This window comes from Pseudolabrys sp. FHR47 (assembly GCF_005153485.1).
Lineage (GTDB): Bacteria > Pseudomonadota > Alphaproteobacteria > Rhizobiales > Xanthobacteraceae > Pseudolabrys.
The window spans coordinates 3,241,557-4,142,362 of the sequence record NZ_CP039740.1 but is presented as its reverse complement, the minus strand read 5'-3'; the positions used below and the strand labels follow the sequence as shown (position 1 = coordinate 4,142,362).

Below are 900,806 nucleotides of genomic sequence, written 5' to 3'. Positions count from 1 at the left end.
CTGATACGAGCCGGTGATGTCGAATATCTTGCCCGACATCCAGCCGCCGATGGCCATGCCGGCCACGGTCGAGAAGATGACGAGGCCGACGCGGGTTGAGGCTTCCTTCGGCGAGAAATACTCGCGCACGATGACGGCATACATCGGCACGATGCCGCCCTGGAACAGGCCGAACATCGCCGAGATGAAATAAAGCGAATAAAGCCCGTCGAACGGCAAATAGAGGAAGAGTGCGAGGCCCTGCGCCACCGAACCGATCAGCAGCGTGCGTACGCCGCCGATCTTGTCGGCGACGAAGCCGGAGCCAACGCGGCTGATGATGCCGAGCGCCAGCATCGCCGACAGCATTTCGGCACCGCGCGCCGCGCCGTAACCGAGATCGGCGCAATAGGCGACGAGGTGCACCTGCGGCATCGACATCGCCACGCAGCAGGCGACACCGGCAATGCAGAGCAGGATTTGCAGCGTGCGCGGCGAGAACGGGCTCTCGGCGCGCCGGCGCTCGTCGTTGCTGGTGGTGGCGTCGCTATGCCCTTCGACCAGCTTGCGCCGCATCACCAGGATCAGCGGAAACATCGCGAAGACGAGAAAAATGCCGATGCCGATATGGGTGGCGCGCCAGCCGCTGACTTCGATGAAGTGCGAGACCACCGGCGGCCAGAACGTACCGGCAAGATAATTGCCGGCGGCGGCGATCGCCACGGCGCGGCCACGGCGCTTGGAGAACCAGTGCGACATGTCAGCCATCAGCGGGCCGAATGATGTCGAGCAGCCGACGCCGATCAGCAGGCCATGCGCCAGCGCGACCTGCCACAACGAACCGGCAAGCCCGGTGAGCACATAGCCGACGGCGAGCATCACTGTGCCCAGCGCCATCGGCAGCGCGATACCGAAGCGGTCGGACAGCCGGCCCATGACGATGTTGCCGACACCGAAGCCGAGCATGGTCAGCGTGAACGGCACCGAGGCTGATGCGCGATCGACGCCGAACTCGGCCTGCATGGCCGGCAGCGCCACGACGACCGACCACATGCCGACGCCGCCCAAGGTGCTGAGCATCAGGCCGGCGGCGAGGCGCCGCCAGGCGTAAGGCGATTCGACGCCGTGGGTGGCGTCAGCAATTGCATTCATTGTAGGGTATCCGGCAAGGCGAGAAGCTTTCGTAGCATGCTCAGCCGCCCTTGAACGCCGGCATTACGTCCTTGGCAAACAAATCCCTTGAATAAGTTGCATCACTAAAATGCGTTACGTCGGAATGCGGCAGTGCAGCATCGTCACGGCGGAGCGGAAGCCAGACGTACTGGCCGTGCGCCGACATTCCCAAAATCCGCACTTGCCGAAGTCCTGCACCTGCGTAACGAAGGCACATAAAGGCGGCGTCACGGTATCGGTGGGACGCGTCCCATACTTCATGCCGAGGGTTGACGTGGCGAGAGCCTGTGCGTTCGATCAATTCAACACGTCGGCGTCGTTCTTCGAAATTCCGCCCAAAGGTGCGCATGGCGGTCGCGACGATCGAACACTGCGACATTGAGCATCGTCAGGCGCCTCCATGGGACGCCTCTATGGGGCGGCTGCGCCGCTAAAAGCGTGACGAGCGCCTGAAAGGCCGCTATTTTAAGAGGGAAGCCGCCGATTTTCCGAGCGGCCCTATCGGGAGGATTTTGATGAAGAAATCTGGGCTCTTCATGGCGGCCGCGCTTCTGGCTGCAACGGCCGTATCCTCGGCCTCGGCGCAGGACACCGTCAAGATCGGTTTGATCATGGCCTATTCCGGCCAGTTCGCCGACACCGCGGCGCAGATGGACAACGCCGTCAAGCTTTACGTCAAACAGCATGGCGACAAGGTCGCCGGCAAGAAGATCGAGATCATCCGCAAGGACACCGGCGGTCCGAACCCGGATGTCGCCAAGCGTTTGGCGCAGGAACTGATCGTTCGCGACAAGGTCGACATTATCGCCGGCTTCACGCTGACTCCGGAAGCGCTCGGCGCCGCCGGCCCGTCCGAGGAAGCCAAGAAGTTCATGGTCGTCATGAACGCGGCGACCTCAGTCGTCACCACCAAGTCGCCCTATATCGCGCGCACCTCGGTCACCATTCCGCAGCTCGAGGACACGCTCGGCAAGTGGGCGGCCAAGCAGGGCATCAAGAAGGCCTACACCATGGTCGCCGACTATGGTCCGGGCATCGACGCCGAAACCTGGTTCCACAAGGGCTTCAAGTCGGGCGGCGGCGAGATCGTCGGCTCGGTGCGCATGCCGGTGGCCAACCCGGATTTCTCGGCCTTCGTGCAGCGCATGAAGGACCTCAATCCGGAATCCGTGTTCATCTTCATTCCGGGTGGCGCGCAGCCGGTGGCCATGGCCAAGGCGCTGCAGGAACGCGGCATCGACCCGAAGAAGACCAAGGTGATGGGCCAGGGTGAAATCACCATGGACGACGTCACGCTCAAGAACATGGGCGACGCGGCGCTCGGCATCATCACGGTGCTGCACTACAGCGCCGAGCACAAGTCGAAGATGAACGAGGCCTTCGTGAAGTCCTACAACGCCGAGTTCAAGCGTAACCCCGATATGTTCTCGGTCGGTGGCTGGGATGGCATGCATCTCATTTATGAGGCGCTCAAGAAGACCGGCGGCAAGGCCGACGGTGACAGCCTCATCGCCGCCGCCAAGGGCATGGCCTGGGAAAGCCCGCGCGGCCCGATCTCGATCGATCCGGCAACTCGCGACATCGTGCAGACGGTCTACATCCGCCGCGTCGATAAGGTGAACGGCGTCGTGCAGAACGTCGAGTTCGACAAGATCGAGAAGGTCAAGGACCCGGCGAAGTAACGCTGGTCGCTCCTGCACTTGATACCGGACGGGCGGGGACTTCGCGGTCTCCGCCCGCACTATTTTTCGCGCGGCCGGGGCCGGGCAAGCCCTCGCTTCCGCCCGTCCGGCGCTCTATTCTCCCCGGCAAACAAACGACTCGCCGGGAAATGCCGCCAATGGAAGCGCTCAATCTGCCTCGCCCGTCCTGGATGACGGAGGATCTGGTCCTGCTTGAAGAGCAGGCCCGCCGTTTTATCGCCGACGAATACACCCCGCATCTCGACGCCTGGCACGAGGCCGGCATCTATCCGCGCGACGTCTGGACCAAGGCCGGCGAAGCCGGCCTGCTCGGCGCGTCGCTGCCGGAGGAATATGGCGGCGCCGGCGGCAATTTCGGTCATGAGGCCGTCATCTACCGCGAATACTCGCTCGGCGGTTTCGACTCCTTCGGTGCGCCGCTGCATTCCGGCATCGTGGCGCCTTACATCCTTCACTATGGCACCGAGGAGCAGAAGAAGCGCTGGCTGCCAAAGCTCGCTTCCGGCGAGATGATCGGCGCCATCGCCATGACCGAGCCGGGGACCGGCTCCGACCTGCAGGGCGTGCGTACCAAGGCCGAGAAGTCGGGCAACGGTTATGTGCTCAACGGCTCCAAGACCTTCATCACCAACGGCCAGCATGCCAACCTGATCATCGTCGTCGCCAAGACCGATCCGGCCGCCGGTTCGAAAGGCGTGTCGCTGATGGTGGTCGAGACGGACAACGCGCCCGGCTTTCGCCGCGGCCGCAAGCTGCAGAAGCTCGGCATGGACGCGGCCGATACGTCCGAACTGTTCTTCGACGACGTCAAGTTGCCGGCCGAGAATTTGCTCGGCACCGAGACCGGGCAGGGCTTCTATCAGCTCATGAAGGAACTGCCGCAGGAGCGGCTGATTGTCGCCGTCAATGCGGTCGCCATGATGGAACGCGCGCTCGCTCTGACGATTGATTATGTCAAGCAACGCAAGGCTTTCGGCAAGGCGATCATCGAGTTCCAGAATACCCAGTTCGAACTCGCCGCTTGCAAGACCGACGCCACCATCGCCAAGGTGTTCCTCGACCATTGCATTGGCCTGCACATCGAAGGCAAGCTCGACACCGTGACAGCCTCGATGGCCAAATATCGCCTCACTGACACGCTCGGCCAGCTGCTCGACCGCTGTCTGCAGCTGTTCGGCGGCTACGGTTTCATGGACGAATATCCGATCTCGCGCCTCTACCGCGACGCCCGCGTGTTGCGTATCTATGCGGGGACGAACGAGATCATGAAGTTGCTGATCGCGCGCAGTTTGTAAATTCCTGCCGGAGGGAGACCCCAATGCCCGACGCATTCATCTACGACGCTGTCCGCACCCCGCGCGGCCGCGGCAAGTCCGACGGCGCGCTGCACGAAGTCACCGCGCTCAATCTCGCGGCGCAGGCGCTCAGTGCCATCAAGGAGCGCAACCATCTTTCCGATCCGGAGAGCGTGGACGACGTCGTGCTCGGCTGCGTCGATCCGGTCGGCGAGGCCGGCGGCGACATCGCCCGCGTCGCGGCCATCATGGCCGGCTTCGGCGACGGCGTGCCCGGCATCCAGATCAACCGCTTCTGCGCCTCCGGCCTCGACGCCGTGAATTTCGCCGCGGCGCAGGTGATGGCCGGCCAGCACGACATGACCATCGGCGGCGGCGTCGAATCGATGAGCCGCGTCGGCATCGGCGCCTCGGGCGGTGCCTGGCCGGTCGATCCCTCGATCGCGCTGAAATCCTACTTCGTGCCGCAGGGCATCTCGGCCGATCTGATCGCGACCAAATACGGCTTCTCGCGCGACGACGTCGATGCCTACGCCGTCGAGAGCCAGAAGCGCACCGGCCGCTCCTGGGAAGAAGGCCGCTTCAAGAACTCCGTCATCGCGGTGAAGGATGTCAACGGACTGACCATCCTCGACAAGGACGAGCACATGCGTCCGTCGACCACAATGCAGACGCTCGCGGCGCTCAATCCGTCCTTCATCCAGATGGGCGAGATGGGCGGCTTCGATGCGGTAGCGATCCAGCGTTATCCCGAATTCGAGGCTATCAACCATGTCCACACGCCGGGCAATTCCTCCGGCATCGTCGATGGCGCCGGCGCGGTGCTCATCGGCAATGAGGAAGCCGGCAAGAAGAACGGTCTCAAGCCGCGCGCCCGCATCAGGGCCTTCGCCAATATCGGCTCCGAACCATCGATCATGCTCACCGGTCCGGTGCCGGTCACCGAGAAGGTGCTGAAGAAAGCCGGCATGTCGATCGGTGACATCGACCTGTTCGAACTCAACGAGGCCTTTGCCTCGGTGGTGCTGCGCTACATGCAGGCCTTCGACATTCCGCACGACAAGATCAACGTCAATGGCGGCGCCATCGCCATGGGCCATCCGCTTGGCGCGACCGGCGCCATGATCCTCGGCACCGTGCTCGACGAACTCGAACGCACCGGCAAGGAAACCGCGCTGGTCACGCTCTGCATCGGCGTCGGCATGGGCACGGCGACGATCATCGAGCGGGTGTGAGTTGTCTTTACCCTCCCCCTTGTGGGGAGGGTCGATCGCCGAACGAAGTGAGGTGATCGGGGTGGGGATGCTGGCGGGAAGTGGGATCCCCACCCCCGACCCCTCCCCACAAGGGCGAGGGGAGAAGGGAGACCAATGCCCAAGATCGACGTGTCGAAGCTGGAAACGCGCAAGGGTTCGCCGATGTATCCGCCGGCGTTCCAGCACATGTGCGCCGGGCGTCACAAGACGCCGCTGAGCAATGGCGCCGGCCTCACCCAGTTCGGCGTCAACATGACCCGGCTCGAACCGGGCGCGTCGACCTCGGTGCGACACTGGCACGAGAACGAGGACGAGTTCGTCTTCATCCTGATGGGCGAATGCGTGCTGATCGAGAACGCCGGCGAGACCATTCTCGGCCCCGGCGATTGCGCGGGCTTCAAGGCCGGCGTCGCCAACGGCCACACCATCGTCAACCGCTCGGAGGGCGACGTGGTGCTGCTCGAAGTCGGCACAAGGGCGCCGAGCGAACGCGCGCATTATCCCGGCTACGACCTCAAATTCGAACGCGACGGCACCAATGTCCGCGTCCTGCATCGCGACGGCACGCCGTACTGACACGAACACTCCGGAGAAACGCATCATGACCGCATTCAAGCTCGACATCGACGGCGACGGCATCGCGCTCATCACCTGGGACATGGCCGATCGTTCGATGAACGTCATCACCATGGAAGTGATCGAGGAGCTCTCCGCCCTCGTTGACAAGGTATCGAGCGACGCCGCCATCAAGGGCGCGGTCATCACCTCGGGCAAGGAGGCTTTCTGCGGCGGCGCCGACCTCACCATGCTGGAGAGCATGGGCGCCATCTACGCCGACAAGGTGCGCAAGGAAGGCGAGGTCGCCGCCGCGCAATATGTCTATGAGGAAAGCTCGAAGCTGTCGCAGCTCTATCGCCGCCTGGAGAAGAGCGGCAAGCCGTGGGTCTGCGCGCTGAACGGCACGGCGATGGGCGGCGGCTTCGAGCTGGCGCTGGCCTGCCATCATCGCGTCGCCTCCGACAATCCGAAGACGCGGCTCGGCCTGCCGGAAATCAAGGTCGGGCTGTTCCCCGGCGCCGGCGGCACGCAGCGCGTCGTGCGCATCATGCCGCCCGCCGATGCGCTGCAATTCCTGCTCAAGGGCGATCAGCTCAAGGTCGATCGCGCCAAGGCGATGAAGCTCATCGACAATGTCGTGCCGCAGGACAAGCTCGTCGAGACTGCCAAGGCCTGGATCAAGGCCGGCGGCAAGGGCGAAGCGCCGTGGGACGTTAAGGGCTACAAATTCCCGGGTGGCCTCGTTTATTCGAAAGCCGGCATGATGACCTTCCCGCCGGCCAACGCCATTTATCGCCGCGAGACCTACGACAATTATCCGGCGGCGCGCGCCATCATGCAGGTGGTCTATGAGGGTCTGCAGCTCGACATCGACACCGCGTTGCGCGTCGAGTCGCGGCACTTCGCCAAGGTCCTGCGCTCGCCGGAAGCGACAGCGATGATCCGCACGCTCTTCGTCAACATGCAGGATCTCAACAAGGGTGCGCGCCGCCCGGCCAATGTGCCGGCGACGAACCTGAAGAAGATCGGCATCGTCGGCGCCGGCTTCATGGGCGCCGGCATTGCGCAGGTCTCCGCCGCGGTAGGCCTCAACGTCGTGCTGGTCGATCGCGATCAAGAAACCGCCGACAAAGGCAAGGCCGGTCTCCATAAAGCGATGTCGGATCGCGTCATGAAAGGCCGCATGAAGGGCGCCGAACGCGACGCCCTCTTGGAGAAGATCACGGCCACCGCCGACTATGCCGCGCTAAAGGACTGCGACCTGATCATCGAAGCCGTGTTCGAGGACCGCAAGGTCAAGGCCGACGTGATCAAGAAGATCGAGGCGGTGATCGGCGACAAGGCCATCTTCGCCTCCAACACTTCGACACTGCCGATCACTTCGCTGGCTGCCGAATTCAAGGATCAGAAGCGCTTCATCGGCATTCACTTCTTCTCGCCGGTCGACCGCATGATGCTGGTCGAAGTCATCATGGGCAAGGAAACCGGCGATGCGGCGCTCGCCACCGCGCTCGATTTCATCCGCGCCATCCGCAAGACGCCGATCGTGGTCAACGACACGCGTGGCTTCTACGCCAATCGCTGCGTGCTCGCTTATATCCAGGAAGGACACCTGATGTTCCTGGAAGGCATTCCGGCGGCGATGATCGAGAACACCGCGCGCATGGCCGGCATGCCGGTCGGGCCGCTGTCGCTCAACGACGAGACGGGCGTCGATCTCGGCCTGAAGATTCTGCGCGCCACCGAAGCTGATCTCGGCGCCGGCGCGGTCAATCCCGGCATGAAGAAGCTGCTGGAGGATCTGGTGGAAAAGAACCAGCGCCTCGGCCGCAAGAACGGCAAGGGCTTCTACGACTATCCGCAGGGCCAGCCCAAGAAGTTGTGGCCGGGCCTCGCCGAGCTGTCGCCGAAGAAGCTGTCGCGTGACGAGGTCGAGGCCATCGACGTCGAGGAGCTCAAGCAGCGCTTCCTGGTGGCGCAGGCGGTCGAAGCCGCGCGCACCTTCGAGGAGCATGTCGTCACCGACGTGCGCGAGGCCGATGTCGGCTCCATCCTCGGCTGGGGCTTTGCGCCCTTCACCGGCGGCGCGCTGTCCTACATCGACATGATGGGCACGAAGAAATTCGTCGCTTTGTGCAGGAAGCTGGAAGCCAAATACGGCAAGCGCTTCGCGCCGGGTAAGCAACTCGTCGAGATGGCCGAGAAGGGCGAGAGCTTCCACACCCGCTTCGCACCGAAGAAGAAGGCGGCGTAGGTTCGCGCCATCATGGCCCGCATCTCCTCCGTCATGGTCCGCGAAGGCGGACCATCCAGCTCTTGCGGCTAACGCGGCGCCTTACGACGAAGCGCTGGATCACCCGCCTTCGCGGGTGATGACACATAAATGCCGTACGCAGTTGACGTCATCGTCCGCGAAGGCGGACGATCCAGCCCTATGGGCGGCGATCGTTATTTTTGGGTTTATATATTGGCGAGCAAGATCGGCGGCACGCTTTATATTGGCGTGACAAGCGACCTCGTTCGTCGCGTTTATCAGCACCGCGAAAGTATGGCGGCGGGTTTCACCAAGAAATACGACGTTCATCGACTGGTTCACTTCGAGCAGTTCGATGACGCCGAGAACGCTATTCGGCGAGAGAAGCGGTTGAAAGCCTGGAATCGGGCATGGAAGATCAGGCTGATTGAAGAGAACAATCCGAACTGGATTGACCTTTACTACCAGATTTCTCAGCCTTAGCTGTCATGGTCCGCGCAGGCGGACCCATCCAGCTCTTGCGGCAACCATGCGCTTTGCGATGAAGCGCTGGATCACCCGCTTTCGCGGGTGATGACGGAGATGGGCGGTTGTCTCTCGCTGTCATGGTCCGCGTAGGCGGACCATCCAGCGCTTGCGGCTAACACGGCGCCTGACACGAAGCGCTGGATCGCCCGCCTTCGCGGGCGATGACGCCCAGTCCGGCGCGTGCGCTTCCGCCTCACCTCACACCCGATACAACCTCACCGCCGTATCGTGCAGCACGGCGCGGCGGTCGGCGTCCGGATAAGAAGCCAGCGCGGCGCGGATCGCGGTGACGATCGAGGCATAGTCGGTCCACAGGCTCTCGACCGGGAAGTTCGAGCCCCACACGCAGCGCTGCGCGCCGAACAATTCCAGCGTCTCACCGACAATGTCGGCGATGTGCTGCGGGTCGTTGCGCCGGATGAAAGTGCCAAGCCCGGAGAACTTGGTGTGCATGTTGGGCTCACCGGCCAGCCGCTTCATGCCCTCGCGCCAGGCCTTGCGGCCCTCTAGCGAGCGGTCTTCCAGCATGCCGGCATGTTCCAGCACGATGGTGATGCCGGGAAACGCCTTGGCGAGCGCCGCGCCGTCGGCCATCTGCGAGGCGAACACCTGCAGTTCGAACAGCCAGCCGCGCTCCTGAAGCAACGCGAAGTTCTTGCGGAACATCGGCGTGTTCATCTCGACGGGCGTCGGCGCGAATTTGTATTGCGGGTTGGTGTGCCAGTGCAGTTGCTGGCGCACGCCGCGCATCAGCGCTGACGCCTTGGCCTGCGCTGCCATCACCTGCGGTGCATCCTCGTTCTGTAGATTGACGAAAGAGACGATGGCGTGCGGCCAGCCGCTGCGGCTCGCGGCCTCCTGCACGTATTCGACTTCCTCGATCTCGCGGCCCGGCAGCCAGTTGGTCTGTACATAGACCGACTTGACGACGCCGGTGCCTTTGAGATCCGCGAGGAAGTCCTCGACCGGATAATCGCGCCGCAGCCCTTCATATTCGCCGAAGATCCGCGGCACCGCCGGACCCTGCAGCCAGGGCTGGTCGGCATGGCGCCAGATGTGGTGATGCGCGTCGATAATCGGTTCCATGCAGTCCCTCGTACAGCAGTGGAAATGGGTTCGCCTGAGGCCTTTCAGCCGGCAGCGTGGCATCCATGAGCGCGCGGGAAAAGCCGCCCGGTGGTCGCGGCTACGCTGGGCGTCTTATTTTCTGACAACCTCGCCGGCTACATCACCACCGTCAGCCGTTTCGCGGCGCGGGTGATGCCCGTATAGAGCCAGCGCTGGCGCGATTCCTGAAACGCGAACGACTCGTCGAACAACACGACGTCGTCCCATTGCGAGCCTTGCGCCTTGTGCACCGTGAGCACGTAGCCGTAATCGAATTCGTCATAGGGTTTGCGGCGCGGCCAGTCGATCTGCTCGATGCCGCCGGTGAAGCATTCCGGCCGCACCGACACCTTGACGCCGCGCGTCGCGGTCTCGTCGTCGGGCATCAGGCGCAAGGTCATGATGCCGGTTTTGCGGCCGCCGCGTTCCTTCACCGACCAGAGGCCGCCATTGAACAGTGCTTTCTTGCGGTTGTTGCGCAGGCACACCAGCTTGTCGCCGGCTTCCGGCATCGGGTCCTTGAAGCCGCGACGCTCGCGCATGCGCTGGTTATACGCGCGGCGCGTATTGTTGCGGCCGACCAGCACCTGGTCGGCCTCGAGCACGCGCTGCGGATCGAGGTCGCTCTTGCTGACGACCTCGGTCTCGCCATAGCGGCCGGGCTCGAGATACTCCCCTGCACGAATGTCCATCGACAGGCGGATGATCGGATTGTCCTGCGCCTGACGATGTACTTCGGTGAGCATCACGTCGGGCTCGTGCTCGGTGAAGAAGCCGCCGCCATTGGCGCCTGTGGTGATCGGCGGCAATTGCGCCGGGTCGCCCAGCACCAGCAGCGGCACGCCGAACGACAACAGGTCGCGGCCCAGCTCGGCATCGACCATCGAGCACTCGTCAATGATGATGAGCGAGGCTTTGGACGCCGGCGCTTCGTCCCACAAATCGAAGCTGGGGATTTCCTCGCCGCTCTCGCGTGCGCGGTAGATCAGCGAATGGATGGTGGTGGCGCCGCGGCAGCCTTTGCCGCGCATCACCGAGGCCGCCTTGCCGGTGAACGCGGCGAATTTCACCTCGCCGTCGACCGCTTCGGCGAGGTGGGTGGCGAGCGTGGTCTTGCCGGTGCCGGCATAGCCGAACAGGCGAAAAATCTGCGGCGTCGAGCCTGTGCCCGGCTTGGCCTTCAGCCAGGCCGAGACGGCTTGCAGCGCATCATCTTGATGGGGCGTGAATTGCATGGGCTTCCAGTTGTTGGCCGGATGAATAGAGCATGGCGGCCGGATGGCAAAGAACAAATTGGGAACCGGGGCTATCCAGCGGCACGGCACCAGACCGGCCTCATCCTGAGGAGCCCGCGAAGCGGGCGTCTCGAAGGACGAGGCCGCCCCATCCATCGAGACGCCGCCTTTGGCGGCTCCTCAGGATGAGGCGGATCAACGCACAAGGAATTCTGTCTTGACGCGCCGCTTGCTTCCAGCATATATTCCCAACCCTCTCTCCGCCTCACCCGGCGCCGTCATGACGCGCCGGGGTGGGCGGGAAGGGCGGGGCGCCGACAATGCGCCTCGTGACAATCGGGCCGGCCGGTGGCCGGTTCGATGGTGGAGCGCCGGGAGGCGCAGCGCCGTGGCGGCGGGATTAGCAACCCCGTCGTTCCCCGGCGCGTGCGTCTCCGTTGCGGGGAGTAGCGCCCCCGCAGCGAAGGCGCGCGGCCGTCCCGATCGCAAGGGATGGCCAAAGGGCGCCGTAGCGCAGCGCCCTGGCGCCTCCCGGCGCTCCATCCCTTCAAGGGAAGGAAAAAGGGGCAGGCCCGCCCGGGCCCTTCAAAGAACAGGGCCGTCCGCGCACGTCTGGTCGGCGGGCCGAATTTCTCACCCCAACGAAAACGGCACTTCCCTCTGTCATCAGCCTGTCGTAATATGTCGATATGTCTCGACATATGGATATCAACGAAGCCGAAGCCGTCTTCGCAGCGCTCGCCCAGCCGACGCGGCTGAAGGCTTTTCGCACGCTATTGGCCAGCCATCCGAATGGCCTGCCGGCGGGCGAGATATCCAGCACCTGCGAGGTGCCGCACAACACGATGTCCACGCATCTGTCGGTTCTTCATCGCGCCGGCCTCGTCACCGTCGAACGTGACGGCCGGTCGATGAACTACCGCGCCGATCTGCGGACTTTCCGTGAACTCCTTCGATTCCTGGCCAGCGATTGCTGCAATGGGCGGCCGGAAATCTGCGGCGATCTCGCGCGGCTCATTCCCGAAGAGGTCGATGACATGGATCAGAACACTCACGCGCCCGCCTTCAACGTGCTCTTCTTGTGCACGCAGAATTCCGCCCGCTCGATCATGGCCGAGGCTTTGCTCGAAAAGATCGGCAAGGGTCGCTTCAACGCCTATTCGGCCGGCTCCGCGCCGGCCGCGCAACCGATGCCTGAGGTCATTGAACGCCTCAAGGCGCTCGGCCACGATGTCAGTAATCTGCGCAGCAAGTCCTGGAACGAATTCACCGGGCCCGAGGCGCCGCGCATGGATTTCGTCATCGCGCTTTGCGACACGCTGCAAGGGCAGGTCTGCCCGGATTTCGGCAATAAGGCGATGACCGCGGCCTGGCCGCTGCCCGATCCCGCCAAGTTCACAGGCACGGCGACGGAGCGGACGACGCTGCTCAACGAGCTCTACGCCATGATCCGTCGCCGGCTCGAAGCCTTCACCAGCCTGCCGTTTTCATCGCTCGACAAGATCGCGCTCGGGCTGCGGCTCGACGAAATCGGCGATACGGCGCGCGTCTGATCCGAAGGATCGAACAAAATGGCAATCGGAATTAACGGCATGGGCCGTATCGGCCGGCTCGCGCTGCGGGCCGCGTTCGGCGGCATCCGGCGCGGTCCTGACGATCCGCGGGCCGGCAACCGGCTCGATATCGTGCACATCAACGAACTCAAGGGCGGCGCGGCGGCAACCGCGCATCTTCTGGAGTTCGACAGCATCCATGGCCGTTGGCACGCTTCGTTCGCGGTGGAAGACGAGAGCGCGATCATCGTCGATGGCCGCCGGATGGGTTTCAGCGCGGCGGCACAGCCGGGCGACGTCGCCTGGGGCGATCTCGGCTGCGATATCGTGCTCGAATGCACCGGCAAGTTTCTCAAGCCGGAGCAATTACAGGCCTATTTCGATCGCGGCGTGAAGCGCGTCATCGTCGCAGCTCCTGTGAAGGACGATCGCGCGCTCAATGTGGTCGTCGGCGTCAACGACCACCTTTACGATCCCGAGCGCCATCGCCTGTTGACCGCGGCATCCTGCACCACCAACTGCCTCGCGCCGGTCGTCAAGGTCATCCACGAAGCGATCGGCATTCGCCACGGCCAGATCACGACCATCCACGATCCGACCAACACCAATGTCGTTGTCGATGCCCCGCACAAGGATCTGCGCCGTGCGCGCTCGGCCATGCTGTCGCTGCAGCCGACCACGACCGGCAGTGCGACGGCGATTGCGCTCATCTATCCGGAATTGAAGGGCAAGCTGAACGGTCATGCCGTCCGTGCGCCGGTGCTCAATGCGAGCCTGACCGATTGCGTCTTCGAACTGGCGCGTCCGACGACCGTCACCGAGGTCAATGCGCTGTTCGACGCCGCCGCCAAGGGGTCGCTGGCCGGCATTCTCGGCATGGAGCACCGGCCGCTGGTATCGGCCGACTACAACAACGATCCGCGCAGCTCCATCGTCGATGCGCTCTCGACGATGGTCACCGACGAGACGCTTCTCAAGGTCTATGCCTGGTACGACAACGAAGTCGGCTATGCCTGCCGCATGGTTGACCTTGCCAACATCGTCATCAGAGCTGGTGCGTGACGTCGATGGTCAGGAACTACCTCATCGTCACGGCGTCCTACTGGGGCTTCACGCTCGTCGATGGCGCCTTGCGCATGCTGGTGTTGCTGCACTTTTTCCGGCTCGGCTATACGCCTTTTGCGCTCGCCTTCCTGTTCCTGCTGTATGAAGCCGCCGGCATCGCCGCCAATCTGGGCGGCGGCTGGCTGGCCTCGCGCTTCGGCATCCCGCGCATGCTCGCAGTCGGCCAGTCGCTGCAGATCGCCGGCCTCATCATGCTGTCGCTGCTCGATCCCGGCTGGAGCGCCGCGGCGTCGGTGGCCTGGGTCGTCGCCGCGCAGGGCATCGCCGGCGTCGCCAAGGACGTGACCAAGACGGCGTCGAAATCGGCGATCAAGGCAACCTCTGCTGAAGGCAGCGGGCAGCTGTTCAAGTGGGTCGCGTGGTTCACCGGTTCGAAGAACGCGATGAAGGGCGTCGGCTTCTTCGTCGGCGGCCTGCTGCTCGAATTGGTGGGTTTCCGGCCCGCGCTCTGGCTGATGGCCGCGCTGCTCGCGGTCATTCTCGTCGTCGGCTTGCTGTCGCTGCCGCGTGCGCTCGGCAAGGCCAAGTCGTCGAAAAGCATAAAGGAGCTTTTCGGCAAGTCGCGCGGCGTTAATCTGTTGGCGGCGGCGCGCATTTTCATGTTCGGTGCGCGCGATGTCTGGTTCGTCGTCGGCCTTCCGGTTTTTCTCTATGCCAGTGGCTGGCGCTTTCTGGAGGTCGGCGGCTTTCTCGCCGCCTGGACCATCGCTTACGGAGGCATTCAGGCCATCGCGCCGGCTTTGGTTACGCGCAGTGCTGACGGGTTGAGCCGTGAAATTCCTGCCGCACGACTTTGGGCGGCGCTCCTTGCCGCGGTGCCGATCGCTTTGGTCTTCGTTATGCAGGCGCCCGGTCTGTGGCGGCCCGATATCATTCTTGTCTGCGGCCTGGCGCTGTTCGGGCTGCCCTTTGCGGTCAACTCGTCGCTGCACTCCTACCTGATCCTGGCCTATGCCGGGTCGGAGAAGGCGGCCGAAGACGTAGGCTTTTACTATGCCGCCAATGCGACCGGGCGGCTGATGGGAATCCTGCTTTCCGGTCTTCTCTATCAAGTGGGCGGCATCACGGCCTGCCTGATCGGTTCGGCCGTCATGCTGGTCATCTGCTGGCTGATCACTTTTCTGTTGCCCCCAAGCGCGGCGACGACCGCACCGCAACAGCGTATGGCCTGAAAGGTTCAATGACCCTCTTCGAACGTTATCTGACCCTCTGGGTCGCGCTCTGCATCGTCGCCGGCATTGCGCTCGGTCATCTGATGCCGCCCGTATTTCAGGCCATCGGTGCGGCCGAGATCGCGCGCGTCAATCTGCCGGTCGCGGTCCTGATCTGGCTGATGATCGTGCCGATGCTGGTCAAGATCGACTTTGCCGCGCTCGGCAAGGTGAAGGAGCACTGGCGCGGCATCGGCGTGACCTTGTTCATCAATTGGGCGGTCAAGCCGTTTTCGATGGCGGCGCTCGGTTGGCTATTCATCGGCTATCTGTTCCGGCCTTACCTTCCGGCGGATCAGATCAACTCCTATATCGCCGGCCTCATTCTGCTCGCCGCCGCGCCCTGCACGGCGATGGTGTTCGTGTGGAGCAACCTCACCAAAGGCGAGCCGCATTTCACACTGTCCCAGGTGGCGCTGAACGACACCATCATGGTGTTCGCCTTCGCGCCCATCGTTGGCCTGCTGCTCGGCCTGTCGGCGATCACGGTGCCTTGGGACACGTTGGTTCTGTCGGTGGTGCTCTATATCGTCGTGCCGGTATTCGCGGCCCAGTTATTGCGCCGGCGCATATTGGCGGCAGGCGGCAGGGCCTCGCTCGAATGGCTACTGGGCAAGTTGCAGCCTCTGTCACTGATCGCGCTGCTGGCGACCTTGGTGCTGCTGTTCGGATTCCAGGGCGACCAGATTCTGGCGCAGCCGCTGATCATTGCCCTGCTGGCGGTGCCGATCCTGATCCAGGTCTATTTCAATGCGGGCCTGGCTTATCTGCTCAACAGGCTGGCCGGCGAGCAGCATTGCGTTGCCGGTCCGTCGGCCTTGATCGGCGCCAGCAATTTCTTCGAGCTTGCGGTGGCGGCGGCGATCAGCCTGTTCGGCTTCAATTCCGGCGCGGCGCTGGCGACGGTGGTTGGGGTCCTGATCGAAGTCCCGGTCATGCTGACCGTGGTCGCGATCGTCAACCGCAGTCGTGGCTGGTACGAGCGGGGTTCGGGGGATAAGCGCAAAGCCGCGAAGGCTTGAATTCCGCTCGCCGGTGAAGGCCGCCTGCGCATGGCGCCCTTCCGTCTCCCGCATTGCCCTTTGCCGCGCCGCATGGTTAGTTCGCGGCCCAATTTGCCGGACCTATCCTCGATGGCGCGCGACCAGATCGATATGACCCCGCTCGAGACGCGCGACGAACTCGTCGCCTGGCTCGAGGCAGGCTGCAAGCCGAAGACGCAGTGGCGCGTCGGCACCGAGCACGAGAAATTCGTCTTCACGCTTCACGATCACAAACCGGTGCCCTATGCCGGCCATCAGTCGATCCGCGCGCTGCTCGACGGCATGAACGGCCTGCTCGGCTGGGAGCCGATCATGGAGGGCGACAACATCATCGGCATGTTCGACGTCACCGGGGGCGGCGCCATATCGCTGGAGCCGGGCGGTCAGTTCGAACTGTCCGGCGCCCCGGTTGAGACCGTGCATCAAACCTGCTCGGAGCTGATGTCGCATCTGGCGCAAGTGCGCGAGGTGGCTAAGCCTCTCGGCATCGGCTTCCTCGGTCTGGGCATGACGCCGACCTGGTCGCGCGCCGACATGCCGGTGATGCCCAAGGGCCGATATAAGATTATGACGAACTACATGCCGAAGGTCGGCACGCGCGGCCTCGACATGATGTATCGCACCTGCACGGTGCAATCGAACCTCGACTTCTCCTCGGAAGCCGACATGGTCAAGAAGCTGCGCGTGTCGCTGGCGCTGCAGCCGGTCGCCACCGCCTTGTTCGCCAATTCGCCATTCACTGAAGGTCGGCCCAACGGCTACCTGTCGGCGCGCTCGGAAATCTGGCGTGACACCGACAACAACCGCGCCGGCATGCTGCCCTTCGCGTTTGAAGATGGCATGGGCTTCGAACGCTATGTCGATTATGCGCTCGACGTGCCGATGTATTTCATCAAGCGCGGCGACAGCTATATCGACGCCTCCGGCAAGTCTTTCCGGGATTTCTTCGCCGGCAAGCTCGACATCCTGCCGGGTGAGCGGCCGACCATTTCCGACTGGGCCAACCATCTCTCGACCATCTTCCCCGAGGTACGTCTCAAGCGCTATCTGGAAATGCGCGGTGCTGATGGCGGGCCGTGGCGGCGTCTGCCGTCGCTGTCGGCTTACTGGGTCGGCATCTTCTATGATGACGACGCGCTTGATGCCTGCTGGCAGATGGTCAAGGACTGGACCGCGCAAGAGCGCCAGAAGCTGCGCGACGATGTACCCAGGCTCGGCTTCAGGGCCGAAATTCGCGGCCGCAATGTGCTGACTTTGGCTCAGGAGACCTTGCGCATCGCGGCGCGCGGGCTGGCCCGCCGGAAAAGGCTCGACCGCAACGGCCGCGACGAGACGCGCTATCTGCGCCCGCTCGAGGAATCGGTCGCGCGCGGCATCACGCCGGCCGAGGAGCTGCTCGAGAAATTCCACGGCGAGTGGGGCGGCAACGTCGATCGCATTTATGATGAGTATATGTATTGAGAGGCGGGATGAATGGCCAAATCCACGCCCGCGACGCTCGCGCTTGAGAAGGCCAAGGTCGCCTTCAAGCTGCACGAATACGACTACGATCCGAATGCCGAACGCATCGGCATGCAGGCGGCCGAAGCGCTCGGCATCGACCCCGCGCGGCTGCTCAAAACTCTCATGGCCAAAGCCGGCAATGACGTCGTCTGCGTGCTCGCGCCATCCGACCGCGAAGTGAATCTCAAGCGGCTCGCTTCAGCGGCTGGCGCGAAGAGCGCGGCCATGATGGGCGCGGCGGATGCCGAGCGGATCACCGGCTATCACGTCGGCGGCATCTCGCCCTTCGGACAGAAGAAGCGGGCCCGTGCCTTTATCGACCAGTCGGCACTGCAGTTCCCGACCATCCTGTGCAATGGCGGCCGCCGCGGCCTGCAGGTGGAACTGGCGCCGGCGGACCTGGTTCGCGTCCTCAACGCGACGGCGGCGGATATCTGCTGATCAGCGCGGCTTTCGCTGCCTGAATCGGGTTGTGCGGCGACGCCACTGCGGGCACAAGCGCCGCTGCCATGACATCGAACCCGTCCGACATGCAATCAACCACCAAACCCGCCGTCAGCCGCGATCCCAATACGCGCGCGCTGACGCCGCTCGATTACGGCCTTTATGCCACCTCGGTGCTGGTCTGGGGCGTGTCCTGGATCGCCATGCACTATCAGGTCGGCACGGTCGCGCCCGAGGTGTCGGTGGTCTGGCGTTTTACGATTGCCGCGCCGCTGATGTTCGTGGCGGCCATGGCGCGCGGCGAGTCCTTGCGATTTCCGCTCGCCGATCACCGCTATCTGATCGGATTGGGCATCGGGATATTCTCGACCAATTTCATTCTCTTCTACCACGCCGCCCAGTATGTGGCCTCGGGCCTTCTGTCGATCGTCTTTTCGCTCGCATCGGTTGGCAATGTCGTTCTCGGCGCGCTGGTCTTCGGCGCACGCATCGAGCGCCGCACCGTCATCGGTGGCATGCTCGGCGTCGCCGGTGTCGCCGCGATGTTTTATCCGGAACTCGGCGGCCTTAGTTTTGACGGCACGGCGATGCTGGGGCTCTTGCTGGCGCTCGGCGGCACGACGTCATTCTGCCTCGCCAACATGATCTCGGTCGCGGCGCAGCGGCGACGCCTGCCGATTTTCGCTTCGACGGCCTGGGGTATGACCTATGGCGCCGCTTTCGTAACGCTCGTCGCGCTGGCCCGCGGCCAGTCCTTCACGATCGACTGGAGCGTCACTTATCTCGGAGGCCTCGCTTATCTGTCGATCCTGGGATCGTTCGTCGCCTTCGGTGTCTATTTCACCTTGCTGGGGCGCATCGGCGCCGCGCGCACCGGTTACACCACGGTCATGTATCCCGTGGTCGCGCTCGTCGTCTCGACCTTCTTCGAGGACTACCGCTGGAGCTTGCTGGCGGCCTGCGGTCTCGCCGCCGTGCTACTCGGCAATGTGCTGATCCTGCGCGCGCCGAAACAATAGCGCGACGGCTCGCGAAGTTACTCGGCCGCGATCGCCGCTTCCGAGAGGTTGTCGAGCGAGGAGATGATGTGCTCGGCCAGCGCGTTCGCCAGAGTCGAGCTTTCATGAGCATTGCGTACCAGGCCGATCTGGCAGCTCGGCAGATCGGGATAGCCGTCGGCGGGCGTGAGGACGCGCATGCCGGGACGTAGGCCCGATTCCGCGAGCACCGAAACGGCAAGGCCCGACAGGACGGCGGCGGCGACCGCGCCGGCATTCGAGCTTGAATAGAGCAGACGATAGGGACGGCCCATCGTGTCGAGCCGCTCAATGGCGGTGCGCCGCCAGGCGCAGGTCGGGCGGCCGAGCGCCAGCGGCACGGTCTCCTCGGTATGCGCGGCGTGGCGGTTGGACGTCACCCACAGCAGCCGCTCGCGGCGGAAGGTCTCGGCGGCACGCTGCGACTCGCAATTGGTGACAATGGCGAGATCGATCTCGTTGGCGTCGATACGCTCCCACAGATCGGAGGACGGCTCGCAGATCACCGACAGTTCGACGCCGGGATAGGCGCGCGAGAACCGCGCCATGATTTCGGGCAGATAGCGGTCGGCGTAATCGTCCGGCACGCCGAGCCGCACGCGGCCTGACAGCTCTTCGTCGCCGAACGCCGCGATCGTCTCCAGATTCAGTTTGATGATGCGCCGTGCGTAGTCGAGCAGGCGTTGGCCATCCTCGGTCAGCTTGGAGGCGCGTCCGTCGCGCACGAACACCGGGCGATCGAGCCGCTCTTCCAGCCGCTTCATCTGCATGGACACCGCGGACTGCGTCTTGTTCACGACCTCGGCCGCTTTGGTGAAGCTTCCCGTTTCGGCGATCGCAATAAAAGTGCGGAGCTGGTCGGCGTCGAGCAGGGCGGTCATGGGCAACTCCTGACAAATCCGGGCTTTTGGCCGGTCGGCCGCGATATCATCATTCCTGATTGGTCAGATTAAAAACATTCGTTTCACTAATCAATACCGCAGGCGCATATTGAGCGTGCCGGCAAGGAATCGGGTGGCCCGCCGGCCCGATCTTGGCGATTGACGCCTTGATCGTGCGCATGAAATGGAGATGACCATGACGACCGCATACCCCGTTTTGCCGCTTGCCGCCGGTACCCTGGCCCGCGCTCTGGGTAACGCCTTCAATCTCGTGGTCGTCTCGGTCAAAGCCGTCGCTCGCGCCATCCGCCACCGCCGCGACGCCCAGATGCTCGCCAGCCTCGACGGCCGCATGCTCGCCGACATCGGCATCACCCGCGCGGATGTGCACGACGCCTTCTCCGAGCCGCTATGGGCGGATCCGACGGCGTTGCTTTCGGAACGGGCCATCGAGCGCCGGATCAATCGCGCCCGGTTGCGCGTCGTCACCTGGGAAGGCGACAGCAAGGCCTTCCGTCGTCCGCCGACGAACCGGCCGGCGCGCCAGGCAATCTAAGAAACACGGAGCGCGCCAATCCGCGCGCTCCCGATAAACGGCCGATCCCTCTCATCGGCCGTCGATCCGAGACCAACGCGAAATTCCCCTCTCGCGCCGGATCAATAAGCGCCCGCTGGCCCCTCCGGCGGGCGCTTTTATTTTAGGAAAGCGCTCAGGGCCAACCTGCAATCGCTGTGGTCAGCAAATCCCGGCGATCCTTGACGACGCCGATCTTCACGCCGAGCCGGGTGATCCGGACGATCTCGTTGCCGCTGAGCGCGCGGTCGCAATTCATGTGCGTCGGCGCGATGAAGAATTCGGCCTGGCTCCAGTCCGACACCCATTGCAGGCGCGAATTGGCTTCTTTCTCGAAAGGCAGGCGGTCGCCGCACACCGCGACCGTATAGCGTTGCGGGTGGTCGCCGGTGGCGTCGATCTTCGCGATATAGGCTTCAAGATCGGTCACCGCTTCCGGCATGATTGTCACCCAATAGTCACCCACATAGCGCCCGGAGGCGCCCGGCAGTCCGCCGACCAGCGGGTTGTAGAAAAGATACTGATAGGGATGCAGCGCGATGAGCAGCCCGGTGTTCCAGGTCAACCAGCCAACGATCGCAAGCCCCGCTGCGCGCGACAGCCAAGGCCGCAACGCGCCCAGTTGTGTCAGCGCCGTGTCGAATCCAATGCCGGCCAGTGCGGTAAACACCGGCACCACGAACAGGAAGTGCCGCAGCCCGCAGAATGCCGGTCCTCGATCGATGACCTGGCACAGCACCGGGAAGACGCCGATCGCCACCAACAGCAGCGTTTCATTGCGGCGGCGCAAGGCTTCCGTCGATTTGCCGTCGCGTGGCCACATTATGAAGCCCAGCGCAACGATGGCGCCGGTGAGAATGATCAGCGGCACCTTGTAGAGAAGATAGGCCGGTACGTACCAGCGCGGCACGTTGGCCATCTCATAGACCTGGCCATCGAGCAAGGTACGGATTTGATAGTGAAACGCGCCAAAGTCGATGAGGCCGCGGATCGGATTGAGCGGCGATAGCGCCGACCATGGCCATGCCAGGAGCATGATGGCGTAGCCGATGAGAAAAGCCGGCAGCAGCGCCGTAATCGAACGGGCCGAGAATTCGAATGCGTTGCGCCAGTTGCCGCGCCAGCGCGGCCCGCTGATGAGGATGGCGAGTGCGGCATAGCCAATCAGCAGCAGGCCGAGCACGCGGATGCCGAGCGCACAGCCGAGGAAGACACCGAACCAGATGACATCGCTCCAGCGTGGCCGCGGCAGATCGCGGCTCATGCGCAGCAGGAAGAAGGTTGCCGCCATCATCGCTGCGGCGAACGGAATGTCCTTGGTGTGATTGAAGATCGAGCCATACCACGGTCCGCACACCGCAAGCGCGAAGGCGGCGATCGCCGCCGCGCGCGGCCCGGCGACGAGACGTGCGGTGGCCCAGGCGGCAACGATGCCGCCAAGGCCGGTGAGAGCGCACAGAATATGGCGGATGGTGTAGGGCTCGATCGCAGGGAGCAGGCGTTGCGTCAGCACCGCGGTAACGTCGAACAGGCCGCCGTACAGGTAGAGATTGACGAAATGAAACAGCGTGCGGTCTTTGAAACCGCTGGTGTAGTAGGCGACGATCATCTCGCCGTAGCGCTGCTGGACGGCCTCGTCGTTGGTGATGGCGTAGGAATCGAAGGTTGCAAAGACAAGTGCGATCAGCGCCGCGAAAAGCGCTATCGACGCTAGGTCGTAGCGATCACGCGCGGCCAGCCGGTCGCACTGATACGCCAGCGCGCTCGAGAGGCGTTTATACAGACCCGGCATCATGGTGATTTGGCTACGCCGCGGAACCTGAACGGCGGATGACCATACGGCAATGCGCACGGTTCATCGGCTGACCGGACCGAAGCGGCAAGTGCGCCCCCGGCAAATTTCCTCCCCCCATTTGTCTTGACGGGATTTTGTCTTGTTCCGTGGCATCTGTCATGCTGCACCTGCACAAGAAATCGTGCAGGTGTCGGCAACGTGTGGCGGCGCCCGCCGATATTCACGCGCGGGGCGGGAGTGGCAGGTTGGCATGCGACTGAGCTTCGAACCCACCGGGAAAGCGGGCTTGGCGGCTCTTTTTCTGGCGCTGTTAGTCATTGCCCTGGCGATGGGCGGATCGGCGTCCGCCCAGTCCGGCTTCGACCGGCGCGGCGGCGATTATTTTAAATTCGAGGTCAAGAGCGGTGATCCGCAAGTCTGCGCGGCGCGTTGCGAACGCGACGGCCGTTGTCTGGCGTGGAGCTTTTCCTATCCGCGCACGGCCGACGCGGCGGCGACCTGCTGGCTCAAGAACAAGGTGCCGCCGCGCAACGACGATGCCTGCTGCGTCTCCGGGGTGAAGGGCGCCGGCGTCATCGAACCGCGTCTCGGCACGACCGAGTTTTCCATCGACCGCCTCGGCGGCGACTATCGGAATTTCGAATTGCCGCCGGATGCCACCGGCGCGGCTTGTGGCGAGGCCTGCTCGGCGGACAATCGCTGCCGGGCCTGGACCTATGTGCGGCCGGGCTATATCGGCGCATCGGCGCGCTGTTTCCTGAAGGAGCGCATCACCCGGCCGCGGCCGAAGCCGTGTTGTATTTCGGGGGTGGTGCGGTGAAGAGGCCTCTCAGCCCACTCCTCGTCCTGGCCGGGTCAAGCCCGGTGATGACACCGAGGACGGGGATAGATATCACTCGACGCCGCTAAAAAACCGCGACAGCCTCAGCCCCTTCGGCCAGGTCCAGACCGGCTGGTTCTTCATGCCGAGGTCCCATGAGCCGACGATGGCATCGACGCGGCCGATGAGATTGGCGGTCGGCAACATACCGACACCACCGGCGCGCAGGGGCACGCGCGAGTCGGCGGAGTTGTCGCGGTTGTCGCCCATGACGAAGACATGGCCGGACGGCACGACGGTCTCCGGCATATTGTCGAACCGATTGAACGAGGTCAGTTTGAACACGGTGTGTCTGCGGCCGTCGGGCAGCGTCTCGATATAGCGAGCGGCCGGCGCCTGCGAGCCGTCTTCGTTCTCGGCCTGGCCGGTGCCGTCAGGCACCAGTGTCGCCGCTTGTCCATTGATGAAAACGATGCCGCGCTCGAGCCGCACATGGTCGCCGGGCAAAGCGATGACGCGCTTGACCCAGACCTGCGAGCGGTCGCCCGGCCAGCGGAAGACAACGACGTCGCCGCGTTTGGGCAGTGCGCCGAACAGCCGTTCACTCTCAGGCAGCACGACGAAAGAAGGCAGTGAGGCAGTCGAGTAGCCATAGGCGAATTTGGTCGCAAGGAGTTCGTCGCCGATCATCAAGGTGGGTTCCATCGAGCCCGACGGCACGTAGAACGGTTCGGCAAGCGCGGTCTTGGCGACCGTCACGGCGAGCACGATCGAGACGATGTCGATGACGCCCTTGAAGAAGCGCCGCGTGCGCGACGGCGTTTCGGTCGCGATCGGAGTCTCGCTCGCCATCGTTAGCCTCGCGTTACGCCGTGCCGCCGACCGTGATCTTGTCCATGCGCAGCGAGGGCTGGCCGACGCCGACCGGCACGCCCTGGCCGTTCTTGCCGCAGGTGCCGATGCCCGGATCGAGCGCGAAGTCATTGCCGATCATCGTAATGCGGTGCAGGTCGGTCGGGCCATTGCCGATCAGCATGGCGCCCTTGACCGGCGCGGTGATCTTGCCATTTTCGATTCGATACGCCTCGGTGCACTGGAACACGTATTTGCCCGAGGTGATGTCGACCTGGCCGCCGCCGAAATTCACGGCATAGAGCCCGTTCTTCACCGAGGCGATGATCTCGGCCGGCTCATGTGAGCCCGCGAGCATCGCGGTGTTGGTCATGCGCGGCATCGGCATATGCGCGTGCGACTCACGCCGGCCGTTGCCGGTCGGCTTCATGCCCATCAGCCGCGCGTTCTGGCGGTCCTGCATGTAACCGACCAGAATGCCGTCCTCGATCAGCACGGTGCGGTTGGTCGGCGTGCCTTCGTCGTCGATGGTGAGGGAGCCGCGGCGCTGTTGCACCGTGCCGTCGTCGATGACGGTGACGCCCTTGGCGGCAACCTGCTGGCCCATCAGGCCCGCGAAAGCGGAGGTTTTCTTGCGATTGAAGTCGCCCTCGAGGCCGTGACCGACCGCTTCATGCAGCATCACGCCCGGCCAGCCGGAGGCAAGCACGACATCCATCTCGCCGGCGGGCGCCGCGACCGCGGTGAGGTTGACCATGGCTTGACGCACGGCTTCGTCGACGGCGGTCTGCCACATCGACGGTTCGATGAAACGTTCATAGCCCTCGCGGCCGCCGACGCCATAACTGCCGGTTTCCTGACGGTCGCCGTCGCCGGCCACCACCGAGACGTTGAGACGCACCAGCGGGCGGATATCGCGATAGGTCTCGCCATCGGCGCGCAGGATTTCGACGACCTGCCAGGTGGCGGCGATCGACGCGGTGACCTGACGCACGCGCGGGTCCTTGGCGCGAGCATAGGCGTCGATGGTCTCGAGCAGCTTCACCTTCTGGTCGAAGGCCGGCGTACCGAGCGGGTTCACATCGTCGTAGAGCTTGCGGTTGGTGCGGCCCGGCGGCTCGGCATATTTGCCCGAGTAACCGCCCTTCACGGCGCGCACGGCATCGGCGGCGCGGCTGAGCGCACCTTCGGAGAGATCGGACGCATGGGCGTAGCCGACGGCTTCGTCCTTCACCGCGCGCAGGCCGAAGCCTTGCGTGGTGTCGTAGGTCGCCTGCTTGAGGCGACCGTTGTCGAAGGCCAGCGCTTCGGTCTGCTTGTATTCGAGGAACAGTTCGCCGTCATCGGCGCCTTCCAGGCCTCGGTCGATGAGTTCGCGCACCTTGGCCTTGTCGAGCCCGGCGCGGTCGATCAGGGAGGAAGCGGCTGGGTCCATGGTGTTATTGCTCCGGTGAGGCGGCGGTCCCTCGTCAGATAGGGCCTCTGTGGCGATTTGGCGAGGGAAGGGCTGGGAGGAGCGGAAAACTCGGCCGCCAGGACCTTGCGAATTGACTTCGGAGTCATGATATGCGCTTATGCGCATAAGCAAATATGGACTAGGGCCATGAACGCGACCACGATTCTGTCAGCGCTGGCCGAGCCGGTCCGGCTCGAAGCCCTCAGGCTGATTTGGGACGGTAACGAGCACTGCGTCTGCGAACTCATGAAGGCGCTCGGCGCCAGCCAGTCGCGCATGTCGCGCCACATGGCGACGATCAAGGCGGCGGGTCTCGTCACCGATCGCCGCGATGCGCAGTGGGTGCGCTATCGCCGCGCGTCCGATCTGCCGCGGGACGTCATCGCTCTCGTCGACGCGGCGCTGGCCTTGCCGGTCGAGCAGGAAAGGCAAGTGGCATGAGCACCACCACCGTCTCCTGCTGCAAGGGAAGCCCGCCGCCGGTTGCGCCTCGCGCCAGCGAACCCTCGACCGCGAAATGGCTGGCGGCGACCGTGGCCGCGCTCATCCTTTGGGGCCTGGTTTATAGCCAACTGGTCCCGTTCTCGGACTGGGTCGTCGCGCAACTGCCGATCGATCGCGCCAGCCATCTTGGCGATGCCATCAGCTTCTTTGTTTACGACACGCCGAAGGTGTTGATGCTGCTGACGCTGGTGGTGTTCGCCATGGGTCTGGTCCGCAGCTTCTTTTCGCCGGAAAAGACACGGGCGATGCTGGCCGGCAAACATGAAGGCGTCGGCAATGTGCTGTCGGCCGGACTCGGCATCCTTACGCCGTTCTGTTCGTGCTCGGCGGTGCCGTTGTTCATCGGCTTTGTCAGCGCCGGCATTCCGCTCGGCGTCACCTTCTCGTTTCTGATCGCCGCGCCGATGGTCAACGAGGTCGCGCTTGGCCTGTTGTTCGCGCTGGTCGGTTGGAAAGTCGCGCTCACCTATCTCGCCTTCGGCCTCGGCGTCGCCATCATCGCCGGCTGGGTGATCGGCCGCTTTCATCTTGAAGGTTGGCTCGAGGAATGGGTGCGCAATCTGCGCGCCAGCGCCGCCGACCTGCCTCCCGAACAGATCACGGTGGTCGATCGCATCAAGGCCGGTCTCGAAGCCGTCAACGATATCGTCGGCAAGGTCTGGATCTGGATCATCGCCGGTATTGCCGTCGGCGCCTTCATTCATGGCTATGTGCCGTCGAGCCTGCTCGCCGAGATCATGGGGCGTGATGCCTGGTGGTCGGTGCCGGCTGCTGTGGTGATCGGCATTCCGATGTATTCGAACGCCGCCGGCATCATTCCAGTCGTGCAGGCGCTGCTCGCCAAGGGCGCGGCGCTCGGCACCGTGCTCGCCTTCATGATGTCGGTGATCGCGCTGTCGCTGCCGGAGATGATCATTTTGCGCAAGGTGCTGTCGGTCAAATTGATCGCCGTGTTCATCGGCGTCGTTGGCACCGGCATTCTGATGGTCGGCTTCCTGTTCAACGCGCTATTTCAGTAACGGAGGCTTCGCATGAAAGAAGTCAAGGTTCTCGGCCCCGGCTGCAAGCGCTGCGTCGCCACCGCCGAGATGGTGCAATCGCAAGCCGATCAACTCGGCGTGCCGGTGACGATCGAAAAGGTCACCGACTATGCGGCGATTGCCGGCTACGGCATCGCCTCGACGCCGGGCATCGTCATCGACGGCAAGGTCGTGCATGCCGGCGGCTTGCCCAAACAGGAAGACGTGGCGCGCTGGCTGGCGGCCTGAGTAACGTTACGCCGTTCGCGTTGCCGTCCAGATGAAGTGCTTGGCGCCACCATGCGGGCCGTTGGCGCGCAAGGGGAATTCCTTGACCGCGAAGCCGGCCTTTTTCAGCCGCGCCGTGAATTTCGCGTCGGGCGTGGACGACCACACCGCCAGCACGCCGCCCTTGCGCAAGGCCTGATGCGCGGCGGCGAGGCCGGCCGTGTCGTAGAGCGCGTCATTGGCGCTGCGGGTCAGCCCGTCGGGGCCGTTATCGACATCGAGCAGGATGGCGTCATAGGCCGACTTTTTGCCGCGGATCAGTTCGCCGACATCGATCTCGTGAACGGCGACGCGCGGATCGTCGAGGCTGCCGTTGATAAGGTGCGCCAGCGGCCCGCGCGCCCATTTGACAACCGCCGGTACCAATTCGGCGACGAGGATCTCGGCCTTGTCGCCGAGCACCTTCAATGTCGCCTGCAGCGTATAACCCATACCGAGGCCGCCAATCAGCACGCGCGGTTTCTCGCGCGTCTTGATGCCGTCGCAGCCGAAGGTCGCGAGCGCCTTCTCCGTGACGCTCAGGTAGCTGCTCATCAGCTCCTGCTTGTCGAGCATGATGACGAATTCCTTGCCGCGCTGTTTAAGGCGCAGTTCTTTCCGGCCGCCGGGAACGGGTGCGGTATCGAGTACTTTCCAGGGGAGCATTTGTCTTTCGCCAGTCAATGAGCCGGCGCGCTTATGGCGCGAGCCTGGGCGTTTGGCCAGCCGTCTCGGCAATTGCCTGCCGCACTGCAAACAATTCTTCGGCTTTCGCTTTTCCGGGAAAGTCCTAAGATCGCCGGTGCCGCGCCGGCTCGTGAGGGGACTGTGGAAGTCGGAATGCCCAATACGAGACCCAATACAAGAATATGAAATGCGGAATGGGAATGCGCACTCGGAAGTAGCAGTCGGATAACAACAACGGCCAATCACGGCTGAAATCCCTCGGGTCGGCGGACCGGTTCAACAGAGGGGAAATGCCATGAAACGTCGTCAATTCCTGAAAGCCGCCGGTGTCGGACTTGCCGGCTCTGCCGTTGCCGCGCCTGCGATTGCTCAATCGTCACCGACCGTCAAATGGCGGCTTACGGCCAGCTGGCCGAAGTCGCTCGATACGCTCTACGGTGGCTGTGAGTACTTCACCAAGCGTGTTGCGGAAATCACCGACCAGAAATTCCAGATTCAGCCATTCGCCGCCGGCGAAATCGTGCCGGGCCTGCAAGTGCTCGACGCCGTACAAAACGGCACGGTCGAGATGGGCAACACGGCGATGTATTACTATTTCGGCAAGAATCCGGCCTTCACTTTCGGCACGGCGCTGCCCTTCGGTCTCAATCCGCGCATGATGATCTCGTGGGTGCGTCACGGCGGCGGCGAAGAATTGCTCAACGACCTGTTGAAGGAATTCAACTGCATCGGTTTCACGGCTGCCAATACCGGCGCACAAATGGGCGGTTGGTTCCGCAAGGAGATCAACACGACAGACGATCTCAAAGGGTTGAAATTCCGGGTCGGTGGTTTCGCCGGCATGATTTTGTCCAAGCTCGGCACCGTGCCGCAGCAGATCGCAGCCGGCGACATCTATCCCGCGCTGGAGAAGGGCACGATCGATGCCGCCGAATGGGTTGGACCCTATGACGACGAGAAGCTCGGCTTCGTGAAGGTCGCGAAGTACTACTACTATCCGGGCTGGTGGGAAGGCTGCGGCCAGGCCCACAACATCATGAACCTGGCGAAGTGGAACGAACTGCCGAAGTCGTATCAGGCAGCAATCCAAACCGCGTCCTTCGATGCATGGAACTGGACTTTGTCGAAGTACGATGCCGTCAATCCGCCGGCGCTGTTGCGGCTCATCGCGGCGGGCGCGCAGCTCCGCGCATTCCCGCAGCCGGTTCTCGAGGACTGCTACAAGGCAGCCAACGGGATCTACGACGAACTGTCGAAGACCAATCCGCACTTCAAGAAGATGTATGAGAGCCTGGTGCCGTTCCGGTCGGCCTCCTACGCCTGGCTGCAGGTCGCGGAACTCGGCTTCGACAGCTTCCAGATCAGGATGCGCGCGCGCAGCTGATGCGTGAATGAGACGCGGCCCGGCAGCGCATTCCGCTGCCGGGCCGTTTTTCTAACCATCGCCGGCGATGTCGTCAGGCGGCGGTGCTGCCGGCTTCCGGCTTGAACTGCTCGTAAGCCTCGAGCGCGTGGGTGGCGTACATCACCGACGGCCCGGCGCCCATGTAGATCGCCATGCCGAGCGTTTCGACGACTTCCTCGCGGGTGGCGCCGTGGTCGAGCGCCGCCTTGACGTGGAAGCCGATGCAGTCGTCGCAGCGGATCGCCACCGAGATGCCGAGCGCGATCAGTTCCTTGGCCTTGGCGTCGAGCGCCTGCGGCGCCAGAGCGGCCTGCGCGAGACCCGAGAACGCCTTCATCACGTTCGGCGTATCGCCGCGCAAGGCGCGCATCAGCGCCTTGATCTCGTCGGTGTGGGAAGACCACTGTTTCATCGACCAATCCTCCGGTTACGACGACGATAGTCGCCTCCGCCGGAGTGGCTTTGACGGAAATCAATCGTGGCGGAACGCGATGCTCACCGCGCCGATCGGATCGAGCGTGTGGCCGAAGTCCATATCGTCGTTCTCGAGCATCTGCGGCGGCGTGATCGAGCCAGTGATGATGACGTCGCCCGGCAGGAGCGTTTCGCCAAAGGCCGCGAGCGTCGCCGCGACATGCGCGACGATGTCGACCACCTTGCCGGTCAGTACTTCGGGATCGGTCGTCGTATTGATGAGCGCGCCGCGTCGCGTCACCTTCGAGGTGAGGCCCTCGATCGAGCCGCCGGCCCGCGCCGTGTCGCCGACGACGACGTGACGCTGGAACACGTCGCCTTCGAGAATGACGTCGAGATTATCCGGCGTCGGCAGGACATCCATGTCCGCGATCTCGATGGCCGGCATGATCTCCTTGATCGCAGCGCGCACTTCGTCGGCGGAGGCGCCGGGTTTCGGCGTCGCTGCCATGCGAACGGCGATCTCTGCTTCGGCCACCGGCCGCACATAACCCTTGATTGACAGCGTGCCGCCGGGGGCGATGAGCGCGTTCCGCATCAGATAGCCGACGATCGGCGCTTGCAGCCCGAGCTTTTCCATCATCGCCGGCGCGCCGAGCCCGACCTTCCAGCCGAGCGGCTTTTCGCCGGCGGCGATCCGCGCACGACGTTTGGCAAGCTGCGGCGGCATGCCCTTTCGGATGAGCGGGTGATCCCAGGCACTCATGGTCGAATCCCCAACGTCGTTATGCTGGCTTGTTAGCGTTGCCGGTCAGAATTCGTGAATAGAGCGGCAGGTCGACATTGCCGCCGGACAGAACGATGCCGACTCGTTTGCCGCGCATTTTGTCTTTTTCGCTGAGCAGGGCCGCGAGCGCGGCCGCGCCGGCGCCTTCGGCGAGGTTATGCGTATCGCGATAGAGAATGCGCATCGCTTCGGCGACATCGTCGTCGGACACGGCGACAATGCGGCTCGCGCCTTTGGAATAGATGTCGAAAGCTTCCTGCACCGGCACGCGCACCGCCATGCCGTCGGCGATCGTGTTGGCCGAATTGGTCTCAATGAGCTTGCCGGCCTCGAAAGACAGCTTGGCGCATTGCGCCTCGGTCGAGACGACGCCGACCACTTCGGTCTTCAGGCCGAGGGCGTCACGCACGGCGATGACACCGCAGATTCCGGAGCCGCAGCCGATCGGCACATAGACGGTGTCGAGGTCGCGCGCTTCGCTGAAGAACTCCAATGCATAAGTCGCGACACCGCGCGCCAGTTCGCGATGAAACGGCGGCACCGGATAAAGCCCCTCGACCTCCGCCAGCCGCATCGCCTCGACCTTGGCCTCGTCGAAGTCGCTGCCGAATTCGATCAGCTCCGCGCCGAAGGCGCGCATCGCGGCGTTCTTCTCCACCGAGTTGCCGAACGGCACCAGGATCTTCGCCTTCAGCCCGGCGGCGGTCGCAGCGCGGGCCTGGCTTTGCCCGTGATTGCCGCGCGTCGCCGTGACGATGCCCGGTGTCTTCGGATGCGTGCGCTTCAGCCAGTCGATGAAGGTGATGCCGCCGCGCACCTTGAAGGCGCCGGTGGGCGTGTGGTTCTCGTGCTTGACCCATACCGTGGCGCCGGTGCGCTCGGCGAGCAACGGCCAGGCATATTGGGGTGTCGGCCTCATCTGCCGGTAGACGAGGCGGCTGGCGGCCTCGAGTTCGTCGATGCTGAAATAAGCCATGGTGGGCCGCGTCACGCTTCGATCTTGCGGAAGCTGCCGTCGACCGTCTTGACGATAGTGTCCCACGGCGCGACCAGCCCGTTCATCGCCACATAGACGCCCGGCGGCGCGGTGAGCGCCGCGCCGATGGCCAGCCCCAGATTGAAGTCGGTGTCGCTGTCGCGCAGCACCGCCGGCTGCGCCGCGCCGGTGAGCACGATGGTTTTGTCGAGGGCGCGGGCGGCGATGGTCGTCGCGGTGTTCGGCGTGTTCGCGACTTTCCCGGTCGCCGGGTCGATGCGCCGGGTCATGGTGTCGGTGCCGTGGGTGACGACAATCCGCCGCTGCGTCGCGCTGGCGCAGCGGTCGGCGATGATATCACGCTGGGCGTCGGTGATTTTGGTCGAATCCTCGGCGAACAGCCATTCGCAGGCGAAGGCATCCGGGTCCATCCGCGCGCGCTTGAGGATTTCGGTGACGGCGGATTGCTGGCCGGGCGGGAAGGTGAATTCCGTCACCCACTGCCCCTCGGGATAGCGCTTGTCGAAGGTCCCGCCGGTGGTGAGGATGAGGAGGTCTTTTGCCATGGGCCGAAATCCGGAATGCCACGCGGGGCGCGCGCGGACATTATCGCCGATTGAAACGAGAAGGCGAGGCCACTGCCCCGTTCGAGGGGGCGCTACGGCAGCTTATCGTAGCCTTCGCCGAAGCCGGCCAGCGACATCGGGAATCCGATGCCCTCTTCGGGGGTCTGGTAGATGATGAACAGCGCCGTCTTGCCGCCACGCAATTTCTTGAGCAATTCGTCGTCCATGACAACCTCGGCGATACAGCCGTTCGGCAGGCAGCGCACGAAACCGGCGCTGCCGATGTCGGCATTGTCGATCTTGAGACCCAGCCCCTTCGGCAGCAGTACGCCTAAAGGCGCAACCACCCGCATCAACTTGCTCTTCTGGTCGGCAGTTTTGAGCACGATAACGGTGAGGCCGACATTGGCGCGGTCCTCCGCCGTGACGCTCTGGATCAGGGCACATTGCTCGGCCTTGGCACCCGGCGGCGTGTCGCAGCGAATCTGCCAGTCCCGGTGAACGGATTTCACGGCGCCTTGTGCGAGCGCGGCACCCGACCATCCCGTCAAGAACACGACGATGGCCGCGCCGCATCCCAGTGCCAGTCTCACGAGGTTAGCGGCCGTCCATCGGCGCTGCCAGAAATCGCTCATCCTTCAATCCTTTAGCGGGAGTCCGCGGGAGGCAGGGGAGGCGGCGCCCACGGCCGAATCACCCGCGCTGGTCATTCTAGACGGTCGGGCCGGAACATGCCGGCAGGTCGGTCCCGGAATGTCCGGGGTTGCGGTATCGCATACCGTGAACGCTTCCGGATTGGCGGAAATGCGGCAAATTGAGCTCCGTTGAGGATTACCGCTTTGTCGCAGAATTGTTCTAATGAGGTACATTGCGGCAGCCTGGGATTTGTGGTTTGAGAAGCGAGGTTTCCCCTAGGGCCGCTGCACCGCAAGCTCCGCCACGTCCGTGGCAAATGCCGTCAGTGGCCGCACTGGTTTGCCCGCCCGGGCAAGCGGCGCGCGGGGGCAAAAAGGGGCCTTGTCCAAGGCCGTTTATCGTCGAGGAGCGCATAAGAAAATGCTCGTGCTCAAGCGGTTGATCGCTTCCGTGGCCTCAGGCTTGGCCGTTTTCTCTGCCGGTTCAGCGATCGCCGCGACCGGACAACCGCACAATTGGCAGGTGGGCCTCCAGGCCGCCGCGTCGCCGGTCATGCACGACGTCGTGTGGTTTCACGATTTCCTCCTCTGGATCATCGCGGTCATCTCGTTGTTCGTGCTGGTGCTGCTCGTCACGGTGATCGTGAAGTTCAATGCCAAGAGCAACCCCGTCCCCTCGCGCACCACCCACAACACCATGATCGAGGTGGTCTGGACCGTCGTTCCGGTCCTCATCCTGGTGGCGATCGCCGTTCCTTCGTTCCGTCTGCTGTTCTACCAGCTCAAGGTCCCGCCGGCCGATCTGACCGTGAAAGCGACCGGCAAGCAGTGGTTCTGGAGCTACAGCTATCCGGACGCCAAGATCGAATTCGACTCGCTGATGAAGCAGCCGAAGGACTTGCAGCCCGGCGAGCCGCGCCTTCTGGCCGTCGACAACAACCTCGTCGTTCCGGTGAACAAGGTCGTCCGCGTCATCACCACCGGTGCCGACGTCATCCACTCATGGGCGGTACCGTCCTTTGGCGTGAAGATCGACTCGATTCCGGGCCGTGTGAACGAGACCTGGTTCAAGGCCGAGCGTGAGGGCATGTATTACGGCCAGTGCTCGCAGCTCTGCGGCCGCGACCATGCCTTCATGCCGATCGCGGTTCAGGTCCTGAACGAGAAGGACTATGCCGCCTGGCTCGAGGCGGCGAAGAAGAAGTTCGCAACCGTCGACGACGCCCCGAAGAACGCGGTCGCGGCGGCCGACCTGTCCACCGTCAAGTGACACATCGCGGAATTCGAATATAATTCGTGGGCGACACGAGAAATCTCAGGGTCGAGGAAAACTGACAATGGCCGAGAACGCAGCAGCACACGGCGCGCACGACACTCACGGGCACGATCACGGGCACCCCACCGGGTGGCGTCGCTTCGTCTATTCGACGAACCACAAGGACATCGGCACGATGTACCTCGTGTTCGCGATGTTCGCCGGCATCATCGGTTTCGTGCTGTCGATTGCGATCCGCATGGAGTTGCAGAATCCGGGCCTGCAGATCTTCTCGACCCCGCACGAGTACAACGTGTTCGGCACCGCCCACGGCCTGATCATGATCTTCTTCATGGTCATGCCGGCCATGATCGGCGGTTTCGGCAACTGGTTCGTGCCGCTGATGATCGGCGCGCCGGATATGGCGTTCCCGCGGCTCAACAACATCTCGTTCTGGCTGCTGCCGGCGGCTTTCGCCCTGCTGATCTGCTCGCTGTTCGTCGAGGGTGAGGCCGGTTCGCTCGGCGCCGGCTCCGGCTGGACCATTTATGCACCGCTGTCGACCACGGGCCATCCGGGTCCGGCGATGGATTTCGCCATCCTGTCGCTGCATCTGGCGGGCGCTTCGTCGATCCTCGGCGCCATCAACTTCATCACCACCATCTTCAACATGCGCGCGCCGGGCATGACCCTGCACAAGATGCCGCTGTTCGTGTGGTCGGTGCTGGTCACCGTGTTCCTGCTGCTGCTGTCGCTGCCGGTGCTCGCGGGCGGCATCACCATGCTGCTGACCGACCGCAACTTCGGCACCACCTTCTTCTCGCCGGAAGGCGGCGGCGATCCGCTGCTGTTCCAGCACCTGTTCTGGTTCTTCGGTCACCCCGAAGTGTACATCCTCATCCTGCCCGGCTTCGGCATGATCTCGCAGATCGTGTCGACCTTCTCGCGCAAGCCCGTGTTCGGTTATCTCGGCATGGCCTACGCGATGGTCGCCATCGGCGGCATCGGCTTCATCGTCTGGGCGCATCACATGTACACGGTCGGCCTCTCGACCGGTGCGCAGGCCTACTTCATCGCCGCCACCATGGTGATCGCGGTGCCGACCGGCGTGAAGATCTTCTCCTGGATCGCCACGATGTGGGGCGGCTCGATCGAGTTCCGCACGCCGATGATCTGGGCGATCGGCTTCATCTTCCTGTTCACCGTCGGCGGCGTGACCGGCGTCGTGCTGTCGAATGCGGGCGTCGACCGCGTGCTGCACGACACCTACTACGTCATCGCGCACTTCCACTACGTGCTGTCGCTCGGCGCGGTGTTCGCGATCTTCGCCGGCTGGTACTACTGGTTCCCGAAGATTTCGGGCTACATGTACAACGAGACGATCGCCAAGGCGCACTTCTGGGTCACCTTCGTCGGCGTCAACATCATCTTCTTCCCGCAGCACTTCCTCGGCCTCTCCGGCATGCCGCGCCGGACCGTGGACTATCCGGATGCTTTCCACGGCTGGAATGAGATCTCGTCCTACGGCTCCTACATCGCCGCCGTTGGTCTGGTGATCTTCTTCGTCGGCGTTGCCGAGGCCTTCATGAAGAAGCGCGTCGCCGCCGCCAATCCGTGGGGCGAAGGCGCTACGACGCTGGAGTGGACCCTGTCCTCGCCACCGCCGTTCCATCAGTTCGAGGTTCTGCCGCGCATCAAGTGATGCGCGTTTGAGAAGGGCGTAGCCGGGCAATGTCGCTCATCAGCGAAGGCGCGAATGTCGGCCGTCCCGGCGGCGCTCAGGTCGTCGAGTCGGGCCGCTTTGATGCGGCTTTGCACGAGCCGAGCATCGCCGAGGTTGGCGATTACATCGCGCTGCTGAAGCCGCGGGTAATGTCGCTCGTGGTGTTCACGGCGCTGGTCGGCCTCGCCGTGGCTCCGGGCAGCCTGCACCCGATCACCGCCTTCACCGCGCTGCTCTGCATCGCGGTGGGTGCGGGCGCCTCGGGCGCGCTGAATATGTGGTACGACGCCGACATCGATAAGGTAATGACGCGGACGGCGCGTCGTCCCGTGCCGGCCGGCAAGGTGAAGCCGGGCGAGGCGCTGGCCTTCGGGCTTACTTTGTCCGGTTTCTCGGTGGTAACGCTTGGCCTCCTGGTGAACTGGGCCGCCGCCGCGCTGCTCGCCTTCACCATCTTCTTCTATGCCGTCATCTATACGATATGGCTGAAGCGCTCGACGCCGCAGAATATCGTCATCGGCGGCGCCGCTGGCGCCTTTCCACCGATGATTGGCTGGGCTGCCGTGACCGGTTCGCTGTCGCTCGAGCCGATCATTCTGTTCGCCATCATCTTCTTCTGGACGCCGCCGCACTTCTGGGCGCTGGCGATTTACAAGAAGAGCGACTATGGCCGCGCCGGCGTGCCGATGCTGCCCAATGTCGCCGGCGATGCCCATACGCGGCTGCAGATTCTGCTCTACACGCTGATCCTTACGCCGCTCGGCAGTGCGCCGTGGCTGCTCGGCTATGCCAGCGCTCTCTACGGTGCGGTTTCGGTTGTCGCCGGCGCGGGCATGATCGTGCTCGCGTTGCAGGTCTATCGCGAGGTCTCGCCTGCGGACCGGGCCTGCCGGCATCTTTTCGCCTTCTCGATCCTCTATCTGTTCCTGCTTTACGCGGTGCTGCTGGTCGATCGCGGCTGGGGCGGGCTGATCGCCAGGGTGGCCGCGTGACGGCGGAGATGACCATGGATGACAAGCAGAAAACCGAGGGCATCGTGCTCACCGAGGCGCAACAGCGCGCCCGGCGCTCGCGTTCGATCGCGATCGCAGTGGCACTGCTCGTGCTTGTCGTGCTGTTCTACGTCATGACCCTGGTGAAGGGTCCGGCCGTTTTGGTGCGCCCGCTATGACGCAGTCCTCGCCCAACGCTCATCCGGTTCCTGCGCGCAAGGTCAGACGCGACACGCTCGTCGCCGCGATCTGCGGCGCTGTCGCGGCCGGCATGGTCGGGATGGCCTTTGCCGCCGTGCCGCTCTATGACTGGTTCTGCCGTACCACCGGCTTCGGCGGGACGACACAAGTGTCCGTGGTCGCGCCCGGCGAAGTGCTCGACCGCGAGTTGACCATCCGTTTCGATTCAAATGTGGCGCCGGGTCTGCCTTGGCGTTTCGTGCCGGAGCAGAACACGATCACCGCCCGCATCGGCGAGGTGAAGACGGTCTACTACAAAGTCATCAACATGGCGGCGCGCGAGATCACCGCGCAGGCGGGCTACAACGTCACGCCGCCGCAGGTTGGCCTCTACTTCCACAAGATCAATTGCTTCTGTTTCACCGAGCAGACCATGAAGCCCGGCGAAACACGTGAGATGGCGGTGGTGTTCTATGTCGATCCCGCGATCGCAAAGGACAGCGATCAGGAATCCCTGAACACCATCACATTGTCCTATACCTTCTTCCCGCTGGAAGCGCCGCCGAAGCCGGTCGCCAACACCGAGACGAAGGAAAAGAAACGACTTTGAAGGCACACATCTGGGGGGCGCTTGAGCGCCCGTTGCAAACCGACGCGATTTGAACGGAGACGACAATGGCCGAGGCACATACCAAGCAACACGACTACCATCTGGTCGATCCGTCGCCGTGGCCGGCCGTCGGCTCGCTGGCGGCCTTCGTCATGGCCTTCGGCGCCATCAGCTGGATGCACCACCTCTACGCGGCGGCGCCGCTGGTGTTCGGTGCCGGCATGCTCGGCGTCCTCTACGTATTCATCGCCTGGTGGCGTGACGTGATCAACGAAGCGCAGCACAGGGGCGACCATACCCGCGTGGTGCAGATCTCGCACCGCTACGGCATGATCCTGTTCATCGCCTCCGAGGTAATGTTCTTCGTTGCCTGGTTCTGGGCTTACTTCAACACCGCGCTGTTCCCCGGCGATGCACAGGACGTCGCCCGCATGGCCTTCACTGGCGGCGTCTGGCCGCCGAAGGGCATCGAGACTTTCGATCCGTGGCACCTGCCGCTGCTGAATACGCTGATCCTGCTGACCTCGGGCACCACGGTGACCTGGGCGCATCACGCGCTTCTGGAAAACGATCGTCAGGGCCTGAAGTGGGGCCTGATCCTCACCATCGGCCTCGGCCTGATCTTTACCTGCGTGCAGGCCTATGAGTATTCGCACGCCGCTTTCGCCTTTAGCGGCAACATGTACGGCGCCGCCTTCTTCATGGCGACCGGCTTCCATGGCGCGCATGTCATTATCGGCACGATCTTCCTGATCGTCTGCCTGTTCCGGGCGCTGGCGGGCCACTTCACGCCGAAGCAGCATCTCGGCTTCGAGTTCGCTGCCTGGTACTGGCACTTCGTCGACGTGGTCTGGCTGTTCCTGTTCGCCGCGATCTATGTCTGGGGCCACGGCGGCAACGCCGCTGCGGGCCACTGACGCCGCGCGCGATCGAGTTCAGCGAAGGGCGGCGGCGACGCCGCCCTTTTGCTTTGGAGGTACTGAAATGAGCGATCATTCCGTGACGACACCAATCGGCCGGGGCCTGCTGGGACATTGTCCGCGCTGCGGCGAGGGCAAGATGTTCGACGGTTTTCTAACGCTGCGTCCGGCTTGCGATAAATGCGGGCTCGACTACGGCTTCGCCGATGCCGGCGACGGCCCGGCCGTATTCGTCATCCTCATCGGCGGCGCCCTTGTCGTCATGGCGGCGCTGATCACGGAAGTCGTCTATCAGCCGCCTTATTGGGTGCATGCCGCCTTGTGGCTGCCGCTGATCCTGCTGCTGACGCTGCTGCCGCTGCGCATGATCAAGGGTGTCCTCATCGCGCTGCAGTTCCACCACAAGGCGGCGCCCGGCCAGCTCACGCCTAAAGGCGATGCGGCAACGGGCGACCAGTGATCGGTAGAATGCGCAGCATTGTCACGGCGAGCGTCGCGGCGGCCATCGGCCTGGCCGTCCTGCTGTCGCTGGGTACCTGGCAACTGCAGCGCATGACATGGAAAGAGAATCTCATCGCGACCTTGGACGCGCGTATCGACCAGGCGCCGCAGCCTTTGCCGTCGCGTACAGCCTGGCCCTCGCTCCGCGAAGCCGACAGCGAGTATGCCCGGGTGAAATTCATCGCCACGTTGCTGCCCGGCGAGGCCTTCGTTTACACAGCAGGCTCTTCGCTCCGGCCTGATGTCACGAGCCAGGGTTTCTGGGTGTTCGCGCCGGCGCAACTTGCCGATGGCGTGGTGGTCCTGGTCAATCGTGGCTTCGTACCAACAGAGCGCAAGGACGCCGCGACGCGCCGGCAAGGAACGTCATCCGGGGCAGTGGAAATCGTCGGATACATGCGCTGGCCGGAGAGCCGCGGCATGTTCGCTCCGGCCGATGACATGAAAGCCGACGTCTTTTTCACCCGCGATCCGCAAGCGATGGCGGCCGCTCGCGGCTGGACCGTCGATGCGCCGTTCTACATCGACCAGGAACTGCCGGTGCCCGCCGGCGGACTGCCAAAGCCCGGCCGCATCGATGTCAAGCTGCCGAACAATCACTGGCAGTACGCCATCACCTGGTACGGCCTCGCATTGGCGCTGATCGGCGTCTACGGCGCCTGGCTCGTCGGGCGACTGCGGCGGCACGCCGCGCTCTGAAAAGAGCCGATCGGACGTGCCGCCCCGTTGTGGTTTGCTTTACCGTAGCTTCAGGAGACGTGCTGCGTTGTCGTAGGCGATCGCCTGCTTCTGTTCCATGGGCAAGTCCACGTTGTCCATGAAGGCGGACGCAAGCTCGATCGACTCGAAAGGATAGTCGGCCGAGAACATGACGTTCTCGATGCCGAGCGCATCGATCGAGCAGATCAGAGGTTCGCGCGAATACATGCCGGACATGGTGACGACCAGGTTTTCGCGCAGGTATTGCGATGGCTCCCGCTTGAGCGTGACGCCGTAGAGCTTGGCGCGACTGTCGAGGCGCCAGAGCAGGAACGGCAGCGTTTCGCCGAGGTGGCCCAACGCCAGCTTGGCCTTGGGAAAGCGATCGAAGACGCCGCCGAACACCAGGCGCAGGGCATGTGTGCCGGTCTCAACGCCCCATCCCCAGGTCGCCCGCGCCAACTCGCGATAAGAGCCGATCGTCGGATTGGGCTGGGCCGGGTCCGCCGGATGCAGATAGACCACGGTTTGCAGTTCCTCGACGCGTTCCCAGAACGGGTTCATCTCGGGCTCGTCGAGATAGTGGCCGTTCGAATGGCCATTGATCAGCGCGCCACAGAAGCCGAGCTGCCGCACGCAACGTTCCAGTTCGTCCGCGGCCGCCTTGGGATCCTGCAAGGCCACATGGGCGAAGCCGCGATAGCGGTCCGGCCGGGGCGCGATCTTTTCTGCGAGATAGTCGTTGCAGACCCGCGCCAGCCGGACGGCCGTGGCAGTGTCCTTCTCGGACTGAATGCCCGGCGCCACAGTCGACAGGACGGCGATCTCGATTCCTGCCTTGTCCATCGCCGACAACCGTAACTCACCGAAGTCGTTCAAGCGGCGATGCAGGTTCTCGCGGATCGGGGTCGGAATGTCCTTATGGGCCGGCCACCAGTATTCCTCCAGCGCCGGCGCCATGAAGTGTTCTTCAAGGGCGATCTTTTTCATGCAGCTCTCTCCCACTATGTATCTTGACCTTGGTTCGTGTCTTGCGGCCGGCGTTTTGTCAGAACTTCACGCGATCGCCGCCTTTCAGGCCGAGCAATTCCCGCGCTTCCGCCGGTGTCGCGACGGCGTAGCCAAGCTCTTCGATCACGCGTCGAATCTTGGCGACCTGTTCGGCGTTGCTGGTCGCCAGCCGGCCGACGCCACCATAGAGACTGTCCTCGAGGCCGACGCGCACATTGCCACCGAGCATGGCGGCGTGGGTGCAGAAATTCATCTGATGACGGCCCGCCGCCAGCACCGACCAGCGATAATCGTCGCCGAACAATTTGTCGGCGGTGCGCTTCATGAACATCAGATTTTCGGGATCGGCGCCGATGCCGCCGAGGATGCCGAAAATCAGTTGGAGGAAGACCGGCGGACGGAACAGGCCGGCATCAAGGCAGTGCGCCAGATTATAGAGGTGACCGACGTCGTAGCATTCGTGCTCGAACTTCGTGCCGTGCTCTTCGCCCAGCAAGCGGTAGATCTTCTCGATGTCCGCGAAAGTGTTGCGGAAGATGCCGTCTTTGGTGCTCTCGAGATAGGGCTTTTCCCAGCCGTGCTTCCAGTTGCTGTAGCGCGCGGCGAGGGGATGAAGAGCGAAGTTCATCGAACCCATGTTGAGCGAGCACATCTCGGGCGATGCCTGGAGCGGCGCCGCAAGGCGTTCTTCGACCGTCATGGTGAGACCGCCGCCGGTCGTGATGTTGACGACGGCATCGCAGTTTTGCTTGATCCGCGGCAGGAATTTCATGAACACGGCCGGATCCGGAGTCGGACGGCCGGTCTGCGGGTCACGCGCGTGAAGGTGAAGGATGGCGGCGCCAGCTTCGGCGGCTGCGATCGATTGCGTGGCGATTTCATCCGGCGTGACCGGCAGGTATTCCGACATGGTCGGAGTATGAATCGACCCGGTGACCGCGCATGTGATGACGACTTTGCCGGCGATCTTGGGTTTGGCTGAACCTGTCATTTCGTACCTATCACTGCTGATCGAATTGAGTTTGACGCCGCCATACGGCCGCGCGCCGTCAGGTTTCTTCGTCGCGCGCCGTCCGTAAATGCTGAAGCACGCGGTTGCGCAGCGCGGTTTGCTGGGCGGGTGTCCAGGTGCGGAAGCCCTCGCCGCTCTTGAAGCCGAGCTTGCCGCTCTGCACGAGTTGCTCCAAATAGGGCGAGGGGCCGGGCCGGTGCTCGATCGCCGGCAGTACGTTGTTGTGGATCGCCAAGGTGAGGTCAGTGCCGACCATGTCGGCGTTCTCCAACGGCCCGAGCACGGCCAGCCTGCGGCCGAACGAGGCTTTGACCACAGCGTCAACCGTCTCGGCATCGCAGATGCCGTTCTCGACCAGAGAAATGGCTTCGCGCCACAAGGCATGTTGCAGTCGGTTGCCGATAAAACCGGGCACGTCCTTTTTGACATGCGCCGGCTTCTTGCCGACATCGGCGTGCAGCTTCATCGCAAATGCGAGTGTTTCAGCACTGGTCCATTCGGTCTCGATGACTTCGACCAGCGGCACGAGATAAGGCGGGTTCCACCAATGCGTCCCCAGCGCACGCTCGCGGCGCTTGAGATTCTGCATGATGCTGGTGATCGGAATGACCGATGTGTTGCTGGCCAGGATGGCGTCCGGCCGCGCCAGGTCTTCGATCTCGGCGAACAGCTTTTGCTTGAGCGCGAGATCTTCAAGCACCGCCTCTACGACATAGTCGGCGTCGCGCACGGCCGCGCCAAGATCAGGTTCAAGCGTCACACGGTGCACCGCCGCTTCGTCGTCGCCAAGAAATTTCAGGTTGGCGAGAATGCGGTCTTTTGCTGTAGCGAGCGTGTTCGCGAAGGAGTCGTAGATCGTGACGTCATGGCCGGCGAGCGCAAAGACCTGCGCGATGCCGTGACCCATGAGACCGGCACCGATGACGGTGATACGCGGCTTGGACATGATTTAGCCCGCCGTGTAGCCGCCGTCGGCGTAGAGGATGTGACCGGTGTAGAAATCGGATGCTTTCGAGGCGAGGAAGAGCAGGGGACCGGCGAGGTCTTCCGGCTCGCCGAGGCGGCCCTTCGGCACGCGCGCAAGGAAGCCCTTGCGCACCGTCTGCGCGCGCTCGGTGTCCTCGTACATCCAGGCGGTGAGCGGCGAACGGAAGACAGTCGGGCCGATGGCATTCACGGTGATGCCGGTCTCGCCCCATTCGCAGCCCAGCGCCTTGGTAATGCCGTCGACCGCGGCCTTGGAGGCGCAGTAAGCGGTATAGCCCGCCGGATGGCCGAGCAGGCCGCGCGCCGAGGAGGTGAGGATCACCTTGCCGCCGCGGCCTTGGGCGAGCATCTGCTTGCCGGCGGCGCGCGCCATCAACCAGGATTGCGTAACATTGGCGTCTTGAACGTCGAGGAAGTCTTCGACCTTCTGCTCGGTGATTTTGGCCACCTTGTTGAGGCCGGAGGCGACGACGAGGATGTCAACGCTGCCGAATTTTTCCAGCGCCGCGGCGACGATCTTGTCGCAGTTGGCCTCGGAAGAGGGGCGCAATGCGATCACCGCGGCCTTGCCGCCGCCGAGTTCTTCGCATTCGGCCGCCACCTTCTTGAGCTCGTCTTCCTTGCTTGCCGCAAGGACGACATTGGCGCCGGCACCGGCCAGAATTTTCGCAGCCAGCGAGCCGAAGGCGCCCGAGGCGCCGGTGACGATGGCCGTCTTACCTTTGATATCGAAAAGACCAAGCGGATTTTTCAGGAAGGCTTCGGGCATAACGCTTACTCCCAGAATTTTTCGCCGTTATGCCCGCGTAGGCTGGCATCCAGCGCTTGTCGTCTTCATGAAAGATATGCTGTCCCCCGCCTGGGCAGGGGACAGCAGCATTCATCTCACTTCGCCGGCACCACGGCGACGAGGATGGTGCACACCTCGTTGCTGCGGTTGACGATTTCGCGCATCTCGTTCGGCTCGATGACGCAGCTATCGTTGGCCTTCAGCACGGTTTCCTTGCCGTCGATGATGACGGTCAGTTCCCCGCTGAGGACGAAATAGACCTTCTCCGGCGGCGAGGCGTCCGGGCCGGCGCCGCCGCCGGGCAGAAAGTGCGACACGCCGACGATCACACTCTTGGCGCCGCCAGCTTCCGCGCCGAACAGGCGCAAGCCGGTATAGAGGCGGTGGTTAGGAGCGTCGTAAGGCTTGGCGTCGGCGAAACGTTTGACGTGCATCGTCGTTCCCCCCAATCGGCTTAGAATTTGTTACCAGGCTCGATCCGGTATTCGCCCTTCGGGTCGACGATCGCCACCAAGCGGATGATGCAGCCGTCGCCGCGATCCCAGTTCCACGGGAAGAAAGCGAAAGTCACGCGCTTGCCAGTGACTGCGTCGAGGTCGCCACCGACGTTCTCGATGCCGAGAATGCCGTTGGTGAACAGGATACGGTGCACCGGCTCCCATTCCGGGAAGTCGTCCTTCCAATCACGCCCGCCCGACCATTCGAAGTACTCCTTCTGCAGGTGCGGATGCAGGGGACCATTGCGCTGCGGGCCGATGGCAGTGGCGAGCGGATGGTCGTTGGCCTGGGTGTCGTGGCCGACCACCTTCACCTTCTTTTCGACAAACCACTCGCCGGCCGACTTCACAAAGCCCGGGCACTTGCAGAAGTACTCTTCCGAGTCTGAATACTTCTTGTGCCAGCCGGTGTTGATGATGACGACGTCATGCGGGCGCACGATCTTGCCGGCGGCCTTTTCGAGGTCGTCATAGGTGATCGGTTCCCACATCTTCTTCGGCAGCGACACGACGATGCCCGAACCAAAGAAGTGCGGCAGCGGTACTTCGTCGATGAAAGGCGTGCCCTCGACGACGTGGGCCGGCGCATCGATATGCGTGGTGTTGTGCATCGAGGTGGTGATGCGCTGCGACAGCACGCCCGACTTCGCCATGTAGTGGATGCGCTCGATCTTGACGTCTTCGAAGTAGGGCCAGTTTGGCGACTGATAACCGAAACGATGGGACAGGTTATAGAACTCCAGCCCCATGCTGTTCTTCAGGTTCTCTTCGAATTCAACGCCGCGGATCTTCTGAACCATTGGTCGCTCCTCCATGTACCGTATTATGAGTGCAATGTACCAATCAGCGGATCAGAATGCAAATGGTCCTTGTCTCGCGTGACCTGTATGGCGGGTCAGAGGATGGCGCGGCGATTTTGGGGAGTGCGCTCGTTCAGTTGATCGCAGCCGTCACGGCGCGCAGCATGTCCAGCAGCTGTTCGGCAAGGAAATGCTCGCGCCCGCGAAATCGCGGCTCGGGGACAGGCACTGAGATGGCGATCGGATTGCCAACCGGATCGCGTAATGCGACGCCGACCGCGCATATCCCGACTGTATGTTCCTCCCGGTCGAAGGCGACTCCCGACTTGCGGATCGTCTTCAATTCCTTCAGCAGGGTCGGCAAGTCGGTGATCGAATTGGATGTACGCTTCTCGAACGTGCGGCCCAGGAGTTTTTCGACTTCGCTGTCGTCGAGTTGTGCCAGATAGGCCTTCCCATTGGCCGTGCAGTGCAGCGGAAATGCCTCGCCGACAGCAGAAACAGCCTTTAAACGGTGCGGTCCGACGACCTGGTCCACAAAAACAAGGTGGTCGCCTTTAATCGTGGCAATATCGACAGTCTCGCCCAGCTTTTTCGACAAAGCCTGCACATAAGACCGCGCCATCGTCGCAAAATCGTTAGGCACCGAGGACGCGAGTCGAAGGATCGTCGGCCCAAGGCGGACACGGCCGTTCGGCGATGCAGCAATGAGCACTTTCTCCGCCGCAAGGGCGGCCACGATGCGCTGCACCGTCGAGCGTGCAAGATGGACGCGAGCCGCGATTTCGCCCAAGCTGAGACCGGACGGCTGATCCTCAAGCGATCGTAGGATTGAGATCGCGCGTGCGATAACCTGGACCGGGCTTTTATCGGTGGTGTCTTTCAGAACTGTCTTTTTTTTCATTTCAAATCCGTTTCATTTCAATCGCAGACGCTTGGTGGCTCACCATATGGGACACCAGAGTCGCAACGCAACTTGCAAAGCAACTCATAATGCAATACCCTAAAACCACATTATGATACATAGCTGTCGCGCCCGTATCCTCAAGCGTAGGAAAGGGTCGGCATCTGACGCTGTGAGATGGCGTTCGGTTGTCGGTCGAGGCGCCGAGCGCAGGTTCGCACAAGACTGTTCCATTCAAGGAATGGCGTGAAACATAGGGAGTGAGTAGATGATCCACATACGCGCGATTATCAAACCGATTGCCGCAGTGGCGCTCGCCATCGCTTCGATCGGGGCCGCGAACGCTCAGACCGTCGAACTGAAGATTTCGCATTTCGTTCCGCCGAACCACACATTTCATAAATTCGCGACGGCGTGGGCCGAGAAGCTGGAAAAAGAGTCCGGCGGGAAGCTGAAATTCCAAATCTATCCGGCGGGTCAGCTCGGCGGCGGCGCCAACCGGCAGTTCGACTCCGCGCGTAACGGCGTGGTCGACATCGCATTCTCCACGCATGGTGGGACCCCGGGCCGCTATCCGCTGACCGAGCTGATGAGCCTGCCTTTTGCCGCGCCGACGGTAGGCGCGACCAGTGAAATGATGTCGCGTCGCGCCACCGAACTGAGCGGCAAGTATCTCGCTAAAGAACATCAGGGCCTGCACATCCTTTTTGTCGCTGTGACGTCGCCGCTGAAGGTCCATTCCATCCCTCCGGTCAACAAGGTCGACGATCTGAAGGGAATGAAGATTCGTTTCCTTGGCATTCAGCTGAAGAACGTCATCGATGCTGTCGGCGGCGTTCCGGTCCCGGTGCCTCCGCCGGAAACGCAGGACGCGCTCTCCAAGGGCATCGTCGAGGCCGCCACGTTCCCGTTCGAGGGGGCTAACAGTTTTGGCCTTGGTACGGTCGTCAAGTATTCGCTTGAGCCCGGCATCAGCTCCGCGACTTTCGCGATGGTCATGAACCAGGCCAAATACAACTCGCTGCCGCCGGAATTGAAATCGCTGATCGACAAGTCGACCGGCCCGGACGCGGCGCAGGCTTTCGGCGCGCTTTGGGATCAAGCGGAAGTTGAAGGCAAAAACAGCATGATGGCCAAGGGCGTCAAGGTGAGTACGCTGCCCGCGCCCGAACTGCAGAAGTTCAAGACGCTGGTTGCGCCGCAGATCGAGGCTGCTTTGGCCGATGCCGAACGTAAGGGGCTGCCGGCGCGGGCCTTCTATCAAGAATACCTGAAGTAGTTTTGTAGAAACCAAACGTGCCGCACCCACAGTGTGCGGCACGTGGAGGCCCGAATGTCTGACGCAACCGTGATCAAGCCTCAGCGCGATGTCGTGGCCGTTCTCGGCCGTATACAGCTCTGGCTGGCGGGCTTCGCGATTATCGCCATGATGTTGGTGACGGTTGCCGATGTCTTCATGCGCTACGTCTTCAACAATCCCGTTCGGGGCGCCTACGACTTCACGGAGGCCATGCTGGTGGTCTTTGTTTTCAACAGCATGGCGCCGATCTTTCTAGCCAGGGCAAATATCGTCATCGACCTGATCGACACGGCAATCAGCCCTCAGGTCAGACGTGTGCTCGTGACATTAAGCGATCTTGTCTCGCTCGCGCTGCTTTTCATTTTCAGCTACGCCGCGATCGTTCCGGCGCTGCAGGCGTTCGAATCCGGCGAGCGCAAGCTGCAATTGGCATTGCCGCTCTGGGCATTATGGATCGTCATGTTTGCCGGCCTGTTCGGCACCATTGTCTGTGCGTTGGGCGCGATCTTCCTCAGGTCTTGGCGCGATCAGGACACCGGACACAAGCTATGAGCAGTCAAGCCATTGGCGGGTTGGGGATCGTTATCCTCTTTACCCTTCTCTTTGTTCGCGTTCCGGTCTGGGCCAGCCTCGCTTTGGTCGGCTTCGTCGGCTGCGGCCTCGTGTCCGGTTGGCAAAGTGCCCTTGCCATTACCGGAACGACGCCTTTCGATACGGCGTCAGCTTATACACTGTCGGTCATCCCGCTCTTTGTCCTGATGGGTGAGGTGGCGTCCGGCACGCGTTTGTCGGCCGAACTGTTCATCGCGGCGCAAAGAATTCTATCCGGGGTACGCGGCGGCTTGTCGATCGCCGCGATCGCGGCGTCGGCTTGTTTCGGCGCCGTATGCGGTTCGTCGGTCGCGACCGCGGCGACCATCTCGCGAATCGCACTGCCCGAAATGCGCACGGCCGGCTATGATGATCGCTTGTCAACCGGTTCGATCGCCGCCGGCGGTAGTTTGGGCATTTTGATTCCGCCCTCGATCATTCTGGTCATCTATGCATCGATTGCCGAGCAATCCGTTCCCAAGCTTTTTGCCGCGGCGTTGATCCCGGGGCTCGTACTGACCGCGCTTTACGCCCTGGTCGCAATGGTGATGGTCCGGATAAAGTCAGATTACGCTCCCGCGCCAAAGTCGGTGCCGCTGCGCGAAAAGCTGACTGCTTTATCGGGGCCGTGGCAGTTTATTGCACTTTTTGTCGTATCGATCGGCGGTATCTATGCCGGTATATTCAGTCCGACCGAGGCGGCGGCGGTTGGCGCGTTTGGAGCAATCGCCATTGGCGTGCTCGGCCGGCGTATCGGCGGCAAGAAATTGCTCGGCTCGATCGAGACGTCGGTTGTGACCTCCGGCTTGCTGTTCGTCATCGTCATCGGCGCCAACCTTTTCTCGACCTTCATTGTGCAAACCCACTTGCCCGAAGTCTTCATCAACTTCGCCAAGAGCTGGTCGTTGCCGCCTCTGGTCGTGATGGGCCTGATTATTGTCGCCTATATCGTGATGGGCTGTTTTCTCGAAGGTATCGGCATGGTGCTCATCACCGTGCCGGTGTTTTTGCCGATTGTCATGAGTTATGGCTACGACCCGGTCTGGTTCTCGATCATCGTCGTGATCGTTGTCGAGCTTGGCCTGATCCATCCGCCGGTCGGCATGAACCTTTTCGTCATCCAGGCGCAGGCGCCGGATGTGCGGCTGGTCGACGTCTATCGCGGCATCCTGCCGTTCCTGGTGGCGCCGTTCGCCCTCATCGTGCTGCTCTTCATTTTTCCGGATATCGCGCTCTGGCTGCCGAAGTATCTCTACCGCTGACCGCAACGATCTGACGTTTGCCTATAGCCTTCATCCAACCAGTCAGTCCGGGAGAACGGCGATGACCGCGCCTCATGAACGAGTTCTGACCCGCATTTCCGACGCCGAGCTCGAACGTCGCTGGAGCGCCGTCAGGCGCGCCATGCGGGACCGCGGCATCGATGCGCTGGTCATGCAATCGACGAACGATTGGCTCGGCGGTTACGTCAAGTGGTTCACCGACCTGCCGGCCAACAACGGATATCCGCGCACGGTCATATTCCACGCCGACGATTCAATGACCGTCGTCGAAATGGGGCAGACCGGCGGTACCCGCAAGCTCGATGGCGATCGCCTGCATCGGGGCGTCGGCGACATGCTGTTCACGCCGTCGTTCCTGTCGATCAATTTCACGCATGAGGACGATGCGCGGCTTGCGCTCAACGCGCTGAAGCCTCGCGGTTACGGGACCGTCGGCTGGGTCGGCAAAGGAGCATTGCCGCATGCCTTTGTAACTTGCCTGGAAAACGGCCTCGCGGGGACCGCCTTCGTCGACGCCACCGACCTGGTGGACGCCATCAAGGCGATCAAGAGCGAGGAAGAAATCGCGCTGATCCGCCGTGCGACGGCGGTGCAGGACGAAATCTTCGCGCGGGTTCTCGGCTACATCAAGCCCGGGCTGCGCGATGTCGACGTTACGGCTTTCGCTCAGCAAGAGGGGCAGCGCCTCGGCAGCGAACAGGGAATTTTCCTCGGCGGCTCAGCGCCCGTCGGCACCCGATCGTCGTTCCTGCCACGTTACATGCAAGGGCGGACGCTGGAGAAAGGCGACCATCTCTCCCTTTTGATCGAAGTCAACGGTCCGGGCGGCTTTTACGCCGAGATCGCGCGCACCATTGTGCTCGGCACCGCGTCGAACGAGTTGAAGGACGGTTTCGAAGCCGTGCGTGAAGCGCAGCAACACACACTTGGACTGATGAAGCCGGGCACTTTGTGCCGCGACATCCACGCCAAACACAACGAATACATGACCGCGCGCGGATTGCCGCCGGAATTGCGGCTTTATGCCCACGGTCAAGGCTACGATATGGTCGAGCGGCCGCTGATCCGGTCGGACGAAAGCATGGCGCTCCAGGCCGGCATGTGCCTTGCCGTGCATCCGGGCTACGAGACGCCCTCTATCTTCGCTGTCATCTGCGACAATTACATCATCGGAACCGATGGGCCCGGCGATTGTTTGCACGCGACGCCGAAGAAGATTTTCGAAGTGGAATAGTCCGCCTCTTGGCGGTTCCCGCACGTGGAAAGAATGGTTTGGGTGCATGACTGACCGCACGACTGTGGCCGGACTGCGCGTTGCAACGGCTCTCTATGAGTTCATCGCGCGTGAGGCATTGCCGGGCACCGCGCTTACGCCCGATGCGTTCTGGTCCGATTTCGCGACGCTGCTCAAGGAACTGGCCTCTCGCAACCACGCGCTGCTTAAACGGCGCGACGAGTTGCAGGCCAAGATCGACGCATGGCATGGCGAACGGCGCGGGCGGCCGCTCGATCAGGCCGACTATGATCGGTTCTTGCGAGAGATCGGTTATCTTGTCCCCGAAGTCGACGACTTCGTTATCAGGACGACCAAGGTCGATGAGGAGATCGCGGCGACCGCGGGTCCTCAACTCGTCGTGCCGCTGTCCAATGCGCGCTACGCACTGAATGCCGCCAATGCGCGGTGGGGCAGCCTTTACGATGCCTTGTACGGAACGGATGCGACTCCCGAAGATGAGGGCGCCGAACGCGGTGCGCGGTATAATCCGGTGCGCGGCGCCCGCGTCATCGCCTATGCGCGCGGCATTCTCGACATCGTTGCGCCGCTGCAGCAGGGAAGCCACGCCGATTCGACTTCTTATACGGTGGACCAGGGCGCACTCATCGTTGGATTGCAAGACGGTACGCGTGTGCCCCTAGCGCAAGCCGACAGGTTCGTCGGCTATCGCGGGAATCCGGCCGCGCCATCGGCGGTGCTGTTGCGCCATAACGGCTTGCACGTCGAGATCGCCATCGACCGCAGCAGCCCGATCGCCGCCGGCGATCCGGCCGGTATTGCCGATATCGTTCTCGAAGCGGCCGTGACCACGATCATGGATCTGGAAGACAGTGTCGCGGCTGTCGATGCCGACGACAAAGTGACGGTCTATCGGAACTGGCTCGGCCTGATGAACGGCACGCTGGCCGCTTCGTTCGAAAAGAGCGGCCGCGTCGTGGAACGCAAGCTCGAGCCGGACCGGCTGTACAAAGGCAAGGGCGGCGACGACATTCGTCTGCAGGGTCGCAGCCTGATGTTCGTGCGCAATGTCGGGCATCACATGTACACCGACGCCGTGCTCGACGAGGATGGCCGGGAAGTACCGGAGGCGATCCTCGACGCCGCCGTGACCGCTCTGATCGGAATGCACGATTTCAAGCCGGGCGCCGAGTTCCGCAACAGCCGAACGGGATCGATCTACATCGTCAAGCCGAAGATGCATGGGCCGGAGGAAGTCGCTTTCGCGAATGAGCTGTTCGCGCGTGTCGAGGATCTGCTGGGGCTGCCGCGTTTCACATTGAAGATCGGCATCATGGACGAGGAGCGGCGTACGACCGTCAACCTCAAGAACTGCATCGCGGCGGCGCAGGACCGGGTCGTCTTCATCAATACGGGCTTCCTCGACCGCACCGGCGACGAGATTCACACCTCGATGGAAGCTGGTCCCATGGTGCGCAAGGGCGACATGAAGGGGCTCCCCTGGATCAAGGCCTATGAGGACTGGAATGTCGATATCGGCATCGCCTGCGGCCTGCCGGGCAAGGCGCAGATCGGCAAAGGCATGTGGGCCATGCCCGACAAGATGGCCGACATGCTGCGCGACAAGATCGGCCATCCGAAGGCCGGCGCCAACACGGCCTGGGTGCCGTCGCCGACGGCGGCAACCTTGCATGCCTTGCATTACCACCAGGTCGATGTGGCGGCGCGGCAGCGCGAACTGATCGGCCAAAAGCGCGCCGCGCTCGCCGATATCCTGACCATCCCGGTGTCGCAGTCCAACTGGGCGCCCGAAGCCGTGCAACAGGAACTGGACAACAACTGCCAAAGCATTCTCGGCTATGTCGTGCGCTGGGTCGATCAGGGTATCGGCTGCTCGAAAGTGCCGGATATTCACGACGTCGGTCTCATGGAAGATCGCGCCACCTTGCGCATCTCCAGCCAGCACATCGCCAACTGGCTGCACCATGGCGTCGCCAGCGGAGCGCAGGTGATGGAGACGCTGCGCCGCATGGCGGTCGTGGTCGACCGCCAGAACGCGGGCGACCCCGACTACCGTCCAATGGCTCCGGCTTTCGATGGGCCGGCCTTCAAGGCGGCGTGCGAACTGATCTTCAAGGGTCGGCAGCAGCCCAACGGATATACCGAATGGGTTTTGACGGCCCTGCGACGGGAAGCAAAGCGGCTTCATTCGCCGCGCGCCTGACGCTGAACGCTTTAGGAGAAAACCGATGCCGATACTGGTGATGGACCACGGCGTTCATATCGATGCCGCCGCGGTGAGGAAGGCCTTCCCCAACGAGGATGTGCGCGACGCGAAGGATGCCGCCGGCGCTGTCGGCCAATGCGAGGATTGCGATATCGTGGTCACGATGGCGCACGATTTGACCGACGATCTGATCGCACGAATGCCGAAGCTTCGGTACATCTGCGCCATGTCGGCGGGTACGGACAAGGTGGATACCCTGAAGGGATTGAAGCCGGATGTGCTGGTCACATCCGCCCGCGGCATTCACGGGCCGCAGATGTCCGAACTGGCATTTCTCTCGATGATTTCTCTGTCGCGGGAGTTTCCGAAAATGCAGCGGAACCAGGCGCGGCACATCTGGGAGCGCTGGCCGCAAAAACTGCTGTGGGGAAAGACAGTGGTGCTGGTCGGCATCGGGCCGATCGCGGAGGATCTGGCGCTGCGCTGCGCGGCGTTCGGTATGCGCGTCATTGGCATCAGCGACGCGCGCAAGGAAGCGCCTCATTTCGACAAGATGCTGCCCCGCGCCCGTCTCGAAGAGGCGGCGGCGGAGGCGGACTTCATGGTGGTCCTTGTCCCGTTTTCGCCGCAGACGCATCACATGATCAACGCGGACGTTCTCCGCGCGATGAAAAATACCGGCATCCTCATTAATCTTGCGCGTGGGCCGGTGGTGGATGAGAAGGAACTGGTCAAGGCCTTGCAGGAGGGCCGCATCGGCGGCGCCGCGCTCGACGTGTTCGAAGCGGAACCCCTGCCGTCCGACAGCCCGCTCTGGGACATGCTGAATGTGATTGTGACACCGCGCATTGGCGGCATGAGCGACGTTTACACAGAGCAGGTCCTGCCGCTCGTCGTCCACAATTTGCGCTGTTTCCTCGACGGCCGACGGGCGGACATGAAGAACATCGTTCGCGGCTGAGAATGAATGCTCCAGACTGTTCTGGGGCGACGCACGTGCGAGCGAGTTTTTACGTTTCTTGCGCGCAGAACTCGGGCGCGAGTCTATTTCGTGCCTGTCGCGATCATGTTCTGCATCGCGCGTACGGCCAGCCGGTAGCCTTCGGCGCCGAAGCCGGCCATGACGCCGGTCGCGACTTTCGACACCAGCGAGTTGTGATAGATCGCCTCGCGCTTGTGGATATTCGAGATGTGGAGCTCGATGATGGGCCCAGGAAACATCTTGAGGGCGTCGAGGATGGCGATCGATACGAAGGTGAAAGCGGCCGGATTGATGACAATGCCGCCGGCTTCTTTTTCAATGGCCTCGTGTATCCAGTCGATGATCTGCGCCTCGGAATTGCTCTGCCTGAACTCGACCGGGGTCGAGCCGGCCTCCTCGCGGCACATCTTCTCGACATCGGCGAGCGTTGTGGTGCCGTAGATTTCCGGCTCGCGCTTGCCGAGGCGGTTGAGGTTCGGGCCGTTGATAACGTAGACGGGCTTGGCCATTGATACTTAACCTTTGTAGCCGATGAGGCGCGGCAGCCAGAGCACCGTTTCCGGGATGGCAGTGATGATTGCGAGCACCAAAAGGGCCATCGCGATGAACGGAATGGCCTCTTTGACGATATTGGCCAGCGGCGTCTTGGTCAGATTGGCCAGCACGAACAGCAACAGGCCGTAAGGCGGCGTCACCAACCCGATCATGATATTGACGACAACGACCACGCCAAAATGGACGAGGTCGATGCCGAGTGCCTTGGCGGTCGGAATGAAGATGGGCACGACGATGAGCAGAATGGTGGTGCCTTCGAGCAGGCAGCCGAGGACGAGCAAAAGCACGTTCACCGCCAGCAGGAAGCCGGCCCGGGAAAAGTCCCAGTGCGCCATCATCTGCGCCAGTGAATCCGGCACGCGCTCGATAGTGACAACATAGTTGAAGGCGAAGGCACCGGCGATCAACATGCCGATTGAAGTAGTGGCCTTGCCACTGGATAGCAGTGCCTCGTAAACCTGCTGCCACGTCACCGCGCGGTAGATCACGGTGGCGGCGAACAGCGCGTAGAACGCGGCGACTGCCGCGCCTTCGGTCGGCGTCATTACGCCGCCATAGATGCCGAATAGCAGGATGATCGGCAGTAGCAGCGCCGGAAAAGCGTTGACGGTGATCTTGGGGATTTCACGCAGCGGTACCGGGTCTTCGATTGGGAAGCCGCGGCGGCGCGCCATGATCGAGTTTGCGATCATGAAGCCGACGCCGAGAAGAATGCCCGGTGCGACGCCGCCCAGGAACAGGTAGCCAATCGAGGCGTCGGACACGAGCGCATAAACCACCATCGGGATCGATGGCGGAATGATCGGCCCGATGACGGCGGCCGCGGCGGTGATCGCCGCCGCGTAAGCGACCGGGTAACGGCCGTCCTTGGCCATCATGCCGACGATGATCTTGCCGATGCCGACGGCGTCTGCGATCGCCGATCCTGACATGCCGGCGAAGATCATGTTGGCGACGACGTTTACGTGGCCGAGGCCGCCGCGGAAGCGGCCGACCAGCACCAGGCAGAAGCGCAAGAGCTTATCGGTCAGGCTGCCGACATTCATTAAGTCGGCGGCGAGAATGAACAGCGGGATCGCAATCAAAACATAGGAGTTGAACAGGCCATTGAGGATCTGTTCGGCGGCGGTGCCGAGATCGAGGCCCGTCAGCAGCAGGTAGATCGTCGTGGCGACGATCATCGAATGCCCGATGGGCAGTCCGAGGATGCCGAGAAGGATAATGACGGCGACGCAGATCGTGAAGGGGCTGATCGTCATGGCTCAGTCCCTGAGTTCCGAGGGATTGGTCTGCGGCGAGGCCGTTCCCTTGACGGCGCGCAGCACCAGGAAGCCGTAGCGCACGATGCTGGCGACGGCGAAAATGATGTAGACGGCGTAAAGGACGTTGATCGGAATGTGCAGATAGGCCGAGCGCTCGACCTTCATGAAGCTGACATAGCTGTAGGCTGCCGGCAGCGAAATGCCGTAGACGATGATGAGTACGAGGCCGGTGATCACCGTGAAGATGCGGCGCCAGCCTTCCGAGATGTTGGAATAGACAATGTCGAACCGAATCTCTTCCGATTCACCGATGACGAAGGCCGCACCCCACAGGACAGTCCACAGCCATACGGTGACGATCACTTCCTCGGACCATCCAAGCGGCTGATCAATGACGTAGCGGAAGAAGATCTGCAGAATGAACGTCGTGAACATGGTCGCGAGCAGGGCGACCACGACATTGTCGGCCCGACGGCGGAGCCAGTGCGCGGCTGCGGTGGCCGTTGGCATCGATTCTGGTCCTTCGATCGTCGTGGTGGGGCAGCAGGCCGAGCAGTTGAAAATTGGCCGGCGTCAGTGTGACGCCGGCCGGAGTTCGGGAGAAATAACGCGCTATCTTATTTGATCGCGTTGATCTTATCGATCGCGCCTTTCGGCCACTCATTGCCGTATTTGGCGAGGTACTTCTTCTGCGCGAAGTCGCGGAAGGCGTTCTGGTCCGGCTCGTAGACCTTCTTGCCCTTCGACTTGAAATACTCGATCGTTTCCTTCGCCTGCGCATCATAGGCGGCGGCATTGGCGTCGAAGATCTTGTCGGCCGTGGCGCGGAATTTGGCCTGCAGGTCCTTGCCCATGCCCTCCCAGGCCTTCTTGCCGACGGTCAACACGTCATAGCCGATGACGTGGCTGGTCAGCACGAACTGGGTGGTGACTTCGTCGAATTTCATGGTGCGGGCGGTGACCAGCGGATTGTCCTGACCATCGACAACGCCGGTCTGCAGCGCCGTGTAGAGCTCGGAGAAGGCGACCGGTGTCGGGCTGGCGCCGATCGATTCACCGAGGAATTGCCAGAATTCGCCGGGCGGCATGCGCAGCTTGATGCCGGCGAGGTCAGCGGGGGTCTTGATCTGCTTGTCCGGCTTCAGGTTGACCTGACGCGCGCCGAAATAGACCGGCCGGATGACTTCGACGCCGAGCTGGTCGCGCGCCATGGCGATGAATTGCTTGCCGACGTCGCTCTCGAACGTCTTCTTCAGATGCGAGTAGTCGCGGAACAGGTAGGCGGACGTGAGGAGCGACCAGGCGGGCACCTGCTTGGATATGTCGGCGGGTGCGAGGTTGCAGAGTTCAAGATTGCCGCGCTGCAGGGCGACGAGTTCGGTGCCCTGCTTAAACAGCGAGTTGGACCAGTGCGGCTCCATCTCGATGTCGGCCTTCAGGGCTTCGGCAAATTCTTTAAAGGCCTTGGCGCGCAAGTCTGTCTCGGCGAAGGCGACGCTCAGCTTCATTTTGGTCGGCGCCGCAAACGCCACGCTCGGCAGCATAGATCCGACGGCAACGGCCGACGTGGCGGCGAGCAGACTGCGCCGGCTGATGGGTTTATTCATGGTTGTCCTCCCGGTGTGATTTTTGAGTGAGGTGGATTATCCCTTTGAGTGACCGAAAATCAATCGTTAAATTCAAAAATATCAGATGATTTTATCTCCATATGGTCGCAATAAAGATTCGATGAGATGGCAAATGGCAGGCATTAGCCGTCAGTTGAGGTGTTCTGCAGTTCCATGGTAAGGATCGTATATTCTGTGTTTTGTCAGATGAGGGTGTCCTTTGCTGCCCATAGCCGACATAGCTGAGACCGTCGGCGAGCGTACCTACCGGCGCATCCGCTCCGACATTATCTTTGGCCGCCTCACGCCCGGACAAAGGCTGCGTCTTGAACGGCTTAGCACCCAATACGAGACCAGCATCGCCACCTTGCGCGAACTGCTGAACCGGCTGCTGGTCGAGGGCCTGATCGTTGCCGAGGGGCAGCGGGGCTTCGAGGTGACGCCGGTTTCCGCCGACCGCTGGCACGAGATCGCGCAAATGCGCGAGCTGCTTGAGTGTCACGCGCTGCGCCAGTCGATCGAGAACGGCGATATCGAGTGGGAGGGACGGGTCGTCGCGGCGCATCACAAGCTGGCGGCGCTCGAAAAGAAGCTGCTCGCCGGCGATCGCACGCAGACCGAGACCTGGAAGCGCTACGATTGGGAATTCCACCACGCGCTGATTTCCTGTTGTGGATCGAAGGCGCTGCTGGAGGCGCATTCGGCGATCTTCGACAAATATCTGCGCTACCAGATCATCGCCGTCGTTTTCCGTGGCGAGGCGGCGGCACGCGAACATCGCGAACTGCTTGATGCCGCGCTCAAACGCGACTGGAAAACTGCGACCGCGGTCCTCGTCACCCATATCCGCGATTGCGTGCAGCACACGCTCAAGACCGGCGCGCTGGTTTCGTAAGCATGGCCCGGACCACCTCCATGATCGACGAAGGCACCATCGGCGAACGCGCCTACCGCCGCATCCGCAACGACATCCTGTTCGGCCGCCTGAAGCCGAGCGAGAAGCTCAAGCTGGAACGGCTGAAAGACGATTACGGCGTCAGCGTCAGCACCTTGCGCGAGGTGCTGAGCCGCTTGGCGTCGGAAAAGCTGGTGGTGGCCGAAGGCCAGCGCGGATTCGAAGTAGCGCCGGTGTCAGCCGAAGATCTCAAGGACATCGCATCGCTGCGCCTGCTGCTCGAGGTGCATGCCATCGCCCAGTCGTTCCAGAGCGGCGACATGGAATGGGAGGCGCGCGTCGTTGCCGCCCACCACAAGCTTGCCGCGATGGAGGAGAAGAAGAAAAGCGAAGGCAGCCCGGATGCTGAAACCTGGAAGCGCTATGATTGGGAGTTTCACCAGGCGCTGATCTCGGCCTGCGGCTCGTGCGAACTGATGGAAACGCACGGCGCGGTGTTCGACAAATATCTGCGCTACCAGGTGCTGGCCCTGACCGACCGCGGCGACATCGCCGCTCGCGAGCACAAACAGCTGATGCAATGCGCGCTCAAGCGCGACGCGGCCAAGGCGGGGGAGGTTCTGAAAGCCCATATCAACGGCGGCCTGGAGCACGCTCTGGCGGTCGGCAAGATCGTTTGACGGGTCATACAAAAATCATCTGATTAAAGCCAAAATCTCAGTTGTTGAATAAGGCCTCCTATGCGAGATTGCGCCGCGCACGTATCCGGAGGCCCGCATGACTTCATCCCCCATCAAACTGGGGCTGATCGGCGACAATATCGCTGCATCCAGTTCGCCGGCCCTGCATCGGATTGCAGGACGGCTTGTGGGTCTGAGCGTGACCTATGACCTGCTGCGGCCGGCCGATCGCGGCGCCTCGTTCGAGGCGGTGCTGGCCTCCGCCGAGACGGCCGGCTATCGCGGGGTGAACATCACCTATCCCTATAAAGAGCGGGTCAACGCATATATCGACGTGCCCGATCCGGCGGTTCGCGCCATCGGCGCCTGCAATACGGTGTTGTTCGGAGCCAAGCGGCCGGTCGGCTGGAATACGGATTATTCGGGTTTCATGGCGGCCTATCGTCACCACTTCGGGCAGCGGCCGCCGGGCCGCGTGGCGATGGCTGGGACCGGCGGCGTCGGTCGCGCTATTGCCTTTGCACTTTGTCAGCTCGGCGCCTCCGAGCTCCGGTTGTTCGACATCGACGCGGCGAAGTCGAGCGCGCTGGCGCAAGCACTGCGGGCGTTGCCCTCGGCCACGACGGTGACGACGGCAGCCACCATCGAAGAGGCGGCGAAAGACGCCGAAGGCCTCGTCAACTCGACGCCGATCGGCATGGTCGGCATCGGCGGCTGCCCGTTTCCGGAAGCAACGATCGCCGGGCGGCGCTGGGCCTTCGATGCCGTCTACACGCCGGTCGATACGCCATTCATGGTCGCGGCCGGCGCCGCCGGGCTCGATTTGCTCAGCGGCTACGAACTCTTCTTCTATCAAGGCGTCGACGCCTTTCGGCATTTCACCGGCAAAGACGTGCCGGAGTTACCGCTACGCGACGCGTTGAAGATCGGCGAAGAGAAGGCGCTGGCCTGATCAGTCCCAACTCAGTGCGCCGCCGTTCTGATACTCGATCACGCGGGTCTCGAAGAAGTTCTTCTCCTTCTTGAGGTCCATTGCTTCCGACATCCATGGGAACGGGTTGTCGGCTTCAGCGAAGACCGGCGCGAGGCCAAGCTGCGCGCAGCGGCGGTTGGCGATGAAGTGCATATATTGCTCGCAGAGCGCCGCATTCAGCCCCAGGAAGCCGCGCGGCATGGTATCGCGGCCATAGGCGGCTTCAAGTTCCGCCGCGTCCGAGATCATCGCTCTCACTTCGTCCTGGAATGTTTTGGTCCAGAGGTGCGGGTTCTCGATCTTGATCTGGTTGATGACGTCGATGCCGAAGTTCAGGTGGATCGATTCATCGCGCAGAATGTATTGGTACTGCTCGGCGATGCCGATCATCTTGTTGCGGCGGCCGAGCGACAGGATCTGTGCAAAGCCGGTGTAGAACCACATGCCTTCGAAGATCACATAGAAGGCGACGAGGTCGCGCAGGAAAGCCTGATCGTTCTCCGGCGTGCCGGTCTTGAAGTCGGGGTCGTCGAGATGCTGCGTATGTTTCAGCGCCCAGGCCGCCTTGTCGGTGATCGAAGGCACCTCGCGGTACATGTTGAACAACTCGCCTTCGTCGAGGCCGAGGCTTTCGACGATGTACTGGAAGGTGTGCGTGTGTACGGCCTCCTCGAAGGCCTGCCGCAATAGATACTGCCGGCATTCCGGATTGGTGAGGTGGCGGTAGATCGCCAGCACGATGTTGTTGGCGACGAGGCTTTCCGAGGCGGCGAAGAAGCCGAGATTGCGCTTGATGGCACGGCGCTCGTCCTCGGTCAGGCCGTCGCGCGACTTCCAGAGCGCGATATCGGCCTGCATCGAGACTTCGGTCGGCATCCAATGGTTGTTGCAGCCGGAAAGATACTTCTCCCACGCCCATTTGTATTTGAGCGGCAGGAGCTGATTGACGTCGGCGCGGCAGTTGATCATCCGTTTTTGATCGACCGAGACACGGGCGCCGTTGCGGTCGATTTCGCCGAGACCCGTCGGTTGGCCGGCGCCGTCGTTCGGCAGGGCGCTCGGCGGAGCGGATGTGTTCGTGGTTTCGGACCAGTCGAGCATTGTTCTTGTTCCTTGGTTTGGTCTTACTGGCAGGCCTCGCAGGTCGGATCGTCGATCCGGCATGCCGGCATGTCGGCACTGATCGCAACCGCAGTGGTGAGGGCGGACACCGCATTGAGCTTGCCGTCTGTGCCCTTGAGCGTCGATTTCTCGACATGCGTGGCCGAGCGCGAGCGCAGGTAGTAGGTCGTCTTAAGCCCGCGCTGCCAGGCAAGGCGATAGAGTGCGTCGAGTTTCTTGCCCGACGGATTGGCGATATAGAGATTGAGCGACTGCGCCTGGTCGATCCACTTCTGCCGCCGCGCCGCGGCTTCGATGAGCCAGGAGGAGTCGATCTCGAAGGCGGTGGCATAGAGCGCCTTGAGGTCGCTCGGGATGCGGTCGATCTGGCCGAGGCTGCCGTCGAAATATTTGAGATCCGACACCATGACCTCGTCCCACAGGCCGCGCGCCTTGAGGTCGCGCACCAGCGCTTCGTTCACGACCGTGAAGTCGCCCGACATGTTCGATTTGACGTAGAGGTTCTGGTAGCCGGGCTCGATCGATTGCGACACGCCGCAGATGTTGGAGATCGTCGCCGTCGGCGCGATCGCCATGGTGTTGGAGTTGCGCATGCCGACCTTCTTCACGCGCTCGCGCAGTTCGTCCCACTTCAATCGCGCCGAGCGGTCGAGATCGAGCCCGCCGCGGGCATCGTCCAGCAATTGGATGGAATCGATCGGCAGGATTCCCTTCGACCAGAGCGAGCCGTCGAAACTCGGATAGCGGCCGCGCTCGGCGGCGAGATCGCAGGAGGCCGAAATGGCGTGGAACGAGATCGCTTCCATGCTCTCGTCGGCGAAGGCCACAGCAGCATCGGATGCATAGGGCAGCCGTAAAGCCTGCAAGGCATCCTGAAAGCCCATGATACCGAGCCCGACGGGGCGATGGCGCAGGTTCGAGCGTCGTGCCTCCGGGATGGTGTAGAAATTGATGTCGATCACATTGTCGAGCATGCGCATCGCCGTGGTCACGGTATGCGCCAGCCTGGCGTGATCGAGCCCGTTCGGGCCGACATGGGCGAAGAGATTGATCGAGCCGAGATTGCACACTGCAACTTCGTCGGCCGAGGTGTTCAGTGTGATTTCGGTGCAGAGATTGGACGAATGCACCACGCCGACGTGGCCCTGCGGCGAACGGATGTTGCACGGGTCCTTGAAGGTGACCCAGGGATGTCCGGTCTCGAACAACATAGTGAGCATGCGGCGCCACAAATCCGAAGCGCGCACCTGCTTGAACACCTTGATCTCGCCGCGCGCCGCCTTGGCCTCATAGGTCTCGTAAGCGGCCTTGAAGGCCGGGCCGTAAAGGTCGTGCAGATCGGGCGTCTCGTCCGGCGAGAACAGGGTCCAGCCGGCGTCCGTTGCAACGCGCTCCATGAACAGGTCCGGCACCCAGTTCGCTGTGTTCATGTCATGGGTGCGGCGACGGTCGTCGCCGGTATTCTTGCGCAGGTCGAGGAACTCCTCGATGTCGACGTGCCAGGTCTCGAGATAGGCGCAGACCGCGCCCTTCCGCTTACCGCCCTGGTTCACGGCGATGGCAGTGTCGTTGGCGACCTTCAGGAATGGCACGACGCCCTGGCTTTCGCCATTGGTGCCCTTGATGTGTGCGCCCAGGCCACGGACATTGGTCCAGTCATTGCCGAGGCCGCCGGAATATTTGGCGAGCAGGGCATTATCCTTGATCGCCTTGAAGATGCCGTCGAGATCGTCGGCGACGGTGGTCAGGAAGCAGGACGAGAGTTGCGGCCGCGTTGTGCCGGCGTTGAACAAGGTCGGTGTCGAAGCCATGAAGGCGAAGGACGACAACAGATCGTAGAACTCGATGGCACGGGCCTCGCGGTCGATCTCGCGCAGCGCCAGACCCATCGCCACGCGCATGAAGAAGGCCTGCGGCAGTTCGAAACGCGTGCCGCGTACATGCAGGAAATAACGGTCGTAGAGCGTCTGGAAGCCGAGATAGTCGAATTGCAGGTCACGCTCGGGCTTGAGCGCGGCGGCGAGCCGGGCGATGTCGAAGCGGCCGAGTTCGGGATCGAGCAGTTCATTGACAATTCCGGACTTGATATAGAGTGCGAAGTATTCGGCATAGCGTGCGCTCATCTCCGCCTGCGTCGCTTCACGCGGATGGCCGGAAACGAAGCTCAGCGCCTCGCGGCGCAATTTGTCGAGCAGTAGCCGCGCGCTCACTTTCGAATAGTTCGGCTCAGTTTCAATCAAAGTGCGGGCGGCAAGGATCGGCGCCAGCGCCAGTTCGTCGAGTGAGATGCCGTCATAGAGATTGCGGTGGGTTTCGGTGGCGATCGCCTCCACGGAAACGCCGTCGAGTCCGGCGCAGGCTTCCGCGATCACGGCATCGAGCCGCGCGGTGTCGAGCGAGATAAGGGAGCCGTCGTCGAGCTTGGTTCGCAGCACCGGAATGGCAACGACAGTTGTCGACGCTGGCCTGGCCTTGGCGCGCTCCTGCGCGCGCTCCTCGCGATAAAGCACATAGGCGCGCGCGACCTTGTGATGCTCACCACGCATGAGCGCCAGTTCGACCTGATCCTGAATGTCCTCGATATGGAAGGTGCGCCCGGCATCGGCGCGGCGGGTGAGACCGGCGACGATCTGCCCGGTCAATGCCTCGACGATGTCATGCACGCGGCGCGAGGCCGCCGCGCTGTGGCCCTCGACCGCGAGGAACGCCTTGGTCAGGGCAACAGAGATCTTCGATGCGTCGAAAGCCGTGACCGCGCCATTGCGGCGGATGACCTGGTAGCCGGGCTCTGCAGGGGTGGAGGTTGCCGACGGGACGGGAACAACAATGTTCGACGAGTAGGAAACATCATGCGCGAGAGACATCGGCTCATTCCATATGTTGGAGCGGAGCCGAAGGTTCGCGCGCAGCATTCCCCGTTACGGAAAGCCGTTGGCGATCCACCGGGGCACCCCGCCCGAGGACGTACATCTGGTCACGGCAGGTCTCCTGGCTCGCGGGTCGTAGCGTTCGTCTGGCCTTCCCGAATCCGATGAGATTCAGTGGCTTTACTGTCGACGTCGGCTCGCCGCTTACAGTTGCGGGGGCAGCGCCGGCCTTGCCCTTTTGTCCTTGGACACTGGGCGCACCGGCTTCCCTCTTGGCCCCTGATCTTGCGATTCAGAGGACCGTGACAACTACATTTAGTATCCCGTTCGCCCCGAGTGTCAATGCGGCGGCGGAAAAATTCTGTGTCGCGAATCGGCGTCTGTTGATTGCGGGCCTAGTGGCCCGTCGATGACTGCGATGAGCAGGCGGCGGCTTCGCGATGGGCGAGCCAGCGCCCTGCGAGTGCCGGCTGCGGTCGCCGCGCGAGTAGGAGTTCGACACGAAGGATCGAACACGCGGTCGCTATCGATCCTGCTCGTCGATGACGCCGAATGATCGACCAAACACACACGATGTGACTCGGTGAACAAGCGCGACGGACGCATCCTGCGGCGCCGCTGATTGCTGCCACATTCATGGTGCGTGCCGAGTCGAACGAATGACGCGCTTTCATTCACGAGTCGGCTGAAGGTATGAGCCGCGTCGCACTTTCAGATTGGAATAAGTTGAAAGAGATATTTCGTCATCAAAAACGTGCGTTGGTGGTAGTAACGTCGATCGTATCGTGCATATTTCGGCCGCGTCACCGCTCATGCCTTTGCGGCTGGTCTCGATGGAGAATGAAAATGATTGCGCATTTGCGACTGTTGATAGCGACCGTTTTTATTGCGCTGTACGGTGTGATGCCTGCCGCGGCGCAGACGCCCGGCGCCAAGGCGGTTCTGACGACTTACGCCGACATCGCGCTCGCCGGGTATGAGGATTCGCTGGTTGCGGCGAAAGCGCTCGATGCCGCGATCAAGTCGCTGATCGCAAATCCGAGCAAGAAGGCGCTCGATACGGCGCGTGCGGCGTGGAAGGCAGCGCGCATTCCCTATATGCAGACCGAGGTCTATCGCTTCGGCAATCCGATTGTGGATGCTTGGGAGGGGCGCGTGAATGCGTGGCCGCTCGACGAAGGATTGATCGACTATGTCGATGCGAAATACGGCAAGGAGTCCGACAAAAATCCGCTCTACGCGGCAAATGTGATCGCCAACAAGAAGCTGACGGTTGTCGGCAAGGAAGTCGACGCCTCGCAGATCACCCCGGAATTGCTGTCGGAAGTTCTCCATGAAGCCGGCAAGGTCGAGGCGAATGTGGCGACGGGATATCACGCCATCGAATTCCTGCTGTGGGGACAGGATATCAACGGCACCGATGCCGGTGCGGGCACGCGTCCTTACACCGACTTCGATATGAAGAAGTGCACCGGGGGCAATTGTGACCGCCGCGCGAAGTATCTCGCCGTGGCCAGCGCACTGCTTGTTGCCGACCTCGAAGAGATGGTCGCCAACTGGCGCAAGGATGGTGCCGCGCGCAAGAACCTGCTCGATGGCGAACCCAAGGCCGGCCTGGCGACGATCCTCAAGGGTATGGGCTCGCTGTCATACGGCGAACTCGCGGGCGAGCGCATGAAGCTCGGTCTGCTGCTGCACGATCCGGAAGAAGAGCACGATTGCTTCTCCGACAACACGCACGTCTCGCACCTCTACGATGCCATCGGCATTCGCAACGTCTATCTCGGCACCTACAAGCGCTCGAACGGCAAGGTGATTAAAGGCGCGTCGATCGCTCAATTGGTGGCGGCCAAGGACGCAGCACTTGACCGCGAGATCAAGGGCAAGCTCGACGCCACTGTCGTGAAGTTCCAGGTGATCGACAAACGTGCGCGCGAGAAAGAAGCCTACGATCAGATGATCGGAGAGGGCAACAAGGAGGGCAACGCGGTGGTGCAGGCGGCGATCGACGCGCTCATCGATCAAACAAAATCGATCGAACGGGCGGTTGCGGTGCTCGATCTCGGCGAAGTGGCCTTCGAAAAATCCGACAGCCTCGACAACCCGAACGCCGTGTTCAAATGAATGCATTCGACCGGCGTTCCGGAAGCAGAACGCCGGACAGTCCAGTGCGATACGCCACGGCATTTGCCGTGGCGTATCGATAATTCGGAGGGCGGAAGAGTCATCCGCTACGACAGTGAAGCGTCTGCAATGCGCTCTATTTATGTTGGCACTGTTGACGCCGACATTCGCGGCGGCCGGACAGGCCGGGCGGTCCGATCTTGGCGACGGCGATGCCGCCCGCGTCCGTGCCATAACCCGGCCGACCGATGATTTCAGCAAGGCTGAGCCGTTCGAGGCTCTGCCGGCAGGCGCCGCAACGTCGCGCAAACTGATTGGGCCGGATTCATTCTCGCATTCGTCGGCCAATCTGAGCTTTCAGCAGGAGAGCGATTTCAAGCTCGGCAATGCTTTATTCCGCAAGCTCTGGGTCTCGTCGCCATCCTCAACCCAGGCGTCCGATGGGCTCGGTCCCTTGTTCAATGCGCGTGCGTGCCAGCATTGCCACCTGAAGGACGGCCGCGGCCGGCCGCCCGAAACTCCGGATGAGGATGCGGTCTCGCTGTTTCTGCGGCTTTCGGTGCCGCCGCGTTCGGACGCCGAACGCCAAGCCCTTGCCGACAAGCGACTGCTGACGATTCCGGAGCCGACCTATGGCGGTCAGTTGCAGAACTTCGCCGTTCCGGGACTGCCGGGCGAGGGCCGGATGGTCATCGACTACACAGAAGTGCCGGTGAAACTCGGCGACGGGACCGAGGTGTCGCTGCGCAAGCCAGCCTATCGCGTCGCCGATCTCGGTTACGGGCCGATGGATCCGGAGGTGAGGCTGTCGCCGCGCATTGCACCGCCGATGATCGGACTAGGCCTGGTCGAGCAAATTCATGAAGCTGATATCGTTGCGCAGGCCGATCCCGGCGATCGGGACGATGACGGAATCTCAGGCAAGCCAAGTTACGTCCTCGACGACAATGGCAAGCTGGTTCTCGGCCGGTTCGGCTGGAAGGCCTCGAAACCGAGCATCAAGCATCAGAGCGCGGGCGCCTTCTCCGGCGACATCGGTATATCGACTCCGCTCGCGCCGGCATCATGGGGCGACTGCACCGAAAAGCAGACGGTGTGCCGCGACGCGCCGGATGGTGTGCAACCGAGGCTCGGCGATACCGAAGCACCCGATCCGGTCCTCGCCCTCGTGACATTCTATTCGCAGAACCTCGCAGTGCCCGCGCGCCGCGATATCGACGATCCGCAAGTGCTCGCCGGCAAGCAACTGTTCTACGCCGCCGGTTGCACGTCGTGCCACAGGCCGAAATACGTGACGCGGCGCGATGCACCGCATGCCGCGCACCGCTTCCAGTTGATTTGGCCTTATTCGGACTTTCTCCTCCACGATATGGGTGAAGGTCTGGCCGACGGCCGGCCCGATGGCGATGCCGATGGCCAGGAATGGCGCACGCCGCCGCTTTGGGGTATCGGGCTGACCCAGATCGTCAGCGGCCATACCTACTTCTTGCATGACGGTCGAGCGCGCAATCTGCTTGAAGCCATTTTGTGGCATGGTGGCGAGGCGCAAAAGGCGCGCGATGCGGTTGCCGCCATGCGCAAGGCAGACCGCGACGCGCTGATACGATTCCTGGAGTCGTTGTGATGGCGATTCGCCTGCTGTTCGCGCTGACCCTCGTTATCTTTGTCGCGGAGACTGACAAGGCGACTGCTCAGCGGGTGCAGCCCCGGGAGGTCGCAGCGCTGGCGGTCACACGCTACTTCCAACCCGCCTATGCCAGACTTGCCGTTGAAACGAGCCGGGGCCGCGATGCGATCGGCGAATTGTGCGCCGCGCCGGGCCAGCAGCGCCTTGATGCGGCGCGCGCGCGGTTCGCGGATATTGTCAGCGCCTGGTCTGAAATCGAGATGGTCCGGTTCGGGCCCGTGCTGCGCGACAATCAACTTGAACGCTTTCTGTTCTGGCCCGACCGCCGCGGCATCGCCCTGCGACAGGTTCAGGCCTTGCTGGCCGGGCAGGACGAGAGCGCGGCGGACCCGGCCTCGCTTTATGCCAAGAGCGTCGCGGTTCAGGGTCTCGGGGCACTCGAATACGTGATGTTCGACGCGGAATCGGAAGAGCTCGTTACCAAGGCCAATACTTTCAGGTGCCGTTATGCCTTGGCCATCCTCCGCAATCTGGCGACCATATCGGACAAGCTGAGTGCGCAGTGGCAGGTTCCCGGCGGCTTCGCGGGCTTCGCAAATCCCGGCCCCGGCAATGCCACCTATCGGACCGAGCAAGAAGTCCTGAACCAGATTGTCGGTGTGTTGGTCCACGGTTTCGAGGCGATCCGCGACACCCGGTTGAAGCCCATGCTTGGCAGCGACATATCGAGCGCCCGGCCAAAAATGGTGCCGTACTGGCGGTCCGGTCTGACCGTCGCTTCGATCCAGGCGAATTTCAACGGTCTGCAGAATCTGTTCGAACGATCGCGCATCGGGGAGCTGTTGCCTGCCGAAGCGGCTTCGTTCCAGAACTCGGTCATGTTCGAATTCGGCAATGCCGACCGCGCCATCGCCCAGATCACGCTGCCCCTGGAACAGGCCATCGTGGACACCCGGCAATATCGCGCGCTCGGTTACACGGTGATCCTGACGCAAAGCCTGCAGAAGCTGATCGGACAGGACGTGTCGCAATCGCTCGGCCTGTCGGTCGGCTTTTCCTCCGCCGACGGTGATTGATCATGATTGACCGGCGTAGTTTCGTGACAGCCTGCGGCGCCGCGTTTCTGGCGGGCCTCGCCCCGTTCCGTCAGGAGGCGCTTGCCCGCAGCGACGCGCTTTATGTCTCCGCCTGTCAGAAATCCGACGGCGCTTTCGCCGTCGCGCTGTTCACCGAAGACGGCACCATTCTTCATCTCGAAGACTGTCCGGCGCGCGCGCATGACGCCACGGTCTGCCCGGTGAGTGCCCGCATCGTGGTCTTTGCGCGCCGCCCGGGAACGTTCGCGCTGGTCATGGACCCTTCAAGGCGGCAGACACCCTTCACCATTGTGAGCGCCGCCGGACGGCATTTCTACGGTCACGGCGTCTTCTCGCGGGATGGCCGGTTGCTCTATGCGACGGAGAACGATTTCGACGCCGCGCGCGGCGTGGTCGGTATCTACGATGCATCGGACGGATTCCGGCGTCTCGGCGAATTCGAAACGCACGGCATCGGCCCGCATGAGATTCTGCTGACCCCGGACGGCCGTACACTGGCGATCGCCAATGGCGGCATCGAGACCCACCCCGATTTCGGCCGCGCCAAGCTGAACCTCGACAGCATGGAGCCTTCGATCGTTTTCCTCGATCGGCGCAGCGGTACGCTCGTCGAACGACATGCCTGCGAGCCGCGCTGGCGACAATTGTCGCTGCGCCACATGACATTTGACCGAAGCGGCGACCTTTGGTTCGGTTGCCAATACGAGGGCGCACAGAGCGACCTGCCGCCGTTGATCGGCAAGGTCGGGCGCGAGATCGGTCTGCGGCTGCTCGATATGCCCGCGAAGCATTTGCAGGCCATGCAGAACTATGTCGGCTCGGTCGCCAGCAGCAATGACGGCGATCATGTCGCGATTTCAGCGCCGCATGGAAACCTGATCGTGATTGTCGACACTGCCGGCCGCGTCGTTCGCACGGCTGCACTGGCCGATGGTTGCGGTCTTGCGCCACGCGATGGCGGCTTTCTCGCGACGTCGGGCGAGGGGCAGGTCGTTGTGCTCGATACGAAGGATCGCGCGGTGACGACCAAGGTTCGCTGGGACAATCACATCCTGCGCACAAACTGATTACCGGGCTTATCCGCCGGATGTCTCGGGCATTGCGGCGCGCTCGTTGCCACGTCCGCTCCGCTCCGTTCGTGCCTTAACCATCATCCTTAGCGTTAATTCAGCATCCCGATTTCGGCACACGTAAAGGTAGCTAGAATGTACAAACTAAATCCGTAGTACATATTTACTACCGGGGGAGGTTCGATGATGGCAGGCGGCTTGTTGTCGACATCGCTGTTTCTGCGCGTGGCGCTCCCCGTCGCCCTCGCTTTTGTCGCCGTCGAGGGCGTGCAAGCGCAGCTCCGCGAACGGACGCAATTACAAGTGGTTCGCAACGCCGCGCCGCGCGTCGATGAGCGACCGTCGCCGCCGGCCGGCGAGCCCCCTTCACGACGTTTGTGGGAGTCCACCCCGGTCGGACCGCCGATGCTGCCGCCGGTGACGGAACCAGATGTCGCGCCTCCTGCCGTGGTCCGATCGCCATTGCCGCCTTCCGTGAGGGCCGAGCCGGTCATTCACACGCTCAACTTGATCCGCACTGCACCGGAACAGATCGGGCAAGTACCAGACCAGTTCATGTGGGTCCGCGACGGGCTGATGGCGGTGCGCGACCCGCTCGACAATGCTCTTGTGTTCTTCGACGACGACGGCCGCGTTCTCGGCCGCGCCAAATTCCCGGGTGGCTTCGACACCGAGGACATTGTCGGTCAGCCGACGGCGATCCGCCTGATAGACGCCGGTCATCGCATGCAGATCGCCATCCCGCGCAGCATTGACCCGGCCACCGCCACGACTTTGACGATCACGCCGAATGTTTCGGACGCCGCGCAGCGCGCGAGGCGGCTAATACGCCGGAACCCGCAGGAGCTTGTCGTCAACGACGAGCGGCAGAGCATCTCACATCCGCTCACCGTCCGCTCGCTCGCCGGCGGCCGGCTGGCACAGGCTCACGAAATATCGATCGGCAATGGCGACAACCGCTTCGTCGCCACCGAGGAAATCGTCGCGGTCAAGCCGGCCTTGCAGGTCCGCGTTTTCGTGCAGCGCTTCGACAAGGCCGGCCGGCTGACCGGCGTCGCCTATGTTCCGCTCGACAATTTCGAGGAAGTGCCGCGAAACTTCCTCGCCATCACAGCCGGCGGGTTGCTGCGCGTTCTGCGGCCGACAGGCGAGGGCGTCAAGATCGACGAATACGACTTCACCGCTCCGCCGCGTGGCAATCGTCGTCCAGGAGATACCGAACTGCGCGGTCTGTCGCGCAAGCTTCGAGAGATCGCGATCGATACGTCGGTGCAGGGCGACACCTCGACGCCGTTCAACGACAGCACCGAATCTGTGGAACTGGATGTCGCCGCACCAAAGATCACGCGCGCAAAAGTCCTGGAGAACGCACGAGCCTACCTGTCCGTCAACTGGGTTATGCAGCGCGAGAATTTCCTGCGCCCCGGCATCGAGAACCGTTGCGATCCGGCCCGTTCCTACATATGGCTCAGGCCGCGACACTTCTCCGAAGCTCTGATTGGCACGACGATAGGTCCTATGCCCTACCGCTGGGGCGGTGAGGACACACCGCAGACCTTCCGGACGCGCACCGAATGGGGCGCGCTCGCGGGCAGCCTCTGCACCTGCCGGCAGGCGGAATACAACTACTGCATCTTCGCCGACTCCGCCGGCGTCGACTGTTCCGGCTTCGTGTCGCGAGCCTGGGGCATCGAGAAGCGCGGTACCAGCGGCCTGCTCGATGTTGCTGTCGAAGTCGATAGCATCGACGCCCTCAAGCCCGGCGATGCCTTCGACTGGCCGCAGCGACACATCCGCCTGTTCACCGGATTTGTGCAAGGGGCCGCGACGACCTTCACGGTCCTGGAGTCGTCGACCCGCTACGAATGCGAGGGCGTGTGCGAACGCACCTACCGGCCGAGCGAGATGAACGGCTACAAGCTGATCCGCTACAAGGGCATTACCGAAAACGGCGCCGTTATCGCCACTGCCCCGAACGGCAGCGCCAAGCCAAATCAGAATGGCGAAGACCTCACGACCGGCACAGCGGCTGCGACCTCGCCCGCAACCAGCGATACAGCGGCGCCCGCCACCGCCCCCAAGGCCAGCCAACGGACGGCAGTAAGGAAGTCGCGAATCGTCGTGTCGCCGCGGCGCCTCGTGCGTGGCGTTCATATGGACGACAGGCGGAGGTCACAGTGACGCGCGCATTGCTCGCACTCGCTATATTCTTGTCACTGCTCGCCTTGCCCGAGCGAGGGTCGGCGATCTCGCGTGAGGAAGACATCCTTCGTGATCTCAACGAGACGTTCAAGGCACCTTCGACATTTCCACCAAACCCGGCACTGCGACCGTTGCCACGCGATAACGGTCGTACCTTGGCTCCGCTTGGGCCGGACGCCGGGTTCGGGACGGAGGTATCGCCGGAACCTGCGCCCGCGCGACTCCTCCCCTTTCTTGTCGCAATCGCGGAGGGCAAACGCTCGCTGCAGGAAAGCTATCTCTGTGCCGGCACACGCATTGCTCCGCAATGGGTTGTGACGGCGGCGCACTGCGTCTTCGCTTGGCGGCGGCGCTGGCCGGTCGACCCGCAGCCCTATGTGCTTTTCGATACATCGCGGCTGTCGCAGCCTGGTCCAAGAGCAGTCGTGACGAAAGTTGTCCCGCATCCGGCCTATAATCCCCGGACGTTAATGAACGACATCGCGCTCCTGCGCATCGACACGAAGAAGCGTGATTTCGGTCCGCCGCTGAAGCTCGAAGGGCCCCCGATCAGAACGCAATCTGGTCAGATCGCGCTCCTCGCCGGCTGGGGCGTCGCCAACCTCAGCCTAACGCGGCGTCAGCTCGGCGAGACGCAACAAGGGTTGGAAGCGGTAATTCGCGACGACGACTGTTTCGCCAACGGCAACTATTCGAGGCTTAAAGGCACCGGTGTGTTCTGCGCCGCATCACTGCTGCCTCATCATGACACCTGTTACCGTTTCGGTGGCGGTCCGCTCATCCTCTATGATGCCAAGGGTGTTCGCTATCTGGGTGGCATCGTGTCGTGGCCGGCGGTGTGTCCATCCGAGGTCGAGAAGACAAACGTCTATCTCGACGTCCAGCACTTCGTGCCGTGGATCAAGAGCGCGATCCAAGCCAATGGAGGGCCCGGCGAATGAGCGGATATCTTTCGCTACGCTGGTTCGCCGGCCCGCTTATGCTCGTTATCGCTGCGGGGATGGCATGTGCAGAAGAGGATCTCCAGCGCTCGCTGCCGCGCGTGGAAAACTTGTATGAGCGGCGTGTAGAGAGCTTGCGGTCGGCTAGTCCTGCACCGGCCTTTCAAGGTTTCGCCCGTATCGTGCCCGAGCGCGCGGTCAACAATATGGTGTCCATCGGTGTCGCCGGCGTGCCGCAGCAACAAGGGCATTTCTGCGGCGGGGTCTTGATCAATCCGCGCTGGGTCTTGACCGCGGCGCATTGCGTCGCCGCCGCGCGCGGGGATGGAACCGCGCGGGCGATGCCGATAGTGCCGGAGAAGCTGCAGATTCTTGTCGGAACGAACGTGCTGTACCGAGGCGGCGTGAGTAAGCCGGTCGTTCATGTCACGTTGCATCCCGACTATCGCGTCTCCGCGGGCGGCGTGCCGGAGAACGATCTTGCCTTGTTGCGGTTCGCCGAACCGTTACCGGGCACGCCGGCGTCGATCGCTTCCGATGAACTTGCGCAATCCGCACTGCGCGCCGACGACCGCGTGCTCATCATCGGCTGGGGCACTTCCTCATTCGCCGCCAACGCTCCCGTCTCCGGCAATCTGCTGTTGGCGGTGGTGCCTGTGGTCAGCCGCGACAGATGCAACGACGCTTATCGCGGCGCCGTTACCGATCGGATGTTTTGCGCCGGCATCGGTGTGGCCGACTCTTGTCAAGGCGACAGCGGAGGGCCGGCCTATGTTTACAACAGGCAAGGTACGGCGGAGCTAGCCGGTATCGTCAGTTGGGGTGCGAGCTGCACCGACAAGCGATATCCGGGCGTTTATGTCGCGCTGGCCGAGTATCGGGACTGGATCAATGGTACGATCAGCGCGACCGGAACCCAATAAACGCACCGGCCCTTGGCTGGCTGCGCTGCTTGCTCTGACCTGTGTCGGAGCGCCGGCCGCGCACGCGCAATATCAGACATGGATCGGTCCGCGCGTGCTCTATCCGCAGCCCACCGTGTTCACCAATCACGTCGCTATTCCTCTGGTGATGCGCGATGCCATTCAAAATATCGCCATCGGCACGCGCCTGCTTGCAGTCGGCCCGCGCATCATGGGCGGAGAGCCGGCGCCGCTGGGCGTCTACCCATGGATGGTGTCGATCGGACTCAAAGGCGTGGAGGCCCGTGACGGCCATTTCTGCGGTGGCTCGTTCATCGCGCCGAACTGGGTACTGACGGCGGCGCACTGCGTGCGCCCGGATTCGGCGCCGAAGATCCAGGTCTATGGCGAAAGCAATTTTCTCGAGACCGGTGGCAAGGTGTTCGCGGTCGACCGCGTGATCGTGCACGAGCGCTACGATGAGGATACGCGAGAGAACGATGTCGCGTTGCTGCGCCTGACGACCCGCTTCGGCGGTGAAGTTTTGCGCCTGCTTGCACCGACCGACGCAGAACGCCTCGCAGCCGTCGGCACATTGGCGGCGGCGGTCGGTTGGGGGTTGACCGCGGAAGGCACGCAAGCGGGAAATGCCCAGCGCGGCGTTACCGTTCAGGTCGTGTCCAATCAGACGTGTAACGGACTCGCCTCTTACGCCGACGTCGTTACCGACGGTATGGTCTGCGCTGGCTTTCCCGAAGGCGGCAAGGGCTCCTGTCAGGGCGACAGCGGCGGTCCGCTGACGGTTGGCGATGGTAAAGGCGGCCGCTATCAAATCGGTATCGTGAGCTGGGGCGAAGGCTGCCGGCGGCCCAACAAGTTCGGTGTCTATACGCGCGTCACCTCGGTATATCCGTGGATTATGGACCGCCTGGCCGGCAAACCGCAGCCGCCACGGCAAGCCAAGCCGCAGATCGCGCAGATGTCGTCTTTGCCGGCGCCGCCCACCGGTCGCATGGCGGCGAATCCGCCAATGTCAACGCAAACGCGCTCGGCCGCGTCCGCCACGTCGCCGCAGCCTCTTCAACTGGGACCGCGCTCACTCTATCCGCAAAGCACCGCAACGCCATCCGATGTGCCGCTCGTGATGCGCGACGCGCAGCAATATCTTCAGAACAGGACGCGCCTTCTGGCGCTGAAGCCGCGTATCATGGGCGGCGAGGCGGCGCCCGCCAATGCCTATCCGTTCATAGCCTCGATCAGCGTGCGCAATTCCAATCCGCGCGACGGTCATTTCTGCGGCGGCTCCTTCCTTGCCGCCGACTGGGTGCTGACCGCGGCGCATTGCGTCAAGCCGGAGCAGGCACCGAACATCCAGGTTTACGGTGGCAGCAACCAGCTCTCCGGTGGTGGCCGCATCTACGGCGTGAGCCGCATCATCGTTCATGAGGGCTACGACACCATCACGCAGGAGAATGACGTCGCGCTCCTGCAGTTGTCGCAGCGCGCTCGTGTCGCGACCGTCAATCCGCTGCCGGCCGCCGAAGCCGAGCAGTTTGCTGGTCCCGGCCGGAACGCCACCGCCATTGGCTGGGGCTATACGGCCGAAGGCGGCGACGTGCAGAACGTGCTGCGCCAGGTCGGCCTGCAGATCGTGTCGAATGAGGCCTGCAACGCGCCGAACGCCTATGCCGGCGGCATCACCCCCGGCATGCTGTGCGCCGGCTTTCGCGCCGGCGGCAAGGACTCCTGCCAGGGCGACAGCGGCGGGCCGCTCATCGTCGGCAATGGCGACGGCACCTTCTATCAGGCCGGTGTCGTGAGCTGGGGCGAAGGCTGCGGCCAGCCGAACAAATACGGCGTCTATACCCGCGTCTCGGCCTATCGCTCCTGGATCGCCGACCGCATCGCGGGCCGCGCGACAACCGCCGCTCGGACAGCGGCGCCGGCAACGCGCGTAGTCGCCCCGTCGTCACAGACCGGGCCAGCACCACAGCGCGCGCCGGCAACACAGCGCCTGCGCAACGGCGTTCCCAGCAACAGCCGTGCCGAGGCCGTGGTCGAGAAGAGGATCGCAGGAAAAGCTGCGAGGAAACTAGTGCGGCGTTACGTCAGTGAGCGGTAGCGTATTCACTTAATGCTGCTGGAAGGATACTACACGTTTAAGTTGAAAATGCATCTAACGGTATGCACGTAAATTCGATGCCATCCCGAGTGGTTCGCCCTTACCAGCGCCGTTTATTGTGGTCTTTAGAAGCGAGGTGCTCTGTTACTGATTGTAGCTAAAAACAGCGCCTTTTCCCGCAGGGCATCTGTGAAAATATCTGCAACTTTCGAGTGTGCCGTGCTATAGTACTAAGAACGAAATGTAATCAGTCGAGGCAAGCCATGACTGAAAAGCCATCGCGCAACGTTGACGGCCTCCGAGACGGCCCGCTGCCGCGCCCGGTACACAAACCGTCGCATCAGGAAAACAACGGCTATCTGCGTTCCCGCGTTCTCAAGCGTTCCATCGTCGTGGGGCGCCACAAGACCAGCGTCAGTCTCGAGGACGTGTTCTGGCAGGAGTTGCGCACGATCGCGCACGATCTCGGGCTGCATCTGTCGCAACTGGTCGCGCGCATCGATGCCGAGCGGCAACATGGCAATCTGTCGTCGGCCATTCGGCTCTTCGTTTTCGAACAGCGCCGCAAGGCGCCCGAGACCCAGCCGCATGACGAACATCATGCGGGCATGACGCCATAAGCGCCAGTGCTGTGCGAGGGAGCGACCGCCGCCTGTCGCGGCCATATCAAGTCGCACAGGATCTGATCCACGCATCGTCGTGGTTCGGCGCCTACCTCTCCGGCAGGCCCGCGGCGGTCATGAACTGGATTTGTTGGTCGGACGATTCCTTGAATGCCGGGCTCGCATTCTTCATCGGTGGTGCCACGGTGAGTGCCGTTGTGCCGGGCCGCAGCTTCAGTCCTTGCTGCATGGCCGCCCGGGCTTCGTCGGTTCGACCCAATTGCTGGTAGGCCGCGGCCAGAAGCATGTGCGTGCGTCCGGTGGCCGGTGTTATGGCAATCGAGCGCTGCAGCCAGGGCACGGCGGACTCGGCGTCGCCGAGGACGAGATAGGCCCATCCGACACCGACCAGCCAGGTCCAGCGCGAGACTGGCGGCGTGTCGTATCGATCGGCCAACCGAAACGTCGCAAGCGCGTCCTCGAAACGGCCGAGATGCATTTGGCCGAGCCCGACCAGGAAGTGCGCGAGGCCGTTCCAGGGATCGAAGCTCAGCGTCCGCGCGCAGGTGACGAGGCTTTCGGCGAAATGGTTGGTGGCGCTGAGGAAGCGGCAGTAGGTTTCGCCGACAAAAACTTTCGGCCAGATCGTCTCCATCAACTCCTGTTTGGAGAGCGCCCGGCCCGCTGCCGATCCAGTTCGAACCCGTCAAAACGAAAAACCATAATCCCCGTCCGCGGGTTCCGCCCCGCCGATGCGGTACGCATAGCGCAAAAATCTTAAACTAGAACGCAAAACAGCAAATATCAGAAAACTTCAGAACGCTTTCATGGTCTTCAAAAGGCGGAAGAGTCGACGCTCACCAGCGGCTCGCCGGCCTCGATGCTGCCGATAATGCGCGCGGCGGGATAGCCGGCGGTCACGATGTCCTGGAGCAGGGTGTCGGCCTTGTCCGGTGCGCAGGAGATCAGCAGTCCGCCCGAGGTTTGCGGATCGCACAGGATCTGGCGCTGCCAGTCCGGCGTGCCGTCCGGCAGCTTGATCGCGGAGTCATAGCTCTTCCAGTTGCGCCCCGAGGCGCCGGTTACGAAGCCCTGCTGCGCCAGGCTCACGGCATCCTTGAGCAGCGGCAGTGCAGACGCCTTCACATTCACCGTCACGCCGGAGCCGCGTGCCATTTCCAGCGCATGGCCGAGCAGGCCGAATCCGGTGACGTCGGTGACGGCATGGACATCCGGATTGCCGCCGAGCGTCGCGCCGATCTTGTTGAGCAACGTCGTCGAGGCGATGAACTCGCCATAGGCCTCGGGCGATAGCGCGCTCTTCTTGAACGCCGCCGAATAGATGCCGACGCCGAGCGCCTTGGTGAGGATCAGTGTGTCGCCGGGTTTGGCATCGGCGTTGCGGCGGATATGAGCCTTCGGCGCGGTACCAATGACGGCGAGGCCGTAGATGGGCTCTGGTGAATCGATGGAGTGGCCGCCGGCGATGGGAATGCCGGCCGCCTCGCACACCGACGCGCCGCCTTCGAGAATCTGCCGCACCATCTCCGGCGGAATCTTGTCGACCGGCATGCCGAGAATGGCGAGCGCGAAAATAGGCGTGCCGCCCATCGCATAGACGTCGGAGATGGCATTGGTCGCGGCGATGCGGCCGAAGTCGCGCGGCTCGTCTACCATCGGCATGAAGAAGTCGGTGGTCGCGATGATGCAAGTCGGGTTGCCAGTTCCGTTATCCAGCTCCCACACCGCGGCATCGTCGCCGGTTTCGACGCCGACCAGCAACTGCTTGTAGGGCGTTGCCACCGGATGACTCGACAACAACTGCTGCAGCACCGACGGCGCCAGCTTGCAGCCGCAGCCGCCGCCGTGGGACAGATGGCTGAGCCTGATCGGTTGCATGAAATTCATGAGCCTTGCTCCTTAACCTGCTTTCCGGCGCAGGTTCTGTTCTGTGAGGGCGTGCCATGCTTCCGCGAGCCGCTCGGCGGCGGCATCGACGTCGCTTTCGGTCGTGTGCCGTCCAAGCGACAAACGCACGGTGCCGAGCGCGGCCTCGCGCGGAATGCCGAGCGCCAGCAGGATGGCCGACGGCTCTTCGCTGTCGGAATGGCAGGCCGAGCCGTTCGAGGCGAGAACGCCGGGGCAATTCGCCAGCAACTGTCGGCCCGAGACGCCGGGAAACAGCACGTTCAATGTATTGGGCAGCCGCCGCTCGCGGTCGCCGACCAAGGCTAGGCCGGTCACATTATATATAAGGCGCTCGAGCAGCCGGGCGCTGAGCGCCCGCAGGCGTGGCTCGACCTCCGGCAAGGCCTCCTGAGCCAGCCGGCAGGCTTCGCCGAGCGCCACCATATAGGGCACGTTTTCGGTGCCGGGGCGGCGACCGTTTTCCTGGCCGGCGCCGACCAGCAACGGCGGCAGCGCAACGCTGCGCCTGATATAGAGAACGCCGACGCCCTTCGGCGCATAAAGCTTGTGTCCGGCGATGGACAACAGGTCAGCGCCGAGCGCCGTTACGTCGACCGGCACCTTGCCGACCGATTGTGCCACGTCGACATGCACCAGCGCGCCGGCAGCATGGGCGATGGCCGCAATTTCCGCGACCGGCTGCAGCGTACCGATCTCGTTCTGCGCATGAATGATGGTGACGAGCGCGGTGTCGCTGTCGATCAGCGCGCGCGCTTCCGCGGCATCGACAAGACCCGCCGCCGAACTTTTCAGCCGCTTGACGGTGAAGCCTTGTTTCGCCAGCACCGCACAACAGGAATCGGTCGCCGGATGCTCGATATTGGTGGTGACGATCGTGCGCCGCGCGCTCATCGCCGCCGCCCCGCGGATCGCCATGTTGCTGGCTTCGGTGCCACCGCTCGTGAACACGATTTCGTCCGGCGCGGCGCCGATCAGCGAAGCGACCTGGGCGTGTGCCTTGTCCACGGCCGCATGGGCGGCGTGGCCGAGCGCGTGAGCGGAAGAGGGGTTGCCGAAATGCTCCCTGAGGTAAGGTAGCATCGCCTCGAGCACGGCGGGCTCGATCGGTGTCGTCGCATTGCTGTCGAGATACACCGCCACGGCTCAACCGCTCTTCTCGATGGTGAAGATATAGAGGTCGTCGCGCTTCTCCCGCGCGACCAACCGGTGGCCGGTTTGATTGCAGAAATGCGGAACGTCAATAACGGTGAGGGGGTCGGTGCATTCGAGCGTCAGCCGGGCGCCGGCTTCCATGCCGCGCAGCACCTTCTTGGCGCGCAGCACCGGCTGCGGGCAGCGCAGGCCGCGCAAGTCGAGGGCGATAGCGGAGGGCGCGTTCACCGCCCCCCCCGAAAAATGCTTATTCCGGCGTCTGGTTGGCCGGGAAGCGCGTCGGCGGTCCCTTGAGATCGACGCCGGTCGCCATCAGCGGCTGGTCCTTGGCCGCTTCCGAATTTGGCGAGAGAGTCTTGGTGTCGTCCGAGGCCGCGCCGGTCGTCCCTTTGCTCGCGTCGCCCTGTTCGGTCAGCGTGTTGCTGGTGCCGATATGCGAGCCGCCGGTGCCGCCGGTCCAGCCGGTCGAGCCCATATTCTCCGGCTTTGTGCCGCTGTCGTTGCCGGTCTGCGGCGTGTGCGATTGACTTTCCCGCGGCTGCTGCGCTGCCGGTTGCTCCGATGGCTGTTGCTGCGCGATGGCAGCGCCGCTGATGATCGTCGAGGCCAAAATGGTGGATAGCAATACTGCGCGCATATTCATGGCATGCTCCTGTCCGTGGTCGCATGACCAACAGAGAGGAGCGCCCCCGAGTTCCACCGCACACGGGGGCGTGAACAGGCCGGGTGCCGCGCGTGCGGCACCCGCTCTTTCGTGCAATTGACAAAAACCGCGTCACGCCGCCGTCTGTTCCTTCGCCATGATCGTGTATTTGAACGTATCCGGGTCGAGGCAGTCGAGCCGGTTCGGGCCGCACTCGGCCTGCGGATACATCAAAAAGCCTAGCTTAGGCCCGGTCGCGCCCGGCAACGAGATGTCATGCGCGAAATTATAGGCCAGCCAGTTGCCCTCCCAGGCGCCGAACAGCTTCTGCCGCGCATCGACCACCTTCGGGTCGTTGAGCGCGAGGTTGGCCGGCGGCTCCTCGAGCACGACCTTGCGCACGTCAGCCGGGTCGACTGGTACCCAGCCGATGCCGGCCAGATGCACTTCGGCGCGGCAGTGCTGCGCCTTGGTGACGAGTTCCGAACCGGCGCCCAGGCTCTTGTAGCCGAACTTCGACGGCGCGACGCGAATGCCGTAGACATCGCGTGCCGGCAAGCCCTGCGAACGGGCGAGGCCGACATAAAGCGCGTTGAGATCGGCGCATTTGCCGGTGAGGTTGCCGGTCTTGAGCATCGAAGCGATATCGCCGATGCCGCAGCCGCGTGTCTTCGGATTGCGCTGCGTATTGTCGACAATCCATTCGTAGATCGCGCGCGCCTTTTCGACATCGGTTTTGGCGCCAGCCACGATCTTGTCCGATGTCTCCTTGACGATGCCGCCGGTCGGAATGAGGTCGGTGCCCTCGGTGTAGTGCTTACGTTCGGCGGCCGTCAGTTGCGCGCTGCCGGACTTGCCGAGATCGACAGCGCGGTCACGCGTCGCGATGCGGCTGGTGACGGTGATGGCGGGCGCGGCTTCGCCGTCCTTCCATTCGACATGGACGAATTCGGCGCCGTATTTGGCGTCGCGCTTGAGCGCGGCAGTGCCGTTCGTGGTCCACTGGCTGCCCAGTGACTTGAACCAGTCGGCCTCGTTCACGGCGGGCACCGGCACCCAGGCCTGCGTCTTGCCTTCCGGCTTTGCGATTTCGAGCTTGGTGACGAGGTCGAAAGTGCGCCAGGCGCCGGGCTGCGGGTTGAAGGCGGCCGAGGCAAAGCGCGGCAGGCCCGCGGTCAGCGTCACGGCAGCGCCGGCTTTCAGCAAGGTGCGACGGTCGAGATACATCTTAGTGTCCTCCCTGGGTGACTGACGATTGTTGCAAAACGTCTTTTTCGGGCCGGGACAACCGGCCGATCAGTTGCTTCGGCTCGATGGTGTCCCAGGCGAAATCGGATTCGACGATCAGGCGCGCCCGATGCCGCGCATCGAGAACGATGGTCGAGGGTAGGGTGGAAACCGACCACGCCCGGGCGACCGCACGGTCCCGATCCACCAGGACTGGAAAGCTGACGCCGGTCTCGTCGAGCAGGCGGCGCAGCCGCGAATCGGTATCGGCGACGGCGACCGCCACGACCTTCAGGTCAGGCGCGCCGCGTTCGGCGAGGCGCTTGAGCGCCGGCAGTTCGTCGCGGCAGGGCTCGCACCAGCTGGCGAAGAAGTGGACGAGGACGGCGTCGCCGCGCTGGCTGCCGAGGCTAAAAGTCGCGGCGTTCGGCGCGCCGACTTGCGCAAGGTCGAAGGCAGGAGGGGTTGGTTCGGTCCAGGGAACGAGGCCTGCGGCGCATGCCGACACAGGCATAACCAAAACAACGGCGGCTGCTATCGCCGCGCCCGCCAGTCCGATCGAGAACCATTGCCACGATACGCCCCGATACTCGGGAGCAGCATGTGAAATCACGGCGTGGAGTGTGCTCTCGCTCAGGTCGAACGGTCAATGACCAAAAGGACTCGGCGGTGTCGGACAGTCACAACAAAAATATAATTCTGACGCGGTCCTGAGTCTCGTCGACTCAAATTATGATCGCGGCGCCTCTATTGCATTGCAACATAACACAAAATTGCACCTTCAGAACCGGCGCGAGTTTGACTTTGTTCCAGTTCAAAAATACCGTCCCAAAGCGCGCCGTCGCGCGCCGTTTCGCATGCCGGAGGGTCATGCGAGCGACAGTCGTCCCCCGGCGGGGGCTAAGCTCTCAAAGGAGGGCCAAGACGATGAATATGGAGCTCTCGCGGCGCCAATTTTTGAAAGGCGCAAGCGCGGGTGTTGCCGGCACAACTCTGGGTGCATTGGGCTTCGGTGATATCGAAGCCGCCTATGCGACGTCGATCAGGCCATGGAAACTCGCGAATCTGGCCGAGACCCGCAACACCTGCACCTACTGTTCGGTCGCCTGCGGCATCATCATGTATTCGAAGGGCGATCTCAAAAAGGGCCAGAAGGCCGAGATCGTTCACATCGAAGGCGATCCGGATCACCCGACCAACCGCGGCACCTTGTGCCCGAAGGGTGCCGGTCTCCTCGACATCGTTCACGCCAAGACACGCACGCTCTATCCGCAGGTCCGCAAGCCGGGCTCGGACAAGTGGGAGCGCGTGTCCTGGGATCAGGCGCTCGATCGCGTCGCGCGGCTGATGAAGGACGACCGCGACAAGAATTTCGTCGCCAAGAACGCCGACGGCACCACCGTCAACCGGTGGCTGACCACTGGCTTCCTGGCGGCTTCGGCGACCTCGAACGAAACCGCCTGGGCCACCTACAAAGTGGTCCGCAGCACGGGGATGCTGGCATTCGATAACCAGGCAAGAGTTTGACACGGACCGACGGTGGCCAGTCTGGCCCCAACATTCGGTCGCGGTGCGATGACGAACTCTTGGACGGATATCAAGAATACCGACCTCGTCGTTATCATGGGCGGCAATGCCGCCGAGGCGCATCCTTGCGGCTTTAAGTGGGTCACGGAGGCGAAAGCCAACCGCGGCGCCAAGCTGATCGTCGTCGATCCGCGCTTCACGCGCTCGGCGTCGGTCGCCGATTACTATGCGCCGATCCGTCAGGGCACGGACATCGCGTTCCTGCTCGGTGTGATGAACTACTGCATCCAGAACGACAAGGTGCAGTGGGAATACACGAAGAACTTCACCAATGCCTCCTATGTGGTGAAGGAAGGCTTCGGCTATCAGGACGGTTTGTTCACCGGCTATGACGAAGCCCGTCGCGATTACAACCGCTCCACCTGGGACTACGAGCTGGGCGAAGACGGCTTTGTCAAATCCGACATCGACCATCCGCGTAGCGTCTGGAACCTGCTGAAGAAGCACGTCTCGGTCTATACGCCTGAGATGGTCGAGCGCATTTGCGGCACGCCGAAGGACAAGTTCCTGAAGGTGGCGCAGATGATCTCGGAGTGCTCGTCGCCGACGAAGACGATGACGTCGATGTACGCGCTCGGCTGGACCCAGCATTCCAAGGGTTCGCAGAACATCCGCTGCATGGCGATGCTCCAGCTCATCCTGGGCAATATCGGCGTGCGTGGCGGCGGCATGAACGCCTTGCGCGGTCATTCCAACATCCAGGGTCTGACCGACCTCGGCCTGATGTCGAACCTGATCCCTGGGTATCTCGCGATCCCGACGGAGAAGGAGGCGTCGTTCGACCAGTACATGTCGACCCGCGGCTTCAAGCCGTTGCGGCCAAACCAGATGAGCTACTGGCAGAACTACAAGAAGTTCTTCGTGAGCTTCCTGAAGTCGATGTGGGGCGATAACGCAACGCCGGCCAACAACTTCGCCTATGACTATCTGCCCAAGCTCGACGTGCCGGCCTACGACGTGCTGCGCATCTTCGAACTGATGCATCAGGGCAAGGTGAACGGCTACTTCTGCCAGGGCTTCAACCCCCTGCTGTCGTTCCCGAATCGCGCCAAGCTCACCGCGGCGCTCTCCAAGCTGAAGTACCTCGTCGTCATGGATCCGTTGCAGACGGAGACGGCGCGGTTCTGGGAGAACCACGGCGACTTCAACAACGTGAACTCGGGCTCGATCCAGACCGAAGTGATCGAGCTGCCGACCACGTGCTTTGCCGAGGACGAAGGATCGCTGACCAACTCGGGCCGCTGGCTGCAGTGGCACTGGGCCGGCGGTACCCCGCCCGGCGAAGCCAAGCCCGATTCCTGGATCATGGCGCAGATTCACCTGCGTCTGAAAAAGCTCTACCAGCAGGAGGGCGGCGCCTTCGCAGAGCCGATCCTCAAGTTGGATTGGCGCTACAAGGATCCGGGCGACCCGACGCCGGAAGAACTGGCCAGGGAAGTCAACGGCTCCGTCCTCGCCGACGTGCCGGACCCGAACGATCCGACCAAGCTCGTCCTGCAGAAGGGCAAGCAGGTCGTGTCCTTCGCCGCTCTGCGCGACGACGGCTCGACCGCCTGCGGCTGCTGGATCTACTCGGGCAGCTACAACGAGGCGGGCAACAACATGGCCCGCCGCGACACCTCGGACCCCGACGAAACCGGCGCCTATCTCAAATGGGCGTGGTCGTGGCCGGTCAACCGCCGCATCCTCTACAATCGTGCGTCGGCGGATCTGAACGGCAAGCCGTGGGATGAGAGCCGCAAGCTGTTGTGGTGGGACGGTGCCAAGTGGACCGGCTACGACGTGCCGGACATCGGCCCGACCATGAAGCCCGACGTCGTCGGTCCCTTCATCATGAACCCGGAGGGCTCGGCCCGCCTGTTCACCCGCGGCATGATGCGCGACGGTCCGTTCCCGGCTCACTACGAGCCGTTCGAATCGCCGGTCGCCAACGTCATCGCCCCGAAGGTGCGGGGCAACCCGGCCGCCCGCGTGTTCAAGGGCGACATGGAGCAGTTCGGCGAGGCCAAGGACTTCCCCTATGCGGCGACGTCCTACCGTCTCACCGAGCACTTCCACTTCTGGACCAAGCATTCGCAGTTGAACGCGTCCATGCAGCCGGAGTTCTTCGTCGAGATCAGCGAACAGCTGGCCGCCGAGAAGAGCATCAAGTCCGGCGGCTGGGTGCGGGTGTGGTCGAAGCGCGGATCGGTGAAGGCGAAAGCCGTCGTCACCAAGCGCATTCAGCCGCTCACCTGCGACGGCAAGACGGTGCATATCGTCGGCATCCCCCTGCATTGGGGATTCATGGGCGAAACGAAGAAGGGTTTCGGTCCCAATTCGCTGACGCCTTTCGTGGGAGACGCGAACATCGAGACGCCGGAATACAAGGCGTTCCTCGTTGACATCGAGTCGATCCCCGGACCGGTCGCGTAAGGGGAGGGCAGAACAATGGTCAGCTTCATTCTCCCTCCCGCTCCAACCGGCAACGTCAAGCCGACTTACGGTCAGGAAGACCTGGTCAAGCGTTCGGCATCGAACATCTCGCCGCCGGCGAAACAGCTCACGCCGGTGGCCAAGCTCATCGACGTGTCGAAGTGCATCGGCTGCAAGGCCTGCGAGGTGGCTTGCCTCGAGTGGAACGACATGCGCACGCCCGTGGGGATCAACCACGGCGTCTATGACAATCCGCTCGACCTGACGCCCGAGATGTTCACGACGATGCGCTTCACCGAATGGGTCAATCCGGAAACGAAGAATCTGGAATGGCTCATCCGCAAGGATGGCTGCATGCACTGCGCCGATCCGGGCTGCCTCAAGGCCTGCCCGGCGCCCGGCGCCATCGTGCAGTACTCCAACGGCATCGTCGACTTCGATCACGACAAGTGCATCGGTTGCGGTTATTGCGTGAAGGGCTGCCCCTTCAACATTCCCCGCATCAGCAAGGTCGATAACAAGGCCTACAAGTGCACTCTGTGCTCGGACCGTGTGGCCGTCGGCCAGGGTCCGGCTTGCGCGCGGGCTTGCCCGACGCAAGCGATCGTGTTCGGCACCAAGGACGAAATGAAGAAGCACGCCGAGGGCCGCATCAAGGACCTCAAGTCGCGCGGCTTCAAGAATGCCGGCCTTTACGACCCGCCGGGCGTCGGCGGCACCCACGTGATGTACGTCCTGCATCACAACGACCAGCCACATATCTATGCGGGACTTCCGGACAATCCGCGCATCAGCCCGATCGTGGAATTGTGGAAGGGCGCCACCAAGTACGCCGGCCTCGCGGCCATGGCGGCCTTCGCGGCGATCGGCGTGATCCACCACCTCGTCACCGGACCTAACAAGGTTTCGGAGGAAGAGGAACGGAAGGCCGAAGAACTGGCTGGAAAGGGGAAGGCGTCATGACGGCTTACGATGTCGAGCGGGGTGACGCCATCCATCCGGGTCATCCGGTGAAGGTCGACCGCTACACGGCGAGCGCGCGCGCTAATCACTGGGTCACGGCAACCTGCCTGATCCTGCTCGCGCTCTCCGGTCTGGCGCTGTTCCACCCGAGCCTGTTCTTCCTCACCGGCCTGTTCGGCGGCGGACAGTGGACGCGCGCGATCCATCCCTGGATCGGCGTGGTGCTGTTCTTCTCTTTTGCCGGCTTGTTCGTCCGATTCTGGCGGGCGAACCTGTGGTCTTCGGAAGACGGCACCTGGATGGCGCGGCTCGCCGATGTGCTTGGCGGCCGCGAGGAGCGGTTGCCGGAAGTCGGCAAGTACAATGCCGGCCAGAAGATCGTGTTCTGGTCGATGTCGATCCTGATCATCACATTGATCGTGAGCGGCATCCTGATCTGGGACCAGTACTTCGCGGCCTATTCGACGGTCGAAACCAAGCGTTTCGCTGTGCTGATCCACGCGCTCGCGGCGGTGACGATCATCTGTGTCTGGATCGTCCACGTTTACGCGGCGATCTGGGTGCGGGGAACCATCAGCGCCATGACGCGGGGCCAGGTGTCCGGCGGCTGGGCCTGGCGGCATCACCGCAAATGGCTCCGCGAGCTGGCTGGCGGCCCGAAGTCTTAAAAATAAAGGCGTGGCGCTTTCGGAGCGCCACGCCTAAATAAGAAGCCCAGATAAAAACAAGCCGGTCGCATATCAGTTAAGACACGTGGCCCGGAGGGTTCGTGAATTATGAGTGGTAGTGTTGGCGCGCCCCGGCATGAGCCGGTTCCGATCGGTCAGATCGCCGAGCCGCCCTTTGTCAGACTTCCCGATCCCACAACCCTCTTCGCGTTGCGCGCTCACCGTTTCCATTCGCTGGCGACGGAGCATCAGCTCGGCCCCTATCTGAACTTCCTCGGGCAGTTGAGCGGCATCCAGCACAATCTGCAGGACGGTCTGCCCGAGCCGGACATGCCGGCCGACGCGGTGCTGGTGCGCGCTCGCGAGCACGCCATGCCGCCGCTCGACCGTACGCGGTTCACCGCCGACGAGGCCTACGACACCACGCTCGCCCGGCTGTTCGCCCAGTCGAAGGACATGGAAATGCCGGACGCCGCGCGGGCCGCGCTCGAGCGCGCCGCGACCGCCAGCGAAGGCCAGCGCGCCGCCATGGCGAGCGCGGTGCTCTCCGATCGCGTTCCGGTCGAAGCGCTGGCGGACCATATTTATGTCGCCGCCGCGCTGCAGGTTCATTTCGCACGCATGGCGGCGCGGCTCGAGCCGAAGAAACTCGTTCCTGTCGGCGACGGCGCCTGTCCGTGCTGCGGCGGCCCGCCGGTTGCGTCGCTGGTCGTTGGCTGGGAAGGCGCGCACAACACGCGTTACTGCGTCTGCTCGCTGTGCGCGACGAGCTGGAACTACGTCCGCATCAAATGCACTCTGTGCGGCGAGACCGGCGGCATCGGTTATCAGCATGTCGAGCATGACAAGCAGATTCGCGCCGAGACCTGCGACAAGTGCCACGGCTACGTGAAGATCATGCAGCAGGTGGCCAACCCCGCGCTGGACCCGGTGGCCGACGACGTGGCCAGCCTGGCGCTCGATCTTCTGGTGCGCGAGGGTGGCTATCGGCGCGGCGCGGTTAACGCCTTCATGCTCGGCTATTGAGGCGCGCGATGGCCAAAGCCCAAGCGCCTAAATCTCTTGGGGCCCTCCGCAAGCTTCCCTCGGTCGACGAGGTGATGCGCCACGCGGTGGCGGTCGCCGCCGCCGAACGCTTTGGCCGCAGCGCTACCGTTGCTGCCGTCCGCGAGGCGATTGCCGAGGCCCGCGCGAGCGGCGAGGCTGACGATGCAGATGCTTTCGCCGCCGCCGCGACGGCCCGTCTGGAAAAGCAGGCTGAGCCGAATCTCAAGCCGGTCTTCAATCTCACCGGCACGGTGCTGCATACCAATCTCGGCCGCGCGTTGATTGCCGAGGCGGCGGTCGAGGCCGCCACAGTCGCCATGCGCAATGCGGTGGCGCTGGAGTTCGATCTTGGTGGCGGCAAGCGCGGCGAGCGCGACGAACTGGTGCGCGACCTGCTCTGCGAACTGACCGGGGCAGAAGATGCCACCATCGTCAACAACAACGCCGCTGCGGTGCTGCTGACGCTCAACACTTTCGCCAAGGGCAAGGAATCCATCGTCTCGCGCGGCGAACTCATCGAGATTGGCGGTGCCTTCCGTATGCCCGACATCATGAGCCGGGCAGGGACCAAGCTGGTAGAGATCGGTACCACCAATCGCACCCATATGAAAGACTATGTCGGCGCGATCGGCGACAGCACCGGCCTCATCCTGAAGGTCCACACCTCGAACTACCGCATCGAGGGCTTTACCAAGGAAGTGCCGGCGCGCGATCTCGCCAAGCTCGCGCATGAGCACAAGGTGCCGCTGGTCAACGACCTCGGCTCCGGCACTCTGGTCGATCTCACCCGCTACGGCCTCAAGCATGAGCCGACGGTGGCGGAAGCCGTCGCCGAAGGCGCCGATCTCGTCACCTTCTCGGGCGACAAGCTGCTCGGCGGCCCGCAGACGGGATTTATCGTCGGCCGCAAGGATCTGATCGGCAAGCTCAACAAGAACCCGATGAAGCGCGCGCTGCGCGTCGACAAGATCCGCCTCGCCATGATCGAGGCGACGCTCAGGCTCTATCGCGATCCGGACCGTCTCACGCAAACGCTGCCGACCTACCGGCTCCTGGCGCGGCCGGTGAAGGACATGCAGGCGGTCGCCGCGCGCATCGTGCCGGCGCTGAAAGAGAAGCTTGGACGCAATTACAAGGTCGAAAGCAAACCTTGTTCAAGCCAGGTCGGTTCCGGCGCCATGCCGGTCGAGACACTGCCGAGCCTTGCCGTGTCGATCGCGCCGGTCGTCAAGGGCGGCGGTCGTCTCAATGCGCTGTCCAACGCGCTGCGCAAGCTGCCGGTGCCGGTAGTCGGCCGCATCGAGAAGGACGCGCTGCTGTTCGATCTGCGCTGCCTCGAGGACGTCGACGGCTTCCTCGCCAATCTGGCGAAACTGGAGGCGCCGTGATGGGCTGGTTCGGCGCGCGCAAACGACCCGAGCCGGATGTCGCCGACCGCATGGCGGCGGCCTATGATGCGGCCGCGCGCGGCGACTATCAGACCGCGCTCGATCTCTGGACGCCGCTGGCCCATGCCGGCGTCGCCCGCGCCGCCAACAATATCGGCGCCTGCTTCAATGAAGGCATGGGCGTCGAGCGCGACGTCAAGCTCGCCGAACGCTGGCTCACGGTGGCGGCCAACGGCGGCGACGCCATCGGCCAGCGCAATCTCGCCACGCTTTATTTCAAAGGCGACGGCGTCGAGCAGGACAATGCCCGCGCCGCCGAACTCTATCGCGCCGCCGCCGCGCAGGGCGATGCCACCGCGCAGGACATGTTGAGCTGGATGCTGCTGGAAGGCGATGTCATCGACACGGATGTCGTGGCCGCGCGCGAATGGGCGGAACGCGCCGCCGCGCAAGGTGTCGCCGCATCGATGACGCGCCTGGGCATGATCCACCACAATGCGCTCGGCGTGCCGCGCGATGCTGATCTGGCCGTGCACTGGTGGCGGCAGGGCGCCGAACGCGGCGATGCCGACGGCCAGGCCATGCTCGGGGCGGCCTATCATCTCGGTTCCGGCGTGCCGCGCGATGCGGTCAACGCGATGACGTGGCTGCTGCGCGCGCGCAATGGCGGCAGCCCGCTGGCAGCGCGTTTCTTCGACGCCGTGCGCGCCACGCTGACGCCCGACGAAAAAGCCGAGGCCGAGCGCCGCGCCGGTGAACCGCTGGAGGTGCCCGCATGATCATCGGCACCGCCGGCCATATCGACCATGGCAAGACCTCGCTGGTGCGCGCGCTCACCGGCCGCGACACCGACCGCCTCAAGGAAGAGAAGGCGCGCGGCATCTCCATCGACCTCGGCTTTGCCTATCTGCCGGCGCCGGACGGTTCTGTGCTCGGCTTCATCGACGTACCGGGCCACGAGAAGTTCGTGCACAACATGCTGGCCGGCGCCACCGGCATCGATTTCGTGCTCATGGTGATCGCCGCCGATGACGGAGTCATGCCGCAGACGCGCGAGCATCTGGCCATCGTCGATCTCTTGGGCATCGAGCGCGGCATCGTCGCGCTGACCAAGGCCGATCTCGTCACGCCCGAGCGCATCGCGGCGGTGACCACCGATATCCAGAATGCGCTGGCGACCACCTCGCTCGCAGGCATCGACGTGCTGCCGGTCTCGACCGTGACCGGCGATGGCGTCGAGTTGCTGCGCGATTATCTGTTCGATGAGGCGGGGCGCATCAAGGCGCGTTCGTCGCAAGGCCGCTTCCGCTTGGCGGTCGACCGCTCCTTCACCTTGCAAGGCACCGGCACCGTCGTCACCGGCACGGTGCTGTCGGGCGCTGTGAATGTCGGCGATCATGTGCTGGTCAGTCCGGCCGGTCTCGAAGCCCGCGTGCGTTCGATCCATGCGCAGGATCGCCCGACCGAGCGCGGCCTTGCCGGCCAGCGTTGCGCGCTCAATCTCGCCGGCGACGGCATCACCAAGGACGCTATCGCACGCGGCTCCATGGTGCTCGACCCGGCGCTCCATGCGCCGACCGACCGCATCGACGCCACGTTCAAGCTGCTCGCTACCGAGACCCGACCGGTCGCGCAATGGACCCCGGTGCGCCTGCATCACGGCGCGTCCGATGTGGCCGCGCGCATCGTATTGCTTGGCGACGAGGCCATCGCGCCCGGCGCGGAAGCTCTCATCCAGCTTGTGCTCGATCATCCGATCGCCGCCGCTTCTGGCGATCGCTTCGTGCTGCGCGACACCACCGCCCAACGCACCATCGGTGGCGGCAAGTTTCTCGATCTGCGCGCCCCGGCGCGCAAGCGCCGCACCCCGGAGCGTCTGGCGCAGCTGGCCGCCCACGCGCTCGCCGATCCGCAGGCCGCGCTCGCCGCGCTCCTGGATCGTCCGCCTTATCATGTCGATATTGTCGCCTTTGCCCGTGATCGCGCCCTGTCGGCGGATGACGCCGCGGCGCTGGTCCAAGCCTGCGATGCGCTCACGGTGCAAGCCGGCAATGCCACGCTGGCGCTGTCGGCGGCGCGCTGGCTCGGTCTTAAGCGCGCCGTGCTGGAGACGCTGACGAAATTCCACGCCGATCATCCCGATCTGCCCGGCCTCGGCCTCGAGCCGCTACGTATGCAGATGCAGCTGCGCCTGCCGGCCCCTAGCTTCATCGCCTTCCTGCATCAGCTCGTGAAAACCGGCGAGGTGGCGCTCGACGGCGCCTGGGTGAGGCTCAAGGGCCACGAGGTCCGCCTCACGCCCGAGGACGAGAAGGCCTGGCGTGCCATCGCGCCGCTGATCGGCGGTGACGAGCGGTTCCGGCCGCCGCGCGTGCGCGACATCGCCGGCCTGCTCGACATCCGCGAGCCGGACGTGCGCCGACTGTTCAAGCTGCTCGGCCGTATGGGCAAGGTGGACGAGGTCGCGCACGACCACTTCTTCCTGCGCGGCACCGTGGCCGAGATGGTCGATATCATTGTCGATTGCGCGGCCAAGGCCGAGGGCGGCCAGTTCACCGCCGCCCAGTTCCGCGACCGTGTCGACAATGGCCGCAAGGTCGCGATCCAGATTCTGGAGTTTTTCGACCGTCACGGCGTCACCTTGCGCCGCGGCGATCTACGGCGCATCAACAAGCACAGGCTCGATCTATTCCGCCGCGGGGCGGACATGACCGAGAGTCACGTTTCTGGAAGAGAATCGTCCCCGGTGGGGCGTCCGGACTTCAAATCCGGGAGGGGCCGCGAGCCGGTCCTTGGTGGGTTCGACTCCCTCTCTCTTCCGCCACTTCCGCCGTCGTCCGGCGCCAACCCGCGCAACAGGAGAGCCGGATGACGCCAGCCTCGTCGTTCCTCGACACGCTGAAGGACTTCGCCGAAAACGCCGGCGCCGCCGAGGAGGCGTTGCGCCGCGAATTTGCCGAGCGCACCAAGCGCTTCGCCGACGAGCGCGCCTTCGCCTATCGCCGTTACAATCTCATGCGCTCGGTGGCCGAAGCGGTGGCGACGGCCGAGAGCGAGGAGATCGCGGTTGCTGCCGGCAACGGCATCCTGCGCACCAAGCTCGGCTGGGACAGTGACAGCGAGGCGCGTACTGAAACCCTGTCGCGTTTTTCCGCGGTGTCGAAGGAGATGTTCGCGGCGCTGGCGCCGCCCGACGACGAGGCGCCGCCGCCGGATGTGCTCGCTGTGCTCCGCGCGTTCGAGGACTGGTACGCCGAAACCCATCCGCAGTCGTTCTGGGTGCTGTTCGAGCACTACATGCCGGAGACGCCGCTTGTCGACTTCTGACACCGTGACGACTTTCGAGCAGTGGCTCGCCGCGGAATTCGCCGCGACCGGCTCTTTCACGGCGCTGATCGTGCTGGTCGATATCTCGGAGATCAAGGTCAATCCGCTGGTCTCGACCTATCTCAACATCATCGGCACCGAGGTGGACTGGGGCGAACTAACCGTTTTGTTCGCCGGCGCCGGCGTCTCCTGGAATGGCGCGGCGTTCTTTCCCGTCGTCGATATCCATGGCGGCCCGCTCGACAATCCGACCGCTCGCATCAAGTTACGCGAGTTGGAATCCCGGCTGAGCGACGACCGTCTCGTGCTCAATGAAGGCGCCTTCTTCGACCAGTGGGGCCGCAAGCTCAAGGTCGAGGAAGTGGACCTGCAATGAACGGGGAACGCACGGCGGCGCGCCGGCTTCTCATCGTTCTGATGAACACCGACCCGCGCAATCCGGAGGAACTCGCCGCGCCGTTCTATTACGCCGCGGTCGCCGCGGCGATGGATTACGAGGTTGACCTGCTCTGCACGGCCACCGCCGGCAAGTTGATGTTCAAGGGCGTCGCCGAAGCGATCCGCATCAAGGCCAGCGAGGACAAGACCGTGCTCGACTGGATCAGGGAGGCGCACGACCAGGGCGTCCGTCTCTGGGCCTGTCCCGCCAATCTCGAACTGTTCGACAAGGACGACATCGATCTCATCGCCGAATGCAGCGGCATGATGGGCGCAGCCGCCATGATCCAGACGGTCATGGAAGGTGAAGCCCGCGTGCTCACATTTTGAGCGTGTGATATGTCCCAGGTTCAGGGCTTCGAGTTTCCGGAAGATCGCTTCTACGATGTCGAGAACCAGATCTGGTACATGCCGCTGCCGGACGGCACGGTGCGTGCCGGTTTCACCACCTGGGCGGTGAAGCTGATGGGCGAGGTGCTGGTGTTCACGCCCAAGCGCATCGGCCAGACCTTTGACAAGGACAAATGGTTCGCCATGGTCGAGGGCGGCAAGTGGGTCGGCGCGGCGCGCGCGGCGTTCGACGGCACCGTGATCGCACACAACGAGGCGCTGGTCGCCCGGCCGCAGCTTCTGATGCAGGACGCCTTCGGCGAGGCCTGGATGATCGCGCTTAAGCCGGCGCCGGCCGACTGGCAGGCGCTCCTGACGCCGGGCGAGGGCATTGGCGCCGCGGTCGCGGCCTGGATCGCGGGGGAAAGTTACAAAGAGCGATAGCGCTCCTTCGTCATCATCTGCGAAGGCGGATGATCCGGTTCTTCCTGTTCATGTCGTAAAGAAACGCTAGGTCCCCCCTTTCGCGGGCGACGATATTCACTTTCCCTTCCATTGCGGCGGGCGCTTCTCAACGAAAGCCCTGACGCCTTCGCGGAAATCCTCGCTGCCATAGGCCGCGCGCACGAGGTCGTCGCCATCCGGCAGGCCGGCGTGCTGCAGGCGGCGGATCGCCTCCTTGGTGACACGCATGGTGACCGGCGCGTTGGCGGCGAGCTGCGCGCAAATGGCGGCAACGCGTTCGTCGAGCGCCGCCGGATCGACGACCTCCATCAGGAAGCCGGCGGCCAGCGCATCCTCTGCCGCCACGTTCTCGGCCATCAGCATCATGCGCTTGGTGCGCGCCGCGCCGATGCCGGCGACCAGCCGCGCGTAATTGGCGACCGACAGACAATTGCCGAGCGTGCGCGCGATCGGCACGCCGAATTTCGTGCCCGGTGTCGCGATGCGCAAATCGCAGCAGGCGGCAATCGCCATGCCGCCGCCGATCGCCCAGCCTTCGACCACGGCGAGGGTCGGCATTGGCAGGGATTCGAGCGCCGAGAGGTAGCGCTCCATTTTCTCCTCATACTCGCTGCCCTGCTCGGACCTGGAGAATTCGAGGAACTGCGCGATGTCGGTACCGGCGATGAAGGCCTTGCCGCCGGCGCCGCGCAGCACGGTGACGCGGATGCTGTCGTCCTTGGCCAGATCGGCGCAGGCGGCGGCCAACCCCTCATACATGCCCCAGGTCATGGCGTTGCGGGCCTGCGGCCGGTCGAACAGGATGGTCGCAACGTTGCCGTTGCGAGACAGATGGACGGTGCCGTCGGACATGAAATTCTCCTCACGCAGAGGCGAATCTTATACTTGCAGATAGCGCTGCCGAACAGTCGTATCCGCGCCCAGCTCCGCTGACGTCCCGCTCCACACCGTGCGGCCCTTCTCGATCACCACATGCCGGTCGGCGATCTTCATCAGGGCGCTGATGTGCTTGTCGACCACGAGGATGGCCTGGCCCTGCTTTTTCAGCAGCATCAGGCAGTTCCAGATCTCGGTGCGGATCTTCGGCGCCAGGCCCTCGGTGGCCTCGTCGAGAATCAGCAGCTTCGGGTTGGTCATCAGCGCGCGGCCGATCGCGAGCATCTGCTGTTCGCCGCCGGAGAGCTGGTTGCCCATGTTGTTCTTGCGCGAGGCCAGCGACGGAAACAGCTCGTAGACGCGCGGCAGCGTCCATTGCGGCGCGCCGAATCTCGAAGCATTCGTGGCGATCAGATTTTCCTCGACGCTGAGCGTCGGGAAGATTTGGCGGCCTTCCGGCACCAGGCCGATGCCGGTTTGGGCGATGGAATAAGGCGGCAGGCCGAGCAACGGCTTGCCGTCGAAACTGGCTTTGCCTGACTGCGGCGGCACCAGCCCCATCAGTGTGAAGATGGTGGTGGTCTTGCCCATGCCGTTGCGGCCAATCAAAGTCACCACCTCGCCGTCATTGACGGAGAACGAGATGTCGAACAGCACCTGGGCGGGGCCGTAGGAAGCGGCGAGATTCTCGATATGGAGCATTATTCGAGCTCCTCGCCGAGATAGGCTTCGGTCACCGCCGGATCGTTGCGCACCGCATGCGGCGTACCGCTCGCCAGCACGCGGCCATAGACCAGCACCGAAATCTTGTCGGCCAGCGCAAACACCGCGTCCATGTCGTGCTCGACCAGCAGCATGGCAAAGCGGCCCTTCAGCTTCTGCAGCACCGCGACGATGCGCTCGGATTCCTCCGGGCCGGTGCCGGCCATCGGCTCGTCGAGCAGCAACAATTTGGGTTCAAGCGCCAGCGCGATGGCCAGCTCCAGCGCGCGCTTTTCGCCGTGCGACAGGTGCGCGGCGAGAATATCGGCTCTGGTGTCGAGACCAACTTCGGTGAGTGCGGCCATCGCCTGGTCGTTAAGCTCGGCTTCTCTTGCGGCGGGACGCAGGAAACGGAAGCTCGAGCCGGAGCGCGCCTGCACCGCGAGCGCGACGTTCTCCAGCGCGGAAAAGCGTGGCAGCACCGACGTGATCTGGAACGACCGCGCGAGGCCCAGCTTGGCGCGCTCGTCCGGCGGCAGGTGCATGATGTCGGTGCCGTTCAGGAGAATACGGCCGTCGTCCGGCGTCAGCGTGCCGGATACCTGATGGATCAAGGTCGTCTTGCCGGCGCCGTTCGGTCCGATGACCGCGTGCAGCTCGCCGGGGCCAATCTCCAGCGTCACGCCATCGGTGACGACGAGGCCGCCGAAGCGCTTGCGCAGGTTTTCGATCAGCAGCACGGCGTCAGCCACGGGTCAGCCTCGCCTTGATGGTGGTGATGAGGCCGACAATGCCACCGCGCGCGAACAGCACGATCAGCACCAGCAGGGGGCCGAAGATCAGCTTCCAGTTCTCGGTGAAGCCGGCCAGCACCTCTTCGAGCAGCAGATAGGCGGCGGCGCCGACAATGGCGCCATAGAGCGTGCTCAGCCCGCCGAAGATCACCATGATGATGAGTTCGCCCGAGCGCTGCCACGACATGTAGGCCGGGCTGACGAACTCGGTCGCATTGGCGAGCAGGAAGCCGGCAAGGCCGCCGAGGCCGCCGGCGATCACATAACCGATGCGCTGATAGCGGAACACGTCGAAGCCGATGGTGGCCATGCGCGTCGGGTTCTCGCGTGCGCCGCGGAACACGCGGCCGAAGCGCGAATAGACCACCGCGCGCAAAAGGAGATAGGCAGCGATGAGGAGGCCGAGGGTCGCGTAATACAGCGCGCGGTCGTCCTTGAAGACTTCGAGGCCAAACAAGGTCGAGCGCGACGGCAACGTGATGCCGTCGTCGCCCCCATAGGGCGCCAGCGAGCCGGCGATGAAATAGGCCATCTGTCCGAAGGCCAATGTGATCATGATGAAGTAGACGCCGCTGGTGCGCAGGCAGATCGTGCCGGTGACATAGGCGAACAGCGCGCTCACCAGGATCGCCAGCGGCAACGTGACGCCCATGTCGGTTATGCCATGCGCGCCGGCGATCGCCACCGTATAGGCCCCTAAGCCCACAAAGGCGGCATGGCCGAATGTCACGAGCCCGCCGAAGCCGCACAGGAAGTCGACCGCCAGCGCGGCGATGGCGAACACCATCACGCGGACGAACAGATTGAGGATGAAGCTCTGGGCGCCGAAGGCGGCGGCGAAGGGCACCAGCGCCAGCAGCGCGAAGATCGCCACCACGGCAATCTCGATCCGGCCGCTATGGCGCGCGGACGTGGCGGGAGCGAGCGTCGACATCATCACGAGCGCCCCATCACGATCGTCCTTTGGCCGGAAACAGGCCGGCCGGCCGGAAATACAGCACCAGCGCCATCAGCACATAGATCAACATCGAGGCGATGGCCGGGCCAACCGTGCGTGCCGGCGAGGGCGCCATGAACAGCCGCAGGATATCGATCATGAACGAGCGGCCGAGCGTATCGACCAGGCCGATCAGCAGCGCTGCGATGAAGGCGCCGCGCATCGAGCCGATGCCGCCGATGACGATGACGACAAAGGCCAGGATCAGCACCGAGTCGCCCATTCCTGGTTCAACGGAGAGGATCGGCGCGATCATGACGCCGGCGAAGGCCGCCAGCATAGTGCCGAAACCGAACACGATCATGAACAGGCGGCGGATGTCGACGCCGAGCGCCGAGACGATGCGGGCATGGGTCGCGCCGGCGCGCACCAGCATGCCCACGCGTGTGCGCGAGACGAGGATATAGAGAACAAGCCCGACGATCAGGCCGGAGGCGATGATCACCAGACGCCACACTGGATAGACCAGCCCGGGCATCAGTTGAACGGTGCCGGCCAGCGCCTCGGGCATCGGCAGGTTCAGGGGCGCGGCGCCCCACACCACCTTCACGCCCTGGTTCAGGAAGATGATGATGCCGAAGGTCGCGATCACCTGTTCGAGATGGTCGCGGTCATAGAGATGGCGGAACACGGTGAATTCGAGCAGCAGACCGAAGGCCAAAGCCGCGCCGAGCGCGAGGATCAGCGCCAGCACGAAGGAGCCGGTCAGCGCATAGAACATCACCGCCAGATAGGCGCCCAGCATGTACTGGACGCCGTGGGCGAGGTTGATGAAATCCATGACGCCGAACACGAGCGTCAGCCCGGCCGCGATCAGGAACAGCAGCACGCCGAACTGCAGGCCGTTCAGGGTCTGGACGATGAAGAGGGTGAAGGACATGGCTTGGTGATCCAGAACACCCTACGCATTGAAGCCGAGGTGGATTGACGCGCGGGCCGCTCACTCGGCGCGCGCCCTCTCCCCTTTGGGGAGAGGGTTGGGGTGAGGGGGCAAGTGACTCAATTAAAGTCCATAACCCCTCACCCGGATTGCTTCGCAATCCGACCTCTCCCTATGGGAGAGGTGAAGAGCAGCTACTTCATCTTGCAGTCTTTGGCGTGCGGATCCTGGTAATCCGTGAACACCTTCTTGTCGATCGAAGTGGCGAACTTGTCGCCGACCTGCACCACCTTCACCTGGTAGAAGTCCTGGATCGGGTAGTGGTTGTTGCCGAACTTGAACTTGCCGCGCAGCGAGGTGAACGGCGCAGACTGCATCGCCGCCCGCAGCGCGTCCTTGTTGTCGGTCTTGCCGCCGGTCTTCTTCAGCGCGCCGTCGATCAGCAGCGCCGCGTCATAGGCCTGGAAGGCATAGGTCGCCGGAATCGCGCCGCCGAATTCCTTCTCGTAGGCCGCGACGAACTTCTTGTTTTGCGGCGTGTCGAGATCGGGCGCCCAGTTGGCGCCGCCGAAGAAGCCGAGCGCGGCTTCCTTCTGCGCCGGCAGCGTCGATTCATCGACGGTGAAGGCCGACAGGAACTTGATCTTGTCGGCAAGGCCGGCCTGGCGGAACTGCTTGACGAAGTTCACGCCCATGCCGCCGGGCAGGAACACGAAGATCGCATCGGCGCCGGAGGCCTGAATGCGCGACAGTTCGGCCGAATAGTCGAGCTGGTTGAGCGGCACATAGACTTCGTCGGCCAGTTCGCCCTTATAGAAGCGCTTGAAGCCCGCGAGCGAGTCCTTACCCGCCGGATAGTTCGGCGCCATGATGAAGACCTTCTTGAAGCCCGCATCCTGCGCGTACTTGCCCATCACCTCGTGGTTCTGGTCGTTCTGGTAGGAGGTGACGAAGAAGTTCGGGTTGCAGTCCTTGCCGGCGAAGTTCGAGGTGCCGGCGTTCGGCGAGATGAGGATGGCGCCGCCTTCGGTCACCGGCTTCATGATCGCGCCGAGGATGTTGGAGAAGATCGGGCCGACAACGAAATCGACCTTGTCGCGGTCGACCAGCGCCTTGGCCTTGGTGACGGCGACGTCGGGCTTCAGCTCGTCGTCCTGCACGATCACTTCGACTTCACGGCCCCCTAACTTGCCGCCGTTTTCCTTCACCGCCAGCAGGAAGCCGTTGCGGAGCTGTTGGCCGAGCGAGGCCGGCGGGCCCGACAACGTGGTGACCACACCGATCTTCAACTTCTCCTGAGCAGAAACCGGACTTTGCGCGCCGCTTGCCACCATCAGTGCGGCCGCGGCCACCGAAACCAGCAACTTGTTGACCATTGCTCTACCCCTTCAAGGAAATGACGGGAACAAGACGATGCCGCGACTGCCGCGCGCCTTTGTCCGCTGCTGAACTATGCCCGGCCACCATTGACCTGGCTACTCCACCTCAGATATTTTAGATATAAAATATCTCCCCTGGGAAGCCCTATCTTTAAGCATGGGCGGGGGGTGGAGTGGCACTATTTACTGCAATGCGCGGTTTGTCGTCGGCGCGAAAAACCGCGTGCTAAGGAAGGGAAGCTTCGGGCTGAAAGGATTAACGCGTTGCCGTACGGCATCCTCCCCGCGACGCTGAAGGCCTGGCTGGATCACCGCACTGCGGCACTGGCCGCACCGGCCGCCGTCCCGGCAACGCCAACGACCATGAACCATCGGAGTGAAGACATGCAGACGCTGACCGCCGGCATCACCAAGGCCGGCACCGGGATCGAGGGCATCTCCTGGAACATCCTCGGCCAGACCTATGTGCCGAAGTCGCTGTGCGAGAGCTCGTTCTCCTGGCATGCGACATTTCCGCCCGGCACCTTCGTGCCGCCGCACATCCACCCGACGCAGGACGAGTTCATTTACCTGTTTGAGGGCCGGCTCGATCTGGTGCTGGACGGCAAGGAATTCGTCGCCACCGCCGGCGACGTCATCCGCCTGCCGATGGGCATCCCGCATGGCATCTTCAACAAGCAGGACCAGACGGTGAAGTGCTTCTTCTGGGTCTCGCCGACGCGCAAGCTCTATGACCTGTTCTGGGCGATCCACTCGATGAAGGAGCAGATCCCGGAGCAGGTGGTCGAACTCTCCGCCCGCCACGAGGTCATGTTCCTGCCGCCGCCGCCTTCGGCGTGACACCGTCATTCCGGGGCGCGCGTGCAACGCGCGAACCCGGAATCCAGCGACGGACCGCAGCAATCACTGAGAAGGCCGGGCAATCGCCCGGCCTTTTTTGCTTCTCTCTTTCCCTCTCCTTCTTTCTTCCCCTCTCCCCTTGGGGGAGAGGGTGCCTGAGCGAAGCGAAGGCGGGAGAGGGGTCAGCGCGTTTGGTCACGGTACAAGTCGCGCCATCGAGGCCCCACAGCGGTGGTTAGGTGGCTGGTCGCCAAGATGAGCCGCCTCACAATGTCTGCCCACCGGGGGCCGAGCCGAGCAAACCTACAAACACCGCGCGCGGGACGCCGGAAGCTCGGCAATTCCGTGGTGACTAACTCGTGTGAAATCTAACTCACACTCACACGAGGCTGCGGGGCTGCTGCAGCCCCGGCGTTCCGTGCGCCCTCGTTCTATCGAGAGCGTGTAGCCCGGATGAGCGACAGCGACATCCGGGGCGACAGGAAATGCGGCCTGCCCGGGGACGACCAAACAATGCGGGCGATGAATCGCGTCCGTCATTCCGGACGCCGCGATAGCGGCGATCCGGAATCCATACGCCGCAGCACCGGGGATATGGATCCTGGGCAAAAGCGCGTTTACGCGCGTCTTCGACGCGCTATGGCCTTAAGAGGCCGCGCCCCGGAATGACGAAAAGTGTGAAGCGCGCGGCGCCACCCTCCCCCTTCGGGGGAGGGTGAAGAAATAAAATCCGGAAAAATTGAGCGGTTCGAGTCCGAGGCCATTCACCATCAGTTGCTTGCGATATGAACCACAAGTTGTCTCGCGGTATTATCGTCCGCGAATGGGGTAGGTGGTGCAACTGGTTCTCTTTCTGGAAATCGCGCTTTTCGCCGCAGCGTTCATGGCGTTGCACCGCGCGCTTAGCGTGCGCGAGGCCGCCGCCGCACATCTTGCGAGCGAAGCGCTTGATGTGACGGCCAAACGCATCTTGCGATCCGCACCCGCGCGCCAGCGCGGCCTCGGCGGAATCAGGCCGCCTTGTTGACCTGCGTCTTGGCGAAGCCGGCCGTCGAGGCATAGCCGCGCACGATGGCCTTGCGCTCTTCGTAGGACAACACGTCGTCGATATTGCTGAAGCCGTCCGGCGCGCGGGCTTCGATGGCATCGATGACGCCTTCCGGGCCGCCTTTGCGGTTCATCAGCACGATCTGCGTGGTCATCGGCAGGCGCTCCTGATCATACTGCCAAAGCGCATGCATGGCATTGTCAGCCGACTTGAGTTTATCGGCGAGGCAGCGCGCATCGAGGATCGCCTGCGAGGCTCCGTTGGAACCGACCGGGTACATCGGATGCGCGGCGTCGCCGAGCAAAGTCACGCGGCCATGGGACCACCGCGGCAGCGGCTCGCGGTCGCACAATGGATATTCCCAGAACTCACCGCTCGCTTCGATGAGGTGCGACACGTCGAGGAACGGCAGGTTGAACTTCTGCACATAGGGCCGCAAATCGTCCCAGCGTCCCTGGCGCGACCAGTCTTCCTTGTTCGGCGGTGCGCCGCCCGCGGCGACCTTGGCCATGACCGCCCAGTTGGTAAGACGGCGGTCCGGCGCCGAGCCTTCGGCGATCGGATAGAGCACGAACTTCGCCTGCATGCCGCCGGCGATGATCATCGAGCGGCCGGTCATGAACTGCGGCCAGTCGACCGCGCCGCGCCACAGGATCGTGCCGTTCCAGATGGCCGGGCTCTCCTGCGGGAATAGTTTGGCGCGCACGAAAGAATGGATGCCGTCAGCGCCGATCAACACGTCGCCGCGCGCGGTCTTGATGTGACGGCCCTGGCGGTCGAAGAAATAGGCCGAGACGCCGGACTCGTCCTGCATGAAGTGGCCGAGGCGGTGGCCGGTGAAAATCTTGCTTTCGCCAAGACGGGCGCGGCCGGCCTGATACAGCACGCCCTGCAGGCGGCCGCGGTGGATGGAGAATTGCGGCACTTCAAAGCCGGCATCGGTGCCGCGCAATTCGTGCCAGACGGTCTGGCCGAAGCGGTTGGCGTAGAATAGTTCATAAGTGCGGATCGCAACCGCATCGAGCCGCTCGAGCAGGCCGAGGTCTTTGAGTTCCTTGATGGCGTGGGGCAGGGTGTTAATACCGACGCCGAGTTCGCGGATCGTCTCCGACTGCTCATAGACCTCGCAGTCGATACCGCGGGCGTGGCACATCAGAGCCGTTGTCAGTCCGCCGACGCCGCCGCCGATAATGATCGCCTTCATCACGCACACTCTTAACTGTTACGCACTGTCCCGGCGTTAATTCATTGCACCCAAGGGCTTAAGCGGCAACCCGGACTTCGCAACAGGGTGAACCGCTTCCGAGGGCGAAGAGCGCCCGAGGCAGGACCTAAGTCAGGAGCCAAGAGAGGGCCCAAGACTAGCTCCCTCGCAGCCTTCCGAGAATACTTTACATCTAAAATATTTAGGTTGCTTATATCTCCGGACTTTCGCAGACTGCGCTGGAAACCAGCCACGGAGCGGGCCGATGCGTGCGGCAATGCGAACCGTCATTCTGGGCGGCGGCCCGGGCGGACTTTATTTTGCGATCTCGCTGAAACTGCGCAATCCCGCCCACGAGGTGGTGGTGGTCGAGCGCAACAAGCCGGACGACACCTTCGGCTGGGGCGTGGTCCTGTCGGCGGACACGCTCGACAATCTCGATGTCAACGACGCCAAGAGCGCCAAGGCGATCCGCGACAGCTTCGTCTACTGGGACGACATCGCCGTGCATTATCGCGGCGCGGTGATGCGCTCGGGCGGTCACGGCTTCTCCGGCATCGGCCGCATGCGGCTTTTGAATATCCTGCAGGAGCGCGCGACCGAGCTGGGCGTCGAAATCCGTTACGAGACCGAAGCGCAGCCGATCGAAACCTACAAGGACTTCGACCTCATCGTCGGCGCGGACGGCGTCAATTCGCGCGTGCGCGAGGCTTTCTCCGACGTGTTCAAGCCGAATATCGACGTGCGCGCCTGCAAATATATCTGGCTCGGTACGCGTCAGAAGTTCGATGACGCCTTCACCTTCATCTTCGAGGAAACCGAGCACGGCTGGATCTGGGTGCACGCCTACCAGTTCAATGCCGACACCGCGACCTTCATCGTCGAGTGCACCGAGGAGACCTGGAAGAAGGCCGGCTTCGACAGGATGTCGACCGACGAGACCATCGCCTATTGCGAGAAAATCTTCGCCAGGTATCTCAACGGCAACAAGTTGATGTCGAATGCGCGGCATCTGCGCGGCTCGGCCTGGCTCAATTTCAACCGCGTCCTGTGCGAGCGCTGGTCGACCGGCAATGTCGTGCTGCTCGGCGATTCCGCGGCGACCGCGCATTTCTCGATCGGCTCGGGTTCCAAGCTCGCCATGGAAAGCGCCATTGCGCTGGCCAACTACATCGACACCGAAAAGGACATGGCCTCGGCTTTCGCGCGATACGAGGATGAGCGCCGCGTGGAAGTGCTGCGGCTGCAGAGCGCCGCGCGCAACTCGATCGAATGGTTCGAGGAAGTCGAGCGCTATCTGCATCTCGACCCGGTGCAGTTCAACTATTCGCTGCTGACCCGCTCGCAGCGCATCAGCCACGAGAACCTGCGCGCCCGCGACGGCCAATGGCTCGCCGGCGCCGAGAAGTGGTTCGAGCGGCAGGCGACCGGCGCCGAACCGAAAGAAGCGCACCGGCCGATGTTCGTGCCGCTCAAGGTGCGTGGCCTCGAACTCAAGAACCGCGTCGTCGTCTCGCCGATGGCGCAGTACCGCGCCGAGGGTGGCACGCCGACCGATTGGCATCTGGTGCACTATGCCGAGCGCGCCAAGGGCGGCGCCGGCCTGGTGTTCACCGAAATGACCTGCGTGTCGCCGGAAGGCCGCATCACGCCCGGCTGCACCGGCATGTATGCGCCCGAGCATGAAGCCGCGTGGAAACGCATCGTCGATTTCGTGCATGCGGAATCCGACGCCAAGATCGCGCTGCAACTCGGTCACGCGGGGCCGAAAGCCTCGACCCAGCTCGGCTGGGAAGACAGCGATGCGCCCCTCAAATCCGGCAACTGGCCGATCGTCTCGGCGTCCGATGTGCCGTGGAGCCCGCAAAACCAGACGCCGCGCGCGGTGACTCGCGCCGACATGGACCAAATCCGCGACGACTTCGTCCGTGCCGCGCAGATGGGCGAGCGCGCCGGCTTCGACTGGCTCGAACTGCACTACGCCCACGGCTATCTGATGTCGGCTTTCATCACGCCAATTACCAACATCCGCACCGATGAGTACGGCGGTAGCCTCGAGAACCGGCTGCGCTTCCCGCTGGAGGTCTTCCATGCGGTGCGCAAGGTGTGGCCGGATCACAAGCCGATCTCGGTGCGTATCTCGGCTTGCGACTGGGTCGGCGACAAGGGCATCACGCCGCAGGACGCCGTCGCGATCGCGCGTATCCTGCACGAGGCTGGTGTCGACATGGTGGACGTGTCGGCGGGTCAGACCACGCTGGAGGCGAAGCCCGTCTACGGCCGCATGTTCCAGACGCCTTTCTCGGATCGCATCCGCAACGAGGCCGGTGTCGCCACGCTGGCAGTCGGCAATATCTACGAGCCGGATCACGTCAACTCGATCTTGATGGCCGGCCGCGCCGATCTCGTTTGCCTCGCGCGTCCTCATCTGTCCAACCCGTACTGGACTTTGCACGCGGCCGCTGACGCCAACGACCATAGCGTCGCCTGGCCGAAGCCGTATTGGCGCGGTCGCGATCAGATGTATCGCCTGAAGTCGCGGGCCGAGGTGATGACGGGGAAGGTGTGATGGCGCTGCTCGCTGGCAAGCTCTTTTCGGGCAAGCACGCATTAGTGACGGGCGGCGGCTCCGGCATCGGCGCCGCGATCGCCCATGCACTGGCGGCCGAAGGCGCATCGGTGTCGCTTGTCGGCCGCCGCGCGGCGCCGCTCGAGGCGATGGCCAAAGAATTATCAAAGGAGTTGCCGAAGGCGAGCGCGATCGTTGCCGACATCACGAGCGGTACCGAATGCAAGGCGATGGTCGAGACGGCGCGCGCCGCGCATGGTCCTATCGACATCGTCATCGCCAATGCCGGCATGGCGGCGAGTGCTCCCGCCGCGAAAATCGATGCTGCGCACTGGCAACAGATGATCGGCGTCAATCTCACCGGCGCTTTCAACACCGTGCAGGCCGCGCTCGCGGACGTCACGCGCCATCCGGGCGGGCGCATTGTGTTCGTCGCTTCGACTGCCGGTCTCAAAGGCTATCCTTATGTCGCGGCTTATGTTGCCGCCAAGCACGGCGTCGTCGGCCTGATGCGCGCGCTCGCCGTCGAACTCGCGCCCAAGGGCACGACGGTGAACGCGGTGTGTCCCGGATTCACCGATACACCGCTGCTTGCCGGCGCGGTCGACACCATCGTGTCGAAGACCGGCCGCGATGCGGAAGCCTCGCGGGCCGAACTGGCAAAGGACAATCCGCACGGCCGTCTCATCACGCCGGAGGAAGTGGCGCAAACCGTGCTCTATCTGTGCGCGCCATCGTCCGGTTCGGTGAATGGTCAGGCCATCGCGGTCACGGGAGGCCCGGTATGACGAACGCGAAGCTGAAGGTGCCGGTGCGTCCGCTCAGCAAACAGCGCCTGCGGCTGTGGCTGCGGCTGTTGCGCGCCGCCCGCGCCATCGAGGCAGAACTGCGCGAAAGACTGCGCAAGGAGTATGCGATCACGTTGCCGCAGTTCGACGTCATGGCGGCGCTGGCGCGCAAGCCGGACGGCATGAACATGACCGAATTGTCGCGCATGCTGATGGTGTCGAACGGCAATGTCACCGGCATCATCGACCGTCTTGCCGGCGAAAAGCTGGTGTTGCGGCAGGCGCCGGCCAATGACCGGCGTTCTTTCATCGTGCGCCTGACGCCGAAGGGCGCGGCACAGTTTGCCGATATCGCCAAGGCGCACGAAAGATGGGTCGACGAACTGCTTGCCGATTTCGATGCCGCCGAGGCGGAACACTTGATCGAGATGCTCGGCGGTCTTGCGCAATTGAGCCGGGGAGAAACGCAATCATGACCATGGCCGACTACAAGCCGAAACACTTCAACTGGCGCGTCGAAGGCAAGGTGGCGGTGATGTCGCTCAGCCGCCCTGAGCGCAAGAATCCGATGACCTTCGAATCCTACGCCGAGATGCGGGACACCTTCCGCGCGCTGACCTATGCCGACGATATCAAGGCGGTGGTGATCGCTTCGAATGGCGGCAATTTCTGCTCCGGCGGCGATGTGCACGACATCATCGGTCCGCTGCTCGACAAGGACATGAAGGGGCTGCTCGCGTTCACCCGCATGACCGGTGATCTGGTCAAGGCAATGAATGCCGCGCCGCAGCCGATCGTCGCCGCGATCGATGGCGTCTGCGTCGGCGCCGGCGCCATGATCGCGCTGTTCTCCGATATGCGCATCGGCACGCCGGCGGCAAAGACCGCATTCCTGTTCACGCGCGTCGGCCTCGCCGGCTGCGACATGGGCGCTTGCGCCATGCTGCCGCGTGTCATCGGTCAGGGCCGTGCTGCCGAGTTGCTCTACACCGGCCGCACGATGTCGGCGGATGAAGGCGAGCGCTGGGGCTTCTTCAACAGGCTGACCGACGCAGCGCAGCTCGAGGGCGAGGCGATCACGCTGGCGCAACAGCTCGTCGCCGGGCCGACCTTCGCGCACATGATGACCAAGACCATGCTGGCCCAGGAGTGGTCGATGTCGCTGCCGATGGCGATTGAGGCCGAGGCGCAGGCGCAGGCGATCTGCATGCAGACGCGCGATTTCCGCCGCGCCTATGACGCCTTCGTCGCCAAAGACAAGCCGGTTTTCGCGGGGGATTGATGGCGATGTGCGGCCTCATACTCCGTTCGTCCCCGCGAAAGCGGGGACCCAGTTCTTGGCTTTCTGGGCCCCCGCTTTCGCGGGGGCGAACGGGGGAAAGTGCGCTCACGTCAGGATGTTGCCATGCCCGATAAATCCTTCCTCACCTGGCCGTTCTTCGACGACACGCATCGCGCCTATGCGGCGAAGATCGACGCCTGGGCGCAGGCGAACCTCCAAGCGGTCGATCATCACGATGTCGATGCCGCTTGCCGTAAATTGGTGAAGGCGTTGGGGCAGGGAGGTTTTCTCGCGCATACCGCGCCGGCAACTGAAAGCGACAAGCTCGACGTTCGCACGCTGGCGCTGTCGCGCGAGACCCTGGCGCGGCATTCCGGTCTCGCCGATTTTGCCTTCGCCATGCAGGGACTCGGCGCCGGGCCGATCTCGCTGTTCGGCTCGCCCTCGCAGCGCGCGGCGTGGTTGCCGAAAACGCGCGCCGGAGAAGCGATTGCCGCCTTCGCGCTGTCGGAAGCGGCCTCGGGCTCCGATGTCGCCAACATCACCACGAGTGCGAAACGTGACGGTGACGCCTGGGTCATCGACGGCGAGAAGACCTGGATATCTAACGGCGGCATTGCCGATCTTTACGTTGTTTTCGCACGCACGGGTGAAGCGCCCGGCGCCAAGGGCCTGTCGGCCTTCATCGTCGAGGGCTCGAATCCCGGCCTGTCGATTGCCGAGCGCCTCGAAGTCATCGCGCCGCATCCGCTCGCCCGCATTGCCTTCAAGAACTGCCGCGTGCCGGCATCGGCTCTGATCGGCAAGCCGGGCGATGGCTTTAAGATCGCGATGGCGACTCTCGATGTGTTCCGCACCACGGTCGGCGCCGCGGCGCTCGGCTTTGCCCGTCGCGCCCTCGACCAAACCGTGGGTCGCGCCGGCTCGCGTCATCTGTTCGGTGCTCCGCTTGGCGAGCTGCAGATGGTGCAGGGCCACATCGCCGACATGGCGCTCGACATCGATGCCGCGGCGCTGCTGGTTTATCGCGCGGCGTGGGCCAAGGACATGGGCGCCGCGCGCGTGTCGCGCGAAGCGGCGATGGCCAAGCTTTACGCAACCGAGTCCGCCCAGCGCGTCATCGACGCCGCCGTGCAGATTCATGGCGGTGACGGCGTTCGTTCCGGACATCCGGTCGAGACGCTGTATCGCGAAATCCGCGCCCTGCGCATCTACGAAGGTGCGTCGGACGTGCAGAAGATCATCATCAGCCGGGCAGTCACCTCAATGGCGGAGCGCTAAGAATGCCCCAGATCAAACTCGGACCTACCGCGCACGTGGACACGTTCACGCGCGATAATCTGCCTCCCTTCGATCTGTGGCCGGAGATCCTGCTCGATCGGCCGGAATTCCAGTATCCGGACTACCTCAATGCCGCGGTCGAACTCACCGACCGCATGGTCGAGCGTGGTTTCGGCGATCACATTGCGCTCATCGGTAACGGCCGCCGCCGCACCTACAAGGAACTGACCGACTGGTCGAACCGGCTTGCCCATGCGCTGGTCGAGAACTACGGCGTCAAGCCGGGCAATCGCGTGCTGATCCGTTCCGGCAACAATCCGGCGCTGGTCGCCGCCTGGCTGGCCGCGACCAAGGCCGGCGCTGTGGTCGTCAACACCATGCCGATGCTGCGTGCCGGCGAACTCACCAAGATCGTCGACAAGGCCGAGATCGGCTTGGCGCTCTGCGACAGCCGGATCGCTGACGAGCTGATTGCTTGCGCCAAGACCAGCAAATTCCTCAAGCAGGTGGTCTCCTTCGACGGCACACAGAACCACGATGCCGAGCTGGATCGCATCGCGCTCGACAAGCCGGTGAAGTTCGACGCCGTGAAAACCGGCCGCGACGACGTCGCGCTGCTTGGTTTCACCTCCGGCACAACGGGCGAGCCGAAGGCGACCATGCATTTCCATCGCGACATTCTGATGATTGCCGATGGCTATGCCCGCGAAGTGCTGAAAGTGACGCCGGAGGACGTTTTCGTCGGCTCGCCGCCGCTCGCCTTCACTTTCGGCCTTGGTGGATTGGCAATATTCCCGTTGCGTTTCGGCGCCGCCGCGACATTGCTGGAGAATGCCTCGCCACCGAACATGATCCAGATCATCGAGACCTATAAGGCGACGATCTGCTTCACCGCGCCGACGGCCTATCGCGCCATGATGGCGGCGATGGACAAAGGTGCCGACCTGTCGTCGCTGCGCATTGCGGTGTCGGCGGGCGAGACCTTGCCGGGCCCGGTATTCGAGCAATGGACGACGAAGACCGGCAAACCGATCCTTGACGGGATCGGTTCGACCGAGATGCTGCACATCTTCATTACCAACCGCATGGGTGAGGCGCGGCCTGGCGCGACCGGCAAGCCGGTCACCGGCTATGTCGCCAAGGTGGTCGACGAGAAGATGAACGAAGTGCCGCGCGGCGAGATTGGCCGTCTGGCGGTGCGTGGCCCGACCGGTTGCCGTTATCTTGCCGACAAGCGCCAGACCAGCTATGTGCGCGACGGCTGGAATATCACCGGCGATACTTTCGTGCAGGACGAGGATGGCTACTTCCATTTCGTCGCCCGCGCCGACGATATGATCGTCTCCGCCGGCTACAACATCGCGGGACCGGAAGTTGAAGCGGCACTGCTGTCGCATCCGGATGTTGCCGAATGTGCCGTGATCGGCAAACGCGATGAAGAACGCGGCGAGATCGTCGCGGCCTATGTCGTCCTCAAGGCCAATGTCGAAGCCGATGACCTGTGCCGCAAGAAATTGCAGGACCACGTCAAGGCGACCATCGCGCCTTACAAATACCCACGCGCGGTCAATTTCGTCGAGGCTCTGCCGAAGACGCAGACCGGCAAGATCCAGCGTTTCAGATTGCGGGAGTAGCCATGACCATCGACATTCTGCATCCGCAGGGCTGGGCGCCGGCGAAGGGCTATGCCAATGGCGTGGCGGCGGAAGGCCGGCAGGTCTTTATTGCCGGCCAGATCGGCTGGAACGAGAAGTGCGAACTCGTCAGCGACGATTTCGTCGCGCAGGTCGAGCAGGCGCTCAAGAACATCGTCGCGGTTCTGAAGGAGGCAGGCGGCGGGCCGGAGCATCTGGTGCGCCTGACTTGGTATCTCACCGACAAGCGCGAATACGTGTCACGGCAGAAGGAACTCGGCGAAGCCTACCGCCGCGTTCTCGGCAAGAATTTTCCGGCGATGTCCGCGTTTGTCGTTATGGCGCTGATCGAGGATCGCGCCAAGGTCGAGATCGAGGCGACGGCGGTGGTGCCGTCGCGCTGAGGCACAACGCTCAGGTCAACTCAGCCGACGCTCTGCTGGCTCGGAATTCAGGTTGCCAGCCAGGTGAACCTCGGGCTCGCCATCCGTGGCGAGCATATGCCGGTAGAGCTGTTCCAGCCGCAGGTAACGCTCGCGACTTTCCTCGTCGTAAGTCGCCGCGGCAAGCTGCGCACAAGTATCGGCTTGGCGCTGCAGGCGTTTTGCGATCGTCATAGTCGATCCCTCCGACTATTCGAGTCAGGTGCATTGCAACATCAAAATCGGTGCATTGCAACAAGAATTCACAGCTCTGACATATTTCGATCCCTGAAGCACCCGAAGCGCGCTTCGCCCCAAATTTTCCCAACCGCGCGCTGTGTGCACGCTGATTACGCAATGTGCCCAGGGTCTTGGCCGGACGGCGACGCTGCCTCAGTTTTTATCAATTCAAAACCAGGAGCCATTCCAAGGGCTTGAAGCAGGCTCCGCCTGCGTTTTGTGCATGGCACAAACCTTGCTGAATTGAACGCGTTACGCGCCAAGAGCGCGCATCGCCCAACGGCGGGCATCAAGTCGGCAGCGTTGCCGGCGAAGGCGAAATTCGGCTCGGAGGCCGACGCGCCTTGATGCACTTCTTTGGGGCGACGCAGGATGAAACTTCCCAGCCACGACAGTTCAGAAGTCGGCGCCCTCGCGGTGATGCCTGAACGCGTGCATCCGCATTCTGATGCGCCGGTCATCGTGGTCGGTGGCGGCCCTGCGGGGCTGCGTGTCGCGCAGGACCTGGCCCGACGCGACATTGCCGTCATCCAGTTCAATGCCGAGCGCTGGAAACCCTACAACCGACTTAAGCTCACGCCCTTTCTCGCCGGCGAGGTGCAGATCGGCATTGTCTATCAGCCGAATCTGTTTCCGCCGAAGGCCCGCGTGACGCAATACACCGGACAAACGGTGGTCGCGATCGATCGTGATGCGAAAACCGTCACCAACAATCTCGGCCGCAGCTTCGCCTATTCCAAACTCGTCCTCTGCCTCGGCTCGCATGCGCATATCCCGCCGATCCCGGGACGCGATCTGGTCGGCGTCTATCGGTTCCGCAATTTCGATGACGTCGAGCTTCTGGTGGCGCGCAGCCTACGCTCGCGCCGCACGGTGGTGATCGGCGGCGGCTTGCTCGGCCTCGAGGCCGCGCGCGGCATGGCGCTGCGCAGGGTGGAAACCGTCGTCGTCGAGCACGAGAGCCATTTGATGGCGCGCCAGCTCGACAAAGCGGGTGGCACGCTGCTCGAGAAGCAGATCGTCGGCATGGGCATCGGCGTGCGTACCGGCAATTCGGTCAAGGCGATCGAAGGTGCGGGCCGCGTCGAACGCGTGGTGCTGGCCAACGGCGAAGCCATCGATTGCGACACGGTCATCATCTGCACCGGCATTCGTCCGAATATCGAACTGGCGCGCAACGCCGGTATCGTTGTCGGCCGCGGCATCACTGTCGACGATGCGATGCGCACCAGCGATCCAGCCATTTATGCAGCCGGCGAATGCGCCGAACATGATGGCAACATTTACGGCCTGGTTGCACCGGGGCTCGAGCAGGCGGCGGTGGCCGCGGCTTGCGTGGCCGGCGGCAAGGCGAGCTATCGCGGCTCGGTTCCGACCACGAAGCTCAAGATTGTCGGCACCGACGTCTTCAGCATGGGCGATATCGAGCAGATCGACCAGCGGCTCGATCTGTCCTCCGTGGTCTGGCAGGCGGCCGATGGCAAGGCCTATCGCCGGCTCATCTTTCGCCGCGGCCGTCTGGTCGGCGCCATGGCGGTCGGCGACTGGCCGGAGGTCAACCGTATCCAGCAGGCGGTGCGCGACCACGCTTTCGTCTGGCCCTGGCAGTTCTATCGCTTCCGCAGCTCCGGCATTCTTTATCCGGTCATCGCGCCGAAATCGGCGGCGCAATGGCCAGCCGCGGCGACGGTCTGCAATTGCACCGGCGTGACGCGCGGCCAGCTCGGCGAGGCGATGCGTCTCGGCGCGACGACCGTCGAAGGCCTGATGCAGGAGACTAATGCGTCGACAGTCTGCGGCACCTGCCGGCCGCTGCTGCTGGAGATTCTCGGCGAGCAGAAGCAATACGAGCCGGTGTTCGGCGCGCGGACCATCGGCGTGGTTTCGGTGCTCGCCGTGCTGGCGGCGCTCGTCGCCTGGTTCGCGCCGCCCTGGCCCTATTCGCGCAGCATGCAGCAGGGCCTGGGCATCGACCGTTTCTGGCTCGACGGCGACTGGAAACAGGTGACGGGCTTCACGCTGCTCGGCCTGTCGGGGATCATCGCCTTCTTGTCGGTGCGCAAGCGCCTCAAGGCCAGATGGCTGGGGCACTACAAGTTCTGGCGCATCGTCCATGCCGTCATTGGTACCGCCGCGCTCGGCGTGCTGTTCATGCACACCGGCTTCCGCCTCGGCAACAATCTGAATTTCTGGCTGATGGCGACGTTTCTCGCCGTGGCCGTCATCGGCAGCATCACCGGCGTCATCACCGCGCAGGAGCACAAGTTGCTATCGAACGGCAGGGCGTCGCCACGCGCCGCGCTGGTCTGGCTTCACATACTTACGTTCTGGCCGATGCCGGTGCTGCTGATGCTGCACGTCGTCACGGTCTACGCCTACTGAGCAATAAGGGATGTCGCGCACGCTCATGCTCTGGACATTGTGGCTCACACTTTCGGTCGCGGCCGCCCTGTTCGTTCTGGGCGTGATCGTCTATGGCGGGCCGCGGTCGTTCCTGCTGATCGGCAAGACGACGTCCGGCCATCACCAGATCGAGCTTGCCTGCGATAGCTGTCATACCAGCGTGTTCGGCGGCAAGGACGTGCTGCAGGACGCTTGCGTCAACTGCCACGGCGCGGCGCTGAAGGCCGAGAACGACGCGCACCCGTTGTCGAAATTCACCGATCCGCGCAATGCCGACCGCATAGTCGGCCTTGACGCGCGTTACTGCGCCACCTGTCATCAGGAGCATCGTCCCGGCATCACCGCGACCATGGGCGTGACGCTGCCGGGCGACTTCTGCTTCCACTGTCACCAGGACATCGCCAGCGACCGGCCGAGCCACAAGGATCTCGCCTTCAGCACTTGCGGCAATGCTGGCTGCCATAACTTCCATGACAATCGCGCGCTCTATGCCGATTTCCTGATCAGTCATTCCAGCGAACCGGCGCAGCTCGCGCAGCAAAAGCTGGCGCTCATCGACTTTATCAATAAGGTCGCCGATCCAATCAAGATTAAGCCGCTTGCGGCCGCCGATGCCAAGGCGCCGGCGGAATATTTGGGCAATCCGAAAATCATTGCCGACTGGGCGGCCGACGCGCACGCCAAAGGCGGCGTGAATTGCACCGGTTGCCACACGTCGAAAACCGAACCGGAAGTCTGGATCGCGGCGCCGGGCATGGACACCTGCAAGTCCTGTCACGCCAACCAGGCAACCACGTTCGTCGAGGGCAAGCACGGCATGCGCCTGCGCGACGGCATGGCCTCGACCAAGGACGGTCCGTTCGATCTCTGGAAAGCCGAGAAACTATCACCGATGACGCCGGCCAAAGCGCGTCTGCCGATGAAGCCCGAGGTCGCGCACCAGGAGCTGACCTGCAACACCTGCCACTCATCGCATGGTTACGACACCAAGGCGGCGCAGGTGACGGCCTGCGCCGGCTGCCATAACGACACGCACACGCAAGCCTATTTCGCCTCGCCGCATTACGACCTGTTCAAGAAGGAACTGGCGGGCGAAGCGCCGCGCGGAACAGGCGTGTCCTGCGCGACCTGTCATATGCCGGTGGTCGAGCGTCGCGACGAATATGGCACCAAGTCGGTCTTCGTCACGCATAACCAGAACGATAACTTGCGTCCGAACGAAAAGATGACGCGCAGCGTCTGCGCCAGTTGCCATGGCTTGCAGTTCACGCTCGACGCGCTCGCGGATCGCAAGCTCATCGACATCAATTTCAAGGGTTCGCCGGGGGTCCACATCGAAAGCATCGAGTGGGCGAAGAAGCGCGCTGAAGAACGAAGCAAGGCGCGTCGATGATGGTCTGCAACTGAAACAAGGGGAAGAGTACATGCGCACTTACGTGAAATTGGCCGGGGCTGCCGTTATGGCGGGCTCGATCACAGCGGCAACCGCGGCTTACGCCGCCTTCTGGAGCAAGGACGATAACAAGGGCAGCCTGCCCCTGCAGAAGGTTGCCGACATGCTGCACACGGTCATGGACTCCGACCGGTTCATCTACACGACGAAGGTGGTCAACCGTCTGATGCTCGACGAAAAGGTCATCAAGGCGGACGAGCATTTCATGGACAAGAAGGCGCTGCCGCTGCCGGCGCAGATGTTCCGTTTCGGCGCTGAGCGTGCCGCCGAGAAGAACAAGACTTTCTCTTACTCGCTGTTGTCGCTGTGGCCGGTCAACAAGCAGAACGCACCGCGCACCGAGCTGGAAAAGCAAGGCCTCAAGGCGGTCGCCGACGACAAGACCAAGCCGGTCTACGGCGAGGAAACTCTCGGCGGCAAGAAATACTTTACCGCCGTCTATGCGGACGTGGCCGTCGCTCCGGCCTGTTTCAACTGCCACAACGACCACCCTGAGAGCCCGCGCAAGGATTTCAAGCTTGGCGACGTGCTTGGCGGCGTCGTCATTCGCATCCCGATGTAACGCGACACCTCTCGGGCCGGCGCCATTGTGCTCTGGCCCGAGATCACAACCATTAAACCGATGGAGATTTGAAGATGACGCCCGAGCAAGTAACGATGGTGCAGGACAGCTTCAAGAAAGTGGTGCCGATCGCCGGTACTGCCGCCGACCTGTTCTACAATCGACTATTCGAAATCGCTCCCGAAGTGCGCCCGCTCTTCCCGGACGATCTCGCCGAGCAAAAGAAGAAGCTGATCGCCATGCTGGCGACCGCAGTGACCAATCTGCATCAGGTCGACAAGATTCTCCCCGCGGTCGAGGACCTCGGCAAGCGGCATGTGGCCTACGGCGTGACCGACAAGATGTATGAACCGGTTGGCGCTGCGCTTTTGTGGACGCTGGAGCAGGGGCTCGGTCCCGATTTCACGCCGGAACTCAAGGGGGCTTGGACCGAGACCTACATGACCCTCGCCGGAGTGATGCAAAAGGCGGCAGCCTCCGTGCCGCCGCCGATGCCGGAGAAGAAAGGCTTTTTTAGCCGAATGTTCAACTAATTGACCATTCGGGTCCTCTCCTAAGCGCATCGCGCGCCGTCGCGAATTGGAATAGGTCTTGCATGAGAGCAATGCAGGAACGAATAGCTATTGGCCGCGCGCCCGGCTCCACGGGCGCGGTGGTGGAGAGTGTGTCTGTGGCTGAAACGCGCAAAGGTTCGGACCCCGGCTCGCAGCCGCAGGGCGGTTCGCGCGACGCGTCGCTGAAAATCGCGATCGTCGACGAAAGCCCCATCCGGGCCGCCATTCTCGAAGACGGCCTGCGCGAGGCCGGCTTCACCCAGGTCGAGCGCATCGACGAGACGCGCAACCTGCTCGCCCGCATCTATGCGCTCGACCCCGACGTCATCCTCATCGACCTGGAAAGCCCGAGCCGCGACATGCTCGAGCAGATGTTCCAGATGAGCCGCATTGTTAAACGCCCGATCGCAATGTTCGTCGATCAGAGCGACACGGCCTCGATCCAGGCATCGGTCGATGCCGGCGTCTCGGCCTATATCGTCGGCAACCTTCAAAAAGATCGCATCAAGGCCATCCTCGATCTCTGTATTTCGCGATTCAACGCCTTCTCGCGCCTGCAAAGCGAACTGGACGAAGCGAAAGACGCATTGCAGGAGCGCAAGGTCATCGATCGTGCCAAGGGCATTCTGATGAAAGCGAAGAACCTGTCCGAGGACGATGCCTATGCGCTGATGCGCAAGACGGCGATGAACGAGAACAAGAAGATTGCCGATATTGCGCAATCGGTCATTACCGCGGCGGAGATGTTCAAGTGAGCGGGCGTAATCTCCGTATCGGATATATTCCGTTGGTCGATGCCGCGGCGCTGATCGCGGCGGTCGATTGCGGCTTTGCCGCGCAGGAGGGCATCGCGATCGACCTCGTTCGCGAAGTGTCGTGGTCGAACGTCCGGGATAAGCTCAATATCGGCCTGTTCGACGCCGCGCATCTCCTGTCGCCGGTCGCGATCGCGTCGTCGCTCGGCATCGGCCATGTGCGGGTGCCGCTGATTGCGCCTTTCAATCTGGGCCTGAACGGCAATGCCGTCACGGTCTCGACCAGGCTCCATGCCGCGCTGTTGAACGCCGCCGATGGCAGTCTCGCCGATCCGATGGTGTCGGCCCGGGCGCTGGCGCGGTTGATCGAGGAGCGCAAGAGCCGCCATGCCGAGCCGCTGACCTTCGGCATGACGTTCCCGTTCTCGCATCACAACTACCAGCTTCGCTTCTGGATGGCGGCCGGGGGGATCGACCCGGACGAGGACGTTCGTCTTGTCGTATTGCCGCCGCCCTACATGGTGGAAAGCCTGCAAAGCGGTCATGTCGATGGTTTCTGTGTCGGCGCGCCCTGGAATTCGGTCGCGGTCGATGCCGGCGTCGGACGCATTCTGCATTTCGGTTGCGAGCTGATGGCGCGCGTCTCGGAAAAAGTCCTGGCGGTTCGCGAACCCTGGGCGAACGAAAACGGCGAGGCGCTCGCGGCGCTCATTCGCGCGCTGTCGAAGGCCAGCCATTACGTCGCCGATGCAACCAATGTGGCGGCGGTGTCCGAGGCCGTGGCCAAGCGGATCGGCGTCGACGCCACACTGGTCGTGCGCAGTCTGACCGGCCATCTCAAGGTCGCGCCGGATGGCATGACGCGCGCAAGCGACCATTACATGCTCATCGGCCGCGAGGGCGCCGACCGACCCGATCCGGTGCAGGCGGCCTGGGCCTATGCCCAGATCGTGCGCTGGGGACAGGCGGCCTACAGCGAAGAGCTGAGCGATCTTGCTCAATCGGTATTTCGCGCGGATCTCTACGACGCCGCGCTTGGTCTCTCGCCGCCTGCCCCATCGGGCGGACCGGACGATGGCATCGGTGCCTTCATCGGCCCCCGTTTCGATGCCGCCGATATCAGCGGTCATCTCGAAATCTGGCGCACCCGGCGCCCGGGCCGACCGCGCCTGTCGGTGGTGCGCTGAATGCTGCAGTGCGCAAAAAGCGGGCAGCGTGCTTCGACGCCGTGCAGACTGGCCGAAAAGCCCAGTCCCGCAAGTTCACCTCTGCGACCTGATAAGTATTTGATTTTACGAGAATTATAGCGTCGCGCCGCGGTTGGCACGCCGCTTGTATAGAGGATGACGACCAGCGCGGCCCGATGAGGCCGCGTCAGGCCCAATGTGGGGCCGATAGCAACGCCGCTGTCTCGATGAGGTGCTTTCGCAGCGCCTGACGAGGCTGCGGCTTTTTTGTTTTTGGGCTCGTGCCGAAAAGGAAATGGGAATGACGACGAACAGCGATTCGAAGCCGTCTCGACGCCGGAGCGGCCGCCATCTCGGCCGCCGCAGCTTCCTCAAACAGGGCGTCAGTGCCGCCGTGCTGGCGGGCCTGGCGCCGGCCTTCGACGTCTTCATGCCGCATATCGCCAAGGCGGCGATTAAGCCGGAAAAGGAAGACCTCAAGTTCGGCTTCATCAAGCTCACTGACATGGCGCCAATCGCCATCGCCAAGGAGCTCGGCTTCTTCGAGGACGAGGGTCTGTATGTCGCCGCCGAACCCCAGGCGAACTGGAAGGTGCTGCTCGACCGCGTCATCACCGGCGAACTCGACGGCGCGCACATGCTCGCCGGCCAGCCGCTCGGCGCCACCGTCGGCTTCGGTACCAAGGCGCATGTCATCACGCCTTTCTCTATGGACCTCAACGGCAACGGCATCACGGTGGCCAAGTCGGTCTGGGAGGAGATGGCCAAATATATCCCCAAGGGCCCGGACGGAAAGTTCGTGCATCCGATCAAGGCGGATGCGCTGAAGAAGGTCGTCGACAAGTTCAAGGCCGAGGGCAAGCCCTTCAACATGGCCATGGTGTTCCCGTTGTCGACGCACAATTACGAACTGCGCTACTGGCTCGCTTCGGGCGGCATTCATCCCGGCTTCTATTCGCCGACCGACATTTCCGGCCAGATCCTCGGCGACGTTCTTCTCTCGGTGACGCCGCCGCCGCAGATGCCGGCGACGCTCGAGGCCGGCACCATCATGGGCTATTGCGTCGGCGAGCCGTGGAACCAGCAGGCGGTGATCAAGGGCATCGGCGTGCCGGTGATCACCGACTACGAAATCTGGAAGAACAATCCGGAGAAGGTGTTCGGCTTCAGCGCCGACTTCCAGCAGAAGAATCCCGGCACCGTGCTGGCCGCAACCAAGGCGCTGATCCGCGCCGGCGAATGGCTGGACGCCAACAACAACGCCAACCGCATGAAGGCGGTCGAAATCCTGGCCAAGCCCGAATATGTCGGCGCCGACGCCAAGGTGATCGCCAACTCGATGACCGGCACCTTCGAATACGAGAAGGGCGACAAGCGCGAGGTGCCCGACTTCAACGTGTTCTTCCGCTACTTCGCGACCTATCCCTATTACTCCGATGCCGTCTGGTACCTGACGCAAATGCGCCGCTGGGGCCAGATTCCGGAAGCCAAGAGCGACGCCTGGTTCGATGAGACCGCCAAGAAGGTCTATCGCCCCGATCTTTATCTCGAGGCCGCCAAGGCTCTGGTCGCCGAAGGCAAGGCGAAGAAAGCCGACTTCCCGTGGGATTCGAACGGCTATCGCGCGCCGACCAACGAGTTCATCGACGGCGTCACCTACGACGGAAAGAAGCCGAACGCGTATCTCGACAGCCTCACCATCGGCCTTAAAGGCGACCAGAAGATGTCTGGCGCCAAAGTGGTCGCCAAGTGAGGTAACGGCCGGGCGTCGCCCTGCCGCCCGGCCGCTTTTCATCGAAACATTCTGACGCCCTGACCCGCAAGGAAACGTGAATGTCGACCGCCAGCGAAGTTGCCCCTCTCGCCCTCACGACCGACGCCGAACGCGCCGCACGGCGCCAGCGCTGGCAGATGCGGATCACACGCGTTGCTGGCTTCTTCAATATCCTCGGCCTCGGCTTTGCCGTGCCGCTGATGCGTATCGCGACCGGCGAAAGCGTCAAGCCGCAACTCAAGGAGTTGTGGACCTCGACCGGCATTCCGTTGATGGCGATCGCGATCTTCCTGGTCGCCTGGGGTTTCACCGCGCCGCTGGTGAATACCAGTCTCGGCGCGCTGCCGGGACCGGCACAGGTGTGGCAGCAGGCCGGCGTGCTCTGGGCCGATCATTTCGCCGAACGGGCCAAGGAGCAGGCCTTCAACGAACGGCAGCAACAGCGCAACGCCGCGCTGCTGGCGAAGGATCCGTCCGCCGAAGTTCGGATGCGGCCTTACACGGGCAAGCCGACCTTCTTCGATCAGATCATCACCAGCCTGCAAACTGTGTTCGCCGGCTTCCTGTTCGGAACGCTGGTGGCTGTGCCGCTCGGGGTGGTGTGCGGCCTGTCGAAGACGGTGAACACCGCGATCAATCCGCTGGTGCAGATATTCAAGCCGGTGTCGCCGCTCGCCTGGCTGCCGATCGTCACCATGGTTGTGAGCGCGCTGTATGTCTCGGCCGATCCGCTGTTCGCCAAATCCTTCGTCATTTCGGCGATCACGGTGACGTTGTGCTCGCTGTGGCCGACCCTGATCAATACCGCGGTCGGCGTCGCCTCGATCGACAAGGACCTCATCAATGTCGGCCGCGTGCTGCGGCTGCCCTGGTACACGAAGGTCGTGAAGATCGTGCTGCCGTCGTCACTGCCGCTGATCTTCACCGGCCTGCGGCTGTCGCTCGGTGTCGGCTGGATGGTGCTGATCGCTGCGGAAATGCTGGCGCAGAATCCGGGCCTCGGCAAATTCGTCTGGGACGAATTCCAGAACGGTTCGTCGTCCTCGCTCGCCAAGATCATGGTGGCGGTGTTCACCATCGGCATCATCGGCTTCCTGCTCGATCGCGTGATGCTCGCGTTCCAGGTCGCCTTCACCCATTCGGCGACGCGCTAGGGGAGGCGCGCATGATCCCGAAAAGCATGTCCTCGACCCCGATCGGGGATGGACACCGGTTTTCGGACCAGATCATGCGCAAAAGGAAATAAGCGATGGCAATTCTCGAACTGAAGCAGATCTCGAAGTCCTATGGCGAAGGCGACAAGCGCACGCGCGTGCTCAAGAACGTGTCGCTCAAGGTCGAGGATGGTGAATTCGTCGCCATTGTCGGCTTTTCCGGCTCGGGCAAGACCACGCTCATCTCGCTGATGGCCGGTCTGACTAAACCTGATTCCGGCGAGGTGCTGTTCAAGGGGGCGCCGGTCAAGGAGCCGGGGCCGGAGCGCGGCGTCGTGTTCCAGAGCTACTCGCTGATGCCGTGGCTGTCGGTGCGCGACAACGTCGCGCTCGCGGTCGATTCCGTGCGGGCGGGCAAGCCGGCGAAGGCGCGCCACGAGCGGACCGCGCGTTACGTGAACATGGTCGGCCTGTCCCATGCTACGGACCGCAAGCCGGCCGAATTGTCGGGCGGCATGCGCCAGCGTGTCGCCGTGGCCCGTGCGCTGGCGATGGACCCGCAAGTTCTGCTGCTTGACGAGCCGCTGTCGGCGCTCGATGCGCTGACGCGTGCCAAGCTGCAGACCGAGATCGAGGAAATCTGGTCGCAGGAAAAGAAAACGGTCGTTCTCATCACCAATGACGTCGACGAGGCGATCCTGCTCGCCGACCGCATCGTCCCGCTCAATCCCGGCCCCGATGCCTCGTTCGGCCCCGAATTCCGCGTGCCGTTCGAGCGCCCGCGCGATCGTGCGGCGATGAATTCCAGCCCGGCCTACAAGAAGCTGCGCGCCGCCATCACCGAGTATCTCATGGACGCCGGCATCCAGCGTGCGGCCGGAGCCGAGGAGGCGCGCGAACTGCCGAATGTCGTGCCGGTCCGTTTCGATTCCGGTCCGCCGCCAGCCTACAAGCAGGCCGCCGAGACGCCGTTCGATCAGCGCTATGTGGAATTCTTCGAGGTCCGCAAGACATTCGCCACGCCAAAGGGCCCGCTCACGGTGGTCGACGGCTTCGACCTACTGATGAAGAAGGGCGAATTCATCTCGCTCATCGGCCATTCCGGCTGCGGCAAGTCGACGGTGCTGTCGATGGTCGCCGGGCTCCAGGATGTAACGTCCGGCGGCATCGTGCTCGACAACAAGGAAGTCGCCGGCGCCGGCCCGGATCGTGCCGTGGTGTTCCAGGCGCCGTCGCTGCTGCCCTGGATGACGGCGCGCGAGAACGTCGCGCTCGGCGTGGATCGCGTCTATCCGCACGCCTCCAAGGCGGAGCGCGATGACATTGTTACTTACTATCTCTCGCGCGTCGGCCTCGGTGACGCGATGGACAAGCGCGCCACCGAATTGTCGAACGGCATGAAACAGCGCGTCGGCATCGCGCGCGCTTTCGCGCTGTCGCCGAAGCTGCTGCTGCTCGATGAGCCGTTTGGCATGCTCGATTCGCTCACACGTTGGGAGTTGCAGGAAGTGCTGATGGAAGTGTGGTCGCGCACCCAGGTGACCGCGATTTGCGTCACCCACGATGTCGACGAGGCGATCCTGCTCGCCGATCGCGTGGTGATGATGACCAACGGCCCAAACGCCCGCATCGGCAAGATCATGAGCGTCGACATCGAGCGGCCGCGCACGCGCCGCGCTCTGCTCGAGCACGCGCGCTACTACGAATACCGCGCGGAATTGCTGAACTTCCTCGAGGACTTCGAACACGGTGCCGGCGGTAAATCGACGGCGAAGCCCGAAGCAGCATAGCGGGGCATCAAGGTCGGGACATATGAGCGAGCCTCTCGTCATCATCGGCAACGGCATGGCCGCCGCAAAGCTCGTGGAGGAGCTTAATGCGCGCTCGCTCGGCCGTTATGCGGTTTGCGTGATCGGCGACGAACCGCGGCTGGCCTACAATCGCGTGCTGCTGTCGTCGGTGCTGGCGCGCGAGGTGTCGCAGGGCGACATCGAACTTAAGTCCGCCGACTGGTGGCGCGCCCACGGCGTGACGCTGCTTTACGGCTATCGCGCGATCTCGATCGATCCGGACATTCGCCGCGTCAGGCTCGCCAATGGCGCGACGCTGCCTTTCGCCAAGCTGGTACTGGCGACCGGCTCGAAGGCCATTCGGCTCAATGTGCCGGGCATGGACATGCCGGGCGTCGTCACCTTTCGCGATCTTTCTGACGTGGCCTCGATGGAGCAGGCATCGAAGACGCACAAGCAGGCGGCTGTGATCGGTGGCGGCCTGCTGGGTCTCGAAGCGGCTTACGGACTGGCGAAAGCCGGTATGCAGGTATCGGTCATTCATCTGATGGATCGTTTGATGGAACGCCAGCTCGATGCGCACGCGTCGTCGATGCTGAAGGCGGCGGTCGAAGCCAAGGGCATCGCCGTCCATCTCAGCGCCGAGACAGCGGCGATCAAGGGCGAACGCCACGCCAGCAAAGTGCTTCTGAAGGACGGCCGCGCGATCGACGCCGACCTCGTTGTCGTCGCTGCCGGCATTCGCGCCAACAGCGATCTTGCTGCCACGGCGGGCCTCGACATCAATCGCGGCATCGTCGTCGACGATCATATGCAAACGAGCAGGGCGGACATCTATGCCATCGGCGAATGCGCCGAGCATCGCGGCGCCTGTTATGGCCTGGTCGAGCCGGCCTATGAGCAGGCGCGCGTGCTAGCCGCGCATCTCTCCGGCGGCAAGGCCTCGTACCAAGGCAGCGTACTTGCCACCAATCTCAAGGTGTCGGGCGTCAATGTCTATTCCGCTGGAGATTTCATGGGTGCACCGGGCACCGAAAACATCGTGCTCTCCGATCCAGGCCTCGGCAGCTACAAGAAATTGGTTCTGAAAGATGGCAGGCTTGTCGGTGCCGTCCTGTTCGGCGATACGGTGGACGGCCTCTGGTATTCGGAACTGATCAAGACCGGTGCGCCCGTTGGCGCGATGCGTAGCGATCTCGTCTTCGGCCGCGCGCTGGCCGAGCGCGCGGTTACGAAACCGGCAACGCCGAAGCCGCTCCTTCCCAAAACTCTGGCTGCGTGAGGGGCGCATGTCCAGCGACTTCAGCCCGGACCAGAAACGGTACCTCGAAGGCTTCGCCTCCGGCCTGACGGCGGCGCGCGCCGCCCGCGGCGCCTTGCCGAAAGGTGGCGGCAGTGAGCCGAGCGGGCCCGATGCGGTTCACATCAAGGCGCAGGATGCGACAGTCGCCAAAGGCGGCAAGCTCAACGATCAGGAGAAGATCAAGCGCGAGCAGCATCCGTTTGACGCCTATGACCGCCTGAAGACTCAGGCGAAGAACAACGAAGCGCCAAAGCCGGCCGACAATTTCCGCTGGCGCTATTACGGCCTGTTTTACGTGGCGCCGACGCAGACATCCTATATGTGCCGTCTGCGCATCCCGAACGGCATCATGAAGCACTGGCAGTTGTCGGGCCTTGCCGATCTGACAGATCGCTGCGCCGGACCCTACAGCCACGTTACGACGCGCGCCAACCTGCAGATCCGCGAGATCGAGCCGAAGAATGCCGTCGAGGTCGTCGAGGGCATCATGGAGCTCGGCCTCGGCTCGCGCGGTTCCGGCGCCGACAATATCCGTAACGTCACCGGTACGCCGACCGCCGGTATCGATCCGCAGGAACTTCTCGATACGCGACCCTATGCCCGGGAGTGGCACCACCACATCCTGAACGAACGCGCGCTGTATGGCCTGCCGCGCAAGTTCAACGTCGGCTTCGACGGGGCCGGGCGCATCCCGGTGCTGGAGGACACCAACGACATCGGGTTCCAGGCGGTGGAGGTGAGGGACGGCTTCGGCGTGGAATCCGGGGTCTACTTCCGCCTCGCGCTCGGCGGCATCACCGGACACCGCGATTTTGCCCGCGACACCGGCGTCATCCTCAAGCCGGAGGAGGCAACGCCGATCGCCGATGCCATTGTCCGCGTCTATATCGAGCATGGCGACCGCACCGACCGCAACAAGGCGCGCCTGAAATATGTGCTCGACGCCTGGGGATTCGAGAAATTCCTCGCCCATGTTGAGGAAAAGCTCGGCCGCAAGCTCGTTCATGTGCCGGCCGAGGCCATCGCGCCGCGCCCGGGCTTCGATCGCACCGCGCATATCGGCGTGCATCCGCAAAAGCAGACTGGGTTCAATTGGATCGGCGTCGTCTTCCCGGTTGGCAAGATGGACACGACGCAAATGCGCGGGCTCGCTAAAGTCGCGCAGGATTTCGGCGATGGCGATATCCGCCTGACGGTGTGGCAGAACCTGTTGATCTCCGGCGTCGCCGACGCGCGCGTGAAGGATGCGGTTGCCGCCATCGAGGCGCTCGGCCTCAAGACCGAGGCGACCCCGATCCGCGCCGGCTTGGTCGCCTGTACTGGCGCGACCGGCTGCCGCTTCGCCGCCGCGCATACCAAAGAGACGGCCGAGGAGATCGCGCAATGGTGCGAACCGCGCGTTAGGCTCGATAGTCCGGTGAACATTCATCTCACCGGTTGTCATCATTCCTGCGCACAGCATTACATCGGCGATATCGGGCTGATCGCCTGCAAGGTCGATATAGGCGAGGAGGCCGATCCGGTTGAAGGCTTCCATATTCTTGTCGGCGGCGGTTTTGGTCCGGACGCGGCCATCGCCCGTGACATCTATCGCGATGTGAAGTCACCGGAGGTGCCGCGCACCATCGAGAAAATGTTGAAAGGCTATCTCGCTCATCGCGAGGGTGACGAGACCTTCCTCGCTTTCTCGCGCCGTCACGATGTCGAAGCGTTGCAGGCCATGTTCAAGGCGGAGCACGGCGAATGACGCAGAATGTGCCATCTCCGCTGCCGATGCTGGTGCCGGAAACCGCGCCTTTCAACGACGAACAGCGCAACTGGCTCAACGGCTTCTTCGCCGGTTTGATCGCGCTCGATTCGTCGGGCGTCACGCCGTTGTCCGCCGATCAGGCGCAGGCTCTGCTCGGCGGCATCGACGGCACGGAACACGCCGAAGACGATGACGGCGGCGCGCCCTGGCACGACCAGACCATCCCGATCGCCGAGCGCATGAAACTTGCCGAGGGCAAGCCGCTGCGCTGGAAGATGATGGCGGCCATGGCGCAGCAGGACTGCGGCCAGTGTGGCTACGACTGCAAGAACTATTCGGGCGCCATCGTCTCCGGCGCCGAGACGCGGCTGAATCTGTGCGTGCCGGGCGGCAAGGAAACCGCGCGCATGGTCAAGGCGCTCTATGAGGAGCTCGGCAGTGCGCCGAAAGCGGCGGTGCCCGCAGCGGCTGCGGAAGCAACTCCAGCGCCGCAGGGCAAGCCCGGCACCTCGCGCGACAACCCATCCACCGCGAAAGTGCTGTCGCGCAAACTGCTCAACAAGCCGGGCTCCGAGAAGGAAACCTGGCATGTCGAGATCGATCTCGCGGGTTCGGGGATCGAGTACCAGGTCGGCGATGCCTTTGGACTGTTCCCGCATAACGATCCGAATTTGGTCGAGCAGGTGATGAAGGCGCTCGGTGCGCCGCCGGATTACGACATCAACGGCCGCACCTTGCGTCAGGTGCTGACCGACAGCGTGTCGCTGTCGCCGGCGCCGGACATGCTGTTCCAGCTGTTCTCCTACATCACTGGCGGCGAGCGCCGGAAGAAGGCGCGAGCGCTGGCGACCGGTGAAGACCCCGACAAGGACGCCGCGACGCTCGATGTGCTTGCTGCGCTGGAGAAGTTCGCCGGTACCGCGCCCGATCCGGAGGCCTTCATCGAGTCGCTCGATCCCTTGCAGCCGCGGCTCTACTCGATCTCGTCCTCGCCCAAGACCGAGAAAGACCGCGTCACGCTCACCGTCGACACCGTGCGCTATACGATCAAAAACAGACAGCGCCTCGGCGTCTGCTCGACTTTGCTCGCCGAGCGCATCGACCCCGGCGCAATCCTGAAAGCCTATGTGCAGAAGGCGCACGCCTTCGCGCTGCCGGTCGATCCTAATGTGCCGATCGTCATGATCGGCCCGGGCACCGGCGTCGCGCCGTTCCGCGCCTTCCTGTACGACCGACTTGCGGACAAGGCGCCGGGCCGCAACTGGCTGTTCTTCGGCCATCAGCGCTCAAGCTGCGACTTCTTCTATGAGGATGAGTTGAAGGCGATGCGCGCTTCCGGCTTCCTTACGCGTTTGACGCTTGCCTGGTCGCGTGACGGCGACGAGAAAATCTATGTGCAGGACCGCATGCGCGAGACCGGTCGCGATATCTGGGCCTGGCTTAGCGAAGGCGCACATGTCTATGTCTGCGGCGATGCCAAGCGCATGGCGAAAGACGTTGAGCTGGCGCTGGTTGACATCGTTGCTGAGCACGGCGGCAAACCGGGCGAAGAGGCCGTGCTGTTCGTCTCGGATTTGAAGAAAAAAGGCCGCTATCAGCAGGACGTCTATTGATGAATGCGCCCGCGCAGCATCCGCCCAGCGTGCGCACCACATGTCCCTATTGCGGCGTCGGCTGCGGCGTGCTGGCGAAACCCGACGGGCAGGGCGGCGCGATCATCGCCGGCGATCCCGAGCATCCGGCCAATTTCGGCCGGCTCTGCTCCAAGGGCTCGGCGCTCGGCGACACGCTCGGCCTCGAGACGCGGCTCATGCATCCGATGGTCCGAAACGGTTCGGCGCTGGTGCGGGCAAGCTGGGATCATGCGCTTGACCAGGTGGCGAGCGGCTTCTCGCACATTATCGAACGTCACGGCCCCGACGCGGTCGCTTTCTATCTCTCCGGCCAGCTACTCACCGAAGACTATTACGTCGCGAACAAGCTGATGAAGGGCTTCATCGGCACGGCGAATGTCGACACCAATTCGCGGCTGTGCATGGCATCGTCGGTCGCCGGCCATCGGCGTGCCTTCGGTGCCGATACGGTGCCGGGTGCCTATGCCGATCTCGACTCGGCCGATCTTATCGTGCTGGTCGGCTCCAACGCCGCGTGGTGTCATCCGATTCTCTATCAGCGCATTATGGCCAACAAGCGCGAGCGTGGCGCCAGGCTGACCGTCATCGATCCGCGCCGCACCGCGACGGCGGAAGAGGCCGACCTGTTTCTTGCCGTTGCGCCAGGCATGGACACGGCGTTGTTCTGCGGCCTTTTGGTGCATCTTGCCGAAACGCAGGCCTTCGATTTTTCCTATGTCGATGCCTATACGACCGGCTTCGCTGAGGCGCTGACGCGCGCGAAGGAGATCGCGCCGGATGTTAAAACAACGGCGGAATTGGCCGGTCTCGCGCTTACCGACGTGGTGCGGTTCTTCGACATGTTCACGTCGATGCCCAAAGTGGTCACCTGCTATTCGCAAGGCGTGAACCAGTCGGCGCAGGGCACCGACAAGGTGACGTCGATCATCAACTGTCACCTTGCCACCGGCCGCATCGGCAGGCCGGGCATGGGGCCGTTCTCGCTCACCGGACAGCCGAATGCGATGGGAGGTCGTGAAGTAGGCGGTCTCGCCAACCAACTCGCGGCTCATATGGGTTTCGCACCGGACGACATCGACCGCGTCGGCCGGTTCTGGAATGCCAAGGCGATGGCGCGGCGCGAAGGGCTGAAAGCCGTCGACATGTTCGACGCCGTCGCTCGTGGCGACATCAAGGCACTTTGGGTCATGGCGACCAACCCGGCGGTCTCGTTGCCGCGCGCTGGACATGTCCGTGCCGCCCTGGACAAGCTTGATCTCCTGGTTATCTCCGAAAATGTCACCAGCAACGACACCGTGCGTGCGAATGCCCATGTGCTGCTGCCGGCGGCAGCCTGGGGCGAAAAGGACGGCACCGTCACCAATTCGGAGCGGCGCATCTCGCGCCAGCGCGCCTTCATGTCGCTTCCCGGCGAGGCGAAGCCCGACTGGTGGATCGTTACCCATGTCGCGCGACGCATGGGATTCGGCGACCAGTTCGCCTACCAAAGCGCGGCGGACGTGTTCCGGGAGCACGCCGCGCTGTCGGCCTTCGAGAACAATGGCACGCGCGATTTCGATATCGGCGGTCTTGCCGGCCTCAGCGACGGCGAATTCGAAGCGCTGAAGCCAGTGCAATGGCCGGTGCTCTCGGCGAACGGGCGCGAGGATTCTCGCTTCTTCGCTGAGGGCGGCTTCTACACGCCGGACCGCAAGGCGCGCCTGATCGCGCCGGAGATGCCGAAACCGCAGGCGGCGCTGTCGCCGGAGTTTCCGTTCCGTCTCAATACCGGCCGCATCCGCGATCAGTGGCACACCATGACGCGCACGGGCCTGTCGCCGAGGCTCGGCGCGCACTTGCCGGAGCCGTTCGTCGAACTACACCCCGATGACGCCGTGCAAGCAGGCTTGGCGAACGGCAGCTTCGCGCGCGTCACGTCGCCTTACGGCTCCTGCGTGCTCAAGGTGATCGTCAGCGAGGGGCAGAGACGCGGCTCGCTGTTCGCCCCGATCCACTGGAGCGACGAGACAGCGTCCTCCGGGCGCGTCGGCGATCTGGTGACGCCGGCGACCGACCCCTATTCCGGCCAGCCGGAAGCCAAGGCGACACCGGCGGCGATCGCACCGGTAACATTCAAATACCGCGGCTTTGCCTTGTCGCGTTCGCGCCTGGCGCTGCCCGAAGCGACCTGGTGGGCGCGTGCCGCCGTCGCGGAGGGTGAGGGCGTGCTGATCGCTTCCAACGATGCTCCGGATGCGTGGCGATCATTCGCGCTGTCGGTCTTCGCCGGTGCGGAAATCGCCGAGTTCACCGACCCGGTCGGCAGCAGCTACCGCATTGCCGCCTTCAGCGAAGGCCGTCTTACCGGCTGCCTGTTCATCGGTCCGTCCGAAAACGCGCCGCAATGGGACGCGGTGAAGTTGCTGTTCGAAGCCGAGACGGTCGGCGACACCCAGCGCCGCGGCCTGCTGTCCGGCCGGTCGACCGATGGCATTGCCGACCCCGGACCGGTGGTGTGCGCCTGCTTCGGCGTCGGCCTCAACATTATCCGCAACGCCCTAACCGACGGCACCGCCGCGAATGTCGCGGAGATTGGCAAGGCGCTGCGTGCCGGGACCAATTGCGGCTCGTGCCTCCCAGAACTGAAGAGGATCGTCAGCGATGTCGCGCAAGCCGTCTGAATCGCGGCCGGCACGAATGGCGAAGCTGGCGCGCCTGCCGGTGTTCTTCGCGCTGTCTGGCAAGCGGGTCGTGCTGGCCGGCGGCTCGCATGCGGCGGCCTGGAAGGCGGAGCTGATGTCGGCCTCCGGCGCACGCGTCGAGGTTTATGCGGACGAATTCTCCGACGAGATGCGCGCGGTAGCGCTCGATCCGCCGGACGGCGAGATCGTGTTGGTCGAACGGCCCTGGACGCCGGCCGACATGACCGGCGCGGCCATGGCCATCGGCGCTTTCGAGGACGATGGCGAGGCCGCAGTCTTCGCTGCAGCCGCGCGCGCGGCGGGCGTACCGGTCAACGTCATCGACAAGCCGGCCTTCTGCGATTTTGCCTTCGGCGCCATCGTCAATCGTTCGCCGCTTGTTATCGGCATCTCGACCGACGGCGCCGCGCCGGTCTTTGCGCAGGCGGTCAGGGCCAAGCTCGAAGCCCTATTGCCAAACGGCTTTGCAGCCTGGGCCGCCGCGGCCTCGCGCTGGCGCGACAAAGTGAAGGCGACGGGCTTGTCGTTCGCCGGCCGCCGCAAGTTTTGGCAGGTGTTTACCGCACATGCCGTGACCCATGCCGAGGCCGCGCCATCTGAATCCGACTTCGATCGTTTTGTGACCGAGGTGAGGGGCCTCGGCGCCGCGGTCGACAGCGGCACGGTGACGCTGGTCGGCGCCGGGCCGGGCGATCCCGAATTATTGACCTTGCGCGCGGTGCGCGCGCTCCAGTCCGCTGACGTCATCCTGTTCGACGATCTCGTGTCGCGCGGCGTGCTGGATTTCGCCCGCCGTGAGGCACGCAAGATGCTGGTCGGCAAGACCGGCTTCGGGCCGTCGTGCAAGCAGGACGACATCAATGCGCTGATGGTGTCGCTGGCGAAACAGGGTAAGCGCGTCGTGCGTCTCAAGGGCGGCGATCCCCTGGTGTTCGGCCGCGCCGGCGAGGAGCTGGACGCCTGCGAAGCCCATGGCATCAAGGCGGAGATCGTACCCGGCATCACGGCGGCGCAGGGCGCGGCGGCTTCGCTCGGCCTGTCGCTAACTGACCGCAAATATTCGCGCCGCCTGCAATACATCACGGGGCACGCGAAGAACGGTCAATTGCCGGACGACATCGACTGGCGCTCGCTAGCCGATCCGGTGACGACGACGGCGATCTACATGCCGGTGCGCACGCTTGCGACGCTCGTCACGCGCGCACTCGACGAAGGTCTCGATCCGGCGACGCCGGCCGCCGCGATTGCGCGCGCGACGTGCCCCGACCAGCAGGTTATTCGCAGCACGATCTCGGAATTGCCGGTGCGCCTTGACGAGGCGAATCTGCCGGGTCCGGTGCTGGTGATGCTGGGGCACACGGTGCGGCCGCAGCAAGCAGTGCCCTCGCGCGCTGCCGTTACGGCGTAACAATCCAACGGCTGATGTAAGCGCCGCCTCTTTGTTGCACCGCAAACTGCGGAGCAGACCGAGACACTTGCCCGTAAACCGGGCCACGTCCTACAATTCAAACATTCGTAGCTGCTCGGGCTCTGGCTTTACGTTATGCAAAAACAGCCTAGCGGAGGCCATACCGATCCTTTGAGCGATGCGCTGTCCGCGATGCACATGGACAGTGGCGTTTTGGGATTATTCGAATTTGGCGCGCCTTGGGCGGTCTTCCACCCGTCCCTGAAAGGTGTGCTTTGTCACATTGTCGCTGAGGGACAGTGCTTTTGTACGGCAACCGACGGATCAGCGATAACGCTGCGTAAAGGCGATTTCATAGCCTTTCCACACGGCGACGCTCATACGCTCGGTGCAGAACCCGGCAAGGAAGGAACGCCGGTTTCGACCTTACTCAACTCGATCGGACATCCGCTGTGGCGGCCTCAGAGTCAATATCCGGCGCCGGTGCACTACCGCTCCGGCGGCGGCGGTGAACGCACGATCATAATCGATCTCGTCTCGGAATTTCCCGATCCGCAGCGGAATCCCTTGCTGCGGGCGCTGCCACGGATCATCCATATTCCCGCCGAGCGGCTCAAGGTCCTCGGCTGGCTCGATCTCTTCCTCGAGTTCATAGCGACGAAGGATTCGACACCGAAATCTGGCTATGCCGCTGCAATCAGCCGGCTTGCCGACCTGATTTTCATACAGGCAGTGCGCGTCCATCTCGAAACCGACGGTCACGAAACGCGAGGTATATTGCGTGGGCTTCTGCATCCGCGGATCAGCCGAGCCCTGCAAGTCATACATACTTCACCGGATCAGAATTGGACTGTGGCCTCTCTTGCCAAAGAAGCCGGAATGTCCCGGACGCATTTCGCCCTCGAATTCTTCGCCTGCGTCGGCGAAACGCCCATCCACTATCTGACGGAGTGGCGAATGCACTTGGCAGTTCGCCGTCTGGCATCGGGTATGACGGTGTCAGTCGTTTCCGATCAGCTCGGGTACGCCTCCCCGATTTCTTTCGCGCGGACATTCAAGCGCGTGGTGGGACTGAACCCAAGCAGTTACCGTTCAGAGTGAGGGATCGTGGACGGGGCTTGTGCGGCTACCTGCGGTCCGTGAATCCCGCTCAAGGCGCAACCGTCAACGCCTTAGACACAAGGCGAGGCGCGGTTTCTTTCAGGGCCAAGCTGATTAAGAACATTGGGACCATGCCGAACGCCGCCACCGTCATGGAGGTAAGCAGACCGAAATGATCCGCGAGAGCGCCAAGCCCCGGTGGCGCGATGATGATCCCGGCGAACTCGGCAAGGCAGGTTACAACCGCGACGCCGAGAGCGACCCAGTTCGAAGGCACGGACTCGCTGGGGATGACCGACAGGATCACCGGACACATGCCCCAGGTGACGAACGACGTCACGAAGAGGACAGCCCATGTGATTGCCATGCTCCCGTCCGGCAAATAGATTGCGGTAAGCGTGCCGATCAGGCCGACAACGGCCGCCATCATCACGACCGGCTTGCGGCCGATCCTGTCGGAGAGAGCGCACATCGCCGTCATCCCGAGGAATCCGCCGGCTCCGAGCGCAGCCATCAACACGCCCGCCGAGCCCGGTTGATAGCCTTTCACCTTCGTCAGAAAAAGCGTGCCAAAGCTGAGCCAACTCCAGAGCCACACCATCCAGAAAATTGAAATCGAGGCGGAGATCAGGACATTGCGGCGTTTGAGGACTTCAACCCACGAAGGACCGGCGCCGGTGTTCGCTTGGGACGTTGCGACGCCTGACGCAGACGTGGAAGCGTGGCCGCGCTCTCGAATCTTCAGCCAAATATAGGGCACAAGCAGCAATCCCGGAACGATCGTCAGATAACAGGCCCATCGCCAGCCCCAAGCCTCGGCGATCATGGTGCCGTAGAGCGGCGCGACAAAACTTGCGAAAAGGGGGAATGCCGAGGTGTAGAACCCGACGTACATGCCGCGCTTGTCCGGCGGGGATTCTTCAGCGATTTGAGCGGTTGCGGCCATGTTGTAGGAGCCTTCGGCCGCGCCAACGACTGTGCGCCAGCCGATGAGCTGAACAACGCTCGTCGCCAATCCTGTGAGCGCCGAGCCGATCGAGAAGACCAAGACTGACGGCAGGATGACGACCTTACGTCCGAATTTGTCCGAGAGCGCCCCGCCGCCAACCGCCAGAACGAGATAGCCGATTGACATCGCCGCCATCAGGACGCCCGCCATCGTGAAGTCGAGTCCGAACTCGGGCAGGACGTAGGGAAACAGCATGGCGATTAGCAGCCGATCGGCAGCCGAAAAGCCCCAGCCCAGGAAGTAGACCAAGACCACTGTGTTGATGGGCGTATGAGCCTTGCGAACTCTCTCCACCTTCGCCTCCCCTAAGATGCGACGCGACTGGGCTGGAAATCAGCGATATCGTCGATGACGTCGTGATTCTCGGCATAGACTTGCGGAAGGATCGCCGCGAGATTGAAGTATTCTTTGGGACAGTGAGACGCCAAAGCCTTCGCGAGCCGTTCGATTTCATGAACCGGCACGTCCTGTCCAACCCGGGTTGGCTTTTTATCGATGATATTCCAACCGACCCAGAAGCGGCTGCGCAACTCAATGCCGCCCGCGATCTCGCGCGCTTGATGCGTGAAACAAACCAGGCGCGAAGATGGTTCGTGCAGCCCGAGATTCGCGTTAACCGCGGTGCGGCCGCCTGCAGCGAAGCGCTTCATGTCGTAGCCGAAGTCTTCTGGCGACATGAAGGAGATGTCGAGGACCAGCATGCCAGTCCCGACATCTTCGGTGACGACGTCGGTGGTACCCCAATTCCGCTCTTGCCAACTGAGTTTGTGATTCAGCCGTCGCTCAAGATCGGCTCGTGCAACGTGGGCATCCTTGTGGTCGTCTGGATCCCAGATGGCATAGCGCAACCCTTCAAGGCCATGCCAGGCAAACCACCAATCGATCATGTCGGCTGTGACGCCCGGCATTTGGGTCAGGCCGGCAACAAACCCCGTCCCGTCCGGCATCAAGCACCAGCCTCGCTCGGCGGAAAGATAACCGGGATTCAATAAGTCATTGCGATTTTGGACAGGCAGCGCGTTCGCAGGATCGATGGGGCACTTCGCGAGCGCGTCATAAACGTCGACTGGTGGCGGTGTCATGGGCCGTGATAGCAAGCTCGCGTAAGAGCGCTTGCGCTCAGCCTCCGTCAATCGGCTTTTAACCGGCATCGCGTTTCTTCCCATTTTCAGGCCGCGTTTGCTCGCGGACGGGCATGTTCGTTGCATTTTGCATAAAGAGTTGGCGCCCTGGCCGGAATGCCCGCCAGTTCAGGATTGCAAACAGATCGTCCGCTATTGGTGAGACCGGTCAGTTGAGGTCGTCGCCTGGTCCGACGCGCATCCGAGTGCCCGAGGTGCACACGTCCTCTCGCGCATGACGCGATTGACGCTGTGCGACGAGAGTCGTTTAATAGTTCTGCAAATAATTTTCGCATTCCGAAAAATCGGGAGCGACCTAAAAAGGCAGAGCATGCCAGGAGAGAAACGCATCAAAGCCGTCGTGCAGGGCCGCGCGCTCAACAGCCGCCCCGAGGCCGATGAGGACTCCCGCAATCTCGTCAATTCGCTCGCCAAGGGCTTGCGCGTTCTTGAGTCCTTCACCGCCGAGCGCCCCGAACTGACGCTCAGCGAAGTCGCGGGTCTCGCGAAGATCGATCCCGGCACCGCGTTCCGCATGCTGAACACGCTGGTAATGGCCGGTTATGTCGCGCGCGTGCCGGACAGCAAGCGCTTCCGCCTCACGTTGAAAGTCACCGATCTTGGTTTCCACGCCATTGCCCGCGCCGATTTGCGCGAACTGGCACGGCCGATCCTGCGCTCGCTGGTCGGCGAGGTGAACGAGGCGGCCTCTCTCGGTGTGCTCGACGGCGCTGACATTCTCTATGTCGAGCGCGTTCGCGCCGGTTTGACGCGCATCGGTGTCGATATCCGCATCGGCACCACGATTCCCGCGTTCTGGAGCACGATTGGCGAAGCCATGCTCGCCTTTCTGCCGCCGAATGAACTCGAGCGTGTGCTGGCGCTGTCGCCGCGTCCCGGCGTGTTCCCGCACAAACCGATGAAGCGCGACGAGATCGAGGCAAGCCTGAGGAACGTACGCGAATGCGGTTATGCGCTGCGCGATTCCTATTTCGGTAGCGGCCTGCGCGTGCTGGCCATGCCGGTACTCGATGTCGACAACTATCCGCTTGCGGCGGTGAGCGTCGCCGTGCCGCAAATCCAGATGTCGTCGAAGGAATTCCGCGAGCATGCGCTGGGCGCCGTGCAGCGCGCGACCGAGGATATCGCGCGCGCCATTCAGGCAAGCGGGTCGGTCTCCGCGATCGCATAGCGATCAGCAAGTTAAAGAGAAGCCAAAGAAGATCATAAACAGGAGGAAGCAGGGATGAAAAAGCTGATGGGAACGGTGGCCTTCGCCACCACGCTCGCCGTGGCCGGCGCGGCGTTCGCGGCGGATACGATTCGTATCGGCGCCATGCCGGTCGGCTCGGGCTGGTATGTCGCCGCGGCGGCGATCGAGCAGGCACTCAAGCCGGTGATGGGCTCGACGCCGGTCGAAGTCATCGCGCGCGGTGGCGGTGTGGCCAATCCGATGGTCGTGGAGCAGGGCAAGGCGGAAATCGCCATGTCGAACGTGGCGACGTCGGTCTGGGCGATGAACGGCGAAGAACTCTATCAGGGCAAAAAGGCGACCCACATCCGCTCGCTCGTCGGCGGTCTCAATCCGGTCTATATGGCAGCGATCGTGAAGAACGATTTCATCAAGAAGACCGGCCTCGACACGATGGACAAGATCTTCACGTCCGGCAAGCCGATCCGCATCGTGATGAAGCCGCAAGGTTCGAACGTGCCGCCGACAGTCGATCTGATCCTCGCTGCTTACGGTCTGGACCGCGCGAAGATCAAGGCGCAGGGCGGCGAAATCATCCAGGTCAATCCGGAGCAGACGCCGGACATCATGCGTGAAGGCCGCGCGGACATCCTGCTCGACACCGTGCTCAAGGGTCACCCGATGATCACGGAAGTCTCGCTGACGGCCGACGTCACCTTCCTGGATCTGTCGGAGAAGGCGCTGAAGAAGCTGTCGGAGAACGGCCTCAAGGCGGCGAAGTATCCGGAGTGGTTCAAGGGCCAGAAGGGGCCGACCTGGGGCGCCGACTTCGGCACGCACCTGATCGCTCGTGCCGACCTGCCGGACGATGTCGCTTACAAGGTGGTCAAGACCTTCATCGAGAAGCGCGACGAGCTGGTGAAGGCCTATCCCGCTTTCGGCGCCTTCAACGCCAAGGACGCCGCCAAGCCGGAGAACAATGGCATTCCGCTGCATCCGGGCGCGGCGAAGTACTACAAAGAACAGGGCATGATGTAGCGCCCTGACGCTGCGACAAGCGCGGCCGGCGAAGCCTGACGCATCGCCGGCCCGCAATTCAGACATGGCCGACCTCAGACGCGGCCCTCCGAAATAGACAACACGACGCACGCTCGAGCGGCCGCACCCGGACACGCCATCATGGACAATTCACACGACGAAATGAACGTCTCGCAACCGATGCGAGCAGGCTGGCGCGCGCTCATGGACGTGCGCCTCTGGGTTGGCCTCGTCCTCGTCGTGTTCCAGTACTACATTCTGATGCATCCGCAGCCGCCTTTGGTGCAACGGCCGATCCATCTCTTGCTGGCGCTACTGCTGGTGTTCCTCTGGCGGCCACTCGATCTGCCGACGCTGCCCAAGTGGCTGACCCGTGGCATCGACTTCATTGCGATTGCCGGCACCATCGGCTTCGCCGTCTATTACTGGCTGTCGCTGCCGCGCATTGAGCAGCGCATCGAGAACGTCGATCCGGTTTTCTTTCAGGATCTCTTCTTCGGCATCCTCTTCGTCGCACTGCTCATCGAAGGCGTGCGCCGCACCACGGGCATGATCCTGGTCTGGGTCATCCTCGGCTTCCTCGCTTACGGCGCCTTCGCTTATGTGCTGCCGGTCGGCGGCTTCCGCGGCTTCGGCCTGGAGGAATATGTCGAAATCCTTCTGTTGACGACCAGCGGTGTCCTCGGCGTCACCACCGAGACGTCTGTCACCTTCGTCTTCTACTTCATCGCCTTCGGCGTTGTTTATGCCGCCATCGGCGGTGGAAAATTATTCATCGATCTCGCCATCCGCATGGTTGGCCGTGCTACCGGCGGCAGCCAGAAGGTCGCTGTGGTCGGCTCCAGCCTGATGGGCACGATCTCCGGCAGCGCGGTGGCCAACGTCGCTGCGGTCGGTGTTTTTACAATTCCGCTGATGCGCAAGTCCGGCGTCGAAGGCAACCGCGCCGCCGCCACGGAAGCCATTGCTTCGACCGGCGGTCAATTGATGCCGCCCGTGATGGGCGTCGCCGCCTTCGTCATGGCCGAACTGATCGGCATTCCTTACGCGCAGATCGCGCTCGCCGGCGTCATTCCCGCGGTTGCCTATTACGTCGCGCTGTACATGCTAGTCGACCTCAACGCGCGCAAGACCGGCACCGGTACGCTGCCGGCCGAGGCGGTCGACAATGTCGATCCGGTGCTGCCGCGGCTGCATCTGCTGCTGCCGCCGATCGTGCTGATCGGCTGCATGATGATGGGATATTCGGCGCAGACGTCCGCCATGTACGCCACTGTGTCGTGCTTCCCGGTCGCCTTCATCCGCCGGCAGGACTGGATCAACCCGCGCCAGGTGCTGGAGATGATCCGCGATACCGGCCGCCAGGCCGCCGAGATCGCGGTGCCGATCGGCGCCATCGGCATCATCATCGCCATCGCCATCCAGTCAAACCTCGCGCTCAAGTTCTCCTCCGGCCTTATCTCGGTCGGCGGCGGCACACTGGCCGGTTCGCTGCTGTTGATCATTGCCGGCTGCATCATCATGGGCATGGGTCTGCCAACGGTGGCGGCCTACATCATCGGCGCCGTGCTTTACGCGCCCGCCTTGCAGAAGCTCGGCGTGCCGCAGCTCACCGCGCATTTCTTCGTCATGTATTACTGCGTGCTGTCGATGGTGACGCCGCCGGTGGCGCTGGCCGCTTATGCGGCGGCGGGCATCGCGCGCACCAGCGCCTGGACGACGGGCTGGATCGCGTTCCAGATGAGCTTTGTCGCCTTCCTCATCCCGTTCGCCTTCGTCGCCGACAGCGCCCTCCTGTTCCAGGGGCCGCTCGCCGGTGTGTTGATCGCGTCGCTCGGACTGTTCATCCCGACGGGACTATGGGCGGTCGGACTCACCGGCTATTTCCGCCGCGACCTGACCTGGCCGGACCGCATCCTGCTGATGATCTGCGGCGTCGCCGCCATCATCGCGCCGACCGGCTCGGCGCTGTGGTTGGCCGGCAACGGCGTCGGCGTTGTCTTCCTGGCGCTCAATTGGCGCTATCCGGCGGTGAGCTTTGGCTCGCTCATGCCCGGCGGCGCGCCGCAGCCACGCGTGTCGCAGCCGACGTCAATCGAGGGCTGAGACGTTGAAGGGGAGTCGCGACAGAACAGGATCGCGTATCGACATCGACGCGCGCTCAAGGCGGAAGGTGCGTCAGGTGACCGATCACCCGAGCATTCATCACCATCCGTTCTTCTTCGTGCCGGCCTATGACCGGGCCTGCACGAAGCTGTTCTTCGTGTCGCATCGCACCGGCAGACCGCAGATTTATTACGAGGACCGCGCTGTGGGCGAAATCGTGCAGGTCACCGACCGCGACGACCTCGCCGAATGGTCGGTCTATCCCGCGCCGGATGGCCGCTCCGTCTATTACGTTGCGGGCACCGGTGCCTGGTGCGCCGATCTCTCCGATTTCAGCGAAACGCAGCTCGCCGATTTCGGCGCCATCGAAATGCGCGAGAAGGGCATGGTCGGCGCCGCCATGGGCACCACGGCGCTCTCGGCGAACGGCCGCTGGTGGGCAATCCCGGTGAAATCGGGAAAGGTGTCGCGCTTCATCTGCATCGATACCGAGACCGGCAAGAGCGATGTCATCCTGGAACGGGACACCATCGGCCATCCGCAATTCTGTCCGGACGATGACAACCTCATTCTCTATGCCGGCCCGCTGACCGACCGCGTCTGGACCGTTACCCGCGACGGCGTCAACAAGCGCGTCTATAGCCGCGAAGATCGGATGCAATGGGTGACACACGAGGTCTGGCTGCCGGGCAAGAAGGCGATTGCTTTCATCGACTGGCCGCGCGGCATGCGCCTCATCGATATCGGCACCGGCGAAGCGCACTGGCTCAACCATTTCCCGGCCTGGCATGCGGCGCCGGATTCGAGCGGCACGCGCTTTGTTTGCGACACGAACTTCCCCGACAAGGGATTGCACATCATCCCGCTCGACGGCGATCCGCAGTTCCTGTGCGTTAGCGAGGCGACCTCTGAGGGCGCGCACTGGGCGCATCCGTTTCCATACAATGACGGCCCGGTCGCGGTCGAAGCGCGTCAGCATACCCATCCGCATCCGCGTTTCTCGCCGGATGGCACGCGCGTGGTCTTTACGTCCGACAGGACCGGCTTCGCGCAGCTCTACGAGGTCGAACTCGAGGGAGGCGCGTTATGAAGACCGACGCACTCCTCGAAAGCCAGCGCGTGCGTGCCGACATTCGCGCCGGCCGCTATACGGGCTCGAGCCGCGGCATGGCGCATGGCTTCGTCCAGTGCAATCTCGCCATCATGCCGAAGGCCTATGCCTTCGACTTCATGCTCTATTGCCAGCGCAACCAGCGCGCCTGTCCGGTCCTGGAGGTGCTGGAGGCCGGCGATCCGGTGCCGCGCAGGCTGGCGCCGACCGCGGACCTGCGAACCGATTGCGCGCGCTACACAATTTTCGTCGACGGCGAACGCCAGGGTGACCGCACCGACATCTCGGACCTGTGGCGGGACGACCTGGTGTCGTTCCTGATCGGCTCCGGCATCACCTTCGATGACGCCTTCGAGCGCGCGGGCGTGCCGACCGACAGGGACCGCTGGGTGCTGCGCACCAACCAGCCGACCGAGCCGGCCGGTCCCTTCAAGGGCGATCTGTTCGTCACCATGCGCTGGCTGACGCCGCAGCAGGCCATCGTCGCGACGCAGGTCTCGGCGCGCTTTCCCTTCAATCACGGCGCCCCAATCCATATCGGCGATCCGGCCGGCATCGGCGCCGATATCGACAATCCCATATTCGGCGGTCCGGTCGGACCGATGCCGAAGGACAAGACCGCGCTGTTCTGGGCTTGCGGTGTGACGCCGCAATCGGCGGCGGAGGCAGCCAAGCTGCCGCTCTTCATCGTGCATGCCGCCGCGCACAGTTTCATCACCGATCTTCGGGCCGAAAGCCTGATGACGCCATAAGACCGAAGTGGAGTAGCTAAACGTGGATGCGAAGTTAGTTCAAAATCGCTTGCGACTGTCCGCCGACGTCGGCGGGACCTTCACCGACGTTGCGGCCTTCGATGAGCCGACCGGCAAGCTGATGCTCGGCAAGACGCTGACCACGCATCAGCGTCTGGTGACCGGCATCGAGACAGGTGTCGAGAAGGCGGGCGCGTCGTTCCCGCAGGCGCAATTGTTCCTTCACGGTACCACGGTGGCGATCAACACCATTCTCGAGCGCACCGGCGCGGAATGTGCGCTGCTGACCACGCAGGGCTTCCGCGACATTTACGAAATCGGCCGCGTCAATCGCCCCGAGGCCTACAACCTGTTCTTCCAGAAGCACAAGCCGTTGATCGACCGCGACTTGCGTTTCGACATCCGCGAGCGCTGCGATGCGCAGGGCCGCGTGCTCATCCCGCTCGACGAGCAACAGGTGCTCGATACGGTGGCGGAAGCCGTGAAGAAAGGCATCAAGGCGGTCGCCATCCTGTTCCTGCACTCCTATCGCAACTCGGCGCACGAAAAGCGTGCCAAAGAGATTGTCGAGAAGGCGTTCCCCGATCTGTTCGTCACGGCCTCGCACGAACTGTCGCAGGAATATCGCGAGTATGAGCGCACCTCCACCACGGCGGCCAATGCCTATGTCGGCCCGCGGGTGCGCACGTATCTCGGCGAGATGGACAAGCATCTCGGCGAAACCGGTTTCACCGGCACCTTCCTGGTGGTGCAATCGACCGGCGGGCTCTTTGATATCGAAGAGGCTCAGCAGTCCTGCATCCGCATGCTGGAATCCGGTCCGGCGGCAGGCGTCATCGGCTCCAAGGTGCTGTGCGACCAGATCGGCATGAAGAACGCCATTGCCTTCGACATGGGCGGTACCACGGCAAAAGCCGGCGTCATCTATCAGGGCGACGTGCTGATGACTGGCGGCCAGATCGTCGGCGGTTACGCCTCGGGCCTGCCCTTGCAGATTCCCATGATCGACATTCAGGAAGTCGGCACCGGCGGCGGTTCGATCGCGCGGATCGAAGCCGGCGCCCTACGCGTCGGGCCGGAGAGCGCCGGCTCATCGCCCGGCCCGGTGTGTTACGGCCTCGGCGGCACCGAGCCGACCGTGACCGATTGCAATCTCGCGCTCGGCCGCCTGGCGCCGGACCGTTTCCTCGGCGGCGAGATGAAGCTCGATCTCGGCGGCGCGAAGAGGGCGATCGAACAGAAGATCGGCAAGCCGCTCGGTCTCGGCACGCTGGAGGCCGCCGACGGCATTCTACGCGTGGCTGTGACCAAGATGTCGCACATGGTGCGTTGGGTCACGACGGAACGTGGCCTCGATGCCGCCGACTTCGCGATGATCGCCTATGGCGGTGCCGGTCCGCTGCACGCCGCCATGATCGCGCGCGAATTGCGCATCGGCAGACTCATCATTCCGTTCGCGCCGGGCCACTTCTCGGCCTACGGCATGCTATTCGCCGATCTGCGCCGCGATCTCGTCAATACCTGGTTCAAACCTTTTGCCGACGTTTCCTTCGACGAGATGGAAGCGCTTTATCAGGCGATGGAGAAGGCGGGTGCGGAGGATCTCGAACGCAGCCGTGGCATGACTGTGGACACCGTCTCGCTGCGCGGCGCCGACATGCGTTATGTCGGGCAGGAACATGCGGTCACCGTCGATATCCCGATGGAGCTGTTCCGCAACAAGGATCGTGACGGCATCAAGAAGATGTTCGATGCCGTGCACGAAACCCGTTACGGCTATCACAATGCCGAGGAAAAGGCTGAGATCGTCTCGCTGCGCTCGGCCACCGTCGGCCTGATGAAGAAGCCGGAGCGCGAGACGCTCGCCGATGGCGGCGCTTCGCCAGAGGCCGCGTTCCGCGGCAATCGCCCGGTCTATTATTCGGGCGTCGGCATGGTCGATACGCCGACCTATGACCGCGCCAAACTGGCCGCCGGCAACCGCATCAACGGTCCGGCACTGATCGAAGAGCATGCCTCGACCACTGTCGTGCATCCGCAGGATAAGGTCGAAGTCGATGCCTTCGGCAATCTGCATATCGAAATCGGAAGGGCCTGATCATGGACGCCATCACCAAGAAGGGCGCGGCCCGCACCACCGTCGACCCGGTCGTTACCGAAATCGTGCGCAACGGTCTCATCGCCACCACGGAGGAGATGAAGACCAACCTGATGCGCACCGCCTACAACATGATCATCTACGAGGCGCTCGACTTCACGGTCGGCCTGTTCGACGCCGAGGGCAATACGGTGTCGATCGGCCTCGGCCTGCCGATGTTCATTCGCGGCATGAGCGAGACGGTCAAGGCCAAGATCGCGCATTTCAAGGGCGATATCGAGCCGGGCGACATCCTGCTGACCAACGATGCCTATATCACCGGCTCGCATCTCAACCACATGACCTTCACGGTGCCGATCTTCCACGACGGCGATCTGGTCGGTTTCTCCTGCTGTATGGCGCACTGGCCTGATGTCGGCGGCACTCTGTCGGGCTCGACCACGGATATCTATTCCGAAGGTCTGCAGATGCCGATCGTCAAGATCTACCGCAAGGGTGTGATCAGCGACGAGCTTGTCTCGATCATCAAGACCAATGTGCGTCTGGCCGACCGCGCTATGGGCGATTTCCGCGCCCAGGTCGCCGCGGTGAAGACCGGTGAGAAGCGCTTCCTCGAAATGCTGCGCAAATACGGCCGCGACGACGTGCTCGGCGCCATCGACGCCATCATGGATCAGAGCGAACGCCTTGCGCGCGAGCGCGTCGCGGCGATGCCGGACGGCGTCTACGAGGCCGAGTCGTTCATGGACGATGACGGCGTATCGGTCGGCGTGCGCGTGCCGATCCGCGTCAAGGTCGAGATCAAGGGCGACCGCATGTCGGTCGATCTGTCGGAAGTCTCGAAGCAGGTCGGCGGCTTCTACAACTCCGGCGCGACGGCGGGCATGTCCTGCTGCCAGGTGGCGTTCAAGTGTCTGACGTCGCCGCTGGATATGCCGATCAACGAAGGCCAGTTCCGCGCGCTCGACATTATCCTGCCGCCCGGCAGCGTCGTGTCGGCGGTGAAGCCGGCCGCGATGCGCATGTGGATGACCTATCCGATGACGGTGGTCGACACGATCTTCAAGGCGGTCGCGCCGGCGATGCCCGATCAGGTTGCGGCTGGTCATCATGCCGATCTCGTTGTCGGCCGCGTCAATGGCCGCAAGGCCAAGGACAATTCGTTCTACATCTATCTCGGCGGTCTCATCGGCGGCGGCTGGGGCGCCAAGCACAACAGCGATGGCATGAACGCGACCATCGCCATGAACGACGGCGATACGCATAACGGTCCGTCCGAACAGGTCGAAGCCAAATATCCGCTGCTTGTGGAGCGCTATTGCCTGCGGCCGGATTCCGGCGGCGCAGGCAAATATCGCGGCGGGCTCGGTACCGAACAGGTGATGCAGGCCATCAACCAAATCAACTTCTCCTCCCAGATGGACCGGGTGGTCTGCAAGCCGTGGGGCCTGTTCGGTGGCCTGTCCGGCTTCGGCAATTCGGTGGCGGTGAGCCGCGGTGGCGCAACTGAAGAGACGCTGTTCCCGAACGGGAAGGCGATCAATCAGGTGATCAAGCCCGGCGACGCCTACATTCTTCGCTCGGGCGGCGGCGGCGGTTACGGTTCGCCGCTGGAGCGCGATCTCGACAGTCTCGGTCACGACGTGCGGTGCGGTTATGTCACCCGCGAGGAAGCGGAGAAGAGCTATGGCGCCGTGTTCAAGGCCGATGGCGCGATTGATCCGGGCGCCACAGCAAAGCGTCGGGCGGAAATGAAGAAAGCCGGCCTTCCGGTCGATGAGCCAATCGCGCCGACGCCGGTGTTCCCCAGCCAGATGGTGTTCGAGCAGCCGCAGCGCAACGAAATTCCGGAGAAGCTGACGGAAGAGGAGCGGATGGTGTTTGCCATGAACTGCCGGTGTTGTTCGTAGTATGCACCATTCGCAGGCGCGCTCCCTCTCACCTCTGGGGAGAGGGTTGGGGTGAGGGGGCAAGTGAATTCCATAGGTCGTAACCCCTCACCCGACGCACTTCGTGCGTCGACCTCTCCCTATGGGAGAGGTAAAGAGATCGCCCCATGATAGGCGGCCTTCTCGCACTTCTTTCCGCAGTCACCTTCGCCTATGCCAACGCTACGGTGCGGCGCGGGGTCCTCACCGGCACCGTGTTGCAGGCCGTGGCCATCAGTCTGCCGATCGGGCTGCCGTTTTTCCTGCTGGCAATGTGGCCGACCGGTGGCTTTGCGGCCTTGGCCGAATTCGATACCCGCGCCGTGCTGCTGCTGGTCGTCGCCGGCGTCATCCATTTCGCGCTGGCGCGCTACTGCAATTATCGGGCGACCAAGGCCATGGGCGCCAATCTGGTGGCGCCGATCCAGCAATACAGTCTCATCATTACGCTGGTGCTGGCGATCGTCTGGCTCGGCGAGGCGCTGACGGTGCTGCGCATCCTCGGCATCATCTGCGTCGTGGCCGGGCCGGCGGTGACTCTGGGGCCCGACAAGAAGCCGGCCGCCGCGCCCGCAGCGTTCGAACCGGCCTATGGCGAAGGCTATCTTTTCGCTCTGCTGTCGGCGATCGGCTTCGGCATCAGCCCGATCCTGATCGGCATGGCCTTCGTCAACAAGGGCCTCGCCGCCGGCATTGCCGGGGGCTTCATCTCCTATCTGGCGGCAACGGTCGCCATCGCGTTGCCGCTGCTGCTGCCCGGCCAGTGGAGGAGCTTCCGCTCCGTCGATCCCGCAACGGCCCGATGGTTCATCATCTCCGGCATCGCGGTCGCGATCTCGCAGATGACCCGCTACATGGCGCTTGCCGTCGCGCCCGTCTCGGTCGTGTCGCCGATCCAGCGCCTGTCGATGATCTTCCGCATCTATTTCGGCGCCATCCTCAATCCGCACCACGAGGTCTTCGGCGGCCGGATCATCGCCGGCACGGTGATTTCGTTGCTCGGCGCGGTTGCCCTGTCGGTCAGTGTCGACGGGCTGGCCGAGATGTTGCCGCTCCCCGCGCCGCTGGCGGCACTTTTGGGCTGGCGCTGGCATTTTCCCGCGTTTTAGGCCGCGCTAGGACTTCCCCCGGCGTTACGCTAGATAGGGAAGCCGTGCCGGCGACCGAGGGGACGATGGAAGGCTCAACGCCGAAAAGCCGGGCTAGCCTGCGCACGAACGCGACAACGCGCGATCCCGAGCGCACGCGTGCGGCGATCCTGCGTGCCGCCACCGAAGAGATAACAGCCAAAGGGCTCACCGGCGCCCGGGTCGATGCCATCGCGGAGCGCGCCGGCATCAACAAGCGCATGCTGTACCATTACTTCGGCGACAAGCAGGGGCTCTACCTCGCCGTTCTCGAGGAAACCTATTCGGCGATCCGCGCCGCCGAAATCGGGCTGAACCTGACGGAGCTCGATCCGGTCGCTGGCATGCGCAAGCTGGTGCTGTTCACTTGGCAGTATTTCATCGATCACCCGGAGTTCTTGAGCCTGCTCGCCACGGAGAACATGAATCGGGCGGAAAATCTGAAGCAGTCGCAAAGCATCCGGCCGTTACACCGGCCGCTGACCGGCATGATCGAGGAGCTGCTGCAGCGCGGGGTGAAGCAGGGTCTGTTCCGCAAGGGCGTCGATCCGGCGGAGCTTTACATCACCATCGCCGGTCTCGGCTTTTTCTACATGCAGAACCGGTACACCCTGTCGGTGATCTTCGGCGAAGACCTGAGTGCGCCCAAGCGTTTGGACAGGCGCGGCGAGCACATCGTCGAGGTCGTCCTCGCCTACCTGAAGCCTCCCGAAAAGAAATGATATTCCGAGCCTCTTGACGAGGGACCGGTTTCGGCCCGATAGTAACCGTCTGGTTACTTAAGGGCCGGCGCCATCGGATGCCGGCAAAAACATTTCGGAGGAAATGCGCGTGGCGACCCGCAGGCTCGGCATCGTTATGAACGGCGTCACGGGACGCATGGGGCTCAATCAGCACCTGGTGCGCTCGATCGTGGCCATCCGGCAGCAGGGTGGTGTTGTGCTGCCCAATGGCGATCGTGTCATGCCGGACCCGATCCTGATCGGCCGCAACGCCGAGAAGATCGCCGCGCTCGCCAAGCAGTACGGCATCGAACGCTACACCACCGACCTTTCCGCCGCGCTGAAGGACCCGAAGGACGAAGTGTTCTTCGACGCCGCGACCACTCAGATGCGCGCCGACCTGCTGATGCAGGCGATCGATGCCGGCAAGCACGTCTATTGCGAAAAGCCGATCGCCGACACGATGGAGAAGGCGAAGGCCGCCGCCAAGGCCGCCAAGGCCAAGGGCATCAAGAACGGCGTGGTGCAGGACAAGCTGTTCCTGCCCGGCCTGCGCAAGGTCAAGATGCTGCGCGATAGCGGCTTCTTCGGCCGCATCCTCTCGGTGCGCGGTGAATTCGGCTACTGGGTGTTCGAAGGCGACTGGGGCCAGCCGGCGCAGCGGCCGAGCTGGAACTACAAGCTCGCCGAAGGCGGCGGCATCATTCTCGATATGCTGTGCCACTGGCGCTACGTGCTCGACAACCTGTTCGGCAATGTCGAGGCGGTGAGCTGTCTGGGCGCGACGCATATTCCGGAACGCGTCGATGAAAACGGCAAGACCTACAAGGCCGATGCCGACGATGCGGCCTATGCCACGTTCCAATTGGCTGGCGGTGTTGTCGCGCACATGAACTCGTCGTGGGATGTGCGCGTGCGGCGCGACGATCTCGTAACCTTCCAGGTGGACGGGACACACGGCTCGGCCGTCGCCGGACTCACCAAGTGCTTCACGCAGCACCGCGTCAACACGCCGCGTCCGGTCTGGAATCCCGACGTGCCGCAGACCATGAACTTCTTCGCCCAGTGGGAAGAGGTGCCGGACAATCTCGTTTACGAGAATGGGTTCAAGATCCAGTGGGAAGATTTCATCCGTCACGTCTGCGCCGATACGCCGTGGCACCACGGTCTCATTGAAGGCATCAAGGGCGTGCAGCTCGCTGAGCTGGGCTTGAAGAGCTGGAAGGAACGCCGCTGGCTCGACGTGCCGGACGTGAAGATTTAACTGAAGCTGTCATGCCCCGCGAAGGCGGGGCATCCAGCACTTTGCGAAGACAAGTGCTGGACCGTCCGCTTTCGCGGACGATGACACCGAGAAGGAAAGAGACATGGCGACGATTTCGCTTCCTACCGCCGACCGGACCTTCGCGCCGTACACGACCGGCGAGCCGATCAAGTTTCCGTCCAAGGAAGACACCGCGCGCTTCAATCGCGTCGCCTATGCGGCCGCCCATGTCGTCGCGGACCCGCTGGCCGATAATGATCCATGGCTCGACGTCGCTATCGATTGGGACAAGACCATCGCGTTCCGCCATTATCTCTGGGACCTCGGTCTCGGCGTCGCCGAAGCCATGGACACCGCCCAGCGTGGCGGCGGTCTCGACTGGGACGGCGCCAAGCAGCTCATCAAGCATGCGCTGGAAGCGGCCAAAAGCCGCCCCGGCGCCAGGATCGGCTGCGGCTGCGGCACCGATCATCTCGAGGCCAATGACCGTGTCACGCTCGACGACATCATCCGCGCTTACGAAGAGCAGATCGAGGTCATCGAAGGCATGGGCGGCAGGCTCATCCTCATGGCGTCGCGCGCGCTCGCCCGCGCCGCCAAATCGCCGGCCGACTACGAAAAGGTCTATGGCCGCATCCTGCGCCAGGTGAAGGAGCCGGTGATCATTCACTGGCTCGGCGAAATGTTCGACCCGGCGCTCGAAGGCTACTGGGGCTCGACCGATCACATGCAGGCGATGGAAACCTGTCTCGCCATCATGACCGACAATGCCGCGAAGATCGACGGCGTGAAGATTTCGCTCCTGTCCAAGGAGAAGGAGATCGTGATGCGTCGCCGGCTGCCGCAAGGAGTGCGCATGTATACCGGCGACGACTTCAATTACGCCGAGCTCATCGCTGGCGATGAGCAGGGCCATTCCGACGCGCTGCTCGGCATCTTCGACGCCATCGCGCCGGCCGCTTCGGCCGGGCTCGCGAAGCTCGCCAACAACGACTTGCAGGGCTTCCACGGCATCATGGAGCCGACCGTGCCGCTGTCGCGCCACATCTTCAAGGCGCCGACCCGTTTCTACAAGACCGGTGTCGTGTTCCTGGCCTGGCTCAATGGCTTGCAGGATCACTTCTCGATGATCGGCGGTCAGCAGAGCGCGCGCTCGGTGCTCCACTTCACCGAATTGTTCAAGCTCGCCGACAAGGCGCGCGTGCTGCACGATCCCGAACTCGCCGCATCGCGTATGGGCAAATTCCTGGCGGTGCAGGGCATGGCCTGAATTGGACTGCAAGTGTGAGCCGGCAATCAAAAAGCCGGCCATGATTTTGAAACGGCAACACAAGGGAGGACTGCAAATGTTACGTACATTGATGCTCACCGCCGCGGCGATCGTCGGCCTCACTGGCGCCGCCTCGGCGCAGAACTATCCGTGGAAACCGACCAAGCCGATTACCATCGTCGTCCCGTGGGGCGCCGGCGGTTCGACCGACCAGGTCGTGCGTCTGCTCGGCAAGGAAATCGAAACCGCGATCGGTCAGTCGGTCGTCATCGTCAACCAGCCCGGTGCTTCGGGCTCGATCGGCACCAAGGCGGTACTGGAAGCACCGAAGGACGGCTACATGATCGCGTCCGGTGCGGCCAAGGATGCCGGCACCTATGCGGTGACCGGACTGCTCAACACCAAGCTCGATGACTGGCACCTCTATCTCGCCGTGATCAATTCATCGGTGATCGGCGTCAACGCCAACACGCCGTACAAGACGCTCGACGACCTCATCAAGGCGATGAAGGCCAAGCCGGGCACCGTGACGGTCGCCACCGCCGGCATCAACTCGTCCGGCGGCGCCGCGCTTGGCGCCTTCTCGACTGGCGCCGGTGTCGAGGCCAAGCACGTCACCTATGACGGCGGCAACCCGGCCATCATCGCCACTGCGGGCGGCGAGACTCAGGTGACGACGCAGCTCGCCGTTGAGCAGGCGGAAATGATCCGCGCCGGGCGCATCCGCGCGCTGGCGGTGGTTGGGACCAAGCCGCTGAACCTCCAGGGCGTCCCGGAAATCCCGGCGATCACCAAGTTCGTCCCGACGTTCCCGGCGACCGACAACTATTTCGGCATCTTCATTCCAAAAGGCGTGCCGGCCGAGGTGGTGAAGACCTTTGACATGATCTGGGCCGACAAGATCGCAAAGTCGGATGCATTGAAGACCTACGCGACCTCCCGCGGCGCCATCGTCGCCGTCGTTTCGGGCGATGCCGCGAAGGCGGCGGTCATGCCCGCCGTGAAGGAAACGGCCTGGGGCCTGTGGGAGCGCAAGCAGGCCAAGGTCGATCCGGCCAGCGTCGGCATTCCGCCGCGCTGATCGCTCCATCTGACGGCCGCGGTCCGGTAACGTGCCGGGCCGCGGTTCTTTCGCGTTTGTGACGGACCTAACTTATGCAGCAAAGACCGCTCGCTAGAGCCGATCTTATCACCGGGCTGGTGCTTACGGCGCTCGGCGCGGCAACCGCGGTCGAATCGTATCGAATGCCGCGCCTCGAGGAGCGATCGATCGATCCGTGGACAGCGCCTGGCATCGTTCCCGGCATGCTCGGCCTCATCATTCTCGTTCTCGGCGCTGCTCTCGCTTTGCGCTCGGTCGCCGCGGGCGCACTGACGGCGAAAGCCGCGCCCGATACGGACCCGGTCGAAACGCGCGCCGCGCGGTTCCGCTTCGTGCTCTGTCTGGCATTGTGCCTCGTCTATGCCGTCGTGCTGGTCGGCCATGCGCCGTTCTGGCTCGCGACCGGCACCTTCGTCTTTACATTCATCGCCGCCTTCGAGTGGCGCGCGAGCGACGATAGCCGCGCCCGTTCGATCAAGCTGGCGATCGCCGCCGTCATCGCCATCGCGACGGCGGTCATTGTGCCTTTCGTCTTCGAAACCCTGTTCCTCGTGCGTCTACCGTGATGCCGACGGTGAAGAACCATGATTGACGGACTTGTCACCTTCGGCGCCGCCTTCGCCGTATTCGCGAATGTCACGACGCTGTTCAATGTCGCCTGGGCGACTTTGATCGGCATCATCATCGGCGCGCTGCCCGGTCTGACCGCGACCATGGCGGTCGCGCTGCTGACCACGCTCACCTACCGTATGGTGCCGGAGCAGGCGATCCTTGTCCTGATCGCTGTCTATGTCGGCGCCATCTATGGCGGCTCGCGCTCGGCGATCCTGCTCAACATTCCCGGCACACCGGCCAATGCCGCGACGACGCTCGACGGTTTCCCGTTGGCAAAGAAGGGTCTCGCCGGCGAGGCGATGGGTCTTGCCACCAGCGCCTCGGTGCTGGGCACGCTGATCGGTGTGCTCTTCCTTGCCGCGGTCGCGCCGATGCTGGCCGAATTCGCGCTCAGCTTCGGCTCCTACGAATTCTTCTGGCTCGCCATCTTTGGCATCGTCATCGCGGGCCAGATGACGTCGTTCGAGGATGCGCTAAAAGGCTGGATCATCGGCTTCCTCGGCCTGCTGGTCGCCATGATCGGGCAAGAAGGCATCCACGCCGAGCCGCGCTTCAGCTATGGCAATTCCGATCTTGCCGGCGGCATCGCGCTCATTCCGGCGCTGGTCGGCGCCTTCGGTCTCGCCGAAATCCTCAGCGTGATGAAGGAGCGCGCCGCCGAAATGGCCACGCGCACGGTCGACCGCGTCGTGCCGGGCCTGGCCGATCTCTGGCGCTACAGGCGCACCATCGGCCGCTCGGGTCTGATCGGAACCATCATCGGCATCATTCCCGGCGTCGGCGAGGACATCGGCGCCTGGGTTTCTTATGCAGCGGCGCGCCGCTCCAGCAAGGAGAAGGAACTGTTCGGCAAGGGTTCGCGCGAGGGGCTGATCGCTGCCGAGACGGGCAACAATGCCGCAATCCCCGGTGCGCTCATTCCGGCGCTGACGCTCGCGGTGCCCGGTTCGGCGCCGGCGGCGGTGCTGCTTGCCGCCATGTTCATTCACGGTATCCGTCCCGGCCCACTCATCATGATCGAGGCGCCGGCCTTCGTTTATCAGGTCGTCTGGATGGTGCTGCTGGCCACCGTCGCGATGGGCGTGTTCGGCCTGGCGCTGACGCGGCCGCTGCTCGCCATTCTGAAAGTGCCGCGCGAGCGGCTGATGCCGGTGGTGTTCGTGCTCTGCGTCATCGGACCTTACGCCATCACGCAGCGGCTGTTCGACGTCTATGTGATGATCTTCTTCGGCATTGTCGGCTTCATCCTGCGCGAGATGAAATATCCGATGGCGCCTCTGGTGCTCGGCATCATCCTCGGCGATCTTCTCGACAAGAACCTGCGGCGCGCTCTGGTCCTGTCCGACGGCGACGTCACGCCGTTCTTCACCCGCCCGATCAGCGCCGCGCTTTGGATCACAACCGCGCTCATCATCCTGTTCGCCATTCCGCAGGTGCGTCGTGCGGCCACGCGACTGATGGGCTGGAACAAGAGTGTATGAAGATCGCTCTCTGCAACGAGGTGATCGCCGACCGGCCCTTTGCCGCGCAGTGCGATCTGGCGGCCAAGCTTGGCTATGACGGGCTGGAGGTTTCGCCCTTCACGCTGGGCGACGAGCCGCACAGGCTGACGGCGAACGAGCGGACGGCATTGCGCCGCGCTGCCGCGGATGCCGGCATGGTCGTCACCGGGTTGCATTATCTGATGCGGGCGCCGGCCGGCCTGTCGATCACGTCGCGCGACAAGGCGCAGCGCGAAAAGACCATCGGCGTCATCCGCGATCTGTGCGGGCTCGCCGCCGATCTCGGCGGTAAGGTGCTGGTGCATGGCTCGCCCGACCAGCGCAAGCTGGAGCCCGGTTTCGAGGCCGAGGGCCGTCAGCACGCCATCGACTGCTTCGCCGCGGCCGGCGAGGCGGCCGCCGAGAACGACGTTATCTATTGCATCGAGCCGTTATCGCGGCGACAGACCGACCATATCAATACGGTCGAGGAAGCGGCCGCAATCGTCAAGGCGATCGGCAATAAGGCGCTGCGCACCATGATCGACTGCTCGTCGGCAGCGCCGACCGAGCCGCTATCCGTGCCGGACACGATCCGGCGCTGGCTGCCGACCGGCATGATCGCGCATGTGCATCTCAACGATCCCAACCGGCGCGGGCCGGGCGAGGGCGAGCTTGAATTTGCGCCGATCTTCGGCGCGCTGCGCGAGCAGAACTATGCCGGCGACTTCGGCGTCGAGCCCTTCGTCTACATTCCTGACGGACCAACCTGCGCCGCGCGCGCTATCGGCTATGTGCGCGGCGTGATGGAGGGCCTGCCATGACCGCGCCGCGCCTGCGCCTGATCGACATGCGTGCCTATGAGCGTCCGGTGACCTTGCGCCTGCCGTTCCGGTTCGGCGTCGTCACCTTGCGCGAGGCGCCGCAGCTTTTCGTGCGGGCGCGGATTCGCATGGCCGATGGCCGCGAAGGCGAGGGGATTTCGGCCGAGCTTCTGGTGCCGAAATGGTTCGACAAGTCGCCAAACCTCACTAACGAGGACAATTTCGAACAGCTCCGCCGGTCGCTGGCAATTGCACAGCGCCATGCCATCGCGGTTGGTATACAGACCGCCTTCGGTATTGCAGCCGAAGCCAATGCCGGCCATCGTGCCGAATGCGCCGCGGCCGGCCTGAACGGACTGGTTGCGTCCTTCGGTCAGGCGCTGACCGAACGCGCCATCATCGATGCGTTGGGCCGTCTAGAGGGCGTATCGGCGGCGGCGCTGGTGCGTGACAATCGCCTTGGCATCACGGCGGCGCTGACGCCCGATCTCGAAGGTTTTGATCTCGCCGCCTTCCTGTCATTGCGGAAAGTTGCCGATACCATCGCCGCGCGGCACACCGTTGGCCTCGTCGATGCGATTACGCGCGCGGAAACGGCAGGAAAGCGTCTTGACGACGGCTTGCCGGAGAGTCTCGAGGAGGTGATCGCCGCCTACGGCCAGCGCTATTTCAAGCTCAAGGTCGGCGGCAAGGTCGATGAGGACATAGAACGTCTGGCGCAGATCGCCGCCGTGCTCGACCGCGACGCCGGCGATTACAAGGCAACGCTCGACGGCAACGAGCAGTATGAGAATGTCGATGCCGTGCTGGCGCTATGGCGGCGCATGGGCGAGGACAAGCGGCTCACGCGGCTCAAGGCATCGCTGCTGTTGATAGAACAGCCGATCGCGCGGTCCGAGGCGCTGAGCAAACCGGTGCATCCGCTGGCGAAGGACATCCCCGTCGAGATCGACGAATCCGACAGCGACTTCGACATCTTTCCGCGTGCGAAGTCGCTCGGATATACCGGCATCTCGTCGAAGTCCTGCAAGGGCTTCTATCGCGCGCTGCTCAACAGCGCCCGCGTCTCGCACTATGGCGCCGCTGGCGGGCATTACGTCATGTCCGCGGAAGATCTGACCACGCAAGGCGGCGTCGCCGTGCAGCAGGACCTCGTGCTGGCATCGCTGGTCGGCGCCACGCATGTCGAGCGCAACGGTCATCACTATGTCGATGGCATGGCCGGCGCGCCGCAATCTGAGCAGGACGCCTTTCTCGCTGCCCATGGCGATCTTTACGCCCGCGCCGGCAATGGGCGTGTTCGATTGGCGATCAAGGGCGGCGATATTTCGCTGCGCACGATTGCGCAGGCGAGCGGTCTGGCGAGCGCCGTCATGCCCGACTGGTCGGCGATGAACCCGAGCGCGGCACTGGCCGGCGCCTGATCTCAAGGAACGTCAGAATGAAAACCGAAGGCCTCTCGATCAATCTCGCCACCGTGCGACAGCAATGGAACCTGCCGGAAGCGGTGGCGGCCTGCGCGAAACTCGGCATCTCCTATGTCGATCCGTGGCGCGATCAGGTCGCGGCGGTGGGTCTCGATACCGCGGGGAAGGCGATCAAGGACAACGGCCTCAAGGTTTCCGGCTATTGCCGCGGCGGCATGTTCCCGGCCGCTGACGCGGCGGGACGTCAGGCGGCGATCGACGACAACAAGCGTGCGCTGGACGAGGCGGCGGCGCTCGGCGCGGAGTGTCTCGTGCTGGTCGTTGGCGGGCTGCCGTCCGGTTCACGTGATCTCGTCGCGGCGCGGCAGATGGTGCAGGATGGGCTTGCCGCGATCCTGCCGCACGCGCGGTCGGTCGGCGTTCCGCTCGCCATCGAGCCGCTGCATCCGATGTATGCCGGCGACCGCGCCTGCGTGAACACGCTGAAGCAGGCGCTCGATATGGCGGGGCAACTCGGCGACGACGTTGGCGTCGCCATCGACGTCTATCATGTCTGGTGGGACCCGGAGATCGAGGCCCAGATCGCGCGTGCCGGCCGCGAGAAACGCATCTTGGGCTACCACATCTGCGATTGGCTGGTGCCGACCAGGGACCTGCTGCTCGACCGCGGTATGCCGGGCGACGGTGTCATCGACCTGCCGCGGTTCCGCGGGCTGATCGAGGCTGCCGGCTACAAGGGCCCGACCGAGATCGAGATTTTCTCGGCGCAGGACTGGTGGACCCGTCCAGGCGAGGAGGTCCTGAAGACCTGCATCGCGCGCTACAACGACACGTTCAGGTAGGCCTTTGTACACGGCGCTGGCAAAATCGCTGGAAGGCGCTAAAACGCTTCCCATGCGCTCGTAGCTCAGCTGGATAGAGCATCGGACTTCGAATCCGAGGGTCGGGAGTTCGAATCTCTCCGAGCGCGCCATTCCTGCGGAATGACGCGCCACGCTTGGCTGGCGACTTCAGTGCAGCGACGTCGTCAAGCCAGATGGCTGACGAACTTGGTCTGCAGGTAAGCGCTCAAACCTTCGATGCCGCCTTCGTGACCGTAACCGGAATCCTTGATGCCGCCGAACGGCGTCTCCGGCAGGGCGATGCCGAAGTGGTTGATCGTCAGCATGCCAGCCTCGATCGAGTCGGCCAGTTTGGCGGCAGTCTTAGCGTCCTTGGTGAAGGCATAGCTGGCGAGGCCGAAGGGCAGGCTGTTGGCCTGCTCGAGCATGGCATCCGTGTCCTTGAACGGCATCATCACCGCGACCGGACCGAACGGCTCCTCACTCATGATGCGTGCGCTCTGCGGCACGCCTGTGAGCACGGTCGGCTCAAAGAAATTGCCGGCATTGCCGATCCGGCTGCCGCCGGTCTCAATTTTGGCACCCTTTTCCTTGGCGTCGAGGATGATGCTTTCCATCGCGTTGACGCGACGCGGATTGGCGAGAGGGCCCATCTTGCTGGCCGGGTCGAAGCCGTCGCCGACCTTCACCGCCTTGGCGAGATCGATGAATTTCGACACGAACTTGTCGTAGGCCTTCTCCTGCACGAAGAAGCGGGTCGGCGACACGCAAACCTGACCGGCGTTGCGATATTTCAGGAAGGCCATCAGGTTCGCCGCGCTCTCCGTATCGGCGTCGTCGAACACCATCACCGGCGCATGGCCGCCGAGCTCCATGGTGGCGCGTTTCATGTGCAGGCCGGCGAGAGAGGCAAGCTGTTTGCCGACCGGCACCGAACCGGTGAACGAGATCTTGCGAATAGATGGGTGCGCGATGAGGTATTCGGAAATCTCCGCCGGCACGCCGTACAGAAGGTTGATGACGCCGGCCGGCACGCCGGCTTCCTCGAAGCATTTGACGAATTCGATCGGCGAGCCGGGTGTTTCTTCCGGGCACTTGACGATGATCGAGCAGCCGGCGGCGAGCGCGGCGCTGATTTTGCGCGTCGCTTGCAGCACCGGGAAATTCCACGGCGAGAACCCGGCGACCGGGCCGACCGGCTCCATGATCACCATGTTGCGCACGCCGTCGGCGCGCGCCGGGATAATGCGGCCATAGGCGCGGCGGCCCTCGTCGGCGAACCAGTCGATGACGTCGGCAGAGCCCATCACCTCGAGTTTTGCCTCGCCGAGAATTTTGCCTTGCTCGAAGGTCAGCGCGGTGGCGATCTGCTCGGCGCGGGCGCGTACCAGATCGGCGGCCTTGCGCAGGATCTTGGCGCGCTCGAAAGCCGAGATCTTGCGCCAGGTCTTGAAGCCCGCTTCGGCGGCCTTCACCGCGGCGTCGAGGTCGGCCTTCGATGCGTGGCCGAGCTTGCCGATCGGCTGGTTGGTCGCGGGGTTGACGACGTCCTGGCTTTTGCCGGAGGTCGGCTGCACCCAGGCACCATTGATGTAATGGTCGAGCTTGGAGAGATACTGCGGCGTGCTCATGGGGCTACTCACGTTGCAATGCAATATGGGGTGGAGGTGGGGCGATCAGGGAGCCAGCGCGCCGAGATACTGGCGCACATCCGGTTGCCGGGTCATGTCCGGCAAGGTGGCATACTCGGACACCCCGCCTTTGTTGACGAACAGGAAACGCTCGCACACTTCCCGCATGATGTCGATCTGGAATGGCGCGGTGGGATGCAGGCAGATGAAGACCAACCGGTTGTCGCTGCGCAGTTTGCGGAAGAAATCCAGCATGAAGCCGATATAGCCGTCCTGGGTATTGAACTGCGGCTCGTCGAATAGATGGACGAGGGGATAGGAACCGGCCGCGCGTTCCATCATGAAGGACGGTTTGCGCTTGCGGAAATTCCGCACCTGATAGGACTGGTGATAGTGGATCGCCAGCCGGTCGCGCTGGCTATAGCGCACATTCTGGATGTCCTGGCCAGCGACCATGATCCGCCCGCCTGTTGGCGCATTCGAGCCTGCGATCATCTCAAACAAGGTGGTCTTGCCGGCGCCGTTCGGTCCCATGACACCAACGATCTCCGGACGATCGAAGCCGAGATCGACCCGCAGCGAGAAGGCCGGTGTGCGGTCGAACGTGCCGCGATGATAGACCTTCTCGACATCGTCGAGACGTAGCAGCGGCGCTGCGCTCATTGCAGGCCTCCGAGCAGTTGACGCTTCAAGGCCGGATCGCTGCGCAGGGCTTCGGCTTCACCCTTCCAGGCGACCTGGCCGTGCGACAGCACGACGACGTGATCGGCCACCGACAGCGCGATGTCGGCATTCTGCTCAACCACAATGCTGGCGATGCCGGCGTCTTTCAGGCGACAGATAACGCCGAGCACGTCGTCGACAATCTTCGGCGCGAGCCCCTGACTCGGCTCGTCGAACAGCACGAGTCCCGGCGAGCCGAGCAGAGCGCGGCCGATCGCCACCATCTGCATTTCGCCACCGGACAGGGTCTCGGCTTCGCGCGCCATCAGATATTTCAGTGGCGAGAAAATCTCGGTCACCTCGTCAAGTGACCAGGCGCGAAACGAAGTTCGCTTTTCGCCGAGCATCAAATTCTGACGTACCGTTAATGTCGGGCAAAGCCGGCGATCGTCCGGCACCCAGCCGATGCCGGCGCTGGCGATCTCATGGGTCGGTCGCGCCGCGATCGACCTGTCGCGAAAGCGGATATCACCCTGCCGTGCGCGCGTCAGGCCGAGGATCGAGCGCAGGACCGTCGTCTTGCCGGCGCCATTGGCACCAAGCAGCGCCAGCACCTCGCCCTCGCGCAGCGACAGCGACACGGAGAACAGCGCCTGTGTCTCGCCGTAGAAGGCGGTGATGTTGCTGACTTCGAGCATCAGTTCAGCCGTCCCAGATTGGAGGACTCGACCCAAGGGTTCTGCTTCAGCGCCATAGGGGTGCCGCGGGCGATCACCTGGCCCCAGTGGATCACGGAAATCTCGTCGGCCAGCGAGAACAAGAACTCCATGTCGTGTTCGATCACAACGATGGTGAGTTGGCCCTTGAGGCGGGCGATAAGTTCGGCCAGTCGCGCGCGGCCGTCGGCGCCGAGGCCGGCGGTGGGCTCGTCGAGGAACAGCAGCTTGGGCCTGCACGCCAGCGCGACGCCGATCTCCAGCGCGCGCCTGGCGCCGTACGGCAACGACTTGGCGTCGTCCCGCGCGCGGTCGGCAAGCCCGATGCGTTCAAGGATTCCGTAGACCTCGTCGGTGACGGCGGGGTCGGCGTAGGCTGACGTTAGCATGTTGGTGCTGCGCGAACGGGTCGCCGGCAGCGCCACCGCGATGTTCTCGAACACGCTGAACTCGTCGAACAGATTCATAAGCTGGAACGAGCGCGCCACGCCGAGCCGCACGATGTCCTGCGGCGAGCGGCCGGTGATGTCCTGCCCCTGCCAGAGCACGCGGCCACGGTCCGGCTTGTAGCGGCCGGTGAGGACGTTGAAGCAGGTCGTCTTGCCGGCGCCGTTCGGTCCCATGATGCCGGACAGCTTGCCTTCCTCGAAGGCGAGCGACACGTCTTCCAGCACGACGCGGTCACCGAATCGAAGATGCAGTTCTCGGGCTTCGAAAATGGCCATGGCTCACCTCGCCACTGACGTCGGTGCCGGCTGCGGCGGGGCATTCTTCGGTGCCGCGCGGCTGCGCATGTACCCCTGGAACAGGCCGGCGATGCCTTCGGGCTTGAATAGCACCAGAATAACAAAGCAGAGACCGAACCACAGCATCCAGCCGGTCGTGACCGCGCCGATAACGTCGCGCGCCAGGAAGAAGGCTGCCGCGCCGATCACAGGCCCCCAGAACGATACCAAGCCGCCGCCGACCAACGTCATCATCACGACGTAGCCGGAATAGTGCAGGCTCATGACGTCAGGAAATGCAGAGTTCTGCGCCATGGCGAACATGCCGCCAGCCATGCCGGAGAGACAGGCCGACAGGATCAGCACCGCGGCTTTGTAGGCCCAGACATTGTAGCCAACGAAGCGTGCGCGCATTTCGTTCTGCTTGATCGCCTTGACGACGCGGCCGAACGGCGAATGGACGAGCCGCCACAAGAAGACCGTTACAGCGGCGAAGACCACCAGAACGAAATAGAACAGCGCGACGTTGCTCTTGAGGTCGAAGCTGGCGAAGCCGGCTGTCACCGGCAGGCGCTCGATCTTGAGCAGCCCGTCTTCGCCGCCGGTGATCGAAGTTGCCTTGATGGCGACGAACCAGAACACCTGACCGAAAGCGATGGTCATTAGTGCGTAATAGATGCCGCGCCGGTGCGAGATGAACAGCGCGACGATGAGTCCGGCAATTGCCGCGGCCGCTGCGGCGGCGGCAAGACAGAACCACAGGTTCGGCCACACATGGTGCTGGGCAAGACCGAAGGCATAGGCGCCGATGCCGAAGAACGCGCCGTGGCCGAAGGACGGCAGGCCGGCATGGCCGAGGACGAGGTTATAGGCGAGTGCGTAGGTGGCGAAGATCAGGATCTCGACGCCGAGATACTGATAGAGTCCGACCTTCTCGATCCAGAGCGGTACGCTGGCAAAGACGAGCCAGGTGCCGATCATGGCGAGCGTAATGGCCGGAGCGCCGCGTTCGATTTGCGTCATCAGACCTCCAGCACGCTCTTCTTGCCGAACAGGCCGCGGGCGCGGAACGCCACGACGCCGATCAGCAGCAGATACATCGACAGCATCGACCATTCGGAGGCGTAGGCCGCCGACAGGCCAACCACCATGCCGACCAGCAACCCGCCAATGACGGCGCCCCAGAAGCTGCCGACGCCGCCGAGCACGATGATCAGGAAGGCCGGCACCACGGCATCGACGCCCATATGCGGGCGGATACCCCAGAGTGGCGCCATGACCACGCCGGCGAAGGCCGCGAGCATGGTGCCGAGCACGAAAATCCACACGCGCAGCCGCGTCAGATCGATGCCGAGGGCCTGGACGATCTCGCTGTCATGGGCGCCCGCCTTGACCATGGCGCCGAACCGCGTGCGCTCGACGATGAACCAGACGCCCGCCATCGCTACAATCGCCATCGCGGCCGCCCAGAAGCGGTAGGTCGACCAGATCAGATCGAGCATGATGAAACCGCCGCCAATATCGTTCGGCACCGGCAGCATGTAATCGCGCGTGCCCCAGATGACGCGGATCATTTCCTCCAGCACCATGGCGACGCCGAAGGTAAGCAGCAATCCGTACAACGGATCGCGACCGTAGGTGCGGCGCATCAACCGCTCCAGCACCAGGCCGAACGGCGCCACCAGGATCGGCGCGACTACGATGGCGGTGGCAAAGCGCCAGCCGAGCGGCACCGCGGCCCAGGCGGCGATCGCTTCGTTCGGCAGCGGCAGCTTCGCGGCGCACACCGCGTAGGCGAAATAGGCGCCGAGCGCGAACAGCGATCCGTGCGCGAGGTTGATCTGCTCCATCAGGCCAAGGATGAGCATGAAGCCCAGCGCCACGAGCGAAAACAAGAGGCCCAGCGCAATGCCGTTCAACAGGTGCGGCAGGAGTTCGAGCATCGATACAAATGTCTTTCGTCCAGGATTGAAAAGCCGGCGCCCCAGACCCGTTTGTCCGGAGCGCCGGTTGTGAGTGCACCCGGAAACTACATTTCGAAGGTCGGCACTTCCGGAAACGCCTTCAGCTTGCACTTCTGGGCTGCAGCGTCGTCCTGCGTGGCTTCGGGCTTGGACCAGCTGATGATCTCATAGAGATCGGTCTCGTCCTTCGGCTTGCGGTTGCGCCGCGCCAGATAGATCGTCTGCTGCACCTGGTGCGTCACCGGATCGATATAGGCATCGAAGTGCTGCATGCGGTCCGAGGCCGACATCTTGTGACCCTCGAGCTGCTTGATGACGGCGTGATTATTGGTCGACCCCGCCCGCTCGATGGCCCGCAGAAGCTCGCGCGTCGCCATGTAGCCGTTGTAGGAGACGTTGCCCGGTACCGGGATTGGCGATTGCGGGTTGGCTTTCTTCCAGCGTGCCACGAAGTCGTCGACGCCCGGCAGCGCCAGCTTGTGATACCAGGTGGTACCGAACACACCGAACAAAGTGTCGGCAGCGCCCCAGATATCCGGCCAGTCCTGCTGGTTGTTGATCCAGGCCGTCTTTTCCTCGAGCTTGAGCGAGCTGATCTGCTGGCGCAGCACCTTCATGTCGTCGCCGCCGATCGCCATGGCGACGACGTCGGGCTTGGCCTGCTGCACTTTTAGCAGATACGACGTGAAGTCGCGTGTGTTCTGCGGCACCAGCAGATTGTCGATGATCCTGCCGCCAGCCGCTTCGACTTGTGTCTTGGTCGCGGCCGAGGTGGTGTGGCCCCAGACATAGTCGTTGGTGAGCAGCAGCCAGTTCTTGCCGATGCCGGACACCGCGTTCTGTACCGCCGCCTTGGAGAAGTTGGTGCCGTTGCCGTCCCACACGAACTTGATACGCGAGCAATTCTCGCCGGCCTCGCTCGGCGCCGAGGAATTGCTGTTCAGATAGATGGTGCCGTACTTGTTGGCGACCTGGGTGATGGCGTTGGCGACGCCCGAATGCACCGCGCCGATCAGGAAGCCGCAGCCATCCTGCGAGATGAAGCGCTCGGCGACGCGGGTGCCGGTCGCCGGGTTGGTTTCGGTATCGGCGGTGATCCATTCGACCTTGCGGCCGAGCACGCCACCTTTGGCGTTGAACTCGTCGATCGCCATGCGCATGCCGCGCAGGTCGTCCTGGCCGCTGTTGCCGTACTGGCCGCTGGCGTCGCAGGTGAGGCCGATTTTGATGGGCTTTTTGGCGCCCTGCGCCAGAACCCGGGTGTGTTGCCATGGTCCGAAGAAAGCCGCCGTGGTCAGCAAGCCGCCTTTGACGACCGTGCGGCGCGAGAGGCCGCCACTCGATGAGCGTCGCTTCATTGTTCCCTCCAATCGTGGCCGCACTTGTTCGCAGGCGTTCCACGCCTATAGAATAAACGTTCCAAGTATGCTGTAAAGTGAAATAAACCAGCTATCGTCAGAATCGCGGTAGGCATTGGAGGGCAGGATTGCGAAGGCCATGACCGCCAACATGACCACCAAGGCGAAATCGAAGGTGTCCCGAGCCGACACATACGAGGAGTTGCGGCAGAAGATTGCCCGCCTGCATGCGGATTTCTCCGACCGGCTGCGCGTGATCGCCGAATTCGCGCTCGAGCACCCGACCGAAATGGCGCTCGGCACGGTCGCGGAAGTGGCGCAGCGCGCCAAGGTGCAGCCGTCGGCGATCGTCCGCTTCGCCCATGCCGTCGGCTACAGCGGCTTCACCGAGATGCAGCAGGTCTTTCGCGTGCGTCTCGTCGACAATGTCGTGCCGAGCTACAAGGAACGCATCACACGCATGCGCCGCGATGGCGGCTTCGACGGCGGCAGCGCGCCGCATTCGGTGTTGTCGCGCTTTGCCTCGGAAGGCATTGTCTCGCTGGAGAGCCTGCAGGATCGCGTCAGCGACAATGATCTCGCCCGCGCCATCGACCTCCTCGCCACGGCGCGGCACATTTATGTGCTCGGCCTCGGCGGTTCTTTCCCTGTCGCAGCGCATCTGACTTATGTGCTGCGCAAGTCCGACCGCCGCGTCGTCATGCTGGACGGTCTCGGCAGCGCTATCATGGACCAGGCCAGCCAGGCGACGCCGCAAGATGCACTGGTCGCCATCAGCTTCCGCACCTACAATCCGGACACCGCCAGGGTGTTTCCGGAAATCGTGGCGCTCGGCGTGCCGACGATCACCATCACCGACAGTCTGCTGAGCCCGATCGTCGCCGGTGCTACCGTCGTGTTCGAAATTCCGGACATGCCGGAGCCATCGCTGCGCACCATGGTGGCGCCGATGTGCCTGGCCCAGACCTTGGCTGTCGGTCTGACCCTCACCGCCGATTGATCGTCCGGCGTGCTGTAAGATTTTCGAACAAGAGCTGGAAGCCATGAGTACACGACTTCTGGAAGGCAAGGTTGCGCTGGTGACCGGGGCTGGCCGGGGCCTCGGACGCGCCTTCGCCGAACGCCTGGCGGCCCTCGGTTGCCATATCGCCGTTCATGGCATGCGCGAGCATGGCCCGGCGGAATTCGGCGGCGCGCAGACGCTGACGGATGTCGCCGCCGCCATTGCCGCGGAGCACGGCGTCCACACCGTGAAGATCCTCGGCGACTTGACAGTGCCGGACGACATCGCCCGCGTGATCGCCACGGCCGAGTCCGCACTCGGCGCCATCGATATCCTCGTCCACAATGCTGGCGGCGACATCGCCGCCAAAGGCGGCAAGCCCGATCCGAATGACGTCGTGCATATCAAGGCCGAGGATGTGCGCGCGGTGATCGACCGCAATCTGATGAGCACGATTTTCGTTTGTCAGGCGGTCGCCAAAGGGATGATGGAGCGCCGCAGCGGCCGCATCGTCACCATCGGTTCGGTCGCCGCCTTCAAGGGCCGGACCAACGCCTCGATCTATGCGACGGCCAAGGCCGGCGCCTTACACTTCACCCGCTGCCTCGCCGACCAACTGCGACCCTATGACATCACGGTCAACAGCATCGCGCCCGGCGATACCCGCACCGAACGCTTCGTCGCAACGCGCGCGGTCGATCCGGCGCGGATGGCAGAAGGCGGTACGCTCGACCGCATCGCCACTGTGGATGAAGTGGCGCGGGTGGTCGAGTTCTTCGCCGGCCCCATGGGCGCATTCGTGTCAGGCCAGGTCCTGAGAGTCGATGGCGGCGGCCAGCTTTGGGCCGGGTAACTCAGGCCGCCGGTCCAATTCCGGAACATTCCGGGCGGCGCGCAGTTCATGCCACATGGATTTGGGAAAACGACAGGCCCTGCAGAAAGCGCTCACCGCGGCGACAGATCGCGGCGCCCAGATCATCATCCGGCGCGGCGGTCTCGACATTGGCATCCTGCCGGACTTCGTCTGCTTCGAAACTTATGTCGAAGCGACGGCGGTCGATGGCCAGATGCTGACCTTGCGCTACGAGGAGATCGAGGACGTCAAGACGACGGCCTAGCGCGACGAGCGCAGCATGTTGTTCCATCGCTACGAAACGCAGCGAGAGCAGCGAACGAAGCACGATTCCAGAAATTCAGCCAATATTGCGTCAACAGCTGCAGAAGAACCGTGGCGATAAGCAGTCCAACCAGCAACCACGCACGCCAGCTCGTCGGGCCACGCCAGAATCCGGAGGCGCTCTGCCAGAATCGCGCGATCAGCCGTCTTTCACCTGGAGCAATGTAGATGTGCGGCATAAATACTGACCTGAAGGATACCGTCGTCGAGAACCCGATTCCCCATTCAGATCACCGTGCCGAACAGTTTGCCGATACCGGCCGTAATCGCCAATGCCAGCGCCCCCCAGAATGTCACACGGGCGGTGGCGCGGAGAATGTTAGCGCCGCCCGCTCGCGCGCCGATCGCGCCGAGCAGTGCGAGAAAGCCCAGAGACGCCCCCGCGACGACGGGCACTAGCGCGTTTGCGGGCGCCACGATGACCATGAGCAGCGGCATGGCCGCGCCGATGGCAAATGTCGCGGCCGATGTCAGTGCGGCTTGCACCGGACGCGCGGCGGTGATTTCGGAAATTCCGAGTTCGTCACGGACGTGGGCCGTCAAAGCATCATTTGCCGTGAGTTGCTGGGCCACTTGCCGGGCCAATGCCCTATCGAGGCCGCGCTTCACGTAGATATTTGTCAGTTCATCGAGTTCAAAGGCCGGGTTGTCGCTCAATTCCTTGCGCTCGCGCGCGAGGTCCGCACGTTCTGTATCGGATTGCGAACTGACCGAAACATACTCGCCGGCGGCCATGGACATGGCGCCGGCCACCAGGCCGGCAACCCCCGCGATCAGGACCTCGTGTTGTGTTGTGGCCGCCGCCGCAACGCCCACGATCAGGCTTGCAGTCGAGATGATGCCGTCATTGGCCCCGAGCACTGCCGCGCGCAGCCATCCGATGCGGCTCACGAGATGGTTTTCGGTGTGGAGGCGGGTCATCAGGTTCCTTGACTGCCGATCATATGCGCCCGAGCAGCATCAGAATGAGCACAATGATCAGGATCGTGCCGATCAATCCCACGCCGCCATGACCGAAACCGTAGCCGTAGCCTCCGAAGCGGCCGCTGAACCCGCCAAGCAAGAAGATGATCAGGACGATAACGAGAATGAGTCCGAGTGACATGACTGATCCCCCTTTGCTGCCGCTACATGAAAATAGAATCGGTTCCCAGTATTGTGCCCAGACGCCTACTCTTTCTTCTCAATGGAGATTCCGCCTTTTCCAACGCTAATCTCGATGCCGGTGGTCTTTTGGCGCTCCTGGTAGAGTTAGTAGCTGACGACCGCGGCAATGACGACCAAGGCGGCAATTGCAATATAGAGAAGATTGCGGTTCATGATCTCGTTCCCTGAGGTTTGAACGTTACCGAAAATCTGGTTCCCTGACCGTGATCGCCCTTGGCGAAATGGAGTTCGCCGTTTATTTGCCTTGTCAGCGCGGCGATTATCTTCATGCCCAACCCAGGCGTGGCTATTGGGTCGAAAGCCGCTGTCAAGCCCGGGCCGTCGTCGCTGACAGAAAGAGTGCAGTCTCCATTCGGCGTTACGCTTAGTTCAATCGTTATATTCCCATTTGTGTACTTGATCGAATTCGTGATCAATTCGCTGGCGATGAACCCAAGAGGAATGGCGGTGGCGCTCGGGATGTTGAGTTCGGTTCCTTTAATACGTATTGATCGTTCGGGCGTGTCGCCCGACACCATATCGAAAAGATCGTCGCACAGTTTCTCAAGGTATTGTTTTAATTCGATACTTTCGACATTGTCCAAGGTGTGGAGATGTCGATGAACGCGTGCAAGCGTTGCGATACGGTTGGCGGCAATGTTCAGTTCGGCCGTCGTATCGGGGTTCTTGGACCTGTGGCTCTGTACCGCGAGCAGGCTCGTGATTAACTGAAGTCCGTTCAAAAGACGGTGCTCGGACTCCCTGGCCAGAACTACAATCTGTTGAGTCGCTTCTTCTTTCTGCTGCAGCAGCGCTCTTTCCCGAACGAGGGTCTCTCGCAGCTTGGATTCGGTCGCTCTGTGCCGACGCAGTTCTTGCTCATACATCGAAATCGCAGGGCACTCTGACACGGGACAATTGGCCGGCCGTTGAAATGGCGTTTCCGGCTTCAATTGAGTTTGTCTCCAGTTGTCTCGTGAGAGTCCGGACGCAGGCATGGAAAGTCCTCCCCAAGCCTATGAGTGCAATGACTTGCCGAAATCCGAGAAATGTCGTGTTGTCGTGCTGCAGGCACAAATATTGTATCTTTATTTCACTCGAAGAAGCGCCGGAGAGATTTGATACAAGTCAACTGTACTAGATGTTAGAAAAAGGTCTCCATTCTCTGGAAAGGCAAGGCGATTCAACCGCATGTGTGTGGTAATTGTTGCGTTGACCGAAGCAAGTATTCGTCGGCCTTGCGGAGATGAAGCCTCTTCGACGCGCTCCGGGGGCACGCCAATCGGTTCTTTCTTCCGATCATCGGCGATTATTCCGGCAGCTGAAGCCGGTCTTTCCGGCTAACGAATTTTGGCTACACTCCCGGCAAATGACAAATCGCCCGGGGGAAATGCCTTTGCAGGATGCAGGTTCGTTCGATTACATCGTTGTCGGCGCCGGCAGCGCCGGATGCGTTCTGGCGGAGCGGCTTTCGGCCTCCGGCAAGCACCGCGTTCTTCTCCTCGAGGCCGGCGGCCGCGACCGCAACATCTGGATTCACATTCCGCTCGGCTACGGCAAGCTGTTCACCGACGCGCGCGTCAACTGGCTCTACCAGACCGAGCCGGAGCCGGAACTGAACGGCCGCCGTATCATCCAGCCGCGCGGCAAGGTGCTGGGCGGGTCGAGCTCGATCAACGGCCTTCTCTATATCCGCGGCCAGCGCGAGGACTTCGACCAATGGCGCCAGCTCGGCAACGCCGGCTGGGGCTTCGACGATGTGCTGCCTTATTTTCGCAGATCGGAAGATCAGGAACGGGGTGCTGACGATCTGCACGGCAAGGGCGGGCCGCTCTGCGTCTCGGACGTCGAGACGCATCCGTTGTGCGAAGCCTTCATCAAGGCATCGGAGCAGGCGGGCCATCCGCGCAATGACGATTTCAACGGTCCGAGTCAGGAAGGCGCCGGCTATTATCAGCTCACCGCACGCAACGGTCGGCGTTGTTCGACGGCCAAGGGCTATCTCAAACCGGCGCTGAAGCGCGCCAATCTGAAAGTCGTCTCGCAGGCTCTGGCGACACGCATTCTGTTCGAGGGCAAGCGCGCCGTCGGCGTCGAGTATCGCCAGCACGGCCAGGTGTTCCAGGCACGAGCTGCGGGCGAAGTCGTGCTGTCAGGCGGAGCCTTCAATTCGCCGCAGCTGTTGCAGCTCTCCGGCGTCGGGCCCGGCGACTTGCTGCGCTCGCACGGCATCGAGGTGCGGCACGAGATGCGCGGCGTCGGCGCCGATCTGCAGGATCATTTCCAGGCGCGCTTCCAGTATCGCTGCACCGAGAAGATCACCGTCAACGACACGATGGCGAGCTTGGCGAAACGCGTCGGCGCGGCGCTCGATTACGCGATCTACCGCAAGGGACCGCTGACCATCGGCGCCGGCTACGCCGGCGGCTTTTTCAAGACCGATCTATCACTGGCCTCACCCGACGTGCAGATCCACTTCATCCTGTTCAGTGCCGACAGCGTCGGTCAGAAGCTGCATACGCATTCCGGCTTCCTCGCCTCGGTCTGCCAGTTGCGTCCGCACAGCCGGGGCACCGTGCATATCAAGTCGGCCGATCCGGCCGAGGCGCCCGCCATTCAAGCGAACTATATGTCAGCAGCCTTCGATCGCGACGTGATGATCGCCGGCATGAAGCTCACTCGAAACATCATGAACCAGCCCGCAATTGCGCGCTATGTGGCGGAGGAGATCAATCCCGGCCCGCAGGCGCAGAGCGACGAGGCACTACTGAATTTCGCCCGCGACAAGGGCACGACGGTGTTCCACCCGGTGAGCACCTGCCGCATGGGGCCGGATGCCCATGCGGTGGTCGACGAGCGGCTGCGGGTGCGTGGTCTCGACGGCCTGCGCGTCGCCGATGGATCGATCATGCCGACCTTGGTGTCGGGCAACACCAATGCGGCGATTATCATGATCGGGGAGAAATGCGCCGACATGATGCTGCAGGACGCAATGCGGCCAGCGGCGGCGGCGTAAAGCGCAATCCCGATCTGTGTACACCGCTTGCGTTTGGCAGGCTCATTCGGTCAAGCTCATGCCCACAGTCATTGGAGCGTGAGTTCTTCGTGAAATTTGCATATCTTATCGAGCCGCCATTCAATTACCGGACGGCCGACGGGACCGTCACGGGTTGCGACGTCGAGCTTGCTCGCTACATCTTCTCGCAGATTGGCATCGCATCCTTTGAGCCGATCGAGACCGAATTCGCCAGATTGATCCCGGGCATAGTGCACGGGCGGTGGCGTATGACGACGGGGCTGTTCGCGACCGACGAGCGACGGAAAGCCGTCGCGTTCACGCGGCCGATCTGGGCGCTCGCCGATGGCCTGTTGGTCCGGCAAGGCAATGCGTTAATTCTGTCGGGTTACGCATCGGTGGCCGACAACACCGCGTGCACGCTTGCCGTTGTAAGGGATCAATATCAACATCGCTCGGCGCTCGAATTCGGCGTACCCGAGCGGCGCATCCTGATCTTTGAGACCTATGGTGAAGCCGCTGCCGCCGTTCGCGATGGGCGGGCCGGTGCCTTTGCCAGCGTCGCTCGCGCCCATGCCGGGTTTATCGATGGGCATCCTGATTGGAAGCTCGACGTCGTTGCCGTGCCGGCCGTCGAAAAGCCGCCGGCCTACGGTGCTTTCGCTGTCGGAAAAACGGACGACGAGTTTCGTCGCATGATCGACAGCGTCCTTGAGCGCTTCGTCGGAAGTGAGGCCCATCGTTCCATGATGGCCAAATTCGGCTTCACCGACGAGGACATCGACCGGTTGGTGCGATGAGAATGGCCGCGTTCGGCAGCGGCGGCGTAAAGCGCAACAGCTTTCGCGTTACACCTGTTCGGCGTTGAGATAAGCGAGCCGCGCGCCGCAGAATGCGCAGAAGACGCCGAGGCCGAGCGCGGTCAGGCCGGCGATCACGTCGATGGTGCCGCCGAGATTGCCGCTCTTGCTCATGACGCCGCCCGCGGTGGCCATCGCGAACACCACGGCGATGAGGAAACGCTGCGCCAGCCGCGCCATGAACTCGCGGCCGCGCGCCGCGGCGATGAGATAGGCGCCGGTGCTCCAGCCGCCGATGAAGCCGGCGCCGGCGATGGCCCACCAGGCGATGGCGGACGCCATCTGCCTGGCGTTGCCGGCATTGACCTCGCGCAGCACGGCATCGAGGCCGGCGCCGAACACCGTGAGTACGATATGCACCACCAGCGCCGCGAAGGCGCCGCAGCCGATGGCCGCAGCGTAGTGCAGTCTGCGCAGGATGTCGCTGTCCATGGTGCCTTCGGACGATGTTGCCAGCGGATGGCTTTAGGCTGTCATCCAGACTAGCGCAACGCCGGAGCCGGGTCAGCGCCCTGCGGTCCTCAGAATGCCCTGGACCACCAATTCATGAAACTCGCGCTCCAGCGCGTCGAGCGCGGCACGGCGGGCAGGAGTCATGAGATTGGTCCAGCCCTTGGCCTGTTCGATGTCGTCGTGGCCAAAATCGGCGTCGGGCTGCAGGGGAGGGGCTTCTTTGAAGGCGAGACGCATGGAGAATTTCCGGGCGGCAACGTGTTTCCGGCACAGCTATCTGAGTCGGCCATCTGCCGATAAGTCCCCCGGACAAAAATATAGACCGGCCGCCGGCGTTCGAAATTTAAAAATTGTCAACGATTTGATGAGCCGTTCGGTGCGTCGTCGCCAGGAAACAGCTTGCTTTCAAGCCAGCCGAGACCCGCCAGCACGACAAGCGTCAGCACTACGCCGATGACGACGAGGTGCCAGGCCGCCAATGCGCAGGCGATGCCGAGCGCGGCTGTGACCCAAACGGAAGCGGCGGTGGTCAGACCATGAACCGTTCCGCTCTCCTTGTCGCGCAGCACGACGCCGGCGCCGATGAAGCCGATGCCGGTGAGCACACCTTGCAGCACGCCTTGTACGACGCGGCTCAGCGCGTCCGGATGTTCGTCAAGGCCGCGAAAATCGATGGCGGTCATTGTCGCCAGCGCGGTGCCAACGGCGACAAGCGCTAGCGTCCTGATGCCGAGCGGTTTGCCCTGCATCTCGCGATTGACGCCAATCGCCATGCCGGCGCCGGCCGCGGCGAGCAGGCGGAATATTTCGTCCCAGGTGTTGGCGTCCATGGCGCATCAACTGGAACTGGCCGCGGAAGTTCCATTGCGCAAATACGAAGCCGTGCCCGGCGTCAGCGTGTCCGGCCTCGGTGCCTGCGGGCGCTCGACTTGGCCGCAGTTTGTTTGCCGGCCTGCTTTGCGCTCATCCTGAGTGCCTCGCGGAAGTCGGCGGTGCGGCCGTATTTCTTCAAAAGGTCGCGGAAAGCTTCCTCGGTGATTTCGTCGAGGTCTTTCATCTGCTCGCGCGCCATCAGGGAGATCGCGTCCCAGGTTGCGCGGTCGATCCTGATGCGCTTGCCGATCAGGTCGTCATCGCCCGAGGTCGCCGCCTTGGTCCCTTTGCCTTCCGCCGGTTTGCGCTTTCTCTTTGCCATCGCATCAGCCTAACGCATCGGCGGGGGATTGGCTCCTGTCGTCGTGCCGGGCCGGTTGGCGGCTTCCGTCGCGACGGCTATGAATGTCTGGTCAACCTGGACCCCTCGCATGAGTTTCTTTGCCGCCCGAACCAGCCAATTGCGCGTTCGTGGCCATCACGAAAGTAGCCGCGTCACCTTCGTCGAATTGTTTTTCGACCTCGTGTTTGTTTTTGCGGTCACGCAATTGTCGCATGGCCTTCTGGCGCAGCTCAGTCTGACGGGCCTTGCCCATGCAACGGTGCTGCTGATCGCCGTGTGGTGGTCGTGGATCAACGCGGCCTGGGTCACCAACTGGCTCGACCCGGCGCGTCCGGCCGTGCGCATGATGCTGTTCGCGCTCATGCTGGCCGGCCTGGTATTCGCCGCGGCGATCCCCAAGGCATTCGAAGATCGCGGCGGCGCCATGGCGGTTGCCTATGTGTCGATGCACCTGGTGCGCGACCTCACGATGCTGTGGTCGCTCAACCGGCACGACCCCGTCAACTTCCGCAATTTCGTGCGCATCTCGACATGGCACCTGGCGGCGGCGCCGTTCTGGCTGGCAGGCGCCTTCGTCGACGCCACGTTGCGGCTCGAAGTGTGGACGCTGGCGGTGGCCATCGAAACGGTGGCGCCGATCGTCGGCTACTGGTTGCCGTGGCTCGGCCGTTCCACGACCGCCGAATGGGTAGTCGCCGGCAACCACATGGCTGAACGTTGCGGCCTGTTCATCATCATCGCGCTCGGCGAGTCGATCCTGATCACCGGCGCGACTTTTGCTACGCTGACCTGGACCAACGAAACGATTGTGGCTTTCCTGACAGCCTTCATTGGCAGCGTCGCGCTATGGGCGGTCTACTTCAATATCGGCGCCGAACGCGCCAGCCGGCAGATCGAAGCGTCCAGCGATCCCGGCCGCCTGGCGCGCTCGGGATATACCTTCATGCATCTGCCGATCGTCGCCGGCATCATTGGTGTCGCGGTCGGCGACGAACTGGTGCTGCATCACCCCGGCGGTCACGTCGAGCTGCCGGCGCTATGCGCACTGGTTGGCGGGCCGGCGCTCTATCTCACCGGCAACGCTTTGTTCAAGCGGCTCTCGGCGCCGAACCTGCCGCTCTCGCATCTGATCGGCTTGGGCCTTCTGGCCCTGACCGTTCCGGCATCCTTTTATATGACGCCGGTCATGCTATCGGCGACGACAACGGCAATCATGATCGTCGTCGCAGTGTGGGAGTGGTTGTCGCTGCGCCAGCGCGGGGAAGGTTGATCAGCCTTCGCCGATCTCCTTGAGGATCTCGGCCGTGTGTTCGCCGAGCTTCGGCGAGGGGCGGTCGCTGGCGGCGCGCCAGCCATCGATGACGATCGGCGTGCGCACGCCCGGAATTTTGCCCGACTTCGCGTCGGCGCTCGGATACTCCAGCTTCATGCCGCGATGAATGACCTGCGGGTCCTCGAACACCTGCTCGACATTGTTGATTGGCCCCGCGGGAACGCCCTGCGCTTCTAGCTGGGCGAGTAGATCGTCGCGCTTCATTTTCGAGGTCAATGCCGACAGCTTGCCGATCAGTTCATCGCGCCGCGTCAGGCGGCCGGTGTTATCGGCATAGGCCGGGTCGGTGCCCAGTTCAGGCGCGCCGAGAATGTTGCACAGCTTGACGTACTGGCCGGTGTTGCCGGTGGCGATGATGACGTGGCCGTCCGCGACCGGGAAAACCTGGTACGGCACGATGTTGGCGTGGGCATTGCCGATCCGCTTCGGGACATTGCCGGACACGAGATAGTTCAACGCCTGGTTGGACAGAACGCCAACGGTTGAATCCACCAGCGCCGTATCGACGTAGCAGCCTTTGCCGGTGGCTTTGCGCTGGTGCAGTGCAGCAAGAATGCCGATGACCGAATAGACGCCTGTGAAGATGTCCGACATCGGAATGCCGATACGGGTCGGCTCGCCGTCCGCCATGCCGGTCAGGTCCATGACGCCGCCCATGCCCTGCGCCATCAGGTCGTAGCCGGCGCGCTTGGCATAAGGCCCGTCCTGGCCGAAACCGGTGACCGAGCAATAGATCAGGTGCGGAAATTCCTCTTTCATGCTCGCATAATCGAGCTTGAACTTGGCGAGACCGCCAACCTTGAAATTTTCGATGAGAATGTCCGATTTCGCCGCCAGTTTGCGGACGATGCGCTGGCCTTCCGGATCCTCGAAATCGAGCTCGATTGAGCGCTTGCCGCGGTTGGCGGCGTGAAAATAGGCAGCGCCGAGATGGTCGCCGGCCTTGCTCTCGACGAAGGGCGGGCCCCACTGGCGGGTATCGTCACCGGCACCCTTGCGCTCCACCTTGATGACGTCGGCGCCGAGGTCGGCCAGCGTCTGTCCTGCCCAGGGACCCGCCAGGATGCGGGCGAGTTCGAGAACGCGGACGCCTTGGAGCGGCTTGGACATATTCTAAATCTCCGGGAACTTGGGCAGTGGCAGGTCGGTGGCGCTTATAGAGGCATCGTCCAAGGCTGGCCATACCGGAATTGCTCTGGGGCCCAAGGGGTTGCGCAGGAATTCCGGGTCGCGCTATGGCGCTGTGCCGCACCGGCGGATAATGTCGCCGCGGGGGCAAATGCTGTAGCAACCGCTATTCTATGGACGTGACATTGGGTGGGTGAAAATCCGCCACAACAAAAGACTGCAAATCGAATGGAGGAACATAGGATGACCAAAAAACTGACCACTCTGCTGGCGGCCGCGGCCGTTGTGGCGCTGTCGGCCTCGGCGCAGGCCCAGATCACCATGAAAGCCTCGCACCAGTTTCCGGGCGGCAAGGGCGATCCGCGCGACGAGATGGTGCAGATCATTGCCAAGGAAATGAAGGCGGCCGGCGTCGACATCCAGGTTTATCCTGGCGCGTCACTGTTCAAGCCGAACGATCAGTGGAACGCTCTGGTCAACGGCCAGCTCGATTTCGCGGCGTTTCCGCTCGACTATGCCTCGGGCAAGGTCGGCGCCTTCTCGGCCACGCTGATGCCCGGTCTGGTGCGCAACCATGACCGTGCAGCGCGCCTCAACAGCTCGCCCTTCATGAAGGAGATCAAGGCCAAGATCGAGAAGGCCGGCGTCGTCGTCGTTGCTGATGCCTGGCTCGCGGGCTCGGTCGCTTCAAAGAAGGGCTGCATCCGTAAGCCGGACGATATCAAGGGCCAGAAGGTCCGTTCGGCCGGCCCGACCTTTGCGCAGATGTGGCAGCAGGCCGGCGCTTCGATCGTCAACATTCCGTCGAACGAAGTCTACAACGCGCTGCAGACCGGCGTCGCGGAGGGCACTGACACCTCGAACGGCAGCTTCGTCTCATTCCGCATCTACGAGCAGGTCAAGTGCATCACCGCGCCGGGCGAGAACGCGCTGTGGTTCATGTACGAGCCGGTGCTGATGTCGAAGAAGAGCTACGACAAGCTCTCGGCCGACCAGAAGAAGGCGCTGATGGCCGCCGGCAAGAAGTCGGAAGATTACTTCAACGCCGAAAGCCGCAAGCTCGACGACAAGATGGTCGAGACCTTCAAGAAGAACAATGTCGAAGTCGTCACGCTGACGAAGGAAGAGTACGATGCCTGGATCAAGATCGCCCAGCAGAGCTCGTACAAGGTATTCGCCAGCGAAGTGTCCGACGGTCAGAAGCTGATCGACGCCGCTCTGGCCGTGAAGTAACCGGCATCCGCTACCGATCGGCCGGCCTCGCGCCGGCCGATTTTTCTTGAGAAATCTTCCGAGGGGATCATGGAACTCTTCACCCGCATCGTGCGGTGGTTGTCAGTCGCATTTGGCGTGTTTGCTGCGGCGCTCACGGCCGCAGCCGTGGTCATCGTCTGCCAGATGGTATTCGTTCGCTACGTGCTCAACGAGACCACAATCTGGCAGACCGACTTTGTCACCTTCAGCCTCGTCGCCGCGACCTTCCTCGGCAGTCCTTACGTTTTGCTGACAAAGGGGCACGTCAATGTCGACGTGCTGCCGATCTATGCCGGTCCGCGCGCACGCTGGTGGTTGGCCTTTTTCGCGGTGTCGATCTCGCTGCTGTTCGTCCTGGTGATGACCTGGCTTACCTTTTCGTTCTGGCTCGAGGCCTATGAGAACAACTGGCGCTCGGACTCGATGTGGCGCGCGCGGTTGTGGATTCCCTACATGGCCATGCCTGTCGGTCTCGGCATCCTGTCTCTCCAATACATCGTCGACTTTCTCGACCTGGTGACGGGGCGCGAGCCGCCCTTCGGCATCACCGGCGAAGGTCCGGCCGTTTCGATCAAGGAGACCGGCATATGAGTCCGGCAACCCAAGGCGTACTTGTCTTTGTCGTCACCGTCGCCGTCTTCCTGACCGGCGCGCCGGTTGCCTTCGCGCTTGGCGCGGTCGGCATCGCCTTCCTCGTCATCTTCCAGGGACCCGCATCCCTGCACGTTGCCGCCGAGACGCTCTATTCGGGCCTGCACGACTTCACGCTCGTGTCGATCCCGATGTTCATCATGATGGGAGCGGCGATCGGTTCGTCGCCGGCTGGGCGCGATCTCTACATCGCGCTCGATCGCTGGCTGTATCGCGTGCCCGGCGGGTTGGTGGTGTCGAACCTCGGCGCTTGCGCCATCTTCGCGGCGCTCACCGGTTCCTCGCCGGCGACCTGCGCCGCCATTGGCAAGATGGGCATTCCGGAGATGCGCAAGCGCGGCTATCCGGATGAAGTCGCCACCGGATCGATCTGCGCCGGCGGCACCTTGGGCATTCTCATCCCGCCGTCGATCACGCTGATCCTCTACGGCATCGCCACCGAGACTTCGATCGGCCGTCTGTTTCTGGCCGGCGTGATGCCTGGTCTGTTGCTGACCGCGCTCTTCATGGGCTGGACGGTGTACTACATCTGGAAGTCGGGCTTCCGCGCCTATGCGGCGGACTTCCGCTATTCGTGGAAGGAGAAGTTCGAGGCGGTCCCGAAGGTCGCGCCATTTCTCGTCATCGTCATCGCGGTGATGTACGTGCTGTATGGCGGCATTGCGACGCCGTCGGAAGCGGCCGGCGTCGGCGCGGCGTTCTGCGTTCTGTTCGCCGTTCTCATCTACCGCATGTGGAACCCGATGCAGTGGTGGGACATTCTACGTTCCACGACGCGCGAGTCGGTGATGATCCTGATGATCATCGCGACCGCCGTGCTGTTCGGCTACATGCTGACGTCGCTCTACATCACCCAGACCCTGGCGGAGGCGATCGCCGCCCTGAACGTCAACAAATGGGTGCTGATGGGCCTCATTAACGTGTTCCTGCTGGTCTGCGGCTGCTTCATTCCGCCGGCCGGCATCATTCTGATGACGGCGCCGATTCTGCTGCCGATCATCACCGCGGCGGGATTCGATCCGATATGGTTCGGCGTCATCATGACGATCAACATGGAAATCGGCCTCATCACCCCGCCGGTTGGGCTGAACTTGTTTGTCGTCAATGCGATAGCGCCGGATGTGCCGACCAAGACCGTGCTCTGGGGCTCGGTCCCCTATGTCGGGATGATGGTGCTCTGCATCGTGATCTTGTGTATCTTCCCCGAGATCGCCACATGGCTCCCCGACTATTTGATGGGGCCCATTGCGAAATAAAGCCGCTAGGATAGGAGCGTCATGAACACCTCGTTTTTCGGCGAACTCCTGCAATCGATTTCGGACCGCGGCCGGGCCTTGCTCGACCGCAGCCGACGCGGCGACGTCGCGGCGCGGTCGGACGGCCTCATCGAGCTTTGCGAAGATTTACTGTCCGGGCGCGGCGAAGCCTCCGGCGTGGCGCGGGCGCGCGACATCCTGTCCCGCTATGCCGAATTGACGATCGGCCCGCGCATCGCCTTCTTCGAGGCGCTCGTCAGCCGTTTCGGCGTGCAGCCCGAGCGGGTGAGCGAAGCGATCGCCGCCTGGCAGGCCAACCCGAATGACGACACCGCCGCCCGGCTCCACGTCGCCTCCGAGCCGCGCCGTCAGGAACTGTTCCGCCGGCTCAATCTGGCACCCGGTGGCACCGCGGCGCTGGTGCGGATGCGCGAGCAGCTCATGGACGCGCTGCCGAACCGGCCGGATCTGCAGCCGGTGAACGAAGACTTCGTCCACCTGTTCACGTCGTGGTTCAATCGCGGCTTCCTGGTGCTGCGCCATATCGACTGGTCGACGCCGGCGAACATCCTGGAAAAGATCATCCGCTACGAGGCGGTGCACGAAATCAGCGATTGGGACGACCTGCGCCGCCGCATCGATCCGCGGGACCGGCGCTGCTACGCCTTCTTTCATCCGGCGATGGTCGACGATCCGCTGATCTTCGTCGAGGTCGCGCTCACCCGCGACATCCCGGAGGCAATCGCGCCGATCCTGGCGCCCGAACGCGAGCCGGTCGAGCCGGACAAGGCGCGTACCGCGGTGTTCTATTCGATCTCGAACTGCCAGCGGGGTCTGGCCGGCGTGTCGTTCGGCAACTTCCTGATCAAGCAGGTGGTCGAGGAAGTCTGCCGCGAACTGCCCAAGCTCACGACTCTCGTCACCTTGTCGCCGGCGCCGACCTTCGCCAAATGGCTCAAGCGCGAGCGCGGGCAGGAGACCTCGCCTGCCATCAACGAAGCCGACAAGCAGGCTTTGGCTGCGCTCGACGAGCCGAACTGGTGGCTCGACGCCGAGAAGGTGGCGCAAATGCGCGAGCCGATGCTGCGCGCCGCGGCGTATTACTATCTCCGTGCCAAGACGCCGCGCGGGCTGCCGATCGATCCGGTGGCGCGCTTCCACCTCGGCAATGGTGCGCGGCTCGAGCGTCTCGACTGGCTCGCCGACGCTTCCGACAAGGGCATCGCCCAGTCCTACGGGCTGATGGTCAATTATCTCTACAATCTCGAGCACATCGAGAAGAACCACGAGGCTTTCGCCGAGCAGCGGACCGTGGTCGCGGCGTCGAGCGTGCAGCGCAATGTGCGGCCCTCGCTCGAATTGGTGCCGATCGCGGGCTAGGAGCGTTTCCAGGCGAAGTGGAATCCGGTTCGCCGTCCGGAAACGCGACAAAACAAAATCTAGGATTTGCCGTAGACCGGCACGACGCCGCCGCGCGTGACGGCGTTGTCCGGCGAGGCGAGGAAGACGATCGTCGCCGCGACCTCTTCGGCCTTCGGCCATTTGTCGAAATTCGCCTTTGGCATGCCCTTGCGGTTGGCCGGCGTATCCATGATCGACGGCGCCACCGCGTTAACGAGGATGCCGTCCTTGGCCACTTCCTCGGCCAGCGCGATCGACAGAGCGGCGACGCCGGACTTGGCGATGGTGTAGGCGCTCATGCCGGCGCCCGAGCGCGGCTCCAGCGCCGGCCGCGCCGCGACATTGACAATGCGGCCGCCGCCACCGGCGGCCTTGATCGCCTTCACCGCCGCGCGGCAGCACAGGAAGCAGGAGACGAGATTGCCGTCGATCTGCTTCATCAGCGCGGCCTTGTCGGTATCCTCGACCGGGCCCGCGGCAAAGCCGCCGGCGACATGGATCGAAGCCCACAGCCTGAGCCCGCCATAAAGCCGGTCGACGACCGACTCATCGGCGAGATCGCCGGCCGCGACCAGTTTGACGTTTTTGTTGCCGCGATGGGCAAAGCGCTGCGCTTCTGCTTCGTCACGATGCGGTACGACGCATTGCGCGCCCTGGCCGAGCAGCGTATCCACAACGGCGGCGCCGAGCGCGCCGGTGCCGCCTGTGACGAGGACGAGTTTGCCGGTGAAGGTCATGGGAGTTTTCCTCGATGTTATCGCCCGCGAAAGCGGCGATCCAGTATCCGCGGGCTTCACGGTGCCGTCGAGCGTCAGAGATTACTGGATGCCCCGCTTCCGCGGGGCATGACGGCTCATCCCCGCCCGCGCTTCACGCGCATCGGCAGCACCTGGTATTCGACCCAGTTCGCCACCTCGCTGACGCGCAGCTTCTTGTCGAGCACATTCTGGCTGATGCCGTGACGCCACGACAGGCGCTTGCAGGCGGGATCGCGATCGAGCGCGTCGAGGTCGCGGGCAAATTCCTTCATGTCGGCTTCGTCGGCGAAAAAACCTTCGCCGATCAGGCGGGTGCCGATGCGCCGCACGATGGCCGCGAGTTCCTTGAGCGGATATTCGGGATGATACTGCACGCCCCAAGCCGTGGAGGCCGGGGTACGGAACTCCACCGCCTGCACCTGCGACATGGCGTTGCTGGACAGCACGGTCGCTCCCGCCGGCAGAGCCTCGACCTCGTCGAGATGCACGGTCGGCGCATTGAAGACGTCGAGCTTACCGACATACATGGGATGCTTGCGGCCGGCCTCGGTGAGGCGGATGCCGCGGCCAAAGCCGATCTCGCGGCCCTTCGGGTTCTTGCGCACCACGCCGCCGGCGGCGACGGTGATGATCTGCAGGCCCCAGCATGAGCCGAACACCGGTGTGCCGGTGGTCAGGGCCTGGCGCACCAAATCGATCTGCCGCGTGACCTCGGCACCGCCGTTGTAAAGGTGCAGACTGGATCCGGTGATGGCGATGCCGTCATAGCCTTCCAGGGCTTCGCCGGGCGGCAACTGGGTCGAAACATCGGCCGGGTAGCAGATATCGACCTGGGCCACCGGCAGCAATTCGCGCAGCAGATTGGCATAGCCCTCGCTGGCCGGGGTGCCGCCGACCGCGACGTGTTCGGCCATGGTGGCGGGGGAGTTGCCTTCGATAACGAGTAGTCGGGGGGTCGGCATAGTGACCTTGAACGGCGGGGCGTGACGTCAAACCGTAACAACAAAAGAGATATGTCGAAGCCAGGGCGGTGGCAAAGGCATTTGGTGTCCCGAGGGCGGTTTTTCGGCTTTAATCGACGTTAACGTCGGGCCGCCTAGGTTGGCCGGGCAGACCGTCCCCGATTGCCGCCTTCCAGGATCGGCCGCCGAACCGAAGAGATTTATGGCCAATACCCCCCAGGCCGGGCCCGAAGCGGCCGATTACGACCTCGCCATTATCGGCGGCGGCATCAATGGCGCCGGGCTGGCGCGCGACGCCGCCGGGCGCGGCCTCAAGGTGCTGCTGGTCGAGATGAACGACCTGGCGGCGGGCACGTCGTCGGCGTCGTCCAAGCTCATTCACGGCGGCCTGCGCTACCTCGAACATCGCGCCTTCCGGCTGGTCGGCGAAGCGCTGTCCGAGCGCGAGGTGCTGCTCGGCATCGCGCCGCATGTCGTCCGGCCGATGCGATTCGTGTTGCCGCCGGCCGCCGGGCAACGCTCGCCGCTGCTTCTGCGTTTCGGTCTCTGGCTTTACGACGTGCTTGGCGCCCGCAAGCTGTTGCCCAAGGCGCGGACCATCGACCTGACGCACAACGTCGTCGGCCAGCCGCTCAAGCGCGCCTTCCGCTACGCTTTCGAGTACTCCGATTGCTGGGTCGACGACAGCCGGCTGGTCGTGCTCAACGCCCTCGATGCGGCCGAGCGCGGCGCCTCGATCCGCACCCGCACACGCTGCGTTCGCGCCGATCGCCGCGGCGGCGTCTGGGAACTTGTGCTGCACGATCACGGCCGCCGCGACACCGCGACGGCCAAGGTGCTGGTCAATGCCGCGGGCCCGTGGATCGGCGAGGTCGCTGGCAGTGTGCTGCGCCATGAACTCAAGGCGGGTCTGCGCCTGATCAAGGGCAGTCACATCGTCGTGCGCAAGCTGTTCGATCACGACAGTGGCTACATCTTCCAGGCGCCCGACAAGCGCGTCGTTTTCGCCCTGCCTTTCGCCGGCGAGTTCACGCTGATCGGCACGACCGATGAGAACTTCGTCGGCGATCTCAATTCGCCGGCGCCGAGCGCCGACGAAATTCTCTATCTCTGCGATGTGGTCAACCGTTACTTTCGTCATCCGGTGACTCCGGACGAACTCGCCTGGTCGTTCTCCGGCGTGCGCGCGCTTTATGACGACGGCAAGGGCAAGCCGGAAGACGTCACCCGCGACTATCACCTCGAGCTCGAGACGCCACGCAATGAAGCGCCGCTGCTGACAATCTATGGCGGCAAGATCACGACCTATCGCCGCCTCTCCGAGGCGGCGCTGAAGAAGCTCGACCGCGTTTTTCCCGGTCGTGCGCCATGGACCGCGCAGGCCAAGCTGCCGGGCGGCGAATTTGAATGGGCGAACTGGAAAGAAGTACTGGCGGAAATGCAGATTCGCTGGCCGTTCCTGTCTGAAACGACGGCGCGGCGCATGTTGCGTGCTTACGGCCTGCGCGTCGAAAAGTTCCTCGGCGACGCCGAAAGTCTCGAGGCCCTGGGGCCAGTCCTGACCGGCGATCTAACCGCTGCCGAGATCCGCTATCTGGTCGAGAACGAATGGGCTGAGACCGCCGAAGATATCCTGTGGCGCCGCGGCAAGCTCGGCCTGTCGGCCACGGCGGACGAGCGCGAGGCGATCGACCGGCTGATCGCCGCGCTGCGCCGTCCGGCTCAAGCTTAACAGAACCTTACCGGCGTCAATGCAATTGGGTTACCGTTGTTCACCTCGTATCGACGGGGCTGTGCTTTAATGCGGTCGTGACGACACCGTTATCGGGGCCGCCTATGCAATACGATTCGAGGGAGCTGGATCGCCGCCTTGAAAAGCTGAAAGTGCTGGTCGTCGACGACGAGCCCTTCATGCGCAAGGTCGTGCGTACATTGCTGACCGGCATGGGCGTGCGCAACATCGTCGAGGCGCATGACGGCATGCATGGTCTCGATGCCATCCGCCGCGAGCAGCCGGACGTCGTGATCCTGGACTGGAGCATGCCTGGCCTCGACGGCCCGGCGTTCGTGCGCATGGTGCGCTCGCCGCAGACTTTCCCGATGCCGGACATTCCGATCATTATGCTCACCGGACACGGTGAACGCGCCAAGGTGATCGAGGCGATCGAGATCGGCGTCAACGAGTTCCTGCTGAAGCCCGTGTCGACCAAGTCGTTGCGCGACCGTATGGCCGCGGTGCTGCTCAACCCGCGTCCCAATATCCGCTCCGGTCAGTATTACGGCCCGGCGCCGCGCAAGCTGGTCGATATTCATCGTGACGAAGACGACAGCAAGACGCTTATCTATCTGAATTGATCCGGGCTTTTCATTCCGGTTGCGAAGCCTTAGCCTCGGCGCACTGACGCGGCCGGGGGCTTAAGGATGTCGTATCTCATCGCCATCGATCAGGGCACGACTTCGACGCGCGCCATCGTCTTTGATCTGGCGCTCAAGCCCTGCGCACTGGCCCAGCGGGAGCTTCCGCAAATATTTCCGGCGCCGGGCTACGTCGAGCACGATCCGGAAGAAATCTGGCGCGCGACTATTGCCGTGGTGCGCGAGGCAATCGCCAAAGCGGGCCTTGCAGCGAAGGATGTCGCGGGCATCGGAATTACCAATCAGCGCGAGACGACCGTCGTGTGGGACCGCGCGAGCGGGGAGCCCATCCATAATGCCATTGTCTGGCAGGACCGCCGCACCGCGCCGTTCTGCGAGGACTTGCGCGCCGGCGGTCACGAAGCGGAGATCGCGGCGAAAACCGGATTGATCGTCGATCCTTATTTCTCCGCCAGCAAGATCGCCTGGTTGCTCGAACACGTCGAGGGTGCGCGCAGCAAGGCGGACCGTGGCGTGCTCGCTTTCGGGACGATCGACAGTTTCCTGCTGTGGCGTCTCACCGGCGGCAAAGTCCATGCGACCGATGCTAGCAATGCCGCACGCACCAGCCTGCTCGATATTGGTAGCGGCCAGTGGGACGAAGAGCTTTGCCGGCTGTTTGGTGTGCCAATGGCAATGCTGCCGGACGTGCGCGATTGCGCGGGTTCTTTCGGCGTCACGACGCCCGACCTGTTTGGCGCGGCTATTCCGGTTCTCGGCATGGCCGGCGATCAGCAGGCCGCGACCGTGGGGCAGGGCTGTTTCACGCCGGGCATGATGAAGTCGACCTACGGCACCGGCTGTTTCATGCTGCTCAACACCGGCGCGGAGCGCGTCACGTCGCAGAGCCGCCTGCTGTCGACCATCGCCTATCAACTCGACGGCAAGCGGACTTATGCGCTCGAGGGCGCGATCTTCATCGCCGGAGCGGCAGTGCAGTGGCTGCGCGATGGTCTCAAGATCATTGCCAAGTCGTCGGAAGCGGGGGTGCTCGCCGCCAAGGCCGATCCGGCGGAAGAGGTCTATCTGGTGCCGGCCTTCGTGGGTCTCGGCGCGCCATATTGGGATGCCCAGGCGCGCGGCGCCATCTTCGGCCTGACGCGCAATTCCGGCGGTGCCGAAATCGCGCGTGCCGCCCTCGATGCCGTGGGTTATCAGACGCGCGACCTGATCGAAGCCATGCATGCCGACTGGCCGACGTCACGGGGCACGAAAACAGTGCTGCGCGTCGACGGCGGCATGACGGCGAGCGACGCGACCATGCAGTTTCTTGCCGACATCCTCGCCGCGCCGGTCGATCGCCCGGTGGTGATGGAAACGACCGCGCTCGGTGCCGCCTATCTCGCCGGCCGCGCCGCCGGTTTGTGTCCCGATCTCGATGGCTTCGCGGCGCAGTGGCGGCTCGACAAACGCTTTGTGCCGCACATGGATGCGCAAACGCGCGAGTGGAAATATGCCGGCTGGAAGGACGCGGTGCGGCGGACGTTGACGCCGTCCTGAAGCGTCAGGGCTTCGGCTCTGCGGGCACGGTTTCGGCTGCGGGCTGGGCCCCGCCGCCGGTCAGTCGCTCGAGGGCCGAGCGCACGGCGTCGCGAGCGTTGCGCTCGCGCACGGCATTGAGCAGCGGCGCGGCCGCGCCCGAGCGGCGGATAAGCGCCTCGGCATCCGGCAGCATGATCGGATCGTCCCACGAACCTTGCACCACGAAGGGCAGGCCGAATGGTGGCGCGCCGGCGCGGCTCGCCACCACAAGCGCGGCGGTGCCTTTGAGATCGAGTTCGCGGTCGGGAATCGACGCCGTGCCGGCGAGCACGAGGCGCACCGCGGCGCTTTCGACCTTCATATCCTGCACGTCCACCGTGCCCTGCGCGACGCGCAGTGACACATCGATCTTGTCGAAAGGCGTGCGGCCGGTGCGGAATTCGCCGCCGCCGGACAAGGGTCGCCGTTCCAGACGCTTGAGCAGTTGCTCGACATTGAGCCCGGCAATAGCGCCCTCGCGGCCGGTCAAAGTCGCCGTGCCGGAAAGCGTTTGCGTCATGGCGAGAATGCTCTCGCCGGCCCCTTCGAGCGCCATCGACATCGTGCCTTTGCCTTCGAGACGCTTCAGACCGAAGAGCTGACCGAGACAGGCTTCGAGATCGACGTCGGCGAACTGCAGTTGCGATCTGAAATCGACACCGGTGAGGGTATGGCTTAGCGCCACCGAACCCTTGATGACGCCGCCATAGGCCAGCGACTCGCCGATCGAGACCGACAGCTTGCCGGAGCGCAGATTGGCGCCGATCGCAGTGCGGCCGAACTTGGCGCCGCCCATGATGACGTTCGCGGCCGAGAGCCGCAGATCGAAGTCGAGGCCGTTGAGGCCGTCGGGCGTCAACCGCGCGTTATTCCAGGCGCGCTGGTTCGCGGTCGAAAGACGGATGGTGGAAATGTAAGGTGTCAGGTCGAGCGTGTCGGACGCGAGCGTGCCCTGCAGCGTCTGGCGGCCTTCGCTGGAGAAGGCGAGCACGCCTTCGGCGCTGTTGCCATCGAGTTCGACATTGACGCCGGACAGGCTGATCGAATCCCCGACCACCGAGGTCTGTGCCTTGATGGCGAAGCGGCCAAAGCCGCCGCCGGGCAGCGGTTCGTGACCGGCCCAGGTCATGGCGCGGCGCAGCGACACCGCGTCGGCGGCGAGCGTGCCTTCAACCTTGACCGTCGGCTTGGTACTGAAAGCGCCTTCGAAGGCGGCCTTGAGCGGCGCGCCGGAGAGGCGCAGTTTGACGCCACTGCGGTTGCCGGCGAGCGCTGCGCCGAAATCGGCCAATGTCACACTGGCATCGACTTTTTCGCCATGCCAGACGAAGTGGCCGGTGGCGACGAAGCTCTTGGCGATCGACGGCCAGGCCAGCGACAAGTCGACCGCATAAAGTGTTTCGACGCTACGGCCGCCGTCCTTGCGCAGCATCACGGTACCGTCGTCGATGCGCATTTCCGAGAAGCCGGCGACGCCGTGACCGGCGCGCGGCTTCTGGGCCTGCGCCAGGGCCTCGATCAGAGCCGACCAGTTCGAGCCGCCGTCGCGCTCGAGGTCGATGGCAATGGTCGGCTTCTCCAGCGAGACGTCGGAGATTTCGACCTTGCCGACGAGCAGCGGGAAGAAGCGCAGCCGCGCGGTTAGCCGTTCGGCCGTCAGTGCGGGCCGCTTGGGGTCGCCCAGCACCACGTCCGAGAAGCTGACGCTGCCCTTCGGGAACAGGCTGACGCTGACCTTGCCGCTCGATTGCGGGTCGAGGCCGGTGGCGGCGCGGATACGGCCCAGAACCTCGCCGCGGACGGTGTCGGGCGATATCAGGTAGCCAGCGGTCGTCAGCACGCCGGCTGTCACCGCGCCGACGGCAAGCAGCACGAATCCCAAGCGTCGAATGCCAGCGAATGCCGTCAAAATGGGTTATTCCGAGTGGGTCGAGCCGGTTGGCCCCGGTGGAGGCCAGGGAATATACCATTGGCTCGATTGACGCCAACCTGAGTGGCCCATGTGACGCTTTCAAGGCCGCCGGTTCGCCGGCCGCCCCCGGTCCCCGGGAATCCGCGATCGGCGTTAACGCCGGGCCTCTCGCGCGTCCGGGGCCCGCATCAGCAGGATGACCGGGGGGATGCCCGCGAGCACGATCAGCAGGGCCGCCAGCGCGCCGTCCTCGAAACTGCCGCGGGTCGCGAACTGATAGATCGAGGTCGCCAGCGTCTCGACATTGAGCGGCCGCATCAGCAGCGTCATCGGCAGTTCCTTGAGGCAATCGACGAACACCAGCAGCGCCGCGCCGGTCAGAGCCGGCGTCAGCAGCGGCAGGTGGATATGGCGCAGCAGCGCGCCAATGCCGGCGCCGTCGAGCCGCGCGCTTTCGTCGAACTCGCGCGGCATTTGCGCCAGGCCCGCTTGCACGACGCCGATCGAAATCGACGCAAACCGGGCGGTGTAGGCGAGGATCAGCGCCGCGCTGGAGCCGGCCAGCACCAGGCCGAGCGGGACGCCGGTGAGCCACCTGCTCAGCCCGTTGAGGATCTCGTCGCCGGCAACCAGCGGCGAGAGCAGGCCGAGCGCCAGCACGGTTCCCGGCACCGCATAGCCCATGCTGGCGACCGCAAGGAGGGACAGCGCCGCCTTGACCGGCACCAGCCGCAGCGGGATGGCCGCGGCGATGCCAACCGCGAGCACCACGGCGGTCGCGGCCGCCGCCAGCGCCACCGTGGTCGCCAAGGCGGTCAGCAGCGACGGCTCGATGCCGGCAATGAGCCCGCGCCGGATCGCCTCGCGTAACAGATAGCCGCCGGGAATGACGAAGCCGAATGCGACCGGGATCGCGCAGGCGATCGCCGCGAGCACACCTGCGCGGCCGGTCAGCGGCAGACGCCGCGTCACCGTGCCGTCCTGCGCGTCGCCTTCGATCGACTGCCGGCGCCGCGCCGTGCGCTCGAGCGCGATCAGCAGCGTCACCACCGCGAGCAGGGCCAGCGCGATCTGCGCCGCGCCGCCCAGGCTGCCGCGATTGAGCCAGGTGGTGAAGATCGACAAGGTCAGCGTCTGCACGCCGAGATATTCGGCGGCGCCGATGTCGTTGAGCGCCTCGAGCAGAGCGAGCGCCAGCCCGACCGCGATCGCCGGCCGCGCCAGCGGCAGTGAGATGTAGCGGAAGGTCTGCCACAAGGTCGCGCCCATCGTATGGGCGGCTTCGGCAAAGCTCGCGCTCTGGGTTTTGAACAGCGCGCGGGCGGTGAGATAGACATACGGATAGACGACCAGCCCGATGATCAGGATGGCGCCGCCCAATGAGCGCACCGGCGGAAACCAGTAATCGGCGCCCGTCCTGAAACCGAAGACGGCGCGCAGCGCGCTCTGCACCGGGCCGGCGGCGTCGAGGATGTCGGCATAGACATAAGCGGCGATATAGGTCGGGATGGCGAGCGGCAGCGGCAGCAGCCATTCCAGCACCTTGCGTCCGGGAAACTCGAAACCGGCGACGAGAAAGGCCGGCGCGATGCCGGTCAGCGCCGTGACGGCGGCGACGCCGATCAGCAGCAGCGCGGTCTGCACGATGGCGTGCGGCAGCACGTAGGCGGCCAGATGCGGCCACAACTCGGCGTCGCCGGTCACGGCCAAACGCATCAGGCTCGCCAGCGGCAGCGCGATCAGCGCGGCGGCGGCGAGCGCGATGGTCAGGCTCGCAATTCGGTCAGCCGGTAAACGGCCAACGGCCCCGCGCAGGGCGGGGCCGCCGGTATCGGAACGCATAATGGTCGAGGACCTCGAAACCGGATCAGTTATCGAAGCCCACCTTATCAACTAATGCCGCCGCTGCCTTCCTTTCATTGGCGATCTTGGACAGCGGCAGCGGGTCCGCCTTCAAGGTGCCGAAGGCCGCGATCGCCGGGTTGATGGCGATACCGGGCCGCAGCGGGTACTCGTAGTTGACGTCGGCATACATGTGCTGGGCCTTCTCGCCGGCGAGCCACTCGATCAGCTTCAGCGCCTCCGCCTTGTGCGGCGCGTGCTTGGCGAGGACGACACCGGACACGTTCACGTGGGTGCCGCCGCCCGCGAAGGTCGGCAGGATCACCTTGGTGGCGTCTGCCCACGGCTTCTGCTGCGGGTTCGCCTGCATCAGGCCGTAGTAATAGGTGTTGCCGATGCCCAGATCGCATTTGCCGGCGGCCACGTCGCGCGCGGTTTCGCGATCGCCACCCGACGGCTTCTGCGCCAGATTGGCCTTCACGCCCTTGAGCCATTCCTCGGCCTTGGCTTCGCCGTGATGCGCGATATAGGCCGCGATCAGTACGTTGTTGTACATGTGCTGGCCGGAGCGGATGCAAATCTTGCCCTTCCATTTCGGGTCGGCAAGTTCTTCGTAAGTGAGCGAGTTCTGCTGCACGCGCTCTTTCGAGGCGTAGACGACACGGGCACGCATCGAGATGGCGTACCAGTGTCCTTCCGGGTCGCGGAACTGCGGCGGCACCACCTTGTCGAGTTCGGCGGAAACGATGGCCTGGCTGATGCCGGCCTTCACGGCTTCCTCGAGGCGGCCGATATCGACGGTCAGCAGCACGTCGGCGGGACTGTTCTCGCCCTCGGTCTTGATGCGCTGCTCGAGTCCGGAGCTCGCCGAAATGACGTTGACCTTGATGCCGGTGTCCTTGGTGAAGGCGTCGAACAGCGGCTGGATCAGCTTGGTTTCGCGATAGCTGTAAACATTGACCTCACCCTGCGCGAGCGCGGGCGAAATGGCGCCGGCGACAAAGGCGGCGGCGAGCGAAGCAGCGTGAATTCGCTTGAGCATTGATCAAGACCTCCCGAAGGACCCCGGCGGCGCATGATTGGCGGCGGGTCTCGTTGCTGTATGTGGCGGTCCGGCAGCGCGGCGGTCAACAAGTTCTTCTTAAAAAACAATACTTTAGAACTATTACAGGGTAGCAAAGTCCTATGTGTCAGCGGGAAGGACTTGCCGGCGAAGGAGGAACGGCTCTGGTTAGAATGATTTCAAACAGTGCTTCGATGTTGCGACAATCTGCCATGGGCAGGCCCCGCCATACCTCGGCGGGTCATCGTACAAACGGCGCGTCCTTGCCGGGCTGCGAGGCGTCGGCGATTTCGGCAATCATCTTTTTCAGCACGGCGTCGCCGAAGGACTCGAAGTCCCCGGCTTCCATCACGAAGCTGCCCGGTCCGCCGGTGACATTGTCGCGGTAATACTTGGCCAAGCCTCCGGGCGGATGGGTGTGTTCGGGATTCCACGGCATGGGCTGATCGCTGAGAATGGCAAGGCCGTTGATGACGATGCCTTTCTCGACCGCTTCATCGCGCGCCAGGCGGACATCGCGGCCGGAATTGTTGGTGCCGTCGCCGGACACGTCGATGGTTTGCCGCTCCGAGAAATACGGCGCCTTGGCGAGTTCGGCCATGGCAAGGTCGATGCCGCCGCTGATCGAGGTGCGGTCGGCGAAGGCACGCGGCTCTTCGAGCAGACGGGTGCCGAAGGCATGCGCCGCCTGCGGACCGTCAATCACGCTCCAGCCGATCACGACCTTCTGGTTGCCGGCGCCGGACCACTCGATGAACATCACGGCGATGCGGCCGTTGCGGCCGCCTTTGATCGCCTCGAGCACTTTCGGATTGGCAATCGCCGCGGCGTAACCGTCGCGCTGCAGCTTGAACTTGTCGCCGGTCACGCTGCGCGACACGTCGGCCGCCAGCACCAGCAGCAGATCGACTTTCTCGGCGGCGCGCGCCGGGAATGCGAGGTTTGAAATCGCGAACGCGGCGACAAGAAGCAGCGCGCAACGGAACAGGCGACTCATGGACACCTTTCCCCGACGCCTCGAGGCGGCGGACCGAAAGGCAAGCTTATCAGGCGATTTTTATTCCGCCAGCACGCGGGTCGCGGGGAAGGCGACTTCGACCAGAGTTCCATCTTCCGGCCGGCTGGTGATGCGGAAGCGGGCGTGATTGGCCTCCGCCAGCGCCTTGGTGATGGGCAGGCCGAGGCCGGTGCCGCTTGCGCCCCAGCGCGAGGTGGTGGCGATCTGGCGGAACGGCTCGAGCGCCATCTGCAGTTCCTGCTCGCTCATGCCGGTGCCGGTGTCGCGGATGCGCAGGCTCGCTTCATTATCGTCATTGACCGTCGTCGAGACGATCACCTGGCCGCCGGCGCCGGTGAACTTGATCGAGTTCGACAGGATGTTGAGCGCGATCTGACGCACCGAGCGCGCATCCGCCACGATCGGCGGCAGGTTCGGCGCCAGCGAGGTGCGGATGATGACCCTCTGGCGGTTGGCCTCCTGCTGCAACATCGCCACGCATTCCTGCACGATGTCGTTGAGGTTGACGCTGACGAAAGTCAGATCGAGCTTGCCGGCCTCGATCTTCGACAGATCGAGCAGATCGTTGAGCAGCGAAATGACGTGGCCACCGGCGGAGTGGATGTCCTTGAGGTACTCCTTGTAGCGCTCGTTGCCGATGGTCCCAAAGCGCTCGTCCATCATGACTTCGGAGAAGCCAAGAATGGCGCTGAGCGGTGTGCGGATCTCGTGGCTGATCTTGGCGAGGAATTCCGATTTGGCGGTCGAGGCACGCTCGGCCTCGCGCCGCGCATTGATAAGGTCTTCCTCGGTGCGCTTCCAGGCGGTGAGGTCGCGCAGTACCGCGCAGTATTTGTCGCCATCCTCGATGCGACCCATGGTGACATAGAGCGGCACCAGCCCGCCGCGCTTGAAGCGGCCGATGGCTTCGCGCCCCGCGTCGGGTAGCGTGCCGCGATCGCCGGACACGCGATCGAGATAGTCGACCATCGTGCGGCGGCTTTCCGGCGCGAACAGGTCGTCGATGGAGAGTTCGGTGAAGTCGGCGGCGTCGTAGCCGAACAGCGCCTGCGCGCTCCGGTTCGCGGCGAGCACGCGTCCGGCGCGATCGAGCAGCAGTACGCCGTCGGTGGCGGTATCGAGCACGGCGCGCAATTCGTTGGCTTCCGACTCGAGACGGCGTAGCGACGCTTCGTTCGGCTTGTTCTCTGCTTCGCCAGCGCCGGTCTGGATCATCAGCACCAGCGCCGGCTCCTGACCCCACGGCACGCTGAACAGGCGGCCTTTCACGGGCTTCTGCTGGCCGTTGACGGTGGCGATGTTGAGCGATTTGCCGCCATTGCCATTGGTGTCGCCGCTCGCCGGTTCGATGAACAGGCTGTCGAGGCCGCCGGCTTCGTTGAGCGTGGCGAGGTTGTCGTAACCGGTCCAGTCGAGGAAGGCACGGTTGGCGTAGAGCAGGTTGTTGAGCCGATAAACCAGAATGCCGAGCGGCAGCCGCTCGAGAATGGCGCGGCTGTCATCGCTCGCCGACATGCGCTGCGCCGGAGGCTCCGGCTGCGGCACGACGAGCGGTTCGGAGCCGAAGTCGGGTGCGTCATCTTCGGGCAGCGGAGATTTGGCCCCGCCACCTTTGAGTCGCGCATTGAGCTCGCGCGCCAGTTCCTCGAAATTGCTGTGCTCATTCGGCGTGAGCGAAGGTTTGTCCGTCGTGGGCTCCGGCTCCGCCACCGGGGCAATCGGTGGGGCGGGCGGTTGTGGCTCGGGCGTCGCCGGACGGAAGGCGATGACCTTGGCCGGAGCCGGTTCGACCGGCTTCGGTGGCGGGACGGCAGCGATGGTTTCTATATCGCGCAAGCCGGCGCGGCAGATGCCGAAGCCGCGGAAGCCGGTGAAGCGGCGGTCGCGGTCGAAGGTCGGCAGGCCGGACATCTCGATGGCGACGCGCTCGTTCGAGCCGTCCATCGGCCAGTCGACGACGATGCCGCTCCAGGTCTCGCGTGCCGCCAGGGCGCGCGCGACGCGGCCGTCGGTGTCGATGTTCAGGGCCTGCGCAATTTCGGGCCAGGCGCGCAGCAGCACCGAGGCCGTTTCCGGCCCGAGCAGGCGCGCGAAGTTCTCCATGCCTTGCGTGAAATGCGTCGCCGCATCCATCTGCCAGACGAAACGATAGGCTTGGGGCCGCGGCGTGTCGGGTGCCGGCTTCAATTTCGTCGGCGTCATGGCCACGACGTCGTATGGCAATGGTTGCTGCTGCACAGGCTTGAGCTCGTGCACAGGCTTGGGCTCGGTGAACTGCAGCAGCATCGCGACGGTCTGTCCGGCGCCGAGTTTGCGCATGACTCCATAGCCGAGCGCGAAGTCGCCTTCGGCGCGGCCGTTGCGGCTGGCCTCGCGCGCGAGTTTGTCGAGGCCGAGCACGGCGATGTCGCGCTTGTCGCCGAGGCGCTGACGCGCCGGCGGATTGGCGCTGATCAATTCACCGTCCGCCGAGAACACCGCGGCGGGGCGCTCGACATTGGCGATGAGGCGATGCGCGCGTTCCGGCAGGCTCAGGTCCCGCGCCACGCGTTCGGTCGAAACGACGAGAATCGCGGCCGCATGATCGGGCAGCGTGACGCGCGCGCAGAAACAGGTGAGCGCGCTGCCCAACGGCGCGCCGAAGCCGCGCAGCCGTTCGAGGCGCTTGGTGCCGCCGCCTGGCAGCGTGCCGGCAAGGCGTTTGATCTGCGTTGCCGCAGGGTGACCAGGGTCGAAACGCCGCTGCGCGAGTTCGGTCGCCGATGACGCATCGAAGATCGCGGCAGCTGGGGCGTTGGCCCAGAGCACGGCGGTACCATCCTCCCGCCACAGCCACACCGGCACGGGAGCGAGGGCGTAATCGGCCAGACGAGGGTCGTCGAGCCAGAGGTGTTGGTCGTTTGTCCCGCTCATCGCGCGCCGCACCAAGCCGCAACTGTTACGGCTAACAAAGCATTAATAGGCCTGCGGCCATCGGTCGTCCACGATTGGGGCCCTATCGCCCCCGGTCATAGGGCGGTAACGTTAACCCGCACATTTGACGGCTTCGGAGCCGGGGCGGGCCGTCATACATCCGCTCGAACGGGTGGGTTATAAAAAGGCCGACCGGGTTTGGTTCGGCAATTTCGGAAGGAGCTACTATGGCGCAGGATCCAAAGTTCGAAATCCCCGCTGAGATGCGCGAATTCGCGGAAAAGAGCGTCGAGCAGGCCAAGCAGGCCTTCGACAGTTTCATCGCCGCCAGCAAACATGCGGTCGGCACGGCGGAGACTCAGGCCAAGTCCCTGCAGACCAGCGTCCGCGAGGCCGGTCAGCTCGCCATGACCTTTGCCGAGCGCAACCTCACGACCTCGTTCGATTTCGCCCAGCGTTTGCTGCGGGCCAAGGACCCCAAGGAAGTGACCGAGCTGCAGGTCGACTACATCAAGGCACAGATTGCAGCACTCTCGGAGCAGGCCAAGGCCCTGTCGGAGCACGCCAGCAAGATGGCGCCGAAATAGGCGCGTTCAACGCCGGCGGACCCCACGACCTGCGGCTCGTGGGAAAATACTGAAATGATTGCAGTGGCTTAGGCGAGCCGCGGCGGACTGCCGCGGCTTTATGTTGCATCGCAATATTTTTGTTGCAATGCACTCGATTTGGTTTATACTTTCGTTCATTGGTTTCCGCCGCCGTTGTGCGCGCGGGTGCATGTGAGGCGCGGGCCGCATCGAGCCAGAGGACGGCCGCCCAGCGTCGCCGGAAAAACGTCCTCGCCAAAGGATGACGACCATGTCCGACGAAACGAACACCCCGAAAGTCGTCGCGTTCAACACCGACGCGATGTTCCAGATGCCGAAGTTCGATATGTCGAAGTTCGAAATGCCGAATGTCGAAGTGCCGCCGGCCTTCCGCGAATTCGCCGAGAAGGGCATCGCCCAGGCGAAGGAAGGCTACGACAAGATGAAGGCCAACGCCGAGAAGGCGACCGAAACGCTCGAGACGACCTATTCGATCGCCTCGAAGGGCTGCGCCGATTATGGCGCCAAGCTGATCGAGACGGCGCGCGCCAACTCAAACGCCGCCTATGACCTGATGGCCGAGCTGATGGGCGCCAAGTCCTACTCGGACGTCATCGCCCTCACCACGGCCTACTGGCGCAACCGCTTCGACGCGCTCAACGCCCAGGCCAAGGAGCTGTCCGAGCACGCCCAGAAGGTCGCGACCGAGACCGCCGAGCCGATCAAGGAAAGCTTCGCCAAGTTCAGCAAGGCCGCCTGATCGGTCCGTACGAACGCGAATTCGAAGTTTTAAAGGCCTGGGGCATGCCCCAGGCCTTTCTTTTGCACCCGTAGCGGCTCTGCCATCGCTTCCGGTCGGGCAATTCAACGCCGGCGCGGTCGCCCAAACCGCTTGCCAAAGGCGGATGCGGCTCTTAGGTTCGCGCCGCGCGCAGGGCCTTTTGAGGGTCCCGCAGCCTGTGAGGCCCAAGCGGTACCCGCCCGGTCGTCACATCATCACTTTGCAGGCGTAGCTCAGTTGGTTAGAGCGCCGGTCTGTGGAACCGGAGGTCGGTGGTTCAAGTCCACCCGCCTGTACCACCCTGCGGAGACCGATCAGACAGTCTGCCCTGAAAAAGGAAGTCTGCTCCGGTGTTCCTCACGCTGCTGTTTCCCTATTTCTTGGGCAATTTCTATCGGCCCTTTCTGGCGGTGGTGGCGGGCGAGCTGTCGCGGGATGTAGGCCTCGATTCCGCCGGGCTGGCGAGCCTGCAGGCCACGTTCCTGCTGGCCTTCGCCTTCACCCAGGTGCCGGTCGCGCTGACGTTGGACCGGTTCGGCCCGCGCCGGATCCTTATTCTGAGCCTCGCCGCCGCGGTCGCCGGCGGCGTCCTGCTCAGCGTCTCGACCCAGCCGTGGCACGCGCTGACGGCGATGGCGCTGCTCGGCGCCGGCTTCTCGCCGGTGATGATGGCCGGCTTCTATGTCATCGGCCGCGTCTATCCGTCCCATCGGTTTGCGACTTTGTCGTCGCTGCTGTTCGGCCTGGGCACGCTCGGCGATCCGGTCAGCGGCGCCCCGCTGACGCTGGCCGTCAGTCTGTTCGGCTGGCGCCCGACCATCTTCGGCATGGCCTGCATCACTGTCGTCAGCCTTCTGCTGATCGTCATCGTGCTGCGCGATCCACCGCGCGTGACGGCGCCCGGCGGCAAGGTTTCGCCCCTGGCCGCGACACGGGAGATCGTCGCCATCCGCGCGCTCTGGCCGATCGCACCGCTGATGTTCGTCAGTTACGCGGTGGTGGCGGCGGTGCGCGGGCTGTGGATAGCTCCCTATCTGGCGCAGGTTCACCACTTCGGTCCTTATTCCGTCGGTCTTGCCGCGACGGCGATGGGCCTCGCGCTGGCGCTCGGCGGGATTTTCTACGCGCCGATCAACCGTTATCTCGGCGATGCCAAAGTCACCGTGGTCAGCGGCGCCGCGGTGACGGTGGTGGCATGGCTCGCGCTCGGCCTGTTCGGCGTTTATTCGGGCACATTCGCCCTCGTGCTTCTGTTTGTCGTCGCCGGGTTCGGCGCGAGCTTCGCGATCCTGCTGGCTCATGCCCGCGCCTTTCTGCCGACCCATGTGCTCGGCCAGGGCGTGACGATGATGAACCTTCTGTTTTTCGGCGGCGCCGGTCTTGGGCAATGGCTGTCGGGACGTTACGTGAAAGCGTCTGAAATCGCCTCCGTCGCGCCCGACTTGATCTATGGCCGGTTGTTCACGGCCTTCGGCGTGGTGCTGGCTGTCGCGCTCGGCATCTATCTTTTGTCACCGCGCGAGCGGGCCGCTTCACCGGGCCCGCAATAAAAAAAACGCCGGCGATGTCTCGCCGGCGTTTTTATCTTTGAAATTCGATCTTCCGTTAGCGGACGACGATCCGTCCGTCGCGGCCGTAGCGCGGGCCGCCGACGTCGCCGCGCGGGCGGTAGACCGGCTCGGGCCGGCCGAAGCCGCCGAACAGGGCCTCGAAGAAGTTCGGGCCGCTGTATCCGCCGCCACCGCCCAGCGCGCCGACCGGCATACGAACCGGTTTCGACGAGGTGTTCGGCGGACGCGCTACCGCGATGTCGGCGACCTTGCGGTCGCTGCCCTTGAGGATCGCGATCATGCGCGCGTCGCGGCCGTAGACGTCCTCGCGGAACTGCAGCTTGCCTTCATCGTCGACGAACGCGGTCTGATAGGTCAGGTGCACCCAGAGGTGGTTCGGGAAGTTGATGTTGATTTCCGAGCCGCCGAACATGCTCTCGAGCTTGGCCGCGGTGTACTTCTGCTCCGGCAGCGCCAGCGACAGCAGCTTCTCGCCATACATCAGCGGGTTCTCGACACGCATGCAGCCGTGGCTGTAGGCGCGCTTCTCATGCTTGAAGAGGTTCTTGTCCGGCGTGTCGTGCTGGTAGACAAGGAACTTGTTCGGGAAGTTGAAACGGATGCGGCCGAGCGCGTTGGCGGCACCCGGCGGCTGATAGATGCGCACGGTACCGTCGGCGGCCTGCTCGACTTTGAGGCCGATGCGGTCGAGCGCGCCCGGATCTTCCTGCAGGGCCGGCAGGTATTCCTTCTCGATGATCGACGGCGGCACGTTCCAGGTCGGGTTCACCGTGATGAACTTCATTTCCGCCGAAATCATCGGCGTGGCGTGGCTGCCCGGCTTGCCGGCGACAATCTTGGTGGTCCAGTAGACCTTGCCGTTGTTCCACAAGGTCAGGCGATAGTCCGGCACGTTGACGATGACATGCGGATTGCCAAGATCGCGCGCCAGCCAGCGCCAGCGCTCCATATTCACGATGATGGTGTCGATCGGATCGTTGGAGGCGCGGTTGATCGTCTTCGGCTCCGGCTTGTTGCCGTTCAGCGCACGCAACGTCGACGGCCCGACATTGCCGTCGGTGTCGAGATCCGCCGTCGTCTGGAAGGTCTTCACCGCCTCGACGACCGCGTTGTCATAAAGCGTGTTGTTCTTGTCGCCCGGAATGTCGAGACGCTTGCGCAGATCGGCGACGCGCTTGTCCTTCATGCCGGGGCGCATGATCGGGCCCGAAGCGATCTGGATCGCCGGCGCGGGCTTGGCGTCTTCGGTCTTGGATTCGACGACCGGCTTGCCGGCGCGCAGATCGGCGAGCTTGGCGCGCAGAGCCTTGAACTGCGGATGCGGCGGGTTGTAGCTCTCGAGCGCGTCAGCGGCGTTGCTCGCCTTCGCCAGATTATCGAGAACCGACGCCGGATCGGGCGCTGTCTGGTTGAACTCGATATCCGCGGCGACGCGGGAGAAGTGAATGCGGCCAATCTGCGCCTGGCGGGCATAGTTCAAAACAGCCGAGGTCAGCTTGAGTTCGGCGTCGGCCAGTTCGTCGGCGCTCTTGGCGGCGGCGAAGTCCGGCGTCGGATAGTCGGCGGCATCGAGCCCCACTTCGCCGGCTTTCGACAGCGTGGTGATAGCGCCCTTGGCGCGCTCGGTGACGGCGCCGTTATTGACCCAGAGCGGAGCGTAGTCGCGGGCCTTGTAGAAGGCTTCGACGCCGGTGCGCTCGGGGCGGCGGCTGACGATGCGGTCGAGCGCCTTGCCGGTGACCATCTCGCGCAGCTTGTCGGTGACGGCGGCATTGGCGGTCGCGCTGTCGGCTGTCGCCTGGACGGTGGTCGTCGCAGGCACTGTGGCCGGCGCCGGGATGGCGACCGGTGCGGGTGCCGCAGCCCGGGCGGCCTGGATCGGCGCCTCTTGCGGTACCAGATCCTTCAGGGTCGGCGGCGCAATCGGCTCGGACTGGGGTACGGCGGCGTTAAGTTGCTCTTCCAGCGATTGGGCGTATCCCGCCTGTGGGCCCAGCATCAGTACCAGCCCGAGGGCGGACGACGCCAGCAGACGGTCAATGGCAACAATCTTCACCGCAGAATCTCCCAGGACTGTCAGGATGGCCCCTTGTAAGGCCAGTTCATGTTAAATGATAGATCGCCAACGGTTGCGCCTTTTCAAACGCGGCGCCGGCATTCCGAACAAAACTGTGACTATTTTACACCGGTGCGCTCTTACCGGCGGCTATCGCACTTCGTCCGACTGTGGTCACAACGGCGTGAGCAGACATGGGTTCCTCATCTGGACACCGCTGACTACAGCCGCAGTTAACCGGCTATGACCGGACGCGGCTGTGACGCCGGTCACAGGAACGCAGGATGCCGAAAATCTCTCTTGCGTCGCCGAGCGCGAAAGGTCGCAGGCCGCGTTTGTCGCAGGGCTTCGCTCGCGAAAAAAAACCGGGCCCCGAAAACGGGGCCCGGTTGGAGATGCCGGCGTGGGGGCCGGCAAACCTCAGAGGGGAACTTGCTGCGGTATCGGCGACTCTGGGAGGATATTCATCCGTCCCGCAGCGCCCAAACTATGCTCGGCGGATGCGCTGTCAGCAATGCCGCTGCGCGAATGTCAGCCATGCATGCGATGGCCTGCGAAAAATGCGCGCAGGCCGCGCCGTGTTTCGCAATGCGAGACACCACGCAAAACGACCGGCGTATCTTCAGTGCTGGTGAGTGTGATGCATGTCCGGCACATGCGGGTGCGTATGGCTCAAGCGCGCATGATGATGAACATGAGTGTGAGGTTCACTGGGCGGATCGCCCGGTTCGTGCTCATGTTGGTGATGTTCGTCGTGAACATGTGTGTGGCTATGTGTCATGTCTTCATGCACATGCGTGTGTTCATGGCGTTCGGTGAGATGCAGATAGACCCCGAATGCCATCAGTAATCCGGCAGCGACAAGTTGCAGGCTTACGGGCTCCGCTAGAAATACCAATGCTGCGACGGCGCCGATGAACGGAGCCGTCGCGAAATAGGCGCCGGTTCGCGCCGTGCCGAGATGACGCAGCGCCAGGACATAGAGCGCCAGGCTTGCGCCATATCCGACGAAGCCGACAATTCCGGCGATCAGCGCGATGTCGAGCGATGGCATGCGGCTGCCTGAAAGCATCGCCAATGCCAGATTGACGGGGCCGGCCACCAATCCCTTGATCTCGACGATCTGCAACGGGTCGGCCAGCGAGATTTTGCGCGTCAGATTGTTGTCGAAACCCCATGCGATACAGGCGGCGACGATCGCGGCCATGCCCGCAAGACCCGACAGCGTCGGTGCGCCTGACCACGACAGCACGATCGCGCCGGCGATCAGACACGCCATGCCGAGCGCGATCCTCCGGTCGAAGTTTTCGTGAAACGCGAACCACGCGAGGAGGGCGGTTGCCACGCCTTCCAGCGTGAGCAGGAGCGATGCCGTCGATGCGTCCGTTCGGGCAAGGCCGAACATCAACAAAAGCGGGCCGAGGATTCCGCCGCAGATGATCGCTCCTGCGAGCCACGGGATGTCGCCGCGCAACAGTGGCGCTTCCCGTGCGGCCGAGGCGGGGATTCTAAAGCGAAGCGCTCGTCGCAGGATGGCAATGCCAATGCCTGCGCCACAGTAGAAAAGGCCCGCGAGGAGGGCTGGATCGACCGCTCCGAGCAACGCCTTGGCGGCCGGCGTGGAGGCGCCAAACAGAGCCGCCGACAAAAGCGCCAGTCCGATAGCGTTGCGGTTCATGGCTGGCCTCCTGCGCGGCCCGCGATGAAAGTCCTCAAACGCCCCGCGGCCTAGAAATTCCAACGCTGCGCATTGGCGACGAGGAAGTCGCGGAAGACCTGAATGCGCGCAACCGATTTGAGTTCTTCGGGATAAACGAAGTAGGCGTCGAGCGCGAGCGTGTCCTGTTCGCCGAACAACTGCACCAGTCCGCCGTTTTCTTCGACGAGATAGTCCGGGAGCATCGCGACGCCGAGACCGCGCTGGCAGGCGCGCAACAGACCGAGCACATTGTTGATGGTCAGATGCGGAACGCGCGGGTGCTTGGCTTCGCGCCCGACTTCGACCAGCCAGCGGCGATTGGCGAAATGCGCGGGCACGTTGCCGCCGAGCAGCAGGACGCGATGCTGGTCCAGCTCTTCATAGGTGCGCGGCGTGCCGAAGCGCTTGAGATAATCCGGCGATGCATAAGCGTGGAAGTGCACCGAGAACAGCTTGCGTTGAATGAGGTCTGGCTGGGTCGGCTGACGCAGGCGAATGGCGACGTCGGCCTCGCGCATGGCAAGGTCGAGCTCTTCGTCGGTGGTGATCAGCGTGATCTGGATGTCGGGATAGAGATCGAGGAATTCGCCGAGGCGCGGCGTCAGCCAATGAATGCCGATGCCGGCCGAGGTGGACACCTTGAGTTCGCCGTTCGGCCGCTCGCGCGAATCGGTGAGCTTGGTGCGCGCCGCTTCCAGCTTCATGAACACTTCATGCGCCGTGCGGTAGAGCATATCGCCCTGTTCCGTGAGGATCAGGCCGCGGGCGTGACGATGAAACAGCGAGACGTTGAGATCGGTTTCCAACGCCGAGACCTGGCGCGACACCGCCGACTGCGAGAGGCCGAGACGCTCGCCGGCATGGGTGAAGGACCCGGCTTCGGCTGCGGCGTGAAACACCTTCAGCTTGTCCCAGTCCATCGAGTTATTCGGATTATGAGGCATTATCATTCGGCGGCCGCCTGTTGAGTGTCGTGGGCGGCAAGGAAGCGCTCGGTCTCGAGCGCGGCCATGCAACCCTGGCCCGCCGCAGTTACCGCCTGCCGATAGATGTCATCGGTGACGTCGCCGGCGGCGAACACGCCCGGCACCGATGTCGCGGTCGAGTGTCCCGCCGTGACGATATAGCCCGAGGGCTTCATTTCGAGCTGACCGGCGAACAGTTCGGACGCCGGCTGATGGCCGATGGCGATGAAGACACCGTCGGCCGCGTGCTCGGTGACGCCGCCGGTCTTGAGGTTCTTCAGCGCGATGCGACGTACCTTGAGCGGGTTTTCGTCGCCCATCACGTCGTGCAGCACGGTGTCCCACACCACCTCGATCTTGGGATGCTTGAACAGCCGGTCCTGCAGGATGCGTTCGGCGCGGAAGTGGTCGCGGCGATGCACGACCGTGACCTTCGAGGCGAAGTTGGTGAGGAACAGCGCTTCCTCGACCGCGGTGTTGCCGCCGCCGATCACGAAGACTTCTTTGTTCTTGTAGAAGAAGCCATCGCAGGTGGCGCAGGCGGAAACGCCGTAGCCTTTGAACTTCTGTTCCGAGGGCAGGTCGAGCCAGCGCGCCTGGGCACCGGTCGCCACGATCAGCGCGTCGGCAAGATAGATGTCGCCCGAATCGCAGGTCAGCCGGAACGGCCGCGCCCCGAGTTCGACCTTGCTGACGTGATCATAGACGATATTGGTGCCGACATGCTGGGCCTGGGCCTGCATCTGCTCCATGAGCCAGGGGCCCTGAATGACGTCGGCGAAGCCTGGGTAGTTCTCGACATCGGTGGTGATGGTGAGCTGGCCGCCGGGCTGGATGCCCTGGATGAGAGTCGGCTGCAGCATGGCGCGGGAGGCATAGATCGCGGCGGTGTAGCCGGCCGGCCCCGAGCCGATGATCACGACTTTGGAATGGATCGTCTTGGACATTTTGTATTTCGCCCCCTGAGGCGGTCGAGAATTAGGGGGCCCCGGCGATATGGATTGGCCCTCTGGGGAGAGCTTTCTGGCCCGGCTCAATCTATGGCTTTCTAGGAGCTATGCAAGATACGCAACCCGGACGGTGCACAGCCTCGCATGACCGTGAATAGACAGCGCAACAATCTTTCGCGAAAGAATATTTCTCTATATGGATATTCCGCCGGATCGACCGCCGTCCCGCCAGGAGAGCCCCGTGCCAGCCACCCTCGATGCCATTGACCGCAAGATTCTGAAGGAGCTGCAGGACGACGGCCGCATGACCAACGTCGAGTTGGCGCGCCGCGTCGGTATCTCGGCACCGCCCTGCCTTCGCCGGGTGCGGGCGCTGGAAGAGGCCGGGTACATCAAGGGCTATCGGGCGCTGCTCGACGAGAAGATGCTCGGCTACGAGGTGGTGGTCTTCGCCTTCGTGCACCTGTCGAGTCAGGCCGAGAGCGACTTGTCGGCCTTCGAGGCCTTCGTGCGCGCGCAGCCTTTGGTGCGCGAGTGCTGGATGCTGTCCGGCGAGATCGACTTCGTCCTCAAATGCGTGGCGCCGGACCTCAAGACCTTCCAGGCCTTCGTCGAAAAGCTCACCGCCGGCCCCAATGTGCGCAACGTCAAGACCTCGCTGACGCTGCGGCAGTCCAAGGACGCGGCGATGGTGCCGATGTGAAGCGGACGCGCCGAATTAGAAACAGGACGAATCACGCTGTCGCACGCCGCAATTGATATTATGCCGGACGGCAAAGTGCCGGCAGCTTTGGCAATCTGGTTTGCCGTTTCTCCGTTTTGCGTAAATAAACAATTTATTCAATAAACAACCGTAGATTTTGACGAATCTGATGCCGGCCCGGATTTGGGGTCGCAGCACCTCTATTGGAATAAGCGCAGGCGTTTCCTGCGTTGGAATGCGTACGGCTCCGCCGTCGTCACCCCGCAATTCATTTTATCGGGAAAATTCATGCCCAGATTCGACATTCGTGCGCGGCTCTACAGCGTGGTCGTCCTGTCCGCGGTTGGCCTGGTCGTCATCCTGGCCGTCCTGATCAACATGATGACCGACACCACCCAGGCGCGGCGGCAGCAGGAACTCAAGGGGCTGACCGATTCGGTGATGTCGCTGGTGGCAAGCGAGCATGCGCTCGCCAAAGCCGGCAAGATCAGCGAGGCCGATGCCCAGAAGCGGGCGCTCGAACTGATCTCGAAGATACGCTACGCCGGCAACAACTATTTCTGGGTCAACGATCTGCATCCGAAGATGCTGATGCATCCGATCGTGAAGGAACTCGACGGCAAGGATCTCACCAATAACAAGGACCCGAACGGGCTCGCGCTCTTCATGGAGTTCGTCAAGGTTGCCAAGGCGCACGGTTCAGGCTTCGTCGAATATATGTGGCCAAAGCCCGGCCACACGCAGCCGGTCGAGAAGATATCCTACGTCGCACTGTTCGAACCGTGGGGCTGGATCGTCGGCACCGGCGTCTACAACGACGATCTCAGGGCCGAGCGCAATCGCGCCTTGATAGTCGGCGGCATTACGGGGCTTGTCATCCTGCTGCTCGTGGTCGGCATATCGACTTACTTCATCCGCGATATCGTCAAACGGACGGCGCAGCTGCGCGAAGCGATGCGCGAGATGTCGAACGGCAATTTCGATGTCGTGCTTCCGGATACGAAGCGCGCCGACGAACTCGGCCAGATCTCGGAAGCGGCGAACCTGATCGTCGAACGCTTCGGCGACACCATCAACACCATCAAAGCGGCGACGAGCGAGATCAGCAGCGCATCGGCGGAGATTTCGACCAGCACCACCGACCTGTCGCAGCGTACCGAGGAGCAGGCCGCCAGTCTGGAACAGACCTCGGCGTCGATGGAAGAGATGACCGCGACGGTCAGGAAGAACGCCGAGAACGCCAAGCAGGCCAGCGATCTGGCGGGTACGGCCTGTGCCGTCGCCGATCGCGGCGGCGAGGTCGCCGCCAAGACGGTCGAGGCCATGGCCAAGATCGAAGAATCCTCGCGGAAGATCGCCGACATCATCGGCGTCATCGACGAGATCGCGCGGCAGACCAATCTCCTGGCGCTCAATGCCGCGGTGGAAGCGGCGCGCGCCGGCGAGGCCGGTCGCGGCTTCGCCGTGGTGGCCACCGAGGTGCGCAGCCTCGCCCAGCGCTCGTCGCAGGCGGCCAAGGACATCAAGGACCTGATCAACAATTCGAGCGATCAGGTCAAAGACGGCGTCGAACTGGTCAAGCTCGCCGGCGGTTCGCTCACCGAAATTCTGGACTCGATCAAGAGCGTCGCCGTGATCGTCTCCGAGATCGCCAATGCCAGCAACGAGCAGGCCATCGGCATCGAGGAAATCAATCGGGCGCTGACTCAGATGGACGAGGTGACCCAGCAGAACTCGGCGCTGGTGGAAGAAAACGCGGCGACGGCCAAGACGCTGGAGCAGCAGGCGAGGGCGATCGCGGCCGACGAACGCATCGCCTACTTCCGGCCGCGCACGGCGGAGCACGCGATGGATACGGTGGCGGGCCGCGCAAAACCGAAAACCGTGCAGCCAAAACCCGTGGCGGCGAAGCAGTCCGAGGCCCAGGCCAAGACGCGCGGCGGTCCGGTGGCGCAAATGCAGGGCAATCTCGCCGTCGCGTTCAAACGCGAGGAAGAGTTCTAGGCCTTCGCCAACGCGCCCCGCACATCACAAATGAAATGGCCGGGCAATGCCCGGCCATTTTTATCGGATCGCAGCGCGCGCGAAGCGGTTACTTCCACTCCACCTTCTTGATCTCGTAGCCTTTGGCGCCGCCAGGCGCGTTGACCTCGACCGTGGCGCCCTTGGACTTGCCGATCAGCGCTTTGGCGAGCGGCGAGGTAACCGAGATCTTGCCGGCCTTGGCATTGGCTTCGGGCTCGCCGACGATCTGCCACACCTTCTTCTCCTCGGTATCCTCGTCGATCAAAGTCACGGTCGCGCCGAAGGTAATCGTGTCGCCCGACAGTTTCGACACGTCGATGACATCGGCGCGCGCCAGCTTGTCCTCAAGCTCGGCGATGGCGCCCTCGTTGAGCGACTGCTGTTCCTTGGCGGCGTGATACTCGGCGTTCTCCGACAGGTCGCCGTGCGAGCGCGCCTCGGTGATCTGCTGAATGATGCGCGGGCGCTCGACCGACTGGCGGTGCTTGAGTTCCTCCTCCAGCACGGTGTAGCCCGCGGCGGTCATCGGAATCTTATCCATCTTCTCTTCTCCTCCTGGCCGCTGCTGGCGTCATTGGACTGACGCGCGCCGCCAAGCCTTTCCATCCGTAAGGCCGTCCCGGCAGGGACAGGCCAATCGTAATTGGACTCCGGACACGGCAAATCCGTTCCGGAGTCCTGCGAACTTTCTAACCGGTCAAAACCTTGCCCAGCCGCGGCGAGCTTTGTCGCCCGCGACCGTCTCTTGTTCTGCCCGGCCTCACACTCGCCGTCATCCGGGGGGCCGGTCAGGCCCGCCCGGTGAAATAGCTTTGCAGCGCGCGGACCTCGAGGTCGCCCCCGAGATAGGCTTTTATGCCTTGCGCCGCCGCGACGGCTCCCGAAAGAGTGGTGTAGTACGGCACTTTATGCAAGAGGGCGGCGTGGCGCAGGGAGCGGCTGTCGGCCAGCGCCGCGGCACCCTCGGTGGTGTTGAAGACGAGCTGGACGCCGCCGTTCTTGATCGCATCGACGATATGCGGCCGGCCTTCCAGCACCTTGTTGATCTTGGTGGCCTCGACGCCGTTCTCGGCCAGATAACGCAGGGTGCCCGATGTGGCGATGCACTTGAAGCCGAGCGACGTCAGAAGCTTGATCGAGGGCAGGATGCGCGGCTTGTCTTCGTCGCGCACCGACACGAACACCGTGCCCGAGCGGGGCAAATTGGTGCCGCCGCCGATCTGGCTCTTGGCGAAGGCGGTCTCGAAAGTCATATCGAGACCCATCACTTCGCCGGTCGATTTCATTTCCGGCCCGAGCACTGTGTCGACGCCGGGGAAGCGGGCGAAGGGGAATACCGATTCCTTGACGGCCTTGTGCCGGAAGGTCGCCTGCTTGAGCTTGAAGCTGGCCAGACTCTCGCCCGCCATGATGCGCGAGGCGATCTTGGCGACCGGCAGGCCGATCACCTTGGCGACGAACGGCACCGTGCGCGAGGCCCGCGGGTTCACTTCCAGCACGTAGATGTCGCCATCCTTGATGGCGTACTGCACGTTCATCAGACCGCCGACATTGAGCGCCAGCGCGAGTTCGCGCGTTTGCCGCTCGAGTTCGGCGATGGTCTCTTTCGACAGCGAGTGCGGCGGCAGCGCGCAGGCCGAGTCGCCTGAGTGAATGCCGGCCTCCTCGATGTGCTCCATGATTCCGGCGATGAAGGTGTCCTTGCCGTCGGCGAGACAATCGACATCGACTTCGGTGGCGTCGGTCAGGTAGCTGTCGATCAGAAGCGGGCTTTTCGCCGACACGATCAGTTCCGACGGCTTGTCGAGCGTGGCTGCGAGACGCTGGACGTAGCGATCGGCGTGCGCGCCGTCGCGGACGATTTCCATGCCGCGGCCGCCGAGCACGTTCGACGGGCGGATCACGACCGGATAGCCGATCTTGTCGGCAACCTCGCGCACCGCGCCCGGCGAGGTGGCGATGCCATTGGCCGGCTGGCGGATCTTCAGCTTGTCGATGAGCTTCTTGAAGCGATCACGGTCTTCGGCGAGATCGATGGCGTCGGGCGAGGTGCCGAGGATCGGCACATTCGCCTTCTCCAGTGCGCTGGCGAGCTTGAGCGGCGTCTGGCCTCCGAACTGCACGATCACGCCATGCAGCGTGCCTTTCGAGCGCTCGGTGTCGATGATCTCGAGCACGTCTTCCGGCGTCAGTGGCTCGAAATAGAGCCGGTCCGACGTGTCGTAGTCGGTCGACACCGTCTCCGGATTGCAGTTGACCATGATGGTCTCGTAGCCGGCATCCTTGAGCGCGAAGCAGGCGTGACAGCAGCAGTAATCGAACTCGATGCCCTGGCCGATGCGGTTCGGGCCGCCGCCGAGAATGACGACCTTCTTCTTGTCCGAGGGGCGCGCCTCGTTGGCCATCTGGCCGGCGAAGGCGGTCTCGTAGGTCGAATACATGTAGGCTGTGGGCGAGGCGAATTCGGCCGCGCAGGTGTCGATGCGCTTGTAGACCGGATGGACGTCGAGCTTGCGGCGCGCGGCGGCGACGTCATCGTCGCTCTTGCCGGTGAGCTTGCCGAGACGCTTGTCCGAGAAGCCCATCGCCTTGAGACGGCGGAACGCTCCCGCGGTGGGCGGCAGGCCCTTGGCGACGACTTCGGCCTCCGCTTCGACGATGCCGCGCAATTCGCGCAGGAACCACGGGTCGATGCGGCAGGCCGTGTAGATCAGATCGTCCGAGGCCCCGAGGCGCATGGCCTGCGCCACTTTGAGGAGGCGGTCCGGCGTCGGCGTGCCGAGCGCGGCGCGGATGGCCGCCTTGTTGTCGGCGTCGTCGAGGCCCTTGTCGTGGTCGTAACCGTCGATCCAGATTTCATCGAGACCGGTGAGGCCGGTCTCCAGCGAGCGCAGCGCCTTCTGCAAGCTCTCCTGGAACGTGCGGCCGATGGCCATGGCTTCGCCGACCGATTTCATCGACGTGGTCAGAACGTTCGAGGCGCCGGGGAATTTCTCGAAGGCAAAACGGGGAATCTTGGTGACGACGTAGTCGATCGTCGGTTCGAACGAGGCCGGCGTGGCACCGCCGGTAATGTCGTTGGCGATCTCATCGAGCGTGTAGCCGATCGCGAGCTTGGCCGCGACCTTGGCAATCGGGAAGCCGGTCGCTTTTGATGCCAGCGCCGACGAGCGCGACACGCGCGGATTCATCTCGATGACGACGAGGCGGCCGTCTTCCGGATTGACGGCGAACTGCACGTTCGAGCCGCCGGTCTCGACGCCGATCTCGCGCAGCACCGCGATCGAGGCGTCGCGCATGATCTGGTATTCTTTGTCGGTGAGCGTCAGCGCCGGCGCCACCGTCATCGAGTCGCCGGTATGTACGCCCATCGGATCGATGTTCTCGATCGAGCAGATGATGATGCAGTTGTCCTTCTTGTCGCGGACAACTTCCATCTCGAACTCTTTCCAGCCGAGCACTGACTCTTCGATCAGCACCTCGGAGGTCGGCGAGGCGTCGATGCCGCCTTCGACGATTTCAATGAACTCGGCCTTGTTGTAGGCGATGCCGCCGCCGGTGCCGCCGAGCGTGAAGGACGGACGGATAATGGCCGGCAGGCCGATATCCTCCAGCGCCTCGAGCGCCTGGATCAATGTCTTGACGTGATGCGAGCGCGGCGTCGGCAGGCCGATCTTGGTCATGGCCTCGCGGAACAGCTCGCGGTCCTCGGCCTTGTCGATGGCGTCGGCGGTGGCGCCGATCATCTGCACGTCGAACTTTTCGAGCGTGCCCATCTTGCGCAGGCTCAGCGCGCAGTTCAGCGCGGTCTGGCCGCCCATGGTCGGCAGCAGCGCGAAGCCGCCGGGAACGACATTGCGTTCCTTTTCGATGATCTTGGCGACGAGTTCGGGGGTGATCGGCTCGATATAGGTGGCGTCGGCGAGATCGGGATCGGTCATGATCGTCGCCGGGTTCGAGTTCACCAGGACGACGCGGTAGCCTTCTTCCTTGAGCGCCTTGCAGGCCTGTGTGCCCGAGTAATCGAATTCACAGGCCTGTCCGATCACGATCGGACCGGCGCCGATGATCATCACGGTCTTGATGTCGGTGCGTTTGGGCATGCGGAAGGATCGGCTCCCGGAAACTGGGCACAAAAAAAGGGCGCGCTTTCGCGCGCTTTCAGGCTGAAAGAAACCGGTCAGCCGGCCGGAAAGCGCAATTCTGCGAAGAGGGCGGCGCTGGGCCGCGAGGGGTGCTTAGACCAGAATCGGCGGGGTGGGAAGCCTCTGAAACCCCTCAAGCCACAAGTACTTGGCGCGGGTTCGCCTCAAATTGTCACGATTCCGCGGAAAATCCGGATGCGTCCCGCCGCCGGCCTCACATCGCCCGCTGTTCGTGCCCGCATTCCTTGCACTTGTACATGACGCGGGTCTCGCCCGCCTTGGCCGAGACCTTGTTGACGGCGCCGCACTTGCCGCACTTGGTCTCGATACGGGTATCACCCTGCTTCACGGCGAGGCCCTTGCGCTCCATCGCCTCGCGCATCAGCCGCTCGGCCTCCGCGCGCTGTTCCTGTTTCGACATTGACTCTGCCTGCCAGCCGTTCGAACCGGCAGCGTCATACTATTCGCGCCGAGCGCTGTCCATGATCGCGGCCGCATCCGGGGCGCCAACCTTGGCGTATTTTGCAAGCTCGTCAGGCACCGGAATGCGCATGCCAAGCAGATGGAAGCTCAGCGTCTTGCCGTGGGAATCGAGGTTGAGCGCCTGCGTCACGCCGCCGTCGAGGACGTCGTCGAGCACGAAATTGAGCGCGTGCATCTTCGGCAGTTCGTACCGCTTCACCGACGATGGCTTGCGATGGATGAAGCGCATGGCGACGGCAGCCTCGGTGACATGCCGCACGAGCAGCGGATAGATCGCCGGCTCGTAGGCGATCAGCGAGATATTGAGCCGGTTGCCCTTGTCGCCGGTGCGGGCATGGGCCAGTGCGTGCAGTTCGAGCCGTGTCATGACCGCGCCTCCACGATCTCGACTTTTGGCGTCACGGCGCTGCGCGGAATGAAGCATGAGGTCGCGGCAATGCGCGGGCGCAGCGCGAGGCGAATGCCGCCGCCGGCCGCCGGCCCGGCGCAGTACAAAGCCTCGACTTCCTGCAGACCACGCTCGACCAGCGCTTTGTCGTTGCCGGCAAAGGCGACGCGCAGGCGCACGTCGCGCGTCGGCTCGCCGAATGAGTCGATGTCGTTGAAGGCGCTGCCGCCATCGTCGCCGAGCACGCTGAGCACGCCGATGATGTCGCAGCGGATGCGGATGTCCTTCGGGCTGCGCTTCTTCACCACATCGGCGGCAAGCCGCGCGCGGGCCAGCGCGTTCGGGCCGTAATAGGAGATCTCGCCTTCGGCCAGCCAGCCGCCGTCGTAACAGACCGTCACCTTCAGCGTGTCGGGCCGCTGGTGCCCGGTGATGCCGTCGACGCGCACGCGGTCCTGGCCGAGTTCGACGATCTCAGCGTTGCTGATGTCGGCGGTGACGTCGGGCGTGAGATAAGCGGCCGGGTCGTGCACCTCATAGAGCAGTTGCTCGGCGACGGTGCGGCGATCGACGAGGCCGCCGCCTTGCGCCTTGCCGATGACGAAGCTCGCATCGCGTTCGATGGCGGCGATGGGAAAGCCGATGTTATCCGGCTCCGGCACATCCTTCCATCCGGGATCGGCGAAGTAGCCGCCGGTGACCTGCGCGCCGCATTCGAGCAGATGCCCGGCCATGGTGCCGACGCCGAGCCGGTGCCAGTCGTCATAAGCCCAGCCAAAAGCATGAATGAGCGGTCCCAGCGTCAGCGCCGGATCGGCGACGCGGCCGGTGACGACGACGTCGGCGCCTTCGCCCAAAGCTTCGACGATGGGCGCCGCGCCGAGATAGGCATTCGCGGAAACCAGCGATTTGTCGTCAGGCAATTCATTGCTCGCAGCGCGCAACACCTCGATGCCTTCCGGCCCGAGCATGTCGTCGCCGGTAACGACGCCGATTTTCGCCCGCACCTTCTGCTCGGCGGCGAGGTCGGCGATCAGCTTCGCGGCCGCCGGCGGATTGCCGGCGCCGAAATTACCGACGATGGAAATCTTCGACTCGACGCAGTCCTTGAGCACCGGCGTCAGCAGGGCTTTGAGCTTCGGCTCATAACCAAGGCCGGGATTCTCCCGGCGGCGCAATTGCGCCAGCGCCAAGGTCCGTTCGCCGAGCGTTTCGAAGATGATGGCGGCGCGTTCGCCGGAGGCCTTGAGATCACGCACTACGGCAATCGGGGCATCGATGCGGTCGCCGGAATAACCGGCGCCGGCGCCGATCAGCATTCGCTCTGCCATGTCCGCGTTTCCTGGCCCGCCCCTTCGCTGTCATCCCCCGCGAAGGCGGGGGATCCAGCTCTTTCTTCGAAGCGCTGGGTCGTCCGCTTTCGCGGACGATGACGCTGGCGATCAGTGTCGGGCGAGCGGCGAAGAGAAGTCAACGCCGCGGCAGCGGCTGAAAGAGTGGAGGCCCAGCCTGGATTTGAACCAGGGTGAAGGACCTTGCGGGGTCCTTTGCGTACGCGCTCCGCCACCGGGCCATGTGCGAAGCCTATACTGCCGCGATCACATGGTCGTTAACAGGCTGCGGCATTTTGGATTGCGGTTAACGCCGCTATTAACCACGGCGGCGCTCACGCCGGCTTCGAGATGAATGTCATGCGGTGCTGGTTGTGGCCAGTATTGTGCGCGGCGCGTTTGGGTTCGAAGCCCGCGGCCTTGAGTTTCGCCAGCGCCTCGGCCTCGGTGTAGTGCGACAGGCCGTGCGTCTTCTTCAGCGTGAAATAGTCCGACACCAGGATGCGGATCAGCCCGCCGACCGCGGCCCAGAAGAAGCCGTTGGCGGCGCCGAATTTCAGCAGCGACAACGCGGCCCATACCGAGGCCATCTGCGGCGGCACGATGTCGCCGAGCACGAAGGTGCCGGTCGGTTTCAGCAGGCGGTGGAACGTCGCCATCATGGCGTCGAGTTCGGCGGCGGTGAGATACTGCGCCACCGAGTGCAGTACGATCATGTCGACCGAGTGGTCGGGCGTCGCCGCCGCTTCGTCCGGGCTCATCACCGACATTTTCGGGTTCGCCGCATAACGCTCGCGCAAGGCTGCGCGCACATTCGGCGCCGCCTCGACCAGTGTGAGGTGTTTGCACGCCTCCGCCACCAGCGCCGCGCTCGTCGCTTCGCCGCAGCCGTAGTCCATGACGATGGCGTCGGGCGAGGGCACCAGCGCGCGGATGTCTTTCGCAATGGTCTCATAGTGAACGTCGCGATGGCGCGCATTCACATAGATCACCGAGTGCTTGAAATCGTAGAAGCTGATCCAGTCCATGGGATGACGCTCAAAGGGCTGCGGTGCGGGTCACGCTCTGGCGGAGCGCCTCGACCGTATCGTGATCTTCCGCCGTGCAGACGCACAGGCACTGGGCCGGGGCATCGCCGGCGTTGAGATAGGCGTGGCCCATATTGCTGTCGAGATAAATGCCGTCGCCGGCTTCCAGAATCTCGGGGGCATAGAACTCGGTGTGCACTTCGATGCGGCCATCGAGGACCTGGATATACTCTTCGCCGGCGTGCTTCAGCAGCGGGCCGAACTCGTCGAGGCTGCGGGCGCGGACCTCGACCAGGAATGGCACCATGCGTTTGCCGACCAGATCCGTACAGCGGAATTTGTAAGTATAGGCGTCGGCCTCGACCACCTGGCCGCTGCCCTGCCGTGCTAGGCTGCGGCGGCCGGTCACCAGCGGCCGTTGCGCGGCAAGGGTATCCGCTTGCGGCGTGTAGAACAGCTCGGTGATCTCGATGCCCAGCCCGTTCGCCACCTGTAGCAGCTTGTCGTAGGTCAGCGACATCAGGCCGTTTTCCACCTTGGACAGGCTGGAGATGGAAATGCCGCTGCGTTCGGCCAGCTGCTTCAAGGTGACGCCCCGCGCCTTGCGCGCGGCCATCAGGCAGGGCCCGAGCTGCGACGGGGCGAGTTTGCTGGGGAGCGTATCGGTCATCGCCGCCATGGCTACCACAGAACATTCGCGTTTCGTGAAATATTTCAAATTATGAAAACTATCTTCCGTTCCTTGAAGTCGCCTTTTTCGGTAGAAAATTGCCACAAACTAGGTAATTTCGGACGATTCTACGGCCTTCGTCCACAAAACGGGCGTGCAAGCCAGGTTCCTTTGGTGTAAATAGTTTCTGAAATTGAAAACATAGTTTCGTCCGGCATCGGCAGGACAGAAGGCAGGACTCCAATGCGTTCGGCAATAGTGCTCGGGGCCGGGATGATCGGCGTCTCGACGGCCCTGCATTTGCAGAAGCGCGGCTGGCAGGTGGTGGTGGTCGACCGGCGCGGGCCCGGCGAAGAGACCAGCCACGGCAATGCCGGCATCATTCAGTGCGAAGCGGTGCAGCCTTACGCCATGCCGCGCGACCTCGTCAGCTTGACGCGCATCGCGATCGGCCTGGCCAATGACGTCCGCTATCGCCTCGCGGCGCTGCCCGAGCAAGCCGGGCCGCTCTTGCGCTACTGGTGGAATTCCGAGCCGCACCGCCATGAGCGGATTTCGATGGCCTATGCGACGCTGGCCGCTCAATCGGTTATCGAACACAGCGGGCTCATCGATCAGTCCGGCAGCGACAACCTGATCCAGCGCGACGGCTACCTGCATGTGTTTCGCGACCAGGCGACCTTCGATGAGGCGATCGCCAAGGCCGGGCATGTTGGCGCGGTGTGGAACGTGCCGTATCGGCTGCTCGATGGCCCCGCCTTGCGCGCGCTCGAACCGTCGGTAGGCGAGCGCATCATCGGCGCCATTCATTGGACCGCGCCATGGTCGGTGCGCGACCCCGGCCGTCTGGTGAAGAACTACGCTGAATTGTTCGTGCGCAACGGCGGCACGATCGAGACCGGCGAGGCTGCTTCGCTGCGGCAGACGGCGCAAGGCTGGTCGGTTGCCGTCAACGGTGGGACCGTCGAAGCCCCGGTTGCCGTGGTCGCGCTCGGGCCGTGGTCGCCGTCTTTTCTGCGGCCTTATGGCTATCGCTTCCCGATGGTGATGAAGCGCGGTTATCACCGCCACTTCGCCGGCGGCGCGCCGCTGACCCGGGCGCTGCTCGACGCCGGCTGCGGCTATGTGGTTGCGCCGATGGCGCGCGGTTTGCGGATCACGACCGGCGCCGACCTTGCCGATTTCAGCATGTCGACGAAGGAAACGCAGCTCAAGCGCTCCGAACGATATGCGCGCGAGTTCATCGATCTCGGCACGTCGGTCGATCCCGAGCCGTGGTTCGGCACGCGGCCGTTCATGGCGAGCATGTTGCCGGTGATCGGAGAAGCGCCGCGCCATCGCGGGCTGTGGCTGCACTTCGGTCACGGCCACCAGGGCTTCACCATGGGCGCGGCGTCCGGACGGTTGATCGCGGAGATGATGACAGGCGAGACGCCTTACATCGATCCGGCGCCGTTCATGCCGCGCGCGGCGTGATCCCTAGGCGCCGCGCCACAGCATCGTCAGCGCGCCATTCTTGCCGCCGACCGGGTCGCAGCCCGGCAGCGGCACGTTCGGAATCGTCTTGAGGGCCCGATCCCGGTCCGAGGGCCGGTCGCCGCGGCACAGATCGTAGGTGCCTTCCGGCGGATAGCCGCCGATGACCACGAGATCGGACGATGCCGCGAGCCGCTGATGCCCGGTGCCGGCCGGCAGCACGGCGATGTCGCCCGGCGCGAGATCGAGCACCTCGCCGTTGTTGCCGCCGAAGCGCACCTTGGCGGTGCCGCGGGCGATGCCGAGCACCTCGTGAATCATTGAGTGATAGTGCGCATAGGGGAAGATGCCATTGCGCCAGCGGCCATGCCCCCAGTCATGGGCGTCGAACAGTCTTTCGATTTCGGCTTCCGGGTCGCGTACGCCGGAAAGATCGAGCGCGGCCTTGTAGACCAGCATCGGCAGCGCTGGATTGTTCGGCACCGCGCCGTCGTCGTGGAAGAAATAGGTGATGGGCGTTTGCATGATCTATCAAACGTCCCGCGCGGCATCGGGTTCAATCGCCGTCATTCCGGGGCGCGTGCAAAGCACGCGAACCCGGAATCCAGCGCTGGATTCCGGATCGACTTGCTGCGCAAGTCGTCCGGAATGACGAAGAACTAAACCTTCGCCTTCTTCTTCTCCCGCATCAGCTCGACAAACCGCTGGAACAGATAATGGCTGTCGCGCGGGCCCGGCGAGGCCTCGGGGTGGTACTGCACCGAGAACACCGGTTTGTCCTTGAGTGCGATGCCAGCGTTCGACCCGTCAAAGAGCGAGAAGTGCGTCTGCTCGACGCTGGCCGGCAGACTGTCCTTGTCGAGCGCGAAGCCGTGGTTCATCGACGTGATCTCGACCTTGCCGGTCGTGATATCCTTCACCGGATGATTGGCGCCGTGGTGGCCCTGATGCATCTTCATCGTGGTGCCGCCGAGCGCGAGGCCGAGCATCTGGTGGCCCAAACAAATGCCGAAGGTCGGCGTGCCCGATTTCACCACCTGCTGAATGACCGGCACCGCGTATTTTCCGGTCTCGGCCGGATCGCCGGGGCCGTTCGACAGGAACACGCCGTCGGGCTTGAGCGCCATGATCTCGTCATAGCTTGTCGTCGCCGGCACCACGGTCACCTTGCAGCCGGCGCTGGCCAAGAGGCGCAGGATGTTGCGCTTGATGCCGTAGTCCACCGCGACGACATGGAATTCCGGCTTGTCCTGCCGGCCGTAGCCCTTGCCCCACTGCCACTCGGTCTCGTCCCAGGTGAAGCGCTGCGCGCTGGTCACCATCGGCACCAGGTCCATGCCGACCAGGCCCGGCCATTCGCGGGCTTCCTTCTTCAGCGCCTCGAGGTCGAACTTGCCCGACGGCGAATGCGCGATCACGGCATTCGGCATGCCCTTCTCGCGGATCAGCGCGGTCAGCGCCCGTGTATCGATGCCGGAAAGGCCGATGATGCCGCGCGCCTTCAGCCAGTCATTGAGCGGGCGGGTGGCGCGGTAGTTCGAGGGCTGGGTAATGTCGGTGCGCAGGATGACGCCGCAGGCGCCCGGGCGGGCCGCCATGTTCAGCGACTCGATGTCTTCCTCGTTGGTGCCGACATTGCCGATATGCGGGAAGGTGAAGGTGACGATCTGCCCGGCATAGGACGGGTCGGTGAGGATTTCCTCGTAGCCCGTCATGGCGGTGTTGAAGCAGACTTCGCCGACGGCGTGGCCTTCGGCGCCGACGCCGAAGCCTTCGAGCACGGTTCCATCGGCGAGCACGATGAGCGCGGTGGCCTTGGGCTCTGCCCAGGCTCCGCCGGGGGCGGCTTTGTCCTGTGTCATAAGCCTCTTGATTGCGTATTATGGCGGGTGAGGCAAGGGCGGCTTTAGGTCGTCCCCGCGCATTTGGAAGGCAGGAGGTTCAGGCCATGACCGCGCAACCGAGGCACGACCAGTACCGGGAAGACGTCGCCGGCCGGGCCAATGTCGAGGACACCGCCGAACTGACCGCCTATTACGGCGATCTCGAGAAATTCGAGGCCGCGGCGCTGTGGACCGTGGCCAACAAGATCGAGCCCTGGGAGCCGAAATCGGATTCGGTGCCGGTGCTGTGGCGCTATCAGGACCTGCGCGAGCCGGTGCTGCGCTCGATCGAACTCGTCGCGCCGGAAAAGGCCGGCCGCCGCGTCATCTATCTCAACAATCCGGGCCGGCGCGATTATGCCGCCGCGGTCGGCTGGCTCTATTCCGGCCTGCAGGTGATGCGCGCCGGAGAGACCGCCTCGGCGCACCAGCATTCGGCTTCGGCTCTCAGATTCATCATGGAGGGCAAGGGCGCCTACACAATCGTGGACGGCCACAAGATGACGCTCGGCGAGAACGATTTCGTGCTGACGCCAAACGGCTCATGGCACGAGCACGGCGTCGACGCCTCCGGCACCGACTGCATCTGGCAGGACGGCCTCGACATTCCGCTGGTCAATGCGCTGGAAGCCAATTTCTACAAGGTGCATCCCGACCTGAAGCAGCCGGTCACTTACGCCGTCGACGACGCGACGCTCACCTGGGGCGCGCCCGGTTTGCAGCCCGCCATGCAGGACTGGCAGAAGCCCTATTCGCCGCTCCTCAAATACGAATGGGAGCCGACTTACGAGTCGCTCACCAAATTCGCCAAGGCGACCGACGGCTCGCCCTTCGACGGCGTGCTGATGAACTATGTCAACCCGCTCACCGGCGGCCCGGTGATGCAGACCATCGGCGCCTCGATGCAAATGCTGCGGCCGGGCGAGAAAACCCGCGCCCATCGCCACACCGGCTCATCGATCTATCAATGCGCCAAGGGCGAGGGCTATTCGATCATCGGCGGCAAGCGCTTCGACTGGAAGAAGCGCGATATCTTCTGCGTGCCGTCCTGGGCCTTCCACGAGCACGGCAATTCTTCGTCAAGCGAGGACGCCTGTTTGTTCTGCTTTAACGATTTGCCGGTCATGCATTCCCTCGGCCTCTATCGCGAGGAGGCCTTCGGCGAGAACCAGGGCCACCAGCCGGTCAAGTAATTCAAGAAGGAACGACCATGATCCGCGACGACATCAACAACGCCCTCAAGGAGGCGATGAAGGCTAAGAACGAGCGCGCGGTTTCGACCTTGCGCATGGTCAACGCCGCGCTGAAGAACGCCGACATCGAGGCGCGCACCACCGGCAAGGACATGGGCGATGCCGAGGTGCTCGGCCTGCTGCAGAAGATGATCAAGCAGCGCCAGGAATCGGTCGAGATGTACAAGAAGGGCGGCCGCGACGATCTCGTGAAGCAGGAAGAGGAAGAGATCGCGGTGATCTCGGCCTATCTGCCGAAGCAAATGTCGGAAGCCGAAGTTGCCGCCGCGATCGACGCCGCCATCAAGGAAACCGGCGCCGCCGGCATGAAGGACATGGGCAAGGTCATCGCCATCCTGCGCGGCAAATACGCCGGGCAGATGGATTTCGGCAAGGCGAGCGGCGCGGTGAAGGCGAAGTTGTCGGACTGAGCGACGTTTCCGGATACCCCGCCGCCCTGTGCATAACTAGGAAAAGCCTCGAAAAGCCCGGTCTTTCGGGGCCGCCCTGCAGGTTCCGGAAACACCGGGTCGGACTCCCTATATTAAGGAAGGTTCGAATCGGACTTTCCGCCTTATGCGCTTTACGCCCCAGTTCCTTGAAGAGCTGAAATCCCGCCTTCCTGTTTCGGAAGTGGTCGGGCGCCGGGTGAAGCTTGTCCGCTCCGGCCGTGAGTACAAAGGGCTGTCGCCGTTCAACAAGGAGAAAACGCCGTCCTTCTTCGTCAATGACCAGAAGGAAGCCTGGTTTGATTTCTCCTCCGGCAAGAACGGCTCGATCTTCGATTTCGTCATGCTGACCGAAGGCGTGACCTTCCCGGAAGCCGTCGAGCAACTGGCGCAGATGGCTGGCATGCCGCTGCCGAAAGTCTCGGAGGACGACCAGCGCCGCGATGCGCATCGCAAGACGTTGCACGACGTTATGGAGATCGCCGCGAAGTTCTTCGAGACGACGCTCTCGTCGCGGCTCGGCGCCAAAGCGCGCGGCTATCTCGCCGATCGCGGCCTCGATGCCGCGACGCAGGTGAAATTCCGCATCGGCTACGCGCCGAACGAGCGCTATGCGCTGAAGGAGCATCTCGGCTCGCACGGCATCAGCACCGCCGACATGGTCGAGGCCGGGTTGCTGATCGCCGGCGATGACATTCCGGTGCCGTTCGATCGTTTTCGCGACCGCGTGATGTTCCCGATCACCGACATTCGCGGCCGCATCATCGCCTTCGGCGGCCGCGCGCTGGAAAAGGATGTCGCGGCGAAGTATCTCAACTCGCCGGAAACGCCGCTCTTTCACAAAGGCCACACGCTCTACAACATCGCCGCCGCGCGCCAGGCCGCGCATGATGGTGCGCCGGTGGTCGTGGTCGAAGGCTATGTTGACGTCATCGCCATGGTGACGGCCGGTTATGCCGGCGCGGTGGCGCCGCTCGGCACCGCGCTGACCGAGGATCAGCTCGGTCTGATCTGGAAAATGACCGACGAGCCGATCCTGTGCTTCGACGGCGACGGCGCGGGCTTACGCGCCGCGCGGCGCGCCGTCGAGCTGGCGATGCCGCATTTGAAGCCCGGCAAGAGTTTGAAGGTCGCGCTGCTGCCGCAGGGGCAGGACCCCGACGATCTGTTGCGCGCGTCAGGGCCGGACGCCGTCCGCGATGTCGTCGACGCTGCCCAGCCGATGGCGCAGATGCTGTGGCAATTTATGACCGAAGGCCACGCGTTCGATACGCCCGAGCGCCGCGCGGCTTTGGAATCCCGCATCAACGAGGTGACGCAGCAGATCGCCGACGAATCCGTGCGGAAATATTACCGGCAGGATTTCAACGAGCGCCTGCGCGCCTTCTTCGCTCCGGCGCAGAATCAGGGTTTCGGCCGCGGTAATTTTGGCGGCCAGCGGGGAGGTTTCGGCGGGCAGGGCTCAGGTTTTGGCGGCCGGCAAGGTAACTGGCCGCCGCGCGGCGCCGGCCAGCGTGGCGGACCCCAGCGCGGTGTCGCCGGCGGGCCTTATGTGGTTGCCAGCCAGCAGATGGCGGCGAGCCCCGTCCATCGCGGCCACCGCACAGCGGTGCCGACCCGCGAAGCCCTGATCCTGCAGGCCACCATCAACTACCCCTGGTTGCTGCACGACCACCTCGAAGAACTGGCGTCGCTCGAGTTCCGCCACGGCGAGGCGGAAAAGCTGAAAGCCGCCCTGATCGACATCGCCGCCCATTCGATGGACCACGCCGCAGGGCTCGAGCCCGACATTTTGCGGTCGGAACTCGCCGCGCGGGGGCTTTCCGACACGCTGGAGCGGGTCTTTGCCGCGATCACCACGGCCTCGGTCTGGGGCGTCCGCCCCGATGCCGCGCCGGACGATGTTTTGGTGACCTGGCAACAGCTCGTCGCCTTGCATCGGCAGTGGCATTCACTAACTAGGGAGCTGAGGGAAGCCGAGCTGGCCTTGGGCCAGGAGGCGACCGAAGCCAATTATCTGCGGCTGCGCGACGTGAAAGAGCGTCTCGCCAGCGTGGATGGGACCGAAGCGCTTATTGAAGGCTTCGGGGCCTCTTCCGGGCGAGGTGCCCGAACGCTCTAAGCGACTCTCAGAATGGGCGATTTTGCCCGCTTTTGGCTTGACCGAGACCGCGACCCGAGTCACGCACTAGGGGTGGGACAGGGGCGACAGGACGATTTCCACGGCGGGGAATGAGGCCGTTTTCCGCTGCATTTACGGGGTTAATCGGGGCTTAAGGCGCCGCCGACGACACTCCAGGCCTGATTCGGGCCCTGCCATTGCCGGCGGCGGCCCTTTTTTGGCATCCGCGCCGGGGATGCTCGCGTTGAAAAGTATACGGAACGAGGCGGAGTACGATATGGCCGGGAAGGTCCAGGAGAAGCAGATGGCGTCGAAGGCGAAGGCCACCCAGGCCAAGGGCGAAGACGCTCCCGAGAAGGAAGCCGAAGGCGCCCCCGATACGCCGCTGCCGTTGCTCGACCTCTCCGATGCCGCCGTCAAGAAGATGATCAAGGCCGCCAAGAAGCGCGGCTATGTCACCTATGAGCAGCTCAACGCCGTGATGCCGTCGGAGGAGGTCAACTCCGAGCAGATCGAGGACACGCTCGCGATGCTGTCCGAAATGGGCATCAACGTCATCGAGCAGGAAGACGCCGACGGCGACGAGGAAGGCGAGAAGGCCACCGACGAAGCCGACGACGACGATGACGACGATTCCGGCCGCGAACTGGTCGAGACCAAGAGCAAGGCCCTCGCTACTGTCGAGAAGAAAGAACCGTCCGAACGCACCGACGATCCGGTGCGCATGTATCTGCGCGAGATGGGCTCGGTCGAGCTGCTGTCGCGCGAGGGCGAAATCGCCATCGCCAAGCGCATCGAGGCCGGCCGCGAGGCCATGATCTCCGGCCTGTGCGAAAGCCCGCTGACCTTCCAGGCCATCATCATCTGGCGCGACGAACTCAACGAAGGCAAAGTTTTTCTGCGCGACATCATCGACCTCGAAGCGACCTATGCCGGTCCCGAGGCCAAGCAGATGCAGACGCCGGTCGGCCCCGATGGCAAGCCGATGAATAACGGCAACGGCGCGCCGCATTTGCAGGTCGTGCAGCCCGCCGCGGCGCCGACCGCGCCCGCCGCCGCGACGCCCTTCAAGGAAGCGGGCGATGACGAGGAGAAGGACCCGGCCGAAAGCGCCGCCGAGGGCGATTACGATGAAGACGACATGGAAGGCTCCATGTCGCTCGCCGCCATCGAGGCCGAGCTGAAGCCGAAGGTGGTCGAGACCTTCGACAACATCGCCGACAGTTTCAAGCGCCTGCGCCGTCTGCAGGAGCAGGACATCGAATTCCGGCTCAAGAACACCTCGCTGTCGCCGGCCCAGGAGCGCAAGTACAAGAAGCTCAAGGACGAGATCATCACCGAGGTGAAGTCGCTGCGCCTCAACCAGGCGCGTATCGACTCGCTCGTCGAGCAGCTCTACGCCATCAACAAGAGCCTCGTGTCGAACGAAGGCCGCCTGATGCGCCTTGCCGAATCCTACGGCGTCGCCCGCGACGACTTCCTGAAGAACTACATCGGCTCGGAGCTCGATCCGCGCTGGCTCAACCGCATCTCCAAATTGTCGGCGAAGGGCTGGAAGAATTTCGTCGCCAAGGAGAAGGACAAGATCAAGGACATGCGCGGCGTGGTGCATGACCTCGCGGCGCAGACCGGCGTCGAGATCGGCGAATTCCGCAAGATCGTGCAGATGGTGCAGAAGGGCGAGCGCGAAGCCCGCCAGGCCAAGAAGGAAATGGTGGAGGCGAACCTACGCCTCGTCATCTCCATTGCCAAGAAATACACCAACCGCGGTTTGCAGTTCCTCGATCTGATCCAGGAAGGCAATATCGGCCTGATGAAGGCGGTCGATAAGTTCGAATATCGCCGCGGCTACAAGTTCTCGACCTATGCGACGTGGTGGATTCGTCAGGCGATCACGCGTTCGATCGCCGACCAGGCGCGCACCATCCGCATCCCGGTGCACATGATCGAGACGATCAACAAGATCGTGCGCACCTCGCGCCAGATGCTCAACGAAATCGGCCGCGAGCCGACGCCGGAAGAGCTCGCCGAGAAGCTCGGCATGCCGCTGGAGAAGGTGCGCAAGGTTCTCAAGATCGCCAAGGAGCCGCTGTCGCTCGAAACGCCGATCGGCGACGAAGAGGACAGCCACCTCGGCGACTTCATCGAGGACAAGAACGCGGTGCTGCCGATCGACGCCGCGATCCAGTCGAACCTGCGCGAGACCACGACGCGCGTCCTCGCCTCGCTCACCCCACGCGAGGAGCGCGTGCTGCGCATGCGCTTCGGCATCGGCATGAACACCGACCACACGCTGGAAGAAGTCGGCCAGCAGTTCTCGGTGACGCGCGAACGTATTCGCCAGATCGAGGCGAAAGCGCTGCGCAAGCTCAAGCACCCGTCGCGCAGCCGCAAGCTGCGCTCGTTCCTCGATAACTGACCGCATCTTGCGGTCATCCCCGCGAAGGCGGGGATCCAGCGCTTCATGCAAACGGCGGGCCTCGTGCCCGCCGTTTTGCGTCTTGCCTCCGTCGCGCCGCCGCGCTTTTGTCGTCCGCCGGAACTTTCGGATTCGAGGACGACGACGATGAGCGATCAGGACAAGCCGCGCGGCACACTCACGGTGCGCATCAGCGCCATGCCGGGCGACACGAATGCCAACGGGGATATCTTCGGCGGCTGGGTGCTGTCGCGCATGGACCAGGCCGGCGGCATCGCCGCCATCGAGCGCGCCCATGGCCGCGTCGTCACCATCGCGGTGGACGCCATGAAGTTCATCCGCCCCGTGAAAGTCGGCGACGTGCTCGAGGTCTACACGCTGGTCGAGAGCATCGGCCGCACCTCGATGAAGATCCATGTCGAGGCCTGGGCGCGGCGCTTCATGACGCGCCACCACGAGAAGGTGACGGACGCCAACTTCACCTTCGTCGCCATCGACGAGAACGGCCGGCCACGGCCGATTCCGCAGGCCTGAGACGCCAGCCCCGCCGCCTCAGTCGAACAGCACCATGCCGCGCAGATTCTTGCCGGCATCGAGATCGGCATAGCCCTGGTTGATGTCGGCGAGCGCGTAAGTGCGCGTGATCAGCTCGGCGAGCCGCAGATCGCCGGTGCGATAAAGCCGCAGCAGCTCCGGGATCTGCAGGCGCGGGCTGATGAAGCCATAGACCGCGCCCATCACCGCCTTCTGCGTCGCGAACAGTTCGATCGGCGGAATGTCGATCGACTTCACCGTGTCCGGCGTGATCGCGGTGACCACGACATTGCCGGCCTTCTGCGTGGCGCGGAACGCCGGCAGCAGGGTCGCCGGCGGATCGATGCAGACGAAGGCGTGGTTGACGCCGACGCCCTCGGTCAGGTCGAGCACGGCTTTGGTCAGCGCCTCGCCTCGCGCGTTCACTGTATGCGTGGCGCCGAAACCGCGCGCCCAGTCGAGCTTTGCGTCCACCACATCGGCGGCGATGATGGTCGTGGCGCCGCAGAGCCGCGCGCCCTGCACGACGTTCATGCCGTCGCCGCCGCAGCCGACCACCAGCACGCTGTCGCCGGCCTTCACCTTGGCCCGATGGCGCGCGGCGCCGACGCCGGCCGGCACGCCGCAAGCCACCAGTGCGGCGAGATCGAGCGGCACGTCCTTGTCGATGACGATGACGGAGGCCTGGTCGACCACGGTGCGCTCGGCGAAGCCGCCGATCATGCAGAAGGCGCCGACGTCGCGGCCTTGCGCGTCGCTGCGGCGATAGCTGCCGTCGAGCTGCGGCCCTTGCGTGATGCGCGGCGCTTGAGCGCACAGATGATGCAGGCCGCGCGCGCACCAGCGGCAGCGGCCGCAGCCGGGGATGAAGGTGAGCACGACATGATCGCCGGGCGCGATGCCGTTCACGGCGTTGCCGACCTGTTCGACGATGCCGGCGGCCTCGTGGCCGAGCACCATCGGCGCCATGGCGACGCGGCGCTCGCCGCGCATCACATGCAGGTCGGTGCGGCACAGGCCGACCGCCTTGACCTTGACTTGCACCTCGCTGGCGCGCGGGGCGTCAAGCGTGATCGGCTCGATCGAGAGCGGCGCGCCCACGGCGCGGAAAACAGCGGCTTGCGTGATCATGGCAGCGTTATCGCAAGCTAGACGGGACGGGGCAATTGGCGGGGGGCGGGCGGCGCACACTCTCTTTCACCTCTCCCCATGGGCGAGCGAACGCTCGCCGTCCCGGCGAGCTATGGGGAGAGGTCGGCGCGCGCTTGCGCGCCGGGGAACTGCTCCGCCTACGGCATGACACTGATGCGATGCCAATGGTCGGCAAAGCCGCTAAACTTGAATTATGAAAACGCCCGAATCGGCCTCAGGCAGAGCCAAGGCACTCACGTGGAAAACCTACTCGGTTCGGAGGGCGGACAAAATTCCGCTGCTCAATTTTGTGATTGAAGGTCTCGAGCAACAGCGATGTAGAATCATATTCAAGTCCGAGCCTGACGAGGCGCCTTTTTATATCGTGTTTGAAACACCTGCGGGCGACCGGCAAGGTGTGCTCGTGTATGCCTTCTTTGCTAACGCTAAACCGACGCGCAATCGCCCTGATGACGAGCATCGGTTTCAAGTCAAGTATGGTGGCGAGTTGAGAGGCGTCTTGGAAATCGCCGTTGATCCTCATTCCTTAATTACTACGATCTTTTTGGGAATTGATCCGGAGCGCGACATCTTCATTGCTGCAGATCCGTTGATGAACAACCCGTCTCCAATGTCGAGGTCTATTGAATTCAAATCAAAAAATGTAGAAGAAATCTTAGACCGTGGCTGGGCTGCGTGGGAACGAGATTATAGGCAACCCAAAACGAGAAGTCGACCAACGCCGGATTTTGATGCCGACAAGAGAATTCAAGTTCTTGTTGGCGGGCGCAAAGATCGCATTTTTGATTTGATCCAGCTTGAGCAAATGGCCTTAGGATTCGACCCTGGCGAGCGTCACCTCATTGCGGACAAGCTTCTCGAGAAAGGTAAAGCAAGCTTGGCGGCGAACCGGTTGCTACATGAATTGAACATGCCGTCGGCGGATTTGTTAAACCTGATTGATCGGACGGGAAGGCTGAAAATGGCGGTGCGAGGATGGGTTGCCGAAAGCCATCTTGAGACATTGCTCAAAGGAATTCCCGGGGTAACTGAATGCCGGCGAATTGAAGAAGAAGGTAAGCCCGATATTTCTTTGCGATGGAGGGGCAGTGCGCCAATTCTTGTGGAGTGTAAGAATGTATTGCGGAAGCAGACCAGTGCGGGGTTGGTGAAAGTTGATTTTCAGCGTACCCGAGCGTCGAAAGCTGACCCGTGTTCGCGTTACTATCGGCCGGGTGACTTCAAGGTCTTGGCCGCATGTCTGCATCCAGTGAGCGAGACATGGAATTTTGTATATGCAATGACCAGTGAATTGCCTCCGCATCAGAAATGCGTTGGACGAATTTCGAATAATCTAGTGGTGCAGGAGCCAATCTTTATCTCGAAGCCCGAACTGGTTTTTGAGAAAGCGTGTGGTCGATCTTCAGCAGAAACCAAATGAGCAAATTGAAAGCGATATCGCTATATACCGGAGTGGGTGGGTTAGATTTCGGCTTTGAAGCGGCCGGGTTTTCTACCAGAGTTGCTGTTGAGATCGACCCGGTCGCCTGCCGTGTTTTGTCCGGAAATCGCCCGGCTTGGCGGGTGGTTGAGGACGATATCGGCAATGTTTCTATGTCGAGATTGCTTGACTTCGCGGGCCTCAGGTCGCGGGAGGCTGATGTACTTATTGGCGGTCCTCCTTGTCAGCCATTCTCTAAGTCCGGGTACTGGGCAACGGGAAGTTCGAGGCGGCTCGAGGATGCTCGAGCCGGCACTTTGGCTCACTATTTGAAGGTATTGAAGGCGACCCTTCCGAGAGCTTTTCTCTTAGAGAATGTCCTCGGGTTCTCTTTCGCAGGAAAAAGTGAGGCCATTGATTTCATTCGGGCGGGTTTATCGGAGATAAATAGTCTGACCGGCGTGAATTACTCGTTTTCTATGGCGTCGCTCAATGCTGCAGACTTTGGCGTCCCGCAATTAAGAGAACGAGTTTTCATTGTTGGTGCGCGAGACGGCGCGCCTTTTAAATTTCCTAAGGCGACACATGGTCCGAAAGATGAAACTGCAGAAGGAATGCTTCCGCCGTATCTAACGGCGTGGGACGCAATCGGCGGTCTGTCCCAGAGCGCAGACAAGCGGAGCTTGGCGGTGACGGGCAAGTGGGCCGACCTTTTGCCGACAATTCCAGAAGGAAAGAATTATTTGTGGCACACGCCTCGCGGTGGTGGAGCCCCGCTTTTTGGTTGGCGAACGCGTTATTGGAATTTTCTTTTGAAGCTTGCCAAAGACCAGCCGTCATGGACAATTCAGGCGCAGCCAGGACCGTCGACGGGGCCTTTTCACTGGGAGAATCGGAAGCTTTCGGCGAAAGAGCTTTGTCGGCTTCAAACATTTCCCAATCTTGATTTTGGGTTTTGCACGCGAGCTGAGATACAACGCTTAGTGGGAAACGGCGTTCCTTCTGCACTGGCCGAGGCATTAGCACTTGAGATAGGTGCTCAGCTTTTGGGTGCCACGCGAAAACGCGGCCCGCTTTCCCTAATTCCGTCCAGGAAGAGAAAAACGCCTGCTGCAGAGATTCCGAAGAAAGTCCCCAAGAAATATCTAGGAATGGTTGGTAGCCATTTGGATCATCCAGGTCCGGGAAAGGGTGCTGGAGCTCTCAGGAGGCTGAGCAAGGTTGCTTAGGTCAAATGACCCTTGACTTCCGTCCTAGGCCTATATACCTTCATCCCCGCCTTGTCCCAGGCGAGGGGCGTTCTGCAGACGCTCGCTGAACGTGGGGCAGGGTGTGGCGCCTGCGGGCGGGGCTCGTAACCCCGCACTCGGGAGGCCGCGGGTAGCCGACCGGGGTCACTACGGACCCCTGCCTTGAATGGCTAGTCGGTTTGCCGGTGAAGGCGGGCGAAAGCCCGCCGGAGGTCGGGTCCGCGCTCCGGAAGAGGGCGGCTCGATCGCTGGCCGGCAGGCTGGAAGCGCGGCCCCGCGGACAGAAATCGCCACAACGTGGAGCGCCGGAAGGCGACGCGTCCCTGCTCGAGGGGCGCGCCCCGCCACCCGGCGGGAGGCCGTAGGATGCGCCTTTCGGCGCTCCACGCCCTCGCATTTTTCCCTCTCGGGAAAAGGCGCGGGTGGAAGGCCCCAAGGAATTCCGGCGCACCCGGCGCCGCTCAAAGAATACGGGTGAGGCCGCGCGCCCTCATGAAACGCGCCTTTCAGTCACACAACCGATCAGGAGACAGGTCCATGCCGCGCATGAAGGAACAGCCGCGTCCGCAGGATGATGAGGAAGACGACGGCTTCGACGACAACCAGAGCATCGAGGATTTCCGCGCCGAGCTTGCGCGCCATCTGCGGGTGATCATCGCCGAGAACAGGGAGGATTGGCGCCATTGTCCGCAGCGTGCCTGCCGGCGCCAGCGCGGTTGCACCTTGCCGGGCGGCGAATGTGCGGTGCCGCTGCCGCCGCGGGTCATGACGGATGCGCAGCGGGACCGCTTCGTGGGGCGTCTCCAGCGGGCCATGAAAAAGGCTTTCGCCCGGGCGGAGGCGGAAGGCAGGCTGAAGCCGCCGCCGGCCGGCGCAGGGGCGCGGCGGTGATGATTTCGATCAACAATCGTGATCCCTTGGCCTCGCCAAATCATGCTACTGACCGGCCTCCAAATAGAAGGCTTCTGCTCCCCAATGTCCTCCTCCGTCTCTTCTCTCGCCAACGGCCGTGAATTCCTCGCCATTCCGGGTCCCACCAACGTTCCCGATGCCGTGCTGCAGGCCATGCACCGCCCCGCGCTCGACATCTATACCGGGCCGCTGGTCGAACTCACCGATAGTCTGATGCGCGATCTCAAGCGCGTCTTCGCCACGCAGGCTGGCCGCTGTTACATCTACGCCGCCAACGGCCACGGCGCCTGGGAAGCCGCGCTCACCAATGTGCTGTCGCGCGGCGACAAGGTGCTGGTGCTGGAAAGCGGCCGCTTCGCCATCGGCTGGGGCGAGGCCGCGAAGATGCTGGGCGCCGAGGTCGAAATCCTGCCCGGCGATTTCCGCCGCGCGGTGCGTCCGGCCGAGGTCGAGGCGCGGCTCAAGGCCGATGCCAAAGGCGAGATCAAGGCCATCCTGGTGGCGCAGATCGACACCGCCTCCGGCGTCATCAACGACATTCCGGCGATATCGCAGGCGATCCGCGCCGCCGGTCACGAGGCGCTGCTCTGCGTCGACACGGTCGCCTCGCTCGGCTGCGTGCCGTTCGAGATGGACAAGTGGGGCGTCGATCTCGCCATGTCCGGTTCGCAGAAGGGGCTGATGACGCCGCCGGGTCTTGGCTTCACCGCCGCCGGCCCGCGCGCGCTCGAGGCGCATAAAAAAGCGAACATGCGCACGCCCTATTGGGACTGGACCTTCCGCGACGGCCCGGTGCACTACCACAAATATTGCGGCACGCCGCCGGAGCAGTTGCTGTTCGGCCTGCGCGCCGCCTTCGACATCATGTTCGCCGAGGGCGAGCCGAACGTGTTCGCGCGCCATCGCGCGCTCGCCGAAGCGGTGCGCCGCGCCGTGGCGGTGTGGAGCGAAGGCCAGACCTTCGACTTCAACGTCATCGAGGCATCGGAGCGCTGCGACACGGTGACGACGGTGATCACGCGCGGCGGCGACAGCGCGCAGCCTTTGGTCGATTACTGCAATTACAAATGCGGCGTGGTGCTCGGCCGCGCGCTGGGCGCCACCGAAGGGCGTGGCTTCCGCATCGCCCATATGGGCCATGTCAACGCGCCGATGGTGCTCGGAACCCTGGGCGCGATCGAGATGGGCATGACGGCGCTCAAGCTGCCGCACGGTTCCGGCGGCACCGCTGCGGCGATCGCGTATCTGGCGGGAGAGCTGAAGGCGTGAGACAATTGATCATGAACAAACACATCGCCGCATTCGCTCTTCTCGCCGCATCGCTGTTCGCGCTGCCGGCGCAGGCCGCCAAATGCGGCGGCGACTTCGATACCTTCCTGTCGCAGATCGGCCGCGAGGCGCAGGCCAAGGGCGTATCGGCATCGGTGGTGCGCGAGGCCCTGTCCGGCGTCAGCATCGACCAGGAGGTCTTGGCCTTCGACAAGCGCCAGCGTTACACCTTCAAGCGCAGTTTCGAGGATTACGCCAAGACCCGCGTCATCCCCGCCCGCCTCAAGCGCGCGACGGCGCTGATGCAGAAGCATGCGCAGTTGCTCGCGCGCGTCGAACGGCAGTTCGGCGTGCCGAAGGAACTGATCATGGCGATCTGGACTTTGGAGACCGACAATGGCGGTGGCGACATGGGCAAGCGCCCGGTGGTGCGCACTTTGGCGACGCTCGCGCATGACTGCCGGCGCACGGAGTTATTTCAGGGCGAACTGATCGCGGCGATGATGATCGTCAACCGCGGCGACCTGCCGCTCAAGGACCTGGTCGGCGCTTTCGCCGGCGAGATCGGGCAGACGCAGTTCCTGCCGTCGTCCTACATCAAGTACGGCGTCGATTACGACGGCAACGGCCATGTCGATCTGCGCCATTCGGTGCCGGACGTGCTGGCCTCGACGGCGAATTTGCTCAAGACCAATGGCTGGCGCGCCGGCCAGCCCTACGGCGAGGGCACCGAGAATTTCCAGGTCATGCGCGAGTGGAATCGCTCGGAGATCTACCGCAAGACCATGGTGCTGTTCGCGGAGAAGCTCGGGGGCAACAACTACTAGCGGGCGCGCACCGGGACGGTCGCGGGGATGGATTTGCCGCGGGGCGGTTCAGAGTCCTTCGGTCTGCCGAGCGCCATGATAGCAGTGCCCATGGCAACGCTGCCGAAGGTGATCACGAGGCCGAACAATAGAAGGCCGAAGGCCGCGCCGCCCGACTGGTCGTTGAGGATCAGGTCCCGCAGGTGGTGCGGGTTCAGCGCCATCAGCCCGCCGATCATGGCCACCGCTGCGCCGATGCCGATCGCCAAATTGATGACGAGCAGGCGCAGCAGCGGCTGGCGAAACAGCGTTTTCATCAAGTCAAAATACGCCCGAACGCGGCACTCAGCAATGCAGCGTCCTCATGGCAAGCCTGCCGGCGGCTACGGCTGTACCAGTTCCACGCGGCGGTTCAACGCGCGGCCTTCATCCGTGGCGTTCGAGCCCACCGGCGCGAGGAAGCCGAGGCCGGCGGTTTTCATCCGGCCGCGTGGGATCTTGTAAGTTGTGGCCAAAGCCGCTGCGACGGCATCGGCGCGCTGGCGCGACAACGTCATGTTGTGTTCGAAGCTACCCTGGTTGTCGGTATGCCCGACAATGAAGACGTTGAGCGCCGGCTGCCCCCCGAGCAGTTTGGCCATTTCGGCGAGCGTCGGCGCGCTCTCCGGTTTGATGACGGCCTTGTCAGTATCGAAATAAATGCCGTAGATCGCGATATGGCCTTTCTCGCCGAGGCCCTTGGCCATCGCCGCGGCGTCGATCATCTTGTTTTCCAACGCACCGACCACGGCGACGACAAGCTGGGCATAGATGTCGTCGTTGTTCTTGCTGGTGATGACGGTCGCGTAGATGTCGGCATTGCCGTCTCGTTTATGACCGGCGAAGTAGCGATAATCGAAGCCGTCGATCCACATTGCGGGGATCGGCAGCGCGTCGATCTTCTCGCTGAAGGGAATGCCGCCGCAATCGTCGGCGTTACAAGCAAGAAGCGTCTCGAACCCGGCCTTGCCGAGCTGGTTCTCGAAATTGCGCGACACTTCAAGGATCGAAGGCCCGGGTCCGGTGCGATAGGCAATGCGTGTCACCCGACCTTCGAGGGTCCGCGCGTCGGTCGGCTGGCCGTCCTTGAAAGCGGCGGCCTGCAGCCGCACGGCGTCGAAATCTTTGGTCTGGTAGCCGGTAATCACGCTGCCGCTAAAACGGCCGATGCCAGGATAATCGCGGGCTCCGGCGACATCGCGGTTCTGGGCGAGGGCGTCGCTTGCCGGAAAGGCTGCGACAAAAGCGGCAGTAAAAACGGCGACGAAGCGGTGCATGGCGGGCTCCGTGGTTCGGATCGTGGGCGATCGATCGAACCACAAAGCCGGGGGCTAGACTGTGATGGCCATCATCTGGCGCCCATCGCCTTTTTCGGCTTGGTCCCGGTCCGGGCGATGGACTTGATGGCGAGCGGCGCGCGGCCGGACTTCTCGGCGATCTCGCGGTCCTGCTCGATGATGAAGCCCCGCGCCGGTTCGTCCTTCTCGAGGCCGCCGAGGATGTCCGCGGGGACGCGGCGGTTGGAGCGCTGCGAGCCGTCCTCATAGACGACGTCGAACATCACGAATTCGCCCTTGGGATTGCTTCCCGGTTTCTTGGCCATGGTCAGGCTCCTCGAAAATTATAGAGACCACCGCGAATCGCAGGGGGCGCAAGGCCCACCGGCCGTCGGGTCGAATGAATGAATGGTATTGCAGGCGCTCTCGGCGCTGCTGCTCGGTGTTTAGCTATGCGCTTATGGCCGATATCCAAGCGGCGGAAAAGCTCTGATTCGTTAAAAAACTCGTTTCCTACGACTGGGCGGACGGAAAACTCGTCGTTAAACGCCATATACTTGTCAATTCAGAACAAAAGAAACAAATCTGGTTTCCTGACGGCAATAATTGAAATGCGTTAATTGCATGCCTTTTATGTTGCGCTGCACCTACTCGATTCCGCAATGCAAGATATATTGCAATGCAACAAGGCCTGAAAGCGCACGATCTTGCGGCTCGGCCGAACCAGGAGCGAATTCCATGTCCTATACCCCCTCTGTCGCTGAAGCGGCTTTTTCTCCCACCTACGCGCCGGCCAAGGCGGCTCCGAAGCGCGGCTTCTTCGCCCGCGTACTCGACGGCCTGATGGCAGCCCGCATGCGCCAGGCCGAGCGCGAAGTCGCGCGCTACATCACCGAAACCGGCGGCAAGTTCACCGACGAATCCGAGCGCGAAATCGAGCGCCGTTTCCTGTCGCCGAATAGCCGCTTCTGATCTGGAGTTGAATAGATGACCACCGCCAATGCGCATCTGGCGCATGATCGCTGGTCGGTTGCTTCTCAGGCCACCGGCCTCCTGAACTACCTGAAGATGCTGGCCGAAGCCTTCTCGGAAGGTTTGCAGCAGGCGCACGAGGCCCGGCGGAAGCATCCCTTCGCCGACGTCTGACCTCTTTTCAATCGAACGTTCCTGACGAAAAGCCGGAAGCCGCGTGCTTCCGGCTTTTGTCGTTCAGCGCCGGCGCGGATATTCAGCGGTTGTCCCGCGGCGGCTCCTGCGCATAATCGTCCGGCACGGCGACCGACGGATCGCGCGGGTCGGGTACCTCCGGCGTCAGCATGGTGCCGGCCGGCGCACTCGCAGTCATTTCGAAACCGGTCTTTTCATCCACGGACAGCGATGGCTGCACCTTGGTCCGGTAGAAGACATAGGTCGCCAGCAGGGCCTGAGTGCCGGCAATGAAAAGAAACAGCGCGCGCGGCTCAATCGCGCGCATGACGGCGGACGCCAGCAGAGGACCGACCACGGCGCCGAGCGCGTTGGCCAGCAGCACCGTTGCGGCCGTCGGCACCGTCTCGCTGGCCGGCGTCTTGTCATAGGCGTGGGCGGCTGCCAGCGAATAGGTCGGCAGTGTCAGCGCACCGAAGGCAAGGCCGAACACGATCAGCAACGTGCCGGACGCCGCTGACAGCCATAGCGTCAATCCGACAAGGGACGCGCCGGTCAGGACCGTGAACAGGACGAGACGACGGTCGACGCGGTCGGACAGGCGGCCGACCGGCCATTGCGACAACGCACCGGCGAGCGTCGCCGCGCTCATGAACATCGCGACATGGGAGACGTCGAGACCGCTGCCGGCCGCTGAAATCGGCCCCAGACTCCAGAACGCGCCATTGGCGACGCCGACCATGAAGGCCGCGATCAGGCCGACAGGCGCGGCCTTATAAAGCCGGACCGGATGGAAGCGCACGATGGTGATCGGCGCCGGTTGCGCCGAGCGCGTCAGCGCTACCGGGATGATGCCGAGCGAGGCAAGGATCGCGGCGATCATGAAGCTGTTCGCCTGCTCGACCGGATAGAGCGTGACCAGAAACTGACCGACGGTGAAGGCACCAAAGTTCACCATCACATACGCGGACATCAGCAGGCCGCGGGTGTCATTGGTGGTGCTGCTGTTGAGCCAGCTTTCAATGACAAGATAGATGCCGGCGAGGCAGAAGCCGTTCAGAAGCCGCAAGCCGATCCAGGCATACACGTTGGGTGCAAGGCCGTAAGCGAGCGCAACGGTGACGGCGAGCGCGACGAGTGCAGCGAAGGCACGGATATGCCCCGCGCTCAGGATCGCATAGGGCGCCAGCACGCAGCCGGCGACAAAGCCGACATAGTAGGAGGAGCCGATGATGCCGAGGCCGACCGCGCCGAAATTCTCCGCGGCGCCGCGCAGCGGCAGCAATGTGAACAGCAGGCCATTGCCGGACAGCAGAAAACCAATGCCGAGCAGCAGAGATGCGATCGGACCGAGACTGTTCCGCATGCGGCGCGATGGCTCCCGGCAATTAAGTCGGCGGCGCGGCGCATAGGTCCGCGTCACGACCTGATTGTCCGAATAACCGGATTTTACCGCTTCGCCAACCCTTCGAGGATGGCGCCGCAGCCGCTGCGTCAGCCTCGGTTGGTGCGGTGTTCCGCCCAGGCCAGGGCGACGGCAAACACGATGAAGGCGGCGACGACGCCCGTAACGACGATGACCGTGTCGGTCGGCATGAGCTTTTCCCCCAGTTCTAGTTTCGAAAAATTAGGCATCGGACCCGGGCGGTATCGTTGATTTAGGTCAAATTGGCTGATTTTCGGCTGCTGTGCGGCCACAAAGTCGCCGGACTTGGCCTTCAGAAGCGCACTACCCCCACCACACGGAGTTGGACTGATGCGCGGTGCTTGCCATGGATTGTCGTTTGCTTTGGTTCTTGGAGCTGTCGTCGTGGGCACACCGGCCCTGGCGCAGAAGGCCGGCAAGGCAATAGACGGAAACGGCAGCCATCTCGACAGTCTCATCGCCAAGCACGCCGCCGCGCACAATGTCCCGGAGGCCCTGGTGCGCCGTGTCATCAAGCGTGAGAGCGGCGGCAATCCCCGCGCCATTTCCAAAGGCAATTATGGGTTGATGCAGATCCGCCTCGGCACGGCGCGCGCCATGGGCTACCGCGGCGATGTCGCCGGCCTGCTCGATGCCGACACCAACATGGCCTATGCGGTGAAGTATCTCGCAGGGGCTTATAAGGTTGCCAACGGTAACGCCGACCGTGCCGTGCGCTACTATGCCGCCGGCTACTATTACGCTGCCAAGAGCAAGGGCGTAGCGATGCCGGCGACCGACGCCGCTGCCGCTGCGGTCGCCTCGGCGGTGGCCGACGCTCCTTTGTCCGCGCGGGCCGAAGCCAGCGATGACGCGATGGCTGAGATGGTCCCGGCCGAAGCGGTCAGCTCGGGCGATGCTGTCGTCGTCAGCTCGCACTGATACGGCGGCGGCTGTGGCGCAATCACGCAATCGATTCTGAGAGCGGCGGCACCCTACCGGGTCACGGCGCGCGTATTCAGCGCCTGCCGATTGCCCGTTGGCTGCGGGGCATTGGCCAGGCTGCCGAAGATCGCCGCAAGAATATTGAAAGGTGGCGGGAGTGGCTGCGGTTCGGGCGCCGCGGGCGGTTTGCGACGTGGGCGTTGTTGAACCGCGCGTGAACGCATCTCCGGCTTCTTGGCCGGCCCGCTGACGGCCGGAGGTTCGACCGCCGGCATCGGTTCGAGCGATGGCATTTGCAGAGCCGGAAGGCGAATGACGGGCGGTGTCTCTTCGGCAGAGGCGACCGGCAATTCAGTCGAGGAAGCTTCGCCGATCTCGATCGGAATGGTGGAGCCCGACGCGCGGCCGATCGAGCCGGTGAACTCCTCCGGATCGCGGTTCTCGGCACCGGACGTCAAGCCGGCCAACAACGGCCGGTCGGGCGCGGCCGGCGTTTCGACGGTGGTCTCGAATTCCGGTCCAGGTTCAACGATGTCCGGTGTACGAACGATGGTGTCGCGGAGATCGCGCAAGCGCTCCAGTTCACCCGCGCGGCGGAGCGCCGCATGAATGAGAAACTGCCGCCACTCCGGATGCGTGCCAGAATCCATCAACGGACCACGCGCGACAACGACGTCGTGCTGCGGTCGCACCAAACGTGTTCCGCCCGGCGGGATGAGTGCCAGGACCAGGATTGTTATGGCGAGAGTTACGCCGCCCACTGAAATAATTCGGAAGATCGGCAGCATGACCTGTGCATAACTGAGTCGTGGAAAACGCCAAAGGCTTGCGGCCGCTCATCTTTGTCCTGCGCGAACCTGTAAATTGCACGCAATGCGAGTCGTGCTCACGGGGCTGCCTTGATCCGCGAATGACAGGCTGGCCGCACGCCAATTGCGTGACCCGCCTGCGCTTTGTTAGATGAGGCCGCCGCCCCGTCTTGAAGCCTCGGCGGCGCCGGGCCCGTAGCTCAATGGTTAGAGCCGACCGCTCATAACGGTCTGGTTGCAGGTTCGAGTCCTGCCGGGCCCACCAATGTTTTCGGCCTTTTAGTGGCGGTTGAGGCGGGCATTGGCATCCACGATCACAGAAGTACTTTCAGTCTTCCGTGTATCGCCTCCGCCGCCTTCCTCAGATCCTCGGAGCTGTGATGGCTAAGACCCGGCCCGCTATGACCGGCGACGCCACGGCAACGACAATTGAAACCACTAGTGCAGGAAGATGGAAGGATCGGCGACGCCCGAAGACATCCCATGAATTCTGAAGTCATTTCTAGTCGTCGCTATACAGTGCATTGAACCAAATGAGGGACAATTGCTGGATAAACGCTTCCCGATCCTGCGCCAATTCAATCAGGTCAGGATTTCGAATAACGAACAGTTCGCGCAGCACGTCATCGATCATGCACTCCATGGCGAACACCCGCATCTTCAGCATCGTGAGATTAAGGGGAGTACGCCGATGCTTGACGACGTGCGCGAGGATGCGCTCGGCCCAGCGGCGATTGACGCGTTGCTTCTCGGCGAGCAAATCAGGCATCACCTCGCGGAGCTCACGCACGCGCTCCATGAAGATCGCGTTCTTCTCGAAATAGCTAATGTAGTAGCGGTTCGTGTTGATGATGGCTTCGAGCGGCGTGCGTCCGCTTGAGCCAGCATTCGGCATTGCGAGCGTCAGATCCTGCAGCGCCAGCAGGACGAGGCGGGCTGCTTCTTCCTTCGACGTGACATATTGATAGAGCGCCGCGCGCGATACGTCCGCGATCTCGGCGATGTCGTTCATTGACAGTTCCGCGAAAGGCGTTCGTTCGAGCGCGACGGCGCTCGCCCAGACCACGCGCCGGCGCGTTCGTTCGCCCTTGCGCAACTCGGGCTCCGCCGCCGCTGCTTCCAGAATGTCGATCAAGCCCAAGGCAGGCTTCACCGCACCGGCCGAACTCAAAGAGCTGCGATCCGCCCGAGTGGGCGTTCGCTTTTGCCGTGCCGGTCTCATTCCTGTCGTCGCCTCCTAATCATGAAAATCAGCTTGCCAAAAACTAACACGTATGTCAGCTTATAAAAACTGACATTTGTGTCACAAAATAAAAGAGGGTCACGGCATGACGAAGCAGGGGAAAATCTCGCGGCGTAAATTCGTGGGTGCGGCCGGATCGGCCATCGCGGCGCTGGGCATGCCGACGATTGTTGTGGCGCAAAAGCGGCGCATCGTCGTGCGCGATCTCGGCATCGGCACCTCGTTCAACGATGCTTATGCCCTCGAATTCACCAAGGCGACGGGTATCGAAGTGCAGCCGATCACCGGCGCCAACGATCCGATCGGCCAGATCAAGCAGATGGTCGGCACCAAGACCTATACGTGGGACATGTCGATCGTCGCGCGCCAGGTCGCCAATCAACTTGCCGCGGATGGGCCGGGCTATCTGGAGCCCCTGAAAATCGAAGACTCCGCTGGCTGGAAAGCGCTGCCGGAGGCATTCCGTTCACCGTTCTATGCGGGCAATGACGTCGTGGCCACCGTGCTCGGCTATCGTACCGACCGGGTCAAAACCCCGCCGAAGAGTTGGGCGGATTTCCTCGATACCGCGAAGTTCCCAGGCCGCCGCGCCATGCGCCGCTCGCCGGTCGACAGTATCGAACAGGCTTTGCTCGCCGATGGCGTCGCGCCTGACAAGCTGTTCCCGCTCGACTTCGATCGAGCGTTCAAGAAGCTCGACAGCGTCAAGAAGGATATCGCCGTCTGGTGGACCTCGGGCGCGCAATCGACGCAGTTGCTGCAATCCGGTGAGGTCGATTTTTGCCCGAGCTGGAACGGCCGTATCCAGGCCGCGATCAAGGCCGGCGCGCCTGTCGCCATCATGTGGGACCATGCGCTGTGGCAGACGGAAGGCTGGGTCATTCTCAAGGGTGGTCCCAATGTCGATGTCTGCCGCGAATTCATCAAGTTCGCGCTGGCGCCGGAGCGTCAGGCGAAATTCGCCACCGCGACTGGCTATGGCCCGACGATCGCGGCCGCGCTCGACAAGATCGCGCCCGATATCGCCAAGACCATGCCGACATTCGCGGCGAACCGCGCGACCGCGCTCAATGTCGACGTCGATTTCTGGACGCGGACGCGCGATGTGGCGACCGAGCGCTTTACCAAATGGCTGGTGGGTTGATCCCGGCGCGCTCGCTCGGTCTTATCAAGGTCTGCCGTAGCGCCCTCGGCGCTACGGCGTCATGATCCGGTTGCAGATTCCATGACACCTCCCAAGCTCGACCTTCGGGGCGTCACCAAGCGCTACGGCGATGCGGTGGCGTTGCACCCGACCGACCTCACTGTGGCCAACGGCGAGTTTCTCACGCTGCTGGGGCCTTCGGGTTCAGGCAAAACGACCTTGCTGATGATGATCGCGGGGCTAACCGAGACGTCCGGCGGCCATATCCTGCTCGACGGTCATGACATCACGTTAAGCCCGGCCTATCGCCGCGAAATCGGCGTCGTGTTCCAGAATTACGCGCTGTTCCCGCATCTGAGCGTCTTCGAGAACGTGGCGTTTCCTCTGCGCATGCGGAAGCAGGAGCAAGGCAGAGTGAAAGCCGCGGTTGGCCGTGCGCTCGATCTCGTGCGGCTTGGGCACCTTGCCTCGCGCCTGCCGAACGAGCTTTCCGGCGGTCAGCAGCAGCGCGTCGCTTTCGCACGCGCCATCGTGTTCGAACCGCAACTCGTCCTGATGGATGAACCGCTCGGCGCGCTGGACAAGAAGCTGCGCGACGAACTCAAGCTCGAAATCCGTAAACTCCATGCTGAATTGAAGAAGACCATCGTTTATGTGACGCACGATCAGGAAGAAGCAATGCTGCTGTCCGATCGCGTTTGTCTCATGAACGAGGCCTGCGTCGAACAGATCGACACGCCGGTGGCGTTGTACGACCGGCCGCGCAGCCGCTTCGCTGCCGCCTTTGTCGGCGAGAGCAATCTTATCGACGGCGTCGTTCGCGGCGGCGCGATCGATGTGGCAGGCTGCCTCTTGCGTACGGCCTATCCGGGCCGTCTGCCGCCGGAAGGGCACAAGGTGACGGTGCTTGTTAGGCCGGAGCGTCTGCGGATTGCTGCAGTTTCGGAAAACTCCGCATTCACGGGCACCGTGATCGACATCATCCATCTTGGCGCTGTGCATCGACTGGTCATTGCTGTGGGTGGCGGTCTGACGCTCACCATGACGGTGCTGGGCGGTGCCCATCTGCTCGAGCAGGGAGCGACCATCGCGATGGCAGTTTCGCCCGAAGATGTTGTGCCGCTCGTGGAGGCTCCGTGAGGAAGGCGGCAGGCCCAATCATTCTGTTTGTTCCGGCAGCCTTGCTGCTAGGGCTATTCTTCGTCGTGCCGATCGGCGGGTTCATGACGCAAGGTTTCGTCGGAGCGGATGGTTCGATCACGCTGGACCACGTCAGGCGCATGTGGGAGGCCGGCACCTACATGCAGGTGATGTTGGCCTCGGTGAACATTTCGCTGTGGGTCGCGGTGTTGAGCGTCGTCGTCGGCTATCCGGCGGCCTTCATCCTTGCCAATGCCGATCCCCGCAGCAAATCGACCTGGACGGTGCTGGTGTTGCTGCCATTCTGGTCGAGCTTCCTGGTGCGGACCTTCGCCTGGATCGTCATTCTCGGGCGGCAGGGGCCGGTCAATGCGACGCTGACGGCGCTCGGTCTTACCGGGCAGCCGCTTGAACTGCTCTATGGCTGGAGCGCGGTGGTTATCGGCATGACCAATGTGCTCGTGCCTTTCGCCATTCTGACCATGGTCGGGGTGATGGAGCGGATCGACCGGCGTCTGGTCGTTGCCGCCGGCACGCTCGGCGCGCGGCCGGTGCAGGCTTTCTTCCGGGTTTACCTGCCGCTGTCGTTTCCCGGCGCCACGGCGGCGTTCCTGCTCGTCTTCATCTCGGCGCTCGGTTTCTTCATGGCGCCGGCGCTGCTCGGCAGCGCGCGAGAGACGATGATCACCCAGCTCGTCATCCAGCAGGTCACCGAACTGGTGAACTGGCCGTTCGCCGCCATTCTGTGTCTGCTGCTGCTGCTGACGGCGCTGCTGCTGTTCTTTCTGTTCGACCGGCTGGTCGGCCTTTCAACGCTGTCGGGAACCGCGCGCCAGACGTCGGGCGAAAGCATTCTCGGCCGGCGGATCGTCGGGGCGCTGGGCGATATGTTTGCCGGCATTGCCGAGGCTTTGCGCCTACCGGCGCCGTTGCCGGGCCGCCGCGGCCAGGCAACGACCGCGCTCGCCGTCGGCACCATTCTGTTTCTGATCGTGCCGCTTCTTGTGTTGCTGCCGGTGTCGTTCTCCGAACGCGAATTTTTGGCCTGGCCCCCCGGCCAACCTGGCTTGCGCTGGTATCGCGAGGTTCTCTCGTCGTCGAACTGGCTTGATGCGGCCGGCCGTTCTCTTCTCGTCGCGCTGTCGACGACGGCGTTGTGTCTTGTCGTTGCCGTGCCTGCGGCTTTCGCCTTCATGCGCTTGAAAGGCGGTAGCGCGAGCGCGGCCTTCGCTGCGATGATCGCCCCGCTGCTGGTGCCGCGCATGGTGATCGCGGTCGCGCTGTTCTACGTCTATGCCCGGCTCGGCTTAGTCGGCACGACCATCGGACTGGTGATCGGCCACACCATCATCGCGTTGCCGTATGTATTTATCGCAGTGACGGCGGTCCTGAAGACCTACGACCGCCGCTTCGATCTTGCCGCCGCGTCGCTCGGCGCGACGCCCTTTGCCACGGTGCGGCATGTAACGCTGCCGCTGATTGCCGGCGGCGTCATCGCGGCCTCATTGTTCGCATTTGTCATCTCGCTCGATGAATTAAACGTCGCGCTGTTCACGTCAGGCGGGCTGCAATCGACGCTGCCGAAGCTGATGTGGGATGAAGCGACATTGCGGTTCTCTCCCCTATTAGCCGCCGTATCGACGCTCGTTCTCTTTGTCATGAGCGCGGTCATTCTGTTCGCCGCGCGTCTGCGCAACAACCCGTAGAAATCAGCCATGCCAATCGTCTATTCAAAATCCGGCGCCATCGCGACCTTCACCATCGACAATGGCAAGGTCAATGTTTTCGCCCCGCAGATGCATCGCGAATTGTATGACGCGCTGGTCGATTTCAATTGCGACCCGGATATCCACGTTGGCATCATCACCGGCTCTGCCGACAAGAGTTTCTGTGCCGGCGATGACATTCGCACCGAATTGCCCAGCCTGACACCACAGGAGGCGCTCGAAGCGCATTTGTCGCCGCACGTTCATGAGCCGCGCACCGGCCTGACGCGTCCAGGCTGGGAGCAGGACGTGATGCGACTGCGCCGCGTCAAGCCGATCATCGGCGCGGTCGATCGCTATTGCCTGGGGCAGGGCCTCATTTATCTCCTGTTGCTGACGGAACTGCGCATTGCGACGCATCGCGCCCAGTTCGGATTGCCCGAGATCGCCTACGGGATGGGCGGCGCCGGCGCTATGACGCGGCTCGGCCGCATCGTGCCGCAGGCTGTGGCTATGGAAATGTTGTTGCTCGGCGAAACCATCAGCGCCGAGAAGGCGCTCTCGGTCCATCTCATTAACCGTGTGGTGTCGCCGGATCGCTTGATGGACGAAGCGCGTGCGATGGCCGATGTCATCGCCGCTCATCCGCCGGTCGCCGTGCAGGTCGAACTCGATGCCTATAACCGTGCGATGGATATGCCGCGCGAGCAGGCCATGGATTACGCGGGAACCCTGTTCCGCTTCCAGCGGGTTGCTTATGCCGGCCCCGGTGCGGGCACCGGCTTTTTCCGCAACGGCAATAACGGCAAGCAGGATTGACGGCGATGACGGGACGGGTATCCGCCGCCGCGCTTGCGATTGAGAAGGCGCGCGTCAAGGCGCTTGAAGCCGGTTTCCTGACCACGACGATCGGCGATTTCTGCCGCGGGCGTGCGAGCGAATTTGGCGATCGCTGCCTCATCAACGTGTTCGATAGAGGCGAAGTCGCGACATACGCGGAGGCCGATCGCCGGTCGAACCAGATCGCCAATGCTCTGGCCGCTTTGGGTATCCGCCGTGGCGATCGTGTTGCGGTCATGCTGCCGAACCGGATCCTCTACCCGCTCCTGTTCCTTGCCCTGGCCAAGATCGGCGCGATCCATGTGCCGGTCAACACGCGGTACACGCCGCGCGAGATCGCATATGTCACCGGCGACTCCGGCGCATCCGCCCTGGTGATCGACCCATCTTTCCTCGCGGTCCTGGCGGATGTGGAGGAGCGCGATCGGTTGCCGCCGGCTGGGCGCATTCTTGTGCCGGATGGCGCGGCCGCGTCGGGCATGGCGGATTTCGATGCGCTTATCGCAGCGGCGCCGGAAACGCGGGCGGCTGATCCGGGCATCGGCCCGGACGACCTGATGAACATCCAGTACACCTCTGGGACGACCGGCTTCCCCAAGGGCTGCATGCTCAGCCACGACTACTGGATGGTCCTGGCACAAGCGGCGGCAGCGTGGGACGCCGTGCCTGCGTCCCGGCTGATGACGGCGCAGCCGTTTTTCTACATGGACCCGCAATGGCATTTGCTTAAGACGATGGTCGTCGGCGGCACTTTGTTCATTGCCCCTCAGTTGTCGTCGACGCGCTTTATCGGCTGGGTGAAGAAGTACCGCATCGAATGGTGCCAGTTTCCGATCCTGATGACGCGCCAGCCGGAAGCTCCCGACGATAATACGACGGCGCTCAAACAGGTCGCGACCTTCGGTTGGGACGGCGAGACCTGCCGCGACTTCAAGCGGCGTTTCAATGTACTCGCGCGCGAAGCCTTCGGCATGACTGAGATCGGCCTCGGCATGCAAATGCCGCCTGCGCTCGATACAATGTACGATTCCGGCTCGGTCGGTATTGACGGTCCGTTTCGCGAAACGACAATTCGCGACGAAGCCGGCCGGCCAGTGTCGCCCGGTGAGCGCGGTGAATTGTGGGTACGAGGTCGCGGCATCCTCAAAGGATATTGGAACCGCCCGGACGCCGATGCGGACGCCTTTCGGGAAGCGGACGATGGCGGGGCGCGCTGGTTCCGGACCGGCGATTTGTTCGAGGTGGATGAACAGGGTTTTCTGTGGCTCGTCGGGCGGCTGAAGGACATGATCCGAAGGTCGTCCGAGAATATCGCTGCCCGCGAGGTGGAAGCTGTTATCCGCGAGCTGCCGCAGATCGAGGATTGCGCCGCCGTGCCGGTTCCGGACCCGATGCGGGGCGAGGAGGTGAAGATTTATCTGCAGCTCAAGCCCGGTCTTCAGCAATCAGATTTGCCGCCGCAGGCAGTGCTCGCCCATGCGCGCCGTCATCTCGCGGCTTTCAAGGTGCCGCGCTTTTACGCTTACGTCGATAGCTTTCCGCGCACGGTCTCCAACAAGATCGAGAAGCGGAACCTCGTCGCCGGAATTAAGGATCTGCGTAGTGATGCTTGGGATGCCGAGGCCTGACCTTCCCAGGTAGATTAGGCCACTCATAACGGTCTGGTTGCAGGTTCGAGTCTTGTCGGGCCCACCAACGTTTTCAGCCCTTTTCGGTAGACATACCTAAATGGCCCGCAGCCTCCCAGGTGGGAACGCCGCGCTGCATGAGCCAGGTCGCGGCGGTGTGTCGGAGCGTATGCGGGCCGATGGGCGAGCTGCGGAGCTGATTTATTCATTGCGTGCGGATGCGGGTGACGATATGGGCCATAGCCTTGAAAGTAAGTCTTCCGTCGCGGAACAATCGGCGGCAGCTATAATCGTAAAGGCGAGGTCATGGCCCAGCTCAATCTTTCCGTCGCCGTCGGTCCCTATGATCGCACGCGCGCGCTGATCGACCGCACCGTTCAGATCGACGGTGTTGATCCCACCTTCATGACGCTGTCGCCGGAAGAAATCTTCTTCCGTGCGCTGCGTCATGCCGAATTCGATATTTGCGAATTGTCGCTGTCGAGTTTCACGGTGAAGACGGCGCAGGGTGGCGGGCCCTATGTCGGCGTGCCGTGCTTCCTTTCGCGGGCCTTTCGACACAACGCCATCTGGGTCCGCACCGACCGGATCAAGAAGCCGGCGGATCTGAAGGGCAAGAAGGTCGGCCTGCCGGAATATCAGCTTACGGCCAATGTGTGGGCGCGTGCCATTCTCGAAGACGATTTCGGCGTCAAGCCGTCCGATATTCACTGGGTGCGCGGCGGCATTGCCGACGCCGACCGGCCCGAGAAGATCAAGATCACGCTGCCGACGGATGTGCATCTGGAGGATGCTCCGGCCGGGAAGTCGATTTCGGCGCTCCTCGCCGAAGGCATGATCGACGGCTTTATTGCGCCGCGTCCGCCGGCATTGCCGCGCGACACGCCCAACGTCGGCTGGTTGTTTTCAGACCCGGTCGCGGCGGCGCAGGACAATTTCAAGCGCACCGGTGTTTTCCCGATCATGCATCTGGTCGGGGTGAGGCGCACCATTGTCGAGCAGCATCCGTGGCTGCCGGCCGCGGTGTTCAAGGCATTTTCGCAGGCGAAGAATGTCGGTCTGGAATTGCTCGCCGATCCTTCCGCCAGCAAGGTCACTTTGCCGTTCATGGAGGAACGCGTCGCCGAGGCGCGCGCGACGATGGGCGATGATTTCTGGTCCTACGGCCTTCACGCCAATCGCAAGACGCTGGAGGTGTTCCTCAAGCACCATCATGCGCAGGGCCTGTCGTCGCGATTGGTAACGCCCGAGGAACTGTTTCACCCGGGGACTCACGAGCAGTTCAGCATCTGACAAGGATTGAGCCCATGGCGTCGCTTAAGGACTGCATTGCCGAACTGGTCGTCGCCAATCATGTGCTGGCGAATGAGGATGTGCTGGACGGCTTCGGGCACATCAGCATGCGGGCGCCGGACGATCCATCGACCTATCTATTATCACGCGCGCGGGCGCCCGAACTGGTCGAGGAAGCCGACATCGTCCGCTTCACGCTCGATAGCGACCCGCTCGAAGCGGACAAGCGATCGTATTACTCCGAGCGAGTCATTCATGGCGAAATCTACAAAGCGAGGCCGGATGTGATGGCGGTATGCCATCATCATGCGCCTGCGGTGATGCCGTTCTGCATCGCCAATGTGCCGTTGCGGCCCGTTACCCATCTCGGTGCGACCATCGGCGCGACGGTACCGGTGTGGGACAGTCAGGATGAATTCGGCGACACCAATCTGCTTGTCGCCAAGCCGGAGGAGGGCGCTTCGCTGGCCCGGGCGCTCGGTGAGAACTTCGTCGTTCTGATGCGTCGGCATGGCGCCACAGTGGCTGGCCGTTCGGTGCGCGAGGCGGTGTTCCGCTGCGTCTACCTTGCCAACAATGCACGCACGCAGCTTGCGGCGGCGCAACTTGGGCAATACGAGACGCTGACGCCCGGCGAAGTCGCCATGTCCGGCGAATTCAATCTGAGGCCTTACGCGGTTGATCGCGCCTGGGAGCGCTGGGCGATGCGGGCAGTCCGCCGCGGTTGAGGCTTGGGCGAGGCCGCGGGCACCGGCCGCGCCGGGATGCCGGGACGGTGGTGGCGGGACGGCTGGCGGCCGACGTCGCGCGTCGCAATCCATTTGGTGAGAAACTCGATGAAGGTCTGCACCTTTCGCGGCACCTGGTTGGCGCGCGGATAGATGGCGAGCAGCGGCCGCGACGGCACGCGATAGCGCGGCAGAACATTGACCAGCATACCATTGGCGAGGTCGTCGGCCACGCTGTAGCGCGGAACCAGCGTGATGCCGAGCCCGGCCAGGGCGGCCTTGCGCAATGTCAGTGCGCTGTTCGAATAGAACGATCCCGAAATGCGGGCGGCAACATTGCCGCGCGGCCCCTCGAAGCGCCAGAAATGATCGTCGGGCGCGGCATGGATATGCACGAGGCAGGGATGATGGGTCAGGTCGGACGGCTTGGTTAGCCGCTCGGTGCTCGACAGATAGTCCGGCGCGGCGCAAAGCACCCATTCCATGTCGGCGATATGCTGCGACACCAGCGTCCGGTTGGCGATTGGCGAAAAGCGCAAGGCCAGGTCGATGCCACGTTCGGCGAATTCGCTGGCCCGAAACGAGATGTTTTCCAGGATGTGCGAAATCGTCAGGCGCGGCTGGGCGCGGGCGAAATCGATGATGGCGTCGGCGAGATGCAATTGGCCGAAGGATTTCGGCGTGATCAGTTTCAAGGTTCCCGCCGGCTCGGTCTTGGTCATCACGATCGAGCGCTCCTTGTCCTCGATGTCGCGAAACAGCGTTTCGCAGTAATCGAGATAGGCGCGGCCTTCTTCGGTCAGTTGCAGGGTGCGGGTGGAGCGGGTCATCAGCCGGACGCCGAGCCGCCGTTCAAGATCGCTGACATGGCGCGAGATCAGGGCGCGCGACAGCCCCAGTTGGTCGGCGGCGGCCGTAAAACTGCCCGTTCGCGCAACCCGGACGAAGCTTTCCATGGTGCGGAAGCGATCCAATGGCGTTCCCTCGATTGTTGATTATTTTGCAACAAAGCGGCGCGAATTTAGTGGCTTCTCATGGCGAATGTCAAAGCCTATCGTGATGCCAAGATAACGGCCGCGCCAAGCGGCTGAATGAAATAGAGAGGACTCGCCGTGACGCGACGCGCCAGCGAGCAATTGCCTGTGCCTGAAAACGGCGACGGCGCGATCGAACGTCCTGTACGGACGGGCGGCAATGCGGCGGGCTTCGGTAGCGACGCGGTCGCCGAAACGCTGCGGGCGCTCGATATCCCATACATCGCAGTCAACCCCGGAGCGAGCTATCGCGGCCTGCACGATTCGCTCGTCAATCACCTCGGCAACGAGCAACCGCAGATGCTGCTTTGCCTGCACGAGGAAACCGCGGTCGCGATTGCGCATGGCTGGGCCAAGGTCACCGGCCGTGCCATGGCGGCCGCCGTGCATTCCAACGTCGGTCTGTTTCACGCGACCATGGCGATCTTCAACGCTTGGTGCGATCGCATGCCGGTTTTGGTCATCGGCGCCACCGGTCCCGTCGATGCGATGAAGCGGCGGCCGTGGATCGACTGGATCCACACTGCACGCGATCAAGGTGCGGTCGTTCGTCACTACACCAAATGGGACGATCAGCCGGCGTCGGCGGGAGCCGCTTGCGAATCCTTGGTGCGCGCCAACTGGATCGCCAATACGGTGCCGCAGGGGCCGACCTATGTCGTGCTCGACGCCGAGATGCAGGAGGCGAAGCTAGCGGCGCCGATCGCGATTCCCGATGTGGCGCGGCTCTCCCCGCCGATTGCCTCTGGCATCACCGCCGGCGCGCTCGATGAAGCGATGCAGCTGCTCAAGGCGGCGAAGTCTCCGGTCATTCTGGCCGGCCGCGCCTCGCGCCGGATCGATGCGTGGAGCGCACGTGTCGGCCTTGCCGAACAGCTCAACGCCCGTGTGCTGACCGACATCAAGGTCGGCGCTTCGTTCCCGACCGATCATCCGCTGCATGCCGGCGATCCGGTGATGCTGGTACCGGGCGGCGAGGCGGCGAACGCCATCGCCAACGCCGATCTCATTCTCAGCCTCGACTGGGTCGATCTTGCCGGGGCCTTGCGTTCGGCAGGCGCGAAGCCTTCCGCCAAGGTGATCCAGATTTCCGCCGACCAGCAGATCCACAATGGCTGGAGCATGGATTACCAGGCTCTGGCGCCGGTCGACCTTTTTGTCGGCTGCGACCCCGACGAAGCCGTCATCGCGCTGGCTCGGGCGTCGAATGCGTCGCCGGCGGCGCGGGTTCAGCCGCGTGCGCTAGCTGTTATGCCGTCGGAAGGCACGGCGCTCAGCGTCGAGCATCTGGCGATGGGCTTGCGCCGTGCGCTCGGCGAACGCGCCGTATCGCTGACTCATCTGCCGTTGTCGTGGAACGGGGGATGGTGGCCGTTGCGCCATCCGCTCGACTTCCTCGGCAGCGATGGTGGCGGCGGCATTGGCGGCGGCCCCGGCATTTCCGTCGGCGCGGCGCTGGCGCTGAAGGGCAGCGGCCGGATGCCCGTCGCGATCTGCGGCGACGGCGATTTCCTGATGGGCAATACGGCCGTCTGGACCGCGGTGCACTACCGCATCCCGCTGCTCTTCGTCATCGCCAACAACCGCTCGTTCTTCAACGATGAACTGCACCAGGAGCGGGTCGCTCGCATGCGCGACCGTCCGGTCGAAAACCGATGGATTGGCCAGCGGATGGCCGACCCCGAGATCGACATCGCCACGATGGCGCGATCGCAGGGTGCGGAAGGCTACGGCCCGGTGCGGACGGTGGCGGAGATGGACAAGGCTTACGCCGATGCGATTGCCGTGGTCGAGGCCGGCGGCGTGGCCGTGATCGATGTCCGGGTCGAGCCCGGCTATGCGGCGGCCACCACCAATGTCATGCTGCGAAAGGGGGCGGAATGACACAAGCCCTGAAAAAGAATGCATCGGTGCAAGCCGCCGCCGCGTACGTCCTGTCGGCAGTGGACGTCACCAAGACGTTCGAAACTCGCGAAGGCCCGATCGTCGCCGTCGACAATATTTCCTTCGGTGTCGAATCCGGCGAATTCCTCAGCGTCATTGGACCATCGGGCTGCGGCAAGTCGACCTTGTTCAACATCATTGGCGGGCTGACGCCCGACCATGATGGCACCGTTACGGTCGATGGCGAGGTGGTGCGTGGCCCGCATCCCTCGATCGGCATGGTGTTCCAAGAGGAGTCGACATTCCCATGGCGCACGGTCATGGACAATGTCTGCTTTCCGCTCGAGATCGCGCATGTTCCGAAAGCCGAACGAAAAGAGAAGGCGCGCCATTTCATCAACCTCGTGGGCTTGAGCGGCTTCGAGAACCGGCATCCGTCGGAACTCTCGGGTGGCATGCGCCAGCGTGTTGCGATCGCGCGCACGCTGGTGTCGCAACCCAAGATTCTGCTGATGGACGAGCCGTTCGCCGCGCTCGACGAGCAGACGCGCCTCCTGCTCGGCGACAAGGTCCTGCAGATTCAGCAGGAGCTGAAGCAGACGACATTGCTCATCACGCACAATATCACCGAGGCGGTGCAGCTCTCGGATCGCATCTTGGTGATGACTTACCGCCCGGGCAAGCTCAAGCGCATGGTCGAGATCGACCTGCCGCGTCCGCGCACCTCGGATGTCGTTAGCAGCCCCGAGTTCGGCGCCTATGTCGGCCGGATCTGGGGCGATCTGCGGGAGGAAGCGAGCCGCGGCATGCAGGAATCGGAGCGGGCGCGATGAGGGCGGTTGCCGGAAACGCCGGGCGATATCTGCCGCCAGCCTTCGGCTTCCTGTGCCTTGTATCGGCCGCCGTCATTATCGAAGGACTGTTGCGCGCCGGCGTCCTCAACCGGTTCATCGTGCCGCTGCCGACAGAGATCATGGCCAGCTTCGGTCGTCTGTTCGGCGAAGAACATTTGATGACGCGCTTCCTGGCCACACTGCAGGAATGCTTTTACGCGATGGTGGCTCTGGCTCTGATCGGAATTCCGATTGGCGTCTTGCTCTATCAGATGCCGCTATTGCGCAAGGCGACAGAGACCTGGATTTCGGCGCTCGCTTCGGCACCGATCGTTCTGATGTATCCGCTGTTCCTCGTTATCTTTGGTCGCTCGGCGGCGACCATTATCGTAATGGGCGTCATTGCCGGGCTGCCACCCCTCATTCTAAAGACTATTGAAGGACTGTCGGGCACGCGGCAATCGCTGGTCAATGTCGGTCGCAGCTTCCGCCTGACGCGGTCGCAGATGATCACCAAGATCATGCTCCCGTCGGCGCTGCCGACGATCTTCGTCGGCTTGCGGCTCGGACTGATTTTCGCACTGATCAATATCGTCGGCGTCGAGTTTCTCATCAATTTCGGCGGGCTCGGCCAGCTCATCAACGACCTTGCCGAGCGTTACGACATGGCCGGCATGTATGCGACCATCGTGTTCGTTGTCCTGGTCAGCGTCCTGTTCTTCATCGTTACCGAGAGGCTGGAACAATGGCTTCGGCGGGCATCATGAGCGCGAAACCCAAGAGTGCGGCGCCACTGATCGGCGTCATGCAACTGCGAATTCTGCTGCTTCTGCTGCTGCTGGCAGGGTGGGAAATCCTGGCGCGTTCGGGCTGGCTTTACCGCGACGTCGTTCCGTCGCTTCTGACCATCGGTGGGGCACTGGCGGGGCTGCTCGTGAGTCAGGTCTTCTACTGGAACTTGCTGGTCACCGTGTCGGAAGTGCTGGCGGCGCTGGCCATCGGCGGCTCGATCGGATTCATGACCGGGGTTCTGCTTGGCGGCTCCCGCTTCTTCGGCCGCGCCCTCGAACCCTACATCTATTATCTCGGGCCCACGCCCAAGATCATTTTCTTTCCGATCATGATCATGTGGTTCGGCGTCGGTCCTGGATCGAAGATCGCGATGGGCGCTGTGTCTTGCTTCTTCCCAATTGCGTTGAGCGCCGCCGCCGGGATGCGCCAGATCGATCCGGTGCTGATCCGCGTCGGCCGCAGTTTCCGGGCGAAGGGATGGCAGATGGCGCAGAAGGTCTATCTGCCGGCAATGCGACCTTCGGTCATGAATGGTATCCGCCTGGGCCTCGGCATCGCCATTATCGGCACGCTGCTCGCCGAGACGAAGCTGTCGAACCGCGGCATCGGCTACCTGATCATGCAGGCCTACAGCATCTTCGACATGCCGCGCATGTACGCGCTCCTGATTACCCTGTTTGCCTTCGCGATCGGCGCGAACGCAATCGTCAGCCGCTTCGGCGGCCTCGAAACGCGAAAATAAGACCAAAAACGTCAACCAAAGGAGGAGACAATGCGATACGGACGATGGGGACGGCAGGCCCTCGCCCTGGCGATGCTCGCCGCGACAGCAACGGGCGCATTCGCTGAGGATAGCCTCAAGCTGGCCATCGGCCAGCGCGGCAACTGGGAGACCGCGATTGCGGAACTCGGGAACCGCGCGGGCATCTTCAAAAAGCACGGCCTGGCGCTGGAGCTGCTGTACACCGCGGGCGCGGGCGAGACGCTGCAGACCATCATCTCCGGCGCCGCCGATATTGGTATTGGCGTCGGCACCAGCGGAGCGTTGCGCGCCTTCGACAAGGGCGCGCCGATCCGCGGCATCGGTTCGGCCACGGTGGGCTCAAACGACCTTTACTGGTACGTGAAGTCGGACTCGCCGCTCAAGAGCATCAAGGACGCTACCGAAAAGACGACGATCGCCTATTCGACCGCCGGGTCATCGACCAACATGATCGTGCTCGGCTTCCTTAATACCTTCAATCTGAAATCCAAGGCGGAAAAAACCGGCAGCCCGCCGGCGACGCTCACGGCCGTGATGTCCGGGCAGGTGGATGTCGGTTGGGCTGCGCCGCCTTTCGGACTCAAGGAAATAGAAGAGGGCAAAATCCGCATCATCGGCCGTGGCAGCGACGTGCCGTCGATGCGCGATCAGACCGTGCGCCTCGTAATAGCCAATGCCAACCGGCTTAAAAAGGATGGGCCGGTCATCGCGCGCTTTATGGATGCTTATCGCGAGACGCTGCATTGGATGTACACCGATCCAAAGGCACTCGAATATTACAAGGACTTTTCGGGCATCCCGGAGAATCTAACCAAGAAAGCGATGTCGGAGTTCTATTCCGAGGCCGCCCTCGATCCGGATCGCATTCAGGGCATCGACAGCGTGATGGCCGACGCGATCGCCACGAAGTTCCTATCGGCGCCGCTGTCCAAGGAGCAGCTGGCGGAATTTTTCCAGGTACCACCGAAAAAGAAATAACCGGCATTTGATGCCGCGACTTCAGGCCCGCGGCGGCGACGCCGCGGGCGAACCAGGACAAAGAAACACCGATGACCGCTCATGTGACCACGCCTCAACCGTTTCCGTCGACTGTGCGACTGCCCGAGCATCGGGACGCCTATTATGACGGGGCCTGGCACAAGCCGGTGGGCGGCGGTTATGCAGACACCATCAATCCCGGCACCGGCGAGAGCCTCGGCAAGGTCGCGGTCTGCGACGGCGCCGATGTCGACCGCACGGTCGCCGCGGCGCAGGCGGCGTATCGTGAATGGCGCGACGTGCTGCCTCTGGAGCGCGCGAAAATCCTCAAGCGAATCGCCGCGATCCTGCGCGACAATGCCGGCGAACTGGCGATGATCGATGCCGCCGATGGTGGCAACCCGGTCAGTGAGATGGTCAGCGACGCCATGGTCGCGGCGGCGCAGATCGAATTCTTCGCCGGGCTCGTCACCGAAATGAAGGGCAATTCGATCCCGATGGGTCCGAATGTGATGAATTTCTCGGTCCGTGAGCCGCTCGGTGTCGTTGGCCGCATCATCCCCTTCAACCACCCGTTCATGTTCTGCGCCGGCAAATCCGCGGCGCCGCTGGCGGCCGGCAATGTTGTGATTATCAAGCCGCCGGAGCAGGCGCCTTTGTCGTCGCTGCGCCTTGCCGAATTGCTGGATGGCGTGTTGCCAAAGGGTGTGTTCAATGTGCTGCCGGGCGGTCGTGAAGTCGGCGCGGCGCTGGCGGGTCATCCGGGCATCGCCAAGGTCGCGCTGATCGGCAGCCTGCCGACTGGCAAGGCGGTGATGCGTGCCGCCGCCGAGACGGTGAAGCCGGTGCTGCTCGAACTCGGCGGCAAGAACGCCCTGATCGCCTATCCGGATGCGGATCCTGAAGAAGTGGCCGCCGCTGCCGTCGGGGGCATGAACTTCACCTGGTGCGGGCAGTCCTGCGGCTCGACCAGCCGGCTGTTTCTGCACGAGAAGATCTACGACAGGGTGCTCGAGCTGATGAAGCAGCGCATTGCGCGCTTCAAGCCCGGCATCCCGACCGACCCGAAGACGACGATGGGCGCCATCGTCTCGAAACTGCAGTATGAGCGCGTGCTGAGCTACATCGCCTCGGCCAAGGAGGAGGGCGCTCGCTTACTTACCGGCGGCAAGCGGCCGGACGACGAAGCCCTAAAGAACGGCTTCTATGTTGAGCCGACGGTTTTTGCCGATGTGACGCCGACGATGCGCATCGCCCGCGAGGAAATCTTCGGGCCTGTACAGGCGGTTCTGAAATGGTCGGACGAGGCCGAGATGATCAAGACCGTCAACGCGCCGGAATACGGGCTCACCTGTTCGATCTGGACCAATGACATCAACACCGCGATGCGCACGGCCGCGCGCGTGGAGGCTGGCTTCGTCTGGGTCAACGAGGTGAGCAAGCATTTCCTCGGCGCCCCGTTCGGCGGCTTCAAGCAATCGGGCATCGGCCGCGAGGAATGTTTCGAGGAAATGTTCTCCTTCACGCAGGAGAAGAATATCCACATCCGGTTCAAGAAAGCCGGATGAGGCCGCGAGTGAACCAGCTGGGTCTGGAGCGATGTGCTTTTCTACTTCGTCGGGTCGGAAGGTAGTCGACGTCGCACGACGTCGGAAGCGGAACTGATCGAGACGCTGCGCCGCATCGCAGTGGCCTGTGGGAAGATGAAGCGGAAAGGCTGAGCATTCGCTGTCAGACCATTTCCACCGTTGTCATCGCCTGCGAAAGCGGGCGATCCAGTAGCCACCCGTTCTTCGGAGAATACTGGATGCCCCGCTTTCGCGGGGCATGACACGGGGGGATCAGGCGAGGCGGATGTCGCTTAATTCGCGCGCGCCGAGCATGCCCATCGTCGCGCTCAATTGCTGGTGCAGCAAATTGAGAACATGGCTGGCGCCATCGGCGCCGCCGATGGCAACCCCGAAAAGCGTGGCGCGTCCAATCATCACACCTTTGGCGCCGAGCGCGATGAAGCGCGCGATGTCGGCGCCGCGGCGCACGCCGCTGTCGGCGAGCACTTCCAGTTTTTCGCCAACCGCTGCGACAATCGCCGGCAGCGCATCGGTCGGTCCCGGTGCGCAATCGAGATTGCGCGCGCCGTGGTTCGACACGACGATGCCGTCGACACCATGCGCGAGCGCCTTCTCGGCGTCCTCGACCGTGAGAATGCCCTTGAGGATCAGCTTGCCCTTCCAGCGCTCACGCAGCAGGCGCACATCGTCCCAAGTGACGTCGGGCGCGAGATCGACCTCCGTGGACAGCGACTTGCGGCCGATGGGCGTGCGGAATTCATCCGGGTAATGCGCATAAGTCGGTACACCGGACGTCAGAAGCGCACGCAACATCACATTCGCGGTCCAACGTGGATGCAGTGCGACGTCGATGCCGGCGCGCAGCGACGGCTTCAAGGGAATGCTAAAGCCGTTGCGCAGATTGTACTCACGGATCGGGCCGACGGCGGTATCGACCGTCAGCACCAGTGCTTCGGCGCCGGCCTGAAAGGCGCGGTCGATCAGCGCCAATGTGCGCTGGCGGTTCTTCCAGACATAAAGCTGGAACCACAGCCGCGCTCCGGATTCGGCGGCAATGCGTTCGATCGGCGTGATCGATTGCGTCGACACGCAGAACGGAATGCCGGCCTTGGCCGCGGCCTTAGCGAGGGCGATCTCGCCGTCATGCCAGACAAGGCCGGCGACCGCGGTCGGCGCGATGATCAGCGGGCTCGGCTGCACCGCACCAAAGAGCTCGGCTGCCATCGAGCGACCGGTGACATCGATCAATACCGAAGGCGCAAGCTCGATGGCATCGAGCCGCTCACGGTTGGCGGCGATGGAGATTTCATCCTCGGCGCCGCGATCAATGTATTCGAACAGCAGGCGAGGCAGGCGGCGTTTCGCCGCCTTGCGGGCGTCTTCGATGCTCAGGATATGCGCGAATGAACCCATTCCATCACGCGAACCGGCGCGCCGAAAATAGCGTGGCGTCGTAGGCCGGCTGCCGGCCGGCGACCAATGTCGCAACGAGTTTGCCGGTTGCCGGCGCCTGAATCATGCCGACATGGCCGTGGCCGAAGGCGTGGAATATGTCGGTCGATCCGGACGCCGCGCCGATGCAGGGCAGGCCGTCCGGTGTCGAAGGCCGATGCCCCATCCAATAGTGCGGCGAGCCGACATCGTTCTCGATCGCATCGACCTTGGCGGCGAGCCCCGGAAACATCCGGCGCACGTAATTGAGCAGGATCTTCGCACGCTGCCAGTTCGGCGTCGCGGAGACCGAGGCCAGTTCAACCTGACCGGCAAGACGCAGACCTTGCGGCGTCATGATGACGCCCATCTTGCCGTCGGACGGCATCAGGCCGGTCGGGATATCGAAGCCCGGATCGGGGATGACGACGTGATAGCCACGCTCGGAAATCAGCGGCACCGTGTCGCCGGCCTTCATCGCGAGGTCGCGCGAGTGGACACCGGCGGCGATCACGGCGCGGTCGCAGGTCACCGCGCCCGCATCGGTGATGACGGCCGCGAGCCGGTTGCCATTGAAGCTGAAGCCCGTGGCGCGCGCTTTCTTGTGCGACGCGCCGCGGCGCATCGCCAGTTGGAACAGCGCGTTGCAATAAGCGCCCGGATCGGTGACCTGACCGCCCTCATCGATCTGCATGCCGAGCGTATAGCTGCCGCTCAGCTCGGGCACACGTTCGCGCAATTCGGCGCTGCCGATCTTGCGGAAGCGGATGCCGAGGCTTTCGCGCAGGCGCCAGGCCTGCCCCTCGGCATCGATATCGGCCTGTTTGGGGTAGATGAACATCAGGCCGTTGCGGCGAATCAGTTCGGGGTGGCCGGCTTCTTCCGCCAGCGCGGCGTGATCCTGCGCCGTCGTCCGGCTTAATTCGTAACGCTGCGCCGCGCAGGTTTCGATCTGCGGCCAGGTGCGGCCCGCCAGCACAAAGCGGATCAGCCAGCCCATCAGACCGGGCAGGTGGCGCCAGCGGATGATGAAGGGACCATTGGGATCGAGCAGGAAGCCCGGCACCTGCTTCCATAGGCCGGGCGTCGACATCGGCAGGACCGAACCCGGGTTGAGCCAGGTGCCGTTGCCATACGAGGCGGCCTGACGACCGCCGGGCGCGTCCGGCTCGATGATCACGACGTCATGACCGTCGCGTTGCAATTCCAGCGCGGTGCAAAGGCCGACAATGCCGGCACCGATGACGGCGACGGTCAGCTTCTTCTCATCGTTCACGGTCGTCCCGACTCAGCTTCTGTTGTGGAAGTGGCTCAAGAATACGCGGGTGGACTCCTCTTTGGGAGTCTCGATGACCTCGCGAGCCGGGCCTTCCTCGACAATCCGGCCCTCGCGCATGAAGATGACGCGGTCGGCGACTTCGCGGGCGAAACCGATTTCATGGGTCACGATGATCATGGTCATACCTTCGGCGGCCAGCGCCCGCATGACATTGAGCACCTCGCCCACCAGTTCGGGGTCGAGCGCGGAGGTCGCCTCGTCGAACAGCATCACCGACGGCTCCATGGCGAGCGCCCGGGCGATCGCTACGCGCTGCTTCTGGCCGCCGGACAGCTTGTTCGGAAACACGTCGCCCTTTTCGCTGAGACCGACCTTGTCGAGCAGCTTGCGGGCGATGGCTTCGGCCTCGACCTTCGGCTTGTTCCTGACCGAGAGCGGGCCTTCCATGACGTTCTGCAGCACCGTCATATGCGGGAACAGGTTGAAGTGCTGGAACACCATGCCGGTGTTGGAGCGGAAGCGCGCCTGCTCGCGCGCTGACGGCAGTTTGCTGCCGTCGTCAAAGGAGAAGATGTCATCACCGATGCGGATGCGGCCGGCCTCGGGCAGCACCAGCAGGTTGAGACAGCGCAACAATGTCGACTTGCCGGAGCCGGACGGCCCGATCAGCGCCACCACCGAGCCGGTGTCGATCTTCAGGCTGATCTCGTGCAGCACCGTGAGCGAGCCGAAGCTCTTGCGCAGGCCGGCGACCTCGATTTTGCAGGGTTCGGTCATACCGGGCCTCAATTGCTCTGCGCCAGATGCTGTTCGGCGCGCTTGACGATGACGGTCAGCGGCAGCAGCACGATGACGTAAATGGCCGCGATGGTCGTGTAGACCTCGAGTGCTCGGTAGGTGTCCATGGCGACGATCTGGCCCTGGTAGAGCAGGTCCGGCACCGCCAGCACCGACACCAGGGAGGTGTTCTTGAACTGGATGATCGACTGATTCATCAGCGGCGGGATCATGCGCTTGATCGCCTGCGGCAGTACGATGCGGCGCATGACGCGGCCCGGCGTCATGCCCAGCGCCAGGCCTGCTTCGCTCTGACCCGGCTCGATGGAGACGATGCCGCCACGAATGACCTCGGCATAGAACGAGCCGCCATAGAGCGACAGTGTGATGACCGATGCCGACAGGGCGTCCAGCTTGATGCCAGTCATGATCGGCAGCGCGTAATAGAACCACAGCAGCAGCACGAGAAGTGGCGTCAGCCGGAACATCTCGATGTAGGCCCAGGAAAGCCAGCGCAATGTCGGCGAGCGGGAAATTTGCATGAGTCCGGCGACGAGGCCGATCAGAAGGCCGAGAATCACGATGGCGATCGTCAGGCCGATGGTGACGCCTGTGCCGACCAGAAACAGATTGTGGTACTTCCAGACGACGTTGAAATCCCAAGTATACATTTAACGAACCGCTCTTTCTGCGTGTCGGTAAAAGGGCACGCCCCGCCGCGACGAACGGGGCGAAGGCTCCCGTCGCCGGGAGCCTTCGCGAGGTTGCTATCAGAAAGTCACGCCCGGCGGGATGTCGTCGAGCGACAGGCCGACATGCTCGAGGCTGCGGACAACCGCGGTGCGGATGATGCCGAGGCCTGCCGAGTAGGTGATCCAGGTCGTGAGGAAATCGCGCCAGGTCTTGTCGGCTTCGCGGCGGACCGCGGCGTTCGAGGTCGAGCCGAACAACGGCTGCGGCACCACGACCTTGCCGAGCTGCGGGTCCTTCTTCACAGCGCGAACGGCGCCCATCCAGAAGATCACTTGTGCGTCGACACGGCCGCTGCGCAGGGCGAGCGTGGCTTCGTCGATGGACTTGAAGCGGATGATCTCCGCCTTCGGGGCGAGACGGCCGGCGACCTGATCGTGCGCCGAACCGACGTCGACCGAGATCTTGACCTTCGGATCGTTGAGTTCGTTCCAGGTCTTCGGCTCGTAGCCGGGGCGGGCAATGATGACGAGCGCGCTGTCATAGACCTTGCCGGTGAAATCGACAGCCATGGCGCGCTTCGGCGTCGGGTTGAGGCCGAACATCACGTCGATCTTGTCGGCCTGCAGATCGAGCACCGCGTTACCCCAGGTGGTCTCGACGAGTTCGAGCTGCACGCCCATGTCTTCGGCGAGCGCCGAGGAGATGTCGTAGAACTGGCCGCCCCATTTGCCGGTGGCGTTGTCGCGGTACCACCACGGCAGGCCGGCGGCGACGGAGCCGACGCGGACTTTCTTGGCCGCCATCACCTTGTCGAAGGTGTTCTGCGCGGCTTGCGCCTTGGCGGCGGTCGAGGTGAGGGTCAGTGCGGTCGCGGTGACGGCACCAGCGCCCAGAAGGCCAGCAAGATCTCTTCTTCCGATCATTAGAAACTCCCCTTGGTTGGTACTTGCTTCAGTGAAGACGCGACCGGCATCAGGTGTGGCGTCTTGCCGGCCGGGCGGGCCAGCAGGACACCGGGATTCATCAGGCCTTTCGGATCAAACATCTGTTTGACCCGGCCCATCAGTTCGTAGCGAAGCGGGTCGGCGAGGCGTTGTAGTTCCTCGGTCAGCTTGCGGCCGACGCCGTGTTCGGCGCTGAACGTGCCTGAATATTTCGCGGCGACGTCATGCACCGCCTGTTCGACCTCGAGCGCGAAAGCGTCCGGGTCTTTGAGTGCGTTCCAGAATTCGCGCGGAAACATCAGGATGTAATGCACGTTGCCGTCGCCAAGATGGCAGACGACCGCCGTCACGGCCTGCGGATAGCGCGCAGCAGCGACCTTGTCGGCATCGGCGATAAAAGCGGCGACGTCGGACGTGCGGACCGCGACGTCGTGCACGATGCCGATGCCTTCCTTCTTGTTGGCTTCCGATACCGAATGGCGCACGTGCCAGAAGTCGGCCGCCTGCTGTTTGGAAGCGGCAATCGCGGCATCGAGCACGGTGCCGTTCTCGAGGTATTCGCCGAGCATCTTCTCAAGAATATCGGCGAGCGCGGTCGAGGAGTCTTCGCTGCCGAGTTCGATCATGACGGACCAGGCGGGAATGGTGTCGAATGGAAAACGAACGCGGTCGATGTGACGCTTCACGAATTCGAATTGCGAAGCAGAGACGAGTTCGAATGCCTGGATGTAGGAACCGGCGCGATCCTGGAACGCCGCGAGCAGGGTAACCGCGGCGGCAGGGTCCGGAACCGACACCCAGGCATGAGCCGCGTTCGACATACGCGGATGGAGTTTTAAGGTCGCGCCGGTGATGAGGCCGAGCGTGCCTTCGGCGCCGATGAACAGGTGCCGCAGCATGTAGCCGGTATTGTCTTTGCGCAGGCCGGTCAGGTCGGAGAGAACGCGGCCGTCCGCCATGACAACCTCGAGGCCAGCGACGAGATCGCGCATCGGGCCGTAGCGCACGACGCCGGTGCCACCGGCATTGGTGGAGATCAGGCCGCCGATCTGCGCGCTGCCTTCGCTGCCAAGATAAAGCGGAAACTGACGACTGATGTCGGCGGCGGCGTTGTGCAAGTCGCCGAGTACGACGCCGGCATCAACCGTCACCAGTCCGGTCGCGCGATCGATGGCGCGAATACGGTTCATGCGCCGTGTCGAAATGACGATGCCGGGTTTGTTCGGCTGGTCGCTTTCCGGCACGGCGCCGAAGCAAAGCCCGGTATTGCCCCCAACCGGAAAGATCGGTTGTTCTTCCTCGGCGCACAGCGCGATAACCGCGGCGGCCTCGGTGGTGTTGGCCGGCGATACGACGGCGATGGCGTGACCGGTACGACGAACGCGCCAATCCGACAGCCATGGCGCCATGTCGGTGGGATTGCTGAGCAATCCCTTGTCTCCGACGATGGTGCGCAGGCGTTCGAGCACGGGCGCGTCTCCGCTCAGGCCAGTTTGACGGATTTGGCGTACTGCGCGGCGGCCTTGAGCTTGACGAGCGTTTCAGGCGAGGGGCCGAGCAAAGGCAGGCGCACCCCACCGACCGGCATGCCGGCCAGTTCCATGTAGGTCTTCAGAGGACCCGGATTGGTTTCGACATAGATGGAGTCGACAACCGGATCGATGCTGTCCTGGAGCTTGAGCGCTTCCTTCAGCTTGCCCTGCTTCGCGAGAGCGAAGATCTCCAGCCAGATTTTCGGATAAATCGTCGCCGAAGCGAGCACGCCGCCCTGCGCGCCGAGTGCGACATGGGTGGCAAAGAGCGGCTCCTCGCCGCTGAGGATCGCGATCTTGTCGCCGCAGTATTTGATGGTGCGGATGAAGTCCGGCATGTCGTACGACGAATACTTCATGCCGATGATAGAACCGTCTTCGGCCATCGCCTGCACGGTGTCGGCCATCGCTGCCACCGTGGTACGGCGCGGGATCTGATAGAGCATCACCGGTAGGTCGAGGCTGTCGCGGTAGCGCTGGAAGTAGGCCCGCATTCCAGCCTGGGTGCCCGGCGCGTAATAGGGCGTCACCGTCATGACGGCGGCGGCGCCGGCGGCGGCGAAATCGCGGCCCGCCTCGAGCGCATCGGCAAAACCGGTGGACAAAACTCCAGGGATGACGGGCTTGCCCCCAGCCGCATCGACACAGGCGGCGACGATGTCGCGCCGCTCGCTGCGGGAGAATGCGGGGTACTCGCCGGTGCCACCAATCGGGACGATGCCAGACGCGCCGGCTTCCAGCTGGAAGCGGACCAGCGCCTGAAGGGCCTTGATATCGACAGATCCGTCGGCCGTGAGCGGCGTGACGATAGCGGTAAAGAGGCCGGTGAGATCGGACTTGGCGAGCGGCATTCCTGAAGGTCCCTGCATAGCCGAGGTCCTGTGCTCACTGGCGGCGAGGCCTTTCGGCCTGCCGAGCTCAAGTCATCGGCATTTTTCGTGCTTATAGCCTCATCGACTATTTTATGGCTGTCAACACTAAAAGACAAAAAATGTACTATCCGAAAAAATATCGCTATGATTATAAATGAAGCGGTCTGACTGTATATGCTACAGCTTGGCCGGGCAGAGGCCGTCCCTGCGGTTGCGGGACGGGCAGGGAGATCGAGAATGCCGGAAATTTCGCAAGCGGATCATGGGGATATGGAGCGTGTCCGAAGCCGCCGCGGCGAACACCACAGCGCCGTCACTCATGACGATTCGAGGTCGCCCGTCGATGTCGGCGCCCGGCTGCACCGAATTCGCAAAGCCCGCCGCCTGACACTGCAGGATGCCAGCGCCCAGACCGGCGTTTCCGCGTCGGCCTTCTCCAAGATCGAGCGCAACGAGTTGTCGCCGACCATCTCGACGATGCAGCGCATCGCCGAGGGGCTCGGCGTCGAATTGGTGACTCTGCTCGGCGGTCAGGACGACGAACCGGCAGGTCTGGGCGGCCGACGCAGCATTACGCGGGCCGGCGCCGGTAGCGCGCATGCGACCGCGACCTGCAACAACGTTCTGCTCTGCGCCGATCTCAAGAACAAGCGCGCTACGCCGATTCTGACCACCGTCACCGCGCGCTCGCCCGACGAGTACGCAGCCTGGGCCAAGTCCGACGCCGAGATTTTTGTGATGGTGCTCGAAGGCACGCTGGTGGTGCACAGCCGGCTTTACGAGCCGCTGGAGCTGAACAAGGGCGACAGCGTTTATTACGACGCAACCACCGAACATACTTGGACTTCGAAAGGTGCCAAGGACGCGGTGGTGCTGTGGGTGCTCGTCGGTCTTTAAAGCGGGTCCGACTGTCCCGGCGGCGCGCCGTAAGAAGGCCTGCGCCTCTTCGATGCTGCCAAATCCTTCGATAGTGTCGTCGCTCTTGAACCGATCAACTTCTCGATCGGACGAAACCGTCAGAAAAACACGGGCTCATTTATACGAATTACAATAATTATAATCTTTGAACGGCGTCTTGCGTTGCATCTGATGAGGACCTAAAGCGATGCCCTCGTTGAGGTGTGGGTTTTTGGCATGGATGGCGTGGCGCCGATCGTTCTGATCGAAGGTGAAGAAGAAATCATACGTATCGGCTTCGATGCCGTAGCGGCCTATCACGGCCAAGCAGCGCTTGCGATGCTCGCGGTAACTTTCCAGGCGCTGCGGCTCGCATTCGCGGCGCTGTCGCCGTCGGTTCCGCCGCGGCGCAAGGACATAACGATTACAAGCGGTCATCCGGGCCCGGGCGTGCGCGACGCTTTCGAGTTCGTAACCCGGGCAGTTACCCGCAACTCTTATGTCGTTGATCGTTCTTTCGCTGAAAGCCGCCTCGTTCCTGGCGCCGACATTTCCTACAGTTTCCGTGTTTCGATATCCGGGCGGACGGCCATTCTAGGCCTTCGGCCGGACGCGTTACCGGAAAGGTTCTTCACGCTCAACTTCACGCCGTCACGAACCGCGGAACAAGAGCGCGAACTGAGCGCATTGAAGCGGTCTATTGCGGAGAATGTGCTGGCAAGACCCGCTGACCAGCTTTTCACACTGACCGTTGTCTGAAGGACAGGGCATGTCGGCGCTCCTGTTTACATTCGGCTATCGCGACCGCGCGATGGGCTCTTTCGCGGAGCATCCTGCCGCTGCCGGACGCATCATTCGCCGCGACCTTTATGACTTCGACGATATCAACCTTGATGACGTCAGTGTTCTTCTATTCAGCATGCATGCCGATCAGCGGTTCCTGGCGGCGCGCGCCGGGCGCATTGCGGAGTTTGTTCGGAACGGTGGCACAGTGCTTGCGAACGGGCACATCGCTTACCCTTTTTTGCCGGATATTGGAGCTTACACTCCTGCGCCGGGGCAAAGCCTCAAGCATCTCCGGATTCGTCGCGTCGCGGAACATGCGATATGGAAAGGCGTCAATGAAGACGACCTGACGTTCCGGCGCGGGGTTGCCGGGTTCTACGGACGCGGCGGTCATCAGCCTCCGCCGGGCGCAACCGTCATCCATACTGTCGGTCAGGATGCGCAGCCGGTCGATTTCATTTACCGGCTCGGAGCCGGCCGTGTGTTGATTCACGGTGGCAATGATCTCTGGCAGTACGGTGGTGGCGATAGTACGGCGCTAATTGCGCCGCAACTGATTGCCTGGCTGTTCGGAGATTCGATATGACGCTCGCGGTGCTCGACGGCGGCACGTTTTATCATCACGACACGATTTATGGTCCGCGTTATCGTGCGAACTTCCACCGCGCAATCTACGTGCGTGAACTTGCGCCGCGGGATCTCGATGGCATCAGCCTTCTGATCGTGCCTGACCGGATCAATCCGGATCAGTTGCGTGCGCATCACCAATTGCTCATCGAATTCGCCGATGCCGGCAACACGCTGATCGTGTTTGGAGAGAACGAGGCGGAGACGTGGCTCCCCGGCGCGGTCTGGGCGTCACGCCCGACCAATTTCTGGTGGTGGCTCGAGCCTGGCGCGAAACCGCCACACCGGTTGGTTGATCCCCGCCATGCGCTATTCGAAGCGGTTCGCTTCGAAGATACGATCTGGCACTTCCATGGTGTCCTGACGCCGCCGGCCGGTGCCCGGACATTGATCGATGTGCCAGCCGAGGGGGACTATCCTGGCGGAGCGCTTCTTTACGAAGATACTGTCACCACCCGCGGGCGCATCATCGTGGCGACACTGGATCCATTTTATCATCATGGCAGCGGCTTCATGCCGGCCACGACGCGCTTCCTCGACAGCTTCCTGCCTTGGGCCAAAAACCAGGCGAGTTCTCAGGTTGTCCCGGCTCGCGACGGGGCCGCTCGCAAGCCGTAGAGCGGAATAAACGCGGTTGCCGTTTCATGCTCGGCAATCGCATCGATCCGCCGCACCGGCACGCCGTAAAGCTCCGACAGGTTCATCTCTGTCAGAACGGCGTCGATCGGCCCATGAACGTGGCGTGCATCGCGCAACATCAACAGCACGGCATCGGCAATGGCGAGCGCATGATCGGGGTGATGGGTCGTGAACAGCACAGCCAGTCCGCGCCGCGCCGCCAATTCGCGCAGCAAACGTAAAACGATGCCTTGATTGGCAAGATCAAGAGCAGAAGCAGGTTCGTCGAGCACCAGAATTCGGCAATCGCTGGCCAGGGCGCGGGCCAGAAGAACCAGCTGACGCTGCCCGCCGCTCAAGCGGTCGTAACGTTGTACCGCGATATGGGCGAGTCCGACTTCAGACAGGCATTCCATGGCGCGTTCATTGTCGGCGCGGCGCGGCGCACCGAAGCGTCCAAGGTAACGGGCGCGGCCGAGCAGCACCATGTCGAGTGCACTATAGGCGTGGCTGGCATTGAGCGCTTGCGGTACGTAGCCGATCGCGGCGTCGGCGGCGATGCTGCCTTCACGCAGGGCGAGCGTGCCGCAAAGAGCTCTCAGCAGTGTCGTCTTGCCGGTGCCATTGGGTCCCAGCATAGCGGTAATCGATCCAGCGGTCAGCGTGAAGGACAGATCGCGGAACAGCCAATGCCCTGGCCGGAACCAGTGTCCAGCTTTCTCGATGTTTATCATGCGGCGCTGCTCCGTGTCGTCCGGCGCAGCAGAACGGCGAAGATCGGCGTGCCGACGATCGCGGTGACGATGCCAACCGGAATCTCGGCAGCGGTCAGGTTACGCGACAAGGTGTCGGCGACGACGAGAAAGATCGCACCCATCAGCGCCGAAACCGGTAACAGGCGGCGATGATCTGCACCGACGATGAGGCGCGCGAGATTCGGTACCACCAGCCCGACCCAGCCGATGATGCCGCTCACCGCGACCTGCGCGGATATCACGACGCATGATGCGGCCAGCAGGATCAGGCGGTCGCGAACCGGATTGACCCCGAGCGTTCTGGCATCCTCGTCGCCGAGCGACAATACGTTGATGCGCCAACGCATGCCGAGCATGATGATCGAGGCGAGTACGGTCCACCCGGTAATCAGCAGAAGTTTCGACCATGTTGCTGCCGCGAAGCTGCCGAGCAGCCAGTATACGATGTCGGGGAGTTTGCTTTCCGGATCGGCGATATAAGTAACGAAGCCGACCAGCGCGCCGCAGAATGCGCTCACCACGACGCCAGCCAGCACCAGCGTCAATACCGGTGATACGCTGTCGCTTCGCTGAAGCGCGAGTACGGCCAGCAATGCGGCCGCCGCGCCAACAAAGGCTCCCACCGGCACCAGCACGCCGAAGCCGGTCAGAAGGATGGCCGTCACGCCGCCAAGTGCGGCGCCTGATGAAACGCCGATGGTTTGTGGCCCGACCAGTGGATTGCGAAATAGGCCCTGCAGAACGGCACCACAGAGCGAAAGGCCGGCACCGGCGATGGCCGCCGTCAGGACGCGTGGCAGCCGGACGACATTGACGACGATGGCCTCGGTCGGTGTCCATGTGGGCGCCTGATCGACAACATGTGCCATGAGAATGGCGATCACCTTGGCGAAGGGGACGGCAAAGCGCCCGGACGTAACACTCCAAAGCAGTGCCGCGATCAGGGTCACGGTCAGCCCGATGTACAAGGCTGTCATGAACGATAGATCCGAGGGGCGGGTGCGATTGTTCTCCGCCGTGATCTGCCCGATCGGTGCCGCCTGTGTCATTGCTTGGCGTAACGCTCGTAGCCGGCGGACCCGCGATTCTTGTCCATGAACAGGATGCTGTCGATCTCGTCATCGGTCAGCGTATGAGCATAGAGAAACATGTACCAGTCACGCATGGCGCCACGCAGATCGGTGCGCACGATTTCGGGATGAAGGAGGCCGGCGAGCCATAGCCAGTTCAAGGCCGACTCCTGGCTCGGCGGATCCCAGCGATAACCCCCGAGGGGCACGCGATATACCCTTCGATTCTTGATGGCGTCGATGCCCTGCCAGCGCGGGTCGGCGTAGATGTCGGCTGGCATGGCTTGATCGAAGTTGCCTAACAGGATGACTTGTGGATCCCAGGTGATTATTTGTTCGACCGTCGCGGTATTGAACGACGATATTTCGGTCGCGACGTTCCGGCCACCCGCGAGGCCGATGGAGTAGTCGTTGAAAGTGCCCTTGCCGCTGACGCGGAGCATGTTGGTGGCGCGGTTGAAGTAGAGAATGCGCGGCCGCTCCTCCGGCTTGAGTGCGCCGAGCTCCTTCTTCAACCGCTGGCGCTCGTCATTCTGTCGCTGCAGCAGCGTCGCCGCGCGCTGCTCCTTGCCGGCGACCTGTCCCATGATTGTGACGTATCGGATGAAATCCGTGTCAGTCGAGACACGTAGGCCGATCGTTGGAATACCCGTCCGGTCCAGGACGCTGATGTTGTCGGCGCCGGTTGCCCACTGGAAGACCAGATCGGGCTGCAAAGAGAGGATGCTCTCGACGTTGGGCGCGAAGCTGCTCGGGTCGCTTGCGTTCATCACGACGTCGGTTTTGATTTTCGACAGGCTTGGGAAAAGCTTGCCCATGATGCCGTCGCGCATTGCCGTCGCTGAATACGAATTCATACCGACGATCTTGTCGCCGCTGCCGTCGATGGTGACAAAGGTCGACGGCGCCGGGATCGGCATGAAGACCAGCCGCTGCGGCAGCTTGTCTAATGTGACCGTGCGGCTGCGCTGATCGGTGATCTCGATGGCCTGCGCCGCGGCAGTCGTGATCACGAGCATCGCCGCTGCTGCGATCTGGATTCTCCGGGTCGGCGCGGCCATGAAATCCGTGTGTGCCTGCAACGTTGGCTGTCCGTGACGCGATCGGCAGGACGCGCCTTACGCATCCGACCTTCAACGCCTTTCTTAGGCGCCGGATGTGTATTGAGGCAAGAACTAAGAGACGAATACTTTTGGTTCTAAATTATAATAATTAAAAAGAAGGAGCATTCTCAGTTTAGAATAATATAAGACGGCACTTAATACTATACATTACGTTAAGGCCCATAATATTGTGCCCTCAATACCGCAATAAAGCAGTAAAACCTGGGGTTGAGGATGTCAGACGACAGTATTAATAGTTCACGTGGGGCGGCCAAGGGTAAGGCTGGGGCGCGGCGCCAATCGCGCCATGTCCTGCTGCGATCGGCAGCACCGGTGATCGGCGCTCTGATGACGCTGAACGTCGCGAGCGCGCAGTCCCAGAGCACTGCAGCGCAGACCGCGGCCGGAGGTAGCGTGCAGCTGCCGACGATCGACGTGATCGGCGAGGGCATGTCGTCGTCGCTACAGACGCTCGGCACCACATTGCCGAAGCCGAAGATGACCCACACGCCAACGCAGAGCATTTCGGTGGTCGAGCGCGGACAGATCGAGCAGACGAGTCCGACTTCGTTGCTTGACGTCCTTGCCACGGTGCCTGGAGTCTCGGTGGCGCGTGCGGGCGGAATCGGCGGACAAGTGTACCTGCGCGGCTTCACCACCAATTCCTTCCGGGTGCCGATGTATGTCGATGGCGATCGCTTCCGCGGACGCAATACGTTGCAGCTCAGCTACTTCTCGCCGGAAGAAATCGAGCGCGTCGAAGTCATTCGCGGCCCGGGTTCGGTGGTTTACGGCAGCGAGGCGCTCAGCGGTCTCATCAATGTCGTTACCCGCACACCGAAGGGCGATCCGAATGGCCCGTTTCGCTTCACCGGTGGTGGCTGGTCGGCGGGATATGGAACGGCGGCCAAATCGTTCGATACCTATGAATGGGCGCAAGGTGCTGGCCACGGTTTCGATGTGCTCGGCGGCGTTAGCGGTCGCTGGGGTGGCGACTACCAGACGCCGGATGGTGCGGCTCGCAACAGCGACTATCGGAGCCTCGGGGGTAGTCTCAAGCTCGGCTACACGCCGACGCTCGGTCAACGTCTCGAGTTCTCATTCCGCAAATACACCGAGACCGACGGCCGCGCCGGCGGTGTCGGCGGCACGCCGGGCTATCCTTATCTGCAGGTCAGGCAAAGCCCGAACGAAGTGACGATGGCGCGGCTTGCCTACAAGGGCGAATTCGATTCCGGCCTGTTCCGGGAAGTTCAGGCATCGACTTATGTCAATTATTTCAACACCACGGTGGAAACGATCAACAACACCGTGGCGAACCGGACTGTAACGTCGAGCAATCACGTCGTCGGCCCGTTGATCTATGGTGGCAGGCTGCAGGGCGTCATGCCCTTTCAAGGAGCCTTCGGAGAGCTGAAGACGACCGTCGGCACGGACACATTCCGCGAAGAGCGGCCGGGCAGCGAGCAATGGTCTCGGACCGAGGTACGGAATGCCTCGGGTGTCGTGACCAGCGTCACCAATTCGGCCAATGCGAAATCCGGTCCGGACACGACCCAGTCGAATATCGGCGCCTTCATTCTGAACGAGTGGACGCCGGTGAGCCCGCTGACCGTATCCTTCGGCGGCCGCTACGACTGGTTCAACACGACAAGCGAATTGTCGCCGATCTCGGCGGTTATGCTGCCGGCCTTCATCGGCCGCGACAACGTCACCAATAGCGCGCCGACCGGGAGCTTCGGCATTGTCTATCGGGTGCTGCCAATGGTCGACGTGCTGGCCAATGTGGCGACATCTTTCCGTCAGCCGACCAACTCGGAAATGTACTCCTCGTCGTCGACGACCGTGCCGAATCCCGCGTTGGAGCCCGAAAAAGGCGTGACTTACGAAGCCGGCTTCAATTTTCACACTGCAAACGGGAACGTGAAGATTACAGGCTACAACAGCCGCTACGAAAACTTCCTGCAAACCGTGTCGGTGACCTATCAGGGCGCGTCCGGCTACACCCAGACCCAAAACGTCGCGGAAGCCGAAGTCAAAGGCGTCGAAATCGAAGGGCGGTGGCAGGTCACGCCCCGTTACAACGTCTTCGGAAGTGCCGCTCACACCTATGGCACCAACCTCACCTCGGGCAAGCCGCTACCTTATATCGCCCCGTTCCGCGGCCGCGTTGGCATTCAATATGTCGCGGTCGATTCGGCTTACTCGGTCATGGGCGTCATCGACTGGGCGACCCAAAAGAGCCGCATCGACACCGCGCAGGAGTACGAAACCGCGGGCTATGCTGTTCCCAAGATCTACGCGACCTTGCATCTCGGCAAGTTGGTGTCGCCGAAACTGGGTGACACCAAGCTCATCCTGGGATTGGAAAACATCTTCGACACTGCATACCGCGACGCTTCGACCTTCTCCAACAGGTCCTATGCCCAGTCGATGACCAATCCTTTGCTCGAGGTCGGTCGCAACTTCACCATGAAGTTGCAACATACGTTCTAGGAATAATGAGCTGATATGGCGGCAAGGGCGAAAGCAAGGGCGAGAGAATGAACTCTCGCCCCTCAGAGCGCGCTGATGATCTGAACCAGATCGGCCCGCACCGCTTCGATATGCGAGACGAGAAGCGCGCAGGCATCCTTGGTCCGGCCATCCTTGCACAGCTTTATCAGCTTCTTGTGCTCGTTTTGAGCGCGCAGCAATGCCTCTTTGGATGACAGTTGCAGGCGGGTGTAGCGGTCGCTCGTTTGCAGCAGCCCGGTCACGAATTGAAGGCTACGTGGCAGGTTTGCATTTGCATATAGGGCGAGATGAAATTCGGCATTCAACTCGCCCCAGCGCCGGATATCGTTACTTGCGATGGCGGCGGCGAAAGAGTCCTGGATTGCGTCGAGCTTAACGAAAGTCTCGGCCGTCATCTTGGGGCAGGCCGCTTTGAGCAGCCGAACCTCCAGCATAACGCGGAGGTCGAACACGTCATTGATCTCGTCCAGGACAAGGGGCGTTACGATCGCGCCCTTGTGCGGCAGGATTTGCACGAGCCCTTCGGACTCCAGTTGGATCAATGCCTCCCGCACCGGAATGCGGCTGACCCCAAACGACGCGGCAAGCGCGTCCTGGCGTAACTGACTGCCGGCCGGGTGTTTTCCGCTCAGGATCTCCTGACGGATTTGCTCGCTAATGGCCGACGACAGGGTGCGGTGACCGATCTGCCTCATGACGGGGACGCTTTTAGTCGATTCGACCCACAAATCCTTTGACATAAATATTTTATACAATCTACAATCAACAATATCCAGAGCCAAGCTCCGCGAATGGGACGTACCGTGACGCTTCGCCCAGCCACATCGCCGGCCGCAGTCCGCTATCTGATGGCGTTGTCCCGCCACCTGTTGCGGGCCGAACACGCGGCGGTGAAAGGGCTTATGGCGCTGCTGTGCGTGCTGGTTTTGCTCAACGTGGTGACGCGGTACGCCGGTGTTCCGATTTACTGGGTCGACGAATCCGCGGTGTTTTCTGTCGTCTGGCTGACATTTATCGGCGGTTCGGCGATGACGCGTATGCGTCTCGATTTCGCAATGACACTGGTGACCGAACGCCTGTCGAGCCGGGCCGCGGCGGTAGCCCGCGCCGTGTCAACGGCCTGCGTTCTCGCATTCGGGCTGATGCTCGGCTGGATGTGCTGTCTTTGGATGGACCCGGTAGGGATCGCCGCTTCCGGGTTCGACGCCAAGGAGTTCGCCGCCCAAAGCTTCAATTTCCTCTACACCGAGAGAACCCAGACGCTGAATTGGCCGACATGGGTCCTCTATCTCATCATGCCGATCTTTGCCGCGGAGTTGGTCGTTCACGGAACGGCCAACCTGCTTGAAGACCTCGGCCTCGCCGAGCGGTCCACTTTGCCCGACTTCGCGTCGACACCGGCCGAAGGCATTGTGAACTGACATGACGTCGATCGCCGCCATCGTTGCCATCATGCTGGTCGGCGTTCCGATTGGCATGTGCCTTTGTCTGGGGGCCATCGTTTTCCTGACGTTGTCCGGAAATCCAATTCTCTTTCAGAACTATCCGCTTCAGCTCTTCGGTGGCGTCGATAGTTACGGGCTTATCGCCATTCCGCTGTTCATTTTGATCGGCGAAATCATGAATGGCGGTGGCATCACCCGGCGCATTGTGGACCTTGCCATGGCGTTCGTCGGATCGCTCAAGGGCGGCCTTGCTTACGTCAATGTGCTCGCAAACATGTTCGTCGCGGCCATTCTCGGTTCGGCGACCGCCCAGGTCGCGGTCATGGCACAGATCATGGTGCCGGAGATGGAGAAGAAGGGGTACGACAAGACATTCGCCGCGGGTCTCACCGCCTATGGTGGTATGTTGGGCCCGATCATTCCGCCTTCGGTCATGTTCGTCGTCTACAGCGTGCTCGCGCAGGTTTCTGTAAGCGATATGCTGGCCGCGGGTGTTGTTCCCGGCATACTTCTGACGTTGCTGTTCTTTGCCACGATCGCCGCGCTTGGGTTTTTCTACAATTACCCGCCCGGCGAAAGACGCACGCTCAAGGAGCGGGCAGTGATCGTGGCAGGCGCTGCGCCCACATTATTGATTCCGATCGTCATCGTCGGCTCGATCCTTGGCGGTCTGGCGAACCCGACTGAATCGGCCGCCATCGGATCGGTGGCCTCGGCATTGGTTGGCCGCTATTGGACAAAGCAGTTCCGCTTTGAGCAGCTGCCGCACATGCTGCTTCGGGCCGGCATCTACGCAGCGATCGTGTTGTTCCTGGTCGCAGCGGCTAGCGTGTTTTCCTGGGTCCTGATCTACGCAAAGGTCCCGCAATCGCTCGCGGCGTCTATCCAGACCATCGCGCATAGCCCGGTCGAGTTCATGTTGCTCGCCAATCTGGCGCTGCTGGTCATCGGAACCGTGATCGACGGCATCCCCGGCCTGATCATGACCGTGCCGATCCTCCTGCCGATCGCGACCGATATTTACGGCATCGACCCTCGGCACTTCGGCGTGGTGGCGGTGATCAATCTGGTGCTCGGGCTGCTCTCGCCTCCCGTTGGGCTCTGCTTCTTCGTCGCAGCCGCCGTGACGGGGGCAAAGCCCGGCCGCATGTTCATGGTGACGCTGCCCTTCTTCATCGTTGCCTGCATTCTGCTCGTGTTTCTCTCGATATTTCCTTCCCTCTCACTCGTTCTGGTCAAATGACCTGGACCATCATCAGGAGAAATCCAATGAAGATATCTCGTCGTCTTCTCCTCGCTGCGGGCGCGACTCTGCCGCTCGCCGCGCCGACCATCCTGCGGGCTCAGGCACGCGAGCTTCGCCTCGGTATCCTGACGCCGACCGGTCACCCCTGGAACAATGCGGCGCTGCGCGTGGCGGACGAACTCAAGGCCGAGACCAGCGGCCGACTGACCATGACGGTGTTTCACGCCGGCCAGCTCGGCAGCGAGGCGGCTATGCTGCAGCAGATGCAATCCGGCGCGCTCGACATGGGATGGATCATGGCGGCCGAACTTGGTTCGCGCGTGCCGTCGATCGCCGCGATCACGGCGCCCTACGTCGTCGACTCCACCGACAAGATTGCCAAACTCGTCCGGCATCCGGTTGCCTTAAGCCTATTCGATGTGCTGCCGCGCGAAACCGGCACTGTCGGCCTGGCCTGGGGCATCACCGGCATGCGCGCTGTCTTCTCCGCGCGGGAAATTTCCTCCATCGCGGATCTCAAGGGGATGAAGCTGCGCATCAATCCGACGCCGGCTTACCGCGACTTCTACCAGCTTCTCGGCGCTGCGCCGACGCCGATCCCGACGCCTCAGGTTTTCGATGCCATGACCAATGGTCAGGTCGATGGCCTTGAGGCCGATCTCGAGTTCTCGTGGAACCAACGGTTCGACAAGGTTTCGAAGACGATCCTGATGATGAACGCGATCTTCATGCCGGTCATCGCACTGGCATCGGGCCGCGTCTGGCAGGCGCTCCCCGCGGCCGACAAGGATCTCATCACCAAAGTCGTCAAGAAGCAGCTCGATCGTCAGATCGATGAACTGGCCGCCAACGAGCCGAAGCTTGTTGCGCAGTTCAAGGCCGCCTCAATTCCGGTCAAGACGGCGAATCCTGCCGACGCGGCTGCCGTTGTCGCCGAGTACGACAAGATCTGGCTGCCGAAAGCGCCTGTCCTCGCCGAACTGCGCAAGGTCGGAAAGACGCTCTGATCCATCGCTAACCGCCTGAGATGTCCGGTCGCGCAAACCGCGACCGGGCGCCTCTCTTGGTCGCGGCCGTCGGGTGGCCGGGGGCCAACAACACAGGAGGAAACCCGTCGTGAAGACATCAAACATCTTTTCCGGCACGATTCCGGCGCTGATGACCCCTTGCACCCCGTCGCGGCAACCCAATTTCGACGCGTTGGTCGAGACCGGCAAGAGCCTCATCAAGAGCGGCATGTCGGCTGTCGTTTACTGCGGGTCGATGGGCGACTGGCCGTTGCTCGATGACGAACAGCGCATGGAGGGCGTCGCCCGGCTCACCGCGGCGGGTGTACCGGTTATCGTGGGCACCGGCGCGCAGAATACCCGCCGGGCCGCGGCGATAGCCGCGCACGCCAAGAAGGTGGGCGCCGGCGGCTTGATGGTCATTCCGCGCGTCTTGTCACGCGGATCGTCGGTCGCGGCGCAGCGCGACCACTTCGAAAGCGTGCTGGAGGCGGGCGGCTTGCCCGCGGTCATCTACAATAGCCCTTATTATGGGTACGAAACGAAGGCGGATCTTTTCTTCGAGTTGCGCGCCCGCCACAAGAATTTGATTGGCTTCAAGGAATTCGGCGGCGCCGAGTCTCTGCGCTACGCTGCGGAGCATATCACCGGCCGCGATCCGGATCTGACGCTGATGGTCGGTGTGGATACGCAGGTGTTCCACGGCTATATCAATTGCGGCGCCCGTGGCGCTATCACGGGAATCGGCAATGCCCTGCCGAAGGAGGTTCTGCACCTCGTTGCATTGTGCGAGCAGGCGGCGAAAGGCGATCCGACCGCCATGCGCCGCGCTCAAGAACTCGAGCGTGCGTTGGGGGTGTTGTCGTCCTTCGACGAAGGCGTCGATCTCGTCCTCTACTACAAGTATCTGATGGTGCTTGAAGGACATCAGGAGTACGTCCTTCATTTCAATCCGGCCGATGCGCTTTCCGAAAGCCAGCGTCGTTATGTCGAGACGCAGCACCGGCTGTTCAAGGATTGGTACAAGGCGTGGCAGCATGAGATGTTCGATGTCGACGCGCCTCACCTGGCTGCGGCCCGGGCGGTTAGCTAGAGCATTGAGTGGTGTCGAGCGTCGTGCGCGAACGCGCTACGCGCTCGAGACCACGGCGTGATCACAGACACCTGTGAAAGGGATGCGAACCGGTTTCCACTTCGCTCCCAAACGCTCTAGCGGCCAGGATGCAGGCCGCATTCCTTCTTCGTCTCGTCTTCCCACCACCAACGCCCGGCGCGCTCCGGTTCGCCGGGGCGCAGCGCGCGGGTGCATGGGGCGCAGCCGATCGACGCAAAGCCTTTGTCGTGCAGCGCGTTCACAGGCACGCCGTTCGATGCCGTGAAGGCGACAACTTGCTCACGCGACCAGTCGAACAGCGGGCTCAGCTTGACGAGACCGTGCGCCTTGTCGGCGGAAACGAGCGCCATGTCCTTCCGGTTCGCGGACTGATCGGCGCGCAGGCCTGTGACCCACGCGGCCGAATTGGCCAGCGCACGGCTGAGCGGTTCGACCTTGCGGACGAAACAGCAGGCTTGGCGTGCATCGCGGCTTTCGTAGAAGCCGTTGATTCCCTGGCGCTCGACCAGGGCTTCGAGTTCGAAATGGCGCGGATAGAATGCCTTGATGCGAAGGCCGAAGTGACGCTCGGTTTCCGCCCAGAGATCGTAGGTCTGCGGGAACAGCCGTCCGGTGTCGAGGCTGACCACGTCGATATCGAGGCCTCCCTTGGCGATCATGTGCAGGATGGCCTGATCCTCGATGCCGAAGCTGGTGGTGAAGACGATCTTGCCGTCGATTGAATCGCGCAAGGTCGCCAGCCGCTCAGTCGCGGTCTGCTCTTTCAACCGGGGGAGCAGGGCGGCGACACGGCGTTCCACCGCCTCGGCATCGCGGCCGTTCGCGGCAGGGCGATGCCGTTCGGTGCCCGCCTGCTTTAGCTCGACGGCAATGCCGCCGCCGGCAATGCGGCCATCGACTTCGATGGCGAAGCGGCCGGTAAACGGATTGTCCGCGAAGGTATCGAACGCCGCCGGTGCGGCGAGGGCGATATCGATCTCGCCGATCCGGTTCTGGGCGATAATCTCGATGCCATCCGATTGCAAATCGGCGGGATCGAGCGCGTCGACGATCGCCGACACGCGGCCGCGGATTTCAGCTGTGCCCGATCGCACAACGATCGGCGTGCCCGCCTTGAGCGGCGCCGGGTGCAGCCAGAATATCCGTGCGCGAATGCCATTAACGATCGGAGACGGCGCCGTGGCGAGCGCCAGGATATGGCCGCGCTCGATGAACAGTTCGCGGTCGAGCGTCACGCCGACCGAGCGGCCGGCCTCGAGGCTCGACGGCGGGTGCGCGGCGTCGGCCACCGGCCAGCTTTCGATGGATTTCACGCGCGCAACCTTGTTGCCGGGCAGGACAACGATCTCGTCGCCGATGGCAATACGACCGCTTTCAATTCGGCCGGCGATAATGCGCCGGTCGTCGAATTTATAGACAGCTTGCACCGGCAGGCGCAGATCGAGATCCTGAGGCGGCGTCGCCACGGTGAATTGATCGAGGGCTTCCGCGACCGTCGGGCCGTCATACCAGGCAATAGCCCGGGTCTTCACGGTGATCCCGTCGCCCTCGCGGGCCGAGATCGGCACGATCGCAACCGGCTCGATGTCGAGCGCACCGAGATAGGTGGCAATCTCATCGGCGATTTCGCGATAACGGTCTTGGCTGTAGCCGACCCGATCCATCTTGTTGATGATAACGGCGGCCTGCCGGATGCCGAGCAGATGCAGGAGATAGCCGTGGCGCCGAGTCTGCTCGCGAACCCCTTCGGTGGCGTCGATGAGCAGCAGCGCGGCGTCAGCCTGGGCCGCGCCGGTGATCATGTTACGCAGGAATTCGATGTGGCCCGGCGCGTCGATCAGCACGAAATCGCGGAGCGCGGTACGGAAGCGGATCTGGCTGGTGTCGATGGTGATGCCCTGATCGCGTTCGGTCTGCAGCGCGTCCAGAAGGAACGACCATTCGAACGGCATCCCGCGCCGCGCGCTCATGGCCTTGAGGCTCTCGAACTTGCCGTCCGGCAGGCTGCCGGTTTCGTAGAGCAGCCGGCCGATCAAGGTCGATTTGCCGTGATCGACGTCACCGACGATGACGATGCGGGTTGCCTGCGGTTGCTGGAGGTTGGTGACGGTGTGCGGAGAGACCAGAACGTTCATGGTGGGCGACCCTAGAGATATCCGGCGGTGCGCAGGCGCTCGAACGCGTCCTCGGATTCGTGATCCATGGCGCGGCCGGAACGCTCCGGCACTTTGGTGGAATCGAGTTCGGCGATGATCTCGTCGATCGATGACGCGTCCGACGCGACGGGGGAAGTGATGTCCATGTCGCCGAGCGATCGGTAGCGCTGGCCGTTCCTGCTCAGATAGAGCGAAATGATCGGGATGCTCTCGCGGCGCGTATAGGCCCAGATATCGGCTTCGGTCCAATGCAGGATCGGATGGATGCGCAGATGCGCCCCGGGCGGCGGTGAGGCGTTGAAGTGGTTCCAGAACTCCGGCGGCTGGTCGCGGACATCCCAGATGCCTTCGGCGCCGCGTGGCGAGAACACACGTTCCTTGGCGCGCGTCGGCTCCTCGTCGCGGCGGATGCCGGCGATAAGCCCGTCGAAGCCGTGTTTGGCCAAAGCTAGTTTGAGGCCTTCCGTCTTGCGCGCTGCGGACCGCGCCGCGGGCGGCAATGACGGATCGACGGCGTCGATCGGCGGGCACTCTTCCGCGATAAAGTCGAGATTCCACTCCTTCGCGTAGCGATCGCGAAAAGCGTACATTTCGGGAAACTTCTTGCCCGTGTCGACATGCATGACCGGGAAGGGCACGCGGCCGAAGAAGGCCTTGCGCGCCAGCCAGATCATCACATTCGAGTCTTTGCCGAGCGACCAGAGCAGCGCGATCTTGTTCAGGCGCGCAAAGGCCTCGCGCAGAATGAATATGCTCTGTGCTTCGAGTTCATCGAGACGTTCCATCGGGCACCAATTCGCACTCCGGGCGCCGCGCGGACTGGAAACGAAGAAAACGTTTCTGATGGGCGCGGCGTGTCATCGGAGCAGTTATGAACTTGAAGCGACAATTGCACGCGCTCCATGCGAGTTGTTTTAAACCTGAATCTGCGGTGGTCAATGAACTGACTGATACGAATGAATATTTGGAAATATCTTCCGGGGCTCGTGATAGGCGGAGAAGTATTGTGTTCTAACGCGGCGTTCGAAAGCCGAAAGTTTTTGCCTGCTTTTCGACTGTCCTCCGTGATGAGTGGCGTGGCGATGAAAGGTATCCGAAGCTTGACGTTATTAACGCCTTACGAATGGACGCAGCCGCGTAGGTGAGGTTGGTCGCTTTCGCCAAGGTCGTGAAAAATTATCGCCGTGATGACGGCGGGGACAATGGTTTCCTTCTTATTTCAGCGGTTCTATTGCCTGTTTCTGCCGGAGCCTTCTATCTAACAACCTCAAGTAATTGCGGGCATCAGGCGGCTTGCTGCCGTGTCCCGACGCTGGGAGTTGTGCGATGGCTGTGGTGCAGATCCCGAAAACAGCGCCGTTCGGGGACGAAGACATCGCGCTTCTTAATCAGGTCGTTGGTGGTGCTACCGCCACGCAGCGCGCCTGGCTCGCGGGTTTTCTCGCCGGCGTCGAATCCGTCTCCGGCGAAGTCGTGGAGATCGCGGCGCCGGCCGCCGTTGCCGCCGAGCCGTTGACCATCGTGTTCGCGACCGAATCCGGCAACTCCGAGCGCCTCGCCAACGACATTGCGCGTAACGCCCGCAAGAGCGGTCTCAAGCCGTCGGTCATCGACCTTGCCGATCTTGATATGGCGACCCTGAAATCCGCCAGGCGGCTGGTCTTCGTGGCGGCGACATGGGGCGAGGGCGAGCCGCCGTCGCGGGTTGCAGCGAAATACAATGAATTGATGACGGCTGATTTCGGCCCGCTCGATGGCGTGGAATACGCCGTGCTGGCGCTTGGCGATACGGCCTATGCCGAGTTTTGCGCGGTTGGCCGCAAGATCGACGAACGCCTCGCAGCTCTGGGCGGCAAGCGTGTGGTCGATCGCCTCGATTGCGACCTCGATTTCGAGAAGCCGGCGGCGGCTTGGACAGACAAGGCTGTCAAGGCGCTGGCGCCGCCGGAAGCTGCGCGCGGCAAGATCATTCCCGTCGAGTTCGGCAAGGCCGCCGCGGTCAAGCCCGACATTGTCGAGGCGGAGATCGTTGAACTGACCAATCTTAACTCGTCCCGCTCGGACAAGGAGACCGTTCACCTCGCGCTGCGTTTCACCGACACGGTGCTGCCCTACGAGCCGGGCGACTCGCTCGATCTCTACATTGAGAACGATCCGGCTGAGGTGGATGAGCTGCTCAAGGCCGCAGGGCTATCGGAAGATCGTGCGTTGCGCGACGAATTGGTCTCGCAGCGTGACATTCACACGCTTTCGCTGAAGAGTCTGGAGACCTACGCCACCGCGACGGGCCAGCAATACGTCAAAGAACTGATCGAGAGCGGTGAAGCCCGCGACTGGATCCAGGGCCGTCAGCTGATCGATCTCGTCTCGAACTTCCCGATCGCCCTGACCGCCGAGAATTTGCGCGCCGTGACGCGCACGCTGGCGCCCCGCGCTTACTCGGTCGCGTCATCCCGCCGCGAAAACGAAGACGAAGCCCATCTCCTGATCTCCGCCGTGCGCTACGAGACGCACGGCCGCGCCCGCAAGGGGGTCGCGTCGAACTATATCGCGGAGAGGCGCAAGCGCGGCGACAAGGTTCGCGTCAAGGTTCGTTCCAACAAGCATTTCCGTCTGCCCTCCGACGGCCGTGACATCATCATGGTCGGACCCGGCACCGGCATCGCGCCGTTTCGCGCCTTTGTGCAGGAGCGCCGCGCGGCCGGCGCGAAGGGCCGCAGTTGGCTGTTCTTCGGCGACCGTCACTTCACTCACGACTTCCTGTATCAGCTCGAATGGCAGGAGGCCTTGAAGGAAGGCGACCTGACACGCATGGACGTCACTTTCTCGCGCGACCAGCCCGAGAAGATCTACGTCCAGGACCGCATCTGGGAGCGCCGGCGCGACATCGTCGAATGGTTGGATGGCGGCGCCAATTTCTACGTGTGCGGCGACGCCAAGGCGATGGCCAAGGACGTCCGCGCCGCGCTGGTGCGCTCCTATCAGGACGTCAAATCGCTGAGCGCCGAGGCCGCCGAAGCCGCCGTGGCTCAAATCGAGCGCGACAAACGCTACCTGACCGACACCTATTAACGCCGGGCGTGGCGCCATGAGCGCCGCGCTTCTGGCCGGGACCCCGACCATGACCAAAGAACTGGCCCGCAACGAGTACATCAAGGAAGCCAGTGAGTATCTGCGTGGCACGCTGACCGAGGGCCTTGAGGACGCCATCACCGGCGCGATCGTCGAGGACGATCAGCAGCTGGTCAAATTCCACGGGATGTATCTGCAGGACGACCGCGACCTGCGCGCCGAGCGCGGCCGCAAGCGCATGGAGAAGGCGTTTTCCTTCATGCTGCGCGTGCGCATTTCCGGCGGCGTAGTGACGCCGGAGCAGTGGCTGGCGCTCGATCATGTCGCCCGCACTTACGCCAACGGCACGATGCGCCTGACCACGCGGCAGACGGTGCAGCTTCACGGCGTCATCAAGTCGAACCTGCGCGCGACGTTGAAGGAGATCGACAAGCAACTGCTCAACACCATTGCGGCATGCGGCGACGTCAACCGCAATGTCATGAGCAATCCCAACCCGTATCAGTCGCGCGCCCACGGCGTGGCGCTCAAATTGGCGCAGGCCATCTCCGACCATCTGACGCCGAAGACGGCGGCCTATCGGGAAATCTGGCTGGAGGGCGAGAAGATCGCTGGCGGCGAGCCCAAGGACGATGTCGAGCCGATCTACGGCAAGACCTATTTGCCGCGAAAGTTCAAAACCGTTATCGCGGTGCCGCCGTCGAACGACGTCGATGTCTATGCCCACGATCTCGGCTTTATCGCCATCGTCGACGCGGCGGGCGATGTGACGGGATGGAATGTCACCATCGGCGGCGGCATGGGCATGACCCATGGCGAGACCGACACCTATCCGCGCACGGCCGATTTGCTCGGCTTCTGCAAGCCCGATGAAGCGCTGCGTGTGGCCGAAGCAGTCGTCACGGTCCAGCGCGACTGGGGCGACCGCACCAGCCGCAAGCATGCGCGGCTGAAATACACCGTCGAGGATCGCGGTCTCGACGTATTCCGCGCCGAGGTGGAAACGCGCGCCGGGATCAAGTTCGAAGCGCCGAAGTTGTTCGCCTTCACCTCGATGGGCGACCGCTATGGCTGGACGCAAGGCGATGACGGCAAGGCACATCTCACCTTGTTCGTGCAGAACGGGCGGCTGCGCGATGCCGGGCCGGGCGCGCAGCAAATGTCGGCCTTGCGGCAGATCGCGCGGCTCGGCGTCGGCGATATCCGCATCACGCCGAACCAGAATCTCATCGTCGCCAATGTGCCGGTCGAGAAGCAGGCGCAGATCGACGAGATCGCCAAAACCAACGGCTTGCTCGCGCCGTGGTCGGGCCTGCGGCGTAATTCGATGGCTTGCGTCGCGCTGCCGACCTGCGGTCTCGCCCTAGCCGAAAGCGAGCGCTACCTGCCGCAATTGATGGATGCGCTGGATGAGAGCTTGGCGCGTCACGGCCTGTCGGCAGACGACATCGTCATCCGCATGACCGGCTGCCCGAACGGTTGCGCACGGCCTTATCTCGCCGAGATCGGCCTCGTCGGCAAAGGGCCGGGCCGATACAATCTTTATCTCGGCGCGGCGTTCGACGGCTCCCGTCTGTCGAAGCTCTATGCCGAGAGCCTCGATCATGATGGCATCGTCAACACGCTTGACCCCGTGTTCGCCGCCTATGCGCGCGATCGGCACGCGGGCGAACACTTCGGCGATTTCACCGTCCGCGCGGGCTTCGTCGCGCAGACCTCGAACGGGCGCGACTTCCACGCCAACACCGGCGCAAGGCGCAGCGCATGACGATCGTGCCGCGCCAGCCGATGGAGCAGCGTAGCGCACGCATGGGGACGCTGGCGCGGCTTCCGGTGTTCTTCGCGTTGTCCGGACGGCAGACGCTGGTTGCCGGTGGCAGCGCTGCCGCCGCGTGGAAGGTTGAGCTTCTGCTCGCGGCCGGCGCTCATGTCGCCGTCTATGCACAGGAGATCGGCGAAGAGATGCAGGCCGTTATCGGCGCGGCGTTGCCCGGTACTGTGACCTGGCATGCGCGCGGCTGGCAGCCTGAGGATTTCGCGGGCGCGGCGCTGGCCGTCGGCGCGTGCGAGAACGACGAGGACGATGCCGCGCGGTTTGCCGCTGCGGCGCGAGCCGCCGGCGCGCCGGTGAACGTCATCGACAAGCCGGACTATTGCGATTTCTCCTTCGGCTCCATCGTGAATCGCTCGCCGCTGGTGGTGGGTATCTCGACCGATGGCGCCGCGCCGGTGTTTGCGCAGGCTGTCCGCGCCAAGATCGAAGCCGTGCTGCCGCACGGCTTTGCGGCCTGGGCCGCGGCGGCGCGCTTCTGGCGCGGACGCGTCAAGGAGAGCGGTCTGTCGTTCGCGGGGCGCCGCAAGTTCTGGCAATTGTTCGCTGGGCTGGCGATCGCCAATCCCGGTCGCACGCCGGCGGAAAGCGATCTTGCGTCTCTCATGGCGGATGTCGACAGGCTCGGCCCGACGGCGCATGCCGGATCGGTGACGCTGGTTGGCGCCGGGCCCGGCGATCCGGAATTGCTCACGCTGCGCGCTGTGCGCGCCTTGCAGAGCGCCGACGTGATTTTGTTCGACGATCTCGTTTCCGGCGAGGTTCTCGATTTCGCCCGTCGTGAGGCCCGCAAAATTCTGGTCGGCAAGCGCGGGCATGGCCCGTCCTGCAGGCAGAGCGATGTCAACGACATCATGGTGTCGCTCGCGCGGCAGGGCCGCCATGTCGTGCGTCTCAAGGGCGGCGATCCGTTGATCTTCGGCAGGGCCGGCGAAGAAATCGCGGCCTGCCAACAGGCTGGCATCCCGGTCGAAATCGTCCCCGGAATCTCGGCCGTTCAGGGCGCGGCGAGCCGGCTTGGCGTGTCGCTGACGGGCCGCGGACAAGCGCGCCGCCTGCAACTCGTCACCGGCCATGCCGCCAATGGCGAACTTCCGGACGATATCGACTGGCAGAGCATTGCTGACGGCGCGGCGACGACGGCGATCTATATGCCGGTGAAGACGCTGTCCGCTTTCGTCACGCGCGCCGTTGCGGCAGGTCTCGACGCGGGAATGCCCGCGGTGGCGATCGCGAATGCAACGCGCCCGTCGGAGCGGCGCGTCGTGTCGACCATCGCCGCGCTGCATGACGACATCGCCCAAGCCCAACTGACGGGGCCCGTGCTTGTCATTATCGGCAAGGTGCTCGATACGGCGCTGCCACGACGTATCGACGAGTGTGTGAGGGCTGTCCTCTGATATCTTCGGGCGAAATGCCGACCTGACCTTTGAAGCTGGTCGCAAGGTTGGCGGCGCTGTCGCGTCAGGCCATTTTCAGGCCGATAATGCCCGCGGTGATCAGCGCGACGGATGCCCAGCGCATTGCGGTGTTCGCGTCGCCGAAAGCGATGATGCCGACCGTGAAGGCTCCCACCGCGCCAATACCGGTCCAGATCGCATAGGCTGTCCCCATCGGAATTTCCCGCTGCGCCAACAGAAGCAGGAAACCGCTGGCGATCATGCAGACCGCCGCGAAGCCGATCCACATCAGGCGTGACAAGGATTCGGTGCCGCCGAGCTTCAGGCCAATGGGCCAGCCGATTTCAAATAAACCGGCGAGAATCAAATACGTCCATGCCATGGGCTGCTCCGCTTTCTACATGCAAGGGACATCGAATCGCTGCCGCATTCTAATGGAGCTTTGGCAGCGGCCTGCAATGCGGACTTGCCCTGTATTATAGTGTCGCCTGCGTGCGAGCGCCTAACGGCGCATGGCCGCCGCTCGCGCCCTGATGCGGCGTGCGCGCTGATCAATCAGGTCGGTCGCCGTTAACAGGAGGATCATGCTCAGCGTCACGACCGCGGCGGTCAGCGCCAGCACGATCAGCAGCGGATAGCCAACCCAATAGACTAGCACCGCCAGCAGAACGAGGACATTACCGAAGAAGTAGTACTTCGCGTCCGCCGCGCCGTGGACAGCGTCCTTCAGCAGCCACCCGAAGACGGGAACGTGAAAGAAGGTACGGGCGACGGTGGTCATAACTGGCCTCTGCGTGAAATGCGTTGAGTACCGCGGTGCTTGGCACGGCGGGCCGCCGAAATAAACCGCGCCAATGTCGCGGCCGCTCTGCACCGGGAGCAGGGCCGGTTGCCGCGTCTGGTTTCTTAATACCCTTTGAAAATCAGCAGTTTGACCGGTTCCGGCGCGGCGTGGTAGGCACCGCCGGCTTTCAGGTTCCCGCCATCTTTCCGAACGCTTCCGCAAGCACGCACAAGTCCATGACACGTCAACGTCGCTGGCTGTTACTGGCCCTGACCGCGCTCGCGGTCGCGGCGACTGTTCTTGCCATGGTCTGGCTGTTCTGGGGCGTCACCGATGTGCCATCGTTGCAGGCGCGCGTCACAAGCCTCGGTCACTGGGCGCCGGCCGGCTTTATTCTGCTTTATGCCATCAGCACCGTGGCGGGATTGCCCGGCGGCATCCTCGATGTCGTCGGCGGCGCGGTGTTCGGCCCCATCTATGGCAGCCTGATCAATCTTGTCGGCGGCACATTGGGCGCGGCCGGCGCCTTTCTTGTCGCGCGTCACGGCGCGGCCGACTGGGTCCGCCGCCGCGCCGGACCGCGTGTGCAGAAGGTGATGACGAGCGTTGAGGAAGACGGCTGGCGCTTCGTCGCCTTCGTGCGGCTGGTGCCGGTGATCCCTTACACCATCCTCAACTACATGCTCGGGCTGACGCGCATTCCGTTCTGGCATTATGTCACGGCGACGGTCGTATTCATGGCGCCGTCAACGGTGGCCTACACCTATATCGGCTATGCCGGCACCCAGGCGCTGGCCGGCGACACCGACAATATCCGCTATGCATTGCTGATGCTGGCGGTGATCGCGCTCGTGATTTTCGCCCCGCACTTCTACAAGCGCTGGCGCAATGCCAAGGCCGAGCAGGAATCGCCGCCGGTCTAGCGCGTCCCGTCATCGCCCGCTTTCGCGGGCGATGACGACACTCTTGATGCGATGTCACCAGAACTGCTTGCTCGCGATCCTTGCGCCTTCGGCCATGGCCGCGAGCTTGGCGAACACCACCTGCGGATCGACCGCGGCCTGGCCGACCCAGGTGCCGTAGCCGCAATCCGAACCGGCAATGACGTTCTCGCGGCCGACGAGCTTGGCGTAACGGCCGATACGCTGCGCGATCAGTTCGGGATGCTCGATGAAGTTCGATTTCGATTCGAGCACGCCGGGGATCAGTACTTTGCCGTCCGGCAGCTTCACCTTTTCGAACACGGCCCATTCATGCGCGTGGCGCGGATTTGCCGCCTCGAGCGAGACGGCGACCGGCTTGGCCCTGAATACGATATCGATGACGTCGGACAGCGGCACATCGAAATGATGTGGGCCCTCGTAGTTGCCCCAGCACAGATGCATGCGCAGGCTTTCTTCGGGAATATTGGCCACCGCGTGATTGAGCGCCTCGATATGGAGCTGCGCGCGCTTGCGGAAACCGGCGAGGTCGAGATCGGCATATTGGATGTGCCGGCCCATGGCGAGATCGGGGCAGTCGATCTGCAGGACCAGGCCGGCATTGGCCACGGCCTCGTACTCATATTTCATCGCGTCTGCGATCGCGTAGATATAGGTCTCGAAATCCTTGTAGTGGTCGTTGCGGAAGAACAGCGACACGACACCCGGCGAGGCGGCGCTCATGAAGCCGCCGACATGCGGCACGGTCTTGAGCGCATCTTTGAGGTTGGCGATGTCGTCGAGCGGTGCCTGCTTGTCGCGCACACTGATTGGCGCGTTGCAGGCCGGCGTCTTGCGGCGCGAGCGCCCGGGATCGCCGAACACCTTCTTTTCCAGAGCCGGGAATTCGTGAACGTCCTGATAGACGAAGGTGTTGCCGGTGCCGCCGAAGCCGTTGAGGCGGTCTTTCACATAGGTCGCGTAGCTCGGCTTCGACATCTCGCCGTCATTGATGAGATCGACGCCCGCGTCGGCCTGCTTTTTGACGATCTCGGCGACGGCGGACCTGATCCGCTCGGCCAGCGCATGGGGCTCGACCGGGATGCCTTCCTCTTTGGCATACATCATCCGGATCAGGTCGTCCGGGCGGGGCAGGCTGCCGGTGTGGGTGGTCAGAAAGCGGTCGCGGCTGCGCTGCATGGCTACTCCTCGGATTCCTCTGTCCAGACCCTCTCGGGGCCTTGGCGGGGAATGTAGAGCACAGGGGAGGCCTAAACCACACCGGCGCACCTTTCGTTGACAGGGGGGCTCCGGACCCCTAAAAACCCCGCAACTCAAAGCCTGTGAGATTGCAATGAAGATCCGTAACTCATTGAAATCGCTGCGTGGGCGCCACCGGAACAACAAGCTGGTCCGGCGCAAAGGCCGCGTTTTCATCATCAACAAGACCAATCCGCGCTTTAAGGCCCGTCAGGGCTAAGGCGACCGCCGCCAGGCCCTTTCCGGCCTCAGGCCGGTTTCCTCATCAAAAGCTGCTGATTTGCCATGATTGGAGGAGACGCTAGTCTTCTCTCATGGACCGATTCCGCGCGCCCGCCATCCTCGTTGCCGCCGCCTTAGCTCTCGCGGGCGCCGTGGCCTCGCCGTCCTATGCCGAGCCCGGCAGCTGGGTCGAGCCGCCGGCCAATGTGCCCAAGCGCAAGCCGTTCAGCGAAGACCTCAATTTCCTGTTCGGTGCGCTGAAAGTGGCGCCCGACGAGACCAGCGCCAAGGCCATCGAGCAGCGCATCTGGGCGCAGTGGATGGTGTCGACGAGTGACACCGCCAACCTGCTGATGACGCGGGTGCGGACCGCCATCGAGGCCAAGGACACCGATCTGGCGATCAAGCTCCTCGACGGCATCGTCAAGATCCGGCCCGATTACGTCGAAGGCTGGAACCGCCGCGCCACGCTCTATTACATGAAGAAGGAATACGGCCGTTCGCTCGCCGACATCCGCGAAGTGCTGCGCCGCGAGCCACGTCACTTCGGCGCCCTGGCCGGTCTCGGCCTCATCCTGCAGGACATCGGCGACGACAAGCGCGCACTTGACGCCTATCGCCGCGCTCTCGACGTCTATCCGCGCCTGCAGCGTATCCCCGATGTGGTGAAGAAGCTGCAGGAAGAGGTCGAAGGCCGCGATATCTGACGCTCGCCGCTCGCCGTCTTAATTCTGATCGAGAGCCCGGCGCAGCCGGCGCACGATGACGCCGCGGGCGCGGTCGTCGGCGGCGGCCTCGATGCGATCGTTGATGTCGAGGATCAGCTTCGACATCTCGTTGTGCCAGTCGAGCGAAATCACCGCTTCCGGCGTCAGCCGCCGGCGCTGCTTGCCGTCGAGCGGTGTCGGCGCCGACGTGGTGAGTTCATAGATGTCGTCGAGGATCGGCACGTGCACTTTGGCGGCCGGCACGATGCGCTCGGCGATGCGTTCGGACAGACCGGCCAGCGCCGGCTCTTCGCCATGGACCAGGAACACTGCGCGTTCTATCGGCCGGCGCCCGGCGATCCAGCGCGCCAGCTCGGGTCCGTCGGCGTGGCCGGAATACTCGTCGAACGAAACGATGCGCGCCTTGACCTTGATCTCCTCGCCCTGGATGCGGACGGCAGTCGCTCCGTCCACCAGGAAGCGGCCGAGCGTGCCCTGTGCCTGAAAGCCGGACAGCATCACGGTGGCATTGGGCCGCCACAGCCAGCGCTTGAGATGATGGCGGATGCGGCCGGCGTCGCACATGCCGCTGCCGGCGATGATGACGTGAAAGCCGGTGAATTTTGCGATCGACTTGCTCTCGTCGACGGTCTCGGTGAAGCGCAAGTGCGGCGACGCCAGCATGCGGTTGACCTCGATGTCGGTCGTCAGCTCCGAGGCGTGCTGGCGGAAGACTTCGGTGGCGCGGATCGCCAGCGGTGAATCGAGAAAGATCGGCGCCGACGGCACGAGGCCTTCCTCCATCAGGTCGATCAGTTCGACGATCAGCTCCTGGGTGCGCTCGACGGCGAAGGCCGGGATGAGCAGCGGGCCGCCGGCGGCATGGGCGGCACGCACCATGTCGCCGAGCCGGGCGCGGCGCGATGGCGGCGTGATCGGCGGCCGGTCTGTGTCGCCATAGGTGGATTCCGAAATGACGTAGTCGAATCCCGTCGGCGCTTCGGGATCCGGATGCAGCAGCTTGGCGTCCGGTCCGACATCGCCGGAAAACAGCAGGCGCAGCGGCTTGCCGCCTTTGCCTTCGCCCTCGAATTCGATCTCGATAGACGCCGAGCCGAGCAGGTGGCCGGCATTCCAGTAGCGCGCGCGGACGCCGCGGACCGGCTCGATCCAGGTCTCGTATTCCACCGGCTGGAAGGCCTGGAGCGACGCCATGGCGTCGGCCTCGGTATAGATCGGCGTGACCTCGGGACGGCCGCGCGCGGCGTTGCGCCGGTTCAGCGCTACGACTTCGGATTCCTGGATGCTGCCGGCGTCCGGCAGCATGTAGGAGCACAGGTCGATGGTGCCGCGTGTCGCGATGATGCGTCCGGCAAAGCCGGCACGGACCAGCTTGGGCAACAGGCCGCTGTGATCGATGTGGGCGTGCGTCAGCAGCACGGCATCGATGTCGAACGGGTTGAACGGGAAGCGGCCGTAGTTGAGCTCCTTGAGCGTCTTGGAGCCTTGATACATTCCGCAGTCGACCAGCAGACGTCCGGCCTTGCTTTGCAGCAGATAGCAGGAGCCGGTGACGGTTCGGGCGGCCCCACAGAACTGCAGCGTGACGCTCATGGTATGTTGTCCGCTCAATCGCCAAATTGTCCGCTTTAGTTATCAGCAAGAGCGCGACGTCGCCACTTCAGGCCGCGGCCACCGCTGCGTCCGCCAATGCGGTGCGGCCGCGCAGGCGCTGCAGCGCGGCGACGTTGGCCGTCACGGAGGCCATGCAGCAGCGGCACTTGCCCTGCGACTTGGCCTCGTACAGCGCGGCATCGGCTGTGGCTAGAAGTGCTTCGATCGACTCGCCGTGCTCCGGCGCCATGGCAATGCCGATGCTCAGGCCAATGTTGGCGGTGGCACCGTCGCCGAGATCGTAGGACGAGGACACCTCGGTAATCAGCGTTTCGGCGAGCGCCAGAGTTTCGGCTTCGTCGCGATCGTCTACCAGCATTACGAATTCGTCGCCGCCGATACGCGCGGCAATATCGTCAGCGCCTAACATCTGGCGCAAACGTTCGGCGACCAGCTTGAGCAATGTATCGCCCGCCGCATGGCCGTAGGTATCGTTGACCGCCTTGAACCCGTCGAGGTCGATGAACAGCAACGAGAGCGAACGGCCGCTGTCGCGCGCGGCGGTGAGCCTGGCATTGGCCACGTTCACCAGGCCGTGCCGGTTCGACAGGCCGGTGAGGGAGTCGTGGCGCGCACGATGATCGTTCTCGCGCTCGGCCAGCATGCTGGTGACCAGCATCTTGTTGAGCCGGAAAGCGCCCGCCGACATGGCGAAGAAATACATCGGCGCCTGGATGAACACGATGAAATACAGCGCTTCGCCGGAGAGCGCTGCGCCGGCCAGGCTTGGTCCGATGCTGGTCAGGATCATTGCAGACGCAAGTCGCGGTGCGCCGAAATTGCGCAGGCAGATGCCGCCGACCATGGCGGCGCCAGACAGGCAGGCGGCGCTGGCGATCAGCCATTCGCCGCTCGCCATGGTGGTCAGGACGCCGTAGCCGACGCCGCAGCTCCAGGCCAGCCCAAGCATCAGATAGAGATCGGTGGGGGTTCTGCGGCCTTCGAGCGCCGCCCGCCGCGCGATCATCAGCACGATGAGTCGCATAGCGCAGATGATGACTTCGAAGACGAGCCAGGCGATGAACACCGGCTTTTGCGTTTTCAGCGCAATCGCCCCGGCCACCGCAATGACATTCACGGCGCCACCGAAGAACACCGGCAGGCCGCTGAACAGACTGGCAATGAGCGCCTGACGGATATCGTCCGGAATGCCGGGGCCCGCATCGACCAGCCAGCGGGTCACGCGCCACCTCGGCAAGCTGTAGACCCTGACGTCGCTCTGCATTCCTGTCCCCGTTCCGGGCCCTAAAGACACCTTGGGGCTTAACAACGGCTTTACGGTTCTATCCGCGCGCGGTCGTGCTTGCCGAACAGTTAAATCAGGTAAATCAAATCGGCTGGCGGCTAGAACAGTTCAAATGCCTCAATCGGTGCTGTCGTCGGCACCGACATAGGCGATTCGCAGCATGTTGGTCGCGCCTGGCGTGCCGAGCGGGACGCCGGCGACGACGATGACGCGCTGGCCGGTCTTGGCGAAGCCTTCCCGGAAGGCGATGCGGCAGGCGCGGTCGACCATGTCGTCCTGGTCGTGGGCGTCTTCCGTGACGACGCAGTGCACGCCCCACACCACGGACAGGCGGCGGCCGGTTTCCAACTTGGGCGACAGTGCCACGATGGGCGGCCGCGGACGTTCGCGCGCGACGCGCAAGGCGGTCGAGCCCGATGAGGTCCAGCAGATCACGGCGGCAAGGTCGAGCGTGTCGGCGATGTGACGCGCGGCATCGGCAATCGCGTCGGCGCCGGTTGACTCGGGTTTGGTGCGCTGCGCATTGATGATTTCGCGATAGGGCGCGTCGCTTTCCACCTGCGCCGCGATGCGGCTCATGGTCGTCACCGCTTCGAGCGGATACTGGCCGGCCGCGGATTCCGCCGACAGCATCACGGCGTCCGCGCCTTCGTAGATCGCGGTGGCGACGTCGGAGACTTCGGCGCGCGTCGGCACCGGCGAGGAGATCATCGACTCCAGCATCTGCGTCGCAACCACGACCGGCTTGCCGGTGGCGCGGCCGAGTCGCGTCATCTGCTTCTGCACGCCGGGCACTTTTTCGAGCGGCATTTCGACGCCAAGATCGCCGCGCGCCACCATCAGCGCATCGGCGATCTCGATGATCTCGCTCAGCCGCGCGACGGCCTGTGGCTTCTCAACCTTGACCATCACCAGCGCGCGGCCGCGCGTCAGCTTCTTGGCTTCGGCGACGTCTTCGGGGCGTTGCACGAAAGATAGAGCGAGCCAGTCGATACCGGCTTCCAGCGCTGCTTCGAGATCCGACAGATCCTTGGCGGTGAGCGCGGAGACCGGGATCGTCGTATCAGGAACGCTGACGCCCTTGCGATCCGCGAGCTTGCCCGCGACCTCGACGCGCGCGGTGATGCGGTCTGGCTCGGCCTTCGTCACGGTGAGACGCACCTTGCCGTCGTCGATGAGCAGCGTATGGCCCGGCTCCACGGCCGAGATAATTTCCGGATGCGGCAGATAAATGCGATCCGCGCCGCCGATGGCGGGATTGGAGTCGAGGACGACGGTGTCGCCTTTCCTCACCGCGATCGAGCCGCCCTCGATGGTGCCGAGGCGCAGCTTCGGGCCCTGGAGGTCGGCGAGGATGCCGATCGGACGGCCATTGTCCTCTTCGACCTGGCGGATCATGGCCACCAGCTCGCGCAGGCGCTCCTGGCTCGTATGGCTCATATTGATGCGAAAGACGTCGGCCCCGGCCTTGAACAGCGCGTCGATCATGTCCCGGGTCGATGAAGACGGCCCGAGCGTGGCCACGATCTTGGCGCGGCGGTGACGTCTCATCGGCGCAATCCTTCCCGGTTGAGATCAGGCGGCTGAGGCGGCATCGGCGGCGGGCCTGGTGTGCGCGGCGGCGGTCCTCCGCGCGGGAGCAACGGCCGGTCGACCGGCTGTTCGGCAGTGTCGGTTAGTTGGACCGTCCATGACCGCTGCTCCTGCGTATCGACTTCGAAGTACCCAGTGCGGTCGTAGCCGCGCGCCAGACAATTCTCGGTGCCGCGGATGGTGAATTCCTTTTCGCGCGAGCACATGAAGGCATGGCCAGACCATTCGCCGCCGCGGTCATAATCGACCGCGTAAATGTAATAGTAACGCGCGACAAGCGTACCACGCAAAAGCGTATCGCAGCTGCGCGCCGAGATGTTCCACCAGCCTTCGGTGATCCAGCCTTCGGCGTCCTTGTAACCGATGGCGACGCCAACGCGGCTGCCGGTGTTGTTGCAGAGCCGGAAATCGGCGCGCGCGGGCTCGGCCATGGCGATAGCGAAGGCCATCAGCGCCGGCAGCAGGACAGCGGCAAGGCGAAGAGCGCGGCATCTGGTGAGTGAAAAGAGCAAAGCGATCACGGTGCCGGCGGGGTCGGACGATTCGTGTTTGTAAAGCAGACCGTCATGGCGTGTCGACGACGATCGCGCGGAAGTCGTTGACGTTGGTGAAGGTAGGGCCCGGTTCGAGCAGGTCGCCGAGGCGAGCGAAAAATTCAGTAGAGTTATTATCGGCCAGAAACGCGGCGGGATCGAGGCCAATTGCTTTAGCACGGGACGCAGTGTCGCCATCGACCAGGGCCCCCGCGGGGTCCGCGGCAGAACCGCCACCTCCATCTGTGCCATCTGTATCGCCGGCGATCGCGGCTACACCGGTCATTCCAGTCAAAGGCGCCACCAGCGCCAGCGCATATTCCTGGTTGGGGCCGCCGCGGCCCTTGCCGCGCATGGTCACGGTGAGCTCGCCGCCCGAGACGATGACGGCTCGCCGACCCTGGGCGCGCAGGTCGTGCGCCATGGCCGCATGCGCGGCGGCCACCTCGCGGGCCTCGCCCTCGACGTCAGCCCCGAGCGAGATGCACTCATAGCCCGCGGCCACGATAGCCTTCTCGGCCGCATCGAGCGCATCGGCCGGCCGCGCCGCGAGTGTATAGGACGAATGCGCCAGCTTCGGATCGCCGGGCTTGGGCGACTCGTTGGCGGGATCGTTCAGCGCCTGCGTGACCGACGCCGGCAGGTCGAGTTTGTATTTGGCGACGATGGCGCGCGCATCGGCGAGCGTCGTCGGATCGGGCACCGTGGGGCCGGAGCCGATCGCGGAGGGATCGTCGCCCGGCACGTCGGAAATGGCGATGGTGATCACCTTGGCCGGAAAGGCATGCGCCGCCAGGCGCCCGCCCTTGATGCGGGAGAGATGCTTGCGCACCGTGTTGATCTCGCCGATATGCGCGCCGCAGCGCAGCAAAGCGCGCGTCACTGCCTGTTTGTCGGCAAACGAAATTCCGTCGGCCGGCGCAATCCAGTTGGCGGAGGCGCCGCCCGACATCAGCACCAGCACGACATCGTCGGCGCCTGCGCTGCCGGCGAGTTCGAGCGCGCGCGCCGCGCCCTTGAGCCCGGCTTCGTCGGGGACGGGGTGTCCCGCCTCGATCATCGTCACCACACGGGTGGGCCGGCCATAGCCGTGCCGCGCCACGGCAACGCCAGCGAGCCGGTCGGTGGGCAACTTGAGCGTGTCGAGATAGTGCCGCTCGGCGGTTTCGACCATGGAGCCGGCGGCCTTGCCGGCGGCGAGCAGGACGATGCGGCCTTTCGGCGGCGTGGGCAGGAGCGCCGGCAGGAACGACGACGGGTGGGCGGCCTCGACCGCCGCGCGAAACAATCCTGTGAGAAAAGGTCGCAGCCCGTCACTCATCAATTCTTTTCCTACCTGACCGTCACCGAATACCGTCTATAATTTGTCCAGTTCTAACAAGACAGTATGGACGCATCGTCGAACTTTGGTCGCCAGGCGTGGCGCTAACCAGGCTCGATGAAGGCTCCGGCTGAAACGAACGCGGAAAAACCGCGCCCCTGGTCATAAGACATTCCTCGAGGGAGGGAACTGATGGCGGCAATTTCGTTCACAATCAACGGAAAATCGGCAAGCGTTGAAGCCGAGCCGGACACGGCTCTGCTCTGGGTTGTAAGAGAACATCTCGAACTGACCGGCACCAAATTCGGCTGCGGTTCGGGCCTGTGCGGCGCCTGCACGGTTCATGTCGATGGCAAGCCACTCCGCTCCTGCCAGATTGCCGTGTCAAAGGTCGCCGGTCGCAATGTGACGACGATCGAAGGCCTGTCGCCGAACGGCCAGCATCCGCTGCAGAAGGCCTGGGTCGCCGAGCAAGTGCCGCAATGCGGTTACTGCCAGTCGGGTCAGATCATGCAGGCCGCGGCTTTACTCGCGACCAATAAACAACCGAGCCGCGAGCAGATTGTCGAACACATGGACGGCAACATTTGTCGCTGCGGCACCTATCCGCGCATCGTCAAAGCCATCCAGCGTGCGGCGAAGGAGGCCTGAAGCCATGACCATCGCAGTCAAGGACGGGTTCGTCGACACCCGTATGAGCCGCCGCGGTTTCGTGGCCGGCACCGTCGGTCTCAGTTTTGCGTTCACGCTCGGCGGTCTCGGCCGTGGCGGTGAGGCGCGCGGCGCCACCCAGCCGACGAAGTTCAATGCCTTCGTCAGCATCGCTGAAGACAACACTATCACGATCGTCTGCCCGAGCGCCGAAATGGGGCAGGGCGTCTATACGTCGTTGCCGCTCATTCTCGCCGAAGAACTGGATGCTGACTGGTCGAAAGTCAAAACCGAATTCGCGCCGGCCAATCCGAAGGTCTACGGCAATCCGCATCATCTGTTCGAGGGCGCGCAAATCACCGCGGCGAGCGTCTCGGTGCCCGGTTATTTCACGCCGCTGCGTGTCGCCGGCGCGCAAGCCCGCAAAGTGCTGATCGATGCCTGCGCGGCGCAATGGAAGGTGCCGGCTTCAGAGCTCACCACGGAGAGCTCGATGGTCATCCATCGCGCGTCCGGCAAGCGTATGAGCTATGGCGACGTGGTCAAAATTGCCACGGTCCCGGCCGAACTGCCGAAGATCGGCGAAGGCGACCTGAAGAAGCCGTCGGAGTTCAAGCTGATCGGCCGCAAGGATATCGGCCGCAGCGATGTGCCGCTGAAGGCGACCGGCAAGGCGCAATACGGCATCGACGTGCGCGTTCCGGGCATGGTCTATGCATCGATCCTGCAGTCGCCGATGGAAGGCGCCAAGCCCAAGGAGGTCAACACCAATGACGTCATGAAGGTGAAAGGCGTCAGCAAGGTGCTGCCGCTGCCGTTCGGCGTCGCCGTTATCGCCGATACGGTGGAGGCTACACGCAAGGCGATCGATGCCTTGAAGGTGACCTGGGATACCTCGGGCGCGGTCGCCGCTAAGTTCGACAGCGAGAAGGCGAAGGCCGACTATGCCGCCAAGGGCAAGGATCCGTCGACCGAAACCAAGGTCGAGTATCAGGCCGGCGACGTGAAGGCGGGTCTTTCCGGCGCGGTCAAGACCATCGAGGCAGCCTATTGGTCGGAATACACCTACCATGCGCAGATGGAGCCGATGAATGCCGTGGCGCAAGTGTCGGAGGACGGCAAGTCCGCCGATGTCTGGACCGGCACGCAGTTCGGTGCGCTCGCCGGCTTCATCCTGTCCGGCATTCTCAAGACGACACCGGACAAGATCCGCATTCACCAGCAATTCCTCGGCGGCGGCTATGGCCGGCGCATCTGGCCCGATGCGGCGATCCAGGCGACCATCCTCTCTAATATCGTCAAAAAGCCGGTCAAGCTGATCCTCACCCGCGAGGAAGACGTCGCCGCGGCGCGGCCGCGCCCGATGACGCATCACGCCATGAAGGCCGGCCTCGACGCCAAGGGCAATATCGTCGGCTGGCATCATCGTCTGGTGTCGGAGAACGTCGATGCCGTTGCCTCACCGCCACGTTTCAAGGCGACCGGCGGCAAGGACTATATCGGTGCGCGTGGGCTCGATCAGGCGTTCTATGCGATCCCGAACGTGCTCGCCGAATACGCCCGGGAAGAACGCGGCATGCGCGTTCATGCCTGGCGCGGCATCGGCTCGGGCTACAACAAGTTCGCGGCCGAAGCCTTCCTTGATGAGGTCGGGCAGGCGGCGGGTAAGGATCCGCTCGCGCTGCGGCTCGAACTGACCAAGGATCATCCACGCGCGCAGGCGGTGCTGAAGGCGGTGGTCGAGATGTCGGATTTCAGCCGCAAGCGGCCGGGGCACGGCCTCGGTATCGCCTTCTCCGATTATCACGGCACGTTCTCGGCCGGCGTGGCCGAGGTCTCGTTTGACGACAAGACCGGCAAGATCAAGGTTCATAATTACTGGATCGCGGTCGACCCCGGCATCGTCGTTCAACCGGATAATGTCCATGCCCAACTCGAGAGCGCCGTGGTTTACGGCCTGTCGGCGGCGCTGATCGAGGAGTTCGCGGTCAAGGACGGCGCCGTCCAGGCCTCGAATTTCGACAGCTATCCGGTGATGCGCATGAGCGACGTGCCGGAAATCCACACCCGCATCGTCGCGACAGACAATGCGCCGTCGGGGATGGGCGAGATCGGTGTCGTCACCGTGGCGCCGGCGATTGCCAACGCCATGTTCCAGCTCACCGGCAAGCGCCTGCGCCACCTGCCGATGACGCCGGACCGGGTGAAGGCGACGATGAAAACCTGATACCGCCACGCTTCACTAATGAACCCGCCGCGTTCCAGACCGGAATGCGGCGGGTTTTCTTATGGAAACGGCCGTCCGGCGCCCCTATCTTTGAAGAAACCGAGGAAAGGCCGTTCCATGAGCGCTGAATTCGATGAAAAGACCCGCACCGAGCTCGAAGCCGCCGTGTACCGCCGCCTGGTCGAGCATTTGCGCCAGCGGACCGACGTGCAGAACATCGACCTGATGAATCTGGCCGGCTTTTGCCGCAACTGCCTGTCGAACTGGATGAAGGACGCCGCCGATGCTACGGGCGTACCGCTGTCCAAGGACGAAGCCCGAGAGATCGTCTATGGCGAGCCCTACGAGCAATGGCGCGCCAAGCACCAGAAAGAGGCTTCGGCCGACCAGAAAGCGGCGTTCGAAAAGTCCAGACCGCAGCACTAAAAAAGTCCGTTCCATGACACGGCGCCGATCCGGCGTGTGGACAACGTGGATGACCCCTCCGCCGCCTTGATTTTGCGCGGCCGGAATCCGAAACCTTGCCTCCTGAGACGTTGCTGAAGCCCGCCTTGCTGGGGCGGCTGCCGAACGTGCATTTGAAGGAGTTACTGGTAATGGCGATGCCCGCAGAGCCCGATAAGGACGAAGTCTCGCACCGCTTCGCCAAGGACCAGCTCAAGTCGATCATCGAGCGTATCGAGCGGCTGGAAGAAGAGAAGAAGGCGACTTCGGACGATATCAAGGATGTCTACGCCGAGGCCAAGTCGAACGGTTTCGACGCCAAGGCGCTGCGCACCATCGTGCGCCTGCGTAAGCAGGACGCCAATGAGCGCCGCGAGCAGGAAGAGATCCTCGAGACCTACATGCACGCCCTCGGGATGCTGCAGTAGAGGCTTCGCCAAGGCATTCTCAGACTGTCATCGCCCGCGAACGCGGGCGATCCAGTACCCTCAGAGACACATGTGATTACTGGATGCCCCGCTTTCGCGGGGCATGACGACGGATTGGTGCGCGAACTGCCGAGTTACCTCAGCGACGCCGTCGTCTGCGACACGAAGGTCGCCGTCGCGAGGAAGCTCACGGCGCGGCCGGTGAAAGTGTGCGTCACCAGGCCGAGGCCCGGATCAGCCGAGAAGCCCATCATCACCGCCTGAGCCGGCTTGTGCAGCAGATGACCGAACTGGCTCATGTCGCGCGCACCCATGTGAGTCGCGGTCATGTACCCTGAGAGATCGGGCGCCAGTATCGCCGCACGCACCCACGGGCTGTCGGTGCGGCCGCCGCCGCCGGTGAGCGCGGGTGCCACGAATTGCGCAGCGCTGGCGCCAGTCGACGCCGCGGCGATCATCGCCGCCGGCGGCGCGGCCGGAATATTGGCGCCCATCGGTGGCGCCTTGGCGGGGCGCGGCTGCGGCAATCGTGTGGCGGCGCGCGCCGGCTCGGCGGCATAGGCAAGCGCATCGGTCGACGCCGTGGTCATGGTATCGGCGAAGGTGAACGGCGATTGCGCCACCGCCGGCGCCAGATCGCCGCTCGCGACCGCATTGGTCCAAATCCCCGCAGCCGGCGCGATCACATTTGGCGCGGCAGGGGCCGGCTCGGCGGCGGCGACCGCGACCGGTTTCGGCCGCGACGATGGCAACGGCACGATCGTCGTTGTTTCGATGAGCTTCGGCTTCACATTGGCACTGGTACCGGCGCTGGCGAGCGTGACCTTCGCCGGCGTGGGCTCGGCGGCCTGCGCGTCATCCGACCGTTCCTCCGCGGTGGCGGATCGGGCGAACAAAGCGGCCAGCAAATTGCGCGGCTTTTTGACCGTGTCGCTGCGCGCCTCGGTGATGCCGGCCTCGCGTGCCTGCGCCATGATCACGCCGGACGGCGCATTGCCCTGGCGCTGCACGTCGGCGAGCGCCAGCGCGTAGCCGGCGAGTGGCTGGCCATCGGACGGGATGTGCACCGTGCGCTCGTCGGGGAACACCTTGACCAGCTGGTCGCGCGTCATGCGCGGCCAGTGGCGGATCGAGCCGGTGTCGAGATGCACGAATGGCGAACCGGAGGTCGGATAAAAGCCGACGCCGCCGCGCTGCAGGCGCAGGCCGACTTCGCGGATCTTGGCGAGCGGCACGCCGGGGATTTCAAAATCGATGGCGTGGCCGGTGGTGTGGTTCGAGTTCTCGGCGACTCCGCTCGAGCGCGCGCGCAGCATATTGTTGGTACCGGGGGAGCGATAGGCGGAGATGATCTCGATCGGCTCCCTGCCGCCGACCTCGCGATAGACCTGCCAGAGGATATCGAACAGCTCCGGGTCCATCTTGACGTCTTCGTCCTTGCGCCAGTCGCGCAGGAACCAGTTGAGCTTCTTTAGCGCCGCCTCGTCGTAACGGCCGTTGCGCTTGAAGGTGACGGTGATGGCCTCGCGCGTATGCAGGTGCAGGAAGGAGAGGGTGCGGCTGTCGCCCTCGGCCGCGGCCGGCTGCAGCGCATAGGCCGCGCCAAGCACCATGGTACCGGCGAGCGTGGCAACCAGGCCAAGCCTGCTGCTCAGGCGCCGATTGAAAAGGGATTTATGGCGAGAGACGCCGCGTACCGACACTGACACAATCCAAGAACTTCGTCCGACAGCCATCGGTACGCCCGGTTCAAGCGGCCGTGCTGACGGCCGTCAGTGTTGGCGGGATTGGTTAATCATCCCTTGTCGCGGGCGAAGATCCCCCGTGCGGCAAAGTGGTTAAGGGGGAAAATTGTCGAAATAAGGTCGGTATCGGAGGGAACTCGGGGGGCGGCATCAGTCATTCCGGGGCGCGTGCCAGCACAGCGCTTACCCCGGTTCTCGACGCGCGATGGCACGCGAGCCCGGAATCCATAACCCCGGTGCTGCGGTGTATGGATTCCGGGCCCGCGCGCTTCGCGCCCGGCCCGGAATGACGGGCTGCCGTCCTACCTGAAAATCTTCTCGAAGAACGAGAACGGGTTGCCGGCCTCGCGGCGCTCGACGCGGCTGAGGATTTCCTGGTTGCTCTTGAGCGTCGACAGATCGCGGGTCTTGTCCTGCGGCGGCGCGACGTCGGCAACGCGGCGCTCATCGCTCGTCATGATGGCGTGGATGCGCTTGTCGAAGCCGTAGATGTCGTCGCGCACCTGCAGTTTGCCGTCGTCGTCGACGAAAGCGGACTGATAGGTCAGGTGGACCATCGGCCGGTTGACCATCTTGAAGATCTTCTCCTCTTGGCCGACCAGGCGCTCGATCTGCGGCTGCGTCGGCGTCGGGCCCGGGATCGCCATCGCCAGCATCACCTCGCCCAACTTGGTCGGGTTCTCGACGCGCATGCAGCCGTGGCTGTAGGCGCGCTTGTCGGCGGCGAACAGCCGCTTCTCCGGCGTGTCGTGCAGGTAGACCTGGTACTTGTTGGGGAAGTTGAACTTGATGCGGCCGAGCGCATTGGCCATGCCGGGCGGCTGCACCACATTGATGTGGCCGTCCGGACCGCGCTTCACCTCTAAGCCCATGCGGTCGAAGATGTTCGGGTCGCTGGCATATTGCGGCAGCAATTCGTTCTGGATGATCGACTGCGGCACGTACCAGGACGGGTTGACGACGACATTGTCCATCGCGGCCGTGAGCAGCGGCGTCGGCGTCTGCGGCTTGCCGACGACGATCCTGGTGCGCCAGACGACGTTGTTGTCGCGCACGGCCTTGAGCGTGAAGTCGGGCACGTTGACCATCACGTAATTGGCGCCGAGGTTGCGCGGCAGCCAGCGCCAGCGCTCCATGTTGGCCATCACGGTCTGGATCTGCTGCTGCTGCGACGGGCCGTTGATGGCGGCGATGGTGCGGTTGTCGATCACGCCGGTCGGCTTGATGTCGGCGCGGGCCTGCACGTTCTTGATCGCGTTGAACAAGGCCTTGTCATAGACGAGTTCATTGGCCTTCGGATCTTCCGCCGGCAGCTTCACCACTTTGATGCGGCCGGTGCGCTGGTCGCGCACCTGCACGGTCCGCGGGCCCTGCGCGGAGAGCCGTACATGGAGCCGTTCGCGCAACATCGGCACGCGCGCATCCTTGTCGCCGGGCTTGATCGCGGGACCGGTCGCGATGCGCTCATTGGCATCGGCGCGGGCGCCGCCGTCGCGCATGTCGGCGAGCTTGCGCTTGAGCGCCTTGTAGGCCTGGTGTGGCGGCTCGAAAGAGTCGAAGGCGGCATTGGCATCGCGGGCGTCGGCGAGCTTGCGCAGCAACTCGGCATTGTCGACATCGCGCTTGCCGTAATCGACTTCGGCAGTGACGCGCGTCGGCGCGATGCGGCCGAGCGAGAGATGGCGCGCATAATCGAGCGCCGCCAGCGTGAGCTTATAATCGGCGGCGGCAAGCTGATCGGCGCTGCCGGCCTGGGCGAAATCCGGAACGGCATAGTCAGAGGGTTCGAGCGCGTCGGCTTGCGCGTTCTTCATGCGCAGGATCGCCGACTTGGCGCTGGCGGTGAGGCGGCCATCGCGGATCCACATCGGCGCGTAGTTGCGCGAGGCGTAGAAGCTCTCGACTGCGCGGCGTTCGCCGTCGGCCTTGTCGGACTTCTTGCCGGCCATCGCGGCGCGCAGCTTGTCGGCGATCTGCGCGTCCGTCGCGCCGAAGAACTTGTCGAGCGTCGCCGTGACGAAATTGCCGTCGCCGCGCGGCGCTTCGGCGCGGGCGGGCTCGGCCTCGGGCCGTGGAGTTTCCACACGCACCGGCTCTGTGCGAACGGGTTCTTGCCGCACTTGTTCCTGCCGCGGTGCTTCGCGGCGAACTTCGGGCGGCATGGGCACCGGCGCCGGTTCGGCGCGCTCCGGCATCGGCTCGGGGCGGCGCTGGATGATGCGCACGCCGTTGATCGAGGGCGGCAGCGGTGCGACCTGACGGATGCTGTCGGGCGTGGCGAAAGACGGCGCCGTTGCCGTAACGAGCGCCAGCATTGTGCCGGCCGTCAAACGCTCGAGCCTGGTTTTACGCATCACGCTTTTCACTCCACACCACACGGCTTTCGTTATCACGATGCATCGAATGCGATGCGTCCCGTTAACCGAAAGCCTGCCGGTCTCTCCGGCAAGGGCAATATAGATCGAGTTTTGTCGGCGCATTATGCGACCGAACGGCGCGCGTTACGAAATGAAATCGGCGTGTGGCCGCCGCTTACCTTGCATCAAAGTGAACGCGGCGCGCGATCGCTAAAATTTTAATGATTAACCGGCGTCGACCGTTTCGTCGCTCGGCGCGATGCTCGTTTCATCCTGCATTTGCAGGCTTTCAAGCTTGCGATAGAGAGTCGATCGTCCGATTTTGAGACGACGCGCCACTTCCGACATCTGCCCGCGATAATGCTCGATGGCAAAGCGGATCACTTCGCGCTCGATGTCCTCGAGCGGTTTCACGTCGTTGTGATCGTCGGTTAACGACAGCACTGGTTGGGTCTGCGTCATAGCTGAACGATTAAGACGCAGCATGCGCTCCTGCAAGCTGATGCTGCCATCAACGTAAACGCCGTCATGATTCATTAACGGTACGGTGTCGGGCGCGGCATGAACGTTGACTATCGTCGTGTCGTTGTGCACGCCGGCGAGTTGCGGGAATTCGCCGACACCGATCGTGTCGCCATCGGCCATGACGACGGCACGATAAACCGCGTTCTCGAGCTGGCGTACATTGCCTGGCCAGCGATAGGCGGTGAGTGCGGCAAGCGTCGCCGCGTCGAAGCCGCGGATGCGCTTGCCTTGCTCGGCGGCGATCCGCGTCACGAAGTGACGCGCCAGCGCCTCGATGTCCTCCGGCCGCTGCCGTAGCGGAGGAATGGTGATCGGGAAAACATGCAGGCGATAAAACAGGTCTTCACGGAAGCGCCCGGCCTTCACCTCGGCGATGAGGTCGCGATTGGTGGCGGAGATGATGCGCACATCGACCTTCACGGCCTTGCGCGAGCCGACGGGCTCGACTTCGCTCTCCTGAAGGGCACGCAGCAGCTTCACCTGCGCGGCCAGCGGCAGTTCGCCAACCTCGTCGAGAAAGAGCGTGCCGCCGTCGGCCTCGACGAACTTGCCGGTGTGTTTCTCGGTGGCGCCGGTGAAGGCGCCTTTCTCGTGACCGAACAGGATCGACTCGATCAGATGCTCGGGAAGCGCGCCGCAATTGACGGCGACGAAGGGTCTGGCTCGGCGTTCGCCCGAGCCGTGAATGGCACGGGCCATCAGTTCTTTGCCGACGCCGCTTTCGCCTTCGAGTAGCACCGGGATGTCGGAGGTCGCGGTTTTCTCTGCCGCCTTCAGGACCGGCGTCATCGCCGGCGAGCGGGTAATGACGTCGGCGAGGCTCAAGGTGCCGTCGCGGCTGCGCTTCACGCGCTGTAATTCGCCGGCGAGCGCACGGGTGGCGAGCGCATTGCGCAACGAGACTTCGAGGCGTTCGGGACTGGCCGGTTTGACGACGAAATCGGTGGCGCCTGCGCGCATCGCCGAGACGACATTGTCGATGCCGCCATGAGCGGTTTGCACGATGACCGGAACATCGAGGCCGACCTGCCGCATCCGCGAAAGGACGCCGAGGCCGTCCAGGTCGGGCATGACAAGATCGAGAATGACGCAATCGACCGGCTGCGCGGTCTCGCCGGTCAGCACACGCAAGGCCGCATCGCCGCCCTCGGCGGTCATCGGCCGGTAGCCGAAACGCTGCACCATCGCTTCGAGCAGGCGACGCTGGACCGGATCGTCGTCGACGATCAACACGACTTGCGACATGACTCGTCCTTAGAACGCACCGTCCCGCGCTAACGCGACTCAGGCTGTGCCGATTTGGCGCAGTATTGGGAGGCAGCCTTAAGGGGTTCTTAAATGGCTTAGGCCGGCGAGGGCGCCCTGCCGACAGGGTGAAAAAGAGGAAAAAATCGTGCCTTGCCATCGCGCCGCCATGGCGCAACGCTTAGATAAGTCGAGATTTCCGCGTCGATTCCATCCCGATTTTGTCCCTAACAAAACGTATCCGAGAAAAACGTATCCAAGCCATGGCCAGACCAGCGACCCGCAAGAAGCCCGTTGCCCGCAAAGCCGCCAAACCGGTTGCCAAGGCGCCCCCTAGGAAGGCTGCCAAGACGGCGATCAAGACAAAGCCAAAGGCGGGTGGCGCCGTCAGGCTCGGCAGCCTGCCGGACTGGAATCTCGACGATCTCTATCCGGGCATTGAGAGCACGGCGCTCAAGCAGGACCTGTCCTGGATGGACAGCGAATGCGTGGCGTTCGAGGAACTGTACAAGGGCAAGCTCGGCGTGCTCGCGGCGCAGCCCGGCGCCAGCGAGGCCTTGTGCGAGGCGGTGAAGCGCTACGAGAAGATCGCCGACGTGCTCGGCCGCATCGGCTCCTATGCCGGGCTGCTGCATGCCGGCAACTCGACCGATCAGACCATCGCCAAGTTCTATGGCGACATGAACGAGCGCATCACCACGGCGTACTCGCATCTCCTGTTCTTCGATCTGGAGCTGAACCGCATCGATGACAAGGTGCTGGACTCGGCGATGTCATCGGCTCCGCTGAGTCATTACCGGCCGTGGATCGAGGATGTGCGGAAAGAAAAGCCGTATCAGCTCGAAGATCGCATCGAGCAGCTCTTCCACGAGAAGTCGCTGACCGCTTACTCGGCCTGGAACCGGCTGTTCGACGACACCATCGCGGCGCTGCGCTTCAAGGTGCGCGGCAAGGAATTGCCGATCGAGCCGACGCTCAATTTCATGCAGGACACCGACGGCGCCAAGCGCAAGGATGCCGCCGAGGCTTTGGCGAAGACCTTCAAGGCCAATCTGCGGCCCTTCACGCTGATCACCAATACGCTCGCCAAGGACAAAGAGATTTCCGACCGCTGGCGCGGCTTCAAGGATGTCGCCGACGCGCGGCATCTGTCGAACCGGGTCGAGCCGGAGGTGGTCGAGGCTCTGGTCTCGGCCGTGCGCGCCGCCTATCCGAAGCTGTCGCATCGCTATTACGCGCTGAAGGCAAGCTGGTTCGGCAAGAAGAAGCTCGCGCACTGGGATCGCAACGCGCCACTGCCAAAGGTCGAGCAACGCAGCATTCCGTGGACCGACGCGCGCAATACGGTGCTCACGGCCTACGGCGCTTTTTCACCGACGATGGCGGAAGTGGCGGATCGTTTCTTCCAGAAGAACTGGATCGATGCCGGCGTGCGGCCGGGCAAGCAGCCCGGCGCGTTCTCGCATCCGACCGTGCCGTCAGCGCATCCTTATGTGCTGATCAACTATCAGGGCAAGCCGCGCGATGTCATGACGCTGGCGCATGAACTCGGCCACGGCGTGCATCAAGTATTGGCTGCACCGAACGGCGCGCTGATGGCGCCGACGCCTTTGACGCTCGCGGAGACCGCCAGCGTGTTCGGCGAGATGCTGACCTTCCGCAAGCTGCTTGCCAACACCACCGACAAGAAGCAGCGCAAGGCCATGCTCGCCGCCAAGGTCGAGGACATGATCAATACGGTGGTGCGGCAGATCGCGTTCTACACTTTCGAGCGCAAGGTTCATCTCGAGCGCCGCAACGGTGAACTCACCGCCGACAAGCTCTGCGAACTGTGGATGTCGGTGCAGTCGGAAAGTCTCGGGCCGGCGATCGATCTCAGGCCTGGCTACGAGACCTTCTGGGTTTACATCCCGCACTTCATCCATTCGCCGTTCTATGTCTACGCCTATGCCTTCGGCGATTGCCTCGTGAACTCGCTCTATGCGGTCTATGAGAAGTCGGAGAGCGGCTTTGCCGAGCGCTACCTCGCCATGCTGTCGGCCGGCGGCACCAAGCATCATTCCGAACTGCTGGCCCCGTTCGGCCTCGATGCCCGCGATCCGAAGTTCTGGGACGGGGGCCTGAGCGTCATCGCGAAGCTGATCGAGGAGCTGGAGGGGTTGGGGTAGGGCCGGCATCAAGCTGCCGGCCACGCGACACTGCGTGATCTTTTATTGGGCCCGTCGCGTACTAGATTGACATCATGGCCGCCGATATTCCCGACGACTCCGAACGAAACCGCTTTTCCGCCCGCGCCGCGCGCTATGCCAAGGTCGGCACCCGCGTCGGTGGCGTCGCCGCGCGCATGGCGGGGCAAAGGTTCCTCGGCGCGCAGGGCGATCGCGCGGGTAACGCCGAGGCGCTCGCTACAGCGCTCGGCAGCCTGAAGGGGCCATTGATGAAGGTGGCGCAATTGCTTGCCACCATCCCCGACGCAGTGCCGCCGGAATACGCCAGCGAGCTGATGAAGCTGCAGAGCCAGGCGCCGCCGATGGGCTGGGCGTTTGTGAAGCGGCGGATGTCCTCCGAACTCGGCCCCGACTGGCAGGCAAAGTTCAAGTCGTTCGAGCACCACCCGGCCGCGGCCGCCTCGCTCGGCCAGGTGCATCGCGCGGAAGCCCTCGACGGCCCGCAGCTTGCCTGCAAGCTCCAGTATCCCGATATGCAGTCGGCGGTCGAAGCCGACCTGCAGCAGCTCAACCTTCTATTCTCGCTGCGCAAGCGCTTCGAGCCGGCGATCGATACCGACCAGATCGCGGTCGAGATCGGCGCGCGCCTGCGCGAAGAACTGGACTACGCGCGCGAGGCCAAACACGTCGCACTCTATCGGCATATGCTGCGCGACGAGCCGCTGATCCGCGTGCCGAATGTCTGGCCGGAATTATCGACCGGGCGACTCCTGACCATGGACTGGATGGAGGGCACGAAGATGCTGTCGCATAAGGAGGACAGCCTCGAGGTCCGAAACCGTCTCGCCACGGCGATGTTCACCGCCTGGTGGTTTCCGTTCAGCCGTTTCGGCGTCATTCACGGCGATCCGCATCTCGGCAATTACTCGGTCTTTGCGGAGGGCGGTGCGCCGGCCGGCATCAATCTCATGGACTACGGCTGCATCCGCATCTTTCCGCCCAGCTTCGTCGGCGGCGTGGTCGATCTTTATCAGGGGCTGCTGCACGATGACGAGGCGCGGGTGGTCAAGGCCTACGAGACCTGGGGCTTCCGCCGCCTGACCCGCGAGCTGATCGATACCCTGAATATCTGGGCGCGGTTCATCTACGGCCCGCTGCTCGACGACCGCGTCCGCTCCATCGCCGACGGCGTAAAGCCCTCGGACTACGGCCGCAGGCAGGCCTTCCAGGTCCATCAGGCCCTGAAAAAACTTGGGCCGGTGCAGGTACCGCGCGAATTCGTCTTCATGGACCGCGCCGCCATCGGCCTGGGGGCGGTCTTTCTCCATCTGGCCGCGGAGCTGAATTTTTATCGCCTGTTCAACGCGGCAATCGAGAATTTCTCGGTCGGCGACGTCGCGGCCCGCCAGGCGGTTGCGCTCGAGACCGCCGGACTCGCGGTCGTTTAAGGGCCCGTTCGTCGCGGTTCGCCCGTTGCCCTGTGGCCGCGATTGCGCTAACCCCTGTGGCGCTAGGGAAAGCGAACGGAGACTCCCCACCATGGCCGACCACGGGCCCGTCGAATACGCCACCGCGACCGGCAACGATTACCCGGTGCATGAGCAGACCTACGAAAGCTTCGTCAAATATGCATTTGACGGGACTATCCACGTCATCAATCTGCTGCTGGGGCTCACGGTCGGCGGCGTGCTTGGCCACTGGTTGACGGCGATCCCGGTCTTCCTGATCGCGATCATCGGCCTGGTCGTGGCGCTCGGCTCGGGCTCGAAGACGCCGAGCTATGTGGCGTTTATCCTCAGCTTCCTGATCTTCGGCTTCACCGCCCTGTCTCATTAGCGCATAATCTGCCCGGGTAGGGGCTGGGGCCGTTTCGGGACCCTGGGCCTTCGGCTGGGCGAGCGGAGGCTATCGGATGCGTATTGCGGTTGCACGGGAAACCGAGGCCAATGAGCCGCGTGTCGCGGCGAGCCCCGAGACCGTCAAGAAATTCAAGGCGCTGGGCGCCGAGGTGGTGGCCGCGCGCGGCGCCGGCAACGCCTCCGGTTATCCCGATGCCGAATACGAAGCGGCCGGCGCGACGATCGCCGACGCGGTCGGCGGCGATGCCGACATGATCCTGAAGGTTCGGCGGCCCTCGGCCGGCGAGATCGCGTCCTACAAGAAGGGCGCCATTGTCATCGCCATCATGGATCCTTACGGCAACGACGCCGCGCTGAAAGCGATGGCCGATGCTGGGCTGACCACCTTCGCTATGGAATTGATGCCGCGCATCACCCGCGCGCAGTCGATGGACGTGCTGTCGAGCCAGGCCAACCTTGCCGGCTATCGCGCCGTGATCGACGGCGCGGAGACCTACGGCCGCGCCATGCCGATGATGATGACCGCGGCCGGCACCGTGCCGGCGGCGCGCGTCTTCGTCATGGGTGTCGGTGTCGCCGGTCTGCAGGCGATCGCCACCGCGCGCCGCCTTGGCGCCGTCGTTACCGCGACTGACGTGCGCCCCGCCACCAAGGAGCAGGTGGAAAGTCTCGGCGCCAAATTCCTCGCCGTTGAGGACGAGGAATTCAAGAACGCGCAGACCGCCGGCGGCTACGCCAAGGAAATGTCGAAAGAGTATCAGGCCAAGCAGGCCGCCCTGGTCGCCGAGCACATCAAGAAGCAGGACATCGTCATCACCACCGCGCTGATCCCGGGCCGTCCGGCGCCGAAGCTGGTCAGCGCCGAGATGGTGGCCTCGATGAAGCCGGGTTCGGTCATCGTTGATCTCGCGGTCGAGCGCGGCGGCAATGTCGAGGGCGCGGTGCCGGGGCAGGTGGTGCAGGTCGGTCCCGCCAAGATCGTCGGCCATCTCAATGTGCCGGGCCGTCTCGCGGCCTCGGCTTCGGCGCTTTACGCCAAGAACCTTCTCACCTTCATCGACACCATGATCGACAAGAAGGAGAAGAAGCTCGCCATCAACTGGGACGACGAGCTGATCAAGGCGACCATGCTGACGCGCGACGGCGCCGTCGTGCATCCGAATTTCATGCCGAAGACGGCGGCCTAAGGGGGCATCCATGCACGACATTGCAGCCGCGGTTGACCCCTTTGTCTTCCGCCTCTCGATTTTCGTTCTCGCCGTGTTCGTCGGCTACTACGTGGTCTGGTCGGTGACCCCGGCGCTGCATACGCCGCTGATGTCGGTCACGAACGCCATTTCCTCCGTCATCGTCGTCGGCGCGCTGCTCGCGGTAGGCGTGCCGTTGGTCGTGGACGATAACGGCCCGCTCTGGGCGCGCGCCTTCGGCTTCGTGGCGTTGATTTTCGCGTCGATCAATATTTTCGGCGGCTTCCTGGTCACCTCGCGCATGCTCGCGATGTACCAGAAGAAAAAGAAGTGATGACGGGAGAGTAATGACGCCATGAGCGCCAACCTAGCCGCCTTGCTCTACCTCGTCGCCGGTGTGCTGTTCATCCTGGCGCTACGCGGCCTGTCGAGCCCCGATTCATCGCGCCGCGGCAATATGTTCGGCATGGTCGGCATGACCATCGCTGTGCTGACGACCTTGGCCGCGCATCCGCCGGCCAGCGCCACGTCCTGGGCGCTGGTGATCGGCGGCATCGCCATCGGTGGCGCCATCGGCGCGGTGATCGCGCGCAAGGTGCCGATGACCTCGATGCCGGAACTGGTCGCCGCCTTCCACTCGCTGGTCGGCATGGCCGCGGTGCTGGTCGCCGCCGGCGCCTATTACGCGCCGGCCGCCTTCGACATCGGCACGCGCGGCGCCATCCACAAGGCGAGCCTCGTCGAAATGGCGCTCGGTGTCGCCATTGGCGCGCTGACCTTCACCGGCTCGGTGATCGCGTTCCTCAAGCTGTCGGGCCGCATGTCGGGCGCGCCGATCATGCTGCCGGCACGCCACATCATCAACATCGTGCTGGCGCTGGCGCTGGTGTTTTTCATCTACGGGCTGGTGCAGTCTCAGAGCCAGATCGACTTCTGGCTCATCACGATCCTGGCGCTGGCGCTCGGCGTCCTGATGATCATCCCGATCGGCGGCGCCGACATGCCGGTCGTGATCTCGATGCTCAACTCCTATTCGGGCTGGGCCGCCGCCGGCATCGGCTTCACGCTCGGCAACTCGGCGCTGATCATCACCGGCGCGCTGGTCGGCTCCTCGGGCGCGATCCTGTCCTACATCATGTGCCACGCGATGAACCGTTCGTTCATCTCGGTCATCCTCGGCGGCTTCGGCGGCGAGACCGCGGCGGCGGGTGGCGGTGGCGGCGAGCAACGTCCGGTCAAGCTCGGTTCGGCGGACGACGCTGCCTACATCATGAAGAACGCGCAGAAGGTCATCATCGTGCCGGGCTACGGCATGGCGGTGGCGCAGGCGCAGCACGCGCTCAAGGAAATGGCCGACAAGCTCAAGGCCGAAGGCGTCGAGGTGAAGTACGCTATTCACCCGGTCGCCGGCCGCATGCCCGGCCACATGAACGTGCTGCTCGCCGAGGCCAATGTGCCCTATGACGAGGTGTTCGAGCTCGAGGATATCAACTCTGAGTTCGCGCAGGCCGATATCGCCTTCGTCATCGGCGCCAACGACGTCACCAACCCGGCGGCGGAAGAAGACAAGACCTCGCCGATTTATGGCATGCCTGTCCTTCAGGTCTGGAAGGCCGGCACCGTGATGTTCATCAAGCGCTCGCTCGCCTCGGGCTATGCCGGCATCGACAATCCGCTGTTCTACCGCGACAACACCATGATGCTGCTCGGCGACGCCAAGAAGATGACGGAGAGCATCGTCAAGGCGATGTAGTTCCGGCGATGTAGGCCGGCGATCGCCAAGCGAGATCCAGATGGCCATTCTCAAATGGTCGGCGATCGTAGTCATAGTCGGTTATGCCGGCCTGGTGGCTGCAGTCTATCTGATGCAGCGCGCCGTGATGTATCCCGCGCCGCAGACCGGGCGAATTGCTCCTGCGGCGGCGGGATTCCCACAAGCGCAGGAAATCACACTCGAAACGGCAGATGGCGAGAAGGCCATCGCCTGGCACGTGCCGCCACGCGACGGCAAGCCGGTGGTCCTGTTCTTTCATGGCAATGGCGAGGTGCTGGCCTGGCGCGTGCCGCGCTTCAGCGGCATTGTCGAAGACGGCACCGGGCTGATCGCGCTGTCGTTTCGCGGCTATGCCGGCTCGACGGGCAGCCCGAGCGAAGCAGGGCTGATCGCCGATGCCGAGGCGGCCTATCGCTTTGCCGCGTCGCGCTATGCTCCTCAGCGCATCGTACCGTGGGGTTATTCGCTCGGCAGCGGCGTCGCGGTCGCTATCGCGGCCACCCATCCGGTCGGCGGCCTGATCCTCGAAGCGCCTTACACGTCGACCGTGGACATTGCCGCCGCCGCCTTTCCTTATCTGCCGGTGCGCTGGCTGTTGCGTGACAGCTTTCATTCGGACCGTCGCATCGGCAATGTCCGCGCGCCGCTGCTGGTCATGCATGGCGTCAAGGACCGGGTAATACCCATTCGTTTCGGCGAGCGGCTCTTTGCGCTGGCGAATGAGCCCAAGCGCATGGTGCGCTTCGCCGAAGCCGACCATGTCTATAGCGACGATATCGGCACGCTGGCGGCCGTGCGGCAGTTTCTCGCCGGCCTGCCGCGTGTGGATTGAAACCAAGGCGGTGTCGCCATGAATCTGCTCATCTTCGGCCTCGGCTTTTCCGCCTCGCATTATCTCGCGCTTGATGCGGCGCACTGGAGCCAAGTCACCGCGACCGTGCGCGATCCCGCCCGCGCCGCTGCGCTCGATGCGGCAACGCCCGCGCATATCAAGGTTCTGTCTTTCGATGGCAGCGCCGCTTCACCGGCGCTGATGGAAGCCATCGCTCAAGCCGATGCGCTGCTCATCTCCGCGCCGCCGGGGGAGGCGGGCGATCCGGTGCTCGGCTGCTGCGGCGAAGCGCTGATCAAGGCGGGCCGCGTCCGCGATGTGGTCTATCTCTCGACGCTCGGCGTCTACGGCAATTACGACGGCGCCTGGGTCGATGAAAGCAGCGAATGCCGCGCCAAGGACGGCCGCACGCGGCGACGCTACGAGGCCGAGCAGGCGTGGCTCGATTTCGGCGCGCGCAGCGGCGCGGTGGTGACGATCCTGCGGCTTGCCGGCATTTACGGTCCCGGCCGCAGCGCACTCGACAATGTACGGGCCGGCACCGCGCGCATCATCGACAAGCCGGGGCAGGTGTTCAACCGCATCCATGTCGCCGATATCGCGCAGGCGATTGAAGCGTCGTTCGCGCGCCGTGTCGGTGGTATCTTCAATGTCTGCGATGACGAGCCGACGCCGCCCGGCGATCCGATTGTCTATGCGGCGAAGCTGCTCGGTGTGTCGCCGCCGCCCGCCATTCCGTTTGAGGTCGCGCGGCAGTCGATGTCGCCGATGGCGGTCAGCTTCTATGCCGATTGCCGGCGCGTGCGGAACGATCGCCTCAAATCGGTGCTCGGCGTGTTGTTACGTTATCCGACCTATCGTGAAGGCCTGGACGCGCTCAGGCGCTTTTCTTGATCGCGACGAGGCCGAAATCGACCGGCGCGCCGCAATGCTCGCAGGCAAGGCCGCCCTGGCCGGTCGGCAATTCGCAGTCGGCGCCGAATTCGGCGATCATCCTGTTGACGTCATAGGCCGCGGTCCAGCCGCAATCCGGCTCGAGGCAGGCGGCCTCGAGTTGCAGGTTCATGTCGCGAATGGACCCGAGCGTCCAGGGTTTGCTGGCCATCTTGATTCCTCCGCGTGCCGGCGTCGCCAAAATAAAACGCGGGCGTTCTTGCGAACGCCCGCGTCGAATACATGTCGGTCAGATTAGCCCGTGATTCGCCGAATGTCAGCGTCGCGGGAATACCGTCAGAAGCGCTTCCAGATCAGAAGCGCGGCGCGCCGCCACGGCCGCCGGCACCGGCGCCACGGCCTTCGCCGCCACGGCCACCCGGACCGCCCATCACGGGCTTCGGCTTCATCGGCAGCAGGCCTTCGCGCTGCATCTTCTTGCGCGCGAGCTTGCGGGCGCGGCGCACGGCTTCGGCCTTTTCGCGGGCCTTCTTCTCGGACGGCTTTTCGTAGTGGCCGCGAAGCTTCATCTCGCGGAAGATCCCCTCACGCTGCATCTTCTTCTTGAGCGCCTTGAGGGCCTGATCGACGTTGTTGTCGCGAACGAGAACTTGCACGCTTGCTCCTTAGCTGATGCCAGATTGGCAGATGTCGGTCGTGTTCGAATTTCGGGTCGAAAACCGCGTAATCGCAGGGCTTTCGAGTCGGGTGCCTATAGCAGGCCTGCGACCCCGAGTCCAACAAAACGCGCCAAATTGGCGGTTTTGCGCCCCGCGAGCCGTTTTTCTCATATAAGGCGGGCGTTTTTGGCCGCCAGAGGGCCAGAAACGCCGAATTTGGCCTTCAGACGGCCTCCGCCCGAGCCGGAACCGGCCCTACTTCGCCGGCCAGACCCGGGTCACGTGGCCCATCTTGCGCCCCGGTCGGGCATCCGGCTTGCCGTAGAGGTGGATCGACGTACCGGGCAGGGCCAGCCAGGGCGCGAGGTCATGCACCTCGTCACCGATCAGGTTGGTCATCTCAACCTTGCGGCCGAGCCGCAGCGGTTTGGCCAGCGGCCAGCCGGCGACGGCGCGGATGTGCTGCTCGAACTGCGAGACGGTCGCGCCATCGAGCGTCCAGTGTCCGGAATTATGGACGCGCGGCGCGATCTCGTTGACCATCAGCGCCTGCTTGCCCTTGACCTTGACGACGAACATCTCGACGCCGAGCACGCCGACATAGTCCAGCGCCTTGGCGATGCGGGTGGCGATCTTCTCGGCTTCCTTCGCAGTGTCTTCGGTGACCTTGGCGGGCACGGTCGAGGTCTTGAGAATGTGGTTCTGGTGATCGTTCTCGGTCACCTCGAAGCACTCGACGCGGCCGTCGGCCGAGCGCGCGGCGATCACCGACACCTCGCGCTGGAATTTGACGAAGCCCTCGAGCACGCAGGGCTTGTTCTTGAGCGAGCGCCACGCCGCATTGGCGTCGCCGCCCGGCATGATCTTGACCTGACCCTTGCCGTCATAGCCCATGGTGGTGGTTTTCAGCACCGCGGGCAGGCCGACTTTCTCGATACCGGCGGCGAGCTGCGCCGCCGAATGCACCGGCGCATAGGGCGCGACCGGAATCTTCAGCGCCGAGATGAAATTCTTTTCGATCAGGCGATCCTGCGTCGTTTCCAGCACCTTCGGATTGGGATGCACCGGCTTTCGCTTGCCCAGCACTTCGGCGGTGCGCGCCGGAATGTTTTCGAATTCGTAGGTGATGACATCGACCGAAGCTGCGAACTTGGCCAGCGCGGCCTCGTCTTCATAGGCCGCGCAGGTGTGAGCTTTGGCTACCTCGAACGCGCCGGAGTCTTTTTCCGGCGAATAGATATGGCAATGCAGGCCGAGCCGCGCCGCAGCAAGCGCCAGCATGCGGCCGAGCTGGCCGCCGCCGAGAATGCCAATGGTGGAGCCGGGTTTCAGCATTAATCCTTCGGCTTCTTCTTCACCGAACTCGTTTGCTTCGCCCGCCACGCATCGAGCCGCTTGGCGATCCTGTCGTCCGACAGCGCCAGAATGGCAGCGGCCAGCAGTGCCGCGTTGATGGCGCCGGCCTTGCCGATCGCCAGGGTGCCGACCGGAATGCCGCCCGGCATTTGCAGGATCGACAGCAGCGAATCCTTGCCCTCCAGCGCGTGGGTGTTCATCGGCACGCCGAGCACGGGCAGCGGCGTCATCGAGGCCGTCATGCCGGGCAGATGCGCGGCGCCGCCGGCGCCGGCGATCACCACCTTGAAACCGTTGTCGCGGGCCGAATGGGCAAAGTCGTAGAGCCGCTTCGGGGTGCGGTGCGCCGAGACGATCAAGGCCTCGTAGCCGATCTTGAGGGCATCGAGCGTGTCCGTGGCGTGTTTCATCGTGGCCCAGTCGGATTGACTGCCCATGATCACGGCGATCGGCTTGGCCACGTTTTTAGGCAAGATTTCGCTCCCCGGATGCGCCACCCCCGGCGCAGGAAAGCGGCGGATTATAGGTTTTGAACCCCTGCTGGCAAGGCGAAACGGTCGGTCTTCCCGTGGCGTTCGGCCCCGCTGCCGCTATGCTGACGGCAAGTGATTCTGTCCGTTTCCATCGACAGCCGGCGAAGGACAGCGTGCCCGCAGCAAAGCCCCAGCGAGCCGTGACGGAAGACAGGCCGGATGCGCCTCCCCAGGAACTCCTGGAGGAAGTCCGCCGGCTCAGGCGCGACCTCGTGCATGCCCAGGAACGGATTGCCGAACTGGAGGCCCGCGCCGATGTCGATCCGCTGCTCGATGTGCTCAACCGCCGCGGCTTCGAGCGCGAGCTGACCCGCTCGCTTGCCTATTTCGCACGCTACGGTACGCGGGCAGGGCTGATCTTCATCGATCTCGACGGCTTCAAGCCGATCAATGACATTTACGGGCATACCGCCGGCGATGCGCTGCTCAAGGCGGTGGCCGCGACCTTGGTGTCGCGCGTGCGCGCCTCGGACGTGGTGGCCCGGCTCGGCGGCGATGAGTTCTGCGTCCTGATGTGGAATGCCGACCAGAACCTCGTGGCAGCCAAGGCGCTCGATCTGGAGGCCATCATTGCCCAGGCCCGGATCGAATATAGCGGGGCCAACCTGTCGGTCGGCGCCAGTGCCGGCGGCGTGGCCCTGCGGGCCGGTATCACCGCGGCAGAACTGATTGCGGAAGCCGACCGCGCCATGTATGCGCGCAAGAAGTCGAAGCGCGGGTAGGCCGCCTCCGGCTCGTCATCGCCCGCGAAGGCGGGCGATCCAGTAGTCACCGAATCCACTGTTGGATGTAGCGCTGGATACCCCGCTTTCGCGGGGTATGACGGCACTCTCAGGCCTGTCGCTTCATGCAATGATATCCGGCGTGATCTGATCCTCGATCTGCCTGATCTTGTCGCGCAGGATGAGCTTGCGCTTCTTCAGCCGCTGCACCTGGATCAGGTCGGACCCCGGCGATACCGCCAGGGCGGTAATCGCGGCGTCAAGATCGCGATGCTCCTGCTCCAGGCGGGCGAGCAGGGCGCGCAGCGCGGTCTCGTCATTGTCATTCATGGGACTGGTCGTTCACAGCGGCCGCGGAGGGAAGCGCTTTCCATGAGAGGTATTCTGCAGCGCGGTGCGACATAAATTATCACGTTTTCCACAGAGCGGCACAAGCGGTGCGAAAAAACACCGGTCGATCAAGGGGCTCGCTCAGGCTTGAGGAACCCTTAACCGCCGCCGCCGGTCGCGCTTGTGATCCGCTCGCGTTAGACTTAAATTTATTGTGGCCAATCGGAGTGCCATATCAAAGACAGAAAGCCTTGCTGCACTGAAAAACCTGATCGAAGAACCAAGGATTGAGGAGACATCTGACATGTCGATGCAATCGCATCTTGCGGAACTCGAAAAGAAGCATAAGGCCCTCGAACAACAAATTCACGATTGCCAAGCCCACCCCGCTGTCGACGATCTCCAGGTGGTGGAACTCAAACGCAAAAAGCTCCTGGTCAAGGACGAGATCGAAAGGCTGCGGCATAACGCGCCACACAGTCTCCATTAGCCCGACTGAAAACTCCAAGGGTGCGGCGCCCGGCGCGGGCGTGCGGCTATCCTGATAAGTTGAACCGCCGGCTCGCTGCCGACAGCGCCGGCGGTTTTGCTTTGGAGCGTTTTCAGGCGAAATGGAAACCGGTTCGCCGTCCGGAAACGCGACAGAACAAGAATCCAGGCGGTACCGCCATCGGCGTGGCGTGCCTTGCCGAGGACATTATTTGGGGTAAATTCGGCGGGCGATTTGAGGGGCCGTCATGACACGTCGCCAGACCGTATTGTTAGCGCTTGCCGGAGCCGCCGCGGCGGCTTTCGTGATGCTCGCCGACCATCCGGCGGTGGCGCTGACCCTTGAGAATTACAGCGGTGCGGGCAATGGGCCGGCCAATGGCTGGACCGACCTCAACTACAACGACCCGAACAAGAAGCCCTCCAAGGACGGCGACAAGCGCACCCTGGACACCGGCCCGCGCATTTTCTTCGGGCCGTCGGGCAGCGCCAACCAGAACTTCAGCCCGAGCCAGTACTTTCAGCCGAATTATCTGATGGGCAAGTAGCGGCTGGGTCGCTGCTTGATCGAGGAAATTAAAATTCCGTCATGGCCGGGCTTGTCCCGGCCATCCACGTTTTTGGGTGTTGCTAAGACGTGGATGCCCGGCATAAAGCCGGGCATGACGAGCGCGTGGCCGCGTTCGCGCTAACAATGCGCTACTTCTTCCGCGTCATGAACGCCATGAAGGCGGCCTGCGCCTCCTGCGACTTGAGGCGCAGCTTGAAGGCATCGGCTTCCTCGTCGATGCGCTTGACGATCTCGTCAACTGAGCCGCGCATCAAGCGCCGCGACATCAGCACGCCTTGCGCCGGCAAAGCTGCGATCTTTTGCGCCGCGGCCAGCGCCGTCGCGTCGGTTTCGGCCGGCTCGACCACGTCATTGACGATACCGGCTTCTCGGGCCTCCTGCGCATGCAGTGGCTGGCCCATCACTAATAGTGCGAAGGCGCGGGCGTGGCCCATCAGCCGCGGCGCCACCAGGCTTGAGGCCGCTTCCGGCACAAGGCCGAGCCCGACGAAAGGCGTGAGCAGGCGCACACTGGTGCCGGCGACAACATAGTCGCAATGCAGGAGCATGGTCGTACCGACGCCGACGGCGTTGCCGTTCACCGCCGCGACCACCGGCTTTTCGCAGCGGACCAGCGCATGGAGGAAATCGAGGATCGGCTGGCCGAGCCCGCCTGAACCCTGCGCCGCCTTCATGAAGTCGCCGATATCGTTACCGGCGCAGAACACGTCCGGCCCGCCAGCGATCATCAGGCAGCGGATATCGGCGTTGTGCGCGGTGCCGGCGATCGCTTCCGCCATCGCTTCGTACATCGGCAGCGTCAGCGCGTTCTTCTTGTCCAGCCGGTTCATGCGAATGACGCGAACCGGACCTTGGTCGGTGACGAGGATGTCGGACATGGGTTTCTCTCCCTTCCGCTCTTCATAGTCGCTGCGTTGGTAAAGTTCCACCGCGCATTCTTGGGCGGGGTGTTGCTCGAACGCAATTGCTTCGGACAAGTCCATCGGACAATATGGTCGCCGTACTGCCGAGCATGGGACAGCTCGGGCGAGTTGGGAATTCGGGGGCTTCGGTGAAAGTGGAAGTGAAGGCCGGCGCCTTTATCGCCGGCTTTTTTGTTGCTGGAATTTTGTCGTCGTCGGCTGCCGAGGCGCCAGCCTGGGATTGGACCGGCTTTTATGCCGGCACGCATATCGGTAACGCGGCCTCCGACAATCAGTGGAAGAGCGCTACCGGCACCGGCGCGGAATTTCCGGGCGCCTTCACCGCCGGCGGAATCGTGAACGGCTTCCAGGCCGGCTACAATCGCCAGTGGGGCCGCTGGGTCGTCGGCGTCGAAGCCGAGGCGACGCTCGCCGATATCGACGGCACGGCACGATGCGCCAACGGTATCTACCTTTGCGATAGCGCGATCGACGGCCTTGGCACGCTGGCACTGCGGGGCGGCTACACCTTCGGCCGACTTCTGGCCTACGGTAAGGCCGGCGGCGCGCTGCTGCATGAACATCTGAAGATGACGCCGACACCCGGCGCCGGCCAGACCGAAACGCTGGTCGGCAAGGCATGGCGCGGCGGCTGGATCGTGGGCGGCGGCCTCGAATATGCGCTGACGCCGTCGCTGTCGGCCAAGGTCGAGTATGACTTCCTCAAATTCACCGGCGACATTCCATTCAGCGGCAACGAAGGCAACAACATCGATGTTGGGCTTTCGCAGCAGATCCATCTGGTCAAGATCGGCTTGAACACCAAGCTCGGCGAGCGTTCGCCGTTCGAGCGCTCGCCCTGGGCGGGATCCGGCGTTGCGTCCTCTCATAACTGGACGGGCCTCTACGTCGGCGTCCATGCCGGTGGCGCATTCGGCACCACCGACTGGAATTCCGCCGACGGCGTCCTCAATGCCTTTTCGACGCAGACCTTCGCTGGCTCCGGCACCGCCGACGGATCGATCCTCGGCGGGCAGCTCGGCTACAATGCGCAGTTCGGTCCTTGGGTCGTCGGCGCCGAACTGGCGGCGAGCTGGGCTAATCTCGACGGCTATGCCAAGTGCGCAACCAGCGCGGCGACTGACAGCTACGTCTGTCACAGCCGGATGAACAGCCTGTACACGGCGACCGGACGGCTCGGCCTGACTTACGGCAATTTCCTGCTCTACGGCCTTGCCGGCGCCGCCTTTGGCACCGAAACGCACGACGCCTATCGCTCGAGCGGAACGCCCGAACTTTCGGGATCGAGCAAGCGCACCGGCTATGTGCTCGGTTCCGGCCTCGAATACGCCTTCACGCCCGCCTTCTCAGGCAAGGTTGAATACAACTTTGTGCAGTTCGGCGAGAAGACCGTCGCGCTATCCGGCGCCACCGGCACATCGAACGTCGCGATCGGCCAGGATATCCATCTCGTCAAGTTCGGTCTCAACTACAAGCTTGGCGAGGATGTTCGGGCCAGCCACTCCGCATCGCTGTTCTCCTCTTCGCCGATGGTATCGAGCGGCTGGGTGATGGAAGCGGGGTTGCGTTACTTCTATAGCAACGGCAAGTCGCAGCAGGACTTGTTCTCCAGCACCGTGCCCGGGCAGGTCAACTCGCGCCTGATTTACAGCGGTTTGCTCAGTCAGTCGGCCGAGGCCTTCGTCCGCCTCGATCACGACAGCCGCGTTTTCATCAAGGGCAATCTTGGCATCGGCTCGATCACAAGCGGAACGCTGTACGACGAGGACATGCCGCCGGACACCACGCCGTACTCCGACACGATCCACACGATCCGCGACTCGAGCATGCGCTACGGCAGTCTCGATCTCGGTTACAAACTTATCGATGGCGCCGCGGGCGATCTCGGTCCTTACGTCGGCTATCGTTATTTCTACCAGCGCGCCCGCGGCTTCGGCTGCGCCCAGGTGGCGCAAGGCAACATCTGCGATGCGGCCGGTGCGATACCGACGACCAACGCGGCGCTGACCGAGACGGAAACCTGGCGCGGCGTTGCCATCGGCGTGAACAGCCGCATGAATCTCGCGCCGCGCTGGAAGCTGGAAGTCGATGCCGCCTATCTGCCTTACCTCGACCGCGCCGGTGTCGACAATCACTGGGCGCGCGCCGACATCAACCCGGGCCCGGAGAATGGTAGCGGCTGGGGCGCGCAGATCGAGGCGCTGTTGTCTTATGCCGTGACGCCGCGTTTCAGCGTCGGCGTCGGCGGCCGCTACTGGTACTTTGCCACGCTCGACGGCTCGTCTCAGTTTCCACGGGGTGGCGCCGCGCCGCTCAAATACACCGCCGACCGCTACGGCGGCTTCCTGCAGGCCTCATACAAGATCGGCGGCACGGAAGCGCACGGCTTCGCGGCCGATGAGCGTGAGCCGCGCGTCGACTGGACCGGCTTCTATGCCGGCGGTCATCTTGGCGCGGGCGTCGGCAGGTTCGACTGGAGCGACCCTTATCCGACGCCGCCGACCGGTGATCGCGTGAAGATGGCCGGCGCGCTGGGAGGCGCGCAACTCGGCTACAACGCGCAGTTCGGCCAGTTCGTCGCCGGCGCGGAACTGTCGGGCTCGTTCGCGCGGCTTGAAGGCGCCGACACCTGCTTCGGTCTGCTGACGCCATCCAACAATGCCGGCTTCCAGTGCGAGAACACCGTGCTGCCGCTCGGCACGGTCACCGGCCGGCTCGGTTACGCTTTCGGCCGCAGCATGCTCTACGGCCGGGCGGGCGCCGCGGTGGCGCGCGTCAACTACACGCTCAATTCGGTGGCGGCCGGCGGCGCCATTGATGGCGAAACCGTGACCGACTGGGGCTGGACCGTGGGCGGCGGTCTCGAGCATTCGCTCAATGCGCGCTGGTCGGTGAACCTTGACTACAAGTATATCGACTTCGGTTCGCGCTCGGTGGCGTTCGATGTTCCGGCCGTCGCCGCCGCAGTGACGCCGAACACCATCAAATCGCACCAGCACCTGATGACGATGGGCGTCAACTATCACTTCACCCCGATGACGCGGTAAGGTGTCCCGGCGCGAAGTGTAGCGCAAGGAGATGTGCGATGCGGTTTTTGGCGGCGCTCGTGGCCCTGACGTCTCTTGTCGGCTGCGCCCAATACGATGAGACGCGGAGAGCGAACCTGGAGGCGGCCGCGCAGGAGCAGGTCGCCGCCCATGACGCGAATTGCCAGGCGTCCGGCCTCAAGCCCGGTTCGGCGGAGTACGACGATTGCCGCAAGCGCCTCGCTAACGAACAGGCCAACAAGGGCACGCGCGGCTACCAGCGCATGCTCAATGTGATGGAGAATGACAGAGGCGGGCGCCCGTTCGGGCAGTAGGGGGAAGCAAGGCCTCCCGCCTCATTTCCGGGGTGTAGAGATGAGATCGACTGACATTCGGCAAGATTTTTTGAAGACAGCAAAATTGCTGGAGCGTGTTTTTCGACGTCTTGAAGGAAAAATTCCTGCTCCAAAGCGGATGCCGTGGAAAGACGGATTTGTGTTTCGTTATTCAGAGAAGACTCCGCACCAAGCTATTATTCAGAAGCTTGCTCGTACTGTAAGCGGACTTTATGCGATTGTTGCTTTAATTGACCGGGGGCTATTTCAAGAGCAGGGCGTAATTCAAAGAGTGCTCGACGAAATCGAAGAAGATGTCTTGTTTCTCTCATTTGGCGTCATTCGTAACGAGATAACCGAGCGTCATAAGAAATATCTTGAATATTTTTACGCGGAAGAGTTTGAAGACCCGGAAGATATTTATGGGTCTCATTCTAGTCGAGGCATGATTCCACGGGCCAAAATACGTGCATATGTAAACTCGATTATTGGCGACGAGGAGTCACGCGGTAACGCCGCAGGAAAGATATTGGCTAAGGCCTATTCTGGATATGTTCATGCTGCGTCGCCGCAGATTATGGATATGTATGGTGGTCATCCGCCTGCCTACGATTTGAACGGAATGCTTGGCTATCTTAGGGTGGCGGGACAAGCTGAGGATGCCAAAAACTACTTCTTCCGTGGCTTGGCATCGTTTGCAATAGCTGCAAAAGCGTTTGACGATGAGGCGATATTTCAAGAGTTATATGAGGCGGCGTCGGTTTTCTGATCAGAATCATTTGGATTTCTACACCCCCTTCGTCATCTCTCGCAGCCTGAACTTTTGAATCTTCCCCGTGCTGGTCTTCGGGATTTCCGCGAAGACAAAATGGCGCGGCACCTTGTAGCCGGCAAGGTGCTTCTTGCACCACGCGGTGAGGTCCTCGACGCTGGCCGTCGCGCCGGGTTTGAGTTCGATAAAGGCGCAGGGCGTCTCGCCCCATTTGTCATCCTGCTTGGCGACCACCGCGACCGCCATCACCGCCGGATGCTTGTACAGCGCGTCCTCGACTTCGATCGATGAGATGTTCTCGCCGCCGGAGATGATGATGTCCTTACTGCGGTCCTTGAGCTGGATATAGCCATCGGGGTGCATGACGCCGAGATCGCCGGTGTGGAACCAGCCGCCTTCGAATGCGGCGTCGGTCGATTTGCGGTTCTTCAGATAGCCCTTCATCACCACATTGCCGCGCATCATCACTTCGCCCATGGTCGCGCCGTCGCGCGGCACCGGCTGCATGGTCTCCGGATCGAGGACGTCGAGCGCTTCCAGCGCGCCATAGCGCACGCCCTGGCGCGCCTTTTTCGCCGCCTGATCCGCGGCGGGCAGGGCGTCCCATTCGCTGTGCCAGTCGTTCACCACCGACGGCCCATAGCATTCGGTGAGGCCGTAGAGATGGGTGACATTGAAGCCGGCGTCCTTCATCGCCGCGAGCACCGCTTCGGGCGGCGGCGCCGCGGCGGTAAAGAACTCGACCACATGCGGCAGCGGTTTCTTCTCGGCCTCCGACGCGTTGAGCAAGGTCGCCATCACGATCGGCGCGCCGCACAGATGCGTCACTTTATAATTCGCGATGGCGTCATACATCGCCGCCGCGCGTACATAGCGCAGGCAGACATGGGTGCCGGCCACCACCGAGATCGACCACGGGAAGCACCAGCCATTGCAGTGGAACATCGGCAGCGTCCACAGATAGACCGGATGCTTGCCCATCGCGCAGGTGACGACATTGCCGACCGCGAGCAGATGCGCGCCGCGATGATGATAGACCACGCCCTTCGGGTCGCCGGTGGTGCCGCTCGTGTAGTTGAGCGTAATGGCGTCCCATTCGTCGTCGGGCATTGCCCATGCGAAATCCGGATCGCCCTGCGCAATGAAATCCTCGTACTCCATCTCGCCGAGCCGCTCGCCTCTATCGGAACCTTGGCCTGAATACTCCGGGTCGTCGTAATCGATGATCAGCGGCTTCACCTTAGCGAGGGCCAGCGCTTCCTTGACCGTCCTGGAATATTCGCGGTCGGTGATCAGCACCTTGGTTTCGGCGTGATCGAGCGAGAAGGCGATGATCGCCGCGTCGAGCCGCGTGTTCAGCGTGTTGAGCACGCCCTGGCACATCGGCACGCCGTAATGCGCCTCCAGCATGGCCGGCGTATTGGCGAGCATCACGCTGACTGTGTCGCCGCGCTTGATGCCGCGCTTCGCCAGCGCCGAGGCCAGCCGCCGCGAGCGCGCATAGAAGTCCGCATAGCTCCGCCGCAGCGCGCCATGAATGATGGCGGTGCGGTCCGGGAATACGCTGGCGGCGCGCTCGAGAAAACCGAGCGGGGTCAGCGGCTGATGATTGGCCGGGTTGCGGTCGAGATCGGTGTCGTAGGGCGTTTTCGCCATTGGTCGTTTCCCCTCAATGGCGGGAGGTTACGAGGCCGCCGTGCCGCAATCAAGGAAGCCACAACTCCACCACACCCTCGCGGGTGAGTTCCAGCGCCAGCACCAGCATGACCACCAGCATGATGCGGTAGAAGCGCTCCTGCGGCGTCACCTTGACCAGCCAGAAGCCGAGCCAGTTCGCCGCCATCGCCAGCGGCAGCAGCACCAGCGAGGTGCCGAGGCTCTTGGTCGAGAAATTGCCGAGCGCGAAATAGGGGACGACCTTGATGGCGTTGATCAGCGCGAAGGTGAAGGCCGTGGTGCCGACAAAGGTCATCTTCGCCAGCCGCATCCGCAGCGCATACATTTGATAAGGCGGGCTGCCGGCCTGGCAGATGGTCGAGGTGAAGCCCGACAGCGCGCCCCAGAACACGCCGGCGCCAATGCCCGGTCGCCCGGGCTCGCGCGGCACCCGCAGCATGCCGATAAGGGAATAGGCGACGAAGGCGATGGTGAAGCCGCCGATCAGGAGGCGCACCGCGGCGTCCGAGATATAGGACGCCAGCCACCAGGCAATGCCGATGCCGATCAGCGAGCCGGACACGAAGATGGCGACGATGCGCCCGCTCCAGTCCTTGCGATAGACCCACACCGCATTGGCGTCCTGCACCAGCATGATCGGCAGCAGGATGGCGGCGGCTTCCAGCGGCGGCATGATGATGGCCAGCATCGGCGTCGCCATTTGCCCCATGCCGGCAAAGCCGCCCTTCGACAGGCCGAGCGCGATTACCGCCGGTATCGCAAGCGCGTAGAAAAGGGGGTCGGTGATGACGGTCACGGCCGGCGTTTCTCTCCAACTTTTTCCCTACGCAATCAACCGGATATCCGCCAGCCTTGTTTCAGCATACCCGGCGGGACACAATGCACGGCAAAGAGGGGAAACTGCCATGGACGCTGCCACAAGCCGCTATCACCAGACCTATGCCCAGTGGCGCACCGATCCGGAGGGCTTCTGGCGCGAGGCCGCCGAGGCCATCGACTGGATCGAAAAGCCGAAGACCGTGTTCGACGGCGCGCAGGGCGTCTATGGCCGCTGGTTTCCCGATGGCGTCTGCAACACCTGCTACAACGCGCTCGACCGCCATGTCGAAGCCGGCCGCGGCCAGCAGGCGGCGCTGATCTACGATTCCCCGGTCACCGGCCAGAAGATCACCTACACCTACGGCCGCATGCTGTCCGAGGTGCAGATTCTCGGTGCGATCCTCAACGATTTCGGCATCCGCAAGGGCGACACCGTCATCATCTACATGCCGATGGTGCCGGAGGCCGTGTTCGCCATGCTCGCCTGCGCGCGCATCGGCGCCGTGCATTCGGTGGTGTTCGGCGGCTTCGCGCCGAAGGAGCTCGCCACCCGCATCGACGATTCCAAGCCGAAGCTCATCCTGTCGGCGAGTTGCGGCATCGAGGGGCAGCGCGTCATCGCCTACAAACCCTTGCTGGATGAGGCGATCAACCTCTCAACGCACAAGCCCGACACCTGCATGATCCTGCAGCGCCCGCAATGCGAGGCGCGGCTCATCGAAGGCCGCGATCACGACTGGCGCAAGACCTGGGAGAACGCGGTCCATTACGCCAAGACCTCGGACTGTGTGCCGGTGAAGGCGACCGACCCGCTCTACATTCTCTACACCTCGGGCACGACCGGCATCCCGAAAGGCGTGGTGCGCGACAATGGCGGCCACATGGTCGCGCTGAAATGGTCGATGAAGAATCTCTACAACATCGATCCCGGCGAGGTGTGGTGGTGCGCCTCCGACATCGGCTGGGTGGTCGGCCATTCCTATATCGTTTACGGCCCGCTCCTGCACGGCGCGACCTCGGTGATGTACGAAGGCAAGCCGGTCGGCACCCCGGATGCCGGCGCGTTCTGGCGCGTCATCTCCGATCACAACGCCGTGGCGTTGTTCACGGCGCCGACCGCCTTCCGCGCCATCCGCAAGGAAGACCCGGACGCCAAGCTGCTCAAGCAATACGAGCTCAAGAAATTCCGCACCTTGTTCCTCGCCGGCGAGCGCGCCGATCCGCCGACCATCGAATGGGCGGAAGAGGTGCTCGGCGTGCCGGTGGTCGATCACTGGTGGCAGACCGAGACCGGCTGGTGCATCGCCGGCAATCCGGTCGGCCTCGGCCTTCTGCCGGTGAAGCACGGTTCGGCCTGCGTGCCGATGCCGGGTTATCAGGTCGATGTGGTGGATGAGGCCTGCCATCCGGTGCCGGCGGGCAAGATCGGCTCCATCGTCATCAAGCTGCCGATGCCGCCCGGCGCGTTTCCCACCTTGTGGCAGAACGACGAGCGCTTCCGGGAATCCTATCTCGCCGAGTTCCCCGGCTACTACAAAACGGCGGACGCCGGCTACAAGGACGACGACGGCTATGTCTTCGTCATGGGCCGCACCGACGATATCATCAATGTCGCCGGCCACCGGCTTTCGACCGGCGGCATGGAGGAAGTTCTGGCCTCGCACAAGGATGTCGCCGAATGCGCCGTGCTCGGCGTGCGCGACTCGTTGAAAGGCGAAGTGCCCTGCGGCTTCATCGTGCTCAAGGCCGGCGTCAACCGCGACCCGGCGACCATCGAGCAGGAGATCGTGCAGCTCGTGCGCGACAAGATCGGCCCGGTGGCGGCGTTCAAGCTGGTGGTCACCGTGCAGCGCCTGCCCAAGACGCGCTCAGGCAAAATCCTGCGCGGCACCATGAAGAAAATCGCCGACGGCGATCAGTGGACCATGCCCGCGACCATCGACGATCCGGCGATCCTCGGCGAGATCGGCGAGGCGTTGAAGGGGCACGGGGTGGGGACGTAGTTTTTTCCGAGCGTGCGGTGGAAGCGCGAGGTCGATATAAACTCGTCATGGCCGGGCTTGTCCCGGCCATCCACGTCTTGCTTAAATAAGGCATGTCTGGCGGCTGCGTCTATTTCATCACAAACAAGCCCCACGGCATTCTGTACGCCGGGGTGACCAGCGACATCGCCAAGCGCGTCTATGAGCATCGCCAAGGCGTCGTGAAAGGCTTCACCACGCGCTACGGCCTCAAGCGCCTCGTCTATTACGAGCGCTTCGACGATATCCGCGATGCCATCCAGCGCGAGAAGACGATCAAACACTGGCCCCGTGCGTGGAAGGTGCGGCTCATTCACGCGATGAACCCGGCGTGGGACGATCTGTACGATACGTTGATTTGAAGTCAGAAAGACGTGGATGGCCGGGACAAGCCCGGCCATGACGGGCGCGAGAGGCCAGCACGAAGCGTATTACTGAGGGAACGGAGCTTTGCCCGGCCATGACGGAATGGGGCGTGAGGCCAGGCACCAAAATCAAAAGCCCGGCGCGGTGGCCGGGCTTTTGTCATTTCGCTGGCTTCTCGTCTTGCCTGCCGTTGCGCTTCCTTGCGCTCGGCTTTCCAGAAGACCTGCTTCCACTCGCGCAAATGCTTGCGCCATTCCTTGATGGCGGTCAGTTGCCCTTTCCTGACGTGCGTCATGGAGCTAATCCTTTTCCCCGTCATGGCCGGGCTTGTCCCGGCCATCCACGTCTTGCTTAAATAAAGCATGTCAGGTGGCTGGGTCTATTTTATGACAAACAGGCCGAACGGCATTCTCTATGCCGGGGTGACCAGCGACCTTGCCAAGCGTGCCCATGAGCATCGAGAAGGTGTGGTGAGGGGTTTTACGAAGCGTTATGGCCTAAAGATGCTCGTCTACTGCGAGCGCTTCGACGATATCCGTGACGCCATCCAGCGCGAGAAAACGATCAAAGCATTGGCCGCGCGCGTGGAAGGTTCGGCTCATCCACGGGATGAACCCGGAGTGGAATGACCTGTACGACACGTTGATCTAAAGGCCGTAAAGGCGTGGATGGCCGGGACAAGCCCGGCCATGACGGCGAGGTAGTCGGGCCTACGGCCATACCGGTCCCGCCGCCTCCCGCCATTTGACATCCCGCCGTCCCATCGCGCAAAAGCGCGCAGCATTCCGCACCATCACATCTCATTCCAAAGGACTTCACCCATGGACATCGTCGTCAAGGATTCAAACGGCACGCAGCTCAATGAGGGCGATACCGTTACCGTCATCAAGGACTTGAAGCTGAAGGGTTCGTCCACCGTCATCAAGCGCGGCACCGTGATCAAGAACATTCGCTTCAACGGTAACGAGGACGAGATCGAAGGCCGCACCGACAAGGTGAAGGGCCTGGTGCTGCGCACCGAGTTTCTCCGCAAGTCCTGACAAAGTCCGGATGAGTCCGGGTGCGTCGGGGACGGGCCGCCGCTCGCGCGGCCAGCGCCTGGCCGCCTCGACGCGCGTCGCCTTAAAAAGACCATAATCCTATGAATTTATGGCTAGGCTGGTCCATCGAGGGGCGCTTCTAGAGGCGATCCTGAGGCGGGGCCGGCCGCGGCGCCCGCGGGCGTGGTTCGCAGCCACGCACTCGGGAGGCCTCGGGCAGCCGACCGGAGCCACTATGGGCTCCTGCCTTCAATGGCTAGTCGGCATGCCGGTGAAGGCGGGCGAAAGCCCGCTGGAGGTCTGCCCGCGCTCCGGAAAAGGGCGGTCCGATCGCTGGCCGGCATGTCGGAAGCGCGGCCCCGGGGACAGAAAAGCCGCGACGTGGAGCGCCGCGAGGCGCCCGCACGCTGTAAGGCGTGCGGCACGAAAGAAGACGGACGCGCCTTGCGGCGCTCCGCGCCCCTCGCCTGGTCGCGAGGGAAGAAGAGGAACTCCGGCGCCCCCGCGCCGTAAAGAACAGGGGCGATGTCGCGCGTCTGTCAAAGATCGCTGTTTGACAATCGAATCCAGGCCCGAACGCCGGTACGCAAACTGAAAACCAAACGGCCGGAGCTTTCGCCCCGGCCGTTTGTCATTCGGATGACGATGTAACGCGAACGACTACTCTCCGTCCTCGTCGCGCTCGGCCTTGCCGCCGATCTGCTTGAGCTTGGCGAACACGGCGGACACGTCCACGTCGCCGGACTTTTCCTTTTCCTCGGCCGCGGCGGCCGCGACTTCGGCTTCCTTGCGCGTCGTTTCGGCGGCCGGCAGCAAAGTTGCGCCGGATGCGGCGGGCAGCGGCTTTTCCTTGTTGGCGCGCGCGACTTCCATGTCGAGTTCGATCTGCGACGTCAGGCCCAAAGTCACCGGGTCCATCGGCGCGAGGTTGGCGGCGTTCCAGTGCGTGCGGTCGCGGATCGCGGCGATGGTCGTCTTGGTGGTGCCGACCAGGCGCATGATCTGCGCGTCCTTGAGTTCGGGGTGGTTGCGCACCAGCCACAGGATGGCGTTCGGGCGGTCCTGGCGGCGCGACACCGGCGTATAGCGCGGGCCCTTCTTGCCGCCGCTGGCGGTGCCGGTCAGCGGCACCTTGGGATCGACCAGCTTGAGCGAGGCCGACGGGTCGGCTTCGGCGGCGGCGATCTGCTCGCGGGTGAGCTGGCCGGTGGCGACCGGGTCGAGGCCCTTGATGCCCTGCGCCGAGTCGCCGTCGGCGATGGCTTTGACCTCGAGCGGGTGCAGTTTGCAGAATTCCGCGATCTGGTCGAACGACAGCGCGGTATTGTCCAGGAGCCACACGGCGGTGGCTTTGGGCATCAGGGGGGCTGCGCTGGCCATTAGGCAAATCTCCTCAAGCGCTCCGCCCGCAAATTCTTACGGGCCGGAACAAAAGATCATCGGCGATGATCGGGAAGTGGCCGGAATATAGGGGCATGGCGGGAAAGGCGCAACCGTTCCGGCTTGACAGGAATGGCCGGCCAACCCCATGTCGGGTGGGCGAACCGGCGGTAAATGCCGGTGTTTTTCGAGGTTTCGATGGCGCTTGAGGGCAGAACGGACGGGATCGCGGGCGCCGCCAAGCCGCCCTTGAAGGTCCTGTTGTGTTCCCCGCGCGGCTTCTGCGCAGGCGTCGTCCGGGCCATCGATTCGGTCGAGCAGGCGCTGAAAATCTACGGGCCGCCGGTCTATGTCCGGCACGAGATCGTCCACAACCGCTATGTGGTCGAGAGCCTGCGCGCCAAGGGTGCCATTTTCGTCGAGGAACTCGCCGAAGTGCCGGAAGGCACCAGGGCGCCGGTGATCTTCTCCGCCCACGGCGTGCCGAAATCGGTGCCGGACGAGGCGGCGGGGCGCAACCTGTTCGCGCTCGACGCCACCTGCCCCCTGGTCACCAAGGTGCACCGCGAGGCCGAGATCCACTTCCGCCGCGGCCGCGAGATCGTGCTGATCGGCCATGCCGGCCACCCCGAGGTGATCGGCACCATGGGCCAGCTCCCCCCCGGCGCCGTGTCGCTCATCGAAACGCTCGACGACGCCGACCGCTTTACACCGCGCGATGCCGCTGCGCTCGCTTATGTGACGCAGACGACCTTGTCTGTGCAGGACACCGCCGCGATCGTCGAGCGGCTCAAGCAGCGCTTCCCCGCCATTGTCGGCCCGCACAAGGAAGACATCTGCTACGCCACCACTAACCGGCAGGAAGCGGTGCAGCGCGTCGCGCCCATCGTCGATGCCATGATCGTGGTCGGCGCGCCGAACTCATCGAACTCGCAGCGCCTGCGCGAAGTCGCCGAGCGTGCCGGCTGCGCCCATGCCGCTTTGGTGCAGCGCGCCGCCGATATCGACTGGAACGCCTTCGGTAACATCGCGCGGCTTGGCATCACCGCCGGCGCTTCGGCGCCGGAAATCCTGGTCGAGGAAATCATCGACGCCTTCGCCGGGCGCTATGACGTCAGCGTCGAAACCGTTTCCGCGGCCGAGGAGGGCGTGTTCTTCCCGCTGCCGCGTGCGCTGCGCGAAAACCAGGCGGCGGAGTAGGCGCGCATGGCCGTCTACACCGACGTCTCCACCGACGATCTTGCACGCTTTCTCGCCCGCTACGACATCGGCGACCTGCTCTCGTATAAGGGCATCGCCGAAGGCGTTGAGAATTCGAACTTCCTTGTTCACACGAGCAAGGGCTATTTTATCCTCACGCTTTACGAGAAGCGCGTGGCGGAAGAGGATCTGCCGTTTTTCATCGGCCTCATGGAGCATCTAGCCGCGCGCGGGCTCAATTGTCCGCAGCCGGTGAAGACAAAGGATGGTAGCGCGCTCGGCGTGCTGGCCGGACGGCCGGCGGCGATCGTTACTTTCCTTGACGGTCTGTGGATCAGAAAGCCGGGCGTCGGCCATTGCGCGGCGGTTGGCGAGGCGTTGGCAAAGCTGCATCTTGCCGGCAGCGATTTCGCGATGAAGCGCATCAATGCGTTGTCGGTGGATAGCTGGCGGCCCTTACTCAATCGCGCGAGGGCCCGCGGCGACGAGGTGCGGCCGGGGCTGTGTGCTGAGGTCGCGCGGGAACTCGACGTACTGGAGAAATCCTGGCCGCGCGACCTGCCACAAGGCGTCATTCACGCCGACCTGTTTCCGGACAATGTGTTCTTTCTCGGGGACCAACTGTCGGGCCTGATCGACTTCTATTTCGCTTGCACCGATACGCTCGCTTACGACATCGCGATTTGTCTGAACTGCTGGTGCTTCGAGCCGGATCATTCGTTCAACGTCACCAAGGGCCGCGCGCTCTTGAAGGCCTATCAGGCGGTGCGGCCGCTCTCGAAAGCCGAATGTGACGCGTTGCCGATGCTGGCACGCGGCGCCGCGACACGCTTCCTGCTCACACGGCTGGTCGACTGGCTCGCGGTGCCCGAAGGCGCGCTGGTCAAGCCGAAAGACCCGCTCGAATATTTCCGCAAGCTGCGCTTCCACCAGTCGGTGACGAGTGCGGGTGATTACGGTCTCAACTAATGTCGGATCAGCGCGTCACCATCTATACCGACGGCGCCTGCTCGGGAAATCCCGGGCCGGGTGGCTGGGGTGCGATCCTCACTCTGGGTGAGACGCGCAAGGAAATCTTCGGCGGCGAGGCGCACACTACCAACAACCGCATGGAGTTGATGGCGGCGATCTCGGCGCTGGAGGCGTTGAAGCGGCCCTGCACGGTCGACCTGCACACCGACAGCCAGTATCTACGCAACGGCATCATGTCGTGGATTCACGGTTGGAAGCGCAACGGCTGGAAGACCGCCGACAAGAAGCCGGTGAAAAATGTCGATCTGTGGCAGCGCCTCGACGACGCGCTCAAGCCGCACAATGTGCATTGGCACTGGGTCAAGGGCCATGCCGGCCATCCGATGAACGAGCGCGCCGACGAACTGGCGCGCGAGGGCATCGTCGCCGCCCGCGCCGGCGCGAAGGGTGCGATGAGCAAGGCGTAAGGCACGGCGCTCGGCCCTTTTCTCTCACCACTTTTGTGCTGTCATTTTCTCATCTGATTCGTTTTTGATGAGAGTTCCCATGCCCTGGTTCCGCAATCACTATGTCTGCGTCGTCTGCGAAGGCCACTGGCTCGCCGAGGCGGCCGAGGCTTTGGATGCGGATTGCCCGCACTGCCGGGCCTATGATGTCGTGCCGTATCGCAGCGATGACCTGACGCGCATCAAGGTCAGCGCGCCGGCGGCCAAAGTGCGGGTCAAGGTGAAGTCGAAGGTCAAGTCCAAAGCGGCCTAGGCCGTCTCGAACTGCAGCTTCGCCAGACGCGCGTAAAGGCCGCCGCTCGCTGAGAGCTGCGCGTGGGTGCCTTCCTCGACGATGCGCCCTTTGTCGATCACCAGAATGCGGTCGCAGGACAGCACGGTCGCGAGGCGATGTGCGATGACGATGGAGGTACGCTGCTGCATCAGTTGCGTCAGCGCCTGCTGCACCAAAGTCTCGCTTTCAGCATCGAGCGATGAGGTGGCCTCATCGAGTAGCAACAGCGGCGCATCGCGCAGAATGGCGCGGGCGATGGCGATGCGCTGACGCTGACCACCGGACAAAGTGATGCCACGCTCGCCGAGGATGGTGTCGTAGCCTTGCGGCAGGCGATCGATGAATTCGGTGGCGTGCGCCGCTTCCGCCGCGCGTTTCACCGCGTCGTCGCTGGCGTCCGGATGGCCGAAGCGGATGTTGTCGGCAACGCTTGAGGCAAACACCACCGTATCCTGCGGCACCAGCGCGATACGCTGGCGCAGTTCCGCCGGATCGGCCGTGGGCAGGTCGATGCCGTCGAAGCGCACATGTCCGCTCGCCGGATCGTAGAAACGCAGGATGAGATGGAAGATTGTGCTCTTGCCGGCGCCGGATGGGCCGACCAGCGCCAGGCGTTCGCCCGGCTTCACCGCGAATGACAATCCGTCGAGCACGAAAGCATTGGGCCGTGTCGGATAGGCGAAGCGCACATCGTCGAAGGAAACCGCACCGCGCGCCGGTACGGGCATGGTGACGGGATTGGCCGGCGCCTTGATTTCGGGCTCGACGTCGAGGATTTCGAACAGCCGTTCGGCCGCGCCGGAGGCTTGCGAAATTTCGCCCCACACTTGAGACAATTCGCCAAGCCCGCCGGCGGCGAACACGGCGTACAGCACGAACTGGCCGAGCCGGCCCGGCGTGATGTCGCCGGCCAGAACGTCCTGCGCGCCGACCCAAAGCACCAGCACGACGCTGGAGAAGACCAGGAAGATGGCGATGGCGGTCAGCACCGAGCGCGCGCGCGTCGCGCCGCGCGCGGCGACGTAGGCATCTTCGACCGCGCCCGAGAAGCGCCGCTTGGCCATCGTCTCGTTGGTGAAGGCCTGCAGCGTGCGCACGGCGCCGATCAGTTCGCCGGCATAGCTCGAGGCTTCGGCCAGCGTGTCCTGCGCGGCGCGGCTCTTCTTGCGTACCGCGCGGCCATAGCCGACCAGCGGCAGAACAATGATCGGAATGACGCCGAGCACGAACAGCGACAGCCGCGGCGAGGTCACGACCATCATGGTCGCGCCGCCGAAGAACAGCACGAGGTTGCGTAGCGCGATCGATACCGAAGCGCCGACCGCGGATTTGATCTGCGTGGTGTCGGCAGTGAGCCGCGAAATCATCTCGCCGGTCTTGGCGGTGTCAAAGAAGCCGGGCGAAAGGCGGGTGAGATGGCCGAACACGTCGGCGCGCAGGTCGGTGACGATGCGCTCGCCGAGCGTGGTGACGAGGTAGTAGCGCAACGCGCTCGAGGTCGCGAGCACGGCGACCACGGCGATCAGGACGCTGAAGTAGGAGTTAATGAGTTCGGCCGCCTGCGCGGAGAAGCCGAAGTCGATCATGCGGCGGACCGCGACCGGCACGACAAGTGTGGTCAGGGCGGCGATGATCAGCGCGATCAGGGCGGCGAGGGCGCGGCCGCGATAGCGAAGGACGTAAGGCGCCAGCCGTTTGAGCGGTTTGACATTGACCCGGCGGCTGGCCGCGGGCGCGCCCGGCTGCGGCGTTCCCAGACCCCGGCCCTCACTGGCAAAACTCATGCGACGCGCCGCCTTTTTATTGAGAAAACGCCTCGCTGGGCGTCAAAAGAGGGTCCCATTAGGCCGGACCATGCCCCGGAGCCTTGTCTTGGGTCAATTCCGGCCGCTTGCCGCAGCCGGCTTCGTCATGTATAGACCCGGCCAAATCCAAGCAATTCGACGAATTTTCGGGTCGCCCGACCGGCCCGACCCTAGCTCGATGGAACCATAGCGATGAAGGCCGAAATTCACCCCGACTACCACACCATCAAGATCGTGATGACGGATGGCAGCGAGTTCACCACCCGCTCCACCTGGGGCAAGGAAGGGGACACGATGAACCTCGATATCGATCCCAAGTCGCACCCCGCCTGGACCGGTGGCCAGCAGCAGATCATGGATCGCGGCGGCCGCGTCTCGCGTTTCCAGAAGAAGTTCTCGGGCTTCCTCAAGGAAGACAAGAAGTAAGCGATTTCCGCTTTGCGGAATTGAAAAACCCCGGGGCCAGGCCCCGGGTTTTTTTTGGCGTGCTCGTCATGGCCGGGCAAAGGCGTTCGAAGAACGCCGTTCTTCGAACGGCTATGTCCCGGCCATCCACGTCTTGCTTACCGCCTAAGACGTGGATGCCCGGCACAAGGCCGGGCGTGACGGAGTCTGACTTTTGCGATCCTACTGCGCGCGCTGTGTCTTACGCGCTCTCGCGGCCGAAAGCGGCCTTGAGCAGCCCAAGCTGATGCTCGACCGGATTGATTGACGGTGCTTGCTCGGCCGGCACGGTGTGAATGGTCTGGTCGAGGCGGCGCACCTGCATGCGCAGCTTCTGCGCGCGGTCGATAAGATCGCGCAGCTGCTGCGGCAGGATCTCGACATTGTTCGGATCGTGATTGTCGAGCGCCGACAGCTTGACCTTGGTCTTTTCCTGATTGGCTTGGGCGAGTGACATCTCGCCTTCCTTCACCGCGCGATGCAGCAGCAGCCACGACGCGATCTGCATCAGGCGTGTGGTGAGCCGCATGCTCTCGGTGGCGTAAGCCAGCGCCGCCGCGCGGCCAAGCTGTTTGGATTCGGCGCGGCCCGGACCATCGAGATAGGTCGCGGTTTCCTCGACCAGCGCCATACCGTTGCGGAACAGTTCGGAGAAGGCTTGGGAGTTTGCCAGCCGCTCGCCAAAGGGCACTGGCTCATGCGGGTTAACCATGCTGTGCTCGGACATACGCTACGCCTCACCAAAACTCTGAACGCGCCGCTTGTATTTCTTGTTGCGTGCGCTTTGCCGTTGCCGGATCCGTGTCGAAAGGTCAGCCCGGCACGGCATCGTTCACGATTGAGTAAGGATGCGCGCGGCCGGCCGTTCTGTCCATATCCTCGGCTGGCAAAGCTTGCGACATAGTTGCTGCGGCTTCGGAAACCACAGCCCACATCGGACCTTTGCCTCAAAACGGCACAGCGGGCGCGAACAAATATAAAACAACTTCAAAAAAAGGAGCCGCCGTTGCCGGCGGCTCAAGTTAGATAACAGGGAGGCGTCAAACAGAGTGGACAGGAGCCACTCAAAGTCCATGAAGATGGACGGATACTAGTAATAGGCAGGAAAGCTTAATGCCGCGTTAAGTTGTGAATTGCACAGCGAGTTAATAATTCTATCCCGCGCAAAATTACCTCTCGCCGTTAACCATGTTAACGCTTGAAGAACTGATCGGCGGCGGCGCGCTTGGCGTGCTTCTGCGTTTTGTCGGTCTCGAGCCGTTTTATTTCTTCCTGAAGCAGGCCGATCCGCGCCGTGATCTCGTCGACCGAGAGCAGGCTGAGATCCTGTCCGATCTCGTGGGCGATCTTCTTTTTCGGCCGGTCGTCGTCAAAAACTGCCATGATTGTCGTCCTCTGCGAGCGGTGAAAATACCTTCCGTGGTGCGGGTTGTCACATCGCGGGGCGCTGCCTAAACAAGGGCCGACCCCGTCACGAAAGGCCTACGCCATGTCCGCGCTGCCCGCCCGCATCACCGTCATCGGTATCAAGGAACCTGGGGGCCCGGAGGTGCTGGTTCCGGAACAGCGCGACATGCCGGAATTGGCCGCCGACGAGGTGCTGATCAGGGTCGCGGCCGCCGGCGTCAACCGCCCGGACGTCATGCAGCGCAAAGGTCTGTACCCACCACCGCCAGGGGCGCCTGATATCCCGGGCCTCGAGGTCGCCGGCGAACTCGCCGCGGTCGGTTCGGCAGTCAAGCGCTGGAAGGAGGGCGACCGCGTCATGGCGCTGGTGGTCGGCGGTGGCTACGCCGAATACTGCAAGGCGCATGTCACGCACATCCTGGCCGTGAGCGGATTGCCGATGGTGGAAGCCGCCGCCGTGCCGGAGACCTTCTTCACCGTCTGGTACAATGTGTTCGAGCGCGGCGCGCTGAAGCAGGGCGAGACGTTGCTGGTGCATGGCGGCTCGTCCGGCATCGGCACCACCGCGATCCAACTCGCCAAGCATTTTGGCGCCAAGGTGATCGTCACCGCCGGCTCCGACGACAAGTGCGACGCCTGCCTCAAGCTGGGTGCTGATGTTGCCATCAACTACAAGACCCAGGACTTTGTCGCCGAAGTGAAGAAGGCGACCGATAAGAAGGGCGCGGAGGTCATCCTCGACATGGTCGGCGGCGACTACATCGAACGCAATTACGAGGCGGCCGCCGTCGAGGGCCGCATCGTGCAGATCGCGTTCCAGGGCTCGCCGAAGGCAACCGTCGATTTCCGCCGTATCATGCTCAAGCGCCTGCATCACACCGGCTCGACGCTGCGCTCGCGCTCGGTCGCCGACAAGGGCGCCATCCGCGATGCCATCGAGAGCCACGTCCTGCCGCTGATCGCTGCGGGCAAGGTCAAACCGGTCGTCTACAAGACTTTCCCGCTCAAAGAGGCGTCCGCGGCACACGCCTTGATGGAATCCAGCGCCCATATCGGCAAGATCGTGCTGACGGTGTGAGGCCGGGTTCAGAAAGCCCAAGAAAAAGACGGGAATGGTCGCCTAACTCACGAAAATACCGTATGTTTTCGCGTTAAGCCTATTCGCTGCCACATTCTGGGGGCATCGGTAAATGCTTGCCGGAGGGGCTGCTGGCCCGCTACTCATCTATGGGGGCGTCCAGCGGGATTTCGTCTGGCCGACAAACGGGTTCGGGTATTGAAAGCTGCTGTGCACGGACTGTTGAGTGCGCTTGTCCTCGCCGCAGCATTGGTGGCGAGCGTTGCTGCGCATGCCGTCGAAGCCGTCAATGTCCGCCTCGACACGCCGGCGATCGACCTGACCGCTGCGACCCAGCGCCAACGCACCGAGAACGACCGCATCCAGGTTTCCACCGCGCCTGGCGCCGATGGCATCGTCCGCCGCATCGAGGTCCGTGCGCGCGAGGCCAGCAACAACTGGGCGGTGTTCGCGCTCACCAATAATTCGGACGAGCAGATCGACCGGCTTATCGTCGTGCCGCACTACCGCATGGTCGGCTCCGGCCTGATCTGGCCCGATCTCGGCCTGTCGCGGATCGTGGGCATCACGCCATCTTCCGGCGACCGGCCGGTCCGGCAGGAGAGCAACGCCGCCGACATCTTCCGCGTCACGCTCGATCCCGGCACCGTCATCACATTCGTTGCCGAGCTGCGCACCAATAACCTGCCGCAGATCTATCTGTGGGAGCCGGACGCCTATAAGGACAAGGTCAACTCCTTCACGCTCTATCAGGGCATCGTCATCGGCATTGCCGGTCTGCTGGCGCTGTTCCTCACCATCCTGTTCGTGGTGAAGGGCTCGGTGATGTTCCCGGCCGCCGCCGCGCTCGGCTGGGCGGTGCTGATCTATATCGGCATCGATTTCGGTTTCTGGGGCAAGGTGTTCGACATGTCGGCCGGCGCCGAGCGCGTCTGGCGTGCTTCCGGCGAGGCGATCCTGTCGGCGACCTTGCTGGTGTTCCTGTTCGCTTACCTCAATCTCTCGCGCTGGCACGTGCGCTATGCGCACATCACCATCGCCTGGCTGGCGGCACTGGCCGCGCTGGTCGCGGTCGCGGTGTTCGATCCGGCGGTCGCCTCCGGCATCGCGCGCATTTCGCTGGCGCTCATTGCCGTCTTCGGCTTGGCGCTTGTGATCTATCTGTCGACCCACGGCTTCGACCGCGCCGTGCTGCTGATCCCGACCTGGATATTGCTGGTGGTGTGGACCTTTGCCGCGGGCCTCGCCGTAACCGCCATGGTGCAGAACGACATTGTAGGCCCAGCGCTGCTCGGTGGCCTTGTGCTCATTGTCATGCTCATCGGGTTCACGGTGATGCAGCACGCTTTCGCCGGCGGCATCACCCACGGCATCGTCTCTGATGTCGAACGCCGCGCGCTGGCGTTGACCGGCGCCGGCGACATGATCTGGGACTGGGACGTCTCGGGCGACAAGGTGTTCACCAGCCCGGAGACCGAACACACGCTCGGCCTTAAGCGCGGCGCGCTCGAAGGTCCGGCGGCGAGCTGGCTCGAGTTCCTGCATTCGCTCGACCGCGACCGTTTCCGTGCCTCGCTCGACAGCGTGCTCGAGCAGCGCCGCGGCCGCCTGACGCAGGATTTCCGGCTGCGCGCAGCCGACGGGCACTATGTGTGGTTTACGCTGAAGGCGCGGCCGGTGGTCGGCTCCGATGGCGAAGTGGTGCGCGTGGTCGGCACGCTCACAGATGTCACCGATTTCAAGAATGCCGAAGAGCGCCTGCTGTTCGATGCCGTTCATGACAATCTCACCGGTCTGCCGAACCGCGAACTGTTCATCGACCGCATGGAAGCAGCCTTCGCCTTTGCGCGCTCGGACAGCAATATCCGCCCCTCGGTCATGGTGGTCGACCTCGACCGTTTCAAACAGGTCAATGACTCGGTCGGCATCGCAGTCGGCGATTCCATTTTGCTGACGATTGCGCGCCGGCTCGGTCGCGCGCTCAAGCCGCAGGATACTTTGGCCCGTCTGTCGGGCGATCAGTTCGCCATCATTCTGCTGTCGGAGAAGGAGCCGGCCCGCATCGTCTCCTTCGCCGAAACACTGCGCCGCGCGCTGCGCGCGCCGATCGCATTCAATGATCGTGAAATCTTCCTCACGGCGTCGATCGGCCTGGCGCTGGCCGAAGGCGTGCCGCATCGTACCGAGGAAGTGCTGAAGGATGCCGAACTGGCGATGTACTACGCCAAGCGCATCGGCGGCGACCGCATCGAAATCTTCAAGCCGGCGATGCGCGCGCGCAAGACCGATCGGCTGACAATGGAATCTGAACTGCGCCGTGCCATCGAGCGGCAGGAAATCAAGGTGCTGTTCCAGCCGATCGTGCGGCTGGAAGATCGCGCCATCGCCGGTTTTGAAGCGCTGGCGCGCTGGGATCACCCGAAGATGGGCCGCCTGTCGCCGAGCGAATTCATTTCCATCGCCGAGGAAATCGGCCTGATCGTCGACCTCGGCCTGTTCGTACTCGATCACACCGCCAAGCAGCTCTCGCGCTGGCAGTCTGAGCTACCCCGCGGCCACGAGCCAGTGTTCGCGTCCGTCAACGTGTCGTCGCGGCAATTGCTGCGCCACGACCTCATTCAGGATCTGCGCGGCGTCTTGTCGCGAACGCCGCTGACGCGTGGCACGCTGAAACTCGAGATCACCGAGAGCCTGGTGATGGAGAATCCCGAACACGCCGCGCAGATGCTCACCCGCATCAAGGAACTCGGAGCCGGCCTGTCGCTCGACGATTTCGGCACCGGCCATTCGTCGCTGGCTTATCTGCAGCGCTTTCCGTTCGATACCATCAAGATCGATCAGTCCTTCGTCCGCACCACGTCACGCGGCACGCGCCCGGTGATCCTGCGCTCCATCATCGCGCTGGCGCACGATCTCGGCATGGAGGTCGTGGCGGAAGGCGCCGAGACCGACAGCGATGCGGTCGAACTCTACCAGATGGGCTGCGAATACGCACAGGGCTTCGCCTTCGGCGAGCCGATGACCTCGGACGAGGCGCTGGCGCTGTTGATCGAGAAGCCGGCGCGGCCGCGCACGCTCAAGATCGCTTCGGAATAACAGATCAGGCGTGGCCGGCTTCGTTCGACAGGAAGCTGAGGTCGATACCGATCTTGCGCAGCGCCTTGGTGTATTTGGCGGCCGTGTCCTTGCCGAAGATGAGTTCGCTGTCGGCGGCGCAATGCAGCCAGCCGTTCTGCTGGATCTCCTGCTCGAGCTGGCCCGGCGCCCAGCCGGCATAGCCAAGCGCGAGGATCGCGCTGGCCGGCCCCTGGCCGTGCGCGATCGCCTTGAGGATGTCGAGCGTCGCGGTGAGGCAGACGCCGTCGTCGATCGGCAGCGTTGAATTCTCGATAAAGAAATCGGCCGAGTGCAGCACGAAGCCGCGGCCGGTTTCGACCGGTCCGCCCTTGAGCACCTTCACGTCGCCGGCTTCGACCGGGAGCTGGATGCGCTCGTTGGCCGGAATGACCTCAAGCTGCACCAGAAGATCAGGAAACTTGATGCTGGTGGCCGGCTGGTTGACGATGATGCCCATCGCCCCTTCGCTGGAATGCGCGCAGACATAAATGACGGCGCGCGAGAAGCGCTCGTCCGTCATGGTCGGCATGGCGATCAGCATCTGGCCATCAAGATAGCCACGCCCGACAGGCGCGGCCGACGCCGTGGAGCGGCGCGAGGCCTTCGCTTTCGGTGCGGTCTTGGTGGGGCGGGGCGCTGGCATCGTCAAAGGTTATCCGATCGGCGAGGCTTTGCAAACGAACGCGCCGCTCGCCGTGCGACCGCGTGACATTCAAATCTGTGCGTTAATTGTGGCAAAATGGCCGCCGCGCCGCTGCCTGGAAAATGCTCACGACTGCTCACAATGAATTCAATGGTGCGGATTGGATGCCACGATTAGACGTATTCGGATGAACATCCGTTACCTCCTTACGATGGGCGCTGCCGCGACCGCGCTCGCGGTCCTGCCGCATCTGGCGCGGGCCGCCGATGCCTCCGCCTGGAGCCAGGACATTAAATCCGCGGTGCGGCTGATCGCCGGCGCCAATGACCAGGCTGCGAACAAAGGCGCCGCGCTGCGCGCCGGCATCGAGATCAAGCTGCAGCCAGGCTGGCATACCTACTGGCGCTATCCCGGCGACTCCGGCGTGCCGCCGCGCTTCTCCTTCGCCGGCTCCGAGAACATCAAGGCGGCGACGGTACGCTTTCCCGCGCCGGTGCTGTTCGCCGATGGCGGCGGCCAGTCGATTGGCTACAGCGACAGCGTGATCTTTCCCGTCACCATCGTGCCGAAGGATCCGGCCAAGCCGGTGATCGCGCGGCTCAAGATCGAATATGCGGTGTGCGAGAAATTGTGCGTGCCCGCCGAGGGCAAGGCCGAGCTGCCGATGAGCGCCGCGCCGAGCACGCAGGATGCCGCGCTCAAGGGCGCCGAAGCGCGCCTGCCGAAGAAGGTCGAGGCCGCGACGCTCGGGCTGTCGCTGCGCCGGGTCAACGATGCCGCCAAGCCGCTGGTCGCGGTCGATCTCAAGGCGGGCGGCGATGCTCCGATGCAGATCTTCGCCGAAGGGCCGTCGCCGGAATGGGCCTTGCCCATCCCCAAGCCGGCGCAGGGCGCGCCGGCCGGGCGCCGCCATTTCGGCTTCGAACTCGACGGCCTGCCGCCGGGCGCCGACCCGAAGAAGCCCTACGATCTCACCTTCACGGTGGTCGAGGGCGACCGCGCCTATGAAGTGACGGCGCGGCTCGACTGACGGGCCTCGACTCATTCCAAAGGGCAGCCTAGTTTCCCGCCCGGTATCGCAATCCGCCAAAGAGCCAAGGACGAGAGGAAAACCATGACGATCAAGGTCGGTGACAAGCTGCCCGCTGCGACGTTTCGCGTGATGACGAGCGAAGGCCCCAAGCCGAAGACCACCGACGAGGTGTTCAAGGGCAAGAAGGTGGCGCTGTTCGCCGTGCCCGGCGCGTTCACGCCGACCTGCTCGAACCTGCACATGCCGAGCTTCCTCAACAACCTCCCCAACTTCAAGGCCAAGGGCGCCGAGGTCGCGGTGGTGTCGGTCAACGATCCCTTCGTGATGAAGGCCTGGGCCGAGAAGTCCGGCGGCGACGGCAAGATCGAGTTTCTCGCCGATGGCAGCGCCGAATTCACCAAGGCGATCGGCATGGAGTTCGACGGCGCCATGCCGGTGCTCGGCCTGCGCTCCAAGCGTTATTCGATGCTGGTCGAGGACGGCACCGTGAAGGCGCTCAATGTCGAGGACGCGCCCGGCAAGTGCGAGCTGACCAGCGGCGACGCGCTGCTGAAGCAGATGTGAGGCGAGGGGACTTTCTCGTTTCACTGTCGCTCGCTCTCCTGTGATGGTTTGCGCGCTTCTTCCCTCTCCCCTTGCGGGAGAGGGTGCCTGAGCGAAGCGAAGGCGGGTGAGGGGTCAGAGCGTCCGTTTAGCACCGACCCCTCACCCGGCTCGCCCTTCGGGCTCGCCACCCTCTCCCTCAAGGGGAGAGGGGAAGGAAGAAAGCAGGCGCGCGTCATCGCCCGCATTGTTTGGTCGGCCCCGGGCAGGCCGCATTCCCATGTCGCATTTCCAGCGTCCTCTGAAGTGCGAGGGCGCGCGGAACGCCGGGGCTCGAACAGCCCCGCAGCTCTGTGCACGGTGTTTTAGAAAGTGCACAGACGTCGTCACCACGGAATTGCCGAGCCTTTGGCGTTCCGCGCGCGGTGTTTATAGGTTTGCTCCGCATGGCCCCCGGTGGACTCACGACCTTTCAGGCGGGCCCTTCTTACGTCGGGGCAGCCTATCCACCGCTGTGGGATTTCTTCAGGACGTAAGGCAACCTCCCGTCACCCCACGCCCAGTTACACTCCCCGTTGCGCGCGGTTTAGCGCGCCAGGACCGATGCGGCTTGGACCGCCGGGAGGGGAAACTGCGCCGCATCTCCGACGCCCCAACCCGGCCACCGCTCCCCGCCCCAGCATCTGGAGACGCTGATCAGACACCCCTCGCTAACCGGGGCGGGATGGATGGGAATATAGGGCTAGTTCCGAGGTGAAGTCAATAGTCCTATGATAATATTCTTTGGCGCGGCGGCGGGGTGGCTGTTCCCGGACCGATGTGCCAGCCTGACCGCGGCCCGGAATAATCGGGCGACGCCGGTGTTGACCGGAAGGCACCGCGTAATGACGCCGATGCCGCGACCACGACAACAAACGTCAACAAGGAGGATGCACATGTTACGGGTGATCGTTACCGTTCTCGCGCTGTCGTTCAGCGCCGGCTCGGCCTTCGCGTTTCATTGCCCCGCCGACATGGCCAAGATCGACGCCGCCATGAAGACCGCCAAGCTCTCGGCCGCCGATAAGACCAAGGTCGAAGGCTATCGCAAGGACGGCGAGGCGCTGCACAAGGCCGGCAAGCACCAGGAGTCGGTCGATACGTTGGCCAAGGCGATGGCCATCCTCAACATCAAGTAAGCGGCGCGACGGACGCCCTTGAAAACCGGTCTCGGGTTAGTCCCGGGATCGGTGTTTGGGTCGTGTTGTTCGACGATGGCTTGAGGGCTGTCATGGCCGGGCATAGGCCGTCGAAGACAGGCGTGAACGCCCTTATGTCCCGGCCATCCACGTCTTTACGGCATGGTCTGGCCCGCCGCCGGCCTAGAACGCATCCCTGAACAGCAGCCACAGCGGCAGCCACACGGCGATGCCGATCGCCGCGCCGAGCAGGGCGCCGGCGACGCGCCGCGCGCGCCAGGCCAGCGCGCCGATGACGCCGCCGGCCACGAGCCCCGGCGCGGCGATCATCAGCGCGATGAGCGCGAGGTCGAGGGGAGAGAAGATGCCGCCGATGTCGGACATGGGGGACCCGTCACGTCCGGCCTGGTGCCGAGCATCTGCGACTTTGCCAAATAGCGGCGGGCCTAACCAGTAGCGAGAAACGCCTCGGCTTGCTTAAGACTTGGGAATCGGCCCAATTCGCAATAGCTCGGGTCGTGTTCCGCTGTTTCAGGCGACCAAAGTACGACGTAGTCACGACCTTCGCGTTCGATAACTTCGGTGAGATCATCGCTCTCCCGAGGCGACATGTGACGCGCGCCACAATGCGGGCAATCGTCATCGCACATACAGGACCATTCGTCAGACCAAGTCGAGTCGCAACGTTCGCAGATGTAGTGGTTGCGGAACCAAGCCATATGGTCCTCCGCTATCGCTAGTGCGCAAATATGCTGACACAATCAATCTACTGATCGCAGACGGTAGCGCCCGCGTGAGACGAAGTCGAGATAGCCGTGGTCGCGCAGTTCCTGAAGCTTCTGACGAATCTTCGGCCTTACGTTCTGGTTGTTGGGATAGAGCTGCGCCAGCTGCATTTCAAATCGATAGACGTCATCAAGATCGAACTCATTTTTACCGATAGATTCGACGCATTTCATGACTTCGACAAGCCAACCTCTGCCGTCCATGCTCTGCCGGCGGAGAAAGAGCGTCCGTTTCCATTCAGCCAAGACGCTTTCCTTCGGCTGCGGCTGGCCGTCGCGCACGAAGAAAATCTTTCCGGCATCTGGAATTTGTTTCAACAAAATATTGCAGCCGATCCATCCGGCACGGCGTGCGGTCGCCGCGAGGGGCTTGCGCTCCTCGATGACTTCGCGAACGAAGAAGTGCTTGGGAACGATGAAAGCATTTTTGACGCTGTGATGCGACAGATCGTAGTTGAGCAGCAGGAGATTTGGATTGTTGCTGGCGGCCAGTCGTTCGCACATCGTTCGGAATGCGCCGTCGACGACTTTCGCGCCGAATGCGGTTTTCTGACTCTTCAGTTCAAATTCTTCGGCACAAGAAGGACAGATGAAATCGGCAACGGGTTGGTTTGCCGGAAATTGATTGATCTGCGAATTGCCGCAGTTGGGGCAATAAAGTTGATCCTTAACCCAGCGCTCAGTCCAAGCGCGAGCGTTTTGCGATCCGCTGGAATAAGCTGCTTGCGTTTCTTCGAAGCCTAGTTTCATGGCGTCGCAGGATACTGAAACTCCTTGAACAGGCTCTTAAAGACATGGATGGCCGGGACAAGCCCGGCCATGACGAGAAAAGGCTTTCTTTGCTTATCGCCGCTTCTTATTCGCCCTGAACCCGCCCCGTTGGCCCGGCTTGCCCATCGTCGAGCGCGGGCCTTCGCCTTTGTTGCGCGCCGGGATTGATTCAACGCCGGGGCCCATTTCATCGAGATTGGGTTTGCGCGGGCCATCTTTGCGAGCGGCGTCGCGCGCCGGCTTGAATTCGTGCCAGGTGGCGATGCCCATTTCGTCGAGATGGGGCTTGTGCGGGCGGGAGAGGGGATCGGAAGTCACCCCACCCGCGCTTCGCGCGACCCTCCCCCTCCAGGGGAGGGTGAAGCGCGGCCGCGTGGCGGCTTGCCGCTCGTAGCCCGCCGCAGCTTCGGGTCCTGCGTGATCATCACCTGCCGTGCGGTCGGGTTGTCGACCACGGCGAGTTCAGTCTGGCGCAGGCGCTTGAGTTCGTCGCGCAGGCGCGCGGCTTCCTCGAAGTCGAGATCGGCGGCGGCTTCGCGCATGCGCGTTTCGAGATCGGCCAGCACGGTCTCGAAATTGTGGCCGATGGTGGCGGCGTCGGCGAACTCGCCTTCACCGCCCACGCCCTTGCCGCCAGTCGAAATCAGCACGTGGTCGCGCTCGTAGACCGAGTCGAGAATGTCGGCGATGCCCTTCTTGACGCTCTCCGGCGTGATGCCGTTGGCGGTGTTGTATTCGACCTGCTTGTCGCGGCGGCGGTTGGTCTCGTCGATGGCGCGCTGCATCGAGCCGGTCACCTGATCGGCATAGAGCAGCACCTTGCCCTCGACGTTACGCGCGGCGCGGCCGATGGTCTGCACCAGCGAGGTCTCGCTGCGCAGGAAGCCTTCCTTGTCGGCGTCGAGAATGGCGACCAGCGCGCATTCCGGAATGTCGAGGCCCTCGCGCAACAGGTTGATGCCGACCAGCGCGTCGAAGGCGCCGAGCCGCAGGTCGCGGATGATCTCGATGCGCTCCAGCGTGTCGATGTCCGAGTGCATGTAGCGCACGCGGATGCCTTGTTCGTGCAGATATTCGGTGAGGTCCTCGGCCATGCGTTTGGTCAGCACGGTGATCAGCGAGCGATAGCCCTTGCGCGCGACGTCGCGCACCTCGCCGACCAGATCGTCGACCTGCGTGCGCGCCGGGCGGATTTCGACTTCGGGATCGATCAGGCCGGTCGGGCGGATGACCTGCTCGACGAAGACGCCGCCCGACTCGTTCAATTCCCACGCCGCCGGCGTCGCCGACACCGCGACGGTCTGCGGCCGCATCGCGTCCCACTCCTCGAAGCGCAGCGGCCGGTTGTCCATGGCGGAGGGCAGGCGGAAGCCGTATTCGGCGAGCGTCGCCTTGCGTCGGAAGTCGCCTTTGAACATGGCGCCGATCTGCGGAATGGTGACGTGGCTTTCGTCCGCGAAGACCAGCGCATTGTCCGGCACGTATTCGAACAGAGTCGGCGGCGGCTCGCCGGGCTGGCGGCCGGTCAGGTAGCGCGAATAGTTCTCGATGCCGGCGCAGGAGCCGGTGGCTTCCATCATCTCGAGGTCGTAGCGCGTGCGCTGCTCGAGGCGCTGCGCTTCCAGCAGGCGGCCGGCATGGTTGAGCTGGTCGAGGCGCATCTTCAGCTCGCGCTTGATGCCGTCCATCGCCTGGATCAGCGTCGGGCGCGGCGTGACGTAATGCGAGTTGGCGTAGATCTTCACGAACTCCAGCTCGTCGGTCTTGGCGCCGGTGAGCGGGTCCATCTCCTCGATCTTCTCGATCTCGTCGCCGAACAGATGTACGCGCCAGGCGCGGTCTTCATAGTGCGCCGGGAAGATGTCGATGGTGTCGCCGCGGACGCGGAACGAGCCGCGGAAGAAGTCGCCCTGCGTGCGCTTGTACTGCAGCGCGATCAGGTCGGCGAGCAACTGGCGCTGCTCGACCTTGCCGCCCTGCTTCAGGGTGAAGGTCATGGCCGAATAGGTTTCGACCGAGCCGATGCCGTAGATGCACGACACCGAGGCGACGATGATGACGTCGTCGCGCTCGAGCAGGGCGCGCGTCGCGGCGTGGCGCATGCGGTCGATCTGCTCGTTGATCGAGGATTCCTTCTCGATATAGGTGTCGGTGCGCGGAACGTAGGCTTCCGGCTGGTAGTAGTCGTAATAGGAGACGAAATATTCGACCGCATTGTCGGGGAAGAACGACTTGAACTCGCCATAGAGCTGGGCGGCGAGCGTCTTGTTCGGCGCCAGCACGAGCGCGGGGCGCTGCGTCTCTTCGATCACCTTGGCCATGGTGAAGGTCTTGCCCGAGCCGGTGACGCCGAGCAGCACCTGGGTGCGGTCGTGGCGTTTGACGCCTTCGACCAGCTCCTTGATGGCCTGCGGCTGGTCGCCCTTGGGCTCGAAATCCGACTTGATCTGGAAGCGCACGCCGCCTTCGGATTTCTCCGGGCGGGGCGGGCGATGCGGCGTCCAGGCGGCGCCGGCCGTGGAAAATTCCGGCCGGCCCTCGCGCAGCAGGCGCTCCAGCGACTCCGCGGTGGCGGCAACGCCCATCGACGACAGACCGCCGGGGCCGGTCGGCAGGTCGGCTTTCGGCAGGCGATATTTCAGGGTGTCGGACAGGCCGAGTTCCTCGGCCAGTTGGGGATCGATGCCGGTGACCGGCGGGCCGTCAAACTCCGCCTGCGGCGCTTCCTCGAAGCCCTTGGTCGACTTCCGCGCGCGATATTCGTCGGCGTTGGACCTGCGGCGGTCCCAGGAGTTGTCCGGCGGCGGCTCAAGACCGGTACCGGAACCCATGCCGGCGGTTCCCTTGTTCAGGGCCGGATTGAGGATATCGGCGAGCGCCTGCGGCACCGCCGGACTGTCCGGCCGATTGGCCTTGGACCGTGTTGGTTTGGCCGGATCTTTGGGCTTCTTGGGAGGAGATTTCGCCATGGCCGGAATATGGGGCGAGTCCGGGGTCGGGGAAAGGGAGCGCCGGTATCACCTGCCGGAATCCGCTGACAGTTTCCGTCAGCAGCGTGCCGGCGGGCCGAATTATCGCGCCTTATCGCGCATCGCCGCAGCGCATGTAAGGAATTTGCTCACGAACGGTGTGGCAGGAAGAGCCGCACCACGAGACCACCCGGTCGAGAATCACCTATTATTCGGTTCGTGAATGTCGCCATGAACAGCTCGTCCTCCGCAGCCGCCGCCATCGCCTCTGACTCCGGCGTTTTCGATCTCGCGCCGGTGGCACTGTGGCTGGAGGACTATTCCGGCGTGAAGGCGCTGCTCGAGGGCTGGCGCCGCGCCGGCGTCACGTCGCTGCGCGATCACCTCACCGGACATCCCGAGCGCGTGCGCGAATGCGCCAGCCGCATCCGCATCATCAAGGTCAACCGCAAGACGCTGGAGCTGTTCGCGGCGAAAGACGTCGAGCACCTGGTCGCCAATATCGGCCGCGTATTCCGCGACGACATGCTGACCACCCATATCGAGGAACTCGCGCAGCTCTGGGACGGCAAGACCGCCTTCACCAGCAACGCCGTCAACTACACGCTCGACGGCGACCGTCTCGATATCCAGCTCAAGGCTACCATCCTGCCGGGCCACGAAGACGACTGGTCGCGCGTGCTGCTGTCGACCGAGGACGTCACCGACCGCGAGCAGGCGCGGCGCCGGCTGGTCGGCAGCGAGAATTATGCGCGCGGCCTGTTCGCGCATTCGCCGGTGTCGCTCTGGGTCGAGGATTTCTCCGGCGTCAAGCGCCTGATCGACGAAGTGCGGATGCAGGGCATCACCGACCTGCGCGTCTTCACCGACGTGCATGAGGAGTTCGTGTCCCGCTGCATCAGCGAAATCCGCATCATCGACGTCAACCAGCACACGCTCGAACTGTTCGGCGCGCCCGACAAGAAGACCCTGCTGTCGAGCCTGCCGGTGGTGATGCGCGATGAGATGGAGCCGTGCTTCCGCGAGCAGCTCATCGATTTGTGGAACGGCAAGCTGTTCCAGCAGCGCGAGGTGGTGAACTACACGCTCGACGGCACCAAGCTGAACCTCTTGCTGCAGTTCTCGGTGTTTCCGGACCGCGAGCACGACTGGTCGCTGGTGCAGATCGCGCTCACCGACATCACCGCGCGCAAGAAAGCCGAAGCCTATCTCGAATATCTCGGCAGCCACGACGCGCTCACCAAGCTGTGCAACCGCTCGTTCTTCGCCGACGAACTCAACCGCCTCGAGCGCAAGGGGCCGTGGCCGGTCACCATCATCATGGCCGATCTCAACGGTCTCAAGGCTGCCAATGACGAACTCGGCCATGCCGCCGGCGACCAGCTCCTGCGCCGCGCTGGCGAGGTGCTCAATTCGATCGTCGACAAGCCGGCACGCGCCGCGCGCATCGGCGGCGACGAATTCGCCGTCATCCTGCCCGGCACCGAGCGCGCCGAGGGCGAGGCGATGATGAAGGTGATCGGCGACCTCATCGGCATCAACAACGAGTTCTACACCGATCTGCCGCTGTCGCTGTCGATGGGCATCGCTACCAGCGAGAAGGGCGAGCGGCTGGAAGCGGTGGTCAAGCGCGCCGACCTTGCCATGCTGGAAGCCAAGCGCGAGCATTATTCGCAGATCGAGAACGACCGACGGCGCCAGGCGGCGTCGTAGGCCAGTTGCCTTAGGCGCGGCCTCGGTGTTTCCTGAGCGGGCCGCATGATCATTTATTTCGCTGTCAAGTATCTGCACGTCCTCGGCGCCATCGTGCTGCTCGGCACAGGCTCGGGGATCGCGTTTTTCATGCTGATGGCGCACAGGACCGGCGACGCCGGCCACGTTTTTCGTACGGCGCGAACGGTGGTTGTCGCCGATTTCATTTTCACCGCGACGGCCGTGGTCGCGCAACCTCTTACGGGCTTTGCTCTGGCGCAGATGCTCGGTCTGCCTTTGACGCAACGCTGGTTGTGGGTGTCGCTGGCCCTTTATGTGGTCGCCGGCCTGTTCTGGTTGCCGGTCGTGTGGATGCAGATGCGTATGCGCGACCTGGCTGGCCAAGCCATGCGTATGAACACGCCGCTGCCGTCGGACTATCACCGACTATTCCGTCTGTGGTTCGCTTTCGGTTTTCCGGGTTTTGGCTCGGTCGCTGTCATCCTGTGGCTGATGATTGCCAAACCGGACTTCTGATCATGACAACATCGCGCATCGCTATACTGGGTGCGAGTGGCCTGATCGGACAGGCGGTGGCCGGCGGTCTGACGAGTGCCGGCTTTCCCATACTTTCCATCGCGCGGCGCTTCACGGCGGCGCAGCGACATCAGTTTGGTACCAATGCGCGTGAGGTGCCGCTCGTTAATCTCGGCAGCGACGCCCTTGGGGTGTTGCTCGGCGATTGCGATGTAGTCGTCAATTGCATCGGCGTATTGCAGGATGGCGCGATGGACAGCACAAGAGCTGTTCACGAAGAGTTCGTTGAACGCTTGATCTCCGCCATACGGCGCTCGCCGCAGAAAGTTCTGCTGATTCATGTGTCGATGCCGGGCGATGCGGCCGATGACAATACAGCCTTCAGTACAAGCAAACGCCGCGCGGAGCGGATGATCGCCGAGAGCGGTTTGTCATACGTCATCCTGCGGCCCGGTTTCGTCTTTGCGTCAGCCGCCTATGGCGGCAGCGCCATGCTGCGCGCGCTGGCAACTTTGCCATTCGACCTGCCGCCGTCCTTGGCGGCGCGGCCGTTCCAGACCGTCGATGTCGACGACATCACGGCGACAGTGACGCATCTTGTCCGGCATTGGCGTAGCAATCATGATTCTTTGTCGGTCACGCTGGACTTGCTGTCGCCGCCCGGAGAAACGCTCGGTGGCGTACTGGCGCAACTGCGCGGCTGGCTGGGTCACGCGCCGGATTGGCGCGTTGCCGTGCCAATCTTGCTGGTGAAAGCCGGAGCCCTGGCTGGCGATGCGGTGTCGTGGCTGGGCTGGCGACCGCCGATGCGCTCGACGGCCCTGAAAGAATTGCAGCGCGGCGTCAGCGGCGATCCGGCGGCATGGCAGGCCGCGACCGGGATATTTCCGCGCAGTTTTTCGGAAACGTTGCGGAAGCGGCCGCCCAACATTCAGGAGAAATGGTTCGCGCGGCTCTATCTCATGAAGGCGGTGCTGCTCGCTGGGCTTGTGGTCTTTTGGTGCGCATCGGCCGCAATCGCGCTCGGGCCGGCCTATGCCGACGCGGTGGGCATTCTGACATCGCGCGGATTTCCGGCAACACACGCACAAGCGATGACGATTGCCGGCAGTACTATGGATTTCTCTGTCGGGCTCGCGATTGCCTTCCGCCGCACTAGCCGCTGGGGTCTGCGCGCCGGCATCGCGGTGTCGCTGTTCTACATGCTAGCGGCGGCCGTATTGACGCCAGATCTGTGGGTTGAACCGCTAGGCGCGCTGGTCAAAACCTTTCCCGCGATCGTTCTGATGATGGTCGGACTTGGGATGGCCGATGAGCGATGAGGTGCGGCCGATGGCGGACAGCGACGAAGCGGCGATTGGCCAGCCCGGAGGGCCGGGCCTCGTGCTGTACGACGGTGACTGCGTCCTGTGTTCGTCGTGGTTTCGTTTTGTCGCCAAACGCGATCAAGCGCGCCGTCTGATGTTCACCACTATTCAATCGGAATTCGGCCGCGCCGTGGCGCTACGACTGGGCATCGATCCGATGAATCCGCAGAGCAATGCCGTCATCATTGACGGGAATGCTTATCTGTTTTCCGATTCGGCGCTCGCCGCCCTGTCGGCGCTGCCGTACTGGAAGTGGGTATGGGCGTTGCATGTCGTGCCTCGGACGCTACGCGACCCGATTTACAGCCTCGTCGCACGCAATCGCTATCGCTGGTTCGGGCGGCATACGCAATGCGATATGGGCGGGCCAGACTACCGTGATCACGTCGTCAGCATATGCACTCAAATCTTGCCGTCGGGGAACTCCAAGGCCGATTGATCCACCGCAAAGGCGGCGCCCGGGCGGCATGACATCCTGCGTTTGCAGGAGATACCGTCCGGAGTGTCATCATGTCCGACCAAGCCCAGCCCGACGACCTCGCCGCGCAACTGCGCCGGCTGCAGGCCGATCTCGATGCCATCAAGGAAACCCTGAAGCAGGCCGGCAAGCGCGAGGCGCAATCGGCCATGCGCGACGCGCAGTCCGCCATGTCGACCGCCGAGGCCTATGCCCGCGCCAATCCGAATGCCGTGATCGCCGGCGCGGTCGGCGTCGGCATCCTGCTCGGATTGCTGCTGCGGAGGCACTGATGATCGGCATCCTCGTCGATGCCATCGCCGCCGAAATCGGCCGCGTCCTGCGGCGGCTGACCTTGCGCGCGCTGCTGACGCTGGTCGCCTTCGCGCTGCTGCTCGCAGCCTTCGTCAGCGCACTGGCGCTGCTGTTCGTTTATCTGCAGGCGACCTTCGGCACCATGTCGACGCTTGCGGCCATTGCCGGCGGCAATGTGCTGGTAGCGGCGATCCTGCTGGCCATTGCCTTCAGCGGCACGCGCCGCCGGGCGCCACCGCCGCAGAAGGCGGCGTCAACCGAAGCCGACGAGGTGCGCGCCACCATCGCCGCGACTGAGCGCGCGGTGAACGAAGCCGCCGACGCGCTGCGCGAAGGGTCGCACGAGCGCATGGTGCAGGCGGTGACGACCGCGATCGTCACCGGCATCGTGCTCGGGCGAAGGCTCTGACGTTGCCGGGCGCAGCCATTGGCGCTTGAAAGCGGCCGCGCGGCAGATCACACTTGGACCCTGACCCGTGATCAGGAGTCCGCCATGCTCGCTTTGCGCCCGAACTGCGAATGCTGCGACAAGGATTTGCCGCCGGACGCGGCGGACGCGATGATCTGCACCTTCGAATGCACGTTCTGCCGCGATTGCGCCACGACGCGGCTCGGCGGCATCTGCCCGAACTGCGGCGGCAATCTCGAGCGCCGGCCGGTGCGCCCGGCGGGCAAGCTCGGCAAATATCCGCCGCAGACGGAACGGGTGTTCAAGCCGCAGGGCTGCGGCAAGGCTGCTTAGACAGCTGATTTGTTTTGATGACGTTGCCGAGCGCTCTGCCTACTCCCTCTCCCCTTGGGGGAGAGGGTTGGGGTGAGGGGGCAAGTGTCTCTCGATGACCTGTAACCCCTCACCCGACGCACTTCGTGCGTCGACCTCTCCCTATGGGAGAGGTGAAGAAGAATACTCAGAAGCCCTTGACCGCCAGGTTGACGTGCTCGACCGCGGGCGGCGCGGCGAAGCAATGGCCGACGAGGCCGCGCCATTCCTGGAAATCGGGCGAGCCGCGGAAATCGACGGTGTGGTTCTCCAGCGTCTCCCACGCCACGAACAGACGGTAGCGCTGCGGCATTTCGATCGAGCGTTCGAGCCGCATGGCCTTGCAGCCCTTGGCGCGCTTGAACACCGGCGCCGCCTTGGCGACGCCGGCCTCGAACTCGGCTTCCATGCCCGGTTTGACCTCGATCTGAGCGATTTCCGTAACCATTTTCTATTGTCCTACTTCATAAGGCCGAACGAGCGCGGCAGCCATTCATAGACTTCCGGCACGTAGGTGACCAGCAGCAACACGACGCACATGCAAGCGAGCAGCGGCAGCAGCGGCGGCAGCAGCTTGTCCATCGATATCTTGCCGACCTTCAGCGCCACGAACAACGCGGTGCCAACCGGCGGCGTGGTCAAGCCGAAGGCGAGATTGATCACCATGATGAGGCCGAGATGCACCATGTTGATATCGAACTTCATCGCCAGCGGGATGAGCATCGGCACCAGCATGATCAGCGCCGGCGTCATGTCGATGAACATGCCGACGACCAGCAGGAAGCCGTTGAGGATCAGCAGGAAGGCCCATTTCGACTGGATCAGGTTGAAGAAGTTCTCGGCCAGCAGGGTCGGCAGGTTCTCGTAAGTGAGAATCCATGAATAGACCGAGCAGGTCGCGATCAGCATCATCACCACGGCGTTGGTGAGGCAGCATTCCCAGAGGATCTCCGGCAGTTCGGAAATCTTGATCTCCTTGTAGACGAAGACGGTGAGGATGAGCGCATAGACCGCGGCGGCGGCGCCGGCTTCCGTCGCGGTGAACACGCCGGAGATGATGCCGCCAAGGATGATCACCATGGTGAAGATGCCGGCGAAGCCATCGATCACGCGGATGATCTTCTGGCGCAGCGGGATCTCGGGCAGCTGCTTGCGGTGATAGAGCTTGCCGTGGACGAAGGACGCCACCATCAGCGACGCGCCGATCAACACGCCCGGAATGACGCCGGCGAGAAACAGCGCGGCGATCGACACATTGCCGGCGACATGGGCGAACACGATCATGCCGATCGAGGGCGGGATGATCGGCCCCATGGTCGCGGCCATCAGCACGATGGCGGTGGCAAAGCGGCGGGAATAGCCGTCCTTCTCCATCGCCGGAATCATCATGGCGCCGATCGACGAGACCTCGGCGACCGCCGAGCCGGTGACGCCGCCGAAGAACATCGAGGCGACGCAGACGATCTGGGCGAGCGAGCCGGGCAACCAGCCGACCAGCACCTCGGCCATCATCACCAGGCGCCGTGCGATGCCGCCGCGCGCCATCAGCACGCCGGCGAAAACGAAGAAGATCACCGCCAGCAGCGGGAAGGTGTTGATGGCGGTCAACATGCGCTGGACGATGGTGGCGTTGTCGACGCCGGACAGAAGAAATGTCGCGATCACCGACGAGACGCCGACCGCGAAGGCGATCGGCAGGCCGATGAGTGTCAGGATCAGAAAGGAAAGACCGAGAATGACGAGGGTCACGGCTTCTGCTCCATGCCCACGGTCTCGACCGACGAGCCGGCGATGGCACCGGCATCGGAACTGCGCAATTCGTCGATCATGACCTTCGCGGAAAACAGCATGATCAGGAAGCCGGAGATCGGCATCGCCGGGTAGTACCAATAGTTGGTGTAGGGGATCGTCTCCATCAGGTCGGAGCCGAAATCCTGTACGAAGGTGATGCCATAACGGAAAACGACCCAGCCGAACCCAAAGACGAGTGCGCCGAGAAGGAAGCCCAGCGCTTTACGCGGCCCCTTGGGCACGGCGTAAAACAGCACGTCGAAGCCGACATGCTCGCGGCGCAAGACGCAGCTCGCAGCCGCCAGAAACGAAATCCAGATCAGCAGATAGCGCGGGACCTCCTCGGTCCACGACACCGCCTGGCCGAAGCCGTAGCGGAACACGATGGCGACGGTCACGATCACGAACAGCGCGGTCGCCAGCACGATGCAGACGATGCGCACCAGCGCCGCGGTGAGCGCGACGAAGCGATCGAACAAGGCAAAAAAAGTTTCCACGATTTCCCCCGAACACGAAGGGCGGCGGTTGTCCGCCGCCCTTGCACGGTTTCAGTCGGTTCAGGCTTTAGAAGTTCTTCTGGCTGTCGATGATGAAGGCGACCGTCTTCTCGACGCCGAGACGCTTGGCTTCATCGTTCACCATGCCGGACACCGCCTTCACGAAAGGCGCTTTGTCGGGCGTGATGATTTCCTTGAACTTGCTCTTGAGGTCGGCGAGATCCTTGACCTCCGACACATACCAAGCGCCCCGCATGAAGGCCTGGGCCCGCGCGCCGGCTTCCTCGACAGCTTTCTTCTGGTCGGCGTTGAGCGAGTTGTAGAGCTTCATGGACATGATCATCAGGTCCGGGATGCGCATGTGTTCGTCGAGGGTGTAATACTTCGACACCTCGTAGAACTTCTTGGCGACGACGGACGGATGGTTGTTTTCGGCGCCGTCGACGACGCCGGTCTGCAACGCGGTGTAGAGTTCGGCCCAGGCCACCGGCACGCCGGTCGCGCCCAGCGCCTTCATGGTGTTGACCATCACGGGCGAGGCCATGACGCGGATCTTGGCGCCCTTGAGATCGTCGGGCGTGCGCACCGCGCGGTCGGTGAAGAAGTTGCGCGCGCCACTATCGATATAGCCGAGCACCTTGATGCCCTTGTCCTCGAGCGGCTTGGCCAGCGCCGCCGCCTCCGGCTGGGCCAGGAACCACCAGAAGTGATCGGCATTCTTGAACAGGAACGGCAGCGAATACATGTCCATCGCCGGCACGACCTGGTTCAGGTTCGACGCCGAGACGGTGGTGAAGCCGATGGTGCCGTTGCGAATGCTCTGCACGTTGGCGACGGCGTCGCCAAGCTGGGTGTTGTGATAGACCTCGACCTTCACCGTACCCTTGGTCAGGATCGAGACCTCGCGGCCGAAATAATCCTCGGCGTAGCTGGCCGGATGGTCGTTCGGCTGGATGCCGGAATACTTGGTGGTGATCTGCTGCGCCTGTGCGGCCGTGGTCGCAAGAATGGCTGCAGCCGCGAATGCGGCGAATTTCTTCATGTGGTCCTCCCTGGGAAACCGTTTTTTGCTTGGGAGGGAGCGTAGATAGAGTTGTATGAACTTGTCAATTTATCGCAGGCACGATTGTGCGCTGCATTCAGATTAAATTTTTTAAAGCGCGCGCAGCCGGCGCAACGCCCAATAGGTGAATGACCCGGCGCCAAAGGCGATGACGAGCGCGTACCAGGAGCCGCCGTCGGTGTTCAGCAGCGGCAGGTCCTTGGTGTTCATGCCGAAGAAGCCTGTAACTAAAGTCGGAGGCAGCAGGCATGCCGTCAGGATCGACAACGTAAAAAGCCGTTTGTTGGTGATGGCGCTGACCTTGGCCGAGGCCTCGTCGAGCAGCAGGCGGGCGCGCTCGTAGAGCGAGCCGATCTCGTGATCGATGGCGTCCAGTTTCTGGGCGAGCGCGCCGACTGCCTCGGCGGCCGCCTTGTTGTGCTGCGCCAGCCGCGGCTCGAGCCGGGCGAACATGCCCTTGAGCTGAGCGAGCTGGCGGTGAACACGCACGGTCTGCAACCGTACCTTGCCGACGCGGCGCTGCTCGTCCGCCAGTTCATCATGCAGGACGCTTTCCTCGATGGTGTCGAGCTCATTGCCGAGACGCTCGGCCATGCGAGCGATGGCGTCGGCGAACTGATCGATGATGGCGTCGAGGAAGGAGACGGCGCTTGGGAAGCGTTTGCCGCTGTCGATGGCGCGGCGGTTATGCTCGACCGAATGCACCGGCTGCTGGCGCGCCGTGATCATCATGCGCTCGGTCATGACGAAGCGCAGGCGCACGATGTCGTCGCTTTCCTCGACCAGGCCCTGATGCAGATCCGGCACCACGCCCATGATCTCGTCGCCGATGATGTCGAGGCGCAGATGCTTGTCCGGCCCGGACAGCACTTCGCGCGCCATCTCCGATAGCGGCGCGTAGCTGGCGATCCAACTGCGGCAGCGGTTGTCGGCCAGCGCCAGATGCACCCAGATCCACGCGCCGCGGTGTTCGTCCAGCGCGTTATCGACCTGATCATTGGCGATGCGTTCGGCGGTGCCGTCAGCAGCAAAGCGGTAGGCCCAGACGATGCCGGTCGAGGGATGAACGGTGGCGAGATCGGTGTGCATGGCACGCTTAAGAGTCGCGCGCCGTGTGACAGGACGATGACAGCGATTACACCTTGTCGCGGACGGCGGCCGCCCTGGTGCGCAGGCATTGCGGACAGAGGCAATCAGCAGCGCCATCCGCAGCCGGCATCGGCAGGCGGAAGGATTCCGCCGCGCACCAGCATTCGACGTCGCCGCTGCAGGAAAACACCGCGCCGCAGGAAGCGCAGGAGAGGGTTCGCGGCGATACGGGTTGTGTGTTCGCGGTCACGGCTCGCCAGCGCCGAGATAACCGCCGATCTTCCAGGCACCGCCTTCCTTGACGTAGCAGAGCTGGTCGCTGCCGACCGGCGCCAACACATCGATGGTTACGAAGCCGACCTTGCCCGCCGGGGTCAGCACGCGCATGTAGTTTGGATTGACCGATCCCTCCGGCAGCACGCGCACGAAGTTAAGGCCGAGCTTATCGATCGTCGGCGCGCCGGCCTGCGGCGCGGCGCGAACGTCGGCGCCGGCCGTATAGGGATAGCCCCAGGCGGCGGCATCGGTCTGGGTGTCCTTGAGGAGGGTGGCGAAGGCCTTGGTGTCGAAACGCGGCTCGGCCGGGCCGCAGACCGCGCCCTTGCGGCTTTGCACCGGCGCGGCGCTCGGGTCGTCGGCGAGGCCGCCCAGCATGTCCCAGCCGACGCCGTCCTTGTTGGCAAGGCCGAGGGCAGAGGAGAGCACATCGAGGCCGGGCCTGCCTTTGGCGCGGTCGGTGCCGTCGCGGTCCCAGAAGAAGTCCTTGCCGGCGACAAGTTTCGCCAGCGCGGCGCGGTCGCGATTCCTCGCTGCCTCGGCGACCTTGGCGCGCAGCACGGCAAGGTCGGCATCCTTGATCTCGGCGGGCTGAGTGATCGGGACGGCTCGATAGGGCTTGCCGGGCGCAGGCGGCTGTTGCGCGGCGGCCGAGGCGGCAAGAGCAATCAGGACGGTAGCTATCGGCAGAGAACGGAGGCGCGGCATGGCGCAAGGCTCATTTCGCAAGTATCGGATGACGGCGTGAAACCTAACACGGCCGCGCACGTTTGCGCGAGCGACGGTTGTCATGGCAGGTGGGGGGCCGCGACAATCGCATCCTCTTCCACCAGCCCGAGTCCGTGATGCCCATTCTGTCATCCTATCTGCTGCCGATCGCCCTGCTGATCGGCTCCAACATCTTCATGACCACCGCCTGGTACTGGCACTTGCGTTTCAAGGAGGTGCCGATCCTGCATGTGATCCTGATCAGTTGGGGGCTGGCGCTGATCGAATACTGCCTCGCCGTACCGGCCAACCGCCTCGGCAGCGGCGTCTACTCGCCGGCACAACTCAAGACCATTCAGGAAGTGGTGACGCTGGTGATCTTCGCCGGCTTCTCGGTGCTGTATCTAAAGGAGTCCTTCACCTGGAATCAGGGCGTCGGCTTCGCCTTTATCGCGGTCGGGGCGTATTTTATCTTTCACAAGTTTTGAACCCACGCGACCGGCTTTCTTTCACCTCTCCCTATGGGAGAGGTCGACGCACGAAGTGCGTCGGGTGAGGGGTTACTAACTATCGTTAGGCCCTTGCCCCCTCACCCCAACCCTCTCCCCCATAGCTCGCCGGACGGCGAGCGTTCGCTCGCCTATGGGGAGAGGGAGCGCGCGGAGTTCGACGCGAGGACGGCGCTATCTCCCCGGCGTCACGCGCAGGATGCGGCCGTTGTTCTCGTCGGTGAGCAGATAGAGCGCGCCGTCGGGTCCCTGGCGCACGTCGCGGATGCGCTCGTTGAGGTTGGTGAGCAGGCGTTCTTCCCTGACCGGCTTGCCGTCCTTGATCTCAAGACGTGATAGGAACTGCGCGCGCAGTGCGCCGCTGAACAGGCTGCCCTTCCACTGCGGAAACAGATCGCCGGTGTAGAAAGTGAGGCCGGACGGCGCGATCGATGGCGTCCAGTGCCATAGCGGGTCTTCCATTCCTTCGGCGCGTTGCTTGCCGGTGCCGACCGGAGTGCCGTCGTAATTGACGCCGTAGGAAACGACCGGCCAGCCGTAATTCTTCCCCGGCCGGATGACGTTGATCTCGTCGCCGCCGCGCGCGCCGTGTTCCTGCTCCCATAACGAGCCGTCTGCGGGATTGACGGTGAGACCCTGCGGGTTGCGATGGCCGTAGGACCAGATAACGGCGCGGGCGCCGGAGCGATCGACGAAGGGATTGTCCTTTGGCGCCTCACCATTCGGCGTGATGCGCACGACCTTGCCGATGTCGTTGTCGAGCGTCTGCGCCATGTCACGGTCGCTGAAGTGATCGCCGGTGGTGATGAAGAGATTGTCGTCCGCGCTTTGCACGATGCGGCCACCGAAATGCTGGCCGCGCGAGGCCGGGCCGGCTTGCTGGAAGATCACCTTTACGTCGCGCAAGGCCGGTGCTTCGCCGGCATCGAGTGTCGCGCGCGCGACCGCGGTGCGCGCGCCGCCATCGAAAGGCTCGGCGTATGAGAAGTAAATGGTGCGGTTCTGCGCGAAATTGCGGTCAAGGATGAGGTCGAGCAGGCCACCTTGGCTGCGGGCCACGACCTTGGGCACGTTCGCGAGCGGCGTCGATAATTCGCCCTTGGCCGTCACGATGCGAATGCGGCCGGGCCTCTCGGTCACGAGCATGCGGCTGTCGGGCAGGAAGGCGAGCGCCCAGGGATGGTCGAGCCCTTTTGCCACCGTCTCGACCGCGAGCGGGCCGGCCGATGACGTGTTGCTTTGCGCGCCGGCGGCAAGCGGTGCGAAGCCGAGAGCAAAACCAAATGCGAAACAAACGAGAGTGCGTGATGGCATGATCATGCGCGGAAGCTTAGAGGACGTGGAGCCGGGGCTTCTATCGTCACGGTGACGCGGCGGCATCACGTTGCCGCGAGGTCGGCTTCATCTGTCGTGGAGTTCCCGCTAGTGCCGCGGACGGCGCTCGCCGGGCAGCAGCGACAGGCCGCCAATGGCGACAAAGGCAAGGCCGAGCAGCAGCACAATGGTGAACAGCGTGCCGTCATTGTCGATGAGGCCGTCCAGCGCGCTGGCGCGCGCGATGCCGACCGATACCGCGGTGGCGGCGACAAGAGTGGCGATGGTCAGGCCGGCGATGGCGGCAAGTTCCGCCAACACCACGCGGCGCGATTCGACGCCCGGCCCTAGTGGGTCCGCGGGGCCCCGGAAACCCGTGATTTTCCTGCGCTTGCGCATGACGAAACCGTCGCAACGATCCGATACGAATTTGGAATAAGACCTATATCTAACGCGCGAAGCCGGCACCGGTTCGACTCGATTGTGGCAAAGACGTTCGGGAAACGCGGCGGTTTCGTGGCGATCATCGTTAAGCGCCGGCCAATGCGGCGGCCCGCCACGGCCCCAGGCCGAAGGACGAACGTCTGTCGTCTTAGGTACCCCGCATGATCCTGCGCAGCACGCGCATGGCTGGCATCCGCGTTTTGTCATCTGGCGCATCGAGGTTGCCGCAGGCGATCCTTTGCGACACCGTTACTGCGCGTGGCGTGGCAACTCTATGCTCGATTTCCTTTGACGCAGGCATCTTTTATTCGTCGCGACCGCGGCGGCGAGACAAAGTCTTTCTCATGGTGCGATTGTCACGCGCGCGTGATCGTATGTGCGTGCATTATCACAACGGATGATATCCTCGGTGTAACTACTTGGCGCGCCGCGATGGCGATCTAGATCAGTGTCGTCGATCAACAAGGAGATCACGACAATGACCAAGACCATCATCGCTTCGCTCATCGCTGTCGGCTTTGCCACCTCGGCTTTCGCCAGTGACGGGTCCGAGGTTCTGCACCAGGATCTCAACAACCAGCCTGCCGTCGCCCAGCAGGCGCAGCGCATCGTGACCGGCACGCAGGCCTTTGCCTTTGCGCCGTCTCACTACGCCGGCTACGACAATGCTGAGCAGCGCGAGTTCAACCGCGTCGACGTCGATACCGTCTCGTCCCACTAATCGGCCGCGCGGTACTATCGGCCCGTTCGGAGGCGAGAGCCTCCGGACGGCCGATGCTTTATTGAGCGGGAAATTATTTAATAAGTCTGATTATGAAGCGGGCGTTGCTCGCCACTTGCGCTCTCATTCCGCCGCCATTGCTGCCGGCTGCCAGTCCATCGGCACATAACCCGGCTCTTCCGCGACGCGATCGAGCCAGGCCTTGACCGCCGGGAACGGCGTCAGGTCGAAATCGCACAGATGCGCGACGTGCGTATAACCATAGAGCGCGATATCGGCGATGGTGAAGCGATCGGCGACGAAGAACCGGCTTTTTTCGAGATGCCGCTCCATCACGCGCAGCGCGCGGTTGCCGTTTTCCATCCAGTCGTCGAGCGAATGCGCCTGCAGGTCGCGGCCACCGCGGACGAGCGACAGCCAGAAATAGGCAGCGCCCATATTGGGCTCGAGGCTGTTCTGTTCGAAGAACATCCACTGCAAGGCTTCGGCTCGTTCGATCGGATCTTCCGGTGCAAGCTCGGTGCCGCGCGCCACGTACCATAGAATGGCGTTGGATTCGGCGAGATAGCGGTCGGGCGCGACCTCGAGCAGCGGCACGCGGCCGTTGGGGTTCATGGCCAGGAATTCCGGCGTGCGGCTTTCGCCCTGCAGGATGTCGATCTCGACCAGCCTGTAGGGCGTTGCCAGCTTGGCCAGCGCGAGGCGGACCTTGTAGCTGTTGCCCGAACGCTGCATCGAGTAGAGCGTGTACATTCGTATGCCTCCGAAGCAGGCGATTGATCGGTGCCGACACGAATGGTCCGGCGAGAGGCGCTTATCAAGCGCCAGACTTATGTGCTTGAGACTCGGGCATTTGCGTGGCCATCGTATCACGCAGCCGCGCAATGTTTGCGCTCATTTTGCAGCTGCGAACTCAGAACTATTCCAGCAATGATCGTTTATGCGGAAAATTTATGCCGCTTGCGATTCAATGATGCCCGGTGCTTCGGTACGCAAGGCCCGGTATAGCAGCCAGCCGAACGACAGCAACATGACAGGCGCGCCGAGCGGGATATGCGTGAGTTGCGCAAATGAGCGCGCCACCAACGGCACGATCCAGAGCGCGGCGAGTAACGTCTTTTCCCAAGGTACGTTCTTTGGTGCTGCGCCGCGCCGCGCCGCATCGGCCGCGAGAAAGGCGATGGCCGGCGCGATCAGCATTAGGTCGTAATCGAGGCTGTACGGTGTCGCGAGAATGGAGCCGATGAGAAGTGCGGCGGCTTTCACGGCGAAGCGCGAGCGGCCACGCCAGATGACGACGAGCGCGGCGGCAACGGCCACTGTTGTCGCAGTTTGCACGGCGTAGGCGAGCGGCAGGCCGGCGCCCCACATCCGTGCCCATGCAAATGTGCTCTGGATCTTGTGCCAGCCGGTGCCGCCTTGTTCGAGTACGACGTGGCGTGTGAACTCGCTGCTGGCGAGGAAGGCGTGCCAGACCTCGACGCCGAAGGCGGCGGTCACGGCGAGCGCCATGATTGCCACGGTTGCGGCTGCGGCGGCGAAGACGCGCCAGCGCCCGGTGGCCACGAGCACCAGTGGAATGAGCAGCCCGAACTGCGGCTTGTAGGCGAGGCAGCCGATCAGGATGCCGGACAGGACCGGACGGCTGTCGAGTGTCAGCAGTGCGGCGGCGAACAGCGCCGCGGTGAGGAAGCCGTTATGGCCGTGGCCGAGATTGATGAAGACGGCGGGGTAGGCGATGGCGAGGAGGAGCCAGAGCTTTTCGCGCTCAAGGACCTCTCCTTCGTCATGCCCGGCCTTGTGCCGGGCATCCACGCCTTGCGGCGGCTCCGCAAAGGAAGACGTGGATGGCCGGGACAAGCCCGGCCATGACGGCGTGTTGAGGATCGCCCTCATCGCCAGCAGATACAGAACCAGTGTCGCGCCCTGCCAGACCGCCAGCGCCATCAGATAGGGCATGGTCGCCAAAAGCGCCGCCAGGCCGAGGAAGAAGGGCGGGTAATGCCAGCCATAGAAGGGCGTGGCCGCGCCGAAGATCGCCTGCTCCCGGGCATGCTGGGCGGCGGGGTCGAAGGGCTTGGCCGCCTCGCCGTCCAGCACATAGGTGCCGGCGGCGTAAATATTGGAGAAATCGGAGCCGATCGGCCGCCCGGAATAGTCGTTGAGGCCGGTCGCGGTCGCCAGGATATAGACCAGACCGATCAGGGAGGCCGTGAGCACGGCGAAGGCCACCAGCCGCGCCCGTTCACGGGTGACGAAGGCGCCGTCGCGCAGGTTTTCTAGCAGGGTGGCCATGGGGCCGGGTTTAGCAAAGCGGGCTTAACGCTCCGTCTTTCTTCCCTCTCCCCGTTTACGGGGAGAGGGTGGCGAGCCGCGTCAGCGGCAAGCCGGGTGAGGGGCGAAATGCTGGCGCTGGCAGGGCCGGCCCCTCACCCGACCGCCCTCGTTGCACTCGGACGGTCGACCTCTCCCCGCCGTGCGGGGAGAGGTGAAAAGAGCCCATCAACAGCGCTGATGAATGGATCATTTAAACCGCCTTGCGGCGCGGCCCACCGCGCTTTAGACCACCGCCGCAGCCGAATTCCAGGAGATTTGACATGGCCTTTCTCGCCGACAGCCTCAAGCGCATCAAGCCGTCGCCCACCATCGCGGTGACCGACAAAGCGCGGGCGCTGAAAGCGGCGGGCCGCAATGTCATCGGCCTCGGCGCGGGCGAGCCGGATTTCGACACGCCGGACAACATCAAGGAAGCGGCGATCAAGGCCATCCGCGAGGGCCGCGCCTCCAAGTACACCGCCGTCGACGGCATCCCCGAACTGAAGGCGGCGATCGCCGGCAAGTTCAAGCGCGAGAACGGTCTCGACTACAAGCCGTCGCAAATCATCGTCGGCACGGGCGGCAAGCAGGTGCTCTACAACGCCTTCATGGCGACGCTGAACCCCGGCGACGAGGTCATTATCCCGGCGCCGTATTGGGTGAGCTATCCGGACATGGTCTATCTCGCCGGCGGCACGCCGGTCGAAGTCGTGTGCTCCATGGAGTCGGGCTTCAAGATCACGGCGGCACAGCTCGAGAAGGCGATCACGCCGAAGACCAAGTGGTTCCTCTTGAACTCGCCGTCGAACCCGACCGGCGGCGCCTATACGCAGGCTGAGCTCAAGGCACTGACCGACGTGCTCGTGCGTCATCCGCATGTCTATGTGATGACGGACGATATGTATGAGCATCTCGTCTATGACGACTTCAAGTTCACCACACCGGCGCAGGTCGAGCCGAAGCTCTACGAGCGCACGCTGACCATCAACGGCACGTCCAAGGCCTATTGCATGACCGGCTGGCGTATCGGTTACGCCGGTGGCCCGGAGCCGCTGATCAAGGCGATGGCGATGATCCAGTCGCAATCGACCTCGAACCCGGCCGCGGTGTCGCAGTGGGCGGCGGTGGAAGCGCTCAACGGTCCGCAGGACTTCATCGCCAAGCACAACGTCATCTTCAAGGAGCGCCGCGACCTCGTGGTGTCGATGCTCAACCAGGCGAGCGGCATCAAGTGCCCGACGCCGGAAGGCGCGTTCTATGTCTATCCGTCCTGCGCCGGCACCATCGGCAAGACGACGGCGTCCGGCAAGAAGATCGCGACCGACGAGGACTTCGTGACCGAACTCCTGGAAGCGGAAGGCGTCGCGGTGGTGCAGGGCTCGGCCTTCGGGCTTGGACCGGCGTTCCGCATTTCGTACGCGACCAAGACCTCGGACCTCGAGGACGCCTGTCAGCGCATCCAGCGCTTCTGCGGCAATTTGAAGTAAGCCCTTTCTTTCCCTCTCCCCGCATAGGCGAGCTATGCGGGGAGAGGTGAAAGGAAAGCGAATCACGCCCGCCTTCGCTATGGTCGCGGCATGATGCTCCGCGCCGCCGCCGTCGCAATCGCACTTGTTTGTACGGCTCCCGCCGTGGCGCAGGAGCGCGTGACCGTTGCCGTGACGCGCGCCTCAGCCAACGGCGCCCTGTTCCTCGCCGCGGCCCGCGGCTACTTCAAGGCCGAGGGCATCGAGCCCGACATGACCGCCTATGCGTCGGATGGCGAAGTGGTGAAGGCCATGGCCGCCGGCTCGGCCGATATCGCACTGGCGCACTGGAGCATCGAGTCCGTCAAGCTGGCGAAGGACACCGGTTTCAAGGCGGTGGCCGCCCAGGCTCGCGAGATGGACGGTTACGAAGGCAACGAACTGGTGGTGTCCGCCGCCGCTTATGATCGCGGCATTCGCAAGCTCAACCAGTTGCTCAGCGGTGTCGTCGTCGTCGATGCCGTCGGTTCGACACTTCACTATCAGTTGGAACAGGCCAAAAAGAGCAAGGACGGCAAAGGCGACGGATTCACCTTGCGCTTCGCCGGCTCGCCGAAGGCCGCCGCCGCCGCCATCAGAGAAGGCCGCGCCGATATGGCGGTGCTGCCGATGATCGAAGCACGCGATCTGCTCGCCACCAATCAAGGCAAGCTGGTTGCCTGGTGCTCGCAGTTCTCGACATCGGAACTCGGCGCACTGTTTGCTTCGCCGAAGATGCTGGCCGAGCGCCGCGCCGTCACCGAAAAGTTCCTGCGCGCCTACCGCCGTGGCGCCGCCGATTATCACGCCGCGTTTCTGCGCCTGGACAAGTACTCGAAGCGCGTCTCCAACGCGGCTTCGCAGGAGGCGGCGAAGATTCTCGCTTATTATGTCTATCCGCGCGCCCGGCCCCACGAGGCGCTGGCGATGGCGGAAGGCGAAGTGCATTACATGGATGCGAAGGCGGGCATCGATACCGTCGACCTTGACCGGCGTATCGCCTGGTACCAGGCGCAGGGACTGCTCGATAAGTCGTTCAGCGCGAAGAATATCGTCGATTTGAACTTTAAGTGATTTTTGCGGCGCAGCGTCACAATCGTGACTTGCCAGTGCGGCGGCGGCCTGAGACGATTACTCCACGGGCCGGGTAACATTGGTCCAGCTCCCGGCCAGGGAGGTTGCCATGCATTCGATGCAGGAGTCTGCGCAACAGAAAGGCACGCGTTCCCAGGCGATAAGTTCCGGGGGCCCCCGCACCATCGCGCTGGTGGGCCCGTTCCAGAGCGGCAAGACCACGCTACTTGAGGCGATCCTGGCGCGCACCGGCGCCATCGCGCGGCAAGGCTCCGTCGAGGCAGGCAACACGGTCAGCGACGCCTCGAAGGAAGCGCGCCAGCACAAGATGAGCGTCGAGGCGACCTTCGCCACCACCGAGTTCATGGGCGACAGCTATACCTTCGTCGACTGTCCGGGCTCGATCGAATTCATTCACGACATGCGCTGCGTGCTGCCGGCGGTCGATGCCGCGGTCGTCGTATGCGAGGCCGACGAGAAGAAGGTGCCGCAGCTTCAGCTCATCCTGCGCGAGCTCGAAGACCGCAAGATCCCCCACTTCCTGTTCCTCAACAAGATCGACAAGGCCGACAAGCGCGTGCGCGAGACGATCCAGCTCTTGCAGCCGGCCTCGCGCGTGCCGCTGTTGCTGCGGCAGATCCCGATCTGGAACGGCGATATCATCTCCGGCTTCGTCGATCTGGCGCTCGAGCGCGCCCATGTCTATCGCGAATACGCCGCCTCCGAAGTGATCGAGCTTGCCGGCGAGAACAAGGATCGCGAGAAGGAAGCGCGCTTCACCATGCTGGAGCGGCTGGCCGATCACGACGACGAATTGCTCGAGCAACTGCTCGGCGACATGGAGCCGCCGCGCGACAAGGTGTTCGACGATCTGGCCATGGAGTTGCGCGACGGCGTGGTGTGCCCGGTGCTGCTCGGCGTCGCGTCGCGTTCGAACGGCGTCCTGCGGCTGCTCAAGGCCTTGCGTCACGAAGCGCCTGGCGTTGCCGAGACGGCGAAGCGTCTCGGGCTCAAGTCGGGTGACCCGACGGCGATCGTTCTCAAGACCTATCACACCGCGCATGGCGGCAAGATGTCGGTCGCGCGCGTGCTCAATGGCGAAGTCGGCGAAGGCGCATCATTCCTCGCACCGCGCCGCGATGCCGGCCGCGTCGCCGGCGTGTTCAACCTGATGGGCGCGACCTTCGCCAAACGGGGGCCGGCCAAGGCCGGCGAGACCGTGGCCTTCGGTAAGCTCGATGGCGCCAAGACGGGCGATACATTGTCGGCCGGCAAGCATGCGATCGAGCCTTTGGTGACAGTGACGCCATCGCCGCCGGTGCTGGCCATGGCCGTCGCGGCGAAGGAACGCAAGGACGACGTCAAGCTCGGCGTGGCTTTCACCAAGCTCACCGAGGAAGACCCGGCGCTGACCGTGATCCACAACACCGAGAGTCATGAGGTGGTGATGTGGGGGCAGGGCGAGATGCATTTGCGCGTCGCCACCGAGCGGCTCGCCGATCGCTATGGCGTGCCGGTGCTGACGCATCGGCCGGCTGTCGGCTATCGCGAGACCATCCGCAAGTCCATCAGCCTGCGCGGCCGCCACAAGAAGCAGTCCGGCGGACACGGTCAGTTCGGCGACGTGGTGCTCGAGATCAAACCGCTGCCGCGCGAGGGCGGCTTCAAGTTCAACGACATGATCACCGGCGGGGTGGTGCCGCGCAACTACATCCCGGCGGTCGAGGAGGGGGTCAAGGACGGGCTCAAGCACGGCCCGCTCGGCTTCCCGGTGGTGGATGTCGAGGTGTCTCTGACCGACGGCTCGTATCACACTGTCGATTCCTCCGACATGGCGTTCCGTACCGCGGGCCGCATCGCCGTCGCCGAAGGCCTGCCGCAATGCCAGCCAGTGCTGCTCGAGCCGATCTACATGGTCGAGATCGTCTGCCCGAGCGATGCGACCGCGCGCATCAACGCCATCCTGTCCGGACGGCGCGGCCAGATCCTCGGCTTCGACACCCGCGAGGGCTGGGACGGCTGGGATACGGTGCGGGCGCAGATGGCGGAAGCCGAGATCGGCGACCTGATCGTCGAGGTCCGTTCCGCGACGGCCGGCGTCGGCTCCTTCGCCTTCAAGTTCGACCACATGGCGGAACTGACCGGCCGGCAGGCCGAGCAGGTCGTCGCGGCAAGGCGGGCGGCGGAGTAGGGACTGCATCAAGCGACGGCCGCGCCGCGCTATTGTTAGTACATGGCGTGGCAGCGGCCGTTAGCAGTTCCGTAGAAGGGCGACGATGCAGGCAGAGCAGTTAAGAGGGCTGACCGCATGACCATGCTTCTCGTTTCGATTGTGCTTGAAGCGGCCGTTGCGGTGATCGCAGCGCTCGCCGCGGCGAAAGGGCGGCCTTATCTCTACGGTCTGGCCTTCACCTTCGCGGTATACGTAATTTACGACCTCGCCCGGGCCCTGCGTTGGCCGGCCGAAGGCATGCTTTTGTCCGTCTTGTTTCTTGCCGCAACGCTCGCCGCGCTTTACGCCGTATGGGGCCTTTATCGGGAGCGGGCCTGACCCTAGCGCCTTCTCCCGTATCCGTGATTTGCCTGTGATCCCTCGTGGTTTTAGGTCAGTCTGTGCCAACATGGACCGACAGAGGGGTCAAACGCGATGAACGTCATCCGCCGCCGCGGCTGGGAGATTCCGGAAAGCCAGATCACGCCCGAACATCTGGTGTTCAACCGGCGTAAGCTTCTGATCGCGGGAGCGAGCGCGCTGGCGATGGCGCCGGCTTTGGCCCCGGGCCTGGCGCAGGCACAGCGCGTATCCGACGCCGCCAATTTGCCGGACCCCAATGCCAGCCTTTATCCCGCCAAACGCAACGAGACCTACAAGCTCGACCGGCCGATCACCGACGAAAAGGTGAACGCCAGCTACAATAACTTCTACGAGTTCAATTCGACCAAGAACGTCGTCGAGCAGGCGCAGAAGCTGGTCGTCCGGCCGTGGGCGGTGAAGATCGACGGCATGGTCGAAAAGCCGTTCGAGATCGATGCCGACGAACTCATCAAGAAGATGGGCATCGAGGAGCGTGCCTATCGGCATCGCTGCGTCGAAGCCTGGGGCATGGCGATCGCCTGGAGTGGCTTCCCGCTGAAGAAGCTGGTCGAGTTCGCCAAACCGCTTGGCTCGGCGAAATACGTGAAGATGGAAACCTTCATGAATTCGAAGGTGGCGCCGGGCCAGCGCCAGCCCTGGTATCCGTGGCCTTATGTCGAAGGCCTGTCGATGGCGGAGGCGACCAACGACCTCGCTTTCATCGCCACTGGCGCCTATGGCCATCCGATGGTCAAGCAGCACGGCGCGCCGCTGCGGCTGGCGGTGCCGTGGAAATACGGTTTTAAGTCGATCAAGTCGATCGTGCGCTTCTCCTTCACGGAGGAACGCCCGAAAGGCATGTGGGAGGCGTTGCAGGCGTCCGAATACGGCTTCTGGGCCAATGTGAACCCGGGAGTGGCGCATCCGCGCTGGAGCCAGGCCACCGAAGAAGTCATCGGTACCGGAGAGCGGCGGCCGACCTTGCTGTTCAATGGCTATGGGGAATTCGTCGCCGACCTCTACAAGGGCATGAGCGGCGAGCGTCTATGGGCGTAGGCACATAGAGCGCCGCTTGCCGCGGCGCGCATGGTTCTGGGATCGCTCTAGGCCGCCCGGCGCATGGCCCGGCGCGTCTTTTCCTTCTTCTGAACCGGCTGCGCAGCGGCGTCCGAACCGCCCGAGCCCTGGCGCCCGAGCTTGAAGACATCGAGCGCCTGCATCAGCTTGGTGCTGCGCTCCTGGAGACCCTCGGTCGCATTGGAGGTCTCTTCGACCTGCGCGGCGTTCTGCTGCGTGACCTCGTCCATTTGCATCACGGCGTCGTTGACCTGGCTGATGCCGGTCGACTGCTCGTTGGATGCGTTGGCGATGTCGGCCATGAGTCCGGTCATCTTGCCGACGGCGGTGAGAATATCCTGCATCGCCTTGCCGGCATCGTTCGCCAGCACGGTGCCGTGACTGACCTTCGCGACCGATTCCTCGATCAACTGACGAATGTCGGTTGCCGCCGCAGCGGATCGCTGCGCCAGGCTGCGCACTTCGGTCGCGACCACGGCAAAGCCGCGACCGGCTTCGCCGGCGCGCGCCGCCTCGACCGCGGCATTGAGCGCCAGCAAATTGGTCTGATAGGCGATGCCGTTGATGATGCCAACGATGTCGGCAATCTTGTTCGACGAATCGCTGATCTCGGCAATCGTCGAGACGACATTGCCGACGATGGCGCCGCCCTTCTCTGCGGTCTGCAGAGCATTTGCGGCATATTGGTCGCCGTTGCGGGAGTTGTCGGCATTCTGCTTCACTGCCGAGGTCAGCTCTTCCATGCTGGCGGCAGTCTCTTCCAGAGCCGCGGCCTGCGAGTCGGTGCGCGCCGAGAGATCGCGGTTGCCGCTGGCGAGTTGTCCGGTCGCGGCCAGGATATCGTTGAAGTTGTTGCGGATGTCGCCGACGATCGAGTGCAGGTTGGTGTTGAGCTGTGCCATGGCGCGCAGCAACTGGCCGATCTCGTCGGAGCGCGTGGTGTGAATCTGGCTGGTCAGGTCGCCGCCCGCCATGCATTGCGCGACGCGCAAGGCTTCCTTGATCGGGCCGAGGATGTTGCGCTCGAGATAGAACCAGACCGAGGCGGCGGTGAAAAAGCCGATTCCGGACACGGCACCGACCCACCATGGCAAGCCCTGCGCGACGACGGTGGCGCCAACGGTGCCGATCGATGCCAGCAGTATCGCCATGATGATGCGGGTGCGGGTCGACATCGAGAAGCGCTGGATGAAAGAGAAGCTCATCCACGAGGAGGTCACGACCTGGCCCTGGCAGAGCCCGACGCTGCCGGGTTTTGCGCGTTCCTGCGCGTAGAGCTTGGTGGCGAGGCCAACCTGTTCGCGCGTCGGCTTGGTGCGTACCGACATATAGCCGACCGCCTTGCCGTTCTCGATCACCGGTGTGACATTGGCCATCACCCAGTAGTATTCGCCGTTCTTGCGGCGGTTCTTCACCAGGCCGCGCCAGGGCAGGCCAGCCTTGATGGTGTCCCACAGATTCTTGAACGCCGTCGCCGGCATGTCGGGATGGCGCAGAATGTTTTGCGGCTGACCGATGAGCTCATCCTCGGTGTAACCACTGACGTCGACAAAGTAGGTATTCGCGTAAGTGATGTTACCGTGGAGGTCCGTAGTCGAGACGATCGTCTTGCCGTCTTCGATGACGTACTCGACATCGACCACTGGGTTGTTGAGGCGCATGGTCCGCATCCGGATTCGTGAGGAAGTTTCACGAACAATCTATGCGGTCAAATTTATTGCCGGGTTAATTGTCCAGGTTCGCTTGATGGTTTGATAACCTGGTTTCAACACTGACGTACCTTCTGCACCTCTTTTGCTGAGCGTGACGAATTCCTATCTGCTCTAGGTTGCGAACCATGTAGGAGTGATTCGTGTTGCAGTGGATGAGAACAATTCTGGTGGGGTTTTGTGTGGTGGGATCGAGCGCGGTATTCGCAGCCGAGCAGCCGGACCTCATCTTCAAAAAGTCTACGGTATTTAAGTGGGTAACGCCGAACGACAAGCTTGCAACCTACGGTCTCGATGATCCGGAGGTGGAGGGCGTCGCCTGCCATTTCACGGTACCGGAGCGCGGCGGCTTCAAGGGCTGGATCGGCGTTGCCGAGGAAGTCTCCGATATTTCTCTCGCTTGCCGCCAGATCGGCCCCATCAAGTTCAAGGCCAAATTCGAACAGGGCGAAGACGTGTTCCGCCAGCGCCGGTCGCTGTTCTTCAAGAAAATGCAGATCGTCCGCGGCTGCGATACCAAGCGAAACGTGCTGGTCTACATGGTCTACAGCGACCGGATCATTGAAGGGTCGCCGAAAAACTCGACCTCGACCGTGCCGATCATGCCCTGGGGCAGTCAGGCCGAGGTCGCCAAATGCGCTGACTGGGTGGAAAACTAGGGTATGATGGTATCCGGCAGCGGTCTCGGGTAAATACCGCGCCGAAACGGAACATTCGGAGCCTGACATGCCGACCGACCTGCCGCCGCCCCAGGCCGACAACGCCGAACTCGCCACGATGCAGAAGGCGGTGGTGAAAGCCATCCACGAACACTGGAAGCTTTATCTCGCCGAAGGCGTTCTGCTCGTCGCCCTGGGCGTCGTCGCCATCCTCATTCCGCCGCTGGCGACTCTCGCCGTCACGATTCTGTTCGGCTGGCTGTTCCTGATCAGTGGTGTCATCGGTCTTGTCACCACCTTCTGGATGCGCAACGCACCGGGCTTCTGGTGGGCGCTGATCTCGGCCGCACTTGCCATTCTCGCCGGCGGCTGGATGCTGGCGCAGCCGGTCGCGGGCGCGCTGTCGCTGACTTTGGTGCTGATCGCCTTCTTCGTCATCGAGGGCGTCGCCTCGATCTTCTTCGCGCTCGATCATCGCCGCGAGTTCTCCGGCCAGTGGGGCTGGATGCTGGCGAGCGGCATCGTCGATCTTGTGCTGGCGGTTATGTTGCTGATGGGGCTGCCGTCGACGGCGGTGTGGGCACTCGGCCTGCTCGTCGGCATCAACATGGTATTCGGCGGCGTGGCGCTGATCGCCATGGCGCTGCACGCGCGCAAGGAAGCGATGTAGTTGCTTTCTTTACCTCTCCCATAGGGAGAGGTCGACGCACGAAGTGCGTCGGGTGAGGGGTTGCAAACGATCGAGAGTCACCTGCCCCCTCACCCCAACCCTCTCCCCCAAGGGGAGAGGGAGCGTGCCGAGTGTGCGGCCCGCTCTCATGCTATCGCATTTTCTCCGCCAGCATCCGGTCATAGTCCAGCACGGCTTGCAGCAGCACCTGCGCGCCGTTGGCGCATTGCTCCTTGCTCGAATACTCCGCCTCGTTGTGGCTGATGCCGTCCTTGCACGGCACGAAGATCATGGTGGTCGGCGCAACGCGCGCGAGATAAGCCGCGTCGTGACCGGCGCCGGACATAATGTCCCGCGTCGACAGGCCCGCAGACGCCGCGGCACGGCGCACGGCCTCGATGCACTGCGCATCGAAATGAACCGCCGGCTGCCTCACGATGTTCTTGAGAGCGAGCGTGAGGCCCAGCTCCCGGGCGATTGCTTCGGCGGCCGTGCCGACATCGCGCTCCATCCGCTCGAGAACGGACTCGTCGGGATCGCGGAAATCGATGGTGAGGTAGGTCTCGCCGGGAATGACATTGGTCGAGGCCGGCTTGACCTCGAGCACGCCGACGGTGCCAACCGCGGTCTTGTGCTTCACGGCGATGGCATTCACGGCTTCGACCAGCCGCGCCGCGCCGAGCAAGGCATCGTGCCGCCGGTGCATCGGCGTGGTGCCGGCATGGCTGTCCTGTCCGGTGAAAGTTACTTCGTACCAGCGGATCGCCTGCACGCCGGTGACGACGCCGATATCCTTGTTCTCGGCTTCGAGGTTCGGCCCCTGTTCGATGTGAACCTCGAAAAAGGCCGACAGAGGGTGATCGCCGCAGCGCTGCGTGCCGCGATAGCCGATGGCGTCGAGCGCGTCGCCGAACGTCACGCCGGCGCGGTCCTGCCGTGCCACCGCCCAGTCGCGCGTGAAGGCGCCAGCGAAGACGCCCGACGCGACCATGGCGGGCGCAAAGCGCGAGCCTTCCTCGTTGGTCCAGTTTACGACCTCGATCGGCGCGAAGGTCTCGTAGCCGGCGCGGTGCAGGGTGCGGAGCGCCTCGAGCGCGGCGAGGACTCCAAGAGTCCCGTCAAATTTTCCGCCCGTCGGCTGAGTATCGAGATGGCTGCCCATGGCGATCGGGGGAATGTCGTTCCGCTGGCCGGCGCGTCGGGCAAACATCGTCCCCATGTCGTCGACAGTAACGGTGCAGCCGAGGCTTTCGGCGGCAGCCCTAAACCAGTCGCGAACCTGACGGTCGAGGTCGGTGAGGGTGAGGCGGCAGATGCCGCCTTTCGCCGTGGCGCCGATCTTGGCGGTTTCCATGAGATCGCCCCACAGGCGCTCGGGATCAATGCGGAGGTTGTTCATCATGTCGCTCGCGAAGGGTGGGGTGACGGAGTGTCACAGCGGCTGGATGTACATAGATAAATATTCGCGTTAAAGTTCCGAAGCGCCGTGCAAACAGCTAGGGAGGGGGCCATTTGTACAGCCGGAAGCGGACCGATGACAAACCGGCCTGATGAGGTCGGCATGTTTCCAATCTGAAGTCCGTCGGATGTCGGCCTCGGCATCACATGGGTGACGAACAAGAACCGCAGGTTCCTGTCGATCCACGATCACCAGTCCGCTTCATTCCGCCCGACCGACCTGCGGAAGCACCAGAGCAGGGCATCGCACTCTGTCTGTCGGGCGGCGGTTATCGCGCCATGCTGTTTCACGCCGGCGCACTGTGGCGCCTTCACGAAACCGGGGTGTTGCCGACCATCAAACGAATTTCCAGCGTATCGGGCGGCTCGATCACGGCCGGCGCGCTGGCGCTGGCCTGGCCGAAGCTCGCGGGAACGACCGACCGGGCGCCATTCGAAAGCAATGTCGTCAAGCCGGTCCGCACATTGGCGTCGCATACGATCGATATCGCGTCGGCCGTCATCGGCCTGCTGCCGGGGATGTCGGTCAGCAACCGCATCGCGGCCGCCTATGACAAGCATGTCTTCAAGGGCAAGACGTTGCAGAACCTGCCGGACAATCCGCGTTTCATCATCAACGCCACCAGCGTCCAGACGGGGACGTTGTGGCGCTTCTCCAAACCGTACATGGCCAATTATCGTGTCGGGATGATCAAAGCCCCCGATCTGGCGCTCTCCGCCGCCGTCACGGCGTCATCGGCCTTTCCGCCGTTCTTGTCGCCGATGCAACTGCCGCTCGACCCGGCGCGGGTCGAACCTGTTGATGGCGCCGATTTGCACAGAGAACCGTATGTCAGCAACGCCGTGCTCAGCGATGGCGGGGTCTATGACAATCTCGGCCTCGAAACGGCGTGGAAGAACTACGACACGATTCTGGTGAGCGACGGCGGCGGCCACTTCGCGCCGGAGGAAGACCCGGCGCGCGATTGGGGGCGGCATGCCTATCGCGTCCTCAATCTCATCGACAGCCAGGTGCGCGCCTTGCGCCAGCGTCAGGTTATCGAATCCTACAAGGCCCGGGAGACCGACCGTAATCACCGCAAGGGCACCTATTGGGGGATTCGCAGCGCGATCGCGAAATATGAAGTCGATGGCGCGCTGCCATGTCCGCCGCAACGGACGATCCTGCTCGCCGACGAGCCGACGCGGCTGGCGGCGATGGATGAAGCGCTGCAGGAGCGCCTCATCAACTGGGGCTATGCGATCTGCGATGCCGCCATGCGGCGGCACGTGATCGATCCCGGCACGCAGCCGCCGCCCAAATTTCCATACAACAGGGGCGTGTGACGGTCAGCCGTCCAGGATCGCCACTGCGCGGGTCCAGCCGGCCGAGCCGCCGCGGATCTTCACCGGGAAGCAGCTCACCATGAAGCCGGTCGGGGGCAGGCTCTCCAGGTTGTGCAGCTTCTCGATGTGGCAATAGCCGATGTCGCGGCCGGCCCGGTGACCCTCCCAGATGATCGAAGGGTCGTGCGTCTCGGCATAGCGTTTCATCGTGTAGACGAAAGGTGCATCCCAGCTCCAGCCGTCCGTGCCGGTGACGCGTACGCCGCGCTCGAGCAGGTATAGTGTGGCCTCGCGGCCCATGCCGCAGCCTCTGGCGACGTAGTCGGGCTGGCCATAGGCCTTGCCGGCGCTCGTATTGACGACAACGATATCGAGCGGCGCCAGCGTGTGGCCGATACGCTTGAGCTCGGTCTCAACATCTGCGGCACTGGCGACGTAACCATCCGCGAAATGACGGAAGTCGAGTTTGACGCCGCGCTGGAAGCACCAGTCCAACGGCACCTCGTCGATGGTGATAGCTCGCTGGCCGCCGTCCATCGTCGAGGCGAAGTGCCAGGGCGCGTCGAGATGGGTCGTGCAGTGCGTCGACAGCTTGATCCATTCGAAGCCCCAGCCTTCGCCGTCGGGCAGGTCTTCCTTCTTCAACCCGGGAAAGAACTTGAGAATGTCGGCCGCGGTCGCTTCGTGGTCGAGGTATTCGATGGTCGGGCCATAACCTGGGGGGTCCGCTGCGACATTATTTTCAAGCGGAATTGATATGTCGACGATCCGGCGCGGCATGAGGCGGGCTCCTTCCCGGGCGTGTTCTTGTTGCCGCCTATCATTCGGGGCCGCCACGCCGTTCGCAACACCCATTCATCGTGCAGTGCAACAATGCTCCTGCGCGGGACTCTGCCCACCGATATCGCCGCGCCACCGTTATCAAGGCCTTACGCCGCAGTGGACCGTCGCGCTTGTCGCTGGCATGATCGCTCTAGCGAAGAAAACAAAAACCACCTCGGGAGGACAACGGATGATGCAAAGCCTCAAATCGCGCAAGCTTGCTCTGATTGCAGGCGTCAGTCTTGCGGTCACGGCGGCGATGACGCTCGGCGCCCAGGCGCAAGACACGATCAAGATTGGTTTCTCGCAATCGCTCACAGGCTTCCTCTCGCCGAATGGCAAGCAGGCGCTGCTCGGCATGGAAATCTGGGCCGATCAGGTCAACAAGTCCGGCGGTCTGCTCGGTAAAAAGGTCGAGCTGAAATATTATGACGACAAGAGCCAGGGCTCGGAAGTCCCGGGCATCTACACCAAGCTGATCGACGTCGACAAAGTCGATCTCGTGGTCTCCGGTTATGCGTCGAACCAGATTGCACCGGCCATGCCAGTGGTGATTAGCAAAAAGAAAACTTTTGTCAGCTTGTTCGGCCTCGATATCAACGACAAGTTCAAATACGATCGCTACTTCGCGGTGATTCCGACAGGCCCGGACGCCAAGGCCTCCTTTACCAAGGGCTACTTCAACGTGGCGATGGCGCAGTCGCCGAAGCCGCAGTCCATCGCGCTCACCTATGCCGACGCCGAATTCTCGCAGAACGCCTGCGAGGGTGCGCGCAACACTGCCAAGAAACTCGGCCTCAAGATCGTCTACGACAAGGCTTATCCGCCGCCGCCGAAGACCACCGACTTCGCGCCGATTGTGCGCGCGGTGAAGGCGGAGAATCCGGACCTGGTGATGATCTGCTCTTATCCGCTTGACTCGATCGGCCTGGTGCTGGCGGCGCATGAAGTCGGCCTCAAGCCGAAGATGATGGGCGGCGCCATGGTCGGCCTGCAGGCCACGCCCTTCAAGGATAAGCTCAAGAGCAAGCTCAACGGCATCGTCAATTACGAGACCTGGGTGCCGGACAAGAAGCAGATGTATGAAGGCACCGAAGCCTTCTTCAAGGAGTACCAGGCCAAGGCCGGCGCCGCTGGTGTCGATCCGCTGGGTTACTATCTCGGTGGCTGGGGCTACGCTCAGATGCAGGTGCTCGAAGCCGGCATCAAGGGTTCCAAGAGCCTCGACGACGCCAAGATCGCCGACTATCTGAAGAAAGCGACGATCAAGACCGTGATGGGACCGATCAAGTACGGCGCCAAGGGCGAATGGGCCGAGGACCGTATGATGACCGTGCAATATCACGGCGTCACCGACGCGGCGAACCTCGATACCTGGCGCGGCATGAGCTACCAGACGGTCGTCGACCCGCCGAGCCTTGCCACCGGCAAGGTGGTCTATCCTTATGAGAAGGCGATGAAGTAGCGACGGATCGCTTGAATGAAGAAACGCCGCGGAGCAATCCGCGGCGTTTTTTCTTCAAAGTTCAGGTAATGAACTCGTCATGGCCGGGCTTGTCCCGGCCATCCATGTCTTGATGGCGTTGGCGTTAGAAAGGCGTGGATGCCCGGCACAAGGCCGGGCATGACGGAGAGTGTGGCGCCCCTCGCGGTAGATCTCACATCCCTAGATAAAACTGCCGAATAAGATCGTTGTTGTTGAGTTCGTCTGCGGAAGAGCCCTCGAATTCGATCTTGCCGTGGACGATGACATAACCACGATCGGCGATGCGCAGCGCCTGGGTGAAGTTCTGTTCGGCCATCAGCACCGTGAGCTTGAAGTGTTCCTTCAGTGTCTTGATGGCGTCGATGGTACGGGCGACCAGCAGCGGCGACAGGCCGACCGAGGGTTCATCGACCAGCAGGATGCGCGGGTTGATCATCAGGGCGCGCGCGAGCGCCAGCATCTGCTGCTCGCCGCCGGACATCGAGCCAGCCAGCTGACCGCGCCGCTCGGCGAGGCGCGGGAAGGTCTCGAAGCAGAAGTCGAGATTGGTCTTGATGTGGGCGCGCGCCTTCGGACGGCTGGCGCCGAGCAGCAGGTTTTCCTCCACCGTCTGGCGCGGGAACAGGCGGCGGCCTTCCGGCACGAGCGCGATGCCGAGATCGACGATCTCGGTGGTCGAGAGTTTGGTGAGGTCGTGCCTAGCACCGTCGATCTCGGCAACGATGCGCCCCTTGGACGGCCGCACCCAGCCCATGATGCACTTCATCAAAGTGCTCTTGCCGTTGCCGTTGGTGCCGAGCAGCGCCACGGTCTCGCCGGAACCGACGTGAAGCGACACGTCGTCGAGCACGCGCACCAGGCCGTAGCCGGCATCGATGCCTTCGACAGCGATGCTGTTGGTGCTATGTGCCAGATCAGGTTCCAAGATAGGCTCCCACCACGTCCTTGTCCTTGATCACGTCTTCTGGGGCCCCATCGGCGATCTTGCGGCCGGAGACGAGCACGACGAGGCGTTGCGAGAACGCCATCACTGCGCGCATGATATGTTCGATCATGATGATGGTGACGCCGCGCTCGTTCATGCGAATGAGCAGCGCAACGATGTCCTCGACCTCGGAATGCGACAGGCCGGCCATGGACTCGTCGGCGATCAGCAACTTCGGCTCCGCCGCCATGGCACGGGCGAGCTCCAGCTTGCGCATCTCGACTTGAGTGAGATCGAACGGGTTCTTGCCGGCCTTGTCCTGCAGCGAGACGAGGGTGAGGACTTCCATGCAGCGGTCTTCGAGTTCGCTCTGCGTCAGATGAACGCCCGCGCGGGCGCCGACGGTGTAGATCAGCGGCACGCGTACATTCTCGGCCACGGTCATGGTCCGGAACGGTCGCGGCAACTGGAAACTGCGGGCGAGGCCGAGCCGGGCACGGCGATGTGCCGGAAGGCCATCGAGACGCTGGCCGTCAAAACTCACGCTTCCGGTTTCGTTCTGCAGCGTGCCGCTGATGCAGTTAACCAGTGTGGATTTTCCAGAGCCGTTCGGCCCAATCAGGCCGAGGCGTTCGCCCTTGGGCACTTTGAGGTCGACGGTGTCGAGCGCGACGAAGCCACCGAAGCGTTTGCCGAGTTGGTCGACCGCGAGCAGCGGCACGTCGCCAATCGCTTCCTCGGTCGCAGAGTGGCCCATGATCTGGCTCATGTCTGCTTCCTCCCGGCGGTGAGGCTTTGCCACAGGCCCACCAGGCCCTTGGGCGCGAGGATGACGAAGCCGATAAGCAGCAGGCCGGTGATGAGCAGATTGGCAGCCGACGAGATCGTCACCGTGATGACCTGCTGCAAGGTCGACAGCAGCAGCGCGCCGACCATCGGGCCGACCCAGGTCATGGTGCCGCCGATCATCGGCATAGCGATGGCGTTCACCGAATAGGCAAGGTTGAAGGCCGAGCCTGGCTCGACATAGCCGATGTAATAGGGGAACGGCGCGCCGGCCATGCCGAACAGCGCGCCGGAGACGACCGTGGCGATCAGCTTGAGCCGCAAGGTCGGAACGCCGGACGCTTCCGCGGCCAGTTCGTCATCGCGGATGGTGGCGAAGCCGACGCCGAGGCTGGAGCGTTCGATGGTGCGGGCGGCGACCAGCGACAGCACGACCAGAATCAGCATCAGCAGGAACAGATACTGGATGAAGGCGCCGAGGATCGGGATTTCCGACGGCGGGATGATATAGGCGCCGCGCGAGCCGCCGACGAAGGACCAGTTGACGACGAAGGTTTCAATCACCACCAGCAATGCCAAAGTGGCGATGGCGAAGAACACGCCGCGCAGCCGCAAGGTGAGATAGCCCATGCCAAGGCCGAGCAGGCCGGCCATGAGGCCGCCGATCACCATCAGCACCGGGATCGGCAACTGGAAATCAAACTGCTGGCCGATGTTGTAGAAGAATACGGTCGAATAGACGCCGACAGCGAAGAAGCCGGCGCTGCCGAAATTCACATAGCCGCAATAGCCGCCGAGGATGTTCCAGGCGGTGGCGATGACGACGTATTGCAGTACCGTATAGCCCGCGAAGAACAGGTAGTCGTTGCCGATCATACGGAAGGCGATGAACAGCGCCGCGGCGACGGAGACGAGGATGAGCGTGAATTTGGGCGTGTGCATTTAACGACCCAGCAATCCGGAGGGCCGCACGGCCAGGGTGAGCAGGAGTAGGCCGAACGACACCGCCGGCGCCCAGGACGGGCCGTAGAATGTCGTGGCAATGCTTTCGATGACGCCGATCAGCAGCGCGGCGATCAGGGTTCCGGGCAGGCTGCCGAGGCCGCCGAGGACGCAGATGGCGAAGACGCGGCCGATATATTCGCGGCCCGACGACGGCAGCACCGGCTGGATGACGATGAGGAAGGCACCGGCCAGCGCGCAGGTCGCCATCGAGATCGAGAAGGCGATACGCTTGATGCGGGTCGGATCGATCGCCATCAGTTCCAGCGCCTGCGGGTCCTGCGATACCGCCATCACGGCGCGGCCGATGAAAGTGCGGGACATATAGAGCTGCAACGCGGCGAACATGGCGATGGAGACCAGCGCCGGCACCAGCATGCGCAGCGGAAACTCCATGATGCCGAGCTTGAGGCTGCCGCCGGCGTAGGCCGTGTCCACCGTCCGGTAATCGACGCCGAACACCAGAATTAGCGTCACCTCGGTGACGAACAGCAGGCCGAAGAAAAAGGCGAGGCCGCGCAGCGCGTCCTGTCCGCGTTTCTCGAAGGATTGGAAATAGATTCCATAGACGCCGGTGCCGAGAGCGTAAAACGCCGGCAGCGCCAGGATGGCGACGATGATGGGATCGATGCCGAAATTCGCGCTGACGATATAGGCGATGTACGAGCCAAGAACGATAAAGCCCGGATGCGCGATATTGACGATATCGAGCATGCCGAACGAAATCGAAATGCCGGCGGTGACCGCCGCATAAAAGCCGCCGAGCATCAAGCCGGCGATGATGGCATTGATCAACAGGTCGAACTGCATGAAAACGTCAGCCGGACCGGCGACCGCGATGGGCGGTCGGCAGGACCTTCACACGCGACAGGCGCTCCACCGGTCAGGCGACCGGGACGGAAGGACCCCCGAACTTGCGTGAATGGCCGCCGATGGCCGGCACTATGACCTCCCCAATGATCTCTTTATGGCCGGTGCGCTCGAACGCGCCCAACCGTTATGCCGCAGTGTGCAGGAAGCGGATCGCCTTGGCTAGCCTGTTGATCGGGCAGGCAGTCGACGTGCCGTGTCTATCCACGCCGCATGAAGCGGTGTGGCGCGCTTCCCACAGCGCGGTGCGCTTAGGCCGTGGCCTGTGGGCGGATGCCCGCCGTCTTGACAGCCTTGTCTCGCTTCAGTCGCGCCGTTTTCTCCAGCACGGCGCAGACCGCGGCGGCGTCTTTGGTGCCCAGACCGGACTTGAGTGCCTTGTCATAGATCGGGCGCGCGGCGTCGAACAGCGGCGTCGGCACGCGCATCGCGCGGACGAAGTCGCCGATCAGTTTGATGTCCTTGTCGAACACGTCGAGCGTCGCCGTGACGTTGTCGTAGTCGTTCTTCACCATCATCGGCCCGCGCAGATCGAAGATGCGCGACTGGCCGGCGCCGGCGGAGACCATCTCCAGGATCGCTTGCGGCGGCAGGCCGGCTTTCATGCCGAGCACCATGGCCTCGGCGCTGGCGATGTTGTGGATAGCGACCAGCAGGTTGGCGACGTATTTCATCTTGCTGCCATTGCCGAAGGCACCGACGTCATAGGCGGCGCGGCCGAAGTCGGCGAACATCGGCTTCAGTCGTTTGATCGCGGACTTTTCGCCGCTGGCGTAGAACACGACATCGCCGCGCGCTGCCTGTGCGCCGGTGCCGCTCACCGGCACGTCCAGCATTGTGTGTTTTGCCTTGCGCATGCGGCGCTCGGCCTTCTGCTTGTCCCCGAGCGCGAAGGTGCTCAGTTCGACAAGGGTGATCGGTGGCAGCTTGGCGCCGGCTATCTCATTCACCACGGACTCCAGAGCCTTGGGTGAGGGCAGGCTGGTCAAGACGACGGAAGCCTGTTTCGCCACCTCAGTGGCGTTACGCAGGATCCTGATGCCGCGATCCTTGGCCGCCAGTCGCCGCGCCGCGCTGATGTCGTAGCCGACGACGCGCCAGCCGGCTTTTTTGAGATGACGGGCGAAGGCCCCGCCCATGATGCCGAGGCCGACGATGCCCACCGTACCTTTGCTTTGCCGCGACGTCGCCCGTGCTTTCGGTTTCCTCGACGGCACCATCGCCTTTTTCGATTTCTTCGTCTTCGCCATGCTTCGGCCTTGGAAGTGTGTGGTCCCCAATGGGTACCATGGCGCGCGCTGCGGCGTCATCTGCGGCGTCGGCTTTCCAAATGGCAGCCGGTTCGCTTATCGTCTGGCAACAAGAAAACTCGATCGGGAGACGCCGCGATGCAGCTTGGCTTTTTCACCATGCCGATCCATCCGCTCGACAAGGACTGGCGGCAATCGCTGCGCGAGGACCGCGAGGCTTTCGTCCTCGCTGACGAACTGGGTTTCTCGGAAGCCTATTGTGGCGAGCATGTCACGGACCGCGCGGAGAATATCACCTCCTGCATCGTGTTCCTGGCGAGTCTGGTCGACCGTGTGAAGCACATGAAGCTCGGCACCGGCACCGTCAACATGCCGAACACGCACCCGGCGACGGTGGCGTCGCAGATCGCCATGCTCGACCATATGCTCGGCGGCCGCTTCCTGTTCGGCATCTCGCCGGGCGGACTGCTGTCCGATGCCGAGGTATTCGGCAATCTCGACGCCGACCGCAATGCCATGTTTCTCGAAGCCATCAACCAGGTGCTCGCCATCTGGGCGGGCGAGCCGCCCTATGACCTCGCCGGAGAGTACTGGGACATCAGCGTGGCGCGGCAGTTCATTCCGGAACTGGGGCAGGGTTATATCGCCAAGCCGTTGCAGCGGCCGCATCCGCCCATCGTGGTGACGGCGGTGGCGCCGTTCTCCAAAGGCGTCACCGAGGCCGCGGCGCGCGGCTGGGACCCGATCTCGGCCAACTTCCTGATGCCGCAATGGGTGAAAAGCCACTGGCCGAAATATGTCGAGGGCTGCGAACGCGTCGGCCGCGTGGTGGATGCCGCGAATTGGCGTGTCGCGCGCTCGATCTTTGTGGCGGATGACGAGAAGACGGCGAAGGCTTATGCCACCGATCCCGACAGCCCCTATGTTTTCTATTACAAGCAGCTCTACACCAAGCTGAAGAAGAATGGCCGCATCGAACTGTTCAAGACACATCGCGACCAGCCGGACGACGAAGTGACGCTGGAGACCGTGTGCAACCAGCTCATCACCTATGGCACGCCGGACAAGGTCGCCGACGAACTGCTGAAGTATCGCGAGACGGTCGGCGACTTCGGCACCCTGCTTTATGCCGGGAAGGATTGGGCCGACCGCGAGCTTGGCCGCCGGTCCATGATCCTGCTGGCGGAGCAGGTAATGCCGAAGGTCAATGCGGCCATCCGCAGCTAACGGCCCAGAATGCCGCCGGCGAGCAGCAGCACCGAGGTGGCGATCAGGATGGACAAGGTCGTGACCATGCCTGTGACGCGGAACCGGATGTCTTCCGGCTCCCGGGCGACGCCGAGGGCGTGTGCGGCGCGGGCGACGAGCAGGAGGGCGCAGAGCGTGTGCATGAGCCAGGCCGGCCAGGCCTGCATCTCGAGGAAGGTCAGCAGGATCAGCGCCAGCGGCACATATTCGGCGAAATTGCCCTGGACGCGGATATAGCGTTCCAATTGTCGGTCGCCGCCGGTGCCGAGACCGATGCGCATCGTGCGCCGTGTATTGGCGACGCGGAACGAAATTGCGACGAACATCAGGCCGAGCACGGCGGCGTAGGCGGGGACGATCAGCGGCATGGCGAGCCTCTTTTGGTTTCTCTCATAACGCGTCGAGCGTGGCGTTAGGTCAGTCCTAAGCTCACTCCTTGATCGATTTCACGATATCGATCGCCCGCCGCAGCAACGTCTGCGAAGCTTCCAGAGTGCGGAAGGCCGCGTGCGAGGTCAGCGTCACATTCGGCAATTGCGCCAGTTCGGATTTCGCGTCGAGCGGCTCGGAGTGAAATACGTCGAGGCCTGCGTGGCGGATGATGCCGCCCTTGAGCGCCTGAATCAGCGCCTGCTCGTCGACCAGCGCGCCGCGCGCGGTGTTCACCAGAATGGCACTGTGCTTCATCATGGTGATGCGTTCGGCGCTGAGGAAGCCACGGGTCTCGTCGCCGAGGGTCAGATGCAGCGACACGACGTCCGACGTCTTGAGTAGCGTTTCAATATCGACCTGCTTGATGCCGAGTTCCGGTTTAGGCGTGCGGTTATAGGCGGTGACGTTCATGCCGATGCCTGCCGCCATGCGAGCGAATTCGGCGCCGATGCCGCCGAGGCCGATGAGGCCGACGGTCTTGCCTTGAAGTTGCATGCCCTCTTTCGGTGCCCAGGTGCCGCCGCGCACCTCGCGGTCCATGCGCGCGATGTCGCGGGCGCAGGCGAACAGCAGCGCCATGGTATGCTCAGCGACCGCGACGTCGCCATAGCCCTTGATGATGTGAACTTTGATGCCACGCTCGTTCAGCTCGGCGATGTTCATGTAGCTGGCCGCGCCGGTGCCCAGGAACACGATGTGCTTGAGCTGCTTGCAGCGCTCGACCAGGTCGGTCGGCATATAGGAGTGGTCGTCGATGGCGATGTCGTAGCCGGCGATGACCAGCGGCAGTTCCTCCTTCTTGAACGGCGTCATGTTGACGTCGATCGGCGGATCGTCAGGGCGCAAGACCTGCTCCCAGACCGGCCCAAGCTGGTCGTTGCAATCGAAAAAGATGGATTTCATGGCTTAAACCGTCGTGGAGGGAGAGCGGAGGATACGGCGTTGACGGCCCCGCAGGCAAAGAATAAATGCGGCGGGCGCGAACGGCCGGGGGTGGGCCGGCCGCGCCGAAGCCTGAAGGCCTGGCCGGACGGATTCGGGATGTCTTGACGAGCCGTCCAGGCTCGAAAGTGTGAGTGATTTCGGGGCATGAGTAATAATCGCAAGGCCGTTTGTGTGGTCGGCTGGCCGGCCGGCCATTCGCGCTCGCCTCTCATCCACCAGTACTGGATGAAGAAGCACGGCGTCGACGCGGAGTATCGCAAGGAGGCGATCCCGCCCGAGCAATTCGCCGATTTCATCACGCATCTGCGCGAGCGCGGCTATGTCGGCTGCAACGTCACGGTGCCGCACAAGCAGGCGGCGATGGAACTGACGGTCGCGGACGATCGCGCCAAGGCGGTCGGCGCGGCCAATACCTTGTGGTTCGACGGCGACAAACTGCGCTCGACCAACACCGATGTCGAAGGCTTTCTCGCCAATCTCGATCAGATGACACCGGGCTGGGACCGCGGGCTTGAGAGCGCGGTGGTGCTCGGGGCCGGCGGCGGTGCGCGCGCCGTTGTCTATGCGCTGATCCAGCGCGAGGTGCAACGCATCCATATCGTCAACCGCTCGCCGGAACGCGCCGAGGGTTTGCGCGCGCGGTTCGGTTCGCGTGTCAACGTGGCGCAATGGGGAGAAATGACCGGCTTGCTCGGCGGCGCCGGGCTTCTGGTCAACACGACGTCGCTCGGCATGGTCGGACAGCCGCAGATCGACATCAACCTGCGTTGTCCGATGTCGATGGTGGTGGCGGATCTTGTTTATGTACCGCTCGAGACCAAGCTCCTGGCCGCGGCGCGCGACAAGGGTCTGCGGGTTGCCGACGGGCTCGGTATGCTGCTGCATCAGGCGGTGCGCGGTTTTGAACTGTGGTTTGGTGTGAAGCCCGAGGTGACGCCGGATTTGCGCAAGCTGATCGAGGAAGACCTGGCGCCGCATGCGGAGCCGAAGCCGGCGGCGCCGGTGAAAACGACGAAACCGCGGGCGCCGAAGAAGACGCGCGGTTAGCGCGCCTTCCGTGCCACGGCGGTGCGAGCGGACGCACTGCGGAGCGGGATATGCGCCGACCCGGGCGCGTGCACGCCGAGGTCGGCGGCGAGTTCCGGCATCTCACAAATGAGCCGCTCGAGGCGACTTTCGCGGCCGCCGTTGCGGCGCGCCTCGCGCATTTCCTCGACCGGGCGTCGTACTTCGTCGGCCCGGACGAGGCTGTCGATATCGGCGCCCTGTTCGGCGAGCCGCGCCAGCAGAAAGGTGAGATCCTGGATTTCGTCGGCGACGACGTGGATGACGCCCGACTCCGATTGTACGCGGCCGGTCACCGAGACATAGCGCGCGCCGAGCACGATCGGCCGCACGCGCTCAAACACTTTGGGCCAGACAATGACATTGGCGACGCTGGTTTCGTCCTCCAGCGTCATGAACACCACGCCCTTGGCCGAGCCCGGCCGCTGCCGGCAGGTGACAAGGCCGGAAATGGCGATGCGTGCGCCGGTCTTGATGGTGCGCAGGGCTTCGTTGGGCTGGACGTTACGCGCGGACAGATCGGTGCGCAGGAACGAAGCCGGATGCGCGCGCAGCGACAAGCGCAGAAAGCGGTAGTCGTTGACGACTTCCTCGCCGAGCGGCATCGGGGGGAGGTTTATTTCGGGTTCGCGGAATCTTTCTTCCCTCTCACCGCTTGCGGGGAGAGGGTGGCGAGCAGCAACGCTGCGAGCCGGGTGAGGGGGATCAGACGGTCGGTGTAGACCCCCACCCCGACCGCCTTCGGCGGTCGACCCTCCCCACAAGGGGGAGGGTGAAGACGCAAACAGCGGCAAGTCATCATTCTGATCGCCGACGCGGCCGAGTGCTTTGGCCGCCCACAGCGCATCGCGGCGGTTGAGCCCGAGCGATGAGAAGGCGTCGGCATCGGCGAGGCGTTCCAGCACGCGCGTGTGCAGGCCCGTGCGTAGCCAAAGATCGCGGACGGAGTCGTAGTTCTTCTTTCCCTCCCCCCATGCGCACTTGCGCGCGGCGGGGAGGGTCGGCAGCAAAGCTGCCGGGGTGGGGGGCGCTTCTTCTGGCGCATTGCCTGAAAACTGCCCCCCACCCCCGACCCCTCCCCACCGCTCCGCTTCGCTTCGCGGGGGAGGGGAGAAATACGCTTCGCCATGATCAGCTTTGCATCGTCCTCGCTCATGCCCTTGATCTCACGCAGGCCAAGACGGATGGCGCAGGCGGTTCGGATGTCGTCGCGCATGTCGTTGTGCGCGGGAAAGAGATGTTTGGCGGCGACCGCACCGGGCTCGAGTGTCGAATCCCAATCGGAATAATTGATGTCGGGCGGTCGCACCTCGACACCGTGCTCGCGTGCGTCGCGCACGATCTGCGACGACGCATAGAAACCCATCGGCTGTGCATTGAGCAGCGCGGCGGCGAAGACGTCCGGATAATGACATTTGAGCCAGGCCGAGGCATAGACCAGCAGCGCGAAGCTTGCGGCATGGCTTTCCGGGAAACCGTATTCGCCAAAGCCTTCGATCTGGCTGAAACAGCGTTCGGCGAAATCGCGTTCGTAGCCCTTTGTCAGCATGCCCTTGACCATCTTGTCGCGGAACGTGCCGATAGTGCCGGTGCGCTTGAAGGTGGCCATGGCGCGCCGCAGATTGTCGGCTTCGCCGGGCGTGAAACCGCCGGCGACAATGGCGATATTCATCGCCTGCTCCTGAAACAGCGGCACGCCAAGCGTTCTTGACAGGATATTTTCGAGTTCCTTTGAGGGATAAGCGACAGCCTCCTTGCTTTCCCGACGGCGAAGATAAGGATGGACCATATCGCCCTGAATCGGGCCGGGGCGGACGATCGCGACTTCGATGACGAGGTCGTAGAACTTTTTCGGCTTGAGCCGTGGCAGCATGCTCATCTGCGCGCGGCTTTCGACCTGGAACACGCCGAGTGAATCGGCGCGGCTGAGCATGCGGTAGACGGCGGGATCCTCTGGCGGGACGGTGGCGAGCCTTTTGCCTGGCGGTGTCGCTTCCGGATAATGCCGCTCCATCAGGTCGAATGCCTTGCGGATGCAGGACAGCATGCCGAGGCCGAGCACATCGACCTTGAGGATGCCCAGCGTGTCGAGGTCATCTTTGTCCCATTCGACGAAGGTGCGATCGTCCATCGCGGCATTGCCGATCGGCACCACTTCGTCGAGCCGGCTGCGTGTGATGACGAAGCCGCCGACATGCTGCGATAAGTGACGCGGGAAACCGGAAATCTCCTGCGCCAGTGCCGTCACCTGCTTCATGCGGAAACTGTCCGGATCGAGCCCGGTGCGCCTGACGCTCGCTTCCGACACGTCGCCACCGCCGCCGCCCCAGATCGACGACGACAAGGCGCTGATCGTGTCTTCGCTCAGGCCGAAGGCCTTGCCGACCTCGCGGATCGCCGAGCGGCCGCGATAACAGATGACGGTGCCGGCAATGCCGGCGCGGTCGCGTGTGTATTTCTTGTAGATGTACTGGATGACCTCCTCGCGCCGTTCGTGCTCGAAATCGACATCGATATCGGGCGGTTCGTGCCGCTCGGTGGAGATGAAGCGCTCGAACAGAAGATCGTTCTTGTAAGGATCGACCTCGGTAATGCCGAGACAGAAGCACACCGTGGAATTAGCCGCCGAGCCGCGGCCCTGGCAGAGGATGTTCTTCGAGCGCGCATATTGCACGATGTCATAAACGGTCAGGAAGTATGGCGCATATTTCTTTTCCGCGATGAGGGTGAGTTCATGATCGAGGAGGGCCTTTACTTTGTCCGGTATGCCCTGTGGATAGCGGGTCTTCACCGCTTCCTCATGCGCAAGATGGACGAGCGCGGATTGCGCATCGGGAAAGCCGACAATGGCTTCGTCGGGATATTCGTATTTGAGCTCGTCGAGCGAGAAGGTCAGTGCGTCCGACAGGTGCAGCGTTTCTTCGATGGCCTCCGGCGTGTCGCGGAATAGCTGCATCATTTCCGCGGGGGCTTTGAGAAAACGTTCGGCATTCACGGCGAGGCGGCGGCCGGCGCGATCGATGGTCGTCTTCTCGCGGATACAGGTCAGAATGTCGGCGAGCTGGCGGCGGTCGGGATGATGATAATGCACATCGTTGACGGCGATCAGCGGCACCTGCGTTTCATTCGCCAGCGCCTTTAGCCGCGCGAGCCGGGCGCGGTCCTGTCCGCGATACAGCATGGTGGCAGCGAGTCGCACGCGGCCGGGCGCGATGGAGCGAAGGGCAGCGATTGCTTCCTTTGCTTTTTGGCCCGGCATCACCACCAGTTCCAGTCCGAACGCATGCGCGATCAGATCGTCGAGCGTAAGGACGCAGTCGCCTTTTTGGGCGCGCTTATTGCCGACCGTGAGCAAACGTGTCAGCCGGCCCCAGGCGGCGCGGTCGCGCGGATAAGCGAGGATGTCCGGTGTGCCGTCGACAAAGACCAGCCGCGCGCCGGGGTGATAGCGCAGCGCCAGGCTCCGGTCGCGTTTGACGGTGTGGGGGCGCACGACGCCGGCCACCGTGTTGCTGTCGCAGACGCCGATGCCCGATAGCCCGATCGCCTGCGCCTGCAGCATCAGTTCCTCGGGATGAGAGGCACCGCGCAGGAAGGAGAAGTTGGTCGCAGTGGCGAATTCGACGTAACGCATGACTGTTCGCCGTCATTCCGGTCGCGCCGGAATGAGCGCTTACCCAAACATCCCGTGCACGAACCACGACGGCGGCGCGGTGCCGGGGACGAGATCGCGATAGAGCCCGGCGCGGAACAGCCAGAAGCGATGGCCGCTTCTGTCCTCGACGCGGAAGTAGTCGCGGGCGCGGTTGCCGGCGGGTGATGTCTCGATGTTTTCTTCCTGCCACCATGCGCCTTCGATGCGTTCGGGGCCTTCGGCGGCGACGATGTCGTGCAGCGCGCGTCGCCATTTGAAGCGCAAGGGCGGGCCGTCCGGCACTTCGGCGACGGCTTCGATCGGCTCCGGCCTCGCCAGCAGCCGCAGCGGCCGCGGCGCGAGCTCAACGGCGCTGCGATGGCGGTTGTATGCGGCCCAGCCGTCGTCTTTCACTGTCATCTGCGCGGGCAAGGTGACCGACGCGAGTTCGGGAATATGACTGTCCTGCGCCACGGCGCGACGAACGCGCTGCGCCCCAAGCCGTGCGCTCAGGCGATCGACCAACCGCACCAGCTCGCCGGCATCCTCCGCCGAGCCCAGGCCGATCTGCTCGGCCGGCGCCGGCTCGGCGATCAGCACCGACAGCCGTGCCATGTCGAAGCCGAAGCCGGGATCGAGTTCGTCGGCGATGGTGACGAGCCGCTCGGCAAACAGCGCGCGTATGTCGGCGGCATCGCGCAGCGGCCGCGCGGTGCCCGCGGCGATGCGGCGTAGCGCGCCGTCGGTGCGGAACAAGGTCAGTTCGATACGGCGGGCGCCGTCGCCGTGTCGCTCCAGCGTCATCGACAGACGCGCCGCCAGTTTCTGGACGGTGCCGAGCACGTCTTCCTCGCGCGCGATCGGTTCGTAGAAACGCTCCTCGGCGACGTAAGGCGCCACTGGCAAACGTGGTGTCAACGGTTCGTGCTCGCGGCCCAAAGCGCGGTCGAGCTGGCGCAGCAATCCGGCGCCGAAGCGCGCGGTGAGCGGCGAGCGCGGCATGTCGATGATGTCGCCGATCGTTTTCAGACCGACGCGGCCGAGCGAAGCGACGACCGGCGGCGGCAGGCGCAGCGCGTCAAGTGGTAGCGGCGCTAGCAAGTCGCGCTCCTCGCCATTGGCATAGGTATCGGGCTGGCCGTCATGCGCTGCCGCCCAGGCGGCGCCGATGGTGCCGGCGATGGCGACGCGATAGGCAAAGCCGGCTTGCGTCAGGCGGCGGCCGAGATCGGCGACCAGTTCGCGTTCGCCGCCATAAAGATGCGCGCAACCGGAAATGTCGAGCAGCAAGCCATCCGGCGCGTCGCAGGCGACAAGTGGCGTGTAGCGCAGGCACCAGTCGGCGATGCTCTCGAGCAATTCGCCATCGGCGCGCGCGTCTTCTGGCACGACATCGAGCGCGGGATGCATGGCGCGCGCCTGCGCCAGCGCCATGCCGGCAAACAGGCCGAGTTGTTCGGCGGCTTCGTTGATGGCGATCAGCACATCGGCATTGCCGCGTTTGCCGGCAACGACGAGGGGTAAGCCTTCATGCGGAACAGGAGTGGTTTCACGCAACCTTCTGATGCGGTCGGTGGCGAAGCGGGGCAGCCACAGGCTCAGCATGCGTGGCGAGGACGAAACGGTCATCGGGATTTCTCCATTCCAGAATCCAGGAGGCGGACGGGCCGCGTCGATTGCGGGTGAGATGAACGGCAAAGCGCGGCGCGCCGAATTCGCGGTGACCCGGAGCGGCGGAAGGCGCCGCTTGTACGGTCCATCGCGTCGCAGCGGTGGAGGCGTCATGCGCAGGCTGTGCGCGCAGGAGGAGGGCGAGGGCGCCGCTATCGCCCGCGGCGAGCGACAGCCGCCGCACCGCGACGGCATCGAGTGGGCCGTTGCGCATTTCGCCGAGCACAACGCCGACAGCGCGGCAGTGCAGGGCTTCTTCCATTGCCGCCATCAACTCATGCCGATGAGCGGCCGAAACGATGACAAGCCGCTTAGGCGACAGCCCGAAGGCCTCGAGGGCGGCGCCATAAGGCACGCCACTCTCGGCCAGTGCCATGTCCTCGGCGATCCAGACGAGATGCTTGTTGCCGCCGGCGAGGGCCGCCAGCCCCAACGTAAAACCGGTGGCCGCCGGCAGGTGCGCTTCGCCAGCGGCGGCGATTTCGTGCAGCGCGCCGCGCAGAAGACCGCCACCGAGGACGTCGTCCACGGCGCTCACATCCAGCGGCAGCACCGCCGGACCCTCGGCGAGGCCGGCTGGTTTCTGCAAGCGGGTGAGCTGCTGGCGCAGCGCGTCGAGCATCATTAAGCCTTTGAAGAAGCGTACCTATCCGTTGGAGAGCCAACGGATAGGCCGAACCTTATGTTCACTATTTGTTCTAGTTTGCCGAAGGTGGCGGGGAGCGTCAAGCCGCAAGGAATGGGGGCGCCCTTCGGGTTGAGGGCCAGCGCTGGCGTCCGGGAACCGCCCCGCCCGTCGCAGCGGAAGACTGGCTGGAATTCAGGCTACGCCGGACATTTCTGCGCTACGATCTCGATCCGACCGACCCTGCCGACTCCGGCGTCGCAGATTTCCCGGTCGAGACTTCGCACACCGGGCACTCGAAGATTCGAAATTCTCGACCCCGTCCTTCACGCGTAATCCGGCGTAGCCACATGCGCGATCCGCATTGTTCGCAGGTCGGCCTGTCGAGTTCCAGAGAATTGGCGCGATGGGTCTGTGTCGTTGGCATCAGTGCGTTCCTTCCTGCTGGTCGTCAGGCAAGAGCGCACATTGTCTCTCAGCCACCGGCGCCCAAGCCTACGCCGTGCCGGTGATAAAATTAATGTAGTGCATTCTGGAGAGAGCGGAAGTGCCAAATGACGTGCAGTTACTATTTTAGGCAACGCTGGCGGTTCAGCACTCAATGATACGAAGTGCTGCCGGTAGATGAGCGATTGTTGCGCGGAGTCGATGGTTCAATAGTAGCAATTTGCGGATATTGGAACCACTGCAGCCCGCCTTGCAATTGACGGAAGGGCCCGGCAGCCTGAGCTGCCGGACTGAACGGAGCGTATCATGAGCCTCGCTGACGAACGTTTCGAGCAGATGTTTCCGGTTCTCGACCCGGTTCAGGTTGAGATCATGGCGCGCTTTGCCAGCGCGCCGGCACAGACATTCGCGCCGGGCGAGCCGATCTTCGAAACCGGCCAGCGCGATGTACCGGCGCACCTGATCCTCGAGGGCGCGCTTGAGATCGTACGCCGCGATGGTCTGCACCGTTTCGCATCGGTGATTTCACATGGCCCCGGCCAATTTTCCGGCGAGGTCAGCCAGTTGAGCGGCCGTGGCAGTATCCCGTCGGGCCGTGCCGGACCGAACGGCCTGACGGCGCTGCCGTTCGACGCTGCCCATATCCGCGCTCTGATGGTTGGCTCCGCCGAAATCGGTGAGATCGTCATGCGCGCCTTCATTTTGCGCCGTGTGGCATTGATCCAGGCCGAAGGCGCCGGGTCGCTGTTGATCGGCCATCCGAACATGCCGGAGGTCGTCCGCCTACAGGGATTCCTGTCGCGCAACGGCTATCCCTGCATGGTGATGAACGTCGAAACCGACGCCGACGCCCGCGACGCGGTCGAGCGCTTCGGCATCCGTGACGACGAACTGCCACTGATGATCTGCCCGAACGGCAAGCTGCTGAAGCGGCCGAGCGATGCGGAAGCCGGTGCCTGCCTTGGCATCACGCCGGAGCTCGATCACGGCAAGGTCTATGACGTCGCCGTGGTTGGCGCCGGGCCCGCAGGCTTGGCGGCCGCCGTGTACGGCGCATCCGAAGGCCTGTCGATGATCGTGCTCGACACCCGTGCCTTCGGCGGCCAGGCCGGCGCCTCGGCGCGCATCGAGAACTATCTCGGCTTCCCGACCGGTATTTCCGGCATGGCGCTGGCCGGCCGCGCTTTCAACCAGGCACAAAAATTCGGCGCCGAGATCGCCATCCCGTTGTCGGTCGAGAAGCTCGATTGCGGCGACGCCGATTGCGCCGCGCGCAAGCCGTTCAAGCTCGAACTCACCGATGGTCGCGGCACCTTGCTCGCGCGCACCGTCATCGTCGCCTCCGGCGCGCGCTACCGCCGGCCGGCGATCCACAATCTATCGGATTTCGACAATAATGGCATTTCCTTCTGGGCCTCGCCGATCGAAGCCAAGTTATGCGAGGGCGAGGAGGTGGCGCTGATCGGCGGCGGCAATTCGGCGGGTCAGGCTGTCGTTTTCCTGGCGCCGAAGGTAAAGCATCTGCATCTCATCGTGCGCCGCCCGCTCGAAGCGACGATGTCGAAATATCTCATCGACCGTATCCAGGCGCTGCCGAACGTGTCGCTGCATGTCGGCAAGGAGATCGTGTCGCTGGACGGCGATGCATCCGGTCTGCGCGGTGCCACCTTCCGCGAAATCCGCAGTGGTACCGAGAAGTCGCTGCCGCTGCGCCACCTGTTCCTGTTCATCGGCGCCGACCCAAATGCCGACTGGTTGGAAGGTTGTGTCGCGACAGACGGCAAGGGCTTCGTGATCACCGGCGCCGAATTCGACCGCGCCACGGCACGGCCGCCGCATCCGCTCGAGACCAGCGTGCCCGGCGTTTTCGCCATCGGCGATGTGCGCGCCGGCTCGACCAAGCGCGTCGGCGCGGCGATCGGCGAGGGCGCCGCGGTGGTGTCGCAGATCCATCAGGTGCTGGCGCTGGCCGACGAGCCGATGCCCCAGGCGGCGGAGTGATTATCCCCGCCAGGTCGGATGCCGCGGCGGCACGTAATCCTTGAAGTCGTCGAATTCCTTCCACCGCGGCTCCGGCGGGTCGCACTTGGGTTGCGGCGTGTAGAGCGAAGGTCCCGTCATCTGCATCTCGGGAATATAGCGTGGACAGTTCGGGAAAATGGCGCGCGCTTGCACCCGGACGATGAGCTGCGCGCCGACCGTTTCGGCGAGCAGGGGGTCGTCGTGCAGGACGCGCGCGCTGCCATTGACGCGGAGCCGCTTTGGCTTGTCATGCAGGGCGATGAACAGCAGCCCGACATTGGCATTGACCAGAAGATTGCCGAGGCTCTTGAACATGCCGTTACCGTCATAGTCCGGAAACGCCAGCTCGGAGTCGCCCGTCACCCGCACGAAGCCGGGCATGCCGCCCTTGAACGAGCAGTCGGGGCGGCCGTCGGCGTCGACGGTCGCGATAAAGAAATACGGACAGCTCTCGATGTATGCCTTGTCGTCGGCGGTGAAAGCCGTCCGCGTCAGCTTTTCCTCGAGCCGGTCGGCGATGCGGCGGCTGGCGAAACGGTCCTGGAGTTGCCGGTTGCCGTCATGGAACATGATGCTCACTGCGACACCTCGTTCGGTTAGGATTTGACGATCGATTCCTTTCAGTCATTCACCACCGTTCGCGCGGCGACGGAGGCGCCTTGAGTCCATCAAGCGCCTAGAAAAACGATGCGAGAAACGCCGCCGCCTCGTCCGAAAGGCCGACGATCTTATTGGTGGCCTGCCGGCAAAACTGAAATTGAGTTCTGTCTGCGGTTTGCCGTCGTCCCAATCTGTAAACGGCTTGAGGTCGGCGCGGCCCAGCGGACGTTTCACCAGCGCGGTGCGCTTCACCTCAATGCTGACGCGCGGCGTCTGCCGCTCGATGCCGCGCTTCTTGGCTACCGCCTTGGTAGCGGTGACGACGCCGCGTGCCACCAGCCCGGCGCCGCCCTCGTTTTCGCTGGCGAACAGGAAAATCTCGTCGCCCGCGGCAATCAGCTTGCCGCCATACATAGTCTTCTGCGCGGTGAACGAAAACGTCTTGGCGCGCGGATCCGAAATTTCGGCCTTGATTGCGTAAGCCATCGGCCGTCACTCCCCGCCGACATGCCTCTTGCGGATGCCGCGCACCAGCAGCCAGATCATGAGCATTGCGACCGGCACGAACAAGGCCGTGGCGAAGGTGGTGTCGACATGCAGGCCCTTGGCATGCGCACCCTCGACGACATAGTGAAACAGGCCGACGACATAATAGCTCACCGCGGCCACCGACAGGCCCTCGACCGTGGTCTGCAGCCGCAATTGCAGGCGCGTGCGCTCGTTCATCGACTTGAGCAGATCGCGGTTTTGCCGCTCCAGTTCGACGTCGACCCGCGTGCGCAGCAGGTTCGCGGCGCGCGCCAGCCGCTGCGACAAGGTCGCCTGCCGGTCCTCGGTGGCGACGCAGGTGCGCATGGCTGGTGCCAGACGCCGCGCCAGAAACGAACTCCAGGTCGGATAGATACTCGCCTTGCGCTCGCCGATGGTTTCGAGCCGCAGCCGTACGATCTCGTTATAGGCGCGGCTCGCGCCGAAGCGATAATGGCTGGCGCCAGCGCCGGCTTCGAGTTCGGCTGCGAGCGCGGTCAGTTCATTGAGCAGGCGCTGGTTGTCGGGCAACTGATGCGCGGTGCAAATCTCCTGCGTCAGTTCGGCGAGCCGCGTTTCGATGCGGCCGATCGACGATTGTACCCGGTGCGCTTCCGGCAGTCCGAGCAGCGCCAGAGTGCGATAGGTCTCGGTCTCGACGATCCGCTGCACCAGCGCGCCCGCGCGCTCGGCGCCGAGACCGCGATCGAGCAGGAGAATGCGCACGAAGCCGGCGGCGTCAGCCTGGAAATCGGTGGCGAACAGCGCGGTACCGTCGGCATTCTCCGCCACTGCGAGGCTGGCGTGATCGAACAGATAATCGACCGCGATCTTGCGCTCCGCATCGTCGGCCAGCAGATGCAGATCGAGCGCGACCAGCAGTGGCCCCGGCTGCGGCACCGATGCCATTCGCGCCGAGAGCGACGCCGCGTCGGGATAGAACGGCTGGGTCGATGCCGAAGGCAGTTCCCAGGTGTAGGTGGTGAACTCGGTATGCTGCTCCCACCGCAAGGTCGCGTCATCGAAGGCGATGCGGTGGTGCTTGGCGGCGGCATCGAGCGGCTCGCGCTTGTCGCGCGCGCACAAGGCGGTCAGTGCCGCGCGGTCGTTCTTGCCAGCCTCGCCCGGGGTTGCAAAGGCGAAATGGATGATCCGGCGCGGCGTCTCCATAGGCGTGAACGGCCGGGCATGGACTTCTCCGAGCACAGCCGCGCGCAAGGGATGCGGCGCAAGCCGCGCTTCACTGCCGGTCCCGATTTTCACCTCGGCGCTCATGGCGCCTTTGTATCACAGATCGGCGTCAGTGCCGCCTTCAGCTTTTCCGGCAGCGGCACCGGCTTGTTGCTGGCGCGGTCGACATAGACGTGGACGAAATAGCCCTGCGCCGAGGCGATCTGGTCATCGTTGCGGAAGATGCCGACGTCGTAGCGCACGCTCGAGGTGCCGAGGTGGCCGACCTTGAGCGCGCCGCGCACGCGATCCGGGAAGGCGATCGGCGCGAAATAGCTGCACTTCGATTCCACGGCGAGGCCGATCACGGTGCTCTCGTTGAAATTCACCGCGCCGCTCTTCAGCAGATAGCCGCTCACCGTGGTGTCGAAGAACGAGTAATAGACCGCGTTATTGACGTGGCCGTAGACGTCGTTGTCCATCCAACGCGTGGTGATGTCGGTGATGTGACGGAAATCGGACAGAGATAGTGGCTGGGGACGAGTCATTTCGTGTTTCGACAATTGTTGCGCCATTCACTCCGTTCGTCCCCGCGAAAGCGGGGACCCAGGAGTCTATCTTGCAGGTTTAGACCTGTCTCTCTGGGTTCCCGCTTTCGCGGGAACGAACGGAGGATGCGGACAGGCTTCAAATTCAGTCTTACTCCGCCGCCTTCGCCGCCGCCTTGGCTTTCGGCTTGCGTGCGGCCGCCGACTTCTTCCTCACCTCGCCGCCCTCGATGACGTGGCCGTCGATTTCCGAGACCTTGGCGACGCCGGTCAGCGCCATGGTGACGCTCAATTCCTTCTTGAGGATGTCGATCGCTTTGGCGACGCCTTCCTGCCCGCCCGCGCCGAGACCCCAGACAAAAGCCCGGCCAACCATGCAGGCGCGGGCGCCGAGCGCCAGTGCGCGCATGATGTCGGCGCCGGTGCGGATGCCGCCATCGAACAGAATTTCGGTGTCGCTGCCGACCGCGTCCGCGACGCGCGGCAGCATGGCGATCGAAGACGAGGTGCCGTCGAGCTGGCGGCCGCCGTGGTTCGACACCACGATAGCGTCGGCCCCTAACTTCACCGCGGTCTTTGCATCATCGATGTCGAGGATGCCCTTGATGACCAGTTTGCCCGGCCAGTACTTCCTGATCCATTCGAGATCTTTCCAGTTCAGCGCCGGGTCGAACTGTTGCGTCGTCCAGCCCGAGAGCGAATTGACGCTTTCCATGCCCGGCACATGGCCGGCGATGTTGCCGAAGGTCTTGCTCTTGCCCCAGAGCACGCTCCAGGCCCAGGCCGGCTTGGTGGCAATGTCGATGACGTTCTTGATCTTGAACTGCGGCGGTACGGTCAGGCCGTTGTGAACGTCGCGGTGGCGCTGGCCGAGCACCTGCAGGTCCACCGTGAGGACGAGCGTGTCGACCTTGGCGGCGATGGCGCGGTCCATCAGTTGCTTGGAGAAACCACGGTCCTTGATGACGTAAAGCTGAAACCAGAACGGTTTGCCCGTGCCTTCGGCCACTTGCTCGATCGAGCCGATCGACATGGTCGACAGCGTGAAGGGAATGCCGGCCTCGTTGGCGGCGCGCGCGGCGAGGATTTCGCCGTCGCCGTGCTGCATGCCGAGAAGTCCGATCGGGGCGTGGATCATCGGCGCGGCCAGCTTCTTGCCGAGTACGGTGGTGGTGAGGTCGCGCGCCGAGACATCGACCAGCACGCGCTGTTTCAGGATGATGGCCTCGAGGTCGGTCCGGTTCGCCCGCAGGGTCTGCTCGCTGTAGGAGCCGGAATCGGCATAGTCGAAAAAGGCGCGCGGCACGCGGCTCTTGGCGATCTTGCGCAGATCGTCGATGCAGGCGGCAACTCTCATGGGCTGGTCTCGTTTGCGACGTCGTCGAGGGCGTTTCGGGTGGCGGCTTTTTATGATCGGGTAGCACAAGCGCGAAGACTGCGAAATGCCTCGGGATATGGACTGGTGCTGGGCCTTACAAGGCGGTATTCGTCTGCCGTTAACCGCCTGCGGTAACGTTTGCTCACAATTTTTGACGTAAAACCAAACGATTGTACGTATTATAAAAAGGTCGGGCAGGGGGCTTCCAAAACGCTTTACCCCTTGCCCGCATCCGGCCAATAACACCACCTCCCTGACAGGATGGCGTGAATAATCGGGCCGGGCCTTCAGGGGCATATTGGGGTTTGAATAGATGGTTCGTCGCTACTTCGGCACCGACGGTATTCGCGGGCTGGCCAACAAGGTGATCACGCCGGAGCTGGCGCTCAAGGTCGGGCAGGCCGCCGGGCTGATCTTCCGTGCGGGCGAGCATCGTCACCGCGTGCTGATCGGCAAGGATACCCGGCTGTCCGGCTACATGATCGAAACCGCGCTGGTCGCCGGCTTCACGTCGGTCGGCATGGACGTGCTGCTGACCGGCCCGATCCCGACACCCGGCGTCGGCATGCTGGTGCGCTCGATGCGCGCCGATCTCGGCGTCATGATCTCGGCTTCGCATAATCCGTATGACGACAACGGCATCAAGCTGTTCGGACCGGACGGCTACAAGCTGTCCGACGAGGTCGAGCGCCGCATCGAAAAGCTGATCGATTCTGATATTGCCAAGCAACTCGCGGGCAGCGACGACCTCGGCCGCGCCAGGCGCATCGACGGCGTGCAGGACCGCTACATCGAATTCGCCAAGCGTACGCTGCCGCGCGACATCGATCTCGCCGGCTTGCGCGTGGTCATCGATTGCGCCAACGGCGCTGCCTACAAGGTCGCGCCCGGCGCGCTGTGGGAACTGGGCGCCGACGTGATTTCCATCGGTACCGATCCGGACGGCTTCAACATCAACAAGGATTGCGGCTCGACCAGCCTCAACACGCTAGTGCACAAGGTGCGCGAGATGCGCGCCGACATCGGCATCGCGCTCGACGGCGACGCCGACCGCGTCATGCTGGTGGACGAACGCGGCCACATCGTCGACGGCGATCAACTGCTCGCGGTAATCGCGCAGAGCTGGAAGGAAGACGGCCGTCTCACCAAGAACGGCGTCGTCGCCACCGTGATGTCCAATCTCGGCCTCGAGCGCTATCTCGGCGGCCTCGGCCTCGAGCTCTTGCGCACGCCGGTCGGCGACCGCTATGTGCTCGAGCGCATGCGCGCCGAAGGTTATAATGTTGGCGGCGAGCAATCCGGCCACATCATTCTGTCAGACTATTCGACCACCGGCGACGGCTTCGTCGCGGCGCTGCAGGCGCTGGCGGTGGTCAAGCGGTCAGGCAAGCCGGTGTCGGAAGTCTGCCACCGCTTCGAGCCGTTGCCGCAGATCCTCAAGAACGTGCGCTACAAGACCGGCAAGCCGATGGAAAACGCCGCGGTGACCGCGGCGATTGCCAGCGCCGAGCAGAAGCTCGGCAGCGGCGGCCGTCTTTTGGTGCGGCCATCCGGCACCGAGCCGGTGATCCGTGTCATGGGCGAAGGCGACGACAAGGCGGTCGTCGAGCAGGCGGTCGATGACGTTATCGACGCACTGACCAAGGCGGCGGCTTAAGCGGAAACGAGCGTCGCAATTTGTAGCCCGGATTTCGCTTCGCTCCATCCGGGCTACGGCCCTGCGATTAAGCCTTCCAGATCAACCACCTGTGTGAAATCTGCGGAAATTTCTCTTCCGCCGCTAAATCCTTTTCCGGCCTTGTATTTTGTCCCTTTCCTAGAAAAATTCCGAACTGCTGTAAGCGAAAAAGCCGTTATATTTCAATACACTAGAATGCTTTTAAACTGCGAATTTCTTTGACTTGGCGCAAAGCCGCCGGTAGCAAATCGGGGCTGACTGAAAGGGTCAGCTTTTCTGCCGGGTTTCCATGATCGTCTGCTCCTGCAACGTGTTGAGCGACAAGGCCGTGCGCAGCGCCTGCGCGACGGCGTCGCCGCGCACCACCGGGCAGGTTTACGGTTGCCTCGGCTGCAGCGCCCAGTGCGGCCGCTGCGCCCGCACAATCCGCAAGATCATGAACGAAGCCCTCGGCGCCGCCGGTGCCTGCCCCTCGGGCTGCGCCTGCGCGGCCCATGCGCCCCAGCGCGACTAAAGTTTCCCCGCCGCGCGCACGGCGCGGCGACACCGCAGCTTGACCGTGCATCCTCTTTCATAGAACTATTCTAAGGATACCGACGACAGTGTCGGCACCCTGCAATGCCGCGCGCGCCGCGCGGAAAACGAAAGAGGATGTGGCGTCATGAAGGGCGAATCCAAGGTCATCGAGTATCTCAACAAGGCGCTGCGCCACGAACTGACCGCGGTCAATCAGTACTGGCTGCACTACCGCCTGCTCGACAACTGGGGCCTCAAGGATCTTGCCAAGCAGTGGCGCAAGGAATCGATCGAGGAGATGGAACACGCGGACAAGCTGATCGAGCGGATCATCTTCTTTGACGGCTTCCCCAACATGCAGGTGCTGGACCCGCTGCACATCGGTCAGGACGTCAAGGAAATCCTCGATTGCGATCTGGCCGCCGAGATTTCAGCGCGCGCGCTCTATCAGGAGGCCGCGCACTACTGCAACGGCGTCAAGGACTACGTCACGCGCGATTTGTTCGAGAAGCTGATGTCGGACGAGGAGCATCACATCGACTTCCTCGAGACCCAGCTCGATCTTGTCGCCAAGCTCGGTGTCCAGCTCTATTCGCAGCACCACATCGGCGAGATGGGTGAGGATCACTAAATACCGGGCGGCGGCCGTCAGTCTTACGGCCGCTGACCCTCTTAGTGCGCGGGTTTTGGCGCATTGTCATCGATTGCGATTTGCGTGATTATGAACCGCGGCGTGTGGGGCACCGCCGCGGTTCTTCTTTTTTACCGCAACAATCGTAATTCGGGGAACAATCCAATGTTGGGCATATCAACGCGCACAGGATCGATCCTGCGCTGGAACTTGATCGCGGCCGTTGCCGCTGTCGTCTGCCTGCCGCAGTCCGCCGCCGCGCAGGAATGGCCCTCGCGGACGATCACGATTACGCAGACATTTCCTGGCGGTGGCATGATGGATTTTGCCGCGCGCGCCATCGCGCACGATCTGACCGAGAAGCTGGGCCAGACCGTCGTGGTCGAAACCAAGGTCGGCGGTGCCGGTTTGCTCGGTTTGCAGACCGTCGGCCGCATGGCGCCGGACGGCTATAATTTTGTCGTCTCGGCGATCGGGCCGATGGTGTTCCGGCCACTGATCGACAAGAACTTCAATGTCGATCCGGACAAGGACTTCGAGCCGGTCATTATGATCGGTGCGACGCCGAATGGTGTGCTAGCTTCGCCGAAGATCGGCGTGTCCACGGTGGCCGAACTCAAGGCCTATGCCGCCAAGCAGGGCAATAAGCTCAACATTGGTCATCCCGGTCCCGGCACCATGGGGCTTTATTGCGGCGTGATGCTGGCCGAGAAGCTCGGCATCGAAGGCAACTTCATTTCGTATCGCGGCTCGACGCAGATTGTGCAGGATCTGCTCGGCGGCCAGCTTGAACTGGGCACGCCCGCCTTTGGTCCGAGTTCGATGTCGGCCAAGGTGCTTGCCGTTTCAAGCGAGGAACGCCTGGATGCCGTGCCCAATGTGCCGACGCTGAAACAGGCCGGAGTCGATATTACCTGCGCCACCTGGAATGCCATTTATGCGCCGGCCGGCACGCCGAAGCCGATCATCGCCAAGCTCAATGCCGCGATCGATGCGTTTCTGAAGAAGCCCGAGACGAAAAAGCTGTTAGCCGAGATTGGCATGGCGCCATGGGGCGGGCCGCCGGAACGCGTGACGAAACAGATGGTAGAAGACCGCAAGACCTGGTCCGCGATCGTCACGCGCCTGGAAAGCACCACGCCGAAATAGTCCTTCGATCATGACCGCCAGTGCCATCGATATTGCCACCGCGGACGGAACCATGGACGCCTATGCCGCCTGGCCGGACGGGCGGGGGCCGTTTCCGCTCGTTATCATGTTCATGGACATCTGGGGGCTGCGTGAGGAACTGTTCGCTCTCGCGCGCAAGGTCGCAGCGCAGGGCTATTACTGCGTGCTTCCCAATCTGTTCTATCGCAAGGGCCGGATTCGTTACGAGCGCCGCAACGCGGACGGACGCACCGTGTCGTTCGATACGTTGCCGGAGGATCTCAAGACGGAAATGCTGGCGCTGGCGCGTGGCCTGACGCGGCAGATGGTCGAGACGGATGTTCAGGCGATATTCGACCATGTCCGCGACAAGCCGGTGAACGGCGGCCCTGCGGGGACGGTTGGTTTCTGTCTTGGCGGACGTATCGCCTTCTTTGCCGCGCAGTCCTTTCCCGATCGTATTCGCGCCGTGAGCAGCCTTCACGGCACGCTGCTCGTTACCGATGCGCCGGACTCGGTTCACCGGTTGACCGGCCGCATGAAGGGCGAAGTCTATTGCGGGCACGGTGAGCATGACCGGTCCAGCGCGCCGGAGATCGTTGCCGCGCTGGAGGCCGCGTTCAAGGGGCGCGACGATGTAACCTATCGCGGCCATCTGCATCCGAATGCCCACCACGGCTACTCGATGCCGGACCGCGACGTTCACGATGCGGCAGCGACCGCGATCGATTGGCGCGAGACCTTTGCGATGTTCGAGCGCCAGCTCAAACAAGCTGTCTAAGCAGATTTTCGACTAGACCGTGATCTATCTGGATCGAATCTGATCATGGTCTGGTTTTTTGTTTGAGCATGATCTTTTCCGAAAACCGTTTCCACTTTTCGGGATCATGCTTTCGGTCTTTTCACGGCGACTTTTTACGTTGTCTTGCCGCGTCTTCTTGGCGCGTACTTGACCGAACGAAGTCGATGAAGGTGCGGATCGCCGGCGCCGCTTCGTTGCGGCGGTGAACCAGCGCGAGTTCGAAGCCGCGAAAGGCGCCTTCCACCTTGCGAAACACGATGCCCGGAATGCCGACATTGACCATCGGCTCCGACATTACACTCAGGCCAGCGCCGGCGGCGCATAGTGTGAGGACCGAAAAGATGTCGGGCGCACGTTCGACGATGTGCAGCGACTTGCCCGGCGGCGTGATGGCGGCGATGTTGCCGCCGCCGAAGCCGACTTCCATTTCCAGCGAGACGGCGACGAAACGTTCGTCGGCAATGTCGTCCGGCGTCACGCGCTTGAGCTTGGCGATCGGGTTGCCTTCGGGAATGGCGACGTAGAAAGGCTGGCGGTCGACGATAAAGCCCGTAAGCCCGGTGGGATAACTTTGCGGCGCGGCGGTGAAGCCGATATCGAGGGTGTCGTCGGAGAGCGCGCGAAACTGCTCGAAGGTAACCGCGCGCCGCAGTTGCAACGAGACATCGGGATGCTTTTCCCGGAAGGCGACAAGATGCCGCGACAGGAACCCGCTCATGCCGGCGGAAAAGACGTAACCCAGCGCGATCGAACCGACCTCGCCGCGCGCTGCGCGCCGGCCGATCAACTCGGCGTTGGCGGCCTGCTTGAGCGTTGCATAGGCCTCGACGAGGAATCGCTTGCCGGTCTGGGTCAGCGTCACCGTGCTTTTTGTTCGGCGCAAGAACAGCTTGGCACCGAGCATGTTCTCAAGTGCGAGGATCTGGTGGCTCAGTGTCGGCGCAGAAATATTGAGGCGCGCGGCGGCGCGGCCGAAATGAAGCTCCTCGGCGACCGCGGCAAAATATTTGAGATGCCTGAGTTCCATACCATCATTATGAGATGAAACCTTACAAAAGACGATATCCCGATTAATGACAAACAGGCGATCCGTCCGCATTCTCAATGAAAGGTTGCGAGAGGGAATTCTGTATTTCGCGTCTTTTTTGACGCGGAGTCGGGAAAGCCGGTACCGGATACCTCCAGTGACGGGAGGCGGCACTCGCAGGCTGGAGACGACCTAGTCGACGTATCGTGCACTGCAGGAAACCATGGACACCATCGAATTCCCCACGTCCGACAATGTCATTCCGCTTGAAAACAAGTTGAAGGAATGCGGTCGCGATCAGGCTCGCCAGACTACTGCCGAGGCTGGCAGTAAAGACGATCCGCGGATGAAGGAAGCGATCGTCTTGGTGGAAGCGTTCCTCGCAATCGAGGATCGGGTTGCGCGCAAATCACTCATCAGTCTTGCGCAGCAGCTCGTTAGTTACGATTGGGCACGTCGCGTCATCCAGCGCTGAAGTCCCGGGTTCCATTGGCCACAACCGTAAACAAATCTTAAAACACGATTCGCCGTGGCCGCCGTCGTCGCGATTGAACAATCGCATGCGCTCGTTTCGTTAAAAATCATCGTTAAAAAACAGGGTTAAGAGGCACTTAAGGTTTTGGTGCCATCGTCGCCTCGTCTTTCGTCACGTCACGCGCGTGATGAATCAGTCGAGGAATGACGGCATGTATGCGCGTCTGAAACTTTTTGCTGGCGTGGCGGTCGTATCGCTTGCGGCGACCGCGGCGCAAGCGGCCGACTATACGCCATTGCCCTGCTACGACGCCGCGGTCATCGCATCCGGTCGCGCCCCGCCAGGCGCGGTTCCCTGCTACACGCCGCCGCCGGTGGTGGTCGAGGAATTCTCTGGCTGGTACCTGCGCGGCGATATCGGCATCACGAATCAAAGCGTGCGCGACCTTAACAATGCGCTGCCGGTTACCAGCGTTACAAACGTAGGGCTGGGTTTTGATGCGTCTCCGCTCTTTGGTGTCGGCGTCGGTTACTACTTCAATGACTGGCTGCGGTTCGATCTGACCGGCGAATATCGCTCGAAGGCGAACTTCCACGGATCGCAGATCGTCACGAGCGGCGGTAGCACTTACACCGACGAATATTCGGGCAGTAAATCTGAATGGCTGTTCCTCCTGAATGCCTATGTCGACCTTGGCACCTGGAACAACATCACGCCGTTCGTCGGCGCCGGTGCGGGCGCCTCGCGCAACACGATTCATAGCTTCCAGGATGTCTGCACGACCGTATCGGTATGCACAGGTGGCAGTGTCGCCTTTGGCGATACGAGTTCGAAGTGGAACTTCGCCTGGGCTTTGCATGCCGGTCTCGCCTACAAGGTGTCCAAGAACTTCACCGTCGAACTGGCCTATCGCTATGTCGATCTCGGTGATGCGCAGTCGGGCGATCTTTACACCTACAACGGCATCAATGCGGTCTACAATCCGATGGAGTTCAAGCACCTTACATCGCACGATGTGAAGCTTGGGCTGCGCTTCAATCTCGATAGCTTCGAGATGTTCTCGCGCCCGGCGCCTGTCTATTACGCGCCCGCACCTGTCTACACCCAGCCGCCGCCGGTCTATGTGCAACCGCCGCTGCAGAGCAGGGGATGAGGCCTGACGGAACAAGTTAATGGCGCGCCATCATGGTGAAAATTCTTGGTTAAGCGCGATTTAACCCGAGATTGGCAGAGTGGTGCGGCGAAGTCGAAGGCGTGGCGCGGTGCAATGACCGCGAAGGAGTTGGTTATGGGTCCGGTCGTCAAGTCGGCAATGATGGGTGCAGGGCTCGCCGCCGCAGTAACGGCCGCGTTTGCCGCCGACGTGCCCCGTGGTCGACCGATTGATCTGCCGCCGCCGACCTATGTGCCGCCGCCTCGAACAACGACTCTCTCAGGCTGGTACGTTCGTGGCGATCTCGGATATCGCTGGGGCCATGTATCCGGCTCGCAGGCCGCGCCGGGCTTCGCTTCGCCCGGGTCGGAAAAGCTCGGACAAAGCTTCGCCGGCGGCCTCGGCATCGGTCTCAAGAGCGACTGGTTGCGCACCGACGCGACAATCGATTTCGGCTCGCCGATGAAATACGAGGCGACGACCGCCACGGCCAATGACACGACGGCCAAGGTTTCCGCCATCACCGCGCTGTTCAACGGCTATCTCGATCTCGGCACCTGGTACAACGCCACGCCCTATATCGGCGGTGGCGTCGGCGCGACGCGGCTGCGCGTGTCCGAGTATCAGAGCACGGCGGCGCCGCCATTCTCCGGCGACGGCTCGCGCAGTCAGTGGAATTTCGCCTGGGCCGGCATGGCGGGGGTCGCCTACAAGATCGCGCCGAACATGCAATTCGATGTCGGCTATCGCTACCTGGCGCTCGGCGATGTTGCGACCTCGAGCGACGCCTTCGGCCAGATGAACATCAAGAACATCGTCAATCACGAAGTGCGCGTCAGTCTGCGCTGGAGCATCGATGATCTGCCCATCGCACGATAGCGGCCGCGCGTCGCGATGGCCTTTCGCCGCCGCGCGCTCCATGTCGCTGGTTGCGGCGGTATTGATGCTCGCAATGCCGGCCGCCCGAGCGGCTGACTGGCCCAGCGAGGGTCCCTTGCGTGGTTCCTACGAACCGCCGGCGGCAGCCGGCACCGGCCTGCGCTGGGATGGCATCAATTTTGGCGCCCATCTCGGCGTCGGTGGCATGAACACCGATTTCGGGAGCAGCAATAGCCAGCAGGTCGCCTACGATCTGCGCAATACCACGGTGCTCAACGAACAGCATCCCGAGACTTGGACGACGTTGCCGGTGTCCAACACGAACGGTCGATCCTATGGCGGATTTTTGGGCTACAGCACGCAATGGGACGACGTGATCCTCGGCGTCGACGTTGCCTATAATTACGTGTCCGGCTTCGATCAGACGGCCAGCGATTCGATCTCTCGTCAATTTTCGACGTCGGATGGCTACCAGAATCAACTGACCATCGACGGCCAGTCGAGGGTGAAACTGAAGGACTACGCGACGTTTCGCGGCCGTGCCGGTTATGCATTCGGACAGTTCATGCCGTACGGCTTTGCCGGCGTAGCCGTCGGCCGCTTCGACTATGCGATCACGACGCGGGTGCGAGCCAGCGGGACGGATGTCGGCGGTGGCGGCGGTGCGCCGTACAATACCGACAACACCTACACCGACGCCAAGAACAATGCCTTCTCGGCGGGTTTCACGGGCGGTCTAGGTCTCGATGTCGCCGTGACGCCCAATATTTTCCTGCGCGCCGAATGGGAGTACATCGCATTTGCGACGATCAACGGCATCCGCAACACGTTCAATACCGGCCGCGTTGGCGTCGGCGTTCGTTTCTAAATCCTTACCACTCATTTTTTGATTCGTTCGCGCCGCCAGTTGACCGGCGCGGCGACTTGGACTATCTCCGCCAGTGGGACACCCCTCCCCAACGAGGGGCTTCTATCTGGAAGGATAGGCTATGACAGCGACGAAGCCCGGCGTGCGGCCGGTAAACCCGCAATTTTCCTCCGGCCCCTGCGCCAAGCGCCCCGGCTGGACCCTCCAAGCCCTTAAAGACGCGGCCCTCGGCCGCTCCCACCGCGCCAAAATCGGCAAGGCCAAGCTCAAGCAGGCCATCGATCTGACGCGCGAAATTCTCAATGTTCCGGCCGACTACAAGATCGGCATCGTGCCCGCCTCCGATACTGGCGCCGTTGAAATGGCGCTGTGGTCGATGCTTGGCGCGCGCCCCGTCACCATGCTGGCCTGGGAATCCTTCGGCGAAGGTTGGGTGACCGACGTCGTCAAGCAGCTCAAGCTCAAGGACGTCACCGAACTCAAAGCGGCGTACGGCGAACTGCCGGACCTGTCGAAGATCGACTTCAAGTCTGACGTCGTCTTCACCTGGAACGGCACCACCTCCGGTGTGCGCGTGCCAAACGCCGACTGGATCGCGGCCGACCGCGAAGGCCTCACGATCTGCGACGCTACCTCGGCGGCTTTCGCGCAGAACCTCGACTTCGCCAAGCTCGATGTCGTCACCTTCTCCTGGCAGAAAGTGCTGGGCGGCGAGGGGGCGCATGGCATGCTCATCCTGTCGCCGCGTGCCGTTGAGCGTCTCGAGACCTACAAGCCAGCCTGGCCGCTGCCGAAGATTTTCCGCATGACCAAGGGCGGCAAGCTGATCGATGGCGTCTTCATCGGCGAAACCATCAACACGCCGTCGATGCTGTGCGTCGAGGACTATCTCGACGCGCTCAACTGGGCGAAGTCCGTCGGCGGCCTCAAGGGCCTGCAGGCGCGCTCGGATGCCAATGCGAAGGTGCTGGCCGACTGGGTCGCCAAGACGGCGTGGATCGATCATCTCGCCAAGAAGCCCGAGACGCGCTCCAACACCTCGGTGTGTTTGGTGGTCGCCGATCCGGCCGTGACCAAGCTGACGCTCGACGAACAGGCGGCCTTCGCCAAAAGCATCGCCTCGATGCTCGAGAAGGAAGGCGTCGCCTATGACATCGCGTATTACCGCGATGCGCCGCCGGGCCTGCGTATCTGGTGCGGCGCCACCATCGAGACCAAGGACGTCGAAGCGCTGACGCCGTGGCTCGACTGGGCCTTTGAACAGGCCAAGGCTGCTCTCGCCAAGGCGGCGTAAGTTCGTTTGCGAACACCCCATAGCGTCATGCCCCGCGCAAGCGGGGCATCCAGCTCTTTAAATCATTCGCTTCAACGCTGGATCGTCCGCCTTCGCGGACGATGACAGCAGAACCGGACAAACATCATGCCCAAAGTTCTCATCTCCGACGCTCTCTCTCCCGCCGCGCTCCAGATATTCAAAGATCGCGGCGTCGAGGTCGATTTCCAGCCCGCGCTCGGCAAGGACAAGGACAAGCTCGCCGAGATCATCGGCAATTATGATGGCCTTGCCATCCGTTCGGCCACCAAGGTGACGCCGAAGATTCTCGAGAAGGCCAACAGGCTGAAAGTGATCGGCCGCGCCGGCATCGGCGTCGACAATGTCGATATCCCAGCCTCGACCGCCAAGGGCATCATCGTGATGAACACGCCCTTCGGCAATTCGATCACTACCGCCGAGCACGCCATCTCGCTGATGCTGGCGCTGGCCCGCCAGATCCCGGAAGCCGACCGTTCCACCCAGGCCGGCAAGTGGGAAAAGAACAAGTTCATGGGCGTCGAAATCACGGGCAAGACCCTCGGTGTCATCGGCTGCGGCAATATCGGCTCGATCGCCGCCGACCGCGCCCTCGGCCTGAAGATGAAGGTGATCGCCTACGATCCGTTCCTGTCGCCGGAGCGCGCCGTCGATATCGGCGTCGAGAAGGTCGAACTGGATGATCTGCTCAAGCGCGCCGACTTCATCACCCTGCACACGCCGCTGACCGACAAGACCAGGAACATCATCGACGCCAACGCCATCAACAAGACCAAGAAGGGCGTGCGCATCATCAACTGTGCCCGCGGCGGTCTGGTCGACGAGAACGCGCTGCGCGCTGCTCTCGACAGCGGCCACGTCGCCGGCGCCGCCTTCGACGTCTTCGTCACCGAGCCGGCGACGGAGAATGTGCTGTTCAATCATCCGAACGTCATCTGCACGCCGCATCTCGGCGCCTCGACGACAGAAGCGCAGGAGAATGTCGCTTTGCAGGTCGCCGAGCAGATGGCGGATTACCTGATGACCGGCGCGATCACCAACGCCATCAACTTCCCGTCGATCACCGCGGAAGAAGCGCCCAAGCTCAAGCCGTTTGTCGAACTTGCCGAGAAGCTCGGCTCTTTCGCCGGCCAGTTGACGGAGACTGGCATTTCCAAGGTGCAGATCGCCTATGAGGGTGCGGTCGCGCAGATGAACACGCGCGCGCTCACTTCGGCGGCTCTGGCCGGCTTGCTGCGGCCGATGCTCGGCGACGTCAACGTCGTGTCGGCGCCGGTCATTGCCAAGGAACGCGGCATGATCATCGAGGAAACGACGCGTCAGGTTGCCGGCGACTACGAGAGCCTGATCACCGTGACGGTGGTGACCGAGCGCCAGACCCGTCACGTTTCCGGTACGGTGTTCGCCGACGGCCGCCCGCGCATCGTCAACATCAAGGGCATTCGCATGGACGCGGAATTCGCGCCGTCCATGGTCTACATTACCAATCTCGACAAGCCAGGCTTCATCGGCAAGTTCTCCGGCACGCTGGGCGAGGCGAACATCAACATCGCGACTTTCCATGTCGGACGCGAGTCCCCCGGCGGCAACGCGGTGGCGCTGATCGAGATCGACGGCGAACTGCCGGAAGACGTGCTGGCCAAGGTCCGGGCGCTGCCGCAGGTGCAGAGCGCGCGGACGCTACATTTCTAACATTTCGAATAACGAAAACGGGCAGCGGCCGCGGACAATCTCCGCGGCCGTCCTGCTTTGGCGCACGCGAAAATACCGCCGCGCCCACATCCCGCAAGAATGTGGCCACAGGGAAACCCCAATCACAATCATGCTTCCCGCATCGGTTTCTCGGGAGGGTCGCATGCATTGTCAGCTATATTCGACGCGCCGTTTCATGGCGTCCGTTGCCTTCGTTGCCCTGAGCGTTAGCCTCGCCGGGCCGGCCGCCGCGGCCGAACTGGAGGCATCGTCGCGCATCGACAGTGTGACGGTCTATCCGGACGGCGCCACGGTAACGCGGCTGATCAATATCGACCTTTCCGCCGGCGATCACACCGTGCTGGCGCGTGACTTTCCGCTGTCGCTTGATCCTTCATCCTTGCGTGTCGAAGGCGAGGGTGCCCGTCTGACCCTCGGCGCCATCGACGCGGGCGTACCGCGCGCGTTGCCGCCCGCCAATCGTCCCGAGATCGATCAGCGCATCGAGAAGCTGCGCGACCAGCGCGCCGATCTCGATGGTGCCATCGCGGCGGCGCAGGCGCGCCGTCAGTTCGCAGAACATTTCGCGCAGAGCTCGCCCACCGCATTCGGCGACAAGGATCGTGCGCGACCCATCGTCGAATGGCGCGAGGCTTTCGCGGCGGTGGCCGAGGAAGTGGCCGCGGCGGACGGCGCGGTGCGCGAAGCGAAAATCAAACAGCGTGATATCGATCGCGAAGTGGCGCGGCTGGAGAGCGAGCGACGGGCCAATCCGCCGCGTAAGCTCGACCTGCGCATCGGCGTCGTCGCCGGCGAGGCTGCGGCCGCGACCTTGCGCGTCACCTACACGGTGCGCAATGCGCGCTGGGTGCCGCTCTATGACGCGCGTCTCGACACCGGCGGCAAGGATGGCAAGCCGTCGCTCGAACTGATCCGGCGCGCCGAAGTCGTGCAGTCGACCGGCGAAGACTGGAGCGACGTCGCGCTCGCCGTTTCGACGGCGCGCATCGCCAAAGGCGGCAATGCGCCGGAGCTGCGGCCGCTGTTGGCTCAGTTTCCGTCCCCGCCACCGCCTCCCGCAGCCGCTTATGAGACACGTGACAGGCTTGCTGCCAAGGCGCCGGACCGGGCTCTGCCCGAAGCAATGCCTGCTCCGGCGCGCGAGCAGGAAGCGGCCTTCGAGTCCGGCGGCTTTCAGGCGGTATTCCGCGTGCCCGGCCGCGTCAGTATGATGGCCCAGCAAGGCGCCAGAAGTTTCCGCCTGGCGAGCGCCAGCATCACGCCGGCTCTGATTGTTCGTGCGGTGCCGTTGCTCGATGCGACGGCCTTTCTCGAAGCCGGTTTCAAGAATGCGGATGAAACGCCGCTGCTGCCCGGCCGCGTCGCCATTTATCGCGATGGCCTCTATGTCGGCCGCTCGTCAATGGCGTTGACGCCGAAGGACGAGGGGGTGCGCCTTGGCTTTGGCGCTGACGATCAGGTGAAGATCGTACGCACCGTGGCGCGCAAGCTGGAAGGCAGTGCCGGCATCATCGGCTCGTCGAAGACCGACGAGCGCGAGTTCAAGATCTCGGTGCGCAATGGCCACGGCTTTCCGGTCAAGATCAGCATCGAAGACCAGATTCCGGTCAGCGAGTCGGCGGACATTGTCGTCGAAATGCTCCCCTCGACGACGCCGCCGACCGCACGCGACGTGCGCGACCGCCGCGGCGTGCTCGAATGGACGTTCGAGTCAGCGCCTGGCGAAGCCCGCGATATCACGCTCGGCTGGCGGGTGAAGTGGCCGAAGGACAAAGCAGTGGTGCTGGTGCCGGCGGGGTAGGGATGCCGCGCCGCTGTCATAATCCGTTAGCCGCTTTGACCTAGGTCATGGGACAGCCGACCCGGAATACTTTAGGTTATTAAGACCATGGACGAACAAACATTCCCGACGGTCATCGACGCGGCAGCGGCGGACGCCGCTGTCGCTCCGCAGGCGCCGTTCCAGCACCCCGTGCCGGCGGTGGTGCCGGTCGCCCAACCGCCAGCCGTCCCGAAGGTCGCGTCGCCCGAGCCGACAGATTTCGAGCCTGCCGATGCGCTTGACCGGCGCGACGCCTATGCCGTGACGGCACTCGGCGATGTCGTCGATCGCGCGCAGCATGCCGCCATCGCACGCCTCACCATGGGCCTGTCGCCGACTGCGCTGACGCAGGCCTATATGGACTGGGCCATTCATCTGGCCAGCCAGCCCGGCAAGCGTCTGCAATTGATCGACAAGGCGCTGCGCAAGTCGACGCGCTTGGCGCAATACGTCGCCGGCGGCGCGCTCAAGGGCGAGCCTTGCGAGCCCTGCATCAAGCCGCTGCCGCAGGACCACCGTTTTGACGGCGAGGACTGGCAAAAGTGGCCGTTCAATGTGATGTACCAGTCCTTTCTGCTCAATCAGCAATGGTGGCACAACGCCACCACAGGTCTGCGCGGCGTCAGCAAGCAGCATGAGAAGATGGTGGAGTTTACGTCGCGCCAAGTGCTCGACATGTTCGCGCCATCCAATTTCTTGTTCACCAATCCCGAGATCATGCGCAAGACGCTTGAGACCGGCGGGAAGAATCTCGTCGCCGGCTTTCAGAACTTCCTGCAGGACTGGGAGCGCAAGCAGAGCGGCAAGAAGCCGGTCGGCACCGAGAACTTCGTCGTCGGCCGTGATGTCGCGGTGACGCCGGGCAAAGTCGTCTATCGCAATCGGCTCATCGAACTGATCCAGTACGCGCCGGCGACCGAACAGGTGCGGTCGGAGCCGATCCTCATCGTGCCGGCCTGGATCATGAAGTATTACATTCTCGATCTGTCGCCGCACAATTCGATGGTGAAATATCTGACCGAGCAGGGCTTCACCGTCTACATGATCTCATGGAAGAATCCGGACGCGGACGATCGCGACCTCGATATGGAAGATTATCGCAGGCTCGGCGTCATGGCAGCGCTCGACCGCATCGGGGAGATTGAGCCGGGACGGAAAGTGCATGCCGTCGGCTATTGCCTCGGTGGCACCTTGTTGTCGATCGCGGCGGCGGCCATGGCGCGCGATCACGACGATCGCCTCCAGACGATGACCTTGCTCGCGGCGCAGACCGATTTCACCGAAGCCGGCGAGATGATGCTGTTCATCAACGAAAGCCAGCTTGCCTTCCTCGACGACATGATGTGGGAGCAGGGCTTCCTCGACACCACGCAGATGGCCGGCGCGTTTCAGATGCTGCGTTCGAATGACCTCGTCTGGTCGTATCTGACGCGCAGCTATCTGATGGGCGAGCGCGAGCCGATGAGCGACCTGATGGCGTGGAACGCCGACGCGACGCGCATGCCCTATCGCATGCACAGCGAATATCTGCACAAGCTGTTCCTCAACAACGAGCTTGCCGAAGGCCGCTATGTGGTCGGCGACAGGCCCGTGTCGCTGACCGACATCCGCGTGCCGATCTTCGCCGTCGGCACCCAGCGCGACCATGTCGCGCCGTGGCGCTCGACCTACAAGATCCATCGGCTCACGGAGATCGAGGTCACTTATCTCCTGACCACCGGCGGTCATAACGCCGGCATCGTTTCCGAGCCCAATCACCGCCGCCGCAGCTATCAGGTCACGACCACACCGGGTGACGCCCTCCACATCGACCCGGATACGTGGGCGGCGACGGCCTCGCACAAGGAGGGGTCCTGGTGGCAGGAATGGAGTGCCTGGCTGTCCAGCCGTTCGGGCGCCTGGACGCCGCCACCGGCCGTCGCGGGCGGCTACGGTGCTTTTGAGGATGCGCCGGGGCGTTACGTTCTTCAGCCGTAAACATGACCCTCGGTCATGAATGCCTAGCCTGTTGAAAACTAAGGCGAAACAAGCCGCCGCGGAAGCCTGCTGCGGGCCGGTTTGCCTTGCCTCCGGGGCCTCCATCCTTTATCCGAGGGTGGACCTGACCGGCACCGTCCGGCGTCAGTGTCCGGGCGCTGACGCGGAGATGAAGTTTTCATGGCGAATGTCGTGGTGGTCGGGTCGCAGTGGGGCGACGAGGGCAAGGGCAAGATCGTCGACTGGCTGTCGCAACAGGCGGATGTCGTCGTCCGTTTTCAGGGTGGCCACAATGCCGGCCACACCCTGGTCATCGGCAACGCCACCTACAAACTGTCGCTGCTGCCGTCCGGCGTGGTGCGCGAGGGCAAGCTGTCGGTGATCGGCAATGGCGTCGTCATCGACCCGGAAGCCCTGCTCAAGGAAATCGAGACGCTCGGCAGCCAGGGCGTGAAGGTCACGCCTGACAACCTGCGCATCGCCGAAAACGCCGTCCTGATCCTCCCGCTGCATCGCGAACTCGAGGCGATCCGCGAGAATTCGTCCGCCCGCATTGGCACCACCAAGCGCGGCATCGGCCCGGCCTATGAGGACAAGGTTGGCCGCCGCGCCATCCGCTTCATGGACCTCGCCGACCTGTCGACGCTCGGCGGCAAGATCGACCGGCTGCTGGCGCACCACAACGCGCTGCGCCGCGGCAACGGCCTGGCCGAGGTCGAGCCCAAAGACTTGTACAATCATCTGGCCGCCGTCGCCCCGAAAGTGCTGCCTTACATGGACTCGGTCTGGCGGCTGCTCGACGGCAAGCGCCGCGAAGGCAGGCGAATCCTGTTCGAGGGCGCGCAAGGGGCGCTGCTCGATATCGACCACGGCACCTATCCGTATGTGACGTCGTCGAACACGGTGGCCGGCCAGGCCGCGACCGGCGCCGGCCTTGGCCCCAATGCCATCGATTATGTGCTCGGCATCACCAAGGCTTATACGACCCGGGTCGGCGACGGGCCGTTCCCGACCGACCAGATGCATAACGAGATCGGCAAGACGCTGGGCGAGCGCGGCCGCGAGTTCGGTACGGTGACCGGGCGCGCCCGGCGCTGCGGCTGGTTTGACGCGGTGTTGGTGCGGCAAACCGTCTCGACCTGCGGCATCGACGGCATCGCTTTGACCAAGCTCGATATCCTCGATGGCCTCGACGAGATCAAGGTGTGCGTCGGCTATAAGCTCGACGGGCGGGAAATCGACTATCTGCCCGCCGGCGAGCATGCCCAGGCCGCGGTCGAGCCGATATACGAGACCATCGACGGCTGGAGGGAGCCGACCGCCGGGGCCCGATCCTGGGCGCAATTGCCGGCGCAGGCGATAAAATACGTGCGCCGAATCGAGGAACTGATCGGCTGCCCGGTGACTCTGCTGTCCACCAGCCCGGAGCGGGACGACACGATCCTGATGAAGAATCCCTTCGAGACTTGATCGCGGAAAAGACGAGAATTTACGCCTCACAATACTCGCAAAGCAGGTTTCCTTAAGCGCCAATGGCCGATTACTACCCACTGATTGCCCGCGCCGTCGCTGGCCTCGACAACAACACGGGTGAGAACCGCCGTGCTTTGTACGAGCGCGCGCGTACAGCGCTGGTCAATCAGTTGCGCAGCGTCGATCCGCCAATCGAGGAGTCGGACATCACGCGCGAGCGCCTGGCGCTGGAAGACGCGATCCGGCGGCTGGAAGCCGAGGCCGCCAAGCGGCCGCGGGAGGAGGCGGAGCCCGGAGACGTCGCGACGCCAGAGCAGGGTCTTCGGGATGTTGGCGACACCTCCGCCGAAGCCGAGGAGCCGCACGAGACCGGCGCTGGGGCGGGCCGCACCTACGATGAGCCGGACTACGAGACGCGGTTCGGCGGACCTGCGGCGGAAGACCATGTTCAGGCGGAGGCCGCCGAAGCCCGCTACGCAACGCATGAGGACTTTCGCCGCGACGTCCAGGACATCCCGGACGAGCAGCCGGTCGAGCCCGCGCCGCACTATTTCGAACCGCCGACCGACGAACAGCCGCCGCAGACCGAAGAACCGCAGCCCGACACCCATCAAGCGGAAGACTATGCGCCGCCGCCCGAGGCCGTGGAGCCTGTCGAGACACATCCAAGGCCGCGGCGCGGCACGGTGCTGCCGCCGCCGGAAGACGAGGACGCCGATTATGGTCGACCGGCCCGCTCTTTCGGTGGTCTGATCAAGGCGGCCGTGGTGGTGCTGTTGATCGGCGTGGTGGGTGCGCTCGGCTACTGGCAGCGCGACAATGTCGTCGGCGCTTACCGCAAAATGACGGCGAGTTCGACATCGACACCGGCGCCCACGTCGCCGACGGCGACGTCGGAAGCGCCGGCCGGCCGGCCGAAGATCACCGATCGCATCGGCGCCGCCAATGACTCGCCAGGGCAGCCCGCGACAGCGCCGGCCGCGGCAGTGGCGCAGAAAGTGGTGCTGTACGACGAGGATCCGTCCGATCCGCAGGGCAAGCGCTATGTCGGCTCGGCGGTGTGGCGCACCGAGACCGTTTCGCCTGGCGCGGGGCTCGCGCCCGAACTCGCCATCCGCGCCGACGTCGAAATCCCCGAACGCCGCATGCGGATGACATGGTCGCTCCGGCGCAACACCGACAAGGCGCTGCCAGCGAGTCACACCATCGAGGTCATGTTCACGTTGCCGGCCGACTTCTCCGAAGGCGGCATTGGCAATGTACCCGGCCTGCTGATGAAGCAGAACGAGCAGGCGAGGGGCGTGCCGCTCGCCGGCCTGTCGGTGAAGGTGACGAACAACTACTTTTTGATCGGCCTTTCCTCGATCCCGGTTGATCGGGAGCGGAATGTTCAGTTGCTCAAGGAGCGCGACTGGTTCGACATTCCGATCGTCTATACGAGCGGCAAGCGCGCCATCCTCGCCATCGAGAAGGGCGTGCCCGGCACCCGCGCCTTCGAAGAGTCCTTCCGCGCCTGGGGCGAGTAGGGGTTCTTTTTCCCGGGCGCGCTGCGGCGCGCAGTGCCGCGGCGCAGAACCGGGACCTTCACAAACTCCGAATTTGTTGCGGTCCCGGATCAGCGAAGCAGCATTGCATGCTGCATCGCGTCCGGGACAGGCGAACCTCGACTATTTCTTCCACGGAAACAGCGCCGCCGGGAAATCGGCTGCCGGTCGCCTGATACGCTCATCGCTGCGATAGGTCGGCGCCGGTGTGCCGTCGGCGACAACCAGCTTGCGATAAAGATGCCACGTGGCATGGCCGAGGATCGGCAACACGACGGTCAGGCCGATGAAGAACGGCAACGAGCCGATCAGCAGCAAGGCTGCGACGATCAGGCCCCACGCCGCCATGATCAGCGGATTGGCAATGACGGCGCGGATCGATGTCAACAGTGCGCCGGCGGCGCCGATGTCGCGGTCGAGCAGCATCGGGAAGGAGACGACGCTGAGCGTCAGCGCGATAACGGCGAAAACCAGGCCGACGGCGTTGCCGGTCACGATCAGATTCCAGCCCGCTTGGGTCGCCAGCACATCGTGGATGAAGACGGCCGCCGATGCCGGCGGCTTGTAGCCGAAGTTGTCGATGTAGATCGCATTGGCGACAGCCATCCACAGCGCGAAGATGACGACCAGCAGCAGACCGAGCGCAACGATGGCGCCGATTGACGACGAGCGCAGCACGTTAAAAGCGTCGCTGGCGGAAACGTCGAGGCCTTGTTCGCGCCGGCGGCTGAGCTCGTAAAGGCCGATCGCAGCCAGCGGCCCGACCAGCGCGAAGCCGGTGGCGAGCGGATAAAGCAAAGGCAGCACCGAATAGCCGAAGGCCAGCCGCGCCGCGATGAGGCCGATCAGCGGATAGATCACGCACAGAAAGATCGCGTGCGTTGGCATGGCAAGGAAATCGTCAGCCCCGCGCGACAGCGCATCCTTGAGATCGGCCAGCCCGATCTTGCGAATGGCGGGAACGGCCGCACTGCCGGCCGCGCCGGCGATGAGGTGAGAATGAGCCATAGGCGCCTCCCATCGTTGGGTTGAGGCTGCCGTGGCACGTTCCGACCCTGGCCAATCTTTCTTCTGGCCGCGGTCCTGCCACGAGCCTTGTTGTCACCCTAGCACATGGCTGGGTCCGGCCACGTCACGTTTTCGCGCATTCGATACCGGAATTGGGCCCGTTTCTCAGGATAAACCCCTATGCGGGCTTTGATTTTCGTCAATGTAGCGGTTCGGGGGCGTTGTCACACAGGCAGCATCACCAACCCAGTTCTCGATTCGATGAGGCCTGCGATGTCATCGACCCCGGTTGAAGTCCTCCCGTCGCCGCTCAAGCGGCTCGCCCAGTGGTGGCGCGATTTGACGGCCGCGCCGCTGGTGTCGGCCGTCGGGGAAGTTGAAGCGACCAAGATCGCGTCGGATGTCGGCGTGACCATCCCCGAACTCGAAGCCGTTCGCCACAAGGGCGCGGCTGCTGCCTATCCGATGTACAGCCGCCTGGCTTCGCTCGGCCTCGACGAGCGGCAGATCGCGCGCGAGGAGCCGGGCGTGCTCCACGACCTGCAGCGCGTCTGTTCGGTGTGCGTCGACAAAAAACAGTGCCTGCATGAGCTCAAGGCCGATCCGGGCAATACACACTGGCAGGACTACTGCCCGAACATACCGACCTTCGAGGCGCTCGAGGCCGAGAAGCAGGGCAAGGCGAAGGGCTGACCGGCGCCGCCCTAGAGCTTTTTCTTGCGCGATCTCGCCGCTCGCTTTTTCAACGTCGCGCGCTTGGCCGCAGCCCGCGCCGTCTTCCGCTTGACCTTGCGTTTGGCTCTTGTCTCCGAGACTCCGAGTGAGCGCTTGGCCGCTGCGATGCGCGGCTTGAGCCGGGCGATGATCTTCTCGGCACTGACGATTGTTTCTTCCGCCGCCCGGATGTAGCGCCGTTCGGCCGTTTGCGGGCGGGTCCGAGAGCCGGTCGAAACAAAGCGGCGATATTGTTTCTTCACCGCGCGCATCAGCATGTCGAGCTGCCGTGCGGCCTTATGTTCGACATCGCTCAAGGCCTTCGGGGTCTTCATCGGTTCCTCCATGTTTCGCCGACAATCGTGGCGAACCGCAAAAGTTCCGAACGGCCCTCGGCAAACGAAAAAGGCCGGGCTGAAAGCCCGGCCTTCCTCATTCATCTATCGCGGCAGGCGTAATTACATCGCCGCGGAGGTGACCTGCGCCTGAGCGCCGACTTTCGGCGCCTCAAGCGAAGCGATCGAGTTCTTCACTGCCTTCTGAACCTTCTCGAAGGCGCGCACCTCGATCTGGCGCACGCGCTCGCGCGACACGCCGAACTCGGCGGCCAGCTCCTCGAGCGTGACCGGGTCGTCGGCGAGGCGGCGGGCCTCGAAGATGCGGCGCTCGCGCTCATTGAGCACATCGAGCGCGCCGATCAGCGCCTTGTGGCGGTTATCGCTTTCCTCGCTGTCGGCGAGGATGCGCTCCTGGCTCGGCGCGTCGTCGACCAGCCAGTCCTGCCATTCGCCGGATTCGCCGTCGTCGCGGATCGAGGCGTTGAGCGAAGCATCGCCGCCAAGACGGCGGTTCATATCGACCACATCCTGCTCGGTGACGCCGAGCTGGGTCGCGATCGTCTTGACGTGTTCGGGGCGAAGATCGCCTTCCTCCAGCGCCGAGATCTTGCTCTTGGCCTTGCGCAGGTTGAAGAACAGCTTCTTCTGGTTGGCGGTGGTGCCCATCTTCACCAGCGACCATGAGCGCAGGATGTACTCCTGGATCGCCGCCTTGATCCACCACATGGCGTAGGTGGCCAGGCGGAAGCCCTTTTCGGGTTCGAAGCGCTTCACCGCCTGCATCAGGCCGACATTGCCCTCGGACACGACTTCCGAGATCGGCAGGCCGTAGCCGCGATAGCCCATGGCGATCTTGGCCACGAGTCGCAGATGGCTGGTGACGAGCTTGTGGGCGGCTTCACGGTCCCCGTGCTCGCGCCAGCTGCGGGCGAGCATGTACTCCTCCTGCGGTTCCAGCATCGGGAACCGACGGATTTCCTCGAGGTAGCGTGAAAGACCGGATTCGGCACTGAGTGCCGGGATAGCAGTAGAACGGGCCATAAGCGCCCTCCTATAATATGCCCCCGACGGATCGGCAGGCGGTTGTCACCGTCGCTCCCCGAGCCGACGGTGCGCATCCTAAGATGCGTCCGCTCTCTCCAACGGACGCGCTTGCAGCATAACGGTTTGAGGCCGGCGACGCCAAGCGTTGCGCCGTCACGTCCCCGTGACCCCTTGGCGCGGCATCAAGCCATTGTTTTGTCAGGTAATTTTTGACGCGCCGCCGGAGATCGGGCGCCGTTGGACGGCGCTCGCAACACGGTAACGCCGCAATTCACCGCGCCGTTCCGGGCGGAACGGATGTTTTCAGGCGGATTTGCAGATGTGGGGTCGCTCACGAGACATGAAATAAGAATGGCTGGCGCCAATTCAAGAGGCGAGCGGAAAAAAGCCTGCGAGAGGAGAGGCTTAGCCGCCCTTGCGCAGCGCGTCGGCGAGCCGGGCCATATCGGCCGGCAGGGGGGCTTCGAATTCGAGCCGGTCCCCGACATCGGGTGAGTAAAGCCGAGAATCGCCGCGTGCAGCGCCTGGCGGCCGAGGGCGTCGAGCGCCGCGCGGGCTGGCGGCGACAGCCGGGCGGCTTTGGTCTTGAATCCGGTGCCGTAGGTTTCGTCGCCCAGAATCGGGTGGCCGATATGAGCGAGATGGACGCGGATCTGGTGGGTCCGGCCGGTCTCCAGCAGGCATTCGACCAGGCTGGCAACCAGTTTACCATCAGCGTCGTCGAAACGCTCGCGCACTTCCCAGTGCGTGATCGCCTCTCGGCCGCTCTTGCGCACCGCCTGTTTCTCGCGCGCGGTCGGATGGCGGTCGAGCGGCGCGTCGATGGTGCCGCGCGGCCGGTCCGGCGCGCCCCACACCAGCGCGAGATAGCCGCGCGTCAGGCCGCTCTCCAGCTTGTCGGCAAACTGTTTCGACAGCGCATGGTGGGCTTTGTCATTCTTGGCGATCACCATCAGCCCGGTGGTATCCTTGTCGAGCCGGTGCACAATGCCGGGGCGCCTGACGCCGCCGATGCCCGACAGGCTGTCGCCGCAATGCGCGATCAGCGCATTGACCAGCGTGCCGGTGGCATGGCCCGCCGCCGGATGCACGACAAGGCCGGCCGGCTTGTCGATGACGATGAGATCGTCGTCCTCGTAAACGATGGTGAGCGGGATATCTTCGCCGGCGGGACGGGCGTCTTCCGGCGGCGGCAGCGTGACCGTGATGGTATCGCCGGATTTGACCTGCGCGGACGGATCAAGGATGGTGCGCGCCGCTTCCGCGCTTTTGACGCCGGCAGGCTGGACGCTGACCTGACCTTCAAGGATGAGGGCTTTCAGCCGCGAGCGCGACAGCGCCGGAATGCGCGTCGCCAGCAGGCGATCGAGCCGCGCGCCGGCGTCCTCGGCGGCGACGCTGACTTTTTCGGTGCTGCTGTTCATGTTGTCTTTATATAGAGAGTAAGAGTGCGCGTGAAACCGAAGGCGCCGATGTCCGACACCGATCCCGACCAGGAAAAGCCGTTAACCCCAGAGCAGGAAGCGGCCGTCGCCAAGGTGCGCCGGTTGATGATGATTTCGTCGGCGACTCTGGTGGTCGGCATGGCCGCTGTGTTCGGCGTCATTGGCTACAAGGTCTACACGTCGGGCGACCGCCCCGCGGCCGACGCCGGCGCGCCCCGCAGCTTGATTGAAGCCGTCGACAGCCTGCCGCCCGGCGCCCGCGTCGTCGGCACGGCGATCGGCGAAGCCCAGATCGTGGTGACTATCGAGGTGGGCGGCGCGATCGAGTTGCGCACCTACGATCCGGACACGCTGCGCCCACTCGGCCGGCTGCGGCTGGCGCCGCAGCCATAGCCGCCGTGCGGGGCCACGCGGCACCGCGCTTGCGCCGGCGGCCGATCGCGGCTATCTCGTGGGCTCTTTCCTGGCCTAAGCTCCCTTCGTCTAGCGGCCCAGGACGTCGCCCTCTCACGGCGAAAACAGGGGTTCGAGTCCCCTAGGGAGCGCCAGCATCTTGCCAAGCCATTGAAAAGACGAAAAACCTGAGCTTTCATGAGCTTAGGAAGGCCGCCTTGCTACACAAATGTAGCCCACAAGGGTGGTCCACAATGGCGGCTTTGAGTTACATGCAGCGGCGTGTTTCGGGCACCTACGAATTTCGAAAGCGATTGCCGGAAAGCCTTGCAGGCAAGGAGGCTCCGGCGCACATGCGCGAGCCGTTTGGCGACCTGATCAACGCCAAGACGGGATGCTTCAAGCGCGAACTCGTGCGCTCGCTCCAGACGAAAGACTTCAAGCAGGCGAAGCGGCGTGATCATCAAGAGGCGCTTCGGGCCACGCAACTGTTCGAACACGCGGTGAGGGCGTTGGCTGGCGAGCCACGTTCGGACGTTCTGACGGATGCCGACCTTCAGGAGATTGCCGACGAAGTCCATGTCGAACTTCTGACCGCCGACGCGATGGAACGCGAGGACGGGGACGACCGGCGGCGCCTTCAGGACGCGAAGGAAAGGGCGCTGTGGCCGGACTTGGGCGAGGCGATTCCTCCAGTACCCGGCCTTCCGATGGCGGTGGCGCATGGTCCAAACGCCAAGGGCATGGCGAAGGACCACTTCCACGCCTACGGCCATGCGCTTGCGATGTTCGAGGACGAGTACCGCGAGGCATTCGCTCGGCGTGATCCCACGATTGTCTTTGCGGAAACGAGCATTGCTCTCAAGCGCCGTGGGGTTCCACTGGACCGAACCGCTCCTTGGTTTCGCGCGGTCGCCATGAAGGTGCTGGAGGCGCATGTCCGTGCCTACGACACGATGAGCGAGCGGCAGCGTGGCAAGATCGTTCCGACGCCAAAGCATGTGAAGGATAGGGGCCCGAAGCTGTCGGAGGCTTTCGAACGGTGGTGTGCGGGAGGTGGCGCAAAAGGGGCCAAGAGGCCGAACTCCAATACGATCGTCGAAGCAGAGCAGGTCATCCGCTACTTCAAGGAGCTTCATGGAGACCTACGTCTAGGGGACATCACCAGAGAGATTGCCCGAAAATTCCGCGATGAAGTCGCTCGGGTGCCCCGGTCGCTCCCGAGGAGCCTCCGCAGGCTGCCTCTCAAAGAGCTGTTGGCCCGCGACCTCTCGCCTTACCAGCCGCGCAGTGCCACCACCGTCAACAAGATGCTGACGCTCATTGGCGCGATAATTTCGCAAGCGGAGCGCGATGGGCATCTAGACAAGGTGGCAGGGTTTGCAAATCCGTTTGGGAAGGGCATTCGATTTCTCATTCAAGAGCGTGAAGCTGAGCGTACCTTCTTCAGCAGGGATGACCTCAGGGCGATCTTCGGCTCGCCAGTCTTCGCCGATCGTGTTCGCCCCGTGGGCGGAGGATGTGAGGCCGCATTTTGGTTTCCCTTGATTGGGTTCCTCTCGGGCATGCGTCTTGATGAAATTGCTCAGTTGCGCATACGGGATTTGGCTCAAGATGAGGAGACAGGGCGGTGGTACTTCGATGTTGGCAAGAGTGGCGGTCGATCAACAAAAACCGTTTCGTCAATCCGCCATGTGCCAGTTCATCGTGAGTTGGAGCGGATTGGGCTGCTTCGATATCGCAAAGGACTTGTCAGCGGATCGGCTGACGAAGATCAGAGCTTGTGGCCGAACGTAAAGGCCCAAGGGAAACGACCACGGTCGGCAGCATGGTCAAAGTGGTTCGGGCGCTACCTGAGAGAGAAGTGCGGCGTCTCAGATAGTGCCAAGGTCTTTCATTCTTTTAGGCATACTTTTAAGCGGATGACCCGAGACGCGGGCCTGCCCGAGGAGGTTCACGACGCCCTCACGGGCCACACGTCAAACGGCGGTGTTGGTCGCGGCTACGGCAAAGGAATGTCGGTGAACCCGCTTGCTGATGCGTTGGACAGGGTCGAAGCGCCGATTGATCTTTCTGCGCTGAGGTGGCTGGAATAGCGCCACAAAGGTCATCGTACCGGGCGCGAGAACTAGTTGCGGGTTTCAGCCCTTATCGGGGAAGCACCCGAAGGAGATGGACTTTCCTTCTGTTGAGATTTTGCCAGGCCAAATGGCTCCAGCGCTTTCTCCAACGCTAGCGCCCGCTGAGCCTCCTTTTGACGCCGCTCTCGAAGGCCGGAAAGAGCCTGTTCAACTGTCGGGCGTCTAACCTCTGCCTCCAGCTTGGCCTCAGGATGTATCTCCCAATACGCCTCGACCGCCAGCCGCTGGGCGAGGACCATCAGTGCGGCAATTGCCAGTACTGGCAATAGCCCCAACAGGGTCAGCCTAATGGTACGCATCGCCACCTCTACCTAGCCGCCATACATGAGATCAAAAGCGTCTTTCTGTAGACTATAGTCATCATGTCTCTCATGTCGAGATGGGACTTATAGTCCGTGGACCAAAAGTCATCATGGCGGCCCTCTTGTCGCCATGGACGACGAGACGGGCATTATCGGGGTCGTGGCTGAACGCGTGAAGCGCGAGCGGAAGGCTGCTGGGCTGTCTCAGGAAGAGCTGGCGTTTGAGGCTGGGCTTGATCGGACCTACATTTCACAGGTCGAACGGGGTAAGCGCAATGTGACCGTCGTCGTGCTTGCTAGGATCGCGCACGCCTTGAAGACCTCGCCGGATCGCCTTTTAGTGCCGCTCCGGAAGAATCGAGTTTGAGTCTTTATTTCGGCAGGGCGTCCGGTTTTTCGAAGACACCTAGTGGGCGAGCATTTCTAGGATTTCGGACCCTTGCCCCACAGAGCCCACCATCGAGCTTTCTGCTTGGCATTCTCTTGCTTCCGAGTCGCATGCTCATCGTCGCTCGTCCAAGTGACCCAATTGAGCGCCAGCACATTTTCGCAAAGCGTCCTTAGCTCATCCGGAGTCAGATTCCCCTTTAGTCGATTTGCTTTGTGCGAAATGACCCAAACGTTCCCTTTTATATAGCCGAAACGGGGGTCTTTGCGGTCGAGCGTGGGAGAATCCTCGGTGTGTTGTTCATTGCCGACTTTGAGAAGAACGTGCCTAAGGGGGCAAAGCAGTGGAATGTCAAAGTCGGCCGGCCCGATGCTGAATTTTAGTGAAGATTTTTTTGCTCGGTGCTTTGCGCTATTGAGAAGTCGGTTTTTGACTTCCCAAGAGTTATAGTTACGTTCGGTGAACCAGTACTGATGAGCATTCAGCGCGGCGACCTTTTCGTCGATGTTCAAGCCATCTCGCTGCCAGGTATCTGCAATCCTATAATTTGATTTGTGTAGCGGCCGCCATCCGCGATTCGTCTTGATATAGAGCATCACCCCTATCCGTCTTCTGCTGAGGGCCCGCACTCAGTGTAGCACGCACTCCATATTTATTATGATTAGCAAAGCGCACCGTTAAGGCCTCATACCAGTCCGGAAAGACGTCTACCACAGAGCTACCTATCAGGTGGGACTAGCCATGGCGGCGCTTCCTACCGGGTGCCGGGAGGCTGCGTCGCTATGCCTGCATCTGGTTCCGGTGGACTGGTATTGACCATCCCAGGGCAGGCTTGATGGCACCCACTAGAGCCCGCTGCATATCCACCACGAAGGGTTGGGCGGGTCACCCCTCCGCGCAGCTTAATGATGTCATCTCAGCCTCGCACCATGCTGCACAACGGCACCCAATAGCTGGTCCCTTAAGGTAGGCCACTAAGCTCGGCGGAAGAAGTAGCACCGGAGAGCCTCAGGGGTTCGTCCTTGCGGACTGGCCTCAAAGCGGAGGTGGGACTCGTGGATCACCCCAGCACAAAGGTCGGCTTGTGATCAGTTCCAAGACGGGAGGGTGGCTGAAGGACCTTGCTAAGGCAGGCCATCAAGCCCCACGGAAGGTGAGCTCTGAATGGAGGGACTGCCTCGGCAATCCTGTCCCCTTAGCGGGCTCACCGGAAGACCACATTCAGGCCGGCGGGCTTCAGGAGCGACACTAAGGCCGCGCCATTGTGGACTTCCCTTAGCATAGCTCCTTATTGCATTAGAGGACACGCAAGCCCCTCCCGCCGGCGCGCTCAACACAACGCCATTGTGATCTGCGCTGGAATAACCGTTCCGATGCGCCTCTTTGCTTCTCGCTCCATAGTCCGTTTGGCGGTCTTCGCATTGCGTTCCTGCACAAGAACCGCATCGTGCAGCGGTAGGGCTGTAATGCCCCGCTTAATGAGGTCGAGAAGCACCGCGACCAGAATGTCAGACTCTATGCGCATGAAGCGGAGCCCGTAGCCCCTCTCGAAGTAGCCCGCCACGGCGGCATGTTTAGCCCGTATCGCTTCTGTTGCGTCCGTGGCTGTGATTCCCGCCGGGAAGAAAGACGCCACCGCTTGGCGCTCCCGTTCGGTCTTGCCCGGCCAACGCCGCAATGGCGCTTTCGCGTTGAACATCGCGTTAGTCAGCTTCTTGCGGCCCTCGCGTAGTTGCTTCCAATCGCGCCTCACGGAGTCCGTTCCGCTCACGTCATAAAGGTCACCGCGCGGAGGCGTCACCTTTGCCAGCGCATACGCTAGCCGGAGATTGAACTGGCAGAAGTCAACATTAGCGACGCGTGTGTTGTTCAAGCGGATAGCCGGTAGCCGCTCCTCGCGCCGCATCGTTTGCCAAAAGCCGTCGTATAGCCGCCCGCCCTGCTCCCAGTCGCCATTGTTCCAAATGCGCCGAAGAGTTCTGGCGTTAAGACGGGCCGCGAAGCCGTCGTCATCGATCACGCGGTTTCGGCCGGCCAGCGAGATAGACGCATTACGCAGGCTGGCATTGATTGCTCTCATTTCGACCCGCCATCGTCGCGTAGAGTGGGTCTCGGGATAAGCAACCAGTCGACCGCTTTGGTCCTTCAAGACGACAGTTTCGGCCGGATCGACCTGGGTCAAGGAGCCGGGCTTCTCGGTGACGAGCGCCGGAAACGCCTTACGAAGCGCAGTGGTCGGCCGAATGGTCGTGATCTCGCGCCGCCGCCATTTGCGAACATTGTACCCTTTGGTCACGAATCTAATCAGGCCCAGGCTTTCCAGTAGCGCGATCAGGTTGCGAAAGTGCACGCCGTAGACGGGAGACCGATAGCGGGGAGTGCCTCGCAGAACATCGTTGGCGAGGGGTATGTGGAGCAGCGCCGTAGAGCCAATCTGATAGGCGGCAATCAGATTGCAGACCAGCGCTTCGACGGCCAAGTGCATCTTCTCCCGGTCGGCCAACTTGCGTTCCCGAGTGCGTCGCTGCAACTTGGTCTCTTCGGCTTCAAGGTAGGCCGTGAAGGCGGCTATATCTCGCCTCAATCCGTTATCCGCCGCGCGGACGCATGGATCAAATCGCCGAATGACTTTGCCACTGTTCAACGTAGCGCCCGCCTGTGAGCTTCGTACTGCAGGCGCGGAGTGACCGGAAAGCCCAACATGTGCGCCCCGCCAAGCCCAGACCTGATATCTCGCAAGAGAGGCATAGCGAAAATCTCTCAGACCGCAGCGTTGGTGGGCGGCTCAGTGGCCCGCTTCAGGGCAACCACTTCCGCCAAATGCCGCTCAATGACCCACTCGCATTCCTTTTCGATCATCGTTCCCAGGTGCCGGAGGACACGCCCAGAGGACCGTGGGTAAGCGTGCAAGACGATGTGTTTCACGCGCCCGTCCGGTTGATGGAGCGGCCATTGACGGTGAGTGCCGGATGCGAGCCGGTGAGCAGCCTTGGCGACGGCTACGATGCGCCACTCCGAGACCCGGTGGCACTTTTCGGGTGCGTCGGCGATTAGCGCATGTACGGCCAGCGCAATGGAAAGGAGGCGCTCGGGCTTAACGCCCGCCTCGCGGAGCCGCGCTAGAGCGATCTTGGCCCTTCGTTCGGGTGGAAGGCCCCTTAAGCGCGTAGCAGGCTCCGCAGGCCCTGCCGTTGACATGCCGCTACCAAGACCAGCTACGGCGGCCGCCACGAAAGGCGCTTCCCAATTAGAATGAATGACCTTCAGCGCGGCGGAGACATAGGGGCTGAGTATTGGACCAGATGGGCTCTTGCACCAATGTGAGCCGTGCCGCTGCTTGTGCTGCTGGTGGTAGCGGCAAGTGAAGCTATCAAGCCCAACTTTGGCTGCACGCGTGGTGGGACGCGAGCACCCAGGAATCGAGCAGATGGGCAAATAGTTGTTTGAGTCGCTGACAATCCGCGCCCTCAGCCGGCGCACCCGGCGATGCCGTTGAGAGGCCGATGCCATGACTTCAGTCAGACCTATCTCGCTTTGCCAAAGCTCGTCGGATCATATCTTCGACACTTTCGGGCGCGTCCCAGGGATGTTCCTCCGGGGTCCCGGGCGCAACGTATGATTTCTTTTCGAAGACCTTCTTAAGTTCGGCCTTGGTCAGAGAATGTGGCACCAATTGAATTCCACGGCTCTGAAGCAGTCCGTCGAATTGCTTCCACTTTTCTCGGTGTTCTCGCGGGCGTGAAAAAAACCGTCCCGCCTCCAGTCTTCAATCCATTTTTCGATGAACGGGTTTGTGAGTGCGTTAGGTGCCGAGTATACCTCCATCAAGCTGCCTGTCTTTAAATTGACAGCAGCCAGAGTAGCAAACCTTAGCAAAGCGAGCGTCTCGGTAAGGTCCTCCTCGATCTTTACACTCCGTCCATCCTCGATTTTATATTCAATATCGGTCTGGTTGAAACCTCCCGGCCTTGAGGATGTCCGCAGAAATATCTTCATGTCCACTCTCCATGTGAAAGATGCGATGTGGACAATCAAACTAGACACATAAAATCTGAAATCAACAATCCCTTAAGGGCGGCTTTCATTGAGCCCGGTGGGGCGTTGTTCTCGTGCAACACGCCCTGAGCGTGCTGCTTCGAAGTGATAGCGCGTAGTTAGCCGCGCATGCGGCGAGGTACTCGATAGTGAGACTATGGGTTCATCCCAAATGAGGTGTTGCCTAGCGCGTCCAAAAGCCCTTGAACCGTGTCGGAGACATCTCAGTGTACCTAACGGTGTGCTGGATGTTCTTGTGACCCAGGTAGGCTTGAAGGGCCCGCGTGTCGTGACCCTTGTTGGCCAATGCGTACCCGCATGCGTGACGCAGCATGTGAGGGTGTGCCTTGAATGGTAGCCCAGCCTCTTGGCCTGCACGTTCAACCATGCGGGCGAACCCAGCGGTGCTGAATGGCGCCCCGCGCTCGGAGATGAACATGAAAGGTGACTTAGGGTTTTGCTCGCGTTTTAGCCGACGCAAGGCACGTAGTTCGTCACCCATGATGGGATGAGTGCTGGGGGTGCCATGCTTGACTCTACGGACGTGGAGGGTCGCCGTAGGTAGGTCGACTTGATCCCAACGCAGGTCAACCAACTCGGCAGCCCTCAGGCCGTGGCGGTAGGCTAGCAACATCATGGTGGCGTCACGGGTGCCCCAACGGTTGTCCTTGGCGGCTTCCATGAGCATCTCAACTTCGGCTTCCGTCAGGTGCTCACGGGTGCGCAAGGCCTTGTTGGGAAGGCGTCTCGGGGTAACTGTTCGATTAATGGCGCTTGGAGCGACGAGCTTCAGGTGAGATTTGGGCATTGTCTTCAGGGCTCCTCATGGAGAGACTGTCCGAACAAGGCACATTTAACGAACAGTACGAAAGCCACCATGAGTCAAAACGACTCACCCGTGTCTTGCGCTTGTGGGCGGCCGCCGTTTGACGTGAGCCTTATGTCATTGCGAAAGGACCCAGCCATACGGGGGGAAGCGCCGGGGGCCGCCGCACGACATCACGTCACGCATTTGCGAACCATTCGAAATGCCCAGGCATTTTTGAGGTGCGGGAAATGGCATTGAACACGAATTGCCAAAGGTGCGTTTGGCGATATGTGTATGAGTCAAAGTGACTCAGGCGGGGTGGCTGCTGGGCCGCAATGTCGTTTTCTTCGAGACTGTGCGAGGTGAGGCAGGAAACCCGCCGCCGAGGTCGGTGAATCCTAATCGGGAGAGGGCACGGGGGGATTTTGCGTAGCCGCCGCTAGGAGGTCACGTTTCGCGTTTTTGACCCCAAGATGTATCCTGACGGAAATCTCGCTACTCCACAGCCCAGCCGACCCCCGGGGAGTCAAAGCTTGGAACAAGAACTCAGTCTCGACGCTACTGAAATGGTTCGCCTGTTGGAGGCAACCGGCGACTACCGCGTTCTCCGGCGATTAAAGCCGAGAAACATTTGCACGCGAGTTGAGGGCGATACACAAACAAAGATCGCGATAATTTTGGATGTTGAAACGACGGGGCTGGATGCAGCTACTGATGAGGTCATAGAACTAGGAATGGTCAAGCTTTCCTACTTCCCCGACGGGCAGATTGCCGGTGTAATAGATAGGTTCACTTCATTTAATGAACCATCCAAACCGATTCCTGAAGATGTTTCCGCCATAACCCGTATCACTTCGGAAATGGTAATTGGTCATCGGATTGAATCAGAAAAAGTCAGTTCATTCATATCCGACGCAGCAATTATTGTTGCGCACAACGCTCAGTTTGACCGCGAATTTGCCGAACGCTACTGGCTTGAGTTTCGGTCAAAGCCTTGGGCATGTTCGGCAACCCAGATTGATTGGCGTTCTCAAGGCTACGAAGGGTCGCGTCTTGGATATTTACTCAGCGAAATCGGCCTCTTTCACACGGCCCATCGCGCGATAGATGACTGTGACGCTCTTCTTGAAGTTCTTGCCGCAAAATTACCTAAAACAGGACGTCCGGCCTTTGGTGCGCTGCTTGAGCAGGCGCGGCGTAAGACCATCCGTATTTGGGCGGAAGGTGCTGCTTTTGACTTTAAAGAGGAGCTGAAACGACGTCGGTATCGATGGAATGACGGCAGCGACGGCCGCCCGAAATCTTGGTATATCGATGTTGATGAAAATTTATATGATAGCGAAGTCGAGTATCTCCGAACCAAAATTTACGGTCGCGACGTCGTGCCTTATGTTGAAAGATTTGACGCAATGACTAGATTTTCTAATCGCAGCCTAAAAAGTTAGCATTGGCCACAAAATGGCCAAATGAAATTGCGCAAAACTGCGGCTAGAATAATGGAGTTTCCTTTTTCAACAAGACTTGATGCTCGGTGTACCCGGGAGGGAGCCCTTTGAACTCGGCATTCTTATCTGCGGTTGGCGCCTTTTGATGTTTGTCCAGGCTTTCGACAGGTAGCTCAACAATTTGCGACGTAAACAGTTTAGCTCCCTCGCTCCGATATATCGTTCTGCGAAAAGGTTCTCGGTACGGCGACACAGCTAGAGACCCGCCAAAATATCCCGTATTGCATACAACCACATTGCAGCAGGCCATGCGAGCGAACGCCTCCGCTACGTAGTAGAACGAATTTACGTCGCGATTGTAAGCTAAAACGAAAAAATGATGAATGCGTCCGCGATACATCGCCAGACGCTCGAGGTCGAGAAAGTCATAGCAGATGGCAATAGCGAATCGTCCTATGTCGCCGCCATCAAATAACCAAACAAAAGGGTCGCCGGAAAATTCGCGCGAAAAGCCGCTAAGGGCTCGCTTCTCGGCATCCGAAGGATATGTCTTGCCAATCACCCTTCTCGTTCGGGGGGAACGTGTGCGGCTGCCCAACCACCGCTTTGGTACGAACAAGATTGCTTCGTTCGACGCTGTTAGACGGCCCCCCAAATCCGATAGACGATAATCCATTCCGGCTACAACGATTGCTTCAAGTCTATCAGCATGGCGCTGCAATTTCGCTATCATAAAGTGTGGGGCGGCCAATTCAGGCGCGACGATAATTTGGGGTCTATTGGTCTCTGCCGCGAATGAGTTCATTGATCGGTCAATTTCGTTTTCCGCTTTCTTTTCCTCCAGACTATCCATCTTGGGAGATGAGCGCCATGCGCTTCGATAGTCGAGCGTAGACTGGACTATTCCTACTCTTAGGTATTCGTGCATGGCGTTGCCCGTTAGTCCTCGTCGTCCTGCGGTTGGCCCGCAATTTCCGTGGCAGCAAGGTGTCGAATATTGACAGGCACAAGTTGCCTTGGGCGATTTTCAAATCCTGCAACCTGCCCGGCTTCAAGTGCACGTTGAGCCGTCGCAATTGCATGCCTAAGCTGCCGAGGGGTGGTCAAAGGAGTTACATCCAGGGCCGTATCGGGGACAACGCCCTTCGTGACATCTTCGGCCTTGGAAAAGCCGGTAAACCCCGGCGCTGTTTCAAATAGCAAGACGGTTTCCCAAGATCTTGGTCGAAGGAGCCCGTCAAGTATGGCTAACGTTTCTGAAGAGATCGTGAGTCTTTGTGATTCCATCCCGGCGAGCCAAACGTGAGAACGTTCCTGTCCACGAATATTCCAAAGAGATGGCCAGTTGAAGCTGCGCCTCAAAAGACCGAAGAGTAATAGACCGTAAGCAATTAGCTCGGCTCGGAGTGCATCTTCAGCCTTTGAATCCGCGCCTTCTTTGTACCGATAGTCAGTAATTAACGATCGTGAAGGCCTTGCTTTGAGGCTTTGCTTCTCTCGCGCAAAATTCTTCCAGCTTTCCCACGTCCAAATCTTCGATGAGCGACTCCATGGGTCCGGGGGTGGCTTTAGCCAGCTTGCCGGAACGGTGTAATTCGTCGGGTGGCAAAGCGATACGCGTGGTCCCAACTGGAATGTTTCGATCGCCGCTAAAACTTGGTTGAGTATCTCAAGGGCCGTCCACTCCGATGCGCGAGGGTCGAAGGGATCGGTGCTGTGAATCGTCCTGGCTGTCTCCGCCCATGCGACCAAGTCTGCGCGACCTATTGGCTGCGTGGCTGCGTTACGCACGCGAGCCATCCTTCGTGGGAGTGCGGTCCCATCATTTCGCGCCCTAAGAACGTCGTATAACCAACCTTGATCAAGGGCATCGAGATAGCGGCCATTAGCTTGCAAATACGCAATGGCGCTATCGGGCAGTTGCTTTGGATATCTACGAAGCACGTTCCAGTCCAATTTCTTTTTTGGATCGAGCGAAGTGACCAAAGAGCTCCATTGCGGGCTCGGGTCCGTACTGCCTTTCGGTAAACTGACTCCGTCTGCCCAAAAGAGCCAGCTCGCGAGCTTATCCTTTGCAATTGTCTTGAAGCGCTGCGCGGGCTTCGCCGAGATGTCTTCCGAGTCAGAAGTGAGCTGCGCTAACTTGGCGCCAAGGGCTGTGTCCGCAGGATGGAGCGTGAAATATTCTTCGAGCGTAAATGCTGCCGTTGCCGCTCCAATGCCCAGAAAGGACAGCGCATCCTGAGAAAAATATTCGGGATCAGACCTAAATGTGTCACGCCCGAGCGCGGCAACGCTTGTAAGAAAAATCTTCGACGCCTCGCGACGTCTCTCACTCGAATGGATGTCAACTAGGCCCAGAGCGGCACGAGCTATTAAGTATCCAAGAGCATGGAATGACGACGCTCTCAAATAGGTTCCAAGCTGATATGATTCTTGTTGCAGCTCACCGATCTTCTTAAAAATTGCTCCCAGTCCAGGATAGCCCGTGCTGCTGCAGAACCTAAAGAGAAGTTCCAGCAGGCGTCCTTTGTATGGGTGTTCGCAGAATGCTTCGAAAAGAAGCTCGAACGCTCTCCGGTGTGAGAATTGGCGCTCCTTTAGCAGCTTCTGTTGCGCAGCGAGCGATTCCTTTTCGAGCTCGGTCTCGTGCGCATGGAGGAGGGCTAGCGCCGTATCAATCGCGGTGAGTTCGGATGCTGCTGCTGTGCCACTCTGCAATATCCGTTTTCGTTCTTCCAAGCTCCGCTTCTTTTCTCGAACATTATTGAGGTCTCTCGCTTTGCTCGCCCACTGATCGACATTCTCGCGTAATTTCGGAACGAGAGCTGTTAGTCGCGCGGCTGCATATGTCTTCCGTGTGTCCTCCCTAAGCTCAGTATCAGGAAGGGCCGTCAACATAAGGGTTATTATCTGCTCGATTTGACCGTGTTGGCCCTCATCGTCGAGCGTGTCGAAATCGATACTGCCGAGTAGAGAGAGCTGAGCAAGAGTTCGGGTAAGAAGCGGCCGTGGATAGACTGGATCGACTTTGCAGGCAGACTTTGCGCTTTCTCTTAATTTTTCTATCGCGCGACCGCTCTTGCGGCCCTTCCGAGTTAGAAGCGCTTTAAGTTCTTCAGGTTGGTATTTCTCATCGTTTACATAAACGCCATCAAGATGATTTCGTAAGATGACATTGTATCGTGCCATCCAATCCAGCAGAACATCGAAGTCAGGTGCCAAGAAGGTATGGTCATCAACGAAGCGGAAATGAGCAATGCCTTTATACGGGATTTCCTGGTTAACCTGCTTATCAACGCTCAACATCGCGACATTCGAGAGGAAGCCTGCAACCATTAGGCCGGTCGGTACTCCATTGAACCGGCCAGATGGGGTTCTTGGCTCGCACACACGCATTTTAGGAGAGAGTCCATGAGTGCTTACGCTAAAGTTCAGCATTCGTTCGACGAGTTGGGCTATGCGCGTGTCCGATCTAACTTCATCACTGTATTTTATAAATTGCTGAAGGACGGTTCCGACCGAAATGCTGGGATAAAACTTTTGTAGGTCTAGTGAGCCGTAATACACGTCGCCCGGCCCCTGCCGAATCGCACCAAAGTATCCCGGGTTTAGATATGGTAGTTTGCTTCTGTTTAGCGGACTGCGTTCGGCCTTCAGGGCGCGTCGCTCTCCTTCGTCTAATTCCTCTTCTTTAATAGCGCCATGACCGAGTTGTCGGGCGGTCAGCACAATATGTCTTCGGTACAGAGGCCAGCTTTGACGAAATTTTCGAAATAGCTGAGCGCTGCTATGGCGATATGGCCCAATGCGTGTGGATTGATCTTCTTCCCATGTATCTGGCACCCAAGCTGAGCGATGAAGGCGATGCCCATAGCTCCAAGGTGGCATCTCAATGTCTAGCGTCGGCCCAACCGCGTTAACAACCGCTATCCAGGCGACTTGGTCGCGAACGGACACATGGAAGCTCTGTCGCATACGGTGCTGATCACCGTCTGGTGATTTAGGTTGGGGAAGCAGAGTCATTCGCTGAAGTGTGTAAGTACCCTGAGCGAAGTCTTGTTGTATGGACTCGAGATTTGCTTCCAAATCTAAATCAAAGGCAGCAACGTCCGACTGACTATGCAGCCCTTCAGTCCGGCTATATAGGGACGCGGCTTTTTGCCAAGCCCAGAAGAGATTTTCTCTCAGTAATAAACGGTCCCAGGCTGATAACGACACGACGCATTAATCCTTTTTCGGCCGAATCTGATCCGCAATGTCAGTTCCTCGCGGAACCCTTAGGACGCTGACGTTTGCGTTAAATCTGCGGAGAAGGGCGAGGGCATGTCTTTCAAATTGATCGCCGCCTCGGTCGCCGTCGGGAAGCAGCGTCACCTTCATACCAGAAAAAAGTTCAGCGTGGTCCGGTGTAAGTGAATGAGCGCCTAGGACCCCGACTGCTGTAAGGCCCAGTTGAGCAGCGGCGATCGTGTCGGTAATGCCTTCGCAGAGGTGGATAAAATCCGAGCGCGGGTGGCTCTTGATCGCATCGACGTTGAATAATGGCTTTTGAATTCCCGCCAGATTGATCCAGCGCGGTTTATCACTGTCATTTGCCGCCCGTCCCTGCACGTAACGAATGGCACCTTGGTCTAGAAAAGGAAACAGAATGGTGTGGTTGCGAAAGATTAGGCGCGCTTGACCATATGTATCTGTAACAAGACCCGTCTGTTTCAGTTCGTCTAAGGTCCATCGTAATTGAGCAGCTTCTAAAAGTGCGGACGCGCTTTCAACTTGGCCAATTCCGAAACGGCGTAAGATCACCTCAGAAAATCCGCGGCCCGTCAGATAATTGATCCCGCGCGGTCTCAGCGGGCTCGAATCCATGAGCCAGTTCAATATGTCACTATTCCCGACTCGCTTAGCCTCTTGAATGGGGGTGGCAACGACTGGCGTGTTCGAAGGCGCCGCTGAGATAGCACCCGCTCCCATCAGCCATTGTAGGGCGCCTCTTTTGTCGGTCCTGGTAAGCGCCGCAACTAGTTCAATGGTGCCGCCGCCGTTAGAGCATCCGAAGCAATGCCAACTGTTAGTCTTCAGATAGAAGTGCAGGCTAGGTTCGGTGTCGCCGTGCAACGGGCATATCGCAGATACGCCTCTGACCTTAAGGCCAAGTCTCCGCGCTACCTGCAGGATTGGAATTGCTCGTGCGGCCTCCCATTGAAGGGTGCCAGTTACACGGCTCCGAACACGCGGTACCGTTCTTGTGGAGCCTCTTCCGAAACGCATCCTTATTGCCCAGACGCGAGAGCAGACACGGCAGCTAGAAGTAGTAGTAGCAGATTCGTTCAGCCTGAATTGGCGCTAACTTTGTGCCGGGATGGGCCGTTGGCTCCACGCCCATGCGGTCTACTCGACCGACGTGCCATTTTCTGCTACACAGAGCAGCAGTGGGTGGCCAAAAACTTACGTAAGTTCAATGAGTTCGGAGAGAAGATGGCGTTTCCCCTAGGGAGCGCCAAATCCTCATCAACATGCTGATCTGATTACAGGCCCTGTACCATCAGCGGCTTGCGCCAGCGCTTTGGATTGTCGGCGCGCGCTGGCGTCGAACGGCCTTCGCGTCATCCCACCCTGCAAATTCTACATTCAGCCTTTCGATTTTTCAGCGACGGGTGCGTCTGGCGCGCGCCGGCGGCATTGCCGCATATCGCGCCATTCTGTTGCCTAAAATAGAAACATTTGCCTAAGAAGAATAAGTTGACGATAGGAAACTTTTGAACTCTGATGGTCCTCGCTGGATTTTCTGAGGCCGCAAGCGACGGAGGGCGTCAGCGCCATGTCGGATAGCGCCATGTCGAATAGTGCCATGTCGGACACTGCATTTGCCTTGGAGGCGCGCGGGCTCAGCCGGTCGTTCGGCGGGTTCTACGCTCTTCGGGATGTCAACTTTCAATTGGCCGCGCACTGTGTGCATGCCGTGATCGGCCCGAACGGCGCCGGCAAGACCACATTGTTCAATCTGCTGACCAAGCAACTGGCGCCGACCGCCGGGCGCATTCTTCATAACGGTGTCGATGTAACGCGCATCGGTATGCCAGCGATGGCCAAGCGCGGCGTCGTGCGCTCATTCCAGATTTCCGCGGTCTTCGGCAACCTGACGGTCCGTGAAAACATCGAACTGGCGTTGCTGCGCGAGCAGGGGCTGTCGTGGGATTGTCTCGGCACGATTGCCCGCAATCGCGCGGTGACCGAGCGGACCGCCGCACTAATCGACCGTTTCAGTCTGACCGATTATTCCGACGTCGCTGCGGCCAACCTGCCTTACGGCCGCAAACGCGTCCTCGAGCTCGCCACCACGCTGGCGCTGGAACCGAAGGTCCTTCTGCTCGATGAGCCGATGGCCGGTCTTGGCCGTGAAGATATCGGCTGGATCACGCGGCTTATTCGTGAGCTTGCCGTCGGCCGCACCGTTCTGCTGGTCGAGCACAACATGAAGGTCGTCGCCGAACTCGCCGACAAGATCACGGTGATGGTGCGTGGCGAGGTGCTCGCCGAAGGGACCTATGCCGAAGTCTCGGTGCGCCCCGATGTCATCGCCGCTTACACAGGGCAAGGTCATGCCTGAAGCCACTGCTCAAAACCTCAGCGTCCGCGGACTCGAAGCCTGGTACGGGGAGTCCAAGGTGCTGCATGGCATGGATTTCGACCTGCGGGCCGGAGAGGTCGTCACGCTGCTCGGGCGTAACGGCGCCGGCAAAACGACGGCCGTCAAATCCATCATGGGCATGATCGAGCGGCGGACCGGCTCCATCAAATTCGACGGCGACGAAACGATCGCAGCGCCGCCTTACGATATTGCCCGCAAGGGCGTCGGCTATTGCCCGGATCATCGCGGCATCTTTTCGAGTCTGAGCGTTCGCGAGAACCTCTTGCTGCCGCCGAAGCTCGCCGATGGCGGCATGACGGTCGACGATATTTTGTCGCTGTTTCCCAATCTGAAGGAACGCCTCGACAGCCAGGGCACCAAATTGTCCGGCGGCGAACAGCAGATGCTGGCTCTGGCGCGCGTACTTCGCACTGGCGCCCGCATCCTTCTGCTCGACGAGCCGACCGAAGGCCTCGCGCCGATCATCATTCAGCAGATCGCGAGGGCGGTCACGACGCTAAAGCAGCTCGGCTTCACCATCCTGCTGATCGAACAAAACGTGGGTTTCGTCTCGACGCTGGCCGATCGCCATTACGTGGTCGAGCTCGGCCGTGTCGTCGAGGAAATTCCCGCCGCGGAACTGACGAACCGCGAAAGTGCGCTGACTGCCTATCTCGGCCTGTAAGGAAGGACGCTGATCGTGAGCACCATCTTTGGCGTCCCCGGCGCACTGGTCTATGCCCAACTACTGCTTGGTCTGATCAACGGCGCCTTTTATGCGATGCTCAGCCTTGGTCTGGCTGTCATCTTCGGCATGATGAACATCGTCAATTTTGCGCACGGCGCGCAATATATGCTCGGTGCCGCCGGTGCATGGCTGCTGCTCACTTACTTCGGTGCGAGCTATTGGGTGGCGCTTGTAGTGGTGCCGCTCGTCGTCGGCGCGGTCAATATCGTGATCGAACGCCTGATGCTCCAGCGCGTATACAAGCTCGACCACATCTACGGCATGCTGCTGACCTTCGGCCTGGCGCTCGTCGTGCAGGGCCTGATGAGTGCGTGGATCGGCTCGGCCGGGCAGCCTTATGCGATCCCGGCATTGTTGACCGGCGGCCATCATCTCGGCTTCATGTATCTGCCGAATTACCGCGCCTGGGTCATTGTCGTATCGCTGATCGTTTGCCTGACGACCTGGTACGTCATAGAGCGCACGAGCCTCGGTGCGAATTTGCGCGCCGCGACCGAAGATTCGCTGCTGACCCAGGCCTTCGGCATCCGCGTGCCTCGCATGGTGATGCTGACTTACGCCGCCGGCATCGCGCTCGCGGCACTTGCCGGTGTGCTCGCGGCGCCGATCTATCAGGTCAATCCGACGATGGGCGACGAGCTCATCATCGTCGTGTTCGCCGTAGTTGTGATCGGCGGCATGGGCTCGATCATGGGTTCGATCGTGACCGGTTTTTCGCTCGGCATCGTGGAGGGTTTGACCAAGGCCTTCTACCCGCAAGGGTCGACCACCGTCGCTTTCGTGGTGATGGCGATTGTCCTTTTACTGCGTCCGGCCGGCCTGTTCGGTTCGAAGCCGGAGGCAACTCATAGCGCCACGAATCATGTCACGCCGGATTTTACGTCGCGCGGCCAGATGATCGCGCTCGCGGTGATGGCGTTATTCTTCGCCGTGGCGCCGGCCGCGATCTATCCCGGCTTCCTCATGAAGGTAATGATCTTCGCGCTGTTTGCCTGCGCCTACAATCTCATTGCCGGATACGGCAAGCTGATGTCTTTCGGTCATGCGATGTTTCTCGGCGCCGCCGGCTACGTCTGCGGCCACGCCGCCAAGGTCTGGGGCTTGCCTCCCGAACTCGCGATTCTGGCCGGCACCGGCGTCGCCGCCCTGCTCGGCTTGGCGACGGGCTGGCTCGCGATCCGCCGCAGCGGCATCTACTTCGCGATGGTGACGCTTGCCTTCGCGCAGATGATGTATTTCGTCGCGCTACAGGCGCCCTTCACCGGCGGCGAAGACGGCTTGCAGGGCATTCCGCGTGGCGTGCTGTTCGGCATCATCGACCTGTCGAAGCCGGCCATGCTCTACGCCTTCGTGCTCGCGGTCTTCCTGGGCAGCTTTGTGCTGATCATGCGAATCGTGGGTTCGCCTTACGGCCGCATCCTGCGCGGCATCAGCGAACACGAGATGCGGGCCCAGTCGCTCGGCTATGAAAGCGCGCGCTTCAAGCTCGTTGCATTCACGCTATCGGCGGCGTTTGCGGGACTGGCTGGCTCGCTCAAGGCGATTGTCAGCCAGCTGGCTTCGCTTACCGACGCTCATTGGTCGATGTCGGGCGAAGCGCTGTTGATGACCTTTCTTGGCGGGCCCGGCACCTTGTTCGGTCCGGTAATCGGCGCGGCCATTGTCGTGACCATGCAGAACTATCTGTCCGCGCTCGGTCAGTGGGTTACGGTCATTCACGGTCTCATTTTCATCGTCTGCGTTCTCTGGTTTCGCGGCGGCATTCTCGGCGAGATCGTTGGACAGTGGCGTCGTTTTCGTGACCGCGGATCGCGAGCACCGGATGCCGGGGCCGCGTCCCCTTCCGGGCCGGGCCGACAACAAGCGATGACGAAAGATATGGCGATTGCCTCAAGCAGTCATTGAGCGTGGAACCGCGGGTCCTGTCCGGACCGAGCGTATCAACGGCCAACGGTGTTCCGGGTAGTTCAACAGCATGGAGATGGCGATGGAAGTTTCTGGTTCGATGAAATGGCTGGCGCTGGCCGGCACGATAGGACTCATGGCGTTTGCTTCGATCTCTCCGAGCCAGGCGCAGGTCAGCGGCGATGTCGTCAAGATCGGCGTTCTGACGGATATGTCGGGTCAGTGGTCGGACATGAATGGTCCGGGCTCGCTCGCTGCGGCGCAGATGGCGGCCGAGGATTTCGGCGGCAAAGTGCTCGGCAAGCCGATCGAAATCATCGGTGCCGACCATCAGCTCAAGGTCGATGTCGGCTCCGGCATTGCGCGGCGCTGGATCGAGAGCGAAGGTGTCGATGCGATTTCGGATGTCACCAACAGCGCCATCGCGCTGGCAGTGCAGCGATTGACGCGCGAATCGAACCGTATCGCGCTGTTTTCATCGCCGAGCTCGACCGATTTGTCTGGCAAGGAATGCTCGCCGACGGGCTTTCAGTGGGTCTATGACAATTACTCGAACACCGTCGGCCCGGTAAAGGCGCTGCTCGCGCAGGGCAAGAAGAGCTGGTTTTTCGTAACGGCAGATCTAGCATTCGCCACTTCGCTGGAGAAAGTGGCGACCAAGGTGATCGGCGAGGGTGGCGGCAAGGTGCTCGGCGGCACGCGCAATCCGTTTGGCGCGGCCGACATGTCACCCTTCCTGTTGCCAGCCCAGGCTTCCAAGGCGGACGTGATCTTTCTTGCCGAAGCCGGCAAGGATCTGACGACGGCGATCAAACAGTCATCGGAGTTCGGTATTTCCAGCGGCGGACAGACCATCGTGGCGCCGCTGGTGTTTCTCACCGATGTTCACGCGCTCGGGCTCGCCGCCGGCCAAGGCATCTCCTTCGTGACGGGCTTCTACTGGAATCTCAACGATGAGACCCGTGCCTTCGCCAAGCGGTTTTTCGCGCGACACAAGGCCATGCCGACCGAACTCCAGGCCGGCGTATACTCGTCGATCACGCATTACCTGAAGGCGATCCAGGCGGCCGGCACCGACGAAGCCAAGGCCGTCGCGGCCAAGATGCGTGAACTGCCGGTCAACGATTTCCTGGCCAAGAACGGAACTGTCCGGGTAGACGGCCGGATGGTCCACGATATGTATCTGGTCCAGGTGAAAAAACCTTCCGAATCGAAGGAGCCGTGGGATTATTATAATCTGCTGGCGACTATTCCGGCGGAACAGACGGCTCTGCCGCTGTCCGAGAGCGAGTGTTCGCTGGTAAAGAAGTAAAGACCCTCAGGGCGGCGTCCACGGGCGCCGCCCTTAGGCCTATGAAATAGGAAGATGCCGGTGCCGAAGAAGAATGCTGTATTGACTGGTCCGGGCGAAGCGGCCGCGGCGACGGGCGTCGTCATTCCGGCGCGCTTTGCCGCCGATACGAAGCCGCAGGACGATACGGCGAGTCTCGGCCAGAGGGTCAAGCGCATGAGGCTCGACCGGGGCTGGACACTGGAGGACATGAGCCAGAAGACAGGCGTCGCGCGCTCCACGCTGTCGAAGATCGAAAACGGCCAGATGTCGCCGACCTACGACGTGCTACAGCGCATTACCCGGGGCGCCAACTTCGACCTTGTGGAATTGTTCGAGGCGCCTCGCCAGAATGTTCCTTTCGGCCGCCGGAGCGTCACGCGGAAGGGCGAGGGCAAGTTCTATCCGACGCCAACCTATAACTATGAAGTGCTGTCGACCGATTTGTCGCAGAAACAGATTCTGCCGTTCAAGGTGAAGGTCTCGGCGCGCTCGCTCGACGACTTTGGCGGCTGGACGCGCCATGACGGCGAGGAGTTCTTCTGGGTACTGTCCGGGCAGGTTCAGGTTTTCACCGAATTCTATGCGCCGGTTACGCTCGATGTCGGCGACAGCATCTACTTCGACAGCAAGATGGGCCATGCGGTCGTGTCGACAAGCCGTGACGACGCCGAGATACTCTGGGTTTGTACCGGCGCGACCGCCTTCGAGTAACCGGGGACCGAACTTGCTGCGCAGTTTCTCCGCCGATGAGGTTCATGCGGCTCTCGACTATCCGTCCCTGGTCGAGGCCCTTCGTGCTGCGTTCAGGCACAGCCACGAGGCGATGCCGGTCCGTCAAAGCTACGAGGTCGGTTTCAATGGTGCGCCCGCGCATCTTCTGACCATGCCAGCCTGGGAGCGCGGCAAGGCGCTCGGCGTGAAGCTGGTGACGGTGTTTCCGCAGAATGCGGTGCGGGGCCTTGGCGCGGTGTCATCGCTGTACGTCATGTTCGATGGCGAAACCGGTGTGCCGCGCGCTTTGATCGATGGCGAGGCGCTGACCAACCGGCGCACGGCCGCGGCGTCGGCGCTGGCCTCGACCTATCTGTCGCGCCCCGATAGCACGACGCTGCTGATGATCGGCACCGGACATCTCGCGCATCATCTGCCCGAAGCCCATGCCGCCGTGCGGCCGATCGAGAGAGTGCTGGTGTGGGGCCGCAATGGTGAGCGCGCCGCCGCGCTGGTGGCGAAGCTGAACGAGAAGGGGCTCGCGGCGAAAGCGGTCGCCGATCTCGAGACGGCCCTGGGGCAGGCGGACATTGTGAGCTGTGCGACGACATCGACGGAAGCGCTGGTGAAGGGGCGGCATCTGCGTCCCGGCACCCATGTCGATCTCACGGGCGCCTTCACACCCAAGATGCGCGAAAGCGACGACGAGGCGGTGCTGCGCGCCAGCGCTTATGTCGACACCCGCGCCGGGGCGCTCGCTGAAGCCGGCGACATTTTGCAGCCGATCGCCGCGGGTCTTCTGAAGCCGGAGGCGATCCGCGCCGATCTGCACGAACTGACGACCGGCGCGTTGCCGGGCCGCCGCGACGACACCGAGATCACATTGTTCAAATCGGTCGGTGCCGCGATCGAGGATCTGGCGGCGGCGAGCCTCCTGGTATCCGGCGCGGGTCCGGTGGCGGAGACATCGCGCGCCGCCGCGCCGAGAGCCAGAGGATAACGCCGCCGTGGCCACCATCGAAAAGGTTGGCTTCTGCACTTTGTGCCGGTCACGCTGCGGAACGATCAATGTCGTCGAGAACGACAGGCTTATCGCGGTTAAACCCAATCCCGCGCATCCGACCGGCAAGGCCTTATGCCCAAAGGGACGCGCCGCGCCGGAGATCGCGCATTCGGCACGCCGCCTGACGACACCCTTGAAGCGCACCGCGCCCAAGGGAGCGGCCGATCCGGGCTTCGTGCCGATCTCGTGGGACGAAGCGTTGAGTGAAATTGCCGAGCGGCTGAACCGCTATCGCGCCGAAAGCGGGCCGGAGTCGGTGGCCTTTGCCGTGACTTCCGGTTCGTCGTCGTCGATGTCGGACAGTCTCGACTGGGTGCAACGCTTCATCCGCGGCTTCGGCAGCCCCAATAATTGCTTCTCGACGGAAGTGTGCAACTGGCACAAGGACCATGCGCACGCCTTCACCTTCGGCTGCGGCTTGCCGGTCGCGGATTATCGCAATGCCGACCTCATCCTTCTCTGGGGGCACAACCCGGCGAATGTCTGGCTGGCGCAAGCCGAAGCGATCGGCGCTGCGCGTGCTAAGGGTGCCAGGCTCGTCGTGATCGATCCGCGCCGCACCGGATCGGCGCGTGATGCCAATTTGTGGCTGCGCGTTCGGCCCGGCACCGACGCGGCGCTGGCGCTCGGCGTTTCGCGCTGGTTGATCGCCAACGAAGCCTATGATGCGAACTTCGTACGCCACTGGACAAATGCCGCTTATTTGGTGCGCGAGGACAATGGTCTGTTCCAGCGCGACGGCGATGATTTTCTGGTCTGGGACGCGGCAGCGGGCCGCGCTGTACCGGCTCGCGATGGGCTAGCATCGGCGGCGCTGCGCGGCCGCTTCGACGTTGTTACGGCGGACACCGTATCCTGCCGTACCGCGTTCGATCATTTCATCGAGGCGGCGGCGCCCTACGATCCGGAAACGGTCGAACGCTTGACCGGCGTTCCCGCCGCGCAGGTCGAAGAACTGGCAGCGATGATCGGGGCCGCGCGCTCGGTCTGTTATCATGGCTGGACCGGTATCGGGCAGCACACCAATGCCGCGCAGACGGAACGGGCTGTGGCAACGCTCTACGCGCTGACCGGGAGTTTCGACGCGCCGGGTGGCAATGTCCGCATGCCGGTGCTGCCGGCACCGCCTTTGCATTCGATGGCGCTGATCCCGGAGGAAACGCGCGCTCGTACGCTTGGACTGGCCGAGCGTCCACTCGGGCCGCCGGCGGATGGCTGGATCACGTCGAGCGATCTCTACGATGCGGTCCTGACCGGCAAACCCTACCGCGTCCGTGCGCTGTTTGGGTTCGGCTCCAATCTTTTGGTGTCACATCCCGCACCCGAGCGCGGTCGCGAGGCGCTGCAAGCGCTCGAGTTCCAGGTGCATTGCGACCTGTTCATGAATCCCACCGCGGCAATGGCCGACATTGTTCTTCCGGTGTCGAGCCCCTGGGAGCATGAAGCGCTACGGCTGGGTTTTGAAATATCGCCGAAGGCTCAGGAACTCGTTCAACTGCGGCAGCAGATCATCCCGCGCCGTGGCGATGCGCAGTCGGACGTGTGGATCGTCTTCCAACTGGCCAAGCGTCTGGGCATGGGCGAGCTGTTCTTCGACGGCGATGTCGAGAAAGGCTTTTCTTATCTGCTGGAGCCGCTGGGCCTCGATCTCGAAAAGCTGCGGGCCAAACCTGAAGGCATTCGCGTTCCGTTGCCGCACGCGCACCGCAAATACGAGAAGACAGGATTTGCAACGCAGACCGGTAAGGTCGAGCTTTATTCCGAACTGCTGCATCGGCACGGCTATCCGGCGGTGCCGCGCTATATCGCGCCGGTCGAGGCGCCGACGGATGAATATCCGTTGAAGCTGTTCTCATACAGCACCGGCTACTTCTGTCACAGCCAGCAACGCGGCATCAACACTTTGCGCCGCAAGCGCACCGAGCCGGTGGCCGAAATTCATCCCGCGCTGGCGCGGCGGAAAGGCATCGCCGAGGGCGACTGGATGATCCTGCGCAGCCGCAAAGGACGCATTCGCCTGCGTGCCGCGCTCAACGATGCGCTGGCCGAAGACACTGTGGCGAGCGATTACGGCTGGTGGCAGCCGGCGCCGGATCTGGGGCTGCCGGGTTACGTTGCAGATGATGAGCGAACGCTGGGTTCGAGTTACAATGCTCTTATTGACGAACGTCAGCGCGATCCGCTGAGCGGCTCACTGCCGCTGCGGTCTTTCTCCTGCGACGTCGAAAAAGAGCAAAGCGCGGCCTGGGCTGGCTGGCGCACCCTTCGGGTTGCAGAGAAATACGCCGAAGGCCGAGACGTGACGGTGCTCGCGCTCAAGCCCGCCGATGACGGTTCGTTGCCGGCTTTCCGGCCAGGGCAGTATATCGGCTTGCGTTGGGGCGGCGTTGTTCGCTCTTATTCCTTGATCGGTCCCGCGGTGGCGACGCCGGATGCCTATCGTATCGCGGTTCGCGCCATAGACGGTGGCGCCATGTCGGTCGCGATCCAGCGCGACATGAATGTCGGGGATATGATCGAGGCGCAGGCGCCGCATGGCGGCTTCGTCTTGCCGCTGCGCAACGAGTTCCCGATCGTACTGATCGCCGGCGGCATCGGTATTACGCCGTTTCTGTCATATCTCGAGACGCTGCAGGGCGATGCGGGCGAGCCGCGGGTCATGCTGCACTATGGCTGCCGCGATGGCGATACGCAGCCCTTCCGACAAAAGCTCGAGGCGTTGCGGCAGCGGTTGCCGCATTTGACGCTGGTCACGCATTTGAGCTGGCCCCGGGACGCGGACCGTTTCGACCGCCGCGGTCGCTTCAGCGCGACCGATGTCGACGAGGAATTGCTGCGCCAGCGCGCACGCTTTTATGTATGTGCCAGCGACAAAATGATGGATGAGGTCATCACGGGGCTCGAAGAGCGCGGTGTTCCGACCTTTGAGATTTTTAAGGAACGCTTTCGTTCGCCTGAGCCCCCGGCGCTCGACGGGCTTGCGCCGCGCCGCATCCGCTTTGCCCGCTCGGGCCGCGATGTCACCTGGACGCCGGAAGGATCGAGCATCAGCATTCTGGCCTCCGCCGAAATGGCGGGGCTCGATATTCCGAGCGGATGCCGCGTCGGCCAATGTGAGAGTTGTGTCGTGCGCGTGCAGTCAGGCCAGGTCAAACATCTGATCGATTGCGCCGATCTCGAGGACGGCTATTGTCTGACCTGTCAGGCTGTTCCTTTGTCGGATGTCGTGCTCGACGCTTGAACATCGAGTGGCGGCGCTGCGAGTTGCGTTCTGAGCCACGAACGAAACGCTTGCAGTGGGGGATGGGTTGTGCGCTTGGGCGGCCAGGCGAGATAATAATGTCCCGTACTGGTCATCGCACCGTCAACCGCCGCGACGAGATCGCCGCGCGCCAGCTCCGTATCAATGAGGAATGTTGGTAATAGCGCGACGCCCATGCCGGCCATCGCCGCTTGAGCGGCTGTGGCAAATTGATCGATCAGCATACCGTGGATGTGATCCGCCCTGATGCCTTTCGCTTCGAACCAGCGCTCCCAGGCGTCGGGACGGGAGACGAGGTGTAAAAGCGGCGCGCGCAGGAGGTCTTCCGGCCCGGCGATGCCGAGCCGGTCGCGCAATTCGCGGCTGCAGGCCGGCACGACGGTCTCGCCCATCAGCAGTTCGAGTTCCGCGCCGGACCAGTCCGGCGCGCCAAAATGAATGGCGGCATCGACCTGATCGAACTGAAAGTCGAATGGCGCCATTCGCGTCGTCAGGTTGACTGTGATGCCCGGGTTCGCAGCGAGAAAACCGGGCAGGCGCGGGGCAAGCCACCGTGTGCCGAAGGTTGGCAGGATCGCCAGATTGAGGCTGCCGCCGGCGGGATTGGCGCGCAAACCGAGGGTGGCATCGCCGATGTGGCGCAGCGCCTCGCGAATTTGTTCGGCGTAGGCCTCGCCCGCGGCCGTGAGCTTCACGGTCTGGCGTTCGCGCAGAAATAACGAACAGCCGACCATCTCCTCCAATGCGCGGATCTGCCGGCTGACGGCGCTTTGCGTCAGGTTCAGCTCGATAGCTGCTGCCGTGAAGTTTTCGGCGCGCGCTGCGGCTTCAAACGCATAGAGTAACGACATCGATGGCAGAAAACGTCTCGGGATCGCCATGTCGGTTCTCGAAATAGGTTGCCGGCCGCGGCGGGATTGTCGGGCGTTGAGATCATTCGGATTTCTCATAATGTTAGGCGATAACTTCGTTTGCATCCAGAACAAGAAACGCGACACTGGCTACGTGGCGGGATCGTTTGCCGACAAAAATTCAATGAGAATCATATAGTTAAAGTTTTGGTCGGTGATCTCGATGGCGCGCTCCAGCTCAGGGAATGTAAGGACAGTTTCCGAAAGCCATGCCATAAATGTATTGATCGGAGGTGCCATGGTATGGTGCCTTTCCGGACGTCGTTGCCAGGGTGAATGGCAACATCCCGGTCGCCGATGTCAGCTCCGACCCGGCGGTTGAAAGGGCCCCAATGAAAGACGATCCGCGCAGCCACGGTCTTTGGGAGCGCAGCGCGCCGCCGCCACCCGTCACGGCGCCGCTCGCCGGCGAAATGAAGGCCGATGTCGCGATCATCGGCGCCGGTTTCACCGGCCTGTCGGCTGCGCTGCATCTGGCCGAAGGTGGCGCCAAGGTCGTCGTGCTCGAAGCGGTCGAGGCCGGCTTCGGCGGCTCGGGCCGCAATGTCGGGCTGGTCAATGCCGGCATGTGGGTGATGCCGGATGAACTGCCGGCAGTGCTCGGCGATGTCTATGGCGCGCGGCTGCTCGACCTCCTCGGCAACGCGCCGCGCGCGGTGTTCGATCTTATCGACAAACACAATATCGCCTGCGAAGCAGAGCGGCAGGGCACGCTGCATTGCGCGGTCGGCAAGGATGGCCTTGCCGAAATCAAGGAGCGCGCGCGGCAATGGCAGGCGCGCGGCGCGGCCGTGCGGCTGCTCGATGCCGGTGAGACCGCGCGCAAGGTCGGGACGTCGGCTTACACCGGTTCGCTGCTCGACGAGCGCGCCGGCACCATCCAGCCGCTCGCTTATGCACGCGGGCTGGCTCATGCCACGGTGCGCGCTGGCGCGACGATTTACACATCGAGCCCGGTGATGGCGGCAAAAGACGATGGCGTACTGTGGCGGCTGACAACGCCCGGCGGTGCCGTCGTTGCGCCAAAAGTCATTGTCGCGACCAATGCCTACACCACGACCTTGTGGCCACAGCTTCGCGCCGAGTTGGTGCATCTGCCGTATTTCAACATGGCGACGCCGCCGCTATCCGACAATCTGCGCCGCTCCATCCTGCCGGAGCGGCAGGGCGCGTGGGATACAAAAGAGATTCTGAGCTCCTTCCGCTTCGACAAGGAAGGCCGATTTGTCTTCGGCAGTGTCGGCGCCTTGCGAGGAACAGGTGGACCGGTGCATCGCGGCTGGGGTCGCCGCGCCATGACCAAGCTGTTTCCGCAACTCAAGGGCATCGACTTCGAGAGCGAATGGTATGGCTGGATCGGCATGACCGCTGACAACCTGCCGCGCTTCCACCGTCTCGGCCGCAATGTCATTTCGTTCAGCGGTTATAACGGCCGCGGCATCGCGCCGGGCACGGTGTTCGGCTGTTGTCTCGCCGATCTGATGCTGGGCCGGACTGGCGACGGCGATTTGCCGCTGCCGGTAAGCGAGCCGCAGGCGGCGTCCTTGCGCGCGGCGAAGGAAATCTACTACGAGGTTGGAGCGCAGGTGGCCCATGCCGCTGGTGCGCATTTTTGAGCGAGCAGGCCAAGCCATGACAAATATCAGTACCGAAGTCCGCAATGTTCTCGACGCGCTCGGCGTGACGCCCGCGCAGACGCAAGGCGGCACGCTCAAGGTGGTGTCGCCGGTGGATGGCGCGGAGGTGGCCGCGGTCCCGGAGACGACGGCGGCCGAGGCGGGAAAGCTGATCGGCAAGGCGCATGAGGCTTATCTGAAATGGCGCTCGGTGCCGGCGCCGCGCCGCGGCGAGTTCGTGCGCGTGCTCGGCGAAGAATTGCGCGCCGCGAAGCCTGCGCTCGGCAAGCTCGTCAGCCTTGAGGTTGGCAAGTCGCCGTCCGAGGGGCTGGGCGAAGTGCAGGAGATGATCGATATCTGCGATTTCGCCGTCGGCCTGTCGCGGCAGCTTTATGGCCTCGTCATCCAGTCGGAACGCGAGGATCACCGCCTCACCGAGCAGTGGCATCCGGCCGGTGTCGTCGGCGTCATCTCGGCGTTCAATTTCCCGGTCGCGGTGTGGTCGTGGAACGCGGCGCTCGCCTTTGTCTGTGGCGACTCGGTGGTGTGGAAGCCGTCGGAGAAGGCGCCGCTGACGGCGCTGGCCGTTGAAGCCATTGTCGCCCGCGCGGCGGCGAAGTTCGGCGGCGTGCCGGATGGTTTGCTCACAATGCTGATCGGCGGCCGCGATATCGGCGAGGTGCTGGTCGATGATGTCCGCGTGCCGGTCGTCTCGGCCACTGGCTCGACGCGCATGGGCCGTGTCGTCGGCGAGCGCGTTGCGCGCCGCTTCGGCCGCGCCATTCTTGAACTCGGCGGCAACAATGCCTCGATCGTGACGCCGTCGGCCGATCTCGATCTCACCTTGCGCGCGGTGGCCTTTGGCGCCATGGGCACCGCCGGCCAGCGCTGCACCACCATGCGCCGCCTGATCGTGCATGAAAGCGTTTACGACAAGCTCGTGCCGAAGCTGGCCAGCGTCTACAAGTCGATCTCGATCGGCAATCCGATCACTTCGGATGCCCTGGTCGGGCCGCTGATCGACGGCCGTGCCTATGAGGGGATGCAGACCGCTCTGGCCGAGGCGAAGAAGGCCGGCGGCACCGTTCATGGTGGCGAGCGCGTCGATATCAATGGGCCGAACTCGTTCTATGTCCGTCCGGCCTTGGTCGAGATGCCGGGGCAGGTGGGCCCGGTGTGCGACGAGACCTTTGCGCCGATCCTCTACGTGCTGAAATACAAAGACCTCGACGAAGCCATCGCGCTGCATAACGGCGTGCCGCAGGGCCTCTCATCGTCCATCTTCGGCACCGACATTCGCGAGATCGAAACCTTCCTGTCGGCGCGCGGCTCCGACTGCGGCATCGCCAACGTGAACATGGGAACCTCAGGTGCCGAGATCGGCGGCGCCTTCGGCGGCGAGAAGGAAACCGGCGGCGGCCGTGAGAGCGGCTCGGACGCCTGGAAAGCCTACATGCGCCGCCAGACCAGCGCCGTGAACTACGGCCGCAAACTGCCACTCGCCCAGGGTGTCAAGTTCGATATCTGAAGTGGGTTCGTGCGCATGAACATGATGACGAGCACAGCCAAACCGGCGTTTCGCGTGGCGCCGCGGCTGGCCACGATGGGGGTTTCCGAAATCTTGGCGATTACCGCCAAGGCCGGCGCCCTTAAGAAGGCCGGGCGACCGATGATCATCCTCGGCGCTGGCGAGCCGGATTTCGACACGCCGCAGCACATCAAGGATGCGGCGGTACGGGCGATCGCCGACAACCAGACGCGCTACACTGTGCTCGACGGCTCGCCCGAACTTAAAGAGGCGGTGCGGCGCAAGTTCGCGCGCGAGAACGAGCTGGTCTTTGCGCAGGATGAGATCACCTGCGGCGCTGGCGCCAAGCAGGTGCTGTTCAATGCCTTCATGGCGACTTTGGCCGATGGCGACGAGGTGATCATCCCGGCGCCATACTGGACCAGCTACAGCGATATCGTCGCAATCGCCGGCGGCGTCGCGGTGACGGTGCCGTGCGGCGCCGACTCCGGTTTCCGCCTGATGCCGGCGCAACTCGAGGCCGCGATCACGCCAAAGACGCGCTGGCTGCTGCTCAATTCGCCGTCAAATCCGACCGGCGCCGCCTATCGCCGCGAGGATCTTGCCGCGCTTGCCGATGTGCTGCGACGTCATCCCGATGTCTGGGTGATGTCGGACGACATGTACGAGCACATCGTCTATGACGATTTCGAATTCGCCACTTTCGCCCAAGTCGCGCCCGATCTGAAAGATCGCACGTTGACGGTGAATGGCGTGTCGAAGGCTTACGCGATGACCGGCTGGCGGCTCGGCTATGGCGGTGGCCCGGCGCCGCTGATCAAGGCGATGTCGATCGTGCAGAGCCAGTCGACCTCGTGTCCGTCCTCGATTAGCCAGGCGGCGGCGATCGCCGCGCTCGACGGTCCGCAGGACATCGTCGCGCAGCGCCGGCTGGCGTTCCAAAAGCGGCGCGATCTGGTCGTCGATGGTCTCAACGCCATCCGTGGGGTCGCCTGCATCCGGCCGGAGGGCGCGTTCTATGTTCTGGCAAGCTGCGAAGGTTTGATCGGCGCGGTGAAGCCGGGTGGCGGTACGATCCGGACCGACGGCGACTTCTGTGCCTATGTCATGGACACCGATGTTGCGATGGTGCCCGGCTCATGCTTCGGCCTCGCGCCTTACTTCCGCATTTCCTATGCGACCTCGGAAGCGGAACTGACCGAGGCGCTGCGCCGCATCGCGGCGGCGTGCGCCAAGTTGACGCCTGTCTGAATTTGTTCTCTACACGCGCGCTGTTCGACATCCGGCCATCGCGTCCAATGCCAGGACGATCTTGCCGACTTGGCGGCCTTCTTCGAGATGCCGGTGCGCATCGGCAGCCCCGTTGAGAGGATAGGTCGCCGCGACATGCGGGATGATCGCCTTCCCCAACAGAGGCCAGACCTTTTCCCTTAATTGACGCGCGACGGCGATCTTCATTTGAACCGGTGTGGCTCTGAGAAATGCACCGGTGATGCGCACCCGCCTGCCCATCAACTGCCGGAGTGGCACCGCCAGATCCTTGCCGCCGCCGGCGGAGAGATGGGCAATGCGGCCGTCACTCGCGATCATGGCCAAATCCGCCGCCAGGTGCGCCCCCGCGGACATATCGAGGATGGCGTCGACGCCGCGACCGCCGGTTGCCTGCCTGACCTGCGAGGGAAGGTCGGGCGCATTATAGTCGAACACCGCGTCGTAGCCGAAAGCGAGCGCGGCTTTGCGCTTGTCCGCTGTTCCTGCCGTGCCAAAGACCGGATGTCCGAGCGCCTTGAGTAGTTGCGCCGCAATGGACCCGACGCCGCTGGTCGCACCGTGAATGAGGGCGCTTTCGCCGGGTTTCAGCGCCATCAGGTCGAAGAAATTGTACCAGGTGGTGAAGAGGGCCTCGGGCAGGGCGGCGGCCGAAATCCAGTCGAGACCATCCGGCTTGGTCAGCGCGAGTTCGGAAGGCGTTGCGACGAACTGAGCGTACGAGCCGCCGTCCGTCAGCGTCATGACGGCTTCGCTGACACGACGCGCCGGAACGTTCTTGCCGAAGGCCACGATCCGGCCCGCCGCTTCGAGGCCCGGCACTGGATTCGGCTCATGGCTCGGCCCGGCACGGCGTTGGTTGCAGTCATGGCGATTGACCCCCGCGGCTTTGACTTCGATGAGCACGTCATCGTCGCCGAGAGCCGGCACAGGCCAGTCGTTCTTTACGGCAAGGACATCCGGTCCGCCCGGCGCAGTAATCACGACGGCATGCTGGGTACGCGACATAATGCGAAACCGATGTGACAGTTCGAATGGGAAACGGGTCAGCCAGTCTTTCTCATCGAATCCCACCAGATGCATTGACCGGGCGCGACGGTGTGATTGCCCTCCATCACATTGACAGGCGCACGGAGGCCGTCGGCCGCGGCCTTGAGCTTGAGGGCGCGCGCAGCTGCCGTCTGCTCCGGCCCGAGCCAGTCGCGGTCATGCCCCCACAGGCTGGCTCCGTAGGTGATCTCCTCCGGTTGCCAAGTCGATGGTTCGATGGAACGACCACCCCAGCCATATTCGACAAAGAAGTCCGACGGCGTACGGGCATAGAACGATACCATCTGGTCGTTGATATGCCGGCCAAGCGTCGTCGCAACACGGCCTTTCTCGCCGAGCGCGAGATCGTAGCCCTGACCGACGTCATCGAGCATCGTCAGTTCCATCATCAGGTGATGAATGCCATTGCGACCGGTCTCGATCATGGCGAAGCTATGGTGTCTCGGGTTGACGTGAAAAAAGTAGGCCCGATAAGGCACGGTGAAGAAATCGCTGACGCGCAAGCCAAGCACCTTGGTGTAAAAGGCCAGCGCTTCGTCGATGCGCTCGACATGGAGAACAGCGTGTCCCATGCCGAGGGGACCGGTGCGGAAGCCGGAAATCGATCGGCCGGGCACGAACGGATCAGTCGCGATCTCGGCGCCGTAGAAGACCTCGAGTCGGTTGCCGACCGGGTCCTTGAAAGCGATTGCTTCCTTGACGCGACGTTGGCTGGCGATGATGCCGGGAAGACGTTCAACAGCAACGCCGGCGGCTTCGACACGTGCGGCCATGGCGTTCAGTGCGCGTGCATCGGCAACTTCCCAGCCGAAAAAGCCGGAGCGGTCGGCGCTGTCGTTGCTTACGACCAGCCGCTGACGGCGATCGTCCATGCGGAAGGTCAGGTAATCCCTGGTGCGATCGACGAGCTGCATGCCCAGGAACTTGCTGCCATAGTCGGCCCAGTCCTCGATGGCCGCGGTCGGCAGGCCAACGTAGCCCAGCGCTTGAACTTCCATCATTTGCTTCCTTCCTAAGTGGTCGCGGCGATCGCGCAAGCCATTGCGACCCGTATTTTACATTCTCGATATTGAAGTGTGCAGTGCACGCGCAACGAGACTTGCAGCAACGTTCACTGCATGGACGCTCTGCTATGGGCACCGTCTGCGTTCACAGTGCGGACGCCTGTCCGAAAGCAATTGATTAAGCCGTGGCGCGGCGGCATTCGACACAAGCACAAGAATAGCGACGGCGTCTATGCCGCGAGTTCAGGGAGGACCCAGCATGTTTCATCGCATACTTGCCGCTGCCTTTGTCTCAACGGTCGCGCTTGGCGCCGCAACCGGCGCAATGGCTGCCGATCCGGTGACCTTGCGCTTTTCCAGTTTCGAGCCGCCGCAAGCTTTCATCACCAGCAAGATCCTCACCCCTTGGGCGCAAAAGGTCACGACCGAGTCGCAAGGGACTCTGAAGATCGAGATGTATCCCGGCGGTACACTCGGGCGCGATCCGGCCGCCCAGTTGAAGCTCGTCCTCGACGGCGTTGCCGACATTGCCTGGATCGTTCCCGGCTATACGCCGGGCCGTTTCGACGCGGCCACGGTCGTCGAGTTGCCATTTGTCGTTCCGGACGCCTACACCGGTTCCCTCGCTTTGACACGGGTTTTCGAAAAGGGTCTGCTCAGCGGCGGCGGCTTCAACGACGTGAAATTCCTCTGCGTTTGCGCCAACAACCCGATCTTCGTGAACACGACTTTTCCTGCGACGAAATTGGAAGACCTCAAGGGCCACAATTTCCGTGCGGCGGGCCCGGTGTCGCTCAACGTTGTCAAGTCGCTCGGCGGCGTGCCGATCGGCGGCATCACCGGTCCATCTCTGGCCGAAAGTCTGTCGCGCGGCGTGATCGACGCGACGCTTAACGAATGGAACGCGCTGCAGACATTCCGTGTCCTCGACGTCGCCAAGCATCAGATCATCGTGCCGCTCGGTTCGACGTCTCTGATGGTCATCATGAACAAGGCGAAGTACGAAAGCCTGCCCCCGGCGGCAAAGGCGGCGCTCGACAAGAACTCGGGCGAAGTCTTTGCCAAGTTCTTCGGCGCGAAGTTCGATGAGAACAACGCCGCCGTTTTCCAGGCGGCCAAGAAAGATGCCAAGCGCACGATCACGGTGCTGACCGCCGAACAGCAGGCGCCGTGGAAAGCTGCGGTGCAGCCGGCGATCGATGAGTGGAAGAAGACGATGCCCGGCGGCGACAAGCTTCTGAAGGCATTCAGCGACGAGATTGCCGCCATCCAGTCCGAGAAGAAATAGCGTCTCCCAAAGTCGCATTCTCGACCTCGTCGCCGGATCACCCGATCCGGCGACTAGAATGTTGAAAAGGCCGTCAATGAATACTTCCGATCGTCTCGACTGCATGGACCTCATCCAGGCCTGGGCCTTCTATCGAGACCAGGGCCGTTGGGCCGAACTGCTCGACACCTTCCATCCCGACGGCACGATCGCGGTTACGTGGTTCAAAGGTGCGTTTGTCGACTTCGTCGAAGCCTCGAGAAAAGCCGCCGCAAATTCAAAATCCCTGTCGAAACACCAGATCGGCTGGCCGCTGGTGTCGCTGCGGGGTGATCGCGCGATGGCCGAGACCAGCATTGCAATCCTGGGCCGCGCGAGCTTGGCCGGCATCCTCGTCGACAATATTTCGTATGGCCGCTTTCTCGACCGGCTGGAGCGTCGCAATGGGCACTGGCGTATCACCGAGCGGGTGGCGATTTACGAGAAGGATCGTATCGATCCCGTCATCCCAAGCGAATTATTCAATCGGTTCATGGCGGAAACCGATTTCTCCGCCTATCCGGAGGCCTACCGTTACCTGGCGTATCGACTGGTCAGTGCCGGCCGCACGCTAGCATCCCCCATTGTTGTCAATGCCAGCGCCGAAGCCGATGCGCTGTATCGTCGCTACAGCGAATGGCTCATGCAGGACTGACATTGTCCGCCGAATGAACACCGACGAGATAACCGTAGTTTTCGCGACGCCTTGCCGCGATCCTTGAGAGCGTGAATGATTGCCCGGAGTCAGCCTGCCGATGTCCGAAAATTTGCATGTACCCGTTGTTGTCGTAGGAGCCGGGCCGGTCGGTCTGGCAGTCGCGAATCTGCTCGGTCAGGACGGTGTCGATGTTCTCGTCGTCGAGCGCAATTCCGCGACGGTCGACCACCCTCGCGCCATCGTTCTCGACGATGAAGGCGCCCGAACATTGCAGGCCTTTGGCGCGGTCGACGCCTTTCTCCGCCACACCATCGAAGGTGACGGCGCGCGCTACTTCGACGACGGTGGTCACTGCTTCGGCGTGGTCGGCGCAGGACCGCGCAGTTATGGATTTGCCAAGCGTCATTTCATGTATCAGCCCGAACTTGAGGTCGCTCTCGTCGAGAACCTGAAGGGGTTTCCTAGCGCGACCTTGCGTTTCAACTGGAACGTGACCGGTATTGATCAGGATAAGTCGGGCGTTACCCTTGCGTGTGACACGTCGGACGGCCCCAGGACCGTCCGCTGTGACTGGCTGCTTGCCTGCGATGGTGGCCGCAGCAATATCCGCCAATGGCTTGGAATTGATTTTGTCGGCTCGACCTATGAGCAGGACTGGATTGTCCTCGACCTGAAGACCGATCCCGATCACGCGAACCATTCGCGCTTCTTCTGCAGCACGGCGCGTCCGGCCGTCAGCGTGCCGGCGCCGCGCGGCGGCCGGCGCTATGAGTTCATGTTGCTTGACGGTGAAACTGGCGCCGAAATGCTGACCGACGATTCGATCGCGCGCTTGCTCTCCCCATATAGGGAGTTTCGCAAGGACGACGTGATCCGCCGTGCCATCTATACGTTCCATGCGCGAATCGCCTCGCGAATGCGGCAAGGGAGGGTGTTGCTGCTGGGGGATGCCGCGCACCTCACGCCGCCATTTGCCGGTCAGGGAATGAATGCGGGCCTCCGCGACGCGCACAATGTCGCATGGAAGCTCAGTATGCTCTTGAAGGGACATGCCGACGCCTCGGTCCTCGACAGCTACGACGAGGAGCGTCGTAAGCCCGCCTGGTCGATGATTCAGCTCGCGGTCGCGATGGGGCAGGTGGTGATGCCGAAAGGTGCTGACCAGATTGCGCTACGCGGCATGTTGTTGAAGATGCTGGAAGCATTCCCTGGCGCGCAGGACTACTTCCTGCAGATGAGGTTTAAGCCCGCGCCGCGCTACGACAGCGGCCTTTTCGTTGATATCGACCGTCAGCCTTATGAAGCGTCGCTGGTGGGCCAGATGATTCCGCAACCGCTCGTCAAAATCTCATCGGGCAAGACTGTGCGGCTCGATGACGTGCTCGGGCCCGGATTTGCGCTCATTGCGCAGAACGAGAGCGATGCCGCTGTGCTTGCCGCATTAAGTCATCCTCTGTGGCGTCAGCTCAAGCCGGCGCTCGTCCATCTCGGCAGCGGCGACACAAGTGTGCCCGGCGCCGGCTCGGTCGTCGGCGTTACGGCTGCGGATGGCTTTGTTCGCCCGCTGCGCACCCATCGCGACCAGATCATTCTCGTGCGCCCGGATCGTTATGTCGCCGGCGCTTTCTTTGCGGCCGACGAATATGCGTTCGCCGAGCGCTTTCAAGAGATCCTCCATAGCCGGATGCCGCAGCGTATGTCGGCCTGAGAGTGTCGTCTTACGCCTGAAGAAGGGCCTGAATACGTGTGGTCGCGCGCTTGATGGCGCCCAGATTGCGGGACACCGCTTCCTCGAAGGTCAGAGCCGACGCGATCCATATCATCGTGATACATGCGAGTACGCGATCACCGATCAGGATGGGCAAGGAAATGCTGGCGGTATGTGGATTGAAGCCGTCGGTTCTGAATCCGTAGCCTGACTGGCGGGTCTCGGCCAGGATGCGCTCGACGAACTGTTCATCATGCGCCAGCGCGTCGCCGGGCTTTCCCGACTGTCTCAAACGAGTGAGAACGACCTCTCGCTCGTCCGCCGGACTGAACGCCAGATAGGCGCGGCCGCCCGACGTTTGCAGCACCGGCAGGTGCGTACCGGCCATGCCGCGGTCGATCGAGAACGGGCTTTCCGCGTGTGTAGTCTCGCGGATGATCATGGCATCATTTTCGAAGGTTACGAGATCGACCGGCCATAACACTTCGCGTCCGAGTTCATGCAGGACCGGCGCTGCAACTCGCGTCACCCAGACGTCGTCGTGAAATCCTGCGCTGAGCGCCTTGACCTGTGCGGTCAAAGCCCAGCAATCGCCGCTCCGTGTGACATAGCCAAGTCCTTCCATCGTCTCGAGCAGCCGATAAACCGTCGGTCGTGGCAATTCGACGATGCGCGCCAGTTGCTGGGCGCCGGAGCCGTGGCAGCGATTGAGCGCCTCCAGGACCTTAAGTCCCCGCTCCAATGAGCGGACGCTGCTAAACGAGCCCATTTATCTGTCCGCCTAGTGAACTATGGGTCGGATGATTTTGCAAAGATACCGGTGATGTCAATAACTATTCGCAACAGGCGGCGAGCGCCGCACACAGTCTAGGGAGTGAAGGGGAATGAGGCTTGCAAGCTTCAGCCATGTCCGTCGCGCGTCTTATGGCATCGTCCAGGGCGATCATATTGTCGACGTCGGAAAACAGATCGGTGCGCAGTATCCCGACCTGAAATCGCTCCTGACGGCGGGGCCGGACCTTCTTGAGAAACTGCGAAGCCAGGCGTCGAAGCTTTCAATCGACGAAGTGAAGTTTCTTCCGGTCATTCCGAACCCCGACAAGATTTTCTGCGCAGGCCTCAACTATCGTTCGCATGTTGAGGAGACCGGCCGCACGGAGTCGGAGAAGCCGGTGATATTCCTGCGCCTCGCCGCGAGCCAGATCGGGCATGGCCAGCCGATGATCCGCCCCACCGTTTCGACGCAGTTCGACTACGAAGGCGAGCTCGCGGTCGTTATCGGCAAACGTGGTCGCCACATTTCTCGCGACAAGGCGCTTGACTATATCGCGGGCTATTCCTGCTACAACGACGGCTCGCTGCGCGATTGGCAACGGCACACATCACAGTGGACTCCCGGAAAGAATTTTCCCGCGACCGGCGCTTTCGGGCCGTGGCTTGTCACGGCCGATGAAATACCCGACCCGACCAAGCTATCGCTTGTCACGCGGCTCAACGGTCAGACCGTGCAGGGCGCGACCGTGGACCTCCTGATCTTCTCGATCCCGGAGATCATCGAATACGTTTCCGCGTGGAGCGAATTGGTGCCGGGGGACGTCATCGCCACAGGAACGCCAGGCGGGGTGGGCTTCAAGCGCAACCCGCCACTCCTGATGAAGGCGGGGGACACCGTGGAAGTCGACATCTCGGGGATTGGCATCTTGAGAAATCCGATCGAAGACGAGAAGTCCTGAAGCCGGCGACAAGCCGCGTCAACGAACGCGGCAGCGAATAAAAGTTTGGGGAGGATTGCCAGGACGATGTCAAAGCCCGTCATTCTCACATGCGCGTTGACCGGCGGCGCGGCACTCTCGGGAAAGAACCCGGCGGTACCCGTGACGCCGGCCGATATAGCGCGTCAGGCAGTCGACGCTGCAAAGGCGGGTGCGGCTATCGCCCACATTCATGTGCGCGATCCGGAAAGCGGCGCGCCAAGCATGCGCCTCGAGCTTTACAAGGAAGTGGTCGAGCGCATCCGGCAAGCGGACTGTGGCATTCTGATCAATCTGACGACTGGTCCTGGCGCGCGCTTTATTCCCGGCCGCGACGAGCCGCGCATCGGCGATCCGACATCGACGCTGGCGTTGTGGCCGAAACGCGTCGAGCATATTGAAGCACTCAAGCCCGACATCTGCAGCCTCGACGTCGGCAGCATGAATTTCGGTCAGCACGTCTTCATCAATACGCCGGCCGATCTGGCGAAGATGGCCGAGGCCATCCGCAAGGCTGGCGTAAAGCCCGAAATGGAGACATTCGAGCTTGGCCACGTTCGGCTCGCCAAGCATCTCATCGAGCAGGGATTGATCGAAGCGCCTCCGTTGTTCCAGATCTGTCTCGGCATTCCCTGGGGCGCTCCGGCGACGCCGGAAGTGATGATGGCAATGCGTGATGAGTTGCCGGAAGGCGCTGAATGGGCCGCCTTTGGCATCGGCGCAACGCAGTTTCCCATGGTGGCGCAGGCCGTGCTCCTCGGAGGTCACGTCCGCGTCGGCCTCGAGGACAATCTCTATCTGCGCCGGGGCGTACCGGCGCCGCACAATGCAGCCCTTGTCGAACGCGCCGTCGCCATCATCGAACAGCTCGATCGAAAAGTGGCGACACCGGAAGACGCGCGAGAAATCCTTAGGCTTGTGCCGCGTTCCATTGGCCGGGCCGCCTCGGTGACAGGAGGCTAGTATGGGTGAGGACCATGTTTACTGGCAAAGAATGCTCAAGGTCAGCCGCGCCATGGCGCTGATCGGCTTCCTCGGGCTGCTGATCCTGGCGCTGATGACGAGCATCGACATTACCTCGCGGTGGTTGTTTGGTTTGCCGATTCACGGTGTCAATGACGTTAGCGCCATCGTTATGGCCATTGTGATCGCGGCTTGCGTTCCCGCGAATCTAGCAGCGCGCCAGAACATCACTGTCGAGTTTCTTGGAAACATGCTCGGTCGGCGCGGCAAGGCGTTTCTCGACGGCTTCGGCGGCTTGTTCACGTTAGCGTTCATCGCGCTCATGGCGTGGCAATTCATTCCCTATTCCATGGAGGTGACGCAGTCGGGGCAGACGACATGGGTGCTCAAGCTCCCGATCGCGCCCGGCTGGTGGATCGCCACCGTGTTGCTGCTGATCAGCGTGCCGGTTCAGCTCGTCGTCGTTCTGTTCGATTTCTCTCGCGCTTTCCGCGCGGACCAAGACATCTAACCTTCTTCTCCGCACCGCGAGAAAGCACATGTCGGATCCACTGGTACTGGCGGGCCTAGGCTTCGTTGCGATGTTTGCCCTGATGGCATTGCATGTGCCGATTGGCATCGCGATGGGCGTCGTCGGCGCCGGCGGATTTGCCATGCTGGTCGGCGTCAAGCCGGCGCTGTCGCTGCTCGCCAGCGAGCCGGCCAGCGTATTCACCAATCTCGATCTCGCAGTGATACCGATGTTTCTGCTGATGGGCAGCCTAGCCGCGTCGGCGGGGCTCGCTTCCGACGTCTACAAACTGGCCTATGCCTTTGTCGGCCATCGCAAGGGCGGCCTGGCATTGGCCACCATCGGCGGCTCAGGCGGTTTCGGCGCCGTGTGCGGTTCCGCGATTGCCACAACTGCTACTTTCGGCCGCGTCGCGTTGCCTGAGATGTTGCAACGCGGTTATTCGCCGTCACTGGCCGCGGGTGTCGTGGCCTCCGGGGGCACGCTCGGCATCATCGTCCCGCCGTCGTCAATCATGGTGATTTACGCCATTCTTGGTGAACAGTTCATCGTGGATCTGTTCATTGCCGCGATCATTCCGGCGATCATGGCGGTGTCGTTCTACATGATTGCCACGATGGTTTATGTGCATGTGATCAGCCCAAATGCCGGGCCGCCGGGCCCGCGCGTGCCGTGGGCTGAACGTTGGCAGGTCGTCAAGTCCAACTGGGGCGTTCTCGTTCTCGCGACCGTGGTCCTCGGCGGAATCTATAGCGGCATATTCACGGTCAACGAGGCAGCCGCCGTCGGCGTTACCATTGCTCTGATGTTTGCCGTTGGCCGCCGGAAGATAACCTGGAAAGGTTTCTTCAGCGTGCTTGCCGAAGCGAGCGCTACAACATTGATGATCTATGTGATGATCATCGGCGCGTCGCTGTTCTCCTACTTCATGTCGGTCGCCCATGCCCCGGAGCGCATGATCGAGGCGATCAGTGCGCTCAACCTCTCAGGATCAACGGTTCTTGTCATCCTGCTGACGATCTATCTCATTCTCGGCGCTATCTTCGATGAGGTCGCGGCGATTGTCGTGACGCTTCCTTTCGTTCTGCCGTTAATCAAGCACTTCGGCTACGATCTCGTGTGGTGGGGCATCATCAACGTCACCATCGTCGAGATCGCGTTGCTGTCGCCCCCCATCGGATTGAACGTCTTTGTCGTGCATGGCATGCGTAAGGATATTCCGTTGAGCAAGATTTACGCGGGCATTGTTCCGTTCCTTGCCGCCGACGTGGTTCGTTTGGCGCTGCTCGTCATGTTCCCGAACTTGGCGCTCTACACGGTCCAACTGTTGAAATAACTGAACTCTACGGCGGGGCGTTGTCGGGCGACAAAGTGTCAGAATGTCATGTGGCGTGTCGTCGCCGGGCCGTGCGCCCTTCCATCAGCCGCGACTCCGTCGCAGCCCGTTCGCTGCGCGAGCGCGGCTTTCGATGACGTCCCAGGCGCCATTCTTGATCGCCGCCGGCGGCGCGATCCACGAGCCGCCGACCGCGATGACCTTCGGATGCGCCAGCCATTCGGCGGCATTGGCCTCGCCGATGCCGCCGGTTGGACAGTAAGCGACGGAAGGAAATGGGCCAGCCAAGGCGTTCAGCGCCGACAGGCCGCCGGCCGGCATGGCAGGAAAGAACTTCACCACATCGAAGCCGGCGTTGATGCAGGCCATCAGCTCGGAGGCCGTCTGGATGCCGGGCGCATAGGGCAGGTCGCCGCCCGCGGCAGCACGCAGCAGATCAGGTGAGCAGCCGGGGCTGACGGCGAAGGCGGCGCCGATGTCTTTGGCGCGGCCGAAATCGGCCGGTGTCAGCACGGTGCCGAGACCGACGATGGCCTCGGGAACATTGGCGATGATTGCCTTGGCTGCGTCGATGGCGGCGTCGGTGCGCAAGGTGATCTCAATAGCACGCATGCCGCCGCGGATCAGCGCTTGCGCAAGCGGAACGGCATCCGCGGCCCTGTCGATGGTGATGACCGGAATGACCGGCGCCAGCGCCAGCAACTCTCTCGCGCGCTTTGACGACGTATTGACGCTCATCGGTCGGTCTCCGGCATGAGGCTGAGCAGCACGGTGTCGGCGGTGGTGCGGTTCAGCGCAAAGACGATGTTGCTCAGCACCGCGACGCGCACCAGCGCTTTAACGTCGACATCGTGCGGATGCGCCGATAGGGGATCGATGAAGAAGATCAGGGCATCGACCTTGCCTTCGACGATGCGCGCGCCGATCTGCTGATCGCCGCCTAAGGGGCCGCTGAGCAGCCGTTCGACCTTGAGCGACGGACAGCGCGTCATCAATTGTAGGCCGGTATTGCCGGTGGCGACCAGTTCGCATCTGGCCAGCCGCGCTTCATGGGCGTGCGCCCAGTCAGCCATGTCGGCTTTCCGGGCGTCGTGCGCGATCAGCGCGATCCTGAGAGGTTCAGCCATGACGCCGGCTCCGCTCGAGCAGGGCACGGACCTTGTCCGCGGTCGGGATCGGCGTCACCGCGCCGTAGCCTTCGGTCGACAGCGCGGCGGCGGCGGCAGCGTAATGGCCGGCCTGTTCGATGTCGTCGCCGGCGACGATCCGTGCCACGAAGGCGCCGCCGAACGTGTCGCCGGCGCCGGTCGCGTCGACGACGTTGCAGGGATAGGGTGCAATGCGGATGCGGTGATGCCGATCCGCCACCAGCGTGCCTTCGGCGCCGAGCTTGAGCGCCACGATCCTCGCGCCGGTCGCAAGGCAACGATCGACGATATGGTCGGGGTCCTTCAGATCGGACAGGTGAATGACATCGTCATAGCTGGGCAGGCAGATGTCGGCGAGCGACAGCACATCCCAGATCGTGGCTCGCGCGCGGCCGAGCGGCCACAGCTTGCGGCGCAGATTGGTGTCGAACGACACTGTGACTCCATTGTCGCGTGCGTGCTCGATGGCCTTGTAGCAGGCATCGCAGGCAGTGGTGGATATGCCGAGCGAAATGCCGGACAGATGCAGCACTTTGGCCTGCGCGATGGCGTCGAGCGGCAAGTCCGCGACGCTGTAGCGGCTTGCCGCCGAGCCGGTGCGGCAGAAGTCGAACTGATGGCCGTCGGCGCCGTGGCTGACGAAATAAACGCCGGTCGGCGCGTCCGCCGACGTGCGCACATGGCTGTCGTCGACGCCTTCGCTTTTCCAGAGCTGGCGCAGTAGTGCGCCATTGGTATCGGCGCCGACGGCCGAGATGTAGCCGGTCCGCGCGCCCTGGCGTGCCGCGGCCACGGCGAAGTTGGAGGAATCGCCGCCGCAGCCGCGCAGGAAGGTGTTGCCGCCGCCCTCACGCGTCTGATTGAACTCAACCATGGGCTCGCCCATGGACAAGATGTCGATCCGTTCCCCCATACCCCGTCCGGCTCCGGCTTGATTGCGCCCGGTTCTATATCAGGAATTGTGCATTGGGGCAGGGGCGATTAGAAGGGCACCATGACCGCTCCCGCCGAAGCTTGGCCGATCGAATTGCGCCTGCACAAGGACCGCCGGACGCTGACCGTGGCCTTCGACGACGGCGCGCGCTTCGACCTGCCCGCTGAGTATTTGCGGGTGAACAGCCCGAGCGCGGAAGTGCAGGGTCATTCGCCGGCCGAGCGCGTGACCGTGCCGGGCAAGCGCAATGTCGAGATCATCGAAGTGTTGCAGGTCGGCAATTACGCGGTGCGGTTGGTGTTCGACGACATGCATTCGACCGGCATTTACGATTGGCCGAATTTGTACCGGCTCGGTCGCGATCGCGACAGCATCTGGCAGGGCTATCTTGACGAATTGGCCGCAAAGGGCCTGTCGCGCGAGCCGGCGAAGCGTTAGCGTTTAAATGATGCTCTTGTTGCCGGACTTGCGCGCCAGCGTGTAGCCTAGCATCACTGCTTCGACCAGCATGGCGATCTGCATATTGCGCGGCGACATCGATCCCGCGGCATCACCCACCGCATTTTGGCGCACAAAAGTGCGATTGCGCGTAGCGTAGAACACGGCGAATGCGCTTAGCGCGGCCACGGCGTAGATGCCGGCCATGATGAGATAGGCGTAAAGCGAGCCGTAGGTGAGGGCCAGCGCCATCAGGCCGGCCGCGCTCAAATAATAAAGCGTGACGATCGCGAAGATGCCGACCAGCGCGGCAAGGATCGCGCGCTTGACGTAGCGCGTGATCAGAGCGCTTGCAGCGCCTTCGGCGATGTCGGTCAGCCGCATGGCACCCTCGCTAGCGCCGCGCCACGCCAAACAGAAAGCCAATGCCAGCGGCGATCGCCAGCATGGTGAGCGGCCGCGTTTCAACCTCGGTGACGATCTTCTTGACGGCATCGCCGCCGATCTCGGTCGCCTTGTCGGTGACACTTTCCGAGACCGACTGGGCGTTGTCGCGAACGCGGCTCATGATGCCGGCGAGCGTGTCGTTGACGAAATCGGAAACCTCGTTGGCGCCGCCTGCGACTTCGCTCTTGGCCGTGCCGCCGAGACGTTGCAGGCGCTTTTCCAAATCGGCCATCAGATCCTTGATGGCTTCGATCTCGTCGGCGGTTGTGGCGATCTTGCTGCGCGTGGACATAATTTCCCTCGAACTGGATGCAGGATTTGATGGCTCAACGCCGGCCCCGCCGGACTGGTTCCATGGAGGCCCGTTACCCCGGCAGGTTAGGCTCGTGCTTTGGAAAAATGTGGTGAATGGCGACGAGCCCGACGATCAATAACGGCACGGCGAGGAACGCACCGGCCGGACCCCATAACCAGGTCCAGAACACCAGCGCCAGAAACACGATCAGCGGCGACAAGGTAAGCCGGCGGCCCATGATGCTCGGTGTGATGAAGTGGCCTTCGAGCGTAGTGAAGACCAGGTAAAGAAGCGGCGCCGCCAGCGCATGCGTGAGCGTTGGGAAGGTCACCAGCCCGACGCCGAGCAGGATCAGTTCCATGATCACCGCGCCGAGATAGGGAATGAAATTCAGGATAAACGCAAGCACACCCCAGGCCAACGCATTGGGCAGGCCGACGGAGAAGGCGATGATAGCCGCGCCAAGGCCGACGATCAGATTGATGATCGCGACCACGCTCAGATAGCTCGTGAGCTGATGCTCGATGTCGTTCCATATCCTGAGCGTGCGCAGCCGCGATTCATGATCGTCGAAACGCACGACCAGCGCGCGGCGCAGGCCCGACCGTCCGAGCAGCACGAAGAACAGGGTCGCGAAGAAGATGAGCACCTGGCCTAGCGCCGGCGTCGCCACCGACAAGACCGGCTGAACGATGGTTATGAGATCAAGACCGGCGCTTTTGGCCTGATCCTCGGGCAGGATGGCGTTGCGGATGTCCTGCAGCGCAACCCATGGGCCGTTCAGAAAGTAGAGCCGCTCCTTGAGCAGCCGTCCGATTTCCGGCGCCTTGTCGACCCAGTCAATCACTGGCGCCGACAGCAGCATGACGAGGCCATTGCATACGACGATAACGAGAAGCCAGAGCGAAATCGCCGTAAGCAGCATCGGAACGCCCGAGCGGTCGGCGCGCACCTGCAACGGGCCGAGCATCCAACCGACGACGAAGGCGAAGGTCACCGGCAGCAGTACCGGCCGCGCCAGATCGAGCGCGGCGACGAAGACGATGAGGAAGATGCCGCAGATCGCGACCTGCGCCGCAAAGGCCCAGCCGCCGGCCTCGAACAAGCCGGGCAGGGCTTCAGGCGCGCTGCCTCTCGGCGCCGTGTCGCGATCGCCGGTGCGAATATCCAAGTCGGTAGCCCCCGCATAGCGGACGTCGGGCCACCCAATGCCCGGCAGTTCCGAATGGAACAACCGCGGCAGCGGCAATTGGTTGCATGGTGGCGCGCTACCGGCGCGGGGCGTTTTTCTCCGCCGCGCGGCGCATGGCCTCGGCGAGAGCGCCGCCGCCCGAAGACTCCGCTGGCTTTCGCGCCGCGAAATTCCGCATCGCTTTGTCGTTGCGCTCGGAGGGCTTCGTCCCCTGCGGCCGCGCCGCGCCGGCCTCGTCGTCGAGGCGGAGGCTGAGCGCGATGCGTTTACGGCCGGCATCGACCTCCAGCACCTTCACCTTCACGATGTCGCCGGGCTTCACCACCTCGCGCGGATCCTTGATAAAGGTCTTCGACATCGCCGAGATGTGCACCAGCCCGTCCTGATGCACGCCGATGTCGACAAAGGCGCCGAACGCGGCGACGTTGGTCACCGCGCCTTCGAGGATCATGCCGGGCTTGAGATCTTTGAGCGTCTCGACGCCTTCCTTGAACTCGGCTGCCTTGAAGGCGGGACGCGGATCGCGGCCCGGCTTTTCCAGTTCGCGCAGGATGTCGGTGACGGTCGGCAGACCGAAGGTGTCGTCGGTGAAATCCTTGGGCGACAGTTTGCGCAACTCGGTGGTGTTGCCGATCAGCACCTGGATGTTGCTTTTGGTCGCTTCGAGGATACGGCGCACGACTGGGTAGGATTCCGGATGTACGCCGGAGGCGTCGATCGGATCGTCGCCATTGCGGATGCGCAGGAAGCCGGCGCATTGCTCGAACGCCTTGGCGCCGAGGCGCGGAACATCGAGCAGCCCTTTGCGCGAACGGAACGGGCCGTTGGCATTGCGATGCGTGACGATGTTGTCGGCGAGCGTTGAGCCGATGCCGGCGACGCGGGCCAGCAGCGGGCCCGAGGCGGTGTTGAGATCGACGCCGACCGCATTGACGCAATCCTCGACCACGGCATCGAGCGCGCGCGCCAGCTTGTGTTGGCTAAGATCATGCTGGTACTGGCCGACGCCGATCGACTTTGGATCGATCTTGACCAGCTCGGCGAGCGGGTCCTGCAGCCGGCGTGCGATCGATACGGCACCGCGCAAGGTCACGTCGAGGCCCGGCAACTCCTGTGAAGCAAATTCGGATGCGGAGTAGACCGATGCGCCGGCTTCCGACACCACGATCTTGGACAATTTGCGCTCTGGCCCTAGCAGTTTGACGAGTTCGCTGGCCAACTTGTCGGTCTCGCGCGAAGCGGTGCCGTTGCCGATGGCGATCAGCTCCACTTTATGTTCGACGATCAGCTTGCCGAGGATGGCGAGCGACTCGTTCCACTTGCGTTGTGGCTCGTGCGGATAGATCGCGGTGGTCGCGACCACCTGTCCGGTGGCATCGACGACCGCAACCTTGACGCCGGTGCGATAGCCCGGATCGAGGCCGAGCGTGGCGCGCGGACCCGCGGGCGCGGCAAGCAGGAGATCGCGCAGATTGGCGGCGAAGACGCGCACGGCTTCTTCCTCGGCGGCGTTCCACAGCCGCAGGCGCAGATCGATATTCATGTGGGCGCGGATCTTGGTGCGCCAGGCCCAGCGCACCGTCTCCATAAGCCAGCGATCGGCCGGACGGCCGCGATCCGACACGTTGAAGCGATGCATGATCTTGAGTTCGTAGGCGTTCGGTACGCCGGCCGCGGTGGGCACCGGCTCATCCTCGAACTGCAGGCTCAGCACGTCTTCCTTCTCGCCGCGGAACAGCGCCAGAATGCGGTGCGACGGCAGCTTGGTGAAGGACTCGGCGTAGTCGAAATAGTCGGCGAACTTGGCGCCAGCTTCGGCCTTGCCGTCGCGCAGCTTCGAGACCAGACGCCCTTGCGTCCACAGCGCCTCGCGCAAGGCGCCGACGAGGTCGGCATCCTCGCCGAAGCGCTCGACGAGAATGGCGCGGGCGCCGTCCAGTGCGGCGGCGGCATCGGCGACCTGCTTGTCGGCGTTGACGTAGGACGCGGCGGCCACCTGCGGATCGGTCTGCGGCTCCGACAGCAACAGGTCGGCGAGCGGTTCGAGCCCGGCCTCCTTGGCAATCTCGGCCTTGGTGCGCCGTTTCGGCTTGTACGGAAGATAGATGTCTTCGAGGCGGCCCTTGTTGTCGGCGGCCATGATCTGTGCCTCAAGCGCGGCATCGAGCTTGCCCTGCTCACGCACCGACTTGAGGATGGCCTCGCGCCGCTCCTCGAGCTCGCGCAGATACTTGAGGCGTTCGTCGAGCGTGCGTAGTTGCGCATCGTCGAGCCCGCCGGTCACCTCCTTGCGATAGCGCGCGACGAACGGAACCGTGGCGCCGCCGTCGAGCAGTTCCACCGTCGCCTGCACCTGTTCGACGCGGACGGACAACTCGGTGGCAATGCGGCGGAAGATCAGTTCGGACATGGACGACACTCGACAAGACGATTCAGCGGGCGGTGCTTATCGCCTGCGGGTGCCTGCGGGGGCAACCGCTTGGCGTGTCGCTCCTGTGGAGAGTGCGCAGTACGTCGCAAGTGGTGTCATAGTCGCCAACAAAAAAGCCCGCTCGCGCGGGCCTCGAAAGCAACGATGTAATGCTGCGAATGGTGGGCGGTATAGGGATTGAACCTATGACCCCACCCGTGTGAAGGGTGTGCTCTCCCGCTGAGCTAACCGCCCGACCATTCAGCCGGGCGATATAAGGAAGGCGGCGGCGGGGTGTCAAGCGAAGCGGCGCAATCCCGCCGAAAAGTCGCTGAAATCACGGGGCAAATCAGCCCCGCGCCAGCCGTCAGTTCGGCACCTTCTGCTCGTCGGTGGCAAGACGCGAGGCCTGGGTCTGCAATGCGCGGATGCGGTCGGCGAGGTTTCCGCCGGCCTCTGGCGTGCCCAGGGCGTTCGGCGTTCCGGGCGCGCTCGGCGCATGGTCGCGCGCGGTCTCGGCGGCGAGGATGGCGTCGATTGGCGAGTTCGGGCCTTCCAACGCCGAGGCCAGGCGCGCGATTTCGGCGGCGACGTCGTTGATGCGCTCGCGCATCAACGAGTTCTCGATGCGCTCGGCGGCCCAGTTCTCTTCGGTCTCGCGCTTGAGCGCGCTCATTTCGCGCAGCGCGCGGTCGCGCTCGTCGCGGGTCTTTTCAAGCTCGGCCAGCAACTGGCCGTTCTCGGTGCGAAGCTGCTGGGTCGCGGCGCTGGCGCGGGCGTCGAGTTCGGCGACGGCGGCGCGCAGATCGCTCTCGGTCTTGCGCGCGGTTTCCATCTCGCCGCGCATTTGCTTGAGCGCGGCATCGCTCTCGGCGAGGAGACGCATCTGTTCGCCGAGCCGGTTTTCCATGTCGGCGGCGCGGCGGCCGAGAATTTCGGCTTCGGTGGTCTGGGCGACGAGGGCATGCTCGAGCTCGCCGACGCGGCGGCCGAGATTCTCGACCTTGCCACGCTCTTCGGTGAGTTCCTGTGTCGCCGCCTTGAGTTCGACGCGCTCGGCGTCGCGGCGGTCCTCGACGATGCGCAATTCGTTGTTGGCCTCGTCGACGCGGCCCTTGAGCGCTTCGACCTGGGTCTTGAGCGCGACGAGTTCGACTTTCTGCGCCTCGTTGATGCTCGACTGTTCGTCGAACGAGGCGAGCACGCGGGCGACCTCGGCTTCCTTCTCGGTCAGTGCGCGCTGCGCCTCCAGCATGGCGCTGGTCTTGACCGCGAATTCTTCTTCGGTGACGCGCAGTTGGTCGCGTAGCGCCTTGTCGCGGGCTTCCAGCGCGAAAATCGTGGCGGTCTTCTCGCCCAGTTCGATCTTCAGGCGGTTGATGGCGTCGCCCTTCTTGCCGAGTTCGGCAAGCTGGCTGGTGCTCTTGGTGCGCAGGCCTTCGACGGCGACTTCGAGCCGGCGGGTCGACATGGCGAATTCGGCGCGGAGCTGATCCTTGTCGGCCTGGATTTCGGCCAACGACAACGGGGTCGCCGCCTCCAGGCGGCGCATGGTGAGGCGCACGGCGCGGTTATGCACCAGAGGGACGACGACGAGCCCGACCAGGGCTGCGACGAAAAACCCGATCCCGAAAAACATGATCGGTTCAATCATGGAACGACGCCTCCGAACGCAACGCCTCGCCCGCCTATCCCCGATCCAACCATGACACCGGCCGGGTGGAGATGCCAGCAATGCTACACATTAACCTAAACCCGGGCGCGCGTCCTTAACGTCCCGCGCGGGCTGATGCGCGGGGCCTAGCATTCGGGGCGTTAAGAAAGGGTCAGAAGGGATTCCAGGTCGCCTTCGGCGTGAACTTCAGATAGCCGATATTGGCGCCAAGGCGCAGGCCGACCCCCGAGCGGATCGGCACCACGACGATGTTGTTGGCCGTCAGCGCCGTCATGCCGAAGCCGCCGATGAAATAGGCCGAGCCGTCGATGCCGCCGAAACGCTGGTAGATCGCGTCGGTCGCGGGCAGGTTGTAGACCAGCATCATCGTGCGGGCGCCTTCGCCGCCAGTGTCGAAGCCGATCGACGGGCCTTCCCAGAACACCCGGAGGTCCCCGGCATTCTTGGTGTAGAGCGTGCCATCGCCATAGCGCAGGCCGACGATGAAGGCGCCGGAGCCTTCCTGGCCGAGGATATAGCCATTGGGTTGGCCCCAGCGGCCGACTGCCGTCTCCACCACTTGGGCGAGCCCGCGCGACACCGTGCCGAAGAACTGGTGGCCGGTCGAGACGATCTCGTCGACGGTGAAGGTGCCGCCTCGCTGCTGCTGGGGCGCCGGCTGGATCGGCCGCGGCGGGGGCGCATTCTGTGCCTGCTGGACCTGAGGCTGCTGGGCAGCGTCCTGGGCAGCCTGCTGGGCTTGGGCCGTGCCGGCAGCAAGAAGACAGAAGCTCAGGGCTGCAAACCGCAACGAGGTGCGCATCGAAGGCTCCATGGCATGGGCTGTTGGCCCGGTTTAAGGCGCTTAACGTCACGCTCACGCCAGGGCCCTATGGTGGCCAAGGGAGCGCATTCGAATCGATCTCTATGTCCCTTGGAACTATGACGGCAGCGCGGCAGCAAAAAAAGCGGGGTTTTTCGGTCGCCAAGAGGGTCGCCGCGGCTATTTTCGCCGTCTTTCTGGTCCTGCCCATTCGAATACCTGTCGCCGGCGCGGCCGGGCCGCTGGAGCGTGTCGTGGTCGATCCCGCCAGCGGCCTGGCTATCAGCGGCTTCGACCCGGTTGCCTATTTTTCACGCGGCAAGGCGGTTCAGGGCCGGCCCGAACTCGAACTCCGTGCAGCGGGCGTGATCTGGCGCTTTGAGAACGAGGGCAACCGCGCCGCCTTTGCCGATCAACCGGAAGTCTACGGGCCGCAATTCGGCGGCTACGATCCGGTGGCGATTGGCCGCGACACCTCCGTCACCGGCCATCCCCTGATCTGGACGATCAAGGACGAGCGTCTTTATCTGTTTTATGACGAAGCTGCGCGCGCCGAATTCCTGGCCGATCCGGAACGCATTATCGAGCGTGCCCGGCAGAAGTGGCCTTCGGTCGCCTATATGATTTCGCGCTAATGTCAGGCGCCGGGCAAGGCGGGTAGCCCGACCGGGTCGCCGATCGCGATGAACCCCGGTACGCGGAAATCGCTGTCGCTGTTGCCGAAGTGCAGGGTACCGCCCGACGGCGCCCGAACGGCACCACCGGCGGCGGTCAGGATCGCGGAGCCAGCGGCGATGTCCCATTCGCAGGTCGGGCCGAACCGGGGATAGATGTCGGCCGCGCCTTCTGCCAGGTGGCAGAACTTCACGGACGAGCCGCACATGTAACGTTCGCCGATCGGTAGCCGGCCGATAAAAGCTTCGGTCACGCTGTCGAGATGCGTACGGGAGGTAGCGACCGTGAGCTGCGCCGGCGCCGACCTCGTATGGATCGCCTTCGGCTCACAGGTCTCCGTGCCGCCGCCGGACAATTTGAGCCGCAGCCGCGCCGCGCCGAAGCCGATGACGCCCCGCCACAGCAATCCTTGCTTCGGCGCGGCGATAACGCCGGCAATGGGCGCGCCTTGCGTGATCAGCGCGATATTGACCGTGAATTCGTCGCGCCCGGCCAGGAATTCCTTGGTGCCGTCGAGCGGATCGACGCAGAAAAAGCTGCCGCTCAGTCCGGCCGGGATACGGCCCTTGGCGACGCTCTCTTCGGCCACCACGGGCACGCCCGGACAAAGTCGCGCAAGGCCTTCAAGGATGATGGCTTCGGCGGCCTCGTCGGCGGCGGTTACCGGCGACAGGTCGTTCTTGCTGCGTTGCTCGACAGCGGAAAACGGCACGGCGAGCGTCGCAGCGCTCGCACGCGCCGCGATGGCCGTGAGTTCGTCGATGAGCGGTTCGGCTTGTTGCGGGGTGATGTCCTGCACGGGCGAAATCGCGTCTTGGATCCCTAATCGACGGGCTTTTTGCGTCCTTGGCGGTCGAAGATGTGCGGTGTATCACGCACGAAGAGCCGATGCGACAGCGATTCGCCCGTCTCGATTAGAAACCCTCGTGCGGAGACAAATCTCATGTCCGGTTCATCTATCGAAGCGCTCGATCTTGCTGCTTTGTTGTGTTCGCGCGTCTGTCACGATCTGATCAGCCCGGTCGGCGCCATCGTCAACGGCCTCGAAGTGCTGGCCGAGGACAAGGACGAGGAGACCCGGGCTTTCGCGCTCGAACTGATCAAGAAAAGCGCCAATACCGCGTCGGCCAAACTGCAATTCTGCCGCATCGCTTTCGGCGCCGCCGGTTCGGCCGGCTCGCAGATCGACACTGGCGATGCCGAGAAGATTTCGCGCGGCTTTCTGGAAGACGACAAGACCAAGATCACCTGGAATATTCCGCGCGTGCTGATGGGCAAGAACCGGGTCAAGCTATTGCTCAACATGACACTGATCGCTAGCCAGGCGATCCCGCGCGGCGGCCAGATCGCCGTCGATCCGGTGGGCGAGGGCGATGCGATGGGCTTCAAGGTCACCGCGACCGGCACTAATGCCAAGGTATTGGCGACCGTGCCGCCGCTGCTTGCGGGCGAGGTCGGGCCGGACGGCGTCGATGCCCACAAGATCCAACCCTATTATACGCACCTGCTCGCGCAGGCCTGCGGCCTGAAAGCCGCCGTCGCGATGGACGGCGAGGCGGTGGTGGTCAGCGCCGTTTGACGCGGGTTAACAAAGCGTGAAGTTCCGCGCCATTTAGATTTCTGAAACCAAAATTAAACCCTTCATCGCTCAAACTGCCGGCTCTCCCGACGGGGAGCTGCGCACGGGTTCACCGCCCGTCGATGAAGGCCTTTGTCCATGGACGATCTGCTGCGGGAATTCGTCACCGAGACCAATGAGAGTCTCGACGTGGTTGACGTCGAGCTCGTTCGTTTCGAGCAGGATCCGAATAATGCGCGGATTCTGGACAACATTTTCCGCCTCGTCCACACCATCAAGGGCACCTGCGGCTTTCTCGGCCTGCCGCGGCTGGAAGCCCTGGCGCATGCCGCCGAAACGGTGATGGGAAAATTCCGCGACGGCATGCCGGCAACGCATGAAGCCGTCTCGGTGATCCTCGCCACCATCGACCGTATCAAGGAAATCCTCGCCTCGCTGGAGCATGAGCAGCGCGAGCCGGAGGGCTCCGACAGCGATCTGATCGCCGATCTACACAGTATTGCCGAGCGCGCGGCAAAGCCGGAGCACAAGGAGATCGCGACGACTGAGCAGGCGCTCGGCCGGCCCTTGCGCCCCGGCGAAGTGTCGCTCGAAGAACTCGAGCGCGCGTTTCAGGAAACACCGGTCGATCCGCGTCCCGCCAAAAAGGCAAAACCTGCCGCGGCCCAGGAGCCTTTGAAGGAAGAGGAATCCGTCAAGAGTTCCGCGCAGTCGATCCGCGTCACCGTCGATACCATCGAGCAATTGATGACGATGGTCTCGGAACTGGTGCTGACCCGTAATCAGCTGCTCGAGATCGTGCGGCGGCACGGCGATTCCGAGTTCAAGACGCCGCTGCAGCGCCTGTCGAATGTCACGGCCGAGCTGCAGGAAGGCGTCATGAAGACGCGCATGCAGCCGATCGGCAGCGCCTGGCAGAAATTCCCGCGCATCGTGCGCGATCTCGCCCACGATCTCGGCAAGGAAATCGAACTCGAGCTGCAGGGCGCCGAAACCGAACTCGACCGTCAGGTGCTCGACCAGATCAGAGATCCGCTGACGCATATGCTGCGTAATTCGGCCGATCACGGGCTGGAAACGCCGGCCGAACGCCGCGCCACCGGCAAACCGCCGCAGGGCCACATCCGTCTCGCGGCCTATCACGAAGGCGGCCACATCATCATCCAGGTGTCGGACGACGGGCGCGGCCTCGACACCGCGCGCATCAAGGCCAAGGCAATCGCGCAGGGGCTGGTGTCGGAAGCCGAGGCCGACAAGCTCTCCGATGCGCAGATTCACAAATTCATCTTCTCCGCCGGCTTTTCGACCGCGCAGACTGTCACCAGCGTGTCCGGCCGCGGCGTCGGCATGGATGTGGTGCGCAACAACATCGATCAGATCGGCGGCACCATCGACGTCAAGTCCGTGGCGGGGCAGGGCGTCAGTTTCATCATCAAGATTCCACTGACGCTGGCCATCGTTGCGGCGCTGATCGTCGAGGTCGGCGGCAGCCGCTTTGCCATTCCGCAGATCGCGGTGGTCGAACTGGTGCGCGCCCGCAAGGGCGGCGATCACCGCATCGAGCGTATCAAGGACACCGCGGTGCTGCGACTGCGCGACAAGCTGCTGCCCCTGGCGCGGTTGTCGAAGTTGCTTGGCATCGACGGCAAGAAGGGTTTGGACGGCAAGGACGCCATCGAAGGCGCCTATATCGTCGTCACCCAGGTTGGCAGCCAGACCTTCGGTATCGTCGTCGACAGCGTTTTCCATACCGAGGAAATCGTGGTCAAGCCGATGTCGAGCAAACTGCGCGATATCCCGATGTTCTCCGGCAACACCATTCTCGGCGACGGTTCGGTGATCATGATCGTCGATCCGAACGGCGTCGCCCGTTCGCTTGGTTCGGCGGTTGCGACGCATGTGGCGGCGGCCGAACGCGCGCAGGCGCAGAAGGCGGAAGAGTCGGACGACGACACGACCTCGATGCTCCTGTTCCGCGCCGGATCGAGCCAGCCCAAGGCGGTGCCGCTGTCGCTGATCACGCGGCTCGAGGAGATCGACGCGCGCAAGATCGAACTGTCGAACGGCCGCCACATGGTACAGTACCGCGGCCAGTTGATGCCGCTCGTCAGTATGACCGACAAGCCCGTGCGCAGCGAAGGCGCGCAGCCGCTGCTCGTATTCTCGGACGGCGTGCGCTCGATGGCGCTGGTGGTCGACGAGATCGTCGATATCGTTGACGACCGCCTCGACATTCAGGTCGGCAGCGGCAACCCCGGTGTGCTCGGCTCGGCCGTCATCAAGGGACAGGCGACGGAGATCGTCGACGTTGCGCATTTCCTGCCGCTCGCTTTCGAGGACTGGTTCCGCCGCAAGGACGGCACGCGGCGCGAGCGCCAGCGCAGCATTCTGCTGGTCGATGACTCGCCGTTCTTCCGCAACATGCTGATGCCGGTGCTGCAAGCGGCGGGCTATGCCGTCACGGCGGCCGGCTCGGCGAAGGAAGCATTGGCGCTGATCGAGTCCGGCAAGACGTTCGACAGTGTCGTCACCGACATCGAAATGCCGGACATGGACGGTTTCGAACTCACCGAAGCGCTGCGCGCCGATCCGCGAAGCGCGGCGACGCCGGTGATCGCGTTGTCGTCGCAGGTGTCCGCCGAATTGATCGACCGCGGCCGCCGCGCCGGTCTTCATGATTATGTCGCCAAGTTCGACCGCCAGGGCCTCATTGCCGCGCTCATGGAGCAGACCGGCGTGGGCGACGCGGCATAGGCACCGACATGACCCACGGCACCGAGCAAACCATCAACGACTACGTCACCGCCATGGTGGGCGGCGAGCTGTTCGGCCTGCCGATCGGTCGCGTGCAGGACGTGTTCGTGCCGGAACGGCTGACGCGCGTGCCGTTGGCGCCGCCGGAGATCGCCGGCATTCTCAATTTGCGCGGCCGCATCGTCACGCTCGTGGATCTCTGCCGCCGGCTCGGGCTCGAGCGCCGCAGCGAGTCGGCGATGGCCATCGGCGTCGAACTCAAGGGCGAGTCCTACGGGCTGATGATCGATCAGGTCGGCGAAGTCATGAGCCTCGACGCCGCCGATTTCGAACGCAACCCGGTCAATCTTGATCCCAAGCTCGCCGCCGTTTCGTCCGGCATCTATCGCCTCGAGCATCACCTGCTGTTGGTGCTCGATGTCGACCGTCTGCTCGATATCGCTCCGGCGGTCGCCGCGTGACCGCCACGCACAACCGCAACCCAAGATGACGAGGAAGAAACCATGAAAACCTGTCTGGTCGTCGACGACTCCAGTGTCATCCGCAAGGTGGCGCGCCGCATTCTGGAAGGCCTCGAATTCACCATCGAGGAAGCCGAGGACGGCGAGCAGGCGCTCGACCTGTGCCGGCGCAAGTTGCCGGAAGCCATCCTGCTCGACTGGAACATGCCGAAGATGGACGGCTACGAATTCCTGCGCATGCTGCGCCGGATGCCGGGCGGCGACGCGCCGAAGGTGGTGTTCTGCACCACCGAGAACGACGTCGCGCATATCGCGCGCGCGCTGCATGCCGGCGCCAACGAATACATCATGAAGCCTTTCGACAAGGAGATCGTCGAAGCCAAGTTCCAGGAAGTCGGGCTGATCTGACGCCGCCAGAAAGAGCCCGCTCGTGTCCGACCACCTGACCCTCGCGCCTCTTCAAGCGGCATCGGCCGCCACCGGTGCGCCGTGCCTGCGCGTCATGATCGCGGACGACGCCATCGTGGTGCGTGGCCTGTTCGCGCGCTGGATCGAGGCCGAGCCGGACATGGCGCTGGTCGCGTCGTTGCGCAACGGCCGCGAGGCGGTCGAGCAGATCGAGCGCATCAAGCCGGACGTGGTCATCCTCGACGTCGACATGCCGGAACTGGACGGCATCACCGCGCTGCCGCAGCTGCTCGCCAAGTGCCCGGGCGTCACCGTGATCATGGCGTCGACGCTGACGCGGCGGAATGCCGAGATCAGCCTGCGAGCGCTGTCGCTGGGCGCCACCGACTACATCCCCAAGCCGTCGAGCCAGAGCGACGTCGGCGCCGCGCCGGAGTTTCGCCGCGACCTGATCGAGAAAATCCGCCAGCTCGGCCGCCGCGGCCACAAGGCGCCAAGCCTCACCCCTGTTGCCGACGCGCCGCCGCTTGCCCCGCCTACCGCGCCGCAGGCGAAGGCCCTCCACCACTATCACCCGCCCCACGCGCCGATCGTGCTGCGGCCGCTGCCGACCGTCGCGCCGCGCGCGCTGCTGATCGGCGCCTCGACCGGCGGGCCGCAGGCGCTCAACAAACTGGTGACGGACATCGGCGCCGTGATCGAGCGCGTGCCGGTGCTCATCACCCAGCACATGCCGCCGACCTTCACCGCCATTCTCGCCGAGCATCTCGGCCGGCTCAGCAAGCATACGGCGCGCGAGGCGGTGCATGGCGAGGAGATCGTCGCCGGCACTATCTATCTCGCGCCCGGCGGCCGTCATATGACCGTGGCCCAGCGCAACAATGTGCCGGTCATCGAGATCACCAACACCGCGCCGATCAATTTCTGCAAGCCGGCGGTCGACCCGCTGTTCTCCAGCGCCGCCATCGTCTGGGGCCCGCGTGCGCTCGCGCTCGTTCTCACCGGCATGGGTCATGACGGCCTCGCCGGCGCGCACGACATTGTCCATGCCGGCGGCCATGTGCTGGCGCAGGACGAAGCCTCGAGCGTGGTCTGGGGCATGCCCGGCCAGGTCGCGCTCGCCGGGCTTTGCTCCGCCGTGCTGCCGATCGACGATATCGGCGCCAAGCTCAACCGCCTGTTCGCCGCGGAGCGCGCATGACCCCCGGCGATTTCGACTACCTGCGCCGCTATCTGCACGAGCGCTCCGGCCTCGTGCTCGCCGCCGAGAAACTGTATCTCGCCGAGAGCCGGCTGATGCCGGTCGTGCGCAAGCACGGCCTGACCTCGCTCGGCGATCTCGTCACCCGTATCCGCATGACGCCCTCTTCGCCGATCGCCATCGACACCGTCGAGGCGATGACGACCAACGAGACCTTCTTCTTCCGCGACAAGATTCCGTTCGAGCATTTCCGCGACACCATGCTGCCCGCGCTCACCGCCGCGCGCGACCGCGACCGCCGCCTGCGCATCTGGTGCGCCGCCGCCTCGAGCGGGCAGGAGCCTTACTCGCTGGCGATGGCGATCAAGGAGATGGCGGCCTCGGCCAAAGGCGGCGCGCTGAGCGGCTTCCGCATCGACATTCTCGCCACCGACCTCTCCAGCGAGGTGCTGGAGCGCGCCCGCGCCGGCACCTACAGCCAGTTCGAGGTGCAGCGCGGCCTGCCGATTCAGATGCTGCTCAAGTATTTCACGCAGGTCGGCGAGACCTGGCAGGTGTCGTCCGAGCTGCGCAGCATGGTGCAGTTCCGCACGCTCAATCTGCTCAACGACTTCACGCCGCTCGGCCGTTTCGACATCGTGTTCTGCCGCAATGTGCTGATCTATTTCGACCAGCCGACCAAGACCCAGGTGCTCAACCGCCTCGCGCCGCAGATCGCCGAGGACGGCTATCTGGTGCTCGGCGCCGCCGAGACCGTGGTCGGGCTCACGAACGCCTTCAAGCCGGTGCCCGACAAGCGCGGGCTCTATGCGCCCAACCTCGCGGCGCAGGATGCGGCCGTGCGCAGCGTGGTGCAACGACGGGCGTTGTAGAATCTGTCGTCCCCGCGAAGGCGGGGACCCATACGCCGTGCCATCTCGATAGAACGGTGGTTATGGGTCCCGGCTCACCTCGCTTCGCTCGGTGTCCGGGACGACGGTGACGTTGATACGCGCTCCATCTTCCCCCTACTTCCCCGGCGGCAGGTCCGGCGCGTTCGCCGGCGGCGGCTGCCGCTTCAGCTCCGCGATCAGCGTCTTCATCTCGCCGATCTCGCGCAGCTGCGCCGCGATGATCTTGTCGGCCAGCTCGCGCACGCGCGGATCGCGGATATGGGCGCGGCGGCTGGTGAGCACGGCGATGGAGTGATGCGGGATCATCGCCTGCATGTAGCTGACGTCGCTCACCGTCGCCTGGCTGCGCACCAGCCACAGCGCCGCGGCGAAGACGACGACGCTGCCGAGCACGATGGCCGCGTTGACGCGCCGGTTCGGATACATGCTCCACATGAAGCCCATCATCACGACGGCCATCGCCGCGCCCATCACCAGCGCCATCCATGTGCGGGTCTGGCTGTAGAAGACGTGATCGAGCGCGTAGGTGTTGAGATACATCAGGCCGAACATCACGACGGTCGACACCGCGATCATCAGGGCAAAGCGCATGTAGGACATGGGGACCTCCTTGCGGCGCAAGGCCGCTTCGCGGGAGGGCAACGCGGCGGCAAAGGGCGTGTTCCGGGGGAGGAGCGGCTTGGACCGCCGGGAGGGGAATTTGCGCCGCATCTCCGACGCCCCGAACCCGGCCACCGCTCCCCGCCCCAGCGTCTGGAGACGCTGATCAGACACCCCTCGCGGTTGGGGCGGGATAGATAGGAATATAGGGCTAATAGGAATAAGAGTCAAGGGATAAATTCTGGCCCGCCACCCTTTTCCGTTTGCCCGCGTAGCCACTCAAAAGCCGTCCGGTCCAATGCCTTTGCGCTATGGTTTCGATAACCGACAGCGGCCTTGGGTCGATTGCGCGACGCCGCGCGACGTGCACAATCCCGCCCGGCGGCACAGGTCGCGGGTTGCTCGATGGAAATGCATCAAATTCGCTATTTTCTATCGGTAGCGAAGACACTCAATTTCACGCAGGCCGCCAGCGACTGCAACGTCGCGCAGCCATCGCTGAGCCGCGCCATCAAGGCGCTCGAGGACGAACTCGGCGGCGCCTTGTTCCGGCGCGAACGCGCGCTCAGTCATCTCACCGATCTCGGGCGCATGATGCTGCCGCTGCTGACGCAGTGCCATGAAAGCGCCGTTGCCGCCAAGGCGCTGGCGGCGTCCTACAAGAAGGGCGCCACGGCGCCTTTGCGCATCGCGCTGTCGCACACCGTCAATCTCGCGCTGCTCGTGCCGGTGCTCTCCGAACTTGCCAAGGCTTTTTCCGGACTTGAATTGCAATTCTTCCGCGGTGACGGTCACGCAATTGCCGAACGCCTGAAAGCCGGCAGTTCGGAGCTTGCGGTCGCAGGTCCGCTTGGCGAAAGCTGGGAGCGGCTCGATGCCTGGCCGCTGTTCGAGGAAGGCTACGAACTCGTCGTCAACAAGGCACATCCCCTCGCGATGCGCAATCGCATCGCGTTAACCGAAATGGCGGGCACGAGGCTGATTTCGCGGCCTTACTGCGAGCAGGCCGACGAACTCGACGCGCTGCTGCGGTCGGCCGGCATCGAGCAGAAGACTGGCGACCATGTTCTTTCCGATCAGGACATGCTGAACCTGCTCGAAGCCAATGTCGGAGTCGCTATCATGCCGGAAACCGCGCGTGGTCATTCAGGACTGCGTGGCGTCGCGGTCGATGGCGTGCGGTTGCGTCGTCCTGTCTTCCTTTATGCCGTGGCCGGGCGAGGCCGATCGGCGGCGGCGACCGGACTGATGAAATTGTTGCGCGCGGCGGACTGGGCGGCATTGCTGCCGGTGGCGCGGCCGGCCGGACAGGCCTGACGCAGGTCACAGCCGTGCCAGCGCCTCCAGAATAACGGACGGTTCCATACGTTGACGGTAGTCGACGTCGATCTGCCGTGCCTTGATGATGCCGTCGCGACCCACAATGAACTTGGCGGCCATTGGCAGGAAATAGCCGCTGTTGCCCTGAAACCGCTCGAGGTCGAGATCGAGGTCCTCGTATAGTTGTTTGACCTCGGTACCAACCCAGTAGACCATGCCGAGCGACAACGCGTAAGCAAGGTCGACATCGCTGAGGATTGGAAAGGGCAGGGCGTTATCGGCGATCGATTGTTTGGTGAAGCGGGCCTTCTCCGGCATGATCGAAACGACTTGCGCACCGCGTCGCCTGATTTCCGGCGCGATTTTTGCCAGCGCCCGCAGATCGATCTTGCAGAACGGACACCAATGACCGCGATTCATGCTGATGACCAGCGGCCCGTCTTCGAGAAAGCGATCGAGCGCCATCAGATGACCGTTCTGGTCCGATAGCAGAAAATCCGGCATCGGGTCGCCAACCGCCGGGCCGATCTGACCGGAGTAGACGGCCATCAAATGTCCGATCAGCCGGTCGTACGCGGCGGCAATAGCCGGTTGCAGGCGTCTGCTGTGTCCGACATAGGCCGCGAGTTGATCGCGGAGTTCGCCGGGCATGCCGATGATAAGCGAAAGCGCTTCCGCCGTCGTTTCCGGAATTTTGGGGCTTTCGTCCAAGCTCAACCTCGCCGGTTCGTGGCCGCCAACACAGCAGCGGTCTCGAAACTTTATCACGAGGGTGCGCGTCGTCAGGCTATCAAATCGATAGCATCTCGGCATTATCCAACCGGGCGGTCGCGCCCTACGGTCCGCGCTGTCATCAACCGATGACGTCGCGAGAAAACTCGCGATTTTCATGCGAAACAAGGACCAACACAATGTCGATCCTCACCAAGACCGTACTCGCGGCAGGCCTGGCCTTGTCGCTCGGCGCTGCCGCTGCTCACGCCTCCGACGCCAGCGAGTGGGGCCTGGCTACCGGGCAAGCTTACTTCGTCGGCATGGACGGCAAGGCGATGAAAGCGCCGATGAAGGCGCCGGGCGCCGACATCATGGCGCGCGCTCAGGAAGTGCCGCGCGGCACCATCTTCTTCATGCACGACGGCAAGCTGATGATGTTCTTCGACCGCAGCACGATCGGCATCATGTCGCGTTGAGCGACGACTGCCTGTTGGAACAAAGAAGTCCCCGGCGCTTCGCGTGCCGGGGGCTTTGCAGTGGTTCAGAGTTTCACCCCCTCCGGAGCAATCGTCGCCTTGACGCCGCCGAGCGCGGAGCGCGTCAGCGTCAGGCGCCAGTTATAGGCGGCGAGCACGTCCTGGACGATGGAAAGCCCGAGGCCGGCGCCGCCGCGTTCGTCGAGGCGCACGCCGCGCTCCAGCACGAGCGGCAATTCGCTCTCGGCAATGCCCGCGCCATCGTCCTCGACATGGATGGCCGCATTGTCGCCGCCGCCGGAGATGCGAACGCGCGTGCGAGCATGACGCACCGCGTTCTCGAGAAGATTGCCGAGCACTTCGGCCAGATCGGTGCGATCGAACGGCGCCATCGCGGTGTCGGCAATGTCGATCTCGAATGACAAATGCTGCGCGGCCGGCGTGCGCGACAAGGTCGCGACCAGCGCGCGCGCCAGCGGCGCCAGCGCGGTGAAGACATCCGGGCGCAAGCGAACGCGCCCGCGCACGCGCGCGAGCGCAAGTTCGCGATCGACATGGCGGCTCATGGCCTCGCCGACGGCCTCGATATCGCTCGCCACCGCATCCTGGCCGCTCTCGCGCAGGCGCGCGACGTCGGAGGCCAGCGCCGCCAGCGGCGTCTTCAGGCCATGCGCCAGATCGGCGGCGCGGCCGCGCGACCGCTCGATCTCGCCGGCCTGCGCCTCCAGCAGCGCGTTGACTTCCTCGACCAGCGGCTGGACCTCCGCCGGCACGGCGGCGGGCAGGTCGCTGCGCCGCCCGGCCCTGATGTCGGCGATGCCGCGGCGCAGGCTGTCCAGCGGCCGCAGGCCAAGCCCGACCTGAATGGAGGTCGCGATCGCCAGCACCAAAGCGAGCAGGCCGAGCGCGATGGCAAGGTCCTTGCCGAAGGCGACGGTCGCGGCGGCGACGCGGCCGAGATCGACCGCGACCGCGATGCGCGCCGACGGATTCCGCCCGCCGCCGGACAGCACGATGCTGCGCTCGGCGACCAGCAGCCGCGTGTGCGCGGGGCCCCACAGTTCGTGGATATGCGTGTCGCCGGGCGAAAGCGCGTCGGGTGGCAGCTTCAGCGTCATGTCCCACAGCGAGCGCGAGCGCAGCAACTGGCCGCTCGCGCCCTCGACCTGCCAGTACAGGCCCGACAGGGGATCGGCAAAGCGCGGATCGGCGGGCGGCCGCGTGACGACCAACTCGCCCTGCGGGCCGACATCGATGCCCGCGATCAACTGGCGGAGGTGAACGTCGAGATCGTCGGTGAGCGTGCGCGTGACGTGGCGCTGGAACAGCACGGTGAGGCCGAGGCCGGCGATGCTGAGCGCGATCAGGATCGCGACGATGCCGCCGGCGATGAGGCGCAGCCGCAGCGAGCCGGGCTTCACGGCATCGTCTCCGGCACGAGATAGCCGAAGCCGCGGCGCGTTTCGATCAGCGCGGGGCCGAGCTTCTTGCGGACGCGGCCGATCAGCACTTCCAGCGCATTCGAATCGTGGTCCTCGTTCGGCCCGTAGACGTTTTCATCGAGCTCATGCTGGGAGACGACCCGGCCCTTGTTGCGCAACAGATAAGCGACGACGCGATACTCCAGCGGCGACAGCATCACCGGCGCGCCGCGCAGGCTCACTTTCATCTGGCGCTCGTCGAGCGTGATGTCGCCGGCGCTGAGCACGGAGGAGGCATGGCCGGCGGAGCGGCGCACGATCGAGCGCAGCCGCGCCAGCAATTCCTCCATGCGGAACGGCTTCGGCAGGTAATCGTCGGCGCCGGCGTCGATGCCGTCGACGCGCTCGGCCCAGCTGCCGCGTGCGGTGAGGATCAGCACCGGCATATGCCGGCCGCCCGCGCGCCAGCGCTTGAGCACGGCAAGGCCGTCCATGCCGGGCAGGCCGAGGTCGAGAATGATCGCGCCATAGTCCTCGGTGTCGCCGCGGAACCAGGCGTCCTCGCCGTCGCGCGCGGTGTCGACGACATAGCCGGCGGCGCCGAGGGCGCGCTTGATGTCGTCGGCAATGCGTTTATCGTCCTCGACGAGAAGCAGCCGCATTACTTCTCCTTGACGCGCTGGATCGTGCCGTCGCGGGCATCGATGTAGACTTCGAACAGGCGGCCGCGTTTGTCGATCACGCGGAATTCGTAGAGCCAGCGACCTTTCTCGCGCTCGATCTCGACGCCGGCGATGTCGCCGGGCAGCTTGTCGCGCACGTCGGCGATGATGTCGGCGAGCGAGCGGATTTCGCCGGCCTCGACGGCGCGGCGCACGGCGTCATGCCGCTTGTCGTCGTGATCGTCGGCGGCGGCCGGGTGCAATCCGCCAGTCAGACCGGCCGCGGCCAGCAGCATGGCCAGACCGAAGGGAAACCATCGTAAACGCATGAGCCGTCATACCTTTGGGGTTGCCGCCACCATGCCGCAAACGACCTGACAAATGGCTGACATGGATCAACAGGCGCCCGTCAGCGGCCGAGGCGCATGGTCCGCCTGCCTGGGCCGAATAAGCGGCCCACGCGGAAACAGGAGACGGACCATGCGGAAGGCTATCATTTTCGGGGCCCTGGCGGCTCTTCTTGGACTGGCGACGGTGGCGCAGGCCAGCAATGATGACGCGGCGCCGGGCGCGCGTCAGGTCGCGCAGGAGCGCGTCAGCGACGGCCGCTCGGGCGATCGCGACCGTTACGAGCGGCGCGAACACGTGCGTGACATGCGCGATCATGACGACGACGGCGACGATGACGGGCATGACCGTTACGAACGCCACGACCGCTCGCACGGCGATCGCAACTGAGCGGCAATTCACAGACCTCGTTCCCGAAGCGGGCCGGCAGCATTGCCGGCCCGTTTTCATGTCGGCGTCCCGCTGTCACCGATGCTGACAATTCGCTGACATCGGCCATCAGGCGGCAGTCAGTGGCCTTCGTGCAAGGTGGCACCATCGACGGCCACATGGTGTGGTCCGGACGAACAGATTGGAGATCATGATGCGCAAGCTTGTCATTCTCGCCGCCGCCGCCGCGATTCTCGGTGCCTCGGGCGCCGCCTATGCCGGCAGCCTCGGCCGGCCCTGCACCAACGCGCCGCAGAACCAGTGGCTGTCGACGCAGCAACTGCAGTCCAAGCTCGAAGGGCAGGGTTATCAGGTGCGCAAGGCCAAGCTCGCCAAGGCCTGCGGCGAGTTCTACACGATCGACAAGAACGGCAACCAGGTGGAGCTGTTCCTCGATCCGACCAGCGGCCAGATCGTCGGCCAGAACTGAGGCCAGGCATCATGAGCCAAGCTTCTCCCGTCATCGAAGCCGGCGGCGTCACGCCGCCGGCAACGGTCAAGGTCTGGGACCCGCTGGTGCGGATTTTCCACTGGTCGCTGGCGACGTTGTTTGTCGTGGCCTATGCCACGGCCGACGAAGTCGAAAAGGTTCACATCGCCGTCGGCTACACGATCGCCGCGATCGTGGCGGTGCGTGTGATCTGGGGCTTCGTCGGCCCGCAGCACGCCCGCTTCTCGAACTTCGTGCGCTCGCCAGGTGTGACGCTGGCCTATCTCCGCGACATCATGCTGTTTCGGGCGCCGCGCTATATCGGTCACAATCCGGCCGGCGGCGCGATGATCGTGGCGCTGCTCGTCTTGATCGCCGGCAGCTGCGTCACCGGCATCATGATGACAACCGACGCCTATTGGGGCTCCAAGGTCCTCGAGGAAGTGCACGAGGTATTCGCGAATCTCACCGTGGGCCTGGTTGTCTTCCATGTGCTCGGCGTGCTGCTCGCCAGCTTCGAGCATCGCGAGAATCTGGTCAAAGCCATGTTCACCGGCCGCAAGCGGGCATGATGCAAGCGCGCGCCGACAGGCCACTCCAAACAAAACCCCGCCTTGCGCGGGGTTTTGCGTTTGGCGCCGCGCCCGATTAAACGGGATTTCGCCATGACCGCGCTTACCGTCTATTTGGGACTGTTCCTCACCGCGCTCATCGCGGCGACGATCCTGCCGGCGCAGTCGGAGGCGGTGCTGGCGGGGTTGCTGCTCACCGGCGATTATGCGGTGTGGGCGCTGATCGCGGTGGCGAGCGCCGGCAATGTGCTCGGCTCGGTCATCAACTGGCTGCTCGGCCGCGGCATCGAGCGCTTTCGCGATAGGCGCTGGTTTCCGGTGAAGGGCGACGCGCTGGCGCGCGCCGAGCGCTGGTATCACCGCTATGGCCGCTGGTCGCTTCTTTTGAGTTGGGCGCCGTTCATCGGCGATCCGCTCACCGTGGTGGCGGGCGTGCTGCGCGAACCGTTCCCCGTGTTTCTGCTGCTGGTCACGATCGCCAAAGTCGGCCGCTATCTGGTGCTGGCGGCGGCGACGTTAAGTTTGATGTGAGCGGGGCGCCGCATGGTTAAGCCTTGCTTAACACGGCGGCCGGTTATTCGGGACAATTGTCAGCAATTCGGCAATGCTGAAGAGCAATGTAACTTTCGCTGCGCAACTGCCGGCGTATAACCGGGGCGAAATCGGACGTCATACGCAATGCGAACCCCGGCCCGGATGCTGGCGCCTCACCTGGCGCCAGATCAGAACTCGTTCAACCTCATCCGGCTGGTCGCAGCGCTCACCGTGCTGCTGTCGCATGTGCTCATCATCCGGGCGGGCAACGACAGGCTCGATCCGCTGCTGCAGGTGACGCCGTTCACGCTCGGCCAGCACGCGGTCAATGCCTTCTTCTTTCTCTCCGGGCTGATGCTGTCGCAGAGCGTCGAGCGCCGGCCCGATCTGTCCGACTATCTGTGGGCGCGGTTTCTGCGCATCGTCCCCGGGCTGTTCGTGTTCGGCCTGCTGATGGCCTTTGTCGCGGGGCCGCTGCTGTCGTCGTCGCATCCTCTCGACTATTTCAGCGATCCGCACACCTGGATCTATCCCTTCGCCATCCTGGTGGAGTTCGCCAGGGCGGCGCCACCGCATCACGTCTTCCAGGGGTTGCCTTATGCCGAAGCGGTGAACACGCCGCTGTGGACCATCAAATACGAGATTCTCGCTTATGTGGTGCTGGCGGCGTTCTCGGCGGCAGGCTGGACACGGCGCACCGGCACCTTGTGGGGCGCGCTCGGCTTCGCGCTGGTGCTGTTCACCGCGCAGGCGGCGATGGAGCAGGTCGGCGACACCTCGCATCTCTATCAGCTCGGCCGTTACGGCTTCTGCTTCACGCTGGGCATGATCGCGTATCACTACCGGGACCGGGTGTCGCTGTCGCCCTGGTGGTTGATCGGTTCGGTGCTGCTGGTGGTGCTGACGCGCGGCACGGCGCTGGAGCACGCGGCCTATGTCGTCGTGGTGGCGCATGCGGTGATGCTGGCCGGCGCGCGTCGTTACGGCGCACTGACGCGGGCGACGCAGCGGCACGACATTTCCTACGGCGTCTACATCTATCACTGGCCGGTGGCGCAGGCGCTGCTGGTTGAACTGCCGGACATCGGCATGCCCGCGCTGCTGGCCTTGACGCTGGTCATCACCGCGCCGCTGGCGGTGGCGTCATGGCGCTTCATCGAGGCGCCGGCCCTGCGTTTCAAGGACCATGTGCCGCGGCTGTTCCTGCGGCGGGCTTGACGGCGGCTCCGTTCCATCGCGGAAGAGCTTCGGGCACAGGCCGTCGATCCCTTGTTTAAAAAATAACATACAAAGCTCTGTTGCGGTGAATGCCTCTTCCCTCGCACGGATGGCGCATTTTCGTCTTGCATTCGATTGCAATACAATATTAACGTGTGGAATAACGCAATACTTCCAGAGCTTGTGTATGAGCACGCCGGCTTATCGATGCTTGCGCGGTTATTCGCTCGACCCGGGGTTTTCTACCCGGCTCGATACGGCAGCCATCAATGAAGTCGTCTACCGCATCCCTTTCGAGCAGCTGAAGCCGGGGCCGAGTGGCGAGTATGTCGAGGTGCTCGACTACGATCCGGCCAGCGCGTGCTGGTACGAACCGGTCGATTTGTCGGATGAAAAAGTAGCGTCGCAACAAGGTCTTGCGCCCAGCGAGGGCAACCCGCAATTCCACCAGCAGTTTGTCTACGCGGTGGCCATGAAGACCATCCGCCATTTCGAGCGTGCGCTTGGCCGCAAGCTCATCTGGGCGGGCCACTGGTTCGCGGGCGGCGCCAAACGCGGCGACGAATATGTCGGCCAGCTTCGCATCTATCCGCACGCGCTGCGCGAAGCGAATGCCTATTACGATCCCGAAAAGCGGGCGCTGCTGTTCGGCTACTTCCTCGCGGCCAAGCAGTATCAGGGCGCGAACTATCCTGGCGGGCTGGTCTTCACCTGCCTCAGCCCGGACATCGTCGCCCATGAAATGACCCACGCCATTCTCGACAGCATTCGCCGCCGCTATCTCGAGGACACCAATCTCGATGTCGGCGCATTCCACGAGGGGTTTGCCGATATCGTTGCGCTGTTGCAGCGCTTCACGTTCCGAGAGCTCGTCGAGCACCAGTTGGCGGCGACGAGCGGCCGCCTCGATCGCCACAGCGTGTTCGGGGAACTGGCGACCCAGTTCGGCGAGGCGCTGGCAGGCAATCGCGGCGCCTTGCGGCAGATGATCGGCCGCTGGGTCAATGTCCGCGGCAAGCTGGAGTGGCGCGCCCTGGAGCCAAGCCCGCTCGACTATACCGACAAGACCGAAGTGCACGAGCGCGGCGCGGTGCTGGTTGCTACCATTTTCGATGCGTTCCAGCGCGTCTACAAGTTTAGGACGGCGGATCTATTCCGTATCGCCAGTAACGGCACCGGCGTGCTCCCCGAAGCCGGTATCAGCCACGATCTGGTCCGGCGGCTGGCGGCGGAGGCCAGCAAGATCGCCGAGCATCTTCTGCATATCTGCATCAGGGCGCTCGATTATTGCCCGCCGAACGACATCACTTTCGGCGACTATCTGCGCGCGCTGATCACCGCCGATCTCGACATCGCCCCGATCGACGAAAACGGCTATCGCCTGGCGCTTATCGAAGCATTCCGCGCGCGCGGCATATTTCCCGACCGGGTGCACACGCTCTCCACAGAGAGCCTTCGCTGGTGGGGCTCCGACCTGACCGAAAGCGAAGCAATCGTGATGAGCAAGATCATCCACGAGATCAAGCCCCACATTCGCCGTCAGATCGAGGCCGAAGACCGCCAGGACATCTACAACGCGATCCGGAAAGGTCAGGCCGAACTGCAAAGGCAGTTGACCGGCAGCAGAGTGCATTTCACCGATCCGTCCAAGTGGGAGGCTTTCCTCAACAAGCTGGGCTTGACCTCGCTGCCGGTGTCGAAGCTGTTCCAGCCGCGGCCGGATGACGTTCGCTTTGTAAAAGACGGCAAGCACGACGAAAATTACGTTCCGCCGATCGAGGTGCACTCGATGCGCGCGGCGTTTCGTGAAGCGCGCGAGGAAGGCCGACAGAAGGAACAGGTCATCATCTCCCTGACGCAACGCGTCACGGTCGACATCGGCTCGGCCGGCGTGTTGCGGCCGATGTATTTCCGCGGCGGGTGCCAGCTCGTGCTGGATCTGGGGCAGGAGAACAAGGTCGACTTCATCGTGCGGATGAATGTCAGAAGCCACCTGCGTTTCGAGCGCCTGCGCCGCTATCTGCTCGGCGAGGACGGCAGCGGGCCGGAATCGGAATCGCTCTATGCCGACGATGGCCGCACCGGCCGTATCAACTTCAACCATCTCCACAGCGGCGCGTGACGCGCCGGGGGGCAGCCATGGCGAAGGTTTCGGCGACCGTCCGGATGTACAAGCTCTTCGAGCTCGGCGACTGCTTTCTCGTCACCTTCACCGCCGGACGCAAGAAGAGCCGGATGCTGATCGATTGCGGCTCTTTCAGGAACTCGAAGGAATCCGCCGAACGGCTCAAGGAGATCGTCAAGTCTATCGGCAAGGAGCTTGGGAACGCTCCGATCGACGTGGTGGTCGGGACTCACCAGCACAACGACCATGTGAGCGGTTTCGTTCATGCCGGTCCGCAATTCGAGGAGATCGGCATTAACGAGGTGTGGTTGTCCTGGCTCGACGACCCATCGGACGCCGCGGCGCGCCGGATCGGCAAGGAATACAAGAACCTCGTATCGGCGCTGGTTGGCGTTCAGTCCGCGATTCGCAACAAGGCGCTGGGGGTGAGAGGAGCGCGATCCCGCGAAGTCCTGGACGATGTCCTCGGATTTTATGAAGCCAAAGGCGCTGCCGGCCCGCCGGTCCTGCCGGCGGATGCCGTCAAGTTTCTCGAGTCGGTCAGCGGCAAGCCGAAATACCTGTCACCGGGCGCGATCCTCAACATGCCCGGACTGCCGGCAGGAGCGGTGCGCGTCTACGTGCTCGGACCGCCGCGCGACGAGGACCTCCTGTTCGACAAGGATCCCAAGAAGGACGAGACCTACGACAAGCACGTCGCCGCCGTCTCGCTGGCTCGCGGGCTTGCGTCTCAGTTCGCGGCTGCGCAGCAGCTCTTGGGCGCCGTCGATGGCAAGAGCCAGGAAATGCTGGCGGAGGAGGCGCAGTTTCCGTTCGATCAGAGCGTCAAGCGGCCTGTCGCGGCCGCGCCATCCGAACGGCTCAAGGGCATGCGCGAACGATATCAGGCCGCGCCCTGGCGCACGATCGACGAAGACTGGCTCGGGCAAGCCGAAAATCTCGCCCTGTATCTCGACACGTTCACCAACAATTCCAGCCTGGTGCTGGCCATCGAGCTGGTTGACAGCGGCAAGGTTCTGCTGTTCGCGGCCGACGCTCAGACCGGCAACTGGCTGAGCTGGCCGTCAATCGAATGGGTGGATGGAGCGACGTTCGAGGATCTGATGGCGCGCACCGTTTTCTACAAGGTTGGGCACCATGCGAGTCACAACGCGACCCTGCCGAAGATCTTCGAGATGATGACGAACGATCGCCTGGTGGCCCTTATTCCGGTGCACAAGCAGGATCCCAACATCAAGAAGAAGAACGGCTGGAAAATGCCCGCCGCCAATCTCTTCAAGAAGCTGAAAGAACAGACGTCCGGCCGCGTCCTGCAGATGGACGGCGACAATCCGCAAGATTGCGATCCGAAGAAGAATCCGGCGAAGGCTTCGTGGAAGAAAGCCGGCATCGCACCGAAGATTACTGACCTTTATATCGAGCTCAATTTCTCCTGAAGCCGGATGGCGGACCCGGCAGCAATGCGGTGATTGCCGGACGACTTCTGAGGACCAATGTAAGTTACGTGCCGCAAACAAAAACCCCGCCATCGCTGGCGGGGTTTTTTATGTCGCCCTGGAGAGCGGAGCGGCTTAAGCGGGGATCCGCTCGTCCGCCTCGGTCGGCTCGCGCAGCACATAGCCGCGGCCCCAGACGGTTTCGATGTAGTTCTTGCCGTCCGACGCGTTGGCCAGCTTCTTGCGCAGCTTGCAGATGAACACGTCGATGATTTTCAGTTCCGGCTCGTCCATGCCGCCGTAGAGATGATTGAGGAACATCTCCTTGGTCAGCGTCGTGCCCTTGCGCAGCGAGAGCAGCTCGAGCATCTGGTATTCCTTGCCCGTCAGATGCACGCGCTGGCCGGTGACTTCGACCGTCTTGGTGTCGAGGTTGACCACCAGGTCGCCGGTGTTGATGACCGACTGGGCGTGACCCTTGGAGCGGCGGACGATCGCGTGGATGCGGGCGATCAGTTCGTCCTTGTGGAACGGCTTGGTCATGTAGTCGTCGGCGCCGAAGCCGAGACCCTTGACCTTGTCCTCGATGCCGGCGAGGCCGGAGAGGATCAGGATCGGCGTCTTCACCTTCGAGACCCGAAGGGAGCGCAGAACCTCGAAACCCGACATGTCGGGGAGGTTCAGGTCGAGGAGGATAATGTCGTAGTCGTAGAGCTTGCCGAGGTCCACGCCTTCCTCGCCGAGGTCGGTGGTGTAGACGTTGAAGCTCTCGGATTTCAGCATCAGCTCGATGGATTGAGCCGTCGCGCTGTCATCTTCGATGAGTAGAACGCGCATTGTAGTCCCCTATCTCGCCGCAGCCGGGCTCTGGGTCAGCGCCGCATGGGCGGCGAGTTCTTGAAAAAAACGCGGTGGGACAAACCGATTCGACACTATGACGACATGGTTAACAAAACCTGATTCTTGGCCGCAAGCGTTTGCTGGCGCCACGGCGCCGAATCGCCCTAAACTCTTGCTGCCGAGTGGTTTTTTGGCCACGACCTAGCTTCTGCTCCGGTTTGACCGCCATTTAGCTTTCTGCCGGCGGCGTACACGATCAGCCCATCGGGTGGCGGGGACAGGGCGGCGAATCGCCGATCGGCCCCGGTTCCATCTTCCGGACGATGACCCAATGATTAACGACGCGGGTAAACACGACGTTAATGACCGGGTTTGCCCGGTAAGCCTAAGGGCGGGTTTACGGCGTTTTTCACAGGGTCCTGGGGCGAGTTCCGGGCGCCTAAAAGGTGAAAATGGGCGTCCTACAGGGGCGCGAGCGCATCCATGAAGGCATTGGCGGAACAACTTACCGACATCGACGGCGTCGAGATCTACGGCCGGGTGGTCGGCGTGCGCGGCCTGATGGTCGAGGTCGCCGGGCCGCTTTACGCCATGTCGGTCGGCTCAAGGCTGACCATCGAGGGCGGTAACGGCCCGGTGCCCTGCGAGGTGGTCGGTTTCTCCGGCAAGCTGGCGCTGGCCATGCCGTTCGCGCCGCTGGAAGGCGTGCGCCGCGGCTGCCGGGCGCTGGTGTCGTCCTCGGCGATGAGCGTGCGGCCGTCGGAGGCCTGGCTCGGCCGGGTCGTTAACGCGCTGGGCGAGCCGATCGACGGCAAGGGGCCGCTAAAATACGGACCATCGCCTTATCCATTCCGGAATGCGCCGCCGGCGGCGCATTCCCGTATGAGGGTCGGCGCGCCGCTCGATCTCGGCGTGCGGGTGCTCAATACCTTCCTGACCGTGTGCCGCGGCCAGCGCATGGGTATCTTCGCCGGCTCCGGCGTCGGCAAATCGGTGCTGTTGTCGATGCTGGCGCGCAACGTGTCGGCCGACGTGTCGGTCATTGGCCTGATCGGCGAACGCGGCCGCGAGGTGCAGGAATTCCTGCAGGACGATCTCGGCGAGGAGGGCCTCAAGCGCTCCGTGGTGGTGGTCTCCACTTCGGATGAACCCGCATTGATGCGACGGCAGGCGGCTTACCTCACCATGTCCATCGCCGAATATTTCCGCGACGAGGGCCAGGACGTGCTGGCGATGATGGATTCCGTCACGCGCTTTGCCATGGCGCAACGCGAAATTGGACTTAGTGCCGGCGAGCCGCCGACCGCCAAGGGCTATACGCCGACCGTATTCACCGAACTGCCGCGCCTCTTGGAGCGCGCCGGTCCCGGTGCCGAGGGGCAGGGCACCATCTCCGGCATCTTTACCGTGCTGGTCGACGGCGACGACCACAATGAGCCGGTGGCCGACGCGGTGCGCGGCATTCTCGATGGCCACATCGTTATGCAGCGTTCGATTGCCGAGCGCGGGCGCTATCCGGCGATCAATGTGCTGCGCTCGGTGTCGCGCACCATGCCGCGCGCGGCCGACCCCAATTACCTCGCCGTGATCAAGCGCGCCCGCGAGGTGATGGCGACCTATGCCGACATGGAGGAACTGATCCGGCTGGGTGCCTACCGGCCGGGAACCTCGCCGGAGGTCGACGAGGCCATCGCCCTGAACAAGCCGCTGGAAGCCTTCCTTTCCCAGCGCAAGGACGAGGCGACCAGCCTGACCGAGGGCTACAAGATGCTGGAAGCGATCGTCGGCCGCGGCTAGGGCGCGGGTCGCTTGGGAAAATATCGATGTACATGACCGATTCTGGAAACCGAAAACTAACGATATTGCCCCAGAGTTGGCCTGCTGAACGGTCCGGGGCGTGCCTGGACAGCGGCGTGTATGGCCGCGTCGGGCCCGTTATTCGGGGCTTCGGGGGAGTATTTAGTCGATGAAGTCACGTGAAACCCTCATCCGCCTGAAGAAATTTCAGGTCGACGAGAAGCGGCGCAAGGTCGCCCAGATCGAGGCGATGATGGCCGAATTCGACCGCATCGCCAACGAGCTCGAGCGCGAGATCAAGGTCGAGCAGGACCGCGCCGGCATCCACGATCCCGGCCATTTCGCTTATCCGACCTATGCGAAGGCCGCGATGACGCGGAAGGAGAACCTCAAGCGCTCGGCCGACGAATTGCGCGGCCAGCTCGACGACGCCAAGGCGGCGCTCGGCGAGGCCTTCGAGGAACTCAAGAAGGTCGAGATGCTGGACGAGCGCGACAAGGAACGCGACCGCGCCGAGCAGAATGTCCGCGAACAGCAGGAGCTCGACCGTATCGCGAGCCTGCGCTTCACCGCCGGCGGCGCGCACGTTTAAACGGCAAGCTTCCAGTTCGAGATAAAGAAAACGGCGCCCCCTCGGGCGCCGTTTTAGTTGGACCGCGTGGCGGCCTTCGGAGGTTACTTCGTCGCCGGCTCCTTGCCGGGGTCTTTGACGTCCTTGGCCGTGTAGATCTCGACATTCTCGAGCCGGCCGCCAACCTTGTCGAGGCGGCGGACATAGACGTTCTGCACGATGTCGCGCGTGTTCGGGTCGATCGAGACCGGGCCGCGCGGGCTTTCCCACTTCATGCCTTTGGCTGCGGCAATGAACGTCTCGCCATCGGCCTTGCCGCCGGTCTTCTTCAGCGTTTCGTAGATCAGGTGCATGCCGTCATAGCCGCCGACGGCGAGCAGGTTGGGGGTCTCGTCCTTGTTGGCGGCGCGAAAGGCTTTGACGAAGGCGGCATTGGCCGCGGACTTGTGCGCCGGGTCGTAATGGAACGAGGTGATGACGCCGGCCGCTTCGTTGGGAAGAGTCTTGAGGACGCGGACGTCGGTGAGATTGCCCGAGCCAAGGATCTTCACCTTGTCGGGCGAGATGCCGCGTTCGAGAAATGTCTTCATCAATGCCGACGGCGCCGGCCCGGCGGGCAGGAAAACGAAGATCGATTGCGCGCCGGAGTCCTTGGCGCCCTGCACGAAGGCGGAGAAGTCCACATTGGCGACCGGCATGCGCACCGACCCAAGAACCTTGCCGCCGGCAGCGGCGAAGGCGGCGCCGAAGAACTTCTCGGCATCGTGGCCGGGCCCGTAATCGGACACCATGATGTAGGTCGTCTTGATGCCTTCCTTCGCCGCCCAGGCGCCGAACGGCGTATCGAGCTGCGCCTCCGTCATCGACACGCGCACGGAGTAGGGCGACTTGGTGACGATGCTCGATGTCGCGGCATTCATGATCACCATCGGCATTTTCGCTTCGGCCGAAATATCGGACGCCGCCATGGCATTCGGCGTCAGCACGAAGCCGGTAAGGATGTCGACCTTGTCGCGCGTCAGTAGTTCCTGCGCGAGGCGCTTGGCCGCGGCAGGGTTGGCACCGCCGACATCCTTGCGGATGATCTCGATCTTCTTGCCGGCAATCATGTCGCCGTGTTGCGACATGTAAAGCTTGATGCCGGCATCGACGTCGGTAGCGGTGTCGGCGAAGACACCTGAATATGGAAGGATCACGCCGATCTTGATCGTGTCGGCGGCGAGCGCCGTCGCATGCACGGCAAAGGTCGCCAAGGCCGCGGCGCCTGCGGTGGCGAAGTAACGTCGCGTGAAACGCTGCATCGTTTGTCCTCCCCGGATTTATGACTTCTTTTATTCGTTATTCAGGTCGTTTTATTCGTACTTCAGGTCGCAGCGCTTTGGCTCGCTTGGCCAACTGGCCGGTTGAGCAAATCGCGCGATGCAAAAAATAAGCTACGTAGCTTATATCAGTTGATGCCCAAGGCGGGAAGCCATATTCTCCCGGCCAGAGAACAGCCCCGCGCGTTTTGCGTGCGCTGCGGCATCAACTTCCGGGAGGACAATCATGTCGGCGCCTGCCTCAAACAGCCTTGCCGCGATGCAACACGCCCCGTCCGCGGCACCGAAACGTCCGCCGTTCCGCGCCGATCAGGTCGGCAGCCTGTTGCGCCCGGAGTATGTGAAAGAAGCGCGTGAGCAGCGCGAGCGCGGTGAGATCACGAAAGAGCAATTGCGCGCCATCGAGGACCGCGCCATCCGCGAGGTGGTGAAGCTGCAGGAAGAAGTTGGCCTGCAGGCGATTACCGATGGCGAATTCCGCCGCGCCTTTTGGCACGTCGATTTCCTGAGCGGCTTCGACGGCATCGAATGGACGCACGGCGACTATGCCGTGAGCTTCAAGGGCGCGGACGGCAAGGTCGCCAGCACCTCGTCGATGCTGGTGGTCAAGGACAAGGTCCGGCGCACCAGGCCGATCATGGTCGATCATTTCGCTTTTTTGAAAGCGGCGACCACGCGCACCGCCAAATTCTGCATTCCGTCGCCGACTTACATGCACATGCGCGGCGGCCGCAAAGTCGTGGACAAGCAAGCCTATCCCGACATGGCGGAATTCTGGGCGGATGTCGTTGCCGCCTATCGCGCCGAGATCGCCGACCTGCGGGCCGCCGGCTGCAGCTACCTGCAGCTCGACGACGTGTCTTTCGCCACCATGTGCGATCCCAAAGTGCGCAGCCAGGTGACGGAGGACGGCGAGGACCCGGCTTCGCTTGCCGTGCTGTACACCGACATCATCAACGCCATCACCAAAGGCCGCGATCCGGCGCATGCCGTCACCATGCATACCTGCCGTGGCAACTCGATGAGCATGTGGATGGCCGAAGGCGGCTACGACCCGGTGGCGGAAGTGCTGTTCAATCGGGCTGATGTCGACGGCTTCTTCCTCGAATACGACACCGAGCGGGCCGGTGGCTTTGAACCGCTGCGCTTTGTGCCCAAGGGCAAGAAGATCGTGCTGGGCCTCGTCTCGTCGAAGACGCCGGAACTGGAGACCAAGTCCGATCTCAAGCGTCGCATCGAGGCGGCGGCGAAATACGTAGCCCTCGAGGATCTGTGCCTCAGTCCGCAGTGCGGCTTTGCTTCAAGCCATCACGGCAACAAGATCACCGACGAGATCGAACGGCGCAAGCTGGCCCTGGTGGTCGAGGTCGCCGATGAGGTGTGGGGCGGGCGCTGAACGGCGTTCCGTTACGGCTTTCGTTTTGCCGTTCGAGACGCCAAGATGGCCCGTGAGTCATGGGTCCGGGCGATGGCGGCAGGCATTAGGAAAGTCACCACGAAACGCGGCGTCGCATCCGCGAAGAAGGCCAAGCGGCGAACGCAGGACGAGCGGCGGCGCGCCACGCAGGACGCCATTCTGAAGGCGGCGATCGATCTTCTGGTCGAGGAAGGCTATGCGCGCTTTTCGACCATCGCGGTCGCCAAGCGGGCGCGGGTGTCGCGCGGTGCCCGCGAGAACTACTATCCCTCGAAGTACGATCTGATCGCCGCGGCCTGGGAAGCCGCCCTGACGCGTGCGAGGGATCGCGCCCAGGCCATGGTCGGCCGGCAAGACGGTGTCAGTGCTGTCGACGGCTTTCTGACCGACTATGAGTCGTTCTATCTGAGCCACGTCTATATGGCGTTGATGGAACTACAGGTGGCGGCGCGCACCGACGCCCGGCTGTCGCGGCTGTTTCACCGCCTTTATGCCAAGTATCGCCGCAGCCACGACGACATCTGGATCGAGGCCATGGTTGCCGAGGGATATGCGCGCGATCGGGTCGAAATCTTTCTGCGGGCGACGCAGTATCTGCTGCGCGGCATGGCGCTGACGTCGGTGTGGGACATATCGAAGGCCGGCTTTCGCGGCGCGCTGCGGGAATGGCGCGCGCAGGCGCCGACCTATCTCGCCGGCACTCGGTCGCGGTCAAAGCAAAGGCCAATTGCGGCAAATCGCGGGCGGCGGCGCGGCAAGTAATGCCCGCATTGCGTCATCCATGAGCCTTGAGCGAGCCATGCGCGGGCCGCTTTTGTTCGGCAAAGTCAACCTGTCCAAAGTTTAACTACTCAAGGCAGAGGCGTGCTGGCACGCCCTGTTCAGTAAAGTTGCGTCCGTTGAAGCTGGGAGTGGGTTGGCTGATGAAGCGTTCGACTGTTCTGTTGCTCGGTGTTGCGCTGACGGCTTTTGCCGCGCCGGCTTTCGCGGCCGACGTGCCGCCCGCGCGTCCGCAGGGCGCGCCGGTCTATCAGGCGCCGTCACCGGTCTATGATTGGAACGGATTTTACCTGGGTCTCAATGGCGGCTACGGCTTCGGCCGTTCGAGCTGGAGCGATCCGTTTGCCGGCGGCGACTCCGGCCGTTTCAACACCAATGGCGGATTGATCGGCGGCCAGATCGGCTACAACTGGCAGGTCGGTCGCACCGTGCTTGGCCTCGAGAGCGACATCAACTGGGCTAATCTCAACGGCACCGCATCGGGTCCGGCTGTCTGCACGCTCAACGGCGGTGGCGAGTGTCGCACCGAGCAGAGCTGGTTCGGCACCACGCGCGCGCGCATCGGCTATGCCTTCGGCAATTTCATGCCCTACGTGACCGGCGGTCTCGCCTATGGCGATATCAAGTCGGTGCAACCCATCGGCACGCAACGCGACACGAAGGCCGGCTGGACCGCGGGCGGCGGCCTCGAGGTCGGCCTCACCAAGAGCTGGACCGCCAAGGCCGAGTACCTTCATCTCGATCTAGGCACTGCGACCTTCATGGGCGCGGCGTCCGGCACCAACACGCTGAGCGTGCCGATCACCGAGGACATCCTGCGCGCGGGGCTTAATTATCGGTGGTAGGTGCCGGCCCGGCCGTCGCTGCCACCATGAACTGCGCCTTGGCGAGGCCGGCGAAACGGCCGCCTTGCGCCACCAGTTCATCGAATGTGCCGCTTTCGACGATCTTGCCGGAATCGAACACCAGAATGCGGTTGGCGTTGCGCACGGTGGAGAGCCGGTGCGCGATGACGAAGGTGGTGCGGTCCTTCATCACCTCGTCGAGCGCGGCCATCACCTTGGCCTCGGTGTCGGCATCGAGCGCGCTGGTGGCTTCGTCGAGAATGAGGATCGGCGGGTTCTTCAGAAGCGCGCGCGCGATGGACAGGCGCTGACGCTCGCCGCCCGACAGCGAGCGCCCGCGCTCGCCGACGCGCTCCTCGAAACCGTTGAACTTGCGCTCGATGAAGTCGAGGCACTGGGCGCGCCGCGCCGCCTCGCGCAGCTCGTCGTCGCTCGCGTCCGGCTTACCGACGCGCAGGTTCTCGCCGATCGAGCGGTTGAACAGCAGCGATTCCTGAAACACCACGCCGATGTTGCGGCGAAGCGCGGTCAGCTTGATGTCGCGGATGTCATGGCCATCGGCCTCGATGACGCCCGACTGCGGATCGAAAGCGCGGTGCAGCAGCGCAATCGCGGTCGATTTGCCGGCGCCGGTGGCGCCAACCAGCGCGATCGTCTCACCGGGCTTCACGGTGAAGTTCAGATGATCGGCGGCGAGGCGGGTGCCGTCATAGGAGAAGGTTACATCCTTGAAGGCGATGTTGCCGGTGAGACGGCCCGGGTCGATGGCGTCGGGCTTGTCGCGGATGTCGGGGATGGTGTCCCAGACATTGAAGAACTCGCGCAACTGCGGCACGTGGCTCACGAGGTCGTCGATGAAGGAGACGGTATGCTCCATGCGGGCGATGATCAGCCCGGCGAAACTCATGAAGGTGACCATCTCGCCGATCGAGGCCTGGCCGTTGATATTGAGCAAGGTGCCGATGACGATGATGGCGAGCACGGCGAGCGTGGTCGCGGTGCGCGTCAGCACATTCGCCAGAGCCCACCACGACAGCACCGGCATCTGCGCCGCCAGCAGGCGATCGACGATCTGCTTGAGTTCGGTGACTTCCTGCTCCAGTCGCGAGAAGCTCTGCACCAGTGCGATATTGCCGAGCGTGTCGGAGGTGCGCTCGGCCAGCGCCGAATAATGCTCCTCGACCTCTTCCTGCATCGAGCCGGTCTTGCGCACGATGATCGAGGTCAGCAGGGCGAAGACGACGCATAGCGCGATCAGCACGCTGGCGAGCTTCCAGTTGATGTAGAGCGACAGCGGCAGCAGCACGATGAGGCCAACCATCGAGGCGAAGTGTTCGCGGAAAAAACCGAGCCACAGGCCCCAGAGGTCGTCGGTGCCTTCCAGCATCGCCTTCATCAGGCGGCCCGAATGAGTGTTGCCGTGATAGGATTGCGGCAGCTGCAGCACATGCTCGAAATAGCGCGTCAGCACCACCTGGCGGCGGCGATGGGCAAGGCGGTCGGAATGTAGCGCGATCAGCGTGCCAGCGATGATGGTGAAGATGCCGAAGCCGGTCCAGGCGGAAAGCAGCACCGACAGTTCGGACCATGACGGAGCCTTGCCGCTGGCCTGGCCTCGGCTCAGCGTGTCGATGATGCGGCCGAGCAGCACCGGCTCGGCGAATTGCGCGCCGACCAGCGCCAGATTGCCGAAGGCCAGCGCCCAGCCGAGCCGGGCTTCGGAGCCGAGCAGCGCCAGCACGCGGCCGTAAAGTGCGATCATCGACATGGCATCTGCCCGTGGGCTACTTCTTGTCGGCGGCCGGTTTATTGGCCGCCGCGGCTTTTTTCAACTGCGCCAGTTCGTCTTCCAGCTTTGCCAGCCGCGATTTCAGCGCCGCGATCTCGGCATCCGAGGCGGCGAGCTGCCGCCGCGCCTCGCGCTGCTGGCGATCGAGCGTTTGATGCAGGAATTCGGTATTGGCCTGCAGGCAGGAGGTACGCCGCTCCATCTGCTTTTCGGCGGTACAGACCTCGAGCCCGCGGATATCTTGGGCGAGCGCGGGGGAGGCGAGCAATGCGATCGCGACAATGACAGCGCGCATCATGAAACCACCTGAATCTCCTTCAGCCGCGCGATGGCGATGTCCGACAGCGGCGTCGATTTGCGCGTGGTCTCATCGAACATCACCATCACCGTCTCGGCCAGCGCGGCGACGGTGTCGTCCTGAAGAATGACCTGCTCCAGTACGAAAGACGAGCGGCCGATGCTCTTGCAGCGCGTGCCGATATGCGCCTGGCCGGGCCAGTGCATCTCGGCCTTGAAGTCGAGAATCAGCTTGGCGATGACGAAACTTGTGCCCGGCTGGTTGAGCGGTTTCTCCCGATCGAGCAGGAAATGCGTGCGGCCGGTTTCGAGAAAGGTCGAGAACGCGGCGTTGTTGACGTGGCCGAGCTTGTCGGTGTCGGCGAAACGGATGGTGTCCATCGCCCAGGATGGGTAGTCGCTTTTGTTCATGCGCTCAGCGTCCCGTCATTTCGTCGCGCAGTTGTTCGCCCAGTGGCTTGAGGCCGGCCCGCCGCCTCAGACATAGGGGCCGGCCATGGAACGCTGATAAGCCAGATAGCGCGGGGTCCACATTTTAGTGCGCACGGCTTCTTCGACATCGGCTTTGCTGTCGATGCCCTCGGTCAGGCCTTCGGTATAAGCTTGTTTTCCAACGGCGATGGCGACGTCGATGGCGACGTCGCTGAGCTGCGTCACGCGCGGCAAAAGATTGGCGTTGGGATCGTGGCGCGCCGGCGACATGCCGGCGAGCGCCTTGGCCGCGGCCATGAACATGGTGTCGGTGATGCGGGTCGCGCGCGTCGCGATGGTGCCGAGACCGACGCCGGGGAAGATGTAGGAGTTGTTGGTCTGGTCGACCGCGAAAGGCTGGCCGCCACGCTTGAGCGGCGGGAACGGCGAGCCAGCGCCGATCACGGCGCGGCCTTCGCTCCAGCGCTCGATATCGGCGGGGTTGGCTTCGGCGCAGGATACCGGGTTCGACAGCGGGAAGATGATCGGCCGCTTGTTGATGTGCGCCATGCCGCGCACCACGCTTTCGGTGAAGGCGCCGGCCTGCGCCGAGACGCCGATCAGCGCCGTCGGTTTGGCATTGTAGATGACATCGAGCAGCGAGATGCGGCTCGGATTGCCGAGCGTCCATTTGGCGACCGCCTCGCGCTTCTGCACGAAGGCGCGCTGGAACGGCACGATGTCGTTCATGCCCTCGACGAGCAGGCCGTCCTTGTCGACCAAATAGAAGCGGCTGGCGGCGTCCTCCGGATTGAGCCCGGCATCGACCATCGCTTCCATCAACAGCCCGGCGATGCCGCAGCCGGCCGAGCCGCCGCCGAGAATGGCGATGCGCTGGCGCTCCATCGGCTCGCCGGTGACGTTGATGGCGGCGAGCAGCGCGCCGGTCGCGACCGCGGCGGTGCCCTGGATATCGTCGTTGAAGCTGCAGAGCTGGCCGCGATAGCGCTCGAGCAGGCGCGTGGCGTTGGCCTTGGCGAAGTCCTCCCATTGCAGGAGGACATGCGGCCATCGCTCTTTCACCGCGGCGATGAACTCGGCGACGAACGAGTCATATTCCTCGCCGCGCACGCGCTTGTGTCGCCAGCCGATATAGAGCGGATCGGCGAGATTGGCTTCATTGTCGGTGCCGACATCGAGCAGGATCGGCAGCGCGGTCGCCGGGCCGATGCCGCCGCACGCGGTATACAGCGCCAGCTTGCCGATCGGGATGCCCATGCCGCCGGCGCCTTGGTCGCCGAGGCCGAGAATGCGTTCGCCGTCGGTGACGACGATGACCTCGGTCTTGTCGAATTGAGGGTTGGCGAGAATCTCGCGGATGCGCGAGCGATGTGGAATCGACAGGAAGACGCCGCGCGGCTTGCGGAAGAGCCGGCTGAAGGAGGCGCAGCCGGCGCCGACGGTCGGCGTGTAGACGATGGGCAAAAGCTCTTCGACGTGGCGGCCGAGCAGCGCGTAGTAAAGCGTTTCGTTGGTGTCCTGCAGGTCGCGCAGGAAGGCGTAGCGCTCAAGGTCGGTGTGGAATTCCCGGAAGGCGTGCAGGCGGCGATTGACCTGGTCGTCGATGCTGACGACGGTCGGCGGCAGCAGGCCGTGCAGGCGGAAGGCGGTGCGTTCGTCCTCGGTGAAGGCGGTGCCCTTGTTGAGCCGCGGGTCGGCGAGGAGGCGGTAGCCGAACATGTCGGCGGGGAGGGTGAGTGAACCCTGTCTGTCTGAGGCGCGATCGAGCAATTCGGCAGTCCCGGCAATGTGATCCATGGCCGGGAACCCTAGCACACCGGGGCGGGCCGCCGCATTGCCGAATTCGCCACCGAGGGTGCCGGCGAAAGCGTAGCTTTTTGGGTCAGGACTGCCGCTTGTCGGCGTCGTATTCGGCGCTGGAGAAGGCGCCGCCCTGGAAAGTGTCGCCCACCGGATCGGGCGGCAGTTTGGCCTGCGCCGCCATCGCCTCGGCGCGGAAGTCCTCGGCCTTGTGCTTCGGCCGGTAGCCGAACCTGTGGGCGTTGGAATTGTCCCACCACGCGGCGGCGTTGTCGGAGGCGCCGTAGAATATCTCGTATTTGATTTCTGGATGCTCGAGCCCGATGCGCAGGAGCTGCACCAGGTCCTCCGGGTGCAGAAAGATCGACAGCCGGCGCTGGTCGATCGGCTTGTCGCCGAAATTGCCGATTCTGATGCAAGTGACGCGCAGGCCGTGCTTGTCGGCATACATCGCGCCGAGCGCCTCGCCGAAGCACTTGGAAACGCCGTAGCGCGAGTCCGGCCGCACGGTGACATTGACGCCGATCTTCTGCGCGCGCGGATACATGCCGACCGCGTGGTTCGAGGTGGCGAAGATCACGCGCTTGACGCCGGCGCGATACGCCGCCTCGAACAGATTATAAGTACCGATGATGTTGGCCTGCAGGATCGTCTCCCAAGGACCTTCGACCGAGAAGCCGCCGAGATGGACGATGCCGTCGATGCCGTCGACGATCTTCTCGACCTGCGTCATGTCGGCAAGATCGGCGGCGACGAATTTGGCGCCGGCGGCGAGGTCGTCGGGCTTCCTGATGTCGCTCCAGCGGATGTCCTTGTAGATCGCCGGCAGCATCTGCCGCAGCCGCGTGCCTATACCGCCGGCGGCGCCGGTAACGAGTAGTTTCATAATTATTTGATCCCCAACTCCGCCGCCAGTTTCTGGTGCCGATCGCGGCTGGCGCCGAGATGCGCATGCATGGCGGTGCGCGCTTTGGCGACATCGTGGGTGCGGATCGCGGACAAGATCTTGGCGTGCTCGCGCTGGAATAAAGTGAGATTGTTGCGGCGAAGCAGCGGCGCGCTGCGGCCCCATACGGTCTGGCGCGGAATGACGACGCTGCCGAGATATTCGAGAAAAACCTTGAACTGCGGATTGTTGGTGGCCTCGGCGATCTCGCAGTGAAAGGTGAAGTCCTGATCGACGGCGTTTTCGCCGGCGTCGATCGCGGTCTGGATAGCCTCGAAGCGCTCGGTGATCTTCCTGATCTGGGCCGGCGTGGCGCGTTCGGCCGCGAGCCCGGCGGCCTCGACCTCGATGCCGGTGCGCAGCTCCATGACGTTGAGCACGTCGCGGAGCGATGAGTGCTCGTCGAATTCCACACGGAACGGCCGGCGGACCTTCTCGGCGACAAAGGTGCCAATGCCCTGGCGGCTGACCACCAGCTTGTCGGCGCGCAAGGCGGCAACCGCCTCGCGGATCACCGTGCGCGAAACGCCTGTGGCGGCAATCATTTCCTGTTCGGTCGGCAGGCGCGAACCGGGCAGCAGCTTGCCGCTGATGATGTCGGCGGTGAGCCGCGCCACGATCTCCGCGGTGAGGCCGCGCGGCGCCTCGATCGGTTTGAGGAGGGAAAGATTTTTATTCAATCGGACAGTCCACCACCTTGACCGGCGCCGGCCGCTCCGGTCATCATATGACCTGATGAGTAGCACGAGGCCCCCCGCCGATCAATCGGCGCGTCTTCGGAAACGCTAGCTCGCACGAAAAGAAATACAAGGGAGGAAGACACATCATGCAAACACGCAGAACGATTCTGACCGCGGGCCTTGTCGCCGCCGCGGTAACGCTTGCTGGTCCAGCGCTCGCCCAGAAGACCGTGCTGAAAGCCGCCGACGTCCATCCGCTCGGCTATCCGACCGTCGAAGCAGTCGTGCAGATGGGCAAGAAGCTTGAGCAGGCGACCAACGGCCGCCTGTCGATCCAGATGTATCCGTCGATGCAGCTCGGCGGCGAAAAGGAAATGATCGAACAGGCCCAGATCGGCGCGCTGCAGATCGCCCGCGTCAGCGTCGGCCCGGTCGGTTCGGTGGTCGACGATCTCAACGTCTTCAACATGCCGTTCGTGTTCCGCGACGTGAAGCATATGCGCGCGGTGATCGACGGCCCGATCGGCGACGAACTCTTGAAGAAGATCACCGACAACCCGAAGACCGGCCTGATCGGCCTAGCCTGGATGGATGCCGGTGCCCGCAGCTTCTACAACAAGGTGCGCGACATCAAGTCGGTTGAGGACCTCAAGGGCCTCAAGTTCCGCATGATGGGCAACCCGATCTTCGTCGACACTGCCAATGCGCTCGGCGGCAACGGCGTCGCTATGGGCATGGACCAGGTGATGAACGCGCTGCAGACCGGCGTCGTTGACGGCGCGGAGAACAACCCGCCGAGCTACGATTCGTTCGGCCACTTCCCGATCGCCAAGCACTACACCCTCACCGAACATCTGATCATTCCGGAAATCCTGGTGTTCTCGCGCAAGGCCTTCGATGCGATGTCGAAGGAGGATCAGGCCCTGATCCTGAAGTTTGGCAAGGAAACCCAGCTCGAACAGCGCAAGCTGTGGGACGCCCGCGTCAAGGTCTCGATGGACAAGATCAAGGCCGCCGGCGTGAACGTTATCACCATCGCCGACAAGAAGCCCTTCCAGGACGCGGTGAAGCCGGTCTGGGACAAGTACGGCGCCAAGTATGCTGACCTGGTCAAGCGCATTCAGGACGTGAAGTAACCTGACGCACCTGCGGGCCGGCGCCGGCTTTCCACCGGCGCCGGTCTTGCATCATCACTGTGGAAATATTCGGGGCGGGGCCATGAAGGCTGCTTATGCCAGGGCGATGGAAGCCCTGTATTTCATCTGTGCGATGGTCGCGGGGCTGTGCCTTGTCATCGTGACGCTGATCATCCCTTACGGCGTGTTCACCCGCTACGTCCTCAACAGCGCCTCGTCCTGGCCAGAGCCACTGGCGGTTCTTCTCATCATCCTGTTCACGTTTATCGCCGGCGCCGCCTGCTACCGCGCCAGCGTCCATATCGCGGTGACGATGGTGGTTGACGCGCTGCCGCCCGCCGGCGGCCGTGCCGCGCGCTACGCCCGTGACGGCGTCATGGCGGCGATCAGCCTGTTCGCCGTCATCTGGGGCATCAAGCTCGTCGATGTGACCTGGAGCAATACCATCGCGGAGTTTCCGTTTCTCTCGGTCGGCGTGACCTATCTGCCGATTCCCGTCGGCGGCTTCATCACGCTGCTTTTCATTATCGAACAGGTCTGGATCGGTCCGCCGGACGAGAACTCGCTCGTCCATCGCGAACCGGTCAGCGCCGACTGAAAGCCGGGAGAGAAACGTGGAAGCCCTTATTCTGCTTGGCAGCCTGTTCGTACTGATCGCCATAGGCGTGCCTGTCGCCTATGCGCTCGGCGCCGCGGCGCTGGTGGGCGCTTTCTGGATCGACATTCCGCTCGAAGCGGTGATGCTGAAAATCTCGGACGGCATCAGCAAGTTTTCGCTGCTCGCTATTCCCTTCTTCGTGCTGGCCGGCGCCATCATGGCCGAAGGCGGCATGGCGCGGCGTCTGATCGCTTTCGCCAGCATATTTGTCGGTTTCATCCGCGGTGGTCTGGCGCTGGTCAATATCTGCGCCTCGAGCCTGTTTGGCTGCATCTCCGGTTCGTCCGTCGCCGATACCTCGTCGATCGGCTCGGTGATGATCCCGCAGATGGAGAAGGCCGGCTATTCGCGCGTCTTCGCCACCAATGTAACGATCTGCGGCTCGGTTCAGGCCATCCTCATTCCGCCGAGCCACAACGCAGTGATCTATTCGCTGGCAGTCGGCGGTTCTGTTTCGATCGGCCATCTGCTGGTTGCCGGCTTCTTCCCGGGCCTGCTGCTCGGTCTGTCGCTCGCCATTCTCGTGCTGATCATTGCCTACAAGGAGAACTATCCGAAGGGCGAAGTGGTGCCCTTCAGGCAGGCGATAACGGCGGCGGTCGAGGCCATGTGGGGCCTCGTCACCATGATCATCATTACCGGCGGCATTCTCGGCGGCGTCTTCACCGCTACCGAGGCCGCGGCGGTGGCCTGTGTCTGGGCCTTCTTCGTCACGATGTTCATCTACCGCGACTATCGCTGGCGCGACCTGCATCTGCTCGTGCACCGCACGATGAAGACGGTCGGCCTCGTCATGATGCTGATCGCCTTTGCGTCGAGCTTTGGCTACATCATGGCGCTGGCACAGTTGCCGGCGAAGGTGACGGCGTTCTTCCTTACCATCTCCGACAACAAATACGTCATCCTGTTCCTGATCAACATCCTCCTGTTGTGTCTCGGCACGCTGATGGATATGGCGCCGCTGATCCTGATCTGCACGCCGATTCTGTTGCCGGTGGTCACGAGTTTCGGTGTCGATCCGGTGCACTTCGGCATCATCATGCTCGTCAATCTCGGCATCGGTCTGGTGACGCCGCCGGTGGGGTCGGTTCTATTCGTCGGCTGCGCGGTGGCGAAACTGTCGATAGAGCAGGTGACCCGCAAGATCTGGCCGTTCTACATCGCAATGTTCATCGCGCTGATGCTGGTGACCTACATCCCGGCGATCTCGACCTGGCTGCCGCGCGCGCTGCTGGATTGAGGACGGCGCAACGCCTCAATTCGCCGCCGCCGCCAATTCCTTCGAGCCGGCGGCCTGCGCGCCGCGTTGCATCTTGCCGTCGATGTCGGCGATGAGATTGCCGACCACGCCGGTGCGCCGCGCTACCGGATTGCGCTCGTAGCCGTTGCGCTGGAAGAAGTTCGAGGTCGGCACCTTGCTGCGGAATTCCGCCGGCATGGTCACCATGTCGAGCCCGGTGGAATCGCCGGTCAGGTTCATCAGTTCGAGCTCGGGCGCGGTGAGCGGCGTGCGATAGCCTTTCATGCGCGCGAATAGCACGGAGTTCAAAAGCTTCTGCGTTTGCACCACAGGGCCGATGTCGATGTCGAGCACGATCGCGTGGATGCCCATGCCGCCCGGCGTTTGCTTGGCGAGCTTGTCGTATTCGCTCCACTTGCCCGGTACCGACTTGGCATAGGCGATCATGCGTTTGACCGCCTCGATCTTGCGGACCATGGCGCGCTTTGCCTCGCCCTGCAGCGTTCTTTCCTTGCGGCGCATCGCGGCAAGCACGATGTCGGCATGCTCGGCCAGCATCGATACCGAATTGGTCGACAGCATCTGGTTGTAACCGACCGCCGGCGAGATCGCGGTGGCGCGCTTGGGCGTCACGCCGGCCTGCGTGTCGTAGGTGCCGTTGCCGCCGGTCTCGAAGGCATAGACGCCGACGATCTGCTCGCGCGTCAGGCCCGCGGCGAGCGCGTAGCGCGCATAAGCGCGCTTGAAGTCGAGCTCGCTCGCCGGCTGGTCGGGCACGAAGCCGAACTGCGTCCTGGCGTGCCGCAGGAAGTCGGCGATGACGGGGATCGGCGGCGGCTCGCCGGGTTTGGGTCCCGGCGGCGCGTTCGGGTCGATCGGGCGTGGCGGGCCGGAATAGATCGGCGGCTGCTCCAGCACATAGTCGTCGAGCAGGATCGGTTCGTTGGTTCGGCGCTTGGCATTGCGGATACGGCGCTTGTCGCTCACTGCGTCCCAATAGGCTTCCGCCGCCGCTTCATAGGGCCGGCGCGCCGCTTCCCAGGCCGCGCGCTTGGCCTCGTAGTCGCTGGCGATGGCGACGCTGGAGCCGGTCGGCAATCCGCCGGCGCAGGCCGGCAGCATCACGGCGAGTGGCGAGAGCAGGGCGGCGGTAACGAGGCGGCGCAGCATGAACGGTCCCGGGCTGATTCGGTCTTCTCACCACCCTGCGGCTTTTGCCCGGCGATTCAAGGCCGGTTGCCGCGCCCTGGCGCGATCATTCGCCGCGTCGGAACCTGCGCTCGTGCACGCGAAAAAAAACGCGCCGGCAAAGCGGCGCGTCCAGTCTTGGGGAGGTTCAGTCAGTCGTCTCAGTCGTCATACGTCAGCAGTCGTCGTCCAGTCAGAAAGTCGGCGGACGGTCACCGGATCGTCGTGCCCTCGCGCACGGTCAGCACCACCGGCTGGCCGGCTTTGTAAATCTGCGGCCCCTTCGCGGTCATAACGTCGGTGCCGAGATTAAGTTGCGTCGCCGCGATGCCAATGACGGCGATCAGCAGCGCGGCGAAAAGGCCGACCACCACGATCTTGAGGTGGGTGGTGCGATCGGCCGTGTACATCGACCAGTTCATCTCATCGTCCTCCAGGTGCTCCGCCTATGAGTGGCGGGGCCCGGCGAAAAGGTTCAAATTCCGTGTTCCATTAACGTAAGGATTGCCGGGCGGTTCCGCGCCCTCTTTCACGGAACGGTGAAAGCGCGTGATCGCGGACGTTGCGGCAGCGCGGCATTCCGCATCGCGGCAGTTCCTGCGTTCATCAGTTAAACGCCGCGCCGGCGCTCATCCTGCGCCGCGGTTCAGATGAATTGTTTTTAATTATTTTGGAGGCAGTCCCGGCGCCCGGCGGCGCATCGAGTGCTGGAAAAGAAAACGCCCGGCGCGATGGCCGGGCGATTTTTTGTATTGTTTATATTAGCGAGATGGGCGTCAGGCGTTCGCCGCGCGCTTGAGCGGATAGGATTCGCTCTCATAGAGCGCCTTGATGTCCTGGTGGCTCAGGCGAGCCTCGTTGATTTCGATATAGGCGCCGAGCAGCTGGGCTTCCGGCAATTCCTCGACCGCGAAGCGGATGGCTTCCGACGCCTTGTCGAAGCGACGGTAGCGAACCTTGCTCGCGACCTTGCGGTTACGCGACGGAAACAACTCCGCCGGCGCGGAAAAATCGATGGTCTTCATGATGTCTCCAGAGCAGCCGGGCCAAGCGGGCAAACCGGCACAGATTTGAACGCTCTATATAGTCATAAAACTGCGGCAATCCAGTGGCCTGCGCGACATATCGGAAACCCGGCGGCTACCGCTGGTGGCGTAGTTAATGCCTTGCGACTAAAGGGATTATTCCGGATATAGTCAGCGCCGGCAACGAGGACAAAAATCATGCCCCATATCGTGGTGAAAATGTACGCCGGGCGCTCCGATGCCGACAAGGTGCGGCTTGCCGAGGCCCTGACCAAGGCCATGATCGAGACCCTGGGATCGAGCGAGAAGTCGATCTCGGTGGGCATCGAGGACGTCAAGCCGGAGGACTGGCGCGCGCAGGTCTATCGGCCCGAAATCGCGGGCAAACTGGACACCATCTTCAAGGCGCCGGGCTACGACCCGCCGGTGTGAGGCGGGCGGGGTCGTATCACTGCGATACAGCCGGCCCGGTTTCGATCGTTCTGACATCCCTGCAATTGTCGCAGCGGAAGGTGCGCAACTCCGGAAAGCTGCTCACCTTTGGATCGATCCGGACCAGAGTCATCGGCGCCCCGCAGCAGCTCTGCGCGGGCGCGTGGGAGGTGTTGTGCTCAGGGAGGCTCATACCGCGAATATGGCAAGGCCCTGCGGATTGCCTACTCGGTGAAAGTACCTAGTTGGGGCCAGGCCCGCCGCCTGCGTTTGCCTTGCCAGCCCGGTGCAAAGAGACGGCCATCAGGAAGCCGAGCACGGCCCCGACCGCGCCTATCAAGTACACGCTGCCATAACCGGCCCGGTCGGCGACGAGACCGGCAATGGGGCCGGTGAGGCCATAGGCGATATCCTGAAACGCGGCGAAGCCGCCGAGCGCCGTGCTGCGTAGATGCGGATCGACGAGGCGGATGACCTCGCGGCCCATCGCCGGAAACACCATCGAACAGCCGAGCCCGGTCAGGAAAGCGCCGGCCAGCGCAAAGCCCGGATGTGGCGCGGTCCAGATCAGGATCTGGCCGACGGTCTCGACGCCGAGCGATACGATGGCCACCGGCACGCCGCCGAAACGATCGGGCATGTGTCCGAAGAGGATACGCACCAGCACGAAGCCGCCGCCGAAAGCGGTGAGGCCGAGCCCGGCATAGGCCCAGTGCTGGTCGCGGAAATAGAGCACGAAGAAGGCGCCGATCGCGGCAAAGCCGATGCCCTGCAGGCCGACGATCGAGCCATGCCACCAGATGCGACCGATGACGCTGAGGAAGGACGGCCGCTCGGCATCCGGATGCGCCGGTACGCCGGGCATGCGCCAGGTCACCAGCAGGCCGAGAGCAGGCAGCACGGCGCTGATCGCCATGGCCGCGGCGAAGCCGAGCGTGTCGAGCAGGATGACGCCGATCGGCCCGCCGACGGCGAGCGCGCCATACATGGCTGCGCCCATCAGCGCCAGCACGCGCGATGAGCGCGCCGGGCCGACCATGCCGACGCCCCAGGACACGACGCTGACCGTGACGAGGCTTTCACCGAGGCCGATGAGCAGGCGGCCCGCGAGCAGCAGGCCATAGGCGGCGAGCGGCGTTGCCGCGATCAGGCCGGCGATGAGCGCGACCAGCGCGCCGGCGATGTAAAACATCAGGCCGCGCCGCAGCGCCAGCCTGGCGCCGCGCCGATCGGCAAAGCTGCCGGTGATGCCGCGCGAGGAAATGGTGGCAACGAAGGCGATGCCGACGCCAAGGCCAGCCCAGACATTGTCGTAGCCCAGTTGCGCGGTCACGAAGACCGGCACGATGGGCAGCGGCATGGCGATGCAGAGATAGGAAAGGAAGAGTACGGCGGTGAGCAGGATCAGGCGGCGATCGGCCGGATCGCGTGTCGATGAGGAAGTCATGGCAGTCCTTTTAAGGTGCTTGTCGTCAGATGGACTGCGCCGCGAACAATAAAAAACGCAATCCAACCGGCGTCGGTCGTTACGACCGAAAGCGGTTGATTGCGTTGGTTCACGTTGAACGCTTACGGCCGGTTGGGACCGGCGGCACCGGGCGCGAAGAAAGCGCCCGAGGAGGTATTAGACGAGGGCGCACCGGCTCGCAAGCTAGATGCTGCCCACCGTCTTCAACCTTGCCCGCGGGTGGATTTCCGATTGCGAGATCACGGGCGTCTGGGCGCGGAAGCGCTCGACGATGCCGCGCACGAAGGGCCGGATGCTGGCGGAGGTGACGAGCACCGGGGCTTCGCCTTCGCGCGCCGCGGCTTCGTAGGCCTGGCGCACCAAGGTGATGAACTCGGTCAGCTTCGAGGGCTGCATGGCGAGCTGGCGGTCGTCGCCTTGGCCGACCAGCGATTCCGCGAAAGCCTGTTCCCACTTCGCCGACAGCGCGATCAGCGGCAGGTAACCGGACGGGTTGGCGTATTGCGCGCAGATCTGGCGCGACAGGCGCATGCGCACATGCTCGGTGAGCATCGTCGGGTTGCGCGTCGAGGCAAGACCTTCGGCGATGCCTTCGAGGATGGTCGACAGGTCTCGGATCGATACGCGCTCGGCGAGCAACATCTGCAGCACGCGCTGGATGCCCGATGTATTGATGAGCGACGGCGTGATGTCTTTGAGCAGTTCGCCTTGTTCCTTGGGCAGTTCCTTGAGCAGTTTCTGCACTTCGCCGTAGGACAACAATTCCGCCATGTTGCCCTTGAGCAGTTCGGTGAGATGCGTCGACAGCACGGTGGCGGCATCGACCACGGTGTAGCCCTGCATCGCCGCTTCGTCCTTGATGGCGGCGTCGACCCAGGTCGCGGGCAGACCGAATGTCGGCTCGGTGGTGTGATTGCCTGGCAGCCGCACCTGGCCGCCCGCCGGATCCATGACCATGTACTGGCCGGCCCAGACGCGGCCGGTGCCGGCGTCCACTTCCTTGATCTTGATGACGTAGCTGTTGGCGTCGAGATGCACGTTGTCGAGGATACGCACCGCCGGCATTACGAACCCCATGTCGCTGGCGAGCGAGCGACGCAGCGCCTTGATCTGCTCGGTCAGGCGGTCGGTGCCGTCGGGCGCATTGACCAGCGGTAGGAGCGCGTAACCCAGTTCGACCTTGAGGTCGTCGATCTTGAGCGCGGTTGAGATCGGCTCTTCCGCCACCTGGGCCGCCGCCTGCGCCTCGGTCTGCTTCTTGCCGGCTTCGCGCGCCGCGACTTCCTTGGTGCGGCGGGCGGTGAGCGTGGCAAGGCCGATGGCACCGCCGCCAAGCATGACGAAAGGCAGGAACGGAATGCCCGGCAGCAAGGCCATGCACACCATCACCGCACCCGACATGCCGAGCGCCTTCGGATAGCCGGAGAGCTGCTTCATCAGCGCCTTGTCGGCGGCACCGGTGACGCCGGCCTTCGACACCAAGAGGCCCGCCGCGGTCGAGACGACCAGTGCCGGGATCTGGCTGACGAGGCCATCGCCGACGGTGAGCAGCGTATAGGTATGCGCGGCTTCGGCGAAAGGCATGCCCTGCTGCGCGATGCCGATGATCATGCCGCCAATGACGTTGATGAAGACGATGAGCAGGCCGGCGATGGCGTCGCCCCGCACGAATTTCGAGGCACCGTCCATGGCGCCGAAGAAGCCGCCTTCGTCCTCGAGGTCCTTGCGGCGGCGGCGCGCCTCGGTCTCGTCGATCAGGCCGGCGGAGAGGTCGGCGTCGATCGCCATCTGCTTGCCGGGCATGGCGTCGAGGTGGAAGCGCGCGGCGACTTCGGCGATGCGGCCCGAACCCTTGGTGATGACGACGAAGTTCACGATCACCAGGATGGCGAAGACGATGATGCCGATGACGAAATTGCCGCCCATCACGAAGTTGCCGAACGCCTGGATGACGTGGCCGGCGGCGTCGGTGCCTTCATGACCGTGGGACAGGATGAGGCGCGTCGAGGCGAGGTTGAGCGACAGCCGCAACATCGTCGTCACGAGCAGCACCGTCGGGAAGGCGGAGAATTCCAGCGGCACGTGAATGAACAGCGCCGTCATCAGGATCAGCACCGACAGGATGATCGAGATGGCGAGGAAGCCGTCGAGCATGACCGCCGGCAGCGGCAGGATCAGCACGACCAGGATGACGAGGACGCCGATCGCGAGGCCAAGGTCGCTGCGCCGGATGCTGTTGCCGATGTCGCCGAGGCTGGGAAACCGCGAGGCGCTCGGGGCAGGGGACGCGGCGGTGGTGTCGGTCATGCGGGGGCGGTGCTCGGGTGGCCGGACGGCGAAAAAGCGGCCGCCGGCGAACATGCGCCGGCAACCCGGCAAAGTTTGCCCAGTTTATGGTTAGCGAGTGGTTAACGGCGGGGACCGTCCCCCTCCCGCGGGGAATCGGGAGGGGGCGGCGTTCGGTCAGGCGGGCCTACCGCCTGCCGGGATCAGCCCGCCGGCAGCACGACGGTGTCGATGACGTGGATGACGCCGTTCGACTGCTTCACGTCGGCGATCGTGACGGTGGCGGTCTGGCCCTTTTCGTCGACGAGCTGAAGCTTGTCGCCGGACATCTTGGCCGTCAGCATGCAGCCGCCGACGGTCTTGACCTTGTGCATGCCGCCTTCGTCCTTGATCATCTTGCCGATGACGGCCGCCATGGCGTCGGCCGCGACGACGTGGCAGGTCAGCACCTTGGTGAGCTGCGCCTTGTTTTCGGGCTTGAGCAGCGTGTCGACGGTGCCGGCCGGCAGCTTGGCGAAGGCCGCGTTGGTCGGCGCGAAGACCGTGAACGGTCCCTTGCCCGAGAGCGTGTCGACCAGGCCCGCCGCCTTCACGGCGGCGACCAACGTCGTGTGATCCTTCGAGTTCACAGCGTTCTCGACAATGTTCTTCGAGGGAAGCATGGCGGCACCGCCGACCATCTTCTCCTGGGCGATGCCGGCCGCCGGGACGGCGACGGCAAGGGCGGCGGCCAGCGCCAGCGCGGCACCGGCAGGCTTGAAAGCGAGATTCATTGAGTTACTCCCGTTTCTCTGTTGCGGTCTCCTTTCATGGCGGAGACGCAAGCAGCTACGGGTGCGCGTGGCGCGCGGATGCTTCGGCTTCGTTCACAGACGCGTGAGCTTGCCGCTGGCGACGACCGGCCCGGTCGGTTGACCCGTCGGCGAGCCTCCCCTCGGTTCCAGCGATACGGCGAGTACGGCGTCCGCCGTGGCATGGGGCACAAGGGCGGCCGGGATTGCGATTGTAACGGCCTGGGTCGCGCTCAGCAGGCCGAGCGGTCGCGGCCGGCCGTCGGCGGGAATGAGCCAAAGCTCCGGCACGCGGGTCGCATCGGCGGCAAATGCCGCCGGTACGACGGCGACGTTGCCATGCGATGGGTCGACCGTAGCGATGAAATGGCGATGGCCGCCGCCATCGATGGACGCGAGAAGCGGGGCGAGCGGCGGCGGCGCGCCCGAGAAGCCGCCAGCGTAAATGAAAAGCGCAAGGCAGGCGACGGCCAGCGCCGCGCTCGCCGCGGCGAGGCCGCGCCAGAACGCCAGGCTTTGCCACAGTCCAGGTTGCGCACGCAGGTCGGACGATGGGGGGAGCGCGTTGGCGATGCGGTCCCAGAGCGCCGCCGACGGCGCGACTTCATTCAATTCTCCCGCCAGTGGCGCTAGGCGCAACTGCCATTCCTCGACCAGGCTTACGAACGCCGTATCGCTAGCGAGGCGAGCCTCGACGCGCGCGCGTTCGTCGTGCTCGAGCACGCCGAGGGCGTATTCGGCGGCCAGCCACTGGTCGGGCGACAGCCCGTTATCGTCGCGCAGGTCGCTCATCGGATCGCGGCATTGTCCAGGCAGTTCTTCAGCTTCATCAGGGCTCGGCGAATTCGACTCTTCATCGTGCCCGCCGGTATCCCATCACGGCGGGCCAGCTCTTCATAGGTATGGGCTTCAAAGAATGCGTCGCGCAGCGAACGGCCTTCCTCGGCGGCAAGGGCGTCGAGGCAGGTCCTGAGCCGCATCTGCTCTTCGTTTTGCGCGAGCCGGTCTTCGGCGCCCGGTGCGGCATCAGCGACCGCGGCGGCGGTTTCGAGCGGACTGCGCACCGGTCCGCTGCGGTTCGCACGCAGGCGATCGATCGCACGGTTGCGGGCAATCGCGATCAGCCAGGTCATCGGGCTCGCCCGGCTTGCATCGAAATCGGCGGCTTTGCGCCACACGGTGAGGTAAACGTCCTGCAATACGTCCTCCGCATCTTCACGGCTGCCCAAGATACGGAGGCAGATCGCAAAAAGCTTCGCGGAGGTCAGCCGATAGACGGTTTGCAGGGCTGTCTTCTCGCCCCCGGCTATGCGGGTGAGGGCGGCGACGATCAGACTGCGGTTGGCGTCGAGGTCCATTTGTAACCTCGACCTTACACGCTCGGCCGATGCAAACGAAGGTAACGCGATGTCGCGTGCGACGGCAGGCTTAGCCGCCGGCGACACAGAGCAGATGCATCTCGCCGCAGGCCGGGCAACGCCGGCGCAGCGGCGGGCGAGCTTTCAGCGTAGCGAGGATCGGCTCTTCGGTCACGAGCACGAAGGAGGCGCTCACGGGGCAACGATAACGCATCGCCCCGGAGGCACGCTCCTCGGTCGCGGCCTCCCGCAGCGGGCCGGCGCTGGCATGAAAAACGGACGGGTGGAATTGGCCCGCCCGGCTGAAATCTTCCCATCGCATACGGCTGATCCTGTTATGCGGTGCAAACGCGCCAAGGCGCCGCAGCGTTCCACCCACCGCTGCCTCAATTCAGGTCATGCCCAAGATTCATGCAGGTAGCTGTGGCAGGGTGTGGCAGCCGTCGGTGCCGAGCGGCAACTCCATAACGCGGTTCACCGCAGTGAGGTCGAGCACGTCGTAAAGATGCGGGAACAGCGCGCCGCCGCGCGACGGCTCCCATTTGAGCGCATCGCCGAGGCGGGCGGTGTCGACTTCGACGAGCAGGAGATTGGACTGACCGGCGAAGTGCTTCGTCAGCGTCTCGGCGACCTGCGCGGCCGTGGAAAAGTGAATATAGCCATCGGCGAAATCGACCGGCGCGCCGCGGAACACGCGCTCACGCTCGGCTTCGGCCCAGAGCGCGGCAGTACATATTTTGTAGACGAACATTATAAACAACCTCGGATTACCGCCGCCGCGTCACAATATTGCACCCGCGCGCCCAATAACGATCTTCATTGCCCTTGCGCGTCCTTGAATCGGTCGTCTTTTGCTCTTACTTGCCCGCGAACGAAAGGGACGTGGATGCAAGATATCGAACAATACCTTATCGAGAAGGCCGATGAATGCGCCAGGCTGGCGCGCGCCGGCCGCGCAGTAGCCGACAGCCTCGACGCCATGGGTAACGATCTCATGGCCAAGGCCGTGGAGTTCAATTCGGCTCGCGACCGCCAAAACAAGGATGAAAGGGTTGCTCGGGCAGCCAAGCGTTAGCCTGAAGCAGATACCGGTCATCGGATGTGCAGAAAGCCCGGCCTTGTTGCCGGGCTTTCTGATTCTTGTCGGCGCCGGATACCGCCGCCTTGTTGACCTCGATCAAGCCGCCTTCTGCGCCTCGCACATGCGTTCGACCGCACTCGGCTCGCCCACGATGAGTTCACATTTCCAATAGCGTAGGTCCGGCGTCTCCTTGGTCGGCGCGAACTTTTCCATTGGCACCCAATCGTCGCCCTGGCGGCGGCGCGCGATACCGCCGCCGGCGAAGATCAGCGCGAGACCCCCGGCGACGTCCCAGATATTCGGCGCGGCAAAACGCGCGGCCTGCATCAGGCCGGCGGCGACCATGGCGCATTCGAGCGCCGCGGAGCCGGTCTTGCGCGTTTCCCAGAAGCCGTCGCTCACGGTGGCGACCGGCACGCCGACCAGGCGGCGACGCACCGCCGGATTGACCTTCGGCGTCACATCGGCGCCATCGAAGCGGACCTTGCCGCCGCGCGTGCAGTGATAGACTCCGGCGCGCAACGCGTGGCTGATCGGACACCACAGCGCGCCGACCACCGGCACGCCCTTGTGCAGCACGCCGATCGACGCCGAGAACAGCGGAAAGCCGTTGACGAAATTAGCGGTGCCGTCGATCGGATCGACCGACCAGATGAAATCGCTGTCGCGGCTCGGCCGTTCTTTCATTTCCTCGCCGATGATGTCGTGATCGGGGAAATGCTCGGCGAGGCGCTCGCGCATCAGGCGCTCAACTTTGTCATCGACCTCGGAGACCGGATCGCGCCATTCGTCTTCCTTGATGGCGGTCTTGTATTTGACCGCGAGCAGCCCGCCCATTGCCTTGGCGATCTCGGTACCGGCAATGCCAGCGAGTTCGATGGCGAGATGCTCGATGTCGCGCAGCAGATCGCGCGACACGCCGTCGATGAGCGGCGTGGGCGAAGCCGCGCGGGCGGACTTGGCTTTCGTCTTGCTCGCGGCAGTCATGACGCGGCTGCCTTTTTCTCCGGCGTCTTCTGCACCGGGTGCTTTATTGGAATGACGACGTTGAGCGGCGTCTCCTCGCAGACGATGTCGATGCTGTGCTTGCCGCCGGTCGCCTCGTAGGATTCATCGTCGAGCCGCGTCGGGGCATCACGGAATGTGATTTCGACCTCGGTGCCCTTGCGGAAAGTCGCCGGCGGCTCGTCGTCCTGCGGCGCCTCGAGCCATTTCATCAGTGCCTTGCGCTCATCGGCTTCGAACATGACGATGTCGAGCTTGTCGTCGCTGACGTCGGCTTTGGCCGCCAGCGGCAGGCCGGGGCCGGTGAAGGCGATGTTGCAGACCTCAATGCCGAGCAGTTCCAGCTCTTGCTTCTTGTCGCCGATCGTCAGGGAGACCTCGATCGGCTTGGCGCGCTTGAGCGCCTTCTGCAGCAATTCGCGGCCCTGCTGCAGATTGCGAGCGCCCTCCGGCTTCTTGCCCTTCTTGGCATCGAGCAGGAACTGCGGGAAGACGCCGACGCCGTAGGCCTCCAGAAACAGGCTGGTGCCCCAGTGGCCGGTGACGGAGCCGAGCGATACCGGGCAGGTATGCTCGGGATCCCACATCTCCACCAGTTCCTGCGGCGTTCCGGCGATGCCGAGCGAACGCGCGAAATTGTTGGCGGTGCCGAGCGGCAGAAGGGCGACCGGGACGCTCCGGTCGGGAATTTGCGTGAGCACCGACGCGATGGTGCCGTCGCCGCCGGCGGCGACGATGAGATCGACCGATTTGTCGAAGGCGGCGACGAATTTCTCGTCCTTCACCGACGCATAACGGACGTCATGGCCGGCTAGCTTGAGCGCGGCCTTGAGGCTGTCGCGATCGTGGCCTTTGTTGCCGGCATTGGGATTGTGGCAGAGCAGGACTTTCACCATCCCCGCTTAACCGCGCGAGGTGGCGGAGGGTTCCATGATGGCAACAATGCAAAACGGCCGGTGGGGTGAACACCGGCCGTTTCAATTTTTAACGATGTCGCGCTTACGCCGCGCCTTTCATCTCGCCGCCGTGCGGCGGCGGGATCGGTGCGCCGTCCGCCGAATATTCGTTGAGCTTGTTGCGCAAGGTGCGGATCGAGATGCCGAGGATATTGGCGGCATGGGTCCGGTTGCCGAGGCAGTGGCGCAAGGTCTCGAGGATGAGATCGCGCTCGACCTCGGCCACGGTGCGGCCGACCAGGTTGCGGGTGACCTGCTCGGCGGCCAGCGCCGCCTGTTCGGCAACGCCGGTGCCGCGCGAGGAGTCGAGCCGCGCGCCGTCGGGCGACAGGATGCCGTCGACGCCGATGTCCGCGCCCGTCGAGAGGATGACGGCACGATGCAGCGTGTTTTCCAGTTCGCGCACGTTGCCAGGCCAACGATTAACGCTGAGCGCGTGCCGCGCCTCCGACGACAGCGGCCGCACCGGCAGGCCGTTGGCCTCGGAGTATTTCTTGACGAAATAGGTGGCGAGTTCCGGGATGTCGGCCGGACGGTCGCGCAGCGCCGGGATCTTCAGGTTCACGACATTCAGGCGGAACATCAGATCTTCACGGAAAGTGCCGGCCCGCACAGCTTCCGACAGATTGCGGTTCGAGGTGGCGATGATGCGGATATCGACCGGCACGGGCTTGCCGCCGCCGACGCGGTCGATGACGCGTTCCTGGATAGCGCGCAACAGTTTGGCCTGCAGGCGCACGTCCATTTCGGAGATTTCGTCGAGCAGCAGCGTGCCGCCATTGGCCTCTTCGAACTTGCCGATGCGGCGGGCGAGTGCGCCGGTGAAGGCACCTTTCTCATGACCGAACAGTTCGGATTCGAGCAGGTTCTCCGGAATGGCGGCGCAGTTGACCGAGATGAATGGTTTCTTGGCGCGCTGCGAGCGCGAATGCACGAAGCGGGCGAGCACTTCCTTGCCGGTGCCACTTTCGCCGGTGATCAGCACCGAGGCTTCGGACACCGCGACCTGCTGCGCCAGCTTCACGACTGAGGCCATCGCCTCGTCGCGATAGATCATGTCGCGGTTGTCCTGCGTCACGGCGGCAAGGACGGCGGCGATCAGATCCGGATCGGGCGGCAGCGGGATGTATTCTTTGGCGCCGGCATGGATGGCACGCACGGCGGCGCGGGCATCGTTGGTGACGCCGCAGGCCACAATCGGCACGTGGATGCGCTCGGCTTCCAGCTTCTCCACCAGTTCGCGGATGTCGATCGCGACATCGACCATCAGAAGGTCGGCGCCGCGCCCGGAGCGCAGCACTGCGAGGCCCTGGTCGATGGAGTCGGCGTGGGTGACCGAAGCGCCCTTGTCCATCGCGATCTTGCTGGCGATGGTGAGCTGGCCGCCGAGGGTGCCGATGATGAGTAGCCGCATGGCATTCGTCCTTGATATGCGGGTTGCCGCGCCTTACGGCGCGCCGCGCCGCGTCAGTTCTTGTCCGCCTTGATGATTTCCGTCATGGTCACGCCGAGCTTTTCCTCGACCAGCACGACTTCGCCGCGCGCCACCAGGCGGTTGTTCACGTAGATATCGATGGCCTCGCCGACCTTGCGGTCGAGTTCGAGCACCGCGCCCGGCCCGAGCTTCAACAGATCGCCGACTTCCATGCGCGTGCGACCGAGCACGGCCGAGACCTGCACCGGAACGTCGAACACCGCTTCGAGATCGGCGGCACCGCGATGCACCGAGTCTTCGCCGGTCGGGGCCAGCGGGCCGGCTTCGACCACTTCGGGTGCGCCGCCTTCCAGGTCCGGGAGCGGTACTTTGCTGTCATTGTCACTCATGGCCTGTCTCCGAACCCTTCCTGTTTAGTTCTGCGCGATGCGCGCCGCGATGTAGCGCTGCACGGCTTCGTCGATAATTTTCATGGTCGCCTCGCGGTCGCGCACGACACCGCCTTCGGCCCACTCGATGCGGCAATCGCCGGCGCCCAAGGTCGCATCGGCCATCACGTCGATGCGGCCGTCGAAGCCGCGCGTGCGGGCAATCTCTTCGAGCTTGTGCTTGGCGATGTCGTAGATGTCCTGGCCGACATGGATCGAGATTTGCGGCGTGGCGATGAGCTGGCGGAAGCAGTCGGTGGCCAGCACCTCGATCTCGGCGAAAGGTTCGCGGGTGATCAGTTCGGGCACCAGCTTGCTTGCGACTGAGAAGGCGACCTGTACCGCCTCGCTTTCGAGGCGCGCCTCGATGTCCTTGAGTTGGGCATCGAGCCGCGCTGCCCGGTCGGCGAGCGAGGTGAGCGCCCTGGCGATACGCTCATTCTGTTCGGCGCGCGCCTGATTCTGCCCCGCCTCGAAGCCCTGGCGATGCGCGACGGATTCCGCGTCGGCGCGGCGCCGCTCGGCCTCGACCAAGGTAATGGTCGGCTTCTCGCCGGTGGCGAAGTCCTCATCGAACAGGAATTTGGCGGCAGCAGCCATCTTGTTCATTCTCTTTCAGTTGCGCTTGATCTAGTCCGAAAACCGGTGACCACTTTTCGGGATCAAGCGCTAATACACCAGTTCGTCGTCGCCGCCGCGGCTCTTGGCGATCAGGATTTCTCCCTTGGCCGCGAGATCCTTGGCGATATTCACCAGCAAAGTCTGCGCCTCGTCGACGTCGCGGAGGCGCACCGCGCCCATCGCCTGCATGTCGTCGACCAGCATCTTGGCGGCGCGCGAGGACATGTTCTTGAAGAAGAATTCGCGCACGCCTTCGGAGGCGCCCTTGAGCGCGACGGCGAGCTTGTCCTTGTCGATCGAGCGCATCAGCGTCTGCGCCGAGCCGGAGTCGAGCTTGATCAGGTCGTCGAAGGTGAACATCAGCGCCTTGATGCGTTCGGCGGCGTCGCGGTTGTCATCTTCGAGCGCGGTCAGGAAGCGGGTTTCGGTCTGGCGGTCGAAATTGTTGAAGATTTCCGCCATCACCTCGTGCGCGTCGCGGCGGCGCGTCTGCGAGATGTTGGACATGAATTCGGTGCGCAGGGTCTGCTCGACGCGCTCGATGACTTCCTTCTGCACCGCTTCCATCTTGAGCATGCGGTTGACGCAGTCGAGCGCCATTTCTTCCGGCAGGATGCCGAGCACGCGCGCAGCATGTTCGGGACGCAGCTTCGACAGCACCACGGCGACGGTTTGCGGGTATTCGTTCTTGAGATAGTTCGCCAGCACCTCTTCCTGCACGTTGGCGAGCTTTTCCCACATGTTGCGGCCCGCGGGCCCGCGGATTTCGTCCATGATGCCGGCGATGCGATCCTTCGGCAGGAACTGCGCCAGCAGGCGCTCGGTGGCGTCATAGTTGCCGAGCAGCGCGCCGGAGGCCGACAGCCGTCCGACAAACTCGAGCATCAGCTGTTCGACCTGCTCGGCATCGACGGTGCCGAGCGACGACATGACGATGGAAATCTCGCGCAGTTCGTCGTCGTCCAGCAGCGAGAAGATCTTGCCGCCATACTGCTCGCCGAGCGCCAGCATCAGCACGGCGGCGCGCTCCGGGCCGGTCAGCTTGCGCATGGTCTTGTTCGAGGCGGGGCGGCTGGCGAGTTCGGCCATCAGGCCGCCGATGTCGTCGCGCATCGCGTCGGGGTCTTTGGGCTGCGTCTTGGCCATCAGGCGGCGTCCTCATGCAACCAGCTGCGAATGATCGACACCGCCTCATGAGGGTTTTTTTCGGCGAGCTCCCCCACCTTCTGCACCGACTGCGCGTGCACCTGGCCCTGCACCTTGGCGACGTCGATCATCGCCGAGGTGCGGTTGGAGATTGCGACCTGCTCCTCGGAGTTGACGATGGCGATGTTGGTGCCGCTCTTGTCGGTGATGGTGGAGATCGGATTGCCGTCCGGGCCGATCTCGATCGAACCCGGCACGAAGCCCGGGGCGCCGAGCGCGCCGGCGACGCCAGCCATGCCGGCCAGGCGCGCCTTTTCGGCGGCGTCGGGCGCGATGACCCGGCGCACCAGCGGTCGCACCACCATCAGGAGCACGATGAAGCCGAGCAGGGCCATCACGCCTTTCTCGGCCATGCCCATGATGTCGTCCTTGGAGAAAGCGAGATACTTCATCCAGCCGGCGTCTTCGCCGACCGGGACCTGCACCGAGTCGGCAAAGCGCAGGTTCACGACTTCGACCTGATCGCCTCGCTTGGCGTCGAAGCCGATCGCGGTACGCACCAGCGCCGCGATGCGGTCGATCTCTTCCTTCGGGCGCGCTTCGTAGATCATCTCGCCCTTGTCGTTCTTGGTGTAGCGGCCGTCGACCAGCACCGCCGCGGACAGGCGGTTGAGACGGCCGGCCTCGGTCACCTCGGTCTTGGTGATGCGCGAGATTTCGTAATTGACGATTTCCTCGGTCTTGCGGCTCTGGTCGCGCGAGGACGGGCTGTTGTTACTGCCGTCCTTGCTGGCGCCGGGCAATTCGTTGGAGGCGGAGACCTGACCGCCTTCTTTGCCCTCGCTGGAGTTGGACTGCTCTTCGCGGGTCTGGCTCGAGCGCAGCACGCGGCCGTCCGGATCGAACTTGTCCTGCGTCTCGGTGATGCGGTTCATGTCGAAGTCTGCGCTGACCTGCACCCGCGCCTTGCCGGGGCCGACCACCGAGGTAACGATGTCCTCGACCTGGTTGCGCAGCCGGCTCTCGAACGCCGTCTTGCGCTCGTCGGCCGTGACGCCGCCGACCAAGTTGTCCTGTCGCGCGCCGTCGGCAAGCAGGCGGCCGGCCTCGTCGATGACCGAGACGCGCTCCGGCTTCATGCCGTTGACCGCGCTCGCCACCAGATGGCGGATGGCGCGCACCTGCTGCGGCTCGAGCTGGCCGCGCACCTTGAGCACGATGGAGGCGGTGGCCTCGACCTTGTCGCGCGAGAACAGCGGACGTTCCGGCAGCACCAGGTGGACGCGGGCCGCCTGCACCCGGTCGATCGAGCGGATGGTGCGGGCGAGTTCGCCCTCCAGCGCGCGCAAGTGATTGATGTTCTGGATGAAAGAGGTGGCGCCCAGCGCGTCCGATTTGTCGAAGATTTCGTAGCCGACGCCGCCGCCCTTGGGCAGGCCGCCTTCGGCCAGCTTCATGCGCAGGCGGGTGACCTTGTCCTTCGGCACCATGATGATGGCGCCGTCGTTCTTGACCTGGAACGGGATGGCCTGCCGCTCGAGGTCCTTGATGATGGCGTTCGAGTCCTCGATCGTGAGGTCGGTGAACAGCGGCACCAGGACCGGGGCGGTCATCTGCATCATCAGGAAGGCGAAAAAGCCGATGAGCGCCATTGTCACGGCGCCCATCGCCGCCAGGCGCGCAGCGCCAAGAGACTTCAGAAAATCGAGCAAACCTTGCACGGGGCTATCCTGAACCGGGCGGCGCGGTGAGTTGCGCCCTTACCCGGCAAGTTTTGCCCAGTGGATGGTTACCACCCGGTTAACGAGTTCCCGCGCCACGCTTGTGGAATGCGGCTGCAACCGACAAAGGGCCGGTTGTCGCCGTGGTGGTGAACAAGAAAAGAAAACGCCAGCCGCAGGGGGCTGGCGTATTCAGGAAAACCGGATCGGGATCGCTTACTGGCGATACTGCTGGATGCGCGTGGTGCGCAGGCCCGCGAGACCGTGCTGGTCGATCGAATACTGCCAGGAGAGGAATTCCTCCACCGTCAGCGTGTAGCGGGCGCAGGCTTCTTCGAGAGACAACAAACCGCCACGGACCGCGGCGACCACTTCGGCCTTGCGGCGGATGACCCAGCGCTTCGTCGTCGGCGGCGGCAAGTCGGCGATCGTCAGCGGACTGCCATCGGGCCCGATGACGTATTTGACCCTCGGGCGGTGGGGTTCGGTCATTGGTTTACTCACAAAGACACAGGACTGACTAAGTACTCAACATCGCAAAAACTACACATGGCGGCTTAAAATTTGCCTAAGCGCATTGCGACGATGAGGAAATGTTTGCCTAATCGGCGCTAACCTTTTGGTTACGGTTGGCGCCGCACCGGACACTTGCCCGGGCCGCGCGGCGGCCGGCGCCGGCGGCAAACTCATCCATGAAAATAAGGCGTTTTCAGCGGTTTTAGAGAGCCGGCGAGCCGCCGGAGGTAATAAATGCGTCGCAGTTTAATATTTCGGGGTTATTTCGCATCAACAATACTAAGCGCAGGAACTCAGCAATTTTTGGCAGCCCGGCGCCGGCCGGCCATACGCGTCAGGAGCCAGTGCCGGACTGAGTCGTGGTGTTCGGGATCACGATGCGCTTGATCTTGTCGGCGGTGTAGTCCTTGCCGGCGATGGTCAGTGTCGGCGGGTCCTGCTGCAGGTTCGCCGCGGTGACGACGGCCTGGATCTCGGTCGAGACATTCACAGTCTGCTGGTTGGCGTCGACCGCGGTGATGGAGATCGTGTAATTGCCCGCCGGCCATTGCTTGCCATCGGCGCCTTTGCCGTCCCAGGTGAATTTCTGGTCCCCGGAGCTTACGCTGTAGGTGCCGGTATAGGCCGTCTGTCCAGTAGCATCGTCCTTGATGGTCACGGTCGCGGTCGCCGGCTTCGTCGAGTTGAAGCTCCAGGTCGCACCGCTCGAGGTCAGTTCCGTGGTGGCGCCATCGACGACAACCGTATGGCCGACATAGGCCAGCGCCGTGGTCTGCTGCGCGTTTTTCTCCAGCGCCAGGAGCGAGGCGAGCTGGTCGTTAGACTTCATCTGCTGCTCGACCTGCGCGAATTGCACCAGTTGCTGGGTGAACTGGTTGGTGTCGAGGGGATCGAGTGGGTTCTGGTTCTGCAACTGCGTCGTTAGAAGCTGCAGGAAGGTCGTGAAGTTGCTCGCGACCATCTGGTCGGACGACGTCGTGCTTGACGTCGTACTCGAGGTTCCGGTCGAGGTCGTCGCCGTTGCCGAATTGATCAAGCTCATCGCGCGATCCTCGCTCTCAAACCCGGATATCGACGCCGCTCGGCCGCGAGCTGTAGCGGCCATAGTCGCGGGCAATGACGGTGGTGGTCAGTGTCGTCGCCAGTTCATCCTCGGCGGCGGACTGGCGGGTCGCCTGTCCGTCCTGCTGATTTTGTTGCTGCTGTTGTGTCTGGTCGCGGAGCGAGAACTGCAGGCTGTTGTCGGACGTCTTCAAGCCGGCATCCTGCAGGGCGCGTTCCAGGCCCTGCGTGTCGCGGCGCAGAAGGTCGAGCGTTTCGGGACGGTCGGCGACCATATGCGTGGTGATGTTGCCGTCGCGGTCGACGTTGACCTTCACATGGATTTTGCCGAGTTCTTCCGGATCGAGCCGGATGTCGAACTGGTTCTTGCCGGATGTGATCTTCGCTGAAATCTCGACCGGAACGTTGGCGATTGAAACCGCCTTGTCGTCGCTGGAGATTGAAGCCGCGCCGCTGGCAGAGGCGGAGGCGCCGGTCGCATGAGTCTGGTGCAGTACCGCCGAGAAGTTCTGCAGTTGCATCCCGTCGGTCTTCGGGGCGACGCTGTTGACGGTGATGCCCTGCGCTGCGTGATCCGCCGGCTTGGCATCGTTGTCGCCCTGGCTGCGCTGATGCTCGACCCCGACCTTGGCGAGGTCGGACTGAACAGGCCTGGCTTCGGCGCTCTTAGGTTCGGTGCTCTTGGCTTCGGTGCCGTCGGCCTGCGCCATCTGGGCGGTCGCGGCATCGCCGCCGCCCTGCTTGGCGGTGTGCGCCGGCTTGTCGCTCGAAGCCTTCTTTTCGGCCTTGTCGCCCTCGGCGTTCTTCAGACCCTGCTGCGCCTTGGCCGCCAGTGCCGACAGCACTTCGGCATCGTCAGCGCTGAGGCCGGTCGACTGATCGGCAAGCATGGCGGCCTGCTGCTCGGCGGCTTTGTTCGACGGTTGCGTCGCGCCGGTCGCAGTCTCGACCTTGGTAGCAGTCTTGGCGGCGACTTCGCCGTCGAGTGCCGGTTCGCCAACGGGGGCGGCCGTCGGATCGATCACCACGGCCTGCGGAACCATCGCCTCAACGGCCGCCTGAGTCACAGCGGTCGTGTCGGTGTTCTCGCCGTCGGTAGCTTTGCTGTCGGTGTCGGAGGATTTCGTCTCGTCGGTCGCGGCGCCGTCGGCGGATTTCGTCTCGGTCGCGGCTGTGTCGGTCCCGGTTGTGCCGGCATCCTTCGTCGGCGCCGCATCGGCAGCCGGTGCCTTGCCGTCATCCGCCGCGGTGTCGGATTTGGCGGTGCGGTCGGCCTGCGCCGTGCGGTCGTCACGGCTGGTGCGATCAGCGCGCTCGTCGCGCTTGGGGCTGCGGGTCTCGGCGGGCTGTGGCCGTTCGGGCGCATCGGTCTTGGCGCGGGCCTGCGGTTCCTGCGGCGCGTCGGGAATGGCGCTCAGGAGGTCGTCGAACCGGCTCGACGACGCCTTTTGCGAGGCTGAGTTCTGCCGGCCTGCCTTGGCCAATATGGCGCTGGAAGTCTGGGTCTGAAAATCGACCGCAACCTGGGACAAGACGCACCTCCGCTGTTGACCCCCTTGCTTTTGCAATCGTCAGGCCAGCCGCGGACACGGAAAAATAATAAATGTTACAGTGGCTTACGCCGGCGTCGGGCCGCCGGCCGGGTTCGGGCGGTCGGCTAAACCCGCCGCAGGCGGCAGGTTTTGCCGGGTCGGGCCACTGCGGGAGTTAGCGGCGTGTTCAATTGAACTGCCGGGCGGCTGACGGCCGGTCTGAGGCCCGATCACGGTCCGCACCGCGCATTGTGCCGGTAAGGCGCCGGGACACAGGGAATGCGGTGTTCCCGGCGCTTTCTTGAGCCGTTCCAAGGCTCGACGCCCCGCCCAGTCCCGACTTCCAATTCGCCCCGCCGGCCGCCATATGGTGTAAGACAAACGCCATGATGAACTCGCTCGAATTGCCCAAGCGGCCGGAGGATACCCGTGTCGTCGTTGCCATGTCCGGCGGCGTCGACAGTTCGGTGACGGCTGCCTTGCTCAAGGCCGAGGGCTATGACGTCGTCGGCGTCACGCTGCAGCTCTACGACCACGGCGCCGCGGTTCATCGCAAGGGCGCCTGCTGCGCCGGGCAGGACATCTACGACGCCCGCGCGGTCGCCGAGCGCATCGGTATTCCGCACTACGTGCTCGACTACGAAAGCCGCTTCAAGGAGGCGGTGATCGATCGCTTTGCCGAGAGCTACATTGCCGGCGAGACACCGGTGCCGTGCATCGCGTGCAACATGTCGATCAAGTTTCACGACCTCCTGCACACAGCGCGCGATCTCAACGCCGACGTCATGGCCACCGGACATTACGTTTCTTCGCGCCTACTGTCGTCCGGCCGCCGCGGCCTGTTCCGTGCGCGCGAGGACGACAAGGACCAGAGCTATTTCTTGTTCGGCACAACGTCCGAACAACTCGACATGCTGCGCTTTCCGCTCGGTGACAAGTCCAAAGCGGAGACTCGCGAACTCGCGCGGCAATTCGAACTCGCGGTCGCCGACAAGCACGACAGTCAGGACATCTGTTTCGTACCGACCGGCAGCTACGCCGACATCATCGCGCGGCTGAAGCCCGGCGCGGCCGAGCCCGGCGAGATTGTCGATATCCACGGCAAGACGCTCGGCAAGCATAACGGCATCATTCATTTCACCGTCGGCCAGCGCCGTGGACTCGGCATTGCTTCGAGCGCGCCGCTGTATGTGGTGCGGCTCGATGCCGAGAGCCGGCGTGTCATCGTGGGGCCGCGCGAGGCACTCAAGACGCAGAGCATCACGCTGCGCGACGTCAACTGGATCGGCGACGGCGACATCGACGATGTGCTCGGCAATGGCCGGCTCGAGGTTCATGTGAAGGTGCGCTCGTCGCGTCCGCCACAGGCGGCCTGGCTGCGCCGGAGCGCAGGCGGCTACGAGGTCGATCTGGTCGATGGCGAGCATGGCGTGTCGCCCGGACAAGCCTGCGTGTTCTACGATACGGCGGAAGGGCAGGCGCGCGTGCTCGGCGGCGGCTTTATCCGCGGCGCGGTGGCGGCCGGCGAGCGGCCGCCTGTGAGCGAAGAAGCGCGGGCATCGGTCGCTTAAACAAGAAACAAAAAAGCCATTATGGGCGGGGACATCAGCAAACACGGCGTCGAGAAAGCGTATGCGCGCTGGGCGCCGATTTACGATCTCGTCTTCGGCAAGGTGTTCGAAGCGGGACGCAGCGCCGCCATCGAGGCGGCGGGCAAGGCGTGTCCGCCTGGCGGCCGCCTGCTCGAGGTCGGCGTCGGCACCGGCATTTCGCTGCCGGGTTATCCGTCGAACATTCGCATTGTCGGCATGGACCTTTCGGAGCCGATGCTGCGCAAGGCGCATGAACGTGTCGTCACGCAGAAGCTCGTCAATGTCGAGACATTGGCGGTGATGGATGCCATGCGCATGGCGGTGCCGGATCACTCCTTCGATGTCATCGTGGCGCAATACGTCATCACCGCCGTGCCGAACCCGGAAGCGACCCTCGATGAGTTCGCACGCGTGCTCAAACCGGGCGGCGAGATCATCCTGGTCAATCACATCGGCGCCGAAAGGGGATTGCGGCGGGTGTTCGAAGCCTGTTTTGCGCCTTTGGCGCGCCGGCTCGGCTGGCGGCCGGAGTTTCCGTTCGCGCGGCTGGCCAATTGGGCGGCCCGGCACGGCGGCATGCGCATTGTCGAGAGGCGGCCTTTGCCGCCGCTTGGGCATTTCGCGATGATCCGGTTTGCCCGCGTCCAGGCGGAACCGAAGGCGGCCTGAGGCGGAACTGGGTCGCGGGGCCGGTGGTTGTCTCTCCGAATGGAGGACGCCATGGCGAGCCAGTGCAGATTCCGAAATTCCATTCTGGCGGCTGCTGTTTTGTGCGTATCGGCGGGTGTTGCCGTGGCGCAGGCGCCGCCGTCCGACAAGCCGGCGGAGCCGCCAAAGGCGGAAGCCGTCGATCCCAGGGCCTGCGGGCCGGACGGCACCCATGCGACGGTCGGGAAGGGCGGCGATATCGTCGTACGCAAGCCGGATGACCAGACGCTGAGCAGCAAGCTCGCCCAGTCGGGCGGGGTGATCTGCCCGCCGGCAGTCGATCCCGAGATCAAGGCCCCGACGCCGGAGGCCGGGCGGACCCCGGTGATCCCGCCGCCGGGCTCGCCGGGCGGCAATCCGCAGGTCCAGCCGAAGTAGGCAGGGTGGCCGGACCTTGTATGTGTCCGGTCGGGGCGAATTTGCCCGAATTGACAGGCGGATCAGGGATTTCGGTCGAGCTTGCTTGACAGGCTTCGCGCCGCCTCCCTATATCGCGCCCTTGACCGCGGGATTCATGACCGAGGGTCATGGTAGTGGCGGGGTAGCTCAGCTGGTTAGAGCGGCGGAATCATAATCCGTAGGTCGGGGGTTCAAGTCCCTCCCCGCTACCAAATCAGGTTTCATCACTGGATCGATCAGGTTCGCGGACGATAAGGTCCGGCGGCGGAAAAACGTTGTCCGCCGAGGGCGCTGTGCGCTCGGCACGACTGAAGCTCCGAACGGCTGGATTCTCGCTCTCAATTCAAGCTTGACGATTGCGCGGGCGGCAACCTAGGAGTTCATGACTGAACCCTTTCGGGAGCAGGCCATGTCTCGCATCGCGTCCGGTGACGAAGTGGGAATCGCTCCAGTCTTACGGGGTGCGCAGCCATGACCCAGACGGCGTCCCAGTGGTACGCCGTGCACGCGCACGCGCACTGTGAGAATAAGCGGCTGCCCATCTTCAGCGGCAGGGGTTCGAAACCTATCTGCCGCGTTATTTGAAACGCCGCCGCCATGCCCGGCGTATCGAGACGGTCGCGGCGCCCGTGTTTCCGCGCTACCTGTTCGTCTCCATCGATGTCACGACGCAACGCTGGCGGGCGATCCAGTCGACCGTCGGAGTGGTCGGTCTCGTCCGCAACGACGAAGCGCTTTCGCCGGTTCCGCCGCAGGTGATCGCCGCGCTAAAGCAGCGCGAAGATGGTCAAGGATTCATTCAACTCAGCGACAAGCCGCGCTTTGCGCCGGGCGACCAGGTTCGCGTGGTCGATGGCGTATTTTCAGATTGCCTCGGCATGTTCGAGGGTAGCGACCAGGATCGGGTTTCGATCCTCCTCGATCTTCTTGGCCGCAAGGTTCGTCTGGTGATCGATGACCTGTCGGTCGTGTCGGTCTAAGAGATAAGCAATGATTGGAGCCGTGCACCTCGTCAGTTGTGATATTCAGCGTATCCCGGCTCTTGAAACCTAGCACGCCGACGGCGAGGTCGGTGACGTTCCCGATCAATGCGAGCGGCGTTTTGCCGTTGTTTTGTGGCAGATGTTGACTATAGTGCCGCGACCAAAGAGCGATGACGGTCGTCGCTCAAGTGTTTTCATAGAAATATGCGGATTTTTTTTCATATTATAACGTTTGCATTGGCATCCTTCCTGCTCTTCTTTTTGAATCAGGCGGTTTTGTTCGTAACCTATGATGGCGCCTATTTTATCGACCTGCTCAAATGGTCTCACGATTTTCTTCAGCCTAGCCTGTCGTTGCAAGGCATCCCGTATAGCGGGTTATATGATCTTCAATTGCTCTGGAACAATTGGGTTTTTGGCTTCCCCATCCTGATCGGATTCATCAGCGATCCGATTCTGCTAAAAGTTACGACCTATACGCTCTGCGCGATCGTGACGTACCTTGCGATGTTCGCGTCGGCGCGGCTGTTTGGCCTGTCGTTTCTTCAGGCAGTTCTCACGGCATGGGGTACCTGTTTCATCTACTATCCCTACATCTATCCGCAGCCGGTCTACCCAATCGGTGGTCTCGGGCCATGGGGTGGCGTTTCGCTGGCGCTGGTGTGTCTGTCGATCGTGCTGTTTCGATGGGTCGGCCTGCGCGGCTGGGCGATCACCGTCGGCGCGGTTGTCGCGATCGCCGTTCTTATCGTGGTGACGATTGCGTTCGCGCCATATTACGCGCCGCTGTTCGCGCCGCTTTACGTCGCATTCGGCATCGGCTTTGTCGTCACGAGCGGGGGACGCGAGCGCTGGATCAAGGTCGCCTGCGGCGCATTGCTGGCTCTCGCCGCTATGCCGACGATTGTGCCGTTCCTGGCCGGACTGTTTCTCAATACGGCGGCCGCGATGTTTCCCGGCGACATGACCGACTATGAGCGATCGCTCGACCTGATCTCCATCATGTTCAGCGGCGGCTGGGGCGCCTATGTCGCGACCTTGTTCATCATATGCGCGTGGCTGGCGTCGAAATACGGGCCTCCCGTCTACCGCTGGGTCGCGACCGCTTCGCTGATCTACTATGTCGCGCTGGTGGGGATCGGCCTGTTCTTCCATTACTTCGCCAGTTCAGTCCTGTTCGGTCCAAGGCCGCGGGATTTCGAGGTGCTGTTCTGGCCCTTCATGGTCATGACGATCGTCGCCGGCCTGTCCGTGCCTGTCGCATGGGCCACTGGCGAGGACGGCATTGCCATCGCGCGGCGCTGGTCGACGCCGTCAGCGCGGTTGATTGCCGCTGTCCTCGCGGTCGCTCTCATGCTGGGGCTGTCGTTCTTCGATCGAGGCAAACGCGCCTATGCTAATTTCTGGCTGACGCCGCCGCGTCAGTCTCCGTTGTCGGAAATTCTCACCCGAGAAATTCGCGTCGAGCCGGGACGGCCGTATCGCGGCATCGTCGCGACCTACATGCCCATGGCCAAGGCGAACGCCGGGCTGGACTGGTCGGTGTCGACGCTCAACGACCGGCTGCTGGCGGATCAACTGGGCAACGGCCATCGTGCCATCGATTTGTGGTACTTCGGCATCCCGACCTTGTTCATCTACAACCAACTCATCAGCCCGACTTATTTCCAGATGGTGCGCTACTTCCTGGCGGCGCCCGAGGATAGGCAACGGCGCAACGTCATCATCGTGTCGCGGGTCAATCCCGACTATCTGCGCTCGATCGGGGTTCGCTATGTGCTGACGGATGCGCCGATCCGCGCTGATGTGCATCTGGGGCGGCGCTGGGAAATTCCGCTGGCGCATGGCCGGACGCTTTATCTTTACGAACTGACCGATGCCAATCTGGGCGATGCTTCGCCCACGCGCGTCACGGTTGCCGATAGCGCCGCCGCGACTGTGGAGGCGATGAGACGGCCCGGTTTCGATTTCCGCCGCGACACCGTCACCGATTCACCGGTCGAAGTGCCGCTGGTTCCGGCAACCGACGTGTCGTTCGCCTATGAGCGCAGCGCCTACCGGCTGAAGGCACGCAGCGCGGGCACCTCGCTGCTCGTGCTGCCGATCCAGTACAGCCGTTGTCTTGAAGCGGTGCCGGTCGCGAACACGGCCGAGCCGGTGTTGCGCCGGGTCAACATCCTGCAGGCGGGGGTGCAGTTCTCGGGCAGGCTCGATATGCGGCTGCGTCTCGTGAACGGTCCGTTGGAGAATTCATGGTGCCGACTCGCCGACCTGAAGCGTCTGCGCGAACTGCGGATCAAGGATGCGCTGCCGGGTTGGGTCGACCAGGCCAGGATTAGTCGCGACACCGTTCCTCCGGGACCTGTGAGGGATCTGGCCGTGACGGAAAAGGCCGGTGGGCGCATCGCGGTTCCGCCGTCGGCCATCGCTGCCGTGTCGTCGACCGGTATCAAACCATCCGGGGCATCCGAGGCGGCGATCGATGGCGACGGCCGGACTTTCCTGAATATCGGGCCATTGCCGCCGAAGGGTACGGTCAATGTCGACCTGACCTTCCCGCGCGAGGAAGAGATCGAGGGTATCGACATCCTGCCGCGTGATGCTCACGGCCATCTGACGCCGATGCGGGCGTCCGTCTATCGCTTCGACAAACAGCGGCAGGCATGGGCGGCCGTCGTGACCGATGTTGCCATGGATCTGTCCGAGATGCCGTGGCGGACTTTGCGCATTCCCAGGACCAGCACGGAACGTTTGCGCATTGTCCTCACCGCCGGCATGGAGGCAGGCAACTGGTATCTGCAGCCTGCCGAGATATTGCCGTTCCGCACCGATCCGGCCGCGACAGACAAGAGCTTGTCGTGGACGTCGCCGGGCGATGACGGCGAGGTTGGATATGCCGACAGGCTGGATGCGCGATGGTCGCGCGACCCCGTTCAATCCGAGGACGATTGGCAGGTGGCCTTGCCGACCGCTCTGCCTCTGCCGGCGCCGGGATTGGGAGGGGAAAAGCAGAGCCGCTCTTTGTGGCGGATGCGCGCGCCCGCGGATCGCCCTTATCTCGCGCTTCGCGCCGTCGATCCGGCCGGCAATGCCGGTCCGATCGCCTCCCTTCGCATAGGGCCGTGACGCGTCAGAAATTGATGCGTTCGGCCTCGACCACCACGGAACCACGGCGAACCTGCGCGTGGATCGCGGCGACGTACTCGCCGAGCAATCCGAAGAATGCGAGCTGAACGCCCGAGAAGAAAAAGATTGCCACGATCAATGTCGCGATGCCCGGTTCGGCCAGGCCAGAGAACGTCAAGTTGATGATCAACTGCACGAGCGCATAGAACAGGCTTCCGGCCGCCAGCACGAAGCCGAACAAGGCGCCGATGCGGATCGGAACGTTCGTGAAGGAGATCAGGCCGTTCATGCCTTGATCAAATAAGTGATAGAGCCGGTTCTTCGACAGCCCGCGCGCACGGCTACGCCAGACGTAAGGAACAACTTTGGCCTTGAAGCCGCAGTCGGCGATCATGCCGCGAATATAGGGGTAGTAATCGTCGGAACGCTTCAGGGCTTCGACCACGATGCGATCGACGAGCTGAAACTCGCCGGCGTCGACCGGAATATCGATATCGGCGAGGCGATTGACCAGCCGGTAATAGGCATGTCGCGCGGCACGCATGATGGCGCCTTCCTCGCGCTGGTTGCGGGCGCCGCACACGACCTTGTAGCCTTCTTCCCAGTGCCGGATGAAACCGACCAACAATTCGGGCGGGTCCTGAAGGTCGACCGCAAGCATCACCAGAACCGCATCGCCCGATGTCGCACGAAGTGCGTTGAAGGTGGAGCGGAACGGTCCGTAATTGCGAGCATTGAAAATCACCTTCACGTGGGGATCCTTGGCCGCAATCTCGCGCAGAATCCTGGCGCTGCCGTCGACCGAGGCATTGTCGGCGAAGATGTGTTCGTAGTCGTAACCCGCAAGCGGCCCGTCGACGAACAGGCGCCGCACCGCGGCGGCGCATTCCTCGATATTGTCCTCTTCGTTAAAACAGGGCGAAATGATCGATATCTTCTTCATGCCCGGTCCCCGTTTCCAATGAGCTGACGCGCCGTTTGCGCAAGGTCGCCCATCAAGCTTCGCAAATAGGATTGAGACCCGACGGTCTTGGTCAGGCCCGGCGGAATGGCGAATTGGGCAAAGCGCGGCAACACGCCTTCGCTTATCAGAACATCGGCAACGCGCGAGCCAAGCCCGCCGTGGGGGGTGTGTTCCTCGACCGTGACGATGGCGCCGGTTTCATGAACCGCGGTCATGACCGCCAATTTGTCCAATGGTTTCAAGGTGTGCATCGACAGGACGCGGGCATCGATGCCTTCGGCCGCCAACTGGTCCGCGGCCGCGAGGGCGACGGGGAGCATCGCGCCAATGCTGATGAAGGTGAGGCGAGTGCCCTTGCGGACCAGGGTGGCCTGTCCGATCCGGACGTCCGGGACGTCGCCGCCATGGACGACCTGTTCCCCGGCGCGGCCGAGACGCAGATAGCTCGGGCCGGGAAGATCGATCATCTGCGGCACCAAGAGTCGGGCTTCGACCGGATCGCCGGGCGCCAGCACCGTCAGCTCCGGCAGTGCCCCGAGGATGGCGAGGTCCTCGACGCCATGATGCGTGTAGCCTTGCGCGCCGTAAGTAAAGCCGCCGCCGACGGCAACGATGTGAACGCGCGCCTGATGATAGCAGACGTCGTTTCTGATCTGCTCGAGGCAGCGCAAGGTCGGGAAATTGGCGATCGAATAGACGAACACGATCTTGCCGGTCATCGCCAGTCCCGCGGCGACCCCGATCATGTTCTGCTCGGCGACGCCGGCATTGATGAAGCGATCGGGAACACGCTCGAGGTACGGCTCCAGCGTGCCGTAGCCGAGGTCGCCCGAGACCAGCCAGATGCGGTCATCGGCGGCGGCGAGATCGCACAGGCTCTTGACGAAAGCGGTTCTCACGAGGGCCGAGCTCCCTCGGCTTCGATTTCGGCGAGAGCGGCGGCGAAATCGGCATCGGAGGGAGACTTGTAGTGCCAGGCGAGGCTGCCTTCCATGAAGCTCACGCCTTTGCCCTTGGTGGTGTGGGCGACGATCATGGTCGGCTTGCCGGGCTTTGCCGCCGAGCGCGCCGCCGCCGCCGTCAGCGCGTCGTGATCGTGGCCGTCGAGTTCAATGACGGTCCAGCCGAAGCTCTTCCATTTGTCGGCAAGCGGCGCCAGCCCCAGCACGTCGTCGCTGCCGCCAAAGCCCTGAAGCTTGTTGTAGTCGATGATGGCGACAAGATTGTCGAGGCCGAACCTGGCGCCGAACAAGGCAGCCTCCCAGTTCGAGCCTTCATTGCACTCGCCGTCGCTCATGACGACGAAGACCCGCCAGTCCTTGCGATCGTGCTTTGCGGCCAGCGCCATGCCACAGCCGATCGGCAGGCCATGACCGAGCGAGCCTGTCGACACCTGGATGCCCGGTACCGTCGCGGTGACGTGGCCGGCGAGCTGCGAACCATCCTGGCTGTAGCTGTCGAGCAGTTCGTCCGCAAAGAAACCTTTGGCCGCAAGCACCGCATAGAGGATGGCGGCGGCGTGGCCCTTGCTCATGATGAAGCGATCACGGTCGGCCCAGTCCGGGCGCGACGGATCGACCTTCAGCACCTCGCCATACAACACGGCGAGGATATCGGCGGCCGAAAAGCACGAGCCGACATGCGAGGCCTTGGCGCGATGGACCATCCGCAGCGTGCGGGCGCGCAAATGGCGCGCGAGTTCACGAGTAGCGGTCGACATGGGTCCGGTACCATTCGATCGTCTCGGCCAGGCCGGCGTCGAGGCCGACCAGAGGCCGCCAGCCGGTGGCCTCGCTCAGGCGGGAAATATCGGCCTTGAGCCGCATGACTTGATCCGGCCGATAGGGGACGTCTCCGAGGCCAAGCGGCAGGGCCGGATCGATGCGATCGCGGATCGCCTCAACGACATGCCGGAGCGGAACCGCTTGTCCCGCACCCAGATTGAAAATGCCTTGCGCCTGCGAATTGTTCATCACCGCGACTATGCCACGCGCCACATCGGTGATGTAGAGAAAATCCCAGAGCTGTTCGCCCGCCGTCAGCGCCGGACGCTGCCCCTTCAACAGCGACAGGCACAGGAATGGGATCAGCCAGGCGGCGTCATCTTTCGGGCCGTAGGAGGAAAACAGCCTGAGCCAGGCAAAGCGCAAGCCGAGGCCAGCCGCGGCCGCGGCGCTGTCCTGGGCGGCCTGAAGTTTGGCCTTGCCATAGGCATTGGTCGGCCGGGTCGCGGTGCTTTCGTCGATCGGCTCGGCGCAGGGGCCGTATTCGGCCTGCGAGCCCAGCGCGATCCAGGTACGCACGCCGGCCGCCGCACAGCGCTGCATCAGGGCCAGGCTTTGCGCGATGTTGTCATGTTGACGCGGGTCGTCGCGGTGACGATTGCCGACACCTTGCCAAGCAAGATGGATCGTGGCCTCCGGCCTGAAAGCCGACAGTGCGTTGATGTCCTCGATCGCGGCCAGATCGCCGGTAATCACGGTGATGCGCGGGAGATGCGCGGCGATGCGCCAGGGGTCGGAGCTGGGCCGCAACAGGCAGGCGACTTGATGGCCATCCGCGACCAGGCGATCCAGCACATGCGAACCTACAAATCCCGTGGCGCCGGTCAGGAGGACACGCATAGCGTCAACCCAGGTAGCGCAGCAGGCGGTTGATGCCGTCGTCATTACTGGGTTTGCGCGGCAGGATCGGCTTCGCGACGTGCGGCATGGTCTGCACGTCGTAGATCTGATAGCCGGGCGGCCATTCGAGCGTTGCAACGGTTTGGCCGGTGCGAAGGTCGAGCGCGACGATGCCGCAGATCGTTTCCTTCGGCTTGAGACCGGGCGCGTAAGGCTCGTAAAAGTCGATGACCTTCGACAGACCGACAAACGCATAATCGCCGGCGAAAGCCAGTCCCCGCGTAAAGCCGGGCAGCCGCGTGACGACCTCATAACGCGGGGGTGGCGCATGCGGATCGACATAGCCGACTTCACCGTAGCCGCTGTTGAGCAGCCAGAGCTTGCCGTCGCGCAGCTTGGCGGAATGCGGGCAGGTGAGGCCGCGCAACAGAACCTGGCGCGACGCGCCGTCGAAAACGACGCCCTTGCCCTTGGGACCATAGCCGGCTTTCCACGGCTTCGCCCCGGTCACTTCATCGGAAAAGCCGGTGTAATAGCTGGTCTCGGGGCTCGCGCCGCAGGCGATCGAATTGAGCTGAAGATAGTTCTGATCGAAGCTGGCGCGGCCAAGGCCGTCGACGCAGGCCGGCCACCACACGCGCTCCCAGCCGGAGAGCGGATCGAGTTTGGCGAGGAAGTTGTGACCGGTCACGGTGGCGAACAGATCGCGGCCGATGACGACGATGTCGTGAATATAGAGTGTGCCCGGCAGCAGCAGGCTGCGGTATGGCATAAAGACGGTTCCATCCGGCCGCGTCATGTCGGCCGGGACGACATCGCGTTCGAAGTCGCGATCACCGAGGGGGCGCAGCCAGAAGATCTGGTTGGGCGTGCGCGTGCTGCTGACGATCAATTCACCGGTGCCGGTATCGTAGAACATGCCGGAAGGATGCGGCAGTTCGAGCGCGGTGACGTGGGACTTGCCGCCATCGCCGGACAGCAGCGTGATGAAATGTTCGTATTCGCGCGATACCGCGAGCGACAGGTCGAGCTGCTGCAGCAGATCCCAGAACGGGCCTTCGACCTTGGCCTCGAGCAGCGGCTCGATATCGGTCTGGCTCGGATCGGACAGCGCCAGATTGCGGGTTTCCTGGACATATTGCTTGCGATGCATCGCTCTTACGCCTCGCCGAGATCGAAAAGTTCGCGGGCCGCCGCGGTCCGGTCGAAAATATAGCGGCGCTCGTCGGCGCTCAACGCATCGAAGCAGGCGCGTTCATGGGCGCTCGAAATCTCCGGTACACCGCCGAAGGGATGCATCGCCGCGAGAGGCTGGCCGTTCCAGGTCGGCGCCATCAAACCGTCGTCCCACGAAAGTCCGAGCCATGAGCAGGTAGCTTCAAGGGTCGCACGGCGATCGTTTAGCAGGTCGATGAAGCGCAAAGTTTTGACCCGTGCCGGATACTTTCCCGCATAGGCGAAACCGAGCGTGTTGATCATCGACCATTTGCGGCAATAGGCCGCGAGATCGACTTCGGGACGCCTTCTGCGCATGTCGACAAACCCGCCGACCGGAGACCGCACGACATGGATCATGCGCGCCGCCGGCATTTCAGCGAGAATGAGATCGGCATCAAGCACGATCGCCGGACAATGGCCGAGGACAAAGCGCTCCTGTCCGCTGGTGCGGCGCTCGCGCCAGGCATCCAGCAGCGCGGCCACATAAGCCGAGACGATGGCCGGCCGGGTATGCTCCTTGCCATCGAGACGGCGCGCGAAGGCCGTGCGCCAGTCTGCCATCGCGAAGTTCAATTGATAGGCGCTATGCTTGGCATTCGCGGGCTCACGCAGCACCGATTTGGTCTCGTCGTCGATGATGGCATCGAAGATCTCATAGGTCGTCATGCGATCGGGCGCATCGAAGACCGGCCAGCGGTACTTGTCGTGAAACCAGGACTTGAAGGCGTCGCCGACGCGGTGCGTGCCGAGTTGCAGTTCGAACGGATAGACTGCCAGTTGCGGATGGCCGTCGAACAGTCGATGACAAAATCCGCCGCCGCTGTCGTTCCAGGCGGAAATGAAAATGAAGGGAAGGTTGTCGGGCAGTCGCGCGATCGGGTCCGTCATGGGCGCGCGGCCGCTTTTGAGGCGCGACCGACACCCAGATAAAGCGTTCCGGCCGGCAGGCTGTCGCTCGACAGAATGCCGCGCCCGTCGAAAATGATCGGCTGCGCCATTTGCGCGATGCCTTGCCGCCAATCATAGGCGGCAAGTTGCGGCCATGCCGTGGCGATCAGCGCGGCCTCGGCACCGGCCAGCGCGACATCCAGATCGTCGGTGTATTCGACGCTGCCCGGGAGAACGCCACGGGCCGGCTCGATGGCGATCGGATCCCAGGCGACGACCTGGGCGCCGCGCGCGACAAGAAGATGTCCCAGGCGCAAGCCCGGCGACTCTCTCACGTCGTCGGTGCCCGGCTTGAAAGCGAGGCCGAGCAGGGCGATCCGCTTGCCGCGGAGTTCACCGGTGTGCCGGGCGACGATATCCAGAATTCTTTCGGCCCGCGCATCGTTGGTCGAAATGACGGCGTCGAGCAGCGGCGTTGTGACAGCGGCGTCGCGCGCGAATTCTTGCAGTGCCTGGGTGTCTTTCGGGAAGCAACTGCCGCCATAGCCAATGCCGGCGCGCAGATAGCTCTGGATGCCGGCACGGACCGGCCGGCCATCGACCAGGGGCGTGAGGCGGCGGTCAAGATGAACGCCTTCCATCACGACGCGTTCGTCGAGCCCCGGCACCGCCTCGCAGAGCGCGGCGATTTCGTTGCTGAACGAAATCAGGGTCGCGAGCAGCGTATTGGCGGTGTATTTGATCATCTCGGCATTGCGCAACGTCGTCACCAGCTTCGGGCAATCGAGCTCGCTGTAGAGCGTTTGCAGCGCTGCCGCCGACCGCTCGTCAAAGGCGCCGATGACAATGCGGTCGGCCTCGAGGAAATCCCGGACTGCGGCGCCTTCACGCAGGAATTCCGGATTCATGCACAGGCCGAAAGCGCCGGCTGTGAGCCCGGATTCCCGTTCGAGCACCGAGCGCAGCATGGTGTCGGCGGTGCCCGGCACGCAGGTGCTTTTCAACACCACCGTATGATAGCGCCCGAGCGCCGGGAGCAGGCGGCCGACGTCGCGGGCCGCCTGCTCGACGGCGGAAAGATCGATGCGTCCGCCGGTGGAGGGTGTGCCGACGGCGATGATGGAGACATCGGCGTCCGTCAGTGCCGCGCGCAGATCGGTGGTGCCCGTCAGGCGGCCGTCGGCCAATGCTTGAGAGATGAGCGCATTCAGACCGTCTTCATGGAAGGGGGCTTGACCGGCATTGACGGTATCGATCCGCTTCTGATCGCGGTCGACGCAGACGACGTGGTGGCCGAGCGAGGCAAGGCAGGCCCCGGTGACAAGCCCCACATATCCCGTGCCGACGACAGCGACCTTCATCCCCGTCCTATGCCGTTTCTCGCTCGGTCCAGCCATAAGACCGCATGGTGCGGCGCAGGCCTTCCTCGAGATCGATCGCCGGTGCGTAGCCGAGCGCGCGCAGCTTGGACAGATCGGGGCAGCGCCGCTGCGGATTGTCGGTCAGATAATGCGGGTCCTGGCTGACGCGAAATTCGACGGCCAGCGGCGGATCCGAAGCGATCCTGGCGACGGTCTGGCTCACCTCGCGGATCGAAATCTCGGCGTCGTTGCCGACGTTATAGGGTTCTCCGTCCTGGCCGCGCAGCATGACGATGAGCATGCCGGCGATGAAATCGGAGGCATAGCAGAATGAGCGCGTCGCGCGTCCATCCGAATAAAGCACGATCGGTTCGCCGCGCAGGCCCGACGATACGAGATCGGGAACGATGCGCTTGTCGTCGAGCCGTTGGCCGGGACCATAGACATTGAAGGGGCGGATGATCTTGACCGGCACCTTGTGCTTGTCGTGATAGCCCACCGCCAGTGTTTCCGACAGGCGCTTGCTCTCGTCGTAGCAGGCGCGCGGACCGGTGCACGACACATTGCCGCGGTAATGTTCCGGCGTCGGGATGAAGGCCGGATCGGGATCGCCGTAGATTTCGCTCGAGGAGAGAACGATTACGCTGCGCGCATCGGCGCGCTTCGCCAGATCGAGCATATGGCGCGTGCCGTTGACGTTGACGTCGATCGTCTCCAGCGGATGAATGCGATAGTAGGTCGGCGACGCGACGGAGGCGCCATGAATGATCCAGTCCGGACGGTCGTCCCCTTCGTAAGGCTGCGTGACGTCACGCGCGATGAGGCGGACATTCGGATCATCGGCAAGATGCGCCAGACGATTTTTCTCGCCGCGCAGGAAATTGTCGACAACGATGAGTTTGACCGGCTTGCGCAGAATATCGGAATTCAGAGCGACCAGGACATCGACGAGATAGCCGCACAGGAAACCGGCGCCGCCGGTGACCAGCAGGGTGGTGCCTTCGAGGCTATGGACCGAATCACCGAGCGCGGCGGCAATCCGGGCGGCGTCTTCCTTGATGATCGTTTGCATGAGCGTCGACGGCATCACCAGTTTTTCCACGGTGGCCGGCCCGATGACCAGAGCTCCTGCAGCAGATTGAGATCGCGCAAAGTGTCCATGGGCTGCCAGAACCCCTCGTGACGATAGGCCTTGAGTTGATTGTCGGCGGCCAGCCGCTGCAGCGGCGCTGTCTCCCACGGCGTCTGGTCGTTATCGATGTAATCGAAGACCTTCGGCGACAGCACGAAGAAGCCGCCATTGATCCAGCCGCCATCGCCGACCGGCTTTTCCTCGAAATGCGTGACCGACTGGCTGTCGTCGATATTGAGGGCGCCGAAGCGCGCCGGCGGCCGCGTCGCGGTGACGGTCGCATGACGGCCATGGCGCTGGTGAAAATCGACGAGCGCCGGGATGTTGATGTCGCCGACGCCGTCGCCATAGGTCATGCAGAAGGTCTCGTCGCCGATATAGTCGCGCACGCGCTTGAGGCGCCCGCCGGTCATCGTGCCTTCGCCGGTATCGACCAGAGTGAGCTGCCAGGGCTCGGTTACCGCGCTGCGCACGTCGAGGCTGCGGGTCGACATGTCGATGTTCACGACCGCGTTGTGATAACCGTAATTGGCGAAATATTCGACGATCATGTAGCCGCGATAGCCGAGGCAGATGACGAACTGGTTGTAGCCGAACGACGAATAGATCTTCATGATGTGCCAAAGGATCGGCCGTCCGCCGATCTCGATCATGGGCTTTGGCTTGGTGTCGGTATATTCGCGCAGGCGCATGCCCCAGCCGCCCGCCAGAATGACAACCTTCATCGTATCGCTCGATTTTGAACCGGGCGCCTGATCCCGACGGCGCGTTTTCGCGAAAGGGTCAGGTGCTCGATATCACTTTAATCGCGGGTCCATCAAGCCGCCTGTGCGGGCCGGGCCGGCGCTAGACGCGTTTGAGGCCGTCGCCGATCGACACATATTTGAAATCGGGGAACGCGGCGTAGGTCGCCGCCGGGTCGAAGGCGCGGTAGCCGTTATGCGGCATGGGCCCGACGCGCTCGGTGCCCCGAACCGGGACGGCGGGGCTGGCCGCGCGGGCGATGGTTTCGGCGATGCTGCGGAAGCTGTGCACCTCGCCGGTCGCGATGTTCAGCGTGCCCTGGCTCTTGTGGCGCAGCACGCGGACGACGATCTCCGCGACGTCGTCGATCAGCACATGATCGCGCCGTTCTTCGCCCTCGCCGAACAGCACGATTTCCTTGCCCTCGGCGGCGAGACGGCGGAAGCGGTTCGGCCCGTAGCCGTTATGCGGATCGGCCGCGCCGTAGATCAATGTCGGCCGGAGGATCGCCAGCGGCGCGGTGACGACCGATTTGAGCATCACCTCGCGGGAAAGATGCATGACGCCGTGGAGCGAGGACGGCTCGGCGCATGAGCTTTCGCTCAGCAGGCCGGTCGAGTCGCGATAGACGGCATCCGAACTGATATAGACGACATGCGCCACCTTGGTGTCCGCGAGCGCGTCGCAGACCGCGGTCATCATGCGGATATTGTCGCCGAGCATGGCGACATTCTTGACCGGCGCTTTCGCCGACACCACGACCAGGGCATCGGATGGCTGCAACAGCGCGCGCAGGCGGATGGCCGCATCGGCGGCGAGCAGGTCAAGTTCGCCGCGGCCGAGCGCCAGCGCGGCGATCCGTTTCGATTGAAGCAGCTTCGCGGTAGCCGCCCCGACGAAGCCGGCGGCGCCGAGGATGACGACGCGCGCGGGATCGGTTGGCGTCGGGTTCAGATGCGTCAGCATGGCGTGAATCTCTAACCTTGGAGGAGGGCGTCGCGACCCCAGCAACAGCAAAAATGCGGGTGAGACAAGCTCTTTATTGCCGCCCGTCGGTCCCGTGCTAGACACCCGGCGATGATCGACTCGCTAACTATCGCCTTGATGCTGTCGGCGGCACTGCTGCACGCGTCCTGGCACGCGCTGATCAAATCCGCCGCCAACGGCATCGCCGCGATCGCCGGCATGGGGTTGGTCGCTACGGCCGTCGCGGCGGCCGTGATGCCATTCGTGCCGTTTCCACCGGCGGCGGTCTGGCCGGTGATCGCCGGATCGGTCTGTCTGCATTGCGGATACAAGCTGGCGCTGGCGCGCTCCTACAGCCTCGGCGATCTCGGTCAGGCCTTTCCGCTGGCGCGCGGCTTTGTTCCGCTTTTCGCGGCCGGGCTGGCTTTCCTGGTCATGGGCGAACTGCCCAAGAGCGGACAGGTTCTGGGTATCGCAGTCGTGTCCGGCGGGCTTATCTGGCTGTCTGCCGATTCCGTTCGCGGCGGCGTCGATGGGAGACTTTTCCTCGCGGCGTTGGTCGCCGGCATGACGGTGGCAGGCTATGCCGTGGTCGACGCCTACGGCACCCGCCTGGCCGGAGACTGGCTGTCCTTCACCGTCTGGCTGGTGATCGTCGACAGCGGCAGTTTCTTTCTGCTGATCCTCGCCGTTCAGGGTCGCCAGTTGCTGGACCGGCTCTGGATCGATCGAACCCGCACGCTGGCCTCGGGCCTGCTCGGCATCGGATCCTTCGGCGTCTTCCTCTGGGCCCTGAGCCGCAGCCCGGTCGGCCCGGTCGCGGCGCTGCGCGAATCCAGCGTGCTGTTTGCTGCCATCATCGGGATGGTGTGGTATGGCGAGGCCCGCTCGCCGCATCGCCTCGGCGCCGCGGCGGTTATTTTCGCCGGCCTGATGATCATCGCAGTCCTGCGATGATTCATGACGAGCCGGTTTTCCTGCGGTCAGAGAAGAGTTCGATGTCGAATGATCAAGAAGAGCCGAGTCTCAAGCGCTACCGCGAATTGCTCGCGTCCAATCCCGAGTTGTTCGAGAATCCGGCCGATTGCCCGACAATGCTGCTGTTCGATGCCGATGAGATTGCCCAGGCCAAGCGCGACGTGCTTGTTCAGCGCGAGGGCTGGGGATGGCCGGTCAACGACCTGCGCGTGGGCGTGGTCGCCGAGGATCCTTACATCGGCTACGTGATCCGTGACGCGGTGCGTTTCTATGACGGCTCGCTCGGGCTCTACAATCGCGTCGTCGCCAGCGGCGGCATCGTCGTACTGCCGATCCTGCCGGATGGCAGCATTGCGCTGATCCGGATTTTCCGCCATCCGGCGCGGCGATGGTTTCTCGAAGCGCCGCAGGGCCTGGTCTTGCCGGGGGCTGTCCCGGCGGAAGAGGCGCGCCGCGAGTTGATGGAAGAAATGGGCGCGACCGTGGACGACCTCACGCCATTGGGTGTCGTCTACACCAGCACCGCCATGACGTCGGAAAGCCTGAAGATGTTCGCGGCGAAAATATCGAGCTTCGGCGATCCGCAGCGCAGCGAAGGCATCGAAAGCATTCACAGGATAGCGAAAGATGATATCGATCGCCTCGTGCTCGACGGCACGATTACCGATGGGCCCACCATGTCGCTCATTCTGCGGGCGCGGATGCGCGGGCTGTTGTAAACGCTAGACCAGAAAATCCGACGTGCTGAGCTGCGCAACGAGCCGGCTGTCAAGCTGCAGGTCGACCGATCCGGAACTGTCGAAGTCGAATGTCACATGGGCGCCCGCCTGCACCGCAAAGGCAAGGGCGGCAGCGGCGCTGTTGATTCCGGCAAAGCCGAAAAGCTGGATTTGATCGTTGCCGTTCTGATCGAAGTCCATGATGCGGTCGAAACCGTCGCCAAAGCTGTACACGAAAATATCGTTGCCGGCTTCTCCGTAAAGGAAATCGGCACCGGTGCCCCCGGCAATTGTGTCGTTGCCGTTGCCGCCGGATAATGTGTTTCCGTTACTGTCGCCCACGATAATATCGTTGAAGGCCGATCCGTTCACGTTCTCGATGGCGATCAGCGTGGCGCCAGTGGCGAAGTCTCTGCCCGCCGCAAGGTTGACGCTGACAGCGCTGCCCAAATTAGAAAAACTCGCGGTGTCGATGCCGTTGTCGCCGTTCAGTGTGTCGAGACCGCCGCCGCCCTGTAATGTATCATTGCCGTCGCCGCCGGTGAGGACGTTGGCACTGCCGTCGCCGACCAGGACGTCGTTGAAAGCCGAACCGCTCACGTTCTCAATGCTATTGAGAATGTCGCCCTGGCTGTACTCGCGCTGGGTTGCGAGGTTGACGCTGACTGCCGCACCGGCGCTGGCGTAGCTAACGGTGTCAGTGCCAGCGTCGCCATTGAGCGTATCGGCGCCGGCGCCACCATCGAAGGTATCATTGCCGTCGCCGCCGGTGAGGACGTTGGCACTGCCGTCGCCGACCAGGACGTCGTTGAAAGCCGAACCGCTCACGTTCTCAATGCTGTTGAGAATGTCGCCCTGGCTGTACTCGCGCTGGGTTGTGAGGTTGACGCTGACTGCCGCACCGGCGCTGGCGTAGCTAGCGGTGTCAGTGCCAGCGTCGCCATTGAGCGTATCGGCGCCGGCGCCACCATCGAAGGTGTCATTGCCATCGCCGCCGGTGAGGACATTGGCATTGCCGTCTCCGATCAGGATGTCGTTGAAGGCCGAGCCGGTCACATTCTCGATGGAAATCAGCGTTGCGCCGGTGGCGAAGTCTCGGCCCGCTGCAAGGTTGACGCTGACCGCGCTGCCCATGTTGGTAAAGCTCGCCGTGTCGGTGCCGTTGCCGCCATTAAGGGTATCGGCGCCGCCGCCGCCTTCGAGGGAATCATTGCCATCGCCGCCAGTGAGCTCATTGACACTGCCATCGCCGACCAGGACGTCGTTGAATGCGGTGCCCATGACATTCTCGATACCGATGAGAATGTCGCCCTGGCTGTATTCGCGTTGGGTGGAGAGATTGACGCTGACGGCGGAAGAGGCACTGGCATAGTTTACAGTGTCGGTGCCGCTGCCGCCGTTAAGCGTATCGGCGCCAGCGCCGCCGTCGAAGGAGTCATTGCCATCGCCCCCAGTGAGGACGTTGGCATTGCCGTCGCCGACCAGGATGTCGTTGAAGGCGGTGCCCATGACGTTCTCGATGCCGATGAGCGTTGCTCCAGTGGCGAAGTCTCGGCCCGCTGCAATGTTGACGCTGATCGCACTGCCCATGCCGGCAAAGCTCGCAGTGTCGGTTCCATTACCGCCGTTCAGCGTGTCCAAACCGCCGCCGCCCTCGAGGGCATCATTGCCGTCGCCGCCGGTGAGGACGTTGGCATTGCCGTCGCCGACCAGGACGTCGTTGAAGGCCGAGCCGCTCACGTTCTCGATGCTGTTGAGAATATCGCCCTGGCTGTATTCGCGCTGGGTTGCGAGGTTGACGCTGACGGCCGCGCCGGCGCTGGCATAGCTCACGGTGTCGGTTCCGTTGCCGCCATTGAGGGTATCGGCGCCAGCGCCGCCGTCGAAGGAGTCGTTGCCGTCGCCGCCGATGAGGGCGTTGGCATTGCCATCGCCGACCAGGATGTCGTTGAAGGCGGTGCCCATAACGTTCTCGATGCCGATGAGAATGTCGCCCTGGCTGTAGTCGCGCTGGGTTGAGAGATTGACGCTGACGGCTGCGCCGGCGCTGGCATAGTTTACGGTGTCGGTTCCGTTGCCGCCATTGAGGGTATCGGCGCCGGCGCCGCCGTCGAAGGAGTCGTTGCCGTCGCCGCCGATGAGGACATTGGCATTGCCATCGCCGACCAGGATGTCGTTGAAAGCAGTGCCAGTCACGCTCTCGATGGAAATCAGCGTTGCGCCAGTCGCGAAGTCGCGGCCCGCCGCGAGGTTGACGCTAATCGCACTGCTCAGACCGGCAAAGCTCGCACTGTCTGTGCCGTTGCCGCCGTTCAGCGTATCCAGACCGCCGCCGCCCTCGAGCGCATCATTTCCGTCGCCGCCGGTGAGGGCATTGGCATTGCCATCGCCGACCAGGATGTCGTTGAAGGCGGTGCCCATAACGTTCTCGATGCCGATGAGAATGTCGCCCTGGCTGTAGTCGCGCTGGGTTGAGAGATTGACGCTGACGGCTGCGCCGGCGCTGGCATAGTTTACGGTGTCGGTTCCGTTGCCGCCATTGAGGGTATCGGCGCCGGCGCCGCCGTCGAAGGAGTCGTTGCCGTCGCCGCCGATGAGGACATTGGCATTGCCATCGCCGACCAGGATGTCGTTGAAGGTGGTGCCCGTGACGTTCTCGATGCCGATAAACGAGTCGCTCTGGCTGTATTCGAACTGCGTGGCAAGATTGACGCTCACGGCGGAACCGGCGCTGGCATAGCTCACGGTGTCGGTGCCGCTGCCGCCGTTGAGCGTGTCGGCGCCGGCGCCGCCGTCGAAGGAGTCGTTGCCGTCGCCGCCGATGAGGACGTTGGCATTGCCGTCGCCGACCAGGACGTCGTTGAAGGCCGAGCCGCTCACGTTCTCGATGCTGTTGAGAATGTCGCCCTGGCTGTACTCGCGCTGGGTGGCGAGATTGACACTGACGGCCGCGCCGGCGCTGGCATAGCTCACGGTGTCGGTGCCGTTGTCGCCATTGAGCGTGTCGGCGCCGGCACCGCCGTCGAATGTGTCATTGCCGGCGCCGCCGGTCAGAACATTGACATTGCCGTCGCCGATCAGAATGTCGTTGAAGCCGGTGCCGATGACGTTCTCGATGCCGACGAGAATGTCGCTCTGGCTGTAGTCGCGTTGTGTTGCGAGATTGACGCTGATGGCCGCTCCGGCGCTGGCGTAGTTCACGGTGTCGGTGCCGTTCCCGCCATTGAGGGTATCGGCGCCGGCGCCGCCGTCGAAAGAGTCGTTGCCGTCGCCGCCGATGAGGACATTGGCATTACCATCGCCGACCAGGATGTCGTTGAAGGCGGAGCCCGTTGCGTTCTCGATGCCGATGAACGAGTCGCTCTGGCTGTATTCGAACTGCGTGGCAAGATTGACGCTGACCGCGCTACCGGCGCTGCCATACGTCACCGTGTCGGTGCCACTGCCGCCATTGAGGGTATCGGCGCCGGCTCCGCCGTCGAAGGAGTCGTTGCCGTCGCCGCCGGTGAGGACATTGGCATTGCCGTCGCCAACCAGAACGTCGTTGAAGGCCGAGCCGCTCACGTTCTCGATGCTGTTGAGAATATCGCCCTGGCTGTACTCGCGCTGGGTGGCGAGATTGACGCTGACGGCCGCGCCGGCGCTGGCATAGCTCACCGTATCGGTGCCGTTGTCACCATTGAGGGTATCGGCGCCGGCACCGCCGTCGAATGTGTCATTGCCGCGCCCGCCGGACAGAAAATTGGCGGCGCTATTGCCGGTGATGGTGTCGCTACCGTCCCCGCCGTAGGCGTTTTCGATCGTCGTCGAAGCGGAGATCACAAGCGAGCGGCCGGCAATCGTGCTCGTCGATCCTGCCGTCAGATTGATTGTCGAGTTCGACGTCACCGCCGCGGCGTTGATCGTGTCGGTTCCGGAGGTGTCGTTCAGCGTCCCGCGGGTCGACATTCCGCCATAAGTGCCGAATTCGTCGGTATAGACATAATTGTCGTTCGCGCTGCTGGCCGAGCCGAGGGCCGTGATCGTAGTCGAGGCAATGGAGCCGACGTCCGATGCCACGAGATCCCTGGCGGTTATCGTCCAGACACCGGCACTTTCTTCACCGCGGAAGGCGTTCGAACTGAACGTCCAGTTGGCAAAATCAGAGCTACCGCCAGTCCGATTGTGCAGCGTACTGACGGTGCCGGAAGGCGATGTGATGGTGATGACGAGATCGGACGCGTAGCTATGCGTGATCCCCATCTGGATGCGCAATGTCTCGATCGTGACGCCGGCGCCGAGCGTGACGGTGAACGTGACCCCGGTGCTGTTATTGTCCGGGATCGCATAGGTGCCGCCATTGGTGGCCGAAACCGAAACATCGTTGGCCGATGTCTGCTGCAGGGTCCACGTCTCGCAGAGCCGGACAGCGGCGTGCGCGTCGACAAGTCCGAACCCATAGTCGTTCGAAAAGTGCAGACCGCCGCCGTTCCAGTTCTGGGCGCCGTTGAAGGCCCAGAGATAGCGTTCCGATCCCTGGAGTGAATCGCTGCCGACCGTTCCGCCGACGCTGCGGGCGGAGTAGGCCAGGATCTCCATAACGTCGCGCCAGCCAAGCAGCGGATTTGAATCGAGCATCAGCGCCACGACCCCGCTCACGATCGGGGTAGCCGCCGACGTGCCGCCGAAGCCTGAATTGTAGTCGCCACCGGGCGAGGGGGATGAGTTGTATCCGTCGGAGCCGATCGGGTCCGTCGTCAAGATGCCAGTGACGCCGTTTGAGGGGGCGCACACAAGGAGCGACGCGCCTTCCTCGCTGTAGTATGAAACAAGGCCGTTACTGGCAACGGCGCCGACCGTGATGACGTATTGCGAATTCGAAAAATTGGAGTCGTTTGCGGAGCTTGCGTTGGTTGACAAGCGATCATTGCCAAAACCGTTGCTATTGCCAGCTGCCACCAGTTGAATCGTGCCGAGACCGCCTCTTCCCGAGTTTACGGCATCGGCCAAGCCGGCGAAAAACGGATTCCAAGATCCATTTAGAATGTTGTCGGCGAAGCGAGTAGTGAAGCCCCAGCTGTGATTCACGACATCAAACGTGTCTTGCAGGTTCATCGCTGCAGACATGTATTCGAACGAAGCGCTTATGACGTCGAAGCCCGTCAGTTGTGCGCGGTAAGCCACGCCCATGGTGCCAACGCCGTCGAGTTCGGCGGCAATCAATCCGGCGACGTTCGTGCCGTGAGCATCTCCCTGGGCTGAGTTGTGCTGGGGATCCTGAGCGACGCCGTTAATGACGAGATGCCGGCTCGCGACATAATTGTCGTTCAGGTCATGGTGCGTGTATTGCACGCTATCGTCATAGACGCCGACCTTGACGCCGCTGCCGTCATAGTCATCCCAGACGGAAGTGACATTGATATCAATGCCGGCGGGGCCGCCGGTCTGGCCGGTATTGCGCAGATGCCATTGGTTCTGAAAGTATGGTTCGTTCGGTATGAAATTCAGAGTCCGCGCGAACGGATCCTCGCTTACCGGCGACACCAGATCACTCTTCGTCGATACAGTCATTTCCACCCCCCACTTTCGGTGGATACCAGTGCAAAGCGAAGCAACTTGCAAGGCATGCGCAAACGCCGGAACTTTTTCCCCGAAAGAACCGGGTAGCACAAGATAATTGTACTACGCTTGGTTGTGGAAGGAAACTAGTAATCTGCGGTCGACAGCATCGAAAAATAAGGAGCCCTCGAGGGCAGAAAGAAACAAACTTTATTGTTCGCGTTGTCGGGCATCGCGACGGCGCGCGTTGGACTTCGCGCTTGCTTAGTACCGCTCAACCTCGCGCAGCACCATGAAAGCCTCTGCAGCCGCAAGGCCTACCGTCGCGCCACGGGCGCGCGCGAGGTTCTCCAGTGCCTTAATCGAACGTGCATGCGGCTCCGGCCGCATGTCGAAGGCGTAGAGTTCCAGGGCCTGGATCTTGCGGGGAAGTTCGGCCGTGATCTCGACGAAGTGGTTCGGCACGAACGTGGCACCGAAGCCCAGCGGTGCCCAGTCGGTCGAGGAGGCTATTTCGTAGGCGTAGAACTCCGCGACCGGGGAGCCCGGCATCGGCCGTAGCGCCGTGGCGACGGCGCGGAAGGCAGTCTGGTGGTCAATGTTCAGGTTGCCGCCGTGGCTGACGTAGACCGTGGCAGGCTTGAGTTCATTGACAGTGCGCTCGATGGCGCCAACGACCTCGCCGATCGGAACGGTATCGCTACGGTTCTCCGGAAAGCCGGCAAAGCGCGGCGGCTCGCAGCCGAGCAGGGCGGCGGCGGCCATCGCGGCATCGCGGCGCTTGCCGTCGAGGCCGGTGCCGTCTCCGCACAGGACGAGGATATGAACCTTGCGGCCCGCTGCGGCGTGCCGCGCAATGGTCCCGCCGCAGCCCAACATCTCGTCAAGCGCGTGTGGAGCGACGACGAGGACGGGCGCTCCGTTCATGACCTAAGCTCTAGGCGCCGTAGAATTCGTTGACGGCGGCGGCCGCGATCGCGACCTGCTCGGGCGACAGGTTCTGGTGATGCGGCAGCGCCAGCACGCGGTCGGCCATGCGCTCGGCCACCGGCAGATCGCCGCGCTTGTAACCGTAGCGCTTGGCGGCCGGATGCAGATGCAGCGGTGTGCCGTAATAGACCAGCGACTGAACGCCACGGCTTTCCAGATGCGCCTTGAGCGCATCGCGGTTCTCCGCCTGCACGATGAACATCACGTAGGAATGCTTCTCGTAGTCACGCACCGGCGGGATGTAGACCTGCTTGGCCTTGATCTTGTCCTGATAGATCGAGACATTGCGGCGTCGCCGCGCAATGACGTCATCGAGACGGGTCAGGCGGTACTTTAGAATTTCCGCGTTGAGCACGTCGAGCCGCGAATTGACGCCGTACATCACGCAGGTGTCGCGGTCCTGGAGGCCGTGATTGCGATAGAGGCGGACCTTGGCGGCAATCTCGTCGTCGTTGGTCAGCATCATGCCGCCGTCGCCGACGGCGTTGAGGTTCTTGAGCGGATGCGTCGAGATGGTGCCGGCGTCGCCGAAGGTGCCGCCGTGCTTGTCGTAATAGTAGGCGCCCATCGACTGCGCCGAGTCCTCGACGATCTTGAGATTGTGCTTCTTGGCGATGGCCATGATCGCGTTCATGTCGGCGACGCGGCCGCCCCAATGCACCGGTAGGATTGCCTTGGTCTTGGGCGTGATCTTGGCTTCGATGAGGGTGGGATCGATGTTCTGGTCGTCGCGGACATCGACATACACTGGCGTCGCGCCGACATGGGCGATCGAGCCAGTGGAGGCGACGAACGAGATCGGCGTGGTGATGACCTCGTCGCCCTTGCCGATGCCGAGCGCCCACATCGCCAGCATCAGGCCGTCGGTGCCATTGCCGCACGAGACGCAGTGCTTGGCGCCGGTATATTCGACCACCTTCTGTTCGAACTCGAAAACTTCCGGCGTCATCACAAGATGGCCTTTGGAGAGCACGCGCTCAACGCAGGCCATCAGTTCCTCGCGCTCTTCGACGAAGCGCTGCTGCAGATCGATGAAGGGGACCTTGATGTCGGACATCAGTTTTTTCCAGCGTAGAAGTTTTTGACGGTTTCGATCACGTAGTCCTGCTCGGCATGGCTCAGGTGCTGGTCGACCGGGAAGCTGATTCCCTCGCGGCAGTGCAGCTCCGAAACCGGGAAATCACCGGGCTTATAGCCGAGGTACTTGAGCGCATCCTGCAGATGCAGCGGGACCGGATAATGGATCTTGGCTTCGATCCCCTTGTCGATGCAGTACTTGACCAGGGCGTCGCGGTTCTCGACGAACAGGATGTAAAGCAGATAGACGTTCTTGGTGTAGTCGCGCCGCGGCGGCACGCGCACCTGCGGGATGCCGGCAAAGCCCTTGTCGTAATGGGCGGCGGCCGCGATGCGGCCTGTTACGATGTCCGGCAACTGCCTGACGATCCACTTGCCGACGACCGCCTGCAGGGAGTCGAGACGGGAATTGTAGCCGAGCACTTCCATCTCATCGCGATTGCGCAAACCATGGTTGCGCAGAAGCCGCAGCTTCCGGTTCATCTCGTCGTCGTTGGTTACGACAATGCCGGCATCGCCCCAGACATTGATGATCTTCAAGGGATGCATGGAGAAGGCGGTCGCGATGCCCCAGGTGCCGACCCGGCGACCCTTGTACTCGCCCATCAGGCTCTGGCAGCCGTCTTCGACGAGCGGCAGCTTGTGTCGCTCGGCGATCTCGACGATGCGCGGCATCTCGGCAACATCGCCGGTCAGATGCACCGGAATGATTGCCTTGGTGCGCGGCGTAATCGCGGCCTCGAGCTGATCGACGTTCATACAGAACGTGTCGTCGCAATCGATGAACACCGGCCGGGCGCCGACCTCGGCGATGGCGCCGACGGTGGCATAGAACGTATTAGCGGCGGTGATGACTTCGTCTCCCGGACCGATGCCGAGGGCGCGCAGCGGAATCTTGAGGGCGTCGGTTCCCGAGCCGACCCCGATCGCGTGCTTGACGCCGAGGGCGGCGGCGAACATCGCCTCAAACTCGCCGACCACCTTGCCAAGGGTGAAGTCGCCGCTTTTGACCAGCGCCCTCATCTCCTCGAAAATGGCGTCCGGATCGGCGTATTGCTGCGAGAGGGGAGAATAGCGAACATGCATGAATTGATAATCTTCGCGAAAAAGGGCCGAGGAGTCCGGCGCGGAGAATTTGGAATGGTTGGAGCCTAACGAGCCGTTCTGAGTCAAGTCCATTTTGATCGCTTTTACGGGTATTTAGAGCACAGTGAGAACGCATGGCAGGCTGGTCAGAGGCAGCCGCGACCATTAGGAAAGTGACTTTCGCAGTCCTGTTAGCTTTCTGGGGGGTGAATGTTCCAGCACCATCAAAATCCGCCGGCTCCGCCGAAGCGCGTTGTCGTGCTTGGGGCTGGCGGTTTTGTTGCCGCCGCGCTGATCGGTCACCTCGCTCGAGCCGGGTTTTCGGTAAAGGCGATCGGACGGGACAAGATCGACCTCGCAGCTCCGGAGGCCGCCGCGCAACTGGCGGCCGAGCTGGAGCCGGGGGACGCGCTGGTGTTTTTATCGGCCATCACGCCGGACAAGGGGCGAGGGATCGATGCCTTTCTCGCCAATGTGCGGATGGGCGCGGCGGTTTGCGCGGCCATCGAGGCCAAGCCGCCGTCCCAGGTCGTCTATTTCAGCACCGATGCGGTCTATCCCTTCGTCGAGGGGCAAACGAGCGAGGCGACGCCGACGGCGCCGGCCGACCTATACGGCGCCGCGCATCTGTCGCGGGAAATCATGCTCAAGGGCACGGTCAAATGTCCGCTCGCCATTCTGCGGCCGACGCTCATCTACGGCGCCGGCGACACCCACAATTCCTACGGCGCCAACCGGTTTCGCCGCATGGCGCGCAAGGAGGGGAAAATCACTTTGTTCGGCGGCGGCGAGGAGATGCGGGATCACATCTATATCGACGATGTGGTTCTGCTTATCGACCTCGTGCTGCGCCATCGCAGCAGCGGCACGCTCGGCCTGGTGACAGGACGTTCCATCGCCTTTGCCGATCTGGCGAAGATGGTGGCGGCGCAGTTCGCCGACCCGGTCGAGATCGTGAATTTGCCGCGGCAGATGCCCGTGACGTATCGCCACTACGACGCGACCGAGTTGTCGCGGGCGTTTCCCGATTTTCGCGCCACCCCGCTCGAACAGGGCATCTCCATCGCCCACCGCTCGGGCGATTGAAGCTGAGCGGGCCGGCGCCGAAAAAACTCATGCCACCGCGGCCAGGATCTTCGGCGTCGACAGGCCGTGGGCGTCGAGCAGGTCTTCCCACGTTCCGTTGTTGTCGACGAAGGCATCCTGCAGCGAGAAGGTGTTGAGACGGCAGGTCGCCTGCATGTCCCAGGCGATCTGCTTGGTCTGCGCACCGAGGCCGCCGAGCGGCGCGGTTTCCTCGATCACGATGACCTGCTTGTGGTTCTTGAGCGCTTCGATGATGCCGGGGCGATCGAGTGGCTTGACGGTGTGCGCTGAGACGATCGACACCGACTTGCCCTTGGCCTGCAGCGCCTCGGCGACTTCAAAGGCCATCTTGGTGATGACGCCATAAGTGAGAATGCAGACGTCGCTGCCGCGGCGCAGGTAGCGCAGCTTGCCGAACTGCCATGGCTCGGCGCCCTTGGTCAGCGTCGGTTCGCCCGATTTGCCGATACGCAGATAGACCGGGCCCTGCCGCTGTTGGGCGCACCAGCGGGTTGCGTCGATGCATTCCTGCGGATCGCAGGGCGCGATGATGCGCATGTTCGGCAACGCGCCGGCGATGGTGATGTCTTCCTGCGAATGATGCGTGCCGCCGAGCGAGGCATAGATGATGCCCGCGCCCATGCCGACGACGGTGACCGGCAGGTTCTGGTAGCACAGGTCGTCGCGCACCATTTCGAACGGGCGGTACAGCGAGAACGTCGCGATCGTATAGGCGAAAGGCTGCATACCCTTGAGCGCCAGTCCGGCGGTGATGCCGATCATGCTCTGCTCGGCGACGCCGACATTGACGAAGCGGTCGGGGAATTCCTTGCCGAACTTCGCCATGCTGCCGGCCGGCGAGATGTCGGCGACGACGATGCAGACCTTGTCGTTCTTGCAGGCTTCTTCGTAGAGCGTCTCGGAAAACGTATTGCGCACGGGCTTACTCCAGCTCCTGCATCGCCTGACGAAGCTCATCCTTGTTGGGCGAGCGGTAGTGCCACATCGGAACGTTCTCCATGTAGCTTACGCCCTTGCCCTTCACGGTGCGGGCGATGACCATCAGCGGCTTGTCGCCGCTGCGGCCTTTGACGGTGTCGACGATCAGCTTGTTGTCATGTCCGTCGATTTCGACGCATTCCCAGCCGAAGGCGCGGAATTTCTCGACCAGCGGATAGAAATGCGGGTGCAGATCGACGATCGGGCCGATGCTGACCATCTGGTTGTAGTCGACGAAGGCCACCAGGTTGTTGAGGCGCAGCGAAGTCGCCATCAGCGTGGCTTCCCAAATCGAGCCTTCCTGAACCTCGCCATCGCTCATGACAGTGTAGACAATGCCGTCATTGCCGTTGATGCGGTTGGCGAGTGCCATGCCGACAGCCATCGACAGGCCGTGACCGAGCGCGCCGGTCGAGGCTTCGATGCCAGGATTGCCGTAGTCAGGGTGCACGCCGAGTTGGCCGCGCGCTGTGGAATAGTCGTCGAGATCGCTCTTCTTCAAGATGCCGAGGCTTTCGAGCACGACGTACTGGATCATGCAGCCGTGACCCTTGGACAGGATGAACGTATCGGGCGAGTTCTCGCCCGGCCGCCGCCGCATCAGATCGTTGTAGATGCTGTCAACGAGTTCGACCGCGGAGAAGGCGCCGCCGATATGCAGAGCCGGCACCTGCTGCGACACTTCGAGGATGCGCCGCCGATAGGCCTTGCAACGCGTGCGCGCGGCCTCGACGTCCGGGCCGGTCATTTTACCGTGCATCGATTGTTTCTCCGAACCCGCTTACTGGACGATGGTCCAGTTGTAGTCGCCGGTGTAGCCGGCCTCGTTGAAGGTCTTGATCCAGCCATCCGGATATTCGTGATAGTGCGCGGTCAGCACCCAGTCGAGGAAGAGCTGGCGTTCTTCAGGCGTGCGATAGGAATCGACGGTGACGAATGCGCGACCGCCGGACACGCGCTGAATTTCCTTCAGCGCGATGATGCACTTGTCGCGATCGAGATTATGGATCGTGTTGAGCGAGATGACCGCCTTGAAGGCGTTGTCGGGGAAGGGCAGTTCCATCGCGTTGCCGAGATGGAGGCGGCCGATAACCTCGGGCTCGCAATTCATCAGCGCATAGCGCGAGACGTCGAGGCCGAACGCTTCGAGGCCGGGGCAGGCCTTCATGAAATCCTTGACCAGAAAACCCTTGGCGCAGCCGACGTCGAGCACGCGGTCGCCCGGCTTCAGGTCGAAATGCTTGACCATGTCTTCGGCCACCGGCACCCAGCGACCGTCATAGCGATAGCCGCCGTAGCCATATTCGCGCGGCCCGTCGAAATACTCAAAACCGTATTGGCGCGAAACGCGGATGACTTCTTCGTTCTTGGCCGTTGCCCGCGCATTGACGTCGCGCTTTTTCGGCTTCGGCAGCTTCGTCAACAGATTGACTTCCGGCATGGGTAAACAACCAAATAGCGGATGATGGAAAGGCGGACCGGCCCGCGCGCGTTGCTGCCGGCGGCCTTGATATGCCAATTCTTGACCGGCACATCAACCGGGAAACCCCGAAACGGCAGGTTTCGCGTTAGACGAGCTTTGGCGGGGTCCGGGCGTCGATTCCATGCGTCTTCAGCCGCGAAGCGACCGCGTCGGCCACCTGCGGCAACAACGGCACGAAAACCACCGCGCCGGCAGGGACCTGCTGGGCCGAGAGGATCGGCCGCCCTTCGTGTTCCTGGCCGATGCGGGCCGGATCCTCGTCGACGAAAAAGGTCACCTTGTCCGCCAGCGCCCCGAACAGCCACGTGCCGGCGATCGCGGTCCCGAAGACGCCGAAACGGCTTGCGCCGGCGGCGGCCTCCCTGGCGGTCTTCACCACCGAGGCGAGCCAGTCGACCCGCTGCTGCAGCACGGCTTGCGTGAAAGGTTCGCCCGGGTCGGAAACGGGGCCGGCATTGATCGGCTGTTCCGAAACCAGCAGCGTCAATTCCTTGAATGCCCAGTCGGTGAAGATGGCGACATGCGGCCAGCCGGCGCGGCGCGCCGCGGTGGCCAGCGACAAAGGATCGAAGTGGCTGCGATGATCGGCGACCAGCAGGTCGAAGAAATTCGCCATGCCGTTCGGGACCTCGACCAGCAGAATGCCGCCTGGCGCAAGCTTGTTGCGCAGGGAGGCGAGGTCCTCGACCGGATCGGGCATGTGCTCCAGCGAATGAAACAGCGTGATCAGATCGAATTTGGCGTCGATATCGCCGGGCCGGCCGGTATAGAGTTTCTGGAAACCTGGGATCGCAGCAAAGCGTGCGGCGTTGACGTCGGAAATTTCGTGACCGTAGAGCTGCCAGCCGGGCGCCAGCCGCGACATCGCGCGTAAGGTCGGACCGTTTCCGCAACCGACATCGAGGGCGCGCCCGGTCGGGCCAAATGGAAACACAGACTGCAGGCGCTTCAGCACCAATTCACTGCGCGGCAGCGAAGTGCCCGACGCTTGGTCGAACACGCGCTGTTCGGCGCCGCCGGCGGCCTGGCGGAAGATATCGTAGCGGCTGTAGATCGACGTGGCTTCGGACTGCCATTTCGGGTCGGCTGGCTTCTGAACGGCATGGCATGACGGACAGATGCCGATCTTGCCGCCGGTCGGGAAGGGACGACAATCCGATGTGACGCGGGGCAGGTCAGCGAAGGCGCCGATTACCTCGATAGCTGGCGCGCCGCAAACACTGCAACGCGCTTCCTGTGCAACGACATCGGTCATAGGCTTGCCCCCTCACGCAGTATTATCGGATTAATGGCCGACGCCACTCTCGTAGGCCTTGAGCGCTTCTTCAAGCGTGCCGGTCATCTGCACTTCGCCGTGGTTGAGAACCATGCCCAGCTTGCAGTAGCGGCGCAGCAAGTCCGGACTGTGGGACGCGATCACCATCAGGCCGGCGTGGGCAAGGAAGCCTTCAAGGCGGACCTTGAACTTGTCCTGAAAGGCCTGGTCGCCGGCACCGATACCTTCGTCCAGCAACAGGATGTCGCGCTTCCATGCTGTCGCCAGCGCAGCGAACAAACGTGCGCGCATGCCGTCCGAATAGGTGCGGATGGGCAGGGACAGAAAGGAATTGAGTTCGGTGAAGGTGATGACGTCGTCGATGATTTCGGGCCAACTCTGCCGCGGGATTTGATTGATGAGACACCAATATTTAATGCACTCGTTACCCGTGAGATCGGCACTCATCCCGCCGCCGACGTCGAACAGCCAGCCAAGCGATCCCCGTACGCTCAGCGTGCCGATCGTGGCCGGGTACAGCCCGGCAATCAGGCGCAGCAGAGTGGATTTGCCGGCGCCGTTGTGACCGATGAGCGCAAGGCTTTCGCCGCGCTTGATGTCGATCGAGATGCCACGTAGCGCATCGACATAGACCTTGCCGTCGCGCCTGCCGACATTGCCGCCCACGGGCGCGCGGCGAAAGGGCGAACGAAAGAGCCGCTGTTGCCCCGGCGCGAAGATCGGGATGCTCAGGTGAACGTTGTCGAGGCGAATATGACAGTCGGTCATGAATCTAGACCCAGAAGATCACGTAGGACTGATAGCGGCGGAACACGCGGCCGCCGACGAGCCAGGCCAGCACCGTCAGTCCGATGACGACGGCGTAGGTCGTCAGATCGACCGGCTGGCCGAGCAGAGGCCGCCTGATGAGTTCGATGAGGTAATGGAAGGGATTGAGCTCGACGAAGGCGCTGCGCCAGCCAACCATCATATCGGGCTTCCAGAACACCGGCGTCAGCATCATAACGATAATGACGGCGCTGCCGATGAAACGCTGCAGGTCGCGATAGCGGGCAAAGAGGATAGCCGCGATGGCGGTTGTCGGGATCGAAAGCAGGAACAGAAGTGCCACCGCGGGAATGATCGCCAGCGTGTGAAAGTTCAGCGGGATCACGCCGACGACAATGTAGACGATGACGATCGCCGAGTTGTGCAGGAAGGTCAGAAGCTGTTTGTAGACTGTCGCCCAGACCAGCTGCGCCTTGGCGATGGACGTACTTCTGATGAAGTAGGTGTAGTTGATGAAGGCGTTGCCGACCTCCGCCAGCAGTGCCGACACCCAGTACCAGGCGATCATGCCGCCCAGCAGGTAGGCGGAATATTCCTTGGTCGGAATGCCGAACAGCGCGCCGTAGACATAAGTCATGGCGATGACGAAAACCGCGAGGTTGGCGGTGATCCACCACGGGCCGAGTGATGTGCGCCGATAGGTCTGCACCATGTCGAGCCAGCCGAGCGTCGTCCACAGACGCCAGTCGAACAACGGGGCGAGAAGGGAGGCTGAGTTCGATCGCAAGGCTCGATTGAGGGATTCGTTCATAGAAGCTGCCGTGTAAACTCGGATCGTCTGGCGCAAGCGGTTATGCCTCTGCGCCGAGGCAACCCTTTGAAGCGATGCCGGCTGCTGGCTTCTTCCCGCAAGTTACTAGCACACTTTCAGACCGGTACCTTTTGGCGTGCGGCCGTCGAATTTGCTGCGAGATAGTGAGCCTCCGCCCCCCTGGCGGGCCACGTTCTATCATCCAGACGCCACGCGTTGTCAATGTCCCCGCGAATTCGGTCGAGGCGCATCAGTCCATTACCAAGTCACTATAGGTCGCCAATTTATCGACGCTCCAGGGTATCGACCCGCTTTTTCAATATCTTCAAGGCGCGTTCGTACAGCTCGACGTCGGCCCAATTGTCTCGCAGGATGACTTGAATGTCGTCCGACGACGGAGTTGTCCGGCTTTTTTCGGAGTAGTCGGTCGGATTTTCAAGGGCCAAGGCTTTGTGCTCCAAAGAGGGAAATCGGTCTCTGAACCACGTTTCCGACTTTTCGGGCTCCTCGCAGACATAGAACCAGTACAGTCTGCTGAAGCGGAACCGCACCAGCCACATATCCCAAATGTAAAGCTTCCGGTACTCCCAAGGGTCTCCCAGAAGCTGTCTTGCGTGCCAATTGCGGATGTAGATCGAAATGGCGGTTTCTTGCCGCCGGATGAACTCCGAGAACGAAAGCTGTCGGGCTAGATAGGGCGCAAGAGTCGTGGAGGGCGGGTTATCCCGCTTCATATCGTCGTCGATCGTATCCTCGGGTCCGATGTTGTTGCGCCAGAAATCATACAGCGAAACGACGCGGTCGACCGGGTGACGGAAGTTCGTCACCAAGGAGTAATCTTGTCCAACGCTCTTGAACAATCCGAAGCCGCAGTGGCCGTGTATAAAGTCGTATTTCGACCATTCTTTCCAGAGTTTGGGGTCGGTGGGTAATGACGTGTCGGTCGACGCTGAGTTTGCACTTTCGAAAGCGGTTTTGAACCGCGTTGCGATTGCCGTTCCTCCCGCTTTCGGGAGGTGCAGAAAAAATACTCGCAATCGCGAGGCACTCGCAGCCATCACCGCTTCATGAACTCCACAAATCGGTCGATGTGAGTGTCGATGTGGACCTTCGAGCGGTCCTTATCGGCCAGCGCCAGGCGATGCTCCAGATCGCAATCCTCAAGGATCGAACGCAGGTTGCTCATCTCGGCGAAGATGATGGGCAGCGCGACATCACCAAGCAACTGCGTGGCCCCGACGCATCCGCGTGGCAATAGCACCGGAAGCCCCGCTGCGGCATAGACCAGGAAGGAGGTGCCGATGGTCGACTGCAAGAACACCGACATGGCGTCCTGGTAGAATCGGTCGTTCAAGGAGCTGATGCCGTGTGCGAATGGCACATGGTCGGATGGATTGAAGCCGGCGTGATACTGGTGAAGGTCGTCGACCAGCTTTGACTGATCCTTGATGATCGGATGGAGGTGCAGGAACTTCCCGTATTCGCCGAGGTCTTGTTTGAACTTTTTGATGACCGGGTGGTCGGTCATGCAGTAGTAGTGGAAGTGAATCCCCGAACAGATGATGTCGCGGACGTAGCCGGCCACCATATCGCGCGACGGTTCGCCGAACTCGTTCAGGCATACCGTGATGCAAGCGATGTGGATGTTCCTGCCGCCTTCGAGGTCAATGCGCGGCTTCGGCGCCTTCGGTGCTTCCGAATAGCGGTAAAAATGCAGCCGCGGGGTCTTCAGGGGAATGGCGTACTGATTGAAGGTTCCGAGAAGCTCGGTATTGGAATTGTAGATGATGCGGTCGCCGGTGCCCATCAGCCGCTTATAGAAATGGGTGATCGCAACGTTCTTCGCGTTGCCGGACAGGTTGATCGGCTTGAGACCGTCATACATCAGCAGCGTAAGGTTCTTGGTGCCGGCGCGCCGGCGGCGCATGGTCGACAGCACGCTCGACAGCAGCGAGTACAGAACGGTCGTGTCTTCGGCGTTCCAGTTCGAGCCGTAGAAGCACTCGCCGCTCATCAGGATCTGGCACCGGCGCGTCGCGCAGAGAAAGACAATGACGCCGAGAAACGTCAAATGAACATGCGTCGTGACCGGAACGAGCGGCGATTCCAGGACGCCGTATCCCGCCGATTCGTGCGGGTCGTCGATGCCGCACCAAACCGTGTGGTTACCCCGGTCATTGAGCGCGCGCACGTGCGGTGACCAGGTCGTCGGAAACAGATGGGACACGAAGACGTAGACGTCGCGCGGATCGGCGTCGAGCTTGCGCGCCGCTTCCAGCCCGTCGCGCAGGGCCTCCGCATTGTCGGCGACCAATACTTTTGCGAGTTTCGCGATTTCGTCCTTTGTAAAGGCCCAGAGAGGTTTCTGCTTCTCTTTCGACTTCCAGCGTGGACGGAATATCGTCTCGTCGAGCGATCGAAGAAACTGAATATGCGAAAGCCTGAAGCGCAACGACGTCGGAATTCGGCGCGCGATTTGACCGCGCAGTGATACGCGCCGTTTCGCGCTTTCGCTCGGAAAAAGTAGGGCGTCGATGCCGATGACCAGGATGTAGAGCCAGCCAAATTTCTTGACGAAGCGCTTGACGCCATCCGGCGTCGCCGCGATGAGCCGCTTGTGCAGCGACGGTTTCTTTGGCCGGCGCATCGTGCCGATTTCGCGAACGCGAGCGTCGGCTCCAGGAATGCGATAAGCAAAGAAGTCGAGAAACTTTTGATAAATGTGCCCGTGGGTCACGGGCTCCATCATGCCCTCGCCCGTCTTCAGGGCGTCGATGACCTCTTCGAAAAAAGTCGACAGGACGAGTTCGAAATCGAAAGCCTCAGCCTTCAGCTCCGTGTCGTTTTGCACCACGTCGCCTTTGGCGGCAATTTCTAGGGGTTTGAGCAAAGAACACCGTCTCTGGGCTGGTTGCCGGCTTGAATTGTTCTAATACAGGAGCGGTTGTGGCACCGCAACAAACCCCTCGCGGTAGTCTATATAATACCTCGACAACCGATGCCGGACGCGGCGGTTCCCGGTTCGGTTCCAAAATGGGTCATTCAGACGGCGCTGAGGAGACTACCACTTCGTGGCATTTTTCTGCAGTTTCGGGTGCGACACGAGACAGTGCCAAACCACGCCCTGGAACTCTTCGGCGTGCGGCGTCACGCGCCCATCGTGGGTAGTCGGCACCACAACAACGACGTCGCCAGCCTTCTTGGTGTAGCCGCCGTCGCGGCCGACGATGCCAAAGACCTTCATGTTGCGGCTCTTGGCTTCCTGAATAGCCGCGACCAGGTTGGGGCTCACGTTCTTCTCGAGGTTGCCGCCACCCACCGAGAAAATGAAGATCGCGTCCTTGGCATTGGCCCGGCTGACCTTGAGCCACTCGGAAAAAACCGTGTGCCAGCCTTCGTCATTGGTCCGGGCGGTAAGCTCCGAGACGTTGTCGGTCGGCGCGTAGGTTTCGATGCCGCACAGCTTGCGGAAATCGTTGACGGCATGGCCGCAATTGCCGGCGCTGCCGCCGACGCCCAGGAAGAAAAGCCGTCCGTCGCGCTCGCGGAGAGCGACCAACTCGTCGCACAGGCTCTCGATGTCTGCAACCGACAGTTTTTGCGCCGTTTCGACGACTTCTTTGAGGTAGGTTTCAGCGTGCGACATCGACAAAGAGCCCCCCGGACCGATTGAAGGTCGTTGAAATATAGGGCGCCGCGCGCCGTAGCAAGTTGTATCTTGCCGTGCGGATTGGCCCGGTACCGCGGGCCTGGCGCTGGACGGCCGTCGGCGCGGCTGATAAGGCTTGCCCGATTTCAACCTTTCCGGGTGCCTCCGTGTTAGGCCGCGATGAACGGCCGAGCGCTGGGGGAGCGTGTTTATTCACGTGCCGCGGCAGAGCCGGGCGGCCAAGGATGCGTAATGCGACGGGCAGTCTTTCTCGACCGTGACGGCGTGATCAATCGCAATATCGTCCGCAATGGGCGGGGCTATGCCCCGGTCGCGCTGGAGGATTTCGAAATTCTGCCCGGGGTTCCGGAAGCGGTTGGCCGTCTGCGCGACGCCGGCTTGATGATCGTCGTCGCCACCAATCAGCCGGACGTCAGCACCGGCCTGCAAACCCCTACCGTACTTGACCAAATGCACGACATTTTGCGTCGTCAGGTACCTGTGGACGACATCGAGGTGTGTTTTCACACCGAAGGGGAAAATTGCGACTGTCGCAAGCCGAAGCCCGGAATGCTATTGCGTTCCGCCCGGAAGTACGACATCGACCTGTCTCAAAGCTGGATGGTCGGCGATCGCTGGCGGGACATTGATGCGGGTGCGGCGGCCGGCTGCCGAACGGTATTCGTGGACTACAACTATCCGCAGGAGCGGCGTCCGACCCGGCCCGATCTGGTCGTCGGATCGCTGGTCGAAGCGGTTCCATTGATTTTGGCGGCGCTGCCCAAGTCGAGCTAGGCCGGATCAATCCAGCTTGGCGGGCGAAACGGGGACGCGCGGAGAAACGAGAAGGAAGCGCTAGCGATGACGAGTGTTGCCTCTTTGAAGATCAAGATTTTCGCCGACGGTGCGGATCTTCAGAGCATGAAGAACCTCTACACCAATCCCGTCGTGAAGGGCTTCACGACCAACCCCACCTTGATGAAACAGGCGGGCGTTACGGACTATGTCGATTTCGCCCACAAGGTTCTTGCGGCGATTCCGGATCGTCCGGTTTCGTTCGAAGTCTTCGCCGACGAGTTCGACGAGATGGAAGCGCAGGCGCTCAAGATCGCGTCCTGGGGCTCCAATGTGAACATCAAGATTCCTGTCACCAATACGAAGGGCGTCTTTACCGGTCCCTTGATCTCGCGTCTCGTGAGCCGTGGCGTCCAGGTTAACGTCACCGCGGTTTTCACGCTCGATCAGGTCGAGAAGATTGCTGCCGCCCTCAATTCTGATGTGCCGGCGATCGTGTCGGTGTTCGCCGGGCGCATCGCCGATTCCGGTATCGATCCGGTACCGCTGATGACCAAGGCGGCGAAGATTCTGCAGGCGTCGCGGCCGAAGGCGGAACTACTGTGGGCGAGCCCGCGCGAATTGCTGAACGTGATCCAGGCCGACGAGGTCGGTTGCGGCATCATCACCGTGACGAATGACATCCTCAAGAAACTGTCCCTGATCGGGAAAGACCAAGACGCCTATTCGTTAGAAACCGTAAAGATGTTTTATAACGACGCGCAGGCAGCCGGTTTTAAGATTGCGACTTAAGTGGCAAACTGGGCAGCTTCCTGCAGATGCCAATTGCCAAGGTGCGGGTCGGAAGGTAAAAGCCGTCGCGCATAACGGGAAATCCTGGAGATCGTGTCTTGTTCGAGAAGGTCTTTATCACCGGTGGCGCCGGCTACGTTGGGCACGTTCTGACGCCCCGTCTTCTGGCGCGTGGCTACAAGGTCACAGTCTACGACACGCTGTTCTTCGGCGCGCGGTTCCCGAATGATCCGAATCTGCGGGTCATTCAGGGCGACATTCGCGATACCGAAAAGCTCGCCGCGGCGGTCCAGGGTCACGACGCGGTCCTGCATCTGGCCTGCATCTCCAACGATGCCAGCTTCGAGCTCGACGAGAACCTGTCCAAGACAATCAATTACGATTGCTTCGAGCCGATGGTGCTGGCTTGCAAGAACGCCGGCGTGAAGCGCTTTGTCTATGCCTCGTCGAGCTCGGTCTACGGCGTGTCGGATTCGCCCAACGTCACCGAAGAGCATCCGCTGGTCCCGCTCACCCTGTACAACAAGTACAAGGGCATGTGCGAACCGCTGCTGTGGAAGTACAACTCCGACGACTTCACTACGACGGTGATTCGCCCGGCGACCATCTGCGGCTACAGCCCGCGCACCCGCCTCGACCTGTCGGTCAACATCCTGACCAATCATGCGGTCAACAAGGGCACGATCACGGTCTTCGGCGGCGCGCAGATGCGGCCCAATCTCCATGTCGAGGACATGGTCGACGCCTACGAACTGATGCTCCAGGCGCCGCACGAGAAGATTCATCGCGAGATTTTCAACATCGGCTTCCAGAATCATTCGATTGCCAACATCGCCGAGATGGCGAAGAAGGTGGTCGAAGAGGAGTTGCCCGATCGCGGCCCGATCAACATCGTGACCACGCCGTCGAACGACAACCGCTCTTATCACGTCAATTCCGACAAGGTCACCCGCGTGCTCGGCTTCAGGCCGAAGCGGACGATCGAGGACGCGGTGCGCGACCTGACGCGCGCCTTCCGCAACCACCTGCTGCCGGCGAGCTTCGATGACGATTGGTATTACAACGTCAGGACGATGAAGAAAATCGGCGCGAAATGAGCACAAAGCCTGTTGCGATCGTTACCGGTGGCGCCGGGTTCATCGGCAGCCATATGGTGGATCTGTTGATTGAACGCGGGTTCAAGGTCAGGGTCATCGACAATCTGGTCGGCGGCCGTGAGGCGAATATCGCCCATCACGCCGACAATCCGGACTTTACCTTCGCCTCGTCGGACATCCGCGATTATCAGCCCGGCAACCCGCTGTTCGACGGCGTCGACTATGTGATTCACTTCGCCGGCATTGGCGACATCGTGCCGTCGATCGAGCGGCCGATGGAATACATGTCGGCCAATGTGCAGGGCACGGTGCACATGCTGGAATGCGCCCGCGCGGCCAATGGCGGCAAGGGCGTAAAGAAGTTCGTCTATGCCGCATCGTCATCGTGCTACGGGCTTGCTTCGACTCCGACTCGCGAAGACCATCCGATCCAGACCGAATATCCCTACGCGCTGAGCAAGTATCAGGGCGAGCAGGCGACCTTTCACTGGAACAAGGTCTACAAGCTCCCGGTCAACTCGATCCGCATCTTCAACGCCTATGGCACACGCTCGCGCACCTCGGGCGCCTATGGCGCTGTGTTTGGGGTGTTCCTCAAGCAGAAACTCGCGGGCAAGCCGTTCACCGTGGTCGGTGACGGCACTCAGACCCGCGATTTCCTCTACGTCACCGACATCGCTGCCGCCTTCCTGCGCGCGGCCGAGACCGAAAAGACCGGCCAGGTTTGGAATCTCGGCGCCGGCAATCCGCAATCGGTCAATCGTCTGGTCGAATTGCTTGGCGGGCCCGTGGTGCATATTCCAAAACGCCCCGGCGAGCCCGATTGCACTTTTGCCGACATCACAAAAATCCGCCGCGACCTCAATTGGGAGCCGTCCGTCAGCTTCGAGCAGGGCGTGGCGCGAGTTGTTGAGAACATTGAATATTGGCGGGACGCTCCGCTGTGGGAGCCGTCGTCAATCGCAAAAGCAACGGCCGGGTGGTTCAACGCACTTTCCGCCGGGGGCAAGCAATGATGGATGATGCCAGTAAGTCGCTCGTCAGTCACAAGATCAAGACTGCGGACGAAATTGCGAAGCTGATCGGCGCCAGGCCGCGCGCGAAGAAAGTCGTGATGTGCCACGGCACCTTCGACATCGTGCATCCAGGCCATGTGCGTCATCTGCTCTATGCAAAGAGCAAGGGCGATCTCCTCGTCGCGAGCCTCACCGCCGATGCCCATATCGCGAAGGCGAATTTCCGGCCGTTCGTTCCGCAGGAACTGCGCGCGTTCAATCTCGCGGCGCTCGAAGTCGTCGATTTTGTGGTCATCGACCACCTGCCGACTCCGATCGAGAACATCAAGGTTATCAAGCCGGACTATTTCGCCAAGGGCTATGAATATGTGAAGGGCGGTCTGCCGCCGCGCACCGCCGATGAAAAGACCGCGGTCGAGTCCTATGGCGGCGAGATTCTCTTCACGCCCGGCGACATCGTCTACTCCTCCTCGCACATCATCGAGACCGAGCCGCCGGCGATCGCGACCGAAAAGCTGCTGTCGCTGCTTCAGGCTGAGAAGCTCAGCTTCGATTCCCTCAAGGAAGCGGCCGGCAAGCTCAAGGACATCCGCGTTCACGTCATCGGCGACACGATCGTCGACAGCTACACGCATACGGTTTTGATCGGCGGCATGACCAAGACGCCGACGATGAGCGTGCGCTTCGAGAATCGAAAGGACTTCGTCGGCGGCGCGGGCATTGTCGCAAAGCACTTGCGCGCGGCAGGCGCCAAGGTGACCTATTCGACCGTGCTCGGTAACGACAAGCTCGCCGAATTTGCCCTCGACGATCTCAAGGAAGCCGGTGTCGAATGCGTCCCGATCATCGACCCGACACGGCCCACCACGAACAAGAATGCGATCATCGCCGGCGGCTACAATCTTCTGAAGGTCGACACGCTCGATAATCGCTCGATTTCCGAGCGGGTGGTCGAAACGCTGAAGTCGCAGGTCGAGGAAACGCCGGCCGACATCGTCGTCTTTTCCGACTTCCGGCATGGCATGTTCAACCGCGACACGATCCCCGGTTTGACCGCTGCGATTCCGAAGGACGCGTTCCGTGTCGCCGACAGTCAGGTTGCTTCGCGCTGGGGCAATATCCTGGAGTTCCAGGGCTTCGACCTGATTACGCCGAATGAGCGCGAGGCACGTTTTGCGCTTGGCGATCAGGACTCGGTCGTGCGTCCGCTCGGGCTTGAGCTTTACAAGCAGGCGCATTGCAAGACGCTGATCCTGAAGCTGGGCGAGCGCGGCCTGATGACCTTCCGCTCGATTCCCGAGGAGGAGCAGGACGTGCGTGCCTTCTTCGCCGTGGATACTTTCGCGGAAAGGATCGTCGATGCTGTGGGCTCCGGCGATGCGTTGCTGGCCTATGCGGCGCTGTCGCTATTCTCGACGGGCAGCAGCGTGATTGCTTCCGTGCTTGGATCGTTGGCGGCCGCCGTCGAGTGCGAACACGAAGGCAATGTGCCGGTTCGTCCGAAGGACGTCATCGACAAGCTCGAGCGTTTCGAACGCTTTGCCAATTACGCGTGAGCTCGCTCAACCAATGCGGATGCTTGTTGTCGGCTACGGCGTTCAGGGCAAGAAACGGCACCGGATTGCCGGTGATGAGGCGGCCGGCATAGTCGATCCCGTCGCGCCGGAAGCCAATTGGCGCGATGTCCGCGATGTGCCGCTCGACGCTTATGACGCCGTGCTGGCCTGCATTCCGGACGAGCCGAAGGTCGAGATCCTCAAATACCTGCTCGGTAACGGCAAGCACGTGCTGGTCGAAAAGCCGCTGCATGCCGAAAGCGACGCCGAACTGGCCGAGCTTGAGGCCGTCGCGCGGGCCAACCGCGCGATCTGCTATACGGCCTACAATCACCGCTTCGAGCCGCACTATGTGCGCATGCGCGACCTAGTGCAGTCGGGCGAACTCGGCCGCATCTATCGCTGCCGCATGTTCTACGGCAACGGCACGGCGCGGCTGGTGCGTAATTCGGCGTGGCGCGATCAGGGCGCCGGCGTTTTGCCGGATCTCGGCTCGCATCTGCTCGACACATTGCGCTTCTGGTTCGGCGACATCAGCGACGATTTCCGCGTGATCTCTGCGAACAGCTTCGAGAACCGGGCGCCCGACCATGTCGTGATCGGCTGCGAGGCTGGTAGCCCGCGCATCGAACTCGAGATGACGCTGCTGTCGTGGCGCAACCATTTCACTTGCGACATCTTCGCCGAGAACGGTACGGCGCATATCGCCTCGCTGTGCAAGTGGGGGCCGACAACCTTTACCCATCGCCGCCGCGTCTTGCCGAGCGGTCGTCCGCCCGAGCAGGACGTCACGCTGGTTCAGGACGACCCGACCTGGGCGCTTGAATATGATCACTTCAAACGTCTGATCGCCGAGGCGGCGCCGGCAAATCTTTCAAACGATCGCTGGCTGCTGCGGGTGCTTGGACAGCTGTCAGCCACTGCGGTCAAGGTCGCGAACGCACAATGAGCAAACCAACGGTCGGCTATGCCGGCATGACCCATCTCGGCCTCTGCTCGGCCATCGGCGGCTCGAGCAAGGGCTTCGACATGGTCTGCTTCGACGCCGACGCCGCGCTGGTCGAGCGGCTCAAGGCCGGGCAATTGCCGGTGGTCGAGCCAGACCTTGACGATATGCTGCGCGACAACCGCGCGCGCATTAGCTTCACGGCCGATGCGGCCGATCTCAAGGCTTGCGACCTGGTCTATGTCGCGCCGGACGTGCCGACGGACGACACCGGGACGAGCGATCTGACCGGTCTCGACAAGCTCCTTGAACTGGTGCTGGCCAATACTAGGCCGGACGCCGTCGTCGTGGTGCTGAGCCAGGTGTCGCCGGGCTTTACCCGGGCGCGGCAGCGGCCGGGGCGCCAGCTTTACTACCAGGTCGAGACCCTGGTGTTCGGCCGCGCCGTGGAGCGCGTGACGCTGCCGGAGCGTTTTATCGTCGGCGTGGCGGAGCCGGGCAAGCCCTTGCCGCCGGCGTTCGACACCTTCCTCAAGGCCTTCGGCTGTCCGATTCTGCCGATGCGTTTCGAGAGCGCCGAGCTCACCAAGATCGCCATCAATTGCTGTCTGGTCGCCTCGGTGTCGACCGCCAATACGCTGGCCGAGATCTGTGAGAATATTGGGGCCGACTGGTCGGAAATCGTGCCGGCGTTGAAGCTTGACCGCCGGATCGGCCAGTATTCGTACCTAGCGCCGGGCCTCGGCATTGCCGGCGGCAATCTGGAGCGCGACCTCGCGACCATCGTCCGCCTCGGCGACAAGCATGGCACCGATGTCGGCGTGGTGCGCGCCTGGCAGCACAACAGCCGCTACCGGCGCGACTGGGTGCTGCGCACCTTGCGCAGCAAGGTGCTGGCGGCAACGCCCGATGCGACGCTGGCGGTGCTTGGGCTCGCCTACAAGGAAAATACGCACTCGACCAAGAATTCGCCGTCGCTGGCGCTTCTGTCCCAGATCAAGGATGCGAAGGTGCAGACCTTCGATCCGGTCGTTGCGCCGAAACCGGAATGGCATCCGCGGCTCGCCGGCAAGGGGAGTGAACTGGAGGCTTGCGACGGTGCCGATGCGCTGGTCATCGTAACGCCCTGGCCGCAGTTCAAGGCGCTTGCCCCGACCGACATCGCCAAACATCTGCGTGGCAAGGTCGTCATCGACCCGTATAAGTGCCTTGATGGCGCCGCTTGCCGTGCGGCCGGCCTCGAGCACCTGTCACTGGGCGTTTCCGCCTGACAGGCGGCGCGCGCCGGTCCCGATCGAACTCGGGCGGCTAGCGACAATGCGTGGGAGTTGTCCTTGCCCAGGACCGGCCTCGTCTCCGTTTTGATGCCCAACTACAACCACGCGCATTATCTGCCGCGCGCGCTGGATGCGATGTTGGCGCAAACGTGGACCGATTTCGAAATCATCGTCGTTGACGACGCCTCGACGGACAATAGCCGCGAGGTCATCGAAGACTTTGCGAAGCGCGATCCGCGCGTTCGGTCGGTCGCGCTGGGGGAAAACCGCGGCGTCAATTACGCCGTCATGCGCGCGCTCGAGGTGGCGGAAGGCGAATTCATCTGCTGCGCGGCTGCCGACGATTTTGTCGCGCCGAATTTCCTCGAGCGCTGCGTCACCGAAATGAATCACCATCCGGAGGCCGGTCTGAGTTTCTCCGATCCGACGGAATATTATGAAAAAGAGGGGACCAAGATTCATTACCCTCTTAATCTGAGCGACAAGCCAATATTCTACTCGCCGGACGCGCTCGTCGCCTTGTTCGGCCGCAACTACTTTCATATTTCGTCGAATACGGGCCTGTTTCGTGCCTCCGCCTTCCGTCAGGCGGGGGGCTTCGATCCCGATCTGCACTGGCTTTCCGATTGGTTCCTGGTTCTTGTCGTCGCCTGTCGTCACGGCGCGTGCTATCTGCCGGAATCGCTGACATGTCTGACGGTGCGAGGCGATTCTTATTCCGCGCAAAGCCTGCGCGATTCACGCGCGCAGCGGCCGATGTTGATGAAGGTGCTGGAGCGGTTCGCGACCCCCGCCTATGCCGATGTCATCAAACGGTTTCAGGACGCCGGATTGATCCCGGAATATCGTTTAAGGACATTGTATTGGCTGCTTGCGAGCCCCCTCGGAAGACAATGGGTGACGCCGCAGCTTGCTATACGCATTATCGGGCGTGGGCTTTGGTCTTATGTCCGTCCGCTGGCTTCGCCCGCACTACGACGGCGGTTGAGGAAGCTTCAGAACGCCGTGACGCGACAGAATTGAGGGTGCGTTCAATCCCAGAAGCGTTTGAGATGGAGCGTCGTGCGCGGAACACGCAGCCACGACCGGACAAAATAGAAGGCTGTCGCCAGCCAGTCTCGATTGGCGGCGGCAATCGACGCACGCTCGACATCCAGATAGGCCTTCAGCCGACGAATAAAGGGCGCGGTCAGGCGGTTCGGACTTCCGGTGGTGGCGTATTTGGTCAGCAACCGGTGTGCGGCCTGTTCAAGAGTGTCGCGGCGCGGTTTGCCGCCGAGTTCGATGATAGCGGCAACATTCGGCCATCGCTCGAGCCGGCCGCCGGCCAGGGCAAAGCGCAAAAACCAGTCGAGGTCTTCGAGGCGCGCGAGCGCCGTATCGTAAGGCCCGATCTTCGCAAAGACCTCCCGGCGCAGAAGCAGGGTCGAGCCCGGCGAAAACCAGCAGCCACTGGCGAAGTCGAGTGGATCGTCACTCGCGCGAGGGATGCGGGTGTCATGGCGGCCAATTGACTTGTTTTCCAGTACGAAGCCCGCGACAAAAGCGGTGAGGGCGGACCGGTTCGTGGCGTAGTTCTGCTGCGCCATCGTCAGGCGAGGGGCGAGCGTATCCGTCAGCCAGTAATCGTCGGAGTCGAGAAACAGCAGCCACTCGCCTTGTGCCGCCTCGATCCCGGTGTTACGCGCCGCCGCGGCGCCGTGGTTTTTTTCGTGGCGAATGACGCGAATGCCATGGCCGGAAAGACTGGACGGCAGCGTGAATGCGGGCTGAGAACAGTCGTCGACAACGATGATCTCGGTATTCGCAACGTTCTGTACGACGACGCTGTGCAGCGCTCGTTCGCACAGCGCCTGGCGATTGAAGACCGGAATGATGATCGTCGCATCCAGCATAAGGGATTCGGCTTTTTAATCGGTTCGATTCGAACGGGACGGACCCACATAGCATCCCGCCACGCTCGACGGGCAAGCCCGGATTTAGTCCTTTTTGATGGCCTGGCGCATCGCACGTCCGGGGGCGCCGGGGCAGGTGGTGTTGTCTCTATATCCAGCCTTGGAATTCGGCTAGGGCAGTGCCTAGAGTAGGATATCGACACGGCACGAACGCTACGTGTATCAACGCCTGTCTATTTCGCGCGCCAACGGAATTCCGGGAAGATGCTGACTCACAATCGGACAATTGCGGTCATCGGCCTTGGTTATGTAGGCCTGCCGGTTGCGGTCGCCTTTGCCCGTGCGGGCGTCCCGGTGGTTGGGTTTGACGTCGATGCGGACCGGATCGCGGAGCTGAAATCGGGGCATGACCGTACGCTTGAGGTCGACGCAGCGGATTTGGTTAATCCCAACCTGACCTACAGCGCCGACGACTCGGCCCTAGCGAAAGCGGACTTCTTCATCGTCACCGTGCCGACGCCGATCGACGAGGCGCGGCGGCCGGATCTCGGCGCCATGCTGTCGGCATCGCGCACCGTGGCCAAATATCTCAAGCGTGGGGATATCGTCGTCTACGAGTCCACGGTCTATCCCGGGGCCTGCGAAGAAGATTGCCTTCCGGTGCTGGAGGCCGGCTCCGGCCTCAAGGCGGGCCAAGATTTCTGGATCGGTTACTCGCCGGAGCGCATCAACCCCGGCGACAAGCAGCACCGCTTCGAGACCATCACCAAGGTCGTTTCGGCGCAGACTCCCGAAGCGCTCGACATCGTCGCCAAGGTCTACGGCTCGGTGGTCAAGGCCGGCATCCATCGTGCGCCGTCAATCAAGGTCGCCGAAGCCGCCAAGGTCATCGAGAACACCCAGCGCGATCTCAATATCGCGTTCATGAACGAACTGTCCGCGATCTTTCAGGTGCTCGATATCGACACCGCGGATGTTCTCGCCGCGGCGGCAACCAAATGGAACTTCCTCAACTATCAGCCTGGTCTGGTCGGCGGGCACTGTATAGGCGTCGATCCTTATTATCTGACCCATCGCGCCGAGAAAGCCGGCTATCACCCGGCGATCATTCTCGCCGGCCGGCGTATCAATGACGGCGTCGGTGCGCGTATTGCGCAGGAATGCGTGCGCATGTTGACGCAGCGAAACTGCACCAACCCCTTGGTGACGGTGCTGGGCATGACCTTCAAGGAAAACGTCCCCGATATACGCAACTCCAAAGTGATCGATATCATTCGCGAACTGGACCGCTTCGGCGTGCGCTATCAGGTTCACGACCCCATGGCTTCCGCAGAGGAGATCCGGCACGAGTACGACATCGAGTTGACGCCCATGGACAAGCTGGGGCCTGCCGACGCGGTCGTCTTTGCGGTCGCGCACAGCGACTATGTGCACGAAGGCTGGGCGCTGATGTCCCGTCTGCTCAAGGGCGGTCGCGGGTCGGTCATCGATGTCAAGTCGCGGCTCGATCGTAGCCACTGTCCGGACGGTATCGACTTGTGGCGGCTTTGAGCGCGGCGGCAATGGCCGCTATTCTTCGGTTTCTATTTGTTGAAAGTCGTCATGACCTGGCGTGAGCACAACATCGGTCTGCGCCGCCTTGAAGCCGAGGCGATCGAAATCATTCGCGAAGCGGTCGCCGAGTCGCGCAACCCGGTGATGCTCTATTCCATCGGCAAGGATTCCAGCGCGATGCTGCACCTTGCGCAAAAAGCCTTTGCACCGGGCAAGCCGCCATTTCCGCTTCTGCACGTCGACACGACCTGGAAATTTCGCGAGATGCTCGCCTTCAGGGACGAGACCGCGGCCCGGATCGGGATGGATCTGCTCGTTCATGTCAACGAGGAGGGGCTCCGGCGCGGTATTTCGCCGATTGCGTCGGGATCGGCGGTTCATACGCAGGTCATGAAGACCGAGGGGCTGCGGCAGGCGCTCGACAAATGGAAGTTCGATCTGGCTTTCGGCGGCGCCCGGCGCGACGAAGAGAAGAGCCGGGCCAAGGAGCGCATCTTCTCACATCGCAGCGCATCTCACGGCTGGGACCCGCGCAACCAGCGGCCCGAATTGTGGCGCCTGTTTAACGCGCGCATCAAACCTGGCGAGTCGCTGCGCGTGTTTCCGCTATCGAACTGGACCGAGATCGATGTCTGGGATTACATCCGCGCCGAGAATATCCCGGTGGTGCCGCTTTATTTCGCTAAGTCGCGCCCGGTGGTGGAGCGCGAGGGCACGCTGATCATGGTCGATGACGAGCGGCTGCCCCTCGAACCGGGCGAGACGCCGCGGATGGAGAGCGTCCGCTTCCGCACGCTCGGCTGTTATCCCTTGACCGGCGCCATCCGTTCGGGGGCCGACACGCTTGATGCCATCATCGAGGAGATGCGCTCGTCGTCGAGTTCGGAACGGCAGGGCCGGCTCATCGATCACGACGATAGTGGTTCGATGGAAAAGAAGAAGCGCGAGGGCTATTTCTGATGAGCTCGCCCGGACCAGACATCGCTGGCAGTGTGGTGCGCTCGCGGCCGGTGCTGCGCTTTCTGACCTGCGGATCGGTCGACGACGGAAAATCGACGCTGATCGGCCGGCTGCTTTACGAACAGAATCTGATCTTCGATGATCACCTTGCGGCATTGACCCGCGATTCCAGAAAGCACGGCACCACCGGCGCCGACATCGATTTCGCATTACTGCTCGACGGTCTCGAAGCAGAGCGCGAGCAGGGTATCACCATCGATGTCGCCTATCGTTATTTCGCGACGCCGCGCCGCGCCTTCATCGTCGCCGATACGCCCGGCCACGAGCAATACACCCGCAACATGGCCACCGGCGCATCCAATAGCGACCTCGCCATTCTTCTGGTTGACGCGCGCAAAGGCCTGCTGGCGCAGACGCGGCGGCACGCCATCATTGCCGGCATGCTCGGCATCCGGCATGTGGTGCTGGCGGTCAACAAGATTGACCTCGTCGGCTTTTCGCAAGACGTCTTCGATGGCATCGCCGGCGCGTTCGCCGCCTTCGCCGCGCCGCTCGGCTTCAAGGTCGTGCAGGCGATCCCGCTTTCGGCCCGCTACGGCGACAATCTGTCGGTGCGAAGCGACAAAACGCCCTGGTTCGACGGGCCCTCTCTTCTCGAATTTCTTGAAACCGTCGATGTCGAGGATGACCGCGCCGCCAAGGCATTCCGCCTGCCGGTGCAATGGGTTAACCGGCCCAATCTGGATTTCCGCGGTTTTGCCGGCACTGTGGCCAGCGGCACGATAGGCATCGGCGAGGAGATCGCCGTTCTGCCGTCGGGACGATCGAGCGTCATCAAGTCCATTCTGTCGCCGGCCGGTGAGGTTGACCGTGCCGAGGCCGGTGACGCCGTCACGGTAACGCTCGCCGACGAGATCGACATCGCCCGCGGCGATGTGATGGCGCCCATGCGCGAGCGGCCGCAGGTGGCCGATCAATTCGCCGCGCATCTCGTCTGGATGTCGGCGGAGCGGCTGCTGCCGGGGCGCTCCTATCTGATGAAGATCAACCACGGTGCCGTGGTCGCCACCGTGACGGAACTCAAGCACCGGGTCGATACCGACAGCCTGGCCAAGCTTGCCGCCAAGACTCTGGCGCTGAACGAAGTCGGCGTCTGTAACCTGTCGACCGGGCGGCCGATCGTTTTCGACACCTATGCCGACAACCGGACGACCGGCGCATTCATTCTGATCGACCGCGTCTCCAATGAAACCGTCGCGGCGGGTATGGTCGATTTTCCCTTGCGCCGCGCCACCAACATTCATCGCCAGAATATCACGGTGACCAAGGAAAAGCGGTCGCTGCTCAACAATCACCGGCCCGCAGTGCTTTGGTTTACCGGGCTCTCCGGCGCGGGAAAATCGACGATCGCCAATCTCGTCGAGGTCCAGTTGCACGCGCGCGGCGTGCACACTTTGTTGCTCGACGGCGACAATGTGCGGCATGGCCTCAATCGCGACCTGGGCTTCACCGAAGCCGATCGTGTCGAAAACATCCGGCGCATTGGCGAAGTGGCCAAGTTGATGACCGAAGCGGGCCTTGTCGTGCTCTGTTCCTTCATCTCGCCGTTCCGCGCCGAGCGTCAGATGGCGCGCGAGCTGGTTGCAGACGGCGAGTTCCTGGAGATTTTTGTCGATGCCCCGCTCGAACAATGCGTCGCGCGCGATCCCAAGGGACTCTACCGCCGCGCGCTCGCCGGCGAGATCAAGAATTTTACGGGCGTCGATCAGCCCTATGAAGTGCCCCAATCGCCCGATCTGCACTTGAAGTCCGGCGAGTTCACCGCCACCGAATTGGCAGAGCAGGTGGTTCGCGGCCTGGAGCGACTGAAGGTTATCTAGCCGCGCCGGTCGGCCGCGCCGGTACGGTGCGCTTCCCGAAGCACAGCGCCGCCGGCAACGCCGACGCCGATCACATATAGCCAGCCATGCGTGAAATCGAACAGATGGGAGTTGAACATTGAGCCGGCGATGTTCTGCAGCACGATCGCGAGCCCCATCCAGCCCGCAATACTGTGGGATCCGAACAAGGCCACATGAGACAGCCACATCGCGATCAGGATCGCGATACCGACCAGGCCGATCTGAATCCCCACGGCGAACATTTGATTGTGTGGATTGGCGGCGACCGTCGCAGCCATCCCTGATTGTCCTTCCGCGGCCTTCTGAAACTGATTGCGAATAGAGCCGGTGCCGTGTCCGAGGATGGGCGCCGCCGCGATGAAGGATACCGACTTGCGCCAGAACTCGAGGCGCTCGCCCGCCGGTGTCGCCCGGCCTTCCGGAGTAAAGCTCTGGACTTCCTGAACGAATCCGACCACCCGCTGGCGCAGGAAATCGGCCGTCGGCCAGGCCGCCGCGATCAGGATGACAAAGGCGACGGCCATCGCTGCCGCGCCGCGCCAGCCGAACCGGCGAAAGCCGAACACGACCAGCAGCAGCGTCGTCACCACCAGTGCCGTGCGGCTGGTGGCGATATAGAAGATGTTGATCAGGCACAACGTCGCGAGCAGCGCGAGCGCGAGCGCCAGAGTGCGTCTCCCGTTTCCCCAGGCGTCCACGCCCAACCGCACGAAGAACAGAAGCGCCACCGTCAGCACCGCACTCTGCGCAATGTAGTCCTTCACCGGAATGCCGTCCGGCTTGAAAGGCGGCGGCAGGACCAGCCCGAAATAGCTTAGCCACGACACGGCCAGCAGCACCGTGCACGACACCGCAAAGCCGATCATGACGCGGCCGGCGTGTTCGGAGCGGCTGAACTGCGCCAGCAGCAGCGGAATGCACAAAAGGCGCAGATAAGAGTCAAAGCCGTCGAACCGCTCTGCCCAGGACACATCGGCCCACAACATGCCGAGCGCGGCCAAGCCGACGAGGGCGAGGATCGTGACGCCGGCCGGCCGCAGAAAGGCCCGCCGGAAATCCTCAGGCCCCAGTGTTGGCAAGACGGCAATCAGCCACAGCACGGCGAAGATGGCGGTGAGGGACGTCGACCACGGCAGCGAAGCGGCCAGCAAGGCAACGAGCCAGTCGGCCTGCACCGGCAGACTTGCGCGGTAGGACCGCCAGAGCGTCACGGCTGGACGAAGCCCAGTTCGATCTCGATCGCGCCGCACAGCATCTGCCCGAGCGTGATGTGCATCTCCTGGATGCGGGCCGTGGTGTCGGATGGCACCACAAGCAGGTGCTGCGGAAGGCCGGTCAGATCGCCGCCGCCCTTGCCGGTGAGGGCCGCGGTGACAAGGCCCATTTTCTTGGCCTGCTTCAGCGCCAGCGTGACATTGGGGCTTTTGCCCGAAGTCGAGATGCCAATGGCGACGTCGCCCGGCCGGCCGAGCGCCTCGATCTGCCGCGCGAAGATGTAGTCGAAGCCGAAATCGTTGCCGGCCGCGGTCAAGACCGACGTGTCGGTGGTCAGGGCGAGGGCGGCGATGGCCGGACGGTCCTTCTTGTACCGGACGGCAAGTTCGGTCGCGAGATGCTGAGCGTCGGCGGCACTGCCGCCATTGCCGAACAGCATGATCTTGCCGCCGGCGCGGATCGACGTAACGCAGGACGCCAGCAGATCGGCGAAGGCCTTTCCGAGCGCAGCTTCGGTCGCTTGCGCCACCGCGCGCTGCTCGGCGAATTCGGCCTTGTAGAAGGCGGCAACATCGAATGTCATATCCGGCATCTCCCGTTCGCGCGACGCTGCCACGCCAAACCGGCGCGCATATCGCGTTCGAGCGCCCAGACCGTCCGACCGGACTCGTCGTTGCTGCGCATCAGACCCCCGAGGCGCCCCTTATAGAGACGGGCCGTGGAGGTTTCAATCGACCGTTATCGCCTTGGACTCACGGCGGAATTAAGCCCGCGCGGCGGCAGGCGAAGCGTGCGATGCGGTCGGCGTCCACAGCTCTCCAGAATGCGACGAGGCTGGCGGTTGTGCGCGCGTTCGGACGATGGAACAATTGCCGCTGCCAATCGTAAATAGCTTGAGGGTTGGTACACGCCGGGGGCGAGTTGTCCTCAGATACGTCACGGAGGCCGTTGATGGCCCACACTGCGATGTCGTCGGTCCCCGGCGCTTCACTTCGAAATCAGCCGGCCGACGAGCGTCGCGCGCGTTTTCTCGCGGCCTATCGCGCCGTGCGCGCCGAGACCGAGCGTCGCGCGTCCTTCCTGTCGCCCGAGGACCAGATCGTGCAGTCGATGGCGGATGCGTCGCCGACCAAATGGCATCGCGCCCATGTGACCTGGTTCTTCGAGACGTTTCTCGTTCGCGAATACGACAAATCCTATGCGCTGTTCGACGAACGCTTTCCCTTTCTGTTCAACTCCTATTATGTCGCCGCCGGTCCGCGGCATGCGCGGCCGCAGCGCGGCCTGATCACACGGCCGAACAGCGAAGAGGTGACGCGTTATCGCGCGCATGTCGACGCCGCGGTTGAGAGATTGATCGAACACGTGTCCGAAGAAGATGCGCCGCGAGTTTTCGAGATTCTCGAGATCGGTCTCAATCACGAGCAGCAGCATCAGGAGCTGCTGCTCACCGACATTTTGCACGCCTTCGCGCAGAACCCGACGAACCCGGCTTACGATCCCGACTGGCAGATGCCGCGCGGCGCGACTGGGCCGCGCGAGGTCAACGATTTCATCGATGTGCCGTCCGGCATCCAGCCGATCGGCCATGACAATGCGAGCTTCTGTTACGACAACGAACTGCCGCGCCACGACGCGCTTATTCCCAAAATGCGCATCGCGCGCCATCTCGTGACCAATGCGCAGTGGCTGGCGTTCATCGAGGCGGGCGGATACCGCACGCCGTCGCTGTGGCTATCGGACGGCTGGGCGGCGGTGCAGGCGGAAGGCTGGGAGGCACCGGGATACTGGCGGCAGGGCGATGGAACCTGGCATGTCATGACGCTCGGCGGCCTGAAACCGGTCGATCCAGCCGCTCCGGTTTTGCATGTCAGCTATTACGAGGCCGACGCGTTTGCCCGCTTTGCCGGTAAGTGCCTGCCCAGTGAGCAGGAATGGGAAGTGGCGGTTCGCGCCGGCATCATCGCCGACGCTTTCGGCCTGTCTTGGCAATGGACGCGCAGTGCCTATTTGTCCTATCCGGGATACCGCGCTGCCGAAGGGGCGCTGGGGGAATACAACGGCAAGTTCATGAGCGGACAGATGGTGTTGCGCGGCGCGTCGCTGGCAACCCCGGACGGCCATGAGCGTTTAACCTACCGCAACTTCTTTTATCCGCCGGCGCGTTGGCAGTTCTCAAGCCTGCGCCTCGCCGAATTTCCCTGAACGGGACGGCACCGAAAGACACATGATCGGATCGTGAGGCCCTATGGTCGCGTTGGCACGAACTCAATCTTTTATCGCGGATGACGCCGAAACCTCGGCCTTCGCCGCCGATGTCGTGAAAGGCCTCTCGGCGCAGCGCAAGCGCGTGCCGCCCAAGTATTTCTACGACGCGGTCGGATCGGAGCTGTTCGAACGCATCACCGAGCAGCCGGAGTACTATCCGACGCGCTGCGAGATGAGCATCCTGCGCGAGCAGGGCGCCGAGATCGCCAAGCTGATCGTGCCAGGCGCGGCGCTGATCGAATTCGGCTCCGGCTCTAACAAGAAGGCGCGTATCCTTCTAGCTGCCGCGCCGGCGCTGGCCGCTTATGTGCCGGTCGATATCTGCGGCCCAATGCTGGCGCAGGAAGCGGCCGAACTGGCGCCGGATTTTCCGTCGCTCAACGTGCGGCCGGTCGAGGCCGATTTCACCCAGCCCTTCGCGCTGCCGCAGGAAGCCGTCGACGCGCCGGCCCGCGTCGGCTTTTTTCCGGGTTCCACCATCGGCAATCTCGAGCCGCACGAAGCCTCGGCCTTTCTGCGCAACGCGGCCAAGACGCTCGGCCCCGGCGCCAGGATGATCATCGGCGCCGATCTGGTGAAGGATTCCGAAACCCTCAATGCCGCCTATAACGACGCGGCGGGCTTCACCGAAAAATTCAATCTCAATCTTCTGACGCGCATGAACCGCGAACTCGGCGGCACGTTCGATCTCAAGACGTTCGAACATCACGCCTTCTACAACCGGGAGCGCCAGCGCGTGGAAATGCATCTGGCCAGCACCAAGCGGCAGAAGGTGAAGGTGGCGGGCGAGTGCTTCGACTTCCGCGCCGGTGAGACCATCCACACCGAGAACAGCTATAAGTATACGCCGGACTCGCTCGCGGCGCTTGCCCGTGGCGTGGGCTGGGAGCCGGCCGGGGTGTGGACTGACGCGGATTGCCGTTTCTCGATCCAGGCCTTCTCGCTGCCGGAGACCGCCAAGGTCTGAGGTGGGCAAATGCCCTTCCGCAATCCGAAAACAGCCGCGCGCTCAGGCTGTTGAACGATAGCCACGGTCTGCGCTAAGCCACTCCCCGACATTCCGCGCGCGTCCGCGCCCGGAGGCATGACCACGAAAGTCTGGGTGAGGCGCGATGAAGATCGTCAATTTCCAATCAAGCAACGGCGTGCGCATGGGTGTCGTCGACGGTGACACCGTCGTTGATGTCAACGCCGCCGACAGCACGCTGCCGACCGAGTATGGCGCCTTCCTGCGCGCCGGCGGTGACGTCAAGGCGCTGGCCGATGTCGTAAAGAAGGCGCCGGCATCGGCCCGCGTGCCGCTCGCCGGCATCAAGTTCGCGCTGCCGGTGATGAGCCCGGGCAAGGTGATTTGTCTCGGCCTCAATTATCTCGACCACGTCAAGGAAGGTCCGCAGAAGGACAATATCCCGAAATTCCAGTCGATCTTCTTCCGCATGATGTCGTCCTTCACGTCGCCGGGCGCACCGCTGATCCGGCCGAAGAAGTCGATCCAGTTCGACTACGAGGGCGAACTGGTCGTCATCATCGGCAAGCGCGCCAAGCACCTGACGCTGGAGAACGCCGCCGATTGCGTCGCCGGCTACACCTGCGGCATGGAAGGCTCCATCCGCGAATATCAGCGCCACACCACGCAGTGGGGCATGGGCAAGAATTTCGACGAGACGGGCAGCTACGGCCCGTGGGTCGTCACCGCCGACGAGTTGCCGCGCGGCGGCAAGGGCCTCAAGATCGAAAGCCGCCTCAACGGCAACGTGATGCAGTCCTCGAACACCGATCACTTCATGTTCCCGGTGGCGGAATCGCTGGTCTATCTCACCGAAGGTATGACGCTGGAGCCGGGCGACGTTCTGTTCACTGGCACGCCGTCGGGTGTGGGTCATGCCCGCAAGCCGGAACCGGTGTGGATGAAGGCCGGCGACACCATCGAGTGTGAGATCGGCGGCATCGGCACTCTCAAGAACACCATCGCCGACGAGAAGTGAACCAAGCACCCGCTCTGGTGTTGTTTCTTTGAATTTGACAGATTGCGCGTCCCGCGGAGCGGCGGGGCGCGCGTTTTGTCACCTGCGAAAGGACGTGCTGCGGGCCGACGCCGGGACGGAGACTGTTGATGGCCGATGAACTCAAGGTGCTGACGATCTGCGGATCGCTGCGCAAGAAGTCGTACAATCACGCGCTGGTGCGTGCGCTGCCGGCGCTGGCGCCCGAGGGCATGACCTTTTCGGAGTCGCCGCCCTTCGACACCATTCCGTTCTATAATCAGGACATTCAGGACGCTTCCGGCTTTCCGGATTCGGTGGTGAAGCTCGCCGACGCGATACGCGCCGCCGACGGCGTCATCATCGTCACGCCGGAATACAACTGGACCATCCCCGGCGCCCTGAAGAACGCGTTCGACTGGGTGTCGCGCATGAAGGACCAGCCGTTCAAGGAAAAGCCGGTCGCGATCCAGTCCGCCAGCAGCGGGCCGATGGGCGGCTCGCGCATGCAGTATCACATGCGCCAGTCGATCACGTATCTGAACGCCTTCATCTTCGGCACGCCGGAAGTGATCGTGTCCTTCGCGCAGAACAAGTTCGACAAGGATACGCTGGAACTGACCGACCAGCAGACCAAGGATTTCATCAAGCAGCAGCTCGCCGGCTTCGCTGGCTTCATCAAGCGGGTGAGGGCCTAACCGGGTGGGCAGGCCCATCGGTTCGGCAGGAGTTTGTTCCAAAGCAGGGCTGTTTCGCCCGGTATCGTTTTGCGCTATAAGATGGTTACAAACGGAACGATCGGGCAAAAATCGCCCTCAGGGAGCGCGCGCATGTCGATGGCAACCGAGGCCAATCCTGGGTCCAAACATAACATCCAGGCCTCACGGCAGGCCTATTACGAGAAAATCCGGGGCTATAACCTCGCCCCGCTCTGGGAGGTGCTCAAGGGCCTCGTGACGCCCGAGCCGAAAACCCAGATGGTGCCGGCGGTGTGGAAGTTCCCGCAGGTCGAGAAGCTGATGCTCGAAGCCGGCGAGGTCATCACGGCCGAGGAGGCCGAGCGCCGCGTGCTGGTGCTCGAGAACCCCGGCGATCCGGGCAAGTCCAAGATCACCAATTCGCTGTTCGCCGGCATCCAGCTCATCATGCCGGGCGAAATTGCCGACGTGCACCAGCATGTCGCTTCCGCCATCCGCTTCGTGCTCAAGGGTGAAGGCGCCTATACGGCGGTCGAGGGCGAGAAGTCGAATATGGAGCATGGCGACTTCATCATCACCGCGAACTGGGCGCCGCACGATCACGGCAACACCGGCAAGGAGCCGGTGATGTGGCTCGACGTGCTCGACATGCCGACGGTCAATCACTTCCAGGCATCGTTCGCCAAGCACTTCGACGAGAAGATGCAGAACGTCAATCACGAGGATGGCGACTCGTTCGAGCGCTATGCCACCGGCGTGCTGCCGGACGGCATGCCGGCGGTGACCAACCGCTCGCCGGTGATCAACTATCCGTACCGCAAGATGAAGCCGGTGCTCGAGCGACTGCGCAAGACCGGCGACATCGACAAGCGCTTCGGTGCCCGCGTGCGCTACGCCAACCCGATCAATGGCGGCCCGGTGCTGCCGACCATGGGCGCGCATCTGTCGCTGCTGCCCAAGGGCTTCAAGGGCGAGCCCTATCGCTCGACCGATGGCACCGTGTTCTGCGTCGCGGAAGGCTCGGGCGTGACCATGGTCGATGGCCAGCCGCTGGAGTGGGGCGTCAACGACGTGTTCGTCATCCCGCCGTGGAAGCGCTACAGCCACGAGGTCAAGGGCAATGCCGACGCGGTGCTGTTCTCGATCTCGGACCGCCCGGCGCAGGAAGCGCTCGGCATCTGGCGGGAGGGAAATTGAGGCTCATTCTGCGCGGTATACGCTGAACGCTCCCTCTCCCCATGGGAGAAGTGAAGAAAGATCTACGGCGCCGCTACTTGCGGCGCCGTTTGTTTTTGCGCGCGGCTCTGCATCCAGTTGAACGCCATCAGCGCCAGCGCGCCGGTGAGGCCGACGATGTCGATCCATTGCGCGCCGGCAAAGACATTCGGCGGCAGCAGGATGGCGATGGCCGCCACGCCGAAGGCGATGCGCAGCGGGCCCGCCAGCGGCGCGAACATGAAGCCGACAATGGCGGCGGTACCGATCACGATGCCGAGCACGTTGCGCGACAGGTTCCAGCCGATTTCGAGCCAGGTGCCGTCGAACAGCAGCGACGGCTGGGTGACGAACAGGAAGGGGATGAAGAACGTGCTCCAGCCCACGACCACCGCCATCCAGCCGGCGTTCCAGCCCGGCACGCGCGCGATATTGGCCGCCGCATAGGCGGCGATCGCCACCGGCGGCGTGATCATCGACAGCATGCCGAAATACATCACGAACATGTGCGCCGCCATTGGCGACACGCCGAGCTTGATGATCGACGGCGCCAGCAGCGAGGCCGTCAGCACATAGACGCTGACCGTCGGCATGCCCATGCCGAGGATGATGGAGATGACCGCGGTCAGGGCCAGCAGCACGAACAGATTCTCGCCGGCGATGGCGATGAGCTGCAGCGTCAGCCCGAAGGAAATGCCGGAGATGTTGAGCGCGCCGACCACCATGCCGGCGGCGGCGCCGATCAATATAATGTCCAGCGCGGCGCGGCCGGTGTCGAGCACGGCGCGCAGCATCTCACCTGGGCTCACACGCTTGCCGCGATAACCGAACAGCAGCGACAGCACGATTAGGATCGCCGTCGAATAGACGGCGGCGCGCTCGATCGGGATCTGGAAGAACTCGGGCCAGGCCAGCGTCGCGATGAGGAAGATCAGCGGGATCGGGAAATGCCATCCCGATTTCAGCACCGCGGTGAAAGCCGGTATCTCGGCGACCTGCGCGGCGCCGATCTTGTGCTTGGCGGCCTCGAGATCGACATGCACAAACAGCGCTATGTAGTAGAGCAGCGCCGGAATGAAAGCGGCGAGCGCAACGGCGCCATAGGGCACCTGCAGGAATTCCGCCATGAGGAAGGCGGCGGCGCCCATCACCGGCGGCATCAGTTGGCCGCCGGTCGAGCCGACGGCCTCGATCGCCGCGGCGCGCGTGCGCGAGAAGCCGGAGCGCGACATCAGCGGGATGGTGACGATGCCGACGGCCATGACATTCGACACCGCCGCGCCGGAGATCAGCCCGAACAGGCCGGAGCCGACCACGGCGATCTTGGCCGCGCCGCCGCGGAAGCTGCCCATGCCGGACATTGCCAGGTCGGCGAAATAGGCCGCGCCGCCGGTGCGGCCGAGCACCTGGCCCATCAGCGTGAACGGCACGACGATGAGGACGGCGACCGACAGGATGTTGCCGATGATGGCATTGGTATCGAGGCCGTAATAGACCAGCAGGCGCTCGGGCGAGACGGCGCGCGTGGCGAAATCGCCGGGCATATGGGGCCCGATGAAGACATAGGCCGAGATGATGAGAATGATGACGATCAGGACGGCGCCGGCCGAACGTCGCGTCGCCTCCAGAACCAGCAGAACGAGAATGGCGCTGCCGATAATGCCTTCGACCGGCAGCAGCGCGATCGAGAGTGTCAGTTCCTCGTAGCGGACGGCGATATAGCCGCAGATGATCAGCGCCAGCGCGGCGCCGATCCAGCCGAAGACCGCATGCTTGAAGCGGGCGTTGATGAAGGATAGCGCCAGCGCAAGGCCAAGACAGATCGCGAGTAGTTGCTCTGTATAGAGCGACAGGCCGAGAAACTTGCGCGGCAGGTCGAGCACCCAGCCGACCACGCAGGCGAGCAGCAAGGCTTGCAGGATATCGGTTGCCCAGGCGGCGACTTTCGAAACGGCGGGTTTGTCGTCCGCCGTTTCGTCGATAGCGTGAACTTCACTCACTGGATGGCGCTCACTGGACCTTCATCGCCTCGATCTTGTGATCCTTGAAATACTTCAAGGCGCCGGGGTGATAGGGAATGTTGTAGGTCTTGTAGAGCTTCTTGGCGTCGAAATCGCGCAAGGCCGGCTGCACCGCGACGAGTTCGCTCTTGTTGGCTTCCATCACCTCAATCATCTTGTAGACGACCTCGTCCTTCACCTTGGCGTTGGTCAGCAGCATGTTGTCCCAGGTGTAGACCTCCATCGGCTGCTCGACGCCAACGAAGAACGGCGACGGCGCGGCCGGGGTGAGATAGCCTTCCGGCACGATCTTTTGCGCCGCGGCCATGCCTTCTTTCGGAATGGTCAGGGCACGGATGCCGCCGACGGTGGCGTCGACCTCGCGCACCTTGGCCGCGCCGAAGGCGAAGAAGAACATGTCGGCCGAACCGTTGGCGAAATCTTCCGCGCCGCGCACGACGTTCGGCACCAGCACCGGCTTGATGTCCGCCTCGGTCAGACCGCCGGTCGCGAGAATCGCTTTCACCAGCGGATCTATGGTGCGCATCGCCGAGAAGCCGAGCACGACGCGTTTGCCCTTGAGGTCGGCGACGGTCTTCATGGGCGAATCCTTGCGCACCCAGAAGGCGCCGCGCAGCGAGTGCAGCGAGCCGACGACGCGCAGGTCCGGATAGGCCTTCACGGCGATCTCGGTCTCGAAGATGTTGGCGATGCCGAGATCGCCTTCGCCGCGGGCGAGCAGCGGCAGCAGCGTGGTTTCGCCGGCCGTCGGCTGCACCAGCATGTTCATGCCGCCCTTTTCCTTGAGCACCTTGGCGATGGCCGAGGCGGTGGTGTGGCTCAGCGTGCCGGCGGGCATGCTGTAGATGCCATAGGCCTGCGACCAGGCCGCGGTCGCGGTGAGCGTCAGCGCGGCAACGGCGCCGAGTGCGGCGCGGGTGAAACGGGCGACGCCATGACGGGTCTCGATCGACGTTTCAATCGACATTGGTTTTCCTCCCCTGTCGATCCGGTCTTTGCGTTGGCTTTTGGCCGATGCCGGATCGGTCTCTCTGTAGCGGTAGCGTAGGCGGTGGACGGCGTCAGTGCAAAGCCATTCCTGCCAATAGCTTTCGGATTACGGAAACAATACGCGCCTCATGCGGGCGGTCGCCCAACGGCGCAGGTTATGCCGCGCCCGGTGCGCGCAATTTCTCGGCCAGGAAATCAACCAGCACGCGCACGCGCGCCGGCATGTTCGCGCCGCCGATGAAGACCGCGTGAATGGCTTCGCGATCTTGCGGGTTGAACTCTTCGAGCAGCGGCACCAGGCGGCCGCTCGCCAGATCATCCTCGATGTGGAAATTGCCGACGCGGGTGATGCCCAGCCCGTCGAGCGCGAGCTGCACCAGCGTCTCGCCGTTGTTCGCGGTGATGTTGCCACTCACCGGCAGGATATAGTCGCGGCCGTCCTCGCGGAACGGCCAGCCGGGCTCTATGCGGCGGAAGCTGAAGTCGAGGCAGTTATGCGTGGCGAGGTCGGCCGGCCGGCGCGGCGTGCCGTGGCGCTCAAGATAGGCCGGCGAGGCGATCACCGTGCGGCCGGTGTGGCCGAGACGCCGCGCGGTGAGCGGACTGTCGGCCAGCGGGCCGAAGCGGACCGCGACGTCGGCGCGGCCGCCGAGGATGTCGGCCACCTCGTCGCTCAAGTCGATATCGAGCGAGATGCCCGGATAGCGGGCTGTGAATTCGCCGAGCAGCGGCAGCACGTTCATGCGGCCATGCGCCGAGGCCATGCTGAGGCGGACCTTGCCGCGCGGCGAGGCCTGGTCGGCGATGGCGCGTTCGGTCTCGGCAATGTCGGCCAGGATGCGGCACGCGGCATGGATATAGCTCTGGCCTTCGGCGGTCAGCCGCAGCGAGCGCGTGGTGCGCACCATGAGGCGGACGCCGAGCCGGGCCTCAATGCGCCCGATGATGCGGCTGACCGCCGAGGGCGTCAGCCCAAGCGCCCGCGCCGCGCCGGACAGGCTGCCTTGGCGGGCGACCTCGACAAAGGCCGCCATCTCCGATGTGTGGTCAGCTCGCTCCATTTGTGAATCCTACGCAAAGATGCTGGACCGGGAAAGCCTCTAGTGCGGATTGCGGCGCTGCACCATGTCCGGGGTTGCAAAAATTCCGGAGCGCTGTACCGCCATGAAATTCAATCCACCCCTGTTCGCTCTTGCACTCGGCGCCTTCGGCATCGGGGTCACCGAATTCACGCCCATGGGCATGTTGCCGCTGATCGCCGACGGCCTCGGCGTCTCCATCCCAGCCGCCGGGCTTCTGGTCAGCGCCTATGCGCTGGGCGTGCTGGTTGGCGCGCCTGTGATGACCTTGGCCTTCGCCCGGGTGCCGCGCCGCACGCTGCTGATCGGCCTAATGGGCATCTTCACCGCCGGCAATCTCTTGGCGGCGATCTCCGACAGCTATTCGATGCTGCTTGCCGCCCGCATCATCACCTCCTTCAACCATGGCGCCTTCTTTGGCGTCGGCTCGGTGGTGGCGGCGAGCGTCGTCGCGCCGGAACGGCGGGCTTCCGCCGTGGCGGCGATGTTCACCGGCCTGACCATCGCCACCATCGGCGGTGTGCCGCTCGCCGCCTGGCTCGGCGAAGTGTTCGGCTGGCGCGCCACCTTCTGGGGTATCGCCGGTGTCGGCGCGGTCGTCATGGTGGCGTTGCGTCTCGCCTTGCCGCTGATGCCGGCCGACAGCAATGCCGACATGCGCGCCGAACTGCGCGTGCTCGGCCGCGCGCCGGTGTTGCTGGCTCTGGCGCTCACCGTGGTCGGCGCCAGCGCCATGTTCACGGTGTTCACCTACATCGTGCCGATCCTCAAGTCCGAGACCGGCGCCGGCACGGCCTTCGTTACCGCGATGCTGGTCGTCTATGGCGTTGGCCTCGCGGTCGGCAACCTGATCGGCGGCCGCTTCGCCGACCGCTCGGTCGACGGCACGCTGATGGCGTCGCTGCTCGGCGTCGTCGTGCTGCTCGCCGCCTTTGCGGTCGGCATGCGCTGGGAGGCGAGCGCCGCGGTGCTGATCTTCTTGTGGGGCATCGCCAGCTTCGCTTTGGTGCCGCCGTTGCAGATGGGCGTGATGCAGGAAGCGCACGAAGCGCCGAACCTCGCCTCCGCCATGAACATCGGCGCCTTCAATCTCGGCAATGCGGTCGGCGCCGCGCTCGGTGGTGCGGTGATCGACGCCGGCCTCGGCCTGCCGGCAGTGTCGATCGCAGGCGCCGCGACCTCCGCGGTCGGCGTCGTCATGCTGCTGCTGGTGCGGCGGAAAGTCGTCGAAGCGCCGCAGGCCGCTGAGTAGCTATCCCAGCGCCGTCATCACCGCCTTGGATATCGTCGCAGTGCCATCACCGCCGCCATATTCCATCGGCTTGAGGCCGGTGCGATAGGCATCGTCGACCGCCTGCTCGATACGCTGGGCTGCTTCGGCGGCGGGCGGGTGATCGTGCTTGTCAGCGAGCCAGTCGAGCATCATGGCGGCGGACAGGATCATGGCGGTCGGATTGGCCTTGCCCTGGCCCATGATATCCGGCGCGGTGCCGTGGCAGGGCTGGAACACCGCATGGGTGTCGCCGATATCGGCGGATGGTGCCATGCCGAGGCCGCCGATCAGGCCGGCGGCGAGATCGGAGAGAATGTCGCCGAACATGTTCTCCATCACCATGACGTCGAAGTCCCACGGCTTTTTCACCATGATGGCGGCGCAGGCATCGACATAGAGCTTGTCGGTCGCCACATCGGGAAACGCCGCCTTGCGTTCGTCGAAGATGCCGCGCTGCCAGTTGAACGCCTTGAACACATTGGCCTTGTCCACGAGCGTCAGCCGGCCCGGCTTGCCGCGCGCCTTGCGGCGCTGCGCGAGCCGCAGGCAGAAGTCGAACAGCCGCTCGGTGGTCTTGCGCGTGACGACGAGCGTCTCGCGCGCTTCATCATGCGTGGTGACGCCTTTGCCCATTGAGGCGAACAGGCCTTCGGTCGATTCCCGCACCAGCACGAAGTCGATGCCGTGCTCATGCGCGCCGACGATCGGCGAGGGCACGCCGGGCACCAGCCGCGCCGGGCGCACGCCGGCATAGAGATCGTAGATGAAGCGCAGTTCCACCTGCGGCATGATCTCCGTCCCGTCGGGATAGCGGATGCTCGGCATGCCGCAGGCCCCGAGCAGGATGGCGTCGGCCTCGCCGGCGAGCTTCACCGTCGCGTCCGACATCGATTTGCCGGTCGCCTTGTATTCCTCGGCGCCGGCCGGCGCTTCCGAAAAGCGGAACTTGAGGCTCGGCGTCGTTTCCTCGATGCGGCGCAGCACATCGAGTGCCGGCTTCATCACCTCATGGCCGATGCCGTCGCCCGGCAATACGCAAATATGAAAGGCGGAGTTGGCGGACATGCGGCGTTCCTCGATACGGGTGGCCTTTGCGGCGCTTGGACGGTAATTTGCCCGCTAATGAATACGGCCCAGGCGATGGGCGCAAGGGGAGAAGCATGCCGCGGTTTTCCGCTCACATCGACTATCTGTTCAAGGAGCGGCCGCTCATCGAGCGCATCGACGCGGCAGCGGCGGCCGGCTTTACGGCGATCGAAGGCCGCTTTCCCGAAGGTGTGAGCGCGGCGGACTACAGGCGCGCCACCACGCGCAACAATCTCAAGGTGCTCGGCATCAACACGCCGCAGGGCGGCGAGGGCGAGTTCGGTCTCGGCGCGCTGCCGGGACGGCAGGACGAATGGCGCGCTGCCTTCGCGCAGACGCTCGACTATGTCGCTGCGGTCGACGGCCTCGCCATCCATTGTCTGGCCGGCATGGTGACGCCCGAGCGGCGCCGCAAAGCGGAGGACGTGTTCGTGGACAACCTCAAGCGCGCCGCCGATCAGGCCGCGGCGAAAAACATCAAGCTCTATATCGAGCCGATCAACCAGCGCAGCGTGCCGAATTATTTTCTCTATCAGGTCGAGCACGCCGCCGACATCATCGCCAAAGTCGGCAGCGACAATGTCTTCATGCAATACGATTTCTTCCACGTGCAGATCGTCGGCGGCGACATCATCGAGCGTTTTAAAAAGTACCAGCCGCTGATCGCCCACATCCAGTGCTCGCAGGTGCCGGTGCGCCACGAGCCCAACGAGGATGGTGAGATCAATTACCCCTACGTCTTCGCCGAGATCGATCGGCTCGGCTATCCGTTCTGGGTGGGCTGCGAGTACATCCCCTCGACGCCGCGGACCGAGGACAGCCTGGGCTGGATCCGGCAATACGGTGTCAATCCGCGCAATTAACCTTTGGCTAACCGTCAATAGCCTTGAAAAACCTGACCTTTCTCCCTTTTCCGGGCTTTCGGGGCCTGCTAGAAAGGCCCCCATGTGGGGACGCCGCAAAAAGCCCGAGTCGGAGATGCCCGTGCCGCCGACGCCGCTCAAGGAGGCAATGCGCGAGGCGCGCATCGAGGCCGCCGAGCGCTCGGCTGTCATCGTCGATCTGCGCGATGCCGAGGTGGCGCGGCTGGAGCTGCTGAGCGAAGCGCTCGATCCGCTGTTCGCCGAAATCCCGAAAGAGGTCGAGCTGTTCGATCGCGGCGTCAGCCAGGGCGAAACACCACGGCTGTGGATCGACGTCGTCGCCCATATCGAGATGGGCCGCGACAAGCGCGAGTACCGCTTCGTGCAGGATACGCGCTACGGCCGCGCCGTGCTGGCCGAGAGCTATGAACTGCCGGAGATGGTGTCGGCCGTAACGCGCTATGTGGCCCGGCGCCTGCTCGAGCGGGAACGTGCGCTGGCGGACGACGTGCCGTTCGGTCAGGCGGCGACGCTCAAGACCATCGAGGACGAGCAACGTCGCGGCCGCCTGCGTGGCCTGCGCATGTTCATCTACGGTGTCGTGGTCGCGGTGGCGGTCCTGTTCACCTGGGCGCTGCTGACCGCGCCGGTGCCTTAAAGCATTTCCCGCTTCACTTCCGTCACCAACCCATCCTCACTCACCGCCCTTACCACCATCTCGCACCGCCACGCGCCGGGCGCGCCATCGATGCGATAGAGGTGATAGCCGGCATTGTCCTTGTCGAGGCCGGGCGCGGCGGAAGCCGAAGGTACGCCGACCGCCGGCACTCGCGCGCCGTTCGGCCCGTCGATGACATTGAGCATGTCGCGATGGTCGTGGCCGTGCAGGATTAATTCGGCGCCGTGCCGGGCGATGACGTGCATGAAGTTGCCGGCGTCGGTGAGGCGCTTATAGGCCGGCGCATCGCTGACCGGCGGATGATGGATCAGCACAACGCGAAACAGCTTCTCGTCGCGCATACGGTCTAGCAGGGTTGCCAGCGCGCCGAGCTGGCCGTCGCCGAGTTCGCCGGTCGCCTGGAACGGTGCCGTCGGCACGCCGGTCGAGAGGCCGATGATCGCGAGCGGGCCGCGCCGCCGCACATAGGGAAACGTCTCGCCGTCGTCGCCGGTCATGAACGGGCCCCAGGCCCGCGCGGCAAAGCGCGCGCACTCGGCGACGTAGATGTCGTGATTGCCCGGCACGAAGCTCACCTGCTCCGGCTTGCCCAGCGCGTCGAGAAAGCCGCGGCCGGCGGCGTACTCAGCCTCTAACCCGATATTGGCGATATCGCCGGTGACGGCGATGTGGTCCGGCCTTTGCGTCTTGAGATCGGCGACGATGCTGCCAAGCACCGCCGGATCATGCACGAAGCGGCGCTTGCGCTGCCAGTTCAGGTAACCGGTGATGCGCTTGCTACACAGATCGAGCACATGCGCCGGCGGCAGCGGCGAAAGGTGGATGTCGGAGAGGTGGGCGAGGGTGAAGGGCAAAGCCGGCGTCCAATGGCTGTCATGCCCCGCGAAAGCGGGGCATCCAGTATCCACCGGAATGAAGGGATAAGCGAGGTATGCGCCTCAATCGCGCACAGGGGATACTGGGTCCCCGCTTTCGCGGGGACGACAACAAAGAATCACGAACTCCCGATCAATATCCCGGAGATGAACACCAACACGCCGCCGACCACGATCTGGAACGCCGCCTTCAGGAACGGCGTGTCCATGTATTTGTAGCGGATCCACGAGATCACCGCGAGTTCGATGGCGACCACGATCACCGCCGCGATGGTGGCGACATAGAAGTCGGGAATGAGATACGGCAGCGCGTGGCCAACGCCGCCGATGGTCGTCATCAGGCCGGAGACGAGGCCGCGCAGCCACGGCGCGCCGCGGCCGGTGAGCGAGCCGTCGTCGGACAAGGCTTCGGCAAAGCCCATCGAAATGCCGGCGCCCACAGACGCCGCCATGCCGACGAGAAACGTCTCCCAGGTATTGTGCGTGGCGAAGGCCGCGGCGAACAACGGCGCCAGCGTCGACACTGAGCCGTCCATCAGCCCGACCAGGCCCGGCTGCACATATTGCAGCAGGAACATGCGCCGCGCCGTCTCGTGTTCCTCGGCGCGCGCATCTTCGGTGAGAATCTTCGCGGTCAGCTTGTGCGCCAGCGTCTCATGTCCTGCCTCGGCTTCGGCCAAAGTGATCAGCAGCTCGCGCACCGACGCATCGCGGGCGTTCTCGGCGGCCTTGCGATAGAAGCGCTCGGCCTCGAACTCCATGTTCTCGGCGAACTTGCGCACTTCCTCGAGGCCGAGCGGCCGCATCAGCCACAGCGGCTTCTTCGGGTGAAGGAAGCCCTTGACGTCCTGGCGACGGATCAACGGCAGATATTCGCCGAAGCGCTGACGGTAGAGGTCGTAGAGAATCGCGCGGTGATGCACTTCCTCTTCGGCCATCTCGTCGAACACCTTCGCGGAGGCGGGAAACTGCTCGCGCAGGCCCTCGGCGAAGCCGCGATAGATGCGGCTGTCCTCTTCCTCATTGGTGATGGCGAGCGCCAGCACTTCCTGCTCGGTCAGGTCGGAGAATTGCTTCACGGGGGACGTCCTTAGCGGGTCTGGCTTAACCCCATATATTGGAATCATTCTAAAGATTAAAGGCCTCAGTCCGCCCAACTTTCAGCCGATGCGCTATGAGAATGGGTCGCAAAAAGGGAACCGCCGCTTGTCTGCCTTACGTCGCCGTTTTGAGCCGATATTGAGCCGTGCCTTTCACTTTTACTGGCGTTTCGCCCGTGGTGCGACGCTTGGCGCCTTCGCCCTGGTGATCGACGGTCAGGGCCGGGTTTTCCTGATCAAGCACTCCTATGTCAGCGGCTGGCATCTGCCCGGCGGCGGCGTCGAAACCGGCGAGACGGTGAAGACGGCGCTGGCGCGCGAACTGATCGAGGAAGGCAACATCAAACTCACTGGCGAGCCAGTGCTGCATGGCGTATTCCACAACCGTCGCGTCTCGCGGCGCGATCATGTGATGCTCTATGTCGTGCGCGATTTCGTGCAGGAATCGCCGCCGGTGCCGGACTACGAGATCGTGGCGCACGGCTTCTTCGCCATTGACGAATTGCCGGAAGACACCGGCCGCGCCGCCCGCGCCCGCATCGCCGAGGTGTTCGAGGGCCGGGCGGTGAGCGAGATGTGGTGATGGCTCGGTGTCGTCGGTGGGGCAACATCCTGTAGCCCGGATGAAGCGCAGCGAAATCCGGGGACAGTATCTCTCAGCATCATCGCCCGCGTAGGCGGGCGATCGAGCTCTTTGCTCCAACGGCGTCATGGCCCGCGAAAGCGGGCCATCCAGTAATCGCGGGTGTCAGCGAATACTGGATCGTCCGCTTTCGCGGACGATGACGATACGAGGCCAGAAAATAGTCCTTGACTCTTATTCCTAGGACATTATAGGCTCATTTCGTCCTGTTCCGGCCGGGGGCGCTGTCATGAGGCGTCGTTTCAGTGGGAACAGGGCGCGGTGCCCGCGAGCCCGGGGATTACGCATCCCGGGCGCTCGGGCGGCGACGGGGCTCCGCCCGCCGGCAATAAGACCGGCTGCAAGGAGCTTGCTGATGGTGAGCGCTACCCATCGCAAGATGGATCAGCCGCCAGAAGCGCGGCCCGTGCGCCGTAAGACACCGCGATGGAGCGCCGCGGGGCGCGGGCGTCCCTTCGCAGGGGATGCCTCGCACCCTCAAGGTGCGATCCAAAAAGGGCGCCTCGCGGCGCTCCATCCCCTCGGCATGCGCCGAGGGAGAAGGAAAGGGAAGCCGGCGTGACCCGCGCCGTAAAGAACAGGGCCAGCGGAGCGTTGGCTGCAAGTTTCCGGGCTGTTTGAAAATTGAATCAGACAAATCCAGAACCGGTCATCCCCGCGAACGCGGGGATCCAGCTCTTCTCAAGATCGTCGCAAGTGTTGGGTTCTCCGCCTTCGCGGAGAACGACGGCGGCGATTCAGCGTTCCACCAGCGCCAGCCTTATGCCGAGCGCGACGAACATGGCGCCGATGGCGCTGTCGATGAGGCGCTGGAAGCGCCGCGTCGCCTTCAGCCGCGACGTCGCATGCGCCGTGACGGCGGCGAGGACCAGGCTCCATAGCGTGCCGCCGATGATGAAGACAACGCCGAGGAACAGGAAGGCGATCGCCTTCGACGGCGTGTCGTTGCTGACGAACTGCGGCAGGAAGGCGAGGAAGAAGATCGCCACCTTCGGATTGAGCGCGTTGCTGAAGAAGCCCTGCCAGAACACGCTGCGCAGCGGCAACGTCGTCTGCGCCGGCGCGGTGCTTTCGGCCACCGCGGCGGAACGGCTGAGGATCATGCGCAGGCCGATATAGATGAGGTAGGCGGCGCCGACATATTTGATGACGGTGAAGGCGGTGGCGGAGGCCGCGATCAACGCCGACAGGCCGATGGCCGCCGCTGCAATGTGCACGACGATGCCGCCGGCAATGCCGAACGACGCCGCCACGCCGCCGCGCAAACCCATTTGTGTCGAGCGCGCCACCACCAGCGCCGTGTCCGGCCCCGGTGTGATGTTCAGCAGCAGGGCCGACAGAATGAAGAGCCAGAGATCGTGCGTACCGAACATCGGAACCTCTGCAACGAAAGAAGGAGTCAGCTCAATCTTCCCCGGTCATGCTTGCTGGCGAAATCGAGCTGCGGGCCGACCGGGACAATGCCGGTCGGATTCACCATCCGCTGGCTGAAATAATAATGCCGCTTGATCTGCCCGAGGTCCACCGTCCCGGCGACGCCCGGGACTTGGTAGAGTTCTCGCACGTAGTTCGACAGATTCGGATATTCGTGAATGTGTCGCCAGTTGCACTTGAAGTGCGCGTAATAGACGGCGTCGAAACGCACCAGGGTCGTGAACAGCCGCCAGTCGGCTTCGGTGATCTGGTTACCCGCGAGATAACGTTGCCGCGACAGGATATCCTCGACCCGGTCGAGCGCGTCGAACAGGTTGCGGAAGGCTTCCTCGTAAGCCTCCTGCGTCGTCGCGAAGCCGGCGCGATAGACGCCGTTGTTGATGTTCGGATAGACGAGGTCGTTGATGCGGTCGATCTCGGCGCGCAGCGCCTGTGGATAGAAATCGACGGTGTTGCCGGTCAGTCCATCGAAGGCCGAGTTGAACATGCGGATGATTTCGGACGATTCGTTGTTGACAATCGTCTTCGTCTTCATGTCCCACAGCACAGGCACGGTGACGCGGCCGGTGAAGGCCGGATCGGCGAGCAGATAGATCTCGTAGAGCTTGTCCTTGCCGTTGATCGCGTCGCCGGTCGAGCCTTCGTCTTTGTGGAAGGTCCAGCCGTTTTCCCGCATGTCGGGAGAGACGACCGACATCGAGATGAGATTTTCGAGGCCCTTGAGCTGACGGAAGATCATCGTGCGGTGCGCCCAGGGACAGGCGAGCGAGACATAGAGGTGATAGCGGCCGGCCTCGGCCTTGAAACCGGACTTGCCCGTCGGTCCGGCGCTGCCGTCGGCGGTCACCCAGTTGCGGAACGGCGAGGCCTGCCGCTCGAAGCGGCCATTCCTGGTTTGGTACCATTCGTCACGCCAGACGCCGTCAACCAGAAGTCCCATGCCGCATTCCTTTTTTGACTGTCCCCGGTTAGTTAAGCCCTTGGGGAGCCCGCCGCCACCGCCGATGGACCTTGGGCGGGCAGGGTGCTAATCGCATGGTTTCATGAGCGAACTCGACCTCACCATTGTCCCCGAAACGCCGAGCGACGCGCTCGCCGTCGAACGCCTGAACGAGCGCACGTTTGGTCCGGGGCGTTATGCGCGCAGCGCCTACCGCATCCGGGAAGGGCGGAGCCACCTGCTCGAACTGTCCTTCGTCGCCCGGATCGGCACCCTGATGGTCGGCTCTATCCGACTGACGCCGGTCTGCATCGGCGACACCCCGGCGCTGCTGCTCGGGCCGCTGACGGTCGAACCGCCGTTCCGCTCGCGCGGTGTCGGTGCTGCTCTGATGTCCCGCGCGCTCAAGGACGCCAAAGCCAAAGGGTACAAACTGGTCGTGCTGGTCGGCGACGAGCCCTATTACGGCCGCAGCGGCTTCAAGCGCATTCCCAAGGGGCAGGTGAAGATGCCCGGCCCGGTCAACCCGGCCCGGCTCCTCGTTAACGAGCTTGTGCCCGGCGCATTCGACGGCGTTACCGGGCTGATCCGGCCGGACTGGGTTGAGCCAGACTGAAGCTCGACGCTAGCGCGTCTGGAACGAACGGCCGGCGTCGACCAGCGACTTCAATCCAAACAGGACGAAGGTCACGCCGATGATGCGCGTGACCACGACGCCGTGCATGAGGAAAAAGCGCCGCACCAGCGGCAATCCTGCCCAGAACAAAGTCGCGAGATAGCCGAGCACCAGTCCGATCCAGGCGGCGAGTCCCATCAGCGGCAGCGACGACCAGGATAAATCCATCGTATAGCGCGCGATCAGCGCCGTGAAGACCGCGACCGCCACGGGATAGGCTTTGGGATTGGTGAGCCCGAACAGGAAGCCGGCGCGGTAGGGCCTGTGGCCGCGCAGCACCGGCGCGTCACCGATCGATTTGGCGCGGATCGCCTTGATACCGAGATAGATCAGGTACAGCCCGCAGCCGGCACCGAGGATGTCGAACAGCAGCGGGCCCATCTTGCTCACGCCGACGATGGAAGCGAACGCCATGGCGCTCCACGTAATGTCGCCGACCATGTGACCGATCAGAAATTTGGCGCCCATGGCGCGGCCGTGCTGGGCGGCGAGCGAGAACACCAGCAGCACAGCGGGTCCGGGGATCACCGAGTAGGTGAAACCGGCGATCATGGTGGCGACGAAGAGGGAAAGGGTCATGGGGAACACACGAGCGTCAGAAGGTGTAACGGACGCTAACAAACCGTTCGTCGCCGCGAAAGCGGGAACCCAGTCTTTCTTTTCAGAAATGAATCCCCGCTTTCGCGAGAGTGAACGGAGTTTGTGCTACCGGCCTTCTCTGGCCCAGGTCAGCGCCAGCGAGCCGACCAGCAGCAACAGGCCGATCAGTCCGGTGAAGATCGGCAGCACGCCGATGCCGCGCACCACCGAGACGTCGCGCATCTTCATGCCGATCCAGTCGTCGCCGCGATAGGTCGAGGCGGTGCGCACCGGCACAACGCGCGGTACTTCGACTCCGCCGGCGCCTTCGATGAGGCGGCGCACGCTGCCGCCGGTGCCGTCCGCGAGCGCGGCCAGCGTTCGCGTTGTTGAGGTCACTTCCTGGAATTCGCGCGGATTGGCCGGGCCGACATTGACCAGCGCGGTCAGCTTGCCATCCGTGGCGCGCCACAGGCCGAGTTCATTGGCGGGCACCTGCGAGCGCCACAGGCCGGGCTCGGCTGACGACAACTTCAACGTCTGGCTCTTGCCGGATGGCGATGTGACGGTGACGTCCGCGACCGCGTCGGCCATGGTCTGGCGTTGCACGGTCATGTCACGGCCGCGCACGATGAGGCGCAACGCTTCCTCGTCGAGGTCGGGCTGCTTCATCAGCCAGTGCGACAGGCGGCGCAACAGGTCGAGATGCGGGCCGCCGCCTTCATAGCCGCGTGCCCACAGCCAGATGTGATCGGACAGCATCAGCGCGACACGGCCTTCGCCTTCGCGCGCCAGCACCAGGAGTGGCTTGTTATCCGGCCCCTGCATCACCGTTGTGCCGGTGGTGCGCTTGGTGTTGACCAGCCGGAACCAGTGACTCCAGGCCGGCGGCTCGGCGTCCGAGCCTTCGAGCGCGCGCGTGACGGGATGACGCTTGCCGGCATCGGACAGGCGGGCGTGGAAGCTCTGTTCGGTCACGTCGCCGGATGGCTCGGCTGGCAGGATCACATCCAGCGGGGTACGCCAGATCGAGGTTTGCGAGGCGTAGTCAGGACCGGCGGCGATCATGACCGCGCCGCCGTTGCGGACGTAGCGGGCGATGTTGTCGAAATAGATCATCGGCAGCACGCCCTGCCGCGCGTAGCGGTCGAAGATGATGAGCTGGAATTCGCTGATCTTCTGCTGGAACAGCTCGCGTGTCGGGAAGGCGATCAGCGACAGTTCGTTGATCGGCGTGCCGTCCTGCTTTTCCGGTGGACGCAGAATGGTGAAGTGGACGAGATCGACCGAGGCGTCCGACTTGAGAAGGTTGCGCCAGGTGCGCTCGCCGGCATGCGGCTCGCCCGACACCAGAAGTACGCGCAGCTTGTCACGCACGCCGTCGATGGAAATGACGGCGCGGTTGTTCACCAGCGTCAGCTCATTGGCGAGCGGCGCCGCCTCGACTTCGACGATATTGGCGCCGGCATGCGGGATCTGCACCTGCATGCGGATTTCGGCGCCGCCATTGACGGTGCGCTGCTCGAGCAGTTCGCCATCGCGCCGCACGGTGACCTGCACCGGTCCGGACGGTGCGCCCTGATCTTCGATCTTGAAGCCGATGGTCTGCATCTGGCCGACAATGCCGAAGCGCGGCGTTTGCGTGAGCACGACGCGGCGGTCGATCTCGTTGGCGCGGCCGGTGATCAGCGCATGCAGCGGCGCGGCAAAGCCAAGCGCGGTGGCGTCGGCCGGAATGTCGTGAATGCGGCCGTCGGTGATCATTACCGCGCCGGCGATGCGGTCCGGCGGCACGTCGGCGAGCGTCGAGGACAGTGCGTTGAAAAGACGCGTGCCGTCGGTTTCGCCATCGGCAGCGCCGGCTTCGGCGACGCGCACTTCGAGACCGGGGACGCGCTTGAGGCGATCGATTAAAGTCTCGCGCGCTTGTTCGGTTTGCGCGGCGCGGTCGCCGAATTCCTGGCTCGGGCTCTTGTCGATGATGACTGCGGCTACGGAGGGGATCGGGTCGCGGTCTTCACGCGTCATCGAGGGGTTGGCGAGCGCCAGCACCAGCATGGCCATGGCGATGGTGCGTATCACCGCGCCGCGGCTGCGCGCGATCAGCAGCAGGATCGACAGCAGCACGGCAACGCCAAACGCCGTCCAGACGACGTATTGCGGAACCAGCGGTGCGAAGGCGACGCCGAGATTCATGTTACTGCCCCAACCGTTCGAGCAGGGCGGGGATGTGCACCTGGTCGGCTTTGTAGTTGCCGGTCAGTGCGTACATCACGATGTTGACACCGGCGCGGAAGGCGAACTCGCGCTGGCGTGGCTCGCCCGGCACCAGCGGCAGCATGGCCTGGCCGTCCGGCCGCAGCGCCCAGGCGCCGGCGAGATCGTTCGACGTGATCATGATCGAGGACACGCCGTCGCCGGCGCGTGCCGGGCGGCTCGGATCTTCCTCGGCGTCCGCGGGCAGCGCTTCGACCCAAAGACGGCCCGTCGTGAAGCGGCCCGGGAAGTCCTTCATCAGGAAGAACGTCTTGTTGAGGACATGGTCGGCGCGGATCGGCTCGAGTTCCGGCACGTCGAGCGACGACAGAATGGCTCGTAGCGCCACCATACCCGGAGAGCGCGTTTCGCCGTCGGGGCCGGGTGGCGCGTCAATGGCATCGCGCGTATCGAACAGCACCGTGCCGCCTTGCTTCATATAAGTGTCGATGCGATCGAGCGTCTCGCGCGACGGCTTGGCGGCGCGCTCTGAGATCGGCCAGTAGATCACCGGAAAGAACGACAATTCGTCGCGCGACGGATCGAGTCCGACCGGTTCGCCCGGTTCGAGTGCTGTGCGTTGTGCGAGGAAAAGGGTCAGGCCGGAAAGGCCGGCGCGGCTGACTTCGTCGACTTCGGCGTCGCCGGTGATGATGTAAGCGAGATGCGTCTGCTGCGTCGCTTTGATGGCATAGTCTTGCTGCTGCGGCGACAGCGGCGTGCGTTGCGGCAGGCTCCCCGACGGGATCAGCGTCGACTGGGCGCGAAGGGGCTCGGGCATCGCTAGACCGCCGGCGAGCGCCAGCAGCAGAGCGGCAGCCGTCGCAGCGCGTCGGCGGCGCGCGAATGCGGCCAGGCCGCCGGCGAGCACGAACACGACCAGCGCGTCGATTGCGATCAATCCGAACGCCGCAATGAAAACCGGACCGCGCAGGTCGACCGGTTCTCCGAAACGATAGATGTCCTGTCGCGCATTGAGCGGAGAGAAATCGAGCGGGGCGGGGCGGTCATCAGGCGTCAGTGTATTGACGGCGACGAGGCCTTCCGGCGGTCCGTAGAAGCCGGGCGGGTGATCGGCCGTGGCGCGGCCTGCAAAGCCCGCGGGGACGGGGCGCGCACTGGCCGGCGGCACCGTGAACGCGCCGAAGCCGTCAAGTACGCGCGTCGCCGGCACCGCCTGGGCGTTCGTGCGCCCGGCGGCGTCGCCGTCCGCAGCGGGAGTCGCGCCGGCGAGCGATACGATCTGGCGCAGCATGTCGACAAAAGCGCCCGACAGCGGCAGATCGGACCAGCGCGTGTCGGCGGTCACATGGAAAAGCACGATGAGACCCTTGCCGCGGCGCTGCGCGGTGACTAGCGGCGTGCCGTCGGCGAGCGTCGCCCAGGTGCGGTCGGCGAGCGTCGCATCGGGTTCGGCCAGCACCTGGCGCGTGACGGTGACGTCGTTCGGCACAGCCATGGAAACGAACGGGCTTTCGCGGGAGAAGGCGGCAAGTTGTTGCGGCTTCTCCCAGCTCAGCGAGCCGCCGAGGATGCGGCCGCCGCGGCGCAAGCGCACCGGCACGAGATCGTCGCTGCCGGCCGCGAGATGCGGGCCGGCGAAGCGCACGAGCACGCCGCCGTTCTCGATCCAGGTGTCGAGCCGGCCGCGCGCTTCGGCGACATTGCCGACGTCAGCGAGTACCAGCATCGGCAGGCGCTGGTCGAGAAAACGACCGATCGCCTCGGCCGGCGCTACACTTTCGGCCAGTCGCACATCGGCGAAGGGATTGAGGGCGCGCGAAAGATAATATGACGCGCCGAGTAGCGGCTGCGAGCGATCGGCGGCCGAACCCGACACGATGCCAAGGGTGCGCCGCCGCCAGCGATTGTCGAGGAGTTGCACGGCGCCGGCAGAACGTTCGCTGGCAATTTCCAAACGCGCCACGTCATTGCGGATTTCAACCGGCAGGGTGATCCGCGCCTCGGCCTCGCGGTCGCCGCTGCCGAAAGCGAATGGCGCATCGCCAAGCGGTAGGCCCTTGAGGTCGATGGCATGAATGAGTCCGTTCTCGCTGACGCCGGTCTGCGCGCGCAGCACCTTGACGGTCAACGCGCCCGCGGCATTGTCGGCCGCGGCCAGCGCATGCGGAATGGCGATGCCGCCGGAGACCACCGTCATCGGCCGCGAACCGGCGATCTGCTTGAGGCCGTCGACGAAGCCCGCGCTTTTGCCCATATCGACGCCGTCGGACAGCCAGACGATCTCGACATCCGGCGTAACCTTGAGGAAGCGATCGATGACCGGGAGCGCCTCGACGCGATCGATCGAATGCGGCTTCGGCTTGAGTTGCTTCGTTTGCACCCGCAAAGCGCCGGCCACCTGCAGCGAGATATCGCGCGCCGTCTCCGACAGCGGGAGCAGGGCGACGCCGCGATTGTCGGCTTCAGCGCGAGCCAGCATTTCGTCGGCGGTGCGCAGGCGAATGTCCCAGGACGCCGCCGCGGCCCAGCCGTCATCGACAAGAATGAGCAGCGGCGCGTTCCTCGCCCCGGTCGCGACCGGCGGATTCCATAGAGGACCGGCGGCGGCGATGATGACAAGGGCGGCCAGCAGCAGGCGCAGCAGGATCAGCCACCATGGCGTGCGCGACGGCGTCTCTTCCTTCGGCGCGATCTCGAACAGAAGCCGCGTCGGCGGGAATGAGACGACCTGCGGGCGCGGCGGCACCAGCCGCAGCAGCCACCACAGCACCGGCAGACTGAGCAGACCGAGCAGGATCAGCGGTTGGGCGAAAGCGAGCGGGAGCGAACCGATCATGCCGCGCCTCCTTCTTCGACGGGAAGGTGGCGGGTGTTAAGCGCGGTCTGGATCGAGTGCGCGCCCATGCGGCCATGCAGCGCGAACAGAAGTTCGGTCGGGCCGCGATCGGTGCGATGCACAGTGAAGGTCCAGCCGAAGGCTTCGGTCTCGGCGCGCAACGCAGCGCGATGATTGGCGAGCAGCGCTTGATAGTCGTTGCGCCAGGTTTCGGCGCGGCCGGCGGTGACGCTGCCGAGGCCTTCGGATTCAACGAATTCGACGCGGCCTGAATAGGGGAATGTCTCTTCCGCCGGATCGCACACCTGCACGACATGGCCGCGCGCGCCATTGGCGGCGAGTTGGCCGATCATCTTGCGATACTCGGCGATCGGGCTCCACAGATCGGAGAAGATCACGACTTCCGAAAACGGCGCCGGCGCGAAGTTCGGCGGCAGGCTCGGTCTTTCGGTACGGTCGTGGATGATGCGCTGCGCCATGGTCTCGATGACATTGCGGTTGGCGGTCGGCCGCATCAGAAGCGGGATGCCGACGCGCTCGCCGCCTTGGACCAGCACTTCCGACAGCGCAAAGGACACGACCAGCGCGCGGTCGAGCTTGGACCATTCGGTCAGGTGCGAGGAGAATTCCATCGACGGCGACCGGTCGGCCCACATCCAGATGGTATGCGAGGCCTCCCATTCGCGTTCGCGCACATAGAGATGATCGTCGCGTGCCGAACGCCGCCAGTCGATGCGGCCTGCCGGCTCGCCTGAGACGAAGTGGCGATACTGCCAGAAATTCTCGCCGGTGCCGGCGCGGCGCCGGCCGTGCAGCCCATGGATCAGCGTCGCGGCGACCCGGCGCGCCTCGAGGATGAGGCGCGGAATGCGCGCGGCAAGCTTGCTGCTCTTGCCGGCCGCGGCGTTGACCGGTGCTTCGCTTGTCCCAATCGCGGTCGGCTCGGCCAAAACGGTTCCCGCCATGTTTATCCGATACGCGACTTCAGCCGCTTGATGACATTGCCGACGGTCTCGCCCTCGGCACGCGCGGCGAAGGTGAGCGCCATGCGGTGCTTGAGCACGGGCTCGGCAAGTTCGAGCACGTCGTCGATCGATGGCGCGAAGCGGTTGTCGAGCAGCGCGCGGGCGCGCACCGCCAGCATCAGCGCTTGCGAGGCGCGCGGGCCGGGGCCCCAGGAGATGAGATGACCGAGATCGCCGGCTTCCACGCCGGGACGCGCCGAGCGCACGAGCTGCAGGATCGCCTCGACAACCGACTCGCCGACCGGCAGGCGGCGCACCAGGCGCTGCGCCGCGATCAGGTCCTCGGCGGTCATCGCCGCCTTGGCCTGGCTGTCCTCGGCGCCGGTGGTATCGAACAGAATCTTACGCTCGGCGACGATGTCCGGATAATCGACGTCGACCTCCATGATGAAGCGGTCGAGTTGCGCTTCGGGCAGAGGATAGGTGCCTTCCTGTTCCAGCGGATTCTGCGTCGCCAGCACATGAAACGGCTTCGGCAGATCGTGTCGCGCGCCGGCGACCGTCACATGCTGCTCCTGCATCGCCTGCAGCAGCGCGGACTGCGTGCGCGGCGAGGCGCGGTTGATTTCGTCGGCCATCAGAAGCTGGGCGAACACGGGACCGGGAATGAAGCGGAAGCTGCGCTTGCCGGCGGTGTTTTCCTCAAGCACTTCGGAGCCGAGAATGTCGGATGGCATCAGATCAGGCGTGAACTGTACGCGGCGGGCGTCGAGGCCGAGCGCGATGCCCATGGTCTCGACCAGCTTGGTCTTGGCGAGACCCGGCACGCCGACCAGCAGCGCGTGTCCGCCGGACAGCACCGTGATGAGCGCCCGCTCCACCACCTGTTCCTGGCCGAAGATGACCGTGCCGATGGCGTCCTTGGCGGCGCGCACATGGGCGGCCGTGGTCTCGGCCGCGCGCACGATCATATCTTCCAGCTTTTCAATGCTTTCACCGCTTGCCGACGCCATGTCTGTCCCTTTCAGCTTCCGCGATCCGCGCCGGACGCTCCGGCTTGCCGGGAAACTCGTGCCCAGAGGCTATGCAACAAATGCACCACGGACCTATGGCGGCTTGTCGAATCTGCCTCATTATTTTGCGTAGCCTACGCTATCTTCTTGTAGCGTCGGGGATTGTCACAAAGTTGCGAACAGCCAACGCACGCCATAGGAGAGTACGAAGGTAACAATGGCGAAGACAGGGCAGGACAAGCGGCAGGATGCGGCCGCCGACCGCAAAAAGGGCGGCTTGGACGGCATCGCTGCCATGCTGCCGCGTGAGGGCGGTAAAGGACTGCCCCCCGTGCACCTGTGGAATCCGCCGTTTTGCGGCGATCTCGACATGCGAATCGCCTCGGATGGCACCTGGTTTTACGAAAAGTCGCCCATCGGCCGCATCGGACTGGTCAAGCTGTTCTCCTCGGTGCTCAAGCGCGAGGGCGACAAGTATTTCCTGGTCACGCCGGTGGAGAAGGTTGGCATCATCGTCGATGACGCGCCGTTCACGGCGGTGGAACTCAAGGTCGAGGATGCGCCCGAAGGCCGCACATTGAATTTTCGGACAAATGTCGATGAATGGATCGCGGCCGGTCCCGGCCATGCCTTGCGTTTCGAGGAGGACGACGAGAATGGCGGGCTGGCGCCTTATCTCCATGTCCGTCGTGACCTGTGGGCCAAAGTGACGCGGGCGCTGTTCTATGATCTCGTCGATCTCGGCGAGGAACGTGACATCGGCGGCAAGGCGATGTTCGGCATTACCTCGCGTGGCGAATTCTACACTATGGCCGAGGCCAGCACGTTGCGGGAGTTTTCCTGATGCTTGACCCGCAATCGCGCGTCGCGCCGCTCTCGGCGCCGGAATTCTTCGCACGCGTTCGCGAGCGGCTCACGCTGGAAACGCCCGCCGGCCTGACCGATCCCTCGGTGACGCCGGTGCGCGGCGATCACGACGCCGACCCGGTGATGCAGAAGATTTCGGAGGTGCGGCCGATCCGCCCCGCGGCCGTGCTGATCGCCGTCGTCGATCATCCCGAGCCGACGGTGCTGCTGACCCAGCGTGCCCAGCATCTGCCGGATCATCCGGGGCAGATTTCATTTCCCGGCGGCAAGATCGACAAGACCGATGCCGATCCGATGGCGGCGGCGTTGCGCGAAGCCGAAGAGGAGATCGGCCTGTCGCGCGACCTCATTCAGCCGCTCGGCTATCTCGATCTCTACATGACGACACTCGGCTATCGCATCGTGCCAGTGGTTGCGCGCGTCGAGCCGGGCTTTGCCCTCACGCTCAACACGTCGGAAGTCGATGTCGCCTTCGAGGTGCCGCTAGACTACCTGATGGCAGACGCCAATATGGAGCGGCATTCGCGCCAGTGGCAGGGCGTCGAGCGGCATTATTACGCGATCACTTTCGGTGAGCGGTACATATGGGGTGTCACCGCCGGCATCCTGCGCAACATGCGCGAGAGGATCTATCGATGATCCGTACGATCGTGACCGAAATCGCGCTCTTCCTGACGCCGTTCGCGCTCTACGTTATTTTTCTGTGGTCGACCAAGGCAGGTGTGTTCGATCCGGAATCCTGGCCGGTAAAGCGTATTGCGTGGCTGGCGATCGCCGCGCTGCTGCTGGTGGTCAGCAGTTTTCTCTATTTCGCGCAATATGGCGGCTTCGCGCCCGGCTCTCGCTACGTGCCGGCGCATATCGACGAGCAGGGCCGCTTCGTGCCGGGGCAGATGCGATGAGTGCAACGGCGCGCAAGGTCGATTTTTCCGCCTGGCCCTTTGCCGGGCAGTTGGCGCGGCTGCTCGACGTTCTCGATCGCGACGGCGAAGAGGCGCGCGTCGTCGGCGGCGCGGTGCGTAATGCGCTGATCGGTATGCCGGTTCACGAGGTCGATGTCGCCACCACGGCGGTGCCGGAGGAAGTCGTGCGTCGCGCCAAGGCCGCCGGCTTCAGGCCGGTGCCGACCGGCATCGACCACGGCACCATCACCGTCGTCATCGACAAGCATCCGTTCGAGGTGACGACGTTGCGGACCGATGTCGAGACCTTCGGCCGCCACGCCAAGGTCGCCTTCGGCCGCGACTGGCGCGAGGACGCGTTGCGCCGTGACTTCACCATGAACGCATTGTCGGCATCGCGCGACGGTACGGTCTACGATTACGCGGGTGGGCTGGCCGATTTGGAGGCGCGGCGCGTGCGCTTCATCGGCGATGCGCGGCGGCGTATCGAGGAGGACTACCTGCGTATCCTGCGCTTCTTCCGCTTCCACGCGGCCTATGGCCATGGTCATCCCGACGCCGACGGATTGGCTGCCTGCATTTACGAGCGCGGCGGCCTTGACCAGTTGTCGCGTGAACGCGTGCGCATGGAGATGCTGAAGCTCGTGGTCGCACCGCGCGCCGCGCCGACGCTGGCCGCGATGGCGCAGACGGGCCTGCTTCTGCGCGTGCTCGGCGGAGTGCCTTATCTAGCGGCCTTCGAGAATATGGCGAAGGCCGAAGCCGTGGTTGGCCTTCGTCCCGATGCCGCGCGCCGGCTTGGCGCGCTCGGCGTCGTCATCACGGAAGATGCCGAGCGCCTGTCGCAGAAGCTTCGTCTCAGCAATGCCGAGCACACCCGGCTGACGGCGATGGCGGAGAACTGGCTGCGGTTTTCCCCGCGGGCGGGTGAGGGTGCGGCGCGCGCGTTGCTCTATCGGCTAAAGGAAACGGCTTACACCGACAGCGCGCTCATGGCCTGGGCGCGTTCGCAGGCGTCCGACCACGATGCGCCATGGCGTGAACTGGTGACGCTGCCGCAGCGCTGGACGCCGCCAGTGTTTCCCCTCAAGGCCGCCGATTTCATGAGCCGCGGCATCGAGAAAGGCCCGGCGCTCGGCGCGGCCTTGCGCGCGGCCGAAGAGGCGTGGATCGCGGCGGGATTTCCGGCCGAGGAGGCAACGCTGGCGGCGATTGCGGACGCGGGCGCCGCCGGTACTTGACCGCAGCTTCATCGAAGCGGAAAGGCCGCCGATGACGGCGGCCCTTCGCATTGCATCGTGTCGCGGTCAGAACCGATAGTTCACGCCCGCGCGGAACACGTTCACGCGCTCCTTGGCATCGACCTGCAAGCCGGCATCGACAGTGTAGGTGTTCGTACCAAAGCCGACATACAGATATTCTAGCTTCGCCGACCAGTTCGGCAGGAAACCCCACTCGACGCCGCCGCCCGCGGTCCAGCCGCTCGGTGTATGGCTGGTGCCGTTGGTGCCGACGGTGGGATGCACGGTCTGAATGTTCAGCCGGCCCCATGCCCAACCGCCGGTGCCGTACAGGAGGAAGTTGCCGGTCGATCCCATCGTCATGCCTACGCGGCCGCGCAACGTTCCAAGCGAGTTAAGTTTTGACTCGCAGGTGTAGGCTGGGTTTGGGCAGGCCGTGCTGCCCTTAATTCTGGCCCAGTCCCAGTCGCCCTCGATGCCCAGGACCCAATTCTGAATTTGATAATTGTAGCCGATGGTGCCGCCGATCAGTCCGCCGCTTGTGTTGTGACCGGCCTGGGCGCCTCCAGCGACGTAGGTCCAGTCGGTGTGTCCCCAGCCGCCGCCACCGTTGAGACCCACGTAGAAGCCAGTCCACTTGTACATGAGTGGAGCGGTGTAGACCGGGGCCTTGACGGGCAAATCCGCCGCATTCGCAGTCACCCCACCCAGAAGCGTTGCGCCCAGCAGCGCCACAGCAAAACGACGCATATCGACCTCCATGCTGTTTCATGCGCGCAGCGCGCAGCGTTGTGCGCATTGGCTGAAGATCGGTCTCACCAATCTCCAGAACGTGTCTGTAGATGGAGGCTAGGCGCAAGGCCGGGGGCACTCAATACGGGAGAGTGCGTAAGGCCGTTCAATCCGCGTGCATTTTCAAGCGCTGTTGCAGCTTTACAACCATTTATGGTATTTGAATAATTCATATTATGCACGGTAGTAACGCGGTGTGGTGAAGGTGATGTGCCGACCCCTGGCCGGCGTCTTGAACAACCTCTCCTGCAGCCCGATTCTAGTGCCATGGCTCGTCACGACACCCCGCGCGATCTGGCCCGTCGGCTCGCCCAAGCGAGCGAGCGGCGCCATCGTCAGCGCGAATCCTACCGGCGCGAGACCTTCGCGCTGCCCCGCGAGGCGGCGCGCGCCAAGGCGCGCGAATGGTTCGAGCGCTATCCCAAGGCGGCTTACATGACCGAGATCGAAAGCTGGCGCGTCCTGCCTGGCGACACGATCGAGTTCACCATGCGGCGGCTACCCACCGCTGACTGAACAGCTGAATAACGAGCATTTGTCTGCCACTTGAAGCCCTCGCCCGATATCGTCGCTGGTGACAGGGGAGGGAATCGTGCGCGGATTCTGGCGAGGCCTTGCGATCTTTCTGCTTGGCGGCGTTCTCGGCACCGGCTTTGGTGTTGCGCTCGGCTTTTTTCTTTTTCCGTATGTGTTTCCGCCGCCGCCGGCGGCCGAGCAGATTACCGAGGCCGATCGCACGGCGCTTGTCGCTACCGGCAATTTCATTCACGCCAACCCGTCGGACCCGATCCACCACGGCAAGGGCAAGGTCAGCGTCTATCAACGCGCGGTGTTTCTCGAACCCGATTTCGAGGTTGGCCCCGGTCCGGCCTACCACGTCTACCTCGTACCGAAGGAGAAGGTGCGCGACGAGGCGGCCGTGAAGGATTCGATGTTCGTCGATCTCGGCCGCCTGCGCGCCTTCAAAGGCAGCCAGCGCTATGCCATTCCCGATGGCGTCGACCTGTCGAGTTATCCGAGCGTCGTCATTTGGTGCGAACGCTTCGGCGTGCTGATCTCGCCGGCCGATCTTTCCGCCGTGAAATGACGGCTTGATATGCGTGTTGTGGCCTTGACCTGTGGTCCTTGACCGGGCACGCGCGCATTCATGGATACGCTCTCGGGACTTCTCGGTGGCTTTGCCGACATTTCGCTGCTGCAACTCCTGCTCGTCGCCACGGTCGCGTTGCTGGCCGGCATCATCGGCGGCGTGTCCGGTTACGGTAGCGGCGCATTGATGCCGTTGGTGCTGGTGCCGATGGTCGGCGCGGCGCCCGTGGTGCCTATCATCGCCATTGCGGCGCTGTTCAACAATTCCGGCCGGGTGTCGGCCTATCTGAAGAAACTCGACCGCTGCCGCGCCGCGATCGCCACGGCGATGGCGCTGCCGGGTTGCGTGCTCGGTGCTTGGGGCTATTCGCAATTGACCGGCGCCGGGGCGGCCATTGTCATTGGCGCCATGCTGATGGCGAGCGTGCCGTTGCGACGCTTCGCGCGGAAGCGCAACTGGCGCATCGACGACCGTGGTCTTGCATTCGGTTCGGGCGGCTACGGCGTGCTGGTCGGCGGCACGGCGGGCTCAGGCGTGATCATGCTGTCGCTTCTGATGGCAGTCGGTCTCGAAGGCGCGGCCGTGATCGCGACCGACGCCATGGTGTCGATCGGCGTCGGTATCGTGAAGGTTTCGGTGTTCGGCCTGTCGGGTGTTTTGACGCCGCAGATCGTGGCGCTCGCGCTGCTCACCGGGCTGATGTCGATGCCCGGCGCGCATCTGTCACGGTTCATCGTCGCGCGCATGCCGATCCATGTGCACACCGCGATTCTCGATGCGGTCGTGCTGATCGGTGGCGCGACGATGATTATTTCCGCGTTCCGATAGAAGACGTTTCACTCCTCGTCTTCTTCGTCCTCATCTTCGTCTTCTTCGACCTCGACGGCTTCGAGGGCAACGGCCGGAATCGCCTGGCGGAACAGATCGCCTTCCTCGCCGATCCACACGCATTCGATATCGTCTTCGTTGACGGCGACCACGGTCATGGCCGGACCGCCGGATTTGAGAACGACAATGCTTCCCGCTGAATAGCTCATAGGCTCACCGCTTTCATATTTTGTAAGATCGCGAGAGCCTAGGCGCGGACGATGACAGTTACATCACGGCCATTTCACAAGCGGCGGCATCGACGACAGGATCGAGTCGACATTGCCGCCGGTCTTGAGGCCGAAGATGGTGCCGCGATCGTAGAGCAGATTGAATTCGACATAGCGGCCGCGGCGCACGAGCTGTTCGTCGCGGTCCGCTTCGGTCCAGGGCGTCGTGAAATTGCGTTCGATCAGCGTCGGGTAGATTGCGCGGAAGGCGCGGCCGACATCCTGGGTGAAAGCGAAGGTCGCGTCCCAGTCACCCTCCAGATAGTCATAAAAGATACCGCCGATGCCGCGCGGCTCGTTGCGGTGCTTGAGGAGGAAGTATTCATCGCACCATGTCTTGAACTTGCCGTAGTCGGCGACGCCCGTGTGTGCGTCGCAGGGGGCGCGCATCGCGGCGTGGAACGCAATCGTGTCCGGGTCGTCCTGAGTGCGCCGCCGGTCGAGCACGGGGGTCAGGTCGGCGCCGCCGCCGAACCAGGCCTTCGAGGTGACGACGAAGCGCGTGTTCATATGCACCGCCGGCACGTTCGGATTCTGCGGATGCGCAATGAGCGAGATGCCCGAGGCCCAGAAGTTCGGATTGTCGGCAGCGCCCGGAATCTGACTGCGAAACTCGGGGGCGAACTCGCCATGAACGGTCGAACAATGCACGCCGACTTTCTCAAACACCCGGCCACGCATCATCGACATCACGCCGCCGCCGCCCGCCGCGCCGCTGTGGTCGGTGCGCTGCCATGGCGTGCGGACGAAGCGGCCGGCCGGCCGGTCGCCGAGCGGCGCCGAAGCGGGCAGGGCGTCTTCCAGCGCTTCGAAGCTGGCGCAGATCTCGTCGCGCAGGGCCTCGAACCAGGTGCGGGCGCGGTTCTTGCGGGCTTCGGGAGTGTCGAGTGTGGCGGTCATGGTAAGGGATTTAGCTGCCGCAGGGCTTCCCCGGCAACCATAGCGGTCGCGACGGCGATATTAAGCGAGCGGAAGCCTTCCCGGATCGGGATACGGAGGCGGACGTCCGCGGCATTGTGCACGGTTTCCGGTACGCCGGCCGATTCGCGTCCGACCATGACGATCTGATCGTCACCATAGCGGTGGTCGAGATAAGACGTGTCAGCCGAAGTGGTCATAAGCACCAGGGAAAGCCCTGAACGAGCGCGCCAATCCTCGAATTCGGCAAAGGATGCGTGGCGCAGGATCGTGACCCGGTCGAGGTAGTCGAGGCCGGCGCGCCGGAACGCGCGGTCGGTCACCGGAAATCCGGCCGGCTCGACGATATGGGCCTCGATGCCGAGGCAGGCGCAGGTGCGCAGGATGGTGCCGGTATTCTGAGGGATATCGGGTTCGTAAAGCGCGATCCGCATCGGTATGCCTTGAAGCCGGGTCGGCCCGGCTAAGCGGTTCTGAACCAACGATTTGTGCAGGGTGCCCGGGGTAGCCTGTGTGTGGGCTTGCGCTCGCACCGCAAGGGTGTCAATAGAACGCTTCGAAATCGCCGTTCTGCCTTGAACAGAGCCGCGCGATGCCGGTCTGCCCCGCAGCCTTTGCAGGAAGAGGTTTCCTCAAGGGCGCCAGCCTGGGGCGGAAAACCAAGCCGGGGGAGAGGGTTCAGACGTGACGACCGTGTCTTCTGCGGAGCACACGCGCCGCGATTTTCTTTATGTAGCCACTGGGGCCGTCGCCGCCGTCGGCGGGGCCGCCGTGCTGGTGCCGCTGATCGCCCAGATGAATCCGGATGCTTCGACCATCGCGGCCGGCGCGCCGATCGAGGTTGATCTGGCGCCTGTGGCCGAAGGTCAGGTCATCAAGGTGTTCTGGCGCTCGAAGCCGATCTTCATCTCTCACCGGACGAAGAAGGAAGTCGACGAGGCCAAGAACGTCGATGTCGCGACCCTTCCCGATCCGCAGACCGATGCCCAGCGCACCAAGCCCGGCCATGAGCCGTGGCTGGTCGTGATCGGCATCTGCACCCACCTCGGCTGCATTCCGCTGGCCCATCAGGGTGAGTACGGCGGCTATTTCTGCCCCTGCCATGGCTCGGTCTACGACACCGCTGGCCGCATCCGTAAGGGCCCTGCGCCGAAAAACCTCGAACTGCCGCCCTACCAGTTCGTTTCAGACACCCGCATCCGGATCGGCTGATCCGCAACGATTGCATTCTTGAAGGTTCGATCATGAGCGGACACTCGACCTACCAGCCGCAGAATGGCTTTCTGCAATGGATCGAGAAGCGGCTGCCGATTGGCGGTCTCATTCATTCCTCTTTCGTCGCCTACCCGACGCCGAAGAACCTGAACTACTGGTGGACGTTCGGCGCCATTCTGTCGTTCATGCTGGGCGTGCAGATCGTCACCGGCATCGTGCTGGCGATGCACTATACCCCCCATGTCGATCTCGCCTTCATTTCGGTCGAGGCGATCATGCGCGACGTCAATTACGGATGGCTGCTGCGCTATCTGCATTCGAACGGCGCGTCGATGTTCTTCATCGCCGTTTACATCCACATCTTCCGCGGCATGTATTACGGCTCCTACAAGGAGCCGCGCGAAGTGCTGTGGATCCTCGGGGTCATCATCTATCTCCTGATGATGGCCACCGGCTTCCTCGGTTACACGCTGCCCTGGGGTCAGATGAGCTTCTGGGGCGCGACCGTCATCACCAACTTCTTCTCGGCGATCCCCGGCGTCGGCGAGACCGTCGTTACCTGGCTGTGGGGCGGCTACGCCGTCGGCAACCCGACGCTCAATCGCTTCTATTCGCTGCACTACCTGTTGCCCTTCGTGATCGCCGGCGTCGTCATTCTGCATGTCTGGGCGCTGCACGTTGTCGGCCAGAACAACCCGGCCGGCATCGAGCCGAAGTCGGACAAGGACACGGTGCCGTTCACGCCCTATGCGACGCTGAAGGACGGCTTCTTCGTCGTGGTGTTCTGCATCATGTTCGCGTGGTTCGTGTTCTACACGCCGAACTACCTCGGCCATGCCGACAACTATATCCCGGCCAATCCGGCGGTGACCCCGGCGCACATCGTGCCCGAATGGTACTACCTGCCGTTCTACGCCATCCTGCGCGCCATTCCGGACAAGCTGCTCGGCGTTCTCGCCATGTTCGGCTCGATCGCGATCCTGGCCTTCCTGCCGTGGCTCGACACTTCGAAGGTCCGTTCCGCGCGCTATCGCCCGCTGTATCGCCAGTTCTTCTGGTTGTTCGTCGCGGTGTGCATCGGGCTGGGCTGGCTGGGCTCGAAGCCGGCGGAAGGCATCTATACGCTGATCGCGCGCATCCTGACCTTCTACTACTTCGCGCACTTCGTCATCGTGCTCCCGCTGCTCGGGATATTCGAGAAGACCAAGCCGTTGCCAAATTCGATTTCCGAATCGGTATTGGCGAAGGCCTGAGCGGGAGAACGGACATGACGATGCATCGTACCTTCACCGCTTTCGCTCTGGCCGCCTCGCTTGGCGCGGCCGTTCTCGGCACCAGCGTCGCTCAAGCCGCCGAGGGGCAGGCTCATCCGCCGTCGCTGAAATGGTCATTCGCCGGTCCGTTCGGCAAGTTCGACCAGGGCCAGTTGCAGCGCGGTTTCAAGGTCTACAAGGAAGTTTGCGCCTCCTGCCACTCCATGAATCTCGTCTCGTTCCGCAATCTGGCGGAGCCGGGTGGCCCCGGCTACTCCGAGAAGCAGGTCGAGGCGCTGGCCGCCGAGTACAAGATCAAGGATCTGGACGACAAGGGCGAGGCGATCGAGCGCGACGGCCGTCCCGCCGACAAGTTCCCGGCGCCGTTTGCCAACCCGCTGGCAGCCGCGGCCGCCAATGGCGGCGTCGCGCCGCCGGACTTCTCCACGCTGGCAAAGGCTCGTACCTACGAACGCGGCTTCCCGTGGTGGATCATCGACATCTTCAGTCAGTTCCAGGAGCAGGGGCCGGACTACATCCATGCCCTGATGCTGGGCTATGAGGACGCGCCGCAGGGCTTCACGATGCCGGCCGGCGGCAATTACAACAAGTATTTTCCGGGTCACGTCATCGCCATGCCGAAGCCGCTCAGCGACGGCCAGGTGACCTATGACGACGGCGCGCCGCAGACGCTCGACCAGTATTCGCGCGACGTCGCGGCCTTCATGATGTGGGCGGCCGAGCCGCACCTGGTGGCGCGCAAGCGCCTCGGTTTCCAGGTCATGATCTTCCTGCTCGTGCTGACAGGCCTCCTGTACTTCACCAAAAAGAAGGTGTGGTCGGCGGTGCACTAGGACGCAGCCAGCGAATTAGAGATGCGAAGGGCCCCGGTTCGGGGCCCTTTGTTTTTGGTGCGGCTTATGTAGTCTGACGCCCAATTTTACGCTGTCATTCCGGGACGCGAACGAAGTGAGCGGGCCCGGAATCCATACGCCGCAGCGCTTCGGATTATGGATTCCGGGCTCGCCGCCTGCGGCGGCGCCCCGGAATGACGGAATGGGCGACAAAGGTATCTCATGGCCAAATCCGTTCTCGGCATTATCGGCGGCTCCGGCATTTACGACCTGCCGGGCCTGGAGAACGTTCGCGAGGAACGGGTCCATAGCCCCTGGGGCGAGGCGTCCGGGGCGCTGCGCATCGGCGACATCGCCGGCCTGCCGGTGGTGTTCCTGCCGCGCCACGACAAGGGCCACCGCCTGTCGCCGTCGGACATCAACTACCGCGCCAATATCGACGTCCTCAAGCGCGTCGGCGTCACCGATCTGGTGTCGCTGTCGGCCTGCGGCTCGTTCCGCGAGGACATGCCGCCCGGCACTTTCGTGCTGGTCGATCAGTTCGTCGACCGCACCCACAAGCGCGAGAGTTCGTTCTTCGGCAAGGGGCTGGTCGCTCATGTCTCGATGGCCCATCCGGTGTCGCCGCGCCTGCGCGAGCGCATCGCTGCCGCCGCCATTGCCGAAGGCATCGAGCCGAAACTCGGCGGCACCTATGTCTGCATGGAGGGGCCGCAGTTCTCCACCTATGCCGAGAGCATGACCTACAAGCAGCTCGGCTATTCGGTGATCGGCATGACCAACATGCCGGAGGCCAAGCTCGCCCGCGAAGCCGAGATTTGTTACGCCACGGTCGCCATGGTCACCGACTTCGACTGCTGGCATCCGGACCATGATGCGGTGACGGTGGCGCAGATCGTCAACGTGCTGCTGGACAATGCCGACCGTGCCAAGCGGTTGGTGTCCCGGCTGGCGCGCGATTTCCCGCGCGAACACGAGCTGTGCCCGATCGGCTCCGACCGCGCACTCGACAATGCGCTAATCACACATTCCGATGCGCGCGACCCCGAGCTGATTGCGATGCTCGACGCGGTCGCCGGCCGGGTGCTCGGCAATCTTAGAGCGTGAGAGCAATCATCATGAATGTAACGAACGTCGAATCCGAACTCCGCGATGCCGTGCGCTCGATCCCGGATTACCCGAAACCGGGCATCGTGTTTCGCGACATCACCACGCTGCTCGGCAATGCGCGCGCCTTTCGCCGCGCCGTCGATGAGCTGGTACAGCCCTGGGCTGGCTCCAAGATCGACAAGGTTGCCGGCATCGAAGCGCGTGGCTTCATTCTCGGCGGCGCGGTGGCGCATCAGGTGTCGGCCGGCTTCGTGCCGATCCGCAAGAAGGGCAAACTGCCGCACAAGACGGTGAGCGTCGCCTATGCGCTGGAATACGGCGAGGACATCATCGAGATGCATGCCGATGCTCTGGTCGAGGGCGAGCGCGTGGTGCTGGTGGACGATCTCATCGCGACCGGCGGCACCGCCGAGGCGGCGGTGAAGCTGCTGCGCCAACTGGGTGCCGAAGTGCTGGCCGCCTGCTTTGTGATCGACCTGCCCGAACTCGGCGGCGCCGAGAAGCTGCGCAAGCTCGGCGTTCCGGTGCGCACGCTGATCGGCTTCGAGGGGCATTGACGCGGCCGCCGACCCGGCGCCGTCAGACCTGCTTTTGGGTCAGCGAAAACGTCAGATGCTGCTTCACCGTCGGCCACTCGCTGGCGATGATACTGTAGACGACGGTGTCGCGCAGCGCGCCGCCCGCGCCGATCTGGTGGCTGCGAAGAATGCCGTCGAGCTTGGCGCCGAGGCGTTCGATGCCGCGGCGGCTGGCCCGATTGAAAAAGTGCGTGCGGAATTCGACGGCGATACAGTCGAGTTTTTCGAAGGCATGCGTCAGCAGCATCAGCTTGCATTCGGTGTTGAGCGCCGTGCGCTGCACGCGCTTCGCGTACCAGGTTGAGCCGATCTCGACTCGGCGATTGGCGGCGTCGATATTCATGTAGGTCGTCATGCCGGCGGTGCGGCCGTCGCCGTCGAAGACCGTGAATGGCAGCATCGACCCGGCGGCCTGCAGGCCGAGCCGCCGCTCGATTTCCTTCTCCATGCCTTCGGGTGAGGGGATAGCGGTGTACCAGAGCCGCCATAATTCGCCGTCCTTCACCGCTTCGATCAGGCCGTCGCGATGCTCCGGAGCCAGCGGCGCGAGGCGCGCGTGGGTACCGTTCAGGGTAACGGGTTGAGGCCAAGGGATAGAGGATGGCATGGACAGGACTTTCGTAAGTGAAGGTTCTACCGAGGAGTGGATCCGCTCGGGCCGCCGCTATCGTCGAGCGGCGAGCGGTCGGGCAGGAACGGTTTGTCTGAGGCGGGTGTCGGACCCCAAGGCCCCTGCGGGCTCGATCTCGGCGTGGCGGTGTCCTGTTGCGGATCGGCGCCCCATGGCCCTTTCGGGGCGTTATCCTCGATCTGTGCTTGCGGATCCGCCGGCGGCTCAAGGGCAATGGGGCCGGGATCATGACCGCCGGCGAATTTCACCAAGGCGTCGACACGCGCGTCAACCGACGGATGCGTGGCGAACAGATCGCTGAAGCCCTGGCGTGGATTGTCGACACACATTTCCATCACGGATGAATTGGCGGTCGCCAGTTCGCCGCGGTTCTCGATCTTGCGCAGCGCCATGATCATGGCATCGGGGTTCTTGGTGAGCTCGACGGCACCGGCGTCGGCGAGATATTCCCGCTTCCGGGACAGCGCGAAACGGATGACGATCGACAGCACCCAGGCAACGACGATCAGGACAATGGCGATAACGATCGCGATCGCAGCGCCGCCGCCTTTGCGGTCGCTGCTGTCGCTGCGCCGGCCGCCGAAGCCGCCGAACCGCGCGCTCTGAAAGAACAGCCGGAACACCATCTCGCCAAAGAACGAGATCACGCCCGCGATGACCACGGCGATGACCAGCATGCGCACGTCGCCATTGCGGATATGGGTCAGCTCATGGCCGAGCACCGCCTCCATTTCGGCGTCGTTGAGAGCGCCGATCAAGCCGCGCGTCACGGTGATGGAATACTGCTTCTCGTTGAGGCCGGTGGCGAAAGCGTTGAGCGCGTCGTCTTCGGCGATGCGCAGGCTCGGCATCGGGATGCCGCGCGAGATGCACAGGTTCTCGAGCAGGTTATAGAGCCGTGGCTCCTCGGCGCGGGTCACCTGATGGGCGCCGGTGACGGCGTCGATCATGCGCTGGTGAAACTTGTAGGCAATCAGCACCCAGATGATGGTGCCGATGGTCGCGACTGGCGCGGCCAGCACAAGATCGTGGACCGCCGCCTGCACCAGGTATTCGAGCGGCGCGTCGGGAACACTCATGGCCTCGGCCAGCAGCGCGCCGGCGAACACCAGCACATAGACCAGCCCGAACAGGCCGATGAGCAATGCGATCGACCGCCGTCGGTTCGACTGGATGTGAGTGTAAAGACCGTCGGCGGCCATGACCGTGCGCTGCACCTATCGACGTCATGGCCGGGCTTGTCCCGGCCATCCACGCCTTATGGAAGCAAGTCGTGGATGCCCGGCATAAAGCCGGACATGACGGATGCGGGGGACCACTCGCCCCAAGGCATCAGAATTTCACGCTCGGTGCCTGCTCCAGCTGCGGCCGTGCGTCGCCGAGATCGAAGAAGGTGCGGGGGTGGAAGCCGAAGATGCCGGCGAACAGTGCTGCGGGAAACTGCTCGATCCCGGTGTTGTATTCCTGCACCGCATTGTTGAAGAAGCGCCGCGCCGCGGCCAGCTTGTTCTCGATATCGGCCAGCTCGCTCTGGAGCTGGAGGAAGTTTGTATTGGCCTTGAGGTCCGGATAGCTCTCCGCCAGAGCGAAAAGCTGGCGCAGCGCCCCGGTCAGCATGTTCTCGGCGGCCACCTTTTGTTCGACCCCAGGGGCCGCGATGGCGGCGTTGCGCGCCTGGACCACGGCTTCCAGGGTACCGCGCTCGTGCGCCGCATAGCCTTTGACGGTCTCGACCAGGTTCGGGATGAGGTCGTGGCGCTGCTTGAGCTGGACGTCGATGTCGGCGAAGGCCTGATTGGCGCGCTGCCGCATCGCGACCAAGCTATTGTAAATGGAAATGGCCCACAGCACGACCACGACGACGACGCCAAGGATGACCCAGCCTGTGGTGGACATTCGATCGCTCCTGATGAAATCGAGCCGCCGATTTGTCGAACCCGGTTCAGCCGTCGGCGCGATGACGGAACCGGAAATGGCCGCTCATGGCCGGAACCATGTGTAAACCGGCCGGATCGCAGAAAAAAGACCCCGAACTCGCGTTCGGGGCCTTTTCGCCAGACGGCTATTCGGGGGGTAAGGGGGGAGCCGCCCGACTTAAGAGTCGGCTAACTAACCCCGTCCCCGGTGATTGGTTCCGCCGAGGATCGCGCTAAGGCTGAATTTTTGCGGGCCATCCAGTTCGAAGAAACTGCATGGCGGCCATGCGGCAATCGGGCAGGTCGAGCGGTTAGCGCTGATGGCCCAGGCCGATGTTGAGCTTGAGAGCCTGCTGACGCAGCGCTCCAGGCGTGCGCTTGAACTCCTTGGCAATCTTGGCGACCGGCGTGCGCGCTTTCGAATGTGCCTTCAGCTTCTTGTATTCTTCATTGGTCCATGGCCTGCGCCGGATCTTCTTTGCGGCGGCCTTCTTGGCGGACTTTTTAGCCATTACATTTTCCTTCGTCGTATTGAGATAAGCGGCTGCTATTCGCGCACGCGTGCGTCCTATCGCTCAAATAGCGAAATGCCAAATGTTTTTTGTTTGCAACCGCGATTTTGCACGGCTGCAACTAGATGTTTAATAAGCGGTAATTGTAACAAAAGATCGGCGGACACCGCCAATCTTCCAAATAATCAATGCAGAATAATATCTGCAATGAAGTGTCAGCCCGCTTCCCTGAATCGCACGGCCGCTTCGAGATCGACCGAGACCAGTTGCGAGACGCCGCGCTCCGCCATGGTGACACCGAACAGCCGGTTCATGCGCGCCATGGTGATCGGATTGTGCGTGATGATGACGAAGCGCGTGTCGGTCGACTGCGTCATCTCGTCCAGCATGTCGCAGAACCGTTCGACGTTGTGATCGTCGAGCGGCGCGTCGACTTCGTCCAGCACGCAGATCGGCGCCGGATTGGTGAGGAACACCGCGAAGATCAACGCCATGGCGGTCAGCGCCTGCTCGCCGCCCGAGAGCAGCGACAAGGTCGCCGGCTTCTTGCCGGGGGGCTTGGCCAGGATTTCGAGGCCGGCCTCGAGCGGATCGTCGCTCTCGATGAGCTGCAGTTCGGCGGTGCCGCCGTTGAACAGCTTGGTGAAGAGCTGCTGGAAGTGCGTGTTGACCTGCTGGAACGAGGCCATCAGGCGCTCGCGCGCTTCGCGGTTGAGGCTCTGGATGCCGAGACGCAGCTTCTTGATTGCCTCGACGAGATCGTCACGCTCGGCGGTCAGCGAGGTATGCTGGGTCTCGACCTCGATCAGTTCTTCCTCGGCGCGTAGATTGACGGCGCCGAGACGCTCACGCTCGCGGCGCAGCCGCTCCAGCGTGGCTTCGATTTCGGCGAGGTCAGGCAGGGCTTCGCCTTCCTTGAGTTCGGCGAGTTCGGCGACGGCCTGCGGCTCGACCTCGAGCATGTCGTGGATTTCACGGGCGATGTCGGTCAGGCGGCGTTTCGACGCCTCGAAGCGTTCCTCGGCGCGGGCGGCTTCCTCGCGCGCGGTGGAGGCGGCTTCCAGCGCGGCGCGGGCGTCGCGATCGGCGTCGGCCAGGGCGTTCTCGGCTTCCTGCAGCCGGTCGGCGCATTCGCGGCGGTCGGCTTCGGCCAGTTGCACTTCGCTGATCAGCGCTTCGCGCTTCTCGGCGAAGACCTGCGGCGCGTTTTCGAGTTCGGCGCGGTCGCGCTGCGCCTCTTCATGACGGAGGGCCAGGGTTTCGGTCTGGCTGCGGGCGCTTTCCTGCCGCGTGAACCACCCGGCCTTTTCCTCGCCGACCTGACGCAAGCGGCGATCGGCGATTTCCGCTTCGCGGACGATGGCCTGCTGCTCGGCGCGAACCTCGGCGAGATGCGCCCGCTTGGCGGCGATGTCGTCGCGCACCGTGGCGAGCTCGGCTTCGAGGTCGGCGGCCGGAGCGAGCGCAGCCAGCGCGGCCTCGGCTTCCGCCATGCCCGCGGTGGCTTCGTCGTGATTTGAGGTGAGGCGCGTGCGGGCTTCGGTCAGCGCCGACAGCCGCGCGGCATTGCGGTTGACCTCGCGCTCGGCGGCTTCGTGGCGGTCGCGCGCGGCATTGACCTCGCGCTGACGCTCGCGGCCGGCGTTGCGATGTTCCTGTTCGGCTGCGGCTGCGGCGGTCAGCGCCTCTTGCGCGGCTTCGTTGGCCGCTCGCGCGGCCTCGGCGTCCGCCCGGGCGACTTCAAGTTCGGACTCGATTTCCGCCAAACGGGCGCGTTCGGCGAGGCGGCGCGCGGCGCCGGTTGGGGCATGGGCCGCGGCGGCAAAGCCGTCCCAGCGCCACAGATCGCCCTCGGGAGACACGAGACGCTGGCCAGGCCGCAATTGAGCGGCGAGGCGCGGGCCAGCTTCCTTGTCGACGACGCCGATCTGGTTGAGGCGGCGCGTCAGTTCCTCGGGCGCGCGGACATGCGCGGACAGCGGCGTCGCGCCATCGGGCAGCGACGGATCGTTGGCGTCCACCTTGGAGCCGACCCAGCGCATCGGCGCCGTCGCATCGATTGGCGCGTCGAGGTCGTCGCCGAGCGCGGCGCCGAGCGCCTTCTCGAAGCCCTTGTCGACGATGATGTTGTCCATCACCGGCGGCCACAAATTCTTGCTCTCGACCGCCAGCACCTTGGACAAGGTCTTGGCCTCGGTTTCCAGCCGCTGCACGCGGCGCTCGGCCTCGGTCAGCGGATTGCGCGAGGCTTCAAGCGCCGCGCGCGCGGCGGCGTGCGCGGCTTCGGCGTCGATGGCCGCGTTTTCGGCGTTGGCCAGCGCCTGCTGCAGATCCTCGACCTCGGCCGTCAGCGCGGCGAGATCAGGGCCGCTATGGCTATCCAGTGTCTCGATCTCGCGGGTAATTTCAGCCATCTCGGCCTCGATCTTGCCGGCGCGGTCGCGATGCTGGCGCATGGCGGCTTCGAGTTGGTTGCGCTGCGCGGTGAGATCGGCGAGCCGCGCGGTGAGTTCGGAGAACACCTTCTCGGCGGCGGCGAGCGCGCTGCCGGCTTCCTCGACCCGGGCATCGACGCCCGAACGGCGGCCGGCGCTCTCGGCGGCCTCGGCCTTGATCATCTCTTCTTCGGCCGCGAGGCGGGCGATCGCCGCTTCGGCGTCGGCGACCAGCTTCTGCTCGCGCTCGGCGTCGGCGGCGAACTGCACGAGACGCTTGTCGAGTTCGGAGATGCGGTCCTTGGCGCGCTGCTCTTCGCGATCGAGTTCCTGCATCGCGACATTCAGGCGATGCAGCGCGGCGCCGGCGCGGGCTTCGGCTTCGCGCAGCGGCGGTAACGTGGCGGCGAGATTGGTCTGGCGGACGGAGGCCTCGGCCTGCGCTTCGGTGCGTGCGGCGACTTCGCGCACGCACAGATCCTTGGCGTGCTCGGCGGCGGTCTGCTCGACATTCGCGGCGGTCCAGCGCAGATGATAGAGCGTGGCTTCGGTCTTGCGCACCTGCGCCGAGACTGTGCGATAGCGGATCGCCTGCTTGGCCTGCTTGCGCAGCGCTTCCATCTGGCCGGCGAGCTGGCCGATCACGTCCTCAATGCGCAGCAGGTTGGCTTCGGCGGCCTTGAGGCGCAATTCGGCTTCATGACGGCGGGCGTGGAGTCCGGAAACGCCGGCGGCTTCTTCCAGCACGCGGCGGCGCTGCTCCGGCTTGGCCTGAATGATTTCGCCAATGCGGCCCTGATGCACGAGTGCCGGCGAGCGCGCGCCGGTGGAAGCGTCCGCGAACACGATTTGCACGTCGCGTGCGCGCACTTCCTTGCCGTTGATGCGATAGGCCGAACCGGACTCGCGCTCGATGCGGCGGGCGATTTCCAGTGTGTCGGTGTCGTTGAACTGCGCCGGCGCCGAACGTTCCTTGTTGTCGATCAGGATCGCGACTTCGGCGTTGTTGCGGGCCGGGCGCGTGTTCGAGCCCGAGAAGATGACGTCGTCCATCGAGGACGCACGCATCGACTTGTACGAGTTCTCGCCCATCACCCAACGCAGCGCTTCGACGAGGTTCGATTTGCCGCAGCCGTTCGGTCCGACCACGCCGGTCAGGCCCGGCTCGATGACAAAATCGGTCGGCTCAACGAAGGACTTGAAACCGAGGAGACGCAAACGGGTAAGAATCATACTGAGGAACCTCGACCCGCGGGCGGCGCATGCGCCGCCTTCAGGGATTGCCGATGACTAACGAGAGCTGGGTGCCGGGGCCACCGCCCGGGCGCTATACGTCGTATGCCGCATTACGCGGAAGAATGAAATTTTGATGACGTGCAGGCAACCGAGGTGGACCGCAAAAGCCCGGTTTTCCAGTCTTTTCGGCTGTGGATGGCAGTAAAAATACCCTTGTACCACCGGACTATATATTGCGGTCCGGTGGAACCTGAGCCAGTTCAGCTCTTGATCAGCGGGTCGATGATCTTGGACATCTCGTCCACCGACAGGGCGCCGGTATAGAGCTTGCCGTTGATGAAGAAGGACGGGGTCGACTGGACCTTGAACTTGTCCACGGCGCGCTGACGCATCGCCTCGATACCATCCAGAACCTTCTGGTTCGACAGGCAGGCGTTGAAGGTTTCCTGGGTGAAACCGGCCTGCTTGGAGATGGTCAGCAGCGGCTCCAGCGGCTTTTCGACCGCCCAGGTGCGCTGCTGGCGGAACATGGTGTCGATAAAGGCGAAATACTTGTCGGCATTGGTCTCGGCATTGCAGCGCGCCAGCATGAAGACGGCGGCGGCGAGGTTGTCGAGCGGGAACTCGCGGAAGATGAAGCGCACCTTGCCGGTGTCGACGTATTTCTTCTTGATGTCGGGGAAGGTTTTCTCGGTGAAGGTCGCACAGTGCGGGCAGGTCATCGAGGCATATTCGATGACGGTGACGGGCGCCTTCGGATCGCCGAGCGCCATGTCCGGCAAAGCCGTAGGTGCCATCAGTTCCGTTTCAGACACCGCCGCCTGCGCCAGCGCCGGTTCGGTGAGGGCGGGCAGAGCGGACATCCCCAAGGCCGTCGCGAGCGCCACGAAAGCCGTGCTCTGGCAGAATTCACGTCGGGTCAGGCGCAAGGGATATCTCCGTTACATTGTTCGCGGAAAAGGCGTCCGCGCAGGGCATTCTGCTAGCTGGACAGGACGATTGTGGCAATGGCGCGAAGCCGGGCCCGATCGCCAGCACGGCTCACTTTGTCTTGATAGCCGTGCCCAGCCGGGCCAGCGCGTTGCGCAGGTCGTCATCCTCGATTTCCGGCATGTCAGCGGCGAGCCGCGCAGTCAGGGCCGGATCCGGCGGGCTGGGCCGGGGCTTCGGCGTCTTGCGACGCAATGGCGCTTGCCGAAGCGCCAGCCGGCCGACCGCGTGCCAGCCGAAGAACCGGTTCACCCGCTCCAGAATAACCGACGACTGATGCTGGATTTCCAGCGCCATCGGTCCTTCGACCCGCAGCACCAGAGTGGCCGGTTCGGCCTGCTCCACGTCGCCAGTGTCTTGCTTCGGTTTCGGCCAATTGATCTTCATAGGCTCGCTATGGGCGGCGATTTCCGCCCCGACGATGGCCGGCCAGCGGGTGAGGATTTCGGTCGAGGCAAAGCCCTGTGCCTTCAGGACGCCACCGAGGCTCGCCGCGGTGAAGTCGGACAACGGACGGGGAAAACTGCTCGAAGGCTTGCTCATCGGGGCTTTCTATGACGCATGATCTTGTCCGAAAACCGGTTCCCACTTTTCGGGATCATGCGGGGTTCTAGGATCGTGCGGCCATGAACGTAGCAGTCCGCGTCCCGCGGCGAAAGAAAGCGACCCCCGACCCGGCCGACCTGCTCGCCTGGTACGACCGGCACCGCCGCGTTCTCCCGTGGCGGGCGCGGAAGGGCGAACGCACCGCGCCCTATGCAGTGTGGCTGTCGGAAATCATGTTGCAGCAGACGACCGTGAAAACGGTGGGTCCGTATTTCGCGAAGTTCCTGAGCAAATGGCCGAACGTCGAAAAGCTGGCCGAAGCCGCGCTCGATGACGTGCTGCGCGCCTGGGCCGGCCTCGGCTATTACGCCCGCGCCCGCAATCTGCATGCCTGCGCCATCGCGGTGGTCGAGCGCCATGGCGGCGTTTTCCCGGCCGATCTCGAGGCGCTGCGCGCTCTGCCGGGCATCGGCGACTACACCGCGGCGGCGATCGGCGCCATCGCATTCGATCTGCCGGCGGTGCCCGTCGACGGCAATGTCGAACGCGTGGTGAGCCGGCTGTTCGCCGTCGAGGAAGCGTTGCCGGCGGCCAAGCCGGAAATCAAGCGGCTAGCGGCGTCGCTGATGCCGCCCGCGCGCACCGGCGATTTCGCCCAGGCGATGATGGATCTCGGTGCCACGATCTGCACGCCGAAGAAGCCGGCCTGCGCGCTGTGTCCGTTCGACAGCGTTTGCATGGCGCGGGCGCGCGGCGATCAGGAGACCTTCCCGCGCAAGGCGCCCAAGCGCGAAGGCAAATTGCGGCGCGGCGCCGCGTTTGTCGCGCTGTGCGAGGATGCAAAAGGCGACATGCAGGTGTTGCTGCGCCAGCGTCCGGAAAAAGGCCTGTTAGGGGCCATGACCGAAGTGCCGGGCAGCGACTGGTCACACGACTTCGATGTCGGGGCGGCGCTCGATGCCGCGCCGAAGCTGTCGGGCAAAGTGAAATGGCGCAAGCTCGCCGGCGAGGTTACCCATGTGTTCACCCATTTCCCGCTGGCGCTGACGGTGTTCGTCGCGCCGGTGCCGAAGGCAACGGCCGCGCCGAAGGGCGCGCGCTGGGTCAAGGTCGCCGATCTGCCCGGCGAGGCGCTGCCAAACGTCATGCGCAAAGTACTCGCACATGCGCTAGACTGATTGCAGAACAATATCCCTGGGGGAAATCAGAACGATGTCGCTCGATAGCAAAGCCGCGGTGCTCGCGGGCCAATGGTCGCCCAGCCAGCGTTATCCGGATCCGCTGATCACCGCGCTCGATCCGCGCTTCAAGAAATATCATCTGCCGCTGTCGAGCGTGGAGCGTCTTTACACCGGCACGCGCTGGGGCGAGGGCCCGGTTTATTTTGGCGACGCGCGTTGCCTGATCTGGAGCGACGTGCCCGGCAACGTGATGTTGAAGTGGGACGAGGAGAGCGGGCAGGTCAGCCCATTCCGCAAGCCGTCGAACAATGGCAACGGCAACACGCGCGACCGCCACGGCCGGCTCATCACCTGCGAGCATCTGACGCGCCGTGTCACCCGCACCGAATATGACGGCAGCATCACGGTGATATGCGACAGGTTCGACGGCAAGCGGCTCAATTCACCGAACGACGTCGTGGTGAAGTCGGACGGCTCGATCTGGTTCACCGATCCGCAGTTCGGAATTCTCAGCAACTACGAGGGTGACAAGGCGGAATCCGAGCTACCGATCAATGTCTATCGGATCGATCCGCAGACCGGAAAGGCCGCGGTAGTGATGGAAGGCATCAACCAGCCGAACGGGCTCGCTTTCTCGCCAGACGAATCGAGACTCTATATCGTCGAGTCGCGCAGCGAGCCGCGCAAGATTCTGAGCTTCGACGTCGGCGCCGGCGACAAGTTGTCGAACCGCAAGGTGCTGATCGATGCGGGTCCCGACGGCACGCCGGATGGCTTCCGCGTCGATATCGACGGCAATCTGTGGTGCGGCTGGGGCATGACGCCGGAACTCGACGGCGTGCGCGTGTTTACGCCGCAAGGCGAGCCGATCGGCCACATCTCGTTGCCGGAGCGCTGCGCCAATGTCTGTTTCGGCGGCGTCAAACGCAACCGCCTGTTCATGGCCGCCGCGCATTCGCTTTACGCGCTCTACGTCAATACGCAGGGCGTGAAGGGGGGATGATCACTCAACGTCGTCCTCCGCGAAAGCGGAGGACCCAGCTCTGCAGCGAAGCGCTGGATCGCCCGCCTTCGCGGGCGATGACGGCGCCCTCGGTCAAATCGCCGGAATGCCCGCCGCGGCAACCAGGATGGCGTTCTCGGCTTCCTCGGCCTTGCTCGGCTTCTTCAGCTTTGTCGCGGCCGCCTTCTTGTTGATCTTGCGCTTGGCGATGCCGCCCAGCTTCTTGTCGGTTGCCTTCTCTTCCTTGAGGTTCATGTTGAGCACCTTGGCGACGTCCGGCCGGCCGATCAGCCGTGCCCAGGCGACCAGTGTGCCGTAACGCGTGATTTCGTAGTGCTCGACCGCCTGCGCCGCGGCGATCAGCGCGGCATTGAGGATGGTCTTGTTCTCGATCTCGCCGGCGATGTCGTTTGCCTCCTCGATGATGCCGTCGATGGCCGGGCACTTGGTGCCCTGCGGTACCGACTTCATCATCTTGAACACGCGGTCGAGCCGCTTGATCTGGCCGTCGGTCTGCTTGAGGTGCATCCGGAAGCTCTTCTTGAGCTCGGCATCGGACGCCTTCTCGATCATGTCGGGCAGCGACTTCCTGATCTGGTGCTCGGCATAGTAGATGTCCTGCAAGCTGTGGACGAACAGCTCTTCGAATGTGTCGATATCGGAGGAAAACCAGCCCATGACGAACTCTCCCTGTTGCGGCGCGGCGGCGGGTCACGCGCGCGCTTGCCACTATAAATCAAAAGTTGGGTTCCGAGTTCCCTTCCGCGCCGAAGACCGCTAAGACTCCGCCGGATTTTTCAACCGAGTGGAGGCAGGCCGATGGCCATCGAGCGTTACGATTCCAACCAGCGCATGAGCAAATGCGTGGTTCATGGCAACACCGTCTACCTGGCGGGCATCGTCGCCAACGATCCCAAGGGCAAGGACATGACGGCCCAGACCAAGGACATTCTGGCGCAGATCGACGGCTACCTGGCCAAGGCCGGCACCGACAAGTCGAAGCTGCTGTCGGCCAATATCTGGGTCACCTCGATGTCGGAATTCGCCGCCATGAACGCGGCCTGGGACGCCTGGGTGTCGCCGGGCAACACGCCGGCGCGCGCCACCGTCGAGGCGCGGCTCGCCGCACCGGAATACAAGGTCGAGATCATGGTGCAGGCGGCGAAATAAGGGCGGCGCCTGACAACCCGTCATGGCCGGCCTTGTGCCGGCCATCCACGTCTTCTCTAATGAGAGAAAAGCAAGACGTGGATGCCCGCAACAAGTGCGGGCATGACGTTGGGAGAAGACACTCATGCCCTTCGACTTCACGCCGCTGTTTCCGGCGAGCCTGCCGCCGCCGGCGGTGCGGTGGACCGGTACGCCGAAATACAATTTCGTCGGCGGCAACAACGACCCCGACGAGGTGCCGCTCGACGGATTGATGGCCGCGGCGCAATTGGTGCTCCAGCGCGAGGGCCGAACGCTGGCGACCTATGGCCTCAATAGCGGCCCGCAAGGCTACCGGCCGCTGCGCGAGTTTCTGGCTGTAAAGCTCAAGCGCGACGCCGGCATGTCGTGCACGGCCGACGATATCCTCATCGTTTCCGGTTCGCTGCAGGCCCTCGATCTGGTCAACAGCGCGCTTTTGTCGCGCGGCGACACCGTGATCGTCGAGAAGGACAACTACCAGGGTTCGCTCAATCGCTTCACCAAGCTCGGCGTTACCGCCATTGGCATCCCGCTCGACAAGGGCGGCATGCGCATGGACGCCCTCGAGGATGCGCTCAAGGATCTCAAGGCGCGCGGCGTCACGCCGAAGTTCATCTACACGATCCCGACAGTGCAGAACCCGACCGCGACCGTGCTCGACGAGAGCCGTCGCGCCCGCATGCTGGCGCTTGCCGACCAATATGGCGTGCCGATCGTCGAGGACGACTGCTATGCCGATCTCGTCTGGAGCGGCCAGCGGCCGCCGGCGCTGCATGCGATGAGCAAGTCGGACAATGTCATTCATGTCGGCTCGTTCTCGAAATCGATTGCGCCGGCCTTGCGCGTCGGCTTCGTGGTCGCACCGTGGCAGATCATGTCGCGCATGCTGGCGCTCAAAACCGACGCCGGCTCCGGTGCGCTGGAGCAGATGGTGCTCGCCGAATACTGCAAGCCGTTGTTCGCCACCCATGTTCCCGCGCTGCGCAAGGGACTGCGCAAGAAGGTCGAGACCTTGATGGAGGCGCTGAACGAGCAGTTCGGCACTGCCGCAGAGTTCGACGATCCCCAGGGCGGCATCTTCCTGTGGGTCAAGCTGCCGGACCATGTCGATAGCCTGAAGCTATATCAGGCCGCGCTGAAGGAAGGCGTGGCGATCAATCCGGGCCCCGAATGGTCCACCGACAAGGCGCATAGCCAGAGCCGCATCCGCATTTGCTTCGCCAGCCCCACGCATCAGCAAATTCGCGAAGGCATCGCCGTGCTGGCCGAGGTCTGCCGCCGCGAATTCGGCGTGCCGACGCGCAGCGGCAACGTGGCCAAGGCTTGACGGTCATGAACGCGCTTGCACCACTTGCCGAACAAGTCGCCGAGCGCCTGATTGCCCGCAAGGAAACGATCGCCATTGCCGAGTCCTCGACCGGCGGTCTGATCTCGGCGGCTCTGCTCGCCGTGCCCGGCGCCTCGGCTTATTTTCTCGGCGGCGCGGTTGTCTATACGAAGGCGTCGCGCGCGGCGCTGCTCGGGATCGGCGATGCCGAGATGAAGGGCCTGCGGCCCTCGACCGAGCCTTATGCACTGCTCGGGGCGCGCACGATCCGCGACAAGATGGGCGCGACCTGGGGCCTGGGCGAGACCGGCGCCACCGGCCCGACCGGCAACCGCTATGGCGATGCCGCCGGTCACTCCTGTATCGCGCTCGCAGGGCCGGTCGAGCGCGCGATCACGCTGGAAACCGGCAGCACCGACCGCGCGGCCAATATGGACGCGTTCGCGAAGCGGGCGTTGGAGCTGTTGGTCGACGCGCTCGGTACGAATTGACCGATTGCGTTAAGGCCGTATTTGTCGATCTTGATGCACGCGCCAGTTTAGTAATACGCGCGTCACCAATTTCAAATTAGGCTCTGCGCGTCTCTCATCGCATGAAAGAGGCGCGTTCGTTATGGTGAAGAAATTCATTGTCGCCGCGATGCTTGCCTGCATTGCCTCGCCGGACGCCCAAGCCCAGGTGCTGCGGGTTTCACAAGAGAACTCCGGGCCGCCGTTGCCCTCCCCGCGTCAGTATCTGGTTAATCGCCTGCAAGGCGGCATGACGCTGGATCGTTTTCTCGCCTCGCTTCGCGGCGAGTTTGAGCGGCAGGACGCCGATGGAAATGACGTATTCGATCAGGACGACATCGATCTGCAGGTGAAGATCGGCGAGGCCGGCTGGCGCACGACTTTCGTCATGCAGATCATGCCGGCCGATCTCGACGGCGACGGTTATGTCACCGAGCAGGAGTTGCGCCAGAAACTTCAGTATGACATGCGCCGTAACGGAACGCTGCTTCAGCCGGCTCGCCCCGGCAGTCCGGGACCGCAAGAACGGATCGAGCAGAGCCTGCGCAAGACGATGGAAGCCGATACCGACAAGGATGGCCGCCTGAGCATCAAGGAGGCGATGGATTACGCCGCGTCACAGCGCGTCTACGCGCAAGGCACGGTCAACAATCTTCGCATCGTTGCGCGGCAAATGTTGTCGCTGGCGCGGGAAGGCAAAACCGCCCTCACATCGCTCGATGTCGAGAACGCGGCGTCGGCGTATTTTCGCGCCGTCGACAAGGACGGCAACGGCACCATCTCGCTGGATGAACTCGACGCCGAGCGTAGGGATGTCAATCGCGAGCGGATGGAGGCTGCGCGGCCGCCGGCCCCGGACAAGGTGCAACCGGGCTGCGACCTGCCGAAGGCTTCGCAGGCCGCCAAGGTCGTGCTGCTCGGCAGCTATCAGACTGAATCCCTCTCGACCGTCGCGCTCGGCTCGCAAAGCGACGTGACGGGTGTCGGCAATGTCGTGGTCGAGCCCGGCCGCGAACCACTTTATCTCGTGATCGCGACCATGCGTCCGACGATTTGGCGCTTCTACGGCGCCGTCGAGCGCATCGAACGCGCCGTACTGTCATCGAATGGTGGTGTACAATCCGGCGAAAAGCCGCGGATCGCCGCCGGCGCCACGGGTCTGCCGGCCGATCGCGTGACATTCCCAGAGCGCACCGGCTGCATGCGCTATTTCTCTAACGTGCCGTCGACGGACTCGGCGAAGGCCGCCGGCTTCGTGCGGACGATGACGGGCAAGGCGCCCGAGATGGTTTCCGGCAAATACGCGATAGTCGCTTTCAGTGTGCCGTCGGGCAAGATCGAGTCGGTCGGCCCGGACAGGCCGGGCCTGACCATTGTGCAGAATGGCACGAGCTACATTCTAAACGATGGCAAGATCACCGCCGTAAAGCCGGACCGCCAGGCTTCGTCGGACCTCGATCGCTATAGCCCAGGTGGTGTGGTTACCATCGATGCCAAGGCTGTCGTCGCCTCGGTGCCGGCGGAGCCCTACGAGGTGCTGCCACAGGAGGCCGGTCTGCTGCAGCTTGTCGGTTCGGGCGCTCTGACGCGCAGCGGCGGCGAATACATCATCAACCGGAAGATCCGCATTCCGGCCGGATTGAACGGCGCGCATTCTGTCAAGTTTCTGCTGCGCAAAGGCGTGCCGGAGCCGGACGGTGATTACGGACATTCAACCGTGATCTCGGAAGAGACCGGGGAGGCGTTGAAGCCGAAGAAAGGCTGACGGCGGAGAATCACTCCGCCGCTTCCAGGAGCGCCATTTCCGAACGCACCTGGGCGCGTAGGTCGTCGATCGACACGAGGCCTTTCGGCGTCTCGACATGCCAGAACGACCAGCCGTTACAGGCATCGAGCCCTTGGACCACCGCGCCGACGCGGTGGATCGAGCCGACCGTGTCGCCGACCGCGATGGCGCCGTCGGCGCGGACGATTGCTTTGTGCCGTTTCTTTGAGTCAGTGAGGCGGGCGCCCGGCGTAACAAGGCCGCGTTCGATCAGCGAGGCGAAGGCGACGCGCGGGGCCTCGCGGGCCGTCATGAACGGCGCGATGGAGGGCGAGGGCACGACCTCGACATCGGCGAGGCGCTTTTCGGCGGCGGAGGCGTACTTCTTCTCGCGCTCCAGCCCGATGTAGCGGCGCCCTAACTTCTTGGCGACCGCTCCGGTGGTGCCGGTGCCGTTGAACGGGTCGAGGACGAGGTCGCCCGGCTTGGAACTCGACAGGATGACGCGCGCCAGAAGCGCTTCCGGCTTCTGGGTCGGATGCAGCTTCTTGCCGTCGGTGCCTTTCAGGCGCTCGGAACCCGTGCAGAGCGGGAAGGTCCAGTCGGAACGCACCTGCACGTCGTCGTTGCCGGCCTTCAGGGCCTCGTAATTGAAGGTGTAGCCCTTGGCGTTCGGATCGCGCGAGGCCCAGATCATGGTTTCGTGCGCATTGGTGAAGCGCCGGCCGCGGAAATTCGGCATCGGGTTGGTCTTGCGCCAGATCACGTCGTTGAGGATCCAGAACCCCATGTCCTGCATGATCGCGCCGACGCGGAAAATGTTGTGGTAGGAGCCGATCACCCAGATCGTGCCGGCAGGCTTGAGCACGCGGCGGCAGGCGGCCAACCACTCTTTGGTAAACGCATCGTAAGCGGCGAAGCTCGCGAACTTGTCCCAGTCGTCGGTAACGGCGTCGACATGAGAGTCGTCCGGCCGCTTCAGATCGCTGGCAAGCTGCAGATTATAGGGCGGATCGGCGAAAATCAGGTCGACGGAACCGGCCTGAAGCTTCGACATCTCGTTGACGCAGTCGCCAACAAGGATTCGATGATCGGGGGTCTTGGAAAGACCACGGGGCGCCCGACCGGGCGCCCCGCGACGCGACTCAACCATGACTCAACTCTGACTCAAGGACGACGCGGTCGGCTGACGCGGGACCTACAAACCGACAGGCCCGCATCATGCGCAGCCCAAGGTGAAAAAAACCTTTATAGAAAAATTTGTCGGAACGAATTCTGCTAACTTAACCGGGAGTTAGCAGAGGTTAACAGTGTGCCAAGTATTGCCGCAATCAGTCGTGCTAAAGGAAACGGTCAGGGCAGCGCGGGTTGGGAGACAGATTGAATGCGTTGGGACGATTTTCGCCGCAGCGATAACGTCGAAGACGATCGCGGCGGCGGTGGCGGTGGTTTCAATCTGCCGGTGGGCGGCGGTGGTTTGGGCATCGGCACTGTTGTCGTGCTCGGACTCATCGGCTGGGCGCTCGGTATTGATCCGAGCCTTTTGATCTCCGGCGCGGAGATGCTGAACAACGGCCGGACATCGCAACAATATGAGCAGCGTGTCGATCGGCCGGCGCAGCGCACCGGCGCACCGACCGATCAGATGGGCAGTTTCGTCGCCGCGGTGCTCGGTAATACCGAAGATACCTGGGGCAAGGTGTTCGAGACCGCCGGTCAGCAATACCGCGCGCCGCGCCTGCGCTTGTTTACCGGTCAGGTGAGCAGCGCCTGCGGCATGGCAAGCTCGGCCAGCGGTCCGTTCTATTGTCCGCCGGACCGTCGCATTTTCCTCGATACGTCGTTCTTCGATGAAATGCGCTCACGCTTCCGCGCCTGTACCGGCAAGGGTTGCGAGTTCGCCCAGGCTTATGTGATCGCGCACGAGGTCGGTCATCACGTGCAGAACCTGCTCGGCATCCTGCCGAAGGCGCGCGAGGCGCAGCAGGCGGCCGGCGATCGCGCGGCGGCGAACCGTATCCAGGTCCGTGTCGAACTGCAGGCCGACTGCTTTGCCGGTATCTGGGCCAACCAGTCGAACCAGCGCTGGAATTCGATCGAGCCCGGCGACATCGAGGCCGCGCTGCAGACCGCGGCGGCGATCGGCGACGACCGGCTGCAGAAGCAGGCGCGGGGCTACGTGGTACCGGACTCCTTCACACACGGCACCTCTGCCCAGCGCCAGCGCTGGTTCACGACCGGCTTCAAGTCCGGCAAGGTGTCGTCGTGCAATACCTTCGCGGCGAACGCACAGTTATAAGGTCTCAGTCCATGCCCGGTATCGATGAATCAAAGCAGTTCGTGCCGCTCAAGATCGCGGTGCTGACGATTTCCGACACGCGCGAACTCGCCGACGACAAGTCCGGCAATACGTTGGTCGAGCGCATTCGGGCCGCCGGGCACATTCTCGCCGAGCGCTCGATCGTGAAAGACGAGGTCGATGCCATCCGCGGCAAGGTGAAGGCCTGGATCGAGGACAAGTTCATCGACGTGGTGATCTCGACCGGAGGCACCGGCTTCACAGGCCGTGACGTGACGCCGGAAGCTGTCGAGCCGCTGTTCGAGAAGCGTATGGACGGTTTCTCGACGCTTTTCACGATGGTGAGCTACCCGAAGATCGGCACCTCGGCGATCCAGACCCGCGCCACCGCCGGCGTCGCCAATGCCACCTACATTTTCTGCCTGCCGGGTTCGCCGGGTGCCTGCAAGGACGCGTGGGACGACATCCTCGTCCACCAGCTCGACTACCGCTACCGGCCGTGCAACTTCGTCGAAATTCTGCCGCGGCTGGACGAGCATTTGCGAAGGCCGAAGGCGCAGGGCGCGACGGCTTAGTACCTCGCTTCGCAGAGGATGACGTTCTGCGTTTGCGACGGCCTAAAGCGTCATATCCCAGAACTCCGCCACCACGTTCTGCCCGAAGCTCATCTTGTTCTGGCTCGAGGTCAGCGTGAAGCCGGCCTTCTCGTAGCAATGGCGCGCGGCGGTCAGGCATTCATGCGTCCACAAAGTGATGGCGCGATAGCCCTTGGCGCGGGCAAAGGCGATGCATTCGTCGGTGAGACGGCGGCCAAGGCCTAGGCCACGGGCCTTCGGTGAGACGATGAGCAGGCGGATGCGGGCGACGCCGGGCTTATCGTCCTTGACCAGCATCACCGAGCCCACCGGCTCGCCATCCATCTCGGCGACCCAGCAGCGCTCCATCGCTGGATCGAAGTTCCTGGCGAAGTCGGCAACGATCTGCGCCACCAGCGCCTCGAATGAATTGTCCCAATTGTATTCGCGCGTATAGACGCGGGCATGCTCGGCGACGATCCAGCCGAGATCGCCCGGCTGTAGATCGCGCAAAGTATAAGTGCGCGCGGGCCGCGAGTCGGCCTCTTGTCCAAGCAACGTTTCGATGGTGCGCATGGCGCGCACCAGTTCGCTTTGCTCGCGCTCGCTGAGCGCGCCCAGCATTTCGGCGACGTCTTCGGCAGAACGCTTTTCGGCCGGCGCGAAGAATTTGCGGCCCTGGGCCGTGAGCGACAGGTGGCTCTGCCGCGCGTCATTCTTCGACGTCGTGCGCTTGATCAGGCCGCGCTTCTCGAAATTGCGCAGCACGCGCGACAGATAGCCGGCATCGAGGTCGAGGGCGCGGCCGATGTCCTTCGCCGTCGGTTGCTCGACACTCGGATGCGCCAGTTCGTGCAGCACGCGCATTTCGCCGAGCGAGTAGGGCGTGTCGAGATAGGTTTTCCGCAAGAGGCCGATCTGGCGCGTGTAGAAGCGGTTGAAGCCGCGCACCGCGGCGACGCGGTCGGGCGGAACGTCGGCTTCGGGCGCGGGTGATGGTCCGGCGGCAGGCATGGCCGCAAGGTCGGGCAGTTAGTTGACAAAGTCAAGTAAGGCTCAGGCGACCCGCCGCACCGCGGCGCCGAGCAGCGCCACCTTGCGGCCGAGTTGGTTCAGCAGCCTCGCTTCGGCATCGGCGTGCGCCGGGTGGCCGCCGACCGCCTCGTAAAGGCTGCGGGAAATGACCAAGCCCTGATCCGGCGATGGCTTGCGGCCGGCAAACACCGCCCGGGCCAGCGCAATGACGTCGCCGAGCCCCGGCTGCGCCGAAGCCGTGCCGGCGGTCCGGAACACCGCGGCGCGCGGGGCGGTTTCGCTGAACGAAGCCGACTGCATGAAAGTCTCGCTGGCGCCGGTCCAATCGGCATCGAGCACGATGCCGGCACGCAGGAACATCAGCCAGGGTGTCCGCGTGCTCAGGGCGGCTGTTTTGAGCCGCTCGCCGAGCGGGGCCGCCGACGCAATGAACCGGCATCCGGCAATGTCGGCGACTTCGGCCGTAGCGTCCTTCGACTCCGCGTCGGACACAACGACCTCCGTAACAAGACCGGACATCGCGCCCGGAATCAGTGCCGACAATGTCGGCACCAAAGTGCGCTCCGATTCGTGCGTGGCGACGATGACGCTGAGCATAGCCCCCAAGGCGACAGCAAGCGGAACACAACCGTTGTCCCCACGGTTGCTACCACATCATGTGCGGATGTGAAGGCGAACCACGAAAGGCGGCAGCCGCCGGGAAACCGCGAAAATGTTCTTGTTATGTTCACATTTCGTGACTAGGTAAGGTCCATGGCTCAACGACCTGCAGCCTTGAAACGCCCCCCGGCGGACCTTGATCGGACCGCCATTTCCGATCGCGGAACGGAGCTGCCCTCCGCGCCGGGGGGGGTTCGCGTTGACGATCTCACGGGCCTGCTTGGCGTCGTTGTCGAGCATGAACGCCGCCGCGGACGTGGCGCGCAGTCGAACGCTTCGGGCCGCTACGAGCCGCATGCGCGCATCGCGTTCGACGACGGCTGGCGCTCGCTTGAGGAACTGCCGCCGTTCCAGACCACGGTGCAGGTCGATACTTCGCGCAAGATCATCACCCGCAACCAGTCGCCTGACATCGGCTTCGACCGGTCGATCAATCCTTATCGTGGTTGCGAGCACGGATGCGTCTACTGCTTTGCCCGGCCGACGCATGCCTATCTTGGTCTGTCGCCGGGTCTCGATTTTGAATCCAAGCTGTTCGTCAAGCCGGAGGCAGCCGACCTCCTTGAACGTGAGCTCGCTTCGCCGAACTATTCGCCGAAGGTGATCGCGATCGGCACCAATACCGACCCGTATCAGCCGATCGAGCGGCGCTACAAGGTGATGCGCCGCATTCTCGAAACGCTCGATCGCGCCGGTCATCCCGTCGGCATCGTGACCAAGTCGGCGCTGGTAACGCGCGATCTCGATATCCTCGCGCGGATGGCCGAACGCAATCTGGCCAAGGTGGCGCTTTCGGTGACGACGCTCGATCCCGAACTGGCGCGCAAGATGGAGCCGCGTGCAGCGACACCGATTAAGCGGCTCGAGGCGCTGCGCCAGTTATCTCAGGCCGGCGTGCCGACCACGGTCATGGTGGCGCCGATCATCCCGGCGCTGAATGACAGCGAGATCGAACGTATTCTCGACGCTGCCGCGGCGGCCGGCGTCAAGGAAGCAGGCTATGTCATGCTGCGCCTGCCGCTCGAGGTGCGCGATCTGTTCCGCGAATGGCTGGAAGCCAATTATCCGGATCGCGCCGGTCATGTCTTCAGGCTGGTGCGCGAGATGCGCGGCGGTAAGGACTACGATTCCGAATGGGGCACGCGCATGAAAGGTAAGGGGCCTTATGCTTGGCTGATCGGCCGGCGGTTTGAACTGGCCTGCGAGAAGCTCGGCCTCAACGTCGCCAAACGCAAGCTGTCGACCGAGCACTTCCGGCATCCCAGGCCGGATGAGGCGCAGATGAGTTTGTTTTAGGTGCTGAGTGTCGTCCTCCGCGAATGCGGAGGACCTAGCCCTTCTGTCTGAGGCGAGGAACGCCGGATCGCCCGCTTTCGCGGGCGATGACAGCTTCTGTCCCCGTTTTTCACCGGCGGGCGTGAATAGGGTTGAACGGGCGCCCGACTCGGGCGTACCCATCGGCCCATGGCACCTGCCTCCAAAAAGAAAACTGCGCGGAAACCGGCCGCGAAATCCGCCGCGAAAGCGCAATTGCCGCTGGTCGAGCCAATCCTGCGCCCGACCTTCCGCCGCGAGCGCCGCGCGTTGAAGGCCGGCATCTTTCCCGTTGCCGGCTGCGACGAGGCGGGACGGGGACCGCTCGCCGGGCCGGTTGTGTCCGCTGCCGTGATCCTCGATCCCGACCGCATTCCGCGCGGGCTCAACGATTCCAAGAAGCTCGACGCCGAGGCGCGCGAGAAGCTCTACGAGAAAATCTGCGCCACCGCGCAGGTCTCGGTCGCCTTCGCCTCGGTCGATCGCATCGATCGCGACAATATCCTGCGCGCCTCGCTCTGGGCCTCGGCTCGCGCCGTGAAGGCGCTGCCGGTCCGGCCAAAGCTCGTCTTCATGGACGGCAACATGAAGATCGATTGCGGATGCGACTGCGAGGCCGTGGTCTCGGGCGACGCGCTGGTGCTGTCGGTGGCGGCGGCGTCGATTGTCGCCAAGGTGACGCGCGACCGCTACATGATGCGGCTGGCCGAAGCCTATCCCGGCTACGGCTTCGAGCGGCATATGGGTTACAGCGTGCCCGAGCATTTCCGTGCCTTGCAGGCGCTCGGGCCGACGCCGCACCACCGCCGCTCCTTCGCGCCGGTGGCGGCCAAGTTCGCGGCGATGGGCGAGCGGCTCGAGGATGTGCCCGATGAGGCGCTCGCGGCCGTGTTGCCACTTTAGACGGCGTTCTTTATTGATTTGCTTGCTTATCCCTCCCCGTCTTCGGGGAGGGTGGCGAGCGCAGCGAGCCGGGTGGGGTGCCGCACACTCTGACCCCACCCCCGGCGCTGCGCGCCGGACCCTCCCCGCAAGCGGGGAGGGATAAGAGAGCCATGCACCACGTCTCCCTGATCATCGAATTCCTCCGCGGCCGGCCCAAGGTCGTGTTCTGGTTCGTGGCGCTGTCGCAGGGCATGCTGTGGACGCTGATCCCGGCACTGTTCTTCTCATCGCCGCCCGGTGACCTGCCGCTGGTGCTGGCGGTCGGTCGCGAATTCCAGCTCGGCAGCTATCTGGGGCCGCCTTTGGCATTCTGGCTTGCCGAGATCGCATTTCGCGGCGGCGGCATGTTCGGCCTCTACGCCCTGTCGCAAATCTGTATCGTTGTGGCGCTGTGGGCCGTGTTCACGCTTGGCCGCACGTTGATCGGCACGCGCCATGCCGTGCTTGCCATTCTCCTGATGGTTGGCATCGCCGCCTTTACGGTGCCGAGCCCGGATTTCGGCCCGGCGGTGCTGGCCATCCCATTATGGGCGCTGGCCCTGATGCACTATTGGCGCGCGCTGGGCGAAGGCAGACGTGGTAGCTGGTTTTTGCTCAGCGTTGATCTCGGCCTGCTGCTGCTGACGCACTTTGCCGGCATCGTGCTGGTCGCATTGCTGATCGTCTTCACGCCGCTGACGCGGCGCGGCCGGGAGGCACTCCGCCATCCCGAGCCGTGGCTGGCGCTTCTGCTGCTAGTGGTCGTGGTCGCTCCCTATGCCGCCTGGCTGAGCCAGTCCTGGCCGCTGGTGGCGGCTACGCTTCAGGAAAGCACCGCAGGAGTTTCGGCCTTGCGGCTTGCCGGCGCACTGGTCGCCGTGCATCTCGGGCTGCTGTTGCTGGCGGTGCTGTCGACCGGCATCGGCCGCGGCCGCAACGAGCGTGCGCCGGAGATTGATCGCAGTCCGGTGGAGCCCGCGGCGCGCGCTTTCGTTTATTTCTTCGCCCTGGCGCCGGCGCTTGTCGTCATCGCGCTGGTGCTGATCGGCGAGCGCGTGCCGCAGGCGGCACTGCTGTCGTCGTTCGGCGCGCTGACGACATGGTCGATGCTGGCGCCGCTGGCCTTGCTGTCCGGCATGGCGGTGGTTCTCGCCGCCGGAAATCGCGTGCTCATCTATCGCGAGCACTGGGTGTCGTCGTCATGGCTTGCGCTGCTGGTGGCGCCGCCGCTGCTGCTCGCGCTCAGCCTGCTCGTCGCGCCATGGACCTTTGCGCGCGACAATCGCCTGGCGCAGCCGTCGGCCAACCAGGCGGAGTTCTTCGCTGAGACCTATCAGCGGCGCACCGGCAAGCCGCTGCAATATGTCAGCGGCGATGCGCGGCTGGCGCCGCTGATCGCCATGATGGCGCCGGGCGGGCCGCAAGGCCGCCCGCATGTGTTCTTCGCCTGGGCGCCGCAGCGCAGTCCCTGGGTCAGCGTTGACGATGTCGCGGCCCATGGCGGCGTGCTGGTCTGGCCGGCGGCCGCCAACAATGCGGTGCCGGAGGATCTGCGTACGCAGTTTCCCGGGCTGGTGCCGGAACTGCCGCGTCAGTTCGACCGCGCGGTGCAGGGCCGTCTGCCGCCAGTCCGCATCGGCTGGGCCGTGCTGCGCCCGCCGGCGCAATAGCAACGAGCGCCGACGACGTGAGCTAGTGATAGCTCTCGCCTTCGCGCACCTTGCCGCGGAATATCCAGTATACGAAGATTACATAGCCGATGACCATCGGCAGCAGGAACAGCGTGCCGATCAGCATGAACACCTGGCTGCCGGCTGAGGCCGACGTGTCCCAGATGGTGAGCGACGGCGGCACCAGATACGGATAGTTCGAGATCACAAGACCGATATAGCCGAGCATGAATAGCGCGATCGACGCCAGAAACGGCGGCACTTCGCGGCCGCGTTCGATCCAGTGCCAGCAGGCAAAAGCAACGAGCGCGGTGATCGTCGGCACCGGCCACAGGAAATAGAAGTTCGGCAGCGAGAACCAGCGTGCGGCGATGCGCGGCTCCGCGATCGGTGTATAGAGACTTACCGCCGCCATGAAGACGAGGACTGCGATCAGCCAGTATTTGGCTTGCCGCTGCGCGCGCGCCGCGACTTGGCCTTCGGTCTTCATGTGCAGCCAGGTGGTGCCGAGCAGGGCGTAGCCGGCGACCAGCGCCACGCCGCATAGAAAAGAGAACGGCGTTGCCCAGTGGAAATGACCGCCGGAAAATTCGCGGTTGGTCACCGCGATGCCCTGCACCAGCCCTCCGAGGATGACGCCCTGCGAGAACGCGGCCAAGGTCGAGCCGAGCGCGAAGGCGAAGCTCCAGCCGGTCTTGCTGCGCGACACGGTGCGGAATTCGAAAGCGACGCCGCGGAACACCAGCGCCACAAGCATCACGATCACCGGGATGTATAGCGCCGGCATGATCACCGCATAGGCGCGCGGGAAGGCGACGAACAGACCGACGCCGCCGAGGATCAGCCACGTCTCGTTGCCGTCCCAGAATGGCGCGATGGTGCGCATCATCTGATCGCGTTCGGTCTCGCTCTTGGTGAAGGGAAACAGGACGCCAATGCCGAGATCGAAGCCGTCGAGGATGATGTACATCGCCACCGCGACGCCGATCAGCGCGGCCCAGATCAGCGGGAGATACATTTCCATGGAGCCCATGGCGCCTCTCCTTTCTCAGGTTTCTCGGCCGGGCGACTGCGCCGCCGCGACGGGATTGCCGGACAGGAAGCCGGGTTCGTGGCCGCCGTGACCGCCCGCGTCGGGACCCTGTTTGATGAGCCGGTTCATGTAATAGATGCCGAACGAGAACACGATGCCGTAGGCGACGATGAACAGCGCGAGCGTGCCGAGCACGGTCGCGCCGGGCACCGGCGAGATGCCGTCCGCGGTCCGCATCAAATTGTAGACCAGCCAGGGTTGGCGGCCGCTCTCGGTGACGACCCAGCCGGCGATGACGGCGACGAAGCCGGTCCACCAGGCGTTGGCGACAATGCGCAGGAACCAGCGTGTCTGGAACAGGGTGCCGCGCCACCACAGGAAGGCGCCGTAGAGCGCCGCCGCGATCATGAAGAAGCCGAGCGCCAGCATGATGCGGAAGGCGAAGAACACGACCGTCACCGGCGGGCGCTGGTCGGGTGGCACGCTCGAAAGGCCAGGGATCAGGCCATCCCACGAATGGGTGAGAATGAGTGACGAACCGTGCGGGATCGAAATCTCGAAGCGGTTCTTCTCCGCTTTTTCGTCCGGCCAGGCGAAGATGTAGAAGTCGGCGGGTTTTGAGCCGTCCCAGTGGCCTTCCATCGCCGCGACCTTGATGGGCTGATGCTTGAGCGTGTTGAGCCCATGCTGATCGCCGATGAAGAGCTGCAGCGGCGCCAGGATGACGGCGAGGCCGATGCCCATGCGCAGCATGGTGCGGCCTTCGCTCAGGTGGCGGCCCTCAAGCAGAAAGCGCGCGCCGACGCCGAGTACGACAAAGGCCGTTGTCAGGTAAGCCGCGTTCAGCATGTGAGCGAAGCGGTAGGGGAAGCTCGGATTGAAGATGATCTGCAGCCAATCGACCGGCACTGCGATGCCGTTCTCGATGGCGTGGCCCGCCGGTGTCTGCATCCAGCTATTGGCGGCGAGAATCCAGAACGCCGAACTCATGGTGCCGAAGGCGACCACGGCGGCCGATAAGGTGTAGAGCCACGGTGGCACGCGACTGAAGCCGAACAGCAGGATGCCGAGGAAGGTCGCTTCGAGGAAGAACGCCGCCAGCACTTCATAGCCGAGCAGCGGCCCAATGACATCGCCGGTGAAAGCGGAGAAGCGGCTCCAGTTGGTGCCGAATTGATAGGACAGCACGATGCCGGAGACGACGCCCATGGCGAACGATACGGCGAAGATCTTCACCCAGAAGCGCATCAGGAGCTGATAGCGCTCCTCGCCGGTGTACACCCACAAGCCGCCGAGCGTAGCGAGCCAGGCCGACAGCCCGATGGTGAAGCTCGGGAATATGATGTGAAAGACGACGGTGAAGGCGAATTGCAGGCGAGCGAGTAGGACTGGATCGGCGTCCATGATTCTTCTCCCGGCAGGCGCCCCCGCGCGCGGTTGCAGATTGAATTTAGAGCAGGTCTATATCTGAATCCAGCGCGCCGAGTTATGCAACTAACGTTGTTCCGGGATGCGCGGTTCGATACGGTCGCCGATTAATGACGGTTATCGGTGAGCGAATGCCGTATGCGCCGTCATGACGCATGCGACAATGGAGAACACCATGAGCATCTGGTCATCCTGGCAAGTCTGGGCGGTGCTGTCGGCGGTGTTCGCCGCGCTCACCGCGATCTTCGCCAAGGTCGGCGTCGAGAACGTCAATTCCGACTTCGCCACCTTCATCCGTACCATTGTCATCCTGATGACGCTGGCGCTCATCCTTTATGCCACCGGACAATTCCAGTCGCCGGGCAGTGTCTCGGCGCGCACCTATGTCTTTCTCGTTCTGTCGGGGCTGGCGACCGGTGCGTCGTGGATCTGTTACTTCCGTGCGCTCAAGATCGGAGAGGCGGCCAAGGTCGCGCCGATCGACAAATTGAGCGTCGTCCTCGTCGCGATATTTGGCGTGACGTTCCTGGGCGAGCGGCTGTCGGCGCCGAACTGGCTCGGCGTCGCGCTGATCGCGGCGGGGGCGATATTGGTGGCGGTTCGGTAGGACTCTGTCATGCCCGGCCTTGTGCCGGGCATCCACGTCTTTTCGATAGTTGAGAAAGCAAGTCGTGGATGGCCGGGACAAGCCCGGCCATGACGAGTTACGAGGCCAGCGCCTTCTTGATCGCCAGCAGATCGCGCCAGGCAAACCGTTTCTGCAGCGGCGAGCGCAGCAGGAACGCCGGGTGGAACGTGGCCATGGCGCGGATGTCGCGCTTGCCGGTGTTGAAGGTGACCCAGCGGCCGCGCGCTTTAGAGATCGGCTCCATCAGGCCGAGCAAGGTCTGCATCGACGGCTTGCCGAGGCACACCAGAACGTCCGGGTCGACCAGCTCGATTTGTCGCAGGATGAATGGCAGGCAGATCGCCGTCTCATGCGGACTCGGATCGCGGTTACCGGGCGGGCGCCACGGCACGATGTTGGCGATGTAGGCGGAGGTGCGGTCGAGCCCGATCGCCTTCAGCATCTGGTCGAGCAGTTTGCCGGAGCGGCCGACGAATGGCAGGCCTTCGATGTCCTCGTCGCGGCCGGGCGCTTCACCGACGAACATGATGCGCGCTTGCGGGTTGCCGTCGGCGAACACCGTGCGCGACGCGGTCGCCTTCAATGCGCAGCCGTCGAAGCCTTCGAGGATGGTGCGCAGTTCGTCGAGCGTGGCCGCGCTCTTGGCCGCGGCGCGTGCCGCCATGGCGGCCTCGTCGGGGGCGGGCGGTGCACTCCGCGCCGGGGCGGCGGCGACCGGTGCAGCTTCTCGGACCGCGGAAGGCCGGGCGGGCGCTTTCGGTACCGCCGGCGTCTCTACCGCTGCAAACCGATCGACCGCTTCCTCGCCAACAAAGGCGTCGGCCCCGGCATCGAGATAGAACTCGAGCAGGTCTCGGGCCGTTATGTCGGGGGCGGGGTTCATCGCCGCACTATAGCACACGGAAATATGGCGCTCTGCCGATTGCCCACGCTGTGCAAAAATGGTCAATAGAAGCGTTATGAACTGCGTTTCGGGGGTGAGGACCGTGGTTTTCGCGCCATTCGCCCCCTTCAGGAGGCCTTGATGACCGACCTACCCGCCCGAGAGGCCATGGAATTCGACGTCGTGGTGGTGGGCGCAGGTCCCGCCGGCCTCGCCGCCGCCATCCGCCTCAAGCAGGTCAATGCCGACCTGTCCGTGGTCGTGGTCGAGAAGGGCTCCGAGGTCGGCGCGCATATCCTGTCCGGCGCGGTGATCGATCCGGCGGGGCTCGATGCCCTGCTGCCGGACTGGCGCTCCGAAGACACGCCGATCAAGACGCCGGTCGCCGACGACCGCTTCTATTTCCTGGGCCATGCCGGCTCGCTGCGCCTGCCGAATATCATGATGCCGCCGCTGATGGGCAATCACGGCAACTACATCGTCTCGCTCGGCGATGTCTGCCGCTGGCTCGGCACCAAGGCCGAAGGGCTCGGCGTCGAGATCTATCCGGGCTTCGCCGCGGCCGAGGTTCTCTATGACGACAACGGCGCAGTGGTCGGCGTTGCCACCGGCGACATGGGCATCGGCAAGAACGGCGAACCGAACGCCAACTTTACGCGCGGCATGGAGCTGCGCGCCAAGTACACATTGTTCGCCGAAGGCGCGCGCGGCAATCTCGGCAAGCAATTGCTCGCCAAATTCAATCTCGGCGAAGGCCGCGAACCCCAGAAGTTCGGCATCGGTCTCAAGGAATTGTGGCAGATCGCGCCGGAGAAGCACAAGAAGGGCCTTGTGCAACATTCATTCGGCTGGCCGCTCGATGGTTCGACCGGCGGCGGCTCGTTCCTCTATCACTTCGACGACAACCTCGTGTCTGTCGGCTTCGTGGTTCATCTCAACTACAAGAATCCGTATCTCTCGCCATTCGAGGAGTTCCAGCGCTTCAAGACGCATCCGCTGGTGCGCGACACATTCGAGGGCGGCAAGCGTTTGTCCTACGGAGCGCGCGCCTTGACCGAAGGCGGCTATCAGTCGGTGCCGAAGCTCGTTTTCCCGGGTGGCGCGCTGATCGGCTGCGACGCCGGCTTCATGAATGTGCCGCGCATCAAGGGCAGCCATAACGCCATCCTGTCCGGCATGATGGCGGCGGAAGCGGCGGCTTCGGCACTGGCCGCCGGCCGTGCGCAGGACACGCTCGACGATTACGAGAGCGGCTGGCGCAATTCGAAGATCGGCAAGGACCTCTGGCGCGTGCGCAATGCCAAGCCGCTGTGGTCCAAGTTCGGCACCTATATCGGCATCGCGCTCGGCGGTCTCGACATGTGGACCAATACGTTCGGCTTCTCGCTGTTCGGCACGCAAGGCCATGGCAAGCCGGACTACGCATCGCTGAAGCCTGCCGCCGAGTCGACGCCGATTGAGTATCCCAAGCCGGACGGCAAGATCACCTTCGATCGTCTGTCATCGGTATTCCTGTCGAACACCAATCACGAGGAAGACCAGCCGCCGCATCTCAAGGTCAAGGACATGGCCTTGCAGAAATCGTCGGAGCACGACGTGTTCGCCGGCCCGTCGACGCGCTATTGCCCGGCCGGGGTCTATGAATGGGTCGAAGAGGCGGGCAATCCGAAGTTCGTCATCAACGCGCAGAACTGCGTCCACTGCAAAACCTGCGACATCAAGGACCCGAACCAGAACATCACCTGGGTGCCGCCGGAAGGCTCGGGCGGGCCGAACTATTCGGGGATGTGAGCGAAGCGCGTCGGCCGGCGCCGGAGGTGGTGTGTTCCGGTGGCGGCAGTCCGGCATATATAGTTGTAATTGTAGCATTTTACCGTGTGCCTTGAGCGTGCAGCGGGCAGTCCGGCCGCGGTCATCTCGGTTGTGATGACGGCCACAGGGCACCGGCCATCCTGCTGCCACACCAAGGTATTCAAGCTGCGCCCCGGGACCCGGGCGTGCGACGCGGCAATTCTTGCGGTTGCGGCGCAAACGGGTCATTCTGAATCTGACCTTCGCGAGTCAGCGCGGCATTTCGCGCGATCGCCCATCGGAGCAATGCCAGTGAAATCATCGAGCCGGTTCCGGGCTGTCGCGGCGGGCGCCGCCGTTGCTGCTTTCGCGGCTGCTTCCGTCATTGCCGTACCGGCTTCGGCCACCGCCCAGGCCTCACGGCCGCCCGCGCCTAACGGCCAGATCGATCTGTCGGGGCTCACCGCGTCGGGCAGCTATCTCGCCGCCCGCCATGCCGGCCGCCAACAGGATGCGCTGGCTGCCGCCGCTTTTTATCGGGCGGCGCTGCGGCGCGACCCCAAGAACGCCGAGCTGCTCGATCGCGCTTTCGTGTCTTTATTGGTCGGCGGCGATGTCGGCGAAGCCGTGAAGTTCGCCGAGCGTATCGTCCAGACGAGCAAGACCGATCGCGCCGCCCGTCTCGTGCTGGGTGTGCATGACCTCAAGATCGGCCATTTCGCCACGGCGCGGCGCAATCTCACGCAATCGGTGCGCGGCCCGATCACGGACCTTACCGCGGCGCTGCTGTCGGCGTGGAGCTATGCCGGCGCCGGCGACGCCAAGGGCGCGGTGGCGACGATCGATCGTCTGACCGGCCCCGAATGGTATGGCATCTTCAAGGATCTGCATGCCGGCCTCATTCTCGACGCTGCCGGCGACGCCAAAGAAGCGGGCAAGCGCTTCGAGCGGGCCTACAAGCTCGATTCCTCGGCGCTGCGTGTCGTCGAGGCCTATGGCGGCTGGCTGTCGCGCAACCGGTCGGCCGAGGAAGCGCTCGCGGTCTTTACGGCTTTCGACAAGGTGCTGCCGCGTCATCCGCTCGTCGTCGAGGCGATGAGCAAGCTCAAGCCCGCCGACAATGCCAAGCCCGCCGAGTCCAAGGCCAGCGTGCCGCAGCTCGCCGCCAATCGCGTTCTGTCGCGCGGCGCGAGCGGGGCGGACGTCACTGCCCTGCAGACGCGCCTCGGTCTAGCCGCGGACGGCCGGTTCGGGGCGCAGACGGTGACCGCTTTGCGCGAATTCCAATCGCGCAACGGGCTGAAAGCCGATGGCGTCGCCGACGCCAAGACCATCGCCAAACTCAACGAAGGCGATGCGCCACGTGGCGGCACCGCCAAGGCCGGCACCATTCCGCTGATGGTCACCAATGCGCAGGCCGGCGCGGCCGAAGCGCTCTACGGCCTCGGCGCTTCGCTCGGCCGCCGCGGCGGCGAAGACCTCGGTCTCGTTTATCTCCAGCTGTCGCTGCATCTGGCCCCGCAGCACGAACTCGCGCTGCTGTCGCTCGCCGATCTCTATGAGGCGATGAAAAAGCCGGACATGGCGATCAAGATTTATGAGCGCATTCCGCACGCTTCGCCGTTGCACCGGAACGCCTCGATCCAGATGGCCGCCGATCTCGATGCGCTCGAACGCAGCGAGGAAGCGCAGAAGCGCCTTGAAGAACTGCTCAAGGACGATCCTAAGGACCTCGAGGCGACGCTCGCGCTCGGCAATCTGCTGCGCGGCCACAAGAAGTTCGCCGAATGCGGCGAGGCTTATTCGAAGGCGATCGACCTGATCGGAAAGCCGGAGAAAGCCAACTGGACCGTCTTCTATTTCCGCGGCATCTGCTACGAGCGCTCCAAGCAATGGCCGAAAGCCGAAGCCGATCTGAAGAAGGCGCTCGAGCTGTACCCGGACCAGCCGCACGTTCTCAACTATCTCGGCTATTCCTGGATCGATCAGGGCGTCAATCTCGATCAGGGCATGGAGATGATCAAAAAGGCCGTCGCGCAGCGGCCGGATGATGGCTACATCGTCGACTCGCTCGGCTGGGCCTATTACCGCCTCGGCAATTACGAGGAAGCGACCAAGGAGCTCGAGCGCGCGATCGGCTTGAAGCCCGAGGATCCGACCATCAACGATCATCTTGGCGATGCCTACTGGCGCATCGGCCGCAAGCTGGAAGCGACCTTCCAGTGGAATCACGCGCGCGATCTCAAGCCCGATCCGGAAGAACTGCCGAAGATTCTGGAAAAGCTGCGCACCGGCCTGCCGGACGAGACGACGTCGCAGGCCAATTCCTCCGAGAAGCCGGCGACGGTCAAGCCCGGCAACGGCGGGTGATGTCTTCTTGCCCCGGACGCGTTGCAGCACGAAGTGATGCGACGCTGATCCGGGGCCATTCCAAACACCGAGTGCGCTAAGGTCCCGGTTCTGCGGCGCAACGTTTCACGTTGCACCGCGCCCGGGACAAGGACGGAGCGCAGCGCTTTTGATATCAGGTCATCTCACCCAAACTGCCCGCGCCAAGATCAATCTGACGCTGCGCATTACCGGGCGGCGCACTGACGGCTATCACGAGCTTGAAAGCCTGGTCGTCTTTGCCGACATCGCCGACACGCTGACGCTCGAGCCGGCGGTGCATACGTCGCTCGACATCACCGGGCCGTTTGCCGGCGCCATCGATGCGGCGACCGACAATCTCGTCCTCAAGGCCGTCAACGCGCTCGGCGCCCTGGTGCCGGGTCTGAAAGGCGGGCGCTTCCGTCTCGATAAGCATATTCCCGTGGCCGGCGGCGTCGGTGGCGGTTCGGCCGATGCGGCGGCGGCGCTTCGTCTGCTGGCGCGTCACAACGGCATCTCATTCGATGACGCGCGATTGATGACAGCGGCTTTGCGCGTCGGCGCGGATGTGCCGGTGTGTTTCGTGTCGCATGCCTGCGTCATGACCGGCGTCGGCGAGCGGCTGTCGCCGCCGCTCGACCTGCCGGAATTGCCGGCGCTGCTGGTCAATCCGCGCGTCGGTGTATCGACGCGCGATGTCTTCGCGGCGTTGGCCAAAGCCGGCCTGCCAAAGGATGGCCGCGCTCTCGGCGATATTCCACATGACGCCGCCGGCCTGATCGAATTTCTGAAAAGCCACGGCAATGATCTCACCGCGCCTGCGCTCGCCTGCGCGCCGGTAATCGGCGAAGTGCTGACTGCGCTTGAGGCACTGCCCGGCATCCGGCTCGCACGCATGTCAGGCTCGGGCGCCACCTGCTTTGCGTTGTTCGCGACGGAAGCCGAGGCGCAGGCTGGCGAATCGCACCTTGCCGCATGGCATCCCGAGTGGTGGGCGGCCGCGACAGTTCTGAACCGGACGCCTTGAATTCCCCGCGATTGACGGGAACTGTTGCCGCCTGCCTGATTTGCCGGTACAGCGGCGGCGTTCCTAACGGAGAAATTCCATGAACTGGCGGTGGCTGGCGATTGTTGCGACAGGTCTTGCCGTGTTCGGCGCCTCGGTTACCGAACCGGCCTTCGCAGCCAAAGCCAAGAAGAAGATGAAGGTGGCCCGCTCCGTCTGTCAGGACAATTACGGCGGCCCGACCTTGCGCGGCATCTGGTTCAATGGCGAACCGCAGCCGAATGGCTGCTCGCCGGCCGTTTACTACGGCAGCCGCTATATTGGTCAGGATCCCGATCCGTTCATCCGCTTGCAGCTCATGCGCCAGCCCGAGACCGGCTACACGATCACGAAGTAGTCGCTCGCGGGGGCGTCAATACGCCCGCGCGATGCAGAACGCGACGGTCTCTTCCAGCGCCGTTTTGATCTCGCAGTCCGGTACCAGCGCCAGCGCTTCGGTGGCGATCGCGCCGTAGTGCCGGGCGCGGCCGAGCGTGTCCTCGATGGCGTGATGCTTGGTCATCAGGCCGATGGCGTGGTCGAGGTCGCCGTCCTCGATCTTGCCTTCGCCGAGCGTGCGATTCCAGAACGCGCGCTCGCTGTCCGAGCCGCGGCGGAATGACAGCACCACAGGCAGCGTAATCTTGCCCTCGCGGAAATCGTCGCCGACATTCTTGCCGAGCTTGGCCGACTTGCCGCCGTAGTCGAGCGCGTCATCGACGAGCTGGAAGGCGATGCCGAGATTCATGCCATAGGAGCGGCAGGCGGCGATCGCCGCCTTGTCGCGGCCGGCGAGCACCGGGCCGACCTCGCAGGCCGCCGCGAACAGTTCGGCGGTCTTGCCGCGGATCACGGCCATGTATTCGTCTTCGTTGGTCGCGGTGTTCTTGGCGGCGCCAAGCTGCATCACCTCGCCCTCGGCGATCACCGCGGCGGCCGACGAGAGAATGTCGAGAGCCGTGAGATTGCCGACCTCGACCATCATCTTGAAAGCCTGGCCGAGCAGGAAGTCGCCGACCAGCACGCTGGCCTCATTGCCCCACAGCATCCGCGCGGCCTGCTTGCCGCGGCGCATATCGCTCTGGTCGACGACGTCGTCGTGCAGCAGCGTCGCGGTGTGCATGAATTCCACGGCGGCGGCGAGCTTGATGTGGCCGTCGCCGCTGTAGCCGGTGAGCTGCGCCATCGCGAGCGTCAGCATCGGCCGCAGCCTTTTACCGCCCGATGAGATCAGGTGGTTGGCGACTTCGGGGATCATGGTGACGTCGGAGCCGGTGCGGTCGAGAATCGTCGCGTTGACGCGCTCCATCGCCGGGGCGAGCTGGCGGACCAGCCGCTCGATCGAGGCCTGCGGATTTTCAAAGGGGACCACAACGGCCAAGACGCATTCTCCTTGAGGCACTTAGGGCGGAATTTCCGGCCCTCGACGGCGGGCAAAGGCGAGCATAGAAACGCTGTGCTAAAGCAGCAAGACCCGCCGAGTCACGAGGTCGGGAACAGGGGCGGCAATGGACGAACGCACGAGCGGTACCGCGATGGGCGCAGAGGATACCGCGGCGCGGCAGGCCCTCCGGGTCGCCGTGCTTGTGCCCTGTTACAACGAAGCGGCGGCGGTCGCCAAGGTGGTCGCCGATTTCAGGGCGGCGCTGCCCGACGCCGTCATCTATGTCTTTGACAACAATTCATCCGATGACACCGCGGCGCTTGCGCGTGCGGCCGGGGCGGTGGTGCGCAAGGAGATGCACCAGGGCAAGGGCTTCGTGGTGCGCCGCATGTTCAGCGACGTCGAGGCCGATATCTACGTGCTGGTCGACGGCGATGCGACCTATGACGCGCCGAGCGCGCCGAAGATGATCGACCTTTTGCTGCGCGACCATCTCGACATGGTGGTCGGCCAGCGTGTCGATCAGGAGGTGGCCGCCTATCGCGCCGGCCACCGCACCGGCAACTGGCTGCTGACCACCTTCGTCGCCACCGTGTTCGGTCCGACCTTTAACGACATGCTGTCGGGCTACCGCGTGTTCTCACGCCGTTTCGTCAAATCGTTCCCGATGTTGTCGGGCGGTTTCGAGATCGAGACCGAACTGACGGTTCACGCGCTCGAACTCGGCCTTGCCGCGGCCGAAGTGAAGACGCCCTATTACGCGCGGCCTGAAGGCTCGGCGTCGAAGCTCAATACCTGGCGTGATGGTTTCCGCATCCTGTGGACCATCGTGCAACTTTACCGCAGCGAGCGGCCGTTTTCTTTCTTTGGCGCCGCCGGCGCCGTGTTGGCGCTGATCTCGATTGCGCTGGCCATCCCGATCGTCATCACCTTCCTCGAGACCCACCTGGTGCCGCGGCTGCCGACCGCCATCCTGGCGATGGGCCTGATGCTGCTCGCCTTCCTGTCGATTGCCGTCGGCCTCGTGCTCGACACCGTGTCGCGCGGCCGGCGCGAGATGAAGCTGCTCGCCTATCTCAACCACCGTGCGCCGGGAGAAGAACGGCGGAGAGCGGATCGCTGACGATGAAAGAAATCGTCCGCACCAATGACGCGGTGCTGGTCTCGGCCGTGACCGCGCTGCTCGATGGCGCCAATATCGCGCATATGGTGCTCGACCAGAATATGAGCGTGCTCGAAGGCTCGCTCGGCGTGCTGCCGCGCCGCGTGCTGGTAGCCGACGACGAACTCGATGCCGCGCGCCGGCTGCTCATGGATGCCGGGCTCGGCCATGAGCTGCGTCCCGATGACCGCTGAAACGGAAACGACAGACGACGCCGTGCTCGGCGGCCGGCTGCGGCTGCTGCAGCCCAGGCGCGGTCACCGCGTGGGTCATGACGCCATTCTGCTGGCGGCGGCGACCGGCGGGCGGCCCGGAGAAATGGCGATCGATTTTGGCGCCGGTATAGGCGGGGCGGGGCTGGCACTGGCGTGGCGGGTGCCGGGCCTGCGCGTGACCTTGGTCGAGATCGATCCGGCGCTGGCCGCACTGGCGCGCGAGAATGCCGGCCGCAATGGCATGGGCGAGCGCGTTCAGGTCATCGCCGGCAATGTCGAAGACGTCGCGGCGCTCGGCTTGGCGCAGGCAAGCGCCGACCGCGTCCTCATGAATCCACCGTTCAACGATCCGGCGAGCCAGCAGAGTTCGCCCGATGCCGGACGGCGTCTGGCGCATGTCGCGGACGGCGATCTGCTGGCGCGCTGGCTGGCGAGCGCGGCCTGGGTGCTGAAGCCGCGCGGCACAGTGACGCTGATCTGGCGTGCGGCGGTGCGCGATGCCGTGCTGGTGGCACTGGCGCCGGTTTTCGGCAACATTACCGTGATGGAAGTCAGGCCGCGGCTGGAGGCCGAGGCTATCCGTATCCTGGTGCGGGCCGTCAAAGGTGGAGCAGGGCGGCTGCCGGACCTGGGGCCTCTCGTCCTCAATGACGATGCAGGCAAGCCGTCCGCGGCCGCCGAGGCCGTGTTACGCGAGGCCATGCCGCTGGCACTGGCCGGGCAGGACGCTGGCTAGCGGCGGAAGGCGCCGCGGATCTGCTGGCGAACACGGTCGAATATGCCGTCGCCGTAGGACGACAGGGTCAGGATCGCGCCGATCAACAGAAACAGAATGGTGAGCTTCGGGTCCATTTGTCGCTTCCTTGTTCTCCCCCGAACACAGCCAAGATAGGGTCGCCTACTGCAGTGCACAAATCATCATATCGTAAATAAAGTGCAAGTTTTTGTGATATCCGCCTGGGTTGCTGCGGCCGTTTGCTGCGCTGCACCTATTCGGATACCGGTCACCCGGCCGCGCCATCTTTGACGAGGCGGCCCTGGACCGACTAACTCAGGCCATGGCCTCGCTCGTCGAAACCCTGCTCGCGCCCCTCAACGCCCTGATCCCGGCGCGGTTCCGCTCGGACATCCCTGTCGTGCCGGTGGTTCGGCTGTCCGGTATGATCGGTGTGACCACGCCGCTGCGGCCGGGCCTGACCCTGGCGGGGCTGACGCGCACGCTCGACCGCGCCTTTGCGGTGCCCCGCGCGCGTGCCGTCGCACTGGTGATCAATTCGCCGGGCGGCTCGCCGACCCAGTCGCACCTGATCTTCCGCCGCATCCGCCAGCTCGCCGAGGAAAAGGACATCCCGGTGCTGGCCTTCATCGAGGATGCCGGCGCCTCGGGCGGCTACATGCTGGCCTGTGCCGCGGACGAGATCATCTGCGACGACTACTCGATCGTCGGCTCGATCGGCGTCATCGGCGGCTCCTTCGGATTTCAGGAACTGATGAAGAAGATTGGCGTCGAGCGGCGCATCTATACGGCCGGCGAGCGCAAGGCGATGCTCGATCCGTTCCGCGAGGAAAATCCCGAAGACGTTGCGCGCATCAAGGCGATCCAGGCCGACATCCATGCCCGCTTCATCGAGCTGGTGAAGAAGCGCCGCGGGACCAAGCTCAAAGGCGACGACAAGGTGTTGTTCTCCGGTGAGTTCTGGACCGCCGACAAGGCCATCGATCTCGGCCTCGCCGATGGCCGCGGCGAACTGCGATCGGTTTTGCGCGAGCGCTATGGCGACAAGGTGCGCACGCCGGTCATCGCCACCGAGCGCGGCTTCCTCGGCCGCCGGCTGATGGGCGCGCGCTTGTCCGACATGGTGCGCGGCCGCGGCGGTTTCGCCGACGATGTCCTCACCGCGCTGGAAGAGCGCGCCTTATGGTCGCGTTACGGATTGTAAATGTTGCGGGGCGCTTTCCGTCGCGAAATCGCCCAGATTGATCGGGACCATCCCCGCACTGACGCAAGGAGCCGACATGCCCGCGATTCTGTTTTCGCCTCTGGTGAAGTGGACGCTTGCCGCCATGGGCGGCGCTATGGTCGTGCAATGGGCGGTGAAGGAAGCTCGCCGCATCAACGACGAACTCGAGGCGCAGCGCCGCGTGCGGGTGCGCGTCACCGATCGCGAAGCACGGCCGACGCTGCGGCGCGATCCCGCGACCGGCGAGTACCGACTTTAAGGGTCGATTGAGGATAAGGGTAAGCGCGGCCCGGCTAACGAGCCGTGCGGTGATCGCCTGTCACAAGAGCACCCAGAAACAGCGCCAACAGTCCCATTCCAATGAGCTGAAACGCCAACATTCTATTCCCTGTTCTCTTGCCCGCCATCTAACTGGGTTTTTAACGCTTCAGTTTCAAGATCGCCTAAAGTCGATCGTTACAAGTGTCTCGACTTGACCCACCCGGGGGCCGCCGATAGGGTCCGGCCGCCATTAGCCTTTAAAATCAGTAACAAAACGACCGTCCGAGCCGAACGTTCCATGTCCGCCGCGCCAGCCAATCTCGATCCGTCGCGCTCGTTTCAGGGCCTGATCCTGGCGCTGCAGCAGTTCTGGGCGGGGCAGGGCTGCGTCATTCTCCAGCCCTACGACATGGAAGTCGGCGCCGGCACCTTTCACCCGGCCACCACCTTGCGCGCGCTCGGGCCCAAGCCCTGGAACGCCGCCTATGTGCAGCCCTCGCGCCGGCCGAAGGACGGCCGCTATGGCGAGAACCCGAACCGGCTGCAGCACTACTACCAATTCCAGGTGATCCTGAAGCCGTCGCCGCCGAACATCCAGCAGCTCTATCTCGACTCGCTCAAGGTGATCGGCATCGCGTCCGATCTGCACGACATCCGTTTCGTCGAGGACGACTGGGAAAGCCCGACGTTAGGGGCCTGGGGTCTCGGCTGGGAATGTTGGTGCGACGGCATGGAAGTGTCGCAGTTCACCTACTTTCAGCAAGTCGCCGGCGTCGAATGCGCGCCGGTCGCCGGCGAACTCACTTACGGTCTCGAACGCCTCGCCATGTATGTGCAGGGCGTCGACCGCGTCTATGATCTGAATTTCAACGGTCTCGACGGCGACAGGAAGGTCACCTACGGCGACGTCTTCCTGCAGGCCGAGCGCGAATATTCCAAACACAATTTCGAAGTCGCCGACACTGGCATGCTGTTCGAGCAGTTCAAGATGGCCGAGCAAGCCTGCAAGAAGTATCTCGACGCCGGTTACAACGACGATCGTTCGAAGCATGCGATGGCGCTGCCGGCCTACGACCAGTGCATCAAGGCCTCGCACGTCTTCAATCTGCTCGACGCCCGCGGCGTGATCTCGGTCACCGAACGGCAGAGCTACATTCTGCGCGTGCGCGAACTCGCCAAGGCCTGCGGCGAAGCGTGGCTGATGACCGAAGCCGGCGGGGCTGGCTAGAGCTTCTCAACGCTGTAAGCTATCGAGATGATGTGATCGGCAACACAGACGGTGTTGGCGAGACGATCATGATGGCACTGGACTCCACTTCCGATCGTTTTAGGGGAGGGTGAAGAGAAACGGCCATGCTCACCTGGATCATCCTCACCGCCGTCGCGGCCGCCGCCATCGCGGCCATCGTTCTCTTCAACCGGCTGGTGCGCGCGCGCCAGATGGCGAACGAGGCGTGGAGCGGCATTGATGTGCAGCTCAAGCGCCGCGCCGAACTGGTGCCGAATCTCGTCGAGACCGTGAAGGGTTACGCCGCGCACGAACGCGGCGTGCTCGAAGATGTCATCAGGCTGCGCAGCCAGGCGGGCGCGCTGCCGCGCGACGACATTACCGGTCGCGCGCAGACCGAAGGCGCGCTCACACTGGCGCTCGGCAAGCTGATGGCGCTCGCCGAGAACTATCCCGACCTCAAAGCCAGCCGCAATTTCCTGGACCTGCAGCAGCAACTCGCGACGCTGGAGAACGAATTGCAGATGGCGCGGCGCTATTACAACGGCGCGGTGCGCAACCAGAATGTGCTGGTGCAGTCGTTCCCGTCGAATGTCGTCGCCGGCCTGTTCGGCTTCGGCGAAAGGCCGTTCTTTGAGATCGGCAACGACGCCGAGCGCGCGGCGCCGCAGGTTGCGCTGGGCACGCGGTCATGAGGTGGCTCCGCGCCATCGCGGCGGCCGGTGCGCTGGCGCTGGTCGCGTCCTTGGCGATGGCCGGGGCGAGTTTCGCCGCCGAAGTCATCCAGAAATTCGACTCGATCGTGCAGCTCGCCAAGGACGGCACGCTGACCGTTACCGAAACCGTGCGCGTGCGTGCGGAGGGCCGCAACATCCGGCGTGGCATTTATCGCGATTTCCCGATGACCTTCACGGATGCGGCCGGCCGCGAACGCGAGGTCGAGTTTCAATTGCTGGATGTCACCCGCGACGGCAAGCCCGAACCGCACTTCACCGAACGCAAGCAGCGCTTCGTCCGCATCTATGCCGGCGACAAGGATGTGCTGCTTTCGACCGGCGAGCATACTTATGTCTTTCGTTACAAGACCGGCCGCCAGGTGCGGTGGTTCGATGGCCAGCCCGAGCTGAACTGGAATGTCACCGGCAATTTCTGGAATTTTCCGATTCTCTCCGCGACCTACCGGCTGGAGCTGTCCGGTGGTGCGCGGCCGGCAAAATGGACCGCCTATACGGGCCCGCGCGGTGAGTTCGGCAAGGACTGGCGCGGCCAGATCGACAATGCCGGCGTCTTGACGGTTGCGACGACCCGCGTGTTAAACGCGGGCGAAGGTCTCACCGTTGTCGCCGCGCTCCCCGACGGTGCCGTGGCGCCGCCGGGCCGCGATGCGGAGCTCTGGTATCTGTTCTACGACAACCGGCACTGGATTCTGAGCGGTGCCGGCTTTCTGGCGGTGCTGATCTATTACGTGATGGCGTGGCGTGCGGTCGGCCGCGATCCGCGCGGCGGCGTCATCATTCCGCTGTTTTATCCGCCGCAAGGTGTGTCGCCCGCGCTCGCCAATTACATCGACAGATGGGGCTTCGGCCGCAATCGCTGGCGCGCTTTCACGGCCGCTGCTTTGTCGCTCGCGGTGCGTGGGCTCATCACCTTCGACCAGAACGACGACAAGCTCATCCTGAAATTCAAGGCCGATGCACCGGCGGGAACGACACTGCCGCCGGGCGAGCAGGTCATCCTCGACTGGGTGAAAGGGCAGGGCGTCAGCGCCGTGATCGACAAGGCGCATGGGACCGCCGTCGCCAAGGCCGGCAACCTGTTCGTCAGCAAGATCGAAAGTGAGAGCAAGGATCGCTTTTTCCGCCGCAATCTCGGCTATGCGATCGCTGGGATCGCGATGACGGTCGCGGTCATCATCGGCGTGCTGATTATCGGCGGTTTGCAGGACGATGACATCGGCGTCCTCGCCTTGCTGGCGTTCGGCAGTTTCTTTCTGGGCATGTTCATCGTGCCGGTGACGATGGCGCTGTTTGGCGGCGGCCGCAGCCACGTTCTCATTCGAACCGTGATGTCGCTCGCCGTCCTCGGCATCATGGTGTCTTTGGCAGCTAACGTTTTGCGGTCAGTCATTCCGGGTGAGATCGGCGAGGCCTTGCCGGCGATCGGCGCCTTCATCGCGGCCTATCCGTTTTCTTTCGTGCTGCTGTCGGCTTTCACCGCGCTCAATGGTTTGTTCTTTTACCTGTTGCGGGCGCCGACCGAGCTCGGGCGTCCGATCATGGATCAGCTCGCAGGGCTCAAGCTCTATCTCGAAACCGCAGAGGCCGACCGGCTCAACATGCAGGCGCCGGAAATTACTGCCGAGCGTTTTGAGGCGCTGCTGCCTTACGCGGTCGCGCTCTATGTGGAAAAGCCATGGTCGGACGCCTTCGCGGCCGCTTTGCGCCGGGCGCACCCCGATGAGCCCGATCCCATGACGCATTATCGGCCGGGCTGGGGCAGCGGCGGCACGAACTGGTCCGGGGCGGCCTTCGGCAGCGCCGTGGCCGCGACCGTCGGCAGCGTCTCCAGCGCGCTCGCCAGCGCCGTGCCGGCGTCGTCCGGCTCATCCGGTTTTTCAGGCGGCGGCGGGGGATCGGGCGGCGGCGGCGGTGGCGGCGGGGGCGGCGGCTGGTAGCGCCCCGGGTGACATCAGCGGCCGCACTTGCTAGGCAGTCGCCGCGCATTCCCCCCTTGAATTGATCGCCATGCCCGACCTTCTGCTCGAATTGTTCTCCGAAGAAATCCCCGCGCGGATGCAGGCGCGGGCGGCCGATGACCTCAAGAAGATGGTCACCGACCGGCTGGTCGCGGCTGGCCTCGTCTATGAGGGCGCCAAGGCCTTCGCCACGCCGCGGCGCCTGGCGCTGACCGTGCAGGGCGTGCCGGCGCGCCAGCCCGACCTCAAGGAAGAGCGCAAAGGCCCGAAAGTGGGGGCGCCTGAGCAGGCGATCGCCGGCTTCATGAAGGCCGCGGGCCTCACCTCGATCGATCAGGCCAAGGTGCAGGCCGACAAGAAGGGCGACTTCTACGTCGCCATCACCGAGAAGAAGGGCCGCGACGCCGTCGAGGTGATCGCCGAGATGATTCCGGAAATTGTGCGCGCTTTCCCGTGGCCGAAGTCGATGCGCTGGGGCGCGGATTCGGCGAAGCCCGGCGCGCTGACCTGGGTGCGGCCGCTGCATTCCATCATCGCCACCTTCGGTCCCGAGACCGAGGAACCGACTGTGCTGCCGTTCGACATCGACGGCATCAAGGGCGGCAACGAAACCCGCGGCCATCGCTTCATGGCGCCGAGCGCTTTCAAAGTGCGCCGCTTCGACGATTACGTCGCGTCGCTGGAGAAGGCCAAGGTCGTGCTCGATCCGGCGCGGCGCATGGACATCATCCGCACCGATGCGAAGAACCTCGCTTTCGCGCAGGGCCACGAACTGGTGGAGGACGAAGGGCTGACCGCGGAAGTCGCCGGCCTTGTCGAATGGCCGGTGCCGCTGATGGGCTCCTTCGACAAGGACTTTCTCAACATTCCGGGCGAAGTCATCCGCTCGACCATCCGCGCCAACCAGAAATGCTTCGTGCTGCGCGATCCGTCGTCAGCCAGGCTGGTCAATAAATTCATCCTCGTCGCCAATATCGAGGCGACCGATGGCGGCAAGGCGATCGTCGCCGGCAATGAGCGCGTCATCCGCGCGCGTTTGTCCGATGCCAAGTTCTTCTACGAGACCGATCTGAGGACGAAGCTCGAAGATCGGCTGCCGAAATTCGAAAGCATCGTGTTTCACGAGAAGCTCGGCACCCAGGCCGAACGCATCGCGCGCATCGTTTCGCTCGCCGGGCAGCTTGCGCCCGTGGTTGGCGCCGATGCGGCCAAGGCCGAGCGCGCCGCGCAGCTCTGCAAGGCCGACCTGCTCACCGAAGTGGTCGGCGAATTCCCCGAGTTGCAGGGCCTGATGGGCCGCTACTACGCCGAGGCGCAGAACGAGGACGAAGCGGTCGCGCATGCGATCGAGGATCACTACCGGCCGAAGGGCCCTGACGATCTGGTGCCATCCGACCCGGTATCGATCGCCGTCGCGCTCGCCGACAAGATCGACACGCTGGTCGGCTTCTGGTCGATCGATGAAAAGCCGACCGGCTCGAAAGACCCCTATGCGCTGCGCCGTGCGGCGCTTGGGCTCATCCGTATCATCATCGACAATCAGTTGCGCTTGCCGCTGCGCCGCCTGCTGTGGCGTCACTTCGGCGCGGTGGCGCGCGACGAGGCTTTGGCTCAAGCGTTTGCGGTGCTGCATCCGATCCATGACGATATCGCCGCCATCGGTGCGGCCGATGTCGAGCTGGCGATGAAGCTCGAAGTGCTGGTCTCGGCCAAGGAGCGCAGCGTCGCCGCGCCGAAGCTGATCGAGGCGCATTCCTTCGTCACGCCGACGCGCGATCTCATTGCCTTCTTCGCCGACCGTCTCAAGGTGCAGTTGCGCGAACAGGGCGCGCGGCATGATCTCGTTGACGCCGTGTTCGCCCTTGAAGGCCAGGACGATCTGTTGATGGTCGTGCGCCGTGTCGAGGCGCTCGGCCAATTCCTCGAGACCGATGACGGCAAGAACCTGCTGGCCGGCGTCAAGCGCGCCTCGAATATCTTGCGCATCGAGGAGAAGAAGGACGGCAAGTCTTACGCCGGCGCCGTCGATGCCGCGCTGCTCAAGGAAGCGGAAGAGAAGGCGCTCGCTCATCACATTCGGTTCTTGAGCTCGCCTTTAAAGGCAGCGATTGAAAACGAGAACTTCCAAGAGGCGATGTCGCTCTTGGCTACGCTCCGTCCTCTGGTCGATGCCTTCTTCGACAAGGTCACGGTGAACGCTGACGACAAGGCGGTGCGCGCCAACCGCCTGACCTTGCTCAATGAAATCCGCGAAGCCACGCGAGCGGTAGCGGACTTCTCGCGGATCGAGGGGTAGCTCTTCTTCCTTCCCCTCTCCCCTTGAGGGAGAGGGTGCCAAGCCGCCTTGGCGGCGAGGCGGGAGAGGGGTCAGTGCCAGACGAGATGCCGACCCCTCTCCCGGCTCACTCACTTCGTTCGTTCGCCACCCTCTCCCACAAGGGGAGAGGGGAAGGGGAGTTTGTCTCGGGCGCCCAGAAAATAGTCCTTGCCTATTATTCCTAGCAGGACTATAAGCAATCTCGTCCTGTTCCGGCCGGGGGCGCTGTCATGAGGCGTCGTTTCAGTGGGAACAGGGCGCGGTGCCCGCGGGTTTGAGGAAACGCACCTCAAGCGCTCGGGCGGCGACGGGGCTCCGCCCGGAGGCACTATGACCTCCTGCAAGGAGCTTGCTGATGGTGAGCGCTACCTGCTGAAAGGCAGATCAGCCGCCAGAAGCGCGGCCCGTCACTGTGAAGACACCGCGATGGAGCGCCGCGGGGCGCAGGTGTCCCTTCGCAAGGGATGCCTCGCACCCCCAAGGTGCGATCCACGAAGGGCGCCTCGCGGCGCTCCATCCCCTCGGCGTTTTCCGAGGGTGGAAGAGGACGGCAGGCCGCCCCGGGCCTTCAAGAACAGGGGCGATGACGCGCGTCCGCCCGGTCTCAACGAGGTGTGGATGGCCGTACGATTGGGAACCCGGCGCGGTTTCATCCGTTTTAGGTTCCGTTCCTCCTGCACCGCAAAAAGGACTTTCCTCCATGACCATCAGCATCGCCAATTTGCAGCCCATCGTCGCCATTCTCGCCGGCATTCTCATCCTGATCATGCCGCGACTCCTGAACTATATCGTCGCCGCCTACCTGATCATCGTCGGCTTGATCGGCCTCGGTATCTTCCGCTAGGCCTAAAAACCTGTCGGTACCGGGGCTTTACGGGCTTGCGCTGCAGCATTCGGCGTGATTTGACGGCCCCCGGGTTCCATTCCCTCCCCAGTTCCAGGATCAGATCTCCGAGATGGCGAAACGCAAGGCTCCGCGCGCCGGCGCGAAATCCAAGAAATCGGCCCCGAAAAAGGCTGCGGCCAAGGTGACCAAAAAGGCGGTGGCCAAGAAGACCGCCGCTAAGGTCGCAAAGGCACCGGTAAAGGCCAAGGCCGCGCCGGCGGCCACGAAAGGGAAGTGGGTCTACGCCTTCGGCGGCGGCAAGGCCGAGGGCAAGTCGGAGATGAAGAATCTCCTTGGCGGCAAGGGCGCCAATCTCGCCGAAATGGCCAATCTGGGCCTGCCGGTCCCCCCCGGCTTCACCATCACCACCGAGGTCTGCACCTACTATTACGCCAATGGCGAGAAATATCCGGCGGCGCTCAAGGATCAGGTCGAGAAGGCGCTCACCCAGGTCGGCAAGATCACCGGCAAGGTATTCGGCGATCGCGTCAACCCGCTGCTGGTATCGGTGCGCTCCGGCGCCCGCGCCTCGATGCCGGGCATGATGGACACCGTGCTCAATCTTGGCCTCAACGACCAGACGGTCGAGGCGCTGGCGGCGAAGTCCGGCGACCGCCGTTTCGCGTTCGACAGCTACCGTCGCTTCATCACCATGTATTCCGATGTCGTGCTTGGCGTCGGTCACGAGCATTTCGAGGAGATCCTCGACATGCATAAGGAGAAGCAGGGCTACTCGCTCGATACCGATTTGACCGCCGACGATTGGGCGCAGCTGGTCGAGCGCTACAAGGCGCGCGTCAAGGAAGAGCTCGGCCGCGACTTCCCGCAGAATCCGCACGAGCAGCTCTGGGGCGCGATCGGCGCCGTGTTCGGTTCGTGGATGAACCAGCGCGCCAAGACCTATCGCCGCCTGCATTCGATTCCGGAAAGCTGGGGCACCGCGGTCAACGTGCAGGCCATGGTGTTCGGCAATATGGGCGATACCTCGGCGACCGGCGTTGCCTTCACGCGCAATCCGTCGACCGGCGAGAAGAAGCTCTACGGCGAGTTCCTCATCAACGCGCAGGGCGAGGACGTCGTCGCCGGCATCCGCACGCCGCAGGAAATCTCCGAGGCCGCGCGCAAGGAAGCCGGCTCCGACAAGCCATCGATGGAGATGGCGCTGCCCGAGGCCTACAAGGAACTGACGCGCTTCTACAACAAGCTCGAGAAGCACTACCGCGACATGCAGGACCTCGAGTTCACGGTCGAGCAGGGCAAGTTGTGGATGCTGCAGACCCGCAGTGGCAAGCGCACCGCGAAGGCGTCGCTGCGCATCGCGGTTGAACTGGCCAATGAAGGCCTGATCTCGAAGAACGAAGCGGTGCTGCGCGTCGACCCGCTGTCGCTCGATCAGTTGCTACATCCGACGCTCGATCCCAAGGCGCATCGCCACGTGCTGGCGACGGGCCTGCCGGCCTCGCCCGGCGCGGCGTCGGGCGAGATCGTGTTCTCGTCCGATGAAGCCGCGCAGCTCAAGGCCGACGGCCACAAGGTCGTGCTGGTGCGCGTCGAGACCTCGCCGGAAGACATTCACGGCATGCACGCCGCCGAAGGCATTCTGACGACGCGCGGCGGCATGACTTCGCACGCCGCCGTCGTGGCGCGCGGCATGGGCAAGCCCTGCGTTTCCGGCGCCGGTTCGATCCGCGTCGACTACGCGGCCGGCACCATGACCGCCGGCGGCAAGACCTTCCGGAAAGGCGATAACATCACCATCGACGGCTCCACTGGCCAGGTGCTGGAAGGCCGCGTAAGCATGATCGAACCGCAATTGTCCGGCGAGTTCGCCACCTTGATCGGCTGGGCCGACAAGGTGCGCAAGCTCGGCGTCCGCGCCAATGCCGACACGCCGAACGATGCCAAGGCGGCGATCCGCTTCGGCGCCGAAGGCATCGGCCTGTGCCGCACCGAGCACATGTTCTTCGACGAGGAGCGCATTCAGGCGGTGCGTGAAATGATCCTCGCCGACGAGGAGAAGGCGCGCCGCGCCGCGCTCGCCAAGCTGCTGCCGATGCAGCGCGGCGACTTTGTCGAGCTGTTCGAGATCATGGATGGCCGCCCGGTCACCATCCGTCTGCTCGATCCGCCGCTGCACGAATTCCTGCCGCATGGCGACGAGGAAATCGCCGAGGTTGCCGCCGCCATGGGCGTCGACGCGCGCAAGATCGCCGATCGCGCGAAGGAACTCGCCGAGTTCAACCCGATGCTCGGCTTCCGTGGCTGCCGCATCGCCATCGCCTATCCGGAAATCGCCGAGATGCAGGCGCGCGCTATTTTCGAGGCCGCGGCCGACGTCGCCAAGCGCACCGGCAAGAAGGTGGTGCCGGAAGTCATGGTGCCGCTGATCGCCACCAAGGCCGAACTTGATCTGGTCAAGGCGCGCATCGACGCTATGGCCCAGGCGGTCGAGAAGGAGAAGGGCGTCAAGCTCACTTACGACGTCGGCACGATGATCGAACTGCCGCGCGCTGCGCTGATGGCCGGCGAGATCGCCGAGTCGGCCGAGTTCTTCTCCTTCGGCACCAACGATCTGACGCAGACGACCTTCGGCATTTCGCGCGACGACGCCGCGAGCTTCCTCGGCATCTACACCGCGCGCGGCATCTTGCCGGCCGACCCGTTCGTGTCGATCGATCAGCAGGGCGTCGGCGAACTCGTGAAGATTGGCGTCGAGCGCGGCCGCAAGGTGCGGCCGAAGCTGAAGGTCGGCATCTGCGGCGAGCACGGCGGCGATCCGTCGTCGGTGGCATTCTGCCACGAGGCCAAGCTCGATTACGTGTCGTGCTCGCCGTTCCGCGTGCCGATCGCGCGGTTGGCCGCGGCGCAGGCCGCGCTCGGCAAGGCCGCGGCGAGCCAGGCGTAAGCGGAGCTACGCCGCCACCTTCTTGAGGAAGTCCTCGACCTCAAGCCGGAGGTTGCCGACCGCGCCTTCCACGCTCTGTGAGGTGGCGCGGACGATTTCCGCCGAGGCACGGGTCTCGCCGGCGGCCGCCGCCACTTCGCCGGTCACCTGAACGACATGGCCGGAGCCTTGCGCCGCGGCGGCGACGTTCTGCGAAATCTCGTCGGTCGCCGCGCTCTGCTGCTCGACCGCGGCGGCCACCGCCACGGTGTATCGATTGATCTCGCCCATGCGCTCGGCGATGTTGCGGATCGCCTCGATGGCCCCGCCGGTCGAGTTCTGCACGGCGAGGATATGGCCGGCGATGTCTTCGGTCGCCTTCGCGGTCTGCACCGCCAGCGACTTGACCTCCGATGCCACGACGGCAAAGCCGCGGCCCGCTTCGCCGGCACGCGCCGCTTCGATCGTGGCATTGAGCGCCAGCAGGTTGGTCTGCCCGGCGATGTCGCCGATCAGCTTGATTACGTCCCCGATTTTTTGTGCGCCGTCGGCGAGTTGGCCGATCTCGTTGTCGGTGGCGCGCGCTTCCTCGGTCGCCAGCTTTACGATCGAGCTGGCGTGGCTCAATTGTTGGCTGATTTCTCCGATAGACTGCGACAGTTGCTCGGCGGCGATGGCTGCCGTTTCGACATTGGCGCTGGCCTCGTTAAAGGCCTGCGCGGCGGTGTCGGCGCATTGCGCGGTCTTGTCGGAAGCCTCAAACAGGGCATCGGCGGTGGAACGCATCGCGGCCGCTCCGTCGCTGACGCGTAGCAGCAGGTTTTCCGCAGCCGGACGGAAAGTGGCGATGGCGCTGTCGATGACGGTGCGCCGCCGCTCAGTGTCGCGGCTCGCGGCGCGCTCAAGCTCGGCATTGCGCTGTTCGGTGACGTCTTCGTGCGTCGAGACCCATCCGCCGCTGGCCAACGGTTCGTCCTTGGCCAGTACGATGCGGCCGTCCTTGGCCGGCACATAGGCGCCGAGTTCGCTGCGCGTGCGGACACGCTCGAAGATGCCGGCGCAGTATTCGTCGATGTTCCCCGTGAACAGCCCGGTCTGCTTTCGGTGCACGATCAGGTCGCGGAGCGGTAGCCCCGGCTTCACGACATCCGGCGACAGCCGGTACATCTCGAGATAGCGGCGATTGCTGAGAACGACACGGCCGCGACTGTCAAACATGCACAGGCCTTGCGACATGTTATCGAGGCCGACTGACAGATGCTGATACTGCGCGTGCTGTCGCCGGTAGACGATAATGGCAACGATCAGAAGGACAAGGCTGAGCTGGGCGAGCACCGCCTGGCCGCCAAGAGTCGTGAGTAAAGATAGGAGTTCCATGGCGCCCCGTGATGACCCATCCGGTATCGTATTCTGCCGGGCGTCGATTTCGATAGGGTTAACAGTCTCTTTCGCGCGCACGAGGCCGTGCGGCGTTAACGCGCGGGCAAGGTTAACCAGCCAATAACGAAACCTGACGCATTGTCGCGATCACGGGTGACATACGTGGTCGGGGACGTTGCGTGGCGTCGCGTAAAGTCAATGTGAAAGTACGCCGGCGTTATGGCGTGTGGAGAAGGGTGAGGCTGCTCGGCTGTGCCGCGGCGGCTTTTGCCGTTCTGCCCACAGCGGTCGGCGAGCAGGATCTGGCCTCGTTGCTGGCGCGTCAGCCCGGCGTCGCGGAGCGCGCGCGAGAGCATCTGATAGCATCGCCCTTCGGCACCATCCATGCCGCGATGTTTTCGCTGCCGCGGCCGGTCGGTACTGAAATTCCCCGACCTGTCTACACCTTGGCCAGCCTTGATCCGAACGATGTCACGCAGTCGATCGCGGCGCAGCCCTGGACCGATCCCAATGCGCCGTTTCGGTTCCCGACGGTGAACCGCGCCGGCAAGCGCGATTCGCTTTTGTCGCGTGCGCGCTTGCCGATGCCGCCTCTGCCGGCGCTGGCTGCGATCGAACGCAGTGCCGGCCCGCAGCTCGATCTCAAGCGCAAGGACGAAGGCCCGCGGCTGGAACTCTACTCCAGCGACGACGTGTTCTTTGAACGGAAGCCGCTGGCCGGCGAGCAGAAGCGGCTGTCGCCCTGGGCGCCGGGCGATGCGCCTGTCGTGATCGCGTCCGGCGATCCCGATGTAAAGATGTCGGCGCTGTCGCCGCCGACCGGCGATATCAATGTCGACCAAGGAGAAAGCGTCGCGGCCAAGGGCATCGTCACCGGTCCCGATCAGCGGCCGCGGTCGCCAGCCGAGCGTCTGTCACTGGCCGGCGCCAAACGCACCCAGGCCGAGAAGTGCCTTGCGCACGCGATTTACTTCGAAGCCCGTGACGAACCTGTGACCGCGCAGATGGCGGTGGCCCAGGTCGTGCTCAACCGCGTGTTCTCGCCGTACTACCCGAACGATATCTGCGGCGTCGTCTATCAGAACAAACACCGGCATCTGGCCTGCCAGTTCACCTTTGCTTGCGATGGCAAGTCAAAGGCGATCAAGGAACCGGAGCCTTACGAGCGCGCCATGCGCATCGCCCGCGAGTCGCTCGACGGCAAGCTGTGGATGCCGCAGGTCGCCAAGTCGACGCATTATCACGACGACTGGGCGCGGCCGAACTGGATCGGCGAGATGAAAAAGATGGACAAGCTCGGTGGCCTCATCTTCTACCGCCCACGCAATTGGGGCGACGGCGCCGAGGAGCCGAGCTGGGGCGATCCGAAATACACCCTGAAGGAAGCCCGCAATCTGATCGAGATCTACGGCAATGCCGGCCGTTAGCGGCCGGCGCGGGCAAGCGGCGGGAGGAATTTCCCCAACGATTTCCGTGCAGCCATGCGTGTCGCAAATGGCTTTGATCAGTACTTTTCGCTAGGGGCGGCGCAGGCTTGTTACTATGTTCCGGCTCTGGTCGTCGGCGATGGGCCGTCGGCCATTCAAATTCGCCGGAGCACCCCCGAATGTCCACCCAGAACGCCAGCGCGTCCTCGCTCTCTAGCTGGCGGACGCCGGCCGTCATTATTGTCTGCGGCTGTATCGTTGCGCTTCTGGGTTTCGGCCCGCGCTCGGCGCTCGGCTTCTTCCTCACGCCGATGTCGGAACTTAATAACTGGGGCCGCGATGTTTTCGCCTTCGCTCTCGCGGTGCAGAATTTGTTGTGGGGTGTAGGCCAGCCCTTCGCCGGTGCGATCGCCGACCGCTATGGCGCGACGCGGGTCCTGATGGCCGGCACCTTGCTCTATGCGGCCGGCCTGTTCCTGATGGCTTATTCGACGACGCCGGCGACGCTGACTTTGTCGGCCGGCGTACTGATCGGTTTCGGTCTGTCGGGATGCTCCTTCACCATTGTCGTCGGCGCTTTCGGGAAGCTGCTACCGGATGAATGGCGCTCGACCGCCTTCGGCCTCGGCACCGCCGCCGGTTCCTTCGGCCAGTTCCTGTTCTCGCCGCTCGCGGTGGCGCTGATCGGCTCGACCGGCTGGACCGGCGCATTGTTCGTCTTCGCCGCGCTGATGCTGATCATCCTGCCGCTGTCGCTGGTGCTGGCGGCGCCGCCGAAAGCCGTGAACGCCGGTCCGGCGCAACCGACGCAATCCTACAAACAGGCGCTCTCGGAAGCCTTCGGCCACCGCAGCTATGTGCTGCTGGTGATCGGCTTCTTCACCTGCGGTTTCCAGCTCGCCTTCACCACGGTGCACTTGCCGGCCTATCTCGCCGACCGCGGCCTGTCGGCGGAGATCGGGGGCTGGACCGTGGCGGCGATCGGCCTGTTCAATATCGTCGGCTCGATCACGTCGGGCTATCTCGGCTCGCGCATGCCCAAGCGCTATATCCTGTCGGCGATCTATTTCGGCCGCGCCATTTCGATCGCTGTCTTCGTGCTGCTGCCCGTGACGCCGATATCGACGCTGATCTTCGGCGCTACGCAGGGTCTGTTGTGGCTGTCGACGGTGCCGCCCACGTCATCGCTGGTGGCGATCATGTTCGGCACGCGCTGGCTCGCGATGCTGTTTGGCATCGCCTTCTTCAGCCACCAGGTCGGCGGTTTCCTTGGCGTGCTGCTTGGCGGTCTCGCGTTCGAATACTTCCAGAGCTACAACCCGGTGTGGTGGCTGAGCGTGTTCTTCGGCGTCCTGTCGGCAATCATCAACCTGCCGATCGTGGAAAAGCCGGTGACACGGCCGCTGGTGCCGGCGGCCGCGTAGGCGGAACGCGCAAAACAGTTGCGCGCGTGGCTTCCGCGCGCGAAAACTCGGCCAACATTTCCTCAAGAACGAAGCGAGGGCCGGGTGGCAACTTTCAAGGCGATGGTGATCGATAAGACCGAGGGCGGCACCAAGGCCGCGCTCGCCGATTTCGATGAGGCGAACCTGATGGACGGCGACGTCACCGTCCGCGTCGAATACTCCACGGTGAACTACAAGGACGGTCTCGCCATTACCGGCAAGGCGCCGGTGGTGCGCCGGTTCCCGATGATCGCCGGGGTCGACTTCGCCGGTACCGTCGAAGCCTCGAGCCATCCCAATTGGAAGGCTGGTGACAAGGTCATCCTCAATGGCTGGGGTCTCGGCGAGACCCATCTCGGCGCCTATGCCGAAAAGGCGAGGGTGAAGGGCGACTGGCTGGTGCGTTTGCCCGCGGGCATCTCGACCCGCGACGCCATGGCCATCGGCACGGCCGGCTATACCGCGATGCTCTGCGTCATGGCGCTGGAAAAGCATGGCCTCAGCCCGGCCAGCGGTCCCATTGCCGTCACCGGCGCCGCAGGCGGCGTTGGCTCGGTCGCGGTATCGATCCTGTCCAAACTTGGCTTTGAGGTCAGTGCCGTCACCGGCCGTCCCGCGGAGGCCGATTATCTCAAGAGCCTCGGCGCCACCGAAATCGTCGAGCGCGCCGCGCTCACCGGCCCGGTAAAGCCGCTAGCCAAGGAACGCTGGGCCGGCGGTATCGACAGCGTGGGCTCCACCACTCTCGCCAACCTCCTGTCCATGATCCGCTATGGCGGTGCGGTGGCTGCCTGCGGCTTGGCCGGCGGTATGGATCTGCCGGGCTCGGTCGCGCCCTTCATTTTGCGCGGGGTGTGTCTTTTGGGCATCGACTCGGTGATGTGTCCGCTGCCCAAGCGTGAAGAGGCGTGGAAAAGGCTCGAAACGGACCTCGACCGCCAGAAATTAGCCGCGATGACCAAGGAAATCGGCCTTTCAGACCTGCCGGAGGCGGCATCCGCCATCGTCGCCGGGCAGGTCCGGGGTCGCGTCGTGGTCAAGATCGGGTAAATTCCATTCAGGATTTGCCAACGATCGTTAGGCATAATCCGCAAGATGTTTTCTGGCGGGCGGAAGCCCGCTAGTCTTGTCTTGTGGCGTCAGTCGGAGTTCCGTGATGTTGCGTGTAGGTGCGTGCGTGATCGGCCTGTTGGCCGCGCTGCCGTCGATGGCTTCGGCCGAAGAACTGACGGCCGAGCAGGCGCGCGCTTTCGTCGTCGGCAAGACCTTCAATTACACCTGCTTCGAAGGCACCCGTGGCCGCGGCCGCGTGCTGCATGACGGCTCGGTTGTCGGCTCGATCCAGTTCCAAGGCGCCGGCAAGGTGCGCTACGCCTCGCTGCCGGCCAATACGTTGCATGTGCGCGAAGGCTCGGTCTGCGCCACCATGAAGGGCCTGCCGATCGATCCGTGCTTCCGCGTGACCAAGGTCGACGAATACACCTTCCGCGGTTCGATCTCGGGGCTCGGCTTTGCCTATTGCGAATTCACCCGCCGCCCGACGCGCTCGGCCAGCGTCGAGAGCGAAGAGGGGCCGCTGAAGCTGCGTTCGTCGTTCGCGGCCGGCAACAACTGAATCTACACGATTGAACGGCAATGATGGCCGGTGGCGCCCGCCACCGGGCGCTGTAACGCGCGCGCCGGGGTGAAGCCATGCCGACCATCGTCTTCATCGAACCGAACGGTCATCGTCAGCCGGTCGAAGCGCCGCCCGGCATGACGCTGATGGAAGCCGCGGTCGAATGCGACATCGACGGCATTATCGGCGCCTGCGCCGGCAGTTGCTCTTGCGGCACCTGCCACGTCTATATCGAGGAGCCCTGGCAATCGCGCCTGCCCAAGCGCAGCCGCGAGGAAGACGACAAGCTCGACGAAGTTGCCGCCGAGGTGAAGAAATCGAGCCGCATGGCCTGCCGCATCACGCTGACGCCGCAGCTCGAAGGCATGGTGGTGCGCGTGCCGCCGACGCAGGGGTAGAGCGCTTCCAGGCGAAGTGGAAACCGGTTCGCCGTCCGGAAGCGCGACAAAAAAATAAATAAAGGGCGCTTCTATTTCGCCGGCATGATCATGCAGGTCGTCGTGGCGTGGGCGTAGAGCTTGCCGCCGGCGTCTTTCAGATCGCCTTCCGAGGTCGCGATGCTGCGGCCGCGATGGATGACGCGGCCTTCGGCGCGCACCGGGCCGGTATCCTTGGTCATCGCCCGCACATAGTTCAGCTTCAGTTCCAGCGTCGTCCAGGCATCGCCCCTGAGCATGGTCGTGAAGATCGCGCAGGCCAGCGCGGAATCGAGCAGGGTCGCCGCGAAGCCGCCATGCACCGTATGGATCGGATTGTAGTGACGCTGCTCGGGCAGGCCTTCGAAGACGACGCGGTTGGGCTCGGCCTCGACAAGCTGGAAACCGAGTGTTTCGGCAATCGGGGGCTGCGGGAATTGTCCGGCAATGATGCCCTTGAGAAAGGTCAGGCCGTCATGTGCGGCCAGCGTCTCTGGGCTGACCAGCCCGTAGTGAAGCGTCGACACGGTGAAATCCCCCGGTTGGCGGGCAAACCCTAGTCGGTTCGAGGCGCCTAGCCAATGTCGAGCCGGAACGGATGGCCTTCCATCGCTTCCTGGCCGCGGCCGAGGGCCTCGACCGCGCGCACCATGCGGCCATTGCGCTGGAGGATCTCGTCGGCGATGGCGACGATGCGCCGGTTGGGCATGGCGGTGGGTGAGGCGGTGCGGATCGTCCATGCGATCTCGGCCTCGTCGCGTTGCGGATTGAGCGCGCAGGCAGCGGTGAAGGCGGCCGCGGTCGAACGGCTGATGCCGGCAAAGCAATGCACCACCATCGGCGCCGAACGATCCCAGCGCTGCGCGAAATCGACAAGCCGCACCACATGATCCGCGGCCGGGACGGTGCAGCCTTCTTCCGGATCGCAGATGTCGTCGACGGCCAGCACGAGGTGATTGTCGGCGGCGATATGCGCCGGCCGTGTCACCCGGTCGGTGAGGCGGAGCAGGGTGACGATGTGCTGGGCCCTGGTCTCTTCGACCGTCTTGTACAGCAGCGCGAGCGAGCAGACGTGGATCATAAGGGGTTATTTAGGCTGGCGCGAAGCGGCTGAAAAGCCGGGTCCGAGCAGTTTTTCCACCCGCTCGGCAAACCGCTTGGCGGCGGTCGAAGCCGGCCACGGCGTAAGATAATCGCGCTCGATGGCTGCGGAAAATTTCGGCGGTTGGCCGAAGAACTTGCGCGCTTCAGTGTCCTCGAATCCGGCCAGTCGCGTCGCCTCCAGATAGGCGGCATTGCGGTCGGCGCTCTTGATGATCTTCACCCAGGTTTCGGGAAGATGCGCCGGAAGCCCGAAATGTACGTGGATCGCCGTGAGGAGCCGGCTTTCGACGATCTTGTAGCTGTCGCCGATCACGGCCTTGAAGGGCGAGATCATGTCGCCGATCACATATTCGGCGGCGTCATGCAGCAGGATGGCGAGGCGCAGCCGGTCGTCGAGGCTCGGCGATTTGGCGCGCGCTAGTGCCTCGACCAAAAGCACGTGCTGAGCCACCGAAAAAATATGCGCGCCCTTGGTCTGGCCGTTCCAACGCGCGACGCGCGCCAGCCCGTGGGCGATGTCCTCGAGTTCGACGTCGAGCGGCGAGGGATCGAGCAGGTCGAGCCGGCGCCCCGACAGCATACGCTGCCAAGCTCTTATAGCCTTTGCCCGAGGGGGCGACTTCGCAGCAGCTTTGCTCATTTCTTTTTCTTCTTCGCGTGCTTCGCCGCCAGTCTGTTGCATTCGGCGTGGCACCAGCACGTCACTTCGTGATCGTTGACCATGCCGACCGCCTGCATGAAGGCATAGACGATGGTCGGCCCGACGAATTTGAAGCCGTGGCCGATGAGCTGTTTCGACATCGCCTTGGAGATAGGCGTCTCCACCGGCAGCGTTTTGCCGGCGCGCAGTTTGTTGTCGAGCGGCTCGCCGCCGACATGGTCCCACAGCATCGCCGAGAAACCGGGGCCGCTCTCCATGATCTTGAGATAGCCGCGCGCCGACAGGATCGTGCCTTCGATCTTGGCGCGGTTGCGCACAATGCCGGCGTCCTGCATCAGCCGCTCGACCTTCTTCGGCGTGTAGCGCGCGATCTTCTCGGGCTCGAAACCGTCGAAGGCTTTGCGGAAGTTGTCGCGCTTGCGCAGGATGGTGATCCAGGACAGCCCGGCCTGGAAACCGTCGAGGATCAGCTTCTCGAACAGCGCACGATCATCCCATTCGGGCACGCCCCATTCTTCGTCGTGATAGGCGACATAGAGCGGGTCTTCCTTGGGCCAGGCGCAGCGCTTCAAGCCGTCGGCGTGCAGAATCGTTTTTGGAATAGCCATGGCGGAGATATAGCGCGGCGCGTCCGGGCTGTCGCGGCGCTCACTCCGCCGCCTTGGTCTCGCCGGGAAACGCGAAGCGGGCCCAGTCGGGCTTCACCACGCGCAGTGTGACGCCGCCGCATAAAATCGGCGTTCCGGTGGCTATCGCATCGGCGACGCGATCGAGCCGCAGCAGCGCCAGGCCGCGGCCATTGGCGGCCGAGCCCATCATGCCGGCCGGCTTGTCGCCGGCCGTGATGTCGAGGCCCGGCATCGGCGCGTTGTCGTCATAGGCGACCGGAACGACGCGGCTGCGCGCGGTGGAGCGATGCTCGACGCGCGAGACCACCTCCTGGCCGATGTAACAGCCTTTGTCGAAATCGACGCCGCCGAGCTGGTCCATGTCGGCCTCATGCGGGAAGGTGTCGCCAAAAACGAAGTCGGCGCCGCCGCGCGGCACGCCCAGCGCAATGCGATGCGCCTCATAGGCGTCGGCATCGGTGAGGTTCGCGCTGAGGTCGGCGGCGGCTTCGGCGATCACCTCGGGCGGGAGGATGACGCGAAACCCGAGCGGCGCGAAACGCGGGTCGGGATAAGTGAGGCCGTAGTCGCTCGTGCCCGCGCCGTCCCACACCGCCATGACGCCGAGTCGGTCGGACAGGTCCTCGATCGTCACCTTGGCGCGCAATTTGTAGAAATTGAGCTTCTGGGCCAACGTCGGCGCGAGGGCCTTCGGTACGTCGAAATAGAAGCCGCCGCCGTCCTCCGCCGCGGCTTCGGTGATCAGGAAATCGACGATGATCTTGCCCTGCGGCGTCAGCAAAGCGGCGAAGCGTGCCGTGCCGGGCGCCACATCGCCGATATCGCTGGTGACGATGCCGTTGAGGAAGCCGCGGGCGGCCTCGCCGGCGACCTTGATGACGCCCCGATCGGGTAGCAAAGCTGCCTTCATGGCGTGAAAAATCCCCGGATTCGTCTCTGGAAATGTGATGCCCGTCTTAGCAGAAACGGGCTTGCTAGAAACGGGCTTGCCAGAAACGTCCGGCAAACGTAAGCGCTGGCCGACGATCCTCAAGCCCGGCAGAAAGCCCGCCTCCATGGCCGAAACCTTTGACCTCATCCTCAGGGGCGGCACCGTCGTCAACCAGGACGGTGAGGGGGTGCGGGACGTCGGCATCCGTGACGGTCGCTTCGCCGCAATCGGTGACCTGGCCCGGGCCTCGGCCGGGGAGGTCATCGACTGCCGCGGCTTGCACGTCCTGCCCGGCGTGATGGACACCCATGTCCATTTCCGCGAGCCGGGGCTGACGCAGAAGGAAGACCTCGAGAGCGGCTCGCGCGGCGCGGTGCTCGGCGGCGTCACGCTCACTTTCGAAATGCCGAACACCATCCCGACCACGACGGATGCGGCCGCGCTCGCCGACAAGGTCGCCCGCGCGCATCACCGCATGCATTGCGACTTCGGCTTCTATGTCGGCGCCACGCGCGAGAACACCAAGGACCTCGCCGAGTTGGAGCGGCTGCCGGGCGCCTGCGCGATCAAGGTGTTCGCCGGCTCGTCCACCGGCTCGCTGCTGATCGAGGACGACGACGGCATCCGCGCCGTCCTCGAGAACGTCAACCGCCGCGTCGCCTTTCATTCCGAGGACGAATATCGCCTGCGTGAGCGCATGAATCTGCGCATCGACAACGATCCGCGTTCGCATCCGGTGTGGCGCGATGCGACCGCCGCCCTGATGTGCACGCAGCGTCTGGTGCGGCTGGCGCGCGAGACCGGCAAGCGCATTCACATCCTGCACGTCACCAGCAAGGACGAGGCCGAATATCTCGCTGGCCATAAGGATGTCGCTTCAGCCGAGGTGACGCCGGCGCATGTCACGCTCACCGCGCCGGATTGTTATGAACGGCTCGGCACCATGGCGCAGCTCAATCCGCCGGTGCGAGACGCAATTCACCAGGCCGGCCTGTGGCATGCCCTGCAGCAGGGCATCATCGACACCTGCGGCTCCGATCACTCCCCGCACACCCGCGAGGAAAAGGCGCATCCATATCCGAAGGCCCATTCCGGCATGCCGGGCGTCCAGACGCTGGTCCCGCTGATGCTCGATCACGTCAACGCCGGGCGCCTGACGCTGCAACGCTTCGTCGATCTCACCAGCGCCGGTCCGGCGCGGATTTACGGCATTGCCAACAAAGGCCGCATCGCCGTCGGCTATGACGCCGACGTTACCGTGGTCGACATGAAGCGAAGCGAGACCATCACGGAAAACTGGATCGCCTCGCGCGCCGGCTGGTCGCCTTACACGGGTGTAACCGTTACCGGCTGGCCGGTCGGCACTTTCGTGCGGGGCCACCAGGTGATGTGGGAAGGCACGCTTGTCACCGCTGCCCGCGGCGAATGCGTCCGCTTTCTGGAAACGCTGGCGCCAGCCTGACGCGTCCGGTTTTTCAAACACCAAAATTTTAAAATATTTTTATCTGGCGCCGTATTGCCAATGCGATGCGACCCTGATTAACGGTATGCGCACGTCACGCTTGGGGAGCGTGGCGCGTTCGATGCGGATGGGCGCGGGGCACCCATGACTCATGAGTTCGTTTCGCTCAACATGATGTTGATCGGGATCGCCGGTTCCGAATTGGAACTGTGGCGGCAAGGTGCTGCCTTGGCCAGCATCCCGGTCAATTTTTCCGCCTATGACGCAGCGCCGGGCATTGCGGCGCTGGCGCAGGGCGACGTCGACATCTGTGTGCTCGATGGCGCGCTGCCGGAGGCGGTGAAGGCGACGGCGCTGGCGTCGACTAAGGCGCTGCGGCTGAGGCCGCATCTGTTCATCCGTGCCGCGCGCGGCGCAGCAGCGCCGAACGGCATGACCGGCGTGTTGACCAAGCCCGCCGATGTCGCCGACGCCCACCGCATGGTGGACATTTGCGTCCGTACCAAGTTGCCCACGCGGGTGCTCGTCGTTGACGATTCCAGCACCATGCGCGGCATCGTGCGCAAGATACTGTCGGCCAGCCGCTTCCGGCTCGATCTGCACGACGCCGCAGAGGGTCTGGTGGCGATTGAACGCCTGCGGCAAGAGCCGTTCGATCTGGTGTTTCTCGATTACAATATGCCGGGGTTCGACGGCTGCGAGACCTTGTCGGAAATCAAGCGCGAGGTGCCGCGGGTCGCTGTCGTGATGATGACGGCGACGGTCGAGAACGAGGTCGCCGATCGGGCCGCCGCTCTCGGCGCTCTCGGCTTTCTGCGCAAGCCGTTCTATCCGGCCGACATCGATCGCCTGCTCGACCGCTATTACGGTTTAGCTCCGTAAGGAGCGGCGAGCTTCGGCAAGGATGGAGGGTGGGGCCGTTTACTGGCGGGGCAGATCGACGGAGAATTCGCCGTTTCGAATGCGGCCAGCGAGACCCTCGGTGAAGGTGGCCGCCGCTTCCTCGCCATAGGTGGAGACGAATTCGGCCAGCGCGGTGAACAGGCAGGCCTGCGCCAGGCAGTCGCCATCGACGCCGTCCATGCGCGCTTCCGCCCATGCCTCGTTCAGATAGCTCAGCGCCACGCGCTTTTGCTCATGGTCCGGCACCGGCTCGCGCATGTGCGTTGATCGCTCGGGAGTGTTCATTACGTACCTTCGTCCCCTGCCGCCTCGGAAACGGGCGTCAGTCGCTAACCCGAAAGACCCTATCACGGGGTGCTTGCGGCAATAGCCCAGACCTAAAGGAAAGGTTAATGGCTGTGGTCAAATGTGAATTGCGCTGCGGGAAGGCACGGACGGGGGCTGGAACCTGCGGCTAATTGGCGTAGCGGGCCGTGATGTCGCGGGCGATCCGGGCGCCCTCGTCGAGATAGCGGCGGATCGCCAGATCGGCCGCCGGCGTGCAGGTGCGGTAGGTCTGCTCGAAGCCGCGATAGCCGCGGTTGAAGCGAGCGACGATCTGGCGGCGGCGCTCGCCGCTTGGCGCTTCGCTGTCGATCAGGGCCTGCATCTCGTTGCGCCATTTCTGGCCCTCTTTCGAGCCGCAGATCGTGCGCAGATATTGCAGCGAGCCGAGTATCTCGGCCAGCCGCTGCAGATCGGCGTCGTAGGGCGCGGCCACGGAATCCTGTGCCGGCGCCGTCGCGGGCGGCGCGGATTGCGCCTGCACCGGCAAAGTAGCCAGGCCGGTCAGGAGAACGGCTGCTGCAATTCGTGGAAGCAAGATCGGGTCCCGGTGGGAGGTCGCGTCCGTCATATGCGCCGCCGGCGCGGCATCCGCAAGGCGGCTGTCTGACCGGTCGGGCTTGGCCTAACGCCGATGGCCAATGAGATCGACCGCCGTCATCACGATTTCGGTGAGGCCGTCGGTGGTTTTCACGCCCGAGAACTCATGCGGCGCCAGCCAGCGCGCGTCGTCGAGTTCGTCGTTGAGCCGGATTTCGCCACCGAGCAGTCTTGCGGCAAAGCACAGGATGACGAAGTGCCGTTCGACGCGGCCCTCCTTGTCGCGCATGATGGCTTCGCGATGGCCGGCCAGCGCCACCGGCTCGATCGACAGCGCGGTCTCTTCGCGGACCTCGCGGATCGCCGCCTCGAACAGCGTTTCGCCGGTTTCGACCACGCCGCCCGGCATGGTGTAGAGCGCGATCGCCGGCTTGCGGGCCCGGCGCACAGCGAGCACCCGGCCGTCATGCACGATGGCCGCAGACACGGCAAGAATGGGACGCGGCGGATAGGCGCGGGAATCGGTCATGGCTCTGTCGCTCGGACTTTGCCTAGCACGTCCCCGAGCGCCTCGCTCAACCGATCATGCGGTCCGCGGCGGATTGCGGTGGGCCGTCGGTGCTCTCGGTGCGTTGGCCATTAATCACAGCGCTCGCTTGCTCGGCGAGCAGCTTGAGCCAGGCGGCGGTTCGTTCGGCGATGCCGGCGCTCACACGCGCGTTCGTTTCCGCGTCGATCTCTTTGCGAGCACGCTCGACTAAAGCGATCATGGTCTCGGTGAGCGCCTCGAGCATGTCGCGCGTAGCGGGGTCGGCACTTTCATAGGCCGCGATGGCGCGATTGCGTCCGGTGAAACGGGACCGGCGAAAATGCTCGCAGTAGCGCATCGGAGTCCAGGCGCGCAGATCGTCGCGACAATCCGGACAGGCCGGCAACATTTCCAGAAGCATGATGGCTTCATTGAAATGATTGAGGTAGTCGGTGGCCAGACCGGTGACGGGATTGATGTGAGCCACGGTCGCAGGTTCGACGGCGCGTGGAGCGGACGGGAAGGAATTGTCGCCTTGATCGTCCATCGCGACGGTGCTGTGTTGAACCCGAAACAACGACTTTCCCCGATCAACCTTTCGTCTCAGTTTGTTATATTATCTTAAGTTAAGACGTGCTTAAGCGCGGCGGCCAAGGGACCTGACGATGTGCGGGCGCTATACACTCACGGCTTCGCCCGAAGCCATTCGCAATTTTTTTCGGTATGCGGAAAAGCCGAATTTCCCGCCGCGCTATAACATAGCACCGACGCAGCCGATCGCGGTCGTCCGCCTTATAAACAGGCAGCGGAAATTCGCCTTGATGCGCTGGGGCTTGCTGCCATCCTGGGTGAAGGATCCGAAGGCCTTTTCACTGATCGTCAATGCGCGCGGCGAGAATGTCACTGACAAGCCCGCCTTCCGCGCCGCTATGAAACGACGCCGTTGCCTGATACCAGCGGACGGCTTTTACGAGTGGAAAGCCGGCGGTCTGCGCAAGCAGCCTTACTATATCCATGCCAAATCCGGTGAGCCGCTGGCCTTCGCCGGATTGTGGGAGACCTGGACCGGCCCTAATGGCGAAGAACTCGATACCGTTGCCATCGTCACCACCGACGCCAACCGCACCGTGGGCCCGCTGCACGACCGTATGCCGGTGATTGTGCCGCCGGAAGCGTTCGATCTTTGGCTCGATTGCGATCATGTCGACGCCACGACGGCGTCAGCGCTGATCATGCCGGCGCCCGACAGCTTGCTCGAGGTCTGGCCGGTGTCGACCGACGTCAATCGCGTCGCCAACGACAATGCGCATCTCATCGAGCAGGTCGCGGAAGGTGCCGACCCGGCACCGCCGCCGAAAGTTACGGCAGCGAAAAAGCCAAAAGTCGCCAAACCGAACGATGACGGGCAGGGTCTGTTGTTTTAAGGCGTCGGATCGCGGCCATCGAGCCAGCGCGCCATCACCGTGCGCGGCTGATCGAAGTAACCGAGCGATTCATAGAACTTCTGCACGGCGGTGTTGTCCTGCCGCACCATCAGCATCGCCTTCACGACGCCGCGCGCCTTGAGCCATTGCTCCGCGGCCTCGACGATGACGCGGCCCAGCCCGCGCTTCTGCATCTGCGGCGCCACTGACAGATAATAGAACCAGCCGCGATGGCCGTCATGGCCGACCATCACCGAAGCAACGATCGCGCCGTCAATGCGGCCAACGAGAATGGTCGAGTTCGGTCCCTTGCGGGCGAAGTCGATGTCGGTGCGCGGATCGTTCCACGGCCGCGTCAGGCCGCAGGCGAGCCACAGTGCGACAATGGCGTCGATGTCGGCATCGGTGGCCTCGTCGATGGCAAGTTCACTCATCGCGTCACAACACCTTGCCCGGATTGAGAATGCCGTTCGGGTCGAACATCTGCTTGAGGTCGCGCATCAGGGCAAGCGCCACCGGGTCCTTCACCTTCGCCAACGTCTCGCGCTTGAGTTTGCCGATGCCATGCTCGGCCGAGAAAGAGCCGCCGAGCTTGAGCACGATCTTGTCGACCACGGCATTGACGTCCTTCCAGCGCGCGAGGAAGGCATCCTTGTCGGCGCCGACCGGCTGGCTGACATTGAAATGCATGTTGCCGTCGCCGACATGCCCGAAGGGCACCGGACGCGATCCGGGAATGAGCTTGACGACCGCGTCGGACGCCTCGGCGATGAATTGCGGCACGACGGCGACCGGCACCGACACGTCGTGCTTGATCGAGCCGCCTTCCGGCTTCTGTACTTCGGTCAGCGTATGGCGCATGTGCCAGAATGCCCTGGCCTGATCGATGCTGGCCGCGATGGTCGCGTCGGTGACGAGTCCCTGCTCGATGGCTGCAGCGAGAAATTCCTCAAAATTGTCGCGCAGGCCGGTTTCCTGTTGCGACGACACTTCCATCAGCACGTACCAGGGCTGCACCGAGCCGAGCGGGTCGCGGACATTGTGGCCGTGCTTAAGCGCGAATTCGATGACTTCGCGGATCATCAGTTCGAAGCCCGTCACCGTACCGCCGATGCGCGCCTGCGCGAGGTTGAGCAGCTTCACCGCCGCCTCGGGCGAGGGCAGGCCGATGAACGCCGTTTCGATGGCGCGCGGCTGCGGAAACAGCTTCACCACCGCAGCGGTGATGATGCCGAGCGTGCCTTCGGCGCCGACGAACAGATGGCGCAGGTCGTAACCGGTATTGTCCTTCTTCAATTTGCGCAAGAGGTTCATGACGCGGCCGTCGGCGAGAACGACCTCGATGCCGACCATCAGCTCACGCGCGATGCCGTATGCCAGCGCACCGGTGCCGCCGGCATTCGACGACAGATTGCCGCCGATGGTGCAACTGCCTTCCGAGCCAAGCGACAGCGGAAACAGCCGCCCTGCGGCATGAGCGGCATCCTGCGCCTTCTGCAGCACGACGCCAGCTTCGAGCGTCATCGTGTTCGATGCGATATCGACCTCGCGGATCTTGTCGAGCCGCGTCAGCGAAAGAATGATCTCGCCATCGAACGGAATTTGTCCGCCGACAAGGCCGGTGTTGCCGCCTTGCGGCACGATCGCGGTGCGCGTCTCGTTGGCCAGCTTGAGGATCGCCGCGACTTCGGCGGTGCTCGCCGGCTTGAGCATCATCGCGGTGTTGCCGTGATAGAGGCCGCGGCCTTCGACGAGGTTTGGTGCCAGCACGTCCGGGTCGGTGATCGCGTATTTGTCGCCGACGATCGCCGCGAAGCGCGCCATCAGTTCGGGCGCGGGGGCAAGGCGCATCGGGTTGGCGGTCGGCGCGTTCATTGCGGTATTTCCTCGTCTGCTTTCTTCTTATGCTTTGGGCGCGGCAGCGCGCGCAAGCCGGTCGTTGATCGCTTCGCCGAGGCCTTCGTTCGGCACCGGCATCACTGCGATCGCCTTGACGCCGGCGGCATCGAGCCGGCGCAGATGCGAGAACAGCTTGGCCGCGGCTTCGACCAGATCGCCGCTCGGCGACAGGTTGAGGACAGGTCCCGCGAAGGCCGGCGCCGGTCCGAAGGCGAGCAGCGCTTCACCCTCGCGCGGCTCCCGCACGTTGAGCCGCATCGTAGCCCTCGGCGCATAGTGCGAGGCGAGCATGCCGGGGGCGAGTGGCGCGTCCTCATCGACCGTACGATCGGGAGTGCGGAGCGGCCGGCCGAGCACACGCTCGATGTCGGCGCGTGGCAGGCCGCCGGGCCGCAGCAAGGTCGGTTCCCCGAGCAGGCCGACGATGGTGGATTCGACGCCAACCGGGCAGGGGCCGTCGTCGAGGATCAGGTCGATGCGACCGCGCAGGTCGGCCAGGACGTGTTTGGCGTCGGTCGGCGATACATGTCCGGACCTGTTGGCAGACGGCGCGACCACCGGCTTGCCGAAGGCTGTGAGCAGGGCCCGGGCGGTGCGTTGAGCGGGTATGCGCAAGGCAATGCTGTCGAGCCCGGCCGTGGCGAGGTCCGAGACCGGGCAATCCGGCTGCTTCGGCAGCACCAGGGTCAGGGGCCCCGGCCAGAAGGCGCCGGCCAGCTGTTCGGCGTCCGGATTGAACCGGGCGAGCGTCCGCGCCGCCTCCAGGCCCGCGACGTGCGAAATCAGCGGATTGAAGGCCGGGCGGCCCTTGGCGGCGTAGAGCCGCGCCACCGCCTCGCCCTGCGTGGCGTCGGCGCCGAGGCCGTAGACCGTCTCGGTCGGAAACGCGACCAGACCGCCCGCCGCAAGGCAGGCACTGGCGGTCTCGATAGCGGCCGGATCGGCCGGCAGGACCCGCGTTTGCGGCTCAGCGTTCATGACGTGCTCTGAAGCTTGCGGTTTTAGCCGGGGGGTTATAAGGCCCGCCACAGTCGGAGTGTAGCGCAGTCTGGTAGCGCACCTCGTTCGGGACGAGGGGGTCGCAGGTTCAAATCCTGCCACTCCGACCAGCTTTCCCTCCTTTTAGACCGAACTTTTGGCGCAAGACGGCACAATCTACTTTGCCGGGCACACTTGGCGCGTCTAAACTTCCCGGACGTCCTGGGGTCGTCATTCCGCGACCGGGGACAGCAGGGCTGGGGGGCTCATGACATCAAAAAAGTTCGCCGCGTTCGGCGCGGCCGCAATTCTGCTTGCCGGATGCGCATCGGTCACGCGCGGCACAAGCGAGCAGGTCGTCTTCGACTCGGAGCCGTCAGGCGCCGAAATGCGGTCGGTGATCGACTATCCGTGCGGCGGGCCATGCCCGGTTCGCGACGATAAGGTCGGCAGCGAGTCAGCCTACCTCGAAGAGAACATCCGGACCGAACCCATACCCGGGCCGACCTGCGTCACGCCGTGTACCCCCGCGGTGCCCCGCAATCAGGACCTGGTCGTCACTTTCACCAAGCCCGGCTATCACCCCAAGACGGTCAAGCTCGGCCGCGAACTTGCGCCGGGCGGCGCGGCCGGTGTTGCCGGCAACGTGCTCGTCGGCGGCGCCGTAGGGTTGGTCACCGACGGCGTGACCGGCGCGGCCATGGATCACAAGCCGAACCCGCTCAAGGTCGTGCTGGAGCCGGTCAAGGTCAATGCTCCCGCCAAACCGGCACCGAAGAAACGCGGCTAGGTGTCAGACTGGTCGTCGAACAACGTTACTATAAGCAACTGATTAAATTATATTTTCCACTTCCATATCACGCATGAGCAATAACGGTGGAAATATATTATAAATCAATAGCTTGTGATATTTCATGCAAGCAATTGTTTTTACATCATTTTCCACTATTATTGTAAAAGTTGCCAATTGAAGTGGAAAACGATTTATTATGAGGCCATTATCAGCCGAACAGCGCCGGCAGTCCATCGATACGCAACAGGTCTACGAGGCCTGGCGAGCGGCCGACCATGATCGGCGTCGCCGCTTTGCGGGCGGTATGCGCTGGGCTGCACGTAACGGCACCGACTATCTCCTGCGCAAGATCGGAAAATCGGAAACTTCGCTCGGTCCGCGCGACCAAAAGACTGAGGCCGCTTACGACGCATTCATCAGCGGACGTGACGACAACACAAGACGTCTCGAGAGTTTGTCGGCTCGTCTCAATGAACTCGCGCCGGTCAATGTCGCGCTGGGGCTTGGTCGCGTTCCGCTGATCGTGGCGCGCATTCTACGCGCCTGCGATGCACGAGAGTTGCTCGGCGAGCAGATTCTCGTCGTTGGCACCAATGCGATCTATGCCTATGAGGCGGCAGCCGGCGTCCATATCGATAGCGGTCTCGTCGCCACTGGCGATGTCGATCTTCTTTACGACGCACGCCGCCGCCTGAGTATTGCGGTCAGCGATATGAGTCCGGACGGGCTGATCGGAATTCTGAAGGCTGTCGATGAATCCTTCACCCCGACAACGAAGCGGAGCTTTCGCGCTACAAATCGCAATGGCTATCTGGTGGACCTGATCGCGCCGGAGGCGAAAGACCCTGTTCGTAACGCAAGCCGCGGTTCTCTGACGGACTTGCCGGACGATCTTGAAGGCGCGGCGATCTTCGGATTGGCATGGCTCATCAATTCTCCGAAGCTGGATGCCGTCGCTATCGATGAGCGAGGCTATCCGGTCAGACTGGCGGTTATCGATCCGCGCGCCTTTGCGCTCCACAAGGCGTGGCTGTCGGACAGGGATGGGCGCGATCCACTCAAGGCGCCGCGCGACCGCGAGCAGGCGCGTGCCATCGCCACAATAGCGACCCGCTATCTTAAGCTGTCGTTCGACAGCCACGAACTCGATGCAATTCCCAAAGAGTTGCGGGCTTTTGCCGCTCCGTTGGCTGCGGAGGTCAAAGATGCCGAAAAAATCTCGACCAAGCCGGATTGGTGAGACGGTTCAGGCCGTCTCCCGCGGGGCCTTGCCCTTGACCGACGCCAGCCAGACGCCGCCGATGATCAGCACAAAGCCGGCAACATGATAGGCGTGAAGCTGCTCGCCCAGCAGCGTGCTGGCCAGGATTGCCGAATAAAGCGGGATCAGGTGCTGGAATGGACCGGCGCGATTGGCGCCGATTAACTCCACGCCCCGGTTCCAGAACAGGTAGGCGAGGAAGCCGGGGAAGAGCGCAACGTACAGCACGGCGCCCACGGTTTCCCAATTTGCCTGCAGCGTGTAGCCGGACAAGGCCTCCACAATCGCAAAGGGCAAAGTGCCAAGCACCGAGACGGCGCCGAATGCGAACAGGAAGCTGATGGGGCTGATCCGCGGCCGCAGTCTGAAATAGGCCGTGTACACCGAAAACAGCAGCATGTTGAAGACGATCAGAATATCGCCGCCGTTGAAAGACAGATGAAGCAATGTCGCAATGTCGCCTTGCGCGATAATCGCCAGCACGCCCAATAGCGACGTGACAATGCCGGCGATCTGGATCGGCGTGACCGGATCGCGGAAAATTGCCGCGCTGGTCGCCACGATCAGAACCGGAGTCAGCGAATTCAGGACGGAGACGTTCAGTGCGGTCGTATACTGCAGGCCGACATATTGCAGCGACGTGAACATCGTGCCGCCGACGATGCCGAGCCAGAGCAGTATCTTCCACGACGCGCGTATGGCTGGCCAGTCCTTGGCGATGGTGCGGTGCGCGAAGGCCCACAGCAGCAGCGACGGAATGAGCCAGCGCAGCGCGGAGATCGCGAACGGCGGCACGTGGCCGCCAATGGCGCGGCCGACGATGTGATTGCCCGACCAGAACAGCGACGTTAGCGCGAGCAGTAGATAGGGATTACCGGTCAGTCCGAAAAAGCGCCGCGCGCGTGGCGTGGCCGGAGATTGGGTGGTCACGCCGTCACGCCCTCGAACATGCGTTGGCGCGCATTGGCGATATGACGTTGCATGGCGTCGCGGGCACCGTCCGGGTCGCGTGCGGCAATAGTTTCGAGAATCGCGCGATGTTCATCCTGCACCATGCGCATCCGCTCGGCGGTGCGTAGCATCGACAGATTTCGGTTCACGTTCATGCCATACCGGATATGGGGCTGCATAGAGGTCTGGACCGAAACGTAATAGGGGTTATGCGTCGCGCGCGCGATCGCCGCGTGAAAGCATTCGTCGGCCTCGGCGCCGAGTTCCACATTCTTGACGGCTCGTTCCAGCGCCTCGAATGAGTTGCGGATTTCGGCAAGATCGGCGGCTTCCCAGCGTTCCGCGGCGAGCGCAGCGGCGGAGCCTTCAAGTCCGTGGCGGAATTCGAAGCAGCGCTGAATATCGTCGATCGAGGCGCCCGGCGACAGGTTGAGCACCGCAACATCGGGCCGGCGCTTGACGTAGCTGCCCGAGCCCTGTCGCGAAACGATAACGCCGTCATCGCGCAGCCGCGCCAGTGCCTCGCGGACTACGGGTCGCGACGCACCAAAGCGCGTCGCCAGTTCGGTTTCCGACGGTAGACGCGCATTCACCGAGAACTCGCCGTTGACGATGCTCTCGAAGATGCGCTGATAGATGAGCGCGCTGCGCTTTGCCTCGCTCCAACTGGAACCGGATGAGGCGGTCGCCAATGCGGAGCGGTCTGTCGGCATGTGTCGTTCTGCCTCTAGCGTTTGTTGGCGGTGCGCCAGCGCGCGAATTCTTCCTTCGCCTCCGGCGACGGCGGATAGATGCCGAAGATGCTCTTGCCCGCCATCACTTGCTCCTGCACGAAGTCCTCGAACGCAGTCTGTTCGAAGGCTTCGTCGGCAATGTCGTCGGCAATCTTGGCCGGAATGACAACCACTCCTTCGCCGTCGCCGACGATGATATCGCCAGGATAGACCGATACTTCGCCGCAGGCGATCGGCAGATTCAGATCGACGGCGTGGTGCTTGATGAGGTTGGTCGGCGCCGCCGGCTGCGCGTGATAGGCAGGAAAGGGCATGGCCGCGATTTCCGGCGTGTCGCGGAAGCCGCCGTCGGTGACGATGCCGGCGCAGCCGCGTTTCCACAGGCGTGTGACCAATATGTTGCCGGCCGAGGCGGCGGAGGCATTGCGCCGGCTGTCGATCATGAAGACGGCGCCGGCCGGGCATTCCTCGATGCCCTTGCGCTGCGGATGGCTCCGGTCTTCGAACACACCGAGGTGGTCGAGATCTTCGCGCGCGGGAATGTAGCGCAGCGTGTAGGCCGGGCCGACCATATTGGGCTTATCGCCGGCGTTGATGCGATGGATGCCGCCGATGAACGTGTTGCGGAAACCGTGCTTGAACAGCACTGTCGTCAGTGTCGCGGTCGACACCGCCATCAGTTTGCTCTTGGTCGTTTCTCGCATGGAGTCCCCCGGTGGCGTTTGAAGCGTGGCCCGCACACTTGGTCTCGCCGGGGCAATGTTGTCAAGAGTTGTAAAAAGGGTCTTGTGCAGAGGGCGCGGCCCCCAGTAAGGTCAATTTTGAGGAAAACGAAAGCCGCCGACAAGGCGGTTGGCAAAGCCCGTGCGTGTCAGACAGCGGGCGTGGAGGAGACAGAATTATGAAAAACTCGATTTCTATTCTTGCGGCCGTGTTTGGCGTCAGTCTCGGTCTGGCCGCTCCGGCCGCGGCTGCGGATATCAAGCTGATGACCGGCCCGCAGGGTGGCGTCTGGGTGCCGCTCGGCGGTCAACTCAAGGACATGTGGGAAAAGGCCGTTCCGGGCCTCAACGTGCAGTCTCTGCCCGGCGCCGGCATCGCCAACGTGCGTGGCGTCGACGAAGGCAAAGCGGATGTCGGTTTCGGCAACTCGATCTCGACGGTCGACGGCTTGAAGGGCAATGCGCCATTCACCAAGCCGACCAGCAATGTCTGCAACGTCGCGACGCTTTACCCGCAGTACTACCAGCTTGTCGTCACCGCCGATTCCGGCGTGAAGTCGGTCAAGGACCTCAAGGGCAAGGGCGTGACGACGCAGCAGCGCGGCAACACTGGTGAGCTGATTACCGGTCAGTTGCTGAAGGTGAATGGTCTTTCGTACAACGACGTCAAGATGAGCTTCGTCTCGTACACCGACTCGGTGACGCAGATGCAGGACGGCCACGCCGTCGCCTTCGGTCTCGGCACCACCATTCCGTCAGGCGCCGTGATGGATCTCGCCGCGGCGCGTCCCATCACGATCCTCGATCTCGCCGACCAGCTCGGGGAAATGCGCAAGCTCAATCCCGGTTACACACTGGTGACTATCCCGAAGGGCACCTATCCGAAGCAGGACAACGACGTGAAGGTGATCGGTTATGCCACTCACATCGTTGCGTCTTGCAAGCTGCCGGCCGATACCGTCTATGCCATGACCAAGGCGATGGCGGGCAACATCCCGGCAATGTCTTCGGTCAACAAGTCGATTTCGAGCCTGACGACGAAGGCGATGGCCGAGGATATCGGCGTGCCGTTCCATCCCGGCGCCGCAAAGTTCTACAAGGAAGCCGGCATCACGGTTGCCACCAAGTAACTACTGAGACGCCGGCCGCTCGTCGGGCGGCCGGCGTTTCCATTTACAGTCCGAGGGGGCGGGATGCAGATCGACACCAGTTATCGCGGGCTTCTGCGGATCGCCCTTTACGCCATCTCGATCGCGATGGCGTGCTACCACATCTGGGCAATCGCCTTCGGTTCGCCGGAAGCTGTGCTATTCCGCGGCACGCATCTTCTGTTCGCGCTGGTACTGGTGTTTTTGCTGTTCCGCTTCTCGTCGAAGACCGAGGATATGGAACTGGCGCAGGGCGCCCAGGTCGAGGGCGAGGCCCGGATCACGTTGCCGTCGCTGTTCGATTACGCGCTGGTGGCGGTGTCGGCCGCGCCGATCGTCTACCTGTTCGTCAATTACGATTACATCGTCAATCGCATCTTCTACATCGACGACCTGACCCCTATGGACATGATCATGGGCGTCGTCATGACGCTCGTCGTGCTCGAAGCAACCCGCCGCGTCATCGGCTGGGCGCTGCCGATGACGGCGATCGTGTTCCTGATCTATGGCCTGTTCTTCGCCAAGCTCGAGCCGATGCGGCTGCTCGATCAACTTTATATGACGACCGAGGGCATCTTCGGCATCCCGCTATCGGTGTCGGCCGGTTACGTCCTGATCTTCGTCCTGTTCGGCTCGTTCATGGAGCGTACCGGCACCGGCCAGTTGTTCATGGATTTCGCCATGAGTTTGACCGGCAGCCAGGCCGGCGGTCCCGGCAAGGTGTCGGTGGTGTCGTCGAGCCTGTTCGGCACCATTTCCGGCAGCGCCGTCGCCAATGTGATGGTCGACGGCCCGATCTCGATTCCGCTGATGAAGCGCTCGGGCTTCCCGGCGCATTTCGCCGCCGGCGTCGAGGCGACCGCCTCGACCGGCGGGCAGATCATGCCGCCGATCATGGGCGCAGCTGCCTTCGTGATGGCCGAGTTCCTCGCCGTGTCCTACGGCCAGGTGCTGATCTGGGCGATCATCCCGGCGATCCTCTATTACGTCTCGTGCTTTGCCGCCGTGCATTTCGAGGCCAAGCGCCGCGGCCTGGTCGGCCTGCCGCGTTCCGAACTGCCGCGCCTCGGCGAAACCCTGCGCGTGCGCGGCCACCTGTTCATCCCGGTGATGCTGATTCTCGTCGTCATGTACTCGGGCTACAGCGCGCCGCTGGCGGCGCTGGTCGGCACGCTGGCCTGCTTCCCGGTCGCGGCACTGCGCAAGACGACCCGCGGATATGTCAACATCAAGAACATCCTCGACGCCTTCGTCGACGGCGCGCGCAACGCGCTCGGCGTCGCCACCGCCTGCGCCTGCGCCGGCATTGTGATCGGCGTGGTGACGTTGTCGGGCGCGGGCATCGTCTTCACCCAGTTCGTCACGCATCTGTCGGAGCACTTCCTGGTGCTTGCCCTCATCATGACCATGTGCGCTGGCATCATCCTCGGCATGGGCATGCCGACGACGCCGGCCTACATCATCATGACTGCGCTCTTGGTGCCGGCGATCATCAAGCTCGGCGTCATCCCGCCGGCCGCTCACATGTTCGCCTTGTACTTCGCCGTGCTGTCGGCGATCACGCCGCCGGTGGCGCTGGCGGTATTCGCCGCTGCCGGCATCGCCAAGGCCGATTTGTGGAAATCCGGCTGGGCCGCGGTGAAGGTCGGCGCCGCGGGCTTCATCGTGCCATTCATGGTGATCTATGAGCCTGGCCTTCTGATGATCGGCGATTGGCCGACGATCATATCGGCATTCCTGACGTCGGCTTTCGGCATCCTGATGTTTGCCGGCGGGCTGCACGGCTATTTCCTCACCGCGACGACAACCTGGCAGCGCGCGCTGCTTATTGTCGGCGGTTTACTGTTGATCAAGCCCGGCCTCGAAACGGACCTCATCGGCGCGGTTATCGCTATCGTCGTGATCGCCACCCAGGTCGTCGCGCGGCGCAACGCCGTACAGCCGGCACCGGCGAAGTCCACGTGACATCTCTCAGAAGTAACAACCATGTCTGCCAAGAAGCGTCCTGAAGATCTGCGCAGCCACCGCTGGCTGGGCGTTACCGACCTGCGTTCGTTCGGCCATCGCTCGCGTTTGCGCCAGATCGGCTACGATACCGAGGATTGGGCCGGCAAACCGGTCATCGGTATCATCAATACCTGGAGCGATATCAATCCCTGTCACGTTCATCTGCGCACCCGCGCCGAGGAAGTGAAGCGCGGCGTGCTGCAGGCCGGCGGCTTTCCGATCGAGCTGCCGGCGCTGTCGCTGTCGGAATCTTTCGTCAAGCCGACGACGATGCTCTACCGTAACCTGCTGGCAATGGAGGTCGAGGAACTGCTGCGCAGTCACCCGATCGACGGCGCCGTGCTGCTGGGCGGTTGCGACAAGACCACGCCAGGCCTGCTGATGGGCGCGATCAGCATGAATGTGCCGACGATCTTCATGCCCGCCGGTCCGATGCTGCGCGGCAACTGGCACGGCGAAGTTCTCGGCTCGGGTTCGGATACCTGGAAATACTGGGACGAGAAGCGCGCCGGCAAGATCACAGAGGCGCAGTGGGAAGAGATCGAGGGTGGCATCGCGCGCTCCTTCGGCACCTGCATGACCATGGGCACCGCTGCAACCATGATGGCGGTCGCCGAGGCTCTCGGCTTTACGCTGCCGGGCGTGTCGTCGATTCCGGCGCCGGACTCGAACCACCCGCGCGCCGCCAAGGAAAGCGGCCGCCGCATCGTCGAGATGGTGTGGGACGATCTCAAGCCTTCCGACATTCTTACGAAGCAGTCCGTCGACAACGCCATCAAGGTCCACATGGCGATGGCCGGCTCGACCAACTGCATCATCCATCTCATCGCCATCGCGCGCCGCGCCGGTATCCCGCTCGAGATGAACCGCTTCGACGAATTGTCGCGTGAAGTGCCGGTGATCGCCAATGTGCGGCCATCCGGTGCTTATCTGATGGAGGACTTCTTTTACGCCGGCGGCCTGCGCGCGCTGATGAGCCAGCTCCGCAGCGTGCTCGATCTGTCCGCCATGACCGTCACCGGTAAATCGGTCGGCGACAACATCGCGGGCGCCGAGGTCTACAAGCCCGACGTCATCAAATCCCTCAATGACCCGGTGTCGCGCGATGGCGCGACCGCCGTGCTCACCGGCAATCTCGCGCCGCGCGGCTGCGTGATGAAGCCGTCGGCCGCCGAGAAGCGGCTGCACAAGCATCGCGGCAAGGTCATCGCGTTTGAGGACTACAACCACATGGCCCGCGAGGTGGAGCGCGACGATCTCGACGTCACCGCCGACCACGTTCTCGTCTTGAAGAACTCCGGCCCACAAGGCGGCCCCGGCATGCCGGAATGGGGTATGCTGCCGATCCCGAAGAAGCTGGTGAAGCAGGGCGTGCGCGACATGGTGCGCATCTCGGACGCGCGCATGAGCGGCACGAGCTATGGCGCCTGCATTTTGCACGTCGCGCCGGAAAGCTTCGTCGGCGGACCGTTGGCCTTCGTGCAAACGGGCGACGAGATCGAGATCGACATCCCGGCGCGCAAGATCCACCTCCATGTGTCGGACGAGGAACTGGCGCGCCGTAAGGTGGCCTGGCAGAAGCCGGCACCGCGTTATCCGCGCGGCTACGGCGCTCTGTTCTCCGACCATATCGGTCAGGCGGATGACGGCTGCGATTTCGATTTCCTCAGCCGTCCGGGCCAGGTGCCAGAGCCGGAGATTCACTGATCAAACGGCGCTTCCGATGGTAGGTTTATACTATCCTCGGTTGATCGAACGATAAATCTATTACTTATAGATGCAGTGCCTCCCTGTTAAGGTTCCTTCCAGGGAGCGGCCGCCTTCATGACGCCGCGTGCGCGGCGGGCGTTTCGTCCCTCGGGGAGACACATGAAAAGTGCCAATTCAGGCGCGGGTGCGCTTGCGATCATGTTGCTTTTCACGGCAACGCTTTGCTCGGCCCATGCCCAGGCAACGCGCACTTGGGTATCGGGAGTCGGTGACGACGCCAATCCGTGCAGCCGCACGGCGCCGTGCAAGACCTTTGCCGGTGCGATTTCGAAGACCGCCGCCGGCGGTGAAATAAGTGTTCTTGATCCGGGCGGCTATGGCGCGGTGACCATCACCAAGTCGATCAGCATCATCAATGACTACACCGGCGAGGCCGGCATTCTGGCGTCCAATACAAATGGCATCACCGTCAACGCCGCCGCGACAGACGTCGTCATACTTCGCGGTATTGTCATCGATGGCGCGCCGCCAACCATGCCCGGACTTAACGGCATACGGTTTATCAATGGTGCGGCGCTCTATCTCGACAAATGCCTGATCAAGAATTTCGTTTCGACGGCGGCCAATGCTGGCAACGGCATTCTTTTCGCGCCGTCCGGTTCGTCCGAACTCTACGTGTCGAATACGACCTTCACCAACAACGGCGCTGCGGCAGGCGCGACCTCGGGCGGCGCGATCCTGGTCCTTCCCAGCGGTTCGGGTTCCGCGTTCGTAAGCCTGAACCAGGTGCAAATGGCGAACAACCGCATCGGGATGCAGATCAATACGACGGGGACGACCGGCACGGTTTCGGCGAGTGTCGAGTCCACGATTGCGGTGGGAAATAGCGGTCACGGCTTTTCCGCCTTCACCAATGCCGGCGGCACCTCGGCGAGCGCCACGATCAACAATTCGGTGATTTCGGGCAACAATAACGGCGTGGTGGTGAGCGGCAGCGCTGCGGTCTTGCGCCTTGGCAACTCGCTGATCACCGGCAACAACACCGTGGCGGTTATTCAGAGCGGCGGACAAGTCCTGTCCTATAAGAACAATCTGATCGACGGCAATAACAACAACTCGACCCCGCTCACGGGGATTGGGCTTAACTGACGCAGGTCGTGTCGCGGGCGGCTTGCGAAAGGTCCCAAGCCGCCCGCGAGATTCGTGGATGCCCGCCATGCGGCGGGTGTCTTTGCATCGCGGGAAAGGTCTACTATGAGGAGCGCCAGGCACACCGGACGCGCTCTTTCATGGCCGACGACATTCCCTTCAACAAAACCCTCGATCTCGCTCCCGGCACTGTCGACGAGGTTGCGCCCGGCGTGCGCCGTGTGATGTGCAACAATCCCGGGCCGTTCACCTTCAAGGGCACGGTCAGCTACATCATCGGTCGCGGCAAGGTCGCGATTGTCGATCCCGGCCCGGACGATCCGGCCCATGTCGGCGCACTGCTCGACGCGGTGCGGGGGGAGACCGTGACGCATATTTTCGTCACCCACACCCATCGCGATCATTCGCCGGCGGTGCCGGCGATCAAGCACGCCACCGGCGCTACGGTGTACGCCGAAGGCGTCCACCGTGCGGCGCGGCCGCTGCATATCGGCGAACTCAATCCGCTGGATTCATCGGGCGATCGCGATTTCGTTCCGGATGTGTATCTCAAGGACGGTGAGGTCGTCGAAGGCGACGGCTGGGCGATCGAAGCCGTGACGACGCCGGGCCACACCGCCAATCACATGGCTTTCGCGCTCAAGGGCGAAAATGCGCTGTTTGCCGGCGATCATGTCATGGCTTGGGCGACGTCGGTTGTCGCGCCGCCGGACGGCGCCATGAGCGACTACATGTTGTCGTTGCGCAAGCTCGCCGCCCGCCCCGAGCAGCTCTACTTTCCGGGGCACGGCCCGGTCATCCCCGAGGCCGTACGTTTTGTGAACTATTACATCTTGCACCGCCTCGCCCGCGAACAGTCGATCCTCCACCGGCTGTCCAAGGGCGCGGCCGATATTCCCACCATCGTGCGCGCGATTTATATCGGCCTCGACCCGCGCCTCACCGGCGCCGCCGGTCTGTCGGTGCTCGCCCATATGGAAGATCTGGTGGTGCGCGGCGTTGTCAAAACCGACGGTACCCCGGCTATCGACGGCGTTTTCACGCTTGCTGAGTAGAATCTAGCGCCGCGGCGTCCGCCGTGGCGCCGGCTTCTCTGCCGGCTTTGGCTCGGGCCGCGGCTCCGGCGCCTTGCTCACCGCGTCGTCGATTTCCTCCAGCAGCGCCCGTAGCCGCGCCGCATTGGTGCCGAGGTCGGGGATCGAGACGCGCGAAGCCGAGCGCAGGTCGATGCGCGACCCGGTGCCCGCCGGGGCGATGCGAATGATGATGTCCTCGCGGAATCCCATCACCAGCGACCGGGCCGTGGCTTCGATTGTGGCCTCGCGACGCGTGGCGGCCGGCGGCTGGGCGGCCGCGATCGGCCATTTGTGATTATTGATGACCCCGAGCACGACTTCGTAGGTATTGCGCGGCGGCAGATCGACCTGCAGCGGGGAGATATCGCCATAGGCAGCGTGCTGGAGCTGAGCCGTCTGGCCGCCCGGATAGGCGACATGGTTCGGCGGCCGCTGCGACGCCAGGGCGACAAAGCGCGGCGGGTTGGCGGTATCGGTCGATATGTCGTTGATGGCCGGCAACTTGATGGCGCGCTGCGCCAGATAGGCCGGATACAGCAGCAGAAGAATACTGAGCAGAAGCCCCCGGATCGCTCGGCCAAGGCCCGCGCCGCCGTTACGCCAGATCGCGACGAAGGCGATCAGGGCAAACAGGATCGCGACTGCGGCGAAGGCGAGCGCCGCCCCGAAAGTCGCCAAAGCCGGGCCGAACTCGAAGGCTCCTGTCGTCAGGATGAGCGCGGACAAGCCGCCGACGGCGAGCGCGAACAGCGACAGCCGCGACGACCAGACGGCCCAGGGCGAAAGGTTCTCTTCAATATAGAGGCGGCGCGCCACGGCAGCTTCCCGTCCGGCTCGCGCCTGGACGCGGCCTCATGCAATCGGATGTTCGGAAGGGATAAAGCCAACGCGGCTGCCGCGCAATGTCGGCTTGCGATGCCCCGGCTCGGCCGTCAGGCAACCCGGCGGATGGCGATGATCGGCTTGTCCAGTCGGGACTGGATTTCGGCGGCCGGCATCGGTTTGCCGAACAGATAACCCTGGCCTTCGTGGACACCCTGCGAGCGCACCAGGTTCATCTGTTCCTCGGTCTCGATGCCTTCGGCAACGACGGTCTTGTCGAGGCCGGCTCCGAGGCTCGCGACCGCGCCGATGATGGCGCGTGCATCGCGGCCATCGCCAAGATCGGTGATGAAGGAACGATCGATCTTGATTTTCTGGAACGGGAACTTGCGCAAATAGTTGAGCGACGAGTAGCCGGTCCCGAAGTCGTCCAGCGACAGGCTGACGCCGAGCTCGTGGAGCCGGTTCATGGTTTCGATCGTGCTGTCGTTGTCCTCGAGCAGCAGGCGCTCCGTCACTTCGAGTTCAAGGCGCTGTGCCGACAGCCCGGACTTCGCCAGCGCCGCGATCACCTGCAAACCAAGCCCCTTGTCGCGGAATTGCACCGGCGACAGGTTCACCGCGACACGCACATGGCGAGGCCAGTCCGCAGCGTCGGCACAGGCGCGGTTGAGCACCCATTCGCCCAGCGCGATGATCAGACCGGTTTCCTCGGCAACCGGTATGAACACGGACGGCGGAATATTGCCTCGCGTCGGATGGGTCCAGCGCAGCAAGGCTTCGCAGGTCGTGACGCGGCCGGTGTGCAGGTCGACCAGCGGTTGATAATTCAGTGTGAACTGGTCGTGCGTGAGGGCTTCGCGAAGGTCGAGTTCGAGCGACCGGCGCTCTTGCGCCGCATCCTCCATCTCGATCGCGAAGAATCGGTGGCTGCCGCCGCCGCTGCTCTTGGCGGCATAGAGGGCCATGTCGGCCTTCTTGATCAGCTCGTCGGCGTCGACGCCGTCATGCGGCGCCATGGCAATACCGATCGAGGCGCCGACATCGATGCGATGGCCAGCAATGTGGAACGGTTCTTTCAGCGCCTTGATGATGCGCGAGGCGAGCGCATGGGCCGCCTGCTGGCGCGAGGTATGGGTCTGAAGGATGACAAACTCGTCGCCGCCGAAGCGCGTGATCATGTCGCCGGGGCGGACCAGCGCGGAGAGACGCGACGCCACTTCCTTGAGCAGCAGGTCGCCGATCGGATGGCCGAGCGTATCGTTGACCGTCTTGAAGCGGTCGAGGTCGATGAGATGGATGACCAGATGATTGGCGCGGTCCCTTACCGCGGCCAGCATGTCGGCGATGCGTTCGCGGAACTGCGTGCGGTTGGCAAGGCCCGTCAGTTCGTCGAAGCGGGCGAGGCGTGCGATCTTCTCCTGCGCACTGTTGCGCTCGGTGACATCCTCGAAGATGACGACTGAGCCGCCGGCCGGCATCATGCGGCGGGAGATGGCGAGCGTTCGCGAGCCGTCGAGCGAGACCTGGAACTGGTCGAAATTGTCCTGGCGCAGGCCGTTGACCAGGTCGTGGACCACCAGTTTGACGCTGCCGGACGTGTGATTGCGGGCGCGCAGGCTGTGCCGCACGATCTGGGAAATGCGCATGCCGACCCGGAGCGAGGCATTCTGCAGGTGCAGGAGTTCGACGAAACGCTCGTTCCAGACCTGCAGGCGGTCATGGGCATCGAGCATGCACAGGCCGTGCGACATGTTGTTGAGCGCGGCGTCGAAGCGGTTGGCCTGTTCCTCGAAGCGGGCGGCCAGCGCCGCCTCCTTGCGCGTCATGATCAGCGCCTGGAAGATGACGTCGCGGATGCCGAGCGTGATGTCCATCATGCCGTAGATGAACAGCAGGCCGACGAAGCCGAGCACCTTGTGGATCCAGTCGGGATAGATCAGCAGCCCGATCACGATCGGCAGCATGACCAGGGTGAACTGGCCGCCGGCGATGAAGGGCCGGCCGGCATTGCGGCCGGCGATGGCCGCGGCATAACCGGTTGCGGTCGTAACCACCGCCATCTGCAGCGCGGAATTGTCGGTCTGGGTCAGGGTCAGCCAGCAGAGCAGGCCGAGCAGACCGGAGAAAGCCCAAGCGCCGTATTCATAGGACGTCTCCCAGAACCGGACATGACGGAAGGCCATGTTCTTGGCGCGCCGGTAGAACAGCGCCGACACCACCCTCATCGCGCCGACGGCCAGAATAGCAATCGACGTCAGCATGATTTGCTGGTTGTTCAGATTCCACGCCACCAGCATGCCAATGATCGAGCAATTGATCGCACCGATCGCGAGTGACGCGATTGGTGCAAACAAAGACTCGACCAATGCGGCGCGAACTTCGTTCGGCAGTTCCGCATCGGCGCGGCGAATTTGCATCAGCTGTTTGATAAGCATGGTGCTCGGCGCGGCTTCCTCTGATGTGGGAAGATTAGCTGCTGAAAATCAACACCAAGCAAACGCGTTTAATTGCCGTCGAACGTGCTTAAGAAACGTCAAGGCTGTCTGATCAAATAATGCTCAATTTGTTCCGATTCGGCGACCCGGGAACCGCGGCGATCAGCGTCGGCGACGGTATTTGGTCCCCTGTTTGGAGCGTGCCGGGAGGGTTCCGAATCGGCTTCTGCAATTTGAAGCCCAAGGCGTGGCAACCGGACGCAACAGGCGTCGGCGGGCCGCATTTTCCCGGGGCGCCAGTCTCGGCTGGTTTAAGTGTCCCGGCCGTCGGCACGGGCGGTATAGCGACCGCGCCAGCGCAATTTCATTGCCGTGGTTAATTCACAATAACCTACGGTATTTCCGTGCCTTTGGGCCGTTGTGACGCACCCGTGAATCTGCATGGCGGTTCACCAAGGTGCATTAATGCGCTGGCGCAATCTTAAGAAAGTGTTAAGGTAAAATAATCCTTAACGGGCGCGGTACGTGCCGCCCGTCGTGTTGGTTGCGTTGTAAGCGTGGTGGTCAAATGACGAGTATTGCGTCGCGCGACACCGTTGCAGGTGGTCGGTTTGTACCTTTTGCACTGCCGCCGGCGATGCAGGCTGACAGCGTTGCCCGTCTCGGCGGCCGCACGCTCGAACTGCAAAGAGCCGCTGACGCCGCCAGACTTTTCTGCCTCGAGCACCTTGAAGTTTCCTTCGATGAGAAGAGTGGTGCGTTGTGGAGCTTCATGCGCGCGAAAGGGCGTCCGAGCTACAGTCTGGCTTTGCTCGACGACATTCACGCCATGCAGGACGGCATTGTGGCGCGATTTGGTAGCCAGCCGAACGAACTGCGCTACCTGATAGCCGGCTCGCGCTCGCCCGGTGTTTTCAGCCTCGGCGGCGATCTCGACCTGTTCGCGACTTGCATCCGTAACCAGGACCGGCAGGCGTTGATCGATTACGGCAAGTCCTGCGTGCGCGTGCTGCACCGGTTTCACACCGCGCTCGACCTGCCGATCGTCACCATCGGCTTGGCGCAGGGCGACGCGCTCGGCGGCGGTCTTGAATCGCTGCTGTCGTTCAATTTCATCATCGCCGAGCGGACGGCAAAGTTCGGCTTCCCCGAGACCTTGTTCGGTCTGTTTCCCGGCATGGGCGCCTACAGCATCGTCGCGCGGCGAGCGAATGCTGCTTTCGCCGAAGACATGATGCTCAGCGGCCGCACTTATACGGCCGACGAGATGAAAGAAGCCGGCCTGGTCCATATGGTGGTGGAGCCGGGGCAGGGGATCGAGGCTGCGAAGGATTACATTGCGCGCAGCCAGAGCCGTCACGCCGGCATTCGCGCTGTCTATGAGGTTGGCCGGCGCGTCAATCCGATGCCGCTCGACGAGCTCGACGACATCGTGCGGATCTGGGCGGATTGCGCGCTCAAGCTCAGCGATCGCGATCTCAGGCTGATGCAGAGGCTGGTCGCGGCGCAGAACCGCCTGCCCAAGCAGTTGCAGGCCGCCGAGTAGACCGGGCGTAACTGGCTGCGGTCGTTGGAACCCGTTTGGGGGATGGCGTTGCTGTGAGCATTCCTCCAACGCCGCTTCCATCAATTCAGTCATGAAACTGTTCAAGTGCCAGGCCTGCGGCAACATCGTCTATTTCGAGAACGTGTCCTGCGAGGTCTGCGGGCACCGGCTCGCCTATCGCCCGGCGCAGACCGATATGACCGCGATCGAGCCCCTCGGCGGCAATGAGTGGAAGCCGCTCAGCGCGCCGGATCAGCGCCGGCTGCTCTGTGTAAATGCCGAGCATGGCGTGTGTAACTGGTTCGTGCCGGACGAAACGGCCGATGCCTATTGTCTGGCCTGCCGTCATAACAGGACCGTCCCCGACCTGACGGTGCCGGGACATCTGGCGGCGTGGCAGGCGCTGGAGATGGCCAAGCACCGGCTGTTCTATTCGCTGATCCGCTTCAACCTCCCGCTGACGACGATCATCGATGATCCGGCGCGCGGCCTCTCGTTCGAATTCCTCGCGGACGCGCCACAAAATGGTAGTCCCAGGGTGATGACCGGCCACGACAATGGCAACATTACCATCGCGCTGGTCGAGGCCGACGATGCCGAGCGCGAACGGCGCCGCGTCGCCATGGGCGAGCCGTACCGGACGCTGCTCGGTCACTTCCGCCACGAGATCGGCCACTACTACTGGGACATCCTGGTGCGTGATGGCGGCAAGCTCGAGACCTTTCGCGACATGTTCGGCGACGACAGTCAGGATTACGGGGAGGCGCTGCAGCGGCACTACAGGACCGGCGCGCCGCCCGACTGGCAGGACCATTTCGTGTCGCAATATGCCAGCGCCCATCCGTGGGAGGATTTCGCTGAAACCTGGTCGCACTACATCCACATCGTCGACACATTGGAAATGGTCGCGGCCTCGGGCATGTCGGTAAAGCCGAAGGTCGACAACACCGGCGACTTCGCCGCGAAGGTGACGTTCGACCCATATCGTGCCGACACCATCGACCAGATCGTCGACGCCTGGCTGCCCTATGTGTTCGCCATGAATAACGTCAACCGCTCGATGGGAGCGCGCGATCTTTATCCGTTCGTGTTGTCGCCCGCGGTGATCCGTAAGCTCGGCTTCATCCACGAACTGGTCCACGACCGCGCCGGCCGCGAGCCTGCGACGTCGCTGGCCGACGCGCTGCTCGGTGGTTTCCTGCCGTGGAAGCGCAAGGCCGGCTGAGCAACTGCTCACGCCGCCAATTCACGCCTTGTCGAAATTGCGGCGCGTCGCCTCGATCTCCCGCCGGCTTGTCTGCCGTCGGCGGCCCGCGCGCATGACGCCGTAGACGAGCGCGCCCAGCAGCAGCACCGTGCCGACGCCGTAGAGAAGCTCCTGAAGACCCATGTCGTCACCTCCTTCGCTTTAAACGAAGGAGGTGACGAGGCGTTCCTGAACCGGTTGTCGCGCTACTTCACGCCGAGCAGTTCGACGTCGAAGATCAGCGTCGCGTTCGGCGGAATGACGCCGCCGGCGCCGCGCGCGCCATAGCCGAGGTCCGGCGGAATGATCAGCGTGCGCTTGCCGCCGACCTTCATGGTGGCGACGCCTTCGTCCCAACCCTTGATGACGCGGCCGGCACCGATCGGAAATTCGAAGGGCTCGCCGCGATCGACCGACGAATCGAATTTCTTGCCCTTCTGGCCGTTCACATAGAGCCAGCCAGTGTAGTGCATCACGCAGGTCTGGCCGCGCTTCGGCGTCGCGCCGGTGCCGACCTGGATGTCCTGGATCTGAAGGCCTGAAGCAGTGGTCATGGTTTTTCCGGTCTGTGCGGTGGCGGGGAAGGGCGCGATGCTCGCGGCCAGCGCGGCGAGCAGGGCGGCCCGGCGGGTGATTGGCATTCCGGCGCTCCTTACAAAACGCGGCGCCGAATGTCGGCGCCGCCGTGGCGGCCTTGTAGCCGAGCTGCCGCGATTTCCAAAATCGCGCGCTGGCCTTATGCCGCCGGACCGCGCTCGCCCTCGCCGGGTGGCGGCGGCGACAGAAAGCCGGCCGACTGTGCGTCAGCGGCGGTCAGCCTGCGCGGATAATCGGTGCGGCAATCGACGCAGCGGAAGAAGCAACTGAAGCCGTCGCCGCGCGGGGCGCGGTGCATCTCTTTCAATCGTGTTTGGCCGCCACAGACGGGGCAGAGGGGCGGCAGGTCGATATTCATGATCGGTCCCTCCGTTCTCATCGCGCCCTGTCGGCGCAAAGAAGCTGTCGTCGCGCACGATGGGCGCGGTGCGTTGTCTCCTGGTCTCGGGGATTGTCCGGGCGCTTGGCCCGGCTGACAGATGTGCTGGAACAACGCCATCAACGGAACATTGGTGCCGTCACGTTCCGTTACGGATGGGGGAATTGGTGATGACGTGCGAGGGAACTCGTGAATTAAAAAAGCGACCTGGTCGCGGCGAGAATGCGGCGCGAATGAGCGAGTATGTTGAAGGACGAATGTCGCCCGCGCCGGGAATGGGTTAGATGTCGACGCGTACCGATGCGTTGCTGTTGCAGGCAGAAACCGGCAAAATCACCTGCATCCAACATCCCCATTGCGGCCGGTTGTCACCCGGCGCGGGCTTGTCGGTTGAACAAGCGGCGCGATGAGTCGTTCCAGCGAAGATGTTGGTTTCAACCTGAAGCGCGCGGCTTTCGCTTGGCCTTTGTCGGCAGCGCGTGCGCATGCGCCATCTCGAGCGCCGACTGCAGTTCGGGAATCGTGAGTTTCGAGAGCGTCGCCGTGGTCCAGCCCTGCTTGCCGAAGGCATTCGGCACCGGCGTGAAGGCATCTGCCGCGACCGTGCATTTAAGTGCCTGTTCGTCCGGCGCGAACTTAAAGTTTGCCGTTTCGCCGTCGGTAGCGAGCGTCACATAGATGCGCGCGACCTTGAAGGCGGTGCGATCGAAATGAGGCGCCTCGGTGGTGCCGTTGAGCGCCAATGCCAGTCGGCGCAGATCGGATGCTTTGGCCCAAGCCTTCGCCATTGTTGAAACTGCCTCCGTCAACGTGCGACGATAGGAGACGACTTTAGCCGCACGGCGAACCTAGCGATATGGCGAACGACGTTTTCAATCTCCAGCGCTTCGTCACGGCGCAAGCGCCGGTCTATGCCGATGTCTGCGAGGAACTGAACCGCGGGCAGAAGACGAGTCACTGGATGTGGTTCATCTTTCCGCAGATAGCGGGGCTGGGCATGAGCGCGATGTCGCGGAAATACGCCATCTCCGGCCTCGACGAGGCGCGGGCTTATCTCGCGCACCCGGTGCTGAGTCCACGCCTCATCGAATGCACGAAGCTGGTCGGCGAGTCGGGCCGAACAGTTGAGCTGATATTCGGCTCACCGGACGACATGAAGTTCCGTTCGTCGATGACCTTGTTCGCCAAGGCGCAGGGGCAGGGTGTGTTCAGCGAGGCGATCGCGAAATACTGCGGTGGTGTGTTCGATGGGGCGACGGTGGCGAGGCTCTGAATCGTTAGTTTATACGATGGGTACTCGGAATCGTTTCGTTACGCCATCTCCTACGTGACTTGCACTGATCGTCGAATTTCCTGATGCGTGATGAATTTCTCCACCCTTGTCGTCAATCTCGAGAGTGGTGCCGTCGAAATGATAAATGGGCATATGCGCAGGACGTTCTGATGGAAATGCCAGCCTTGGTAGGTCGTTCACGCGACGGAGAATGTCCGATGTTCGGTCAGATATTTTGTTGTCTGGTTCTGTGTGACTAAGGGTGGCGTGCTTTATAATTTCTTGTGTGACCTCATCTGCCAAGAGGTAGACGTTTGACACTATCTTTCTGAGTTCTATCGAGAAGGAGAATGCTTCCCGTTGCTGATGGATATTCTTTTCCGGGCCCAAGGTGTCAGGTTCAGTAAGCGAGAATACAGAGTATCCCGGTATTTTAGCAAACTGATATCGGGCCTCTACGAATCCTAAATAGGCATGTGCATGTTTCATTTTGTTGCATTGGACGACTACATGGTTTCTTAAGCCTTTACTTAAGGAAAACCGATTTTTGCCGTAGGTCTCGCGCGAGAGCACGGCTCTGAGCATATTTTTCTCGAAGTCTTCTATAAGCTCCGTCGCATCGTACAAAAGGTTCTTTTGTGACTTGAGAAGGTGCTCTGAGGTTTCGTCGTTCGCTCTTGGCGAGTGCCAGCCATCGAGTGCATCTAAAACTGCGACTAATGATTGCTCAAAAGTCGTCCACCGACGATTGAAGATCGCAAGCGGATGCTGCAGTCCCCATTCGGCGTTGAATAGAGGCCCTTGGAGGCGATTTAGGATTGACGCAATTGGTGGAAGTAATCCGCCCGGTCCGTCTTTTCTTATCAGAAGTGGCACGAGGGTTCCTTGCGGCGCTTCGCTTTGCGGCGTTGTTCGGCGTTCATTCTAGGCCGTTTCAACTTACTCCGCCGCCTCTCCCGTCGGCAGCCGATACTCCGCAAACTGCTTGCGCAGCGTGATCTTCTGAATCTTGCCCGTCGCGGTGTGCGGGATTTCGTCGACGAAGGCGACGTCGTCCGGCATCCACCACTTGGCGCATTTGCCCTGCATGAAGCCGAGGATCTCGTCCTTGGTCGCGGTCTCGCCCTTCTTGAGCACGATGACGAGCAGCGGGCGCTCGTCCCATTTTGGATGCGCAACGCCGATCACGGCGGCTTCCGCCACTTTGGGATGGCCGACGGCAAGGTTTTCCAGATCGATCGACGAGATCCACTCGCCGCCGGACTTGATCACGTCCTTCGAGCGGTCGGTGATCTGCATGTAACCATGCGGGTCCATGGTGGCGACGTCGCCGGTGTCGAACCAGCCGTCCCTGTCGAAGACCTCGTTGCCTTCGCCCTTGTAGTAGCTCTTCGCCACCGCCGGCCCGCGCACCTTGAGCCGGCCGAACACCTTGCCGTCCCATGGCAGGGGCTTGTCATTGTCGTCGGTGATCTTCATCTCCACCCCGAACGGCGGATGGCCTTGCTTCATCTCGATGTCGAGCCTGGCGTCGCCGGAGAGGTTCGCGTATTCCGGCTTCATGGTGCAGAGCGAGCCGAGCGGGCTCATCTCGGTCATGCCCCAGGCGTGGATCACCTCGACGCCGTAGACGTCCTGGAACGTCTTGGTCATGGCGCGCGGGCAGGCCGAGCCGCCGATGACGACGCGGTTGAGATAAGGCAGCTTCTGGCCGGTCTTTTCCAGATCCTGCAGCAGCATCAGCCACACCGTCGGCACCGCGGCGGTGAAGGTGACTTTATACGTATTGAGCAATTCGTAGATCGAGGCACCGTCCATCTTGGCGCCGGGCATCACCAAAGTGGCGCCGACCATCGGCGAGGTCAGCGCCAGGCCCCAGCAATTGGCGTGGAACATCGGCACCACGGGCAGGATGACATCGCGGCTCGATGCGGCCATGGCGTCGGGCATCGCGGCGATCATGGAATGCAGCACGTTGGAGCGGTGCGAGTAGAGCACGCCCTTGGGATGGCCCGTGGTGCCGGAGGTGTAGCACATGCCGGCGGCGGTGTTCTCGTCGAACTCCTTCCAGGCGAAGTCGCCGTCGACTTGTGCGATCCAGTCCTCATAGGCGACGGCGTTCTTCAGCGACGTCTGCGGCATGTGTGCGCCGTCGGTGAGGATCACATAGCGCTCGATGGTTGGCAGCTTGTCGGCGATCTTTTCCAGCAGCGGCACGAAGGTCAGATCGACGAACATCATGCGGTCTTCCGCATGGTTGACGATCCAGACGATCTGATCGGGGAACAGGCGCGGGTTCACGGTGTGATAGATGGCGCCGATGCCCATGATGCCGTACCAGCATTCGAGGTGCCGCCAGGTGTTCCAGGCGAGGGTCGCGACGCGGTCGCCGAGCTTGATGCCGTCTCTGTCCAGCCGCTGCGCGACTTTCAGCGCGCGGGCGCGGATATCGGCGTAGGTGGTCTCGACGATCGGCCCCTCGACCGAACGGGTGATGACCTTGCGGCCGCCGTGGAAGGTGGCGGCGTGATCGACAATGCGCTGGCACAATAGCGGCCAGCCCTGCATCAGCCCGAGCATGATGTTCCCTCTCAGTGTTGTTGGGCGGCTGTGGTTGCCGCCAGCCTGCCGGCTTTTTGGACCGGCCCCTCGCCGGTCAGGACATAGACTAGCTTGCGCGGTGACAGGTGAAAACGCCGTCTTTGGGAAGGCGTTCGCTTTGTGCCTCGCACAAAGGCCGTATTCGTGGCAGAGATCGCAGACGATGAGGCGAGTGGCGGCATTATTTTGCATCGCAATGGGAAGCGGCGTGTCGTCCGCCCTGGCTGACGACGTGCCTTTGCCGCGGCCGAAGCCGGCGATACCGGCAGTCGCCGCGCCATGGCGTGAACCGTTGTCGTTTCGCGAGGCCGCCGGTGCGGACTTCCAGACCGCATCCGTGACCTCCGAGCCGTCGGATTGCCGCAAGCGGCTCGAGAAGACGGCAAAGCTTCGACCAATTCCGCGTCTGATGGGGCCGGGCGCCTGCGGCGGCGAGGACATGGTTGAGCTGGAAGCCGTGCTCGCCGACAAGGGCAAGGCTATCGACATCAGGCCGGCGCCGATGCTGCGCTGTGAGATGGCCGAACAAGTCGCCCTCTGGGTCCGCGACGACATCGCGGTTCGCGTCGCCAAAAGCGGACTGACTTTGGCGAGCGTCGAGACCTACGACGACTTCAGTTGCCGCGGCCGTAATCGCGTCTTCGGCGCCAAGCTCAGCGAGCACGGCAAGGGCAATGCCGTCGACATCCGCAGCATCACCTTTACGGACAAGAAGTCCGTGTTGCTCACCGACAAGACTTTCGCCAAGGATGTGCGCACCGATCTGCGCACGTCGGCCTGCGCACGCTTCACCACGGTGCTGGGGCCTGGCTCGGACGGCTATCACGAAGAGCACATCCATGTGGACTTGGCGCAGCGGCGCGGCGGCTTCCGCATGTGCCAGTGGAATGTGCTCGAGCCGCCACCGCCTCCACCGCCGCCGAAGCCGGCCGAGGTCGCGAAAGCCGAGCCTATGTCGGATGCCGCTCCCGCCACCGCCGCGGAGCCCGACGACGAAGCCGATGACGCGGCGACAAAGCCGGACGCGGCGCCGACGCAGATCGCGCTCGCCGATGTGCCGTTGCCACGGCCGCGCCCCCCGGCCCAGCGCAAGCGATCGCGGGGCGGCGGTATCCACCTTCCTTTCAACCTTTTCCGCTAGGCCGGACGCATGACCTTCGATGTGCGCCGATATGCGCCGCCACCACCTGCCGCGTCGGGCATGACCCGGCGCGGGCTGATCAAGGCCGGTATTGGGTTGACGGGCCTCGCGGGCGTCATGGCGACAGGCACCGGCGTTTATGCGGCGATGGAAGCGGCCAACGGCCTATCGATCACCGATTATCGCCTTAGTCCGCCGGGATGGCGGGTCGGCCAGCGGCTGACCATCACGGTGATCGCCGACATCCATGCCGGCGGCCCGAATATGGGGATCGCGCGCGTGCGCCAGGTGGTCGATGCCGCCAATGCGCTCGGCAGCGATCTGACGGTGCTGCTCGGCGACTATTTCGCCACGCATCGCTTCATCACCGAACTGGTGCCGCCGGAAGCCTGGTCGGCGGAGCTGGCCCGGCTCAAGGCGCCTCTCGGTGTCTATGCAATCCTCGGCAATCACGACTGGTGGCACGGTCTTGAGCCGACCCGCGCGGCGCTGCGCCATGTGCGTATCCCGGTGATGGAGAACGACGCCGTGCTGCTCGGCGAGGCCGGGGCGCGGTTCTGGCTGGCCGGGCTCGGCGATCAGCTCGCCTATCGGCTCGGCCACAGCCTGTTTCGCGGCGTCGACGATCTGCCTGGCACGCTCAAACGCTGCGACACCGCCGATCCGATCATCCTGCTGGTCCATGAGCCGGACATCTTTGTTCATGTGCCGGATCGCGTGTCGTTGACCTTGGCAGGCCACACCCATGGCGGCCAGATCCGGCCGCCTTTGATCGCGCCGTTCTGGGCGCCGTCCGCCTACGGCGCGCGCTTCGCCTATGGGCACATCATCGAACGGGGCCGGCACATGATCGTCTCGGGCGGCCTCGGGACCAGCAAGGTGCCGATGCGGCTCGGCATGCCGCCGGAGATCGTCCGGGTGACGCTCGGGTAACAAGGCGCAAAACAAAAACGGCGCCCGAAGGCGCCGTTTCCATCTCAGTCCCCGTAACTTGTCAGTTGAACAGGCTGCTCGCCGACGCCATGCGCGGCTTGACCGTCGGGCTGAAGGGCGAGTCGCCCTGGCCCGGCGCCAGCACCACGACGACGCTGTTCGGCTTCACCCGGTTGTAGAGGTCGATGATGTCCTCGTTGGTCATGCGGATGCAGCCCGAGGAGATCGCCTGGCCGATATATTCCGGCTGGTTGGTGCCGTGGATGCGATAGAGGGTGTCCTTGTTGCCCTCGTAGAGATACAGCGCGCGCGCGCCCATCGGGTTCTGCGGGCCGGAGCCGACGAAGTTCGGCACGTCCATGCGCTTCTTGATGTCTTCGGTGGGGGTCCAGGTCGGCCATTCGGCCTTGCGGCCCACCTTGGCGACGCCCGACCAGGCCAGAGCCTCTTCGCCGACGGTCACGCCGTAGCGGATCGCCTTGCCGCCATCGAGCACGTAGTAGAGATAGCGAGCGTCCGAATCGACGACGATCGTGCCGGGCACTTCCTTGCGGTGATAGTCGACGATATGCCGCTGATAAGGCTCGGGAATTGTCGCCTTTTCGTAGGGCGCCGCGGCCAGAAGCTTCTTGTCGCGCGGGGTCATGCTGGCGTCGGACGCCGGCTCGACCGTGGCCTGCATGCAACCACCGAGCATCAGCCCGACGCCAAACACAGCAAGAATCAACCCCTTAGCCCGCATTTTGCCCTCTCTTCCGGTCGCTAGGTCAGCGCCCGACCTGTCCAATTCCGCAACGCAATTAAGCGAAGACGACGCGATTTTGCCACGCTTCTTAACGCTGGCGCGATCTGTTCCTGTGCGGTTGTTGCAGGAAAGCCGCAGTTTTTTCGGGTTTTAAACAAGCGAAAAGCGGAACACTTGCGCCCATCTGAAAAAGCACCTTGCCTGCAAGGTGTTAACAGAGGGTTTACCATAATAAAGGGTATACTCGTCGAATTGGCCGCAATGGTCCGGTTCTGCGCCAGAGTCACAGACAGACCTTGTTTGCTTGCGCAATTCCGCCCCAGTTGCCGACAACAAACACCCTCGAGGAAACCTCAGGGACTTATGGAGCAACACTGAAATGACCGCGCCCAAGGGTACGGAGCGTAAGGAGCGTCCGCAGCAACAGCAACAGCAGCAGCAGGGCTCGTCGGGCCAGCTCAACGAGCGTTATGGCAAGATTGGCATCTCCGCCGTCGCCGGCGCCGTACGCCATAAGCCGGAGCGCAAGCCGACCGAAGCCAAGCGCTTCGTGCCGCACGACAGCGACTGATCCGTCCGCTCTCGGTTCAAGCCTGCGGCCCGTGCCATCTGAGAGCCAGGCCGCACCACTTTTCTCAGATCAGCGTCAGGGTCCGCCGCGCCGCGCACGAGATGTGTGCGGCCGGTTTTCCGTCGCCCTGAGCCCACGGCCCGCGCAAATTCGGCTTGCGCCGGGCGATGCGTTCTTGCCATGAAAGATCATCGGCCACAGCGGCTGCGGCGACCGCCCAAGGTGATTGATGATCGCGATCTACGTCCAGCGCGGCGCGCTCCTTGAGCGAATTCCGGTCGAACCCGATGTGACGCCTCCGGAGGCGCCGGTGTGGATCGACCTCGTCAACCCGACCGTACAGGAAGACAGAACCGTCGAGCAGATTCTCGGCATCGCAATTCCGACTCGGGAAGAGATGCAGGAGATCGAAGTCTCCAGCCGCCTCTATGTCGAGAACGGCGGCCGTTACATGACGGCCACGCTGATGTGCCAGTCGGACACCGCGACGCCTAAGACCACGCCTGTCACTTTTATCCTGGCCAACCACTGCTTGTGCACCGTGCGCTATGACTCGCCGCGGCCTTTCGCGCTGATCGAGCACAAGCTGGGCCGCTACTGCGGGCCTAAAGTATCGGGCGACAGCGTGCTGATGGACCTGCTCGACGCCATTGTCGATCGATCCGCCGATATTCTCGAGCGTGTTGCCGCCGAGGTCGATCAGGTGTCGCGCATGATCTTCGAGCCCGAGGACGAGGGCGGTCCGCCGTCCTACAACGAGGTGCTCAAGACGCTCGGCCGCAAGGGTGATCTATCCTCCAAGGTTCGCGAGTGTCTGGTGTCGGTCGGCCGCCTGTTGTCGTTCCTCGCCAACGAAGCGGAGGCGATGAAGTGGCCGAAGGATTACAAGCTGCAACTGACCTCGATGCAGCGCGATGTGATCTCGCTGTCCGATCACGCCACCTATCTCGCCGGCAAGATCACCTTCCTGCTCGACGCGTTGCTCGGCATCGTCTCGATCCAGCAGAACGACATCATCAAGATATTCTCGATCGCGGCGGTGATCTTCATGCCGCCAACGCTCGTCGCCTCGATCTACGGCATGAACTTCAAGCACATGCCCGAGCTCGACTGGTTCGCCGGCTATCCGATCGCGCTCTTTATCATGCTCTGCGCCGCCATCGGGCCGATCCTGTTCTTCAAGTGGAAGAAGTGGTTGTAGGGCGATCGGGCCTCACTTAAGGCGCGGCCATCAATCCCCTAAGTTGCTGCGAGAGCGCCCGTGCACTGGCTTTGTCGAGGCGACCGGTGCGGCGTTCGACACGCGCGGCTTCAACGCATGCAATCTTCACGGGTCTGATGATCGAGGGAGCCGGCAAACCGGCACGGTCCAGATCGACAATCGGCACGTCGCACGGCCAACGCTCGTTATCGGCACTCGTGATCATTGCCAGCCAGACGAGACCGTAAGGGGCGAGCTTGGGCGACGATATGACGAGAGCCGGGCGGCGTTTTTCGGCCAATCGATCCGCGTAGGGAAATGGAACGACGACGACGACGTCGAAAGCGGAAAAACGCGCTTTCTCAGAGCGAGCCATAGGCCTTCTCGTCCGCCTCGCTCGACCATTCGGAAAAGGTCGCGAACGGATCGTCGCCTTCCGGTGTAGCCTTGTCGAGAAGTATGCCGTCTTCGGTTTCGCGATACCGCAAGGTATCGCCGGGTTTGATGCCGAGTTTTTCGCGCACGGCGCGCGGCAGCACCGTCTGGCTTTTGACCGAAACCTTGGAATAGACGGCTGGCGGGCGGATCGGACGGTTCATATCAGCAATTTAGCTTACCGCCTTACGCCTTACAAGGAGCTCCAAGGCGCTGAGAACTCGCTTTGCTGCCGCTTGTGGAACTCCCCGCATCCCCCTGCGTTCATTGCCTGAAAGCTGGGGCAGCCGCTGGAGGACGAAGCCATGGGCCGACCGCGCATCATCATCACGTGTCCGGATACCGGCATCGCGGTCATCAGCCGCATTGCCTACGAGGACATGATCAATCCGCTCAAGGCGCCGATGAATTTCAGGTGCCCGTGCGGCGAAACGCACAAGCTGCAATTTGCCGGCGTGCAAAACCGGCGCAGGCCGCCGACCCGCCCGGCGCCGTTCGACACGCCACGCGCACTTTGAATCGGATTTACTTCAACGTCGCGGCATTTGCGCCACGTGCGCAACGGATTGCCGAGATCAGACGTGCTGGCCGCCGTTGATGTGGATTTCGGCGCCGTTCACATATGAGCTGGTCTCGGTGCACAGCACGTAGATGATCTTGGCGACTTCATCCGGCGTGCCGAGGCGCTGCATCGGAATCTGCTCGACGATCTTCTCGGTGCCCGGCGACAGGATCGACGTGTCGATCTCGCCCGGCGCGATGGCGTTGACGCGGATGCCGAGCCGGCCGAAGTCGGACGCCATCTCGCGCGTCAGCGAGGCGAGGGCAGCCTTCGACGTCGCATAGGCCGCGCCGGCGAACGGATGCACGCGCGAGCCCGCGATCGACGTCACGTTCACCACCGAGCCTTTTACCGCTTTCAACTCGTCGACCAGGCCGCGCGCCAGCATGATCGGCGCCAGGAAGTTGACGTTGAACACCCGCTTCCACACGTCGATCGTGGTGTCGAGCGAGCCGAGGCGCTTGCCGCCCTCGGCTTTCGGTGAAATCGCGGCGTTGTTGACCAGCGCATGCAGTTCGTGATCGTCAAGGCGGCGCTTGATCTCCTCGATCGCCGCGAAAGTGCTCGCCTCGTCGGCGAGATCGACCTGGATGTGATCCTCAGGTCCCGCATCCCACGGGCAATTCTCCGGGAACGGATGCCGCGAGCAGGTGATGACGCGCCAGCCGGCAGCGGAAAAGCGCTTCACCGTGGCGTGGCCGATACCGCGGCTGGCGCCGGTCAGGAGCAGGGTCCGGCGCGGCTGATTGGATGGTGGATTGGGCATGTTCTCTTCTAACTGATTTCTCTCCGTTCGTCCCCGCGGAAGCGGGGCGTATCACGGATAAAGCCGCGTCTTGCTCCACGGCGCGCCGGGATTGTCGCGCTTGAAGACGACGCGGTCGTGCAGGCGGAACGGGCGATCGTGCCAGAATTCGATGGACGAGGGCACGATGCGGAAGCCGGACCAGTGTGGCGGCCGCGGCACGGTGCCGAGCGCGTATTTGGCGGCGTTGACGGCGATGGCTTTCTCGAAGGCGAGGCGGCTTTCCAGCGGCCGCGACTGCTGCGAGGCCCAGGCGCCGATCTGCGCCTGCTTGGGGCGCGTGGCGAAATAGGCGTCCGCTTCTTCCGGCGTCACGCGCTCGACCACGCCGCGCACGCGGACCTGCCGGTTGAGCGACTTCCAGTGAAACACCAGCGCCGCCTTGGCGTTGGCCGCGAGCTCGTTGCCCTTCTGGCTTTCGGTGTTCGTATAGAAGACGAAGCCGTCGGCGTCGGCACCCTTAAGCAGCACCATGCGCGCATTCGGCAGGCCGTCGCTGTCGACGGTCGCCAAGGTCATGGCCGTCGGGTCGCGCGGTTCCGATTGTGTGGCATCGCCAAGCCAGGCGGCGAACAGCCGCATCGGCTCGTCGGCTTCCGTAAAATCACCACTCGTTAACTTTACTGTGTGTTCAATCGAAGTCGTCTCGGACATTGCAATTCCAGTCTTGAGCAAGTCTGACCAGGTGGAGTTTCGCGGTGACCGGTCTTCCGACCCGTCAACTGGGCTGTGAAATGGCCCGTTCGGACCGTCGGTCCTTATATAGAGGAACCGTCGCGCCCCGCCTATGGCGCGGGCTGGCCGGTATGTCTGCGCTGCTCGTCGCGCTCGCTGCCGGCGGCTGCAGCCTCTCCGGACCGTTCGAATCGGTGTTCGGGTCTAGTTCCGATGTCACAGGCTCCATCACCCCACCGCCTGGTTCCAAGGAAGCCGACGAACTCCCGCCGGCCGCCGATCTCGCTTTCGCTCGCGTCGCGGTCAAGGAAGTGCTGACGCGCGGCGGCAAGGACGCCAGCCAGCCGTGGGAGAACCCGGCGACCGGGGCGCGCGGTACCGTGACCCCGATCGCGCAGGCCTATGTCAATGGCGACCAGACCTGCCGCGACTTCCTGGCCAGCTACGTCAATGGCGCCAAGGAGGCCTGGCTGCAGGGCGAAGCCTGTCGGCCGAGAAAAGGCGCCTGGGAAATACGCTCGATGAAGCCCTGGAAACGCTCCTGAGCGGTCGGCGCGCCACAACTCCGTTGCATCGCGGCAACAGGGCCCCCACATTAAGTCCCGATTCGACGGCACAATGCCGCCCGAAGGGGCTGTTTCACGAGATTTGACGGGAGTTGCCACGGATGCGTGACCCCTACACCGTTCTGGGGGTGTCCAAGACCGCGAGCGAGGCGGAGATCAAGTCCGCCTTCCGCAAGCTTGCGAAAAAGCACCATCCCGACGCCAACAAGAACGACGCCAAGGCAGCATCGCGCTTTGCCGAGCTGAATGCCGCTTACGAGATCGTCGGCGACGATGAGAAGCGCAAGGCATTCGACCGCGGCGAGATCGACGCCGAAGGCAAGCCGCGTTTCCAGGGGTTCGCCGGTCAGCCGGGCGGTGGCTTCCATCCCGGTGCGGGCGGTTTCGGCCAGGGCTTTGGACAGGGTGGTGGCGGCGGTTTCGAGAGTTTCTCGTTCGGGCCGGACGGCTTCCAGCGCCGGGCGGGCGGGGCCGGCGGTTCGGGCTTCGAGGACCTCTTGCGCGGCATGTTCGGCGGGCGGGCGGGCGGTCCCGGCACGCGCGGTTTCTCGACCGAGTTCGAACCGGAAGATTTCGGCTCGCAGGCGACCGGGCAGGACCTTGCCGCTTCGCTGACGATTTCGCTGACCGACGCCGTAAAGGGCGCGACGACGCGCGTCAGCCTGCCGACCGGCAAGGATGTCGAGGTCAAGATTCCCGCGGGCATCGCTAGCGGTCAACAAATCAGGCTGAAGGGGCAGGGCTATCCGGGCCCGCTCGGCCGCAACGGCGACGCCATCATCACGATCAATATCGCGCCACATGCGCTGTTCAAGGCCGACGGCGACGACCTGCGCCTCGAGCTGCCGATCACGCTCTATGAGGCGGTGCTCGGTGGCAAGGTGCGAGTGCCGACGCTCGACGGCGCCGTCGAACTGGCGATTCCCGCCGGCACCAATGCCGGGCGCACCTTCCGTCTCAAGGGCAAGGGTTTGAAAGCCAAGGGCGGCAAGTCCGTCGGCGATCTGCTCGCCACGGTGCGCGTGATGCTGCCCGAGAAGATCGATGACGAGTTGAAGCGCGAGATCGAGAAACTGCGCGACGAGAAGCCCTACGATCCGAGGAAGGATATTACCTAGTTGTCATGGCCGGACTTGATCCGGCCATCCCGCTTAGGTGGGCGCCGTGCGTCACTAAGCGGGATCACCGGGTCAAGCCCGGTGATGACGCGTTGAATGTCGCTGCCTCACCCCTTCTTCGCCGCACCCTTGTCGATCTGCTCGTAAACGTTCTTGGCGACCGTCTCGAGCTTGTCGCGATTGGACGGCCCGCTGACCACATAGCCGACCTTGTCGTCGACCCAGGTGACGGCGGCATATTGCTCGCCAGTCTTGAAATGCAGCGCGGTCTCGCCTTGCGTCGCTCTGGCGCAATAGATCGTGTAGCGCTCGCCGGCCGCGTTCTCATACATGTAAAAAGCCGCGGCCGTGCCGGTCGGACCGGGTAGCAGCCGCCCGCCGACAAGTTTGAGGCCGAGCGAGGCCAGGTCGGGAATGACCAGTTCAGCGCCGACGCGCTTCGACAACCAGGCCTGCATATGCGCGGTCTCCGTGCCCGGCACTTCGACCGGGTGGCGCACCTCGACAACATAAAGCTTGTACGCATCGAGCGCCTGCGCGGTGATCTGATCGAAGCTTGAGTGGGACTGACCCGGCACGCCACGCGCCGCCCAGCCGGCGGCCGCGCCACCAATAAAGGCCACCACCACGGCGGCCGCGGCCATGATGCGAAACGGCCGGCTACCTCGGCGCGCGGCGATGATGTCGCCGGCGACGATGCGATCGATCTGCAGATGGTCCGGCACAGGCTCGCTCGCCACCGCGCCGTAGCGCGCCCGAATAGCGTCGGCCTGCGCGCGCCAGGCCGCGACCAGGGCCGCCGCATCCGGGTTGGCGGCGAGCCAGGTCGCCACCGCTTCCTTGCGGTCGTCGGGGAGAAGGCCGTCGACATAGGCGTGTAGCTCGTCTTCTGTCACGGGCTTGTCATGATCGGTCATGATTTTGGCCGTCCTATTTCACGCGGCGGAGCGCCGGGCGCCCGCCTTCAAGGAATGTTTTGATTTGGCTGCGCGCACGCGCGAGACGCGACATCACGGTGCCGATCGGCACGCCCTGAATTTCCGCCACCTCGCGATAACTCAGGCCTTCGAGAACGACGAGGAGCAGTACCTGTCGCTGCTCGTCGACGAGGGTGGCGAGCGCGCGTTCGATGTCGCGGGCGCCTTCGGGGGCGCCTTCGGCGGCGTCGCCGTCGTCGATCGGCATCATCGTCGGCCGCCGCGCCAGCGAGCGCAGGCGGTTGCGGTTCAGATTGGCGAGGATGGTGTACATCCAGACGCGGATGTCGCCGCCGTGGAACAGGTGCTCCGAGCGCAGGGCGCGCACCAGCGTGTCCTGGACCAGATCGTCGGCGAGATCGGCATCGCGTGTCAGCGCCCGCGCATAGCGGCGCAGCGCCGGGATGGTCGCCTCGATCTCACGGCGGAACGTGGCCAATCGCTTGCTCCTGAGAAAGCCGACCCGATTGCCGGGCAACCGTCAACCGGCCGTCCGGACCGGACGCGCGGGGTCGGCCCGGCCGCGGCGTCTGAGACGAAAAACCCCGCCGCATCAGACCTATTCCGTGGTGCAGCGGAAATTCACATTGGCCGTGGGGGCACGGGCGGTTTGCTTGATGGCCCCTGGACCCTATGCCATACGGGGGCGGCCGGCGATGCCGGCTCAAGCGAGGACGGAAATGGCTGAAGGCTCGGATTTGATGCGCGGCAAGCGCGGCTTGATCATGGGGGTGGCCAACAACCGCTCGATCGCCTGGGGCATCGCGCGGGCCTGCCGCGACCATGGCGCCGACCTCGCCTTCACCTACCAGGGCGATGCGCTCAAGAAGCGCGTCGAGCCGCTGGCCGAGGAGGTCGACGGGCTGGTGGTCGGGCACTGCGATGTCACCGACCCGGCCTCGCTCGACGCCGTCTTCGCTCAGGTCGAGCAGGCCTGGGGCTCGCTCGATTTCGTCCTCCACGCCATCGCTTATTCCGACAAGGATCAGCTCGACGGCCGTTACGTCGACACCACGGAAGACAACTTCACCAAGACCATGCTCATCAGCTGCTACTCGTTCACGGCGATCGCCCAGCGCGCCGAGAAGCTGATGAAGAATGGCGGCTCGATGCTGACGCTGACCTACTACGGCGCCGAAAAGTGGATGCCGCATTACAACGTCATGGGTCTGGCCAAGGCGGCGCTCGAATCCTCAGTGCGCTACATGGCGGCCGATCTCGGCGTGAAGAACATCCGCGTCAACGCCATCTCGGCCGGCCCGATCAAGACGTTGGCCGCTTCGGGCATCGGCGACTTCCGCTACATCCTCAAATGGAACGAATACAATACGCCGATGCGGCGCAATGTGACGCTGGAGGACGTCGGCAAGGCCGGCGTGTTCTTCCTGTCCGACCTGTCGAGCGGCGTCACCGGCGAAATCCAGCATGTCGATGCCGGCTATCATGTCGTTGGCATCAAGCACCCGGACGCGCCCGATTTTCCGGTTAAATAGCTTCGATGGGAATGCCGACGGTTTACTACATCCGTCACGGCGAGACCGACTGGAACGTGGCCGGCCGGCTGCAGGGCCATCGCGATATTCCGCTCAACGATAACGGCCGCGATCAGGCGCGGCATTGCGGCCTCGTGCTGCGCGATCTGTTCGCCAAGGACGGCGTCGATTCTGCTGCGCTCGATTACGCATCCAGCCCGCTGTCGCGCGCGACCGAAACCATGGAACTGGTGCGCGACGGCCTCAATCTGCCGCGCGGCGACTTCCGGCGCGACGATCAGCTCAAGGAATTATCCTTCGGCGACTGGGAAGGTTCCACCATTGCGCTGTTGCACCAGAATGATCCGGTGCGCATTGCGCAACGCGAACACGACAAGTTTCATTTCGTGCCGCCGAATGGCGAGAGCTACGAGATGGTCTCGGCGCGGATGAAACGCTGGTACGCCGGCCTCGAAGGCGACACCGTGGTCACAGCCCATGGCGGCACCTGCCGCGGGCTCATGGTGGCGCTCGGTGTCGCCAAGCCGGCGGTCGCCCCGCTCATCGATATCGTCCAGGGCGTGGTTTATGTGTTCCGGGGCGGGGAGCTGACGCGGTACGCGTGACGCTGCCGTCATGCCAGGCCTTGTGCCGGGGCGACCGCGTCGAAGGTCCCGGTTAAAATCTAAGCCCTATTGGCGTGGGCTGCTCGGCCGATCAGCTTCTTTGGCTGGAGCTCCCACCGCGAGAATGCTTCGAATGATGGGCTTCCACTGCGCCTGCTCCCGCTCGATGAAGTTGGCGAGCTCGGCCGTCGATGGAAAGGCGGGATAGGTCCCAAGGGCGATCAATCGCTGCCTGACGCTGGGCTGGTCGAAGATGCGGCGGATATCGGTGTGAACCTTATTGACGATGTCGTCCGGCACGCCAATCGGGGCCATCAGTGCTGCCCAACCGATGGCGAGAAACCCGGGCGCGGTCTCGGCGACCGTCGGCACCTCGGGAAAATTGAGCAGGCGTTCTTGTGCTGAGAAAGCGAGGAGGATGAGCTCGCCGGACTGGATTGCGCCTTTGATCGCAAGATAGTTCTCGATGATCAAGCTGGTCTGACCGGACAGGACGCTGCTGAGCCCATCGGCTGCGCCGCGGTAGGGTACAAAGGTCAGCGAGGCACCCGTGAGCGACTTAAAATACTCGCCCGACATGTGTGGCAATGAGCCTGTTTGATTCGCAGCATAGAAGATCCTGTCGGGCTCGCTTCGCGACAGCGCGACGAGCTCCTTGATTGATGCGACGCCGAGCTTGGGGCTGACGGCGAAAGCCATCGGCGATGCGCCGAGGAAGGCGACCGGTTTCAAATGCGTGCCGATCGTGATCGGCGCGCGCTCCTGGCGAATTGGCAGGACGGTGAAGGCCGAAGCAGATGCGACTAGCAGTGTGTAGCCGTCCGGTGCAGCATCGGCCGCCCGTTGCACAGCGACGATGCCTCCTCCCGCGCTGTTGTTCTCAACGATTACCTGCTGGCGCCAGAGGCTGGACAGTTCGTCGGCGATTATCCGGGCCAGCACATCGGGGCTGGAGCCGAGGCCGGCGTTGGTGATGATGCGAACATAGCGGTTGGGGTATGCGTCCTGCGCGCTTGCCGGCGCCGCACCCGACATTGCTCCCAAGGCGACCGGAAGCGCCCAGAGCAGGAGGCAAAAGCACGATCGAACCGGCGGGCGGCAGCGCATAGCACCTCCAGGATTCTTGCCGAACAGCTACCTATGCCAGCCGAGGCCGACAAGGTTATCGCACGAGCGGAGCAGCTAAGGCATCATGAGTCGGGGTGGCAGCGCCCCGATGCGCTAGTCGCCACTTTTGAGGGCCGCCGCCAGTACCTCGAATGTGCCCGGGAAATAGGCGACGTTGTGCCAAGGTCTTTCACGTAACGCATCAGCCAGCTTGCGAGCTTGAGCCGCGTCCTGTCCGAACAAGATGATGCGCCGGTTGAAATCGTCCTCGGGAAGCGGCGCCGTCTTCAGGCCGCCTGACGCAAGTTGATCGGCCGGAACGTTATGGGTGCCGGGAAGACTTCCCTTGGCGAACTGATCGGCGGAGCGAGCGTCGAAGAATACCGCAGTTCGATCGAGCTTGAAGATCCGGCGGATGCCATCGATCTCGATCTCCGTCGGCCCGCCGAGGGCGCGCCAGATCGGAATGCCCAATTGGTAGCGGCGGACATTGGTGAACCCGGCGGCGGCGAGTTGTTCGGCTAGCCTCCGGCTGGCCTGGCAGAAGGGACCGTTGCAATAGAGCACGAGCGCTTTGCTTTTGTCTCCGCCGACCAGACGCTCGGCAGCCGCCACCTGTGAGGACGGCGGCGCATCGAGGCCGCGCGCTCCAGGGATATGGCCGGCCACGAATTCTGCGTGCGTCCGCGTGTCGAGGATAATGGCGCTGCCATCGGCCATGATGCGGCGCATTTGTTCTGTGCTCACCTCGGCTGTCTTGGGATTTGATTCGCCCAAAGTCGCTTGATAAATGCTGAGATCCTGCGCGAACGTGCCGGTTGAACCGAGGGCGAGCCCCAGAAGACCTGCAGCAGACAGTCTGATAACATTGTGGAAGGTCATCGTATATCTCCCTGCGCCAGCGTGTAGCTGTGACTCCGCCGGAAGCAACGCCACCATTCGGACGCCGCGATAGCCGGCGCCGAGCATCAGGCCGCCTCGGCAGCCGAATGTCCAAGAGGATTGACAGAGAGCAGGCCGCAGAATTTCTGCGGATTAGACTGTCGTACTCAAAGCGGATGGTAGAGGGGACCGAGCGCCTCTGTCACGCCTTTCAGGGAAGAGCGGATCGCACCGCTCAGGCCGGCCTCGTTGCGAAATGGTGGGCGCTGGGTCGAGGACGCGAGGAACAACGTCCGCCTGACGGCTGGCTTGATGATGGGGCGCGCATCGAGTGCGCCATTGCGAACCTCATCCATCACCGAGAAATAGGGCAAAATGCTTGCCACGGCGCCGCGCTTCACCATGGTTTTCATGGCGGAAACGGAGCGCAACTCGTAGTCGATCTGCAACTCGAGTCCGAGCTCCTTCGCTGCACGTGTCACGGCATTGCGCACGGTGTCGCCCGGCTCGGGCATCGCGAGGCATTCGTTCAGGGCCTCGGCAAAGGCGATCGGCTCGCCTTTTCGACGCCCTGGAAGCGTGACAAGCACAAGATCGTCCTGGAAAAGCGGCGTGCGCGACAGGTGCGGCAGCTCGGGAACGTCGTAGCAAAGGATGAAGTCGAGTTCTCCGCGGATCAACGTATCGACGAGGACATGGCTCATCTCCTCGACCAGACTGAGAAGAATCTGCGGGATGTGTTCGCGAACATGGATGACAAGCTCTGGGCCGACAATCGGCATGAGGGCCGGCGTCGTTCCGAGACGTATGGGTTCGCTGTCCTCGCGATCACAACGCGACACCTCGTAGCGGGTTTCCTCAACCGACTTCAGGATTGCCAGCGCTTTCGCATGGAGCAGCTTTCCGGCCTTGGTCGGCTCGACGCCTCGCGAATGGCGAATGAGGAGGGCGACGCCCAGATCTTCCTCGATCTGGCGGATCTGCATGCCCAGGGCAGTTTGTGCAACATGAAGCTGTTCGGCGGCGCGGGTCATATTGCCGGCTTCCACGACACTTACGAAGTATTTGAGTTGGCGCAGATTCATACGCGTCCCCGGACGACGGCATCCGACAGCCTAGCAGGCGCCCGGCGAACATTGGAATCGGCTCCTCCCTGCCGAGCAAGTTCCGATTTGGCGGGCGGAGGAAGACCTTGGCATTCTCCGGGATTCCGGGTCCGGCCCATAGCGCGTCCAAGACGCGCGTAAACGCGCTTAAGAGCCGTCCCGGAATGAGAACCGGCTATTTGACCCCTGCCGGACCTCAGGCTACCTAAACCCCCATGTCCTTCAACACCTTCGGCCACCTGTTCCGGTTCACCAGCTTCGGCGAAAGCCACGGGGCGGCGATCGGCTGCGTGGTCGATGGCTGCCCGCCGCGCATCCCGATCACGGCGGAAGAGATCCAGGTCTTCCTCGACAAGCGCCGGCCCGGCCAGTCGCGCTTCACGACGCAGCGCCAGGAACCGGACGCGGTGAAGATCCTGTCCGGGGTCTTCACGGACGAGGCGACCGGCCAGCAGGTGACCACCGGCACGCCGATCATGCTGATGATCGAGAATGTCGACCAGCGCTCGAAGGACTATTCCGACATCAAGGACAAGTACCGGCCCGGCCACGCCGGGTATGTCTATGACGTCAAATACGGCATCACCGATTATCGCGGCGGCGGTCGTTCCTCGGCGCGCGAGACCGCGGCGCGGGTCGCGGCCGGCGCCATCGCCCGCAAGGTTGTGCCGGGTCTCGTCGTGCGCGGCGCGCTGGTGCAGATGGGGCCGCACAAGATCGATCATTCACGCTGGGACTGGAACGAGGTCGACAAGAACCCGTTCTTCTGCCCAGACCCGGTGCAGGCGAAGTTCTTCGAGGAATATCTTGACGGCGTGCGCAAATCGGGCTCGTCGATCGGCGCAGTGATCGAGATCGTCGCAGAAGGCGTCCCGGCGGGCCTCGGCGCGCCGATCTACGCCAAGCTCGACGGCGACATCGCCGGCGCGCTGATGGGCATCAATGCGGTTAAGGGCGTCGAGATCGGCGACGGCTTTGCCGCCGCCGAACTGTCCGGCGAGGATAATGCCGACGAGATGCGGATGGGGAACGACGGCAAGCCGCTGTTCCTGTCGAACCATGCCGGCGGCGTGCTCGGCGGCATTTCGACGGGGCAGGCGATCGTCGCGCGCTTCGCCGTCAAGCCGACGTCCTCGATCCTGACGCCGCGCAAGACCGTGGACCGTTACGGCGACAACACCGAACTATTCACCAAGGGCCGCCACGACCCTTGCGTCGGTATCCGCGCTGTGCCCATCGGCGAGGCCATGGTGGCATGCGTCATCGCCGATCACTATCTGATGCATCGCGGTCAGGTCGGCGAGAGCAAGCCCTGGCCGTTCGAGAAGAAGCAGTCGGCGCCTGGCGCCTAAGGATCAGCGCATTGTCAAACACCCACAGCAATGTCGAAGCGGCGATCAAGGCCTTCGCCAAGGGCGAGCTCGTCGTCGTCACCGATGACGACGACCGCGAGAACGAGGGCGATCTTTTCGTCGCGGCGTCGCTGTGCACGCCGGAGAAGATGGCCTTCATCATCCGCCATACGTCCGGCATCGTCTGCGCTACCATCACCGCCGCCGACGCGCAGCGCCTGCATCTCGATCCGATGGTGGCCAAGAACGACGCGCCGCTTGGCACCGCCTTCACCGTCACCATCGATCTCAAGCATGGCATGACCACCGGCATCTCGGCCGAGGAACGCACCAACACCGTGCGGGCGCTCGCCAACGACAATATCGGCGCCGCCGATTTCGTGCGGCCCGGCCATGTGTTTCCGCTGGTCGCGCGCGAGGGCGGCGTGCTGATGCGCACCGGTCATACCGAGGCCTGCACCGATCTGTGCAAGCTCGCCGGTCTGCCGCCGGTCGGCGTACTGTCGGAACTGATGAACGACGACGGCACCGTGATGCGCGGGCCGCAGGTGACAGCCTTTGCCGAGAAGCACAAGCTCGTGCAGATTTCGGTCGCCGATCTCATCGCCTACCGCCAGGCGCGCGAGAAGCTAGTCACGCGGGTTGGCGCCTTCTCGCTCGAGTCCGAAATCGGCCCGCTCAAGGGCTATGCCTTCGTCACGCCGTTCGACGAGGTGCATCACATGGCCTTCGTCTATGGCGATCTCGGCGACGGCAAGGACGTGCCGGCCCGCCTGCACCGCGCTGATGTGATCGGCGACGTGTTCGGCGGCGGCAAGGCGATTCATGCCTCGCTCAAGCGTTTCAAGGAGGCCGGCCGCGGCGTCATCGTCTATTTGCGCGATGGCACCGCCGGCGTGCCGGTCGCCGCCATCCCGAAAGGCGAGGCCACCGGCACCGAAACCGCCCGCTCGCAGCAGTGGCGCGACGTCGGCGTCGGCGCCCAGATCCTCAAAGACCTCGGCATTTCCTCGATCCGGCTAATGTCCTCCAGCCAGCGCACTTATGTCGGCCTGAGCGGTTTCGGCATCGAGATCGCCGGCACCGACGTGCTGGAATGCTGAGATAACCGTCGTGAACGGCCTTTTTTCCGGCCGTTAGCCGTGCCAGCATGAATCCCCTGTGCGTTGACGCAGGAGGGCGGCATGAGGCGGTTTCGTCTTTATGGTGCTGTCGGTGGTGGCCTTGCCGCCGCTTTATGCGCCGTTTATGCGCTCGCCGCCGCGCCGCATCCGCGCCTCGCCGATCTCAGACCTTCCGCTATTCCAGTTGATGTCGAGCTCGTGCTCGCCGTCGACATTTCCTATTCGATGGATCCGGAAGAACAGGCGCTGCAGCGGCAGGGCTATGTCCAGGCCCTGACGTCGCGTGAGTTCCTCACAGCCATCCGCGAGGGCGGTCACGGCAAGATCGCAGTCACCTATTTCGAATGGGCCGGCCCCGCGACCCAGAAAATCGTGATGCCGTGGCGGGTGATCGATGGGCCGGAAGCGGCCGATGCGGTGGCGGCCGAGATCGCGCGTGCGCCGATCAGCCGCGCCTCGCGCACCTCGATCTCGAGCGCACTCAAGTTCGCCCGCACCTTGTTCGACGACAGCGGCTATCGCGGCGCGCGCCGGGTGATCGATGTCTCCGGCGACGGGGCCAACAATTCCGGGCCGCTGGTGGTGCCGGTGCGCGATGAGATCGTCAAGGAGGGCATCACCATCAACGGCCTGCCGCTCGTGCTCAAGCGGCTCAATTACGCGACCATGGATATCGCGGATCTCGACATCTATTATGAGGACTGCGTGATCGGAGGCCCTGGCGCCTTCGTCATTCCGATCCGCGAGCGCGAGAAGTTCATCGAAGCGACGCGGCAGAAGCTGATACTCGAGATCGCCGGATTGCAGCCGGAGGCAAAGGTTATCCCTGCGAGTGCTGACAAGCCGCGCGTATCCTGCACCATCGGCGAGAAGATCTGGCGCGAGCGCTGGGGCGACGGGATGGATTTTAGGTGAATTCGTCGTCCCCGCGAAAGCGGGGACCCAGTATCCTCCGCATTCGATTATGAAACACGGCGTGGCGATTACTGGATCACCCGCTTTCGCGGGTGATGACAGACGTGGGCGTTGCGCCGACTATCTCTCAAATCTCCCCACCACCTCCACATGATGCGAATAGCGGAACTGGTCGACCGGCGTGACCTGGGCGAGCTTGTAGCCGCCGGCCATGAGAATACGCGCGTCGCGGGCAAAGGTCGTGGCATCGCACGATACGGCGATCACCAGCGGTACCTTGCTTGAAGCGATCTCTTGTGCCTGCCGTTCGGCGCCCTGGCGCGGCGGATCGAACACCACGGCGTCGAAGCCCTTGAACTCCATCGCCACCATCGGATTGCGGAACAGGTCGCGCGAGCGCGCCTCGACCGGCTTCAGTCCCGGCGCGCTCTTGACGCCGCGTTCCAGCGCCTTGATCGCGCCGACTTCGCTGTCCGCCGCAAGAACGCGCGCCGTCTCGCCAAGCCTTAAGGCAAATGTGCCGATGCCGCTGAACAGATCGGCGATGCGCTTTGCTTTACCGGCATGCTTGACGACCAGCGCGGCCAGCGCCGCTTCGCCCTCGGCGGTGGCCTGCAGGAAGGCGCCGGGCGGCAGGGGGACGGTGGCGCGCCCGATCTTCAGCGTTGGCTCGATCCGCTGCAGCACCAGTTCGCCATGGCGGGTGATGCGGGCGAGGGCGTATTTGTCGGCGAGCTTGGCGAGTTCGGTGAGTCGTGCGGTCGAAAGCGGTCCGGAGCCGCGCACATCGACATCGAGGCCGCGGTCGCTTGCCGTGACGTGAATATCGAGCGGCTTGTTCGTGGGCTTCAACACTTCGGCGATGGCCCACGACACCGGAATAGTGCCGGCAAGGCCGTCGCTAAGAATGGGGCATTCATCGATGGCGACGATGTGATGCGCGCGCGGTGCGGCAAAGCCGACTTCGAGCAGATCGCCATTGCCGCGGCGCGCATGCAGCACGGCGCGGCGGCGGCCCTTGCCATGGGCATCGACGATCGGCTCGACTGGCGCAACGATGCCGGCGAGCGCCAGCGCCTCCACGACGAGATCCCGTTTCCAGATCAGATATTCGGCATGCGACCAGTGCTGCATGGCGCAGCCGCCGCAGACGCCGAAGTGCTTGCATATCGGATTGGCGCGCTCGTGGCTCGGCTTGTCGATATGCAGCAAGCGGCGCCGGTCGGGATGGCCGGGCATCGGCTCGACCGTCACCGTTTCGCCGGGCAGGGCGTAGGGCACGTAGATCGCGCCGGCGCCGGTGTCGGCGACGCCGTCGCCGCGATGGCCCAGGCGGGCGATGGTGAGCTGCTCGGTCATAGGCAGGACTTAACCTGCTTATCACTTGCCTGAAAGGGGAAGATCAGGCGTGGGCGTGGCCCGGCGCCTCCGGCATGTAGCCGTGCGCTGTCAGCATGTTGAAACGCCAGACCAGCAGCAGGGCGTACAGCACCAAACCGACGGTAAACCCGATCCAGATGCCGACCGCGCCAAGACCCGACGGGAAGGCCAGCGTCCAGGACGTGCCGAAGCCGACAATCCAGAAGCTCAGCGTGGCGAACAGCAGCGGCACGCGCGTGTCGTTGAGCCCGCGCAGCGCACCGGCCGCGATGGTCTGCACGCCATCCGCGATGAAAAAGGTAGAGCCGGCCGCGAGCAAAGTTGCCGCGAGCGTCAAGGTTGCGTCGGCATCGGCGCGGCCGCCGTCGAGGAAGGCGAGCGGCAGGATATGCCGTGTTGCGAGAATGAGCACGACCATCGCCGCCATGAAGGCAGCGCCGAGCGCAATGGCGGTAAAGCCGGCGCGCCGCGTCTCCACCGGGTCGCGGCGTCCGACGGCATGGCCGACGCGCACAGTCGCGGCCATCGAGATGCCGAACGGCGCCATGAACAGGATCGCGGCGACCTGCAGCGCGATCTGATGCGCCGCTAGCGCCACCGTGCCGATCCAGCCCATCAGTATCGCGGCGGCGGCGAACAATCCATATTCGAGCAGGAAAGCGCCGGCGATCGGACCGCCGATGAGAAACAGTTGTCCGGTCAGCGGCCAGTCCATGCGCCAGAAATGGCCGAGCACCTGATACTTCTTGAACGGCCGCTGAGTGTAGGCGATCCAGAGCGAGGCGCCGCACATGCCGATGTTGACGATGGTGGTGGCAACGCCGGCCCCGAGCATTTCAAGGCGTGGCAGGCCGAATTCGCCATAGATCAGCGCATAAGCGAGCGCGAGGTTTACCGGGATGGCGGCGAGCGTGATCCACAGCGCGGGCTCGGGCCGGTTCACGGCGCCCATGAAGCCGCGCAAGGCAATGAACCACCAGCCGGGGATAAGGCACCACCCCAGTCCCATAAGATATTGTCCGGCAAGCCTCGCGGCTTCCGGGTCCTGGCCGAGCCACAGCAGGAAGCTCTCGCCGAAGAACATTGCCGCCGTCATCGGCGCGCCGATCATCAGCGCCGCCCACAGGCCGACGCGCAACGCGCGGCGCACCATGCGCGGTTCGCGCGCGCCAAAGGCTTGCGCCGCCAGCGGCGACACCGCCGACATCAGGCCCATGCCGAGCACGAAGCCGGCGAACAGAATGATATGCGCCAATGCTGCGCCGGCGATCGCCACGTCACCGAGCCGGCCGATCAGCATCAGGTCGCTGGTCATCATCGCCACCTGGCCGAGCTGCGTCAGCGCGATCGGCAAAGCGAGCTTCACCGTGGCGCGAAATTCATCGCGCCACGGCATGGCGTCCGCCGGCGCCTTGATGCCGGCGGCGATGTCTGCGTGTCCTATCGTCATGGCGGGGACCGTAGCGCCTCGTATGGCGCAATAAAGGCTGCATGTGGCCGCGGACAGGGTTTGATCGTGTTGCGTGGCGGTGAGGTCACAGAATGATGACGCAACGCGATAACCGCCATCGCCAATGCTTATGAAACCTGCGCACCGATCAGATATTCGATGTTACCGTCGCCGCCTTCGATGGGGGATGGCATAAGGCCGCGCACCTCGGCTCCCAGCGACGTGACACTTTTAACAATCTCGTCGCAGACGGCCTGGCGCACCGCCTCGTCGCGAACGATGCCTTTCTTGATATGGGCGCGGCCGGCCTCGAACTGCGGCTTGATCAGCGCAATCAGATCGGTTGGCCGCGCGGCGAGTTTGAGCGCCGCAGGCAGGACCTGCTTCAGCGAGATGAAACTGACGTCAATGACGACGAGGTTTGGCTTAGGGTCCAGCTTGGCGGGATCGAGCATGCGGATATCCGTTTGCTCCAGTGACACGATGCGTGGGTCGGCGCGCAGGCTCGGGTGCAACTGCGCGGTGCCGACATCGACGGCAGTGACCTTTGTCGCGCCGCGTTCGAGCAGCACCTCACTGAAGCCGCCGGTCGATGCGCCGATATCGAGGCAGACACGGCCCTTCGGATCGACCTTGAAATGGTCCAGCGCGGCAATCAGCTTGAGCGCGCCGCGCGACACATAAGGATGCGCCGGCGTCGCTTCGATGACAGCATTGCTGGCGATTTCCTCGGACGCCTTGGCGACGACCTTGCCGTCGGCTTTCACCAGCCCGGCGGCGATGGCGTCCTGCGCTTTGGCGCGGCTGTCGAACAGCCCGCGCGTCACGAGCAGGCGGTCGATGCGGGTTTTGGTGGTCATGATGCCGGCGCCTTACGCCAGCTTCACCGTTTCCGACGCGGCGTCCTTGCCGAGCGCCTCGAACACCTTGGTGACGATGCCTTTGGCGTCGAGGCCGGCGAGCGCATACATCGCCGCCGGCGTGTCCTGGTCGATGAAGATGTCGGGCAGCACCATGGCGCGGAATTTGAGCCCGGCATCGAAGGCGCCGTGCTCGGCCAAAGCCTGCATCACAAAGGAGCCGAAGCCGCCCACCGAGCCTTCCTCGATGGTGACCAGCACTTCATGCTCGCGGGCCAGCCGCAGCGTCAGATCGAGATCGAGCGGCTTGGCAAAGCGCGCATCGGCGACCGTGGTCGATAGCCCGAGCGCGGCGAGTTCGTCGGCCGCTTTCAAGGCTTCGCCGAGGCGCGTGCCGTAAGAGAGCAGGGCGACCTTGTGACCTTCGCGAACGATACGGCCCTTGCCGATTTCGAGCGGCACGCCTTGCGCCGGAATGATGGCGCCGGTGCCTTCGCCGCGCGGATAGCGCACGGCGGAGGGACGGTCGTCGATCGCGGCGCAGGTCGCAACCATGTTGGTCAGTTCGGCTTCATCCGCCGCAGCCATCAGCACCATATGCGGCAGGCAGCCGAGATACGCGGTGTCGAAAGCGCCGGCATGGGTCGGACCGTCGGCGCCGACAAGGCCGGCGCGGTCGATGGCGAAGCGAACCGGCAGCTTCTGAATCGCAACGTCGTGCACCACCTGGTCGTAGGCGCGTTGCAGGAACGTCGAATAGATCGCGCAGAATGGTTTGAAGCCCTCGGCGGCGAGCCCCGCCGCGAAGGTCACCGCATGCTGCTCGGCGATGCCGACGTCGAAAGTGCGCGTCGGGAATTCTTGCTGGAACAAATCGAGCCCGGTACCGGACGGCATCGCCGCGGTGATGGCGACGATCTTGTCGTCTTTGCGGGCCTCCTTGATCAGCGCGTCGGCGAACACTTTGGTGTATTGCGGAGCGCCACCTTTGGATTTCGCTTGCGCGCCGGTGGCGACGTCGAACTTGACCACGCCATGATACTTGTCGGCTGAATCCTCCGCCGGGCCGTAGCCCTTGCCCTTCTGCGTCACGACGTGGACGAGGATGGGTCCGATCTCGGCGTCGCGCACATTGCGCAGGATCGGCAGCAGGTGATCGAGGTTATGGCCGTCGATCGGCCCGCAGTAATAGAAGCCGAGTTCCTCGAACAACGTGCCGCCCATGACATAGCCGCGCGCGTGCTCAACGGCTCGGGTGATGGCGCGGTCCCAGCTCTTCGGCAGATGCTTGGTGAGCTGCTTGCCGACGTCGCGGATTTTCAAATAGGTGCGGCCCGAGCCGAGGCGGGCGAGGTAAGCTGACATGGCGCCGACCGGCGGCGCGATCGACATGTCGTTGTCGTTGAGGATGACGATCAGCCGCTCGTTGCGCGCACCGGCATTGTTCATGGCCTCATAGGCCATGCCAGCCGACATCGCGCCGTCGCCGATGACGCAGATGACGTTGTTCTTGTCGCCCTTGAGGTCGCGCGCCACCGCCATGCCGAGGCCGGCGGAGATTGACGTCGAGGAATGCGCGGCGCCGAACGGGTCGTATTCGCTCTCGGCGCGCTTGGTGAAGCCGGACAGGCCGCCGGCCTGCCGCAGTGTGCGGATACGGTCGCGCCGGCCGGTGAGAATCTTGTGCGGATAAGCTTGATGGCCGACGTCCCAGATCAGACGGTCGGCGGGCGTGTCAAATACGGCGTGGATGGCGACCGTGAGCTCGACGACGCCGAGACCGGCGCCGAGATGGCCGCCCGTCTTGGCCACCGCGTCGATGGTTTCGGTGCGCAGTTCGTCCGCGAGCTGCTTGAGCTGCTCGGCCGAGAAATTGCGCAGGTCGGCCGGAATATGGACGCGGTCGAGCAGCGGGGTCTTTGTCGGCACGGTCTTGGATAGCTCAGACAAAATCGGCTCCGGTCGCAAACCGGCGGGCATCGAAGGCTCCAGACCGGTCAGGTTGGCTTACACCATATTGACCGGACGGGGCAATTCGGCGCGCCGCCCTCCGGCGGCCCGCCCGGTCCCGGGGCTAATCGACGTCGAGCGGGGTGGTTCCGGCCGGCTTGCCGGAGGCGTCGAGGGTGATCTTCTCGACCCGGGCCTCGGCCTGCTTGAGCAGCTCCTCGCAGCGGGCTTTCAGCACCTCGCCGCGCTCGTAAATGGCCACCGATTCCTCGAGCGGAACCTTGCCTTCCTCCAGCCGCTTCACGATCGTTTCGAGTTCGCCGATGGCTTGCTCGAAGCTCAGTTTCTTCACGTCGGTGTCGGCCATGGCGGGAATCCTTGAGTTTCGGCGGCATCCTAGAGAGTGGGGCCGGCGGGGGATAGTGCAAGGGTTCGGGGTTATGCACACTCGACAAGCCGAAGGCCCGTAGCCCGGGTGGAGCGTAGCGCAACCCGGGACCGCCGCCCCGGATTTCGCTGCGCTTCATCCGGGCTACAACACGTCGTAAAACGCTTCCATGCCCAACCTCACTGACAAAATCATCCTCATTACCGGAGCGGCCGGGGCCGTCGGCTCCGCCGTCGCCGCCGCCGTGCGCGCGCAGGGCGGCATCGCCATCGCCACCGATCTCAAAGACGCCGATCTCGACCTCGACGTCACCTCGGAGGCCGACTGGCAGCGCGTCGTTGACGATGTCAGCGCCACGCACGGCCATCTCGACGGCCTCGTCAACGCTGCGGGCATCGTCGCGATGGGCAGCATCGAGAAGCTCGACTTCGCGACCTGGCGGCGCGTGCTGTCCATCAATCTCGACGGCACATTCCTTGGCTGCAAATACGCCTTTCCGCTGCTCAAGCCGCGCGGCGGTTCGATCGTCAATCTGTCATCGGTGTCGGCGCTGGTCGGCGGGCATAACCTTGCCGCCTACAATGCGTCGAAGGGCGGCGTATCGTTGCTGACCAAATCGGTGGCGCTGTTAGGGGCGCGCAACAAGCCGCCGATCCGCTGCAACGCCGTGTGTCCGTCCTTCCTCGAAGGCCCGATGGTGGATGCCATCGCCAGCACGGCGCGCGATCCGCAAAGCGCGATGGAAAAGATGAGCGCGGAGATTCCGCTTCAGCGCATGGGCAAGCCGGCGGAAGTCGCGGCGCTGTGTCTTTATCTGTTATCGGACGAAGCGGCCTTCATCACCGGCGCGGATTTGCCGATCGATGGCGGGCTGACGGCGAAGTGAGCGCGGCGCCGCATTTTTTTTCTTACCCTCCCCCTTGTGGGGAGGGTCGGCGAGTGAAACGAGCCGGGGTGGGGGTAATAGCGAGCGTGCAGCAGCTACCCCCACCCCGATCACCTCACTTCGTTCGGTGATCGACCCTCCCCACAAGGGGGAGGGTAAAGAAACTCACCCCCGCATCAGCGCGGTGACATGAGCAGCGACAGAGCGTGCGAGGCCCTGCAGATCGTAGCCGCCTTCCAAGAGCGATACGACGCGGCCTTTGGCGGTCTCATCGGCGACGTCCATCAGCTTCTTCGTCACCCAAGCATAATCCGCCTCGACCAGATTGAGATTGGCGAGCGGATCGCGCGTATGCGCGTCGAAGCCGGCCGAGATGATGATCAGGTCCGGCGAGAAGCGGCGCAGCCGCGGCAGGATCACCGTCTCGAACGCCTCGCGGAACTGGTCGCCGCCGTCGCCGGCACGTAGCGGCGCGTTGACGATGGTGTCGAACTCGCCGCGTTCACCGATCGCGCCGGTGCCGGGATAAAGCGGCATCTCGTGCGTCGAGGAATAGAGCACGGTCTTGTCGGCCCAGAAGATATCCTGAGAGCCGTTGCCATGATGCACATCGAAATCGACGATGGCGGCGCGCTCGATGCCGTGCTTTTTCTGCGCATAGCGCGCGGCAATGGCGGCATTGTTGAAGAAGCAGAAGCCCATCGGTTTGGCCGTCTCGGCGTGATGGCCGGGCGGCCGCGTGGCGACGAAGGCGTTGGCCGCCTTGCCGGTCATCACTTCGTCCACGGCCAGCACTGCGCCGCCGGCGCAGCGCAAGGCCGCCTCGAACGAGCCGGGCGACATCGAGGTGTCAGCGTCGATACGCACCATGCCCTCGGACGGTGAGGCCTCGCGGATCGCCTCGAAATATTCGAGCGGGTGAGCCAGGCTGACGATATCGCCGTCGGCCATCGGCGCCTGCTCGCGCGCCAGGTTCTGGAACTGCTCGGCGGCCAGCGCTTCCTCGACCGCGCGCATGCGCTCAGGCCGCTCGGGATGGCCGGACGGCACGATGTGATCGACACAGGCGGGATGGGAGATGAGGAGCGTGGTCATTTATCGTATCTAACTCTGAAGCACGATTGATTCAATTGTCGTCCCCGCGAAGGCGGGGACCCATAGCCACTGCGCCATCGAGAGTACACGGCGTATGGGTCCCCGCTTTCGCGGGGACGACGTGGCTACTTCATCGCCTTCAAACTCACCCCCGCCGGCGGCGGGATTGTGTCGGGCACGAAGAAATCGACCTGCAAAGGCTGGCCGGGGTTGACCCGATACTGGTCGAAATCGGTGACGCCTTCGCCGGCGAGGAATGTGTCGTCGATCAGGAAGTTGCCGGTGAAGGTCTTCGGTTTCTGGAAGATGCGCCAGGCGGCTTCCGCCAGAATATCCGGCGTGCGCGACATATTCATCAGCGTGTCGCCGCCGAGCAGGTTCTTGACCGCGGCGGTGGCGATGGTGGTGCGCGGCCACAAAGCGTTGACGGCGAGCTTGCCGTGCTGCTCGCCGGCAAGGCCGAGCACGACAAGACTCATGCCGAACTTGGCCATCGAATAGGCGGTGTGCGGCGCGAACCACTTGGTCGCCATGTCGAGCGGCGGCGACAGCATCAAGATGTGCGGGTTCGCCGATTTGGCGAGATGGGGCAGGGCGTATTTCGACACCATGAAGGTGCCGCGCGCATTGATCTGATGCATCAGGTCGAAGCGCTTCATGTCGGTTTGCGCTACCGGTGTCAGCGAGATGGCGCTGGCATTGTTGACGACAATGTCGAGCCCGCCGAAGGTCGCCGCCGTCTTGTCGAGCGCCTCTTTCACCTGCGCTTCCTCACGCACATCGACGATGAGCGGCAGCGCCTGGCCGCCGGCCTTTTCGATGTCCCCGGCGGCGGTATAGATCGTGCCTTCCAGCTTGGGATGCGGCTCGGTGGTCTTGGCGGCGATGGCGATATTGGCGCCGTCGCGCGCGGCGCGCAGCGCGATGGCAAGGCCGATGCCGCGCGACGCGCCGGTGATGAACAGGGTTTTGCCCTTCAGTGACATGTCCGCCCTCGATTTTCTTTCGGGCCATTGGCCCCTGTCGGGCAATGTAATGCGGACCGGCCGCCGTTGATATGGGTCAAGACGGATTTTGGCGCTCCGCTTAATCTGGTTTTTATGCCGACGCCTGCCGCAGCCCCCGATGTGAAAGCCAGCGTGACATCCGTGCTGGCCGCGTCTGGCGTTGCCGTCACCGACAAGGATGGCGGACTGGCCGGGGAGGCCGAGAAGATTCTCGCCAAATGGTGGCTCGGCAGCCGCAAGGTGAGCTACCGCATGTCGTGCCGTTTCGACGAGGCGGCGCGGGCGGTGCATTTCCGCGAAGTCGTGCTGGAGAAGAGCTGGGGCATGCCGCCGCCGACCTTATCGGTGGAAGTGACGACCACCAGCGGCTGGACGCGCTCCGGCTCCCGCACCGACACCTCGCCCGCTGGCGGCGGTGCGGTGGATTACGGACAGGTCCGCGACGCGGTCGAGAAAGCTGTAAAGGACGCCGGCTGGACATTCGATTTCGAAGGCGGCCGGATGCCGTGAGGTTGCGCGTGCGTGTGCGCTGCGAGCCCCCCAAAGCTCCGTTCATTCCCGCGTAAGCGGGAATCCAGCTCTGGGTCCCCGCCATAGGCGTTCTGAAAGAACGCCGTCCTTTTGACGGCTATGCGCGGGGACGAACGGAGTATCACTGCAAGGCCGCTTCCGCATTCGTAATGCTCTGCGCGCCTTCGGTAACGCTGCGCTCCAGCCCGCCCGACGTCACCGCGATATTCTCGGCGAAGAACCGCGCCAGCGCCGTGCGCGATGCGGCATCGTCGTTCTCGCGCAGCGCGATCAGCGCCTGTTCGGCGAGCATGACGCCGCCGGCGGCATTGCCGAAGAGCCTGAGATAAGGCGTGGCGCCGGCCAGCGTCACGTCGGATGTCTTTTGCACGAGCAACCATTGCGTCGCTCGTTCGAGACTATCGATCGCTTCGTTCAGGCGCGCGCCGGTTTCGCCGAACGCGGGCGCGTTGCTGGCCTGCACGGCCTTCACGACCTCCCGCAACTCGTTGATGTAGAGCCGGACCGTATTGCCGCCTTCGAGCGGGACCTTGCGGGTGATGAGATCGATCGCCTGGATGCCGTTGGTGCCTTCGTAGATCGCGGCAATGCGGGAGTCGCGATAATGCTGTGCCGCGCCCGTTTCCTCGATGAAGCCCATGCCGCCATGGACCTGCACGCCGAGCGAGGCGACCTCGATGCCGATGTCGGTGGAGAAGGCTTTCGCGACCGGTGTCAGCAGGGAGCAGCGCGCCAGCGCTTTCTCCCGCGCTACCGGATCCTTGCCGCGGATCGAGCGATCCAGCGCGACACCGGTGGCGTAGCAGATTGCGCGCGCCGCGCCGGTGAGGCCGCGCATCGTCAGCAGCATACGCTTGACGTCGGGATAGTCGAAGATGGCCTTGCCCATCTGCTTGCGGTCGCGCGCATAGGTGAGAGCCTGCTGAAAAGCGCGGTCGGCAATCGCCACGCCTTGGAGCCCGACCGCGAGACGCGCCCGGTTCATCATCGTGAACATGCAGAGCATGCCCTTGTGCTCTTCGCCAATCAGCCAGCCGACGGCGCCGCCCTTGTCGCCATAGACCATGGTGCAGGTCGGCGAAGCGTGAATGCCCATCTTGTGCTCGACCGAATGCGCGCGCACGTCGTTGCGCGAGCCGTCCGCCATGAACTTCGGCACGAGGAACAGCGAGATGCCTTTGGTGCCGGCCGGCGCGTCAGGCAGGCGGGCCAGCACGAAGTGGATGATGTTGTCGGTGAGGTCGTGCTCGCCATAGGTGATGAATATCTTCGAGCCGGTGATTTTGTAGCTGCCGTCGCCGGCGCGTTCGGCCCTGGTGCGCAGCGCGCCGACATCGGAGCCGGCCTGCGGCTCGGTGAGCTGCATGGTGCCCATCCATTCGCCGCTGATCAGTTTCTCGAGATATTTCTGCTTGAGGTCGTCGCTGCCATAGGCGTGCAGGGCGTCGACCGCGGCCATGGTCAGCACCGGGCCGATGCCGAAGGCCATCGAGGCGGCGTTCCACATTTCGATGCAGGCGGCGTTGACGGCGTGCGGCAGTTCCTGGCCGCCGAAATCGGCGGGCGAGGCGAGGCCGTTCCAGCCGGCGGCGGCCCAGGCGGTATAGGCCTCCTTCCAGCCCGGCGGGGTGGTGACGGCGCCGTCCTTGAACGGGGTGCCGAATTTGTCGCCGACCGTGTTGAGCGGGGCGATCACGTCGGAAGCGAACTTGCCGGCTTCCTCCAGCACGGAGTCCACGGTGGCTTCGTCCAGGTCGTCGTAAAGGCCCTCGGCAAGGGCGGCTTTGAGGCCGGCGGCGTGTTTGAGGGCGAAGGCAATGTCTGCAACGGGGGCGCGGTATGTCATGGCGCGCAATCTAGCCGGGCCCACGTCCCGGTCAAATCGGAGCGAAACGTCGTTGAGGATCAAGGGGCTAGATCGTATTGCGGATACCGGGCGGCATCGCTATGGTCCGCCCGTTCATGACCGAGGGTCATGGGAGTTCTCGGCTGAATTCATGACCGAGAGTCATGTGTTGGGGCGTAGCCAAGCGGTAAGGCAGCGGATTTTGATTCCGCCATTCGGAGGTTCGATCCCTCCCGCCCCAGCCAGGTCCCCGTAAGACATTGATATCACAGCACTTGGCTTGCCGGCTGGGGCGATTGTACCCAACGCTGTTGCCGGATCTACTCCGTCGTGCCTCGCTGAACGATCTTATATCCGAGGTCGATGACCTTCGATGCGGGCGCTTTTCCTTTGCATCGATCAAGAATGAGTTCGGCCGCCAATCTGCCGATCTCCGGGCCATCCACCTGAACCGTCGTGAGAGACGGAAGCAGATGGGCGGCGAACTCTGCATCGCCAAAACCGCAGATGGCCAATTCGTCAGGGATGCGAATGCCGCGAGACTGCGCCTCCAGCATCACGCCGTGCGCAAGATTGTCCGAACTACAGAAGACCGCCCGCAAGCCGGGGGCACGTTCAAGCAGATCGGCGCCGGCCTTGCGACCAAGCTCGACGCTGCTTGGAGCTGGCACAACTGAATTCACAACGTCATTGCCCATGGCTTCCATAAAGCCTTGAACGCGAAGCTGTGCGCGCCTGTCGGAGCCATTAGCCGTTCCGCAGTGCGTCCAGCCCTTGGACAGAAAGTAACGCGCGACTGCGTTGCCGACTGCAAGATGGGAGAAGCCGATCGACATATCGACCGGATCGTCGCTCAACTCCCAGGTTTCAACGACCGGAATATTAAGGCTGCGCAAGCGGACTCGCGCTTCCTTGGACTGGACCGCGCCGGTGACCACGATGCCGTCGGGACGGCGGCCGATCATCGTGCTGATGAGCTTGTCCTGGTTGACGTTGTTGTAGCCGCTTTGTCCCAGGATCAGTTGATAGCCGTTCGAGGCCAGCGTTTCGGTCAGCGCTTTTACCGTCGGCAGGAACTGAGGCGCTGAAATGATCGGCACCAGGCCCGCGACCGTCATGCTGCGGTTGGACTTCAACCCGCCCGCGAGCAGGTTTGGAATGTAGCCCGTGGCATCCACGGCGGCGCGGACCTTCTCAATGGTGGCCTGGGTCACAAGGCTCGGATTGCTGAGGGCGCGCGACGCTGTGATGCGCGATACGCCAGCCTCGCGGGCCACGTCGGTCAGAGTGATTGCCCTGTAGGGCACGTTGGATTTCATGGGGGCCACACCGTTGACACGACCAATGGTATCGCTATCATTGCCTCCGGAGCGCACTGTTCTGCGCGCCAGAGCTCTTTTTGAAATGATATCGATATCATTTTTGAGCTTCAGGTCAAGTCAAGGGGAAAGCCCCGGTTAATCAGGGAGAACACCATGAGGAAGCTCGTTACCGCGTTCGCAGCCGGTCTTGTCGCTTTGAGCACTCTGTCGGCCGTATCCGCCCAGGAATGGCCGACAGCCAAGCCTGTGGTCGTCATCGTACCGTTTCCGCCCGGCGGCTCCACCGATTCCATCGCGCGCGTCCTTGCCAACAAGTTGCAGGAAAAGCTCGGCGGAAGCTTTGTGGTGCAAAACAACGCCGGTGCAGGCGGCACCATTGGCGCGACGACCGTCAAACGCGCGGCGCCCGACGGCTACACCATCTTCGTCTCGTCGCTGGGCCCGCTCGTGATCGGCCCGCATCTTATGAAGAGTGTCCCTTACGATGCGCTCAAGGACTTCGATTACATCACGGTAGCCGTGCAGGCGCCTAACGTGCTCGTCGTCCCCGCAAGCTCCCCGTACAAGTCGCTGAAGGATGTCGTAGCCGACCTCCAGAAGAACCCGGGCAAGATGAGCTTTGCGTCATCCGGCAACGGATCGAGCGACCACCTGACCGCTGAGCTGTTCTGGCAGGAGATCAAGGCCAAAGGCACGCATGTTGCTTACAAAGGCGGCGCGCCGGCGATCCAGGACCTTCTTGGCGGCCAGGTCGACTCATCATTCCAGAACATCAATGCCGTCATCTCGCACATCAAGTCGGGACGTCTGCGCGCCCTGAGCATCACGAGCGCCAAGCGGTCCCCCCAACTTCCCGATGTCCCGACGATGGAAGAGCAGGGCTTCAAGGGCGTCACCGTGACCTCGTGGCAAGCGGTTGCGATGCCCAAGGGCACGGCGCCGAACATCAAGAAGAAGCTTTATGACGCCATCGCCGCCATTCTTGCCGAGCCGGCGGTCAGCAAGCCCTTGGTCGACGTTGGCTTCGAGGTCGTGGCCAACACGCCAGAACAGTTCGCTGCATTCCAGGCGAGCGAGTTCAATCGATGGAAGAAGGTCATTGAGGCCGGAAACATCACGGCCGAATAATTCGTGAACTTAACACCCTAGGAATTCGCAATGTCTCCCAATGAGCTCAAGGCAGCCCTCTCCAGCGGGCTGCTCTCGTTCCCGCTTACCGACTTCGATAAGCAGTTGCAGTTCGACGCCAAAGGCTATGGCGCCCGCCTTGAGTGGCTGATGCCTTATGGTGCGAGCGTCCTCTTTGCAGCGGGAGGCACAGGTGAATTCTTCTCACTCGAGCCGCAAGAATACAGTTCGGTGATCAAGGTCGCGGCAGAAACCTGCCGCGGCCAGGTCCCGATTGTGGGCGGTGCCGGCGGTGGTACATCGCTCGCGATTAAGTATGCACAAGCGGCGGAAGAGTCCGGCGCGCAAGGCATTCTCCTGCTTCCGCATTACCTGACCGAGGCGACGCAGCAAGGCCTCGTCGAGCATGTGGCGGCTGTCTGCAAAAGCGTGCGGATCGGCGTTATTGTCTACAATCGCGGCGCGACAAAGTTGACGGCGGAATCGCTGGCGCTGCTGGCCGATCGCTGCCCGAACCTGATCGGCTTCAAGGACGGGCTCGGCGACATCGAACGGATCGTGTCGATTCGCGAAAAACTGGGCGACCGTTTCGTTTATATCGGCGGCATGCCGACACACGAAGTCTATGCCAACGCCTACAAGGCGCTTGGCGTGCCGACATACTCCTCGGCCGTGTTCAATTTCGTGCCGAAGACCGCGCTTGAGTTCTACAACGCCTATTGGAAGGGCGACACCGCCACGACCAGCCGTCTCATCCAGGAGTTCTTTCTGCCGTATCTGCGCATCCGCAACAGGGGCGAAGGATATGCCGTATCGATCGTGAAAGCGGGTGCGACCATTGTTGGTCACTCCGCAGGGCCTGTCCGTCCGCCTCTGTCGGATCTTCAGGCCGGGGAAGTCGAAGAACTCACTCAACTGATCCGCAAGCTCGGGCCTCAGTAAGGCTGCTGGCGATGGCAGGCCGCGTCGACGGCCGCATCTGTTAGGCAAACTATGTCAAGCGTGCTCGGTGTAACTCATACCAAACCGGACAGTGTCCTCCCCGCGGGCGCTTGTGACTGTCACGTGCACGTCTTCGGCAGGCCCGATGAATACGGGTTCGCCGAAGACCGGCTCTTCATGCCGAGCGAAGCGCGTGTGCAGGATGTGATCGCCATGCACGATGCCATCGGCATCAGCCGCGTTGTCGTCGTGCAGGCGAGTCCTCAAGGACATGACAACCGCTGTCTGGTCAAAGCCCTGCAGGACTTCGAATCCCGCGGACGCCAGGCGCGCGGTGTCGCCGTGGTTCAAGCGGCGGCGCCGGCGGATGAACTCGCCTTTCTCCATCATGCGGGCGTGCGCGGCCTTCGGGTCAACCTGCAATCCTACGGCCACACCGATCCATCCTTCGCCAAAGACAGCTTCATCCGTACCGCCGAACAGGCGGCGCGCATGGGATGGCACATTCAAACTTATGCGGGTCTTCCGCTCATTGCCGCGACCCATGAAACCATCCGCACTCTGCCGGTGCCGCTGGTGGTCGATCATTATGCGCTGGCCCATGCATCGGCAGGCCCCGAGCAGTCGGGTTTTGATGTGCTTTTGGATCTCATCCGGGTAGGGGCGATCTATGTCAAGCTCTCCGCCCCGTATCGCATTGTCCATCCAGGTGCGGAGAGCGCGGGAGAGCGTATCGCACGACCGCTCATCGAGGCGAATCTATCGCGTATGCTGTGGGGCACGGACTGGCCGCATACAGGGCCTTGGCCCGGCAAGGCACGCATGCGCGACAGGCCTGAGCCCTTTCACCCGATCGACGACGGTCGACAGCTGAAGCTCTTCATGTCGTGGGTGACCCCGTCAGAAGCCCAACAAATCCTTGTTGGCAATCCGCAGGACCTTTACGGATTCGACGACACAAAGAAAAAAAACAGACAGGAGTAGGAAATGACGAAAACCCTTACCGCAGCGTTGCTCTTAGTTTCGGCATTGCTGTTACCGGCTGGACAAGCGAGCGCTCAAGCGACTTATCCGACCAAAACCGTCACCCTGGTTGTGCCATATCCCGCCGGCGGGACGCAGGACATCATGGGCCGCATGATGGCGGAGGTCCTCACCGCCGAACTCAAGCAACCATTCATCGTTGAAAATCGTGCGGGGGCGGGCGGTACCATCGGCTCCGGTGTGGTCGCAAGGGCGGCGGCGGATGGCTACACGCTTCTGATCTCCGGGATCGGCAGCAATTCCATCATCCACGGCTTCAACAATCCAAAACCGACGTACACGGAAGACGACTTTGTTCATGTCGTTCAGTGGGCTTCCGGTCCGATCGTGCTCGTTGTCCACCCGTCCTTTCCTGCGTCGAATTTCAAGGAATTCATCGACTACGTGAAGAAGAACCCGGGAAAGCTTCATTACGGCCAGATTCCCGGCTCTTCGGGACACTTGGCGACGGAGTATCTGAAGCAGGTCGCGAACCTGGACATTGTTGGCGTGCCCTACAAGGGAAGCGCGCCCGCCATGATCGATCTTCTCGGCAATCAAATTCCGATGTTGATCACCAACAACGATACCGCCTTGCCTTATGTGAAGAGCGGCAAGCTCAAGGCGCTGGCTGTCACAAGCGCGACGCGCAATCCGGCGTTTCCCGATGTGCCGACCGTCGTCGAGTCGGGCTATCCGAACTTCACGGCCAATGCATGGTGGGGTCTTTCAGCGCCAAAAGGGACCCCCGCGGATATCGTCGAAAAGCTCCAGAAGGCCATTCAGCACGGCCTTACAACGCCTCACGTCAAGGCAAAGCTCGAAGAGTTCGGCTTTGTCGCGTCAGGCTCGGATTCAGCCAAGTTCACCAAGTTCGTCCATGACGAGGTCGCGACGTGGAAGCGTGTGATCGACGCCGGCAACCTCAAGTCCGAGTGAAAGCGACCGCCGTGCACCTGCTGCATCCCTTGCAGCAGGTGCCGCGGGTTTAATTGAAGATGAGTCAAATCATGAAGTTGAAGAAGCCCGAGGACCTGCGATCCGCGCGGTGGTTCCTGCCGGACGATCTGCGCTCATTCGGCCACCGCAGCCGCATGAACCAGATGGGCTACGCCGACAGCGAGTTCAAAGGCAAACCCGTCATCGGCATCATCAACACCTGGTCCGACTTCGCCCAGTGCCACGCCCATTTCAAGCAGCGCGTCGACGATGTGAAGCGCGGTGTTCTGCAAGAAGGTGGCTTTCCCGTCGAGCTGCCGGCCATCTCGCTTTCCGAATCCACCGTCAAGCCGACGACGATGCTGTACCGCAATTTCCTTGCGATGGAGACGGAGGAGCTGATCCGGTCGCAGCCCGTCGATGCGGTCGTGCTCATGGGCGGTTGCGACAAGACCACGCCTGGCTTGCTGCTGGGCGCTATCTCGGCCGGCGTACCGGCCATCTTCATGCCCGCCGGCCCCATGCTGCGCGGCAACTGGCAAGGCAAGGTCCTCGGTTCCGGCTCCGATGGCTGGAAATACTGGGATGAGCGCCGCGCGGGCACGATATCCGAAAAGGTATGGAACGAGATGCAGACCGGGATCGCACGGTCATATGGTGTCTGCATGACGATGGGCACGGCCGCTACCATGACCGGGCTTGCGGACGCTTTGGGAATGACCCTTCCCGGCGCTTCGTCCATTCCGGCCGCCGACGCGAACCACATCCGTATGGCATCCGCCGCAGGGCGCCGGGCCGTTCAGATGGTTTGGGAAGACCTGACGCCCGCGAAGATTCTGACCAGAAAGGCGTTCGAGAACGCCATCGTCGTTGCCATGGCGATGGGCTGTTCGACCAACGCCGTCATTCATGTACTGGCGCTTGCGCGCCGTGCGGGCCTGGATATCGGACTGGAAGATTTCGATAAGGCGTCGCGCCGTGTGCCCGTGATCGCGAACATACGGCCGTCGGGCGACAAGTATCTCATGGAGGATTTCTATTACGCAGGCGGCATGCTCGGCTTGCTGTTGCGCCTGAAGCCGTATCTGGACCTCACCCAAATCAACGTCACCGGCGAGGACTGGAACAAGGCCCTCGACGGCGCGCAAGTGTTCAATGATGACGTGATCCGCACCGTCGATAATGCTATTTATAAAGAAGGGGCTCTGGCCGTCCTCAAAGGCAACATCGCGCCGGATGGATGTGTTATCAAACCCTCCGCCGCGGGACTGCGGTTCCAGACCCATTCGGGTCCGGCGCTCGTGTATGATTCCTATGCCGAGCTGAAGGCCAATATCGATCGTGACGACCTCGATGTAACGCCGGATACGGTGCTTATCCTTCGCAACGCCGGGCCTCTCGGCGGCCCGGGCATGCCGGAGTGGGGCATGTTACCGATCCCCAAGAAGCTCGTGAAACAGGGGGTGAGGGACATGGTGCGCATTTCGGACGCGAGAATGTCGGGCACGTCCTATGGCGCCTGCATCCTGCATGTTTCGCCGGAAGCGCATATCGGCGGGCCTCTTGGCTTGGTCAAAACGGGTGACATGATCGACCTCGACATCCCGAACAGGACCCTGAACATGCGCGTCTCGGACGAAGAGCTTGCCGTTCGAAAGGCAGCCTGGGTGAAGCCCAAAGAGAACTACCAGCGTGGATACGGCTGGATGTTCTCGCAGCACATCACGCAGGCGCAAGATGGTTGCGATTTTGACTTTCTGCAGACCGCGTTTGGCGAACCGGTGCCTGAGCCGGTCATAAACTGAGGGACCAGAAATGAGTGTATTCAAGAATATTATCGGTGGGCAGCAGGCTGACGGACAGAGTGTCTATCGCAACATCAACCCATCCAATACCAACGACACGGTCGGCGAATATGCGCAGGGATCTAAGGCCGATGCGCTCGCGGCCATCGGCGCCGCGAAAGCCGCGTTCGCGGGCTGGTCGCAGTCCGGCGTTCAACAGCGCCACGAGGCGTTGAAGAAGATCGGCGATGAGATCATCGCCCGTAAGGACGAGCTGGGCCGGTTGCTGTCGCGCGAAGAAGGCAAGACCTTGCCCGAGGGCGTCGGTGAGGTCGTTCGCGCTGGCCAGATTTTTCAGTTTTTCGCAGGTGAGGCTCTCCGCCTTGCCGGTGAGAAGCTGCCCTCGGTGCGCGCCGGGCTGGACGTCGAAATTACGCGCGAGCCGCTCGGCGTCGTTGGCCTCATTACACCGTGGAATTTCCCGATTGCGATCCCCGCGTGGAAGATCGCTCCGGCGTTATGTTACGGCAATACGGTCGTTTTCAAACCCGCAGAATTCGTACCGGGTTCGGCCTGGGCGTTGTCCGACATTATCTCGCGTGCGGGCCTGCCCGACGGTGTCTTCAATCTCGTGATGGGCCGCGGGTCGACCGTGGGAGCGGCCTTCATCGAGTCAAAAGATGTCGCGGCCATTTCGTTCACGGGTTCGGTGAATACCGGACGGAGCATCGCAGCCCAGTGTATTGCTGCGCAGCCCATGAAAAAGATCCAGCTCGAGATGGGCGGCAAGAACCCGCTTGTCGTGCTCAATGACGCCGACCTCAAAACGGCCGTGGAATGCGCTGTCAACGGCGCGTTTTTTTCAACGGGCCAACGCTGTACGGCTTCATCGCGCCTGATCGTGACGAAGGGCATCTATAAGGAGTTCGTCGCTGCGTTGACGGAGCGGCTCAAAGGCCTCGTTGTCGATGACGCGTTGAAGGATGGCACGCATATTGGACCGGTGGTCGATCAGTCCCAGCTCGACCAGGATACTGATTACATCGAGGTTGGCCGGAAAGAAGGCGCCAAACTGGCATTCGGCGGAGAATTGCTGCGCCGGAGCAATCCCGGCTTTTATCTGTCGCCGGCCTTGTTCACGGAATGCTCCAACGAGATGCGTATCAGCCGGGAGGAGATCTTCGGTCCTGTCGCCTCCGTCATACCCGCCGACAATTATGAAGACGCGCTACGGCTCGCCAACGATACCGAGTTTGGCCTTTCTGCCGGCATCTGCACGACCAGCCTAAAGTACTCATCTCACTTCAAGAGACACGCCGAAGCCGGGATGGTCATGGTGAATGTGCCCACCGCTGGCGTTGACTACCACGTTCCGTTTGGCGGCCGGAAGGCGTCGAGCTATGGGCCGCGGGAGCAGGGGGCCTACGCCAAGGAATTCCACACGACGGTCAAGACGGCCTACACGCTCGCCCAATAGGTTTGGCCGAAACGGAATGTCTGGGAGGAATCGCGCGTGAAGATCGTCGAACTGCGCGGCTTTCATGTCGGGTTCAGTCCCAATCCCGCCATCGGAAACGCGCGGACATTCATTCGCCGTCGCGACTTCCTGTTGCTCCAGCTGCTCGCCGATGATGGATCGATCGGCTGGGGCGAAGTCTTCAACTCGCCGCACGCCGCTGGTGCATTCATTCAGGCGCGCCTTGCGGCTCACATCCTCGGTCAATCGCCTGCGGACTATCGCCGCATCTTTGACCGGATGAGCGGCGTTCTCGGTTACGACCGTAGAGGGGCGGCCATGATGGCCGTGTCGGCGATCGACATGGCGCTACATGATCTGGCCGCACAAGCGCAGGGCATCAGTGTTTGCGCCATGCTCGGCGGCGCGTTGCGCGACCGGGTATTCGCCTATGCGAGCGGGCCCTTTATCGCTGAGGGGGCGGCGCCCTACGCAAAATATGAAGAGCAGGTTGAGACCTATCTGAAACGGGGATACCGCGCGGTAAAACCTCGCGGAGGCGCTGGGCCTAAGCTCGATGGCGAGATGGCCCGCGCGCTGCGGTCGGCGGTCGGTCCTGACATCGGCCTGATGGTCGATATCAACCAAGGCTATAGCGCCCAAGCCGCGATCCGGTCTGCCCGTTACATGGAGGAGTCCGATCTTCTCTGGCTTGAAGAGCCCGTGATGCCGGAAGATTTGCCGGGCTACCGGGCGGTTGCGGCGGCGTCTCCCATCGCTATCGCGGGTGGTGAAGCTCTTGGCAGCCTTGCCGCCTTCCGCGATTTCCTTGCCGCCGGGCCTTCGATGTCCATTCTTCAGCCCGACCTCACCGTTTGCGGCGGCTTTTCGGGGTTCATGAAAATCGCCGCGCTCGCCGATGCCTATGACATTCCCGTCATGCCTCATGCATTCGGGACCATCGTCAATCACAGCGCCGCGGTGCAGGCCGCCGCGCTGATGACAGAACGGCGCAGCACCGGCGCGCAGTCCTACCCGTATGTCGAAATCGACTGCACGGACAATCCGCTGCTGCATGTCGCGGGTGCCGTCACGGTCGGCCCGGACGGCAAGGTCGAGATTCCCGATGCTCCCGGCCTTGGGTTGGACCTTTCCGCAGAAAAACTAAAGCCGTGGATTACATCCACCTGGAGCTGCGCATTTTAAAAAAAAGAGTCAACGGAGGAAGCCATGCATCAATTCACGCGTCGTCAGTTGCTCGCCACCGCGAGCGCCTTTGCCGCTGCGCTCAGCGCAAACCGCGTTGCCTTTGCCGCCGACTGGCCCGACCGGCCTGTGACCATCGTTGTGCCGTTCCCGCCGGGCGGTTCGAACGATGTGATCGCCCGCATATTCGCCCAGCATTTCTCGCAGAAATTCGGCAAGACATTCGTCGTCGAGAACCGCGCAGGCGCCAATGGCAATATCGGCGCCAATACCGTCGCGCGTGCGGCGCCCGATGGCTACACGCTACTGCTCTCCGGCAATGGTCAAAATGCGATGAACCACGGGCTTTATGCCCAGATGCCGTATGACTCCCGGAAAGACTTCACCCATATCGCCCAGATGGGCTCGATCGCCAACGGGCTTTTTGTAACCGCAAATTTCCCGGCGAAGACGCTAAAGGAGTTCATCGAGCTTGCGAAGTCGAAACCCGGCCAGGTGGCATGCGCCAGCCCGGGCAGTGGCTCGTCAGGTCATCTGGCCATGGCGATGCTGCAGCATACGACGGGCATCAAGCTGCAGCACATTCCCTATCGCGGTGCGGCTCCGGCCATCAACGACGTGCTCGGCGGACAGGTCGGCTCCGTTATGATCAATGTCGACATTCCGCTTCAGCACGTGCGCGCGGGCACGCTGAGGGCATTGGCAGTCACCAGCAGCGAGCGCAATTCTCTTTATTCCGACGTGCCGACAATCGCAGAGTCCGGGTTCCCGGGATTCTCCGCAACAGGCTGGATGGGCCTGTCAGGCCCTGCAAACCTGCCACGCAACATCGCAGATCAACTCAACAGCGCGGTGAATGAGGCGCTTGAAGGTGCGCAACTTAAAGAGCGCTTCGCGGCTGCCGGGTATGTAAAGGGCGGCGGCTCAAGCGAGCAATACACCTCGTTCGTTTCTGCGGAAATCGACAAGTGGGGCAAGGTCATCAAGGACACCGGCGCTTCAGTGGATTGAAGTCGTAATGGAGGTCGTTGGGAGGTGAACATGAGCATCATAAAGAGCCAAAAAGACTTTTTCGCAGGGTTGCTGTTCATTCTGTTCAGCATTGGGTTTCTCTGGCTGGCGAAGGACTACAATTTTGGCTCCGCGCGCCGCATGGGACCGGCGTTCTTTCCGATCGTTCTTGCCAGTGCGCTCCTTGTTATCGGGGTGATCATCGGTATTCGAGGCGTCGCTGTAACGGAAGAGCCGCCACGAGGATTTACGTTCAAAGGGCTCGTTCTTGTGATTGTGGGCACACTGCTCTTTGGTGTTCTCGTGCGTCACGCCGGCGTGGTGGTTGCCACGGCAGTTTTGGTTGCGGTAAGCGCCTTCGCAAGCCAGCACTTCAAATTGATGCCAACGCTAGTGCTGGCAGTCGGTCTGGCGGCGTTTTGCGCCGTTGTATTTGTTTATTTGCTCGGTCTGCCGATGCCTATCCGCGGCCCGTGGCTTGGTGGTTGAGGGGAGAGACTACGATGGAATTGTTAGCCAATCTGTACATCGGCCTCGAGGTCGCTCTTACGCCGATCAATCTCCTCTATTGCCTGGGTGGCGTGTTTGTCGGTACCCTCGTTGGCGTTCTTCCCGGTCTGGGGCCTACTGCGACAATCGCGATGCTGCTGCCGGTCACGTTCGGCCTGCCGCCTGTCTCAGCGCTTATTATGCTCGCCGGCATTTACTACGGCGCGCAGTATGGTGGCTCGACGACAGCCATTCTCATCAATCTGCCAGGTGAATCGTCATCCGTCGTTACAGCGATCGACGGCTATCAAATGGCCAGGCAGGGCCGGGCAGGGCTTGCGCTATCAACAGCGGCGCTAGGCTCTTTTTTTGCCGGATCGGTCGCCACCGTGCTGCTCGTTTTGTTCGCGCCGCCGCTGGCGGAAGTCGCGCTTAAGTTCGGGCCTTCGGAGTATTTCTCGCTGATGGTGCTAGGCTTGGTCGCGTCGGTCATTCTTGCGCACGGCTCGTTGCTCAAGGCCGTTGCGATGATCATCCTAGGGCTGTTACTCGGGCTGGTTGGCACCGACGTGACATCGGGCGTGCCGCGTTTTTCCTTTGACGTTCCCGAGTTGGCCGATGGCATCAACTTCGTGATCGTGGCCATGGGCATGTTTGGCCTTGGTGAAATCATCCGCAACCTGGAAAACGAGCAAGTCCGTGACGTCTTCAGCAAGAAAATAACGGGCTTGTGGCCAACGCTCGCCGATTTGAAGCAGATCGTTGCGCCCGTTCTGCGGGGAACAGTGCTCGGATCGGCGCTCGGCATTCTGCCGGGCGGCGGTGCGATGCTAGCCTCGTTCGCCGCGTATTCGCTGGAGAAGCGCGTATCGCGGAATTCCGCGAACTTCGGCAAGGGCGCCATCGAAGGCGTAGCGGCGCCGGAGTCGGCGAACAATGCCGGCGCTCAGACCAGCTTCATTCCGATGCTGACTCTCGGCATTCCCTCCAATCCGGTGATGGCCCTGATGATCGGCGCAATGATCATTCAGGGTATCCAGCCTGGCCCGCAGGTGATGACGGAGCAACCGGTTCTGTTCTGGGGCGTCATCGTCTCGATGTGGATCGGAAACTTCTTCCTCGTCGTGCTCAACCTGCCCATGATCGGCCTATGGGTGCGGATGCTCACGGTGCCGTATCACTTATTGTATCCGGCGATTCTCGTATTCTGCGCGATTGGCGTCTTCTCGCTCAATAACGCCGACTTCGACGTTTACCTGATGGCCCTGTTCGGCGTGCTTGGGTACGTCTTCGCAAAGCTCGACTGCGAGCCCGCTCCGCTGCTGCTCGGCTTTATTCTCGGTCCTATGATGGAAGAATATCTGCGTCGTGCCATGGTACTGTCCCACGGCGACCCGACGATATTTGTGTCCCGTCCGATCAGTTTGACGATGCTGATACTGGCGGCCATCGCGCTAGCCGTCGTGTTGCTACCGATGATCCGCAAGACGAGAGAAGAGGCGTTCCAGGAGGATTAGTCTACGACTGACGCGCTCGGTCGCTGAAATAGCGGAGGGTTCTAGTCGATTCCGCGAAATGATTTGGGCCAAAGTATCTCTTGCGACTCGGCGAACATTGGCGCGGTGACGTAATGGCTTGTGGCATCTAGGGCGCGCGCCATCATCGCTGCATTGTCGTAGGGGTTGACAAGCGTGCTTTGCGCCAGCCGCCGCTGCATAGCAGCACGACGCGATTGTCCATGCTGTTGCGCCGGGCGAGATTTTGCGCGGTCTCGTTAATTGTACCGCCCCAACTGATGCCGAGGGCGCCGGATGGGGAGGAGATGCTCGGAGACGTAGTGGCCGGCTGCGGCGCCGACCAGCGGCCGGGCATCACCACCGGCCGCTGAAGACGCTTGAATCTTTCGGCCAGTCGGACATGCCCAACCTCGCTCTGGGTCAGGCGCGACGATCCTTTGTCGCCGGCAAAATCGCAGTCCTCGCGGACTCGGCGTCTTATGTCGCAGCGGCGCAACGGCAGATCGGCGAGCGCTTCACCTTCAAGACCGTACCGCTCCACGCCGCCAACACGCGCTTTTCCTGCATCGCAGAAATCGACCGGCCGATTCAGTTTCACGCCGGGTTGGCTGCCGCCATGTTCGGACGAAGCCGCGCCGCTGCGCGCGCTCCGTTGCAGAAATCGGGTTAGTCGACATCGCGATGATTGAAGGCTACATCCGAGTCTGGCCGAATACCGACCTTGCGTAGGCAAAGTTCACACCAGTCGTTCGGGTAAGCCAATACGGCTTTATCTCACCTTCTTCTTACGATGCTTACGGGTTGCATTGTGCGCGCGCCGCGCCGGATCGGGCAGGGCCGTCCTGATCGCTTCCAGCACCATGTCGCGAAGCCAGCGATGGCCCGGGTCGCCATCGTATCGTCTGTGCCAGAGCTGAACGAATTCGAGGTCCGGCACCTTCATCGGCAGAGGGACGGGGAAGATCGCAAGATCGTTGGTGGTTCTAAAAATCGACAAGAGCCGCCGCCGCGTATGGGCAACGAGATCGGTGCCGCCGATCAGTGACTGTACGCTCAAAAAATGTGGCACCGCCGCGACGATGCGCCGGCCAATTCCAAGCGAATTCATCAGGACGTCGAGTTGAAGTCCGGTGTCATGATCCGGTCCGACAGTGATGTGGGGCGATGACAGATACGAACTAAGGTCGAGCCGCCCATTTTTCAGAAGTTTGTTGTTCTTGTCCGCGATACAAACGATCGTATCGCGATAAAGCTCACGGGATATCAGGTTTGCTTCGACGTGAGGAAACACGCCGATCGCGAGATCGACCTTGTCGTCGTTCAGGCGCTGGGTATCGTCTTGCGCGACCGAGGCTGTAATCGTGAGATTGATGTTTGGCGCGCTCTGCCGAATGCGCCTGATGATGAAGGGCAGCGCTTCGACAATCACGGCATCGGTCATCGAGATGCGAAACGTTCGCTCCGAATGCGCGGGGTCGAACAGAATCGTCGTGCTCAGCAACGAGTGAATACTTGCCAGCGCCTCCCTGACCTGAGGGTATAAAGCGATCGCGCGGGCCGTCGGCTGCATGCCGCCGGGACCGCGGACCAGCAACTGGTCTCCAAACAGCAGACGCAACTTGTTGAGCGAGTGGCTGATGGCCGGTTGCGTGACGCCAAGGCGTTCCGCAACGTGGGACACGCTGCGTTGGGTCATCAACTCCTCGAAGGTGGTGAGGAGGTTCAGGTCGACTTGCCTCAGATTCATGGTGCGACGCCCATTAGTGTAGCTAATGCCGATATGAATATTATGAAATTGCTTTATGCTCAACAGCGGCCAATGCTGTTGTCCAAATCGCGCCGTGAGACGCGATCGCAAAAGGGAGGGCTGGTCGTGACCGCCAAAGGCGGCTGACCGGTCCCAAGGATTTATATGGCAGCGCCGCATGTTCTCAATCAGCCCGAGAAGTACTGGGATCGGCTCTTTGCGCCGTCTTCCTGTCTTGCCGTGATCACGACGGTGGACAGCCAAGGAAGGGTGAATGCCGCCGCCTTTGGAACTTGCACACGCGTTCTTCATAGCCCGGTTTATCTCGCTTTCACGACGACGCGCGGCAACGACACGGCCGAGAATGTCCTGTCGACCGGTGAGTTCGTCGTCAATTTGCCGACGTTCGACCGCGACATGCTCAACAAGGTGATGACGGTCGGGCTGCCCTTCGCGCGCGGCACGAATGAGCTTGAGAAAGCGGGCTTCACCGCCTTTCCCGCCGTCGATGTTGCACCGCCGCGGATTGTCGAATGCCCCCGGCACTTCGAATGCAAAGTCGAGTGGACAAAGGAGTGGAGCGACGGCCGCCTCATGGTTTGCGGCAGGCTCGTTGCTGCCTCTGTCAACGCCGATTGCGTTGACGACAAGGGCTACGTGCTCTGGGACCGGGTCAAACCGGCGCACTATTGCGGCGCTCCTTATCGAAACAAATTCGTCGCGGCGTATCAGACGATGTCGGCTGACACGCCCTATAGCGGGCCGGAAAGCGAAGCGTTCGAGGCGCACCGGATTGCCATGTTCGAGGACGTCTAGTTGCGTTTCAGCCTGAACGAGTTTTGACACACGAAAAAATGGTCCGAACGGACCGGACACATGGGGGAAACGATGGATCAAATGATCAAACAGAACACCGAAGAGTCGATTTCAGCGCGAGTCGAACGTTTGCCGTTGTCACGCTGGCATACACGCATGATGGCGATCGCGGGTTTGGCGCATTTTTCTGACGCCTTCGATTCGCTTGCGATTGCATTCGTCCTTCCCATTCTGGTCGGGCTTTGGAAGATCGCCCCGGCGGAGATCGGCTTCCTGATTTCTGCCGGATATGTCGGTCAGATGATCGGTGCGATCGGCTTCGGCTGGCTTGCGGAACGGATCGGCCGGCGCGGCGCGTTGCGGGCAACCGTTCTCGTCATTTCGGTCATGAGCCTCGCCTGTGCGTTCTCCTGGAACTACCTGTCGTTCTTCGTGTTCCGCACGATCCAGGGATTGGGATTGGGCGGTGAGGTTCCGGTCGCCGCCACTTACATGAACGAGGTTTCGGCCGCCCGATTCCGGGGCCGCATTGTGATTTTCCTGCAATCGGCTTTCGGCATCGGCATCGTCATTACATCGCTTGTGAGCATCTGGATTGTCCCCAACCTCGGCTGGCAATGGATGTTCATCATCGGCGCCTTGCCGGCGATCCTGGCCGTCTGGCTGCGCTGGCTCATGCCTGAGTCGCCGCGCTGGCTTGCGAGCCAGGGCCGCGTGGACGAGGCAAACCGGGTCGTTGAGAAGATCGAAGGCGAAGTGACCAAAGCGGGCGCGGTGCTCCCGCCGCTGGCCAGCTCGTTTCCGGCTTTGATCAAGGAAAAGGCGACCTTTGCGAGCCTGTTCAAGGGGCAATATGCCGCGCGCACCGTCTCTGTCTGGCTGGTGATGCTGTGCACGTCCATCGTCGGCTACGGGCTTCTGACCTGGATGCCGACGATCTATCGCACCGTGCTCAAGGTGCCGGTTGCCCAAGCCTTGCAATATGGTTTGGCCGGAAGCGTCGCCAGCCTGCTGGGTGTTTTCGCGACGGCGTTCCTGGTCGACATCATCGGCCGTCGCGCCGCGTTCATGATCGGCTTCTTCGGCAGCGCAATCGCCCTCGGAGTCCTCTGGAAGATCGCACTGACGGTCGCGCCGATCTATGTCGTCATCCTGGCGGGTACAGGCCTCTTCTTCATATCGTTCTTGCTCAGCGGCCTTTATCTCTATGTGCCGGAAATCTATCCGACACGCATGCGGGCGATGGCCATGGGCGTCGGCAGCGCGTGGCTGCGTATCGGCGCCATTGTCGGTCCGACGCTGGTCGGCTGGATCCTCGGCGCAAGCGATCTCACATCTGTCTTCCTGATGTTTGCCGTCGCCGCAGTTGTGGGCGGTCTGGCGATCCTCTTCTTCGCGGTGGAGACACGTGGGCGCGTTCTCGAAGAAGTGGCGCCTTGATCACGAAGGGATGCGTGAATGTTGGCGATGAGCGGCTGGATTAGTTCGGCCGCTCATCGGCTCTCTGAAAAAATGCCCTGCGGCTCTTCAACTCCGTGGGTGGAAAATCGAGGAGACTTCATTGAATAACGACGGCTATCGACTTGTCAGTTTCACTCAATCGGACGGGAAGCCTCAATCAGGCTTGAAGATCAAGGATCGCATTTACCCCGCGGCAGCGCTGGCCGGCGAATTGGACAATCCGCATACCGTGCTCGGCATCCTCCAGGAGTGGGACAAAGCGCACGCCCTTTTCGGCGCCGCGGCACAGAAAGCTGACCCGGCCGCCGGCATTCCGGAAGGCGATGTGACCTTGCTCGCGCCAATTCTCTACCCGGGCGCACTTTATTGTGCCGGCGCGAACTATTGGGACCATCTCGAAGAAATGGCGGAGGTTGCCAAGAAAGTCACGGGCAAGGCGCCTTCGATGGAGAAGGCCAAGGATCCGTACTTCTTCATGAAGAACAGCGCCAGCGGCATCATCGGGAGCGGCGCGCAGGCGCGCCTGCCGTCGTTCTCGAAGCAGGTCGATTGGGAGGCCGAACTCTGTGTCGTGATCGGCAAGAAGTGCCGTCATGTGTCGGAAGGCGACGCCCACTCCGTCGTTGCCGGCTATACGATCATGAACGATCTGTCGGCCCGCGATCTGATGAAGCGAGAGGGCTCGCCTTTCGGCATGGATTGGATCGGTCAGAAGTGTTTCGAGGACGCCGCGCCGATGGGGCCGTGGCTGACGCCGTCGGCCTATATCGCCGACCCCAACAACCTGGCGATCAAGCTCTGGGTCAATGGCGTGCTCAAGCAGGACTCCAACACGAGCCGTCTTGTCTTCAGCATTGCGGAGCAGATCGCTTATCTGAGCCGTCATTTTACGCTGTTTCCCGGCGACGTCATCGCCACAGGAACGCCGGCGGGCGTCGGCATGCCGCGCGGCGAGTTCCTGAAAGCAGGCGATGTCGTGAAGATCGAAGTGGCAGGCTGCGGCGTGCTGACGACCCAGATGGTTGCGGAATCGTAATGACAAACAGGGAAGAGATGCAGCCGCGCCTGCGGCTGGCGGCCGATATCGGCGGCACGTTCACCGATGTTGCGGCCTTCGATCAGACCAACAAGCGGCTCCTTCTCGGCAAGAGCCTGTCGACGCCGCGGGCGATGGTTGAGGGCATCGAGGCGGGTGTCGGGAAAGCGGGCACTGCGTTCTCGGAGGCCGGCCTGTTTTTGCACGGCTCCACCGTGGCCATCAATACGATGCTGGAGCGGACCGGCGCGAGAACGGTCCTCATCACCACCCGCGGCTTTCGCGATGTTTACGAGATCGGCCGTATCAACAGGCCGGACGCCTATAATCTGTTCTTCCAGAAGCATGCGCCGCTGATCGCCCGGGAGTACTGCTACGAGGTGACGGAGCGGCTTTATGCCGACGGCCGTGTTTTCAAGCCGCTGGACGAAACCGAACTCGAAGCGCTTGCAGATGTGCTGGCGCGCGAGAAGATCGAAGCGGTCGCCATCCTGTTCCTTCATTGCTACCGCAATCCGGCGCATGAGTTGCGCGCCAAGGAAATCCTGCAACGGCGGCTGCCCGGCGTGTTCATATCGGCATCGCATGAGCTTTCGCAGGAATACCGGGAATTCGAGCGGTGTTCGACCGTGGTCGCCAATGCCTTTATCGGCCCCCGCGTGCAGCGCTATCTCACGGAGATTGGCCAGCGCATCAAAGGCGAGGGGTTCAAGGGCAATTTCCTTGTCGTCCAGTCGACCGGTGGTCTGTTCGAACTCGACAAAGCGAGAACCGAATGCATCCGGATTCTCGAATCCGGTCCGGCTTCGGGCGTCATCGGAACCCAGGCCATGTGTCACGCGCTGGGCATGGACAATGCGATCGCCTTCGACATGGGCGGGACGACGGCGAAAGCCGGCGTCATTCTCAATGGCCGGGCGCTAACGACGGGACAGGCCTTGATCGGCAGCTATGATCGCGCATTGCCGATCCAGGTGGCCACCATCGATATCTTCGAGGTTGGCACAGGTGGCGGCTCCATCGCGCGCGTTGAGCATGGCGGCGCCTTGCATGTCGGTCCGCGAAGCGCCGGCGCGGAGCCTGGCCCGGCCTGCTACGGACGGGGTGGCACCGAGCCGACCATCACCGACGCCAATCTGCTGCTCGGCCGTCTCGGTGCCGACCGGTTCCTCGGCGGCGAGATGAAACTGGATGTTGCGGCTGCTGAAAAGGCCATGGCCGATCGCGTGGCGACGCCCTTGGGCCTGAGCACGACGGATGCCGCGAATGGCATCCTGCGCATCGCCGCGACGAAGATGTCCTACGCTGTGAAAGGCGTCACGACCGAGCGCGGGCTCGACGCCGGCAGCTTTGCGCTGGTGGCCTATGGCGGCGCTGGTCCTCTGCATGCGACTGCCGTGGCGCGCGAGCTCGGTATCCGGACCGTCATCATCCCGCGAGCGCCCGGGCATTTCTCGGCCTTCGGCATGTTGTTCTCGGACCTGCGCTACGATTTCGTGCGCACCTGGTTCATCTCGCTGGAGCAACTCGACTTCGCCGCCCTGGAAGCGACTTTTGCCGAATTTGAAGCGGAAGGTCGCGCCGCGATCGATGCATCGGCGATTGCGCCGCAAGAAGTTACCGTGCGCCGTGCGCTCGACATGCGTTATGTCGGCCAGGAACATTCGGTGACGGTCGATGTGCCGCAGGAATTGTTCGACGCCGGGGATCGGGCCGCCATCAAGGCGCTGTTCGACGCGGTCCATTTGCAACGATACGGCACGTCGGCTCCGAGCGAGCGTGCGGAAATCGCCAGCTTGCGCACCACGGTGACCGGAGTTGTCGAGAAACCGGGCCTGGAAAAGATCGCGGCCGGCACCGCCGTGCCGCCGAAGGAAGCGCATACCGGGACACGGCGGGCTTATTTCGAGGAGGTTGGCTTCGTCGAGACCCCGACATTCGCGCGCGCGGCGCTTTTGGCCGGAAATCGCGCCGAAGGTCCCGCCTTGATTGAGGAACATGCCTCAACCACCGTCGTCTTGCCCGGCGACATTGTCGAGGTCGACGCCCTCGGCAATCTCCTTATCACCGTTTTCGGAGCGCGTTCATGACCAAAGGTCAGACTTCCGCCGATCCGATCCTCGTCGAGATCATCCGAAATGGTGTGATGGCGGTCACCGAAGAGATGAAGACCAATCTCATGCGCACCGCCTACAACATGATCATCTACGAGGCGCTTGATTTCACCGTTGGCCTCTTCACGAAGGACGGCGACACCGTCTCGATCGGGCTCGGCCTGCCGATGTTCATCCGTGGCATGTCGGAAACCGTCAAAGCCAAGATCAAGCATTTCGGCATCGATGGGTTCTCGCCGGGCGATATCCTGCTGACCAATGACGCCTATACGACCGGCAGCCATCTCAATCATCTGACCTTCACTGTGCCTGTGTTCCACGAAGACCGCCTGGTCGGCTTCTCGTGCTGTATGGCGCATTGGCCGGATGTCGGCGGAACGCTGGGCGGCGTGACGACGGATATCTTCTCTGAAGGCCTCCAGATCCCGATCGTCAAATATGCGCGGGCGGGCGTCGTCAATCAGGAGATTCACGAGATCATCCGGATGAATGTCCGGTTGCCCGAACGGGCCATGGGCGACCTGCGGGCCCAGATCACCGCGATCATGACAGGCGAGCGGCGCTTCGTTGACCTTCTCAACCGCTACGGCCAACGTCAGGTTCTCGATTGCATCGATGTCCTGATGGATCATTCGGAAGCGGCGGCTCGCGAGCGCACGCGGTCGATCCCAGATGGCGTCTATGAAGCGGAAAGCTTCATGGATGATGATGCCGTTGATGTCGCCAAGCGTATTCCAATACGGGTGAAAGTCATCGTCTCGGGCGATGAAATGACCGTCGATCTGACCGATGTCGCCAAGCAGGTGCGGGGCTTCTACAATTCCGGGCCGACGACCGGCATTGCCTGCGCGCAGGTGGCTTTCAAATGTGTCACATCGCCCACGGACTATCCGGTTAACGACGGATCATTCCGCAACCTCAAGGTCGTTCTGCCGCCAGGCAGCATCGTGAGCGCCGTTCGTCCGGCGCCGATGCGCTGGTGGATGACTTTTCCCATGACCGTGGTGGATACGATCTTCAAGGCCCTGTCTCAGGCGGTGCCGGAGCAGGTCATCGCCGGTCACCATGCTGACCTTTGCGTTGCCCTGGTCGACGGGTTCTACCCGGACAGCGGCAAATTGTTCATTACCGGCTTAGGGCCTCTCGGCGGCGGCTGGGGCGCGAAGCGCGGCGAAGACGGGGTGTCGGCCACGGTCTGCATCAATGACGGCGACACACATAACAGTCCCAATGAACAGTTCGAGGCGAAGTACCCGGTCATGGTCGAAAGCCTCTCGCTGATCACCGATTCCGGAGGGCCGGGGCTTAATCGCGGCGGGCTCGGCGTCGAGACGGTCGTCCAGGCTCTGTCGGATTTCAACGTCAATACGAGTATCGAGCGTGCCGTTTGTCTGCCATGGGGCTTGGAAGGTGGTCTTGAGGGCACCGGCAATGAGATGTTGATGCGCCGGGACGGCAAGATCCAGAACGATGTCCAGAATGCCAAGGTCTTTCGCGCCGGGATCAAGGCGGGCGACGCCTTTGTCATGCGGTCTGGTGGGGGCGGCGGGTTCGGCTCGCCGCTGGAGCGCTCCGCGGAAAAAGTTCAGCATGACGTGCGTCAAGGCTACGTTTCAGTCATGGCCGCCCGGGATTATTACGGCGTCGTCATCGACCCCGATGATTTCTCGGTGGACGAGGCGGCGACAAGGAAGCAGCGAGAGCAGTTGGTTGAGGTTCACCGCCAGCGCGTCCTGGATCAGGCAGAGGCGCCGCGCCGTATCGAGCAGAAGCAACTCGACACGATGCCGCCCGGACATCTGGCCGTCCGCTGTCTGCTGCCGTCGTGCTGCGGCCGCTGGCACGTGCCGCGCGGCTTTGAGGCAACAGAGGTGTCTCCCTAGGAAGCTCAGTTGATGGCCATGTATCGTCGCGCAATCCGGCCCGTTCTTTTCGCTCTCGATGCCGAGGCCAGCCATCGGGCCACCATCGGGCTTTGCCGGACAGCAGGCTCTTCCGTCATTCTGCGGCGCGCGGCCAAGGCTCGCTTCGGGATCAGGGATTCGAAACTACACACGACCGTCGCCGGTATTGATTTTCCGGGTCCCGTTGGTCTTGCGGCCGGTTTTGACAAGAACGCAGAGGCTGCCCCTGCCATGTCCGAGCTCGGGTTCGGCTCCATCGAAGTCGGCTCGGTGTCGCTGCATTCTTCCAAAGGGAATTCCGATCGTCCTCGGGTCTGGCGACTCCCTTTGGATGAGGGCCTTCGTATCTATTATGGCTGCCCGAGCGATGGCGCGGAGGTCGTTGCCGCGCGCTTGAAATCAATCAAGCTCGACGTTCCGCTCGGGGTAAGCCTCGTCGAGACGAATACCGGCACCGTCACGTCCGCTGACCATGCGGCTGAAGAACTGGCCCACGCCATGACTTACTTTTCCGGCTTGGCGGACTATCTGGTGCTCAATCTGAGTTGTCCCAACATGCCACGCGGCGGCGGCCTGTTCGACAGCCCTGAAAAACTGGGCATGCTCTTGAGGTGCTGTGCGCAGCCTGCAGGGATGCCGCCGGTGTTTCTCAAGCTCACGCCGCCCGGTGACGCCGAAGATCCAAGCGTGATCGATCTGATTCTCGGCGCGGTTGCGCCTTTCGACTTCGTGAAAGGGTTTATACTCAATATTCCGAACCGCGATCCCGGCGGGACATTAAAAACACCCCCGGACTCACTCAATCAAATGCGTGGCGGCATCACTGGCCCGTCCTTGCGGCAGCCCACGAACAAGGCGATCTCCGCGTGGTACAGCCGCATAGACCGCAAACGTCATGTCTTGATCGGTTGCGGCGGCATATCGAGTGCGGACGATGCTTATCGAACGATCCGTCTCGGTGCCTCACTCGTCCAGCTCTATACGGCGCTGGTTTATCAGGGGCCTGGGCTCATCAAGAGCATCAATGAGGGGTTGAGCCGGATGCTTGAACGAGACGGCTTTCGAACCATTGGCGAGGCCGTTGGCGTCGGTGAATAGAATGCGGTCATTCGTGTCATTGCAAACCAGAGGGACGCCCATTGCCATGCTGAAGATCAGGCACATCGCATTTGCCAGCGAGCACCCGGGCAAGGCTGCGGAGTTCTATAAGAGCGTCTTTGGCTTCAAGGAGCTCAGCCGGTTTGGCCTCGATCCAGCCAGGCCGGATGAAGCGCAGCGTCCTTCCGGAGTTTTTCTGACCGACGGAACGCTGAATATCGCGATTCTGAAACTCCCCGAAATCATGCTCGGCAAGATGGGCGATAGTGGGATTCATCATTTCGGCGTGGTCGTGGAGAATGTCGAGGATTGGTCGGTGCGGCTTGAGGCCATGGGCGCGCCATGCATTGTCGGGCGCGACGACATTCCGCCGGGCGCCCATGTCGAGCTGAAGTTCATGGGCCCGGACGGAGTTGTGTTCGATATCACTGAAAATCTGTGGCCGGGCAGCGAGCCGGTTGAAGCGCCGTCCGCGTCATAAGAGCCGTCGAACAAGAGTAGACCGCCCATGCCGGAGAATACTGGCCTTTCGTTCACGGCAAGGGATTACGACTATCACCGTGGCGCCTCCGGGCCTCAGCTGGTGCGTGTGTATCGGCCAGACGGTCCGGGACCGTTCCCGAGCGTCGTGGATGTGCATGGCGGCGGATGGGGCACAGGCAACCGTCTGAACAACACGGTCATCCACGAATATCTGGCGCGGTCAGGCATCGTCGTCGCCGCGATTGATTTCCGCCTGTCCGGCGAGGCGAGGTATCCGGCCTCGATTGCCGATACGAATCTGGCCATCCGATGGCTGAAGTTCCGGGCAGCCGATTTCAACAGCCGCCCGGACTTGGTCGGGGGAGTAGGTTCGTCGAGCGGCGGCCATCAGCTCCTGCTCAATGCCTTGAAGCCAAACGATTCCGCCTATGCAGTGCTCGATACAGCGCGCTTTCCGGACATCGATGCAAGCCTCAGCTTTGTCGTTGCGCTGTGGCCCGTCGCCGATCCGTGGGCGCGATATCAAATGGCGCAACGGCAGGCCAAGGAAGCGCTCATTCGATCGCACGCGGCCTATTGGAATAGTGATGAGGAGATGCAGCGAGGCAATCCCCACCTTCTGCTGGAGCGGCGCGAGCAAACGCACCTTCCGCCACTCCTGATCATGCAGGGGACGGCGGATGACAACCTGACACCGGACATGGCCGAACGTTTCTCCGTGGCCTATCGCAGTTCGGGGGGGCATGCCGAGTTGAGCATCGTTGGCGGCGCGTCGCACGCCTTTATCACGAGAGACCCTGGCGCGCCAATATCCCTGGCGGCTCTGGCCAAAATCGCAAGATTCATAAAAGCGATTGCCGGCGTAGCTTAGATACTGTGCTTTTTTCGGTAGCGCCAGTGCGTTACCTATCGGCCCGACGCAGGGGGTCGATACAACTAATCCGTGGATCAGGCGTTCGATGCCGGGTGAAATGTTCGATCAGATCATTCCTATGAGTTGGCATGGCCAACCCGAACCGGTCCCGCGCGCTGTTATGTTCCTCGCGTCCGACAACAGCAGCTATGCCGTCGGGTTAACTGTCATGGTAGACGGTGGAATGATGGACTGGACCGACGGGCATGGCAGCGCTGGGTCTGGAACGGTTTCTGTCTTTCGCTTTCCGGTAACAACTCAATATTTGATAGCGTGCAAATTGAACACTCGCGGCGCTAGATGCGCTTCTTACGGTAACGAACCTCAATGGTTTCAATGGCGGACACCAGACTACGAACCTGGGGGTCAGGGTGCATTTCTGCTAATAGCGATTAGAGACCGTCGATAAAAAAAAGGTTTGGCGGACCGCCGCTTCTGCGGCAGGTGTTCGCACTGAAGGCGGTGACTCAGATCATGCCCCGATATCCTAGTCGGTCTATAGGATACGGCGGACCTCTTGGTTCCATCATCCTGATGGTATTTAAAAAATCGTTTTGCTCTTGCTGGCGCGTCGCTGCAGGATCGCTTTCACGCCGTGATTGGCCGTAAGTTCGGCCATAGCCGGTTCGGACAGCGGCGGCGGCGCATCGCCAGAGAGGTTCAGCTCGAGAAGAATCGGCTCGAGCAGGAGCGCGCGAGACTGCAGATGGCCGCGGATCGCGAGATCGTCGAGGCTGAGGCCGCGGCGCGGGTGGAAGCTTACTACGCCTATGCTGATCGGCTTCGTCAGATGGCGGAGCGAGTTACCCGCGAGAGCAAGCGTCGCCTTGCCGCTGAAAATGAACTCGTGGCGCTGCGAGCCGAAGTCATAGCGATGTCCGCCGAGAGGAGTAGGCGGCCGCCCGGCCTGTAGCAGGCGTAGCAGCGGGCGGTCATTCGAAGGTGTCATTGCCCCATCCGGCTTTTCGACAAAACCGGGTGGTGGGTGCTGCCAGGTTCAGATGTGCAGAGCCGCCTCGCTCTTGAGGTGCTCGCCTTTTTGCCCTTCCGGCGGCGGGGCCGGACTGATCAGATTGAGGCGCTCCAACATCCGAGCAGCCGCTTTGAAACGGGGCGACGACGGAACGGCATTCTGCAGCCGGCGAGAGAGTTCGCGTTTCTCGATGACGGCGTCGGCGACACTGGTGTGGTGCCGCAGGGCGGCGATAATCCGTATGGCGTCGGCTTCCTCCGGCGTCGCCGCCGACACCGGCCCGAGGATATGCCGGGCACCGCCAAGAGCAATCGCATCAATCATTGCTACGGCGCTGCGTATGGCTGAGGCGGGGATCTCCGCGGTCAGCTTCATCTTTGCGGTGGCGCCGATCAGGTGCAACGCGGCGGCGATGCGCTGCGCCAAATCCGGCAACTGATTGATGTAAGTCGTTATCGGATCGAGGCGCTTGTCTACGGTGGTTTTCCATCGCTGCGCCGCTTCCCCTAGGGCGGCCGTGGCGGCTGCATGAAAATTCAATTTCAGACTGCTCGCCGCGCCAAGCTCATGGACGCGGCGGACCAGAGCGAGCATGGCCCTGCCGTCGCCGTCACAAGCATGACGTCTGGTTCCGACGAACACCGTCCCAAGCAGTTCCTCGGCGCGCGCGGTCTGGAGGGTTTCGCACTCGTCGAGGGTTAGCACACCGACGACCGGGATAGGGAGGCGCCGCAGCGAGACGCGCCCGCCCTTGCGATCGGCGGAGGCCAGCGGCTGGCCAAGGGCGGTTGTGTTCAACGCGGCGGCGGTGGCTGGATCTCCGCAGCCGACGCGCGCGAAATTAGCCATGCGCCGCTCATCCGTCAGAAAGACACCGGTTCCGCCGGCCGATGCGTCAATAACGGCGCGAAGCGCACCGTCGTCGACGACCAGCCTAGGTGGCGCACTTATGTCGTCGCGCGCGCCGTCCACCAGCGGCGGGGGCATCGGGTTGCCTAGAGCCAGAGCCGCTTGTGTCGCCAGGGTGTGCAGCTGCCGACGATCAGTAGCGGGGAGGGCAGTCCTTTGGACGGCGATCCTCGCCGCGTGCAAATCGAGGAGGTCATTCTGCAGGCCGTATGCTGCTTCCATAATGGTTACCGGCAACCGACGTATTGTAGACGGCCATGGTGACCTGCGGCCCGCGGCCGAGCGCCTGCTCCAGCGTTTCCCGCAGCAATTCGGCACGCTTCATGCCGCCGGCATCGGGCGAGACGACCGCGAGTTTGTCGCTGGCCAGATTGTTCCTGACATAGTCGACGAACAAGGGCGTCGCGGTGAGCGCGACCGTTCGGCAACGAAAGGCATTCTCGAAAGCCGCGGGATTGTGCACTTCGAGTGTAACGACGCGGTCGGTGCCAACGCTCTCGATCATACTGGCGAGGTAGCGTGTGGTGACTGGATCGTTCGGCTTGGTGCGGCGGTCCTTGCGCGCATAGCAAAGATAGGGCGTGACGGCGGTCACGCGGGCAGCGCCGGCGTCTTTCAACGCGCCGATGAAGAACAGCAGGCGGCAGAGCTTGTCGTTGGCGCTCTGATCCGGGCCCCCGTGCAGGCTTTGCAAGACGTAGACGTCCGCGCCGCTCACGGCGTCGAGCGGCCGCGCTTTGTGCTCACCGTCCTCGAAGTCTCGCTCTTCGTGCGACGAAAGCGGCAGGCCCACGGCGCCCGCCACGGCGTCACCGAGTTCCTTGCTGGTAGCGAGTGCAAATAGCCGCAATGGAACCGCTTGCATGGCTCCCTCGGGGGCAGGATTCTCGATGCACAGTACCGAGGCGCACGCTCGGCGTCTTTGACACCGATCAACGGGGCTGCGCTGGCGAAGTGGCGTGCGCGATGTCGATTGACGTGGCTTATGCCCGCACGGCGGCGCCGGACCTGACTGCGCGTTTGGGCTTGGCAGGCGCCGGCTCCGATTGCGCGTACAATAACTCGATGGCGGCCTTGGCGGCGTTTTGGACGTGATGTTCCGCCAGCGCGCGCGCCTTCTTCCCATCCTTCGCGTCCAGCGCTTCCATCATGGCGGCGAGTTCATCCATGCTGATGGCTGAACGGCCCGGTGCGCGCAGCGACGTCGCGCGCAACAGCATGATGCGGGCATTGAGCAGCCGCAGCGTATCGCCGAGCGCCTGATTGCCGGCGCCGTCGACCAGACATTCGTAGAAATGGTTCTTGGCGCGCAGTCGCGCCAGCGGATCGGTATCCTTGAAGGAGCGCTTGAGCTTGCGGAAAGCATCGTGCAGGGCCTCGCGCTGATCGTCGTCGGCGCGGTCGGCGAAGAGCTGGCAGGCCAGTCCTTCCAGTTCGGCGCGAACCTGGTAGACACCCTGGGCCTGCTCCGCGGACAGCCGCGCCACACTAGGGCCGCGGTTCGGCACGACCTCGATCAATCCTTCGGATTCGAGCTGACGCAGAGCCTCGCGCACCAACGTGCGGCTGACGCCCGTCATCTCGCACAGTTCGCGCTCGGTCAGCCGCTCGCCGGCAGCGAAATGGCCAAGGGCGATTGCATAGCGGATGCTTTCCGTGACGCTTTGGCGCAGCGGGGCGGCCACCTTCTCGACTCGAAAATCAAGTTTGGGAGACGGCGCGTTCAAGGGACATTTCCTCCATGAGCGGTCCCGGCAAACTGAATCGTTACATGTCTACAACGGAAAAGCGAAAGCAGGAATGGTATCCTCGACCCGGTGAGAAGTGCCTTACGACGGTATTGTTGACGACAATGTCGATGCTGCCGAACCGCGCACGGGCGTTGTCGACTATGCGCTTGATCGCAGAGACTCGGTCAAATCAGTTTCGTCGAAACGTCGTCACGGGCCCCGCGAGGAGTTTCTTGACCCCCTTCGGCCCATATTTTACATACCGTACTACTATCAGACAATATCGACGACCGAGACCGCTCCACTGGAGAAAAACAGCCCGGGGCAGGGCCGGCGGTCAAGCCGCGGGGAGGGAAAGGCGCGAGGCCGGCAGATTTCCCCGCTGGCGATCATCACAAACCGAAGCGCCGCGCATTGACCATAGGTGGTGGCCGCTTCGAGTCTTATTCTTTCGACGAATCCCACACTCTCAGACGACAGGAGGCGATCATGAGTAGCGAATTGGACAAAGCGACCAAGGTAATGTTCTACGAGGGTCTCAAGCACCGTCGCGAGGTGCTTGGCCCCGAATATGTCGATGGCTCGATCGCCAATGCCAACGACTTCATGATGGCGTTCCAGCGTATCACCACCGAATGGTGCTGGGGTTACGGCTGGTCGCGTCCGGGCCTGTCGCGCAAGACGCGCAGTCTCTTGAACCTTGCGATGCTCACGGCGCTCAACCGTAGCCCGGAGATCAAGCTGCATGTCCGCGGCGCCATCAACAACGGCGTCGCCGTCGAGGAAATCAAGGAGACGCTGCTGCACGCCACGATCTATTGCGGCATTCCGGCCGGCCTCGACGCCTTCAAGATCGCCAACGAGGTGTTGAAGGAGATGGGCAAAGTGTCGGCTACGCCAGCGAAGAAGCCCTAATCAAGAAAGTACACACTGATGTCCACAATGCAGGAGCTGGGTTTCATCGGTGTCGGCCGCATGGGCATCCATATGGCCGGGCGGCTGCTCGAGGCCGGGTATGGCGTCACCGTCTTCGACCTCAACGAAACCAACGTGGCCCGTCTTGTGCAGCGCGGCGCCAAGCGCGCGGCCTCGCCGGCCGAGGTGGCATCGACCGCCACGACCGTCCTCGCCAGCCTGCCGACCCCGGACATCGTCAAGAAGGTGGCGGCAGATGTCGCCACTGGCTCCACGGTGAAAACCTTCATCGATCTGTCCACCACCGGCCCGGTGGCGGCCAAGGAAGTCGCGGCGGTGCTCGCCGCCAAGGGCATTGCCGCCGTCGATGCGCCGGTGAGCGGCGGCCCGAGCGGCGCCGAGAAGGGCACCGTCGCCGTGATGGTTGCCTGTCCGAAGGATCTCGCCGAGACACTGCGGCCGATCGTCGAGGTGATCGGCAAGATGTTTTGGGTCGGTGCCGAGCCGGGGCAGGGCCAGGCCATGAAGCTCGTCAACAACATCCTGTCCGCCACCGCCGTCGCCATGACGTCGGAAGCGCTCGCCATGGGCGCCAAGGCCGGCCTCGATGCCGACACCATGATCGCCGTCATCAACGCCGGCAGCGGCCGCAACACCGCCACCGAAGACAAGTTTCCGCGTTGCGTGCTGACGCGGCGCTTCGACTTCGGCTTCTCGGTCGGCCTGATGCACAAGGACGCCAAGCTCGCGGTGCAGTTCGCCGAGTCCCTCGGCGTGCCGATGATCGTCGGCAATGCGGTAAACCAGCTGCTCTCGATCACCGAGTCGATCGAAGGCTTCGACGGCGACTTGACCGCCACGGCGCGCACCGTTGAAAAATGGGCGGGCGTCGAGATCAAGGGCAGGGCGGCAAAGTAAAGGCGGCCATAGCGTCGCAGACGCGCCTGAACGCGCTCATGGGATGTTAAATCCGCGCGTAAACGCGCGCATAGCCGCGTCAGGAGTGACCGTCGAGACTTATCAGCAGCCAGCTAGATCGCTGGGGGTCTCGGCTTTGGATCGGCGTCGAGTCGCACGGCCCAGCCTTCCATGTTGGGGCGGGCGGCTGGATAGATGTCCATCACGATGGGATCGTGTCCAGGCACGACATGCGCCTTCGACGTCGCCAGCGCCTCGACCTTGTCGTAGCCCGCGAGCACGTCAGCGACGTTGTAGGTGATGGGGAAGACGCGCCGCCGGTCGAGATGGGCGTAGAAATGCGCGACGTCGGAAGCGAGCACGATCCAGCCGCGCCGCGTCTTCACCCGCGTGGCCTGCAGGCCCTTCGAATGGCCACCGATGTGATGCACCGACAGGCCGGGCGCAATCTCTGCGGCGCCGTCATGGAACACGACGCGGTCGTTGAACACCTTGTTCACCATCGCCGTGACGTCCGCCGCCTCGAACGGCATGCGCATCATGGCGTGGCACATGCAGCGGCCGGTGGCATAGGCCATCTCGCATTCCTGCAGATGGTAGCGCGCGTTCGGGAACAGGTCGTGATTGCCGGCGTGGTCGTAATGCATGTGCGAGATGATGACGTCCTTCACCGAATCCGGATCGACGCCGAGCGCACGCAGACCGTCGCCGACCGGCTTCGAGATCTGGCGCTTGCGTGCATCCGCCCGCATCTGGTCGAAGCCGGTGTCGAGAATGACGGTGCGGTCCTTACCGACGATCGCCCAGACGAAGTAGTCGAGCGGCATCGGCACGTCATGGGTATCGCCGCCGATAAAGTTGTCGGACGAATTGCGCTCATGCCGGCCGTATTTGACGGCGTAGATTTCGTAGGTGTCGTCGCTCAAGGCGTTCCTCCCTGAGTGGTTATTTAACCTGTCGGGCCGGTCGTCTTGCGCCGACCGGCCGTGTCGGTTTCGTATTGGCGCGGATGATAGGCTGCGCCGCCGGCGGCGTCCATTTCGGTGCTCCCGGCGGACGCCAACAACATAGCGGCACATCGGCGCGGCGCTCGCGCGATCGCGAGCGGCGGCTATCGCGCCTACGCATCAACCCGGCAGCGCTGCGTTCGTCGAACTCTGCGGTTCTTTAAGACGGAACCAGGCGACATAGAGGGCTGGCAGAAACAACAGCGTCAGCACGGTGCCGACGATGATGCCGCCCATCATGGCGTAAGCCATGGGCCCCCAGAAGACCTCGCGGGCGATCGGGATCAGCGCCAGGCTCGCGGCGGCGGCCGTCAGCATGATGGGCCTCATGCGGTGTTCGGTCGCTTCGATCACAGCGAGCCATCCATCCTTGCCCTCGCTGCGCAACTGCTCGATCTGGATAACAAGGATGACGGAATTGCGGATCAGAATGCCGATCAGCGCCAGGACGCCGAGAATGGCGACGAAGCCGAGCGGTGCTCCGCTGGGCAGCAGCGCGCCCACGACACCGATCAGTCCCAGCGGCGCGACCACGACGACCAGGAAGAGTCGCTGGAAGCTCTGCAACTGGAACATCAGGATCGTTGCCATGACCAGCAGCATGATGGGGACGATGGCAACGATGGGCGCTTGCCCTTTGGCGCTTTCTTCGACAGAGCCGCCCGTGACGATGCGATAGCCTGCCGGCAGCGTGCGGCTGATCTCGGCGATCTCGGGGGTAAGCTGTTCAACAACAGTCGCGGGCTGCACGGATGTGCCGACGGCGGCTTTGACCGAGATCGTCGGCAAACGGCCGCGGCGCCAAATCACGGGCTGCTCCGACTCGTAACGGAAGTTGGCGACGGCGGCCAAGGGAACGGTTTTGCCGGCCCCGGTCTGAATCTGCAGGTTTTGCAAGGTCTCGATCGAGGAACGCTCGCGGCCCAGAGCGCGACCGACGACGTTGATGAGATAAATGCTGTCGCGGACTTGTGTAGCGGTCGCCCCGCCGATGACACCATTCAACGTGGTGGCAATTGCTTCCGAGGTGATGCCGAGCTGCGCGGCCTTGTCCTGCAGCACGTCGACCTTCACCACCCGGCCGGGCTCGTTCCAATCATAGACGATATCGGTGAGGTTCTTGTTCTGCCCGAGCACCGACGCGACTTTCTGCGCCACGTTTCGTACGATCTGCACATCGGGGCCGCTGACGCGATACAACACCGGACGTCCGACCGGAGGGCCGATGTCCAGCAGATGGACATAGGCGTCGGTGCCAACGAAGTCGCGGGCGATGATGGCCTTGGCTTTTTCGCGGATACGGTCGCGGGCTTCGACGTCGCGGGCCACGATGACGATCTGACCGAAGTTCGGTGACGACGGTTGCACGTCGTAAGACAACAGGAAACGAACCGCGCCTTGCCCGACATAGGACGACCAATGGTCGACGTCGGGATTGCCTTCGAGGACGGTCTTCTCGAAACGGTCCATTTGCGCGCGCGTCTCGGTGATCGAGGCATTTTGCGGCACGGTCCAGTCGATGATCAGTTCAGTCCGGTCCGAAGACGGGAAGAACTGTTGCTGTACGAAGGCCATGCCGAATATCGAGAGGGCAAACGCCGCCGTCGTGGCGCCAATGGTCAGCCACTTGCGGCGCACGCAGAAGCGTAACAGGTTGCCGAATGCCTTGGTGAAGCGACCGGGCTCGTGATGATGAAGCTTCATCTTTTTTGGAAGCAGTGTCACGCCGAGCAGCGGCACGAACAGAACGGCGACGATCCATGACGCCAGCAGCGACACGGCGATGACAACGAACAGGGTGAAGGTGAATTCGCCCGCCGAGCTGTTGTTGAGGCCGACCGGAATGAAGCTCGCGACGGTGACCAGCGTACCCGTCAACATGGGAAACGCGGTCGAGGTGTAGACGTGGGTTGCGGCTTTTGGCAGCGGATCGCCGGCCTCGAGCCGCGCCACCATCATCTCCACGGCGATCATCGCGTCGTCGACCAGCAGGCCGAGTGCGATGATCAGCGCCCCCAACGATATGCGCTGCAGGGAAATGCCCCAGACCTCCATCACGACAAAAGTGATCGCGAGAACAAGCGGGATCGTTACCGCGACGACAAGGCCAGCCCGAAGCCCGAGACTGACGAAGCTGACGATAAGGACGATCGCGACGGCTTCGAAGAGCGCCTTCGTAAACCCGCCGACGGCCTCTTCCACAATCGCGGGCTGATCCGAAACCTGATGCACGCCGATGCCGACCGGCAACTCGGCTTCGATCTTGGCCATCTCCTCCTTCAGGGCTTCGCCGAAATTCAGAAGATTGGCGTTGGGCTTCATGCCAATGGCTAGCCCGATCGCCGGTTTGCCGCCAACGCGAAACAGCGAGGTCGGCGGGTCGACATAGCCGCGCGTGATGTTGGCCACGTCTCCCAGGCGGAAGAAGCGATCATTGATGCGAAGATTGATCGCACGCAGGCTCTGCTCAGAGGTGAACGAGCCGCTGACCCGCACGCTGATACGCTCGCCCTCTGTTTCGATCGATCCTGAGGGCGAAATAGCATTCTGCGCTTTGAGCGTGTCGATAACCGATTGTCGCGTCAGTCCGAGCGCAGCGATCTGGCGGGTCGAGAATTCGAGATAGATCACCTCGTCCTGGGCGCCGATGAGGTCGACCTTACCGATATTGGGAACAGCCAGGATTCTGGCGCGAACATCTTCGACATAATCGCGCAATTGCCGTTGACTGAATCCGTCGGCGGTGAAGGCGTACACATTGCCGTACACATCGCCGAAGCTGTCATTGAAGGTCGGGCCGACAACACCGTCGGGAAACTGGCCCTTGATGTCCGCGATCATGTTGCGGATTTTCGCCCAGAGCGCCGGAATGTCCTTGGCCTTCGTCGTCTCCTTGAGATTGACGAAAATCGTAGTCGAGCCCGGCGTGTTCAGGCTCTTGGCGTAGTCGAAGGTGTCGAGCTCCTCGAGCTTCTTTTCGATGCGATCGGTGACCTGTCCGATCATGTCCTCGACGGTCGCGCCCGGCCACTGAGCCTGGATGATCATCGTCTTGATGGTGAAATCAGGATCTTCCGCGCGGCCGAGGTTGAAATAGGAGAAGAACCCCGCGATCGACGCCATGATCATGAAGTACCAGATGAGAGAGCGGTGATCGAGCGCCCAGTCGGACAGATTGAAACGCTTCACGGGGAGTTCCTTTCGTCGAACTTGACGATCTGTCCGTTGGACAGGCTGTTGACGCCGGCGATGACGATGCGCTCGCCGGCTGCTAGACCAGAGCCGATGCGGATTTTTTGACTGTCCTTTTCCGTTATCTCGACGGAAACCGCGTGCACTGTTTTGGTCTTTGGATCGAGCCGCCAGACATGCGGCCCGCCATCACGCGTGACGATTGCCGAGGCCGGAATGTCGAAAAACGTCTGCGCCGTCGCATGCTCGACCGGCCATACGGTGATGGTCGTGCCGAGCCGGAATTCCTCGACGTTCCGGTCCAGCGTGATCTTGACCCGGCGCGTGCGCGTGGCCTGATCGGCCTGTGGCGCGATCTCGCGAATCTTTCCGCTTGCGGTGACGGAAGGGTCGGCCTGCAGGCTGACAGTGAATGGCTGGCCCGGGCTCAAGGAACGCGCGGTAAAATCCGGAATGTCGACGACCGCTTCGCGGGAGTCCGTGCGTGCGATGGTCATGACTTTCTTGCCGGCGGTCACCATCTGCCCGACTTCCGCGTCCACGCTTGTGACGACGCCGGCTGCGTCGGCCGTCAGCGTGGCATAGCCGCGCTGCTCGCGGGCCTTGGTAAGATTGGCCTCGGCTTGCTTCACGCTGGCGGAAGCGGCTTCCAGCGATTGCTGTGCCGTGTCGAAGTCGGCCTGCGTCACGACATCCTTGGCCAGGAGCGCGCGGCGCCGGCTTTCCGTCGCCGTTGCATTGTCGAGTTGGGCTTTTGCCTTGGCGAGATCCGCTTCGCTCGAACGCACGGCAAGTTCCAGCAAAAGCGGGTCGATCTGCGCGAGAACTTGCCCGGGCCTGACCACGTCTCCTACGTCAACGCGCCGGGCGATGAGACGGCCGAGCACGCGGAATCCGCGGTCGGTCTGAAATTCCGGTTGAATCGTTCCGGCGAAGCCGGAGGGCTGCTCTTTCTGCGCTTTGACAAGCATCGAGACGACAGGCCGCGGCGCGGGCCCGGCTTTGGCCATGCTCGTATTGTCGTTGCACCCGGCCAGCAGGCCTGCGAGCGCAACAGCCGCGAGGGACACGAGAGGCGACTTCATGGTGCAGTCTCCGCGCGGGCCTGCTCGCTCGCGATCAGCGGTTTCACGATCTGGCCGGGTCTGAGCAATTGCGCGCCCGCGGTTGCGACAATTTCGCCCGCCTTCAACCCGCTGCGAATGAGGATTTCGTTGCTCCGGTAGCTGTCGATGACGATCGGCTTCATCGAGGCAATGTGGCTGCGCGGATAGATGGTCCAAACGGCGGGCTTGCCGCGTTCAGTGAAGAACGCGCTGGAGGGAAGTCTGAAGACAGGGGCGGCCTGGAAGTGGCCAGCACCCGTGACAGCAGCACCAAGCGTCATCGCCGCGGGCGACTTGTCGACCGCCACCTTAATGCGAACCGTGCCGGTTGATGGATCGACCGTCGGCGCTATCTCGCGCACTGTGCCGGTGGTCTTGACCCCAGGATCGGAGACGAGCGCCACTTCGATAGTAGCGTTGGTGGCTTGGTGCGACAGCAATCCTTCGAAGACATCGAAGACAGCGTCACGTTCGCCATCGAGTGAGACTGTAAAGACGCTCTGCGCGGCTTCGACGACTTGTCCGGCTTCCGCATTGCGTGCCGTTACGACGCCGGCAGCGTCGGCGATCAATGTCGTATTGGCGAATTGCTCCTTGGCCGTACCCAGGGTTGAGCGGGCCACGTCGAGCGAGGCGCGGGCTGCCTGGAGGGTCTGCAAGGCGTTGTCGTAATTGGTCTGGGTGGTGAAGCCGTTGGTCAGCAGCGCCTTCTGGCGATCGTAGGCGGCTGTGGCCTGACGGAGAGTCGCTTCGGCCGATTTTACGCCGGCGTCGGCGGAGTCGACTTCGGCGGTCTGTTCCCGGGCCTCCAGGGTCGCCAGCACCTGGCCGGCATGAATGTGGTCGCCGACGTCGACAAACCGCTTCGCGATCCTGCCGGCAAACCGGAAGGCTAGTTCGCTCTGGACGCGGGCCTTGATCTCACCGGTGAAGGCCACCGAGAGCGCATGCTCGGACGCCGATACCACCTGCGCCTTGACCGGAAGAGGGGGCTGAACGGCCGACTTTTGTTGATCGTCGCAGGCGGCTAACGCGAGCGTCAGCGCGCCACAAAAGAATACGTGGGATACGAGGTTCCGAGGCATATTTACCGCCAAATGGCCAAACTAAACTGAACAGTTCAGTCTTGACATTTGCGATGCTGCGGCGCAAAAGTCAATAGAAAACTGAACCGTCTAGTTCAGGAGAGGTAAATGGCCATGCAACAGTTGCAGGACGGCGACAGCCTAGAGGGGCAACGCGCGACCCCGGATCGGAGCAACCTGAAGGTTGCCTCGATCCTTGCGGCCGCTCGTGAATTGTTCATCGATCAGGGCTTCGACGCGGTCAGCATGGACATGGTCTCGCGCCAGGCCAACGTGTCGAAAGCGACCCTTTATGCGCATTTTACCAGCAAGGAGGCGCTCTTCACCGCCGTCATGGTCGACGAGGCGAATCGTGTCGCGGACGAAATCTGGCGGCTCACACTCGACAAAGACGATGTCGCTCACGTGCTCAGGCTTGTCGCTACGAACTTCGTCGAAATATTCCTGACCGAGCAGGCGATGTTGCTCCTGCGTACCGTCGCCGGTGTCGTGCCGAGACTTCCCTCGGTCGGAACGGCGATCTTCGAGAGTGGCCCCAAGGTGATTAAGGAGCGCCTGGCCCAATTCCTGATCAAAGCGCATGAGAGCGGGCAGCTCAACGTTCCCGATCCGGCCCTGGCCGCGATTCAGTTTCTGAGTCTTGTCAGGGGGGATTTCGACATCCGCGGGATGCTAGTGCCGTCGAGTCCTCCGAGTCGCGCCGAGGTCGATGCCCAGATTGAAGCCGGGATCGAGCTGTTCCTCGGCCGCTATTCGCCAGTTCGTTCGCCGGGCTAGACCAGGTCCCGCGTCACGTCGTCGAACAGTTCATCCACCGACATCATGCGCGGGATGACCTGCTGTTCGTACGAATAGCGGATGATGGTCTCGAGCGCCTTGCGGTTGTTCTCGACGCCGAACGGCACCGGGTCGATGCCGTCTTTCATGCTCTCCGGCGGCACACCTTGCGCTTTGCTTTCTTTGAGCAGGCGGAAGATGTCGCGCACGACGTCGGGGCGTTGCTGCGCCAGTTCGCTGCGCACGACGAACAGGTGGTTGATCGGCACCATGCCGTTCTTCTTCGACCACGCTTCGGCCGCCTTGTGCGGATCGGGAAAGAGCGGGGCAACGCGCGGCTCGTCGGGTAATTCGCCGCCGAGAATGGCGCCGTCGACTTCGCCCTCGATGAGCATCTTCTCGACATTCGACCCAGCCGGCAGCCGCACGCAATTCGCCGGGTCCTTGTATTCGGCGAGATGGCCGTCGTCGGTGGTGCACCAGGTCACTTTCCCTAAGTCGACGCCGTATTCGTCCTTGAGGATGCCGCGCACCCAGACGCCCGTGGTCACGGAATAGGAGCGGGTGCCGAAGCGTTTGCCCTCGATGTCCCGCGGGGCCAGCGGACCCCGCGCGACATTGTAACTGATGGTGTGGTGCTGGCCGCGCGCCATCACCACGGCGGGCAGCAGCGTCAGCGGCTTGCCGTAGATCTTCGCCTGCAGGAAGGTGACGATGGCAAGTTCGCCAGCGTCGAAGCGCCCTTCGCGCACCATCGGCTTGAAGCCCTGGTTCGCCACCTTCGGCCCGGTGAAGTTGAACTTCACCAGATCGGACGTCACCGCGCCGGCTTTCAGCGCACGTGTCACCGGATAATCGGCGAGATTGGTGTCGAGGGTGACGGGGCCTGAGGCAGGGTAGGGCATGGGCGTGCTGCGATCTTGCAAACGGTAACAGCTCATATCGCCTTCGGACCGGCGGGTCTACGATCAGGACTTTGAATCAATGATCAGGATTTGGCCTGCGTACGGCCGAAGGCACCCTCGTGCCGGGAAAAATCGGTCAGCCATTGCTCGAGCCGCGGATGCTCGGGCCGCCATGCGATAGGCTGGCGCCAGTCGAGATAACCGAGGGCGCAGGCAAGGCCGATGCTCACAATGTCCGTGACGTTGGCCGGCGGCGGTGCAGGCTCGAACGCCGCGAGCGCGCGCAGCATCTTGCCGCGCTGGTGGGTGAGCCAACGCGTCGAATGCGCGCCGGGCTCGCGGAAGCGGCCTTCGTAGACCATGAGCAAGGCAGCGTCGGTGATGCCGTCGGCGAGCGTCGCCAGAGTGAGTTTGCGATAACGCTCCGGCCCCTGTCGCGGCACCAGCCGGTCGGTGCCGGCGAACTCCTGCAGGTATTCGATAATGACGCCGCTGTCGTACAGCACCTCGCTGCCGGGCAGCAGCAGGCACGGCATCTTGCCCAGCGGGTTCTGCTGCCGCAGCGTGTCGTTTTCATCGAGCGTATTGGCCGGCGCGACGGCAATGCGCGCACCGAGCCCCAGAACATCGATGGCAATGCGAACCTTGCGCCCGAACGGAGACGTTTCGGTCGACCGCAAGGTCATCAGGCCGGAAGGTTCGGTCAAGCGAACGGACACGTTGCGGCTATTTCGACACCGGTATGTAGGCCGCCTTGATCACGCGGGTCCATTTCTCGGTTTCGGCGGTAATATAGCTGCGGAATTCCTCGGGTGAATTGCCGACGAGCTTGGCGCCGACCTTGTTCATCCGGTCGATGACCTCAGCATCCTTCATCGCTTCGATGGCCGCTTTGTTCAGGATCTGAATAACTGCGGCGGGTGTCTTGGCCGGCGCTACCATTCCGTACCAGTTTTCAGCCTGCAACTCGCCCATGCCGGCTTCCGCGGTGGTCGGTACATCCGGCGCGGCCGCCGAGCGTTTCGGCGCGCCAATGGCGATCGCCCGCAATTTGCCCGCCTGGACATGCGGCAGCAACACCGGCAGATCGAAGAAAGCCATCTGTGTTTGTCCGCCGAGCAGGTCGTTCACCGCGGGCGCGGCGCCGCGATATGGCACATGGACGACGTCGATCTTGGCGCTGAGCTTGAACAGTTCGCCGGCCAGATGCGGCAGGCTGCCGGCGCCCGACGATGCGAAATTGAACTTGCCGGGCTGTGCTTTGGCGAGCGCGACGAGCTCCTGCATATTCTTGGCCGGGACGTTGTCCGCGACGACCAGCATTTCGGGTACCGAGGCGACCAGCGTCACCGGCTGGAGATCGCGCAAGGTCTCGTAGGGCACCTTCTCCATGCTCGGGCTGATCGCCAACGCGCCGGCGCTGGTGATAGCAATCGTGTAGCCATCCGGCTCCGCCCTGACGACGGCATCGGTGCCGAGCACGCCGCCCTGGCCGCCGCGATTGTCGATAACGATCGTCTGCTTGAGAATGTCGGACATGCGCTTGGCGACAACGCGCGCGATGACATCGTTGGGACCGCCGGGCGGGAAGGGCACGATCAAGCGGATGTTCCTGTTCGGATAGTCCTCCGCCTGGGCCAGACCCGGCAAAGCGAGCGCCAAGGCGAGCACCAAGGCCAGCACCGGCCGTTTGATCATCCGCATTCTCAGTCCTCCCGGATATTGCTTTCGTGTTGTGCGGCGACCTTACAGGGGGTGGGAGACGTGGCCAAGTTGATCCCAGCACAACGTCCCTAACCGGTTCGGCGGACTACCTTGGCTCCAAATTTGCATGTAAGTTACCGGCGACCCACCCGGACGATCTCCATGGCCGACAAACTCGACGACTTCATCGACGCCGCAGCAGTGGCGCTCAACCTGCCGCTCGAGCCGGCCTGGAAGGGCGCCGTGAAGGCCAATCTCGAGGTCTCGCTTCGTCACGCCGCGACCTATGCCGACTTCCCGCTGCCGGACGAAGCCGAACCGGCGCCGATCTTCAAGGCGTGAGTGGGGAGCCTCCGACATGAGCGATCACACCTGGTCGTCGGCCGCCGAGATCGCGGCGGCGGTGCAATCCGGAAAAGTCAGCGCGCTCGACGTGACCGAGCAGATGCTCGCCGTCATCGACAAGCGCAATCCGCTGCTCAATGCCTTCACCGCGGTGACCGCCGAGCGCGCGCGCGCGAAAGCCAAAGCGGTCGATGCCTCGCCCGACAGAGCGAAGCTGCCGCTCGCCGGCGTGCCCTTCGCAGTGAAGAACCTGTTCGACATCGAAGGCCTGCCGACGGTGGCGGGTTCGAAGATCAACCGCACGCGGGCAGCCGCCAAGCACGACGCCGTGCTGATCGAGCGCATGGAAGCCGCCGGCGCGGTGCTTACCGGCGCGCTCAACATGGGCGAATACGCCTACGATTTCACCGGCGAGAATGTGCATGACGGCCCGTCGCGCAATCCGCACGACCCCGAACGCATGACCGGCGGCTCGTCCGGCGGTTCGGGCGGCGCGGTTGGCGGCGGCATGGTGCCGATCGCGCTCGGCTCCGACACCAATGGCTCCATTCGCGTGCCGTCGTCGCTGTGCGGCATTTTCGGATTGAAGCCGACCTATGGCAGGCTGACACGGGCGCGCTCATTTCCCTTCGTTGCCTCGCTCGATCATCTCGGGCCCTTCGCGCGCACGGTGCGCGATCTGGCGCTGAGCTATGACGCCATGCAGGGCTTCGACGCCGAAGATGCGGCCTGCGTCGATCGTCCGCGCGAGTCGACGACGCCGTTTCTGGAGCAGGGCCTGGAGGGCCTGCGCGTCGCGGTGGCCGGCGGCTATTTCCGCAAGGGCGCCTCGCTCGAGGCCTTGAGCGCGCTCGACACGGCGGCCAAAGCGGTGGGCGCGCGCACGGTGGAAATTCCGGAGGCCAACCGCGCGCGCTCGGCGGCTTTCGTCATCACCACCACGGAAGGCGCGGCCTTGCATCTCGAGCGCCTGCGCACACAGGCGAACGATTTCGACCCGGCGGTGCGCGACCGGCTGATCGCGGGCGCGATGATCCCGTCGACTCTGGTCGTGAAGGCGCAGAACTTCCGCCGCTGGTATCGCGACGCGGTGCTCAACCTGTTCAAGGACTGCGACGCCATCCTCGCGCCGGCGACGCCGGTGACCGCGCCGAAGATCGGCCAGGTCAACTTCACGCTCGACGGCGTCGAGATGCCGGTGCGCGCCAATATGGGGCTCTATACGCAGCCGATCTCCTTCATCGGTCTGCCGGTGGTGGCGGTGCCGGTGCCGCTCAAGCCGCTGCCGATCGGCGTGCAGATCATCGCCGCGCCTTGGCGCGAGGATGTGGCTCTGCGCATCGCGCATGCGCTGGAGACGATGGGCGTGGTGGCGGCGCCAAGGCCGGTTTTGTAGTCACGTCTTCCACCCTGTCATGGCCGGGCTTGACCCGGCCATCCACGTCTTTGCAGCATCAAGAAAGACGTGGATGCCCGGCATAAAGCCGGGCATGACGACGGCTGAACGGCTGAGCAAAAAAAGCGAGAACAATAAATGCCCGAAATCGACATCCCGGAAGTCGTCGCCGAGGTGCGCCAGGCCTTCGAGGCCTATGAACAGGCGCTGGTCAACAACGACGTCGCCAAGCTCGACGAGTTGTTTCGCGACGATCCGCGCACCGTGCGCTATGGCGTGACAGAAGTGCTGTACGGTTACGAGGCCATCAAGGCGTTCCGCGCCGCGCGCTCGCCGGTTGGACTCGGACGCACTCTTTCGAAGACGTCGATCACCACCTATGGCCGCGACTTCGCTACCGCCTCGACTTTGTACGAGCGGCCGTCGGCGCCTGGCAAGATCGGCCGGCAGATGCAGACCTGGGTCCGCTTTCCGGAGGGCTGGCGCGTCGTGGCCGCGCATGTCAGCCTGATGGACCCGCCGAAAAGCTGAGACCTGTCCCGGGCGCAACGCGGCCCGCAGTGACGCATCGCTGAACCGGGACCTTCACAAACACCGATATTTTTGCGATCCCGGGTCAGCAGCGTACCGCGAAGGCGCGCTGCACTGCGCCCGGGATAGGTGACCGCTCTGCCGCGCTCGGGCTAACATGCCAGGTGGGGGCTTCGCTGCCCGAAGGAAGACATCCATGCCGATCGATCTGGCCGAGGTGAACTGGATCTACGTCATCATCCTTGCGTTTTTCGTTTTCGTCGCCAGCCTGATCGGCGGCCTCTTGTCGTGGCAGAGCCGGACCACCGCGGCCGGCATGGCGGCGCTGCTGTTTGCCGTATTTTTCATCGCCTGGAGCTACTATCCGCATGGGCTGCCGCTGCCGACCCGGCTCGGCCCTCCTGCGACCCCGGTCGCCGCGCCGCCTCCGGTGACCGCCCCTGCGGCGCCGGCCGCTCCCGTCCGTCCGGCCAATCCGGTGCGGGACATCACGCCTCCGCGTAACCCGGTGACCGACGTCACCCCGCCGCGCTGACCCTGTGTCGCGGCCTTTCGCTCCTGCGAAAGTCCGGCTAGAAACGGCCGACCACAAGAACTGGAACCCGGGTGAAACGGCAGGGAACTGATGAGAAAAGTCTATCCTGATGCGAAGTCGGCGCTCGCCGACATCGTCAAAGACGGCATGATGGTCATGGCCGGCGGCTTCGGCCTTTGCGGCATGCCGACCGACCTGATCGTGGCTTTGCGCGATTCCGGCGTGAAAGGCCTGACCTGCGTGTCGAACAATGCCGGCATCGACGGCGCGGGCCTCGGCCTGCTGCTCGAGACGCGGCAGATCAAGAAAATGATCGCCTCCTATGTCGGGGAGAACAAGCTGTTCGCGCAGCAGTATCTCGCGGGCGAACTGGAGATCGAATTCAATCCGCAGGGCACGCTCGCCGAGCGCATGCGCGCCGGCGGCGCCGGCATCGGCGGCTTCTACACCAAGACCGGCGTCGGCACCGAGATCGCCAAGGGCAAGGAAGAGAAAGTGTTCAACGGCGAGCGCTACATTCTCGAGACCGGTCTGGTGGCGGACCTGTCGCTGGTGCACGCCTGGAAGGGCGACACCGAGGGAAACCTCGTCTACCGCAAGACCGCGCGCAACTTTAACCCGATGATGGCGACCGCCGGCCGCATCACCGTGGCCGAGGTCGAGCACCTGGTCGAGCCGGGCGAACTCGACGGCGACGAGATCCATACGCCGGGCGTGTTCGTGCAACGTATCATCAAGAGCACCGCCGAGAAACGCATCGAAGTGCGCACGACGCGCAAGCGCCCCGCGCCCGGCGCGTTCGGCGCAGGGGAGGAAGTCTGATGCCGTGGACCCGCGATCAAATGGCCGAGCGCGCCGCCAAGGAATTGCGCGACGGATTCTACGTCAATCTCGGCATCGGCATTCCGACGCTTGTCTCGAACTACATTCCGGACGGCGTGTCGGTGCAGTTGCAGAGCGAGAACGGCATGCTCGGCTTCGGCCCGTTCCCCTATGAGGGTGACGAGGACCCGGACCTGATCAACGCCGGCAAGCAGACCGTGACCGAACTGCCGACCACCAGCTATTTCTCGTCGGCCGACAGTTTCGCGATGATCCGCGGCGGGCATATCGACCTCGCACTGCTCGGCGCCATGCAGGTGGCCGAGAACGGCGATCTCGCCAACTGGATGATCCCCGGCAAGATGGTCAAAGGCATGGGCGGTGCCATGGACCTCGTCGCCGGCGTCAAGAAGGTGGTGGTGATCATGGAGCATACGGCCAAGGATGCGCCGAAGCTGCTGCACAAATGCGACCTGCCGCTGACCGGCTCGCGCGTCGTCGACATGGTCATCACCGATTTGGGCGTGTTCACGATCGACAAGAAGGGCGATGCGGGCATGACCCTGATCGAACTCGCGCCGGGCGTGAGCCTCGACGAAATCACGAAGAAGACCGAAGCCAAGTTCAAAGTCGATGCGAAGCTGAAGCACTAGGCTTCGAGTTTACGCTGCTATGAAAATGCCCGGCTGAAAAGCCGGGCATTTTTTACTGGGTGAGCCTGATCAGCCGCTTGCCGAGATTCTCCCCGCGATAGAGTTCGGCGATGGCGCCGGGGGCATGCTCGATGCCGTCGACGATGTCTTCGCGGTACTTGAGCTTGCCGTCACGAATCCATTGCGCCAGCCGCGCCACGGCTTCCTCGTAGCGATGCGCATAGTCGAACACGATTAGCCCGGCCATGCGCGCGCGCTTGACCAGGATGTGCCGCTCGATGCGTGGGCCGCTCGGCCATGGGTCCCATGACGACAGCGCGGCGGTGCCGCAGATGACGATGCGCGCGCCGATGTTGATCTGCTTGATGACGGCGTCGCTGATCGGACCGGACGTATTGTCGTAGTAAACGTCAATGCCGCCCGGGCAGGCGGCCTTGAGTCCGGCATCGAGGTTGCCCGCCTTGTAGTCGATGGCGGCGTCGTAGCCGAACGCATCCTTGCACAGCGCGACCTTGGCGGCGCCGCCGGTGATGCCCACGGTGCGGCAGCCCATCAGCTTTGCGATCTGGCCGACCGCGGAGCCGACCGAACCGGCGGCGGTGGAGACGACCACGGTGTCGCCGGGCTTCGGCAGGCCGAGATCGAGCAGGCCGAAATAGGCGGTAAGGCCGTTGAGGCCAAGAACGCCAAGCGACAGCGACAAGGGCAGGTCGGTCTCCTTTACCTTGCGGGTGATGTTGCTGCCGTCGCTGACCGTATAGTCCTGCCAGCCGAGCATGCCCATCACCTTGTCGCCCTCGGCGAAGCCGGGATGACGCGATTTCACGACGGTGCCGGCGGCGAAGGCGCGCATGACTTCGCCGATGCCGACCGGCGTCGAGTAGTTGGCGACCGCCGATACCCAGCCGCGCATTGCCGGTTCGACCGAGAGGAATTCGTTGCGCACGAGGAATTGCCGTTCGCCGGGCTCGGGGACCGGCGCGCTGGCGATCTCGAAGTGTTCGGCTTGCGGGATGCCGCTCGGGCGGGATTTGAGGAGGACTTGGCGATTGGTTGGCATTCTTTGCTCCGAGGCGGTTCTTGTAGCCCGCATGGAGCGAAGCGCAATGCGGGTAAGGCGCTCCCGGATTTCGCTGCGCTCATCCGGGCTACGAATTGGCCCTCGGCTTCGCCAGTTCTGACTTCTCGCGCGGCACATAGGCGCCGCCGCCGAGCTTGCCGACCAGCTCACCGTCACGTACCACGAACTGGCCGCGCACCATGGTCGAGACCGGCCAACCGGTGACCTTGATGCCTTCATAGGGCGTGTAGTCGGTGCCGCCATGCATCAGGCTTTGCGAGATAGTCACTTCGCGTTTGGCGTCCCACAACGCGATGTCGGCGTCACACCCCACCGCAATCGTACCCTTCTTCGGATAGAGCCCATAGGTGCGGGCGTGGTTGGTCGCGGTCAGCGCCACGAACTCGTTCAATGAGATGCGGCCCTTGTTCACGCCTTCGGAGAACAAAATCGGCAACCGCGTCTCGACGCCGGGAATGCCGTTCGGCACCCAGCGGAAGCTGGTCTTGCCCTTGGGCGCCAGCTTGCCCTGCGGATCGTCGTAACGGAACGGGCAGTGATCCGACGAGAACAGCGAGAAGATGCCCTGTTGCAAACCTTCCCAGCAGGCCTGCTGGCTTTCCTTGTCGCGCGGCGGCGGCGAGCAGACATATTTGGCGCCCTCCATGTTGAGGCCGTCCATGTCCCTCTCGGTGAGCATCAGATATTGTGGGCAGGTCTCGCCATAGATCTTGAGGCCGCGGGCGCGGGCGCGGGCAATCTCGTCGCGGGCCTGGCCGTTCGAGACATGCACGATCATCATCGGCACGTCGATCAGCTCCGCCAGTGAAATGGCGCGGTGCGTCGCCTCGCGCTCGACCGGGATCGGCCGCGAGGCGCCGTGATAGAGCGTGCCGGTCTTGCCGGCCTGCTCGAGCCGGTCGGTGAGGAAGCGGATGGCGTCGTAGTTCTCGGCATGCACCATCATCATGGCGCCGGTCTCGCGCGCCACGGTCATGACCTTGAGCATTTCCATGTCGGAGAGGGCGAGGCCCTCATAGGTCATGAACACCTTGAACGAGGTGTAGCCGTCATGAACGAGGGCCGGCAGTTCCTGACCGAGCACGGCGTCGGAGGCGTCGGCGATGATGAGATGGAACGAGACGTCGATGTAGCACTGGCCGTCGGCCTTCCTGTGATAGTCCTTCACCACCTCGCGCAGGCTCTCGCCCTTCTGCTGCATGGCAAAAGGGAGCACCATGGTATTGCCGCCGAAGGCCGCCGAGCGGGTCGCTGAGGCGAAATCGTCCGCCATGACGATGCCGGGTCCGGACGGCTGCGAAATGTGGACATGGCTGTCGATGCCGCCGGGCAGCACCAGCAGACCGGTGGCGTCGACGATCTCGGGGGCGGTGCCGAGGTCGCTGCCGAGGGCGGCGATCCGGCCGCCGGCGATGCCGACGTCGCAACTAAAGGTATCGGAGGCAGTGGCGACGGTGCCGCCGCGGATAATGGTGTCGAACGTCATAGGGCCTTCGGGGTGTCGATCGTGGAAGTCCGTAGTATCTCAGACTTTTGCTGCGGTTGCGATATGGTCTCGCAGCCGCTTCGTGCCTGTCCCGGAGAGTCTGCCCATGGACGATTTTGTCACGCTCAATGCCCGCGTCGTCGAGCTGGAAATCGGCCGCGCCCATCAGGAGCGCGCCATAGAGGATTTAAATGAGGCGATCACGGCCCAGTGGAAGCTGATCGACGAACTGAAGCGGGAAATCGCGCGGCTTACTGCCGAAGTCCGGGAAGCCGCGGTTGCGAACGGCCCCGGCGAGCCGGAGCCGCCGCCGCCGCATTACTGACCCTCGGTCATGAATGGGGACGAACGGGGACGGCGGGCTTTGCCATTTGATTTTCGGTCTCAAGCCGGTACAGCATCGACGCAGGCTGCCGCGAGCGACGGCGCATCAGACGGGAATGGACCATGACCGAGTTCAGGCGCAACGCCTTCAAAGCCGGCCTTCGCGCCAAGAAGTTGCAGATCGGATTGTGGCAGAGCCTGTGCAGCAACATCGCCGCCGAGATCTGTTCGGACTCCGGGTTTGACTGGCTGCTGCTCGACACCGAGCATTCGCCGAACGAGATTCCCGATCTGCTGTCACAATTGCAGGCGCTCGAGAAGGGCACCGCGACGCCGATCATCCGCCCGGCCTGGAACGACGCGGTGCTGATCAAGCGCTGCCTCGACATCGGCACGCAGACGCTGCTCATTCCTTATGTGCAGTCGGTCGAGGAGGCCAAGGCCGCCGTCGCGGCGACGCGCTATCCGCCGCAGGGCATTCGCGGCGTGTCGGTCGCGGCGCGCGCCAGCCGCTACGGCCGCGTGCCCGGTTATCTGACCAAGGCGAATGAGGAGATCTGCGTGCTGGTGCAGGTCGAGACGCGCCAGTCGCTCGATGCCATCGAAGCCATCGCCAACGTCGAGGGCGTCGACGGGGTCTTCATCGGCCCGTCCGATCTGGCCGCCTCGCTCGGCCACCTCGGCAATCCGCAGCATGCCGAGGTGCAGGCGGCGATGAAGGATGCGGTCGAGCGCCTGACCAAGGTCGGCAAGCCGGCCGGTATCCTCACCGGCAACGAGGACGAAGCCCGCCGCTACATCGACTGGGGTTACCTGTTCGTCGCGGTCGGTTCCGATGTCGGGCTGCTCGCCAAGAGCGCCGACACCCTGGCCAAAAAGTTCAAGCCGTCCTGATCACGGCGGCTTGATGCCGCTCAAGTGGGCAACCCCACCGGGTTATATTTCCCGTGTCCTATTGCGCCATTGTTTACAATGGCGTGACAGCGGCTGCCTCTCCATGAGGCAATTTCGCACGCAAAAGATATTTGCATCTGCGAGATAATGAAATACCAATATGCCCAAGGTCCTTGCCGGGAACGTGAATGTTCCCGAGAATGAGGACGAGGGGAAATTGCTCATGAGTGCGGATTTGATCCTCGAAACCGAGGGTCTGACAAAGGAGTTCGCCGGTTTTACAGCGGTGGGAGGCGTGGATCTGCGAGTGAAACGCGGCACGATTCACGCGCTGATCGGTCCCAACGGCGCCGGCAAGACGACCTGCTTCAACCTCCTGACCAAGTTCTTGCCGCCCACCAGCGGCCGCATCGTGTTCAAGGGCCAGGACATCACGGCGATGGCGCCGGCCGATGTCGCCCAGCTCGGTCTTGTGCGCTCATTCCAGATTTCCGCGGTATTCCCGCACATGACGGTGCTGGAGAATGTCCGCATCGCGCTGCAGCGGCTGTTGCGCGGCGCCTCGATGGATTTCTGGCGCTCCAAGTCGGTGCTCGATCAATACAATGAACGAGCGCTGGCGCTGATTGCCGATGTTGGCCTGTCTGATTACGCGCACTGGAACGCGGTCGAACTGCCTTACGGCCGCAAGCGCGCGCTCGAGATCGCCACGACTTTGGCACTCGATCCAGAGATGCTGCTGCTCGATGAGCCGACCGCCGGCATGGGGCACGAGGACATCGCGCGCATCGCCGATCTCATCAAGACCGTCGCCAAGGCGCGCACGGTGCTCATGGTCGAGCACAATCTGTCTGTGGTCGCCGATCTGTCCGACACGATCACCGTTCTGACGCGCGGCCGCGTTCTTGCCGAAGGCAACTACGAGACGGTATCGAACAATCCGGACGTGCGCGAAGCCTATATGGGGGTCGGCCATGCTTGATCGGACCGCGCCTCTTCTGCAGGTGAAGGACCTGCAAGCCTGGTACGGCGAATCCCACATCCTGCACGGCGTCTCGTTCGACGTACGCGAAGGCGAGGTGGTGACGCTGCTCGGCCGCAACGGCGCCGGCAAGACCACGACCATGAAGTCGATCATGGGCATCGTCGGACAACGTTCGGGCTCCATCCTGTTCGAGAACCAGAACCTGATCGACAAGCCGTCGAACCAGATCGCCCGCGCCGGCATCGCCTTCTGCCCGGAAGAGCGCGGCATCTTCGCCAGCCTCAGCGTCGAGGAAAACCTCAACCTGCCGCCGGTGGTGCGGCCTGGCGGGCTGTCGCTCGAGCAGATCTTCGACTTGTTCCCGAATCTGAAGGAGAGGCTCGGTTCCAGCCAGGGCACCAAGCTGTCCGGCGGCGAGCAGCAGATGCTGGCTATCGGCCGCATCCTGCGCACCGGCGCGCGGCTTCTGCTGCTCGACGAACCGACCGAAGGCCTCGCCCCGGTCATCATCCAGCAGATCGGCAAGACTATCCGCGCGCTCAAGCAACAGGGCTTCACCATCCTGCTGGTCGAGCAGAACTTCCGTTTCGCCTCGACGGTCGCCGATCGCTACTACGTCATGGAGCACGGTCGCATCATTGACCAGTTCACCAATGCCGAACTTGAGGCGAATGTCGACAAGCTTCACGAATACTTAGGCGTTTGACGACGTAAGGAACTCAACAAACAAAAAGCTTCAGCTCAAGAAGCGACAAGAAGACTGAACCGGAAACGCAAATGTTTGGGAGTGAGAATATGAAGAAAGCGATAGGCTTGGCGGCACTGGCCGCCCTGCTGCTGGGCGGCACCGCGTCCGCACAGCAGATCAACGTCAAGATCGGCGTGCTGACCGACATGTCGTCGCTCTATGCCGACGACACCGGCATCGGCTCTGTCATCGGCGCCAAGCTCGCTGCCGAAGACTTCATGAAGACGAACCCGAACGTGAAGGTCGAGGTCGTCAGCGCCGACCATCAGAACAAGGCCGATAACGGCGTCAATATCGCCAATCAGTGGTACGACCGCGACGGCGTCGACATGATCGCCGACGTGCCGAACTCCGGCGTTGCGCTCGCCATCGCCGAAGTGACCAAGACCAAGAATAAGGTGTTCGTCGGGTCTGGCCCGGCCTCGTCCGATCTCACGGGTCCGAAGTGCTCGCCGAATACCATTCACTGGACTTACGACACCTGGATGCTGGCCAACGGCACCGGCAGGGCCATGGTGAAGACCGGTGGCGATACCTGGTTCTTCCTGACCTCGGACTACGCCTTCGGTCACGCGCTCGAGCGTGACACCGCGGCTGTCGTCGAGAAGAGCGGGGGCAAGGTGCTCGGCAAGGTGCGTCACCCGATCAACACCAACGACTTCTCATCGTTCCTGCTGCAGGCGCAAGCGTCGAAGGCCAAGGTGATCGGTCTCGCCAATGCCGGCGGCGACACCATCAACGCCATCAAGCAGGGTGCGGAATTCGGCATTGTCGCGGGCGGGCAGAAGTTCGCCGGTATGCTCATCTTCGCGCCGGACGTTCTTGCGCTCGGTCTCAAGACTGCCCAGGGCCTGACTTTCACCGAGACCTGGTACTGGGATCTCAATGAGGGCACCCGCGCCTGGACCAAGCGCTGGGACAAGGAGCGCAACTCTCCCGGCAAGGTGCCGAGCATGAACATGGCCGGCGTCTATTCCGGCACCTTGCATTATCTCAAGGCGGTCGCCGCCGTCGGCAGCGCCAAGGACGGCAAGGCGGTGGTCGACAAGATGAAGGCTCTGCCCGCTGAAGACTCGATTTACGGCAAGAGCGTCGTCCGTGAGGACGGCCGCGTGTTGCACCCGGCCTATCTGTTCGAAGCCAAGAAGCCGGCAGAGTCGAAGTATCCGGGCGATCTCTATCACCTGCGCGCGACTATCCCGATGGAAGAAGCCTTCCGTCCGCTCAAGGATGGCAACTGCCCGTTGGTGAAGGGCTGAGCGTGCTTATCCCTCCCCCGCAGGGGGAGGGTGGCGAGCACTTGCGAGCCGGGTGGGGATCGACCTGACGTAACCCCACCCGGCTCATCGCTTCGCGATGATCCACCCTCCCCGAAGCGGGGAGGGATAGAAGAGAGACAGCATGCTCACGATTTTTGGTGTTCCATCGGCGGCCTTGTTCGGCCAGTTGTTGATCGGCCTGATCAACGGCTCGTTCTATGCGCTTCTGAGCCTCGGCCTGGCCGTCATCTTCGGCATGCTCAACATCATCAATTTCGCCCATGGCGCCCAATACATGCTCGGCGCCGTCGCGGCCTTCCTGCTGCTGCAGTTTACCGGCATCGGCTATTGGCCAGCGCTGATCGTCGCGCCGCTGATCGTCGGCGCCTTCGGCATCGTCATCGAACGCACCTTCCTGCAGTGGCTCTACAAGCTTGATCACCTCTACGGCCTGCTGCTGACCTTCGGTCTGGCACTGATCATCGAGGGCGTGGCGCGCAATTATCTCGGCTCGGCTGGTCTACCTTATGCACTGCCGGAGTCGCTGCGCGGTGGTCAGAATCTCGGCTTCATGTTCCTGCCGAACTATCGCGCCTGGGTGATCGTGGTGTCACTCGTCATCTGTTTCGGCACCTGGTACGCCATCGAACGCACGCGGCTCGGGGCTTACCTTCGCGCCGCGACCGAGAACCCGACCTTGGTGCGCGCTTTCGGCATCAACGTGCCGGTGATGATCACGCTGACCTATGGGTTCGGCGTGGCGCTCGCCGCTTTCGCCGGCGTCATGGCGGCGCCGATCTATAACGTCTCGCCGCAGATGGGCGCCGAACTGATCATCGTCGTCTTCGCGGTGGTGGTGATCGGCGGCATGGGCTCGATCCTCGGCGCCATTCTCACCGGCTTCGGGCTCGGCATTGTCGAGGGCCTCACCAAGGTGTTCTTCCCCGAGGCCTCCAACACGGTGATCTTCGTCATCATGGCTATCGTCCTGCTGGTGCGTCCGGCCGGTCTGTTCGGAAGGGGCGCCTGATGCAGGCCACATCCTCACCTGTGACAACGGGCACCGTCGCCACGCGCGAGCCGTCCATGCTGCAGCGTAACGGTGAGGCCATCGGCTTCGTCGTCATGGTGGTGGCGCTGATGGTCGCGCCGTTCTTCACCTATCCGCTGTTCCTGATGCAGGCGATGTGCTTTGCGCTGTTTGCGTGTGCCTTCAATCTGCTGATCGGCTATGTCGGGCTGTTGAGCTTCGGCCACGCTTTGTATTTCGGGTGGGCCAGCTACCTGTCGGCGCACGCCGCCAAGGTCTGGGGCTTCAATCCGGAATTTGCCATCCTCACTGGTACGCTGACCGCCGCGGTCTGCGGCTTTCTTGCTGGTTCGCTCGCGATCCGCCGCCAGGGTATCTACTTCGCGATGATCACGCTGGCGCTGGCGCAGATGATGTATTTCGTCGCGCTGCGCATAAAGTTCACTGGCGGCGAAGACGGCATTCAGGCGGTGCCGCGCGGCAAGCTGTTCGGTTTCATCGATCTGTCCAACGAAACCACGATGTACATCTTCGTCATGGTGGTTTTCCTCGCCGGCTTCCTGCTGATCTACCGCATCATTCATTCGCCGTTCGGCGAGGTGCTGAAGGCGATCCGCGAGAACGAGCCGCGCGCCATTTCGCTCGGCTACAAGACCGACCGCTACAAGCTGATTGCCTTCGTACTGTCGGCGACACTCGCGGGTGTTGCCGGTTCGACAAAGGCCATCACACTGCAGATTGCCTCGCTCACCGACGTCAACTGGCCGATGTCGGGTGAGGTGGTGCTGATGACTTTGGTCGGCGGCCTCGGCACCATCTTCGGGCCGGTGGTCGGCGCCTTCGTCATCCTGGCGATGCAGTTCAAACTGTCGTCGGTCGGCGAATGGGTGCTGGTGATCCAGGGCGTGATCTTCGTGACCGTCGTGCTGCTGTTCCGGCGCGGCATTGTCGGCGAGATCGCGGCGCTGTTTAAGCGCTAAACCGCTGTTTTAACGGTGGATGACCAGGGGCGACGGCGGCCAGAAACTAAACAAATCGTTAATGGCCGCCGTAGCTATGTTGTTTCAAACACTGGCGAATCACTTTAAACAACACGGTGTTATCCACATCGTGCCGAGGTCGTTTTTGTAGGGTTGTTCGTCGTTACGTCACGCGTGACGATCGGGGGGTAAACGAATCGGCGCTTGCAACTGACCCTTGCCAAGGCCTCCCCATGCGGACTTCGCCCGGCAGTCCTGATCTGGAGAAGATCGCGCGGCGCTGGCACGATCTCGCCGAACAGCGTCTCGCTTACTATACTGAGTTGTATCGCAGCGGCCGCTGGAAGCATTACTACACCCAGGAAAGCTTCGCCGTCCGCATGCTCGAAGTCATCGAGGGCGCGAAGAAATGGCGTCAACTGGCCGGCTTGCCCATCGTTCAAGAACCTTCGCGCAGCACAGTCGCGCACGAGGCTTCGGTCGTTCGGCCGGCGGCCTGAGCCCGCGGCAGCGGCGCGTTCGTTCCCCAATTATCGAGCTGGTTATCGCGGCAGGCTTTGTCTTGGTCGCGGCCATTCCGGTATCGGCTGCGCCCAGTGCCGAAGATCTCAAGCGCGGCGAGGACCTGCTCATCACTTACTGCGGCAGCTGCCACGCCACCGGCCGCACCGGCAACAGTCGCCGTCCGGATGCACCGGTCTTTAGAACCCTCGGCAAGCGGTATCCCATCGAGTCTCTCGAGGAATCGCTCGGGGAGGGCATCATGGCCGGACATCCGGACATGCCCGAATTGAGCTTCAACGGCGATGACGTCGGCGCCATTGTCGATTATTTGAAGTCGATCCAGGTGCGCTGAGCGGCGCATCGCTCTATCCTTCCGGCGAAGTCCCGCCAGCCTGTCTCCCCCATTGCCAGCGAGTGTCCTCCCATGAGCAGTGCGCTTTTCTCGTCCCTTCCGGTTGCCGGCATGACTTTGGCCAATCGTCTCGTGGTCGCGCCGATGTGCCAGTATTCGGCCAATGACGGCTCGGCCTCCGACTGGCACATGATGCATCTCGGCATGCTGGCGAATTCCGGCGCCGGGCTGGTGATCGTCGAGGCGACGCATGTCGAGCGTCACGGCCGGATCACGCATGGCTGCGTCGGACTTTACTCGGATGCTAACGAGCTCGCGCTCGGTCATGTCATCGCCGCCGCCAAAACCTACGGCAAGGCCAAGTTCGGCGTGCAACTCGCCCATGCCGGCCGCAAGGCATCGTCGCAGCGGCCGTGGGAGGGCGGCACGTATCTGCGCCCCAACGAAGATCCGTGGCAGACCATCGCGCCGTCGGCGATTGCCTTCGGCGACGGCTGGCACGCGCCGCGCGAAATGACCGAAGCCGACATGGACCGCGTGCGCGACGCCTTCGTCAGTTCGGCAAGACGCGCGCTGCGCATCGGCTTCGACGAGATCGAGCTGCACCTGGCGCACGGCTATCTGATGCACAGCTTCCTGTCGCCGGTGTCGAACAAGCGCACCGACCAGTATGGTGGCTCGCTGGAGAACCGGCTGAGCTTCCCGCTGGCGGTGGTGCGCGCGGTGCGGGCCGTGGTGCCGAAGGAGGTGCCGCTCGGGGCTCGCATCTCGAGCGTCGACTGGCGTGACGATGGCCTGCAGGGCGACGACGCGGTCGCCATCGGCAAGGCGCTCAAGGCCGAAGGGATCGACTTCATCTGCGTGTCGTCCGGCGGCATCACCGCCGATACGCGCACGCCGACGACGCCGGGCCACAACGTGCCAGTCGCCGAACGCATCAGGAAGGAAGCGGGCATCAAGGTGCGCGCCGTCGGCCTCATCACCACGGCGGAGCAGGCCGAGGAGATCGTCGCCTCCGGCAAGGCCGATCTGGTGGCGGCCGGGCGCGCCTTTCTCGACGATCCGCATTTCGGCTGGCACGCCGCCAAGGCGCTCGGCGCCGAGGTGGCATTGCCGAACCAGTATCTGCGCGCCGGCCCGAAGATGTGGGCGCCGACGCCGAAGGCCTAACCGGCGAGGGCGGTTGCGACCGGCGGCATCATGCCGATGCGGCCGACGCCGGGCAGCTTGAGCGCCGGGTAGCGCACATCGAAGCCGGCGACGAGGCCGAGCAGGTTGATCTCGAAGCCCTCGATCCAGCCGGCCTTGACGCCGGCGAGGCCGTAGACCGACAGTTCGATGCCAGTGCCGCTATCGGTGCGGCCGGCATAAATGCCGTCACGGAAGTCGCGGCCGACAGCATTGGCGGGCAGGGCCACTTTCAGCTCCGGCACGGCGCGCAGCACCGCAGCCGTGAAGCTGTTGGAATTCGGCCCCGGCCAGATGCGGTAGTCGCCGGCTTTGGCATAAGCATAGTCACGCACGGCGGCTTCCACCTTCGGGATCAGCGCTTCCGCCTCGGCGCCGGACACGTCGGCGATGGTCACCGGCGCGTTGCCGTACCAGCGCGCATCCGCTGCCCAGCCGTTCCGGCGCACGGGTGTGCCCCAGCCGACGACGTCGTAGCGCGTCCAGCGCGCCTCGCCGGCCCGCTTGAACACGATCCAGCTATGGACCGAGAAAATGCCTTTCCAGGCGCCGGTGGTGCCCGAATAGACGATCAGACGGGCGGGCTGGAACGCGCGGGCGGCGGGCAGGGTGCCGGTCGAGGACCAGTCGGCCTGGCTCCAGGAGCGCGGCGCGTCGCCCGCAGCGTAGAGAGCGGCGCGCGCGATCAGCGGCACCAGGAAGATGGCGAAGACAAGGAGCATGGTGAGGGCACGGCGGCTGGGCATGGGGATACCCTAACGTGGGTTCGCGGCGCCGGTGGGGCAAGGGTCGCGGGCGCAGCCCTCACGCCACCTTGTTGTCGCGGATCGTCAGTTGCGGGAACTTGTCGGCGCCGCCACGGGTGAGGTCGCCGGTGACGGCCTTGTCCCAGGCCATGCCGACGACGGCGCCGCCCTTGATCGCGGAGAATACGTTCGATGTGATCTCGGCCTTGCCCGCGCCATCGACGACCGAGACGCCGACGCCGATGCCGGCCTCGCGCACGACATTGGCGGTGACCTTGCAGTCGCGCAAATATTTGCCGGCGCCGACCACGATGCCCATCGTCGGCGCGTTCTGAATGGTGTTGCCGGACACTGTGGTATCGGCCTCGACACCGATGCCGACGCCATAGGCGTCCGGTCCGCCCTGCGGCCGCTTGTTGGTCATGTTGCGGATGACATTGCCGCGCACCACGGCAAGACGTCCGCCCTGATCCATATTGGTCACGGCGATGCCCATCGCGGCGGTGTCGATGACATTGTCGATAATGGTGGCATCGACGAAATCGAATTCTGAATAGATCGCCACTTCGCCGAGGTCGCTGCAGATGTTGCCCCGGATGACGATGTGCGAGGCGGCGTTGCCGCGCACCGCGGTGAAGGCGGCACCGCGGATGGTATTGCCGCGCACGATGACGCGTTCGGCGCGATAGACATTGATGGCGTTGCCGTTCTGCCCGTCGCCGCCACCGCGCGCCTGCGTATCCTCGATGGTGTTGTTCTCGATAACGCTGCCGTCGCTGCGCTTGGCGCTCTGCCAGACGCGGATGCCGCCATTGCCGGATTTTGAAATCGTGTTGCCGCGAATGGTCAGGCGGCCGTCGAGCGAAAACAGCGCATTGTCGGCGCTGTTGCGGATTGTCGTGCCGCTGATCGTGCCGGTGCAATGCGTCAGCGCCACCGCATTGCCGCCGGCATTGACGATCACGCAATCGGCGATGGTCAGACCCGAAACGGCGTTGAAATTGACCAGTGCGCCATCGCTGCCGGGCTTTATGCCCTGGCCGTCGAGCGTGAGCCCGTGAAGCGCGATGTCGCTCGCGTCCTGTGCGGTGAAAAGGACAGGGCCTTGCACGAGACGCAAGGTCGTCTCGCCGTGTGCGCCAAGGATGCGCAAGCCGGGTGGAAGCTGCAACGGCCCGGTGCGATAGCGGCCGAGGCCAAGCCATAATGGTTGCCGCACGCGCCCGGCTTCGTCGATGGCCTTCTGCAATGCCAGCGTCTGATCGCTGTCGGTATTGGCGCGGACGCCGAAGCGCGCGGCGTCGATGCCTTTTGGCTCTTGCGCGCGCGCGGCTACCGGCGCGGCAAAGGCGCTGGCGAGCGAACCGGCTATTACATCGCGGCGGGTGAGAGGCATGGCCGCAGTGTGCGCGGAACCGGCTTAGGTCCGGTTAACGGCGGCGTTCAAAGCCACCAGCACCTTCTCGCCGGCGCGGGCGAGGTCGGCGGCGGTGAATTTCTTTCGGCTGGTTGTTCTACCAGAGCGTAGTCCCGTCCTCCGTTCGTTCCCGCGAAAGCGGGAACCCAGTGCTTTTCTATCTGGGCCTCCGCTTTCGCGGGGGCGAACGGAGAAGGAGGCTGTTCGTGATCCGAGAGGCCGCGCGAGCCGCGCCACCTTCGGCACATGCACGAACACGGCGAGCCGCACGCCGCTGTCCACCGCGCGCCAGCACAGATAGTTGCATAGGTAGCGCCCGGCATCGCGTGACAGCACGGCGGGCACCTGCGCCGCGCGGGCGGCGGCGAGCAGGCGCTGCGCTGGCATCGGCATGCACTTCGCGGACGGCGCGCCCGCCGCGATGACGCCGCGGCGCAGCACTTTGCCGGAGGCGTCGGGCAGCAGCGCCAGCGCATTGCGCGCCCGTGTCTCGATGCGGATGGCCTTGGCGCGGCCGTGCAGGCCGAACATCAGCAGCGCGTCGGGTCTATGCTGGGCGATGAGCGCCGGCAGGTCGCGATCGACCGCGGCGTAGCTCGTCGTGAAGATGTGCGTGACGATCCTCGCATCGGCCAGCACCGGCCGCCGCAGACGTGCCAGCGCGCGCACCAGTTTCACCGTCGGATTATACGGCGCGCCGGGGAAGGGCCCGAAGCCGGTGATGAGGATGGTGGGCATGGATCAGCTAAGTTCCTGAAAAATATGATATTCGATGATAGCTTGCAGAAACCCATTTTGGGTATTATCATCCCCAAAATGGGTACAATGATATCTGCCGTCGGCCTGTCCGATGCGCTGTTCTCCAAGGTGCAGCAGCGCGTGCTGGCACTCATCTTCGGTCATCCCGGCCGGAGTTTCTATACGTCCGAGATCGTGCGCACAGTGCGTTCCGGCGTTGGGGCCGTCGAGCGCGAACTGGCCCGGCTCAGGATGAGTGGGCTCGTCACAACCGAACGCATTGGCAATCAGGTGCATTACCGGGCGAATGTATTGGCCCCAGTCTATGAGGACCTGCGCGGCTTGGTCGAGAAGACTGCCGGTCTAACGGACGTCATCAGGCGAGCGCTCGAACCGTTCTCTCAAACGGTTGCAGCCGCCTTCGTTTTTGGCTCCGTCGCCAAAGGCGCCGACACCGCGACCAGCGATGTCGACCTCTTGGTGATCGGCGACAATCTCGATTATGCTGCGCTTTATTCCGCTCTGCAGGCCGCCGAGGGGAAGGTAGCGCGTAAGATCAATCCGTTGTTCGTTACACAGGACGACTGGCGCAGAAAGTCCGCGGTCAGCGAATCTGTTTTCGCGAAAATTGGGCGATCGCCAAAGGTTTTCCTCGTCGGTTCCGAAAAGGTTCTGCGCGATGGCACGGGAAGAGCTCGACAATCTGGTAAGAGCCGGCCTTCTCAAGGTCGAGCCGGCGGCGCGCGATGAGTTCGGCGGCATGGTCAAATCCGCGCGACGTGGCCTTACGGACGCGCAGAACGGGAGCATTTCGTCCGACAGCCAGTTCGATCTCGCTATCGAAGCGGCTCACAAGTTGGCTCTCGCCGCGCTTCGGCACGCCGGTTATCGATCCGAGAACCGCATCACGGTATTTCAGGCGCTGGTGCACACGGTTGGTGTCGACCGCGCCGATCTCCAGATATTTTTACGTGCTCACAACCAGCGTAACCTGGCTGCTTACGAAGGCCGTTATGATCTCGATGTGAAACTGCTTGACGATTTGATCACGGCGGCGAAGCGTCTTGCAGTGGCTGTTGGAGCACTCAAGCCACCCGTGTTTTAGAGCGGGATATGGTGCGAGCTACATCGCCACCTTGACCAGGAAGCGCTCGACTTCGCCCTTGAGGTTGGCGCTGGCCTTTTCGACCGCTTCGGAAGCCGCCAGCACCGTCTGCGCCGAATGCTGAGTGCCGCTCGCGGCATCGACGACCTCGCCGAGCACACCGTCGATGATCTTGGAGCCCTGTGCCGTGCTGGTCACGTTCTGAGAGATCGAGCCGGTGGCGCTGGCTTGCTGCTGCACCGATGCCGAGATCGACGTGGTGTGACTGTTGATCTCGTCGATGCGTTTGGCGATGCGGGCGATGGCCTCGACCGAGTCCTGCGTCGATTTCTGGATCTCGAGAATTTGCGCCGAGATGTCCTCGGTGGCGCTGGCCGTCTGGATTGCGAGCGCCTTCACCTCGTTGGCGACCACGGCGAAGCCGCGGCCGGCGGCGCCGGAGCGTGCGGCTTCGATGGTGGCGTTGAGCGCCAGCAGGTTCGTCTGGCCGGCGATGTTGCGGATCATCTTGACGACGTCGCCGATCTTGTCGGCAGCGCGCGCCAGGCGCTTGAAGTCGTCATTGGTGACATGGGCCTCGTCGAGCGCGACCCGCACGATGTGCGTCGCGCGCATCAGCCGCTCGTCGACTTCGGAGGCAGATGCCGACAGTTCCTCGACGGCGGCTGCCACCGTCTCGACATTGCTGACCGCCTCCTGCGAGGTTCGCCGCGCGTCTTCGGCGCGCAAGGTGGTGTGGCCAGAGGAGTCGAGCAATGCGGCAGCAGTGGCGTGCATCTCGCTGGCACTGTCGGCGACAGTCTTGAGCAACGTCTCGGCGCCGGCACGGAATTCGTTGATGGCGGCCTCTGTGGCGGCGCGGCGGCTCTCGTGTTGCTCCGTCGCGATGCGCCGTTCTTCGGCGGCGCGGCGCTCGGTGATGTCCTCGTGTGTCGTAATCCAGCCACCGCCTTCAATCGGGTGATTGGTGATCAGATAGAGGCGGCCCTGGCCGGCGTCGACTTCGGCGGTCGTGGTGCGGCCCTCGCGATAGGCCGTGAGAAACTTGTCGCGATATTCCTGGGGATCGGCTGCGAAGGTACCCTTCGCGACGCGGCGCGCCAGAATTTCGGACAAGGTGGAGCCGGGCGACACCTCGTCCGACGTCAGGTTGTACATGCTGTAGTAAAGCGTGTTGCAGATGGTAAGCCGTTCGTCGGCATCGAACATGCTCAGGCCGTGCGGCATGCTGTTGAGCGCACGGCGGATCTGTTCGCTGGTGCGGCGCTGACGGCGCGTGAAACGCGCCGCGGTGGCGGTGGCAGAGAGTTGGCCGAACACGGCGGCGATGACCGCGCACAGGCCGATCAGAAAGCCTTGCGGAACATCGGAGGGGAGAATTGCAACTGCCGCCAGTAAAAGGACGGCAAAGCCGGCGCCGAATGCGGCGAGCCCGACAAAAGTTATTTTGACCAGGCCGCTCTTCAGGGCCGAAGAAAGTCGGGCATTCCGCATAATTGGACTTCCGGCTGCCCGCGAACCCTAGGCCCCATGCGTTTAAACAGGGTTAATCCAAGGTTAATTCCAGATTATCGGAAGGCGGTGCGTGGTAGCCGGTTCCCTCGTCGCGCGAGGTCGCTACAGCCCCAGCAGGCCGGCGATGTCCTCGACCGCCAAGGTCGGCGAGAGCGTGCCGGCGGCAACCGCGCTTTCGGCCTGCCGGAGTTTGGCGCGCACCGCCGGATCGCTGCGCAGTCGCGCGGTCAGGCGCTCCTCCAGCATGGTCCACATCCATTTGACCTGCTGGTCGCGCCGCCGCGCGGTGAGCTCGCCCGAGATCATCATCTTGTTCCGGTAGTCGGTGACGTGGCCCCACAGCGTATCGATGCCGCCGCCGGTCAGCGCCGAGTAAGTGATGACCGGCACCATCCAGGTCGGCGAGCGCGGTTGAAGGATATGCAGCGCGCTGCGGAAATCGGCGGCGGCGACATTGGCGCGGGCGATGTTGTCGCCGTCGGCCTTGTTGACCGCGATCATGTCGGCGAGCTCGACGATGCCCTTCTTGATACCTTGTAGCTCGTCGCCGGTGCCGGCGACCATCAGCACCAGGAAGAAATCGGTCATGTCGGCGACCGCGGTTTCGGACTGGCCGACGCCGACGGTCTCGACGATGACGACATCGTAACCGGCGGCCTCGCAGAGCAGCATGGTCTCGCGCGTCTTGGCGGCGACGCCGCCGAGCGTGCCGGAGGACGGCGAGGGGCGTATGAAGGCGTTGGCATCGAGCGACAGCCGCGCCATGCGCGTCTTGTCGCCGAGGATCGAGCCGCCGGTGCGCGAGGACGACGGATCGACCGCCAGTACCGCGACCTTATGGCCGGTTTCGGTGAGATAGGTGCCGAGCGCGTCGATGGTGGTCGACTTACCGGCGCCCGGCGCGCCGGTGATGCCGATGCGAATGGCCTTTCCGGTCGCCGGCAGCAGCTCCTGCACCAGGCGATGCGCGGTCGCGCGGTGGTCGGCGCGGGTCGATTCAACCAGCGTGATGGCGCGGGCGAGCTTGGCGCGGTCGCCCGCGCGGATTGCCGCGGCAAGGGCTTTGGAATCGAGGCTGCGAGCCGACATTCGGTACTAACTAGCCGAAGGGGCGTGTGCCGTCACGCCCCTCCGGTTTGGCTCAGGTTGGCGCCAGGGTCGCCTTGCGTCCCATGAAGCCGCGCCACAGCATCAGGCCCCAGACCGCGACCGTGATGACGCCGAGCACACCGGCGATCGGCCGCTCGAAGAACACCAGCGCGTTGCCGTCGGCCTTGATCATCGAGGTCATGAAGTTCTGCTCGAGCATTTCGCCGAGCACGAGCCCGAGGATCGCCGGCGCGATCGGAAAACCGTTCTCTTCCATCAGCCAGCCGATGATGCCCAGCACCAGCATGATCAGCACGCCGTAGAAGGAATTGGTCATAGCGTAGGAGCCCACCAGGCAGAACAGCAGGATGATCGGCAGCAGCACATTGCGCGGCACTCGCAGGATCTGCTTGGCCGACTTGATGGCGGCCCAGCCGAGCGGCAACATCAGCAGATTGGCGAGGACGAAGATGATGAACACCGCGTAGATGAACTGCGGATTCTGCAGGAACACGGTCGGACCGGGATTCATGCCCTTCATGTAGAGCACGCCAATGACGATCGCGGTGATCGAATCGCCGGGAATGCCGAACACCAGCGCCGGAATCCAGGCGGCAGCGAGCGCCGAATTGTTGGCCGAGGTGGCGTCGACGATGCCCTCGATGTGACCGGTGCCGAATTTCTCCGGCGTCTTCGAGAACCGCTTGGAAATCGCGAACGAAATCCAGGCCGCAATGTCGGCGCCGGCGCCCGGCAGCGCACCGATGGCGACGCCGAGTGCGGAGCCGCGCAGGAAGTTGAACCAGTATTTCTTGAGCACGCTCCACACGCCGTGGAAGATGTTGCCGATCTTCTGCGCCAGGACGACGTTACGCTCATCGACGCTGACCGCGCCACGCAACAGTTCCGACAGCGCGAACATGCCGATCATGGCCGGAATGAAGCTGATGCCTTGCAGCAGTTCGACGCTGCCGAAGGTGAAACGGGGATGACCCGCGGTGGGATCGATTCCGATGCAGTTGATGAGCAGGCCGAAGATCAGCGAGGTGACGCCTTTGAGCGGGTCGCCCGTGGTCATGAAGATCGCGCAGGTCAGGCCGAGCAGCGCGAGCCAGAAATATTCGAAGGACGAGAAGTTGATCGCCGCTTCGGCGAGGACAGGCGCACAGACAATGAGAAGTGCGACGCCGATCATGCCGCCGAGGACGGAGAAGACGAGATTGACGCCGAGGTTAAGGTCAAGCTCACCCTTCTTAGACATGGCGTAGCTTTCGTCGGTATAGGCGGCGGACGCGGGCGTGCCGGGAATGCGCAGCATCGCAGCGGGGATATCGCCGGCGAAGATCGCCATTGCGGTCGCGGTGACGATGGCGCCGAGTGCCGGCACGGGATCCATGAAGAATGTGACCGGCACGAGAAGTGCGGTTGCCATCGTCGCGGTCAGGCCCGGCATCGCGCCGACGAACATGCCGAACGCCGCGGAGGCGACGATGACCCACAAGACGTTCGGATCGAGGACGAGGCCGGCGGCGGTGACAAACGCGTCCATGACGGCCTCACAAAATCGCGTCGAGCACGCCGCGCGGCAATGGCACGCGCAGCAGGGTGGCGAAGAACCAGTGAATCGCGAAGGTCGCGACCACGGCCGTGACGACGGCCGATAGCGGCCTCACGCCGAACCACAAGAACAGCGCCAGCAGGATGACGATCGCCACCGGAATGAAACCGATCGCGTCGCCGACGAGGATGTAGAGCAGCAGGGAGCCGAGCATCAGGAAGAAGCTGACGACGCGCCATGGTTGCCGTGTCCATGGCGCCATCTCGACCCAGCCTGCGCCGGATCGGCGGGCGGCGAGCCCGCGCCAGACCAGGAGCACACCGCACATGATCAGCAACGTGCCAAGAACGCGGGGAAATAGGGAAGGCCCGTAGGGCTGGCCGGGAAACGCCGGAAACGTCGACGTCATGGCGATCATGGCAACGGACAGAAGAATAAGGATTAGTCCGTTGATCGCGTCGTTCGCGCGCATTGCCACTCCGGAAACTTGCAGGAATTGAGATCAGACTCAAGAATTTTGCCGGCCGCTGGTGCGGCCGGCAAAGGTGGTGCGTGAGGCTCCAACCTCGCGCGCGGTCGCGTGTCGCGTCAGCTCTTGGCGAGACCGGCGGCCTTCATGGCCGAGCCCATTTGCTTGTCGGCCTTGTCCATGAAGTCGGCAAAGCCCTTGGCGTCCGCCCAGAGCACGCCATAGCCACGGGAGCTCATGAAGTCATTGTATTCCTTGGAGGCGTAGATCTTCTTGAGCGATGCGGTGAGCTTGGTTGCCATGTCCGCCGGCAGCCCCTTCGGCCCAACGAAACCGCGCCAGGCGCCGGTGGTGAAGTCGATGCCCATCGCTTCCTTCAGCGTTGGGATGTCCTTGAAGGCGGCGGCACGCTGCGGTGCCATGAGTGCGAGAGAGCGGGCCTTGCCGGCGTCGATCATGGCGCGGGCTTCCGGCACCGAGCAGGTCGTGAAGTCGATACCGCCGGCGGCGAGGTCTTGCATTGCGGGTGCGGCGCCATTCGACGGAACCCAAGTGACGTGGTTGCCGGGCAAGCCGAGCGCCTGCAGCCAGCCGACGAGAGCCAGATGCCAGATGCCGCCCTGGCCGGTGCCGGACGCCTTGAACTTGCCGGCCGGCGCCGCCTTGATGGCGTCGGCGAGTTCCTTCACCGTCTTGTACTGGCTGTCGGCCTTGACCTGGATACCCGGCGGATCCTCGTTCATGAGCGCCAGCGGCGTGTAATCCTTCGGCGTGAGCTGGGTGAGGCCCTGCCAGTGCATCATCGAGATTTCGACGGTGACGATGCCGAGCGTGTAGCCGTCCGGCGCCGCGGTCGCGATCGCCGAATGGCCGACGACACCCGAGCCGCCGGTGCGGTTGACGACGTTGATGGGCTGGCCGAGGTCCTTCTCAAGGAGTGCCGCGACGATGCGCGCCGTGGCGTCGGTGCCGCCGCCTGCGCCCCACGGGCAGATCATCTGGATGGGCCGCGTCGGATAATTCTGGGCGAAGGAGGGCTTGGCTCCGGCGGCCAATCCAGCGCCGGCGATCGCCGTCGCGGCCATGAAATCGCGTCGTGTCAGCTTGGTCATGCGGTCGCTCCCATGTGCGCCGGTCTATCCGCCGGCTTTGTATGATGATGTGATGTTAGGGCCGGGCATAGCGGCCGGTCAATCGCCGATGCCCCGCGCTCATGGTGCGATGCAAACGGCGTAGCGTTTCTGCGCATGCCGGCATCGCCGCGAAAAAAACGACGTGGCGTTGTTTCTCGCGTGCCGGCCGCGAGGCGTCAGTCGTTCTTACCGTCGTCAGCGGGTCGAGCGCCGCCGAACAAGGCGAGACCCGTGGCGGAAAGTATCGGTTGAAATGCAGCGTACGGGATGAAGACGATATATTCGCCCTCGGCGTAGGCGCCGACGGCGTAGGGCGAGAAGTAAACGATGAAGCCGGAACTCTTGCCGGCTTCGGTGGACGGCGCGAGAGCAATGCCACCGATGTCGGTGATTCTGGGCTTGACGCCGGACAGCCATTGATCCTTGTCGGGATCGGCGACTTCGACATCGCGTGCTTTCTTTTCGATGGCCAGCGCGGCGCGGATCAGATGCGCGAGGCGCTGGAGCGTCGGACCGCCATCCGCCATCTCCTTGAAGAATGGCTTGATGTTGATAAAGCGCGCCGCTTGCGTGTCCCAGAGCAGCGTGTCGACGACATGGTTAGGGTGAGCGCCGCCCTCATAGGTGTCGTCGCTGCGCACGATGCTGAGATAGGAGCCGATGGCGCTGCGCAGCCTGTCGGTGCGCTTGTAGAAGAACTTGCGGCCGTCGCTGAACAGATCGGGCGTCGATTTGAATTCTGCGGCCGCCTCGGCACGGGCCTTGTCGTATTGACGTTTGCCGCTGGCGAGCAGCTTTTCATAAAGCGCCGGATAAGTCTTCAAAGCAGGGTCGATGACGACGCTGGCCTCGATGGTCTTGTCGTCGATGGCGATGACGGGCTTGGGCTCGTCGGCCGCGATGGCGGGGCCGGCAAAGACAAGAAATGCGAGAAGCGCGACAGGCGCTCTCATGATGGGCCTCGTATTATTCCGCCGCCTGCTGGTCGTGGCCGAGACGGTGATGCAATGTCTTGAGGAGTTTCAGCGCCGCTTCCGAGATTACCGTGCCCGGCGGGAAAATCGCCTCGCAGCCAGACTTCATCAGTGCATCGTAGTCCTGCGGCGGCACGACGCCGCCGACTACGATCATGATGTCCTCGCGGCCTTGCGCTGCCAGCGCCTTCTTCAGTTCCGGCACCAGAGTGAGATGCGCTGCGGCGAGCGACGACACGCCGAGAATGTGCACATCGTTCTCGACCGCCTGCCGCGCGGCTTCATCGGGCGTCGCGAACAGCGGCCCAATGTCGACGTCGAAGCCGAGATCGGCGAAGGCCGAAGCGATGACCTTCTGGCCGCGGTCGTGGCCGTCCTGGCCGATCTTGGCGACCAGCAGGCGAGGCCGGCGGCCTTCCGCGGCTTCGAAGGCTTCGACCGCTTCACGCACCTTATCGACCGTCGGAGTCATGCCGACCTCCCGTTTGTAGACGCCGGTTATCGACTTGATCGACGCGACGTGGCGACCAAAGACTTTTTCCAGCGCGTCCGAAATCTCGCCGACGGTGGCCTTGGCGCGGGCGGCGTCGACGGCGAGTTCCAGCAGGTTGCCGTTGCCGGTGGCGGCGCGGGTGAGCGCATCGAGCGCCTCCTTGAGCGCGACCGGATCGCGCTCGGCCTTGAGGCGGGCGAGCTTGTCGAGTTGCTTTTGGCGGACCTCGGCGTTGTTGACTTTGAGCACCTCGATTGGGTCTTCCTCGACCGGCTGGTACTTGTTGACGCCGATGACCGACTGCACGCCGGCGTCGATGCGGGCCTGCGTCTTGGCGGAGGCCTCCTCGATGCGCAGCTTGGGAATGCCGGCCTCGATGGCCTTGGCCATGCCGCCCAGGCTCTCGACTTCCTCGATATGAGCCCAGGCCTTGGCGGCGAGATCGGCCGTCAGCTTCTCGATGTAGTATGAGCCGCCCCACGGATCGACGATGCGGGTGGTGCCGCTCTCCTGCTGCAGCAGGATCTGGGTGTTGCGGGCGATGCGCGCCGAGAAGTCGGTCGGCAGCGCCAGCGCCTCGTCGAGCGAATTGGTATGCAGCGACTGGGTGTGGCCCTGCGTCGCCGCCATCGCCTCGATCATGGTGCGCGCGACGTTATTGAACACATCCTGCGCAGCCAGCGACCAGCCCGAGGTCTGCGAATGGGTGCGCAGCGATAGCGAGCGCGCATCGTCGGGCTTGAACGGTTTCATCAGCTTCGCCCAGATCATGCGCGCGGCGCGCAGCTTGGCGATCTCCATGAAGTAGTTCATGCCGATCGCCCAGAAGAACGACACGCGCGGGGCGAACTGATCGATCGTCAGCCCCGCCTTGATGCCGGCGCGGACATATTCGAGGCCGTCGGCCAGCGTATAGGCAAGCTCAAGGTCCTGCGTCGCGCCGGCTTCCTGCATGTGATAGCCGGACACCGAGATCGAGTTGAATTTCGGCATCTCGGCGGAGGTGTAAGCGAAGATGTCGGAGATGATGCGCAACGACGGCCCGGGCGGGTAGATATAGGTGTTGCGAACCATGAATTCTTTGAGGATGTCGTTCTGGATCGTGCCCGACAATTTGTTGTGCGGCACGCCTTGCTCTTCTGCGGCGACGATATAGAGCGCCAGCACCGGCAGCACCGCGCCATTCATGGTCATCGACACGCTCATCTGGTCGAGCGGGATGCCGGAGAACAAGGTGCGCATGTCGTAGATCGAGTCGATCGCGACGCCGGCCATGCCGACGTCGCCGGCGACGCGCGGGTGATCGGAGTCGTAGCCGCGATGCGTGGCGAGATCGAAAGCGATCGACAGGCCCTTCTGGCCGGCGGCGAGGTTGCGCCGGTAGAAGGCGTTGGAATCTTCCGCAGTCGAGAAGCCGGCATATTGCCGGATGGTCCAGGGCTGCGCCGCGTACATCGCCGGGTAGGGCCCGCGCAGGAACGGCGCCTTGCCGGGATAGGTGTCGAGGAAATCGAGGCCGGCGACGTCCTTCTCGCCATAGACCGGCGCGACCTGAATGCCTTCCGGCGTCATCCAGGACGCGGCGTTGTCATTGTTCGCGGCGAGCTTGGGCTCAGCGAAAGCGACGGTGGCGAAGTTCGGGATTTGGGTCATGGTGCCCCCACGATATCATACGCGGCCGTCAGCGTCGAAAGCACGTCGCAGCCGACGTAAACGAAGGTATTGACGCCCGCGGCCTTCAGCGCAGCTTCGAGTTCGCCCGGGCGGCCGGCGAGATGCACGGTAGCGCCCGCGGCGGCGAGTTCCTTTGCGGCGTCGATCGCCTCGGCTTCATAGACCTTGTCGGTTGAACAGAGGCAGGCGAGCTTCGTTCCCGACGCCTTGAACGCGGCGAGCATCTCAGCGCGATCCTTGAATCCGTCGGTTACTACTGCCTCGATGCCGCCGGCCTCGTAGAAGTTCCGCGCGAAGGTCGCGCGCGCGGTGAATTCCGAGAGCTTGCCGAGGGTGGCGAGAAACACTTTCGGCCGCGAGCCGGTCTTGCGGGCCAGTGCGTCGGACTTGTCGCGCAGCGCCTCGAACGGCGCGGCAAGTCGCATCGCGGCGAGCGCGTCGAAGGTGATCGCGCCGGTGATGGGCGCAACGTTCACGCGCGGCACGCCAAGCACCTTGACCTCGGCCTCGCCGAGATTGGGGAATTCGCTGGCGCCGGTGAGCGGGTCCTTGCGGCGCGCGACATTGGCTTCGCGTGTCTTGCGCGTGTCGACGACCTTTTTCTGGATGACGCCTTGTGCAATGGCGTCGGCCGCGCCGCCGGCTTTCTCGATTTCCTGAAACAGCGACCATGCGGTCTGCGCGAGCTGTGTCGTTAGTGTCTCGATGCCGCCGGCACCCGCCGCCGGATCGGCGACACGGTAGAGGTTCGACTCTTCGAGCAGGATGAGCTGCTGGTTGCGCGCGACGCGGCGGGCAAAGGCGTCGGGCAGGCCGCGTGCCTGGGTGAACGGCAACACCGTGATCGCATCGGCGCCGCCGACGCCGGCGGCGGTGATGGCAATCGTCGTGCGCAGCATGTTCACGTAAGGATCGCGTTGCGTCATCATGCGCCACGCCGTCTCTGCCGAGACGAAGGCAGGCTTGGCGGTGAGGCCGCTGGCTTCCTCGACGCGCGCCCACAGTTTCCGCAGGGCGCGGAATTTGGCGATGGTCATGAACTCGTCGGCGTCGGCGGCGAGGCGGAAGAAGATCAACTCTCTCGCGCGGTCGAGCGGCACGCCGCTGTCGACGAACATGCGCAGATAGGTCACCGCATTGCCGAGCGCGAAAGCGAGCTCCTGCGCTTCCGAGCCGCCGGCGGCATGGACGGCGCGGCCGTCCGCCACCGCGAACGGACCTTTGAAGCCCTGGCCCGCCAGATCGGCGGCGAAGCCGGCCAGCATTTTGGCGGTCTCGGCCCAGGGCCTTGGCGCGGCGCCGTTGCGCGCCATCAGCCCGAGCGGGTCGTGGGCGAAGCGGATTTGCGTCGCCGCCGGGTCGATGCCGCGCGCCTTCACTGCCTTGGCGAGGTTCAGCCCGGCTTCCTTCTCCTGCGCGCTGAAGTCGGTTTCGATCGCCACGGCGTCGAGCCAGACATCCTGCAGAGCGCGGGCGATGGTCGACTCGGAGCCGCCGAGTCCGTAGCCGTAGGCGCCGATCGAGCCGGCAAAGATCAGCGACAGTCCGGTGGCGCCGTTTTCGAGGTCGGTCAGCGCCTGATTGTTCGCCTCGACGGCGTCCGGATGATCGACCCGCTGCACCACCTGCCACGGCTCGCCCGCCGCGCGGCCGGGGACGGCATGAGCACCTGCGGCGCGGGGATAAAGCGGCTCGACGCGCAGGCCGTCATAGGTCCGAGTGACGAGGCGCTTGTCGAAATCCGCGCCTTTGAGGGCCACATCGACCAGTTTACGCCATTCGGCGGCATCGGTCGGCGGAAATTCGGCGGCGAGGGCGAGGGGTTTGGCGGTGCTCATAGGGGCAAACTGCCATAGAAGCCGTCATCTCGCTATTGCGATATGACAAGCCAGGGCAGGGCCAGGCGGCCGTCAGGATCGCGGCGGCAGGCGCTCGATCCCGGCGGTATCGACGCCCCGCAGCGCCTCCTGGAGGTCGCGGCCGGCGATCCCATGGTTGCCGGCGATCTCGGCGAGCGGCATCAGCACGAAGGCGCGCTCGAACAGGCGCGGGTGGGGCAATATGAGGCCCGGCTCGTCCAGCGTCAGGTCGCCATAGGCGATGATGTCGATGTCGACGGTACGCGGTCCCCAGCGCCGCTCATTGGCCCGGTCACGCCCAAGAGCGCGTTCGATCTCCTGCACGCGCGCGAGCAGGGCGAGCGGCGCCAGCGTCGTGTCGATGGCGACGCAGAGATTGATGAAGGGCGCCTGGTCGGTCACGCCCCAGGGCGGCGTCCTGTAGTCGGATGAGCGGGCGACGAGTGTAACCCCCGGCGTCTGCGCCAGCGCGGCCACCGCGCGATCGAGCATTGAGCGGCTGTCGCCGACATTGCCGCCGAAGGCGAGGTAGGCGCGGGCCGCCCCGGTGGTCATTTGCCGCTGGCGCGGCTGCGCACAAGCGTGACGCCGACGTCGCTGAAGGTCGCGGCGATCGGCGCATGCGGCTTGTGAATGGTCACCGCGACCGTGAGGACGCGCGGAAAGGCGGCGAGCACGGCGTCCGCCACTGCGCCGCCCGCGGCTTCGATGAGCCGGAAGCGCTGGCCGGTGAAAACCTTCTCCACGCATTGCGCGACGTCGGCATAGGACACGGTGTCCTTGACCTTGTCGGAGCGCGCGGCCTCGGAAAGATCAATGTCGAGGTCGAGATCGATCATGAAGGTCTGCCCGACCCGGCCCTCATGCGGCATGATGCCGTGATAGGCATGCAGAGTCAGGTCGCGGATGAAAATGCGGTCGGTCACGGCGCACTTCCTTTTTCGATGGCGGCGAGCACACGCAAGGCCTGCACCGTCTCCGCTACATCATGGACGCGCACGATCGCCGCGCCCTGCTGCACGGCGTAGATATGGCTGGCGATGGAGCCGCCGATGCGCTCGGTCGGCGGCGCCGGGCTCACCGAATTAATGAAGCGCTTGCGCGAGGCGCCGACCAGCAGCGGCAGGCCGAAGCTGCGGAACGTCGCGGTATGCGCTAGCGTGACGATGCTCTGTTCCGGCGTTTTGCCGAAGCCGATGCCGGGGTCGAGCACGATGTTCTCGCGGGCGATGCCGGCTTCGGAGGCAACCGCGATCGAGCGGGCGAAGAACGCTTCGACGTCGGCGACGATATCGATCCTCGGGTCGGCCTCGTCGCGGTTATGCATGACGATGACCGGAACGCCGCGCGCTGCCACCACCTCGGCCATGTGGGCGTCGCGCTGCAAGCCCCAGACGTCGTTGGCGATGGTGGCGCCGTTATCGAGCGCCCAGGCCGCGACCTCGGACTTGAGCGAGTCGATCGAAACCGGCACGCCGAGCTTCGCAACGGCGGGCAGCACAGGCTTGAGCCGCGCCACTTCCTCGTCGGCGCTGACCGGCTGCATGCCATCATAGGGCCGCGTCGACTCCGCGCCGATGTCGATGATGTCGGCGCCCTGCGCCACCATCTCCTCGGCATGGGCGATGGCGCGCTTGGGATCGAGAAACTTGCCGCCGTCGGAGAAGGAGTCCGGCGTGACGTTGAGAATGCCCATGACCAGGGGTCGGCCGCGCGCGAGCAGCGCAACAAGCGGCTCCGGCGTAACGGAGGGCGCGGCGGGCGGTTCAAGGGTGCGGGCAGTGGCCATGGCGAGTGGCATGGCGCGGCCCACGGCAGGCTGTCAAGCAGGGGCGAGATTGGGGCAGGTCGGTGTCTAGCGCCGGTAGGAGATCATGAGCGGCAGCTTCTTGGCGTGCTCGATCCAGCGCTCGACGACCTTCTCGGACGGCAGGAATCGCACGATCTGGTGCTCTTCATTGGCCTTGGCCATCGCGGCGGCGAGGTTGCGCGCATTGCGGTGGGCCAGTTCCTTCACCGTGTCGACGCCGGCATATTTGAGGAGCACCGCGTACTCCTTGCTGACGCCCTTGACGCGCATCCGGTCGGCGCCGTTGGCCCAGCACAAGAGCTGCTTCTCGTCGAACTGGGTCTTCTCGGCCAGCAGCTTGCGGCCTTTAACCGTCCTGGCCTTGTCGAGCAACGCGCCCGTCGAACGGATCCCCGCCGACTTGAGGGCGGCGGCGACTTGGCCGTCGATCCCCTGAATGTCGGTGATGGGATAAGACATGCGGAACTCCGGCCTCGAACAAATGTGCTTGGTGCGTGAGAGTGTGTTGGTGCTGGAAGGCGGTCAGACGAACTGACCGAGGCCGGGGATCGAGCCGACGATTTCGCCGATGGCGTCTTCGCCGATCTTTTCGCGGGCGAAGGCGATGGTTTCCTTCGTAACCGCCTGCACCTGGCCCATACTGAGGCCGGCCGCCATCATGCGGCTGCCGGCGCCCATGAGGCCGCCCATGGAAAACAGTCCGCCGCTGCTTTGCTCGGCTTTCAAAAGGGCGTCGGCGCCGGGCAGGCTGTCGATCAGCGCCTGGACTTTATCGGCCGGACCTTCCTTCTGCAGGAAGTCGAGAATGATGCCGACGGATTTTTCTGCGGTCGCCTGGTCGATACCGACATTGGCGACAAGACGCGCAACCAGATCGTTCATGGTCCCCTCACTCTCCACGCTATCGGTGGAGTTCAAAAATGATATTGAACGTTTTGTCGACCTTGACAAGCATGATGCGACGCCTGGCGCGCGAATGTTGATGCGCATTGCGATGCCGCAACGGATACGGCACCGGATACCGACCGGCTGTGATGGCTGTCACACCGGCGATCAAGCATCTTGATCGGCATTTGCGTCAAATCGGATGCAAGGTCAGGGAATTGCGACGGCGACATTGGAAAGATTGCAGTGGCGTACATAACCGATATGGCGATTTTGTGCGACGCCATTCGGCGCGGGGCGCCGTCTTGACCGATATCGCTTAAGAGTATCTGAATGTCGCATCGCAAACGAACGGCAATGAAGTCGAAGGCCCGTTTTTTGTGCAGGGTTGGGTGTTCCGCCGCGACGACGATGTGAAAGGACCGATTGATGAGCACGCTTGAGGCCGTTCTGGCCCATATCGACCGCGATATCGACCACAGCGTGGAGCGCTTGTTCGCGCTGCTGCGGATCGCGTCGGTGTCGACCGATCCGGCCTTCGCGGAGCAGTGCAGGGCGGCCGCGGAATACGTGGCCGCCGACCTCAAAACCATCGGCTTCGACGCCAGCGTGCGGCCGACGGCAGGCCATCCGGTGGTTGTTGGCAAATCGAACGGCGCAAAAGCGCCGCATGTCCTGTTCTACGGGCACTATGACGTCCAGCCGGTCGATCCTCTCAACCTCTGGAAGACGCCGCCCTTCGAGCCGCGCATCGAGACGATGGCGGACGGCCGCAAGATCATCGTCGCGCGCGGCGCCTGCGACGACAAGGGCCAGTTCATGACCTTTATCGAGGCCTGTCGTGCCTACAAGGCGGTGACCGGCAAGCTGCCGCTCAATGTTACCACCATGATCGAGGGTGAGGAGGAGTGCGGCTCGAAGAGTTTGCCGGATTTCGTCCGCGACAACGCCGCCGAACTCAAGGCCGATCTCGCGCTGGTCTGCGATACGGCGATGTGGGACCAGAACACGCCGGCTGTTACCACCTCGCTACGCGGCCTCGTCTATGAAGACGTCAGGATCACCTGTGCTGACCGCGACCTGCATTCGGGGCAGTTCGGCGGAGCGGCGCAGAATCCGATCCGCCTGCTCGCCAAGATCCTCGGCGCCATGTGGGATGACGACAACCGCGTTACGATCCCCGGCTTCTATGACGGCGTCGACGACCTGCCGGCCGACATCAAGGCCGATCTCGCCGCGCTCGGCCTCACCGAGGAGACCTTTCTCGGGCCGATCGGTCTGAAGCATTCGGCTGGCGAGAAGGGCCGCCTGTTGATCGAGCAGATCACGACGCGGCCGACCGCCGAGATCAACGGCATCATCGGCGGCTATACCGGCGAGGGCGCCAAGACTGTCATTCCGGGCGAGGCATCGGCCAAGGTGTCATTCCGGCTCGTCGGCCGGCAGAATCCCGAGAAGATCAAGGAAGCCTTCCGCCAGTTTGTTCGCGACCGGCTACCGGACGACTGCAAGGTGGAGTTCGGCAATTTCGGCGCCAATGGCGCGCTGCAGCTGTCGTTCGACAATCCGGCACTGGTCCGGGCACGCGAAGTTCTCGGTGAGGAGTGGGGCAAGAAAGCGGTCACCGTCGGCGCCGGCGGCTCGATCCCGATCGTGTCGGACTTCAAGAATGTGCTCGGCATGGACGCGCTGATGGTCGGCTTTGCCCTGGACGACGACCGGGTGCACTCGCCGAACGAGAAATTCGACCTCAGGTGTTTCCACAAGGGCATCCGCTCCTGGGCGCGGATTATCGACGCGCTGGCGCAGGGCTGACGAACTCCGCCAGGGTGGGATCATCTGCCGCGTCGGCAGTCTCGGGCTGTCATGAAACCGTAGCGACCCGGCGGCATTGTTGGCTGCTTGGGGAAAACCGCGAACGTATGATGACAAGGCCATGAACGACAAAGACGACCTGAAAGGCAACGGCAGCGCGAGCCAGGACTGGCTCGAGGCGGAGCTTGCCGACACGCTCGACGAGGATTTCGAGCTTGAACTGTCCGAGCCGGCGCTGACCGAGGAATTGCGCAAGATCTACAAGGGCACGCATCCGGCCGGGATCGATCGCCGCTACTATTTCCAAAATCTGCTGCGGCTGCAGGGCGAGCTGATCAAGCTGCAGGATTGGGTGGTTGCTCGCGGCAAGAAAATTGTCGTCGTGTTCGAGGGGCGCGACTCCGCCGGCAAGGGCGGTGTCATCAAGCGCATTACCCAGAGGCTCAATCCGCGCGTCTGCCGCACCGTCGCGCTGCCGGCGCCGACCGATCGCGAAAAGACGCAGTGGTACTTCCAGCGTTACGTGCCGCATCTGCCGGCCGCCGGCGAGATCGTGCTGTTCGATCGTTCCTGGTACAACCGTGCCGGCGTCGAGCGCGTGATGGGCTTTGCCGAGCCCGATCAGGTCGAGCAGTTCTTCCAGGACGTGCCGGAATTCGAACGCATGCTGGGGCGCTCCGGCATCACGCTGGTCAAATACTGGTTTTCGATCACCGACGAAGAGCAGCAGATGCGCTTTCTCATGCGTATCCACGATCCGCTCAAGCAGTGGAAGCTGTCGCCGATGGACCTGCAATCGCGCGTGCGGTGGGAGCAGTACACCAAGGCGAAGGAAGAGATGTTCGCTCGCACCAATATTCCCGAAGCGCCGTGGTACATCGTCGAGGGAAATGACAAGAAGCGGGCGCGGCTCAACTGCATTGACCATCTGTTGTCGCTCATTCCCTGCGAGCCGGTGCCGCACAAGGATATTGCTCTGCCGGATCGCGTCTTCGATCCCAACTATGAACGCAAGACCTTGCCACCGGAACTGTACGTGCCGGAGAAGTACTGACACGTTGCGTGAGCGGTGCGCGTCGCCGAAATTGTCATCGCCCGCGCATAGCCGTTCAAAGAACGGCGTTCTTTTTAGAACGCCTATGAGCGGGCGATCCAGTAAACACGAGCAGCTCGAGATTACTGGATGCCCCGCTTTCGCGGGGCATGACGGCATGTGACGTGTCTACCTCCGCGCCAGCGCCATCAAAGCGCGGAAAGCGTCGGGGTCAGACAGGATCGAGCGCTTCTCACGCGGCGTGAGCAGGGTCATCGCCTGATCGAGGCTGTCGAACTCGGCGAGTCTCGCCTTGGCGATGACGAGGTCGCGGTCGACATCGCCCGGCCGGTGCGGCGGCTGTGGCGGCAATTGGGTCAGGTGGGCTTCGACGACGTCGGCGTGCTGGCGCAAAACTTCGTCGAGCGGTGTGTCGGCGCTGCCGAGCTCGCTTGCCAGCGTATTGGCGCGCACCAGCACCGCGGGCGGCGTGCGTTCCTCCGGCGCGACCATCACGACGCTGAGGCCCTTGCGCGCCGTGAGAGCCGCGAGCGGCATGGCGAGCGACAGGCCGACGGTGACCGGCGTCATCCAGAGGAACAGCGAGAACGACACCGCATAAGCCGCGACGGCGAGCAGGAGGCCGACGAGAGTCAGCGGGCCATAGCGGCGCATCAATTCGGCGAAGGGCAGACTGCCGTCGTCGCGGCGCTGCACCTGCCAGCCGGAATCGCGGCCGGCGAGCACGCTGAACACGGCGGATGACTGAAACACCATCATCGAGGGTGCGATCAGAGCCGACAATACGATCTCGACAATGACGCCGGCGGTCAGCCGGACGCCGCCACCGAAGCTGCGCCGTTCGCTGCCTTGGACAAGCGTAGCGATGAGCGCCAGCAGCTTCGGCAGGATCAGCATGCCCATGGTCGCGCCAAATACGTAAGCGGCGCGGATCGGGTCTTCGGCCGGCCACACCGGAAACAGCGCGAAGCCTTTCGGGAAATACTCCGGCCGGATGAAGTGGGCCTGCAGCGAAATCAATATGCCGATGATGAGGAACACGAACCATATCGGCGCAGTGATGTAGGCGCCGATGCCGATGAGGAAATGCAGCCGCGACACCGGATGCAGGCCGTGCGACGGCAAGACTTTCAAATGTTGCAGGTTGCCCTGGCACCAGCGCCGGTCGCGCGCGGCGAATTCGGTGATCGACGGCGGCGTCTCTTCGTAGGAGCCGGGCAGGCTCGGCGCCATGACGATGGCCCAGCCGCCGCGCCGCATCAGCGCTGCCTCGACGAAGTCGTGCGACAGGATATGGCCGCCGAACGGCTTGCGGCCGGTAAGCTCGGGCAGGGCCGCATGACCTGCGAAGGCTTTGACCCGGATCGCGGCGTTGTGGCCCCAGTAATTGCTCTCGGTGCCGAACCACCACGCGATGCCGCGCGCCAGCATCGGCCCGTACAGCCGGCCGGCGAACTGCTGCAGGCGCGCGAACACGCTGCCGCCATTGACGATCACCGGCAGCGTTTGCACGAGGCCGACGGCCGGATTGCGCTCGAGCGCGGCGGCGAGCCTGACTACGGCATCGCCGGTCATCAGACTGTCGGCGTCGAGGATGACCATGCTCTCATAGGCGCCGCCGAAGCGCGTCACCCAGTCGCCGATATTGCCGGCCTTGCGGGCGACATTGTCGCGGCGGTGACGGTAGAAAATCCGGCGACTGCCGGTCCGCGCGATCAGCGCCAGATACTGTTCTTCCTCGTTGAGCCAGACGGCCGGATCGGTGGTGTCGCTCAGGATGAAGGCATCGAAGTACTCGCCCCGGCCGGTATCGGCGATCGACTCCCATGTCGCCTGCAGGCGCGCGAACAGCCTGGCCGGGTCTTCGTTATAGGTCGGCACCAGAAGCGCATGACGCTTGCCGAGGTTCGGCAGCGACGCGCACGGATCGATGCCGAGCGAGGTGTCGGGGCCGGCCAAAGTCAGCACGAAGCCGGTGAACGCATTGGCGAACGAGAACGCGATCCACGCGAACAGGACGACGAACAGGACGAGGATCGCGCCTTCGAGGATCGTCAGCGACGACACCGACAGCACGAGATACATCTGCTCGGCCGCGACCGCGGTCATCGCCAGAGTCGCCAGAACGATGAAGGCTCGGCGCAGGCCGAGGTGGCGCGGCCGCAGCTCGGCCGGCGGGTCGCGGCGAACCTCGCCGTGCAGCGCCTGACCCGGCATGTCGATCCGTTGCTCCGGCGGCAGGAACGGCGCCACGTCGCCGCCCGGCGACAATGGCGGAACCTCGTCGCCCGGCGACAGCGGCGGAGCGCTGCGCCGTGGCATGCCGGCGCCTGTCACGGCGTCCATCGATAGACCCAGATTTCCGACAGCGGCTGGTCGTTCTGGAATAGGGCGGCGCGCAGCTCGACCACCGGGGCCTTTTCAGGATCGAGGTTGAACGACAGCCGCCAGCCGCCTGTCTCTGTGTTCGGCTGGGACACGATGTTTCTAATCTTGCCGAAATTGGCGCTGACCTCGCCGCGCACCGCGTCGGCCTTCACGTCCTTGAGCTTGTCGCCGGCGATGTCGAGGACGAACAGCCGGCCTTCGCCGGCGGCGCCACTCATCGTTTTAACAAAGCGCGCCAGGCCGGCGCCGGGTTTGCCTTCGCCCCAATGCAGCCGATAGGTGAAGTTGTGTTCGCTCTTGGCCTTGAGCGCATCCTTCGGCCGCCAGAAAGCGACGATGTTGTCGTGCACTTCCTCGCGGGTCGGAATTTCGATCAGGCGTACTTCGCCGTTGCCCCAGTCGCCGATCGGCTCGACGCGCAGGCTCGGCCGCTTCTGGAAACTCGACTCCAGATCCTGATAGGCGGCGAAATCGCGTTGACGCTGGATCAATCCGAAACTGCGCGGGTTGGTGTCGAAGAAGCTCGAGATCTGCAGGTCGGTCGGATTGGTCAGCGGCCGCCATAAGGTCTCGCCGCGCCCGTTGAGGATGGCGAGGCCGTCGGAATCGTGCACCGCCGGGCGGAAGTCGTCGACGCCAGCGCGATCATTGGGACCGAAGAAGAACATGCTCGTCATCGGCGCAATGCCTGCCTCGGCGATGTCGGCGCGCGGATAGACTGACATCTCGACGTCGTAGATCGTGGCTTCACCAGGGCGGATGGTGAAGCGATAGGCCGCCGCGGCGCTCTTGGAATCGAGCAGCGCATGCACGACGATCGAGGTTGCGTGCTTCTGCGGCTTCTCGATCCAGAAGGCGCGGAAGGCGGGAAACTCCTCGCCCTTGGGATCTGCGGTGTTGATGGCGAGCCCGCGCGCCGACAGACCATAAGTCTCGCCTTTGGCGACGGCGCGGAAGTAACTGGCGCCGAGGAAAACGCCGACTTCGTCGTAATAATCCGGACGGTTGATCGGCGCGTGTATGCGGAATCCGGCGAACCCGAGATCGGAGCCGGGGTCCGGCCGCTTGACGTCTTCAAAGGTAAAGAGGTCCGGCGAGTAAAGGATAGCGCTCGCCTGTCCATCGGCGACCTCGTAGAGGTCGACGCGGCCACTATACATGAATCCGCGGTGGAACATCTGAATCTGGAACGGCAGGCCTTCGTTACGCCACAGTGCGCGCTCCGGCACGGAACGGATCTTGCGATAGCCGTCGTAGTCGATGTCCTTGAGCGTCGCGGGAAGGTTTTGGTCCGGCGGCGTGAATGGCTTCTGCGCCAGGTCCTTGGCCATCTGTCGCAGGCTCGCCGGATTGAATGGCACCGGCCCACGGCGCGGCGGAGCCGCAGTCGCAGGTTGCGGCGCGGCGATGGCGACATTGCGCAACGGCAGCGCGGCGGCGGCCGATACGATCGCCGTTGTCGCCAGAAATTGCCGACGATTCACGAAAAGGTCTCCCATTGCGGAAGGCGCGCGGTCCCGGTCACGGGCGCCTGAGGCCACAATCCAGCACGATTAATGCGGAGGAGACGTTAGAGTTCCATCAGCCTTTCGGCGGCCTCGGCCGCGGCTACTTCTTCAGCCGGTACCCGGTCTTGAAGATCCACCAGACGACCGCCAGGCAGATGACCAGAAACGCGAGCGTCATGCCGAGGCTAATGCCCGGGCTAACGTCGGCCACCTCGAAGAAGCTCCAGCGGAAGCCGCTGACGAGATAGACGACCGGATTGAGCAGCGCGACATTCTGCCAGAACGGCGGCAGCACATGCGTCGAATAGAACGTGCCGCCGAGAAACGTGAGCGGCATGATGATGAGCATCGGTACGATCTGCAGCTGCTCGAAACCGTCCGCCCAGATGCCGATGATGAAACCAAGCAGGCTGAACGTGATGGTGGTGAGCAGCAGAAAGGCGATCATCCAGACCGGATGCGCGATCTGGATCGGTACGAACAGCCACGAAGTCGCGAGAATGATGAGGCCGAGGATGACGGACTTGGTCGCCGCCGCGCCGACATAGCCGCAGGCGATCTCGAAGGCCGACACCGGTGCCGACAGGATCTCGTAGATCGTGCCGGTGAAGCGCGGGAAGTAGATGCCGAACGAGGCGTTCATCGTGCTCTGCGTCAGCAGCGTCAGCATGATGAGGCCCGGCACGATGAAGGCGCCGTAAGCGACGCCCTCGATCTCCGTGATGCGCGAGCCGATGGCGGCGCCGAACACGACGAAGTAAAGCGACGTCGAAATGACCGGCGAGACGATGCTCTGCCATATGGTGCGGAAGGTGCGCGCCATCTCGAATTTGTAGATCGCCACGATCGCGTGGATGTTCATGGCTGGGCTCCCGCGACCGTCTCGCTCTGCTTGACGAGATCGATGAAGATTTCCTCGAGCGAGCTTTGCTTGGTTTCGAGATCGCGCAGGCGGATATCGAGCCGGTTCAAGTCGGCGAGCAGGCGGGTCACGCCGGTGCGTTCGCCCTGCGTATCGTAGGTGAAGACGAGTTCCTTGCCGTCATCGAGCAACGACAGGTTGGCGAAGCCGAAGATGTCTGGCGGAATCGCCGCCAGCGGCTTCTGCAGATGCAGCACGAGCTCTTTCTTGCCGAGCTTGTGCATCAGCTCGGCCTTGCGCTCGACCAGAATGATCTCGCCCTTCGAGATGACGCCGATGCGGTCGGCCATGTCCTCGGCTTCTTCGATGTAATGCGTCGTCAGGATGATGGTGACGCCGGAGGCGCGCAGATCGCGCACCACCTGCCACATGTCCTTGCGCAGCTCGACGTCGACGCCGGCGGTCGGCTCGTCGAGGAACAGCACCTGCGGTTCGTGCGACAGCGCCTTGGCGATCAGCACGCGGCGTTTCATGCCGCCTGACAAGGTGCGGATCTTGTTGTCCTTCTTGTCCCACAGCGACAGGTCCCTCAGAATCTTCTCGATATGCGCGGGCTTGGCCGGCTTGCCGAATAGGCCACGCGTGAAGCTCACGGTGTCCCAGACCGATTCAAAGGCGTCGGTGGTCAGCTCCTGTGGCACCAGCCCGATCATTGCGCGTGCGGCGCGATAGTCCTTGACGATGTCGTGGCCGCCGACGGTGACGGTACCGGTCGAGGCATTGAGGATGCCGCAGATGATGCCGATCAACGTGGTCTTGCCGGCGCCGTTGGGGCCGAGCAGCGCGAAGATTTCGCCGCGTTCGATGTCGAGATTGATCGTCTTAAGCGCGGTGAAACCCGACGCATAGGTCTTCGACAGGTCTTTGATGGAAATGATCGATGACATGAATGAATCGCGCGCAATGAAGCGTTGGAGGGGAGGGCGCGCAGCCGATATAAGGGGATGAGATTGCCGCCGCCAGCCCTCGGACAGGAAAAAATTTCAGGCCAGCGCCGTCAGTTCCGTCAGGCTGTTAAGAACTTTCGCCGGCGGAAAGTCGGCATACTCATCCGGCAGGCCCGCGCGGTTGATCCACAGGCCGCGGAAGCCGACCGAGACGGCTGCCATCACGTCCCAGCGATTCGATGACACGAACGATACATCGCTCGCCTTGCATTCGAAGTGCTCGGTCACGAGGCCATAGACCTCAGGCGTCGGCTTGAACATCTTCAGTGCATCGACCGACAGCACGGCGTCGAGTTCGCCACGCAGGTTGGCGCCGTCGACCGCGCCGTCCAGCATCTTCGGCGAACCGTTCGACAGAATGCCGGTCTTGTGGCCGGCCGCCTTCAACGCCTTGAGGGCAGCGCGTGCATCGGGAAAAGCGTCGAGCTGGAAATACAAATCCATCAGGCGCGGCTTCAGCGCCTTCGGCACGCTGGGCACCCGCGCCAGCGCGTAATCAAGCGCGCGTTCGGTCAGCGTCCAGAACTCGGTGTAGTGGCCCGCCAGCGTCAACGTCCAGGTGTATTCGAGTTGCTTGGTGCGCCAGATATCGGACATGCGCGCGATATCGGGACCAGCTTCCTTTTCGAAGCGCGCGATACAGGCATGAACATCAAACAAGGTGCCATAGGCATCGAAGACAAACAGGCCCGGCATGACGCTTCCCCCGGATCGTTGTTATGCCTCCTGAAGATCACATGAAGCGCGCTGGGGGGAAATCACGTTTTGCGGAGCCCGGCCAGAATGCGGTCGGCCGCCTGGATTCCGGTGAGATAAGCGCCGTGGGCGGTTGAAAAATCGAAGCGCGAGCACGCTTCCCCGGCGAAGTACAGCCGGTCGTCGACCGGGGCGGCGAGTATGGCGCGCTGATCGGCGGCGCCGGGCACGGCGTAGGAATAAGCGCCGCGCGCATAAGGATCGCTGCCCCAGCGGTGCAGGGCGATCGGCTTGAGCCGTTTGGCGAAACTCGCGCCGAAAAGTTCGGTCAGTTCGCCGACCGCGAAATCGAAGAACGCAGCCTCGCCCGCCGCTTCGAGATCGCGCGCCAGCCGGCCCGCGAGATAGCATTCGATCATCGGCCGGCCGAAGGGGCGGAAATGATAGTTGCCGGTGCCGGCGCGGTCGGTGCGTCCGAAGACGCGGCTTTCGGACTCGAATTCCTCGGCGCCATCGAGAGCGATGAACAGCTTGTCGTCGAGCCCGAGCGGCAGGCCGCGCGCGGCTTGCGTCTTGGCGGGCAGAGCCGGATAGAACAGGTTCTCGTTGTCGCCAATGATGCTGGTCGGCAGCGTGACGATGACGCGATCGGCCTCGATGATGCCTTTCGGCATCTCGATGGCGATGCGCTTGCCGCTGTGGTCGATACGCGTTGCCGCGCAATCGAACGCCACGGGCAGGCCGTCGCCGTGCGCCGCGATCACGGCGCCATAGCCGTCAACCAGCCGCCAGTTCAACTCGGTGTCCTCGTAGCGGTCGAGGTCGATAGTCGACATCAGCTCGAGTTCGGCGCCGGCGATATAGGTCATGACGGCGTTGAGCATGCCGTTCCACCGCCCATCCGGCGGCAGCAGGTCCGAAACCGGGCGGTCGATGCCGGTCGCGGCGGCTTCCGACACGCGCGCAAACAACTGGCCCATGGCCTGACGGAAGGCGCGCTGCGTTTCCGCCGGCACGATGTCGGTCATGGTCATGCGCCCCCAGGGCGGGATCGCCTTGTCGAAGACGCGGCCCCGCGCGGTGGCGACGGCAACCCAGGGATTGCAATCGGCCGAATGCAGCCAGCCGCAGCCCATGTCAAGGGCGTGTTCAGACGGATGGCTGACCGTAAAAGCGCGTCCGCCGAGCCGGTTGCGCGCTTCGACGATCAGGCAATCGACGCCATGCGCGGTGAGTTTGCGCGCGGCGGCGATGCCGGCCGCGCCGCCGCCGATGACGGCGACTTCCACGTTATTCTTGCTCATGCGATCTGACTCGGGTGCAAAGAAAAAGGGCGGCGCCCGTTCGCGCCGCCCTTTCTATGACTTGCCGCGCCTTACTTGGTGGCGGCGGCGTACATTTCTTCGACGTAGTCCCAGTTCACGAGGTGGTCGAGGAAGGCCTTGAGATAGTCGGGACGGCGGTTGCGATAGTCGATGTAATAGGAGTGCTCCCACACGTCGCAGCCCAGGATCGGGGTCGCGCCATTGACCAGCGGGTTTTCGCCGTTCGGGGTCTTCGAGATCGCGAGCTTGCCGCCCTTGACCTCGATCCAGGCCCAGCCCGAACCGAACTGCGTGGCGCCGGCCTGCGCGAAGTCGGCCTTCATCTTGTCGAGCCCGCCGAGGTCCGAATCGATCGCGGCCTTGAGCTTGCCCGGAATCTTGTCGCCGCCGCCGTTCGGCTTCATCCACTTCCAGAAGTGGATGTGGTTGTAATGCTGGCCGGCGTTGTTGAAGAGGCCGGCATTCTTGCCGTGGGAGCCCTTCACGATCTCTTCGAGCGACTTGCCTTCGAGCCCCGAGCCCTCAAGCAGCTTGTTGCCGTTGTCGACATAGGCCTTGTGGTGCTTGTCGTGGTGATATTCGAGCGTCTCGCGCGACATGTAGGGCGCCAGCGCGTCATAGGAATAGGGCAGCTCGGGCAGCGTAAATGACATCAAAACCTCCTCGGTCCACTCTCGTTTGAACGCGGATTTTGGCCGGCTCCGGGTGGCAACCGGCACGTCTCGTTCGAGTTCCGTCAGTAAGCTAATTAGGCCGCAGCGCCCCCAAGAGCAACGGCTTACCGGGCGCGCATGGCAGGTCCTTTGCCGACGCTTCACGAGGTTGCCGCCCGGCGCTGTCTATTTCTCCAATATTGAACTTGCCGTTCACGCTTAAAAAGGCCAGAATTCCTTATCGATAGAATAGTTTAGCATGAATTGAAGCGGTCCCTCGTCGCGTTGGCCGCCGATTTTTTGAGGGTTGAAGTCGGGCCATGTCGATTCTGCTTTACGCCGTAGGCGCCCTTTTTGTCGCGATCGGCGCGGCCCTGATCGGCTATGGCATTCCGATCAACGAATTCAGCTTTGGGAATACGCTGATTATCGCCGGCATGGTGGCCATGGTCGGCGGGTTGATCGTGCTCGCGCTTGGCGTCGTGGTGCGCGAGTTGCGATACCTCGCCGACATGTATGGCCGTGCCAGCAGCCGTGCGCCGAAGCCATCCGATGCCGACTCGCCGCCGTTGCCGGGGCGCGCCGCGCTGCCGTCAGCCGCGGCCCGCTTGCCGTTTCCCCCCAAGCCGAAAAGCGCGCCGCCTGCCGAGACGCTGCCGCGCGAACCGGCGGTGCCTTTTGCACCTGAACCGCGGGAGGAACTGCCGCCCTCGCATGACGAGTTGCCCCCGCCGTTCCCGATCCGGCGGCCGGTGACGACGCCGGTTGCGCCTCCCTTGGCAGCGCCTGTCCCCCGGCCGCAGGAGGAAGTGTTCGGCGCTCCGTCCTTGCCCAATCCGGCGGAGACTCCTGATCTCGATCGCCTGGACCGTTCCCGCCCCAGCCACAGCGAAGTCCACGCCGAGGAAGCAGCCGAATTGGCCGAAGCGGGCGAATGGGACGACGCCGAAAAGCGTAGTGATGCGACCGAGCCCGTTGAGCCAGAGCCTTCCGTCTTTGCGCCGCCGCGCAGCCGAGTGACGGCGGAAGCCTCCACCGACAAACCCGAACGCAGCTATTTCGACGCGATGTGGCCGGCGGAGCCGGAGGCGCCCAAGGGGACAAAGACGCCCGACGTCAAGCCACCGCGCGTCGAGGCGTCAGAGCCGGTTCACGAACCATCCGAGTCCGAGGTCGAGCGGGAAGAGCCGCCGGTCGAGGAGCCACGCACAGTGCCGATCCTCAAGTCGGGGGTCGTAGATGGAATGGGCTACACCTTGTATGTCGACGGCTCGATCGAGGCGGAACTGCCGCAGGGCACCTTGCGCTTTGCATCTATCAACGAATTGCGCGCGCACCTCGAAAAGACCTCCTGACGCTTTTCCGGCTCCAAACGCTTTTCCGGCCCCATGAGCGAATCGGCGTCCCCTCCGGTTATGGAGATGGCTGACGGCGGATATTTTGCCTCGTCTTCGATCCGAGATAATAATTCTGCATATATTCAATAACATCACTGCGAAGACTTGGTTCTATTGGTTCTTGGCCGGGATCGACTTGCAATGCTTGTGGTCTGCTAGTAAAAATAAATAATAATAATACAGTAGCCCGAAATTGGTGCGGGACGAGGGACGGGGGTCGCAAGACCTTCGGTCATGTCTGTTGCTGGTGGGTTTAGGGGCGGGCGGCGGGATGGTGGCCACGTGCCACGCGATGGGGTGAGACATCAACGATGAGCGACACGAACAATCCCGGTAATTTTATCGAACTGACGGCATCGATTGTTTCGGCCTATGTCAGCAACAACAGCGTTGCTGCCTCCGATATTCCGGCGCTGATCAATCAAGTACATGCGGCGCTGTCGGGCGTCTCCGGCAAGGCCGGCGAGGTAGCTGCCGAGCCGCTGAAGCCGGCGGTCTCGGTGAAGAAGTCGATCACGCCCGAGCACATCGTGTGTCTCGAGGACGGCAAGAAGTTCAAATCTCTCAAACGCCATCTGCGCACGCAGTACAACATGACGCCCGAACAATATCGCGAGAAATGGGGCCTTGGTCCCGATTATCCGATGGTGGCGCCGAACTACGCCGCCGCGCGTTCGCAACTGGCGAAGGAAATGGGGCTGGGCCAGCAGCGCCGCCGCCGCTCGAAATAACCCGCCTGCGCCGGCTTTGCGGCCCGCGGCAACAGTGCCGCGGGCTTTGTTTGTACACCAATAAGACGATAGTCCTTGCGTGGCGATCCATGCTGCGTTATGGGTATGACATCCTAGGAAAGGATGGATACTCATGAACGCTCCGTCGTCGAAGGCCGCTGCCGCATCAGCCGAGCCCGATGCTTCGAATTCCGTGTCGGCAGAGCGCGGCTCCGGGGCCGCGTCATCATCCAGTCTCCACTTGTCGCGCGCAGCGGTGTCCCCGGATATCGGGGAACTGCGTGCCGCGCATCTTTCGCTTCGCGACCAGGTCATCGGTACGCCGACTGGTCTGCAGCGGGTCACGGTTGACGAGTCCGAAAGCCCGCTGGTCTGGCTGGCCCGGCGCCGGGGCCGCGACGGCCAAGCTCTGATCGCGCCGCATCAATTGCAGGCCGGTGAGCGGCTGCGGGCCGATTTCACCCGTGCTCAGATGATGCCGCGGACCACGGCGGACTGGTCGAGCCCGATATCGTCGGATCGGCGCGCGGCGCCGGGGCGCGCCGGCGCCATGACGGATGGCACCATCGCGGCCCGCCAGCGTGTCAATGCCGCTCTGGAGGCGGTCGGGCCGGAGTTTTCGGGGTTACTCATCGATCTTTGTTGCTTTCTCAAGGGTCTGGAAGACCTGGAGCGCACTCGCGGGTGGCCGGCGCGCTCCGGCAAGGTGGTGCTGCAACTCGCCCTTGATCGGCTGGCGCGCCACTATGGCTACATGGCGCAGGCGCGCGGGCGTGACCATGCACCTGTCCGTACGTGGCTTGCCGATGGCTCGGCATTTTGCGTCGAATGAAAAGGCCGTGTCAGGCGGCAGCGAGCGCGGCGCTGGCCTCGGCCCGGACGCGCTCGACCATCGAGCGCAGGCCGTTGGAACGCTGCGGGGTGAGATTTTCGCGCAGGCCGATGCGGTCGAACAGCGCCAGCGCATCGGTGGCGAGGATGTCCCGCGCGGACTTGCCCGAATACAGCGCGAGAAGAATGGCAACGAGGCCACGCACGATATGCGCGTCACTGTCGCCCTCGAAAGTCATGACTGGGCCGCCGGGACCGTTCGGCGCGATTTTCGTCTTGAGCCAGACCTGGCTGGCACAGCCCTGCACCTTGTTGGCTTCGGTGTGGTCGGATTCAGCCATTGGCGGCAGTACGCGGCCGAGTTCGATGACATAGCGATAGCGGTCGTCCCACTCGTCGAGCAGGGCGAAATTCTCAACAATGTCGTCGATCTGGGTCATGGCTCGCGGTCAGAGTGTCGACCGCGCCGGTCTCCCGGTGCGGCTCTTTGCGAACCGTATATAGGCTGATCGGGCCGAAGGCCAAACCGGGCGGTGCGATCTCTCCTACCGCCCGTCTAGAGCCTTTCGGACGAGGACTTACACCGCCGGGCGGCCGGCGCGGACTTCGCGGCGCGGCGGCAGCGGTACCGGGGCATGCCAGGCGGGCTTGAGGTCGGTGGCCGTCAGCGTGCCGTGATGGATGGAAGTACCGAGCGCGCCGGTGGTCGAGACGCCGACGATACGGGCCGGTTCCTCGGCCGGCGCCGGCTTGCTGTCGGCGATCTGATTGCTGACGAAATCGATGATGGTGCGCGCGCCGGCCTCGGCGCGATGGCCGATCGCGGTCGCGACCTTGCCGCCGACGACGCAGGCTTCCGGATTGCGCTCGCAGAAGCCGCGCATGTCCGACACGGCGGCGCCAGCGAAGGTCATCGCTTGAACCGCGTCGATTTTTGCCTCAGGCGACTGCGCCTTTTCGCCGGATCCCGGCAAGAGCACGCATACGATCGTCAGCCAGAAGGCCATCCGCAACAGGAAGAACATGACCCACCCATTATCGTCCCCGACGGCTTTTGCGCCGCCTTGTATTCAAATTTAGCAGACAGGCTTGAACCTGTCCTTCGCGAGGAAGCGCGCATTTGGATCAAACTTGCCGCAAGTTAGACTCGAATTTGCTGAAACTTGTACAAGCCCGCATTTGACTAAAATTTTAGCGAATCCCGTTTGACCCCGGCGCCACCGCGTCGGACATGCGTTTCCCATGGTTACTGCGCCGGTAACATTTCTCCAGCTTAACGTGCTGTTGAGCCTCGATGGCAACCGAAATTTCACCATGGGAGCCGAATAGCGGTGATGTCCGCGCCGCTTGTCCGGCCGCCGCCGCTCCCGGCCTGCCTCCTTAGCTTTCGCTTAAGCCACCGCCCCCTAAGGTCGCGGCTCGAATAAGGGGCGCGTCTGCAAAAGGACGTGTGACAGGGACAGTGAGCGTTCTCACTCCACTGTGGCAATATGTCGATGCGTTGGTGTATCCGGCCGCCCGCCAGGATGCGCTGACGGCCGCGCGTCATCGCGCCTTCATCGCGCCGCGTGTGATCGTGAGCGTCGTGGCGCTCGCGGCCTTCCCCGTGTTCATTGCGTTCCGTGGCGTCCCGAGTGCGCTCGAACTCGGCGTTTTCGCCTGGCTCGTGGCGCCGATCCTGATCGCCTACTTCCTGTCGCGCACCGGCCGCTACGAGGCTGCTCATGTGCTGTCATCGCTGGCGCTGACGGGGCTCGTCACGGCGGTTGCGATGTTTAACGGCGGCATCGCCTCCTTCGCTGCGATCTGGCTCGTCGTGGTGCCGCTTGAGGCGTCGCTGTCGGCGTCGCGTCGCGTCGTTGCCCTAGCGTCGATTTTCGCGCTCGCCGCCGCCGGCTTGGTGCTGCTCGCCGGCGCCTATGATCTGCTGCCGCCGGCGGCCTCGATCAGCGAACCCGGCGCGCTCGCTGCGTTCGGCGTGGTGTCGGCTGCACTCTACGCCACCGGTTTGGCGCTCGGCGCCGAGCAACTGGCGCGGACCAGCGTCTGGCTGCGCTACGCCGAAGAAGATCGCTATCGTCTGCTCGCGCGCAATATGATCGACGTGATCACGCGCCACGACAGGAACGGTGCGGTGTTGTTCATCTCGCCGGCTGCCGAGACACTGTTCGGGACAGCACCCGGGGCCTTAACCGGGCATGGCCTGTTCGACCACGTCCATGTCGCCGATCGCCCGGCTTTCCTGACGGCGCTGGCCGATGCGTCGGCCCATGGCGAGGACCGGTCGGTCGAATTCCGCATTCGCCGTGGCGGCGATGGTGTCGAGGCCAACCGTTTTATCTGGGTCGAGATGCGCTGCCGGCCGTTCGAAGACGCCAGCGGGACGCTCGAAAGCGAGCGCGAAGTCGTTGCCGTGATGCGCGACATCAGCGAGCGCAAGGTCCACGAGCAGGCAATGGAGATCGCGCGGGCGGAGCAGGAACGCGCCAGCCTGTCGAAGAGCCGCTTCCTGGCCACGATGAGCCACGAGCTGCGCACGCCGCTAAACGCAATTATCGGCTTCTCCGAGATGCTGACCAAGCAGGATTTGGTCGTGCAGCCGGAGCGACAGTTCGAATATGCGCGGCTGATCAACGAATCCGGGCATCACTTGCTCTCGGTGGTGAACGGCATTCTCGACATGTCGAAGATGGAAACCGGTAACTTCGAAATCACGCCGGAGCCCTTTGCGCCGGGGCCGGTCGTCACCGGCTGCTGCGACCTGCTCGCGCTTAAGGCGCGCGATACGGGCGTCGAACTCAAGGCAAATCTGGCGCCCGATCTGCCGGAAATTGTCGGCGATCGCCGCGCCTTCAACCAGATCCTCATCAATCTTATGTCGAACGCCATCAAGTTCACGCCGCGCGGCGGCAGCGTCACCGTCAGCGCCCAGCGCGACGGCAGCCACATCGCAGTCGCCGTCGAGGACACTGGCGTCGGTATTGGCGAAGCAGACCTGCCGCGGCTCGGCGAAGCCTTCTTCCAGGCGCGCGGGACCTATGACCGCCGTCACGATGGTACCGGCCTCGGCCTGTCGATCGTGAAGGGGCTCGTCAAATTGCACGGCGGTGAGATCGATATCCGCAGCCGGCTCGGCGAAGGCACGCGGGTTACCGTTCGCCTGCCAATTGATTGCGAAGGACATAAACCTCCGGCCGATCCGATCCGGCTGGTGACGGAGCGGGCCGGCGATCTCGCCGCGGCCGCCAAAGTACTGGTGAAGAAAAGTGCGTAAGCGAAAGAGCCGAGCAGCGGTTGCCCAGGTGGACGAGCCTACATCCAACGGTATCGGCCGTCTGATCCTCGCGCATCCGCGCGAGTTCGTGGGTGTACTTCTGGGTGGCACGGCGACCGTGATCATCTTCGTCAACGCGCTGATCATGCAGAAGGGCCCGCATCCGGCGCCGTTCTTCGCGGCGCGGCCGGCCGCTGTCACTGCGCCGGAACCGGTCGTCGCGCAGCCGACCCGCGTGCCGCCGGTGCAAGCCTTGCCGGCGGTCGCTCAACCGCTGGCGCCGACGCTCAACCGCGTGCAGACGATTGCGGAGATCCAGCGCGAACTCACTCGCCGCGGTTTCTATGACGGCACGGCTGACGGAATCTGGGGTGCTAAAACAGATGCCGGTGCGCGCGATTTCGCCCAAGCGGCGGGGGTCAAGATCGATCCCAACGCGCCGGAGGAGCTGCTGCGCATCATGCGGGCTTCGACGTCGACCGGTGCCGCGCCGATGCCGCAACAGCCGCGCCGTGACCCGATCGCCGACTTGATCGCGCCGTCGCCGCGCGTGCTTGCCGTGCAAAGGGCGCTGGCGGATTTCGGCTACGGCCAGATCAAGCCGACCGGCAATTTCGACGCGGCGACGCGGGCGGCGATCGAGAAGTTCGAGCGCGACCGTAAACTGCCGGTGACCGGCCAGATTTCGGATCGCTTCGTGCGAGAACTGTCGGCGATGACGGGCCGGCCGCTCGAATAACGGTCGATTGTCGGCGCCGGGGCGTGCTAGTCAGGCGCATGCGGCTGAAATCGAGCATCTGGGTCGCGGCCTATGTGCGCCGCTGCAATATCGAAGGCGCCTTCGCCGTCGTGCGCAAGCGCGGGGCTGAAGAAGCAGGCGCGATCTTCATCGTCGTCAACCGGCTGGACGGTACTGCCATTTTGTACGGGCCGGCGCCGCAAACCGCGTTCACCGACGATACCCCGACCGACCGCGCTTTCAGTATTGTCGTTGGCCGCGAGGGGCCGGCCCCGGAAGCGGATATCGACGCCCGGCTGCAGAAGGAAATCCGCTTCGATCCCGATGTTTGGATTGTCGAATCCGAAGATCGCGCCGGGCGGCACTTTCTCGATCAGGTTGTCGCTTAGGCGCGGACGTTAGCGGACCGCCTTGTGAGGCGCCGCGGTCTCGCGCGGATCGGCACGACGACTCTCTCGCGCCAGTGGTCGGCGCACCGCGCGCACGTCTTCCTGATACATCGGCTCGTGACGGCCCTTATGCGGCGTTTGCGCGGCCGGCGCATCCTGCCGCCACAACGCGACCATGTGGCAGGCGGCTGCCAGTGAAATCTCGTCATAGAGTACGGCGAGGTCGAAGACGCGCTCGACCGATTGACCAATCGCAGGATTGAGGAACAACAGGATTCGCTGCAGCACCGCTGCCTTGATGCCGAGTGCACGCGCCATGATGACGATGGGTTCGCCGGAATTGTCGTCGACGATGCGGCGGGCGAGTTCGCCATCGATGCCGAGCGCCTTTTCGACGACGCGGGCAAAGGTCGCGGGCTCGCGGTGCAGCGCGGCCTGCTCCAGACGCGCGACTTTGTCGTCCGGCAGCGGCGCGATCAGCGCCGCCGGGTTGGCCACGACATCGAGATTGGCAAGGATCAGCCGGCGGTCGGCGGGAGACGCGTCGAGGAAAACGTCGGTTAGGTTGGCGGCAGCGATCGATACTGCCGGTAGTTCGGCAGGAGCGAGGTCGGCCGACGGGGCTTCCGGCACGAGCGTGGCTTCGGGGGCGAATGTGAACTCGGGCAGGGCTGTTACTTCAGGCAGGGCAGGGCGCGGGGCCGGCACGCTGTCCGCGAGGCCGAGCTTGGCGAGGATGGCGGGGGGCGCCGCCGGATAATGCGCCAGGCTGGCGGCGACCGCCGTGCGGGTGGTGTCGTCGACAGAGTCGATAAGGCCGAGTGCCAGTTCGACATACTGCGTGATCTCGTCGGCGCTATGCGCCGGCTTTTGCACATAAAGGTCGGTGAGAACGCGTAGCAGCGTCGGGCGCACATCGACGCCGTCGCGGCAGGCGAGGTCGACGAGGCCGTCGATCGGTGAAATGCTGGGCGGCTTGATCATGGTACTTGGGACAAACTCGGCGCTTGGCCCGACTTTAGGGCGGCCGCGTTAGCAGAGCGTTAACCTTGCGGCCCCTTTAATCATAAGCACCGATCCGGCAGGTCCGTGGGTATCGAGTACAGTTTGGTGAGCGAGGTTTGGGGTTCGACAGCACATTGATACCGTAGCGAGACGGTAGGCCGGGACGGAATAGGGGACTGCAATGGGCGAAGTCATCCGTTTTCCCGAAGACGCCGGTCAGAGTCTCGGCTTTGGCCGGGGTCGCACCATCGATGCGAGCTCGGAACCTGCCATGGTCATCATTCTTCCGGTCATCCGGATCGAGCGTGGACCGGATGGGCTTGAGCCCGACCAGGGCAACAGTTCGGGCCGTCGCCGGCGCCGCCGACTGGCGCGCTGAACCACTTCGAATTTTTCAAAGGGTCGCGATGCGCGCAATGCCACGAACGCTGCCGCTTGTCGTCGCGATTCTGATCGCCCCCCTGCTGGCCGGTTGCGGCCTTGGCGGAGATTTTGACGAGATCAATCCAAGCCTCGTCCGCGACAACATTCACGACTGGGTTGGCCGCGACAACGCTAAGGGCGAGCCGATCGCGCCGTCGAGCTTCGAACTGACAGACGAGGAGCGCCGCTTGCGTGACCTCGCTTATCCGCTGATCGAACCGCCTTATCTGCGGCACAAATTCTATTCGATCGCCAACGAATATGGTTTGAACCCGGATATCGAGAAGCCGATGCTCAACCCGGCCGCCTATTACGACCACATGATGGACGACAAGGCACGCTCGCCGACGTCGCGCTACGCGACCCTGACCCAGGATATCCGTAACGACAGCGAGCGGCTGCCGGGGTTCTTCTCGACGGCCACGCGGGTGATCGACCTTGACGCCAAGCGCGGCAAAAGCCTTGCTTTCATTCCCGGCCTGACTGCGGCCGAGCGCACCAACACGCTCAACCGTATCAAGGAAAACGACCGCGTGATCGCCCGCGTGCGAGCGAGTCTCGGTCGGCGCGTCGCCAATTACCGTTATGCGCTGGAGCGGCTGGTGATCTCGTCACCATCGCAGGAGGCGGTGACGGTGGAGCAGGCGCTCAACCGGCTGCATGCCGAAGTTTCGCATTATCGTGTGCAGACCGCGCCGCCCTATGAGCGCGGGCCAAGTCTCGCCTTCCAGAGATAAGCAAATCCGTCGATCAGCGCCGTGAGGTCGCTGGCGCCGCTGTGGCGGCCTGCACCGCGCAGCGCGCATTGGCGATGGTGGCCTGCGCCATCGGCATCAGGCCGGGCTCCGGCGCCAGTGCGCGAATGGCGATGAGGCCCGAGACGGTGGGCGACTCCACGATCAGCCTGTCCGCGGCAGTGACGTCTTCCTCCTCCGGCATGGCGTTCTTCTGCTCCGGCGTCATCAGGTCGAGTTCGATGACGCGACGCCCGGCCGCGCGGTCGTTGATGGCGTAATAGGCGACGTCGTAGCGTGTGTAGAACGACACTGACGTATAGGCGAGGCTGACCGGCACTGTCAGCTTGAGCGGGCCGTTCGACAGGTCGTAGCGGCAGACGCCGGCGGCGAAGGCCGGATCCATGAACGGCATCGCCGCCTTTTCGGGGCGCGGCTGCGGCAGCGCCGCCACGCTGTTCACCGGTGTGTCGTTTGTGAGACGTGCGAAGGCATCCTGAGTCGCGGTGCGTGGCAGGAGGATGATAGTGGCAAGGTGCACGATGCCGCCCAGCAGCGCGCCACCCAGCAACAGAAGCAGCCAACGGATCATGGTCTGCTCCGTGCCTGATCGTCAGGACAGTTGCGCGTTTCGATCGCCGGCATCGGCACTTCGCGGCCGGCCTTGGTGGCGACGCCGACCGCCGTGTCGTAAAGGCGCAGCACCAGCGTGTAGCGGTCGACCCCCGCCGTTGGCAGCCAGTTGCCCGGGTTGGCACGCGGCGACACCGCGATCTCGAAGCTGCCGTCGGCGCGGCGCACGATTTCCTGGCTTGAGAACCCGTAGCGGTCGATGGAATTGGCGATCAGTTCGCCGTCATTGTTGTAAAGCGACAGCGTCCAGAAACGCGCAGCCGGCGTTACGCCGGAGAGGACGACGTCGCAGCGGCCGTCGAGCGGCTTGCCGTTGTCGTCGCTCCTGGCCGTGAACGAAACGCCATCGCCGAGCGCAACCGGCAACTGCCCGGTGCGTGCAATGCTGGCGCGGGCATAGGGGTCGGCGTCCGCCGTGCCGGTCTTCGGCCACGCGGTCCAACTGCCGATCGTCAGCGCGCCAAAGGCTGCGCCGCGCGTCAGCGCAAAATAGGTGAGCCCCAAGCCAACCGCGCTGGCGACGATCAGGGCAAACAAGGTGGAGGTCAGAAGCCGCACGGCCGGTCCGCTGGCAGGTGAGGGGTTATGAGTCGCATGTGGCCGGAGACTACGCTGCCGATGGCGGCGCGGCTATTCAGTTGCGCCTGCCGAGGGCTTCGTTTTCCAGCGCTGCGGCCAGCGCACCGCCTTTGTCGGCCGTCGGCGCGGTTCCTGGGCCACTGAGATCGGCGCGCCTGCCACCTTCGTTCGCGACCGTCGGGCGCAGCGGCGTCATGGCGCGGCTCGCTTCGTCCAGAAGCTTCTCGACCCGCACCAGTGCTTCGGCACCGCGTTTTGACAGCAGTGTCGGCCGCCGAGCCGCCGGTGTCTTGTCGTCGGGGCGGGTCGCGCGTGTGGCGACTTGCTGCTGCCGCTCGGGTACGGCAACGCCCGGCAACTGCCTGAGTTCAATGCCCTGATGTGCGTATTCCATGATGGTGTGCCAGGTCATGGCCGGTAGCGAGCCGCCGGTCATGCGATTAGTCGAGGTGTAATCGTCGTTGCCGAACCAGACGCCGCACACGAAGTTGCCCGTGTAGCCCATGAACCAGGCGTCGCGATAATCGTTCGTGGTACCGGTCTTGCCTGCGGCGGCGACACCGTTGAGGCGCGCCCGCCGCGCCGTGCCATTTTCGACGACGTTGTTCATCATCTTGATCATGCCGGCGGCGACACTGGCCGGCAGTGCACGCTTTGGCTTTGGCCCGTCGCGGTCGAAACGCCAGATCAGGTTGCCGTCGCCGGTACGCACCTCGAGGATCGCGTGCGGTTTCACGGCCATGCCGAGGTTGGGGAAGGTCGCATAGGCGCCGACATGCTCGAGCATGTTCACCGCATCGGCGCCGATCGGTAGCGACGGCGTGTCCGGCAGCGGCGAGGTGATACCCATCTTGCGCGCAGTCTCGACGATGCGCGCCCGGCCAAGCTTGGGATTGCCGTCGCCGACGGCGATCGAAAGGCGCACGGCGATGGTATTGATCGAGCGGGTCAGCGCCGAGAGCAGCGTCATCGAGCCCGAATAGCCGCCGCCATAGTTGCGCGGACACCAGTTACCTAGACAGATCGGCGCGTCGACAACGATCGACTCGGGCTTGAAGCCGTGTTCGAGAGCTGTAGCGTAGACATAGGGTTTGAACGATGAGCCGGGCTGGCGCATGGCGTCGGTCGCACGGTTGAACTGGCTGGCGCCATAGTCGCGGCCGCCAACCATGGCGCGCACGGCGCCATCAACTTCCATGACGACGGTATTGGCCTGGCCGGCGTGATATTCCTGACCGTATTGCCGCAGGATGGATTCAACCGCCTGATCGGCGACCGACTGGATGCCGGTGTCGAGCGCGGTGCGCGCGATGAATACGCGCTCGGTCATCGACTTTGGCAACGTATCGACGAGCTTCTTCATCTCGTCGAACGCCCAATCGAGATAATAGTTCGGCGCGTGCTCGGCCCTTCGATCAACTGCAGTTGCTGGATGGCGGCGGGCGCCGAACACCTGACCCTCGGTCATGAATCCGGCCTCGACGAGGTTGTCCAAAACGACGTTCGCCCGCGCGCGCGCCGCCGGCAGGTTGACGTGCGGGGCGAACTTGGTCGGCGCCTTGAACAGGCCGGCCAGCATCGCGGCTTCCGACAAATTCACGTCCCGCGCCGACTTGTTGAAGTAATACTGCGCCGCCGCGTCGACACCGAAGGCGCCGCCGCCCATATAGGCGCGGTCGAGATACAGCTTCAAAATCTCGTTCTTGGTGAGCCGCGACTCCAGCCACATCGCCAGGAACGCTTCCTTGATCTTGCGGTCGAGCGTGCGCTCGTTCGACAAAAACAGGTTCTTGGCGAGCTGCTGCGACAGCGACGAGCCGCCCTGCACGACGCCGCCGGCGCGCGCATTGGTGACCACGGCGCGCAAGGTGCCGCCGATATCGATGCCGAAATGCTCGTAGAAGCGGCGGTCTTCGGTCGCCAGCACGGCCTTGATCAGGTGATCGGGGAACTGGTCGAGCGGGATGGAGTCGTTATGGCGGATGCCGCGGGTGCCGACCTCGTTGCCGTAGCGGTCGAGAAACGTGACGGCGAGCTCGGATTTCTTGAGCCAGTCGTCGTCCTGGGTCATCTGGAAGGCGGGGACGGCGAGCGCCAGCATGAGGACGCCGCCGGCGAGCCCGAGGGTGGCGCCCTCGGAGGCGAATTCGACGCCCCAGCGCCGCCAGCCGGCAACATGGAAGCGGTCCATGAAGGTGGAGAAGCGCTCGTAACTTTCACGCAGCCCGGCCGCCGAGCGGAACACGCCGAAATCGACGAAGGCGTCGATCGCCAGCATGGCGCGCTTGAGCTTCTGGCGCGCGGTCTCGGGAGGCAGGTCGTCGAGAGCCATAAGGTCAGACTTTTCAAACGGTTAGGGGCAAGCCCCCGGCCGGGGCCGGCGGCGGGCCAAAGACGGCGCTCACCGCCCGTGCCAATTTAGTGCATCGGGGCCGGTTTCTCTATCCAAACGAGGCGCTTATCGGGCCGAAAGGTGAACGGGAATTGGGGAGAATTGGGGGCGGGGGCAAATGGGGATACCTGCACACCGCGGCTGTCACGCTTCCTTAGCCGTCCAATGAGCGAACGGACGACAGAGGTTCCGAATGAAACGATGGGCAGGCTCGATTATCGATAGTCATTAGCTATTGTTTCTAATATTTTTGATCGGATATACTGATCAATCGATAATATGTAGGTCCTTGATGGCCACCCGGTACCGGCCGCACCTTGGATTCAAAATAAAGAACCCGAGGCAGCACAATGCAGACCAAATCCTTCGACGCCGAGACGGCCCGTCGTGTGATCGCGGATTTCGCCGGCACACCGGGCGCGCTGCTGCCGATGCTGCACGCGATGCAGGACGCCTTCGGCCACATCCCCGAGCCGGCCGAGCCGATGATCGCCGAGGCGCTCAACATCTCACGCGCCGAGGTGCATGGCGTCGTCACCTTCTATCACGACTTCCGCCGCGAGCCGGCCGGCCGCCATGTCATCAAGCTGTGCCAGGCCGAAGCCTGCCAGGCCACCGGCTGCGAGGCGCTCGCCGCGCGCGCCGAGCAGAAGCTCGGCGTCGCCATGGGCGAGACCTCGGCCGACGGCCGCGTGACGCTGGAGCCAGTGTACTGCCTCGGCCTGTGCTCGGTGTCGCCGGCGGCGATGATCGACGGCCGCATCGTTGCGCGGCTCGATAAGGGCAAGCTCGATGCGCTGCTCGCGGAGGCGTCACGATGAGCGCGCCAATCAATGCCTTGAGAATTTTCGTTCCGGGCGATGCCGCGGCGGTGGCCTGCGGCGCCGACGAGATTGCCGCGACCATCCGCGACCTCGCGGCGAAAAAGAACGTGCCGGTGCAGGTGATCCGCAATGGTTCGCGCGGCATGCATTGGCTCGAGCCGATGCTGGAAGTCGCGACCGATGATGGCCGCATAGCTTATGGCCCGGTTGAGATTGGCGATACGGAGAGCGTGTTCGAGGCGATGCTGGCGGAGGGCGGCGCGCACCGGCTGCGCATCGGCAAGCCCGAAGATCATCCCTTCCTGAAGAAACAGACGCGGCTCACATTTGCCCGCTGCGGCCTTGTCGATCCGCGCTCGCTGGAGGATTACTGCGCCCACGGCGGCTACCGCGGCCTCGCCAAGGCGCTGAAGAAGCCGGCCGGTATTGTCGAGGAAATCACCAATTCCGGTTTGCGCGGCCGCGGCGGTGCCGGTTTCCCGACCGGCATCAAATGGAAGACCGTCGCCGACGCGAAGGCGGAGCAGAAATACATCGTCTGCAACGCCGACGAGGGCGACAGCGGCACCTTTGCCGACCGCATGATCATGGAGGGCGATCCCTTCGTGCTCATCGAGGGCATGACGATTGCCGGAATCGCGGTCGGCGCCACGAAGGGCTATATCTACATCCGCTCGGAATATCCGCACGCCATCGACGTCATGAATGATGCGATCCGCGCCGCAAGGCGCGGCGGCGTGCTTGGCGACACGGTGTGCGGCTCGGCTTATGCCTTCGATCTCGAAGTCCGCGTCGGCGCCGGCGCCTATGTCTGCGGCGAGGAAACCGCGCTGCTCGACAGTCTCGAAGGCAAGCGCGGGCAGGTCAGGGCGAAGCCGCCGCTGCCGGCGCATAAGGGTCTGTTCGGCCAGCCGACCGTGATCAACAACGTGCTGTCGCTCGCCACCGTGCCGGTGATCATGGACAAGGGCGCCGAGTTTTATAAGAACTTCGGCATGGGGCGCTCGCGCGGCACCATGCCGATCCAGCTCGCCGGAAATCTCAATTACGGCGGCCTGTTCGAAACCGCCTTCGGCATCACGCTCGGCGAACTGGTCGACGACATCGGCGGCGGCTGCTTCACGGGTCGCCCGGTGAAGGCCGTGCAGGTCGGCGGCCCGTTAGGCGCTTACTTCCCGCGCGCGCTGTTCGATACGCCGTTCGACTACGAGGCCTTTGCCAAGCGCGACGGCCTGATCGGCCATGGCGGCATCGTCGTGTTCGACGACAGTGTCGATATGGCCAAGCAGGCGCGTTTCGCCATGGAATTCTGCGCCATCGAATCCTGCGGCAAGTGCACGCCCTGCCGCATCGGTTCGACGCGCGGCGCCGAAACCGTCGATCGCATCATCAAGGGCATCGACCGCGACAAGAACCTCGCCGTGCTCACCGACCTCTGCAACACCATGAAGTTCGGTTCGCTCTGCGCGCTGGGCGGCTTCACGCCGTATCCGGTGATGAGCGCGCTCACCCATTTCCCCGAGGACTTCGGCGCCGGCCCGCGCCTTCAAGCCGCTGAATAGGAGAGACGCCATGTCCCTCGTTCACGAAACCGACTACGGCACGCCGCTCTCCAAATCGGAGAAGATGGTCACGCTGACCATAGACGGCCAGCAAGTCACCGTGCCGGAGGGCACCTCGATCATGCGCGCCGCGATGGAGATGGGCACGCAGATCCCGAAACTGTGCGCCACCGACATGGTCGATGCGTTCGGGTCCTGCCGTCTCTGCCTCGTCGAGATCGAAGGCCGCGCCGGCACGCCGGCCTCCTGCACCACGCCAGTGGCGCCGGGCATCGTGGTGAAGACGCAGACCAGCCGCCTGCACGACATCCGCAAAGGCGTGATGGAGCTCTATATCTCCGACCATCCGCTCGACTGCCTGACCTGCTCGGCGAATGGCGATTGCGAATTGCAGGACATGGCCGGCCAGGTTGGCTTGCGTGACGTGCGTTACGGCTACGAAGGCGAGAACCACGTCTTCGCCAAGGCGCCCGACGGTCTCAACCCGAACTGGCTGCCGAAGGACGAGTCGAACCCGTATTTCACCTACGATCCGTCGAAGTGCATCGTCTGCTCGCGCTGCGTGCGCGCCTGCGAAGAAGTGCAGGGCACCTTCGCGCTGACCATTGCCGGCCGTGGCTTCGACAGCCGCGTCTCGCCCGGCATGCAGGAGTCTTTCCTCGGTTCCGAATGCGTGTCCTGCGGCGCCTGCGTGCAGGCCTGCCCGACGGCGACCTTGAACGAAAAGAAGGTCATCGAAGTCGGCAAGCCTGAGCACTCGGTGGTGACGACCTGCGCCTATTGCGGCGTCGGCTGCGCCTTCAAGGCCGAGATGCGCGGCGAAGAGCTGGTGCGTATGGTGCCGTATAAGGACGGCGAAGCCAATCGCGGCCATTCCTGCGTCAAGGGTCGTTTCGCCTGGGGCTACGCGACCCACAAAGAACGCATCCTCAAACCGATGATCCGCTCGTCCATTCACGAGCCGTGGAAGGAAGTGAGTTGGGACGAGGCGATCTCTTACGCTGCCTCCGAATTCAAGCGCATCCAGAAGACATACGGCAAGGATTCGGTCGGCGGCATCACCTCGTCGCGTTGCACCAATGAAGAAACCTTTCTGGTACAGAAGCTGATCCGCGCCGGCTTCGGCAATAACAATGTCGATACTTGCGCCCGCGTTTGCCATTCGCCGACGGGCTATGGCCTCGGCCAGGCCTTCGGCACGTCGGCCGGCACGCAGAACTTCGACTCGGTGGAAGACTCGGACGTCATCGTCATCATCGGCGCCAATCCGGCGGCGGCGCATCCGGTGTTCGCCTCGCGCATGAAGAAGCGGTTGCGCCAGGGCGCCAAGCTGATCGTGATCGATCCGCGCCGCACCGAGATGGTGCAGTCGGCGCATATCAAGGCCGACTATCACCTTGCGCTCTTGCCCGGCACTAATGTCGCCATCGTCACGGCGCTGGCGCATGTCATCGTCACCGAAGGCCTCTACAACGAGGCCTTTATCCGCGAACGCTGCGATTGGGACGAATTCCAGCATTGGGCCGAGTTCGTCGCGCTGCCGCAGAATTCGCCGGAGGCCGTGGCCAAGCTGTCCGGCGTGCCAGCGGATACAATCCGCGACGCTGCGCGGCTCTATGCCACCGGCGGTAATGGTGCGATCTATTACGGCCTCGGCGTCACCGAGCATTCGCAGGGTTCGACCACCGTCATGGGCATCGCCAACCTGGCGATGGCCACCGGCAATATCGGCCGCAAGGGCGTCGGCGTGAACCCGCTGCGCGGCCAGAACAACGTGCAGGGCTCCTGCGATATGGGCTCGTTCCCGCACGAGCTTGCCGGCTATCGCCACATCTCGCTCGACGAGCCGCGCCAGCTGTTCGAGAAGGATTGGAACGTCATTCTCGACAAGGAGCCGGGCCTGCGCATCCCGAACATGCTGGATGCCGCGGTCGATGGCACCTTCAAGGGTATTTATATCCAGGGCGAGGACATCCTGCAGTCCGATCCCGACACGAAGCACGTGTCAGCCGGCCTCGAGGCGATGGAATGCGTCGTGGTGCAGGACCTGTTCCTGAACGAAACCGCGCGCTTCGCCCATGTTTTCCTGCCAGGCTCCACCTTCCTGGAGAAGGACGGCACTTTCACCAATGCCGAGCGCCGCATCCAGCGCGTGCGCAAAGTGATGGCGCCCAAGAATGGTTATGCCGATTGGGAGATTACCGTGCTGCTCTCCAACGCGCTCGGTTATGCGATGGACTATGCGCATCCGTCGCAGATCATGGACGAGATCGCGCGCCTGACGCCCGGTTTCGCCAATGTCTCTTATCAGATGCTGGAAGAGCGCGGCTCGGTGCAGTGGCCTTGCAACGACAAGGCGCCGCAAGGCTCGCCGATCATGCATGTCAACGGCTTCGTGCGCGGCAAGGGCAAGTTCATCGTCACGGAATATGTCGCAACCGATGAGAAGACCGGGCCGCGCTTCCCGCTGCTGCTGACTACCGGCCGCATCCTGTCGCAATACAATGTCGGCGCGCAGACTCGCCGCACCGACAATTCGCTGTGGCATGCCGAAGACGTTCTGGAAATCCATCCGCACGATGCCGAGCAACGCGGCGTGCGCGAAGGCGACTGGGTGCGGCTGGCCAGCCGCTCCGGCGAAACGACCTTGCGTGCGACGATCACCGACAAGGTGGCGCCGGGCGTCGTCTACACGACCTTCCATCACCCCGATACGCAGGCCAATGTCATCACCACCGACTTCTCCGACTGGGCGACCAACTGCCCGGAATACAAGGTGACGGCGGTGCAGGTGTCGCCGTCGAACGGGCCGTCGCCGTGGCAGGAAGAATACGAGCGCTTCTCCAAGGAAACCCGCCGCATCGTTCCGGCGGAAGCGGCGGAGTAGACCGTGGAGGAACCGGTTCGCATCGTCGAACGAACGGTGTGGCGTGGCGGACGTTTCACGCCAGGCGAGCGTGTGATCGCCGAGGAAGCGGCGGTTGCCTTCACCTATAACGGCACCTCCTATGCCGTGATGATGGCGACGCCGCAGGACCTTGAGGAGTTCGCCGTCGGCTTTTCCGTGACTGAAGGAATCGTTGCCTCGCCCGGGGAAATCGAAGCGCTCGAGATCGTCGAACTGGAGGCCGGCATCGAATTGCGCATGCGGCTCGCCGAGCCGCGCGGCGGCGCTTTCGCGTCGCGGCGGCGCTACCTTGCTGGCCCGACCGGCTGCGGCCTGTGCGGCATCGAGCAGCTCGAGGAAGCGATGCGTCCGCTGCCCGCGGTGGCCGGCAACGTCTCGTTCACGCCGCGCGACATCATGCGCGCTACGAGCGCCATCGAGAATCTACAGCACATCAACCGCGAGACGCGATCGGTGCACGGCGCCGCGTTCTACCGGCCGGCGGACGACAGTGTCGTGCTGCTGGAGGATGTCGGCCGCCATAACGCGCTCGACAAACTATGCGGCGCGATGCTGCACGCGAACATCGATCCGCAGAGCGGCTTTGCCGTCGTCACAAGCCGGCTGTCGATCGAGATGATCCAGAAGGCGGCGACCGCCGGCATTCCTATGATGGTCGCGGTATCGGCGCCGACCGCACTCGCCGTGCGCGCCGCCGAAAGCTGCGGCATGACTTTGACGGCCGTGGCGCGCGCCGACGGCTTCGAGGTGTTCACGCACCCGCAGCGGATCAAGGAAGAACGGAGTCTCCATGTCGTCGCAGGGTAAGGGAGCCGACAAACTGGTTTACATGGCTAACCAGATCGGCACGTTCTTCAAGAGTCAGGGCGAGGAGGCCGCGGTGCTGGGCACCGCCGAGCATATCCGAAAGTTCTGGGATCCGCGCATGCGCAGCGCCATCTTCGCCCATCTCGACGCCGGCGGCGAAGGGCTTCAGCCAGCGGTGCGCAAGGCCATTATGAGCCTGAAAGCGGCCGCCACCCCGACGCCGAAGGCGTCTTAGGCGAGGCCATTCCCGCACGGGAACCGCGCGCCAGCCGGACGGGCTCCGAGCCGGCGCCGCCGGTCACAGCTTTTGCGCTCGCCACTCTTGTAACCCCGCCGCCGATGCGGGAAGGAGGGGCATGCCTGAGTCCAGGAAAGTCCCCGACAAGCCGCTCCCCTTCTGGCGCACCAAGAAGATGAGCGAGATGACCCCGCGCGAGTGGGAGAGCCTGTGCGACGGCTGCGGCCGCTGCTGCCTCAACAAGCTCACCGATATCGACACCGGCGAGACGGTCTATACCGATGTCGGCTGCAAGCTGCTCGACACCACGTCCTGCCGCTGCGCCGACTACAAGAACCGCCAGAAGAAAGTGCACGATTGCGTGCGGCTCACCTGGCGCAACATCCGCCGCCTCACCTGGCTGCCGCCGACCTGCGGCTATGTGCTGGTCGCCTCGGGGCAGGATCTGCCGTGGTGGCATCCCCTGGTGTCGGGCTCGCCGGAGACCGTGCACGAGGCCGGCATTTCGGTGCGCGGCAAGGTCTCCGCCAATGAGGTCGACGTGCCGGACCGCGATCTCGTCGACTACATCGTGAAATGGCCGCAGCGCTGGCCGAAAGGCTCGCGCGGCAAGGTGCGGCCGAAATAGCGGCCGCATAACACCCGCGCGCTAGCGAGCCTTGCGCTTTCGCCGGGCTCTTGGCATGTCCGGCGGCTGATGAGCCAGCAACCGCCCCCATCGACAACGCCGCCCGGCGCGCCGCACGCGCCGCTGACGCACAAACAGATCACGCGCATCGTTCAGGGCATCACTCTGGCGATGTTCCTCGGCGCGCTCGACCAGACCATCGTCGCCACGGCGCTGCCGACCATCGGCCGCCATTTCCACAATGTCGAGGATCTGGCCTGGGTGGTGACGGCCTATCTGCTCACCGGTACGGCGGCGACGCCGCTGCTCGGCAAATTGTCGGACATGTATGGCCGCCGCCTCGTGATGCTGAGCGCGGTGGCGATCTTCGTCATCGGCTCGGTCGTCTGCGCGCTGGCGCCGACCATGACGGCGCTCATTTTCGCGCGCGGCTTCCAGGGCTTCGGCGGCGGCGCGCTGATCGCTTTGTCGCAGACGGTGATCGCCGACATCATGAGCCCGCGCGAGCGCGGCCGCTACCAGGGCTACATCGCCGCGGTGTTCGCGCTGTCCTCGATCGGCGGGCCGGTGCTCGGCGGCATCCTCACCGAATATATCGACTGGTCGGTGATCTTCTGGATCAACGTGCCGCTCGGCGCGCTGGCGCTGACCATGACCTGGCACATGCTCAAATTGGTGCCGTTCCACAAGCGCGAACACAGGTTAGACGCCATCGGCGCCGCGCTGATGATGCTGGCCTCGGTGGTGCTGCTGCTGGCGTTGTCGTCGGGCGGGGCGCGTTATCCGTGGCTGTCGCTCGAGATCGGCGCGCTGGTGGCGGCTTCGCTGCTGTTGTGGCTGTTGTTCGCCTGGCGGCTGACGTGCGCGGCCGAGCCGTTCCTGCCGCTCAACATCCTGCGCAACAAGGTGGTGCGCTCGGCGACGCTCGCCGGCAGCTGTGCGATGGGTACATTGGTCGGCATGACCATCTTCATACCGCTGTATTTCGAAGGCGTCATGGGCCTGTCGGCCTCGCAGTCGGGCGTGGCGCTGATCCCGATGCTCGGCGGTACGGTGATCGGCTCGACGCTGACCGGGCGGGCATTGACGCGCATGGTGCATTACAAGCGCATTCCCATTGCCGGCGATATCGCCGGTATCGCGGCGCTGGCGATCCTGGCGATCTGGCCGAATGAGTTGCCTTTCGTCGCTGTGCTGGCGCTGATGGCGGTGATCGGTTTCGGCTTAGGCATGGTGTTTCCGGTGTCGACCGTGTGCATGCAGAACGCCGTCGACCGGCCGCAGATGGGCATCGCCACCGGGTCGGCCAATTTCTTCCGCGCGCTGGTATCGGCGCTGGTGGTGGCGATCCTCGGTGCCATCGTGCTCGGCGGCCTTGGCGGCGCGGCCGGCGCGTCGGTGGAGATGCTGGCGCGCACGGCCTCGGCGAACGACCTGGCGCTGGCGTTCCGGCTGGTGTTTGCCGCCGGCGCCGCGGTGCTGGCCTGCGGTCTCGGCTTCATTCTCGCGCTGGAAGAACTGCCGTTACGTGGTCCCGGCGGCCCCGCCGTCGAGCCGCATTGAAGTCGTCAGCGGCCGAGGTTACTGCGCCACCGTCATCTCGAGTGCCTGGGCGAGCTTCTGGGTGTTGAACGGCTTTTCCAGGAAAGCGATGTTCTGCTGACTCAGCCATTTGCGGTGCTTTTGCGCCGGGTCATAGCCGGACATGCAGACAATGCCCATGCCGGGCCGCGCTGTTATTGCTTCCTTGATCAGCGATACGCCGTCCAGCCCGCCGGGCAACACAACGTCGGTCAGCAGGATGTCGATCTTGGCGGGCGAGACAATCAGGTCGAGCGCCTCCATGCCATTGGCGACGGCGTGAACCTTGAAGCCGAGATGGCGCAATTGCGCGCCGGCGACGATGCGGACATCGGCGTCGTCCTCGACCAGCAGCACGGTCTTTTCGCTTTCCACATCGGTGGCGGTGGTGACGTTGTCGGCTTCGTCCGGCGGGCAGGCCGAAGCAATGCGCGGCAACCGGATCGTCACCGACGTTCCGTATTGCGGCGCGCTCTCGATCTTGAGCTGTCCGCCCGACTGCTCGGTGAAGCCTTGCACCATGGAAAGGCCGAGGCCGCTGCCCAGGCCGTCGGCCTTGGTCGTGAAGAATGGCTCGGCGGCGCGCGCGAGCACCTCCTCGGTCATGCCGAAGCCGGTATCGCTGACGGTGATGCAGACTTCCTCGCCCGTCGGCCAGCGCGACGATTTGGCGAGCGCGGGTTCGCACGGTCGGCATTCGGTGGCGATGGTGATCTGACCGCCCTCGGGCATGGCGTCGCGGGCGTTGATAGCGAGATTGAGCAGCGCATTGGCCAACTGATTGCGGTCGACGGAAATGATCGCGTCCTTGGCGTTGAGCCTCGTCACGAGGTCGATATTGGTGCCGAGGGTCCGCTGCAGCAGGCGCAAGGTGTCGAGCACCAACTGGTCGATCGGGGTCGGTTCGGCGCGCAGCGGCGTTTGCCGTGAGAACGCCAGCAGGCGGCGTACGAGTTCGCGCCCTCGGCGCGTCGCGCGCATCGCGGCGTCGACCAGGTCGGGGTCGGCGGTGAGCCCGCGCGCGGCGGCCCGATCGACGAATTCGAGACTGCCGGCAATGACCGAGAGCAGGTTGTTGAAGTCGTGCGCGACGCCGGCGGTCAGTTGGCCGACCGCCTCCATCTTCTGCATCTGGCCGAGCGTCATCTGCGCTTCCTCGCGACGACGCATTTCCTGCGCCAGCTCGGCGGTGCGCGCGCTGACGCGGGCCTCCAACTCCTGATTGGCGCGTGCCAGCAGTTCCTCGGTGCGGCGGCGGATGGTGACGTCTTGGATCGTGCCGAATATGCCGGTGATGGCCCCGGCGCTGTCGCGCACCGGCGTCATCCAGAGCTCGAGATCGACGATCGCGCCGTCGGGCCGTCGTGCGCGAATGACCAGAAAGGGGATTTCCCGACCGGCAATGACGTCATTGCCGGCCTTCTTGAGGGCGGGCCGGTCCTCGGGAAGCACCATTTCGTAAAAGCTGCGCACCGTGAGCGAATGTCCGGACGAGAAGCCGAATATCGCGTAGATGCCGTCGGACCAGGTGATGGTCTTCGAGACGAGATCGTTCTTGAAGTGGCCGAGTAGGGCGAGCCGCTCGGCGCGGGCAAGGTTGTCGCGGCTTTCCTTGAGCGAGACTTCCGACTGCATGCGCCCGGTGATGTCGGCCAAGGTGCCGACCATGCGAACCGGTTTGCCTTCGGCATTGCGTTGCGCCAGGCCGCGGCTCCGCACCCAGATGTAGTGGCCGTCGGCGTGCCTGATCCTGAACTCGATCACGTAAGGCTCGCCGTCTTCGAGGTGCGCGCGGAGCGCCTCCTGCGCGGCAGCTCGATCGTCGGGATGAATGAGTTGGTGAAATGTTTCCAGGCTGGGCGCCGCATCAGCGGGTACGCCCATCAACCGTTTCCACTGCGGCGACTTATAATTTTCTCCGGTCTCGATGTTCCAGTCCCAGATCCCGTCGTTCACCGCTTCTTCGACCAGGCGATATCGTTCCTGGCTGCGGCGCAGATCGTCCTGCGCGGCGAGCAGTTTTTGTTCGCGCGCAATACCCCATCGGATGCCCAGCAGGATCGCCGCGGTGACGAGCAGAGCGATAATCCAGTAGATTTGCGCCTGCCGGTTAGCGTGACGATAAATATACTCTTCGGTAACGGAGACCGTGGCTATCAAGGGATACTCGCCAATGACGCGATAGGCGACCAGCCGGGTGTGCTGATCGAATGTCCGAAATTGACTGAAGAAATGTCCGTTGCGCGCGTTGACAAGGTGGCTGAACAATGTGGACGCCGGACCGAGGCGTGTCCCCGATGGCACGCTTACGGCTTTGCCGTCGACCGCGCGGGCCCGCACGATGCCATCCATTCCGACCAGGCCGAATGCGCCGTTCAAACCGAGATTGAGGTCGGCGCCGACCTTGATCAGGGAGTCTGGTGAGACGATCGCCGCGACAATGCCTTCGAAGGCGCCGTCCGGTCCGAACAACCTCCGTGTGACAACGATGGCAGGGCGGTTATCGAGCTTCGATTTCAGGGGCTCGCTGAAAAGCAGCTCATCGGTCGACGCTTCCTTCTGCCGCCGGAAATAGTCCCGGTCAGCGAAGTTCTGACCGGCGGGGATCATTCCTACTCCCGAACCGACGCCGGTCGAAGCGGCAACGGCACTGCCGTCCTTGTCGAGGATCGCGAACCTGTACTCGAGGTCGGTCCTGGCGGCTGTGTCGTTCAGCCAGGCCTGCAGTTCGTCCGACGATCTCGAGTTCTGATAGGCACGGCGAAGGAGTTGAAGGGTCGAGTCGACGCTTCTAAAGATGTGCGAGTACGACTGATCGACAATGCGGACGAGGTTGTCGGTCGCTCGCGTTGCGTTAGCGACCGCGTCACGCCGATCATTGGTGATCAAGAGGGCCAGGACGCCGTACACGGCGGCGAGCATGCACAAGCCGATAAATGTCGCCGGTTGTATCCAGGCACGCCAACGGGAACCGCGGTCAAAGCGACCGTCCGGCTTCCCGCGCACGTTGCCTGACTGGGCCGGCGTCTCAAGGATGGCCGCAGGGGCCATCGGCTGATCTGTCACGGCGGCTCGCCTCCCGTGGGCGAGGTCACCCACGGGAGGCATTCTTATCTTGCGTGGTTTATTCGAGGTACGATGCCGCTGACGTTATGCACATTCTTTGTTTCTTTGTGTGCGGGCCCCGTTCACGTAGCGAACGGGGCTGGAATCCGGCGGCGGGGCGCGTGCGGCATTATTGTTCGCGGCGCGCGGCCTACCTCATCGTCCGATTAAGCCGCGGCCAACTTACCGGCAAATACCGCGAAGCGATCCATCAGCGCTTTGAGGAAATCGCGTACGCTGGCATCGGTGACGTTGTGTTCACTATCGATCAGGTCGGGCTTGTATTGAATGTAAGCTTCGCCTCCGAGCAGGTGCAGGCCTTGATCGCCGAGCACCGACCGGAGGTGCTGCTGTACGAGGGCGGTCGAGAGCGCGCCGCCCGAGGTGCCGGTAATGACCGCCGGCTTGTCGGGCCAGGACGTCTTGCCCCAGGGCCGGGCGCCCCAGTCGATGGCATTCTTGAGCACCGCCGGAATGGAGCGGCCGTGTTCGGGCGAAACGACGAGCAGGGCGTCGGAGGCCTCGACCTCGCTCTTGAAGCGGGCAACCGGCGCCGGCAGCGGAGCCTCAAAGTCCTCATTATACATCGGCAAGTCGTCGATTTGGATCAGCTTCGCCTCGAAGGCGTCGGCGCCGAGCTTGGCCAGCGCCAGCGCCAGTTTGCGGTTGATGGACTCCTTGCGGTTCGAGCCGACGATGAGCCCCAGTTTGAGCTTAGCCATTGAAACCTCTATTTTTTAGCCTAAGTTACGGTCTGTAACCGAGGATAAATAGATGACCGCTCAACACACTCAAGAAGGCACAATTTCCATACCCGGTACCCTTCATGTGGCCGAAAACTGCCGCGCTGTGAGCGAGGTGCTCGCCAGAGTGGGCGATAAATGGACTGTCCTGGTGGTCTGGACGCTGGGCGACGGACCCAAGCGCTTCAACGAATTGCGCCGGGCGCTGGGCTCGATCTCGCAGCGCATGCTGACCTTGACCCTGCGCGGCCTCGAGCGTGACGGACTGGTGTCCCGGACCGTGTTTCCGACCATTCCGCCGCGCGTCGATTACGAGCTGACGGACCTCGGCCGCTCGCTGCTCGAACCGGTCCACGAACTCGGCCTGTGGGCGCGGCAAAACCGCCCGGCGATCCAGCAGGCGCGGGCGCGCTTTGACGCGGGCGCTACAACCTGACGCGGTCGGCCCACCATAATCGGGGCGGAATCTCGCCTCATGCTTTGGTCTACGAGGCCTTGTTTATTGGGTTTCCGGCGGCGGGCGGTGCAACCCCGCTCGGAAATGCGCTGGACGACTAGTAAGTAAATACCATAGCCTGTGACAGCGATCGGATGGCCGTGGGGGCGGCCGCCGCGCGCAGGTGGGGCTGCAACGTTCGTGGGGGTGAAGTCGCGTGCCCCGGTATTTCTTCAATTTCAGCGACGGCCGTCGCTGGTTCACCGACGACTCTGGCCAGGAATTCGGCGGGCTCGCTGCGGCGCGCCGTCATGCCGTGAGCCAGGTGCGCGATCTCAAAGCCGCGATGTGCGATCCGGGCATCCAGGATCTGTCCGGCTGGACGATGCGCGTGGTCGACGGCGAGGGCCGCGCCGTCTTTGAAATCGGCTTCGACCTCAAGCCGGACCGTGTCGACGGGTGAGCGCCGGTTTCGGCGTTTTGTTTCCGCTCTGTTACGCCCGGCGAAAGCGGCGCCACGCTTCACCGCCCGTGGCCGAGAAACTCGATGCCGAGTTCGCCGCCGAGCCGCCAAACGACGCGGCAATCGCGCCGCATCTCGCCGCCCTCGTTGAAGACCGACAGGATGAAGGTGTCGGGCATTTCGGCCTCGCAATAGAGCCGGGCGCCGCTCTCGGAAATGTCCGTGATGAAGCAGCTGCGCGGCAGGGCGCCGGCGCCGGCATAATACTGAGCCACGCGGTTGAGGGCGCGTCGCGGCGTTTTCCGTCGTTCTTTCAGCAAGGCCGATCGCGCTTTGTTATCGAGGAGTGTCATGTTCATACCGCCCGGCCCCTCAGATTGGCTTAAGACGAAGAAACGAATTTGAAGCAATGGCCGGCAAGCGTGTCAGGGAGGTGGACCGAAAAAATTACTAAAATTTTTTTCGGCTCTTCATCTCGCCAGGCCGGCGCCCGGGGCTTCCGCCGGCATCGCCGTGCCGCGCATCGTGCGGTAACCATTAGGATTTTTCGCCCAAAGCGGCGCGCTTGGATAAAAATCACAAACTAGGAAAATAGGCTTGACAGCGTGACGCTCCTCAGGTAGGTTTTGGGCATGCTCCACACCTGCGTTCGGTGAGGCGCTCCGCGGAAAGCGCGGGGCGAATGCGGCGCGCTGCTTTTCAACGCTGCTTCTTCTGCGTTGCTTGCGCTTCGTTTCATGGGAACGCGAGGCCGCCACTGGCGTTGCCCTCCATATCGCTGCGCCACGAGCGCGCGGCATGTCCGGTTACGACAGGCGGTAAGGAGAACGCGATGGCAAAACTGGAAGACGGCCGGGTCGTGGAAAGCGCGACGGAAGCGCGCGCCGGGGTCACCGGCCACAACGTGCGCTACGTGCTGACATTCGGGATCCTCGGAGTCGCCGTGCTCTTCGCCGTTGTCTACATATATTTCTTCGCCGCCTGACGCGCTTTCAGCGCAGCGGCATTGCGATGTTCGAACGCGCCGGTTTTCGCCGGCGCGTTTTTTATTGGGGGGAGGGCTCCGACATGGCGAAACGGCAAATTCCGCCGGAGATGCTCGAAGAAGCGCGGCGGCTTTACGAGCAGACTCTGGCGCCGGTCGACGATATTGCCGACATGCTGGGTATTGGGAATTCCACTTTCTACCTGATCGTCAACCGCAACGGATGGCGTGGCCGCCGCGCCAAGCTGGCGCGCGGCCAGTTCGTGCGCGCGCTGAGCAGGATCGGCGCCGACGCCCTGATCGGGCCGCCAGCCGATCAACCGCGCGCGCCGGTCGAGCCGAAGCCGCCGGCCGCGACGGCCGAGCAACGGCTCGTGCTTGCGCAACGCCTGCAGGAGGCCGTTGGCGATCAGATCGACGCGATCAAGCACGTGACCAAGCTGGTCGGCGCGCAGGAGCAGCTCGGTGAAGGCGCGCGGGGGCTTGCCGCCGTATCGCGCTCGCTGCGCGAGACGCACGAACTGCTTCAGCCGCCAGAGGAAGAAAAGAAGCCCGATGTCCCCGACGACGAACCCTTCCCCTACGACGTCGAGCAGTTCCGACGAGACCTTGCTCGCGCTCTTCGAGCGGTTCTCGACGAACGGCGAGGCGGAGCTGCACGAGAATCTGACGCGCCTGTTCGACAAACTGCCGGGCCGCAATCTCGAGAAGCTGAGGACTGACTTCGGGCTCTATGCGCTCAAGCATCAGACGACGCCCGCGCTCGCCAATAGCGGCGCGCCGTGGACGACCTGGCTCATTCTCGGTGGCCGCGGCGCCGGCAAGACGCGCGCCGGCGCCGAATGGGTGCGAAAGGTCGCCTGCAATGACGCGCAGGCACGCATCGCGCTGGTTGGCGAGACCGAGCACGATGTCCGCGCCGTGATGGTGGAAGGCGTGTCGGGGCTGCTCAGCGTGCATCCTTACTGGGAGCGGCCGAACTGGCAGCCATCGCTGCGCCGCATCGAATGGAAGAACGGCGCGGTGGCCGAGATCTTTTCGGCGGAGAATTACGAAAGCCTGCGCGGCCCGCAATTCACGGCCGCGTGGTGCGACGAACTCGCCAAGTGGCGTCAAGCCGAAGCAACCTTCGACATGCTGCAGTTCGGACTGCGCCTTGGTGAGCGGCCGCGGCAGGTGATCACCACCACGCCGCGGCCGATCGCGCTGCTCAAGAAGCTGATGGCCGATCCATCGACGGCGCTGACCCGCGCCGGCACGGTGGCCAATGCGCTCAACCTGTCGGCGTCTTTCGTCGAGCAGGTGTTCGCGCGCTACAAGGGCACGCGCATCGGCCGCCAGGAGCTTGACGGCGAGATCGTCGAGGAGCGCGCCGATGCTTTGTGGACGCGCGCCGGGCTGGAGAGCTGCCGCGTCGATGCCGCGCCGGAGCTGACGCGCATCGTGGTGGCGATCGACCCGCCGGCGTCGTCAAAGCGGGGCGCGGATGCCTGCGGCATCGTCGCCGCCGGCCGCGCCGGAGACGGCACGATCTATGTGATCGAGGACGCCAGCATTGCCGGCGCAACGCCGCAAGGCTGGGCGAGCCGCGCCATCGCGCTGTGGCGCAAGTATGAGGCCGACGCGCTGATCGCCGAGGTCAACCAGGGCGGCGAGATGGTGAGCGCCGTGCTCAAGTCGATCGACGGCGCGGTGCCGGTGACGACGACGCGGGCGACGCGCGGCAAATATCACCGCGCCGAGCCGGTGTCGCAAATGTACGAGCAGGGCCGGGTGAAGCACGCCGGCAATTTTTCCTCGCTCGAGGATGAGATGTGCGACTTCGGCCTCGATGGCTTGTCGTCCGGCCACTCACCGGACCGGCTCGATGCGCTGGTGTGGGCGGTGGCGGCGCTGAGCTTCGCGGCAAGGCCATTGCCGCGGATCAGGAGGCTGTAGAAATACGGTGTCACGGGACCGTTCGATGATCGATCACCGGCCACCTGCATCATCGCGGGACAGTTCACGCGGTTACATGCGGTAAATTCTGCCACTCATGCGCGATACCGGGCGTCGCCACGGACCATAATTTTTCCGGGCGAGAATGTGCCGATACCGTGGAACGCGCTTGTTTTATCGGAGTTGTTTATTCCGGCCGTGCCAAAGCGCGACACAATCGTTAACGCGCGCATAGCTCGGCCTTGAGTCATGCCACCAGGCGTCATGTTTTGGTCACATTGAGACGGCGGAAGGGGCGTTCCTCACGAGGCGGCAGTCCTGCCGCTCCCTCCATCAGCGGCGTCAATGCCGCTCTTCAAGACAGGTGACTGGGATATTGAAACGAGCTGTACTCGCGATCATGACGATCGCTTCGATCACGGCGGCGGCGACGAGCGCCGACGCCCGACCGAACAATCGCCAGTCGGCGCAACAGCCGCAGGTGACGTGCGACCAGCGCGGCTGCTCCGACAGCCCGACCGCGGTGGCCGCGCGCAAAGCGACGCAACGCACCTCCGGTGCCCGCGTTCGTACGCCGGCTGCGAATGAAGCCTACACCGCCCGCGCCGAGCAACGGCAGGCGGCGCAGGTCGATGCCAATGGCAACTCCGTCATTATCGGCGGCCGGCCGCAGGGATGTCCGCATCAGTTCTGCGGCTGCGAGGCATCGCTCTATCTGTTCGGCGAGATCCGCAAGGATCTGAACCTGGCAGCCAACTGGATCCGCAAATTCCCGCGGACCCAACCGGCCGCGGGCATGGTGGCGGCGCGTTCGGGCCATGTGTTCGTGCTGATGAGCCACGTCGAAGGCAATCAGTGGATGGTCCATGACGGCAATTCCGGTGGCGGCAAGACGCGCCGGCATGTCCGTTCGATCGCCGGCTATGTCATCGTCAACCCGCATGCCTCGCGGGTGGCGTCGAACTAGAATCGTTTCCAACCTGTTATGCCCCGCGAAAGCGGGGCATCCAGTAATCGCCCGAGACTTTTGTGTGTACTGGATCGCCCGCTTTCGCGGGCGATGACAGCATCGGAATCCAACTAGAGGAGCCCGCCGTTAACCGGCGGGCTTTTTTTATGCTCGACACCTTGAAGAGACTGCTTCGTCCCGCGGAGCAGAAGGCCTCGCGCGCGGCCCGGCTCATTGCTCTCGAAAACGGCGGACGCGCCCGCTGGACGCCGCGCGATTACGCGGCGCTGGTGCGCGAGGGCTATACGCGCAACGCCATCGTGCACCGCGCGGTGCGGCTGACAGCCGAGGCGGTCGGCTCGCTGTCCTTCGTGCTGTATGACGGCGCGAGCGAACTCACCGCGCATCCGCTGCTCGATATCCTGGCGCGGCCGAACCCCCGCCAGGACGGGCCGGCTTTCCTTGAAGCGATCGCTGCGCATCTGATGCTGTCCGGCAATGCCTATGTCGAAGCGGTGAGCATCGGCGGCGAGGGGAGCCCACGCGAACTCTATGCGCTTCGGCCCGACCGCGTGAAAGTGGTGCCGGGGCCGGAGGGCTGGCCGGGGGCGTTCGACTATACGGTCGGCGGCAACACCGTGCGCTTTGCTCAGGACGGCGTCGTGCCGCCGATCCTGCATCTGACCTTGTTCAATCCGCTCGACGATTACTATGGCTTCAGTCCGCTCGAGGCGGCCTTGACCGCGGTCGATACCCACAATGCCGCGACGGCCTGGAACAAGGCGCTGCTCGACAATGCGGCGCGGCCTTCCGGCGCGCTGCTCTATGCCGGCGCGGAGGGCGCCGTGCTCAACGACACGCAGTATGCGCGGCTGAAGAAGGAACTGATTGACGAATACCAGGGCGCGACCAATGCCGGCCGGCCGATGCTGCTCGAAGGCGGCCTCGACTGGAAGGCGATGTCGCTGACGCCCAAGGACATGGACTTCATGGAGGCCAAGAACGCCGCGGCGCGGGAAATCGCGCTGGCCTTCGGCGTGCCGCCGATGCTGCTCGCCATTCCCGGCGACAACACTTATGCGAACTACACCGAAGCCAACCGCGTGTTCTGGCGCGGCAGTGTGTTGCCTTTGGCGAGCCGTATCGGCGCGGCGCTGGCGCAGTGGCTGTCGCCGGGCTTCGGCGCCGGCGCACTCACGCTCGCCGTCGATACCGATCGTATCGAGGCGCTCGGCGCCGACCGCGCCGCGCTGTGGGAGCGCGTCACCAAGGCGCCGTTCCTCACCGTCAACGAGAAGCGCGCGGCGACGGGATACGGCGCGGTCGAGGGCGGGGACGGGGTCGGCTAGCGCCGAACATCTACTCAGCGGTCATCCCCGCGAAGGCGTGGATCCAGCTCTTTGAACAATCGCCGCGAGGGCTGGATCGTCCGCTTTCGCGGACGATGACGGCGCGCGTGAGTGGCACTCCCATGCCCGACATCGTCGAGACTTTTTCCACGCGCGGCGACCTCGCCCACGTGGCGATGCTGCTATGGGCGCTCGCCGCATCCAGCCTGGCCTGGTTCGCGCTGCGCGAACTGACCGCCGCGATCCGGCGCTTCGACGAATTCGTGCGCGAACTGGCGCGCTTCAACGACATCTTCAAGGACCGCTCAGGAGACCGATGATGGACACGCTGCATACCGTGCTGCGCTCGATCAAGCGCGAGACAAAAGGTGAGACCAAGAGCGGGGCCGCTGGCCGCCGCGACCACCTCGATGTGTTTCGCGAATTTCTCGATCACCTCGACCGCGCGTCCAAGCGCAAGAGCGCGCCGCCGCGCGGGTCAAAGGCGAAGACCGGGCGCCGGGGCCGCAAGTGATGCTGGCGCTCTCGCACGACCCCACCATCGCCTCCGTGTTCGTGCCGAAGACGCGCATTCACGAGGACGGCACCGTGGAAGGTTATGCCTCGCTGTTCGGCGCCATCGACCAGGCGCGCGACATGGTGATGCGCGGCGCCTTCGCGCAAACGCTGCGGCAGAAAAGCGTGCAGCGCGTGCCGATGCTGTTCCAGCACGACCCGGCCGAGCCGGTCGGCGTCTGGCTCGAACTGCGCGAGGACAGCCAAGGCCTTTACGCGCGCGGCCGGCTCATTCCGGAAGTCGCGCGCGGCCGCGAACTGCTGGCGCTGATCCGGAGTGGCGCCATCGACGGCCTGTCGATCGGCTTTCGCACCGTGAGAGGTCGCATCGATCCGAAGACGCGGGTGCGCGCGCTGCTCGCGGTCGACCTCTGGGAGATTTCCATTGTCACGTTCCCGCTGCTGGCGGGCGCGCGCGTGCATGCGGTGAAGGACGCTTCCTCCCGGCGTCCCTCATTCGCGCGCACGCGCGCGGAAGCGGAGTGGCGGGTGGGGCTATGCCAAGGTAGTTGCTTGCCTAGTCACGACCAAGCGGGTACGCAATAGGTCGAGTTGTAGCTGAATCGTTCTTGCGGGCCCGCGTGGATAAAAGGTCGTTTTTACCATGGCTGCGAGCTGGATATTCGGAAGCAGACGCTCTCCGAATTAGAACTCTATTATCGCTATATCGTCGGAAGTTGAGCTTAACTGCGAACAGCATTAAGCACGGCTCGGCAGCGGAGAGACAAAATCGACGACGATATGCTTCCAACAAAAAGAGGTCCCGAAGAAAGTTATTTATTAGGGGAGGTTCGAGACGGCTACCTGTCGACATCCTTGCTAGGACGCACCGAAGAGACAACCTACTTATGGACGGTCTGTATGCTGATAGATCGCGTGAGTGGCTTGGGCCGATGCAGAGGCACAGCTCTTCAGAAACTGTAGATTTGAAGGACTTCTCATTTCTCGACAATCCGATTGATACCGTAAAGTCATTGCAGCTCATAGCGCGGCTTGAAAGTGTTGTGATTGATGCGCGTCTAAATTTTCATGACGAGACGTGTCTTGATGTCGGCCCGTATCTTGCGCTCCAGGCGATGCGCAAAGATATGATGCCAATATTCTCGGGTGGCTCAATAACGCCGCAAACCCAAAAGGTTTTAGATATCGTCGGGCTTCGAAAGCCACTTAGGATGGCGTTCCCCTTACCGAATGATCGGACGTTCGTGTGGCCTTTTCCGTTTAGGACGCGCCGCCCTGCAGGGTCGTCCTCGTCTGCGTCGAGAATGCTTGATCCTCAGAGTTATGAGCGCGTCGCTGACGACTTGATCGAAGCTATAAACGGTTGGCTGGGTTCTCTGGTAAACCGAGAGCTTACCCCGGTCGGCTGCCGATATGTGCAGACAGTAGTGGGGGAAGCGCTGGACAATGCCGAGCGCCATAGCGACATTTCTTCGCAAGATGGTGATTGGGCAATTGCCGGATTTATGACGCGAATTGGAAAGGGCGATTTGTCCAAGTACCGGTGTCATTTGTCATTTATGAGTTTGGGCGCGACGGTCGCGGAGAGCATTAAGACGGCGGGCGCGCGAACGCAGCGGAAAATGGCCGAATATGTCTCTCGGCATCGGAACCTATTCGACCGAAAATTCTCCGAGGAAAATCTTCAAACGGTGTTTGCCTTGCAGGACGGCGTTTCTCGCTTCAGTGACGCTCTACGGGCACATAGAGGCGGAACGGGGTTGATGGACGTGTTGGAGTTTTTTTCTGCTTTAGGTGGCTTGAGCGACGCCGGTGTCGCCCCTAAGTTGGCGATACTGTCGGGTAGTACCTGCATCAGCGTGACGAGGCCATATATGGTGGGTGTCAGGAGGGGGGCTGCTTTGAGCGTTGGTAGATTGGCCCCGAGAGAGCAGTGGTTCAATTCGGAAAATGATCCGGAACGTCCGCCAGATAGCAGTCACGTTTTTTCTCTGCCGGCCCCAATCCGGGGTACAATCATAACTATGGCTTGGACGCTAAATCCCAAGCATTTAAGTGCACCAGACAATGCCTGAAGTTGATCTCGTAATTCTGACTAGAGGTGAAGTGCGTAGCCTCATTGGCCACGAGCGTGGCGTTGCTGCGCGCCAGGAATTTGATTTGGATCGACTTGATAAAGTTGATGAGGAGATCGTTGTTCGTGTGCCCGGTGATATGCGAACGCTGACGCCATCGTTCCTCCAGGGGCTATTTGCTGGTAGCGTCTCTAACTTGGGCGAACATGGATTTTATAAGCATTATAAATTTGATGCGCCGATGCATATCCTTGATGATGTGCGCGCAGGGGTTGATCGGATACTTACGAGCAGGCATTTGGCCGGAGAGCAGTAGGTCGTTTAGCGGGATTTATGAAAGAGTTTTTATCAACTTGGACCGCTGCAAATTGGATCGCGTTTGGAATCGGCGCGTCGTCTCTCATTTGGAATATGGTGAATGCAATTATTTCGAGTCTGAGAGATAAGAAGAAGAATAGAAGGGAAGAGTTCGATAGGCGTGTCGCCCGGCCGATTGAGGTGGCTTTAGATGAGTTTATGAAGTTGCTTGATAAAATTGAGCAGCTCAGGGCGCAGCGGGATGCGGGTGCTATTTCTGAGCAATTCTTAGAGTTAAATGCCTCCAAGTCGGCTGCAAATAGAGCTCTTTCGCGCGCATTGCGTCGGGCGTCGGATTCGCAGATGTGTGGTGGTGACGATTGGGATGGTATTGGGAACAATGAATTCGATAACCTGAGTGAGGCGTTGGATGCTGCAGAAAGGTCAGCGCTAGCGAAAGATCGTGAGGAGTGTTTGGTGGTCGCCATAAGGCAAGTTGAATTGGTTGACCAAGCTGTGCGTAAAAAGATTGAAGTTGAATTGTTGAAGTATACTTGACGCTACCCCTTCACCCCCACAAACCTCGCCCCGCCGAGCGCGCCTTGGCTGAGCAGGTCGACGAAGCGCACATAGCTTTCATAGAAGGCGTCGTGGCCTGACACGGTGCCGGCGGCGAGGGTTTCGCCGCGCAGCTTCTGATACATCGCCAGACGCAATTTGACGGTCTCCGTCCAGATGGCGCGTCAGTTCTTGGACGATGAGATCGACAACGAAAGAAAGAGGTCACCAACTAGGGCGGCATCAAATGACTGACTTTAGAAGCTGGGAGCCGGACCGTGATTGACCGGCATTTCTTCATCTAGCTTCCAAAGGTCCCCATGCAGCTTAAGCCGCTCAATGACGGCCTCGGCGATCAACCTGGATTCCTCATCCGTTAGCCGGACTTTCATGCGCCCGCGCTTGGCTTCGATAGTCATCGGGCGCATCGCGAATAACAGGGCGTAATAGAGGGTGCTGGCGCGCGTATGCATAAGGCAACTACAGAACAAAATGAGAACATAGGCAAGCCGGTTTTGTTCAATGCCATCAACCAGTAGCTGTATTTATGAGGACTGCCGTCGCTTCCTCTTGGTGAATTTGTGCCCCGTCCCAAACGGGCATATCGGCAATCGGTTCGCTCCGAATCTCTGCCAATTGAGATGCGGCCTCTAGTTGCGCCATTTTGAGGGTGTAGGACAAAACCGATAGTCCGGCATTGGCGCACAGCGCCGCCAACTCGGCGCATATATCGCGAGTGTACTTGCACGTCTCTTCTACCGTGCTCGTCATTTCGACCGCGGAAGCCATGAATGCAACCCTCCTAGGTCTTTTTTAAAAACTATACCGAGAGTTGTGTGGGGCTGCAAGCAAGGTCATGAAGGCCGCTCGGATCACCAATTGTTCTCTCGCCGGACACGGTAGTCAGAAACCTCCGAGATCAAATGCAATATCGTCGAACTCATCGCAATTTCACGCCCGAAGCGATTGCCGACATTCGCCAGCGTTACGTGGAGACGGACGAACCGCAGCAATCGATTGCGGTCGACTATGGAGTGCATCGCAAGACCATCGATCAGCTTGCGCGTCGCGAAGACTGGCCACGACGCCAGAATCGCGCTCCGCGTGAGGTGCCCCAGGATCTGAAATTGGCGAAGGAAGCGGCCGAGGCGATGGCCGCCGCTTCCAATGAAGCGACAGTCAGAGCTGGCACCAAGATGTCAGAGTCAGAGCGTGCCGCGCTCGCAGATCGGCTGGAACGGCAGGTCGAGTTGCAACTCGCAGAGTTGGAGCGACGCCAAACAAGCATCCGCAATGATGTGTCCGCGAACGCCGAAAATGATCGCGCCGCGCGCATTGTCGGGCGCTTGACTGACACGCTGAGCAAGGTGCGTCACTTGCGGCTGCCCGACACCGTCAATGAAGAACAAATTCCCGCGAGCGATATTCCAAAGGACATCGATGAATTCCGTCATGGACTTGCGCGACGCATTCGCGACTTTGTGCGAAGCCGAGCTGATCGACGAATTCCTGAATCAGAAATCGAGCCTAGCGGAACAGATACACCTCGCTGACGACTTCGCCCCGCTTGCCCATGAACACCAGGAATACGGCGAGACGGGAAACGATGGGGCTCCATGGACGACATGGTTGGCGCTCGGCGGTCGCGGCGCCGGCAAGACGCGCCTTGGCGCCGAATGGGTGAGGGCGTTGGCGCATGGCGTACCACCCTTTGCCGATCGGCCGCATGGCTGCATCGCCCTCGTCGGCGAGACGGAGTACGACGCACGGGAGGTAATGATTCACGGCCCGTCCGGCTTGATCTCGATTGCGCGGCCATCGCAGCGACCCACATGGAATGCAACGCGCCGCAGGCTTGAGTGGTCGAACGGTGCCGTTGCTCAAGTGTTTTCGGCCGCCGATCCCGAAAGTCTGCGAGGCCCGCAATTTGAGGCAGCATGGTGCGACGAACTGGCCAAATGGCGCTATGCCGATGTTGCCTTCGATACTCTGCAATTCGGTCTGCGTCTGGGTCAACGGCCTCGGCAGATTGTCACAACGACACCTAGGCCAATTCCGATTATCAAGAGGCTTATTGCCGACCCGCGAACACGCGTCACACGCGCTGCCACGCGGGCGAACAAACTCTTTCTCGCTCCGACCTTTCTTGAGATGGTGGTCGGCCGCTATGCAGGCACGCGGCTTGGGCGGCAAGAGCTGGAAGGAGAGCTTATCGAGGATCGCGCCGACTCGCTCTGGTCTCGCGAATTGATCGAGAGTTGCCGCGTCGCCGAAGCACCGCCGCTGACACGGATTGTCGTTGCAATCGATCCGCCGGGCTCGTCTCGACGCGGCGCTGATGCTTGCGGCATCGTGGCTGCCGGGCGCAGCGAGAGCGGTCATCTCTACGTGCTTGACGACGCTTCGGCAGCCGGTTTGTCGCCTTCAGGTTGGGCGACAAAGGCTGTCGCGCTCTATCGCAAATTGGAGGCGAACCGCATCGTCGTCGAGGTGAACATGGGCGGCGAAATGGTCCGTTCAGTGCTGCGCGAGGTGGACAGCGCAGTGCCGTTGCAAGAAGTGCACGCAACACGCGGCAAATATCTGCGGGCAGAGCCAGTTGCCGCGCTCTATGAGCAAGGAAAAGTGAAGCACGTTGGCGCTTTCCCGTTGCTCGAAGACGAAATGTGCGATTTCGGGCTGGACGGCCTCTCGTCCGGGCGCTCTCCCGACAGGCTTGACGCGCTTGTCTGGGCGCTTACGGCACTGTCGGAACGGCGGCACGAAGGACCGAGAATTCGCAGTCTGTATGACGGGCCCCTCGTGCCGCGTTGGGCGTGGCGCAGGTGAGGTTCGCCGAGCGGCTTTCGACGCACAGTTAGGTAAATCTTCAAACCGACCTAGGACACTCCCTTGACCCCCGCGAACCGCGCGCCGCCGAGCGCGCCGTCGCTGACCAGCTCAACGAAGCGGACATAGCTTTCGTAAAAGGCATCGTGGCCTGAGACTGTGCCGGCGGCGAGGGTTTCGCCACGCAGCGTCTGATACATCGCGAGGCGTACTTTCAGGATCTCCGCCCAGTCGGCGGTGAGATCGTCGACCGACGTCACCGTGAAGCCGGCGGCTTCGATCAATGTCGTATAAGCGGGGATGTCGTAGAGATTGGTGGCGGCCATGCCGGCCCACATCAGCTCGGCATCGTCCTTGCCCAGCGGCCGGTGCGCGACCCAGTCGGTGAAGGCGAGGCGGCCACCGCTCTTGAGAATGCGGTGCGCCTCGGTGAGCGCCTTCGGCTTGTCCGGCACATGCAGGAAAGCCTCCTGGCTGACGACGACATCGACGCTTTCATCGTCGAGCGGCACGGCCATGACATTGCCTTCGATGATGCGGACGCGATCGTTGAGACCCGCGAGCGCGGTCAGCTCGGCCGCGCCGCGCACGCGCGCCGGCGTGAGCTCAATGCCGGTGACATCGGCGCCGTAACGAGCGCTGAGATAACGTGCCGGGCCGCCCAGCCCCGCGCAGAAGTCGGCGACGCGCATGCCGGCCTTGATCTGCGCGCGCTGCGCCAGCGCGTCGTTGGCGTCGAGGCCGCCGTAGTGATCTTGATCGTGCGGGAACAGTTCGTCCGGCGTGATGCCGGTCAGGGTGCCGCGCGCGGCAAGCAGCTTGGCCTTGATGATGTCGGCCGAGATGGGATGGCGCTCGTAGAAATCGATCGCCGAACGGATTTCGGTGGGCACTGAACGTTTCCTCTTTCACGCGCCGTTCTTGTCGCTCGCCCGGCGCCGGCCGCGCGAGGATAGCGAAGTTTTGCCATTGCACCAGAGACATCCATTCAACAGGAGAACCATGATGGATATCGAGACGACCACGCTGGAAACCAAATCTTACGAGACCAAGTCGGGCATCCCGCACGACGCGGTGGTGACGCATGCCGAGATGATGCGCGCCTTCGAGGCCTTCAAGGAGAGCAATGACGAGCGCTTGGCGCTCGAGCAGAAGCGCGCCGGCGATGCGCTGGTCGAGGACAAGCTCGCGCGCATCAATGCCGCCATCGACGCCCAGCAGCGCAAGCTCGACGACATGGTGTTGAAGTCGGCGCGCCCGGCGTTCGGGGCCGAGCAGAAGGCGGCGCGCAGCGCGCACGCGCTCGAGCACAAACAGGCCTTCGATGCCTATATGCGCGGCGGCGATGCCGCGGGCCTCGCAGCACTTGAAGCGAAGGCGATGTCGATCGGCTCCAATGCCGACGGCGGCTACACCGTGCCGGTGGAAATCGAAGCCGAGATCGGCAAGCGCCTCACCGAGATCTCGCCGATCCGCTCCATCGCCGCCGTGCGCACCATCTCCTCCAATGTCTACAAGAAGCCGATGATGACCGCCGGCCCCGCGGTCGGCTGGGTCGGCGAGACCGACGCGCGCACGCAGACGGCGTCGCCGACGCTCGATCTGTTGTCGTTCCCGGCCATGGAGCTCTACGCCATGCCGGCGGCGACCGCGACCTTGCTCGAGGACTCGGCGGTGAACATCGACGAGTGGCTGGCGCAGGAAGTGGAAGCCGTGTTCGCGGCGCAGGAGGGCGCGGCGTTCGTTTCCGGCGACGGCTCGAACAAGCCGAAGGGTTTTCTCAGCTATGACACCGTGGCGAACGCGTCCTGGAGCTGGGGCAATCTCGGCTATCTCGCCTCCGGCGCGGCCGGCGCTTTCGCCGGCTCGAACCCGTCCGACACGCTGGTCGATCTCATCTATGCGCTCAAGGCAGGCTTCCGGCAGAACGCGCATTTCGTCATGAACCGCAAGACGCAGGCGAGCGTCCGCAAATTCAAGGACTCGACCGGGCAGTATCTGTGGCAGCCGCCGGCGGTGGCGGATGGGCGCGCCTCGCTGATGTCCTTCCCGCTGGTGGAAGCCGAGGACATGCCGGACATCGCCGCCAATTCGCTGTCGATCGCCTTCGGCGATTTCGGCCGCGGCTATCTGATCGTCGATCGCGCCGGGGTGAGCGTGCTGCGCGATCCCTATTCGGCCAAGCCCTATGTGCTGTTCTACACGACCAAGCGGGTCGGCGGCGGCGTGCAGGACTTCGACGCCATCAAGCTGATGAAGTTCGCGGCGAGCTGAAATTTTGGGACCTCAGGCATCCAGCCGTCATCCTGAGATGGCTGAATGTCTGTCCCGACAATTTCGATATTTAAAATGGGATGCTATCTGAAGCTTCTTTGAACCAAGGTAATTTTTCTGGCATCGTGTGGTTTAGGAGTGACATGATGGCTTCTTTTTTTTCGACGTCCAGTTCGATCTCAATGGTGCCGTCTGATTGGCTCAACTGGATGCTTTTTGGTGACATGAAATCTAGTGCTACGTTCACGAATTCATTGAACTGTTCGCTTGTGATCTTTTCTGTGCCATAGATCCAAAAAATTTGGTCATAATTTTTCGGTGCGCGTCTTGGAGCTCTGGTCGATTTAGTAGCAAGGCTGCTCAACCTTGTTTCTATAAGAGAAAGTCTATCGAGGAGCGCCTTCTCTGGTGGAGTTGCGGTTTTCTCAAGTTCAGCAAATCCTCGCGCGCGAATTACCGGATTGTCTGGTTTGTAGGCGGCGTCCAATGCGCGCTCGATGGCAACTCTCAATGCTTCTTTCGCTCGCACTAGATCTGAGGGGTGGGTGAGTGCAAATTCGATTGCGCGATATGGCTGAACGTCGAATGGGATTTCTTCTCCCGATTTGTACATATGGATAATCGGCTTCTGGACAGCGTGTCTAATTCCCATCTCGTAAAAGGCATTGGCGTTTCGAAAGCTCATATCCGAGATCACCAATTCTGCATCGAAAAGGTGATTTATAACTTGCGCATCTATCATGCCGGGCACCGATATTTCATCGGCACGGACTGTTGAGAACGACTCGAAGTGCTCCTTAAAAAGTGGCTTTATAATTCCTTCGTTCAGCCAGTCGGCATGAATGCGTTCCGGAGTGCCAACCCGGCCAATTGGGCCGACCACGAAGCAAAGTTTTTTGGGAGGGCTCATCGTTGTAAAAACCGCTTTAGGTTAACTCGGGCACCGCGAGCATAATGTTGCAGGTGCGCAACGCAAGGTTGTCCGATGCGCTGGGCTAGCTTCCTCCAAAGATTTTTTGAGGTGCGGTTGGTAGGCTTACGCCATCACGTCGAGCAATTGCCCCAGCCCATCGCTCTGCGCCTTCAGCGTCTGCGCATTGGCGGCGAAGGAGACCTGCGACGTGATCATGTCGGCTAGCGCGGCGGCCATGTCGCCGCCTTCGCTGGCATTGGCCATTTTGACCATCGACGCCTGCATCGTCTGCGAAGCGGCCATCAGGCCGGAGATCGAACTGGAAATGCCGATGGAACTCATGCCGGGCACGCTAGGCGCGCCGCGTTAAGCGGGCGCTAGCACGCATGGTTAATGAAGTGTTACTTCTTGCCAGCGTCCGGCTGCGCGCTGTCCTCGACCACATTCTCGAGCTTCTTGCTGAGGATCCAGGACAGGCCGAGGAAGATGATGAGCGTGACCACGCCGAAACCCGACGAGGCATCGTTCATCAGCTTTTCCGATACGGAGCCGAAGGCATAGCCGACCGCGACCATGGCCACGCTCCACAGGCCGGCGGCGATAAAGTTGAGCACCAGGAAGGTCGGCCAGGTGAGGTTCGACAGGCCATAGGCGAAAGCGGCGACGCCGCGGATGCCGTGCGGATAGCGATGGAACAACACCATCAGCACCGCGTGCTTGTCGGTGAGGCGGGCGGCGATGTTGACCAGCTTCGCGAGGCGCGGCCACGACCTGAACAGGCGCGGGCCATAGCGGCGGCCGAGATAAAAGCGCACCACATCGCCGAGGAAGCTGCCGATCCAGAACACGACAATGAGCGTCGAAACCTTGAGCGCGCCCGCGAAGGCCGCGTAACCGGCGAACAGGCCGAACAGCAGGCTGTGCGAGGCGGCGTAAGCGAACAGGAAGGTGTAGGCCGCATCGCCGTGCTGGCGGATGAGATCGAGAAACGAGGTGAGGTCGGTCGGGATCAAGGGCGCAGGTTCCGATTGAGGCGCGCACCCTAGCCGCGCGCCGGACGGCGCGATACTGCGGCGTAATGTCTTTGTGACGGCGACTGTAACCAAATGACGTGCGGCAAACTGGGCCCGCTCCCTCTCCCCTTGGGGGAGAGGGTTGGGGTGAGGGGGCAAGTGAGTCTCGTAATGCAATAACCCCTCACCCGACCGCCTGCGGCGGTCGACCTCTCCCTATGGGAGAGGTGAAGAGAGCGGCGAGCCGAGTGCCTTGGCGGTGTCGACGATCCAGGCGCGGTAGTTGAGCAGCGGCGTCAGGCCGGTGAGGCCGCCGCAGCCGGCTTCGTTCTTCGGCGCGGTGGACCAGCTGACCACGCCCATCACTTCGCCGCCGTTCTCGCCCTTGCGGCCGAAAGCGGGGCCGCCGGAATCGCCGGTGCAACTGCCAAGGCCGGCGCGCTCGTTGCGCGTGTCCGGATCCTGCAAACGAATTTGCAAACTGCCGGGCTTGCCGGTGACGACGAGCGGCGCCATGCGCGGCTCGCCCGCGCCTTGCTCGTTGTTGTCGCGCGTCGCGCCGAAGCCGGCGACGATCATGATCTCGCCGACGGCGACGCGGCGCGTGCCGCCAAGCGATGCGGGAACGACCGACGCGGGCAGGGGCGTCTTGAGTTTCACCAGCGCGACATCGGCGGTGGCGCGGTTCGCCACATAGTTCGTCATGTTGAAGCCCGGGTGGCGGCGTGTGGTCGTGACCTCGATGGGGCCGCTCTCCTTGGTGAGGCGAACGCGATAGGTCGCCGGCCGCGCCACGCAATGCGCCGCGGTCAGGATGAGATCGCGCGCGATCGCCGTGCCGGTGCAGAGGCCGCCGTGGCTGTCCACCAGCATCACGATGGAGGTCGCGGCAAAGCTAGAGGCCGGTGGTGCGTTGCCGCTGATGGCGAAGGCCGGTGTCGCGAATGCGACGGACAGAAGAAATGCAAGGCGCATGTGGACAGGCATGAGCCTTGAGTGCCGCGACTTGTCAACCTTTCCCCTCATCCTGAGGAGGTCGCGAAGCGGCCATCTCGAAGGATCGAGGCCCGGGCACCGCATGGTTCGAGACGCCGCGTTTCAGGCGGCTCCTCACCATGAGGTGGTTTAATGCGGAGACACTCCATGCCCTCCATTCTCCTTACCGCGCCAGCGGCCGAGCCGCTGTCGCTTGCCGAGGCCAAGGCCTTCCTGCGCATCGAACATAGCGACGATGACGACGTGATCGGCGCGCTGATCGCCTCGGCCCGCATTCACGTCGAGGCACAAACGCGGCGCGCGCTCGTCACGCAACAGTGGCGGCTGGTGCTGGACGCCTGGCCCTCCGACGGGCGGCTCAAGGTGTTGCCGGCGCCGCTCGCCGCACTCGATGCCGTGCGCGTTTATGACGATCACGGCGCGGCGGCGACGCCGGATCTACAGAGCTTCGTCGTCGACAAGGCCGGCTCGCAGCTCATCTTCGCGCCCTGGGCGCTGGCGCAGCCAGGCCGAAGCGTGGCCGGCATCGAGCTCGATGTGACCGCCGGCTATGGCGAGGCGGCAAGCGATGTGCCGGCGCCGCTGAGGCACGCGGTGCGACTGCTCACCGCGCATTGGTACGAAAATCGCGGGCTGTTTCTGCCGGACACCGTATCCGCACTGCCGGTGACGGTGGCATCGCTGATCGCGCCGTACCGGGTGCTGTCGCTATGAGCGCCATCGACATCGGGGCGCTCGACCGTCGGCTCGTCCTGCAGGAACCGAGCGAGACCGACGACGGCATGGGCGGCGTCATCCGCGACTACGTCGCGGTGACGACCTTATGGGCCCGTGTCACGCCGCTGTCGGCGCGCGGCGACAGCGAGGCCGAGCGGCTGGGGGCGGCGTTACGCCTGCGTATCGTCATCCGCTTTCGCGGCGATGTGACGACGCGGCATCGCCTTGTCGATGGCGCGCATATCTACCGCATCGTCGCGGTGCGCGAGAGCGGCCGCCGCCGCTTTCTCGAGATCGACGCCGAAGAGCGGCAAGACTGAAACCAGGAATAGTGAGATGACAACGCCTGCTTCCGTGGCACTGCGCGCGGCGGTGCGTGATGCGCTGGTTGCCGACGGCGCGCTGCTCGCCGCGCTTGGCGGCCCGAAAGTCTACGACGAACCGCCGCGCGCCGCGGCCTTTCCCTACGTGACGCTCGGCGAAGCGCGCATCGCCGACTTCTCGACCGGCGACGGCGAGGGCGCCGAGCATACGCTGACATTGCATGCCTGGTCGCGCCAGGGTGGTCACAAGGAGGCGCATGTCATTGCCGGCGCGCTCTTGCAGGCGCTCGACGATGCGCCGCTGTCGCTCAGCGATCATCGCCTGGTGAACTTGCGCTTCGCCGTCGCCGATGTGCGGCGCGAGGCCGACGGGCGCACCTATCACGCGCTGGTGCGCTTCCGTGCGGTGACCGAGCCGGTGTGATTTCAAAATGAGGAAGAGAAGATGACCGCCCAGAAAGGCAAGGACCTGCTGATCAAGATCGCCGACGGCGAGGGCTACTCCACCGTGGCCGGCCTGCGCACGCGGCGGCTCGCCTTCAACGCCGAGACCGTCGACATCACCCATGCCGAGAGCGCCAACCGCTGGCGCGAATTGCTCGACGGCGCGGGCGTCAAGCGCGCCTCGCTGTCGGGCCGTGGCCTGTTCAAGGATGCCGCGACCGACGCGTTGATGCGCCAGACCTTCTTCGACGGCGCGGTGAAGAATTACCAGGTCGTCATTCCCGATTTCGGCACGGTGCAGGGGCCGTTCCAGATCGTCAGCCTCGAATTCGCCGGCGAGCACAATGGCGAAGTAACCTACGACGTCGCCATGGAGTCGGCCGGCGAAGTGACGTTTGTGGCGGCGTGATATGGCGAACAAACGTCGCGGCGAAATCGAAGCCGAGCTGGGCGGCGTCAAACGTACGCTCGTACTGACGCTCGGTGCGCTGGCTGAACTGGAGAGCGCTTTCGGCGCCGACGATCTGGTCGCGCTCACCGAACGTATTGGCACCGGGCGGCTGAAGGCGCTGGATCTGACGCGCATCATCGGCGCCGGTTTGCGCGGCGCCGGCGAGGCGATCACGGACGACGAAGTTGCAGGGCTTGTCGTCGATGGCGGTGCGCAGGGTTATGTGCGCATCGCGGCGGCACTCATTCAAGCGACGTTCGGCGACGACGCATGACCCCCTTTCCCTGGCGCGAGGCGATCGGTTTCGGCCTCGGTGTACTCAAGCTGCCGCCGGATCAGTTCTGGCGCATGACGCCGCGCGAGCTGGCTTACGCCATCGAGGCCGTGACCGGCCGCCGCGCGCCGCTGGATCGCGACGGCTTTGCCGCATTGATGAAGAGATACCCCGATGAGCGATAGTTACGGTTTCAGCGACAGCACCAGCCTGGTGGAAGGCGATCTGCAGGGCACGATCGACAAGACGACCGGCAGCACCAATGCGCTCGGCGTCAGCATCGGCCAATTCTCGACGTTGATCACGCGCGCTTTCTCCCAGGCGGTGACCGGCGGCAAGCAGTTCGACGACGTGTTGAAGAACGTGGCGCTCAGCCTGTCGAAGCTGGCGGTGCAGAGTGCGTTCAAGTCGGTGACGCAGGGGATTTCCGGCAGCGTCGAGCAGAGTACCGGCGGGGCGCTGAGCATTACGCCGTTTGCCACCGGCGGCGTGATCGGCGCCCCCAGCTACTTTCCGATGAGCGGCGGACTTGGTCTCGCGGGCGAAGCCGGCCCGGAAGCGATCATGCCTTTGTCGCGCGGACCCGATGGACGGCTCGGCATTGCCAGCGGCACTGGCGCGGCCGCCAATATCACGGTGCAGATCGCGACGCCGGACGCCGGCAGCTTCCGCCGTTCGGAGGCTTACCTCACTGGACAGATCGCGCGCGCGGTGTCGCGTGGGCAGAGGAACTTGTGATGACGGCATTTCACGAGGTGCTGTTTCCGCTCGACATCGCGCTCAAGAGCTCCGGCGGGCCCGAGCGCCGCACCGATGTGGTGACGCTTGGCTCGGGCCGCGAGGAGCGCAACGCGCGCTGGGCGCATTCGCGCCGCCGTTACGACGCCGGCTATGGCGTCAAGACGCATCAGGCGCTGTCGCAGGTGATCGAGTTCTTCGAGGAGCGGCGCGGGCGGCTGCACGGCTTTCGTTGGCGCGACCGGCTCGATCATTCTTCCGCAGCGCCCGGCGCCAGCGTGACGGCGCTCGACCAGGTGATTGGCATGGGCGATGGCGAGACCGCAAGCTTCGCGCTCACGAAAACCTATGGTGGCGTTCACGCGCCGTATCAAAGACGCATCGAGAAGCCGGTGGCGGGATCGTTGCGTGTCGCGGTGGCAGGTGTCGAGGTGGCCGGTTCGGCGTTCACGCTCGATACGGCAACGGGAATCGTCACGTTTCTCGCCGGGCATATCCCGGCGAACGGACAGGCGGTGACGGCGGGCTTCCTGTTCGATGTGCCGGTGCGCTTCGACACCGATTATCTCGAGGTCGATCTGTCGGCTTTCGCGGCGGGAACGATCCCGAAGATCCCGCTGGTGGAGATCAAACCATGAGAACCGTCCCCACCGCCTTGCAGGAGAAGCTCGACTCCGGCGTCACCACGCTATGCCGCTGCTGGATCGTCACCCGGCGCGACGGCGTGGTGCAGGGCTTCACCGATCACGACGAGGATGTCGTCGTCGCCGGCACGACCTGTCGCGCCGGCATCGGCTTGACCGGCAGCGAGGTGGCGCAAAAGCAGGGCCTTGCCGTCGACTCGTCCGAGCTTTCGGGCGCGCTGAGCGCCGACACGCTCAACGAGGACGATCTCGCCGCCGGCCTCTATGACGCAGCAGATGTCGAGCTCTGGCTCACCGACTGGAGCGAGCCCACGTTGCACGTCATGATCGCCAAGGGCACGCTCGGCGAAGTGCAACGCGACGGTACGGCCTTTGTCGCCGAGGTGCGCGGATTGAGCCAGGCGCTCGGCGAGGAGAGCGGGCGGCTTTACACCTCGAGCTGCGCGGCCGATCTCGGCGACGCCCGATGCAAAATCGATCTCAACGCACCGGCGTGCAAGGGCGCGGGTGTCGTGCTTGTTGTGACGGCGACGTCGAGCTTCACGGCCGGCGGGCTCGACGCCTATGCCGACGGCTGGTTCACCGCGGGCAAGCTCACCTTCACCGGCGGAGCCAATGCCGGGCTGTCGATGGAAGTGAAGGCGCATCGCAATGGCGGCGATGTCCGCTTCGACCTGTGGCAGGCCATGCCGCAGCCGATCGGGGCGGGCGATACGTTCACCGTGACGGCCGGCTGCGACAAGCGCTTCGCGACATGTCACGACCGCTTCAACAACATCGTCAACTTCCGCGGCTTCCCGCACATTCCCGGCAACGATTTCGTGCTGCGCTATCCGGTGGCGGGCGAACCGGGGAATGATGGCAGCAGTTTGCAGTCCTAGCCGTCATTCCGGGGCGCGCCGAAGGCGCGAACCCGGAATCCAGCGCCGCATGAGATCGCATCTGGATTCCGGGTTCGGCGCTGCGCGCCGCCCCGGAATGACCGGGAAATATTAACATGACACGCGAAGATATCATCGCCGAAGCGCGGTCGTGGATCGGCACGCCGTACCGGCATCAGGCATCGCTCAAGGGCATCGGCTGCGATTGTCTGGGGCTGGTGCGCGGCGTATGGCGCAATGTCATCGGCATCGAGCCGGAACGCGCGCCGCCTTACGCACCGGACTGGGCCGAAGCCGCGCGCGGCGAGCCTTTGGCCGAGGCTGCGGCGCGGCATCTCTCGCCCATCGCTTGCGATCAATTCGCCGAAGGCGATGTGCTGTTGTTCCGTTGGCGCGACAACCTTGCCGCCAAGCATATGGCGATCGTAACCGCGCGCGATCTCATGGTGCATGCGCATGATGGCGCCTGCGTCGCGGAAGTCGCGCTGGCGCCGTGGTGGCGCCGCCGTATCGCCTATGCCTTCCGGTTTCCGGGGGTGAGTTAGAGACAAATAGCTTTGTCGTCCCCGCGAAAGCGGGGACCCATACGCCGTGCCTTATCGACAAGGCGGTGGCTATGGGTCCCGGCTCGCGGCGCTTCGCGCCTTGGCCGGGACGACGGTGGGGAAATCATGGCTGCATTATTACTCTCAGCCGCGGGCTCGACGGTCGGCCGCGTGTTCGGGTCGGCAGGCGCCATTGCCGGGCGCCTGGTCGGCGCACTCGCCGGCAATGCCATCGACCAGGCTTTGTTCGGCGGGCGCGAGCGCAATGTCACCGGGCCGCGGCTGTCCGATCTCGAGGTGATGGCCTCGACCGACGGCGCGTCGATCCCGCGCGTCTATGGCCGCGCGCGCCTCGCAGGGCAGATGATCTGGGCGACCAATCTCGAAGAGGTCGTGACCACGGAGAGCCAGACCACCGGCGGCGGCAAAGGCATGGGCGGCTCGCGCACCACCACCAACACGACGACTTATTCCTATTACGCCAATATCGCGCTCGGCCTGTGCGAAGGAAAGATCAGCGCGGTGCGCCGTGTCTGGGCCGACGGCAAGCCGCTCGATCTGTCCGGACTGACGATGCGCGTTTATCGCGGCGACGAGACGCAAACGCCGGACCCGCTGATCGTCGCCAAGGAAGGGCAGGCGCCGGCCTATCGCGGGCTTGCTTATGTCGTGTTCGAACGGCTGCCGCTCGAGGATTTCGGTAACCGCATCCCGCAATTGACGTTCGAGGTGGTGCGCGCCATCGGCAAGCTCGAGACCATGACGCGTGCGGTGACGCTTATTCCGGGCTCGACCGAGTTCGGTTATGCACCGTCGACCGTGGTGCAGGTGATGGGGCCGGGAACGTTCGCGGCCGAAAACCGGCATGTGAGCTTCGCGCCGTCCGATATCGTCGCCTCGCTCGACGAGTTGCAAGCGGTGGCGCCGAACCTGGAGAGCGTCGCCATTGTCGTTGCCTGGTTCGGCGACGACCTGCGCTGCGGCACATGCCGCATCAGGCCGGGCATCGACAATGCGGTGAAGCAGACCGACGGTGTGACGCATGCGATTCAGACCTGGGTCGTTGCTGGCGTCGATCGTGCGTCGGCCTATGTCGTCTCGCAGCACGACGGCCGCGCGGCCTATGGCGGCACGCCGTCGGACCAGAGCGTGCGCGACCTGATCGCGCATCTCAAAGCGCGCGGGCTGAAGGTGACGCTCTATCCCTTCGTGATGATGGATATTGCGGCCGGCAATACGCGCACCGATCCCTATAGCGGCGCGGGCTCGCAGCCGCTTTATCCGTGGCGCGGGCGCATCACTTGCGAGCCGGCGCCGGGTGTCGCCGGTTCGCCGGACGGCACCGCGACGGCGGCGGACCAGGTCAATGCTTTCTTCAGCGGTGGGCCGGATGGCTGGAATTATCGCGCCATGATCCTGCACTACGCCGCGCTGGCGCAGGAGGCGGGCGGCGTCGATGCTTTTCTAATCGGCTCGGAATTGAAGGCGCTGACGCGCGTGCGTTCAGCGTCCGGCGTCTATCCGGCGGTGAACGCGTTGGTCGCACTCGCCGCCGAGGTGCGCGCCATTGTCGGCGGTAGCACCAGGATCACCTACGGCGCCGACTGGACCGAATATGGCGCGCATGTCGTGGATGCTGGAGCGAGCGAGGTGCGCTTTCCGCTCGACGCACTATGGGCGTCGCCCAACATCGATTGCGTCGGCATCGACTATTACGCGCCGCTGGCCGACTGGCGCGATGAGGCTGATGCGCTCGACCGCGAACTTACCGACAGTCCGTATCGCGTTGATTATCTTGCCGACGGGCTGAAGAGCGGCGAGGCCTATGACTGGTACTATGTCGACGATGCGGCGCGCCTCGCGCAGGAGCGCAGCGCCATCACCGATGGACTCGGCAAGCCGTGGATGTTCCGCCAGAAGGACATCTGGAGTTTCTGGTCGCAACTTCATCATGAGCGAGTCGGCGGCGCCGAACTGCCGACGCCGACCGCCTGGCTGCCGCAATCAAAGCCGATCTGGTTCACCGAGCTTGGCTGTCCGGCGGTTGACAAGGGTGCCAACGCGCCGAATGTGTTTCCGGATCCGAAATCGTCGGAAAGCGCGCTGCCATATTTTTCCAACGGCCAGCGTGACGACCTGATCCAGCGGCGTTTTCTCGAAGCGGTGCTCGGGACCTTCGATCCCGATTTCGGCGACGCCAGCCTCAATCCGGTGTCGAGCGTTTATGGCGGGCGCATGATCGCGCCGGGCTCGATCTATCTATGGACCTGGGACGCGCGGCCTTATCCCGTGTTTCCGGCGGCGAGCGACGTGTGGGGCGATGCCGGCAATTGGAATACGGGGCACTGGCTGACGGGCCGGCTCGGCAGCGCGCCGCTCGATGCGCTGGTTAGTGCGCTCTGCGCCGACAGCGGCATCGCCAATGTCGACGCGCGCGATCTCGGCGAGGGGCCGGAGGGCTATGCCGTGGATCGGACGATGACGCCACGCGCGATGCTCGATCCGCTGGCACTGGCTTTCGCCTTCGATGCGGTCGAGCAGGATGGCGTGTTGCGCTTTCGTCAGCGCGGCGGCGTGCCTGTGGCTGAGCTTACCGAAGACGACCTGGTGTTGCCGGACGATGCGGCGCCGGTGCGACTAACGCGGGCGCAGGATAGCGATCTGCCGCGGCAGGTGTCGCTCGCATTCACGGAGATCGGCACCGACTATCAGCGCGCCACCGCAATGTCGCGCCGTCTGGTCGGCGCCTCGACGCGCAACGCCAGCGCCGAACTGGCGATGGTGTGGCGCGGCGAACAGGTCGAGCGGCGCGCCAATATCTGGCTGCAGGATCTGTGGGCAACGCGCGAGCGTGCGAGCTTCGCGCTACCGCCGAGTCGGCTCGTGCTGACGCCGGGCGATGTCGCGGCCATCACGGTGAACGGACGGCGGCGGCTGATCGAGATCGAGGAAATCGCCGACGCCGAGTCGCGCGCGATCACCGCGCGCTCGATCGATCCCGAGGTCTTCAATATGGCGCTGTCGCCGCCAGGGCGGCAACTGGTGACGGTCCCGGCGCCGGTCGGGCCACCGCATGCCATTGCGCTCGATCTGCCGAACCTGAATTCCGAGACGCTTGTGGCGTTGTCGCGACTCGCGGTGTTCGCCGATCCGTGGCCGGGGGCGGTGGCGGTGTGGGCCTCGCGCGATGGGGCCAGCTTTACGCGTGCCGCGCTCGCCACCGCGCCCTGTGTCATTGGCGAGACGCTCGATGATCTTGTCGTCGGACCGACGGCACGCTGGCATCGCACCGATGTGCGGGTGAGGATCTATGGCGGCGCGCTGTCGTCGGCGTCCGATCTCGCTGTTCTCAATGGCGCCAATGCGGCGGCGCTGCGCAATGCCGATGGCGTTTGGGAAGTGATCCAGTTTGCCGAAGCCGAACTGATCGGCGAGCGCACCTATAGGCTTTCGAAACTGCTGCGCGGCCAGGCCGGCAGCGAATGGGCGATGGCGCCGTTGCTGGCGGCGGGCGCGCCTTTCGTGCTGCTCGACGGCCGTGTGGTCACCATCGCCAGCGGCAGCGACGCGCGCGACCGCACGATGCAGTTGCGTGTTGTTGCCGCCGGCCGTGACACCGCCGACGCCGCCGCACTGGCGCTCGACGTGACGCCGCAGTCGACCGCGCTCAAGCCGTTGGCGCCGGTGCATCTGCGCGCCGCGCGCGATGCTGCCGGCGTGACCTTGCGCTGGATCCGCCGCACGCGCACCGAGGGCGATAGCTGGAGCGGCGAGGTGCCGCTTGGCGAGGACAGCGAAGCTTATGAGATCGACATCATGTCGGGCAGCACGGTGAAGCGCACGCTGACAGCGGCGACACCGTCGCTGTTCTATGCCGCGGCCGACGAGATCGCCGATTTCGGCGCGGCGCAAACCAGCCTCACCGTCCGTATCGCGCAACTGTCGGCGACGGTTGGGCGCGGATTCACGGCGCAAGCGACCTTCCGGGTCTGACTTCTCACAAACGGATGGACAATGACCGACACGGCCAATCTCGGCCTGCCTTGCATCGAAGGCAGCCAGGCGCAGAAGCATGTCACGCATAACGAGGCGCTGCGTATCCTCGACACTCTGGTGCAGCTCGCGGTCAAGGACCGCGATCTCACGGCGCCGCCGGGTTCGCCCGTGGAGGGCGACCGTTACATCGTCAAGTCCGGCGCGACGGGAGTCTGGGCGGGACGTGTCAACGAGATCGCGGCCTGGCAGGACGGTGTCTGGCAGATCAGCGCGCCGCGTGTCGGCTGGCTGGCTTATGTGATCGACGAGGGCGCGCTGCTGGCGTGGAACGGCAGCGCCTGGGTCGATGCCATCGCCGCGTTGACCTCGCTCAACAATATGACTCTGCTCGGTGTCGGCACCACGGCGGACGCCACCAATCCGTTCAGCGCCAAACTCAACAATGTCTTGTTCACGGCGAAGACGGTGGCCGAAGGCGGCGATGGTCATCTGCGCACCAAGCTCAGCAAGGAGAGCGCCGTCAAAACGTTGTCGTTTCTGTTTCAGGACAACTATTCCGGCCGCGCCGAGATCGGCCTGACCGGCGACGACGATTTTCATTTCAAGGTGTCGCCGGACGGCTCGGCCTGGCACGAGGGCATCGTCATTGACCGGGCCACGGGCGCGGTGACGTTTCCCAATACAACGATCGCCGGCGGTCGCGAACTGCTGACCGCCAACCGTACTTATTATGTGCGCGGCGACGGCGCCGATACCAACAATGGCCTGAGCAATTCGGCCGACGGCGCCTTCAAGACCATTGCCAAGGCGGTCAGCGTCGTTGCCGGGCTCGATCTGTCCGTCTTCGGCGTCACCATCCAACTGGGTGCGGCCGGCACCTATGCCGGATTTGTGGTGAGCGCTCCCTTTGTCGGAGGGCCGGGATCGTTCGTCCAGTTGCAGGGCGATACCGGCGCGCCGGGCTCTTACGTCATCTCCTCGCAGATTACGGTGCAGAACAATGCGGGCCTGCTCGTCAAAGGCGTCAAGTTTGTCTCGAGCGACAATGGCCTCAACGCATCCGCCGGTGCGACGGTGACGATCAACGGCGCGGTCGAGTTCGGCGCAACCACTTCCAATCACATTTACTGTCAGCAGCAGGCGCGCGTCCTGATCAATGCGGCCTACAGCATCACCGGGAGCGCTGCCTATCATATCCAGTGCCGCGACGGCGGCTTTGTTTTCGCGGCCGGGCTCATCATTACGATCAGCGGTACGTTGAGCTTCACTTACGTCACCGCTTATAATTGCGGGATCGCGCAACTGAACTCCAATACATACGCAGGCAGCTACACGGTGACCGGTTCGCGCTACAGCGCCAACGTCAATGGTTGCATTCTCGTCCTCGGCGCCGGCGCGACCTATCTGCCGGGCAATTCGAGCGGCAGCACCGCGAGCGGCGGGCAATACAGCTAGCAGCCGGACCTCTTTCGCACATATCGGAGATAACCATGACCGCATCGTCTTACGATGCCGCGCTGGCGCGTCTGCTCGCGCATGAAGGCGGCTACAGCAATCATCCGTCCGATCCGGGTGGTCCCACCAAGTTCGGCATCACGATCGCCGACTATCGCAAGTATGTGAAGCCGGATGCGGCGGCGGCCGATGTCAAGGCCATGACGGTTGCCGAAGCGAAGACGATCTATCGCGCGCGCTATTGGGACGCGCAGCGCTGCGATGAATTGCCGGCCGGCGTCGATTATGCCGTGTTCGATTACGGCGTAAACTCCGGCATCGGCCGTAGCGGTAAGGTGCTGCGGCGGCTCCTCAAGCTGCCGGATACGACGCACAAGGTGACTGATGAGGTGATCGCCGCGGCGCGCCGCGCGGATGCCGCGGCGCTGGTCGTGGCGATCTGCGACGAGCGGTTACGTTTCCTCAAGTCGCTGAAGACCTGGCCGGTGTTCGGCAAGGGCTGGGGCCGCCGCGTCGCCGAGGTGAGGGCGGCGGCGCTTGCGATGGCGCAGCAGGCTACGGCACCGCCGCCGGTCGCTACCACTGCGAATGAACAGCCCGCCACGCGCGGGCTTTTTCATGCCTTCGTTTCAATGCTGAACGCGATGTCGAGGAGATCATGACATGTGGGACAAGGTGAAAGACTGGTTCCGGCATTCGGTGACCATCCTGTGGGCGCGGTTCGTCACCTGTGCCGGGCTCGTCATGGTTGCGATTGAATCGGCGCTGCAGGATCCGGTGGTCTCCCAGGCCATTCAGTCGGCGCTGCAGCCCCGCTACATCCCTTATTTTGTCATTGCGATCGGCCTTGTCACAGAGTTGGCGCGGCGACGCACGCTCAACAGGGACTGACGCGATGATCGCCACCATCCTCTCCTGGCTCGGCAATCTCCTCGGCGGGCCATTTGCCAAGGCAGCGGTCGATGCCTATCGCGCCAAGCTTGATGCTGCGAATGCCTCCGAGAAGATCGCCGCCGATCTGGCCGCCCGTGCGCTCGATGTCGAGGCGCGTGAGCGCGAACTGGCCACCCAGCTCATCGTGTCGGAGCAGGGCCGCTGGTACACGGCGCTGCCGCGACCGCTGTTCGCTGGCGCATTCATTATTTACGTTTGGAAGGTGGTGGTCTGGGACAAGGTCATGGGCCTTGGCACCACCGACGCCTTGTCCGGTGACGTCGCGCAATGGGCCATGATCGTGCTGACAGCTTATTTCGGCGGACGCAGTCTCGAGAAGGTGGCGAGGATTTTGGCGAGGCGGTAAGGTCCGCGCGTCATTCGCGGAGCCTTTGCATGACCGACATCTTCGACGCCGTCTCATCGCGCTACTCTTGCCGTGCCTTTCTCGACAAGCCGGTGCCGGAGAGAATCGTCCGCGACATCGTTGAGCGCGCGGCGCGCGCGCCGTCGGCGGGCAACATGCAGCCGTGGTGCGTCTATGCGCTGGCGGGGAAGCGCGTCGAAGAACTCAAGAGCCTGCTGCGGCCGCGCATGGCGAGCGAATTGCCGAAAGGCGAGGGCGTCGAATACGTCATCTATCCGCAACCGATGGCGGAGCCCTATCGCGTGCGCAGCTTCAAGGTCGGCGAGCTGCTTTACGAGGCGATCGGCGTGCCACGCGAGGACAAGCCGGCGCGTTATCGGCAATATGCCCGTAATTACGAATTCTTCGGCGCGCCGGTGGCGTTGTTCTTCGCGCGCGAGAAGGAGCATGGCGCGGCGCAATGGGCCGACATCGGCGGCTATCTGCAGACGGTGGCGCTCCTGGCGCGCGGACATGGCCTTCACACCTGTCCGCAACAGGCCTGGGTGTCATTCCACAAGACCGTGCGGGCTTTTCTCGAACTGCCCGACCATCTCATGATCTATTCCGGTATGGCCCTGGGTTATGAAGATCCGGCCGCGCCGATCAACCAATGGCGCGCGCCCCGCGCGTCGCTCGAGGACTTCGCCTCGTTCGAAGGCTTCGAGAGCTAACGGCCCGCACAAAAAAGCCGTTCAGCGAGCGTTCACCGGCGCGCTGTTATTCCCGCCTCATGCCGGTTTCCCGCGTAACCACCACGTTAATTCTGCTCGGCTGCCTCATTGTCCCCGGTGAGGCTTCGCTCGGCGCCGACCGCTCGCCGCGCGCGTGCCTGACCAGGGCGGAGCAACGCGACGCCATTGCCGAGCGCAAGGCCATTCCGCTCGCCGCTGCCATCAAGGCGCTGCACGAGCGCGGTCGCCGCGGCGAGGTGGTCCGTGCCGAGCTGTGCCGGCAGGACGACAGGCTCGTCTATGAACTGACCCTGCTTGGCCGCAGTGGCAAGGTGACCCGCGCCGTGCTCGATGCCGGCAGCGGCCAGCCGATCTCGGGGCTTTAGTCCCCGTCGGCCTCTCCCCACCGTGAAAAAGGCATAATTTCCGCCGAGATCGTCGCCGTCCGATTTCGGCTAGGATCGCCGAATTGAAGCGAATCGTGCGGAGACATTTGCCTTGCGCCTCCTCGTCGTCGAGGACGATCCCGATCTCAACCGCCAGCTGACCGGCGCGCTGACCGATGCCGGCTATGTGGTCGACCGCGCCTTCGATGGCGAAGAAGGCCTGTTTCTCGGCGACACCGAACCCTATGACGCGGTGGTGCTCGACATCGGCCTGCCAAAGATGGACGGCATCTCCGTGCTCGAGTCCTGGCGCCGCAATGGCCGCACCATGCCGGTCCTGATGCTCACCGCGCGCGACCGCTGGAGCGACAAGGTGCAGGGCTTCGACGCCGGCGCCGACGATTATGTTGCCAAGCCGTTTCATCTCGAGGAAGTGCTGGCGCGGCTGCGTGCGCTGCTGCGCCGCTCGACGGGCCATGCCAAAAGCGAATTCGAGTGCGGGCCGGTGCGGCTCGACACGCGCAATGGCCGCGTCACCGTCAACGGCAATCCGGTGAAGCTGACCAGCCACGAATACCGGCTGCTCGCTTATCTGATGCACCACAACGGCCGCGTCGTCTCGCGCACCGAACTCGTCGAGCATCTTTACGATCAGGATTTCGATCGCGACTCCAACACGATCGAGGTGTTCGTCGGCCGCATCCGCAGGAAGCTCGGCATCGATATCATCCAGACCGTGCGGGGCTTGGGCTACATGCTCGCGCCGCCGGACAGCTAAGTTCGATGCGCCTCAATTCTCTCGCGCTGCGGCTGTTCCTGTCGGCCTCGGCCTGGACGGTGGCGATTCTGCTGGTGACGGGCATCGTTCTGTCATCGCTCTACCGGCAGACGGTGGAGCGGTCGTTCGATCGCAGGCTTGGCGTTTATTTGCGCACGCTGGTGGCCGATGTCGCCGCGCCCGAAGACGACCGCTTTCCGCAGGCGCTGGGGGAGCCCTTGTTCGAATTGCCGCTGTCGGGCTGGTACTGGCAAGTCACCAAACTCGGTGGCGCCAAGCCGGAGCCGCGCGCATCGCGGTCGCTGTGGGACGGCGGCCTGCCGCATCTGGCCGATATGGGCGTTGCCGCCGGTCCGGACGGCTCGCGGCAAGGCTATGTCACTGGCCCGGAAGCCCAGACTTTGCGGCTGGTCGAGCGCAACATCGATCTTGGCGAGGAAGGCCAGTACCTGGTCGCGGTAGCCGGCGACGCAGCCGAAATAGCCGATGAAGTTCGTGCCTTCGACAGGGCGCTGCTCATCACCTTCGCGATCCTTGCTGCGGTGCTGCTGCTGACCACGATGTTCCAGGTGCGTTTCGGTCTCGCACCGCTCAAGCGCATCACCAACAGCCTCGCCGCGATCCGCTCCGGCAATGCTGAGCGTCTTGCCGGCGATTTCCCGGTCGAGATTGCGCCGCTGGCGCGCGAGACCAATGCGCTGATCGAGGCCAACAAGGGCATCGTCGAGCGCGCGCGCACCCATGTCGGCAATCTGGCGCATGCCTTGAAGACGCCGCTGTCGGTGATGGTCAACGAAGCGGCGGCACGGCCGGGCGATCCGCTTGCCGAGAAGGTCGAGGAGCAGGCCGCGATCATGCGCGACCAGGTGGCGCGGCATCTTGAGCGCGCACGGATCGCGGCGCGCGTAACGGTGGTCGGCTCGGTGACCGAGGTGGTGCCGGTGGTCGAGGCGCTGGCGCGCACCATGGAGAAGATCCATCGCGGTCGCACGATCGCTATCGAGGTCAGGGCGGCTGACGCCGTCCGCTTTCGCGGCGAGCGCGCCGATCTTGAGGAGATGCTCGGCAACCTGATCGACAACGCCTGCAAATGGGCGGCCTCGCGCGTCGTCATCGAGGTGCTGCGCGATGGTGCCGGCGACGGACAGGTAGTGCGCATCGTCGTCGATGACGATGGTCCCGGGCTGACCCCGGCCGAACGCGAGCAGGTCGCCCGCCGCGGACGTCGGCTCGACGAGACCAAGCCGGGCTCCGGCCTCGGTCTGTCGATCGTGGTCGAACTTGCCGGGCTCTACGGCGGCGAACTGACGCTCGGCGCGGCGCCGATCGGGGGCCTGCGGGTGGAATTGACGCTGCCGGCGGGGTAATCACAGCTGTGGGCGCCGGACTTTCGCCCCATTTGTTGCCTTTCGATACCGTTATAAGTTCCAGACAGGCGCGCGATCGTCTGCTTCCTCTCCACTGCCATCCGGGGGTTCCCATGTCCGCAACCAAGTTTCTTGCCATCGCCGCTGTCGGCCTGTCGCTCGCCGCCTGCGCGGGCAACCCCGACGGTTCGGGTCCCGGACCGCGTGAGCAAAGCGGCACTTTGCTCGGTGCCGGTGGCGGCGCGCTTCTGGGCGCGGCGGTCGCGGGCGGCGGCACCGGTAGCCGTCTGGCCGGCGCGGCCATCGGCGGCGTGCTGGGCGGCCTGATCGGCAACCAGATCGGCCAGTCCCTCGACGAGCGGGACCGCGAGCGGGCCTATGCCGCGCAGATGGACGCGCTGGAGCGGGGCCCATCGGGTGCGCCGGTGACCTGGAAGAACCCGGACTCGGGCCGTTACGGCACGGTCGTGCCCGGACCGGCCTATGTCGAGCGTGGCAGGAACTGCCGTTCCTACACCCACACCATCTATGTCGGCGGTCAGCCCCAGACCGCGCGCGGTACCGCTTGCCGCAATCCGGATGGCACCTGGACACCGCTGACCTGAGCCGACGCGGCGCAACTCCGGCGTTTCGGGGCGTTTGAGCCCCGAAACGTCGCTTTGCCGCGACATGCTTAAGCGGTTCTTAACGGCCCGCGCGCTATCACAGCCGCTTAGCGACCATGGTGGGCAAAGCCGGCGATGGCGGGCGCCGACACGATTGAACGACTCCAGAACTATCTGCGTGCGCTCGCGCCGCAGGCGCGTGCTCTGCTGCTCGGCGAGTTCGAACGCAGTCTGCTGCGCGGCGAGGATCTCGGCGCCGCCGAAATCGTGCTGCAGGAACTGCGCCGTATCGCGCGCGAGCAGCAGGCCGGGCCGCCACGCATCGGTCACACCGCGCGCATGTTCTTCAAGCCGCTCGAGCCGTTTCTCGTCGACGATCTCGGCCAGCACCGTCATCCGGGCCGCATCGCGCGCGCCTCGCTTGAGCCGTTGTGGACGTGGATCGGCCGCGATCTCTTGCCGCGCGACACCGCGGAGATGGACGATCTCGTCAACACCGCGCTGCAGGCCGGCGACGATGAAAAGGCGCAATATCTCATCCGCACGCTGCAGGACCGCGTTGCCGTCGCACTGAACGACAGCATGCGGTCGGCCGCCGCCGACGAGCAGGCGCGCCGGCGCATGCTTGGACAGATCGGCACGCAGCGCGCCGAGGAAGACGCGCAGACGCTGAAATGCGTCCTGAGGGCGCGTGACGGCCTCAATGCCATGCAGGCGCGCCTGCCGGTACAGGTTGGCAATCTCTCCAGCAAGACGCTCGATGAATACAAGGCGCTGATCGAAAAGACCGGCGCGCCGGGCACCGATCTTTTCCTCTATTCGTTGCTCACCGTGCGCAGCCGGCTGGCGGCGCCGTGGCAACTCATCCGCTTCGGCGTCAAGGCCGCCGGCAGCGACACCGCCGCGCGCGTCGCCGAAACGCCCTATGGCGTATCGGTGAGTATCGTGTTGTCCGAGCTCGAGCGGCAGGTGCTCGAATTGCGCGACGATCTGCGTAGCGGACGCGGCGTCGCCACCGGCGCGCTGCTCAAAACCATCCACGATTCCGCCCGCGGCCTGCGCACCGAGCTCGACCTGCCGGTCGACTCCACCTGGGGCCGCACCTTGTCCGGGTTGCGCGGCCAGATTGGCGAAACGCTGCGCGCCGAGATCGAATCCATGCCGGGCAGGGTGCGCCGGCTCTTGCGCGTCCGCTCCGCCGCCAACATCGCGCCGAAATCCACCGTCGATGAGCAGGATGCGGCCGAGACCGAAGCCTTGGTGTCGTTCGTCGGCACCTGCCGCCACTTCGCCGGCGAACTCGCCATCAACGAAATGACGCAGCGGGCCTATTCCGACCTGCAGCAGTTCCTCGACAACAACATGAACAGCCTGATCGATGCGCTGCGTCAGTCCGGGCCCGCGGAGCGGCCCTTCCGCAAGTCGCAGGTCGACGTCGCGGTGCGGCTCTGCGCCCTGGTGTTCGGCAAGGACTACGCCGTTCAGTTCGCCCGGGCCGCCGAGGTCGCGGCGGCCGCCGCCGAGGGCGTCAAGGGCTCGCGGGCCGCGAGCGCCTGAGCGCCGCACCGGCAGCGGGGTGCCGATTCAAGGCCCGAATCGCAGCTTTTTCGCCGCAGCCACAATTGATTTTGCTCATTGCCGCCACGATCGCGGCTGATGTATTGGCCTATACTAATGTAAAGGGAGTGGGCGGCGACGCCGTTTTCCCGCCCGCACGGAATCCAACGTCCGATGAGCCTCTGGTTTGTGTTTGCGCTGATGACGGCTGCGGCAATCTTCGCCGTGCTGTGGCCGCTCGGCCGGAGCACGCAGGCGCGGGGCGGCAGTGATCTCGCGGTCTATCGCGATCAGCTCGAGGAGATTGCCCGCGACCGCGCCGAAGGCCGCATCGGCGAAGCGGAGGCGGACGCCGCGAGAACCGAAGTATCGCGCCGGCTGATTGCCGCTGCCGACGCGGCTGAGAAGGAAGCCCCTGCATCCGGGGCAACGCCGGTTTGGCGCCGGCGCGCCGCCGCACTCATTGGCCTGGTGCTGCTGCCGATCGGCGCCAGTGCGCTTTATCTCACGCTCGGCTCGCCGCAAGTGCCGGGCCAGCCTCTCGCCGAGCGCCGCGCCGCCGCGCAGCAGGATACGTCGATCGAGACGCTGATCGCCCGCGTTGAGGCGCATCTCGAGAAAAATCCGAACGACGCGCGCGGCTACGAAGTCATAGCGCCGGTCTATCTGCGCATGGGACGCTTCGCCGACGCGGTCAATGCGCGGCGCAAGGCGATCGCGCTTGCCGGCGAGAGTGCGCAGCGGCAGGCCGATCTCGGCGAGGCCCTGGCCGCGCTCGGCAATGGCGTCATCACCGCCGATGCCAAGGCGGCGTTCGAGCGCGCGCTCGAACTCGACCGCAACGATCTCAAAGCATTGTATTTCATCGGACTGGCCGCCGAGCAGGACGGTGACCGCAAGAAAGCGGCGGCAATCTGGCTGTCGATGCTGAAGGATGCACCGCCCGGCGCGCCGTGGCTGCCGATGGTGAGCGAGGCGCTGACCCGCGTCGGCGGCGTTCCGCCGAAGGTCGCCGACGCAAAGCAGCCCGGACCGACCGTCGAGGATATCGCGGCGGCGACGCAGATGAGCGAGCAGGACCGCGGCGAGATGGTCCGCGGCATGGTCGCCCGGCTGGCGGATCGGCTGAAGGAAGACGGCAGCGATGTCGCCGGCTGGCAGCGTCTGTTGCGCGCCTATATGGTGCTCGGCGATCGCGACAAGGCCAAAGGCGCGGCAGGTGATGCCAGGAAGGCGCTTGCCGCCGATCCCGACAAGCTGCGCCAGATCGACGAGGCGATCAAAAGCATGGGACTTGAAGGATGACGCGCAAGCAACGGCGGCTGACGATGATCGGCGGCGGGCTCGCGGTGCTCGGCGTGGCCGCGGCGCTCGTGTTGTTCGCGCTCAAGGATTCGATCGTCTTCTTCAATTCGCCGTCAGACGTGGTCGAGAAGCAGTTGCCGGCCGGTTCGCGCATTCGCATCGGAGGGCTGGTCGAGCCCGGCAGCCTCGAAAAGAGCGACAATCTGCAAGTGAAGTTCAAGGTGACCGACGGCGCCCATCAGGTCGCGGTGCACTACAAAGGCATTCTGCCCGACCTGTTCCGCGAAGGGCAGGGCGTCGTCGCCGAAGGCCGGCTCGAGCCGGGCGGCTCGCTCGCGGCCGACTCCGTGCTCGCCAAGCATGACGAGAAATACATGCCGCGCGAAGTGGTCGACGCGCTGAAGAAGACCGGCCGCTGGCAGGAAGGCGAGATGAAGGCCGACGCGCATGTCGTCAAGGACGGTGCCGGCAAAGATGCCGCGGGGATAAAGCAATGACTCCGGAAGTCGGCCATTACGCTTTGGTGCTGGCGCTCGGCCTATCGCTCATCCAGGCGATCGTGCCGCTCTACGGCGCGCAAACACGCGACGCGGCGCTAATGCGGCTCGGCTCGTCGACGGCGATCATGCAGTTCGCGTTCGTGGCACTTTCATTCTCGGCGCTGACCACGGCCTATGTCACGTCGGATTTCTCGGTCGTCAATGTGTTCGAGAATTCACACTCGACGATGCCCCTGATCTACAAGTTCACCAGCGTCTGGGGCAATCATGAAGGCTCGATGCTGCTCTGGGTGCTGATCCTGGCCTTGTTCGGCGCTTCGGTCGCCGCCTTCGGCGCCAATCTGCCGGTGACGCTGAAGGCCAATGTGCTGGCGGTGCAGGCCTGGATCGCCTGTTCGTTCTATCTGTTCATCCTGTTCACCTCGAATCCGTTCCAGCGCCTGCCGCGCGCGCCGCTCGAGGGTCGCGACCTCAATCCGATCCTGCAGGATATCGGCCTCGCCATTCATCCGCCGCTTCTCTATCTCGGCTATGTCGGCTTCTCGATCGCGTTCTCCTTCGCGCTTGCCGCGCTGATCGAAGGTCGCATCGACGCCGCCTGGGCGCGCTGGGTGCGGCCATGGACTTTGGCCGCCTGGATGTTTCTCACCATCGGCATCTCGATGGGGTCGTACTGGGCCTATTACGAACTGGGCTGGGGCGGGTTCTGGTTCTGGGACCCGGTGGAGAACGCCTCGCTGATGCCGTGGCTGGCCGGCACCGCGCTGCTGCATTCGGCGGTGGTGATGGAAAAGCGCAATGCGCTGAAGGTCTGGACCATCCTGCTCGCCATTCTCGCCTTCTCGCTGTCGCTGATCGGCACCTTCCTGGTGCGCTCCGGCGTTCTGACCTCGGTGCACACTTTCGCCACCGACCCGACGCGCGGCGTCTTCATCCTCGGCATTCTGGTGCTGTTCATCGGCGGCGGGCTGACCTTGTTCGCCTGGCGGGCACCGCTGCTTCGGCAGGGGGGGATTTTCGCGCCCATTTCGCGCGAGGGCGCGCTGGTCTTCAACAATTTGTTCCTGACCATCGCCTGCCTCACCGTCTTCGTCGGCACGCTCTATCCGCTGGCGCTTGAATCGCTGACCGGCGAAAAGATTTCGGTCGGCGCGCCGTTCTTCAATCTCACCTTCGCGCCGCTATTCATCCCGCTGATGTTCGCCATGCCGTTCGGTACGCTGCTGGCGTGGAAGCGCGGCGATCTCTATGGCGTCACGCAGCGGCTGATGGCGGCGTTCGGCGTGAGCATCGTTGCCATTGCCGCGACCTTAGCCGCAGCGGGTGCGCAGCATGTGTTGGCGGCGTTCGGCATCGGTCTGGGCTTCTACGTGATCTTCGGCGCGGCGATCGACCTGACCGAACGCGCCGCGCTGTTCCGCGCGCCGTTCAAGACGACGCTGTCCCGCGCGCGGGGCTTGCCGCGGTCGGTGTGGGGTACCGCGGCCGCTCATGCCGGCCTCGGCGTGACGCTGATCGGCATTGTCTGCGCATCCACATGGGGTACTGAGCGTATCGTCGCGGTCAAGGAAGGGCAGACCGTGTCGCTGTCGGGTTACGATCTCACCTTCAACGGCATGGTGCAGCGGCAGGGACCGAACTTCCGCGAACTGGCCGGCAAGTTCACCGTGTCGCAGGACGGCAGGCAGGTCGGCAGCTTGTCGCCCTCGAAGCGCACCTTCTCGGCGCGCAGCATGGCGACCAGCGAAGCCGCGCTGCTGAGCCAGGGCTTCAGCCAGCTCTATCTGTCGCTCGGCGACGTCAATGCCGACGGCTCGCTGGCCATCCGCTTCTATTACAAGCCGCTGGTATTGCTGATCTGGATCGGCACGCTGATCATGGCGTTCGGCGGCATCCTGTCGCTGTCCGACCGGCGCCTGCGCCTCGGCGCACCCAAGCCGGCGAAGACGAAGCCTGCGTTGCAGCCGGCGGAGTAGGGCGATGCGACGGTTTGTTCTTATCGCCACGCTGGCCGCGCTGCTGCTGCCGCGCCTCGCGCTCGCCGTGCAGCCCGACGAAATCCTGAAAGATCCGGCGCTGGAAGCGCGGGCGCGGGCGTTGTCGCAGGAACTGCGCTGCATGGTTTGTCAGAACCAGTCGATCGACGATTCCGATGCGCCGCTGGCGCGCGACCTGCGCCTCTTGGTGCGCGAGCGATTGCAGAAGGGCGACACCGACAAGCAAGTGCTCGACTTCCTGGTCGATCGCTACGGCAACTTCGTGCTGCTGAAACCGCCGGTCGAGCCGCAGACGCTGCTGTTGTGGACGGTGTCGCCGTTGATGCTGATCGTTGGCATCGGCGCGCTCGTCGTGATGGCGCGCCGGCGGCGGAGCGTTGCGCTGGAAGTCGGGGCCTTGAGTGCCGACGAACAGCGCCGTCTCGATGTGATTGTTAAGTCGGGCCGCCCTAACTAGCGGCGGTAATTTTCAAGCCATTGATTTATCGACATAATATCTTTCCCCACCTTACCGATTTTTAATCCCCCCGTCAGGACGCTGTAAGGCGGCAACCTCCATCTTCGCATCAACACGGCGCGATGAGCGCCTCATGCTGACAGACGGCGCTTCGCGCCCGATGCGATCCGATGGAGATTTCGAGATGTCTGCGAGCGTCAATCCCGCTCCCCAATCCCCCAACTCCCCGAAGAAGCCGCGCGTGCTGTCTCTGCGTCGCGCCGCCCTGCTGGCGACCACCATCGCCGGCCTCGGCGCCGCCGCGTTCGTCGCCACGCCCGACTTCAATCTGTCGCTGAACTATCCGGCGGCGATGGCTCAGAACCTCACCGAGCAGGCGCGCAGATTGCCGGCCCCGAACGGTTTTGCCGACATTGTCGAGCAGGTGAAGCCGGCGGTGATCTCGGTCCGCGTCAAGGTCGACGGCGGCTCGGAAACGATCGGCCGCGGCAACACCGACCTGGAGAACGTGCCGCCCGGTCTGCGCGAGTTCTTCCGCCGCTTCGGCATGCCGGATGGCATGCCCGGCCAGGGTCCTGGCATGGGTCCGCGTGGCGGCCGTGGCGGTCACCAGACCATTACCGGCCAGGGTTCGGGTTTCTTCATCTCGGCCGACGGCTACGCCGTGACCAACAATCACGTCGTCGACAAGGCCGAAAGTGTCGAGGTCAAGACCGACGACGGCAAAACCTACAAGGCCAAGGTGATCGGGACTGATCCCCGGACCGATCTGGCGCTGATCAAAGTCGATGGCGCCTCGTTCCCGTTCGTGAAGCTCGCCGACAAGTCGCCGCGTATCGGCGACTGGGTGCTCGCGGTCGGTAACCCCTTCGGCCTCTCCAGCACCGTGACTGCCGGCATTGTTTCGGCCCGCGGCCGCGACATCGGCGCCAGCGCCTATGACGACTTCGTCCAGATCGACGCGCCCGTGAACAAGGGCAACTCGGGTGGTCCGGCCTTCGACGTCGAAGGCAACGTCATCGGCGTCAACACCGCGATCTTCTCGCCGTCAGGCGGCTCGGTCGGCATCGCCTTTGCGATCCCGTCGGACACCGTGAAGACCGTCGTCGCTCAGCTCAAGGAGCACGGCACGGTGACGCGTGGCTGGATCGGAGTGCAGATCCAACCGGTGACAAAGGACATCGCCGACTCGCTCGGCCTCAAGAAGACGCAAGGCGCGCTCGTTGCCGAACCGCAGTCCGGTGGCCCGGCGCAGAAGGCCGGCATCAAGGCGGGTGACGTCATCACCGCAGTCAATGGCGAAGAGGTCAAGGATGCCCGCGACCTCGCCAAGAAGATCGGCGCCATGCAGCCGAAGCAGAACGTCAAGCTGACGGTTCTCAGCGGCGGCTCGGAGAAGACAGTGTCGCTGGCGCTAGGCACGCTGCCGAGCGACCAGCAGGCCAAGGCCGATGACAACGGCTCCGATGGCGCCGAGGTCGGCAAGCTCGGGCTGACTCTCGCGCCGGCCGGCAAGGTCGCGGGGGCTGGCGCTGAAGGCGTCGTCGTTACGGATGTCGACGGTTCAGGTGCGGCGGCAGAGCGCGGCTTTGCCATCGGCGACGTCATTCTCGAGGTCGCCGGCAAGAAGGTCGAGACGCCGAACGATGTCCGCCAGGCGATCGCCGCGGTGCGGTCTGAAGGCAAGCGCACCGTGCTGATGCGCGTGAAGAAGGGCGACAACAGCCGCTTCGTCGCGCTGCCGGTGAGCAACGGGTAACTGACAAGCTTGGGGATGTGCCGGCGGTTATCGTCGCCCCCACCTCCGGTACACCCTCAACGGGACGGGCCTCGTGCCCGTCCCGCATCTCTCCGCCGAAGGGCCGTACGCGGATCTGACGGCAAACGTGCTTCACCCCGGCAACCGTCGCCCCCGCCGGTGTGGGGTCGTTGAGGGGGTGGCGGGCCAGCCCCGTCACCCCCTCGCGTACGACTTGAAATTGGGTGCATGGCCCGGCCAAACGGGCCGATATGGAGGCTGACAGCGGCGCAATCAGGCAGACAAGCCGCCGAATCGCCTGGAAGTGATGGTATCCGATGGCTAATTACGACCTCAGCACGAGCCAGCGCCCGCTCGCCCCAAGGGCGGAGGCGCAGCCAGATCGGGTGACCATGCGCCTTCTGATCATCGAGGACGACCGCGACGCCGCCGACTATCTGGTCAAGGCCTTCCGCGAGGTCGGCCATGTCGCCGACGCGGCGCATGACGGCGAAGACGGTCTCGCGCTGGCGCTCGACGGCCAATACGACGTACTCATCGTCGATCGCATGCTCCCCAAGCGCGATGGCCTGTCTGTCATCGGCGAACTGCGCAAAAAGCACATCGAAACCCCGGCGCTGATCCTGTCGGCGCTCGGCCAGGTTGACGACCGCGTCAAGGGCCTGCGCGCCGGCGGCGACGATTATCTGCCGAAGCCATATTCGTTCTCCGAACTGCTCGCCCGCGTCGAAGTGCTGTCGCGCCGCCGCGTTGGCCGTAACGAGGAGACTGAACTACGTGTCGGCGATCTCTATCTCGACCGGCTGTCGCATTCGGTGCGCCGTGGTACCGAGGAAATCGTTCTGCAGCCGCGCGAATTCCGACTGCTTGAATACCTGATGCGGCACGCCGGGCAGGTGGTCACCCGCACCATGCTGCTCGAGAACGTGTGGGACTATCATTTCGACCCGCAGACCAACGTCATCGACGTCCATATTTCGCGCCTGCGCTCCAAGATCGACAAAGGCTTCGCGCAGCCGCTGCTGCACACCGTGCGCGGAGCCGGCTACATGATCCGCGACGGCGCGCGATAGGCGCGCTCTGTCCTGGTCAATCTGAATTTGTATTTCCCGGAGGGCGGGGCGGTATCCGCCTTGCCCGCAATCACTCTAGGGCCGGGCGGTCGGCTCGTTTAAAGTTCCCCCCATGGCTCAGGATTCTCCGGCGAACGAAAAGAAGGCGCGGCAGTTCTCCGCGCTCGGCAAGCTGTTTCGCACAACGACGTTCAAGCTGACCCTGGTCTATTTGACGGTATTCTCGCTGTTCGCGGTGGCGCTGCTGGGTTATTTCGCCTTCAACACCCGCCGTCTTGTCACCGAGCAGATCACCGACACGGTGAACGCCGAGATTACGGGTCTCGCTGAGCAATACCGGCTTGGCGGCATCCGGCGCCTCGTCCTTACCGTGGATGCGCGCGCCCGTCGGCCGGGCTCGAGCCTCTATCTGGTCACGACCTTCAACGGCGACACGCTCTCCGGCAACGTGACCAACTTGCCGCCCGGCGTGCTCGACACCGATGGCTGGATCGAGACGCCGTACCGCCGGCTGGACGAAACTGAGGGCGCCATTCATCCGGAGCATCACGCGCTGGTGCGGGTGTTTCAGTTGCCTGGCGGTTTCCGCCTGCTGGTCGGCCGCGATCTGGAAGAACGCGAGCGGCTCTACGGCATCGTCGCTGCGGCCGGCCGCTGGTCGATCGCGCTGGTCATTGTGCTCGGTCTTGGCGGCGGCCTGTTCGTCTCGCGCCGGGTGCTGCGCCGGGTCGACGCCATGACCGAGACCAGTCGCTCGATCATGGCCGGCGACCTCGGCGAGCGGTTGCCGGTCGCGGGCACCGGCGACGAACTCGATCGGCTCGCCGAAAACGTCAACCTGATGCTCGAGCGTATCGAGGCGCTGATGCATGGCCTCAAGGAAGTCTCCGACAACATCGCCCACGATCTCAAGACGCCGCTGACGCGGCTGCGCAATCGAAGCGAAGAAGCGCTCCGCACAGCCAAGAGCGAAGCCGAATATCGGGCCGCGCTTGAAGGAACGATCGAGGAATCTGACGGGTTAATTCGCACCTTCAATGCGCTGCTACTGATCGCGCGTGCCGAATCCGGCCAGTCGCGCGATGACATGAGTGAGTTCGACGCTGCCGAACTGGCGCGCGATATCGGCGAGCTTTACGAGCCGCTGGCGGAGGAGAAAGGCATCGCGCTCAGGGTCGAGGCCGATCAGCCGGCGACGCTCAAGGGTAACCGCGATCTCGTGAGCCAGGCGCTGGCCAATCTGGTGGACAATGCCATCAAGTACAGCCTCGCGGCCGACCGGCCGGCCGATGCGCCGCCTCCTGCGATTGTCATCCGCGCCGCGGTCGACGGTGACCGCGTATTGCTGACGGTAGCCGACAACGGCCCCGGCATTCCCGAAGCCGACCGATCGCGGGCGCTGGAGCGGTTTGTACGCTTGGAGCAGAGCCGCTCACTGCCGGGATCGGGTTTGGGGCTCAGCCTCGCCGCAGCGGTGGCGCGGCTGCATGACGGCGAGCTCACCCTTGCGGACAATGCGCCGGGGCTCAAGAGCATCATTGCCTTGCCGCGTACCGGGCCGGTACAGATGGCGGGATGAATGCGCCGAATCAGCATGCCGGGCTGACGCTGGCTGAATGCATTGCGACCGCTCCCGTTCTGACCGACGGAGCGGCGGCGCGTGCCCGCGTCGATGCGTGGCTGTCGTCGCTGGCCGATGGCGAGGCGCAGACCTTGCGCGCCCTGTTTGCCGCCCATCCGCGCGTCGCAACTCTGGTCGAGAGCCTGGCCGAAAGCTCGCCTTTTCTCTGGGACCTCGTTACCGGCGATGCGGCGCGTTTCATCGCGCTGCTGCAGGCTGAGCCGGAGCGCCATCTTGCCGGGTTGCTCGACCGCTGCGGCGGCGAGGCGGCGCACGCCGAGGATGTCGCCCACGCGATGCGCGCGCTGCGCAAGATGAAGGCGGAGGCGGCGCTCCTCATCGCGCTGGCCGATATCGGCGGCGCCTGGCCGATCATGCAGGCGACGCGCGCGCTGACGCGGCTCGCCGACACCGCGGTCGATGCCGCCGTGCGCTTTGCGCTGGCGGAAGCCGCGCGCGCCGGCAAGCTCAAGCCGAAGGACCCAAGTCAGCCGCAGATCGGCAGCGGCTACATCGTGCTCGCCATGGGCAAGATGGGCGCCTTCGAGCTGAACTATTCGAGCGACATCGACCTTATCGTCTTCTTCGATCCCGAGATCGGGCCGCTCGCCGAGGGTGTCGAAGCGGCGCCGACTTTCGTGCGCATCACCCAGCGCGTCGTGAAGCTGCTGCAGGAACACACCGGCGACGGCTATGTGTTCCGCACCGACCTGCGTCTGCGGCCCGACCCTGGTTCGACCGGCATCGCTATCTCGACGCCGGCCGCGCTGTCCTACTACGAGAGCATCGGGCAGAACTGGGAGCGGGCGATGCTCATCAAGGGCCGCCCCTGCGCTGGCGACATCGCCGCGGGCGAGGCGGTCCTCCATGAACTGGCGCCCTTCGTCTGGCGCAAATATCTCGACTTCGCCGCCGTCGCCGCCGTCCACGCCATGAAGCGACAGATCAACGCGTTTCGTGGCCACGGCGAAATCGCGGTTGAGGGCCACAATATCAAGCTCGGCCGCGGCGGCATTCGCGAGATCGAGTTCTTCGCTCAGACCCAGCAACTGATCGCTGGCGGCCGCAATCCGCACTTACGCGACCGCGACACACTGACCACGCTCGATAAGCTCACCGACGACGGCTGGATCGGCACCGAGGCGCGCGACGAGATGAAGGCGGCCTATCTGTTCCTGCGCTCGGTCGAGCACCGGCTGCAGATGATCAATGACGAGCAGACGCAGGAACTGCCTGAGAGCCGCGAGGCGATGGAGCGCTTCGCCCATTTCCTCGGTTTCGAGAGCCGGGATGCTTTCGCCGCGGTGCTGGTCGGTTTTCTCAAGATGGTGCAGCGGCATTACGCACGGCTGTTCCAGAAAGAGCCGGAGACCGATGCGCCGGCGCTGAATTTTCCCACCGAGGCGGACGATCCGAAGACGGTCGCCCGCCTCGGCGACATGGGCTTCCGTGCGCCGCTGGAGGCATCCGGCATCGTGCGGCAATGGTTGCGCGGCGAGCATCGCTCGCTGAACGGCGAAGCGGCACGCAGCCATCTGGTCACGCTGCTGCCGGTGCTGCTGGAGCAGATCGGCCGCACCGATAACCCGAACGCGACGCTCGTGCTGTTCGACCACTTCCTCGGCAATCTGCATGGCGCGGCCCGGCTGTTCTCGCTGCTGCAGCAAAAGCCCGAACTCATCGCGCTTACTGCGCTGGTGCTGGGGCGGCGCCGCGTCTCGGCGATACGCTGGCGCGGCATCCGGAGGTGATGGACGCGCTGGTCGACCCGAGCTTCTTCGGCGCTCTGCCTGACGACGAGGAATTGCAGCGGCGGCTCGATGCCGCGCTGGCGCAGGCGCGCTACGATGAAGATTTGCTCGAGCGCATTCGCATGTTCGGGCTCGAGTACCTGTTCCTGATCGGCGTGCGCATCCTCACCGGTACGCTGACGGCGCGCGCCGCCGGCGAAGCCTATGCGCGGCTCGCCGACGCCATCCTGCGCGCCGTGCATCGCGCCGTGGCCGACAATTTTGCGTCGGTCTACGGCCATGTGAAGGACGAGCAGACCGCGGTGGTCGCCATGGGCAAGCTCGGCGGTCGCGAAATGACCGCGGCATCCGATCTCGACCTCATCCTCATCTACGATTTCGACGGCGAGGCGCCGGAGTCCGATGGCCGCCGCGCCTTGTATGGCGGTCAGTATTTCGCGCGGCTGACGCAGCGGCTCATCAACACGCTCACGGCGCAGACCAATTACGGCGCGCTGTATCAGGTCGATATGCGGCTGCGCCCGTCCGGGCAGGCGGGTCCGCTGGCAACACAGCTCGGCAGCTTCATTCACTACCAGGAGAACGAAGCCTGGACCTGGGAGCACATGGCGCTGACGCGAGCGCGGGTGATCACCGGTTCAGCAGAGTTCGGAGAGCGTGTCGATGCCGTCATCAAGGACATCCTGTGCCGGCCACGCGATGCGGCGCTGATCGCCGGCGATGTCGTTGAGATGCGCGGCGCGATCGCGGCGGAAAAGGGCGATAGCAATCCCTGGGATCTCAAATACGCCAAAGGTGGCCTGATCGATCTCGAGTTCATTGCCCAGTATCTGCAGCTCGTGCACGCGCACGACCAGCCATCGATCCTCGATACCTCAACGGCGCGCGTGCTCGACATTGCGCGGCAGCTCCATCTGATCTCGATAGAAGATGCCGAGGTGCTGCGGCCGGCGGCGCAGCTCTATCAAGACCTCACGCAGATACTGCGGCTGTGCCTGTCGGGGCCGTTCGATCCGAAGACGGCGGGGCCGGGACTGTTGCGGCTGTTGACGCGCGCCGCCGACGTGCCGGACTTCGCGACGCTCAATGCGACTCTGTTCGAGACGCAGGCCAAGGTGCGCGCGAGCTTTGTGCGGATATTGGGCCGGGGGCCATAAGTTTAAATCTGTCATTCCGGGGCGGCCCGCTAGGGCCGAACCCGGAATCCAGCCACAAGCAGGGGCCGTATTTACTTCTGGATTCCGGGTTCACTCGCTTCGCGAGTGCCCCGGAATGACAGCCTCACGCCGCTTCATCCTTCGGCAGCAGGCACTGTGGCGACAAGGGCAGGCGCACGGTGACGATGGTGCCCTTGCCGAGCGCCGAGCGGATGCGCATCGAGCCGCCGTGCAGTTCGACCAGAGACTTGGCGATGGCGAGGCCTAGGCCGGAGCCCTGATGTGTCTTGGTGATGTGGCTCTCGACCTGCTCGAAGGGCCGGCCGAGGCGGGTCAGCGCATCGGCAGCGATGCCGATGCCGGTGTCGGCGATGCTAAGCACCACGCAATGATCGGTGGCGCGGCCGCGCACGGTGATCTCGCCGCCGGCCGGCGTGAACTTGACCGCGTTCGATAGGAGATTGAGCGCGATCTGCTTGAGCGCGCGGCGGTCGGCGCGCAGATACAGGTCCGGAGCGATGCGGGCGCCGAGCGCAACGTTCTTCTCCTCGGCGCGCGCCGAAACGACGCGCATGGATTCGGCGAGCAGGGCGTCGAGCGACAAGTCCTCGAAGTCGAGCCGCATGCGGCCGGCTTCGATCTTCGACATGTCGAGGATATCGTTGATGACGTCGAGCAGGTATTTGCCACTGGAGTGGATGTCCGTGCAGTACTCCTGGTACTTCTCGGCGCCGAGCGGGCCGAACATGCCGGACTGCATGATTTCGGAGAAGCCGATGATGGCGTTGAGCGGCGTGCGCAGCTCGTGGCTCATATTGGCGAGGAATTTCGATTTGGCCTGATTAGCTTCCTCGGCGCGGGTCTTTTCGACGGCGTATTTGCCGGCCATGTCCTCGGCGCGCTGCTGCGAGGCCCGCTGGTCGGCGATGGTGGCCATCAGCCGCTTCTCGCTGTCGACCAGCTTTTCTTCGTGTCTCTTGATAGCGGTGATGTCGGTGCCGACCGAGACATAGCCGCCGTCCTTGGTGCGGCGCTCGCTGATGTGCAGCCAGCGGCCATCCTCGAGCTGGGCCTCGAAATTGCGGGCGCCCGGCTTGGACGGCCCGTTCGAAGCGACCGTGTGGCGGACGATCGGTTCGCGGCCCTGCGCAACGACGGACTCATAGGAGGCGCCGGAGACGATGGCCTCGTCAGGCAGGCCGTGCAGGTCCTGGAAATTCGAGTTGCACAGCACCAGTCGATTGTCGGCATCCCACAGCACGAAGGCCTCGGGGATGGTCTCGATCGCGTCGCGCAGGCGCAGATCGGCAGCGACCGTCTTCTCCACGAGGTTCTTCTGTTCGGTGACGTCGACGGCAATGCCGATGAGATGCAGGGCGGAGTCACCGGGCTGGCGCGCCAGTTCGCAGCGCGCGCGCAGCCAGATCCAGTGGCCGTCGGCATGGCGCATGCGGAAGGCCTGATCGATGGTCGCACTCTTGGCTTCGGCGAGTTCGCGGGCGACGTCGTAGAGCTGCACGTCGTCGGGGTGAACGAGGGCGCTGACGTCGCCAAATGAGAGCAGGTCGTCCTTGGCCTCGAGGCCGAGAATGTCGAACATCGACTGCGACCAGAAGATGCGGCCGCGGGCGAGGTCCCAGTCCCAAAGGCCGCAACGGCCGCGGTTCAGCGCGGTGTCGATGCGGGTGCGCACCGTCTCGTAGATCGTGTCAGCCTCGCGGGCCCGCGTCGCCTGCCAGTGGAAGGCAAAGCCGAGGATCAGGACGACGAAGCCGGTGGTCGCCGACAAAGTGACCGTCAGCGTGGTGATCGAGCGGGCCGGCGCCGCAGCGGCGTCGCGGGTTTGCAGCACGGCGATCTGGCCGAACGGCTCTTTCAGCGTGCGCACGGTTGCGAGCACATTTTGTCCGGCGGGTGTGACGACGCCGAGCACGCCGGCTTCGGCGCCGAATGTGGTGAGCGGCTGGGTCGGGCCGAGAAGATCGATCAGCCGGCGGCCGATGGTGGCGCTGGCGGAGGGGATGGCAGCGGTGACGACGCCGTTGCGGTCGGTGATGAGGAAGGTGCGGCCATTGCCGCTCGCCCAGTCGGGCAGGGCCTGGGCCAGCAGTTGCTGCGGCCGTTCGACGGCGTCGCGCGCGTTCTTGAGCGGACGTTGCAGGCGCTCGGCGGTGACATCGGCAGCGGCCTCGAGCGACAATGCCATGATGTCGAGGGTCTGGCGGCGCTGGTCGAGGACCTGCACCACGGCGCCGACGCAGATCGTAACGAGAAACGCGATGATCAGCACCGGCACGGCGCGTCTCAACAAGGGCTCCGCCGTAAGGAGGCGGCGATACGCCGGCTTGGCGATCGATTGCGCGAGGCCCTTGATGGAATCGCTCTGTGCAGACGCACCCGCCGCGTGGGCGCGCGCCATGGAGGCCTCCATTTTTTAGTTTCCCCTGCCACCCCGGATTCGGACGCCGCACATCGCACCGAATCGACAAGGCCATTGGAATCGATGCGTTCTGATTTGTCGAGAGTCCGAAGAGTCAATTCTTTAAAATTCGTTACCCACGGAAAATTGAGTCCGATCAAACACTAAAGGCGCAAGCCATGAGACAGCGTCCCCGGAACCGCCGGTTCATGACCTCGCAGTTCTGGCTAGACGGCTCAGGCCAATGCGCGTTCGACGATGTCGGCAAGGTCACGCGACAGGATGCCATGCGAGCGGATGCGCCGCAGATGCGCCTCGGCGAGTGAGCGCCGGCCAGCCTCGAACGTGCGCCAAGTGCGGAACGACGTGGCGAGCCGCGCCGCGAGCTGCGGGTTCTTTGGATCGATTTCGAGGATTGTATCGGCGACGAAGGCATAGCCGGCGCCATCGGCACGATTGAACTGCGTCAGGTTGCCATGCGCGAAAGCGCCGATCAGCGCCCGCACGCGGTTGGGATTGCCCATCGAGAACGCGGGATGTGCGGTGAGGGCGCGCACCTTGTCGAGCGTCGATTTGTGCGGACCCGACGCCTGCAGCGAAAACCATTTGTCGATGACCAGAGCATTGTCTGCATAGCGCGTGTAGAAATCGTCCAGCGCCTCGGTGCGGCCCGGCGCGTCGTGCTGCACCAAAGTCGACAGCGCCGCCATGCGGTCGGTCATGTTGTCGGCGGTGGCATATTGCTCGCTGGCGCGCGTGAAGGCGGACGATGCTCCGCTCGCGGCCAACAGGTCCAGTGCGACATTGCGCAACGCACGCCGCCCGGCCGAGACGGCATCAGGTGAATAGGGTTCGGACGAGGTGAGGCGCTCATAGACATGCGATAATTCGGCGCCGAGACGGATGCCGATGTCTTCGCGCAAGGCGAGGCGCGCACGCTGGATTTTGTCGGGATCGATGTCGCGGCCGATCTCGCGGGCGATGTCGCCTTCGCCCGGCGGCGTGAGACAAAGCGCGACAAAGGCGGGTTCGAGATTGGCATCGTCGAGGATCGCGGCGAGGGCGGCGATCAGGCTGTCGTCGGCGCGCGGCATGCCGCCGACGCGCAGGCGGCCGACGTTGTCGATCAGGAGGCGCAGTGCCGTGGTCTGCAGTGCCTGCCAGCGGTTGAACGGGTCACTGTCGTGCCGCGCCAGCAGGGCGAAATCCGTGCCGGTGAGGTCGGTGACGAGCTTGATCGGCGCCGAGAAGCCGCGGTTGATCGACAGAACCGGCCGCTCCGCCATGCCGTCAAAGGCAAAGACCTGCTCCGTCTTGTCGAGGATCAGAACGTCGCGCTCGATCGAGCCGTCTTCGGCCGCCACGATGGGCAGCGCTTTTCCGTTCTTGTCGAGCAGGCCCATCCGCAGCGGGATTAGCATCGGTTCTTTGTCGGGCTGGCCGGGCGTCGGCGCCAATGTCTGCTTGAGGCCGATGGTGTAGATGCGCTTTTCGGCGTCGTAGCGGGTTTTCACCGTCACTTCGGGCGTGCCGGCCTGCGCGTACCAAAGCATGAACTGCGTCATGTCGCGGCCGCTGACGTCGGCAAAGCACTGGACGAATTGTTCGACGGTGGCGGCTTCGCCGTCGTGACGCTCGAAATAGAGATCCATGCCGGCACGGAACTTGTTGTGGCCGATCAAGGTCTCGATCATGCGAACGACTTCCGAGCCCTTCTCGTAAACCGTCGCCGTGTAGAAGTTATTGATCTCCTTGTAAGCCTCCGGCCGTACCGGATGGGCGAGAGGCCCTGAATCCTCGACGAACTGCGCGGCGCGCAGATTGCGCACGTCGGCGATGCGCTTGACCGGCCGCGAGCGCATGTCGCTGGTGAATTCCTGATCGCGATAGACGGTCAGCCCTTCCTTCAGACAAAGCTGGAACCAGTCGCGGCAGGTGATGCGGTTGCCGGTCCAATTGTGGAAGTATTCGTGGGCGATCACGCTCTCGATGCCGGCGAAATCGGAATCGGTTGCCGTGTCGCCTGAGGCCAGCACGTATTTGTCGTTGAAGACGTTGAGGCCCTTGTTCTCCATTGCCCCCATGTTGAAGTCGGACACGGCAACGATCATGAAGATGTCGAGGTCGTATTCGCGGCCGAAGGCTTCCTCGTCCCAACGCATGGAGCGCTTCAGCGCGTCCATGGCATAGCCGGCGCGGCCTTCCTTGCCGTGTTCGACATAAATGCGCAGCGCGACCTCGCGGCCGGAGGCGGTGGTGAACGTATCCTCGACGCGAGCGAGGTCGCCGCCGACCAGCGCGAACAGGTAGGACGGCTTCTTGTGCGGGTCGTGCCAGACCGCGAAATGCCGACCGTTCGGAAGGTCGCCGCTTTCCACGAGATTGCCGTTGGCAAGTAGCACCGGCGCCTGGGCTTTGTCGGCCTCGATGCGGGTGGTGTAGACCGCCATCACGTCCGGCCGGTCGGGGAAATAAGTGATACGGCGGAAGCCTTCGGCCTCGCATTGGGTGCACCAGGTGCCGCTGGAGCGGTACAGCCCCGAAAGCTGGGTGTTGGCGGTCGGATCGACCAGGGTCTCGATCTCGAGCGTGAAGGGGCCGTGCGGCGGCTGCGCAATGGTGAGCTTGTCCGGCGTCGCCACGTAGCTGCCGGGCGCGAGCGGCACGCCGTCGCGCGTCAGCGAGACCAGCGACAGCCCGTCGCCCTCAAGCACCAGCGGAGCAGGGGCGGTGTCCGGGTTCGGCCGGAGCGCCAGCACGGCTCGTACCCTGGTCGCGGTCGGATGTAGGTCCACATCCAGATGGACGGTGTCGACCAGCCAGTCGGGAGCCTGATAGTCGGAAAGGCGAATGACGGGGGCGGTGTCGGTGCGCATCCATGTGATCTAGGATGTTCGGGCGCGAATGGGAAGCAGCCGGGGCGTCACACGATGACCAAGATGCGGGCCATGGTCCTGGAGCGGCCGGGGACGCCGCTCAAAATGCGCGAAAGCCCGCAGCCGGCGCCAGGCGCGGGTGAATTGCTGATCGCGATCAAGGCCTGCGGCGTCTGCCGCACCGATCTCCATGTCGTCGATGGCGACCTGCCGCAGCCAAAACTGCCGATCGTGCCGGGCCATGAGATTGTCGGCCGGGTCGCCGCTATTGGCGCGGGCGTAACCGGCTTTGCCATCGGCGAACGGGTCGGCGTGCCGTGGCTGGGCGCGACCTGCGGTCATTGCCCTTATTGCCGCGGCGGCCAGGAAAACCTGTGCGACACGCCGTTTTTCACCGGCTACACCCGCGACGGCGGCTTTGCCAGCCATACCATCGCCGATGCGCGTTATTGTTTCCCGCTCGGCGAAATCGGCGACGACGCCGAGATCGCGCCGTGGCTGTGCGCGGGCCTGATCGGCTGGCGCAGCTACCGCATGGCGACCGAAGGCGCGCGCGCCGGCGACGACTTCGCGCTGGGGCTCTACGGCTTCGGCGCCGCCGCACACATTCTGGCGCAGGTCGCGATCTGGCAGGGCCGCCGCGTCTACGCCTTCACGCGGGCCGGCGACAGCACGGCGCAGGATTTCGCTCGCTCACTGGGCGTGGTGTGGGCCGGCGCGTCCGAAGAGGTGCCGCCGGAGCCACTCGATGCCGCGATCATCTTTGCGCCGGTCGGAGCCTTGGTGCCGCTGGCGCTCAAAGCCGTAAAGAAAGGCGGCCGCGTGGTCTGCGGCGGCATCCACATGTCCGATATTCCGAGCTTCCCCTATGCGCTGCTGTGGGAAGAGCGCAAGGTGATGTCGGTCGCCAATCTGACGCGCGACGATGCCCGTGAATTTCTCGCGATCGCGCCGAAGGCCGGGGTGCATTGCACGGTGACGCGCTATCCGCTCGATAAAGCCAACGAGGCTCTTGCCGATCTGCGCGATGGCCGCCTGCAGGGCGCGGCGGTGCTAATACCGTGACGCCTAGCGCATCGGCTCGGCGTGGCCGATGACGCGCTTGATCAGCGAGGAGTGTTCTTTCAGAGCGCGTTCCAGCCCATCAACCTTTTCGTGGACTGCCAGAACAGTCATGCCCGGGTCGGCATGGCAATGGAAATTGACGATCTCGCCGTCGTCGGTTTCGCGCACGCGAACGTCGTGGATGTTGCGGAGCGCCTTGTCGGCCGCTGCAAGTTCCTTGAGCGCCGCCTCCACCGCGACGACGCGCTCGGGAAGTGCCTCGCGGCCCGACAGATCGCCCGGCTGCAGCGGTTCGATATGGGTCTCGACCTCGACCTTGTCGCCGAGCTCACCGGCGATGGCTTCTTCCAGCGCATCGGCGATATCGTGGGCCTCGGCGAGCGTGAGTTTGCCGTCGACCTCGAGGTCAAGCGAAATCGCCGTCTTGTCCTGCAGCGAATGCACCGTAACGTGATGCACGGCGAGCCCGCGGTTGCGGGCGATCACCATGATGCGATCGACGATGGTCTCATCGTCGATGGCAACAGGGTCGGTGGTCACGCTTGCTTCGGTGCGCGGCATATTGGCGGCGACCGCAGCCGTAACCGCGGCCTTGATCTCGGCGACGCGCTCGAGCGGCAAAGCGCGGTTCACGGCGACAGTGACATCGACGAAAGTCCGGTCGCCGGCATCGCGCGCGCGCACCTGCTCGACGGCTACGACGCCGGGAACGGCGCGGACGATGTGGGTAATCGTCTCGGCGGCGCCTTCCGGTGCGGTATCGGTAAGGGTCATGATCGTGCGGTGCCCCAGCCGCCAGCCGGCGACGCATACCAGCACAGCAACCACGAGCGCAGCCGCTGAGTCCGCCCAGCCGAAACCGAACCAGACGCCAACGAGTCCGATGAGAACCGCGCCCGATGACCACATATCGGACGAGAAGTGCAGTGCGTCGGCTTCGAGCGCCTGACTTTGTGTCGCCTTGGCCGTGCGCGTCAGCGCGCGGGCCCGGTAATAATCGATGATGATCGAGGCGATGATGACGCCGAAACCCCAGTAATTGGCAACCACGCTGTGCGGCTCGTGATTGATGAGGCGCATCACCGCCTCCCAGATCACGATGCCGGAAAGCAGAAAGAGCAGGGCGGTTTCGCCGAGCGCCGAGACGCTTTCGACCTTGCCGTGGCCGTAATGGTGTTCCTCGTCGGCCGGCTTGCCGGACACCCGCACCGCCACATAGGTCATGATCGCGGCGCCGCAGTCGATCAGCGAATGACCAGCTTCCGATAGAATCGCGAGCGAGCCGGACGAGACGCCGATGATGCCCTTGGCGATCGCCATGCCGGCGGACGCCAAGATCGAACTCAGAGCGACGGATTCCTTTTCGCTTTGCATACGGTCTCGCGCGTCACGGCTTGGCGGGGCCGAATGCTCCGCCGGAAGCGTCGTCTAGCGCACCACGACCGTGATTTCGACCGCGAAGTTTGCACCTGCAAGCGAGTTGCAGGAAAGCCAGACGCACTGGATTTGTGCGCTGGACTTGAATGTTAGTTCGCCGTTTTGCCCGGCGTCACGAGTTCCGGATGGGCTTTGGCGAAGACTTCGAGCTGGGCCATCACCACGTCGAGATGATGGCTCATCGCAATGGCGGCTGCCTCCGGCTGGCGGGCGGCGAGGGCCGCGAAAATTTGTTCATGCTCGGCGTAGGTGTCCGACTGTCGCTCCGGCGTACATAGAAAGAGCCGCATGCGATCCAGATTGGCGCGAGCGGCTTCGACGGCGCCGGTCACCCGCTCGTAACCAAGCGTTTCCAGGAGCAGGGCGTGAAAGTCGAGGTCGAGCGCATGAAATCCGTGCCGATCGTCTGCGGCCATGGCACGACGTTGCCCCGTGAGGTTGTCTCGAAACGTTTCGATCAGGTCGTCCGATATGCCCGGGGCGATGTAGCGGACGGCTTCGCATTCCAGCGCGCGGCGAATAAACATCGCCTGGCGGCAATCGGCGACGTCGATGCGCGAGACCATCGTGCCGCGCTGCGGCAGAACAACCACAAAGCCTTCCTCGGCGAGCCGGCCGAGCGCTTCCGAAACCGGAAATCGCGATACGTTCAGGCGCTCGCACAAGGCATTCTTGTCGATGGTTGCGCCCGGTCGCATTTCGAGCCGAACGATGGCATCGCGAATGGCGTCCTGGATGCGCTGCACCGTGCCGCCGCGTTCGTGACGGTCGAGCACGGGGAGAAAGGCGTAATCCTGCTTGCGGATATCGTTCGACATAGTAACATGTTAGTTGACGGTTGGGTCGAACTCAACGGCATCGAGGCGGAAAGCACCGGTGCCTGCGGCTTCGCCGTAATCAGAACAGGCGGGCGCCAGACCCGCAAGAATAGTCCTGAGGGAGGAACAAAATGTCCAAGATTTCTGCGCGCCTCATTATGGGCGCGGCGATCACGCTTGCCGTTGCCGGCTTTGCCGGTCCGTCTTCGGCCCAGACCAAGCTGAAATGGGCTCACGTCTATGAGACGTCCGAGCCGTACCATGCCCAGGCCCTCTGGGCTGGCGAAGAAATCAAGAAGCGGACCGGTGGCCGCTACGAAATCCAGGTCTTTCCGGCTTCTCAGCTCGGCAACGAGAACCAGATCAACGAAGGCCTGGGGCTCGGCACCGTCGATATTATATACACGGGCACGTCGTTCGCCGGTTCGATCCA

Annotated in this window: 852 protein-coding genes, 10 tRNA genes, 8 pseudogenes and 1 riboswitch (2 of these 871 cut by a window edge); of the genes and pseudogenes, 487 read left to right on the top strand and 383 right to left on the bottom strand. The window is 63.4% G+C overall.

Annotated features, from left to right (window positions below; all coding sequences use genetic code 11):
• Nucleotides 1-1,131: the 5' portion of an MFS transporter gene (locus E8Q40_RS20160; RefSeq protein ID WP_137046210.1), read on the bottom strand. 108 nt of this gene lie to the left of the window's left edge; only the first 1,131 of its 1,239 coding nucleotides appear in the window; the start codon lies at nt 1,129-1,131; its stop codon lies off the left edge, out of view.
• 536 nt (nt 1,132-1,667) lie between these two features.
• Between E8Q40_RS20160 and E8Q40_RS20155 the strand changes: the two genes are divergently transcribed.
• The 6 genes from E8Q40_RS20155 to E8Q40_RS20130 all read left to right on the top strand — a co-directional run bounded on the left by E8Q40_RS20155 (nt 1,668) and on the right by E8Q40_RS20130 (nt 8,701).
• The gene (locus E8Q40_RS20155; protein ID WP_205995611.1) at nt 1,668-2,834 is read left to right on the top strand and encodes an ABC transporter substrate-binding protein; all 1,167 of its coding nucleotides are present in this window, start codon (nt 1,668-1,670) and stop codon (nt 2,832-2,834) included.
• Nucleotides 2,835-2,983: 149 nt separating this feature from the next.
• A complete protein-coding gene (locus E8Q40_RS20150) occupies nt 2,984-4,150 on the top strand; it encodes an acyl-CoA dehydrogenase family protein (protein ID WP_205995609.1) in 1,167 nt (388 codons plus the stop codon).
• A gap of 23 nt (nt 4,151-4,173) precedes the next feature.
• Entirely contained in the window at nt 4,174-5,385 is a 1,212-nt protein-coding gene (locus E8Q40_RS20145; protein WP_137046207.1) for an acetyl-CoA C-acetyltransferase, read from the top strand.
• Between the two features lie 135 nt (nt 5,386-5,520).
• Nucleotides 5,521-5,982, top strand: coding sequence for a cupin domain-containing protein (locus E8Q40_RS20140; protein ID WP_137046206.1), 462 nt, complete (start codon nt 5,521-5,523; stop codon nt 5,980-5,982).
• A 25-nt stretch (nt 5,983-6,007) separates the two neighbouring features.
• The gene (locus E8Q40_RS20135) at nt 6,008-8,218 is read left to right on the top strand and encodes a 3-hydroxyacyl-CoA dehydrogenase NAD-binding domain-containing protein (RefSeq protein ID WP_137046205.1); all 2,211 of its coding nucleotides are present in this window, start codon (nt 6,008-6,010) and stop codon (nt 8,216-8,218) included.
• A gap of 180 nt (nt 8,219-8,398) precedes the next feature.
• A complete protein-coding gene (locus E8Q40_RS20130) occupies nt 8,399-8,701 on the top strand; it encodes a GIY-YIG nuclease family protein (protein WP_137046852.1) in 303 nt (100 codons plus the stop codon).
• 243 nt (nt 8,702-8,944) lie between these two features.
• Here the strand turns inward: E8Q40_RS20130 and E8Q40_RS20125 are convergent, their stop codons facing one another.
• The gene (locus tag E8Q40_RS20125; RefSeq protein ID WP_137046204.1) at nt 8,945-9,832 is read right to left on the bottom strand and encodes an amidohydrolase; all 888 of its coding nucleotides are present in this window, start codon (nt 9,830-9,832) and stop codon (nt 8,945-8,947) included.
• Nucleotides 9,833-9,969: 137 nt separating this feature from the next.
• The gene (locus E8Q40_RS20120; protein ID WP_137046203.1) at nt 9,970-11,088 is read right to left on the bottom strand and encodes an ATP-dependent RecD-like DNA helicase; all 1,119 of its coding nucleotides are present in this window, start codon (nt 11,086-11,088) and stop codon (nt 9,970-9,972) included.
• 701 nt (nt 11,089-11,789) lie between these two features.
• Here E8Q40_RS20120 and E8Q40_RS20115 point away from each other — a divergent pair.
• The 7 genes from E8Q40_RS20115 (at nt 11,790) to E8Q40_RS20085 (ending at nt 18,986) form a co-directional block, all read left to right on the top strand.
• Nucleotides 11,790-12,641: a metalloregulator ArsR/SmtB family transcription factor gene (locus tag E8Q40_RS20115; RefSeq protein ID WP_137046851.1), complete on the top strand. Its 852-nt coding sequence runs from the start codon at nt 11,790-11,792 to the stop codon at nt 12,639-12,641.
• 18 nt (nt 12,642-12,659) lie between these two features.
• On the top strand, nt 12,660-13,703 hold the full coding sequence (locus tag E8Q40_RS20110; protein ID WP_137046202.1) for an ArsJ-associated glyceraldehyde-3-phosphate dehydrogenase: 1,044 nt from the start codon (nt 12,660-12,662) through the stop codon (nt 13,701-13,703).
• Nucleotides 13,704-13,708: 5 nt separating this feature from the next.
• Nucleotides 13,709-14,938, top strand: coding sequence for an organoarsenical effux MFS transporter ArsJ (gene arsJ, locus E8Q40_RS20105; protein ID WP_137046850.1), 1,230 nt, complete (start codon nt 13,709-13,711; stop codon nt 14,936-14,938).
• Between the two features lie 8 nt (nt 14,939-14,946).
• Nucleotides 14,947-15,999: an ACR3 family arsenite efflux transporter gene (gene arsB, locus E8Q40_RS20100; RefSeq protein ID WP_137046201.1), complete on the top strand. Its 1,053-nt coding sequence runs from the start codon at nt 14,947-14,949 to the stop codon at nt 15,997-15,999.
• A gap of 111 nt (nt 16,000-16,110) precedes the next feature.
• Nucleotides 16,111-17,481 carry a glutamate--cysteine ligase gene (locus E8Q40_RS20095; RefSeq protein ID WP_137046200.1) on the top strand — a complete coding sequence of 457 codons (1,371 nt, stop codon included), beginning with the start codon at nt 16,111-16,113 and terminating at the stop codon, nt 17,479-17,481.
• A 12-nt stretch (nt 17,482-17,493) separates the two neighbouring features.
• Nucleotides 17,494-17,964 (top strand): Cys-tRNA(Pro) deacylase, encoded by a 471-nt coding sequence (gene ybaK, locus E8Q40_RS20090; RefSeq protein ID WP_137046199.1) that lies wholly within the window; start codon nt 17,494-17,496, stop codon nt 17,962-17,964.
• 68 nt (nt 17,965-18,032) lie between these two features.
• A complete protein-coding gene (locus E8Q40_RS20085; RefSeq protein ID WP_246662937.1) occupies nt 18,033-18,986 on the top strand; it encodes a DMT family transporter in 954 nt (317 codons plus the stop codon).
• A 17-nt stretch (nt 18,987-19,003) separates the two neighbouring features.
• On the opposite strand, the gene E8Q40_RS20080 is transcribed toward E8Q40_RS20085, so the two are convergent.
• Nucleotides 19,004-19,885, bottom strand: a complete 882-nt coding sequence (locus E8Q40_RS20080; protein ID WP_137046198.1) for a LysR substrate-binding domain-containing protein — start codon at nt 19,883-19,885, stop codon at nt 19,004-19,006.
• Nucleotides 19,886-20,075: 190 nt separating this feature from the next.
• Between E8Q40_RS20080 and E8Q40_RS20075 the strand changes: the two genes are divergently transcribed.
• Nucleotides 20,076-20,441, top strand: a complete 366-nt coding sequence (locus tag E8Q40_RS20075; RefSeq protein ID WP_246662936.1) for a DUF1127 domain-containing protein — start codon at nt 20,076-20,078, stop codon at nt 20,439-20,441.
• Between the two features lie 154 nt (nt 20,442-20,595).
• Here E8Q40_RS20075 and E8Q40_RS20070 read toward each other — a convergent pair whose 3' ends face one another.
• Entirely contained in the window at nt 20,596-22,254 is a 1,659-nt protein-coding gene (locus tag E8Q40_RS20070) for a glycosyltransferase family 39 protein (protein ID WP_137046197.1), read from the bottom strand.
• Nucleotides 22,255-22,504: 250 nt separating this feature from the next.
• Between E8Q40_RS20070 and E8Q40_RS20065 the strand changes: the two genes are divergently transcribed.
• The gene (locus tag E8Q40_RS20065) at nt 22,505-23,074 is read left to right on the top strand and encodes a PAN domain-containing protein (RefSeq protein WP_137046196.1); all 570 of its coding nucleotides are present in this window, start codon (nt 22,505-22,507) and stop codon (nt 23,072-23,074) included.
• A gap of 72 nt (nt 23,075-23,146) precedes the next feature.
• Here the strand turns inward: E8Q40_RS20065 and lepB are convergent, their stop codons facing one another.
• Complete coding sequence (lepB, locus tag E8Q40_RS20060) at nt 23,147-23,926, bottom strand: signal peptidase I (protein ID WP_137046195.1); 780 nt, start codon at nt 23,924-23,926, stop codon at nt 23,147-23,149.
• 13 nt (nt 23,927-23,939) lie between these two features.
• Entirely contained in the window at nt 23,940-25,361 is a 1,422-nt protein-coding gene (gene tldD, locus E8Q40_RS20055) for a metalloprotease TldD (protein ID WP_137046194.1), read from the bottom strand.
• 168 nt (nt 25,362-25,529) lie between these two features.
• Here tldD and E8Q40_RS20050 point away from each other — a divergent pair, with 168 nt between their 5' ends.
• Genes E8Q40_RS20050 through E8Q40_RS20040 form a run of 3 tightly spaced genes read left to right on the top strand, consistent with a single transcriptional unit; the run spans nt 25,530 to nt 27,154 of the window.
• Entirely contained in the window at nt 25,530-25,823 is a 294-nt protein-coding gene (locus tag E8Q40_RS20050) for a helix-turn-helix transcriptional regulator (RefSeq protein ID WP_137046193.1), read from the top strand.
• The gene (locus tag E8Q40_RS20045; RefSeq protein ID WP_137046192.1) at nt 25,820-26,905 is read left to right on the top strand and encodes a permease; all 1,086 of its coding nucleotides are present in this window, start codon (nt 25,820-25,822) and stop codon (nt 26,903-26,905) included. The genes E8Q40_RS20050 and E8Q40_RS20045 overlap by 4 nt, the downstream gene beginning before the upstream one ends.
• 12 nt (nt 26,906-26,917) lie before the next feature.
• Entirely contained in the window at nt 26,918-27,154 is a 237-nt protein-coding gene (locus E8Q40_RS20040; protein ID WP_137046191.1) for a thioredoxin family protein, read from the top strand.
• Nucleotides 27,155-27,160: 6 nt separating this feature from the next.
• On the opposite strand, the gene E8Q40_RS20035 is transcribed toward E8Q40_RS20040, so the two are convergent.
• Nucleotides 27,161-27,838 (bottom strand): spermidine synthase, encoded by a 678-nt coding sequence (locus E8Q40_RS20035; protein WP_137046190.1) that lies wholly within the window; start codon nt 27,836-27,838, stop codon nt 27,161-27,163.
• A gap of 316 nt (nt 27,839-28,154) precedes the next feature.
• Between E8Q40_RS20035 and E8Q40_RS20030 the strand changes: the two genes are divergently transcribed.
• Nucleotides 28,155-29,243 (top strand): TRAP transporter substrate-binding protein, encoded by a 1,089-nt coding sequence (locus tag E8Q40_RS20030; protein WP_137046189.1) that lies wholly within the window; start codon nt 28,155-28,157, stop codon nt 29,241-29,243.
• Nucleotides 29,244-29,316: 73 nt separating this feature from the next.
• Here the strand turns inward: E8Q40_RS20030 and E8Q40_RS20025 are convergent, their stop codons facing one another.
• The 5 genes from E8Q40_RS20025 to E8Q40_RS20005 all read right to left on the bottom strand — a co-directional run bounded on the left by E8Q40_RS20025 (nt 29,317) and on the right by E8Q40_RS20005 (nt 32,642).
• Nucleotides 29,317-29,676, bottom strand: a complete 360-nt coding sequence (locus E8Q40_RS20025) for a carboxymuconolactone decarboxylase family protein (protein ID WP_137046188.1) — start codon at nt 29,674-29,676, stop codon at nt 29,317-29,319.
• 60 nt (nt 29,677-29,736) lie between these two features.
• On the bottom strand, nt 29,737-30,444 hold the full coding sequence (locus E8Q40_RS20020; protein WP_137046187.1) for a 2-keto-4-pentenoate hydratase: 708 nt from the start codon (nt 30,442-30,444) through the stop codon (nt 29,737-29,739).
• 19 nt (nt 30,445-30,463) lie between these two features.
• Nucleotides 30,464-31,441, bottom strand: coding sequence for a threonine dehydratase (locus E8Q40_RS20015; protein ID WP_137046847.1), 978 nt, complete (start codon nt 31,439-31,441; stop codon nt 30,464-30,466).
• 11 nt (nt 31,442-31,452) lie between these two features.
• A complete protein-coding gene (locus E8Q40_RS20010) occupies nt 31,453-32,007 on the bottom strand; it encodes an asparaginase domain-containing protein (RefSeq protein ID WP_137046186.1) in 555 nt (184 codons plus the stop codon).
• 92 nt (nt 32,008-32,099) lie between these two features.
• Nucleotides 32,100-32,642: an invasion associated locus B family protein gene (locus E8Q40_RS20005; protein WP_137046185.1), complete on the bottom strand. Its 543-nt coding sequence runs from the start codon at nt 32,640-32,642 to the stop codon at nt 32,100-32,102.
• Nucleotides 32,643-33,063: 421 nt separating this feature from the next.
• Between E8Q40_RS20005 and coxB the strand changes: the two genes are divergently transcribed.
• The 8 genes from coxB to E8Q40_RS19965 all read left to right on the top strand — a co-directional run bounded on the left by coxB (nt 33,064) and on the right by E8Q40_RS19965 (nt 39,522).
• Nucleotides 33,064-33,912: a cytochrome c oxidase subunit II gene (coxB, locus tag E8Q40_RS20000; protein ID WP_137046184.1), complete on the top strand. Its 849-nt coding sequence runs from the start codon at nt 33,064-33,066 to the stop codon at nt 33,910-33,912.
• 67 nt (nt 33,913-33,979) lie between these two features.
• Complete coding sequence (gene ctaD, locus E8Q40_RS19995; RefSeq protein ID WP_137046183.1) at nt 33,980-35,599, top strand: cytochrome c oxidase subunit I; 1,620 nt, start codon at nt 33,980-33,982, stop codon at nt 35,597-35,599.
• A 29-nt stretch (nt 35,600-35,628) separates the two neighbouring features.
• The gene (locus E8Q40_RS19990) at nt 35,629-36,612 is read left to right on the top strand and encodes a heme o synthase (protein ID WP_137046182.1); all 984 of its coding nucleotides are present in this window, start codon (nt 35,629-35,631) and stop codon (nt 36,610-36,612) included.
• A 14-nt stretch (nt 36,613-36,626) separates the two neighbouring features.
• Entirely contained in the window at nt 36,627-36,791 is a 165-nt protein-coding gene (locus E8Q40_RS19985) for a CoxF protein (RefSeq protein WP_137046181.1), read from the top strand.
• Complete coding sequence (locus E8Q40_RS19980) at nt 36,788-37,402, top strand: cytochrome c oxidase assembly protein (protein WP_137046180.1); 615 nt, start codon at nt 36,788-36,790, stop codon at nt 37,400-37,402. Before E8Q40_RS19985 ends, E8Q40_RS19980 begins: the two co-directional genes overlap by 4 nt.
• A gap of 65 nt (nt 37,403-37,467) precedes the next feature.
• A complete protein-coding gene (locus E8Q40_RS19975; protein WP_137046179.1) occupies nt 37,468-38,319 on the top strand; it encodes a cytochrome c oxidase subunit 3 in 852 nt (283 codons plus the stop codon).
• A gap of 67 nt (nt 38,320-38,386) precedes the next feature.
• Entirely contained in the window at nt 38,387-38,782 is a 396-nt protein-coding gene (locus E8Q40_RS19970; protein ID WP_137046178.1) for a DUF983 domain-containing protein, read from the top strand.
• Nucleotides 38,783-38,790: 8 nt separating this feature from the next.
• Nucleotides 38,791-39,522, top strand: a complete 732-nt coding sequence (locus E8Q40_RS19965; RefSeq protein ID WP_137046177.1) for an SURF1 family protein — start codon at nt 38,791-38,793, stop codon at nt 39,520-39,522.
• Between the two features lie 39 nt (nt 39,523-39,561).
• Here the strand turns inward: E8Q40_RS19965 and E8Q40_RS19960 are convergent, their stop codons facing one another.
• From E8Q40_RS19960 to E8Q40_RS19930, 7 genes are all read right to left on the bottom strand, one after another.
• The gene (locus E8Q40_RS19960) at nt 39,562-40,512 is read right to left on the bottom strand and encodes an amidohydrolase family protein (protein ID WP_137046176.1); all 951 of its coding nucleotides are present in this window, start codon (nt 40,510-40,512) and stop codon (nt 39,562-39,564) included.
• Between the two features lie 58 nt (nt 40,513-40,570).
• Entirely contained in the window at nt 40,571-41,524 is a 954-nt protein-coding gene (locus E8Q40_RS19955) for a 3-keto-5-aminohexanoate cleavage protein (RefSeq protein ID WP_137046175.1), read from the bottom strand.
• Nucleotides 41,525-41,582: 58 nt separating this feature from the next.
• The gene (locus tag E8Q40_RS19950; RefSeq protein ID WP_137046174.1) at nt 41,583-42,491 is read right to left on the bottom strand and encodes a 3-hydroxyacyl-CoA dehydrogenase family protein; all 909 of its coding nucleotides are present in this window, start codon (nt 42,489-42,491) and stop codon (nt 41,583-41,585) included.
• A 3-nt stretch (nt 42,492-42,494) separates the two neighbouring features.
• The gene (locus tag E8Q40_RS19945) at nt 42,495-43,301 is read right to left on the bottom strand and encodes an SDR family NAD(P)-dependent oxidoreductase (protein ID WP_137046173.1); all 807 of its coding nucleotides are present in this window, start codon (nt 43,299-43,301) and stop codon (nt 42,495-42,497) included.
• A gap of 116 nt (nt 43,302-43,417) precedes the next feature.
• Nucleotides 43,418-43,756 carry a cupin domain-containing protein gene (locus tag E8Q40_RS19940; protein ID WP_137046172.1) on the bottom strand — a complete coding sequence of 113 codons (339 nt, stop codon included), beginning with the start codon at nt 43,754-43,756 and terminating at the stop codon, nt 43,418-43,420.
• A 20-nt stretch (nt 43,757-43,776) separates the two neighbouring features.
• Nucleotides 43,777-44,619 (bottom strand): cyclase family protein, encoded by an 843-nt coding sequence (locus E8Q40_RS19935; RefSeq protein WP_137046171.1) that lies wholly within the window; start codon nt 44,617-44,619, stop codon nt 43,777-43,779.
• A 133-nt stretch (nt 44,620-44,752) separates the two neighbouring features.
• Complete coding sequence (locus E8Q40_RS19930; protein ID WP_137046170.1) at nt 44,753-45,523, bottom strand: IclR family transcriptional regulator; 771 nt, start codon at nt 45,521-45,523, stop codon at nt 44,753-44,755.
• Nucleotides 45,524-45,791: 268 nt separating this feature from the next.
• On the opposite strand from E8Q40_RS19930, the gene E8Q40_RS19925 reads away from it, so the two are divergent.
• The 6 genes from E8Q40_RS19925 to E8Q40_RS19900 all read left to right on the top strand — a co-directional run bounded on the left by E8Q40_RS19925 (nt 45,792) and on the right by E8Q40_RS19900 (nt 53,119).
• Nucleotides 45,792-46,802 (top strand): TRAP transporter substrate-binding protein, encoded by a 1,011-nt coding sequence (locus E8Q40_RS19925; RefSeq protein ID WP_137046169.1) that lies wholly within the window; start codon nt 45,792-45,794, stop codon nt 46,800-46,802.
• A 54-nt stretch (nt 46,803-46,856) separates the two neighbouring features.
• A complete protein-coding gene (locus E8Q40_RS19920) occupies nt 46,857-47,375 on the top strand; it encodes a TRAP transporter small permease (RefSeq protein WP_137046168.1) in 519 nt (172 codons plus the stop codon).
• Entirely contained in the window at nt 47,372-48,676 is a 1,305-nt protein-coding gene (locus tag E8Q40_RS19915; protein WP_137046167.1) for a TRAP transporter large permease, read from the top strand. The genes E8Q40_RS19920 and E8Q40_RS19915 overlap by 4 nt, the downstream gene beginning before the upstream one ends.
• A gap of 61 nt (nt 48,677-48,737) precedes the next feature.
• A complete protein-coding gene (locus E8Q40_RS19910; RefSeq protein ID WP_168197923.1) occupies nt 48,738-49,931 on the top strand; it encodes a Xaa-Pro peptidase family protein in 1,194 nt (397 codons plus the stop codon).
• Nucleotides 49,932-49,977: 46 nt separating this feature from the next.
• On the top strand, nt 49,978-52,155 hold the full coding sequence (locus E8Q40_RS19905; RefSeq protein ID WP_137046165.1) for a malate synthase G: 2,178 nt from the start codon (nt 49,978-49,980) through the stop codon (nt 52,153-52,155).
• Nucleotides 52,156-52,255: 100 nt separating this feature from the next.
• Complete coding sequence (locus E8Q40_RS19900; RefSeq protein ID WP_168197922.1) at nt 52,256-53,119, top strand: D-2-hydroxyacid dehydrogenase; 864 nt, start codon at nt 52,256-52,258, stop codon at nt 53,117-53,119.
• A gap of 83 nt (nt 53,120-53,202) precedes the next feature.
• Here the strand turns inward: E8Q40_RS19900 and aroQ are convergent, their stop codons facing one another.
• The 4 genes from aroQ to dctP (E8Q40_RS19880) all read right to left on the bottom strand — a co-directional run bounded on the left by aroQ (nt 53,203) and on the right by dctP (E8Q40_RS19880) (nt 56,564).
• The gene (gene aroQ / locus E8Q40_RS19895; protein WP_137046163.1) at nt 53,203-53,649 is read right to left on the bottom strand and encodes a type II 3-dehydroquinate dehydratase; all 447 of its coding nucleotides are present in this window, start codon (nt 53,647-53,649) and stop codon (nt 53,203-53,205) included.
• A 6-nt stretch (nt 53,650-53,655) separates the two neighbouring features.
• Nucleotides 53,656-54,954 (bottom strand): TRAP transporter large permease, encoded by a 1,299-nt coding sequence (locus E8Q40_RS19890; RefSeq protein ID WP_137046162.1) that lies wholly within the window; start codon nt 54,952-54,954, stop codon nt 53,656-53,658.
• Nucleotides 54,955-54,957: 3 nt separating this feature from the next.
• Nucleotides 54,958-55,467, bottom strand: coding sequence for a TRAP transporter small permease (locus tag E8Q40_RS19885; protein ID WP_137046161.1), 510 nt, complete (start codon nt 55,465-55,467; stop codon nt 54,958-54,960).
• Between the two features lie 107 nt (nt 55,468-55,574).
• Nucleotides 55,575-56,564 (bottom strand): TRAP transporter substrate-binding protein DctP, encoded by a 990-nt coding sequence (dctP, locus tag E8Q40_RS19880; protein ID WP_137046160.1) that lies wholly within the window; start codon nt 56,562-56,564, stop codon nt 55,575-55,577.
• Nucleotides 56,565-56,787: 223 nt separating this feature from the next.
• On the opposite strand from dctP (E8Q40_RS19880), the gene E8Q40_RS19875 reads away from it, so the two are divergent.
• The 3 genes from E8Q40_RS19875 to E8Q40_RS19865 all read left to right on the top strand — a co-directional run bounded on the left by E8Q40_RS19875 (nt 56,788) and on the right by E8Q40_RS19865 (nt 59,091).
• Nucleotides 56,788-57,459 (top strand): GntR family transcriptional regulator, encoded by a 672-nt coding sequence (locus E8Q40_RS19875; protein ID WP_137046846.1) that lies wholly within the window; start codon nt 56,788-56,790, stop codon nt 57,457-57,459.
• Between the two features lie 2 nt (nt 57,460-57,461).
• Nucleotides 57,462-58,139, top strand: coding sequence for a GntR family transcriptional regulator (locus tag E8Q40_RS19870; protein WP_137046159.1), 678 nt, complete (start codon nt 57,462-57,464; stop codon nt 58,137-58,139).
• 97 nt (nt 58,140-58,236) lie between these two features.
• Nucleotides 58,237-59,091, top strand: coding sequence for a shikimate dehydrogenase (locus E8Q40_RS19865; RefSeq protein ID WP_137046158.1), 855 nt, complete (start codon nt 58,237-58,239; stop codon nt 59,089-59,091).
• Here the strand turns inward: E8Q40_RS19865 and E8Q40_RS19860 are convergent, their stop codons facing one another.
• Together E8Q40_RS19860 and E8Q40_RS19855 are read right to left on the bottom strand one after the other, a co-directional pair.
• On the bottom strand, nt 59,092-60,213 hold the full coding sequence (locus E8Q40_RS19860; RefSeq protein WP_137046157.1) for a ribonucleotide-diphosphate reductase subunit beta: 1,122 nt from the start codon (nt 60,211-60,213) through the stop codon (nt 59,092-59,094).
• 23 nt (nt 60,214-60,236) lie between these two features.
• Nucleotides 60,237-63,098 (bottom strand): ribonucleoside-diphosphate reductase subunit alpha, encoded by a 2,862-nt coding sequence (locus E8Q40_RS19855; protein WP_137046156.1) that lies wholly within the window; start codon nt 63,096-63,098, stop codon nt 60,237-60,239.
• Nucleotides 63,099-63,194: 96 nt separating this feature from the next.
• Nucleotides 63,195-63,421: riboswitch (cobalamin riboswitch) on the bottom strand.
• 520 nt (nt 63,422-63,941) lie between these two features.
• On the opposite strand from E8Q40_RS19855, the gene E8Q40_RS19850 reads away from it, so the two are divergent.
• The 9 genes from E8Q40_RS19850 (at nt 63,942) to E8Q40_RS19815 (ending at nt 75,806) form a co-directional block, all read left to right on the top strand.
• Complete coding sequence (locus E8Q40_RS19850; protein ID WP_137046155.1) at nt 63,942-65,225, top strand: imelysin family protein; 1,284 nt, start codon at nt 63,942-63,944, stop codon at nt 65,223-65,225.
• A gap of 142 nt (nt 65,226-65,367) precedes the next feature.
• Nucleotides 65,368-66,849, top strand: coding sequence for a di-heme oxidoredictase family protein (locus E8Q40_RS19845; RefSeq protein WP_137046154.1), 1,482 nt, complete (start codon nt 65,368-65,370; stop codon nt 66,847-66,849).
• Nucleotides 66,849-67,928, top strand: coding sequence for an imelysin family protein (locus E8Q40_RS19840; protein WP_137046153.1), 1,080 nt, complete (start codon nt 66,849-66,851; stop codon nt 67,926-67,928). Before E8Q40_RS19845 ends, E8Q40_RS19840 begins: the two co-directional genes overlap by 1 nt.
• Before the next feature lie 2 nt (nt 67,929-67,930).
• The gene (locus tag E8Q40_RS19835) at nt 67,931-69,016 is read left to right on the top strand and encodes a DUF1513 domain-containing protein (protein ID WP_137046152.1); all 1,086 of its coding nucleotides are present in this window, start codon (nt 67,931-67,933) and stop codon (nt 69,014-69,016) included.
• 186 nt (nt 69,017-69,202) lie between these two features.
• A complete protein-coding gene (locus tag E8Q40_RS22065; protein WP_168197921.1) occupies nt 69,203-71,200 on the top strand; it encodes a hypothetical protein in 1,998 nt (665 codons plus the stop codon).
• Nucleotides 71,197-72,162 carry a trypsin-like serine protease gene (locus tag E8Q40_RS19830; protein ID WP_168197920.1) on the top strand — a complete coding sequence of 322 codons (966 nt, stop codon included), beginning with the start codon at nt 71,197-71,199 and terminating at the stop codon, nt 72,160-72,162. Before E8Q40_RS22065 ends, E8Q40_RS19830 begins: the two co-directional genes overlap by 4 nt.
• Nucleotides 72,159-73,085 carry a serine protease gene (locus tag E8Q40_RS19825; protein ID WP_137046150.1) on the top strand — a complete coding sequence of 309 codons (927 nt, stop codon included), beginning with the start codon at nt 72,159-72,161 and terminating at the stop codon, nt 73,083-73,085. Before E8Q40_RS19830 ends, E8Q40_RS19825 begins: the two co-directional genes overlap by 4 nt.
• The gene (locus E8Q40_RS19820; protein ID WP_168197919.1) at nt 73,054-75,186 is read left to right on the top strand and encodes a trypsin-like serine protease; all 2,133 of its coding nucleotides are present in this window, start codon (nt 73,054-73,056) and stop codon (nt 75,184-75,186) included. Before E8Q40_RS19825 ends, E8Q40_RS19820 begins: the two co-directional genes overlap by 32 nt.
• A gap of 263 nt (nt 75,187-75,449) precedes the next feature.
• Nucleotides 75,450-75,806, top strand: a complete 357-nt coding sequence (locus tag E8Q40_RS19815; protein ID WP_246662933.1) for a ribbon-helix-helix domain-containing protein — start codon at nt 75,450-75,452, stop codon at nt 75,804-75,806.
• A gap of 91 nt (nt 75,807-75,897) precedes the next feature.
• On the opposite strand, the gene E8Q40_RS19810 is transcribed toward E8Q40_RS19815, so the two are convergent.
• From E8Q40_RS19810 to E8Q40_RS19780, 7 genes are all read right to left on the bottom strand, one after another.
• On the bottom strand, nt 75,898-76,443 hold the full coding sequence (locus E8Q40_RS19810) for a tetratricopeptide repeat protein (RefSeq protein WP_137046148.1): 546 nt from the start codon (nt 76,441-76,443) through the stop codon (nt 75,898-75,900).
• Between the two features lie 179 nt (nt 76,444-76,622).
• Entirely contained in the window at nt 76,623-77,696 is a 1,074-nt protein-coding gene (gene selD, locus E8Q40_RS19805; protein ID WP_137046147.1) for a selenide, water dikinase SelD, read from the bottom strand.
• A gap of 12 nt (nt 77,697-77,708) precedes the next feature.
• Nucleotides 77,709-78,857, bottom strand: a complete 1,149-nt coding sequence (locus E8Q40_RS19800) for a cysteine desulfurase family protein (RefSeq protein ID WP_137046146.1) — start codon at nt 78,855-78,857, stop codon at nt 77,709-77,711.
• A 3-nt stretch (nt 78,858-78,860) separates the two neighbouring features.
• Nucleotides 78,861-79,097 carry a sulfurtransferase TusA family protein gene (locus E8Q40_RS19795; RefSeq protein WP_137046145.1) on the bottom strand — a complete coding sequence of 79 codons (237 nt, stop codon included), beginning with the start codon at nt 79,095-79,097 and terminating at the stop codon, nt 78,861-78,863.
• Between the two features lie 19 nt (nt 79,098-79,116).
• On the bottom strand, nt 79,117-79,512 hold the full coding sequence (locus E8Q40_RS19790) for a hypothetical protein (protein ID WP_137046144.1): 396 nt from the start codon (nt 79,510-79,512) through the stop codon (nt 79,117-79,119).
• Nucleotides 79,513-79,644: 132 nt separating this feature from the next.
• Nucleotides 79,645-80,739 carry a transglutaminase-like domain-containing protein gene (locus E8Q40_RS19785; protein WP_137046143.1) on the bottom strand — a complete coding sequence of 365 codons (1,095 nt, stop codon included), beginning with the start codon at nt 80,737-80,739 and terminating at the stop codon, nt 79,645-79,647.
• Nucleotide 80,740: 1 nt separating this feature from the next.
• Nucleotides 80,741-81,352 (bottom strand): TlpA disulfide reductase family protein, encoded by a 612-nt coding sequence (locus tag E8Q40_RS19780; protein ID WP_137046142.1) that lies wholly within the window; start codon nt 81,350-81,352, stop codon nt 80,741-80,743.
• Nucleotides 81,353-81,666: 314 nt separating this feature from the next.
• Between E8Q40_RS19780 and fdnG the strand changes: the two genes are divergently transcribed.
• From fdnG to E8Q40_RS19725, 12 genes and pseudogenes are all read left to right on the top strand, one after another.
• Nucleotides 81,667-84,741: a formate dehydrogenase-N subunit alpha gene (fdnG, locus tag E8Q40_RS19775; RefSeq protein WP_137046141.1), complete on the top strand. Its 3,075-nt coding sequence runs from the start codon at nt 81,667-81,669 to the stop codon at nt 84,739-84,741.
• Between the two features lie 15 nt (nt 84,742-84,756).
• Nucleotides 84,757-85,704: a formate dehydrogenase subunit beta gene (gene fdxH, locus E8Q40_RS19770; RefSeq protein ID WP_137046140.1), complete on the top strand. Its 948-nt coding sequence runs from the start codon at nt 84,757-84,759 to the stop codon at nt 85,702-85,704.
• The gene (locus E8Q40_RS19765) at nt 85,701-86,372 is read left to right on the top strand and encodes a formate dehydrogenase subunit gamma (protein ID WP_168197918.1); all 672 of its coding nucleotides are present in this window, start codon (nt 85,701-85,703) and stop codon (nt 86,370-86,372) included. The genes fdxH and E8Q40_RS19765 overlap by 4 nt, the downstream gene beginning before the upstream one ends.
• 108 nt (nt 86,373-86,480) lie before the next feature.
• A complete protein-coding gene (gene fdhE / locus E8Q40_RS19760; RefSeq protein WP_137046139.1) occupies nt 86,481-87,398 on the top strand; it encodes a formate dehydrogenase accessory protein FdhE in 918 nt (305 codons plus the stop codon).
• Between the two features lie 8 nt (nt 87,399-87,406).
• Nucleotides 87,407-88,807: an L-seryl-tRNA(Sec) selenium transferase gene (gene selA, locus E8Q40_RS19755; RefSeq protein ID WP_137046138.1), complete on the top strand. Its 1,401-nt coding sequence runs from the start codon at nt 87,407-87,409 to the stop codon at nt 88,805-88,807.
• On the top strand, nt 88,807-89,586 hold the full coding sequence (locus E8Q40_RS19750) for a tetratricopeptide repeat protein (protein WP_137046137.1): 780 nt from the start codon (nt 88,807-88,809) through the stop codon (nt 89,584-89,586). Before selA ends, E8Q40_RS19750 begins: the two co-directional genes overlap by 1 nt.
• Nucleotides 89,583-91,412 (top strand): annotated as a pseudogene (gene selB / locus E8Q40_RS19745) (selenocysteine-specific translation elongation factor); the annotation flags it as partial. The gene E8Q40_RS19750 and the pseudogene selB, both read left to right, overlap by 4 nt.
• 123 nt (nt 91,413-91,535) lie before the next feature.
• Nucleotides 91,536-91,631, top strand: a tRNA-Sec gene (locus tag E8Q40_RS22060).
• 44 nt (nt 91,632-91,675) lie between these two features.
• A complete protein-coding gene (locus E8Q40_RS19740; RefSeq protein WP_137046135.1) occupies nt 91,676-92,134 on the top strand; it encodes a hypothetical protein in 459 nt (152 codons plus the stop codon).
• Nucleotides 92,121-92,510 (top strand): hypothetical protein, encoded by a 390-nt coding sequence (locus E8Q40_RS19735; RefSeq protein ID WP_137046134.1) that lies wholly within the window; start codon nt 92,121-92,123, stop codon nt 92,508-92,510. The genes E8Q40_RS19740 and E8Q40_RS19735 overlap by 14 nt, the downstream gene beginning before the upstream one ends.
• Entirely contained in the window at nt 92,507-92,902 is a 396-nt protein-coding gene (locus E8Q40_RS19730) for a DsrE/DsrF/DrsH-like family protein (RefSeq protein WP_137046133.1), read from the top strand. Before E8Q40_RS19735 ends, E8Q40_RS19730 begins: the two co-directional genes overlap by 4 nt.
• Before the next feature lie 9 nt (nt 92,903-92,911).
• Entirely contained in the window at nt 92,912-93,346 is a 435-nt protein-coding gene (locus E8Q40_RS19725; RefSeq protein ID WP_137046132.1) for a glycine cleavage system protein H, read from the top strand.
• Between the two features lie 96 nt (nt 93,347-93,442).
• Here the strand turns inward: E8Q40_RS19725 and E8Q40_RS19720 are convergent, their stop codons facing one another.
• From E8Q40_RS19720 to E8Q40_RS19695, 6 genes are all read right to left on the bottom strand, one after another.
• Nucleotides 93,443-94,219 carry an enoyl-CoA hydratase/isomerase family protein gene (locus tag E8Q40_RS19720; protein WP_137046131.1) on the bottom strand — a complete coding sequence of 259 codons (777 nt, stop codon included), beginning with the start codon at nt 94,217-94,219 and terminating at the stop codon, nt 93,443-93,445.
• 27 nt (nt 94,220-94,246) lie between these two features.
• Nucleotides 94,247-94,945, bottom strand: coding sequence for an ABC transporter ATP-binding protein (locus tag E8Q40_RS19715; RefSeq protein WP_137046130.1), 699 nt, complete (start codon nt 94,943-94,945; stop codon nt 94,247-94,249).
• The gene (locus tag E8Q40_RS19710) at nt 94,945-95,697 is read right to left on the bottom strand and encodes an ABC transporter ATP-binding protein (protein ID WP_137046129.1); all 753 of its coding nucleotides are present in this window, start codon (nt 95,695-95,697) and stop codon (nt 94,945-94,947) included. The genes E8Q40_RS19715 and E8Q40_RS19710 overlap by 1 nt, the downstream gene beginning before the upstream one ends.
• Nucleotides 95,690-96,676 (bottom strand): branched-chain amino acid ABC transporter permease, encoded by a 987-nt coding sequence (locus E8Q40_RS19705; protein ID WP_370455211.1) that lies wholly within the window; start codon nt 96,674-96,676, stop codon nt 95,690-95,692. The genes E8Q40_RS19710 and E8Q40_RS19705 overlap by 8 nt, the downstream gene beginning before the upstream one ends.
• Nucleotides 96,677-96,689: 13 nt before the next feature.
• Nucleotides 96,690-97,616: a branched-chain amino acid ABC transporter permease gene (locus E8Q40_RS19700; RefSeq protein ID WP_137046128.1), complete on the bottom strand. Its 927-nt coding sequence runs from the start codon at nt 97,614-97,616 to the stop codon at nt 96,690-96,692.
• A 194-nt stretch (nt 97,617-97,810) separates the two neighbouring features.
• Complete coding sequence (locus tag E8Q40_RS19695) at nt 97,811-98,992, bottom strand: ABC transporter substrate-binding protein (protein WP_137046127.1); 1,182 nt, start codon at nt 98,990-98,992, stop codon at nt 97,811-97,813.
• Between the two features lie 387 nt (nt 98,993-99,379).
• Between E8Q40_RS19695 and E8Q40_RS19690 the strand changes: the two genes are divergently transcribed.
• Together E8Q40_RS19690 and E8Q40_RS19685 are read left to right on the top strand one after the other, a co-directional pair.
• Nucleotides 99,380-99,835, top strand: a complete 456-nt coding sequence (locus E8Q40_RS19690; RefSeq protein WP_137046126.1) for a cupin domain-containing protein — start codon at nt 99,380-99,382, stop codon at nt 99,833-99,835.
• A gap of 835 nt (nt 99,836-100,670) precedes the next feature.
• On the top strand, nt 100,671-100,862 hold the full coding sequence (locus E8Q40_RS19685) for a hypothetical protein (protein ID WP_137046125.1): 192 nt from the start codon (nt 100,671-100,673) through the stop codon (nt 100,860-100,862).
• On the opposite strand, the gene E8Q40_RS19680 is transcribed toward E8Q40_RS19685, so the two are convergent.
• Nucleotides 100,846-102,087 carry a flavin-dependent oxidoreductase gene (locus E8Q40_RS19680; protein WP_137046124.1) on the bottom strand — a complete coding sequence of 414 codons (1,242 nt, stop codon included), beginning with the start codon at nt 102,085-102,087 and terminating at the stop codon, nt 100,846-100,848. The two genes, E8Q40_RS19685 and E8Q40_RS19680, sit on opposite strands and share 17 nt — an antisense overlap.
• A gap of 277 nt (nt 102,088-102,364) precedes the next feature.
• Here E8Q40_RS19680 and E8Q40_RS19675 point away from each other — a divergent pair, with 277 nt between their 5' ends.
• From E8Q40_RS19675 to E8Q40_RS19645, 7 genes are all read left to right on the top strand, one after another.
• Nucleotides 102,365-104,656, top strand: coding sequence for a bifunctional salicylyl-CoA 5-hydroxylase/oxidoreductase (locus E8Q40_RS19675; protein ID WP_137046842.1), 2,292 nt, complete (start codon nt 102,365-102,367; stop codon nt 104,654-104,656).
• Between the two features lie 5 nt (nt 104,657-104,661).
• The gene (locus E8Q40_RS19670; RefSeq protein ID WP_370455270.1) at nt 104,662-105,444 is read left to right on the top strand and encodes an SDR family NAD(P)-dependent oxidoreductase; all 783 of its coding nucleotides are present in this window, start codon (nt 104,662-104,664) and stop codon (nt 105,442-105,444) included.
• Nucleotides 105,441-105,920, top strand: coding sequence for a MarR family winged helix-turn-helix transcriptional regulator (locus E8Q40_RS19665; protein ID WP_137046122.1), 480 nt, complete (start codon nt 105,441-105,443; stop codon nt 105,918-105,920). Before E8Q40_RS19670 ends, E8Q40_RS19665 begins: the two co-directional genes overlap by 4 nt.
• Before the next feature lie 2 nt (nt 105,921-105,922).
• On the top strand, nt 105,923-106,726 hold the full coding sequence (locus E8Q40_RS19660; protein ID WP_168197967.1) for an enoyl-CoA hydratase family protein: 804 nt from the start codon (nt 105,923-105,925) through the stop codon (nt 106,724-106,726).
• 123 nt (nt 106,727-106,849) lie between these two features.
• Complete coding sequence (locus tag E8Q40_RS19655; protein WP_137046121.1) at nt 106,850-108,007, top strand: acyl-CoA dehydrogenase family protein; 1,158 nt, start codon at nt 106,850-106,852, stop codon at nt 108,005-108,007.
• 2 nt (nt 108,008-108,009) lie between these two features.
• On the top strand, nt 108,010-109,641 hold the full coding sequence (locus E8Q40_RS19650; RefSeq protein WP_137046120.1) for a benzoate-CoA ligase family protein: 1,632 nt from the start codon (nt 108,010-108,012) through the stop codon (nt 109,639-109,641).
• Between the two features lie 2 nt (nt 109,642-109,643).
• Nucleotides 109,644-110,045, top strand: coding sequence for a RidA family protein (locus tag E8Q40_RS19645; RefSeq protein ID WP_137046119.1), 402 nt, complete (start codon nt 109,644-109,646; stop codon nt 110,043-110,045).
• A gap of 15 nt (nt 110,046-110,060) precedes the next feature.
• Here E8Q40_RS19645 and E8Q40_RS19640 read toward each other — a convergent pair whose 3' ends face one another.
• Nucleotides 110,061-110,258 carry a hypothetical protein gene (locus tag E8Q40_RS19640; RefSeq protein ID WP_137046118.1) on the bottom strand — a complete coding sequence of 66 codons (198 nt, stop codon included), beginning with the start codon at nt 110,256-110,258 and terminating at the stop codon, nt 110,061-110,063.
• 417 nt (nt 110,259-110,675) lie between these two features.
• Here E8Q40_RS19640 and E8Q40_RS19635 point away from each other — a divergent pair, with 417 nt between their 5' ends.
• The 15 genes from E8Q40_RS19635 to E8Q40_RS19565 all read left to right on the top strand — a co-directional run bounded on the left by E8Q40_RS19635 (nt 110,676) and on the right by E8Q40_RS19565 (nt 131,812).
• Entirely contained in the window at nt 110,676-112,685 is a 2,010-nt protein-coding gene (locus E8Q40_RS19635; protein WP_137046117.1) for an FAD-dependent oxidoreductase, read from the top strand.
• 10 nt (nt 112,686-112,695) lie between these two features.
• Nucleotides 112,696-114,099 carry a cytochrome c3 family protein gene (locus tag E8Q40_RS19630; RefSeq protein WP_205995605.1) on the top strand — a complete coding sequence of 468 codons (1,404 nt, stop codon included), beginning with the start codon at nt 112,696-112,698 and terminating at the stop codon, nt 114,097-114,099.
• A gap of 31 nt (nt 114,100-114,130) precedes the next feature.
• Nucleotides 114,131-114,721 (top strand): DUF3365 domain-containing protein, encoded by a 591-nt coding sequence (locus E8Q40_RS19625; protein ID WP_137046116.1) that lies wholly within the window; start codon nt 114,131-114,133, stop codon nt 114,719-114,721.
• Between the two features lie 74 nt (nt 114,722-114,795).
• A complete protein-coding gene (locus E8Q40_RS19620; RefSeq protein WP_137046115.1) occupies nt 114,796-115,254 on the top strand; it encodes a globin family protein in 459 nt (152 codons plus the stop codon).
• Between the two features lie 137 nt (nt 115,255-115,391).
• Complete coding sequence (locus E8Q40_RS19615; RefSeq protein WP_370455210.1) at nt 115,392-116,030, top strand: ANTAR domain-containing response regulator; 639 nt, start codon at nt 115,392-115,394, stop codon at nt 116,028-116,030.
• Entirely contained in the window at nt 116,027-117,217 is a 1,191-nt protein-coding gene (locus E8Q40_RS19610; protein ID WP_137046113.1) for a CmpA/NrtA family ABC transporter substrate-binding protein, read from the top strand. The genes E8Q40_RS19615 and E8Q40_RS19610 overlap by 4 nt, the downstream gene beginning before the upstream one ends.
• A 430-nt stretch (nt 117,218-117,647) precedes the next feature.
• The gene (locus E8Q40_RS19605; protein ID WP_246663117.1) at nt 117,648-118,970 is read left to right on the top strand and encodes a CmpA/NrtA family ABC transporter substrate-binding protein; all 1,323 of its coding nucleotides are present in this window, start codon (nt 117,648-117,650) and stop codon (nt 118,968-118,970) included.
• Nucleotides 118,971-119,050: 80 nt separating this feature from the next.
• Nucleotides 119,051-120,145 carry an ABC transporter permease subunit gene (locus E8Q40_RS19600; protein WP_137046111.1) on the top strand — a complete coding sequence of 365 codons (1,095 nt, stop codon included), beginning with the start codon at nt 119,051-119,053 and terminating at the stop codon, nt 120,143-120,145.
• A 95-nt stretch (nt 120,146-120,240) separates the two neighbouring features.
• A complete protein-coding gene (locus tag E8Q40_RS19595) occupies nt 120,241-121,935 on the top strand; it encodes an ABC transporter ATP-binding protein (protein WP_137046110.1) in 1,695 nt (564 codons plus the stop codon).
• A 22-nt stretch (nt 121,936-121,957) separates the two neighbouring features.
• Nucleotides 121,958-123,217 (top strand): NAD(P)/FAD-dependent oxidoreductase, encoded by a 1,260-nt coding sequence (locus E8Q40_RS19590; protein WP_137046109.1) that lies wholly within the window; start codon nt 121,958-121,960, stop codon nt 123,215-123,217.
• Nucleotides 123,218-123,224: 7 nt separating this feature from the next.
• Complete coding sequence (locus E8Q40_RS19585; RefSeq protein WP_137046108.1) at nt 123,225-124,985, top strand: NirA family protein; 1,761 nt, start codon at nt 123,225-123,227, stop codon at nt 124,983-124,985.
• Nucleotides 124,982-126,601 carry a sulfite reductase subunit alpha gene (locus E8Q40_RS19580; RefSeq protein WP_137046107.1) on the top strand — a complete coding sequence of 540 codons (1,620 nt, stop codon included), beginning with the start codon at nt 124,982-124,984 and terminating at the stop codon, nt 126,599-126,601. The genes E8Q40_RS19585 and E8Q40_RS19580 overlap by 4 nt, the downstream gene beginning before the upstream one ends.
• Nucleotides 126,601-129,282 (top strand): nitrate reductase, encoded by a 2,682-nt coding sequence (locus tag E8Q40_RS19575; protein WP_137046106.1) that lies wholly within the window; start codon nt 126,601-126,603, stop codon nt 129,280-129,282. The genes E8Q40_RS19580 and E8Q40_RS19575 overlap by 1 nt, the downstream gene beginning before the upstream one ends.
• Entirely contained in the window at nt 129,263-130,711 is a 1,449-nt protein-coding gene (gene cysG, locus E8Q40_RS19570) for a siroheme synthase CysG (RefSeq protein WP_246662932.1), read from the top strand. The genes E8Q40_RS19575 and cysG (E8Q40_RS19570) overlap by 20 nt, the downstream gene beginning before the upstream one ends.
• Nucleotides 130,712-130,882: 171 nt before the next feature.
• Nucleotides 130,883-131,812 carry an AraC family transcriptional regulator gene (locus E8Q40_RS19565; protein ID WP_168197917.1) on the top strand — a complete coding sequence of 310 codons (930 nt, stop codon included), beginning with the start codon at nt 130,883-130,885 and terminating at the stop codon, nt 131,810-131,812.
• A gap of 49 nt (nt 131,813-131,861) precedes the next feature.
• Here E8Q40_RS19565 and E8Q40_RS19560 read toward each other — a convergent pair whose 3' ends face one another.
• Both E8Q40_RS19560 and E8Q40_RS19555 read right to left on the bottom strand, forming a co-directional pair.
• On the bottom strand, nt 131,862-133,070 hold the full coding sequence (locus tag E8Q40_RS19560; protein WP_168197916.1) for an MFS transporter: 1,209 nt from the start codon (nt 133,068-133,070) through the stop codon (nt 131,862-131,864).
• Nucleotides 133,071-133,126: 56 nt separating this feature from the next.
• Nucleotides 133,127-133,972 carry a DAPG hydrolase family protein gene (locus E8Q40_RS19555; RefSeq protein WP_168197915.1) on the bottom strand — a complete coding sequence of 282 codons (846 nt, stop codon included), beginning with the start codon at nt 133,970-133,972 and terminating at the stop codon, nt 133,127-133,129.
• 301 nt (nt 133,973-134,273) lie between these two features.
• Here E8Q40_RS19555 and E8Q40_RS19550 point away from each other — a divergent pair, with 301 nt between their 5' ends.
• The 18 genes from E8Q40_RS19550 to E8Q40_RS19465 all read left to right on the top strand — a co-directional run bounded on the left by E8Q40_RS19550 (nt 134,274) and on the right by E8Q40_RS19465 (nt 154,972).
• The gene (locus E8Q40_RS19550) at nt 134,274-135,134 is read left to right on the top strand and encodes an IclR family transcriptional regulator (protein ID WP_137046103.1); all 861 of its coding nucleotides are present in this window, start codon (nt 134,274-134,276) and stop codon (nt 135,132-135,134) included.
• 54 nt (nt 135,135-135,188) lie between these two features.
• Nucleotides 135,189-136,172 carry a TAXI family TRAP transporter solute-binding subunit gene (locus E8Q40_RS19545; RefSeq protein WP_137046102.1) on the top strand — a complete coding sequence of 328 codons (984 nt, stop codon included), beginning with the start codon at nt 135,189-135,191 and terminating at the stop codon, nt 136,170-136,172.
• Nucleotides 136,173-136,313: 141 nt separating this feature from the next.
• Nucleotides 136,314-138,278: a TRAP transporter fused permease subunit gene (locus tag E8Q40_RS19540; RefSeq protein WP_137046101.1), complete on the top strand. Its 1,965-nt coding sequence runs from the start codon at nt 136,314-136,316 to the stop codon at nt 138,276-138,278.
• A 76-nt stretch (nt 138,279-138,354) separates the two neighbouring features.
• Complete coding sequence (locus E8Q40_RS19535) at nt 138,355-139,368, top strand: oligogalacturonate lyase family protein (RefSeq protein ID WP_246662931.1); 1,014 nt, start codon at nt 138,355-138,357, stop codon at nt 139,366-139,368.
• Nucleotides 139,365-140,141: a D-glutamate cyclase family protein gene (locus E8Q40_RS19530; protein WP_137046100.1), complete on the top strand. Its 777-nt coding sequence runs from the start codon at nt 139,365-139,367 to the stop codon at nt 140,139-140,141. The genes E8Q40_RS19535 and E8Q40_RS19530 overlap by 4 nt, the downstream gene beginning before the upstream one ends.
• A 22-nt stretch (nt 140,142-140,163) precedes the next feature.
• Nucleotides 140,164-142,239 (top strand): hydantoinase/oxoprolinase family protein, encoded by a 2,076-nt coding sequence (locus E8Q40_RS19525; RefSeq protein WP_205995603.1) that lies wholly within the window; start codon nt 140,164-140,166, stop codon nt 142,237-142,239.
• Between the two features lie 2 nt (nt 142,240-142,241).
• Complete coding sequence (locus E8Q40_RS19520) at nt 142,242-144,149, top strand: hydantoinase B/oxoprolinase family protein (RefSeq protein ID WP_137046099.1); 1,908 nt, start codon at nt 142,242-142,244, stop codon at nt 144,147-144,149.
• A 146-nt stretch (nt 144,150-144,295) separates the two neighbouring features.
• Nucleotides 144,296-145,276 carry an EamA family transporter gene (locus E8Q40_RS19515; RefSeq protein WP_137046098.1) on the top strand — a complete coding sequence of 327 codons (981 nt, stop codon included), beginning with the start codon at nt 144,296-144,298 and terminating at the stop codon, nt 145,274-145,276.
• Nucleotides 145,277-145,341: 65 nt separating this feature from the next.
• Complete coding sequence (locus E8Q40_RS19510) at nt 145,342-146,016, top strand: TetR/AcrR family transcriptional regulator (RefSeq protein WP_137046836.1); 675 nt, start codon at nt 145,342-145,344, stop codon at nt 146,014-146,016.
• 103 nt (nt 146,017-146,119) lie between these two features.
• Nucleotides 146,120-147,280: a Gfo/Idh/MocA family protein gene (locus E8Q40_RS19505; protein WP_246662930.1), complete on the top strand. Its 1,161-nt coding sequence runs from the start codon at nt 146,120-146,122 to the stop codon at nt 147,278-147,280.
• 103 nt (nt 147,281-147,383) lie between these two features.
• Nucleotides 147,384-148,550, top strand: coding sequence for a dihydrodipicolinate synthase family protein (locus E8Q40_RS19500; RefSeq protein WP_137046097.1), 1,167 nt, complete (start codon nt 147,384-147,386; stop codon nt 148,548-148,550).
• A 76-nt stretch (nt 148,551-148,626) separates the two neighbouring features.
• On the top strand, nt 148,627-149,631 hold the full coding sequence (locus E8Q40_RS19495) for a tripartite tricarboxylate transporter substrate binding protein (protein ID WP_137046096.1): 1,005 nt from the start codon (nt 148,627-148,629) through the stop codon (nt 149,629-149,631).
• A gap of 74 nt (nt 149,632-149,705) precedes the next feature.
• On the top strand, nt 149,706-150,218 hold the full coding sequence (locus E8Q40_RS19490; RefSeq protein ID WP_137046095.1) for a tripartite tricarboxylate transporter TctB family protein: 513 nt from the start codon (nt 149,706-149,708) through the stop codon (nt 150,216-150,218).
• A gap of 18 nt (nt 150,219-150,236) precedes the next feature.
• Nucleotides 150,237-151,748, top strand: a complete 1,512-nt coding sequence (locus E8Q40_RS19485; RefSeq protein WP_137046094.1) for a tripartite tricarboxylate transporter permease — start codon at nt 150,237-150,239, stop codon at nt 151,746-151,748.
• Nucleotides 151,745-152,572, top strand: coding sequence for a sugar phosphate isomerase/epimerase (locus E8Q40_RS19480; RefSeq protein WP_137046093.1), 828 nt, complete (start codon nt 151,745-151,747; stop codon nt 152,570-152,572). Before E8Q40_RS19485 ends, E8Q40_RS19480 begins: the two co-directional genes overlap by 4 nt.
• Nucleotides 152,569-153,996 (top strand): enolase C-terminal domain-like protein, encoded by a 1,428-nt coding sequence (locus E8Q40_RS19475; RefSeq protein WP_137046092.1) that lies wholly within the window; start codon nt 152,569-152,571, stop codon nt 153,994-153,996. Before E8Q40_RS19480 ends, E8Q40_RS19475 begins: the two co-directional genes overlap by 4 nt.
• Before the next feature lie 17 nt (nt 153,997-154,013).
• Entirely contained in the window at nt 154,014-154,841 is an 828-nt protein-coding gene (locus tag E8Q40_RS19470) for a sugar phosphate isomerase/epimerase (RefSeq protein ID WP_137046091.1), read from the top strand.
• A 54-nt stretch (nt 154,842-154,895) separates the two neighbouring features.
• Nucleotides 154,896-154,972, top strand: a tRNA-Arg gene (locus E8Q40_RS19465).
• Nucleotides 154,973-155,026: 54 nt separating this feature from the next.
• Here the strand turns inward: E8Q40_RS19465 and E8Q40_RS19460 are convergent.
• The 7 genes from E8Q40_RS19460 to E8Q40_RS19430 form a co-directional block, all read right to left on the bottom strand.
• On the bottom strand, nt 155,027-156,472 hold the full coding sequence (locus tag E8Q40_RS19460) for an NAD-dependent succinate-semialdehyde dehydrogenase (protein WP_137046090.1): 1,446 nt from the start codon (nt 156,470-156,472) through the stop codon (nt 155,027-155,029).
• Between the two features lie 45 nt (nt 156,473-156,517).
• A complete protein-coding gene (locus E8Q40_RS19455) occupies nt 156,518-157,135 on the bottom strand; it encodes an ATP-binding cassette domain-containing protein (RefSeq protein WP_137046089.1) in 618 nt (205 codons plus the stop codon).
• Nucleotides 157,132-157,833 carry an ABC transporter ATP-binding protein gene (locus tag E8Q40_RS19450; protein ID WP_246662929.1) on the bottom strand — a complete coding sequence of 234 codons (702 nt, stop codon included), beginning with the start codon at nt 157,831-157,833 and terminating at the stop codon, nt 157,132-157,134. Before E8Q40_RS19450 ends, E8Q40_RS19455 begins: the two co-directional genes overlap by 4 nt.
• The gene (locus tag E8Q40_RS19445; protein ID WP_137046088.1) at nt 157,833-158,576 is read right to left on the bottom strand and encodes an ABC transporter ATP-binding protein; all 744 of its coding nucleotides are present in this window, start codon (nt 158,574-158,576) and stop codon (nt 157,833-157,835) included. Before E8Q40_RS19445 ends, E8Q40_RS19450 begins: the two co-directional genes overlap by 1 nt.
• 3 nt (nt 158,577-158,579) lie before the next feature.
• Nucleotides 158,580-159,599: a branched-chain amino acid ABC transporter permease gene (locus E8Q40_RS19440; RefSeq protein ID WP_205995601.1), complete on the bottom strand. Its 1,020-nt coding sequence runs from the start codon at nt 159,597-159,599 to the stop codon at nt 158,580-158,582.
• Complete coding sequence (locus E8Q40_RS19435; RefSeq protein ID WP_137046087.1) at nt 159,599-160,519, bottom strand: branched-chain amino acid ABC transporter permease; 921 nt, start codon at nt 160,517-160,519, stop codon at nt 159,599-159,601. The genes E8Q40_RS19440 and E8Q40_RS19435 overlap by 1 nt, the downstream gene beginning before the upstream one ends.
• 86 nt (nt 160,520-160,605) lie before the next feature.
• On the bottom strand, nt 160,606-161,898 hold the full coding sequence (locus tag E8Q40_RS19430; RefSeq protein WP_137046086.1) for an ABC transporter substrate-binding protein: 1,293 nt from the start codon (nt 161,896-161,898) through the stop codon (nt 160,606-160,608).
• A 139-nt stretch (nt 161,899-162,037) separates the two neighbouring features.
• Here E8Q40_RS19430 and E8Q40_RS19425 point away from each other — a divergent pair, with 139 nt between their 5' ends.
• The 3 genes from E8Q40_RS19425 to E8Q40_RS19415 are packed head-to-tail and all read left to right on the top strand — an operon-like array spanning nt 162,038 to nt 164,019.
• Nucleotides 162,038-162,898 carry a MurR/RpiR family transcriptional regulator gene (locus E8Q40_RS19425; protein ID WP_246662928.1) on the top strand — a complete coding sequence of 287 codons (861 nt, stop codon included), beginning with the start codon at nt 162,038-162,040 and terminating at the stop codon, nt 162,896-162,898.
• A 43-nt stretch (nt 162,899-162,941) separates the two neighbouring features.
• A complete protein-coding gene (locus tag E8Q40_RS19420) occupies nt 162,942-163,754 on the top strand; it encodes an SDR family NAD(P)-dependent oxidoreductase (RefSeq protein WP_137046085.1) in 813 nt (270 codons plus the stop codon).
• 55 nt (nt 163,755-163,809) lie between these two features.
• Nucleotides 163,810-164,019, top strand: coding sequence for a hypothetical protein (locus tag E8Q40_RS19415; protein ID WP_137046084.1), 210 nt, complete (start codon nt 163,810-163,812; stop codon nt 164,017-164,019).
• Between the two features lie 284 nt (nt 164,020-164,303).
• On the opposite strand, the gene E8Q40_RS19410 is transcribed toward E8Q40_RS19415, so the two are convergent.
• The 3 genes from E8Q40_RS19410 to E8Q40_RS19400 form a co-directional block, all read right to left on the bottom strand.
• On the bottom strand, nt 164,304-164,999 hold the full coding sequence (locus E8Q40_RS19410) for a VIT family protein (RefSeq protein ID WP_137046083.1): 696 nt from the start codon (nt 164,997-164,999) through the stop codon (nt 164,304-164,306).
• A gap of 19 nt (nt 165,000-165,018) precedes the next feature.
• Nucleotides 165,019-165,183: a DUF3309 family protein gene (locus E8Q40_RS19405; RefSeq protein ID WP_137046082.1), complete on the bottom strand. Its 165-nt coding sequence runs from the start codon at nt 165,181-165,183 to the stop codon at nt 165,019-165,021.
• A gap of 211 nt (nt 165,184-165,394) precedes the next feature.
• Nucleotides 165,395-166,111, bottom strand: coding sequence for a sensor histidine kinase (locus E8Q40_RS19400; RefSeq protein ID WP_168197914.1), 717 nt, complete (start codon nt 166,109-166,111; stop codon nt 165,395-165,397).
• A 503-nt stretch (nt 166,112-166,614) separates the two neighbouring features.
• On the opposite strand from E8Q40_RS19400, the gene E8Q40_RS19395 reads away from it, so the two are divergent.
• Nucleotides 166,615-168,240 (top strand): choline dehydrogenase, encoded by a 1,626-nt coding sequence (locus tag E8Q40_RS19395; protein WP_137046080.1) that lies wholly within the window; start codon nt 166,615-166,617, stop codon nt 168,238-168,240.
• A complete protein-coding gene (locus E8Q40_RS19390; RefSeq protein ID WP_137046079.1) occupies nt 168,189-169,040 on the top strand; it encodes a transporter substrate-binding domain-containing protein in 852 nt (283 codons plus the stop codon). The genes E8Q40_RS19395 and E8Q40_RS19390 overlap by 52 nt, the downstream gene beginning before the upstream one ends.
• A 48-nt stretch (nt 169,041-169,088) precedes the next feature.
• Here the strand turns inward: E8Q40_RS19390 and E8Q40_RS19385 are convergent, their stop codons facing one another.
• The 4 genes from E8Q40_RS19385 to E8Q40_RS22310 form a co-directional block, all read right to left on the bottom strand.
• Complete coding sequence (locus tag E8Q40_RS19385; protein ID WP_137046078.1) at nt 169,089-169,532, bottom strand: hypothetical protein; 444 nt, start codon at nt 169,530-169,532, stop codon at nt 169,089-169,091.
• A 72-nt stretch (nt 169,533-169,604) separates the two neighbouring features.
• Nucleotides 169,605-169,790: a hypothetical protein gene (locus E8Q40_RS19380; RefSeq protein WP_137046077.1), complete on the bottom strand. Its 186-nt coding sequence runs from the start codon at nt 169,788-169,790 to the stop codon at nt 169,605-169,607.
• A gap of 116 nt (nt 169,791-169,906) precedes the next feature.
• Nucleotides 169,907-170,383 (bottom strand): MgtC/SapB family protein, encoded by a 477-nt coding sequence (locus tag E8Q40_RS19375; RefSeq protein ID WP_137046076.1) that lies wholly within the window; start codon nt 170,381-170,383, stop codon nt 169,907-169,909.
• A 62-nt stretch (nt 170,384-170,445) separates the two neighbouring features.
• Nucleotides 170,446-170,748, bottom strand: a complete 303-nt coding sequence (locus E8Q40_RS22310) for a hypothetical protein (RefSeq protein WP_246662926.1) — start codon at nt 170,746-170,748, stop codon at nt 170,446-170,448.
• A gap of 109 nt (nt 170,749-170,857) precedes the next feature.
• Here E8Q40_RS22310 and E8Q40_RS19365 point away from each other — a divergent pair, with 109 nt between their 5' ends.
• A complete protein-coding gene (locus E8Q40_RS19365) occupies nt 170,858-172,039 on the top strand; it encodes a low temperature requirement protein A (protein ID WP_137046075.1) in 1,182 nt (393 codons plus the stop codon).
• On the opposite strand, the gene E8Q40_RS19360 is transcribed toward E8Q40_RS19365, so the two are convergent.
• Entirely contained in the window at nt 172,040-173,212 is a 1,173-nt protein-coding gene (locus tag E8Q40_RS19360; protein ID WP_137046074.1) for a CaiB/BaiF CoA-transferase family protein, read from the bottom strand.
• Nucleotides 173,213-173,473: 261 nt separating this feature from the next.
• Here E8Q40_RS19360 and dctP (E8Q40_RS19355) point away from each other — a divergent pair, with 261 nt between their 5' ends.
• From dctP (E8Q40_RS19355) to E8Q40_RS19340, 4 genes are all read left to right on the top strand, one after another.
• Nucleotides 173,474-174,463, top strand: a complete 990-nt coding sequence (gene dctP, locus E8Q40_RS19355) for a TRAP transporter substrate-binding protein DctP (RefSeq protein WP_137046073.1) — start codon at nt 173,474-173,476, stop codon at nt 174,461-174,463.
• 69 nt (nt 174,464-174,532) lie between these two features.
• Nucleotides 174,533-175,075 (top strand): TRAP transporter small permease, encoded by a 543-nt coding sequence (locus tag E8Q40_RS19350; RefSeq protein WP_137046072.1) that lies wholly within the window; start codon nt 174,533-174,535, stop codon nt 175,073-175,075.
• Complete coding sequence (locus E8Q40_RS19345; protein WP_137046071.1) at nt 175,072-176,391, top strand: TRAP transporter large permease; 1,320 nt, start codon at nt 175,072-175,074, stop codon at nt 176,389-176,391. Before E8Q40_RS19350 ends, E8Q40_RS19345 begins: the two co-directional genes overlap by 4 nt.
• A gap of 21 nt (nt 176,392-176,412) precedes the next feature.
• Nucleotides 176,413-177,771, top strand: a complete 1,359-nt coding sequence (locus tag E8Q40_RS19340) for a malonyl-CoA decarboxylase (protein WP_137046070.1) — start codon at nt 176,413-176,415, stop codon at nt 177,769-177,771.
• Nucleotides 177,772-177,830: 59 nt separating this feature from the next.
• On the opposite strand, the gene E8Q40_RS19335 is transcribed toward E8Q40_RS19340, so the two are convergent.
• Nucleotides 177,831-178,529, bottom strand: a complete 699-nt coding sequence (locus E8Q40_RS19335) for an SDR family NAD(P)-dependent oxidoreductase (RefSeq protein WP_137046069.1) — start codon at nt 178,527-178,529, stop codon at nt 177,831-177,833.
• Nucleotides 178,530-178,645: 116 nt separating this feature from the next.
• Nucleotides 178,646-179,512, bottom strand: a complete 867-nt coding sequence (locus E8Q40_RS19330) for a type 1 glutamine amidotransferase (RefSeq protein WP_137046068.1) — start codon at nt 179,510-179,512, stop codon at nt 178,646-178,648.
• A 202-nt stretch (nt 179,513-179,714) separates the two neighbouring features.
• Here E8Q40_RS19330 and E8Q40_RS19325 point away from each other — a divergent pair, with 202 nt between their 5' ends.
• From E8Q40_RS19325 to glpK, 3 genes are all read left to right on the top strand, one after another.
• Nucleotides 179,715-181,244, top strand: a complete 1,530-nt coding sequence (locus tag E8Q40_RS19325) for a glycerol-3-phosphate dehydrogenase (protein WP_137046067.1) — start codon at nt 179,715-179,717, stop codon at nt 181,242-181,244.
• A gap of 104 nt (nt 181,245-181,348) precedes the next feature.
• Nucleotides 181,349-181,867, top strand: coding sequence for a response regulator (locus E8Q40_RS19320; protein ID WP_137046066.1), 519 nt, complete (start codon nt 181,349-181,351; stop codon nt 181,865-181,867).
• Between the two features lie 66 nt (nt 181,868-181,933).
• A complete protein-coding gene (gene glpK, locus E8Q40_RS19315) occupies nt 181,934-183,427 on the top strand; it encodes a glycerol kinase GlpK (RefSeq protein WP_137046065.1) in 1,494 nt (497 codons plus the stop codon).
• 4 nt (nt 183,428-183,431) lie between these two features.
• Here glpK and E8Q40_RS19310 read toward each other — a convergent pair whose 3' ends face one another.
• From E8Q40_RS19310 to E8Q40_RS19290, 5 genes are all read right to left on the bottom strand, one after another.
• A complete protein-coding gene (locus tag E8Q40_RS19310; protein WP_246662925.1) occupies nt 183,432-185,357 on the bottom strand; it encodes an AsmA family protein in 1,926 nt (641 codons plus the stop codon).
• 156 nt (nt 185,358-185,513) lie between these two features.
• Entirely contained in the window at nt 185,514-187,202 is a 1,689-nt protein-coding gene (locus tag E8Q40_RS19305; RefSeq protein WP_137046063.1) for an iron ABC transporter permease, read from the bottom strand.
• 25 nt (nt 187,203-187,227) lie between these two features.
• The gene (locus tag E8Q40_RS19300) at nt 187,228-188,244 is read right to left on the bottom strand and encodes a Fe(3+) ABC transporter substrate-binding protein (RefSeq protein ID WP_137046062.1); all 1,017 of its coding nucleotides are present in this window, start codon (nt 188,242-188,244) and stop codon (nt 187,228-187,230) included.
• 262 nt (nt 188,245-188,506) lie between these two features.
• Nucleotides 188,507-189,262 (bottom strand): DUF1194 domain-containing protein, encoded by a 756-nt coding sequence (locus E8Q40_RS19295; protein WP_137046061.1) that lies wholly within the window; start codon nt 189,260-189,262, stop codon nt 188,507-188,509.
• A 60-nt stretch (nt 189,263-189,322) separates the two neighbouring features.
• The gene (locus E8Q40_RS19290; protein WP_137046060.1) at nt 189,323-192,196 is read right to left on the bottom strand and encodes a PAS domain-containing protein; all 2,874 of its coding nucleotides are present in this window, start codon (nt 192,194-192,196) and stop codon (nt 189,323-189,325) included.
• 227 nt (nt 192,197-192,423) lie between these two features.
• On the opposite strand from E8Q40_RS19290, the gene E8Q40_RS19285 reads away from it, so the two are divergent.
• The 4 genes from E8Q40_RS19285 (at nt 192,424) to E8Q40_RS19270 (ending at nt 195,114) form a co-directional block, all read left to right on the top strand.
• Nucleotides 192,424-192,783, top strand: a complete 360-nt coding sequence (locus tag E8Q40_RS19285; protein WP_137046059.1) for a phasin family protein — start codon at nt 192,424-192,426, stop codon at nt 192,781-192,783.
• A 271-nt stretch (nt 192,784-193,054) separates the two neighbouring features.
• Nucleotides 193,055-193,543, top strand: coding sequence for a phasin (locus tag E8Q40_RS19280; protein ID WP_246662924.1), 489 nt, complete (start codon nt 193,055-193,057; stop codon nt 193,541-193,543).
• A gap of 243 nt (nt 193,544-193,786) precedes the next feature.
• Nucleotides 193,787-193,863 (top strand) — tRNA-His (locus E8Q40_RS19275).
• Between the two features lie 51 nt (nt 193,864-193,914).
• On the top strand, nt 193,915-195,114 hold the full coding sequence (locus tag E8Q40_RS19270) for an MFS transporter (RefSeq protein WP_137046057.1): 1,200 nt from the start codon (nt 193,915-193,917) through the stop codon (nt 195,112-195,114).
• Between the two features lie 55 nt (nt 195,115-195,169).
• Here the strand turns inward: E8Q40_RS19270 and E8Q40_RS19265 are convergent, their stop codons facing one another.
• From E8Q40_RS19265 to trxB, 4 genes are all read right to left on the bottom strand, one after another.
• On the bottom strand, nt 195,170-197,191 hold the full coding sequence (locus E8Q40_RS19265; RefSeq protein WP_137046056.1) for a murein L,D-transpeptidase: 2,022 nt from the start codon (nt 197,189-197,191) through the stop codon (nt 195,170-195,172).
• A 622-nt stretch (nt 197,192-197,813) separates the two neighbouring features.
• The gene (locus tag E8Q40_RS19260; protein ID WP_137046055.1) at nt 197,814-198,869 is read right to left on the bottom strand and encodes a DMT family transporter; all 1,056 of its coding nucleotides are present in this window, start codon (nt 198,867-198,869) and stop codon (nt 197,814-197,816) included.
• Between the two features lie 50 nt (nt 198,870-198,919).
• The gene (locus E8Q40_RS19255; RefSeq protein ID WP_137046054.1) at nt 198,920-199,810 is read right to left on the bottom strand and encodes a LysR family transcriptional regulator; all 891 of its coding nucleotides are present in this window, start codon (nt 199,808-199,810) and stop codon (nt 198,920-198,922) included.
• A 26-nt stretch (nt 199,811-199,836) separates the two neighbouring features.
• Nucleotides 199,837-200,802, bottom strand: a complete 966-nt coding sequence (gene trxB / locus E8Q40_RS19250) for a thioredoxin-disulfide reductase (protein ID WP_137046053.1) — start codon at nt 200,800-200,802, stop codon at nt 199,837-199,839.
• 199 nt (nt 200,803-201,001) lie between these two features.
• Between trxB and E8Q40_RS19245 the strand changes: the two genes are divergently transcribed.
• A complete protein-coding gene (locus tag E8Q40_RS19245; RefSeq protein ID WP_370455209.1) occupies nt 201,002-201,508 on the top strand; it encodes an Lrp/AsnC family transcriptional regulator in 507 nt (168 codons plus the stop codon).
• A gap of 288 nt (nt 201,509-201,796) precedes the next feature.
• Nucleotides 201,797-203,512: a methyl-accepting chemotaxis protein gene (locus E8Q40_RS19240; protein ID WP_137046051.1), complete on the top strand. Its 1,716-nt coding sequence runs from the start codon at nt 201,797-201,799 to the stop codon at nt 203,510-203,512.
• 88 nt (nt 203,513-203,600) lie between these two features.
• Here E8Q40_RS19240 and greA read toward each other — a convergent pair whose 3' ends face one another.
• The 8 genes from greA to E8Q40_RS19205 form a co-directional block, all read right to left on the bottom strand.
• The gene (greA, locus tag E8Q40_RS19235) at nt 203,601-204,074 is read right to left on the bottom strand and encodes a transcription elongation factor GreA (RefSeq protein WP_137046050.1); all 474 of its coding nucleotides are present in this window, start codon (nt 204,072-204,074) and stop codon (nt 203,601-203,603) included.
• A 247-nt stretch (nt 204,075-204,321) separates the two neighbouring features.
• A complete protein-coding gene (carB, locus tag E8Q40_RS19230; RefSeq protein ID WP_137046049.1) occupies nt 204,322-207,636 on the bottom strand; it encodes a carbamoyl-phosphate synthase large subunit in 3,315 nt (1,104 codons plus the stop codon).
• Between the two features lie 256 nt (nt 207,637-207,892).
• On the bottom strand, nt 207,893-208,099 hold the full coding sequence (locus tag E8Q40_RS19225; RefSeq protein ID WP_137046048.1) for a hypothetical protein: 207 nt from the start codon (nt 208,097-208,099) through the stop codon (nt 207,893-207,895).
• A gap of 39 nt (nt 208,100-208,138) precedes the next feature.
• Nucleotides 208,139-208,528, bottom strand: coding sequence for a hypothetical protein (locus E8Q40_RS19220; RefSeq protein ID WP_137046047.1), 390 nt, complete (start codon nt 208,526-208,528; stop codon nt 208,139-208,141).
• The gene (locus E8Q40_RS19215; protein ID WP_137046046.1) at nt 208,525-209,880 is read right to left on the bottom strand and encodes an acyclic terpene utilization AtuA family protein; all 1,356 of its coding nucleotides are present in this window, start codon (nt 209,878-209,880) and stop codon (nt 208,525-208,527) included. The genes E8Q40_RS19220 and E8Q40_RS19215 overlap by 4 nt, the downstream gene beginning before the upstream one ends.
• 166 nt (nt 209,881-210,046) lie before the next feature.
• Nucleotides 210,047-210,122, bottom strand: a tRNA-Ala gene (locus tag E8Q40_RS22055).
• A 93-nt stretch (nt 210,123-210,215) separates the two neighbouring features.
• Complete coding sequence (locus E8Q40_RS19210) at nt 210,216-210,908, bottom strand: class I SAM-dependent methyltransferase (RefSeq protein WP_137046045.1); 693 nt, start codon at nt 210,906-210,908, stop codon at nt 210,216-210,218.
• Between the two features lie 10 nt (nt 210,909-210,918).
• The gene (locus tag E8Q40_RS19205; RefSeq protein ID WP_137046044.1) at nt 210,919-211,578 is read right to left on the bottom strand and encodes a helix-turn-helix domain-containing protein; all 660 of its coding nucleotides are present in this window, start codon (nt 211,576-211,578) and stop codon (nt 210,919-210,921) included.
• 243 nt (nt 211,579-211,821) lie between these two features.
• Here E8Q40_RS19205 and E8Q40_RS19200 point away from each other — a divergent pair, with 243 nt between their 5' ends.
• Nucleotides 211,822-213,054, top strand: coding sequence for an FAD-binding oxidoreductase (locus E8Q40_RS19200; RefSeq protein WP_137046043.1), 1,233 nt, complete (start codon nt 211,822-211,824; stop codon nt 213,052-213,054).
• A 3-nt stretch (nt 213,055-213,057) separates the two neighbouring features.
• On the opposite strand, the gene E8Q40_RS19195 is transcribed toward E8Q40_RS19200, so the two are convergent.
• Nucleotides 213,058-213,579 (bottom strand): hypothetical protein, encoded by a 522-nt coding sequence (locus E8Q40_RS19195; RefSeq protein ID WP_137046042.1) that lies wholly within the window; start codon nt 213,577-213,579, stop codon nt 213,058-213,060.
• Between the two features lie 134 nt (nt 213,580-213,713).
• Nucleotides 213,714-214,916, bottom strand: coding sequence for a glutamine-hydrolyzing carbamoyl-phosphate synthase small subunit (gene carA, locus E8Q40_RS19190; RefSeq protein WP_137046041.1), 1,203 nt, complete (start codon nt 214,914-214,916; stop codon nt 213,714-213,716).
• Nucleotides 214,917-215,002: 86 nt separating this feature from the next.
• Between carA and E8Q40_RS19185 the strand changes: the two genes are divergently transcribed.
• The 5 genes from E8Q40_RS19185 (at nt 215,003) to E8Q40_RS19165 (ending at nt 221,693) form a co-directional block, all read left to right on the top strand.
• Nucleotides 215,003-216,130: a cupin domain-containing protein gene (locus E8Q40_RS19185; RefSeq protein ID WP_137046040.1), complete on the top strand. Its 1,128-nt coding sequence runs from the start codon at nt 215,003-215,005 to the stop codon at nt 216,128-216,130.
• A 17-nt stretch (nt 216,131-216,147) separates the two neighbouring features.
• Nucleotides 216,148-216,600, top strand: coding sequence for a GatB/YqeY domain-containing protein (locus tag E8Q40_RS19180; RefSeq protein ID WP_137046039.1), 453 nt, complete (start codon nt 216,148-216,150; stop codon nt 216,598-216,600).
• Nucleotides 216,601-216,745: 145 nt separating this feature from the next.
• Nucleotides 216,746-218,740: a DNA primase gene (dnaG, locus tag E8Q40_RS19175; protein WP_137046038.1), complete on the top strand. Its 1,995-nt coding sequence runs from the start codon at nt 216,746-216,748 to the stop codon at nt 218,738-218,740.
• A 304-nt stretch (nt 218,741-219,044) separates the two neighbouring features.
• Nucleotides 219,045-221,159, top strand: coding sequence for an RNA polymerase sigma factor RpoD (gene rpoD, locus E8Q40_RS19170; RefSeq protein WP_137046830.1), 2,115 nt, complete (start codon nt 219,045-219,047; stop codon nt 221,157-221,159).
• A 147-nt stretch (nt 221,160-221,306) separates the two neighbouring features.
• Nucleotides 221,307-221,693 (top strand): acyl-CoA thioesterase, encoded by a 387-nt coding sequence (locus E8Q40_RS19165; protein WP_137046037.1) that lies wholly within the window; start codon nt 221,307-221,309, stop codon nt 221,691-221,693.
• An 18-nt stretch (nt 221,694-221,711) separates the two neighbouring features.
• Here the strand turns inward: E8Q40_RS19165 and E8Q40_RS19160 are convergent, their stop codons facing one another.
• Nucleotides 221,712-222,824: a Zn-dependent alcohol dehydrogenase gene (locus E8Q40_RS19160; RefSeq protein WP_137046036.1), complete on the bottom strand. Its 1,113-nt coding sequence runs from the start codon at nt 222,822-222,824 to the stop codon at nt 221,712-221,714.
• Nucleotides 222,825-223,038: 214 nt separating this feature from the next.
• Between E8Q40_RS19160 and E8Q40_RS19155 the strand changes: the two genes are divergently transcribed.
• The 5 genes from E8Q40_RS19155 (at nt 223,039) to E8Q40_RS19135 (ending at nt 228,523) form a co-directional block, all read left to right on the top strand.
• A complete protein-coding gene (locus tag E8Q40_RS19155) occupies nt 223,039-224,265 on the top strand; it encodes a hypothetical protein (RefSeq protein WP_137046035.1) in 1,227 nt (408 codons plus the stop codon).
• On the top strand, nt 224,262-225,494 hold the full coding sequence (locus tag E8Q40_RS19150; RefSeq protein WP_137046034.1) for a DNA cytosine methyltransferase: 1,233 nt from the start codon (nt 224,262-224,264) through the stop codon (nt 225,492-225,494). The genes E8Q40_RS19155 and E8Q40_RS19150 overlap by 4 nt, the downstream gene beginning before the upstream one ends.
• A 558-nt stretch (nt 225,495-226,052) precedes the next feature.
• The gene (locus E8Q40_RS19145; protein ID WP_137046033.1) at nt 226,053-226,406 is read left to right on the top strand and encodes a hypothetical protein; all 354 of its coding nucleotides are present in this window, start codon (nt 226,053-226,055) and stop codon (nt 226,404-226,406) included.
• 84 nt (nt 226,407-226,490) lie between these two features.
• Nucleotides 226,491-227,696 (top strand): alanine--glyoxylate aminotransferase family protein, encoded by a 1,206-nt coding sequence (locus tag E8Q40_RS19140; protein ID WP_137046032.1) that lies wholly within the window; start codon nt 226,491-226,493, stop codon nt 227,694-227,696.
• Between the two features lie 11 nt (nt 227,697-227,707).
• Nucleotides 227,708-228,523, top strand: coding sequence for a lytic transglycosylase domain-containing protein (locus E8Q40_RS19135; RefSeq protein WP_137046031.1), 816 nt, complete (start codon nt 227,708-227,710; stop codon nt 228,521-228,523).
• On the opposite strand, the gene E8Q40_RS19130 is transcribed toward E8Q40_RS19135, so the two are convergent.
• The 3 genes from E8Q40_RS19130 to E8Q40_RS19120 all read right to left on the bottom strand — a co-directional run bounded on the left by E8Q40_RS19130 (nt 228,520) and on the right by E8Q40_RS19120 (nt 230,144).
• Nucleotides 228,520-228,819: a hypothetical protein gene (locus E8Q40_RS19130; protein WP_137046829.1), complete on the bottom strand. Its 300-nt coding sequence runs from the start codon at nt 228,817-228,819 to the stop codon at nt 228,520-228,522. The two genes, E8Q40_RS19135 and E8Q40_RS19130, sit on opposite strands and share 4 nt — an antisense overlap.
• A gap of 66 nt (nt 228,820-228,885) precedes the next feature.
• Nucleotides 228,886-229,818, bottom strand: coding sequence for an OmpA family protein (locus E8Q40_RS19125; protein WP_137046030.1), 933 nt, complete (start codon nt 229,816-229,818; stop codon nt 228,886-228,888).
• Between the two features lie 71 nt (nt 229,819-229,889).
• Nucleotides 229,890-230,144, bottom strand: a complete 255-nt coding sequence (locus E8Q40_RS19120) for a hypothetical protein (protein ID WP_137046029.1) — start codon at nt 230,142-230,144, stop codon at nt 229,890-229,892.
• A 412-nt stretch (nt 230,145-230,556) separates the two neighbouring features.
• Here E8Q40_RS19120 and E8Q40_RS19115 point away from each other — a divergent pair, with 412 nt between their 5' ends.
• Both E8Q40_RS19115 and E8Q40_RS22050 read left to right on the top strand, forming a co-directional pair.
• A complete protein-coding gene (locus E8Q40_RS19115) occupies nt 230,557-230,790 on the top strand; it encodes a hypothetical protein (protein ID WP_137046028.1) in 234 nt (77 codons plus the stop codon).
• A gap of 15 nt (nt 230,791-230,805) precedes the next feature.
• On the top strand, nt 230,806-230,964 hold the full coding sequence (locus E8Q40_RS22050; RefSeq protein WP_168197913.1) for a hypothetical protein: 159 nt from the start codon (nt 230,806-230,808) through the stop codon (nt 230,962-230,964).
• An 82-nt stretch (nt 230,965-231,046) separates the two neighbouring features.
• On the opposite strand, the gene E8Q40_RS19110 is transcribed toward E8Q40_RS22050, so the two are convergent.
• The gene (locus E8Q40_RS19110) at nt 231,047-232,330 is read right to left on the bottom strand and encodes an MFS transporter (protein WP_137046027.1); all 1,284 of its coding nucleotides are present in this window, start codon (nt 232,328-232,330) and stop codon (nt 231,047-231,049) included.
• Nucleotides 232,331-232,774: 444 nt separating this feature from the next.
• Between E8Q40_RS19110 and E8Q40_RS19105 the strand changes: the two genes are divergently transcribed.
• Nucleotides 232,775-233,311 carry a lytic transglycosylase domain-containing protein gene (locus tag E8Q40_RS19105; RefSeq protein WP_246662923.1) on the top strand — a complete coding sequence of 179 codons (537 nt, stop codon included), beginning with the start codon at nt 232,775-232,777 and terminating at the stop codon, nt 233,309-233,311.
• Nucleotides 233,312-233,364: 53 nt separating this feature from the next.
• Here the strand turns inward: E8Q40_RS19105 and E8Q40_RS19100 are convergent, their stop codons facing one another.
• Nucleotides 233,365-234,102 (bottom strand): hypothetical protein, encoded by a 738-nt coding sequence (locus E8Q40_RS19100; protein ID WP_137046025.1) that lies wholly within the window; start codon nt 234,100-234,102, stop codon nt 233,365-233,367.
• Nucleotides 234,103-234,312: 210 nt separating this feature from the next.
• On the opposite strand from E8Q40_RS19100, the gene E8Q40_RS19095 reads away from it, so the two are divergent.
• Nucleotides 234,313-234,388: transfer RNA gene (locus E8Q40_RS19095), tRNA-Ile, on the top strand.
• 237 nt (nt 234,389-234,625) lie between these two features.
• Here the strand turns inward: E8Q40_RS19095 and E8Q40_RS19090 are convergent.
• Nucleotides 234,626-235,258, bottom strand: a complete 633-nt coding sequence (locus E8Q40_RS19090; RefSeq protein ID WP_168197912.1) for a TetR/AcrR family transcriptional regulator — start codon at nt 235,256-235,258, stop codon at nt 234,626-234,628.
• Between the two features lie 193 nt (nt 235,259-235,451).
• On the opposite strand from E8Q40_RS19090, the gene E8Q40_RS19085 reads away from it, so the two are divergent.
• From E8Q40_RS19085 to E8Q40_RS19065, 5 genes are all read left to right on the top strand, one after another.
• Nucleotides 235,452-236,510: an ABC transporter substrate-binding protein gene (locus tag E8Q40_RS19085; protein ID WP_137046023.1), complete on the top strand. Its 1,059-nt coding sequence runs from the start codon at nt 235,452-235,454 to the stop codon at nt 236,508-236,510.
• Nucleotides 236,511-236,591: 81 nt separating this feature from the next.
• On the top strand, nt 236,592-237,650 hold the full coding sequence (locus tag E8Q40_RS19080; RefSeq protein WP_137046022.1) for an ABC transporter ATP-binding protein: 1,059 nt from the start codon (nt 236,592-236,594) through the stop codon (nt 237,648-237,650).
• A complete protein-coding gene (locus E8Q40_RS19075; RefSeq protein WP_137046021.1) occupies nt 237,647-239,356 on the top strand; it encodes an ABC transporter permease subunit in 1,710 nt (569 codons plus the stop codon). Before E8Q40_RS19080 ends, E8Q40_RS19075 begins: the two co-directional genes overlap by 4 nt.
• Before the next feature lie 9 nt (nt 239,357-239,365).
• Nucleotides 239,366-240,175 (top strand): enoyl-CoA hydratase/isomerase family protein, encoded by an 810-nt coding sequence (locus E8Q40_RS19070; protein WP_137046020.1) that lies wholly within the window; start codon nt 239,366-239,368, stop codon nt 240,173-240,175.
• Nucleotides 240,176-240,180: 5 nt separating this feature from the next.
• Nucleotides 240,181-241,824, top strand: coding sequence for a class I adenylate-forming enzyme family protein (locus E8Q40_RS19065; protein WP_137046019.1), 1,644 nt, complete (start codon nt 240,181-240,183; stop codon nt 241,822-241,824).
• 82 nt (nt 241,825-241,906) lie between these two features.
• Here the strand turns inward: E8Q40_RS19065 and E8Q40_RS22305 are convergent.
• A pseudogene (locus E8Q40_RS22305) lies at nt 241,907-242,005 on the bottom strand (site-specific integrase); the annotation flags it as partial.
• 125 nt (nt 242,006-242,130) lie between these two features.
• Between E8Q40_RS22305 and E8Q40_RS19055 the strand changes: the two are divergent.
• Complete coding sequence (locus tag E8Q40_RS19055) at nt 242,131-243,117, top strand: ABC transporter substrate-binding protein (protein WP_137046018.1); 987 nt, start codon at nt 242,131-242,133, stop codon at nt 243,115-243,117.
• A gap of 14 nt (nt 243,118-243,131) precedes the next feature.
• Complete coding sequence (locus E8Q40_RS19050) at nt 243,132-243,845, top strand: class II aldolase/adducin family protein (RefSeq protein WP_137046017.1); 714 nt, start codon at nt 243,132-243,134, stop codon at nt 243,843-243,845.
• Here the strand turns inward: E8Q40_RS19050 and E8Q40_RS19045 are convergent.
• Nucleotides 243,788-244,819, bottom strand: coding sequence for a LysR family transcriptional regulator (locus E8Q40_RS19045; RefSeq protein WP_137046016.1), 1,032 nt, complete (start codon nt 244,817-244,819; stop codon nt 243,788-243,790). The two genes, E8Q40_RS19050 and E8Q40_RS19045, sit on opposite strands and share 58 nt — an antisense overlap.
• Before the next feature lie 138 nt (nt 244,820-244,957).
• Here E8Q40_RS19045 and E8Q40_RS19040 point away from each other — a divergent pair, with 138 nt between their 5' ends.
• From E8Q40_RS19040 to E8Q40_RS19015, 6 genes are all read left to right on the top strand, one after another.
• The gene (locus E8Q40_RS19040; protein WP_370455208.1) at nt 244,958-246,763 is read left to right on the top strand and encodes a thiamine pyrophosphate-binding protein; all 1,806 of its coding nucleotides are present in this window, start codon (nt 244,958-244,960) and stop codon (nt 246,761-246,763) included.
• Nucleotides 246,760-247,596 carry an ABC transporter ATP-binding protein gene (locus E8Q40_RS19035; RefSeq protein WP_137046015.1) on the top strand — a complete coding sequence of 279 codons (837 nt, stop codon included), beginning with the start codon at nt 246,760-246,762 and terminating at the stop codon, nt 247,594-247,596. Before E8Q40_RS19040 ends, E8Q40_RS19035 begins: the two co-directional genes overlap by 4 nt.
• Entirely contained in the window at nt 247,593-248,363 is a 771-nt protein-coding gene (locus E8Q40_RS19030; protein WP_137046014.1) for an ABC transporter permease, read from the top strand. Before E8Q40_RS19035 ends, E8Q40_RS19030 begins: the two co-directional genes overlap by 4 nt.
• Nucleotides 248,360-249,130 carry an ABC transporter permease gene (locus tag E8Q40_RS19025; protein ID WP_246662922.1) on the top strand — a complete coding sequence of 257 codons (771 nt, stop codon included), beginning with the start codon at nt 248,360-248,362 and terminating at the stop codon, nt 249,128-249,130. Before E8Q40_RS19030 ends, E8Q40_RS19025 begins: the two co-directional genes overlap by 4 nt.
• A 30-nt stretch (nt 249,131-249,160) precedes the next feature.
• A complete protein-coding gene (locus tag E8Q40_RS19020; RefSeq protein WP_137046013.1) occupies nt 249,161-250,129 on the top strand; it encodes an ABC transporter substrate-binding protein in 969 nt (322 codons plus the stop codon).
• 71 nt (nt 250,130-250,200) lie between these two features.
• A complete protein-coding gene (locus tag E8Q40_RS19015; protein ID WP_137046012.1) occupies nt 250,201-251,697 on the top strand; it encodes an aldehyde dehydrogenase family protein in 1,497 nt (498 codons plus the stop codon).
• A 273-nt stretch (nt 251,698-251,970) separates the two neighbouring features.
• On the opposite strand, the gene E8Q40_RS19005 is transcribed toward E8Q40_RS19015, so the two are convergent.
• The 7 genes from E8Q40_RS19005 to dapA form a co-directional block, all read right to left on the bottom strand.
• Nucleotides 251,971-253,113 (bottom strand): alpha-hydroxy acid oxidase, encoded by a 1,143-nt coding sequence (locus E8Q40_RS19005; protein WP_137046010.1) that lies wholly within the window; start codon nt 253,111-253,113, stop codon nt 251,971-251,973.
• Nucleotides 253,114-253,117: 4 nt separating this feature from the next.
• On the bottom strand, nt 253,118-254,407 hold the full coding sequence (locus E8Q40_RS19000) for an FAD-binding oxidoreductase (RefSeq protein WP_246662921.1): 1,290 nt from the start codon (nt 254,405-254,407) through the stop codon (nt 253,118-253,120).
• A gap of 12 nt (nt 254,408-254,419) precedes the next feature.
• Nucleotides 254,420-255,187 (bottom strand): amino acid ABC transporter ATP-binding protein, encoded by a 768-nt coding sequence (locus tag E8Q40_RS18995; protein WP_137046009.1) that lies wholly within the window; start codon nt 255,185-255,187, stop codon nt 254,420-254,422.
• 8 nt (nt 255,188-255,195) lie between these two features.
• Nucleotides 255,196-255,858 (bottom strand): amino acid ABC transporter permease, encoded by a 663-nt coding sequence (locus E8Q40_RS18990; RefSeq protein WP_137046008.1) that lies wholly within the window; start codon nt 255,856-255,858, stop codon nt 255,196-255,198.
• A 99-nt stretch (nt 255,859-255,957) separates the two neighbouring features.
• On the bottom strand, nt 255,958-256,803 hold the full coding sequence (locus tag E8Q40_RS18985) for a transporter substrate-binding domain-containing protein (protein ID WP_137046007.1): 846 nt from the start codon (nt 256,801-256,803) through the stop codon (nt 255,958-255,960).
• On the bottom strand, nt 256,803-258,293 hold the full coding sequence (locus E8Q40_RS18980) for an FAD-binding oxidoreductase (RefSeq protein ID WP_137046006.1): 1,491 nt from the start codon (nt 258,291-258,293) through the stop codon (nt 256,803-256,805). The genes E8Q40_RS18985 and E8Q40_RS18980 overlap by 1 nt, the downstream gene beginning before the upstream one ends.
• 14 nt (nt 258,294-258,307) lie before the next feature.
• A complete protein-coding gene (dapA, locus tag E8Q40_RS18975) occupies nt 258,308-259,207 on the bottom strand; it encodes a 4-hydroxy-tetrahydrodipicolinate synthase (RefSeq protein WP_137046005.1) in 900 nt (299 codons plus the stop codon).
• Between the two features lie 291 nt (nt 259,208-259,498).
• On the opposite strand from dapA, the gene E8Q40_RS18970 reads away from it, so the two are divergent.
• From E8Q40_RS18970 to E8Q40_RS18955, 4 genes are all read left to right on the top strand, one after another.
• A complete protein-coding gene (locus E8Q40_RS18970; protein ID WP_205995599.1) occupies nt 259,499-260,125 on the top strand; it encodes a helix-turn-helix domain-containing protein in 627 nt (208 codons plus the stop codon).
• 237 nt (nt 260,126-260,362) lie between these two features.
• Nucleotides 260,363-260,884: a hypothetical protein gene (locus E8Q40_RS18965; protein ID WP_137046003.1), complete on the top strand. Its 522-nt coding sequence runs from the start codon at nt 260,363-260,365 to the stop codon at nt 260,882-260,884.
• A gap of 10 nt (nt 260,885-260,894) precedes the next feature.
• Nucleotides 260,895-261,497: a hypothetical protein gene (locus E8Q40_RS18960; protein WP_137046002.1), complete on the top strand. Its 603-nt coding sequence runs from the start codon at nt 260,895-260,897 to the stop codon at nt 261,495-261,497.
• A complete protein-coding gene (locus E8Q40_RS18955; RefSeq protein WP_137046001.1) occupies nt 261,494-262,156 on the top strand; it encodes a hypothetical protein in 663 nt (220 codons plus the stop codon). The genes E8Q40_RS18960 and E8Q40_RS18955 overlap by 4 nt, the downstream gene beginning before the upstream one ends.
• Here the strand turns inward: E8Q40_RS18955 and E8Q40_RS18950 are convergent.
• From E8Q40_RS18950 to E8Q40_RS18940, 3 genes are all read right to left on the bottom strand, one after another.
• Complete coding sequence (locus E8Q40_RS18950; protein WP_137046000.1) at nt 262,114-262,890, bottom strand: ABC transporter ATP-binding protein; 777 nt, start codon at nt 262,888-262,890, stop codon at nt 262,114-262,116. The genes E8Q40_RS18955 and E8Q40_RS18950 overlap by 43 nt on opposite strands.
• A complete protein-coding gene (locus E8Q40_RS18945) occupies nt 262,887-263,888 on the bottom strand; it encodes an iron ABC transporter permease (RefSeq protein ID WP_246662920.1) in 1,002 nt (333 codons plus the stop codon). Before E8Q40_RS18945 ends, E8Q40_RS18950 begins: the two co-directional genes overlap by 4 nt.
• A gap of 68 nt (nt 263,889-263,956) precedes the next feature.
• Complete coding sequence (locus tag E8Q40_RS18940; protein WP_137045998.1) at nt 263,957-265,042, bottom strand: ABC transporter substrate-binding protein; 1,086 nt, start codon at nt 265,040-265,042, stop codon at nt 263,957-263,959.
• Between the two features lie 276 nt (nt 265,043-265,318).
• On the opposite strand from E8Q40_RS18940, the gene E8Q40_RS18935 reads away from it, so the two are divergent.
• Entirely contained in the window at nt 265,319-267,580 is a 2,262-nt protein-coding gene (locus E8Q40_RS18935) for a TonB-dependent receptor (RefSeq protein ID WP_246662919.1), read from the top strand.
• Between the two features lie 62 nt (nt 267,581-267,642).
• Here E8Q40_RS18935 and E8Q40_RS18930 read toward each other — a convergent pair whose 3' ends face one another.
• Nucleotides 267,643-268,296 carry a GntR family transcriptional regulator gene (locus E8Q40_RS18930; protein WP_137045997.1) on the bottom strand — a complete coding sequence of 218 codons (654 nt, stop codon included), beginning with the start codon at nt 268,294-268,296 and terminating at the stop codon, nt 267,643-267,645.
• 153 nt (nt 268,297-268,449) lie between these two features.
• On the opposite strand from E8Q40_RS18930, the gene E8Q40_RS18925 reads away from it, so the two are divergent.
• The 4 genes from E8Q40_RS18925 (at nt 268,450) to E8Q40_RS18910 (ending at nt 272,392) form a co-directional block, all read left to right on the top strand.
• The gene (locus E8Q40_RS18925; protein WP_168197966.1) at nt 268,450-269,022 is read left to right on the top strand and encodes a TRAP transporter small permease; all 573 of its coding nucleotides are present in this window, start codon (nt 268,450-268,452) and stop codon (nt 269,020-269,022) included.
• A 1-nt stretch (nt 269,023) separates the two neighbouring features.
• Complete coding sequence (locus tag E8Q40_RS18920; RefSeq protein ID WP_137045995.1) at nt 269,024-270,289, top strand: TRAP transporter large permease; 1,266 nt, start codon at nt 269,024-269,026, stop codon at nt 270,287-270,289.
• Between the two features lie 26 nt (nt 270,290-270,315).
• Nucleotides 270,316-271,299, top strand: coding sequence for a TRAP transporter substrate-binding protein (locus tag E8Q40_RS18915; protein WP_137045994.1), 984 nt, complete (start codon nt 270,316-270,318; stop codon nt 271,297-271,299).
• 151 nt (nt 271,300-271,450) lie between these two features.
• Entirely contained in the window at nt 271,451-272,392 is a 942-nt protein-coding gene (locus E8Q40_RS18910) for a dihydrodipicolinate synthase family protein (RefSeq protein ID WP_137046824.1), read from the top strand.
• 116 nt (nt 272,393-272,508) lie between these two features.
• On the opposite strand, the gene E8Q40_RS22300 is transcribed toward E8Q40_RS18910, so the two are convergent.
• Together E8Q40_RS22300 and cysD (E8Q40_RS18900) are read right to left on the bottom strand one after the other, a co-directional pair.
• Nucleotides 272,509-274,548 carry a phosphoadenylyl-sulfate reductase gene (locus E8Q40_RS22300; RefSeq protein WP_246662918.1) on the bottom strand — a complete coding sequence of 680 codons (2,040 nt, stop codon included), beginning with the start codon at nt 274,546-274,548 and terminating at the stop codon, nt 272,509-272,511.
• Between the two features lie 11 nt (nt 274,549-274,559).
• Nucleotides 274,560-275,354 carry a sulfate adenylyltransferase subunit CysD gene (gene cysD / locus E8Q40_RS18900; protein WP_137045993.1) on the bottom strand — a complete coding sequence of 265 codons (795 nt, stop codon included), beginning with the start codon at nt 275,352-275,354 and terminating at the stop codon, nt 274,560-274,562.
• Nucleotides 275,355-275,895: 541 nt separating this feature from the next.
• On the opposite strand from cysD (E8Q40_RS18900), the gene E8Q40_RS18895 reads away from it, so the two are divergent.
• From E8Q40_RS18895 to cysG (E8Q40_RS18885), 3 genes are read left to right on the top strand one after another with little or no spacing between them, the layout of a single operon-like run.
• Entirely contained in the window at nt 275,896-277,641 is a 1,746-nt protein-coding gene (locus E8Q40_RS18895) for a sulfite reductase flavoprotein subunit alpha (RefSeq protein ID WP_137045992.1), read from the top strand.
• A 16-nt stretch (nt 277,642-277,657) separates the two neighbouring features.
• Entirely contained in the window at nt 277,658-279,409 is a 1,752-nt protein-coding gene (locus tag E8Q40_RS18890; protein ID WP_205995597.1) for an NADPH-dependent assimilatory sulfite reductase hemoprotein subunit, read from the top strand.
• Entirely contained in the window at nt 279,406-280,872 is a 1,467-nt protein-coding gene (cysG, locus tag E8Q40_RS18885; protein ID WP_246662917.1) for a siroheme synthase CysG, read from the top strand. The genes E8Q40_RS18890 and cysG (E8Q40_RS18885) overlap by 4 nt, the downstream gene beginning before the upstream one ends.
• A gap of 64 nt (nt 280,873-280,936) precedes the next feature.
• On the opposite strand, the gene E8Q40_RS18880 is transcribed toward cysG (E8Q40_RS18885), so the two are convergent.
• Together E8Q40_RS18880 and E8Q40_RS18875 are read right to left on the bottom strand one after the other, a co-directional pair.
• Nucleotides 280,937-281,254 (bottom strand): multidrug efflux SMR transporter, encoded by a 318-nt coding sequence (locus E8Q40_RS18880; RefSeq protein WP_137045991.1) that lies wholly within the window; start codon nt 281,252-281,254, stop codon nt 280,937-280,939.
• A gap of 120 nt (nt 281,255-281,374) precedes the next feature.
• Nucleotides 281,375-281,653, bottom strand: coding sequence for a hypothetical protein (locus tag E8Q40_RS18875; RefSeq protein WP_137045990.1), 279 nt, complete (start codon nt 281,651-281,653; stop codon nt 281,375-281,377).
• A 239-nt stretch (nt 281,654-281,892) separates the two neighbouring features.
• Here E8Q40_RS18875 and E8Q40_RS18870 point away from each other — a divergent pair, with 239 nt between their 5' ends.
• Nucleotides 281,893-282,579 (top strand): TVP38/TMEM64 family protein, encoded by a 687-nt coding sequence (locus tag E8Q40_RS18870; RefSeq protein WP_137045989.1) that lies wholly within the window; start codon nt 281,893-281,895, stop codon nt 282,577-282,579.
• A 54-nt stretch (nt 282,580-282,633) separates the two neighbouring features.
• Here the strand turns inward: E8Q40_RS18870 and E8Q40_RS18865 are convergent, their stop codons facing one another.
• Nucleotides 282,634-283,776, bottom strand: coding sequence for a cobalamin-independent methionine synthase II family protein (locus E8Q40_RS18865; protein ID WP_137045988.1), 1,143 nt, complete (start codon nt 283,774-283,776; stop codon nt 282,634-282,636).
• A gap of 154 nt (nt 283,777-283,930) precedes the next feature.
• On the opposite strand from E8Q40_RS18865, the gene ykgO reads away from it, so the two are divergent.
• The gene (gene ykgO / locus E8Q40_RS18860) at nt 283,931-284,056 is read left to right on the top strand and encodes a type B 50S ribosomal protein L36 (protein ID WP_115515415.1); all 126 of its coding nucleotides are present in this window, start codon (nt 283,931-283,933) and stop codon (nt 284,054-284,056) included.
• 94 nt (nt 284,057-284,150) lie between these two features.
• Nucleotides 284,151-284,765, top strand: coding sequence for a tetratricopeptide repeat protein (locus E8Q40_RS18855; RefSeq protein ID WP_137045987.1), 615 nt, complete (start codon nt 284,151-284,153; stop codon nt 284,763-284,765).
• An 18-nt stretch (nt 284,766-284,783) separates the two neighbouring features.
• Here the strand turns inward: E8Q40_RS18855 and E8Q40_RS18850 are convergent, their stop codons facing one another.
• The 5 genes from E8Q40_RS18850 to E8Q40_RS18830 all read right to left on the bottom strand — a co-directional run bounded on the left by E8Q40_RS18850 (nt 284,784) and on the right by E8Q40_RS18830 (nt 291,132).
• A complete protein-coding gene (locus E8Q40_RS18850; RefSeq protein WP_137045986.1) occupies nt 284,784-286,379 on the bottom strand; it encodes an MBL fold metallo-hydrolase in 1,596 nt (531 codons plus the stop codon).
• Between the two features lie 67 nt (nt 286,380-286,446).
• Nucleotides 286,447-287,664: a GGDEF domain-containing protein gene (locus E8Q40_RS18845; RefSeq protein WP_137045985.1), complete on the bottom strand. Its 1,218-nt coding sequence runs from the start codon at nt 287,662-287,664 to the stop codon at nt 286,447-286,449.
• Between the two features lie 138 nt (nt 287,665-287,802).
• Nucleotides 287,803-289,236, bottom strand: coding sequence for a pyruvate kinase (gene pyk / locus E8Q40_RS18840; protein WP_137045984.1), 1,434 nt, complete (start codon nt 289,234-289,236; stop codon nt 287,803-287,805).
• Nucleotides 289,233-289,727: a DUF1036 domain-containing protein gene (locus E8Q40_RS18835; RefSeq protein WP_137045983.1), complete on the bottom strand. Its 495-nt coding sequence runs from the start codon at nt 289,725-289,727 to the stop codon at nt 289,233-289,235. The genes pyk and E8Q40_RS18835 overlap by 4 nt, the downstream gene beginning before the upstream one ends.
• Before the next feature lie 115 nt (nt 289,728-289,842).
• A complete protein-coding gene (locus E8Q40_RS18830) occupies nt 289,843-291,132 on the bottom strand; it encodes a glycerate kinase (RefSeq protein ID WP_137045982.1) in 1,290 nt (429 codons plus the stop codon).
• Between the two features lie 192 nt (nt 291,133-291,324).
• On the opposite strand from E8Q40_RS18830, the gene E8Q40_RS18825 reads away from it, so the two are divergent.
• From E8Q40_RS18825 to E8Q40_RS18810, 4 genes are all read left to right on the top strand, one after another.
• On the top strand, nt 291,325-291,783 hold the full coding sequence (locus tag E8Q40_RS18825; RefSeq protein ID WP_137045981.1) for a (2Fe-2S)-binding protein: 459 nt from the start codon (nt 291,325-291,327) through the stop codon (nt 291,781-291,783).
• Between the two features lie 4 nt (nt 291,784-291,787).
• Nucleotides 291,788-294,010 (top strand): molybdopterin cofactor-binding domain-containing protein, encoded by a 2,223-nt coding sequence (locus tag E8Q40_RS18820; protein ID WP_137045980.1) that lies wholly within the window; start codon nt 291,788-291,790, stop codon nt 294,008-294,010.
• 117 nt (nt 294,011-294,127) lie between these two features.
• Complete coding sequence (locus E8Q40_RS18815) at nt 294,128-294,436, top strand: DUF1244 domain-containing protein (protein WP_137045979.1); 309 nt, start codon at nt 294,128-294,130, stop codon at nt 294,434-294,436.
• A gap of 170 nt (nt 294,437-294,606) precedes the next feature.
• Entirely contained in the window at nt 294,607-294,882 is a 276-nt protein-coding gene (locus E8Q40_RS18810; RefSeq protein WP_137045978.1) for a DUF2312 domain-containing protein, read from the top strand.
• Nucleotides 294,883-295,016: 134 nt separating this feature from the next.
• Here E8Q40_RS18810 and E8Q40_RS18805 read toward each other — a convergent pair whose 3' ends face one another.
• The 3 genes from E8Q40_RS18805 to E8Q40_RS18795 all read right to left on the bottom strand — a co-directional run bounded on the left by E8Q40_RS18805 (nt 295,017) and on the right by E8Q40_RS18795 (nt 300,754).
• The gene (locus E8Q40_RS18805; RefSeq protein ID WP_246662916.1) at nt 295,017-296,585 is read right to left on the bottom strand and encodes a DUF882 domain-containing protein; all 1,569 of its coding nucleotides are present in this window, start codon (nt 296,583-296,585) and stop codon (nt 295,017-295,019) included.
• A gap of 344 nt (nt 296,586-296,929) precedes the next feature.
• Nucleotides 296,930-298,981, bottom strand: a complete 2,052-nt coding sequence (locus tag E8Q40_RS18800; RefSeq protein ID WP_168197911.1) for a murein L,D-transpeptidase — start codon at nt 298,979-298,981, stop codon at nt 296,930-296,932.
• A 228-nt stretch (nt 298,982-299,209) separates the two neighbouring features.
• Entirely contained in the window at nt 299,210-300,754 is a 1,545-nt protein-coding gene (locus tag E8Q40_RS18795; protein WP_137045975.1) for a sigma-54 dependent transcriptional regulator, read from the bottom strand.
• Nucleotides 300,755-301,017: 263 nt separating this feature from the next.
• On the opposite strand from E8Q40_RS18795, the gene E8Q40_RS18790 reads away from it, so the two are divergent.
• From E8Q40_RS18790 to E8Q40_RS18755, 8 genes are all read left to right on the top strand, one after another.
• Nucleotides 301,018-302,922 (top strand): M3 family oligoendopeptidase, encoded by a 1,905-nt coding sequence (locus E8Q40_RS18790; RefSeq protein ID WP_137045974.1) that lies wholly within the window; start codon nt 301,018-301,020, stop codon nt 302,920-302,922.
• Between the two features lie 74 nt (nt 302,923-302,996).
• Complete coding sequence (locus E8Q40_RS18785; protein WP_137045973.1) at nt 302,997-304,370, top strand: AarF/ABC1/UbiB kinase family protein; 1,374 nt, start codon at nt 302,997-302,999, stop codon at nt 304,368-304,370.
• A 91-nt stretch (nt 304,371-304,461) separates the two neighbouring features.
• Entirely contained in the window at nt 304,462-304,758 is a 297-nt protein-coding gene (locus E8Q40_RS18780; protein ID WP_137045972.1) for an aa3-type cytochrome c oxidase subunit IV, read from the top strand.
• Between the two features lie 76 nt (nt 304,759-304,834).
• The gene (locus tag E8Q40_RS18775; RefSeq protein WP_137045971.1) at nt 304,835-305,968 is read left to right on the top strand and encodes a Re/Si-specific NAD(P)(+) transhydrogenase subunit alpha; all 1,134 of its coding nucleotides are present in this window, start codon (nt 304,835-304,837) and stop codon (nt 305,966-305,968) included.
• Nucleotides 305,969-305,978: 10 nt separating this feature from the next.
• Nucleotides 305,979-306,302 (top strand): proton-translocating transhydrogenase family protein, encoded by a 324-nt coding sequence (locus E8Q40_RS18770; protein WP_137045970.1) that lies wholly within the window; start codon nt 305,979-305,981, stop codon nt 306,300-306,302.
• A gap of 21 nt (nt 306,303-306,323) precedes the next feature.
• Nucleotides 306,324-307,721: an NAD(P)(+) transhydrogenase (Re/Si-specific) subunit beta gene (locus E8Q40_RS18765; RefSeq protein ID WP_137045969.1), complete on the top strand. Its 1,398-nt coding sequence runs from the start codon at nt 306,324-306,326 to the stop codon at nt 307,719-307,721.
• Nucleotides 307,722-307,761: 40 nt separating this feature from the next.
• Complete coding sequence (locus E8Q40_RS18760) at nt 307,762-308,574, top strand: alpha/beta hydrolase (protein ID WP_137045968.1); 813 nt, start codon at nt 307,762-307,764, stop codon at nt 308,572-308,574.
• An 18-nt stretch (nt 308,575-308,592) separates the two neighbouring features.
• Nucleotides 308,593-309,468: an SDR family oxidoreductase gene (locus E8Q40_RS18755; protein WP_137045967.1), complete on the top strand. Its 876-nt coding sequence runs from the start codon at nt 308,593-308,595 to the stop codon at nt 309,466-309,468.
• On the opposite strand, the gene E8Q40_RS18750 is transcribed toward E8Q40_RS18755, so the two are convergent.
• From E8Q40_RS18750 to purE, 4 genes are all read right to left on the bottom strand, one after another.
• Nucleotides 309,452-309,679 carry a hypothetical protein gene (locus E8Q40_RS18750; protein ID WP_137045966.1) on the bottom strand — a complete coding sequence of 76 codons (228 nt, stop codon included), beginning with the start codon at nt 309,677-309,679 and terminating at the stop codon, nt 309,452-309,454. The genes E8Q40_RS18755 and E8Q40_RS18750 overlap by 17 nt on opposite strands.
• A gap of 142 nt (nt 309,680-309,821) precedes the next feature.
• Nucleotides 309,822-310,124: a 30S ribosomal protein S21 gene (gene rpsU, locus E8Q40_RS18745; RefSeq protein WP_137045965.1), complete on the bottom strand. Its 303-nt coding sequence runs from the start codon at nt 310,122-310,124 to the stop codon at nt 309,822-309,824.
• A gap of 258 nt (nt 310,125-310,382) precedes the next feature.
• Nucleotides 310,383-311,462, bottom strand: a complete 1,080-nt coding sequence (locus E8Q40_RS18740) for a 5-(carboxyamino)imidazole ribonucleotide synthase (protein ID WP_137045964.1) — start codon at nt 311,460-311,462, stop codon at nt 310,383-310,385.
• A complete protein-coding gene (purE, locus tag E8Q40_RS18735; protein ID WP_137046821.1) occupies nt 311,462-311,920 on the bottom strand; it encodes a 5-(carboxyamino)imidazole ribonucleotide mutase in 459 nt (152 codons plus the stop codon). The genes E8Q40_RS18740 and purE overlap by 1 nt, the downstream gene beginning before the upstream one ends.
• Nucleotides 311,921-312,129: 209 nt before the next feature.
• Between purE and E8Q40_RS18730 the strand changes: the two genes are divergently transcribed.
• Nucleotides 312,130-312,738 carry a GGDEF domain-containing protein gene (locus E8Q40_RS18730; protein ID WP_168197910.1) on the top strand — a complete coding sequence of 203 codons (609 nt, stop codon included), beginning with the start codon at nt 312,130-312,132 and terminating at the stop codon, nt 312,736-312,738.
• 123 nt (nt 312,739-312,861) lie between these two features.
• Here E8Q40_RS18730 and E8Q40_RS18725 read toward each other — a convergent pair whose 3' ends face one another.
• Nucleotides 312,862-313,068, bottom strand: coding sequence for a YdcH family protein (locus E8Q40_RS18725; RefSeq protein WP_137045962.1), 207 nt, complete (start codon nt 313,066-313,068; stop codon nt 312,862-312,864).
• Between the two features lie 304 nt (nt 313,069-313,372).
• Here E8Q40_RS18725 and E8Q40_RS18720 point away from each other — a divergent pair, with 304 nt between their 5' ends.
• Together E8Q40_RS18720 and E8Q40_RS18715 are read left to right on the top strand one after the other, a co-directional pair.
• Complete coding sequence (locus E8Q40_RS18720; RefSeq protein ID WP_137045961.1) at nt 313,373-313,558, top strand: YdcH family protein; 186 nt, start codon at nt 313,373-313,375, stop codon at nt 313,556-313,558.
• A 247-nt stretch (nt 313,559-313,805) separates the two neighbouring features.
• Nucleotides 313,806-314,105 carry a hypothetical protein gene (locus E8Q40_RS18715; protein ID WP_137045960.1) on the top strand — a complete coding sequence of 100 codons (300 nt, stop codon included), beginning with the start codon at nt 313,806-313,808 and terminating at the stop codon, nt 314,103-314,105.
• Between the two features lie 151 nt (nt 314,106-314,256).
• On the opposite strand, the gene E8Q40_RS18710 is transcribed toward E8Q40_RS18715, so the two are convergent.
• On the bottom strand, nt 314,257-315,006 hold the full coding sequence (locus tag E8Q40_RS18710; protein WP_137045959.1) for a crotonase/enoyl-CoA hydratase family protein: 750 nt from the start codon (nt 315,004-315,006) through the stop codon (nt 314,257-314,259).
• 173 nt (nt 315,007-315,179) lie between these two features.
• Here E8Q40_RS18710 and E8Q40_RS18705 point away from each other — a divergent pair, with 173 nt between their 5' ends.
• The 3 genes from E8Q40_RS18705 to E8Q40_RS18695 are packed head-to-tail and all read left to right on the top strand — an operon-like array spanning nt 315,180 to nt 319,181.
• The gene (locus E8Q40_RS18705; RefSeq protein WP_168197909.1) at nt 315,180-318,098 is read left to right on the top strand and encodes an outer membrane protein; all 2,919 of its coding nucleotides are present in this window, start codon (nt 315,180-315,182) and stop codon (nt 318,096-318,098) included.
• A 38-nt stretch (nt 318,099-318,136) separates the two neighbouring features.
• Complete coding sequence (locus E8Q40_RS18700; RefSeq protein WP_137045957.1) at nt 318,137-318,412, top strand: hypothetical protein; 276 nt, start codon at nt 318,137-318,139, stop codon at nt 318,410-318,412.
• A 40-nt stretch (nt 318,413-318,452) separates the two neighbouring features.
• The gene (locus E8Q40_RS18695; RefSeq protein WP_137045956.1) at nt 318,453-319,181 is read left to right on the top strand and encodes a hypothetical protein; all 729 of its coding nucleotides are present in this window, start codon (nt 318,453-318,455) and stop codon (nt 319,179-319,181) included.
• Between the two features lie 18 nt (nt 319,182-319,199).
• Here the strand turns inward: E8Q40_RS18695 and E8Q40_RS18690 are convergent, their stop codons facing one another.
• Together E8Q40_RS18690 and E8Q40_RS18685 are read right to left on the bottom strand one after the other, a co-directional pair.
• On the bottom strand, nt 319,200-320,840 hold the full coding sequence (locus E8Q40_RS18690) for an acyl-CoA synthetase (protein ID WP_137045955.1): 1,641 nt from the start codon (nt 320,838-320,840) through the stop codon (nt 319,200-319,202).
• Nucleotides 320,841-320,889: 49 nt separating this feature from the next.
• The gene (locus E8Q40_RS18685) at nt 320,890-321,657 is read right to left on the bottom strand and encodes a sulfite exporter TauE/SafE family protein (RefSeq protein WP_137045954.1); all 768 of its coding nucleotides are present in this window, start codon (nt 321,655-321,657) and stop codon (nt 320,890-320,892) included.
• Between the two features lie 109 nt (nt 321,658-321,766).
• Here E8Q40_RS18685 and E8Q40_RS18680 point away from each other — a divergent pair, with 109 nt between their 5' ends.
• Together E8Q40_RS18680 and E8Q40_RS18675 are read left to right on the top strand one after the other, a co-directional pair.
• Nucleotides 321,767-323,683 carry a propionyl-CoA synthetase gene (locus E8Q40_RS18680; protein ID WP_137045953.1) on the top strand — a complete coding sequence of 639 codons (1,917 nt, stop codon included), beginning with the start codon at nt 321,767-321,769 and terminating at the stop codon, nt 323,681-323,683.
• 92 nt (nt 323,684-323,775) lie between these two features.
• Nucleotides 323,776-324,063, top strand: a complete 288-nt coding sequence (locus tag E8Q40_RS18675; RefSeq protein WP_137045952.1) for a GIY-YIG nuclease family protein — start codon at nt 323,776-323,778, stop codon at nt 324,061-324,063.
• Nucleotides 324,064-324,065: 2 nt separating this feature from the next.
• On the opposite strand, the gene E8Q40_RS18670 is transcribed toward E8Q40_RS18675, so the two are convergent.
• The gene (locus E8Q40_RS18670) at nt 324,066-324,362 is read right to left on the bottom strand and encodes a hypothetical protein (RefSeq protein WP_137045951.1); all 297 of its coding nucleotides are present in this window, start codon (nt 324,360-324,362) and stop codon (nt 324,066-324,068) included.
• Nucleotides 324,363-324,429: 67 nt separating this feature from the next.
• On the opposite strand from E8Q40_RS18670, the gene E8Q40_RS18665 reads away from it, so the two are divergent.
• Both E8Q40_RS18665 and E8Q40_RS18660 read left to right on the top strand, forming a co-directional pair.
• Complete coding sequence (locus E8Q40_RS18665; RefSeq protein ID WP_370455207.1) at nt 324,430-324,696, top strand: GIY-YIG nuclease family protein; 267 nt, start codon at nt 324,430-324,432, stop codon at nt 324,694-324,696.
• A 192-nt stretch (nt 324,697-324,888) separates the two neighbouring features.
• Nucleotides 324,889-325,107, top strand: a complete 219-nt coding sequence (locus E8Q40_RS18660) for an alkylphosphonate utilization protein (protein WP_137045950.1) — start codon at nt 324,889-324,891, stop codon at nt 325,105-325,107.
• 660 nt (nt 325,108-325,767) lie between these two features.
• Here E8Q40_RS18660 and E8Q40_RS18655 read toward each other — a convergent pair.
• The gene (locus E8Q40_RS18655) at nt 325,768-326,487 is read right to left on the bottom strand and encodes a DUF1013 domain-containing protein (protein WP_137045949.1); all 720 of its coding nucleotides are present in this window, start codon (nt 326,485-326,487) and stop codon (nt 325,768-325,770) included.
• Between the two features lie 198 nt (nt 326,488-326,685).
• Here E8Q40_RS18655 and ispH point away from each other — a divergent pair, with 198 nt between their 5' ends.
• From ispH to E8Q40_RS18635, 4 genes are all read left to right on the top strand, one after another.
• Complete coding sequence (gene ispH, locus E8Q40_RS18650; RefSeq protein WP_137046820.1) at nt 326,686-327,687, top strand: 4-hydroxy-3-methylbut-2-enyl diphosphate reductase; 1,002 nt, start codon at nt 326,686-326,688, stop codon at nt 327,685-327,687.
• A 6-nt stretch (nt 327,688-327,693) separates the two neighbouring features.
• On the top strand, nt 327,694-328,656 hold the full coding sequence (locus tag E8Q40_RS18645) for a homoserine kinase (protein ID WP_137045948.1): 963 nt from the start codon (nt 327,694-327,696) through the stop codon (nt 328,654-328,656).
• Entirely contained in the window at nt 328,656-329,126 is a 471-nt protein-coding gene (rnhA, locus tag E8Q40_RS18640; RefSeq protein ID WP_137045947.1) for a ribonuclease HI, read from the top strand. The genes E8Q40_RS18645 and rnhA overlap by 1 nt, the downstream gene beginning before the upstream one ends.
• Before the next feature lie 79 nt (nt 329,127-329,205).
• Nucleotides 329,206-329,418: a hypothetical protein gene (locus tag E8Q40_RS18635; RefSeq protein WP_137045946.1), complete on the top strand. Its 213-nt coding sequence runs from the start codon at nt 329,206-329,208 to the stop codon at nt 329,416-329,418.
• On the opposite strand, the gene E8Q40_RS18630 is transcribed toward E8Q40_RS18635, so the two are convergent.
• Complete coding sequence (locus tag E8Q40_RS18630; protein WP_137045945.1) at nt 329,415-331,223, bottom strand: ABC transporter transmembrane domain-containing protein; 1,809 nt, start codon at nt 331,221-331,223, stop codon at nt 329,415-329,417. The genes E8Q40_RS18635 and E8Q40_RS18630 overlap by 4 nt on opposite strands.
• Before the next feature lie 213 nt (nt 331,224-331,436).
• Between E8Q40_RS18630 and rpmE the strand changes: the two genes are divergently transcribed.
• Nucleotides 331,437-331,670, top strand: coding sequence for a 50S ribosomal protein L31 (gene rpmE / locus E8Q40_RS18625; protein WP_115515376.1), 234 nt, complete (start codon nt 331,437-331,439; stop codon nt 331,668-331,670).
• A gap of 220 nt (nt 331,671-331,890) precedes the next feature.
• Here rpmE and E8Q40_RS18620 read toward each other — a convergent pair whose 3' ends face one another.
• On the bottom strand, nt 331,891-332,415 hold the full coding sequence (locus E8Q40_RS18620) for a DUF1465 family protein (RefSeq protein ID WP_137045944.1): 525 nt from the start codon (nt 332,413-332,415) through the stop codon (nt 331,891-331,893).
• Nucleotides 332,416-332,879: 464 nt separating this feature from the next.
• Nucleotides 332,880-333,071 (bottom strand): DUF1192 domain-containing protein, encoded by a 192-nt coding sequence (locus tag E8Q40_RS18615; RefSeq protein ID WP_137045943.1) that lies wholly within the window; start codon nt 333,069-333,071, stop codon nt 332,880-332,882.
• A 106-nt stretch (nt 333,072-333,177) separates the two neighbouring features.
• Between E8Q40_RS18615 and E8Q40_RS18610 the strand changes: the two genes are divergently transcribed.
• Nucleotides 333,178-334,173 (top strand): NAD(P)H-quinone oxidoreductase, encoded by a 996-nt coding sequence (locus E8Q40_RS18610; protein ID WP_137045942.1) that lies wholly within the window; start codon nt 333,178-333,180, stop codon nt 334,171-334,173.
• Between the two features lie 219 nt (nt 334,174-334,392).
• Nucleotides 334,393-337,269 carry an EAL domain-containing protein gene (locus E8Q40_RS18605; protein ID WP_370455269.1) on the top strand — a complete coding sequence of 959 codons (2,877 nt, stop codon included), beginning with the start codon at nt 334,393-334,395 and terminating at the stop codon, nt 337,267-337,269.
• 4 nt (nt 337,270-337,273) lie between these two features.
• On the opposite strand, the gene E8Q40_RS18600 is transcribed toward E8Q40_RS18605, so the two are convergent.
• Nucleotides 337,274-337,831: a YqgE/AlgH family protein gene (locus E8Q40_RS18600; protein ID WP_246663115.1), complete on the bottom strand. Its 558-nt coding sequence runs from the start codon at nt 337,829-337,831 to the stop codon at nt 337,274-337,276.
• Between the two features lie 289 nt (nt 337,832-338,120).
• On the opposite strand from E8Q40_RS18600, the gene E8Q40_RS18595 reads away from it, so the two are divergent.
• From E8Q40_RS18595 to E8Q40_RS18585, 3 genes are all read left to right on the top strand, one after another.
• Nucleotides 338,121-338,963, top strand: a complete 843-nt coding sequence (locus E8Q40_RS18595; RefSeq protein WP_168197908.1) for a protein-disulfide reductase DsbD domain-containing protein — start codon at nt 338,121-338,123, stop codon at nt 338,961-338,963.
• A gap of 84 nt (nt 338,964-339,047) precedes the next feature.
• Nucleotides 339,048-339,530 (top strand): peroxiredoxin, encoded by a 483-nt coding sequence (locus E8Q40_RS18590; protein ID WP_137045939.1) that lies wholly within the window; start codon nt 339,048-339,050, stop codon nt 339,528-339,530.
• A gap of 914 nt (nt 339,531-340,444) precedes the next feature.
• Nucleotides 340,445-340,687, top strand: coding sequence for a hypothetical protein (locus E8Q40_RS18585; RefSeq protein ID WP_205995595.1), 243 nt, complete (start codon nt 340,445-340,447; stop codon nt 340,685-340,687).
• 183 nt (nt 340,688-340,870) lie between these two features.
• Here the strand turns inward: E8Q40_RS18585 and E8Q40_RS18575 are convergent, their stop codons facing one another.
• The 4 genes from E8Q40_RS18575 to uvrB all read right to left on the bottom strand — a co-directional run bounded on the left by E8Q40_RS18575 (nt 340,871) and on the right by uvrB (nt 345,212).
• Nucleotides 340,871-341,071, bottom strand: a complete 201-nt coding sequence (locus tag E8Q40_RS18575; protein ID WP_137045936.1) for a hypothetical protein — start codon at nt 341,069-341,071, stop codon at nt 340,871-340,873.
• A 377-nt stretch (nt 341,072-341,448) separates the two neighbouring features.
• On the bottom strand, nt 341,449-342,222 hold the full coding sequence (locus E8Q40_RS18565; RefSeq protein WP_137045934.1) for a DpnI domain-containing protein: 774 nt from the start codon (nt 342,220-342,222) through the stop codon (nt 341,449-341,451).
• A gap of 93 nt (nt 342,223-342,315) precedes the next feature.
• Nucleotides 342,316-342,513, bottom strand: a complete 198-nt coding sequence (locus E8Q40_RS18560) for a hypothetical protein (protein WP_137045933.1) — start codon at nt 342,511-342,513, stop codon at nt 342,316-342,318.
• A gap of 44 nt (nt 342,514-342,557) precedes the next feature.
• The gene (uvrB, locus tag E8Q40_RS18555) at nt 342,558-345,212 is read right to left on the bottom strand and encodes an excinuclease ABC subunit UvrB (protein WP_137045932.1); all 2,655 of its coding nucleotides are present in this window, start codon (nt 345,210-345,212) and stop codon (nt 342,558-342,560) included.
• Between the two features lie 231 nt (nt 345,213-345,443).
• Here uvrB and E8Q40_RS18550 point away from each other — a divergent pair, with 231 nt between their 5' ends.
• From E8Q40_RS18550 to E8Q40_RS18520, 7 genes are all read left to right on the top strand, one after another.
• Nucleotides 345,444-346,925 (top strand): diguanylate cyclase domain-containing protein, encoded by a 1,482-nt coding sequence (locus E8Q40_RS18550; RefSeq protein ID WP_137045931.1) that lies wholly within the window; start codon nt 345,444-345,446, stop codon nt 346,923-346,925.
• A 48-nt stretch (nt 346,926-346,973) separates the two neighbouring features.
• A complete protein-coding gene (locus tag E8Q40_RS18545) occupies nt 346,974-347,441 on the top strand; it encodes a DUF2269 domain-containing protein (RefSeq protein ID WP_137046817.1) in 468 nt (155 codons plus the stop codon).
• 56 nt (nt 347,442-347,497) lie between these two features.
• Entirely contained in the window at nt 347,498-348,763 is a 1,266-nt protein-coding gene (locus tag E8Q40_RS18540) for an SDR family oxidoreductase (RefSeq protein ID WP_370455206.1), read from the top strand.
• The gene (locus E8Q40_RS18535; protein WP_370455205.1) at nt 348,753-349,247 is read left to right on the top strand and encodes a thiol-disulfide oxidoreductase DCC family protein; all 495 of its coding nucleotides are present in this window, start codon (nt 348,753-348,755) and stop codon (nt 349,245-349,247) included. The genes E8Q40_RS18540 and E8Q40_RS18535 overlap by 11 nt, the downstream gene beginning before the upstream one ends.
• 71 nt (nt 349,248-349,318) lie before the next feature.
• Entirely contained in the window at nt 349,319-349,558 is a 240-nt protein-coding gene (locus tag E8Q40_RS18530) for a DUF883 family protein (protein WP_137045930.1), read from the top strand.
• Complete coding sequence (locus E8Q40_RS18525) at nt 349,558-349,989, top strand: hypothetical protein (RefSeq protein ID WP_137045929.1); 432 nt, start codon at nt 349,558-349,560, stop codon at nt 349,987-349,989. The genes E8Q40_RS18530 and E8Q40_RS18525 overlap by 1 nt, the downstream gene beginning before the upstream one ends.
• 84 nt (nt 349,990-350,073) lie before the next feature.
• Nucleotides 350,074-350,322 (top strand): DUF1272 domain-containing protein, encoded by a 249-nt coding sequence (locus E8Q40_RS18520; protein ID WP_137045928.1) that lies wholly within the window; start codon nt 350,074-350,076, stop codon nt 350,320-350,322.
• A gap of 166 nt (nt 350,323-350,488) precedes the next feature.
• Here E8Q40_RS18520 and E8Q40_RS18515 read toward each other — a convergent pair whose 3' ends face one another.
• The 6 genes from E8Q40_RS18515 to E8Q40_RS18485 all read right to left on the bottom strand — a co-directional run bounded on the left by E8Q40_RS18515 (nt 350,489) and on the right by E8Q40_RS18485 (nt 355,764).
• A complete protein-coding gene (locus E8Q40_RS18515; protein WP_137045927.1) occupies nt 350,489-350,788 on the bottom strand; it encodes an antibiotic biosynthesis monooxygenase in 300 nt (99 codons plus the stop codon).
• 11 nt (nt 350,789-350,799) lie between these two features.
• On the bottom strand, nt 350,800-352,089 hold the full coding sequence (locus tag E8Q40_RS18510; protein ID WP_168197907.1) for a TRAP transporter large permease: 1,290 nt from the start codon (nt 352,087-352,089) through the stop codon (nt 350,800-350,802).
• Nucleotides 352,086-352,628, bottom strand: coding sequence for a TRAP transporter small permease (locus E8Q40_RS18505; protein ID WP_168197906.1), 543 nt, complete (start codon nt 352,626-352,628; stop codon nt 352,086-352,088). Before E8Q40_RS18505 ends, E8Q40_RS18510 begins: the two co-directional genes overlap by 4 nt.
• Nucleotides 352,629-352,695: 67 nt before the next feature.
• Complete coding sequence (locus tag E8Q40_RS18500; protein ID WP_137045924.1) at nt 352,696-353,670, bottom strand: TRAP transporter substrate-binding protein; 975 nt, start codon at nt 353,668-353,670, stop codon at nt 352,696-352,698.
• 111 nt (nt 353,671-353,781) lie between these two features.
• Nucleotides 353,782-354,780: a CorA family divalent cation transporter gene (locus E8Q40_RS18495; RefSeq protein WP_168197905.1), complete on the bottom strand. Its 999-nt coding sequence runs from the start codon at nt 354,778-354,780 to the stop codon at nt 353,782-353,784.
• A gap of 246 nt (nt 354,781-355,026) precedes the next feature.
• Nucleotides 355,027-355,764 (bottom strand): hypothetical protein, encoded by a 738-nt coding sequence (locus E8Q40_RS18485; protein WP_137045921.1) that lies wholly within the window; start codon nt 355,762-355,764, stop codon nt 355,027-355,029.
• Nucleotides 355,765-355,901: 137 nt separating this feature from the next.
• On the opposite strand from E8Q40_RS18485, the gene E8Q40_RS18480 reads away from it, so the two are divergent.
• The gene (locus tag E8Q40_RS18480; protein WP_137045920.1) at nt 355,902-356,252 is read left to right on the top strand and encodes a DMT family protein; all 351 of its coding nucleotides are present in this window, start codon (nt 355,902-355,904) and stop codon (nt 356,250-356,252) included.
• 195 nt (nt 356,253-356,447) lie between these two features.
• Here E8Q40_RS18480 and E8Q40_RS18475 read toward each other — a convergent pair whose 3' ends face one another.
• Nucleotides 356,448-357,593, bottom strand: coding sequence for a PQQ-dependent sugar dehydrogenase (locus E8Q40_RS18475; RefSeq protein WP_137045919.1), 1,146 nt, complete (start codon nt 357,591-357,593; stop codon nt 356,448-356,450).
• A 102-nt stretch (nt 357,594-357,695) separates the two neighbouring features.
• On the bottom strand, nt 357,696-357,911 hold the full coding sequence (locus E8Q40_RS18470) for a hypothetical protein (RefSeq protein ID WP_137045918.1): 216 nt from the start codon (nt 357,909-357,911) through the stop codon (nt 357,696-357,698).
• A gap of 598 nt (nt 357,912-358,509) precedes the next feature.
• Between E8Q40_RS18470 and E8Q40_RS18465 the strand changes: the two genes are divergently transcribed.
• Entirely contained in the window at nt 358,510-358,752 is a 243-nt protein-coding gene (locus E8Q40_RS18465; RefSeq protein WP_137045917.1) for a hypothetical protein, read from the top strand.
• 123 nt (nt 358,753-358,875) lie between these two features.
• On the opposite strand, the gene E8Q40_RS18460 is transcribed toward E8Q40_RS18465, so the two are convergent.
• Both E8Q40_RS18460 and E8Q40_RS18455 read right to left on the bottom strand, forming a co-directional pair.
• A complete protein-coding gene (locus tag E8Q40_RS18460; protein ID WP_137045916.1) occupies nt 358,876-359,505 on the bottom strand; it encodes a glutathione S-transferase family protein in 630 nt (209 codons plus the stop codon).
• Nucleotides 359,506-359,703: 198 nt separating this feature from the next.
• Entirely contained in the window at nt 359,704-361,047 is a 1,344-nt protein-coding gene (locus tag E8Q40_RS18455) for a glycosyltransferase family 87 protein (RefSeq protein ID WP_137045915.1), read from the bottom strand.
• A 302-nt stretch (nt 361,048-361,349) separates the two neighbouring features.
• Between E8Q40_RS18455 and E8Q40_RS18450 the strand changes: the two genes are divergently transcribed.
• The 5 genes from E8Q40_RS18450 to msrP all read left to right on the top strand — a co-directional run bounded on the left by E8Q40_RS18450 (nt 361,350) and on the right by msrP (nt 367,278).
• Complete coding sequence (locus tag E8Q40_RS18450) at nt 361,350-362,555, top strand: pyridoxal phosphate-dependent aminotransferase (RefSeq protein ID WP_137045914.1); 1,206 nt, start codon at nt 361,350-361,352, stop codon at nt 362,553-362,555.
• A gap of 90 nt (nt 362,556-362,645) precedes the next feature.
• Complete coding sequence (locus tag E8Q40_RS18445) at nt 362,646-363,647, top strand: ABC transporter substrate-binding protein (RefSeq protein WP_137045913.1); 1,002 nt, start codon at nt 362,646-362,648, stop codon at nt 363,645-363,647.
• A 118-nt stretch (nt 363,648-363,765) separates the two neighbouring features.
• On the top strand, nt 363,766-365,838 hold the full coding sequence (locus E8Q40_RS18440) for an elongation factor G (protein ID WP_137046815.1): 2,073 nt from the start codon (nt 363,766-363,768) through the stop codon (nt 365,836-365,838).
• A gap of 117 nt (nt 365,839-365,955) precedes the next feature.
• Nucleotides 365,956-366,198 carry a hypothetical protein gene (locus E8Q40_RS18435; protein ID WP_137045912.1) on the top strand — a complete coding sequence of 81 codons (243 nt, stop codon included), beginning with the start codon at nt 365,956-365,958 and terminating at the stop codon, nt 366,196-366,198.
• A gap of 96 nt (nt 366,199-366,294) precedes the next feature.
• On the top strand, nt 366,295-367,278 hold the full coding sequence (gene msrP, locus E8Q40_RS18430) for a protein-methionine-sulfoxide reductase catalytic subunit MsrP (RefSeq protein WP_137045911.1): 984 nt from the start codon (nt 366,295-366,297) through the stop codon (nt 367,276-367,278).
• Between the two features lie 47 nt (nt 367,279-367,325).
• On the opposite strand, the gene E8Q40_RS18425 is transcribed toward msrP, so the two are convergent.
• Nucleotides 367,326-368,960, bottom strand: coding sequence for a PAS domain-containing methyl-accepting chemotaxis protein (locus tag E8Q40_RS18425; RefSeq protein WP_137045910.1), 1,635 nt, complete (start codon nt 368,958-368,960; stop codon nt 367,326-367,328).
• A 203-nt stretch (nt 368,961-369,163) separates the two neighbouring features.
• On the opposite strand from E8Q40_RS18425, the gene E8Q40_RS18420 reads away from it, so the two are divergent.
• Nucleotides 369,164-369,667, top strand: coding sequence for a CreA family protein (locus tag E8Q40_RS18420; protein WP_137046814.1), 504 nt, complete (start codon nt 369,164-369,166; stop codon nt 369,665-369,667).
• Nucleotides 369,668-369,734: 67 nt separating this feature from the next.
• The gene (locus E8Q40_RS18415) at nt 369,735-370,337 is read left to right on the top strand and encodes an HdeD family acid-resistance protein (RefSeq protein ID WP_137045909.1); all 603 of its coding nucleotides are present in this window, start codon (nt 369,735-369,737) and stop codon (nt 370,335-370,337) included.
• Between the two features lie 151 nt (nt 370,338-370,488).
• On the opposite strand, the gene E8Q40_RS18410 is transcribed toward E8Q40_RS18415, so the two are convergent.
• Nucleotides 370,489-371,739, bottom strand: coding sequence for a M20 family metallo-hydrolase (locus E8Q40_RS18410; RefSeq protein WP_370455204.1), 1,251 nt, complete (start codon nt 371,737-371,739; stop codon nt 370,489-370,491).
• Between the two features lie 203 nt (nt 371,740-371,942).
• Here E8Q40_RS18410 and E8Q40_RS18405 point away from each other — a divergent pair, with 203 nt between their 5' ends.
• On the top strand, nt 371,943-373,121 hold the full coding sequence (locus E8Q40_RS18405) for a patatin-like phospholipase family protein (protein ID WP_137045908.1): 1,179 nt from the start codon (nt 371,943-371,945) through the stop codon (nt 373,119-373,121).
• Between the two features lie 3 nt (nt 373,122-373,124).
• Here the strand turns inward: E8Q40_RS18405 and E8Q40_RS18400 are convergent, their stop codons facing one another.
• Nucleotides 373,125-373,901, bottom strand: coding sequence for a cyclase family protein (locus tag E8Q40_RS18400; RefSeq protein ID WP_137045907.1), 777 nt, complete (start codon nt 373,899-373,901; stop codon nt 373,125-373,127).
• A 232-nt stretch (nt 373,902-374,133) separates the two neighbouring features.
• On the opposite strand from E8Q40_RS18400, the gene E8Q40_RS18395 reads away from it, so the two are divergent.
• The gene (locus E8Q40_RS18395) at nt 374,134-375,408 is read left to right on the top strand and encodes an amino acid ABC transporter substrate-binding protein (RefSeq protein WP_168197904.1); all 1,275 of its coding nucleotides are present in this window, start codon (nt 374,134-374,136) and stop codon (nt 375,406-375,408) included.
• Nucleotides 375,409-375,601: 193 nt separating this feature from the next.
• Here the strand turns inward: E8Q40_RS18395 and E8Q40_RS18390 are convergent, their stop codons facing one another.
• The 5 genes from E8Q40_RS18390 to E8Q40_RS18370 form a co-directional block, all read right to left on the bottom strand.
• Entirely contained in the window at nt 375,602-376,354 is a 753-nt protein-coding gene (locus E8Q40_RS18390; RefSeq protein ID WP_246662914.1) for an ABC transporter ATP-binding protein, read from the bottom strand.
• Nucleotides 376,344-377,123, bottom strand: coding sequence for an ABC transporter ATP-binding protein (locus E8Q40_RS18385; protein ID WP_246662913.1), 780 nt, complete (start codon nt 377,121-377,123; stop codon nt 376,344-376,346). Before E8Q40_RS18385 ends, E8Q40_RS18390 begins: the two co-directional genes overlap by 11 nt.
• Complete coding sequence (locus E8Q40_RS18380) at nt 377,120-378,082, bottom strand: branched-chain amino acid ABC transporter permease (protein WP_137045905.1); 963 nt, start codon at nt 378,080-378,082, stop codon at nt 377,120-377,122. Before E8Q40_RS18380 ends, E8Q40_RS18385 begins: the two co-directional genes overlap by 4 nt.
• Nucleotides 378,083-378,952, bottom strand: coding sequence for a branched-chain amino acid ABC transporter permease (locus E8Q40_RS18375; protein ID WP_137045904.1), 870 nt, complete (start codon nt 378,950-378,952; stop codon nt 378,083-378,085).
• A 311-nt stretch (nt 378,953-379,263) separates the two neighbouring features.
• Nucleotides 379,264-380,262, bottom strand: coding sequence for an NAD(P)-dependent oxidoreductase (locus tag E8Q40_RS18370; RefSeq protein ID WP_168197903.1), 999 nt, complete (start codon nt 380,260-380,262; stop codon nt 379,264-379,266).
• A 138-nt stretch (nt 380,263-380,400) separates the two neighbouring features.
• Here E8Q40_RS18370 and E8Q40_RS18365 point away from each other — a divergent pair, with 138 nt between their 5' ends.
• Nucleotides 380,401-381,489 (top strand): LLM class flavin-dependent oxidoreductase, encoded by a 1,089-nt coding sequence (locus E8Q40_RS18365; protein WP_137045902.1) that lies wholly within the window; start codon nt 380,401-380,403, stop codon nt 381,487-381,489.
• Here the strand turns inward: E8Q40_RS18365 and E8Q40_RS18360 are convergent.
• Both E8Q40_RS18360 and E8Q40_RS18355 read right to left on the bottom strand, forming a co-directional pair.
• Complete coding sequence (locus tag E8Q40_RS18360; RefSeq protein ID WP_137045901.1) at nt 381,486-381,878, bottom strand: MAPEG family protein; 393 nt, start codon at nt 381,876-381,878, stop codon at nt 381,486-381,488. The genes E8Q40_RS18365 and E8Q40_RS18360 overlap by 4 nt on opposite strands.
• A gap of 61 nt (nt 381,879-381,939) precedes the next feature.
• Complete coding sequence (locus E8Q40_RS18355; protein WP_137045900.1) at nt 381,940-382,845, bottom strand: 2-hydroxyacid dehydrogenase; 906 nt, start codon at nt 382,843-382,845, stop codon at nt 381,940-381,942.
• 186 nt (nt 382,846-383,031) lie between these two features.
• On the opposite strand from E8Q40_RS18355, the gene E8Q40_RS18350 reads away from it, so the two are divergent.
• A complete protein-coding gene (locus E8Q40_RS18350) occupies nt 383,032-383,934 on the top strand; it encodes a shikimate dehydrogenase (protein ID WP_137045899.1) in 903 nt (300 codons plus the stop codon).
• Here E8Q40_RS18350 and E8Q40_RS22290 read toward each other — a convergent pair.
• From E8Q40_RS22290 to E8Q40_RS18330, 5 genes and pseudogenes are all read right to left on the bottom strand, one after another.
• The gene (locus E8Q40_RS22290) at nt 383,931-384,557 is read right to left on the bottom strand and encodes an OB-fold nucleic acid binding domain-containing protein (RefSeq protein WP_246663113.1); all 627 of its coding nucleotides are present in this window, start codon (nt 384,555-384,557) and stop codon (nt 383,931-383,933) included. The genes E8Q40_RS18350 and E8Q40_RS22290 overlap by 4 nt on opposite strands.
• A gap of 294 nt (nt 384,558-384,851) precedes the next feature.
• A pseudogene (locus E8Q40_RS22440) lies at nt 384,852-384,962 on the bottom strand (hypothetical protein); the annotation flags it as partial.
• Nucleotides 384,963-385,069: 107 nt separating this feature from the next.
• Nucleotides 385,070-387,586, bottom strand: a pseudogene (locus E8Q40_RS18340) (error-prone DNA polymerase); the annotation flags it as partial.
• A 39-nt stretch (nt 387,587-387,625) separates the two neighbouring features.
• Nucleotides 387,626-389,215: a DNA polymerase Y family protein gene (locus E8Q40_RS18335; protein WP_137045897.1), complete on the bottom strand. Its 1,590-nt coding sequence runs from the start codon at nt 389,213-389,215 to the stop codon at nt 387,626-387,628.
• Nucleotides 389,136-389,879 (bottom strand): ImuA family protein, encoded by a 744-nt coding sequence (locus E8Q40_RS18330; protein ID WP_137045896.1) that lies wholly within the window; start codon nt 389,877-389,879, stop codon nt 389,136-389,138. The genes E8Q40_RS18335 and E8Q40_RS18330 overlap by 80 nt, the downstream gene beginning before the upstream one ends.
• Before the next feature lie 756 nt (nt 389,880-390,635).
• On the opposite strand from E8Q40_RS18330, the gene E8Q40_RS18325 reads away from it, so the two are divergent.
• Nucleotides 390,636-392,330 carry an FAD-dependent oxidoreductase gene (locus tag E8Q40_RS18325; RefSeq protein ID WP_137045895.1) on the top strand — a complete coding sequence of 565 codons (1,695 nt, stop codon included), beginning with the start codon at nt 390,636-390,638 and terminating at the stop codon, nt 392,328-392,330.
• Here E8Q40_RS18325 and E8Q40_RS18320 read toward each other — a convergent pair whose 3' ends face one another.
• From E8Q40_RS18320 to E8Q40_RS18300, 5 genes are all read right to left on the bottom strand, one after another.
• The gene (locus E8Q40_RS18320; RefSeq protein WP_137046810.1) at nt 392,331-392,921 is read right to left on the bottom strand and encodes a pyridoxamine 5'-phosphate oxidase family protein; all 591 of its coding nucleotides are present in this window, start codon (nt 392,919-392,921) and stop codon (nt 392,331-392,333) included.
• A gap of 54 nt (nt 392,922-392,975) precedes the next feature.
• Nucleotides 392,976-393,365 (bottom strand): hypothetical protein, encoded by a 390-nt coding sequence (locus E8Q40_RS18315; RefSeq protein ID WP_246662912.1) that lies wholly within the window; start codon nt 393,363-393,365, stop codon nt 392,976-392,978.
• A 78-nt stretch (nt 393,366-393,443) separates the two neighbouring features.
• Complete coding sequence (locus E8Q40_RS18310) at nt 393,444-394,754, bottom strand: DUF3422 family protein (protein ID WP_137045894.1); 1,311 nt, start codon at nt 394,752-394,754, stop codon at nt 393,444-393,446.
• Entirely contained in the window at nt 394,751-395,197 is a 447-nt protein-coding gene (locus E8Q40_RS18305; RefSeq protein ID WP_137045893.1) for a thioesterase family protein, read from the bottom strand. Before E8Q40_RS18305 ends, E8Q40_RS18310 begins: the two co-directional genes overlap by 4 nt.
• 151 nt (nt 395,198-395,348) lie before the next feature.
• The gene (locus E8Q40_RS18300; RefSeq protein WP_137045892.1) at nt 395,349-396,554 is read right to left on the bottom strand and encodes an alpha-hydroxy acid oxidase; all 1,206 of its coding nucleotides are present in this window, start codon (nt 396,552-396,554) and stop codon (nt 395,349-395,351) included.
• Nucleotides 396,555-396,888: 334 nt separating this feature from the next.
• Here E8Q40_RS18300 and glmM point away from each other — a divergent pair, with 334 nt between their 5' ends.
• From glmM to E8Q40_RS18275, 5 genes are all read left to right on the top strand, one after another.
• Nucleotides 396,889-398,232 (top strand): phosphoglucosamine mutase, encoded by a 1,344-nt coding sequence (gene glmM / locus E8Q40_RS18295; protein WP_137045891.1) that lies wholly within the window; start codon nt 396,889-396,891, stop codon nt 398,230-398,232.
• Between the two features lie 310 nt (nt 398,233-398,542).
• Nucleotides 398,543-398,767, top strand: a complete 225-nt coding sequence (locus E8Q40_RS18290; protein WP_137045890.1) for a bacterioferritin-associated ferredoxin — start codon at nt 398,543-398,545, stop codon at nt 398,765-398,767.
• Nucleotides 398,768-398,914: 147 nt separating this feature from the next.
• Complete coding sequence (bfr, locus tag E8Q40_RS18285) at nt 398,915-399,400, top strand: bacterioferritin (RefSeq protein WP_137045889.1); 486 nt, start codon at nt 398,915-398,917, stop codon at nt 399,398-399,400.
• A 165-nt stretch (nt 399,401-399,565) separates the two neighbouring features.
• Nucleotides 399,566-400,549 carry a tripartite tricarboxylate transporter substrate binding protein gene (locus tag E8Q40_RS18280; RefSeq protein ID WP_168197902.1) on the top strand — a complete coding sequence of 328 codons (984 nt, stop codon included), beginning with the start codon at nt 399,566-399,568 and terminating at the stop codon, nt 400,547-400,549.
• Between the two features lie 10 nt (nt 400,550-400,559).
• Nucleotides 400,560-401,330 (top strand): dienelactone hydrolase family protein, encoded by a 771-nt coding sequence (locus tag E8Q40_RS18275; RefSeq protein ID WP_137045887.1) that lies wholly within the window; start codon nt 400,560-400,562, stop codon nt 401,328-401,330.
• A gap of 121 nt (nt 401,331-401,451) precedes the next feature.
• Here the strand turns inward: E8Q40_RS18275 and E8Q40_RS18270 are convergent, their stop codons facing one another.
• Nucleotides 401,452-402,378 (bottom strand): LysR substrate-binding domain-containing protein, encoded by a 927-nt coding sequence (locus E8Q40_RS18270; protein ID WP_168197901.1) that lies wholly within the window; start codon nt 402,376-402,378, stop codon nt 401,452-401,454.
• A gap of 223 nt (nt 402,379-402,601) precedes the next feature.
• Here E8Q40_RS18270 and E8Q40_RS18265 point away from each other — a divergent pair, with 223 nt between their 5' ends.
• The 10 genes from E8Q40_RS18265 (at nt 402,602) to E8Q40_RS18220 (ending at nt 415,576) form a co-directional block, all read left to right on the top strand.
• Nucleotides 402,602-402,853: a hypothetical protein gene (locus E8Q40_RS18265; protein WP_137045885.1), complete on the top strand. Its 252-nt coding sequence runs from the start codon at nt 402,602-402,604 to the stop codon at nt 402,851-402,853.
• A 211-nt stretch (nt 402,854-403,064) separates the two neighbouring features.
• Nucleotides 403,065-404,006, top strand: coding sequence for an outer membrane protein (locus E8Q40_RS18260; protein ID WP_137045884.1), 942 nt, complete (start codon nt 403,065-403,067; stop codon nt 404,004-404,006).
• A gap of 135 nt (nt 404,007-404,141) precedes the next feature.
• Nucleotides 404,142-404,885, top strand: coding sequence for an outer membrane protein (locus E8Q40_RS18255; protein WP_168197900.1), 744 nt, complete (start codon nt 404,142-404,144; stop codon nt 404,883-404,885).
• Between the two features lie 73 nt (nt 404,886-404,958).
• Nucleotides 404,959-405,753, top strand: coding sequence for an outer membrane protein (locus E8Q40_RS18250; protein WP_168197899.1), 795 nt, complete (start codon nt 404,959-404,961; stop codon nt 405,751-405,753).
• Nucleotides 405,754-405,874: 121 nt separating this feature from the next.
• A complete protein-coding gene (locus E8Q40_RS18245) occupies nt 405,875-407,047 on the top strand; it encodes a phosphoserine transaminase (protein ID WP_137045881.1) in 1,173 nt (390 codons plus the stop codon).
• A gap of 126 nt (nt 407,048-407,173) precedes the next feature.
• Complete coding sequence (gene serA, locus E8Q40_RS18240) at nt 407,174-408,757, top strand: phosphoglycerate dehydrogenase (protein ID WP_137045880.1); 1,584 nt, start codon at nt 407,174-407,176, stop codon at nt 408,755-408,757.
• 196 nt (nt 408,758-408,953) lie between these two features.
• Complete coding sequence (locus E8Q40_RS18235; RefSeq protein WP_246662911.1) at nt 408,954-410,579, top strand: mucoidy inhibitor MuiA family protein; 1,626 nt, start codon at nt 408,954-408,956, stop codon at nt 410,577-410,579.
• 87 nt (nt 410,580-410,666) lie between these two features.
• The gene (locus E8Q40_RS18230; protein ID WP_137045878.1) at nt 410,667-412,577 is read left to right on the top strand and encodes an alpha/beta hydrolase; all 1,911 of its coding nucleotides are present in this window, start codon (nt 410,667-410,669) and stop codon (nt 412,575-412,577) included.
• 180 nt (nt 412,578-412,757) lie between these two features.
• Nucleotides 412,758-414,047 carry an adenylosuccinate synthase gene (locus E8Q40_RS18225; RefSeq protein WP_137045877.1) on the top strand — a complete coding sequence of 430 codons (1,290 nt, stop codon included), beginning with the start codon at nt 412,758-412,760 and terminating at the stop codon, nt 414,045-414,047.
• A gap of 62 nt (nt 414,048-414,109) precedes the next feature.
• Complete coding sequence (locus E8Q40_RS18220; protein ID WP_137045876.1) at nt 414,110-415,576, top strand: hypothetical protein; 1,467 nt, start codon at nt 414,110-414,112, stop codon at nt 415,574-415,576.
• Nucleotides 415,577-415,717: 141 nt separating this feature from the next.
• Here E8Q40_RS18220 and E8Q40_RS18215 read toward each other — a convergent pair whose 3' ends face one another.
• Entirely contained in the window at nt 415,718-416,602 is an 885-nt protein-coding gene (locus tag E8Q40_RS18215) for a DUF2189 domain-containing protein (protein WP_137045875.1), read from the bottom strand.
• A gap of 273 nt (nt 416,603-416,875) precedes the next feature.
• Between E8Q40_RS18215 and E8Q40_RS18210 the strand changes: the two genes are divergently transcribed.
• Entirely contained in the window at nt 416,876-417,295 is a 420-nt protein-coding gene (locus E8Q40_RS18210; RefSeq protein ID WP_137045874.1) for a hypothetical protein, read from the top strand.
• 11 nt (nt 417,296-417,306) lie between these two features.
• On the opposite strand, the gene E8Q40_RS18205 is transcribed toward E8Q40_RS18210, so the two are convergent.
• The 3 genes from E8Q40_RS18205 to E8Q40_RS18195 form a co-directional block, all read right to left on the bottom strand.
• On the bottom strand, nt 417,307-417,651 hold the full coding sequence (locus tag E8Q40_RS18205; protein WP_137045873.1) for a hypothetical protein: 345 nt from the start codon (nt 417,649-417,651) through the stop codon (nt 417,307-417,309).
• 123 nt (nt 417,652-417,774) lie between these two features.
• Nucleotides 417,775-418,695, bottom strand: coding sequence for an RNA polymerase sigma factor RpoH (rpoH, locus tag E8Q40_RS18200; RefSeq protein ID WP_137045872.1), 921 nt, complete (start codon nt 418,693-418,695; stop codon nt 417,775-417,777).
• 185 nt (nt 418,696-418,880) lie between these two features.
• Nucleotides 418,881-420,122, bottom strand: a complete 1,242-nt coding sequence (locus E8Q40_RS18195; protein WP_168197898.1) for an RluA family pseudouridine synthase — start codon at nt 420,120-420,122, stop codon at nt 418,881-418,883.
• A gap of 24 nt (nt 420,123-420,146) precedes the next feature.
• Between E8Q40_RS18195 and E8Q40_RS18190 the strand changes: the two genes are divergently transcribed.
• The 4 genes from E8Q40_RS18190 (at nt 420,147) to E8Q40_RS18170 (ending at nt 423,346) form a co-directional block, all read left to right on the top strand.
• Nucleotides 420,147-420,536 (top strand): hypothetical protein, encoded by a 390-nt coding sequence (locus E8Q40_RS18190; RefSeq protein ID WP_246662910.1) that lies wholly within the window; start codon nt 420,147-420,149, stop codon nt 420,534-420,536.
• A gap of 79 nt (nt 420,537-420,615) precedes the next feature.
• Nucleotides 420,616-420,691: transfer RNA gene (locus E8Q40_RS18185), tRNA-Glu, on the top strand.
• 99 nt (nt 420,692-420,790) lie between these two features.
• A complete protein-coding gene (locus tag E8Q40_RS18180; protein WP_137045871.1) occupies nt 420,791-422,632 on the top strand; it encodes a site-specific integrase in 1,842 nt (613 codons plus the stop codon).
• A gap of 477 nt (nt 422,633-423,109) precedes the next feature.
• Entirely contained in the window at nt 423,110-423,346 is a 237-nt protein-coding gene (locus E8Q40_RS18170; RefSeq protein WP_137045869.1) for a helix-turn-helix domain-containing protein, read from the top strand.
• Between the two features lie 56 nt (nt 423,347-423,402).
• Here E8Q40_RS18170 and E8Q40_RS18165 read toward each other — a convergent pair whose 3' ends face one another.
• The 4 genes from E8Q40_RS18165 to E8Q40_RS18145 all read right to left on the bottom strand — a co-directional run bounded on the left by E8Q40_RS18165 (nt 423,403) and on the right by E8Q40_RS18145 (nt 428,210).
• The gene (locus tag E8Q40_RS18165; protein ID WP_137045868.1) at nt 423,403-423,963 is read right to left on the bottom strand and encodes a hypothetical protein; all 561 of its coding nucleotides are present in this window, start codon (nt 423,961-423,963) and stop codon (nt 423,403-423,405) included.
• Nucleotides 423,964-424,697: 734 nt separating this feature from the next.
• Nucleotides 424,698-425,846 carry a hypothetical protein gene (locus tag E8Q40_RS18160; protein ID WP_137045867.1) on the bottom strand — a complete coding sequence of 383 codons (1,149 nt, stop codon included), beginning with the start codon at nt 425,844-425,846 and terminating at the stop codon, nt 424,698-424,700.
• 1,175 nt (nt 425,847-427,021) lie between these two features.
• Nucleotides 427,022-427,363, bottom strand: coding sequence for a hypothetical protein (locus tag E8Q40_RS18150; protein ID WP_137045866.1), 342 nt, complete (start codon nt 427,361-427,363; stop codon nt 427,022-427,024).
• A 223-nt stretch (nt 427,364-427,586) separates the two neighbouring features.
• Nucleotides 427,587-428,210, bottom strand: a complete 624-nt coding sequence (locus E8Q40_RS18145) for a tyrosine-type recombinase/integrase (protein ID WP_137045865.1) — start codon at nt 428,208-428,210, stop codon at nt 427,587-427,589.
• Nucleotides 428,211-428,743: 533 nt separating this feature from the next.
• On the opposite strand from E8Q40_RS18145, the gene E8Q40_RS18140 reads away from it, so the two are divergent.
• Nucleotides 428,744-429,655 (top strand): 3'-5' exonuclease, encoded by a 912-nt coding sequence (locus E8Q40_RS18140; RefSeq protein ID WP_246662909.1) that lies wholly within the window; start codon nt 428,744-428,746, stop codon nt 429,653-429,655.
• A gap of 43 nt (nt 429,656-429,698) precedes the next feature.
• Here the strand turns inward: E8Q40_RS18140 and E8Q40_RS18135 are convergent, their stop codons facing one another.
• From E8Q40_RS18135 to E8Q40_RS22435, 4 genes and pseudogenes are all read right to left on the bottom strand, one after another.
• Nucleotides 429,699-430,583 (bottom strand): hypothetical protein, encoded by an 885-nt coding sequence (locus E8Q40_RS18135; protein WP_137045863.1) that lies wholly within the window; start codon nt 430,581-430,583, stop codon nt 429,699-429,701.
• Nucleotides 430,584-430,594: 11 nt separating this feature from the next.
• Nucleotides 430,595-433,387: an RNA-directed DNA polymerase gene (locus E8Q40_RS18130; protein WP_137045862.1), complete on the bottom strand. Its 2,793-nt coding sequence runs from the start codon at nt 433,385-433,387 to the stop codon at nt 430,595-430,597.
• A gap of 495 nt (nt 433,388-433,882) precedes the next feature.
• Nucleotides 433,883-434,536, bottom strand: coding sequence for a toprim domain-containing protein (locus E8Q40_RS18125; RefSeq protein ID WP_246662908.1), 654 nt, complete (start codon nt 434,534-434,536; stop codon nt 433,883-433,885).
• A gap of 153 nt (nt 434,537-434,689) precedes the next feature.
• A pseudogene (locus E8Q40_RS22435) lies at nt 434,690-434,926 on the bottom strand (CHC2 zinc finger domain-containing protein); the annotation flags it as partial.
• A gap of 580 nt (nt 434,927-435,506) precedes the next feature.
• Between E8Q40_RS22435 and E8Q40_RS18120 the strand changes: the two are divergent.
• From E8Q40_RS18120 to E8Q40_RS18090, 7 genes are all read left to right on the top strand, one after another.
• Entirely contained in the window at nt 435,507-436,265 is a 759-nt protein-coding gene (locus tag E8Q40_RS18120; protein ID WP_137046807.1) for an ABC transporter ATP-binding protein, read from the top strand.
• Nucleotides 436,258-436,971: an ABC transporter ATP-binding protein gene (locus E8Q40_RS18115; protein WP_168197896.1), complete on the top strand. Its 714-nt coding sequence runs from the start codon at nt 436,258-436,260 to the stop codon at nt 436,969-436,971. The genes E8Q40_RS18120 and E8Q40_RS18115 overlap by 8 nt, the downstream gene beginning before the upstream one ends.
• A gap of 15 nt (nt 436,972-436,986) precedes the next feature.
• A complete protein-coding gene (locus E8Q40_RS18110; RefSeq protein WP_137045859.1) occupies nt 436,987-438,939 on the top strand; it encodes a branched-chain amino acid ABC transporter permease in 1,953 nt (650 codons plus the stop codon).
• Nucleotides 438,940-439,021: 82 nt separating this feature from the next.
• On the top strand, nt 439,022-440,251 hold the full coding sequence (locus E8Q40_RS18105; protein ID WP_246662906.1) for an ABC transporter substrate-binding protein: 1,230 nt from the start codon (nt 439,022-439,024) through the stop codon (nt 440,249-440,251).
• A gap of 60 nt (nt 440,252-440,311) precedes the next feature.
• Nucleotides 440,312-440,983, top strand: coding sequence for a helix-turn-helix domain-containing protein (locus E8Q40_RS18100; protein ID WP_246662905.1), 672 nt, complete (start codon nt 440,312-440,314; stop codon nt 440,981-440,983).
• A 16-nt stretch (nt 440,984-440,999) separates the two neighbouring features.
• Nucleotides 441,000-441,983 carry an ornithine cyclodeaminase family protein gene (locus E8Q40_RS18095; protein WP_137046805.1) on the top strand — a complete coding sequence of 328 codons (984 nt, stop codon included), beginning with the start codon at nt 441,000-441,002 and terminating at the stop codon, nt 441,981-441,983.
• Nucleotides 441,984-441,990: 7 nt separating this feature from the next.
• Nucleotides 441,991-445,287 (top strand): molybdopterin-dependent oxidoreductase, encoded by a 3,297-nt coding sequence (locus E8Q40_RS18090; protein WP_137045857.1) that lies wholly within the window; start codon nt 441,991-441,993, stop codon nt 445,285-445,287.
• Here the strand turns inward: E8Q40_RS18090 and E8Q40_RS18085 are convergent.
• A complete protein-coding gene (locus E8Q40_RS18085) occupies nt 445,248-446,189 on the bottom strand; it encodes a LysR family transcriptional regulator (protein ID WP_137046804.1) in 942 nt (313 codons plus the stop codon). The genes E8Q40_RS18090 and E8Q40_RS18085 overlap by 40 nt on opposite strands.
• A gap of 120 nt (nt 446,190-446,309) precedes the next feature.
• Nucleotides 446,310-446,459, bottom strand: a complete 150-nt coding sequence (locus E8Q40_RS22040) for a hypothetical protein (protein ID WP_168197895.1) — start codon at nt 446,457-446,459, stop codon at nt 446,310-446,312.
• Nucleotides 446,460-446,551: 92 nt separating this feature from the next.
• Between E8Q40_RS22040 and E8Q40_RS18080 the strand changes: the two genes are divergently transcribed.
• Genes E8Q40_RS18080 through E8Q40_RS18070 form a run of 3 tightly spaced genes read left to right on the top strand, consistent with a single transcriptional unit; the run spans nt 446,552 to nt 450,614 of the window.
• Nucleotides 446,552-447,835, top strand: coding sequence for an FAD-binding oxidoreductase (locus tag E8Q40_RS18080; protein ID WP_137045856.1), 1,284 nt, complete (start codon nt 446,552-446,554; stop codon nt 447,833-447,835).
• A gap of 16 nt (nt 447,836-447,851) precedes the next feature.
• Entirely contained in the window at nt 447,852-449,363 is a 1,512-nt protein-coding gene (locus tag E8Q40_RS18075; RefSeq protein WP_137045855.1) for an aldehyde dehydrogenase family protein, read from the top strand.
• 15 nt (nt 449,364-449,378) lie between these two features.
• Nucleotides 449,379-450,614 (top strand): pyridoxal phosphate-dependent aminotransferase, encoded by a 1,236-nt coding sequence (locus E8Q40_RS18070; RefSeq protein ID WP_168197893.1) that lies wholly within the window; start codon nt 449,379-449,381, stop codon nt 450,612-450,614.
• 9 nt (nt 450,615-450,623) lie between these two features.
• Here the strand turns inward: E8Q40_RS18070 and E8Q40_RS18065 are convergent, their stop codons facing one another.
• Together E8Q40_RS18065 and E8Q40_RS18060 are read right to left on the bottom strand one after the other, a co-directional pair.
• Nucleotides 450,624-451,715: an NAD(P)H-quinone oxidoreductase gene (locus tag E8Q40_RS18065; RefSeq protein ID WP_246662904.1), complete on the bottom strand. Its 1,092-nt coding sequence runs from the start codon at nt 451,713-451,715 to the stop codon at nt 450,624-450,626.
• Nucleotides 451,679-452,680, bottom strand: coding sequence for a VOC family protein (locus E8Q40_RS18060; RefSeq protein WP_137046801.1), 1,002 nt, complete (start codon nt 452,678-452,680; stop codon nt 451,679-451,681). The genes E8Q40_RS18065 and E8Q40_RS18060 overlap by 37 nt, the downstream gene beginning before the upstream one ends.
• Before the next feature lie 265 nt (nt 452,681-452,945).
• Between E8Q40_RS18060 and E8Q40_RS18055 the strand changes: the two genes are divergently transcribed.
• From E8Q40_RS18055 to E8Q40_RS18045, 3 genes are all read left to right on the top strand, one after another.
• Entirely contained in the window at nt 452,946-453,974 is a 1,029-nt protein-coding gene (locus E8Q40_RS18055) for a TRAP transporter substrate-binding protein (protein WP_168197892.1), read from the top strand.
• A 76-nt stretch (nt 453,975-454,050) separates the two neighbouring features.
• Complete coding sequence (locus tag E8Q40_RS18050) at nt 454,051-454,647, top strand: nuclear transport factor 2 family protein (RefSeq protein WP_168197891.1); 597 nt, start codon at nt 454,051-454,053, stop codon at nt 454,645-454,647.
• A 100-nt stretch (nt 454,648-454,747) separates the two neighbouring features.
• Nucleotides 454,748-456,358, top strand: a complete 1,611-nt coding sequence (locus E8Q40_RS18045; RefSeq protein ID WP_137045852.1) for a bifunctional 3-(3-hydroxy-phenyl)propionate/3-hydroxycinnamic acid hydroxylase — start codon at nt 454,748-454,750, stop codon at nt 456,356-456,358.
• Between the two features lie 10 nt (nt 456,359-456,368).
• Here E8Q40_RS18045 and E8Q40_RS18040 read toward each other — a convergent pair whose 3' ends face one another.
• The gene (locus E8Q40_RS18040; RefSeq protein ID WP_137045851.1) at nt 456,369-457,127 is read right to left on the bottom strand and encodes a helix-turn-helix domain-containing protein; all 759 of its coding nucleotides are present in this window, start codon (nt 457,125-457,127) and stop codon (nt 456,369-456,371) included.
• Nucleotides 457,128-457,242: 115 nt separating this feature from the next.
• On the opposite strand from E8Q40_RS18040, the gene E8Q40_RS18035 reads away from it, so the two are divergent.
• From E8Q40_RS18035 to E8Q40_RS18020, 4 genes are all read left to right on the top strand, one after another.
• Nucleotides 457,243-458,091 carry a fumarylacetoacetate hydrolase family protein gene (locus E8Q40_RS18035; RefSeq protein ID WP_137045850.1) on the top strand — a complete coding sequence of 283 codons (849 nt, stop codon included), beginning with the start codon at nt 457,243-457,245 and terminating at the stop codon, nt 458,089-458,091.
• A gap of 66 nt (nt 458,092-458,157) precedes the next feature.
• A complete protein-coding gene (locus E8Q40_RS18030; protein ID WP_137045849.1) occupies nt 458,158-459,072 on the top strand; it encodes a 3-keto-5-aminohexanoate cleavage protein in 915 nt (304 codons plus the stop codon).
• 52 nt (nt 459,073-459,124) lie between these two features.
• Complete coding sequence (locus tag E8Q40_RS18025) at nt 459,125-459,583, top strand: TRAP transporter small permease (protein WP_168197890.1); 459 nt, start codon at nt 459,125-459,127, stop codon at nt 459,581-459,583.
• Nucleotides 459,584-459,611: 28 nt separating this feature from the next.
• Nucleotides 459,612-460,919, top strand: a complete 1,308-nt coding sequence (locus E8Q40_RS18020) for a TRAP transporter large permease (protein ID WP_137045847.1) — start codon at nt 459,612-459,614, stop codon at nt 460,917-460,919.
• 84 nt (nt 460,920-461,003) lie between these two features.
• Here E8Q40_RS18020 and eda read toward each other — a convergent pair whose 3' ends face one another.
• The 3 genes from eda to E8Q40_RS18005 are packed head-to-tail and all read right to left on the bottom strand — an operon-like array spanning nt 461,004 to nt 462,941.
• Complete coding sequence (gene eda / locus E8Q40_RS18015; protein WP_137045846.1) at nt 461,004-461,657, bottom strand: bifunctional 4-hydroxy-2-oxoglutarate aldolase/2-dehydro-3-deoxy-phosphogluconate aldolase; 654 nt, start codon at nt 461,655-461,657, stop codon at nt 461,004-461,006.
• Nucleotides 461,654-462,046, bottom strand: a complete 393-nt coding sequence (locus E8Q40_RS18010) for a methylglyoxal synthase (protein WP_137045845.1) — start codon at nt 462,044-462,046, stop codon at nt 461,654-461,656. Before E8Q40_RS18010 ends, eda begins: the two co-directional genes overlap by 4 nt.
• Complete coding sequence (locus tag E8Q40_RS18005) at nt 462,039-462,941, bottom strand: sugar kinase (RefSeq protein ID WP_246662903.1); 903 nt, start codon at nt 462,939-462,941, stop codon at nt 462,039-462,041. Before E8Q40_RS18005 ends, E8Q40_RS18010 begins: the two co-directional genes overlap by 8 nt.
• A gap of 120 nt (nt 462,942-463,061) precedes the next feature.
• Between E8Q40_RS18005 and E8Q40_RS18000 the strand changes: the two genes are divergently transcribed.
• The gene (locus E8Q40_RS18000) at nt 463,062-463,439 is read left to right on the top strand and encodes a gamma-butyrobetaine hydroxylase-like domain-containing protein (protein WP_137045843.1); all 378 of its coding nucleotides are present in this window, start codon (nt 463,062-463,064) and stop codon (nt 463,437-463,439) included.
• 3 nt (nt 463,440-463,442) lie between these two features.
• On the opposite strand, the gene E8Q40_RS17995 is transcribed toward E8Q40_RS18000, so the two are convergent.
• The 7 genes from E8Q40_RS17995 to E8Q40_RS17965 all read right to left on the bottom strand — a co-directional run bounded on the left by E8Q40_RS17995 (nt 463,443) and on the right by E8Q40_RS17965 (nt 470,260).
• Nucleotides 463,443-463,823, bottom strand: coding sequence for a hypothetical protein (locus E8Q40_RS17995; RefSeq protein WP_137045842.1), 381 nt, complete (start codon nt 463,821-463,823; stop codon nt 463,443-463,445).
• Between the two features lie 10 nt (nt 463,824-463,833).
• Nucleotides 463,834-464,178 carry a hypothetical protein gene (locus E8Q40_RS17990; RefSeq protein WP_137045841.1) on the bottom strand — a complete coding sequence of 115 codons (345 nt, stop codon included), beginning with the start codon at nt 464,176-464,178 and terminating at the stop codon, nt 463,834-463,836.
• A 73-nt stretch (nt 464,179-464,251) separates the two neighbouring features.
• Complete coding sequence (locus E8Q40_RS17985) at nt 464,252-465,352, bottom strand: AI-2E family transporter (protein WP_168197889.1); 1,101 nt, start codon at nt 465,350-465,352, stop codon at nt 464,252-464,254.
• Between the two features lie 97 nt (nt 465,353-465,449).
• Nucleotides 465,450-467,783 (bottom strand): Tex family protein, encoded by a 2,334-nt coding sequence (locus tag E8Q40_RS17980; protein WP_137045839.1) that lies wholly within the window; start codon nt 467,781-467,783, stop codon nt 465,450-465,452.
• Between the two features lie 180 nt (nt 467,784-467,963).
• A tRNA-Val gene (locus E8Q40_RS17975) sits at nt 467,964-468,038 on the bottom strand.
• A gap of 112 nt (nt 468,039-468,150) precedes the next feature.
• Nucleotides 468,151-469,437, bottom strand: a complete 1,287-nt coding sequence (locus E8Q40_RS17970) for a hypothetical protein (protein ID WP_137045838.1) — start codon at nt 469,435-469,437, stop codon at nt 468,151-468,153.
• Between the two features lie 172 nt (nt 469,438-469,609).
• The gene (locus E8Q40_RS17965; protein WP_137045837.1) at nt 469,610-470,260 is read right to left on the bottom strand and encodes a DUF1134 domain-containing protein; all 651 of its coding nucleotides are present in this window, start codon (nt 470,258-470,260) and stop codon (nt 469,610-469,612) included.
• 104 nt (nt 470,261-470,364) lie between these two features.
• On the opposite strand from E8Q40_RS17965, the gene E8Q40_RS17960 reads away from it, so the two are divergent.
• Entirely contained in the window at nt 470,365-470,895 is a 531-nt protein-coding gene (locus tag E8Q40_RS17960) for a YHS domain-containing (seleno)protein (protein ID WP_246662902.1), read from the top strand.
• A gap of 2 nt (nt 470,896-470,897) precedes the next feature.
• Here E8Q40_RS17960 and E8Q40_RS17955 read toward each other — a convergent pair whose 3' ends face one another.
• Nucleotides 470,898-471,734, bottom strand: coding sequence for a 3'(2'),5'-bisphosphate nucleotidase CysQ (locus E8Q40_RS17955; RefSeq protein ID WP_137045836.1), 837 nt, complete (start codon nt 471,732-471,734; stop codon nt 470,898-470,900).
• A 144-nt stretch (nt 471,735-471,878) separates the two neighbouring features.
• Here E8Q40_RS17955 and chpT point away from each other — a divergent pair, with 144 nt between their 5' ends.
• The 6 genes from chpT to E8Q40_RS17925 all read left to right on the top strand — a co-directional run bounded on the left by chpT (nt 471,879) and on the right by E8Q40_RS17925 (nt 478,210).
• The gene (gene chpT, locus E8Q40_RS17950; protein ID WP_137045835.1) at nt 471,879-472,514 is read left to right on the top strand and encodes a histidine phosphotransferase ChpT; all 636 of its coding nucleotides are present in this window, start codon (nt 471,879-471,881) and stop codon (nt 472,512-472,514) included.
• Between the two features lie 138 nt (nt 472,515-472,652).
• On the top strand, nt 472,653-475,268 hold the full coding sequence (locus tag E8Q40_RS17945) for a chemotaxis protein CheW (RefSeq protein WP_137045834.1): 2,616 nt from the start codon (nt 472,653-472,655) through the stop codon (nt 475,266-475,268).
• A gap of 8 nt (nt 475,269-475,276) precedes the next feature.
• On the top strand, nt 475,277-475,729 hold the full coding sequence (locus E8Q40_RS17940; RefSeq protein WP_137045833.1) for a chemotaxis protein CheW: 453 nt from the start codon (nt 475,277-475,279) through the stop codon (nt 475,727-475,729).
• A gap of 42 nt (nt 475,730-475,771) precedes the next feature.
• Nucleotides 475,772-476,137: a PleD family two-component system response regulator gene (locus E8Q40_RS17935; RefSeq protein ID WP_137045832.1), complete on the top strand. Its 366-nt coding sequence runs from the start codon at nt 475,772-475,774 to the stop codon at nt 476,135-476,137.
• Nucleotides 476,138-476,231: 94 nt separating this feature from the next.
• A complete protein-coding gene (locus E8Q40_RS17930) occupies nt 476,232-477,338 on the top strand; it encodes a chemotaxis response regulator protein-glutamate methylesterase (RefSeq protein ID WP_137046799.1) in 1,107 nt (368 codons plus the stop codon).
• A complete protein-coding gene (locus E8Q40_RS17925) occupies nt 477,335-478,210 on the top strand; it encodes a protein-glutamate O-methyltransferase CheR (protein WP_137045831.1) in 876 nt (291 codons plus the stop codon). Before E8Q40_RS17930 ends, E8Q40_RS17925 begins: the two co-directional genes overlap by 4 nt.
• 135 nt (nt 478,211-478,345) lie before the next feature.
• Here E8Q40_RS17925 and E8Q40_RS17920 read toward each other — a convergent pair whose 3' ends face one another.
• Nucleotides 478,346-478,831, bottom strand: a complete 486-nt coding sequence (locus E8Q40_RS17920; protein WP_137045830.1) for a DUF305 domain-containing protein — start codon at nt 478,829-478,831, stop codon at nt 478,346-478,348.
• A gap of 405 nt (nt 478,832-479,236) precedes the next feature.
• Here E8Q40_RS17920 and E8Q40_RS17915 point away from each other — a divergent pair, with 405 nt between their 5' ends.
• Nucleotides 479,237-480,148: a LysR family transcriptional regulator gene (locus E8Q40_RS17915; protein ID WP_137045829.1), complete on the top strand. Its 912-nt coding sequence runs from the start codon at nt 479,237-479,239 to the stop codon at nt 480,146-480,148.
• Nucleotides 480,149-480,154: 6 nt separating this feature from the next.
• Here E8Q40_RS17915 and E8Q40_RS17910 read toward each other — a convergent pair whose 3' ends face one another.
• Nucleotides 480,155-481,042 (bottom strand): peroxiredoxin-like family protein, encoded by an 888-nt coding sequence (locus E8Q40_RS17910; RefSeq protein WP_137045828.1) that lies wholly within the window; start codon nt 481,040-481,042, stop codon nt 480,155-480,157.
• Between the two features lie 20 nt (nt 481,043-481,062).
• Between E8Q40_RS17910 and E8Q40_RS17905 the strand changes: the two genes are divergently transcribed.
• Complete coding sequence (locus E8Q40_RS17905) at nt 481,063-481,341, top strand: hypothetical protein (protein ID WP_137045827.1); 279 nt, start codon at nt 481,063-481,065, stop codon at nt 481,339-481,341.
• A 65-nt stretch (nt 481,342-481,406) separates the two neighbouring features.
• Here the strand turns inward: E8Q40_RS17905 and E8Q40_RS17900 are convergent, their stop codons facing one another.
• From E8Q40_RS17900 to E8Q40_RS17890, 3 genes are read right to left on the bottom strand one after another with little or no spacing between them, the layout of a single operon-like run.
• Nucleotides 481,407-482,762: a HAMP domain-containing sensor histidine kinase gene (locus tag E8Q40_RS17900; protein ID WP_137045826.1), complete on the bottom strand. Its 1,356-nt coding sequence runs from the start codon at nt 482,760-482,762 to the stop codon at nt 481,407-481,409.
• Nucleotides 482,759-483,424, bottom strand: a complete 666-nt coding sequence (locus E8Q40_RS17895; RefSeq protein ID WP_137045825.1) for a response regulator transcription factor — start codon at nt 483,422-483,424, stop codon at nt 482,759-482,761. Before E8Q40_RS17895 ends, E8Q40_RS17900 begins: the two co-directional genes overlap by 4 nt.
• Nucleotides 483,424-483,753: a PepSY domain-containing protein gene (locus E8Q40_RS17890; RefSeq protein ID WP_137045824.1), complete on the bottom strand. Its 330-nt coding sequence runs from the start codon at nt 483,751-483,753 to the stop codon at nt 483,424-483,426. Before E8Q40_RS17890 ends, E8Q40_RS17895 begins: the two co-directional genes overlap by 1 nt.
• A gap of 151 nt (nt 483,754-483,904) precedes the next feature.
• On the opposite strand from E8Q40_RS17890, the gene E8Q40_RS17885 reads away from it, so the two are divergent.
• The 7 genes from E8Q40_RS17885 to E8Q40_RS17855 all read left to right on the top strand — a co-directional run bounded on the left by E8Q40_RS17885 (nt 483,905) and on the right by E8Q40_RS17855 (nt 490,516).
• Nucleotides 483,905-484,162, top strand: a complete 258-nt coding sequence (locus E8Q40_RS17885) for a hypothetical protein (RefSeq protein ID WP_137045823.1) — start codon at nt 483,905-483,907, stop codon at nt 484,160-484,162.
• 190 nt (nt 484,163-484,352) lie between these two features.
• Nucleotides 484,353-484,631 carry a PepSY domain-containing protein gene (locus E8Q40_RS17880; protein ID WP_370455203.1) on the top strand — a complete coding sequence of 93 codons (279 nt, stop codon included), beginning with the start codon at nt 484,353-484,355 and terminating at the stop codon, nt 484,629-484,631.
• Between the two features lie 11 nt (nt 484,632-484,642).
• Nucleotides 484,643-485,203 (top strand): cytochrome b/b6 domain-containing protein, encoded by a 561-nt coding sequence (locus E8Q40_RS17875; RefSeq protein ID WP_137045822.1) that lies wholly within the window; start codon nt 484,643-484,645, stop codon nt 485,201-485,203.
• A 93-nt stretch (nt 485,204-485,296) separates the two neighbouring features.
• Nucleotides 485,297-485,734, top strand: a complete 438-nt coding sequence (locus E8Q40_RS17870; protein WP_137045821.1) for a YqaA family protein — start codon at nt 485,297-485,299, stop codon at nt 485,732-485,734.
• A 165-nt stretch (nt 485,735-485,899) separates the two neighbouring features.
• Nucleotides 485,900-486,955 carry an acyltransferase gene (locus E8Q40_RS17865; RefSeq protein ID WP_168197888.1) on the top strand — a complete coding sequence of 352 codons (1,056 nt, stop codon included), beginning with the start codon at nt 485,900-485,902 and terminating at the stop codon, nt 486,953-486,955.
• A gap of 187 nt (nt 486,956-487,142) precedes the next feature.
• Nucleotides 487,143-489,077 carry a hypothetical protein gene (locus E8Q40_RS17860; RefSeq protein ID WP_168197887.1) on the top strand — a complete coding sequence of 645 codons (1,935 nt, stop codon included), beginning with the start codon at nt 487,143-487,145 and terminating at the stop codon, nt 489,075-489,077.
• Nucleotides 489,078-489,094: 17 nt separating this feature from the next.
• On the top strand, nt 489,095-490,516 hold the full coding sequence (locus tag E8Q40_RS17855) for an MBL fold metallo-hydrolase (protein ID WP_137045818.1): 1,422 nt from the start codon (nt 489,095-489,097) through the stop codon (nt 490,514-490,516).
• Nucleotides 490,517-490,651: 135 nt separating this feature from the next.
• On the opposite strand, the gene ctrA is transcribed toward E8Q40_RS17855, so the two are convergent.
• Nucleotides 490,652-491,353, bottom strand: coding sequence for a response regulator transcription factor CtrA (gene ctrA, locus E8Q40_RS17850; protein WP_056912162.1), 702 nt, complete (start codon nt 491,351-491,353; stop codon nt 490,652-490,654).
• A gap of 486 nt (nt 491,354-491,839) precedes the next feature.
• Between ctrA and fliI the strand changes: the two genes are divergently transcribed.
• Both fliI and fliJ read left to right on the top strand, forming a co-directional pair.
• Complete coding sequence (gene fliI / locus E8Q40_RS17845; RefSeq protein ID WP_137045817.1) at nt 491,840-493,153, top strand: flagellar protein export ATPase FliI; 1,314 nt, start codon at nt 491,840-491,842, stop codon at nt 493,151-493,153.
• A gap of 169 nt (nt 493,154-493,322) precedes the next feature.
• Nucleotides 493,323-493,745 carry a flagellar export protein FliJ gene (fliJ, locus tag E8Q40_RS17840; protein WP_137045816.1) on the top strand — a complete coding sequence of 141 codons (423 nt, stop codon included), beginning with the start codon at nt 493,323-493,325 and terminating at the stop codon, nt 493,743-493,745.
• A gap of 83 nt (nt 493,746-493,828) precedes the next feature.
• On the opposite strand, the gene E8Q40_RS17835 is transcribed toward fliJ, so the two are convergent.
• The gene (locus E8Q40_RS17835) at nt 493,829-495,025 is read right to left on the bottom strand and encodes an ABC transporter substrate-binding protein (RefSeq protein WP_137045815.1); all 1,197 of its coding nucleotides are present in this window, start codon (nt 495,023-495,025) and stop codon (nt 493,829-493,831) included.
• A 244-nt stretch (nt 495,026-495,269) separates the two neighbouring features.
• Here E8Q40_RS17835 and E8Q40_RS17830 point away from each other — a divergent pair, with 244 nt between their 5' ends.
• The 3 genes from E8Q40_RS17830 to E8Q40_RS17820 all read left to right on the top strand — a co-directional run bounded on the left by E8Q40_RS17830 (nt 495,270) and on the right by E8Q40_RS17820 (nt 498,085).
• Nucleotides 495,270-496,439: a 5-methyltetrahydropteroyltriglutamate--homocysteine S-methyltransferase gene (locus E8Q40_RS17830; protein ID WP_205995591.1), complete on the top strand. Its 1,170-nt coding sequence runs from the start codon at nt 495,270-495,272 to the stop codon at nt 496,437-496,439.
• Nucleotides 496,440-496,511: 72 nt separating this feature from the next.
• A complete protein-coding gene (locus tag E8Q40_RS17825) occupies nt 496,512-497,222 on the top strand; it encodes a TetR/AcrR family transcriptional regulator (RefSeq protein WP_168197886.1) in 711 nt (236 codons plus the stop codon).
• 161 nt (nt 497,223-497,383) lie between these two features.
• Nucleotides 497,384-498,085 carry an outer membrane protein gene (locus E8Q40_RS17820; protein ID WP_137045813.1) on the top strand — a complete coding sequence of 234 codons (702 nt, stop codon included), beginning with the start codon at nt 497,384-497,386 and terminating at the stop codon, nt 498,083-498,085.
• On the opposite strand, the gene E8Q40_RS17815 is transcribed toward E8Q40_RS17820, so the two are convergent.
• From E8Q40_RS17815 to E8Q40_RS17790, 6 genes are all read right to left on the bottom strand, one after another.
• Nucleotides 498,069-499,853 (bottom strand): glucan ABC transporter ATP-binding protein/ permease, encoded by a 1,785-nt coding sequence (locus E8Q40_RS17815; protein WP_205995589.1) that lies wholly within the window; start codon nt 499,851-499,853, stop codon nt 498,069-498,071. The two genes, E8Q40_RS17820 and E8Q40_RS17815, sit on opposite strands and share 17 nt — an antisense overlap.
• A gap of 16 nt (nt 499,854-499,869) precedes the next feature.
• Nucleotides 499,870-500,172: a hypothetical protein gene (locus E8Q40_RS17810; protein WP_246662901.1), complete on the bottom strand. Its 303-nt coding sequence runs from the start codon at nt 500,170-500,172 to the stop codon at nt 499,870-499,872.
• Nucleotides 500,169-500,582 (bottom strand): thioesterase family protein, encoded by a 414-nt coding sequence (locus E8Q40_RS17805; RefSeq protein ID WP_137045812.1) that lies wholly within the window; start codon nt 500,580-500,582, stop codon nt 500,169-500,171. Before E8Q40_RS17805 ends, E8Q40_RS17810 begins: the two co-directional genes overlap by 4 nt.
• A gap of 66 nt (nt 500,583-500,648) precedes the next feature.
• Nucleotides 500,649-502,400 (bottom strand): NAD-dependent malic enzyme, encoded by a 1,752-nt coding sequence (locus E8Q40_RS17800; protein ID WP_246662900.1) that lies wholly within the window; start codon nt 502,398-502,400, stop codon nt 500,649-500,651.
• Nucleotides 502,401-502,485: 85 nt separating this feature from the next.
• On the bottom strand, nt 502,486-503,289 hold the full coding sequence (locus tag E8Q40_RS17795; protein ID WP_370455202.1) for an NAD-dependent epimerase/dehydratase family protein: 804 nt from the start codon (nt 503,287-503,289) through the stop codon (nt 502,486-502,488).
• 2 nt (nt 503,290-503,291) lie between these two features.
• Complete coding sequence (locus tag E8Q40_RS17790; RefSeq protein ID WP_246662899.1) at nt 503,292-504,029, bottom strand: FadR/GntR family transcriptional regulator; 738 nt, start codon at nt 504,027-504,029, stop codon at nt 503,292-503,294.
• Between the two features lie 146 nt (nt 504,030-504,175).
• Between E8Q40_RS17790 and E8Q40_RS17785 the strand changes: the two genes are divergently transcribed.
• The 3 genes from E8Q40_RS17785 to E8Q40_RS17775 all read left to right on the top strand — a co-directional run bounded on the left by E8Q40_RS17785 (nt 504,176) and on the right by E8Q40_RS17775 (nt 507,063).
• Entirely contained in the window at nt 504,176-505,165 is a 990-nt protein-coding gene (locus E8Q40_RS17785) for a TRAP transporter substrate-binding protein (protein WP_137045811.1), read from the top strand.
• Nucleotides 505,166-505,247: 82 nt separating this feature from the next.
• Nucleotides 505,248-505,763: a TRAP transporter small permease gene (locus tag E8Q40_RS17780; RefSeq protein ID WP_137045810.1), complete on the top strand. Its 516-nt coding sequence runs from the start codon at nt 505,248-505,250 to the stop codon at nt 505,761-505,763.
• Between the two features lie 16 nt (nt 505,764-505,779).
• Nucleotides 505,780-507,063: a TRAP transporter large permease gene (locus E8Q40_RS17775; RefSeq protein ID WP_137045809.1), complete on the top strand. Its 1,284-nt coding sequence runs from the start codon at nt 505,780-505,782 to the stop codon at nt 507,061-507,063.
• A gap of 15 nt (nt 507,064-507,078) precedes the next feature.
• Here the strand turns inward: E8Q40_RS17775 and E8Q40_RS17770 are convergent, their stop codons facing one another.
• Both E8Q40_RS17770 and E8Q40_RS17765 read right to left on the bottom strand, forming a co-directional pair.
• The gene (locus E8Q40_RS17770) at nt 507,079-508,233 is read right to left on the bottom strand and encodes a hypothetical protein (RefSeq protein WP_137045808.1); all 1,155 of its coding nucleotides are present in this window, start codon (nt 508,231-508,233) and stop codon (nt 507,079-507,081) included.
• 230 nt (nt 508,234-508,463) lie between these two features.
• Nucleotides 508,464-508,673, bottom strand: a complete 210-nt coding sequence (locus tag E8Q40_RS17765; RefSeq protein ID WP_137045807.1) for a hypothetical protein — start codon at nt 508,671-508,673, stop codon at nt 508,464-508,466.
• Nucleotides 508,674-508,813: 140 nt separating this feature from the next.
• Here E8Q40_RS17765 and E8Q40_RS17760 point away from each other — a divergent pair, with 140 nt between their 5' ends.
• Nucleotides 508,814-509,050 (top strand): hypothetical protein, encoded by a 237-nt coding sequence (locus tag E8Q40_RS17760; protein WP_137045806.1) that lies wholly within the window; start codon nt 508,814-508,816, stop codon nt 509,048-509,050.
• Here the strand turns inward: E8Q40_RS17760 and E8Q40_RS17755 are convergent.
• The gene (locus E8Q40_RS17755) at nt 509,028-509,276 is read right to left on the bottom strand and encodes a hypothetical protein (RefSeq protein ID WP_137045805.1); all 249 of its coding nucleotides are present in this window, start codon (nt 509,274-509,276) and stop codon (nt 509,028-509,030) included. The two genes, E8Q40_RS17760 and E8Q40_RS17755, sit on opposite strands and share 23 nt — an antisense overlap.
• 198 nt (nt 509,277-509,474) lie before the next feature.
• On the opposite strand from E8Q40_RS17755, the gene E8Q40_RS17750 reads away from it, so the two are divergent.
• Complete coding sequence (locus E8Q40_RS17750) at nt 509,475-509,708, top strand: tautomerase family protein (protein WP_137045804.1); 234 nt, start codon at nt 509,475-509,477, stop codon at nt 509,706-509,708.
• A 241-nt stretch (nt 509,709-509,949) separates the two neighbouring features.
• Here the strand turns inward: E8Q40_RS17750 and E8Q40_RS17745 are convergent, their stop codons facing one another.
• The 7 genes from E8Q40_RS17745 to E8Q40_RS17715 all read right to left on the bottom strand — a co-directional run bounded on the left by E8Q40_RS17745 (nt 509,950) and on the right by E8Q40_RS17715 (nt 516,362).
• A complete protein-coding gene (locus tag E8Q40_RS17745) occupies nt 509,950-511,155 on the bottom strand; it encodes an arabinose transporter (protein WP_137045803.1) in 1,206 nt (401 codons plus the stop codon).
• A gap of 204 nt (nt 511,156-511,359) precedes the next feature.
• A complete protein-coding gene (flhA, locus tag E8Q40_RS17740; protein WP_137045802.1) occupies nt 511,360-513,483 on the bottom strand; it encodes a flagellar biosynthesis protein FlhA in 2,124 nt (707 codons plus the stop codon).
• 182 nt (nt 513,484-513,665) lie between these two features.
• Nucleotides 513,666-514,235, bottom strand: a complete 570-nt coding sequence (locus E8Q40_RS17735) for a fasciclin domain-containing protein (RefSeq protein WP_137045801.1) — start codon at nt 514,233-514,235, stop codon at nt 513,666-513,668.
• A gap of 93 nt (nt 514,236-514,328) precedes the next feature.
• Nucleotides 514,329-515,045 carry an anti-sigma factor domain-containing protein gene (locus tag E8Q40_RS17730; protein WP_137045800.1) on the bottom strand — a complete coding sequence of 239 codons (717 nt, stop codon included), beginning with the start codon at nt 515,043-515,045 and terminating at the stop codon, nt 514,329-514,331.
• Complete coding sequence (locus E8Q40_RS17725) at nt 515,042-515,611, bottom strand: sigma-70 family RNA polymerase sigma factor (protein WP_137045799.1); 570 nt, start codon at nt 515,609-515,611, stop codon at nt 515,042-515,044. The genes E8Q40_RS17730 and E8Q40_RS17725 overlap by 4 nt, the downstream gene beginning before the upstream one ends.
• A gap of 70 nt (nt 515,612-515,681) precedes the next feature.
• Nucleotides 515,682-515,933: a hypothetical protein gene (locus E8Q40_RS17720; protein ID WP_137045798.1), complete on the bottom strand. Its 252-nt coding sequence runs from the start codon at nt 515,931-515,933 to the stop codon at nt 515,682-515,684.
• 87 nt (nt 515,934-516,020) lie between these two features.
• Nucleotides 516,021-516,362, bottom strand: coding sequence for a DUF952 domain-containing protein (locus E8Q40_RS17715; RefSeq protein ID WP_137045797.1), 342 nt, complete (start codon nt 516,360-516,362; stop codon nt 516,021-516,023).
• A 135-nt stretch (nt 516,363-516,497) separates the two neighbouring features.
• On the opposite strand from E8Q40_RS17715, the gene E8Q40_RS17710 reads away from it, so the two are divergent.
• Complete coding sequence (locus E8Q40_RS17710) at nt 516,498-516,686, top strand: hypothetical protein (protein ID WP_137045796.1); 189 nt, start codon at nt 516,498-516,500, stop codon at nt 516,684-516,686.
• A gap of 102 nt (nt 516,687-516,788) precedes the next feature.
• Here the strand turns inward: E8Q40_RS17710 and E8Q40_RS17705 are convergent, their stop codons facing one another.
• The 10 genes from E8Q40_RS17705 to E8Q40_RS17660 all read right to left on the bottom strand — a co-directional run bounded on the left by E8Q40_RS17705 (nt 516,789) and on the right by E8Q40_RS17660 (nt 527,114).
• Nucleotides 516,789-517,679: an inositol monophosphatase gene (locus E8Q40_RS17705; RefSeq protein ID WP_137045795.1), complete on the bottom strand. Its 891-nt coding sequence runs from the start codon at nt 517,677-517,679 to the stop codon at nt 516,789-516,791.
• Nucleotides 517,676-518,593: a diacylglycerol kinase family protein gene (locus tag E8Q40_RS17700; RefSeq protein ID WP_137045794.1), complete on the bottom strand. Its 918-nt coding sequence runs from the start codon at nt 518,591-518,593 to the stop codon at nt 517,676-517,678. Before E8Q40_RS17700 ends, E8Q40_RS17705 begins: the two co-directional genes overlap by 4 nt.
• Nucleotides 518,594-518,696: 103 nt before the next feature.
• Complete coding sequence (locus E8Q40_RS17695) at nt 518,697-520,067, bottom strand: sigma-54 dependent transcriptional regulator (RefSeq protein WP_137045793.1); 1,371 nt, start codon at nt 520,065-520,067, stop codon at nt 518,697-518,699.
• Nucleotides 520,068-520,120: 53 nt separating this feature from the next.
• Entirely contained in the window at nt 520,121-520,477 is a 357-nt protein-coding gene (gene fliN / locus E8Q40_RS17690; RefSeq protein WP_137045792.1) for a flagellar motor switch protein FliN, read from the bottom strand.
• Between the two features lie 24 nt (nt 520,478-520,501).
• Nucleotides 520,502-521,116, bottom strand: coding sequence for a FliH/SctL family protein (locus tag E8Q40_RS17685; protein WP_168197885.1), 615 nt, complete (start codon nt 521,114-521,116; stop codon nt 520,502-520,504).
• A gap of 69 nt (nt 521,117-521,185) precedes the next feature.
• Nucleotides 521,186-522,283: a flagellar motor switch protein FliG gene (gene fliG / locus E8Q40_RS17680; protein WP_137045790.1), complete on the bottom strand. Its 1,098-nt coding sequence runs from the start codon at nt 522,281-522,283 to the stop codon at nt 521,186-521,188.
• A complete protein-coding gene (gene fliF / locus E8Q40_RS17675; protein WP_137045789.1) occupies nt 522,283-524,004 on the bottom strand; it encodes a flagellar basal-body MS-ring/collar protein FliF in 1,722 nt (573 codons plus the stop codon). Before fliF ends, fliG begins: the two co-directional genes overlap by 1 nt.
• 216 nt (nt 524,005-524,220) lie before the next feature.
• A complete protein-coding gene (locus E8Q40_RS17670; RefSeq protein ID WP_056912129.1) occupies nt 524,221-524,496 on the bottom strand; it encodes a DUF1153 domain-containing protein in 276 nt (91 codons plus the stop codon).
• Between the two features lie 358 nt (nt 524,497-524,854).
• Nucleotides 524,855-525,562 carry a flagellar hook assembly protein FlgD gene (locus E8Q40_RS17665; RefSeq protein ID WP_137045788.1) on the bottom strand — a complete coding sequence of 236 codons (708 nt, stop codon included), beginning with the start codon at nt 525,560-525,562 and terminating at the stop codon, nt 524,855-524,857.
• 16 nt (nt 525,563-525,578) lie between these two features.
• The gene (locus E8Q40_RS17660; RefSeq protein ID WP_137045787.1) at nt 525,579-527,114 is read right to left on the bottom strand and encodes a flagellar hook-length control protein FliK; all 1,536 of its coding nucleotides are present in this window, start codon (nt 527,112-527,114) and stop codon (nt 525,579-525,581) included.
• Nucleotides 527,115-527,500: 386 nt separating this feature from the next.
• Here E8Q40_RS17660 and mnmA point away from each other — a divergent pair, with 386 nt between their 5' ends.
• The 5 genes from mnmA (at nt 527,501) to E8Q40_RS17635 (ending at nt 530,793) form a co-directional block, all read left to right on the top strand.
• Nucleotides 527,501-528,685: a tRNA 2-thiouridine(34) synthase MnmA gene (mnmA, locus tag E8Q40_RS17655; RefSeq protein WP_137045786.1), complete on the top strand. Its 1,185-nt coding sequence runs from the start codon at nt 527,501-527,503 to the stop codon at nt 528,683-528,685.
• A gap of 21 nt (nt 528,686-528,706) precedes the next feature.
• Nucleotides 528,707-529,375 carry a class I SAM-dependent methyltransferase gene (locus E8Q40_RS17650; protein ID WP_137045785.1) on the top strand — a complete coding sequence of 223 codons (669 nt, stop codon included), beginning with the start codon at nt 528,707-528,709 and terminating at the stop codon, nt 529,373-529,375.
• A gap of 51 nt (nt 529,376-529,426) precedes the next feature.
• A complete protein-coding gene (locus tag E8Q40_RS17645) occupies nt 529,427-529,792 on the top strand; it encodes a hypothetical protein (RefSeq protein WP_137045784.1) in 366 nt (121 codons plus the stop codon).
• Between the two features lie 157 nt (nt 529,793-529,949).
• Nucleotides 529,950-530,025: transfer RNA gene (locus tag E8Q40_RS17640), tRNA-Met, on the top strand.
• 369 nt (nt 530,026-530,394) lie between these two features.
• Nucleotides 530,395-530,793, top strand: coding sequence for a transcription termination/antitermination protein NusG (locus E8Q40_RS17635; RefSeq protein ID WP_246662898.1), 399 nt, complete (start codon nt 530,395-530,397; stop codon nt 530,791-530,793).
• Nucleotides 530,794-530,898: 105 nt separating this feature from the next.
• Here the strand turns inward: E8Q40_RS17635 and E8Q40_RS17630 are convergent, their stop codons facing one another.
• Nucleotides 530,899-531,126 carry a hypothetical protein gene (locus E8Q40_RS17630; RefSeq protein WP_137045783.1) on the bottom strand — a complete coding sequence of 76 codons (228 nt, stop codon included), beginning with the start codon at nt 531,124-531,126 and terminating at the stop codon, nt 530,899-530,901.
• Between the two features lie 63 nt (nt 531,127-531,189).
• On the opposite strand from E8Q40_RS17630, the gene E8Q40_RS17625 reads away from it, so the two are divergent.
• Nucleotides 531,190-533,922 (top strand): hypothetical protein, encoded by a 2,733-nt coding sequence (locus E8Q40_RS17625; protein WP_137045782.1) that lies wholly within the window; start codon nt 531,190-531,192, stop codon nt 533,920-533,922.
• Between the two features lie 4 nt (nt 533,923-533,926).
• Here E8Q40_RS17625 and E8Q40_RS17620 read toward each other — a convergent pair whose 3' ends face one another.
• The 10 genes from E8Q40_RS17620 to E8Q40_RS17575 form a co-directional block, all read right to left on the bottom strand.
• Nucleotides 533,927-534,865, bottom strand: a complete 939-nt coding sequence (locus E8Q40_RS17620; RefSeq protein WP_137045781.1) for a glycosyltransferase family 2 protein — start codon at nt 534,863-534,865, stop codon at nt 533,927-533,929.
• Entirely contained in the window at nt 534,862-535,785 is a 924-nt protein-coding gene (locus E8Q40_RS17615; protein ID WP_137045780.1) for a transketolase family protein, read from the bottom strand. The genes E8Q40_RS17620 and E8Q40_RS17615 overlap by 4 nt, the downstream gene beginning before the upstream one ends.
• On the bottom strand, nt 535,782-536,606 hold the full coding sequence (locus E8Q40_RS17610) for a transketolase (protein ID WP_137045779.1): 825 nt from the start codon (nt 536,604-536,606) through the stop codon (nt 535,782-535,784). Before E8Q40_RS17610 ends, E8Q40_RS17615 begins: the two co-directional genes overlap by 4 nt.
• Nucleotides 536,587-537,510, bottom strand: coding sequence for an NAD(P)-dependent oxidoreductase (locus tag E8Q40_RS17605; RefSeq protein ID WP_137045778.1), 924 nt, complete (start codon nt 537,508-537,510; stop codon nt 536,587-536,589). Before E8Q40_RS17605 ends, E8Q40_RS17610 begins: the two co-directional genes overlap by 20 nt.
• Nucleotides 537,511-537,514: 4 nt before the next feature.
• Complete coding sequence (locus E8Q40_RS17600) at nt 537,515-538,663, bottom strand: DUF4915 domain-containing protein (RefSeq protein ID WP_137045777.1); 1,149 nt, start codon at nt 538,661-538,663, stop codon at nt 537,515-537,517.
• 5 nt (nt 538,664-538,668) lie between these two features.
• Entirely contained in the window at nt 538,669-539,616 is a 948-nt protein-coding gene (locus E8Q40_RS17595; RefSeq protein WP_137045776.1) for a sulfotransferase, read from the bottom strand.
• Nucleotides 539,613-540,977, bottom strand: a complete 1,365-nt coding sequence (locus E8Q40_RS17590; RefSeq protein WP_137045775.1) for a UDP-glucose/GDP-mannose dehydrogenase family protein — start codon at nt 540,975-540,977, stop codon at nt 539,613-539,615. Before E8Q40_RS17590 ends, E8Q40_RS17595 begins: the two co-directional genes overlap by 4 nt.
• A gap of 7 nt (nt 540,978-540,984) precedes the next feature.
• Nucleotides 540,985-542,064, bottom strand: a complete 1,080-nt coding sequence (locus tag E8Q40_RS17585) for an NAD-dependent epimerase/dehydratase family protein (RefSeq protein ID WP_137045774.1) — start codon at nt 542,062-542,064, stop codon at nt 540,985-540,987.
• Nucleotides 542,064-542,834 carry a glucose-1-phosphate cytidylyltransferase gene (rfbF, locus tag E8Q40_RS17580; RefSeq protein ID WP_137045773.1) on the bottom strand — a complete coding sequence of 257 codons (771 nt, stop codon included), beginning with the start codon at nt 542,832-542,834 and terminating at the stop codon, nt 542,064-542,066. Before rfbF ends, E8Q40_RS17585 begins: the two co-directional genes overlap by 1 nt.
• Nucleotides 542,835-542,955: 121 nt before the next feature.
• A complete protein-coding gene (locus E8Q40_RS17575; protein WP_137045772.1) occupies nt 542,956-543,819 on the bottom strand; it encodes an NAD(P)-dependent oxidoreductase in 864 nt (287 codons plus the stop codon).
• A 111-nt stretch (nt 543,820-543,930) separates the two neighbouring features.
• Here E8Q40_RS17575 and E8Q40_RS17570 point away from each other — a divergent pair, with 111 nt between their 5' ends.
• Nucleotides 543,931-544,776, top strand: a complete 846-nt coding sequence (locus E8Q40_RS17570; protein WP_137045771.1) for a DMT family transporter — start codon at nt 543,931-543,933, stop codon at nt 544,774-544,776.
• 41 nt (nt 544,777-544,817) lie between these two features.
• Entirely contained in the window at nt 544,818-545,516 is a 699-nt protein-coding gene (locus E8Q40_RS17565; RefSeq protein WP_168197884.1) for an NUDIX hydrolase, read from the top strand.
• Between the two features lie 3 nt (nt 545,517-545,519).
• Here E8Q40_RS17565 and E8Q40_RS17560 read toward each other — a convergent pair whose 3' ends face one another.
• From E8Q40_RS17560 to E8Q40_RS17545, 4 genes are all read right to left on the bottom strand, one after another.
• Nucleotides 545,520-551,066, bottom strand: coding sequence for a S8 family serine peptidase (locus tag E8Q40_RS17560; RefSeq protein ID WP_137045769.1), 5,547 nt, complete (start codon nt 551,064-551,066; stop codon nt 545,520-545,522).
• A 252-nt stretch (nt 551,067-551,318) separates the two neighbouring features.
• Entirely contained in the window at nt 551,319-551,981 is a 663-nt protein-coding gene (locus tag E8Q40_RS17555) for a PIG-L deacetylase family protein (protein ID WP_137045768.1), read from the bottom strand.
• 10 nt (nt 551,982-551,991) lie between these two features.
• A complete protein-coding gene (locus E8Q40_RS17550; RefSeq protein WP_137045767.1) occupies nt 551,992-553,101 on the bottom strand; it encodes a DegT/DnrJ/EryC1/StrS aminotransferase family protein in 1,110 nt (369 codons plus the stop codon).
• The gene (locus E8Q40_RS17545; RefSeq protein WP_137045766.1) at nt 553,101-554,207 is read right to left on the bottom strand and encodes a DegT/DnrJ/EryC1/StrS aminotransferase family protein; all 1,107 of its coding nucleotides are present in this window, start codon (nt 554,205-554,207) and stop codon (nt 553,101-553,103) included. Before E8Q40_RS17545 ends, E8Q40_RS17550 begins: the two co-directional genes overlap by 1 nt.
• A gap of 210 nt (nt 554,208-554,417) precedes the next feature.
• On the opposite strand from E8Q40_RS17545, the gene E8Q40_RS17540 reads away from it, so the two are divergent.
• A complete protein-coding gene (locus tag E8Q40_RS17540; RefSeq protein ID WP_137045765.1) occupies nt 554,418-555,293 on the top strand; it encodes an NAD(P)-dependent oxidoreductase in 876 nt (291 codons plus the stop codon).
• A 27-nt stretch (nt 555,294-555,320) separates the two neighbouring features.
• Here the strand turns inward: E8Q40_RS17540 and E8Q40_RS17535 are convergent, their stop codons facing one another.
• The 9 genes from E8Q40_RS17535 to E8Q40_RS17495 all read right to left on the bottom strand — a co-directional run bounded on the left by E8Q40_RS17535 (nt 555,321) and on the right by E8Q40_RS17495 (nt 564,276).
• Nucleotides 555,321-556,232 (bottom strand): transketolase family protein, encoded by a 912-nt coding sequence (locus tag E8Q40_RS17535; protein ID WP_137045764.1) that lies wholly within the window; start codon nt 556,230-556,232, stop codon nt 555,321-555,323.
• Between the two features lie 4 nt (nt 556,233-556,236).
• On the bottom strand, nt 556,237-557,052 hold the full coding sequence (locus E8Q40_RS17530) for a transketolase (protein ID WP_137045763.1): 816 nt from the start codon (nt 557,050-557,052) through the stop codon (nt 556,237-556,239).
• Nucleotides 557,053-557,073: 21 nt separating this feature from the next.
• A complete protein-coding gene (locus E8Q40_RS17525) occupies nt 557,074-557,733 on the bottom strand; it encodes a class I SAM-dependent methyltransferase (RefSeq protein WP_137045762.1) in 660 nt (219 codons plus the stop codon).
• Nucleotides 557,734-557,860: 127 nt separating this feature from the next.
• A complete protein-coding gene (locus E8Q40_RS17520; RefSeq protein ID WP_137045761.1) occupies nt 557,861-559,030 on the bottom strand; it encodes a class I SAM-dependent methyltransferase in 1,170 nt (389 codons plus the stop codon).
• Between the two features lie 30 nt (nt 559,031-559,060).
• Nucleotides 559,061-559,819 (bottom strand): ABC transporter ATP-binding protein, encoded by a 759-nt coding sequence (locus E8Q40_RS17515; protein ID WP_137045760.1) that lies wholly within the window; start codon nt 559,817-559,819, stop codon nt 559,061-559,063.
• A gap of 4 nt (nt 559,820-559,823) precedes the next feature.
• Nucleotides 559,824-560,630: an ABC transporter permease gene (locus E8Q40_RS17510; RefSeq protein ID WP_137045759.1), complete on the bottom strand. Its 807-nt coding sequence runs from the start codon at nt 560,628-560,630 to the stop codon at nt 559,824-559,826.
• A 284-nt stretch (nt 560,631-560,914) separates the two neighbouring features.
• Nucleotides 560,915-561,688 (bottom strand): hypothetical protein, encoded by a 774-nt coding sequence (locus tag E8Q40_RS17505; protein ID WP_137045758.1) that lies wholly within the window; start codon nt 561,686-561,688, stop codon nt 560,915-560,917.
• Nucleotides 561,688-563,520 carry a hypothetical protein gene (locus E8Q40_RS17500; protein WP_137045757.1) on the bottom strand — a complete coding sequence of 611 codons (1,833 nt, stop codon included), beginning with the start codon at nt 563,518-563,520 and terminating at the stop codon, nt 561,688-561,690. The genes E8Q40_RS17505 and E8Q40_RS17500 overlap by 1 nt, the downstream gene beginning before the upstream one ends.
• A 171-nt stretch (nt 563,521-563,691) precedes the next feature.
• Nucleotides 563,692-564,276 carry an SIS domain-containing protein gene (locus E8Q40_RS17495; protein WP_137045756.1) on the bottom strand — a complete coding sequence of 195 codons (585 nt, stop codon included), beginning with the start codon at nt 564,274-564,276 and terminating at the stop codon, nt 563,692-563,694.
• Between the two features lie 255 nt (nt 564,277-564,531).
• Here E8Q40_RS17495 and E8Q40_RS17490 point away from each other — a divergent pair, with 255 nt between their 5' ends.
• The 8 genes from E8Q40_RS17490 to E8Q40_RS17455 all read left to right on the top strand — a co-directional run bounded on the left by E8Q40_RS17490 (nt 564,532) and on the right by E8Q40_RS17455 (nt 572,781).
• On the top strand, nt 564,532-565,074 hold the full coding sequence (locus tag E8Q40_RS17490) for an HAD-IIIA family hydrolase (RefSeq protein ID WP_137045755.1): 543 nt from the start codon (nt 564,532-564,534) through the stop codon (nt 565,072-565,074).
• A 66-nt stretch (nt 565,075-565,140) separates the two neighbouring features.
• Complete coding sequence (locus tag E8Q40_RS17485; protein ID WP_137045754.1) at nt 565,141-565,866, top strand: transaldolase; 726 nt, start codon at nt 565,141-565,143, stop codon at nt 565,864-565,866.
• A 98-nt stretch (nt 565,867-565,964) separates the two neighbouring features.
• Nucleotides 565,965-566,963: an NAD(P)-dependent oxidoreductase gene (locus E8Q40_RS17480; RefSeq protein ID WP_137045753.1), complete on the top strand. Its 999-nt coding sequence runs from the start codon at nt 565,965-565,967 to the stop codon at nt 566,961-566,963.
• On the top strand, nt 566,960-567,979 hold the full coding sequence (locus tag E8Q40_RS17475; RefSeq protein WP_137045752.1) for a GDP-mannose 4,6-dehydratase: 1,020 nt from the start codon (nt 566,960-566,962) through the stop codon (nt 567,977-567,979). Before E8Q40_RS17480 ends, E8Q40_RS17475 begins: the two co-directional genes overlap by 4 nt.
• Nucleotides 567,976-569,535, top strand: a complete 1,560-nt coding sequence (locus E8Q40_RS17470) for a PfkB family carbohydrate kinase (protein WP_137045751.1) — start codon at nt 567,976-567,978, stop codon at nt 569,533-569,535. The genes E8Q40_RS17475 and E8Q40_RS17470 overlap by 4 nt, the downstream gene beginning before the upstream one ends.
• A 13-nt stretch (nt 569,536-569,548) precedes the next feature.
• Nucleotides 569,549-570,484 carry a Gfo/Idh/MocA family protein gene (locus E8Q40_RS17465; RefSeq protein WP_137045750.1) on the top strand — a complete coding sequence of 312 codons (936 nt, stop codon included), beginning with the start codon at nt 569,549-569,551 and terminating at the stop codon, nt 570,482-570,484.
• Nucleotides 570,481-571,752 carry a nucleotide sugar dehydrogenase gene (locus E8Q40_RS17460; RefSeq protein ID WP_137045749.1) on the top strand — a complete coding sequence of 424 codons (1,272 nt, stop codon included), beginning with the start codon at nt 570,481-570,483 and terminating at the stop codon, nt 571,750-571,752. The genes E8Q40_RS17465 and E8Q40_RS17460 overlap by 4 nt, the downstream gene beginning before the upstream one ends.
• Nucleotides 571,753-571,845: 93 nt before the next feature.
• A complete protein-coding gene (locus E8Q40_RS17455; RefSeq protein WP_370455267.1) occupies nt 571,846-572,781 on the top strand; it encodes a glycosyltransferase family 2 protein in 936 nt (311 codons plus the stop codon).
• Nucleotides 572,782-572,789: 8 nt separating this feature from the next.
• Here the strand turns inward: E8Q40_RS17455 and E8Q40_RS17450 are convergent, their stop codons facing one another.
• Nucleotides 572,790-573,653: a glycosyltransferase family 2 protein gene (locus E8Q40_RS17450; RefSeq protein WP_137045747.1), complete on the bottom strand. Its 864-nt coding sequence runs from the start codon at nt 573,651-573,653 to the stop codon at nt 572,790-572,792.
• Nucleotides 573,654-573,920: 267 nt separating this feature from the next.
• Here E8Q40_RS17450 and E8Q40_RS17445 point away from each other — a divergent pair, with 267 nt between their 5' ends.
• From E8Q40_RS17445 to cysN, 3 genes are read left to right on the top strand one after another with little or no spacing between them, the layout of a single operon-like run.
• A complete protein-coding gene (locus tag E8Q40_RS17445) occupies nt 573,921-575,204 on the top strand; it encodes a nucleotide sugar dehydrogenase (RefSeq protein WP_137046791.1) in 1,284 nt (427 codons plus the stop codon).
• Nucleotides 575,205-575,255: 51 nt separating this feature from the next.
• Nucleotides 575,256-576,167 carry a sulfate adenylyltransferase subunit CysD gene (gene cysD / locus E8Q40_RS17440; RefSeq protein ID WP_137045746.1) on the top strand — a complete coding sequence of 304 codons (912 nt, stop codon included), beginning with the start codon at nt 575,256-575,258 and terminating at the stop codon, nt 576,165-576,167.
• Nucleotides 576,167-578,047 (top strand): sulfate adenylyltransferase subunit CysN, encoded by a 1,881-nt coding sequence (gene cysN / locus E8Q40_RS17435; protein ID WP_137045745.1) that lies wholly within the window; start codon nt 576,167-576,169, stop codon nt 578,045-578,047. The genes cysD (E8Q40_RS17440) and cysN overlap by 1 nt, the downstream gene beginning before the upstream one ends.
• Here cysN and E8Q40_RS17430 read toward each other — a convergent pair.
• Together E8Q40_RS17430 and E8Q40_RS17425 are read right to left on the bottom strand one after the other, a co-directional pair.
• Nucleotides 578,044-579,243 carry an O-antigen ligase gene (locus E8Q40_RS17430; RefSeq protein WP_137045744.1) on the bottom strand — a complete coding sequence of 400 codons (1,200 nt, stop codon included), beginning with the start codon at nt 579,241-579,243 and terminating at the stop codon, nt 578,044-578,046. The genes cysN and E8Q40_RS17430 overlap by 4 nt on opposite strands.
• Before the next feature lie 32 nt (nt 579,244-579,275).
• A complete protein-coding gene (locus tag E8Q40_RS17425; protein WP_205995579.1) occupies nt 579,276-579,866 on the bottom strand; it encodes a D-sedoheptulose 7-phosphate isomerase in 591 nt (196 codons plus the stop codon).
• Nucleotides 579,867-580,234: 368 nt separating this feature from the next.
• Between E8Q40_RS17425 and egtB the strand changes: the two genes are divergently transcribed.
• The 5 genes from egtB to gtdA all read left to right on the top strand — a co-directional run bounded on the left by egtB (nt 580,235) and on the right by gtdA (nt 585,428).
• Nucleotides 580,235-581,488 (top strand): ergothioneine biosynthesis protein EgtB, encoded by a 1,254-nt coding sequence (gene egtB / locus E8Q40_RS17420; protein WP_137045742.1) that lies wholly within the window; start codon nt 580,235-580,237, stop codon nt 581,486-581,488.
• Between the two features lie 52 nt (nt 581,489-581,540).
• On the top strand, nt 581,541-582,518 hold the full coding sequence (gene egtD / locus E8Q40_RS17415) for an L-histidine N(alpha)-methyltransferase (protein ID WP_246662897.1): 978 nt from the start codon (nt 581,541-581,543) through the stop codon (nt 582,516-582,518).
• A 145-nt stretch (nt 582,519-582,663) separates the two neighbouring features.
• Nucleotides 582,664-583,536, top strand: a complete 873-nt coding sequence (locus tag E8Q40_RS17410) for a fumarylacetoacetate hydrolase family protein (protein ID WP_137045740.1) — start codon at nt 582,664-582,666, stop codon at nt 583,534-583,536.
• A 128-nt stretch (nt 583,537-583,664) separates the two neighbouring features.
• Entirely contained in the window at nt 583,665-584,231 is a 567-nt protein-coding gene (locus E8Q40_RS17405; RefSeq protein WP_137045739.1) for an NADPH-dependent FMN reductase, read from the top strand.
• Between the two features lie 132 nt (nt 584,232-584,363).
• Nucleotides 584,364-585,428, top strand: coding sequence for a gentisate 1,2-dioxygenase (gene gtdA / locus E8Q40_RS17400; protein ID WP_137045738.1), 1,065 nt, complete (start codon nt 584,364-584,366; stop codon nt 585,426-585,428).
• Between the two features lie 62 nt (nt 585,429-585,490).
• Here gtdA and E8Q40_RS17395 read toward each other — a convergent pair whose 3' ends face one another.
• The 3 genes from E8Q40_RS17395 to E8Q40_RS17385 form a co-directional block, all read right to left on the bottom strand.
• Nucleotides 585,491-587,446, bottom strand: coding sequence for a TRAP transporter fused permease subunit (locus E8Q40_RS17395; RefSeq protein ID WP_137045737.1), 1,956 nt, complete (start codon nt 587,444-587,446; stop codon nt 585,491-585,493).
• Between the two features lie 10 nt (nt 587,447-587,456).
• A complete protein-coding gene (locus E8Q40_RS17390) occupies nt 587,457-588,434 on the bottom strand; it encodes a TAXI family TRAP transporter solute-binding subunit (protein ID WP_137045736.1) in 978 nt (325 codons plus the stop codon).
• A 178-nt stretch (nt 588,435-588,612) separates the two neighbouring features.
• Entirely contained in the window at nt 588,613-589,518 is a 906-nt protein-coding gene (locus E8Q40_RS17385) for a LysR family transcriptional regulator (RefSeq protein WP_205995577.1), read from the bottom strand.
• A 103-nt stretch (nt 589,519-589,621) separates the two neighbouring features.
• On the opposite strand from E8Q40_RS17385, the gene E8Q40_RS17380 reads away from it, so the two are divergent.
• Nucleotides 589,622-590,788, top strand: coding sequence for an MFS transporter (locus E8Q40_RS17380; protein ID WP_137045735.1), 1,167 nt, complete (start codon nt 589,622-589,624; stop codon nt 590,786-590,788).
• On the opposite strand, the gene E8Q40_RS17375 is transcribed toward E8Q40_RS17380, so the two are convergent.
• Complete coding sequence (locus E8Q40_RS17375) at nt 590,789-591,874, bottom strand: isocitrate/isopropylmalate dehydrogenase family protein (protein WP_137045734.1); 1,086 nt, start codon at nt 591,872-591,874, stop codon at nt 590,789-590,791.
• A gap of 95 nt (nt 591,875-591,969) precedes the next feature.
• Between E8Q40_RS17375 and E8Q40_RS17370 the strand changes: the two genes are divergently transcribed.
• Nucleotides 591,970-592,758, top strand: a complete 789-nt coding sequence (locus E8Q40_RS17370) for a hydroxypyruvate isomerase family protein (protein ID WP_137045733.1) — start codon at nt 591,970-591,972, stop codon at nt 592,756-592,758.
• Between the two features lie 82 nt (nt 592,759-592,840).
• Complete coding sequence (locus E8Q40_RS17365) at nt 592,841-593,416, top strand: hypothetical protein (protein ID WP_246662896.1); 576 nt, start codon at nt 592,841-592,843, stop codon at nt 593,414-593,416.
• Here the strand turns inward: E8Q40_RS17365 and E8Q40_RS17360 are convergent.
• Nucleotides 593,413-594,291, bottom strand: coding sequence for a metallophosphoesterase (locus E8Q40_RS17360; RefSeq protein WP_137045732.1), 879 nt, complete (start codon nt 594,289-594,291; stop codon nt 593,413-593,415). The genes E8Q40_RS17365 and E8Q40_RS17360 overlap by 4 nt on opposite strands.
• Before the next feature lie 140 nt (nt 594,292-594,431).
• Nucleotides 594,432-595,391 carry an iron exporter MbfA gene (mbfA, locus tag E8Q40_RS17355; RefSeq protein WP_137045731.1) on the bottom strand — a complete coding sequence of 320 codons (960 nt, stop codon included), beginning with the start codon at nt 595,389-595,391 and terminating at the stop codon, nt 594,432-594,434.
• A gap of 88 nt (nt 595,392-595,479) precedes the next feature.
• Here mbfA and E8Q40_RS17350 point away from each other — a divergent pair, with 88 nt between their 5' ends.
• Nucleotides 595,480-595,995: an NUDIX domain-containing protein gene (locus tag E8Q40_RS17350; RefSeq protein WP_137045730.1), complete on the top strand. Its 516-nt coding sequence runs from the start codon at nt 595,480-595,482 to the stop codon at nt 595,993-595,995.
• A gap of 797 nt (nt 595,996-596,792) precedes the next feature.
• Here the strand turns inward: E8Q40_RS17350 and E8Q40_RS17345 are convergent.
• Both E8Q40_RS17345 and E8Q40_RS17340 read right to left on the bottom strand, forming a co-directional pair.
• Nucleotides 596,793-597,428 carry a LysE family translocator gene (locus E8Q40_RS17345; protein ID WP_137045729.1) on the bottom strand — a complete coding sequence of 212 codons (636 nt, stop codon included), beginning with the start codon at nt 597,426-597,428 and terminating at the stop codon, nt 596,793-596,795.
• Nucleotides 597,429-597,454: 26 nt separating this feature from the next.
• On the bottom strand, nt 597,455-598,429 hold the full coding sequence (locus tag E8Q40_RS17340; protein ID WP_137045728.1) for a glutathione S-transferase family protein: 975 nt from the start codon (nt 598,427-598,429) through the stop codon (nt 597,455-597,457).
• A 103-nt stretch (nt 598,430-598,532) separates the two neighbouring features.
• Between E8Q40_RS17340 and E8Q40_RS17335 the strand changes: the two genes are divergently transcribed.
• Nucleotides 598,533-599,045: a GNAT family N-acetyltransferase gene (locus E8Q40_RS17335; RefSeq protein ID WP_137045727.1), complete on the top strand. Its 513-nt coding sequence runs from the start codon at nt 598,533-598,535 to the stop codon at nt 599,043-599,045.
• 9 nt (nt 599,046-599,054) lie between these two features.
• On the opposite strand, the gene E8Q40_RS17330 is transcribed toward E8Q40_RS17335, so the two are convergent.
• From E8Q40_RS17330 to E8Q40_RS17310, 5 genes are all read right to left on the bottom strand, one after another.
• Nucleotides 599,055-599,684, bottom strand: a complete 630-nt coding sequence (locus E8Q40_RS17330; protein ID WP_137045726.1) for a LysE family translocator — start codon at nt 599,682-599,684, stop codon at nt 599,055-599,057.
• A 126-nt stretch (nt 599,685-599,810) separates the two neighbouring features.
• On the bottom strand, nt 599,811-601,880 hold the full coding sequence (locus E8Q40_RS17325) for a hypothetical protein (RefSeq protein ID WP_137045725.1): 2,070 nt from the start codon (nt 601,878-601,880) through the stop codon (nt 599,811-599,813).
• Nucleotide 601,881: 1 nt separating this feature from the next.
• Nucleotides 601,882-604,740, bottom strand: coding sequence for a DUF4159 domain-containing protein (locus E8Q40_RS17320; protein ID WP_137045724.1), 2,859 nt, complete (start codon nt 604,738-604,740; stop codon nt 601,882-601,884).
• Nucleotides 604,737-605,705, bottom strand: coding sequence for a DUF58 domain-containing protein (locus E8Q40_RS17315; protein WP_137045723.1), 969 nt, complete (start codon nt 605,703-605,705; stop codon nt 604,737-604,739). Before E8Q40_RS17315 ends, E8Q40_RS17320 begins: the two co-directional genes overlap by 4 nt.
• Before the next feature lie 2 nt (nt 605,706-605,707).
• On the bottom strand, nt 605,708-606,718 hold the full coding sequence (locus E8Q40_RS17310) for a MoxR family ATPase (RefSeq protein WP_137045722.1): 1,011 nt from the start codon (nt 606,716-606,718) through the stop codon (nt 605,708-605,710).
• 217 nt (nt 606,719-606,935) lie between these two features.
• Between E8Q40_RS17310 and E8Q40_RS17305 the strand changes: the two genes are divergently transcribed.
• Genes E8Q40_RS17305 through E8Q40_RS17290 form a run of 4 tightly spaced genes read left to right on the top strand, consistent with a single transcriptional unit; the run spans nt 606,936 to nt 609,728 of the window.
• The gene (locus E8Q40_RS17305) at nt 606,936-607,562 is read left to right on the top strand and encodes a DUF1285 domain-containing protein (RefSeq protein WP_137045721.1); all 627 of its coding nucleotides are present in this window, start codon (nt 606,936-606,938) and stop codon (nt 607,560-607,562) included.
• Nucleotides 607,562-608,224 carry a CoA pyrophosphatase gene (locus E8Q40_RS17300; protein ID WP_137045720.1) on the top strand — a complete coding sequence of 221 codons (663 nt, stop codon included), beginning with the start codon at nt 607,562-607,564 and terminating at the stop codon, nt 608,222-608,224. Before E8Q40_RS17305 ends, E8Q40_RS17300 begins: the two co-directional genes overlap by 1 nt.
• A complete protein-coding gene (locus E8Q40_RS17295) occupies nt 608,221-608,487 on the top strand; it encodes a DUF6111 family protein (RefSeq protein ID WP_137045719.1) in 267 nt (88 codons plus the stop codon). The genes E8Q40_RS17300 and E8Q40_RS17295 overlap by 4 nt, the downstream gene beginning before the upstream one ends.
• Nucleotides 608,484-609,728, top strand: coding sequence for a CCA tRNA nucleotidyltransferase (locus E8Q40_RS17290; RefSeq protein WP_137045718.1), 1,245 nt, complete (start codon nt 608,484-608,486; stop codon nt 609,726-609,728). The genes E8Q40_RS17295 and E8Q40_RS17290 overlap by 4 nt, the downstream gene beginning before the upstream one ends.
• A 66-nt stretch (nt 609,729-609,794) precedes the next feature.
• Here the strand turns inward: E8Q40_RS17290 and E8Q40_RS17285 are convergent, their stop codons facing one another.
• The gene (locus tag E8Q40_RS17285) at nt 609,795-610,478 is read right to left on the bottom strand and encodes an outer membrane protein (protein ID WP_168197883.1); all 684 of its coding nucleotides are present in this window, start codon (nt 610,476-610,478) and stop codon (nt 609,795-609,797) included.
• Nucleotides 610,479-610,787: 309 nt separating this feature from the next.
• Here E8Q40_RS17285 and E8Q40_RS17280 point away from each other — a divergent pair, with 309 nt between their 5' ends.
• The 3 genes from E8Q40_RS17280 to E8Q40_RS17270 all read left to right on the top strand — a co-directional run bounded on the left by E8Q40_RS17280 (nt 610,788) and on the right by E8Q40_RS17270 (nt 612,438).
• On the top strand, nt 610,788-611,036 hold the full coding sequence (locus tag E8Q40_RS17280; protein WP_137045716.1) for a hypothetical protein: 249 nt from the start codon (nt 610,788-610,790) through the stop codon (nt 611,034-611,036).
• A gap of 76 nt (nt 611,037-611,112) precedes the next feature.
• The gene (locus E8Q40_RS17275; protein WP_205995575.1) at nt 611,113-611,607 is read left to right on the top strand and encodes a DM13 domain-containing protein; all 495 of its coding nucleotides are present in this window, start codon (nt 611,113-611,115) and stop codon (nt 611,605-611,607) included.
• Between the two features lie 60 nt (nt 611,608-611,667).
• Entirely contained in the window at nt 611,668-612,438 is a 771-nt protein-coding gene (locus tag E8Q40_RS17270; RefSeq protein WP_137045715.1) for a sulfite exporter TauE/SafE family protein, read from the top strand.
• 8 nt (nt 612,439-612,446) lie between these two features.
• Here E8Q40_RS17270 and E8Q40_RS17265 read toward each other — a convergent pair whose 3' ends face one another.
• The 3 genes from E8Q40_RS17265 to E8Q40_RS17255 all read right to left on the bottom strand — a co-directional run bounded on the left by E8Q40_RS17265 (nt 612,447) and on the right by E8Q40_RS17255 (nt 614,059).
• A complete protein-coding gene (locus E8Q40_RS17265; RefSeq protein ID WP_137045714.1) occupies nt 612,447-612,647 on the bottom strand; it encodes a YodC family protein in 201 nt (66 codons plus the stop codon).
• 63 nt (nt 612,648-612,710) lie between these two features.
• The gene (gene hemF / locus E8Q40_RS17260; protein ID WP_137045713.1) at nt 612,711-613,607 is read right to left on the bottom strand and encodes an oxygen-dependent coproporphyrinogen oxidase; all 897 of its coding nucleotides are present in this window, start codon (nt 613,605-613,607) and stop codon (nt 612,711-612,713) included.
• On the bottom strand, nt 613,604-614,059 hold the full coding sequence (locus E8Q40_RS17255) for a tRNA (cytidine(34)-2'-O)-methyltransferase (protein WP_137045712.1): 456 nt from the start codon (nt 614,057-614,059) through the stop codon (nt 613,604-613,606). The genes hemF and E8Q40_RS17255 overlap by 4 nt, the downstream gene beginning before the upstream one ends.
• 250 nt (nt 614,060-614,309) lie before the next feature.
• Between E8Q40_RS17255 and petA the strand changes: the two genes are divergently transcribed.
• From petA to E8Q40_RS17230, 4 genes and pseudogenes are all read left to right on the top strand, one after another.
• Nucleotides 614,310-614,837: a ubiquinol-cytochrome c reductase iron-sulfur subunit gene (petA, locus tag E8Q40_RS17250; protein WP_137045711.1), complete on the top strand. Its 528-nt coding sequence runs from the start codon at nt 614,310-614,312 to the stop codon at nt 614,835-614,837.
• Between the two features lie 32 nt (nt 614,838-614,869).
• A pseudogene (locus tag E8Q40_RS22390) lies at nt 614,870-616,947 on the top strand (cytochrome c1).
• Between the two features lie 222 nt (nt 616,948-617,169).
• Complete coding sequence (locus E8Q40_RS17235) at nt 617,170-618,054, top strand: S-methyl-5'-thioadenosine phosphorylase (protein WP_137045708.1); 885 nt, start codon at nt 617,170-617,172, stop codon at nt 618,052-618,054.
• An 11-nt stretch (nt 618,055-618,065) separates the two neighbouring features.
• Nucleotides 618,066-618,614 (top strand): adenine phosphoribosyltransferase, encoded by a 549-nt coding sequence (locus tag E8Q40_RS17230; protein ID WP_137045707.1) that lies wholly within the window; start codon nt 618,066-618,068, stop codon nt 618,612-618,614.
• Between the two features lie 22 nt (nt 618,615-618,636).
• Here the strand turns inward: E8Q40_RS17230 and E8Q40_RS17225 are convergent, their stop codons facing one another.
• The 7 genes from E8Q40_RS17225 to E8Q40_RS17195 all read right to left on the bottom strand — a co-directional run bounded on the left by E8Q40_RS17225 (nt 618,637) and on the right by E8Q40_RS17195 (nt 626,898).
• Complete coding sequence (locus E8Q40_RS17225) at nt 618,637-619,230, bottom strand: GNAT family N-acetyltransferase (protein WP_137046787.1); 594 nt, start codon at nt 619,228-619,230, stop codon at nt 618,637-618,639.
• Nucleotides 619,231-619,268: 38 nt separating this feature from the next.
• Nucleotides 619,269-620,468 carry a M48 family metallopeptidase gene (locus tag E8Q40_RS17220; protein ID WP_137046786.1) on the bottom strand — a complete coding sequence of 400 codons (1,200 nt, stop codon included), beginning with the start codon at nt 620,466-620,468 and terminating at the stop codon, nt 619,269-619,271.
• Nucleotides 620,469-620,598: 130 nt separating this feature from the next.
• Nucleotides 620,599-621,162, bottom strand: coding sequence for a LemA family protein (locus E8Q40_RS17215; RefSeq protein ID WP_137045706.1), 564 nt, complete (start codon nt 621,160-621,162; stop codon nt 620,599-620,601).
• Nucleotides 621,163-621,493: 331 nt separating this feature from the next.
• Entirely contained in the window at nt 621,494-621,694 is a 201-nt protein-coding gene (locus E8Q40_RS17210) for a hypothetical protein (RefSeq protein WP_137045705.1), read from the bottom strand.
• Between the two features lie 215 nt (nt 621,695-621,909).
• Entirely contained in the window at nt 621,910-625,362 is a 3,453-nt protein-coding gene (smc, locus tag E8Q40_RS17205) for a chromosome segregation protein SMC (protein WP_137045704.1), read from the bottom strand.
• A 263-nt stretch (nt 625,363-625,625) separates the two neighbouring features.
• Complete coding sequence (locus tag E8Q40_RS17200; protein ID WP_246662895.1) at nt 625,626-626,294, bottom strand: DsbA family protein; 669 nt, start codon at nt 626,292-626,294, stop codon at nt 625,626-625,628.
• A gap of 112 nt (nt 626,295-626,406) precedes the next feature.
• On the bottom strand, nt 626,407-626,898 hold the full coding sequence (locus E8Q40_RS17195) for a DciA family protein (protein ID WP_137045703.1): 492 nt from the start codon (nt 626,896-626,898) through the stop codon (nt 626,407-626,409).
• A gap of 83 nt (nt 626,899-626,981) precedes the next feature.
• On the opposite strand from E8Q40_RS17195, the gene mutY reads away from it, so the two are divergent.
• Nucleotides 626,982-628,079, top strand: a complete 1,098-nt coding sequence (mutY, locus tag E8Q40_RS17190; RefSeq protein ID WP_137045702.1) for an A/G-specific adenine glycosylase — start codon at nt 626,982-626,984, stop codon at nt 628,077-628,079.
• A 34-nt stretch (nt 628,080-628,113) separates the two neighbouring features.
• Nucleotides 628,114-629,085 carry an SMP-30/gluconolactonase/LRE family protein gene (locus E8Q40_RS17185; RefSeq protein ID WP_137045701.1) on the top strand — a complete coding sequence of 324 codons (972 nt, stop codon included), beginning with the start codon at nt 628,114-628,116 and terminating at the stop codon, nt 629,083-629,085.
• A gap of 177 nt (nt 629,086-629,262) precedes the next feature.
• Here E8Q40_RS17185 and E8Q40_RS17180 read toward each other — a convergent pair.
• Nucleotides 629,263-629,763 (bottom strand): annotated as a pseudogene (locus E8Q40_RS17180) (ferritin-like domain-containing protein); the annotation flags it as partial.
• A 141-nt stretch (nt 629,764-629,904) separates the two neighbouring features.
• Between E8Q40_RS17180 and E8Q40_RS17175 the strand changes: the two are divergent.
• The 4 genes from E8Q40_RS17175 (at nt 629,905) to E8Q40_RS17160 (ending at nt 633,877) form a co-directional block, all read left to right on the top strand.
• On the top strand, nt 629,905-630,255 hold the full coding sequence (locus E8Q40_RS17175; protein WP_137045699.1) for a RidA family protein: 351 nt from the start codon (nt 629,905-629,907) through the stop codon (nt 630,253-630,255).
• A gap of 124 nt (nt 630,256-630,379) precedes the next feature.
• Nucleotides 630,380-631,603, top strand: a complete 1,224-nt coding sequence (locus E8Q40_RS17170; RefSeq protein ID WP_137045698.1) for a PLP-dependent aminotransferase family protein — start codon at nt 630,380-630,382, stop codon at nt 631,601-631,603.
• A 5-nt stretch (nt 631,604-631,608) separates the two neighbouring features.
• Nucleotides 631,609-632,094, top strand: coding sequence for a CinA family protein (locus E8Q40_RS17165; protein WP_137045697.1), 486 nt, complete (start codon nt 631,609-631,611; stop codon nt 632,092-632,094).
• A gap of 121 nt (nt 632,095-632,215) precedes the next feature.
• Nucleotides 632,216-633,877, top strand: a complete 1,662-nt coding sequence (locus E8Q40_RS17160) for an EF-hand domain-containing protein (RefSeq protein ID WP_137045696.1) — start codon at nt 632,216-632,218, stop codon at nt 633,875-633,877.
• 10 nt (nt 633,878-633,887) lie between these two features.
• Here the strand turns inward: E8Q40_RS17160 and E8Q40_RS17155 are convergent, their stop codons facing one another.
• The gene (locus E8Q40_RS17155; RefSeq protein WP_137045695.1) at nt 633,888-635,030 is read right to left on the bottom strand and encodes a site-specific DNA-methyltransferase; all 1,143 of its coding nucleotides are present in this window, start codon (nt 635,028-635,030) and stop codon (nt 633,888-633,890) included.
• 231 nt (nt 635,031-635,261) lie between these two features.
• On the opposite strand from E8Q40_RS17155, the gene E8Q40_RS17150 reads away from it, so the two are divergent.
• Nucleotides 635,262-636,176 carry a neutral zinc metallopeptidase gene (locus E8Q40_RS17150; RefSeq protein ID WP_137045694.1) on the top strand — a complete coding sequence of 305 codons (915 nt, stop codon included), beginning with the start codon at nt 635,262-635,264 and terminating at the stop codon, nt 636,174-636,176.
• 11 nt (nt 636,177-636,187) lie between these two features.
• Complete coding sequence (gene moaB, locus E8Q40_RS17145) at nt 636,188-636,751, top strand: molybdenum cofactor biosynthesis protein B (protein ID WP_137045693.1); 564 nt, start codon at nt 636,188-636,190, stop codon at nt 636,749-636,751.
• Nucleotides 636,752-636,793: 42 nt separating this feature from the next.
• Here the strand turns inward: moaB and E8Q40_RS17140 are convergent, their stop codons facing one another.
• Entirely contained in the window at nt 636,794-637,765 is a 972-nt protein-coding gene (locus E8Q40_RS17140) for a helix-turn-helix domain-containing GNAT family N-acetyltransferase (RefSeq protein ID WP_137045692.1), read from the bottom strand.
• Nucleotides 637,766-637,807: 42 nt separating this feature from the next.
• Nucleotides 637,808-638,383 carry a glycosyl transferase gene (locus tag E8Q40_RS17135; protein ID WP_137045691.1) on the bottom strand — a complete coding sequence of 192 codons (576 nt, stop codon included), beginning with the start codon at nt 638,381-638,383 and terminating at the stop codon, nt 637,808-637,810.
• A 156-nt stretch (nt 638,384-638,539) separates the two neighbouring features.
• Here E8Q40_RS17135 and E8Q40_RS17130 point away from each other — a divergent pair, with 156 nt between their 5' ends.
• From E8Q40_RS17130 to E8Q40_RS17120, 3 genes are all read left to right on the top strand, one after another.
• Complete coding sequence (locus tag E8Q40_RS17130; protein ID WP_137045690.1) at nt 638,540-639,742, top strand: PA0069 family radical SAM protein; 1,203 nt, start codon at nt 638,540-638,542, stop codon at nt 639,740-639,742.
• 168 nt (nt 639,743-639,910) lie between these two features.
• Nucleotides 639,911-640,663 carry a ribonuclease HII gene (locus E8Q40_RS17125; protein WP_137045689.1) on the top strand — a complete coding sequence of 251 codons (753 nt, stop codon included), beginning with the start codon at nt 639,911-639,913 and terminating at the stop codon, nt 640,661-640,663.
• A gap of 152 nt (nt 640,664-640,815) precedes the next feature.
• Nucleotides 640,816-642,354, top strand: coding sequence for a glycosyltransferase family 39 protein (locus E8Q40_RS17120; protein ID WP_137045688.1), 1,539 nt, complete (start codon nt 640,816-640,818; stop codon nt 642,352-642,354).
• 22 nt (nt 642,355-642,376) lie between these two features.
• On the opposite strand, the gene cydB is transcribed toward E8Q40_RS17120, so the two are convergent.
• Both cydB and E8Q40_RS17110 read right to left on the bottom strand, forming a co-directional pair.
• On the bottom strand, nt 642,377-643,387 hold the full coding sequence (gene cydB, locus E8Q40_RS17115; protein WP_137045687.1) for a cytochrome d ubiquinol oxidase subunit II: 1,011 nt from the start codon (nt 643,385-643,387) through the stop codon (nt 642,377-642,379).
• A 15-nt stretch (nt 643,388-643,402) separates the two neighbouring features.
• Nucleotides 643,403-644,791 (bottom strand): cytochrome ubiquinol oxidase subunit I, encoded by a 1,389-nt coding sequence (locus tag E8Q40_RS17110; RefSeq protein ID WP_137045686.1) that lies wholly within the window; start codon nt 644,789-644,791, stop codon nt 643,403-643,405.
• A gap of 199 nt (nt 644,792-644,990) precedes the next feature.
• Here E8Q40_RS17110 and E8Q40_RS17105 point away from each other — a divergent pair, with 199 nt between their 5' ends.
• A complete protein-coding gene (locus tag E8Q40_RS17105) occupies nt 644,991-645,422 on the top strand; it encodes an EamA family transporter (protein WP_137045685.1) in 432 nt (143 codons plus the stop codon).
• 97 nt (nt 645,423-645,519) lie between these two features.
• On the opposite strand, the gene E8Q40_RS17100 is transcribed toward E8Q40_RS17105, so the two are convergent.
• Nucleotides 645,520-646,326: a uracil-DNA glycosylase family protein gene (locus E8Q40_RS17100; protein ID WP_137045684.1), complete on the bottom strand. Its 807-nt coding sequence runs from the start codon at nt 646,324-646,326 to the stop codon at nt 645,520-645,522.
• A gap of 141 nt (nt 646,327-646,467) precedes the next feature.
• Between E8Q40_RS17100 and E8Q40_RS17095 the strand changes: the two genes are divergently transcribed.
• The 4 genes from E8Q40_RS17095 (at nt 646,468) to E8Q40_RS17080 (ending at nt 651,890) form a co-directional block, all read left to right on the top strand.
• The gene (locus E8Q40_RS17095) at nt 646,468-648,117 is read left to right on the top strand and encodes an electron transfer flavoprotein-ubiquinone oxidoreductase (RefSeq protein WP_137045683.1); all 1,650 of its coding nucleotides are present in this window, start codon (nt 646,468-646,470) and stop codon (nt 648,115-648,117) included.
• Nucleotides 648,118-648,429: 312 nt separating this feature from the next.
• Nucleotides 648,430-650,487: a tetratricopeptide repeat protein gene (locus E8Q40_RS22275; RefSeq protein WP_246662892.1), complete on the top strand. Its 2,058-nt coding sequence runs from the start codon at nt 648,430-648,432 to the stop codon at nt 650,485-650,487.
• A gap of 148 nt (nt 650,488-650,635) precedes the next feature.
• The gene (locus tag E8Q40_RS17085) at nt 650,636-651,514 is read left to right on the top strand and encodes a 4-(cytidine 5'-diphospho)-2-C-methyl-D-erythritol kinase (RefSeq protein ID WP_137045681.1); all 879 of its coding nucleotides are present in this window, start codon (nt 650,636-650,638) and stop codon (nt 651,512-651,514) included.
• Between the two features lie 79 nt (nt 651,515-651,593).
• Nucleotides 651,594-651,890 (top strand): hypothetical protein, encoded by a 297-nt coding sequence (locus E8Q40_RS17080; protein ID WP_137045680.1) that lies wholly within the window; start codon nt 651,594-651,596, stop codon nt 651,888-651,890.
• 15 nt (nt 651,891-651,905) lie between these two features.
• Here the strand turns inward: E8Q40_RS17080 and E8Q40_RS17075 are convergent, their stop codons facing one another.
• Entirely contained in the window at nt 651,906-652,913 is a 1,008-nt protein-coding gene (locus E8Q40_RS17075) for a polyprenyl synthetase family protein (RefSeq protein ID WP_137045679.1), read from the bottom strand.
• Between the two features lie 127 nt (nt 652,914-653,040).
• Between E8Q40_RS17075 and E8Q40_RS17070 the strand changes: the two genes are divergently transcribed.
• From E8Q40_RS17070 to ppdK, 11 genes are all read left to right on the top strand, one after another.
• Nucleotides 653,041-654,039, top strand: a complete 999-nt coding sequence (locus E8Q40_RS17070; protein ID WP_370455200.1) for a glycosyltransferase family 2 protein — start codon at nt 653,041-653,043, stop codon at nt 654,037-654,039.
• Nucleotides 654,040-654,041: 2 nt separating this feature from the next.
• Nucleotides 654,042-654,272 carry a DUF2007 domain-containing protein gene (locus E8Q40_RS17065; RefSeq protein WP_137045678.1) on the top strand — a complete coding sequence of 77 codons (231 nt, stop codon included), beginning with the start codon at nt 654,042-654,044 and terminating at the stop codon, nt 654,270-654,272.
• On the top strand, nt 654,262-655,029 hold the full coding sequence (locus tag E8Q40_RS17060; RefSeq protein ID WP_246662891.1) for a tRNA1(Val) (adenine(37)-N6)-methyltransferase: 768 nt from the start codon (nt 654,262-654,264) through the stop codon (nt 655,027-655,029). Before E8Q40_RS17065 ends, E8Q40_RS17060 begins: the two co-directional genes overlap by 11 nt.
• A gap of 322 nt (nt 655,030-655,351) precedes the next feature.
• Nucleotides 655,352-656,233 carry a S49 family peptidase gene (locus tag E8Q40_RS17055; protein WP_137045676.1) on the top strand — a complete coding sequence of 294 codons (882 nt, stop codon included), beginning with the start codon at nt 655,352-655,354 and terminating at the stop codon, nt 656,231-656,233.
• Between the two features lie 76 nt (nt 656,234-656,309).
• A complete protein-coding gene (locus tag E8Q40_RS17050; RefSeq protein WP_137045675.1) occupies nt 656,310-656,513 on the top strand; it encodes a hypothetical protein in 204 nt (67 codons plus the stop codon).
• Between the two features lie 300 nt (nt 656,514-656,813).
• The gene (locus E8Q40_RS17045) at nt 656,814-657,743 is read left to right on the top strand and encodes a glycine--tRNA ligase subunit alpha (protein ID WP_137045674.1); all 930 of its coding nucleotides are present in this window, start codon (nt 656,814-656,816) and stop codon (nt 657,741-657,743) included.
• A gap of 125 nt (nt 657,744-657,868) precedes the next feature.
• Nucleotides 657,869-658,438: a LemA family protein gene (locus E8Q40_RS17040; protein ID WP_137045673.1), complete on the top strand. Its 570-nt coding sequence runs from the start codon at nt 657,869-657,871 to the stop codon at nt 658,436-658,438.
• Entirely contained in the window at nt 658,435-660,417 is a 1,983-nt protein-coding gene (locus tag E8Q40_RS17035; RefSeq protein ID WP_137045672.1) for a DUF2207 domain-containing protein, read from the top strand. Before E8Q40_RS17040 ends, E8Q40_RS17035 begins: the two co-directional genes overlap by 4 nt.
• Nucleotides 660,418-660,487: 70 nt before the next feature.
• Nucleotides 660,488-662,734 carry a glycine--tRNA ligase subunit beta gene (glyS, locus tag E8Q40_RS17030; protein ID WP_137045671.1) on the top strand — a complete coding sequence of 749 codons (2,247 nt, stop codon included), beginning with the start codon at nt 660,488-660,490 and terminating at the stop codon, nt 662,732-662,734.
• A gap of 721 nt (nt 662,735-663,455) precedes the next feature.
• Entirely contained in the window at nt 663,456-663,599 is a 144-nt protein-coding gene (locus tag E8Q40_RS17025; protein WP_137045670.1) for a DUF3096 domain-containing protein, read from the top strand.
• Between the two features lie 112 nt (nt 663,600-663,711).
• Nucleotides 663,712-666,546 (top strand): pyruvate, phosphate dikinase, encoded by a 2,835-nt coding sequence (gene ppdK, locus E8Q40_RS17020; protein WP_137045669.1) that lies wholly within the window; start codon nt 663,712-663,714, stop codon nt 666,544-666,546.
• A 6-nt stretch (nt 666,547-666,552) separates the two neighbouring features.
• On the opposite strand, the gene E8Q40_RS17015 is transcribed toward ppdK, so the two are convergent.
• Nucleotides 666,553-667,902 (bottom strand): PAS-domain containing protein, encoded by a 1,350-nt coding sequence (locus E8Q40_RS17015; protein WP_137045668.1) that lies wholly within the window; start codon nt 667,900-667,902, stop codon nt 666,553-666,555.
• Between the two features lie 182 nt (nt 667,903-668,084).
• Here E8Q40_RS17015 and E8Q40_RS17010 point away from each other — a divergent pair, with 182 nt between their 5' ends.
• The 5 genes from E8Q40_RS17010 (at nt 668,085) to E8Q40_RS16990 (ending at nt 672,793) form a co-directional block, all read left to right on the top strand.
• Nucleotides 668,085-669,332, top strand: a complete 1,248-nt coding sequence (locus tag E8Q40_RS17010) for a cell wall hydrolase (RefSeq protein ID WP_246662890.1) — start codon at nt 668,085-668,087, stop codon at nt 669,330-669,332.
• 179 nt (nt 669,333-669,511) lie between these two features.
• Nucleotides 669,512-670,756 (top strand): MFS transporter, encoded by a 1,245-nt coding sequence (locus E8Q40_RS17005; protein WP_137045667.1) that lies wholly within the window; start codon nt 669,512-669,514, stop codon nt 670,754-670,756.
• Between the two features lie 84 nt (nt 670,757-670,840).
• Nucleotides 670,841-671,827 (top strand): MDR family oxidoreductase, encoded by a 987-nt coding sequence (locus tag E8Q40_RS17000; protein ID WP_137045666.1) that lies wholly within the window; start codon nt 670,841-670,843, stop codon nt 671,825-671,827.
• Nucleotides 671,828-671,933: 106 nt separating this feature from the next.
• Nucleotides 671,934-672,392, top strand: a complete 459-nt coding sequence (locus E8Q40_RS16995; RefSeq protein ID WP_137045665.1) for a hypothetical protein — start codon at nt 671,934-671,936, stop codon at nt 672,390-672,392.
• A gap of 77 nt (nt 672,393-672,469) precedes the next feature.
• Entirely contained in the window at nt 672,470-672,793 is a 324-nt protein-coding gene (locus tag E8Q40_RS16990) for a 2Fe-2S iron-sulfur cluster-binding protein (RefSeq protein WP_137045664.1), read from the top strand.
• Nucleotides 672,794-672,864: 71 nt separating this feature from the next.
• On the opposite strand, the gene E8Q40_RS16985 is transcribed toward E8Q40_RS16990, so the two are convergent.
• Genes E8Q40_RS16985 through E8Q40_RS16965 form a run of 5 tightly spaced genes read right to left on the bottom strand, consistent with a single transcriptional unit; the run spans nt 672,865 to nt 676,115 of the window.
• A complete protein-coding gene (locus E8Q40_RS16985) occupies nt 672,865-673,338 on the bottom strand; it encodes a PaaI family thioesterase (protein ID WP_137045663.1) in 474 nt (157 codons plus the stop codon).
• A gap of 47 nt (nt 673,339-673,385) precedes the next feature.
• Complete coding sequence (locus E8Q40_RS16980; RefSeq protein WP_137045662.1) at nt 673,386-673,892, bottom strand: tyrosine phosphatase family protein; 507 nt, start codon at nt 673,890-673,892, stop codon at nt 673,386-673,388.
• A gap of 6 nt (nt 673,893-673,898) precedes the next feature.
• Nucleotides 673,899-674,555 (bottom strand): YfbR-like 5'-deoxynucleotidase, encoded by a 657-nt coding sequence (locus E8Q40_RS16975; protein ID WP_137045661.1) that lies wholly within the window; start codon nt 674,553-674,555, stop codon nt 673,899-673,901.
• Nucleotides 674,552-675,184, bottom strand: coding sequence for a DNA-3-methyladenine glycosylase I (locus tag E8Q40_RS16970; protein WP_137045660.1), 633 nt, complete (start codon nt 675,182-675,184; stop codon nt 674,552-674,554). The genes E8Q40_RS16975 and E8Q40_RS16970 overlap by 4 nt, the downstream gene beginning before the upstream one ends.
• 40 nt (nt 675,185-675,224) lie before the next feature.
• The gene (locus E8Q40_RS16965; RefSeq protein ID WP_137045659.1) at nt 675,225-676,115 is read right to left on the bottom strand and encodes a folate-binding protein YgfZ; all 891 of its coding nucleotides are present in this window, start codon (nt 676,113-676,115) and stop codon (nt 675,225-675,227) included.
• 145 nt (nt 676,116-676,260) lie between these two features.
• Between E8Q40_RS16965 and E8Q40_RS16960 the strand changes: the two genes are divergently transcribed.
• Both E8Q40_RS16960 and E8Q40_RS16955 read left to right on the top strand, forming a co-directional pair.
• Nucleotides 676,261-677,598 carry a dihydroorotase gene (locus E8Q40_RS16960; protein WP_137045658.1) on the top strand — a complete coding sequence of 446 codons (1,338 nt, stop codon included), beginning with the start codon at nt 676,261-676,263 and terminating at the stop codon, nt 677,596-677,598.
• Between the two features lie 144 nt (nt 677,599-677,742).
• Nucleotides 677,743-678,480, top strand: coding sequence for a response regulator (locus E8Q40_RS16955; protein ID WP_137045657.1), 738 nt, complete (start codon nt 677,743-677,745; stop codon nt 678,478-678,480).
• 39 nt (nt 678,481-678,519) lie between these two features.
• Here E8Q40_RS16955 and E8Q40_RS16950 read toward each other — a convergent pair whose 3' ends face one another.
• The 4 genes from E8Q40_RS16950 to E8Q40_RS16935 form a co-directional block, all read right to left on the bottom strand.
• Nucleotides 678,520-678,786 carry a hypothetical protein gene (locus E8Q40_RS16950; RefSeq protein WP_137045656.1) on the bottom strand — a complete coding sequence of 89 codons (267 nt, stop codon included), beginning with the start codon at nt 678,784-678,786 and terminating at the stop codon, nt 678,520-678,522.
• 169 nt (nt 678,787-678,955) lie between these two features.
• Nucleotides 678,956-679,363: a TIGR02301 family protein gene (locus E8Q40_RS16945; protein WP_246662889.1), complete on the bottom strand. Its 408-nt coding sequence runs from the start codon at nt 679,361-679,363 to the stop codon at nt 678,956-678,958.
• 87 nt (nt 679,364-679,450) lie between these two features.
• Nucleotides 679,451-679,894: an NUDIX hydrolase gene (locus tag E8Q40_RS16940; protein ID WP_137045654.1), complete on the bottom strand. Its 444-nt coding sequence runs from the start codon at nt 679,892-679,894 to the stop codon at nt 679,451-679,453.
• Nucleotides 679,895-679,940: 46 nt separating this feature from the next.
• Nucleotides 679,941-680,441 (bottom strand): hypothetical protein, encoded by a 501-nt coding sequence (locus E8Q40_RS16935; protein ID WP_137045653.1) that lies wholly within the window; start codon nt 680,439-680,441, stop codon nt 679,941-679,943.
• Nucleotides 680,442-680,559: 118 nt separating this feature from the next.
• On the opposite strand from E8Q40_RS16935, the gene E8Q40_RS16930 reads away from it, so the two are divergent.
• The gene (locus E8Q40_RS16930) at nt 680,560-681,318 is read left to right on the top strand and encodes an SOS response-associated peptidase (RefSeq protein WP_137045652.1); all 759 of its coding nucleotides are present in this window, start codon (nt 680,560-680,562) and stop codon (nt 681,316-681,318) included.
• Here the strand turns inward: E8Q40_RS16930 and E8Q40_RS16925 are convergent.
• The 3 genes from E8Q40_RS16925 to E8Q40_RS16915 are packed head-to-tail and all read right to left on the bottom strand — an operon-like array spanning nt 681,315 to nt 684,195.
• Complete coding sequence (locus E8Q40_RS16925) at nt 681,315-681,752, bottom strand: GNAT family acetyltransferase (RefSeq protein ID WP_137045651.1); 438 nt, start codon at nt 681,750-681,752, stop codon at nt 681,315-681,317. The genes E8Q40_RS16930 and E8Q40_RS16925 overlap by 4 nt on opposite strands.
• Nucleotides 681,753-681,756: 4 nt before the next feature.
• Nucleotides 681,757-683,193: an FAD-binding oxidoreductase gene (locus E8Q40_RS16920; protein ID WP_246662888.1), complete on the bottom strand. Its 1,437-nt coding sequence runs from the start codon at nt 683,191-683,193 to the stop codon at nt 681,757-681,759.
• Between the two features lie 27 nt (nt 683,194-683,220).
• Entirely contained in the window at nt 683,221-684,195 is a 975-nt protein-coding gene (locus E8Q40_RS16915; protein ID WP_137045650.1) for an L-threonylcarbamoyladenylate synthase, read from the bottom strand.
• 54 nt (nt 684,196-684,249) lie between these two features.
• Between E8Q40_RS16915 and E8Q40_RS16910 the strand changes: the two genes are divergently transcribed.
• From E8Q40_RS16910 to E8Q40_RS16900, 3 genes are all read left to right on the top strand, one after another.
• A tRNA-Pro gene (locus E8Q40_RS16910) sits at nt 684,250-684,326 on the top strand.
• A 137-nt stretch (nt 684,327-684,463) separates the two neighbouring features.
• Nucleotides 684,464-684,985, top strand: a complete 522-nt coding sequence (locus tag E8Q40_RS16905) for a translation initiation factor 2 (RefSeq protein WP_137045649.1) — start codon at nt 684,464-684,466, stop codon at nt 684,983-684,985.
• 199 nt (nt 684,986-685,184) lie between these two features.
• Entirely contained in the window at nt 685,185-686,228 is a 1,044-nt protein-coding gene (locus E8Q40_RS16900) for a nucleotidyltransferase domain-containing protein (RefSeq protein WP_246662887.1), read from the top strand.
• 6 nt (nt 686,229-686,234) lie between these two features.
• Here E8Q40_RS16900 and E8Q40_RS16895 read toward each other — a convergent pair whose 3' ends face one another.
• The 3 genes from E8Q40_RS16895 to E8Q40_RS16885 are packed head-to-tail and all read right to left on the bottom strand — an operon-like array spanning nt 686,235 to nt 688,638.
• Nucleotides 686,235-687,179 carry a DMT family transporter gene (locus E8Q40_RS16895; RefSeq protein ID WP_137045648.1) on the bottom strand — a complete coding sequence of 315 codons (945 nt, stop codon included), beginning with the start codon at nt 687,177-687,179 and terminating at the stop codon, nt 686,235-686,237.
• Nucleotides 687,176-687,913: a FadR/GntR family transcriptional regulator gene (locus E8Q40_RS16890; RefSeq protein ID WP_137045647.1), complete on the bottom strand. Its 738-nt coding sequence runs from the start codon at nt 687,911-687,913 to the stop codon at nt 687,176-687,178. Before E8Q40_RS16890 ends, E8Q40_RS16895 begins: the two co-directional genes overlap by 4 nt.
• A 14-nt stretch (nt 687,914-687,927) precedes the next feature.
• Nucleotides 687,928-688,638, bottom strand: a complete 711-nt coding sequence (locus E8Q40_RS16885) for a ribonuclease activity regulator RraA (RefSeq protein ID WP_137045646.1) — start codon at nt 688,636-688,638, stop codon at nt 687,928-687,930.
• Between the two features lie 197 nt (nt 688,639-688,835).
• On the opposite strand from E8Q40_RS16885, the gene E8Q40_RS16880 reads away from it, so the two are divergent.
• From E8Q40_RS16880 to E8Q40_RS16860, 5 genes are all read left to right on the top strand, one after another.
• Nucleotides 688,836-689,786 carry a TAXI family TRAP transporter solute-binding subunit gene (locus E8Q40_RS16880; protein ID WP_246662886.1) on the top strand — a complete coding sequence of 317 codons (951 nt, stop codon included), beginning with the start codon at nt 688,836-688,838 and terminating at the stop codon, nt 689,784-689,786.
• A 63-nt stretch (nt 689,787-689,849) separates the two neighbouring features.
• A complete protein-coding gene (locus E8Q40_RS16875) occupies nt 689,850-691,769 on the top strand; it encodes a TRAP transporter permease (RefSeq protein WP_137045645.1) in 1,920 nt (639 codons plus the stop codon).
• Between the two features lie 21 nt (nt 691,770-691,790).
• A complete protein-coding gene (gene araD / locus E8Q40_RS16870) occupies nt 691,791-693,518 on the top strand; it encodes an L-arabinonate dehydratase (protein WP_137045644.1) in 1,728 nt (575 codons plus the stop codon).
• Nucleotides 693,519-693,680: 162 nt separating this feature from the next.
• A complete protein-coding gene (locus E8Q40_RS22135) occupies nt 693,681-694,670 on the top strand; it encodes a hypothetical protein (RefSeq protein WP_137045643.1) in 990 nt (329 codons plus the stop codon).
• A gap of 140 nt (nt 694,671-694,810) precedes the next feature.
• Complete coding sequence (locus tag E8Q40_RS16860) at nt 694,811-695,725, top strand: MBL fold metallo-hydrolase (protein WP_137045642.1); 915 nt, start codon at nt 694,811-694,813, stop codon at nt 695,723-695,725.
• Between the two features lie 3 nt (nt 695,726-695,728).
• On the opposite strand, the gene E8Q40_RS16855 is transcribed toward E8Q40_RS16860, so the two are convergent.
• Both E8Q40_RS16855 and E8Q40_RS16850 read right to left on the bottom strand, forming a co-directional pair.
• Nucleotides 695,729-696,562, bottom strand: coding sequence for a DUF1499 domain-containing protein (locus tag E8Q40_RS16855; protein WP_137045641.1), 834 nt, complete (start codon nt 696,560-696,562; stop codon nt 695,729-695,731).
• Nucleotides 696,563-696,678: 116 nt separating this feature from the next.
• Nucleotides 696,679-699,006, bottom strand: a complete 2,328-nt coding sequence (locus E8Q40_RS16850) for a bifunctional diguanylate cyclase/phosphodiesterase (protein ID WP_137045640.1) — start codon at nt 699,004-699,006, stop codon at nt 696,679-696,681.
• 568 nt (nt 699,007-699,574) lie between these two features.
• Between E8Q40_RS16850 and E8Q40_RS16845 the strand changes: the two genes are divergently transcribed.
• Both E8Q40_RS16845 and E8Q40_RS16840 read left to right on the top strand, forming a co-directional pair.
• Nucleotides 699,575-700,552 (top strand): crotonase/enoyl-CoA hydratase family protein, encoded by a 978-nt coding sequence (locus E8Q40_RS16845; RefSeq protein WP_137045639.1) that lies wholly within the window; start codon nt 699,575-699,577, stop codon nt 700,550-700,552.
• A gap of 91 nt (nt 700,553-700,643) precedes the next feature.
• Nucleotides 700,644-701,777 carry a putative zinc-binding metallopeptidase gene (locus E8Q40_RS16840; RefSeq protein ID WP_137045638.1) on the top strand — a complete coding sequence of 378 codons (1,134 nt, stop codon included), beginning with the start codon at nt 700,644-700,646 and terminating at the stop codon, nt 701,775-701,777.
• Nucleotides 701,778-701,798: 21 nt separating this feature from the next.
• On the opposite strand, the gene E8Q40_RS22025 is transcribed toward E8Q40_RS16840, so the two are convergent.
• From E8Q40_RS22025 to E8Q40_RS16830, 3 genes are all read right to left on the bottom strand, one after another.
• Nucleotides 701,799-701,942, bottom strand: a complete 144-nt coding sequence (locus E8Q40_RS22025) for a hypothetical protein (protein ID WP_168197882.1) — start codon at nt 701,940-701,942, stop codon at nt 701,799-701,801.
• A gap of 62 nt (nt 701,943-702,004) precedes the next feature.
• On the bottom strand, nt 702,005-702,439 hold the full coding sequence (locus E8Q40_RS16835; protein ID WP_137045637.1) for an FKBP-type peptidyl-prolyl cis-trans isomerase: 435 nt from the start codon (nt 702,437-702,439) through the stop codon (nt 702,005-702,007).
• 95 nt (nt 702,440-702,534) lie between these two features.
• Nucleotides 702,535-702,753: a hypothetical protein gene (locus tag E8Q40_RS16830; protein ID WP_137045636.1), complete on the bottom strand. Its 219-nt coding sequence runs from the start codon at nt 702,751-702,753 to the stop codon at nt 702,535-702,537.
• A 305-nt stretch (nt 702,754-703,058) separates the two neighbouring features.
• Here E8Q40_RS16830 and E8Q40_RS22365 point away from each other — a divergent pair, with 305 nt between their 5' ends.
• Nucleotides 703,059-703,184, top strand: a complete 126-nt coding sequence (locus E8Q40_RS22365; RefSeq protein ID WP_255473853.1) for a hypothetical protein — start codon at nt 703,059-703,061, stop codon at nt 703,182-703,184.
• A 24-nt stretch (nt 703,185-703,208) separates the two neighbouring features.
• On the opposite strand, the gene E8Q40_RS16825 is transcribed toward E8Q40_RS22365, so the two are convergent.
• Entirely contained in the window at nt 703,209-703,562 is a 354-nt protein-coding gene (locus tag E8Q40_RS16825; RefSeq protein ID WP_137045635.1) for an MmcQ/YjbR family DNA-binding protein, read from the bottom strand.
• Nucleotides 703,563-703,630: 68 nt separating this feature from the next.
• On the opposite strand from E8Q40_RS16825, the gene E8Q40_RS16820 reads away from it, so the two are divergent.
• Nucleotides 703,631-704,047, top strand: coding sequence for a DUF1810 domain-containing protein (locus E8Q40_RS16820; RefSeq protein WP_137045634.1), 417 nt, complete (start codon nt 703,631-703,633; stop codon nt 704,045-704,047).
• Between the two features lie 9 nt (nt 704,048-704,056).
• Here the strand turns inward: E8Q40_RS16820 and E8Q40_RS16815 are convergent, their stop codons facing one another.
• Together E8Q40_RS16815 and E8Q40_RS16810 are read right to left on the bottom strand one after the other, a co-directional pair.
• Entirely contained in the window at nt 704,057-704,923 is an 867-nt protein-coding gene (locus tag E8Q40_RS16815) for a hypothetical protein (protein WP_137045633.1), read from the bottom strand.
• Between the two features lie 63 nt (nt 704,924-704,986).
• A complete protein-coding gene (locus tag E8Q40_RS16810) occupies nt 704,987-706,627 on the bottom strand; it encodes a fatty-acid--CoA ligase (protein ID WP_137045632.1) in 1,641 nt (546 codons plus the stop codon).
• A 229-nt stretch (nt 706,628-706,856) separates the two neighbouring features.
• On the opposite strand from E8Q40_RS16810, the gene E8Q40_RS16805 reads away from it, so the two are divergent.
• Complete coding sequence (locus tag E8Q40_RS16805) at nt 706,857-707,789, top strand: extensin family protein (RefSeq protein WP_168197881.1); 933 nt, start codon at nt 706,857-706,859, stop codon at nt 707,787-707,789.
• Between the two features lie 9 nt (nt 707,790-707,798).
• Complete coding sequence (locus tag E8Q40_RS16800; protein WP_370455199.1) at nt 707,799-708,722, top strand: metallophosphoesterase; 924 nt, start codon at nt 707,799-707,801, stop codon at nt 708,720-708,722.
• Nucleotides 708,723-708,783: 61 nt separating this feature from the next.
• On the opposite strand, the gene E8Q40_RS16795 is transcribed toward E8Q40_RS16800, so the two are convergent.
• Nucleotides 708,784-709,419: a L,D-transpeptidase gene (locus E8Q40_RS16795; RefSeq protein WP_137046778.1), complete on the bottom strand. Its 636-nt coding sequence runs from the start codon at nt 709,417-709,419 to the stop codon at nt 708,784-708,786.
• A 427-nt stretch (nt 709,420-709,846) separates the two neighbouring features.
• On the opposite strand from E8Q40_RS16795, the gene E8Q40_RS16790 reads away from it, so the two are divergent.
• Entirely contained in the window at nt 709,847-710,038 is a 192-nt protein-coding gene (locus tag E8Q40_RS16790; RefSeq protein ID WP_137045630.1) for a hypothetical protein, read from the top strand.
• A gap of 229 nt (nt 710,039-710,267) precedes the next feature.
• Nucleotides 710,268-711,239, top strand: coding sequence for a magnesium transporter CorA family protein (locus E8Q40_RS16785; protein ID WP_137045629.1), 972 nt, complete (start codon nt 710,268-710,270; stop codon nt 711,237-711,239).
• A 16-nt stretch (nt 711,240-711,255) separates the two neighbouring features.
• Here the strand turns inward: E8Q40_RS16785 and E8Q40_RS16780 are convergent, their stop codons facing one another.
• Nucleotides 711,256-711,615 (bottom strand): type II toxin-antitoxin system PemK/MazF family toxin, encoded by a 360-nt coding sequence (locus tag E8Q40_RS16780; RefSeq protein ID WP_137045628.1) that lies wholly within the window; start codon nt 711,613-711,615, stop codon nt 711,256-711,258.
• On the bottom strand, nt 711,602-711,838 hold the full coding sequence (locus E8Q40_RS16775; RefSeq protein WP_137045627.1) for an AbrB/MazE/SpoVT family DNA-binding domain-containing protein: 237 nt from the start codon (nt 711,836-711,838) through the stop codon (nt 711,602-711,604). The genes E8Q40_RS16780 and E8Q40_RS16775 overlap by 14 nt, the downstream gene beginning before the upstream one ends.
• Nucleotides 711,839-711,979: 141 nt before the next feature.
• Here E8Q40_RS16775 and E8Q40_RS16770 point away from each other — a divergent pair, with 141 nt between their 5' ends.
• The gene (locus E8Q40_RS16770; protein WP_137045626.1) at nt 711,980-712,192 is read left to right on the top strand and encodes a hypothetical protein; all 213 of its coding nucleotides are present in this window, start codon (nt 711,980-711,982) and stop codon (nt 712,190-712,192) included.
• A 57-nt stretch (nt 712,193-712,249) separates the two neighbouring features.
• On the opposite strand, the gene E8Q40_RS16765 is transcribed toward E8Q40_RS16770, so the two are convergent.
• On the bottom strand, nt 712,250-713,002 hold the full coding sequence (locus E8Q40_RS16765) for an SDR family NAD(P)-dependent oxidoreductase (protein ID WP_137045625.1): 753 nt from the start codon (nt 713,000-713,002) through the stop codon (nt 712,250-712,252).
• Between the two features lie 51 nt (nt 713,003-713,053).
• Nucleotides 713,054-713,695, bottom strand: a complete 642-nt coding sequence (gene pdxH / locus E8Q40_RS16760) for a pyridoxamine 5'-phosphate oxidase (protein WP_137045624.1) — start codon at nt 713,693-713,695, stop codon at nt 713,054-713,056.
• A 152-nt stretch (nt 713,696-713,847) separates the two neighbouring features.
• Between pdxH and E8Q40_RS16755 the strand changes: the two genes are divergently transcribed.
• Both E8Q40_RS16755 and E8Q40_RS16750 read left to right on the top strand, forming a co-directional pair.
• The gene (locus E8Q40_RS16755; RefSeq protein ID WP_137045623.1) at nt 713,848-714,261 is read left to right on the top strand and encodes an RT0821/Lpp0805 family surface protein; all 414 of its coding nucleotides are present in this window, start codon (nt 713,848-713,850) and stop codon (nt 714,259-714,261) included.
• Between the two features lie 122 nt (nt 714,262-714,383).
• Nucleotides 714,384-715,400 (top strand): DnaJ C-terminal domain-containing protein, encoded by a 1,017-nt coding sequence (locus E8Q40_RS16750; RefSeq protein ID WP_137045622.1) that lies wholly within the window; start codon nt 714,384-714,386, stop codon nt 715,398-715,400.
• Nucleotides 715,401-715,507: 107 nt separating this feature from the next.
• On the opposite strand, the gene E8Q40_RS16745 is transcribed toward E8Q40_RS16750, so the two are convergent.
• A complete protein-coding gene (locus E8Q40_RS16745; protein ID WP_137045621.1) occupies nt 715,508-716,317 on the bottom strand; it encodes an anti-sigma factor in 810 nt (269 codons plus the stop codon).
• 13 nt (nt 716,318-716,330) lie between these two features.
• The gene (locus tag E8Q40_RS16740; protein ID WP_137045620.1) at nt 716,331-716,816 is read right to left on the bottom strand and encodes a sigma-70 family RNA polymerase sigma factor; all 486 of its coding nucleotides are present in this window, start codon (nt 716,814-716,816) and stop codon (nt 716,331-716,333) included.
• 241 nt (nt 716,817-717,057) lie between these two features.
• Between E8Q40_RS16740 and fabI the strand changes: the two genes are divergently transcribed.
• Both fabI and E8Q40_RS16730 read left to right on the top strand, forming a co-directional pair.
• Nucleotides 717,058-717,870 (top strand): enoyl-ACP reductase FabI, encoded by an 813-nt coding sequence (gene fabI, locus E8Q40_RS16735; protein ID WP_137045619.1) that lies wholly within the window; start codon nt 717,058-717,060, stop codon nt 717,868-717,870.
• A gap of 5 nt (nt 717,871-717,875) precedes the next feature.
• Entirely contained in the window at nt 717,876-718,475 is a 600-nt protein-coding gene (locus E8Q40_RS16730; protein WP_137045618.1) for a histidine phosphatase family protein, read from the top strand.
• Between the two features lie 66 nt (nt 718,476-718,541).
• Here E8Q40_RS16730 and E8Q40_RS16725 read toward each other — a convergent pair whose 3' ends face one another.
• The 3 genes from E8Q40_RS16725 to E8Q40_RS16715 all read right to left on the bottom strand — a co-directional run bounded on the left by E8Q40_RS16725 (nt 718,542) and on the right by E8Q40_RS16715 (nt 721,549).
• Nucleotides 718,542-719,510: a tripartite tricarboxylate transporter substrate binding protein gene (locus tag E8Q40_RS16725; RefSeq protein WP_168197879.1), complete on the bottom strand. Its 969-nt coding sequence runs from the start codon at nt 719,508-719,510 to the stop codon at nt 718,542-718,544.
• Nucleotides 719,511-719,696: 186 nt separating this feature from the next.
• Nucleotides 719,697-720,464 carry a rhodanese-like domain-containing protein gene (locus E8Q40_RS16720; RefSeq protein ID WP_168197878.1) on the bottom strand — a complete coding sequence of 256 codons (768 nt, stop codon included), beginning with the start codon at nt 720,462-720,464 and terminating at the stop codon, nt 719,697-719,699.
• Nucleotides 720,465-720,631: 167 nt separating this feature from the next.
• Complete coding sequence (locus tag E8Q40_RS16715) at nt 720,632-721,549, bottom strand: LysR family transcriptional regulator (RefSeq protein WP_137045615.1); 918 nt, start codon at nt 721,547-721,549, stop codon at nt 720,632-720,634.
• A gap of 236 nt (nt 721,550-721,785) precedes the next feature.
• Here E8Q40_RS16715 and aroC point away from each other — a divergent pair, with 236 nt between their 5' ends.
• The 3 genes from aroC to E8Q40_RS16700 all read left to right on the top strand — a co-directional run bounded on the left by aroC (nt 721,786) and on the right by E8Q40_RS16700 (nt 724,961).
• On the top strand, nt 721,786-722,922 hold the full coding sequence (gene aroC / locus E8Q40_RS16710; protein ID WP_137045614.1) for a chorismate synthase: 1,137 nt from the start codon (nt 721,786-721,788) through the stop codon (nt 722,920-722,922).
• Nucleotides 722,923-722,933: 11 nt separating this feature from the next.
• Complete coding sequence (gene ribB, locus E8Q40_RS16705; protein WP_246662885.1) at nt 722,934-724,025, top strand: 3,4-dihydroxy-2-butanone-4-phosphate synthase; 1,092 nt, start codon at nt 722,934-722,936, stop codon at nt 724,023-724,025.
• A gap of 81 nt (nt 724,026-724,106) precedes the next feature.
• Nucleotides 724,107-724,961, top strand: a complete 855-nt coding sequence (locus tag E8Q40_RS16700) for a DUF1194 domain-containing protein (protein WP_137045612.1) — start codon at nt 724,107-724,109, stop codon at nt 724,959-724,961.
• Nucleotides 724,962-725,081: 120 nt separating this feature from the next.
• Here E8Q40_RS16700 and E8Q40_RS16695 read toward each other — a convergent pair whose 3' ends face one another.
• From E8Q40_RS16695 to E8Q40_RS16675, 5 genes are all read right to left on the bottom strand, one after another.
• Nucleotides 725,082-726,320 (bottom strand): class I SAM-dependent RNA methyltransferase, encoded by a 1,239-nt coding sequence (locus E8Q40_RS16695; protein ID WP_137045611.1) that lies wholly within the window; start codon nt 726,318-726,320, stop codon nt 725,082-725,084.
• Between the two features lie 43 nt (nt 726,321-726,363).
• Nucleotides 726,364-727,791 (bottom strand): MATE family efflux transporter, encoded by a 1,428-nt coding sequence (locus tag E8Q40_RS16690; RefSeq protein ID WP_137045610.1) that lies wholly within the window; start codon nt 727,789-727,791, stop codon nt 726,364-726,366.
• Between the two features lie 128 nt (nt 727,792-727,919).
• On the bottom strand, nt 727,920-728,651 hold the full coding sequence (locus E8Q40_RS16685; RefSeq protein WP_137045609.1) for a TlyA family RNA methyltransferase: 732 nt from the start codon (nt 728,649-728,651) through the stop codon (nt 727,920-727,922).
• 12 nt (nt 728,652-728,663) lie between these two features.
• Nucleotides 728,664-730,580: a 1-deoxy-D-xylulose-5-phosphate synthase gene (gene dxs / locus E8Q40_RS16680; protein ID WP_246663107.1), complete on the bottom strand. Its 1,917-nt coding sequence runs from the start codon at nt 730,578-730,580 to the stop codon at nt 728,664-728,666.
• Between the two features lie 145 nt (nt 730,581-730,725).
• Nucleotides 730,726-730,968, bottom strand: coding sequence for an exodeoxyribonuclease VII small subunit (locus E8Q40_RS16675; protein ID WP_137045607.1), 243 nt, complete (start codon nt 730,966-730,968; stop codon nt 730,726-730,728).
• A gap of 190 nt (nt 730,969-731,158) precedes the next feature.
• Between E8Q40_RS16675 and E8Q40_RS16670 the strand changes: the two genes are divergently transcribed.
• Nucleotides 731,159-731,875, top strand: coding sequence for an SDR family NAD(P)-dependent oxidoreductase (locus tag E8Q40_RS16670; protein WP_137045606.1), 717 nt, complete (start codon nt 731,159-731,161; stop codon nt 731,873-731,875).
• A 165-nt stretch (nt 731,876-732,040) separates the two neighbouring features.
• Here E8Q40_RS16670 and E8Q40_RS16665 read toward each other — a convergent pair whose 3' ends face one another.
• Together E8Q40_RS16665 and E8Q40_RS16660 are read right to left on the bottom strand one after the other, a co-directional pair.
• Complete coding sequence (locus tag E8Q40_RS16665; RefSeq protein WP_137045605.1) at nt 732,041-732,970, bottom strand: histone deacetylase family protein; 930 nt, start codon at nt 732,968-732,970, stop codon at nt 732,041-732,043.
• 125 nt (nt 732,971-733,095) lie between these two features.
• Complete coding sequence (locus E8Q40_RS16660) at nt 733,096-733,956, bottom strand: NAD(P)-dependent oxidoreductase (protein ID WP_137045604.1); 861 nt, start codon at nt 733,954-733,956, stop codon at nt 733,096-733,098.
• A gap of 114 nt (nt 733,957-734,070) precedes the next feature.
• Between E8Q40_RS16660 and E8Q40_RS16655 the strand changes: the two genes are divergently transcribed.
• Nucleotides 734,071-734,487: a hypothetical protein gene (locus E8Q40_RS16655; protein WP_137045603.1), complete on the top strand. Its 417-nt coding sequence runs from the start codon at nt 734,071-734,073 to the stop codon at nt 734,485-734,487.
• Nucleotides 734,488-734,629: 142 nt separating this feature from the next.
• On the opposite strand, the gene E8Q40_RS16650 is transcribed toward E8Q40_RS16655, so the two are convergent.
• The gene (locus tag E8Q40_RS16650; RefSeq protein ID WP_137045602.1) at nt 734,630-736,354 is read right to left on the bottom strand and encodes an acyl-CoA dehydrogenase; all 1,725 of its coding nucleotides are present in this window, start codon (nt 736,352-736,354) and stop codon (nt 734,630-734,632) included.
• A 170-nt stretch (nt 736,355-736,524) separates the two neighbouring features.
• Here E8Q40_RS16650 and E8Q40_RS16645 point away from each other — a divergent pair.
• A tRNA-Gln gene (locus tag E8Q40_RS16645) sits at nt 736,525-736,599 on the top strand.
• Nucleotides 736,600-736,674: 75 nt separating this feature from the next.
• Here the strand turns inward: E8Q40_RS16645 and E8Q40_RS16640 are convergent.
• Nucleotides 736,675-737,673, bottom strand: coding sequence for a LacI family DNA-binding transcriptional regulator (locus E8Q40_RS16640; protein ID WP_137045601.1), 999 nt, complete (start codon nt 737,671-737,673; stop codon nt 736,675-736,677).
• Between the two features lie 156 nt (nt 737,674-737,829).
• Between E8Q40_RS16640 and E8Q40_RS16635 the strand changes: the two genes are divergently transcribed.
• The 10 genes from E8Q40_RS16635 to E8Q40_RS16590 all read left to right on the top strand — a co-directional run bounded on the left by E8Q40_RS16635 (nt 737,830) and on the right by E8Q40_RS16590 (nt 749,171).
• Nucleotides 737,830-738,804 carry a tripartite tricarboxylate transporter substrate binding protein gene (locus tag E8Q40_RS16635; RefSeq protein WP_137045600.1) on the top strand — a complete coding sequence of 325 codons (975 nt, stop codon included), beginning with the start codon at nt 737,830-737,832 and terminating at the stop codon, nt 738,802-738,804.
• A 30-nt stretch (nt 738,805-738,834) separates the two neighbouring features.
• Nucleotides 738,835-739,746, top strand: coding sequence for a 5-dehydro-4-deoxyglucarate dehydratase (gene kdgD / locus E8Q40_RS16630; RefSeq protein ID WP_137045599.1), 912 nt, complete (start codon nt 738,835-738,837; stop codon nt 739,744-739,746).
• 123 nt (nt 739,747-739,869) lie between these two features.
• Nucleotides 739,870-740,730: an amidohydrolase gene (locus E8Q40_RS16625; RefSeq protein WP_168197877.1), complete on the top strand. Its 861-nt coding sequence runs from the start codon at nt 739,870-739,872 to the stop codon at nt 740,728-740,730.
• 3 nt (nt 740,731-740,733) lie between these two features.
• Nucleotides 740,734-741,708, top strand: a complete 975-nt coding sequence (locus E8Q40_RS16620; RefSeq protein WP_137045597.1) for a tripartite tricarboxylate transporter substrate binding protein — start codon at nt 740,734-740,736, stop codon at nt 741,706-741,708.
• Between the two features lie 71 nt (nt 741,709-741,779).
• Nucleotides 741,780-743,513, top strand: coding sequence for an L-arabinonate dehydratase (araD, locus tag E8Q40_RS16615; protein ID WP_246662884.1), 1,734 nt, complete (start codon nt 741,780-741,782; stop codon nt 743,511-743,513).
• 10 nt (nt 743,514-743,523) lie between these two features.
• Nucleotides 743,524-744,969 carry an aldehyde dehydrogenase family protein gene (locus tag E8Q40_RS16610; protein ID WP_137045595.1) on the top strand — a complete coding sequence of 482 codons (1,446 nt, stop codon included), beginning with the start codon at nt 743,524-743,526 and terminating at the stop codon, nt 744,967-744,969.
• 36 nt (nt 744,970-745,005) lie between these two features.
• Entirely contained in the window at nt 745,006-746,154 is a 1,149-nt protein-coding gene (locus tag E8Q40_RS16605; RefSeq protein ID WP_137045594.1) for a mandelate racemase/muconate lactonizing enzyme family protein, read from the top strand.
• A 24-nt stretch (nt 746,155-746,178) separates the two neighbouring features.
• Nucleotides 746,179-747,165 carry a tripartite tricarboxylate transporter substrate binding protein gene (locus tag E8Q40_RS16600; RefSeq protein WP_137045593.1) on the top strand — a complete coding sequence of 329 codons (987 nt, stop codon included), beginning with the start codon at nt 746,179-746,181 and terminating at the stop codon, nt 747,163-747,165.
• A gap of 30 nt (nt 747,166-747,195) precedes the next feature.
• Nucleotides 747,196-747,654 (top strand): tripartite tricarboxylate transporter TctB family protein, encoded by a 459-nt coding sequence (locus tag E8Q40_RS16595; protein WP_137045592.1) that lies wholly within the window; start codon nt 747,196-747,198, stop codon nt 747,652-747,654.
• Between the two features lie 14 nt (nt 747,655-747,668).
• Complete coding sequence (locus E8Q40_RS16590) at nt 747,669-749,171, top strand: tripartite tricarboxylate transporter permease (protein WP_137045591.1); 1,503 nt, start codon at nt 747,669-747,671, stop codon at nt 749,169-749,171.
• A gap of 142 nt (nt 749,172-749,313) precedes the next feature.
• Here the strand turns inward: E8Q40_RS16590 and E8Q40_RS16585 are convergent, their stop codons facing one another.
• Together E8Q40_RS16585 and E8Q40_RS16580 are read right to left on the bottom strand one after the other, a co-directional pair.
• On the bottom strand, nt 749,314-749,769 hold the full coding sequence (locus E8Q40_RS16585) for a hypothetical protein (RefSeq protein ID WP_137045590.1): 456 nt from the start codon (nt 749,767-749,769) through the stop codon (nt 749,314-749,316).
• A 171-nt stretch (nt 749,770-749,940) separates the two neighbouring features.
• Nucleotides 749,941-750,918, bottom strand: coding sequence for a LysR family transcriptional regulator (locus tag E8Q40_RS16580; protein WP_168197876.1), 978 nt, complete (start codon nt 750,916-750,918; stop codon nt 749,941-749,943).
• Nucleotides 750,919-751,083: 165 nt separating this feature from the next.
• Between E8Q40_RS16580 and E8Q40_RS16575 the strand changes: the two genes are divergently transcribed.
• From E8Q40_RS16575 to E8Q40_RS22430, 9 genes are all read left to right on the top strand, one after another.
• Entirely contained in the window at nt 751,084-751,734 is a 651-nt protein-coding gene (locus E8Q40_RS16575; RefSeq protein ID WP_137045588.1) for a flavin reductase family protein, read from the top strand.
• 72 nt (nt 751,735-751,806) lie between these two features.
• Nucleotides 751,807-753,174: an MFS transporter gene (locus E8Q40_RS16570; protein ID WP_205995572.1), complete on the top strand. Its 1,368-nt coding sequence runs from the start codon at nt 751,807-751,809 to the stop codon at nt 753,172-753,174.
• A gap of 184 nt (nt 753,175-753,358) precedes the next feature.
• The gene (locus tag E8Q40_RS16565; protein WP_205995571.1) at nt 753,359-754,231 is read left to right on the top strand and encodes a fumarylacetoacetate hydrolase family protein; all 873 of its coding nucleotides are present in this window, start codon (nt 753,359-753,361) and stop codon (nt 754,229-754,231) included.
• Entirely contained in the window at nt 754,231-756,321 is a 2,091-nt protein-coding gene (locus E8Q40_RS16560) for a hydantoinase/oxoprolinase family protein (RefSeq protein WP_137045585.1), read from the top strand. Before E8Q40_RS16565 ends, E8Q40_RS16560 begins: the two co-directional genes overlap by 1 nt.
• 56 nt (nt 756,322-756,377) lie before the next feature.
• Nucleotides 756,378-758,228 (top strand): hydantoinase B/oxoprolinase family protein, encoded by a 1,851-nt coding sequence (locus tag E8Q40_RS16555; protein ID WP_205995569.1) that lies wholly within the window; start codon nt 756,378-756,380, stop codon nt 758,226-758,228.
• A 12-nt stretch (nt 758,229-758,240) separates the two neighbouring features.
• Nucleotides 758,241-759,347: a quinone-dependent dihydroorotate dehydrogenase gene (locus tag E8Q40_RS16550; RefSeq protein ID WP_137045583.1), complete on the top strand. Its 1,107-nt coding sequence runs from the start codon at nt 758,241-758,243 to the stop codon at nt 759,345-759,347.
• A 46-nt stretch (nt 759,348-759,393) separates the two neighbouring features.
• A complete protein-coding gene (locus E8Q40_RS16545; RefSeq protein WP_168197874.1) occupies nt 759,394-759,828 on the top strand; it encodes a VOC family protein in 435 nt (144 codons plus the stop codon).
• Between the two features lie 27 nt (nt 759,829-759,855).
• A complete protein-coding gene (locus tag E8Q40_RS16540) occupies nt 759,856-760,701 on the top strand; it encodes an alpha/beta hydrolase (RefSeq protein ID WP_137045581.1) in 846 nt (281 codons plus the stop codon).
• 88 nt (nt 760,702-760,789) lie between these two features.
• Nucleotides 760,790-761,152, top strand: a complete 363-nt coding sequence (locus E8Q40_RS22430; RefSeq protein WP_137045580.1) for an SDR family oxidoreductase — start codon at nt 760,790-760,792, stop codon at nt 761,150-761,152.
• Nucleotides 761,153-761,284: 132 nt separating this feature from the next.
• On the opposite strand, the gene E8Q40_RS16530 is transcribed toward E8Q40_RS22430, so the two are convergent.
• The 4 genes from E8Q40_RS16530 to E8Q40_RS16515 all read right to left on the bottom strand — a co-directional run bounded on the left by E8Q40_RS16530 (nt 761,285) and on the right by E8Q40_RS16515 (nt 764,352).
• On the bottom strand, nt 761,285-761,692 hold the full coding sequence (locus E8Q40_RS16530; protein ID WP_137045579.1) for a hypothetical protein: 408 nt from the start codon (nt 761,690-761,692) through the stop codon (nt 761,285-761,287).
• Nucleotides 761,693-761,740: 48 nt separating this feature from the next.
• The gene (locus E8Q40_RS16525) at nt 761,741-762,703 is read right to left on the bottom strand and encodes a hypothetical protein (protein WP_137045578.1); all 963 of its coding nucleotides are present in this window, start codon (nt 762,701-762,703) and stop codon (nt 761,741-761,743) included.
• Nucleotides 762,704-762,818: 115 nt separating this feature from the next.
• Nucleotides 762,819-763,490 carry a ribose-phosphate pyrophosphokinase gene (locus E8Q40_RS16520; protein ID WP_137045577.1) on the bottom strand — a complete coding sequence of 224 codons (672 nt, stop codon included), beginning with the start codon at nt 763,488-763,490 and terminating at the stop codon, nt 762,819-762,821.
• A gap of 118 nt (nt 763,491-763,608) precedes the next feature.
• Nucleotides 763,609-764,352: a GntR family transcriptional regulator gene (locus E8Q40_RS16515; RefSeq protein WP_137045576.1), complete on the bottom strand. Its 744-nt coding sequence runs from the start codon at nt 764,350-764,352 to the stop codon at nt 763,609-763,611.
• 492 nt (nt 764,353-764,844) lie between these two features.
• Here E8Q40_RS16515 and E8Q40_RS16510 point away from each other — a divergent pair, with 492 nt between their 5' ends.
• Both E8Q40_RS16510 and E8Q40_RS16505 read left to right on the top strand, forming a co-directional pair.
• A complete protein-coding gene (locus E8Q40_RS16510) occupies nt 764,845-765,270 on the top strand; it encodes a carboxymuconolactone decarboxylase family protein (protein WP_137045575.1) in 426 nt (141 codons plus the stop codon).
• Between the two features lie 18 nt (nt 765,271-765,288).
• On the top strand, nt 765,289-766,188 hold the full coding sequence (locus tag E8Q40_RS16505) for an NAD(P)-dependent oxidoreductase (RefSeq protein WP_137045574.1): 900 nt from the start codon (nt 765,289-765,291) through the stop codon (nt 766,186-766,188).
• Nucleotides 766,189-766,301: 113 nt separating this feature from the next.
• On the opposite strand, the gene E8Q40_RS16500 is transcribed toward E8Q40_RS16505, so the two are convergent.
• The 4 genes from E8Q40_RS16500 to E8Q40_RS16485 all read right to left on the bottom strand — a co-directional run bounded on the left by E8Q40_RS16500 (nt 766,302) and on the right by E8Q40_RS16485 (nt 772,578).
• The gene (locus E8Q40_RS16500) at nt 766,302-767,114 is read right to left on the bottom strand and encodes an N-acyl homoserine lactonase family protein (RefSeq protein WP_205995565.1); all 813 of its coding nucleotides are present in this window, start codon (nt 767,112-767,114) and stop codon (nt 766,302-766,304) included.
• Nucleotides 767,115-767,315: 201 nt separating this feature from the next.
• Nucleotides 767,316-770,384, bottom strand: coding sequence for an efflux RND transporter permease subunit (locus E8Q40_RS16495; RefSeq protein WP_137045572.1), 3,069 nt, complete (start codon nt 770,382-770,384; stop codon nt 767,316-767,318).
• Nucleotides 770,381-771,472: an efflux RND transporter periplasmic adaptor subunit gene (locus E8Q40_RS16490; protein ID WP_137045571.1), complete on the bottom strand. Its 1,092-nt coding sequence runs from the start codon at nt 771,470-771,472 to the stop codon at nt 770,381-770,383. The genes E8Q40_RS16495 and E8Q40_RS16490 overlap by 4 nt, the downstream gene beginning before the upstream one ends.
• Nucleotides 771,469-772,578 carry an efflux RND transporter periplasmic adaptor subunit gene (locus tag E8Q40_RS16485; protein ID WP_137045570.1) on the bottom strand — a complete coding sequence of 370 codons (1,110 nt, stop codon included), beginning with the start codon at nt 772,576-772,578 and terminating at the stop codon, nt 771,469-771,471. Before E8Q40_RS16485 ends, E8Q40_RS16490 begins: the two co-directional genes overlap by 4 nt.
• Nucleotides 772,579-772,686: 108 nt before the next feature.
• Between E8Q40_RS16485 and E8Q40_RS16480 the strand changes: the two genes are divergently transcribed.
• On the top strand, nt 772,687-773,355 hold the full coding sequence (locus tag E8Q40_RS16480) for a TetR/AcrR family transcriptional regulator (RefSeq protein ID WP_137045569.1): 669 nt from the start codon (nt 772,687-772,689) through the stop codon (nt 773,353-773,355).
• On the opposite strand, the gene E8Q40_RS16475 is transcribed toward E8Q40_RS16480, so the two are convergent.
• The 3 genes from E8Q40_RS16475 to E8Q40_RS16465 all read right to left on the bottom strand — a co-directional run bounded on the left by E8Q40_RS16475 (nt 773,352) and on the right by E8Q40_RS16465 (nt 775,964).
• A complete protein-coding gene (locus E8Q40_RS16475) occupies nt 773,352-774,260 on the bottom strand; it encodes a phosphate ABC transporter substrate-binding protein (protein ID WP_137045568.1) in 909 nt (302 codons plus the stop codon). The two genes, E8Q40_RS16480 and E8Q40_RS16475, sit on opposite strands and share 4 nt — an antisense overlap.
• Nucleotides 774,261-774,343: 83 nt before the next feature.
• A complete protein-coding gene (locus E8Q40_RS16470) occupies nt 774,344-774,979 on the bottom strand; it encodes a glutathione S-transferase N-terminal domain-containing protein (protein ID WP_370455198.1) in 636 nt (211 codons plus the stop codon).
• 7 nt (nt 774,980-774,986) lie between these two features.
• Nucleotides 774,987-775,964 carry a tripartite tricarboxylate transporter substrate binding protein gene (locus E8Q40_RS16465; RefSeq protein WP_137045567.1) on the bottom strand — a complete coding sequence of 326 codons (978 nt, stop codon included), beginning with the start codon at nt 775,962-775,964 and terminating at the stop codon, nt 774,987-774,989.
• Nucleotides 775,965-776,126: 162 nt separating this feature from the next.
• On the opposite strand from E8Q40_RS16465, the gene E8Q40_RS16460 reads away from it, so the two are divergent.
• The 6 genes from E8Q40_RS16460 (at nt 776,127) to E8Q40_RS16435 (ending at nt 780,246) form a co-directional block, all read left to right on the top strand.
• Nucleotides 776,127-776,306, top strand: a complete 180-nt coding sequence (locus tag E8Q40_RS16460) for a DUF4089 domain-containing protein (RefSeq protein WP_137045566.1) — start codon at nt 776,127-776,129, stop codon at nt 776,304-776,306.
• A 16-nt stretch (nt 776,307-776,322) separates the two neighbouring features.
• Nucleotides 776,323-777,705 carry an AtzE family amidohydrolase gene (locus tag E8Q40_RS16455; protein ID WP_137045565.1) on the top strand — a complete coding sequence of 461 codons (1,383 nt, stop codon included), beginning with the start codon at nt 776,323-776,325 and terminating at the stop codon, nt 777,703-777,705.
• 138 nt (nt 777,706-777,843) lie between these two features.
• The gene (hpxZ, locus tag E8Q40_RS16450; RefSeq protein WP_137045564.1) at nt 777,844-778,236 is read left to right on the top strand and encodes an oxalurate catabolism protein HpxZ; all 393 of its coding nucleotides are present in this window, start codon (nt 777,844-777,846) and stop codon (nt 778,234-778,236) included.
• A gap of 196 nt (nt 778,237-778,432) precedes the next feature.
• On the top strand, nt 778,433-778,771 hold the full coding sequence (locus E8Q40_RS16445; RefSeq protein WP_137045563.1) for a hypothetical protein: 339 nt from the start codon (nt 778,433-778,435) through the stop codon (nt 778,769-778,771).
• A 90-nt stretch (nt 778,772-778,861) separates the two neighbouring features.
• Nucleotides 778,862-779,593, top strand: a complete 732-nt coding sequence (locus E8Q40_RS16440; RefSeq protein WP_137045562.1) for a CoA transferase subunit A — start codon at nt 778,862-778,864, stop codon at nt 779,591-779,593.
• Nucleotides 779,593-780,246: a CoA transferase subunit B gene (locus tag E8Q40_RS16435; RefSeq protein WP_137045561.1), complete on the top strand. Its 654-nt coding sequence runs from the start codon at nt 779,593-779,595 to the stop codon at nt 780,244-780,246. The genes E8Q40_RS16440 and E8Q40_RS16435 overlap by 1 nt, the downstream gene beginning before the upstream one ends.
• 52 nt (nt 780,247-780,298) lie before the next feature.
• On the opposite strand, the gene E8Q40_RS16430 is transcribed toward E8Q40_RS16435, so the two are convergent.
• Together E8Q40_RS16430 and hydA are read right to left on the bottom strand one after the other, a co-directional pair.
• Complete coding sequence (locus tag E8Q40_RS16430; protein ID WP_137045560.1) at nt 780,299-781,306, bottom strand: NADP-dependent oxidoreductase; 1,008 nt, start codon at nt 781,304-781,306, stop codon at nt 780,299-780,301.
• An 88-nt stretch (nt 781,307-781,394) separates the two neighbouring features.
• Nucleotides 781,395-782,813 carry a dihydropyrimidinase gene (gene hydA, locus E8Q40_RS16425; protein WP_137045559.1) on the bottom strand — a complete coding sequence of 473 codons (1,419 nt, stop codon included), beginning with the start codon at nt 782,811-782,813 and terminating at the stop codon, nt 781,395-781,397.
• Nucleotides 782,814-782,919: 106 nt separating this feature from the next.
• Here hydA and E8Q40_RS16420 point away from each other — a divergent pair, with 106 nt between their 5' ends.
• The 10 genes from E8Q40_RS16420 to E8Q40_RS16375 all read left to right on the top strand — a co-directional run bounded on the left by E8Q40_RS16420 (nt 782,920) and on the right by E8Q40_RS16375 (nt 791,059).
• Nucleotides 782,920-783,138, top strand: coding sequence for a SlyX family protein (locus E8Q40_RS16420; protein WP_137045558.1), 219 nt, complete (start codon nt 782,920-782,922; stop codon nt 783,136-783,138).
• Between the two features lie 122 nt (nt 783,139-783,260).
• Nucleotides 783,261-784,031, top strand: coding sequence for a 4-hydroxy-2-oxoheptanedioate aldolase (hpaI, locus tag E8Q40_RS16415; protein WP_137045557.1), 771 nt, complete (start codon nt 783,261-783,263; stop codon nt 784,029-784,031).
• A 223-nt stretch (nt 784,032-784,254) separates the two neighbouring features.
• Nucleotides 784,255-785,013 carry an ABC transporter ATP-binding protein gene (locus tag E8Q40_RS16410; protein WP_137045556.1) on the top strand — a complete coding sequence of 253 codons (759 nt, stop codon included), beginning with the start codon at nt 784,255-784,257 and terminating at the stop codon, nt 785,011-785,013.
• Nucleotides 785,006-785,722, top strand: coding sequence for an ABC transporter ATP-binding protein (locus E8Q40_RS16405; RefSeq protein ID WP_137045555.1), 717 nt, complete (start codon nt 785,006-785,008; stop codon nt 785,720-785,722). Before E8Q40_RS16410 ends, E8Q40_RS16405 begins: the two co-directional genes overlap by 8 nt.
• A gap of 89 nt (nt 785,723-785,811) precedes the next feature.
• Nucleotides 785,812-787,023, top strand: a complete 1,212-nt coding sequence (locus E8Q40_RS16400) for an ABC transporter substrate-binding protein (RefSeq protein WP_246662883.1) — start codon at nt 785,812-785,814, stop codon at nt 787,021-787,023.
• 142 nt (nt 787,024-787,165) lie between these two features.
• Nucleotides 787,166-788,053: a branched-chain amino acid ABC transporter permease gene (locus E8Q40_RS16395; RefSeq protein ID WP_137045553.1), complete on the top strand. Its 888-nt coding sequence runs from the start codon at nt 787,166-787,168 to the stop codon at nt 788,051-788,053.
• A 56-nt stretch (nt 788,054-788,109) separates the two neighbouring features.
• The gene (locus E8Q40_RS16390) at nt 788,110-789,033 is read left to right on the top strand and encodes a branched-chain amino acid ABC transporter permease (protein ID WP_137046776.1); all 924 of its coding nucleotides are present in this window, start codon (nt 788,110-788,112) and stop codon (nt 789,031-789,033) included.
• Nucleotides 789,034-789,266: 233 nt separating this feature from the next.
• The gene (locus E8Q40_RS16385) at nt 789,267-789,533 is read left to right on the top strand and encodes a TIGR03809 family protein (RefSeq protein ID WP_137045552.1); all 267 of its coding nucleotides are present in this window, start codon (nt 789,267-789,269) and stop codon (nt 789,531-789,533) included.
• Between the two features lie 62 nt (nt 789,534-789,595).
• Nucleotides 789,596-789,889 carry a cytochrome c gene (locus E8Q40_RS16380; RefSeq protein WP_246662882.1) on the top strand — a complete coding sequence of 98 codons (294 nt, stop codon included), beginning with the start codon at nt 789,596-789,598 and terminating at the stop codon, nt 789,887-789,889.
• Between the two features lie 72 nt (nt 789,890-789,961).
• Nucleotides 789,962-791,059 carry an NADH:flavin oxidoreductase/NADH oxidase gene (locus E8Q40_RS16375; RefSeq protein ID WP_137045551.1) on the top strand — a complete coding sequence of 366 codons (1,098 nt, stop codon included), beginning with the start codon at nt 789,962-789,964 and terminating at the stop codon, nt 791,057-791,059.
• Here E8Q40_RS16375 and E8Q40_RS16370 read toward each other — a convergent pair.
• Genes E8Q40_RS16370 through E8Q40_RS16360 form a run of 3 tightly spaced genes read right to left on the bottom strand, consistent with a single transcriptional unit; the run spans nt 791,056 to nt 793,978 of the window.
• Entirely contained in the window at nt 791,056-791,823 is a 768-nt protein-coding gene (locus E8Q40_RS16370) for a DUF3750 domain-containing protein (protein WP_137045550.1), read from the bottom strand. The genes E8Q40_RS16375 and E8Q40_RS16370 overlap by 4 nt on opposite strands.
• Nucleotides 791,824-791,881: 58 nt before the next feature.
• Nucleotides 791,882-793,219, bottom strand: coding sequence for a TIGR03808 family TAT-translocated repetitive protein (locus tag E8Q40_RS16365; RefSeq protein WP_137045549.1), 1,338 nt, complete (start codon nt 793,217-793,219; stop codon nt 791,882-791,884).
• A gap of 24 nt (nt 793,220-793,243) precedes the next feature.
• Nucleotides 793,244-793,978, bottom strand: a complete 735-nt coding sequence (locus E8Q40_RS16360) for a pyroglutamyl-peptidase I (protein ID WP_137045548.1) — start codon at nt 793,976-793,978, stop codon at nt 793,244-793,246.
• Between the two features lie 24 nt (nt 793,979-794,002).
• On the opposite strand from E8Q40_RS16360, the gene E8Q40_RS16355 reads away from it, so the two are divergent.
• Both E8Q40_RS16355 and E8Q40_RS16350 read left to right on the top strand, forming a co-directional pair.
• On the top strand, nt 794,003-794,728 hold the full coding sequence (locus E8Q40_RS16355) for a nucleotidyltransferase domain-containing protein (protein WP_246662881.1): 726 nt from the start codon (nt 794,003-794,005) through the stop codon (nt 794,726-794,728).
• A complete protein-coding gene (locus E8Q40_RS16350; protein ID WP_137045547.1) occupies nt 794,658-795,083 on the top strand; it encodes a hypothetical protein in 426 nt (141 codons plus the stop codon). The genes E8Q40_RS16355 and E8Q40_RS16350 overlap by 71 nt, the downstream gene beginning before the upstream one ends.
• Before the next feature lie 18 nt (nt 795,084-795,101).
• On the opposite strand, the gene E8Q40_RS16345 is transcribed toward E8Q40_RS16350, so the two are convergent.
• From E8Q40_RS16345 to E8Q40_RS16285, 13 genes are all read right to left on the bottom strand, one after another.
• Nucleotides 795,102-796,577 carry a PAS-domain containing protein gene (locus tag E8Q40_RS16345; RefSeq protein WP_137045546.1) on the bottom strand — a complete coding sequence of 492 codons (1,476 nt, stop codon included), beginning with the start codon at nt 796,575-796,577 and terminating at the stop codon, nt 795,102-795,104.
• 123 nt (nt 796,578-796,700) lie between these two features.
• On the bottom strand, nt 796,701-797,687 hold the full coding sequence (meaB, locus tag E8Q40_RS16340) for a methylmalonyl Co-A mutase-associated GTPase MeaB (RefSeq protein ID WP_137045545.1): 987 nt from the start codon (nt 797,685-797,687) through the stop codon (nt 796,701-796,703).
• 52 nt (nt 797,688-797,739) lie between these two features.
• Nucleotides 797,740-799,236: a tripartite tricarboxylate transporter permease gene (locus E8Q40_RS16335; protein ID WP_137045544.1), complete on the bottom strand. Its 1,497-nt coding sequence runs from the start codon at nt 799,234-799,236 to the stop codon at nt 797,740-797,742.
• Nucleotides 799,237-799,243: 7 nt separating this feature from the next.
• Nucleotides 799,244-799,717 carry a tripartite tricarboxylate transporter TctB family protein gene (locus E8Q40_RS16330; RefSeq protein WP_137045543.1) on the bottom strand — a complete coding sequence of 158 codons (474 nt, stop codon included), beginning with the start codon at nt 799,715-799,717 and terminating at the stop codon, nt 799,244-799,246.
• A 116-nt stretch (nt 799,718-799,833) separates the two neighbouring features.
• Nucleotides 799,834-800,826 (bottom strand): tripartite tricarboxylate transporter substrate binding protein, encoded by a 993-nt coding sequence (locus E8Q40_RS16325; RefSeq protein WP_137045542.1) that lies wholly within the window; start codon nt 800,824-800,826, stop codon nt 799,834-799,836.
• 197 nt (nt 800,827-801,023) lie between these two features.
• Nucleotides 801,024-801,800 (bottom strand): DUF3298 and DUF4163 domain-containing protein, encoded by a 777-nt coding sequence (locus E8Q40_RS16320; RefSeq protein ID WP_137045541.1) that lies wholly within the window; start codon nt 801,798-801,800, stop codon nt 801,024-801,026.
• 13 nt (nt 801,801-801,813) lie between these two features.
• Nucleotides 801,814-803,967 (bottom strand): methylmalonyl-CoA mutase, encoded by a 2,154-nt coding sequence (gene scpA, locus E8Q40_RS16315; RefSeq protein ID WP_137045540.1) that lies wholly within the window; start codon nt 803,965-803,967, stop codon nt 801,814-801,816.
• Nucleotides 803,964-805,826, bottom strand: a complete 1,863-nt coding sequence (locus E8Q40_RS16310; RefSeq protein ID WP_137045539.1) for a methylmalonyl-CoA mutase family protein — start codon at nt 805,824-805,826, stop codon at nt 803,964-803,966. The genes scpA and E8Q40_RS16310 overlap by 4 nt, the downstream gene beginning before the upstream one ends.
• Nucleotides 805,827-805,898: 72 nt before the next feature.
• Nucleotides 805,899-806,402 carry a 2-amino-4-hydroxy-6-hydroxymethyldihydropteridine diphosphokinase gene (folK, locus tag E8Q40_RS16305; RefSeq protein WP_137045538.1) on the bottom strand — a complete coding sequence of 168 codons (504 nt, stop codon included), beginning with the start codon at nt 806,400-806,402 and terminating at the stop codon, nt 805,899-805,901.
• A complete protein-coding gene (gene folB, locus E8Q40_RS16300; protein WP_137045537.1) occupies nt 806,399-806,773 on the bottom strand; it encodes a dihydroneopterin aldolase in 375 nt (124 codons plus the stop codon). The genes folK and folB overlap by 4 nt, the downstream gene beginning before the upstream one ends.
• Nucleotides 806,770-807,636, bottom strand: coding sequence for a dihydropteroate synthase (folP, locus tag E8Q40_RS16295; RefSeq protein ID WP_137046773.1), 867 nt, complete (start codon nt 807,634-807,636; stop codon nt 806,770-806,772). Before folP ends, folB begins: the two co-directional genes overlap by 4 nt.
• 66 nt (nt 807,637-807,702) lie before the next feature.
• On the bottom strand, nt 807,703-808,116 hold the full coding sequence (locus tag E8Q40_RS16290; protein WP_137045536.1) for a DUF4332 domain-containing protein: 414 nt from the start codon (nt 808,114-808,116) through the stop codon (nt 807,703-807,705).
• 63 nt (nt 808,117-808,179) lie between these two features.
• The gene (locus tag E8Q40_RS16285; RefSeq protein WP_246662880.1) at nt 808,180-808,539 is read right to left on the bottom strand and encodes a DUF2780 domain-containing protein; all 360 of its coding nucleotides are present in this window, start codon (nt 808,537-808,539) and stop codon (nt 808,180-808,182) included.
• 432 nt (nt 808,540-808,971) lie between these two features.
• On the opposite strand from E8Q40_RS16285, the gene E8Q40_RS16280 reads away from it, so the two are divergent.
• Nucleotides 808,972-810,357 (top strand): M20/M25/M40 family metallo-hydrolase, encoded by a 1,386-nt coding sequence (locus E8Q40_RS16280; protein WP_137045534.1) that lies wholly within the window; start codon nt 808,972-808,974, stop codon nt 810,355-810,357.
• A gap of 121 nt (nt 810,358-810,478) precedes the next feature.
• A complete protein-coding gene (gene ppk2 / locus E8Q40_RS16275; protein WP_137045533.1) occupies nt 810,479-811,411 on the top strand; it encodes a polyphosphate kinase 2 in 933 nt (310 codons plus the stop codon).
• A gap of 168 nt (nt 811,412-811,579) precedes the next feature.
• On the opposite strand, the gene mdoH is transcribed toward ppk2, so the two are convergent.
• From mdoH to E8Q40_RS16240, 7 genes are all read right to left on the bottom strand, one after another.
• Nucleotides 811,580-813,757 (bottom strand): glucans biosynthesis glucosyltransferase MdoH, encoded by a 2,178-nt coding sequence (gene mdoH, locus E8Q40_RS16270; RefSeq protein ID WP_137045532.1) that lies wholly within the window; start codon nt 813,755-813,757, stop codon nt 811,580-811,582.
• Nucleotides 813,745-815,283 carry a glucan biosynthesis protein gene (locus tag E8Q40_RS16265; RefSeq protein WP_370455197.1) on the bottom strand — a complete coding sequence of 513 codons (1,539 nt, stop codon included), beginning with the start codon at nt 815,281-815,283 and terminating at the stop codon, nt 813,745-813,747. Before E8Q40_RS16265 ends, mdoH begins: the two co-directional genes overlap by 13 nt.
• A gap of 124 nt (nt 815,284-815,407) precedes the next feature.
• On the bottom strand, nt 815,408-816,169 hold the full coding sequence (locus tag E8Q40_RS16260) for an ABC transporter permease (protein WP_137045530.1): 762 nt from the start codon (nt 816,167-816,169) through the stop codon (nt 815,408-815,410).
• Complete coding sequence (locus E8Q40_RS16255) at nt 816,166-817,116, bottom strand: ABC transporter ATP-binding protein (RefSeq protein ID WP_137045529.1); 951 nt, start codon at nt 817,114-817,116, stop codon at nt 816,166-816,168. Before E8Q40_RS16255 ends, E8Q40_RS16260 begins: the two co-directional genes overlap by 4 nt.
• Before the next feature lie 96 nt (nt 817,117-817,212).
• Nucleotides 817,213-817,872, bottom strand: a complete 660-nt coding sequence (locus E8Q40_RS16250) for a haloacid dehalogenase type II (protein ID WP_137045528.1) — start codon at nt 817,870-817,872, stop codon at nt 817,213-817,215.
• A 62-nt stretch (nt 817,873-817,934) separates the two neighbouring features.
• Complete coding sequence (locus E8Q40_RS16245; protein WP_137045527.1) at nt 817,935-819,176, bottom strand: NAD(P)/FAD-dependent oxidoreductase; 1,242 nt, start codon at nt 819,174-819,176, stop codon at nt 817,935-817,937.
• 71 nt (nt 819,177-819,247) lie between these two features.
• Nucleotides 819,248-819,850: a superoxide dismutase gene (locus E8Q40_RS16240; protein WP_137045526.1), complete on the bottom strand. Its 603-nt coding sequence runs from the start codon at nt 819,848-819,850 to the stop codon at nt 819,248-819,250.
• Between the two features lie 320 nt (nt 819,851-820,170).
• Between E8Q40_RS16240 and E8Q40_RS16235 the strand changes: the two genes are divergently transcribed.
• The 3 genes from E8Q40_RS16235 to E8Q40_RS16225 all read left to right on the top strand — a co-directional run bounded on the left by E8Q40_RS16235 (nt 820,171) and on the right by E8Q40_RS16225 (nt 822,810).
• Complete coding sequence (locus E8Q40_RS16235; RefSeq protein ID WP_137045525.1) at nt 820,171-821,205, top strand: hypothetical protein; 1,035 nt, start codon at nt 820,171-820,173, stop codon at nt 821,203-821,205.
• 353 nt (nt 821,206-821,558) lie between these two features.
• Nucleotides 821,559-821,978: a MucR family transcriptional regulator gene (locus E8Q40_RS16230; RefSeq protein WP_137045524.1), complete on the top strand. Its 420-nt coding sequence runs from the start codon at nt 821,559-821,561 to the stop codon at nt 821,976-821,978.
• A 133-nt stretch (nt 821,979-822,111) separates the two neighbouring features.
• Nucleotides 822,112-822,810 carry a DUF6456 domain-containing protein gene (locus E8Q40_RS16225; protein WP_246662879.1) on the top strand — a complete coding sequence of 233 codons (699 nt, stop codon included), beginning with the start codon at nt 822,112-822,114 and terminating at the stop codon, nt 822,808-822,810.
• 10 nt (nt 822,811-822,820) lie between these two features.
• Here E8Q40_RS16225 and E8Q40_RS16220 read toward each other — a convergent pair whose 3' ends face one another.
• Nucleotides 822,821-823,249 (bottom strand): SufE family protein, encoded by a 429-nt coding sequence (locus E8Q40_RS16220; RefSeq protein WP_137045523.1) that lies wholly within the window; start codon nt 823,247-823,249, stop codon nt 822,821-822,823.
• 138 nt (nt 823,250-823,387) lie between these two features.
• Nucleotides 823,388-823,834 (bottom strand): DUF5330 domain-containing protein, encoded by a 447-nt coding sequence (locus E8Q40_RS16215; protein WP_137045522.1) that lies wholly within the window; start codon nt 823,832-823,834, stop codon nt 823,388-823,390.
• A gap of 437 nt (nt 823,835-824,271) precedes the next feature.
• Here E8Q40_RS16215 and E8Q40_RS16210 point away from each other — a divergent pair, with 437 nt between their 5' ends.
• Genes E8Q40_RS16210 through E8Q40_RS16200 form a run of 3 tightly spaced genes read left to right on the top strand, consistent with a single transcriptional unit; the run spans nt 824,272 to nt 827,211 of the window.
• The gene (locus E8Q40_RS16210) at nt 824,272-826,083 is read left to right on the top strand and encodes a PAS domain-containing sensor histidine kinase (protein ID WP_137045521.1); all 1,812 of its coding nucleotides are present in this window, start codon (nt 824,272-824,274) and stop codon (nt 826,081-826,083) included.
• Nucleotides 826,084-826,111: 28 nt separating this feature from the next.
• Nucleotides 826,112-826,822 carry a peptidoglycan-binding protein gene (locus tag E8Q40_RS16205; protein WP_246662878.1) on the top strand — a complete coding sequence of 237 codons (711 nt, stop codon included), beginning with the start codon at nt 826,112-826,114 and terminating at the stop codon, nt 826,820-826,822.
• Between the two features lie 38 nt (nt 826,823-826,860).
• A complete protein-coding gene (locus E8Q40_RS16200) occupies nt 826,861-827,211 on the top strand; it encodes a DUF1491 family protein (protein ID WP_137045520.1) in 351 nt (116 codons plus the stop codon).
• Nucleotides 827,212-827,220: 9 nt separating this feature from the next.
• Here the strand turns inward: E8Q40_RS16200 and E8Q40_RS16195 are convergent, their stop codons facing one another.
• Entirely contained in the window at nt 827,221-828,195 is a 975-nt protein-coding gene (locus E8Q40_RS16195; RefSeq protein ID WP_137045519.1) for a DUF2336 domain-containing protein, read from the bottom strand.
• 202 nt (nt 828,196-828,397) lie between these two features.
• On the opposite strand from E8Q40_RS16195, the gene E8Q40_RS16190 reads away from it, so the two are divergent.
• Both E8Q40_RS16190 and E8Q40_RS16185 read left to right on the top strand, forming a co-directional pair.
• Nucleotides 828,398-828,595, top strand: coding sequence for a hypothetical protein (locus E8Q40_RS16190; protein WP_137045518.1), 198 nt, complete (start codon nt 828,398-828,400; stop codon nt 828,593-828,595).
• 37 nt (nt 828,596-828,632) lie between these two features.
• Nucleotides 828,633-829,376 (top strand): hypothetical protein, encoded by a 744-nt coding sequence (locus E8Q40_RS16185; RefSeq protein ID WP_137045517.1) that lies wholly within the window; start codon nt 828,633-828,635, stop codon nt 829,374-829,376.
• A gap of 13 nt (nt 829,377-829,389) precedes the next feature.
• Here the strand turns inward: E8Q40_RS16185 and E8Q40_RS16180 are convergent, their stop codons facing one another.
• The 3 genes from E8Q40_RS16180 to E8Q40_RS16170 form a co-directional block, all read right to left on the bottom strand.
• Nucleotides 829,390-829,965 carry a DUF1254 domain-containing protein gene (locus E8Q40_RS16180; RefSeq protein WP_137045516.1) on the bottom strand — a complete coding sequence of 192 codons (576 nt, stop codon included), beginning with the start codon at nt 829,963-829,965 and terminating at the stop codon, nt 829,390-829,392.
• Nucleotides 829,962-830,564, bottom strand: coding sequence for a DUF1214 domain-containing protein (locus tag E8Q40_RS16175; RefSeq protein ID WP_137045515.1), 603 nt, complete (start codon nt 830,562-830,564; stop codon nt 829,962-829,964). Before E8Q40_RS16175 ends, E8Q40_RS16180 begins: the two co-directional genes overlap by 4 nt.
• A 76-nt stretch (nt 830,565-830,640) precedes the next feature.
• Nucleotides 830,641-832,863 (bottom strand): transglycosylase domain-containing protein, encoded by a 2,223-nt coding sequence (locus E8Q40_RS16170; RefSeq protein ID WP_370455266.1) that lies wholly within the window; start codon nt 832,861-832,863, stop codon nt 830,641-830,643.
• 464 nt (nt 832,864-833,327) lie between these two features.
• Here E8Q40_RS16170 and E8Q40_RS16165 point away from each other — a divergent pair, with 464 nt between their 5' ends.
• From E8Q40_RS16165 to E8Q40_RS16135, 7 genes are all read left to right on the top strand, one after another.
• Complete coding sequence (locus tag E8Q40_RS16165; protein ID WP_137045513.1) at nt 833,328-833,798, top strand: formate dehydrogenase subunit gamma; 471 nt, start codon at nt 833,328-833,330, stop codon at nt 833,796-833,798.
• The gene (locus tag E8Q40_RS16160; RefSeq protein ID WP_137045512.1) at nt 833,795-835,363 is read left to right on the top strand and encodes an NADH-quinone oxidoreductase subunit NuoF; all 1,569 of its coding nucleotides are present in this window, start codon (nt 833,795-833,797) and stop codon (nt 835,361-835,363) included. Before E8Q40_RS16165 ends, E8Q40_RS16160 begins: the two co-directional genes overlap by 4 nt.
• Nucleotides 835,364-835,373: 10 nt before the next feature.
• Entirely contained in the window at nt 835,374-838,250 is a 2,877-nt protein-coding gene (gene fdhF / locus E8Q40_RS16155) for a formate dehydrogenase subunit alpha (RefSeq protein WP_137045511.1), read from the top strand.
• Between the two features lie 3 nt (nt 838,251-838,253).
• Nucleotides 838,254-839,078: a formate dehydrogenase accessory sulfurtransferase FdhD gene (fdhD, locus tag E8Q40_RS16150; RefSeq protein ID WP_137045510.1), complete on the top strand. Its 825-nt coding sequence runs from the start codon at nt 838,254-838,256 to the stop codon at nt 839,076-839,078.
• Nucleotides 839,062-839,313, top strand: a complete 252-nt coding sequence (locus E8Q40_RS16145) for a formate dehydrogenase subunit delta (RefSeq protein ID WP_137045509.1) — start codon at nt 839,062-839,064, stop codon at nt 839,311-839,313. The genes fdhD and E8Q40_RS16145 overlap by 17 nt, the downstream gene beginning before the upstream one ends.
• A 121-nt stretch (nt 839,314-839,434) precedes the next feature.
• Nucleotides 839,435-839,944 carry a YcgN family cysteine cluster protein gene (locus tag E8Q40_RS16140; protein WP_137045508.1) on the top strand — a complete coding sequence of 170 codons (510 nt, stop codon included), beginning with the start codon at nt 839,435-839,437 and terminating at the stop codon, nt 839,942-839,944.
• Between the two features lie 69 nt (nt 839,945-840,013).
• A complete protein-coding gene (locus E8Q40_RS16135) occupies nt 840,014-841,507 on the top strand; it encodes an MDR family MFS transporter (protein WP_137045507.1) in 1,494 nt (497 codons plus the stop codon).
• A gap of 18 nt (nt 841,508-841,525) precedes the next feature.
• Here E8Q40_RS16135 and E8Q40_RS16130 read toward each other — a convergent pair whose 3' ends face one another.
• Entirely contained in the window at nt 841,526-844,447 is a 2,922-nt protein-coding gene (locus E8Q40_RS16130) for a PAS domain-containing protein (RefSeq protein ID WP_168197873.1), read from the bottom strand.
• Nucleotides 844,448-844,797: 350 nt separating this feature from the next.
• Nucleotides 844,798-845,352, bottom strand: a complete 555-nt coding sequence (locus E8Q40_RS16125) for an NADPH-dependent FMN reductase (protein ID WP_137045505.1) — start codon at nt 845,350-845,352, stop codon at nt 844,798-844,800.
• A gap of 52 nt (nt 845,353-845,404) precedes the next feature.
• Between E8Q40_RS16125 and E8Q40_RS16120 the strand changes: the two genes are divergently transcribed.
• The gene (locus E8Q40_RS16120; protein ID WP_137045504.1) at nt 845,405-845,809 is read left to right on the top strand and encodes a helix-turn-helix domain-containing protein; all 405 of its coding nucleotides are present in this window, start codon (nt 845,405-845,407) and stop codon (nt 845,807-845,809) included.
• Between the two features lie 217 nt (nt 845,810-846,026).
• The gene (locus tag E8Q40_RS16115) at nt 846,027-846,272 is read left to right on the top strand and encodes a hypothetical protein (protein ID WP_137045503.1); all 246 of its coding nucleotides are present in this window, start codon (nt 846,027-846,029) and stop codon (nt 846,270-846,272) included.
• Between the two features lie 59 nt (nt 846,273-846,331).
• On the opposite strand, the gene E8Q40_RS16110 is transcribed toward E8Q40_RS16115, so the two are convergent.
• Nucleotides 846,332-846,625, bottom strand: a complete 294-nt coding sequence (locus E8Q40_RS16110; protein WP_168197872.1) for a PilZ domain-containing protein — start codon at nt 846,623-846,625, stop codon at nt 846,332-846,334.
• A 479-nt stretch (nt 846,626-847,104) separates the two neighbouring features.
• On the opposite strand from E8Q40_RS16110, the gene E8Q40_RS22020 reads away from it, so the two are divergent.
• The 11 genes from E8Q40_RS22020 (at nt 847,105) to E8Q40_RS16060 (ending at nt 854,939) form a co-directional block, all read left to right on the top strand.
• Complete coding sequence (locus E8Q40_RS22020) at nt 847,105-847,257, top strand: hypothetical protein (RefSeq protein ID WP_168197697.1); 153 nt, start codon at nt 847,105-847,107, stop codon at nt 847,255-847,257.
• A 26-nt stretch (nt 847,258-847,283) separates the two neighbouring features.
• Entirely contained in the window at nt 847,284-847,979 is a 696-nt protein-coding gene (locus E8Q40_RS22270) for a hypothetical protein (protein ID WP_246662877.1), read from the top strand.
• Nucleotides 847,945-849,195 (top strand): DNA-packaging protein, encoded by a 1,251-nt coding sequence (locus tag E8Q40_RS16100; protein WP_370455265.1) that lies wholly within the window; start codon nt 847,945-847,947, stop codon nt 849,193-849,195. Before E8Q40_RS22270 ends, E8Q40_RS16100 begins: the two co-directional genes overlap by 35 nt.
• Nucleotides 849,196-849,595: 400 nt before the next feature.
• The gene (locus tag E8Q40_RS16095) at nt 849,596-850,162 is read left to right on the top strand and encodes a hypothetical protein (protein ID WP_137045499.1); all 567 of its coding nucleotides are present in this window, start codon (nt 849,596-849,598) and stop codon (nt 850,160-850,162) included.
• A gap of 149 nt (nt 850,163-850,311) precedes the next feature.
• Nucleotides 850,312-851,493: a phage portal protein gene (locus tag E8Q40_RS16090; protein ID WP_137045498.1), complete on the top strand. Its 1,182-nt coding sequence runs from the start codon at nt 850,312-850,314 to the stop codon at nt 851,491-851,493.
• 122 nt (nt 851,494-851,615) lie between these two features.
• Nucleotides 851,616-851,813, top strand: coding sequence for a hypothetical protein (locus E8Q40_RS16085; protein WP_137045497.1), 198 nt, complete (start codon nt 851,616-851,618; stop codon nt 851,811-851,813).
• Complete coding sequence (locus E8Q40_RS16080; protein WP_370455196.1) at nt 851,810-852,007, top strand: hypothetical protein; 198 nt, start codon at nt 851,810-851,812, stop codon at nt 852,005-852,007. Before E8Q40_RS16085 ends, E8Q40_RS16080 begins: the two co-directional genes overlap by 4 nt.
• Nucleotides 852,007-852,594: an HK97 family phage prohead protease gene (locus tag E8Q40_RS16075; RefSeq protein ID WP_137045495.1), complete on the top strand. Its 588-nt coding sequence runs from the start codon at nt 852,007-852,009 to the stop codon at nt 852,592-852,594. The genes E8Q40_RS16080 and E8Q40_RS16075 overlap by 1 nt, the downstream gene beginning before the upstream one ends.
• 302 nt (nt 852,595-852,896) lie before the next feature.
• Nucleotides 852,897-854,084, top strand: coding sequence for a hypothetical protein (locus E8Q40_RS16070; protein WP_137045494.1), 1,188 nt, complete (start codon nt 852,897-852,899; stop codon nt 854,082-854,084).
• A complete protein-coding gene (locus E8Q40_RS16065) occupies nt 854,077-854,400 on the top strand; it encodes a hypothetical protein (RefSeq protein WP_137045493.1) in 324 nt (107 codons plus the stop codon). Before E8Q40_RS16070 ends, E8Q40_RS16065 begins: the two co-directional genes overlap by 8 nt.
• A 17-nt stretch (nt 854,401-854,417) precedes the next feature.
• Nucleotides 854,418-854,939: a hypothetical protein gene (locus E8Q40_RS16060; protein ID WP_137045492.1), complete on the top strand. Its 522-nt coding sequence runs from the start codon at nt 854,418-854,420 to the stop codon at nt 854,937-854,939.
• Between the two features lie 2 nt (nt 854,940-854,941).
• Here the strand turns inward: E8Q40_RS16060 and E8Q40_RS22015 are convergent, their stop codons facing one another.
• The 3 genes from E8Q40_RS22015 to E8Q40_RS16050 form a co-directional block, all read right to left on the bottom strand.
• Entirely contained in the window at nt 854,942-855,097 is a 156-nt protein-coding gene (locus tag E8Q40_RS22015) for a hypothetical protein (RefSeq protein WP_205995563.1), read from the bottom strand.
• Between the two features lie 99 nt (nt 855,098-855,196).
• Nucleotides 855,197-855,412 (bottom strand): hypothetical protein, encoded by a 216-nt coding sequence (locus E8Q40_RS16055; RefSeq protein ID WP_137045491.1) that lies wholly within the window; start codon nt 855,410-855,412, stop codon nt 855,197-855,199.
• A gap of 55 nt (nt 855,413-855,467) precedes the next feature.
• Nucleotides 855,468-855,728: a hypothetical protein gene (locus tag E8Q40_RS16050; RefSeq protein ID WP_137045490.1), complete on the bottom strand. Its 261-nt coding sequence runs from the start codon at nt 855,726-855,728 to the stop codon at nt 855,468-855,470.
• Between the two features lie 134 nt (nt 855,729-855,862).
• Between E8Q40_RS16050 and E8Q40_RS16045 the strand changes: the two genes are divergently transcribed.
• Both E8Q40_RS16045 and E8Q40_RS16040 read left to right on the top strand, forming a co-directional pair.
• Nucleotides 855,863-856,492, top strand: coding sequence for a hypothetical protein (locus tag E8Q40_RS16045; RefSeq protein WP_137045489.1), 630 nt, complete (start codon nt 855,863-855,865; stop codon nt 856,490-856,492).
• Nucleotides 856,392-857,768 (top strand): DNA-packaging protein, encoded by a 1,377-nt coding sequence (locus E8Q40_RS16040; RefSeq protein WP_137045488.1) that lies wholly within the window; start codon nt 856,392-856,394, stop codon nt 857,766-857,768. The genes E8Q40_RS16045 and E8Q40_RS16040 overlap by 101 nt, the downstream gene beginning before the upstream one ends.
• A gap of 50 nt (nt 857,769-857,818) precedes the next feature.
• On the opposite strand, the gene E8Q40_RS16035 is transcribed toward E8Q40_RS16040, so the two are convergent.
• Nucleotides 857,819-858,661 carry a class I SAM-dependent methyltransferase gene (locus E8Q40_RS16035; protein WP_137045487.1) on the bottom strand — a complete coding sequence of 281 codons (843 nt, stop codon included), beginning with the start codon at nt 858,659-858,661 and terminating at the stop codon, nt 857,819-857,821.
• Nucleotides 858,662-858,770: 109 nt separating this feature from the next.
• On the opposite strand from E8Q40_RS16035, the gene E8Q40_RS16030 reads away from it, so the two are divergent.
• A complete protein-coding gene (locus E8Q40_RS16030) occupies nt 858,771-860,042 on the top strand; it encodes a phage major capsid protein (RefSeq protein WP_370455195.1) in 1,272 nt (423 codons plus the stop codon).
• Nucleotides 860,043-860,112: 70 nt separating this feature from the next.
• Here the strand turns inward: E8Q40_RS16030 and E8Q40_RS16025 are convergent, their stop codons facing one another.
• The 4 genes from E8Q40_RS16025 to E8Q40_RS16010 all read right to left on the bottom strand — a co-directional run bounded on the left by E8Q40_RS16025 (nt 860,113) and on the right by E8Q40_RS16010 (nt 862,943).
• Nucleotides 860,113-860,952 (bottom strand): hypothetical protein, encoded by an 840-nt coding sequence (locus E8Q40_RS16025; RefSeq protein WP_137045485.1) that lies wholly within the window; start codon nt 860,950-860,952, stop codon nt 860,113-860,115.
• 126 nt (nt 860,953-861,078) lie between these two features.
• Nucleotides 861,079-861,297: a hypothetical protein gene (locus E8Q40_RS16020; protein WP_137045484.1), complete on the bottom strand. Its 219-nt coding sequence runs from the start codon at nt 861,295-861,297 to the stop codon at nt 861,079-861,081.
• A gap of 59 nt (nt 861,298-861,356) precedes the next feature.
• The gene (locus E8Q40_RS16015) at nt 861,357-861,968 is read right to left on the bottom strand and encodes a DedA family protein (RefSeq protein WP_168197870.1); all 612 of its coding nucleotides are present in this window, start codon (nt 861,966-861,968) and stop codon (nt 861,357-861,359) included.
• Nucleotides 861,969-862,184: 216 nt separating this feature from the next.
• Nucleotides 862,185-862,943, bottom strand: coding sequence for a trypsin-like serine protease (locus E8Q40_RS16010; RefSeq protein WP_168197869.1), 759 nt, complete (start codon nt 862,941-862,943; stop codon nt 862,185-862,187).
• A gap of 168 nt (nt 862,944-863,111) precedes the next feature.
• Here E8Q40_RS16010 and E8Q40_RS16005 point away from each other — a divergent pair, with 168 nt between their 5' ends.
• The 29 genes and pseudogenes from E8Q40_RS16005 to E8Q40_RS22425 all read left to right on the top strand — a co-directional run bounded on the left by E8Q40_RS16005 (nt 863,112) and on the right by E8Q40_RS22425 (nt 891,758).
• Nucleotides 863,112-863,678, top strand: coding sequence for a head-tail connector protein (locus E8Q40_RS16005; RefSeq protein WP_137045481.1), 567 nt, complete (start codon nt 863,112-863,114; stop codon nt 863,676-863,678).
• Nucleotides 863,675-864,001: a phage head closure protein gene (locus E8Q40_RS16000; protein WP_137045480.1), complete on the top strand. Its 327-nt coding sequence runs from the start codon at nt 863,675-863,677 to the stop codon at nt 863,999-864,001. Before E8Q40_RS16005 ends, E8Q40_RS16000 begins: the two co-directional genes overlap by 4 nt.
• Nucleotides 864,002-864,017: 16 nt before the next feature.
• Nucleotides 864,018-864,428, top strand: coding sequence for a DUF3168 domain-containing protein (locus tag E8Q40_RS15995; protein ID WP_137045479.1), 411 nt, complete (start codon nt 864,018-864,020; stop codon nt 864,426-864,428).
• A gap of 21 nt (nt 864,429-864,449) precedes the next feature.
• A complete protein-coding gene (locus tag E8Q40_RS15990) occupies nt 864,450-864,857 on the top strand; it encodes a phage major tail protein, TP901-1 family (RefSeq protein ID WP_137045478.1) in 408 nt (135 codons plus the stop codon).
• Between the two features lies 1 nt (nt 864,858).
• A complete protein-coding gene (locus tag E8Q40_RS15985; protein ID WP_137045477.1) occupies nt 864,859-865,173 on the top strand; it encodes a gene transfer agent family protein in 315 nt (104 codons plus the stop codon).
• The gene (locus tag E8Q40_RS15980; protein WP_137045476.1) at nt 865,170-865,358 is read left to right on the top strand and encodes a rcc01693 family protein; all 189 of its coding nucleotides are present in this window, start codon (nt 865,170-865,172) and stop codon (nt 865,356-865,358) included. The genes E8Q40_RS15985 and E8Q40_RS15980 overlap by 4 nt, the downstream gene beginning before the upstream one ends.
• Nucleotides 865,348-865,911, top strand: a complete 564-nt coding sequence (locus tag E8Q40_RS15975) for a phage tail tape measure protein (protein ID WP_137045475.1) — start codon at nt 865,348-865,350, stop codon at nt 865,909-865,911. Before E8Q40_RS15980 ends, E8Q40_RS15975 begins: the two co-directional genes overlap by 11 nt.
• Complete coding sequence (locus tag E8Q40_RS15970; protein ID WP_205995561.1) at nt 865,911-866,549, top strand: DUF2460 domain-containing protein; 639 nt, start codon at nt 865,911-865,913, stop codon at nt 866,547-866,549. Before E8Q40_RS15975 ends, E8Q40_RS15970 begins: the two co-directional genes overlap by 1 nt.
• Nucleotides 866,546-867,436: a DUF2163 domain-containing protein gene (locus E8Q40_RS15965; RefSeq protein ID WP_137045473.1), complete on the top strand. Its 891-nt coding sequence runs from the start codon at nt 866,546-866,548 to the stop codon at nt 867,434-867,436. Before E8Q40_RS15970 ends, E8Q40_RS15965 begins: the two co-directional genes overlap by 4 nt.
• Nucleotides 867,437-867,552: 116 nt before the next feature.
• Nucleotides 867,553-867,981 carry an NlpC/P60 family protein gene (locus E8Q40_RS15960; protein WP_137045472.1) on the top strand — a complete coding sequence of 143 codons (429 nt, stop codon included), beginning with the start codon at nt 867,553-867,555 and terminating at the stop codon, nt 867,979-867,981.
• Nucleotides 867,982-868,107: 126 nt separating this feature from the next.
• Nucleotides 868,108-871,974 carry a glycoside hydrolase/phage tail family protein gene (locus E8Q40_RS15955; protein WP_137045471.1) on the top strand — a complete coding sequence of 1,289 codons (3,867 nt, stop codon included), beginning with the start codon at nt 868,108-868,110 and terminating at the stop codon, nt 871,972-871,974.
• Between the two features lie 21 nt (nt 871,975-871,995).
• Nucleotides 871,996-873,432: a DUF2793 domain-containing protein gene (locus E8Q40_RS15950; protein WP_137045470.1), complete on the top strand. Its 1,437-nt coding sequence runs from the start codon at nt 871,996-871,998 to the stop codon at nt 873,430-873,432.
• A gap of 35 nt (nt 873,433-873,467) precedes the next feature.
• Complete coding sequence (locus E8Q40_RS15945; protein WP_137045469.1) at nt 873,468-874,094, top strand: glycoside hydrolase family 108 protein; 627 nt, start codon at nt 873,468-873,470, stop codon at nt 874,092-874,094.
• A gap of 1 nt (nt 874,095) precedes the next feature.
• Nucleotides 874,096-874,323, top strand: a complete 228-nt coding sequence (locus E8Q40_RS15940) for a hypothetical protein (protein ID WP_137045468.1) — start codon at nt 874,096-874,098, stop codon at nt 874,321-874,323.
• A gap of 4 nt (nt 874,324-874,327) precedes the next feature.
• Entirely contained in the window at nt 874,328-874,732 is a 405-nt protein-coding gene (locus tag E8Q40_RS15935) for a hypothetical protein (RefSeq protein ID WP_137045467.1), read from the top strand.
• Nucleotides 874,733-874,761: 29 nt separating this feature from the next.
• Nucleotides 874,762-875,445 (top strand): nitroreductase, encoded by a 684-nt coding sequence (locus E8Q40_RS15930; RefSeq protein WP_137045466.1) that lies wholly within the window; start codon nt 874,762-874,764, stop codon nt 875,443-875,445.
• Between the two features lie 59 nt (nt 875,446-875,504).
• Nucleotides 875,505-875,831: a PepSY domain-containing protein gene (locus E8Q40_RS15925; RefSeq protein WP_137045465.1), complete on the top strand. Its 327-nt coding sequence runs from the start codon at nt 875,505-875,507 to the stop codon at nt 875,829-875,831.
• 112 nt (nt 875,832-875,943) lie between these two features.
• Nucleotides 875,944-876,609 carry a response regulator transcription factor gene (locus E8Q40_RS15920; RefSeq protein WP_137045464.1) on the top strand — a complete coding sequence of 222 codons (666 nt, stop codon included), beginning with the start codon at nt 875,944-875,946 and terminating at the stop codon, nt 876,607-876,609.
• 5 nt (nt 876,610-876,614) lie between these two features.
• Nucleotides 876,615-877,976, top strand: coding sequence for a sensor histidine kinase (locus E8Q40_RS15915; RefSeq protein WP_137045463.1), 1,362 nt, complete (start codon nt 876,615-876,617; stop codon nt 877,974-877,976).
• 113 nt (nt 877,977-878,089) lie between these two features.
• Entirely contained in the window at nt 878,090-878,581 is a 492-nt protein-coding gene (locus E8Q40_RS15910) for an RT0821/Lpp0805 family surface protein (RefSeq protein WP_137045462.1), read from the top strand.
• 135 nt (nt 878,582-878,716) lie between these two features.
• Entirely contained in the window at nt 878,717-880,138 is a 1,422-nt protein-coding gene (locus E8Q40_RS15905) for a hypothetical protein (RefSeq protein WP_137045461.1), read from the top strand.
• A 174-nt stretch (nt 880,139-880,312) separates the two neighbouring features.
• Nucleotides 880,313-881,443: a c-type cytochrome biogenesis protein CcmI gene (ccmI, locus tag E8Q40_RS15900; RefSeq protein ID WP_137045460.1), complete on the top strand. Its 1,131-nt coding sequence runs from the start codon at nt 880,313-880,315 to the stop codon at nt 881,441-881,443.
• Nucleotides 881,440-881,940: a cytochrome c maturation protein CcmE gene (gene ccmE, locus E8Q40_RS15895; RefSeq protein WP_137045459.1), complete on the top strand. Its 501-nt coding sequence runs from the start codon at nt 881,440-881,442 to the stop codon at nt 881,938-881,940. Before ccmI ends, ccmE begins: the two co-directional genes overlap by 4 nt.
• Nucleotides 881,937-883,919 (top strand): heme lyase CcmF/NrfE family subunit, encoded by a 1,983-nt coding sequence (locus E8Q40_RS15890; protein ID WP_137045458.1) that lies wholly within the window; start codon nt 881,937-881,939, stop codon nt 883,917-883,919. Before ccmE ends, E8Q40_RS15890 begins: the two co-directional genes overlap by 4 nt.
• 4 nt (nt 883,920-883,923) lie before the next feature.
• A complete protein-coding gene (locus E8Q40_RS15885; protein ID WP_137045457.1) occupies nt 883,924-884,397 on the top strand; it encodes a cytochrome c-type biogenesis protein in 474 nt (157 codons plus the stop codon).
• A 184-nt stretch (nt 884,398-884,581) separates the two neighbouring features.
• Nucleotides 884,582-886,156, top strand: coding sequence for a Do family serine endopeptidase (locus E8Q40_RS15880; protein ID WP_246662875.1), 1,575 nt, complete (start codon nt 884,582-884,584; stop codon nt 886,154-886,156).
• Between the two features lie 392 nt (nt 886,157-886,548).
• A complete protein-coding gene (locus E8Q40_RS15875; protein ID WP_168197868.1) occupies nt 886,549-887,229 on the top strand; it encodes a response regulator transcription factor in 681 nt (226 codons plus the stop codon).
• 112 nt (nt 887,230-887,341) lie between these two features.
• Nucleotides 887,342-888,808, top strand: a complete 1,467-nt coding sequence (locus E8Q40_RS15870; RefSeq protein WP_137045455.1) for a HAMP domain-containing sensor histidine kinase — start codon at nt 887,342-887,344, stop codon at nt 888,806-888,808.
• A pseudogene (locus E8Q40_RS22425) lies at nt 888,805-891,758 on the top strand (bifunctional [glutamine synthetase] adenylyltransferase/[glutamine synthetase]-adenylyl-L-tyrosine phosphorylase). The gene E8Q40_RS15870 and the pseudogene E8Q40_RS22425 overlap by 4 nt, the downstream one beginning before the upstream one ends.
• Before the next feature lie 124 nt (nt 891,759-891,882).
• Here the strand turns inward: E8Q40_RS22425 and E8Q40_RS15860 are convergent.
• Both E8Q40_RS15860 and pepN read right to left on the bottom strand, forming a co-directional pair.
• Nucleotides 891,883-894,177 carry an ATP-binding protein gene (locus E8Q40_RS15860; protein ID WP_137045454.1) on the bottom strand — a complete coding sequence of 765 codons (2,295 nt, stop codon included), beginning with the start codon at nt 894,175-894,177 and terminating at the stop codon, nt 891,883-891,885.
• Nucleotides 894,178-894,413: 236 nt separating this feature from the next.
• Nucleotides 894,414-897,053, bottom strand: coding sequence for an aminopeptidase N (gene pepN, locus E8Q40_RS15855; protein WP_137045453.1), 2,640 nt, complete (start codon nt 897,051-897,053; stop codon nt 894,414-894,416).
• Between the two features lie 63 nt (nt 897,054-897,116).
• Between pepN and E8Q40_RS15850 the strand changes: the two genes are divergently transcribed.
• Nucleotides 897,117-898,118 (top strand): zinc-dependent alcohol dehydrogenase family protein, encoded by a 1,002-nt coding sequence (locus tag E8Q40_RS15850; RefSeq protein WP_137046769.1) that lies wholly within the window; start codon nt 897,117-897,119, stop codon nt 898,116-898,118.
• A gap of 3 nt (nt 898,119-898,121) precedes the next feature.
• Here the strand turns inward: E8Q40_RS15850 and E8Q40_RS15845 are convergent, their stop codons facing one another.
• Nucleotides 898,122-899,492 carry a cation diffusion facilitator family transporter gene (locus E8Q40_RS15845; RefSeq protein ID WP_137045452.1) on the bottom strand — a complete coding sequence of 457 codons (1,371 nt, stop codon included), beginning with the start codon at nt 899,490-899,492 and terminating at the stop codon, nt 898,122-898,124.
• 152 nt (nt 899,493-899,644) lie between these two features.
• On the bottom strand, nt 899,645-900,373 hold the full coding sequence (locus E8Q40_RS15840; protein ID WP_137045451.1) for a GntR family transcriptional regulator: 729 nt from the start codon (nt 900,371-900,373) through the stop codon (nt 899,645-899,647).
• Nucleotides 900,374-900,504: 131 nt separating this feature from the next.
• On the opposite strand from E8Q40_RS15840, the gene E8Q40_RS15835 reads away from it, so the two are divergent.
• Nucleotides 900,505-900,806, top strand: partial view of a sialic acid TRAP transporter substrate-binding protein SiaP gene (locus tag E8Q40_RS15835; RefSeq protein ID WP_168197867.1) — the start only. It continues 688 nt past the right edge of the window; the window shows 302 of its 990 coding nt (coding positions 1-302); the start codon lies at nt 900,505-900,507; the stop codon falls past the right edge of the window.

Excerpts from the sequence above, each read along its gene's own strand:
- E8Q40_RS17320 (WP_137045724.1), bottom strand. The coding sequence starts at position 604,740 with ATGATCGGTTCGCTCCCGCTCGCTTTCGCCCAACCGCTGATCCTGCTC.
- cysG (WP_246662917.1), top strand. The coding sequence starts at position 279,406 with ATGACGATCGTGCCGCGCCAGCCGATGGAGCAGCGTAGCGCACGCATG.
- E8Q40_RS18665 (WP_370455207.1), top strand. The coding sequence starts at position 324,430 with ATGTCAGGTGGCTGGGTCTATTTTATGACAAACAGGCCGAACGGCATT.
- E8Q40_RS16715 (WP_137045615.1), bottom strand. The coding sequence starts at position 721,549 with ATGAATCTGCGCCAACTCAAATACTTCGTAAGTGTCGTGGAAGCCGGC.
- E8Q40_RS15950 (WP_137045470.1), top strand. The coding sequence starts at position 871,996 with ATGACCGACACGGCCAATCTCGGCCTGCCTTGCATCGAAGGCAGCCAG.
- E8Q40_RS16875 (WP_137045645.1), top strand. The coding sequence starts at position 689,850 with ATGCAGATCGACACCAGTTATCGCGGGCTTCTGCGGATCGCCCTTTAC.
- mutY (WP_137045702.1), top strand. The coding sequence starts at position 626,982 with ATGAACGTAGCAGTCCGCGTCCCGCGGCGAAAGAAAGCGACCCCCGAC.
- E8Q40_RS19985 (WP_137046181.1), top strand. The coding sequence starts at position 36,627 with ATGGATGACAAGCAGAAAACCGAGGGCATCGTGCTCACCGAGGCGCAA.
- E8Q40_RS17220 (WP_137046786.1), bottom strand. The coding sequence starts at position 620,468 with ATGGCCGCCGACGGTCTTTACACTCACATCCAGTCGAACCGACGGCGG.
- E8Q40_RS18380 (WP_137045905.1), bottom strand. The coding sequence starts at position 378,082 with ATGCACACGCCCAAATTCACGCTCATCCTCGTCTCCGTCGCCGCGGCG.
- E8Q40_RS18760 (WP_137045968.1), top strand. The coding sequence starts at position 307,762 with ATGGCCATTCTCAAATGGTCGGCGATCGTAGTCATAGTCGGTTATGCC.
- E8Q40_RS16690 (WP_137045610.1), bottom strand. The coding sequence starts at position 727,791 with ATGACGATAGGACACGCAGACATCGCCGCCGGCATCAAGGCGCCGGCG.
- E8Q40_RS18890 (WP_205995597.1), top strand. The coding sequence starts at position 277,658 with ATGAGCGCCGCGCTTCTGGCCGGGACCCCGACCATGACCAAAGAACTG.
- E8Q40_RS19915 (WP_137046167.1), top strand. The coding sequence starts at position 47,372 with ATGAGCAGTCAAGCCATTGGCGGGTTGGGGATCGTTATCCTCTTTACC.
- E8Q40_RS16045 (WP_137045489.1), top strand. The coding sequence starts at position 855,863 with ATGCAATATCGTCGAACTCATCGCAATTTCACGCCCGAAGCGATTGCC.
- E8Q40_RS18670 (WP_137045951.1), bottom strand. The coding sequence starts at position 324,362 with ATGACGCACGTCAGGAAAGGGCAACTGACCGCCATCAAGGAATGGCGC.
- E8Q40_RS18290 (WP_137045890.1), top strand. The coding sequence starts at position 398,543 with ATGATCGTCTGCTCCTGCAACGTGTTGAGCGACAAGGCCGTGCGCAGC.
- E8Q40_RS19210 (WP_137046045.1), bottom strand. The coding sequence starts at position 210,908 with ATGGACTGGATCAGCTTCTACGATTTCAAGCACTCGGTGATCTATGTG.
- E8Q40_RS22430 (WP_137045580.1), top strand. The coding sequence starts at position 760,790 with ATGCCGGGTGAAATGTTCGATCAGATCATTCCTATGAGTTGGCATGGC.
- E8Q40_RS16555 (WP_205995569.1), top strand. The coding sequence starts at position 756,378 with ATGGCGGTCACCGAAGAGATGAAGACCAATCTCATGCGCACCGCCTAC.
- E8Q40_RS16785 (WP_137045629.1), top strand. The coding sequence starts at position 710,268 with ATGATCGCGATCTACGTCCAGCGCGGCGCGCTCCTTGAGCGAATTCCG.
- E8Q40_RS19340 (WP_137046070.1), top strand. The coding sequence starts at position 176,413 with ATGAACACCTCGTTTTTCGGCGAACTCCTGCAATCGATTTCGGACCGC.
- E8Q40_RS17770 (WP_137045808.1), bottom strand. The coding sequence starts at position 508,233 with ATGCTGCGCCGCCTCGTTACCGCCGCCCTGCTCTCGCCACTCGCCGTG.
- E8Q40_RS18440 (WP_137046815.1), top strand. The coding sequence starts at position 363,766 with ATGCAGGAGTCTGCGCAACAGAAAGGCACGCGTTCCCAGGCGATAAGT.
- E8Q40_RS19380 (WP_137046077.1), bottom strand. The coding sequence starts at position 169,790 with ATGCGTCTCGCCTTCAAAGAAGCCCCTCCCCTGCAGCCCGACGCCGAT.
- E8Q40_RS18815 (WP_137045979.1), top strand. The coding sequence starts at position 294,128 with ATGAGCGCTGAATTCGATGAAAAGACCCGCACCGAGCTCGAAGCCGCC.
- E8Q40_RS19260 (WP_137046055.1), bottom strand. The coding sequence starts at position 198,869 with ATGAACCGCAACGCTATCGGACTGGCGCTTTTGTCGGCGGCTCTGTTT.
- E8Q40_RS17550 (WP_137045767.1), bottom strand. The coding sequence starts at position 553,101 with ATGTCCGACATCAAGGTCCCCTTCATCGATCTGCAGCAGCGCTTCGTC.
- E8Q40_RS17300 (WP_137045720.1), top strand. The coding sequence starts at position 607,562 with ATGCTTGACCCGCAATCGCGCGTCGCGCCGCTCTCGGCGCCGGAATTC.
- E8Q40_RS17295 (WP_137045719.1), top strand. The coding sequence starts at position 608,221 with ATGATCCGTACGATCGTGACCGAAATCGCGCTCTTCCTGACGCCGTTC.
- E8Q40_RS16420 (WP_137045558.1), top strand. The coding sequence starts at position 782,920 with ATGGACGATTTTGTCACGCTCAATGCCCGCGTCGTCGAGCTGGAAATC.
- E8Q40_RS16920 (WP_246662888.1), bottom strand. The coding sequence starts at position 683,193 with ATGAACGCGCCGACCGCCAACCCGATGCGCCTTGCCCCCGCGCCCGAA.
- cysD (WP_137045993.1), bottom strand. The coding sequence starts at position 275,354 with ATGGAACGTCTCGATGAACTCGAAGCACAGAGCATATTCATTCTGCGC.
- E8Q40_RS17460 (WP_137045749.1), top strand. The coding sequence starts at position 570,481 with ATGAGCAAACCAACGGTCGGCTATGCCGGCATGACCCATCTCGGCCTC.
- E8Q40_RS19405 (WP_137046082.1), bottom strand. The coding sequence starts at position 165,183 with ATGTCACTCGGACTCATTCTCGTTATCGTCCTGATCATCTTCTTGCTT.
- E8Q40_RS18870 (WP_137045989.1), top strand. The coding sequence starts at position 281,893 with ATGACACGTCAACGTCGCTGGCTGTTACTGGCCCTGACCGCGCTCGCG.
- E8Q40_RS17405 (WP_137045739.1), top strand. The coding sequence starts at position 583,665 with ATGGCCGATGAACTCAAGGTGCTGACGATCTGCGGATCGCTGCGCAAG.
- rnhA (WP_137045947.1), top strand. The coding sequence starts at position 328,656 with ATGTCGGATCAGCGCGTCACCATCTATACCGACGGCGCCTGCTCGGGA.
- E8Q40_RS17340 (WP_137045728.1), bottom strand. The coding sequence starts at position 598,429 with ATGGGACTTCTGGTTGACGGCGTCTGGCGTGACGAATGGTACCAAACC.
- E8Q40_RS19450 (WP_246662929.1), bottom strand. The coding sequence starts at position 157,833 with ATGCTCGAAGTCAGCAACATCACCGCCTTCTACGGCGAGACACAGGCG.
- E8Q40_RS19420 (WP_137046085.1), top strand. The coding sequence starts at position 162,942 with ATGAGTACACGACTTCTGGAAGGCAAGGTTGCGCTGGTGACCGGGGCT.
- E8Q40_RS19375 (WP_137046076.1), bottom strand. The coding sequence starts at position 170,383 with ATGGACGCCAACACCTGGGACGAAATATTCCGCCTGCTCGCCGCGGCC.
- E8Q40_RS18195 (WP_168197898.1), bottom strand. The coding sequence starts at position 420,122 with ATGAACAGCAGCACCGAAAAAGTCAGCGTCGCCGCCGAGGACGCCGGC.
- rpoH (WP_137045872.1), bottom strand. The coding sequence starts at position 418,695 with ATGGCCCGTTCTACTGCTATCCCGGCACTCAGTGCCGAATCCGGTCTT.
- E8Q40_RS18410 (WP_370455204.1), bottom strand. The coding sequence starts at position 371,739 with ATGATGAACAACCTCCGCATTGATCCCGAGCGCCTGTGGGGCGATCTC.
- E8Q40_RS18660 (WP_137045950.1), top strand. The coding sequence starts at position 324,889 with ATGGACATCGTCGTCAAGGATTCAAACGGCACGCAGCTCAATGAGGGC.
- E8Q40_RS16125 (WP_137045505.1), bottom strand. The coding sequence starts at position 845,352 with ATGGCTAAGCTCAAACTGGGGCTCATCGTCGGCTCGAACCGCAAGGAG.
- E8Q40_RS18700 (WP_137045957.1), top strand. The coding sequence starts at position 318,137 with ATGCGGTTTTTGGCGGCGCTCGTGGCCCTGACGTCTCTTGTCGGCTGC.
- E8Q40_RS19885 (WP_137046161.1), bottom strand. The coding sequence starts at position 55,467 with ATGCCAACGGCCACCGCAGCCGCGCACTGGCTCCGCCGTCGGGCCGAC.
- scpA (WP_137045540.1), bottom strand. The coding sequence starts at position 803,967 with ATGACCCAAATCCCGAACTTCGCCACCGTCGCTTTCGCTGAGCCCAAG.
- E8Q40_RS22310 (WP_246662926.1), bottom strand. The coding sequence starts at position 170,748 with ATGGCAAAGAGAAAGCGCAAACCGGCGGAAGGCAAAGGGACCAAGGCG.
- E8Q40_RS19575 (WP_137046106.1), top strand. The coding sequence starts at position 126,601 with ATGAATGCGCCCGCGCAGCATCCGCCCAGCGTGCGCACCACATGTCCC.
- E8Q40_RS17815 (WP_205995589.1), bottom strand. The coding sequence starts at position 499,853 with ATGTCGATGATCGCACTTTACGGCCGCGTGCTGGCGCTGCTCGGCTCC.
- E8Q40_RS19905 (WP_137046165.1), top strand. The coding sequence starts at position 49,978 with ATGACTGACCGCACGACTGTGGCCGGACTGCGCGTTGCAACGGCTCTC.
- E8Q40_RS16110 (WP_168197872.1), bottom strand. The coding sequence starts at position 846,625 with ATGACACTCCTCGATAACAAAGCGCGATCGGCCTTGCTGAAAGAACGA.
- flhA (WP_137045802.1), bottom strand. The coding sequence starts at position 513,483 with ATGACCGACACCACCGCCGCGTCCCCTGCCCCGAGCGCCTCGCGGTTT.
- E8Q40_RS17055 (WP_137045676.1), top strand. The coding sequence starts at position 655,352 with ATGGCCTCGCTCGTCGAAACCCTGCTCGCGCCCCTCAACGCCCTGATC.
- E8Q40_RS17110 (WP_137045686.1), bottom strand. The coding sequence starts at position 644,791 with ATGGACGCCGATCCAGTCCTACTCGCTCGCCTGCAATTCGCCTTCACC.
- E8Q40_RS18940 (WP_137045998.1), bottom strand. The coding sequence starts at position 265,042 with ATGGCCGCGCCGACCCGGAGAATCCAGATCGCAGCAGCGGCGATGCTC.
- E8Q40_RS18495 (WP_168197905.1), bottom strand. The coding sequence starts at position 354,780 with ATGCACACCGATCTCGCCACCGTTCATCCCTCGACCGGCATCGTCTGG.
- E8Q40_RS19725 (WP_137046132.1), top strand. The coding sequence starts at position 92,912 with ATGTCCCAGGTTCAGGGCTTCGAGTTTCCGGAAGATCGCTTCTACGAT.
- E8Q40_RS19510 (WP_137046836.1), top strand. The coding sequence starts at position 145,342 with ATGGAAGGCTCAACGCCGAAAAGCCGGGCTAGCCTGCGCACGAACGCG.
- E8Q40_RS17960 (WP_246662902.1), top strand. The coding sequence starts at position 470,365 with ATGTCCCTTGGAACTATGACGGCAGCGCGGCAGCAAAAAAAGCGGGGT.
- E8Q40_RS19505 (WP_246662930.1), top strand. The coding sequence starts at position 146,120 with ATGCGCGTGGCGACCCGCAGGCTCGGCATCGTTATGAACGGCGTCACG.
- E8Q40_RS20135 (WP_137046205.1), top strand. The coding sequence starts at position 6,008 with ATGACCGCATTCAAGCTCGACATCGACGGCGACGGCATCGCGCTCATC.
- E8Q40_RS16530 (WP_137045579.1), bottom strand. The coding sequence starts at position 761,692 with ATGACACCTTCGAATGACCGCCCGCTGCTACGCCTGCTACAGGCCGGG.
- E8Q40_RS19940 (WP_137046172.1), bottom strand. The coding sequence starts at position 43,756 with ATGCACGTCAAACGTTTCGCCGACGCCAAGCCTTACGACGCTCCTAAC.
- ccmI (WP_137045460.1), top strand. The coding sequence starts at position 880,313 with ATGAGCCTCTGGTTTGTGTTTGCGCTGATGACGGCTGCGGCAATCTTC.
- E8Q40_RS19855 (WP_137046156.1), bottom strand. The coding sequence starts at position 63,098 with ATGTCTCTCGCGCATGATGTTTCCTACTCGTCGAACATTGTTGTTCCC.
- E8Q40_RS18825 (WP_137045981.1), top strand. The coding sequence starts at position 291,325 with ATGGCGGCAATTTCGTTCACAATCAACGGAAAATCGGCAAGCGTTGAA.
- E8Q40_RS17620 (WP_137045781.1), bottom strand. The coding sequence starts at position 534,865 with ATGAAGAAGATATCGATCATTTCGCCCTGTTTTAACGAAGAGGACAAT.
- lepB (WP_137046195.1), bottom strand. The coding sequence starts at position 23,926 with ATGGCGAGCGAGACTCCGATCGCGACCGAAACGCCGTCGCGCACGCGG.
- E8Q40_RS18265 (WP_137045885.1), top strand. The coding sequence starts at position 402,602 with ATGGACACCATCGAATTCCCCACGTCCGACAATGTCATTCCGCTTGAA.
- E8Q40_RS18020 (WP_137045847.1), top strand. The coding sequence starts at position 459,612 with ATGTCGGATCCACTGGTACTGGCGGGCCTAGGCTTCGTTGCGATGTTT.
- E8Q40_RS20030 (WP_137046189.1), top strand. The coding sequence starts at position 28,155 with ATGAAACGTCGTCAATTCCTGAAAGCCGCCGGTGTCGGACTTGCCGGC.
- E8Q40_RS16930 (WP_137045652.1), top strand. The coding sequence starts at position 680,560 with ATGTGCGGGCGCTATACACTCACGGCTTCGCCCGAAGCCATTCGCAAT.
- folK (WP_137045538.1), bottom strand. The coding sequence starts at position 806,402 with ATGACCACCGGGGCGGCCCGCGCCTACCTCGCCTTCGGCGGCAATGTC.
- E8Q40_RS17595 (WP_137045776.1), bottom strand. The coding sequence starts at position 539,616 with ATGACGGACCCGATCGCGCGACTGCCCGACAACCTTCCCTTCATTTTC.
- E8Q40_RS18145 (WP_137045865.1), bottom strand. The coding sequence starts at position 428,210 with ATGCCCAAATCTCACCTGAAGCTCGTCGCTCCAAGCGCCATTAATCGA.
- E8Q40_RS17210 (WP_137045705.1), bottom strand. The coding sequence starts at position 621,694 with ATGGCTAAAAAGTCCGCCAAGAAGGCCGCCGCAAAGAAGATCCGGCGC.
- cysG (WP_246662932.1), top strand. The coding sequence starts at position 129,263 with ATGTCGCGCAAGCCGTCTGAATCGCGGCCGGCACGAATGGCGAAGCTG.
- E8Q40_RS17370 (WP_137045733.1), top strand. The coding sequence starts at position 591,970 with ATGCCGCGGTTTTCCGCTCACATCGACTATCTGTTCAAGGAGCGGCCG.
- E8Q40_RS18215 (WP_137045875.1), bottom strand. The coding sequence starts at position 416,602 with ATGGCTCATTCTCACCTCATCGCCGGCGCGGCCGGCAGTGCGGCCGTT.
- E8Q40_RS17530 (WP_137045763.1), bottom strand. The coding sequence starts at position 557,052 with ATGCACGGTAAAATGACCGGCCCGGACGTCGAGGCCGCGCGCACGCGT.
- E8Q40_RS18080 (WP_137045856.1), top strand. The coding sequence starts at position 446,552 with ATGAAAGACGATCCGCGCAGCCACGGTCTTTGGGAGCGCAGCGCGCCG.
- pdxH (WP_137045624.1), bottom strand. The coding sequence starts at position 713,695 with ATGTCCGAGACGACTTCGATTGAACACACAGTAAAGTTAACGAGTGGT.
- E8Q40_RS18690 (WP_137045955.1), bottom strand. The coding sequence starts at position 320,840 with ATGGCGAAAACGCCCTACGACACCGATCTCGACCGCAACCCGGCCAAT.
- msrP (WP_137045911.1), top strand. The coding sequence starts at position 366,295 with ATGAACGTCATCCGCCGCCGCGGCTGGGAGATTCCGGAAAGCCAGATC.
- E8Q40_RS19625 (WP_137046116.1), top strand. The coding sequence starts at position 114,131 with ATGCGCACTTACGTGAAATTGGCCGGGGCTGCCGTTATGGCGGGCTCG.
- selD (WP_137046147.1), bottom strand. The coding sequence starts at position 77,696 with ATGAATTTCATGCAACCGATCAGGCTCAGCCATCTGTCCCACGGCGGC.
- E8Q40_RS16405 (WP_137045555.1), top strand. The coding sequence starts at position 785,006 with ATGCTTGATCGGACCGCGCCTCTTCTGCAGGTGAAGGACCTGCAAGCC.
- E8Q40_RS15890 (WP_137045458.1), top strand. The coding sequence starts at position 881,937 with ATGACTCCGGAAGTCGGCCATTACGCTTTGGTGCTGGCGCTCGGCCTA.
- E8Q40_RS16885 (WP_137045646.1), bottom strand. The coding sequence starts at position 688,638 with ATGCGAGAAACGACCAAGAGCAAACTGATGGCGGTGTCGACCGCGACA.
- E8Q40_RS17520 (WP_137045761.1), bottom strand. The coding sequence starts at position 559,030 with ATGACCGATGTCGTTGCACAGGAAGCGCGTTGCAGTGTTTGCGGCGCG.
- E8Q40_RS18630 (WP_137045945.1), bottom strand. The coding sequence starts at position 331,223 with ATGAGTTTTGCCAGTGAGGGCCGGGGTCTGGGAACGCCGCAGCCGGGC.
- E8Q40_RS18210 (WP_137045874.1), top strand. The coding sequence starts at position 416,876 with ATGTCATCGACCCCGGTTGAAGTCCTCCCGTCGCCGCTCAAGCGGCTC.
- E8Q40_RS19555 (WP_168197915.1), bottom strand. The coding sequence starts at position 133,972 with ATGCCGGTTAAAAGCCGATTGACGGAGGCTGAGCGCAAGCGCTCTTAC.
- E8Q40_RS19245 (WP_370455209.1), top strand. The coding sequence starts at position 201,002 with ATGGATATTCCGCCGGATCGACCGCCGTCCCGCCAGGAGAGCCCCGTG.
- E8Q40_RS18350 (WP_137045899.1), top strand. The coding sequence starts at position 383,032 with ATGAGTAATAATCGCAAGGCCGTTTGTGTGGTCGGCTGGCCGGCCGGC.
- meaB (WP_137045545.1), bottom strand. The coding sequence starts at position 797,687 with ATGTCGGCTCGCAGCCTCGATTCCAAAGCCCTTGCCGCGGCAATCCGC.
- E8Q40_RS16840 (WP_137045638.1), top strand. The coding sequence starts at position 700,644 with ATGAAACTGTTCAAGTGCCAGGCCTGCGGCAACATCGTCTATTTCGAG.
- E8Q40_RS19600 (WP_137046111.1), top strand. The coding sequence starts at position 119,051 with ATGTCGACCGCCAGCGAAGTTGCCCCTCTCGCCCTCACGACCGACGCC.
- E8Q40_RS17510 (WP_137045759.1), bottom strand. The coding sequence starts at position 560,630 with ATGAACGAATCCCTCAATCGAGCCTTGCGATCGAACTCAGCCTCCCTT.
- E8Q40_RS19680 (WP_137046124.1), bottom strand. The coding sequence starts at position 102,087 with ATGAAGGCGATCATTATCGGCGGCGGCGTCGGCGGACTGACAACGGCT.
- E8Q40_RS19930 (WP_137046170.1), bottom strand. The coding sequence starts at position 45,523 with ATGAAAAAAAAGACAGTTCTGAAAGACACCACCGATAAAAGCCCGGTC.
- E8Q40_RS16525 (WP_137045578.1), bottom strand. The coding sequence starts at position 762,703 with ATGCCCCCGCCGCTGGTGGACGGCGCGCGCGACGACATAAGTGCGCCA.
- E8Q40_RS19050 (WP_137046017.1), top strand. The coding sequence starts at position 243,132 with ATGGCGTCGCTTAAGGACTGCATTGCCGAACTGGTCGTCGCCAATCAT.
- E8Q40_RS17025 (WP_137045670.1), top strand. The coding sequence starts at position 663,456 with ATGACCATCAGCATCGCCAATTTGCAGCCCATCGTCGCCATTCTCGCC.
- ykgO (WP_115515415.1), top strand. The coding sequence starts at position 283,931 with ATGAAGATCCGTAACTCATTGAAATCGCTGCGTGGGCGCCACCGGAAC.
- E8Q40_RS18635 (WP_137045946.1), top strand. The coding sequence starts at position 329,206 with ATGCCCTGGTTCCGCAATCACTATGTCTGCGTCGTCTGCGAAGGCCAC.
- E8Q40_RS19860 (WP_137046157.1), bottom strand. The coding sequence starts at position 60,213 with ATGCTCGACTGGTCCGAAACCACGAACACATCCGCTCCGCCGAGCGCC.
- E8Q40_RS18325 (WP_137045895.1), top strand. The coding sequence starts at position 390,636 with ATGAGCCTCGCTGACGAACGTTTCGAGCAGATGTTTCCGGTTCTCGAC.
- E8Q40_RS18070 (WP_168197893.1), top strand. The coding sequence starts at position 449,379 with ATGAACATGATGACGAGCACAGCCAAACCGGCGTTTCGCGTGGCGCCG.
- E8Q40_RS17425 (WP_205995579.1), bottom strand. The coding sequence starts at position 579,866 with ATGACATTCGATGTTGCCGCCTTCTACAAGGCCGAATTCGCCGAGCAG.
- E8Q40_RS17450 (WP_137045747.1), bottom strand. The coding sequence starts at position 573,653 with ATGCTGGATGCGACGATCATCATTCCGGTCTTCAATCGCCAGGCGCTG.
- E8Q40_RS18945 (WP_246662920.1), bottom strand. The coding sequence starts at position 263,888 with ATGACAGCCTTGTACATCGGGCTGACCGTGACCCTGATCGCGGCACTG.
- E8Q40_RS20040 (WP_137046191.1), top strand. The coding sequence starts at position 26,918 with ATGAAAGAAGTCAAGGTTCTCGGCCCCGGCTGCAAGCGCTGCGTCGCC.
- E8Q40_RS16765 (WP_137045625.1), bottom strand. The coding sequence starts at position 713,002 with ATGCCCAATCCACCATCCAATCAGCCGCGCCGGACCCTGCTCCTGACC.
- E8Q40_RS16255 (WP_137045529.1), bottom strand. The coding sequence starts at position 817,116 with ATGTCATCGATCATTTCCATCAAAGACCTGTCGAAGACCTATGCGTCG.
- E8Q40_RS18780 (WP_137045972.1), top strand. The coding sequence starts at position 304,462 with ATGGCCGACCACGGGCCCGTCGAATACGCCACCGCGACCGGCAACGAT.
- E8Q40_RS17805 (WP_137045812.1), bottom strand. The coding sequence starts at position 500,582 with ATGAACAAAAGCGACTACCCATCCTGGGCGATGGACACCATCCGTTTC.
- E8Q40_RS19665 (WP_137046122.1), top strand. The coding sequence starts at position 105,441 with ATGACGAACGCGAAGCTGAAGGTGCCGGTGCGTCCGCTCAGCAAACAG.
- E8Q40_RS16250 (WP_137045528.1), bottom strand. The coding sequence starts at position 817,872 with ATGCCGGGCCTGTTTGTCTTCGATGCCTATGGCACCTTGTTTGATGTT.
- E8Q40_RS17745 (WP_137045803.1), bottom strand. The coding sequence starts at position 511,155 with ATGACTTCCTCATCGACACGCGATCCGGCCGATCGCCGCCTGATCCTG.
- E8Q40_RS19445 (WP_137046088.1), bottom strand. The coding sequence starts at position 158,576 with ATGGCCATTTTCGAAGCCCGAGAACTGCATCTTCGATTCGGTGACCGC.
- E8Q40_RS17915 (WP_137045829.1), top strand. The coding sequence starts at position 479,237 with ATGGAAATGCATCAAATTCGCTATTTTCTATCGGTAGCGAAGACACTC.
- E8Q40_RS17855 (WP_137045818.1), top strand. The coding sequence starts at position 489,095 with ATGGCGAAGGTTTCGGCGACCGTCCGGATGTACAAGCTCTTCGAGCTC.
- E8Q40_RS19110 (WP_137046027.1), bottom strand. The coding sequence starts at position 232,330 with ATGCGGAACAGTCTCGGTCCGATCGCATCTCTGCTGCTCGGCATTGGT.
- E8Q40_RS16195 (WP_137045519.1), bottom strand. The coding sequence starts at position 828,195 with ATGATCAAGCCGCCCAGCATTTCACCGATCGACGGCCTCGTCGACCTC.
- E8Q40_RS18365 (WP_137045902.1), top strand. The coding sequence starts at position 380,401 with ATGCAGCTTGGCTTTTTCACCATGCCGATCCATCCGCTCGACAAGGAC.
- E8Q40_RS17665 (WP_137045788.1), bottom strand. The coding sequence starts at position 525,562 with ATGAGCTTGATCAATTCGGCAACGGCGACGACCTCGACCGGAACCTCG.
- E8Q40_RS18230 (WP_137045878.1), top strand. The coding sequence starts at position 410,667 with ATGGACGAACAAACATTCCCGACGGTCATCGACGCGGCAGCGGCGGAC.
- E8Q40_RS19400 (WP_168197914.1), bottom strand. The coding sequence starts at position 166,111 with ATGTATGAGCAAGAACTGCGTCGGCACAGAGCGACCGAATCCAAGCTG.
- E8Q40_RS19305 (WP_137046063.1), bottom strand. The coding sequence starts at position 187,202 with ATGCGTTCCGATACCGGCGGCCCCGCCCTGCGCGGGGCCGTTGGCCGT.
- E8Q40_RS17215 (WP_137045706.1), bottom strand. The coding sequence starts at position 621,162 with ATGTCCACCACAGGCTGGGTCATCCTTGGCGTCGTCGTCGTGGTCGTG.
- E8Q40_RS18055 (WP_168197892.1), top strand. The coding sequence starts at position 452,946 with ATGTTTCATCGCATACTTGCCGCTGCCTTTGTCTCAACGGTCGCGCTT.
- E8Q40_RS15945 (WP_137045469.1), top strand. The coding sequence starts at position 873,468 with ATGACCGCATCGTCTTACGATGCCGCGCTGGCGCGTCTGCTCGCGCAT.
- E8Q40_RS18035 (WP_137045850.1), top strand. The coding sequence starts at position 457,243 with ATGAGGCTTGCAAGCTTCAGCCATGTCCGTCGCGCGTCTTATGGCATC.
- E8Q40_RS15885 (WP_137045457.1), top strand. The coding sequence starts at position 883,924 with ATGCGACGGTTTGTTCTTATCGCCACGCTGGCCGCGCTGCTGCTGCCG.
- E8Q40_RS19590 (WP_137046109.1), top strand. The coding sequence starts at position 121,958 with ATGAGCGAGCCTCTCGTCATCATCGGCAACGGCATGGCCGCCGCAAAG.
- E8Q40_RS15880 (WP_246662875.1), top strand. The coding sequence starts at position 884,582 with ATGTCTGCGAGCGTCAATCCCGCTCCCCAATCCCCCAACTCCCCGAAG.
- E8Q40_RS17980 (WP_137045839.1), bottom strand. The coding sequence starts at position 467,783 with ATGTCCGAACTGATCTTCCGCCGCATTGCCACCGAGTTGTCCGTCCGC.
- E8Q40_RS16850 (WP_137045640.1), bottom strand. The coding sequence starts at position 699,006 with ATGCTTATCAAACAGCTGATGCAAATTCGCCGCGCCGATGCGGAACTG.
- E8Q40_RS16595 (WP_137045592.1), top strand. The coding sequence starts at position 747,196 with ATGAGCATCATAAAGAGCCAAAAAGACTTTTTCGCAGGGTTGCTGTTC.
- E8Q40_RS17670 (WP_056912129.1), bottom strand. The coding sequence starts at position 524,496 with ATGACCGAACCCCACCGCCCGAGGGTCAAATACGTCATCGGGCCCGAT.
- E8Q40_RS19950 (WP_137046174.1), bottom strand. The coding sequence starts at position 42,491 with ATGTCCAAGCCGCGTATCACCGTCATCGGTGCCGGTCTCATGGGTCAC.
- E8Q40_RS18480 (WP_137045920.1), top strand. The coding sequence starts at position 355,902 with ATGCCCATTCTGTCATCCTATCTGCTGCCGATCGCCCTGCTGATCGGC.
- E8Q40_RS19125 (WP_137046030.1), bottom strand. The coding sequence starts at position 229,818 with ATGCACCGCTTCGTCGCCGTTTTTACTGCCGCTTTTGTCGCAGCCTTT.
- E8Q40_RS18220 (WP_137045876.1), top strand. The coding sequence starts at position 414,110 with ATGGCCGATTACTACCCACTGATTGCCCGCGCCGTCGCTGGCCTCGAC.
- E8Q40_RS18330 (WP_137045896.1), bottom strand. The coding sequence starts at position 389,879 with ATGCTCGACGCGCTGCGCCAGCAGCTCACCCGCTTGCAGAAACCAGCC.
- mdoH (WP_137045532.1), bottom strand. The coding sequence starts at position 813,757 with ATGGACGCCGTGACAGGCGCCGGCATGCCACGGCGCAGCGCTCCGCCG.
- E8Q40_RS17830 (WP_205995591.1), top strand. The coding sequence starts at position 495,270 with ATGTCGGCGCCTGCCTCAAACAGCCTTGCCGCGATGCAACACGCCCCG.
- E8Q40_RS19135 (WP_137046031.1), top strand. The coding sequence starts at position 227,708 with ATGAACAAACACATCGCCGCATTCGCTCTTCTCGCCGCATCGCTGTTC.
- E8Q40_RS18235 (WP_246662911.1), top strand. The coding sequence starts at position 408,954 with ATGGCGTCCGTTGCCTTCGTTGCCCTGAGCGTTAGCCTCGCCGGGCCG.
- E8Q40_RS20155 (WP_205995611.1), top strand. The coding sequence starts at position 1,668 with ATGAAGAAATCTGGGCTCTTCATGGCGGCCGCGCTTCTGGCTGCAACG.
- E8Q40_RS16410 (WP_137045556.1), top strand. The coding sequence starts at position 784,255 with ATGAGTGCGGATTTGATCCTCGAAACCGAGGGTCTGACAAAGGAGTTC.
- E8Q40_RS17280 (WP_137045716.1), top strand. The coding sequence starts at position 610,788 with ATGGCTCGTCACGACACCCCGCGCGATCTGGCCCGTCGGCTCGCCCAA.
- arsB (WP_137046201.1), top strand. The coding sequence starts at position 14,947 with ATGACCCTCTTCGAACGTTATCTGACCCTCTGGGTCGCGCTCTGCATC.
- E8Q40_RS18150 (WP_137045866.1), bottom strand. The coding sequence starts at position 427,363 with ATGAAGATATTTCTGCGGACATCCTCAAGGCCGGGAGGTTTCAACCAG.
- E8Q40_RS16965 (WP_137045659.1), bottom strand. The coding sequence starts at position 676,115 with ATGAAGGCAGCTTTGCTACCCGATCGGGGCGTCATCAAGGTCGCCGGC.
- E8Q40_RS19550 (WP_137046103.1), top strand. The coding sequence starts at position 134,274 with ATGCCAGGAGAGAAACGCATCAAAGCCGTCGTGCAGGGCCGCGCGCTC.
- E8Q40_RS18785 (WP_137045973.1), top strand. The coding sequence starts at position 302,997 with ATGGCCGCCGATATTCCCGACGACTCCGAACGAAACCGCTTTTCCGCC.
- hpxZ (WP_137045564.1), top strand. The coding sequence starts at position 777,844 with ATGCCCGAAATCGACATCCCGGAAGTCGTCGCCGAGGTGCGCCAGGCC.
- E8Q40_RS17265 (WP_137045714.1), bottom strand. The coding sequence starts at position 612,647 with ATGAGCTATTCAGCGGGAAGCATTGTCGTTCTCAAATCCGGCGGTCCG.
- E8Q40_RS20045 (WP_137046192.1), top strand. The coding sequence starts at position 25,820 with ATGAGCACCACCACCGTCTCCTGCTGCAAGGGAAGCCCGCCGCCGGTT.
- E8Q40_RS18610 (WP_137045942.1), top strand. The coding sequence starts at position 333,178 with ATGTCCGCGCTGCCCGCCCGCATCACCGTCATCGGTATCAAGGAACCT.
- E8Q40_RS16020 (WP_137045484.1), bottom strand. The coding sequence starts at position 861,297 with ATGAGTTCCATCGGCATTTCCAGTTCGATCTCCGGCCTGATGGCCGCT.
- E8Q40_RS16745 (WP_137045621.1), bottom strand. The coding sequence starts at position 716,317 with ATGACCGATCATGACAAGCCCGTGACAGAAGACGAGCTACACGCCTAT.
- E8Q40_RS19530 (WP_137046100.1), top strand. The coding sequence starts at position 139,365 with ATGAAGACCGACGCACTCCTCGAAAGCCAGCGCGTGCGTGCCGACATT.
- E8Q40_RS16600 (WP_137045593.1), top strand. The coding sequence starts at position 746,179 with ATGCATCAATTCACGCGTCGTCAGTTGCTCGCCACCGCGAGCGCCTTT.
- E8Q40_RS16345 (WP_137045546.1), bottom strand. The coding sequence starts at position 796,577 with ATGCGGAATGCCCGACTTTCTTCGGCCCTGAAGAGCGGCCTGGTCAAA.
- E8Q40_RS16465 (WP_137045567.1), bottom strand. The coding sequence starts at position 775,964 with ATGCGGATGATCAAACGGCCGGTGCTGGCCTTGGTGCTCGCCTTGGCG.
- E8Q40_RS16370 (WP_137045550.1), bottom strand. The coding sequence starts at position 791,823 with ATGCCCAGCCGCCGTGCCCTCACCATGCTCCTTGTCTTCGCCATCTTC.
- E8Q40_RS19335 (WP_137046069.1), bottom strand. The coding sequence starts at position 178,529 with ATGACCTTCACCGGCAAACTCGTCCTCGTCACAGGCGGCACCGGCGCG.
- E8Q40_RS16770 (WP_137045626.1), top strand. The coding sequence starts at position 711,980 with ATGGGCCGACCGCGCATCATCATCACGTGTCCGGATACCGGCATCGCG.
- E8Q40_RS16355 (WP_246662881.1), top strand. The coding sequence starts at position 794,003 with ATGATATTCGATGATAGCTTGCAGAAACCCATTTTGGGTATTATCATC.
- E8Q40_RS19815 (WP_246662933.1), top strand. The coding sequence starts at position 75,450 with ATGACTGAAAAGCCATCGCGCAACGTTGACGGCCTCCGAGACGGCCCG.
- E8Q40_RS19630 (WP_205995605.1), top strand. The coding sequence starts at position 112,696 with ATGTCGCGCACGCTCATGCTCTGGACATTGTGGCTCACACTTTCGGTC.
- E8Q40_RS19655 (WP_137046121.1), top strand. The coding sequence starts at position 106,850 with ATGCCCGATAAATCCTTCCTCACCTGGCCGTTCTTCGACGACACGCAT.
- E8Q40_RS16480 (WP_137045569.1), top strand. The coding sequence starts at position 772,687 with ATGGCCATGCAACAGTTGCAGGACGGCGACAGCCTAGAGGGGCAACGC.
- E8Q40_RS16700 (WP_137045612.1), top strand. The coding sequence starts at position 724,107 with ATGAGGCGGTTTCGTCTTTATGGTGCTGTCGGTGGTGGCCTTGCCGCC.
- E8Q40_RS19240 (WP_137046051.1), top strand. The coding sequence starts at position 201,797 with ATGCCCAGATTCGACATTCGTGCGCGGCTCTACAGCGTGGTCGTCCTG.
- rpmE (WP_115515376.1), top strand. The coding sequence starts at position 331,437 with ATGAAGGCCGAAATTCACCCCGACTACCACACCATCAAGATCGTGATG.
- E8Q40_RS17825 (WP_168197886.1), top strand. The coding sequence starts at position 496,512 with ATGGCGGCAGGCATTAGGAAAGTCACCACGAAACGCGGCGTCGCATCC.
- E8Q40_RS16675 (WP_137045607.1), bottom strand. The coding sequence starts at position 730,968 with ATGGCCGACACCGACGTGAAGAAACTGAGCTTCGAGCAAGCCATCGGC.
- E8Q40_RS18985 (WP_137046007.1), bottom strand. The coding sequence starts at position 256,803 with ATGATCGGAAGAAGAGATCTTGCTGGCCTTCTGGGCGCTGGTGCCGTC.
- E8Q40_RS19705 (WP_370455211.1), bottom strand. The coding sequence starts at position 96,676 with ATGATGTCGACGCTCGCTCCCGCCACGTCCGCGCGCCATAGCGGCCGG.
- E8Q40_RS15860 (WP_137045454.1), bottom strand. The coding sequence starts at position 894,177 with ATGGCGCGCGCCCACGCGGCGGGTGCGTCTGCACAGAGCGATTCCATC.
- selA (WP_137046138.1), top strand. The coding sequence starts at position 87,407 with ATGGCCAAAGCCCAAGCGCCTAAATCTCTTGGGGCCCTCCGCAAGCTT.
- E8Q40_RS16795 (WP_137046778.1), bottom strand. The coding sequence starts at position 709,419 with ATGCTCGGTGGTTGCATGCAGGCCACGGTCGAGCCGGCGTCCGACGCC.
- E8Q40_RS18085 (WP_137046804.1), bottom strand. The coding sequence starts at position 446,189 with ATGGCGATCCCGAGACGTTTTCTGCCATCGATGTCGTTACTCTATGCG.
- E8Q40_RS19835 (WP_137046152.1), top strand. The coding sequence starts at position 67,931 with ATGATTGACCGGCGTAGTTTCGTGACAGCCTGCGGCGCCGCGTTTCTG.
- E8Q40_RS16430 (WP_137045560.1), bottom strand. The coding sequence starts at position 781,306 with ATGCCAACCAATCGCCAAGTCCTCCTCAAATCCCGCCCGAGCGGCATC.
- E8Q40_RS16580 (WP_168197876.1), bottom strand. The coding sequence starts at position 750,918 with ATGAATCTGAGGCAAGTCGACCTGAACCTCCTCACCACCTTCGAGGAG.
- E8Q40_RS18260 (WP_137045884.1), top strand. The coding sequence starts at position 403,065 with ATGTATGCGCGTCTGAAACTTTTTGCTGGCGTGGCGGTCGTATCGCTT.
- E8Q40_RS18400 (WP_137045907.1), bottom strand. The coding sequence starts at position 373,901 with ATGCCGCGCCGGATCGTCGACATATCAATTCCGCTTGAAAATAATGTC.
- ybaK (WP_137046199.1), top strand. The coding sequence starts at position 17,494 with ATGGCCAAATCCACGCCCGCGACGCTCGCGCTTGAGAAGGCCAAGGTC.
- ppdK (WP_137045669.1), top strand. The coding sequence starts at position 663,712 with ATGGCGAAACGCAAGGCTCCGCGCGCCGGCGCGAAATCCAAGAAATCG.
- E8Q40_RS16220 (WP_137045523.1), bottom strand. The coding sequence starts at position 823,249 with ATGACCCAGATCGACGACATTGTTGAGAATTTCGCCCTGCTCGACGAG.
- E8Q40_RS19225 (WP_137046048.1), bottom strand. The coding sequence starts at position 208,099 with ATGTCGAAACAGGAACAGCGCGCGGAGGCCGAGCGGCTGATGCGCGAG.
- E8Q40_RS16090 (WP_137045498.1), top strand. The coding sequence starts at position 850,312 with ATGCTCGACACCTTGAAGAGACTGCTTCGTCCCGCGGAGCAGAAGGCC.
- E8Q40_RS18335 (WP_137045897.1), bottom strand. The coding sequence starts at position 389,215 with ATGACCGTTTCGTCCTCGCCACGCATGCTGAGCCTGTGGCTGCCCCGC.
- E8Q40_RS19890 (WP_137046162.1), bottom strand. The coding sequence starts at position 54,954 with ATGACGATCAGCCCCTTCACGATCTGCGTCGCCGTCATTATCCTTCTC.
- E8Q40_RS17375 (WP_137045734.1), bottom strand. The coding sequence starts at position 591,874 with ATGTCCGCCAACTCCGCCTTTCATATTTGCGTATTGCCGGGCGACGGC.
- gtdA (WP_137045738.1), top strand. The coding sequence starts at position 584,364 with ATGTCGATGGCAACCGAGGCCAATCCTGGGTCCAAACATAACATCCAG.
- E8Q40_RS18995 (WP_137046009.1), bottom strand. The coding sequence starts at position 255,187 with ATGACCGAACCCTGCAAAATCGAGGTCGCCGGCCTGCGCAAGAGCTTC.
- E8Q40_RS17920 (WP_137045830.1), bottom strand. The coding sequence starts at position 478,831 with ATGTCCTACATGCGCTTTGCCCTGATGATCGCGGTGTCGACCGTCGTG.
- E8Q40_RS18575 (WP_137045936.1), bottom strand. The coding sequence starts at position 341,071 with ATGTCCGACATCGGCGGCATCTTCTCTCCCCTCGACCTCGCGCTCATC.
- E8Q40_RS17160 (WP_137045696.1), top strand. The coding sequence starts at position 632,216 with ATGGTGAAGAAATTCATTGTCGCCGCGATGCTTGCCTGCATTGCCTCG.
- E8Q40_RS19410 (WP_137046083.1), bottom strand. The coding sequence starts at position 164,999 with ATGACCCGCCTCCACACCGAAAACCATCTCGTGAGCCGCATCGGATGG.
- E8Q40_RS17175 (WP_137045699.1), top strand. The coding sequence starts at position 629,905 with ATGGCCATCGAGCGTTACGATTCCAACCAGCGCATGAGCAAATGCGTG.
- E8Q40_RS16335 (WP_137045544.1), bottom strand. The coding sequence starts at position 799,236 with ATGGACGCGTTTGTCACCGCCGCCGGCCTCGTCCTCGATCCGAACGTC.
- E8Q40_RS17925 (WP_137045831.1), top strand. The coding sequence starts at position 477,335 with ATGACCCCCGGCGATTTCGACTACCTGCGCCGCTATCTGCACGAGCGC.
- E8Q40_RS16790 (WP_137045630.1), top strand. The coding sequence starts at position 709,847 with ATGACCGCGCCCAAGGGTACGGAGCGTAAGGAGCGTCCGCAGCAACAG.
- E8Q40_RS18710 (WP_137045959.1), bottom strand. The coding sequence starts at position 315,006 with ATGTCCGACATCCTCGTCACCGACCAAGGTCCGGTTCGCGTCATTCGC.
- E8Q40_RS19520 (WP_137046099.1), top strand. The coding sequence starts at position 142,242 with ATGGACGCCATCACCAAGAAGGGCGCGGCCCGCACCACCGTCGACCCG.
- E8Q40_RS16720 (WP_168197878.1), bottom strand. The coding sequence starts at position 720,464 with ATGACCTTCCACAATGTTATCAGACTGTCTGCTGCAGGTCTTCTGGGG.
- E8Q40_RS20010 (WP_137046186.1), bottom strand. The coding sequence starts at position 32,007 with ATGGCAAAAGACCTCCTCATCCTCACCACCGGCGGGACCTTCGACAAG.
- E8Q40_RS16990 (WP_137045664.1), top strand. The coding sequence starts at position 672,470 with ATGCCGACCATCGTCTTCATCGAACCGAACGGTCATCGTCAGCCGGTC.
- E8Q40_RS19145 (WP_137046033.1), top strand. The coding sequence starts at position 226,053 with ATGCCGCGCATGAAGGAACAGCCGCGTCCGCAGGATGATGAGGAAGAC.
- E8Q40_RS18450 (WP_137045914.1), top strand. The coding sequence starts at position 361,350 with ATGGCCTTTCTCGCCGACAGCCTCAAGCGCATCAAGCCGTCGCCCACC.
- egtB (WP_137045742.1), top strand. The coding sequence starts at position 580,235 with ATGGCCCACACTGCGATGTCGTCGGTCCCCGGCGCTTCACTTCGAAAT.
- E8Q40_RS19055 (WP_137046018.1), top strand. The coding sequence starts at position 242,131 with ATGGCCCAGCTCAATCTTTCCGTCGCCGTCGGTCCCTATGATCGCACG.
- E8Q40_RS17335 (WP_137045727.1), top strand. The coding sequence starts at position 598,533 with ATGAGCGAACTCGACCTCACCATTGTCCCCGAAACGCCGAGCGACGCG.
- E8Q40_RS22025 (WP_168197882.1), bottom strand. The coding sequence starts at position 701,942 with ATGGGTCTTCAGGAGCTTCTCTACGGCGTCGGCACGGTGCTGCTGCTG.
- E8Q40_RS16075 (WP_137045495.1), top strand. The coding sequence starts at position 852,007 with ATGCTGGCGCTCTCGCACGACCCCACCATCGCCTCCGTGTTCGTGCCG.
- E8Q40_RS22290 (WP_246663113.1), bottom strand. The coding sequence starts at position 384,557 with ATGCCGCTCGGCGAGGAAGTCGTCAACGACTACCGCTTTCTGCGCTTG.
- E8Q40_RS16180 (WP_137045516.1), bottom strand. The coding sequence starts at position 829,965 with ATGATCCGTTGGCTGCTTCTGTTGCTGGGTGGCGCGCTGCTGGGCGGC.
- E8Q40_RS17910 (WP_137045828.1), bottom strand. The coding sequence starts at position 481,042 with ATGAAAATCGCGAGTTTTCTCGCGACGTCATCGGTTGATGACAGCGCG.
- E8Q40_RS17990 (WP_137045841.1), bottom strand. The coding sequence starts at position 464,178 with ATGTCCACGCGCAGCAAGATCGCCACAACCGCCGACGAGATCGAAGCC.
- E8Q40_RS17650 (WP_137045785.1), top strand. The coding sequence starts at position 528,707 with ATGGGCGGGGACATCAGCAAACACGGCGTCGAGAAAGCGTATGCGCGC.
- eda (WP_137045846.1), bottom strand. The coding sequence starts at position 461,657 with ATGAGCGTCAATACGTCGTCAAAGCGCGCGAGAGAGTTGCTGGCGCTG.
- E8Q40_RS19490 (WP_137046095.1), top strand. The coding sequence starts at position 149,706 with ATGCAGCAAAGACCGCTCGCTAGAGCCGATCTTATCACCGGGCTGGTG.
- E8Q40_RS17505 (WP_137045758.1), bottom strand. The coding sequence starts at position 561,688 with ATGGCTGCGAGTGCCTCGCGATTGCGAGTATTTTTTCTGCACCTCCCG.
- E8Q40_RS17940 (WP_137045833.1), top strand. The coding sequence starts at position 475,277 with ATGACCCACGGCACCGAGCAAACCATCAACGACTACGTCACCGCCATG.
- cysD (WP_137045746.1), top strand. The coding sequence starts at position 575,256 with ATGACCTGGCGTGAGCACAACATCGGTCTGCGCCGCCTTGAAGCCGAG.
- E8Q40_RS19365 (WP_137046075.1), top strand. The coding sequence starts at position 170,858 with ATGAGTTTCTTTGCCGCCCGAACCAGCCAATTGCGCGTTCGTGGCCAT.
- E8Q40_RS19955 (WP_137046175.1), bottom strand. The coding sequence starts at position 41,524 with ATGACAGGTTCAGCCAAACCCAAGATCGCCGGCAAAGTCGTCATCACA.
- E8Q40_RS18465 (WP_137045917.1), top strand. The coding sequence starts at position 358,510 with ATGACCAAGACCATCATCGCTTCGCTCATCGCTGTCGGCTTTGCCACC.
- E8Q40_RS19100 (WP_137046025.1), bottom strand. The coding sequence starts at position 234,102 with ATGCTGCCGATCTTCCGAATTATTTCAGTGGGCGGCGTAACTCTCGCC.
- E8Q40_RS19130 (WP_137046829.1), bottom strand. The coding sequence starts at position 228,819 with ATGAAAACGCTGTTTCGCCAGCCGCTGCTGCGCCTGCTCGTCATCAAT.
- E8Q40_RS18105 (WP_246662906.1), top strand. The coding sequence starts at position 439,022 with ATGGAAGTTTCTGGTTCGATGAAATGGCTGGCGCTGGCCGGCACGATA.
- E8Q40_RS17285 (WP_168197883.1), bottom strand. The coding sequence starts at position 610,478 with ATGCGTCGTTTTGCTGTGGCGCTGCTGGGCGCAACGCTTCTGGGTGGG.
- dapA (WP_137046005.1), bottom strand. The coding sequence starts at position 259,207 with ATGCCGCTCGCCAAGTCCGATCTCACCGGCCTCTTTACCGCTATCGTC.
- E8Q40_RS19620 (WP_137046115.1), top strand. The coding sequence starts at position 114,796 with ATGACGCCCGAGCAAGTAACGATGGTGCAGGACAGCTTCAAGAAAGTG.
- E8Q40_RS19435 (WP_137046087.1), bottom strand. The coding sequence starts at position 160,519 with ATGCTCGAACTCCTGCCGCACCTGTTGAACGGCATTGCGCTGGGCCTC.
- E8Q40_RS18010 (WP_137045845.1), bottom strand. The coding sequence starts at position 462,046 with ATGGCTGAACCTCTCAGGATCGCGCTGATCGCGCACGACGCCCGGAAA.
- E8Q40_RS17965 (WP_137045837.1), bottom strand. The coding sequence starts at position 470,260 with ATGCGCACCTCGTTGCGGTTTGCAGCCCTGAGCTTCTGTCTTCTTGCT.
- E8Q40_RS16660 (WP_137045604.1), bottom strand. The coding sequence starts at position 733,956 with ATGTCACTGAAGGGCAAAACCCTGTTCATCACCGGCGCGTCGCGCGGC.
- glyS (WP_137045671.1), top strand. The coding sequence starts at position 660,488 with ATGCCCGACCTTCTGCTCGAATTGTTCTCCGAAGAAATCCCCGCGCGG.
- E8Q40_RS18315 (WP_246662912.1), bottom strand. The coding sequence starts at position 393,365 with ATGTATGGCGGCAAGCTGATTGCCGCGGGCGACGAGATTTTCCTGTTC.
- E8Q40_RS17860 (WP_168197887.1), top strand. The coding sequence starts at position 487,143 with ATGAGCACGCCGGCTTATCGATGCTTGCGCGGTTATTCGCTCGACCCG.
- E8Q40_RS16395 (WP_137045553.1), top strand. The coding sequence starts at position 787,166 with ATGCTCACGATTTTTGGTGTTCCATCGGCGGCCTTGTTCGGCCAGTTG.
- E8Q40_RS18590 (WP_137045939.1), top strand. The coding sequence starts at position 339,048 with ATGACGATCAAGGTCGGTGACAAGCTGCCCGCTGCGACGTTTCGCGTG.
- E8Q40_RS20150 (WP_205995609.1), top strand. The coding sequence starts at position 2,984 with ATGCCGCCAATGGAAGCGCTCAATCTGCCTCGCCCGTCCTGGATGACG.
- ctaD (WP_137046183.1), top strand. The coding sequence starts at position 33,980 with ATGGCCGAGAACGCAGCAGCACACGGCGCGCACGACACTCACGGGCAC.
- E8Q40_RS16280 (WP_137045534.1), top strand. The coding sequence starts at position 808,972 with ATGAGCACGCTTGAGGCCGTTCTGGCCCATATCGACCGCGATATCGAC.
- E8Q40_RS19005 (WP_137046010.1), bottom strand. The coding sequence starts at position 253,113 with ATGGGTTCATTCGCGCATATCCTGAGCATCGAAGACGCCCGCAAGGCG.
- E8Q40_RS18225 (WP_137045877.1), top strand. The coding sequence starts at position 412,758 with ATGGCGAATGTCGTGGTGGTCGGGTCGCAGTGGGGCGACGAGGGCAAG.
- E8Q40_RS19415 (WP_137046084.1), top strand. The coding sequence starts at position 163,810 with ATGGATTTGGGAAAACGACAGGCCCTGCAGAAAGCGCTCACCGCGGCG.
- E8Q40_RS17330 (WP_137045726.1), bottom strand. The coding sequence starts at position 599,684 with ATGACCCTTTCCCTCTTCGTCGCCACCATGATCGCCGGTTTCACCTAC.
- tldD (WP_137046194.1), bottom strand. The coding sequence starts at position 25,361 with ATGGACCCAGCCGCTTCCTCCCTGATCGACCGCGCCGGGCTCGACAAG.
- E8Q40_RS17135 (WP_137045691.1), bottom strand. The coding sequence starts at position 638,383 with ATGCTCAGCGTCATCGTCGCCACGCACGAATCGGAGCGCACTTTGGTG.
- E8Q40_RS18560 (WP_137045933.1), bottom strand. The coding sequence starts at position 342,513 with ATGGGCATCGCCACCTGGCACGAATTCAAGCCGGCGCGCGACGCCGCT.
- E8Q40_RS18135 (WP_137045863.1), bottom strand. The coding sequence starts at position 430,583 with ATGCACGAATACCTAAGAGTAGGAATAGTCCAGTCTACGCTCGACTAT.
- E8Q40_RS16725 (WP_168197879.1), bottom strand. The coding sequence starts at position 719,510 with ATGTCGGGTGCGGCGCCGGCAAGCGCGCAGGACGCATACCCCAACCGC.
- E8Q40_RS19695 (WP_137046127.1), bottom strand. The coding sequence starts at position 98,992 with ATGGTCAACAAGTTGCTGGTTTCGGTGGCCGCGGCCGCACTGATGGTG.
- E8Q40_RS16030 (WP_370455195.1), top strand. The coding sequence starts at position 858,771 with ATGATGGATATCGAGACGACCACGCTGGAAACCAAATCTTACGAGACC.
- E8Q40_RS18910 (WP_137046824.1), top strand. The coding sequence starts at position 271,451 with ATGACCCCTTGCACCCCGTCGCGGCAACCCAATTTCGACGCGTTGGTC.
- E8Q40_RS16170 (WP_370455266.1), bottom strand. The coding sequence starts at position 832,863 with ATGCTGGCGATCGACGCCTTCGTCGATTTCGGCGTGTTCCGCTCGGCG.
- E8Q40_RS16260 (WP_137045530.1), bottom strand. The coding sequence starts at position 816,169 with ATGAACATCCACGCGATCGTGGCGATCTACAAATTCGAGATGGCGCGC.
- ispH (WP_137046820.1), top strand. The coding sequence starts at position 326,686 with ATGGCGCTTGAGGGCAGAACGGACGGGATCGCGGGCGCCGCCAAGCCG.
- E8Q40_RS16190 (WP_137045518.1), top strand. The coding sequence starts at position 828,398 with ATGGGCGAAGTCATCCGTTTTCCCGAAGACGCCGGTCAGAGTCTCGGC.
- E8Q40_RS18395 (WP_168197904.1), top strand. The coding sequence starts at position 374,134 with ATGATGCAAAGCCTCAAATCGCGCAAGCTTGCTCTGATTGCAGGCGTC.
- E8Q40_RS18845 (WP_137045985.1), bottom strand. The coding sequence starts at position 287,664 with ATGCAGAGCGACGTCAGGGTCTACAGCTTGCCGAGGTGGCGCGTGACC.
- E8Q40_RS16200 (WP_137045520.1), top strand. The coding sequence starts at position 826,861 with ATGCGGCTGAAATCGAGCATCTGGGTCGCGGCCTATGTGCGCCGCTGC.
- E8Q40_RS17715 (WP_137045797.1), bottom strand. The coding sequence starts at position 516,362 with ATGTTCGTCTACAAAATATGTACTGCCGCGCTCTGGGCCGAAGCCGAG.
- E8Q40_RS19480 (WP_137046093.1), top strand. The coding sequence starts at position 151,745 with ATGAAGATCGCTCTCTGCAACGAGGTGATCGCCGACCGGCCCTTTGCC.
- E8Q40_RS16385 (WP_137045552.1), top strand. The coding sequence starts at position 789,267 with ATGCGGACTTCGCCCGGCAGTCCTGATCTGGAGAAGATCGCGCGGCGC.
- E8Q40_RS18680 (WP_137045953.1), top strand. The coding sequence starts at position 321,767 with ATGGACGCTGCCACAAGCCGCTATCACCAGACCTATGCCCAGTGGCGC.
- E8Q40_RS16545 (WP_168197874.1), top strand. The coding sequence starts at position 759,394 with ATGCTGAAGATCAGGCACATCGCATTTGCCAGCGAGCACCCGGGCAAG.
- arsJ (WP_137046850.1), top strand. The coding sequence starts at position 13,709 with ATGGTCAGGAACTACCTCATCGTCACGGCGTCCTACTGGGGCTTCACG.
- E8Q40_RS17380 (WP_137045735.1), top strand. The coding sequence starts at position 589,622 with ATGAAATTCAATCCACCCCTGTTCGCTCTTGCACTCGGCGCCTTCGGC.
- E8Q40_RS16620 (WP_137045597.1), top strand. The coding sequence starts at position 740,734 with ATGACGAAAACCCTTACCGCAGCGTTGCTCTTAGTTTCGGCATTGCTG.
- E8Q40_RS17470 (WP_137045751.1), top strand. The coding sequence starts at position 567,976 with ATGATGGATGATGCCAGTAAGTCGCTCGTCAGTCACAAGATCAAGACT.
- E8Q40_RS19325 (WP_137046067.1), top strand. The coding sequence starts at position 179,715 with ATGGCCAATACCCCCCAGGCCGGGCCCGAAGCGGCCGATTACGACCTC.
- E8Q40_RS15970 (WP_205995561.1), top strand. The coding sequence starts at position 865,911 with ATGACGGCATTTCACGAGGTGCTGTTTCCGCTCGACATCGCGCTCAAG.
- E8Q40_RS19330 (WP_137046068.1), bottom strand. The coding sequence starts at position 179,512 with ATGCCGACCCCCCGACTACTCGTTATCGAAGGCAACTCCCCCGCCACC.
- E8Q40_RS19015 (WP_137046012.1), top strand. The coding sequence starts at position 250,201 with ATGACCGCTCATGTGACCACGCCTCAACCGTTTCCGTCGACTGTGCGA.
- E8Q40_RS19115 (WP_137046028.1), top strand. The coding sequence starts at position 230,557 with ATGTCCTATACCCCCTCTGTCGCTGAAGCGGCTTTTTCTCCCACCTAC.
- E8Q40_RS16755 (WP_137045623.1), top strand. The coding sequence starts at position 713,848 with ATGTCTGCGCTGCTCGTCGCGCTCGCTGCCGGCGGCTGCAGCCTCTCC.
- fabI (WP_137045619.1), top strand. The coding sequence starts at position 717,058 with ATGGCTGAAGGCTCGGATTTGATGCGCGGCAAGCGCGGCTTGATCATG.
- E8Q40_RS18855 (WP_137045987.1), top strand. The coding sequence starts at position 284,151 with ATGGACCGATTCCGCGCGCCCGCCATCCTCGTTGCCGCCGCCTTAGCT.
- E8Q40_RS20050 (WP_137046193.1), top strand. The coding sequence starts at position 25,530 with ATGAACGCGACCACGATTCTGTCAGCGCTGGCCGAGCCGGTCCGGCTC.
- E8Q40_RS19720 (WP_137046131.1), bottom strand. The coding sequence starts at position 94,219 with ATGTCCGACGGCACCGTCCATCTGTCTCGCAACGGCAACGTTGCGACC.
- uvrB (WP_137045932.1), bottom strand. The coding sequence starts at position 345,212 with ATGGCGAAATCTCCTCCCAAGAAGCCCAAAGATCCGGCCAAACCAACA.
- E8Q40_RS16635 (WP_137045600.1), top strand. The coding sequence starts at position 737,830 with ATGAGGAAGCTCGTTACCGCGTTCGCAGCCGGTCTTGTCGCTTTGAGC.
- E8Q40_RS16800 (WP_370455199.1), top strand. The coding sequence starts at position 707,799 with ATGACCTTCGATGTGCGCCGATATGCGCCGCCACCACCTGCCGCGTCG.
- E8Q40_RS16070 (WP_137045494.1), top strand. The coding sequence starts at position 852,897 with ATGGACGGTCTGTATGCTGATAGATCGCGTGAGTGGCTTGGGCCGATG.
- E8Q40_RS17600 (WP_137045777.1), bottom strand. The coding sequence starts at position 538,663 with ATGCATCGCAAGCAATATGTCCAGGAAACCCGCAATCTGGCGCTGTCC.
- E8Q40_RS17270 (WP_137045715.1), top strand. The coding sequence starts at position 611,668 with ATGGATACGCTCTCGGGACTTCTCGGTGGCTTTGCCGACATTTCGCTG.
- E8Q40_RS16665 (WP_137045605.1), bottom strand. The coding sequence starts at position 732,970 with ATGACCACGCTCCTCATCTCCCATCCCGCCTGTGTCGATCACATCGTG.
- E8Q40_RS17545 (WP_137045766.1), bottom strand. The coding sequence starts at position 554,207 with ATGCATGTTCGCTATTCTCCCCTCTCGCAGCAATACGCCGATCCGGAC.
- E8Q40_RS18925 (WP_168197966.1), top strand. The coding sequence starts at position 268,450 with ATGGCGTTGTCCCGCCACCTGTTGCGGGCCGAACACGCGGCGGTGAAA.
- E8Q40_RS17870 (WP_137045821.1), top strand. The coding sequence starts at position 485,297 with ATGACCGCGCTTACCGTCTATTTGGGACTGTTCCTCACCGCGCTCATC.
- E8Q40_RS17820 (WP_137045813.1), top strand. The coding sequence starts at position 497,384 with ATGAAGCGTTCGACTGTTCTGTTGCTCGGTGTTGCGCTGACGGCTTTT.
- E8Q40_RS18810 (WP_137045978.1), top strand. The coding sequence starts at position 294,607 with ATGGCGATGCCCGCAGAGCCCGATAAGGACGAAGTCTCGCACCGCTTC.
- E8Q40_RS17315 (WP_137045723.1), bottom strand. The coding sequence starts at position 605,705 with ATGGCGGGAACCGTTTTGGCCGAGCCGACCGCGATTGGGACAAGCGAA.
- E8Q40_RS17465 (WP_137045750.1), top strand. The coding sequence starts at position 569,549 with ATGCGGATGCTTGTTGTCGGCTACGGCGTTCAGGGCAAGAAACGGCAC.
- E8Q40_RS19935 (WP_137046171.1), bottom strand. The coding sequence starts at position 44,619 with ATGGTTCAGAAGATCCGCGGCGTTGAATTCGAAGAGAACCTGAAGAAC.
- E8Q40_RS15915 (WP_137045463.1), top strand. The coding sequence starts at position 876,615 with ATGCGCCTCAATTCTCTCGCGCTGCGGCTGTTCCTGTCGGCCTCGGCC.
- E8Q40_RS16365 (WP_137045549.1), bottom strand. The coding sequence starts at position 793,219 with ATGCCTCTCACCCGCCGCGATGTAATAGCCGGTTCGCTCGCCAGCGCC.
- E8Q40_RS16730 (WP_137045618.1), top strand. The coding sequence starts at position 717,876 with ATGGGAATGCCGACGGTTTACTACATCCGTCACGGCGAGACCGACTGG.
- E8Q40_RS16475 (WP_137045568.1), bottom strand. The coding sequence starts at position 774,260 with ATGCCCTACCCTGCCTCAGGCCCCGTCACCCTCGACACCAATCTCGCC.
- E8Q40_RS18830 (WP_137045982.1), bottom strand. The coding sequence starts at position 291,132 with ATGAGTGACGGGCTGCGACCTTTTCTCACAGGATTGTTTCGCGCGGCG.
- E8Q40_RS16140 (WP_137045508.1), top strand. The coding sequence starts at position 839,435 with ATGCCTGAGTCCAGGAAAGTCCCCGACAAGCCGCTCCCCTTCTGGCGC.
- E8Q40_RS18970 (WP_205995599.1), top strand. The coding sequence starts at position 259,499 with ATGGAGCGTGTCCGAAGCCGCCGCGGCGAACACCACAGCGCCGTCACT.
- E8Q40_RS17195 (WP_137045703.1), bottom strand. The coding sequence starts at position 626,898 with ATGAGCAAGCCTTCGAGCAGTTTTCCCCGTCCGTTGTCCGACTTCACC.
- E8Q40_RS15930 (WP_137045466.1), top strand. The coding sequence starts at position 874,762 with ATGACCGACATCTTCGACGCCGTCTCATCGCGCTACTCTTGCCGTGCC.
- E8Q40_RS15870 (WP_137045455.1), top strand. The coding sequence starts at position 887,342 with ATGGCTCAGGATTCTCCGGCGAACGAAAAGAAGGCGCGGCAGTTCTCC.
- ppk2 (WP_137045533.1), top strand. The coding sequence starts at position 810,479 with ATGAACGACAAAGACGACCTGAAAGGCAACGGCAGCGCGAGCCAGGAC.
- chpT (WP_137045835.1), top strand. The coding sequence starts at position 471,879 with ATGTCCGGTTCATCTATCGAAGCGCTCGATCTTGCTGCTTTGTTGTGT.
- E8Q40_RS18000 (WP_137045843.1), top strand. The coding sequence starts at position 463,062 with ATGACCGCTCCCGCCGAAGCTTGGCCGATCGAATTGCGCCTGCACAAG.
- E8Q40_RS16575 (WP_137045588.1), top strand. The coding sequence starts at position 751,084 with ATGGCAGCGCCGCATGTTCTCAATCAGCCCGAGAAGTACTGGGATCGG.
- E8Q40_RS16955 (WP_137045657.1), top strand. The coding sequence starts at position 677,743 with ATGACTCATGAGTTCGTTTCGCTCAACATGATGTTGATCGGGATCGCC.
- E8Q40_RS20065 (WP_137046196.1), top strand. The coding sequence starts at position 22,505 with ATGCGACTGAGCTTCGAACCCACCGGGAAAGCGGGCTTGGCGGCTCTT.
- aroC (WP_137045614.1), top strand. The coding sequence starts at position 721,786 with ATGTCCTTCAACACCTTCGGCCACCTGTTCCGGTTCACCAGCTTCGGC.
- E8Q40_RS16010 (WP_168197869.1), bottom strand. The coding sequence starts at position 862,943 with ATGCGCCTTGCATTTCTTCTGTCCGTCGCATTCGCGACACCGGCCTTC.
- E8Q40_RS15985 (WP_137045477.1), top strand. The coding sequence starts at position 864,859 with ATGGCGAACAAACGTCGCGGCGAAATCGAAGCCGAGCTGGGCGGCGTC.
- E8Q40_RS16975 (WP_137045661.1), bottom strand. The coding sequence starts at position 674,555 with ATGAGCAAAGCTGCTGCGAAGTCGCCCCCTCGGGCAAAGGCTATAAGA.
- E8Q40_RS16780 (WP_137045628.1), bottom strand. The coding sequence starts at position 711,615 with ATGGCTCGCTCTGAGAAAGCGCGTTTTTCCGCTTTCGACGTCGTCGTC.
- E8Q40_RS16960 (WP_137045658.1), top strand. The coding sequence starts at position 676,261 with ATGGCCGAAACCTTTGACCTCATCCTCAGGGGCGGCACCGTCGTCAAC.
- E8Q40_RS17130 (WP_137045690.1), top strand. The coding sequence starts at position 638,540 with ATGGCTCAACGACCTGCAGCCTTGAAACGCCCCCCGGCGGACCTTGAT.
- E8Q40_RS16235 (WP_137045525.1), top strand. The coding sequence starts at position 820,171 with ATGTCGATTCTGCTTTACGCCGTAGGCGCCCTTTTTGTCGCGATCGGC.
- E8Q40_RS18275 (WP_137045887.1), top strand. The coding sequence starts at position 400,560 with ATGACCGCCAGTGCCATCGATATTGCCACCGCGGACGGAACCATGGAC.
- E8Q40_RS17885 (WP_137045823.1), top strand. The coding sequence starts at position 483,905 with ATGCGGAAGGCTATCATTTTCGGGGCCCTGGCGGCTCTTCTTGGACTG.
- E8Q40_RS18425 (WP_137045910.1), bottom strand. The coding sequence starts at position 368,960 with ATGCGCCTCAACAACCCAGTGGTCGATGTCGAGTACGTCATCGAAGAC.
- E8Q40_RS19660 (WP_168197967.1), top strand. The coding sequence starts at position 105,923 with ATGGCCGACTACAAGCCGAAACACTTCAACTGGCGCGTCGAAGGCAAG.
- araD (WP_137045644.1), top strand. The coding sequence starts at position 691,791 with ATGTCTGCCAAGAAGCGTCCTGAAGATCTGCGCAGCCACCGCTGGCTG.
- E8Q40_RS19140 (WP_137046032.1), top strand. The coding sequence starts at position 226,491 with ATGTCCTCCTCCGTCTCTTCTCTCGCCAACGGCCGTGAATTCCTCGCC.
- E8Q40_RS19980 (WP_137046180.1), top strand. The coding sequence starts at position 36,788 with ATGACGCAGTCCTCGCCCAACGCTCATCCGGTTCCTGCGCGCAAGGTC.
- E8Q40_RS16055 (WP_137045491.1), bottom strand. The coding sequence starts at position 855,412 with ATGCATACGCGCGCCAGCACCCTCTATTACGCCCTGTTATTCGCGATG.
- E8Q40_RS18405 (WP_137045908.1), top strand. The coding sequence starts at position 371,943 with ATGGGTGACGAACAAGAACCGCAGGTTCCTGTCGATCCACGATCACCA.
- E8Q40_RS17710 (WP_137045796.1), top strand. The coding sequence starts at position 516,498 with ATGCAAGATATCGAACAATACCTTATCGAGAAGGCCGATGAATGCGCC.
- E8Q40_RS16540 (WP_137045581.1), top strand. The coding sequence starts at position 759,856 with ATGCCGGAGAATACTGGCCTTTCGTTCACGGCAAGGGATTACGACTAT.
- E8Q40_RS18310 (WP_137045894.1), bottom strand. The coding sequence starts at position 394,754 with ATGAGCGCCGAGGTGAAAATCGGGACCGGCAGTGAAGCGCGGCTTGCG.
- E8Q40_RS16880 (WP_246662886.1), top strand. The coding sequence starts at position 688,836 with ATGAAAAACTCGATTTCTATTCTTGCGGCCGTGTTTGGCGTCAGTCTC.
- E8Q40_RS22050 (WP_168197913.1), top strand. The coding sequence starts at position 230,806 with ATGACCACCGCCAATGCGCATCTGGCGCATGATCGCTGGTCGGTTGCT.
- E8Q40_RS16505 (WP_137045574.1), top strand. The coding sequence starts at position 765,289 with ATGTCCACAATGCAGGAGCTGGGTTTCATCGGTGTCGGCCGCATGGGC.
- E8Q40_RS17785 (WP_137045811.1), top strand. The coding sequence starts at position 504,176 with ATGCAAACACGCAGAACGATTCTGACCGCGGGCCTTGTCGCCGCCGCG.
- E8Q40_RS18615 (WP_137045943.1), bottom strand. The coding sequence starts at position 333,071 with ATGGCAGTTTTTGACGACGACCGGCCGAAAAAGAAGATCGCCCACGAG.
- E8Q40_RS19790 (WP_137046144.1), bottom strand. The coding sequence starts at position 79,512 with ATGAATATGCGCGCAGTATTGCTATCCACCATTTTGGCCTCGACGATC.
- E8Q40_RS17095 (WP_137045683.1), top strand. The coding sequence starts at position 646,468 with ATGACCGACCTACCCGCCCGAGAGGCCATGGAATTCGACGTCGTGGTG.
- E8Q40_RS22300 (WP_246662918.1), bottom strand. The coding sequence starts at position 274,548 with ATGAACGTTCTGGTCTCTCCGCACACCGTCACCAACCTCCAGCAACCG.
- E8Q40_RS16520 (WP_137045577.1), bottom strand. The coding sequence starts at position 763,490 with ATGCAAGCGGTTCCATTGCGGCTATTTGCACTCGCTACCAGCAAGGAA.
- E8Q40_RS18375 (WP_137045904.1), bottom strand. The coding sequence starts at position 378,952 with ATGCAGTTCGACCTGTTGATCAATGCCATCATCGCCGGCTTGATGCTC.
- E8Q40_RS17345 (WP_137045729.1), bottom strand. The coding sequence starts at position 597,428 with ATGTTCGGTACGCACGATCTCTGGCTCTTCATTCTGTCGGCCCTGCTG.
- E8Q40_RS16400 (WP_246662883.1), top strand. The coding sequence starts at position 785,812 with ATGAAGAAAGCGATAGGCTTGGCGGCACTGGCCGCCCTGCTGCTGGGC.
- E8Q40_RS16775 (WP_137045627.1), bottom strand. The coding sequence starts at position 711,838 with ATGAACCGTCCGATCCGCCCGCCAGCCGTCTATTCCAAGGTTTCGGTC.
- E8Q40_RS18740 (WP_137045964.1), bottom strand. The coding sequence starts at position 311,462 with ATGCTGAAACCCGGCTCCACCATTGGCATTCTCGGCGGCGGCCAGCTC.
- E8Q40_RS18255 (WP_168197900.1), top strand. The coding sequence starts at position 404,142 with ATGGGTCCGGTCGTCAAGTCGGCAATGATGGGTGCAGGGCTCGCCGCC.
- E8Q40_RS16325 (WP_137045542.1), bottom strand. The coding sequence starts at position 800,826 with ATGACCAAGCTGACACGACGCGATTTCATGGCCGCGACGGCGATCGCC.
- dctP (WP_137046160.1), bottom strand. The coding sequence starts at position 56,564 with ATGAATAAACCCATCAGCCGGCGCAGTCTGCTCGCCGCCACGTCGGCC.
- ctrA (WP_056912162.1), bottom strand. The coding sequence starts at position 491,353 with ATGCGCGTTCTACTCATCGAAGATGACAGCGCGACGGCTCAATCCATC.
- E8Q40_RS19460 (WP_137046090.1), bottom strand. The coding sequence starts at position 156,472 with ATGAGCACGCCGCAGTATCTCTCCAAGCTCGACCATTACATCAATGGT.
- E8Q40_RS17605 (WP_137045778.1), bottom strand. The coding sequence starts at position 537,510 with ATGCGTGTCCTCCTGACCGGCGCCACGGGATTTGTAGGTTCGCATGTG.
- E8Q40_RS20075 (WP_246662936.1), top strand. The coding sequence starts at position 20,076 with ATGACCATGACGACCGCATACCCCGTTTTGCCGCTTGCCGCCGGTACC.
- E8Q40_RS16460 (WP_137045566.1), top strand. The coding sequence starts at position 776,127 with ATGGCCGACAAACTCGACGACTTCATCGACGCCGCAGCAGTGGCGCTC.
- E8Q40_RS18765 (WP_137045969.1), top strand. The coding sequence starts at position 306,324 with ATGAGCGCCAACCTAGCCGCCTTGCTCTACCTCGTCGCCGGTGTGCTG.
- E8Q40_RS19870 (WP_137046159.1), top strand. The coding sequence starts at position 57,462 with ATGGCCCGGACCACCTCCATGATCGACGAAGGCACCATCGGCGAACGC.
- E8Q40_RS17350 (WP_137045730.1), top strand. The coding sequence starts at position 595,480 with ATGCGCTATGAGAATGGGTCGCAAAAAGGGAACCGCCGCTTGTCTGCC.
- hemF (WP_137045713.1), bottom strand. The coding sequence starts at position 613,607 with ATGACCGCCACACTCGACACTCCCGAAGCCCGCAAGAACCGCGCCCGC.
- E8Q40_RS16995 (WP_137045665.1), top strand. The coding sequence starts at position 671,934 with ATGTTGCGTGTAGGTGCGTGCGTGATCGGCCTGTTGGCCGCGCTGCCG.
- E8Q40_RS19475 (WP_137046092.1), top strand. The coding sequence starts at position 152,569 with ATGACCGCGCCGCGCCTGCGCCTGATCGACATGCGTGCCTATGAGCGT.
- E8Q40_RS17735 (WP_137045801.1), bottom strand. The coding sequence starts at position 514,235 with ATGAATCTCGCTTTCAAGCCTGCCGGTGCCGCGCTGGCGCTGGCCGCC.
- E8Q40_RS20005 (WP_137046185.1), bottom strand. The coding sequence starts at position 32,642 with ATGAGCGATTTCTGGCAGCGCCGATGGACGGCCGCTAACCTCGTGAGA.
- E8Q40_RS17720 (WP_137045798.1), bottom strand. The coding sequence starts at position 515,933 with ATGCGATGGGAAGATTTCAGCCGGGCGGGCCAATTCCACCCGTCCGTT.
- E8Q40_RS17750 (WP_137045804.1), top strand. The coding sequence starts at position 509,475 with ATGCCCCATATCGTGGTGAAAATGTACGCCGGGCGCTCCGATGCCGAC.
- E8Q40_RS19070 (WP_137046020.1), top strand. The coding sequence starts at position 239,366 with ATGCCAATCGTCTATTCAAAATCCGGCGCCATCGCGACCTTCACCATC.
- E8Q40_RS19195 (WP_137046042.1), bottom strand. The coding sequence starts at position 213,579 with ATGCAAACGCCCATCACCTATTTCTTCCACGACGACGGCGCGGTGCCG.
- E8Q40_RS17765 (WP_137045807.1), bottom strand. The coding sequence starts at position 508,673 with ATGAACTGGTCGATGTACACGGCCGATCGCACCACCCACCTCAAGATC.
- E8Q40_RS18530 (WP_137045930.1), top strand. The coding sequence starts at position 349,319 with ATGTCCGACCAAGCCCAGCCCGACGACCTCGCCGCGCAACTGCGCCGG.
- purE (WP_137046821.1), bottom strand. The coding sequence starts at position 311,920 with ATGGGCAGTCAATCCGACTGGGCCACGATGAAACACGCCACGGACACG.
- E8Q40_RS15840 (WP_137045451.1), bottom strand. The coding sequence starts at position 900,373 with ATGTCGAACGATATCCGCAAGCAGGATTACGCCTTTCTCCCCGTGCTC.
- E8Q40_RS19280 (WP_246662924.1), top strand. The coding sequence starts at position 193,055 with ATGTCCGACGAAACGAACACCCCGAAAGTCGTCGCGTTCAACACCGAC.
- E8Q40_RS18835 (WP_137045983.1), bottom strand. The coding sequence starts at position 289,727 with ATGGCCTTCGCTATCGCCATGGCCGAGCCCGCGCGCGCCGATTTCCGG.
- E8Q40_RS16085 (WP_137045497.1), top strand. The coding sequence starts at position 851,616 with ATGCCCGACATCGTCGAGACTTTTTCCACGCGCGGCGACCTCGCCCAC.
- E8Q40_RS16970 (WP_137045660.1), bottom strand. The coding sequence starts at position 675,184 with ATGGCTATTCCAAAAACGATTCTGCACGCCGACGGCTTGAAGCGCTGC.
- E8Q40_RS19750 (WP_137046137.1), top strand. The coding sequence starts at position 88,807 with ATGGGCTGGTTCGGCGCGCGCAAACGACCCGAGCCGGATGTCGCCGAC.
- E8Q40_RS18205 (WP_137045873.1), bottom strand. The coding sequence starts at position 417,651 with ATGAAGACCCCGAAGGCCTTGAGCGATGTCGAACATAAGGCCGCACGG.
- E8Q40_RS16225 (WP_246662879.1), top strand. The coding sequence starts at position 822,112 with ATGAACGCTCCGTCGTCGAAGGCCGCTGCCGCATCAGCCGAGCCCGAT.
- E8Q40_RS19080 (WP_137046022.1), top strand. The coding sequence starts at position 236,592 with ATGACACCTCCCAAGCTCGACCTTCGGGGCGTCACCAAGCGCTACGGC.
- E8Q40_RS19470 (WP_137046091.1), top strand. The coding sequence starts at position 154,014 with ATGAAAACCGAAGGCCTCTCGATCAATCTCGCCACCGTGCGACAGCAA.
- E8Q40_RS16240 (WP_137045526.1), bottom strand. The coding sequence starts at position 819,850 with ATGTCATTTACGCTGCCCGAGCTGCCCTATTCCTATGACGCGCTGGCG.
- E8Q40_RS16230 (WP_137045524.1), top strand. The coding sequence starts at position 821,559 with ATGAGCGACACGAACAATCCCGGTAATTTTATCGAACTGACGGCATCG.
- E8Q40_RS17125 (WP_137045689.1), top strand. The coding sequence starts at position 639,911 with ATGGCACCTGCCTCCAAAAAGAAAACTGCGCGGAAACCGGCCGCGAAA.
- E8Q40_RS16135 (WP_137045507.1), top strand. The coding sequence starts at position 840,014 with ATGAGCCAGCAACCGCCCCCATCGACAACGCCGCCCGGCGCGCCGCAC.
- E8Q40_RS19820 (WP_168197919.1), top strand. The coding sequence starts at position 73,054 with ATGGTACGATCAGCGCGACCGGAACCCAATAAACGCACCGGCCCTTGG.
- E8Q40_RS19385 (WP_137046078.1), bottom strand. The coding sequence starts at position 169,532 with ATGGACAGCGACATCCTGCGCAGACTGCACTACGCTGCGGCCATCGGC.
- E8Q40_RS19285 (WP_137046059.1), top strand. The coding sequence starts at position 192,424 with ATGGCGCAGGATCCAAAGTTCGAAATCCCCGCTGAGATGCGCGAATTC.
- E8Q40_RS17970 (WP_137045838.1), bottom strand. The coding sequence starts at position 469,437 with ATGATTGAACCGATCATGTTTTTCGGGATCGGGTTTTTCGTCGCAGCC.
- E8Q40_RS18820 (WP_137045980.1), top strand. The coding sequence starts at position 291,788 with ATGACCATCGCAGTCAAGGACGGGTTCGTCGACACCCGTATGAGCCGC.
- E8Q40_RS19960 (WP_137046176.1), bottom strand. The coding sequence starts at position 40,512 with ATGAAAAAGATCGCCCTTGAAGAACACTTCATGGCGCCGGCGCTGGAG.
- E8Q40_RS17060 (WP_246662891.1), top strand. The coding sequence starts at position 654,262 with ATGACCGCTGAAACGGAAACGACAGACGACGCCGTGCTCGGCGGCCGG.
- E8Q40_RS18045 (WP_137045852.1), top strand. The coding sequence starts at position 454,748 with ATGTCCGAAAATTTGCATGTACCCGTTGTTGTCGTAGGAGCCGGGCCG.
- E8Q40_RS16445 (WP_137045563.1), top strand. The coding sequence starts at position 778,433 with ATGCCGATCGATCTGGCCGAGGTGAACTGGATCTACGTCATCATCCTT.
- E8Q40_RS18920 (WP_137045995.1), top strand. The coding sequence starts at position 269,024 with ATGACGTCGATCGCCGCCATCGTTGCCATCATGCTGGTCGGCGTTCCG.
- E8Q40_RS19540 (WP_137046101.1), top strand. The coding sequence starts at position 136,314 with ATGGACAATTCACACGACGAAATGAACGTCTCGCAACCGATGCGAGCA.
- E8Q40_RS16570 (WP_205995572.1), top strand. The coding sequence starts at position 751,807 with ATGGATCAAATGATCAAACAGAACACCGAAGAGTCGATTTCAGCGCGA.
- bfr (WP_137045889.1), top strand. The coding sequence starts at position 398,915 with ATGAAGGGCGAATCCAAGGTCATCGAGTATCTCAACAAGGCGCTGCGC.
- E8Q40_RS18775 (WP_137045971.1), top strand. The coding sequence starts at position 304,835 with ATGCGTATTGCGGTTGCACGGGAAACCGAGGCCAATGAGCCGCGTGTC.
- E8Q40_RS17120 (WP_137045688.1), top strand. The coding sequence starts at position 640,816 with ATGCACCACGTCTCCCTGATCATCGAATTCCTCCGCGGCCGGCCCAAG.
- greA (WP_137046050.1), bottom strand. The coding sequence starts at position 204,074 with ATGGATAAGATTCCGATGACCGCCGCGGGCTACACCGTGCTGGAGGAG.
- E8Q40_RS17390 (WP_137045736.1), bottom strand. The coding sequence starts at position 588,434 with ATGTCGATTGAAACGTCGATCGAGACCCGTCATGGCGTCGCCCGTTTC.
- E8Q40_RS16560 (WP_137045585.1), top strand. The coding sequence starts at position 754,231 with ATGACAAACAGGGAAGAGATGCAGCCGCGCCTGCGGCTGGCGGCCGAT.
- E8Q40_RS19605 (WP_246663117.1), top strand. The coding sequence starts at position 117,648 with ATGCCGCATATCGCCAAGGCGGCGATTAAGCCGGAAAAGGAAGACCTC.
- E8Q40_RS19180 (WP_137046039.1), top strand. The coding sequence starts at position 216,148 with ATGATCCGCGACGACATCAACAACGCCCTCAAGGAGGCGATGAAGGCT.
- E8Q40_RS20070 (WP_137046197.1), bottom strand. The coding sequence starts at position 22,254 with ATGATGCCGGGTCTGTATAAACGCCTCTCGAGCGCGCTGGCGTATCAG.
- E8Q40_RS22040 (WP_168197895.1), bottom strand. The coding sequence starts at position 446,459 with ATGGCACCTCCGATCAATACATTTATGGCATGGCTTTCGGAAACTGTC.
- E8Q40_RS16215 (WP_137045522.1), bottom strand. The coding sequence starts at position 823,834 with ATGTTCTTCCTGTTGCGGATGGCCTTCTGGCTGACGATCGTATGCGTG.
- E8Q40_RS19425 (WP_246662928.1), top strand. The coding sequence starts at position 162,038 with ATGACCGCCAACATGACCACCAAGGCGAAATCGAAGGTGTCCCGAGCC.
- E8Q40_RS16440 (WP_137045562.1), top strand. The coding sequence starts at position 778,862 with ATGAGAAAAGTCTATCCTGATGCGAAGTCGGCGCTCGCCGACATCGTC.
- E8Q40_RS20015 (WP_137046847.1), bottom strand. The coding sequence starts at position 31,441 with ATGGCTTATTTCAGCATCGACGAACTCGAGGCCGCCAGCCGCCTCGTC.
- E8Q40_RS18720 (WP_137045961.1), top strand. The coding sequence starts at position 313,373 with ATGTCGATGCAATCGCATCTTGCGGAACTCGAAAAGAAGCATAAGGCC.
- ccmE (WP_137045459.1), top strand. The coding sequence starts at position 881,440 with ATGACGCGCAAGCAACGGCGGCTGACGATGATCGGCGGCGGGCTCGCG.
- E8Q40_RS16060 (WP_137045492.1), top strand. The coding sequence starts at position 854,418 with ATGAAAGAGTTTTTATCAACTTGGACCGCTGCAAATTGGATCGCGTTT.
- E8Q40_RS18880 (WP_137045991.1), bottom strand. The coding sequence starts at position 281,254 with ATGGCATGGACGTATTTGATTCTCGCCGGTTTATTTGAAATCGGCTGG.
- E8Q40_RS18500 (WP_137045924.1), bottom strand. The coding sequence starts at position 353,670 with ATGAAGAAATTCGCCGCATTCGCGGCTGCAGCCATTCTTGCGACCACG.
- E8Q40_RS19730 (WP_137046133.1), top strand. The coding sequence starts at position 92,507 with ATGAACGGGGAACGCACGGCGGCGCGCCGGCTTCTCATCGTTCTGATG.
- E8Q40_RS19975 (WP_137046179.1), top strand. The coding sequence starts at position 37,468 with ATGGCCGAGGCACATACCAAGCAACACGACTACCATCTGGTCGATCCG.
- fliJ (WP_137045816.1), top strand. The coding sequence starts at position 493,323 with ATGAAGTCACGTGAAACCCTCATCCGCCTGAAGAAATTTCAGGTCGAC.
- E8Q40_RS20140 (WP_137046206.1), top strand. The coding sequence starts at position 5,521 with ATGCCCAAGATCGACGTGTCGAAGCTGGAAACGCGCAAGGGTTCGCCG.
- E8Q40_RS16065 (WP_137045493.1), top strand. The coding sequence starts at position 854,077 with ATGCCTGAAGTTGATCTCGTAATTCTGACTAGAGGTGAAGTGCGTAGC.
- E8Q40_RS16685 (WP_137045609.1), bottom strand. The coding sequence starts at position 728,651 with ATGACCACCAAAACCCGCATCGACCGCCTGCTCGTGACGCGCGGGCTG.
- E8Q40_RS18120 (WP_137046807.1), top strand. The coding sequence starts at position 435,507 with ATGTCGGACACTGCATTTGCCTTGGAGGCGCGCGGGCTCAGCCGGTCG.
- E8Q40_RS19515 (WP_137046098.1), top strand. The coding sequence starts at position 144,296 with ATGATAGGCGGCCTTCTCGCACTTCTTTCCGCAGTCACCTTCGCCTAT.
- E8Q40_RS18280 (WP_168197902.1), top strand. The coding sequence starts at position 399,566 with ATGTTGGGCATATCAACGCGCACAGGATCGATCCTGCGCTGGAACTTG.
- hydA (WP_137045559.1), bottom strand. The coding sequence starts at position 782,813 with ATGACGTTCGACACCATTATCCGCGGCGGCACCGTCGCCACTGCCTCC.
- E8Q40_RS17560 (WP_137045769.1), bottom strand. The coding sequence starts at position 551,066 with ATGACTGTATCGACGAAGAGTGATCTGGTGTCGCCGGTAAGCGAGGAT.
- E8Q40_RS18755 (WP_137045967.1), top strand. The coding sequence starts at position 308,593 with ATGAATCTGCTCATCTTCGGCCTCGGCTTTTCCGCCTCGCATTATCTC.
- rfbF (WP_137045773.1), bottom strand. The coding sequence starts at position 542,834 with ATGAAGGTTGTCATTCTGGCGGGCGGCTGGGGCATGCGCCTGCGCGAA.
- E8Q40_RS17895 (WP_137045825.1), bottom strand. The coding sequence starts at position 483,424 with ATGCGGCTGCTTCTCGTCGAGGACGATAAACGCATTGCCGACGACATC.
- E8Q40_RS15980 (WP_137045476.1), top strand. The coding sequence starts at position 865,170 with ATGACCCCCTTTCCCTGGCGCGAGGCGATCGGTTTCGGCCTCGGTGTA.
- E8Q40_RS16185 (WP_137045517.1), top strand. The coding sequence starts at position 828,633 with ATGCCACGAACGCTGCCGCTTGTCGTCGCGATTCTGATCGCCCCCCTG.
- folP (WP_137046773.1), bottom strand. The coding sequence starts at position 807,636 with ATGGCCACTGCCCGCACCCTTGAACCGCCCGCCGCGCCCTCCGTTACG.
- E8Q40_RS17065 (WP_137045678.1), top strand. The coding sequence starts at position 654,042 with ATGAAAGAAATCGTCCGCACCAATGACGCGGTGCTGGTCTCGGCCGTG.
- E8Q40_RS20110 (WP_137046202.1), top strand. The coding sequence starts at position 12,660 with ATGGCAATCGGAATTAACGGCATGGGCCGTATCGGCCGGCTCGCGCTG.
- cysN (WP_137045745.1), top strand. The coding sequence starts at position 576,167 with ATGAGCTCGCCCGGACCAGACATCGCTGGCAGTGTGGTGCGCTCGCGG.
- E8Q40_RS17865 (WP_168197888.1), top strand. The coding sequence starts at position 485,900 with ATGCTGGCGCCTCACCTGGCGCCAGATCAGAACTCGTTCAACCTCATC.
- E8Q40_RS17255 (WP_137045712.1), bottom strand. The coding sequence starts at position 614,059 with ATGCGGATCGCGCTTTACGAACCCGATATCCCTCAGAATACCGGCACC.
- E8Q40_RS22020 (WP_168197697.1), top strand. The coding sequence starts at position 847,105 with ATGGCAAAACTGGAAGACGGCCGGGTCGTGGAAAGCGCGACGGAAGCG.
- E8Q40_RS17230 (WP_137045707.1), top strand. The coding sequence starts at position 618,066 with ATGAATGTAACGAACGTCGAATCCGAACTCCGCGATGCCGTGCGCTCG.
- E8Q40_RS18515 (WP_137045927.1), bottom strand. The coding sequence starts at position 350,788 with ATGGTTACGGAAATCGCTCAGATCGAGGTCAAACCGGGCATGGAAGCC.
- E8Q40_RS16120 (WP_137045504.1), top strand. The coding sequence starts at position 845,405 with ATGACCGCTCAACACACTCAAGAAGGCACAATTTCCATACCCGGTACC.
- E8Q40_RS19120 (WP_137046029.1), bottom strand. The coding sequence starts at position 230,144 with ATGGCCAAGAAACCGGGAAGCAATCCCAAGGGCGAATTCGTGATGTTC.
- E8Q40_RS19020 (WP_137046013.1), top strand. The coding sequence starts at position 249,161 with ATGCGATACGGACGATGGGGACGGCAGGCCCTCGCCCTGGCGATGCTC.
- E8Q40_RS19635 (WP_137046117.1), top strand. The coding sequence starts at position 110,676 with ATGAAACTTCCCAGCCACGACAGTTCAGAAGTCGGCGCCCTCGCGGTG.
- E8Q40_RS16145 (WP_137045509.1), top strand. The coding sequence starts at position 839,062 with ATGTCGTCGCAGGGTAAGGGAGCCGACAAACTGGTTTACATGGCTAAC.
- E8Q40_RS17050 (WP_137045675.1), top strand. The coding sequence starts at position 656,310 with ATGCCCGCGATTCTGTTTTCGCCTCTGGTGAAGTGGACGCTTGCCGCC.
- E8Q40_RS16655 (WP_137045603.1), top strand. The coding sequence starts at position 734,071 with ATGCCGACGCCTGCCGCAGCCCCCGATGTGAAAGCCAGCGTGACATCC.
- E8Q40_RS16290 (WP_137045536.1), bottom strand. The coding sequence starts at position 808,116 with ATGTCTTATCCCATCACCGACATTCAGGGGATCGACGGCCAAGTCGCC.
- pepN (WP_137045453.1), bottom strand. The coding sequence starts at position 897,053 with ATGCGCACCGACACCGCCCCCGTCATTCGCCTTTCCGACTATCAGGCT.
- E8Q40_RS15875 (WP_168197868.1), top strand. The coding sequence starts at position 886,549 with ATGCGCCTTCTGATCATCGAGGACGACCGCGACGCCGCCGACTATCTG.
- E8Q40_RS18990 (WP_137046008.1), bottom strand. The coding sequence starts at position 255,858 with ATGTATACTTGGGATTTCAACGTCGTCTGGAAGTACCACAATCTGTTT.
- E8Q40_RS18320 (WP_137046810.1), bottom strand. The coding sequence starts at position 392,921 with ATGTTCCATGACGGCAACCGGCAACTCCAGGACCGTTTCGCCAGCCGC.
- E8Q40_RS19840 (WP_137046153.1), top strand. The coding sequence starts at position 66,849 with ATGGCGATTCGCCTGCTGTTCGCGCTGACCCTCGTTATCTTTGTCGCG.
- E8Q40_RS18445 (WP_137045913.1), top strand. The coding sequence starts at position 362,646 with ATGATGCTCCGCGCCGCCGCCGTCGCAATCGCACTTGTTTGTACGGCT.
- E8Q40_RS19910 (WP_168197923.1), top strand. The coding sequence starts at position 48,738 with ATGACCGCGCCTCATGAACGAGTTCTGACCCGCATTTCCGACGCCGAG.
- E8Q40_RS16320 (WP_137045541.1), bottom strand. The coding sequence starts at position 801,800 with ATGAGAGCGCCTGTCGCGCTTCTCGCATTTCTTGTCTTTGCCGGCCCC.
- moaB (WP_137045693.1), top strand. The coding sequence starts at position 636,188 with ATGCCCGGTATCGATGAATCAAAGCAGTTCGTGCCGCTCAAGATCGCG.
- E8Q40_RS17455 (WP_370455267.1), top strand. The coding sequence starts at position 571,846 with ATGCCCAACTACAACCACGCGCATTATCTGCCGCGCGCGCTGGATGCG.
- E8Q40_RS19165 (WP_137046037.1), top strand. The coding sequence starts at position 221,307 with ATGAGCGATCAGGACAAGCCGCGCGGCACACTCACGGTGCGCATCAGC.
- E8Q40_RS18535 (WP_370455205.1), top strand. The coding sequence starts at position 348,753 with ATGAGCGATGAGGTGCGGCCGATGGCGGACAGCGACGAAGCGGCGATT.
- E8Q40_RS18165 (WP_137045868.1), bottom strand. The coding sequence starts at position 423,963 with ATGCTCTATATCAAGACGAATCGCGGATGGCGGCCGCTACACAAATCA.
- E8Q40_RS19290 (WP_137046060.1), bottom strand. The coding sequence starts at position 192,196 with ATGAGCGGGACAAACGACCAACACCTCTGGCTCGACGACCCTCGTCTG.
- E8Q40_RS16550 (WP_137045583.1), top strand. The coding sequence starts at position 758,241 with ATGGCCATGTATCGTCGCGCAATCCGGCCCGTTCTTTTCGCTCTCGAT.
- E8Q40_RS18030 (WP_137045849.1), top strand. The coding sequence starts at position 458,158 with ATGTCAAAGCCCGTCATTCTCACATGCGCGTTGACCGGCGGCGCGGCA.
- E8Q40_RS18420 (WP_137046814.1), top strand. The coding sequence starts at position 369,164 with ATGAGAACAATTCTGGTGGGGTTTTGTGTGGTGGGATCGAGCGCGGTA.
- dnaG (WP_137046038.1), top strand. The coding sequence starts at position 216,746 with ATGCGCTTTACGCCCCAGTTCCTTGAAGAGCTGAAATCCCGCCTTCCT.
- E8Q40_RS16095 (WP_137045499.1), top strand. The coding sequence starts at position 849,596 with ATGACGATCGCTTCGATCACGGCGGCGGCGACGAGCGCCGACGCCCGA.
- E8Q40_RS19390 (WP_137046079.1), top strand. The coding sequence starts at position 168,189 with ATGCGCCGACATGATGCTGCAGGACGCAATGCGGCCAGCGGCGGCGGC.
- E8Q40_RS19200 (WP_137046043.1), top strand. The coding sequence starts at position 211,822 with ATGCGTTCGGCAATAGTGCTCGGGGCCGGGATGATCGGCGTCTCGACG.
- E8Q40_RS18930 (WP_137045997.1), bottom strand. The coding sequence starts at position 268,296 with ATGAGGCAGATCGGTCACCGCACCCTGTCGTCGGCCATTAGCGAGCAA.
- E8Q40_RS17755 (WP_137045805.1), bottom strand. The coding sequence starts at position 509,276 with ATGAAGACCATCGATTTTTCCGCGCCGGCGGAGTTGTTTCCGTCGCGT.
- E8Q40_RS19740 (WP_137046135.1), top strand. The coding sequence starts at position 91,676 with ATGACGCCAGCCTCGTCGTTCCTCGACACGCTGAAGGACTTCGCCGAA.
- E8Q40_RS17780 (WP_137045810.1), top strand. The coding sequence starts at position 505,248 with ATGAAGGCTGCTTATGCCAGGGCGATGGAAGCCCTGTATTTCATCTGT.
- E8Q40_RS18180 (WP_137045871.1), top strand. The coding sequence starts at position 420,791 with ATGGCGGCTTTGAGTTACATGCAGCGGCGTGTTTCGGGCACCTACGAA.
- E8Q40_RS19785 (WP_137046143.1), bottom strand. The coding sequence starts at position 80,739 with ATGTATCTCGACCGTCGCACCTTGCTGAAAGCCGGCGCTGCCGTGACG.
- E8Q40_RS19255 (WP_137046054.1), bottom strand. The coding sequence starts at position 199,810 with ATGGACTGGGACAAGCTGAAGGTGTTTCACGCCGCAGCCGAAGCCGGG.
- E8Q40_RS22065 (WP_168197921.1), top strand. The coding sequence starts at position 69,203 with ATGATGGCAGGCGGCTTGTTGTCGACATCGCTGTTTCTGCGCGTGGCG.
- E8Q40_RS17185 (WP_137045701.1), top strand. The coding sequence starts at position 628,114 with ATGTCGCTCGATAGCAAAGCCGCGGTGCTCGCGGGCCAATGGTCGCCC.
- E8Q40_RS16330 (WP_137045543.1), bottom strand. The coding sequence starts at position 799,717 with ATGCGCGCGAACGACGCGATCAACGGACTAATCCTTATTCTTCTGTCC.
- E8Q40_RS19845 (WP_137046154.1), top strand. The coding sequence starts at position 65,368 with ATGTTGGCACTGTTGACGCCGACATTCGCGGCGGCCGGACAGGCCGGG.
- E8Q40_RS19025 (WP_246662922.1), top strand. The coding sequence starts at position 248,360 with ATGAGCGCGAAACCCAAGAGTGCGGCGCCACTGATCGGCGTCATGCAA.
- E8Q40_RS18565 (WP_137045934.1), bottom strand. The coding sequence starts at position 342,222 with ATGAAACTAGGCTTCGAAGAAACGCAAGCAGCTTATTCCAGCGGATCG.
- E8Q40_RS18250 (WP_168197899.1), top strand. The coding sequence starts at position 404,959 with ATGCCGGCCGCCCGAGCGGCTGACTGGCCCAGCGAGGGTCCCTTGCGT.
- E8Q40_RS19430 (WP_137046086.1), bottom strand. The coding sequence starts at position 161,898 with ATGAAGCGACGCTCATCGAGTGGCGGCCTCTCGCGCCGCACGGTCGTC.
- E8Q40_RS16435 (WP_137045561.1), top strand. The coding sequence starts at position 779,593 with ATGCCGTGGACCCGCGATCAAATGGCCGAGCGCGCCGCCAAGGAATTG.
- E8Q40_RS17700 (WP_137045794.1), bottom strand. The coding sequence starts at position 518,593 with ATGGTGAAAGTCCTGCTCTGCCACAATCCCAATGCCGGCAACAAAGGC.
- E8Q40_RS15960 (WP_137045472.1), top strand. The coding sequence starts at position 867,553 with ATGACACGCGAAGATATCATCGCCGAAGCGCGGTCGTGGATCGGCACG.
- E8Q40_RS19825 (WP_137046150.1), top strand. The coding sequence starts at position 72,159 with ATGAGCGGATATCTTTCGCTACGCTGGTTCGCCGGCCCGCTTATGCTC.
- E8Q40_RS18370 (WP_168197903.1), bottom strand. The coding sequence starts at position 380,262 with ATGGCGAAGACGAAGAAATCGAAAAAGGCGATGGTGCCGTCGAGGAAA.
- E8Q40_RS18305 (WP_137045893.1), bottom strand. The coding sequence starts at position 395,197 with ATGACTCGTCCCCAGCCACTATCTCTGTCCGATTTCCGTCACATCACC.
- E8Q40_RS15995 (WP_137045479.1), top strand. The coding sequence starts at position 864,018 with ATGACAACGCCTGCTTCCGTGGCACTGCGCGCGGCGGTGCGTGATGCG.
- fliN (WP_137045792.1), bottom strand. The coding sequence starts at position 520,477 with ATGAGTGACAATGACAGCAAAGTACCGCTCCCGGACCTGGAAGGCGGC.
- E8Q40_RS19715 (WP_137046130.1), bottom strand. The coding sequence starts at position 94,945 with ATGCTCCATATCGAGAATCTCGCCGCTTCCTACGGCCCCGCCCAGGTG.
- E8Q40_RS19500 (WP_137046097.1), top strand. The coding sequence starts at position 147,384 with ATGGCGACGATTTCGCTTCCTACCGCCGACCGGACCTTCGCGCCGTAC.
- E8Q40_RS16845 (WP_137045639.1), top strand. The coding sequence starts at position 699,575 with ATGACGAGTATTGCGTCGCGCGACACCGTTGCAGGTGGTCGGTTTGTA.
- E8Q40_RS18800 (WP_168197911.1), bottom strand. The coding sequence starts at position 298,981 with ATGCGTAAAACCAGGCTCGAGCGTTTGACGGCCGGCACAATGCTGGCG.
- E8Q40_RS16820 (WP_137045634.1), top strand. The coding sequence starts at position 703,631 with ATGGCGAACGACGTTTTCAATCTCCAGCGCTTCGTCACGGCGCAAGCG.
- E8Q40_RS17880 (WP_370455203.1), top strand. The coding sequence starts at position 484,353 with ATGATGCGCAAGCTTGTCATTCTCGCCGCCGCCGCCGCGATTCTCGGT.
- E8Q40_RS19205 (WP_137046044.1), bottom strand. The coding sequence starts at position 211,578 with ATGACCGATACGCTCCCCAGCAAACTCGCCCCGTCGCAGCTCGGGCCC.
- E8Q40_RS17945 (WP_137045834.1), top strand. The coding sequence starts at position 472,653 with ATGGACGATCTGCTGCGGGAATTCGTCACCGAGACCAATGAGAGTCTC.
- E8Q40_RS18675 (WP_137045952.1), top strand. The coding sequence starts at position 323,776 with ATGTCTGGCGGCTGCGTCTATTTCATCACAAACAAGCCCCACGGCATT.
- E8Q40_RS19455 (WP_137046089.1), bottom strand. The coding sequence starts at position 157,135 with ATGAGCGCAGCGCCGCTGCTACGTCTCGACGATGTCGAGAAGGTCTAT.
- carB (WP_137046049.1), bottom strand. The coding sequence starts at position 207,636 with ATGCCCAAACGCACCGACATCAAGACCGTGATGATCATCGGCGCCGGT.
- E8Q40_RS17590 (WP_137045775.1), bottom strand. The coding sequence starts at position 540,977 with ATGAAGGTCGCTGTCGTCGGCACGGGATATGTGGGGCTTGTCACCGGG.
- E8Q40_RS17890 (WP_137045824.1), bottom strand. The coding sequence starts at position 483,753 with ATGCGTTTACGATGGTTTCCCTTCGGTCTGGCCATGCTGCTGGCCGCG.
- pyk (WP_137045984.1), bottom strand. The coding sequence starts at position 289,236 with ATGAGACGTCACCGCCGCGCCAAGATCGTGGCCACGCTCGGGCCGTCT.
- E8Q40_RS19320 (WP_137046066.1), top strand. The coding sequence starts at position 181,349 with ATGCAATACGATTCGAGGGAGCTGGATCGCCGCCTTGAAAAGCTGAAA.
- E8Q40_RS16285 (WP_246662880.1), bottom strand. The coding sequence starts at position 808,539 with ATGAACGATCTGGTTGCGCGTCTTGTCGCCAATGTCGGTATCGACCAG.
- E8Q40_RS19945 (WP_137046173.1), bottom strand. The coding sequence starts at position 43,301 with ATGCCCGAAGCCTTCCTGAAAAATCCGCTTGGTCTTTTCGATATCAAA.
- E8Q40_RS20095 (WP_137046200.1), top strand. The coding sequence starts at position 16,111 with ATGGCGCGCGACCAGATCGATATGACCCCGCTCGAGACGCGCGACGAA.
- E8Q40_RS16830 (WP_137045636.1), bottom strand. The coding sequence starts at position 702,753 with ATGAATATCGACCTGCCGCCCCTCTGCCCCGTCTGTGGCGGCCAAACA.
- E8Q40_RS18895 (WP_137045992.1), top strand. The coding sequence starts at position 275,896 with ATGGCTGTGGTGCAGATCCCGAAAACAGCGCCGTTCGGGGACGAAGAC.
- E8Q40_RS18075 (WP_137045855.1), top strand. The coding sequence starts at position 447,852 with ATGACAAATATCAGTACCGAAGTCCGCAATGTTCTCGACGCGCTCGGC.
- E8Q40_RS16650 (WP_137045602.1), bottom strand. The coding sequence starts at position 736,354 with ATGACATACCGCGCCCCCGTTGCAGACATTGCCTTCGCCCTCAAACAC.
- E8Q40_RS22270 (WP_246662877.1), top strand. The coding sequence starts at position 847,284 with ATGTTCGAACGCGCCGGTTTTCGCCGGCGCGTTTTTTATTGGGGGGAG.
- E8Q40_RS17810 (WP_246662901.1), bottom strand. The coding sequence starts at position 500,172 with ATGATGCGCGCTGTCATTGTCGCGATCGCATTGCTCGCCTCCCCCGCG.
- E8Q40_RS17685 (WP_168197885.1), bottom strand. The coding sequence starts at position 521,116 with ATGGCTGCTGCCGCCAAATTCCTGTTCGATGAGGACTTCGCCACCGGC.
- E8Q40_RS16000 (WP_137045480.1), top strand. The coding sequence starts at position 863,675 with ATGAGCGCCATCGACATCGGGGCGCTCGACCGTCGGCTCGTCCTGCAG.
- E8Q40_RS17170 (WP_137045698.1), top strand. The coding sequence starts at position 630,380 with ATGCCCTTCGACTTCACGCCGCTGTTTCCGGCGAGCCTGCCGCCGCCG.
- E8Q40_RS19085 (WP_137046023.1), top strand. The coding sequence starts at position 235,452 with ATGACGAAGCAGGGGAAAATCTCGCGGCGTAAATTCGTGGGTGCGGCC.
- E8Q40_RS19965 (WP_137046177.1), top strand. The coding sequence starts at position 38,791 with ATGCGCAGCATTGTCACGGCGAGCGTCGCGGCGGCCATCGGCCTGGCC.
- E8Q40_RS17540 (WP_137045765.1), top strand. The coding sequence starts at position 554,418 with ATGTTCCAGCACCATCAAAATCCGCCGGCTCCGCCGAAGCGCGTTGTC.
- E8Q40_RS15940 (WP_137045468.1), top strand. The coding sequence starts at position 874,096 with ATGTGGGACAAGGTGAAAGACTGGTTCCGGCATTCGGTGACCATCCTG.
- E8Q40_RS16160 (WP_137045512.1), top strand. The coding sequence starts at position 833,795 with ATGAGCGCGCCAATCAATGCCTTGAGAATTTTCGTTCCGGGCGATGCC.
- E8Q40_RS17570 (WP_137045771.1), top strand. The coding sequence starts at position 543,931 with ATGATCGACTCGCTAACTATCGCCTTGATGCTGTCGGCGGCACTGCTG.
- E8Q40_RS16375 (WP_137045551.1), top strand. The coding sequence starts at position 789,962 with ATGAGCAGTGCGCTTTTCTCGTCCCTTCCGGTTGCCGGCATGACTTTG.
- E8Q40_RS17015 (WP_137045668.1), bottom strand. The coding sequence starts at position 667,902 with ATGGAACTCCTATCTTTACTCACGACTCTTGGCGGCCAGGCGGTGCTC.
- E8Q40_RS19920 (WP_137046168.1), top strand. The coding sequence starts at position 46,857 with ATGTCTGACGCAACCGTGATCAAGCCTCAGCGCGATGTCGTGGCCGTT.
- cydB (WP_137045687.1), bottom strand. The coding sequence starts at position 643,387 with ATGGGCTCCATGGAAATGTATCTCCCGCTGATCTGGGCCGCGCTGATC.
- fliG (WP_137045790.1), bottom strand. The coding sequence starts at position 522,283 with ATGGCCAAGACGCAGCCCAAAGACCCCGACGCGATGCGCGACGACATC.
- E8Q40_RS17305 (WP_137045721.1), top strand. The coding sequence starts at position 606,936 with ATGGCGAAGACAGGGCAGGACAAGCGGCAGGATGCGGCCGCCGACCGC.
- E8Q40_RS16860 (WP_137045642.1), top strand. The coding sequence starts at position 694,811 with ATGGCCGACGACATTCCCTTCAACAAAACCCTCGATCTCGCTCCCGGC.
- serA (WP_137045880.1), top strand. The coding sequence starts at position 407,174 with ATGCCCAAAGTTCTCATCTCCGACGCTCTCTCTCCCGCCGCGCTCCAG.
- E8Q40_RS17565 (WP_168197884.1), top strand. The coding sequence starts at position 544,818 with ATGTCGAATGATCAAGAAGAGCCGAGTCTCAAGCGCTACCGCGAATTG.
- E8Q40_RS17105 (WP_137045685.1), top strand. The coding sequence starts at position 644,991 with ATGAGCATCTGGTCATCCTGGCAAGTCTGGGCGGTGCTGTCGGCGGTG.
- E8Q40_RS17800 (WP_246662900.1), bottom strand. The coding sequence starts at position 502,400 with ATGGATCACATTGCCGGGACTGCCGAATTGCTCGATCGCGCCTCAGAC.
- E8Q40_RS17645 (WP_137045784.1), top strand. The coding sequence starts at position 529,427 with ATGGCGAGCCAGTGCAGATTCCGAAATTCCATTCTGGCGGCTGCTGTT.
- E8Q40_RS18025 (WP_168197890.1), top strand. The coding sequence starts at position 459,125 with ATGGCGCTGATCGGCTTCCTCGGGCTGCTGATCCTGGCGCTGATGACG.
- E8Q40_RS18355 (WP_137045900.1), bottom strand. The coding sequence starts at position 382,845 with ATGAAATCCATCTTTTTCGATTGCAACGACCAGCTTGGGCCGGTCTGG.
- E8Q40_RS17165 (WP_137045697.1), top strand. The coding sequence starts at position 631,609 with ATGAACGCGCTTGCACCACTTGCCGAACAAGTCGCCGAGCGCCTGATT.
- E8Q40_RS19545 (WP_137046102.1), top strand. The coding sequence starts at position 135,189 with ATGAAAAAGCTGATGGGAACGGTGGCCTTCGCCACCACGCTCGCCGTG.
- E8Q40_RS18040 (WP_137045851.1), bottom strand. The coding sequence starts at position 457,127 with ATGGGCTCGTTTAGCAGCGTCCGCTCATTGGAGCGGGGACTTAAGGTC.
- E8Q40_RS22365 (WP_255473853.1), top strand. The coding sequence starts at position 703,059 with ATGTCGACGCGTACCGATGCGTTGCTGTTGCAGGCAGAAACCGGCAAA.
- E8Q40_RS18475 (WP_137045919.1), bottom strand. The coding sequence starts at position 357,593 with ATGATCATGCCATCACGCACTCTCGTTTGTTTCGCATTTGGTTTTGCT.
- E8Q40_RS18645 (WP_137045948.1), top strand. The coding sequence starts at position 327,694 with ATGGCCGTCTACACCGACGTCTCCACCGACGATCTTGCACGCTTTCTC.
- E8Q40_RS19650 (WP_137046120.1), top strand. The coding sequence starts at position 108,010 with ATGCCCCAGATCAAACTCGGACCTACCGCGCACGTGGACACGTTCACG.
- E8Q40_RS16590 (WP_137045591.1), top strand. The coding sequence starts at position 747,669 with ATGGAATTGTTAGCCAATCTGTACATCGGCCTCGAGGTCGCTCTTACG.
- E8Q40_RS16905 (WP_137045649.1), top strand. The coding sequence starts at position 684,464 with ATGACATCAAAAAAGTTCGCCGCGTTCGGCGCGGCCGCAATTCTGCTT.
- E8Q40_RS16925 (WP_137045651.1), bottom strand. The coding sequence starts at position 681,752 with ATGAGTGAACTTGCCATCGACGAGGCCACCGATGCCGACATCGACGCC.
- E8Q40_RS17070 (WP_370455200.1), top strand. The coding sequence starts at position 653,041 with ATGGACGAACGCACGAGCGGTACCGCGATGGGCGCAGAGGATACCGCG.
- E8Q40_RS18485 (WP_137045921.1), bottom strand. The coding sequence starts at position 355,764 with ATGCCGCGCCTCCGTTCTCTGCCGATAGCTACCGTCCTGATTGCTCTT.
- E8Q40_RS19155 (WP_137046035.1), top strand. The coding sequence starts at position 223,039 with ATGAAAACGCCCGAATCGGCCTCAGGCAGAGCCAAGGCACTCACGTGG.
- E8Q40_RS17365 (WP_246662896.1), top strand. The coding sequence starts at position 592,841 with ATGTGGGGACGCCGCAAAAAGCCCGAGTCGGAGATGCCCGTGCCGCCG.
- fliI (WP_137045817.1), top strand. The coding sequence starts at position 491,840 with ATGAAGGCATTGGCGGAACAACTTACCGACATCGACGGCGTCGAGATC.
- E8Q40_RS17150 (WP_137045694.1), top strand. The coding sequence starts at position 635,262 with ATGCGTTGGGACGATTTTCGCCGCAGCGATAACGTCGAAGACGATCGC.
- E8Q40_RS16040 (WP_137045488.1), top strand. The coding sequence starts at position 856,392 with ATGGACTTGCGCGACGCATTCGCGACTTTGTGCGAAGCCGAGCTGATC.
- E8Q40_RS16130 (WP_168197873.1), bottom strand. The coding sequence starts at position 844,447 with ATGCTCGCCGCCGTGTACGGCGTCCTGGCCCTCTTGATCACCAATGAT.
- E8Q40_RS19030 (WP_137046014.1), top strand. The coding sequence starts at position 247,593 with ATGAGGGCGGTTGCCGGAAACGCCGGGCGATATCTGCCGCCAGCCTTC.
- E8Q40_RS18725 (WP_137045962.1), bottom strand. The coding sequence starts at position 313,068 with ATGAATGACAATGACGAGACCGCGCTGCGCGCCCTGCTCGCCCGCCTG.
- E8Q40_RS22135 (WP_137045643.1), top strand. The coding sequence starts at position 693,681 with ATGAAAAGTGCCAATTCAGGCGCGGGTGCGCTTGCGATCATGTTGCTT.
- E8Q40_RS17140 (WP_137045692.1), bottom strand. The coding sequence starts at position 637,765 with ATGCCTGCCGCCGGACCATCACCCGCGCCCGAAGCCGACGTTCCGCCC.
- E8Q40_RS17695 (WP_137045793.1), bottom strand. The coding sequence starts at position 520,067 with ATGCGGCTACTCATCATCGGCACCCTCGGCGGCCAGCTCACCATCGCC.
- E8Q40_RS16455 (WP_137045565.1), top strand. The coding sequence starts at position 776,323 with ATGAGCGATCACACCTGGTCGTCGGCCGCCGAGATCGCGGCGGCGGTG.
- E8Q40_RS19360 (WP_137046074.1), bottom strand. The coding sequence starts at position 173,212 with ATGTCCAAGCCGCTCCAAGGCGTCCGCGTTCTCGAACTCGCCCGCATC.
- E8Q40_RS19300 (WP_137046062.1), bottom strand. The coding sequence starts at position 188,244 with ATGCTCAAGCGAATTCACGCTGCTTCGCTCGCCGCCGCCTTTGTCGCC.
- E8Q40_RS16610 (WP_137045595.1), top strand. The coding sequence starts at position 743,524 with ATGAGTGTATTCAAGAATATTATCGGTGGGCAGCAGGCTGACGGACAG.
- E8Q40_RS15955 (WP_137045471.1), top strand. The coding sequence starts at position 868,108 with ATGGCTGCATTATTACTCTCAGCCGCGGGCTCGACGGTCGGCCGCGTG.
- E8Q40_RS17935 (WP_137045832.1), top strand. The coding sequence starts at position 475,772 with ATGAAAACCTGTCTGGTCGTCGACGACTCCAGTGTCATCCGCAAGGTG.
- E8Q40_RS19395 (WP_137046080.1), top strand. The coding sequence starts at position 166,615 with ATGCCTTTGCAGGATGCAGGTTCGTTCGATTACATCGTTGTCGGCGCC.
- E8Q40_RS19690 (WP_137046126.1), top strand. The coding sequence starts at position 99,380 with ATGCAGACGCTGACCGCCGGCATCACCAAGGCCGGCACCGGGATCGAG.
- E8Q40_RS17290 (WP_137045718.1), top strand. The coding sequence starts at position 608,484 with ATGAGTGCAACGGCGCGCAAGGTCGATTTTTCCGCCTGGCCCTTTGCC.
- E8Q40_RS17410 (WP_137045740.1), top strand. The coding sequence starts at position 582,664 with ATGAAGATCGTCAATTTCCAATCAAGCAACGGCGTGCGCATGGGTGTC.
- hpaI (WP_137045557.1), top strand. The coding sequence starts at position 783,261 with ATGACCGAGTTCAGGCGCAACGCCTTCAAAGCCGGCCTTCGCGCCAAG.
- fdhE (WP_137046139.1), top strand. The coding sequence starts at position 86,481 with ATGAGTGGTAGTGTTGGCGCGCCCCGGCATGAGCCGGTTCCGATCGGT.
- E8Q40_RS18965 (WP_137046003.1), top strand. The coding sequence starts at position 260,363 with ATGGATGGCGTGGCGCCGATCGTTCTGATCGAAGGTGAAGAAGAAATC.
- E8Q40_RS17100 (WP_137045684.1), bottom strand. The coding sequence starts at position 646,326 with ATGAACCCCGCCCCCGACATAACGGCCCGAGACCTGCTCGAGTTCTAT.
- E8Q40_RS17995 (WP_137045842.1), bottom strand. The coding sequence starts at position 463,823 with ATGCGGCTGACCGACATCGCCGAAGGCGCTGCAAGCGCTCTGATCACG.
- E8Q40_RS15850 (WP_137046769.1), top strand. The coding sequence starts at position 897,117 with ATGCGGGCCATGGTCCTGGAGCGGCCGGGGACGCCGCTCAAAATGCGC.
- E8Q40_RS19485 (WP_137046094.1), top strand. The coding sequence starts at position 150,237 with ATGATTGACGGACTTGTCACCTTCGGCGCCGCCTTCGCCGTATTCGCG.
- E8Q40_RS19185 (WP_137046040.1), top strand. The coding sequence starts at position 215,003 with ATGACCGCGCAACCGAGGCACGACCAGTACCGGGAAGACGTCGCCGGC.
- E8Q40_RS16005 (WP_137045481.1), top strand. The coding sequence starts at position 863,112 with ATGCCCTCCATTCTCCTTACCGCGCCAGCGGCCGAGCCGCTGTCGCTT.
- E8Q40_RS18935 (WP_246662919.1), top strand. The coding sequence starts at position 265,319 with ATGTCAGACGACAGTATTAATAGTTCACGTGGGGCGGCCAAGGGTAAG.
- E8Q40_RS16485 (WP_137045570.1), bottom strand. The coding sequence starts at position 772,578 with ATGCCTCGGAACCTCGTATCCCACGTATTCTTTTGTGGCGCGCTGACG.
- E8Q40_RS18060 (WP_137046801.1), bottom strand. The coding sequence starts at position 452,680 with ATGGAAGTTCAAGCGCTGGGCTACGTTGGCCTGCCGACCGCGGCCATC.
- E8Q40_RS19160 (WP_137046036.1), bottom strand. The coding sequence starts at position 222,824 with ATGATCACGCAAGCCGCTGTTTTCCGCGCCGTGGGCGCGCCGCTCTCG.
- E8Q40_RS18415 (WP_137045909.1), top strand. The coding sequence starts at position 369,735 with ATGCCGACCGACCTGCCGCCGCCCCAGGCCGACAACGCCGAACTCGCC.
- E8Q40_RS20020 (WP_137046187.1), bottom strand. The coding sequence starts at position 30,444 with ATGAGTGCCTGGGATCACCCGCTCATCCGAAAGGGCATGCCGCCGCAG.
- E8Q40_RS18715 (WP_137045960.1), top strand. The coding sequence starts at position 313,806 with ATGACACGTCGCCAGACCGTATTGTTAGCGCTTGCCGGAGCCGCCGCG.
- E8Q40_RS18865 (WP_137045988.1), bottom strand. The coding sequence starts at position 283,776 with ATGCAGCGCAGCCGCGACCGCTTTCTGACCACCCACACCGGCAGCCTG.
- E8Q40_RS20085 (WP_246662937.1), top strand. The coding sequence starts at position 18,033 with ATGACATCGAACCCGTCCGACATGCAATCAACCACCAAACCCGCCGTC.
- glpK (WP_137046065.1), top strand. The coding sequence starts at position 181,934 with ATGTCGTATCTCATCGCCATCGATCAGGGCACGACTTCGACGCGCGCC.
- E8Q40_RS19495 (WP_137046096.1), top strand. The coding sequence starts at position 148,627 with ATGTTACGTACATTGATGCTCACCGCCGCGGCGATCGTCGGCCTCACT.
- E8Q40_RS17585 (WP_137045774.1), bottom strand. The coding sequence starts at position 542,064 with ATGCCGTCGACGCTCATGCAAACGATCATCAAGGAAGACGCCGCCCGG.
- E8Q40_RS18595 (WP_168197908.1), top strand. The coding sequence starts at position 338,121 with ATGAACATCCGTTACCTCCTTACGATGGGCGCTGCCGCGACCGCGCTC.
- E8Q40_RS18750 (WP_137045966.1), bottom strand. The coding sequence starts at position 309,679 with ATGGCCAGCAAACCCTGGACGCTCGGGTCCATTCGCGACATGAACCTG.
- E8Q40_RS17515 (WP_137045760.1), bottom strand. The coding sequence starts at position 559,819 with ATGACCGACTGTCATATTCGCCTCGACAACGTTCACCTGAGCATCCCG.
- E8Q40_RS15910 (WP_137045462.1), top strand. The coding sequence starts at position 878,090 with ATGTCCGCAACCAAGTTTCTTGCCATCGCCGCTGTCGGCCTGTCGCTC.
- E8Q40_RS18360 (WP_137045901.1), bottom strand. The coding sequence starts at position 381,878 with ATGCCGCTGATCGTCCCCGCCTACGCCGCCGTGCTCGGCCTGATGTTC.
- E8Q40_RS19150 (WP_137046034.1), top strand. The coding sequence starts at position 224,262 with ATGAGCAAATTGAAAGCGATATCGCTATATACCGGAGTGGGTGGGTTA.
- E8Q40_RS16080 (WP_370455196.1), top strand. The coding sequence starts at position 851,810 with ATGATGGACACGCTGCATACCGTGCTGCGCTCGATCAAGCGCGAGACA.
- E8Q40_RS16510 (WP_137045575.1), top strand. The coding sequence starts at position 764,845 with ATGAGTAGCGAATTGGACAAAGCGACCAAGGTAATGTTCTACGAGGGT.
- E8Q40_RS18950 (WP_137046000.1), bottom strand. The coding sequence starts at position 262,890 with ATGATAAACATCGAGAAAGCTGGACACTGGTTCCGGCCAGGGCATTGG.
- E8Q40_RS19765 (WP_168197918.1), top strand. The coding sequence starts at position 85,701 with ATGACGGCTTACGATGTCGAGCGGGGTGACGCCATCCATCCGGGTCAT.
- E8Q40_RS17005 (WP_137045667.1), top strand. The coding sequence starts at position 669,512 with ATGTCCACCCAGAACGCCAGCGCGTCCTCGCTCTCTAGCTGGCGGACG.
- E8Q40_RS16890 (WP_137045647.1), bottom strand. The coding sequence starts at position 687,913 with ATGCCGACAGACCGCTCCGCATTGGCGACCGCCTCATCCGGTTCCAGT.
- E8Q40_RS16940 (WP_137045654.1), bottom strand. The coding sequence starts at position 679,894 with ATGACCGATTCCCGCGCCTATCCGCCGCGTCCCATTCTTGCCGTGTCT.
- E8Q40_RS19580 (WP_137046107.1), top strand. The coding sequence starts at position 124,982 with ATGACGCAGAATGTGCCATCTCCGCTGCCGATGCTGGTGCCGGAAACC.
- E8Q40_RS17475 (WP_137045752.1), top strand. The coding sequence starts at position 566,960 with ATGAGCACAAAGCCTGTTGCGATCGTTACCGGTGGCGCCGGGTTCATC.
- E8Q40_RS19810 (WP_137046148.1), bottom strand. The coding sequence starts at position 76,443 with ATGGAGACGATCTGGCCGAAAGTTTTTGTCGGCGAAACCTACTGCCGC.
- E8Q40_RS18525 (WP_137045929.1), top strand. The coding sequence starts at position 349,558 with ATGATCGGCATCCTCGTCGATGCCATCGCCGCCGAAATCGGCCGCGTC.
- E8Q40_RS16025 (WP_137045485.1), bottom strand. The coding sequence starts at position 860,952 with ATGAGCCCTCCCAAAAAACTTTGCTTCGTGGTCGGCCCAATTGGCCGG.
- E8Q40_RS17325 (WP_137045725.1), bottom strand. The coding sequence starts at position 601,880 with ATGAATCTCGGCGTCGCCTTCGCACCGCTGGTTCCGCAATACGTCGTC.
- E8Q40_RS17730 (WP_137045800.1), bottom strand. The coding sequence starts at position 515,045 with ATGAGCGACCTGCGCGACGATAACGGGCTGTCGCCCGACCAGTGGCTG.
- E8Q40_RS17555 (WP_137045768.1), bottom strand. The coding sequence starts at position 551,981 with ATGAACGGAGCGCCCGTCCTCGTCGTCGCTCCACACGCGCTTGACGAG.
- araD (WP_246662884.1), top strand. The coding sequence starts at position 741,780 with ATGAAGTTGAAGAAGCCCGAGGACCTGCGATCCGCGCGGTGGTTCCTG.
- E8Q40_RS17495 (WP_137045756.1), bottom strand. The coding sequence starts at position 564,276 with ATGTCGCACGCTGAAACCTACCTCAAAGAAGTCGTCGAAACGGCGCAA.
- E8Q40_RS17155 (WP_137045695.1), bottom strand. The coding sequence starts at position 635,030 with ATGGTTGAGTCGCGTCGCGGGGCGCCCGGTCGGGCGCCCCGTGGTCTT.
- E8Q40_RS18875 (WP_137045990.1), bottom strand. The coding sequence starts at position 281,653 with ATGACCACCGTCGCCCGTACCTTCTTTCACGTTCCCGTCTTCGGGTGG.
- kdgD (WP_137045599.1), top strand. The coding sequence starts at position 738,835 with ATGTCTCCCAATGAGCTCAAGGCAGCCCTCTCCAGCGGGCTGCTCTCG.
- E8Q40_RS18960 (WP_137046002.1), top strand. The coding sequence starts at position 260,895 with ATGTCGGCGCTCCTGTTTACATTCGGCTATCGCGACCGCGCGATGGGC.
- E8Q40_RS19595 (WP_137046110.1), top strand. The coding sequence starts at position 120,241 with ATGGCAATTCTCGAACTGAAGCAGATCTCGAAGTCCTATGGCGAAGGC.
- E8Q40_RS18005 (WP_246662903.1), bottom strand. The coding sequence starts at position 462,941 with ATGGTTGAGTTCAATCAGACGCGTGAGGGCGGCGGCAACACCTTCCTG.
- E8Q40_RS18245 (WP_137045881.1), top strand. The coding sequence starts at position 405,875 with ATGACAGCGACGAAGCCCGGCGTGCGGCCGGTAAACCCGCAATTTTCC.
- mnmA (WP_137045786.1), top strand. The coding sequence starts at position 527,501 with ATGATGAACTCGCTCGAATTGCCCAAGCGGCCGGAGGATACCCGTGTC.
- E8Q40_RS18915 (WP_137045994.1), top strand. The coding sequence starts at position 270,316 with ATGAAGATATCTCGTCGTCTTCTCCTCGCTGCGGGCGCGACTCTGCCG.
- E8Q40_RS19345 (WP_137046071.1), top strand. The coding sequence starts at position 175,072 with ATGAGTCCGGCAACCCAAGGCGTACTTGTCTTTGTCGTCACCGTCGCC.
- E8Q40_RS18115 (WP_168197896.1), top strand. The coding sequence starts at position 436,258 with ATGCCTGAAGCCACTGCTCAAAACCTCAGCGTCCGCGGACTCGAAGCC.
- E8Q40_RS16670 (WP_137045606.1), top strand. The coding sequence starts at position 731,159 with ATGCCCAACCTCACTGACAAAATCATCCTCATTACCGGAGCGGCCGGG.
- E8Q40_RS18050 (WP_168197891.1), top strand. The coding sequence starts at position 454,051 with ATGAATACTTCCGATCGTCTCGACTGCATGGACCTCATCCAGGCCTGG.
- E8Q40_RS17235 (WP_137045708.1), top strand. The coding sequence starts at position 617,170 with ATGGCCAAATCCGTTCTCGGCATTATCGGCGGCTCCGGCATTTACGAC.
- dctP (WP_137046073.1), top strand. The coding sequence starts at position 173,474 with ATGACCAAAAAACTGACCACTCTGCTGGCGGCCGCGGCCGTTGTGGCG.
- E8Q40_RS15975 (WP_137045475.1), top strand. The coding sequence starts at position 865,348 with ATGAGCGATAGTTACGGTTTCAGCGACAGCACCAGCCTGGTGGAAGGC.
- E8Q40_RS18550 (WP_137045931.1), top strand. The coding sequence starts at position 345,444 with ATGAACAGCTCGTCCTCCGCAGCCGCCGCCATCGCCTCTGACTCCGGC.
- fdxH (WP_137046140.1), top strand. The coding sequence starts at position 84,757 with ATGGTCAGCTTCATTCTCCCTCCCGCTCCAACCGGCAACGTCAAGCCG.
- E8Q40_RS17490 (WP_137045755.1), top strand. The coding sequence starts at position 564,532 with ATGCGACGGGCAGTCTTTCTCGACCGTGACGGCGTGATCAATCGCAAT.
- E8Q40_RS15925 (WP_137045465.1), top strand. The coding sequence starts at position 875,505 with ATGCCGGTTTCCCGCGTAACCACCACGTTAATTCTGCTCGGCTGCCTC.
- E8Q40_RS17575 (WP_137045772.1), bottom strand. The coding sequence starts at position 543,819 with ATGCTGACGCATCTGAACCCGACGCCAACCGATCCCGCGCGCGTCGTC.
- E8Q40_RS16810 (WP_137045632.1), bottom strand. The coding sequence starts at position 706,627 with ATGCTCGGGCTGATGCAGGGCTGGCCGCTATTGTGCCAGCGCATTGTC.
- E8Q40_RS20145 (WP_137046207.1), top strand. The coding sequence starts at position 4,174 with ATGCCCGACGCATTCATCTACGACGCTGTCCGCACCCCGCGCGGCCGC.
- E8Q40_RS18585 (WP_205995595.1), top strand. The coding sequence starts at position 340,445 with ATGTTACGGGTGATCGTTACCGTTCTCGCGCTGTCGTTCAGCGCCGGC.
- E8Q40_RS18790 (WP_137045974.1), top strand. The coding sequence starts at position 301,018 with ATGGCCAGACCAGCGACCCGCAAGAAGCCCGTTGCCCGCAAAGCCGCC.
- E8Q40_RS16360 (WP_137045548.1), bottom strand. The coding sequence starts at position 793,978 with ATGCCCACCATCCTCATCACCGGCTTCGGGCCCTTCCCCGGCGCGCCG.
- E8Q40_RS16835 (WP_137045637.1), bottom strand. The coding sequence starts at position 702,439 with ATGCCAATCACCCGCCGGGCCGCCCTGCTCGCCGCGCTGGCCGCGAGC.
- E8Q40_RS16695 (WP_137045611.1), bottom strand. The coding sequence starts at position 726,320 with ATGACCGAGCAGCTCACCATCGCCCGCCTGGGCCATCGCGGCGACGGC.
- E8Q40_RS19645 (WP_137046119.1), top strand. The coding sequence starts at position 109,644 with ATGACCATCGACATTCTGCATCCGCAGGGCTGGGCGCCGGCGAAGGGC.
- E8Q40_RS19990 (WP_137046182.1), top strand. The coding sequence starts at position 35,629 with ATGTCGCTCATCAGCGAAGGCGCGAATGTCGGCCGTCCCGGCGGCGCT.
- E8Q40_RS17385 (WP_205995577.1), bottom strand. The coding sequence starts at position 589,518 with ATGGAGCGAGCTGACCACACATCGGAGATGGCGGCCTTTGTCGAGGTC.
- glmM (WP_137045891.1), top strand. The coding sequence starts at position 396,889 with ATGGTTCGTCGCTACTTCGGCACCGACGGTATTCGCGGGCTGGCCAAC.
- E8Q40_RS18270 (WP_168197901.1), bottom strand. The coding sequence starts at position 402,378 with ATGGAACTCAGGCATCTCAAATATTTTGCCGCGGTCGCCGAGGAGCTT.
- E8Q40_RS19675 (WP_137046842.1), top strand. The coding sequence starts at position 102,365 with ATGCGAACCGTCATTCTGGGCGGCGGCCCGGGCGGACTTTATTTTGCG.
- E8Q40_RS17525 (WP_137045762.1), bottom strand. The coding sequence starts at position 557,733 with ATGCCGGAAGTCAATCTGTTGACGAAGCTGCCGAAGCCGAAAAAGCGC.
- E8Q40_RS20125 (WP_137046204.1), bottom strand. The coding sequence starts at position 9,832 with ATGGAACCGATTATCGACGCGCATCACCACATCTGGCGCCATGCCGAC.
- E8Q40_RS19970 (WP_137046178.1), top strand. The coding sequence starts at position 38,387 with ATGAGCGATCATTCCGTGACGACACCAATCGGCCGGGGCCTGCTGGGA.
- E8Q40_RS16490 (WP_137045571.1), bottom strand. The coding sequence starts at position 771,472 with ATGAAGTCGCCTCTCGTGTCCCTCGCGGCTGTTGCGCTCGCAGGCCTG.
- E8Q40_RS18300 (WP_137045892.1), bottom strand. The coding sequence starts at position 396,554 with ATGAGAGTTGCCGCCTGCATCGACGATCTGCGCAAGATCGCCAAGAGC.
- E8Q40_RS17045 (WP_137045674.1), top strand. The coding sequence starts at position 656,814 with ATGTCCGCCGCGCCAGCCAATCTCGATCCGTCGCGCTCGTTTCAGGGC.
- E8Q40_RS16750 (WP_137045622.1), top strand. The coding sequence starts at position 714,384 with ATGCGTGACCCCTACACCGTTCTGGGGGTGTCCAAGACCGCGAGCGAG.
- E8Q40_RS16900 (WP_246662887.1), top strand. The coding sequence starts at position 685,185 with ATGAGGCCATTATCAGCCGAACAGCGCCGGCAGTCCATCGATACGCAA.
- E8Q40_RS15845 (WP_137045452.1), bottom strand. The coding sequence starts at position 899,492 with ATGCAAAGCGAAAAGGAATCCGTCGCTCTGAGTTCGATCTTGGCGTCC.
- aroQ (WP_137046163.1), bottom strand. The coding sequence starts at position 53,649 with ATGGCCAAGCCCGTCTACGTTATCAACGGCCCGAACCTCAACCGCCTC.
- E8Q40_RS17835 (WP_137045815.1), bottom strand. The coding sequence starts at position 495,025 with ATGCAGCGTTTCACGCGACGTTACTTCGCCACCGCAGGCGCCGCGGCC.
- E8Q40_RS16935 (WP_137045653.1), bottom strand. The coding sequence starts at position 680,441 with ATGGACGATCAAGGCGACAATTCCTTCCCGTCCGCTCCACGCGCCGTC.
- E8Q40_RS15990 (WP_137045478.1), top strand. The coding sequence starts at position 864,450 with ATGACCGCCCAGAAAGGCAAGGACCTGCTGATCAAGATCGCCGACGGC.
- E8Q40_RS15965 (WP_137045473.1), top strand. The coding sequence starts at position 866,546 with ATGAGAACCGTCCCCACCGCCTTGCAGGAGAAGCTCGACTCCGGCGTC.
- E8Q40_RS18795 (WP_137045975.1), bottom strand. The coding sequence starts at position 300,754 with ATGTCGCAAGTCGTGTTGATCGTCGACGACGATCCGGTCCAGCGTCGC.
- E8Q40_RS20120 (WP_137046203.1), bottom strand. The coding sequence starts at position 11,088 with ATGCAATTCACGCCCCATCAAGATGATGCGCTGCAAGCCGTCTCGGCC.
- coxB (WP_137046184.1), top strand. The coding sequence starts at position 33,064 with ATGCTCGTGCTCAAGCGGTTGATCGCTTCCGTGGCCTCAGGCTTGGCC.
- E8Q40_RS17310 (WP_137045722.1), bottom strand. The coding sequence starts at position 606,718 with ATGGCGTCGGCAAGCGGTGAAAGCATTGAAAAGCTGGAAGATATGATC.
- E8Q40_RS18455 (WP_137045915.1), bottom strand. The coding sequence starts at position 361,047 with ATGGCCACCCTGCTAGAAAACCTGCGCGACGGCGCCTTCGTCACCCGT.
- E8Q40_RS16390 (WP_137046776.1), top strand. The coding sequence starts at position 788,110 with ATGCTGCAGCGTAACGGTGAGGCCATCGGCTTCGTCGTCATGGTGGTG.
- E8Q40_RS17485 (WP_137045754.1), top strand. The coding sequence starts at position 565,141 with ATGACGAGTGTTGCCTCTTTGAAGATCAAGATTTTCGCCGACGGTGCG.
- smc (WP_137045704.1), bottom strand. The coding sequence starts at position 625,362 with ATGATTCTTACCCGTTTGCGTCTCCTCGGTTTCAAGTCCTTCGTTGAG.
- E8Q40_RS17035 (WP_137045672.1), top strand. The coding sequence starts at position 658,435 with ATGAGGTGGCTCCGCGCCATCGCGGCGGCCGGTGCGCTGGCGCTGGTC.
- E8Q40_RS18655 (WP_137045949.1), bottom strand. The coding sequence starts at position 326,487 with ATGGCCAGCGCAGCCCCCCTGATGCCCAAAGCCACCGCCGTGTGGCTC.
- E8Q40_RS16915 (WP_137045650.1), bottom strand. The coding sequence starts at position 684,195 with ATGAACGCTGAGCCGCAAACGCGGGTCCTGCCGGCCGATCCGGCCGCT.
- E8Q40_RS17875 (WP_137045822.1), top strand. The coding sequence starts at position 484,643 with ATGAGCCAAGCTTCTCCCGTCATCGAAGCCGGCGGCGTCACGCCGCCG.
- E8Q40_RS19215 (WP_137046046.1), bottom strand. The coding sequence starts at position 209,880 with ATGGCAGAGCGAATGCTGATCGGCGCCGGCGCCGGTTATTCCGGCGAC.
- E8Q40_RS17705 (WP_137045795.1), bottom strand. The coding sequence starts at position 517,679 with ATGACTGCCGCGAGCAAGACGAAAGCCAAGTCCGCCCGCGCGGCTTCG.
- fdhF (WP_137045511.1), top strand. The coding sequence starts at position 835,374 with ATGTCCCTCGTTCACGAAACCGACTACGGCACGCCGCTCTCCAAATCG.
- E8Q40_RS18385 (WP_246662913.1), bottom strand. The coding sequence starts at position 377,123 with ATGAGCCAGATCATGGGCCACTCTGCGACCGAGGAAGCGATTGGCGAC.
- E8Q40_RS19925 (WP_137046169.1), top strand. The coding sequence starts at position 45,792 with ATGATCCACATACGCGCGATTATCAAACCGATTGCCGCAGTGGCGCTC.
- E8Q40_RS17040 (WP_137045673.1), top strand. The coding sequence starts at position 657,869 with ATGCTCACCTGGATCATCCTCACCGCCGTCGCGGCCGCCGCCATCGCG.
- E8Q40_RS18955 (WP_137046001.1), top strand. The coding sequence starts at position 261,494 with ATGACGCTCGCGGTGCTCGACGGCGGCACGTTTTATCATCACGACACG.
- E8Q40_RS18460 (WP_137045916.1), bottom strand. The coding sequence starts at position 359,505 with ATGTACACGCTCTACTCGATGCAGCGTTCGGGCAACAGCTACAAGGTC.
- E8Q40_RS17795 (WP_370455202.1), bottom strand. The coding sequence starts at position 503,289 with ATGAAACTACTCGTTACCGGCGCCGCCGGCGGTATAGGCACGCGGCTG.
- E8Q40_RS20115 (WP_137046851.1), top strand. The coding sequence starts at position 11,790 with ATGGATATCAACGAAGCCGAAGCCGTCTTCGCAGCGCTCGCCCAGCCG.
- E8Q40_RS18695 (WP_137045956.1), top strand. The coding sequence starts at position 318,453 with ATGAGATCGACTGACATTCGGCAAGATTTTTTGAAGACAGCAAAATTG.
- E8Q40_RS18435 (WP_137045912.1), top strand. The coding sequence starts at position 365,956 with ATGACCATGCTTCTCGTTTCGATTGTGCTTGAAGCGGCCGTTGCGGTG.
- E8Q40_RS20025 (WP_137046188.1), bottom strand. The coding sequence starts at position 29,676 with ATGAAACAGTGGTCTTCCCACACCGACGAGATCAAGGCGCTGATGCGC.
- E8Q40_RS18170 (WP_137045869.1), top strand. The coding sequence starts at position 423,110 with ATGGACGACGAGACGGGCATTATCGGGGTCGTGGCTGAACGCGTGAAG.
- E8Q40_RS16165 (WP_137045513.1), top strand. The coding sequence starts at position 833,328 with ATGCAGACCAAATCCTTCGACGCCGAGACGGCCCGTCGTGTGATCGCG.
- E8Q40_RS16050 (WP_137045490.1), bottom strand. The coding sequence starts at position 855,728 with ATGGCTTCCGCGGTCGAAATGACGAGCACGGTAGAAGAGACGTGCAAG.
- E8Q40_RS20130 (WP_137046852.1), top strand. The coding sequence starts at position 8,399 with ATGGGCGGCGATCGTTATTTTTGGGTTTATATATTGGCGAGCAAGATC.
- E8Q40_RS18065 (WP_246662904.1), bottom strand. The coding sequence starts at position 451,715 with ATGCATCTGGTGGGATTCGATGAGAAAGACTGGCTGACCCGTTTCCCA.
- E8Q40_RS15905 (WP_137045461.1), top strand. The coding sequence starts at position 878,717 with ATGGCGGGCGCCGACACGATTGAACGACTCCAGAACTATCTGCGTGCG.
- E8Q40_RS17080 (WP_137045680.1), top strand. The coding sequence starts at position 651,594 with ATGAACTGGCGGTGGCTGGCGATTGTTGCGACAGGTCTTGCCGTGTTC.
- E8Q40_RS19700 (WP_137046128.1), bottom strand. The coding sequence starts at position 97,616 with ATGTCCTTCACCCTCTTCATCGTCCAGACCCTGAACGGCCTGCAGTTC.
- E8Q40_RS19440 (WP_205995601.1), bottom strand. The coding sequence starts at position 159,599 with ATGACGCAAATCGAACGCGGCGCTCCGGCCATTACGCTCGCCATGATC.
- E8Q40_RS17725 (WP_137045799.1), bottom strand. The coding sequence starts at position 515,611 with ATGGACCTCGACGCCAACCGCAGTCTGATCGTCGCCGCCCTCACCCGC.
- E8Q40_RS18770 (WP_137045970.1), top strand. The coding sequence starts at position 305,979 with ATGCACGACATTGCAGCCGCGGTTGACCCCTTTGTCTTCCGCCTCTCG.
- E8Q40_RS16825 (WP_137045635.1), bottom strand. The coding sequence starts at position 703,562 with ATGGCGAAGGCTTGGGCCAAAGCATCCGATCTGCGCCGACTGGCATTG.
- E8Q40_RS19350 (WP_137046072.1), top strand. The coding sequence starts at position 174,533 with ATGGAACTCTTCACCCGCATCGTGCGGTGGTTGTCAGTCGCATTTGGC.
- E8Q40_RS17905 (WP_137045827.1), top strand. The coding sequence starts at position 481,063 with ATGTCGATCCTCACCAAGACCGTACTCGCGGCAGGCCTGGCCTTGTCG.
- carA (WP_137046041.1), bottom strand. The coding sequence starts at position 214,916 with ATGACACAGGACAAAGCCGCCCCCGGCGGAGCCTGGGCAGAGCCCAAG.
- E8Q40_RS17610 (WP_137045779.1), bottom strand. The coding sequence starts at position 536,606 with ATGTCGACCGCTACTCGTGAACTCGCGCGCCATTTGCGCGCCCGCACG.
- E8Q40_RS19640 (WP_137046118.1), bottom strand. The coding sequence starts at position 110,258 with ATGACGATCGCAAAACGCCTGCAGCGCCAAGCCGATACTTGTGCGCAG.
- E8Q40_RS20035 (WP_137046190.1), bottom strand. The coding sequence starts at position 27,838 with ATGCTCCCCTGGAAAGTACTCGATACCGCACCCGTTCCCGGCGGCCGG.
- E8Q40_RS19035 (WP_137046015.1), top strand. The coding sequence starts at position 246,760 with ATGACACAAGCCCTGAAAAAGAATGCATCGGTGCAAGCCGCCGCCGCG.
- E8Q40_RS16245 (WP_137045527.1), bottom strand. The coding sequence starts at position 819,176 with ATGAGCAAGAATAACGTGGAAGTCGCCGTCATCGGCGGCGGCGCGGCC.
- E8Q40_RS19220 (WP_137046047.1), bottom strand. The coding sequence starts at position 208,528 with ATGACACGGCTCGAACTGCACGCACTGGCCCATGCCCGCACCGGCGAC.
- E8Q40_RS19585 (WP_137046108.1), top strand. The coding sequence starts at position 123,225 with ATGTCCAGCGACTTCAGCCCGGACCAGAAACGGTACCTCGAAGGCTTC.
- E8Q40_RS16950 (WP_137045656.1), bottom strand. The coding sequence starts at position 678,786 with ATGAACACTCCCGAGCGATCAACGCACATGCGCGAGCCGGTGCCGGAC.
- E8Q40_RS19295 (WP_137046061.1), bottom strand. The coding sequence starts at position 189,262 with ATGAGTCGCCTGTTCCGTTGCGCGCTGCTTCTTGTCGCCGCGTTCGCG.
- E8Q40_RS16310 (WP_137045539.1), bottom strand. The coding sequence starts at position 805,826 with ATGAGCACCGCCAAACCCCTCGCCCTCGCCGCCGAATTTCCGCCGACC.
- E8Q40_RS17930 (WP_137046799.1), top strand. The coding sequence starts at position 476,232 with ATGATCGCGGACGACGCCATCGTGGTGCGTGGCCTGTTCGCGCGCTGG.
- E8Q40_RS18620 (WP_137045944.1), bottom strand. The coding sequence starts at position 332,415 with ATGTCCGAGCACAGCATGGTTAACCCGCATGAGCCAGTGCCCTTTGGC.
- E8Q40_RS20080 (WP_137046198.1), bottom strand. The coding sequence starts at position 19,885 with ATGACCGCCCTGCTCGACGCCGACCAGCTCCGCACTTTTATTGCGATC.
- E8Q40_RS15935 (WP_137045467.1), top strand. The coding sequence starts at position 874,328 with ATGATCGCCACCATCCTCTCCTGGCTCGGCAATCTCCTCGGCGGGCCA.
- trxB (WP_137046053.1), bottom strand. The coding sequence starts at position 200,802 with ATGTCCAAGACGATCCATTCCAAAGTCGTGATCATCGGCTCGGGGCCG.
- E8Q40_RS16980 (WP_137045662.1), bottom strand. The coding sequence starts at position 673,892 with ATGATCCACGTCTGCTCGCTCGCGCTGCTGTACAAGACGGTCGAAGAG.
- E8Q40_RS19065 (WP_137046019.1), top strand. The coding sequence starts at position 240,181 with ATGACGGGACGGGTATCCGCCGCCGCGCTTGCGATTGAGAAGGCGCGC.
- E8Q40_RS18850 (WP_137045986.1), bottom strand. The coding sequence starts at position 286,379 with ATGAGCGTCACGCTGCAGTTCTGTGGGGCCGCCCGAACCGTCACCGGC.
- E8Q40_RS18600 (WP_246663115.1), bottom strand. The coding sequence starts at position 337,831 with ATGCTGATCGCCATGCCGACCATGACGGACGAGCGCTTCTCGCGCGCC.
- E8Q40_RS16640 (WP_137045601.1), bottom strand. The coding sequence starts at position 737,673 with ATGAAATCCAACGTGCCCTACAGGGCAATCACTCTGACCGACGTGGCC.
- E8Q40_RS18520 (WP_137045928.1), top strand. The coding sequence starts at position 350,074 with ATGCTCGCTTTGCGCCCGAACTGCGAATGCTGCGACAAGGATTTGCCG.
- E8Q40_RS16350 (WP_137045547.1), top strand. The coding sequence starts at position 794,658 with ATGGCACGGGAAGAGCTCGACAATCTGGTAAGAGCCGGCCTTCTCAAG.
- E8Q40_RS19850 (WP_137046155.1), top strand. The coding sequence starts at position 63,942 with ATGAAAATGATTGCGCATTTGCGACTGTTGATAGCGACCGTTTTTATT.
- rpoD (WP_137046830.1), top strand. The coding sequence starts at position 219,045 with ATGGCGTCGAAGGCGAAGGCCACCCAGGCCAAGGGCGAAGACGCTCCC.
- E8Q40_RS19865 (WP_137046158.1), top strand. The coding sequence starts at position 58,237 with ATGACTTCATCCCCCATCAAACTGGGGCTGATCGGCGACAATATCGCT.